The following is a 922,746-nucleotide window of genomic DNA, read 5'->3' as shown; positions in this document are numbered from 1 at the left end:
GAATTTGCCGATCGCAAGCCTCGCAGCATGAGCGGGGGACAGTGCCAGCGCGCGGGCATCGCGAGGGCGCTTGCCGTCGATCCGAAGCTTATCATTGCCGACGAATGCGTCGCGGCTCTCGATGTCACCATACAGGCCCAGATTATCGATCTGTTCCGTGAGTTGACCCGCAAGATGAACCTGACGCTGATCTTCATCGCCCATGATCTCGCCATCGTGCGCAATCTCTGTGAGCGAACGGTCGTGATGTATCACGGTGAGATCGTCGAAGAAGGTCCCTCGGAGGAGATCTTCTCGCGACCGAAACATGCCTACACCGCTGCGCTCATCGCCGCCATTCCCGATATCGATCCGGACAAGCCCTTGCTTGGAGAACTCGACGCAGCGCCTATCCGCTCGGCCAAACGCATATCATAACAACGAAGGGAACGAACTCATGATCAACAGGTGGAAAACAATCGGGCTTGCGGCAATCCTGGCTGGCCTCACGCTGAGCGCAAGCTATGCCGAAGCCGCCGGCGTGCTGACTATCGGTCGCCGCGAGGATTCGACGACATTCGATCCAATCAAAACGGCGCAGAATATCGATAACTGGGTGTTCTCCAATGTCTATGACGTCCTGGTGCGCGTCGACAAGACGGGCACGAAGCTCGAACCAGGTCTCGCGGAAAGCTGGACAGCATCCAGCGATGGTCTGACCTATGTCTTTAAAATCCGTGATGCGAAATTCTCCGATGGTTCGCCGCTGACAGCTGATGATGCAGCTTTCAGCCTTTTGCGCATCCGCGATGATCCAGCCTCCCTCTGGAGCGATTCCTACAAGGTGATCGACACGGCGATTGCGACCGATCCGCATACTCTGACGATCAAGCTCAAGCATGCTTCCGCACCATTCCTTTCGACACTCGCTCTGCCGAACGCCTCGGTCCTTTCCAAGGCTGCAATGCAATCCATGGGGCCGGATGCCTATGCCGAAAAACCGATCGGATCGGGCGCCTTTTCAGTGGAGGAATGGCGTCGCGGCGACCGCATCATCCTGAAGAAGAACCCGAATTTCTGGCAGGCGGACCGCGTGAAGCTCGATGGCGTCCAATGGATTTCGGTTCCTGACGACAATACCCGCATGCTGAATGTTCAGGCTGGTCAGTTGGATGCCGCCATTTTCGTGCCCTTCTCGCGCGTCGATGAATTGAAGAAGGATACAAACCTCAACGTGTCGATCGATCCGTCCACCCGAGAGGATCACCTGCTGATCAACCATGCTCACGGCGAGCTTGGGAAGAAGGAAGTCCGCCAGGCACTCGATATGGCGATCGACAAGAAAGCGATCGTTGATGCCGTCACCTTCCATCAGGGCACGGTTGCCAATTCCTATATTCCTAAAGGCGCTCTCTACTATTATCCCGACAACCTCCAGCGGCCCTATGATCCGGAGAAAGCCAAGCAGATGCTATCCGCCGCCGGCGTCTCCAATCTCACGCTGAATTATCTCATTCGCGCTGGCGACGAAGTCGACGAACAAACAGCGGTATTGGTTCAGCAGCAACTCGCCAAGGCCGGCATCACTGCCAACCTGCAGAAGGTCGATCCCAGCCAGGAATGGGACATGACGGTTGCCGGCGACTACGATATCTCGGTCAACTATTGGACCAACGACATTCTTGACCCGGACCAGAAGACAACATTCGTGCTCGGGCATGACTCCAACAACAATTATATGACCAATTACAAGAACGAAGCGGTCAAGGAACTGGTCGCAAAAGCGCGCCAGGAGCTGGATCCGAAGAAGCGCGAACAAATGTATATCGATCTGCAGAAGATGGCGAAGGACGACGTCAACTGGATCGACCTTTATTACAGCCCCTACATCAACGTCTCGCGCAAGAACATAGAGAACTTCCACCAGAATCCGCTTGGCCGGTTTTTCCTGGAAGACACCGTCAAGAACTGAAATCTTGCCGTCTGGCCCTTGCTCCGCCAACGGGCGGAGCAAGGGCCTTTTGTGCAGGGAATTGCTCATGGCAGCGCGCAAAGGATCGGCAAATGGGTTCGCGGGCCGTAGCAATTAGAGCATCCGCTTCATTGCGTCGGTCGGGGAATTTCCGCCGCTTGTAATTTTCCAACCACGAATACAGACGGGTGCGCCGGGTTGTATCGCGACGCTGTATACTGGGTCTTCCTCGCTCCAATTCCAGGATCGCAATTGCCGTAAGGCATAGATCTTGCGCATCCTGTGCCCTGACTCATGCAACGGCATTTGCAAACGCTTGCTGTTGATGGAATTAGACGCCGCCAACTGGTTCTTGCTGATGGAACCAGCGTTTGTAAACCTGCCCAAAATGTTCGTATAAAACCGATTTCAAAGGAACACCGCCATAGCCGCAGACACGTGGTGCCTCTTCTTGCACCGAGAGCGCACAGCGGCTCCGTAGCATGCCCATGTCAGGTCGCTATTCGCCACCGCTATCGGTCCTCGTATCCTTTTCCGCCTCAGCCTCGTCTTGGGATGATGTGCCGCCCAAACTGGTGGTCGGCAATCCCAGGAAGCAGGAGACCGACGAAATGGCGAGTAAACAAAGCGAAGCGAACAAGAAACACTACGAGGCTATTGCAGCCCACGCGCAAAGCGGCGAACAACTGTCGCCCGAGGAGGCCGCCGCCTGGAACGATGCCGAATGGACCAAGCTGACGGCTGAACCGGGCGGCGTCGACTTTCTGGAGGTGGAGGTCGGCAATAAGCCGGCGCTTTGGATCGTCCCGAAAGGCGCTGCGCTTGATAGGGTCATCTTCTATATCCACGGCGGTGGATTTGTAGGCGGTTCAATCTACACTCACCGTAAGATGATCGCCCATCTCGCCAAGGCGACCGGTTGCCGGGCCCTCGCCATGAGCTACGACTTTGTTCACCAGGGGCAGCACTATCCGGCCCAGCGCAATCAGGCCGTTGATGTCTATCGCTGGCTGCTGGATCAGGGCATCAAGCCTCGACATATCGCAGGCGCCGGGGATTCAGCAGGCGTTACAATTCTTTTTGGCGCACTCCTGGTGGCTCGTGATCGAGGGCTGCCGCTTCCGGCTGCGATCATGAGCATCTCCGGATGGTTTGATATGACGGCAAGCGGCGCGAGCTACCAGTCGAACAGCCAGAAGGATCTCTTCTTCCAGAGGGAAACGGTCCAGTGGCTGGCCGGCATGGTGCTCGCGGGGTCAGACCCACGCGATCCGCATGCGAGTCCGCTCTTCGCAGATGTCACCGACTTCCCGCCGATCTTTCTGCAGGCCGGCGGCGATGAAACACTACTCGACGACAGCCGCGTCTTTGCCGAGCGCGCTAGAGCTGCCACCGTCGATGTAAGGCTCGATGTATTTCCGCAGATGCTTCATTCCTTCCAGATGATGGCCGGCCGTGCGCCGGAGGCAGACGATGCGATCGCCAGGTTCGCCGCGTGGGTAAGGCCCAAGCTCGGGCTTACCGGGGCAGAAAGCAACGCCTCGTGATTTCAGCAAGGCACAAGGCCGGCGAACAGGATTTCCTTTGCTTTGTCGGCTCGGGTAGGATGAACGCGCGGAGGAAGCTTGCGACAAAGGTCGCAGCTACCTGGGTGATTTTGGATGGGTAAATCATGAAGCTGCAGCCGCGCGTCAAATCCACCGGCCTCTTCGATGTCCGATATGCCGATTTTCTCAAGACGGTCTCGCATCTGCGTGGCCAGCTTCATCGCTATTGCGCGCGTATGGCCGGCTCGGCCATGGATGGCGAGGATATCATGCAGGATGCGCTGTTCGAGGCCTATTGCAAGGTCGATCAGCTGCAGGACCGGCGAGCTTTGCAGGGGTGGTTATTCCGTATTGCGCATAATCGCTGCATCGACTTTCTGCGCAATCGCAAAGCCCGGGAGCGAGCCGAGGCGAACTATGCGCAGGAGAAGATCATCCTGCCGGTCGAGCCCACTGGTTTCGGCGCTGGCCGGGCGATCGAGCGCCTTGTCATCCATCTGCCGCCGAAGGAGCGAGCCTGTGTGCTGCTGAAGGATGTGTTCGACCATTCGCTGGACGAGATTGCCGAATTGGTCGGTTCGACTGTCGGCGGCGTCAAATCGGCGCTCAATCGTGGCCGAACGAAGCTCGCCTTCTTGCCGGCATCACCTGCAGTACCTCCCGCGGCTGTCGCGCCCGATCCCCAGTTGGCACGGCTGCTCGACCGCTATGTCGACCTGTTCAATCGACGCGACTGGGACGGCGTTCGCGCCCTTGCAAGCGCCGACGCTAGATTGCGCGTATCCGATTGCTTCAATGGCCTGCTGGTCGATTCACCCTATTTCGCCGAATTCGAGCGGGCCCAGGCACCCTGGCGGATCGACATTGGCGAGGTGGAAGGCGAAGCGGTGCTGATCGTTCTGTTCAAGCGGCACAATGGCTGGATTCCGACCTATCCCGTGCGCGTGCACGTTCGAGATGGCTTGATCGACGCTATTACCGATTATTATGCCTGCCCATGGTTGTTTCCGGCGGCAGACAATGTTCGCATCAATGGCCGACCGATTTTCGATAGCACTGAGAAACGCTCATAGCAGGAGGCCGCCGGATCGGTTGTCTAAACGGGATCAGACCGACGTTGTGCGGCGCTTCCACATACGCCAGCATTCAACGCTATGCGACAAGGGGATCTATAATACCTCAAGCGAATTCAGTTCAAACGACGACGAGTAGTCCTGCCGAACGGTCCTGAGCGACAACGGTGAATTTGGTTGCTATAGGAAATCACCAAGGCTGCAATTCGATTTTCCTGCCCACCGCAACTTCATCTATCTGGACTTTCGATGAACGAACACATGAAATCCGTAGAGCTTAAGAAGGCGTTTCGTTTAATCAATCACGGTCCAACCGTGCTGCTTTCAGCCCGCCACGCCGGTATCGACAATGTCATGGCTGTTGCCTGGTGCTGTGGGCTCGACATTGATCCTCCAAAACTCACTGTCGTCGTGGACCAGATTGCCCAGACCCGTTCATTGATCGAGGCAACCGGACACTTCCTCGTCCAAGTGCCGACAGTTGCGCAACTCGAACTGACACGCGAGGTCGGAACCCGGACATTGTACAAAGAACCGAACAAGCTTCAGAAAGCGGGTGTCTCGATATTCGAAATGCCTGGCCAAGATCTACCTTTCGTCGAAGGCTGCTCCGCCTGGCTCGTCTGCAAGCTGATGAGTGAGCCTCATATTCAGAACACCTACGATCTCTTCATCGCGGAAGTAACCGCAGCGTGGGCCGATGAGCGCGTGTTCCGGGACGGGCATTGGCATTTCGAAACTGCTGATCCCCGGTGGCGAAGCCTTCACCACGTCGCAGGCGGCCATTTCTATGCGATTGGAGAGCCCCTCACCATTGCCACAGAAGCAGGCTGAAATCGACGTCGAGTAGACGCGAAGGCTGCCAACGCTGAAATTTGAATACTATTGAGCAAGTGGCTGTGACGACGAAAACCGCAAGCGAGTGGGAGAGGTTCAAGCATCATGAAGAACCCGATTGACGTACTGGCTGAGTCCGGACTGCGGACTGGTGAGGTGCTTTCCCGGTCCGATATACACCGCTTGGGAAAGCTACATAGGGTCGTGTACCTCTATCTCTTTGACGCAAAAGGTCGATTGCTTCTCCAGCGCCGCTCGCTGACGGTCGATCATTTTCCCGGCGCATTGACCATATCCGTGCTTGGACATGTCGATGCGGGAGAGAGCAGCATGGATACCGCCGAAAGAGAGCTGGAAGAGGAGCTTGGGCTTTCCCGCCACAGAGTGTCGAGCCGCTTCCTGTTCTCGTACCGACGCGACGCGGTATTGGGCGACGAATATATTGATCGTCAGTTTAACGATGTGTATGCCGCATGGGGAGATTTCACGCTTTCAGATGTAGCGATCGACAATAGCGAAGTGATGGGTGTGAGCCTGGTCGAGTTTCCCGAATTCATCGCGATGGCATCCGATCCGAGCAGCACTCTTGCCGACGTCTATCGCGATGAGGCGATAGATCTCGTTTATTTCCTGTCAAAGCGGTTCGCAACCGTCGATCACGTAACCGCAATTTGAGGTACCGAGATATGGGTAACAAAACCCGGCGACACTCTGCCTGGCAATTCCTTTCGCTACCCCTTCGCCTTCTCATAGCCCTCCTCGTCATCATCAGTGAGATCGCTCGACCGCTCTACCGACCATTCGTGACATGGTTCGCCTCGCTCTCCATTGTGGAGCACTTCAGTGCGCTGGTTGCTTCATTGCCGCGAGCTGTCATTCTCGTCTTGTTCGTGGTGCCGCTGGCCGTCGCGGAGCCGTTGAAGATTTATGCTTTATTCGTCATCGCCAAAGGCCATATCGTCTCCGGGATCGTGATAATCGCATTGGCCTACCTGATGAGCTTCCTCTTGGTTGAGCGCCTTTTCCATGCAGGCCGCGAGAAGCTGCTAACTTATGGCTGGCTCAAATGGATCATGGATCGCGTTGAAACTGTTCGAAATTGGGTTTCCGAGATCAAAGTCAGTGCGATCGCGACCGTGCGCGGCTGGCTGACATTCCTTAGACACTAGGAGACCGAATGGCCCTTGACCCGAGGCTTTTGAAATTGCCTCGGCCTGACATGCTTCAACGCGAGTGAAGCACTGAGAGCGTCAGCCTGGCATGACGGAAGCCCTGTGTTGGGCGTAGAGCAGCTCTGCCAATTTCGAAGTGCACAGATCTTCGCCAAACTGCTAAAATTATGGGCAGAAAGAAGATGAGGTATTCGAAATGACCGTGGTCAGCAAACTCTCCAGATTTATTGAACTCCGCCGTGCCTATCGCGAACTCCAGCAGATCAGCGACGCGGGCCTGAAGGACATCGGCTTGTCGCGCGGCGCCGTCAAAAGTGCCGTATACGGCAAGTGATCGGGCGCCCGTTCGCAGCTTGTGCGAACGCCGAAGTGTTGAGCTCCATTTAAAGCCATCCCGTTTGCCATTTAGCGATGGCCTACAAATGGTTCAAATTGGTGAGGCACTTCATGGACCTGTCTCAGGCTGTTTGGACCGATGCCAAGCGGGGCGCTCATCGAAGCTGAGCTGTCTCTTCAGACTGCAGTTTCCACTCGATGCGAAATCGAATAATCTCTCTTCGTGACAGATGGTCAAAGAGAGCATTAGGCATGTCCAAGCGGCCGATCTACAACGGACTCACGAGGGCAACTGCCTTCGGCATTCTGATTATTTTTCCCGCCGTTTTCTGTGCTTCCTGCTCGACGGTCGGCCGAACTGGCTCCGCAGCCGCGAGCAATTCGGCAGATCCCGCCAACGCCAAAGAAAAAGCGGCCGAGCGTCGGCGATGGTCTGAGAGAGTAGAACGCGATAATCAGTTGGATCCAAGTGGGTCGGCACCGGGTTCCTATGGCTCTTTCGGCCCTCGTTTCACCTGGTAAGCGACTTTGGCGCACCATCTCGACGCCGAAATTGCGCCTCGGGCCTCAGTCATGCAGAATTTTCATCACTAGGTCATGAATGGACGGCTTGTTCATTATTGGCACCCCAAGCAGGAATGGTGCGGTTTCGCTCGGAATTCCGGGGTATTCTCGAGCCTCTGTTTAGCGGAACACTATGTTAAATGGACGCGCCATGCTTTTACTTTGACAGCAGCATGCTGCGGAACAGGCGCGGCACTTCAATTCGTGTCCGAAAACCAAAATTAGGCGTCGGGCCGCATGGAGAGTGATCCGCTCGGCGTATGTTGCTGCCCGTTTAGCGTCGTCGGAAGACGTCACGAGGCGATGAATTTCACCGTTACGCCGCGCTGCCGAAAGTAGGCCTGCATAAGTTTCCTGCCAGAACGGTTGTTATGTACCAGCTTGACCGGGTCGAACACGGCTTCCGTCAAACCGGCCCGCGTCAAGGCTGCCTTGAGGTTCGCGATATGCAAATCGATGTCGGCATTGTCTGCGTGGAGCGATTCATAAATGCGGTTGATTGCATCTACTACGGTCGGTTCGCTCATTATTACACTCCTGTTGTTGTTTCGCTGGTGCTTACCACATTATTCGGCTTGACCTTATTGTGGTGAAGCATGCCGACGTCAATGCGCGACGACGGAGTGATACGCTGCATCCGCTGCCTGAGGTTGGCACCGCAAGCCGACATGCGGCCTCGCCCCGCGCGTTTTACACGTCACGACAGCTTCGTGGCGTAGGCGGCTATTCCGCATCCAGCGCCATTTGTCGGAGTATGATTTCCACAGCGAGGCGTGTAAGTTGGCAACCTTGGAGACACATGGAGGATGTGCCGATGCCCCGTTTTCTTGCCATTTATACCATGAAGCCCGAGGACCTGGCGTCCTTTCGAAACCTGCCCAAGGCCGAACAGGACGCAGTGGACGCCTTAGGCGTCAAAGAGTGGGCAGCCTGGGAAGAAAGGAATGCTCCGTCAATCCTTGACCGTGGCGGAATGGTGGGCAAGACGACACGCATAACCAAGGGCGGAGTCGTCGATGCCGTGAACTCGCTTTGCGGCTACCTAGTGGTCGAAGCCGAGAGCCCTGACGCCGCTGCACGTCTGTTCAAGGATCACCCGCATATCACAATTTTTCCCGGCGACGGGGTGGATGTAATGCCCTTTTTGACCTGAGCGCTTTCATGGAGGCATCACCAAAGGCGATGATTTCACCTCAGCGACGTGGGAGCTCGCGATTGGCCGAGAGCGGACGAACGTGGCAGCGGCGGCGGACAGCAACCGCGATATCAAACCAGTTTGCCATACATCTCCACCAAAGCGTTGAATGAGGGAGCAATCGGCATGAAGAAGCCATGCTCGATGAAGGTGCTAATCAGCGCATCGGGCGTGTTGGTCCAATCGGTCTCAGCCTCTTCGAAATAACCCCAGTACATCTCGCCGTCCGTGTACATGATCTCGCCAACCCGCGAACCCTCGGTGATCTCGACAAATGTACAGAAATCGCCTCCAACCGCGATCGGTGGCGCGAAGCCGAGCAATTCTCTTCCGGATGCGTCCATCTTCGGAATAATGCTCAGAAGATCGGCATAGTCACGCCCATTTTCGACGCCGTAGAAGGTATTGATATCAGCCAAAGCCATGCTCAGGCCAACCCGCTTTACCTCATCGAAGTCGAACGTCGTACGCAAACCGTTGCAACGGCTCAGAAAGCGTATGTAATCCTGCGAAAGATATACACCGTGTTCGTTCACCAGACGTTCGAGCGCTGCTGAGCTCGCTTTCCCGAACGATTCGACCCTGCCGGATCGGAGGATTGTGTCCAGTGTTGTCATAAGCTCTCCTTTGGGCGGTTATCTTGAATTTTGTCTGGCTTTTGCACGTGGCCAAAGCACCGGTGCAAAATCACGAGTTCTGCGATTGGATCCTGTGCCGCATCGAAATGGCGCTCTCGCATGACGTTCAGTCCAGATCCACAAAACCGAAACGCACGCATAAGTTTTCGAGATCGGACTGACGCAAGCAACTCATGAACAAGTGTTGGATCGTATTGCCGGATACGGGATCCAGCCACCACAACATTGACGCGCCTTGGCTGTGGATGGTCAAACCGTTGTGCTGCGCGAGGAGCGGCCAGTCCAATTCGCGCAAAAGCCGCTCCTGCATGTCTGCGGCCTCGGTCAATGGCAGCACCATGTCTGCCGCATACGACCATCCACCCTGCGCCAACTGATACGGGACAACCACGGCCAGGAAGTCATTGAGGGTCAGTTCTTCCGGATAGCGCTCTTCATTCACCAGCATCCACACCCGTTCGCTCGCATCGACAAGCCATTGGCATACACCCTGGTTCTCTTCGAGGAACATCAGGAAGCCATCTTGCACTTTCCATTCTTCGGGTTTTGTGAAGCGGTTGAAGCTATCCATCAGCTCACGGCAAGCGCCTAAACTTAGATGCAGTTTCAGCAGCTCAGGTGGCACTGCAAAGCCTCGCGCCGCCATCCTTGTCACGGCTGCACGGATGACCTCCAAAGGTAAGCCGTCTTCAGACGTAAGCTCACGATCCAACCAGCCTGGCACCAAGGCCCACCAGTCAAACGCGGTAGATGGCGCAGCGTTCATGCTTTCTTCCGGACAATTTTCGTATGGTTCGATCAACACATAGCGCACATACTTGTCGCGGAAATACTTCAAAGCAGTAATTGCGGGAAATCGGTGTCGCAAATATCGCCCGCAAAGATTTGCGTCTCGTGATTGCCTTTTACGAGAGCCCAATGGCCGGTCTTTGCCGAGGGCGGATCAACGCCTGATGAGAATTCCGAACCTTCGCCCTTGCCGTCAGGCCTGAGGCAGGGCAGGCTGCAAATCTATCATTCACCAACTAAACGAGAACCGAGAGAGCCATCGAAACGATGGCTCTTAGTGGGTTTGGAATAGTGAAGCATTTCAGGATCCATCTTTGCTTCGTTTGGCCAGCGCCAGGCGGAAAGGCGGGTCAAATCACGGCGGAACTCAACAGGCCGCGGCAATTGCTCATTTCACCGTGCGTTTGGAGCGGCGTAAAGCACTCCTCCTACATTGTCGCTTCAGGTCATCCTGAATTTCGGACACAAATGTGCGAAGATAGTTCATACGATCGCCGAAATCGCTTTAGGGAGGGATGCAAGATGCGTGCGCCAGCAGGTTCTGTTACGGGGCTTTGCTCCGCCTCCGCCACTATGTTCGCAGTGGGCATGGCGTTTCTGGGCTACTGGGGCGTTTATGAGCCCGGCCACTGGCGCAGCACCGATTTTGTTGTTGTACTTCTGGCGCTCGTCGGATTTGCAGCACTTGGCTCGGTGCCCTGGATCGTGACGGCCCCTGTTGCCGAAGAGGGCGAAGAGAAGGTTGTCGTCGCGAGGCGAGCGTTTGCGACGGGAGTAGCCCTGGTCTGGCTCTCCGTGCTTGTCGCGGCGCTTGCCTAGTCTCGCTCCACAGTTACGATCCGGTACTGTAACTCCGTTTCAGCCACGCGGTGTAAGCTTGGGTTATGCGCGCACTTGCGCCCCAACTGCAGCTTTGCAGAAGGGACCTTTGAGGCCGGCTGCCGGGATACGAAGCTCCGGGCGAATGCTGGAATGGGCCAATGGCGCCGCCTGCTCGATTGAAGCTGGACTTTTGCACCTCAATTGATACGGTCAATCAGTCGTCGTCGATCCATCCTATAGCCAACCACGACCGAGCGATGCCATGTGCTCCCGCCCGAGAGGATCGAAGGAGTGAGCGTGCCGGTTCCACATTCCGCAGACATGTCGCAGGATCCGCAACTTCGCGCTCTTCTTTACCAATGGGCGAGGAAGCTGGTCCAATCTGACATCGCTGCAGACCGTGTTGTGCAGCGAACCATCAATGTAATTTGCGACAGTCCTGAGCTTTTGGACGGCGCTCGAATGAAGCGCTCTTTGCTCTCTTGCGTCGATACGCCTTCGACGAAAACGACTTGAGGGCGAGTCGACAGAACGAAGATGCAGGACAGGATTTCCGCAGACCATCGGATAAACAGGGAACCAAACCCAAATAGTTGTCGATGAAGCGTCGCTTCAAAGCCTCATTGGTCGAGGTAACTCCATAAGGGGTCGTTTTCCGCTTGTGGCGTCGCTGAGATCTTTCACCGTCCTTCTCGACTGTCAGGAGCGGCTGGATTGCATGTTTGCTTGACTTCGCCTCGCCCTCAGGCACCGTGAAAGCCAGATCACAAATTGGAGGATACATGACCAGAGAGCGATTTTCCGAATGTCTTTTGCACATCCGCTGGACGCCGATCAATCTGGCGAGCGCGCTGCAATGCGATCTGTCATGGGTGGAAGCGCTTGAAGCGGGGAATGTCGAAGTGCCAACCGGATTGGCGGCATGGCTCGAAACTCTCGCGCAGTGCCACGAGGCGGCCGGTGTGCCAACCACATATCGTGGCCGGGGGCATGAGTAATACCGACGGGAGGACAAACCGTTGGCTTGGGAGTTTCAGATAGCTGATCACAAGCAGAGGGATCCGAGATGAATGACGATGTTCGCCTGAAGCTCATCAAGATCAGAAATGAAAAGATCGCCCATCGCGACGAGCTACTGGAGATGAAGATGCGAGCCGATGGTGCAAAGGGGGTAGGCGATCATATTGATATTGACGGGATGATCGCCCACGAGCAACTGGCAATAGATAATCTCAGCGATGCGATTGCGCGTCTCACCTAGAAACACTCAATCACCGCTCTATGGCGAGCACCGGAAATCAACACATAAAACACATCCGGATCTAACCCATCTTCGGTGAGTTTATGACCGGCGACTTCAGTCGGCTTCTCGGCCTCTATCGTAAGTCTCGGCTGAAACTTTCTCCATCCAGGTCACGGTATTGCCGTCAAGGGCTTCGGACACCGCGAAGTGAACCATCGCTTCATTGGCCGAAGCACCATGCCAGTGTTTGACCATCGGCGGTATCCAGACAACATCACCAGGCTCCATGACCTCGATCGGGCCGCCTTCCTTCTGTACCCACCCACGGCCGGAAACGATGAAGAGCGTCTGTCCAAGAGGATGTGTGTGCCACGCAGTGTGAGCGCCTGCCTCGAAAGAGACCGTCGCACCACCGATGCGCGCAGCGCCATCGCCTTTGTACGCGGCTGACACCTGCACTTTTCCGGTAAACCGCTCCTGCGGCCCGCTCGCCGGCTGGCTGCCACGCTTGACGATCTTGATGTCGCCGCCGGCAGATGTCTCAGCGGGCGAAGCCTGGCGCGACTCCAGGACGGCCTTCAGGGCCGGCACAGCCGACATGGCACGAGGCCAGCCTGCATAGAACCCGACCTGCGTAACCGCTTCGGCCGCTTCAGTAGGCGTCAAGCCGTTGTCCAAGGCGCGGTTCGCATGGAACGCCAGCTGTTCGGGTTGACCCATCGCGACCAGAGCCGCCATCGTCACCAAACTGCGATCTCGGGCCGACAGGTCCGGCCGCTGCCAGAGATCGCCGAACAATGCGCGGTTGGTGAGATCGGCAAGCGCCGGAGCGGTCGGTTCGACGTTGGCATCGACGGCGGCGCGGCGTGCCGTTTCGGCGGCTGCCTCCAGCGGGATGCGAGCCGCATCGCTATCCGCCACGGGTGCGATCTTCTGCTCGTCAAAGACTTTCTTCACTTCAGTCACCGCCGACATGGCATTGGGCCATCCGGAATAGAAGGCCAGATGGGTGATGACCTCGCCGATTTCCTGAGGCTTGAGACCGTTTTCGAGCGCGCGCCTTACATGATTGGCAAGGACATGTCCCTTGCCGGTCGAGATCAGCACCGAGATGGTCACCAGGCTGCGATCGCGCGGGGTCAAGTCGTTGCGTTTCCAGAATTCGCCAAACAGCACATCGTCGGTGAAGTGGCCGAGACCGGGCGCCACGTCGTAGACGGCCGGAGGAGCCACGCGTGGATTCTGTTGGGCTTCGGCACCCGTCGTTGCAAAGGCGGACATGGCGATGCCGGCGGCAAGATTTTTCAACAGAGTTCTCCTCATTGGCAATTTGACGGCTGTTTCGAGATAGGCTGCGGCCGACCGCAGGATTAGGCCTCCAAAAGCGAAAGGGCCTATATTTCTCGTTCATAAAAGAACCGTCGGGCGCGCGGGCACCGTTCTATCAGAGCTGCTGTGCCGTGGGACGGAACAGAATCTCGTTGATATCGACATCATCCGGCTGGCTGATCGCAAACAGCACGCAACGGGCAAAACTATCTGCAGGAATGGCATAGTTTTCGTAGAATTCCTTGATGCCCTTGGCGATATCAGGCTCGCTGATGTGGTCGGGCAGTTCCGTTCTGACTGCACCGGGCGAGATGATCGTGCTGCGAATATTGTAGGGCTTGACCTCCTGGCGCAGCCCTTCCGAAATGACGCGGACGGCGTGCTTGGTCGCGGAATAGACAACGCCGCCCGGCCGCACCTGGTGACCGGCGACAGACGATGTGTTGATGATATGGCCGCTCTTCTGTCTCTGCATGTGCGGCAGTGCGGCGGCGATGCCGAACAGCACGCCCTTCAGATTGACGTCGATCATGCGTTCCCAATCGTCGACCTTGAGCCGTTCAAGCGGGGAATGCGGCATCAGGCCGGCATTGTTGAGCAGGACGTCGATCCGGCCGTAGACCTCGACCGCATGATCGACAAAGGCCTTAACCTGATCTCGATCGGTGACATCGACCTGGAACACGACCTCGTCGCCCAGTCCAAACTCGGCCGCGAGGTCCTTGAGCCGATCGATGCGCCGCGCGCCGAGCACGACACGGGCACCTGCCTTGACGAGTTGCCGTGCGGTTTCGGCACCGAGACCGCTGCTTGCGCCGGCAACCACGACGACCTTGTCTTTGATATTCTGGGTCATTGTCCTGTCCATTTCCTTGAGGGCCGCGCGGATGCACAGACCTGATGCCTGAAGGGTTGGCGACGTCAGCCTCATGTGCGGAAGCCGAGGTTTCGCGGGGGGCGGGTTCGCCTCGACGAAGAGCTGACCAACACTCAGGGAAATTTACCGCTGGCCGATTGGTTCGACTAGATGCTAACATCCGAAAGAACCTATATTGGGAATTCATGAATGAGACGGGATGAACTGGGCGACCTTGTCGCTTTTCTGACGGTCGCGGAAGAGCGCAGCTTCACACGGGCGGCCGCACTTTTGGGCACTTCGCAATCATCCCTCAGCCATTCGGTGCGGCGTTTGGAGGACCGGATGGGCGTTCGGCTGCTCACCCGGACCACACGCACCGTCGTGCCGACCGAGGCAGGAGAGCAGCTGGTCGAAACATTGCGACCCGCATTCAACGATATCCGCAGCCGGCTGGACGCACTTGGCGCCATGCGTCACGCGCCGGGAGGAACGATCCGCATCACCTCGATCCGGCATGCGGCGGAAACCATTCTCATGCCCGCCGTAAAGCGATTGATGCAGACCTACCCCGATATCAACATCGAGATCTCCGTCGACAATCGCTTTGCTGATCTTGTGAACGAGCGTTTCGACGCCGGGGTCCGGCTCGGCGAGCATATCGAAAAAGATATGATCGCGCTCAAAATCGGACCGGAAATGCGTATGCTCGTCGTCGCCTCCCCGGACTATTTCGAACGACACCCAAAGCCGGTTACCCCGCACGAACTGACGCGACACCGCTGCATCAATCTCAGACTGACGACGATTGGTGGCCTCTATGCCTGGGAATTCGAAAAAGATGGCAAGCCGCTGAACGTTCGCGTCGAAGGTCAGTTCGTCTGCAATGATGTCCCGATGATCATTGATGCCGCGCTGGACGGCCTGGGCCTGGCATGCCTGCCAGACGACTATTTGCTTCCGCTGATCCGTGAAGGAAAGCTGGTGGCAGTGCTTGAGGATTGGTCACCGCCCTTCCCTGGGTATCACCTCTACTACCCCAGTAGACGCCTTGCTTCACCGGCATTCTCGCTCCTGATCGATGCGCTGCGCTATCGCAAATAACTCCATCACCTTTAATTCATACACGCGTGAACGGGCTTCCTCCACGACAAGGCGTTCCGTCATCTCGCTGTAAATTATGCGAAATCTCCGCTTGCGCGGCCATTCGTGATTCAAAAATATAAACCCTATCTCATTTAGCTCACTAATGACTAAGTCCGCGTCGACTTAAACTTCTAGCTGTCGGCCGGTCCTCCTTTCCAAGGGTAGCAACCCCATCAAAGTTGCCGGCGGCTCCAACCTGGAGCCGTACCATAATGACTTCTGACAGGACGATGCCCGGCACGACGACCGAGTGAATGAGCAAGGAGCACCGAAATGAATATTACCAACCTCAAGCCGCTCGCCCTGGCCGCCGTTGTCGCCATGGCCGCAGGCGACGTCGGCGCGGCCGACTACCGGAAAAATCCCTTCACCCTCACCTATGAAGGCGCCATCACCGAGAACGTAGCGGGCAAGGTCAATATCCACCCCGTCAAGTATACGCTGAACGGGCTGGAGATCGCTGCGAACGTCTACACCCCGCCCGGCTACGACCCCGGCCAGTCCTATCCAGCAATCGTCGTGGCCCACCCCAATGGCGGCGTCAAGGAACAGACCGCCGGGCTTTACGCTCAGCGTCTGGCCGAGCAGGGCTATGTGACCATTGCCGCCGATGCCGCCTATCAAGGCGCAAGCGGCGGCGAACCCCGCAACGTCGACAAGCCGGCCAACCGCATCGAAGACATCCGCGGCATGGCCGACTATATCTCGCATTATGCCGGCGTCGACGGATCGCGTCTGGGCTTGCTCGGCATTTGCGGCGGCGGCGGATACTCGCTGGCGGTTGCAAAGACCGATAAGCGCTTTCAGGCGATCGCAACCCTGAGCATGTTCAATTCCGGTCGGGTGCGCCGCAACGGCTTTGAGGACTCGCAGCTGAGCAGCATTCAGGAACGCCTGCAACAGGCATCGGATGCCCGCGCCCAGGAGGCCAGCGGCAATATCATCTATGCCAACGCCGCGCCGCTGACCGACGAGCAGATCGCCAAGCTGCCCTTCGAAATGTATCGCCAGGGCGCGGAATATTATCAGAAAACCAATGCGCATCCCGGCTCTTCCGCGCGCTACACGTTGAGCAGCCTGCTGGATCTGGCGCAATTTGACGCCACCGACCAGATCGCGTTGATCGACAAGCCCTTGCTGATGATCGCCGGCAGCAAGGCCGATAGCCTCTACATGACCGAAGACGCCTTCGCCAAGGCGACAGGGACCAGCGATAAAGAACTCTTCAAGATCGAGGGTGCGACCCACATCGAAACCTATTGGGTTCCGGAATATGTGAACTCAGCAATGAGCAAACTGACGCCATTCTACAAGCGGACGCTTGAGGGCACGCGCGGATAACATCGACGAACTCGAGGCCGATCAGCGATCGGCCTCTTCTTCTCCCGTTGCCACCGGCTAGTGGCCATTTTTTCAAGGATAACCCACCTGCCGCATTCTGGATTGAGCCTGATCAATGCAGCGGTCTTCAACTGGATATCAAGGCTCAGACGGCCGCTCCTAATCGAAAACACCCGGGGCTTCCGGCAGCATGATTTCCCACATGACCCCTTCAGGATTTCAAGTCATGTGGGCTTCACCGTCTTGTCCACGAATGCTCTGGCGATCAGCGCGTAGGCATCGCGTGGAAAGCTACTTAGCGCCTTTGACGAACTCCGTCGTGTAGGTCTTCGACAGATCGATCGACTTGCCCTGGACATTCTTGGAGAACTCAGAAAGCACGGCAAGAACGGTCTTTGGGCCATCTTCCGGCATCACACCATCGGGAGTGAACATCGCCTTGCCGTTTTCGAGAGCTTTCACATAGCCTTCCTTGTCTCCAACATAGAAGTCCTTCGGCATTTTGTCGGCGATCTCGGCGGCCGAATGAGTGTTGATGAAATGCAGCGTCTTGACGAAAGCGTTCGCGAGCTTCTGTGTTTCCTGCTTGTGATCCTTGATCCACGACTCCTGCATGTAGAGCGAAGCAGCGGGGTAAGTGCCCCCCAGAACCGCCTTCGTTCCAGCCATGGTGCGCATGTCGATGAGAACCTTGGCCTCGCCGGTCTTCAACAGGTGCGAGATTGTCGGCTCGGTGGTCATTCCGGCCTGGATGGCATCCTGTTGCAAGGCAGCGATGAAGGTCTGTCCGGCACCGACCGGCACCGAAGTAAAGTCACTGAGCTTCAAGCCGTTTTTGACTGCCAGATATTGCGTCAGGAAATTGGTTGACGAGCCGAGGCCCGTGACGCCGAGACTTTTGCCCTTGAAATCGGCGGGCGACTTGATCTCCGGATGTTTGCTGGACACCAGTTCCACCTCACCCGGTGCCTGACTGAATTGCACGACGGATTCGACGAATTTACCTTTGCCCTGCAAGTCTATGCAATGATCATAAAAGCCGACGACACCCTGAACGGCGCCGGCCAGCATCTCGTTTTCAGCATCGACGCCGGCTGGCTCATTCAGAAGTTCGACGTCGAGCCCTTGCTCCTTGAAGTAGCCGAGCGACTCGGCAAGTTTGGCGGGCAGGTAGATTTGCTTTTCATACCCGCCGACCATGATTGAAATCTTGCCCGCCGCCTGCGCCGTCGTAGCAGCAAAAGAGGCTGTGGCCAGGGCAAGAGAAAGAGCTGCCGAATATCTAAAAATGCTTGATGCACGCATGAAGTTCTCCTCTCCATTGATATAATACGCCGGTCGACCGCGACACCGCACATGCTTCCTCCCGAAGCAAGAGAGAGATGCACAGTCAACCTTTCACTGAGCTGAAAGCGGTCTTGTCACTCATCGAGGCGTCGATCCCTGTTAGAGTTGCCTTACCAAGCCATAGCCCAGCAACGCGACGGCAACAGCCACCGATGAGATAATGAATATGGTCGAGCGCCTCTTCTTGATGACGGTTAGTACAACTGCTCCATAGCGCTGCAGCAAAGCACCGAGCAGAAAAAACCTTGCACCTCGCGCAATTGTCGCCAAGCCTATGAAGACGAGCAGATTTACATGCACCACGCCCGATAGAATTGTCACAACCTTGATGGGTGGGAAATGCGTAAATCCGGAACTCAACAGAAGCAGGGCGATCCATCGCGTGTCGACATAGGATCGCAGATGTTCAAAGGCCTCCTGTTTTCCATAGAAGGCAAGTATGGGTCTAGCAATCGCTTCATAGGCGTAAAACCCGATGAACCATCCGGCAATTCCGCCAGCGACCGATGCGATCGTTGCGACGGTGGCCAGCCTGTACGCTCGCTCAGGACGGGCCAATGCCATCGGGATAAAGAGCACATCGGCAGGGACCAAGAAGACGGAACTTTCGACGAAGGCGATCGCGGCAAGCCAGGCTTCCGCTGTTCTGCTGACACTAAGGCCGGCTGCCCACCCATAAAGTCGCTGTAGCATTTTTTCTTTCGACGTTTTTCATGGTTGCAGCGAAGGCACGTCACGGGAAATATCGCCGCCACCCTTCAGATCAGGCAGGCTGGGAACGAAGGTTCGTCTTAGTGCTACAGCACTCCCCTTACGGGATCCTCGCCGGCAACTTACCGTTTCGTAAGAATGGTTTATCGCTGCATACCGATCTTACGGATTTGTAATATGCCGTTCAGGTTGCAGACATTTTCTTGGCGCACACATCTTGCCGACAATGCACGCGCGCAGATGAGGGGCTCATGAAGATTCTGCTGGTGGAAGACGATCTAAAAACCGCGGACTATATCGCGCGTGGGCTCAACGAGGCCGGTCATAGCTGCGAGATTATCAAAGACGGCACAGACGCGCTTTTCCAGATCACCAGGGAGCCCTACGACGTTCTCGTTGTCGATAGGATGATCCCCGGTCTGGACGGGCTCTCGCTGGTGAAGGCGGCAAGGGCTGCCAAGGTCAAGACGCCGGCTTTATTTCTGACATCGCTGAGCGGCGTCGATGACCGGGTCGAGGGCCTTGAGGCCGGCGGCGACGATTATCTCACAAAGCCATTCGCATTTTCCGAACTCATCGCTCGCCTGAATGCGCTGGCGCGCCGGCCGCCCGTCCAAGATCAGAAAACCGTTCTGAAAATCGCGGATCTGGAGCTTGATATCGCCAAGCGCAAAGTCCTGAGGCAGGGAGTTTCCATTGACCTCCAACCTCGTGAATTTACTCTACTGGAAGTACTCATGCGTGGCGAAGGCCGAGTCCTGACGCGAACGATGCTTCTGGAACGCGTCTGGGATTTCCATTTTGATCCGAAGACCAGTGTCGTCGAAACCCATATCAGCAGACTGAGGGGCAAGATCGACAAACCATTCGACGTGCCGCTTCTCCACACCATAAGAAACACCGGATATTGCATCCATGCACCGCGGTAGGCTGTTGCGCAGCACGCCTTTTCGGCTTGCGCTTTCCTTCGGGCTCTTCTTCATTCTCGCCTTTCTCATGACCGGGCTGGCGGCTTACGGCCTGATGAAGCGCGAACTTGCAAGATCGCTCGACGTCTCGATCAGAGACACCTATTCGGTCGCCGCGTCGACTTTTTCAACGAACGACCTTGAGGATCTCGTCGCTGCCGTGTCGACCTACTCGGCCCTGAAGAGGCCCGAAGACCAGGTCTTTCTCCTGCTTGGTTCGAAGGGAGAAAAGCTTGCGGGCAATGTCAATGCAGCCCCCGTGGAACCGGGTATCTCAACCATCCCGGCAGCGCAGTTGGGCATGCAAGACGGAGATCCTGTAAGGGTCATGGCCGGCAGCATTGGCGGCAATAAGCTGATTGTCGGCCAAAGCTATCGCGAAATCGATCGGATCGAACAAATCGCGCTGATGAGTTTTATCTGGGCCTCGGTCATCATTGTAGCGACGGTGATTTTGGGAGGAAGCGTACTGGCAAGGCGCACGCAACAGCGGCTTGATTCCATTGAACAAACCATGATCGAAGTCTCTGCCGGCAATCTTCTGCGGCGAATCCCTATCCGCGGCAATGGCGACGATATCGATGTAGTCTCCACCCACATGAATCAGGCTCTCGCGCGCCTTTCGGGGCTTGTGGAAGGAATGAGGCAGGTTAGCGCGGATATTGCGCACGATCTGAAGACTCCGCTCAATCGCCTGGGCTTGACGATCGAGCGGTCGCTCCAGCGATTGGGGAAATCCAAAGACGTCGAAGACCTTATGTTTGACGCCAGAGACGAGATTGCCAGGATCAATGCTACCTTCGAGGCTCTGCTTCGGATTTCGCAGATCGAGGCTGGCGCGCGGAAGACACGTTTCAAAGCGGTGAGCCTCTGGGACATCATGAGCTCCGTCGCAGAGATCTATACCGATGTCGCCGATGATAACCTGCAGACCCTGAAACTAGCCCGCGTCGACGGCGATGCTTGTATCATCAATGGCGACAGGGAATTGCTCACACAGCTCTTTGTCAATCTCGTCGAAAACGCGATAACCCATTGCCCCCGCGACACCACGATCATCCTGTCGCTCTCACATGACGCAGATATCTATCGCGCAAGCGTCAGCGACAACGGAAGCGGCATACCCGAAGGCGAACGCGAGTTGGTGTTCCGGCGGCTCTACCGGCTCGACAAAAGCCGAACGACCCCCGGGAGTGGGCTGGGCCTCAGTCTTGTCAAGGCGATTGCCGATCTTCATGCGGCGAGTATCGCGCTTGAGGACAATCATCCTGGGCTGCGGGTTGCACTGAATTTTCCAAAAGCTTGAGCCGCTTGTCTCATGTTTCGGCCGTTCTCACGGCTCAACCTGCGCGTCTCCATGTAATCATGGAACTGGTGATGTAGTTCCAACCTGCGCCGATGACGGCGCCAGCCAGACCCGCAAGCCACCATTGCGGCTCCTGGCTGTAAAATAGCGACGACACGCCGGTCCCCGCGAGAACTCCGATGCTGCAGAATGCGGAAAACAACAGCAGGCCCGTTGCGAAGCGCACGCCGCGACGACGGCGATCTCTATATGTCAAAGCATTGTTGAATGTGTAGTTCGAGACGACTGCGGCCAACATTGCGGCGGCCTGGCTGACCGGAAATGCCAACCCTCCCAGCAGGAACAACCGCAGCATGGTCAAATGAACGACAACACCGCTCAGGCCGACCATACCGAACAGCAGCATTCTGGAGGAGACGATGTCACCAGACCATTTTGCGACGAGGAGCCCGATATATTCGAATATCACCGAGGCATCCAGCTTGCTCTCGCCGTGAATCCTCGGCCGAAACACATATGAAACCTCCCCGATGTTCAGGGGTACCGGCGATGAAGCGAGAATATCCAGCAGGATCTTGAAGCCCTGCTGCGATAGCTTCGGAGCAAGCTCGTCGATCAGCGTTCGCCTGACCATGAAGAACCCGCTCATCGGATCGGACGTTTCTATATTCAGCAGGCGCTTTGCAATTCGGATGGCCACCTGGCTACCAGCTTGACGAATACGATTGAAACCTTCCTCCGACGATCCTTCTCCACCATATCTCGTTGCAACGACGAGATCGCTGTGATTGCGACGCATCATCGAGAGCATGGCTGCCAATCGTGTTTCATCATGCTGCAGATCGGCATCCATGACGGCAACGATGGGAGCGGATGTCGAGAGAATACCCTCAAGACAAGCGCCGGCCAGGCCACGTCGATGGATCCGCCGTATCCCGCGGATGCGGCGATCACCAACGGAAAGGCTTCGCACCACCTCGACGGTCTTGTCGCTTGAATCATCGTCAACGAAAATGACCTCCCAGGCGATACCGACAAGGGCAGCCCGAAGCCGCTCGATCAGCGGCACGATATTCTCGCGTTCGTTGAAGGTGGGTATCACGATGGATAGCTCGATGCCGTCCTGCCGCGGACTTTCGCTCTGGGTCGGCGTCAAAGCCTCGGGCCATACTCCGAGAGGAGCCAAAAGAGAAGAATTCATGTGCCTCTGAGAGTCCATGGAAGGAAGGGCGAGTGGCATCGACGAATTTGCAAAGGCTCAAGTCGAACGCATGCGATCGCCTTCGCGCCCATGAACTCAACGTCCCTCTACGAACCTTCGCCGCTCATTAACTCGCCATGACGCGAGCGACTTCGATATGGTGAATATGCCATGCTCACCTGACAATACTCTGAATTTGCGTGGAAATTCGACCTCAACCAGTTTACCGCACATGTAGCCGGCGCAGAAAATCTCTAGCCGCCAGACGATGAGCGACATTGCATTCCCGTGCTCCCGCAACTGCCGAGATCATAGCCAATGCGGTAATAGAAGCTTCCGACGACGGTGCCGTTTTTTCTCACAATCTGTTCCTGAATATCGGTGAGGCGTGAGAAGTATTGAGGGATGTCATCTTGCTCCAATTCGTTTCGCTTTACGGAAACGAGCACTGCCGTATTTCCTTTTACGGTTTCGGTGGGGTGCCAGATGTCGTACATCAAGCTACTACCGCCGATTGGGCTCAACCCCACCGAATTGTCTCGATTTCCCTGTGGCTGGCGCGCATAGAAGGCCATTTCGCTTGCAAGGAAGTACTTGTCGGTCCCGATCAGCACCACGGGAACCGTGCTCTCTTTGGCCACCGCCGCCTCAATCGCGCCGACCGCTTGGCCGAACTCGCTCCACGCGACTGGCAATGTACGAATGTTGTTGATGTAGCCGACCCCTGGGAAACCCAGAACCACATAGTGAAACAGCACCGCATAGACCGCGGTTGCAATGCCGATCGTCGGTATCCATGCGCGCCTCAGACGGCTGCCGGACAATTGCGTTCCGCCCACGGTGCCAACGAGTGTGGAGGCGACAAAGGGTAGGACCGCGAGCCATAAAGGACCCGTCCAGTTCGGCTTGTTTTCGTGGAAGAGGCTGAAGAGTATGAATACGCTCAGTGGAACGAGTGTGAAGAGGAGAAGGAAGAGCCCTCTGGATGCGCCGGTTCGAGACAGGACGGCAGACATATTCGCCTTCAGGCAAACGATCGAGGCAATCAGCCCTGTGGGAGTCAGGAGGACGACTACGCTTATGATCAACGACGGCAGCGTGAACTGAAACGCACCACTTACACGCCTGCTTCCCTGGAACGCGAAGGACATCCATTGATGCGTCGCATTCCAATAGATAACGGGAGAAAACAGCAAGGCGGCCACAGCAGCTGCGAGATACGGCTCTCTTCGATAAAGCCAGCGACGCGCTCCCGGTTCAATAAGGATGAAAAGCAATGCTGCTGGACCGAGCAGCAATATTGTATACTTCGATAACAAGCCTATACCAAGCGACATACCCGCTCCCAACCAGGCAAGTCGCTTTTCTCCAAGCAGAGCTCGTTCCAGAAAAAATAATGTGGCCGCCCATGCGGCCGTCAACGGAGCATCCGGCATCATTAGAAAACCGGTCGAAAAATAGAACGGCACAGCGGAGACCAGCACGGCGCAGACGATCGCGGTAACCTTATCAAACAGATTTTGTGTGAGATAGAAGGAAAAAATCGCAGTTAATAACCAGCAGCAATACGCACCGATACGAACACCAAACTCATTATCTCCAAAAAGATAAGTTCCCAACCAGATCATCCACGCGACCATCGGTGGGTGATCGAGATAACCGATATCCAGATGCTGAGAATAGTTCCAATAATAGGCCTCTTCAGGAAGGAGATTAGCGGAACCAAGAAATATAAGACGAAGCGCAAGAAGATAGATGATAATGCCTGCAGCCGCCAAATATTTCCGCTTCTCAATAGAGATTGTCGGCCACAGGAAAACCGCATCCGCCAGCAAACCAATGGCGGCGCTCGTGAATACCGTAATTGCAGCTGAAAAGATAATAGGAAAGCCGAGAGTTGCCATTACAACAACCAGGATTCCACCCCTCAGGCCAAGTATTAAAATTCTGATAAAGAGGAAAATTATCAATTGCTCAAAACGAGAGCTGCCTCTGGCATCACTATCAATTTTTGCCGGGATTTCACCAGTTCCGATACACACCAAGTACAAGATGGAGCCGCAAGCAAAGCTCAAAACGTGAGCCTTCATCGGATCGATTCCAGCTCGGATCGACATCAGGAGAATAATATAATCGAGAAGCGCGCAAATCATGCCGACAACGAATAGGCGCATGATAGCGTGCTTGTGTGTGGCCGCTAGAGCCTGAACCTGTTGCACGATAATATCCGATCTCAAGTTTTTCTTTTATTCGCCATCGGCCGGTGCATATCGGTGAGATCTCAGGCTAACACTCCACCGGGGCGAGGCCTGATCAAGAACAGCCTGCATTATTTGACAGTCATCCTGGCGAAGGTCAGCACACGGTGAGCAGCACCCTACTGGACGGGCGCTCTTTCATGACGCGCCACTCAGCGCCCGCCGCTATTGTACGCTGGCACCGTTGACGAGCTCGGCCTGCGCCTGTCTCTTGTCCTGAGCCTCGATGTTCTGCCAGCTCCTATCCATGGCATAGGCGGCTGAGACGATAGGAATGCCGACATGTCCGTAGTAGAAGGACAATTGGCCTTCAGCGCGGGCCTCATCCAGCCCGGCAATTTTCCGCACATAAAGTGCGGAGGCCAATCCGCTTCGATCAGAACCCGAGAGACAGTGAATAAGGATGGGTTTCGGTGCCGAAGCCATCAGCTCGACAAGGCGCTGCGCCTTTTCAGGCGAAACGGCCTTCGTGGCCGACATGCTAAAATCAATGTGACTTACACCTAGGCTCTGAGCCGTCGCGACCTCGCCATCATACCAAGCCTTGCCTGGATGGGTCCCACGCAGATTAATGACAGTCTTGATTCCATTTTTTTGTATATAGGACGCAAGTTCCTCGGGCGTTGGTTGCGCCGAACGGTAAATTTGGCCGTCAATCACCGAATGAAAGTTCCCCGTGACCTGGAGAAAGCCAGCATAGGCTGCGCAACTCCCGCCAAGAATTCCGATGGCGCCGAGTGCAGCCAGAACCACCTTGCGAAATACAGTCATTGATCTTCAGCCGTTTCTTCTGTGATGCTGGCATGACATGCAGGAAGAGCCTGACAAACGCCTGAACGGTGGTTGTGCAAGAACAAGAAATCGCAGATGTCTACAGCCGGGACGGATTTAGAGCAGGCACGCGGCTTGGTTCCAAGCCGGCCAGCAGGTCGATCCGATGCGTCAGTTTCTCCAGGCGAAAGGGCTTTATTAGATAGTCGGCAGCGCCCAGCCGCTTCGCTTCGAGCCGATCTGACAATTGGTCGAACGCCGACATGATGATGGTCGGGCACCGAGCCAGCCCGCGACGTAACAGGTCGAACCCGTCGCCGTCCGGAAGCCGCCGATCAAGGCAAATGATATCGAAGGACATGCGGCATAGGATATCCGCACCAAGCCGATAGCCCGTTACCCAGATCACGTCCCATCCCATCGACGACAGGTGCTCCTGAAGAGCGCCGCCTAACAGAATATTGTCTTCCACAAGCAGTATCCGCAACCCAGATCTCCCTTCGCGCGGACAGCAATGCTCCAGTTTACTGACAGGCAGATGAATCCGGCTGAATAGTTGCCTCGGCCACTTTATCGGTCACGCCCCTCCATCCTCGAACGGACCCTCCAGGTGTCACGCGCTGACCTTACGAAACCGTATAGCTCAGGCAAAAGCAGGGTAATCAACAGCCGCCAGTCTTCGCTGCGGCGCAACCGTCGCGCCAGATGTTGGAGACACCCTCATGAAAAAGACGCTTATCATCATTTCCCTGGCTTTTGCTCCCACCCTCGCATCGCTCGTGTCGGCGACACCTGTCGTTGCGGCGACCTCACAAGCACTCGGCGACCTCTCACACTTCAAGACAATCGCCAACGACACACTCACTCTTGTGGAGTCCGGCGACATGGTTGCTGCTCAGAAACGCATCACCGATTTTGAGACTGAATGGGATGCGGCGCAATCACGGCTTTATCCGCTCAATCATGAAGAATGGGGCGCGATAGATACGGCAGCGGATGGCGCGATTTCTTCGCTTCGTGCAAAAAAGCCATCCCCCGCCAATGCCAAGCTCGCACTCAAGACGCTGATCAAGGTCATGCAGAATCCGTCGATGAAGTAGGTAATCAATATCTCGACGAGCCTGCAAACCTGATGATTTTGCTCACTCGCATTTGCAGGCCCGGTTGAAAACAAAATGGCCGACCAGAAATCCTGGTCGGCCATTTTGTAAGATGAGCGCTCATCTGAACATCGAAGACGGATAGCCGGATCGACGCTGAGCCCGCGCTGACATTCCGCTAAAGCCGGTCTACCCGGGATTTTTGGTCAATCTCCACCGAGGATCAAAGCATCGTCTTTGTCAAATCGGCGGCTGATCGTCATGTAGACAACGAGCAGGACAATGGCACCAAGAAAGAGAAGGCTGGTGATCGTGGTGCCGAACCCCAACCCTCCGTACTCGCTGGGTTGCGAAAGCAGATCGCCAAAGGATGCGCCAAGCGGGCGGGTAAAGATATAGGCCAGCCAAAAGGCGAGAATGCCATTGAGCTTGAAAAGGTAATAGGCCAGCGCAACGAGGGCGATAATCCCGCCGAAGATATAACCCGTGGTCAAGTAGCCAAGATCGAACCGTTCCGCCACAAGATCGCCTGAGGACGTCCCAAGCGCGAACGTAAAGAGGATCGCAAACCAATAGAAGATTTCACGTCGTGTCGTGAAGATCGTATGGATCGATAGCGTCTTTTCGCTCGCGTACCAGGCGCCGAACGTGAGCGCAAGAGCGATGCTGAAGGCGATCGTTGTCGTCGCAAGCGCGACCCCGAAATTATCGACGAGATTGTCGCTGACCAATGTGCCAACGACGCTGATCATGACCACGGCAAGCCAATAGGCCCAGGGCACGTATTCCTTCTGCGCGAATTGCAGGATAAGTGCGATCGCCAGCAACCCGCACATTATGGCCGATGTCATCGGCAGGCCAAGGCCGAGATTGACCGCCAGATAATCGGCAGCCGTTTCGCCCATGGTCACCGCGAGGAGCTTGATGATCCAAAAATCGACGGTCACATCGGGAACGCGATTCGGTGCCGGAACAATTGGCGTCGTTGATGAGGGCATAGCCTCCTCCTTCTTTCACGAGGATCGCGCGAATGTCACTTGCCCAGGATCTTCATCGCCTGGCTGAAGAATTCGTCGGCGCGCTTGTCGTCGTCGGCATTGCAACGCTCGACACCCTTTGCTTCGAGTTCAGAAATCTTGGCTTTGTCGGTATCGCTTGGCTTGGCGGAGGCTTCGGCCGCGCGTAGCTCTTTCAGCGCTTCCTCGCACGGCACGTTCGCAGCCTGCGCCGCGCCTGCGGAATAGATGCCTACTGCAAGCACAATCATTGGCAAGAAAAGGTTCTTCATCGGAGATGTCCTATAGCTCGATAGTTATCAGAGGCCCTCAATCTCGGGCCTTGCCAGAGCTAAGCTCTAATTCTCGCCAGCACCTGTCCGACGGTTTACAGTTTTGTAAAGTAACCGAAGTGGGCTCTAGAACGCTTGATCGTGGCATTCGATGTAACATCCGTCGCTCTTGAAGAGAGCTGAACCGCTGATTCCGTCAGGAACTCCAGGTTCGTTGTCACATTTTGCTAGCGATACGAATTTATATCCATTCTAGACCAATGAACGAAAAGACCATCAGGGGATGCAATCCCGCTAAGGAGGTTGTTTTGGTGAGCTCTCACTTACAGCCTCGATAAAATAGAGTCAGATCCCTTGACCCAAGCTTCGGAAGTCCGCAACTCCTTTGGAGTCGATGCTGACTCAGCCCTCATTGATGAAGCGAATGAGCTTTCTCGGCGTGACACCTTGCGAGCCTAGAATTGTAGTTATTTCATCGCCAGCCTGCGTTCAAAGGCAAGCTGTAAAGCATGGATGATATCCGCCTTCCCTGGATCGCGACCGAGGTCGACAAGTTCGTCTGGGTCATTGGCCAGATCGAACAGGATCGGTGACGCACCGGGGCCAGTCACGAGACGGAATTGTTAAATCGCCGTTGACCACCACAATGCCGGCGTCACCAACCGCCATCGATTGCAATATTCTGGCCGGAGATCATATCCGAGGCGGGTGAGACGAGAAACAGAACGAGTTCTGCAATATTGGTGGGCTGGATACGTGTCTTGATCGACTGGTTTTCGATAATCCAGTCGTTGTATTGCTGCAGCCGATCGCCGAAGACCCGCTCCTCGGCCTCCGATACAACCGCACCCGGCGACACGCAATTGACACGCACACCGTGCGGTCCAAGTTCCCGCGCCAGCGATTTCGTCAGGCCATATATGGCACCCTTCGAGGCGACATAGGGGACATAGCCATCCCAGCGACCATTGAGGGTGAGCGAGCAGAAATTTACGATCTTGCCGTAGTGCTTTTCCTTCATCTTAGGAGCAACCGCGCGCGTGAGCGCGAAGGCTGCGGAGGAATTGACCCTCAGCTGCTGCTCATATTCCTCCAGAGAAAACTCCTCGAAGGGCTTGTTGATGATCAGTGCGGCATTGTTGATCAGGATGTCGATGCCGCTATGCGCGCGGGAAAGCTCGGCCACCTTTTTCTCGCTGCCGACAAGATCGTTGAGATCCTGCATGACATAGAATGCCGTGCCCGAGGCATTCTCGGCGATGCTCGCGGCGATAGCCTCGCCAGTCTCGGGTTCGGCGCGATCCAGCAGCAGCACCTGCGCCCCGGCCCGGACCAGGATATCGGCCTGGGCGCGTCCGAGCGTTCCCAGTGCTCCGGTCAGCAGCACCGTCTTTCCCGATAATGTCACCATGATTGCCTCACAATAGTTCGTGGACTTCGTCGATCGAAGTTTCGGCGGTTGGCCGGTCGAAAACGATCTCACCACGCGTCATGGCGACGATCCGATCGCATGACTGGAAGACATGCTGCATGTTGTGCGAGATGAAGATGCCGGTCAGCCCCTGCGCTTTCAGGCCACGCACGAAGCCGATCACCTTGTTGGTCTCCTTGACCGAGAGGTGATTGGTCGGTTCATCGAGGATCAGGACTTTCGATCTGAAATGCATTGCCCGCGCGATGGCCACCCCCTGCCGCTGGCCGCCGGACAGTTCCCCCACCAATGCATCCGGAGAGCGCAGATGAAGATCGACGTCAGCGATTGCCTTGACGCTGTCCGCACGCATGCGCTTCTGATCCATGATGCCGAAATTGCCGATGCGCCACTTCATCGGTTCACGACCGATGAACAGGTTGCGAGCAATCGACATTGTGGGAACCATGGAATTGTACTGATAGATCGTCTCCAGCCCATGATGCATCGCATCCTTGGGCGAACGGAAATTGACCTCTTGCCCCTCGATCAGGATCTCGCCGGCATCCTGATGGTGCACACCGGAGAGAATCTTGATCAGCGTCGACTTGCCAGCGCCATTGTCGCCGACCAGGCCGACGGATTCTCCGGGGTTGATGGTCAGGGACACATTCTTGAGCGCATGTACGCCGCTATACCATTTCTGGAGATTGCGGCACTCGATGATCGGGGTTGTCATTTATGCGCCTCCACCTTGATCTTGCGGGACATCTTGCCCATCCAGGCATTGGCGATCACGGCAAACATGGTGAGCATGCCGATTGCGAACTTGAACCAATTGGCATCGACCCGCGAGAGAACGAGACCGTTGTCGATGGTGCGGATGAGCAGGGTGCCGATGATCGCGCCGAATACCGTGCCGATCCCGCCGGCAAGTGCCGTGCCGCCGATGACGGCGGCGGCAACCGCCTGCAACTCCAGCCCCTCGCCAATCGACGGCAACGGCGAGCCCAGACGCAGCACCTGCAACAGGCCCGCAAAACCCGCCAGCATCGAGCAGAGCATGAAGCAGACGATCTTCACACGCCTGACGGGGATACCCATGGATCCCGCTGCCTCGTTGAAACCACCGACGGCGCGGATCCAATTGCCGAAATTCGTGAGAGACAGGAATGCAGCGGCGAGTATTGCGATCAGCGCGAACCACAGGAAGGACATGCGCAGGATCGCTCCCTGCCAGATATAATCGGTGAAGAGCCAGGTCGGCAGATCGTCGGGCAGAAGCGGCGGGAAGCCACCAGAGATAACGATGGTCAGCGACCGCGCCATGAACAGCATGCCAAGCGTGGTGATGAAGCTCGGAATGGAGAACTGCAGCGTAATATAGCCGTTGATCAAGCCGATGAACGCACAGAGCACCAACCCCAGCAGCAGGGCTACGCTGAACGGAATACCATCGTTCAGCATGACAGCCATCGACATCGGCATCAAAGCAAAGACCGAACCGACTGAAAGATCGAATTCACCGCAGATCATCAATATGGTGACGCCGATGGCCACCAGCGCCATTTCCGGCAGAAGACCCATGATGCCACGGATGTTTTCGAACGACAGCAACACACCATTCGACTTGATCTGGAACAGGACGATCAGGATGATCAACAGGGCAAGCCCTGCCAGCTCCGGCTTGTCGAGATAGACTTTCAGAAACCGCTTCATAGGCATATCACTCATGGTTCGGCGTCTTATTCCTGGGAGCAAGACGCCGGATGATGATGGATGGTTGTTGTCTTAACGCAGGCCGCGCTTGGACATTTCCATGATGGCAGGCACGTCTTTCGGTGTGACGATGCCCTGCCCCGTGTCGATGTCCGAGGGAGTAAGACCGGCAGTCTTCCAGAGATAGGCCTCCATGACCGGCATAAAGCCCTGCATGTAAGGCTGCTGGTCGACCTGCACCTGCACATAGCCGGCCTTCATCTGTTGCAAGACCTCAGGCACGAGGTCGAAGCCGCCGAGCAGAACCTTGCCCGGCGCGATGCCGCGGTCCTTCAACACCTTGGCCACCCCTGCTTCCCAGTAACCGGTGTCGAAATAAGCCGTAGTGTTCGGATTGGCGTTGAGATAGGCGCCGATACGGTCGGCCGTGACCGCAAGGTCGGTGGCTGAATCGATCCGCGAGATGTTGACCTCGCGTTCCTTGTGCTCGGCCTTGTATTCCTCGAGGAATTTCGTGACGCCGGCGGCGCGCTGTTCTGACCATGTCTGCCCTGGAGCATTGACGCCGACGAGCAGGTTGAGCGGGCCATCCTTCGGGAAGTTCAGCGACTGGGCCTTGGCAAGTGAGTAACCTGCAGCCACAAAGCTTTGACCAATAAAGGCCTTGCGAGCATTGCCCTTCGCACCCTGGCTGTCGTCGACATTGACGGCAAGCACAAGGATGCCCGCGTCGGTCGCTTCCTTGATCGCCGCGTCATAAGCCTTGTCGTCAACGATGGCGACAAAGATCGCGTCCGGTTTGGTAGCGATCGCCGCCTGCAGATTGGCGACAGCCTGCTCGACGGAGCCTTCGGTCTGAGTCAGGACCAGTTGGCAATTGGCATCAACACGGGTGCAGGCATCGTCAAAACCTTTTTTGACCGACTGCCAGAAGGTGTTCGAGGCCGACGAGTGGCTGATGAATGTGATGTTCAGTCCTGTGGCAGACGCGCCGGAAGCCATAAACGACAGGCCGAGCGCCGTACCGGCGATCAATTTCTTAAGCATGCTTTCCTCCCTCTGTTTTATAATGAATTGCGCTGCGATTATTCCGTGTCGTCGAATAGTTCGGCACGAGAACGGGCAATTGCCGGCAAAGATTTCAGTATCTCGCGCAAGTGCAGCCGCATCGCCTCCTCCGCGACGGCCTTTTCGCCGGTGGCTATGCCTTCGACGATCCTCTCGTGCTGCTCGATCAGCCGTCCGATGTGCATGTCGTCGACGGACAGGAAGCGGACGCGGTCCATCTGCGCCTTGACGCTTTCGATGACGCTCCAGGCATAGGCCTTGCCGGCGGCGGCAGCGAGCGTGTGATGAAAGAGTTCGTCGAGCCTCAGAAAGGCGGCGCGATTGTCATGCGGCACCTTCTTCTGCTCGGCCAGTTGGCGCCGCAGTTCCGCAATCGTTTCGGGTGCATGGCCTTCGGCAACGAGCCGGACGATATCCGCTTCGATCGCCTCGCGGACAAAACGCACATCCATGACCGAAGCCACGGAGATCTTGGTGACGAAGGTGCCGCGCTGCGGCAATACCTGCACCAGCCCCTCCTCCGATAGCTTGATGAAGGCTTCGCGGACCGGCTGTCGGCTGACCGACAAGGACTTGGCCGCATCCGACTCCGACAACCGCTCCCCCGGCAAAAGCTCGGCCTGAATGATCCGTTCGCGCAGGATGCGGTAGACCTGCGGTCCGACGGATTCACCCATCGCGACGACTTTTGGGGATTTGACTGTATGCATGCGGCGACCCTTCTCCCGATGTCTGCCTCAATGCGAATTGTGTACTAACCTACTACCATACAAGTCAAGTGCTTTTGCCGAACTCAGGTCTCAACCTTGGCCATACGACGGGAAACACTGAACTTTTTATCAAGATCTTCGGCCAGTTCGACACCGTGGCCTGGCCCCGGCGGAACGGTGATCATGCCATTGGTGACTGTCGGCAATTGCGTCGTGAGATCGGCGTACCAGGTACGGTAGTAAGCGCGCACACTCTCCTGCACGAGTGCATTCGGTGCATTGAGCGACAGATGCGTCGACGCCGACAAAACGACCGGCCCGGTGCAATCATGCGGAGCAACCGGCAGATGCCAGGCCTCGGCCATGGTGGCGATCTTCTTCGCCTCGGAAATACCGCCGCACCACGAGAGATCGAGCATGACGATGCCGGCGCTCTCTGTCTCCAGCAGGTCGCGGAAGGCCCAGCGCGTCGCAAGCGTCTCGGAGGCGCATAGGGGCGCGCGGCTCGCCGCTGCATAGCGTTTCAGGCTGGAAAGAGAATCCATCTTGATCGGATCCTCATGCCAGAACGTTGCATAGGGTTCGAGCGCGCGGGCAATCTGGATCGCTGGCGTGAGCTGCCACATCGAGTGAAACTCGACCATGATGTCCATCTTGTCTCCGACCCGCTTGCGGATCTTCTCGAAGGGCTCCAGTGCCTTGCGCAGCGCAGGTCCGGAAATATATTGGCCGTCGCTCCCCTCCGCCGCGATATCGAAGGGCCAGATTTTCATGGCCGTGATACCTTCGGACAGTAAGTCCTCGGCCAGCTCGTCGGCGCGCTCGAGAAAGCCATTGAGGTCGTCATAGTCGCGCTTCGGGCCGCCGATGCCGTAATTCTTTGTCTGCTGGCCGCTGGCCTCACGCATATAGGTGTTGCCGGCGCAGGTATTGTAAGTACGGATTTCGCGACGCGAGAAGCCGCCGAGCAATTGCGCGATCGGCAGGTTCGTCGCCTTTCCGAACAGATCCCAGAGACCGATATCGACGGCGGAATTGCCGCGCATTTCGACCCCTGTCGAGCGGAAGCCGAGGTAGCCGGTCAGGTCCTTGGAAATTTTGTCGATCTCCAACGGATCTCGGCCGAGAAGCTTGGGCGCCACGACTTCGTGGATGTAGGCTTCCACCGTTTCGGCCATGAAGAATGTCTCGCCGAGCCCGACCAGACCCTCATCCGTGTGGATTTTCACCCAGAGGATGTTTGGAAATTCCCTGACGCGGATGGTTTCGAACGCGGTGATCTTCATCAGTATACTCCGGCGGCCAACAGGGCCTTTACGGTCAGGTCGAAATGCTCGACCATGGCCGCCTCTCCTCTGCTCGGATCGCCGTTGGCGATTGCCTGCGCGATAGCGAAATGCCCGTCGATGCTCTCCTGTCGCGTTTCGTTGCTGCCACGGCTTGCCCAGCCGATCGGCCAGGTGTGGCGTGTAACAACATGGAAAGAGCCGACGATCAGGGAAAACATCGGATTCTTTGACGCAGCACCGATTGCTTCGTGAAAGGCGATATCGTGCTCCATGACCTTCTGCGGATCGAAGAAATCGTGTTGCATGGCTTCGGCCAAGGCATAAATCTCTGCCGCCTCTCGATCGGTTCGGCGTAGCGCGGCAAGTGACACCGTGCGCCGTTCGATCGTGCGCCGTACATCGAAGATCTGCTGGATCGTCGCCTGGTTGGTATGAACGGCATGATCGGTGATCATCGCCAGCACATCGGCCTTGGGAGCCGCTACTCGAGCTCTGCGGCCGTTGCCGATATCGATCAGCGTCAGAGCCGCAAGCGAACGATAGGCTTCACGTACGATCGTTCGCGATGTGCCGGTCAGTTCCGCAAAGGCGCCTTCGCTCGGCAGTTCATCGCCAACTTGAAGCCCATTGTCGCGGATGAAGACCTTCACGGACTCCATCACTCCGCCGAGCAGGCCTTCAGCCGCACCCTGCCGTTCTCCGACTTCCTTCATGCTCGGCAACATCTCTATCAAGCTTCGTTCCTACCTATCATATAGGTTTAATTTAAGCTTGATTTAGATCGTGACATACCTATTGTCAATCGGAAGTTTCGGGAGTGATTGGGAGGACCTATGCAGGCCAGTGTTTTGTTCGAGGCACAGAATATCGTCGGCGAAAGCATCATCTGGTCGGATGACGAGCACGCGCTTTATTGGGTCGATATCGGCGGCAAGCGCATTCATCGCCTGGAGGTGGAGACAGCAAGGCACGACACCTGGCCCACGCCGGATTTCCCGACGTCGATCGGTATCCGCAAGGCGGGCGGCTTCATCGTCGGCCTCGCTCGCGAAGTCTGCTTCTGGCAGCCCGGTGAGGCATTCGAGACCCTCGCCGTGCCAGAGCCGGACATGCCGGACAACAGGTTGAACGAAGGTCGTGTCGCGCCGGATGGCTCGTTCTGGGTTTCAACGATGCAGAACAATCTCAATCCGGACGGTGCGCCCAAGCATATGGACGCCAATACCGGTGCGGTCTACCGCATCGATCCGTCGGGCACCATCACACGGCTTACTCCGAACGAATACGGCATCACCAACACCATGGGCTGGACGCGCAACAACCGCTTTCTCTTTGCCGACACGCTTGCAAACGAAATCTACTCCTTCGCCTACGATCCCGAAACGAAGATAATCTCTGACCGCCGTACCATCGTCAGCGGCTTCGACCGCGGCCTGCCCGACGGCTCCTGCCTTGATGCGGACGACCACCTCTGGAATTGCCGCGTGGTGGGCGGTGCAGCGATCGCGCGGTTCAGCGCCGAAGGTACACTCAGCACTTTAATCGAGCTGCCGGTTTCCTGGCCGACGAGTTGCACATTCGGCGGCAAGGATTTCTCGACGCTTTACGTGACCTCGGCCCGCTTCACCATGACACCAGAGCATCTCGCAACCCATCCACTCGAAGGCAGCCTGTTGGCGATCGAAACCAGCTTTCGTGGCGTGCCGGAGCCGAAATTCGGATATTGACATACTGGTATGGTAGAATGTTAATAGATCGAATTGCGTGGAGGAGCGCCTGGATATGGAATTTGACGGCAAGAGCATCATCGTCACCGGCGGCAGCCTGGGCATGGGCCGTGCTTGCGCGGAACGCTTCGCCAAGGCCGGAGCGCAGGTTCTGATCGTCTCCAACGACAGGGATTCGGTCGACAAGGCTGTGATGGAGATCGGCGGCAAAACGGCCGGCTTCGTCGGCGACGTCCGCAATTCAACCGACATGAGGAGCGCTGTCGCGCAGGCCGTCGCGAGCTATGGGGGTGTCGATATCCTCACCTGCTGCGCCGGTATCCAGCGCTACGGCACAGTTGTCGACACGCCGGAGGACATTTGGGATGATGTGCTCGACATCAACCTCAAGGGCATCTATCTCGCCGCGAAATATGCCGTTCCGGAAATGAAGAAGCGCGGCGGCGGCGCGATCGTCGCCATTTCCTCGATACAATCCTACGCATCGCAGGCGAATGTCGCCGCCTATACTGCCAGCAAAGGCGGCATCAATGCATTGGTGCGCGCCATGGCGCTTGATCATGCCGCCGATAACATCACCGTCAATACCGTCTGCCCCGCCTCGATCGACACCCCCATGCTGCGTTGGGCGGCCGACCTCTTCAAGGGCGACCTGACTCAGGACGAAATGATCGCCCAATGGGGCAAGGGCCATCCGATCGGCCGTGTCGGCAAGCAAGAGGAGGTGGCGGAGCTCGTCGCCTTCCTCGCCAGCGACAAGGCGCGCTTCATTACCGGCGCCGACATGAAGATCGATGGCGGCACCATGGCCAAGCTCGGTATCGTGCTACCCGACTGATCAATTGCATTCATTCTACGGAGACCTGCATGAAGCGGCCTAAAATCACAGATATCCGCGCCACGACCGTGACCGTGCCGCTCGAAGCGCCGCTTCGCCACTCCAACGGCGCCCATTGGGGACGCTTTGTTCGCACGATCATCGAGGTCGAAACGGATATAGGCATCGTCGGCCTCGGCGAGATGGGTGGCGGTGGCGAAAGCGCAGAGGCCGCATTTCGTGCGCTGAAGACCTACCTCGTTGGGCACGATCCGTTCGAACTTGAGCAACTGCGCTTCAAGATCTGCAACCCCACCGCCAGTCTCTACAACAATCGCACTCAGATGCATGCGGCCATCGAATTCGCCTGCATCGACATTATAGGCAAGTTCCTGGGCGTGCCGGCCTATGACGTGCTCGGCGGCAAGATGCGTGACGAGGTTGGCTTTGCGAGCTATCTCTTCTTCCGCCTGCCCAACAAAGACACCGGCAAGGGCGAGATCCGCACTGCCGACCAGCTGATCGAACAGGCACTCGAGCTGAAGCGCACCCACGGCTTCAAGGCTCATAAATTGAAGAGTGGCGTGTTTCCGCCCGACTATGAGCTCGACGTTTTTCGTGCCCTTGCAAAGGCAGTCGGTACCGATTCCGTTCGCTACGATCCGAACGCGGCCTTCAGCGTCGAAGAGGCGATCCGGTTTGCCAAAGGTATAGAGGACCTCAACAACGACTATTACGAAGATCCGACCTGGGGCCTGAACGGCATGCGGCGGGTGCGCGAGAATACACACATGCCTCTCGCCACCAACACCGTCGTCATCAATTTCGAGCAGCTTGCCACCAATCTGCTGAACCCGGCCGTCGATGTCATCCTGCTCGACACCACCTTCTGGGGCGGCATCCGCCCCTGCATCAAAGCGGCGGGTGTTTGCGAAACCTTCCAGCTCGGCATTGCCGTGCACTCTTCTGGTGAGCTCGGCATCCAGCTTGCCACCATGCTGCATCTCGGCGCGGTGCTGCCGAACCTTGTCTACACAGCCGACGCGCATTACCACCAACTCATCGACGACATCATCGTCGGCGGCCCCATGAAATACGTCAACGGGTCGATCGCCGTGCCGACCGGCCACGGTCTCGGCGTGGAATTGGACCGCGAGAAGCTCGGGAAATATGCGGATCTCTATAAGTCGCTGGGTGGTTATCTCTATGATCGCGACCCAGCCCGCCCCGGTTGGTTTTCGACCACGCCAAATACTCGCTGGGCTGACCCGACCGATGGCCGCATTGTGGACTATTGACAGAGTGGATTGAGACCGGGGCAGCAAGCACTCAGCGTTGACGGCTAGGCCGCCTGCGAGGCTGGGTCGTGCCACCATCCAGGTGCGTGCCCGCTTCCGATATCTTGCCGTTTCGGCGGCAACGAGAAGCCTTTCAGGGGATATCGTCGACCATTCAGCGTCGCCTGAAAACGATGAGGGAATTCATGGAGAAGTTGGCGATGAAGGCAATTCCGATACCGACGATCTTTGCCAGGATCGGCCAGACTCCATAGGCGGCCAGGCAAGAAGTAATCAATACGTTGATCAATAAGCCGACGAGCGCGGCGGCAAGGAAGGACAATCCGCGTGCAACAGATCGCCAATCCGCTGCAAAGACGAAGATCGACGTCGAGATGTAGTTGAAAAGGCAAGCCACGAGGAAGCTTATCGTTGCTGCAACCAGAATGGTGAACCCGAGGCTGTTCAGATAGGAAAAGACGGACACATCGATTATCGCAGCGACACCGCCGGTGACGAGATAACGCGCGAAGGTCGAGCGAATTGCAGACGAACGCAACGACTGCCTCATCAGGCGAGAGATCATCGACGGACCCAGATTTCAACATTTTGCGATGCGGACTGCCGTGTGAAATTGCTGTCGAGAAATTCAGCCAGATTCCGCACATATGGAGAATCTATCTTACGCATATCAAGCCCGTCCGTATTCAAAATGACATGGCTAACGCGCCTCGATGTTATCGCCTCGAAGTTTTTGACCCAGTCATTCAACTGCGTTACCGACGTGCTCGTCAGAACAACGAGATCCGGCTCTCTGGCATTTTCATTCGCTCTCCATTCGGGGCGATACGTGATTTGAAAATAGGGATAGGAGCCCTCGGCTTGATAGTTGCCAAGGCTGACGATGTCCCTATCACCATAGCCGCGCCCACGATGATACCAGGCCTCGAATCCGACATCAATTCCGCCTTGCTCAACGAGGATACGGCCCTCTCTGGCGATACGGCCAAGGCTGAAGGGAATGACCACCGATCCGGCCGGCACGCTCTCCTCTGCCTTCGCAAGATCACGCATGTATTGGCCGAAACGCGCATGGGCAAAAGTCCGCTCCACGCTTGAAACCGCAAGAAATAGCATGGAGAGGCCGAGAAGAGCCACACTCCATCTCCCCTTTGGACTGGCTGTGGCAAACCACAGGAACACCATGTAGTGAGCGACGGGTAGGATACGCTCGGGGATCTGCGGCACGGCTTTCGTCCCGTAAGGCAGCACAACGACCAGCGTCAAGACAGCCGCCGTCCCGGCGAAGGCCCAAGCCGGCGCCAAAGCAATTTTCCTCGCTCTCCATCGTGACAATACCCATCCCAGAGCGATCAAAACCATCATAATGAATGTGACGGCGAGCAACACACGGTCGAAAAGAGAAAACTGCACGACATCGAGACGCATCAGCACTGCATAGATGCTCTTCAGCAGATAGCGATTTGTCTGCTCGCCAACGCTTCCCGAGGACATGGTGCTCATATAGACGCCGATCAGCGCGATGGCGGGGGTTGTCGCCAAGCCCAGCGGCAAAAGCGGCCGTAGCGGCGGCAAGCCGCCTCGGACAAGCTGCCAGACCACAACCCCGATCGCTCCGCCTAGCACTGCGGTGAGAAGGACAAGCACAGACTGCACCTGAACGAAAAAAGCGATCACGGAAAGGATGGCGAACAGCGCCAGATACAGCGGCTTGCCGCCCTGAAGAAAGGCTGTTGCACAGGCCAAGGCCAGAAAAACCGCAGGATAGGCCAGGACGAGGCTGATGGAGCCCATGTAGAGCATGAGCGGCATGGCCACGGGCAAGGCAAGGATTGCCCATTTCCTCTCCTTGCCGAGCAGCGATGGCGTCGTAACGATGAGAACGCAGATCAAAACCGTCGAACACAGCGCGATCAACCATTCTGCTGTGAGCGCTGAGGTTAGCGAAGACACTCTGGTTAGCAGCCAAGGTGCGACGCCATTCGACAGCGTGGGAGCCGCAAGCTCATAAACCGAAGAGACGGTGGGCGCCGCCTTTGCAAGAAGCGCAGCAATGCGACCCGTATCCAGGTGCGCCGGAACATCCTGCGATGGGAATGTGAAGATCAAGGAAAGCGGAAGAAGGACAAAGGCAACCCCGATCAGCGGCGCATATCTAAGCCTGTCCTTCATCGAAGCCTCGCCAATCATAGACGGGCCAGCCAAACTCCCGGGCAAGCATTCTGAGCTTCTTCGTGGGATCTACCGCGCCTGGCCAGCGAGCCGCCGAAAACAGAGGCGCGTCGCTTTCATGGTCCGAATAGAAAAACGTCGGACTGGCATCGAGGCTATGGCGCCGTAAGATCCTTGCCACTGCCGCCGCCTTGGCCGTACCTCGCAGGTTTGGACCATCGAGCTGGCCCGTGATCCTGCCGTCCGCCGACCATGCAACCTTCGTCGCGACAACATCGTCAAATCCAAGTTCACCCGCGAGCGGCACAGTGTAAATATCCAGGCTTGCCGATGCCAGCAGCAGGAAATGACCCTGCCTGCGGTGTTCCGCTACCCTTCGCAAGGCCGCGGATTTCAACATGGTCCTGCGCACGGTCTTAATAAAGCGGGCCGCCGCCTCATCCATGAAATCTCTGGAGCGGCCGCCATAAATGCTCGCCAAGAATAGGCTCTTCAGCTGGTCGTTATTTATGACGTGGGCAAAGAACCGGACCAAGTGAGCCGGCAGCAGACAGGCAGACCCGAGATTGGCCGGTTGCCGCAACCCCTGGATCAGGAAGGCAAGATAGAGATCCTGCCTCGATATTGTCTTATCGAGATCGAATATGGCGACGGCACGCTCAGTCATCATCAATATCTCACCGGTTCCATGAGGATAGCCAGTGCCGGAATATTGATAAAGGTGAGCACGCCAACGCTCGCCGCCAGTGCAAAGACGACGATAACGAGGCTCTTTTCCTTGTAGAGTTTTTCCGGCGCCTGGGCAGCGGAATCCGCCTCCATCGACAGAGAAAAATACTGCGTAAACAAAAGCGCAAACAAAGGAACCGTTAGCAGATATTCTATTCTGTATTTGATCAGGAACACACCCAGAAGCAAGCTCGCGGTCAACGCGTAAAAGAACGATGACAGCAGCAGTGTTCGTTCGGTGTAGACATAGAAGCTGCGGCGATAAGAACCAGCGACTTCCGGATTATTGATCCTGCGGTATTCGCTATACCGCTTCATTGCCATCAAAAAAGCACCACCCATCCAGTAGCAGATCAGCAACGATGACGGTGGCAATTGTCCAGGCAAGATCGCCAGCCAGCCAATTGTCAGTCGTATAGGATTGTTGATGCTTTCCGAGAGTACGTCGAGATAGGCACGATCCTTTGTGCGTACGGGCTCGACATTATAGAGAATTCCCATGAACAAAAGAAATGCAGCTGCAACGACCATAGGCCAGCTTGCTTCGGCGGCGAGCGCAAGACCAATAACGGATAGTGCGGCCCACTGAACAGCGACAAGAGGCGCCCACAAATGCCCCTGTGCACCCGGCCTATTTTTCTTTATCGGATGGAACCGATCGAATTTTGCGTCGAGAAACTCATTGATCGTGTAGTTCGCACTGGCAATCAGGCAGGTGACGATCACGGCGTGAGCGACCAGTAGCGATATCTCCGGGCCGGTGCGGCCACTCAGCGTGATCGCCAGAGCGCAGCCCGGAAGAACAAATATGTTCTTCACCCAATGATCAGGCCTGGCAATTTTGAGATAGTCGCGCCAGCTCGATGCTGGACGCGCAAATTTAATCGCGTCCCTCATACTGTCTCCCCTATTTTTAGATTATATTATGTCTTTCTGCGTCTATACAGCAAATTTTAAAGTACAACAACACTTAATATTAGAATATTACATTAATCAGCCTAATTAATAGATATACGTGTGGATATATTAATCGAATAGTACGTGAATTATACCTATATTCGTGTTTTAAATTGTCGAAATGAGCCCCTATACATACAAAGTCGAATGAAAATGCGGGAACGATACAAACAGATTAAAACTCAGCCACCCTTCAGCTAGGGAACAACGGTCGCTTGTTTTATCTCGCGGTCCGTCGCCGCCAAGGCCTCTCGCGAACGCGCAACTCCGACAATCTTGCTAGCTGCCGATGGAGCTTATTTTCGATATTCGACAATATTGATTGGCTCTGGAAAACATTCTAGGCTAGCATAAAGCAATGCACTCTTGGAGTATCCGGGATGTTCGATGTAACAAAAGTTGCAATTTCCGGAATATCCGCTGCGATCAGCAGATTTCACCGCAGTAAAAGAATACAGAGAGCGACGTTTAACGCAATTCGTCTTGATAGGCCGGAGATATCCCATATCATCCGCGATAACGACGCGAGATTTATCAGTTATTGTCTGGCCAGAAGAGACTGGTCTCACGCCCAGATCCTGCAGGATTTGTGGGTATGCTTCGAGCTGGCTGAAAAAAGAGACGGGTTCTTTGTCGAATTCGGCGCAACCAACGGCTTGAAAAACAGCAATAGCTGGCTGCTCGAGAAGAAATTCGGATGGACCGGTATTCTGGCCGAACCCAATCCGATCTGGCATTCGGACCTTGCGGTCAACAGATCGGGATCGATCGAGCACAGGTGTGTCTCGTCAACATCCAACGCCACGGTTGCCTTTATAACAACGGATGCATCCGACCCTGAGCTGAGCTCTATTGCCGACTTCTCTCAAGGCGATCACTTCTCAGGCGTCCGCAGCCGCGGATCGCAGATTGAGGTGCAGACGATATCGTTGGATGACCTGCTCGATATGTATCAAGCACCGAAAGTGGTCGATTATCTTTCGATAGACACGGAAGGTAGCGAGCTGGATATACTTTCGGCCTACAGTTTCAGTCGCCAATTTCGCCTTATATCTGTGGAGAATAATCCGAAGACGGAACCTGCCATTCAAAAGCTTCTGGAGGACAATGGCTATCGGCGGGTATTCGAGCAATTCTCACAGTGGGATGGCTGGTACGTATCGCGCGAGCTGAGGAACGGCGAGAAACTGAATGTGGTAGCACCGGCGTCCTGACGTCTCGCACCTCGGTCTGTTACGATGAATCAATGGATGCTGTGCCTATGGCGCCGGCTCAGTCCTGCATCCCGCGTCGCGCCTTGTCCGGCCCGGTGCCCTCGGCTTTTGCAGAGAGCCGGTCATTCGAATGCACGCGAAACAGATTGTAAGCAGACAGACCGGATCTTTGCTTGGGTGATCTGTTAAGGTCCCGCCCGAGTATTTTCACATAAACAAGATAGAGCAGCACATGGGGAAAAATGTAGCCAGCCTCAAGAACTGCGGCGAGCACGAAAGACCATCCAATATTGTCGAGCGTGGAGTTTGCAGAACCGATATTCGCAAGCGAATAACCGACCATCACAATCAGCACGATTATCGTGAAATGGAGGATGGGCACTCTTAGGGCGCACAAAACCCCGACTGCAAATGAGATAATGAGACCCCAGGCCATCAAAGCTCCAGCTCCGAGTAGTCCATCTTCAATCAATACGCATCATTGCAGACAGTATCAGTGATCTACGCTTGCGGAACAAGTCGAATATCGCAAGATCACGTGGTTATACGCTCCATTTTTACGTTAAAGTTCTGCCTGGAGGCATGAATTCCACTTTGCAGCGAAGAATAGATCATACAGATTGCCCGATTAGCGCGAGGCAGCCGCTTTCCGAAACCAACGGGTCAGCATGGATCTCCTAGCTATTGCCAGCCGCAATTGACGCGGCTCACGGAGAAAGAGAGGCTTTCATGCCATCATCCGTTGTCTGGGTGAGAGATGCCGGCTTTTCGTCTTCTACGCGAATGACATCTCCAGGCGCGACAGCATCATTGTCTCCGACGGCAATGATACGCAAATTGCCATCGACAACGCGATCTATGGTGGTCTTGAGCGAGCGTTGCGAATCTTCAATGGCGAGGCTTGCAGCCGCAGCTGGCGCGCGGGCCTGCACGTTGTCGAGCAGAGCTTGTGTGGTTGCCGCCTTCTCTCGGTTGGCAGCAAGACGGTCGCGTACGTCTGCGGCTTCGGTCAGCGCCTGCACGCGATAGCGATTATTAACGTCGGCGATATCTCCATCCGCTTTGGCGATATCCTGCCGCGCCTTCAGATTGGCGAGGGCTACGTCGAGATTCTGGCTTTCAAGCTGAGCAAGGTTCTGGTTTGCGCCCAGCTCGCGCGACGACACCGTCAGCCCTTGCGAAATCAGCTTGCTGACCGTGCCTACGTCCTTGTTGGCCATTTCGATCTGCTTTGCAAGCGATGCCGCCTTTGAATTGAGGGCCTCTATTTGGTTTGCGGCAAGGAGCTTTGCCTGATTGAGCGCATCGACCTCCGTACGCAACGAGCGCTGTCGCGTATCGAACAAATCCCGCTCCTGCTTCATCATTCGATCAATGAGCGGCTCGTTTGCACGCGCCGTCAGCTCCAGTGGAAAGTTGATCGAGGGTTGCCCTTGCGTGATTGCATCCAAGCGAGCTTGCCGGGTCAACAGGCTCAGGCGCTCTACCTCAAGAGATCGCAGATCACCGCGAGCAACCAGGGCTTCGCGCTGCAGGCCGACAAGATTCGGGTCGGTCAAACCAAAGGTTCCCCCACCCATGCTTAATGCCTGAATGACGGTGAGGCCAGGGCTATAGTCGTATCTCCCCGGCTTTGCGACAAGACCGGTCAGGAAAAAGGGCCGATATTCCGACACTTCAACGGATGCATTGGGGCGCTTCTGCATGCCGACCTGCGTCTTCAATCGTTCGCTGATGCTTTCTGCGACCTGCTCCGATGTCATGCCCGCGGCAGGCACCGCCCCTATGATGGGAAGAGACAGGTTGCCGGCTGCCGAGATGACGAATTCTCCGGTCAAAGGCGCCCATTCGATCGCAGCCCCGGTCGTCGGTCGCCATTCGAATACCCTGATCCGCAGCTTGTCCTGCGGACCGAGGATGTAATCCGCGGCAAAAACGCCGGTTGATCCTAGAACTGCGGACAGCATGATCGCAGCGCCAACAATCGGTAAAACCTGGCCGCGAAGATACCGAGCAACAAACGCCCGACCGGGTTTGCGGGGCATCGGACCATTTGGCGGCATGGCGTTTCACTCCTGTTCGGCACCAACAATGGCGCTCACGACGACAAACGTCCCTGCGACGGCTCCAACCAATGCGCCATATTGAGCTGCTCACCGGTTGATCTGCTGACGAAACGCCCGAATTTCTCCATGAAGACCCCGGTCCTGAACTCCGCGGCTCGCGCCACCGCGTCAGCGGGATTGAATTCCATACGCTCAAGGCGCTCAATCGCCTCAATTATCGCCTCGGTCGTCTGCACGTCAAAGAATAAGCCCGTCCTGTCAGCGATGACCGTTTCGGTGGCACCGCCGCGATTAAATGCGATGACAGGTCGACCACTCGCCATTGCCTCAACGGGCACGATCCCAAAATCCTCCTCACCGGGGAAAACAAGCGCCTTGCAGCATGCATATTGCTCTTTCAGAACGCTGAACGGCTGAGGCCCCAAGATTGTCACAGTGGGACCTGCTACCTTTCGTAATCGGTCGAGCATCTCGCCGCCGCCGATGACGACGAGTTTCGCCCTCATTCGGTTGAACGCCTCGACCGCAAGATCAGGTCGCTTGTAGCCGACGAGTTCGCCGACCATGAGATAATGGTCGCCGATCTCGGATGATGGCAAGGGGCGAAATGCCGTCGTATCTACCGGCGGATGAATGATCTCGCGCTGCGCCGATAGTAGCTTTTGATGCGTTGGGCGACAGTTAGCGAATTTGCCGCAAAATCATCGACCCGATTGGCCGTCGCGACGTCCCACGTTCTCAGATAATGGGCAAGCGGCGGCATCATCAGACGCGTCATCAAACCGGAACTGTCATAGTAACTATTATACATGTTCCAGATGTACCTCATCGGCGAATGACAGTAGCAGACATGTAAGGCGGTTGAGTTGGGTATCACTCCCTTTGCAGGTCCTGATTCACTGCTTATGACCAGATCGTATTCATTGAGATTCATCTGCTCCAAGGCCATCGGCATCAATGGAAGGTATTTTTTGTACAATTTCCTCGCATAAGGAAGGCGATCGATGAATGTCGTGCGGATCTTATGTCGCTTTATGATATCGGAAACGGCTTCCGGGTCGTAAACATGCGTAAAGATGTCCGCGCAGGGATACATCTTGCAAAGGGCTTCCAGAACCTTTTCCCCTCCGCGCATACCAACCAACCAATAATGTATGATTGCAACGCGCATGAAGTACTCCATGAACAAGGTAGCCATTTGACGGCCACATCGAATGTATAAGTGAAGTTATGCTGAACAACACCCTCGATCTTGATGCACTTAAAGTTCTCGATATAACGTCTGCTGCGTTTTTTTGTCGAAACGCTTGCCTGACGACTTTATATCATCGGTAGATCCTATCCATTTGTAGGGCTTCAGATTTTGACTGTGCCGTTCGATAAAGGCCCGGATGTCGGCCTCTAGCTGGCTTGCGGACTTCGAGGTGCCATACGTCGCTTGCCGACGGCTAACTTCCATAAACAAGCTCTCCACCTGGCGTAACCACAATGTCGCCGTGGGCATGAAATGCACATGATAGCGAGGCCGATGCATTAGCCAGGATCGCACCATCGCCACCTTGTGCACGTTGCAATGATCCAGGATGATATGAATGTCCAATTCCGCGTCGACGCTCACATCAATCTGCTTCAGGAAATCGAGGAATTCCCCCGCCTTATGCTGCTTGTGGTGATCATCGATCACAAAACCAGAGACGACATCAAGAGCAATGAAGAGCGACGTAGCCCCGTGCTGAACGTAGGCCGGCACTTTCCGCTCGGCAGCTGAGTGCATTGTTGTCGAAGCGATAGGCTTGCCACAGACGTCCTGCTTGCAACCTTTCTCGTTGACGCTTAGCGCCAGCGCTCGATTTGGCGGAAACATATAAAGTCCAACAATATCACAGACTTTATCCACGAAAATCGGATCGGCCGACAGTTTGTAGGACTGACCGCGATGAGGCTGAAGCCCGAACGCCGCCCAGATTCGCCGGATTGTCGTGTGGGAGAAGCCCGTTGATGCGGCCATTGAACGGATCGACCAATGAGGAGCATCGTCAGGCGCCGACTGCAGCGTGCGCTCGATGACCGCCGCAATCTGTGCATCATCTATAGTGCGCGGTCTTCCGGGGCGCTCTTCATCGAAAAGGCCATCGATGCGGTTCCTTAAAAAGCGTCGCCGCCACTTGCCGACAGTATTTTCATGAATGCCCAACTCCGCCGCCACAGCCTTGCTGGTTATGCCGTCGGCACAGCGAAGGATGATCTGACATCGCTCCGTCATGGACCGCGTCACCGTCTGATGTTGGTGAACCTGCAGCTCCAGATAATCCCGCTCTTCCCTACTCAGAACCAGGGGCTCCGTCGGTCTTCCGGTTGCACTCGCCATTGTTACGTTCCCCGTAAAAACAAGTACTTGCTAAATGATGCGAAATTCAGTTCCAGTCTATTGTCGATACAACTAAATAGACATACAACTTTATCACTACATTAGACTTAATAACACCTAATTATTGCGTGTGATAACTCGAATATATCATAATTCATGCGCATATATTGCGACGCAATAAAGTTATTGTCAATTTATTTATTGTTTGTTAACTTAACTGTACATTCACATCAGGTGCGGGACAGCACCTTTCCAGGCATTTCAAGCAACATTTCTTTAGTCTTCCGAATACGGAGCAAGCTGATGAGGGAAATAGACCTTAGACGTGAACTCGCCCCTTTGGGTGACCTACGAACATCTCGGTTACCTGGCACGACCGCCCGCGCAGCACCATCAAGGAAGATGTACTCCCAGGCCATCAAGCGCCTTATTGACGCAACGCTGGCCGTAATTGCCTTGGTTGTATTGGCACCGATGATCCTGATGGTGGTGGCTATCCTTCTCGTGACTCAGGGTCGCCCCATCTTTCATTCACATCGGCGAATTGGCAGGCATGGCGTGCTGTTTTCCTGCTTTAAGTTCAGGACAATGGTCGTCAACAGTGAGGAGGTCCTGGCGCGCCATCTGGATACCAATCCCGCCCTCAGAGCCGAATGGAATGCGACAAGAAAACTTAAGGACGACCCGCGTGTTACCCCTTTCGGCCAGCTGCTGCGCAAGAACAGCGTCGATGAAATCCCTCAACTCCTGAACGTAATCCGGGGTGAGATGAGCCTTGTTGGTCCGCGCCCCATCGTTACAAGCGAGGCGGAGCTCTACGGGGTCCATTTTGTCGACTACATGCGGGTTCGCCCCGGCTTGACCGGCCTCTGGCAGGTAAGCGGGCGCAGCGATACCAGCTACGATACGCGCGTCGAACTCGATACGCGCTACGTGACGGAGCAAAGCCTGGTGGGCGACATTGTCATTATGGCCAAGACCATTCCGGCAGTCTTGACCTCACGAGGCAGCTATTGATCTACCAACCAATTCCACTCGGCCATTTGGCTATGTTGGATTTGGAGAGATGTAAGCCGGGGTCGCTTGATAGCGATCCGATATCGCCAGGTTTCTTTCGCAGTCCGCAGCAATCGAACTCTTGATGAGGAATGGTTAGCTTTGCACGACATTTATCTCACCGATCACTACGCGGAACTCAATCCAACGTGGCATGAGGAGGATTCACCGTGGAAGGCGCGTCAGATCGAAGCGATCATTCGCAAGAACCGGCTGGACTTCGACAGCCTTTGCGAAGTCGGCTGCGGCACGGGTGAAATCCTCCTGAATCTGTCGCGCACATTTCCAAAAGCGCGTTTGACAGGCTACGAAATCTCCCCGCATGCGTATCAAAGGGCCAAAACGAAGGAAACGAGCCGAGTAGCCTTCCGTATGGGCGACATTCTCCAGGAAAAGGATACGCAATACGATATTGCCGTGATTGCCGATGTCATTGAGCATGTCGAGGATTACATCACCTTTATCAAGGGGTTGCGCTCTTGCGGTCGCTACAAGATTTTCCACATCCCGCTTGATCTGTCCGTGCAATCACTGTTGCGTGCGTGGCCAATTACAAAACTGCGCGCAAATGTCGGGCATCTGCACTATTTCTTCAAGGATACTGCACTTGCGACACTTACCGACTGCGGTTATTCAATCGTCGATTATACATATACGGCGAGCCGCCTCGAGCTTCCCAATCAAGCGTTCAGCAGCATGCTGATGCGGTTGCCGCGCAAATTGCTTTATTCTCTTCATCCGGATCTGGCTGTACGGATTCTGGGCGGCTATTCTCTCCTTGTTCTTGCCGAGTAGCCGCCGATGCAGCCGCTCCGAACGTATGCTGTCGCCCGGAAATTGAGAACCACAAAATCCGATTCATGCGTTCACTTATGGTCCGTACCCGACGGTCGGCTGCCTGCCACTTATCGTCATGAGCATCGAAAGGCCCTGCCATGAGCATCGAGCCTATCGGTATTGCCGCAATTTTATGTGGTCTCTTTTGTCTGTTTCTTGGAAACCACGCGACAACCATCGCGCTGGCGATTGCAGCGGTATTCGGGTCAGCTGCGGCAATGTTCATAGGATCTGCAAATATTCAACCTGGCCATGTTCTTCTCGGATTTCTCGCCATTGGCATTATCACGCGTGAGCGCTCCGCGGTCGCATTTGTTCATGCATTGCGGTTTGGCGAGCCAGGTTTCTGGTTTGCCTTGCTTGTCTTCTATGGCTTGCTGACCGCCTATTTCGCGCCCCGCCTTCTGTCCGGCATCACACAGATCGTTCCGCTTGGAACAACGATGTTCGATGACAGCCGCTCCACAGTTCCGCTGGTCCCTGTCTCAAGCAATCTCACGCAAAGCGTTTACATGGTAGGAAACCTGCTCTGTTTTGCGATGACGGTTGCCGTTGCATCGACCAGACAGGGCTTCAATGCCGTTCTCATAGGCTTACTTGCCTATAGTATCGCCAACACGCTCTTTGCATTGCTCGATATTGCGACCTATTCGACGGGAACACAGAGTATGCTCGCCTTCATGCGAAATGCTCAATACGTTCTTCATACAGATGACCAGGTCGCGGGTGTCAAGCGTATCGTCGGCTCCTTTACAGAGGCGTCATCCTACGCTCGATCGACACTTGGTGTATTCGCCTTTTCCGGTACGCTCTGGCTTTGTGGCCGTCATCCCTATCTTACCGGATCAATCGCGGCAGCATCACTTGCGCTGGTTGTGATGTCGACGTCGTCGACTGGCCTCGTCGGTGCGCCCGTGATGGGATTGGTCCTCTATGGAACCGCCATCATGGTCGGAGGGCGAAAGAATGCCCGCCGCTTCAGTACTCTGATCATCGTATTCGTGCCGACGATCGCGGTCGCCGCTGCGCTTCTTGTTGCAACCGATCCAACCATGTCGAAACTTGTCTACAACTACATCGATATTGTCGCACTCGGTAAATCCACGTCAAACTCGGCAATTGAACGGGGCGCGTGGAATACTGTCGCCATTCAGAATGTCTTCGACACCATGGGACTGGGCGTTGGCCTCGGCACTGCCCGCACATCCAGCTTTATACTCGCGCTTCTTGCCAATGTCGGCGTCGCCGGAACCGTCTTCTATCTGCTCTTCGCCTTTGGGGCCCTGATCAGAAAGCGTGGCATCCCTGGAAGCTTCACAGCGGATGCGCGTTTGTCGGCGTGTAATGGCTGCTTTGGGTTGCTGGTGGGCGACATGCTGGTCAGTCCCGTTATCGATCAGGGTCTTTTCTTCTGCATGCTCGCCGGCCTGGCCTCGGCGTGGCCCGAGCGCAGCAGGCAAATAGTGCATGCGAACCGCCCCATAGGAGCAATCGCCATATGAGCGCTCGCGCCCTCTTTGCGGTCAACGGCCGTTTCCTCACGCAAAATGCAACGGGAGTGCAGCGCTATGCCTCGAACGTTGTGCGAGCCCTCGACGGGGCGCTTGCTGCTGTGGACAAACACGCTGCAATCATCGCGCCTTCAGGGGCACCAGATCCCGGCTTCGGCCATATGCCGCTGGTTCAATCCGGAGCTCTTTCCGGTCACGCCTGGGAACAGATGACACTCCCTGCGCAATGGCATGGCCGGCTCCTCAATCTGTGCAATACCGCGCCCGCCACAAAGACTGATCAAATCGTCTGCATTCATGACGCCAATGTTTTCACCACCCCCGACAGCTACAGTCGCGCATTTCGAGCCGTCTATCAGACCCTGCAGCCGCTCCTCGTGCGCCGGTCCGCCCGCATCGTCACCGTATCACATGCCGCCGCGCGGCAGATCACCCGACATTTACCGATCAAGCTGGACGACATCGTCGTGCTTCCGAACGGTCACGAACACGCACTAGGCTGGGATCCGGCGCTGGCGCAAATCGCGCCGAGCTTCATAGCCCAGACCTTGGGGCGGAGCGATCGCCGGTTTATTCTCGCCCTCGGCTCACAAGCACGTCACAAAAATCTCGCTCTCCTTATCGACGCGGCTTCGGGACTTGACGAGATCGGTGTCGACATCGTGATCGCCGGCGGAGGCGCGGATATTTTCGTTCCCGGCGCCCTCAGGGAAAGATCGAATGTCCATCTGATCGGCCGCGTCTCTGACCATGACCTAGCTTACCTGCTCGAAAGAGCACTCTGCCTTGCCTTTCCATCCTTGACTGAAGGCTTTGGTCTTCCGATCGTCGAGGCGATGGCACGGGGATGCCCCGTCGTCGCCTCTCATTGCGCCAGCATACCGGAGGTCTGCGGCGAAGCGGCGCTGTTCGCCTCGCCCACGGATCCCGCCGCCTGGGTCCGGCAAATCCAAACTCTAAAAGAGTCCTCGGCCCTGTGCGAAGACCTCGTCGGGCGGGGATATGAACAGATCGGAAACTTCTCCTGGTCACAAACCGCAGCCGGTTACATGGAATTACTTGAACAGCCTATCGCCCGGCCAAAGACATACAAACCATCCAGTACAAGCGCTCCACGTGTCGCTGTCATCGTCGCAACGCGGGGACGCCCGGGTATCGTCAGCGCTACCGTGCGCCACCTGCTGGCCACGCAAACATTGAAGCCAATGGCCGTCATCGTTTCCTGCCCCGATATCGCGGATGCCGGCGATCTTGTCGGCCATCAGGAAGTGACAGTGGTAACCGGTGCTCCGGGCCTAACCAGCCAACGCAACACCGCCCTTCTGAGCCTTCCGGAGGACTGCGAATTCGTCGCCTTTTTCGACGACGACTTCCTGGCCGACAAGAAATGGCTGGCGGCAGCGGCTAGAGCATTCCGTGATGACCATCAGATCGTTGGTTTCACCGGACGCGTTCTTGCCGATGGCGTCGGCGGTCCGGGAATAGGGTTCGAGGAGGCATTGCGCCTTGTTGACGCAGCCAAGCCAAGCGACTGGGCCTGGATTGAGCCCTATAGCCCTTATGGCTGCAACATGGCGTTCCGGGTGGAAAGCCTCGGGGAAACGCGTTTCGATGAGCGCCTGGTTCTCTACGGCTGGCTCGAGGACCGTGATTTTGCCGCGACCCTGGCCAAACGCGGTGGCCGCTTCGTCAAATCCGCGGAGGCTTTCGGCGTGCACATGGGCGTCAAAAGCGGCCGCGTCAGCGGGGAACGGTTCGGCTATTCGCAGATCGTAAACCCCATCTACATGCTCAGCAAGGGAACGATGAGCAGCACGATGGTCGCCAATCACATCTTCTGCAACATGGCCATGAACTTCGCCCGAGCAGCTCGGCCCGAGCCCTTCGTCGACCGCCGTGGACGTCTGAGAGGCAATCTGATTGCCATCGTCGATCTTCTTCGCGGCCATCTGCAGCCCGAGCGTGCGGCTGGACTGCAGCCTAGAAACAATCCAGCGCAACTTAAGTCGGAGGTCAGGACTAGATGACGCAGAACAGCCCGTCTCTCTTGGAACGTTCGTCCCGGCTCTGGCGGCTCGACGACCTTTCCACCGACAGATCCAACGAAGGACCGATCGCGCTGCTGCGCTCGATGAGCATGCTGGCGCTGAATCACAAGACGACGCTGATCCTCTGCACTGCCGTCGGCATCGGCGTTGCGGCATTTTACGCTCATTCGTTACCGCGCATTTATACCGCAACGGCTTCAATTCTGCTTGAGCCGCATCGCTCGACGCTGGCCTCCAGCCAGGACGCGCAAAACCTGGACCCGAACAGGGCGGATAGTGAACTTCAGATTATCCGCTCGGAGCGACTGCTTTCCGCAGTTTTCGACAGCCTGGATCTGGCCAATAGCCCGGAACTCGGTCCGCAACCGCCGCGCATGCGCGATATCATCGTCAACAAAGTGGAAGGCGTTCTGGATGGATTGTGGCTCAAGATAACCGGTCCAGGTGGAGGCAAAGCTCCACGTCCGTCTGACACCACGACATCACGCAACGCCGACGGTCGCGAGGCAGCATTCCAGAATTTCGCGCAACATCTCGACGTGCGCCGCGTGGGCCAATCCTATGTCATAGAGATCAGCTACTCCTCATCCGATCCGGCACTTGCCGCCCGTATCGCCAATGCCGCGGTTTCCGGCTATGTCCTCCAGGCCGTTACCTCTAAGGAAGAAATGGCGCAGGCGGGGACTGAAGTCTTGCAATGGCGCCTCGACGCATTGGCGGCACAGGTCGACGCTGCGACGATTGCCATGAAGCAAGGCGCACTGCCCGCAATCCCTACCCCCGACGGAGACGCCCGGATTATCGGCGCCGCGCAAGCACCGCTCGGCCCATCCGGCCCACGCACCACGTTAATCATAGCTCTTGGCGGCATTCTCGGTCTGCTTTGCAGCTTTTCCTTCATTGCGCTCAATCTGGCGCTTGATCGCAAGGTGCGTAACGGCAAGGATTTGGCGCGCGACACCGGAATACCCTGTCTGGGAACACTACCGGATGCGGTAAGTCGTGGGGGTGTCTTTCGGGGCTCACACCGCCGACACGTTTCCGTCGTCATCAACCAGCCAGGCAATGCTTACGCTGCTGCAATACGCGACCTTCGAACATCCATCGAAATCGCTTGTTCGGCAATTCGCAACGAACGCGGCATCATTGTCGCTGTCACCGCCTGGGACGGTGCCTCGGGCGTTTCGGCTCTGTGCCTTAGCCTGGCGCAATTCATCAATCGAAGCGGCCGGCATATCACGCTCTTCAACGCCGAGACGCATCCGTCCGATCTCAGAGATCATGATCCGGAAAGGCTGGCGACGACCTCTCTGGCCGATGCTCTCGTTGCCGACATACGCCCCGAGCAGGTGATCTTTGCCAACGGCCGCGGCGACGGCCATGGCATCGCCGTCCTTCCGATCCACTCCAACAACGCCCTGACGAACCTCTATGTCGACTTTCGTGATCGTCGGGTCGGGCGGATTGTGGAAACCGCGCGCGCCAGAGGAGATGTGCTCCTAGGTCTACCGCCGATAGATGGCTCAAGTGATGCCCTGGCTTTGGCGGCCCACGCGGACGCGGTGTTGATCGTGGCGCACGCCGGAAAAACAACGACGGACGAGGTCAGTGACGCATTGCAACAATTGCGGCGCTCCGGCGCCAATGTCATCGGTACTGTCATCGACCTGGCAAAGACCTGATGCGCAACACCCGATGGCAGAACGGCTACGGCAGATGGCGCCAAGGCCGGGTGGCTTCAACGGATCGGTTTAGAATGAGGGGTAGATAGGACAAAATGGAGATACCGCGAATTGCCGTCGTCATAACCTGCTGGAACTATGAGGCCTACGTGGCGAACGCAATCCGCAGCGTCGTCTCCCAGGGCTGCGAGGAGTGCGAGCTTGTCGTCGTCGACGATGGCTCTACGGATTCGTCGTGGGATGTCATCCAGCGTGAAGGTGTCACGGCTTACCGGATCGAAAATAGTGGGCAAAGAGCCGCCGGCTTCTACGGGCTCGAACGGACGCACGCACCCTTTATCCTGTTTCTCGACGCAGACGACGAGTTGGCTCCTGGCTCGCTTGCGACGATATTATCCAAGCTGGATAGTGACGTTGCCAAGCTTCAGTTCTCGTTGACGCGCATCGATCACCAAGGAAACGTCACCAGCAGTGGAACAACTCTGGAGGCTTTTCGCGACCGTCATACGATCAGGGATCGCGTGCTGCGCACGGGTGTCTACACCAGCCCTCCGACATCGGGCAATGTGTTCAGGCGCGACGTCTGTGAGTATCTTCGCGAAATGGACTATGATCGGGCGGTCGATGGCATAATTCTCTTCATCGCGCCCTTCATGGGAGATGTGGTGAGCCTTTCGGACAAACTGGGACGGTATCGCGTCCACGGCCGCAACATCTCCGGATTGGGTCGCCCGGTCGATCCGGTTTCATTGCGCGCAGAACTGCACCGTTTTGTATTGCGGATGGAGCATCTGCGCCAGATCTTGACGCAGTATGACCGGGCGGAAGATCTGGTTGCCCCCGAGAAAGCCTATTTCTATCTCGAACGCAGCTTCTATTTGGCGATTGCTGAGGGCCGACGGCCGTCCGCTTCAATCCTTCTGCCCCTGCTTGGGCAGCTCTGGCGAGAATATTATCCCGTGAAGACCAAGGTGACGATCACAGCGTTCTGCCTGCTGACCATGGTATTGCCAAACCGAAACGCCCGTCGCGGTCTTGCCTATCGGCTCAATGCCGGGAAGCGTTCCACAATCGGACTACTTCAGGCGTTGATATAAAGGCTCGACGCCCGCCGTTACGGATCGTGTACGCTGCTATCGCCGATCGGCCAGCTCGAGGCGGCCGCCTCCGGCAATCAAGCGGACACCGAGAACCAGGAGTGTCCCGACATAGGCTGCGGCGCCGGTTGTCGCGACAAAGGCAAGCTCCAATATGTGGTTCAACGACCTATCTGCCAATTGCTCTCGCAATATGACAACCCACGCCACCATCACCACGCCAGCAAGCACGATCTTCCAGAGATTCTTCAACTGTGCCGAAATCCCAAGTCCCAGCAGCACCCGTACCTCATTCAGATAGAAGGCAAACATGATTGCCGAGAGAACAACTCTCGCTACGCCGACACCGCTGACTGAAAAGAGATAAAAGCCAACGGAGATCAGCAATATCCGCAGGCATAGATCAATGGCGTTCAGCCTGAATAGAGTGCGAGGACGATCAAGGGCAAGGCTAGCGGAATACAAGGTCTGGAAATAGGGTATAGGGATCACCGCCAGTGACAGAATGCTGAGCAAAGGTGCTGCATCTTTCCATTTTGCTCCGAGCAACAGATCGGTCACAAGGTCGGCCGTCAAAGATATCCCGATGCAAGCCGGCACCGAGATCAGCATCGCGAAGCGGGCAGCCTTGAGAAAGGCCAGCCGCATGCGCTGCGGATCCGAGGTGATGAGCGAAAACGCCGCCATCACCGGCTGGAGTGCTGGCCCTATCAGGCTTTGCGTCGGCACTACGGATACGTCACTCGCAACAGCATAGCGACCAAGCGTGGTGCTGTCGGTCGCGGCGCCAATCAGGAAGCGGTCGAATTGCCAGTTCAGCGCCGAGATCAGCTGCGCGGAACTGAACCAGCCGACGAAGCCGGCGAAATCGGATAGGCGTACCAGGGAAAGGGCTGGTCTGTAGGGTGCCAGCATATAGGAGACCGCGACCGCTGCCATCGAATTGGTGACGAAATTGGCGGCAATCGCCCAATAGCTCCCCCCGGAAAATACCGTAATCATCGCAACAACGAAGGCGCATAGCTTGCCGCTAAATTCGAGAAGGAAAGTTTGCCGGAAACCCAGTTTCCGAACGAAATGCACCATGGCCGGACTGTAAAATCCCTTGATGATCGGCCCGACGGCAAGAACGGCTATCAGCGGAGTGAGCTGCGGATTGTGATTGAACATCGAGAAGGGCCAGGCGGCGATCATAACAATGACCGCAATCAGCCCGCTCCTTGAAATGCTCAGGGTAAAACCTGTGTCCAGATGACTCTTGTCGATCACGGTTAATCGGACCATGGCCTGGGTGACCGGTACTTCCAGCACCGTATCGACAACGACGACAAGCGACATCGCCAGGGCAGCCAGACCAAAATCCGCAGGTGTGAGGATACGGGCAAAGAACAGCAGCGTGCAAAAGTCGATAAGGCGGCCTACAAATCGCGAAACGACAAGCCAACCTGCTCCCTTGAAGGCTTTGAGTGCAAGCATCTCGACTAGGACCCCACCCGTCGCCGGCACGTCTCATCCGCGAGCCGCGCAATCTTTCGGGCATCCAGTGAACGGCGCAATAGCGGTGCTCTCGCGGTTCTTCCAACCTTCTTTGCCTGAATTTCGGGTCGATGGCCTGATGATCTTCGAGTTAGGCGGTGACCCATGCGCATCAAAACACTCATGAAGCTATCCTTGGCAAACTCAACTGTTCATCGATGCAGGCGCGCCGAAACTCCCCTCAGCACATGCGCCATTTCAAGTGCCGCCAGCAGCGGCGGTTTGAAACGTGGAAAATCACGCGCGATAGCACCCTCGCGCCACAGCTGCGATTTCACAGACTTCAGTTTCGTGGCGAGGTCCGCCGCTTGCGGGCGGTTGAGCACGTGCACCATGTCCGACCGTCCGAAATCCACGGAGCGAGCACCGACGCCAAGTGCGATGATGTCGATCTTGCCCGGATTGGCGATGGCGCGTTTGAGCCGCAACCAGGCATGGTCGGCTTCGCGTAAAACCTGGGCACCGCTCATGACATGATCGATATATTGCAATGCCCCATGCAGAAGCGGATTTTCGGCGGAAGGCTCGAGCGCGCCGAAGCGGATATCACCGCAATTCGCCATGACCGCGCCATCGTCGGTTTCGCTGAAGTAGCGGACTGACTGTACCGCCGGCTCGAACAAGCTCTCGATGATCTGCCAGTATCTTAGGACTGTTGTTTCCGGCTTGAGCGGATCGTATAGATTTTGCTCGACAACCAGACCGGCAACTCTTGGGAAATGATCCTCGCTTAGCCCTTTATAGTTGCAGCGAGCAAACTGGATAGTCTCGAACCGGCGATCGGGAAAGCCGACTGTCAACAAACGCTGGGTGCTGCCGTAAAGACCGGTATCGCAAAGCACAATACGCTTTGTGCCCGGCGATATTTCCTCGAGATGACGCGCAAACAATTCGTTCTGCTTGCGAATATCCTCAAACACCGACTGGCCGGCATCTGTATCCAGCAACGGAAAAAAGCGTGTGGGATCGAAGGTTTGATGCCAGATATCCGGCAATTCGTAATTTTTTCCGCCGAGTGCCCGCGCAACATCCGCAAAGCTGCCGCGCTCGAATTCGCGGCCAAGCTCGTCCAGTACCGCAGGACTTCCGGTGACGACCGCAGAACGCGCTGCGACTAAGCGTGAAATCATTATATTTTCGCGTCTGACATCGAAGGGGAGACCAAGAGCGCGCAGCATTCGTTCAAATGCTTCCCTGATGCCGATCCCACCTCTTGCGCAGAAGAGCACTGTCGTGTCGCTGCTGCGTTTGGCTTGTTCCGCATAGAGCCAGATGTAGAGGCAGAACTCGGCAACGATCGGCCCAAAGACTTCGCGACCAAAGGATACCGTGTCGGTCGGCTCCAGAAGAAGATGTCCACGGCGCTCCGCATGCCGACGAATATGGCTGAACATACCAGCTTTGGCGCCGTCGACACGCGAGGTGTAGCGTTCAAGCAAGCTTTTCGGCATATGAAGCGTCTTGATCCCCATCCCGTCTGGCACCCGAAAGTCGGCTGCCTCATCGTCACCGATGTGCAGGAGGCTTGACGCAGAAATAGCCTCCGCCTTGAGCACCGCGGCAAAGAGGCCACCGAACCGTTTGCTTGTCTGAGCATCCGCGCTCGAGTAGATCCTGTCAATAAGCCCGGGACCGTGGAAGTGATTGATCAATTCTGCAAGCTGGCCTGTCGAAAGCGCCGTATCGCTCACAGCTATAACCTGCATTCCCGCCTGCCGTTGCTGCCTCAATAAGGTCGCAAGCGCCGCATTTGCCGATAGAGACGTTTTCTCGATCGCAAGTTCTATGGCGATACGCTCGTCGACCAGATCGTCCGGCAAACCAAGCATTTTTAGCTGCCAGCTGATAATATCCGTGAGACGCACCTCGCCGACACCCTCGCCAATATTCAGCGCGCGGTAGGCAAATTTCTGGGCAAGAAGGCGACATCTTACCAGCTCATCTATTCCGACGATCAGGCCCCGTTGTTTCAGGAGATGGACGAACTGTGCTTCGCCGGCAGCGATGCGCGAGCGTTGCGATTTTCCTCGCCGCAGAAGCAGCGTGTCGAATACATCGGTCGAAATCACCCTGATTTCGCCCATGCTGTTATCGAGATCGTCGAGGCTTGGCCGCAGCACGAAATACCCCCTCGGCGTTTACCGAAATATTCACAGTCTATAGGTTGTAATTTACTTCAGGACAAACAGGCTTCACCCGAGGGCTTTACCCCTCTCCAATATTCATTGTAACTACATACACGGAAATATATCAAGTTAAATTAAATATAACTCAATATTTCACTCGAATTTCTGTTCCACCTTGCCAATTCTGACGTATTTATACACATTTTCTCGAAATAGATTGATAAAAAATCTTAATTAAACTTTCGTTGTACGTAATTTTAAATTACGCTCATAAAAATTCTGGAGCTGGGGACGACTCCATGGACAATGCAGACCATCTCACCGTTAGCGACGTCATTTCGCAAACTGAACAATTCGACGCCATAGTCCTTGGCGCGGGTATTTCAGGACTTGTGTCGGCATCCGTTCTTTTAAGGGACGGCCTGCGTCGGGTCCTGATCGTTGACGAGTATGACCACATCGGCGGCAATCATATCGATTGGTCATGCGGGGGCTACACGTTCGACATCGGCAGCCTGATATTTCAGGACGATTCTCCGCTGCTCGCTCACTTTCCGGAATTGTTGCCACTATACATCCCGATCGAACCAAGATGGGCGCGCCTCAATCCTCAGGGCATGATCACCACCTACCCCATCTCGGTCCGCGACGATATCTTCGGAGCCGGAATAGCCGAGACCATCCGGATATTCGCTTCAGTCATCTATGCTCGGCTTTTTCAACGAAACATGCGCAATGCGAGGGAATTTGCACGCTACTGGATAGGTAGCCGTCTCTTGTATCGATCTGGCCTTGAATCCTACATGAAGCGCTTCTACGGGATCGCAACGGACGGCATAGACATTGATCTCGCGCGTAAGCGAATGCTCTGGATCAGTGAGCACGCCTCCATCCGGAACCTGATTGGACGGGCGCTAAAGCGGAAACAGCAAGGGCCGACCAACCGACAGATGGCACGCCCGAAACAGGGATTCCAATTTCTCTACAGTGCGGCAGCCGAACGGCTGAAAAGGAATGGTGCCGAATTTCAACTGGCAGCCGACATGCAGGCGATCGACAAGATCGGCGGACAATTTCAACTACAACTCAAGGACAGGATCGTCACGTCCGATCGCATTATTTCAACCATACCCATCCACATGGCGGAACGATTGTGTCGGCGGGATTCAGGACGAAAGTTGGAGACAATCACGCTCATTGGCCTCTATTTCAGTTTTGCTGGTGACCGTGGCTTTTCCCAGTCGATCATCTATAACTTCTCCCATCAAGGCGCCTGGAAGCGCCTCACGATGTATTCCGATTTTTATGGCCTAGTCGACGGTCGGGAATATTTCACGGCAGAAGTCATCGGCAACCATGTCGGCGGCTCGACAGAACGAGCCGAACGCGATTTCAGAGACCATGTTCACACCAATGGCCTGTTTCGCGGCGACCTCAGGCTGGAAGGCAGTCACGTGCTTGACGAGGCCTATCCGATCTATAGCAAAGGGGCTGCCCTGCACGCAGCTGAAGCGATCCGGCAGCTTCGCGACTTCGGCCTAGAATCTCTTGGCCGCCAGGGCGGTTTTAACTACCAACCGACTGCGCGCGCCTCTACGGTTGAAGCGGAAGCTGCGCTACGCATCTCAGTAGGCAGTTAAATTGCATGATATAAAGAATATACCAGAAATAATACGAATATAATTCGAATTTTCATTCGCTAAATTCGGAATTTTTATCATTGATCCGGTGGAAAGACTGTACCATAGTCAAAATGCATCCTTGATATAGAGTGTCTATATTTATCACACATATATATGGTGCGTTTTAATGCGAATTTTACATATCCTAAATCATACAAACAGGCTGAATGGACATGTTCATGCGGCAGTCGATTTAGCCTGTGCGCAAGTGCAGCTGGGGCATAGTGTCTGCGTCGCAAGTGGCGGCGGCGATTTCGACCAAATACTGCATAAGAACAACGTCACGACAGTAATGATCGATCATCATCGCAAACCGATCAAACTACTCAAATCTTCATTCGCCTTGCGCAAGCACGTGAACCTTTGGCGGCCGGATGTCATACACGCGCACATGATGACGAGTGCCGTTCTGGCATGGCCGATTTGTCGGCTTTCGGGCGTTCCTCTCGTCACCACAGTCCACAACGAGTTTGAAAAGAGCGCGATACTGATGGGTCTTGGTAACCGTGTCATTGCTGTTAGCGACGCTGTCGGCGCCTCGATGCGGAAGCGGGGAATACCGTCATCGCGGCTTCGTGTCGTCTTGAACGGGACGATCGGCTCGGTCCGTTCCAACGGGCGTGGTCGGAACCCGGTTGTCATGACGTCACCGAGTATTCTTTTCGTTGGTGGACTTCACCCTAGAAAGGGGCTCCCCGACCTCTTCGAAGCTTTTTGCCTCGCCTACAAAGAGCATCCGCAGGCCCGGCTCCATATCGTTGGAGACGGCCCGTTTCATGCCGACTACCGTAGTATGGTTGCCGATATGGAATGCGCTTCCGCCGTCGAATTCCTCGGCGCAAAGGAGGACCCATTTCCTTGGATGATGGCCGCGGACATCTTCGTACTGCCCTCGCATGCAGACCCTGCTCCGCTCGTTCTATCAGAGGCTCGCGAGGCGGGCTGCGCCGTCATCGGCAGCAGTGTGGACGGCATTCCGCAATTGCTGGAATATGGCGCGGCCGGAATGCTCGTACCACCACACGATCCAATCGCTCTTGCAGCTGCACTTTGCCACCTCCTTGAAAACCCTGCCCATGTCAGGGAATGGAAAGACAAAAGCCAGGTGCACATCGAGCGCCTGACCATCAATCGCGTCGCACGCGAAACATTGGATGTTTATGGCGGCGTTCTTCCCAAGAACAACAAGAGCGCGTCCGCCGCTGCCTAGACCATGACTGCTTGATGCGACGCACTGATGATCCACCGGACCATGGGAGAACAAGCGATGAGAAGCCTGACATCGCGACGCAATCTTCTGATCGGAGCGGCTTCGCTGGCAACCGGTGGTGGGTTATTGCTGACAAAAGGCAGACCGGCGGCGGAAGAGCGCCACGATCCGACCCAAGGCCGCAATATCATCTTCGATGAGAGTTTCGTCTCGCTCGACCAGACGATATGGCACGCGGGCGCCAAAGCGACGACGTTTGACAGCGGATTTTATGGCCGGTCAGCCTTCAGCCGGTTCGGCGGTGAAGAAGGCTTCGACCCTTATTCCATCGTGGACGATCCGTCTGCAGGCAATGGCAAGGCTCTGCAGATCTCGGCTCAATACATCGGCCAGCCCATGCATGTGCCCAATTACTACGGCAACAATCTACCGGAATATCAATGGATCTCCGGCAATATCCAGACAGCAAAACCGGACGGTACGATCCTCAAGGGCTGGCGAGAGGGCTATTTCGAGGCGCGGGCGTGGTTTCCCGCCCATCCTTTGAGCTTTCCTGCTTTCTGGCTGATGAACGGCAGAAGCATCCTGTTTCCGGCAACGAGCATCGAGCTCGATGTCGTCGAGCAGAAAGGGTGGGAGCACGAGCTTTACGGCGCCTATCTGCATGAATGGGGAAAGCCGGGCGAGCATCACGAAGGGGTGGGCGTCCCGACGGCTGTCAACATCACAAGCGGCTATTTCCGCTACGGCCTGCTCATCGAGGGCGCGCGGTGCCGCTTTTATTTCGAGCGCAAGCAAATCCTCAATCCTAAGACCGGCGAGCCTGTCGATTGGATCCTAGGGCGTGCAGCGGAGATGGATGAACGACGCGATGTCTTCTGGCCGCTTCTGACGCTCGCGTTGCGTTCGGATGTGCCTTTCCCAAATCCCTTGCTGCCACAGGACCGCCAAACCCATATGCGGATCGACTATATGAGGGTCTATGGGTGACGTGCGCACCTCGCGGGCGAACCGCCAGGAGAAAGGGAAAGGGTGATTCAGGCAATCACCCGTGGAAGACCGATCGAGGCGACCCTCAGCGCATCTGCGTGCACATCCACGACACGCTCGGTGTCATAACTGTCGATGAAACTTTGCCGGAATTCGGCATGCGAGAGCTCAGTCTCGAGATTGTCGCAATAATAGATCATCGCATTGACCAGTTCTTCACCGCCCGCAACTGGCACCAGAAGCCCCAGACGCCTATCGACAAGAATGTCGCTGGGGCCGAATTCGCAATCAGTTGATACGACCGGAAGACCAAACCGCAAAGCCTCGCATATTGCCAACGACCAGCCTTCCCAGCGTGACGTCGACACATAGACATCACTTGCCGCTAAGGCCGGTGACGGGTTGTCCGGATAATGTTCAACGCTCACCACGGTTTCAAGATTGAGGCGCTTGATCTGATCGCGCAACTCGGCCTCGCCTGGTCCGTAACCCACAACCTTCAACTTAACATTCTCGCGAACCTTATGGAGTTCAGCAAACGCTCTTAGAAGGATGTCCTGCCCCTTCTGAACTGAGAAACGGCCGACATTCACGAAGGTGACATAGCCTCTTTCCTCATTCGGCTTGTTCCGAAGAGCGTCAAATCGCCTGACGGGGTTTGGCAGCCAATATTGCCTCACTTTGCTCTTGAACATCGCCCTGAACGACTCGAGCTGTTTGGGCGAGGTGCCAAACACATAGGAAAGCCGCCTGATGAAATAAATCCTCATCAGAAGGAAGAGTATCTTGGCTTTCAGGTGGCTTGGCTCCAACCGCGGATTGCCATGCAGGTGCATGGCAAAATTCCTGCGGATACCGATAGAGGCAATCATGCAGATCACGGTCGGCTCGATCTGCGGGACAACGATAAGATCGTAGTCCTTCCCTTTGAACACGCTCCTCAAAACGAGCATCAATTCTCGTCTATTGCGCACGATTCTATCGATAGTATTGTAACTCTGACTATCGCTTGGCCTGTTCTTGTGCTGAGAGGTGTAGAGAACATCGATGTCAAAATCGGCTGCATATTTATCTGACAGGGCGGTGCATATGGTATCGACAACCCTCTCAATGCCCGCAAAGGAACTGGTGCCAGGCTGAATGTAGAGAATTTTCTTGCGGGCTATGGATGTTGATCGTTCTTTCCCGACCGGCAATTCAGTTTTCATCTGCATTCGCCCCGTTCGATCTCTTCAGATTATACCGCCGATATCAAGACACGATACGCATCAATAGTTACAATAGAAACGTATTCAAATCGCTTGTACATGCCGTAATAACGCATTTTTCTACCATGAGCGTCACAACGGTTTTCTTCACAACCATCAATCTCGTTAATCTAATCAGGTATAGGCTAGCAAGTTATCATTATTAGCTTGAATTGATCCATTTTTCCAGTTTTCCACACTTCTATTCTGGCAAAAAAATGATAGAGCATCTGGCGCGATATGAAATATCTCCATAGTCAGCACAAAATGTCCAATGGGATCACTATCTGGTAGAAATCAACGCTTTGCCAACTTGGCAACAAGCGACGGACAGACCTTGTCAAGATTTGTAGCATTTTCCGGTAGAGAATTTATGTAGCTAGTGTCATTCGGTTGCCGCTCACTCAAACGGGCATGACTTGTGTCGTTGGTGACCGGCAGGAAAATGCTCAAAGCAAAATGATGTGTATCAGTAGATTAACAATGCTTTTATATGTTCCGGCGACAAATGAACTCGACTCGTATCACCATGCGAAGCATTATTCTATGGGCACATAACGGCTGTAGAACGCAACTTTTCCAGGACCCATTCACAAAGCGGGAGATCCTGATTGCGCTCGAGTTTTACAGATTAGACATAGCGGCGTTAGGTAATGTGGCGCTCGCAATAGCAAACATTCGAGTGTTGAATACCACATGAAACTAACCAATTTTCCACTTCGTGATAGCCCGCGAGCGGCTTAAAATAGGGAGGCACTTCATGGGCCCGCCTTCACCTGCCACGGTCAGTGCAAGCAGAAAACGGGTCAAATCATGACAGAATTCAATACCCATGACAGATCGACTGCATAGACATCTCTAATACTCTCTTTGACCACCTATCATGAAGAGACGTCACTCGATCTCGCATCGAACGGAAACTGGAAGCTATTCGGTTTTCCGGATGATGGACAATAGCCGGTACTCCGGCCTCGCATTGTCCTCGCTGCTCCCTCTCAGCCCTACGATCCTAAGCGATCGGAGCGCTTCGCCCGCTTTTTCGCCGGATCAGGCGATGGCTGCGTCCGATCACCCGAAATCCAGATCACCACACCCCGCCACACGCGCCACAGACCGGCGGGAATTAGGAGCAGTGACAGAAGTCGGTACGCCATTTCTGGAAAATGCAGGCTTCCCCAGATCGCTAAGGCAACTATCGCGAAGCCGCCAACGACGTTCACGACGCTACCTATGGCGAACTCGATTATCAAAGCGTGGACGGCGACACCAAGGATGCGATCGGCGAAGGAAAGCCCCAGCGCATCCGCCGCCACGAATACGAGAAACAGGAACAGCGGCAACATCACCGCTGCAATGAGGATAACCGCGATGATGGCCGGGACAGTCGTCATGGCCACATGCCCCTTGCGAAAAGAAACCTAGTCCGATCCATAGGCATATCGCTTACATCTGAGCTCGATCCGGACGAGCAACTACCCACAGCGCACCACTTGGCCTACTCAAAACCGCTGCGGCCTTAATCGCTGCTGGACGATAGTTCCGTTGCAGCTCATGACCGATTTTGTGAGGCACACCCACAAAGCATCTTTTTGCCAACGAGTATAGAGGTGTCAAAACAATGTCCCTAACTCACGCACGCCATTGCTTCACGTTAGTCGGTGTAGCGCTCACGTCAGCAACTACCTTATAATATTCAAAGACTTGCCCTAGCAACGTAGTTTGTGGACACAGGCCAGAAAGCAGCGGTCTTAATGGGAATTGAACCGCTGATCACCAGCCGACTTTTGCAATGGAAGCCCCCACGGTGTTTGGGAGCCACTATCCGATAGCAGCTCCACCCATTCTTGTTCACTCCGAACTAAAGGTACCAGATCGATGAAATGCCCATCGAACACGGTTCACAATGTCATATCGCCTGAGGGCTGTAATCGCTGACGGCAACCGGCATCACCTGCTTCATGACCGCAACGGACTTTTCCAACCCCTCGATGCTGTTAAGAAGCACGTCTTCGTGCTCGATCGAAAGCCACCCATCATATCCAGCCATTTTGAGGCGATAGCAGAATTGACGCCACCACTCTTCGCCATGGCCGAAGCCGAGTGTGATATAGGACCAGCTGCGCGCCGGAATGTCCAGCAGCGAGCCGTTCTCCAGCAATGACGTCGTCGCCTGGATCGGGGCGTTGAGCAGCGTGTCCTTGGCATGGACATGATAGATGGCGTCGCCGAGCGCCTGAGCGGCTACCAGCGGGTCCGCCCCCATCCAGAACAGATGCGAAGGATCGAGGTTTGCGCCGATCACCGGACCGATCGCCGCCCGCAGTTTCAAAAGGGAGGGAATGTTGTAGACGCATTGGTTGCCATGCAATTCAAGCGCTATACGTTCGACACCGTTTTCCTTCGCGAGCACCGCGATCTCGCTCCAGAACGGCAGGAGCTTCTCATGCCACTGATATCTCAGGATTTCCTGCGTCTCCGGCGGCCAGCTCGACACCACCCAGTTGGGCATGAGGTCGCCATCGCTGCCTGCAGGAAGGCCGGACATCGTGCAGACGGTCTTTATCCCGAGTTCTCCAGCGATCCGAATTGTATCCTTGAGGCATTCCGCCTGCTGTGGCTGGGTAGGATGCAGTGGATTTCCGTTTGCATTCAACGCGATGAGCTCGAGGCCGCGCGATTGGAAAGCCCTGCCAAAGGCCCGCCGGGCCTCGGCGCTGGATTTCATCGCAGCCAGGTCAAAATGCGGGGCTGTCGACCATCCGCCGGTATTGACCTCGACGCCGCTGACGCCAAGGCGGGTGGCCTCGTCCAGCACCGCATCGAATTTCAAGCCGCCGAGACTGTCGGAAACAAAGCCGAGTTTCATGTCTAACTCCAATTATCGTGCGTAAAGGCTCGGTCGGTCGACCATCGAAATTACAATTCTCTCGCGCTTCGTCAGCGCTTGAACGCCGGCTTCGGCAACGATTGCGGCGCAATACCCATCCCAGGAATTCGCGGCGATGGCAGGAAACCTGCCGGTTCGCGCAAATTCGACGAAGGCTTTGTTTTGCAGCCGATAGGCCTCGGCAAATCTCGGGCGCCAATCGGGTGCGTATCGCTCGGTTGCCGTCAGATTGGTGTTGTGGATGGCGTGCACAGGCGCGTTGAGGGAAACGGACCCCTTCTGACCAACCAACTCGCCCCGGACGTCATACCCATAGGCGGCATTGTTGTTCACCTCGATGTTGACCAGCTGGCCCTTGTCATTCTCGACAACCATGAAGACGGGCGCGCCGGTGCGTGAGGGATCCAAGCCGGCAGGTTGGAAAACCGATATCGCGGTGTAGTCCGCGTCGAGCACGAACCTTGCCACATCGAACTCGTGAGGCGCCGAATTGGTAATCGCCATCTGGCCGGTGAAATTTGCAGGCGCTTCGACGTTTCGATGGAAGTTATGCATCATGATGGCGTCGCCGATTTCACCACCGGTCAGCGCCGACTTCATTTCCCGGTAGGACGGATCATAGCGCCGCATGAAGCCAAGCTGGACAAACTGACGGCCCTTCGAAACTTCCGCCCTGATGACCTGCAGGCATTCGTCTGAACTTTGCGAAAGCGGCTTCTCGCAAAGGATCGGCTTACCAATTTCGATCGCTGCAAGAGAAAGAGCCGCGTGAGTTTCGTCCGGGCTCGCGATTAGGATCGCGTCGACATCGTCGCGCGAAATGGTTTGCAGCGGATCGGTAAGAGCATGCGCCGCGCCATAATCATCGGCGATCCGGCGAGCGCGTTCCAAGGATGCGTCGCACACGACCTGCAAGGTGGCTCCGGGCACGTCCTCGGCGATCAAACGCGCGTGGTCGGCTCCCATCAAGCCTGCCCCGATAATTGCGATCTTTATTGTCATGAGTTTTCCTGTCTGCTTGTCGATATCGGGTATAATCCATTCATTTCGCCACGCCCGGACATGCGTGGCGAAATCCTGTTTGACGGACTGCCGCCAATCGACAGCTCCCGCCGATAGCGGCTTATCGCCTCCTCGTTGAGCTCGACAATGGCGCAATACACGGCGTTTCGCGTGCCGGCACTGACCGAGCGTTCATTTTGAATGGCCCGGTGAATGGTGGTTGTACCAAGCTCCGTCCTTTTGGCGATCTCGGCGATCGTACAGAATCGCGTCGTTGGAATCTGTCGCATTTTGAGTGCCTTGGCGATGAAGAGCAGCCTTTGTCGACTGCGTCTGGTCTAATGGATCAAGTGCGTGCCGGGCGCAGGCCCGACACGCAGCTTGGGAGATGTTACTTCTTCATGTACTGAGCGACATTGTCCTTGGTGATCGACTCGAAAGGTACGAGTTTTTCGGCCGGCGCCGGCTCGCCCTTTTTCAGGCCTTCGACGACATCGAAGGCGGCCTTTGCCTGACCTGCGGCGTTCTGAAAGATGGTTTGCGTCATGTCGCCGGCCTTGATGGCATTGAGCGAATCCGGAACGCCGTCGACGCCCGAGATCATCACGCCTTTCAGACGATCAGCACCCTGCAGAGCCTGTAAGGCCCCGAGCGCCATCTGGTCGTTTGCCGCGACGATGGCATCGAACTGCGGGAAGCTCTGGATCCAGTCCTCGGTGACCTTCATGCCTTCGGCACGATCGTAATTGCCCGTCAGGCTGGCAAGGGTCGTGACGTCAGGGCGACCCAGGGCATCCTGGAAGCCCTTGAGACGTCCCTGAGTATTAGAAAGGCCGAGAGTGCCCTGAAGGTAGAGGATCTTGGCATCCTTCGGCAGATGGGCCTTCATGTATTCGCCCTGCAGGCGGCCCGCATCCTCCTCTTTCGAGCCCACGAACGTGTATTTGCCACCCGCCGACTGGATGCCGAGCGCGATCACCGGAATACCCGCTTCATTCGCCTTCTCGACGCCGGGGACGATCCCCTGATAGTCGACCGGCACGACAACGATGGCGTTGACCTTTTGGGCGATGAGGTTGTCGATCTGGTCCAGCTGCTTGCTGGCGTCATTATTGGCGTCGGTAAACTTGATGTCGACATCCGGATCGGCCTTTGCCGCAGCGATAAAGGCAGTCTTGCGGGCCATCACGAAAACGTCTGTGTCGGCCATGTTGGCATAGCCAACGACGAATTTGTCTGCGGCCATGGCGGCGCCTGCAGAAAGCGCGGTAGCGGAAACGGCGCAGGCAAGTGCGAGTTTGACGATAAGTTTCATAGGGTCCTCCCATTGGTGATTCAAAGATCGATCGAAGCGCTCGTTGCGCCAACACATAGGTGGTCTTCCGCACGAGCGCTCCATCGCTCGCGCGGCACTGACGATGTCATGCCTTCTTCTTGACCCGGGCCGACTTTGTCCAAACATCGAGGATGACCGCGATTGCGATGATCAGCCCCTTGATGATCTGCTGCCAGTAGGAGCTGACATTCAGCAGATTGAGGATGTTGTTGATGACGCCGATGATCATGGCGCCGATCACGGTGCCGGTGATCGTCCCGGTGCCGCCCATCAGGCTCGTGCCACCGACGACGACGGCCGTGATCGCATCGAATTCGTAGCCGACGCCACCGGCGGGCTGGCCGGAATTGATGCGCGACATCAGGACGATGCCCGCCACCCCGCACAGGATCCCGTTGAAGATGAAAGCCTTCACGATGATGCTGCTCGGATTGATACCGGATGCACGCGCCGCCCGCTCGTTGCCACCAACGGCGTAGACGTAACGGCCGAATTTTGTCTTGTTGAGCAGCACCCAGGAGATGACGACAAAGACCGCCAAAATGAGCACGGAGATCGGTAGCGGCCCGATGGAGCCCTGACCGATAAGCTTGAAATCGCCCAGTCCGGAAACCGGCGCGCCGCCCGTATAGAGCAGGACGGCTCCCCGCGCGACCGTCGTCATGGCCAGCGTCATGATGAAGGAGGGGATGCGGAAAAATGTAATGACGAAGCCGTTTACGATGCCGGTTAACGCGCCGACTGTCAGTCCGGCGATGACCGCAAGCGTGATGCTGCCCGTCATCGCCATCACGCTTGCGGCAATGACGCCGGCAAGTGCCAGCACGGACCCGAGTGAAACGTCGATATGGCCAAGGATGATGATGAAGGTCACGCCGCAGGCGAGCAGGCTGACGACGACAACCTGTCTCAGCACATTCGTCAGATTGGCCTCGGTTAGAAAGGTCGGGCTCAGCAGCGAGGCAAGAATGCAGATCCCTATGAATATGAGTGTCGTGCCGTATTTGCGATAGACGAGCGCAACGCTCAAGCCGCTTGATCGTGATTGAGGTTTCGAGACGGCGTCATTGGATATCGGTGCCGCAGGTTTCGTAGTCATCAGTGTCCTCCCGTTGCGAGGCGCATGATGCTTTCCTGATCGGCCTCGCTTCTTGTCAGTTCGCCCGTTACACGGCCCTCGCTCATGACCACAACGCGATCGCTCATTCCGAGAATTTCCGGCAACTCGGATGAGATCATGATGATCGCGAGGCCCTGTCGGGCAAACTCCGTCATCAACCGATGGATCTCGGATTTCGACCCCACATCGATGCCGCGTGTCGGCTCGTCGAGTATGAGCAGCTTCAAATCGCCGAGCAGCCATTTCGCCAGCACGATCTTCTGCTGATTGCCGCCGCTCAGGTTCTCCACGATCATGGCCGTGTCCGGCGTCTTGATCTGCAGCATCTTGATCATGCGTTGAGCGGCGGTCTCCTCCTGCGTTTCGTCAATGAAGAGGCCGGAGGCGAACTTCTTGAGGTTGGCGAGCGAGATGTTCTCGCCAACCGACCGGCAAAGAATGAGGCCCTCGGCCTTGCGGTCTTCAGACACCATGGCGATCCCTTGAGAGATGGTCTGGGCCGGGGAAGTGACCTCAAGAGCCGCGCCATTCAGCCGGATCGTCCCCTCATCGCATGCATCGAGCCCGAAAATCGCTCTTGCGACTTCCGTTCGCCCCGCGCCGATCAGACCTGCCAGACCGACGATTTCCCCCGCGCGTACAGAGAAGCAGATGTCCTGGAAAAAACCGTCGCGGCAGATGCCTTCGACGGAGAGAACGACATCCCCGATCGGTACTTCTTCTTTCGGAAAGATGCTCGATATGGTGCGCCCGACCATCTGCGAGATCAGCTTGTTCGCGTCATAGTCGCTGGCTGGGCCAGCTGCGATGAACTGACCGTCGCGCATGACGGTAATGTCATCGGCGATCTGAAAGATTTCATCCATTTTATGGGTGATGTAGATGACCGCGACGCCACTCGCCTTCAGATCAGCAATCTGGCGAAACAGCATGGCCACTTCAGTGTCGCTGATCGCCGAGGTCGGCTCGTCCATGATGACGAGCGATGCTTCGCGTGAAATCGCCTTGACGATTTCGATCAACTGCATGGCCGCGATCGACAGATCGCGCATTCGGGTGTCAGGCGCATATTTGAGGCCAAGCCGATCCAGCAGGAGCTGCGTATCCGTGTTCATCCTGTGGAAATCGACGAAGCGGGACAACGGGCCCTTTCTCGCCAGGACCGGCTCGCGACCGAGGAAGATGTTCTCGGCGATGGTCATGTCGAGAACCGGGCTAAGCTCCTGATGAATCATGGATATGCCGCGAGCAAGTGCCGTGCCCGTATTCTGCGAGCTCAGCACGTCGCCCTTGAAGATGATTTCTCCACCATCGATGGAGTAGGTGCCGCTGAGGATTTTCATGAGCGTCGACTTGCCGGCGCCGTTCTCGCCGACGAGCACATGGACCTTGCCGGCCCGAACCTTGAGGTTCATCCCATCCAGCGCGAGAACGCCGGGAAATGCCTTGGTGATGCTTCGCATCTCAAGGACGAAATTATCCGCAGTTGCGTTCCCATCAGGTCCGCAAGGGCGCGCGAAATCATTCGCCGAATTGATCGCCGCTGGCATGAACCGGTCCTCCCGAAACAGGATTTTGTGCACTCAGCTCAACCGAGCACTTCCTCCAATGGGCGGCAAATCACCACATCTTTCCATTTTCTGTCAATTTATTCGTGGACGATTCTCCCAAATTACATCATAATTGCTTTCACAATTTGGGAGATTCACGATGAGCCGACCGACCATCGCCGATTTGGCAAAGGCAGCAAATGTGGGTGTATCCACGGTCGACCGTGTGCTGAACGGCCGCGACCCGGTTCGCCCACAGACGGCCGAACGCGTGCTACTGGCGGCTGAAAAGATCGGCTTTCACGGGGTGACCGCCATTCGGCGAAGGATCGAGAGCGACAAGCCGGTCATCAAACTCGGCTTCCTATTGAAGCAGTCCCACCGCAAGCTCTACCAGATGTGGGCCGACGTGCTGACGAAAGCTGTCGAGCTTTACCCCGAAGCCCATGGACGAGCCATTGTCCGCTTCATGGATGACCTCAGTCCAGCCAAGGCGGCAGAAGCAATTCTGGCGTTGAGCCGCGAGGTGGACGCGATCGGCATGATTACCTCCGATCATCCGCAGGTGAACCATGCCGTCGATGGCCTGGAGGCGGAAGGCATTCCGGTGTTCACGATGATCTCGGACCTTTCCGCGCCGGGCCGGGCCGGTTACGTCGGCAATGACTGCGTCAAGAAAGGCCGGACCGCCGCCTGGTTCATAGACAACGTAAATCCGAAGCCGGGGAAAGTCGCAGTCTTTGTCGGGAGCCATCGTTATCTGGCGCAGGAGCTCTGTGAAATCGGATTTCGATCCTATTTTCGCGAGAGCGCGCCCGATTTCCAGATGATGGAAACCATGGGAACGCAGGAAGAACCTGAGCTGGCCTATGAACTCACACGGAAACTGCTGCGTTCGGAGCCCGACTGGGTCGGCCTCTATGTCGCCGGCGGCGGCGTGACCGGCGTCATGCGCGCACTGCGCGAGGATGGCGGACCCGCAGCGAAGCGTCTGATGGTCGCCGCGCACGAACTCACCAACGAGACGCGCACTGGATTGGCGGAAGGATTGATCAAAGTCGTCCTCTCACACCCCCCGCGCTTGCTGGCCGAAACACTGGTTCGCGCGATGGCGGAGGCACTCGATACGCATAGAACACCCCAGGTGTCACAGCATATTCTGCCGTTCGAGATCTATACGGCCGCCAATATTTGACGGTGACACCGGCACTACCGGCCCCTTCATCGGTGGTGGTGAGGCAAGATCCATTCCAAAACGGACTCGCCCCATGGGAAATACGGTAGGCATTCCGGGGTCCACTCGCCTCGGCTGTCAACTAATCTCCGAGCATGACGATGCCCTCAATGAGATTTCGAGCTGCAACCGCCTCATTCCGTTGTCGATGAACATTCCGACGGTAACCGCATCCGGCGCTGTATGTAATCTTTGACAAGCCTGCCCAACACATCTCCCCATCGACATCGAGGCGACCGGCACATGTGACCGATCGTTGGGCCATACTGTGCCGTGCTTACGAAACCGTATGGTTTTGGAAAAATCCCGGCAATCTTCCCGCCGTAAAAGCACCAAGCACTGACGCCGCCTCACGGCGCATATCCAAAACGAAGCTGCGGCAGGGCTTCGTGCAAAAGGAAATCGAGCGGCTTCGGCAGGATTATCATGAGCGCTAGCAGCCTTCGCCTGAACAGATCTGCCAATGTCGAAAACTTTCCCGGCGGAAATTCTTTCAGCATGCCTTCGTCAGGTCCGATCGCCCTTCGGCTGAAGACCTACCTCATCAATCTTGATCGGGCCGAGGATCGCCTCACCTTCATGAGCAAGGGACTTTCACGCGCAGGGTTGCCGTTCGAGCGGGTGTCGGCGGTAGACGGCCGGAATATCACCTTCCCGATCCCAGAATTTGACGCCGAAGCATATCGCAGATGCCATGGAAGACGGGCGAATCCATGCGAGGTGGGCTGCTACCTAAGCCACATCGAATGCGTGAGGCGTTTCCTTGCTTCGGGTGAGCCGCATGCCCTCATTCTTGAAGATGACCTGGTCTTTCCGGAGGATTTTGGCGATCTGCTGCGTGGCGCGCTGAACGCCGGGGCGACATGGGACATTCTACGTCTCTCGACGGTCAATACCGGCCGCAAATATCCCTTTCGGGCAATCACATCGAAGCGGTCGCTCGCCATCGCGCTGACGCGGGAGAAAGGGTCCGGTGCCTACGTCATCAACAGACGCGCAGCCAGATGGATGGTCGAGAAGCTGATGCCGATGAAATTGCCTTTCGATCTCGCCTACGACCTTGAACACTTCGCCGGATTGCGGGCGGTTTTCGTGAACCCGGTGCCGGTCGACCAGATGACCGGTTTTCCAACGCAGATCCAGCAGGGACATCATCAGTACCGGCTGCCATGGTGGCGCCGCTTCAGCATCTATCCATACCGCGTCTGGTTCGAGGCAACACGCTTTCTGTTTCGGGCAGGAATTCTGCTGCGCTTCAGGTGGATGAAATGACATCGCGCTATTCACTCTCCCAGACGTCGATCGCTGCAATCAAAGCCGGTGATTATTGGAGGACAAGTAGCTCCTTTTGCAAACCACCAACCATGACCGGCAACGGCCCAACTTGATGCTGGCATGCGAGAGACTTTTTGAAATCAAGGCCATGGCCTCATCGGCCAGACATTGGAGAATGAAATATGGACGGTCCGGATTCTATACGGCTCAAGACGACACCAGGTGGCGGTAAAATAGCCTTGGGAGCCATTACCTGTATCGCGATTGCCGGGGCAGCCATCTTCTTCGCATTGCCTGCCAACGAAAGCCAGTCCGCACCGCAGGCTACCTCGCCAGCTCTCGCATCGGTGCCGGTGGAAACTGCATTTGTTTCCAGGCAGGACGTTCCGATCGAACGGTCCGGTCTCGGGTATGTCACGCCGATCACGGCGGTAGATGTGAAGGTGCGTGCCGACGGCCAACTGCAGAAGGTGCTCTTCAGCGAAGGACAGAACGTCAAGGCTGGCGACGTTATCGCCGAGATCGATCCACGTCCCTATGAGGCAGCAATCAACCAGGCACAAGCCGCCTATCGCAAGGATATCGCCCAGCTTGATGCCGCCAAGATCGATGAGGCGCGCGCCAGGAAACTAACAACGACGGGAAGCGGCACAACACAAACAGCAGATACCGCCGCCGCGCAGGTCGCGATCATGGAAGCGACGGCCGCCGGTGAGCAAGCTGCAATCGAGACCGCCAAGCTTAACCTTAGCTTTGCCACCGTGACCGCTCCAATCAGCGGCCGTGCGGGCCTGCGTCAGGCAGAACAGGGCGCCATCGTTCATACCAGTGACACCACCGGGATCGTAACCATCACGCAAATGCAGCCGATTGCAGTTCTCTTCTCCTTGCCGCAAGACGAACTGCCCGATCTGATTTCCGGCCAGACGCAGAATGCTCTTTCTGTTGCTGTGGACAGCCGGGACGGTGTCCGCCATCTGGCCGACGGCAAATTGTCCGTCATCGATAGCCAGGTCGACATGAGCACGGGCATGGTCAAGCTCAAGGCAGTCTTTGCCAATGACGACCTGGCGCTTTGGCCGGGAGAATTGGTGAGTGCCCGTATTGTTCTGAGGACCGATCGAGGCTCGACTGTCGTGCCCTCGGCCGCCATCCAGAATGGCCAGACAGGTCCCTATGTCTTTATCGTGAAGTCGGACAGCACCGTTGCCACGGTCTCGGTGAAGACCGGCCCGGTCACCGCCGGCATGACGACCCTTCTCTCCGGCCCGAAGCCGGGAGATACCGTTGTGACATCGGGCCAGTCGAGATTGACGGACGGCACCTTGGTCAAGGCGCGTCCTTCGACCGCGAATGTCGCTGCTGCCGGAGATCAGGGTCAATGAGCTTTTCGGAGATTTTCATCCGGCGTCGGGTCGGAACCTGTCTGCTTGCTCTGGGGGTTTTGCTTCTCGGCACCGTCGCTTACATGATGTTGCCGGTCGCATCGCTCCCGCAAGTCGATTTCCCGACGATCCAGATTGAGACCACGCTTCCAGGTGCCAGCGCCGATACAATGGCGACATCGGTCGCAACGCCTTTGGAAAATCAGCTCTCGACCATCGCCGGCGTGTCGCAGATGACCTCGGTCAGCTCCTCTGGACGCACCAATGTCACCATGCAGTTCGACCTGAACCGAAACATCGACAGCGCCGCGCAGGACGTGCAGGCGGCGATCAGTGCAGCCAGTGGCCAGCTTCCCAAGGATCTCCCGAGCGCACCGGCGTTTCACAAGGCCAATCCGGCGGAGGCGACGGTGCTGACACTGGCCCTGACCTCGGACAGACTGCCGCTGACTGAACTCGATCACTACGCAGAAGACATCATCGCACAGCAAATTTCGCAGATGGATGGTGTCGGCCTGGTGGACTTCCATGGGCCGCAACGCCCTTCGATCCGCGTTCGCCTCGATCCCGACAAGGTAGCCTCACGCGATCTCACCATGGAAGATATCCGCACAACGATCGGACAGCAGACCTTGAGCGCGCCGAAAGGATCGGTCACCGGTGGCGGACGAACGATGGTCCTCGACGCCACCGACCAAATCGTCGACGTACCGGCATACAAATCCATGGTCATCGCCTATCGAAACGGCGCGCCGATCTTCGTGCAGGATATCGGCACTGTGCTGACGGCACCCCTGGATTCGAACCAGGCCGCCTGGCTAAAGATGAACCGGTCGGTAATGATCGATGTTCACAAGATGGCCGGTTCGAATGTCCTGGACACGATCCGGGCCATCAAGGATCGGCTTCCCATGCTGCAAGCCTCTCTTCCGGCCGGCATCAAGCTCTCGGTCGTGGGCGACCGCACGCAGATCATCGACGCCTCGATTCGCGATGTCCAGATTACGATGCTGATCACCATCGCATTGGTCGTCATGGTCATCTTCAGCTTCCTGCGCAACCTGTGGGCCACGCTCATCCCGGCCGTCACCATTCCACTTTCGCTGGTTGGCACCTTCGCTGTCATGTATCTGCTCGGCTATAGCCTGGATAACCTGTCGCTGATGGGATTGACCATCGCCGTCGGCTTTGTCGTGGATGATGCGATCGTTGTCATCGAAAACATCGTCCGCCATATCGAGGACGGAAAGCCCAAGCTGCGGGCCGCGATAGAGGGCGCGGGTGAGGTCAGCTTTACGATCGTATCCATGACCATTTCGCTGATTGCCGTGTTCATTCCCATTCTGCTGATGGGCGGCATTGTCGGGCGCCTTTTCCGTGAGTTTGCGGTGACAGTAAGTGTCGCGATCCTGATTTCCGGCGTCGTGTCGCTCACTGTCACGCCAATGCTGTGTGCCTGGCTCATCAAGAATGACCACGGCCGGCCGCGCGGCCGCCTCTATCGCTGGTCCGAAATGTTCTTTGACGCCTGCACGCGACGCTATGGCGACGGCCTCGATATCGTGTTGCGTTACCGCCTGATCACTCTCGCGATCACCATCGCGACGCTTGGCGCCACATTGTGGCTCTATGTGGTGGTTCCGAAGGGCTTCCTGCCGCAGCAGGATACAGGTTTCATTCAAGGTCAAGCGCAAGCTGCGACGGACATCTCGTTCGACAACATGTCCGAACGTATGCAGGCACTCGGAAAGATCATGATGGCCGACCCTGCCGTCGACAATGTCGCCTATTGGATCAACCCCAGCCCTTCCGCCAGCGTCGGGCAGGTGCAGATCAATCTCAAGCCGTTCGGACAGCGAAGCCCGGCGCCGGATGTCATGGCGCGATTGAAAAAGGCGGTCTCAGGTCTTGAAGGCCTGACATTCGGGATGCAGGTCCGCCAGGACATTCAGGTTGGTGGGCGTTCATCTGCTTCTCAGTATCAGTACACGCTGCAAGGCCCGGATCCCGCAGAACTGGACAAGTGGGCCGCGGTGATGACAAAGGCATTGAGCGCATTGCCGCAGCTCCAGGATGTCATCTCTGACAAGCAAAAAGCCGCAAGCAGCGTGACGCTCGATATCGACCGCGCGACTGCGGCACGACTGGGCGTCAGCATCGAGGCGATCGACGAGACGCTGTATGACGCCTTCGGCCAGAGACAGGTAGCGACGCTGTTTACGCAGGTCAGCCAATATCATGTGGTCATGGAGGTGGACCCGCGTTTTGCCCTGTCTCCAGAGGCGCTCGGCCATCTCTACGTCCGATCGGCGACCACCCAGAAACTGGTGCCGCTCAGTCTGTTGGGCTCGCTGAAGACCGGCGTGATGCCCGTCTCGATCAACCACCAAGGCTCGATGCCCGCAACCACACTGTCGTTCAATCTGAAACCGGGCGTCGCGCTGAGCGATGCGGTAACGGCGATCCATGGTGCCGAGCAGACCGTCGGCATGCCGATCACGATCATCGGCTCCTTCCAGGGGACGGCACAGGCTTTCCAAGATTCGCTGAGCAGCCAGCCATGGCTCATTCTGGCCGCCGTAATCGCCGTCTATATCGTTCTTGGCGTTCTTTACGAAAGCGCGATCCATCCGTTGACGATCATATCGACCTTGCCTTCCGCCGGTCTTGGCGCACTCTTGGCGCTGAGGTTATGCGGTCAGGACCTTTCCATCATGGGGATGATCGGCATCATTCTCCTGATCGGCATCGTCAAGAAGAATGCGATCATGATGATCGATTTCGCGCTGGAAGCGGAGCGAAACCAGGGGCTGTCACCGGTGGAGGCCATCCGCCAGGCCTGTCTGCTTCGTTTTCGGCCCATCATGATGACGACCCTTGCAGCCCTTCTCGGCGCCCTGCCATTGGCGCTAGGAACGGGTGCGGGCGCCGAGCTTAGGGTGCCGCTCGGAATCGCGATCGTCGGCGGATTGATCGTCTCGCAGATGCTTACCCTCTTCACAACGCCCGTCGTTTATCTGGCGCTCAATAGCCTGTCGCGCCCACGTACCAACGCCGGTTCGCATGCCTACGAACTGGTCCGCCGCGCCAATATGAGCAGGGAAGCGGCGAATTCGCGATAGATAGGCCATTCGTGAGAGAATAAGACCTCATGAAAGGGTGAGGTGGCGGCAAGACTAAAAAGGAAAATCCGGTTGGCAATGCCACCTCAAGCGCAGATTCCAGAGAATAGGCATTGTGGCCGGATGTCCCTTTTGGTGCGAGGTGACTGATAGGTAGAGCGGGCATTTTCGCCAAAGAGCAGCTCTCTAGGCAGAATTGAGTGGAACTGGTTTTCCCGAGCTCCCGCTGCAGGCAACTCGGCACTACCTTCAATGACGTATATGCAGGAACCAGGAGATGCTGGCTTACTACAGCCTACAAAGGCAGGCGCCGCACTGCATAAACCGCTCAATATGCCCACTAACTGCAGAACGCTCAGGTGGACCCGACCAGGAAAGCCACGGGATGGTCGGCAAACAATTGCGCCACCGGAATTGCGCTCATCGGCCGTGGATTACCCGTCAGAAGATCATGCATTTGCTGATCAGGCTTTAGCGGCATGATAACCGCAGTATCCTTCCAGAAGCCAGAACCGAAGTTGGCGGCATCAACGAGACGCGGCACTATCGTCACGGCAATCTCGCCCTCGAGAATTCGTGCGAAGGCCACAAGATTATTCGCGCGGGCTCCTGTGACCTCAAGCGGCACATAGCTGCCTTCATCAAAGAGCCTGGGATGATCCTCGCGGTGGCGCAGCACACCGCGCATGATCCTTCGCTTGAGAGAGGCCGCCCAATGTTTGTTCGGCGTGTCTGCCTGCCCGTAGACGACCGGCCGGCGATTATCCGGATCGACCATGCTGAAATCGAGCCCTTCATTGCCCTGATAGATATCGGGAATACCGGGAACCGTCAGCTTGATCAGCAGTTGCGACAGGCTGTTCAGATAGCCGTTGTCGATGAACGGCTGCAGGGTCTTCCCAAAGTCGTTCATGAACACTCCATTGTCAGGCGAAAGCAGCTGCTCGATATAGTTCAGAATCGCCTTTTCATAGACCGGATCCCCATCCATCCAATCCGTGCGTAGTTTCGCCTCGCGTATCGCCTTCAGGGCATAGGCTTTGAATCGATCCCTGAGATCACCTCTCTCAGCCTCTCCAGCATATTCCAGCCAGATGCCGGCGAGCGCCTGATATAGCATCCACTCGACATTCGGTTCCGGCGCTGAACCATCGGCGAGCTCGGAGCGAAAGCCCATATTCATCGAACACCAGCGCGCAACACCCGCGGTCCAGATCTCCGGATGCTGTGTGAGGCTGTAAAGGCGCACGCGTCCATCCTCTCCGCGTTTGGTGTCATGGGTTGCGGTTGCGGACAGTCCCTGGGGTTGCCGTTGAAGGCGATCCGCCATGAAGTGGTGGAAGGCAGCAACACCTCCCGGCACTGCGGTGGGATCACCTCCCACCTCATTTGAAGCGATCAGGCAGTTGTAACGATAAAAGAGCGTGTCCTCGACAGCCTTCGCCATAACCGGGCCGCTCAATTGCTGAAATCGGGTTCGGAATTCAAGGGCCAAGGCACCCGCAATATCCCCTCGCAGCAGCGTAGCTATCGCGCTCAGAGCGGAGGTGTGCGGCAATCTGGATTGTGCATCTTTGATAGCGTCGCAGAGCACCGCTTCATCTTCGGACGATAGCGCTCCCCCGTAGCCGTAAGTCCGGTAGACCGGAAACGCGACCAACAATTCCCGAAGTGCCGCCGACAGATCCGCCTCGCTGAAATCCGAGAAAATGGACAGAACCAACCCAGTCAAGCGTGCCATCTCCCCGGCAAAATTACGCTCAACCATCAACAGCTTTGCACTGCGTAAACCTGTCGCAAACTCGGCATGTTCCGTGCCGATGGGGCGATATGCCATATCGATTTTATGCAGCCCATCCTCCGCGATGAATAGGTCGCTTATCGCGCAGATGAATTCATACCCGGTCGTGCCTGATATGGGCCAGTCCACCGACAGCGCCTCGCCACGCCCCAAAATTTTCTCGACGACAATGAAGATATCCGGACCGGTAGCTTGGCGGAGGCGCCCGAGATAGGTCTTCGGATCAGCCAACCCATCGATATGATCGACGCGTAAACCCTGCACCTGACCGGAGCGAACCAACTCTATGATCAATCGATGCGTCTCTTCAAAGACGCGCTCGTCTTCCACCCGCATACCGACCAGCCCGGCGACTTCGAAGAAGCGGCGATAACTGAGATTGTCGGCAGCATCTTTCCATTGAAGTAATTGCCAATGCTGCGCTTCGAGCAGAGCCTTCATTCTAACAGCGTCTCGCGAAAATGCCTGCAAGAGCCGGGCATCCGCGGCTGTCTGCGCCAATACTTCCCAGACGCTTTCATCTGAAAGGGGAAATCGATGATCAAAATAGGCAAGTTGCACCAGGCCATTGTCAGGCTCGCAAAGAACCTCGAATTCGCCGGCCGCCAAAGCCTCCTCAAACGGCTTTCCCAGCTGAGGCAGCGTCAGTTTGCGGCTCCAATCAATGTCGAAATGGCAAGCATAGGCGCTTTTCGAACCGCGCTGCAGCACATCACGCCACCAGGGATTTTCGACCGAAGCCGCCATATGGTTCGGTACGATATCAACAATCAGGCCAAGCCCTCCCTGCTGCAAGGCATCCACGAAGGCATCGAAAGCTTTTCGGCCGCCGAGCACGGGGTCGATCTCGTTTGCATCGGTGACATCATAGCCATGCGTCGACCCCTTGGTCGCGGTGAAGATCGGTGAAGCATAGACGTGGCTGATGCCGAGATCCTTTAGATAGGCTACCAACCCCGTCGCCCGCCTGAATGTCATGTCGCCGCGAAATTGCAGGCGGTAGGTGGAGGTTGGAATCGTCATGGCTTCCCCTTGCAACTGACCGGCTATTATCAACGGGGCTGAAGGCGATCCGTTCCAGCCTCAGGAACAGTTACCGCCAAAGTGCGTTGGGGATGCGCGGATATTTAAATCGGGAATGGACGGGTGATATGCAGGCAAGCCTCGCATTCGGACCGGAAATCAGAGAGGACGCCACCCTTTTTCGCCTATGGGCACCCCTCGCCGAAAGAGTGAGTGTGCGAATTGAGCAGCGTGGGGAATGGGAGATGCAGCCGATTGAACATGGCTGGCATGTCGTGGAGATCTCCGATGCACGGCCGGGCGATCTCTATAAATTTATTTTGCCAGATGGTCTCGAGGTGCCCGATCCTGCGTCGCGCTTCCAGCCCCATGACGTTCATGGGCCGAGCGAACTTATTGATCCGGAATTTGACTGGCGGACGCAGGATTGGAAAGGCCGCCGCTGGGTAGAGATCGTCATCTACGAGCTTCATGTCGGAGCCTTTACCGAAGACGGTACATTCCTGTCGGTGATCGAAAAGCTCGACCATCTGCAGAAGCTTGGCATTACCGCCATTCAGCTCATGCCGATTAGCGATTTCCCGGGACGTTACGGCTGGGGTTATGACGGCGTTCTGCCTTATGCGCCCGACAGCAGTTATGGGCGCCCTGCGGATCTGAAGAGGCTTGTCGATGCCGCCCATGCGCATGGGATCTGCGTCTTTCTCGATGTCGTCTATAATCATTTCGGGCCGGACGGAAACGAATTACCGGCCTATACCCCCATCTTCAGCGATCGGCACAAGACACCGTGGGGATACGGTTTGAATTACGATGGCGACGGCAGCCGCTTCGTTCGCGATTTTGTTATTCAGAACGCGATCTATTGGCTCCGCGAGTTTCGCGTGGATGGCCTACGGCTCGATGCCGTTCACACCATCAAGGACGATAGCGACCCGCATGTTCTTCATGAATTGGCGGACAGCGTCAGACAGGCTTTGCCGGAGCGCCACATCCATCTGATCCTTGAAAATGAAGACAATAATTCCGGTCTTCTGATCCGCGATGGCGAAGGCAAGCCTTGTCATTTTACGGCTCAGTGGAATGACGATATCCATCATGGTCTGCACGTGGCGGCGACGGGCGAAACCTTTGGCTATTACGGGGATTATACCGACTATCAATCCCGCCTTGGCCGGGCACTCGCCGAGGGTTTCGCGTTTCAGGGTGAACCCATGACATATCGCGGCCGATCCAGAGGCACCCCGAGCGCCGGCTTGCCGTCCACCGCCTTTATCTCCTTCATCCAGAACCACGATCAGATCGGCAACAGGGCAATGGGGGATCGCATGGTCGCTTCCCGTCCGATCGAAGCTATCAAAGCGATCGCGGCTGTCTATCTGCTCTCACCACAAACCCCGATGCTCTTCATGGGTGAGGAGTGGGGCTCCACGGAGCCCTTTCCGTTCTTCTGCGATCTAGACGAAAATCTCAACAGCAAGGTCAGGCTTGGCCGCAAGGAGGAATTATCACGTCTGCCGGGTTTCGATGCGGAAGACGCGCCCGACCCAACCGGCGAGGCCACCTTTCTCAGCGCGAAATTGCGTTGGGACAAGGCTGCGCAAAACAGCGAACTCAGTCACTACTATGAACGTCTGATAGGTCTTCGGCGCGAAAAAATTGTGCCGCTGCTTCAGCGCGCATGCGGACATTCCTCAATCTATGATCAAATAAGCCCACTCATCTGCGTGCGCTGGCAGTTCGGTCAGGTAACACTGCAGCTGACGGCTAACCTGTCGGGTGAGACGGTATGCCACGAAATCCCAGCTGGAGATCACGTCTTGTTCACATCGGCAAGTCCTTCGGGAAACCGTATGGCGCCCTGGACGGTCGTCTGGGATCTTTCAGCAGGAGTTTTGGAAGATCACGCCCATGATCATTAGTTTTCCTTTGGACCGTCGCGATTGCCAAAGGCTGTAAATCCACGCATTCAATCGCCACTGGCATGGCGGCCTGTCAGCCGGAAATCCCTGGCTCGCTGCAGGATCTCAGCGACCTCGGAATCGACGAATGGCTTTATTATCGCGTCGAATGCACCCGCGAAGCCATCTTTCAAGATTTGCGGTGAGCCTGTAACGAAGATCACGGTCGTATAATGACGATCAATCAATCTACGTGCGAGCTGTAGCCCGCTGGTGCCGTCGACAAGACCGACATCGATCAAGGCGATTTCAGCTTTTGGCCCATAGGCCATAGCCTGCTCCATGGTCGATGCGGGACCAAGCGGAATGAACCCGGCATCGATCGCTATCATCCTCAAGTGCTCGGCAATGATGGCTTCATCTTCGACAATCAAGACTTTCATGTGCTGAGCGAGCCCCGCATAGATAACCTTGCTAATAACTTGGTCGATACGGCATTTGTTCCGGGCGCGCCGATCAGAGGAGGAGCGCGCCTGTCTCTGCGAATTGCGCCCGATCGTGTGGGGGCATACCCGCTCTGGATAGTTGACGATGCCGGACGCAGGAGGAGCTGCTGGCCAGCCACATCAGTGATGTCTCCAAAGACATAGTTGCCACGGCCGGCTTCAGCTCATGTGCAGCGCTTACACCCTGCTCCGCCAGCCCGCTCTGATGGCAAGCGTGCTGCCCGGCCCGTGCACGGCGGCGAACAATAGGCCGGCCAAGAATGTGAAGTGGTCAACGAAAAAGCCAAACTCGGCTTGGTTGCCGGCCCAGTGCGATGGACCATGGAATGAGAACCCCAGGAAGATAACATAGACAGAGCCAATGAGGGCCGCCGGCGTGAAGAACGCGCCGGTCAGGAAGGCAATGACCAGCAGCACTTCGAGGGCTGCTGCACACCAGGCGAGGAACAGCGGCAAGGGAAAACCGGCAGCGGCGATGTAGCCGGCCGTAGCCCCCATATCCATGAACTTGAACGAGACCGCCATCAGGAAGATCGCAGCGAAAATCAGGCGGGCGATGAGAATGGCGGCAATCTGCCAGATCGATTGAGTGTTTTCCACGATATGCCTCCGGTTTGAACTGGTTGATGCTCCAAGGACGGCACGCGGAGCGGGGTTCCGACAGGGGGAGAGAGATTTTTTTCGAGTACGATGACAGGCGGGCCAAACGAGCAGGCTCCTCAGACGCCGGCCGCGAATATTATGGACGCCGCGCAATGATGCCTGAAAGCACCTCAAAATGAGCCTCTGCATTCCGGAGAAAAGATGCAATGTATCGGACCGGCCAACCCGTTTACGTCACTTTCGCGAGATTTAAAATTGCGCAGCCTTATCCTTTCCAGCCTTCTGACGATCCTCTCAACGTCTGGAGCACTTGCCCAGCAGGCGGATCACTATGTAGCGATGAGCAATACAGCCATGAGCATCACCGGCGATGTCTGGCTGGACGATTTCAGCATCAAGTTTGAGAACGGAGAGTCGCTCGAATTTTCCGATCTCGTCGCCGACCACTTCAGCGTTGATGGTCGGAACGTGCCGGCGTCGGTCTATCGTGTCAAAGAGCCTGGCGATCCCGAATTGCAAAATGGCAATCAACTTTGCGGATCTGGCGACGTAACCTTTGTTGCGTCATGGGCCGACGGATCGGAGTCTACCGCAATTGCCGTCTTCACTGGCAAACGGGCACCGAGAAGCAGCAATGAAATGTGTGCACTCTATACTTATGAAGATCCGAAATAGGCTGCGCACCGTGAGAGATGTCACATTGGCCTTTGGTTCGTATGGAGTACTCGACGGCTGTGAGCGCTTGAAGCGCTCAAGCATTTTTCTCAGCTGAGCCTTCCGCAAAAGTAGCTTTTCAACCAACTGGCCCTTCAGCTACCTGATGTCGTCATCCAGACTCGCGACCTTGTCGGAAAGCGGATTTGCGGACATCGAAGGAGACTGTGCCGCCTGCGCCTTAGCCTGTGCGCGCGGCTTGGAACTTACATGCGTGCGGTTCGGATTTTAACTTCGTCCAATCTGGAATTTGCAGCCGTCTGTTTCGGAGCTTCATTATAAGCTCGCGCCAACCATCGAGCAGGCCAAGCGGTAGTCTGAGCAGAGGCACTTTCAACCCGCGACCTTGAAAGTGTATCGAGCCGGCGACACGCCGGCCAGATTACCAATCGCGCTGTTCATATTGATCTCGTCATCCTCGACGAGTGCGGCGACCTGCCTTCGTGGGTAGCTTTAAAGTTCGCAACAACCGTATTCGCCGCATGTTCAGTTGACATGGACAAGACGACTTAAAAAACAAACCAAACTTAAAATAATCAACCAAGAATACATCACATTTTCTCCGAATAATTCGACCCATTAACACATGGATCATTGGATAAATTATTTATAACACGCAGTTTTTTATTTCCTATTGTTTTTCTCAAGAACAGAAATATGGACAAATTGTAAAATTTTCGAATTCCCGGATAACGACAGAATAGTTAAATATTAGTAAATTATAATCGGAAGCGAATAGGCCCGCTTCCTAGATTTATACACCTACTGGAAGGGAAAACAGTGCCGTTTTTCCTTGAGTTTCAGGTGTGCGTACAGGTTTTGGGAGAGTTTTATGAGTATAGTGTTCAAATCCGAAGCCCGATCTCAAAAAAATACACACAAGCGCACTATTCTCGTCGCGGGTGGGGCGGGATTTCTTGGTTCGCATCTTTGCGATCGCCTCCTACATGAAGGTCACAATGTCGTCTGCGTCGATAACTTCTCAACCGGACGCATGGAAAATCTGTGGCATCTCCTCCGTTTCGACACGTTCAGTTTCATACGACATGACATAATAACAGCGATCAATCTGCCCATTGACGAGATCTACAATCTGGCATGTCCGGCCTCGCCGCCGCATTATCAGGCGGACCCGATCCATACGATGAAAACATGCGTCCTTGGAGCCCTCAATCTCCTGGAGCTCGCCGCCCGTCATCAAGCGCGCATATTCCAGGCCTCCACCTCGGAGGTCTATGGCGATCCACAGGTTCATCCTCAACCGGAGAATTATTGGGGCAACGTCAACTCCTTCGGCCCCCGTTCCTGCTACGATGAAGGCAAGCGCTCAGCCGAAACGCTCTTTCGCGATTTTCACGTGACATATGGCGTCGATATCAGGATCGCCCGCATCTTCAATACCTATGGGCCTCGTATGCGTCCCGACGACGGTCGCGTTGTCTCCAATTTCATCGTCCAGGCACTCAGAGGACACGACATCACCGTTTATGGTGACGGTTCACAGACACGGTCCTTCTGCTACGTCGACGATCTGGTTGAGGGTTTTGTGCGGCTGATGGGAAACCAATCGGCTCTTCATACACCTATCAATCTCGGCAATCCGGCCGAATTCACGGTGCGCGATCTTGCCGAACAGATCATTGCCATCACAGGCTCGTCCTCGAGGATCGTCTATAAGACATTGCCGATAGACGACCCTCGTCAGCGTAGACCAGATATCGCGGCCGCGAGGCGGGAATTGGGATGGGAGCCATCTGTCGCGCTGGTAGAAGGCTTGAAGTCCACCATCTCCTATTTCGAGCGCCAATTGGCCCGGCCCGGCAACGAGCTCTTCGAGGCAGCGTGATGTCCAGGCGGCAAATACTGGTCGCAGGCGGCGCCGGCTTTATCGGCAGCCACACCGCCAAACTTCTCTACAAGCAAGGCTTCGAGCCGATTGTCTATGACAATCTTTCGACGGGCCACCGGACTTCGGTGCGCTGGGGGCCTTTTATAGAAGGGGACATCCTCGACACCCAACGACTTGTCGAAACGATTGAGAACCATAAGCCTGCAGCCGTGATCCATTTCGCAGCTTCGGCCTATGTTGGCGAGTCCGTCGAGAACCCGGCAAAGTATTACGCAAACAATGTAAACGGCACGCTATCATTGTTGGAAGCTTGCCGTCGCACAGGTGCAGATAAACTGATCTTCTCGTCAAGCTGTGCGACCTACGGCATTCCCGATCATCTGCCGATCCGCGAATCCCAGGCCCAACGCCCGATCAATCCTTATGGAAGAACAAAGCTGATTGCGGAACATATGCTTGCCGACTATTCGGCAGCCTACGGGCTGCACTACGTAGCGCTGCGCTATTTTAATGCGTCGGGCGCTGATCCGGAGCACGAGTTGGGCGAATGGCACGATCCGGAAACACATTTAATTCCCCGTGCGCTCTTGGCGGCCAGGGGGACCATCGATGTCCTCGACATCTTTGGTGACGACTACGCCACACCAGATGGAACATGCATTCGAGATTATATTCACGTCACGGATCTGGCACGAGCGCATGTATTGGCAGTTGACTATCTGATTAGAGGTGGAGCCAATCTTGCCGTCAACCTTGGGAGCGGACGCGGAACATCCATCAAGGACATCTTGCACACGATCTCTCTCATTTGCGGGCGCCCGGTTCCGGTCGCAGTCCGCGCCCGGCGAGCAGGCGATCCACCCGTCCTTTACGCAGCGTCCGATCTTGCAGCTGAAAAACTCGGCTTTCGCGCCGTTCATTCGGACATCGAGACGATCATTCGGACTGCAGCTCCGTTCTTCGGGCTGGAGGTGCGGGGATGAACTCAAACCTGACGCAAGTCCAGACGATTGGCGACGAGCCGCTTATGACGCGCGTGCTACGTGGCCGCCAGCGAACAGAATATCTGGGTTATGCCGCACTTTGGCTTCTGGCGCTTGCCTACTTTTGGAGCTGGTGGCTCATACCGGCGCATCATGTCGATCCTATTGGTTCAGTCTTGTTGACCCTGGTGCTTGCTTGGGTGACGATCATCCCAGCTTATTTCATTGTCGTCTTTTATCGCGCCCGCCGGCCAACCGGCCAGCTTCGGATACCGGTTGGCAGCCGCGTGGCAATGGTGGTGACAAAGGCACCTTCAGAGCCGTTTGCTGTCGTTGCTCGAACATTGGAGGCCATGTTGGCCCAGGATGTAGAGCATGACACCTGGCTCGCCGATGAGGATCCGTCACCCGAGACGCAGCGTTGGTGCGACACCCACGGTGTCCATATCTCCACCCGCAAGGGAAGGCCGGATTATCACCGCCAGACGTGGCCACGGCGGACCAGATGCAAGGAAGGCAATCTCGCCTTCTTCTACGATCAATATGGTTATGAAGGCTATGATTTCGTTGCCCAGCTCGACGCCGATCATGTTCCCGAGCAAGGATACCTTCATCAGATGCTTCGCCCGTTTGCAGATCCGGCCGTCGGCTATGTATCCGCGCCCAGTATCTGTGATCAAAACGCGCCCGAAAGCTGGTCCGCACGCGGACGTCTCTATGCCGAAGCCAGCATGCACGGATCGCTTCAAGCGGGGTTTAATGGCGGGCTCTCACCACTCTGCATCGGATCTCACTACGCGGTCCGCACCGTAGCGCTTAGAAGCATCGGTGGTCTCGGCCCCGAGCTGGCAGAGGATCATTCGACGACCTTGATGATGAATGCTCACGGCTGGCACGGCGTTCATGCGCTCGACGCGATAGCCCATGGCGATGGTCCGCGCACGTTTGCCGACCTCATCACGCAGGAGTTTCAGTGGTCGCGCAGTCTGATGATGATCCTTTTGCAATATTCGCCGAAACTGGTGGGCCGACTGCCGGTGCGCCTCAAGGTCCAGTTCCTGTTCTCGCAGCTCTGGTACTCGCTTTTTTCCCTCTTCATGGGTCTGATGTTTGCACTGCCGATAATCGCGCTGATCCGTGGAAAGACTTTTGTTGCAGTCCCCTACCCGGAGTTTCTGCTGCACTTTTTGCCACAATCGGTCCTGCTCGTCCTGTTTGCCTATCGTTGGCGCAGGACGACCACGTTTCGACCGATGAATGCAAAGATTCTGAGCTGGGAGCTGACGTTGTTCTTGTTTGCCCGCTGGCCTTGGGCGCTCGCCGGCGCTTTGGCGGCAGTTCGCGACTGGGCGACCGGTTCGTTCGTGGATTTTCGGGTCACACCGAAAGGTACTTCGGAGGTAGATCCGCTGCCTCTTCGGATCCTCGTGCCTTATGTTTTGCTATCGCTGCTGTCCATTCTACCGGTGCTGTTTGTGACGAACGCGCAGGAAGCCAGCGGCTTTTACATTTTCGCCGGACTGAATGCTGCGATCTACACGTTGCTGCTACTGGTTATCGTTCGGCAACATGCACGCGAAAACACAGTGCGCATGAGCAGGCGCCTTTATCGTCCCCTGCTCGCCTGCAGCCTCCTTGCCCTGATGGCACTCCCGGGTTTCGGCGTCATCACGCGCGGCCGCGACGGGCTGCAATCTCTGACCTGGGACACCGATGGCTACGCGTTGTTTGACGATCGCTTTTCGATAGCAGGAGCGGGCATCGGAGGACGTGGCTTGCACAGGATGGTGATCAGTCCGCATTGGCGCGCGAGTGATGTCGACAGAAGTGGCTTATGACAGGAAGGACGCCTTTGGCGCTTATCCAAAATGAAAATAGCCGTTATTGGAACTGGATATGCAGGTTTGGTCAGCGGCACTTGCTTTGCCGAATGGGGCCATGATGTCGTCTGCTTCGACAAGAATGTCCAGAAGATTGCATCCCTTCGGCAAGGGAAGCTGCCGGTTTACGAGCCTGAGCTCGATGAATTGGTGGAGCGCAATTGTGCCTCCGGCCAACTGGACTTTACCTGCAACCTCGCCGATGCGGTGGAGGGAGCTGCCATTGTCTTCATAGCCGTCGGAACTCCCTTGCGCGTCGGCCACGGCGATACGGACCTATCCTCTGTGCATATGACCGCGCGGGAGCTCGCACCACTTGTTGCCGACAATACAGTGATCGCTGTGAAATCAACCGTGCCCGTCGGAACGGCAGACATGGTTCGAAAGATCATCGCCACCGCCGGCAAGGCCGGTGCAATTTCCATTGCTTCCAATCCGGATTTCCTGCGCGAGGGTTTCGCAGTCCGTGATTTCCTCGCCCCTGATCGGATCATTATCGGCGTCGAGGATGAGCGGGCATGCAGGCGCCTTGTCGAACTTTATGACAGCCCGCCCGCGCTGCGGAATACGCCGCTCATTGTAACCACGCGACGCACCGCAGAACTGATCAAATGCGCTGCAAATGCATTTCTGGCCACAAAGATAACTTTTATCAATGAGTTGGCCGACCTCTGCGAGGAGGTGGGAAGCGACGTGAGCGAACTGGCCCTTGGCATGGGGCTCGACAAGCGCATTGGAACGAATTTTCTCACAGCTGGGCCGGGCTATGGTGGCTCCTGCTTTCCGAAGGATACGCTAGCCCTCCTGCAAACGGCACGCGATCACGGGGTGGCGCTTCGCATTGTCGAGGAAACGGTTGCTGTCAACGATGCACGCAAACGACGCATGGCACGCAAGGTGACGGAGGCATTCGGCGGAGACATAGAAGGGCTGACGATTGCAATCCTTGGCCTCACGGTCAGGCCCGATACCGATGAGGTGGGCGACGCGCCTTCAGTGCAACTCATAGAGGCATTGCAGCGGCTGGGCGGACACATCCGGGCCTATGATCCTGTGGGGATCGAGAATGCCTCAAAAATTCTGGATGGCGTCGACTTTTTTGACGATCTCTACGAATGCACAAGGGATGCCGACGCGGTCGTCATCATGACGGAGTGGGAAACGATCAAGAAGATGGACCTGGTCCAGCTCAAAGAGCACATGCGGCAGCCGATCCTCATTGATCTTAGAAATGCGTTGGACCTGGACGCCGCCCAGCGGCTCGAATTTCACATTTCGACAATCGGCAAGTCAGCGAGCCTCCATGGCGACCTCAAGGAAATCGCCAGGCGTGCAGGCAGGCCGCGAACAGTCAGGACACGGGAACAGCTGACCTCAATTACAGTGCGGGAGAAGTGAGATGAAGCCATCGAACAAAGAAACCTCCTTTGCCCCTGCAAGAGCGATGATACTTGCCATCGGCCTCACTCTTGCTGCCGGCGGCAATACGGCAAGAGCAGCAACGGATGTAAAGCTGCCAGAGGGCGCGCGGCCTATGACGGCGAATGAGCTATATATCCTCTATCGCGATAAGACCTGGAGCTGGCCCGATGGCGCGGGCCGAACGCAGGATGCCGATCGGCGTTTTTCCGCCTGGGTCGACGGAGCCAAAGGGCAATCCTGGGCTGAGGGACGCTGGACCGTGACTGACGCTGGGCGTCTGTGTTTCAACGCGATCTGGCATGCGACAAGCGGCCAGTTCCCCGCCAAGACCTGCTTTCTTCACCAGATCCACGATGGAACTGTCTATCAGAGGCGGGAAGCGGGCGGAGCGTGGTTCGTGTTCCGCCATCCAACGATCAACAATACCGACGAGGCGGCGAAATTGATCGCCGACGATCTGGTCTCGCAGCGATTGGCGGCCTTAAAGGCCTCCATCAGCGTTCGCAAGACCGAATAGGGGAAGGAGACTATCCGATGAAAACCCTTTCAAAACTGACGGCAACCTTGCTGGGAGCAGCCGCACTCTATGGAGCGGTTTACGCCGCCAGCAACGGTCTTGATGCGAAAGCCGAGGACCAGACCTTGTTTCGTGACAAGAGGCCGATCATCACATCGCAATCGCTTCCGGGGGGAGCCTATGATCCCAATGGGGACTTCTCCAACGACACCAACCCCAAGATCGAGCATCTGTTCCTCCCTTGGGAGGATGTCGATCTGTCGACGCTTGGCGCGGCGGACGAATATGCGCGCAAACGCGGACGTTCGCTGCTGATCACGGTCGAACCGTGGTCCTGGGCACGCGACTGGCGCGTCACTCCGGACGATCTTCTCAGCGGCATTCTCGCGGGCCATTACGACTCCAACATGGCAGCGATATGCTCGGCGGCGGCCAAGCTCAACAGGCCCGTCACCATTCGGTGGGCGCAAGAAATGGACGAAAAGAACGGGCAATTCACCTGGGCCTACTGGAAACCGGAAGGCTATATCAAGGCCTATCGGCATGCGATTGAGATATGCCGGCAAAGCCTGCCTTCGGCAAAATATATGTGGTCCCCAATGGGCAAGGACGGGCTCGAAGCCTACTACCCAGGTGATCAATTCGTCGACGTGATCGGGCTGTCCGTTTTTGGATACCAGCCGTTCGATCAACTCAAGCTCGGCCATGACTCGACCTTCGTGGACGCCACCAGACCCGGTTACGATCGCGTCAAACGCTTCAAGAAGCCGATCGTTATCGCAGAGCTGGGTTATCAGGGAAACGAGGCCTATGTGCACGCATGGGCTGAAGAAGCCAACAAGCCGCACCCTGAATTCCCGGACCTGACAGCAGTCGTCTATTTTGACGACCGTGAAGTCTATCCTTGGCCGGATGGTCTCGGCCGGCCGGATTGGCGCGTCGCGAGCCCGCTATTGAATTGATTGGCGCGGTGCAGAGTTAAAGGAGAACCACAATGTCTTCGTTCCGTTACATAATACTGGCCGTTGCGGTTTCGATATTGTGTTCGATCGGCACCGCGAATGCAGCAACACAGCATCAAATCGATCGGATGACCGCGCGAGCCGCACGCCAGGCCGACCCGATGACCGCCGTCGCGCTCAAAAGACTCTATGCAGGACGCTCCTGGATCTGGACGAAGGGGGCAGGCTTCTTCTCACACAAGCATAACCGCTTCACGGCGTGGTCCCACGACAACGGCCAGAGATCCTACGCAAGGGGCATGTGGTATGCGACCAACAGCGGCAAGCTATGCATGAGGGCCGTCTGGTACAGCAGGAAGAGCGCCGCATCCAACCTATCCTGCTTCCTGCATCGCAAGAAAGCTGGTGTCATCTATCAGAAACGAGCATCAGGCGGGAAATGGTATGTGTTCCGTCATAACCCAACAAGACATGATGACGAAATTCTGAAACTGCGGCCGGGAGATTATGTTCGCAAACATCTTCCCGGTTGAGGTCGCATTCTCAAATAGGGGTCATCGCCAGGATGGCGAAACGGCTTGCGCCCCCATGTTTCGCCGTTTCGTCGCCCAACACGAGGCCCCTATTCTTTTTCTCAAGCAGTGCGAGGCGGTTTTACCGTTGCCTCAAAATAAACTGCGAGTCCGACAATGCGACGTCCGTCCGAATCCGCTCGGTGTACAAACATAGGGAGAGCCTTTGAAGTACTCTTCGGATGACACCTTCACGGTTTTCGCGAGTGAGCTACCGCTGTAATGGACGACATCGTTCTTCTCGTACTTCTTCATATACAGCTTAATCGTTGCGTCCTTGCCCTGCGGCAGCTCTGACGCATCTGCGCCAATAGATAGCCCTATCGGAGACACAATCAGAAGAATTGCTGAAATAAAAGATGCAATCAGAATGTGATTACGAAATAGATTTCGATACTCTCGATCTGCCGCCATAGGTTTAATCTCCAATATCACTTTCCCCGGTTCGTCGCGGCGGGGAATATTTAAGTCCTGCTTATAAATATCTTGAAAATATTAACGAATTCTGCTTAACTCTTCAGTGGGGGCTCAGGCTAAGGTCTGTAGCGATGTTGTGTGTGAGGGCATTCTTTCGGCGTGCGGGACAAGAGCTGCCCAGGACCTTCGGTCGGGCATGGCTCGCTTCTGTTGGCCCGTCTTTCGATCTATCGCCTCTAGCCAGAACTCTCTCCTCACAAACCAACACTGCTCCTTCATTGCGATCCATTCATCAGCTTCGCGGTCAGGGAGCGGGGTCGGCGACTGCCCGACCTGTTGAGACTGAAACTGTTGGCTGCATCACGGCCACTTCCGGTTTTAATTGGCTACTTACACATTCGGATCCAAAGCAACCGGCTACAAACACGCCGTGCGCTCCGCCCGGCGGTTTCGCATTTATTGTCGAGAGGCCATTACCATGATGTGGAGCAAAACTGAAGCTTCGTCTGACCAACCCGAATTTGTGGAAAGACGTCGATGGCCGCGCATCTCGCAAACCCCTCTTTGTGGTAGGCTGGATGAATTGCCTGAGCTGATCTCGCTCCCCTTCTCCACATCGGATGTCCCCGCCGACCAACAGTTTTCAATGTGGCAAGAACGTATGACGCCGCTCGTCGACATACGTCTGCAAGATCGGCTCAAAGCTGATGACACGTTTCCGGTCGAGCAAACCGTATGGAACCTCGAAGGCGCTCTTCTTATACAGCAGGATACGCCGGCGTTCAGTTATGAACGCTCGACTGAGAAGATACGCTTTAGCTCCATTGATCACTGGCAGATCACTTTTCTGCGCACCGGGAAAACGTGGACGAGCGTCAATGGGCATGTCGTCGAAAACGAACCGGGCATGATGGAGATCCGGGCACTCGGCTGTCCATTTTATGGGCGTACCCTCAGCGCCAAATCCGTCATGCTCATTTTGCCGTGCGATCTGTTCGCGGAACATGGTGGATTGCCTGGCACCAGCAACAATATTGTCTTCGCAGGCCGACGGGTGAGCCTTCTGTCCGACTATGTTTCATTTCTTGAGGCAAACTTGAGCCGCTTGACGAAGGATGATTTGCATAGTGTGCGAAACCAGCTGCAGGAGATGATATTCCATAGCGTTGCACCACTCGTGGACACCTGCGCGGACGGCGACCGAACCTCTCACATCGGGTTGATGAACAAGGCCCGTCGATTCATCCAAAACAATCTGGGATCGCCGGACCTTACGCCAGATGCATTAAGTCGGGAATTGGCGATCTCTAGAACTCGGCTCTATGAGCTTTTCCAGACATCGGGCGGCGTTTTGAATTACATCAGAAGAAGACGGCTTTTGGCAGCTCATGCGGCAATTGCCGACCCGATAAATAATCGAAAAATAGTCGATATCGGCTACGAGCTCGGCTTTGAATCAGCGGCCAACTTTAGTCGCGCCTTCACTCATGAATTCGGCTACAGCCCAAGTGACGTGCGCAGGCACACCGGAGAGTGTCAGATGACGCGCCTACCGCGCACGGCAGAAGCGCCGACTTTTAGCGGCTGGCTAAGCACACTTGGGATTTAGTTTAAAACCGGTGATCGGCGCTCAATCAGTCGAAGCATAGAAAAGCGAGACAGTCCGCAATCAGAGTGTCTGTCCTTGTCAGGTGCGGGAAGGAGAAACAACATAAGCATCGTTCGCACCACTGAAAGAATAAATACTCAGCTCGCCTCCTGCCTCATGGGGGACGTTTCCGTTGTAAGGGATTGGGAAGCGGTTCTGGCACTTGCAAACGAGACCTTGCTGACGCCAGCAATATGGACAGCAGTTTCGCAGAAAGAGCGGCAAGCCCTCCTCCCGGATGAGGTAGCCTCCTTCCTTAATTTCATTCACCGCTGCAATGTCGCAAGAAATTTAAGGCTGCTCGATCAACTGGAAGAACTGGTTGCAGCGTTGAACTTCGTTGGAATAGTACCACTGCTCACCAAGGGTACAGCATTGCTGGCGATGGCAAGCTTAGAGCAGCCAAGCGCTCGGATCATGCGAGACCTGGATGTCACAGTCGCTAGCGATGAAAGACGAATGGCTGAAGAGTGCTTGCTTAAACTGCAATATGCTCCAATTGCTGCTCTCGGCTGGGGTAGAGCGAAAGACGTAGGCGCAGTCGATTTGCACTACCCACCTGGCCGATATCCCGAATATTGGCCTTCAGATCCGGTGCTGGCAAAACACCAGCGAGAAATTGCCATCGGCTCAGGAAAAGCTCACGTTCTTTCAGCCACCCTTCAGGCCCAGCATTGGATTGTGCATGACCTGCTGAAAGACGGCCATTTCTGGAATCTTCACATCAATTTGCGAAACCTCTTCGAACTATACAAGCTTTCCAGCAGCGATGATGGGATCAATTGGAAAGAACTGCATGTTTTGCTCTCAGATCCATTAGGTCGAGCCATGCTGGCTGCGCAGATGGCGGCACTTCGTTCTGTTTTCGCAACCCAAATCGCGCAAGACGGGTCCATGCCGTCGTGGCTAAGATTGCATTCTTATCTGAGGAGCCGTGAAAACCATCCGGTGCTGGGCTACGCCGTCCGATCTATGGGAAATGCCGCCTGGAGCATAAGAACCGCGCAGATTCATTGGCGATTTCGTGGCCCATTGAAGGAATTGCCCAGGCGCATCGTTCAAAAGGGGCAGAAAATCATGATGGCTCGGATGTCGGGAGAAATCTAAAGGCTGCGTATCGCCTGAACCGCGTCTTCTAGGCTGCCGACCTCCATTTCAAATGCCTGCGATCTATTGACAAGCTCGCCCAATGATCTGAAGGCGCGATCAGTCAGCTTGTGAGCGGGTGCGGCCGCTTCAGCCAACAGTCTTTGGAAGGCCATCAAAGGCGCCATTCTCGACAGCGAACATTGTCCAACTTCACTCCGGCGAATGAAGATCATGGTCGTCGCGCGAAGGGATGGGCTGTTATCGCCTTCGGCGTCGGTGGGAAGAAATTTGACAATCTTGCCGTCGGAGCGAACGTAAGCGGGGCACGTCGCGAGTTGCGGAAAACGATCTTGCAAAAGTGTCCAGCTGCCATTCTTGATCGCGATTGGAAACGAGACGCCTTTGAGCTGGCTCTTTTCATCGACAAGGACAATGTCATCACCTTCCACTGACCACCGGTTATCTGCGGCCAGTGCAAGCGCAAGGGTTGTTTTTCCGGCTCCCGAAGGCCCCGCGATTAGCAGATGCATATCTCCACAGCGCAAGAAAGCTCCGTGCAGAGCCAACGTAAACTCTGTTTGCAGCAAGGCGTCCGTCAAGAACGATTTTACCGCCGGCACTATTTCTGAGCGACTGAAAGTCCCCAGACATTCGTCTTCTGCAATCAGGTCGTATCGTTCCAAGTTTTTTCTGATGACAACAAGACGATGTTCCCACGGCGCCTTGATTGGAATAAGGATGCCGCGAAAGAGCTCTTTCAATTCTCCTGAGAGTGCCTTTGGCGACTCGATCATCCATCTCGTGTCATTCATGCAAATGGCAAAGACAGATACCATACAAGCATGGAGGATACCCAGCTCGACATATCGATCGAGTAGAGTTCTTGCGTCCGCACCAGTTAACCCGAACTCAGATGACAGTCGCGCCGACAGACAGCTCCAACTTATACCTACAGCATCGCAGGCAACTTGCTGCCATGTCCAAGCGGCTGGTGCGTCTATTTCGTACAGCCTTTGCTCGTTGCAACTGAACAAAACAAACGCATTTCCCAGCTGTTTAACCAGCGTGCGCTGACCTGGCAGCACCAGCAGATCTTCTGGCAAGACGATCAGCGATCTATATCTTCTTTTCCGGAGTGACCCGGCACACCATCGTCACCACCGTTGCCGTATCCATTGTTGCCGTGACCGGATTTGGCTATAGCGCCCGACGTCATTGTCGTGGAAAGCAAGAAAGTCAAAACGGGGGGAGCTACCACCGCAAACTTCCCGCAACCCTCCACAAACTCTCGCCTGCTTGGCCCGGTATTCCTTGCTTCATCATGATCAACCATATAACCCTCCCACTTAAAAGCGAAAATTCCAAGTATAGAGTATATACACGATCAAATTTCAACTAAAGGATACATAATATTTGAAATTTGATACAACTTTATTGTATATTAATATATTATGCATTTCAATATCTTTTATATAATCCTTCAATGCCGTGAAATTTTCACTTATAAAATTGGCGCTTTAATAGTTATCTATTTTCAGTTACAGCAACCTCAGAAATATGGGAAAAGTATCTCTGTATTTTTCGGATATCTTCGAATTATGCTGTCACATATACTTCATCTCATCTTGTGAGCGTCAAGCCTTCTAACGCCCATCAATCGCACTTGGCCCACCCTTTGCAACCCCGATACGCACCGGGCAGGCCAAGCGCTGATCGCCCGCAGCGAGGTGAAGATTAGACGCCGATAAGGGGTCAGCCCTCCGCGCCGATTGAAAACCAGGATCGACGCGGAATGTTGGGAAGACGGCTTCGCACCATCTTCACCAGAGCATGCTTGCGTGCATTTTTATTCATGCGGGCTTTCGGCACTAGGAATGCCCCATTGCCGGCGGCCTGGCCCACGCCGCCGTGACGTTGCCGCCGAGCCGCGGGTTGATAAATGGTCGACGCGGAGCAATCAAGGCCGCCAAACGTGAATCATGGAAGCGGGCTTGATATGGCTCCATCCAGGCAAGATCGCCGGCAAAAGTCCAGGGAAATAGGTGTTGCGGTGTAGAGGTGTAGGCCGAAAAGCTGTTTTGATTGATGACGGCATTGATTACCAAGTTCGCCAGGCGTCGTATGGCGCCATGGTTTTCCGAATACAGATCGATGCCCCTCGCCTGCGCCAATTCCGCTGTGAAGACCAATGGAATGAGGGCAAAGTTATGGTAATGAAGAGCCCGGTCGCCGCGTTTGAGCTCACGCTGAAGCGTACCGTTTGGTTGAATATCCTTGATACCTTCTCGCGCCCGAGCGATGCCGGCGTCGATCAGATCGGGTCGGTTCGTCAGTGTTCCCGTTGCTGCAAGATCAAGGCCTGCCCAGTAGACCAGATTGTTGTGCAGCCGGTTGATGGCGTTCGCATCCCGCGTGGAGGCAGCCATGTCGATAAGCCATTTCGAGATGACCGGAGGAACGGTGTGAGCGCCCGTCTTTGTCTGCGGAAAGAACCGACGCAGCGCCAGCGCCAAATCGGCGCCAGCCCATGAGCGTTCATAATATCCCTGATAGCCTTTGATCGGTGCCATGAGGGCATTGGCCCGCGCCCAGCTATCAATAAGCGCGACCAGGCAGGCCTGATCGCCACTGTCGGCGACCTTATTTACCTCTTCGATAAAGGCATGGAGCGGCTTTATCGCCTCGCTATAGCCGCCCGGATCATCATAAAAGCCGGGAGGGTCTATGGCCAAAACTGGCGGCGGAACCTTGCAGATATCTGCTCGTGCCGTGATGGGGAGAATGAAGACAAGCAGGATGCCAAGAAGAATTGCCTGATATCGCCGGCTTTGGTCCATTGGCAATTTGAATGACGCAACCATTCTCGCTCTCCAACAATGGACCGTGATGTGTCCGAACCTTGATGAACTATGTCATTTGAGGCTCTCATAAGATTTGTGCTGGTTGAACGGTCGAGAGACCGAAATCCGTCGCCTAAACCCGAGATAATCTTCATAGCAAGAAACGGCTAACAGGCGACGCGCTGACCAGCCCTCGTGAAACGCCCTCTATCCCGTCTTGGTCTGTTCCGGCCACTCGGCGTCCACGTCTTGTTCCCACTTTGCTCGATCAGCGTAGGCTTGCCTGAAAGAAGCGGATCAATTCAGCATTCAGTCGCTTGTGGAAGTCGGCCCGATCGAAGCCTGGCGCATCGACACAAATTTGGGGCAGGGATTTGAGCATGTGAGCACTGCAAGGGGGAAGAAAGGCATAGTGGCCCGCTTGCGCTTCGACATGATATTCAGCCACCAGCGGCAGAGCGTCGCGAATGTGTTCCTCATACCACGGATTTGGCTGACGTCGGTCGTCGGCCGCACGCCATAACAATACCGGAATGCTCACGGACGCCAACCCGGCGCGATCAAACGTGAAGCCGAAGGCAGGTGCCGCCGCGGCAATCGCCTTGATCCGTCGATCCGGCTTCCAGGCGTCAGAGGGTATGTTGATCGCCGAAATCGAATGCACGCCGGCCTGAGCCAGCGCGGTGCAAAGGTCGTGCGTCGGGTTAGAGGCGCAGTAGGGATCGATTTTCATCAAGCCCGGTATTCCGCCTGCTTCGACCAGCACCGTAAAGCCGCCGTTCGAGAAGCCATAAGCCCCTATACGGCGTGTATCGATTGCGGCGCGCCCACGCCAATCCGACAGCATATAGTCGATCAAGCGGCTCAGTTGCGCCGGACGCCGCCAAAGCATCATGACCTTGCTTTGATCGTCATATGTGTCGCCGGCGTGGCTGATCGCAGCGACGACGAAACCAGCTCGGGCAAGCGCAAGCGCGGTATCGTAATGGCCGGCATAAGATCCCGCGCCGCCGTGGGAGAGAACAATGAGCGGCAACCCGCGGCCCTTCACCGCCCCGTTGAGTGCAACCTGTTGGGAGAAGCCATCGAGAGGAACATTACCGGGGCCGTCTGTGGTCGGATACCATATTCCGCCGATCAGCGGCGGCTCACTTCCGTTTGGAACCCGCACTTCGTCGAAGCCGACCTGCGTTTCCTGCGCTGGAGATACGGGCGGCCGATCTATGGGGGCTGCCGCATCTGCGACGAGAACAGCTGGCTTCGCTGTCGCACCTACCGCCATTCCGTTCAGGGATAGCAGGAAGCCCGCGATAGCAACGAGGACCAAATTAATCTGGCGGACCGTCTTCGCAAACTCTGCTTTATGGCGCTTCATGATTGCCCTCGCTTCTGGTCTCAGCCCATCCCAAACAGTGACATAAACCATCGGACTATAATCATAGGTTCTACCATTAAGTCCTTTGTCGAGAGCGACCTGCAGTTTGTGGCGCAATGCCGCTGGGTTGCCGGTTCTATGACGTTGAAAAAGCCTTTCGAGCAACACGGTCAAGTTGCTGCAATCAGATGCCGCTGATTACGGGGCCTGCCTAAGCAGGCCCTCCGATCAGTGACATGCGGGAAGCCCCGGGGCTCCGCACTTCTTCTTTTCCGGCGGCTTCTGCGGCGGTGGCGGCGGAGGTCTCCTCACCTGCTGTGCGACCTTCGGCTGCGGTTGTGGTCTCGGCTGAGCCTGAGGCTTCGGCGCAGGCGCCCTCGCCTGTGCGACCGCATGCGGCGCCGGCCTTGGCTGTGCGGCCACGGGGTTCACATGCCGTGGCGGCGGCGCAGCTGCGATATGCGGCTGGTTGTTGTTGACCGCCCTCGGCTTGGCGGGGGCTCTGGTGGCGACAGCTGGGGCTGCTGCCGGCTTTGCCGCCTGGCCATGTGCATTCGGCTTGGGTGCTGCAGCAACCGGGTTCTGCTTGGCGGTCGGAGCGGCTTGCGGCGGCGGCGTCTTTGCCACCCGACCCTGACCCTTCACCGGAGGCGTATTGCCAACGACAGGCAATGGCTGCCCCTTCGCACCGGGAAGCGCATGCGCATTGTCGTTCGCGCCCGCTGGAGCAGGTTTGGCAGCAGCGGTGGCCGGAGGATTATGCGCGGCGCCGGGTGCTGCTTGCGGCGATTGCGCCTGCTTCGTCGGCACTTGCCCCTGAGCAGCCGGAAGCTTGCCGGCAGCCGGCAAGGGCTGGCCGTTGGCGCCGGGAAGCGTATGAGCAGTGGCAGCATTTCCGGCCTGCGGCTGTGTTGCAGGAGCAACGGGGCTGCCGGCAGGCGCTTTTACGGCTGCCGCCGGGTTCGGCTTCTGCAGAACCGCGGCCTTCTTCTGTATCGAAGGCGGAAGCGCCACATGCAATGCAACCGCACCGGCGCCGGCAATGACGGCAGCTCCGGCCAGCTTCTGCCCGGTCGTCAGCCCGGGCGCCGCGGGTGCAGCACCGGTCTCGTTGACGGTGGTGTTGTTGACGGTCGTGCTGTTGTTGATGACCGTATTGTTCACGACCGTGTTGTGGATGTTGTTGAAGATGATGTTGTTTTCTGGCGGAGCGATATCGCGCGGCGGCAGCACCCAGGCTGCGACCGGAACGAAGACCGGCACTGGCAGAACATAGAGGTCGACCACGGGCGGCGGCGGTGCCAGCACAACGAAATCCGGTGGCGGCGGCGCCAGGAAAACACCGGCGGCGGCGGCGCATAGCCGAAATCGGCATCGTCGAAATAAAGCACCGGCCGATCGACATAGACGATCTCCGTCGGTGGCGGCGGCGGCACGTCATATTCGATCACGGTGAATGACGGCGGCGGCTCCAGGGCTGCCTCGAAGTGATCGAGACGGCGGCGGGCATCCCAGACATGCGGGCCGCGCGGATAACGCCTGAGGTAAGACCAATAGGCCTGCGGCGTATCCGCAATCCAGGTCTCGCGCCAGGTGATGGCCTCGCGGCGGGCGGCGATGATGGCACGGACGCGCCGCGCCATGGAGTCGTTCGGATAGGCGGCAAGGAAATCCTCGTAGCCCTGCAGCGAGTCGCGGTCGAGTGCCGCGAAATAGGCATCCTTCTCGTCGAAGTCGCGGATGGCCTTGGTGCGGATCGCGGCATTGTCATAGGTCGACACCTGAGCCGCCGGCGCATCGGGAGCGCGATCGAAGAACGTGAATGTGTTGGTGAACTTCGAGGCGTCCCAGGAGATCTCGGCGCCCTTGGTGAGATCGCTGACCCGCAGGCGTGTGCGGTCGAACACATCGCCGAGCGAAAGACCGCCGAGGCGGATCATTTCCGCCAGCGCATGCGCATAGGAACCATAGGGACCGGCTTCCGGCGGCGCGACGGTGCCGGGCGCGGCATTGAACGCGATCAATTGATGCGCATCGGGTTCGACAAGCGTCAGGCCGCCGGCCAGCGGCTGGTTGGACTGCGCGAACGGATTGGCCCTCGCCGCGTCGAGCACGACGATGCTGCCGCGATTGCTGATCGCCGCCAGGGACTTGGTGAAATCCGTCACCCGGATCGCCTCGACGGGAACGTCCGTCGCATTGGCGATCTGCGCATCCACCGGCACAAAGTAATTGTCGCCCTGATACTGGAGGCCGTAGCCCGCCAGATAGACGAAAGCCACGGTATTCGGGCCTGACGCATTCGCCTTTGCCAGGAAATCCCTGAGCGTATCGCGCAACCCGTTCTGGTCGAGGTCACGCGCGCCGATCACATCGAAGCCGGCTGCCTGCAGTGTCTGCGCGATCAGGCCGGCATCATTGGCCGGCGTCGGCAATGCGCCCGTCTTGTAGGCGGCGTTGCCAACCACAAGCGCTATGCGCTTCTCAGGAGAGTTCTGCGCCTCGGCCGAACTCGCAACCGCGACCCCCGCCAAAACCAACATCATCGCAAAAAATGCAAAGCGTCGAACATCTCGGCCTCGGCTTGCCAGCATCTTGAAAGATGGAATCAATTTCACTCTCCAGTGTCGGACCGCTGTGGGTCGCAGTCTCAATGAGCTCCCGTCAGGCGGATCTCCGATAGGGTTCTCCGTTGCTTGAACGGATGATCGAACAAAACCCGTCGCCGAGCTTAAAATATTCTGCGGTTTCAAATTGAAAGCCGTGATCTCACCGCCTCTGTCGTTCAATGCGAGGCACTGCCTTAGGAGCCGAAGTTCAATGGCTGACATCGAGCCGGCGAGATCGGATCCTCAGGATTGAGCCATGATGACACGCTAGCCTACCGATAGCGGCAGGTAGCGTCATGTTTGCGCAGCATGATCTTCCCATCAACTTCGCTTCCACCGCAGCCGCATAGTTGGAAAACCTTCAATTTTGATCCCTCCACCAATTCGGACGAAATCTAAGCCCTGCCACCACTTTTGGGTGATTGTGGCGACAGGGCAGGCCGCTGCACTCGGCGGGGCGCCGTGCAACGACGGGGGCAAGGATCCATATCCCACACCCTGGGCAAATCATATTGAACCTTAGTATAATCCCACGTGCTTATTCGCCGCTTTCCGCTAGCCCGAACCGCGAGATCGCTGCAGTCCGGCGGAAAGTTGCGCATCAATGCAGCACTGGCCGTGGGTCAGGATGGCCGATGAAATTCGATATCATCGGCTCGATGTATCTGGAAAACGTCGATGAGGGACTGCTCGCATTGCCCCTTGGCCGTCTATGCGCGGGCAGCCAAGGACTCACAAAATAGCCATCTCGATCTCGGCTTCGCGGCCAAGTGAGACCATCCAGTCCCTAAATTCGGGCTTGCTTTTGAGCTGTCGTCCGTAGTGGCGCGCCAGTTCTTTACCGAGCGCGCCTTCGCGACCGAGTTGCTCGTCAGCGAAGGCAATCATTTGGGAGTTCGGCCATGCCTGCGGCCGGATCGTGACGAGACGCTCGAACAGTGCTTCGGCGGAGGCGTCAGGATTGGCCTGTGCCATCAGGGTCATCATCGCTGCTGTCGAACGGGACACTCCCATATGGCAATGGACGAGTATGTGGCTCGGAGCATTCTGATCCTGCCGGTCATGGAAGGCGCGTCCGAAATCCAGGATCGCTTCGACATGCTGGGGCGTGGGCATGATTTGACCCGGTATGGGGCTGATGATGTCGTGAAAACGAAGCGTCGTGCGGAAGTGATTACCGTAGGCCGCGAAAGCGGTAAGCTCAGCGCGGTCGGGATCGATGATCGAAAGAACGTGGGTTACCTGGCGTGAACTTTGCGCTGGCAGTTCCTCAATTCCACAAACCGTCAACTCAGGGGCGAACATCAATTCCATCTTGCTTAACTTCCATATGCCGATTGTGGTCCCAGGACGAATTTCATTCTGGATTGTGGCTCTTTTTGCGCGCCGTTTCGTCTGAGGTCAATGTAGCCCGTTGCCTCCAGCCCAGAACTTCCGGTCACTTCGGTCGTAATCCAAAACCAGGCGGTACACCCGCTTCCGCGGTGGATTGCCCCGGATTGCCGAGACTTCTCTGTCACGCTTTCGGCGTGATCGAGATCGATGCGGCCTGCCATTCTGCGATGACAGCCACTGCTTTTCATCGGTGAAAAATATGCGGCAAAATTTGCGGTATGCGCCGATCTCGATCATCCCCTATTGATTGTCAACAATTGGCGACAGAGGAGGATATCCCGGTGAGGAAGCCTGGTAAGGTCACAACGATCGATCTATGGAACGGCCGTGAGGTTCCGCGGCTTGGCATGGGCTGCTGGGCAATTGGCGGACCGTTCTACGCAGGCGATGTGCCACTTGGCTGGGGAGAGGTCGACGACGGCGAGTCGATCCGCGCCATTCATCGTGCCGCCGATCTCGGTATCCGCGTCTTCGATACGGCTTCGAACTATGGGGCGGGTCACTCTGAGAAAATTGTCGGGAAAGCTATCGGCAATCGCGACGATATTGTCATAGCGACGAAGTTCGGTTTCGCAACCGATGAGCAAAGCAAGCAGGCAACGGGCGCCTTTGCCGATCCAGCTTTCATTCGCCGCTCTGCCGAGACGTCGCTGCAGCGACTGAAGCGCGAGCGACTGGATCTGCTGCAGTTTCATCTGAATGATTTTCCACCGGAGGCATCCGACGAGGTCTTCGAAACACTTGAAGCCCTGAGAACTGAAGGCAAGATCGATGCGTTCGGTTGGAGCACCGACTATCCCGATCGCGCATCCCGCCATGCGGCGCGGGAGGGTTTCGTTTCCGTCCAACACACGATGAACGTCTTTGAGGCAGTGCCCGAGATAATCGATGTGGTCGAAAAGAATCGCCTCATCTCGATCAATCGCGGCCCGCTCGCCATGGGGCTTCTCAGCGGCAAGTTCACAGCCGAAAAGCACGTGGGTGCCAATGACGTCCGCGGTGCGAGCCTTGATTGGATGGTTTATTTCAAGGACGGCAAGATCGCGCCAGAATTTGCAGCGCGGCTGGATGCTGTGCGTAGCTTGCTGACTGCGGATGGGCGTACGCTAACGCAAGGCGCCCTTGCCTGGCTCTGGGCGCGCTCCAGCCGTACGTTGCCGATACCCGGATTCCGAACCGTTGCGCAGGTGGAAGAAAACGTCGGGGCGCTGCAGAAAGGGCCGCTACCTGACGAACTGATGGACCGTATCGACGCAGAACTCGCCAATCTCTAGACGCGATTGCGCGCATCGAGGGTTACTGCCGGCCGAGTCCACCGTAAGGGCATCGAGTGGATCGAACCCGCGGCCACTCCGTTACCAACTGCCTGAAGCACCACGTCATCGCCAAGATCGCGTCAACACGCAAATAGAGATGGTGGTGTCTGCGGCGGTCCACGCGATTCAGGCCACGTAGACCTATTGCGATCATGCATTACGGAGATAATCCTGCTCGCAACCGGTCCTGTGAAGACGTATGGCTCCCTAACGCCGGATTGACTCCAGATGTGTCACGCCAAAACCTTCTGCGTATTTAAGCCCGTAGCCGAGCGCTCTGTCTAGGCCGATATGGGCAGCCCATACCAATCCGACGGCCAAGACCACAGTTGCGTGTCCAACCATTCCCCAAGCGATCACAGCAAGTGGTGGGATGTACCAGTGGGCCGCATTGTAAAGCGCGGCACCCACTTTCTTACCGGCGAGGTAGCCGATCATTGACAGGTCGGGGGCCAAGATCAGGGCGGCAAACAGCCACCAACTGGCGTCCAGTGTAGCGTACCAGGCCGTAGCGGCAACGAGTACACCAAGCCCCTCAAGGCGAAGAAGCACTTTAGGTATTCCAGTGACGAAACCTGTCATAACTCAATCTCCAACTTTTATGTCGGAGTGATAACATTGATGGCTGAGATACAAAATTGACTAAACTTTACTACCAGCTATTCATAAATGAATACCTATCACTTCGAAGACGCTTCTATGATGCCTCGCAGTGAGTGTTGAATTTCGCGCGAAACTCACCCCATTTTCCACTTCACGGTAACCTGCAATCGATTCAAAAAAGCGAAGCACTTCAAAGGCCTGGTTCCGCCTCGCAGGATCAGCCTCAAGTGAAAAGACACGTCAGAAAACGACGAAATTCACTACCAAGCCATTTGCGATAGGGGATCCTGCTCAGAAAGTCAGCGAGACCCTGCCCTAAGCAGGATGAGGCTCGCATTGCCAATGACACCGATCGCCGTGGAACAATTCATGTCCTGTCCACCTTCGACATCCATCGACAGAGCGAAGGGCGGCCATCCATCAGCACTGTATCTTGCCTGAAGGGCTTCTAAGAGCCGCGAGGATAGAGCACCATTGCCCGACGCGCTCTCAAACTGTTGATTTCCATAGGAAACTCATCCCGTCTACTCTTTTGCGAAGTACGACGTTGGTTCAACATGGTGAGAGTTTCATAGATCAGAGTCGGCCTCGCGGTACCGGCACCAGCAGCACGGCGGCCATATCTCGACGGAACTCGGCACTCTTCGGCTATGTAGATGTCTATAGTCAGCGAAAATCAGGCTTTTATCAGTATCGGCGTCTCTTGCCAAACCGCTCAACAGTTGCAGCAGCATGCAGGATTTCTCTCTTCCCTCTTAAATGATCGTCTGCGCGAACGGTCCGGATTCTTCAATTGGGTATTTGTCAGCTCGTCAGAGATAGCAAAAGTCGTGAACCGCCTGCTCATTGGGCCAATCACCCCCCAATCTCTGTATGTGCCGGTCCATGCTAGAGAAGCCCTGCGACTGGAGGATTTCAAACTTTGGTTTTGGCATGAGAAGTTAAGCGACGAGGTCAACCAGGACGACGTGGAGAAAATTGCAGCAAAATATGAGCGTCTTCGTAATAACTTTCTGAAAATGCTCGAAAAGCCCATCCGCTATATCGTCCTCAGCAACACGCAAAACAACATAGAGAACTTCTATCCCCACAAGATCCAGGGAATGGACATCTTTCTCGATGCTGACATTGTTTCGGAGATTGCCTGCGCTCCGTGGGCAACCAACCAATATGGCAACGCCCAAATCATTGCATTGACCTATCCGCGCCGATGGAGGGGAAGACCGCATGGATCAGTTTCATACCTGGAAGAAGATGACAGTGATTGGCAAGGTAACATGGCGTCTTGGGACGAGGCCTTATTACGGCACTTCAGGCCGATCTTGCTGACGAAATCCCGAGGCGCAACCAGCGCGCGCTCGTGAATTGGGCTTATCCTTGGTGATGACATTCTGCTTGGAGGGATCGGTATTGATCTGATCGACCGGCCGGGTGGCGCCATCCTGCTCGAGCGAAGCCTGCTGGTCGGGATTGCGGACGGTGACATTGCCGGCCGCGCCACCGCCGGAAGCAGTCGCGTTGCGACCGCTTGAGATCGCCGCGTTGACCGACTGCTCGACATCGTCGAGCTGGTATTTACCGCTGGCACTGGAATTGTTCTTATTCTTGCCATTGGCGTCGGTGCCGGAATAGAGATCGATATCGGCATTGACCTCATAGCCCTGGTATTTCTGCGTGCCGACGAAGTCGGACCAAGTCAGCGTGCCGGTGTCGAGATTGACCTCGCCATCGGTCGAGATCAGCCTAGACGCGGCAAGATTGGCATTGCCGCCGACGGTGATGGTCTGGTCGCCGGTGGAGTAGAGACCGGCCGGCGTATCGGTCCAGTTGGTCGAACCCTTGCCGGAGCAGAAGCCGGGCTGCACGCCGCCCAACGTCAGACCGCCGAGTGCGGTGCCGATATCGCCTGATGTCAACAGCGACTGTCCGGCAGTATTGCCGATCGTCGGACCGGTGAAGGAGAAGCCGAGCGAGGCCGAGCTGTTCGACTGGCTGCCGGTGTTCGGTGTCGAGACGATATTGAGATTGCCACCGACCTTGCCGTCAATCGTGTCGGCAGAGAAGACGGTGTTGTCGGGGTGGCTAGATGTTTCCGTCTTATCGGAAACATCTAGCCAAAGCCGGTTCAGTTTGAAGAACTCAAGTTATTTTTGATCCACCAATTGGCAGAAATGCAAAGCTTCTGTATTGCGCTGAGCTGCAGCTGGTTGAGACGATGGTCTCAGCATACTCCGCCAGAATCTATTTACAATTAAGTATAACAACTATCAATATTAGAGAATAATTATTGTAATCATAGTTATATTCAACAACATCTTCGTGCGAGCAAATGTGACCATCGATCTTATCCACATAGATGTACCTTCCACCAGACCTTTCCATTCCGTTGTTATTCTTTTCCAAAACAGGAAATGCCCAATAAACAGGAGAGTATTGATTCAAAGTATTCGAACTAGAAAGAGACAGAAACTCCGAACTCATATAATTTCTGGCGATTTCTCGCGCGTTGTCTTCCGAAATATTATCTGGATTGCGATAAGAAATGGGAACATTAAAAGAGGAAACTCCTCCCTTTTTTAGGCATGACACCAACGATACTGCGTCTATCCTCGGCAGATTCATAGAAAATATAGGCACACAGATTCGAATTTAATCCCTCCGGTGAACACTTTTGCTAAACGAAGGCACGCATTGGCGCCGAGAGTTTCTTGCGTCAAGTATACATCACAGGTGATTCTCATTTCTTGGCCTAAATTGGTATTGTTTTACTCTGTCGATCTTATGGATGAATTACAACAACGTTACCGGCGATGTTCGCTTCAAAGCTACTCATCGGTACGGAATAGCTGGAACCCATGCCGACCGGCCAAGGATCGCAAACATACACCGCCCCGCCAGATACTGCGTCGACAATTATCGCATGCGCAGAAGTACTGCCTGGGACTTTTATATTGACAATGACGCCGCTACCACCAGCTAGGGCTCCTTCAATTGTTCCAACCGTTGAAGCTGATACGAAATTGGCCGTCCCTGAATAGCCCAGTTTCCCCAGCGCGCTCGGCATCCGCATGACGCCGCAAGCCTTCATCGAATTGGGACAGGCAAGTGGCCTAACGCCGTGGCAAATGTTCGTGAAAATCAGACTGCCATTTGCCATCCCGAGTGTTTTGGCAGGCATCAACCAGAGCCTGATGATGGCATTCGGCATGGTTGTGATCGCAGGCATCGTCGGTTCCGGTGGCCTTGGCGAAACCATTTATAGCGCTGTGCGCACACTCGACGTCGCCACCTCCATCAACGCTGCTATCGCAATCGTCATCTTGACGATGGTCCTCGATAGATTGACGCAGAGCGCAGCCGGCCGCGCTAAGGCAGGTGCAAGATGAGCCTCGACCTTCTCCGGTTTTCGCCCGGTACCTATCTTGCTCCTGTTGTCGATTGGTTGAACACAAACTTTCATCCGGTCTTCGAAGGCATCACAAGAGTGATCGAAGCGGTGCTCGGCGGCATCGAATCGACACTTCTTTACCTGCCGCCCTATGCGGTGATTGCCATAGCCGCGGTTTGCGCAGCCCTTGCTATCAGCATAAGGGTTGCGGTGGTGACTGCCGTTGCGCTGACCTTCTGTTGGTTCACCGGCTTCTGGGCCGCATCCATGCAGACTCTGGCCCTGGTGGCGGTTTCGGTTGCCATCTCCGTAGCGATCGCCTTTCCGCTCGGCATTCTTGCGTCACGCCACAAGATCTTCGAGACGGCTGTCAGGCCACTGCTCGACATCATGCAGACCGTCCCGCCGTGGGTTTATCTCATTCCCGCAGTCATGATCTTCAGTCTCGGTCGCGTTCCGGCGATTATCGCGACGATCGTCTATGGCGTGCCGCCGATGTTGCGTCTGACGACACTGGCATTCAACCAAGTGCCGAAAGATCTCCTCGAACTCGGCCAGGCGACAGGCGCGCCGCCGCGCTCGATCCTCTTCAAGATCGAGATTCCATCTGCAATGCCCACCCTGCTTGTCGGCCTTAACCAGTGCATCCTTCTTTCGCTGGCCATGGTCGTTCTTGCCGGGCTTGTTGGAGCGGGCGGGCTTGGAGCCGAGGTGACGCGGGGCCTGACCAGAATGGAAATGGGACTGGGGCTAAGGGCGGGGCTTGCCATCGTTGCCATCGCGATCCTGCTCGACCGGCTGTCAAAAGGCGCCTTGCAGGGACGTGCCCGGTCATCGGCAAAGCGCGGCTGAACGGAAAGATCTCGAATGCGTCACAGCTTCTTCTGCATCGACTCCCACACTTGCGGCAACCCCGTACGGCTCGTTGCCGGCGGCGGCCCTTTGCTTCCCCATCTTCCGATCGCCGAACGCCGTGAGGTATTCGTGCGCGATCATGATTGGGTTCGGCAAGCCTTGATGTTCGAACCGCGCGGGCATGATATCATGTCAGGCGCAATCATCTATCCGGCCTTTCGTGAGGACTGCGACTTTACCGTGATTTTCATCGAAGTCAGCGGATGTCTGCCGATGTGCGGCGCCGGGACGATCGGTCTGGTGACGGCGGCAATCGAGGAAGGCCTCGTCACACCGCGCATTCCCGGCAAGCTTTCCATCGAGACGCCGGCGGGCCGCGTGGACATCAACTATGAAAAGCCCGGCGAATTCGTCGAGGCCGTCCGCATGTTCAATGTTGCAAGCTACCTGCACGCGGCTGATGTCGAAGTAAACGTGCCGGGGCTCGGCGCCTTGATGATCGACGTCGCCTACGGCGGCAACTACTATGCTGTCGTCGAACCGCAGAGCAATTGGCCCGGATTGGACGGCATGTCGAGCGACGATATCGTCGACATCAGCAGGAGACTACGGGACGCGCTCGAACCGATTTGCAATCCGGTTCATCCCGAGGATGAGAGGATCGGAGGCGTTCATCACGCCTTGTGGTGCGATGCGCCAACGAGTGGCAAGGCCGATGGACGGGGCGCCGTGTTCTACGGCGACAAGGCGATAGACCGTTCTCCAGGCGGTACCGGAACTTCGGCGCGACTGGCGCAATTGCATGGCAAGGGCCGGCTGAAAGTTGGCGACAGCTTTCGGCAGGAGAGCCTGATCGGCACGATATTCGAAGGTCGCGTCGAAGCAGAGATCGAAGTTGGACACTTCAAGGGTATCAAGCCCAGCGTTGGGGGCTGGGCGCGGATCATCGGCCACAACACAATCTTCGTCGACGATCGTGATCCCTTGGCCTATGGTTTCCAGATAAAATAGAAGGGCTTGGCCGGGCGAGGCGTTTTATGAAATCCGTCAAAGATGAAGCTAGACATGGTCTCCTTAAAGTTGGGTTCATCCTTGCGCGATCATTTACTCTTTCGGCCTTCGCGTTGTTCGTCGATACGCTAAGATTGGCAAGCGACGAGGCTGACAAATCCGGCCGGATTCTGGCCGACTGGCAGGTGTTGGGCAGCACCCGGCATCTCATTACGTCGAGTTGTGGTGTGCAGGTCGCGCCGACTTCGGATTTTATCGACCCGCACGAATTCCACTACATCGTCGTGGTTGGCGGGCTTCTGAATTCCGATGTCACCATCGACGGTCAAACTTCGGATTATCTGAAGAAAGCCGCAGCGCAAAAAGTGCCGCTGATCGGGCTCTGTACCGGCACATTTATTCTGGCCCGATTAGGGCTTATGAAATCGCACCAAACCTGTGTCAGCTGGCTGCACTATCAGGCATATCGTGAGCAATTCCCGGGCCATCCGGTTCGCTCGGACCGCCTGTTCAATCTCGACCGGAACCGCGGCTCCTGCGCCGGCGGTAGCACAGCGGCCGACATGGCCGCCTTTCTGGTCCGAAGGCACATCAGCAGGGACGCGGAGCGGAACGCCCTGGAAGTGCTGCAGATCGAGCGGGCGCGATCCGGGCTGGACATACAGCCGCGCAAGCCGCTTGACATCCAATGCCAGGATCCGCGCCTCAAGGCCGTGCTGATAACGATGGAGAGACATACTGAAGATGTGGTGCCGACGGAAAACCTTGCCGCATCCGTTGGATTGTCGCGGCGACAGCTCGAACGGTTATTCATGGAGGAAATGAAAGCGTCTCCCGGGATAGTTTACAAACGCATTCGCATGGAACGCGCCCGGCAGATGGTCCTCCAGACGAAGGCGCCGCTCATTGAGATCGCGTTGGAGGTTGGCTTTGATAGCGCTTCCCACTTCGCACGGCTCTTCCGCAGGCTCTACGGTCAATCGCCGACCGAGCTGCGTCGCGCGAACGCTTAAGGCGTTCACCAGAGACTCATTTCGCTAAACAGATGAGATTTCGGCAGGGCGACCGTTGACGGTTTTGAAGGAATTCGAATCCGAAAGACTACTATCATCCGGTTGGCCAACGAATGCAGCGTCTTCAGCTCGAATGCACTATTCAGCCTTGATGGCCTCTAGAGCGTCGTACGATTAACATGGCGCATATCCTGCTGCGTTGAAGAAGTTCCAGCATTCGGTTCGATTGAAGAGGTTACAGATTGAGCCGAGGACCTTTGTGAGGGTGTCGAAGGTTCTGGCGGCTGCGGTCCTGAGATGCGCTTTGATCTTGGAGAATGCCATTTCGATGGGATTGAGGTCTGGGCTGTAGGGCGGCAGGAAGAGGAACCATGCGCCATGATCCCGCAAGATCTCTGTGGCTCTTTTGCTTTTGTGGACGGCCAGGTTGTCAAGGATGACGACATCGCCGCGTGACAGTGTGGGGACGAGCTGGGTCTCGATATAGGTGTCGAAAGCAGCGCGGTTCATGGGGCGGTTTATGATCCATGGCGCGGTCAGTCCGAAGCATCGAAGCCCGGCGATGAAGGTCTGCGTTCCCCAATGTCCGAACGGCGCATCCATGCGCAACCGCTCGCCGCGCGGGCAGCGTCCACGCAGCCGAACCATCTTGGTATTCACGGATGTTTCGTCAATAAAGACAAGACGATGCGGTTCCAGCCGCATGCGTGGCTGACGCTTTGCGATCCAGGTGTCACGATCGTGGCGCACCGTCGCGCGTGCGCGTTCCGACGCCATAAGGGCTTTTTTTATATGTGAACCCTTCCGCCACCAGCACCCGTGACAGCGACGAAGGTGGAACACGAACACCGTGCGCCTCATCGAGCCTGTCGGCCAGTTCCGGCATGGTGATATCGGGTCTGGCTTCGACCTGCGCAATCAGGAACGACCGATAGGCCGCAAGCTTGCCGCTGCCGGACGGACGGCCCTGACGCGGAGGCGATACCGCTCCTGTCGTCCGGCGGCGCTGCATGAGGCGGATTGCCGTGCTGTCGCCGATGGCGAAACGACGCGCGGCCGCGCGGCAGGAATGCCCTGCCTCAACCATTGCCACAACGCGTTCGCGGATATCAAGTGAATGCGATTTGCCCATGAAACACCTCCGCTTGGAAGGGAATCATGAAATTCACCAAAATCAAACACCCAACGATTCACGTTTTGTGAACGATGCTCTAGCCAGATGCGGACGGCGACGGCTCCGCCTTCGGGATGGCCGACGGCACGCTTGCCGAGATAGCTTGCACGGCCGAGCCGTGGTTTCATCGACTTCGTGGAAGTTTGAAATGTGGTCCGGCTTTGTCCCGGCGAATTTGCTCCTCGATTTGCTATTCGACGAGGCGGTGACGAAGAAAAGGCCGCGGTCAATCTCCCATTCCACAGTCGCTAGACGCTAGGCCCTTGCTTTCCAATCGCTGCAATGCCGCTGTGCGTGGAATGTAAGCCGTTACACTTGAGCCGGACACGGGATCGAACGATGCGGGGTCAAGCAGGTAACCAGCGCACTCCGCCTTAAATTTTCGTGCCACGGGTTCTCCGCAGAGCTCAATGATCATACGCTCCAGCCGTGATGCCATCAGTGGCAGGGACTCGTCCAAAGAGCGAGATCGCGTGCCAATGGTGATCTGCCTGATCTGTGTCGACGAGTGATTGAACGCCACAATTGCGTGTAAGCGATCCGCAGCGCCACTGCGAACTGTGACACGTAGTCGAATAGGACGTTTGGCCAAAAATTGTTGGTCGATGGCCGCAAGGATCTCCTTGATCCTGTCATCAGGCATCACACCGCCATTGGTGACATCGGGGACAGAGCTGAGGCGATCCGGAAATCGTTGGTGTGCAACTAGTTTGGATTCGTCGCCGACCGTGTGAAAGTCTGGCGGAATTTCCGCAAGCCATGTGTGTCGCTTTGCGATCGCGAGGTGTTTCGCCGCCTCCTCACCATATTTCGAAACAGAATAGCTCCTCGTTCTGGTTCCCTCCTGGGAGGATATGTAGGCGACCCAACGAGGCTGAGGATCGTGTGCCTTGTAAACACCGGACACGCCACTGGTGTTGTCGCTTCGCCGGCAGTTCGCTTTCTCCCTCAAAGTTGCCGGCGGCCAGGCTTGCATGACTGCGTCGCGGTAATCGCGGGCCTGTTCGAAGGCAGCTTCAGCTGATCCGTAGGCGCTATCCTTGAACGTACGGCCGATTTGCTGACCTTGCCGACGCAGCACGAGCCTCCATGCGCCCGAGATGGAGCCTCTAGGGAACACACGCTTGAGTGCGTAAAAATGCTCACCGTCTCCGGAATTCGTGCGAGAAAGACGGCCAGGTTCGGTTGTTGCGGTATCAATTTCCGGCTCATCGCAGGCTTGATTTTCCAAGATAGCACCTATCTTTGATTGCGTCGAACACGTGTGGCACTCGCACCGCAAATCAAGCCTTACTGATCCTACGTTGTGAAAATCAAGAAGGGCACGCTGAAATGGCGCTTGAAGAACTTAGCGACACGCTTACGAGCGAAGGTTTTTCGCAGGTCGATCGCATAATTCGAGTTGAAACGATTTTGGGAGCCGACGTCCTTCTTGCAGAAGACCTCCATTATCGAGCCGGTATCAATGAATTGTTCGAATTGCGTGTGGACGTGCGAGCGAAACATGGCGAGATCGATCCCAAGAGGCTGATCGCCACGCTCGCCGACGTGTCGCTGGAAATCGGACAGGGACAACGCAAGAGCTGGAACGGTCTCATACAAGGTGTGACCGCCGGACCGCCGCTGACAAGAGGCGCGCGGGCCTATGCGCTGGTGATAAGGCCCCAACTCTTCCTGCTCAGCCAAAAATCGGACTGGCGCTCATGGCAGCATTTGTCGAGCGTCGATGTTGCCGAGATGCTGCTCTCAGAGCATGGCCTGCCTGCGCCAGACGTATCGGGCGTGATCCATCAGCCCAAGCCCATGGTCTATTCCGTTCAGGCGGGCGAGACGGATCTCGATTACCTCACCCGCCGTCTCGAGGCGGACGGGATTTTCTACTATTTTCGGCATGAGGGTGGTCAGAAAGGCTCGGTTTCGGCCAAGCATGTTCTTATCCTGGCAGATCATCAATCGGGTTATGACAAGCCAAGTAATGAGGCAGACGGGAAGGTTCGGTATGCCCTCGGCAGCTCTGATCGCAACCATATCAACAATTGGCTACAGCGTTTCGAATACTCTCCCGGCCGCCGCACCGGCGCGGACTACAACTTTCTGCATGTCGACATCCCGACAGCAAATGCCCCTTCGTTGATCGAACTCAACGGCAACCAGAAATATGAGCTGTTCGAATTCGGCTCCGTGGTCGGAGGCTATGGTGTCGGTTCCGCATCGGAAGGCATCGACAACGCCGAGGTGGAGAAACAATCCAGGTGGCGTATGCAGGCCACCGAAGTCGATCACAACCTCACCGAAGGCGCGTCAACCGTCCGGACCCTGGAGGTCGGCCAGAAGTTCCTGCCATACGATGTTGCCAATCCCGCCAACAAGTTCGAGGAAATGGTGGTCCACAAGATCGAGGTGACCGCGCGCGATCATTCCTATGAGGCGGCCGATCAGGACGAACCGGAATATGCCAACCGTTTCGTCGCCTTGCCTGCACGAGTGCCGGCGACGCCGCACCGTATAACATCCAAGCCGAGGATAGATGGAGTGCATGTTGGCTTCATCGCCGGGCCGGAAGGGGAAGAGATTCATACCGACCCGCACGGCCGTATCAAGCTTTGGATGCCATGGGATCGACGAGCCAAGAAGGACGGAAGCGACGGTCCGTGGGTTCGGGTTTCGCAGGCATGGGCGGGTTCGACCTGGGGTGGCCAGATCATCCCGCGCATCGGACAGGAGGCGATGGTAGCCTTTATCGGGGGCGATCCAGACCGTCCCGTGGTCCTGGGGCTTGCGCCGAACGCCCAGCAAACCGTCCCTTACGATCTGCCCGCAAACAAGACGCGTTCCACCTTCCGCTCCAATTCCCATAAGAGTGTCGGCTTCAACGAATTTTCGATGGAGGACAAGACGGGCGGGGAGAACATGTTCTTCCATGCCCAGAAGGATCATACTACACGCGTTCGCAACGACCGAACCGCCCGTATCGACAGTCACGATGTGCACTCGGTCGGCGGCAATCGCGCCGTTGAGGTAAGCGGGAACCAGAAGCACGAGATTGGTGGATCGGTGAATACCGTGGTCGGCGGCACGGGTCCCATGGCGTTGGCTCTGATGGGTGCGGTGCAAGGGCTCTCAGGTCATACCGCCGGATTGTTGGCTCAAGCTGGACAGATCGCCGGCGGTGGCGGAGCCGGACTTGCCGCATTTGCTGGAACGGTTGCTTCGTCGGCGCTGGGCTTTCTTGGTACGGGAGGACTCGCGAGCAGGGAAGGCGTCGTTTCAGGCCCCAGCCCAAGAGCGGATGCCGGCACGGATCTAGCCGGGTCGGGCACTGGTGTCGGGGACGCCGCGGGCGATCTTTTTCCGCTATCTGGCATCATGAACACGGTCGTCGGGTCGTTCAAATCCGACACGGTTGGTATCGCCCGCGTCGAGCAGATCGGCGTGAGCAAGGTGACGAACGTCGGCCAGACGTCAATGGAGAGTGTGGGCAAATTCAAGAAGATTGCGGTCGGTGAGGAATTTATCATCGAATGCGGCGATTCCAAATTCATCATGAAATCCAACGGTGAGGTGATTATTCTCGGCAAGAATTTTAATTTCGTCGCGACCGAGCATTTTCAAATGCGCGGCAAGCCGATCGATCATAACTGAGGTCGGCCTCTTCCATGGAACTGATCAACAGGACTCCGCTCCGCGCCTTTGCCTTCCGCCAGTTTGACCGGAACGGCGACCTGGATTGTATCGTTGCCGTTCGAGGCACCTTTCTACATCGGCAGGGACGGCCAGTCGCGCTGGCCGCAAGCCAGGAAGATTTCCAATGGACCGATAGCTATGCCGGCGATCCCCATGAGGGAATCATGCTTCGCCAGACCGATCTGACACCGGAAAAGCCCGGCACTGACATTACGTTCCTGGGTAGCGCCTACGCGCCAGGAGGCAAGGAGGCACCAAGCTGGACGTGTTCACTGCGGGTTGGCGCGAAGGAAAAATCCCTTCGAGTGCACGGCAGGCGATATTGGAGGCCAGTATTTCGAGATGGGTGGGCGGGGCTTGCCACTGATCGACCGAAACGCGTCCTGCAAGGCTGGAAGCTGGAAGGGCCCATGCCGACAAGCCAGACCACCATCGATTGGCATCATGCTTACGGAGGCATCGTACCGGGAACGGGCAATTCGGAGCAGGGTATCGCTGCTGATGTCGAGCCCGACAATCCACTTGGGCGTGGCATAGTCGATCCCAATTGCAGTGATGAAGCCATGATAGTCGAGGCCCCCTCGGTCACAGCTATCGATGAGGCGGGCCTCGATTGGAGCACGCGTTATCAACCCGAGGGTTTGGGTCCCATTCCTCCATGGTGGCATGCCCGGCAGCAATATACCGGCACTTATGATGATGACTGGCTCGCTCGCCGTCATCCACTGTTACCCTCCGACTTCGATCCGCGTTTCTGGCAATGCGGACATCCCGACCTCATCGCCCAGCCTTGGCTCAAGGGCGATGAGGATTATGAGCTGAACAATTTGCACCCCGATCTACCTCAAGCGAATGGACATCTGCCAGGCATCACCCTCGGTGTTCGATGCCAGCAGGAGGGAGAGGATAAATGGTTTCTCCTCAATCTCGACGGCGTGCAGTTCGACTGGCGAGACAGTGAAGCAATCCTCCTGACTTGGCGGGCTCGTTTTCCGTTACCAGAAGCGGATGGCGTACGCCTCACTCTCAACCGGGTGGTGTTCTCTCAAGAGCAGAGACAGCAAACGGAGGCCAATGACGCATGAGTCTGACACCTCCCAAAGACAATTACGCCGGGGAACCGCAATATCCATCCCCGTGGACGACCAGTCGACCACGCGAGGGATTGCGTGACAATGATGCCGCACGCATCGTCTCGCTATCACCGGATGTCTGCAAGACACCGATCGGCTCCTCGACGCCGCCAATTCCATATCCGATAGTCGACTTTTGTGGTCACGACGAGAACTATACGGAGTCGGTGCGCTTCACTAGCCAGAAGGTCATGGTGCTGCGTTCCAACACTTGTCACGTTCACGGTGACGAGCCGGGCCAGGCCAAGGGTGTGAAATCCGGAACCGTCGAAGGCATTTGCCAACCCGTCGAAGGCGCTGACCTGGTGCGAGCCGAGGGTTCGCCCATCATTACGCATCTCCACCGCTTCGACATGAACAACAGGAACACGGTGGGAGAGGCGTACTTCGTGCGCGACACCGCGACTTATCCGGCTCCCAAGGACAATGATCCAGTGCCAGGATCATTGCGGTCGGCAGGTTTTAGCAATCTCGACGAAGCTTTCGGGCCGGCGACTTCCTTGCCTGCCGGATCGTATCAGGTAGCCCAGGCTGCCACCGGAACGATGACGGACGCAGGCGGCGGATTTGGGGGAAGAAGCCCATCAAGAGGCACAACCACTGTTCCGCAATCGGGTGGCGCGACAACCGCGCCGGGGTCATGGACATCGAGGCTGCTGCGATGGAGCATTTTCGGGCGTGCTGAATCCGCAGCAAATATGCTGAATGATCTCAGTGGGGGAGCGGTTAATCGGGCACGCATCGAGAACCAACTCCATGAATTCGATTACTACGCCACGACTCCGAACCAGGGGCTAACTCCCGACCAGATGGCCATCTGGGCAAAGGGGGCGGCGGAAGTGCGCGCCACGGCCCTGCCAGCGGGCGATATGGATGCCTTTGATGCGATCAGAAAGAAAACAATAGACGCCATCGTGTCTTCGGCAGCGCAGGACAAAGCGAAAGCATCGGCGGCGACCGGCTCCAATGTTCGGGTGTCCGCTCAGCGCGAAGCCTGTGACGACATCTGCAAAATGGCATGCGAATGCATGAAGGACAGGCAGGGCGCGGAAACCTACACAGAATGCGTGGCGCGAAAGATCAGACGGGATAAATATGATCCCGACAATGGCACCCGCCCTGACGGAACTCCGCGTTATCCGAAAAGCACGGATGCGGATGGTCCTCGACCCGAGGTGAGTTATGATCCGAACAACGGCTACAAGGCGGCGGAAAGCCAGAATGCTACGGGCATGCCTTCCAGCCAGTATCCCAAGCGTGGCATGCCAAGGCCGGACATTTCCTGGTGGAAGGGTGGTAAACTATGGAAGATCTTTGAGCTCAAATTTCCAACATCCAGCGGCGGGGTCGACCGCGATACAGCTATGCAGCGCGATGGCGAGTATGAAAAAATCGCAGAAAAAAACGGCCTTGATCCGGAAAAAGATTTGATCAAGCTCGACGTTGGCGAAGATTGCGACTGCGAGGCAGGTAAGGCAAAACCTGACGCTCCCTGTTAAGAAGGAATGCCGGATGGAATATCCAGAAGACCTGAAACTTGATCCGAAAGATATCGAAGAACGTGGCGTCCTCCGGGCTGGGAGCAAACGCACCATACGTTCTCGCGTCGGCATTCTCTTGTCGATTTACTTTCTGGATGGATGGAAGAAGGAGAAGCGGCAGGCGTTACTCGATAACCTGGAAGACTATTTGACCCTCTTCGCAGACAAGATCACGCATTTTCAGCCATATGGTGATGGCAATAGCAAACGCATGCGGAGGTATAAGGGCAAGGGAAGTGTTGAGGATTTTTCGGGCGCCACCAGTCTGGATGTTTCCGAGACCGCGTATCTTTTCGCACAGCATGTCGATATGGCGGAGCCGGATGATCCCTCGCTCTACATGTTCATGGCATTCGGACATCAGCAGGGGCCGAAGAAGCCACTCTCGGGGATGAAGGTTTATCTGCCGCCGAGCTTCGTGTTCGAAAATCCTGACCGTTATGTTGAGCTTGTGACACGCTGGTCTGATCGGCTAGGCGCGATACACGGTTCTAGTGGTTTGGGTGTCCTCTCCATGCCGGGCTCAGAATTGATGGAGGATGCCTATCATTATCCCTGGATGATGCACTATCCGGGCCTGGAATATGACGCAATGGGAACGTATTGGGCGCAATGCGACGAGGGAGGTTACGAACGACCCCGCTCATCGAATTGGCTGACCATCCTCGGCTCGGCCAATCTTGACGCACTCGGCGGCGAAGACGCCATGATCCGCGAAAAGCTAACGCCCGATATCGAGGTGAAGCGATATTCGGGCGGCGTCGTATTGCGGGCCGGAAAGCTACCGGTGCTTGGAACGGCCGAGACGGGAGGCGTCCCAAAAACCTATCAGACAGTTGCTCGCTTTGTTGAGCCTATCCGGTTCGAGGATTATCGATACAATATCATGAAACTCCCACGGCCGATGCTCGACTTGGATCGTGAGGTCAGGCTCCAGGTAACCTTGAACTGGCTCAGACGTTTCGATCAGTGAGCGCAAAAGAAGAAGACGTGGGAAATTGTCAGCGAGAAAATCCGATGTCCGGCATCCGTCCTGTCGAGTTTGATTGGTCCGATACATGTATCGACGACGATGATCTGCAAGCAGTTGTTGACGCGCATCTTCGCTCGGATCAAAAGCTGCAAGCCTCTCTCTGTGCGGCCGCCGGTATAGGATATATAGCGGATACCCGCGGTCTTCGTTGTCCTTTTCCAGTACGAGAGATGCGAAGCGTTATGGTGTCGATGTCTCAAGGAGATAGAGTTATCCTGTTGACCGATGATCCCGTAGCAAAGATCGATATCCCTCATGCGGTGATGGAGGATAGCAATTATCTGAGGGTTAGGATCATCGTACAAACCGCAGACGTGTTTCTGATCGAAAAGTCATGATCGACCCGAGGTCGTCTTTTCCTTTTTATCGGTTCCCGAAAACTCTTCTACTTCTGAGGTGAATCGCGATCTGTACTGACGAGGCTGGGCGACGGATCGGATAAACCTTTAACCAAGTCGATGTGGAATTGCTTCAGAGCACGCTTTTGTTTGTGCTCCTTCCTCGCCTCGGTCCTAAAGCAAGCAGGCAGTCGAGCCCCAAAACGAGCCAAGCTTTTTCAATCGTTGCAAGGCCCTGAGATTCGGCTCCATGCCATTCAGGCGTAGGTATCGTAACTCGTCGGCCTTGAAAGGATTTGAGCGGTCATTCCACGATCAGAATTGTGAAGATTGTTTAGAGATGCACCATATTCGGTCCATCGAAAGTGCGGCAGTCCTGAATTGCTCGCTCCGGTGAGATCGCTCACGGTCTTACTAGGAGCATCTACCAGCGCAGAAACCGCTTTCCGGCGACGTAGCTGATCGTCACGACGATAAGAGTGGCAAGGGGATACCAGGTCACGACGAATAACGGACTGTCGTCGAAGCAGTTCATGGCGTAAAGGGTTGCTGCTATACCGACCGAAACAAGACCTGTCAGTGCACCTGCCCGCCCGGGGTTTGCCGGTGCGCCCTGGCGCATCGCAAGAAAAAGGAAAACTCCCGGCAACAGCGAAAGCGCGGGAATGATCGTCAGGCAATGCAGTGCATTATGTCCGATCATCTTTCTCAGCCAGAGATCCGAAGGCGTCACGAACAATTCAACGACGGTCGCCGCAACAAGTAGGAGCGGTGCAAGCAATAGCAGCCAGCGGCGAATACCCAGGTTGCTGCCGGGCCGAACCATCGGTCCGATCAGCGACACGGCTGTGGTGAACAAAGAAAGTGTCACCACAAACTTGAAAAGGAATCTGGTCGTCTCGACCGCCTGAGAGATGTCGTGCCTAAATCCCAGCGTTGAAAAGAACGCCGCGGAAGCAATCAGTGCTCCAGCCACAACCGCGCCCGTCAACGCGAACGTGAGATTGATCGGCCGCCGTGTATCCGCTGCTATCAGACTGATCAAATCTTCCGTCTTCACACGACCTATTCCCAATTCATGATCCGAACGCACGGATCCCGCCGATGACTATTCCCAACCACTGATATGGTGTTCCGAGACGAGGGCATCAATCGGCTTGTTGTCGCGCCTACATGTGATTGATTTCGTCATTCGACCATGCACCTCATCTGACAATATTCGAAAGCCGCATATCGACCAACAGCACACCTTGGATCGCCCGACCGAAATCCGCCCACCTCCACTGTCCGTCTCAAGAGCCGAAAAGAGACATCGTTCCCTGGCCTACCAGCGCAGCATATTTCGTCCAATCAAGGCACCGGTCGCAACGACAGTCGATATGGCGATGGGATACCAGAGAAGCACGAAAAGTGGGCTGTCGTCGTTGCAGTTAGCCGCGTAAAACGTCGCCGCAATCCCTGCCGACATCAGACCGGCCGTCGCGCCGGCAAGGACCGGCCTTGCTGGAGCTCCATGCCTCAACGCGGTGATAAAACAGGCCAAGGGGCCAAGGGAGAGCGCTGGAATGATCGTCAGGCAAAGCCTCGAATTGTGCCCTATCATGCGCGCAGCCCACATCGATGACGGCATGACCGAGAGCTCGAATACCGCCGCACCTACAGCCAGGATCAGCGGCACCAGCAATCCCCAGCTCTGCAGCCGCAACGATAGCCCTGGCTTACCAATGCGGAACATGACCAGGCCGCCGCTAACCCCCAGCGCAATGGTGATGGCGAATTTAAACAGGAAGCGACCCGTATCGATTGCCGTATCTATGTCCGCTCGGAAGCCGATGACCGAGAAAAATGCGATGGCCGCAATCAGGACCGCAGCAATCGTCGCCTGCTGAAGTAGATGGTTGAGGTGGGAGCGAACCGGCGCATCCTGGACAATCAGCGCAATGAGACTGCTTGTTTTCATTTCAGCTGCCCCGAATAGAGAGCGGACAATGCCTTCAACGCTCTATGGAGCGATACGCGCACGGCCACTTCCGTCATCTTGAGGCGCTCTGCCGTCTCGCGCACGCTCGAACCTTCGACCGAGATCGACTGTACGATCGTTTTCTGCGGATCCTTCAGCTGTCCCAGCATCCGGTCGATGTCCATGCGATCGGCGGCATCCGTGCGTTCGTCGCTTTCAAGCGTCGCGATGACGTCCTCCAAGGGAATGCTGACCCGCCGTCCCCTCCGCCGGAGACTGTCGATCAGCTTGTTGCGTACAAGAGTCGCCATCCACGGCCCAAGAGGCCGGGTCAGATCCCAGGTACCTCGCTTGAGATGTATAGCCAGCAACACTTCCTGAACCACGTCCTCGGCCTCGCTTGTCGCGCGCCGAACTGTTCGCACCGCTTGCGGGCAATCACGCGCAAATGCGGCGTGATTGCCGTCAGCAGTTTGTGGTAGGCCCGGCCGTCGCCCGCAATTGCGGACCGCATCCAGGAAGCCCATTGTTCTTCGCGCGCCAGATCTTTCATCCGACACACCCTATCTCGGAGAAAAAGGGGCAGTTGTTACAAAAGATGCCGTATTTTTTTGGAGAGGACACGAGGTCGTAGCCTTGAGATCCTGCAAGGAACTGCATTTCTTCATGATCAAGCCGATTCCAGTTGCTTTGGTGCATCGGGCTCAAGGAGCGCGAAAATGGGCCTGACGAGCCCCTCCAGGAGCTCCTTTTCAGGCCGGGTGCGTGCGAGAACCCGCACGCCAAGGAGCGCCCCCAAGAGCGTACGTGCGAGGTCTGATGCAGCCTGGCGATTGCCGATGCTGCCGTCTTCCTGCCCCCTTCGGATACAGCGCAGAAAGAAACCCTCGACTTGAACGAGGACGCCTGCCACGACGCGCTGAAATTCTTCATCATGCGGCGCAACCTCCAGAGCGGAATTAACCAGCATGCAGCCTTTCCGCTTGGTATCGCTCAGGGAACGGGTGATGATCTCGCCAAAGAATGCGCCGATCGCCTCGCGAGGCGGCTTCGATTCGAAGCGGCCGACGCGATCCACAAAACTATGCTCGACATAGAAATCCAGAGCCCTGCGATAGACCTCGCGCTTGTCACCAAACGCATTGTAGATGCTGGCGGTCGTCAACCCCATCACCTGCGCAAGATCGCGGATCGATGTCGCTTCATATCCCCTTTCCCAGAATTGCTCGACCGCCAGCTCCAGCACTCTTTCTTCGTCGAATTTTCTTGGCCGGGCCATACCTTCGTCTCTCGGAAATTTGATCGCGCCACCAGCATGGCTGCCAACTTGGCGGGATACATTTTATAACGACTGATTTAAAATACAATTGCGTGGCCACAAAGGTTACGCACACTTTCGTTCACGCTTGCGTTTCCGCGCCAGAGAAGACGGATGGCCGTTGTCTCGTCAAGCCGAACGCAAACGCATCCCGATGCCCCAGCGTTCTCAATATCGAACATCCGCAGCCAGTGGGCATTCAACGCCGAAATAGGAGAGGATCATGACCCAACTCGCACTGTTCGTTCAACTGAAGGCAAAGGCCGGAAAGGAAGAGGAAGTCGCTGCCTTTCTCACCGGCGCATCCGCCTTGCTGCAACAGGAACCCTTGACCGTTGCGTGGTTTGCGGTTCGCTTCGATAGATCCACCTTCGGCATCTTCGATGCTTTTGACGGGGAAGAAGGACGCCAGGCTCACCTCAACGGCCCGATCGCCGCTGCCCTCGTGGCAAAGTATGACGACCTCTTTGAAGGACCGCTCGATATCAGGCAAATCGAAGTGCTGGCCGATCGACTTCCGGTGTGAGAGCACTCGTTCCGGCACCGGACGCTGCTAGTTCCGGAAGCTTCGGTCTGCTTTCGCAAACTCAGCGGCGCGGAAGCGCGGTGTCGAGAAAAACCATGACGTGTTTCCAGTTTTCGGCAGCACCTCGCGGATCCTCGTCGGTCCGCAGCGTCGATGATCCGTGCACGCCGATCGCCGGAGTATATTGAACCGCCCTATGACCAGGCACCGCTCTTGCCAGTGCCTCGCCGCTCGATACCTCGCTGCTGTCGGGTGCGGAAGTGATGAAGACCGGAATGGAGAGGCTCGCCGCCGCCTTCTCGATCGAATAGCCCTGGATATATTCGGCCGGTGAAAAGGCAAGCAACGCCTTCACCTCGGGATGCCGTGCCGCAACGATGAAAACGAGCGCCGATGAATAGCTCGATCCCCAGACCGCAAGCGAGCCTGAGTGTTTGGCATTGCCGTAGGCGATGGCGGCCTCCAGATCGGGAAGGGCGTCGGCATAGTCGGCACTACCTCTCGCCTTGGCCGCCGTTTCATTGACGTGCCCCCAAAGATCACCGCCGGAGCGCTGGTCGATCGCGAGGGTCGCAAAGCCCGCCTTGTTGAGAACAGGCGCCAGGGGCGCATACTCGTTTCTGTTGGAGCCTGCCATGTGAAAGAGCAGGATAGTGCCGCGCGGCTTGCCTTCGGCCTCGCGAAAATCCCCGTATATCTTCACGCCATCCTTCGCATCGAAGGATACCGGTTCGGCGCGTGCCGGAACAGCAAGCATCGGGCTCAGCACCGCGACGGCGACGAGCAAAATGGACCGGAACGAACTCATATCTTCTCCCATACGAAATCATGGTGACGACACCCATACGGGCAAGAGTGCCTGCCTGTTACAATGGCAGGGGCAATCGCGGGGGCAGGAAGCCCCTCCGCCGATCACGAAGGCGTGAAGCTGTAACAACATCCGCCATACCGGCGAACTCTCGATATGCGCCTGGATGGTCCGGCGCGGTGCCGAATTGGGAGGCTTATCATGAAATATCCGGCCAGGATCGGCGGATCTGTCCTGTCGTCTTTGCTTATCGCTGCCGCAGCAACGCCTGCGTCGGCGGCTGACCATCAGCCGACGGTCGTGGAACTGTTCACCAGCCAAGGCTGCTCGTCCTGCCCGCCGGCCAATGCCAACCTCATCAAGATCAGCAACCGCAAGGATGTTCTGGCGCTCAGCTTCTCTGTGACATACTGGGATTACCTCGGCTGGAGGGATACGTATGGACGACCCGAGTTCACCGAGCGCCAGGTCACCTACGAGCCTTCTCTGAAACAGTCGGGCCCCTATACACCGCAAATGGTCATCAACGGCAGCGCGACGACCGTCGGAAACAATCTGCCTGAGATCGTGTCCCTGCTCGACGAAGCGCCTCGCCTGCGAGGCCCAGGTCTCACACTCAATCGGGATCGCATCGAAATCGGCTCCGGCTCCGAAGCTGGAGGCGCCGATGTCTGGCTGGTGCGATACGATCCCCGGATCGAGGCCGTTCCGGTCGCACGGGGTGAAAACAGCGGCACGACGCTGCAGCACACCCATGTGGTTCATCGCCTCGAGCGACTTGGTACGTGGGACGGGCATAGCGCCAGCTTCTCCCTGCCCGGGCCGGATGCCGGCTTGAAGACGGCGGTGCTGCTGCAGCGGCCAAATGGCGGGCCAATCCTCTCAGCCATTACGGATTGACGGGCCACTTCCGCTATAGAACCCGAGATTGAATTGCCGCTCGAACGGCGCGTTGCTCCGCTTATCTCGCCGGCGGATAGTTGGACGGAAATAGCGCTCGCTTCGTTTCCTCGTCATTCACGCGCTTGAAGGCATGGTCCTTGCCCGTCTCGCGCGCTCGGACAACAGCCGGGCGCGCATCAATCGTCTCGAAAAACCGCTGCAGATTCGGAAAAGACGCGAGCGGATTGTCGGTTCCCTTGAGCACCCGCGAGGCCCGATCGAGCCAGCCCCAGGCCGACATATCGGCAATGGTATAGGTATCGCCGACGATAAACGTCCGCCCTTCGAGATGATCGTTGAGAACCTGATAGTGGCGCTCCGCCTCGCGACGGTAGCGATTGACGGCGTAGTCGAGCCCAGCAGGAGCGGCATGCTGAAAATGCACCGCCTGGCCGGAGAAGGGACCAAGACCGGAGGCGAGGAACAGAAGCCAGGACAAAAGCTCGGGCCGATCCTCCGCCGAACCGAGAAACCTGCCGGTCTTCTCGGCGAGATAGATCAGGATCGCGGTCGAATCGAAGACGCGGGCTTCCTTGCCTCCAGGACCATCCGTGTCGAGGATAGCAGGCACCTTGCCATTGGGATTGATGGCCCGAAACCAGTCCGAATGCTGTTCGCCCTTGCTCGTGTCGACGGGCTTCAACTCGTAAGGGAGCTCGGTCTCCGCCAGGAAGAGCGCCACCTTGGCGGGATTGGGCGTCGGATGAAAATAGAAGCGGATCATCGATTGTCTCCCATGGTTTGCTTGCGCCTGCCGCCTTGCTTGCCTCGAACGGCGATGGCAGGCAATGATCGCCGTTCATGGCTGGAAGTGCCCTCTTGTTGGCAATCAGCACCGTTTTATTTCGATCGTTTTAAAACATAAGCGAGCGCCGATCAAATTAAGGTTGGAAACCAAAGCGATGACGCTCAAAAAGGTTTGGTCACAGCAAGCCAGGCAATCATCGCAAACGCGAGAAGAATGGCCACTGGCGCTGCAGCGAAGAGCGGATGAACTGGCCTTTCGTCCCGTAACAGGCGCTTCAGCGCCAATCCTTCGAGGCTGTGCAATCCGGTTAGAAAGACGGCGGGGATCATCTTCAGCATGAGCCAGGGCGAACTGTCCCACCCGGCGCCAAAGGCCATGGCAAATCCCGCCATCCAGACGGTGGCGAGCGCCGGTGTCGTCACGAAGCCATCCCAACGCAGGAGCGCTTCTCCATACCGGCCCATCTCCTTGCCGCTCGCCCCCGTGGCAGCCATCCGCAAGGCAAAGGCCATCGCCAACATGCCGCTAATCAGTATCACGACGGCAAAGACATGCAGCGCTTTGATGTAGAGATACATTAGCCATCGGCCTTGCGGCTGGTGAGGAGATCGGGAATCTCGGCCAGCGAATGAACCGTGATATCCGCCGCGTTATCCAACGTCTCGGCCTTGCCGCGCATCAGGCTGAAAAAGAACCGTTCGTCCAGACCGGTGCCAGTTAACGGTACCCGAGGATTGTCTGCGATGGTGCGCGCCACGCGGATAACGGTGAAGCCAAAGCTCTTCGCGCCGCAAATATCAAATCCGTTGGACGATATGAAAGCCACTTGCCCGCGCGAGACGCCAAGCTCTTCTTCAACACGCATATAGGCGGCCGGAGCTGGTTTGAAGGCGCGTTTCTCATCGACGCTGAGGATATGGTCGAGCGCCGTATCGAGCCCGGATTTGGCGGCAAGCGTCGACAGCATCGCCGGGCTGCCGTTCGAAAGGATGACCCGCTGGCGAGGGGCTAGCCGTCCAAGGCACTCCAGTACATCATCGTATGGCTTCAGATCGAGATAACTTGCGGCGACGTCCTCCAGAAGCTGTCCGCCGGCGCTGAGGTCAAGGGAGCGAAGGGTATACTCGAGCGAACGGAGCGTGATCGACCAGAAATCCTCATACCGTTCCATAAGCGTGACCAGCCATGAATATTCCAGCTGTTTCATCCGCCAAATGGCGGTGATCAGGCTGCCGCGACCGGGAAATGCGGCTTCGACGGCCCCCTCGACCGACTGGACATCGTAGAGCGTTCCGTAGGCGTCGAAAACGACTGCCTTGATTTCCCGACCGTCGATGGTCCTCTTCCTGGATGCTTGCATTTCGCCAGCCTCTCAATGTGCCGCCAAGGATGCCGGCATCAATATCAAGCTGTTACGGTCGTGGCCGGCTATAATTTTCAGCGGGATGCCCGCAGTCACCTTGATCGGCTCTGGAAACGGATGCAAGACCTGCAGCCAACCACCATCGGAATAGTCGTCGGGATGATTGGAAAACTCGATACCCTCTGCAAGATCGATCCTCATCCACTGCACGATCCCGACCGCCGTTCCATCCGCACTGACGGGAACATCGATGAGACGAATGTCTTCGGCATGTCTTGGACATGTGAGGTCGATGGTCTGAAGTTCGATATCAGGCGAGAGCCGCCTCCATTCCGTCATCGTGCCGTGAATCGGCAGGCGGTTGGCGGCAAGTCGCGTAAATTCCGACACGTCGAACCCGGACACCGCGCCCACGAACGCATAGTTGCCAAGCACATCGCTCTCAACCAGGCAACCAATGGCACTCGCTGCCCGCGGGATGATTGTCGCACCTTCGCTTATCAGGCGTGCATGGGCGTCCTCAAACGTATCGAGGACGTTCTCGGCCAAGAGATCACTCGACAGAATTTCGGAGACGAGAATGCCCGCGAGCTCCTGCATGTCGCGCCCGATAACCAGATCCGTCGATACCTTGTTGACCACGCTTACGCGGTTCGAAAGCCCGTTCTGTTCAATGATGCGTTCGGCCGTTTCCGCGATTACCGGCACCACCTCACACGCAACCACGTTCGTCGCACCCGCGCGTGCCGCCATCATCGACAACAAGCCGCTGCCGGCGCCGATATCGAGTATTTGCACCGATGGGCCATGCTCGGCGATGGCCCTCTTGATGGCTGCCTCGAACGCATCGTTGCGGCGAACATCGTTCAACATCGGAATATGCCAGAACGGAACAATCCGCGACGTGAGGCGGCGCATCTGGTGTCGCGGCATGACGCTGTCCGGTTGAAGGGATACCACACGGCGAAAACCGGCAAGAGCATCGCCATTGCGATCGGCTTGGGCGAGAGCGACCGATAGATTGTTCAACACAAGCGGATTGTCGGGGGACGCTTTGGCAGCGAATTCAAAACATCTGATCGCCTCGTTCGTTTCCCCCTGTTTGAGGAGTAGCGCGCCCTTGCCAAGAAGAGCAACCAGATGATCCGGCTCGATGCGAAGCATGTCGTTCCAATAGGTGATCGCGGCGTTCGTATCCCCCCTCAAGGTCGCAATACCCGCCAGCAACGGCAAAATATCCGGCACGCGATATCGATGTTGCAGCACTTCAAGATAATAATGCTCGGCGCGTTCGATTTCGCCCGATGCGTGAAACTTCATGGCCAGACTCAACGACTCGCGCGCCTCGACGAGCGCCTGAACTTCGCCCTCTGCCTTCATTGAATGCCCCCAGCTAGCCTGTTTAAGTTCTCTCTGCCGCTACGTTCGGGCTGATCGCTTTGTTACAAGGGTTCGACAAAAAAGATGGGCGCCGCCCCAAGCCGATAGATGGAGATGCGGACTGTAGCCTTTCATCGGCGCTAAACACTTGCCATGGGGGCTCGCATTCATGGCAAATCCCGTCTCGAACCATCGTATGGCGATCCCAATCGGAGATGGCGGGTCTCAGCGCACGAACCGCGACATCAGAGAGTTGAGGCCCGAGAGCAAGCCGATAGCGACAACCGCAAAAATCACATAGCGCAGTTCTTCGAACGGGGTACCATCAAGGTAGTCCAGGCCATATTCCCAGATGATGACGATGGCAACGGCAGCCAATGCAGCGAGCGAAAGACCAAGCAAATGGCGCCAAGGGTCGCGCGCGTGGCCGGTCATGCGCGAGCTCCATCGGCAAAGCGCTCGACCTTGAAGATCAAAAGATCGTCGCGCCGCTCGATCGTTCCTTCAAGGACCACCGGCACGCTTGTCTTGTCGAGCAACCCCTTCGGCATGGGTCCGCCGTCCTTTGCCGCCAACAGGAAGAAGATATGCCCGTCGACGGGTGCAGTCGAAACGAAAACAGGCGGGACGCCGCCCGAAATGCAGAGATTGGCGCAGGCCTTGTGTGCAAGCCCTTTTCCCGGCTTCATGGCCCCGCCGCTGCATTTCCCGTCGCAAATCTCACCCGTAAGCCGCCATCGCCCGAGATCTTGTGGTGGCGAGACGGCTGGCAGCACCGAACGCTGCACTCTCGCTGTCTTCAAGTCGTCCCCACCGCCGACCAACAGCATCTCCAGATCCCCGCGCTTGACGAAGATGCCACCGACCTCAACTGCTTTGCCGGAAAGTGGCAGAGCGCGGTCGTCGACACCGAATTTTCCGGAGCCTCCGAGCATGATGGCACGGGCGGGCTGCCCCCCGTTTCCCGGCACTCGCAGGATCGGATATGGCGCCACCTCCATCCTGCCGATGAGATGTTCGCCGTGTAGTTCATCCGCATAGCTTCCAGCCCCAGGGCTTTCGGTGCTGAGAGACAGGAACACGGAAGCTGATGCCATTCCGGCGATGAAGAAAACGACGAAACCGATCATCAATGCCTTGACGTCAGCCGGCACCTTTTTGAAATAGCCGACAAAAAAGCCGCGTTCGGCGGGTTTCAGCATCATGCGCCTCCTTGCTTTGCAGGCGTTGCAGAAGCTGCAAGCAATTCTCCGGGGATGGGAAACGGTTCGAGTTTCGTGCCAAGCGGCAGGGGTTCGGGATCGACAAGCACGGTCGATCCCTTCAATTGCACGCGATATTTGCGGATGCGCTCTCGGAACGGCGGCGGCGAGCAGCCATCCTCGAGACGATACTGGTAGCCGTGCCATGGACATGTGATGAAGCCGAGCACGACCTTGCCCTCGCCAACCGGTCCGTTTTGGTGCGAGCAGACGTTCGACACAGCCGATAGACCACCCTTGGAACGAAATATCGCAATGCGCTCCCCGCCTGGAGCAGCGCCGATAATTGCCCTGCCCTCGGCAATCTCGGAGAGATCGCCGACAACGATCCAGGGCTCTTCAGCGGCCTCTGCGCAAGCAGCGTCGTCGATTGATGTTTCACGGCGCCCGGCAATCAGATGCAGGGTGCAGAGCATCACCAGGCCACCGAGTGCCAAGAAGCCGAGGGCAAGATCGCGACGATCAAGCAATGCTCCAAGCGCCACATGCATAATGATGGCGGCATAGGCGAAATAGACGCTCATATGGATCGCCTTCCACAAAGGAGGCGTCAGAAAAGAGAGCCAGAAGTCGTGGCTGGTTACGGCAAGAACGGCCAGGATAATCAATGCGAAGACGCCGAAAAGTTCAAAGGGGAAGCCGACGACACTGGTGAAGCTGGTATTGCTGGTCAAAAGTGCCGTCAACGGCGGCGTCGGACTGAAGGAAAAATACCATCCGAGCACGTAATAGGCATGCGTCATCGCGATAATGGCGGTCATCACGCCGAAGTGGCGTCTGTTATAGAGCAAAGGGAGAAAACGCGTATCGATGCGAGATATCGGACCTATCGCAAGCACGATGGTCAGCATCAGTAATGCCAGCGAGCCGAAGGCGCGCATGCGCTGCGTTGGCAGATCGACGTCGCGCAGCGCAGACGAAAGCATTGGTCCGGCTTTAAGGAAAAGCAATATGTAGACGGCAATGCCAGTCAATAGGACACCGTCGTAGATCATCTTCGTTCGGTTCCAGATGACCGGCTTGTAGGATACGCTCACGGCTGCGCTCCTTGTGAGGCCGCGCCATCCAGGCGAACCGCCGGCGCATCGGCCGGCAGCTTCGGAGCGCTGGCGAAGACGACGCCAAGCAGCAGCGGCAGGGCAATCGCCAGGCCGGTCCAGATCACCGCATGAGCGCGACGATGTTGGCGCCGCATGCTATTCTCCTTCCTTCGTCAAGCGCAGCCACCGCCAGACAACGAGCGGCCACAGGAGAACAAGGCCGGGGACCAGCAGAGGCCTCACGGCATAGGCGTCATGGGCGCCGGGATCGACCTTGTCGAAACCGAAGAGCAGGAACGCGATTGCAACAGCGAGACCAATGCCGGCCCATGACATCAGCGCTGCGGCGACTGGACCCGACGGATCGAACATGTCAGCCTCACACGCGTCCGGTCGCCGGTATGGCAGCACCGGTGACGATGCCTGCGGCCGGTGAGATGAGAAAGCCTATGAGCTTGGCAATATCGGCCGGCTGGACCCAGCCGTCCGTCTTCGCATTGGGCATCACCGCGCGGTTTTGTGGCGTGTCGATCGTCCCGGGAAGAATGCAGTTGGCGGTGATGCGCTTGTCGCGGTTTTCGGCAGCGATCGCTTCCGTCAACCGGATCACAGCTCCTTTCGACGCGGCATAGGCCGCCTGGTTGGCTCCCGCCTTCAATCCCGGCGCAGCGGCGATGTGCACGATGCGACCGTAGCCCACCTCCTGCATCGGCTTCAGTACCGCTGCGCTGATGACATAGGCAGTACGGGCATTCATCTGGAACATATGGTCCCATTGATCGAGCCCAGTCTCTCCCACGGGACCGGTCTGAAAACCACCGACCGTATTGACGAGTGCGTCTATTCGACCGAACGCATTGAGTGCCCGTCGAACGGCCTCCTGACAAGAGGATAGGTCTGTCAAATCTATCCCGCCGAGTTCCAGAAAACTTGTACCCTCCCCGGCTGGCGGACTTGTCTGCGCAACGAGATTTCGCTCGACCGAGACGATCTTCGCGCTGGTTGCCAGCAACTCCCTGACAACGGCGTTGCCAAGATTGCCGGAGGCACCTGTCACCATCACAACGAGTTCATTCCCTGCAGTCTCTTGCATAGCAATCCCCTCTGAGCAGCGGACCAGAACGATCATCATACTCGATACGCTTCCACGGGGCATTTCGTTACATGCGTTGAAAACATTTCCGGTGGCCGACCGAAGAGCATGGCAGATTTTGCTGCCTCAGGAAAAAATCGCCCGCCGATGTAACGAACCCGGGCATGCAACCGTAAAGGCCTTTGTTGGAGCCACGCTTCGGATTTCGAAAATCTGGATGGCGATCCCTCCTCAAGGAGCAGATTCATGAAACGCGATGCATACGACCTCGTCACCAGCACAGACAGCACGGAGGCACACCGAGCATTTGAGAATGCCGTATTCGGAATTGCGGCGCACAGGCCGAATACCGCTGCGGCATTGCAGGCAACGCTTGCGGCTGATCCGGATCATGTCGCGGCACATGCCTTAAAAGGCTTTGCAAACCTCATACTGGCGCGATCCGAGCTCACCGCGGTTGCCAGCGCCACGCTCCAAGACGCGCAAACAGCTTTGATCAGAAAGAGTGGCGGCACATCGGATGAACGGATTCTTGTGATTGCGCTGGAAGCCGCTGCCAACGGCCTTTTCTCGACGGCGGCCGAATTGCTGGATGACGGCTTCACGGATCGCCCGGCAACGTTTCTGCCCTTCAAGCTGGCACAGGCACTCCGATTCATGACCGGCGATGCTGCCGGAATGCTGGTCGCAAGCACCCGTGCCGTGGGTCGCATCGATACGGAAGCAAACTCCGCAGGCTTCATTCTCGGTTGTCATGCCTTTGCTCTGGAGGAACATGGCCGCTATGCCGAAGCGCTGGAGGCTGGCCAGCGCGCCGTCGCGCTCCAGCCCGACGATTCCTGGGGCCTTCATGCCGTTTCGCATGTCTTCGAAATGCGGGGCGATACGAAGGAGGGCATCGACTGGCTCGAGGGTAGCCGCAGGGCATGGTCGCGCTGCAACAATTTCTCGTTCCACATGGCCTGGCACCTCGGCCTGCTTCACCTTGAGCGCGGCGATCACGAGCGGGTGCTTGAGCTCTATGACGACGAGATTCGTCCGCAGCAGACCGATGACTTCCGCGACATGGCCAATGCGGTTTCTCTCCTTTGGCGCCTCGAGCAATCGGGTGTCCATGTCGGCAATCGCTGGATGGATGTTGCAGAGATCGCCTACCGAAGGAGAAACGACACCACGCTGATTTTCGCCGCCCTCCACAATCTGGCGGCCATGGTTGCGGTTGGCGATCGGGCGGGCGTGGCCGAACTTGTCGCCGAGATCGACGCCAAGGCATTGGGCATGGACGAGCAGGCCCAGATCGCAGCGGAGATCGGTGTGCCGATGGCGCGTGTGCTTGCAGGCCTCGACGCACCCGCCGATCAGCGAATGATCGATCGCATGGTTGCCAATCTCCCGAAGATCGGCGGCAGCAATGCCCAGCGCGATTTCTTCGTCCTCGCTTTGGCCAAGGCCGTGGGAGCCGGTGGCGACAATGCGGCCGTGACACGCATCGGCCAGATTCGACAGCAGCTGAAGGCTGACGACCAGCTCTTCAAATCCATCGAACGTTCGGTCGGCATGCGACTGTCGGCCTGAGATCAATCAGTCAAACAAGGAACATCACCATGTCCATGATGGAAATGCACAAGACCAGCGTCTTCCCCGAAATTCAGCCCTCGCTTGCACGCACGATCGTCTTGTCCGGCCTTGCGGCCGACATTACCTGGGAAATCTGGGCGCGCTTGATTACACCGCTTTGGGTCGGCGGGCCATTGCAGCCGGCGGCGCTCATCCAGTCGGTCTTCGGCTTCAACAACCTGCTGCTTGCCGAAGCCATTCATGCCATCGTCGGCATCGTCTTCTATCCGATCGGCTATCTTTTCATCGCCCGACCGCTCCAGCGGTTGATCCTCCCGAAGCTGCCTCTGCTGTTGACCGGCATCGGCTTTGGAACCGGGCTGTGGGTGTTTGCTCTTTACGTGATGGCGCATCTGATTGCCGGCCTGCCGGCTTTCCTCGGCTTCATCACCCTGACCTGGGCTTCGCTCATCGGCCACATCTTCTTCGGCACCGTCGTCGCGTTCGTTGTCCGCTCAATGGAGCGCTGAAAGTGCCGTGAAGAAGGCCTGCCCGGTTCCCCTCACCATCCGCCGGGCAGGCCGCTTGCCTCAACAACAACTCGTATCATCAGGTCCCTTTTCAATGTCCGAACCTCAAGCCCTTAACCGCGTCGCGGATATCGTCGCGAGAACGCTGCATGGATATCAGGTGCGGAACGCCTTTGGGGTTCCAGGCGGCGAAGTTGTGACGCTCATCGACGCGCTGCAGGCGGCAGGCATCGCCTTCCATCTTGCTCGCCACGAGACATCGGCCGCCATAATGGCTGCGGGCGCAAGCACGATCAGCGGGAATCCCGAACTGCTGGTGACGACCGTCGGTCCAGGACTTGCAAATGCGGTCAACGGCATCGCCGACGCCGCGCAAGAGCGCATTCCTCTCATCGTCGTTTCCGGCGTTGTCGACCGGGCGACGCGCGGCCGCTACACCCATCAGGTGATCGATCATGCCCAGTTGCTGCGGCCACTCGTCAAGGCATCGTTCGAAATCGAGCCGGAAAGCGCTGCCTCCACCGTGGCGCGAGCCCTGGCGATTGCGATGAGAGAGCCGATGGGGCCTGTGCATCTCGATCTGTCGCCGGCGGTCGCGGCTGCATCGAGCCCCACCACGATGGCCCCTGTGCCGCCAACCGTTTTCACGGTCGATGCCACTATCGCAGACGCGGGTGTCCGCCACCTGTCGGAGCGCATCCGCGCTGCCGAGCGGCCGTTGATCATCGCGGGCCTCGAAGCGGCACGCAGCGATGCCGGCCCGGCCCTGCAACGTCTTGCCGAGACAATCGGTGCACCCGTCATCACCACCTACAAGGCCAAGGGCATCATCCCCGAAGACCACCCTCTTTCGCTTGGCGGTGCCGGCCTTTCGCCGATGGCCGACCGTATCCTGCTGCCCTTCGCTCATGAGGCGGATCTGGTGCTGATGATCGGCTACGATCCGATCGAGATGCGTCTTGGCTGGCTCGACTTCGTTGCCGACCAGGCGAAACTGGTGGATATCTCCAGGACCGCTCCCGATCACGCCATGCACCATGCCGGGACATGGTTTTCCGCCGAACCTCGAAGCATGTTGCAGGCGCTCGACAGCCTGCTTGTCGAACAGAGGAGCTGGAGTGGTGGCGAGCCGGCTGAGGCTAAGGCCAAGCTCGAAGGCATCTTTTCGAGCAAGGACGCATGGGGGCCTCATGCCATTATCGATCATCTGAACGAAGCGGCAGGTGTGGATGGCCTGGTCACGGTCGACAGCGGTGCCCATCGCATCCTTCTCTCGCAGAAATGGCGCGCGACAAAACCATCCACCCTGCTGCAATCGGCAGGGTTCTGCACCATGAATGCCGCCCTGCCATTGGCGATCGGCGCGAAGGTAGCCGACCCCTCCCGACGCGTCTTCGCGGTTATGGGTGACGGCGGCCTCGAGATGGGCATCGGCGAACTTGCGACCGTTCGCGATCTCGGCCTGCCGTTGACCATCGTTCTATTCCAGGACCGCAGCCTGGCCCTGATAGCTTTGAAGCAGGCGTCCGCCGGCCTGGCTTCGGCCGGGGTCACCCTCGGTGAAACCGATTTTGCCGCCATCGCCCGCGGCTTTGGCGGCTACGGCGCCAATGTGGAGACCATCAATGACTTTCGCAACGAGCTTGAGAGCGCCAGAGCACGTCCGGGTTTCAGTCTCATCGCCTGCAGGTTCGATGCAAGCGCCTACGACAACGCCTTCTGACAGAGAGCCGGCGATATTGCCGGCCGCTCAAAAGACGAAGCGTCCCCGAGATCCGCGCCTCGATTTTTTTCGCGGCGTCGGCATGCTCATCATTCTGCTGGCGCACATTCCCGACGATGGCTGGGCGCTCTGGATCCCTGCCCGCTTCGGCTTTTCCGACGCCACGGAGATGTTCGTCTTTCAATCGGGCATGGCCTCGGCCATAGCCTTCGGCTCGACATATGACCGCAGTGGCGCCATTGCCCTGATAGCACGTGTCGCGCGGCGTATCTGGCAGATCTTCCGGGCGCATATCGCCGTCTTCATCGTAGTTGCCGCGATCATGGTGGTTGCGGGAACACGTTATGACGGCGTGACCTATGTCGACAGTCTGAACCTCGTTCCCTTCATGAAGGATCCGGGTCATCTGCTCGTTGGCTTGCTGACACTAACCTACGTGCCGAACTATTTCGATATCCTTCCGATGTATATCGTCATCCTGGCGTTGATGCCGCTGATGATCTTCGCTTCAAAAGTTAATCGTTACCTGCCATTCGTGTTGATGATCGCTGTGTGGCTCGCCACGCAGTTTGGCTTCACGCGGCTACCCGCAGAGCCATGGTCGGATCGCCCCTGGTTCTTCGATCCGTTCGGCTGGCAACTCCTATTTTTTACCGGTTTTTTCCTGATGCGTGGGGCGCTGCCAGCACCGGGCTACGATCGTCGTCTGATGGCCATGGCCATTGCAGTCGTGATTGTCACCGTACCCTTCGCCTGGGTCCGGTTCCAAGAGGTTCATCCGTTTTTTCAAATGGCTGCAGATCGCATCACTCCACTGACCGACAAGACAGATTTCGGCCTGCTGCGTTTCGTTCACTTCATGGCGCTCTGCTACATCGCCGTCCATTTGGTCGGTGAGAAAGGGGCGCGGCTGCGCGGCCCGGTCGTTCGCGTCCTGACCGTCGTTGGCCAGCAATCCCTCGCCGTCTTCATAACCGGCATGGTGATCGCCCAGCCGATCGGGATCGCGCTCGACCATGCCGGTCGCACGACATCGGTAGAAGTGGCCGGCAATCTGTTCGGCTTCGCAACCCTTATCGGCACCGCTTACCTGGTGCGTTGGTTCAAAACGTCTCCATGGAAATCGTAAGACGATGACATCCGATCATGAAAAGCCAGCTAGCCTCGAAGGCCTGCGTATCCTCGACCTCTCGCGCATCCTTGCCGGACCCACGGCGGCGCAGCTTCTTGCCGATCTGGGCGCACAGGTCATCAAGGTCGAGCGTCCCGGCGCCGGGGACGACACGCGCGGCTGGGGACCGCCTTTCGTGAAGAATGCCGATGGAAGCGACAGCGATCTCAGCGCCTATTTTCTTTCAGCCAATCGCAACAAGCAGTCGATTTCGATCGATCTTGCAAGCGACGACGGCGTCGCGCTCGTCAAGAGGCTGGCGGCCATTTCCGACGTCGTCATCGAAAACTACAAGCCCGGCGACCTTGCCCGGCGCGGCCTCGGCTATGACGACATCAGGAAGGTCAAGCCTGACATCGTCTGGTGCGCGATTTCAGGCTTCGGGCAAACCGGTCCCTATGCCGATCGCACCGGCTACGACTTCCTGATCCAGGCCATGGGCGGCATCATGAGCATCACCGGCGACAACGACGCCAATGGCGGACGGCCGGTCAAGGTGGGCCTTGGCATCGCCGATGTCATGTGCGGCATGTATGCAACCGTCGGCATCCTCGCCGCCCTTCGCCATCGCGATCGCAGCGGTGAAGGTCAATATATCGATCTGGCGCTTTACGACGCCCAGGTGGCATGGCTCATCAATGCCGCCACCAATCACCTCGTGTCCGGCAAGGTGCCCGGGCGAATCGGCAACCGACATCCGAACATCGCCCCTTATCAGACGTTTGCCACGGCGGACGGAGAGATCGCGATCGCGGTTGGAAACGATCAGCAGTTCGCACGCTTTTGCGGGGTTATCGAAACGCCGGAACTCATCGACGACGAACGCTTCGTCCGCAACCGCGACAGGGTGCTGAACATCGACACATTGGATCGGCTTGTGACCGAGGCACTGAAGGCGGATACGGCGGAAAACTGGGAACGGCGCCTGATCGCCGCCGAAATTCCGGCCGGCCGCGTCGCGACGATCGACCAGGTCGTTTCCAATCCGCATACGCTTGCGCGGGAGATGGTTGTCAACATGCAGACAGAGGACGGACAGGCCTTGCGGCTTCTCGGAAACCCTCTGAAGATGTCGGCGACTCCGGTACGTTTTGACCGGGCGCCGCCGCATGTTGATCAGGACCGAGACGATGTCCTGCGGTTGCTGCACGACATCGAGACGAAAGCAGGATCCTAGAAACCGGAACGATACTCTTCGATCCTATCGCGCATCGTTCCGTCAGGCCGCGCGAGCCTGTTTGATGGCGTCGCGGAGCTGATCCTTGCTAAGCACGCCGGACGCGATAGCCCTGCCCACGACAAATGAGGGAGTGCCACGGAAGTTGAGAGCAAGCGCCTGATTGTAATTGCGGGTCAGAAGATCGGAGATCTTCTTGTCGTTCTGTCGTACCGCATCGGCGATCTTGGAAACATCGAGGCCTGCGGATGTCAGAGTTTTTTTGACGTCGTCTTCGCTGAGAGAGGCGGGTGTCGCCATCAGCGCCTCCATCGCCTTTTCGTAGGAGCCGATCTCATTTGCGCCGAGAACCGCTTGTGCGGCAAAGACCGAGGCGTCGCCGAACACCGGCCAATCCTTCATGATCAGGCGCACATTGCCGTCTTCGGCAACAACGGATTTGACATCCGGATGGGTCTTCTTGCAGTAGGGGCACTGGTAGTCGAAAAATTCGACGACGGTCACGTCGCCCTTTGGATTGCCGAGAACCGGGGCATCGGGGTCGTGGAAAACCTCATTCTGCGTCAGTTGCTGGGCAAAGCCCGGCCGGGAGGCCAGAACGGCCGCAACAGCGCCACCTGTTGCTGCCATGAGAAAATATCTGCGATTGAACATGTCGGTTTTCCTATCCTTGAATTTCACGCCGGCTCATGTGCCGGTGCTCGCGGCAGCAGCCGCTTTCAAAACATCATCCGCACCGAATTCGCCGATGAGCCGCCCGTCGACGGCCTCCTGACGGTCCGGGCGGAAGAAAATCATCGTCGGTGGTCCGACGACATTCAGTTCGCGCATCAATTCGCGCTGGTCAGGGCCAATATTGGTCAGATCGACCTTGAACGTCTTGAGCGGTGCCAGCGCGCCGGCAACCTCCGGTCTTGAAAAGACATTGCGATCGATCGAGCGGCAACTCACACACCAATCGGCGGTAAAATAGACGAGGCTCGCCTTGCCGCTGGACACGGCATTATCGAGCTGACGGCCAAGTTCCGACGTTGAGGCAAGCAGGGTCATTTGCTTCTCGGGATCGGCGCGCGCAATGGTTTGACTGGCGCCGAAGCCGGCGAGCGGACGCAGGGGATCGACAGAACCGGCGGCAAGGCCGACGATCAGTATCACGGCATAAACGGCGGCCAGCAACCCCAGCGACTGCAGACCCATGCGTACCGGTGTCAAGCGGCCCCTTGTGACGTCAAAGGCTCCAAGGAAAACCGCCACGGCCATGGCCCAGGCAGCCCAGAGGCCAAGCGGTAGCCGATCCGGAAGCACAGGCTCTGCCATCCAGATCGCAAAGCCGAAGAACACGAAGCCGAACACATGCTTGACCGACGTCATCCACGCCCCGGCGCGTGGCAGTGCCTGTCCACCCACCGTACCGAAAATGACCAGCGGTATGCCCTTGCCGAGACCGAGCGCAAACAGGAGTGCCGCTCCAAGCACGACGTCCCCGGTGCGGGCGACATAGAGCAGCGCGCCGGCAAGCGGAGCCGTCACGCAGGGGCCGATGATGAAGGCGGAAGAAAATCCAAGTGCGGCAGCCGAACCGATCGAGCCTCCACGGCCTTTGCCGACCCCGCCCAGGCGTGTCACCCAGGCCGAAGGCAGCTGCAATTCAAACAGGCCGAACATCGAAAGCGCCAGCAGTGCAAATATCAGCGCCACAACAGCAACCGTCAGCGGCGATTGCAGGGCGATCTGCAGGTTTTCCCCTGTCCAGGCGGCAGCGGCCCCAAAAATCGCAAAGGCCGACGCGAGCGCTACGGCATAGCTGAGCGACAGAATGAAACCGCGCCGCGCATCCAATGCCTCTCCCTGGCGCGCAAGCGCAGCGGCCAGGATCGGATAGAGCGGAAAAACGCATGGGGTGAATGCCAGGAGGATGCCAAAGCCGACAAAAGCCGCAAGCAGAAGCGGTATGCCCCCACGCGACAGGAAGCCATCGACGACATCGCCACCACCTGCCGGCGCGGCGGCCGACGGAGCTGGCTTCGCGGACACCGCCGCCGGCTTGGTGTCGGTTTCAGCAGCCTTCGACCACGCCGATTGTCCGCCTGTCGGCAGGGAAAAGGCCGGTGCTTCCGAGACCGCAAGTGTTTTCGGATCAATGATGCGCCGAGCGGGAGGATAGCACAGACCATGCTCCTGACACCCTCGATACGTCACCGTCACCGGAGAGGTCACGGGACCGAGTTCGGCATCGGCGCTGCCGAAATAGACTTCCGACTTTCCAAAATTGGGATCGTCCTTTTCAACGCCCGGCGCCGTGGACAGCGGAACCGGAGCACCGTCGGCGGTATTGGCCGAGAGATGTTCCCGATAGAGATAATAGCCGGGCGGCATCTGCCAGTGCAGGCGGATCGATCCGGATGCGGCGCGCTCGACGGAAAACCGGAACGCATCATTCATGGCGAGCGGCGTCTCTGCCGCAACCGCGTGGCCGACGAAGAAAATGAAAAGCAAGATGGTTGAGAAGAATCGCATGCCATTCCTATGGTAGATGTGAACTGATGGCCGAGGCAACGTCATGCAACGCTGCGCGTCGGCTGCCCCATGTAACGGGCCATCGTGCGAAGCAGCCCATCCGCATCGGTTGCCTCCGCGTCAAGTAGATCGACAAGCGCCATGATAACCTCGCGACGATCCCAGCCAACAGTCGTCGCTTGATCGATCAGCGCATTGAGGTCGATCACGACCGATCGCTGACAATCGCGAAGACGACCTGGATATTGATGGGTCGAATATGGCGCGGGGATCATGGTTTGCCACCTTAAACAATATTAGCTGATATTGCGCCCGCCCGCAGATCGCGGGCAGGCAGTGCTTGGCGAAATCGAGCCGTCACGGCGAGGGCTGCGCCTTCACCGTTGCCCAGTTCGCATTCGCCTTCTTGATGTAGCCGCCGATATCCGAACGCCAAGTCTTTGCAACATCATCGTTATAGTTCAGGTAGAGCTTGTCGTCGACAATGGTGAAGGCCTGTGGCTCGGTCGGAGCCTTGTGTCCTTCGGCGGTGCCGAAGGCGCAATAGCCACCATACTGCGGTGCGTAACGCCCCGGATTGCTCGCAAATGCGTCGCGATGTGTCGCCGAAGCGAAGTAGAAGGTTGCGCCTTTGTAAGTGGTTGCGAACTTGTCGGATCCCTTGACCGGCTTGTGATCGGTGAAATAGGCGACGGCATCGTAGCCATTGATCGCGACGCCGTTGGTTGCATAAATTTCAGTGGCGAAAGTGACGGAGGCCGCAGACAGTGCGAGCGCGGCAGCCCCGGCAAGAGGCAGAAAACGCCGGATGGATAGGTTCATGGTCTTTCCTCTGCAGTTGAGATGAACGCCCTCTTTACGTGGGCGGCCGGGAGGACGTTACATCTCCTAGCGTTCACGACTTCGTGCATGCTCCTCCAACCGACTACTGTGCGCACATCGCCAGCGCGACCTTGGATTCCAGCTCCCCGATCCTGCGATCCTTCTCGGCGGATTCACGCATCAGCTGGTCGAGTCGCGTATCGACGGCCCTGGAAATTTCCCAAAAGGTCACAGCAAAAATCACCGGTATGGTTGCTGTAGTATCGCGATCGGCTCGACCCGGCGTTCCCCATTTCTGGGCTGGATCTTCAGCCGTGACACGCCCCCAGAGCTTGAGCGCGCAACCGGCGCTCGCCTCGCAATGAACCACGACATCGACGGCTGTCGACGGCCGCCCGGCCGCATGACGAAACGCTGCGGCTTCCGCGTGAAGCCGGAAGGTCGAGGGGCCGGTCACATGGGGCAGCATGGCAACGCCTCTGGCGACTTCGAAAACGATGCCGGGGCGCACTCTGGTATAGTCGATCGCAACTTCGTGATGAACCTGAACCAGATGAGCGATACTCGGTGTGATTGCCTGGCCCCATACGGCGGCGCCCTCGTCAAAGTGATGAATGATGGAGTGGCCAATATTCGGACATACGACGGTCTGCAGCATGACGATCTTCCTCTGTAAGGGTTGAGCGCCGTGCCTGGCTCGATCGAGCCGATGGCAAGGCACTGCTACAGACCAATTCGCGAGCGGGCGGCCAGTTGTTACAGAATGCATTCGGATAATCCGCGCCGATGGGTCACTTGGAAAAGCCAGCAGCCGTCAAACCGGCATCCAGCATGTCGGCACGCGCCTCGTGACCACCGTTATGAATACACATGATACTATCGCCGCGAATGCAGCCGGGGACGTCTTCGCAACGAATACCATCCAGCGTAATCGACTTGGCGTTCTCCACATCACACTTGGCGCGCTTGCGCATCAAAGCCATGCTGTCGAAGGCGTTGCCTTGATGAAATTCTTTGCCGATCGCCCGTCCGGCCAGCGGAAAGGTTTGATCGGCGGTTCCGTGAAAATGGACGATCGGTGGTAAGTTCGCGATACAATCTTCGGCTTTCGGAAGCGGATTCCAGAAAACGCCCGAGAAGGTCACCATCGCGGCAGCCTTCTCCCCCTGCTGGCATGCTGTGTACCAAGCCATCGAGGCACCGATCGAGAAGCCACCGATGATGGTCTTCTCCGATGTGAAGCCGTAACGGCTTTTGAGGTCATCAAACACTTCTGCGATGAAGGCTTTGTCGTCACGCCCGGGGCGCGCGCCATGGGGAAACGACCAGCTTCCATCGATGCCATCGACCGCGACATAGGCGAGGTGATGCGCGAGCGTCGTCTCCACCAAAGGCCGCTGCTGCATCTGCAACGCGGCCGAGCCCTTAAATCCATGAAAATAGACGTAGACGCCACGAATATCGCCATCCTTGGGTAGTTCAATTCGATAGTTTCCGTCCTTGACGGAACAGATGACGCTGCCACCGCAGGAAACGGCGGACGACGCAATCGAGGGCAAGGCGACTACGAACAAGAAAACTGCAAGAAGATCGTATCGCATAGGCAGGTTCTCGGGAATTGAACGACAAGCCTGCGTAGAGCTTTCGCGGATCCTAGGCAATTTCACGAAAGATCAATTCAACGCGAGTGGTTCTTCCGCAGATCAATAAATCGCGAGATTTCGGTCGGCGCTTACTTTAAGTGATTGGGGCAAATCGGCGCACGCTCAAGTCTCTGGTCTTGAAGGGATATGAACTGTTGATACCCGTATCCACTTTCTTAAACCGCTGTATAAGTTGAGCTTTCGCCTGGAATTCTCAAAGAGCCCGTGAATGTAAACCAACCCAAAAGCACGGCCGAAGATTTTCGGTCAGTAAGCCCTTTCCGATTTTTATCCAAAAATGCCCGCGTCGTCGCCGTCAACTCGGTCCGCAAACGTGACCTGGGGCGGCAACGGAGATCCTGCGCGGTGGATCGGCCACAATTGCCAGCCACTATTTCCAGCCGGAACCCGGCAGCGACATGGCGACTGTTCGGAGCATGACCAAAGCCATCTTTGTGGTAGACGGCGGCGATTACCAATGAGAACGTGACGAAGTTACCGCTTCGCTTTAGGAGCAGGAGCGACGAGCCCGTCAAGCCAGTCCTTGGTGTCCGTTGATCATCGGGTTCGGCTTAGTTTGTGCCAGTTCTTCCGCACGCTTACGCTCGCGGGTTGGCAGGCTCTTCTCCCAAGCCAAGAATTGCTGCGAGTGGATTAGATCTTCCGCACTCAGATCATCAACTTCGTCGTCGATCCACTCCTCGAAAGCGGCGAATGGCCCCCTCGGCTTCCTCGCACGTCCTTGGGTCAGCGCAAAAGGCGACAAACGGATCGAGCGGTCCCCACCATTAGAGTCCAACACCATGCCGTCGAACCAACCCCTGACCTGGCAGCCTCAGAATAGCTAGCCGTCAAGGCGATCTGAAGCGTTCACAGTCCAATTGGGTCGATGTTACCTAATGGATTGCCCGCAGCATAACTATAGAGATTGAGGGTCGGATCGCCGGCTTCTCCAAGTGGATCGCGCGACAACCAGCGTCCCGTCGAAGGGGCATACATGCGACGTATGGCGAGCAAGCTTCCGTTCCGGCCCGAGCCCAGCATCCTACCGAAACTGAACCGCGCCCATTTAATCGAAGCTTTGAAGCTGTTGATAACCCCCTTTATCGCGTCGTAGGGTTCCGCGCCGGTTGTTAGCCAGTTCATGCCATTAAGACATGATGGCCGATAAAATGGAGCCGCCGAGCGTCTCTGCCCGATCACGTGCCTGTGCCGCCTACGAAGCCGAGCGACTTCAACTCCTGCAATCCTACAAGATGTTTCTCCCGCTGCGCCTTCAGCTTTGCGAGCGGCGCGGTGCGGATCCTTTATCATGCCGAAAGTTTGATTCTGATAGGAAATCATCGCAATAGAACTGCATTTGCTGGGAGCCCGGAAGCCGCCGCTACGATAAACAAAATCGAAAACCCTAAAGACCGGTGATCCAGCTTCGGTCCAGCCGACTTCGCGGCATCATCAACTCGCATGCTGAAATGCTTCGAGCAGTTTAGAGCCCAGATCCGCGTCATCCAGGCTGCAATGTACAGCGCTCTGCTCCCAGCCTTCTCCGCCGTGATTTCGGAAATTTGCTGTCGGAACCATGGATACCTTGTTAGCTTCAGACTCGATCCCGACTGATTTTGCCTTTTTGCCCAAAGCGGCCCAGGTCTTTACTCCCGCCGCTTCCAGGATGGGACGCTGTACGTCCTTCCACTGGGATTGAGGTGGATGCGGAACATCTTCAATCGAATTTGCAAGGGATTTGACGATCTCGGCAGTGAGCTTTTCTTGATCATCTGCGCGGATTGAAAAAACTTCACCGTATGCAATCCATAGCCCGGTGTCGGTCAATGACATTGCTTGCAGAAGGATGGTGTCGTTGATCATATATGCTGCAGACTTTTTCATTTTAGCCATATGGAATGATGATCGGGTTCACGGTCACGCGCCCGTGCCGCCTACGAAGCCGAGCGACTTCAACTCCTGCAATCCTGCAAGATATTTCTCCCGCTGCGCTTTCGGCTTTGCGAGCGGCGCGGCGAGGACGACATCCTCGTCGGTCGTGGACAACATGTTGTAAATCCAGGGAAGCCATGGATTGCTCGCAGGAATGCGATCTTCCCAGCCACTGTCGAGCTTGCTTCGCGGCACGATGCCCTGCGTTTCGGGATCGAGACGAAAAAGCCGCCCCGGAATGCCTGTGCTGTCGAAGCTCATGAGGCGCGCTTCCGACAGGTCCAAAGCCCAGTCCGTCGATCGGTAGAATTCCTCGCGGGAGCGATCATAGAGGTTCTGTGTCTGCGCGCCGGCCGAAAACTCGACGATGGTGTTGATCTTGAGAGGAAAGATATTGCCGGTCAGCTTGACCCGCGAAAAAATCGTGCCCCAGGCGATCACCAGATCATTCGCCCTGCACTTCGTGATCTCCACGTCCTCTACCCGTGCAGGACCGAGTTGGCATCCCACGAACTGGCTGTTGGATATCTTCACGTTTCTTACGACGGAACGGGATCCGTTCGCCTGATGCTCCGAGAGCAGGCAGTTGTTAATCACACACTCTTCGAGTTGGATATCGGCAACGACGCGGTCTGCGCGCAGATCCTTGATCATGCTGAAGGTCTGGTTCTGATAGGAATTCATCGCGGAAATACCGTATTTGTTGGAAGGCCAGGGTGAATGATATGTGTTGTAGTCGGCCCATAGGGTCGCGCCAAGTGGCTTGGTAGCCCGGCTTGCGTCGTAATATCGTAAGTGCCGCCTGCACCGACAAAATCCGGAGACTGGATGAACTGGCCGTTCGGTCCACGTGACATGCCTGTATGCTGCAGAGTAGGATCATTACGCAGGATTTGCGCTGCCCGCCGTTCGACAGCTTTGCCATAGGAGGCTGCGGCGAGACCGTCGCGAACGACAAGATGGTTGTAGCTGCCGGGCGACATGAGTTGCCGCGCCATGCCCGGGTTTTGCGCGAGTTCGCCAACAGCCTGGTCGACGGCGCTTCGTATTCTGGCCGTCTCCGCGACGCGTGCGGCAAGTGCACTCAGTCCGAGTGGATCGGTCCATATCTGCGGATTGTCGACATAACCTTGCGGCCGATCGCCTCCCAGAAGCCCGATCGGATCCGGGCTCGCATATTGCCCCGCCAGCGGGTCATAGTGTCGCTGGCGGTTGTAATAGAGCCCCGTCTCCACGTCCTCGTACTGGCCGGGAAACCGCCACGGGCAGAGCGATACGGCGCTCGGCTTTTCGTATTTGGGCGCGAGCGCCAACGTGCCATAGGTTCGCTCTGACCGCACCGCGCCCCAGACGTGGTGATCGACGGCCCACACCAGATCGCCCCTGCGGTCGAACATCTCCTTTGGCGTGCCTAGGTGGTCGCAGACCACCGCCAGCATCTCGCCCGAAGCGGTCTGCCTGCCCAGCAGCCGGTGCGTGCCTTCTTCGAAGTGCCAGTGGGTTGCCATATCCGAGGCGACATGGCCGTCCAGCCGAAGTGGCGCTTCGGCGACCATATGGTCGCCATCCCAAAGATAGGCGGTTCCGACCATAGGCAACGCGTTACCAATACCACTCTCGGCCTGCTCGTCTTGGCTTCCGAAAGGGCGTGCGTCAGCGGGAATGCCGTCAGTGCCAACCAGTGAGGGAAACAGCCTTGCGGCCCTTTCCTTTTCCTCGCCGGAAAGCCGCCGCACTTTGGAGACACGCCTGCCGAAGGGATCGTAGCGGAACAGCCATTCCTCACCATCGAGCGTTTTGACGCCGACCAGACGATCATACGCATCCCAGCGATAACGCCAGCGTTCGGGCCGGAAACCGTCGCGCTCGACACGCCGTTCGACCAGTCGGCCGCATTCGTCATGCGTCAACTGGATGCGCTCACCCTTCGGCCCGCGGGCAATCTGCACCACACCGCCGGCTGTCGTATTCCAGACCTGCGGCGCGCCTGCCGGTATGACAGAGCCGAAGGCTTCGTCAAAAGCCTTGCCATAAGGTGTCGGCGCGTCCGGGGCATATTCGATCGAGGAGGATGCCCCGGCCAGATTGCGGGCTTCATCATAGCGAAATCGTTCAGAACCGAAGCCCGCTTCCGAGTCGGTCAACTGGCCGTTGTCGTCGTGGGTGAGCCGGCGCGGCCCCCAGAGATTGTCGTCGATGGTAACAGGCGCAAAGGCGCGGTCGTATTCATAGGTCCGGCGAACTTGGCCTGGGCGGGTATGGCTGGCACGCGTAGCCGAGCGTTCCGATAGCGCATCCGGCACATTCCAGCCGAGGCGTGAAACATCCAGGCCGCTCTGACTTTGCGGCCCGGCCACCTGCGCCATCAACTGGCTGACGGAATCAAAACGCTGCTGAAGATGAAAACCGCCCATGCGGCGTCCGGTCTCGCGTCCGAGACTGTCATGGCTGAAGGAGAATTCAGCCTCACCCGAGATCAGCTTCTCGACGAGACCCAAAGGGTCGCGAACATATTCGGTGAGCATCTGACCGGGACCGACGATCTCGCGCAGCATACGATTGCCCATGGCATCAAGCTTGGAGCGTATCCGCCTGCCGTTCTGCGTCTCGCTGACGATGCGGCCGTTGCGGTCGCGCCAATATTCGATCAGCGCCGCCTTGTTCTCGGCTCGTATCAGCAGGGCGCGACCATCGTACCAGAAGCGAGTGACGTCTTCGGCGTTCCCTTTGGCATCGAAGCTTTCGATGCGCCTCAGCAGGCCGGATTTATCATAGGCATAGCGAAGGTTCGCACCGTCCGGCTTGGCCATCTCGGTAACCTGGCCGGCGGCATCGCGCGTATATCGGCGCACGCGGCCATCGAAATCTTCCTCCAGCACGACCCGACCGGCGGCATCCCGCTCGAATGCATAGACGCGACCAGTGGCATTGGTAACGGAGATCACGCGACCTTCGATATCGGTCGAAAGCTTGAGAACGCCGCCCTTCGGATCGGTAATCGCTTCCAGCACACCGAAAGCGCCATAACGGTAAGTCCAGGTTCTTCCCTCGCCATCGCAGACAGTGGCAAGCTGGCCCGAGCCGTCAAACGAGCGCGAGGCGCGCACGCCATCTGGCCGAGTGACGGCGCTTGCCGTATCGAAGCCGCCGGCGCCGGACTGATAGGCCTGTCGCGTAACGTCACCATTCGGCGCGATCGTGGCGATCACGCGGTTGAAGGCATCGTATTCGAGACGGGTCGTGTTGCCCTTAGCGTCGGTCACGCTTTCGAGGCGGTTATAACGATTCCAGGTTCGCCGCTCGACCGCACCGTTCGGAAACCGTGTCTCGACGATATGCCCCAAGCCATCCCGCTGCAGTCGGGTGACATTGCCTTCCGCATCGGTTTCCGAGACCACATTCGATCGGGTGTCGTGCGCGTAGGTCGTGCGATTGCCTGCTCCATCGATGACGAGATGAAGCTCGCTATCGTCACCCCAGATGTAGGTCGTGACGCGGCCTTCGGCATCCGTGTCCTCATGCACATGGCCGTGGCTGTCGTATCTCGTACGGCTTTCATTGCCATTGGCGTCTTTTGTCGCGATCCGAAAACCCGCCTGATCATAACGGTACAAGGTCGTGCCGCCGAGTGCGTCGGTTTCGGCCGTGATGTTCTGGCTTTCGTCATAAGCGAAGATCTGCGCCGTTTGCGCGCTGCCGCCGGGCAGATAACGGGTCTCGCCGTCCCCGTATTCGAAACGGTCGCCGTTCCAGATGCCATTGGTTTTCGTGGCGACGACGCGGCCGGCGTCGTCATAGGTGAAGTGCGCTTCCGACTGGCGGGTGATATTGTGCCAGGAGGACAACAAATCTTCCGTCGGCTGCCACGCGTAGCGCACCGACATGCCATAGGCGCAGTCAGCCGAAATCATCCGCCCGCGCTCGTCATAGGCATAGCGGGCCAGTTCCAGCTTGGTGCCGTCCGTGCCCAGCAATTCGATGCTCAGTCGGCGGCCGGCTGAATCGTTGGCGAAGGACAGCGATAGACCGTCCGGCCCGTCGACGCGCTCCAGCCATCCTTCGTCCGAGCGGTGCAGGACTAGCTCGAAGCCGTTCAACTCGTCGATTTTCTCGAGCCGATAGATCTTGTCGGGATATTGCTTGAAATGCTTGGTGACGCGGCCGTCCTTCAGGGTCAGCTGCTTCAGCCATGGCGCCTTGAGCGCCAGGTTCGGGTGAGCCTTGTTGGTCGAAGGCAGGAAATTGAACGGCCTGTCGAACCATATCTGACGGCCCTCGACATCGTGGAAGGCGAGCACGCCGTGGTCCGGATTGGCGAAGATCTCGTCGAACATCGAGATCTGGCAGGGGCCGAGCGGGCTCACATAGCCTGCGGGAAGCCCGAGCTGAAGACCCATGTAGCGGGCGCCGTCCAGCACGAAGGTCCCCGGAACCAGGAAATCGCGCCAGGTCTCCAGATATTCTCCTGTCGCAACCGAAACCGGTTCGCCGACCGTCGCCGCCTTGCCCTTGAGACCTTTCGCCACGCCATCGGTCAGAGCAATCATGGCCATGTCGCCCAGCGGCTCGCCCCAGTTTCCTGCCGATGCCTGTTTGGCCATGTTCGGAATGATCTGGAAGATGCCAGTCACCACGGACTTCCCGCGGTTATACAGGTTTTCGCCGGACTCCTTCGCCAGCCGCTCGCCTTCAGCCCTTAAGGCGGGGTCTGACGATTGCATCAACTCGCCGGCAGCCGCGCCTTTTCCAAGGTCGACGACCGTATTGCCGGCGCCTTCGACCATGCCCCACAATCCCTTGACCGCGCGAACCGGTGCGCCGAAGAAGCCCTTAACGTTATCCATGGTGGTATAGACCGGGGCGCCGTTCTGAAGCTTGGCGATCTCGCTGTCATAGTAGCGGATGGCGTCCTGCCGGGCCGTTTCAGGCACCGGCATCATCGCGTCGGGTCCGGCGATGCGCTCGGTGTACTCCTTATATTGGGCATCCGTCATCGACTCGGCGCCGCGCTTCATCTCGCGCAGCCGTTCGACCTCCTTACGTCTTTGTTCCTTGTGGGCCTCGTCTTCGTCCGCGCTTGCGCCGCAGACCAGAATTGCATCGGCATTGGCGCTGCGGACGCTGTCATTCGTATGCGCGATGCAGCGTTCCCATGCCTGCTGGCGCCGCATCTTGACGACGAGAGCAGCTTCTCCGGTCGACTCGCGGGTGGACGTCAGCGTGTAGTCGCCCGTACCGCTCTGGTAGTCTGTCTCGCCAGCATCAGGCATCTCAGCTTCGCGCCCCCGCTATATCAGATATCGACGGAATCACCGGTTTTCTGTGGTTCCTGCGGCCCCGGATCGGACCGGTTGATCCATGCATCCTGGCGATGATGCCAGTTCGAAAATCCCATCGAGAACGAGAACACCGATCCGATATCGACGAGACCCCAGCCCTTGTAACCGGGGTTGACCGTGCCGCGGAGCGTGCCGGGTTCGTGCCCGGTCACCCCGGGGACGGCGCAGTTGAGCTGGCAGTCGAACTTGCCATTGTCGCGCACCGTCGGCGTATAACGTTCGGTTCGCTCCAGCGTCACCATCGAACAATAGGCCACGTCGACGACCGAAGACCCCACCGGCGTCTTACACACGTCCGGTCCCGCCGACGCGATCACGTTGGATGCGCACCGTCGCGCCGATACCATTGCCGGGCTCATGCCGCACTCCTGTCTTGATCAAGCGTGGTGTTCCTGGCCATCCCGATCGCCGCGCGGTTGATACGCGCCTGCACGTAAAGGTCCGGCTCGAAATTCAACCGCCAGCTTAGGAGGATGCGCCAGTCGTCCGGATTCCTTGCCGCGATGTCGAGGAACACCGTATCGAGATTCATAAACCTCTGCTCGAGCTCTCCATCCTCCGGAACGAGATCGACGAAGCAGACCTCTTTCGGCAGGTCGAATGCCACGGTCTCGGCGGCCGCCGACAGCCCGGTCAGCACGATACGTTCGGTTCCCCGAAGGAAGGGGCTGACGATCAGGTCGGGATGGGCCGAGTTATGATAGGCGGTGTCGTAATCCTTCGGCCAGGCGGGCCAGACATTGTCTTTCCAGTTCTGGTCGTAGGTTCCCCCCAGCGGCCGGCGAGGCAGCCAGGCAGGTGGAATGGGGCCAAAGCTCTCAGGCCTGAGCTGGGCGTAGGGGTCGGTCACCGCCGCGCGGGGATCCTCGATCTGGGGCGCCGGCACGCCGGCTGTGTGATCGGTCCATTCCGGGTCGATCTTGCCGCGGCCAAGCGGATTGCGATGATCGGTATCGAACACGGGATTGCCGTCGTCATCGACCCCCTGCGGAATTTCGCCGCCATAGGCGTATTCATAGTGCAGCGGCAGCTCGCCAATCGGCTCCGGTTCCGAAAGCTCCCAGCGATCGAAAGCGCGCCGATGCTTTTGCCATTCCGCACGCTCCCCATTACCGAGTTCACGACGCCAACGCGGCTGCCAATGACGCGGCCCCGTCACTCGCAATGCCTTCTCCACTCTCGTGGTGCCGCTGCTTTCGATCGCAATGCTGCACTCCCAAAACCGCTTGGTCCGGCCGTTTGGGACACGCGCCACCGCATTGACGATGACATCCGTCGCCGGCTTGACCGGCACCAGGTCCGATGGGTGCCACAGTGAGGTCAGATTGACCGCGCCATGGCAGAGATCGGTAAACACCATCGGAGCCTGCTCCTCGGCTATCATCAGTTGGCCAGAGGGAGAAAGGGCGAAGGTTCCCTTGACGACGATGACGCCGAATTCGCGGCGATCGGAATCCTTGCTGTAGTAACGAATATTGGGGAAGGGCGTATAGTTCACCAGTTCCGGCAAGGCTGCACCCTCAATTGTTGTCGACCATCGGGGCGATAAGCTGGATGTGGCTCTCGGCTTCCACATAGATACGCACGCCCTTCAAGAGGATCGTGCCATCGTCCTTCATGATCAGGACGGACTTCGGCGGTTGTTCGTTGCCGTCTTCGTCCTTGCCGCCGCCGACCCCGATGAACAATTCCTTGCCGATCAAGACGTTCTTCGTATGGCCCACGGTCTGGTTGTAGACCTGACCGACGGTCACCACCTTGGCGACACCTACCTGTTCGGTCTGCGCCACCCCGACACTGGTGTTCTGCATTCGGCTGATCAGCGTGTTGAACACGCCTTGCCCGATCATCGACCCCACTTGCGATCCCAGCCCCGCACCGGAATTACGCATCGCATCGCCCGCGTCACCGCGAAGCTCGCCGGCCTGCGCGTCATTGACGCCGGAGCGGACCTGGTCCATCGACGGCATCATTGAACCCAACATTCCGGAGGCCATTAGACCCGTATATCCCGCTATGCTCGACAGTACGCTTCCAGCCCCGCTCGAGGGCGACGATCCGCCGCCCGCGGCCGTCAGAGCGGCACTGGCATTCTTGTCCTCGCCCGAGGGACTATCCGCAGCGGCGGCTGACGCGAGCGACATGGCCTGCTGAAGCAGGCCCGAACTCGTGCCCGACAGCCCGGCAAGCAGCCCGCCGGCAATCAGGTTGGCCATGCCGCCGACGCCCCCGACCACCATGTTGAGACCGCCGCCGACCTGATGACTCATATTGGCGCCGACTTCCAGCGACTGGTTGGCGCCGATCGAATGCAGGGCATTGGCATCGACACGACTTGTCTGGTTGTTCAGCACCTTGGTGGTGTGATCCTTCTGCGCATGGACGAACATGTTCTCCTTGCCATTCTCGTCTTCGAAGGCAAGTTCGTTATAGCCGGTTCCCTTGTGCGTATTGGAGCGCATGACCATACGGGTTTTGTTCGCCGGCAAATCATAAGGCACGCCATTGCTCGGGTTCGGCACCACCCCTGTCACCAGCGGCCGATCTGGGTCACCGTCGATGAAGGCGACCATCACTTCCATGCCGATGCGTGGAATGGTTTGGCCGCCCCAGGTGGAACCGGCCCAGCTTTGGGCGACGCGCACCCAACACGTGTCGGTCCCGTCCTTCTTGGCACGACGATCCCAGGGGAACCAGACCTTGATACGGCCATATCGGTCAGGGTGGATTTCTTCACCGGCTGGTCCGGCGACGATCGCTACCTGCGTGCCTTTAATTCTTGGGCGGCTGGTCGAGCGATGTGGGGTCATGGGAATACGCGAGGGAACCGCCTGGAACTCGTTGCGGTATTCCGGTTCGTTGGTCACCGTCTCATAGGATTGATCAACGGCATGATGGATCGCCTTGACGATCACATGCTCCTCGTAAACATTTTCCGGATGCGCTTCCTCGTAGGGCGTGAAGCGGCGGCCGGCTTCCAGAATGCGGGAAGTTGATCCGCCAAAGACATGATTATGATCCGCCTCACTTGCCTGCATCCGCAGCTTTTGCGCCCGTTCGGCTTCGGACGGCGACGAAATACGGGCCGGATAATCGTAAAGCTCACGCTTCATCGCATCGGGCATCTGGACCAGCGACGGCGTCGTGTTGGCCGGCACCATATTCGGTGTCTCGAAATTCCAGTCAGCACCTGTACGCTGGCCAGGGACGTAGGCGTATGTCCGCATCCATTCGTTGATGTGGTTGCGGTCAGTGGAGCCTTGAGCCAAGCGCACCTTCGCTTCGCCTTCAGCCGATGCGGAGGGGCCGGTCCAGGAACCTGCACTGTCGCCGACATTCAGGCGATGGCTACCATGCTCGTGGCTGAACCAATAAAACAGGCCGTCCTCTTCGAAACGCCTTAGCAGATAATCGAGATCACTTTCGTTCCATTGCACGCTATAGTGCTGAGCTGGTGGCATTGAAACGATGCCGGAAACATCAGGTGCGGGAATACCGTGTTCAGAGAACAAGGTCTCGACGACATCAACTGAAGTCTTGTCCATCCAGATGCGGCAATCCGAGCGCTGCGACAAAAGCCACATCTGTGGTCGCAGCACCATAGAGTAGGAGCGCACCCCGCGGGTGATCGGCGGCCCCTCGTGCAAATGCGTCACTAATCCGTTGAATGGCCGACGCACCGAATCGCCGCCATCCTGGCCTTGCTTGACCTCGATACCGACGTCAACGAGCCGGCCGATCAACTCCTCCGGTTTGATCGCCTCCTTCTTTGCACGCACCGACAAATGAATTTCGAAGAGCTGCGATACGCCCTCTTCCACCGAAACGCGTTCCGGAAGCAGCTGATCCGCACCCAGCGGCGAGATCACCCTCAGATTGCGGTGGGCTTGAATAAAATCAGAAACATTTGAGGGGCCGGTGTCCATAAAAATCCCAATTCGTCTCACGCGAAAACAGCATCGCTCACGGTCAAGCAATGCGGGAAAAATACACGCCAAGTTTGTGCGAGGGAATTAATGGCGCGCCCAGCAACGTCAAGACTTGGAATCCGGAATCAAGGAAAATTCAGCAGCAAACTGCTGATATCGAAGATATTTTTATTAGCGCCAGGAGTTGGGGAAGAGTCTGCGGTTGGTTTGCCTCCGATGCGCTTCATTTCGCATATAGACAAAACACATTCAGTAATTGTACTTGTGCAGACTGATTACTTTTGAACTGGAAAGCTTCTCAAGTGGATCAGACTAAACATACCGATGGATCGGCGACAAAGATCGAGCGTCAGACGGTCGACGCCGACAGATACGGTTTGACGCGTGAAGAAGCCAATAGCAACCGGGGCGCTGGATGGTCCGTGGCCCTAAAGCGCCGCGGTCATAAAATCGTTCGGCTGTTCAAGGACAGCCTCTATGGTTCATCCGAGGCAAGCTACTGCGAAGCCAGAGCCTATCGTGATGCGGTCATCTCCGCGCTTCCGCCGCCCACCAATCACGAGCAAGCGGTGCAAATTCGCAAAAACAATCAGAGTGGCATATCTGGTGTTCGGCGCATTGAGACAGAGACCGGCGACGCCTGGCAGGCGACGTTGATGACCAATGACGGCCAGAAACGCAAGACGTTTCCGATCGCAAACTTCGGCGAGGACGCCGCCAAATCCATGGCAATGGCGCAAAGGCTCCAGTGGCTGAAGGGTTTGCCGGTAAAGCATCTGGCCTATGCCCATCACGCGGAAGAAATAAGTCGGCAAAATTTTCCAGAGCACCTCGTCCCTCTGACCGATGCCTTCCCACAAGCCCAAATGAGTGATGAGGAGATGCTGGCGCGACTTGCGGTCATCAATGCCCGCTTCGATGTCAACCGGCCTCCCCGACTGAGAGTGCGGGTGAAGCGTTATGTCAAGGAACGATTGTCTATTTCCATTTCGGATGCGGGACAGCCGGCACAACGCAGGCTTATTCAGCTCAACACGGGTAAGTTCACGCATGATGAAATACTCAGCGCTGCCAACGCCAGGATCAGCGAGATCGTGGCGGAGCTTTACAGTGTCGAGGTGGCCCGTTGGTTTGAGGAGTCGCATGGCAGCTCTCTTCTTGCAGCCAACAAACTCTGTTCTTCGGGCGGTGTTAATGTTCTGGTTTGGATACCCAGTAATCTCGTTTAGTGCCTTGCCCCAAAGACATCAGCGGGAGTGTGTGGGATTGGCTCAATGTTCAGCAACGCGGCTGCGCAGCTTCGGAATGATTTATGAACGAGCGTGGTTTTCAGTATGGTTGTTTAAGCGCACGGAGCCATATCTGAATGGGGGAGTGCTGCGATAGACGTCGCCAATATGCCGGTTCCAAACAATTTATCGCTCTTGAATAGATTCGAACTGACGACGCCGATCACCGGAGCGATGAATGCTTGCCGGTGGGAGGGCTATCGTGGAGCATGCGTGCGAACGCCGGATCATTACAGGTGCGTGCTGCCCAAAAACGGGTAACTACCGGCATTAGTAATCATTTTGAATCGACCTCCTGCGTCGCCACAGGTGATCCTGTAGCGACGCAGAAGGGTAAAATGTTGCAAGCGATTGTGATCACCCGCTCGAGTCATTGCGAAATGAGCTTTGGCTCAATTCGCAATGGAAGCCAAACGTCAGGCTGTCAGCTCATCGCGGTATGCATTGACGATACGTTGCACCATCGGTGCGAAATGCGAAAAGCTTGGCGTGACCATGTCGGCAATCTTGCCGGCATCATCAAGATGGCGTACCCGCACGATTTCCCTGATATTCGGGTTTCTCTCAAATGCAGCGATCTCTTGGGCATTCATGGGACCGCCCTGCAGTTTGAGCGAATGGATGGACGCTGCTGACAACTGCCCGAAATAGCCGGGATCGGTTGCGCAAATATAGCGCTTGGCCGCCACATGGTAACGCACACAGTCGACGACCAGGCTTGGAAAGAAGCGTTCAAGCACCTGAGCACCCGCCTCTTCGTGATGCTTGTCGTGAACATCATCCATAGAGAACGTGCCGAACTCGCTGGTGAAATGGCCGATATCATGAAGCAGGGCGGCGACGATAAGGATTTCCGGTTCACCCTGCTGCTCGGCCATGTAGGCGCCTTGCAGCATATGCTCGGCCATGGTGACAGGTTCACCAAGATACTCTTCGCCGCCACGACGCTCAAAGATATCGGCAAGGAAGTCCACGATTGTCTCGGTTGACAGCTTTTCCGGATCGGGCTTTGTCATCATGCAGCCTTCCGGTCTTTCAATTCGATAGCGCCCAGCGTCGACAACAGGCCGTCCTTGTCGGCATAACAGCCCTGGAGCCATCGGGAGCCTGCACCGGAATATCCCTTGCGGGCATGCAAAACGCGGGTGTTGTCGACAATGAAAGACTCACCCGGAGCGAGCTTGAATGTCACCTGCATTGATGTGTCATCGATGATTTCGCCAAGCCGACGATAGGCGGCATAATAATCTGCCATATCCTCATAGGGAACGTCGGTGATCGCCGCCGTCGATCTGTTGTTGAAGCGGATGCCAATCAACTCGCCATCCGGCGCAAGTTCGAGCATGGGCCGGCGGGAATGCAGGCAGACGCCGGCACTGCCGGAATATTCGTAATTCGCGCAGTATCGTGTCAGGAGCTCGAACCCCCGTGGGTTTTCCGCGCGCAACCGTTCTGCGGCTCGGAAACCGTCGACGACCATGTTCTCGCCCCCCTCAGCGGAATTCTCCAGACAATAGAGGATCTGGAGCGTCGGAACGGGGTCGCGGTAAGGATTGTCGGTATGGGCCTGCAGGCCAAGTCCGGTGTATGCGAGATTGGATGGGTTCACTTCGGTGCGAACCTCGAAGTGTCGACCGTAGTTGGTTTCGCGGACATAGCCAAAGAGATCTGCGACCTTGAACAAAGCCCCATCTTCAACCGGGCCGCCAACGAGCTTGCCGAAGCCGTAACGGCGCACGCCATATAGCCAATCGCGCAAGGCGCTTTCGCTGCGGCTGACCGCGCTAAAATCGCCGACAGGGATTCCGGCGCTCAAGCCGGCATCCCATGTTTCGATGTCCGAGCCAGTCCAACCGGCAACCTTGTGCTGCCTGACGTCATAGCCGTGGTCTGCCAGCCACTTCGGATCGTAGCTGATCGTACGGTCTTCGGGCTGGAACGTCAGATGCAGCAATCCATCCTCAGGTTTCGCTGCTGAAATACTGATATCGGCGGATATGTCGCCAAGCGTAATCAGGCGTTGGCCGTTACCCGGGGCACGGGTGGCCTCATCCCATGCATTGTCTCGCAGCCAGACCGCATGAAACCGCTGCTTGGTGCCGTCCGGCCACCGGATTAAAACCGCGCGTCCCTCATCGATGAGATCAATTTCAGTCGTCATTGGCATATGTGCCTCCTGATAAGATGTCGGAAATTTTCAATATTTAGAGTCAGCCCTCGAGCCGTTTCTGCTCACTCCCGCTCGCGCAGACAAATCTGAACGCGCAAAGGTCGCAGGACCGCCCGCAATCTGAACCGGGATCCTGATCGCTGCCCGTCGAAGTGGTGGCTGCATCCAGGTCCGGATCGGACAACAACCGACCGGACGATACATCGGCGACACCGACAACGGCCGTGGCTGAAGACAATATGCGTGCACCAGATAGGTCGGCTTCGGCTTTCTCGGGCATCCCCAGCTCCTGCGATGGCTGATCACGCTCGACATTTTTCACACCATCTGGCATAAGCGCAAACAATGAATATTAACGGGATGGCATCAATTTCGTTATGGCTGATCATCATCAAACCCTGCCGCCGCTCGAGTGGGTACGCGTCTTCGAGGCCGCAGGCCGACTTGGAAGTTTCACGGCAGCAGCAAACGAACTCGGTCTGACCCAGGCAGCTGTCAGTCAGCGGATTAAAAACCTCGAATCGCAGCTAGGCGCGCAATTGTTCAATCGCCAGGCCCGTGGCGTTATTCTGTCAATTCAGGGCGAATCCTGGCTTCCACACGTCCAGGCGGCGCTCAACCAGCTCCTGCACAGCACAGCCAATCTGTTCGAATTGCCGCGCCGCAAGGTTACGATTGCGGCATCATCGTCAATTATCGAGCTTTGGATTGTGCCGCGACTACACCGCATCACCCAAAAGCTGCCGCACGTTCAGTTGTCATTTGAAACAATTCAGCACCTGCCAGACTACGAACGCTCAGAAGCTGACCTAGAAATCCGCTTTGGCGAAGGCAATTGGTTTGGACGCGACGCGGAGCGGCTCTACGCAGAGGAACTTGCGCCCGTTGCCTCACCCTCCCTGGTAAATATTGTCTCAGGGAATTGGGAGGCATCGCCAAGGATTGCTACATCCGGACCGCGTGACGGGTGGAGAGATTGGTCGCTTGCAGCAGGTGCGGACATACAGCCCGCTCCGACGCTGCGTTTCGACACATTCGTGCAGGCATTGAGAGCGGCTGAAGCAGGTGCAGGCGTTCTGCTTGGATCGCTGCCACTTTGCGAGCACTCCATCCGAACGGGTGGCGTTATTTGCCTTACCGATCGTTCGCTGCGCATGGAGGCGGGCTATTGGATCACCTGGGCACGCAATCGCCCAACGTTCGCTGAACGAGGACCTTTAATAGAGATTCTCAGGGCCTGAACAACAGGCGTGGATCCATAACGGACGCAGAGAAAGCAATGAGCAGCCTTCCGCGCGGAGGTACGAAAATGGTGGCCTCGAGTGGATTCAAACAGTCCGCAAACGCGGTGCATGGTCACCTTGGCGGCAATCAAACGTACCACGGATCTATCACAACAACGCCAGTGCCCTCGAAGTCTCGGAGATTGCGAGTAACAACAATCAGACCGTGAACGAGTGCGGTCGCGGCAATGAGAGCGTCTGCTTCATTCCGTCGATCCGGGACATACAGGTGCGCGCAACATGTTGCGATCGCATCATCGACTGATAAAATTCGGCCGGCGAATTCCAGCCGGACGTAATTTTCCAACCATGAACAGATACGGGCGCCCTGCGCAATATTGCGGCGCTGTATACTGAGCATTCCTCGCTCCAACTCCAGGATTGTACTTGCCGAAAGGCATATATCTTCTACATCCTGTGCGCTTGCCCACGCAACCACATTTGCGTCGGCTTTGCCGTCTCCGACCTTCCTCAGCTCGGATAAAACATTCGTGTCCAGCAGATATTTCAAGACAAATCTACTCCGCAAGGTACGGCCTTAACGCGAGGTGGGTCGAAGTCAATATCGGATAGACCGGGTATGGAAAGCGCATCAATAAGATTGGGCCGCTTGCCTGTCAGGCGCTCGAATTCATTGTAAGTCATTAATACGTGAGATGGCTTTCCCCGATCTGTGATGATCACCGGACCGTTTTGGGCGGCCTTCTTTGCACTGCTAACGTCGTGATTAAACTCACGACTGGAAAGGATTGTCGTCGTCTAAAATATCTCCATGTAGAGAGGCACCCGCATATAATATTCTTGGTGTGAAAGACAAGATCAAACGCTTGTTTTTGAAGAAATTCGAAACGGCACTCTGCCATGAACGCGGCTTTGTAGCATGCCATCATCCATGAACAGGCTTCCAGATCGTAATGTCGCGCTCCCTTTCAAGCAATTCGGGCAATGCTTCGTGCCACGCCTGCCTGTAGGGTCGCTGTAGTTGCACGTTCAGCACATCGTCGTGATCCTCCCAGGTTTCATAAAGCATGAAACGGCAATCCGACGCCGGATCGGCATGCAGGACCGCTTCATGGAACATAGGCTCGGATCGCATGGCCTCGAGTACGCGTTCAAGAAGCGAAAGGAAGCGGGAGCGCTGCTGGGGGACGACATCAAACTTGATGACATAGGTGACAGACATGGGCGGCTCCTGGTCAGGCTCGCGTGAGCGGCTCGGTGAATTGATGGTCAGAGGCGATGCGGCCGCTCTCATCCAGGCACAGGAAATCTGAGCCGACAGCCTTGATGGCATCCAATTTCGGATCGACCATCACCCAATAGAACTTGATGACGCCGTGATGCCCAAGTGGCTCGCCCAACACTCGGAAGACAAATCCCTGATCGCGAACGAACTTGTTGTGTGACTCCTCAATCCGGGCTTCCAGTGCCTCATAGCCTTTGACTTCGCGGGTGGGCGTGAAATGCAGGCCATCCTGTACCCATAACCTTTCGATGCCGTTGCGGCGCTTCAGTTGATCCGGCTCATTCCAGACGGCGACATACCGGTTCGCCAGTTCATCAAGATCGGTCGTCATATCGCTTTCCCTTCTCCGAAATTGCTTAGCCAGCCGACAATGGGACAATGCCGAGCATCAAGTCAGCTACCTGAAAGGTAGTTTTCTGGAGGACCTTTGGGCTCTATTCTCTCTATTGTATTCGGGAGGTATGATCGCCTGCCCCGATCGCTGAAAGGTCAGATGGAGATGCTGCAAACGACCGTGAGCTTCGGTAAGCACCTTAGCGAATGGCGCCGCCGGCGAAGGCTTTCTCAACTCGATCTGGCATTGCGGGTAAATGTGTCCGTGCGCCATCTCGGATTCGTGGAATTGGGCCGCGCTGCGCCAAGCCGTGGATTGCTGCTACGCCTGGCAGAGGAGTTGGACATTCCGTTGCGCGAACAAAATGTCTGGCTGGTCGCGGCAGGCTTCGCTCCTGTCTTTCGCGAGACACCGCTTCGCGACGCTTCATTCCAGCCTTTGCTGTCCGCCATCGAGCGCACCATCGAGGCGCACAAGCCGTTTCCCGCATTTGCGATCGATCGGCAGTGGAATGTGGTGGCATCGAATGCCGCCCTTCAGGAATTGTACGAGGGGGTAAATGCCGAGCTGCTGGAACCGCCCGTCAACGTTATGCGTCTATCGCTCCGTCCCGATGGTCTTGCACCACGAATCCTCAATCTCGACGCATGGGCGGATCATCTTCTCACAAGGCTGCGACGCGAGGTCGAACTGACGGCCGACCCTAGACTGTACGACCTGCTGAAAGAGGCCGAGACGCTGCAAAAGCCATCAAGGAGACAGGTGCATCCAGACCTCGCATCCGCGCTTGCGATCCCGCTGCGCATTCAAACCAGGCTTGGCCCTTTGTCATTCTTCAGCACGGTCACCGTCTTTGGCACGCCGGTGGATGTGACAGTCTCGGAAATCGCGCTTGAAATGCTCTATCCCGCCGACCGTGAGACCGATGTGGCTGTCAGAGCTGCATCAAGATGCTGAATTCCATACGCAGTTCACCCCATTTTCCATTTCACGGCAGCCGCAAAATTCGAGATAGTCAGGTATTTCATAGATTTATATCCGCCGAACAGAGTTAGCACCAAGCGGAAAACGGTTCAAATCATGACGAAATTTCACATCCAGAGTGAAGGCAGTGATTGTGGACCTGAAAAGATGAGAAACAACAATCCGTTGGTGCAGAGCCCCTCGACCTGAATTTCGTCAGTATTGGACATCGGTTTTGCTCGCAGGGAAGGACTGATTTCAGCCAAATGTGAACATACTCTGCGTGCTTGCCAATGTCTGTTCCCGACCTCATTGCGATCGTGCGGCTACCGTCGGTGATCGCCTACGATCTGTCGTTGCCCATCTTCCGATGACCCGGCCAAAACCGCAAGATTGGTCGAGCAGGCTATGGCCGGTAGTGAATAGATGATGTCGCCACGGAGCAATGGACGATGAAGACAGCGTTTCAAAACTATCATGCCCGGATGAAGCGAGTGCTAGACCATATCGACCGGCATCTTGACAGTAATCTGGACCTTGAAACGGTGAGCCGGGTCGCAGCCTTTTCGAAATTTCATTTCCACCGGCAGTTTACGGCGGTCCTCGGATTGTCCGTGCATCGCTATGTCCAGCTCGCCCGCTTGAAACGCGCAGCGCACCAGCTCGCCTCGAAGGACGTGCCAAGCGTCACGGACATAGCCATGGATGCCGGTTACGATGCCCCGGATGCCTTTGCCCGCGCCTTTCGGCAACGGTTCGGGCAATCGCCCTCGTCGTTCCGCAAGTCTCCCGATTGGGGGGCGTGGCTTTCGGCCTTCGGGCCTTTGGACAACGCAAGGAGCAAGATCATGCAAATAATTTTCGACTGCGAGGATGTGACCATCCGCGATGTGCCCCCGACGCCGGTGGCGATGATAGAGCATAGAGGCGACCGTGCTTCGATCCCCGCTACCAGGCAACGCTTCCTGGCTTGGTCAAAGGCGCACGGCTTGGCGCCTGAGACAGGCCGCCCCAGTTTCATGGTTTTCCGGTCAGAAAGGGAGCCCGCGAACCCGGCCGATTACAGCATGGACCTCTGTGTCGGAACCGACCAGGCAATTGCGGCGAACGACGAGGGGGTGAAGGCTGACGTCATTCCCGGCGGACGCTACGCAGTGCTGCGCTATCCCGGCAATACAAACAATCTCGAACCCGCTGCACTCTATCTCTATCGCGAATGGCTTCCGACCAGCGGCGAAGAAGCCCGCGACTTCCCACTGTTTTGCAAGCGTTGGCTATCCCCTGTCCCCGAAGCGTCGGCACATGAAGTTGTCGCGGATCTATTTCTGCCACTGAAATAGCTATCTGCTGCGCTCCTCTGCTCCAGTTACAGGAAGCGGAGGAGCCGCCAGCCAGGTCATTTTGGAGATTCCCAGATCAGTCACGTAATGGCGGCGTTGGGGCCGAAAGGGAGCGACTGCCTCGCGTGTCGGCGAGAGTGATAGCAAGCCGAATGCATTCTCGTTGGCGCCCTGACCATTTGGACCAAACGCCAATACGCCGACATCGGTAAGCTGAACTCAAGCTATCCCTACCAAGCCCGGCGAAGCGCGCAAACGGGCAATGTCGCGCGCCGGCGGTTCTCCGAAGTGACGGCGATATTCACGAGTGAACTGCGAAGGGCTTTCGTACCCCACGCGGAAGGCGGCAGTCGTGACGTCGATGTCCTCGACCAGCATCAGGCTACGTGCGTCCTGAAGCCTTAGCTGCTTCTGGAATTGCAGCGGCGTCATCGCCGTCACGGCGCGAAAATGCTCGTGCAAGCTCGACGGGCTCATGCCAACCTCCGCGGCAAGTCGCTCGATGCTCAACCGTTCCCGGAAGTTCTGCCCGATCCACGCGATGGCGCGGCCACGAGGCTAAGATCTGCCTGATGCTTGCTAGCGCACCGCACAGGAGTGGCTCCCAGTAAATGTAGAAAAATTGGAGTTCTTTACCCAACTAACATATCACTCCTTAGCAGCAGCGGTGTGACCGCGACCTTGCCAGCACCCCCTTGTCCTGCCGACCAGATAGAGTGCTTTTCGATCCCGTACGACGGTGCTTATGATGGTCGGCTCGGCGATATTGCTTCGGCAAATATTATGAAATGCCCGCAACTGTATGCGGTTTCAGCGAGCCTGTACCTGGTCGACGCAACTTGTCGAGAAGAAGATAAATGACCGGCGTCGTATATAAGGTCAGCAACTGGCTCACCAAAAGGCCGCCAACGATGGCGTAGCCCAGCGGCTGGCGCAGCTCTGAGCCCGAGCCGTGACCGATCGCCAGCGGCAACCCTCCCAGAAGGGCGGCCATCGTGGTCATCAAGATTGGACGAAAACGCATGTGCGCTGCCCTGATGATCGCAGCTTCGCTGCTCAACCCCTCCTCTTTCTCCGCCTGAACCGCGAAGTCGACGAGCATGATCCCGTTCTTCTTGACGATGCCGATGAGCAGGATGACACCGATCATCGCGACAAGCCCGAAATCAAGGCCCGCAAATTGTAGCGCCAGAAGTGCACCAAGTGCTGCGGACGGCAGTGTTGACAGGATTGTCAACGGGTGAATGAGGCTTTCGTAGAGGACGCCGAGGATAATGTAGACCACAACAAGCGATGCAAGGATCAGCAGTGGCACCGTCGCCAGCGAATCCTGAAAGGCCTTGGCGCTGCCCGAGAAGCTGGCCTGCAGCGAAGCGGGAGGATGCAAGGCGGCCACGGCATTCTCGATCGCGCCCGTTGCCTGACCAAGCGCAATGGACGTCGCAAGATTGAAGGAGATGGTGACCGCCGGCGATTGACCTTGATGCGAGATCGAAACAGGCGAGACGCCATTGGTTGACCACTTGGCGACGACGGAAAGCGGTACCAGTGTTCCATTGCTTGCCCTCACCGAGAGGCGGTCAAGCGTTGCGATATCACGCTGCAGGTTTGGCAGTACCTCCAGAATGACATGGAATGTATCAGCCTGTGTCGAATAGGAAGCGACCTGGCGCTGGCCGAATGCGTCATAAAGCGTTTCATCGATCGCAGCGGGCAAGACCCCATATAGTGTGGCAGCGGCACGGTCGATCCGGATGGAGAGGCTGGGCGCCTCGGCTTGCTGATCGCTGCCGACATCGCGCAGTTCGGGTAGAGCCTGTAGCCGGTTTGTGATTTTCGAGGACCAGCTGGCAAGTTCGGCGATATCGCCATCCTGGAGCGTATATTGATACTGCGTTTTAGCCGGCCGCGCTCCGATGTTGATATCCTGGGCCGACTGCATGAACAGCTTGATACCCTGTTGTGTGTTCAAGGCGTCGCTGAGCCGCTGGATGACCTGCTGAGCGCTGACATTACGCTGCGAGAGCGGTTTCAGCGTGATATTGACATGCCCCTGATTGAGGGCGTTGCCACCATTGCCGCCGCCGATATCCATGAAGACACTATAGACCGCAGGATCCCGAAGGATGATGGCGCTGACGCGCTCCTGCAGCTTTGCCATTTCGGTGAAGGAGATATCTGGCGACGCCTGGGACAATCCCGCAATAAAGCCGGTGTCCTGTTCCGGAAAGAACCCCTTTGGTGTGATCGTAAATAAATAACCGGTCAGTGCGATGGTACCCAGGAAAACCAAAAGCGTTAGATAGCGATGGCGAATGACGGGGATGAGACTGCGACCATAGAGAGATAGAAGCCACTCGAAAAACGCTTCCCCGGCTCGATAGAAGCGGCCGCGGTCTTGTGCGGGCGTGGCGCGTATGAAATGTGAGGCCAACATCGGCGTCAGTGTCAGCGACACGAACGCCGAGATCGCAATCGCGATCGTCAAGGTGACGGCGAACTCGCGAAAGAGCCGCCCGACGATACCGCCCATCAGGAGGATTGGGATCAGAACTGCAATCAGGGAAAGGCTGATGGAGATGATGGTAAAGCCGATCTCGCCGGCGCCTTTTCTCGCCGCTTCGCTGGGCCGCATTCCTTCTTCGATATGACGGGTGATGTTTTCCAGCATGACAATCGCATCGTCGACGACAAATCCGACCGCAACGACGAGAGCCATGAGCGACAAATTGTCGAGGCTGAAGCCGAGCACCCACATGGGAGCAAGTGAACCGACCAAGGCAATCGGCAGCGTGAGCACCGGGATGATGGTCGCGCGAATGCTGCGCAGAAACAGGAAGATCACCAAAACCACAAGGCCGATGGTCAGCACCAGAGTGAACTGCACATCATCGACAGAAGCTCTGATTGTCGTCGTGCGATCAGTTACGAGTTCGAGCTTGATCGACCGCGGCAAGGACGCCTGCAATGCTGGCAGCTGCGACTTCACGGCATCGACAACCGCGATGACATTGGCGCCTGGCTGGCGGAAGACATCGAGCGCGATACCGCGCTCTCCATTCGTCCAGTGCGCCATTTTAGCATCTTCCGCACCGTCGACCGCCTGACCGATGTCGCGAATGCGAACCGGTCCACCATTGCGATAGGCGATGACGGCGTCGTTCCACTCGGCACTGGTTGTGATCTGGTCATTGGTATAGATCGGAAAGGTTCGCGTCGGATCGTCGATATTGCCTTTGGGCGCGCTCAAGCTGAGATTGCCGATTGCCGATCGTACGTCTTCGAGCGTGACGTCGGCCTGGGCCAACCGCCCGGGATCGACTGCTACGCGGATTGCGGGCTTTTGCTTTCCGCCGATATTGACGTAGGCCACACCGGAAACCTGACCGATCTTGGTCGCCACGTTGCGCTCGATATATTCATCGAGCTGCGGCAGGGTCAGGCTATCCGAGGTTGCCGATAGCTGCATGACAGGAGTATCGGCCGGATTGACTTTCCTCACGGTTGGCAAAGACGGCATGTCCTTCGGCAACTGGCCGGATGCTTCGCTGATCGCGGTTTGCACATCGCTCGCCGCGGTCTGGATATCCTCATCCAAATCAAACTGGACAGTTATTGATGCCGTTCCCAGCGAGCTGGTAGAGGTCATCTCTGTGACGCCGCTGACCCGCGACAGGGCCTCCTCAATCGGCTGAGCGACGCTTGATGCCATGGTATCCGGGGATGCGCCGGGCAAGCTCGCAGCGATCTGGACTGTCGGAAAGTCGATTTGCGGCAGTGCCGATACCGGCATGAATGGATAGCAGATCGCACCGACAAGGAAGATGCCGAGCATGATCAGACCTGTTGCGACAGGATGATCGATAAAAAAGTCAAAGAAACTTGATTTGTCCGACTGCTCGCGATCATGTTCGGGAGCAGTCTTCATTGGGAAACCTCTCCGGAAAGCTCACCCGTCGGGGCGCCGCTCCAGGGTGTGACCGAGACTTTCATCCCGTCGCCGATCCGCGATTGTCCGTCCATGACGACCTCGTCGCCATCATTAATGCCATCGCTCACTAGTGCCATCGCATCGGTCACGAAGGCTGTTTTGACACTTCTCTTGGCTACTTTTCCATCAGCCTGGACGACGTAGGCATAAAGACCGTCACGCCCACGGGCGAGCGCCTTGTCCGGCACCACGACACCCTTGCGGATCTCAACGGTCAGTCGCGTTGCCACTGGCAAGCCAGGCCAGAGAATGCCGTTCTTATTATCAAAGGTGGCCCGCAGATGGATGGAGCCATTGGATGCATCGACGGCATTATCCATGATGGTCAACCTGCCCGCAGTCAAATTGCGTGTTCCGTCAGTCGTTGATAGCTCCACCTCGGCGATCCCGCTTTGCAAGGCGTCGCGGATTTCGCCAAACCTGTCACCCGGAGCGACGAAGGAAACACCTATCGGGTCCATCTGGGTGATGGTTACGATACCGTTCGTCGAGTTCGCGCTAACGACACTGCCGACATCGACTTGCTTAAAGCCGGTCTGGCCAGTGAATGGGGCCACAACGGTCGCAAAGCCGAGTTGTGTTTCCGCATTCTGGATCATCGCATCGTCATATTGGACGGCTGCGGCATATTGTTGGCTGGAAGCGTTCTTCTGTTCCAGCACTGATGTCGAAGCGACGCCTTTCTCCGCGAGTGTGGCATATCGTTCGGCATCCGCCTTGGCGCTTTGCAGTTGCGCTTCGTCCTGTGCCTTCTTCGCCCTGGCAGACGCTAGATTTGACAGGAGTTCACGATCGTCGAGCCTCAACAGGACGCTGCCCTTCTCGATGATCTGCCCTTCGGTGAAGGGTATCTCTATGACTTGACCATCGATACGCGGGCGGGCAGTGACCGATTGCAGTGGCGCTACAGTGCCAATTCCGTTGATAACGCGATGGATCGTCGCGCTCGTTGCTTTGACAGCTGTGACGGGTATTGCTGCTGTTTCCTGATCTGTGGCCGCAACACCATGACCGACAATCGACAGGAACGAAAATGTCACCAGAACCGGTAACCGTTGCTTAAATTGGCGCCGCGTTGATCCTAACGTCATGAGATGACTCCAAGTGATGCCGCGCAGGAACGCAGTGGCGTGACGTTAGTTCAATGCTTTGGTGAAAATATTTCAGTAAAGCTGAGTGTCGTTTCAGATATCAGTGGCAACACAGTCTTCAAGCCAATGGGCGTATTGAGTCGATGGCTCTGAAAGTGGCAAACTCGCTTTTCCGTAAACGTGGAATTGATCGTGTCGGTATAGCTAATGACGCAGGATGAGTTTTACGCGCATTTTTCGTCGAACGAGGCGCTTGAGGCTGACGCCTTTTCACCTGCAAGGCGACCGTTGGCGCTTGTGAAGGGATTGGAACCAGCAGCCGCGCTATGGATCGGATAACGCCCTGCCATAGAACTAACGGGGCGCTCAGATTTCGTAGGATACCCGAATGTCGGGCATTTCCTTCGGAAAATCCTTCGTGTTTCGAGTAACCAATAACATCGAGTGAACATTGGCTGTTGCCCAGAGGATCGCGTCGGGAAGTTTGATACGATGTAGCTGCCGCAGAGATACTGCAGATTCGGCTATGTGATCATCGACAGTAATGACCGTAAATCCTGCCGGAAAAGAGCGTGTTCCGATTGCCACCGCGGGCTTGGCGCCGACGAGAACCTCCATCCAGGTGATATTGCTAATCGCCTCTTCCTGATACCCCGTCAGCTCTTGTCGCTCCTGCGGTACGGCATTGAATGGTCGATCAAGATGTTTGTATCGAAAAGGACTTTTACCATTCGTTACGAATATCCTCCTGATACGCCAAACCATCGACCTTTCGCCCACCCCGGAGCCCAAACGCCTCTACTTCGCTAGCGCTGCTGTTGCGAGCTAGAAAATCATCAATTGCCTTGCGGATCAGCGCTGCTCTCGAGACTTTTTCTCGTTGCGCCAACCGATCCAGCGCCTTGACCTCTGCGTCACCGATGTCCACCAAGGTTCTCATGGAAAATCTCCGATATCGGATATCGGCATTATGTATCAAACACTGTGCTCGTTTTCCACGCCCATGGCGGTTCTCTATCTCAATGGGAATCTGAACTTCGCATCCCCCACTTCATTAAACCACCAGCTTTCCCCCGATGAACAAATGGCTTGATCTTGAAAGGGTCAGAACCATCGGTCCGACGTGACCGTTGATGGCCAAACCGCATTCCTATGAAACTTACGTCCATCAAAACCGCGCAAATAGGAGCCAGATAGCCGCCCCTGCAAGTCTCCGCGTGTCGTCTATGGCGGCACCAATTTTTTGCCGCCGCGACTTGGGTGCTGACGGATTACCGCCCGTCGCCCCCTAACCGCTCGTACCGGCGCAAAAGATTAGAGGCATGGATGTATTGGATTATTTCTCGGCCGCTTAAGCAGAAGGCTTTCACCAAAGCGTATAACCCCCATCGACGACGAAGATAGATCCGGTGACAAAGGATGATGCGTCACTTGCCAGCAGCAAGGCAATCGGCGCGATCTCATCGGCCGTCGCATAACGTTGCATGGGAACTTCGTCGCGCCAGTAGTGTCGATAGTTTTCATATTCGTCGCTGGCGATCTCCGTCTTGACGTAGCCCGGGGCAATGCCGTTGACGCGGATTCCGGATTGCGCCCACTCCGCGGCGAGCGATCTCGTAAGGTGGTGCACCGCTGCCTTGGCGATCCCATAGGGAGAGTGCCATTGCGGCCGGTTGACGATAAGGCCCGAGATCGATCCGATGTTTACGATCGAACCACGGCCGTTCGCCACCATGTGGCGCCCGACGATCTGGCTTGCCTTCCAGACACCGCCAAGATTGATCGCAAACAAGCGTTCCCATTCGTCATCGGGCAGCGTCAGCGCATTAGCGTGGAAGCCGATCCCGGCATTGTTGACGAGGACGTCGATCGGCCCAAGCGTGCGGCTGACGGTCTCGACCATCGCCTCCAGATCGTCGCGGTTCGCCACATCAGCCTTGACGCTGATTGCCTCGACGCCGAGCTTGCGCAGCTCTTCGATTGCAATCGCACTCTGCGCCTCGTCGCGGGCGGCTATCGCTACCGCAGATCCTGCTTCTGCGAGCCCCTGCGCGATCGCTCTTCCGATGCCGCGATTGCCGCCGGTCACAATCGAAACCTTCCCCTTCATCGAGAACCGATCCAGTATCGACATGCATTCTCTCCCTACTGCGTCACAGGCTTGGATTTTAATGTGTGGTGAAAACGGCGGACTTCACGTCATCGGGCTTGAGCGCGCCCGTCATGACCGCGACGACATCGCTCATCGAGGTCGTTTTCGGCGTCACGATCGTGGCGCGGCGGCCAAGGCGGTGAATATGGATGCGGTCGGCGATCTCGAAGACGTTCGGCATGCTATGACTGATCAGCACGACCGACAGTCCCTGGTCGCGGACCTTCAGGATCAGGTCCAGCACCTGCTTCGTCTCCCTGACGCCGAGGGCGGCGGTGGGCTCGTCCAGAATGATGACTTTTTTGCCCCAGGCCGCAGCACGCGCAACAGCGACAGCCTGCCGCTGGCCGCCGGAGAGCGTCTCGACCTTTTGCCGTATCGACTGCACGCGTATGCCGAGGTTCTTCATATGCTCGGCCGCCTGTCTGCGCATGCCGGCCTTGTCGAGCTGCCCGAACAGATTGCCGAGTATTCCCTGCTTTCGCTGTTCGCGCCCCAGAAAGAGGTTCTGCGCGATGTCCAGTTCGGTCGCGACGGCAAGCTCCTGGTAGACGGTCTCGATGCCGGCGAGCCTCGCATCGAGAGGACTGCGAAACCGCACGGTGTGACCGTCGATGAAGACCTCGCCGCTATCGGGGCTAACCGCACCGGTCAACGCCTTGATGAGGCTCGACTTGCCGGCACCATTGTCGCCAACGACGGCCAATATTTCGCCCTGTGCAAGCTCGAAGTCGGCACCGTCCAAGGCCACGACATGTCCGTAACGCTTGTTCAAACCCGTTGCCTGGAGCACCAGATGCGGTGTTGAAGGAGCCGAACTCATGACTGCTTCCTCCTGCTGAAATATTGATCGGCTCCAACGGCCACCACCACGAGGATGCCTGTCGCGATTTGCTGATACAGAGAGTCGATGCCGACTTGCGTCAGTCCGTTTTTCAGGACCGTAACGATGAGGGCGCCCACAAAGGTCCCGGCCACGCCGCCGCGACCTCCGAACAGGCTCGTGCCGCCAATCACCACCGCCGTAATCGTATCCAGATTGGCGGTCTGGTAACCACTGGGATCGGCGATGGGCGTGCGGCCAAGCGCCTGCCAGGCCGCCAGGAAGTAGAACAGGCCGGCCAGCGCATAGACGCTGAACGTGACGCGACCGACGTGGATACCATTCAATCTTGCCGCACTTGGCGAATTGCCGATCGCATAGACACGAACGCCCCAGGGCGTTTGGGTCAATAGATAGCTGAGGAACAGCGTGAGAGCGATCCAGAGCATGCTGCCATAGGTGAAGGTCACAAGCCCGCTTGTCGGGCCAGTTCCCAGGATCGTCAGAAAATCAGACGAAATCGGATAGCTCTGCGACTTGGTATAGAGGCGCGCGAAGGCCGCGAGCACAGCCAAGGTGCCGAGGGTGACGATAAAGGGCGGCAAGCGAAACCGGGTGATCACGACGCCGTTGATCGATGCGGCGACCAGGCAGACAATAAAGCCAAGCAGCATAGCCGGCATATCGCCATGCGACGCGAAGCTTCCAATCATCACGGTGCCGAGCACGAGGATTGCACCGCAGGCGAGATCGATGCCGGCGACCAGTACAATCAGCGTCTGGCCAAGCGCGAGCGTTCCAACGACGACGGACTGCTGAAACAACAGAGAGAGATTTCCGACCGTGAAAAAGGTCGATGTCGTCAACGAGAAGATCAGCGTGATCACGATCAGGGCGAGGAGCGGGCCGGACATCGGCTGCGCCATCAGCTCGCCGAAGAGCGTGGCGATCCGGCCTTTACGGTGGACAGCCTCGCTGTCCACCGCGATCTCACCGTTCAAGGGACGGTTAGACGTCATTTCATTCCCCCCAGCAGTTCTCGAGACCCCATTTGGAGTCCTTTGAGTCAATGCCCGGAACCGGCTGATCCGTGATCAGGATCGTGCCGGTGTTGGTGAAACCACTTGGCTTCTCGCCGCCATTGACGGCTTTCACAACGGCGTCGACCGCCATCTCACCCATCCTTGAGGGGAACTGCATCACGGTTGCGCCGATTGTGCCATCGGCCACGCTGTGCACGCCCGAGCAGCTGCCATCGATGGATGTCACGACAATCTTCTGCTTCGTCTTCTTGATCGCAAGGAAGGCGCCCTGGGCCGCCGGCTCATTGATCGTATAGAGGACATTGATGTCCGGATGCGCAGACAACAGGTTCTCCATGGATGCCTGACCCGTCTCGACATTGCCCATCGTCAGGGCTGTGCCGGCGATCTCGGGCGAACTGTCGGAAAGGCCATAGCCTTTCAGGAAGCCATCGTGGCGCGCTTTCGCAGTCTTGTCGGAAAGGTCATAGTCCAACATCGCAACACGCGCGGGTGTTGCGCCGAGCGTTGCCTTTGCCCATTGGCCAATCAGCGTGCCGGCGGCAAGGTTGTCGGTCTCGAAAGAGGCATCAGCCGCGGTTGCCGGGTCCAACGAGGTGTTTGTCGTGACAACAACGATACCGGCGGCGCGCGCCTTCTTGACGATCGGAACGAGCGCGAATGCATTGGCAGGATCGAGAACGATGCCCTTCGCACCGCGATTGATCATGTTTTCGACCGCGGCAATCTGCGTCGCAGAGTCGCCCGCTACGGTCGCCTCGGCGGTCATGACGTCGAGCCCGTGCTTCTTGGCCTGCTCGACCCCCGCCTTCTGCAGCTTGCCAAAGAACGGGTTTGCAAGCTGCAGTTCCACGATGCCTATCAGGAATTTGCTGTCAGCCGCGTGGGCAACTCCGCCGCCCATCGATACCATCAGGCCAAGCGAAGCGAGCACGCTGATCGAATGACGCAATTTGCTCCGGGTGTCCAACAGCCCCGTGGCCGCAAATGACATAGAAAATTTCATGACTCCCCTCCCTTTTAAAATGGGCGCCTATCGCCCAGCCTCCACACATCGGTACCAGTCCGATGAGTCTCCTCAAGCGTTTCAGGCGCCATTACGAGCACCCGCCTCCACGCTTGATGGATCTTATATATGGATATATATAAAAGGCAACATAGATAGAGATAATATTTTACATAATGTGGAAATCGACAACGGAGATCGGATTCGATTGAAATAGGGTATCGGCAGAGCGCCCAATCACCCGCGGTCGGCCTTTCTGAGGCTGGGATCTTTGCGCGGAACATTGGAGCACAAACTGGAAGATATAGATAGTTTTATACAAAAGATATCCTCAAACCACCGATTATGCTTTAAACTTGAGTGGCGATTCTCTATGGCGAGAGGATGGGAGATAGCGATTCATGAGAAAGCAAGACGCTCCAATCGACGTGACGACGCTCGCAAATTCCGCGGACATTCTTTCGCTGATTGCCAGCGGAGCAGCCACCTCACGCGGAGCCCTGCTTGAGGCGTCCGGCCTGTCTCGTGTGACAGTCACCCAAAGGGTCAATGCCCTGTTGGCTTGCGGCCTGATCCGGGAAACCGAGGAAACACTGAAAAGCGGTGGTCGCCCGACCAGAGTGCTGGCAGTCTCCGAATATGCCGGCACCATACTCGTCGCCAATATTGGCGAGACACACATCCATCTTGCCGTGATGGATATTCAGCCGGCGATCATCGCGCAGAAGACAATCCCGCTGTCGTCACCGGATAGTCCGAGCAAGACGCTCGATCAGATCAAGGCCGCTTTCACCGAACTTTTGACCAACGGATCGGCCGCCAAGAGATTGCTGTTCGGCGTCAGCCTCAGCCTGCCGACCCCGGTCGACTACAAGCGTGGGTGCGTGGTCGGGCCATCTGTCCTGCCTGGTTGGGACGAGTTCGACATCAAGTCCCATATGGGCCAGTTCTATGATGCGCCGATCTACGTGGAAAACGACGTGAACCTCATGACGATCTACGAACACCGCCACAATTTCCGGCATGTGGACGACATGTTCTTCATCAAGGCGGGCACAGGTATCGGCAGCGGCATCGTCACCGGCGGGCGGATTTTCCGGGGAGCGCAGGGTGCCGCAGGCGACATCGGGCATATTCAGTTTTCCTCGGACGACCCGCCACTATGTCGCTGCGGAAAGCTTGGATGCGTCGAGGCGCGCGCCGGCGGCTGGGCAATTGCCAGGGATCTGTCCGAGCGCGGGATTTCGGCCGAGAACGCGCGGGATGTCGTGACACTTGTAGAGAAGAACAAGCCTGAAGCGATCATGCTTGTCCGGCGCGCGGGCCAGACAATCGGAGAGGTCGCTTCCGATGTCGTGAGCCTCCTGAACCCAAGCCTAATCGTTGTCGGAGGCACGCTTGCAAGGACAGGCGAGTTTCTCTTGTCCGGTGTTCGGGAACTCGTCTATCAGCGCTGCTTGCCGCTTGCGACTCGAGACCTTCAGATTGTGCTTGCCGACCCGCATCCAGACAGCGCCCTCTTCGGCGCAGCGCACCTCTTGCTCGAAGATGTCTTCAGCAAGACCAAGGTCGATGCGCTCATCGAGCGCTTCGTCCAGAAGACGGAAACAGCCCGCGTGGCATAGCCAGGCGGGCCGCTTTTGGCGTTTTTGGCGCGGAGCTATCGAGCTGCCGTCCAGCCCTTGTAATCGGCGATGTTGTCAGCCGTAATCAGCTTTGGATCCAGCAGAACCTTGGTTTCCGCAGGCTTCTTGCCCTCGAATATATCCAGGGCCAGTCCAAAGGACTGCCCGGCCATCGTGTAAGGATCCTGCGATGCAGTCGCCTTGATCTGCGTGTCGCCGCTCTTGATCAGTTTTTCAGTATCCGGAGCGCCGTCGACGGAAGCGATGATGAACTCCTTGCGGTTCAACTGCTTGGCCGCCAGGTCGCCCCCGATCGATGCCGGATCGTTGGTTCCGAACACACCATCGATATGATCCTGCGCCGTCAGGATGCTCTGCATCACCTGCAATCCGCCATCGCGGCTGCCGGTGGTGTTCTGATCAGCGACGATCTTCATGTCCGGATGCTTAGCGAGAACGCTCTTGCATCCCGTAAGACGATCGACGACCGCGGAAACCTGAACGCCATTGAGAATGACGATATTGCCCTTGCCGCCAAGCTTGTCGGCCAGATATCCGCAGGCTTCTTCGCCGGCTTTGACATTGTTCGTGGCGACGCTGACGTCGGCGTTGCTTGCGGTCGTATCAAATGCGCCGACGATGATGCCGGCGTCCTTTGCCTTCTGGATTGCCGGCACACTCGCTTTTGGATCGACCGGGACGATCATCATGATATCGACGCCGGCGCCAATGAAGCTGTCGATCTGCGAGAGCTGCTTGTTGAGGTCGTAATCAGCGGAAACCGCGGTGATCTTGACGTCGGGGTTTGCCTTTTTCGCCGCTGCCTTGATGCCCTCGACAGCCGCGACGTAGAACGGATTTCCGAGGCTGCCGACAGAGATGCCGATGCTCTTCAGCGGCTTGGCATCCTCAGCGAATGCTGTGGTTGCCAGCAGCGCGAAGACGCCGACCGACAAGCGCAATGTGGATTTCAGGTTCATTGTTCACTCCTCTTGAATGGGCGATTGCCCGAATAGATCCGCCCCAAACCCTTCAGGTGCGGACGCCTCCCTTGGCGCGATACCGGTCGAGTGCGACCGCACCGATGATGACCAAGCCCTTGATGATGTACTGCCAGATGTCGGATACCCCGACGAGGATGAGGCCGTTGGACAGGACGGCGATGATCAGCGATCCGACGAGCGTGCCCCAGACCGATCCGACGCCGCCGACGAAGCTCGTGCCGCCGAGAATAACCGCGGCGATGGCATCGAGCTCATAGGCCTGGCCAAGCTGCAGTCCGTTCGCAGCGTAAAGACGGGCAGCGGACATGGCGCCGCCCAGGCCTGCGAGCAGGCCGGATGCCCCATAGACGAAAAGCAGGACTTTCCAGAGCTTGATGCCCGTCAGGCGCGCCGCCTCCGGGTTTCCCCCGACGGCGTAGATCCATGTGCCAAGCACCGTGCGTGTCAGGATCACCCAGGAAATTAGGATCACGATAAAGGCAATGACAACCAGCCATGGGATGCCGAAAATGCCGCTATTGCCGATGAAGGCGAAGGGGAGATCGGCGTTAAAGACGGTCGTGTCGCCGCCAACCAGACGCGCCACGCCCCGGAACGCCGTCAATGTCCCCAATGTCACGATGAAGGGGGGCAACTTGACGGCGGAGATCAGTATGCCGTTGAACAGCCCGCACGCCAGACCCGCGGCGAGAGCTGCCAATATCCCAAGCATGCCCATGTCCGGGATCAGGCTGACGATCAGTGCGAACATCGCAGACATGGCAAGGATCGAGCCGACGGACAGGTCGATCCCACCTGTCAAAATGACGAAGGTCATACCGGCCGCAAGCACCGTATTGATCGAAGCCTGCTGCATGACGATCGACAGGTTGTTGACCGACAGAAAGCGCCCGGTGAGCAGATGAAAGCCCACGGCCAGAATGATCAGGATCGGCAACATGCCCAGGGCCTGGAGCGCCGAGCGGACGTTGAGGTTCTTTTTGGATGGCGCGTGTGCCGGCTGGCTCGTTGCGGGATCCGTCATTTTCTTATCCTCCATAGCAGATCCTCACGCGGGCACCGCTGGTGCGGTCCCGGTTGAAAACGCCATGATTTCCTGTTGGCTGATGGTGCCGTCCGACGCAGGCAGAACCTCGCCGCTGATGCGACCCTGGTTCATCACGAGGACTCGGTCGCAGACGCCGATGATTTCCGGAAGTTCGCTGGAAATCATGAGAATTGCGACATCCCGCTTCGCGAGCGCGTCGATCAGGCGGTAAATTTCCGACTTGGCGCCGATATCCACGCCTCGCGTCGGTTCGTCGAGAATGATCACCTTCGGGTTGGCTTCGATCAGGCGGGCAAGCAGAACCTTCTGCTGATTTCCGCCGGAGAGGGAGCCGACCGCAACCTGGTCATTGGGGGCTCTGATGCCGAATTCGGAGAAGGCTTTGCTCGACCGCTGCGCTGCGATCCGAAAATTCAGAAATCCAAGACGATCCGCGTCGCGCGCGATGACTGAAACGTTGACATTCTCGCGGATCGTCATGTCGAGGAAGAGGCCGAGACCCTTTCGGTCTTCCGTCAGATAGGCGATCCCGGCGGCAATTCCGTCGCTGGGGCTTTCGATCTTTTTGGTATCGCCGTCGACGGTGATCACGCCGCTCGTTGCGGTATCCGCGCCGAAGATCAGCCTTGCAAGCTCGGTGCGGCCGGATCCAACGAGACCGGACAAGCCGACCACTTCGCCGGCACGGACGTCGAGGGAACAATCATGGACCTTGCGCCCATCCGACAGGCTCCTGACCGACAGGACCACCCGCGCGTCCGACTTATCGGCCGCATGTGACTTCTTATAGAAGGTCGAGACGTCGCGCCCGACCATCATCGACACCAGGGTTTCAGGCGACAGATCCGCCCGTTCGAGTGTTCCCACCTGCCTGGAGTCACGCAAGACTGTCACCCTGTCAGCGAGCGCGTAGATCTCTTCCATCCGGTGGCTGATGTAGATGATGGCGATCCCCTGGCTCTTCAGATCGCGAATGACCTTGAACAGCCGGTCGGTCTCGCGGCTGGTCAGCGACGTTGTCGGTTCGTCCATCACAAGGATCCGCGGATTGAAGGACAGCGCCCTTGCAATCTCGACCATCTGACGCTCGCCGATCGACAGGTTGGCAACGACGGTATCGGGAGAAAAGTCCAGGCCGAGCTGCCCGAGCACCGAAACGCATTTCGCCTTCTGCTCGCCGCCTCGAACAAACCCCAGGCGCGATCGCTCCGCACCCAGATAGATGTTTTGCGCAATCGTCAGGTTTGGAGCGAGGGAAAGCTCCTGATATATGACGGCAATCCCGGCGGCCTTGGACGCATGCGGATTGCCCGGCGCAACCGCTTGACCGGCGACCATCACGCTTCCACCCTGATCGGGCACATAGGCGCCGGACAGGATCTTCATGAGCGTGGACTTTCCCGCGCCGTTCTCGCCCATCAACGCATGCACTTCACCGGCCCTGACCGTCAGCGAAACATCATTCAACGCCTTCATCGCGCCGAAGGTCTTCGAGATCTTACGCATTTCGAGAACCGGTCCGTCGCCGGCTTTTGCTTCATTGGCCATTGTGCTTCCTCCGATCCGACATAGCTCCACGGCCCTCATTGAACCTGGGAAGTCGCGATGGAATGGTGCTCGGCCGCCGGCATCTCGCTGAGGATATGCATCGAGGCGCGCGCTCGGACTGACTGGCTCATTTCGCGGTAGAGCTGGTAGAGCGTTTCATAGATCGCAACGTTGTTTTCATCCGGAACGAAATGAGCGTAGCTCTTCGCTCCGAACCGGATGGCGCCCTCCTCATAGGAAGACACCACGCCACCGGCGACGGCGCCGTGGATCGCCGCGCCGACCGCCGTTGGATTGGCGATTTCCGGAACATCGATCGGCCTGTTCATCACATCGGACATGATCTGGACCAGCAGCGGATTGTTCTGCGCCAGGCCGCTCGTCATCAGCATGCGGTTGACTGCGATTTTTCCGGCTTCGAAAAGATCTACGATCGAGCGGGCGCCGAAGCAAAGCGACTCCATCAGAGCCCGATAGATGCCGACCGCCGTCGTATCCATGGAAAGGCCCATGATAATTCCGCTCAGCCGTGAATCGGCCAGGGGAACGCGGTTGCCGTTCCACCAGTCGAGCGCCACAAGGCGGTTTTCCCCAGGCAGCAGCGCTGCGGCCTCGGTGTTGTAAAGACGGAAGCTCTCGTCAATCGTGGCTGCTCGCGGAAAATTCTTGACGAACCAGGCCAGCATGTCGCCAAAGCTTGCCTGGCCGGACTCGTAGCACCACAGATCACGCATCGACCCGTTATACGCCACGCCCTCGATGCCGCTTGGCAGTGGATGGAAGCCTTCGCTGAGCAAGAGATAGGCGGCCGATGTTCCGAGTGCGCCGACCAGGCATCCGTCGTCGACCGCACCAACCGCCGGTAGAACGACATGGGAGTCGATGACCGAGACGGCGATGGCGGCCTTGCCCTTGATCCCGGTCCTCAGACGCCAATCGTCGGTGAGATAGCCGGCACATGTTCCAACAGGATGGGGAAGGCTCAGCCGATCCTCAAGCCCGTCAAGAACGTCCTTCGGATATCCGTCAGCTTCGGAGTATTGGGCCTTGTAGGCTGCAAAGCCCAGACTTCTGCTCTCGACGCCGCTGAGCTGCCAGACCAGCCAATCGCCAGACTCAATGAAGCGATCCGTGGCATCCCAGGTCCCCGGTGCTTCCTTGGCTATCTGGACGGCCTTCGCCAGCAACCACTCGCCCGAGACCTTGCCGCCGAAATTCTTCAGGTAGCTTCCGCCGTGCGCGTTGATGTCGTCAGCGTATTTTTGCGCCGCTCCGTGTTTCCAGAGCTTGACATAGGCATGCGGATCTTCGGCAAACAGCTGCGAAAGCGGGGTGCCATTCGCCGTTGTCGGCATCGGAGAACTGGCGGTGAAGCCAAGGCCGATGCCTTCGATCTCCCGGCCGTCGCCCAACTGCGACAAGATCTCGGTCGCCGCTTCGATATAGTCGGCGGCGTTCTGCAAAGCCCAGCCCCGAGGAAGCGGGCTCCCCCCCGGCAAAGCCTGCGTCATGATGCCATGACGATAGGCATGCGTATGGCTGGCTATCTGCTGGCCGCTGGCCGTGTTGATCAGAACACGCGCGCGGATTCAGAGCCATAGTCGAGGCCGATGATGAATGTCTCAGCCATGCCGAACAACCACCTGACGCACGGCATCGACAACGCTGTCGACGTTGATCTTGAAATGCTCGAACAGGACTTCCGGAGCAGCCGATTCGCCAAAGGTGTCGATGCCGACGCATACGCCGTCGAGCCCGACATACTTGCGCCAGTAATCCGTCACGCCGGCTTCGACGGAAACGCGCGGCACACCTGCCGGCAAGACGTCTTCGCGATAGGACTTGGTCTGCCGGTCGAACAGATAGGTCGACGGCAGCGAGACGACGCGGGTGTGAATACCCTGCTCTTCCAGCCGTGCCTGCGCGCTCACCGCCAGGTCCACCTCGGAGCCGGTTGCGATGATGATCGCGTCCAGCTTGGCTTTTTCTCGAACAAGTACATAGCCGCCTAAGCTTATCTCCGCGATCTGCTCCGGCGTGCGCGATTGCGGCTTCAGGTTCTGCCGGGAGAGTGCCAGAACCGTCGGCGTCTTGCCATGCTCAAGGGCTGCCTGCCATGCCACGGCGGTTTCCACGGCATCGCACGGACGCCAGACGTCCAAGTTCGGCATCAGGCGAAGCGTGGCTATCTGCTCCACCGGCTGATGCGTCGGGCCGTCCTGACCAAGGGCGATGGAATCATGGGTCAGAACATAGATCGAGCCCAGCTTCATGAGTGCGGCCATCCGCATGGCGTTGCGGGCATATTCAGAGAACATGACGTAGGTGCCACCGAAGGGCCGAACGCCGCCATGCGCCAGCATGCCGTTCATGATGGCGGCCATCCCGAACTCACGGACGCCATAATAGACATAGTTGCCGCCGTCATCCCGCGTCACCGGTTTTGAACCTTTCCACATCGTCAGGTTCGAACTCGCAAGGTCGGCGGACCCGCCGACAAGTTCCGGAAGATCGGTAACCAGCGCCTGGATGGTATTGAGGCTCGCCTTGCGGGTCGCGATGGTTTCAGGCTGCGATGCGGCCGCGGCAGCCACCGCTTTTGCAAGCTCTCCAAAATTATCCGGAAGCTCACCGTTCATGCGGCGGATGAAATCGGCGGCCTCTTTCGGATAGGCGACCTTGTAGGCTTCGAGCCTGCGCTCCCAATCGGCCTCCTGAACTGCACCGCTTTCGACGGCGCTCCAGGCGTCATAGACATTTTGCGGCACTTCGAATGGAGCATGAGGCCAACCGATCGCCTTGCGCGTCCGTTCGATTTCCTCCGCGCCAAGCGGATTGCCATGGCTGTCATGGCTGCCCGCCTTCGTCGGCGCACCCTTGCCGATGACCGTCTTGCAGCAGATGATCGTCGGCCGGTCCGATTGGGCCTTCGCCGCAGCAATGGCTGCGTCAACAGCGGCGACGTCATGGCCGTTGATATTGGCAATGACGTTCCAGCCGTAGGCTTCGAAGCGCTTCGGCGTATCGTCGGAAAACCAACCTTCGACATGGCCGTCGATCGAAATGCCGTTGTCATCGTAGAAGACGATCAGCTTTCCCAGACCAAGCGTTCCAGCAAGCGAGCATGCCTCGTGCGAGATGCCTTCCATCAGGCAGCCGTCGCCGACAAAGGCGTAGGTATGGTGATCGACGATATCGTAACCCGGCCGATTGAATTCCGATGCCAGGATTTTTTCGGCGATCGCCATGCCAACGGCATTGGCAATCCCCTGCCCCAAAGGCCCGGTTGTCGTTTCGACGCCCGGTGTATAGCCACGCTCGGGATGGCCAGGCGTCTTGCTGTGCAGCGAGCGAAAATCCTTCAGATCGTCAATCGACAGATCGTAACCCGTCAGGTGGAGAAGGCTGTAGATCAGCATCGATCCATGACCATTGCTCAGCACGAAGCGATCGCGATCGAACCAGTTCGGGTTCCTGGGGTTATGGCGGAGGTGACCGCTCCAGAGAGCAACGGCAATCTCGGCCATTCCCATCGGCATGCCGGGATGGCCGGAATTGGCCTTTTGGACCGCATCCATGGACAGCGCTCTGATGGCATTGGCCATTGCGCGAGTATTGGCGGACGAAGCGATATTTCGAGGCATGTCAGATCCCATCAATTCCCGGGAGGACCACGCCGCGCGCCAGCACGCAACCTCCTCCGCGCCGGACTTAAAATCTATATTGTCCCAAAGTCAACATAGATTTGGATATTTTTATCCATAACATGCGCAAGCGAGAGCGCAATCAACCATTCATCTATTAAAAGTGCATAACTTATGGATAACTCAGCCGGCGCGCTTATCCTGCTAATAAAGCAACACCGCTATCGATATAAGCATAGTATCAAGCGGCGCCTGACTGCTGCTCGCCCGATCTTGTTTACCTGCACACGCATTCATCCCACTTATCCACGGCAACCCGCCGAAGGAGGCTGATCGGACGGGATCACAATAGTACCCTCTCGACATAAGTGGCTTGTTTTCTGACGATCCAGTCGGCAGAGAGCAAAGAAATGCATTAATTCACGGGAGAACTCGGCAATCACGACTTGCGCTGAGGCTGTCTCCCGCGTGTGCAGGGCGATGCGGCATGCTCTTACTGGCTATCAAAATGGTCACTCGGTCGTCCAATCCTCCCTGATATGTTCTATGAGAATGTTACGATCTGAGTGCGTGCCTCACCCTTAGGATCGCAAGGACGACTGCTCCGATCACCACAGGAATGGAGATCAACATGTAAACCGGATCGATATGGACCCCGGCATGATCCGCAGTTTCGATGGCCACCTTTATCAAACCGAGAAGATAGTAGCTAATCGCGATAATCGACAAACCTTCGACTGCTCGCTGTATTTTGACCTGGGTCTCGGCTCGTTCAGCCATCGCCTGAATCTGAGCGGCGTTCTGGACCTCGATTTCCACCTGGATACGGGTTTGGAGCAAATCGATCAAATGCATGGCGGCATGTGAAAGCTGCTCAAGGCGTAGTGCGGTAGCTTCACAACTTCTCATCGCGGGCTTGAATCGCCGCGCGACGAAGACGCCAAAACGCTGAAAACCTGGAACATGGGTTTCGCGTAGCTCAGCAATGCGTTCCTCCACGATTTTGGCATATGCGGCAGTTGCGCCGAACCGATTTCGGGTCTGTGCCGCCGCCGAGATGACTTCTGCGGAAAGCTGAGAAATCTCATCGAGCAGTCGCTTATGTTCATCCGGAGAGGTCGACACATGCCGATTAGTCAACTCAACAAGCGTTCGATCGTACCCACCGAGAAGTGGAGTAAGTCGTCGCGCTTCGGGAAGGCCCAGAAGCGCCATAACGCGATAGGTCTCGATTTCATATACTCTGCGGACCATGCGGCCGAGCCGATAGGCGTTCAGATCGTTGTTGAAGAGTATTGCGCGACTGGTATTGTTCTCTCCTACGCGGAAATCTGAACAAACGAGCGCTGCTCCCCCGCCAATCATAGATGCTGCCGTGTCGCCAAAATGAAACGCGGAAAGAAGAGGTCCAAGTTCGCTCGGAGCCTTTTCAGCAACAAGAATTTCCAATCGGCAAATGAATACCCAATCCAATAAACCAGCGATCTGCGTCGCCTCGTCAATCAGTAGAGAGCCTGTTGGCCATACCGATCGATCGGCCTCAAGAGGTGTAACCCGCGTTACGGTGACAAATTCGGTATGAAACTCGACTTGTGTTCGAACGCCGTCAGACCCCGTCTTCACTGGTTCTATGCGGTGACTCGGATCGCAGGTGGGGGACATCGAGCCCGAAAGCGCTATATGCTCAACGAGAGCAGGGCCAGAGAAATAGATCGATGGCCGAGCATGAAGTTCCGAATTGAAATCGAGTTCCACCGCTTCCAGCCCCCAAGCAGACGACGATCCTATAGCGCTATGCCGATAGATTGAGCAATCCGCAATCAGTGATCTCAATGCGACAGAGTGTCTCGATACCGCCTTTGCGAATGTGAATCCGCTGACATCGTAGCGCCGACTTCCTTTTGTCCAAAGCTCAAGACATATTGTCGTGATAGGAATCGAACGTCCGCCACATCTGCTCCAGATCGCGGAAGCGGTGCTGGGGGCCGAAGCCGATCAGCTGCCGATGTCAGATATGAACCCGACGCCTCTTTAGGAGAAGGGCGACGACCGACTACTTTGCCATCCAAGCGTGATCGGCGAACTGGCTCTTGGCAGCCTTCGGGATCGAAGCAGTGTAATGGCTTTCCTGGCAGCTCAGCGCGGAGCTGCTGTCGCCACGCACGACGAAGTCATAATCATGATCGACCGTTATGGAATTTTAAGCATGAGCATTGGCTATACGGATGCCCATTTGCTGGCGTCGGTACTCCTGACCCAAGAGCCTCCTTGTGGACCAGAGACAAGCGACTGAGGATAGCGGCCGAAAAGGCGGGTGCATCATTGTACATCCCGGTCGATGAATCCCACTGAATGCTGGGGAAACGAACCAGCGAACCAGCCAGTTGATAATTCGCTATGTGTAGGACCGCAGCTTGTTGTGAGTGAAGGTTGTATTGGCGTTTTGCAATCGCCATGCGTTTCTATCTCGGGCTCAGAACGCCAACACGATCGAGAGCTGCCGAGAGGCCATGCAGCGACACCTGAAAACTCAATGCCTTGTCCGGATCGCCGATAACTTTGAGATTTAAACGCGAGCCCGCTCGCAGCTTTGCAAGTGTTGCGGAATCGACGGGAAGCAGCGCAATGCATCCGGTCGGCAAACAGGTGCGGAAACGCACCGGCTTTAAAGCCGGCTGGTCATCGACATTCGGCGTAACGCCCGGGTCGAGGACTATGCCGAAAGGGAGAAGGAGCGTTGCGATTGCACTGCCATCGGCGCGCATCTGGATCTCAACGGCAAGCAGTCTCTGACCATTTTGCTGGGTCTGATCCTGAGAAATCGCGCATGTAGACACCTTGTCGCGCATGTTACATGTCAGTCGCCAGTCCTGGTAGATCTCCTGGACGGTCGATGCTCCGTTTGGCAGGGCCGATTGAGCAAAGGCTGCTGGAGCGAGCATAAACATGACGATCGAGCAAAGAAGGGCAAAACCCGAATGACACATGCCGTGGCCTTTCCTATGAGGTCGGAAAGATGTCAAAAACAACAATGCGATACCTCTTTCTGTTGCAAGGCCGACACGTCCTCAATTGGCGCAGTTGGATCGAAGGACGAAGTATCGACATCCCCATGTCCACCGGACGACTGGCTTTGACTGGCTGCCTACCAGTTGGTCTCACAAATCACGTGCATACCCACTCGCGAACCTTGCATTGCGACCCTGAGCGCTCGCATGTCTTAAGAGCAAGATCTTCCGCCTCCTTGCGTGTCACTGCCGATTTTGCGCTCCAGGGCGTAAGCCGATTTCCTTGTTCCTTGCCGATGGCAAGCGCACCGCAGTGCTCATAGGGAAAGCCTGTGTTATCATCGTCGTCCCAGTGCCGATGATTGCGGAACACGGTCACCACGGCGCAGCTACTGCCCTTGTCCCGCTCGCAATGCCTGAGCGCAATATCCATGGCTTCCTGCCGCTTGTCGGCGCCCCAGAAGAACCCGTATTTTCCATCAGGTGCGGAATAGGCGATGGCCGCCCAAATACCGCGTTCCTCAGGCGGAGGAGCTGGCGGTTGCTCCGCCGTAAAGAGATCGGCTGCCTCCAGATGGCCGGTAAAGGCAAACAGCATGCCGATCGCCGCAATGGCGGATCTCGCTCTCATTTTGAGCCCCCTTGTTGTCCTGCTGCCGAAGCCACGGAAATGACAACGCAGCCGCTTCCGGTCGGCAGAAGCATGGCGTCCCCTCCGTCGTTGCCGAGTTGATAGACCCCGACCTGCCCGAGATTGTTGACAAGCTTGCTTCCGTTCGGGAACTTGGCCGAAATCTCCGGGCACGAGGCTGTAAACGGTGCCACGCGAACCATAGAACCTTCGCAACCGGAGGCGACGGGCGCTGCGAATACGATGCCGGCGGCAGGGCCGCTGTAGCCCTGCGTTGCATAGTTCATGCCGACGAGCGCCTGCACCGCATGCTTGTCGGCCGCCTCGTTGTTCCAGATCGATTGGACATTGTATTGGGTGCCGCTTGTCAACAACTGTCCGAGAACGGGGAAAACGGTCGAGCAGGATTGCAAGCCCGCCTTTTTGGCGTGCTCCAGAAACGGCGTATCTGGCAGCGCCTGATTGGCGTCATTGGCCGCGGCGACTGCTGGCTGCGAAAGAAGGTTCCCGATCACGTCGTATCTCGCAACGGCATAGCCGGCAGCGCCGGCGACGGCAATCGCTAGCAGCGAGAGAAAGGTCGCCTTGCGCCATGTCCGTAGCGGCTTCGCCGCGTCGTCGGCCAAGTTCTGAGTTGTGGCGTCAGTCTTGTTTCGGGACATGATGCGCTCGTGGATCGATTGCTGGTTCATTGAAAATCCGTCCGTCACTTTATCGCCTTAACGGCGGTGGAAAGGCCCTTGAGGTTTGCGGTCACGCTGATCACCCCTCCATCCGCCGTTGGATAGGAGACGGTCGGCATCGTGCTCTTCGAAATCTGCTCGCGCATGGTCGGTCCGATCGGGAGCATGCCAATGCAAACCGTCTGGCTGCAGCCATCGAGCTTGACTTGTATGGCCTCCTGCCGGCCGTCGAATTTCAGCGAGATATGACCGTCGCTCCTGGCAACCGGGGCGGTACGCAGGATCATATAGGGCTCGCCTTTCTTGGTGGCGGCAAGCGACCAACTGAACGCGATCTGCCCTGCTGCGTTCTCGATGATCTGTGTGACGTTGCAAACTCGCTGCCGAACCTTCAAGTTTTCGTCGCAGATCAGCGTCCAGTTTTCGAAAGGACGAATGATCCTCTGGTAATCACCAAGCTTCAGCTCGGGGGGAACCACGACATCAGAGGGCTTTATGCGATAGTTTGGAGCACCTTCCTGCCCGGCCGCAAACGGGGCGAACAGCAGCATGCAAGCGATGAAAGCCGGGACGCTGAAAAGCGATCCTTTAAGCATGATGCGCTCAATTCAAAGTAAAGCTGAGACCGGCGCCGACGCCCACTTGCCCACCAGCCGCCGTGCCCGACAAATTGCCCCGAACGCGTCCGTTTTCGCTGGTGTAGCCGGCACCGAAAGCCAATGCGCCTTCACCCCTCCACAGGCCGCCGCCCACAGCGACACTTAGCTTTCCGGGACGATCGTCATAACGAAGCGATGCGGCCGCAAGCCCTATCGCGGCCGCCTGTCTCGCTTCGGAACGTATGTCCCCAAGCTCCTGGTTCAGCTGGCCGAATTTCTGGTCGGTGTAGGTGTTGGCTGCGGTCAATGTGTTGGCGGCAGCGGTGTCCGTGTAGGATTTGACCTGAGTAATGCTATCGCCCAATTGGGCAACATTCACGGCATCCGTCGGAGCGACACCCTTGCCGACGTTCGAGATGACCACCGGCGCATTGACGTCGCCACCCTGGAGCGTGATGCTGTTCTTCTTGCTGCCATCGGGGTTGAGGTCGTAGGTGACAGCGTTCTTGGTGATCGTTCCGACACCGGTCTGCAGGCTGTCGATCGCCTGATTGGTCGCATAGAGCTGCGATCCGTTGATGGCGTCGGTGCTGTCGGCAGAAATGCGGCCGGCAGCGACGTTGGTGATAGTTCTTTCAGCCCCTGCAGAACCGACACTCACGGTTCCGACAGGCGCGGTACCGGCAAAGTCATAATGCTGACCCTGAATGTTGGTACCCGACGTGCCGACGGCGGCCTGCGTCGAAGAACCGGAGCCCAGCGCCACATCATTGGCATTGTTGGCCTGCGCCCCCTGGCCAAGGGCGACTGCGCCCTGCCCTACCGCCGCAGATCCAAGTCCCGCTGCCAGGCTGTTCGTGCCGCTGGCAACACTTTGAGGACCGATCGCAACGCTATCGGTTCCGCTGGCGACAGAGTCTGCAAGCGTCGAATTGGCGTGGAAATACTTGATGCCGCCGCCATTCATGATGTTGGTCAGCGAATTGTCGACCGCACCGAAGGCATCGTAGACCGTATTATAGTTATTGCCCTGGATGTTATAGATGGGGCCGGTGATCGATCCATCGGGATTTACTGTCGTATTGCCGCCGATCAGGTTAGTGATGTTCGTGCCGAGACCTTTGAGCTGGCTGACATTTACGGCATCCGTGTCGGCCGAACCGGCTGCAAGATTGGTCAGCTTGCGTTCCGACCCAGCCGAACCGATCGACACTTCGCCGACGGAGGTCTGCGGGCTCGTAAGGGCAAAGCCGGTGTAGTTCGTCTGTGCGCCCACGCTCGTTATGGATTGCGCTCCGAGCGCTACGCTGTTGATGTTGTTGCTCTGTGCACCAGCGCCGAGCGCAACCGACTGGATGCCTCCAGCCACTGAGTTCGTGCCGAGTGCGATGCCATCCGCCAGCATGACATGGGCATTCTGGCCGATGGCCGTGCCGCCGGGGGCAACCTGATCGACGACCGCCCCATTGCCGATACCGATACCATTGTCCCCGTTGACGACCGTCGTCGGGCCGACCGCGACCGATTCAACACCGACAGCAAGAGAGTCGCCCGCCGCCGAATTCGCGTGGAAGTATTTACTTGGTGTTGTCGCCACTGAAGCAATAGCACCCTGGAGCTGCCGAACCGTGACGGCATCCTGCGCGCTGGTGCCGTCGGCGACATTGATGATCTGCCGGTAGGACGTGCTGGAGCCGACCGATACTGCACCGAGCAGTGTTTTATCAGTCGTATTGTATTGAATAAAGTTCGTTGGACCGGCTGCAATTTGACCAGTAGCCGGCGCCAGAGCCCGATCGGAAATCGATCCGGAGCCGAGAGCGACGCCGCCGACGATGGTGGATTGGCTTTCTCTTCCAAGCGCGAGCGAACTGTCGGCGACAGCGGCGGCATTGTAGCCGACCGCGGTGGAGCCGACACCTTGGGCGGAGGAATCGCTGACGGCAAGGGTCCTGTCGTTGGTTCGCACATAGCGGACGCCCTTGCCGTTTGCATCGGTATAGGTCGTCGACGTGTCACCAGCGATGTTGTTGATGGTATTGCCGAGATTGGTCAGGTTGCCGCCGATGTTGGCAATGTCGGTGGTGTTCTGGGTAACTTGCTGGTTGGTCGCAAAAAGCTGCGATCCGTTGATGGCGTCCGTCGAACCATTATTGAGCCGGCCCGCTGCCACATTGGTGATGGTGCGCTCTGCACCGGCTGCGCCAACGCTGACCGTCGAGGTCGGCGTCGCGCCGGCAAAATTGTAGGTCGTGGTGCCGATCACCGCGCTGGCCGTGCCGACCGCCACGTCGGTGACGCTACCCGAACCAAGCGCGACGGCGCCCGCGTTGCCGGCGGTGGCATTGGCACCAAGTGCGAGCGCATCCGTAGCGCTGGCGGTCGCTTGCTTGCCCAGAGCGGTCGCTTCCACGTCCGTTGCAAACGCGTTCTGGCCGATCGCGGTGCTGGACGTTGCCGTCGCATTGGCATTCGGACCGATGGCGGTGCTGTATTGGCCGGTGGCCTGCGATATGTATCCGAACGCCGTTGCATCAAGTGCCGATGCCACGGCGCCACTACCGATGGCCGAAGCATTGATGCCGGAGGCGCTCGAATTGGCACCGGCCGCGATAGCGCTCGTCCCCGCTGCTGTGGAGACTGGTCCGATCGCAACCGAATCCGTCCCCGTCGCCGACGAGTCCGCCAGCGTAGAGTTGGCATGGAAATACTTGATGCCGGCACCGGTGTTGATGTTGGCAATGTCGGTGGTGTTTTGGGTAACCTGCTGGTTGGTTGCAAAGAGCTGCGATCCGTTGACGGCATCCGTCGAGCCATTATTGAGCCGGCCCGCTGCCACGTTGGTGATGGTACGCTCGGCACCCGGCGCGCCGACGCTGACCGTTGAGGTTGGTGTCGTACCGGCAAAGTTGTAGGTGGTAGTGCCGATCACCGCGCTGGCCGTGCCGACCGCCACGTCGGTGACGCTGGCCTGAGCCAAGCGCGACGGCGCCTGCGTTGCCGGCGGTAGCATTGGCGCCAAGTGCGAGCGCATCCGTCGCTGGCATTCGCCTGCTTGCCCAAGGCAGTCGCTTCCACGTCCGTTGCAAACGCGTTCTGGCCGATCGCGGTGCTGGATGTCGCAGTGGCATTGGCATTGGGACCGACGGCGGTGCTGTATTGGCCTGTGGCCTGAGATATGTATCCGAACGCCGCTGCGTTGAGACCCGAGGCCACCGCGCCGTTGCCGATGGCCGAGGCGCTGACGCCAGAGGCGCTCGAATTGGCGCCGGCCGCGATGGCGCTTGTCCCCGCAGCTGTGGAAACCGGTCCGATCGCAACCGAATCCGTACCCGTCGCCGACGAGTCCGCCAGCGTCGAGTTGGCATGGAAATACTTGATGCCGGCGCCGCTGTTGATGTTGGTGACGGTGTTGTCGAGATTGGCAATGTTGGTCGTGTTCAGGTCTACCTGCTGGTTGGTCGCGAAGAGTTGTGAGCCGTTGACCGCATCCGTCGAACCGTTGTTGAGCCTGCCCGCCGCCACGTTGGTGATGGTGCGCTCGGCACCCGCCGCGCCGACGCTGACCGTCGAGGCCGGCGTCGTGCCGGCGAAGTTATAGGTGTTGCCGCCAATCACGGTGCTTGCCGTACCAACCGCAGCCACGGTCACCGAGCCCGACCCCAGGGCCACGTCACCGGAACTTGCCGTCGCTGTTGCGCCATTGCCCAACGCGATATTACCGACGAAACCGGAAGCGCCCGCGGTAGAACCGTTGCCCAGTGCCACGGAGCCCTGCCCGATCGCCTTGTTGCTGTTGCCGATCGCGAACCGCGCCGGCAGCCTGGTTGGTGGCGGTGGCGGTGGCCGTGCCGTCGCTGTTGGCGATATTGTTGGCGCCGCCGGTGAAGGCGCCCGTGCCGCTCGCATAGCTCGGGTCGCCGATCGCGCGCGCCATCGCCATAGGCGGTGTTACCCGCGCCGATAGAAACTGCCTTGCCACCTGTGGCCACCGCATTCGTGCCCACGGCAACCGCATCGACGGAATTAGCCTGGGCCGCGGTTCCGATCGCAGTTGCGTTGTCGGCTCCACCGTTCGCGTTGATGCCCAAGGAGATCGCCTGAGCCCCGCTGGAGACCGCGCCACCGCCGATCGCAGTGCTGTTCACGCCGCTGGCAGTAGAGGACTCACCCAAAGCTAGGGTGTTTTGCTGGCTCGCGGCGGCGTTCGGACCCAAAGCGACTGCGTTAATGGCAGTAGCCTTTGCCAGATAGCCCATGGACACGGCCCCAGTCCCCGAGGCATTCGCGCCCGGACCGACCGCAGCGGCGTAATTGGAGGCTGCGTTTGCATTGTTGCCGAGAGCGATACCGGAGGTCGCACCGGTTGCAACAATAGCGCCAGAGCCTATCGCAACGGCACCGCCACCGGCGAGTGCCTGTGCCTGGTTACCCAGGGCAACCCCGAAAGCCCCGGATGCAACGGTGGTGGGGCCGATGGCGACCGAGTTGGTCGCCGATGCCGCGGCTGACGTGCCGATGGCGATGGAATCGGTGTTGGAGGCATTGGCGAGGTAGCCCATGGCCGAGCCCCTGAGGGCAGAGGCGACTGACCCATTGCCGATCGCCGTGGTCTGATTTGCCGTTGCACTGGCCGACGTGCCGAAGGCGCTGGATCCAGTCCCCGTTGCAGATGAGCTTGAACCCACAGCACTCGACCATGCACCGGTGGCAGTTGAGCCCGTGCCGAGTGCTACCGCCTCGAAGGTGAAGCCGGCAGGAGCGGTGCCGCTTGCATTGGCATTCGTGCCGATGGCAACAGGAGAACCGCCGCCCGTTCCGGCGTTTGCCTTGGCGCCGACCCCCATGGCTATCGCGGCGCCGTTTGAAGATGAGGCATTGGAGGACAATCCGATCGCCACCGAGGCGCCACCCGAAGCGCTGGCCGTTGAACCGAGGGCGACGGCGTTCGCCCCGTTTGCGGTGGTATTGACACCAAAGGCTGATGCTCCGTCCGCAAGTGCGCGGGCATTCCCGCCGACGGCAAGGGCATTGGTGCCGGTCGCGTTGGCGAAGACACCCACGCCTATGGCGTTGAGGCCATTGACACCCATCGAATAGCCGATGGCGATCGAAGCATTGCCCGTTGCGGTGATACTGGTACCTAACGCCACACCGTTGTCGCCATTCACGTGGGCGCCAGCGCCAATGGCGGTTGAGGAGGAACCGGTGGCGGTGCTGCCGCAGCCGATAGCGGTGCTTTGTCCTCCTGCAGAAGGAGTGGTGCAGTTCGCAGTATTGGTCAAAACCCCATTGCCGATGGCAAGCTGCGCGAAAGCCGCCTGCGGGGTCATGCCGCCGATGACGGCAAGCAACACCCCGACACTGCCGCCGATTGTCGGCACCCCAAGACCCAACCGAGCGCGTTTCATACCCAGCACACGATGGGCTGTTCGGAGTGCCGCCATTAACCTGCGGCGGGCAGAACGGCTATCGGCCTTCCCTGAAGCCCAGTTTTGGAGAAAACCGGAATGAGATTTGAACTGCAGATGCTCCCCAATGGATTCGTTCATGCTGCTTTATCCTCGCTGTTATCTGAACGACTAAGCGCGCTTTGATCCGCATCTGCGGCCGTATCGTCGTTAAAATTATGGATTTCCTGAAGCATGCGCCCCATCCGGGCTGCCTGGCTCTCGACCTGCTCGCGAGCGCCTTCGACCCATGGCTGCGTCGGTTCGGGAACGGTATGCAGGGCGGTATCGGCCCGGTCGGCGGGGAGCTTCATCGCCACCAATGCTCGACAGACGTCGAAATGAAGGGCCGGCTCCCGCGCGGCATATGCCGGAGAGGTCAACCCGAAGACGAGACATGCAAAGAGATGATCAAGCTCCGCGCCGGTTATGCGACCAGCATATTGGCGTTCCAAGGCAGTCCAGGCCAGCTCGACTTTCGGAGCAAAGATCTCGAATTCCGGGAACTGAATGTCCATAGCGCAACGCACCGAATTAACACCATAGCGAGTATGGTTACGTTCGTGGTGGTGGTATTTTAGAAAATTACGGACTATTTATAGGAAATTCCGCTCTTTACTGGCCGAACGGCAAGTGTGTCCGCTTTACCACACTCAATTTATGCGGCTCGGCTTTTCGGTTGACCAGCGCGCGCAGGGCATCGATCCCTGTCGGATGAAGCATAAGCACAGCGGATGATGGATGATTTCCGGTGGAAGCGCGAGCAAACGGATCGCACCGATGCCCAGCTGGCCACTAGCTGACGCGCTCAACATCGCAACCGTCGCTAGAAGCGAACCGATTACTTCGCAAATCGCAGCTCTGTCGGGGTTTTCCCCCTATATCTCTTCATCGTTGTGGCCAAATGGCTCTGATCCGAGAATCCAGCCATGTAGGCAACCTCGATGATCGCAAATGCGCCGTCGACAAGCAATTTTTCCGCAAAATCCAGGCGCAGGTTGATCAGATATCGGTGGGGCGGCATTCCAAACGTCCGGGTGAACCTCACTATGAAATGGTTCGGTGAGATTCCCGCTACCGAGGCAAGCTCGGCGATGTGTACTTTTTCGGTAAGATGCTCATTCAGGTATTCCCGCACACGCCGGGCACTATTGGTGGAGAGTCCACCCTTGATCGATGCCGAGGGTTTTTTGCGGCTTGTGTAAGTACGAAGCAGATGGATACCGAACAGCGTCACCAATGAATCCAGATAGAGCTCATTCGCAGGTGTTTTCCCAGTCAGCTCTGCGGAGATCCTCTGGCCTATGTTGAAGGCCCAGAGGTCGACTGTACCAAAAGCAGGCGGCTCAAGCTCTACATTGGCAAGATCGAACTCGTGCATAGCCAACTCGGACAGCGCTTCGGGGGGTATCGCTATGACGACGTTTTCCCGGGTTGCCGACCAGGCAAGGCTGCTGTCTACATTTGCGGGATTGATGACGAGACATCCGACGGGCGCATCGTACTCCTCAACCCTGTCGCTGCCGAGCGAGGCTCTCAACCGGCGCATCGGCGCCAGCACAATCCCCGCCGAATGCTCCTTGGCCAGAAACTTCTGCGATCCGGGGCCACGGATGGAGTGGATCACACTCCCCCGCGTAGTGGCCTTTCTCGGACCCGCGTTTTCAGGAATTATGTCGAAGACGTGCCGTTCTGCCCGTCCGCGATCGACGCCCTCGTAAGCGCCTCGTTCCCGGGCGTCTTTCGCATCGTTCATCATGTATCGCCCCGCCGAACGAAATCTCTCACGCTCGAACAAGCCGGTAGGACTTCAGCCGTTGCCTGAAGTCCTTCTTTGCCCAACCCCGCTTGCCCGCACAGCGCCGCCAGAAAACCAGCATGACGCGCAGATTCAGATAGGATGAAATATTCAATTGGGAAGGAAGAATCGTGGGAACGGCAAAAGAAAGAATGGCTCGGAAGACTGGTGCACATTTTCGCGTCAGTTGCCGCTTTCGTGGCCATATTCCGGCAAATGACCGACGCAATCCAACGATATCTGTACCCTTGCCGATAGATGCAGGGAGCTTGGTGCTAACTGGTGAACTTCAAGTCGCTTTCGGATTTACCACCGGGTTTACTACATTAGCGCAGGGGCTCTGATTACAGATCAGCGCGACGGTCCTCGTAGAGATCCCATGTGAGTTCCACCAAAGCCAAAAGAACATCATTCTCATTCCATCCGGCCGCAACTGCCGCTTGGACAATATCGTCGATGAGAGGCAACAATTGGCGCCGACACTCTGTCGAGATGTCGGTAGTGGCACCACCCGCCGGAGGCTTCTCGAAGTTCAAACCCACCATTGGCGCTCCCATGCAATCAATATCTTGATTACCATATTCATAACGCGGAACAAATACAGCGTGAAACATAGAATCCACAAGGGTCAGCACCAGATCATACCAGTTCTATGCTTGTAGTGTCGACGGAGCTCGGAAGCGAGCCCTAAAGTATGACTTAGCATTCAATATAGTATCCTCCCATAAGTACTGTCGATTATAGTGTTTCTTCCGGGAAAACTATGAACAAACAGCACGACCTTGCCGGCGTGTATGACCTTCTAGGTGAACTCCTTCCAGAGTGGATCGTTACAGCCGCGCGGCATTGCAATGCTTGGTCTTGAGAGAGATTCGAACCTCGGACGCATCTTGCGCGCGCAAAAATAAGCCATTAACTTCAGAAGGATAGCGAATCCTCCTCTCAAAGGAGATTGAAATCGCTCGAGAAAAAGCCGTTTTCAGAACCAACAAATTCAACTGATTTCTTGCAGGAATCGGCGGATCAAATAACTTCTGCAGCCCACTAATCCTTCGGTATCTCGAACATCTGAGGCGAGAGCCGCCCACATCCGAATGCAACGACCGGATACTGCCCGCCTGCCGACACAACAACTGATCTGCACCGTCCGAATCGGGCTCAGCGATACGTTGCGTAAAAGCAAGCCAGATGGAAAACAACGGCGAGCCGCTCGACGGCTGGCTTTGGTCAGGGCCACGCTTGTAATGCCTGCTGGGCGAGGCAAGCATGCAGGCGCTCACCTACATGGCGCGGGATCTTGCCTGACCTTCATGATGCCTACCCGGTAGGCGAGGCGGTGCAGTATCGTCCATTACAGGTGCACGGACGTTCAGATTTCCGAAATCTCGTACAACCAACAACGATATCGAGCTATTTGCGAATAGCGCCAAGACCGCGATGGTACTTTCGACAACCGCCCTGCGCTGTCGAGGGCGAGATATCACCCGGCCACACAATGCGGCGGAAGAAACAGAGGAGCACGCATCACCATGTCTGGCCATTCATCCAAGGCAAAAATCCAGCTGTCGATCGCTGGCCTGGTGACGTTCCTCGGATTTGGCATTGCAACGCCGGCCTTTGCCATCGACTGCACCAAGGCGATTGACCCTATCGACAAGAAAATTTGCGGCAATGCGGGCCTAAAGGCGGCCGACACGGCCATGGGACAAGCCTATGCGGCCCTCCTCAAGACGGTGCCGGATCCTGAAGTCCGTGCCATGCTGGTCAATAGCCAACGCCGCTGGATTGCCGCGCGCAACGAGGGCCTCGGCGGTGGCTCGGATGGAGCCGTCATACCCCTCAGCGAGATACGCCGCGCCATGACGGTACGCACCGCTCGACTGAGCGACCGATCGGACAAAGGGCTTGTCGCGCAGGCTCAAGAGCAGAGACGTTTTCTTGCGAAGTATACGGGCGGCGCGTTCACCGGCTTCGATACGCGCTGCGAGTTCATTCCCAACGACAAGGATCAGTCGAGCTACTCCTATCAGTGCTACGGTGCGATGCATGTCCGCAACAAGGACAGGCTTTGCAGCCTCAGCACCGAATGGGCGACCTGGTCGCTCTATGAATATTACACCGTCAGCACCATCGAAGGCGACAAGGCCGAGGCTTCGGCCATTTGCAGCGATCAATCGGGGGATATCTGTGGTGACAGCCAGAAAACGGGCTGGACGCGGGACCCCGGCGCGGACCAGCACCTTCCAGCGCTGAAGACCGATTTCCCCAAGCTGGATGTCGAAGGCGCATGGCCGCTCGAGGAATCCGACGCAACCTGGTTCGACCAATGCCTGACCAGCCCAACCTATCCGCCCGTGCAATGAGCTGCTTTTTCCAACAGCGAGGCAAGACGATGAACTTAGGACGATCGGCTCCCAATCGCCTGCTGGCGATGTCTGTGGGTCTTTGCATACTGTCGGCCTTCACGAACCAAGTGCAGGCAGCCGGTTTCAATTGCAAATACGCCAAAAGCCACGTGGAGAAGTTGATCTGTACGGATTCTCACCTATCGAAGCTCGACGACGAGATGAACGTATTGTTCGACAAAATCGAAGGCGAAACCGCCGGCCACGACGGCGAGACGGGCCAGGTGATCGATCCCGCCGGCAAGGAGCAAAAGCATTGGCGGGAGACCGTAAGGGACGCCTGGGATGCCCAATGCCTCAAGTCGGCCTACACCGACCGTCTTGCCGAGATGCGAAAGAATTGGGCGGAGGCTCTCGATTCCGATAAATGATGAAAAAGCAAGCCGGACAATCGTCAGCGTCCGCCTGGCCGCTATGCTCGGCACCGCGCTTGTGGGCATCTTTCTCGCGACCGGTACGGCCCTGGCAAGCGGATCGCTCCCGGCCGAGCCTATTTCGGCCGGCCCCTTCGCAAATTTCGCGGCATGCGTGGCCTATCTGGAAGCCACACATCAGCAACTGAGCGCCATGGCCATGCCCGCGCCTGTCGCAAACCCTGCTGGCGGGACACGCCAGGTTCTGGTTTATACGAAAGGCGTGTTGCAAGACGAAGGTGAACAGGCCACCTACGAGGCGGAAGTAGGGTACGAGTTTCGGCACACGGATCCCGAGCGACACTCCATCATCACGAACTACACCTGGGAGCGCTATTCAATGGCCTGTCACGGCACGGCCTTCGATGGAACGCTCGATCGCGGCTACGCGCTGCCGGGGATTGCGCCAGCCCCGTAATGGGCCGGCTCATCATGGATCACCTCGATATCCCTTATCGCGGAAGCCGGCTCTCAAGCTCCGCGGCGCGTTTGGCCGTCGTCTGCACCGAGCAATCGTCGGCCACGACCAAGGCGGCTGTGCCGCCGTCGCTGTCTACAGCACATTGCTTGTCGCGTTCGGCAATCCAACTCCGCTGTTCGTCACGCAGTTGCGTCGCGCTGACCTGATCGAGCTTTGCCCGTAGCGCACGGTACGCTCGATTGAGACGATCATCCTGATATGTATGCTCCGTGCCGGCACAGTCCCGCATGGCGACGGTAACGCCTTCGGATCTGTCGAGACAGGCCTTGTAGGACGGGCGTAGCGCATTGATCTGTTTCTGCACTGCAGACGATTTCGAGGCTCCAGTTTTATCTGCTGTGGCCGTCTCATCGACCCGGCGATAGACGCTGGAAAAGCTGACGTTGATACCACCGCACATATGATTGTCGCCGACGACGAGATAGCGTCCGAGTTGCGCCATCTTGACCTGGCAAAGGCCAGGTATGGTCTTGTCCTGATAGGGAAGAAGCTTTTCCGGCTTGCCGTCGTCGCCAGATTGGTAGCCGAATTTGACTTGAGACTGCTTTCCATCGACGAGGGCGGCAAACTGTCCTCCTTCCTCACCGTTGCCGAATTGCAGATTGGCTTCGGCGTCGATGCGGATCTTATCGCCTTTTTGCTTGGCGATGATCGTCGTTTCGCTGTCACCCCATCGTCCGACCCAGTTGGGCGCCGGCGATACTGGGGCAAGCCGTGCCAGCGGCAACCAGCCGGCAGTTTCATCATTCTCGGGTCGCTTCGCAGGATTGAGATATTCGGCGCAGGCGCGGTCGCCATCGACCCGGCTTACAACGACCTGATCGCCCGGCAACAGAAAGGCGCCCTTGTTGCAGAACACCGATTTTTCCGGGCACTGAACCTCGACCTTATCCCCTGGCTTGATCTCATAAAGCTGGACTGCGAATGGATCGTCATCCACAGCCTCGAAGCCGAAGCAATCAATCTTTTGCTCGGCCGCCAAGACAAGCGTCGGAATCGATAGCGCCAGAACGGATAAAGACACGCGGCAAAGGGCTCCACGCCAAACATTCATGCTGATATCCTTTCAACGAGATAAGGCGTTCATGGGTTGGGCTCGCTCCGAGCGCCGATCCTCCATACTCATCGCGAATGCAGGCCCACTCATACATTCAGGGCTCGCATGCGAGTTGATCCGATTTTGACCTCACACAGTCAATTCGTCTCCGCTCATTTACGGCACGCGGGAGTTGCCGGCCAGCCGCAAAGACGGCTTTGGAAAATATAGACGGATGTACACTTATGGCGGACGCAGAGATATCGGTGTCGCGAATACGCTCTGATAAACGCCTTGTCGGTGCTGCGTCTTGATGCCGGCGATGCCGTGCCTGGGCAGGCCTCACAACTGTCCGAGGATCCTGGCAAGTCGCTCAACTTGAGCCTCGCTCCCAGACAATCGGAGTCCATTGCGCGGTAGGAGAATTTGCCTGCGGGCTGGAGTGTGCTGACAGCGTTGGAATGAGAGGGAACGGATGACGGGCTTACCTCTTGAGATCGCACCCAACGACATGGGCGTGATGAATAGGACGGTTCTGTGCGTTGGTGACGGATGCATGGGCCAATGACGGAAACGAGCTGCCGCAAATGGAGCCTTACAGCTTTGCTGCCCATCACCGGCGGTATGGCGCTTTCCACCATGATCGGCCTATGGGGAGCGACGGCTCGCGGCGCATCGGGTGATGACCATCCAAGCAAAGCCCAGGCACCATTGTGCGAGGATGTCCGCGACGTGCTCGCAGACAACACCGACATGCGCATGGCAGAGACCCTTGCTTTCGGGAAAAACGCACGCTTTCGCGCCGAAGGCTGTTCCGAAAAATGCATCTCGCTTGCGGCTCTTATGACGTTTACCGGCAGTCGGGTCCTGATCACAGCGATTGCGACAGAGCCGGGCGAAAGTGGGCTCGATCAGGGCTCCAGTCTGTCAGCCTATTTCTTCCGGGAGTCGGGAAGTGCGCTGCGGCTCGTCACGATCAAGCGCGATTTCGCCGAGAGCAATGGCGCATTGGGCAATGTGGGCGATATCAATGCCGCGCATTTCGGAGCCGACGATGGGATGATGGTGAATGGCGGGATATCTCAGCAGGGCTATTCCAATGATTTGACTGACTTTTATGTGTTCCGCAACGGCAGCATCGTCTCCCTCGGCATGGTTCCGACCGGCTGGAGCAATAGCGGCGCGGAAGAAGACGACAGCAAAGCCGTGACCGTAACGAGCAGGGCCGAAACCGGCTTGCCGCCACCCGATCGCGTACGCGTCACCTATACGAGAAGCGCCGGCGGGGGCGATGAACAATCGAGTGTCGCCATCTGGCGTTCGCAAGCGGGTAAATTCGTGCTCGAGGCTGGGACTGTGCCAGAGGAGATCATCACCGGCTTCGAGCTTGCCGGCAATGTCATAGCCAAGAACGGGACGCCAGTACCTGCGACTGATGCCGCCCCGCCCCCACCCGGTACCGGTTGGCCGGGCGTCTGGTCGATCGACGATATCGGAATGGTTCCGCCTTCTCCTGACGTCACCGAGGCCATCAAACACGATCCCAACTATCCACCGATCTGCAAGCTGACCGGAAGGGAGATGTTGCCGTCGCTGTCGGCGACCAGCAAGACCTGGTTCGTGACGACCTCGAACCGCTGTGATGCGGGCGGAGGGACGGGGCCGGTGTGGATCGTATCCGTTGCGCCCACAGGCAAGGCAAGCGTGGTCTTCAGCGCCTTCCGTCACGCGGTAAAAGCCGAGCGCGGCCTGCATGGCGAGTTCCACGATATGTTCGTCAATGGTGATGCCAGGAACGCCAAGTCCGGCGAGATCTACACATTCGACGGCCTAACCTATCGCAAGAACGGATCCTGAAGCCCCCACAGAAGCCAACCCGGCACTTGCCCCACCCGAAGAGAACCAGAATGCGCTTTACCCCGTTCGCCTGTGGAGCCCTCTTGCTCCTGTCCACTCCCGCTCTCGCCGATGACAGCTCGGCGACCTTGGGAGCCGGTGGCCTCGTCCTTCAGAAGACGGACAAGATCGCGCTCGTCTCAGAGGAGCTATATCTCTCCACAACCGGTATCCGGATCTCCTACCGCTTCCGCAACCTGACAGACGCGGACTATTCGACGACCATCGCTTTCCCGATGCCGGCATTTCCGGGCGGCGGCTCCAACTCCACCACGGTCGTTCCCGACCCGGCGAGCAATAATTTCATGAAATTCCAGACCATTGTCGACGGCCAACCCGCTCCCTCGCAGCTCGAGCAGCGGGCGTTTCTGACGGCCGATGGCAAGCCCGATGTGGAAATCACCGACAAGCTCAAGGCCCTGCATATCCCCCTGGTGCCTACTTCCGAGGCGACCGAGGCAGCGATTGGCCGCCTGACGGACGCGCAACGCAAGGACCTAGTGGACGCGAATATCCTTGATTCGGGCGGAAGCGACTACACCGGAGAGGCAACAACCCTTTATCCGCTCTGGACGCTGAAATCGAAATATTGGCGGAACCAGACCTTTCTCAGAGGGAGGGATCTGATCGTCCAGCAGACCTATGTCCCTATCGTCGGCAGTCAATCCTCGCTGTCGCTTGGCTCGCCTGACATGGGGGAGGATCAGCTGAAGTTCTATCGCGAGCGGTTCTGCACCGACGAAGCCTTCATGAAGGCGGCGCGCGGCCTCTACAAAAAGGTCGCTGATGACAACGCGACGACGTTCCAGGCTTTCGAGCAATATCTGTCCTATGTCATCACGTCAGGCGGCAATTGGGCAGGACCGATCGGCGATTTCAAGCTGATTGTCGATAAGGGCGATCCAAAGACACTGGTCTCTTTCTGCGGCAATGGCGTGAAGAAGATCAGTCCGACCCAGTTCGAGCTCGATATCAAGAACTACAAGCCCGATCGCGATATCGACGTGCTGTTGCTGAAAACCGTGCCGGTTCAATGATGTCGGCGCCCTCCCCATCCCTTTGGCCATCCATCCCGAGAACCGGAGCCCGCGCAAAATGAACTTCACCCCGAAGCGCTACTCTTCCAGAAACGCCATCGTCGCCCTGGCTTTTCTCCTCGCCCTCCCGTTGTCCGCCTTGGTCCGGCCCGCACTCGCGCAAACCTCGAACCAAAGCACATCTCGACTCGATCTCAACAGCGCGGAATCGATCGAGAGCACGCTTAACATCTGGGAGAAGCGCCTTAGCCAGGAAGGATTGATTGTGCTTGGCTACTACAACGGCTTCGCAGACGGCTCTTTCGGGCAGAGCAGCCGCAATGCCATCGCAAGCTATCAGGGCGATCACAAGCGGCCTTCAACTGGCAAGCTTTCTGCCCGGGATGCCCTGGAACTGGGCGGCGCGGCCCTCGACTTGCGCAAGCAACTGCAGTGGCGCCCTCTGGACGGCTCCAAGGCCGGCGTAACCATCTCCTATCCAGCAGCGCTGCTCACGGAACAGCAGGACAACACGCTCGGCGGCGAGACCCTTCAAACCGCTGACGGCGCGCTCACCCTGAAGACTGCGCATTTTCCAAATTCCGGTCCGGGCCACATCGACGCGCTGTTCAAGAGCCTTTCCAATGAGCAGGGCAGCACGGTCACCTATCAGCTCAAGCGGCCGAACTGGTTTATCCTGTCGGGTACGGCGGGAGATCGAAAATTCTATTCCCGCTTCGAGCAGAAGGGCAACGACATACGCGGTTACGACCTGAGCTGGACCGCAACCGAGGCCAGCAAGGTCGTCGACAACATTTCCGTACTCATCTCCAACAGCTTCTATCCTTTTGGCGATAATTCAGCCGACGGCGATCCGAGCTATCCGACCTTGGTACAGCTTGCCAATCTCGCCGGCGCCGATGGCCAGGGCGCTTCCTCAGGCGAGAACGGCCCCGCAAGCGGCAGTGGTTCGGGAGGTCAGCCAGCCGATACGCAGGCTCAATCGCAGCAGAACGATGACCAGGCTGGTAATCAGACTTCTCAATCCGGCGGCAAAGATGGTCTGACGGAGCAGAAGGAGGGAGCGCTTCCGCCGCCTACGGATGGTTCGCTCGTCACGTCGGATGGCAAGGGATTGCGTTTCGTCTATCACTATTTCCCGCCGGAAGACTCCAAGTTCAACTATGCCTACCAGTGGGCCGTCGACACCCATCTATTCCTGAATATTCCGGAAATCGACGGCCTCGACGGTCTCTTCGTGACGCCGCGTCCCCTGCACTACGTCACCCGGCAATGCAACACGATCAACGCGTTCTATGACAAGAAGAACGGCGCGGTCTTTCTTTGTTACGAGATGATCGACAGCCTGTTGCAAATGGGTCAGGCTCTCTCGAAGGGCGCCTCCGACCCCAAGGCTTTGACGATCGAGTTCGTGCGCGACAACCTCCGCTTCATCCTGCTGCACGAGTCCGGACATGCACTGATCGATCTGCTGGATCTTCCCGCCGTTGGCCGCGAAGAGGATTCGGTCGATCAGCTCGCCTCGGTCATGCTGCTTGCCCATGTGGACGACAGCGAGAACAAGAACGACATCGCGCGTGTCCTGCAGCTGGCGTCCGTCTGGTTCAAGGTTAACAGCCAGTCGTCCGGAAGCCCGGATGTCGCATCGTTCGCTGACGAACATTCGCTCGACGCACAACGCTACTTCAATCTGCTGTGCATGGTCTACGGGCTCGACCCGCAAGACAATGGCGCAATCGTTGACAACGGGATGTTGCCCAAAGAGCGGGCAGCGCGCTGTCCCGACGAAGCCGCCAAGATCAATCGTTCCTGGGCACGGTTGCTGCTGCCGCACTTTTCGCCCAGATTCCAGCCAAAATCAGACGGTGATGGCGGAAATGGCGCCGGTCAGCAGAATGCGCCGGCCCCGCAACCTGCGGCGGGCGGCAATCCTCTCGAGTGGGACAGAAACACCAATCCGTTCGCCAAATGAGTGGATAGCGCAACGTCCGATACGATTGGCTACTCGATGGTCTCAATGATCGGGTGTGCCGAAAGGCAACGTCCAGCCCGAGGGCAGATTGACATCTTCGGAAAGGTGTCGAGGGACAACCTGCCTCAACACAGAGGCGCGAATGTTATCCAGCGTCTCACCGGGTGTGTGGCCAAACTCGGCTTTGAATAGGCGGAAGAAGTATTTCTCGTTCGAGAAACCGTGACGCCAGGCAACCTCGGCGATATGCGGCTGCGGACGATTGGGATCTGCCAGCATCTGATAGGCACGACGCAATCTCTTGCGCTGTATTTGCCGCATGACGCCGCCGCTGCCTTCGAACAACTGATAGAGCTTTGCACGCGACACCCCCACATCTCGGCAAATGCCGTCAGGCGTGAGATTGGCATCCAGCAAATGCGCATCGATATGGCGCAGGATTCGGCTACGCAGCATATCCCGAATAGGGCTACCTGCTTCAGCGAGCACATCCGGCGCCGAAGAGACCGCAGCCGCCAAGAGCTGAAGGGTCGATTGGACGACATAGGGGATCTCGTGCGCGTCCAGATTTGCAAGGTTCTGGAACAACGAAAGCATATGGTCCGCGATAAGACGACCTATGCCGGTTGCCAGCGTATGTCCATGCAAGAGCTCCGTCTGGCTTGGGAGGAGATCCCTCGGCACCACCAGGGAAATCACATCGCCAGCCTCCACCACGGATTCGTTGATTTGGGCAGCATCGAGAACGAACAGATCGCCAGCCGTCTTGATGGATTGAGGACTGGTCCATCGAAAGAGAAATCGGCCGCTGAGGACCAGCGTGAACCGAAAGAAATCATGACCGTCGGTCCGGATATGCTGTTGTGTTCGATGAACTTCATATGCAGAACTCCCCTGCGGATTAAGCCACGTTCTACCGGATAGAATAAGGGGGCCGAGAGACGCGCCGGTTGCTCGCGCATTGAAGGCTGGAGGATCACCATCCCGCAATCTGCAATCACAATGATTGTCCTTCACCCAGGCATGAAATCGGTCTTTTTCGGGAAAGTCGAGAGTGGAAAAATTGAATATGCGGGTCGATGATGTTTGCGCCATGCTTCTTCTGTCCGCTGCCTAAAATGCTGAGTGAACGATCGCGATGAAGTCCGCGAGCGTCCCAGTCCATTATCCGTGCCGCACCGGCTTCGGTGTGGCCGCCGCTACTTCCTGCTTTATAATCGTCTGTGCAGCATCCCACGCCCTTGTTGCCACGGTCGGATCGCGAAAGGCACGAGCATCGATCGTCGCGCCATCAAGCAGAATCATGAGGATTGACGAGGTGCGTGCCGCTGCTTGCTCTGGCAAAAGGGACGTCAGTATGTCGCGCATCCATTCGGTCATTGTTTGCTTATACTGAATGGCGATCGTCGAAATCTTCGGATACTCGGTTCCAAATTCCGCGAGCGCGCGCTCGAAAAGGCAGCCGGCAAATTCCGGAGTGGCAAACCATGCCTCATGCCAGGCGAAAATAGCATGCAGCTGTTCCTTCGCCGATGCTGTTGGCTCAACAGATGCGCGAAGACTGGCCATGATGTCTTGATAGCGACGGTCGAGTACCGCGCTGATCAGGTCGTCCTTACCTGGGAAATGGTTGTAGAGCGTCATGCGGGCGACACCGGCTTCTACAAGAATTCGGTCGACGCCGACGGGATGAAAGCCGTGCCTTGAAAACAGGTCGGTTGCAACTTTGATAAGCTGCTCTTTTTTCGAGCTCATCGGCGCCTCATCCCAAGTCCGTCATTGACCGATAGACCAACGTATCCCGCAGCGGCAGGTCGCAGCCTGTATCGTACATGTCGTACTGATCGTTCTATCTATTTTATATCGGCAGCGGCTCTCTGGCGCAAGCAAACAACGATGAGAGATTTTATAACCCAATTCCGGAGAGCACATGCCCTGCTGTTTGGGCCGCTGCGATGACCAATTGCGTTCCTGCATCACAGCCCGGTGCATATAGGCGAACAAACATTAGGGTCAGCGATCATATCTTGTCGCACAACCAGGCCGGAGAAATGACATCGCCGCCGAGGCGGTCTATTGCATCTGGAGTAGGGATTTCGTCATATTTGGTTATGCCGGGCCCATATATTGAAATCCTGACAGGCAATTTCATGCGCAGCTCCTTGAAGACCCTGCCCTTCGAACGCCGTCTTTTCGCTTTGCGTGGCGGCATGCTACTGGGATTGGCAATCCTTGCGATCAACGTCACCGGCCTAGTTCAGCTCAGTGACCTAAAATTGCAACTGGGTGCGATGGCACCTGGGACCAACCAGGGCTGGATCACGTATGAATTCATGGATGACCACATCGTGGCCTTGTCACTCGCCTGGACAGGCCTTTGTGTTGCCGCCCCCTCGCTCTATCTGGTCACACGGCGCAATTGGCGCCGCCTTGTTGGCATGCTGATTGTGATCAGCCCCGCTCTCCTTGCCCTGTTGATATTCGTGCTCTATGTCACTGCCCTCAGCAACGGCTTGCGTGCCGTTACAGGATGATATGAGCAGATCTTGTTCTATGCCCCCAACCCGGCCATCGGCAGTTCAAGCGCGTTGCATGAAGAATGCCGAGATAGGGCTTCCTCGCTGCAGATTTGATCCACGCAATAATGCCTGCTTGCACCGCTCGCGGACGGATCCCGCGCAAGTTTCCCTGATGCAGGTCGCGATCAACCACCGGATCGGTAAGGACTGTATCCAAAGTCCGCAAACTGATACCGACGAAGGCCGAAATCAAGAGGCGGCGTAATCCTCCTGGGGTGGCAACCCGAATTCGGCCTCGGCCAGAGCCTTCAGCTCTCGTTCTTGATTTGGATAGGCTGCAGACGGAAGATCCATAAGCGTCAATCGCAGGCCGGCCATATGGAGGAGTTGTTGTTGCGCTGCATTGGGATTCTCAACATCGAACAGAGACGCAATTCTGTCGCGCAACCAGGCCTCCTTGCCTGAAACCCACCCGCTGTACTGCAACCACTCTTCTTTCGGCGTCATGTGAGCGTCCTGGTGCGTCTGTTGAGAACCATTCTCAGCCAAGTACATCTCCGTCTATGGTCCAGATCCAACGCAGTCAACGGGCCGCCAACAGGGTAAGGTCGCACGCTCATCCCGCAGAGAGGCATGAGCCTCCTAACCGCAGGGCACCAGGCCAACGGTATCACCATAATTCACCGAGCACATTGGCTGGGCCTGAACTGGCGGTGGAGGTGTGCAAATATCTTTTCCCATTGGCGACAGGCATGGATCACTCTGAACGGCATTGAAGTGGATCGGATGCGCTGCAGCGGATTTCTGATCGAGCTCATTTCTCCGCGCGATAAGAGCATGATATCGTTGCGACCAATCCTTTGCCTTGGCCTGATCATGCGAGGCGACGATCGCCTGCCCCTCAGGAATCATCTTCGAAAGGGTGAGGTCGATCGGGATGATCTCCGGGGACATCACACCTGCTTTCACCGCTTTCTGATCCATCGCGATGACATTGGCCCATTCATCGGGAGAGATGTCGGCAGACGATCGATTGGCGATCGGTGCTCCTGCTTGCGAGGCGGGCACACAACTTGTCACAACGGCCGCTGCAAACAACAGGGCCGATACTCTCGTCATTACGCTCATAGGATCTCTCGCGTGCGTGGAAGGCACCGCCAAGCCGGCGCCGGTCGCGAAATTAGATAGAACGATCGGTCTATAAAGTCCATATGGAAATCGTTATCCTGGCCATGCCTTCATATCGCGATCGTTCATGGCCGACACGTTTGCTTTGCGATATCACACTGATGGCTGTCATCCGCCGGGGCAGGCGGTTTGGGTGAAGACGGCAAGGCTACGGCCGCTTACTTCGAATCCATAGAAATTCACGGCGAGATTCCCGAACATACTCTCTTCGCAAATTTCGACCTTCTTTCGATTGCCGAGATCGCAAAAGGCGCCATAGCTGGAACTATGTGAGGTCAGAGATAGAATATGGGAGCAGCCGCTGAGCGGCTGGGAAATACCTACTTCCGAAAGAGCCTTCTGCATTTCCTTGGTGATTCTAGTTATATCGGCAGGATTGCTGACGTAGCTCGCAGCACGTTCCTCGCCGATTTTGATCGTGGCGAGTTCCTCGATACGACCATCGTAGGTATCAGTCAGGCAGTCAACGCTGGTGCACACGTTGCGTGTCTGGGTAATCCAATTCTTCTGATCGGCGGAAAGCCTGCCCTTATTGACCGCATACTCATCAGCAAGCGCCCAGTCGTAAACGCGGTTGAGTGTACCGTCGAGTGTTGAGAGGGCCGGCGTTGCGCATATCATGTTCTCGACATTGGACGCGGCCTTGGTGCAATCGAGCCCCGCGGCAAGGGCGGGATTAGGCACAGCCACCCAGAGCGCCGCTTCGACCAAGAGCAATGCGCCCACAGCCACACCGAGGTGAGCAAAAGAGGCTTGCTTCATTAAACTATCTCCGCTGATGTTGAGTTTCACGAGGTTTGACCCTAACTGCAACTTCACGCTAACCCGTTCAGATCGATCGAAAATATTGAAAAGCCAATAGTTAGGCTGGGCAACCGGGTCATCACGAAACGCAAAACTGAGTTGAACAAACGCGCAAATCAACTCATAGAATCTCTCGCGCGTTTTGCAGGCACCGCCAAGCCGGCGCCGGTCGCGAAATTAGATAGAACGATCGGTCTATATTGTCCATATGGAAACCGTTAGACAAACGGATCTAACAATGCCTAATACAGGACTTAACTTGGCCTGAGACATCAATGAGCTCGAAAAAAGAGCAACTTATCAAAGTTGCAACCGACCTGTTTTCAAGGCACGGCTTTCATCCCGTCGGCGTCGACCGAATTCTTGTCGAAGCCGGTGTCGCCCGCATGACGCTCTACAACCATTTCCCAGGTAAGGACGACCTGATCAGCGCGGTACTCGACCGTCGCTATCAAGACATCATGGCCAGTCTTCGCGCATCTGTTGAGCCAACAGCATCGGCGAAGGAACAGCTGCATGCTATTTTCGCCTGGCATGAGGCATGGTTTGCCACTCCGGAATTTGCCGGCTGCCTTTTCGAGCGCGCGCTCGCGGAATTTGGAACCGACTATCCGAAGATCTCGACGATCGCCATTCAGTATAAGCAAACAATGACCGAATGGATGGGCGACATACTGACGTCCCTTTTGCCAGAGCAAGCAGCAGCACGCACCGCGTCAATCCTCATGATTCTGCTTGATGGCGCGACGATCGATGCTCGTGCCTTTCACAATCCGACGATTGCAACTAGAGCGTGGAACGCGGCGGAAGTTCTGATTGATCAGGCAAACGCTCGACAGGTTTGAAAAAACAACGAATGGGACTGATTGAGAGCAAGAACCCAATCTTCGTTCTCCTGACGCAGATAGCGGAATGGGGCTTCGCGATTGCCGACGGCTTTCCATGTGGCGCAATCATTTCAGACCCTAAGGCTTTGACGCCATTGGATATGCCGCACGTCGCAATGGGTTGCCTTGAAGGGGTTTGAAACCACGGCACATTCGAATGCTGTGGCATATCGCTCAATTATGGAACCTTCTTAGTGAACTTGGGAATGCTCGCTCTTTCAAAGAGTGTCCGTATCATAACCCAACTCACGCAGCCCATGCGAAAGATCAAGCCACTAGGGCGATACCTTGCCTATCGCTGCGGCGTTTGAAAACGCGGCTTGGCTCGGACGCCGGCAATCGGCGACCTCAGCGTCCGAGTTCGTGCAAATATGCGAGGCGGGCCAGCACGCCGGTATTCGTAAAATCCGTAAAGACCCCGTCGGTACCGAGCCGGTAGAATTTCAAGAACTCCTGTTGCGGATCACCGCCATAGTCCGCCGCCAGATACTTCTTCTCGTTGCGGAAGGTGAACACATGCACGAACAGACCGATCTTGTGCGCATCCGCAATGAGCGTGGTGGGCGCTTGTGTCGTCGACAGCGAGTATGAGGGCTTGAAGGGCGTTCCGTCGGCATTCTTCTCCGGCCATGCCGTGATCTTGTACGGGATGATCTGCGGCTTCCACGGCCCGATGCCATCGGCATAGGTCTTGATCTCCGCAAGTCCGGCAGGGGTCAGCATCGCATCGAACCAGCGCGGATCACCTGCTACGGTCCAGTCAAAGGGGCGGCTGTTGGTGATATCGTCATAGCTGACGGCGCCAGTCTTGAAATCAACGCCATCGCCGTCGATAAGCTGCACCACCTTCGTTTTCAGGCCATGGCTGACCATATACTTCAGGCTGCCGGGCTCGAAGCTCTGAACGAAGATCGGCGCTTCCTTCGAGTTCAATCCGTTCTCGTCGATGGCTTTGATCATCGCATCTTCAAGCGGGTGACTGCCGGGCGCGCCGCAACCATTCGCAATGGCCTGCGCATCGTTCCAGGTCGGATTCTTGGTCTCCGGATAGACGGAGATCGTCCGGCCGGTTTCCTTGGTCTTGGCCTTGGCGATGTCGATGATGTCCTGCAAGCTCAGGATGGGGAACTTGCCGTTGAACTCCTTCGGCCGCTCGGCAGCGGCATCGAAAGTGGTGCCGGCGATCCAGGTCTTGAGTTCGGCCAGTGTGAAATCCGAGATCGACCAGTCATTGGTGTGATCTTCGCCGTCAACCACCAAAGATTTCAGCACCGATTTCGGATCGGAGGGATTGGTGAGATCGGTCAGATATTCGGCCGGACCGCTTGTCGGTGTCTGCGCCCATTTGACCTTGACCATGACGCCGGGCACCGTGCGCTTGCGAGCAGCGACATCAGCATTGGTCTTGGCGACCTCCGCCACATTCGTGTTGTCGCTGAGCCAGGGATTATGGCGTGCGACCAGCAGGCAATCCTTGGTGAGGTGAATATCCTCCTCCAGGGCATCGGTGCCGAGGGCGGCGGCCATATCATAGGAGGCCAATGTTTCCTCCGGCATCAGGCCTGGAAGCCCGCGGTGGCCTATCACCAGCGGCTGCTTGCCGTCGAGCGTCAGGAAGGGTTTGGCATTTGCCGATGCAGAAGTGTCCTGCGCGCGAACCGGCAAGGCGAGGCACAATGCCAAGATGGCGACGCCGACCAGCTGGCAACCAGCTCTGGTATCGTGTTTCATCATCATCCCCGTTCAATCATTGACGATCAGGCGCTTAGCCGCGCCGCTGCTATCTGCATCACACCGCCCTGTAACGACCGCATGACGACTCCCACTGAGGGTTCCATCAGTCGCCCTGCCTCTGAGGGCCGTCAGACAACTCTTCCTGCCGCGGAAAGGTGGCAGGCCTCGGACAGTGTCCGAGGCCTGCGTGATTACCGCGTCAAATCGAGCGCCGCACTCATGTCGCCCATGGGCGGCTCGTCATTGTTGCGCAGCGCCTTGTCACGGGCGACCAGACCCGGCAGGACGGGCAAATCATAGCGAGCGGTGATAAAGCGCAAGATGGACGTCGTGTCATATTGCGTGTGATCGACCATTCCGGTCCGCGCAAAGGGGGAAATGATAAAAGCGGGAATCCGGTTGCCGGGACCCCAACGGTCCGCCTTCGGAGGAGCGACATGATCCCAGAACCCGCCGTTCTCGTCGTAAGTGACGATCACCAACATATGACCCCACTGCGGGCTCTTTTCGAGATGAGAAACGATGTCGGCAAGATGCTGGTCGCCACTTGAAACATCGGCGTAGCCGCTGTGCTCGTTCAGATTTCCCTGGGGTTTGTAGAACGTGACCGCAGGAAGCTTGCCGTCATCGATGTCCTTGATAAAGGCCGTGCCGCCGAGGCCTCCGTCCTTGAGATGCTGGGCGCGAGCCGGAGTACCGGGTGCATAGGCGGCAAAATAGTTGAATGGCTGGTGATGGAACTGGAAGTTCGGCACCGGCGTCGCATTCTTCCCATCAAGGGTCGCCTGCCAAGCTCCGGCATACCAAGCCCAATCAATACCTTTCAGCGTCAGAAGATCGCCGATCGTGATGTCGTGTTGCGGCGGCAAGGTTGTCGGCAGACTGGGGTCCGCAAAGGCCGTATCGCCGCCAGCAACGGGAGGATTGGCGCTCGGCTCATATGGCGGTTGCATCGTATTGACGGCGTGGAAGTCGGGCGTGAGATTACCGTCTGATACAAATTTCGGCGCACCCTCCAAAGCCGATTTGGGCGCGTTCTCGACCACGGTCAGTGAAACACCATCGGCGTCAACCTTGGCGATGGTCGGCTTTGCCGGGCTCTTATCGGCATCCGGGAAAACAGGGACGCAGGCGCAGGCCAACTGGAAGTGGTTCAGAAATGACCCGCCAAATGCTCCCTGGAAGAAATTGTCGGCAAGAACGTATTTCTTTGCGATCTGCCACATGGGCAGGTTGGAACCGTCGTAATGGCCCATGACAAGGCCGCCAGAATCCGCCCACGCGACGAACTTATCATTCTTGCCACCATCGATCTGCATCTGCTCCTGATAGAAACGATGCCAGAGATCGCGCGTGATCACCGATGAAGACTGCGCGAAGCCGCTTGCGTCATCGATCGCGAATGTCGCATTCGCCAGATGCGCCGATTGTGCCTCCGTGATCGGCGGAGTAACCCCCTTCGCTGTCAATCCACCCCATGCCGGAGGCAATTCCGCAAGGGGCTGACCATTGCGGTCAAGCTGACGCGCCTGACTGGCTGTTGCGCTAGAAAGCCCATTGGCGCCAGGGAAACTGCCATAAAGATTGTCGAAGCTACGGTTCTCGGCGTAGATCACCACTACGGTATCAATCTTGTCGTATCCGGCGGGGGCTGCTTGAACCACCGTTGAGTAAGCAGATGGTAAGATTGCGGCGGCGGCCAAATAAAAGAAATGGAGTAGTTTGAGCCTCTTCACGGCGGATTACCTCATGGCTAGGGGATATTGGCTAGAGGAGCGGAGCCGTCCAAGCGGATGCCGAGAGGCTTGCAAGCGACACGCTAACTTTCTCTCCTATCATTTTTGTGACGGCAGGAGATCGTAACAGGGGTCTAGAATTTCTCCGTCATCATTCTGTTGCACCCGCGCTCGATTATGATCCAGACCGCCCTGAAATCTTACGGAAATGCGACATTGACGCTCAATAAAATGTGGCCAACCCGTGCGCTGATGACGGGCGGTGGGCTCGCGCTCTTGCTTGCCCTCGTGCCTCTCTATGAGACCGCCGCCGGCGATGGTGTTGGCATTCATCCAGGGCCAATGTCACGAGCTGCAGCTTTTGCCAGAGCCAGGGCATTGACGGAGGTCGGCCGCAAGATGTTCTCCGATCGATCTCTTTCGGCGTCGGGCCTCCAGGCTTGCGCTTCCTGCCATGACCCGCACCACGCCTACGGACCGGCCTCGGCGTCTCCGGTGGAGTTGGGAGGAGAGCACATGGATCAGCCTGGCTTGCGCGCGGTTCCTTCGCTTCGATACCTGCAGTCCGTACCGACATTCACAGAGCACTTTTACGATTCCGAGGACGAAGGCGACGAAAGCATCGACAACGGGCCGACGGGTGGCCTCACATGGGACGGTCGTGTGGATCACGGTTACGATCAGGCCAAGATCCCCCTGCTTTCGCCGTTCGAGATGGCAAACAAAGACCCGAAAGACGTTGTTGCGCGCTTGCGCAACGCGCCATATGCGGAAGAATTCAAGATGATATTCGGAGCTGACGTCTTCGATCACACCGAGGATGCTTTCGCCGCGGCCGTCGAGGCACTCGCGACCTTCGAGCAAAGCGGTCCCGATTTCTATCCTTATTCCAGCCGATACGACGCCTTCCTCGCTGGCAAGGGCAGTTTGACAGCTCAGGAGTTGCGCGGTCGAGCTCTCTTCGAAGACCCCGCGAAGGGCAACTGTTCGAGTTGTCATTTGAGCGAACCTGCCAACGACGGGGAGCCGCCGCAGTTTTCCGATTTCGGCTTTCTTGGACTAGCTGTGCCGCGAAATCCAGACATTCCCGCAAACAAGGACCCCAACTATTTCGATCTCGGCCTCTGCGGTCCACAGAGAACCGACCTGAAAGGGCGCGCAGAATATTGCGGCCTCTTCCGCACGCCGACGCTCCGCAACGTCGCGCTCCGCCACAGTTTCTTCCACAATGGCTATTTTCATTCGCTCCGCGATGTCGTCTCATTTTATGTGACACGCGACACGGACCCGGGCCGATGGTATCCGCACAATGCCGATGGCACAGTCCGTCAATATGATGACCTGCCTGCAGCTTATTGGAACAATCTCAATCAGGACCCGCCGTTCGGCAAGAAGCCACACGAGGACCCTGGGGTAACGGATGCAGAGATCGACGACATCGTTGCTTTTCTGGGGACGCTTACTGACGCAGATCAGGATCCCCAAGCGGCTCGGTAGCCTGATCCTGTAGGGAGGCAAAGCGGAGGATCATGCCCGGCATCGAGCATTGCGCACGCAAAGGCTTGAACAATCAGGTGCTCGGTTGAATGAAACGACATTCGCGCGATCGGGCAACATGAAGCCATCCACTGCTTAAACCTCCAATCGACATCTCTCTTAGGACGCGCCGCGTTCGGAAGGCGCAAACCGGGGGATGCTGTACAAAAAGATGGGAACTCCGACCATCGATCGGCATGCGGCGAGACGCAGCGATTTTCGTCCATGCATCGTGGCACGAAGGGAACCTTGACCTTTGATTTTGGAGCTGTTGCCGGCACCGTGCCGGCTAAGGACGGGGCTTTCAAATGTCGCCTACCCGATCCCGCCGCAATGCTCGGCTACCAGCTTTTTCCAGTGACGATACACCTTGCCGCTGCTCCAAATCACAATCATGCGACTCGCAAGACCGGTGAGCGCCCCACCTTGCCGCTCGACAATGTCGTTGGCGCTCTGGGAGCCGCCGCATGAGCGAGGCCGGCTCGACAAAGGGCGACGGACCGCTTTCGGCTTTCGAGGACGCGGCAATGCGGCCTGTGTTCATGACCGACTGGCACCAACGCAACCAGACCTTTTTCCCGACCCTTCAGGTTCAGCGCAACGTCATATTCATGATCCTGACGCTGATCATGCTGATCGTCGAGCTCAATATCATTTCGGGATTGTTCATGCTGGCCAAGGACAAGAGCGCCGACATAGCAATCCTGCGCACGATGGGCGCGACGAGCGGCGCGATCATGCGCATCTTCTTGATGACCGGAGCGGCGATCGGCGTCTTCGTGTGCATGAATATCGAATCGGTCCGCCAGTTCTTCTCGTCGATATCGGGGAGGACAATATTCAATCTCTGGATCTATTTCCTAGGTCAATTGCCAGCGCGCATGGACATCGCGGAAACGGTATCAGTCGTCCCGATGGCGCTCGTCCTCTCCTTCTTCGCCACGCACTTTCCGGCCTGGCGCGCAGCCAGACCCGACCCCATCGATGCGTTGAGGTACGAAGAACCTTAATTCCTGGTTGACATCACCATCACTACGATAAATACTTCGCTACATGGCGAAGCATCAGTCATCATCCATGGACCGCACGTTTTGGGCACTGTCGGACCCAACCCGGCGGGGCGTCCTGCAGCGTTTGCTGGATCGGCCGGGACTTTCCGTCAGCGAGCTCGCCCAATCATTTTCGCTGAAGCTACCCGGCATGACCAAGCATTTGGACGTGCTGTCCGATGCTGGATTGATCACCCGGACGAAGACCGGCCGCACCGTCGCTGTGAATCTCTCCGCCGCGCCGATGCAAGAAACCATGGCCTGGCTCAATCGCTATGAGCGCTTCTGGACCGTTAGCCTTGATCGGCTCGCCACGCTCTTGGAAGAGGATGATACGAAATGACTGACGGCCTTCCGGGCGTTACGATCGTGCGTCGGATCAGGGCCACCCCTGCAAAGGTCTGGGCGGCCATTACAGAGCCTGAACTGATGATGCAGTGGTGGGGGCCTGATGCAGGACCGACCCTTAGTGTGGTTGCCGACGTCCGGCCGGGTGGCCGCTTCAGCGTCGTGTTCCGGCTACTCAACGGCGACGAACACAACCCGACCGGGATCTATCAAGACGTCATTCCCGAGAAACTGCTCGTCTTCACCTGGGATCTGCCCGGAACCTCCGATCCGAAATCGCTGGTGACATTCCGGCTTGAACCGTTCGACGCAGGAACCGTGCTGACACTCACCCATGAGCATCTGCCCGACGAAGAAGCCCGCACAAGTCATGAAAGCGGCTGGATTGGCCTTCTCGACAAGCTTCCCGTCTTCCTTGGAGTTGATCAATGACCGACCTGATCCTGACAACATACGACTGGGTTCCCGAACTGCCGCGCGGCCTCGTGCGCGACCTGCGGGTAAGATGGGCGCTGGAAGAGGCTGGGTTACCCTATCGGGTGGAGAGCACGCCGTTTCGAGACCGTGGCCCTGAGCATTTTGCAGCACAACCGTTCGGCCAGATCCCGTGGCTGACCGACGGAGACCTGACTATTTTTGAAAGCGGCGCGATCCTGTTGCACCTCGCCGAGAAAAGCCCGGTGCTCATGCCCGCCGATCCCCGAGGGCGAGCCGAAGTTTTGGAGTGGGTTATCGCCGCGCTCAACTCGGTCGACCTGCCGAGCCAGCCGTGGGCGCTGTTCCGGTTCATGGGCTTTCCTGGCGAAGCGCCCGAGGCCAGGTTCGTCGACGACTTCCTGAAGGCGAGACTTGATCGAATGGAGACGGTGCTGGCCGGGCGCGAATGGCTGGTCGGCGACCGATTTTCTGTGGCCGACCTGCTGATGGCAGATGTCATGCGACAGATCGAGCGGTTTGACGGGCTCAAAAACCATCCGGCTTGCCACAGTTACGTCAAGCGCCTGGTGGCCAGACCGGCCTTTGTGAAAGCATACGACGACCAGATGGCTCATTTCGCTGCGGCAGACGCCGCTTGAACCATGCGCTGCCGCGAAATTCATCGCTTGCTGTTGTCCATGTTTTTGGAGCGACCAACATCACCCAAAGTTGCAAAGCCCCATGATCGGCGTTCGATCAGTATCCAATCGGAGGTGAGCAGCAGCTCTTGGCAAGGATGCCAACCTCCGACAGGGTCATTTCCAAAAGCCACGATACTAATTTTCATCGAAATTTCTGTCTGAGCGACGTTCCCGACGCAAGTGGACACTTCCATGATTATGCAGTGGTCGGTTTTGGACGTAAAAAAGCAGTCACAAAAACCTGACAACCTACTCGCTTTCGCGAATGGGTCTCTACCCCGGGCACTTCATAGAAAAGCGAACAGGAGTTGCCTCGTAAAGAGCTCAACACTCAGCCCTCGCCGGTTTCTTGTCGCAGGCGCGGGCTGCCGGGAAAATACGGAACAACTCAGAGACATAGGCGTCGCACTGATTAGCGATCACCTTTTGCAACGCTGAATCCACTCTCTGGCGCAACTGGATCAGGCTCAAGAACACAGATGACAGCGCGCTGTCGTCTGTGTCGCGCGCTTCTGAGACAGATAGACCCCTATGCCGTTTGCAGGGCACCGTGTGGTGTTATTTCGAAGCGTTGAATTTTGTAAACAAAACCCGCCGTGGGCGCTGTCCTCAACCCATCTGTCTTCGTGGGAAAAGACCGCGTTGATCAAAATTAATCCCATGAAACCAGCTACTTATTGATTGTACTTGTTCATTAAACAGGCAGACCCCTCCCACGGTGAGGCAATGGGCTCCGTGATCGATTTACCTATCTAAACCAAAAGAAATCTTTCGAAATCTTGTAGTCGAATTTCAATCATAGACCCTGGTTACCGCTTTCAACGCCGCCGTTAGCCAACACTCCTGGCGGACTGGAGCCGGAAGTAATTTTAGCTAAGTTTCCGGCCTCTGACACCTAACAGCCGCCCGGCTGCTCCCCAACAAGCATTTTTTCTGGGTGACTTCAGATGTCTTTCGATTACACCGCAATGCCCTCTTCATCCTGCAGAGCTACGCTTTCCCTCGTTGAAGCTGAGGGGAAAACGCTCGTCACATTCGTCATCCCCGTTCGACATCAGGCCAATTCCAAGGATTGGCCCTCGCTGAAACGGCGGCTGGCACAGACGATCGCATCAATCTCTGGGCAATCCAATGGCAATTGGCGCGGCGTGATCGTTGCCAATGAAGGTGCCGATCTACCCGATCTGCCGCCCAAGTTCTCAGTTCAACGGGTAACGTTTCCCGCCAACCCCCTGTACGACTTGCATAGTGCCGAACGCGAGCAGGTCTATGAGGCCGTAAGGCTGGACAAAGGCCGCCGTGTATTGACGGGCATGCTTTCCGCCCGCGATACCCATTTCTTCATGGTCGTCGATGATGATGACTTCATCAGCGCCAATATCGTCGATTTCGTCGCGAGAAATGTCACCGCCAACGGCTGGAAAATAGACCGCGGCTATCTCTGGAGCGAAGGCGGACGACTGCTTTTGCATCACGACGACTTCGCCAACTATTGCGGTACGTCGCTGATCACAAGGTCCGATCTCTACAGGTTACCGGCAGCTTTCGAGGATGCCGGTGTCGACTACATCAAATCCATGCTCGGTAGCCATGTGCGCATCGGCAAGCTGCTCGCCGATGCAGGATCGCCGCTGGGGTCGCTTCCCTTCCGCGGCGCAATTTATCGTGTGGGCCATAGCGGCGCACACAGCAAATCCCCCAATCTGTTTCGAGCCTATTTTCTCAACCGGTCAATCCTTCGTCACCCCGGCCAACTCTTGCGCAACCTCAAGCGCATGCGCCTCCTTAGCCGCGTGTTGCAAGACGAATTTTTCGGCGTTGAAGCAAATGGAATCGGTGAGCGCCAAGGAAGCCGGCCAACAGGCGTCGCGCCCGCCGTTTGAAGACCTTTCAGAACAAATGCCAATTACGTCGTTTTGCATCTAATCGTGCACGGCTCCGTAGACCCTCGGAGATATTTTATGATCCAGAAAATTATTCCCGTCATTATGGCTGGCGGCACGGGCACCCGCCTCTGGCCATTGTCTCGATCAAGCGCGCCAAAACAGTTCATTCAGGTCGTTGATGGAAAGACGCTGTTCCAGGAAACACTGGAGCGCGTTGCGGATTGCGACGTGTACGAGGCGCCCGTCGTTATCACGAATCAAGATTTTCGTTTCACCGTGGCCGAGCAGGCCCGCGAAGTCGGTGTCAATCTGACCACGATCATCCTCGAGCCAATCGCGCGCAACACGGCAGCAGCCATCGCCGCTGCCGCCTTATACCTCAAGCAGACATTCGGCGAAGACGTAATCCTTCAGCTGCTAGCTTCAGATCAGGAGATTGATGCGGGCAAGGATTGGCGTGATGCGATCGTCACCGCGCGCCAGACGGCCGCCTCCGGCAAGATCGTTACGTTCGGTATCACGCCGAGCGAACCAGCCACTGGTTATGGATATATCGAACAGGGCGAACCGCTTTCGACCGACACCTATGAGGTCAAACGTTTCGTGGAGAAACCGAAGCTTGCCGCAGCCGAGGAAATGGTTGCCGCCGGGAAATTTTTCTGGAATTCCGGCATCTTCATGTGCCGTGCGGAGCTGCTGCTGAGCGAACTCGAAGCATTTGCCCCGGCCGTCCACCGGGCAGTAGCCGCTGCAGTCGACGGAGCCACCATCGATCTCGATTTCGTCCGTCTCGACAAGACGAATTTCGAGGCATGCCCAGACATCTCCATCGATTATGCGGTGATGGAAAAGACCACAAAGGCCGCCGTCGTTGCATCAACCTTTGCATGGTCGGACCTCGGCAGCTGGGATGCCGTTTGGAAGCTCGGCGAAAAGGACGACAAGGGTAACGTCGTCATCGGCCATGCCACCGTCATGAACACGGAAAACTCGCTCGTGCTGTCGCGCGCCTCGCATCTGGCCGTCCAGGGCCTCAAGGATGTGGCCGTCATCGCCAGCGAAGACGCTGTCTATGTGGGGCCCCTCGATAAGGCGCAGGAGGTCGGCAAGCTGGTCAAGTACCTGGCAAAGACCAAGGAGACGGCCAACCTGACGGAAATCCACCCAACCTCCTACCGCCCATGGGGCGGCTATACATCGCTGTTAAACGGCGGCCGTTTCCAGGTGAAGCGCCTGTTCGTTCTTCCAGGCAAAAAACTATCGCTGCAGAAGCATTTTCACCGTTCGGAACACTGGGTCTGCGTCAAGGGCACGGCTGAAGTGACAGTCGGAGACAACGTGACTTTAGTGCGTGAAAACCAATCCGTTTATATCCCGCAAGGCGAACTGCACCGCCTGTATAACCCGGGTAAAATCACGCTGGAAATGATCGAGGTGCAGACCGGGTCCTATCTCGGTGAGGACGACATCGTCCGTACTTCCGACGAGTTTGGTCGGAGTTGAGGTCCGCCTTAGGCACAGCGCCAACGCTCAAGCACATAACGCGGCAGACGATCAGTTCGAGGCATTTGAAATGCGCATCCTTCACTTCTTCAAGACTTATTACCCGGATTCGTTCGGTGGCATCGAACGAACTATTCACGCCATCGCGAAAGGCGGCCTTGCTCACGGTATCCAGTCCGAAGTATTGACACTCAGCCGCACTCCGGTTGTCAACACGCTGGAATTCGACGGTCACATGGCGCACAAGGCGAAACTCGATTTCGAGTTCGCTTCCACCGGCTTTTCTTTCGACGTCATCTCCAAATTCAGGGAACTGAGCGCCAAGGCCGATATCGTCCACTACCACTTTCCCTGGCCATTCATGGATCTGATGCATGTACTGCAACCGCCGCGAAAGCCATCGATCGTCACCTACCATTCCGACATCGTCAAGCAGAAGACACTCTTGCAGCTCTACAAGCCGCTGATGCACCGCTTTTTGTCGAGCGTCGACCGCATCGTCGCAACCTCGCCAAATTACCTGGAGAGCAGCGAGGTGCTGCAAAGATACCGTGACAAGACGGAGATCATTCCCATAGGTCTCGACGAGACGGATTATCCTCGCGCATCGGAAGAACTGAGGGGCAGCTGGAGAGCGCGTTTCCCCAGGCCATGCTTTCTCTTCGTCGGCGTGTTGCGCTATTACAAAGGGCTGCACTTTCTCATAGAGGCGGCCAAGAATGTTGATGCCGATATCCTGATCGTCGGCAAGGGACCGATGGAGGACAAGCTGCGGGTACAGGCGGCGAGTGCCCGCGTGTCCAACGTGCATTTTTTGGGTGCCGTCAGCGACGTCGACAAGACTGCGCTCCTGGAACTGTGCACCGCTTTCGTGTTCCCCTCACATCTGCGTTCGGAAGCCTACGGGCTATCGCTGGTCGAGGCGGCCATGTTCGGAAAGCCGATGATAAGCTGCGAGATAGGCACAGGAACGAGTTTCGTGAACAAGCAGGGCGAAACAGGGGTGATCGTGCCACCCGAAGATGCGACAGCGCTGTCTGATGCCATGAAGCGGTTTCTTCAGTCCCCCGATACCGTCAGCTCCCACGGCATCGGCGCTTCATCGCGGTACCGCGATAAGCTGGGTTCTAATGCAATGGTTCAGCGCTACTGCCGGTCGTATGCAAGAATAATGGATTCTTTGCCTAATGCTTTGTGAAAAGCGGCCGTTGGTTTCCGCATGGAACCGAGCCGGCTTTCGCTTCCATCCAAACAATTGGGACGGATCAATCCCTATGCAACATGCTATTGCCCAGACGCTCGTTCCGAGGTGCACGGCATTGGCCACCGCTTACATCTTGAATTACCCCGATCAGCGGCACGCCAGGATGTACAGGACGCTTGCGGCCAGCGAAACCGTGTTCGGCGCCGAGCCGGGAGAGGAACCGGACAACCAGCGCCAGCCATGTCCTGCAATGAATGATGCACGTTATCAATCTGGCTTGCGGAATGGTGTGAGACTGGTTCGTTGTGACGGCAAGACGGCTCCATGCAGCGGCTCATGGATGGCTGGCGAATGAAAATCGGCATCGATGCGCGCAATCTGGTAACGAGCACGACCGGAATTGGACGATACCTTCTGGAAATGAGCCGGCATTTGGCGCTTCTCGGCCATGAACTGCATTTCTACTTGCCGGAAGCCCCCCATAAGGGTCTGAAGGATTTACCCACGGGAACGCTGCATGTGGGGCGCTTCCCCGGTGCCATCAGGCGAATGATCTGGGGGCAGACGGAACTACCGCGCCGCGCCGCACAGGATGAAATTGACATATTTTGGGGCCCGGCGCATCGTCTGCCCATTTTCCTCGATCACCGCATTCCCCGCGTCATCACGATTCACGACCTCGTCTGGCGAGATATGGCTGCGACCATGCGCTGGCAGACATGGATAGCTGATCGCTGGCTGATGAAGCCGGGAGTGACCGTGGCCGATGAGATCGTTGCAGTTTCGGCGGCCACGGCCGACGTGTTGAAGGCCGCATTTCCGACGTGCAGGGAGAAGCTCAACGTTATCCACCCTGGCCTGACGGCCATTGCCGGAACGCTGGTTCCGAAGAAGCTGTCGTCGTTCGGGATCGACCGTCCCTATATACTCTTCGTGGGAACGCTTGAGCCCCGCAAAAATCTGCCGAGATTGCTGCAAGCCTATGCCGCTCTACCCGAAGCCACGCGGCAGCGCTTTCTTCTTGTGCTCGCGGGGGGTCAAGGCTGGAGATTGGGTGATCTAAAAGAGCAGGTCGCAGCGTTGCGGATCGAGTCGTCTGTTCGGCTGACAGGCTATGTATCCGACACCGATCTCGCACAACTGTACAGCTACGCTCGCTTTCTAGCGATGCCATCTCTCTACGAAGGCTTCGGCTTCCCAATCATAGAAGCGAATGCCATGGGGCTCCCAGTGTTGACGTCCAATACGTCCTCCATGCCCGAGGTCGCAGGTGAGGCCGGCATTCTTGTCAATCCCAGCGATGTGCAATCAATCCTTGACGGCTTGGAAAGCCTTGCTATGGACGGCGCCCTCCATACTCGTCTCGCAGCAAGCGCACGAGCGAACTCTCAGCGGTTCAACTGGTCCGAAAGCGCGCTTCAACTTGAACATATCTTCAAAAGGGCGATCGCCAAACGACGCACGGCGTGTGAATAAAAGTGGAGAAGCTAACCTGGACTAAATGTTCGCCTGAAGGACTGGATGTCGCGCCTAACAATTATCAAGGATTGCGTAAATTATCCTCGCGCATGGCCCCCAGTCACCCCCGTATCGCTTCGAAACAATGACCGCTCGCGCTCACCGCTTTTGTGTCATCATGCATTGGAAGAGTGCGTACGTTTTAGTTCTTGCCGCTGGTGAAGGGCGATGCCACAGCGGAAACATCGTGGTCGAATGTTGGCCCGATTTCGCCTCGAGGAGGAAAGAGCAACGACGACAGCAAGACAGCGATAATACCGATGGCAACACCAAGACCGCCAGCAACGATCAAGCAAAAATTCTGGAACGTTCGGTCGCGGGCGGCGCCGATATGATTGTGTATTTCCACAACTAGGTCGTCGATGGCACGAACACGTTCGCTGATCGCACACACGGCATTTCCGGAAACCCAATCGCCAACCCTTGCGATCGCATTAGCGTGCATTTCCGAGTAAGACCTAAGTAGACGAGTTATGTCATCGGTCGGGCCCGCATCATGAAATTTTGTGTTGTCGTAACGGCTAGATGACCTGTCTCCCTCCTCGACAATGTGGGCGCCATTCTGGCCAGTGATCGGTTCGATTGTTTGATGTGGCTCATCACATGTCATCTGCGACCACTCCATAGTGTTGACGGCCGAGGGATCAACGATAGAGGATGCTACTCGCTTTTCTTGTGTTCTCATGTCTTCCTCGACTTTATTGATCTGTCTAATCAAACTTCGCCCTTATGCTTTGGAGTGCCTACAAATGTTGGTTGGAATGGCTGCCTCCCTAGGCTGACACTTCCCGGAAAATGTGCTTTACGCATTGAACGATTTGGCATCGCAACTGAGAAAATGATAAGGGCATTTCGCGCACGAAGCTATTTCGGAGGTCCCTTGGGACCGTCGGATCCCGGGCCGGATTCATGTCCGCTTGGATCCGGTCGCCCAGGTGACGTGGTTGGTGGCCCATCTATGTTTGGTGGCTGCGGCATTTGCCCATCCTGGAGTTGCGGCGAAACCAGCCTACCCTCCTGGAGGGACATATTAACAAAGGTGTGACCATTATCGGCCGAACCCGGAAAGCCCGCCGCATTCAACGTCACACCGACACCGACACTTACAGTCTCGCCGGCTCTCTCGACGTAGGTTTCGACGTTGATAGTACCCTCCCGAAGACCTGGTACTAGATCCTCCAATTTCAAACTCTTGACCCGCAATACCCCCCGTTTTCTTCCGAACTCTGCAACAACTCGATGTCCCACGAAGGAGCGGGCAGCGATATCTATTATTAGATTACCCACCTTCACGTGACCATTGTGGCTTTGAGCAACACCACGCAACAGCATTCGGCTTTTCGCAACTCGCTTCTCAATTCGGCTGGCAACAATAGTTCCATCAGGTTTACGGATGCCGTAGACTGCGACGATCTCACCTGGTTTGAGCGCTGGCCTATATGTGTGAGGGGTGAGTTCGATGGTTTGTGAAAGAACGACGATGCTGTCTGTACTCATGCTTTCAATCGGCCCGATCACTTCGCTTGTCACATATATTGCATGCGCCGATGGATGATCTGGAGATCCGTTCAGCGCAACTCGTACCACTTGTCCGAGCCGTAGGGCTCGCTGATCTGCACGTACACCATCGATGTTGACTAGCACATCGGGCGAATAGGCAATTCGATTTCCGTTGACGAAGATGCTACCAAACCGCTGGATTGTTCCAAATACACCCGTCCCGCCAATCCCATGATCGGTTTCTCCACTTATGGATTGTCCTGTTCCTCCAATTCCGTGGTCCAGCGGCGTTGACAGATCATTGCTCTGACCGGGCCTTGCGACAGAGGCTAAGACTAGGGGCGAAACCGTTGCAAGCTGCAGAAAGCGTCGACGATCGAGGATCACGGACATCATCTATCGTCCTGTCTATTGTCGTCGGCGACGGAAGGGCTTGACACCGGGTACTCTTCTCGAAAAACGAATATCCCGGTAATCCATCGCGCCTCACCACCTTTATCGGCTCTCACCTCCTCATTGGCTATTCGATTCAGGCGGACGAGCAGGTCCATTGCTTCAGCTTTACTGATTTCGTCCAACTTTCTTGCCAAGGCTGGAGAGATATTATTGTAGTGTACTGCGCGCTCAAAAAACGGGAGATCGGCTGACACCAAATTGTGCACGGCTGCGGCAGCGTGGTCGTGGATGTTGCGTGTGAAGAAGTGCTCTTTAACTCCGTCGTCTGTTTCCGGAACTATCGCGGTGCTGCTCAGGTGAACACGGTCTTCATGGTCCAGTGTTGCAATGCCACGATCCAACCATTCATCCAAAACGGCGCGTGGGCGCAAATCGCGTGTCACATCTTCCACCAGGCTTTCAAACGACGCCTCACCATTTTCCCCAGTACGGCGCAGCGCCTTCGGCAGACCGTCCTCGCTGCAGTATCGAACATCCGCGAGCCATCGAGCAATGATGCGGCTTGTGCGCGATACTGGAGGCGGGAGGTCTGGCAGCGGCAGCTCGCCGACCCTGAGTTTGCTCACATCCTTGCGGTGAATGCCGGTGAGCAGTGATATTCTGCTGTCTGTCTGCTGCTTGCCGGGTAAGGCAAATTCCTTTTCGGCAACATCAATGTACACCCGACGCAGCACGGCTGCAAAAGCAGGGAACGCCAAACCGGTTGCGAGAGACAGGCGAACGAAAGGCCGCAGGATTCGCGCCAGAACTCGCTGAACGGCATCCTCCCGCATCTTGGTCTTAATTGCGGGCATTTCACACCCAACCCTGAATATTGATGCTTCCCTTTCGCGCACATTCGGATAGCCCGAACGCGTTACTCCCCACTCGGCCCGCTTCCTTCATGCATCCGGAAAACGAAGGCTTGCGAATGAATTCCCTTTCGGGACGTCTGAAGGGAAGTGGCAAAGCCTTCATTCGGCGCATTGCAAATTGAAACCAGTTGTCTCGGTTAACGTTCGGAAATATTAAATGGGATTTTTTCCCACATGTCAATCGCCTTATAACTACCGTCTCAAAATCAGTGCATGAGGATGCATCGTTCAGCGGCTCTCTTGCAGTTTTTGGGTTATGGTGGCCGTTGGTCGGCGCATTTATTGTCGGGCGGCTTTACGGGTTCCAAGACGCTGAGCGAACGGTGCTAGCTACTCCGTCAGCGCAGTCCAGCCGATGTCGGAAGCCCGTTCAACGATGCGTGTTTCTCCACAGCCTAAGCCAACGCCGGCGCATGTTTTTGAACCTACGCTAGATCGTCGCATGATCGCCCGGTACATCCCACTCGCCCATCATCTGCCTGAGGTCGCGATAGCCGACCCCGTGCGGCAACACCATCGCACCGCCCACAAGATCATCTCACACTGAAAATGACCCCACTTTGAAGCGATCGTCAAAAGTCTCGCTGAAATTCTTTCCAGCTCTTTCGGCAAGCAATAGTTTTTGCGGCAGAGCCAAACCACCAGAAATCAACCGCAGCGCTGATCAGGTAGAGGTATCCGATTGCCTTCGATCAGTTTCAGCGGGCTGGATGAGCGGTAGCTTGGACAAAAGAAGATCCTTGCTCTGCTCCCACGTCAACCACGGCATCCCCGCCGAACGCGGATGCAATCCCTTTTCGCGCATCTCTATCCATTTCTCAATGGCAAGCGCCAGATCCGCCGGCTGGTCCTTTTCGAAGTAGAACGCATGATTGCCAGCGATTTCCTCAAAAACTGGAATCCTACGCAGGATCAAGGGCAGCTCCTTGTGGGCCGCCTCGATAAGGGGTAAGCCAAAGCCTTCCCCCATGGAAGCAAAGATCAAGGCCGAGGATTTATCGTACAAAAGATTCAGGAATTCATCGCTGATATCCTGAAGCCAGAACAAATTCCGGTCGCGCCTGAGATGCGTCTCCAATGCGCTGCAGAGGTCATCGACATTCCACCCCTGCTTGCCGACGATAAACAGATTATACTGTTTGCCTTCATCCCATAGCCGCTCAAAAGCACGAAGCACCTGGGCGTGCCCCTTGCGCGGCTCCATGGTGCCGACCATTATGAAACTCTGGGCTTCAGCCATTCTGCTCAGGAGCGCCGGCGCGCTTTTTGGCAAGCCTTTGCTGGGCAGACTGGAATCGATATCCGCGCCAAGGTGGAAATTGTCGATCGTCAGGTAAGGGTTGACGGGAAACGATCCCGCATGTTCGTGAAGCCAGTTGCGCACGTCATCCGCGACGAATGCGGAAACGCAAATAAGGCCGTTCGCATGGTAAGCCAAGCTCGGCAGCCAGAGGGGGAACCAGCGCCTTATGCCTTCGTCGCACCACTCCGGATGACGCAACGCCATGATATCGTGGATCACAAAGTAGAGTTTGCCCCCGGCGCGGCGCAGCATGTCGAACTGGGATTCGATTGCCGGAAACAAATGGCATGTCAAATCTGTAACAAGGACAACGTCATCCTTGCCGAACAGCACGGGCTCGTCGGCACCGAAGTCGATTCCGAAATTCCGTTTCACAAACCGATTTGCGTAACGATAGCAATCGCCGTTGGCATAACGAATTGCCCGGACATCGTAACCCGGAATCCTTTTGGAGAGGAGGGCATTGAGGATGCTACGCGAAACCCGCTGAATACCAGTCTTGGCATCGTGCTCGGCCAGCACCGAAATGTCCATTAGCAGCTTGCGGCGATGATCGCGAAAGCTGTTTCGGGCGATGGCCCAGGCCAGCCCCAGCATATCGGCATCGGTTAACTTCTTCTGCCGGCGAAGCGCGCCGAGCACATCGGACTTGATATCGTCCCCGCTCCTTTGCCGTGTGGGTCCACCCGGGATCCCCGGCCGCTTCTCCAATAAGTCGTCGAAGCCGGCGATAGCCATCTGCGCAGTCCTGTCCCAGGAAAATTTCTCCGCCTGCGTCAGCGCGTGGTTCTTAAGGTCCGCCCAATATGCGTCATCGGACAGAGCCCTCTCCAGCGTCCCGGAAAGATCCCTGACGTCATAGGGATCGAACATCGCCTCGTCCCACCCGATCACTTCCGGTAGGCTCGTCACATTGGACGCGAGGGTCGCGGCGCCGCACTTCATCGCCTCGAGGGCCGGCAGCCCAAAGCCTTCGTGCACGGAGGGAAATACGAAAACCTTGCACAAGTTATAAAGAGCGATCAAATCGTCGTCCGGGAGATAGCCCGTGAAAATCAGATGCGCCGAATCGACGCCATGGCTCTGCGCGAGCGCCTTGATGCGTGCCAGCTCTTCCGGCCTGACCTTGTAAGCAAGAACGAGGGGATAATCGCTTTGCAATGCCTTCGGAAGCAGGGCGTAAGCCTCTATCAACGCCTCGATATTCTTTCTGGGCTCGATCATCGCCAGTGACAATATGAACTGACCCGGCAATTTATACCGGGATTTGATGCGTCCCTGCCGCCCCGCGTCATAGGTGTGAACGCAGAACTCATCACCGACGGCGGACGAAATGTTCAAGATCCGCTCTCGTGGCACGTTCGTATGCTTCAGGACCTCGTCCACCACCGAATTCGAGATTGCATATACGGCATCCGCAAGCTCGAATTCCGCTAGCCTGTCCATATAGAACTTATGATAATTTGGATCGCCGAGATACCGCTCCCTGTTCAGGAGCGGTATGAGGTCATGGCAGACCGTCACCGTTTTCCACTGGCGGGACTCCTTCGGGATCGAGACCGTGAAGTCATCGTCGTAGCCCTCAAACAGGCTCGTAACGTAGACGATATCCGGATCGATGTTGGCAATTGCGACATCGCGCGCATGGCGCACCGCCGCGAAGCGCTCGTGGTTATCCATGTTGCGATAGGCAGTTGGCCCGTACCCCGAGAAAATGAACATCTCCTCTTCGGCCAGAATGTCGCGATAGGCGTTCCTGACATCCTCGACATTCTGCAACGGGAACAGGCCATTGATCAGGATGCTGACCCTGTGCGGGCCGGCATTGCGAATGATGGCCCGACTCATGGCAAGGGTGCTGCGCCCGATGCCGCGAAACTTGCTTTCGGACTGGTACCCCTGCACATCAATAAGAATATGCAATTCCTACCCCTGCTGCTTTCATCGTCGTGATAGTTTTTCGAAGAGGTCGTTCACCACAGGCGGCAACAATTTTCGATCAGCCAGCTGATCGGTTATGTGCTGCCGCAGGTAGCCTGCCGCATCCGCCGGCGGGATTTCGACCGGCATGATGCGGCGGTGGATTCGATGCACGTAGCCGTAAAGCCCCAAAAGCCGCAGGATGCGAAATGCCAGGTTTTTCATGGCTGGATGGCGGTTTGCCAGACGCACGGCCAGCCTGAACAAGCGCTTGATAAAGTGCTTGCACCGCTGTCTGATGCCGTATTGCCGCAGAAGCGCGACCTGCAGGCCGAGATAACGATAGGGAGCCATCATCCTCCACGAGCGGCTGCGATAAACCGCCTGCAGGGTCCCCGCGCAGGCCTCGTACCGGTCTGTCAGTACCTGCAGGCGCCCCTCTATGGCTGCGATGGCGTGGGCCTGCGCGGACACGGTCTCCTCCATCTGCGACAGACTTTCCAATACCATTGGCCGGTCTTTGCTCAACCCGTCCACTCTGTCGCGCAGATCACTTTCGCGATGGAGCCTCTCCAGGACATTCAACTCATGCGCCCGCAGCCATGCCTCCACGCCGTGCTCGCAGTCGGCAGGCTGAGGCAATGCCATCCGCTGTTCGAATAGCTCGGCCAACAGAGAAAAGCGCCATTGGGAAACGGGCCTCTGCCAAAACGCATAGAGCCAGCCCGCGTAAGGGCGCGCGAGATGGAACGGGCTCAGCAAGGGCGGGCGCGCCTTTTCGACTTTGGCCACATCGGGCATCAAAAGCTCGTGCACGAAGATAAAAAATGCCTGGAAGATATCGTGCGGCCACACACAATCCTTCGCATGCATTCCGATGGAGCCGTAATCGATCAGCTTGAAACGCTGCCTCGCCCGATCGTACATCACGTTCCACAGGCGAATGTCGTCGTGATAGAGGCCGGCGTCTTCCAGAGTGGCCAATTGCTGCAAAATGTCGCTTAGGACCCTGTCGACATCGAGTGACCTGCCGCCGCCGGTCATATCGGAAAGCAGTACGCCATCGATGACCGACGTTACGATCCACCCTTGCAGAGCACTCTTCCCGTAAGCCAGCAGCCGGGGAGTTTCAAAGCTTTCCGGCGGCCGTGCGAGGAATCCAGTCTCGGCTATCAGCTCCGACTTGTTGCGCAAGCCGACCTCCGGCGGAAAGGATTTCCGCCCCGAGGTGAAATCGAAGACCTTGCCGAAAAACGCGGAACCCCAATAATAGCGACGGCTTCCATTATGCACTTCGCGCGCGCCGGAATAAGGTTGCGCGCTCCAGCGCTCGAACTCATCGCAAAAATTATCGGACAGCAAGGTTCGGTTGCTGACGAGGTACATCGGCCTTCTCACATGCGACAGATGCGTCTCATGAGATGCAATTTGGTAACGGAAGGCGCAGCCGTCGATCAGGTCGCGGGGGTCGTCGGGTTGGGCACTCCCCCAATAGAGAGGCTCTTCCCTGAGAGCGAATTCGAAAATCCCGAGATTGATAACATTCATCAGCGTCATCAGAAGGCGCGAGACGTACTCGACCCCATACAAATAGACGAGATGATGGAACACGCTCAATCCGAGGACGACATCGTATTCACCCGGGTCTAGCGTTTCAACGAAGTTCTCTATGCGAGCCTGGACGAAGCAGACCTGTAGATCCGGGTTCTCTTCCGCCAGAGATGAGCAGACGTCGATATTTTCAGCCTGGAAGTCGACCCCTGTCACGGTTGCGCCACTGCTGGCTAGGCTCAGGCTGAAAAAGCCCTGCGCACATCCCAGGTCGAGCACCTTGAGCGGGCGGTTCAGGTGTCTCGATAGCCGCCGGCAGGCGTCTTCGATGATCACCAGCCGAGCCCTGCAGTCTCGCGCGGCCTCCCCGTCCCATTCCGGATGTCCGTAGATGACTTGATAGAGTTCCGGGAGGTCAGCGACCATACGCTGTAATTTTTGATCGCTCATCGGCTCGGCCCGCCTTCGTTCACGGCATGAAACTTGGCCTTCAAATCCACAACACCCCAGAACTCCATGCCCTTGCTGACGTGCAGGATTATCGAGTCATACCGGCGATCCAGGGGCGTCATCTCTCCTTGCGGATCTCCTGCGGAAATGCCGAACGAGAGGAGATAATCGCCGCTATTGAGATTGAGTGGCATGGAGAACCTGAAGATTCGCACGTCTCCCCGCTCCGCCGAGATGTTTTCGCGGCCGGCCGAGGAAAGAAACGAGTTCGAGCCATAAAGAAACAAGCCATCAAGCGTCTTGATCAGAATCCCGGGAACGACATTGTCAAAGCCCACGTCGAATCTGACTTTCAGATAGAATTCCGTCGGCTCGCCGCTGTCGATGGTCGGGGGATAATGTGTGCCGCCGACCTGTATGTCGTAGTCAATGATCTCCGCCCCTCCCTGGCCCCAGCGATATTCTTCCGGACGGTAGCCATGGCGGGAGTGATAGACGTCCCCGTCATTCGCGGTCGATAGCGCGGTTCGCGACGGTGAACTGGCGGCAGGGCCCTCTTTCATTGCGGTTTCGAACTGCGGCTTGCCGAACAACTCATCGAGATAACGGTTCGTCACATCGCGCGCTGACCCATCCATGCCGATGGTGCCGCCCTTGAGAAATATGGCGCGATCGCAATGCCGCACGATATCACCCACGCTATGCGAAACCAGCAGCAAAGTCGTCCCCTGCTTCTTGTAATCCGAAATGCGCGCGTAGCATTTCGCCTGAAAACGCGAATCGCCGACCGAAAGAGCCTCATCGATGATGAGAATACCGGGCCTGGAGGCCGTCGCGACAGCGAAGGCCAGGCGCATCTGCATGCCGCTGGAATAAACGCGAACGGGTCGGTCGATATATTCGCCGATATCCGCGAACTGCTCGATCCCGGGCATCAGCTCGTCCATCTGGCCACGGTTGTAGCCCATCATCAGCCCCGACATGTAGACATTCTGTCGGCCAGTGAATTCGGAATGAAACCCCATCCCGAGTTCCAGCAGCGCAGCCACTCTGTCATTCACCTGGATGGTACCGCGCGTCGGCTGCGTCGTTCCCGTAAGGAGCTTCAAAAGCGTACTTTTACCGGCGCCGTTAACGCCGACGATCCCGACCGACTCCCCCGTCCCAATTCCGAACGAAACCTCCTTCAGCACCCATTTCTTGGTGTGCCACTCCGACTTTCCCGGATACAGCTTCTCCCAGGCGCGGTGCCACTTTGAAGTATAGTATTTGTAGCATTTCGCAACATCGTTAACAGCAACGCTTCCCATATCTAGAGCTCATCAACGATATCTGCAGAATGTTTCTTGAACATACGCCAGCCTATTGCAACAAGGCACAAGGAAAATACAAAGACAAAAAACAGTGACAGCCAGTCCGGGTCCACGTTATATATGAATATATTTTGGTAACTCATGATAATGATCGCCATTGGATTGCAGGATATGACATCCCTGACCGAATCAGGCAGGATTTTAGCTACGTAAACAATGGGAGTTAGCCAGAACCAGAACTGGAGCACGATTCCCAGGAACTGCCCCACATCGCGAACGAAAACATTCATTACTCCCAATATAGTCCCAAGACCTATCGTAAAGAGCATTTGAATTATAAGTATAGGAAAAACATAAAAGAAGGAAATCCCCGGGAAATTATTGATAATAATCAAAAAAACTACGAACAACCCAAATATGATAAGAAAATTCACAAAGGACGACAGCGAAACGATAATCGGCAGGCAGATTCTTGGAAAATTCAATTTCTTCAGTACATTGGCATTCGATATGAATACGTTTGCCAGACCGTTGAGGGTCTCGGTGAACAGCCCCCAGGTCAAGACGCCGGAACACAGAAAAATACTGTAGGAAAAAGGCCCTGGCATACCTGCCAGTCGGGAACCCATCACCTTCGAGAATATCACCGTATAAACAATTATCATTGCTACAGGCTGCAATATCAGCCAGGCGGCACCAAGGAAGCTGTTCTGATAACGGGATTGGAAATCGCGCTTGACACTGCCAAATATAAACCCGCGATATCGAATGATACTCTTCATCAAATCATTGATCATGCGACAGTTCCAAATGCATTAGGCAACAAATCTACTTCTCTATTATCCTGTGCCTCACAATGAGTTCTAGGCAGAAATAAGGATTATTCCACACCAATTCCTATAGATTGATGCGTTATTCTCCTGCAGTCATAATAATGAGCAGACACCTACGCCGCCTCTCTCATGTGCGCGGTGTACCGCCGATCCGATACCTAATTGCAATCCTCAGTCGACAATCAGGCAACGTCACCTTATCGCATATGATTGTGGTATTGGTATCAGATAAATATTTCTCAATATTGCTGGCTGTATATTTCTCGGTTTTATGTACTGGCAATCTTCTGGAGTGCGCATGACTTCTAAGCCGTTGATAGGAGTATAGGTCGTTGATTTCCGGTAGGAACTGCCCCATTGGCCGCAGATATTTCCATTGAGAATTGGCTCTGCCGCAAATTTGCTGATGTGTAGCCCTACGGTGCGCCGATCAAACGCGCCTGCAGCAGACCCAGTTTTGCTCTCTCGTACATCCGGCGTTTGATGAGCTTCCGTCGCGTAATCTGACCCTCCGTCTGTCCGTTCGACCACGGTGAGATGATTGCGTTTCTCACGGCATTGAGGTCTTTTCCAACGCCACCAGCAAACGATCCGACCAGGCTGTTTTTAGCTGCTTCAAGCCATTCGTCGAGCTTTCGTGCCGTCTTGGAGCGGATCATGGATTGGAAGTCGCCAATGGTCGTGCGGGCAACGATTAGTTCCGGAACGTTCACTTCGATTGCCGCCACAAGGATCGCCTCGGATTTTGCCAAGTCATCGCGTGCGGTTGTCATCACCGGGCGAGGACCCGCCCTGATGGCGTTCGCGCAAGCCCGCTCTGGTTGGCCTTCTCTGCAAGACGTCGACGCTGAGCCCATTGCGAGACGACCCCGCTTTGCCCCGGAAAGCCCTTCGCTTTCATCGCGCGCCAGAGTGCCAAGGCGTTTCGGGCACCGTCGTCCCAGCGACTGTTGAGCCACGGCAACCAGCTATCCAACGAGCTGGGCCGTGTTCGAAAGACGTCGAGGCGTTGGCCCCTCAAAACGTCGCGGACAATCTTCCGGCTATGACCGATTTGCCGAACGATCTGGCGAATTGACGTTCCTTTCTTCGACAACTCCCGGATCGCCTCGTTTGTTTACCGACGGCGCAGATATCCCTCGTACTGCAGTTTCTCAGCGTAAGTCAGAAGCTTGGGATCAACGACATTGCTGCCGACCGCCTACCTGATCTGTCGCATCGACTTGCCGACTGCATCGAGGAACGCTCGGCTGGAATTCTCCATCAGATGCCAACGGTCAGCGACCTGCTCGGCATCAGGTAGGGCCTTTGCGATAGCCTCACCATAGCCGCCGCCCCGATCGCGAGCGACGATGGAGATCGACTGGTGCCCGGCAAGCCACGCTCGAGACGTATCCAATGCTCGATCCGGTAACAGGGTGACGGACTTCCGCCGCTCGAGATCGCAGACGATCGTCCCATAGGTTTGGCCGCGCCTGAAGGCAAAATCATCAATGCCTATTACGGTGAGTTCATCGTTCTGATCGGCAATACGGCGGCAAACCACCCGCAACAGTGTGTCGTTGCTCACTGGCACCATCAGACGATTGGCAAAGGCCGCCAGTCTGCCGCCGAGCGCCAAACCCAGGTGGTGGACGATGGTCTCCAACCGCTGGGTGCGCCGACCGTAACATGCCAACACGTCATTATCCAACCATTCGCAAAAGATACGCCGAACGCACAGAACGGCATCGCACCAGAACCGACGCGCCACGATTGCCAGCTCGACTCGCCGACTGCTGAAGGGCAGGTCAGCGGGCCGGCGCAGATGCCGGCTTTGAACTCGTCGGCTCTGTCGCCCGCAGGCTGGGCAAGTTCCTGAGGGAGCGCGCGATCGCAGCCGAACTTGAACGAACTCTACGACAACCGCCACTTCATCGACTGCAAAGCCGGACGGAGCGAGGCTCGCCTGTTGAAATCGTCTTGCATAGCTGATCCTCCGATGCATCAGCAAAAGCGTCATCCGTAATAGCAGCAAATGTGAGTCAAAGCCTCGGACGGATCTCCTAACACTGCGAAAAAAGCGTTTCTGATCAACACCATAAATGCAACTAGGTGGTACAACGCGAAATGAAAAAGTGGCGAAAATCTAGCTGAAACTCAACATCCTAACCCTTGGGCTTGCAGATGTGCTCGCGAAAATGACCAAATGCCTCACGGGCATTCCTCTGCCGAGATACTTTTGCTTCATCAGTGTATGGATACGGCAATAGAAAATCGCGTGAACGGGTCCACACACCTTCTCCCTCGAAAACACTTTTGCCGGACCCGTGAATAGCCCCAAGTTTCGTAGACACCCTCGGGTTAGATTTTCTGCTGTCTTTCGAACTCGACGGGTGGCAGCATCCCGTTCCTGACGTGCTTGCGTTTCGGGTTGTAGAACATTTCGATGTAGTCGAACACGTCCTAGCGAGCTTCATCGCGTGAACGGTAGACCCTGCGACGTATCCGCTCTCGCTTCAGAAGATTGAAGAAGCTTTCGGCCACCGCATTGTCATGGCAGTTGCCGCGTCGGCTCATCGAGTGCACCAGATTGTGGTGCTTGAGGAATGAGGCCCAGTCCATGCTGGTGAACTGCGAACCCTGGTCCGAGTGGATCAGCACCTTGTCCTTCGGTTTGCGTCGCCACACCGCCATGAGCAGAGCCTGTAATACGACGTCGGTTGTCTGGCGGCTCTGCACTGCCCAGCCGATCACCCGGCGGGAGTAGAGATCAATGACAACCGCAAGATAAGCAAAACCTTCGCAGGTCCGGATGTAGGTGATGTCCGTGACCCAAGCCTTGTCCGGAGCCGCCACGTCAAATTGCCGGTCGAGCGTGTTGTCGATACCAACGGAAGGCCTGCCGCCATAGATGCCGGGACGGCGTTTGTAGCCAATCTGCGCCTTGATCCCGGCGAGCCGGGTCAGACGCGCAACCCGGTTCGGGCAGCACATCTCTCCCTGATCGAGAAGGTCATCGTGCAGCTTGCGATAACCGTAGACGTTGCCGCCCTCTTCCCACGCCTTCAGGAGCAGATCGGTCTGTCGCTTGTCCTCGTTGGCTCGCCTGCTCAGCGGGTTCTTCAGCCAGGTGTAAAATCCACTGGGATGAACCCGCAGAAGGCGGCACATCGTCCGCACCGAAAACTGCAAGCGATGCAGAGCAATGAACGCGTACTTCACTTTGCATCCTTGGCGAAATACGCGGCCGCTTTTTTTAGGATATCTCGCTCTTCGGTGACGCGAGCCAGTTCCCTCTTCAGCCGCCTGATCTCCTCGGCCTCGTCGTTGCCCTTGGCATTCGGCGCAGCAAACTTCTTCTTCCATTCGTAGAGCGAATGCTGGCTCACCCCGAGACGCTGCGAAACCTCCGCAACCGGATAGCCTCGCTCCGTGATCTGGCGCACCGCGTCACGCTTAAACTCTTCGCAGAAATTCGATTTGCTCATGATGCTCTTCTTGCCCCAAAATTAGGAAAGAAGGTGTCTACAAATCTGGGGGCTATTCACGCCGGACCTTCATACTACCCTTGGCTCTATAACCTCTTAAGCCGTTTCAGCTCGCCGGCCGCGCCCTCATACTCCATGAAAGTATGCGGACAGGACAAGAGAGCGGCTTTGAATTTCTGGGTAGCATCGGCGGTCTCTCCGCGTAACATATGCCACTCACCAACATAGAATATAGCCTCACAAAGGCTGTCGCTATTGGTGGCCTTCGCGGTAACTTCCTCGGGGCTCAGTTCTCCGAGAAAGAGCTTATAAACTGGGTAAGGCCATTTGCCTTGATCCAGTTTGCCCGCCTCAAGACGAAGATCGGTTGCCGCCTGACCGTCATTGCCTCGGGTCTGGGCGAGAAAGCGCCAAAGATGATAGTAAGGCGCGGCTTCCGGGTCCAGCGCGACCCTTGCTGCGAAGTCGTCAGCCGCCAGCGGATACTGCCCCTGAAAATATTGAACGAATGGATCGGCGAGATAGCCGGCACGGAGCTGGCTGACCGGCCAAATCGAACCGAGTGCGACGACAGCAAACGCAATGCCGCCGACGAGTGCTGCCGTACTGAAACGGGGATGAAGCTGCTGGCGTGGCCAAACCTTGAGCAACGCCAACGAAACTGCTCCGCCGGCGAGCGCTCCGCCCAGATGAGCAGCATAATCGATCTGCATGCCACCGGCTGTCTGGGCAAAAAACGGCAGCAGCGAGGGTACGAGAATTTGAATTGCTCCCACCCGCAGGATGGATGGCAATGGACCGGACGGAAAATGAAAACTTGCAACGATCACAGCGGCGAACAGGCCGACGATACCACCAGAAGCGCCGACGCCAACTATGTTGGAAGGGTTGATCAAAAGCGATGCTATGGAGCCGCCAATAGCACTGATGCAGAAGAGCCCGGCAAACCAACGCCAGCCAATGAGCCGTTCCAGCAAGATACCAGCCCGCCACAGCGCAAAGCAATTGAAGACAAGATGCATGATACTGCCGTGAAGCAGGGCAGCCGTCACCAACCTCCACCACTCGCCATAAACCAAGATCCTTTGACGGAAGGTCCCACCGAGCACTAGCAGCGTCTGGGTGCTTGGCGCACCATCCTTTGGCACAACAACACCGAATTTAAGCTCCGCGGCATAGATAACGATCAGAATGACGATGAGAACGTAGGTAAAAGTCGGCCGCCCCTTAAGATTAAAGATCGGGCCGGCATCGTCTTGAACCTGAGAAGCTGAGGGCAAGCTACCGTCCGCCAGCGCTTGCTGCTCTCGATCCTTCGCAAGAAAATCCGTGCATTCATCGTATATCCAGTTCGGATTGCCCAATAGCAGTCTCAGCGAAATGACCGCTGTGGCTTCCGACACTCGCAAGGCTTTCGGGACCCAGCGCGCGAGGCCACGCCTTGTCAACGTTCGCGCCACCGCCGGATCCAGATCGACATACATTTGATCGGTCCGTCTACGTTTATATCGTCGGATATCCCGAACTGCGCGCCAGGGTATTGTTTCATCGGCGTAACTTTCGATGAAAATTCCGGCGCTCGATATAGCAAGGCCCGGTCCTGCTTTCACAATCTTGAGCAGCATCGCAATCACGAGCAGGCCGCTGAGAGCGGCGATAGGCAAGAATACAACCGCGCTCGGGTGAGATTGCCCCGGCCTTTCGGGAAGGAAGGGTGCAGCGGCGAGCCCCGCCGTAAAGATTAGCAGTATGAGAGAGAAACGCAGGACCCTACCCTTGTAATAGGCAAACTCCGTTCTTTGAGGAACCTGTGTATCCATTGTGAAGCTCTCAAATTGAAATTCTGTCATAAGCAGCGACCAAGTTCGCCGATCGGAGCAGGCGGCCTCATCGCTCCTGCATGGCTTGCGAGGTGACCTCGACGATCGGCGAGAACAGATATTCGAGGATCCTGCGCTTGCCGGTCCTGATCTCGGCGGTGGCCGCCATGCCGGCGGACAACGTGACCAAATTGCTATCGACATTCATGGTGCTGGTATCGAGCCTGATGGTCACCGGAAAGACGAGGTTTTGAACCCGTTGCACGTTGGTTGTTGGGACGGTAGCCTGCAGCTGTTTGGTTGGATCGCCCTCGAGCTGGTTAGCGTCCGGCTCGGGGATAGCGTCAGTCGCAACTGCGGTTACACGGCCATGGATCACGCCATAGCGCGTGAACGGAAATGCTTCGACCTTGACCACCGCCGGCTGCCCAACCGATACAAAGCCGATATCGCTGTTCGGAATGTAGGCCTCGATCTCAAGCACCGAATTGTCAGGCACGATCCGCATGAGATCGACACCGGTCGTGACGACTTGTCCGACGGTATTGATCGAGGACGACTGGATCATGCCGTCAATCGGGGAGATGATTGTCATCGATTGCCGCCGATTGCGGGCCTTGACCAGTTGCCGGTCGAGTTCGTCGGCCTGACGCGATGCATCGCCTGCCTTCTGAACATTGTCTGCGACAAAGGTTTGAACCGTCTTCTCGCCATCGCTTGTCGTCACAAAAAGCGATGCCCTGGCCTCTTCGAGTTGACCGGTCTCCTCGGCAAGCGTCGCTTCTTCTTTCTGGCTCGTTTCCTTCGCATCGATGACACCAGACTTGGATCCGGCTTCTTGATCAACAAGCGAGGAGCGGATGGCAACCCGCTCGTTGAGTGTGTCGACCAGCTTCTTCTGCGCCACCATCGTCTGCTGCAGCCGGGCGACAGTTGCCTGGCTCTGGGTGTGTTGTGCAGCGAGATTGGTGAGGTTGGAAGCAAGCTGTGACAGGTCGGCTCGATAGATCGATTGTTCCCGGTCGCGAATGCTGGAAGGCGTATCATCTGCAAAGGCCAGCGGAGCGTCAGAAATCACCTTCTCGACCGTCCATATGCCTTGGTCTCGCCACTGCTCGACGGTTGCCAGAACCGCCTTGCGACGGACCATCTCTCCACGATAGGCCTGGAGATTGACTGATATCGCCTCTTCATCGGACTTGAGTTCGGTATCGTCGAGCTGAACAACGATGTCGCCGGCCTTGACGTGCGAGCCGTTGGCGACGGGCACAGATCTCACCTTGCCGACCTCGATCGACTGGATGACCTTGACGCGGCCGGTCGGCTGGATCTTGCCCTGTGCCGTCGAGACGATGTCGAAGGTGCCGAGATAGCTCCAGATGAGCGTGGCAGCGACGACCACGGCGATGAACCAGATGAAGGCGGTGCGGACCGGCGAGGCCGGCGTCTCGAGGATCTCAAGTGCCGCCGGCAGGAACTCGTTCTCGGTTCGCGTGCGGCGCTGAGGTTTGCCCGGGTGCCTGGGAGGCTTGACCACCTGGTTCATGGCTGGTTCAGCCCCGTCTGCAATTGCCACAGATGGGCGTAGAGACCGTTCTGGCGCGCAAGCAGTGTGTCATGCGTGCCCTCCTCAACGATGCGGCCATCCTTCATGCCGATGATGCGGTCGCAATGGCGGACGGTTGCCAGCCGATGGGCGATGATGATGACGGTCCTGCCTTTGACGATCTCGCGCATATTGGCAAGGATGATGCGCTCGCTCTCATAGTCGAGCGCACTGGTGGCCTCATCGAGGATCAGCATCGGCGGATTGGTGGCAAGCGCCCGGGCAATCGCCAGGCGCTGCCGCTGGCCGCCGGAGAGATTCGCGCCGCGCTCCTCGATCAGCGTGTCATAGCCCTTCGGCAGCTTGGCGATGAACTCGTCGGCGCCGGACAGCCGCGCCATCTGCATGGCGCCCGCCCGCGACATCGACGGATTGACCAGGCAGATATTGTCATGGATCGTCCGGTTGAACAGCATGTTCTCCTGCAGGACGACACCGATGTTGGAGCGCAGCCAGGCCGGATCGACCTGGGCGATATCCTGGCCGTCGACGAAGACCTGGCCGCGGGTCGGGATATAAAAGCGCTGCACCAGCTTGGTCAGCGTCGACTTGCCCGAACCGGAAGGGCCGACGATGCCGATCACCTCACCCGGCCTGACCGACAGCGAGATGTCGCGCAGCACTTCCGGACCATCGGCGGTATAGCGGAAGTTTACTTGTCTGAAGGTGACCGACCCGCGCGGCTTCGGCAGGCTGACGGAGACTTCTGGCCTTGGTTCCGGTGGAGCATTTAAAATATCGGCGAGACGGGCCACCGACACCTGCACCTGCTGGAAATCCTGCCAGAGCTGCGACAGCCGCAGGATCGGCTGCGACACCTGGCCGGCGATCATGTTGAAGGCGACCAGCGCGCCCACCGTCAACTCGCCATTGATGACGGCCTGCGCACCGAAGAGAAGCAATGCCGCCGAGGTGATCTTGTTGACATACTGGATGGCATTCTGGCCCTTGGCGGCCAGCATGGTGGTGGCAAAGGACGACTGCACGTAGCCGGCCAGCCGCTCTTCCCATTGCGCGGCGACAACCGGCTCAACCGCAGATGCCTTCAGCGTCTGTACACCGACGACAGTCTCGACGAGCAACTGCTGGCTATAGGCGCCGCGCTCGAACTTCTCGTCGATCTTCTCCTTCAGGAACGGCCGCACCAGGAAACCGATCGCCAGATAGAAGGGAATGGAGGCGACGACGATCCAGGCAAGCTTTGAGGAATAGGAGAACAGCACGAAGATGAAGACGACGGTGAAGATTAGGTCGAGACCGGAGAACAGCCCCTGCCCGGTCAGAAAATTGCGGATCGTCTCCAGCTCGCGCACGCGGGCAATGGTCTGGCCGGTCGCCCGCGTCTCGAAATAGGAAAGCGGCAGGTTGAGCATATGCCGGAACAACCGTCGTCCAAGCTCGACGTCGATGCGGTTGGTGGTGTGCGACAGCGCATAGGTTCGAAGATATTGCAGGATCACATCGAACAGCCCGACCGCGGCCAAGCCAATAACCAGGACGATCAGGGTGGAATAGCTGCGATGCGCCAGCACCTTGTCGACCACCACCTGGAAGAACAGCGGTGTGACGAGCGCGAAGATCTGCACGATCAATGAGGCGAGCAGCACGTGCCCGAAGGCATGGCGGTAGCGCCAGATCGACGGCAGGAACCATCTGAACCCGAAATTGCCCTGTGATGCCCCCGGCCCTGCCAGGCGCCGCTGCAGCAGGATGAAATGGCCCGATGTCTCGGCCAGCAACTCATGGGCGCCGAGATTGCGGCTGGAGAAATCGACGGGATCGATGACACGCCAGGTCCCCTCGGATGCCGCTCCACCGAAGATGGCAAACCGGCCGTCGGTCAGGCAGGCGATCGCTGGTGTGGGCAATGTCGCCAGCCGGGCATCGCTCTGGATCTCCAGATGCTTGGCCTTCAACCCCACGAGCTTTGCGGCCCGCAACAGGTCGTTGCGGCCGGCCTCCTTCGACAGCGCCAGATCCCGCGCCAGAACATCCGGATTGGAGGCAATGCGGAAGTAGCCGGCGATCGCTGCAATTGCCGCAAGACCGCTGTCAGCGCGCTTCGCTGCGTCCACTGGACCGGGTGGCGGTTTCGTCGATTCAACAGTGATTGTTTGGTCCATAAGGATCGCCTGATGATTGTTTGACGGCGCCGGATTCACTTTTGGACTTGGATGCCGGTAACGCTGTCCTTCACGGTCCCATTTCCGAACGAAATGCGGAGGGTAAAACTGTCACTCCCGCTGTAGCCCGGAGACGATTGATAATAATAGTCAATCATCGACTGCTTCGTTGAGTTGCACTTGGCAAATCCGCCTTTGGCGCCGGTTAGTGCCTCCTTCTCTGCAACAAGCGTCAACTTCCCATGCGTGGGCGGCTCGACAACACGTATAGTTGGCGAACCAGCCGTGCTGCAATCAGGGTTGATGTGCCAAGCCCGTCCAACACGTTCACGATGGCCGCTTGTTACGCTCTTGTGGTGGCTCACCTGCCTCACGCCGTCCGCCGATGTGGTAACGCATCCTGAGGCTGATATGGCGACAATAACCAAGGAGAAAGCCACGAGAGGGGATCGCATAGTTTCCTAGTCCTTACAGCTTAAAGCACATTGTGGATTGGTGGATGCGAGACTTGGCGCGGGTGCAAGGCACGCCCATTCCGCGAACCATCTCATTTTACGACCTTGATCTCGGTCGTGACATCTTGAACGACGCCATTTGCGTAGGAGTGTCGTGTAAGCGCTCTATCTGTGCCAACGAATCCTCGATCAGAGGTATAGTATTGTGCGTTGCCAGCCACCTTCTTGGAATTGCACTTTCCGTCCTTCCAATATGGAAAAACATCCTCTCGCTGAATCGCCAATTTGCCATGCTTCGGTTCCTGCAGGACGCGAACGGAAGGGTTTCCCCGCACGCTACAATCAGGGTTAAGACTCCAATCGCGCCCGATCCGCGTCCGTTCACCGCTCACGGCAAACGCATGGTCATTAATCTGCCGGACACCATCCGCGTTGCTCGTTACGCAGCCCGACAGTGCGGCGGCTCCACACAGGATCGAGGATAAGATCAATAGTTTCGACATGCTGAATCCTCTGTGGGGCTATTGGTGAAAGCCGGAAAGCTTTTCGTGTTGAGGACGCGGCCTTGCCGGACGCGCACCCGCGATCCGCAACGCCCTCGCAATGCTCGCGGTCATGACGTGACCTTGAGCAAATTGAACATAATCGTCGTAAGGGATGGCGCCCTTGGCATAGGCAGTGAGAATACGGCGGCAGTATTCATGCCGGACCTCAGATGGCTCAACGTTCATAAGCTTTGCGAGCTTCGCTTGAACGTCCGGAGTGATGCCATTGTGGCTACATTGCTCGATGTTCCAATTAAGGGCATCGGGATTAGCCAACATGTTTTTATCATATTCATAACCACTCTTGGTCGTAACGGGTGCAGCATTCGCCGGCATCGAAAGAATGGCCATGCAAACTGCTGCGAAAATCGTCCGATAGCTTTTCATTCTCATCTCATTTGCTTGGCAGTGGCACGGCCGATTCTTGGGTTGCAAGAATCCAGGCGCCGACACCGCGTCATGGGAGATTATTGACCCATATGCCAAATCGCTCGTCGGCGGCATGTGGATTTTACAAACGATCCTCAAGCGGCATTCTGTTTAGGGATCGCCGGCTGGTAGCTGAGGGTGGCATCGCCGACCAGGTAATGCGAAGTCCCATCTGTTGTTTGGTACGAGCTGGTTCCGGTAATTGCCGATCCGTCGGAGAACAAATGGCTGCCATCGCTCGTGGCCAGGAGGTTGATCAGCTTGATACCGGCCTGTGACATGGTCTGCAGTTCACCATCGTCAACCACACCGTTCTGGTTGGCGTCGCGCCAAACACGGAACTCGCTCCAGCGATCATCGCTGGCGTCGAGAACGTTGTCGTGATTGCTGTCAAAGGCCAAACGCAAGCCATCGAGGTCGGAGACAGAACCGCCGTTGGCTGCCACTTGCTCCGGCGTCGCCCATTCGGAGAAGGCGAGCTCCTTCGACTGATCGATCTTGCCATCCGGGCCGGCCTGGCCATTTTCGCCGAGATCGATTGCGAGAAAGCCATCCTGCGGCCCGACCCAGGCGGTGCCGTCGCGAGCGCCGTCGTTGTTCCAGTCAAATGTCACGGAAGATCCGGTCATCAGAGCATTGGTATCGAGCGGCCGTAGATCAATATGGCCGTCCCCGTTCAGATCGAGCAAGACGGGACCGTGACCAGAATGTGCCTGTGGCCAATAGTCCACCATTTGGTAGCCAGAGCCGCCGCCACCGTTCGGGCTTCCGCCACCACTGGTGATCGCAAACCGCTGCCAGGCCGTCATCGCCCCAGAGCCATCATACTCGACATTCGTGTAGCTGCCGTCGTCATTGTAATATGTCGCGGTATTGATGACGCCGGAATTCACAAAGCTCTGAACGACGGAAGTCCAGGACTGGTTATTGTTCACATCATACGAGGTGACAGTCCACTTACTTTGATCATCGCTATAGACGTAGTGAGATAGAAGCTTAACGCTTGGAGTAATAACATCCATGACAGATGACCATGGTTGTGTATTGGCGACATCCCATGTGTATTGAACTTGACTGCCATCATCATTGATGACCTTTTGATTAGTCATCTGGCCGGCAGTGTTGAACGACTGATCGATCTCCGACCAAGATTGTCCGTTCGCCGGATCCCAAAACCAGATGCCCTTGGTGCCGTCGTCGTAATAGGCCGTTTGGTTGGTCAAGCGCCCTGCCGCATCAAATCCCTGCTCAAGTCTAGACCATGATTGAACATTGGTCAGATCATAGGTGATCCCAATGCGCGAACCATCGTCATTATATTGCGTGGCCTCTTGAAGTTGTCCGGCAGCATTAAACAGTTGCACATAACTTGACCATGATTGAACATTCGTCACGTCATAGTTGAATACGTACCGAGTTCCATCGTCATTGTAGTTTACCTGGTAGAACAAACGCCCGTTTATATCGTAATACCCATCGACCCGTGACCACCATTGCGTATTGTTGGCATCGAATGTGATCTCCGTTCGCGTCCCGTCGTCGTTGAATTGCTTCTCTTGCGTCTCCTTGCCATTGGCATCAAAAGACTGTTCGATCCGTGACCAAGGGTTAGCGTTCAGCGGATCGTATATCACGGCCGAGGTTATAATCCCCGCCTTGTTGGCATTGACGGTGCTCAGCACCTGCCCACCAGCGGCATTGTAGGTGGTGGTTATAGAGCTTCCGTCTCCCGCGATTGCAAGTTGCGAAGTCACCTGGCCCTGTCCGTTGCTAGTCACACGGAGCGCCAGGCTGCCCATCGCCGAAACGGCATCGACGACAGTCTGCGTCACGGCGCTGCTGGCATTGAGGTCGACCTTCGTCAGCGTGACAGAGCCATCATTGTGGGTGACCGAGGTTTCCGTGTGATCGATGACGCCGTCATTGTTGGAATCCTTGCTCAGAACGGTGATCAGGCCGTCAGTGCTGGTCGTAATCGTGCCCTTGGCGATTACGGCGCCGCTTGCATTGGTCTCCGTCACCGTGGCAACTGTCGAGCCGTCGACCTGAAGCTGCGACTGCATGACGACCTCATAGGTGCCATTGCCGTCATAATCGTACTTCACCGTCTTCGTGCGGCCATCCGCAGAGCTGTCGGTCTCCACCTTGGCGGCGATCGCCTGCTTCCAGTAGATTTTGCCGGCCAAAAGATAGTTGGCCTTCTGTGCCGTGGCGTTATTGGTAACGATCGAGACACTTGCCCCCGTCGTGTCGGCCGTGAGTGTTTCCACCTGGTCGACTGTACCGTCGCCGTCGACGTCCTTGGAGGTTGTGTGCATGAGACCATCCGACGATTGTTGGATCGTCGTCTTCGACGCCAGCTTGTTCGTCGTCAGATCCGTGTCGGACATGACGCTTACCTTGCTGCCGTCGGCATTGTTGGTGTTGACCGTGATGCGTCGGCGGTCGGCCGTGCCGTTGCCGTCGACATCCCAGTCGGTCATGGTCTGCAGGCCATTGGCAGTCGTGGTCGACGTCGAGCCATCTGCCTTGACGCCAGCAGACTTGTAATCTGCAACGCTCTGGGTGGTGACACCGGAATCCGCTGTCACCGTCTGCTGGTGCTGATCGATGACGCCGTCGCCATTGGCATCCCGGTCGATTGTGACCGTCCGCTTGTCGGCGCTTGTGAGCGTGATCGTCTTGTCGAGCAGTTTGCCCGAGGCATCCGTCGTCGCAACAGTCTCCCGCCTCGACCCGTCAGCCAGATTTTCGAGTGTGTCGCTGACAGTCTGCGTCGCCAGGCCCGTGCGTTGTTCACTGGTGGAAACGATCAACCCGTCCGCATTCGTCGTCGTCACAAACTTCGAAATCAGCGAGCCATCGGCTTTTGTGCTGGAGACCGTGCGCGTCCGCGTGCCATCGGCATTGATAACCGTAACGTCGGTCGAGGTCTGGGCATAGGTGCCGGCACCTGTCATGTCCGACTGCGAGGTGATCGACAGGCCGTTAGCACTCGTCGTGGTCAGATAGCGGCTGGTGAGCGTCGTACCGGTAAGGAAGCTGACGGTTTGCGTGCGCGATCCATCTGCATTCAGGACTGTCACGTCCGCCCGGAACTTTGTGAAGGTACCGGAACCGGTCTGGTCCCACCTTGTCGTCACCGCTAACCCGTCAGCGGAGGTCTCGGTCTGGGTCGACGCGTTCTGTACCAATGTGCCGCCGCTGTTGGCGACATAGACTTTTTCCAAAGTCGCCTTGCTGCCATTCGCATACAACGTCGTTTGATCTGTCACATATTTATCAGGGGAACCGTTGCCATCCGTATCATAGCTGAAGGTTTGCCCGAGCCCATCAGGACCTGTCACAATCGTCTCGCTATGCGCCACAACACCTGTGGAGGTCAGATCGGAAAGCGTGCGCGTCACGCTGCCATCGGCGTTCTTCACGGTAAGGGACTTCTGGTCGACGACACCGTTGCCATCGATGTCATAGGTCACGGTGACCGTTTTGCCGTCACCGCTGGTTATGGTCGTCGTCTTGTTGGCGACCGCCCCGGTGTTGGTCACCACCTCTACCGTCGAGCCGTCGGCATTGAGCGTCGTGACGTCACTGCCCGAGCGCAATGCTGCGCCCGTGCCATCCGTCCAGCTTGTCTGCTTCGACAAGCCATTGCCGCTCGTCGTCGTCGCCGTCTTCGAGATCAGCGTGCTTCCAGCCCCGAACCTGGAGACCGTCTCGGTCTTGCTGCCATCGGCATTAAGTGTCATGACGTCTGTGATGACCTGCTCATAAACGCCGTCCCCGTCGAGATCCGAGCTCGTGGTGACGGAGAGGCCATTGCCAGCCGTCGTCGTGACGGCGCGGCTGGCGAGTGTTGTAGTGCCGACCTTGTAGGTCTCGACCGTCTTCGTCGTCTGCCCGGTGGCGTCTACAACAGTGGTCGTCTTCACATCCAGCTTGCCATCGCCATCGAGGTCGACCTGGCTCGTGACCGTCCTGCCATCCGCGGTCGTTGTAGTGGTCGTCTTTGACAGAAGCGTGCCGCCAGCCGTGCTGACGGAATCGGCCACCGAGGTCGAACCATCGGTATTCAGCGTCTTCGTTGATACCTCCAGCCGGTCAACCGTGCCGTTGCCGTCGTAGTCGGAGGATGTCGTCGTCGTCAGGCCATTGGCGCTGACCGTCACCTTGGTCTGGTCGGTGAGCGAGGTACCGGCATAATCCGACGACGTCGTCGTCTTCGATCCGTCATTGTTGAGCACGACCGCCTTCGCGGTCTTGGAATCCACGGTGCCGTCGCCGTTGACGTCCTTCTGGACCGTGGTCGTCAGGCCGTTGCCTGAGGTGACGGTCGTCACCTTGTCGAGCAGCACACCCGTGTTGCTCTTGTCGGTGACCGTCTCGGTGCGGCTGCCATCGGCGTTGATGACCGTCTGGTCGACAGTGGTCACATCGACCACACCATCGCCGTTCAGATCATCAGCCGTCGTCGTCGTCAATTTATCGGCGCTGACAGTGACAACGGTCTTCCGATGAAGTCCACCGTCCGCACTGGCCTGTATCGTCGTCGTCGTTTGGCTTCCGTCGGCCGCGATAATCTGTGCCGAAGCACTATCGACGTGCCCATCGCCGTCGATATCCTTGGTGACGCCCGTGGTCTTGCGATCGGCACTCACAGTCGTGACCGTTTGGCCCAGCAGCGTGCCGTTGCCGCTCTTCGTCGTCACCGTTTCCGTACGAGCACCGGCATTGAGGACAATCACATCGGTGACTGTCTTATCGAACACGCCGTCGCCATTCACATCGGACTGCACCGTCTGCGTCAGGCTATCGGCCGACGTGGTCGTCACCGTTTGGCCGTTCAAGCTGCCGTTGCCGCTCTTGGTGGTGACTGTTTCGACGCGGGCGCCGCCAGTACCCGCCGTGATGACGTCGGTCGTCACAACGTCATAGGTGCCGTCCCCATTGGCGTCGGTGCTGACAGTCTTCGACAAGCCATCAGCACCGGTCGTAGTCAACACCTTGCCGACAAGCGTTCCGTTCGGATTGAGGGTGCTGTCGGTCTCGGTTATCGTTCCGTCGTCGGCGACCGAGATGATGGTCTGCTGATCCGCAGCACCATCGCCATTGGCGTCGAGCGAGATGTTCTTGCTCTTGCCATCGACGCTTGTGACCGTGATACTGCTCGACAGCAAAACGCCACTTGCGCTCTTGTCCTGGACCGTCTCAGTGCGCGAGCCGTCGGAACCAACCGTCGTGACGTCGGAATGGACGAGATCGGCAACGCCATCGCCAGTTACATCAGTCGAGACCGTCGTCGACAAGCCATTTGCAGCGGCTACCGTGGTCACCTTGCTTCTGGCCGAATTGTCACCATTCGTGGTGGTCACCACCGTCGTCACGTCACCGTTCGATGCGATCGTCGTCTGAGTCTGGTCACGCTCGTCGACGGTGCCGTTGCCGTCAAGATCGCTGGTCACGGTCTTGGTGTGCCGGTCGGCGCTGGTCACCGTTGTGACGCTGGAAATCAGCGTGCCATTAGCACTGCTATCCTTTAGCGTGCGCGTACGCGAGCCGTCGCCGGCTACGACCGTGACGTCGGAGACGACCTCGTCATAGGTGCCGTCGCCATTGACATCAGTACTGGTTGTCTTCGTCAGGCCGTCAATACTCGACTGGACCTGGACCTGGCTCAACGTCGTTCCGGATGCGCTCAGCGTCTTGGTCGTTGTCGTCGTCGAGCCGTCTGAATTGGTGACAAAGACTTGGCTCTGATCGGCCTTGCCATCGCCGTCCTGGTCGACCGATGTCGTGATCATCTTATGGTCGGCACTGGTGACCGTCGTCGTGCTATCGACAACCGAGCCATCCGCATTGAAGTCCGTCACCACTCGCGTGCGGATGCCTGAGGCAACCGTCGTGACATCAGTTTGCCAACGATCATACGTGCCATTGCCATCGTCGTCGAATTTGGTAGACACGCTATTGCCATCGGCGCTCGTGGTCACCAGATTCTGGAAAGCCAGGCTGCCGTCGGCATTATAGGCCTGGATGGTGTTCGTCTTCGACTGGTCGGAGTTGGTGACTACGGTCGATTTGACGATATAGCCATTGGAATCGCTGGCGAGGACGGCATCGCCGACAGCCCCAGTCGAACCGTCGGACTTGGTGTAGGTTGTCGTCCCGGTAATCGCGGATCCGTCGCTAAAAGTTTGGCCGCTACCCTTCGGCGTCAGGTCGATCGAAGTTATACCCAGCGAGGACAGCGACACGAGCTGACCGTTGACCATGACCTTGAACTTTGACCACTTCGCATCGCCGGCGTCGAGCTTGCCATTGCCATTGGTGTCAAAAACGTCTTTGATCGCCTCAAGGTCGCCTGTTGCCGTCGGATCCCACTGCGTGAACTCGAATTCCTTCGAGTTGCTGATCTTGCCGTCGCCATCCGCATCGAATGCCAGAACGCCGGAGCCATTACCCGCCCAAGCCATGCGGTGCTGATAGCCGTCGCCATTTACATTTACGAACTGCGATGAGCTCGAAAGCGTGCTGACGTTCAGGCCATTGCCGGAAAGGTCAATAAGAACCGGGGAGCCGGCACCATTGCCTTGGCCGTCGTCCGAGTTATCGGACTTTGGGGAGCCCTCATCAGTACCTTGAGTGTCCTCATCGTCCATCGAGCTCGGATGTATGTCACTATCACCAGAACCGGAGACCTGAGCGCCTCCAAAGGGATTACCGCTTGGACTGCGTCCGGGACCTCCATAGGGGCTCCCGTTATACGAGCTGGGCCCAGCACCAATACCGCTCCCTTGTCCGAAGGACGTGTCATTGTCCATGGAATTTGGAGTATAGCCAGGACCCAAACCTCTGGCCCCACCACCGAGCGATGGTCCATATGATCCAGGTGCTCCCCCTACTGGACCAGCCCCACCCTCGTGCGCGCCTCCGCCTCCACCACCCTCTCTCGAATCTGAAGAACTACCCTCAGACCAAGATCGACCATCGAACGTCCAAGGGCCAACAGTAAATGGCTGGAGAGTGGGCGGCGTCGCGATTGCAGCTAAAGACGGCAGCGTCACGCTTGCAGGATTCACAACCGGCTGCGGGGTGTAGTTGATGTTTCCGAGCATCGTATTAATTGCATCGGGAATAGTCGGCGTCGGAAATGGCGACGGTAGTGGCTGCGAAGCAGGCCCCATGAGATCGAATGTCTTGCCAACTCCAAGGTAGACACCCAGTCCCACCACTATACCAACTACCACAGCACCTGGCCCAGTCTCAGAGCTTACTGCAGTAGCACCAAGTCCGGCGTCAACCGCCTCCGCTAATGCAAGTCGGGCAGCGACCGCGTTGGCCATATCAGTTGCCGCAATCGAAGAAGCAATTTGCGCGCTGGATTGTAAAGTGGCCTTAGCTGCGCCATTCCAACCATCTTGGAAAGCACCGAGCGCAACGTTAGCTATTCCTCCAGCAATACTTAGCCCTAGCATAACCCCGCCAACTTTAGCATAGTCCGAAAGCAACCCCTCGGCGGCCTGTACTTGACTAAGTTGGGTTGCGACTGGCGAAATCGCCAAATCAACTGCTAGTCCCCAGCCTGTAAGTGTATTGCTGATTTTGCCGGCGGCTTCGCTCCAGTCTCTCTGTTTTGTCATTTCATACCCTCTAACTCTTCAGCCTCATGACTTTACCGGCCTTAATTGCACCACATACAAGCATGTAAAGGGTCATTTGAAGTGAATAGTAGAATAGAAATATGAAAACATAAGATTTGGCAACACTAATGTAGAATGAATCTTTTTCACTAATAAAGTAAATTTCATGTTTTTCTTCGAATGGCAAAAGGGTAAACGCAAGACTTATAATAAATACTAGACACCACATTACGAGAAACGATGGCATAAAAACTTTGTATTTCATTTTTGCCTTCCAGAAGAGTGCAAAAATCATCCACAATGCCAGAACTATACTGAATATCGATCTATCGACGAAGAATTGGCATTTTTCAGCCGATGTGAACGCAGTGGCTTCAACATCCGATACAAACATTCCGTTCTGAGGCCATCCGAAGAAAATGGCGGAACTTACGGCCTCGCACGTCCCATTTTTGGCTAGAAGAGAATTTATCGGCCAAGTTAAGCAAAGAAATATCAAGACAGCCCATAATAGGGATACGGCCGTAAATTGATGGTACCTCATTGTTGTTGATGCCTTACATTTTCAAATGACAGCCGCATATTGAACCCTGATCTCACCATTCCAAAACCACGGCCACCATCGAAAGTGCACATGCTTGCAAGCTACTTCGATGGCTTACAAGCAGGGCGACGACTTAAGGGTATTGCCACTCCCGCAAATACGCGAATCACCACTGCGAAGGCGCTGCGTCCCCACCCGAAACAGAACATTTATACGAGTGCCCCCCCCGATATATTAACCGACAGCCAGACGAGCCTGTCGACTATTCCATTTTTTCTCACAACACCCTCGACAAGACGCCAACTCTTTGGCCTGCCGGCCCGGCCCCTTGCTGTCTTGCAATTCCAACATATGCTCATTGCAATTTAGAACGAAACCGGCTTTGAGTCGCCAAGATCCACTCACAATACGCCCGATATCGCCATGTATACGCGAATATCACGTCTTATCAATATGGGATTTCATGATAATGAGCGAATTTAGCGAGAATATCCCTTCAGTATCCGAAATGCGCTCGGATCATCCAGAAGGCGAAGCCGCCCTCGCCGCACAATGCATCGCTGCACTGCTGACGCGACATGGCATTCCGAAGTATCGCTTCGCCGTGACTGTCTCCGAAATCCTCGGCCTTTCCTATTCCGCCGGAAATCGCCGCCTGACGACGAATGCCTCCTGGTCCCTCGAGGAGTTGAGACGTATCGCCGAGCACTTCGGTGAAACGCTGCAGGAGCTCGTCACACTGAATAACGCGGATGCCCTGCTTGACGCGTCCATTGTCATCAACAATCACATCGTGCCCTGCCGTATCCGATTGGGAAATGTCGTTGGACAAGTACCGCCGGGAACCTTGATTGCCGCCGAGATCGACGGCTCATGGCGTGTCATGCCCGCCGAGGCAAGGTCGGCCATACCCGCACACGCCGTCGCCCGCTTGCTGATCGAACCCACCGCGTCCCGCCGCCGGGTCGCCATTCTCGACGACCATGCCGACACGGCACAGACGATCGTGCATTATATGGAAGCGTCGGGCCTTGATGCTGCCGCCTTCAATGATCCCCATGCCTTGTTCGACCAGACCGATTTCGATGCCTATGTGCTTGACTGGATCATCGAACGAGACGCACGGCGCCAGACGGCGCTGGAGCTGGTCGAGAATATTCGCGCGCGCAACGCGCTGTGCCCCATCATCATCCTGACCGGACAAATCAGGACTGGTAATGCCGACGAAGAGAATATTGCCGCGGCTCTCGCGCAGCACAATCTGAAATTCTTTACGAAGCCGGCAAGCATGCCGATCCTGCTTGCGGCTTTGAATTCGAGCTTCAAAACTGCATGATGGTCCGCAGTTGCTGCTGGCGTATCGGCTTGTTCAAGACCGCGTCGAAGGATGCCAAATCAAGTTTGGCCCCATGATGGGCCGCTGACATTGCGACTAGCTTGGTTTTGTCGCGCAAACCGATCTTGCGGAGCTGCGCCGCCAACTCCAATCCGGTCATGACAGGCATGTCGAGATCGATGAAGATCACTGAGTAAGTGTGTGCGGCGACAAAGTTCAGCGCTGTCATGCCGGACGGAGCGATGTCAGTCGCAAACCCGAGCTCTTCGAACACGGTCGAAAAACCTTTCAGAAGATCGATATGATCGTCAACGACCAAGACCCGCTTCTGAGGGTCTGATGTCGCCTGCAATCGTTCCGTCACTGGGACCGCGGGGATTGCAAGGTCGAATATACTGCCGCCGCCAGAGGGGCTGCTGACGATCATGCGCGCACCAAGTTGCCGCAACAAGGTCTGGACGACGGACAAACCAATACCTCGCCCACTACCAAGGCTGAAGAGCCCCTTCGCAGCGATGCTGTTTTCAAGGACCCTTGATGGTAATCCGGGTCCGGTATCCGTCACGCGCAAAGACAATTCGCCCGCCTTGTCGTCAAAAGGAGCAAGATCCACCTGCACATAGCCTGATGGCGTATATTTAATCGCGTTTGAAACGAGATTATGCAGCAGTTGCGCGATACGCTCACCATCCGCGACGACGAAAACCGCTTCATCGGGGCTTGTGTGCCGCAGTTCTAAATTCTTTGCTTTCGCCGCAGCTTGATAGTTCTCCAGCACATCCCGGACAAGCTCCTCAGCCTCGAACACGCCTGGCTGCAGCTCGATATACCCGGTTTGCGCTCGAGCGAGCGTCAGCATGTCGCGCAGCTGGATGGCCAGACTGTTTGCTGCACGACGGATGCGCGCCGTCAGCTCGCTCCGAGTCTTGACGTCCTGGGGCCGCTCCAGAACATCCAATGCTGAGACGATGACTTGAAGCGGTGTCCTGAGTTCATGGCTGATCATAGCGAGAAAATTGATCTTGTCTGCAACAGCTTCCTCTGCTTCCGCAACCGCGCGGGTTCTGGCAACGATCGCCCACCAGTAAAATATCGAAATAATGACAAAGGACAGAATTGCACAAACCAACAATCCCGCAATCACGAGAATGATGACGTGCCCCGCCCGAATGGTCTCAAAAGACCTTTCCTTTACTTCGCTATCCTGATCCGCCGCAGCTTTGGATATCCTGTTTATAGCGTCGTATACATCTTCTAGCTTAGGGAGTAGCGCCTGGGCATCTGCGGCCGAAATATCGGGTTTTATCGCAGGTAGGACGACCGCCGCGAACTCGGCTAGAGTACGCCCGTCATCCGAAAAGCCAGGGAGTTTCTTGTAACCATCATTTAGCTCGGAAGGCTTTACGATAATATTGATACCCGAAATAAGGACATCGATGTCAAAAGAGAGCGCGTCCGGGTCGCCAGTCGATCCGTCGGCAATGGTCTTCAAATCCAACCTGACAGCCTCAAGCTGCCTTACCACTTGCGCGGTCTTCCAGTAGAAATAATAGGAGTTCTCACCGTCGGTAGAGTTCCAAAGACCATATTCCGCTCTTACAGCGCTCCAGTGATAAGCCACGACCCCCACGCATATGGCGACGATTGTTGCCGGAACGCAAAGCCATGCGAAATGGAATAACCTCATTCCACTTCTATCCCGCATAGCTGCCAAACGAGGTATGCGGCGGCGGCCGGCGTGCCCAACTCCTCCCTAAAACTGTCGCGGGGATACATGACGAAGATCGGTCCGAAATCCCTGATCGTAAGACGGGTTCCATCCTTGGTGGTGGCGAGGATGGTGCCGTATTTCTCCAGATAATCAGCATCCACCTCCACGCTAAAATCATCAAGCGCAACAAGCCGCAGCTTTTTTCCTTTTGCATCGGCTTCGTCCAGGACTTTACTCAACAAGGGTCCCACGAAATCGCTCGTTGGGGTCCATTGAGTTGATGTTGTCACCGTCGATCTCGGCAATGCGAGAAATTCGCGCTCGGACATCTCATAGGTATTATTGGCGGCGTTTGTCGTCTTGCCAATTTGGCCCGAGATCGTCAGGAATACGCCTTGCTTGCAAGACTTTGGAATATGCGCCGCCGCGCTCGCCGGGCCCGTACTCAACCAAATGCCAACCAACAAAAATCCGAACGCGCTTACTAACTTTTTGGACATATTCATAGACCCCGCAACCAGTTTGCACTCTGGCATAAATCGGGCCAATTTCGAAGAATATTCATATCCTTGTTGCGACGGATCGTTCGGAACGGACGGCCAGCAAGCGCCGACCAAAACCAATTCCATGTGGTTGACGTTCATACGAGCCACGAGCCGCGGGAACTGCTTCAATACAAGAGTCGATATGGCCCTGTCTCATCATCCAGCGGACATCAAAATTTCTGCAGACCCCGATGACACTTCCCTCAATGATCCGTATGTTCCGCTGGTTGGCGGATTCCCGTCCGTTGAAGCAGATGCATCAAGCGAGGCCGCTGGAACATGATTTCCGTCTTTTGTGTCCTGCGATCCGGTGGTGAATACAAAGCCGAACATGCTTTGCGCTTGCATAGGCAGGTGATGGATCATTTGCCAGATGCGGATTTTCGGTGTCTTTCCAATATTGAAGTCGCCGGCGTTCGCACTCTACCGCTGATCTATGATTGGCCAGGCTGGTGGTCGAAGATGGAGCTCTTTCGCCCGGAGATATCCGGCGACATTCTCTTCATGGATCTGGATACCTCAATTGTCGGAAGCCTAACCGATATCGCCTCGGCCAACCAACTCGCCCTGATGCGCGATATCTATCGCCCGGATGGCCTGCAATCATCGATCATGTTCTTACCGGCAGCCGCGCGGAAGCAGATTTGGGCCGAATGGATTGATCGGCCGAAACACTGGATGGATATCTACCAAAAAGGCGGTGACCAGGCATTTCTGGAGCAGTTCTGGCTCGACCACGCCGCCAGATGGCAGGATCTATTGCCTGGTCAAATCGTCTCATGGAAGTCGCATGTCCGAGAAGCGCTTCACGATGACGAAAGTGGAAACGGGTCGGTGCCGAATGGCGCCCGAGTGGTCATCTTTCATGGCAAGCCGCGCCCTTGGGATATTGGATGGTAGCGCCCGTTTGGTCACAGGCGTAGGCCCGTAAATGCGGTTATCGACAGCAGCAAATGCGTGGCTAGACTGCGCGAGGCTGGAAGTCGCATGGTCCGCGAAACGCGAACCTTGCGCGCTTGGATATGATAGTTCGAACACACCAGAATGAAGAGGCTTTTTAGATTTGGTTCGCGACAAATGCAGGTCTTGAAGGGCATAGAACCCACAGCCTCCTAAGAGGCAGTAAAATATCGTTGGATTTTTCAATTATAACAATTACTTAAGGCGCTGAAAAGCGATGTCCAGAATTATGGAACTATCTGAGCGGTGCTTGGCTAAGACACCTTAGGAAAGCCGATCAATCCCGAAGAGCCTGAGCCAATGCAGTGTAAAGGCGTATCAGCCAAGACCGTTAAGGCTACGCTGAAGCTGACCTGCTATCTCTTCAAGCTGGTCCGGTGGGTTACGGCCGATCACCATGAACGAATGGTCAGCACTCGCCCAGAAAATGATATTCATCCCAAGTCGCTCTTCTTTTTGAAAATCGGTTTTCCCAGCGCTGGTATGCGTGACGCAGAGGGCAATCGGACCATATTTCGGGTCAAGATAGGCAATCTGTGCCAGCGGCTTTTTATTGAATGTCAGCAGTTGAGCGCGCTTGAAGGGAATACCGGAAATCATCAGACCTTGCGTGGTCAGCGGCAGCTCCATGACGCTGGCCACTCTGGCAATCTGGTCCGCCTTGACTGCGGGATCGTCACTCAGATTACTCAGCGTATCCGCAGAATAGAGCTGCATGTAATCGGCAACCACAGCCCTCCAATTCTGTGAGGATGCCGCCTCGCCCGATGACAGAAGTCGGACCAGGCCTCCACCTGCCACCGCTCCCGCTATGAGGCAGGCAGCGGCAAAGAAGCGACGTCGATCGAGCAAGGCAGCGTTTTGCTTAATCTCGCCCGGCGCACTGAGATTAGATTTCATGCGCTCAACGGGCGCTTCATCCAGCAGAGCAGTGAAGGCAGCACGCATCGAAACGGAATTCGATGCCAGGAATTCGAAGCGCTCGCTAAACGCGCTATCCCGGTTCAAGCGATCTTCCACCGCCAATTTTGCTGCGGCATCCAGTTCGTCATCGAGATAGGCGACAATCAACTCGTCGGCGGACATCGCGGTCAGATCAAGATCTCTAGACATCAATCTCTCCCTTCCTGGAGCAGCGGCTGTCTTGTCGCAGCGACGATATCGGCAAGTCTTGCACGCGCATTCGCGAGACGGCTCATGACCGTGCCGATCGGAATATCGAGGACTTCGGCGATTTCTTTGTAAGAGAGACCTTCGACATAGGCCAGAAATACGGCGTTTCGCTGTGCTTCGGGAAGCCCGTCGACGAGCTTCAGAACCTGATTGGCCATCAGACGCGTTTCGCTTTCATATTCACCGTCGACGACGAGCGCGCAATCGGCATCGATGATCCCTCCCCCCAAGCGAATACGCCTGGATCGCACTTCGTCGATCCAGATCGAATGCAAGATCGAAAACAGCCACCGATCAAGCCGCGTGCCAGGCGTGTATTGCGCTGATCGTTCAATCGCCCTCAGGCATGTGGCCTGCACGAGATCTTCGGCCACGTCCCGTTGCCGGGATAGGACATATCCGTACCGCCAGAGCCTTCCCAGATGGTCAACAAGACCATTCTGCACCTCTTGCTGAGCTGCGTGGAGTTTGCGATCAGCTATCAAGACACGCTATCCTCATGCTGTTGAACCCTGCCGAGCCTGGCGCAAGGCGGCCAACCGTTGGAAGCCGGTCGCCTTGCCTGCGGCTTCGATCATATCGTCAATTTGCCTTGCCGGGCTGCGGCATAACGCTCATCAATCTTCGTCCAATTGACAACCGTCCACCACGCCGAAAGGTAGTCCGCACGACGGTTCTGATAGCGTAGATAATAGGAATGCTCCCAGACGTCGTTGCCAAAAAGAACACGCTTGCCTTCCATCAGCGGCGTATCCTGATTGGGCCGAGCCTCGATGCCGAGCTTGCCTTCCTGCGTGACTGTCACGAATACCCAACCCGATCCGAAAATCTTGGCCCCCGTCGTGTTGAAAGCCGTCTTCAACTGATCGAGACCGCCAAAATCGCGCTCGATCGCGGCAGCGGCTTCGCCGGCAGGTGCAGTGCCCGTGCCGCCCATGATTTCCCAGAACATGCTGTGGTTCACATGGCCACCGAGATTGTTGCGAACTGTGGTCCTGACAACGTCGGGCACCTGATCGAGATTTGCCAGCAAATGCTCCATGGGGTGATCGGCGATTTGCGGTGACTGCTTCGCCGCCGCGTTCAGATTTGCCACATAGGCGGCATGATGCTTGTCGTGATGCAGATGCATCGTATCGGTATCGATCGCTGCCTCGAGCGCATCATAGCCATAAGGCAGGGACGGCAATTTGAACGGCCCCTCACCGCCATCCGTGGCTGCACTTTGTTGCTGCGCCGTCGCAATACGGGTTGTGGTGATGGTTGCCAGGGCGCCAGCCGTTGCGGCAATCATATGCCTGCGGGTAAGATTGAACATGGTCGTCTCCTTTTCCTGGAAGCTGATTTTGGCGTAAGGGATCTCCTTCCGCAGTTAAGGCTGCGGTTGGATTTTCTGGAATTTGGAATGCTGGACGCGGAGAGGCCTTTCGCATGGGCCAGCCTCGGTTCGATCTTGAAAGTCAGCCGTTCAGTGCGCCAGGAAAACATAATCTGCGCTATAGGGCTCCAGATGCAGATCGCCCGCCTTGTCGCAGGCTCCGCTGAAGACTCCGCCTTTGGTGTTCAGCCGCTGCACCGTATCCACCCTCGACAGATTTCCGTCGCCGCCATGCTCGACGACATCGAGGCGCAATAGAGGGATGTCCTTGTCGGAGGCACCTTGAACCTGGGCGATGACTTTGCCCTTGATCCGTGAACCATCGGTGAACTCCCAGCCAGGTCCGGCGAAATGACGCCCGATGGTCTTGCCGTCCGACATCAGTGTCGCTAACGGCTCGCGGAACTGCCATGCGGTTTTGCCGGCTTCGTCCGCCTTGCATTCGTAGATCTGCACGCCCACCGCGTGGGCCTGCCAGACGATCTTGGCGTCTCCCGCGCCTATCCCATCGGGAAGCGGCGCTGCGGCCGCGCCGACCGCCGAGGCCAGTGTCAAAAGTGCGATCAAGCCAATGATGATATAGAGAACCGCGGGCATCAGCCGCTCTCTCCTGACTGTACGCCGAAGGATCGTCACCTTCGCTACGGCAATATTCGACCCATCCTGCCGGTGATATCTCGTCATCGTCACATCTTCCCTTCGTGCAAAGCGAACACTTTCGCTTCGTTTCAGGCAGTCAACGGAGCAGTCGGGTTTTTATTCACGCCGATCGAAAAGATTCGTTGCCTGGGCCGGCTCCATATCGGCGCTGGCTGATCTCGATAATGATCGAGGTAGCGGGCTGGCAGTCACCCGAGAAGGTGAAGCCTGAGAAGACAGCTTGCCGATGACAGACGAGATCTGGCCGCTGCTATCGATCATGTCGAGGCCACCAAGCGCCACGCCGATTGCCGTGCCGAACTTCGACCACAGTGGCTTGACGTTTCTGACCCGCTTCAGGTCCTTGCCGATATCCGTCTGGCGCCACTCGTTCTCGATCTCGATGACTTCGTCATTGGCGCGACCGGCAGCAATCGCCTCGGCGATCCTGTCCGCCGCCAGCATGCCCGACAGCACCGCATTGTGGCTGCCCTTGATACGGGGAACATTGACGAGGCCGGCCGAGCAACCGATGAGCGCGCCGCCGGGGAAGGTCAGCTTCGGCACCGACTGGTATCCGCCCTCGGTGATGGCGCGCGCACCATAGGAAATGCGCTTGCCGCCCTCGAAGGTGCCGCGGATCGCTGGATGCGTCTTGAAGCGCTGGAATTCCTCGAAGGGATAGAGATAGGGGTTCTTGTAGTTCAGGTGCACGACGAAGCCGACGGCAACCAGATTGTCTTCCAGATGATAGAGGAACGAGCCGCCGCCCGTCTTCATGCCGAGCGGCCAGCCGAAGGAGTGCTGCACGAGACCCTTCTTGTGGTTCTCGGGCTTCACCTGCCAGAGTTCCTTGATGCCGATGCCGAACTTGGGCACATCGCTGTCCCGCGCCAGATCGAATTTGGCAATCAGCTGCTTGGCAAGCGAGCCGCGCACGCCCTCGCCGATCAGCACGTATTTGCCGAGCAATGCCATGCCGCGCGTATAGTTCGGGCCTGGTTCGCCGTTCTTCTCGATGCCCATGTCGCCGGTGGCCACACCAATGACGGCGCCTTCGTCATTATAGAGCACTTCCGTCGCCGCAAAGCCGGGATAGATCTCGACGCCGAGGGCTTCCGCCTTTTCGGCCAGCCACCGACAGACATTGCCGAGCGAGACGATATAATTGCCGTGATTGTTCATCAGCGGCGGCATCAGGAAGTTCGGCAGGCGGATGCAGCCGGCGGGGCCGAGGAGCAGAAAGTGATCCGAGGTCACCTTGGTCTTGAAGGGATGGCCCTCCTCCTCGCGCCAGTCGGGCAGCAACCGGTCGATGCCGATCGGATCGACGACGGCGCCCGACAGGATATGCGCGCCGACCTCGGCACCCTTTTCGAGCACGACCACAGTCAGATCCGCGTTGATCTGCTTCAGTCGGATTGCCGCTGACAGGCCAGCCGGACCGCCCCCGACAATCACAACGTCGAATTCCATGCTTTCGCGTTCCGGAAGATCCAGCACCGTTGTCATGCGGTCTTTTGCAGTTCGGGGAGCGCTTCGAAGAGGTCGGCGACGAGGCCGTAGTCGGCGATCTGGAAGATCGGGGCTTCCTCGTCCTTGTTGATGGCGACGATGACCTTCGAGTCCTTCATGCCGGCCAGATGCTGGATAGCGCCGGAAATGCCGCAGGCGATGTAGAGCTGCGGTGCCACGACCTTGCCGGTCTGACCCACCTGCCAATCGTTCGGCGCATAGCCGGCATCGACGGCGGCGCGCGATGCGCCGACGGCAGCACCGAGCTTGTCCGCGACCGGAAGAATGACTTCCTTGAACTTTTCGGCCGAACCGAGTGCGCGGCCGCCCGAGATGATGATCTTGGCCGAGGTCAGCTCCGGACGATCAGACGACGACAGCGCATCGCCGACGAAGGTGGAAAGACCGGGATTGGCTGCAGCAGACACCGTCTCGACCGAAGCCGAGCCGCCTTCGGCAGCCGAGGCGAAGGAGGCGGTGCGCACGGTGATGACCTTCTTGGCGTCGGTCGACTGCACTGTCTGGATGGCGTTGCCGGCATAGATCGGCCGCTTGAAGGTGTCGGCGGAAACGACTTCGATGATTTCCGAGACCTGGGCGACATCGAGCAAGGCGGCAACGCGCGGCAGCACGTTCTTGCCGACCGAGGTGGCCGCGCCGATGATGGTGTCGTAGGAATCGGAAAGCGATACGATGAGGGCTGCCAGCGGTTCCGCCAGATTGTTGGCGAGGCTTGCATCCTCGGCAACCAGCACCTTGGAGGCGCCCGACAGTTTTGCCGCCTGCTCGGCCGCAGCCTTTGCACCAGCACCCGCGACGAGCACGTGAACGTCGCCGCCGATCTTGGCGGCAGCTGTCAGCGCCTTGGCGGTCTGGTCGGAGAGGTGGGCATTGTCGTGATCAGCCAGAAGAAGAATGGCCATGGTGAAGTTCTCCCCTTCCTATCCTCAGAGCACGCCGGCTTCGGTCTTGAGCTTTTCGACCAGCTCGGCAACCGACTTGACCTTGACGCCAGCCTTGCGGCCACCGGGCTCTTCCGTCTTCAAGACCTTCAGGCGCGGCTCGGTCGAGACGCCGAAATCGGCCGGCGACTTCTTGTCGAGCGGCTTCTTCTTCGCCTTCATGATGTTCGGCAGCGAGGCATAACGCGGTTCGTTCAAGCGCAGGTCCGAGGTGACGACGGCCGGGAGCTTGACTTCGATCGTCTGCAGGCCGCCATCCACTTCACGCGTCACCTGGGCCTTGCCGTCACCGATCTCGATCTTCGAGGCGAAGGTCGCCTGCGCCGTGCCGAGCAGGGCCGCCAGCATCTGGCCGGTCTGGTTCGAGTCGTCATCGATCGCCTGCTTGCCGACCATGATGAGGCCAGGCTGCTCGGCTTCCGCCACACCCTTCAGGATCTTGGCGACGGCGAGCGGCTCGACGGCATCGTCGGTCTCGACCAGGATGGCGCGATCCGCACCCATGGCAAGCGCGGTCCGCAGCGTCTCCTCGGCCTTGGCCGGTCCGATCGATACGACCACCACTTCCTCGGCCTTGCCGGCTTCCTTCAGCCGCAGCGCTTCCTCAACCGATATCTCGTCGAACGGGTTCATCGACATCTTCACATTCGATAGCTCAACGCCCGATCCATCCGATTTCACACGGATCTTCACGTTGTAATCAACCACCCGCTTTACTGGCACGAGAATCTTCATGATGAGCTCTCCTGAATCAACACACCGCACGGAAGCGATCGACGAGGACATCGAGGACATCGTTCGGATCGCGCTTCCACCAATTGTCTTTTGAAAACACTTCGACCTCGCAGAGGCCGCCATATCCGGCGGCTTCGACGGCGCCTCTAATGCCGCGAATATCGGCGACGCCATCTCCCATCATGCCGCGATCGAGCAGAACGTCCTTTGTTTCCGCAAGCCAGTCGCACAGGTGAAAACCGAATATCCGATTGCCGCCTGCCCGCTCGAGTTGGGCAGCCAGTTCGGTGTCCCACCAGACGTGATAGACGTCGATGGCGACACCCAGATTCGGCGCCGCGACGACGTCGCAAAGGCTTACCGCGTCCCGCAGGGTTACCAGGCAGGAACGGTCGCCACCATAGACTGGATGCAGAGGCTCCAAGGCGAGCTTCACGCCGGCCGTTTCTGCGTAGCCGCACACGTCGGACAACCGATCGGCAACAATCTTCAGGCTCTCGGCCATCCCCTTCGTGCCAGGCTCGACCCCGCCCACGACAATGGTAAGAACTTCGGCGGTCAGATCGGCCGCCATGTCGACTGCAGATCGGAAATCATCGAGCACCGCCTGCCGTCCCACAGGGGCAAGTGGCCCGACCAGAAAGGGTGCCCGGCAGAGCCCGGTGACGGACAAGCCGGCCTCTCGTGCTCTCCTGCCGATCGACGCGGCATTGGAACCGATCTCCCTTCGCCAGAAAACCACGCCGCCGAACCCGCGGGCAGCGCAGCTATCGATCACCTGTTCCGGCGACCATCCCGCTCCGAAGCCCTCGACATTGTGCCCGAGAGTAGCCGTGTTCAGCGCGAGCGCCGAGTGATCATTCGAGAAGTCACGCATTTCCTTCGACCCCATAGATGGCAAGGAATTGCTTGAACCGATGAATCGCAAGGTCTGGATCGCGCAAAACACCGCATTGATCCGCCAGCTTGAAGACTTCGGAGAAATACGGCAGCGGTCGCATCGCCTGATTGCCGTTGAGCATGATGAAATGTTGCTGGAACCCATTGAGCCAAGCGAGGAACACGACACCGGTCTTGTAGAACTGTGTCGGCGAGCGGAAGATCGTACGTGCGAGCGGAACCGTCGGATCGAGCGTCTGATGGAATCCCTGCTTGTCTCCGCTTGCAAGTTGCGACATGGCAAAGGCTGCGGCCGAGGCGAGCGGATCGAATATACCGAGCAAGGCGTCAGAAAACCCGACATCGTCGCCGGAAATCAGTTCCGGATAATTGAAATCATCGCCGGTGTACATCTTCACACCCGGCGGCAGGAGCCGCCGCATGCGGATTTCCTTGTCCTTGTCGAGGAGCGAAATCTTGATGCCATCCACCTTGGCAGCATTCTCGCCGATGATCTCCAGGCAGGTTTCCATGGCCTCATCGAAGTTCGCGCCACCCCAATATCCGGCAAGCGCGGGGTCAAACATGTCGCCGAGCCAATGCAGGATCACCGGTCGATCGCAAAGCGCGAGTGCCTTTCGATAGACCCTTACATAATCCTGAGATCCCTTCGCGGAGGCAGCAAGCGCCCTGCTCGCCATCAAAATGACATCGCTGCCAGCAGCCTGCACCGCTTCGATCTGGTTGGCGTAGGCGCGGTCGACGTCATCAAGCGAGCGTACGTCTTTTGGGTCGAGATGATCGGTCCCCGTGCCACTGTAGACCAGCGCGTCGGGAAGCTCGGATTTTGTGCGGCGAATGAGTTCGAGTGCGCCTTTCCAGTCGAGCCCCATCCCTCTCTGGGCCGTGTCCATCGCCTCGGCGATCCCGAGACCAAGACTATGAAGATGGTGCCTGAAAGCCATTGTCGCGTCCCAGTCGATGGGAGCGTCGCTGCCTGGGTTTGACTGTGTGAAGGGATCTACGACGACGTGGGCTGCCGAGAAAACGCGGCGGTTGAACGCCCTCGAATAGTCACCGGCCGGCAACGGCCGGGCGACGAGTTCATAGGTCTCGGTGCGCCCCGTTTCATTGGGTATAGCAATACGCATCTTTGGTACCTTTCAATATCTGGGAAGCAGGAGACCGCCGTCAGCCGACAAGACCTGACCGGTCATGTAGGGAAGCGCGCCCGTGGCTAGCGTGCGGACGATCATGCCAATTTCCGCCGGCTGGCCGAGCCGGGGGAAAAGCGTCAAGCCCGCCTCGGCCCGCTTCCGGTAGCTGTCCTTGACCGGCGCTGTCATTTCGGTTTCGATCAGCCCGGGCTGAACATCGAAGACGGCGATACCCTCCTGGCCAAGCCGCGTTGCGAACACCTTGGAAATCATCGCGGCCGCCGCCTTCGACGCGCAATATTCACCACGCTGCGCAGCCGCTGCCACCGCGTTGGAAGATGTGACATTGACGATCGAATAGAACAGATCCGCAGACCGCTCGACGTGGATCACCGATCGGGCGAATGCCTGTGTCAGAAAGAAATGCGCCTTGGCATTGACCGCCATGCAGTGGTCGTAGCTCTCTTCCGTAACATCAAGCAGATCGCCCCTGGAAAGCACGCCGACACCGGCATTGTTCACAAGCGTGGTGAGCGGCCCGAGCACATCGCTTGCAGCTCGCAAAATCTGCTCGTGCTTCGACAAATCCGCCACATCTCCGGCAACGGCGATCGCTTCCGCACCGGTTTCACGCACGCTTTCCACCGCGCGCGTCAGCTCACTCCCAACGGCGAGGTCATTGAGCGCCACGGCAAATCCGGCAGCCCCCAATGCCTTCGCAATTGCAAGCCCGATGCCGCGGCCGGCACCGGTGACGAGCGCAACCTGCCTGCTCGCATCTGCCATCACCGCGCTCCGTTCTTGATGAGCTGACGGGCAATGATCATCCGCTGGATCTGATTGGTACCTTCATAGATCTGCGTGATCTTGGCATCGCGATAGAGCCTTTCGACTTCGAACCCGCGGATATATCCGCTGCCTCCGAACACCTGGACGGCATCGGCCGTGCGGGCCACCGCCATGTCGCCCGCGAAGCATTTGGCCATGGAGCAGGCTTTGGTGGCGTCTTCTCCCCGGTCGATCTTGCTCGCTGCGCTCTGCACGAGAAGTCGAGCCGCCTCGATATCCTTCGCCATGTCGGCAAGAAGCCACTGGACGCCCTGGAATTCTGCGATGGCGAAATTAAACTGCTTGCGCTGCACCGCATAGTCGAGTGCCGCCTCAAGTCCGGCCTGCCCGATACCGACGGCAAGCGAGGCGATACCGACGCGTCCCTTGTCGAGCACGCTCATCATCATATGGAACCCGCGCCCCTCCTCGCCAAGCAGGGCTTCCGGCGGCAACGAGACATTGTCGAATGTCAATGCTCCCACCTGGCTCGCCCGTTGCCCCATCTTGTGTTCCTTGGGTCCGCGCTCGACACCAGCCTGGTTGAGATCGACGATGAAGATGCTCATCCCGCGGTGACCCGCATTCTTGTCGGTGCGGGCAAGAACGAAGCCGAAGTCCGCGACTGGCGCGTTATGGATCCAGATCTTGCCGCCGTTCAGCTTCCAGCCCGTGCCGTCCCGCTCGGCGGAGGTCCGCAGACCCGACAGGTCGCTTCCGGCCTCCGGCTCAGTCAGACAATAGGCGACCTTCGTGCGCATCGACATCACATCAGCAAGCAGTCGGTCGCGCTGCTCCTTCGTCCCGTGGCGAACCAGCAGCGTCGTGATCAGCTCCACCAGACCGCACTGGTCGGCAATCGAGGCATATCCTCGCGACAGCTCTTCCATGACGACCGAATAGGCAAGTGTGTCTAGTCCCGGGCCGCCCATCTCTTCCGGCACGCAGATCCCGAAGAGGCCGAGCTGGCCCATCTGTTCATAGATCTCGGATGGGAAACGCTCCTCCTCGTCGAGCGAATGCGCGACAGGGCGGATGACGTCATCGGCGAACTGACGGGCAGTCTCCCGAACCTGTTCGTGGATCTCAGTTAACAACATGACTACATCCTCATAATTATGTAACTGGTTAGTTATTAAAAGGCGAAGCAACCCATAAAGGTCGGCACGCCGAGTGACCGACCTCCTAGGTCGTCGTTCCAGAATTCCAGTCGAACACGATGAAGGGTTCTTCGAAGCTCCGTAACCTCAGCGCTTCATAGGCAGCAGTCGGGTTCTCGGGGGAAATGCGGCGGATCAGGCCGCTCGTGTGAATGCGGCCATCCGCAAGCCACGAGAGAATTTTGGCGAATCCGGAGAAGACGCTTTGATCGACGTTGTTGTAGCCTTCAAGCAGTTCCTCCCACCTGAAGGCCTTGGCCAGGATGGGCACTTCCCATTCCCAGCCGCTGCGCAGGTGAACGAAATTGTTGAAGACGGTGTGAAGGACATCATGAGCATGGATATCGGTCATGCGTCTCCAGGGAACGCCGACCAACACCACCTCGCCATGGGGCCGGACGATCCGGCACCCATCGAGAACAGCGCCCTCGTGGCCGGAGCAATCAACGACCAGCGCCGCCTTGCCCGCCACAGCGATATCGTCGAAAGGCATCGTCGAATAGGCGCGCCTGACGCCAGCAGATTCGATTTGTCGTCGCCTGATAGGATCCGGATCGACGACACAGACATCATAACCGGAAAGACGGAAGAGCTGCGCTGCAAGATAACCGACCGGCCCGGCACCGGTGACGACCACCACGTCGCCTGGCCTCGCCTTCGTTGTCATCAGCGTCGTCATCGATACGCCCGCCAGGCGAGCCAGCACAGCGACCTCCGCCGGCAACCCGGAAGGAAGCTTGAGGGTGTGGCGGAAATCGACCTGCTGCACACTGCGGTGCGGTCCCATGCAAAATAACAGATCCCCGACATCGATATCGATGACCGACGCTCCAAGCTCCTCCGCCCGGAAAATGGCGGCATAACCCGGCCGGAGCGGAAAGGCGTCCCCGGCGAGCCATGCAAGCTCGGTTCCTGGACTGACCAACGTGACGATCGTCCGCCCGCTGACCTCTTCAGGACCGAGTGCCGGCAATTCGGCGGTTTCGATCTCGACTTGGTTCTTTCCTGAAAAGACAATTCCCTTGGTCATTTCTCTGCTCCTATCGACCCATGTCGATGCGGATTTTGGTGACCGAGGTCTCCAGCCTCTCACCGTTGATGACGGTCAATGTCGGCGCCATTTCGAAGAGGCGCTTCCTCCACCCACTCATTTAAAAGCCTCCGATCTCCAGCTGGAAACAGACCCCTTCAGCCAAGCGGCGACCATAGTTGCGGGCCGCCAGGCTTTGCGTACCCCAATGGGCCATTCATGTTGACGATCTCAAGGAACTGTCCCCAAGGAGCCCGAAGGTAAAGCCAGGTCAAACCCGCCATGGGACCGCTTTCAACAAATGTTGGCCCCTCCAGGACGTCGACGCCATTCGCTCGAAGACGCTCAGCGGCGGCCTGGGCGTCATCAACCTGGAATGCGATATGGAACCCACCCGGCTGACTGTTACGCTTCAGCGCTGTCTCGCGCTCCTCACCCGAATATTCGAAGATTTCCAGGTTACTGCCGTTGCCGATGCGGAGCACCTTGATGTTCTCGATACGGCAATGTCCTGGAACTCCCAGCCGGCGTTTCATGAATTCATCGTCGCCATCGATCCTGCCGGTTTCTATCATCGTAACCGCCCCAAAAACCGCCTCGAAGAAGGCAACGGCTTCATCGAGATTGGGCACCGTGAAGCCAAAATGTTCCACTCCGTAAATTTTCATATTCCCTCCTCCCGTGAGGCAACATCCTGGGAAAATTAAAGCTTCCCGAATTTATCTATGTAACTAGTTAGTGCGTTTTATAAGGCCGATGTTTCCTGCATGTCAATGCACCAGTTAGCGCCGGAGCGATAAAAGGGCGAGTTCGTGCTGCTTTTTTGATTAAGCTGCGAGCGCTTCCACGCCAAGCACTTGTCATCAGTCCCAGGATCTGTAATCTAACTAACCACATGGTGCATTAGCAAGGGAGGCAGCACATGAATCCATCATCCAAGGCAAAATTCGGCAGGACGAACTTAGAGGTCACGACTTTTGGCTTCGGCACAGCTCCCATCGGAAATTTCTCTCGCCCGATCGATGAGGAGACGTCCGACGGAATGGTCCAGGTCGCCTGGGATGCCGGCGTGCGATATTTCGATACGGCGCCGATGTATGGCCATGGCCTATCGGAACTCCGTTGCGGTCACTCGCTTCGCTGGAAGGACCGAGATCAGCTCATCCTCTCGACAAAGGTCGGCCGGCTGTTGAAACCCCGCAGGAGAAGCGAAATCAACTTCTCGCCGTGGAACAATGCAGCCGCCAACGAGATGGTCTTCGATTATACCTATGATGGGGCCATGCGCTCCTTTGAGGATTCGCTTCAGCGCTTGGCGCTTGAGAGGATCGACATCTGCTTCATCCACGATATCGATGTCTTCACGCGCGGGGCGGAACAGCCAGAGGTTTTCAGGGCGGCCATGGATGGAACCTGGCGAGCGCTCTCGAGGCTTCGCGACGAGGGTGTCGTCGGCGCAATCGGCGTCGGTGTCAACGAATGGGAGGTTTGCCACGAGGCCTTGAAGCAGCGTGACTTCGACTGCTTCCTCCTTGCCGGACGCTACACGCTGCTGGAGCAGGAATCGCTCGACACCTTTCTTCCGCTTTGCGAGGAACGCGGCGCGGCCGTCGTCATCGGCGGCGGGTTCAACTCCGGCATTCTCGCCACGGGCGCCGTCGATGGAGCAAAGTACAACTATGTCCCGGCTCCCGCGGAGATCCTCGACCGGGTTAGCCGCATCGAAACCGTTTGCCGGGATTTCGCGGTGCCTCTGCCGGCCGCCGCCATGCAGTTCGTCGTCGCCCATCCAGCGATTCCCTCGTTCATTGCCGGGACACGGACCGTCGAGCAGTTGCAAAAGAACCTCGAATGGTTCAGCCATCCGATTCCGGTCGACTTCTGGAGCGAGCTAAAGCGTCAGGGGCTGCTGCGTGAAGATGCGCCTGTTCCGACAGTTTAACCGGCACACCTGTTGCGAGCGACTGAGGTCGGATCTAAAAAGTCCGGCCCTTCCACTTTGACAGATCGCTGACAACTCCGTCACCAAGCCGAGGAATGGCGTCGGAAGGTCGCCCCTTAGATCAATCTCACGAACCCCTGAAGTCCGGCCTGCGCCTTTCCTTGAAGGCTGCGACGCCCTCGGCAAGATCGTCCGTAGACGCCACGCACATGCCTGCAATCGCATCCAATACGCGCGCCCCTTCCTCTTCTTCTGCGACATTGATCAGCATCTTGACGATTTCGGTCGCCAGTGGCGCCCGAGCACGCACCGTCGCGGCAATCTCCCTTGCCTTCGATAGCCCCTCGCCTTTAGAAACCAGAAGTTCGATGAGGCCCGATGTCAGTGCCTGCTCGGCATTGAGAACCTCCCCGAAGATCGCCATCCTCCGGACGATCGCGGGGCCGAAGCGGCGCACCGCCCGCTGCGTCCCGGACCAGCCCGGAATGACGCCGAGGCCCGCTTCGGGAAGCCCGAACTTCACATGCTCCTCGGCAATGCGCAAATCGGCCGCAGCGGCCAATTCCAGACCGCCGCCGAACGTGTGACCGTTCAGAACAGCTATGACCGGCACGCGAAGCCGGGCCACCGCGTCGAACGCGTCGTGGCCGCGGCGGATCCAGTCGCGCCCGAATTGTTGCGGTGTCAGCGCGCCCCATGCCTTGATGTCACCTCCGGCGGAGAAAGTCTTCTCCCCGTCGCCAGTGATGACAAGCACGCGGATCGACACGCGCTTTTCAATCGCCCGGCAGGCTTCATAGATCTGCTCCACCGCCTCGTCATTGATCGCGTTCAGGCTCTCCGTGTGCCGGATGGTCATGATAGCAATGTCTTCCTCGAACTCGAGGATTATCCTGCGCGCCGCCTCCGTCATGCTGCATCCCGTCTTGATTGACCGCTCAACTCCGCCTGCGGCCTGAACAGGTCCGTATCCATGATCTTCAGGTCCGGGGAGACCAGAAGTGGCGTCTGCGCCTGGTCGAGAACATGCGCCTGCAGGTCGATGCCTGGAGCGATTTCGGTCACCATGAGGCCTTCCGGAGTGAGCCTCAGGACGCAGCGCTCGGTGACGTAAGTGACATCCTGACCTTGCGCGACGGCTCGTTTTCCCGAGAAAGAAACCTGATCGACCTGGTCGACGATTTTGGCGACTTTGCCTTCACGATCGATGACCAGTTTTCCATCGGCGACGGACAGCTTGGCGGCTGCGTTGAAATAGCCGGAGAACACGATCTTTCTCGCGCGGGATGTGATGTCGACAAAGCCGCCAGCGCCAGCCGTGACATGCGGACGTACCGTCAGTTTCGACACGTTTACCGAACCATTTCGATCAATCTGCAGGAAGGAAAGAAGCGACGCGTCGAACCCGGCTGCCTGGAAATAAGCGAATTGGTGGGGAGATGCGACGAAGGCTTCCGCATTCGAGGAGCATCCGAATTTGAAGTCTAGGAGCGGAATTCCTCCGACTGCGCCCTGCTCGATGACCCAGGTGACCTCGCCATGGCGCCCCTCTTCCAAAAGGATTCGTGGAACATTGGCAGAGATACCGAAGCCGATATTCACCGCCCAGCCCGTCTGAAGCTCTCTGGCAACGCGGCGCGCAATCACCTTGGCAACATCGAATTCCGGCAGGCGGAAGCTGTCGAGCGGCCGAAACAGCTCGCCCGAAATCGCCGGATCATAAGACGTTGCCGTCGTCTGCAGTTGATCGGGCGCTTCGACGATATAGTCGACAAGGATGCCGGGCACCCGCACGTCGTGCGGCTTTAGCGTACCCGCTTTCGCAATGCGCTTCACCTGCGCGATGACAATGCCGCCACTATTGTGGCCTGCAAGAGCAAGTTCCATCTCTCCCAGATAGGCGCCCTCGTGCTCGAAAGTCAGGTTGCCGCGCTCGTCGGCCGTGCTTGCCCTGATGATGGCGACATCAGGACGGATCGATGGAAAATACAGCCAGTCCTCGCCCGCAAAGCTTTCGCGGAAGACGATCGGGTCGCCCCTTGCGGCGTCATTCATGGCGCAGCCTTCCTGATCGGGGTCGACGAAGGTTTCCATTCCGACCTTCGTAAGCACGCCCGGACGAAGGGCGGCACCCTCCCGGAGAATGTCGAACAGGACGCCACTCGGCACGTTGTAGGCGGCGATCTCGTTGCGTCCGAGCATCTGCCAGATCAACGGCGGCTCGGCCGACGACGGCCCCGACGGATAGGACCCGCCGATGATCTTCTTGATCAGCCCGGGCTGCGCGAGATGGTCGACGCCTTTCGTGCCGAACATGTCGCCTGCTGCGATGGGATGGATGGTTGTAAGCCCACTCGGCGCACCCTCATTGCGATAGCGCTCACCGATGGCCGCCAGCACCGCATCGGGGCAGCAAAGGCCGCTCGAAGAGTTCACGGCGACGATGGCATCATTCTTTATCTGCGCCGCGACTTCCGCTGCACTCCTGATCTTTGACATAGGCTTCCTCCCGGCTATTGAAAGTAACTAGTTAGTGCGTTATAGAAGATCGTACATTTAAGTGCAAGCTTGAAAAACAATGTGTTCCGGCCAATTTTCGGGCTCTGGATTTCCGAAAATTTTCAGGAGCTATCGTGTGGGAGGAGAGAAAATGTCGATCTGCTTTCGACCCGGCTATGAGCGGTCGTTTGGAACTTATCCGCTCAAGGGCGAAGATCTGGAGAAGGCGTTCGTGGCGGCGCATAGCGTCGGCTACCGGGCGTTTGACACCGCTCAGATGTACGAGAACGAAGCCGATCTCGGCATGGCCATTCGCCAGGCGAAAGTGTCTACCTCGGACCTCCTGATCACGACAAAAGTGCATCCGGACAACTACAGTGGGGAGAAATTCCTGAAATCGGTGGAGACAAGTCTGGGCGCACTCGGCGTTTCAAGAATTGATCTCCTGCTTCTCCATTGGCCGGATCCTTCCGGAGACAATCGCAAGACATTGTCGTTGCTTCGTGACGCCAAGCGCAGGGGACTTGTAAGCGAGATCGGCGTCTCGAATTTCACCGCGGCCATGATGCGGGAGGCGCAATCGCAGCTTGATGGAGAGGTCGCAATCAACCAGGTGGAGTTCCATCCGCTCCTCGATCAGTCGATCCTGCTCGATGCCTCATGCCAGACAGGCATTCCGCTTGCCTCCTTCAGCTCCGTCGCCAGGGGCGAGGTTTTCCGCTATCCGGAATTCGGTGAGATCGGCGCCTGCTATGGAAAGACGCCGGCCCAGGTCGCGTTGAGATGGATTCTGCAGAAGGGCGTTGCGATCAACACCATGTCGACCAAGATTGAAAATATGCGGGCAAATTTCGACATCATGGACTTTACCCTTACCAGCATCGACATGCGGCGTATCGATGCCCTGACAGGCACCAATTTCAGGTGCGTCGACAAGACAAAGGTCCCCTGGGCGCCGGAATGGGATGGATCGGCCGGCTAAATCCTCAGCGTGCCGGTGGACGGCATTTCTGGCTTAGGCCTGTCTCCCTGTCGGCACGCTGCTCATGCATCGACCCGCAGCCATCCGGCGCGGCCCCTTTCTGATACACCACGACGTCATAGCGAGAAACAAGAGCCGAAAGAGGGCTGCCAGCCTCTCTCGGCTCTTGCACGTCTTGGATCAGCGATTGCCTCTGATGAAATCGGATGCGCGTTCCGCGATCATGATCGTCGGCGCGTTGGTGTTGGATCCGACCAGCGATGGCATGGTCGAGCTGTCGCAGATGCGAATGCCCTCGAGACCATGGACGCGCAGTTTCGGGTCCACGACCGACATACCGTCCGTGCCCATCCTGCAGCTACATGTCGGATGATAAGAGGTTCGTCCGAACCTGCGCGCATAGTCCTCGAACTGCGACTGCGTACGCACGCCACCATCCGGAAAATGGACCGTCTTCACGTAGTTCTGCAGTGAAGATTGCCGCATGATTTCGCAGCTGATCTTCACGCCCTCCACTGCGACCCTTAGATCGTCGGGATCTGCCAGGAAGTTCGGATCGACGAGCGGCAAGTCGCGCGGATCGGACGACCGCAATGTCACCGTGCCGCGTGATTTTGGCCGCAGCGTGTAGCTGTTCAACGTCACTCCCGATGATCCCTTTGGAACCGAAGGCACACCCGCCTCAGCGCCAGCGCCTGCCAGGAAATGAAACTGGAGATCGGGACGCGCTTCAGCCCTGTCGCTGTACCAGAAAGCACCGCCCTCGACGACGTTTGACGTCACGGGCCCGGAGTTGAAAAGCGCGTATTGCAGGCCCGCCCATATCATCCAACGGAGTTCGTTGTACTTGTCCAGGCTGTCGCGGTTCTTGATCTCGGCAACGATGTCGACGCCGTAGTGATCCGTCAGATTCTGGCCAACCCCGCCGAGATCATGGACGACAGCTATTCCCGAGGAGCGAAGATGGTCCGCGGGACCGACGCCGGAGAGCATGAGCAGTTTTGGCGTTCCAATCGCGCCGGCAGTCACGATCACTTCAGTCCCGGCCGTGGCAAGCATCTTGCGGCCGTTGACGGCATATTCGACACCGGTCGCTCTCCTCCCCTCGAACACGACCCGAAGAACAAGCGCGCCGGTCACCAACGTCAGGTTCGGGCGGTCAAGCACCGGCTTGAGATAGCCGACGGCGGCCGAGCAACGCCTGTTGTTGCGGGTCGTAATCTGATAGATCCCGGCCCCTTCCTGTCTTTCGCCGTTGAAATCGGGGTTGTAAGGAATTCCATATTCCTGACAGCTTCTCGCAAACGCCTTGGTCAGCAGGTTCGGCTCTGGAATGTTGGAAACGCTCAACGGGCCATCGGCCCCGTGAAGCGGGCCGGAATAGACGGCATTGCCCTCGGCGCGCAGAAAATACTTCTGCACCTGGCTGAAGTTCCATCCCTCGGCGCCCTCCTGCTCCCAGCGGTCGTAGTCGCTCGGATGTCCGCGGGTGTATACTTCGGCGTTGATGGAAGAACCGCCACCCAGAACCTTGGCCTGCGCGTAGGGAATGACACGGTTCATGGCGTGTTTCTGGGGAACTGTCTCCAGCCCCCAGGTGAGCGGGCCGGACGTCATCTTTGCGAAGCCGACCGGCATGTGTATGAGCGGATTCCTGTCGCGGTCGCCAGCTTCGATAAGGCAAACCCTCGCGCCGGGATCCTCGGACAGACGGGCTGCCAGAACACAGCCCGCCGATCCGCCGCCCACGACGATATAGTCGAATGCGTTCTTCATCACACGATCCAGGGTTGGCGCTTGCCCAGTTCGACGTGCACGGACTTGATCTGGGTATATTCCTCGACACCATATATGCCGGCCTCGCGGCCCCAACCGGACTGCTTGAAGCCGCCAAGCGGCATTTCCGGCCCACCCGCCATGATGGTGTTCACCCAGAAGCGCCCTGCCTTGACGCGTCGCGTGACGGAAAGCGCCTTGCTGACATCAGACGTCCACAGGCTCGCCGCGAGCCCGTAGACGGTGTCGTTCGCAATTTGCACCGCCTCGTCGACAGTCTCGAATGTGAAGCTGGAGAGAACCGGGCCGAAGATCTCATCCGTCGCGATCGCCATGTCCCGACGAACGCCACTAAAGAGCGTCGGCTGGATATACTGGCCGCCCCCATGGTCGAGCTTCGCACCGCCCACCAGCACTTTTGCGCCTGCGGCCTTGCCCTTCTCGATATAGTCCAGGATCGTCTTGTTCTGCGCTTCGGTCGTGATCGCTCCAACCTGTGTCGCCGGATCGAGGGGGTCGCCGATGACGATCCTCTTCATCTTCGACGCCAACAGTTCCTCGAATTCGCTTGCGACCTTGGCTTCGACGATCAGTCGGCTCGAAGAAACGCAGCATTGTCCGGTATTGAACGAGATACCGAACGCCGCAGCGTCCGCCGCCGCCTCAAGGTCGGCATCGGCAAAGACGATGATCGGATTTTTGCCGCCAAGTTCCAGGCCAAGCTTCTTGAAATTCGAGTCTGCCGCCGCATGGACGCATGCACGACCGACGGCCGTCGACCCGGTGAAGGATACCATGTCGATGTCGGCATGTTCGGTCATCGCCTGACCGATCGTGCGTCCCGACCCCGTGACGACGTTGTAAACACCGCGTGGCAGGCCGGCTTCGGCAAGAATTTCGGCAAGCAGCAACGTCGTGACGCTGGTGACTTCCGAGGGCTTCACCACGAGGGTGCAGCCCGACGCGAGAATGAACGGAACGCGTTCGCAAAGGATGAGGAACGGGAAATTCCACGGGGTGATGAGGCCGACGACACCGATCGGCTCCCGCAGCACCATGCCGAACAGGTTCTTTCCGAGATTGTTGAAGCTGTCGCCATGCAGGGCGCGGGCGGCCCCGGCTGCCGTCTCGAAGCAGGCAATGCAATGATCAATTTCACCGAGTGCCTGCGAGATCGGCTTTCCGTTCTCGAGCGTTTCCCAATATGCCACCTCCTCACGCCTGCGTTTCAAGATCTCGGCGGCACGTAGAAGCACTCCCGCTCGCTCGGCACCGGAGATTTCCGACCAGGATCCATTCTCGAAAGCCCGCCGAGCGGCCGCAACCGCATCGTTCAGATCCTCGATCGTGCATCGGGCCGTGCGTGATACCGGCACGCCATGGCCGGGGGACGAACGCTCGAAAACACCCTGGCCGGTCTTCCATTGCCCGTCGACGAAAAAGCCGAACTGCCTGGGTTCTTCCGGCAGGCGCTGTCTTGGTGCTAGCTGATCCATTTGATCCTCCATCTTTAAAGTTCAAGCACGCAGCGCCCATTGGCGGCGCGGCTGGGAGTGTCTCACGACATCCGAATTTGGGTTTTCAGGTCGCTCGGTCTATTTGGCAGACTGTCGAATGCCTGCTGTATGTCGGCGAGCGGATAGATCGCTCCGGTAAAGGGGCTGACATCGAACCTTCCGTTGACCAAAAGCTTCAGTGCCTGCCTCATGTCCTCGCCCATCGCGGCGACAGACCCCTTCAGGCTGTTTTCCTGAAGAACCGTCTGCAGGATCGGCACCGCCAGGCTGTCTTGCGGCCCGGCAATACCAAAGAACGCGACATGTCCGCCCTTTCGGATCAGATCGAAGGCTGTCTCATAGAGCTTGACCAGCCCGACGCTCTCGATGACGAGATCGGCGCCGATCCCGTCCGTGGCGCGGAGAACCGCATCCTTGAGCTTGGCGGGATCGGAGACGGCGACATCGGCACCGGCGGCAAGCGCTGCCTCGCAGCGTGCCTTCGACAGATCGAACACGACGATCGGCGCTGCGCCGGCCAAGCGCATCATCTGCACGTGCAGGTTGCCGATCGGACCCGCACCGAGCACGACAACGGAGTCTCCGAGGGAAACTTGCGCCTTCTTTGCCGCACGGACGACGCAGCCGACGGGCTCGGTCAGCGCCAGCGTTTCCGGCGCGATATCGGAAGGCGCTGGAATAACCAGGCGGGCGGGCACCGCGACGAACTCTGCGAAAGCTCCGTCGCGTCCGATGCCGATCTGCGTGACCTCTGCACAGTTCAGCACTTCGTTTCTGCGGCACCAATAACAGGTACCGCATCCGATGTTGATGTCGGCGACGACGCGCGTCCCGACCTTGAGGTTCGATACACCCTCTCCGAGTTTTTCGACGGTGCCACAGAACTCGTGCCCCGGGATGATCGGCAGTGCCTCGGCCGCGTAACGGCCATGGAACATGTGGATATCCGTCCCGCAAATGCCGACCTGCATGACGCGCACGAGGACGTCGTCACGACCGATCGCGGGAATGGGAACATGACGGACCTCGAATTTTCCAGGTGCGACCAGAACCGCGGCTTTCATTGTTTCGGTTGCGCTCACGTCACTTCACCGTTTTCAGCTTGGAGCGATCGATCGTCAAAGCGATCGCGATAATCAGAACCAGCCCGAAAACCATCTGCTGCTGGGTCGCCTCAATGCCGAAATACAGCATGGACGAGCGGATCACTGCGACAATCATCGCGCCGATCGCGGTGTTCAGAACGCCGCCGACACCGCCCGTCAATGGCGTCCCGCCGACGAGAACCGCAACGATTGCAGGCAGAAGGAAGCCGTTTGCGATCGTTGGCGCTCCGCCAGAAAGCTTGACGGCAAACAGCAGACCCGCAATGGCTGCCATGGCTCCGGAGATTGCAAAGGCGAGGATTTTATAAAAGCCGACATCGATCCCCGAAGCTGCGGCAGCCGGCTCTCCAGCACCGATTGCCTTGAATACGCGGCCGAGCCGCGTACGACGTTCGATGAACAGGCAAATCAGCAAAAGGCCTGCGGCAAGGAAGAGCTCGTTCGGGATGATGCCGACATGACCGATCATCCATCCGAAAACGTCGTCACGCTGCGTTGCGTTCATGTTGAGCGCACGCTGTCCCGAGAGCCACTGCGCCACCGAGAATGCAAGGCCGCCGACCGCAAGTGTCGAAATAAACGACGGCACGAATAGTTTCGTGGTCGCATAGCCTGAAACCATCCCCAGCAGGAAACCGCAGGCGACGCAGACGACGGCGACCCACGCCCCCATGCCGGCCAGGTAGACCGAAGCGATGACCGTAACCATGTTGGCCACGGATTGTGCGGACAGGTCGATGCCACCGATATAGACGGCGAAGGTCAGGCCGAGCGCCATGATGAACAGCGGCACGATGTCGCCGGCCAGCTCGAGAAGGTTGGTGGGCCGGAGAAAATCCGGGTTCGGAATTCCGACGATCGCCACCAGTGCCAAGAGCGTGATCCAGGGAAGATGAGGCTTTAGCTTGTGAAGATCCATGTTGCCCTCAGATCATGTCGTGGAGAAGGTCGAAGAGGGACGGCTTGGCACCGGGCGTATAGTCGAAACGCCGGGTGACCTTGCCATCCTTGACAACAACGATGGTATGAGCGAGGCCAATCGCCTCCTCAAGTGTGTCAGCGACCAGCACGATGCCTACGCCCGTCGAGGACATCTCACGGATCATCTCGTAGACATCCTCCTTGGCACCGATATCGAGACCACGCGTCGGATGATCGAGGAGCATGATGTCCGATCCGCCCGAACGCCATTTGGCCAGAACCACCTTCTGCTGATTGCCGCCGGATAAATTGCCGCAGTCCGCTTGCTCGGAATGGGCCTTGATGGAGAGCTTGCGTATCCAGTCACGCGCGAGGCTGCGCTCTTCACCGATACGCATGACGCCAGCATTAGATCGTCGGCCGAGCTGGGACAGCGTCATGTTTTCGTAGACGTTCATTCCGGCGACTATTCCCTCGACTTTCCGCTCACGAGGAACATAGCCGAGCCCCAGGGCTACGGCTTTCATCGGATTGAAGTGCGCAAGCGCCAGGCCCTTTATCTTGAGCTGACCCTTCGTCGGAGACAGCATTCCATAGATCGCGCGCATGATGCCCTCGCGGCCGGAGCCTTCCGTTCCGACAAGGCAGAGCACCTCGCCGGCATGGACCTTGAACGAGACATCGCGCACCTTGCCCGGCAGCGAGACATTGTCGAGCTCGACGAGCACCTTCGATGCGTTATAAGGCGTCTGCTTGCTCTCGCGGTAGTATTCGCGATCGATATTGCGGCCGACCATCTTGCGCTGGATCGTCTCGACATCGGCGTCACCGCAAGACACAACGTCGACGACCTGACCGTCCTTCATGACGTAGACCCGATTGCTGAGTTCCATCACTTCGTCCATGCGGTGCGATACGAAGATGAAGGATGCCCGCGTCGTCAGTTCGCGGACCAGCTTGAACAGAAGCTTCACCTCTTCCTGACTCAACACCGAGGTCGGCTCGTCCAGAAGGATGATGAGATCTCCTGCGATACGTTCCTCAAGCGTCAGTACCTTTGCCAGTTCCACCAACTGTCTCTGGGCAAAGGAAAGCTTCGAGGTCGTCGTCGCCGGATCGATGTCGAGCTTCACCTTGGCAAGCTGGAACTTCGCCGCTTCAGCCATTTTGCGCCAATTCACCACGCCCGCGCGCGTAAACTGCGCCTCGTAGCCGAGGAATATGTTCTCCATGACCGAGAGATTGGTGATGAGCGATTGCTCCTGGAAGACCATCCCGATGCCGTGTTCCATCGCCTGGCGGGGATTGGCAAACTTGACGGGCTTTCCGTTGATGACGACCTGCCCGGAATCCGGCTGGTATGCCCCGTAGATAACCTTCATGAGGCTGGACTTGCCGGCGCCGTTCTCGCCCACGAGCCCGACGATCTCACCCCGGCCGATTTCGAAATTGACGGATTTGAGAGCATGGACACCGGGGAATTTCTTGTCGACTGACTTCAGTTCGAACATCACGCCCTCACTTTACAAAGGAGATCGAGAAGCGGTCGGTCGAAAGGACCACCGAAAGAATGACGAGAGCGCCCAGGACGCCCTGCTGCATGAAATCAGGGAGCCCGATGACGACCATGCCATTGTTGATCACGCCGACGATCAGCACGCCGACGAGCGCGTTCCAGACCCCTCCGATCCCACCCCACAAGGCCACACCGCCGACCACGACCGAGGTAATGGAGACGAACATGAAGTTGGCGCCCGAGATCGACTCCGCCTGACCGATGCGGCCGACCACCAGGATCGCCGCCAGGGCATAGAAGATCCCTGCAAGCCCGAAGCCCAGCACTCTGACGCGGGCAACGTTCACGCCGGAACCATGGGCAAGATCCTCTCCGCCACCGACAGCATAGAAGTTGCGCCCCAAAATGGTGTAGCGCTGAATGAACCAGGCAACCAGCAGCCCGAGAACGGCGACATAAACCATCAGCGGAAAGCCGAGAAGACGGACTGTGAGCAGGCCCCGGAATATCGGGTCGGAAACCTTGACGATATCCCCGCCGGTCAAAAGGATCCCCGCGCCGGTGCCGATGAAGCCCATCGCAAGACTTGCCATGAAGGATGGTATTCGAAGCTTGACGTGGACGAGCCCGTTCACGACGCCGATGAAAGCGCCGACTATAAGCGTCGCCGGAATTGCGAGCCAGCCGAATCCTGCCAGCGAACCGCCGAGGCCAATGAACATGTAGGCAAAGAGGACGGCGGCAAGCGTGACAGCACCTTCCATCGACAGGTCGATCGATCCCATGACGATGATGAAAGTCACTCCGACCGCGACCATAAGCGCAGGCGCTGACGCCACGGCAATTCTGGAAAAATTCCGGACGGAGAAGAATGTTGGATTGATGGCGGTGAACAAGATCACCAGGGCAATGAGCACAAGGAAAGGTGCCCATTTGATAAGATTCTCGCGCGAAACCGACATCATCGGACCACTCCTCCCTCATGTCTATGCGATAGTCTGCGGCGGCACGACCGTGTAACCCTGACGTGCCGCCGTGTCGGCTTAGTTGGCGTACTTGATCTGGCCCTTGGTTGGGGACCAGAAGTCCTTCCAGTTGTAGGTCGGGGTCGCATCCATGTACTTGGCCTTGAAATCAGCCGCGTCCTTGGCCGAAATCACGATCGTCGGACCGTAGAATTCGCGGTGTTCCTTTGGCTCTTCGGAGGGCTTGAACGCTCCGATCGCGGCATAATAGGCAAGCGCGGCCGAGATGCCGCCACCCCAGTCCGGATTGGTGAAGACAGTGGCCAGCAACTTGCCTTCGATGACGAGCTTCACCGCGTCGGGATTGCCGTCATAGGCGACGATCGGCATATCATCGATACCCTCGGCGCGAAGCGCCTCGATGACACCATAGGCGATGTTGTCGTTGGCGCAATGCACGCCCTTGATCTTGTCGCCGTAGCGCGTCAGGAACGACGACATCAGGGCCGCGCCCTTCTGTGTGTCCCAGTCCGCAGGCTGCGCATCGAGAATCTCGATGTTCGGGAACTCAGCGGCAGCCTTCTTGAGACCCGCCAGACGCTCGATGGCAGGATTGTTCGCCGCGATGCCGCCAAGATGAACGACCCCGCCCTTTCCGCCCATGGCTTCAAAGAGAATACGGGCGGTTTGCGCCGCCGGCTCCACGTCCGACCAGGTCATGTGGCTGACATAGTTGTCGCCGAAGTCCCAGGGATGCAGGTCGTCGGTCTTGTTCCAGATTGTCGAGACATAGGCTCCTGCCGTTTTCACAGCCTCGACGACCGGACGCGCATTCGGGCTGTCGTTCGCATCGCAGGCAATGGCGCAGTTGCCATTGTTCTTGGCGAGGAACGCCTTGATGTCGGCCAGCGACTTCTCCGAAGAACCCTCATTGATCAAGCTCACAAGGTCGCTTTTCGGTTTGCCGAGCGATTCAACGAAGGACTCGCCTCCCGAAACGATAGCATTCCAGTAGGCCGATGCGCGGTCACGGTAGCTCCAGGCTATCGCCGGATCCTTGAGCGCGGCTCGGGCGACGCCCTGCTGGCCGAACCCCGGCACGAACATCGATCCCATTCCCACTGCGGATGCCAAGATGAAGTTGCGGCGCGAGAGCGTTTCGCGCTCGATGAAGTCCTTGATAAAAGTTGACATGACTCTCCTCCCGTCTAGTCAAAAGAACGCGCCCGGGCCTATCCAATGCATCGTTCCAAACCGGTGCCGGATGTTTGTTTCGTCGCCAAAACGCACTAACCAGTTACTTGGTAATGATGCCACTCGTCAAGCCAAAACTGTTGACCAGATCAGCTTTCGTGCACCAACCGGTTCGTATATAAACATCGAATGATTTGCACGAATTCGCTTGGAGACGAACATTGGATTCGAAAGTAAGAGCTGCGAGGGCCGCAAAACCCCCGAGGGACGCGGAAACCACCAAGACGAGAATTCTGGAGGCCGCAAAAAAGGAATTCGCAAAGAACGGGCTGGCCGGCGCTCGGGTCGACGTGATTGCCGAACGCTCGCTTAACAGCAAGCGCATGATATACCATTACTTTGAGAGCAAGGATAAGCTCTTCCAGGAGGTGCTTGAGCAGGCCTATGCCGACATTAGAACGGCAGAACAGAAGCTCAATCTCGAAAAGCTCGAACCCAAGGAAGCGCTTGAGACTTTCGTTCGATTCACTTGGGCGTACTACCTTAGGCATCCCGAGTTCATCACGCTCGTAAACAGCGCCAACCTGCATCGTGCCAAGCATCTGAAAGGCTCTGAAGAGGTGAAGGTTACCAACCGCAAGCTGGTCAGCCTCATCGGGGGAATCCTTGCGAGAGGCGTCAAGGCCGGCATCTTCCGGGAGGGCATCGACCCCGTACAGCTCAATATAACGATCGCCGCGATCGGCTACTATTATCTGACTAACCGTTTTACCGGTTCGATCATTTTCGAGCGCGATCTGATGGACAAGGACGCCTTGGACGATCGCCTCAAATTCAACATCGAGACGATCATGCGTCAGGTCTGCATCTAACCGTTCCCATGCACAAGGTCGGTAGCGCAAACGAATTCCTGCCCTGGGCGGCGCCCCAGAAGTGCAGTTCGCCCTTGATCAATCCTACTCCCTGTTGATCATCGCCCGTCTTGAACCTTTCTTGCACTTCGGCTCCCCTAGGTGAGCGAAGGAAAGCAATGTATTCCAACACGTTGTAAGTATCTGGGTGAGGGATCGCAAATCAGACAGAACCTTGGGTAACTTCGAGACGCAAACAGGGGGCAAATTGGGGCGGAAATCAACAGCTCTTCAAAGTGCTCCTCGTCGTCCAACATATCGGTGACGGCTCAGGTTCCTTTTCTCAAGGAAATGCCGAACGGGTATCCGTGAAGCTCCACTTCGTCGCATCTGGCGTCTACATCTGCGCTTATTGGCTCGGCGCGACTACCGGAATGATCTCGTCGACGATATCCTGGCCTCCATCGATTTCGACCGCAAATGAATAGTGTAGTGAGCTAGGAAGTCGCTCGAATGCCTCAGTCAAACTCATTCTTCGATAGGAGGTTGCAATATTGGGAAACTCGGGATTTTTGCAAAGATAGATTTCCCCTTCCGACAATTGACCAAGAGTCTTGCGCAGTTGTGGTAAAAGCTGGCGGCCGTTTTCATCCTCTATGAATCTATGGGAGTCGAACGACGTAACACCCACCAGAATATCCCATACATCCTCGGGAGCTTTTCGCCCTTCGAGAAAGAGTTCATTGGCATTCTCGGGCATCTCAATACCTGCCAAACTATATCGCTCGTGCAGATCATGCGACGGTGGATCGGTTTCCTTGCGGCTGGTCAAATCCATCAGCAACCCAACATCCAGCGAAAGGGTGAAATGACGCCCTCTCCTGTGCCAGAGATCGATTGTTCCCAGGCTCGAATATCCGAAAGCGGCGCAATCCTTACTTTGCAGGTTTAGAACTTCGCCTAATATGACCGCAAGAAAATCGTCAAACATAAACGGCATGCACAACCAGTAATTACGGTCTGCATAATACCCGACGCCGTGCTCCGCCCAGAAAGCTATTAGGTCCGCAGGAACCCTATCGCGAGCCTTGTTGGCCTCCGTCTCCGAAATCCGCTTTGCTTGTCGCGGCTCACCTCGCGTTTCGAGAAATTCGTCGGCTGACATATGACCTCATTAAGTCGCCCGGCTTCGCAGGAGGCACCGCGAAAATGCTATCGTGGACCTATCTGCCACAAGACAACCCGTACCCGCCGCAATTTGTTTAAAATCTCTTCGTAGATTCCACTTATTCTAACTTGCAGATTGCAGCCATTTCTCACCGTTTCAAAGCTAAAATATGACAAATTGGCCCTTCGGAAAAGGTCCCGAGTAGCCGCATGGGAAGTGCCCATGAAAATAATAGAACGAAAGAGAAGAAAAAAACGCGGGCTCTACCAGATCAGAATATTCTGCCTCCATGCATAAATGAAATATATCCCACCGGACACATTTCAAAAATGACTCTGGAAGCTTGTTCAACATCCTAACATGCTCCGACTTATCCTTAACTAGAGCATCGGAGAAGGGCTTCACAATCTTTAAGATCGAATTCCACTGATTTAGCCTCTCTTTATTTTTTTCTCTGATCCGTTCGCGCAATTGATTGGTGGCTTCTAGGGTAAGATTTTCCCAATGCGTTGCCGAACAAGATTTTATGGCCGCACTCCATGAATCCACAAACTCTGCTTGATTCTGATCCTTCTTTCCGACGTTCACAAACCACTCGACAGAATCGAGCCTATCTAATGTTGCGATTGTGCGAGGGCTGGGCTTCAACAAGAATTTTCTCCCAAATTACTTGGACTGATTTATACGCCCGAGTAGCCCCGAAAAGTTTCACAGATCAGACAGAACCTTGGTTAACTTCGAAATGCAAACTGGGGGCGAATTAGAGTGGAAAACAACAGTAGGTTGCCATATAGTCCTGTGGTCTTGAACGGAATCGATCGGGCGACGAAATGCGTGATTGGATCGCCGTCCGATAAAAATAAATATGCAGCCCCTACCCTGGCGACAGCGCTCTTACAAATGGCAATCACTGTGTTCGACGGCAGTCACTCGAGATCGGCATCAATGCGTTCAATCAAACCGTCCGGGTTGATTGCGATCTTCAAAATTCCGATCTCGTGGCCAAAGTCGCCTGTGAAATCGAGTCGAACGACAGCGTTGAAATCGTCCGATTGCTTGAGCGACAGAAGCCTACTCTTCGTCTTGTAGCCAACGAAAAATCGCTCGAGATAGAGGCGAATGCCCTTGGTACCGACGAAGGCGTCACCCACCGAAACGTCGTCGATGACTGCATCGGACGAGAATAGGGACAGCGTGTTCTCGACGTCGAAGGCATTGGCCGCCTGCATGAAGGTATCGACAAGCTTCTGCACTGGCTGCTCCTCACACATCGACAATCGTGGTGTCAGCGATCGTCTCGGCGAAGCCGTTGCCGAACAGCATGGAAGGGGTCTGGAAGCCGGCTTGGACCTCGCCGGCAAGTACGCGTCGCCCAGCCTCGGCGGCAGCCTTTGCCGTGAACGTATAGCCGTTGACCGTATCAAGCACCGATCGGACAACTTTACCGTCGGCATCGGTGACCTCGACGACGGCCTGATAACGATTGGCTGAACGCTCCTGCTCGCTGGGCCCGTCCGGAAGTGTTGAGAGATCACCCTGCGGGAAGCCTTCGCCCGTCAGATGGACGAAGGTCGCGATGTTTGGAACATCCGTCGTCCGCCAGATCGTAATGAGATCGGGAAGCGTCACCTGGAAGCAGTCGACTGCACCGCTGCCGAAGTCGAATTTCCGAATGCTTGCAGCAGTAAGGGCAACCAGCTTACCGTCAACGCGCGCCAGGATTTCGGCGGTGACGCTACCCATGGCGCTGACGGCGGAGCCTCGCGACAGACCGCCGGAGACATGCATGGCAACCCGGATGCTCAATGGGTTTTCCGTTCTGGCGGCGGCATGCCCGGCAAGGCAGCCCAGCATCGCCACGCTGCCGCCGCTGCCCGGCAGCATCATGACGCCTGCAGCCCTGGCTTTATCATCGAGCGCTTCAGCCAGCCGGTAGCCATCGAGTTCCGCGGCAACGTCCAGGTAATGGACGCCATTGCGGATACCTGCCGTCATCAGGCGTTCGGCTGTCTTCGCGAACGGACCGGCGCAGTTCAGGAGGACACCAACGCCCTCGAGTGACCGATCGATCATTGCGATGTCTTCGAGCCCGAAGAGCCGATATTCCACGCCAAGGCTTGCCGCGAGCGATGCAAGCGCCGCCTCTGTGCGTCCTGCGAGGATGAGCGGCGTACCCGCGGCCGAAGCATGTTCGGCCGCCATGCGACCGGTGTAGCCCGTCGCACCGTAAATCATGAGCTTCTTCATTTAGTGCTGCCATTCCTTGTAAACGAATTCGAGGCTGTAGCCGTCGGGGTCGCGGACCTGAGCCGCGTAGTAGCGGGGATCGTAATGAAGCTGTGGTCCGGGCGGATGAATTTCCGAGGCACCTGCGGCCATCGCCGCCGCAAAGGCGGCATCGACCTCCCGCTTGCCGTCGGCGATGAAACCGACATGAGCGGCGCGCCCTTCGACAACACCTTCGCGCAGCCAGAAGAACAAGCGACCGTTCGCGCCAAAGCCTTTAAGATCGGGATGGCCTGGAGGGCCGTTCTTGCCGTCGTAATCGATCGCATGGACGATACCGAGCGGCTCAAGCGCCCTTTCGTAGAATGCGATTGAGCGATCAATGTCACTGACGGATATGAAGACGTGGTCAAGCATGATGCGCGCTCCTCTGTTTAGATGATGTAGCCGCCCGACACTTCGATGTTCTGGGCGTTGATCCAGCGGTTTTCCTCGCAAAGCAGGTTCGCTATCATACCACCGAGCTCTTCGGGTTCACCAACCCGGCCAAGCGCGGTCTGTCCTGCAAGCATGGCTTCGAATTCATCGTTCAGTCCGCCGCCCAGTTCTGTCCGGATGGCGCCCGGAGCGATGGAGTTTGCCCTGATCCGGCGCTCGCCGAATTCCTTTGCCATGTAGCGTGTCAGAACTTCGAGACCACCCTTGAAGGAAGCGTAGGGGGCAACGCCTGCTGTAGCGACGCGACTGGTCGCGCTGGTGACATTGACGATGTGCCCTCCGTCCTCCATCAGCGGCAGGAGCGTCTGCGTCAAAAAGAACGGACCCTTGAGGTGAACGTTGAACAGGCCGTCGAACTGCTCCTCGGTGACGGTTGATATCGGAGCGTAGAGCCCGTAGCCCGCATTATTAACCAGGATGTCGAAGGTCTTCCTGCCCCAGATAGCGGTAAGCCGCGCAGAAACTGCCTCGCGGAACTCGGGAAATGAGCTGCTGTTGCCGACGTTAAGCTTCAGGGCGACGGCCTTGCCACCGATCTTAGAGATAGCTTTCACGACATCTTCCGCCTTCTCGGCATTGCCGTTATAGGTGACGACGACACCCATGCCGCGCTTGGCGCATTCAAGCGCCGTGCTGGCCCCTATGCCTCGGCTGCTTCCGGTCACAATAACGATCTTCAAATGTCTCTCCTGTGTGTCTGGTGCGAGACGAACTTAAGACTATCGATCGCGAGGCACTCACCCAATCCTCCTCAAAGCTTGCCTATTTCTGCTTTTGCCTTGCGCGCCGGGATCGCCTCTGTCAGGCTCGGATCATGGAACGGCAGCTGCAAGAACTGAGAGCACTGGCTTCAAAGGCTGAGAACAAGCGCACGGAAACAGGCATTCCGCGCATCGCCATGGTTCAGGGCGAAATCCCGGAACACCAGCTCGCCGCAGTCTACGATCCGATGGTCAACCTGATCCTGACGGGATCGAAGACAATGACGGTCGGCGACAGGACCTTCCACTATGATCCCGCCACCTATTTCGTCATGTCCGTGGATCTTCCGGCCATCGGGTCGATCCACCCTGCCGCAACGGGTGAGCCGTATTTGGCGGTCAGCCTGACCCTCGACACCACGATCGTCGCGGCGCTCATCGATGACTTGCCGGCGCAGGTCCGCAGCACTTTGTTCGGATCGGGGTTCTCGGTTGCACCGGTCAATGCCGAGCTTCTCGATGCCTGGATTCGAATGCTGAGGCTGATGGAACGTCCTGACGAGATTGCCGTGCTATCGCCCGCCTACGAGCGTGAGATCCTGTTCCGCGTGCTTCAGGGCCCGCTCGGCTGGATGCTACGGGATATCGCATCGCCGGACACGGCACTCGCCCGTATCAGGGTCGCAATCGAGTGGATCCGTCAAAACTTTGCCCAGCAGATCAGGGTGGAAACATTGGCCGAGATGGCGGCCCTGAGTGTGTCGGCCTTCCACCGTCACTTCAAAGCAGTGACGGCGCTGAGCCCGCTTCAATATCAGAAGAGAGTAAGGCTCCTGCATGCGCGTTCACAGCTGATCGGTGGCCAGGGAAGCGCGACGTCCATTGCCTTCGGTGTCGGTTATGAAAGCCCGAACCAGTTCAGCCGGGAATATGCACGCCTGTTTGGATTGCCACCGTCAAGAGATCTGGCGAAGGTGACGCGCAATCTCAATGCAGCCTGAGGACACGGTGTCCTGCATGGTTGAGCGCCGGCCTCGCTGGAGCTGGCTTAGCCGTGGTCTTGAACGAATGGGAAGATTGCCCGTCCCCCGGCATCGTACAGCCAACTATAATAACGCTGTTACTGGCTGCATGAAGGCCTGCGCAAATATGCAAAACTCGTTGGACTGCCACTCATCAGAGGCGGCGTCAAAGCTCGAATGCTATCGGCTTGAGCAACTGGATACGTCGCACGCGTCGTGGGGTCAGGTCGACTGTGTCGTCACGGCAGCGGATCGAAGAAAAGGTAGACGGCGGCAATCTTTCCGTCCCGCGCAATGATGAAATCGGTGCCGGCATATTCCGGCGCTTCCCCCGGACGGCCTGAGACCCATTTGATCCGGCCGCCGTCGCCAACGATTTCCGGTTCGGCGATAGGTCGATACTGAAAGTCAGGATGAGTGGCCTTGATATCGCCGGCGACCTGGTCGATGGCCGTATGTCCGCGAAACACGCCCCCGGCGGGATCGTAGAAGACAGCATCCTCATGGAACACTTCCTCGAGCGTTGCGCGCCGGCGGAGAGGATCGATTTCGCCAAAAACGTCACTGAGGTTGCGAAGAAGCAAAGTCTGAATGCTATGAGGCATGCGAGCACTCCTATTCAAAACGGACTAGAATTTCGACCTGTCAGAGATGCGCGGCTTTGGCCGTCGCGAAGCTGTCTTCAAGCATGAGGAAGCGTGTGATCTTCCCGTCCGCAATCGTCAGAACGATCGCGTAGGCCTGTTCGATCGTCTTGCCCGTTTTCTTGATACGCGAAGCAAGCTCGCCAAAAATGATGGCGCGCTCTTCGCTGGCCAGCACATCATGTACTTCAAATCGAACCCTCTCGATCATCTGGCTCGCGTCGCGCAAGAAGTCGACGATGGCACTGTTTCCCGTTTTGTGACCGATCCAGGGAAGCACACCAGTTTCGCCGGGGATGTTCCAGTCCAGATCGGCACTGAACAGCTGGATGATCTGCTCGTGCGGAGCGCCCGCGCCGAGCTTGGCCAGGAACAGCTGGGCGATCTCAAGATTGTCTTTGATACTCATAACGGAGATTCCTTTGAAAAAATGATTGGACTTGCGAGCGGGGACGATCAGATCTGCGTCATGCCGCCATCGACGACGATCTCGGCGCCCGTCATGTAACTGGCATCGTCAGACGCAAGGAACGACATGACTTTTGCCATCTCGTCAGCGCTTGCCGCTCGGCCCAGTGGCGTCCGCTCGGCCACCTCCACCAGATATCGCTCGATATCCTGGTCGCTCATGCCAAGTTCGGACTTGTAGGCAGGTGTCACAACTGTGCCGGGCGCGATGAGATTGACCCGAATATCCCGGCCTTTAAGATCGGAGGCCCAGCTGCGCACGAAGGAGCGGAGCGCTGCCTTGGTCGCTGCATAGACACCGAATGCCGGCGTGCCCTGATTGCCCGCTATCGAGCCTGTCACCACAATGGCGCTGCCCTCGCCCATCAGCGGCAAAGCCTTCTGCACAGTGAACAGCGTTCCCCTAACGTTGATGCCGAAATACTTGTCCACCTGCGCCTCCGTGATCGTGCCAAGCGCGGCAAATTCGCCGCCGCCCGCATTGGCAAACAGGATGTCCAGGCGCCCATGCGCCCTTTGGATGGTGGTCATGATGCGATCCAGGTCGGCCACAACGGATACGTCGCCTTGAATCGCGGTGACGCCATCGCCGATGTCAGCCGTCGCCTTGTCCAGCTCGGCCTGGCGACGGCCCGTGATGTAAACCGTCGCTCCCTCGCGCACGAGACGCTTGGCCGTTGCCAGCCCAATGCCGGAACTACCGCCGGTGATCAGGGCGATTTTACCGGCGTGCTTGGTGGTGTGAAGATTGGTGAGGTCTGAAATCTGCATGAGAGAACTCCGTAAGGCGGTACAGGCCGCGTGATGAAGTTCAATTTATTCTTTATCAATTTCGGGATAAACTAGGCCTTTGTGGTTACTTTATCCACATGTGGAAATAACGACCAACCCTAAGGGAGAGTAGTTTGGATCACCTGCAGGCCATTCGCGCCTTCGCACGCGTCGTCGAGACCGGCGGCTTCAATCGGGCTGCTCAATCGCTGCAGATACCGAATGCCACGCTGAGCAAGTCGATCCAGTTGCTGGAAAAGCATCTGAAGGTGAAGCTGCTTGAGCGCAGCACACGACGGGTCACCGTGACCAGCGATGGCGTGGCATATTATGAACGCACAAAACATCTCCTGGCGGAACTGGACGAAATAGAGGCCACCCTCGGACGGGCGCGAACAAATCCACGTGGTCGGCTGCGAGTGGACATCGGCGGCTCAACCGCCAGCGGCCTGCTGATCCCCGCTTTGCCTGAGTTTTGCGCGCGTTATCCGGATATTCAGCTGCAGATCGGCGTCACCGATCGCACGGTGGATGTGATCGGCGAAAACGTCGATTGCGCAATTCGCAGCACCGCCGAGGATGGTGCGTTAATTTCCCGCAAGATCGGGTCGCTGGCTTGGGCGACATGTGCCACTCCGGCCTATTTGGCGCGTCATGGCATACCCACTCATCCCCAGCAGATCATCGACGAGGATTTTCCTGTTGTCGGCTATTTCTCGGCGCATAGCGGAGTTGTGCAGCCGATGCATTTCCTCGATCACGGCAAACCGCTCGAGATCAATCCTCGATGCAATGTCATGGTCAACGAAAGCAATGCCCACCTCGCCGCGGCATTGGCCGGCATCGGCTTGGTGCATACCCTTGATTTCATGGTACGGCCGGCCATCGAACGCGGCGATCTCGGCATTGTCCTCGAGGCCTGGCAACCAAAGCCCTTGGATGTGTTCATCGCTTATGCACCAAGCCGCCAGCTCAGCACCAAAGTTCGAGTTTTTGTGGACTGGGTGACACAGCTCTACAAGAACATCCCAGGCCCACCAAGGAACTCATAGCCCATGGGAAGCCTTGACGATAAGGGACGTAGTCGGCCGCCCAGCGGAATAGCAGCTTGTGGAACTCGCCGAGGCACCCTGAGCGACAGGAATGAACATCCTAAGCGGGAATCATTTCCGGTGTGGGGCCTGGAGCAGTCGGGCCGCTATGAAACGAAAAGGCGCGAACAGCGGACTTTTCTTACAAGTCCGCTGTTCGCAAATCCAGACGGTTGGACGAGTAGACGCGCCGCGTCTCGATTTAGCTGTTAGGTGATTCCCGCGACGCGTCCGGCGCAGAGGCGTGTGGTCTCCGTCATACTTGATCCGTCCGGGGGCTTATGCCTTGGCGGCGTTGTGCCCTGCCTCGAAGACGTCGCGTGCGGACGTCGTACCCGCTATATGCTCCGTACCCACGACGCCGAGGCTCATCCATCCTGCATTCACGGCCTCAAACATTTCTTCGGCAGGTCCGGTGCGGCCCTTCGGGATACCGAATTGCTCGAACGCTTCCGCCCAACTTGCACGCGGGACTGCAAAGGCTTTCACGTCGAGTTTCAGGACTTCACCCAACTGCGCCGCGACTTCATCCGCGCTGACCATCGAACCAAGCTCGATGATGCGCTGCCCTGACCAGGCCGGCCCGGTCAAAAGGGTCGCAACTTCCGCGCCGATGTCGTTCGTCGCGACCATGGTCGATTTCCGATCTGTCGGATTATAGTAGACCGGTAGCGTTCCGCCCTGGGCTACCTGCAAGCCGTAGAGGAAGTTTTCGAAGAAACCGCCTGCGCGCACAAATGCGGTCGGCAATATCAAGTCACGAAACCCTTGCTCCAGAAGCGACAAGGCCGTGATCATCCCGAGCCCGCTGGTTCTGTTCGCACCCATCGACGAAAGCGCGACTACCCGCGGCGGCGCTGCCTTGGTGAGCGCCTCGACATAGTTCGCAATCACGCCTTTTGCTTCTTCGTAATCAGGCGAGGGCGCCCATACAGAAGGCAACATAACGAACGCACCTTCAACGCCTTTGAGCGCCTGCTCGATGGCTGCCGTATCATTCCAATCGCCGTCTACCAATTCGACGCCCTGGTCCGGCCAATGAACCGCCTTTTCGCGATTACGGACGAGCGCGCGTACTTTCTCGCCTTGCGCCAACAGATGTTGTGCTGTTGCACCACCGACTTTTCCGGTAATTCCCATGACTAAAAACATGCGTTTTCTCCTGATTTTTAGGGACAGAACAATGCCCCTGTTCGTTCAACGGATGAGCGGCAAAATGGCCCGGATACGGGGATCGCGCAGATAGAGGCCGCCCCATGTCATCGCGCCCAGAGCCAAGGAAATGAGTTCCGGCGGCGACCCCAACTCACCAATGCGGACATGAGCGCAGATCGCCCCTCCCAGAAAGCCAGTCACCAGGATTGCGCCGAGGACGGCGGTGGCCGGGATGGCGTAAAGGATGGCGCAGGCGAGTATGATCGGACCCACGACGCGGGTCAGGTCCATCGCGAAGCCGGTTTCCTGCAACATGCTCGCAATCTGTCCCGGCGCGAAAAGCTGAATGGCGCCATCTGCCACCAGGGCGATAACGACAATCGCGCTCATGATCCGGCCGACCCACAGGGTGCGCTGCAAGGTCATGGTTTGAGGCACCTGATGTAGGTTCATAGTTCCGGACATTTGTCATTCTCCGATGGGGGATCCCAGTATTCGGAACTTACTGTGTCCTCTGAATGTGATAAATGCTGAGGAAATGAACTCACTGTTATCCATGAAGAGAACAATACCGAGGCACGAAATGCAGAATCTCGAACCCATACTCATTTTCATAAGGGTAGCGGAAATGGGGAGCTTCACCCGCGCAGCCGATAGCTTGGGCATCCAAAAAGGGAGGGCCTCAACGGCGATCCGGAAGCTGGAGGGAGATGTCGGTGTCAGGCTCCTGCACCGGACGACGCGCAGCGTGCAGTTGACGGAAGACGGACGCGCATTTCATGCCCGCGCCCGCGATCTGCTTGCTGAAGTCGATGACCTGCACTCGATGTTCGCAGGCGATGGCGTGGCACTTCGCGGGCGTTTGCGGGTCGATCTTCCGACCGAGTTGGCGCGCACAACCATCGTGCCGGCCTTGCCGGATTTCCTAGCGGCTCACCCAGAGTTGGAGCTGGAGGTGTCGAGTACGGATCGGCAAGTCGATCTGGTCCAAGAGGGGTTTGACTGTGTATTGCGACTTGGACCCATCAGAGACGAGACGCTGATTGCCCGCCCACTGGGCCTGTTGCGCATGGTCAACGCTGCCAGCCCCGCCTATCTGGCGCGCTATGGCATCCCGCGATCGCTAGACGATCTCAAGTGTCAGCAACATCGGACAATTCATTTTTCGACGATGCTGGGCGCAAGGCCCTATGGATGGGAATATCCGCACGGCGACAGCTACGCGACGCTTCAGTTGCCAGGTGCGCTACACGTCAACAGTGCGCAGACCTACGACGCGGCTGCCCTCGCTGGCCTTGGACTGATTCAGGCGCCACTCATAGGGATTGGTCAATATTTTGAGAGTGGAGCGCTTATTGAGATCATGCCCGATTTTCGTCGCCGGGCGATCCCCGTGTCTCTCGTCGTAGCACATCGGAGCAATCTCTCGCGCCGGGTCCGCACATTCATGAAATGGATCGAAGAGGTGCTGACCCCGTACCTGGAATAGATGGCTACTTTCGGGAGGACTTGCTTCGGCCGGGAACGGCGAGCACGAGGGCGCAAAGCCGTCATAGCGTCGAACCACCGTCGGTGATGGCCCCTTGGATTTTATGCTCTTGAAGGGACAGGAACCCACGATCCGGAATCACCGCCACGGCCGACCAAAGACAGTCCTCCTGCAAGAACAACCTCGAGGCAATCAAGTCGCGTATCTGGTAGCGTTATAACCGCCTCCGCGGGCTCTCCTGCGGAAGCTTCATGTCTTCAGAACTTTTTGCTTGCGGCGACTTTTGCGCCGACGGATTTCTGTCCGTCGCCTTCGATGTTGAAGAGGATGCTGGTGTCGAGCATCCAGAAGTTGATGGTCTGCATGGACAGGCCGGCGGTGACGGCGCCGAAGGCGCCGGAGCCGTCGAGTGCGGAGTAGCCGCCGGTCAGCCCGAGCTTGGGCGTCAGCTTGGTTCCGCCCTCCAGGGTAAAGGAGCGGGCGATCTCGGCGCCGAGGCTGACGCGGAACTGGTCCTCGTTGAAGCCGTCGATGTCGATCCTGTCGCCGGCGCTGTTCTTGACGCTGTAGTCGTCGACCTTTTCGGAGAAGTAGATCGCCCGCAGCTTCGGCGAGAGCGTGGTTTCCTCATCGAGGTTCCATTGGCCTTCGATCGAGGTGTCGGCCATCCAGCGCGTCGTGTCGAACGAGCCGTTCCAGAACTGGGTGTTGATGGTGTTGCTCGAGCCGCCATAGCGCAGGCTGCCGTTCCAGAACACGCCCTTGCCAAGCTCGAGCGAGGCATAGGGTCCGGCAAGCCAGCCATTGCCGGTCAGCTCGGTATCCTGGTCGGTCGGATCCGTCATCCGGTCATAGTGGAAGGAAAGTCCGATCAGGGCCCTGTCGGAGAGCAGGTAATCCACGCCCATGCTGACCATGCCGAAGCTGCCCCACTTGCCGGTGCTGTCGTTCTTGCTTTTGTCGTTATGGGCAAGATAGGCGCCGTCGATCCAGACGTTGAAGGGGGCGGAGGCGGCATCCGGATCACCGGCGGCGGCGCGCATCTGCGACAGGCTGGTGGAGAAGCCGAACGTCATGCCCTCTTCCGACGGCATCATGCGGGCGGTGACGGGATCGGTTGCCTTCTCCATCTGCCGGCGCTGCAGCAGCCCCGGTACCTCGATGGTGTTGGCGATCATGTTCTGGCGGGACTGCACGAAGTCATGCACGAGATTGTCGATATCCGCAGCAACCTTGCCGGCGTTATAGCGGATATTATAGGTGATCGTGCCGGTATTCGAAACCCCAAGCGCGCTGACGAGCTTGTAGCCGACGCGCACTCGACCGGAATAGGCCGGGTTCGGCGTATACTGCAGATACCAACCGACAGGTGTGCTGACAGGACCGGCTGCTGCCAACTGGCCCTGGATGATCGTCGCCGTGCCGGCATTGGCGGGCTCCACGAAGGTCAGGTCGGCCGCGGTGAATGGACCGCCCGTCGCACCGCGATTGAGGTAGACGTCCGGAGGTGTCGACCCCTCCGGTACATCGACGACCTGATCCCCGGCGCTGACAGCGCGTGGGATGACCTTGAGGGTATAGGATGCGCTTCCGGTTGCACCATTGCCATCGCGGATCTGGATGGTGAAGCTGTAGTCGCCTTCGGTGCCGCCCGAAAGCGGTCCGGTCAGCTGGCCGGTGGAGATGTTGAGCACCAGGCCGTTCGGCAGGCTGCCGGAGGCAAGGCTGAAGATCTTCGTGCCGACGCCGCCTGTGACCGAGATCTGCTGGCTGTAGGCCTCGCCGGACATGGCATCGGGCAGCGCGCCGCCGGCCGGGCTGAACACGAAGGTGGTCGGCGGCGGCGAGATGGCGATCGTATAGGCAGCGGATGTCGTGGCGCTGTTGGCGTCGGTGGCGGTGATGGAGAAGCTGTAATTGCCGGGCGTCGTCGGCGTGCCGGTAATGGCGCCGGTCGCATGGTTGAGGGCGAGCCCGCTCGGCAGCGTGCCGGTGAGGCTATAGCTGTAGGGGCTCGTTCCGCCCGAGGCGGTGACGGTCTGGCTGTAGGCGGTGGTGACGATGCCGGCCGGCAGGGCTCCGCTTGGCGGCGAGAAGGACAGGGTCGGCGCGGTGATCGTCACGCTCACGCTTGCCGGCGCCGAGGTGCCGGAGGCATTCGTGGCGGTATAGGTGAAGCTGTCGGTACCGGAATAGCCTGCTGTTGGCGTATAGGTGATCGAGGTGCCCGATGCGGTCGCCGTCCCATGCGCCGCCGCACTTGCGATGGCGACCGAGGCCGGCGCACCGCCGGTGATGTTGAGGGTAATCGGATTGTTCGAGGAATTGGCGGCGACGGTTGCCGCAACCGCATTGGCGATCGGCGGCTGGACGCTGACCGCCAGGGTATAGGCGCGCGATCCCGTGAACGGTCCCGAGCCGGTCGAACTGTCCGTGGCCGTGATGGTGATGTTGAAGTTGCCTGATGCCGTCGGCGTGCCCGCAAGCACACCGGCCGGCGAGAGCGTCAGGCCGGCGGGCAGGGCACCTGCTGTGATCGCATAGGAGTAGGTGCCGGTTCCGCCGGATGCCGTGATGGTCTGGCTATAGGCAGCAGCCACGGTTGCAGCCGGCAGTGTGGTCGGCGTGATTGTAATCGTCGGAGCACCAACGGTCACGGTATAGGCCTTGGAGCCTGTGAATGGCGCGCCGGTGCCGGTCGAACTGTCCGTTGCAGAGATGGTGACATTGAAGGTCCCGCCCGCCGTCGGCGTGCCCGTGATGGCGCCGGTGGACGCATTGAGGCTGACACCAGCCGGAAGCGCACCGGCCGTCACGGCATAACTATATGGAGCAGTACCGCCTGTGGCCGTGATCGCCTGGCTATATGCAGTGGCGATCGAACCGGAGGACAAGGCCGCCGGGTTTATCGCCACTGTCGGCACCGACACCGTCACGCTAACGGAAGCTGGCGCAGACGTGCCGTCGGCATTGGTGGCAGTGTAGGCAAAGCTGTCCGCTCCGGCATAGCCCGCCGCTGGTGTATAGGTGATCGTAGCCCCCGAGGCGGTCGCCGTGCCATGGCTAGCCTGCGTCGAAACCGTGACCGAAGTTGCGGTTCCACCCGTCAGGTTGAGGGCGACCGGATTGCTGGTCGAGTTGGCGGCTACCGTCACCGCGGCATTGCCCGCAATCGGTGGGTTAGCGGTCACGGCCACGCTATAGGCCTTGGCGGCGGTGTAAGGTCCGGTACCCGTCGAGCTATCCGTCGCAGTCACGGTGAAGTTGAAGTTGCCGGCTGCCGTCGGGGTCCCATCCAGCGTGCCGTTCGAGGAGAGCGCCAGGCCCTGCGGAAGGGCGCCGCCGGTGACGGAGTAGGTATAGCCACTCGTGCCGCCCGAGGCGGTGATCGTCTGGCTGTAGGCGGTGTTCAGCGCCGCACCCGGCAATGTCGCAGGGCCGATCGCAATCGTCGCAGCATTAATCGCCACGCTATACGCTTTGGATACGCTAAAGGGCGAATTCATCCCGCCGGAGCTGTCAGTCGCCGTCACGGTGAAGTTGAATGTCCCGCCCGCCGTCGGCGTGCCGGAGATTGCACCCGTCGAGCTATTGAGTGTCAAACCATTCGGCAGCGCACCCGCCGTCACCGCATAGTTGTAGGGCATGTTGCCGCCGGAAGCCGTCACAGTCTCGCTATAGGCGGTAGCAACCGCGCCACCCGGCAGTGTCGCCGGCCCCAGCGCGAGCATCGGGGCATTGACGGTTACGGTGTGAACCGTTGACGCAGTGGTATACGGTGCGCCGGTGCCGGTGGAACTGTCCGTCGCCCTGACGATGAAGCTGAAAACGCCGGCGACCGTTGGCGTGCCGGAGAGTGTACCGTCTGCTGCAAGCGTCAGGCCAGGGGGAAATGCACCCGCGGAAAGCGAATAGCTATAGGGAGCGGTACCGCCTGATGCCGTGAACGGCTCACTGAAGGCTGTTCCCGCGGTCAAGGTTGGAGTCGAACTCGGCGTGATCGACATCATCGGCGCGCCGACCATCAAAGCATAGGCGATGGAACCGCTAAACGGTGCTCCCGTGCCTGTCGTGGCATCCGTTGCAGTGATGACGAAATTATAGGTCCCGCCTCCTGTTGGCGTGCCAGAGATTTCGCCGGTAGACGAAGACAGTGTCAGGCCCGCCGGCAACGAGCCTGCTGTAACCGCGTAACGATAGGGGCTGGTGCCGCCGGTTGCCGTCACGGTGGCGCTATAGCTGGACGCAATCGCGGCATTTGGCAGGGACGCAGGGCCAATCGTAACTATCGGCGCCGAGATCGTCACGCTGACGGTTGCCGGCGTAGACGTGCTGGTGGCGTTGCTAGCCGTGTAGGCGAAGCTGTCGGTGCCAGTATAGCCTGCCGTCGGCGTATAGGTGATCGATGTGCCGGTGGCTGACGCCGTACCGTGACTTGCCGCCGTCGAGACGGCGACCGAGCTAGCAGCTCCCCCGGTCAGAGCAAGCGTGATCGGATTGTTCGTCGAGCTCAGCGCAACCGTCGCTGAGACATTTGCTGCAACCGGCGGATTGAGGAAGGTATAACCGCCGACCAATGTCGCAGTACCGCCCAGCGTAGTGACGCTGACATCAACTGCACCGGCGGCGTGGGCAGGAGTGGTTGCGGTGATCGAGGTTGCGCTATTGACGGTGAAGCCGGTGGCGGGAGTGCCGCCGAAGCTGACCGAGGTTGCGCCCGACAAGCTCGTACCGGCGATCGTCACCGACGTGCCACCAGTCTCCAAACCCGCTTTGGGCGACGCAGCGGTTACGGTCGGAGCGGCGACATAGGTATACTGATCGGCCGCAGACGTTGCACTCGTACCGCCTAATGTCGTCACACGGATATCGACCGTGCCCGTGCCGGCGGGCGCTGTCGCCGTAATTGATGTTGGTGAATTGAAAGTGAAGCCGGTCGCAGCCGTTGCGCCGAACGTCACAGCCGTTACGCCAGTGAAGTTCGTGCCAGTCAATGTTACCGTCGTGCCTCCGGCTGTCGGTCCAGATGTCGGACCGATGCTGGAAATCGTCGGCGCCGCGACATAGGTATATTGGTCAGCCGCCGACGTTGCACTCGTACCGCCTAATGTCGTCACACGGACATCGACTGTGCCCGTGCCTGCGGGCGTGGTTGCAGTTATCTGCGTTGCGCTGTTAACAGTATAGCTGCTTGCCGCCGTAGCCCCGAAGGTCACCGCCGTCGCGCTACTGAAACTCGTACCGGTGATGACAACTGTCGTGCCGCCAGCAGTCGGGCCGGCAGTCGGACTGAGGCTCGATACCGTTGGTGCCGCAACGTAAGTATATTGATCGGCCGCCGACGTCGCGCTTGTGCCGCCTGTCGTCGTCACCCGGATGTCGACTGTTCCAGTGCCAGCGGGCGCGGTTGCCGTGATCGATGTCGCCGAATTGACTGTGAAGCTGCTCGCCGCCGTTGCGCCGAAGGTAACAGCCGTCGTGCCGCTGAAGTTCGCGCCGGTGATGGTCACCGCAGTGCCGCCCGATGTCGGGCCGGAAGTCGGAGAAATCGAACTGATCGTCGGCGCCGGCACATTGACCGCAATGGCGCCGGACGGCGGGGTAACGTAGACGGAGGCCCCGGATCCGGAAAGCGCGTAACTGACGGCGACCGATCCTGGTCCGGCATTGGAGGCGGCTGTCACGGTGAAATTCTGGCTTGCGCCGCCTGAAAAATTGAGAGTGGCCGGTGAGAATGTCAAGCCAGTTGCTGACGGTGTGATAGAGACGGCACCTGCGCTCGATGCGGTCATTGTCAGCGTTGGCGAACTGCTGCCCTGTGTCAATGCGGGATAAGCGGGCGGGCTGATCGTGCCAAGAACAGTCATCGACGTGCTTGCAGGCGCCACATAATCCGCGGCATCCGTGCCACCCAGTGCGTAGTTGATCGTAGTGGGCCCGGGCGTCGCACCCGGGTTGGCTGTGATGGTGAAGGACTGAGTGGTACTGCCGGACGCAAACGAAATTACCGCCGGGCTAAACGTCAGTCCGGCCGCGGTCGGCGTCACGGTCAAATCGGTGCCGGGTGCCTGCGACAGGGTCATGGTGAGGCTGCTGGTTGTGCTACCGGCCTGCGTCACCGGAAAACTCGGCGGCATGATCGTCCCTGGAGCATTTTGGCAGGTGACGCTGGCATGAACCGCGTCACTTCCCGGCTGCGACCAAGCATAGACCGTGAAATCCGGGTAGGCCTGGGATGGCGTGTAACTGCCGCTCAAATTGAGCTCGTGATTGGCAGTCGCATATTGTTCGACGATGATGTCCGAGCCGGTGGCAGAGCTATTATTATAGAGTGCAAATCCCGGTCCTGAGTACGGATCCGTATCCGCGTTCGTGCTTCCGCTCGTCGTGACGCTATAAGTGATCTTGTCGCCGGCATTGAGGGATAGGCCGGGTTGCCAAAGCTCCGCGCCATTGGAGTATGTCGCCCCGGCGCCCCAGGCGGCGTTGATCGCATCACAACCCGAAGAGGCAAGCGAGGTTGGCGCAAAGGCGATCTGTACAGCGATCAACACGAAAGTGAGAGTGAATACCGGTATCGAATTCGAAGTCCGCACTGCTTTGCTGGTGGATTTTTGAGGACAGTGCCTAACTGCGGCAACGATGGATCGGAGTGCTCCCAACAAAATGGGCGGCAAAGAGGCTATAAGGTCGAGCGCGCGATGAAAAAATGCGCCGGCTCTAAATTGCATAAATGTCATGGCCCCTACCATCTTTTCAAAAATCATGCCGCGTCGTACCCTTCCCGGGCAAAACGATCGGTTACATCATTGTAAATGTTATATTTTCGCCACTGCCGGGCACGCCGCCCGTCTTGTTGGCTGAGATCCGACGGTAAAATGCCCGCCAGCGACGCGGTTTCCCGCGGCGCACCGCCCCTTTCGCCGACAAGCTGAATGGTGTTGTTGCCGACCACCAGTCTCCATATGCGCAGTCTCCCCCGGCCGACGCACTCATCATTTATCTACGCAACAGTTCGGTCAGCGCAGCACGCTGAACCGTTTGCCCGTCATATTTCCCTCGCCATCTTGCCCAAGTGACTGACGAGCCACGTATTTGAGATCCAATACGATTGCGGCGGACGCTATGTCGATTCATGCAACTTGTCAGTGTCCATTTTTGAAAGCACCAAAAATGGCCCGCAACCATCAACAGCTAGCCCACCGTCCGTTTCTAACGTGCGTCGGAGGGGCGAAGAGAACCGCGATTCTGGATATTCAAGAGGACGATACCGCCATCTGTCCGCGCGACATCATGCTCGATCAACGGCCATGACCTCTTCCATCTCGATGGTTGCCAATGTCATCGCCAGCCTGGTGAGCGGTGCCCTGCTCGGCTACCCCGGAGCGGCTTGATGTGTTTACGCAATTTCTGGTGCCCGCCAATGGTCGCCCGCGCCACCATCGGAATGTCGAAACGACGGAAATGATGCTTCAGCTCATGGCGGCGGGCCGCAGGGTCAGCGCCATTCCGGACTGACTGGTACGCCGGGAAGTAGCAGCGCTCGATGTCCGCCACGTCCGCATCGGTCAGAGCGGCATCCAGAAAAGCATCCATCTCGGATTGAGAGATGGCGACGACACTGTCGATTTCATCGCAGGTTTTCTCGCGACGTCGCGCCAGGCATCAGCGTGACGCGTCGGCGTTTGTACGGTAAAGCTTGCCGCTCTCGATCGCTTCGCCACCTTCCCGACGGCAGCTTGTCGAATTTCATGCGAAGCTCACCTCGTTTTCTATTTCACGGCAACCTGCAATTGATTCAAAAACAGCGGAGTACTTCAAAGGCCTGGCTCGGCCTCGTGGCGTCAGCGTCAAACGGAAAGACTGGTGAAATAACGATGAAATTCAACAGCTACCGTTTTTCCCTGTTGCACGATGTTCTATGGAGACAGGAATCGAGCGTAGTTTTCTTCACCAAATGGTGCTAGTTTAGGCATCTAAGAGAGGAAAAACGTGATGCGATCAACCATCAATCTCGACGATGCACTCATTGACAGGGCGAGATCGTTGACCGGCACCAAGGAAACCGCCGCGCTCGTCCGCCAGGCCTTGGAGACGCTTGTTCGTGTCGAGTCCGGAAAGCGCCTCATCGCGCTTGGGGGAACCATGCCGGATGCCGAGGCAGCTCCGCGTCGCCGGAGCGCGGCAATCAAGTGATACTGGCAGACACCTCGATCTGGATTGATCATTTCCGACATGGCGATGTTGAGTTACGCAAAGTTATTGAAGACGATCGCCTACTTTGCCATCCAAGCGTGATCGGCGAGTTGGCTCTTAGCAGCCTTCGGGATCGAAGCAGCGTAATGGCCTTCCTGGCGGCTCAGCGTGGAGCCGTTGTCGCGACGCACGACGAAGTCATGACCATGATCGACCGATATGGAATTTTCAGCATGGGCATTGGCTATACGGATGCCCATTTGCTGGCGTCGGTACTCCTTGACCCAAGAGCCTCCTTGTGGACCAGAGACAAGCGACTGAGGATAGCGGCCGAAAAAGCGGGCGCATCATTGCACATACCGGTCGATGAACCCCACTAAATGCTAGGGACGTACGCCCAAAGGGCTTCGGATAGGCTTTGCAAGTCCTTTGGTCTTGAAGGGCATAGAACCCACGGCCTCCTGAGAGGCAGTAAAATATCGTTGGGTTTTTCAATTATAACAATTACTTAAGGCGCTGAAAAGCGATATCCAGAATTATGGAACTTCATTCGCACCAAAGCTGCCACAGATTGGAGGGTTAGTGAAAACATTCAGAACCTTGTCCTGAGCTGCTTTCATAGCATGACGGTATTGTAAATATAACATCGCTTCTATCGCCACGCCTCGATAATAAGCCGTTTGAAATTCGGCCCGGCGACTCCTATCTCTCTTCCTACTTTGGGAGAGACGATGCGAGACTTTGTGCACGCGACATTCGGTTCGGTTGAGCTCGATATTATTAGCCAAGCCCTCGAAGAATGGCGGCGTTCAATTGGCGTTGGCCGAGACACGCCGGAATATGAACTCGCAGCGGCCACCATCGTCACCCTCTTCAGAGAGGGCAATCGCACGCTTCCAGAGCTTCGAGCGTCGATTGCCGGCCATCGATGGCTTTCCGGAGACGCCATGGAATTCGCGCGAAGCTCGCCGAGTTCAGAAAATGCGGATTGATAGCAAATGTCGCCATTGATGGCCGCAGAACGATCGAAGGCTGGGTGAACCGCCGATGCCTTCAAGACGAAGGCGACAGATCACCCTTCTCATGTAGTTCATCAGTATGAAGCGAAGGACGGCGCTTAGCGCAGTCATTTCAGTCGCCTGGTCGATCAATCGACTTTTGCAAGCAACTTGGCAACCCGCATCTTTGGCTGCACAGGATTTTCGTGGCGCCCCGACAAAGACCCGATGATGACGGCAACGGCCGCAACCACGACGTAGATGATGGTCCCCTTAGGCTTTCGGTCCGACATGCAGTGCCTTGTCGACTCTAGCGAACGCGATTGCTCAGACATCTTGATCCTTTGGTACTGAAGGGCGCGTATGTAGTCCATCACCGACACCTAATAAATGCTCAGATTCGCGTGCCTCCTTTGCAAGGAGCGAATAGCGGGAGATCATGTCACGAGGTTGGATCGGTAGCCTGAGCTTCTCACGCGGGCCTGTTTGACTGCGGCAAAGATGGCTTAGGCACGATGGTCATAGGCGGCCAACTTGTTTGGCCTTGCGCGGAGAGCCGGGAACTGGAAATAGGGAGGTCAATGACCGGCAGCATCAACTCGCAGCCTTGAACAAGGAAACAGCTATGGTGAAGCTCGCATATCTTTTAGGAGGGCTGCTCGTTCTGATCGGCCTCATCTGGATCGGTCAGGGTAGCGGGTATTTTCCATATCCTGCCGAAAGTTTCATGATCGATCAGTCACCTTGGATTTATTGGGGTGCCCTGGTAGCCGTTTTCGGCGTCGCAGTGATCGTGATGGCGCGGTTCAAACGGCCGCTCCAATGACTACCTTTTGAATTCCATGTGAAACTCACCACTTTTTCCATTTTTTGTGGTAACCCGAAATGGTTCAAAATAGTGAAGCACTTCATAGGCTTGCCTCCTCTCAGTAGGGTCGGCGCCGCTACGACGCCGAAATGATCTTCTGCAACTGATTGTTCAAGCGCGCCATGGCTTTCCCCAGCCGGGCGTACCGAGATAGCCGAGCGTCTGGCTGGAAACGCCGCGAGGGAACCGATGGCCGCAACATCGCCTATCGCCGGCTTTTGAACCGATCGAATGACGTCAACCGCTGGACCGGCGGATCGGCGTCCTCCCAATGGTAGATATCCTTCCGCAGAAAGCGAACCTCTTCCTCCATCTCTTGTTCAGCGACCTCGATCCACCATGATTTTGGCCGGCCGTCGGTCCCGTCTGACCAGCGGTAGCCCCTCGCCTTTAGATGGTCTTTCAAGTCAAACGGTGCGTTCTCCGCGAAGATGCGCATGCGCGAACGCTGGCTTGCGCGGTAAAGTTCGGCAAAGGGCGATGAACCTGCTCCACCACCCGAGGCGCCCAAAACCTCCAGCAAGGCAAAGCAGTCATCGACTGCACGATGCCCATCATGAAAATATCCGCTTTGACCGATAAGATAGCCAAGCTTGCTGCCCTCATAGCCCCTTGCCCTCCAATCGATCTCGGAATTCGAGCAGGCCCAGGCCTTGCGAGCAAAAAGTGGCGACAACGCCTCACAGAACGGTCGGTCGAATGCGGCATTGTGGGCGATTGTGAGATCAGCAGGCTCCACAAGAGCCCTCACCGCGGACATGTCGATCATTTGGTCTCGGACCATTGCATCGGTTATTCCGGTCAAGCGGACAATCTCTGGCGGGATCGGAACATTCGGCTTTTGTAGACCGCAGTAGAGGCCGGAGACGTCACCAATCTCTCCTTCGTCATTGAAGGTAAATGCAATCAGCCCAATCTCGATTACCTCGTCCTTTTTGGCATCGAACCCGGTGGTTTCCGTATCGAGGATGATGCCTTTCAGCGGGTAACCTGCTCGGGGAGTTGTAGTAATCGCACGTGGCTCGAGCTTTCGCAGGATCTGATAGCGTCCAGTCGCCTCAAGGAGCCGCACCATCTCGGTCTCGTCTGGTAAAGAGCCAGCCGACCGCAAACGCCCCGGCTTCGCACTCGCTGCGCCGGTAGGCTGTGCGGTCGCCGAGAACATGTCGAGCTGAGAGGTCATCGCGTTCCGATTGCTGAGAAGGCCAGACTCTAATGTTCGATTGCCCTCGTGAAAAGAAGGCCAGCACCATGGATTGGCGATACCCACTGCTATTCGCGAAGAAAGCAAGGGATCACAAAGCAAGCTTCGATCTAGTTCATCGAGCAAAGCACGCGTCCGACGACTGTTTTGAGGGCTGCCGTCGGACGCTGCAATGTCCGGCCCGTGGGTGGCGTCCGGGCCGGTATTTGGGAGACTAGAGCCTACCATAGGTTTAGTGAACCTGCCCGGATGGGCAGGTTCTGCCGGCTCGCGCATTGCGCTTACGAGAAAAGGAAACTGCAGTCGGTTACGAATTGTCGTTCGACGTGCGGTTGCGAGAGCACAGAGCTTTTTCCTGAGAGCACGATCCGATATCGCCGGGTTCTTCTCTTCGATCGCTAGTGAGGCCCGGTTCAAGAACTGTGCACAAAGAGATCCAGGGGCTGTCCGATAGCAAACCTTCCCCTATGTTCCATCACCTGACCAGCGAGGTGAGACGATGATCCCATTGACGAAACTGGAGCCCGATTGCTTTTATTGGGCTACCCCAAAGGCCGACCGCGGCGCAAAGGCCCAAGTCGTGCAGCTATCCACCATCTTCGGTGCGGAGCCCGAATATTGGACGGTCGCTTGCCTCGGATCTGACGAGCATCGCATGCCGACGGACTTCGAATTCATTGCCAGGATCGTGCCACCGTCCTCTAGGTTCGCCATGGACGTTGCGGCCGAGTGAACACGCTACTGATCCATCGGGGAAGGATAGAGCTTCCTTTTGGGGTGCGTGCTTTTAGCCGCACGCGTTGCAGGCCACAGTCTGGGCACTACGGCGCAGCAGCGAAGAATAAGTCAACGAGATAACGGTGTCGCCTTCGTAAGCTAGCACCGATGATACTCCCCAAGCAACGCGTGTTGCACACTCAGCCAAAGTCTTGTTTCTCGATCAAGTGTGGAGATCGAAACCTCCATCATGGAGCGATCTCATAGCACTATCACCGCGGACTTCGTCAACAGGGCCTAATTTCCGACAACACTCAACGGCCTACGAGCGGTCGAAGCGCTCAAGCATTTTTCTGAGCTGGGCATTCTGCAGTCGCAGTTTTTGAGCCAGCTGATCTTTCAGTTGCTTGATGTCGTCGTCTAGATTTGCCGCCTCGTCAAAAAACGGATTTGTGGACACCGAAAGAGATTGTAGAGTGGGCTCTTTGCCGGCGTCGCAGAATGCGACGCAGCCCGATTGACGGGAACCTTGGTTGTGGGCTTCGAGGCTGTTCTCCGGGGCTTAGTGGACGGTTCAACAACTTCGCCCTCCGGCGCGAGGCTCGCCATACCGGTGACAAGCTGTGGATGCTCGTCAAGCGCCCCGACGCTTGGCGCTTTTGCTTCAGCAATCGGCGATACTGGCTCCGGTGGTTCGACTTCTGTCGGGTTCGACGCAGTAATCTTCACTGGATCTGGAGATCTGCTGTCGTGATCGTGTTCTCCACCAAGGGTTGCCGTTTGCGAAACCAGCGATGGTTCGGATGGTGGCTGCAATTCAATTTCGACAGGCTTAAGGTCGTTATCGCCTTCGCGGGTTTGGTCGGTCTTATCGGCCGATTGTCGCCGTGACACTAACTGGGCAAGGAACTTCCATGGTGGTTTCATCGTGCTTCAACCTCAAGCAACAGGCGCCGCGACAAGGTCGCAACTCCAAATCCGGGCTCGCGACACGAGCCAGGTCTTTTCCAAACTGTCCGGAAGCATACCGGCGAAAGCCGATGGCGCAACCGTCCGAATGTTTGTTATGATCGATTACGACCCGAGGCGTTTGCGCAGGTCAGCATTTTCCGCGCGCAGTTTTTCAGCCAGAGCCTTGCGAAGCTGCTTGTTTTCTTCCTCGAGCTGAAGGAGGTCTGCCATTTCATCAGCAGCCGTGGCCGTGAGAGGCGCTTTCGCTGGTGCTTTGGCCGGGCTCGCTACCTTGGTCTTTGTGGTGGCCTTGGCGCGGGTCTTTTTGGCGACCTTCACAGCGGGTTCTTCGACGGCAACGGGCGCAGCTTCAACCTTGGTGGCGCGGGGCGCCCGGACCTTCGACGACTTCACAGCCGTGGCTGATGCCGACCGAGCCGCTTCAATTTCAGCTTTCGAACGGCGTGGTGCGCGCTGCTTCTTAACGGCGGGCGCATCTGCCGCTACCGGTGCCAAAACCACGCTCGTCGCGCCTGTGTTATTCTCGTCAGCCATCGTCGTCTCCCTCTAAAGATGCTTTTGTTTTCAACCGTGCAAAAGCCGGTGTCAACATCGGCGCTGTGTCTCCGCTGCAGTTTGGCAGAAAACGCCCGAGATTTCGGGTAAAATGACTGGAGGTCACCGCCGTCCGAGCATACTGGAACGACTGTCTGTTAGCACCATAACGGAACTACTCGGGGCCGGAATTGACAGCACAGCGATTTCACCGTGGCTGCGTTTCCAGAGTAAATCTTATCAGCGATAACTCAGCTCAAATCGGGTGGGCGAGTGTCTATCATTCGATAAGTGCTGGGAACGGCCGAGATACGCTTGGCATCCCGGCCGAAATGAGGATTCTTATCTAGACGCATCCTAAGTCAGTGCTCACAGCGACATCGTAGTTGGGCGCAGTTGACTTTCTATCGGAGGCTCCGGCGGCGGCGCTCTAAAGCCCGCGTCTCAGAGCGCGGCCGTAATTGCGTTCTGGACCCGATATCACCACAATGTTGGCATAGGAACTAACGGCGGGTGAGTACGTTACCCATCAAAGATGCGAGCAACTGTCCCCGTCGCCGAGGCATGCTCGAAGCTTCCAGTCAGCGATTTCGAATAGCCGCGGCCGAGTATTCTCGCTGCGCGGATCCTATAAAACATATCCAGAATAGCGTAAATTCACGGCTCCAACGCCGTTGCTCCGCCCTACGCACGCAATCGCTCCCAACACGGCACACTTCCGCTGAAGCGTCTTGGAGTAGATCGATTAGACACCAGTTATCAAAGCAATCAGGGATCGCTCCCAAAGGATTGGAAATTCCTATGAGCAGAAAAAGCATGGCCCGTAACGCGGCACGTGTAACAGCCTCGAGACAACATATGCTGGATCGATACAAACGGCACCTTCAGGCCGCGGCTTCGAAAATCGCCGCCGGTGATCACATCGGTGCGGAAAACGACTATCAACACGCCGAACATTTCTTCCGCTGCGCTGCCGAAGAGAAAGGCACCCATCGACTATGAACGCGATACTCTTGGCCGACCACCCCGGCGGTGAAACTGAGAAAGCTTGGCTCAAGATTCTCTCGAACTATCGCAAGCCCGTCATAGGTCGAAGCCTTTACGAGCTGGCCGTGACATTGATCCCGTTTTTATTCTTTTGGGCTGCAGCTTGGGCTGCCGTGCATTATGGCTATTGGCTCGGCTTGATCCTCATCGTTCCGGCAGCAGGCTTTCTTTTGCGCCTGTTCATGCTGCAGCATGATTGCGGCCATGGTTCATTCTTCGGAGTGCGGCGATGGGATGACTGGACCGGCCGCGTGATTGGCGTTCTTACATTGACGCCCTATGACTACTGGCGTCGCGCCCATGCCGAACATCATGCTTCAGCCGGCAATCTCGATGAAAGGGGTGTCGGTGACATCACGACCCTCACTGTCGCCGAATATCGCGCGCTCACGCGTCGAGGAAAACTCGGCTACCGGCTCTACAGGCACCCCTTGGTGATGTTCGGTATCGGCCCCGCATTTCTTTTCTTATTCAAGCAGAGATTGCCTTTCGGCATGATGCGAGCTGGTGCGCTGCCCTGGATTTCAACCATGACAACCAACGCAGTCGCAGCGGCTATAGCAATTGCCCTGGTTTGGATTTTTGGTATCGCGCCGTTCTTGCTTGTTCACCTGCCAATCATCCTGCTTGCCGGCTCGGGCGGCGTGTGGCTGTTCTATGTCCAGCATCAGTTTGAGGATACTCATTGGGCCAAGCCTCCAGAATGGTCTTTCCCCTATGCGGCCATGCATGGCGCCTCGCATTATGATCTACCGCGCCCGTTGCGCTGGATCACCGCCAATATCGGCATGCACCACCTCCATCATCTCTCCAGCCGCGTGCCGTTTTACAGATTGCCTGAAGTACTGCGTGACTACCCCGAACTGGCGAAGCTCGGCCGCATCGGCCTGCGCGATAGCCTTGGCTGCGTGAAACTCATTCTCTGGGACGAGGCGACGCAGCGGTTGATATCGTTGCAGGAGGCGGAGGCGCGCCGTTCTCAGCCGCCCGGATCGTTCTCTTGAGAGGACAGCGTCATGGAAAGCTGATGCCGGTTTCATATTTATCGAGTTGGCGGATGATGATCGCGATCGGAAAGTTGTCGCAGACACTTCCATGGCCGACGCGAGGGCCAAGCGGCGTGGTTCCAATTACGAGAGGCGACCTGAGCGATAATGAATGGCACAGATTAGAGCCATTCCTTTAGAGGGAAACAGTGACGTAAGCCGCGCCCCCAATCGATAGCCAGGCAAAGGATTGAAGAGCAACGTCGCAGGCCCTCCGGCAATTTCGGGACCGATATATTTCAGAGCCAGCATTTGGAATTGGCTCAAATTCCGACGAACGGCTGCAGCAATCTCCCAATAAAGCCACGGAAGTGGATTCGGCCTTCGATCGCTGCGAGGGAAATGCATTCGCCCTCGCTACCGATGATCGGGCTGTGATCTGTCTCATTGTCGCCTTCGACGAAGTCACCTGGAATATACCTGTTACCACCATCCGAAAAGGATCCGGACAACACCTGGGTGACCTCTAGATCAGAGTGTCCATGGGCAGGCATATGCTTGTTTGCTTTGACCTTGAGCAGAATGACATTCGCTTCAGGTGCATAAGGTACCGTGATTCGACTGAGCTTGACGCCCGGACCGACAGACCGCCATGGCCCGATGCCGCAATGGCTGAGTACCCTTGGAAGGACAATGCCGCCCATCGAGGCATCACCCGGTCGCGTTGCGCCCACGCTGATCTTTTGATCGTCTGTCTCCAGTTTCGCGAGTGCACGGTTGAGGGCTCCCGGAGAAAGCTCTTCCGGTTCGAGCCGCGCCAGGAACGCTCCTCCGACCGCCTCGAAATTCGCAACCTTCCTTCGGCAGGCGGGACAACCGCCAACATGGGCTGCAACTACGAGCGCAGGCCCGGCCGGCAAGTTGCCAGCTGCATAGCGCAAAAGCGTTTGATCACTGGGGTGATGAGTTGCAGTCATAGTGTCTCTTCAAGCATGGTCTTCAGCCTGACCAGCGCTCGCCTTATGCGTGATTTTACGGTGCCAAGCGGCAGGTCAAGCTCCTTCGCAATCTCCGAATGCGGGCTATCGCAGAAAAACGACAATCTCAGGATCGTTTCCTGCTCCGGGCTGAGAGCATGCATCGCGGTCCTTATCCTTTCCTCGTCCACCCTGACGAAAAGGAGTTCCTCGGGCGTTAGCTCGACTTCTTGAAAACTGCTCGGATCAGCCCCTGAAAGCTTCGATGATTTCTGCTTGCGCTGGAGATCGATGCGCAGATTTCGAGCGATGGTAAAGATCCATGTTGCGGCACTGGCACGAGCAGGGTCGAAGTAGGATGCCTTACGCCAGACTAGCAGCATGGCTTCCTGCGCTATCTCTTCTGCAAGTTCCGGTGCCGAGCCGGTCCGCATCATGTAGGACTTAACTTTCGGGGCGGCCAGATTGAACAGCTCAGCAAAAGCTGTTCGATCCTGTCTCTGCGCGATGGCGAGAACAAGCTGGTTTGCGTCATCGGATGACAGGTTGTCGCGGCCCGATAGCCTCTTCACCGCCCGCCTCCCGGCAAACGCGACTTGGCGAGATGATCTTTTTGAGCGGTCAGTTTGCAGTGCTGAAACATTCATGACCCTTATACGGCACGCCAAAACGGTTGGATCACGAGATCCAATTCAAAAAGAGTCTCGTATGAGATTTTCAGATTAAAAAGAAAGGCCGAGTTTAAGCAAGCACCTGAATTCAGCAGCACATTATTGATCTCGCAGACGCACCGCTTCGCGGTGGACAACATAGCGAGTTACAAACTCGCGAAAACTGAGCAAGGAAAGCAATCTCGTCCAATACCGAAAACCGATCGAACCCCTGGATCAATGTGGCCCTGGCAATAGTGCCGGTCGCTGCGGCACTACTGCTCGGCCAATGGGCAACCTTCCCCAATCTGGCCAACTGCTAGGCGAACCTCGCCAAAGCCAATTTCAATCCTTCGAATTGGATCTTTGGGCCAATGTGGACGTTGCTCTGCGCGCTGATGGCCTATTCTAGTTGGCGAATATGGAACCTGCCCGCCAATCTGGCGCGCCGATCGACAGCACTTGTCTTGTTCTCCGCGCAGCTTGTGCTCAACACGCTTTGGTCATGGATGTTTTTCGGCCCCTACAGGAATTGGAACGCAACCTGATGTGGGATTAGTCAACACGATGCTGGACGCCGCCATCGAGACAGTTACCGATGCCGAAGGCGGGACAATCGTCCATTCGGACCGTGGAGCGCATTATCGGTGGCTCGGCTGGCTCACTCGGATCAGCGATGCGGCAAGCAAAGTCGGACGGCGGACTACCTCACAGGTCTCGACTTCATCATCCTTGATGAACTCGGTTAGGGTCACCACCGAATCTGAAGGCGTTAGGCCAAGAAATTCACTTCAAAGAATCCCGCATTAAGTGCCAAAGCTCGCCGAAACGGCCGTATTCTTACAATCAAGTGACAAACGACACCGTGCGCTGCGCTCGGCCAGGCTCGCTAAAATGGGAACGACGGCTCTAGGATTTCCTTTGCCAAAATACGCCGTTCCACATTGCTTTTTCTCGGAGCGATTTCAAATTGCCGAAGTGCCACCGTCGACGGACAATTCCACGCCATTGACATAGCTCGAGTCGCCCGACGCAAGAAACAGAGCCACCGTCGCGATTTCTTCCGGGCGACCCATCTTCCCCCGTGGGATCAGCGCTTCGAATTGCCGCTTGGTTTCAGCGTCGAACATCTGGTCCTGAATCGGCGTTGCGATCTGGCCCGGGCTCAGCACGTTTACCCGGATGTGTCGATCCCTCAATTCGTTGAGCCATGTCCGGGCAAAAGAGCGCAGTGCAGCCTTGCTCGCCGAATAAACGCTATAATCGGGCCAGCCCTTTATCGAGGCGATCGATCCGGTCATGATGATCGACCCGCCATCGTTGAACAAAGGGAGTGCTTTTTGAACTGTGAACAATGTGCCCCGCGTGTTCAGACCGAAGATCGTATCAAAGTCCTTTTCGGTGATCGCACCGAGCCTGCGAGCTTCCCCGCCGACGCCAGCGCTCGCGAACAGCACATCGATGTTGCCCTTTTCCCGCTTGACCGTCTCGAATAGGCGGTCGAGGTCGTCCAGATTGGCGGCGTCGCCCTGTACGCCGGTCACATTCCGGCCGATGAGCCCGACGGCCTCATCCAAAGCTTCCTGCCTCCGGCCCGTGATGAAGACGTAGGCTCCCTCCTCGACAAACAACTTAGCGCTTGCAAGCGCCATACCGCTTGATCCACCGGTGATTACGGCGACCTTGCCATTAAGCTTTCCCATAACTGCTCCTTCTCATTGTTCTGGATCCGGCACATCGGCGCTGCCGCACTCATGCGGCCACACGCCGTCAGCCCGTCACTTCTCTATTCTTCAGCGTCAATAGGCTGTATAACGTAGCAGTGCTCCGTATATGTGGAGCACTGCTACGTTTTTCAAGAGGGATATATGCGAGCCGATGCGAGTAAAAATTACAATCACCTGCTCTCGGTCGCACGCACGGTTATAAGCGAGCATGGTGCTGACGCATCATTGCGCGATATTGCCCGTAGAGCTGATGTCGGGCTCGCCACCCTCTACCGTCATTTCCCCACACGAGATGCTTTGCTGGAAGCATTGCTCCACGCGACGCTTGGCGAATTGACGCAAAAGGCAGGCGAGCTCGAAACGTCGAGCTCGCCTGATGAAGCGCTCATATCCTGGTGTCGCGACGGGGTGGCATTCGTGCGGAGTTATAGTGGCGTGGTGGATCTAATGGCTGCAGCCATTGCGGATCCGGACTCCGCTCTTCATGCCTCCTGCACTACAATGCGGTCAGCAGGCACACGCTTGCTTTTCCGTGCCCAAGCCGAGGGAATCGCGCGAACCGACATGGACGGAGCGGACCTTTTCGCCCTGATCGCGGCGCTCGGATGGCTTGGCGACCAACCCTCGTTCGCGCCGCGCGTCGATCACCTCTTCGGCATCATCGCCAGCGCGATACTGACAAATAGATCGAGTATCGCTGCATGTTGATGTCACAGAGCGAGTGCCTGGGCATCGATGTGGCTCTTTGACAGGAAGGAGCAATTATTGCTGCCATCTGCCAAAGAGCCGGAGTTCAGTAAGCACTATTTGGCGTGGCCACTCTGATAAGCTTCTTGTTTAGAAACTCCTGAATGCCGAGGCCTGAAAGCTCGCGGCCATAGCCTGAGTTCTTGACCCCGCCAAATGGGAGTTCCGGTGCTGTCCAGGTCGGATGATTGATGAAGACCATACCGGTATCAATCTGGCTTGCGACCCGTTTGCCTCTTGCGATGTCAGTCGTAAAAACAGACCCGCCGAGACCGAACGGCGAGTCATTCGCCAGTTCGATGGCGGCAGCTTCGTCCTTGACGCGAAATATCAGGGCGACCGGCCCGAACAGCTCCTCGTAATAGGCAGGATTGCCCGGGGCGATTTCGGTCAGAACCGTGGCTTCGAAGAAGTAGCCCGGACGTTCGGCCCGGTTTCCACCCAATCTCAATGTGGCACCGGCGGCGACCGCGCGCCCGACTTGATCCGCAAGGGTCAAGACAGCCTTCTCGGACGACATGGGGGCAAGTGTCGTCCCAGGGTCCGTCGGGTCGCCCATCTTTAGGGCCGCCATGCTGGCGGTGAACTTTTCGACAAACTCGTCGTAACGGCTTTCGACGACAATGAACCGCTTTGCGGCAACGCAACATTGGCCGCCATTGTTCATCTTGCCCCAGAGAGCCCATTTCAGGGTCTCGGCGGGATCCGCGTCTTCAAGGATCACGAAGGCATCGCTGCCACCCAGTTCCATGGTCGATTTTTTCAACTTCTTGGCCGCCTGGGCCGCGACCACAGAGCCGGCGCGCTCGCTGCCAGTCAACGCGACGCCCCTGATCCGTGGATCGTCGATCAATGAAGCCACCTGATCGAAGGAGGCGAATATATTACTGTATATGCCGGCTGGCGCTCCTGCCTCTGCGAAGAGCTCCTCGAAGGCGACAGCGCATTGCGGGACGGACTCGGCATGTTTCACCATGACCACATTGCCGGCCATGATATTCGGTGCCGCAAACCGGGCGAGCTGGTAGTAGGGGAAGTTCCATGGCTCGACACCGAGCAGGACACCGATGGGGTCACTTTCTATGAAAGCCTCCCCCTGCGGAGTCGCGATCGGCTCCGGCACCATCATCCGCTCGGCATTGTCGGCGTAGTAATCGAGGATGTCGGCGCTGAGCTGCACTTCGCCGCGGCTCTCGACCAGCAGTTTCCCCATCTCCCGGGTGACCAGCGACGCAAACCGATCTTCCTGCGCGCGGAGGATCGCGGCGGCGCGTGACATCATTGCAGCCTTTTCTGCGAAGGGTACGGTCCGCCAAGTGCGGAAAGCCTTGTTTGCCGCGGCAAGCTTATTTTCAAGCTCCGCATCGGTGATCTGGTCGAACTCTCTGAGGAGCTTGCCATCGTTGGGATTGAAGGACCGATATGGTATGGAAGCTTGTACTGTCATGATAATTCCTACCTTGAATGTTGTGCCCTGGATGGGCAGCGTTGATTGTTCAGGCCAGCGGCTCTTAGCTTTGCTGCGAGTGATATGCGCGCCACTTGTCGCGTCCTCGAGGAGGATCGAGGGTTAAAGCCGCGTTGTTATCTCGTAGTTGGTCTTTCAGAAACCGAGAGGGCTGGACCTTCTGCGCCAAGCGGCCGTGGCTTCTACAATTCTCCGGTCAGAAACTGCGCGCGCCCGTGTCCGAACGACCAGTCTTCGCCGCTATTGGTAACCATAGAGACAACGACGTCGGAGTCCTCGATCCCGCAACGGTCCTTCAGCTTCTCGCAAAGCAACCGATAGAACTTCTGTTTCATGTCCGGTTTGCGCGGCATCGATGTCACCTGGAGAACCACGCGCTTGTCGGTTCGGGAGATACCCAACCCGGTATCTTCCACGATCAAGTGCGCGGCCGGATGCTCATGCACGATCTGGTAACGATCGCCGGGCGGAACTCCGAATGCTTCCAATACGGCGTCGTGTGCTGCATCGAGCAGCGCCCGCAATTCGTGAGGGGTGCGGCCCTCTATAATATCGAAGCGAAGTAGAGGCATAGGTTTTCTCCAATTGTTGGGGTTAGTTGGTGATGACGCTCCGTGTCACGCTGGCAAGCCGTGCCTCGGCCTGAGTGACGAGACGCTGTACAAGCTCGCCGGCCGGCGGCAGATCCTGGATAAGGCCAATAGCCTCTCCCACGGTCACGTTGGATACATCGTAATCGCCGCTGTCATCGGCCGCCTCGACAGCCTTGCGCTCCGCATCGACCCGCGCTCTTAGCTCATTCTCTCTGCCAAGCCAGGTCTCGATAAATGCGTTGCGCATCAGCCTGCCGTTGTAGCCACGTGGCCAGATGCGGTTCCGGACGATGTCGTAGACGGAGGTTCTCACTGTCTCGTCGCCGGTTGCGGCGACCACGCGAGCTTTGGCGGCCGGGTGAATAAGCGCCTCTTGCGTTGCCCAAAAACGGGTCCCGAGCAGAACACCATCCGCTCCGAGCATCAAGGCAGCAGCGATGCCGCGACCGTCCGCGATGCCGCCAGCGGCAAGAACCAGTACCTCCGGTCGCTCTCGTGCTACGAGATCCACGACGTTCGGCACAAAGGAGATTGTGCCGCGGGTGGTCAACCCGTGTCCACCGGCGTCTGTGCCCTGTGCGACAAGCACAGCAGCACCGGCGGCCAGCGCGATGCGGGCATGCTCCAGGTTGTGCACCTGACAAATCAGCGGAACGCCGGCAGCGTGGATCTTCTCAGCGAACGGCCGCGGGTCGGCGAACGACAGCATCATAGCTGCCGGCTTGTGCGCAAGTGCGAGATCCAACAGCACCGGGTTCTTCGCCATCGACCAAGTAATGAATCCGTAGCCAACACGCTCATTGCCGGCCTTCGCGAATTCGGCCTCAAGAATCTCCCGGTCGCCATAGCCGCCGCCAATCAGACCGAGACCACCTGCAGCGCTCACGGCGGCAGCCAACTCTCCCCCTGAGGCTGGGTCCATAGGTGCCAATACAATCGGGTGCCTGATCCCGAAGGCCCTCGTCAGTCGCGTTTGCAATGCCATGATTTTCTCCTCGTTCTCGGACGTTTTGCTTTGGCCAAGCGCCATGACTTTTTTCTAGCCCAAGCGAGCGATCTATAATAATGGTTAGTTTAGATGCCACCCATCTGTAATGGAGATGACATGAACAGCGCAGACTTGATGTTTTTTGCAGCGGTCGCCGAGGCCGGCGGGATCACCCGGGCGGCGGCGGCGCTCAATACCGTGCAATCGAATGTCACGGGGCGCATCCGTGCTCTCGAACAATCGTTGCATACCCCGCTATTTTATCGCGAGAGTCGCGGCGTCAGCCTGACGAAAGCTGGCCAGCGACTTCTGCCGTATGCCAGGCAGGTCGCTCGGCTTTTATCTGACGCTGAACAGGCGGTTCTTTCCGATGAGATTCCGCGCGGCACCCTACGCCTGGGCTCCATGGAAACGACCGCGGGCCTGCGGCTGCCCAAGCTGCTCGCCTCTTATGCGAGCGCTTGCGCCGAAGTGAATATCGATCTGGAACTGGGACCGACCGAGGCGCTCCTGACGGCTGTCCTCGATCGCCGGGTCGAGGGTGCCTTTGTGTCGGGTCCAGTCAATCAGGACGATCTGGTCGCCGTTCCCGTGCTGAAGGAAGAGCTGGTTCTTGTCTCTGAAGCAAAGGTTCAAACTTATAACGAAGTCGTGGCCATGCTTGCGAGCAAGCGCGAGGTGCGCGTGCTGGTGTTCAGGACCGGGTGCACGTATCGTCAGCGCTTGGAGAGCTTTCTCGTGACCCATGGCCTAATGCATGTCCCCAAGATGGAGTTTGGTACACTCGACGGAATTTTAGGCTGCATCGAAGCGGGGATGGGGATGTCTATGCTTCCGCGTGCTGTCGCGGCGCCTCTGCAGGAGGCTGGGCGTGTTTCGATTCACGCCCTTCCAGAGGGTGCAGGGATTGCCCAAACAATGCTAGTATACCGCAAAGACAGCCTCTTGACGGCAGCTTTCAAGCATTTTCTCGAACAAGCCTGCGCAACGTTCGCGTGAAGCCGCTTTCCTCAATTTTGCAAGGTTAAGATGCAAGCAGGAGTGCCATTATCTGCCGAGCTCTGCGTATCGTCACGGGATATACAGACCGCGGTGCGGGTGGCAACCATTGATGATTTTGCGGGCGTTTTGCGCATGAGGCGCCGGAACGGCTCGTTGCGATCTGCAACGGTCGATTGGTCTGTTGGCTGGCTCGTTTGCGACGCCCGCCAGCGACTGATAAATGCATAAGCGAGCTCGTTCAGATTCGATGATTGTCAATTCGGTTTTCCGAAGGCGACAGAATCGGGAGCATAAGGAGGCGAACGTGACACCAAAAGACGATAAAGCTAACACCACCAATGCCGTAGCCTTGACCGATTTGGTTGCGTTCCGCTTGATCCATCTTGCCGACTTGATTAGCCGCGGCGCCGCGCTCGTCTTCGAAAAGGAATTTGGCATCAGCAATGCTGAGCTCAGAGCGTTGGCGGTTCTTTGCGAAGAACAGCCTTTGACTATCGGTGAACTCAGCCGCCGAGCTAAGATTGATAAGGCGTGGGTGAGCAGATCGGTGAAAGAACTTATCCAACGCGGTCTAATTGCCCGCGATAACCATCCTACCGATAGCCGGATGGGATTGCTGTCCCTTACCTGCGAAGGTCAGAACCTGGTAGCGCAGGTGACGCCCTTGGCTTGGGCGAGACAGGGCCGTTTGCTGCAGGGCCTTCGTTTGGATGATGTCGACCGATTGCTCGATGTGTTGAAGACCAATGCACAAGAACTGCTTGCCCATCCGTAGTCGGTAGGACTCATACGAATTTGGCCTAGTCAAATTCCGACAATATTGTTGTCATAACAACGTTGTCTTGACAACAATATGGCTCAAAGATATGTTCGTTTGGGACGAGCTGCTGGAACCTGTTTGGCGACCTTGGGAAGCGTGCCAAGGCAAGTGGCAGCGTTCGAAATGAAACTTGTCAACCTCACCGATCGTTGTGACACCGAACAAAGGTATTGGAACATGACCGATAGGCAATCCGCCTTGTCCCGGATAGTCGGGGTGGAAGAGCATGTATTTTTTGCAGATCTTGTTCGACGGTTACCCGCGCAAGCTTTTATTGAGAGGGGTTATCTCGGGCGCGATGCACAGTTTGGACCTGCCAGTATGGTAGACCAAATGAGCGATACCGATGACAGATTAAGCATTATGGATGAAGGTGGATTAACAGTCCAAGTCCTCTCCTACCCAAGCTCAGGAGCGGACCTGCTCCCCCCTCACCGAGCGGTTCCATGGGCAAGGGACGTCAATGACGCTATAGCGAATCGAGTTGCCTCTCACCCCTCTCGATATGCTGGGCTGGCACATCTGCCTCTCACCGACCCAATCGCTTCAGCCGAGGAGCTGGATAGAAGCGTGAAGGAACTCGGCATGAGAGGTGGCTTGGTTAGCGGCGCGACCAACGGCCGCTATCTTGATGATCGGATATTCGAACCCCTTCTAAGTCGTGCCGAGCAGCTCGACGTTCCCCTATATCTTCATCCAGCGCCATCGCCCAAGCCGGCGCGCGATGCCCTTTATGGCGGGCTGCCCGGAGACTTGGGCTTCTGGATGTCCGTTTCCGGCTGGGGGTGGCATGCTGATACAGCAACACATGTCCTGCGGCTTCTGCTCGCGGGGGCTTTCGAGCGCCACCCAAAACTGAAGATCATCATTGGGCACTTGGGTGAAGGGCTCCAAGTCATGATGTCCCGTCTAGATCAACAATTTCATGATTTTGCGGGCTTTGCTGGATTGCCGAGCGAGATTCTTCGGCGACATGTCTGGATTAGCACCAGCGGCTTCTTTTTCATGCCCTCCTTCTTGGCAGCCCTTGACGCGTTCGGACCAGACAGACTTCTATATTCCGTGGACTATCCTTTCGGATCATCTAAACGCGGGCTCGACTTTCTTGAAAAACTTCCCGTTGATGCCGATACACTAGCGAAAATCACTCATCGCAACGCTGATCAATTGTTGAAGTTGGCGAGCCACTAGGTCGTAATTCATAGCGCTGCTGCGGCCGTCAAACCGAGATAAGAAAACCCAAAGCTGACTTCGCTCCGCTTGACGTCATGATCCTGCTGAGCCGGGCAAGCGAACGATCGGTTTGTCAGATGGCTCAAAGATGCTACCTGTTTGCCCTTCGGGCATCGGTGAGCGCTACCATACGGCGAGTTGTCGCCGCATGGGCCACGGTTCTTGCTTCGGCACCTCACATTGCCGGCCAAGGCCTTCTGAAAAGCAACAGCGCGGTAACGGAACCGAGCGCGCAGAATCCCCCTGCAACCAAGGCCGATGATATCCCGAGCGAGTCGACCAAATAGCCACCCAAAAGTGAGCCTGCAGCGATGGACGTCTGAAAATTTGTGACAAAGAGAGCTGTTCCCCCTTCCTGTGCACCTGGAGCTGCTCTGACCATCCACTGCTGTATAGCAAGCGGTATGATGCCGTAGGCAAGGCCCCATATTGCCAGCAATCCAATGGTGACTGAAGCAAGCGAACCGAAGATCGGCAACATGCCAACCGAGACAACCAGAAGACTGATTCCAATCGTCAGCGTTGCGGCCAGATGGCGGTTGGAGGTGAAGCCGGCGGCAAAATTCCCGACCATGCCGATTAAAGTATAAATGAGCAGGATCAGGGCAATCTCGTTGCCATTAAAACCGGATACAGATGCAAGGAAAGCGGTCACGTATGTGTAGGCACAAAAGTGGCCCACAATAACGAGAAACATGGCGATGATACCAATCTTTCCGTTTCGGCTTTGAAAGATTGCCAGGAAGTCGCCGACGGATACTCGCTTGTCTACTTTGAGTGAAGGCAGGCTGAATATCAACGTGCAAAAGCATATCACGGAAGCGATGGCCGTCAGACCGAAGGCATACCTCCAACCGACCATCTCACTGATCAGCGTTCCCGCTGGGCCTCCAACAAGCAAGCCGACAGAGATCGATGTGAAGATGATCGACGTAGCCTTACTGACAGCCGCCGGCGATACCAACTTTCCGGCAATGCCTGTACCGACAGCCCAAAAGCCACCCAATCCGACACCAAATAGTATCCTGCCAACAACAAGGATCTCAAATCTGGAAGCGGTTGCAGCGACAATATTAGAGCAAATAAGGAGAAGCCCTAAAAGCAGCATGATCAACCGGCGGTCTGTTTTACCGCTGAAAAGCGTCACCATGGGCGCTGCAATTGCCGCCATGATGCCTGGCGCTGTTACCATAAGCCCGGTCATCCCATCCGAAACGCCCAGGTCAGCGCTAACATACCGGATAAGGCCTACGGGTAGAAATTCGGTAATACAGAATACCGTGCCGCTAAACGCGACAGCTGCAACGCTCAACCAGGCGCGCCAGTCGTCCTGCGGCGCCTCGTTATCCCAACGCAAAACTTCAGTCACGATCATTGCCTTTCCAACTGAAATTGTCGATGGCCTATAGCTATTGATGCCGCCCTGATTGAACAACACAGCAAAAATGGAATATGAAGTTCAAAAAAAATGAACCATCGGGAGTGAAGCCGACGTGGACAAATTCAAGGCAATGGAGACCTTCGTGCGGGTGGTTGAGGCCGGATCACTCTCAAAGGCAGCTGAGACCCTGTCAGTACGCAAGTCCACCATCAGCATGACGCTAAAGCATTTGGAAGAAAGTGTTGGGATACGTCTCATGCACCGTTCTGCTCGGCACTCGGCGCTGACCGAAGAGGGGCGAAGCTATTATGAATACTGCAAGAACACTCTCGATGAACTTCTCGAGTTTGAGAACGCGCTAAACGGGAAGGGACAGTCGCCAATCGGCAAGCTTCGGGTGGATATGCCAAATACCGTCGCAACGACATTGCTGATCCCGTCGCTGGGCAATTTTACCAGACGTTATCCTGCAATCAGTCTTGCGATTGGAATATCCGATCGGCGCGTCGATCTGATACGGGAGGCCGTGGATTGCGTTATTCGCACCGGGCCGCTTGAGGATTCCAGTCTGATCGGGCGTCGAATAGGAGAGTTTCGGTGGGTCGTCTGCGCAACGTCAAGCTATCTAGAGCGTAAGGGGTTACCGGCAAAACCGCGTGCCTTGATGGGCCATGACATTGTCGGATATTTCAAGGGTGGCGCGAGTTTCATTGAGCGTTGGGAATTTTGCGAAGACGGTCTCGATACGGAAGTCTCTCTGTCCAGCACACTCTCGTTTAACGACACGCTCGCCTACATCCAGTGCGGCCTTGAGGGGCGAGGTCTAATTCGCGTTGCTGATTTCGCAGCCAAGCCCTACTTCGCCCGTGGCGAACTCGTCGAAGTTCTGGAGGATTTCAGCCCTGCGCCCGTACCGATATCAATTCTCTTTCCTTCAGCGCGCCACCTGTCGCCGGCGGTCAGGGCGTTTGCCGACTGGGCGGCGAGCCTGCTTTCGTCCGATTTTGCCGCAAGTGGCGAGGCAGGAACATCTGATCGATAGAACGACTGCCAAGACGCATCGCTCGGCTGGCCGCGGAAAGGGTAGCGGATCGACAAAAATTCATGCTGTTGTCGATGGCCGCGGCCGTCCCGTTGCAATCGAGGTAACGGTGAGTCAGGGTGCGATGCCTCGGTTGCAACCAAATTGCTCGCGCTCCTGCCGTCCAGTCAGATACTCGCAGCAGACACCGCTTACGATCGCAACTTCCTATTGGCCTTTCTGGTCGATTTTGGAATCTTGCCACTCTTTCCAAATAAACTGACGCGCAAACCGTGACCCAGCCACTTCTCGATATTAGAGATCTCGAACTCGGAATCCCGCTCGGGCGAAGCTTACTGCCCGATTGATAAGTCCGGTTCGGGTAAATCAATAGCTCGACAGTGCTTTTGCAGCGCATCAGCCATCACAGCCGTGCTTGCTGATGCGATAGTCGCTCGACAAGGTAATCGACGAAGCAGCGGATCCGCCGAGGCGTATATGCTCCTGCGACGAACACGGCATGAACCTCCTCACCATCGCCCGGATTGAATTCTTCAAGGAGCGGCACGAGTGTACCCTCCTTCATCGCGTCAGCTACGGTCTCGGCGCAAACCCGTGCAATTCCAATTCCTTCAACGGCGAGCTGACCTTGGGTTTCCCCGTTATTCGTCTCCACACTGCCTTTGATCTGCAGCGAGTAGTCGCGACCGTCCTTGCGGAAGGGCCAGTTCGGAGCCGCTCGCTTGAAGGTGAAGCCGATGCAGTCGTGGTCGAGCAGGTCCTCAGGAACTATCGGCGTACCTCGTCGTGCGAGATAGCGCGGAGCTGCAACGATCACTTTGTGGGTCATGCCGAGTTTGCGGGCGGTCAGGGGCCCATCGGGTAATGGGCCCAGCCGTACCGCAACATCTGCCTCGCCGGCTGCGATATCAACGACAGTGTCGGTCGATATGACTTCGAGCAGGATGTCTGGATATTTCTGGACGAACTCGCCGAGGAGCGGCACCACGAACATTCGGCCGAACAATTGTGAAATGCTCACCCGCAGGCGTCCTTTGGGCGAATTCTGGTCGGCAATCGACTGCTCGGTTTCCCGCAGCTCCGCAAGAATCCGCCGCGTGGAGGATAGATAGGCGACCCCTTCCGGCGTCAGAACCAATGATCGCGTCGTCCTGAGCAGCAAGCGAACACCAAGCCGGGCTTCAATCCGGTCGATGACCCGCGCAACGGAGGACGGCGCAAGCTTTAATTTCCGGCCAGCAGCCGAGAAGCTGCCTTCGTCGGCAACGAGCGTGAAGACCTCCAGGTCGCCAGCTAGATCCATGAACACTCACTTGTGCGTTTTGCGCAAAAGATATCAGCGCATTTTGGGGGTACACATCAATAATCGAAACTCCATCTTTGCAGAATAGAATGCAATACTATTTCCCATTGTGTCGCCAAGAAATCGCCACCGCCGCAAGTGGCAGCTGACACGGAATTTCATAATGCACCAGAGGAGCAGACTATGGTTTCGCCCTACACGATCCACATAGCCGACGAACGGCTCGCAACCATCAAGGCGAAAGTTGAGGCCTACGATTGGAGCCAGCTTCCCGATACGGGCGGCTGGAGGTCAGGCGTTGGGATCAATGACCTCAAGCGGCTTGTTGCCTACTGGCGAGACAGCTACGATTGGCGCGCGGTCGAACGGCGTCTCAATCTGCTCCCCAACTTCATAACCGACATCGATGGCGAGCATATTCATTTCGTCCATATGAAGGGTGATGGCACCAAGCCTCCTCTTCTTCTCATGCACGGCTGGCCAGGCTCTTATCTTGAGTTTGAGCGTTTGCTGGAGCCCTTGGCAGCCGATGGTCACAGCGTCGTCGTTCCTTCGCTTCCAGGCTTTGCTTTCTCCAAGCCGATCACGGGCGTCATCGGCCCGCGACGAGCCGCTGCACTTATGCACGGACTGATGACCCGGCTATTCGGGCAGTCGCGCTACATCATACAAGGAGGTGATTGGGGCCATGGTATTGCGGCGTGGACGGCGCATGATTTTCCCGACGCGTTGCATGGCATTCACATGAACATGGTCAATCTCAACGCAGAGGATGCCGCTCCGACGACCGTACAGGAGAAGGACTTCGTCGCCAAGCGAGACGTGCTTACCGATTGGGAAAGCGGGTACAATCACGAGCAGGAAACGCGGCCGCAGACGCTTGGCGTGGCAATGGCCGATAGCCCGGTCGGGGCAGCCGCATGGATCCTCGAAAAGCTTGGCAAATGGTCTGATTTGCCGACGACCGCCGATGGCAATCCGGACATTTGGAGCAAATTCTCGGAGGAGGAATTACTCACCAGTATCATGCTCTACCTCGGGCCGTCGTCGGTTGTCACTGCGACCTGGATTTACCACGGCAAGCGCCTGGAGAAGTCGGACAGGTTTCCCGCCGGTACGTATATCACGGTGCCGACAGGTGTCGCAGCCTTCCCCGACCCCGTGTTCTTGCCACCACCGCGCTCCTTTGCGGAAAAGACCTACAATATCGTGCACTGGACCGACATGCCGAGAGGCGGCCATTTCGCCGCCTGGGAGCAGCCGGAGCTGATGTTGAGCGACCTGCGAGCCTTTATCGCCACGATTTCGAGAAAGCATCTTTGAGAGCGGAATCCTCGCATTGCCTCTTACTGCGCAGTGCGAGGACCCGCTATTGCCGCAGCGCAATTTTCTGGGACGACATACCAGCAGTCCCAATTTAATCTTCGTCATCGGCATTGTTGCACCGATGGTTTGGCTGTCATACTCTAATTGAGTGGCTCTCCGAACAACGCCAAGTACCGCCACGTCTTTCAAGCACAATGTTGCCGCCGTCATCGTATTGGCAAGATGAAGCTCAGCCAGGTTCGCCGGTCGCTGAGAATCAGAAATTGCTACGGGCCAACGACGTTGACGGGCAGGTCATTGGGAAAGGTTGTAAGACACCTTCCCTTGTCCTCCGGCTCCGTATCCCTCGATCGATATAGTCTTCGTGCATCCGTTGAGCCCGCTGCTTCGGCAATGGAACAGTTGAGAGCTATTTTTGCGTGGCACGAGGCGTGGTTTGCCACTCCGGAATTTGCCGGCTGCCTTTTCGAGCGTGCACTCGCGGAATTTGGAACCGACTATCCGAAGATCTCGATGATCGCCATTCGGTATAAGACGACAATGACCTCATGGATGGGCGACATACTGACGTCCCTTTTGCCAGAGCAAGCAGCGGCACGCACCGCGTCAATCCTCATGATTCTGCTTGATGGCGCGACGATCGATGCTCGTGCCTTTCGCGATCCGACCGTGGCAACAAGGGCGTGGGATGCTGCGAAAATTCTCATTGAGCAGGCAAACGCTCGATGGGCGTGACAAAACAACGAATGGGACTGCTTGAGAGCAAGAACCCAATCCTCGTTCTCCTGACGCAGATTGCGGAATGGGGCTTCGCGATTGCCGACGGCTTTCCACGCCGCGCAACGATTTCAGACCCTAAGGCTTTGAAGCCATTGGATATGCCGCACGGCGCAATGGGTGGTCTTGACAGGACTCGAAGCTGCAATCCACCAATTCGAATTTTAGTTTAGATCGCATCCATGCGAAACGTCGCTTATCCAAGAGATTCTTGCAGTTCGCGAACTGCGCTTTTTGCTCGACTTGGGACAGAGCCCCAGCGGACGTATTTCACAGTCGGATCAGGATCTCATTCAACAGCGGCAATCAGGCAGCCGAACTGGCGCGTGTGAGCCTGGCAATCCTCTTCACGTGGTTGACCGCAGCGGTACCGCCATCCGTCTTGGTGAAGAGATCAAGCTTTTCATCGTCATCATTGGCGACAGGCGTCAGGGCCTTGTCCATATAGGTCTTAGAAGCCGGGTCTCTTGCGATGAAATAGGCCGATAGTGCCAACCTTGCGATGGTGCCCGCCAAGTTCACATGCTTGGCAAAAGTTTGCCAGGCAAAGCGGGGCCAGAAAAGAACGGCATGTTCCCGTCGCATGGCAGGACGCCGCTCCGAGGGGTGCTTCAACCGCAATAGACCGCTTTGCAACGGATGAACGTTCTCCAATGGAACGGTTGTGGCAAAGGAGACCAGCATCTTGACGAGGCTCGCCAGCGGCACGCCGGTCGCAATCGCCCGGCGCAGTAGCGTCTTCATGTGCTCCGGCGAATAGTAGAGCGACCACGCTTCGTGATAGATGTCTTCCCATTCCTGCTTGTTCATTTTCGGATGAGCGGTACAAACATGCTCGACATCGTAGATGTTGAGGTCGGGCTCCATCGCAACGCCCGTCTTCCACAGCGTCTGATGATCCTCCGAGCCGGGCAGTGGCGTCAAAATGAAGAACTCGATCACATCGAGCGGTAGCTCTTCCTGAATGATGGCGATATCGCGCCGGATCGTTTCAGGCGTATCCGCCGGGAAGCCTAGAATATAGCCGGCCAGCGTCATGATGCCTTGCGCCTTCCAGGCGAGCAGCATCTTGCGATATTCGGTGATCTTGTTCTGGTTCTTTTTGGCGGCGGCAAGATTGTCCGGATTGACGTTCTCGAGCCCGATGAAAACGCGGGTCACACCGGCACGTTTGGATTTTTCGATGAAGTTCGGGATCTTGTGGCAAAGCGTATCGACCTGGATCATCAGGCCGAGCGGAACACCATCCCTTTCCTTAAGCTCGATCAAGCGATCAAAGATGGCCTCCCAGTCCTTGTTGCGGGCGAAATTGTCATCTGTGATGAAGAATTTGTGGATGCCCTGCGCCCAGTTCATCCGCACCAGCTTTTCGACGTCGTCGGCGGAACGGAATCGGGACTTACGCCCCTGGACGTTGATGATGGTGCAGAAGGAGCATTGGTATGGGCAGCCTCTTCCCGCGTCAAAGCTCGTGCTCAGACCAAGGGTACCGTGGATATTGTCTTTAGGCAGGAAAGGAACGGGCGTTCCGCCGATGCCAGGCAAGTCGTTCATGAAATTGTAGAGAGGTTCCAACCGATTTGACGCAGCATCCTGAAGCAAGCGATCGAGCCGGCCTTCTACTTCGCCGGCAAACATGGAAATGCCCATGTCGCGGCAGGCGTCGAGCCCCACGGCTTGTCCGTCGAGCATCGACAGACAGCCCGAAACATGAAACCCGCCGATGGAAACCTGGATCTTCGCCTCACGGAAAGGCTTGGCTATGTCGAGTGCACGAGGATACTGATTGGATTGGACGCCAACGAGGGCAACCATGCCGAAATTGGCGTTGCGGCGAAATTTGTCGATGAGTGCCGAAACATTGACGCGGGTATTGGTTTCATCGATGACCGTGATGTCAATGTCGATATCCGGCCCGAGCACCTGGCGCTCGACGCAATCGCTTGCGATGCCATAGATCGCGGCAAGGGAATTCGACGGGATCATGGCCCGCCACCAGCGGATCACATATCCATCGTCGTCATAATGCGACGGCTTGATCAGAACCAGCTGAAAGCGTCTTTCGAAGGCCTGCCGGGGATGAGGCAATGTTTATCGTCCTGTTGAGCGGCAGTTTTTGGCCACAGCCAAGTTCATACACAGATGGCGCCAAAGGAGATGCTGTTCAGCAGGTGGCTTCCGACCTAAACGTTGCGCGACGTTCGAAGCATCCGTGTTCTGGATTTGTGAATGCCAATTAAGATGATATTGTGAATAGGTGGAAAAAAATTCCAGAATCAATAAAATAAAAATATGGATTAACTGCGATAAAACTCTGATTTTACACCCAGATTGAATCAAGATTTCCAATTTATTTCTGAACTTATATTTTTCAATGATCCTTATGATCGGTAATAATTCTTAGCACTCCTATCAACCGAGTGCCACAAGTGCTATATGAGAATACCAGCCGCCCTATGCACCGGCTGCAGAAAGAACCCCTATGAAATTCCGTCCACTCCACGATCGCGTCGTTATCCGACGCGCCGAAGGTGATTTCAAATCCAAGGGCGGGATCATTATTCCAGACACCGCCAAGGAAAAGCCGCAGGAAGGCGAAGTGATTGCCGTTGGTCCTGGCATACGCAACGAAGCCGGCGTGTTGATCCCGCCTGACGTCAAGACCGGCGACACGATCCTGTTCGGAAAATGGTCCGGAACCGAGATCAAGATCGATGGCGAGGAACTCCTCGTCATGAAGGAAGCCGACATCATGGGCATCGTCGGAAAGACCGACGCAGACGCCCAAAAGGTCGCCTGACGGCCCGATTTCCAATTCTCCAATCCTATGACCGAACTGGACGAATATCATGTCTGCCAAAGAAATCAGATTCTCCGCCGATGCGCGCGATCGCATGCTACGCGGCGTCGAGCTGCTCAACAACGCCGTCAAAGTCACGCTCGGTCCCAAGGGCCGCAACGTCGTGATTGCCAGTGCCTATGGCGCGCCGCGTATCACCAAGGATGGCGTCACCGTCGCGAGGGAAATTGAGCTAGCCGACAAGTTCGAGAATATGGGCGCACAGATGGTGCGTGAAGTCGCTTCCAAGACCAATGACCTTGCCGGTGACGGTACAACGACAGCAACGGTACTTGCTGCTTCCATCCTGCGTGAGGGTGTGAAACTCGTCGCCGTCGGCATGAACCCCATGGATCTCAAGCGTGGCATCGATCTTGCCGTAGCCGCCGTGGTCAAGGAAATCAAGGCGCGTGCCAAAAAGGTGCAGTCCTCCAGTGAGGTCGCGCAGGTCGGCACGATTGCTGCCAATAGCGACGCGAGCATTGGCGAGATAATCGCCAGGGCGATGGACAAGGTCGGTAATCAGGGTGTCATTACGGTTGAGGAAGCGAGGGCAGCAGAAACCGAACTCGACGTCGTCGAGGGCATGCAGTTCGATCGCGGCTATCTGTCGCCGTACTTCGTCACCAATGCCGAGAAGATGTGTGTGGAGCTCGAGGAGCCCTACATCCTCCTGCACGAGAAGAAGCTTGGCAATCTGCAGGCGATGCTGCCGATCCTTGAGGCCGTGGTGCAAAGCGGTCAGCCGTTGCTGATCATCTCGGAAGACGTGGAAGGCGAAGCGCTTGCGACCTTGGTCGTCAACAAGCTGCGTGGTGGCCTGAAAGTTGCGGCAGTCAAGGCTCCCGGATTTGGCGACCGCCGCAAGGCGATGCTGGAGGATATTGCCGTTTTGACTGCCGGTCAGGTGATCTCAGAAGATCTCGGCATCAGGCTCGAAAATGTCACCATCGAGATGCTGGGACGTGCAAAGCGCGTCTTGATCGACAAGGACACGACCACCATTATCGACGGCTTGGGCGAGAAGGTGACGATCCAGGCGCGTATCCAACAGATCAAAATGCAGATCGAAGATACGACCAGCGATTACGACAAGGAAAAGCTGCAGGAGCGCTTGGCCAAGCTTGCAGGCGGCGTCGCCGTGATCCGCGTCGGCGGTGTGACCGAGATCGAGGTCAAGGAAAAGAAGGATCGTATCGATGATGCTTTGAATGCCACCCGCGCGGCGGTCGAGGAAGGCATCGTGCCCGGCGGAGGCGTGGCGCTGTTGCGAGCGCGGTCGGTGCTGACAGGACTGACTGGCGAAAATGCAGACATAACAGCCGGCATCTCGATCGTGCTGCGGGCGCTTGAAGCGCCCATCCGCCAGATTGCCGACAATGCAGGTGTCGAGGGCTCGCTCGTCATAGGCAGGCTCGCCGATAGCACCGAGTACAATCAAGGCTTCGATGCGCAGACGGAAACCTATGTCGATATGGTCATGGCTGGCATCGTCGACCCCGCTAAAGTTGTCCGTACCGCCCTGCAGGATGCTGGCTCGATCGCAGCACTTCTCATCACAGCTGAAGCAATGATCACCGATATCCCGACAAGGGATGTCGCTACAACGAACGGAAATAGTGACATGAGCGGCATGGGATACTGAAACCAACACCCGTCCCATAGAGCCAATGTGGCTAGCGACGGAACCTCAACAACCATAAAGAGAGAGAGAGAGAATCACGATGATCCGCTTCGAAAAGAAACCCGACCCGCAACCGTTGCCGAAGGACGCCGACGACAAGCGCTCTACGCAAATCCAGGCGCCTGCGGCGGACGTGAAAAAACCCAAGACAAAAGCTGCCGATGGTCATTCGCCGGTGGTGGCGGAAGACGAAGATCGCCTCATTTGAAAGCATGATGGGCTGTGTGCTCAATATCCCCGGATCTCAATATAGGTCTCGCCGAGTGGCGGGACCATTGTAAATGAACGGCAGACTTGCGATCTCGACACGTGCTGCTGCGGCACGCACTTTGGTTGACAGTCAGAGCGCTCGAGGAAGGTGCGGGGTTGCGCGTTTGCGAGACAAATCTCCATCCCGGTTCGCATTGAGATTTTGTCGATCGAGATAGCCGTGATCCCACGCACGAGCTTCTCTGCTTTGGGGTGGATATGGGTTGGCTGCAGCGCCATGCCCGGCATTCCCACAGGCCTTGGCTCCGGCCCTTCAGCTTTCCGCGTTTGCCGTTTTCTTTTTCAATATCAGTTCCCGTCGTTATACGACGGCTTGATAAGGGCCGTTGCGAAAGCATTTGTGAGAATGCTCGTATTCTATTGCAATTGGGCCTAGAAGCAGCGTGGAGGGCCTGCAGAGGCGACTATTTCGCGATGTCGGTTGCAGCGGGAGTTGTTGACGCGGGCGGTTTGTGAGAACCGCTTAATCCATAGAGAATAGATAGGGCCAATCCGACAATCATGGCAGTAGCCATCACTCTTTTGCAAAAGCGCGATTCCATCCTGGTTCTCCTGCAAAAATGTATGGACCGTTTCTAACCCTGCAGCCGCGTGCTTCGAGATACTGGATACGCCGATGGTCTGGTCCAAAGTGATCTTGATAAGAATCCTTCGGAATCGCAGCCCAAGAACGATACGCTAGTGAAAATCTGCCAATTTCAGGACAATCGAATTCTTCCGTTTTGAGGCATAAACCCGTTTCGCCACGTCCAAAACTCTGCTTCGCAAATTGTCGAATGCATTGAGATAATCGCGTTCCGACTCCCCGGCAGAAAGAAGCCCATTCGTCAGGACATCGATTTCCACGAAGAATCGGACTTCGAACATGCCGTCATGCCCGAGGAAGCGGATATGTTTGGCCTTAGCGTCATAGCTTCTGGCCCTGTTCGGAAATGCGATCGTCATGTCACGAGCTTTTCATAGTTGGGGTCCTGGCTCGACTTACCAATTGCGGGTAGCCCCCGAACAGGCTTAATCACCAGCTCTTGCGTCTTTAGCCAGGGCGGTTTCGATTTCTTGCGAAGAGACGCGCAGGCGTTGCCTGGTTCCGATAGATGTTTCTATCGACGGTATCTCAAGCTGCGTCGACGTTCTTCTAAATGCCGAGAACGACAGGCCTTCGATTTCCTCCTCATCGACAATCAGCCGATAGGTTCCCGCTTCAAGCGGTACAATCAACGAGCTCAACACAAACGGATGGGCAAAGGTGATTTCTGTTTCTGTGGTGCGTTCCATGATGGATGACCTCGAATATGATAAGAAATTCTCTTTGGTACGACTTGCCGCCGTCACGAGAGTCAGAGGGCCTACGAAGGCTGGGCTTGAACCGCCAAGCGCTACGAAAGAATACCCTTAAAGGTAACGTATACTAGAAAGGCGAGGCCTATCAGCGGGGTGGATTTTATGAACAATTCCATAAACCGGAACCGGCGAGCGGATTGCCACAAACTTTGCCGGATATATACGCCGTGAATGGAAGACATGCTGTCCTCCTTCTTTGGGGCTGAGGCACATTGTGCACCCACACTCGGCGACGCCCGTTTCAGATGTCTCCGGTACCGTCCATATGGTGCCTGCCCACCTGAGATTCAATGCACAATCGCTTCTTGAGAAGTCTTTGCCGCGGACGTCACAAAATTCCTTCGAAGGGCTGGTTTGCTGAATTTCATGCGAAACTTATCCCGCGCTCGATGCGATGCCGAGGTAGTTTCCCAAGGCCTACGATTTCGCTGTCCGACAGCAATAACTCGAAGACGAGCCTGCGGCCGATCCGGGCCTCCAGCCAACGGCGGTGACGACCGGACCGACAGCTTTCTCACCGATCATTCAACCGGCTTGATCGATGCGATGATAGCCTGAACTTCGGCGCTATGCTTGTCTTCCTCTCCCTTGGTTCCCCAATAGGTTACGACGAGGGCGTTGTCACCGGATGTCTGCACGAAGAGCAAACCAACGCTGACCGGGCCGTCTTCATCGCTGCCGTCCCACTCGAGGGTCGTCATCTGCATCCCGTTGACGTCGGTTACAGGCGTCTCCTTTCGGGTCGAGGGATCAACCGTGATTTTGTTCTTCGCGAGGAAATCGATGGCGTCGGTGACGACCTTGTCCATTGACTTGCTGCTGGCAACGTCAGCGGAAAGATAGATGGCAGAATCCGCCGATGTTCCTTGGACGCCGCTGTCTGTTTCCTCCGGCTTCCAGCTATCCGGAATGGTAATACTTGCAACGGGTTTTTCGCTGGGGAACTTGAGGGTCGCAGCGTGTACGGCCAAGGGAGATGCAAAGACAAGCAAGGCCAAAGCGATAATTTTTTTCTTCATGACAGAATCCTCAAAGGTTGGAAGCAATGTGGCGGCATGGCAACCAAACTTCTAAAAGTAATATATTAAAATCATGCCCTTTGATCCGTAAATGACCAATGCAGTAGGCTTGAACCCATCAGAAATCCGCCAAGAGCTGGAGCTCGCACGGAACGAGAGCTTGAGATCATCCGACGCGCAGAAGGAAGGCGGACACGAAGATGAAGTCCTGACTTCCACCGCAGATCGTAAACTATTGGGCCAATGGCGGAAGCACCGACCCTTCGCGTGCTGCCCTCATCGATTTGGCAACGCCGAGGGCTTCAATGTGAGGCGCCCGCGTTATCGTTGAAAGGAGGGCCGCGGGCTCGTCAGGCATCTCGAAGGCCGCTGCGATCTCCTCGCTGCAGAATTCGACGAATTAGCCCAGCGGTTTGCGCTGCGGGGAACTATTCAAAGCCGCGCCCGTTAAAGCTGCGCGAGTCATTGATCTCTCCCGGTCTGCTCGCTCCCACAACTTTGGCCCGGCATCAGACCGGGCCATTTTTTAGGAAGAACTTCGTTCGGTCCCTTCCGGCTTACCCATGGCGGTGGCGACCATCGCCTGATAGTCGCGCGCCTTCTGTTCCGTGCCCGCAGGAAATGAGCATGGGCGAAGACCGGCATTTGTAATCGGCTCGACGATATTGGCGCCGTACTCGGGCCATTGCACCACGAGGTCAGGATTGGTGGCAGCCAGTTCCTCGACATTCGGAATGAAGTTCGGTGCGGGGATGCCGGAGGGGATATCCACGGCCTCCGTCTTGAAGGCCGATTTGAGAATGAATGTGAACCATGAGCCGAGGCGTGCTGTTAAGTTTCATGAGATTATGCATTGATTACAATCTCACGAGCACATCAGAGATAAAGTGTTCTCGAGGGGATCAGAGCAAATCATCTGCTACTGGGAATTCCCGCTGTAAAGAATTCGATGGGCAAACCGAAAGCTGGACCGGCTGGCACGATTGGTTCGGGGCCGTAGCGATGGATGACCGATCTGGCCTTAATCAGCCCGCGAGATTGTCTACATCTCAATCTTGGCGTTGGCGCCCATGTCCGGGCGCGAATGGCTGACAGCCGCCGCGGCCATTTTTATATAGCTGATCACTGTGCCAGGACTATCCCAGTATTCGGCGAAGGAAGGGGTCACTCTGAGGACTCGGATGGACGGGTCGTCGGCATTGCTCCACCACGCTTTGGCAGGTGTGGCCCATAGTTCCTTAACCCTCTCCCGATCGTTCAAGACTTCAGCGGTGCCAGATATCGAGACGTATTTTTGACCCTTCGAATCGGCAAAGGCAAGGCAGACGCTCGGAGCGCGAGCTATCTCGTCGTCTTTATGACTGGCGGCATCTGTCAGGAAGTATATTGCGTTCTCAATACGCTCTGCGTGCGCCGCCATCGGCCGCGCCCGCAGATCGCCGTTAGCCTTCGTCGTAAGCATGCAAAATCCGATCTTGTCGACCAGATCCCATACTCTGCCAGTATCGTCGCCTTTGTCTGCCATGATCATCTCCATCGTTGAGCGAGCGAAACCAGTCAGCAGCCACAATGTTCCAATCATAATACGGGGTCGTGGCTCAACCGGCGATCCCACATCAGAGATTTCAAAGTTGGAGGTAAGACGGGCTTGGCGCTGCGGCCGACACAAGCCAGTCGGCGGCACACGCGTTGCCACGGTGGCGGCGTGGCCGACACCGTGACTTCCTCTGCGATGGATTAGTCGCGGCGCATCCCATCAATCGTGGACATAGCTATCATGTCTTCGACAATTCGGGGGCATGCGGTCGTGTTCTCACTGAACTACCTCGACGATTGTCCGTGTGTGCGGATCAACGAGAACGATGTGGTTGTTCAGGACGGTATAACGATATTTCGTCACCCCGTATTCTGGTGGGACGTCATAGTATTCCACGCCGTCCTCTGGAAGCACGGCGCCGACGGCAACGCTATCCTGATATACAATCGACGGTCGGTTCTCGCGGACGACATAGTCGTGAAAACGGGGACGCTGATCGATTCCCAGCAGGCCATTCACGCCGCCCGTTACTGCGCCTACCGCGCCGCCAACCACGGCACCGACCGGCCCGGCCTGGCGATTGCCTTGGTCCGCACCATTTTGTGCTCCTCCCACCACGCCTTGGGCGTGTGCGGCCAACGGCACCAGCGCACCGATTGCAAGAGCACCGAACAATATGCTGATTTTGCTTGTCATTGTTTCGTCTCCTTGACGAACTTGTGAAAGTCCAGCGACGTTGGACCATGATTACCGAACGCGATCGTTCCGCGATTGTTCCCGTTGGGCAGGCAATGGAAAGTTGACATCTCCGGTTTCCAAAACGCCGACATGCGGAGGCCTCGGAGGAGAGACCACTTTTGCCACAAGCCGAAATGCCGAACCGAGCCTATTGCGAAAAATTTCCGCTTCATGCGACGCCGATATGCGGTGACGAGCGAAGGGGGCAGTCCTCGCCGCTCATCACCGAAGTCACTTAAGCGCGGGGATCTATCCGATCGCGCCCACGCTCTGCGGCAATCTGATCGGACGTGTATGGATCGGCCGCATCATCGAAGCGCAACCATCCATCGGCGCTATACTTGGCCCGAAGGTCATCAAGATCGACCGCACGTGCGTCGTTAAGGATCGCCTGTGATGCCGCAACCTGGTCATCAGCCACTTTTGCAATGACGACGGAGCCACCGCGACGCAAAGCTTCGGCATATAAGTGGGCATCCTTTTCGGGAACGCCCGATGAGATCATTGCGCCGACGATCCCGCCTGCAGCGCCACCGACCACGGCGCCCGCAACGGCGCCGGCCGCTGTCGCGACGAGCCAACCGGCTGCAACCACGGGGCCAACGCCAGGGATGGCCAGCATGCCAAGCCCTGCCAGCAAGCCGCCAGCGCCACCGGCGACAACACCAATTCCAGCGCCTGTTCCGGCACCTTCGGCGGCATTGTTGCCCTGCCCTTCGACCTTTTCCTTACCGTCCTTGCGCGAGACGATGCTGATCTGATCGGAAGGCACGCCTGCATCTTCCAAGGCCTTTACGGCCGTTTGTGCGTCGTCGTAATTGTCATAAAGTCCACTAACGATGGTCATCGGCATTTCCTCTTCATTTTTATTGTGGTTCGATCGCTGAATGCGATCACTTTGCCATCACGACATTGCCTTGGAAGTCGACAGAGACGCTTGCCTGCTTTCCATCCTTGCTGGCCATCGCCCGCCATACCCCCTGGTCATCGAGTTTGAGACCCGACACGTCGGTGTAGCCTGCGTTTTCGATCCGCGATTTTGCTTGGGCCTCGGTAAAGCTGTTCTTGCCGGCGACCGGTGCGCCGGGATTGGTTTCGCCGGAGGTGGACATTGCAGGAGTCGTCTGCGATGTCTTGGGCGTCTCGCTCTGGGCGAACGCGACCGGGGCCGCCAGACATATGGCAGCAAGGCTAAAAGCCAACTTTTTCATGGAGTTCCTCCGAATTTTGCATCCAGTTTCGGATACCTGGAGGAAACACGTCAGACCCTAGATTGTTCCGTCGACTGCACCCGGCTTTATGTCCGTCAACGAAGGCCACACGAACCCAAGCGCATCCCTTCCGACAAATGGTCGGCGCTACCGAACGAGCACGCTGAACCTCTGGCCAAAGGGATGCAAAGCAAATTTGGCTCTGCCGAACGTTGTCGAGATTGCCGATGGACCGGCCAAGACGGAACTTCCTGGAGCCAGGCGGATTACCCTGGACACCGGAGGAACATCAATGCCCAATCGCAAGTCGCCAGCAGTCGAATCCATGAAACAGGAACAGGCCGAGCAGCGCAGAAAGACCGCCAAGGGCTCACTTGAGAAAGGCCTGGAAGACACCTTTCCAGCATCGGACCCTGTATCGACCACTTCCCCAGGAATCCCATCGGGACGCGCCGATGCGGATGAAGCCGATCGCGTAAAGAAGAATTTGGATCCCTCCGCGAAGCGATAGTGGCAGAGGATATCAAACCTACGCAAGAGCAGAGTACGCTATCGTATCGATATAGTTCGAATACCGCGCGATGATGCCAGCGAACGGGGCCACGGATCAATGACCATGGCCCCTCAGGATCTGTCAGTTGATCGAAGACCACTGGCTACGGACATCGTCCGAATTTTTCGTCAGATGCACATGGGCGTCGACGTGGTCGACCCAGTCGATTGGGATCAGATGGTGCCGACCATCATCGGAACCGCTTTTGGTGAGCTTGATACGGCTTTCTCCGTCCATGTGGTCGACGGTCCCGACATGGATGCCGTCTGCGGCGATTACTTCCATATGTTCGGCAATCTTGTCTGCGGAAATCATTTTAGCCTCCTCTTGTGTTGGCCTTACCCGAACGCCCGCAACAGCCTATAGTTCCCAACATTGGAAGGCGTCTCATCCGCACAATGACGGCCGCTGAACTCCTGATCGCCTCAGGAAATCGGAAACAGGTCCCAATCGGCATCATGATGCCCAAGGATCTCGCCGGCGATCAGCTCGGCTGCGATCTGACTGAATGTGATGCCATTTCCCCCGAAGCCCATCGTCACGAACACGTTCTTCATGTGAGGGACACGGCCAATCATAGGCAGGCCGTCGGGCGTTACGGCAAAGGCCGCCGACCATTCGAACTCCGGCTTCCCGATCGCTATGCCTGTGAGGTCCGCTAGCTTTTCGACCAGCGCCTTCGTCTTGCGCGCGCGCTTCGCCTCGTCCTTATAGGCGTCTTCACCGTTTTCGTCTTCTCCCCCAAGAATGACCCTGCCGTCGGGTGTGGATCGAAAATAGAGATACGGATCGGATCCTTCCCAGACGAGATACTGATCCAGCCAATCTGGCCGTTTGAGCTTGGGGCGGCTGGCGAGAGCCCAGGTGGAAATCACCTTCTGGCTTTTGTTCGCAAGCGATTCCAGGAATTCATAACCCGTGCAGAACACGACATGTCGCGCCGACAGCAGGGCTCCTTCCGACGTCGAGAGCACGACGTCCTCGTCAAACGCCCTGACATCCTTGATGTCGACACCGGAAACGATCTCCGTGCCATGCATCCCGACCCGCCGAAGAACTCCCGCTGTCAGTTGTGCGGGATTCGCAGAGGCGGAGATCGTACTGTCGATCGCCGCCGTGCGAACAATCTGGAACTGTTCTCGTAGCATTGATGCACCTAGCAGGTCTGCACCGATGCCCGCTTCGTTCCTTGCCTCCCATTCTGCTTTCAATGCACGGGAGCCGTATTCCTCACCGGCCAAGAACAGGGTCCTCTTTCTCTGGAACGAGCATTTGACATTAAGATCGTGTACAATTCCGGCGAGTTGCTCCACCGCACTGGCCGAACGCTGCCACACGCGCTGAGCTTCCCTGACCCCCATCGTTTTCTGAAGCACATGCAGAGGAACATCGATTTCATGCTGGATCATCGCCGTGCTTGCCAGGCTGCTTCCCTGCACGGGTGACCGGCGATCGACCACGAGGACGCGCAGGTTTTTTCCGCTCAGTGCATGCGCCATCAGGGCACCGCTAATGCCGGCACCGACAATGATTACGTCATAGGCGCTGTGAGCAATAGTTAGGCCCGTCTTGATCGATCCGCCGCTGATAGCAGCCCAGAGTGGCTGGTCGCGGCGCAAGGCATGTCGCTGCGTCAATGGCGCGGAATTGTCCAAGGCAAGACCTGTTAGTGGAAGAGGTATCAAACTACTGCCGTTAACGGCGCAGGGTTGAGGAGGTTCCCGAGAAATAAATTCCGAATATTTCGAAACAACTTCATGGCCGGCGAGTTTGAACATGACAACAGAAGAGAGGAAAATCCTATGTTGACGAAGATGATCGCCGTGTGTGCCCTTTCGATCGGCATGGCTACTGCCGCCATGGCGCAGCAGTCCGGCTCCAGCGGCTCGGGCAGTGGCAATGGCGCAGGTACAGGGTCGCAGAGCAGCGGCACGTCCAACGGAAACGGAAGTACGAACGGCAGCGATACGTCCGGCAGCCACGCCAATTCCAACGGTCAATCCCAGGACTGCAACGCTATGAAGACCGGTAAAAACACCACGCAGAGCAATAGCGCGCAGGACAGTCAAACGAACGACAAGACCTCGACTACAAAATGCCAGTGACGAAACCTATGGGAGGGTCCACACAACCCTCCCGATCGCCGTTGCAAGCCATTTCATGTCAGCAAACAGACAATGGATTGCAGACGCTATCGATCCTTTTCGAGGAATAGAATGATGAACAACAGCGCTCAGGACCTTGCAAACGAATACCTGCGACTGGGTGGACGCCGACTCCTGGTGATGGATGATAATATTCTGTCGACCAAGAGCTGGGAGCCCGATCCGGTGGAAGCCGAAACCTTCTGGAAAGAGGAAATAGAGGGGCTTGCTCCCAGACGCCGCAACGAAGTCATGTCTTTTTTACCCTCAATCAATGTCACCTAGAGCGGCGGCGGCTAGGATTCAGAGCTATCGTCTTTGACGATGCCGACCGGTGCCATCCTCCTGAGTTGAGCATTCAGGATTTCGTATAATGATCAGCGTTCGGCGATGTTACCGTTCTTCCGTTTAGGCGGCGACCGGCCAAAATCCCCGCTTTCGCCAGCGGCTTGAAGCATGGCTTCGTCATCACGGTCGTCCTCATCAATCAGATCCGTAAGTGTCTCGTGCTCATTGTCTTCCTCCAGTTCATCGGCGGCTTGCAGCCAATGCCGCATTGCCGCTCCCTCCGGGCGGCCTTCCTCCTCCCATAGCTCGTAAGCGCGGCGGCGGATCTGCTCGTGTTTGTCAGTGGCCATCGTTCCTCCTCACCCAAGTGGGTTATCTGCCAATCCATTCTGGCTTGGTAGTAACTCGGCCTTCTGGCCTTTGTTCCGACTATCATCGCCAATAACGAAGACTTCAAATCCAACGTCGGCGGCGATCGCCAGCGGGCCTGTTCGAACGGGTCGCCAAGCATGAGTACACGCCTCAATATCGTTGTGATTCAATCAATTAATAGACCTCCTGTTCATTGCGAGGAACCAAGCATGGTTTGCGTCGTTGTCCCATCGTAACAACTTTGGAGGCAAAGATGCTCTATTACGCGCTGGTATTTCTAGTCGTGGCCCTTATAGCAGGCGCGCTCGGGTTCGGTGGCATTGCGGGTGCATCGGCGTCTATCGCTCAAATCCTTTTCTTCATCTTTCTCCTATTGTTCGTCGTATCGCTCGTCATGCGCCTGGCAAGACGGTAAGCGCCAGAAGGCGCCATAATGGAGGATAAGGGGATGACTGTTACCTACCATGTTGGAAAGCACGATGGCGGATATGGCTACCGCCTTGGAGACGTTTGGTCTGAGACCTTCCCGGACCACGACACCGCGCTTGCCGCGGCCAAGGCGGCGGCCGAACGCCAGAATCTCGAAGGTCGCGACGCCGAGATTGCCTATCAGCTTCCCGATGGCGGCTGGCATACGGAACACGCCGATGGCGGAGACCGCCCCGATACCAACGTTATCGATGACGAAGGCGGACGAGCCTCATGAGCAGATTGGCGACATCATGCCCCCTGCAGCCGCGAATTGCGGACCGAGGCCAGTCCAAGCGGATTTGCCGATTGCCCAATCCCATGACGCCAATATGGCAAGGAATTCCTCATGAACTTCAAAAAAATCAGCGAGGTAGACGGCCAAAAGACCTACGTCGTCGTACTCGACACCAAAGAAGAAGCCCACTCCGCGCTCGCAACATTTGCGACGGAACAAGGATTGACGGCAGCTTCGATCAGCGCCATCGGTGCTTTCGAAGAGGCAACTGTAGGCTGGTTTGATTTTGCCGATCGCAGTTACCGCAAGATTCCCGTCACCGAGCAATGCGAGGTGCTGAGCCTCATCGGCGACATTGCTACGGGTGATGACGGCAAGGCGAGCCTGCATCTCCATGCTGTCCTTGGCCTGAAGGATGGCTCGACCCGCGGAGGCCATTTTCTCGACGGAACCGTTCACCCGACATTGGAGGCAACGATTGTCGAAGCGCCAGGCCATCTTCGACGCCGCCATCAAAAGGATCTCGGGATTGCCCTGATCGATATCTGATTTCCTTTCGCGCCGATGCCGCCAAGACAGACGCCCTCTGCCGCTCGAGGAACAATGCTCGGCGTATCTCGTTTGATTCGAGTATTGATCTGGAGTTGTCATATGGCCCCGCGCGCGCAATGGAAGGGATTTCTGAAATTTGGCGAGGTGAGCTGCGCGGTGGCCCTCTACACCGCCGTTTCGACGTCTGAGCGGATCTCCTTCCATACCCTCAACCGGGAAACCGGCAATCGCGTGAGGCGGGAGTTCGTCGACAGCGAGACCGCGAAACCCGTCGAACGCGATGATCAGGTCAAGGGCTATGAGATCAACAAGGACGACTACATCGTCCTTGAACCCGACGAGGTCGCTGCTGCAGTTCCGGAAAGCGACAAGATCCTCCACGTTACGGCGTTTCTTGCGTGCTCCGATATCGATGACGTTTATTTTGATCGGCCTTACTATCTCGCTCCTTCAGCCGCCGCCGGCGAAGAGGCCTTTGCGCTGATCCGCGAAGGAATGCGCAAGCAGAAGGTCGCCGCGATCGCCCAGACAGTTATTTTCCGGCGCCTGCGGACGCTCATGATCCGCGCGCATGGAAAGGGCTTGATCGCCACGACCTTGAACTTCGACTACGAGGTTCGCCCGGTGGACGAGGCCTTCGAAGATGTGCCGGATATCAAAATCAAGGGCGAGATGCTCGATCTCGCCAAACACATCATTGCCACGAAGAAAGGTGCATTCGACGCGAGCGCGTTCGACGATCGCTACGAGGCGGCGCTCACCGAGCTCGTCAAGGCCAAAGTCGAAGGCAAGCCGATCCCGGTACGCAAGCCCACCAAAGTGACCGATGTCACCGATCTCATGGAGGCTCTGCGAGAGAGTGCCGGCTTGCGCAATGGCGGCAAATCGAAACGGGCAGCGACGAAGTCGGGTTCTGCGCGTGGAAAGACAGCGAAATCGAACCCGCGGACTCCATCACGGCGTGAGCGCAAGGCGAGTTGACAATGGCGCTAGAGGATTACAACCGTAAACGCGATTTCGGCAGAACAGCAGAGCCGAAGGGCCGGGCGGCCAGAAAGCGAAAGCCTGCCGGCAACAGCTTCGTCATTCAAAAGCATGCGGCGCGCCGGCTTCATTACGATTTTCGCCTTGAGATGGATGGCGTGTTGAAAAGCTGGGCCGTCACCAGGGGACCGAGCCTGCTCGTCGGCGAGAAGCGGCTCGCCGTACAAACGGAGGATCATCCTCTGGAATATGGCGACTTCGAAGGCACCATCCCGAAGGGCGAATACGGTGGCGGCACCGTCCTTGTCTGGGATCGCGGCTCCTGGACGCCGCTCGGCGATCCCCATAAGGGTTACGCCAAGGGCCATCTCGAATTCGAGCTGCATGGAGAGAAACTGGGAGGTCATTGGCATCTGATCCGCATGGCCGGAAAGCCACGGGACAAGAGAGAAAACTGGCTGCTGATCAAGGGCGAAGACGATGCGGCTCGACCGGAAGGCGCATCCGACATCCTCGATGATCGACCGGAATCGGCCAAAACGGGCAGAGAGATCGACGAGGTCAAGGGAGAAGAGCCAGGCTGGTCCTCCAGGACGGGTAGGATCGATCGCAGGAAACCCAAGCTGAAGAACAAGCCCGAACCCACTCCCCCGGATGCGGCGCCCGCCCTCGCCGAACCGTCTACCGTGAAAGGTGCAAAAAAAGCGGCACTCCCGACCTTCGTCGAGCCTGCTTTGGCAACCCTGGTGTCAAAGCCGCCGCTCGGAGCACGCTGGCTTCATGAAATCAAATTCGACGGTTATCGGCTCGAGGTTCGCATCGAGGCCGGCCGCATCAAGTTGCTGACCCGCAGCGGCCTCGACTGGACGGCAAAGTTCGGCAAGGACATTGTCGGCGCCTTCAAGGACCTGCCCGTCGGCGCGGCCATCATCGATGGAGAGCTGGTGGTGGAACACGCAGCCGGCGCTTCGGATTTCTCCGCATTGCAATCGGATCTCAGCGAGGGCCGCAGCGATCGCTTCGTCTTCTACGCGTTCGATCTCATCTATCTCGACGGCTATGATCTCCGGGCTTGCCCGCTGGTCCAGCGTAAGGAACTGCTGCAGCAGATCATACCCGCGGAGACCGGGACCCTGCGTTTCAGCAGCCACTTCGATGCGAATGGTGATCTGTTGTTGAAGCATGCCTGCCGGCTGAGCCTCGAAGGCATCGTTTCCAAGGTGGCGAGTGACCCTTATCGATCTGGGCGCGGAAAGACATGGGTTAAATCGAAATGCTCGTCGCGCCAGGAGTTCGTCATTGCCGGCTGGGTCGCCTCCAGCACCTCCAGAAAGGCTATCGGATCGCTGGTCCTTGGCGTCTACGACAAGGGCAAGCTCGATCACGTCGGCCGCGTCGGCACGGGTTTCAGCAATGTCGTTGCCGAGCAGCTCTTCAAAAGACTGAGCCGCCTGAAGGCCGACCAAAGCCCCTTTGCGGCGACACTGACCGCCGAGGAAAGTCGAGGCGTCCGCTTCGTGCAGCCCGATTTGGTGGCAGAGGTCGAATTCCGAACATGGACAGCCGACGGGCATTTGCGCCACGCCTCTTTCCGCGGTCTGCGCGAAGACAAGGATCCCTTGGAAATCGTGCGCGAGGTGCCGAAAGCTGCGGCGAAGGCACGGGCAACACCTGTCCGACCCAACGTGACCCTGACCCATGGCGACCGCCTCTATTGGCCGGACGAGGGTGTGACCAAGGCTGGGCTTGCCGACTATTATGCTGAAGTCTGGAGCCATATGGGGCCGTTCATCGTCGGTCGACCCTTGGCGCTGGTCCGTTGCCCGAACGGGATCAATGGCCAGCACTTCTTCCAGAAGCACGCGTGGAATGGCATGAACCGGAATATTGCTCTAGCCAAGGATCCTAAAGACGAAGAGCCCTATGTCAGCATCAACGGTCTCGATGGGCTGATCGGCCTGGTGCAGGCAGCGGTCCTTGAGATTCATCCATGGGGATCGATGATCGGCAATTGGGAGAAGCCGGACACCATCGTCATGGACCTCGATCCGGGGCCTGGTGTCGATTGGAGCGAGGTGATTGCTGCGGCGGAGGAAACGCGAGAGCGGCTGATACAGGCAGGGCTTACCCCCTTCGTCAAGACATCGGGCGGCAAGGGTCTGCACATTGTCTGCCCGCTCGTGCCGAACGCTGAATGGCCGGAGATCAAAGCCTTTACGAAGGGTATCGCTGATGCGATGGCATCTGACAGCCCCGGACGTTACGTCTCGACCATCGCCAAATCGAAACGGAAGGGAAAGATCCTGATTGACTACCTTCGCAACCAGCGAGGCGCCACGGCGGTAGCGCCATATTCGACGCGCGCCCGTCCGAGCGCCGCGGTTTCCATGCCTCTGTCATGGGATGAGCTTAGCCCCGCCATCGGACCTGACTATTTCACCGTGCTCAACGCGCCGGCAAGGCTTGGCGCACTTCGTTCAGACCCATGGGCCGAATTCAAGACATCGGCCGTGCCGCTACCTGCCGAGAAAAGACGGAAGCGCAGCGTCTGAGGCCGGCCATTCTCACGTGATTAACGCAACCTCGACCCCTACCGTTTCTTTGCGCCGGCTTCCTGCGAAAGGCTCTTTCGAAGCGCGTCCATGATGCTGATGACATTGCCGGGCGCCGCCTCTTCATCAGCTCGAGCCTTTGCAGGGCGTTCGCGGCCCTTCTTTCTGGATGCGATGATGTCGAGCAGTTTTTGCTGCACGGGATCGGCAACCATGCCGGGATCCCACGGCTTGGTGCGTTCCACGATCAGTTTTCGCACCAGGCCCAGCAGCTTCGAATCCACTGATTTCGCCTCGATATCGCCGAAATAGTCCCCCTCGCCGCGCACTTCATCGCCAAATCGCAATGTCCATAATATGATACCCTTGTCTCGTGGTTCCAGCATGACCGCCCGCTCGCGGCGGTACATGACCAGCCGCGAGACTCCGATCATTTGCGTGGCCGCCATGGCATCGCGGATGACACAATAGGCTTCCTCACCGACGGCATCATCCGGCGTCAGATAGTGCGGCGTGTCGAGCCAGATCCATTCGATACTGTCGCGCGGCACGAACATTTCGATATCGATCGTGCGCGTGCTCTCAAGCGCCACCGCATCGAGTTCGTCGTCTTCCAGCATGACGTAATCGCCCTCGCCCCGCTCATATCCTTTGACCTCACCATCTTCGTCCACGGCTTTGCCGGTGACGTTGTCGATGTAGCGGCTGACGACACGGTTGCCGGTGGCCCTGTTAAGGGTGTGAAAGCGAACCTTTTCGTTTTCGCTCGTTGCCGGCGCCATCGCAACCGGGCAGGTCACGAGCGAGAGTTTCAGATAACCTTTCCAGAACGAACGGGGAGCCATGAGTTTCCTCCTATATCGGAACTGAACGGGCTCACCTGGGCTTGGTTCCCCGATCGACACTGCAATCACGAACCCGGCTCAATGCACGCCTCCGCCGCCACCTTCCTTCAAATCGACATTGCTGAGGATCAGGGCGAGCGGGATGGCGCACAGTACGATCAGCATCAACACATGGAAAACGTCAATATAGGCCAGAAAGCTCGCCTGGGTCTGCACCTGCTGCCCGATCCAGGCAGTGGCCTGTGCCTGCGCATCCGCCGTGGTCGCCCCCTTTTCGGCAAAATAGCGCGACATGGTCTGCAGTGTCTCATGATAGGCCGGCGAGGATGGCACGACATGCTCGACAAGCCGACTTTGATGCCATTGCTGGCGGTGCGCCAGCACGTTGGATGCGATGCATACGCCGATCGAGCCGCCGATGTTACGGCCAGCATTGATCATGGCCGACGCCTGATTGGTCTGGTCTGGCCGAAGGCCATAATAGGAGGCTGAGGTGATCGGGATGAAAATCAACGGCAGGCCAAGTCCGATATAAAGGCGGGACCAGACGAAGAAGCCGAAGTTGAGGCCAGGATAGAGCGAGGTTAGCTGCCACATGGACACCGCGATGATCGCCGCACCGACCGCGATCATGTATTTCGGTTGGATCACCGAACTGAGGCGCCCCGCGACAAACATCATCGCCATGGTGACGAGGCCGCCGGGTGACAGGGCGAGACCGGCCCAGGTGGCGGTATATCCGTAATTCTCCTGCACCACCTGCGGGATAAATTGCGTGGTGGCGATCAGGATGGCACCGGTTGCCATCATGACGATGAAGCAGGCCCCGAATTGCCGCGTGCCGAGCAGCCACCCGTCGATGATCGGATTGGCCTTGGTCAAGACCCAGGGGATGGCCAGAAGGAACGCCAGAACGCATATTACCGTCGTCGAGATGATGAAGCCGGAGCCGAACCAATCCTCGGTCTGCCCGCGATCGAGGGTGAGTTCGAGCGAGCCGAGAAAGGTGGCAACCAGGAGGAAGCCGACGAGATCAAAACGGACACCGCTTTTGCGAAACTCCTGGCGCTTCCGTTCGATTTCCGGCGTCTCCTTCAACAGGGCATAGACGAGCGCGAACGCAAAAATGCCGACGGGGCCGTTGATGAGGAAGCACCAGTGCCAGGAGAAATTATCCGATAGATAACCGCCCAGCGTCGGCCCCACAACTGGCGCGACCACGACGGCGACACCGAAGAGTGCGAAGGCCTGTCCTCGCTTTGCCGGCGGAAAGGCATCGGCGAGGATCGCCTGCGAGGTCGGGATCATGCCGCCGCCGGCGAACCCCTGGATGACCCGGAACAGCAGCAATGTCTGCAGATTCCAGGAAAGGCCGCACAGAACCGAGGCGATCGTGAATGTGGCGAGACACAGGAGATAGAACCGCCGCCGCCCGAAACGTTCCGAAAGATAGCTGCTGGCGACAAGCACGATGGCGTTGGATACCAAATAGGTCGTCACCACCCACGACGCCTCGTCGGAGCTGACGGCAAGGCCGCCTGAGATATAACGAAGCGCGACATTGGCAATCGTGGTGTCCAGCACCTCCATGAACGTCGCCAGCGACACGACCATCGCGATCAGCCAGGGATTGATGGCGCGGGGGGATGATGAGGCGGCTCCGTCTGCTGTGCTTGCCCCGCTCATCCTAAGTCCTCGGGCGAACCGTTACCGTCGGGACCACAGACATGCCGGGACCAATGGCCACGTCCGCCGGCCATTGGTCGACGGTGATCTTGACCGGCACGCGCTGGGTAACCTTCACATAGTTGCCGGTAGCGTTTTCGGCAGGAAGCAGCGAGAAGGCAGTGCCGGATCCGGGCTGGACGGAGGCGACCTTGCCGTGCATCGTCTGATCGGGATAGGCGTCGAGCGTGACATCCACGGGCTGGCCAGGCCTCATATCCGTCAGTTGCGTCTCCTTGAAGTTTGCCGTGATCCAGATCTCGTCGGGCACGAACATCGAGATGGCCTGACCGGCATCGATATATTGTCCCTTGGCGCCCGTGAGGCGAACGACACGACCCGGTTGGGCTGCGGTAATTGTCGTGTAGCTCAGGTTTTGCTGGGCCTCCTCGGCTTGCGCCTGCGCTTGCTTGAGGCTCGCGAGCGCACTGGATTTCTGGGCCTCGGAGACGACTTTGTTTTTCAGCGCCGAAGTGATGTTCGCCTGCATCTGTGCAAGGCTCGCCTGGTCCTGCTGAAGCGTCGCCGTTGCCTGCTGCACGGACTGGACGCTGCCGGATCCGGTCTTGCTCAGTTGCTGCTGGCGAGTGGCTTCCTGCTGCGCATATTGAAGGGCGGCTTCCGCCGAATTCTGCTGCGCCTTCGCAACGTCGACAGAGGCGTTTGAAGCCTCGATTTGCGCACTTGCGCTGTCAACAGAGGCCTTGGCAACCTCCACCTGCCCGTTCGCTTGGTCAAGAGCGATCTGATAATCGCGCGGGGCGATCTTCAGGATAACATCGCCGGCCTGGACATGCTGGTTATCGGTGACCGGAACATCGGCGACATAACCTGAAACCTTGGAGGCAACCGAGAAGCTGCGCGCATCGACGAAGGCATCATCGGTCGATTCATAGGGGTAAAAATAGATCTTCCAGGCGAACCATGACGCAACAATCAAGACTGCAACCACGACAATGCCGAGCACGATCCAGAAAGGGTGACGGCGGATGAATGATGGTTGTTTCGCTTGTGAGGCGGTCGGTTGGCGATCCGCTTCGCCGGCGGCCTTTCGCATCGGTCTGTCCTGCGGCATGTCCATCGTAGTCGATTGATTGTCAGCCATGATATGACCTGTCTTCTGGGGTTCGCTTGCGAGCGACGGATCAGTGCTGAAGGAAACTTTGGCCGTGCGCGCTGAATTGCGCGTGCTCATATTCAGACGAAGGGCCTGCGCGGCAAAAAGTAAGTCTCTCGAGCATTGGGGGGAGGCTCGCAATGGTTTCGGGCTAATCCCAAGACGAACTGATCGCGGTTCAATTTGTTCCATCCCCGCCGTGGTCTTCTCCTTTGGGAACCCTCACCCCCGCCCTTCGTTATGTCTGGAAGACCATACGAATGGAGGAAGTATCATGAGCAACGAAAGCAAGGTCGGCTCCTATGCACTCACTGCATTTTTCGACGATGAATATGATGCGGAAGCTGCAGTGCAAGCGCTTATAGATGCCGGCATACCCAGAGACGCCGTCACCATGACACCAGGCAACCGCCCGAATGCCGACCCTGTCGACCATCTCGGTTTTCTGGATGCCCTCACGGGAATATTCTTTCACGAAGAACAACGAGCCGCGTATGCAGCCGCACTCGAGCGCGGCGGGACGCTGGTCACTGTGCAGGAAATGAACGAGACACAACATTACATCGCGTTGCCTATCCTGGCTGAGAAAGGCCAGATCGACCTCAATGAGCGCGAGCGTTAAGCCTTAGACCCTTAAGGTCAAGGTTTCGGCTCCGGTTGTTCGATAGGGCCATGCGTGACGGCACCAGGGTCTCGGCCGTCGGTCGAGCTAAACGGCTTGATGACGAGAATGGCCAGGACGGAGGCGACCAGCACGCCGAAAATGATAAGCATCATGGTGCGCATGGGGTTCCTGCCTAGGGCGATCTGCAGACGACAAGATCGTTGGCGTGACCCACGAAGTCGCCTGCTTGGCGGGAGGTTGCTTCAGCCCGCCTCTTGAGCCAGCGCCGGACGCGAATCTCTTCCAGGTCCATCCATTGAAGCAAGCGCTCGCTGTCTGTCCGAATCTTCAAAAGCGCGCGCAGATTCCCGCGCTTAAAGTCGCCGAAGACCGCTGGATGGATATAGGAGGATCTGCAGACGGAGCGCGTGTTGACGAGCCTTGATGCGACGATATCAATCGCCTCGTTGATCTGGCGCGCGATGGCTCGTTCCGATGATTCGACCTCCAACGGCGCGAGTAGCACCGCTGCCATGCAGGTAGCGCCCCAGGTTCTGAATTGACGAGAGGTGAACTCACCTCCGGAGGCTTCCCGGATATAGGCGTTCACATCCTGCGAGGAAATTTGCCGGAAACTACCTTCTTCGCTGACATATTGGAAAAGCTGCTGTCCGGGTAGCTCCTGCAAGCGTCGCACGACATTGGCAATTCGACGATCGGTATGGACGAGATTCCATTCCTTGCCGGACTTCCCCTTGAAGCGAAATCTGACGCGTCCTCCCTCGACATGGACATGACGATTTCTAAGGGTGGTGAGGCCATAGGATCTATTTGCTTCCGCATATGCTGCGTTGCCGACGCGAATGTAGAGATTGTCCAACATCCAGACCAATGTCGCCAAGGCCTTGTTCATGGTCAGGCCGCGAGAACGCAGATCGGCGTCAACCCTCTCCCGGATATCGGGAAGACGATCAGCGAACGCGACGAGTTGGTCGAATTTGGCGCGACCACGCTCTGAATGCCAATCCGCATGGTAGCGATATTGCTTGCGACCGCGGGCATCTGTTCCGATCGCCTGCAGGTGAGAGCGAGGATTTTCCGAGATCACGACATCCACATAGGCCGGAGGAATGGCCAATGCGTTCAGACGGGCGATTTCTTTGATGCTGGTGATCCGGCGCCCGTCCGGCATATAATAGCGAAACCCATTCGCTCCCTGCCTCCGACTGATGCCATTTTCCAGATCGGAGATATAAATGAGTCCAGAGGAAAGTGCCGCTTCGGCCGCAGGGATCGCAATATCAACGGTGGAGATCATCTGGTCCATGCTCTCCATAACTCCGGTAAGCCTCGCGAGTTCCCTGGAGCTATTCAAGCCGAACCACTCGATACCAGGCGAACCGGTGTCAATGCTCAGCGCTCTCGAAAGAAATGCAGCAGCGCGTTCGAAAGAGCGGTCGGATTCTCCTCCGCAATATGGTGGCCGCTGTCGATAGCGTGGCCGCGAACATTGTTGGCCCATGAGTGCCATATCGCCAGAGGGTCGCCGAAATGCACCGCCAGATCGTCGCGGCTCGACCATAGACAGAGCAAGGGACAGGCAATCTTTCTTCCAGCCGCCCGGTCTTCCAGTTCGTGCTCCCGATCCACGGTAAGTCCGGCCCGATAATCCTCGATCATGCCGTGAACAACAGCGGGATCATGGATCACAGCGAGAAGATCGGCATAGGCATCGTGCCCCATCATGTCTGGAACAATCTTGTCGTACCATGCCAGCGGTTTGGCATTGATCGCTCGCTCGGGCTTTTCCGGCTGCGCGAAGAAGAACCAGTGATACCAATCGCGCGCAAACTGCCAGTCCATTCTGTCGAGATGTTCGATGATGGGAATGCTGTCGATAACGGCGACCTTCTCGATGATGTCGGGAAAATCCATCGCCAGCCGAAAGGCCACATAGCTGCCGCGGTCATGTCCGGCCACCGCAAACTTGTCATGCCCGAGCGCGTTCATGAGATTGCGACAATCGCCCGCCTTGGCGCGCTTTGACGAACCATTGTTGTCTTTTTCGTCCGCAGGCTGAAACGACTTGCCAAAGCCTCTTAGATCGGGACAGATCACGGTGAAGTGCGGCGAAAGCAGATCGGCCACGCTGCCCCATGTCATGTGCGTGCGAGGATGCCCATGGAGTAACAGCAGCGGCGGTCCCGAGCCTCCATATCGAACACGCAAGGTCCCCGCCCCCACATCGATCATGGCAAGCTCAAAGCCGTCGAACATGTCTGCCTCTCTGACTTGACGAGTTTAATGAGGCCTAGCAACGGCCGCTTTCAGAAAAAAGCCGTCACTGCCATACCGACAACTGCCAAGAACATGGCGAGGCATGACGCCCAACCCAAAACCCTCAAGCCTCTGCCGATGACAAACTGCTTCATGACCTTTTGATTGGACGCGATCAGCATCAGAATGACCATGACGGGAACAGCGACCACTCCGTTGATCACGGCACTCCAGAACAGCGCTTTCATCGGCGGGATAGGGGTAAAATTCAGCAGCATACCAATGACAGTCGCCAGCCCGACGGTGGTATAGAAGGCCTTTGCCTCGCTCGGCTCACGCGACAGCCCCACTTTCCAGCGCGCGGCTTCGCCTACGGCATATGCCGCCGATCCAGCAAGAACTGGCACGGCCAGAAGACCGGTTCCTATAATGCCAGTCGCGAAGATAATTTTAGCGAAATGCCCGGCAAGCGGTTCGATGGCTTTCGCCGCATCGATGGAACTCTCGATATTCGTCTTGCCCGCCTTGTTGAGGGTGGCGGCCGTTGTCGTGATGATAGCCAGTGCGACGACATTGGATGCCGCCATGCCTATCAGCGTGTCCAAGGTAATCCTGGTATTCGCCTTCCTTGCTTCCTTTGGATGTTCGGTCAGCGCCTCCTCTTTCGGCTTTTCCTTCAGATCCTCTGCCTCCTGCGGGGCCTGCCAGAAAAACAGATAGGGGCTGATGGTCGTCCCGAAAATCGCTACGATCATTGACCAATAACTTGGATCCATCTTGAATGTCGGCAGCACCAGTCCGCGCCCAAAGCTCGACCAGTCGACATGCACGACGAACAGCGTCGCAATGTAGGACAGCAATGCCAGGCTCAACCACTTCAAAACCGCGACGTAGCGCTTGTATTTAAGTAGCACCTGCAGAAGGACACATATGACGCCGAAAGCGGCGACATAGAAGAGCGCATAGCCATTCACCAACAGCTTCGCCGCGTCGCCCATCGCCCCGAGGTCAGCGCCAAGATTGATGATATTGGCAATCAGAAGCGGGACGGTGATAGCCATGCCGACCCAGCCCGGATAGCATTTCGCCATGCTGCCGGCCAATCCCCGCCCCGTGGTCCTGCCGATACGGGCACTGATGATCTGGATCGCCACCATCAGTGGATAGGTGAAGATCAGGGTCCAGCTAGCCGTGTAGCCGAACTGCGCTCCGGCTTGTGAATATGTCGCTATTCCGCTCGGATCGTCGTCCGAGGCACCAGTCACCAAACCTGGCCCGAGAATTTCCAGAATTCTCGGTTTTGAAGACTCCACCACAGCACTTTTGTCGTCCATTTGATAACCGCTCATGGCTGCCTCCCAGCAGAAGCCGGGACTGGACGATTTGTCGGTCGCGGTGCCAGTGAAGTGTGCGACATGGCTGTTTGTTCCAGAAAGCCTAGGGCAGGTAAAAAGAATGCAACTGCAGGAACTTGGACGCCGACCTGGATGGTATTCCAAATGCCTGCAGTTGTATTTTGATCAGGAGGGAACTTTCAGCCGCCCCATCGATTTGCATGGTCACAACAAGGAGATTCAGGGATGGAAACACAGCAGGCTTTGCGACGCCGACCGACAAGGGGAGCTCCCTATTCATTGGCGGAATTCCAGAAGAAGTACGGCCTCGACGACGATATCGCCGAAAATCTCTTCGTCCGGTTCGGGCCTTCGGCGATCGAACTCGATTTGCTCATGAAGGCAAAACGTCGCGCACCCTCTTTCCATGAGCTGACGAAAGATATGCCGCATCGATAAGGGACGGCAAGACACGCCCTCCCCAGTCATACGTCAGAATTCATGGCCTTAAAAAATGCCCGTCCTCGGACTTGGCAGGATCGAATCCGTATCCGGACAACAAGGAGCAAATTCAATGGACAACAGCGAAGAAAGTCGCCGCGAACGAGCCTATCGGATCTGGGAGGAAGAGGGACGGCCAGAAGGGCGTGACCTTGATCACTGGCAGCGAGCCGAAGATCAGCATGAAGAAACTGAAAAGGAGGCCGATGAAGCCTTGGCGATTGAAGCGAAGGCCAAAAAGGACCGCACTGGCAATAAAAGCAAAGACAACGGAAATCCGTAGGTTCTCCAGGAATGGTCTTTGCACCGGACCGGACCAGCTGCACGGCTGCCTTGCCTCCGGTGTCACAAGCGTCTCCGTAACTCGTGTCTTACCTTATCGCGACCTCGTGCTCTGATCCGCCGCGGGCCGGCAGATAGTGATGCATGCGGTGATCGCAACTCGAAAGCCGGCAAGACGACGGCGGAGATTCGAAACGGTCAATTGTTTCCTAGAAGGGAACAAGCAGTTGCCGTCCGCGTTGCTGACATGAAGAAAATCAAAATCTTTAGAGGAGTTTACAGTCATGGGTCGCGGCATTCTTCTTTGGCTACTGGGTATTCCACTCCCTATCGTCATCCTCCTCGTTATCTTCATGCGATAGGAGACGAGCATGTCAATTTCAGACGCGCCGGGTGCAATCCCCGTCGAATCCTCACAATCGGCACTGACATGGGGCCCGATCATCGGCGGCGCCGTTGCTGCGACAGGCATCAGCCTCATTCTGCTCTTGCTTGGTAGCGGCGTGGGGCTGACCATGGTCTCTCCCTGGCAGGGTCAAAGCGCATCGGTTGGCTCGCTAGCGATCTCGTCCGCAATATGGCTCGTGATCGTGCAGTGGCTTTCATCCGCACTCGGAGGTTATCTCACTGGTCGACTTCGAACAAAATGGGCTGCGGTTCACACTGACGAGGTATTCTTCCGGGACACCGCTCACGGTTTCATCAGTTGGGCTCTGGCTACCCTGTTTGTCGCAGGTTTCATTGCCTTGTCGTTGACGTCGCTCGCCGCCACCGGCAGTCGGGCAATCGGTGCTGCAGCATCAACGGCCGTCACCGCCACGCCTTCTGCTTCTTCGACTGCAAATCCTTCGGTATCCTATTTTGCCGACGCATTGCTGCGCCCCGACAAAAACCCGCAACGCGTCACGAGCGATGATAATGCCGCACTTGCCGAGGTCTCAGGTATTCTGCTGAACGGTGCCGTCCAGGGACAGATTCCCGACGACGACAAGACCTACCTTGCCACGGTTGTTGCCGCCCGAACCGGGTTGTCGACTGACGATGCCAAGGCGCGGGTGGACACCGTCCTGAAACGCATCGACGATGCCAAAGTCGCTGCCCAGAAAGCCGCGGATGCTGCCCGTAAAACGGCTGCTACAACTGCATTGCTCGGCGCTCTATCACTGCTCATCGGCGCATTCATTGCCTCTGCTGCGGCCGCGCTCGGCGGATCCCAACGCGACGAAGAGGAAGACCTGATCGGGACTGGTAACCTGACTTCCCCAACCTCGCGCCGGTCCGTGACCGGATGATCTAGCGGGTCAGATGGTGCGTGCATCCTCTGGCCCTCCTCAAGAAGGAGATCGACATGAAAGAACCCAATAAACGGAAGCCGTTGTCGCGAGAAGAAGATTATCGAGACTACGAGGAGCGTGATGAGCGCGAAGGATGGCCATATTCGGATGAAGACGCCAATTCCTCGTCCAACCCCGAGAACACGGCATATGGTGACACCGCTGCAAACTTCGACGAAGAGCCTAGTTCCGGTTTCATCATCGACGCGGCAGACGCGACAGGTTCCGAAGAAGACACAGCCCACACTCTCGGGCCCCTTTCAGCAGACAGAATAGATAGCGATCAACTGGAAGCCGAAATAACGGAGCGTCTTGCGGGGGACAATGATATCGATGCCGACGGTATCGACCTCAGGGCCGAAAATGGCATCGTCACCTTGGAGGGCAGCGTCGACACAGCTCGGGTGGCTCGAAATGTTGAAACGCTTGTCCGATCGGTGGCAGGTGTTATCGAGGTTCGCAACAATTTGCGTACAATGGGTGTCGATTCCCATATTCCGCCCGACGCATAACGGCGGCTCGCTTCCGCAGCTCCGATAGAGAAGCCGCGGAGTGCCCTATTGCGGACTGACGACTTTACTGACCAATCGAAAGGGACTGGCGATCGTAGCTCCCGCTGCGTCGAAAATGAAAGCCCCGACCTGCGCCGGCGATCGGTTCGCTTTTGCACCGTCCAGCGATGCCAGTTGTGGATACAGCTTGGCTAGGCTCACAAAGCGATCATGACCAAGGCCGTCCGTCCCCTTGACCGAGGTAATGTCAACGACCTTGATCCCGTATTTAACTGCAGTCTCCCTGATTTGGGGGTCATCGATATCAAAGCGGCCTACTCTTGGATGATCGGCGTCAAGAAAACTGGAAGCGGCAAGCGCGCGATCGTCTTTGGAAACCAGCAGGGTGAGCGGTATCTTCATTTTCCCAATCACGTCCATCTGCTTTCGAAAAACATCGGCGTCGATGTCCGGCGCGGCGAGCACGATGCTCAGCCGCGACAAGACGTCATCCCGTCCCTCGAGTTTGAGTTGCCGTGCCGTCTCCATGATCAAAAAGCCACCCATACTGTGCCCAAACAGGATGAGGTCGCCGTTCGCCTGATCAGCTGAGAGAGAGATCAGAAGCGAGGCGAGATAATCTCGGGAATAGAGCACGGATTCGCGATCGGCAATGTAGCCCGTGAGGGCACCTTGCGATGGCCAGGCGAATAGAACGGGAACGGCGTCAATGTTCGCGTCGGCCGCCATCTGCGCCAGCCTGAAAAGCGATTCCTGAAACGTGTAGTTATATCCATGCACAAATATGCCGACAGGCCGTCGTTTTCCCTGTTGAACGACGACATCCTTGTTAAAGGCGGGCGCCGTCAGCGTGCTTTGAGATGTGACAACGAAATCGGTTTTTGCATTCGGCTTGCCTTTCGGCCACTCGATTGTCGAAGCCTTGTGGTCCGGCGGGATCGATATCGTATATTTCGCGTAGTTCAGATCCTCCGCCCGTCCCGTCGAAAATCCGTTATCGTTTTTCTCGTCCTTTGCCCGGGTCGTCGCCGTGTAGATCGCAACCTCTTTCGTCCTCACATCCTTTGTCGAGACGACCTTGAGAACATCCGGCCCGGGGCGTCCGGCACATGCATTGAAGGCGAGAAGGATGCCAGCCAGCGCGAGGAAACGCGGAAGGCGATGGAAAGATGCGAGAAGCGGCATTCTGCTGGGATCCAGTACGCTGTATTTTTGCAGGCTGTTCGATGTGGCCGCCGCGGACATGCTCGCAGGAGAGCGCTATCCTACCAGAATTCAGTGCTACTGGTTATCCTGACATCACACTATAAGCAACAGCCAAAGCCTTCAATGCCGGCCCCCAAAAGAGCTCTTAACGTGACGGCGCGCATGCCGCCTTCCGGCGCTTGCCGGCAAATGACGCGCCGCTGCGAACTCCGAATAGGCATCGTTGTAAATCATGATGCCGTCCTCACCCCACAGGGTGACAATGGGCACAGGCGATTGGAGCAGCGTCGAGATCGTTGTCTTCAGGCTTCGCGGCCAATGTTCGGGCTTACCCAGCGACGTCGAAGATCAATCGAAGGCGCCAATCAATCTAGCCAGCTCACCATCGTGGGCCAGGAAAAGGAACGCAGCGTCCGTCATCTATCTGTGGCTTCCGCTCAGCTTTCGTTGGAAATTTGTAGGCCCAAGCATCCAATCAAGGTCGACGCGGCTGCAGACGTGCTCCTGAAAGCGGACAAGATGGTATCTTTAAATCATGCTCATGAGCGCCAGCATGCTTGTCAGTCTCACCTTCAGATGCCATTGGTCTTGAGATCTGAAGTGGTGCAAGCAATCTTTTGAACATGAAACTTGACGCGATCGACCTGCGTATACTGGACGCCATTCAACGTGATGGCCGCATCACCAAACTTGCACTGGCGGACAAGGTGGGACTGTCACCGACACCATGCTGGCTGCGCCTGCGCAAGCTGGAAAAAGCAGGAATCATCACCGGTTATCATGCGAAGCTGTCCCTACGCCGGCTGGCGTCCGTCGCCAGCGTCATGGTGGAAGTCACCCTGACCAATCATCGACAGGCCGACTTCGAGCGCTTCGAGCGGGCGATTGCGTCCATCCCGGAAATCGTCGCCTGCTGGGCTGTCGGGGGCGGCGTGGATTATATCCTGAAGATTACAACGTCGAATATCGACGCTTATCAACGCCTAATCGACAATCTGCTTGATCGCGATCTCGGCATCGAGCGTTACTTCACCTACATCGTCACCAAAACCGTGAAGGAAGAAATCGTTCTTCCGGTGGGGGATCTTCTTTCCGGCGAACTTCCTGACGGGGAATAGAGAAACTCTCTACAGTCTTTTTCTTCTTTAGCTTTTTTCTCCTTTCAGACCATGACCAATAGACAATGTCTCGCGAGTATCCGTGAGAGCATCGTGTCATCTGGAAAGAGAGACCTTGCCGATGACCGCGCTCCACGCCCGTGCCAGTTATCATGAAGCCCTGTCGAGACTGAACGACCGGCATTTGTTGCGAAACCTCTCCTATGTCGGCGGCTGTTGGATCGCAGGCAAGGCTGGCAAGAATTTCGAGGTCACGGATCCCGCATCCGCCGCAACGCTTGGCTGGGTTACCAGCCTCGACCAGAGAGAAGCCTACGAGGCCATTGACACAGCGGCTGCAGCTCTTGCTGCATGGCGTTTACTTCTGCCTCAGCAGCGCTCATCCATCCTGCGCAAATGGCACGAATTGATAATCGAGGCACGCGAAGATCTGGCGCTGATCATGACTTTGGAACAGGGTAAGCCGCTCAACGAATCCCGCGGCGAGATCGATTATGCAGCGGGGTTCGTTGAGTGGTATGCCGAGGAAGCCAAGCGCATCAATGCAGAGGGTGTCACGAGCCATCTGCCGGGCGCTGAAATGATCGTCCGCCGGGAAGCGCTTGGCGTTGTCGGCATCGTTACACCCTGGAACTTTCCGACCGCCATGATCACTCGCAAGGCAGCTGCTGCGCTTGCCGCCGGCTGCACCGTTGTTGCCCATCCCTCGTCCGAAACACCCCTGTCGGCGCTGGCGCTGGCCGAGCTTGGCGAACGCGCCGGCCTCCCCGCGGGCGTCTTCAACGTGCTTACGGGCGATGCGGCAACCATCGTCGGTGCCTTTTGCGATGATCAGCGAGTGAGGGCATTGAGCTTCACCGGCTCGACCGACATCGGCAGGCTCATCGCCGGCCAATGCGCCGCGACCATGAAGCGCCTCATTATGGAGCTGGGCGGTCATGCGCCTTTGGTCATTTTCGACGATGCCGATCTCGATCGCGCTGTCGACATCGCTGTTAACGCCAAGTTCGCAACCTCCGGCCAGGATTGCCTCGCCGCCAACCGCATCTTCGTTCAGCGTCCGATCATGGAGGCATTTATTGCCGCGTTCCGCAAGCGCATCGAAGCCCTGAAGGTCGGCAATGGACTGACCGATGCTGTCGATATCGGCCCGCTCATGCACGAGCGAGCTGTTGCGAAAGTCGAAGAACAGGTCGCCGACGCCCTGAAGCATGGCGCAAGGCTTGTCGTTGGTGGGAAACGCCACTCGGCTGGGCCCCTCTTCTTCCAGCCGACATTGCTCGTCGATCCCTCCACGGACGCTCTCATCATGCATGAGGAGACATTCGGACCCGTTGCGGCTGTGACCGCCTTTGACACGGAGGAGGAGGTCGTCGCTCGCGCCAACGACACGGAATATGGTCTTGTCGCTTATGTGGTGACGAGCAACGGCGCGCGGCAGATGCGGCTCGGGCGGGCGCTGGAATACGGCATGGTGGCTGTGAACCGCGTGAAGATCACCGGTGGTCCGATCCCCTTTGGTGGTTGGAAGCAATCTGGCCTCGGCCGGGAAGGCTCACGCCACGGCATCGAGGCCTTCACCGAGCTCAAATATATCTGTGTCGACACCACAGCCTGACGCTCCTGATACGGAAAAAGGAACCAAACCATGCTAGACAAGCGCAACGACCTGAACGCCTGGGACCGGGATCATTTCTTCCATCCCTCGACCCATATGGGAATGCATGCGCGCGGCGAAACCCCGACCCGCATTATCACCGGTGCCGATGGCGTTTACATCACCGACACCAACGGCCGGAGGAGCCTCGACGCCTTTGCCGGCCTCTATTGCGTCAATGTCGGCTATGGTCGCCAGAAAATCGCCGACGCAATCGCCGAGCAGGCCAAGAACCTTGCCTATTATCACGCCTATGTCGGCCATGGCACGGAGGCATCGATCACGCTTTCCAAGATGATCATCGACCGTGCGCCCGAAGGCATGAGCCGCGTCTATTTCGGTCTCTCCGGCTCCGATGCCAACGAGACCAACATCAAGCTGATCTGGTACTACAACAACATTCTCGGTCGCCCGGAAAAGAAGAAGATCATCTCGCGCTGGCGCGGCTACCATGGCTCGGGCGTCATGACGGGCAGCCTCACCGGTCTTGAACTCTTCCACAAGGCCTTCGACCTGCCGCGGGCGCCCATTCTTCACACCGAAGCTCCTTATTTCTTCCGCCGGGAGGACCGGTCGATGAGTGAAGAACAGTTCGCGCAACATTGCGCCGACAAGCTGGAGGAACTGATCCTTGCTGAAGGCCCTGAGACGGTAGCGGCCTTCATCGGCGAACCGATCCTCGGCACCGGCGGCATCGTTCCACCACCGAAAACCTACTGGCGGAAGATCGAGGCCGTTCTCGATAAATACGATGTTTTGCTTGTCGCCGACGAAGTCGTCACGGGCTTCGGGCGTCTCGGGACCATGTTCGGCTCCGATCATTACGGCATGAAGCCGGCCCTGATCACCATCGCCAAGGGCCTGACCTCGGCCTACGCGCCGCTTTCGGGTAGCATCGTTTCCGACGAGATGTGGCAGGTTCTCGTCAAGGGATCCGACCAGATGGGCGCCATTGGCCATGGCTGGACCTACTCGGCACATCCTATTTGCGCTGCCGCCGGCATCGCCAATCTCGAATTGGTTGACGAACTTGGCCTCGTCGAAAACGCGGGTTCAACGGGTGCCTACTTTCGTTCCGAACTTGCCAAGGCAGTCGGCAGTCACAAACATGTCGGAGAGGTTCGCGGCGAAGGGCTGATGGCAGCCGTCGAGTTTGTGGAAGACAAGGACGATCGCAAGTTCTTTGACCCCTCGCAGAAGATCGGCCCGCAGGTAGCAGCAGCATTGCTCGAACGTGGCGTCATCGGCCGCGCCATGCCGCAGGGCGATATTCTCGGCTTTGCGCCCCCACTTTGCCTGACGCGGGACGAAGTCGACACCGTTGTCAAGGCGGCGGCCGGCGCGATCGAAAGTGTGCTCTCAAACCGCTGAGGCGGTCCCCGACGGAGACACCCCGTACGTTTGCGGGATAATCAGGCGGTCCGTCGTGAACAATGGGCCGCTTGATCACATTCGGTCGTCGCCAGACGGCGATCGATAGTGTAGATGGATTGCGATAATTGTACCGGATCAATCCATGTATCGTCATGATTCAAAAGACCAGGACAATGGCGCCTGGAGACCCGTCCTTCAGCATCGCAAGGGCGTAACCAAGCACAAGCTGCTCACGGACAAGATCATTGCCGACATCGATGAGGGAATTTTGCCGGTTCACGCGCAGATGCCGACCCATCGCGATCTTGCCCATGCGCTGGAGATCTCGGTCCAGACCGTGAGCCTCAGCTACAAGGAGGCCGAGCGCCGTGGCTATTTGCGCGGCGAAGTTGGACGCGGGACCTTCGTGCGCAGCCGCGTTACGGAACGCGCCGACAGCTTCATGCTCGATCGCGATCCAAGTGGCAGCGCAGATCTTTCCATCATCCGGGCCGTTTATACCGAGGCGCATGAGCGCTCGGCCCGCGAGTTGATGCAAGCTCTGGCCGAGAGCGACAATAGCAGCTTCATGCGCCCCTGCCGGCCGATTGCCGGACTTGATGCCCATCGCTCGGCAGCACAAGTCTGGCTCGACGGTCTTTCGGTCAAAGCCGATCCCGATCGGATCCTCATCACCAACGGCGCCGCCCATGGCCTGTTTCTGGCCGTCGCATCGGTCGTGCGTCCCGGTGAAGTCGTTTTGACAGAGAACCTGACCGATCACGGTATCATCGGCCTTGCCAATGTTCTGGGCTTTACCCTGCGCGGCCTGGCGACAGATCACGAAGGTATTCTCCCCGAGGCTTTCGAGGCTGCCTGCGCCATCGGAGATGTGACGGCGCTCGTCATCGTTTCCTCGCTCGGCAATCCCACCAGTCACGTAATGGGGGTGGAGCGCCGTCGTGCGATCGCAGGAATAGCGCGTCGGCACGGCATCTTCGTCATCGAGGACGAAGTCTACAAACCGATGCTGCGCGATCCCCTCCCCTCCATGCCGGATCTCATCCCCGAACTCGGCTTCTTCGTGACCAGTTTCACCAAGTCGGTCATGACGGGTCTGCGCATCGGCTATCTCGTCGTGCCGGCGCACTATTCCATCCGTGCAGCATCGATCCTCCGCGTTACCGGATGGAGCGCTACAAACGTCGTGGCCGAAATGGCCTCCCGTTGGGTTCTGGATGGAACCGCCAACACTCTGGTTGCCGTCCAACGAAGCGAGGCGGAAGCACGCCAGGCGATCGTATCGGACGTGATGGCACCGTTCGTTGCCGGCAGCCATCCTCTTTCACTTTGCGCATGGCTATCCGTTCCCGATCGTTGGACGGAAGAGGGTCTTGTGCGTGCGCTTGCCCGAAAAGGCGTCGCGGTCACGCCATCCGATCCGTTTGTTGCGGGCGGAGAGCGCCCGGTCGGCGGCATCCGCATCTGTCTCGGCGGACGCCTGTCTCACTCCGCACTTCGCTCGGCGCTCGAAACCGTTCGCAGCACCTTCGAGCAGCTGCCACCCGTCTTCGACGTCGGCTCGATCGTTTAGGCCAGCAATACGGGATTGGTTCGATGCCTGCGCCCGTCACAGGATCGAGCCGAGAAACTCCTTGGTTCGCTCTTGCCTTGGCGCGCTGAAAATCTCTTCCGGCTTGCCTTGTTCGCAGATACGCCCCTTGTCGAAGAAGCAGACGCGATCGGATACTTCGCGGGCAAAGCGCATCTCGTGGGTTACGAGCAGCATCGTCAGATCGTGCTCATGCGCGAGATCACGGATGACACCGAGCACTTCGCCGACAAGCTGTGGATCAAGCGCCGACGTCGGCTCATCGAACAACAGGACGCGCGGGCGCATGGCGAGGGCGCGGGCGATTGCGACGCGTTGCTGTTGGCCTCCTGAAAGCTGGCTGGGATACTGATCTTTCTTTTCCGAAAGACCGACCATGCGCAGCAGATCGACGGCGCGGCACTCGGCTTCAGCCCGCCCCAGCCCAAGCACGCGAATAGGCGCCTCAACGACATTGCGCAGCACGGTCATGTGCGGAAACAGATTGAAGCTCTGAAATACCATGCCGACATGGGTGCGGATCTGGCGCAGATGGGCTTCGCTCGCCAGGAACCGTCCTTTGCCGTTGTCCTGGTGGTAGGACATGCCCGCTAAGTGCAAGGCTCCCTCCTGGAAAGGTTCCAACGTCATCAGGATACGCAGAACAGTCGATTTTCCCGAACCGGAAGGGCCGATCAACGTCACCTTCTCGCCGGGCGCAACATCGAAACTGAAATTATCAAGCACGGTGAGGTGACCATAGCGCTTGGTCACGTCTTGAAAGCGGATCAATGGTTGGGTCATCGCAGCGCAATTCCGTTTTTCGGCAACGTCTTTTCGAGCCAATGGATGGCTGCCGAGCAGACGAGCGTGAGGATGAGAAAGATCAAGCCGACAAGGGAAAGCGGCACCAGATATTCGAATGTCCGGTCACCAATGAGATTGGCAAGATTGAGCATGTCAACCACTGTGACGACGGACAGGACAGGCGTTTCCTTCAACATGGAGACGAGATAGTTGCCCATGGCAGGCACGATGCGCGGAATCGCCTGCGGGATGATGATGTCCCAGTAGGTGCGGCCGCGACCGAGATTGAGTGCTGTTGCGGCTTCCCATTGCCCACGCGGCACCGCATCCAGACCGCCGCGATAGACCTCCGACGTATAGGCTGAGTATTGCAGGCCGAGCGCCAGCGCGCCGGTGAGGAAGGCGGGCAGGACGATGCCGTAAATCGGCAGTACATAGTAGAGAAAGAAGAGCTGGACGAGCAGCGGCGTATCGCGGAGGAATTCGATGACGAACGCCGTCGGCCATGAGATTACGAGGAAACGGCTTCGCCGCAACAGGGCGAAGACCAGGCCAAGAATGAGAGCAATCGCAAAGCCGACGGCGGCGGCCTCCAGCGTTACGATCAGCCCAATGCCGAGAATGGGCAGGATCGACCATGCGAAAGACAACGTTGTCGATGTATCCCAGGTGAAGCCATACATCATGCAGGCGCCCTCCCTGGGAACGCGGCACCGCGACGAAAGATCGTCTCCAGCCAGCGCATGAAGGCAACCAGAATGAGTGCCATGATGAAATACCCAATGAGCGTCAGTGAATAGATGGTGACACTGTCCAGCGTAATGTTGCGCAATTGCTGTGCCTGAAACGTCAAGTCGCTGATGGAAATCAACGATACCAGAGCGGTATCTTTGAGGTTCTGGACGGCGAGATTGCCAAAGGCCGGCATCATCTCGACGACGGCCTGCGGCAGGACGATGCGAAAGAGCGTCTGCCCTTGCTTGAAGTTCAGCGCGCGCGCCGCCTCGTGCTGTGAATCGGGAACGGACTGCAACGCACCGCGCACGACTTCGGCGCCATATGCGCCAATATTCAGGGCCAGACCGGCAATACCGGTCGTGATGGGATCGAAGGAAATCCCGATCAGCGGCAACGCGTAGTAAAGCCAGAAAAGCTGCACCAGCAGCGACGTACCGCGAAAGATCTCGATATAAACGATCGCGATCCAGGATAGCAGCCGTCCGCCCGCAAAACGCGCAAGGCCGGCCGCAAAAGCAAAACCTGCACCGAGTAACGTCGAGGCGATGGCTATAAGCGCCGTCACCTCCGCGCCCTTCAGCAATGCCGGCAGATAGTGTGTCCAGCTCATGTTCTGATCACCTCCATTCCGGAATGGGAGGGGCTGAAGGCCGCGGCGGCCTGGCCGCCACGGCGTTCGTGTCTATCATCCTTAGCGTTACTTGCCCGCGCAAAGGTCTTCGGTGCTCTTCGTGCGTGCCGCCTCTACGCTTTCGGCGCTGAGACCATAGGACATCAGGATCTTCTTATAGTCATCCGTCTTCTTGAAGGCCTCAAGAGCGGTGTTGAACGCCTTATAAAGTTCCTTGTCCTCAGGTCGGAAATCAAAGCCGCCATAGCTCCTGGCGGACTTTCCGTTGATGACCGGATCGGTGAAAGGCTCTGCATGCTCGACATTCGTGCTGCCCTGGACAAGCTTGGCTACGGTCAATTCGGTTGCGGCATAGGCGTCGGCACGGCCGGTCTGGATCGTGGACAGCGCATCCGCATTCGCCTGGATCATGACGATTTGCGAGTCCGGAATGCCAAGACCATGGAAGAAGTCGAGTTGATCGGCGCCCGATACGATCGCGATCTTGAGCGACGGATCCTTCTTGATGTCCTCATAGGAGTGCAGGTTTTTCGGATTGCCCTTCGGCACCAGCAGTCCCTCGCCGTAGCTCGAGTTCGGCGTGGTGAACTGCACCTGCTTGCAGCGTTCCGGCAGAATATTCTGTTCGGCGGCCACGAAATCGAAGCGCCTGGCCTTCAGGCCGGGGATTAACGATCCGAATGGCGTCACAGTCCATTCGACTTCCTTGACACCCATCGACTTCAAGACAGCCGCAGCGACGTCGGGGCCGATACCCTTGGCAGCACCACTCTCGTCCATGAAGCTGTAGGGAACCTCATTGGCGCTGGCGCCGCGGATATAGCCATCTTTTTTGATCTGCTCGAGACTGGCGGCATGGGCGGATGCGGAAAGGCCAATGGCAAGACCTACGGCGGCTACACTGCGGTAAAAATTCGATCTCATGGTTCACTCCTCTGTGGTTGAATTCCGTAATCGGCTGTCCGGTATTCCGGATCTTTGCCGCAACGGTTGCGATCCGCGCCGCGTTGCCGCGGCGCGGCAATTCAGGGGCCTTCCGTCAAAATCGCAACGACGGCCAGACAATCGCCGGTCTTGATGAGGCCGGGAAAATGACGCGCGGCAAGAAGACCATCCAGCGCTGCCCGATAATCAAAAGGCGCAGACCCGGTGCGGCCGATCGGGTGAATCCGGGCAATGATCTCGCCGGCCGCAACCTGGTCGCCAAGATCCCTCAGCGGCTCGAAAAGCCCATCAGCCTCGGCAAAAACAAAACAATCCGACGACGGCATATCGAGCCATTGCGTCGCCTCGATTTCTGGCAAACCGGCAACGATTCCCGTATGCTTCAGCACGTTCAGGACGCCGCGCCTGGCAATGGAAGCCGTACGCGCTGATATGGTTCCACCGCCCGAAAGTTCGGTCGTCACAAAGACCTTGCCCATCTCTTCCGCTGCCGTGTCGTACATGCCGGCGGCATCGATCTCGATCATGCGCATGGAATAGGGGGCCGAGAATGCGGCCACGCCATCGAAGCAGGCTTTCTCCTGTCGCTTGTCCGGCAGAGCATGCGCTGCGGCGTAGGGCAGGAAATCAAGAGTACGACCACCCGAATGAAAATCGAGCACGATGTCAGCGAGCGGCAGCAGGTAGCGCGTGAAGTAATCCGCTATCTTCTCGGTCACGCTGCCATCGGGTCGACCGGGGAAACTCCGGTTGAGATTGCCCTTGTCTATCGGTGAAGTGCGCGTCGCCGCCTGAAAGGCGGGATAGTTCATCGCCGGAACGATGATGATCCTACCCTTGACCTCGTCCGCCTTCAGCGTCCGGGCGAGATCGAAGAGCGCAACCGGCCCTTCATATTCATCGCCATGATTGGCGCCGGTCAAAAGCGCAGTCGGCCCTTCGCCGCTTTTGATGACGCAAACGGGGATCATGATCGAACCCCATGCGGAATCATCTCGAGACCAGGGCAAGCGTAGATGGCCATGCTGTATGCCGTCACGATCGAAATCGACGGTCGGAGTTACGGGAGATGGTCGTTTGACAATCGTCATGCTGTTCATCTCGACCGTCACTTCACCACAAGTTGGCGCGGAACACTGGAAAGGCACTCGACCCCGCTTTCAGTGATGACAATGCTTTCCGTAATCTCCATGCCCATGGTTTCAAGCCAGAGGCCCGTCATAAAGTGAAATGTCATGCCCGGGCGCAGCTCGTTGCGATCACCGGCGCGAAGGCTCATGGTCCGCTCGCCCCAGTCGGGCGGATAAGACAGACCGATCGAATAGCCCGTGCGGTTATCCTTGACGATCCCGTATTTCTTCAGGACTGCGAAGAAGGCGTTGGCAATATCCTCGCAGACATTGCCGGGCTTGGCGGCAGCAAGACCGGCCTCCATGCCCTCGAGCGTCGCCTTTTCCGCATCCAGAAAAGCTTGTGTTGGCTTGCCGAGGAAGACCGTTCGCGACAGTGGGCAATGATAGCGGCGATAACAGCCGGCGATTTCGAAGAAGGTGCCTTCGCCGGTCTTCATCGTCTTATCGTCCCAGGTCAGATGCGGAGCAGATGCATCCGCCCCAGACGGCAAAAGAGGCACGATGGCAGCGTAGTCGCCGCCGAAGCCGTCAACGCCGCGGATGCCGGCGTCGTAGATTTCCGCGACGAGATCGGACTTGCGAATACCGGGCTCCACCTTTTCGACGATCCGTCGGTGCATGGCCTCTACGATGCGTCCGGCCTTGCGCATATAGTCGAGTTCAGTTGCACTCTTGACGGCGCGCTGCCAGTTCACCAGCCCTTGCGCATCCTTGAAGTGCGCATTCGGCAAGTGCTTGACGAGCGAGGCATAGGCTGCGGCGGTGAACCAGTAATTGTCCATTTCGACGGCGATCGAGGCGTTCGACCAACCGCGCTCTTCGATCAGCTTGGACAGCAGGTCCATCGGATGACGCTCATTGGATTGAACGTAGTGATCCGGATAGCCGACGATGTTGTCGTGGGCGAGATAGGCCGTTCGTTTGGCGCCATTGGCATCCTGACCACGACCGAACCAGATCGGTTCGCCAGACCCAGGCACCACCACGCATTGATGCACATAGAAAGACCAGCCATCATACCCGGTCAGCCAATGCATATTGGAAGGATCGGTGACGATAACGAGATCGACACCGGCCTTTTCCATGGCGCGGCGCGTCCTGGTGAGCCGTTCGGCATATTCGGCGCGGGTGAAATTGAGGATCGGTTCGCTCACGCTGGGTCTCCTGATGCTTTCGCTGTTTCAATTGCCTGCCCCGCGCCGGCTGAGACGGCGCGGCGATACGCAAGCGTGGCAATGGCGGTGTCCTGCACACCGGTTCCGGTCAAATCGCAAAGGGTGATCGCCTCACGAGATCGGCGACCAGCCGCCTTGCCGACGATAATGGCGCCAAGTTCCGGAAAGTCGGTACTGTCAGTCGCAAGTCCGGCGGCGATCGCATGATGAAGTTCACCAAGCCGGCGTGTCTGCTCCAGACTGTCGGCGACATAGGGTGCGGCTTTGACGATCGCACCCGGATCGATCTCGTTCTTATGCTCAGCATCGGAGCCCATGGCGGTGATGTGCTGGCCGGGCTCCAACCAGGCGGCGTCAACGATCGGCTCGGGCGAAGGCGTCGTGGTCACGATGATATCGGCACCACGGCAGGCTCGTTCGGCCTCCGCTTTCGCCGTTACGGGAAATCCGAGCTCCGCCGTCAGTTCCCCAGCGAGCTTTTCTGCTTTTGCCAGATCCCGCGCCCAGATCCGGGCGGTCTCGATCGGCCGCACGAGCGTAAGGGCACGTAACTGCAGGCGGGCTTGCATGCCGGCACCCAAAATTGCAGCAACCCGGGCATCCGGTCGAGATAGGTGTCGCGCGGCCACGGCGCCGGCGGCTGCGGTGCGCACGTCCGTCAGATAGCCGTTGTCGAGCAACAGCGCCTCGACGAGGCCCGTGTGCGCCGACAACAGCATCATCAATCCATTGGTGCTGGGCAGGCCAAGTGACGGATTGTTGAAGAAACCAGGACTCACCTTGATCGCGAAACTGTCGAGATCGGGGACATAAGCCGTCTTCACATCGACCTCGCCGCAATGGGCAGGGATATCCAGCCGCATGATCGGTGGCATTTTCACCGCTTTTGTCGCGAGCGACGCAAACGCCTGTTCAACGCAATCGACGGCATCTCCGTCGAGCAGGACAATTTTGCGAAGATCAGTTTCCGTGAGGATCCGCACACGGGTCATCGCGCCTCTCCGCTCTGGTACCCATCGACGATTGCGCGATGGGCAACAGGATCAATATTGCCGCCGGACACAACGACAACGAGCGGGCCATCAGCTTTGACTTTGCGTGCGAGTAAGGCCGCTATTCCGACTGCGCCCGCCCCTTCGACGGTCTCACCCTCAATTCTGGCTGCGTGGTGAATGCCCGCCGCAATCTCCTCCTCGCCAAGCAGGATGACATCGTCGAGAAGGTCGCGGCACATCTGGAAGGTCAGGCGGTTGTCCAAGCCAATGCCGCCGCCGAGCGAATCCGCCAGTGTTTCAACTTCCTGGACATTGGTCGGCACGCCCGCCGCTAGGCTTGCCGCCATCGCCGCTCCCCGCTCCATCGAAACGCCGACAATCCTTGCCGAAGATCGGCGGCCCTTGATCGCGGCCGCTACGCCCGATGCAAGCCCACCACCGGACAAAGGCACCAGGACGACAGCCGTCTCCGGCAAGTCGCTTGCAATCTCCAATCCGAGCGTTCCCTGGCCGGCGATTACAGCGGCATCGTCGAAGGGCGGCACGAAGTACATGCCCTTCTGGCGGACCAGGTGTTCGGCCTCAAGCATGGCATCGTCCTGTGAACGGCCAGCGGTGTGAATCTCTGCGCCGAGGTGTCTGATCGCCTCGACCTTGTTGGCGGGAACCAGTGTCGACATGCAAATCATCGCCCGTGCACCCAACGCCTTCGCGGCATAGGCGACGGCCCTGCCATGATTGCCGGTGGACGCCGTTATCAGCCCTCGCGAGCGCCTGCCCTGGTCCAGGCGCAGGATAGCGTTCGTGGCACCGCGCAGCTTGAAGCTGCCGGTCCTTTGATGGTTTTCCAGCTTGAGATATACCGCAACACCCGCACGCTCAGATAAGGCCAACGAGGCCCGAAGCGGCGTTCGCAGCACATGAGCAGAAATCTGCTTCTGCGCGACCTCGATTTCGTGCAGGGTCACTGGCCTGGTCATGCCGCCGACCGATATCTTGCAATTAAAGCGACAGCTATCACCACGATCTTCAGCTTCTCCCGCATTGGACGCTCAAGGCAGCAGCGTGGGAGAGGTAATGTATCATGTCAATATTTATATTGTTTCATTACAATTATAGATTCGCGGTCCTTGGATTTTCATCCGGGCGCCTTTGTCTCGCCCACACCCCCTCCCATTCGTCGTTGCACAGCTTGCTGCCGGTGATTTGGCTGGAGAAATCCCCGAAATGGTCTGCTCTGGGACTTGTTCCCTGGCCGCTTACAATTTGGGAACAAACTTCCCGGATGGCCGTTCGTTCCCATGAGCAAAGAAGGAGGAACGACTGATGGATCATAGCAATCACATACGACTGACCGAGGATGAACTCACACAAGCCAATCTGGAGGGCGCATCCATCTATGGAACCGACGACCATAAGATCGGATCGGTTGATCACGTGCATGGAGCTGGCGGTGGCAGCAGCGTCGTGATCGACGTTGGCGGCTTCCTTGGTATCGGTGCAAAGCCGGTGTCGGTTCGAGTGACCGATCTCGACTTCATGCGTGACGAGAGCGGCCAGATCCATGGCGTGACATCATGGACCAAAGATCAGTTGAAGGCGCTGCCAGAGCATCACGATTAACACGCGAGCTCGACGGCAGCGCTGAACGCGTGGCTTGCAATTGAATGGCAGCGCGACGTCAACGTTATCTTTGGCGAGATATACGTCTTGCCACACCTGCATACATGGATGAGCGCAAAGAAGCGCCAATTGTTCCGGTTATCCGCATCCCCACAGACAGCTGATGATCGAAGAGCTGCTCGACGATCAGATGCACCACCTGCTTTAGCTATAACGGCTGAATGGCTTCATCAGCCTATAAATCGGTGTGGGCCGCCGCTTGCAGCGCCGCCACAGCCGCAAGCGGCGGCCCATCAAGGACGTGCCCGTCTCCATTCAACCCATGAAGCGATGATCCAGAGCGTCAATGTAAGCTGCGGCCTGGCAGCGCGGTGGTTCACAAAGCCCACGCGCTCGACGCACCGTTCTCGGCGGGGCGGCGACGTTCCAAAATAGCGCTTGCGCACGCTAAATAATTAGGTAAGTTACCTAACAAATGGAAGCGAGCGCATGATTGCTGGAATAGATATTGGCGGCACCAAAACGCAGATCATTGCCGAACTGAACGGCAATACCGTCGGCGAGGCGGTCGTAAAGACGGCCGAATGGCGGGGGCGCATCGATCACGATGCGGATGTGAGGACACTCGTCTCGCTGCTCATCGCGACTGCCGGAATGACGCCGGCGACCATTGTCGTCGGTGCGCACGGCTGCGACAGCGACGAGGATCGGTTGGCCCTGCAAGCAAGGCTGTCATCTCACTTGCGCGGCACGGTACTGGTTCTCAACGATTCCGAACTCCTCCTGCCTGCGGCGGGCAAAGTCAGCGGCATCTCGGTCATTAGCGGGACCGGGTCGATCGCTGTCTCGCGCGATGCGTTGCGAGGAATGATCGCTTCGGGTGGTTGGGGCTGGTATCTGGGCGACGAAGGCAGTGCCAGCGGGCTTGTGCGCGAGGCAGCAAGGACAGTGCGTTTTGCGCTCGATCAAGGGGAGGCCCTCGACCCGCTCGGTCGCAACCTCCTGGAGGCTCTCGCCGTCCCCTCGCCGATCGAACTCGGTCGGGCGCTGGGCGCAATCGGCTCTGCTGCCGGCATTGGCCGGTTTGCTCCGCTTGTCTTCGACGCTGCCGAAATGGGTTCAAGGCTCGCACAGAAGGTCATTGGGGACGCGGGCAAGTCGCTTGCGGTGCTGACCGAGCAATTGGTTCGACGTGGTGCTCCGCGTGGCGATGTCGTGACCGGGGGCGGTGTCATTGCCCGACAACCGCGTCTTCTTGCTGCATTTCAATCCGCGCTAGCGGACCGCCTGCCGGATTTAACTCTGACCTTGCTGCACGGGCACCCCATCATGGGGGCAATCGTATTGGCGCGTAAGCTCCGCGTGGGCGACCTGCCGGAAACCCTACCGCTGCCGCACATCGACGGCACTTTGAAAAGCCCCGGCGATTGGAGAGTGGCATGACCTCCCAGAAAGTCATTCCGGCACGAAACTGGGGGCAACGCGCGGCTGCAGCGCTGCTGATTGCCCTCGTCGCCCTGCTCCTATTCATGGTCGGCACCAGCCGCCACATCAGCTGGTCGGCCATACCCCAATATATTTTCGACGAAACGATCCTCGACGGGATCCGGCTGACGATCCTCTTTACCGTCTTGTCGATGATCATCAGCATCATCGCCGGCGCGATCCTTGCAATGCTGCGGCTGTCGCCAAATCCGATTCTCGCCGGCTTTGCCAGTCTCTACATCTGGTTCTTTCGCGGTACGCCGTTGCTGGTGCAGATCATTTTCTGGTTCAATATCCAGCTGTTCATACCCAGTATCGATGTCGGCGCGATCCACATCGACATGAACGTGATCATCACCGCTTTCGTTGCCGCGCTCCTCGCCCTCAGCCTCAACGAGGCGGCCTATATGGCCGAGATCATGCGCGGCGGGCTGATGGCGGTCGACAATGGGCAGAATGAGGCTGCCAAGGCGCTCGGCTACACGCCGACCCAAGCCATGCTTCGCATCATTTTCCCGCAAGCGCTTCGCGTCATCATCCCGCCGATCGGCAATCAGACGATCTCGATGTTGAAGACGACTTCGCTCGTCTCGGTGGTTGCAGCCCAGGATCTGCTGACGCGCGCGCAGAACATTTACGCCAGGAATTTCCTGATCATCGAACTGCTGATCGTGGCAAGCATCTGGTACCTCGTGATGACGACGATCGCCTCAGCCATCCAGTTCGTCATCGAGCAACGGCTCGGGAAATCCACCAATCAAGCATCTGGTCTGTTGCAAAGCGCCCTTCGCCTGATGCGCGCCGAAGGGAGAAACGGATGAACGCTCCAGATAGTCGGCCGGCAGCCCAGCCCATCGTCGAGGCAATCGATGTTCTCAAATCGTTCGGCTCGCTCGAGGTGCTCAAAGGCATCAATCTCTCGGTCAACAAAGGCGAGGTCGTCTGCCTGCTCGGCCCCTCGGGAAGCGGCAAGTCGACCTTTCTTAGATGCATCAATCATCTGGAGCGGATGACGAGCGGCCGAATTCTCGTCGATGGACGGCTGATCGGCTATCACGAACGCGGCGGCGCGCTCCATGAAATGAGCGGCAAGGAGCTTGCCGCCCAGCGCCGTGACATCGGCATGGTGTTCCAACGCTTCAACCTCTTTGCTCACCAGGACGTGCTCACAAACATCTCGCAGCCGCCGATCCTCAATCGCGGCAAATCCCGCGAGGACGCGTTCGCCCACGCCCGCGGGCTCTTGAAGATGGTGGATCTCGAAGGACGCGAGGGCGCCTATCCCTATCAGCTCTCCGGAGGCCAGCAGCAGCGCGTGGCGATTGCCCGGGCACTGGCAATGAACCCGAAGCTCATGCTCTTCGACGAGCCGACCTCCGCACTTGATCCCGAACTCGTCGGCGAAGTCCTGAACGTCATGCGCAAGCTTGCGGCGGATGGAATGACGATGATCGTGGTGACCCACGAACTCTCCTTTGCCCGCGAAGTCGCCGATCGGATCGTCTTCATGGATCAGGGCGTGGTGGTAGAGGATGGCCCGGCGCGCGAAGTTCTCGACAACCCCAAACAAGAAAGGACCCAGGCTTTCTTGAGGCGGATGCACTGACCGAAAAGGCAGGCACCGGAACAAGGCCGCACGTCCTTCACGTGCATGAGGAAAAAAGGGGAATAGCAATGACAGGGAAGACAAATCTGACAATCATACTCGCTGCGGCGGCATTGCTTGCGAGCTCAACGGCCTGGGCGGCCGGCGTCGATCAAAAGCTGCACGACATGCTGCCCGAAAAGATCAAGTCGGCAGGCGAAATCAAGGTCGGCACGGAACCGCAAACGCCGCCCTACGATTTCTACGGCGAAGACAACAAGACGATCATCGGTCTGGAACGTGAGCTGCGCGACGAGATGGGCACTCGCCTCGGCGTGAAGTTTACCGACGTCCCGGCTCAATTCGCCAGCATCATTCCAGGCATCCAGGCCGGCCGCTTTGATATGGGCATGTCGGCGTTCGGCGATTTTGCCGAGCGTGAAAAGATCGTCGATGTCGTCAATTATATGCTCGAGGGCACCAGCATCATCGTGCTCGAAGGCAATCCGAAGGGCGTGCATAAACTGAAGGATGCCTGCGGTTTGAATGCCGGCGCGGTTCAAGGTTCGATCCCGCTTCAGCTTCTCGACAAGCAAAAGACGCTCTGCCCGGCCGACAAGCCGCTCAATGTCATGCAGTTCCCCGCGAACGATCAGATCAAGATCGCGCTTCAGAGTGGGCGCGTCGATCTCTCAATGGATACGACAGGCGTTGCAGCCTACAGCCTTCAACACCAGCCCGAAGGTAACAAGAAACTCGCACTCGTCAGTGGCACTCAATATGCCGTCGGCTATCAGGCGATGCTCGTCGGCAAGGAGAGTCCGCAACTGCGCGATGCCCTCTCGGCCACCATGCAGTCGATGATCGACGACGGCTCCTACGCCAAGATCTTCGAAAAATGGGGGCTCGGCGACAACAAGCTCGACAAGGTCACCATCAATGATGCGGCGCGCTTTGCCGACTACATGAAGCTGGATTGATATCCGGCAGATCAGCGGCGGCCGTGACATCACCGGCCGCTGCTTCCTTGCAAACATACGGGAATGATCATGACAGAAAGAGTGCCTTATCGCGAAGCGATCGCGCTTCAGCCAGCCGCCCTGCAAGCCTGCTTCGACGCCGTTTCGAAGCGGCTGGAAATGCTCGACCTCAAGCCCGTAAGCATTGGTCCGACGGTCCTCCTCGGGATCGGCGCAAGCCTCTATGCGGCTGTCGCGGCTGCTGCACAAATGCGCGCGCAGGGTATCCGGGCCTTTGCCTTGCCAGGCACCGATCTTTATGATCCGTCCATCGACGCCGGGAGTGCCTATATCGCCTTTTCGGCATCAGGCCGCAGCGAAGAGCCCGCCCGGGCCATGGAGCTTCGCCCCAACGCGCACTCCTATGGCATCGCCAAGGCGGATGGCACGCCGATTTCCCGCGTCGTCAAACATATGGTCGCGACCGATAGCGGCGCCGACAGCGGTCCGAACACAACAAGCTATCTTGGCTCACTGCTCACAGCGGCGTTAATTGCCGACAGAGCTGGACGTCCCTCCACAACGAACTGGACCGAGATATCGGCTCGCGCCGGGGCTGTCTTGAAGACGACGCGCGCCCAGGCGGACAAGGGCGCCAGGCTTCTCGCGGCCAAGAAATCCATCGACTGTGTCGGAGCAGGCGTTGCTTTCGGCACGGCCGGCTACGCAGCACTTCTCATCCGCGAGGCAGCACGCGTGGCGGCCCAGGACTGGGATACGCTCAACTTCCTGCATGGACCGATGGAGCCGAACGACCGGGATAGCGGCGTGCTGCTATTCGGCAACGGGCGAGAGGTCAAGCTGGCGCAGGATCTCGCCGGCTTTGGCATCCCCTCGGTTTTGGTGACCTCACATGCCGATGTCGCCGATGCAGACAATCTGGTGGTCATTCACGTTCCGGCCTTCTCGGACGGGATTGGTGACGCAATCCTGCAGGCCATTCCGGCGCAATTGCTCATTGCAACACTGTCGGAAGACGCAGGTCTGCCGATCTGCGAATTTCGTTACCGCCAGACCGATACCAAGCGTGACATCTGAGTTTCTTCAAAGGCTGATCTGATCCACTGTCAGCGTCCCAGGATAGAGGAAGGCAGGCTTTCCTTCCTCTCCCAGCAACCTGGCCATGGCAAAATCGATGGCGAGACGCACGGCGCCGAGAACCGTTGCCTGGTTTGACAGTTGGCCGCTGACCACTTCCACCGGCCAGCATAATTCTTTGACGACATCTCTGACACCCGGCAGCAGTTGTGGATTTTGCCCAACGCCGCCGCCAAGCACGATCAATTGCGGATCGAGCACGCTCACGCAGGCCGCAGCCAGGTTTCCGACATCGCGGGCATGCTGCTCGACAATGGCGCGCGCGGTTGGGGATTGCTCGACGCGAGCAAAGAGATCGCTGGTACTTTCCGGCGGCTTGCCTTCTTCGGGGCGCCAACTTGCTGCAGCACGTTCCAGCAATGCGGCTGACCCCATATAGGTTTCCACCTGCTGCCACTTTGGCCGCTCCTGCTCGGACCAGGGAAACGGCAGATGACCGATCTCGCCTGCGCCGCCCCTGAAGCCGCGGAAGAGGCGTCCATCAAGGACGATACCCATGCCGGTCTTCACACCGATCTGCATGTAGATCGCAAACGAATGCTGCTTTGCCGCTCCCTCGTGATATTCGGCAAGGGCTGCACAATTAACGTTGTTCTCGAGGAGTACCGGCGCACGATAACTGGACTGCAGCCGTTCCAGAATGGGAAGCAGTGTCTCGCGGCCAAACATCCTCTCCAGTGACGCAGAAATGATATTGGGAAGTGCGATGACCAGGGCGCGGAGCGGCGTCGCTCGAGCTTCGAACTGCAACAGCAGCTGTTCGACGACGTCCTCGATCAGCAGGAACCGTTCGGCAGCGGATTTGTCGACCAGTTGTTTTCCCGCTGTTGCCAGCGTCGTCCCGTCAAGGCCGCGGGCAATCGCGTTGATATGGGTCGTGCCGCAATCGATGCCAACGACAAAGCCGGCCTTTGGACCGAGCCCGTAAGTGATCGATGTTCGGCCGACCGATCCGCGATTGACGCCTGCCGGAGCAACAAGATCGTGGCGCTCGAGTTCGCTGACGGCTGCCGACATGGTTGGTTTGGAGAACATCAGCGCGGCGCTCAATTGGGGTCTGGTGGCAGGCCCCGTACCCGCAATCGTCCGCAGCACCGCCCGCGCACTCTCCGTCAGCGGCGGCGCATCAATTCCGATCTGTTGCTGTGTAGTGATCAAAAGACACCCGGAGCCAAGAAGCCATTCGTAAAGCTTCCTTACCATTGCAATCGTGAGATTGACAGTCATATCCTATTGAAAAATATGGCGTGGTGGGTCGAACCGGTTGGCGCATTTCGTTCGAAGAACGGTATGCCGTTGCGGACCGTTTTACGCAGGCGATGTGCCACTGGGCTGGGGAGAGGTCGACGACGGCGAGTCGATCCGCGCCATTCATCGTGCCGCCGATCTCGGTCTTCGCTTCTTCGATACGGCTTCGAACCATGGGGCGGGTCACTCTGAGAAAATTGTCGGGAAAGCTATCGGTGTTAAGTTGCGCAACGATTTGACCCATTTTTCCGTTTCGCGCTAACCCAACTTCTCGGTCGTATAGCCCTGAAAGGTTTCACAAATCACACAGAACCTTGGGCAACTTCGAAATGCAAACAGGGGACAAATTCGGGTGGAAATCAACAACCGGACATTGCGGCTGGTGCAAAACGTCCTATTCTGCAAATGCCGCAAAAGTCCGGTAAAACAAGCGGCAGGGCTGACCCACCCGCCAGATTGGGCCCATCAAGATCGGGCCATCAGGCGTCCTACAGGAGATGAAGCATGTTCACCCACGTCATGATCGGCAGCAACGACTTGGATCGCGCCAGAGCCTTCTACGACGCCACGTTCATGGCATTAGGAGGCAAGCCCGGCGAGATGGATGCGAGAGGCAGGCTGATCTACGTCCACGAGGGCGGTCGCCTGATGATCACGAAACCGATCGACGGTAAGCCGGCGACAGTCGCCAACGGTGGAACGATCGGTATCGCCGCCGAAAGCCAGGACCATGTTTTAGCTTGGCATGAGGCCGGTACCAGGCACGGTGGCACAGCGATCGAGAGCCCACCCGCAGAGCGTCCGAACGGGTCCTTCGTCGCTTATCTTCGCGATCCGGATGGAAATAAACTAACCGCACGGTCTCAACCCACAAAATGAGATCAGCGCCAGCGGCGCCAAATGGGCAGCCTGATCGGTGCTCAGAGGCGAGTTGGCAAGGGAATGTCGGCTTTGAGCCGAAAGCTGTCTTCGGCTAATTCGTCACCGCGGCCGGGAGGTTGCTTGAAGGTTTCATCGCAATCGGCAAGACCGGAAAGATCGTTCGCCAAATCGAAGAGCTGCTGGGCGATCAGATGCACAACCTCCCCTTCCGAGCTGAAGAAAACACCCTTGAAGCAATTTCAAATAAGGACAAACTGGTAAGATAAAAGATCGGCCGCCCAAATCCATATCGACGAAAACGCAGTTGGAATTTCCTGATGAGAGGAGCACGGGAAGACGCATTGTGTCATGACAGCCATAGCCGATCGGAGACATGAAACACAGCTGGACCAAGATTGATCTTTGAGCGTGTCTTTGGCTCCTCTTCAGCAGAAGGCTCCTGAACTAACGATTGAACTTCGTGACCAACAAGACAAACAAGGCCACTGATACCGCGAAGGCGAATGCGCCTAGCGCAATCGACCGCATCCATAGATAAACGATGACGGTGCATCCGCCCACAAACAAAGGCCCTATCCATTCCACGACGAACTTGGGCAGCGTCTTGGAACGAGCGGGATTCCTTACGGCATTGCTGTCAGAGGTGGAAGCATCCGACGCACCCCGCCCTGGCTTCCGACCGCTTGGGAATGCCGAGGCAAGCGCAGGCGTTGGCCAGGCATCCGCACCCGCTCCGCTAAGCAGCCAGATCGGGTCGGAATTTTGCCACCTTTTGAAATCTGCCACCATGCTCTCGAAAATCGGCCCTGGACCATCCTCAAGACGATCCATGGAGCCGGCGGTTTCTCGTAGCCCGACCTCTGCATCCCCAGGATCGGGAAGGCCAGCCGTCCTGACAAGGATAAAGGGTCCAAAATCGCGCGCTATCAACTCGACAAAGCCGTCATAGATGGGAGCGTATGTCTCACCGATACCCCTGACCACCGGTTCGCGCCGCCGGGTCAGCCGGATCAGCGCCTGCTCACGGCTCGTCACCAGATAAGGATAGGTCGTGTCCTCGGAATAGCCCGATTCCGCCTTGAAGTCCTCACGCTCTCCATCCGGATCATCGATGTCAAAATTGTCGATGATCCGGGCACGGGCAATATCGGCTTCACCGAACAAGCACCACCATAACAGTGGAATCCCGTTTTTGGCTTCCAGCTCGCTGCTGCCATCACGCCAGAACTGCTGCCACTCGCCGGCTTCACCCGACGGCATACGAGGCCGCTCAGATGAGTTGAGGAACACGTAATTTGCCATTCACGAAGCCTTCTGAAACCGACGCGCGACGGTGGTTCGGTCGCCGACGCAAGAGGGGAAATAGCGGTCTGCCGTTGGGTGCGCATTCCACTAATGCCGGACGATGATTCCGACATGAACCCGGACACTATCGCCTGCCCAAGATCGATTTGATCTTTGGAGAGAATGGAGGTTGACGTCAAGTCGGTACGGGGTAGTGGTTCCCGGCATTGGTGCACGGATCGTTTGCAGGGTTGTGAGCCGGCTTTGAAGAATGACCGCCGTTAAGATCCCACCAGCCATTCGAAACCGACAGGAAAATTGCAATATCCATGGAGTCTGGAGCGACGCCGGCATGACTATGGACCTCGGGATTTCATGAGCCTTCTCCGATTGAGGCTCACAGAGTGTACCAGTTTTTCGTCTCTCGTGGTTCAGCCCGAAGGGTTCACTCCAATGCCGGGTCAGTTCTCGGTGAAAATCAACACCAAGCAGAAAGCGGCTCAAATCATGACGGAATTCAACACTCAAGCTTCCTCACTGGAAGCGCTGGTTCAGTGTCGAAAACTGCTGTCTTGTGCCCGTCGCCAGCCTCACCGCTCCCGATCCGGCAACCAGGAGGATAGAGGCAATGTGCCGAATCCCTGGCTTACGCCCCACGAGGACATGCCGCTGATGTTCTTTGCCGGTATCCACGTTCCGCAATGGGCGCCCGTGCGAAAGATCAAGGATGGAGCGACGATCTCAGCGGCTTTTTGAGCACTGATCCGAACAACCTCGTCAAACCCATTCACGACAAGGCCGCGTCGGCCCTGTCGCGACCAAGGAAGAGACTGACATCTGGATGACGGCGCAATGGGAGGAGGCCAATGAATCTGCCCAACTTCCGGATCTACTCTCAAGGTGGCGTCCAGAGAGCCTCATGGATCGGCCGTCGTCACACCAAAGAAGGCGAACTCGTCGACCAGGCGGAGTTGTTCTGATAGTTCGTGGAATGCAATAAGGCTGACCTTTAATTACCTATCTCGCTCCACAGCGGTCGCGGTCCAACGCGGGATTTGTCAGATAGCAGGGCCCATTCGAATAGGGCTACCGTCCGCGAAGCGGGACAGGCGGAAACGATGCAGATCATGGCCGATGTCGTTTCCACGGATCATGTCGGACATAATGCGGCCAATCCCCAGCCCGATGCCGAAACCGTGGCCACTCATCCCTGTTGCCACGAATAGGCCGCCAATCGGTTCGACCCGATCAACAACCGGGACCGCGTCTGGCATGGCGTCGATCATCCCCGCCCATGTCGTTTCCAGCCGAAGGTTTTCGAACTGCGGAAACAGATTTTTAAAGCCGCGCAGGATCGCAGCCAGATCGGAACGGCCAGGAGCTGGATTAAGCACCCGCATCTGCTCGAAAGGGCTTGTCTCATCTGGTGTCCAGTCGCGGGGGGTCGACCAACCATCAGGGAATCCCGAGGGAGCGGCAAGGAGATAACGAGTTCCCAGAGGATGGGCCATCAGGGCCGGAAGATATTTCTTGGCGTGTCGGAATGCATCGGGGCCGACATAAAGAAGATTGCTCCTGCCAGGAGCCAGCGTGTATCCACCATCCTGCCGACGCCTGAACGCGATATCGTCATCGACGGCCGCGCCGGCATGAAACTCGGGCAACGGTCCTGTTGCTGCGACCGTGGCCCTGACGCTGAGCTGAGGAATGGAAACGCCATGCTTGTTTAAGAACAGCGAGGACCATGCACCTCCGGCCACCAGGACGTTCGAGGTTTCGATCTTTCCGCGCTCGGTCCACACGCCCACAACCCGGCTCGCAGCGATATCAAGGGTTCGGGCGGCGCAGCCTTCAATGATTGTGACGCCCCGACGGGCAGCAAGCCGCGCAAGAGCTGGAACGGCCAGCCAAGGCTCCGCCCGCATATCAGACGGCGTCGTCATCGCTCCGGAAAATCTGCGTGCCATGCCTTTGATCATGGAGGAGACCTGCGCCCCGTCGACAAGACGGGTATCGATCTCATGGGCGGTGGCGATCTTCATGAAGTCAGCGAACCCCGTCATGTCCTTTTCGGACCTTGCAAGATACGTAACCCCTGTCTGCCTCAGACCAATGTCTTCACCGCACTCTTCCGCGAGCTGCTGCCACAAACGGCATGCCTCGATCACTATCGGCAGTTCGTCAGCGTCTCTTCCCTGTTTTCGTATCCATCCCCAGTTTCGCGACGATTGTTCCGCAGCGACACGTCCTTTTTCCAGCAAAGTCACCTGAATGTTGCGGGCCGCAAGGAAGATCGCTGTACTGACACCAATGATCCCTCCGCCAATGATCACCACCTCCGAGGTTTTTGGCAGGGCGCTGGAATGTCGGATCGGGTCCGCGACGGAAAATGGAAACATCAGAACATCTTTGTGGATGGAGGCCTCCTTGATCCCTAACCCTGGAGCAGACCTATTTCAAGCGCGGTGACGTTGTCCGCATTTTTGTGCTCATTATCCAATTTACGGTCCACGTCGACCCCAGTGAAGTCGGGAGCTCGTAAAGGAAATTGGACCGACGATCTGTCATAAATAAGCGCCGGATTCTCGATCGACAGAAGTCTTAAACGGTATGGCACCGAGAAAGATTTGCGCTTTGAGTTTATCTGGCCGTTGCCAGCGCAACCCACCCACACCTTTCTCGATAGTGGGACACCGTTCATACGTCCTTGAGATGACCGTCGCGCCCTGACACCGGCCGCTTTTGCGATCGCTTTATCGGGCGAAGCGCTCCGGTCGGAACGCGCCTAGAAGCGGATGACGCTTGCCGGTGGCGATTTCGTCGGCAAGCAGCTCGCCGGCAATCAGGCCAAGAGTGGCGCCGCTATGGCTGAAGGCGACGAAATAGCCGGGTATAGCCTGCAATTCTCCAAAAACCGGCTCGCCGTCACCGGGGATGGGTTTGGGGCCGACGCCGTAGTCGCCGATTTCGAGCTTGGGATTTCCTTCCAGCACCTTTGAGGCTTCGTGCAGCAATCCCTCGAGGGTCGATGTCTTGATCTGGTAGCTGCCATCGGCATTCACGATAACCTCTTCCTCAGACCACGCAGAATCCAGGGCAAAGGCCCCATCGTGGGTCGGTCGGATGGCAACCCGTGGCGTATTCAGCACAGCCTTCAGGGGATGATCGATCGGCTTCGTTCGAACGAGAAGCGCGATCGGCGTATCGTCACCAATATGCTGGCCGGCCTCTGCAACAATCGCCGGCACCGCACCGCCGGCGGCCAGCAACACCGCATCAGCCGACCAATCGACACCGTTTGCCGTCGTGACGCCGGTGGCGCGGCCGTCCCGCACATTCACCGTCGCCCTGCCTGCGTTTGTGACGATTTCGCCACCCAGCGCCTGGAACTCCTCAGCAAGAACGCCGATCAATGATGGCAGATCGACCCAGCCCTCGCCCGGATTGAGGATCGCGCCTTGCCGCGTTACAGAGAGGAGATCGACACCCGGTATTGCCTTGGTAATCTGATCCGCACTCAGCAATTGCGCGTGGTAGCCAAGGTCCCGCTCATAGTCAAAGACCGCGGCAATGTCATTGCCAGCGTCATCGGCGTCCCAGGTCAATCCACCATCGAAGCGCAACCAGGCTGCACCGGGATATTTGGCCGAAAGTGTGCGATAGCGGTCAATCCCAGCCATACGCAGCCGATGATACGCATCCGATCGGCGCCGAGCTGAATTGAGCCAGGCAAGTGAGCGGCCAGATGCGCCATTTGCCAAAGAGCCATGATTGATCACGGTTGTTTGAATTCCGAGTCGGGCGAGATGGACGGCCGTGGAAACGCCGAAGATACCACCCCCGACGACAATGACCTTCGAAGGACGAATGGAAGCATGCATGTTGGAAACCTTGTCTATAGTGGGTGTTGCGATCAAAGAGCCGACTGAGCCGCAGTCGGCCCTGGTTGTCAGAGAACTTCGGCAAGGAAGCGTTTCAGACGTTCGTTTTGAGGATTGTCGAAGATCTGTTGCGGCGGGCCAGCTTCAACGATGCGGCCTTCATCCATGAAAATGACCTGGTCGGCCACCTTGCGGGCAAACCCCATTTCGTGTGTGACGATGACCATGGTCATGCCCTGACGCCCGAGATTGGCCATCAGGTCGAGAACGCCCTTCACAAGCTCTGGATCGAGCGCGCTCGTCACCTCGTCAAAGAGGACAACCTCGGGATCCATGGCCAGTGCGCGAGCGATTGCGACGCGTTGCTGCTGGCCGCCGGAAAGGCCGGCGGGCCGATGATCCTTGCGTTCGGCAAGCCCGACTTCCGCGAGGCGAGCCTCGGCAATCCGTCGCGCCTCGTCCTTGGGCAGTTTCTTGATCTTCGACAGCGACAACATGACGTTTTCAAGTGCTGTGTGATCCGGAAAGAGATTGAAGTGCTGAAACACCATGCCGACACGCCGGCGCAGGCTTTCCGGCTTCATGGACAGGATACTCTCCCCATCGAGTTCGATACTACCGCGCCTCGGTTCCACCAGCCGATTGAGGCATCTTAGCAACGTCGACTTGCCCGAGCCCGATGGTCCGACAATGCACGTCACGGTGCCGTGAGCGACATCGAGATCGATGCCTTTCAGCACTTCAAGATCGCCGTAGGACATGCTGAGATCACGGACTTTGACCGCCCCGCCCTTGAAGCGTGGAGCCGCGCCCGCGCGGGACGTCCGAGTGCCCGACGCCGTTTCCAGCTCGCCAACCTCGACAAGCCCACTCGTCGCACCGGAACCGCGCCCCTGACGCCCGAGACGCAGATGTGTGTCGATGTAATTGACGAGATGTGTCAGCGGAACGGTGATGACGAGATAGAAGACGCCTGCAAGCAACAAAGGTGAGAGATTGCCGGTAACGACGGCCTGGTCCTGACCGACACGGAAGATCTCACGCTCGGACGCCAGCAGCCCGAGAAAGTAGACAAGACTGGAATCCTTGACGTTGCCGATGAACTGATTGACGAGAGCCGGCAGGACGCGCCGTACGCCTTGCGGAATGACGATCAGGCGGATTCCCTGACCATAACTCATGCTGAGCGCGCGACAAGCTTCCATTTGACCTCGCTCGACGCTTTGGATGCCGGATCGAAAGATCTCGCCGATATAGGCGCCTGCGATGAGGCTAAGCGCGATGATGCCCAGTGGAAAAGGCGATGGACCGAAAAGCTCGCGGCCGATGCGAGCAAAACCCTGACCAATGATCAGGATCGTTACGATCGCCGGCAAGCCACGAAAGATATCGGTGTAGATGCGCGCCGGCAGGCGCAGCCAGCGCGATTGCGAGATACCCATCACCGCCAGCAGCATTCCGATAGCAACGCCGAGCACAGTGGAAGCGGCCGCCAGGATCAGCGTGTTCTTCAACCCGACGGTGATCATACTCGGCAGGACTTCCGCCATCGCATCCCAATCAAGGAAGCTACGGCGGAGATTTTCTAGCCAATCCATTCAATTCCCCATGATATTCTTGAGCGCAGGCAAATGCCGCCACCCAGCAAGCCGGGCGGCGGCGGCCTTACTTCTTGGGAAGATATTGATCGGGCATCGGCGAACCGGGGAACCACTTCTCATAAAGGGTCTTCCAGGTACCGTCCTGCATCGCTTCGTGCAACGCTTTGTTGAGCGCCAGACGTAGGGCGTCATTGCCTTTGTGAACCACGAATCCCGCCGGTGCATCGAAAGACGGGATGTTCACCGCAATCTTCAATGCAGTATAGCGCTCACCATATTGCTTGGCCGCTTCGTAATCGAGGAAATGCGCGTCGATGGTGCCGTTGTTCAATGCGGCCACGGCCGAATTGTTGTCCGGGAATTTGACGAGATCCGTGCCGGCAAAGTTTTTCGTGGCATAAATCTCCTGCAATGTGCCCTGCACCACACCGAGACGCTTGCCCTTCAGGCCGCTCGCGTCCTTGATCGATGCATCGGAGGTGAGAACCGAGAGATAGCCAGCGAGATAGCCGTCTGAGAAATCGACCGTCTTCTTGCGTGCGTCGGTGGTCCCGATCGCGGCCACGGCGACATCAAAGCGCTGATTGGCGACGGATGGCAATAGGGCCGAAAACTCCTGGCCGGTGAACGTTACCTTGTCCTTGGGGAAACCCATGCGGGAGACGACGTTGAGGAAGAGTTCAATGTCGAAGCCGGTGAATTGTCCATCGGCGGTCGTAAAGGTGTAGGGCTTGGAATCTCCCATCGTGCCGACGCTGATGACGCCCGGATCGATCAGATTATAAGGATTTTCGGCGGCAGCTGCCGGGCTGACGCTTGTTGCGACGAGATAGGCCAGCACACCGGCGCGCAGGGGCGCGGCAATGGCTGAGAATAGATCAGATATTTTCATGTTCGTTCTCCGCTCTGAAGGATGCTCTTATCGGCATTCGTGCATGCGCGTCCGTATCTCTGTCCATCGATCGGCAAGAGATTATCTAGACAAGAGACCGGTCTCATATATAAAGAGACCGGTCTCACATATATTTGTTAACTTGAGATTGACCGTCCGTCAACAACTCTTGTAGTCGTCATCCCATGGAAGAGCCCCTCACCTCAAAACGCTCCGTTACAGTTGCCGATGTTGCCAAGGCAGCGAATGTCTCCAAGGCTACCGCTGCGCGCGTCCTCGGTGGCTATGGCGTCGTCAGCGACAAGGTTCGCGCGCAAGTGCTTGCCGCTGCTGCTGCACTCGAATATCGGCCAAATGAACTCGCCCGCAGCATGACTACGGGCAAATCGGGAATCATCGGCGTTGTCGTCGGCGATATCGAAAATGCCTTCTTCAGCCTCGCGGTCAGAGGGATTAGCGACGTCGCGCGCATGGCTGGCTTCAATGTCATTATCGCCAATTCGGGTGAGGAGCTTCAGGCGGAGAAATCAGCGGTCGACCTGCTCATCGGCAAGCGCGTGGATGGCCTGATCGTCACGCCTGCGCGATGCGACCGAATGGAGCATCTGCAGGACATACGCCGCGTCGGCGTGCCGCTCGTTCTCTTTGACCGAAATATTCCCGAGCTTGGCGTCGACGCTGTGACGGGAGATGATTTCAAAGCTGCCATAATAGCAACCCGCTATCTTCTCGACATGGGGCATCGCCGGATCGCCTATGTATCCGCCATGGATGCGGAAAGCGAATTCCTTAGCGACAGCCACAGCATTTCCAATTCCGCGGTTCGCGAACGCGTGGAAGGTGTGCTGAAGGAACTCGCTGATGCCGGCGTTGAGAAAGCCCCCCATTATGTGCGGCTTGGTGCAACCGACCAGAGTAGGACGGATGACATCATCAGGAGCTTGCTGCAAGATGCGGCACCGCCTACTGCCCTCATCGCATCTGACAGCCTTGTCGGCCACAGAGTATTCAAGATCTTACAGGCGCTCGAACTGTCCATACCTCAGGATATCTCGATGATTTCCTTTTTGGATGCCGACTGGACGACCGTGACGACACCACCCATCACCGTCATCGACCAACCGGTCTACGAAATGGGAAAGAAGGCCGCCGAGCGACTGATCTTACGGCTGAACGGCGCGGATCTGCCAGTCGAACGGATCGCCATCCAAACGGCACTGATCAAGCGCGGTTCGGTTGCCTCACTGCCTGGCCGCCGTGACTAATAACGTCCGGTATCCCAGACTGGCTATCCTTCAGAGGCTAGACAGTCGTCCTGTATCAAGTTGGAAGCGGTCCGCAGGTGAAACAAATCGAGCGATTGATGCCGAGACGCCCTTTGCAACTGACCGTTCGCGAATAGACAGGCAAGCGTCGCCCGGAAGCATTCCGAGAAGTTTTTGTTCCCAGGCCGCTGGCGCAACGGCTTCAATACGGCACTCCGCTTTTTGAAGGTGGCAAACGCGGCTAAGATATGTAGCTGGGGTCTGCTCGCTGAAATCTTGATGAAAATAGTCAGGAGCGACTATCGGATGAACGAAACGCTCCTCGAGCTGCACCGCTACTGCGTCTTCAAAGTGAACCATCACGGAGTGAAAGATCGGTGAGCTGCAAGGGATAGCAAACTCTTCGGAAATTGCTGGCGTGGCCGGTTCTTCGGACATGCTGATGACCTTGCCAGTATATACTTTGCCCCGCCTCCGGACGTGATCGGCTGTATCGCGCATTTGCAAGAGGATTGGAAAACTGTGCTTGCTCGCAACAAAGGAGCCAACGCGCGGCGTCCGTGTAACCTCGCCCTCCCTGACGAGTTCGCGAACAGCACGATCGGCAGTCATTTTGGAAGCGCCGAACATCGCTGCAAGCATGCTTTCGGAAGGGACGCGATGTCCAGGAGGCCATTCGCCCCTGCGAATCCGGGCGAGTATGCCGCGCCGAACGTCTTGATAGCGAACCATTCCGTGATCTCACGTTGAATCCTGATTGAACGCCGGGCGGCCTGTCATCTTCCAGTGAAGTTTGGTTGAGCTTTGGCCGCGAATGCCCGCATCCCCTCTGATCTGTCCTCGCTTGCCGCGATCAGCGCCGATAAAGACCGCTCGTATTGAATGCCCGCCGATAGCGGGGTTTCGAAGCTTGCAAGCACCGCCGCCTTGGCTATCTTGGTCGCCAATGGCGCCGCGCGGGCAATCCGTGCCGCGATTTCGAAAGCAAGGTCCTGCACATTTTGGCCATCGGAAGTTACCGAGCTGACGAGACCGAAGCGACGTGCTTCCTCCGCCGTCAGACGGCGTCCGGCCAGGATCATTTCCATGGCCATCGACTTGCCGACGACGCGAACCAGACGCTGGGTGCCTCCAGCGCCGGGTATCGTTCCGATTGCCGCCTCCGGCAGCCCGAAGAGCGCGGTCTGGTCTGCGACGATAATGTCGCAGATGAGAGCCAGCTCGAGACCGCCGCCCAAGGCGTAGCTCGAGATTGCGGCAATCAGCGGCTTGGTCATCGCCGCCACCTGATCCCAGTTTTCGCTGAAGCCGCTGGTAAAGAGCTCGATCGGATTGGCTGATGCGAGAGCGCCGATATCAGCGCCGGCCGCAAATCCACGCCCGCTGCCGCTGATGACGATCGCGCGCACGGCTGGATCAGCCTCACACTCGCGAAGCGTGGCGACGAGCTCCGTCAACATCTCCGCATTGAGTGCATTTCGCTTGTCGGGCCTGTCGAGGACGATCTGCGCGAACCCGTCGTAACTCGCTCTCCGAACCAATGGCGACATTATAATTTCCGCCTTTCCGTGAGCAGACGCACGGTTTCGTCCCTGCGGGAGATCGCTGCCGCGCCCCCCTCTTCCGTCCAGGGGTAAAAGCCGCGCCCGCTTTTTGTCCCGAACGCCCCTTCCTTGCAGAGGCTGCGCACCAATGGCGGCACGGCCTCGCCGCGATCCAGCGCCGGCATGAGAATTCCGGAGACCTTTTCGACAGTATCGAGACCCGCCATGTCCATCAGGCGCAAGGGTCCGGCGGCAGACCAGCGTGGCGCCAGCGTCGTCTCGACCGCACGATCGACATCCTCGATCGACGCGACACCAGCCGATACGAGATGGAGGGCTTCGCGCAGAATTGCATATTGCAGCCGATTGACAACAAAACCCGCCACGTCGGTTTTCACCTCGATCACTTCCTTGCCGATTGCCGCGCAAAGTTCACGCGCGCGCTGAACGACATCATCGGCGGTTTTTTCACCGCGTACGATCTCGACAAGGGGCATCACGGCCGGAGGGTTAAACCAGTGGATCCCGACAACACGCTCCGGCCGCTCCAGTTTTTCCGCAATCGTCGTGATCGGAACGCTCGACGTGTTTGTCGATAGCAGGCATTCCCTCGAAACCAGAGACTCGATCTCGGCGAAGATGCGCTGCTTCAGCAACACGTCCTCGGCCAGGTTCTCGGTCACGATGTCAGCACCATCCACACAGTCCTGCAGCGATGAGGTGTATTCGACCTGCATCTCTGCGTTTGTGCGCGTTTCGATCTTCTTTCGAGCAATATCCAGTGTGCTCTGACTGCGGGAGAAGAGGCACACCGGATAGCCGAGTGCGGCAAAGACACCGGCAATGCCAGCACCCATCGTGCCGGCGCCCAGAACGGCCACACGTGGAAGGTTGGCTATCTCATGATTTGAATGAAGCGTGCTCATCAGATGATCCCTCGCGCCCTGAGGTCCTCGATCTGGGCCGCACTCAGCCCCAGTTCCGCGCCGAGCACGCTGTCGGTATGCTGGCCCAGAATGGGAGCCACGTGGCTTTCCGCGGGATCGACATCGCTGAACATGACCGGTTGCGGCAGGACGTCGAATGCACCGGCGGTCGGATGTTGAACGGTTTTGACGATCCGTCGATGATGCGCGTGCGGTGTGGCAAGTGCCTGTGCCAGATTGTAAATCGGCGCGGCCGGTATGCCTGCTTCCTCTAGGCGCTCGGTCACGTCTTCCACGCTTTGGTCGCGCGTCCAGCTTTCGATGAGAGACCGCAAGGCAGCCTGATTGTTTTGGCGATCGGGATCGGTTCTGAAGCGGGCATCCTCGACAAGCGCCGGGTTGCCAAGCGTATTCGCCAGCTTCTTGAACAAGGCATTGTTGGCAACGGCGATGACGACATATCCGTCCGCCGCCATATAGGCATCCATCGGCGCGCTGATCGGGTGCGAATTGCCGACACGGCCCGGCGGCTCCCGCCCTCCGGTAATCTGTGACAGCGATACCATTTGAAGGGATATGAGCGAATCCAGCATGGCGACGTCGACGTGTTGGCCCTCCCCGGTTCGCTCGCGCTGGATCAATGCGGCCAACGCGCCCCACGAGCCATAAATGCCGGCGGTGACATCGCCGATCGCATCGCCGACGCGGGTCGGCGGACCATCCGGCCAACCTGTGACCGTCATGATGCCGCCAATCGCCTGGATCACATGATCATAGGCGGCGCGATGCGCGAGTGGGCTGTCCTGGCCAAAGCCGGAGATGCTGACATAGACCAGTCGTGGATTGATGGCTTTGACCGCTTCGTAGTCTATGCCCAATCGTGCAGTCACGCCTGGCCTGAAGTTTTCGACGAGGACGTCGCTTTGCTTGATCAGCTCCAGAAGCAGGGCATGCCCTTCATCGGATTTGAGATCCAGGGTAACGCTTCGCTTGCCGCGATTGACCTGCATGAAATAACTGCTCTCGCCATTGATATGCGGAGAGAAATGGCGGGAATCGTCGCCCTGCTGCGGGATTTCGATCTTCGTAACAACAGCTCCCAGATCACCCAGCATCGCCGAGCAGAGAGGACCCGCCAGAACGCGGGCGAGATCCAGAACCTTGATCCCGTCCAGCGGCCGTTTGGCATTTGCACTTACATTCACGAATTGTCCTCCCCTGGGATCAGGCGTCTTTTTTGAGCGCGCGCTCGACGACCGTGTGAAGCGTCGAGTCATCGATGAGTTGGCGAACGGCGTGGAGTTCGGGATACATCGCCCGGTCTTCGTCGCGCGTGGCGACAACGCCGCGTATTGCATCATAGGCCGCGCCGGTGCCCCTGCCCGGCCTCAAAGGTCGGTGGAAATCAAGGCCCTGCGCGGCGCAGATCAATTCAATGCTGAGGATGTCGGCCAGGTTGTCGGCTGTTGTTCGCGCCTTGATCGCGGCCGAGACACCCATGCTGATGTGGTCCTCCTGGCTTGCGCAGGTGGTGACGGTATGGACCGAGGATGGCGATGCCAGGCTGCGATTGTCTCCGGCGATGGCGGCAGCCGCATAAGGCGGGATCATGAACCCGGAATTGGCGCCGCTTTCACCAACCAGAAACGGCGGCAACTCGCTGATATGGCCATTGGTCAATCGGTCCGAGCGGGCCTGCGACATGGTGCTGACATGCGCGATGGCGATGGCCAGAACATCCAGTGCAAGCGCTGTCGGTGCACCATGCCCGTTGCCGCCCGGCAGGGGAATAAGTTCGCCGTCCTCAATGACGAAAACGGGATTGTCGGTTACGGAGTTCACCTCGATCGTCAGCACGTCCTTGCAGTAGGCCAGCGCATCGCGCACGGCGCCATGAACCTGAGGAATGCAGCGCAGGCTCAGCGCATCCTGCAGCCGGTGGTCTCTATGGGCGGCGAGAACGTCGCTTCCGTCCAGCAGCGCCCGAAGGCGACTTGCTGTTACAAGCTGTCCCGGGTGCATTCTCATGTTTTGCAGGCGAGCATCGTAGCCGCGGCTGTTGCCCTTGAGCGCTTCCAGGCTCATGGCGCCGGCGACGTCGGCGATGGCAACAAGCTCCTCGGCATAATGAACGGCCAGAGCACCGATCCCGGTGATTTCATAGGTGCCGCTGATGAGCGCATGCCCCTCGCGTGGGCCGGGTGCGATCACGGGAATCGATGCGCGCTCCATGGCCTCGCGGCCTGAGATCAGCTCGCCCCGATACCAGGCCTTACCTTCCCCGAATATGACCAGCCCGATGTGCGAGGTCGCGATCAGGTAGCCCACCGATCCCTTGCCGGGGGACCACGGAGTAACCCCACGGTTGAGCATCTCGGCCATCGTCGCGACCAGCTCAGGGCTGACGCCGCTGTGCCCCTGCAGCAGAGCCTTGATCATCGTCGCCATGATTGCGCGAACGGATGGCGCATCGAGAGGCTCGCCCATGCCGCTCGCATGGCTGCGCAGCATGTTCAGCTGAGCTTTCGAAATATCTTCCGGCTTCAGCTTGACAGTGTAGAGATCGCCCACGCCGGTCGTCAAACCATAGATCGGCTTACCCTCGGAGATCGCCGCTCGCAAAAGCTGCTGGACCGGCTTCATGCCGTCGATGGCCTCCTTGCTCAATTCGACCTGCGCGCCGCGTGCAATGGCCACGATATCAGCGATCGTGGTCGACTGATGACCGAGGGTGATCGTCGCCGAGCCGGATATATTCACTTTGGTTTGCATGTGCCGATCTCCATTCTTGCCGCCATTTCGAAACACGGTCGAAAACTGGCTTCCTCACGAGTGTGGGGATATGGCGACCGGGAGCAGAGCCGGCCGCCATCGATACTCTTAGTTGAGCTTGTGCTTCTTCAGCCAGTCACCCGCCACGTCGTCGAAACTGTCCTGATTTGCGAGACGTCCGTTCATCTCGATCAGGTCCTCCGTTGTGAGGGCTGCCGACACCGCATTCAACGCCGCCGTAACCTTATCGTTGGCTTTCGCCTGCGCGATGATGGGAAGGATGTTCTGCGCGGGGAAAAGGTTCTTGCTATCCTTCAGCGCGACCAGATTGCTCGTCTTCATAGCGGGGTCGGTGGACGTCATGTCTGCCGCGTCGACCTGGCCGTTGGTGAGCGCCGAAAGCGTCAAGGGGCCTGCGACGTCGAGCGTCTTGAAATCTTTGAATTCAAGGCCATAAAGATCCTTCAGCCCAACGACACCTTCCTTGCGGGTCTTCCATTCCGGTGGGCCGCCAAGCACCAGCTTTGCAGCAACGGGCTTCAGATCCTCGATGGAGGTCAGCGAATACTTCTTTGCCGTATGGGCCGTTACGGCAAGAACGTCCGAGTCCTGTGCGTCCGAGGCCGTCAGCATCGTGATGCCCTTCGGAAGGACTTTGCCAAGGGCGTCGATGACATCCTTCGGCGCGTCGGCGGTGGCGTTCTTGTCGAGATAGCTCAAGGTGGCGCCGGAATATTCCGGGATCAGGTTGATCGAGCCGTCGAGCAGCGCCGGCATATAGACTTCGCGGCTACCGATATTGAGTTTCGTGTCGACCTTGAAACCCTTGGCTGCAAGCGCCATTGCATAGATCTTGGCGAGGAGCTGGCTTTCGGGAAAATCGGCCGAGCCGACGGTGATCGTATCCGCCGCGGATTTCGTCGCATCGGTCGAAAGCGGGTCCGTTGCCTGGGCAATCTGGAAAGCGCCCAGGAAAGTCGAGATGGCAATTGCGCAGCCTGCAACAAGGTGTCGTTTCATCTTAGCTGTTCCGTTATTTTTTGTTGGTGGAGAGATGCCGAGGACCGGCCTTTTTCACAGTTCGCCGCGTCAGGCCTGGCGAGACCGCAAATCTGGAGAGAATGCCAAAGAGGAGATCGATCAGAAGGGCGAGCATACCAACAAGCAGCGCGCCGACCGCCATCTGCATGTAGTCGTTTTGCGCGCGGCCATCGATGATCAGCCTGCCGAGGCCGCCGAGCGAGACATAGGCGGCGATGGTCGCTGTCGATATGACCTGAAGGGCGGCGCTACGGATGCCGGAAAAGATCAGTGGTAACGCGCAGGGCACCTCGACCTGCGAAAGAAGCGCCATCGGCCGGTATCCCATGCCTTTGGCCGCATCGACGGCTGCAGGATCGACCGATGTGACCCCGGCATAGGCGCCCATCATGATCGGCGGCACGGCGATCAACACGAGCACGGTTATGCTGGGCACCAGAAATGCCAGATCAGACTTGAAATAAGGGCCGACGAGGATCACCAGCAAAACGATCAGGCCGAGGCTCGGCAATGCCCGGGTGGCGTTCGCCGCACCGGCGATCAGGAACGTGCCGCGACCCGTGTGCCCAACGAAGAAGCCTATCGGCAGTGCGATGACCAATGCAATCAGGAGAGCTGCGCAGCTGTATTGGAGATGTTGCAGGAGCAGCGTGGGAATGCCGTCCGAGCCATGCCAGTGTTCTGGATCAAGAAGCCACGAGATCATCGATCTATGCCTTTCTTGGTTGCCAGGGGGTCATCCACCGGTTGGCGAGGATGACGAGACCGTCCAGCACGACCGCAAGCAAAAGGCAAAGGATGATGCCGGCAATCAACGGGGTGACGAAGCGCAGCTGGAGGCCCTGCGTGAACAGGAGCCCAAGCTGCGGGGTTCCGATCAAGGCGGCAACGGATACAACGCTGACGTTGGAGACGAGCGCGACGCGAAGGCCTGCGGCGATCACGGGCACGGCGATTGGTAGCTCGACTTGGAAGAACCGCAGGAAAGGCCGGTATCCCATCGCAGTCGCTGCTTGCAATGTATCCGCCGGTACCGCCTCTAGTCCGTCGCAAACCGTCCTGATGAGCAGAGCCAGCGAGTAGACTGCCAGCGCGACGACGACATTTAGCGGATCAAGGATTTTTGTCTGTAGAACCATTGGAAGCAGGACGAAGAGCGCTAGCGATGGGATCGTGTAGAGCAGCCCGGCGGTTCCAAGGATCAGAGATTTGAACACTCCGCTCCTGTGGGCAAGCCAGCCAAGCGGAAGCGCGAGCAACAATGCCCCTACGACCGGGATCACCGACAACCCCAGATGCCACCAGAAGAGTTGGGCAATGTTGGCCGATTCTCGCCAGAGCCAGTCAAAGCGCATGTCGCACCTCTCGAGACGGTGCGCTGGCGTCCGCGGTTTGATCCATCAGCACCAGTAGATCGGGAAGGGTAACGCAGCCGACGAAGCGGCCATCGTCGCCAACGATCACGCCACGGCGGCTTGGCGAGCTGAGGGCCGCGTCGAGCAGCTGACGCAACGACCCGCTGAGTGCTGCAAATGTACCACTGAGATTGATGTCCCCCATTGTAATTGGAGCTCGCAACCCCGAAGGTTCGGTCCAGCCAATTGGTTCGCCTCGCTCGTTCGTGACCAAAAGCCAACGATCTCGGCTGGCGGCACGCGCCGTCTCCGGCGTATCGCCGAGCTTGGCAGTCGGTTCCTTGTTTGCTGCCAGCTTTCCAGCGGTCCCAACAAAGCCAAGATAGCGATAGCCACGGTCGCGGCCTACGAAATTGGCCACGAACTCGTCGGCTGGCCGGGTCAATAATTCCTGTGGCGTCGCGATCTGGGCAAGCTTGCCGCCGACCCGTAGGACGGCCACCTGGTCCCCTAACTTCAAAGCCTCGTCGATATCGTGTGTGACCATGATGATGGTTTTTCCCATCTCCTTTTGCAGTCGAAGGAACTCGTCCTGCAACTGGGTTCTCACAATCGGATCGACGGCACTGAAGGGTTCGTCCATCAGCATGAATTTCGGACTGGAAGCGAGCGCTCGCGCGACACCGACACGCTGTTGCTGCCCACCGGACAGCTGCCACGGATATCTTCCGGCAAAATCCGGCGACAGGCCAACGCGCTCAAGAAGATCAAAGGCAATTATCCGGGCCTGAGCTTTCGAAATGCCATTGAGCCGCGCGGTCGTCGCGATGTTATCGAGGACCGTGCGATGCGGAAACAGGCCGGCATGCTGGATGACATAACCAATGCGGCGCCGAAGGATTGCCTCATCCATATCTGACGTCGGTTCGTTACCGAGGCGGATCGTGCCGGAAGTTGGCTGCACGAGGCGGTTGATCATGCGCAAGGATGTCGTCTTGCCGCATCCCGAAGGTCCGACCAGAACAGTCAGCAGTCCAGTCGGCGCGACGAAGGACAGTCCGTCCACGGCAACAACCTCTCCCGGATAGCGCTTGGTTACGTCTTCGAAAGCGATCAATGTCGGCTCCCAACTTATATGTACCTGTATATATAGGTTACACGAAAAGATGGCCGACGCAATGTCAAATGCGAAAATTTCAGACGGACGTTGGGGACGCACAATAATTGTGCGATTTCTGCCGGTTAGCGAGACGGAGTCCGCGCCGCAGGCCAGGATTGACCTGTTTAGTCGGCGGGAGCATTGTTATTTGCGCTCGTCCAGCGTCTCTTGCGTGACGAATGAATGGCGCATTCCGGGATGGACGAAGCGGGTGAAGGTCGTCACCTGATCGCCTACCCAGGTCTTGCGCGAGACGACGAGGCAGGGGTCGCTCTCGCGTAGATCTAGTAGGCGGGCTTCTGTTGCCGTTGGAAGCACCGCCTGGATTTCGTGCTCGGTCCGTGTCGGCAACGCGATAAGTTGCAGGTAATCCGTGGTGGACCGTCGCGTAAAATCCTGAAGCAGGTAGTCAGGTGCGAAAGCAGCGGACACATACCGGTCTTCAAGCTGAACAGGGCTCCCGTTGGCGCTGTAGATGATCAGGCTATGAAACACGGTTTCATGATTTGCCACGCCCATTCTCCGGGCAACCTCGTTGTTGGTGCTTTTCTTTTCCAAAGCTTGCACACTGATTGAGAGAGCTTGGCCTCTTCTGCGGATGTCGTCGGCGATGTTGTGGAGAAGAACGAAGGTCGACGATGCCTTTGGTTGCGCAACAAATGTTCCCACGCCTGCGACCCGTTCCAGAACGCCGCTCACCGCCAACTCGCGCAACGCACGGTTTGCAGTCAGTCGAGAAGTGCCCAGCTCAGCGGCTAGTTGATTATCACTCGGAATTTTCGAGCCTGGCCGGAACGTACCGTCAGCGATCCGTTCAAGAACATGCAACTTGATCTGTTCGTACAAAGGCTGCGGATGTAAGAGCAATGCCGAGTCTCCGTCTGAAATGCGCGCTACTTGCAGGGCCCCAGAATGCTTTCAGGTCCGCCAGCAGAGCGAGACATATAGCATGGTAATGATTCACGCGACCAAATCCGGCCCATCCGCTGTGGATCGAATTTGCTGCTGGAATTGGCGAGCTCCCACCGGCTGAGTTGAGCAAGCCTCCGTCCTTGGCTCCGATTGGAAAGGGCAGCAGAACCATTGAACTCAAACCCAGCCGAACTTCAGCCATCTGCGGTGCCGTCAAGCGCTCGTCAAATAAGTAGTGTTGAGTTTCACAATGCCCTGCCCCATATCTCCACCCGGCGCTTAACCGTCCGGTTGCCGAGAACCCGATGACGAACATATTAATTCGAAATCAAAAAGGGGTCATGGCGAAATGCAAAACTGGGTGAAATCACGACGCAAATGAACAATGTAATGTTCGGTTGCATAAAGGGCAGGTCCGTCGATGGATGGCAGCTCACACAAAAACAATGATAGTCCCGTTGTTTTCGTCGGAACGCTCGACAATCAATCCGGAGGTTTGACCGCGACGCATCAAAAATGCATCAGCCCCCTTATTCCACGCTTAAGCACAGCGGCCGCGCATCCAAGTCTTTCGATCTCGTTGAGGACTTTTCGGAGCTTGGGCTGACCACAAATGATATGGCGGGCACCATGGTACCCGCCATATCATTTGCAAATGGATGCGGCTTAGTTTGCGGTCGGCGCCGCCTGGGTGGTCATGCATTCGGACAGGCCCATGAAGGCCTTCTCGCCGCCCGCGAGGCTGAAATCGGCAGTGGTGTTGTTGGCGGTCAGGCTCAGCGACTTGCCGCTGGTCAGCGCCATAACGGCCTCGGTCGTGTTCGGGACGTCGATCGTTGCCGTTGCCGCCGTGTCAGCAGTCGACGAGAAATTTGTGGCCGCGCCACCATCGATCGACCAGGAACCGGTCACCTGATCGCCCTTGGCGAAAGTGAACTTCGAAGAATTGGCAAACAGCACGACCTTGTCGCCAACGGCGAGAAGACCGACGCCTGTCGCGGGGTTCTGAGCAAGACAACCGGTGAAGGTGTCGCCGTCTTTCAGTGGCGTGACGGAGAAGTCGGCAGCATCGACGGACGCGGTGGTCAGAAGCATGGCGGCGAGGGTCATGATTGTCAGGTGAAGTCTGTTCATGGCATTTCCTTCATGAGCGGAGAATCGATTAAGCGCTTGGTTGCAAAAACCTGCGACCCAGGATTGGACGGCACGGAGAATCTACGTTCGGCGAAACGGAGGCCTCGCCAAATTCCTCAGCCGTTGTCGCATGGATTGTCACTTCCACTTATAACCCCGGCAAAATTGTTTCACTCCGGTCCTTAAACCGAAAGTACCGAATATTTTCGCGGTTCATTTCTGGGCTGATTTGCTATTCTTGAATGTGGAACGCTTCTCGAGGTAGCGGCGAGGAGAAGCCTGTAGAGCGGCCGATCCTATTGCCTGATGAATTCCGCCGGGATTTGACTCGATTTTACACTTGCCGCTGACCCTGCCGGGTGGAGGCAGGCCTGTGAAATACTTCGCTATTTCGAATTAACTATGGATATTGTGAAATGGAAAACGTGGTCAGTTTCGGATGGAAATCAACAGGCACCATAGTAGGGAATGGCAGCCAATCCTGCAATGAGTATTGCGATCAGGATCATAGCCGGTCCCAGCAGCTTGAATTGATTGATGCGCGTCGACACGAGGCTACCCCTGCTCTCCTTCGTGGTGAAACAATGCTGCGACAACGTCAGAGCCGTTACCGCCAGCAAGTTTTCGCTGGAAGTAGTTAAAGCTTCGCGTGAATGTTCGGCGAACTCGTCGGAGGATATTCCGGTTGAGCCAAGGCCATCACGGGCGCTCCCGTTGCCAGGCACGCCTGTGATGCCTGTGCTATCGGCTCGGCTACAGCAGACACTGTAGTAGTCATCTGCTGACGTTCGATAGTCGCCAGAGGATGAAGAGCAGTCTTAATCCGAATGCTGAATTCAAACGCGGGATCGGCTCGAGTTAGACTGCGACCTCATGACCAAGATCGAGAAGTTGTCCCACGGGGATCTTGCAGATCTCAGGCCACGTGGTAGCGCGGGGCAGGCTTTGCGTTGCCGAAATTCGCCCCGAACGCGCGGCGGTCCGCCTCCCAACGGAGCCACTGATCCCCGTCGTGCAACGGCGGGATCGTTACCAGTTCGCCCTGATCAAGACCGCTGAGCGCCGCATCGACGAGGTCTTCCGCAGACATGGTGGTGGGTTTGGTCTTCTGAGGCGCATAGCCGGCAGCATCCCAGAAATCGGTTGCGGTCGCCGCCGGGAGAACGGTCTGTACCCGAACGCCCTTGTCGGCCAGATCGCGCTGCAGGACATGGCCAAAGCTCAGAACGTAGGACTTCGATGCGCTGTAGACGCCGTTCAGCGATTCGACGACGATGCCGACGGCGGAGCTGATGTTGATGATGGTACCGTTGCCGCGGGCCACGAAGGCCGGAGCGGCCGCATAGGTGAGACGCGTAAGAGCGGTAATGTTGAGGTTGATCATTGCCTCCATGGCGTCGACATCCGCCGAAAGGATCGACGCAACCGAGCCAACGCCGGCGTTGTTGACCAGCATGGTAATGTCCGGATCGTCGCGCAGCACCTTTTCGATCTTGGCGAGGTGAGCCTTGTCATTCAGATCGGCCGGAAGCACGGTGATACGGCGGCCAGTCTCGCCGCGCACACGATCTGCGACGATTGTCAGCCGCTCCGCGTTGCGGGCCACCAGAATGAGGTCGTAACCACGCTTCGCCAGACGGTCGGCATAGACCGCACCGATGCCGGCAGATGCTCCGGTGATGAGGGCGACTCCCTTTTGGGAAAAGTTGCTCATGAATGGTCTCCATCAGTTGCCGCTCGGAATTGAGCGATGTCGATAGAGATACAGTTGCGGATCGAAGTCTCAAATGTCATATACACGTAGATTTAGGACGCAGAGGTTGGCTTATGCGCGATATCGCTTTCGTCGTTTACCCCGGCTATTCCGTGATGGCGCTGGCTGTCGTCACCGCATTCGAGGTCGCCAATAGCCTGGTCGATGACCCGCCATACGAGCTGCATTTCGTGTCCGAAAAGGGCGGTCCGGTCAGAACCTCCGCCGGTATGACGCTCGACACCGAGAGGTTCACGGACATGCCATTCGACACCCTTGTCGTTGGCGGCGCCACCGTTCCCGAGCCGTCAACGCCCGGCATGATCACCTTCATACAAGATGCGCCGAAGCGACACCGCCGCATTGCCGCGGTCTGTACTGGCGCCTTCGTGTTGGCTGAAGCGGGTTTGCTCGATGGTCGCCGAGTTTCGACCCACTGGATGCATGCGCGCGATCTTCAGCGGCAGTTTCCGAAAGTGAAGATGGATGAAGACCGGATCTTCGTAAACGATGGCCCGATCTGGACCTCGGCAGGCATGACGGCCGGCCTCGACCTTTGTCTCGCGCTGATCGAAAACGATCTCGGGCCTGAACTTGCAAAGTCTGTCGCGCGCAAGCTGGTCATCTATCATCGTCGCGGAGGTGGCCAGACACAGTTCTCCACACTCCTCGAACTGTCGCCGAAATCCGATCGCATCCAGGCGGCACTTACCTACGCGCGTGACAATCTGCACAAGCCCCTGAGCGTACCGGATCTCGCCGAGGCCGCGCATCTCAGTCCCCGGCAATTCAGCCGAGCATTTCACCAGGAGACAGGCCAATCACCGGCAAAGGCCATTGAAAACCTGCGGGTCGAGGCGGCCCGTAGCCTCATGGAGCAAAGCCGCCACCCCATCGACCTCGTGGCACGACAAACCGGTTTCAGCGATCGCGACCAGATGCGCCGCGCCTTTTTGCGCGCCTTTGGACAGCCGCCGCAAGTGCTGCGGCGCAACGCCCGCCTGGCGTCAGCCGACTTTCAAGGCTCATCCGAAAGCCAGGATGATATGATAGAAGCGCTGTGATCCAAATCTACCGGGCGTGGAGTTCTCCTCACAGGCTTGGTGGCGGAAAAGCCCGACGCGATGGCCAGTCTTCGCGCATCTGTTGAGCCAACAGCATCGGCGAAGGAACAGCTGCATGCTATTTTCGCCTGGCATGAGGCATGGTTTGCCACTCCAGAATTTGCCGGCTGCCTTTTCGAGCGTGCACTCGCGGAATTTGGAACCGACTATCCGAAGATCTCGATGATCGCCATTCGGTATAAGACGACAATGACCTCATGGATGGGCGACATACTGACGTCCCTTTTGCCAGAGCAAGCAGCGGCACGCACCGCGTCAATCCTCATGATTCTGCTTGATGGCGCGACGATCGATGCTCGTGCCTTTCGCGATCCGACCGTGGCAACAAGGGCGTGGGATGCCGCGGAAGTTCTGATTGATCCGGCAAACTCTCGACAGGCGTGACAAAACAACGAATGGGGCTGCTTGAGAGCAAGAACCCAATCATCGTTCTCTTGCTACAGATTGCGGAATGGGACTTCGTGATTGCTGACGGCTTTCCACGCCGCGCAATGACTTCAGACCCTAAGGCTTTGACGCCGTTAGATGTGCCGCACGTCGCGATGGTTGGTCTTGATGGGATCTGAACCGTCGTTGCCTGCGTTAACTTGGAGCTTAAGGTGGAAACTTAAAGCGCCGAAGGCCATCGCTGATGAGCATGCATGATGGTGAGGATCTCCACCTCATGCTCGACGCGGTAGGCAATAATATAAGGGATATCCGCCAGCACCAGTTCGCGCGTTCCATTTAAGCGACCAGCGCGACCCGTTGCAGGAAAGTCGGCAAGCATGTCCACAGCCGACACGATTCGCGCGACCACTCGCGCGGCGGCGTCCGGATTATCCTTCTGGATATGTGCACCGATCTCATCAAGCCGTCGCACCGCTCTCTTCGTCCAGCGGATATGCTTTTCGCTCATGATTAACGAACAGACTTGATGTATTTTCCAATAACGTTCGCGATCTCGCCATCGCTCGCGAATTCGCCCCGGTTGGCCTCAGCCAACCCGGCCTCGATTTCAGCGATTTGCCACTCTTCGCGAGCTACGTAATCTTCAATCGCCTGAGCGGCCATATAAGAGCGGGACCGATCAAGCTTTTCCGCGATTTGGTCGAGTTTGCTAGCCGTTTCATCTGAAACACGCACGGTGAATGCAGTCATGACACTCAACCCTTCTTGGTTCACGATCATTATCTGTGAACCATTTTGGTTCGTCAAGGTTCACGTGGCGCATGTCACCCTTGCGTCCCAACAGAGTTCCTATGCCTCAACTCTCCAATGGGCAACACCAACAAGCTTTGACAACTTCGGTGCGCTGATCGATTGCCAACGTGATCGGCACGTCGCGACTTTCAACATCAATGGGCAAGTGAAATCCCAAGACGCTCTCACTCCCCGCACCAGAGCTAGAGCCTCCCGAAACAATCCAGCGCACCAGATGTGATTCAGCGGAATGGAATGCTCGAAATATCGAAATCGTTGGAAATACTTATGCGATTTTCATTTCGCCCGCCTTTAAACCTATAGGCGCAATCCCTACGTCATCTTCCGTTATGTCTATCAAGGCAACACCGATGTGAGACCCCTCACGACCACGCTGTCCCTCAGTGGGGACTGGAGACGCGCGGTCATCTTTCCTGACAGTGAGCAGCCCCAGCATTCGACGCACGCTTAGTGCGTCGATCGCATAGGCGCAATCTCCCCAACTTATCGACCATACACCAACCGGGCGGCAGTCGGGTGGATGAACCCGTGCGCCCTTAGGAGAGAAAAGATGGAAGCCCTACCCAATCTCAGTCCGATGGAATGGATGGCGATCGAAATCGCCGTTCCGGTCATCGTGCTGGCCGTCCTGTTTCGTTGGAGCGGCATAGTTCGCTATATCCCCAACGACAGGCTCGGCATCCTCGAAAAGCTGTGGAGCTTTCGCGGCTCCGTCGAGAACGGCTTCATCGCGCTCAACCGCGAGGCCGGCTATCAGCCGGACGTCGTACGAGGCGGCCTGCACTTCTTCATGCCGTTCCAATATTCAATGCATCGTGCCAATCTCGTGACCATTCCGCAGGGCCAGATCGGCTACGTCTTTGCCCGTGATGGCAAGCCGCTGCCTCCGACACAGACACTGGCGTCCAATACCGAAGCCGATGACTTCCAGGATGTACGCAGCTTTCTCGAAAAAGGCGGACAGAAAGGACCGCAGCGCAAGATCCTGCGCGAAGGCACCTATGCCATCAATCTTGCGCAATTCATCGTGCTGACCGCCCAGTCGATCTATGCCGTCAATCTGAGCAAGTCAGAACAAGACCTGTTCGCCGATATGTCCAGCATGATCACGGAGCGGGATGGCTTCGAGCCCGTCGTCATCCATAATGCCGAGGACATGATCGGTATCGTCACCATTCATGACGGCCCGGCGCTACCGGATGGCGAGATCATCGCGCCGACCGTTGCCAACGATCCTAAAGACCCGAACTTCCACAACAATTTCCAGGACCCGGAGAAGTTTCTCAATGCCGGCGGTTACCGCGGCCGGCAGCTGCAGGTGCTGGCCGACGGCAGCTACTTCCTGAACCGCATCTTCGCGACCGTCGAACTGGTCGAGAAGACGATCATTGACGTTGGCACAGTGGGCGTCGTCGTCTCCTATAACGGCCGGCATGGCACGGATATATCCGGGCAGGCCTACCGTCATGGCGAACTGGTCGAAATCGGCGCACGCGGTGTCTGGTCAACACCCCTGCTGCCCGGCAAGTATGCGTTCAATACCTATGCCGGTAATATCATTACCGTGCCGACCACGAACTTCGTGCTCAAATGGACGAAGGAACAGTTTGGCGAGCACAGGTTGGACGAGAACCTGTCTGAAGTGTCGTTGATCACCAAGGATGCATTCGAGCCTGTGCTGCCGCTCTCGGTCGTCGTGCATATCGACTATATGAAGGCGCCCCTCGTCGTGCAGCGTTTCGGCGACATAAAACGGCTGGTCGAACAGACGCTCGATCCTATGGTCTCTGCCTACTTCAAGAATATCGCCCAGACAAAAACGCTGATTCAGCTTTTGCAGGAGCGTAGCGATATCCAGCGCAAGTCGGGCGAGGAGATGCGCGAAAAATTCACCTCCTACAGTCTCGAACTGCAGGAAGTGCTGATCGGTACGCCGCGCGCCGCCAACGGCCAGAACAGCATAGAGCAGATTCTCATCCAGCTACGCGAGCGCCAGATCGCGGTTGAAAAAGTCGAGACCTATAAATTGCAGGAGGCGGCCGCGATCCAGGAGCGCACTTTGCGAGAGAAAGAGGCGCTCGCGGAACAGCAGGCCAAAATCACGACGTCAGCTCTGACCATCGAGATCAGCGAGAACGAGGGTAAGGCACAGCTCGCCCGCACCCGCCAGCAGGCGGAAACCATTCAGGTCACCGCCAAGGCTGAGGCCGAAAAAGTGCGCCTCGCCGGCCTGGGCGAGGCTGACCGCATCAAGGCCATCGCGCTTGCCGATGCTGAACGCATCAAGGCGACCGGTTTTGCAGACGCCGAGAAGGTGCGCGCCGTCGGTTTGGCGGAAGCCGAGGCCACTGAGAAAAAAGTCGCGGCCTTCGGTGGGCCTGACTATCAGCTCAACTCGCAGGTCCTCATGCGCTTCGCAGAGGCGATCGAGAACGGCAGGCTACCGCTGGTGCCGCAGATCCAAATCGGCGGTGCCGGCGGCGAGAAGGGCGCAGCCAATGGCCTCGTGGAAATGATGCTGTCGCTGCTCGTCTCCGACCGGCTTGGCCGGCAGGATCCGCCGGCTGCGGTGTCTACGCCAGTCGATCAGCATTGATCATGGATGGGCCGGTTATGCCGGCCCATTTTTGCATCCAGTCCGTAGACGTGTTGGTTTGCACGCGGAACTGAGCCGGTTAGGCGCATAATTTCCATTGAGAATTGAGCCATGTGACCTTCCCCCCAACGCGGTGAGCGACGGGGGCAACGGAGTGATCCACATGGGACTTTTAAACATCATCCGTCGGATGGCACTGCGTGAGAAGTTGTCGGTGCGCGAGATCAGCCGGCGCACCGGGCTGTCACGTAACACGATCGCAAAGTATCTGAGCTCGGGTATGATCGAGCCGACGTTCACGGTACCGGACCGACCGAGCAAGCTTGATCCGTTCGCCGACAAACTCTCTGGCTGGCTGAAGACCGAGGCCGGACGGTCACGCAAGCAGCGCCGAACGCTGAAGCAGCTTCACGCCGATCTGGTGGTTCTCGGCTTTACCGGCTCTTATGGCAGGGTCGCCGCCTTTGCCCGCGAGTGGCGGATTGAGCAGCAGACGACTGGCCGCGGCATATTCGTTCCGCTGACTTTCCGTGCAGGCGAAGCATTCCAATTCGATTGGAGTGAAGATTATGCCGTGATCGGCGGCGAGCGTACCAAGCTTCAGGTCGCACACATAAAGTTATCGCACAGTCGAGCGTTTCTGGTCAGAGCCTACTTGCTGCAAACGCATGAGATGCTCTTCGACGCCCATTGGCACGGGTTCCGCGTGTTCGGCGGCGTACCTGGTCGCGGCATCTACGACAACATGAAGACCGCGGTCGATCGCGTTGGCCGCGGCAAGGAGCGACAGGTCAACGTTCGCTTCCAAGCGATGACGAACCATTACGTCTTTGCGCCCGAGTTCTGCAATCCGGCTGCGGGTTGGGAGAAGGGACAGGTCGAGAAGAACGTCCAGGATTCTCGTCCCCGCCTGTGGCAACAGATGCCCGACTTCCCGGATTTGGCAACGTCGAACCTCTGGCTGGAGCAGCACTGCCAGAACCTGTGGCAGGAGACACCGCACGGGAGCCTGCCCGGTTCGATCGCCGATGTTTGGGGTGATGAGCAGCCTGCTTTGATGGCATTGCCCGCCATGTTTGACGGCTTCGTCGAGCAGAGCAAGCGCGTCTCGCCGACATGCTTGATCACCTTCGAACGCAATCGCTACAGTGTGCCTGCATCATTTGCGAACCGGCCCGTCAGCCTGCGGATCTATCCCGCGCGGCTGGTTGTTGCAGCCGAGGGCAATATTCTCTGCGAACATCCACGGATCATAGAACGCAGTCACGACAAACCGCCGCGAACGATTTACGACTGGCGGCATTACCTTGCGGTTATCCAGCGCAAGCCCGGTGCCCTGCGCAATGGTGCACCTTTCCTGGAATTGCCACCGGGCTTTCGGAAACTGCAGGACCAGATGCTCCGCCGCCCCGGTGGTGATCGTGAGATGGTCGATATTCTTGCGCTCGTTCTTCATCACGACGAACAAGTTGTTGTTCGAGTGGTGGAATTGGCCCTGGATGCTGGCGTAGCGACCAAGACGCATGTTCTGAACCTGTTGCATCGGCTGATCGACGGCAAGACGACTGACGGCCCGGACATCGACACGCCACACACGCTGACCTTGCTACGTGAACCCAAGGCAAACGTAGAGCGCTATGATGGCCTGCGTGTCCAGACTGTAGGAGGTCGCCATGCGTCATGATCCTGCCAGCGCCGCCATCGCCATCATGCTGCGTAGCCTGAAGATGTATGGCATGGCCCAAGCGGTCACGGACCTGATCGAGCAAGCTGCTCCAGCGTTCGATGCGGCCGTACCGATCCTATCGCAGTTGCTGAAGGCCGAGATGGCCGAGCGTGAGGTTCGTTCCATCGCCTATCACATGAAAGCGGCTCGCTTCCCGGCCTACAAGGATATCTCCGGATACAACTTCGCCGCCAGCGAGATCAACGAGGCGACGGTGCGCCAATTGCACCGATGCGAGTTTATGGACGAAGCGCATAACATTGTCCTCGTCGGCGGGCCCGGAACAGGAAAAACACATGTCGCGACCGCCCTCGGTGTCCAGGCTATCGAGCACTATCGCCGAACTGAACGGCGTATGGCCGTCATCGTCGCGAAAGCGTCCCAGCGCTCCTAAAAATCCTTTGAGCTTCGGAAGCAACTTACCGCCCCCGATACAAAACAGATCCCCAGCACCAAAATCGATCCCGTTTTGCTTGTAAAACGCGTCCAGACTATCCGGCGGAGTCTCGTCACTTTCCGCGTTCGCTCCATCGGTTACAGTCATAGGCCAATCTCCGGTGACGTGGTTTGAAATCCCTCTCATCACAGATTTTGATTGAGGATGGGACTGCTCCAAAAATATATTCCCGGATAAGTCTACAAGTGCCTGGCTCCAGGCACAACTCAAAATAGCCAGAATGATGAATGCAGGCCCCGCTATGCGTGGGGTGACTACGGCTCGAGACGGTGGCGTGCCTTAACTGAACGCGCCTTGAGAAGAGGCTGTTGAATTCCATACGAAACTCACCCGGTTTGCCATTTTGGGATTACCAACAGATGGTTCAAAATTGTGAGGGATCTCATACGCCTGTCTCCGCTTAACTGGGTCAACGTCAAGCGGAAAAGCGGGTCAAATCATGGTGGAATTCAACACCTTAACGTCTAAATCAGTCCAAGTTCTTATCCGCACCCCCAACCAGGCAAAGATTAAACAGCATTGGCAGTTTTATCGAGCAGGCGCCACTGGCGGGAGGACGTGAGGTCGCCAAAAGACCGAATCTCCAAGGGTGCCAGGCGGGGTCCCGGTGCGTCCGGTTGCAATCTGAATTGCGTGAGCAGCTCAAACATTGCATCCGCTTCCCGGGCCAATCCATGGCTTGCCGCCGTCGATTGCTCCACCAGGGCAGCATTCTGCTGCGTGCCTTGATCGATTGTGTTGACGGCAATATTGATCTCATTCAGCCCCGTGGCCTGCTCTCGCGAAGCCAAGACTATGGACGAAACATGCGTATTAATGACGGCAACTTGTTCAACTATTTCCTTCAACGCGTGGCCAGTCTGATCGACAAGTGACACTCCGCTTTTCACATGTTGACCAGATGTATTGATTAAAGCTTTGATTTCCTTTGCGGCCTTGGCAGAGCGTTGTGCCAGCTCCCTAACCTCCTGGGCAACGACCGCGAAACCCTTGCCTGCGTCGCCCGCACGCGCGGCTTCAACGCCAGCATTAAGAGCCAAAAGGTTGGTTTGAAAGGCGATCTCCTCTATCACCCCAATTATATTGGAGATCTCCCCCGAGGAAAATTCGATTTGTCTCATCGCTGCTATTGCCTCGGTGACGATATGACCAGATCGCTCCGCGTCTTCCCGAGTGTGGGCAACAAGCCTGCCCGCATCGGCAGCGCGTTGACTAGAATCAGCCACCGTCGTTGTAATTTGCTCCAACGCCGCCGCCGTTTCCTCAACTGAGGCTGCCTGCTGTCCGGTTCTCTTCGAGAGGTCATCTGCCGCAGATCGGATTTCGTTCGATCCAGCCGCTATCGCGCGCGCATTGTCACCGATAGTAGCCATTGCGGCTCGAAGCTTCGTAATGGTTTCGTTAAAATCAATCCGCAGTTGATCGAGAGACGTAATGAATGGCCTTGAGAGTTCGAGACACAGATCGCCCTCGGAAAGTGAACGAAGCCCCTCCGCGAGCTCACGCACGTTATTGACCCGGGCGGTTATATCGGTCGCAAACTTTACAACCTTGAACACCCTGCCGTTCGGATCGAAAATGGGATTGTACGATGCTTGGATGAAAATCACCTTGCCGCCTTTACCCTGACGCTTAAACTCCCCGGCGAAAAACTCCCCGGCCTGAAGTTTTTTCCAGAATTGCCTATACTCGTCTCCCTTTGCATAGGCCGGATCGCAGAACATGGAGTGATGCCGGCCCTTGATCTCGGCAAGCGAATAACCCAGTACGGTTAGAAAATTTTCGTTGGCATCGAGAATCTCACCATCGGGGGTAAATTCGATGACGGCCTGTGCGCGGGATATCGCGTTGATTTTACCTTCTGCCTCGGCGCTCTTAAGCTTCGAAGCGGTAATGTCTGTGGCGAATTTGACGACTTTGAATGGCTTGGATCCCTTGAATATTGGATTGTATGCAGCCTCGATCCAAACTTCTCTCCCGCCCTTGCCAATCCGCTTGTACTGTCGTTGATCGAAATCGCCCTTACGGAGCTTATCCCAGAAATCCTGGTATTCTTTTGACGTTCTTTCCTGAGGATCGACAAACATACTGTGATGCCTCCCGATAATCTCGCTCAATTTATAGCCTAGCACCGCACAGAATATATCGTTGGCCACAAGTATTTTGCCGTGCATATCAAATTCGATTATCGCATGCGACTTGTCCAAGGCAGCGACGATTGCTGAGTTATTTTGTCCAAATCCTAAGGAAATCATGATCTTACCCTTGAATTTATCGGCCAGAGAACTTCGGCAATTCTCGGGCTCTGATTAATCTTCGGATCAAGTTATGGGGAATACCAATATTATTTTTTATTAAAGTTACACTCCGTCAGTGTATCTGGAAAATAATACATCGCTTTACGCCTTCATATTTCGTTTTTTGTATCAATTCTCTTATATATATTTATATTATAACTTAATGTTATTTCTAATTCATTTCGCCAAACTCCAGCCTCAGAATCTTCGATGATTTTCTGTCACAAAGGAGTGCGCGATTAATCGCCGATGATCACCACTGGAAATCGCTGCCTCTATCGGTTGCGAGAGAGTGTTTGTTTGGGTGTTTCGCCGAATGTTCGTAAATAGAGCGTGGAGAACCTAGCAACATTGGAAAATCCCCAGCGCTGAGCAACCGCGGCAATAGTGATGACATCATTGTTTGCCGCCTCAAGCTCTTGCTTCGCCCTAACAAGACGCAAGCGGCGAAGATAAGCTAAGGGGGTCGTATCTTTGAACTGTTGAAAGGCAAGCTGAAGCGATCTGGCACTTACTCCCGCTGCGGTGGCAATATTGTCAATTGTTACCGGCGTCGATACGTGTGCCACCATAAACTCTATGGCAAGCTTGACCTGTCGCGGCATCGCTGGTGAATTGTTTCGGTTCATAAGGAAGCGATATTTATGAGGCACGCTTTCCAACAATCTCACCATGATTGCGCGCAAAAGAAACTCGTTGGAACGCGCTGCGAGGCCTTCCTGAGGGTGCTTCTCCAGACCATCCCAGACCAGCCTGCACATTGTCGCTAGCCTTCCATCGTCGAAGTCAGCGCTAGTCTCACCGAACAGATCGAAGTTCGGATCTACGGGGGTCTCGGTGATTTCACTCAAGTGCCCAACGAACGTGCTTCTGCGGAACGCGATTCCAATATGGCTTCGATTTTCGTGAAGAGAGATCTTGCTTAGCTTGGCAAGGTCGCAGGCGAAGATCCCGCCCGGGACCGAAAGCGCTGTGTGCGTTCCTTGTCTGAACTCCATGCTTCCCGAAAGTGGAAGATATAACGCATAGAGATCTGGAGGCTCAGTGAATGACACCGACATCCCCGAAGGGCAATTCCCGGACCAGATATCAAAATCGCCTATGGAGATATGAAGATCATGTGCGGATATGGTACGTCTGTCACCAATCGGATTTAGAAACACCGGCTTGAGCGTGTTCGCATAGTGTTGCCGCAGGGCGTCGACATCACAATCAGTCGTACTGAAGCGTAAAACCTTCGCCCTGCGTGACATTACCCTATCCAGTCCGTTACGCCAAAGCGCCAGCACTTGCCTAGTAGGGTCATCAGTCGGCCACTCCGCGAGGCAGAACGTTCTTGCCAGCAGCAATTTCCGTTCATCAACAAATTCGGATGACCTCGATCTCCAGCAGCTTGCCCAGTTTTTCCAAGCGGCTTCCCACGTGCCCCACGCCGACTGCACAATGATGGGCTGGCCCTTGCGCGTTCCAGTTCTCTACGAACGCGCGTGCGCCAATCGGAAACTGATAACGGCTGTTGGTGTTCCCGATTTCCAGGATCGGGCCGGGCACTGATTGGCCTTCGGCGCATAAAAGCTTTACGTTTCCCGCGCATTCGACCACGGACAGCAGCGTCACAGGGCCATTCTTGACCGACATTTCGACGCTGACGCCGGAGCCGACCTTGCCGTGGTATACCTCAAGAGGGCGGATCTTGGTCCGACCCTCTGCGATTTTGGTGTGGCCAGGGCCGTCATGGCCCATCAGGACCACATCTGCATCGAAATCCATGGCGTAATATTCGGTGAAGGAACCTCCCGCGCCGAAGCTGACCATGATCTTCATTGCCTGCGCGTTCTTGATCTCATATTCGCCCGCAACGGGTATGCCTTCGGCGGTAAGCATCGAACAGCCGACGATCACCGAAGTGATGATGTCCTCATATTCATGCCCGGGCATGGATTCGTAATAATAGGCGAGCGAGCCGAGACGTTTGGCATCGACCAGCTTCCGTAGCGCGACAGCCGTCTTTGCGGCACGCGCAAGCTCTTCGGGATTGCAATCAGGCTGCACGTCGAAATCCGATCGGATGCGGTCGAGACAGGCTGTGACTTCCGCATCGGTTACGTCCCGTCTCAGGCGCGCTAGTTCGTCAATCTCCAATACTTCAATGTGCGTTCCGAACGCCGCGCTTTGGGCTGTAAGATCGGAATAGATATCGAGCATGCCATTGTAATAGCGCCCCATGACGCCCAACCGGTTATGCGCCATCACGTGGGCTACCCGTGCGGCCTCGATCCACTCTTCGATTTCGTTGTCGACAAATGGGTCATCCTTGAGAACACCCGTCACCTGGTGAAACCGAATACCCGTCCGGGTGAACACATTGGCAATCTCGGGCACCGGGCATGCAGCGCAATGCGCCAGCCATTCGCCGGTCATGGCCGTCCTGTTGCCGAGTGCATTGAAGGATGCATAGTCGATTGCCCTAGTCGGCTGCAGATTCAGAATGATGACCGGCACCTTTGCACGACGAACAACCGGCAAGACGGTCGATGATAGAGCATAGGTCGTGATGTAGAGAAAAATGATATCGACATCGGCCTGTCGAAACAGGTGCCCGGCATCGACGGCCTTCTCTGGCGTATCCACGAGGCCAAGATTGACGACTTCGACACCGGGCCGCTCCAGCTTGGACGCCACGACATTCACATATCCGCGCAGCCTTGCTTCGAGACCGTCAAACTGCGGCCAATAGGCCTCCAGGCCGATACCGAACAGGCCGGCCTTTAAAGGGCGTTCAGACATTCCATTTTCTCCTGGAATTATGGCGGATCAGCCCTGCAGGCGGACACGCAACTGGTCGAGGCCCACAGCCAGAAGCAACACGACACCGCGTGTGACATCCTGCCAGAAACTGGACACGTTCATGAGGGTCAGGCCGTTGTTCAGGGTCCCGAGGATCAGCACCGCGATCAGCGTGCCCCAGACGCTTCCCCGCCCGCCAAACAGGCTCGTGCCTCCCAGAATGATAGCAGCGATGATCGTCAGCAGATGCTGACTGGCGGCGTTTGGCGCGGCGGCGCCGAGCATTGCTGCAAGGATGATGCCAGCCGCAGCGCCTGAAATTCCTGAGATCACGTAGAGTATCAGCTGTGTGCGCTCGACCGGGACACCGAGAAGGCTGCTGGCCTCCGGGTTGCCTCCGGTTGCATACACAAACCGTCCGAACGGCGTTTTGGCAAGCACAAGCCAAAGGACGGCAAAGACCACGAGCATGACGATGACGGGAAACGGCACGGAAAAGATGCGGCCTGAACCAAGCCAGTTGAAGGACGGCACGAAGAGCGGCTTGCTGAGGCCGCCTGTCATAACCATCGACAGGCCCGAGAATATGCTCATCGTTCCGAGTGTCACGATCAGAGGATTGAGGCGCAGCCTGGTGACGATCACACCATTCAAAATCCCGACCCCGGCGCCGATAACCAAAGCCGTCAGGCATCCAACCCAGATATTGATCCCGTTGGAGTGCATCAACGCAACGATGACACCGGCCAGACCGGCAACGGCCGCCACCGACAGGTCGAGTCCGCCGCCGATAATCAACGGGGTTCCGGCTGCGGCCATGAGGCCGATGAAGGCCATGTTCGTACCGATATTGGCAAGATTGCTCACTGATAAAAAGAACGGCGACAACATCGTGAATGCAGCGAGAAGGACGACATAAAAGCCAAGCAGAACCACGATGCCGGCGGCCGGCCTGGCAATGATCTCCGTTATCGACGGGCGCTGGCTGATCGCCTTGGGTTTGCCGGCCACGATTGAGTTTGACTTGTTCATGCTTTCTCCAATTCATTCGCAGCAGAAACGGAGTGTGACTCTGCCGCCTGCATCAACTCGGCGGCCGATGCATTGGCTCCGAGTACGGCCACGGCTTTGCCCTCCTCGAAGACCATCGTTCGGTCGGCAAGACCGGCGACTTCCTCGGCGTCCGATGAGACGAGGAGTATGCCCAATCCGTTCGCCGCAAGGCGGCGAATCTCCTCATAAATCTCGCGTCGAGCGCCGAGGTCGACACCTCGCGTCGGTTCTTCGAGAATGAGGAGCTTCGGGTCGCCGAGCAGCCACCGTGCCAGGCACACTTTCTGCTGGTTGCCGCCCGACAACAGTCGTAGTTCCTGCTCCGGACCCGTCGTCTTGACGCGCAGGGTCCTGATCCAGTGCCGCGACATTGCTCGTTCCCGATTGTGATCGACCAGCCCGAAGCGCGTAAAGCGCGTGAGGTATGGGAGGGTCGTGTTGGTGCGGACGGTCAGGTTGGCGATCATGCCTTGCTGCTTACGCTCGGCCGCAACGAAACCGATACCGCGTTGAATGCTTGCCCGCGGGTTCGACAGCACCGTTTCGACAGCCCCCATCCGCAGTGAACGAACCTTTGCCTTGGGCTCTGCCCCATAGATTGCTCTGCCGACCTTCTCAATCCCGGAGCCGATCAGACCGAACGCACCCAAAACCTCGCCGCGGTGCACTGAAAACGATACATCGGTGAGCCAGCCTGGAAGGGACAGGCCTTCAACCGTCAGGACCACCTCGTCGGGAAGAGATTGAGGCTTTGCCGGAAAAAGATCGCCGAGGTCTCCTCCAAGCATCGCCCGCAGCACCTCGTCGTGACTGGTGGCACTCGTCTTGAACTGTCCGCGCACCTCGCCGTCCCGCAACACGACGATCCGATTAGAGAGGCGAAATACCTCGTCAAGGTAATGAGAGATATAGATGATGGTGACACCATCGGCGCGAAGCGCATCGATCACCCCGAACAGGGTTTCGGCATCGGCTTCTCCGAGTGCAGCAGTCGGTTCATCCATGATCAGAATGCGTGCCTGGCCCGCCAATGCCCGGGCGATCTCGACGATCCGCTGCTCGGGAAGCGAAAGCGATCCCATTCTCCGGCTCGCAGAGATATGACCGAGCTTCAGTCGCCTGAGCAGCGTCGTCGCTTGTCCCTGCATGGCGGCACGGTCGACGAAACTTATGCCGGCGATCTTGCGCTTGGGCATCGAGCCGAGCGCGATGTTCTCCGCCACAGACAGGTCCGGATGCACTGACAATTCCTGCGGCATCAAACGGATACCCGATGCTATGGCCTCACGTGCCGACGTAATGTTGACTGCGGCGCCATCGATCCGAATTTGTCCGGCATCGCAGGAATAGACACCGGACAGGATCTTCATCAGCGTCGATTTGCCCGCACCGTTTGCGCCGAGCAGTGCTACGACTTCGCCGGCATTGGCCGAACAGGTAACGTTTTTCAATACCTGCACACCGGAGAAGGACTTCGTAACATTGGTGATCTGGAGCCGCGATACGCGGTTCCCTGTGCTCGATTCCGTTTGCATCAAAATCTCCTCTGACCCCAGATCATTGCTGGGGGAGAATTGCCTCGTAGCCCTTCAGCCAATCCTGCTTTTTCAGACCGGAGAGATAGCTTGCGAACTCTGCCTCTGGAAACACGTAACCATCGGCATTGCCTGCGCAGGCGAACTCCTTGTAGAATTTGCAGATGTTTGCCTTGGTTACCACCTGATGGGTGACGAAGGTTGCCTCCGGCACGGCTTTGCCGGCGAGTGCTGACAGTGCGATCGGGATGAGATAGTTCCCGTAGCTGCCTGGGAACGAACCAGTCGCCGCTACGAGTTTCGGGTCCGTGGCAAGCGCCTCGGCTTCATCCGCTCCATTGCCGACAGCAATGGCCTGGTCAACGCGTCCGGCAGCGCGAACGGCCTGCAACATGCCCATGGTCGCCTGATCGTTGATCGCGATGATCAGGATCGGCGCGCCCGGCGGAATGCGACCCAGCACGTTGTTCATCTGGGTGTAGGATTCCTGCAGCGTGTTTTTGGTATCGATCTCGATGATGTGGTCGACCGGGAAATCTTTGTTGAGCGCCAGGAAGCCGGCACGCTGGCCTTCGGTGCGCATACGCGGAATGACGCCCGACTGGGGCAGTGCGCCGATGACGAGATAGCCGCTTTTGACCGCGTCCGCGCCAAACTGTTTTGCCGCAGCCGTTGCGAGATAGGACCCGCCCATGAAGCCCGATTTCGGATTGTTCACGCCGAAAAAGCTCGCACCGGGCATTGGGATATCGATTGCCGTGACCTTGGTGCCGTCCTGATTGAACACATCCATCACGGTCTGACCGAAGTTCGCGTCGGTCTGAAACTCGATGACATAGTCAACCTTGCGTTCGGCAAAAGACTTGGCGTTGGCAAGTGCTGTCGGCCCATCGAGGCGGTTGTCGGCGACAACGAGTTCGACGCCGGCAGCATCGGCATTTGCCTGAATGCCTTTCTCGACGAGTACGCCGAAAGCGATGTCACGCTGAAGATTGGCAAAGCCGATGCTGTACCTTTTCCCGTTTTTCGGAGGCGTCACTTTCGACGCGTCGGCGACCATGGCTTTCAGCGCCTCGACCGAAAGCATATTGCCGTCGAACTTGGCGGGATCGAACCCGTGGAAGTCATCGGCATAGGCAGCAGATGCGGCAAGGCAAGCGGCAGCGGCCAGCAGTCTGGCATGAGTTTTCATATTTGTTCTCCTCCCGGCCGCCACCCTCCCCGGCAGCGACGATAGCTGATGCGATCAGCGTTTCGGCAAATTCGAATGACTTGTCCCAACATCGTGACGGTACCATCGGTCAATCTTGTTGACACGCCGCGAAAATCCATAAAAGTGATCATTTACATACAAAAAATGATCCTAGAATGGCGACGTCAAATGGCGAGGAACTACTTCGTGTATATGCCTGACAACAGAATAGCGGCAGCGTGGGGCTGCACCGCTGTTTCCTCCGGCTATACGGAAATTGCGCCACATTCCAGCTACCCTCTCAGCCGCCATCCTGACGACCATCATTTCAGCTGGTCACGTGGACGCATTCTACAGGCCTACCAGGTCGTGCTGATCAGCGCCGGCAGCGGGAAGCTTGAATTCGGAAGCCAACGCCGCCAGGTCCGCGTCAATGGTGGTTCAATTTTTCTGCTGTTTCCGGGCGTATGGCACAGGTTCGCGCCTGATCGTGGAACGGGCTGGACAGAACATTGGATTGAATGCCGGGGTACCGCCTTCGATTTCGCCGTTGACGCAGGCCTTCTGCAAATCGAACACCCACTGGCTGCCGCGAATGATGAAATCAATCAAGTATTCGCATCAATCCATGATCTTGCGCGGCAGGATCCCATTCTCCATCAGCTTGTCATATCGACCCTCGGCCTGCAGCTTCTTGCGCTGCTATGCCGCCCAAGCAATTTGGCGTCGAGTGCCAGCGCGCGCCTTGTCGATCGGGCACGCATGATCCTGATGGAACGCTGTGGGATCTCACAATCGGTGGAGGATCTCGCCGCAGAGATGGGGGTAAGCTATCCATACTTTCGCAGGCTTTTTCGTGAACAGACCGGAATGTCAGCGAAAAAGTATCAGATGACGGTTCGTCTTCAGCGCGCACGTGACTTTCTCGCAAACACGGACAAGTCGGTGAAGGAAATTGCCGGCCTGCTTGGCTTTCACTCGGCATTCCACTTCTCCAATCAGTTTAAGGATGCGGTTGGCTTCTCGCCGACGGAATATCGGAAAATATCCGAAAACCGATAGGTTCACTGTATCTGATCGCTAGGGCAATTTTATACCAAGACAGCCGCCGCCAGTGGATGATGCTCAGCGCTTTGCTGCGAAACAATGAAGCCAAGTGCTTGATGGTCGGCTTCGATCGAGGTCCACGGTACCGCAATTCACTCAACCCCACCTGGCCGCGGAGGAGCAAAGCGCACCGGCCTCAATACAATCTGCTCCAAGTGTCTTGAACAGTCGCAAGTTTGAGTTTTCCGGCGCGCGAGGCGTTTCCGGTTTTCCAGATTCAACCGGAGATCAGTTTTGCGACCTACTAAACGCCAGGCACTGGCTGTTAGCTGTCGCCTTCAACGTCGCAGATCCTCAGGATATTTCGGGACCGGTAGATTTCAGCGCCAGCTTCTCGGATTGGCTCAAATTCCGACGAACGGCTGCAGCAATCTCCCGAGAAAACCACGGAAATGGATTCGACCTTCGATCGCTGCAAGTGAAATACATTCGCCCTCGCTACCGATGATCGGGCTGTGATCTGTCTCATCGTCGCCTTCGACGAAGTCACCAGGGAGATAGCGATTACCGCCATCCGAAAAGGATCCACGCAACACCTGGGTGACCTCCAGATCGGAGTGCCCATGGGCCGGCATATGCTTGTTTGCTTTGACCTTGAGCAGAATGACATTCGCTTCAGGCGCATAAGGTACGGTGATCCGACTGAGCTTGACGCCCGGACCGACAGACCGCCATGGCCCGATGCCGCAATCGCTCAGCACACTTGGAAGGGCAATGCCGCCAATCGAGGCGCCACCCGGTCGGGTTGCGTCGATGCTGATCTTGTGATCGTCTGTCTCCAGCCTGGCCAGTGCGCGGTCAAGGGCTCCGAGGGAAAGTGCTTCCGGTTCGAGCCGCGCCAGGAACGCTCCTCCGACCGCCTCGAATTTCGCAACCGTCCTTCGACAGGCGGGACATCCGCCAATATGGGCTGCAACGACAAGCCCAGGTCCCGCCGACAAGTTGCCAGCGACATAGCGCAAAAGTGTTTGATCACTGGGGTGATGATTTGCAGTCATAGTGTCTCTTCGAGAATGGTCTTCAACCTAGCCAAAGCTCGCCTTATGCGTGATTTCACTGTGCCAAGTGGCAGGTCCAGTTCCTCGGCTATTTCCGAATGCGGGCTATCGCGGAAAAACGACAATCTTAGGATCGTTTCCTGCTCGGGACTGAGCGCCTCCATCGCGGTCCTTATCCTTTCCTCGTCCACTCTGATGAAAAGGAGTTCCTCGGGCGTTCGTTCGTCCTCTTGAAAACTGCCTGCATCAGCCCCTGAAAACTTCGATGATTTCTGCTTGCGCTGGAAATCGATGCGCAGATTTCGAGCAATCGTGAAGATCCATGTTGCAGCACTGGCACGAGCGGGGTCGAAATAGGATGCCTTACGCCAGACTAGCAGCATAGCTTCCTGCGCTATCTCTTCGGCAATTTCCGGTGCCGAGCCGGTCCGCATCATAAAGGACTTAACCTTCGGGGCCGCCAGATTGAACAGCTCAGCAAAAGCTGCTCGGTCCTGGCTCTGCGCAATGGCGAGAACAAGCTGGTTGGCATTATCGGATGATAGGCTCTCGCGGCTAGATAACCTCGTCATCGCTTGCTTCTCGGCAAACACGGCTTGGCGGGATGATACTTTTGAGCGGTCGGTTTGCAGCGCTGAAACATTCATATCCTTTATACGATACGCCGAAGCCGTTGGATCTCGTGATCCAATTCAAAAAAAGTCTCGTATGAGATTTTGAGACTAAAAAGAAATGCAGCGTCGTAGCAAGCACCTGAGTTCACCAACACATCATTGACTCTGGCAGACAGACCACTTCGCGGTGGTCAATATGACGAGTTACAAACTGCGAAAACCGAGTGAGGCAAGCAATGTCGTCCGATATCGAAAATCGATCGAATCCCTGGATCAATGCGTCCTTGGCGATAGTGCCCGTCGTTGCGGCACTGCTGCTCGGCCAATGGGCCACTTTCCCCAATCTGGCCAACTGGTATGCAAGCCTCGCCAAACCCGATTTCAATCCGCCGAATTGGATCTTTGGGCCAATGTGGACGTTGCTCTACGGGCTGATGGCTTATTCCAGCTGGCGCATGTGGAATCTGCCGTTCGATCAGCCGGGCCGATCGACGGCGCTTGTTCTGTTCTATGCGCAGCTTGTGCTCAACGCGCTTTGGTCGTGGATGTTTTTCGGTCTCAATAATCCCATCGCCGGCCTAATCGATATCGTCCCACAATGGCTTTTAATTCTAGCTACGATCCATAGCTTTCGCCGGCTCGACGAGCGCGCCGCTTATTGCCTAGTCCCACTGGCAGCATGGGTAGCCTTCGCCATAGTTCTCAATTTCGAGATCTGGAGACTGAACGGCTAAGCTTAGCCACGTATTGATGTGCCATCTCGATTGTAAGTTCATTCTCGATCATCAGCAGGCATACCGACAATTGCTAGCAAGCCACACTTCATTTTACCATGTTGCCGACAAATTTGATGACGCAACAAGGCTTCCGGGAATCGCTTTCACTGGAGGCGGTGTACAAACGCTCTCCTGAAGATAGATCAAAGCGTTCATGAAGCCATGCCGAGAGAATGGCTTGGATATCACACCGTGTGCACCGGCAAAGTCATCCGGGATCTTTTTCGGATTTGCCGTGACGAATACAATAATCGTGTCGGCCCAACGGCTCTTTATGTATGCACAGACATCCAAGCCGGTGGAGTTGTTTGCAAGTTGCATATCGACGAAAGCGATGTGCGGCGGTCTGATAGGTTGCATTTTCTCGAGCTCATATAGGGAAGCAGCAAATCCGATTACGATATGGCCGGCATCCTCAATCATCGTCGTAACATCCATGACCAGCAACGGTTCGTCTTCAACGATCAGAATGTTGAGCGGCGGCTTGGGGCGTTTCATCCATCAGTTCCGATCATGCAGGAAAACGGTCACGCGTGTGCCAGCTGAAAGGCTCACCCACTCAACAGTCGCGTTTGTCTGTTTGGCAAGTCGACTGATCAAGGTTCGGCCGAGGCCGGACGGCGGCTGATGAGGCATGCCGACCCCATTGTCAGCGATGGTTATTGTCGCAGCGTTCTCGTGACGACGACCCGATAACTCGATCGTACCTGCCTTACCATCTGCGAAACCATGCTTGATGGCATTGGTAAGGATCTCGTTGAGAATGAGCCCAAGAGACGACGCGTTGCCGGCAGGGACTGAAATTTGATCAACATCAGGGATCAGCGAAATATTTCCACGCCCGCTCGAGCCAATGACATCCTCGGCGAGTTTCACGGCAAATTCGCCAATGTCGAATTTGCTCACGTCCTCGGATTGGTAAAGTGTCCTATGGACTCGGGCCAATGCGTCAATCCGCTCCATCATGGTGTCGAGCTTCGCTGAAATCACAGGGTCGCCGATCGCGCGCGACTGCAATCTGAGAAGCGAACCAATCATCGTAAGATTGTTCTTCACCCGATGGTCCACTTCGTGGAGCAGCAAAGTCTTCGCTTCAAGAGCCGCCTCAAGCTCCGCCGTGCGATGCTTCACTTGTTCTTCGACAATCGATTTTTGTTCGCTGACACGGTCCGTTGCCTCAACATGTTTGCTGACGTCGAGCTGCGACGCGAAGAAGAATTGGATCTTGCCATCGTCGTTTCGCACCGGGCTGAGATAAAGGGCGTTCCAGAACGTCGAGCCGTCCTTTCGGTAATTGAGCACTTCGATGGAAATGCTTTCCCCTTCGGCGATCGCGGATCGAATCTGAGCAACAGTCCTCGCATCGGTTTCCGGCCCTTGAAGAAAGCGACAATTTTTCCCAAGAATTTCCAATTGGTCGTAGCCTGTCAGCAGCTGGAGGGCCTCGTTGCAAAATACAATCGGATTGTCGGCCTGCGACGGATCGGTGATGACCATCGGCATTCTGGTAGCGCGAACTGCTGCTGCAAAAGGATCGCCTCTGCCATGCGAATAGTGAAGCCTGTCCGTCAGGTGCCAGTCGTCTCGTTGCTCCAAGGTACCTCCAAACATTCGTAAAATGACAAGGGACCCGGGAAACGTCACAATTCGGCGATTGGTTCCTGCTAAAAACCCAACAACACTAGGAGGCGACCTCTGACATCTGTTGACACGCGATTCGGCAGATGGCACGGAAACGCATGGTCGATCGCTCATTACATCCCGTCTCGCTCACTCCTGAACACGAGGAGTTCATCGCCGAACGCCTAGCCTCAGGCGATTATGCCAACGCCAGTGAACTCGTTCATGCAGCCTTGCGAACGCTGCGGGATGGTTTCATTTCTGCCCAACCAATGGTCGTCGATGGATGGCCAAAGGGTGGGGGCGAGTGTGGCTCGATTCTCCGCGAAAAGGATTGGACGCAGAGCCCATTGGGTGCGATCCCAACGTGGTCCCACGAGCTGCGTGCGACGGTCGCCAACATCGTCAATTCCCCCGTCGCCAAGGTGTTGATGTGGGGGTCTGACCACATCATGCTCTACAACGACGCCTACAAGGAGATCGCCGGCGAACGCCATCCGATGGCGATCGGCGCGCCTGTCGCCAATGCATTCCCGGAGGTCTGGGATTGGAACAGCCCTATTCTTGAAGCGGGACTGAAGGGCGACACGGTCTTCCATCGCGATCAGCCTATCGTTTTGCAGCGCGCAGATGGCCCGCAGACGCTGTTCCTCGATCTTTTTTACACACCTGTCTACGATGCGGACGGTAGCGTCGGCGGCGTCATGTGCACGATCGTGAACAATAGTGCCCGTATCCTAATGGAAACGCGGCTCGCGGCAAGCGAAGTAGAATTGCGCCGGGTTACGGATGCAGTGCCGATGTTGATCTCCTACGTCGATCGGGATCATGTTTATCGCTTTGCGAACGCCGCCTATCGCGACTGGTTTGGAGTCGAGCCTGAAGCGATGATCGGCCGTCACATCCGCGATATGATAGGAGAGGCTGCATACAACGACCGTTACCCCTCCATAGATCGCGGATTGGCCGGAGAAACTTTCTCTTCCGAAACGGACATGCCTCATAGAGATGGATCCACCAGGCGGCTGGAGGTCCGCTATGTGCCTCGCATCGAACCAGACGGATCGATTCCCGGCGTCTATATTCTCGGTATCGACGTGCAAGATCGGGCGCTTCGCGAAGCAGCACTCGCAATCAGCAATGGCCGTTTTCACACGGCCATGGGTGCGGTTCACGGCATTTTGTGGACCAATAGCGCTGAAGGCCAAATGTTGGGTGAACAGCCAGGGTGGGCGGCGCTGACGGGGCAGACGTTCGAACAGTACCAGGGCTATGGCTGGTCGAATGCAGTCCACCCGGACGATTCCGCCGCGAGTGTCACCACATGGCAGCAAGCGGTCGCGACCAAATCCATGTTTGTCCATGAGCATCGTGTTCGTCGTCATGACGGCGCCTGGCGTCAGTTCGCTATTCGCGCTTTGCCCATCGTGAGTTCGTCGGGGGATATTGTCGAGTGGGTTGGAGTTCATACCGATATTACCCATCAGCGCGCCGCCGAAGCCGCTCTGCGCGAGCAGGCAGAAATACTGACGCAGCAGGTGCGCCAACGCGAACGCGCCGAGGAGCAGCTCCGGCATCTCAACGAAACGCTTGAGGCCCGTGTCATCGCCGAAATTGACGAGAGGCGCCGAGCCGAAGCAAAGCTTGCCCAATCGCAGAAGCTGGAAACGATCGGAAAGTTAACCGGCGGCGTGGCGCACGACTTCAATAACTTGCTGCAGGTCGTGTCAGGCAATCTTGCTCTTCTTGCCAGGGATATAGGCGGCAACGAGCGAGCCGAAACCCGGGTTGCCAATGCGATGGCAGGCGTCAGCCGTGGAGCGAAACTGGCAAGCCAGCTTCTCGCTTTCGGTCGCAAGCAGCCTCTCGAACCCAAAACCGTCAATGTAAGCCGCCTTGTGCAAGGCATGGACGATATGATGAGGCGCGCGATCGGTGAAGCCGTCGAGGTCGAAACCGTCGTTTCAGGTGGATTGTGGAACACATTCATCGATCCCGCTCAGATCGAGAATGCTCTCCTAAACCTTGCCATCAACGCTCGCGATGCGATGGATGGCCGCGGCAAGTTGACGATCGAGCTCTCCAATTCCCATCTGGACGACGCCTACGCGCGAAATCACGAGGAAGTGACGCCGGGTCAATATGTATTGCTGGCGGTGACCGATACCGGATCGGGAATGGCCCCGGAGATAATAGACCGGGTATTCGAACCGTTCTTTTCGACGAAAGCCGAAGGAAAAGGCTCAGGTCTTGGACTGTCAATGGTTTATGGTTTTGTCAAACAATCAGGCGGCCACGTGAAGATTTATTCCGAGGTCGGTCACGGAACAACGATCAAGCTATACCTGCCGCGTGCACTGCAATCGGAAGATATAGAAGTGGCCGTCGAGAACGGACCCATCGCCGGCGGTACCGAAACGGTGCTGGTGGTTGAAGACGATGAGGCCGTTCGGGAAACGGTGGTGGCGCTGCTGGCAGATCTCGGATACCGCGTGCTTAAGGCGACGGATGCCGCCAGTGCGCTCAATGTGATTGATAGCGGCATTCCGATCGACATCCTTTTCACCGACGTGGTCATGCCGGGAACCCTTAAAAGCCCCGAGCTCGCGCGAAAGGCGCGTGAGCGGTTGCCCAATATCGCGGTTCTGTTCACCTCGGGCTATACCGAAAACTCTATCGTGCACGGTGGCAAGCTCGATGCCGGAGTTGAACTCCTGTCAAAGCCCTACAGCCGCGACGCCCTAGCCAGGAAATTTCGGCATGTACTCAACAACCAGCGCCAGCGTAGCGGGGCGTCCGTTGCCGCTCTGCCGCGTCAAACAGGCGAGCCTTCAGAAAGACCTGATGTTGCCAAGCAGCTAACCGTGGTGCTTGTCGAAGACGATGCTCTCATCCGGATGAACACCGCTGATATTTTGCAGGAGGCGGGCCATATAGTTGTGGAGGCTGCCAGCGCCGAGGAAGCTATGGCGGCTCTTGAAACCGTTCCCTTCGATGTACTGGTGACCGATGTCAATTTGCCGGGCGCGTCCGGCACAGAGCTTGCAGAACGCGCGCGAGCCTTGCGACCGTCGGCCTCAATTGTCTTTGCGACGGGCGATCCTACGCGCATCAGCGCTGCGAGCGGGGTGATCGTCCTCGGCAAGCCGTATAACGAGAGACAACTGAAAGAGTCCATTCTCTCAAGCCGATCTCACGACCCTTCGCCACAACCGACGCTACAGTCAGAGGGCTGAGTTTCGAGACAATCATTACTGCTGGCTCTCCGGCCAGGCCGGTTCAGACGGAAGCAATTTCATAGCTGGCCGATCGCACTTGCCCTCTGTCACTCGACACGATCACGTGGCCACGTCCCCGTGCCTTGGCCTGGTAGAGCGCTTCGTCGGCCGCTTTGAGAACCGCGTCGCAACTTCTGCCGCTTCGAGCCGGGATGTCGGTCATCCCGAAGGACGCGCCAACGACCACCTCGACCCCGTCAAGCAGATACGGGTTCGACAGAACCAAGGAGAGCTGCCGACAACGCAATTCGGCTTCATATGGCGTGACAAATGGCATCAAAATCGCGAACTCGTCACCGCCCAATCGGAAAACGAGGTCTTCATTCCTGCACCATTTTCTGAGATGCTCGACCACCTGCCTGAGAAGATTGTCGCCTGCGGCGTGCCCATGCTGATCGTTGACCTCCTTGAACTCATCAAGATCCAGGCAACTCACTGTGATGTCTCCCGCCGCCGACAGTCTGGCAAATTCGGGAGCAATCAATGAGCTGTTAGGAAGACCGGTCATAAAGTCATGCGTGGCGTCGTGCGACCGTTGGGACATCCCGCTTATTCTCGAGCCGGTCATCATGGGTGCACCCCGCACGGAAGAAGTCGTCATCCAGGAAGAAAAAGTTGCACGCATCGCCTATGATCTGGGCGCTCACATTATCAAGATCGCCTTCCCCGGCGAGGAGCGTACGAAGCGCCTGTCCGAAGAGTTGAAGGTTCCGCTCGCTATAGCGGGTGGTCCTCTCTGGCCCGCCATCGGAGACCATCGATGCCATGGCGCAGGCCATTCGCGGCGGCGCTCGTGGTGTTATCGTGGGGTGCAACATCTGGCAGCGCGATCGCAAGACCGGGGAAGAAACCATCGCGGAGATCGCCAAGCTCACACGCAACGTCAGGTTTCGGGACTGATCTTCAACAACCATGATGGCTGCGCCCCTAGAATTTCGCAGCTATCTTCCACTTTTCGGGGCAAATGCGCATGTATTGATCGGCGCCGTCAGGCGCTCCCCGACCCCCAAGCACAACCCTTCCCGATGGAACCTGGCTAGGTTCGCTTGCAAGCGGCGATTCGATCGATCACGGACGGCGATGATGGCCCCCGTTAGGAGCCCCTGAAACGGCCTGTCCCTGGGTTCCCTGGTGGGCAAAAACCATATGCGCCGGCGGGAGGCACATCTATCACGGCGCTTGCTATCAACCTTTGCTTGCAGCTTATGGTGGCGTGGGCCTGGTCTCATACGAGCGATCACCTGCTGTCATGGAGACGGCTTCACCCTGGCCGCCATTCGCCGACCTGGATGATGCCTCCCTCCACCACTTCGGTGCAGACGAAATGTGAAAATTCACCACGTCGGATTACGGCGGCGCTCAGCCTGCCGGTCCGGTATGCTCCGGTATCCAACGCTATTCGGTTAGGGTAAATTTCGGGCTGCAGCGACTGCGTGATCGTGTGACCGTGCAAGACGACATGCTCAAAGCCTTCCAGATGGTCGAGAAAACCCGCCCTGATCCAACGCAAATCATCCTCACTTTGATCTGAGAGGGGTACTCCAGGCCGGATTCCGGCATGCACAAAACAGTAACGGCCGATCTCCATCCATGTCAGTGCATTTTCCAGCAGTTCGACATGATGGGGAAAGGTGCGGCGGATATCTGCGGCTATATTCAGGAAATCCGGGACCGGGCTATCAGAGTACGCACTGACAGTTGCAACCCCTCCCCAGTCCATCCAGTTCGTGGCGTCCTGATCGGTGAGCGTGCCACGAAGCAGCTCACGCAGATAAAAATCATGGTTTCCGAGAATCAGTCGGGAGCCGGGATAACGATTAAGCGTTAGGGCGACCTGATCGAGCACTTTCGGACTATGCGGACCACGATCGATCAAATCGCCAAGGAAAATGATGATCGGTTTGGATAGCTGTCCATACAAGGCATCCGCGATGTAACCAAGCATCGCCTCAATGAGATCAGCACGCCCGTGGACGTCGGCAATTGCATAAATGTCTGGAGATACACTGTCGGTAATGGTCACTTTTTTTCCTGTGGGCGCCACATGGTCAGGGCGCTATACCACCTGCTTGCGACATATCAAGCCGTGATGCAATGACGACGCGGCCAAGGGATAAACCCCGGCAATAAAAAATTGCCATTGGGCGGCGAGCAGCCTCAATGATTGGAATCGATGATCACTTCCTCGCCGAACGAGCAATTCTGGGGATAATCAGCTTGCTAAGGATCGTCTGGTCGCCAGCGGAGATTTCGGCCCTGAAGGGACAGATCATCGGCCACAACACAATCTTCGTCGACGATCGTGATCCCTTGGCCTATGGTTTCCAGATAAAATAGAAGGGCTTGGCCGGGCGAGGCGTTTTATGAAATCCGTCAAAGATGAAGCTAGACATGGTCTCCTTAAAGTTGGGTTCATCCTTGCGCGATCATTTACTCTTTCGGCCTTCGCGTTGTTCGTCGATACGCTAAGATTGGCAAGCGACGAGGCTGACAAATCCGGCCGGATTCTGGCCGACTGGCAGGTGTTGGGCAGCACCCGGCATCTCATTACGTCGAGTTGTGGTGTGCAGGTCGCGCCGACTTCGGATTTTATCGACCCGCACGAATTCCACTACATCGTCGTGGTTGGCGGGCTTCTGAATTCCGATGTCACCATCGACGGTCAAACTTCGGATTATCTGAAGAAAGCCGCAGCGCAAAAAGTGCCGCTGATCGGGCTCTGTACCGGCACATTTATTCTGGCCCGATTAGGGCTTATGAAATCGCACCAAACCTGTGTCAGCTGGCTGCACTATCAGGCATATCGTGAGCAATTCCCGGGCCATCCGGTTCGCTCGGACCGCCTGTTCAATCTCGACCGGAACCGCGGCTCCTGCGCCGGCGGTAGCACAGCGGCCGACATGGCCGCCTTTCTGGTCCGAAGGCACATCAGCAGGGACGCGGAGCGGAACGCCCTGGAAGTGCTGCAGATCGAGCGGGCGCGATCCGGGCTGGACATACAGCCGCGCAAGCCGCTTGACATCCAATGCCAGGATCCGCGCCTCAAGGCCGTGCTGATAACGATGGAGAGACATACTGAAGATGTGGTGCCGACGGAAAACCTTGCCGCATCCGTGGGATTGTCGCGGCGACAGCTCGAACGGTTATTCATGGAGGAAATGAAAACGTCTCCCGGGATAGTCTACAAACGCATTCGCATGGAACGCGCCCGGCAGATGGTCCTCCAGACGAAGGCGCCGCTAATTGAGATCGCGTTGGAGGTTGGCTTTGATAGCGCTTCCCACTTCGCACGGCTCTTCCGCAGGCTCTACGGTCAGTCGCCGACCGAGCTGCGTCGCGCACATGCCTAGGGCGTTCACCAGAGACTCATTTCGCTAAGCAGATGAGATTTCGGCAGGACGACCCTTGGCGGTTTTGAAGGAATTCGAGCCAACGACCCGTTCGGGCATTGCCGCGCATCTGAGGGAAACCTTTACTAGGCCGTCCGCGCCTCGCAGCAATAAATCAAAAGCGGCAAGTTAAACACGGGTTTTGGCAAGATCACCGCGCGTCATCCCGAAATGGTCGAGCACGATATCGACATTGCGTTTGTTTGCCTTGAAATACACGTCGAACAAGTCGCCGATGATCGGCACACTACCACCGAATGTATCAATGCCAACGTTGAGCAGCATGCCAAGCAGTTTTTCCTTGGGCAATCCAAGTCGCCTTGCCTCGTTGACGAGCACGAGGCTGATAGCCGCCCCCGCTGCGTCGCCCAGTCCCGGAGCCAGCCCCAATATGGAGTCCGCTCCAAATCGAATACGGGTGAAGGGGATCGTAACCGCGGTGTCCATGAAGGTTGCGACCGCGGCCATTCGCCGGAGACGGCGATTGCGGTCGAAGGTATCATCGTAGCCGTAATAGGCGGATGCCGTTACCATTGCCAGAACTCCTATAGTTGAAACGGCCGATTAGCGTCACCGCGGAACCTCTGTTGGTTCGAATTAGCCGGGCGTTGCCAATGCTCCCGCTGGTAAATGGGTTCACAGCCGGGCTAGTTCAATTCGGGGTCTGATGTTTTGATCCCTGGCTCATTGCCACGGCGGATGTTGGAAACCCGCATCGTCGCTGCAAGGGACAATCTCCGCCCCAACGACACCGCTTCCCACGGCTGATTATCCTGCTTGAGCAGCCTCTCGATAGGCCAAGGGTTCAATTCTATGTGAAATTCACCTTGATCGCCATTTTTGCAATAACTCGCAAGTGGTCCAGAATAATGAAGCTCTTGATAGGCCTGTATCCGCACAATAGGGTCAGCGCCCAGCGGCAAAGTGGGTAAAATCACTGCGCTGAGCAACAAACATGGTGATTTTGGATCTGGCTGATGTTGTCGCGCAACAACGCGGATTAGATGGAATTGGAAGGAGTTTTCGGCTTGTCTTCGCTCTACGATCATTCAGCCGGCTACTCGCAGCCAACGCTTGCCGGGTCGAGAGTTGTTCTGCGGCCAATGACGGTGAACGATGGCCCTCGCCTTTTGCAGGCCGCCAGCGACGGCACCCTGTGGGAGCTTAAATTCACTGTCATTCCCGGACCGGAAACCATCAAAGGCTACATCGTTGCTGCGCTGAGAGGGGCTCAGGAAGGTACCGTGATGCCATTTGTGATAGAAGATGCAATGAGCGGCGCGGCGCTTGGAAGCACACGGCTCTGGAAGATTGACCGCGCCAACCGAAAGCTTGAGATTGGCCATACTTGGCTTAGCGTTTCGATGCAGGGAACGGGAGTTAATACCGAGGCGAAATATTTATTGCTGACTTATGCCTTTGAAGTGCTCCACTGCGTCCGGGTCCAATTTACGACCGACGAAATCAATGAGAAGTCACGGGCAGCCATCTTGCGTATCGGCGCTACGCAAGAAGGGATTGTGCGGCACGAGCGCATTATGCCAGATGGTCGCAAAAGAAATTCCGTTCGCTTCAGCATCATCGACGATGAGTGGCCGCAGGTAAAGGCATCGCTCGAACGGAAGCTTATTGGTTAGCCGCGGCATGCTCGGATGCTGCGCACCGCCAATTACGCGCGCGATTCATTGTCAGCAATCTATTAGATCCGCGGCTTAAAATTCCCTCCGCCGGATTGTGGATTGGCGTACTTCATTGATCTAGCTCCAGTTTCGTGAATGGTCCCGCACGCCCGGAAGCACTTTGCAGGAGAGTTTCGAACGAAAGATACGAGCCTTTGCGGAGATCCGCCCCTGCTGTCCGGCGACCTCGAAAAATTTACCGGGTACATGATTGACCTGATCTATCATCGGGAAAGATCAGCTACGCGCATAGGTCGAATCGACTGGTCAGAGATCAATACAAAGCTGAACGCATGCGTCCGTATCCGAGTTAGCGGACGTTCGCGTCGAATTGGAATCAACGAGCTTAGGACTATGGATCATGTTTTCAGGTGTTAGGCGAAGGGGCGGTAGAAGCCGCACCGCCTACTTTGTGGATTGATCTAATCTCCTTCGCAACAAGCTGCTGCAATAGCCATAAATCGCGATCGCGAATTCCCCATTCCTCCAGATGCTTGACCGTCAGATACAGATATTCTGCACAAGAGCCTCTATGCCCGCAGGCTCGGGCCAAAACTCCGGCCACCTTCTCGAGGGGCAGTTTCGATGTAACCCGCCCTCCTTTCGGGCCAGCCCAGAAGACCAGGGCACGCACCGGACCTTGCTGCGTCTGAACCTGGATCCACCGGATCGTCGCGGCGTCCTCAAGCGTACCGATCTCCCGGCGAAGCATGCGCCGCATCTGGCCCAACCGGTCATCGTCATCAAGTCTGAAAACGACGGCCTTGCAATGACCGCCCCGCTTAAGGGCGAGCATCAGCCCCGGCTGCGTCTGCGAACCCCGCCAACGTGTCATCTGCAGACAGAACGATCGATGCCACCCCTTAACAGTTCCGACACGCGCCTCGACCGCGTCAAAGTCCGGCTTCCATATCAATGAACCATAGGCAAATACCCAAAGCGGGTCATCGCCGGACTCCTCGCAGAGCCGCTCCGCCAGCGCCTCGGTCTCGCTTTCTGTGATCGGTATTCGCAACGGATCAGGACCGGGATCGATTTCCACGCGCAGGCTGAGGGACACCAGTTCGTCGGTAAGCTCCATTTCCGATCTGTTCGCCGACATAATGGCGGTTCGGCGAACAGTCGTATCCGCAACCGCCCTGCTGCCGGTCATCCCGATTTCGCAATGATTGACTGAAGCACTTGCCATGCGTCTTACTACCCGCCCCATCAAGCCAATTCGCTTGTAGTGTCAAAGGGTGTGATGATCTTCCGATAGCCGACCGCGACCGGCTTCTTGCCGGACACGGCAAATTCACCGACGACGCGGTCGTGATAGATGCGCGGATTGTGGGACGTGATCGTGCGGGCGTTGCGCCAGTGTCGATCGAGAGCCGTAGCCCGTTTGGCGGCCGAAGCGCCGAGCGCATCGAAGAGCACCGTCGTCGCCTCCAGGATTAGTTTCGAAATGACGGTTACCGACTGGCTCAATTCGATTTCCGCAAGCAGATGGATATTCGTCTCGTCCGGGTCTATTCCGGCGAGATTGGCGTCATGGGATCGCTGGAGAGCGGCGGCGACATTCAGCACGATGGCGCCAGCGGCATAGGCCGGTCCCCTCACCCGTCCGACCACTTCGAGAACCTGAGGATCGTCCGCGCTCGCAGCGCCGTTGCCGCGGGGATATATGCGGGCCCGCGCGCCGACGTGTCGGGATAGTTCCGTGGCGGCGGCTCGACCGATGCCGGCGAGGCTTGCAAGGTGCACAAGTTGGAAGAATGCCGTCGTATAGGGAAAGCGCGCGGAGTTCGGCTTGATATGGAAGTTTTCCAGCCGGACATTCTTGAACCGTGCCGTGCCGCTGCCGCTCAGAGCCTGTCCAAAGCCATCCCAGTCATCGAGGATTTCGACACCTGCAGCAGATGTAGGCACCAGTGCGGCCACCGGCTCTCCCGCTGCATCGACGGCACCAAGGTTAATCCAATCGGCATAGATCGAACCGGTCGTATAGAATTTCTCGCCGTTCAGACGATAGCCATCGCCATCCGGAATGATCGTCGTCGCATAGTCTCCGACCTTGGCCCCGGCGAGCTCCGAGAAACCGCTGCCAACCATCTCGCCGCCGCCCAGACGGGACAGCCATTCGTCTCGCCATAGATCGCGGGGAGCGTTCAGGAGATCCTCGGTGAAGCCTTGGTGACTTCGGAAAATATTCGTGATGTTGGGGTCCGCAGCCGATAGCTCGATCAGAAGGGCAAACAGCTCCGGCAGCGTCACTTCGCTTCCGCCGTAGGCCTTGGGGATTCGAAGTCCGCCAAATCCCGCCTCACGCAGCCATTGCACCTCCTTGAAAGGCAGGCGCCGCTCCTGATCGCGCTCGATGGCGGACCGGGCGATCTGCTCGAAAATCGGCCGGAAATGCGCGGCGATCTCTTCATAGCGAGCACTAGGACCGCTGCCCCAGCCTTCATTGATCCGGGTCATGAGATGTTCCTCGATTAAGGGCCTGTGCGAATTGGCGACGTATCATAAGCTTGCCTTCCAGCGATCTGATCCGCCTGTCGATTAAGGGCGCGGCAGATAAGATTTGCACTGCCGAGGACGTCGCTGTTCAATGATGTGAACACTAGGAAAGCATTGGCCTCATCGTAAGAAAATTTTATCTATAGATTTTATAGACTACGAAAACACTTTTTCATTTGGCAGGCGATCGCGCATGCGCCGTCGTCGCCACGCTCCACTGCGGAGACTAGGCTTACCTGTGAAAACAGCACCACACGGGAGCAAACCATGAGCCGGAAGACAATTTCCACCGATACCCTTCGCAGCTGGCTGCGGGACGGCCGCGAGCTGGCCGTGCTGGATATTCGTGACGCTGAACTTGTCGGATATGCCTCGCCGCTGTTTGCAACCAACCTGCCGGCCGAGCGCGTCGCCGGCGAACTTATCCGCTTCGTGCCGCGCAAGGCCGTTCGCACGGTCCTTGTCGACGGCGGTGATGGCGTCGCCTCGCGCGTGGCAAACGAACTCGAGATCGGCGGCTGGCCAAATGTCTTTGTGCTTGAGGGCGGCATACCGGCCTGGACGTCCACGGGCGATGGAGTGCCCCTACCGACATTCGACATACCCGGCGTCGACTTCGTCAAGGCTGTCGAAAAAGAAAAGAAAACACCGGTCATCTCGGCACTGGAACTGAAGACGCTGCAGGACGCAGGCGAAGACATCATCGTCATCGATACGCGCACCGTGGCGGAATTTACGCGCGATCACGTGCCGGGTGCAGTCAGCGTGCCGGGGGCTGAGCTGGTTCTGCGCTACAAGGATCTGGTGCCCTCGGAAAGCACAAAGATCGTCGTTTCCTGTGCCGGGCTACCGCGCGCTATTCTTGGGGCTCAAACTCTCATCGACGCACAGGTTCCAAACGAGGTTTCATACCTTGATGACGGAACGAAAGCCTGGACCGCCGCGGGACTTCAGCTGGAAAGCGGAAAGACACGCATCTATCAGGACCCAAGCGATGTGGCCCGGGACTTTGCACGCAAGCATATTGCAACACTGAGCAGCCAGGACCGCTTTCCCGAAATCGATATCGATACGGCGAGAAAATGGTCCACCGATGCCGAGCGAACGACCTACCTGCTCGATGTCCGGACGCCCGAAGAATTCGAGAAGGCGCATCTTGACGGAACCTTCTCCTCCGAAGGCGGGCAGTTGCTGGGTGTCGCCTACCGCACCATTGCAGTGCGAGGCTCGCGGGTCGTTCTGATCGACGATCTGCTTGGCGTTCGCGCCCGCACCGTCGCCCATTGGCTGCAACGCCGCGGCTATGAAATAGCCTTGCTGCTCGTCGACTTTCGCACGCAGAATTGGCAAAGCGCCGCAAGGTCGGGCGAGCTGGTGACCTAGGCGGCCTGCTTCGGCCGCCAGCGCAACAAGTAAGCCTCCAGCATATAGGCGAGACGATTGAGGGTGAAGCCGACCAGGCCAAGCACGAGAACGCCAACCATGACAAGCGCCATGTCGAACCTCTCGCGTCCGGCGATCACCAACCCGCCGACCCCTGGGCCGACCGCGAGGAAATATTCTGCTCCAACGGTCGCCAGCCACGCATAGATCAAGCCCAGATGGACGCCGGTGGCGATCGACGGCATGGCCGCCGGGATATAGATCCGCAACGCCTTTTGACGCGCATTGAACTTCAGCGCCCTCGCAACCTCCAGCAGATCAACCGGCGCCTGGCGCATGCCGTCATAGCTATTGAGAACAATGGGTATGAAGGCGGCAAGGGCGACAAAGACGATCTTTGCCTGTTCGCCAAAACCGAACCAGACCGAAATCAGCGGGATCCAGGCAAGCAGGGATATCTGCTTCAGCCCGTTGAAAGTCGGCATCAAAAGCCGGTCGGCAATGCGCGACAAGGCAAGCACGCTTGCGAAGCCGACACCAAGCACGCAGCCGATCAGAAACCCGGCGATATTGCGCATCAGGCTGAAGCCCAGCTCGCCAATGAGATCATTGTCGATCAGCTCGCGCTTGGCGGTTGCGGCGACATCTTCCAGAGACGGCAGGAAACGCGCATCGACAAGACCGGTCCGACTTGAGACTTCCCAAGCAACGAAGAGAAGGATCGGCAATGTGATGCCGCGGCGAAAGCGGACGAAACGGCTAACACTCGCCATCCTCAGATCTCCTGCCGTTTCCAGCGCTGGATCGACAACTCGACGCGATCCAGCCCCTTGTCCATGATGAAACCGACAAGCCCGATGGCGATCATCGCGACGATGACCGTGTCGAGCCAGAACATCTGCCGCCCCCAGACCAAAAGGTATCCAAGCCCTTCCGAGGAGGCGAGCAATTCGACCCCGACCAGCGCCGTCCAGGAATGCGTCAGCCCGTAGCGGATACCGGTGAATATCGAGGGGATGGCGCCGGGCAATATGATGAGCCGCAACGTCTGCCAGCGACTGAAGCGCAATGCCCTGCCGACCTCGATATATCTAGGCGAAACGCCGCGAATTCCTGTCAGCGTATTCAGCGTCATCGGCACGATGGCGCCCTTGGCAATAATGATGATCTTCAACGTCTCCTCGATGCCGACAAACAGCATCAGGAGCGGGATCCACCCGAGTGTCGGGATCTGCGCAAAGGCAAGAAAAAGCGGCTTTACGTAGTCCTCCACCCTCTCGGAAAGCCCCATCGCGATGCCGAGAAGCAGCCCCAACGCCGCGCCGATCGCAAAGCCGATGATAACACGCACCAGGCTCACCCCTGTGTGATAGGGAAGCTCGCCGCTCAGCATCATGTCGCGGCCCGTCTGGTAGACATAGGCAGGCGCCGGAAGGATCTGTTCCGGCAGCCAGCCCTTGATGGAGGAGACCCACCAGAGGCCAAGCAAACCGAGCGGAAAGATCAGGCCTGTCGCGAACACAACGAGACGCTTCAGTCTCGCAGAAGGTGGCTGCATATCGGTACGGTTGGCAGCCTCAATCACAATGCTCATGCCAACCTGCTCCACCGAGATCGATAGCCATGGTTCACGAGGAAACCGGTTTGCCATCCGCGCCATAGGGTTGCCAGAACTTCTTCAAACCAAGCCTTTCCAGAGCATTGTCGAGGTACTTCGGCTCGAACCAGCCGTTGAGATCGACGTCACGACGAATTAGACCGTATTCCTTGCTCTTGACGGCCTGTTCCTTGTACTGCGAGACGAGCAGGTCATCAATCAGCGGTGAATTGCGATAGGCCAGCGTATCGTTGCGGAAATACTCCTCGAGGATCGGCACCGGCGTACCGGACTTGTGCCAGAGTTCGAAGAGCTGAGCGCGGTTCGGCTCTTCGGAGGACCATTGCGCCGCCTTGACGAAGGCATCGACAACGCGCTGCGTGATCTCCGGATGGGCTTCGATGAAAGCCTGACGGCCGATAATGCCGGCATTGCGGCCGAAGCGCGGATCGTCACCCTTGGTCGTATAGATGATGTCGGCGCTATCCTTGGCCGCCAAGTTGATGAGCTGCGTGTCGCCGAATGCGGCGTCGATGTCCTTGCTGGTCAGCGCCGCCACGGTTCCGGCGCTGTCGAGATTGACAACCTGCACGTCCCGTTCGGTCAGCCCATGTGCCTGCAAAACCTTGATCGCGGCAAGGTGGCCATTGGTTCCGCGCTGCAACGCGATCTTGCGGCCCTTCAGATCCTCGATCGTCTTGATGCCGGATCCCTTGGCGACGGCGAGATAAAGCGGCTTGCGGGCGCCGCTTGCCAGCAGGAACCTCGTCTTCAGGCCGGTCGCCCGCCCAATCAGCGCCGGCAGATCGCCCTGATAGGCAAAATCAAGCTGGTCATTGGCAAAGCCTTCGTTCACGGCCGGGCCGGCGCCCTTGAAAAAGGTCCATTCGATCTTGACATTGGGGTCGCCGGCAAATTCCTTTTCCAGAAAATCACCAGCGCGCGCCGTTGCCGCCGAAGTCCCCTCCGAGTAAGGGCGATTGTCGATGCCGATCGCGGCGTAGCCGACATGAATGACCAATGGGTCCTCAGCCCGGGCGGAGACCGAAAGCATGGTCAGGGCAATGGCGGCCCCGGCAACCAAACGCGGGATGGATAGCAGCTTCATTGTTATTCTCCGTTTATCTATTCTGCGGCGGCGATGGTGGGTCGCGTCTCGGTGACGCGGCTGCCTGCCACGGGTATCGCGCGAGCACCTGCAGGTATTGAGGTTGTTGCGTTGAGGCTTTCGAGAACGCGATTGCGGACCTCGACCAGCCTCGGTGAGGTTCGGGCGCGCGGCCGCGGCAGGTCCACCGGGATGATGTCGCGAATGCGGCCGGGCTGCGGTGACATGACGACGACACGATCGCCGAGGTAGACAGCCTCCTCGACATCATGCGTCACCAGGACCATGGTGATGCGCTCCTTGGCCCAGATATCCTGAAGCTCATCCTGCAGCCTTGCCTTGGTAATCGCATCGAGCGCTCCGAACGGTTCATCGAGAAACAACGCATTCGGTCGATTGACCAGGCCTCTGGCAATGCCGGCGCGCTGCGCCATGCCGCCGGAAAGCTGATGCGGATAGGCGTTGGCAAAGCCTGATAGACCGACAAGCTCGAGGTGGGATTCGACCAGCCTTTTCTTTTCCGCTTTCGACAGGCCGGAATTTTCCAGGCCGAGTGCGATGTTGCGCGCGACCGTCAACCAGGGGAAAAGCCGCGGCTCCTGAAAGACGATGCCGCGCTCGAGACTCGGCTCGGTGACCGGCCGCCCGGCATGGCCGACGAAACCGGAGGTGGGGGTGTCGAGGCCCGCGCCCAGGCGCAGCAATGTTGATTTCCCGCAGCCGCTCGCGCCGACGATGGTGACGAATTCGCCCTCGGCAATATCGAGGCTGACATCGTCGAGCGCGGTCAACGTCTCGCCATTGACCTTGAACCGACGCGTGACGTGACAGATCTGGAGATGCAGGGAATTGCCCATCGCCGCCTACTCCGCAGCCACGGCGTGCCGCGCCGGATGCCGCGGCACCTTCAGCCCGAGATTTTCACGCAGCGTCTTGCCCTCGTACTCGCTGCGGAACAGACCCCGTCGGCGCAACTCGGGCAGCACATGCTCGATGAAGTCGTAGAGGCCGGTCGGCAGTTGCGGCGGCATAACATTGAACCCGTCAGCCGCACCCGCCCTGAACCACTCCTCCATCTGATCGGCGATCTGAACGGGCGTTCCGACGATCTGCCAGTGTCCACGCGCGCCGGCAATGCGAAGGTAGAGCTGCCGGATGGTCAGATTTTCACGCCGTGCCAGGTCGAACAGCAGCTTTTGGCGGCTCTTGCTGCCATTGGTCTCCGGCAACTCGGGAACGGGGCCGTCGACAGGATATTGCGACAGGTCGACACCGCCGGACATGCCGTTCAAGAGGGAAAGCCCGACGGCCGGATGGATCAGCTCCTGGATCTCAGCGAATTTGTCCTCCGCCTCCGCCCGTGTCCTGCCGACGACGGGAAAGATGCCCGGCATGATCTTGAGATCATCCTGGTCGCGACCGTATCTCCCCAGCCGGCCCTTGAGATCCGCATAGAAGGTTCTCGCATCCTCAATTGTCTGATGCGCGGTGAAGACGACCTCGGCGGTGCGGGCCGCAAGCTCCCTGCCCGGCTCGGAGGAGCCCGCCTGCACCAGAACCGGATGTCCCTGCGGCGCACGCGCGACATTCAGCGGGCCTCGCACCTTGAAGTGTTTGCCCTTGTGGTTGAGGATGTGCTGCTTGTCTGGATCATAATAGACGCCGCTCTGCTTGTCGCGGGGGAATGCGTCCTCTTCCCAGGTGTCCCACAAGCCGCGCACCACATCGGCAAATTCTTCCGCCCGCTCGTAGCGTTCGGCATGGGCATAGTGCTCGTCCCGACCGAAATTATGCGCCTCATGGTCGCTCGAGGACGTCACCAGGTTCCAGCCGGCGCGACCACCGCTGATATGGTCGAGGGAGGCGAATTTGCGCGCGATGTGGTACGGCTCGTTGAAGGACGTCGAGGCGGTGGCAACGAACCCTATATTTCGCGTCACCGCGGCCAGCGCCGACAACAGCGTGATCGGCTCGAACTGCGCGACGTAGCGGATCGCCGTCCGATGCAAGGCCTCAGTGTCTGCTCCACGCGTTCCAACACCGTCCGCCATGAAGATGAGATCGAATTTTGCCGCCTCGGCGATTTGCGCAAGCTCGACGTAATGGCCAAAATTGGAACCGGCATCGGCTTGCGCCAAAGGATGTCGCCAGGCAGCAATGTGGTGGCCCGTCGGATAAAGAAATGCTCCAAGCTTCAGCTGGCGTCGTTTACCCGTCATCGTCTTCTCCCTCATGGCAGCGGGAGGAAGGCTAATCATTAAATCCAATAATCTATAGAAATTATATTCTATTTAGCGGCGCCGCCTCGGATTTGTCGTCGCGCACAGCAACGATCGGACGGAGAACGTTTCGCCACGACCTCTCAGGAAGTCCGGGCATTCATATTGCCATCCGCCCGCATCCTTGCTCGGGAAAGAATTTCTTCCCGCGGGATCAAATAGATATTGCTGGACTTGCGACGACACTCGCCGAACCCTTCACACCACCAGCGGCGCAGCGCCGTGACGATCCATCGGCGTGGAGCAGACATGTCTTTCAATTCCGACAGTTCCGATCCTTTGGTCGCCAAAGCCATCGAACTCAGGCACGCATTCCATCAGGACGCCGTTGAACGCGACAAGCTTGGCGGCAGGCCGACTGAACCGATCCGTTTGCTGAAGCAGAGCGGGTTGCCATCCGCACAAATTCCCGTCCAATACGGCGGAAAGGGCGCTTCCTGGCTTTCCATCCTGCGTGTCGTCAGGGAATTCGCCCGCACGGACGGTTCGCTCGCCCATCTGTTCGGCTATCACCACTTGCCGCTGAACCTCGTTCTTTTCCGCGGTTCGAATGCCCAGAAGGACCATTTGCTGCGTGCCTCGGCTGCCGGAAATCTCGTCTGGGGCAATTCCGGCAACGCCATGTCGAAGACCTCATCGGGGCGGCGGATCGACAAGGGCTGGCTTGTCAACGGCAAACGCCCCTTCTCGTCGGGCTCCCACATTGCCGACTATATCCAGATCTCATTCGAGACCGCAAAGGGCGATCGCCTCACCGCTGCCGTTCCAGCCGACCGTGACGGGATCGTCATCGAAGACGATTGGGATGGCATCGGCCAACGCCAGACCGGCAGCGGCACGGTCAGCTTCCATGATCTCCAGATCGAGGATGATGAGCTCATCAGCTCGCCCGCCATCCCGCTGACACCCTATACATCGCTGACCTCCCTGCTGCAGCAAAGCGTGCTGCTCAACGTCTTCGTCGGCAGCGCCCAGGGCGCGCTGGAACAAGGTAGGGCCTACACGACGACATCGTCGCGCCCTTGGATCTATTCCGGTGTCGAAAATCATACCGACGATCCCTGGATCAAGCGGCAATATGGCGATCTCTATATTCGCGCGCTGGCCGCCACCGAGCTTGCCGACAAGGCTGCCCGCAGTCTCGACGCGGCATTCAACCAGGGGCCTGGTCTGACCCATGAAGACCGTGGCCTTGCTGCCATCGATATCGCCACCGCCAACATCTATGCCGGCGAGATCGGCCTTGCCGTCTCCAGCGAGATCTTCGAGGTCATGGGGGCACGATCGGCGACGACAGCCAAAGGCTTCGACCGCTTCTGGCGCAATGTCCGCACCCACACGCTCCACAACCCCGCCGAATACAAGAAGCGCACGATCGGCACATGGCTGCTGACCGGTGAGCTTCCGACGCCGGCTATGTATCGCTGAAAGGATTCCCCATGGCGAGACGCAAGGACCAGATCAAGCTCGGCGCCTTCCTGCTCTTTACCGGCCATCACGTCGCGGCCTGGCGTCATCCCGAGGCCTCCGTCGGCACGGAATTCGAAAACTATCTCGAGCTTGCCAAGCTTGCGGAGGCAGCCAAGTTCGATACCATTTTCTTTGCCGATGGGGTTGCGGCACGGTTGAAGGATGTCAACGCCGCCAGCCGAAAGGCGCATAACGGCGTGTACCCGTTTGAACCGATCACGCTTCTATCCGCCCTTGCCAGCGTCACCCGCAATATCGGCCTGATCGCAACCGCGTCGACGAGCTTTTCCGATCCCTTCAACCTTGCCCGCCAGTTCGGTTCGCTCGACCGGCTGAGCGGCGGTCGTGCCGGCTGGAACCTGGTGACGTCCTCCGATCCGGAAGCCGCCTTCAATTTCGGTCACGACACGCAGGTCCTGCATGCGGACCGCTATGATCGCGCAGAAGAATTCGCAGACGTGGTACTCGGCCTCTGGGACAGCTGGGAGGACGATGCCTTCCCCCGCGATCGCGAGAGCGGCCGCTACTTCGATCCGGAAAAGCTACACCGGCTGGACCACAAAGGACGTCACTTCAAGGTGCGCGGGCCACTGAACATACCGCCCTCGCCGCAAGGGCGACCGGTGGTGGTGCAGGCAGGCGCCTCCGAGCCCGGCAAGGAGCTCGCGGCGCGGACGGCAGAAGCGATCTTTGCCGCGCAGATCACGCTTGACGAGGCCAAGGCCTACTATGCCGACGTCAAGGGGCGGCTCGGCAAATACGGCCGCTCTGACGACGACCTGAAGATCCTGCCGGGTATCTTCCCGGTGGTCGGGCGCAGCGAGGCGGAAGCACAGGACAAGTTCGAAGCGTTGCAGAACCTGATCCAGCCCGAAGTTGGCCTCAACCTCCTGTCGCAATTGACCGGCGTCGATCTCAGTTCTTATCCGCTTGACGGTCCCGTGCCGCCCAACCCACCGGCCACGAATGCCGGCAAGAGCCGCCAGGAACTGGTGCTCGATCTTGCCCGTCGCGAGAACCTGACCATTCGCCAGCTCTATCTGCGCATCGCCGGCGCGCGCGGTCACTGGCAGGTTGTGGGAACACCCACCCAGATCGCCGACGTCATGGAAGAGCGGTTCGAGAATTACGGCGCCGACGGCTTCAACATCATGGCGCCGATCATGCCCGGCGGGCTTGCCGACTTCATAACGCTCGTCGTGCCGGAGCTGCGCCGTCGCGGCCTGTTCCGAACCGAATATCAGGGTACGACGCTGCGCGAAAACCTTGGCTTCAAGCGCCCCGTCAATCGATTTTCCGCAGGCAATGCGGCTGCAGCAGAATAGGAGAAGATCCATGGCACGCGACAAACTGTTTCTGATCTCGCCGGGCTTTGCCGACCCCAAGCATCCGGGCGTCAGCTTCGTTTGCCCTTACTGCAATTCCATCGAAGGCCTGCTTGCCGCATTTCCGAACCTTGCTTCCAGGATCGATGTCGAGCGGGTCGCTTTTGCGCGCCCGCGACGACAAGTGATCGACGTCGTTGGCGAGGAAAACCAGTCGCTGCCGCTCTTCATTCTGGCGGAAAACCCTCCTGCAGATGCGAGCGAGCGCGAGGGAAAGCGGTTCGTCAATTCGACCGATCGCATTCTCGAGCTGCTGACCGAACGGCACGGATTTCCGCGCCTGCACAAATGAACGGGGAGCGACATGACTATCAAACCAAATGGCTTCGAGCCGCCCCACCTGTTGCCGGCACTGTTCGAAACCGACAAGACCAATCCCCATCTCGCCAAGGCGGCCGAACTGCGCGAAATCTTCGCCAGGGATGCTATCGAGCGGGATCAATTGGGCGGCAGGCCTGACGAGCAGATCGGGCTCCTGAAGGAAACCGGCCTCGTCAATCTACTGATCCCCAAAGAGTTCGGTGGTGCCGGCGAGCGCTACTCCACCGCCATGCGGATTGTCCGCGAATTCGCCAAGGTGGACGGGTCGGTGGCCCATCTCTACGGCTATCACTTCAGCCCGCTGCAGAATGCTGTCAACACCGGCCCCGACGAACGTTCGCGTGATATCCTGCGCCGCTCGGCCGCCGGTCGCTGGTTCTGGGGCAATACGACCAACAGCTTTTCCAAGAGCCTTTTCGGTCGGCGTGATCAGGGCAGAGTCATTCTCAACGGCTTCCGGCCATTCGCCTCCGGGTCGCATGTCGCCGACTATCTGATGGTCGCCTGGGAGGATGAAGAGACCAACCAGCGGAGCTTCGCCTATATACCGGCGAACCGAGAGGGCATTACCATCGCCGAGGACTGGGACGGGATCGGCCAGAGGCAGACCGGAAGCGGCCGTGTCTTCTACAAGGACGTGGTGATCGATGCCGGCGAGATCCTGCCGGAGCGACCGCACGATCCGATCACCCTGTTGGCCCCTTTGCAGCAGCAGAGTGTGTTGCTCAATGTCTTCGTCGGCACAGCGCAGGGCGCGCTGATTGCCGCCCGAGACTATACCGTCACGCAATCGCGGCCCTGGATCTATTCCGGTGTCGAACGACATTCGGACGATCCCTGGATCAAACGGCAATATGGCGAGCTCTGGATCAAGGTGCAGGCGGCAACCGCACTCGCCGACCGCGCCCTGGCGGCGCTCGATGCCGTTTACGCCAAGGGACCGTATCTGACGGCAGACGACCGTGGCGAAGCGGCGATTGCCGTCGCCTCGGCCAATGTATTGGCCGGCCGCGTCGCTCTTGACGTCACCAGCGAGATCTTCGAGGTGATGGGCGCCCGCTCCGCCGTCAGACCACTTGGGTTCGACCGCTTCTGGCGCAATGCGCGCATCCACACGCTTCACAATCCCGCTGAATACAAGACCCGCAATGTCGGCACATGGTTCTTGACTGGCGAGTTTCCGGAACCGGGGATATTTCAGTGAGCCAGAAACGCGAGCTTCATCTCAACATCAACATCCTGCATTCCGGCTTCTCGCCGGCAGCCTGGCGAATGGAGGGAAGCGACCCACGCGCGTCCTTCGATATCAATCACTACATCAACGTTGCCCGCATTGCCGAACGCGGTACCTTCGACGCGGTCTTCCTCGCCGATCAGGCGGCCATCTCCGATCGGTCGATTTCAGACCGCTCACCTCGCTGGAACCGACGATCGTGCTGGCGACCGTCGCCGCCCACACACAGCATATCGGCCTTATCGCCACGGCTTCTACCACCTACAACGAGCCCTACAATATCGCCCGCCGCTTCGCGACGCTCGACCATGCAAGCGGCGGCCGTGTCGGCTGGAACATCGTCACCAGCGCCGACCTCTCGCAAAGCCGGAATTTCGGGCTGGAAAAGCCGGTCGAGCATCATGGTCGCTATGAGCGTGCCGCCGAGTTTACCGCCGTCGTAAAGGCGCTCTGGGACAGCTGGGAGGAAGATGCCTTCATCGGCGATGTCGCCAACGGTCGTTTCGTCGATCCCGCCAAGGTCCATCCCATCGCCCATCGCGGCAAGCATTTTTCCGTTCATGGCCCGCACAATGTTCCGCGCCCGCCGCAGGGCCATCCCGTTCTCGTTCAGGCGGGCGGTTCCGATGATGGCAGGGAGCTGGCGGCGCAACATGCCGAAGCCGTCTTTTCCGCCTCACAGTCGTTTGAGGAAGCCCTCGACTATGCCCGGGACTTGCGGGCACGCGCGGCCCGCTATGGCCGCGCACCCAATAGCCTGCTGGTCCTTGCCGGCCTCGCGACGATCATCGGCAGCACGGAGGCTGAGGCGAAGCGGCGGCAAGAGGAATTGCGTGAACTTATCCCGCTGGAATACAGCCTTGCACGGCTCTCCGGCGTTCTCCAAATCGATCCGAAACGGCTGAAGCTGGACGAGCCGCTGCCGGATGATATTCCGCTGCCGCCGGATGGCGGCCATACTTTCTTCCGGGCAACCCTTGCCCTTGCCAAACGCGAGAAACTGACCGTGCGCGGCCTGATCCGCGCGCTGAACGGCGGAACCGGCCACCGCACCATCGTCGGCACGCCGGATGCAATCGCCGACGATATCGAGACATGGTATCGCGCCGGTGCCGCTGATGGTTTCAACCTGATGCCGGATGTGCTGCCGCACGGCCTGGAGGTCTTCGTCGACGAAGTCGTGCCGATCCTGCGTCGTCGCGGTCTTTTCCGCCAAGCCTATACCGGCCAGACTATGCGGGATCATCTCGGCCTCGCCCGGCCCGCCAACCCCTACGCCATTGCAGCCGAATGAAGGAGAATAGAGCATGACGTCATTTGCGACCGCCAAGGTCTCCGCGCCACATCGACTGGCAAGCCTTGCCGAAGAGCGCTATCGCGACGCTGAGCAACAGCTTGGTGCAGACTGGAACGAAACCGTCGAAACACTTCTGTCGCATCGCACCGTCCGCAGCTATCTGCCAAAGGCAGTCCCGGAAAGTGCCGTCCGTCTCGCGGTGGCTGCCGCGCAATCAGCCCCGAGCTCATCCAATCTGCAGGCCTGGAGCGTCGTTGCCGTCGAAGGCGAAGTGCGTAAAGAGAGGCTGAATACGGTCGCCGGCACACAGCGGCAGATCACGCAGGCACCGCTGCTGCTGATCTGGCTCGCGGACCTTTCAAGACCGCGCGGCATTGCCACGGACCAAGGCTCTCCGGCAGAGGGCCTGGACTATGTCGAGAGCTTCCTGCTTGCCGTCATAGATGCAGCCCTTGCAGCGCAGAACGCAGTCGTCGCCCTGGAGTCGCAGGGCCTTGGCACCTGCTATATTGGCGCGATCCGCAACGATCCGGAAGCGGTCGCGCGGGAGCTGGGATTGCCGGAGGGCGTGTTTCCGGTCTTCGGTCTGACGGTCGGCTATCCCGATCCGGGGGTGCCGGCCGCGGTCAAGCCGAGGCTGCCACAGACCACCGTTCTGCATCGTGAGCGCTACGATGAGAGCCGGCGGCCGGATGACCTGAAACACTACAATGCGGTTTTGCGCGACTTCCAGACCGAGCAAGGCATGCCGCTTTTGGACTGGACCGAGCAGGTGAAGAACAGGATCAGCACGGTCGCGGCCCTGAAAGGTCGGCATCTGCTTGGCGCCGCGGCGCAGCGCCTCGGCTTCAAGCTGAAGTAGTCCCCCTACTCGGCGGCGGCGATGTCGAGCCTGCGGGGTGAATTCCACAGCAAGACATCGCTGATTGCCCGCAGCGCCTTGGTCTCGGCCTGAAGCCAATTGCGAAACAACTCCACGCGCGCGAGCCGTGCCTTGGCCGGCGTCGTCACGAAGAAATAGGAAAAGCTGACGGGCTGCGGGCTGCCGAAAGGACTGACCAATCGTCCCGCCCTCAACTCCGCTTCCGCCAGACGCACCTTCCCGAGGCCAAGCCCCTGCCCCGCCAGCGCCGCGTCGATGACGAGGGATGATTGATTGAGACGGAAACCACCCTGCGAGGGCCGATAGGAAAGACCCTCGGCGCGCAGCCAGGCGTTCCAGTCTGGGCATGACTGATCATGTTCGGCGCCATCCTCATGCAGGAGCGGCACACCTTCGATCGCCTGCGGATCGTTCCAGAGCCAGTGCCGCTCTGCAAACTCCGGATTGCAGAGCGGCACGACGGACTCGGAGAAGAGATGATCGACCACAAGACCCGGATAGCCGCCGCTGCCGTAACGGATAGCGCAATCCGTGTCATCCGTGTTGAGATCGCTCAGCTGCGTCGATGCGTCGACCAGAACCTGCAGGCCCGGTGCGGCGCGTCTCAGACCGTTCAATCGCGGGATCAGCCACTTGCTGGCAAAGGACGGAGCCACTGAAACGCGGATGGGCAGATCGTGATCGCTGGCGACGAACTGTGTCATCGTTGCCAACACGGCATCGAATGCATCCGTCAGGCCGGGAACCAGAGAAAGGCCGGCGGTGGTCAGTTGCAGCTGTCCGCGTGTCCGGTGGAAAAGCGGCTGCCCGAGATAATCCTCCAGCAGCCGGATCTGCTGGCCGACGGCCGCCGAGGTGACGTGTAATTCATCGGCAGCACCGAGAAAATTCAGGTGCCGCGCGGTGGCGACGAAGGCGCGCAGCGACGTCAATGGCGGCAAGCGCGCCAAGGTCGGCTGGATGGTTTTTTTTCGTGTGCTGGCAACAGTGTTCATGAGCCGATTGCAGCACAAACCGACCATCAAAGACGAGAACGCGCTTTGCGTTTGTCTGAAAGACGACGAACATTTTCTTCCATGCTGCACCAAGGCAGCGGAAGCAAAAACTAAAATCGAGAAATAGTCTATATTTTTACTAGATTACAGGACTCGTAGCTGCGCCAACAAGACGGAGCGTGAAAAGCTTTTCTTCGCCGACGGGTGAGAAAAACATTCTTCCGTTTTGCACGCCCGCACCCTGAAGATGGTCGGGCTTTCGGAACTGGCGGTCTCTCCGCCACCTATCCGATCGCGGATGCTTCAGCTTCAGCAAGGGACCACGACATGACCATCAACCGCCGCCGTTTCAACCAACTGCTGCTGCTGTCCACCGCCGCGATGCTGCTGCCATCTCTCAAAACCCATGCCACCGAGACGCAGCCACCGCGAGGCGGTACGCTCAATTTCATCGTCGAGCCTGAACCGCCGACGATCCTCGCTCTCGCCCATACAGCCGGCGGCACACAGAAGATCAGCCCGAAGATCACCGAGGGATTGCTGACCTACGATTTCGACTTCAAGGCGAAGCCGCAACTGGCCACTGAATGGTCTGTGAGCGCCGATGGGTTGACCTATACGTTCAAATTGCGGCCGAACGTCAAATGGCATGACGGCAAGCCATTCACATCAGCCGATGTGGCCTATTCGATCGAGCTTCTGAAGCAGGTCCATCCCCGCGGACGTGGCACCTTCGCCAATGTCACGGCAGTGGAGACGCCGGACAATCTGACGGCGATTTTCCGCCTCTCCAAACCGGCACCCTACCTGTTGAAAGCACTCTATGCGGCAGAATCGCCCATCGTGCCGAAACATGTCTACGAAGGCGTCAAGATCGCCGATGTTCCGATCAACCCGAACGGCAGCGCCCCCATCGGCACCGGCCCCTTCATCTTCCGGCAATGGGTTCGCGGCTCCCATATCATCCTTGAGCGCAATCCGGATTATTGGGACGCGGGCAAGCCCTATCTCGACCAGGTCGTCGTGCGTTTCGTGCCCGATGGCGCCGCTCGCGCAGCAGGCTTCGAGACCGGCGAATTCGATCTCGGTGGCGACAATCCCATTCCCCTTGCCGATCTCGAGCGCATCAAGGCGCTGCCGAACATCGGTATTGATTCCCGCGGCTACGAGACCAAGGGTGACCAGACGCAGCTCATCCTCAATCTCGACAACGACTATCTGAAGGATGTCCGCGTCCGACGCGCAATCGCCCATGCGATTGATCTCAACGTCATTCTCAATACGGTCTGGTACGGTTACGGCCACGTCTCTCCGACGCCGATCAGCACCTTCCTGCCTGATTATTCCGACGCCTCTATCAAGCCCTATGCCTTCGATCTCAAGGCGGCCGAAAAATTGCTCGACGAGGCAGGCTACAAGCCCGATGGCAGCGGCACCCGCTTCACGCTTCGTCTGACCCACAATTCCTACAATGAAGGCTTCAAGCGCGTCGCCGAATATTTGAAACAAAACCTTGCGCGCATCGGCATCATCGCCAAGATCGATTCCTACGATTTTTCGACCTATATCCAGAAGATCTACAACGAGCGCGCCTTCGATCTTACCGCCGAATATCTCGGCAATCAGTTCGACCCGACGCTTGGCGTGCAGCGTGTCTACTGGTCGAAGAACTTCAAGATCGGTTTGCCGTTTTCCAATGCCAGCCACTACCAGAACCCGGAGGTCGATCGCCTGCTCGAGGCTGCATCCGTCGAGGTTGACGAGGCGAAGCGCAAGCAGGAATTCAACGACTTCCAGAAGATCATCGCCGACGACCTTCCGGTGATCAATCTGATCGCGCTCGAAAACGTCACCGTCTTCAACAAGCGCGTCAAGAATCACACCACCGGCGTCGAAGGCGTGCAATCGAATTTCGCCGATGTCTACATCAAGGAAGGCGAAGGCTGAGGCACTACCTGTCAGACGATTATAAAGGGGCGATGATACGCCCCTTTTTTATTGCCATGCTTTAAGAGGCAACAAGGGCAAGCGGCGTAAGCTTGCCCAAAATGCGGTCGGCAAGCGCGATCGCCTGGGCACGCTGTTCCGTGATCGAACTCGATTCCCAGGCCACGCCGCGCAGCGGATGGCCGATCGCGCTGATGTTGCGATGGATCCGCCCTTCCTCGGAGATGATATCACCATCGACAGTGGCATCGATGCCGAAGCCGGTGTTGTGCGGACGAACCTCACCGCTTTCGAGCAGGCTGCGGACAAAGGGGGCGGAAATGCGCCGCCAATCATGCAGTTGATGGCCACGGCAATCGATGACCCCGCCGAAAGAGCGCGTTTCAACACCGGTTCGGCTCTTCAACGTCGCCGAGATCCGGCGGCCGGCGGGCTTCATTGCGATCAATCTCGCCGTCTGGTGCCGGAGGCGGCCCTCGGCGATCGCCTGAGTGACGGCATGGTAGCTGTCCGGTGCCGCGCGATGCGCCGTCACATCCCAGAAAGCGCGAAGGTGGCGGGCAAAGCGCAAGCGCTCGACATCGTCAGCCTTTTGCCAAAGCGTCAGAATATGCGGTCTAATGGCGATTGGCAGACCTTGCCAGTCCTTGCCGGCTGCGGCAAGCGCGCGACGCTCCGACTTGACGATCGATAGCAACGAGCGTGCCGTTGTCGGAAATGCTTGTTCGGCAAGGAAGTCTCGCGCCGGTTCGGCATCCCGTCGGTCTTCGATGAATTGGCCCCGACGGGATATGACATGATATCCACCGCGAAAACCCCGCGCCTCCATGCTGGCCACCGCGTCGACCATCGACAGGCTGGAGCCGATCAGAAGAATCTCTTCAGCCTCCCGAAGGCGGTCGAGTACGGTGGCATCCCACGGTGAAGCCGCAAAAGCCGGATGGCCTGCGACAGGCGCTTCCCTCGGCGCGGGGTCGGGCTGGAACACGCCAAGAGCCAGAACCACCTCATCCGCTTCGATCTGTTTGCCATCCTCTGTTTTGATCCGAACCCTGTGCGGCGCGGCAATAAGTTCGGATGCCGAAGATCGGATATGCTGCAAAGTCGATCCGGCACGCGCCTGTGCGATCGCGCGGCTCAGCTCATCGCGGACGTAAGTGCCATAGAGATGGCGCGGCGGAAAGCTTGCGGAGATATCCGCAGGCAGCGTCCAGCCATAGCGCGAGGCATTGTCGGCGAGCCAGCGCGTCAGATGGTCCGGCTCTTCCGGATGAATTGAAAATGTGCCGGCCGGACCGTTGAGGAGATGGACAGCCTCGGTCGTGCTGTAGGCGACGCCGCGTCCAAGCTCCTCCCGAGGCTCCAGGATCGTGATCGATAGCGGGACTTCGGTCCGGTCGAGCAACTTGATAGCCGTCAATGCGCCGGCAAAACCGCCGCCGACGATGACGATCGAATGGTGTGAGCGTAAATCCGCGTGCATGGCTCAGAAGACCTTGCCTTCTTCCAGATGCGTCGCCGTGCCGTTGATGTAATAGTCGCCAACCACGCGTGCCTTGTGCAGCAGAGGGTTATGGTTGAGCACGGTACGGATATTGCGCCAGTGCCGGTCGAGATTGAGATGACGAGACGTCGCCGAACCACCGCCCAGTTCGAACACGTTGGTCGCAGCCGCAAGCGCCAGCTGTGATGCGACGATCTGGGTGCGTGCGGTCGTCAGGGCGCTTTCGACCAGAGCCGCCTCCAGCCTTTGCGGGTCATCACTGGCGAAGGCTTCCGCTGTCCGATCGAGCGCACGAGCGCTTTCGCGGATCAGCGTGTCGACGGCAAACGACCCGGCGGCGATCTCGCCCAGTATCTTCTGCACGAAGGGATCGGCATTGGCCGTCTCGGCCGCGCTATGGGCGCCGAGCGCGCCTGTTTGCGCACATAGTCCGTGCCCTCCGCAAGCACGCCGCGAACCGCACCTGCCATCGAGGCTGCCAGGTGAAGCTGGCGTAGCGTCGATGTATGACGGCCAATCAGCGTGTTCAGGCCGCGCGTCGAGATTTCATGCGGCAGGACCTCCACGTCCTCCAGCAGGACGCCGCCGCTTGCCGTCAGGCGCTGCCCCATGCCGTCCCAATCGTCGAGGATGGTGATCCCCTTGCGGTCGACGGGCAAAAGCACGCTCGCGAGCTGATCTTCATCATTCCTGGCGCTGAACGAGGCGAAATCGGCAAAGGCCGTGCCGGTCGCGTACCATTTGCGACCGTTGAGCCTGTAGCTTTCCCCTGATTTGGTCAGCCGCGCCGTCACATCGCCCGGGCGCCTGGTTCCCTGCTCGGTATGGGCGCCGCCAAAGAGCTTGCCGCCCAGGACACGGGAAAGCTGGGTGCGGTCGAGCGCACTGTTGGGATTGAGCAGCAAGGCCTCGGTAAAATTGAAGTGGCTTCTAAGCGCATGGGCAACGTTGGAATCGGCAGCCCCGATCGCCATGATCATGTCGATATAGTCGACCACCGAGCCGCCTGGCCCGCCGAGTGCTACGGGGATACGCAGGGCTCCGAGCCCGGCCTCCTTGAACAACCGAAAAGCCTCATGCGGCAGCTCACGTTCGAGGTCACGGCGTGCCGCTTCCTTTGCGATCTCCGCTGCAAGATCGGGTATCTTTGCCAGAAGTGCCGCACGATCGCTTGCAACGGGGGCGGCTGGAATGGCGGATGAGGCTGTATTCGGCATAGGGGGCTCTTTCGGCGCCAGGAGGAAACAGGCCCCACCGAGGTGAGGCCCGAAGCACGATCATTCAGGCAACGGCACGCGTCAGAGGCACGACGTTTTCCGCGTCGGCAGCGCCGCTAAGGGGAACCCGGCCTTCCACGGGATGGCTTGGATCGTTGAAGCCTGGCGTCGACGGGTGGCCGGTTGCAACCAGCCGGTCGACCAATGCTTCATCCTGTGCGTCGAGCTTGACGTCGAGGGCGCGGATATAGCTATCCCAGTGCTCCTCCGTGCGAGGGCCGGTGATGGCGGAGGTAATCAGTCTGTTGTTCAGCACCCAGGCGATCGCAAACTCGGTGGGCGTAACGCCCTTAGCCTTGGCGTGATCCGCGATCTCCTTGGCGATCGCGATCGATTCCGGGCGCCATTCGGTTTCGAGAATGCGCTTGTCGCCGCGGCCGGCGCGGGTATCGGCGGCCGGCGCCTGGCCCGGCTCATACTTGCCCGTCAATACGCCGCGCGCCAGCGGCGAATAGGAGACGACGCCAAGCCCGTAGTGATGGGCTGCCGGCAGTTGCTCGGCCTCGGCCGTGCGGTTGACGATGTTGTAGAGCGGCTGGCTTGCAACCGGGCGATCGATGCCGAGCTGATCGGCAAGATGGGAGATTTCGGCGATACGCCAACCCCGGAAATTCGACACGCCGAAATAACGCAGCTTGCCAGCGCGGATGAGATCGGCAATGGCGCGCACCGGCTCTTCCAGCGGTGCATCGAAGACGGCGCGGTGGAAATAGAGAATATCGATATAGTCGGTGTTGAGCCGGCGCAGTGAATTTTCGACAGTCTCGATCACCCATTTGCGTGAATGGCCGCCAAGGTTCGGGCCCTTCTTGTGCGAGTTGACGAATTTTGTCGCGAGAACCCAGTGATCCCGGTGCGCCTTGATGCCGCGACCGACCACTTCTTCCGACTTGCCGTCGTGATAGACATCGGCCGTGTCGATGAAATTGATCCCCTGCTCGCGGGCCTTGTCGATGATGCGGAAGGCAACATCATCCGGTGTCGGACCACCGAACATCATCGTTCCGAGATTGAGCGGCGACACCTTCAATGCGCTGCGTCCGAGATAGCGATAGTCGACCATGATTATTCTCCAGTTCTATTGGGCGTGATGGCAGGCGACTGAGTGACCGTCGCCGAATTGCGTGTAGGTGGGGTCATCACTCCGACAGATGTCGGTCGCGAGCGGACAACGGGTGTGGAAACGACAGCCGGTGGGCGGATTGTGAGGGCTCGGCAGATCGCCACTAATCGGTGCTGCCTGCTTGCGCCGTGACGGATCGGGTACGGCGGCGAGAAGCGCCCGCGTATAGGGATGCTTGGCCTCGTTCCAGAGCTTTGCCGTCGGAGCGCTCTCGACGATGCGCCCGAGATACATGACGAGGACACGATCGGCGAAATAACGCACAACCGAAAGATCGTGAGAGATGAACAGGTAGGAAAGCGATAGTTCGGACTTCATCTCGACCAAGAGATTGAGGATCTGTGCCTGGATCGAAAGATCAAGCGCCGAGACCGGCTCGTCGCATATCACCAGTTCCGGCTGCAGGATCAGCGCCCGGGCAATGCCGATGCGCTGGCGCTGGCCGCCGGAAAATTCGTGCGGATAGCGATCGAGAGAATCTGCAGGCAAGCCAACATGGCCGATCATCGAGGCAGCAATCGCTTCACGGCTCTTGCGATCGCCGATACCGTGAACGGCCAGCGGCGAGGTCAAGATGGTCCGGATCGTCTGGCGCGGATTGAGCGAGGCAAACGGATCCTGGAAGATCATCTGGATATGCCGGCGAACAGACCGCAATTCCATGCCCGTCATCGCGGCAACGTCACGCCCCTTGAAGGTCACCTGACCGGATGTCGGATTGACGAGACGCATCAGCGATTTGCCCAGCGTCGACTTGCCACAGCCGGATTCGCCGACAAGCGCGACCGTCTCACCCTCGACGATCTCAAGCGAAACATCATCCACGGCGCGCACTGTTCCATCCGCCGCCGGATAATGCGTCGAGAGCCTATCGACGGACAGAAGCGGCATAGGATGCCTCCGCAATGGCTGGAACATAGGGACAGGCAACCTCGCGCTCGGCCGAAAGCTGTACCAAAGCCGGGACGGAGGAACCGCATGCGGATCGCGCGACCGGACAGCGCGGACGGAACGCACAGCCCTCTTCTGCTGCCGCCGATACGATCGAACCCGGAATTTCCGTCAGTGGTCCATCGCGATAATGATAATTGGCCTTCAGCCGCGGCGACGCCGCAAGCAGCCCTTGCGTGTAGGGATGGTATGGCGTTTCGAAGAGCACGTCGGGCAGGCCCTGCTCGATCTTGCGGCCGGCATACATCACGACGACCCGATCGGCCCATTGGGCGACGATGCCGAGATCATGGGTGATCAAAATGACAGCCATGTTCAGCTGGCTGCGCAGGCGATCGAGCAGTTGCAGCACCTGGTCCTGGATCGTCACGTCGAGCGCCGTCGTCGCCTCATCGGCGATCAGCAGTCTCGGGCTGCAAGCAACCGCGATCGCGATCATCACGCGCTGGCGCATGCCGCCGGAAAGCTGATGCGGATAGTCGTCCACCCGCTTTGCCGCATCGGGGATGCTGACGAGATCGAGCAATTCGATCGCGCGCAGGCGGGCCTGCTTATGATTGAGCTTCTCATGGATGCGCAAGACCTCTACGATCTGATCGCCAATCCTCATCACCGGATTGAGCGAGGTCATCGGCTCCTGGAAGATCATGGCAATGTCACGCCCGCGAATGCCGCGCAGGTCTTTCTCGGGTAATTTCAGCAAATCCCGCCCATCGAAGAGGATTTCGCCGCCTGTCTTGGCATGCTGCGGCAGCAGCCCCATCAGCCCCAAGGCGGTCAGCGATTTCCCCGAACCGGACTCGCCGACGATCGCCAGCATCTCGCCCGGCGTGGCGGCGAAGCTCACACCTTTGACCGGTCGGGCATTGCCAAATCCGACCGAGAGATCGCGGACCTCCAGAAGCCTCGACATTAGCGCTCCTCCGAGAAACGAGGATTAAGCGCATCATTCAGCCCGTCGCCGATGAGATTGAGCGCAAGCACCGTAAACACGATGGCAAGGCCCGGGAGCGCGGTCAGATACCAGGCCGTGCGGATGACATCGCGCCCGGAACCGATCATCGACCCCCAGGATACGCGGTTGGGGTCACCAAGTCCCATGAAGGACAGGGCCGATTCCATCAGGATGGCACTTGCGACCATCACCGACGAGGTGACGATCAGCGGCGGCAGCGCGTTCGGCAGGATTTCGCGGAAAATGATACGGGCATGCCCGAAGCCGAGGCTGCGGGCAGCAAGCACATAATCCTTCTCGCGGATAGCGCGGAATTCGGCGCGCGTCAGGCGTGCAACGGTCGGCCAGCTGACGATGGCGATCGCGGTTGTGACGGTCGTGGTGGTCGGCTGTGCGATTGCGACCAGCACCACGAGGAGCACGAAGCTCGGTATGGTCTGGAAGATTTCGATGAGCTTGACGAGGAGGTCGTCGACCAGGCCACCGAAATAGCCGGCAAATGCGCCAACAGTCACGCCCACTCCAAGCCCGAGCAAGGTTGCGGCAATGCCGACGGTCAGCGAAATCCAGGCGCCATGCAGTATGCCGGCAAGCACATCACGCCCCATGGAATCCGTGCCGAGCGGATAGGCGGCATTCTGACCGGGCCAGAGGAAGGGTCGCGCCACCATTTCCAGTGGATCGCCGGGATAGAGCACCGGCGCAAGCAGTGCGGCGACGGCAATGATCGCCAGAACGACAATGCCGAAAAGCGCATTCGGATTTGACAGGAAGACCTTCAGCTCCCGGCCGCGTCCCTGCCGTCGCGCCTCCGCCACGGCTGTCGTGCGCGCATCCGGCGCATGAATATGCGTCCAACGGTCCCCCGGCACAGGAGCAGAGTTCGGTTCCAACTCCGGTGTTCCGGCGCTGATCTCATTTTCCGAGGTGGAATAAATTCTGAGCGGCTGTGCTTTCATCGACTTGCTCCGATCCTGGGATCGAGCCAGGCCTGCAGAAGATCGACCGCGGCATTGGCGATGATCACGAGAAACGACGAGAGAAGCAGGATGCCGAGCAGGACGCTGAAGTCGCGAGCCATGACCGCCTCGAAAGCGAGCCGCCCGAGACCGGGCCAGCTGTAGACGGTCTCGACGACAACTGCGCCACCCAGCATGCCGCCGAAATGCATGCCTGCCATGGTGGTGATCGGGACCAGCGCATTGCGCAGCATGTGGCGCGTCGTCAGCACGAAGGGGGAGACGCCCTTTGCCCGTGCCGTGCGCACAAAATCCTGAGACCTGACTTCCAGCATCGCTGCGCGCGTCAATCTCGCGTAGATGGCGAGATAGAACAGCGCCAGGGATGTCGCCGGCAGGATCATGTAGCGGGCGCGATCGAGAAGCGCCGGCAAGCCCGTCAGCCGCGAGCCGATGGTGCTGTCACCGCCGCTCGGCAGCCAGCCAAGCTTGACGGAGAAGAGCAGGATCAGCATCAGGCCAATCCAGAACCCCGGGATCGAATAGAACAGTAGCGAGATGATGGAGATCAGCCGATCGGGCAGCCGGCCGGCGAAGACCGCCATCAGAGATCCCAGCACTAGGCCGACCACGATGGCGATGGCCAGCGCGACCAGCATCAGGGTGAGCGTGCCCGGCAGGCGCTGTCCGATGAGATCAGCGACCGGCATGCCGTAGCGGGGCGAAAAGCCCAGGCTGAAATGGGCGAGATTGTTCAGATAGTTTGCAAGCTGCACCAGGATTGGATTGTCGAGGCCGAAACGCTCCCTTAGCGCAGCCATGGTCTCCACAGTCGCCGACCCTGCCTCTGCCGCCATGACATCAGCCGCATCTCCCGGCGCCAGCTTCAACAGGAAGAAATTCAGGATGACGATGCCAAGCACGGTCGGCACCGCCTGAATGGCCGTTCGCCGTATTGTTTGTCCTATCCGCTTGTAAGCTGACATCGCAACTCCCGGGCAGCGCCATGAAATTTGTAGACGCTGCATCGCAATAGTAGTTGACTAAATCTGTAGCTTTTGTCAAATCAGTATTGGTAAATATTTCCAGAAACCATCATTTCCTCCGTATGTATTAGTAATTTTTACCGACAAATATCCCGTATGCAGGTCAACTTTCCAAGTTGCCGGTGAGACGAGATAAAAAACCCTAAAGGATCCGCTTCTTCGGGAACATAAAACCAGGGACCGCCGCACAAGCAAAAGACGGTTCCATTTTGCTAGGCCAGACCCAGATGAAAAAATTTCCGGCAATCACCCGCCGCAATCTTCTGCTTGCTTCCGCAGCCTTCGGCGCGACCATCGCAGCCGGTCTGCCGGCCCTTGCCGCCCCTGCCCGCGGTGGCACGGCCGTCTTCCTTCTCTCGGCGGAGCCACCGGTCCTGACGACGATCGCCCATACGGCATTCAACTCGGTCTATGTCTCGCCCAAGACGACCGAAGGACTGCTCACCTATGATTTCGATCTCAATCCGCAGCCATTGCTCGCCACGCAATGGAGCGTGAGCGCTAATGGGTTGCGCTATACGTTCAAGCTGCGCGAGGGCGTCAAATGGCATGACGGCAAGCCGTTCACCTCCGCCGACGTCGCCTTTTCAATCAAAACCCTCAAGGATGTGCACCCACGCGGGCGCAACACCTTCCTCAATCTTGTCGAGATCGAGACCCCCGATCCGCTGACCGCGATCCTGGTTCTCTCCAAGCCCGCGCCTTATCTGATCACGGCCCTGGCCGCATCCGAATCCCCGATCGTGCCGCGCCATCTTTACGAAGGCACAAAGATTGCCGAAAATCCGGTCAATCTGGCGCCCATCGGCACCGGTCCCTTCAAGTTCAAGGAATGGGTGCGCGGTAGCCATATCGTTTATGAGCGCAATCCCGACTACTGGGATCAGCCTCGGCCCTATCTCGACCAACTGATCGTCCGCTTCATACCGGATGCGGCCGCACGGTCCATCGCAATCGAGACGGGTGAAATCGATCTGGCGCCATCGACACCGGTTCCTCTCAGCGATCTCGAACGTTTCAAGGACCTGCCGAATCTGGCGTTTGAGACCCGCGGCTACCAATATTCCAACGGCGTCAGCCGTATCGAATTCAACCTAGAGCGCCCGGTCTTCAAGGACATCCGTGTGCGCCAGGCCTTCGCACACGTTATCGACCGGAAGGTGATCCGAAACACCATCAACTATGGTTATGGCGAGCCGATCCCCGGGCCGATAAATCCCAATCTGACGAAGTGGTTTGTCGCTGATTTGAAGACCTATCCGATCGATCTTGCTGCCGCCGAGAAGCTGCTCGACGAAGCCGGCCATCCCCGCGGTTCGGATGGCGTGCGCCTGCGCGTCAGCCTCGATTACGTGCCGAGCGGCGAACCCTATAGCCGCGGCTCCGAATATATCCGCCAGGCCCTCGCGAAGGTCGGCGTCGACGTTACCGTGCGCAGCCAGGATTTCGCCACCTACACCAAGCGCATCTACACCGACCGCGATTTTGATTTTGCCTATGAGGGCATGAGCAATCTCTTCGACCCGACGGTCGGCGTGCAGCGGCTTTACTGGAGCAAGAACTTCAAGCCTGGCGTGCCGTTCTCGAATGGGTCGGCCTACAGCAATCCGAAGGTCGACGCCCTGCTCGAAGCCGCCGCAATCGAAGTCGATCCCAACAAGCGTGTCGAGCAATGGCGCGAGATCCAGCAGATCCTGGTCGAGGATCTGCCCGCGATCGACATCGTCAGTCAGCCGGAATTGACCATATACAACAAGCGCATAGCCGACCACACGCTGGGTGGCGAAGGCGTCGGCGGCAGCCTTGCCTACGCCTATATCGCCTCCGCCTGAGGGCAGCAGCCAAAGCTCGAACCATCGAAAGCAAGCGAACGCCATGTCCATCCAACACGCGCCCGGCTCCATCGTCGGGCTTCCGAAATTTCCCGCGCCGACGGATTTTCCGGACAGTCCTTTGTCGCAGGCTCTGGCGACGCAACCGGTTCTGCTCGGCCTGTTTCTGCCGATCCAGGCCGGCGGCTGGACGCAGTCGACGCTCGAACGCTCGACCGACTGGCGCTTCGACTACAACAAGGCGCTGACCTTGCGGGCGGAAGAGCTGGGCTTCGATCTGGTCTTCGCGCTGTCGCAATGGCTCCCGAAAGGCGGCTACGGTGGCGTGTTCGATGGACAGGCGCTCGACAGCTTCGTCTCGACAGCCGCCCTTGCGGGCCTCACGAAGAAGATCATGCTGATTTCGACCATGCATGTCCTTTATGGACCATGGCACCCGCTGCACCTTGCCAAGTTCGGCGCCACCCTCGATCACATCACTGGCGGCCGCTGGGGCATCAATGTCGTCACCGGGCACAGAGCCGTCGAACATGAAATGTTCGGCTGGCCGCGCATCGAGCATGACAAGCGCTATGAGCTGGCGGCGGAATTCCTCGAAGTCGTGCAGCGGCTGTGGGGCGATAGCGAAAATTACTCCTTCGAAGGTCAGAGCAGTTGGAAACTCGGCGGCGGCTTCGTCACGCCGAAACCGAATTTCGGCCGGCCGATCCTGGTGAACGCCACCGGCTCGGATGCCGGCATCGCCTTCGCCGCCCGCTATTCGGACATCGTCTTCATCACCAGCCCGACGGGCGCCGATATCGACAGCGCGCTTGCCTCCCTGCCCGCCCATACGAAGAGAGTGAAGGATGCGGCTACCGATATCGGCCGCACTGTGCGCACGCTCCTGAACCCGATGGTCATCTGTCGGCCAACCGAGAAGGAAGCCTGGGAGCTCGCCGACCGCATCGTTGCCCATGGTGACCAGCGCTCACCGCAGGGTTTCCAGTCATTGAGTTCCGACGCACACGCCTGGAAGGGCCGCGACGCGCATGACCCTTATCGTTTCATCGGCGGCAATATCCGCGTCATCGGCTCGCCGGAGCAGGTGGTCGACCAATTCGTCAAATTGAAAGCTGCCGGCGTCGACGGCCTGCAGCTCAGCTTCTTCGATTTTCGCGACGATCTGGAATTCTTCGGCAGCGACGTGCTGCCGCTGATGAAACAGGCCGGCCTGCGCAACTGAAAGGGACGATCATGACCAGCAATGCCATTTCCGAAATCTGGTACACACGCTGCCCCGTGCCGACGCCTGTCGGTCTTGCGGCACAGCTTGGCTATCTCGAAGAGGGCTTCCGTGCCGAGGGCGTGACGCTGAAGTCGATCATCGATTCACCCGACCGCAATATCCGCCAGAGCCATTTCAACCATACGCTCGACTGGTCCTTCCGCCATGGCGGCAACGTGCCACCCATTCGCGCCCGCTCCGAAGGCCGCCGCACGCGCCTTGTCGGCATTACCTGGACGGATGAGTTTCAGGCAATCATCACCCTGCCCGAAACCGGGATCAAGACGACCAAGGACCTGAAAGGCCGCCGCTTCGGCATCGCCCGACGTCCGGACGGGATCGTCGACTTCATGCGCGCTACGGCGCTGAAAGGCCTGATCTCGGCGCTATCGCTCGAGGGCCTGTCCCAGACGGACGTGGAGATTGTCGAGATAGCGCTTGCCGATTCAGTGCTTGCGAGCCAGGAGGGGCCATCGCTCTTCGGCCTGAAACGACGGCAGGCCTACGGCGAGGAGATTGCCGCCCTTCTGCGCGGCGACGTGGATGCGATCTACGTCAAGGGAACGGCTGGCATCAATGTCGCCAATCTCATCGGCGCCGTTCAGGTTGCCGAGTTCGGCTTTCATCCCGATCCGAAGATCCGTATCAATTCCGGCTCGCCACGCGTGCTGACCGTGGATGAACTGCTTGCCGAGGAGCGTCCCGATCTCGTTCGCAAGCTCATCGAGGCGATCTTCAAGGCGAGCGCCTGGGCGCAGGCCCACCCCGAAGAAACGAGACGTTTCGTGGCACGCGAATCCGGCGCGACGGAAGAGCAGGTGTTTGCCGCCAACGGCCCGGAGGTTCATCGACATCTGGGCCTCGGACTGGAGCCGGCGCTTGTCGACGCCGTGGAGCACTACAAGAACTTCCTGCGCGACTTCGGCTTTCTGGCCGCGGATTTCGACATCGCAGACTGGGTGGACCGCCGGCATATCGATGGCTTTGCGGCTCGCGCAGTTGCCTGACGAAAGGCGCAAAGACCGATATGACTGAAGAGCTTCACCATGTGATCGGCAGGGCGAAGCGCCTTGCCGATGATTTTTCGGCGACAGCCGCCCATCACGATGCGACCGGTGAGTTTCCATTCGAAAACTTCGACAGGCTTTTCGAGGCCGGTCTTTTAGGGCTTGTGAGCGCGGAGGAATACGGCGGCCTTGGCGAGGGCCTGACCGCGGCCCAGGCCGTTATCAGCGAGATAGCCCGCGGCGAGCCCTCGACCGCCCTCGTGCTGGCGATGCATTACAACTCGCATTTTACCATCCGGCGCTTCGGCGAATGGCCGGCTCATCTTGCGGAAAGAGTGCTGTCAGCAAACCAACGCGGGATCGCGCTGATCAACAACGCACAGGCAGAACCGCGTATCGGCTCTCCCGCCCATGGCGCCCTCCCCGAAACGATCGCCCGCCGCGATGGTAATCGCTGGCGCATCTCCGGTCATAAGAGCTACGTCACCGGCATTCCCGTTTTGAAGTGGGTCTCGCTGCTTGCCCTGACCGACGAGGACCAGCCGCGCCGCGCTTCGTTTCTCGTGCCGACCGACGCCCATGGCCTTCGCGTCGAGAAGAGCTGGAACGCAGCGGGCATGCATGCGACGGCAAGTGACGACATCATCCTTGATGACGTGTCGATCCCGTTGGATGACCTCATCGAAGGCCAACCGGCCGCAGAGCCAATCCGGCGCGACGAGCACGCGGCCGCCTTCTTTTTCGGCCTGATCGGCGCCGTCTATCACGGTGTGGCAAGGTCGGCGCGCGACCGTCTGATCAGCTTCGTCAGCCAACACGCCCCGGCCAGCCTCGGCGCACCCATTGCCACGGTGCCACGCATCCAGGACGGGCTTGGCGACATAGAGGTGCGGCTTGCCACCAATGCACGCTTGCTGCGATCGCTTGGAGAGGATGTCGATGCCGGCAGGCCTGTGGGGATGGACGGCATGAATGTTCGTCACGTCGTCATCGACAATGCCGTTGCCATCACCAGCCTGGCGCTCGACCTTGCCGGTAATCCAGGCCTCAATCGCGACTTCCAGCTTGAACGGCACCATCGCGATGCGATCACCGCCCGCTCCCACGCACCGCAAAGTCACATGATCCGCACGATCGCGGCAAGGAATGCATTGAGCCGGCTGAATGTAGCCGGCTCCTAGTGTCACTTCTCAGGCGCTCGGGCTAAGCCAGATCTGTCCGAAGCTGTTGTTGATCCCTTGCGCACCTGGCGCGAAGTTCTTCACGCGCTTGTTGGCGACGATCTGCGCGCCTGCCGCGACCAGGTCAACCGACACCACGTCGTCATGAATGACGTGCTGGAATTTGTACCAGATCTCACGGCGCTTGGCTTCATCCGGCTCGGTGGCGGCTGCCTCCAGAAGCGCATCGACCTCCGGGTTGGCGTAGTGGCTGGCATTGGAGAACACCAGGCCGATCTTGAAATTCTTCGACCAATAGGCGCGCTGCACCCCGAGCGTCGGGTCAAAGGTGTTGGACAGCGACTCGATGACCAGATCCCAGGCACGATCCGTGTAGACGGTCTTCAGGAAGGTCGCGAGATCGAGCTTCAGGATTTCGGCATCGATGCCGACAACGGCAAGCGACTGCTTGATGAAATCGGCATAGGAGGGCTGCAGGAAGGAATTATAGGCGAGCCGCAGCTTGAACCGCGTCCCGTTGGCGCCGCGCGGGTAGCCGGCATCGTCCAACAGCTTATTGGCAAGCTTCGGATCGGGCTCGCGTGCCTTGATGCTCGGATCATACCATTTCGGCAGTGCGGTGCTGATCGGACTTGGCGAGACCTGGCCGTAGCCAAACAGGGCGATATCGACGAGCTTCTGCAGATCGATGGCGTGGGCGATGGCGAGGCGCACGTCCTTCTTGGTCAGGATCTCGTTCTCGTAGTTGAAGAACAGCTGTTGCTGCGGCCCCGAATAGGCATAGGTCGTGGTATCGACGACGAGATTGGCATTGGCCTTCAATCGCTCGATGTCCGATAGAGGAACCGGGTTCGCCCCGATGTCGATCTCGCCGGTTTCCAGCGCTGCGGCTCTGGCCGCCGGATCAAGGATAACCCGCAGGACGATGCGGTCGAGATAGGGCTTCGGCGCATCCCAGTAATCCGGATTGCGATCGAAGATCAGATGGCTGCCGGGCACCCATTCCTTGAGAATGAATGGACCTGTGCCGATCGTCTGCGCGAGGGTCGGCTGCTCGGTCGGCTTGAAGGTCTCGTAGACATGTTTCGGCACGATCGGCGATTCCGAACTGCCGAGCGCCGAGATCAGATAGGGCGCCGGCTTGGAAAGCACGATGATGGCCGTTAGCGGATCGGGTGTCTCGACCGATGTGACGTTCTGATAGGTGATGCGCCCACGCGGATGCGCTTCCTTCAGGCGAAAAATCGTGAACTTGACGTCCTCTGAGGTGAAATCCTTGCCATCATGCCACTTGACGCCTTTGCGGAGCGCGAAGGTATAGCGCAGGCCGTCGGCACTTGCAGACCACGACGTCGCCAGGAGCGGAGTGGGATTGAGATCATAGTCGAAATCGAGCAACCCCTCGTTCACCTTAGGCCCGATCGCCTGGCCTGTGCCTGAAGAGGTGTTGATGGCAATCAGCGCGGTGGGGTCGGGGTAATAGGCCCAGTTGAGGGTTCCGCCACTGACCGGTATGTCTGCGGCATCTGCGAGTTGCGGAATACCGAACGCCAGGCCGGCACCCCCGAGCAGCAGCAATTGGTGAAATTGGCGGCGATTGATCGACATTGGCTTTGCTCCGATGGATTGGCATAGGCTTTGGGCTCAGCGTCCCATTCCCTGCAGGATTCTTGGGAAAGTCCGAAATCCAAAGACAGTTTTTCTAGCGCACGACGAAAGCAATCCTTCGCGCGGCGCAAGATATTTGCCTGAAGGTCGGAACGGCTCCGCGCCATGCTCCCTCTCATCGAAAGGCTGGAAGTTAATTCCCTCTGCTCCAGTAATATTAGTCTACAAATTCTGTAGGGAATTGATGTTACGCACTAGCGTGCATGGCCTTCCAGAACGAAAGCCCAGCCGCATGACAATTTCGAAACGACAGCTCAATCTCAATGTCGGCATCAACACAACAGGCTATCTTGGCAATGCCTGGCGGTATCGCACCGGCAGCCGACATGACATCAACGATCCCGGCTATTATCGGCGGCTGACCGAGCTGGCGCATAAGGGGCTGTTCGACGCGGTGTTCTTCTCGGACCACCCCGCATTGATGACCGATCCGAACGCGCCGTTCCATACCATCGATCCCCTGATCCTATGCACGGCCCTGGCCGCACAAGTGCCCGACATCGGCTTCGTCGCAACCATGTCATCAACCTATAATTCGCCCTATAATCTTGCCCGGCGCACCCAGTCGACGGACATCATTTCCGGCGGTCGTCTGATCATCAACATCGTATCGTCCTTCAACCCGAATGTCGCCGCCAACTTCGGAGCAGAGCCATTGCCGCCGCGCAGCGAGCGCTATGCGAAAGCATCCGAATTCCTCGATGTCGCCAAACAGCTCTGGTCGAGCTGGGACCCGGCACGCGAGGGCGATATTCCCGAAAGCCGCTTCTGGGATGCGGCAAGCGCACAGGCAATCGACCATGCTGGAGATTATTTCACGGTAAAGGGACCACTCAATGTCCCGGTCGGCCCCCAGGGCCATCCCGTCATCGCGCAGGCCGGTGCTTCTGAAGGCGGCATCGAACTTGCCGCACGGCATGGCGAGATTATCTATTGCAACATTCTCTCGCGCGCAGCCGGCCAGGCTTTCGGCAAGAAAGTCAGACATCGCGCCATCGAACTTGGACGAGATCCCGCCGGGATCCGTATCGTCCCGGGTCTTGTCGCTATCCTGGGGGAAACGCGGGCCGAGGCGCTGCGCAAGCACGAGCTTTTCAGCGGCACCGGCTCGGAAGAAGGCTTGCTCGCCCGCTTTGTCAAAGACAACGGCATCGATCCGCATGATTTCGATCCCGATGCCGTTCTGGAGGCCGAGCGTTTCATCCCCGATCCCAACCGTATCCAGGCTGTCGGAATGGGCCTTGGCCTGTCCGATCTACTCGCGCATGAAAAGCTGACGGCGCGCCAGGCCGTACGGCGCTCCGAAGGCCATCACCGGCTGGTGCTGGGCACACCTGAGGAGGTCGCCGACGCCATCATCGATCTATGGGCAGACGGGACAGTCGATGGCTACACTCTGCAGCCGCCGCGCGCACCCGATGATATCGAAGAGTTCGTCGACAAGGTCGTCCCGATCCTTCAGGAACGGGGCGTCTTTAGAACGTCCTATGAGGGGAGAACGATTCGGGACCGCTATGGTTTGCCCTATCCTTTCAAAAGCAACAGCAACTCTGGAGCATTCTAAGCCGGCTCGAGCCAGTTCGAGCTTCCGGCCCAATTGTTCCGTTGTGCGAGGGGCTTTCCACCGGCAGCCAAGAGTCTCTGTCTTGAAAGGATGAGAACCGATGGCCTCTCAATCTACCTGACGTTAAACCGTTGAGAAAGCGTAGGTATTCTCGTGCTCTAATCGGAGCTTGCTGAGGAAAGGAAACGCAATCCTTCAAAAATGACTGCGTAGTTGTAGGGTTCGCGTTGGTGTAACAGATCCTCGGCGTGTGGGTTGGTGGAAGATATGATCATAGGCACCGGTCGCCAAACTGGCTTTCATCTCGGCTCTGCCAATGGCTTGGAGATCTGTGGCGAGCAGCCGGCCCCAAGCACGTCCCCTGGAGTAATAGCTTGGCGCCGGCTTAAGACGCGCTTGACTCGATGTCAGAGCAGCATCGACGCCCCACGGTCGAGATAGGTATCCAGAAACTGCTCCAGACGCGGATTTCTCGGCTTCTTGAAAACCTCCTGTGGCGGCCCGGTGAACTGCACCTTGCCGTGGTCGAGGAAAATGATCTGCTGGCCGACTGTTGCGGCGAACCCTATCTCGTGTGAAACGACAACCATCGTCATGCCTTCGGCGGCCAGATCCCGCATCACATTCAGCACTTCGCCCGTCAGTTCCGGATCGAGCGATGAGGTTGGCTCGTCAAACAGCATGATCTTCGGCTTTAACGCCAGTGCACGGGCGATCGCCACGCGCTGCTGCTGTCCGCCTGAGAGCTGCGAGGGATAGTGCCCGGCACGCGCTTCCAGGCCGACCTTGATAAGTTGCGCCATCGCCGCATCCTCAGCCTGCTTTCGGCTCATCTTGTGAACCATTTTCAGCGCCTCGCTGACATTGCCGAGCGCTGTCATATGCGGCCAGAGATTGAACTGCTGGAACACCATGCCGATTTGCGCGCGGATGGCACGGTTGACGCCAGCCGAAACGCGCTCGCGCCGTCCTTGCGCATCCTCGATGAAACCAAGCACCTCGCCGTTGATGGAGATCGTTCCGCGCGTTGCCTCCTCGAGAAAAGCCATGCAGCGCAAAAGCGTGCTCTTGCCGGAGCCGGACGGTCCGATGAGGCAGGAAACCTGCCCCGGTTCGATGGCAAGATCGATGCCATGAAGAACTGTGGTCTCTCCGAAAGTCTTGACAAGATTGCGGACTGCTATTGCGGGGACGCTCATGCGTTGAAAAACCTGAATCTGGAGAGTTTCTTTTCGGCAAGATTGCCAAGCCAACCGGTGACTTCGACGAGTACCCAGTAGAAGAGTGCCAGCGCAGAAAGCGCTTCGACGAAGGCATATTGCTGCGATCCGATTGCGCTCAGCGTTGCCGTCAGCTCCGGAACGGTGATGATGGACAGGACCGCCGTCTCCTTCATCAGGATGACCACCATGTTCACGGACGGTGGTAGCACCAGCATCGTCATCTCAGGCAAGAGAATGCGCCTGATGATCTGCCCCCGGGTCAGGCCGACGCATTCGCCTGCCTCGATATGCCCCTTCGGCACGGCCTGAAAGCCGGAGCGGAAGATTTCGCTGAAATAGGCCGCGCCATAGATCGAAATACCGATCAAACCGGCAGGCAGAGGATCGAGCTCGAGGCCGACGAAGGGGCCACCATAGTAGACAAGGAAGATCTGGATGAGAAACGGGGTACCGCGCAACACGGCCACGATGGCACCCAGTATCGTGTCGACCACCATGCCGCCATATTGCCGGGCAATCGCCATCAGGAAGCCTATGACGGCCGCCGCAACGGTGCCGAGTATCCAGATCAGGATCGTCACGCCCGCGCCGCTGAGGATGGCGGGCCATTGCCCGATAAGCACATTGATGTCGAAGGTCATCGCGGCACCCCAGGCAATCTGCTTTCGATCAGGCCGCCGGCAAGCGCCACCAGCCAGTTGATCGCGAGATAGACAAGGCCAGCGGATGCGAAGATCTGCAGCGGCAGAAAGGTGCTCCCGGCAAGATCCTGCGCCATGCGGGTCAGCTCGACAATACCGACGACCGAGACCAGCGATGATGCCTTCAGAATGAGGATCGCCTCGTTGACAAGAGCTGGAAATGTCAGGCGCAGAGCAATTGGCACCTTGATACGGCGGAAGATCTGGCGCGGCGTCAACCCGACCATCTCTGCCGACTCCACCAGGCCGAGAGGCACGCTGGCAAAGCCGCCACGCAGGTTCTCCGCCTGATACGCGGCCGTGCAGAGCGACAGGCCGATGATCGCTGCAACAATGCTTGGCACATTGATTCCGACGGCTGGAAGCAGATTATAGATCAACAGCAATTGCACCAGCAGCGGCACGCCGCGAAAAAAACTGATGAAAATCTGGGCAGGTCGCACAAAAAGGCTCCGCTTCGTCAGAAGCATTCCCGAAATGAGGATCGCGATCGCAAAGCCAATAAAGATCGACACGAGGCTGATCGCCACCGTGTAGATGGACGCCTGCAGAAGCAACCCAAAGAGCTCGAAGGACATTGAGATTTCGCCCGCTTGGTAATCAGGACGCTTTGATCCCGTTTATCGGCCATGCCTCGGCAAAAGCTGGGCACGGCCGATTTCCGGAAATTGATCAGAATGCAGGGTCCTTGACGGAATCCGGCGTATCAAAGCTCGCGCCGAACCACTTCTTTTGCAGCGTCGCCATACGGCCGTCGGCCTTGATTTTCAGCATGGCGGCGTCGATGGCGTCCATCAACGGCGCATGATCAGCATCCTTCAGGCCGATGAAGCCGAAATAGGATTTCTTGCCGAAGGGCGGTAGCACGACTTCGAACGTGCCTTCACGCTGTTTGGCGACAAAAGCGATATTCGGCAGCGAGTTGGCGACGCCGGCGATGCGGCCGGCCGCGAGATCCGCATAGGATTCCGTAAAGGCCGGATACTCACGGATATCGGCCTTCGTCGGCAGCGTGTCAGAGAACTCCTTGAGCTGATCGAGCTGGGCAGTGGCCTTGCCAACGCCGATCTTCTTGCCGGCGATGTCTTCCGGCTTGTTGATCGTCTTGTCACCAGCCTTCTTCAGGATCGCAATCGTTGCTTCAGCCAGCGGCGGCGTAAAGCGATAACGCTCCATGCGCTTCTTGGTAATCGTTGCCGGCCCGGCAACGACGTCGAATTTGCCGGCTTCAAGCGCCGGGAAAACGCCGTCCCATGGCAAGGTGACCCATTCGATCTTTACGCCGAGTTCCTTGCCGATCTCATCGAATAGATCGACGTTCAAGCCGACATGTTTGCCGGCATCGATGAAATCGAATGGTGCGAAGGCGGTCTCGGTGCCAACCTTCAGCGTACCCGCGGCCTTGATGGCGGCAAGCGTATCGGCCGCATGGGCCGAAATCGTGGCACCAAACAAAAGTGCTGCGCCAACCAGCCCCTTCAGAAGCGAATTCTTCCTCATGTTTTCTCTCCAGTTTTTTGCCCTTCCGGTGGAAGGTTCAAGTTCCCCAAGCGTTGTCCCGCCGAGCAGATTTCTATGATCCGCTTTTGTCTATACAAATAGATACGGGCTGGCCTACACTGTCAAACGCAAAACTCGATAGAAGCAATATTTGTGCCTAGTAATGGCAATAGCCCCATCAAAAACGGCTTTCACGGAAACTGCGTGTCATCGGAGCAAGGCGAGCGTTGGTCTCAATTCATCAGAGAATTTTCGAAGACATCGAAGCCAGGATCATGAGTGGCGCCTGGCCGCCCGGTCACCGCATACCCTCCGAGCACGAGTTGCTGAAGGAGTATCAATGCTCCCGGATGACCGTGAACAAGGCGCTTTCAGCCCTGGCGGAACGTGGTGTCATCATACGCCGCCGCAAGATTGGTTCTTTCGTCGCCTCGCCGCAGATCGACCGCACGGTGATGGACATTCAGGACATTTCAACGGAAGCTGCGTTGGCGGGGCATGACCATAGCTACAGGATCCTCATGCGAAGGATCGAAACGCTGGATGCCAGCACCGCGACGCAACTTGGCGAAACAGCAGGAGCCGAAATCCTGCGGGTTCACTGCTTGCATGTGGTGGACGCCAAACCGATCGCGCTGGAGCGACGCATCATCATGCTCGCGATGGTTCCATCAGCCCGAACCGAAAGCTTTGCTATGGTTCCGCCCGGCAAATGGTTGCTGGACCTAGTGCCCTGGTCGAAGGCGAGGCATGTCATTCGTGCCTTTTCGACCGATGCCGTCACGGCGCGTCTGCTCGAAACCGAGCGTGGCGAGGCCTGCCTCAGACTTATCCGACAGACATGGCAGAACAGCCACACGGTCACTTACGTCGAGATCATCCATCCCGGCGACCGGTTTCAGTTCGCCGGCGACTTTCATCCGACTGAGAGAGGCGTCATGGATCAACTGCCACGGAGAAGCATCTCTTGACCGAAAAACAGGCTATCAGGGCGGTTCCACTCAAGGGCTTGCAAGCCTTCGAAGCCGTCGGCCGTTGTGGTGGCGTCAGCGCCGCCGCCCTGGAGCTGAAGGTTTCCCCCGGCGCGATCAGCCAACAGATCCGAAAGATCGAGAGCTTTCTCGGCGTCACCTTGCTGGAGCGCAACGGCCGCACCGCGGAACTTACCCAATGGGGGCGGCTCTATCATCAGGAAATATCGAAGGGCTTCGAGCAATTCGCATTGGCAGAACAGATTTTGGAGCGAGCACGCAACGAAAACGCCCTGGTTCTCAGCGCCCTGTCTTCCGTCGTCAACAAATGGATAGCGCGCCGGATCTTCGACTGGCAGGCCCTTCATCCGAATGCGCATGTCAGGGTCGTCGGCCGTGACAAGGAACCGCGCATGGGCTTCGACGATATCGATTTCCGCATCAGTTACGGATCGGATGTGCTTCAGCATGAACATTATACGGAGTTGTTTCGTGATTGGGTCGTACCCGCCTGCTCGCCGGCACTGATCAAGGGCAAGGCGCCCTCTGTCGCACGGCTTCTCGAATATCCACTCCTGCATGTCGAATGGGAGCGGCATTTTACGCCCTATCCGAGTTGGCGCGAATTCGCCGCAAAAACGGGAGTTACACTCGAGGAGAGTACTGCGGGCCTTTCCTTCACCCTGTCGAGCAGCGCCATCGATGCCGCCGTTAACAAACGCGGCGTCGTCCTCGCACAGATGTCGATGATTGCCGATGAGCTCGAGGCGCAAACGCTCGTCATTCCCGTCGACACACGCATTCCATTGCGCGAAAGCTACTTTCTCGCCTGGGACCGGGCGGCCTTGCAAAAACCGCACGGACTCCAGTTCCGCGATTGGCTCATTGCCATTTCCCGTCAGCAGGCCTTGGCATCGGCACCCCGCCCGACATTTTAGGAAAACTAAAACGGAACCCAGCTGCACGATATTGATGAAAATTTATACCTGGCGATAATTTACGCATTCGCCTCCAAGAGGACGGCGAGACCGGCAAAACAGGAGAGCTCAATGGCGCGGACCGACAAGATGAAACTCGGGACTTTCGTCTATACGTTCGGCTTTCATCCTGCCTCCTGGCTACATCCGGAAAGTGATGTCAAAGGCGCGAACGACTTCGCTCATCTGCTCGATGTCGCCAAACGATCCGAGGCAGCCAAATTCGATTTCATGTTCATGGCGGATTCTCCCGCCGCCGCTGTTGGCGACCCGAGCGCGCTTGCCCGCATTCCAACCAAGATGAACCGCTTCGAGCCCCTCTCACTGCTTTCAGCATTGGCCGTTACGACCAACGATCTCGGTCTCGTGGCAACGCTCTCGACAAGTTACTATGAGCCATACAACGTCGCGCGCCTGTTTTCCTCGATCGACCATCTGAGCAAGGGCCGCGCCTGCTGGAATGTCGTCACCTCCGACCATGACGAGACCGGCTACAACTTCAACCGCGAGGGACTCGATCCGCATGCGCTGCGTTACGAGCGCGGCAACGAGTTCGTCGATGTCGTCTTCGGCCTTTGGGACAGCTTCGAGGAAGGCGCGCTCCTTCTCGATCGCGAAAACGGCGTCTACTACGACAAGGACAAGCACCACACGCTCAATCACAAAGGCAAGCACTTCCAGGTTCGCGGTCCGCTCAACATCGCGCGCACGCCCCAGGGTCGTCCTGTCATCGCCCAGGCGGGCGGTTCGGAACCCGGCATGGACATGGCGGCACGCACAGCCGAGATCGTCTTCAGTCTGGCATCGAATATCGAGCGAAATCGATCCTTCTACGAAAATGTCAAAGGCCGGATGGCGGCCTATGGGCGCGATCGAGACGAACTGAAAATCATGCCGGGCATCGTTATCAATGTCGGGGAAACCGAGGCCGAGGCAAAGGCGAAGGTGGACTATCTGATCGACAAGATGCATCCCGATGTTGGGCGGCTAATGCTCTCCGAATTCCTGGAGGCGGACCTGCGCGACGTGGCGCTCGACCAGCCATTCCCGATGGATCGGCTACCGGCAGCGCCAAAGGGATCACGTGCCCTGTTCGACGAATTGGTCGATTTCGTCAAGAGCGGGCACACCGTCGGCGAACTCATCCGGCACTATGCCGAAAAGCATACCGGAAACGGCATAACGGGTACGCCGGCCCAGATCGCCGACTTCATGGAGGAGTGGTTCGAGACGCGCGCCGCTGACGGCTTTATCCTGATGTTTCCGACCTTGCCGTCCAGTCTCGACGACTTCGTGCGGCTTGTCTTGCCGGAACTTCGCCGCCGCGGCCTGTTCCGTGAGGAATATGAGGGCAAGACCTTGCGCGAAAACCTCGGTCTTTCGACGCCGGCAAACCGCTTTGCCAAAACGCAAGCGCCAGTCAGATGAACGATAAGGCCTTGATCACCGACACCGAATTCAAGCTTTCGATGCGCCGTCTGGCCGGTGCGGTCAGCGTGATTACCGTCGGAGACGGACAAGACCGTACCGGCTTCACCGCAACGTCGGTCTCCTCGTTTTCGGGGGAACCGCCTTCCGTCATCGTCAGCGTCAACCGCGCCTCGTCCTCATGGCCGGTACTGCAGCGCTATGGCTGCTTCTGCGTCAACGTGCTTGCGGCCGACCAGCGGCAGGTGGCGCAATCCTTCGCCGGCCTTGATGGGCGCAAAGGCGTTGAACGCTACAGCGATGCGGGATGGTATCGCCTCAAGACCGGCGCACCGGTACTTGAAAATGCCCTCACGGTCCTGGACTGCGAGCTCGAAACCGCATTTCACCATCATTCCCATGCCATTCTGATCGGGCATATCCGCGCGATCGAGATCAGGCAGGACATAGGACCGCTTCTCTATTGGCAAGGCGATTATCATGACCTTCCGGCAGAGGTTCATCGCCACCGCCTAGCCGAGCCGTTGCGACAATAGCTCTATCGAGCCGACATCCGCGTTTGCGAAGGCAAGTCTGAGGTAACGCTCCTGCCCCTCGCCGAAATAAGCTCCGGGGATGCAGACAACGCCAGCCTCCCTGGCAAGCCGTTCAGCGACCTCGGACGATGACCGATCGGCAAAGGGATGGCGAACGAAGGCGAAATAGGCGCCGATCGCTGCAATCTCCCAGCCCGCCAGCCCTGAGACGGCCAGTCTCAACGCATCTGCGCGGCGAGCAATCTCCAGCCGGTTGCCGGCCCGCCAATCGGCGAGAACAGGCAGGGCCGATGCAACAGCGATCTGGGCCGAACGCGGTGCGCAGATCTGCATGTTGTCCATCACCTTCGCGATCTCGGCGATGAGCCTAGGTCCTGCCGTGATGGCACCCAGTCGATGGCCGGGAATGCAGAAGGATTTCGAAAAGCTGTAGAGAAGAACGAGCGTATCCTCCCAACCAGGCTCAGACAGAAGAAAGTGCGGGCGGCCGTAACCCTCGGCCAGGAAGTCGCGATAGGTTTCATCGAGGACCAGCCAGGCACCATGTTTGCGGCAAAGCACAAACAGCTCGTGAAGCAGGCTCGGCGGATAGACGGCTCCTGTCGGATTGTTGGGCGTAACGACGGCCAGCATCTTTGCACCGGCCGCAAGTGCAACCTCGGCCGACCGCAAATCGGGAAGAAAGCCGGCGGCAGGATCGCAATGGACCAATTGCCTCCCGATGCCCAGCATCGACAGCGTCGTATCATGGTTGAAATAGAAGGGATTGGTAAGTGCTACGGTATCGTCTGCTCCCGCGAGCGCGATCGCCGTACACATGAAAGCCTGATTGCAGCCGGCAGTAATGTGGATATTGCCGGCGGAAAGCTCGGCGCCGTAAAGCTCGGCAAGATGCGCCGCATAGGCAGCTCGCAAGAGAGGTTCGCCTTCGATCGGCCCATATCCCGTCATGACCTGTTGTCCGGCCGCCTCGCCAAGAAGCCGCAGCATCTCCGGATGCGCGGGATAGCCGGGCACGGCTTGCGACAGATCGATGAGTGGCCCTTTTCCTCCCTTATATTCGCGGCCCCAGGCGATGACGGAGGGAATGGGCGGGGCAGAGAGGCGGGCAACGAGTGAATTGGATTTTGCGACGGTCATATCGATTTCTCTTTGATACCGATTGCTACAACGATACCAATTGCGTTCTCAACCTCTTTGTTGGCTGAGACGGACCCCGAGCGGAGACACATGCGCATGGTGTGGGACAAAATGCGGCTCGAACAGCTGCGCGCGGAATTTGCAGACGCCAATGGTGGCGAGATATTCGATGAGAAATTTCGCAAAGTGGCGGAGAGGATCATCTCGAAGAACGGCACGAGGCTGGCGCCATATTCTGGAGTGCCGACTTTCCTCAGCGCACCCTACATGCAGACTGCCGCCGATGAGCCGGACTTTGGCAATCTCCAGGTCGCGATAACGGGAATCCCGATGGATCTCGGCGTCACCAATCGCCCAGGCTCCCGCTTCGGACCGCGCGCACTTCGCACCATCGAAAGGATAGGCCCGTACAATCACGTCCTTGGAACGGCGCCGGTTTTCGATCTACGGGTCGCCGACATAGGCGACATATCGTTCCAGAGCCGCTATCGACTGGAGCTCAGTCACGCCGACATAGAAAAGCGTATCGGCCAGATTGTCGATGCCGGCGTTGCGCCGCTCTCCGTTGGAGGTGATCATTCCATCACCCACCCGATCCTGAAGGCCGTCGGTCGGCAGCAACCGGTCGGTCTCATCCATATCGATGCCCATTGCGATACAAGCGGCGCCTTCGATCAGACGAAGTTTCATCATGGCGGACCATTCCGAAACGCAGTACTCGACGGTGTGCTCGATCCGACAAGGACGATCCAGATCGGCATCCGTGGTTCGGCGGAATATTTGTGGGAATTCTCCTATGCGTCTGGAATGACGGTTATCCACGCAGAGGACATCAGCGGGATGGGGATCGCGGCCATTGTCGCCAAGGCGAAATCCATCGTCGGCGACGGACCGACCTATCTCTCATTCGACATTGACAGTCTCGATCCAAGCTTTGCGCCAGGCACGGGCACGCCGGAGATCGGTGGATTGACTACACGGGAAGTTCTTGAGTTGATACGCGGGCTGAAGGGCATAAATCTGGTGGGCGGCGACGTCGTCGAGGTTGCACCGCAATACGACGCAACGACCAATACCGCGCATGCTGCCGCTCAGGTGCTTTTCGAGATACTGAGCCTCATGGTGTTCAGCCCATCGATTGGTCAGCGCTAGGCATTTTGACGGTCGGATCCTACGCGCCAACTCGTGGCTATCACCCGCGGTCGAGTGCCCGCCTATTCCCTCGACGTGCCGCATACCCAGGACAACCTCTTGACTTCGAAAGTGTGAGGTCTTGAAAGGATTTGAACCAGCGCCGTATTAGTTAAAAACGCCGCTGCGTTTAAGATTGCGGGTGTCTTGAACGTACAATCTCTCCAATTCCGTGAGGCCATAGGAATTGAGCCGTGCGGCATAAAATTGACAACGCCGCCCTTTCCTCATTACGCGCCGGATCCGGGCTGCACGATGTGTGCCTTGAACAGCCGCTTCAATTCAGTGCCTTCTCGTTTGCGAATTGCTTCGATCATCTCGAAATGCTCCCTCGACGAGAGGCGTGCACGAGCCATATCTGGCCATTGTGACATCGGAGAAGCTGGAACGTAGCCGCGCAAGTCGATGATGAGCTTGACCAGTTCGCGATTTGTGCAGAGGGCCGCGAGAGCCACATGGAAGAGCTGGTTCGACTCGTAGCGGTCGGCAACGCTGCCATTCTCAACGGCGTAATCGAAGCGCTCTGCGAGCCCGCCAAGCTCAGCAAGTTTCTCATCGTCGGCATTCTCGATGATGCTTTGAACCATCGATATTTCAAGAGTGACGCGTACCTCCCTAAGCTCACGCTGCCGCCGTTCGTCGGGTTCGGCAACGTAAAATCCGCGCTCCGGGATTTGCTCGACCAGCCTGCGCTGCAACAATATCTCTAATGCGCGCCGGACATCGGCACGCGACGCTTGATAGCGCCTTTCGACATCGACCTGCTTCAGCCAGGTTCCAGTACTCAACGCGCCGGAACGGATGTCTCTCGCCATGATCTCAGCCACTTCGTCCGAGCGGCGTACCTTGGTGCTCTCTACGTTCATGATGTCCAATCACTGCGGATTTTACGTTTGATATCAACTTATCAGCCTTCGATGAAGATTCCATCTTGTCAGTCTTAATTTTAGATGTTCTTTTAGATCCAATATTGCATCCAAAATTAGAACAGGAAAGTCATGCAGCCGATTTCAGCCATCTCGCGAGCACCAGACAAGGCTGAGGCCAACCCCTTGCCTGTCTATGAGCGGGGCGCGACGACCGTCGTTGCCTTGTCCGATGACGCGCGCTTTAGCTATTGCCTTTATGTTCCCGAGCACGGCGATAGTGCCGAGCGATCCCTGCTTTGCGTGATCCATGGCAGCTATCGGAATTTCACTGCTCATCGCGACCAGTTCAAGGATTTCGCGAACGCAAACAATTGCCTGATCCTGGCACCATTGTTCCCAGGAAATGTGCTTGGCGACGGTAATCTCGATGGCTTCAAATATATGGTCGAGGGCGACATCCGCTACGATCAGGTCCTGCAGAGTATGGTCGCGCAAGTCTCGGCGCGGTATGGAACCGACGGCGCCCGTTTCGGTCTGGTCGGTTTTTCCGGCGGCGCGCATTTTGCCCATCGCTTCCTTCTACTGCGGCCTGAACGGCTCTGGGGCGTATCGGTCGGAGCGCCTGGGTCTGTCACCCTTCTTGATCATCAGCGCGATTGGTGGCCGGGCGTTCGGGATATTGAACAGAGGTTCGGCACCACCATCGATCCGCAACGCCTGGCAGAGGTGCCCATCCAACTCATCGTCGGGGATGCAGACCTCGACACGACCGAAATTGTCCATCGGCCCGGGGGACGCTATTGGACCGAAGGTGCGAATGACGCCGGCGAGACGCGCCCGGATCGGCTTCGTGCGCTGGAACACTCGCTCACCAACGCCGGTGCAAAGGCCGCATTCGATCTGCTTCCCGGAGTGGGACATGAGGCGGAGCCCATATTTACTGCTGCGCAATCCTTTCTGGCACGGAGTCTCGCCGCCTACCGGGAACATGCCGCCTTCAATCGCAAATCATAAAATTCATAGAAAAAGGGGAACTTCGATATGCGATCCAGACTACGGAAAATCATTCCTTTCCTGATCCTCGCGCCGGTCTTGCCTGTTGCTACTTCCGCCGCCGCCAGCCAAGCAAAGATCGCCTTGACGGCGGATATCCTGAGTACCAATCCGGGCGTCAACCGCGACGACAACACCGATGGTGTGTTGCTCAACATCGTTGAGGGCCTGGTCGGTTATGGAGAAGGCGGCACGGTCAAGCCGCTGCTTGCAAGGTCGGTCGATATTTCCGGCGATGGCCTGATCTACACGTTCAAGCTGAGGGAAGGTGTAACATTCCAAAACGGTGCCGCCTTTACATCCGCCGACGTCCTGTGGAACTGGAAACGCTACACGGATCCCGCGACCAAATGGCGGTGCCTTCCCGACGTCAATGGCACAAACAGCCTCAAGGTCACGTCTGTAGAGGCCCCCGACGCCGAAACGGTGGTCATTCATCTGGACAGGCCGAGCGCCTTGTTTCTCGATACATTGGCGCGTACCGATTGCGGTGGATCCGGCATGCTGAGCAGCGCCTCGCTTAATTCCGACGGAAGCTGGAACAAGCCGATCGGTACCGGACCCTACGAGCTAGTGGATTGGAAGAAGGGGCAATCCATCAGTCTCAAGAAATTCGACGGCTACAAGTCTCCCGATGGAACCGGTTTCGATGGCTATGTGGGAGACAAGACGCCCCATGTCGATGGGGCCACATTCGTCGTGGTGCCGGACGCCTCGACGGTGAAGGCTGCCCTGCTCTCGGGCGACATAGATGTCGCCCAGGCCTTGACCTCCGACGTCTCGGAACTGAAGAGCGCCAAGGGCATCGTCGTGCTGACACCAAGCGATGCATCGAAGCATGCATTGCTGTTTCAGACCAACGATCCGCTGTTCAAAGACATCAAGTTCCGGCAGGCAATTGCCACCGCTTTGGATATCACACAGCTTGTAGGCTTTGCCTCGGACGGACTTTCCGAACCGAGCAACTCCGCCGTCTTTGGGGCATCCCCCTACAATGATGACGTGCAGAAGAAGACGTTCCAATATGATCCGCAGAAAGCAAAAGAGCTGCTGGCGCAAAGCAGCTACAAGGGCGAGACCATCAAGCTGCTCGCCAACAAGCGTGCGCCGATGCCGAGTGCGCAGGTCGCGCTCGTTGCCCAATCCATGTTGCAAGCCGTGGGCATCAAGGTTGAGATTGAGGTCCTCGAATGGGCAACCCAGCTCGAAAAATACAATTCGGGTGACTATCAGATGATGTCGTTTTCCTATTCATCACGCCTCGACCCCGCGCTGAGCTTCGACCAGTTCACTGGCGACAAGACAAGGCAGCCACGTAAGATTTGGGATAATCCCGACGCCCTCGCGCTGGTCGACAAGGCGAAGATCATTACCGATCCGGCAAAGCGTCAGCAGATCTTCGACCAACTCCATGAGATGATGCTTGCGGATGCACCGCTGATCATCCTCTATAACGGCCTAACGGCATGGGCCTACCGCGAGCGGGTAGAAAACTTCAAGCCCTGGGAAGGCAAGCCGCGTCTCTGGGGCATGATGGTGGCCCAGTAAGATCGGCCGGATAGTCGGAGAACGAATATGTTTCGCTATTTCCTGCAGCGGCTCCTATGGTCGGTGCCGACGGTCCTGCTTGTCGCAATCGGCGTCTTCGCGCTGATGCGCTTGATCCCCGGCGACCCGGCACTTCTGATCCTGGGGGATCGCGCGACGCCGGAGACATTGAACGCCTTGCGGGGTCAACTCGGCCTCGACCAGAGCCTATCCATCCAGTTTATCCTTTGGTTGAAGAGCGCCTTGCAAGGTGATCTCGGGCACTCCATCCTGACCGGTGAAGCGGTTCTCCCGCTGATCATCAAACGTTTTCAGGTCAGCTTCGAGATCATCCTGCCGGCAGTCGCAATTGCCGGGCTAATTGCTGTCCCACTTGGCACCATTGCCGCATGGCGGCAGGACCGTGCCATCGATATCGTCACTGTCGCCGGAGCAACCCTGCTGCTCTCCATCCCGACATTCTGGATGGGATTGCTTCTTCTGCTCTTCTTTGGCATGCGGCTCGGATGGGTTCCCGTTGTCGGCTATATCTCCATCTCCGATAACTGGCTCGCCGGACTTGTCTATCTGGTGATGCCCATCTCGACGCTGGTTATCCATGAAGTCGGCGGCATCGTTAGAATGGCCCGTGCCTCGACCCTCGAAATCCTGCGTCTCGACTATGTCACGCACGCACGCGCCAAGGGGCTCTCCGAAGCGCAGGTCCTTCTGCATCACGTCTTTCGCAACGCCTTCGGCCCGACGTGGACTCTGCTTGGGCTGATCCTTGGCAATCTGCTCGGTGGCATCGCCATCGTCGAGACAATCTTCACTATCCCCGGTCTCGGCCGGTTGCTTGTCGACGCGATTTTCGCGCGGGACTACCCGGTCATTCAGGGCTGCCTGTTGTGCATTGCGCTGTTCTACGTCGCCATCAATCTTCTCATCGACTTCGTCTATCCACTCTTTGATCCAAGGGTCGCGATATCGTGAAACTACGTTTCAATCTATTGGCCGGAGGCTTCATTATGGCAGTGGTCGCAACAGCTGCCCTGACTGCGCTCGTCTGGACACCGCATGACCCACTTGCTCTCGGCTTTACGACGCGGCTGAAGGCGCCGGGAGGCGCCTACTTGCTGGGAACAGATGAGTTCGGCCGCGACCTGCTGAGCAGGCTCATGGCGGGTGCCGGCCCCTCGCTTGGCATCAGCCTTCTCACGGTGCTGACTGCGCTAGCAATCGGTACGACGTTTGGCGTCACGAGCGGATATTGGAGAGGCTGGCCGGATCGGCTGCTGATGATGCTCAACGATGCACTCATGGCCTTTCCCGGCATCCTGCTGGCGCTCGGCCTTCTCGCCGTCCTCGGCGCCAATGTTCGGGGTATCGTCCTCGCTCTCGGCCTGGCCTTTACGCCGGCCGTAACGCGCATCGTGCGCGGGACGGTCATCTCGGTTCGCGAGAAGGAGTTCATCGACGCCTCACGCATCATGGGAAATTCCGAACTCTACACCCTCGTGCGGCATGTTCTGCCGAACTGTCTTGCGCCGCTGATTGTCCTTGCAACCTCCATGCTCGGTTGGTCATTGCTTGCTGAAAGCGCCTTGAGCTTTCTAGGTCTCGGTGTCGCGCCGCCAGCCCCAACCTGGGGCAACATGCTTTCCGCCAGCCGAACGTTCCTGTCTCAGGCGCCATGGCTCGGAATCTTTCCAGGACTGGCGATCTCCCTCACACTGCTCGCCATGAACCTGCTGGGTGACGGGCTGCGCGACATCCTCGATCCCCGCATGAAAGGTCTCTAGATGCCAAATCTCCTGGAGATCGACGGGCTGACGCTCACCGCGCCAAATTCCCGAGCAGTGCTCGTGAATGGCTGTACGCTCTCGCTTGGCCAAGGCGAAATCCTCGGCATCGTCGGTGAGTCCGGATCCGGCAAGACGATGATTACCAAATCGATCCTCGGCCTTCTGCCGCCTGGTGTCGTGCAGACGGCCGGCAAAGTCATTCTCAATGGCAAGAATATTGGCCGCCTATCTCCAAGAGAGCTTCGATCGGTTCGCGGTACCTCGGTCGGTATGATCTTCCAGGAACCGATGACGTCGCTCAACCCGTCCATGACGATCGGGCGGCAATTGGAAGAAGGATTGCGCCTTCACCGGCGGTACTCGCAGGATGAACGGCGAGCACGCATCATCGATATGCTTGCCAGGGTCGGCATCAGAGAGCCCAAGGCAGCACTTGACCGCTATCAGCATCAGTTCTCCGGCGGGATGCGCCAGAGAATGATGATCGCATCGGCTATGCTGCTCGAACCGGCACTTCTGATCGCCGACGAACCGACAACGGCTCTCGATGCGCTCGTTCAGAAGGATGTCCTTGAATTGATGATCGAGTTGGCGCGCGAAAAGGATACAGCCATTCTGCTGGTGAGCCACGATCTAGCGATGATTTCTCGCTATACGGAACGTACGATCGTCATGGCCCGAGGGGAGATCGTCGAGGTCGGACGGACAGCCGATGTGATGGTGCGTCCCACACATTCCTATACGGCCAAATTGCTAGCCTCCTCTCCGAAGCGCAATCCGATACGCCAGGTGGATAGCCGGATGCCAATTATCGACATCCAGGATTTGGCCGTCGACTATCGCACGTCAGGCGGGTTTTCCTGGCGGCCAGCTTCCAAACGAGCCGTCGAAAACATCAATCTTAGCGTCTATCCTGGTGAAGTAGTTGCCATCGTCGGAGAGTCCGGATCGGGAAAAACGACGATCGGCAGGACGGCGGTCGGTCTCCTTCAGCCTTCGTCCGGAACACTGCTATTCGAAGGCGCGCCAGTGAAACGCAATGGCGCGAACTACCGCAACTATCGCCGCAATTGCCAGATGGTGTTTCAGGATCCCTATTCGTCGCTTGATCCGCGGTTGACAATCGGCACGCTGGTAGCTGAACCGCTTCGGGTGACCGAACGTATCACAACTGCAGAAAAGCGCGAACGCATGCTGGCGATGCTAAATGAAGTCGGTCTGGCACCGGAATTTGCCGAGCGCTTTCCACATCAGCTATCAGGAGGTCAGCGCCAGCGAATTGCGATCGCCAGGGCATTGATTGGTCGACCGAAATTCATCGTCGCTGACGAACCCGTCTCAGCCCTGGACATTACCGTTCGCACACAGGTGCTCGATCTGTTCAATCGACTACAGCAGCAATACGGGTTTTCCTGCCTGTTCATCAGCCATGATCTCGACGTGGTCGAGGCAGTTGCCGACCGCATCGTCGTCATGCGATCCGGTAAAATTGTTGAAGCCGGCAAGACTAGCGACATTTTTCATCAGCCACAGCATGAATATACGCGACAGCTGTTGCAGGCCCGATGAAGCGGGTGCGATCGGCGCCAGACCACAAGATAGACCGGAATTATCGACCGCGCCATTCCTTAGGACCGACGAACCTTTCAAGAGAAGCCGAGAGTGGCTCCATCAGCAGGAAAAAACGCCAGCAATGACGTGTCCCTAAATAGGGCTAAGCTAAGCCTGGACAATCTCGCACATACGGGTAGGAGGCGATGGAAATCGTCGGTGACCATGCATCATGGCTCCGCGGACCCCTGTTCGTTTGTCGTCTCGTGCTCTGCAATCTTCTTTAGCAGGTAGAGCAAGGCGACCTCCTCTGCGACATTCAGCGGGCTCGTTGTCTTTTGTGAGATTAGTTTGGCCTGGGGATACATGTCATTCAGAACGGCTTCGCCGGCTGGCAGCAGCGAGACGATTACCTTGCGTCCGTCGGTCGCATCGCGCGAGATCGTGATCAGGCCCCTGGTGCGAAGACGTTCGATAATCCCCCGTATCGTCGCCTGATCAACCGCCGTTGCCTTGACGAGTTCAGCCTGCGAAATCGGACCATGATCATACAGGGCGCACAGTGTCACGAATTGAACCGACGTCAGATCGGGATCTATCGTATTTTCCTGAAATATCGAAAGATGCCGTTGATAGGCCTTGCGCAGCAGGTGCCCGACTTGCTCGGTCACGCGATAACGTTCCTGCGGGCCTGCTCCGTTTGCTTTTCGGTCTTCTTCCATCGTTCCCGCGCTCACTGCGATTGCAGGACTGTCTTCCCCCAAAAAGGAGCAAATCACAAGGCAATCCGTGCGGCAAACCCTGCGTCCGAACAGGAACATTGCCAATCTATCGGGCTGGCACAGAAGGCAGCTCCATCTGAAGTCCGGCGGCGGCATCCGCCGCCGGGCATGTACATGATCTATTCGAGTGCCTGGTTCTTTGATTCGACGTTGATCAGCCAGACGCAGAGCGCCGCCAGCACGAGAAGGGCAGAAATGATGCTCAGTGCCGTCCCGAAGCTGGAGACCATGATCGGCGCGACCAGGGACGGTGCCAACAACCCTCCCAGGCGCGCGACGGCACCGGCCGTGCCCATGCCGCTCGCCCTGAGCGTTGTCGGATAGATTTCAGGGGTGAAAGCATAGATGGCGCCCCATGTGCCGAGCAGCGCGAAGCTCATGAGCAACGTGGCAAAGACGACGACGCTGGTTGTTTGACCGAGGCCGTAGGCGAGCGTTCCGACGGCGCTCAGCAAGAGGAAGCCGATAAGCGTCGGCTTGCGCCCCCATTTTTCCACACCATAGGCCGCAAGAGCGTAGCCGGGCAGCTGTGCAATCGCCAGGACGACAAGGAAGAGCTGTCCGCGAATGAAGGCGAAACCGTCACTTGCCAGTTTCACCGGCAGATAGACGAACACGCCGTAATAGGACACGGAGATCAGTATCCAGGCGAGCATCAGGAAGATGGTACGGCGACGGAGAGTGGGCGACAGAAGTGCGACGAAGGACTTCTTCTCCGGCCTCTGCGGAACAAGTGGGGGAATTTCTGTTTTCACCCCGTTCGTGTTGGCAACCCTTTGCAAGACCTGTCGCGCGCTATCCGAACGTCCGTTGCGATTGAGATAGAGTGGTGATTCCGGAACATAGAAGCGCAGCACCACACCAATGAGAGCAGGCAGGCCTGTCACGAAGAAAATCGTCCTCCAGGCTTCGCCACCCTGACTGCCGGCAACAAGCGCGAGAAGCGCGAGCGCCACGGTTCCGACCGCCCAGAAGCCTTCAAGCAATACGAGCCAGCGCCCACGGCGGTTGGCTGGAAGGAACTCCGCCATCATGGCGTAGTCGACTGGCAGGGTTCCGCCGACGCCAAGGCCGGTCAGGAAGCGCGCGACACAGAGCCATTGCAGATCGGGTGCGAAAGCCGAAGCCACACCGAACACGGCATCGAGGATGATGGCCGCAAACAAGACGGGCCTGCGCCCGATGCGATCCGCCAAGCGTCCGAACACGAAGGCGCCGATCAACATGCCCAGAAAGAACAGTGTCCCCGTCTGGAGAGCCTGCGGAACGGTAACACCGAAACTTGCCGCAATCGACGGCGCGCTGAAGCCGATCGCCAGCACCTGCATGGCATCGGCTGCCCAAACCAGGCCGAAGATGACAAACAATGTGTACTGAAAACGGCCAACTCCCGCCGCCTGAATTCCTTGCTCAATGGTTATTGGTGATTGCATATGGACCCCTCACGATCTCTGAACGAATCTATTTTTTTGAATATGCAGTCTATTCGCAGTGCGTGATCTAGCGTCACGTTGCCGACCGCCCATCAGGCGGCCGGAGGCGTCGAGTTTGCCGTTTCGGCTGTATCTTGCTGAAGCCTTGTAGGCTTAGTCGAAGCTGTGCTGCATTTCCTTGACCGCGATGTCGCCATCGAGAACCATAGGCTCGTCGTCGAGGAAGAGGCTGCAATTGCGCATCGGGATGTCCAGATGGCATGCCGTGTCGTTCGGACCGCCAAGCTCGTTGTTGGGACCGGTCGAGAACATCACGTTGCCGTAGAAAGAGCGAGCTTCCATGCCCATGCCACCCGGGAATTCGCCAGGCGCCATGCGATGCCACTTGGCGTTCTGATTGAGCCCCCAGCCGACATGGCTCATGCCCATGCCGCGCGGATCGTTGAAGCCGGCCATGTAAGACTTGACGAGTTCGGCGTCGAGACCACCGCGAATGTCGGTGATCCAGCCGTTTTCGATCGTGTAGATGATCGGATCGCGCACATACATGTTTTGCGGCAGCAGGATGTCCCCCGGAGCAACGACAATCGTGCCATCGACACCGTCATCGTCACCGCCGGTAAACACGAAGCCTGACGGCCAATGGTCCCAGCGGCCTGGCTCATCCGTGCATGCGTATTCGGTGATCGCGGGATAAGTGTTGAGCTTATAGGTGACATCAGTCCCGTGCTTGGAGGTGATACGCATCACCTTGGCCTTGGACAGAAGTTCGCCGCCAAATTCCACGCGCTCGCGCAGCTCCTTCGTCGGCAGCATACGAGCGAGAACTTCCGGCGGCTCCACCGCAGTCAGGATGCGCGTGCCGGATGCCTGGATCGCCATCTGTTCCGGGCTGAAAAGCAGGAAGATGCAATCAATGACCATGTCTGCGGCCTTGAGGGCTTCCACCGCATCCGGCATGGCTGCCAGTCCGGTCTGACCAACGGCCCATGCACCTGCCGGCGGAACTGGCGGCAAACGCATGTGATACATTTTCGCGCCGAGGCGCATGCCGGCTGCCATGAAAGCATCGGCATAATCGAGGCGTTCGTTGCCTTGGGTCAGGACGATAAGCTTTTCGCCCTCATGAACACCCGACATCTTCAACTGATGCAGGCATATTTCCGTGAAGCTGAACTGATCCATACTCGTTCCCCTATCTTGTTTGCAGGCTTAGGTGTTTCGTCCAGTTTATGGACAGTCGGACTTGACCTTGGCGATTTCAGCAATAGCCTCGCCCAGCGAGATGACATCGCCATATTTACTGTCGATGTCGAAGAGGTTGGCATTGTGCGGATCTGGATGACGATCGCCGACGCAATCGCGCACCACGATCGTGCGGAAGCCGTGTTGCACGGCATCGACAGCGCTCGCCCGGATACAGCCGCTGGTCGAGCATCCTGCCAGCACGACCGTGTCGATGCCGCGAGCATGGAGATAAGAGGCGAGGCTGGTGCCGAAGAAGGCGCTCGCATACTGCTTGACGATTACCAGCTCGCCTTCGGCCGGCTCGACACCCTCGCAGAATTCAGCAAGCACGTTGCCTTCGACCATAGCCTTCATGACAGGTGCCTTTTGCACCCAGATGCCGCCATCGGCGCAATTGTCGGCCAGATAGAGAATGCGCGTGTGTATAACGGGAATCCCGTTCGAACGTGCGGCATCCAAAAGCTCTGGCGTTCTGGCGACCGCATCGACAACGCCCGGCGCATAAAGTGGCGCACCCTCGATAGTATAAGCCTTCAGAAAATCGACAACGAGCAGTGCTGGGGCGCGGCCGAAACCGATGCGGCTCCCCCAGACACCCTGATAATTGGCTTCGGCGCTTGTCATCACATTCTCCTCAATAGGCGCCGGACAGAAGCGCGCCGGCTCCCGGCACGACCGCTTCGAGACCGAGCGATTTCAGGATGCAATAGGTCGTGGCGACGGCTGCCGTGACGACCGGCTTGCCCGTCATGGCCTCGACCTTGGCGATGACGGGTAGCGACGGCATCTGGACGCAGGCAGACAGCACGATGACGTCGACATCCTCAAGATCGAGGCTCGCGACGATCGCCGGCAGATTTTCGGGATCGTGCCGGCCGACTTCAAGATTGTCCGGAATTTCCAGCGCGCGCCAGTCGGCAACCTCGAAGCCCTCCTCGCGGATGTAATTGACGACGAGTTCGGTCAGCGGCTTCATGTAGGGCGCAACAACGGCGATGCGCTTTGCCTTCATCGTCTTGAGCCCTTCGATCAGAGCACCTGCGCTGGTAACGACAGGTATGTCGGCGCCGTTCTCGATCGTACGGCCGCGCAGCCGGGTTTCGGATTGGCGATGATAGCCAAGGCCCATGGCCATGATCGCCACCAGGCAGGCATAGCCCAGCACATCGACCCGGGCATCGGAAAGCTCGGCTGCACAGCGATCAGACTCGGCGTCCATCGCCGCAAGCTCATCCTGCCTGACCGTCTTCATCCGCATGCGGCTAGAATGGAACGTGAAGCGCTCGGGGCGGATTCCCTGGCGCGCCATCAGCATGGCCGGAATCTCGGTTTCCATCGTGGTGTTGGAACTTGGAACGATCTGGCCGATCCGATAAAGCTTCTGCACAAGCATGTCCTTCATTCGAAAGAGAAAATAAAAAGGGGCGGCGTTTCGCCACCCCGATGCTATCAATCCAGAAAATTGCCGAGGGCCAGGAAGAAGCCGTCGAAGTCATCCCACGGGATCATGTGTCCTGCATTGGGCACGCGCACTATCTCGATAGGCGGATAGAGCGAGCGGATCTCCTCCTCGTCCTGCATTTCGATGACCCCGCCGCGACCTGCGACCATCAGCATGGCCGGCACGTCGAGTTTGGGAAAATCCGCGAAGATATCGTCGCTATGGAAATCCTCGAACGCCTTGACGATAGCGGGCTCGAAGCAGGTATGCAGCCATTCGGTACGCAGCTGCAATTGCTCTTGCGTCCATGTCGGGCAGAAGACCCGCATACCCTCGACATCAATTCCCTTTTCAGCCAACCGAATGGAATCGACATACCAAGGCAGCTTGCTCGGATAGGGCCGCCGGCCCGGTCCGGAGACGGGCGGATCGATAAGCGCTAGCATTTTGAAAACGCCCGGAGAGCGAACCGAGGCACGAATGGCGATGCGCGCGCCCATCGAGTGACCGAGAATGGCAGGCTGGACGAGTTGCAACGCCATGGCGAAGGCTGCCGCATCATCCGCCATCGCATCGAGACCATAGTCGAGACCGGGGCCGGTCGATGACAGACCGCGACCACGGACATCGAGCACATAGACATCATGGCGCGCGCCCAATTGTTCGGCGACGAACCCCCAGGTCACGGCTGGGCTGGTAATTCCGGGGATCAGCAGGACGACAGGTCCCTTGCCGCCATAGCGCAAGTAATGCTGGCGAATGCCGTTGGCGAAAACATTGGCTCCGTAGAGATAGGTCTTGCTCATGCCGCGCTCTCACTACGTAGCGGCTCGGCATAGACGTCGTAGCCATAGACCCAGGATGGATCTTCCTGCTCGAGCAGGAAGGTATTGGCATTGGAAACGGACTGAACGCGCGTTGCGCGCTCGCGACGATTGATCTCGTAAAGCTTGAACGCGGTGGCGTAGTCACCTGTCCCGGTCTCAATAAGGCAGCGCGTCAACATGGCCGCATCCTCGATCGCCATTGCAGCACCCTGCGCCATATGCGGCTTCATCGGGTGACAGGCATCACCCAGCATCACCATGCGCCCCCTGCTCCACAGCGGAAGCGGGCTTCTGTTGAACAGCGGCCATTTGGTCACGACGTCGGTCGATTCGATCAGCGCTTGAATAATCGGATGATAGCCCGCAAACGCCTCGTACATTTCCTCGCGACTGCTATCGACGAAGGCAGTTTCGAATTCCCAGGCGGCATGAGGAACGCCGGTGACATAGTAATATTCGTCGCGGCGTCCGGTCGTGTAATAGACCATCATATGGCGGTCCGGCCCCCACCATTTTACGCAGTCCTCGAAGTCGAGGCCGTATTTCTTCAGCTTTCCGGCATCGATCAAGGCGCGATGACCAACCCAGCCGCTATAGTGAGGCTTCTCGAAACCGAGCAGGGTCTCACGCATTTTGGAATTGATACCATCAGCGCCGATGACGATATCGGCATGCGCGGACGTTCCATCCTCGAACTGAAGATGAACGTCTGTGCCGTTGTCGTCGATGCGGGTGAGCTTCCTGTTGAAATGCAGGCTGCCGGGCAGCAACGTCTCGCACTGGAGCTGCTGCAGATCGCCGCGATGGACGGTGCAATAGGTAGCGCCGTAGCCGTCCAGAGGAATCCGCGAGAGATAGTCTCCCGTGAGCCCGTCGCGGCTGAACCAGAATTTCGGCGTGCTGCTGATCGAGACGACTTTCTCGGCAACTCCGATCCGCTCGAAGATCTTCAATACGTTCGGGCCCATGTGAATGCCCGCGCCGAGCCGTGCGAAAGTCGGCGCCTGCTCGTATACGTCAACATTGAAGCCTGCATGCTGCAGAAGCGAGCCCGCCACCGCACCACCCAAACCCGCTCCAATGATTGCTATTTTCTGTTTGTCGCCTGACATGCGAACCCCTCGCTCATTGGTCGCCAGACACCGTCCGGACATTTATCTTTTCTCGCACAAATAAGTGTATACGCTATAATTGGCAAGCGCAATTTTGATGCATAGCTCGAAAAATGTGACGCTATTTTTTGATCAAACGCCGCATTTTGGGGCAATTGGCAAAAATACACCGCTCTTGCCACGAACCAATAACAAGTGTATACGCTATTTATATAAATGGGAACGACCCCTGCGGGCCTAGCTGAATCAAGCTGCGGTCATAAAAACTTGGGGCATAACATGTCGACGCCGGCTAAGGTGGCGACCCAAACACTGGGATGTTAAGAATGCTGGCAACACCGGTTGCGGCGTGCGGGCACCATCGCGGCAAGCGCGCATGTCCCCAGATGCGGGGACACGTGCAATGATCGCACGAACGTTCGAAATCCGCGTGAACGGCGCGACACACTCTGTCGAGTGCGCCGCGAACACCCCTTTGATCTACGTATTGCGCAACGACCTTGCTCTGAACGGCCCGAAATTCGGCTGCGGACTTGGCGAATGCGGCGCCTGCGCGGTCCTGGTGGACGGACGTGCAGTCCGTTCCTGCGTCGCCCCGCTTTCCTCAATCGGAGCTCGAGCCGTCACCACCCTGGAAGGCCTGGCTGACGAGCATGGTCTGCATCCGGTGCAACAGGCGTTCGTCGCCGAGAATGCCGCCCAATGCGGCTACTGTCTTAACGGCATGATCATCGCCATCACCGCCCTCACAGCGCGCAAGCCGAATGCGACGGAAGACGATATCCGCGAAGCGTTGCGGCATCATCTTTGCCGCTGCGGAACACACATGGAAATTCTTGCCGCCGCCCGCCGCGCCGCTTCTTATTCGAGCGAGCAAGCGGGCCATCACGTCAATGGCGAACAGCATGATGAGGTAGCGGAATGATAGTCGAAACGCAGACGGTGGACCCGACAAGCGAAGCATCCGGCTCACTTCGTGTTCATGCCGGCTCGACGGACGGTCCGCTGTTCCTTGAAGTGGGCGCCGATGGCAAGGTCCGCGCCTATAACGGTCATGTCGACCTCGGAACAGGTATCCGCACAGCGCTAGCACAGATCGTCGCAGAGGAATTGGATGTCGATTTCGGTTCCGTCGAAATGGTGTTGGGAAGCACCGTGACGGGACCAGACCAGGGAGCGACCATTGCGAGCGAGACCATTCAGGTCACTGCCATTCCCCTGAGACAGGCAGCCGCCACCGCCAGACGCCACCTGCTTTTTCGTGCCGGCGCACTTTTCGACATCGCCCCCGACTGCCTCTTCATCGAAGACGGCGTGATCCGCAGCCAAGGCGACGGCAACCTCGCGATCGCCTATGGCGAACTCGTCAAGGGCGGCGACGAGCACCTCGTCCTTGATCCCTCTGCACCGCTGAAGCCCGTTTCGAGCTATCGAATCGTCGGCTCCGCACGGCAGCGCGTGGACATCCCCGCCAAGGCAACGGGCCAATGGACCTATGTCCATGACGTCAGGCTGCCTGGTATGCTGCATGGCCGCGTCGTGCGGCCGCTCTATGCCGGATACGATCATGGCTCGAATGTCGGCAACAGCCTCATCTCGATCGATGAAAGCTCGGTCGCCCATATCGATGGCCTGATCGCGATCGTGACCGAGCGTGACTTTGTCGGAGTTGTGGCAATCCGGGAGGAAAATGCCATCGCGGCGATGAAGGCGCTCAAGGTCGAGTGGCACGAACCGCCGCTGCGTCCGGATCTCAATCGCCCGGAACAAGCCTTGCGTGCCAATCCTGCAACACCGCGGAGACTGGCAGATCGCGGCAATGTCGATCTCGCCATCGAGGCTAGCGCCAATCCGATGCACCGGACCTATGTCTGGCCCTATCAAATGCATGGCTCGATCGGCCCGTCATGCGCGGTGGCCGACTATCGACCGGACGGACTGACGGTCTGGTCGGGCACGCAGAACCCCTTCCCTATGCAGCGGGATCTGGCGCTGCTGCTCGGCATGTCGAAAGACGACATCGTCGTGGAACGGCTGGAAGCCGCCGGTTGCTATGGGCGCAACTGCGCCGACGACGTGACGGCCGATGCGGCCCTGCTTTCACGCGCAGTTGGCGCCCCCGTGCGTGTGCAGCTCACGCGCGAGCAGGAACATGCCTGGGAGCCGAAGGGGGCAGCCCAGATCATGGACGTTCGCGGCGGCCTCGACCTCGAAGGAGGACCCGCAGCCTACGACTTCGAGACCCGGTATCCTTCGAACCTTGCGCCGACGCTCGCTCTTGTTCTGACCGGCAAGGTCGATCCCCTTCCCGAAACCGTCCAGATGGGTGATCGAACCGCAATCCCACCCTATGCCTACGGAAACCTGCGGGTCACGGTGCATGACATGCCGCCGATCGCCCGTGCCTCGTGGTTCCGTGGCGTCTCGGCCATGCCGAATACCTTCGCCCACGAATGCTATATCGATGAGCTTGCAGCAGCGGCAAAGGTAGATCCGATCGAATATCGTCTGCGCTACCTCCATGATCCACGAGCCATCGATCTCGTTCACGCGGCGGCCGACCGGGCGAATTGGGTACCGCACACCACCTGGGGCACGCTAGGCGGCGAAGGCGACCTTCTCTATGGCCGCGGCTTCGCCTATGCCGTCTACGTCCATGGAAAATTTCCCGGAACGGCCGCCGCCTGGGCTGCCTGGGTGGCCGACGTCGCCGTCAACCGCAAGACCGGCGAGATCACCGTTACCAAGGTGATCTGCGCGCAGGATTCCGGCCTGATAATCAATCCAGACGGCGTGCGCCACCAGATCCATGGCAACATCATTCAATCGACGAGCCGCGTGCTGAAGGAAAAAGTCGAATTCTCCGAGACCGCCGTGATCTCGAAGGAATGGGGCGGGTATCCGCTGATCACGTTCCCGGAAATCCCGGATATCGATGTATTGCTCATGCCACGGCCGGACGAGCCGCCGCTCGGCGTCGGCGAATCCGCGTCCGTGCCGAGCGCGGCGGCGATTGCCAACGCAGTTTATGACGCAACCGGTGTGCGTTTCCGCGAGCTTCCCCTGACACCGGAAGCCATTCTTGCAGGGCTGCACGGGACGGATGCCTCGCCGCCACAGCAGGCACCTGCCCGTCGCAAGTGGTGGAGTTTCGGTCTTTCGCTGACCGGTGTTGCCGCAGCGCTCACCGGTCTCGTCACTCTCGCCTCGCCGTGGCGGCCATCCATCCCGACGATCCCGCGCCCGGATCCTGGCGTTTACAGTGCAGCGACAATCGAACGCGGCCGGCTTGCCGCTGCGGCAGGCGCCTGCAATGTCTGCCACGCGGGCAACGACGGTGCTGCCTTTGCCGGGGGACGACGGTTCGACACGCCCTTCGGTCTCGTCTACGCCACCAATATCACGCCGGATCCCGACCACGGCATCGGGAGCTGGTCATACACCGCCTTCGAGCGCGCCATGCGCGAGGGCGTAAGTCGCGACGGCCATCACCTCTACCCCGCCCATCCCTACACATCCTTCGCAGGCGCCGAGGATGCCGATCTGCAGGCGCTCTATGCCTATCTGATGAACCAGTCGCCGGTCGCTGCCAAGGCGCCCAAAACGGCGCTCTCGTTCCCGTTCAACATCCGGCCGCTGATGGCCGGCTGGAACATGCTGTTCCATAAGACTGAAAGCTTCCGATACGATCCGGCGCAAGACACCACCTGGAATCGCGGCGCCTACCTCGTCGAAACGCTTGGACATTGTTCCGCCTGCCACACGGACCGGAATGCGCTTGGCGCGGAAAAGACTGGGGCCGCGCATCTTGCCGGCGGTTTTGCCGATGGTTGGAAGGCTCCGGCGCTCAATGCCACTGCAAGAGGACCGGTCACCTGGACGGCCGATGCCTTCTACGACTATCTGCGGACCGGCCATGCGGCCAAGCACGGCAGTGCGGCCGGCCCTATGGCCAAGGTCGTCGAAGTCATGAAGCCACTTCCCGACAGCGATATCCGTGCAATGGCCATCTATCTCGCCAGCCTCAACGCCTCTGCAGGAGACGCCGACACTGAGGAGCAGGCAAAGGCCGCGATTGCCTCCTCGGAAACGGCCAGAACCGATGCTTTGAGATCCGCCCCGCGCGGACAGCGTGTATTCGAGGGAGCCTGCACCTCCTGTCACGGTGTGGGCACGACACTGCCATCGCTTGCACTCAACAGTAATCTGCATGCGGCGACCCCGGACAACCTGCTGCAAACCATACTGGGCGGTGTCGACGCTCCCGCAATACTTGCCGAACACTCGTACCGCGCGACGTCGGAGGTGATGTCGATGCCACCTTTCCGCGAAACCCTGAGCGATGATGCCATCACCGATCTCACGGCCTATGTCCGCGCGCGTTTCGCGCCAGACGAGCCTGCATGGGACGACATCCCGGGCGCCCTCGAACGGGCCCGCTCGTCGGCACATTAAGGAGACAGAGGCGTGCTGCAAAACTCCTCGGCCAGCGAAAGAGCGACGCAAGCGCTATTCAGGACGCCCGGTTCGGCCTTCCAGCCCGCGGCCTATTGGTTCTGGCACAGCATTCCGGACGCACCGACGATGCGCAGCCAGCTTACGGATTTCCGTGCGCGCGGGATCGGCACCATCTACGTGCAGGCACGGCTATCCATGCCGCGCGAAGACTATCTCTCCACTGAGTTCGTCACTGCTTACCGTTGCGCCATTGAGATTGCCGCCAGACTCGGCATGAGTGCCGGCATCTATGACGACTATAACTGGATCAGTGGCCAGGCGGCCGGGCGCGCTGTCGAAGGGCGGGACGGGTTGCGCGAACGGCACCTGTTCTGGTCCCAGGTCTCCGGGCGTGAGGGTGCGATCACCGGCATTCGCGTGCCGTGGGCATCCGGAATGAGCAAACACATTCTGGAATGGCAGTATGAGGGCGGAACGCCTGCTTGGTGCGAGTGGACGGTGGAAGCCGCCGTGCTTCATCCGGCTGACGGCTCCAAGGATCCCGAGCAGATCACCGATGTCACCCATCTGACGATGATCGTCGGGGCAAAGGCTCAATCATGCTGTTTCGAGCTTGCTATCGATGTGCCGGACGGCTTTTTGCTGAGCGTATTTCTGAGCGCCAGGAGCCGCACGTCACGGCTGATAAACTACCTGATGCCGGAGGCTGCAGAGAGTTTCATCGAGCGCGGGCTGGAACCGCTTGTTACCGCCTTGGATGAACTGATCCCGGATCCGGTGAGCCACATCTTCTATGACCAGCCGGCGCCCGGTTTCTATTCTTGGGACCAGCTTGCTGGAAACCTGGAAAATAGCCTGCCCTTTTCTTCCGCGCTTGCAGCATCGGCAAAGGCGCGGCTGGGGTTACCGCTCGGCATCATACTCCTTGCGCTCGTCGTGGATATCGGCCCGCAGACGCCCATCGTCCGCGCCCGGCTCTACGCCGCTTTGTCGGAGCTCATGAACCGTGCGTTCTTTGGGACGTTGCGGGAATGGGCGCAACGAAGGGGTCTTGCCTTAACGGGTCATGAGATCCTTCCACACGTCGGTGGCTGGAGCCTCAATGGTGGCTTCAGCGGCATCGATCCGCGTATCGCACCGGCGATCGATTTCTTCGGTATCGACTCCTTTCGTGATATGACGGCGGCGGATGCCAACAACTTCACGGCTCAACTCGCTCCGAAGCTTGCCGACTCCGTGGCACGCGCCAATGGCCGCAGCCGCTGCATGGTCGAAACCTATGCGACCGCACTGCGCAGTCCGGTTCGCGCCGCTGGCCAATGGGAACTGACGCTGGAAACGATGCGCGCCCACGCCATTCGGCTTCATTGCCTGGGCATGCGGCAGTTCATCTGGCACGGTCTCTATCAGACCGACGGCCGGGATCACGATCCGACGCCGTTCCTCAATCCGCGGTTCGATTTCCCACCGGGATTGAATTTCGAACCCTGGTGGCCTTTTCATGATCTTTTTGCCATCGAGACCTCGCGCCTTTCCGCTTTCATGGAACCCGCCCGTCCGTTGACGCGTGTTGCAATTCTCTACCCACTGCACACGGCCTGGTCCGAAGGTCCGCATCATCTCCATGCTTCCCATGTCGGTTTATGGTGCGAAGCCCTTCTGAAAAACCGCACCGATTTCCTGTTTGTCTCGGAAGAGGCCCTTGCTGTGGCGCAACTGCGAGGTAAATACATCGAGATCTCAGGACAGATCTTCGATGCCGTCGTCTTGCCGGCCGTCTCGGTCATGCAGAACGGGAAAGCGCTTAATGTGCTGAACCGATTCACGTCGCACGGCGGCTGCGTCTGGTCCTCGGGAGTCATGGACCAAATCCTGCTCGCCGAGGAGGACGATATCGCTTCCGATCCTGCCACGACGCGGTTTGGCAAGTCACCGACCAAGCTCGACCTCCTGGATCTCCTCCGCTCGCTAGCCGATCGCGGGCCATGTCTCAGCACCGAGTATTCCGAAAGCACGTGGCGGTGGATCGGCGAAGACGAAGACGGCAGCTGGCGCATCGTTCTTTTTAACGACGGCAAGGCGGTCGCGCACGAGCATATGACCTTCGCTACCGGTTTCCATCTGGAGATCTGGTCATGCGACACGGGAGACATCGCAACTCAGGCGGCATGTGCCGCAGTGACCGTGGAGCTCAATCCGCAAGAGCTTCGATGCCTACGCCTGACCCCGGCAGTTCCGGAGCGGCGGCCCCTGACCCTTCCATCGCAATTCGTCATTTCGGCAAATGACGATAAGGCGATCATACTTGGCGGAAGCTGGGAATTCCGGTTCTCCGATTCGGAAGACACTCACTTGATCGCCGTCGATCGCGGCTGGCATGACCAGGGTTTTGCCAAGCGTTCCGGCACCGGCATCTATCAGCGCATGTTCGAACTCACCGAGCTCGGCACATGGTCTCTGGAATTGCCTGCCGTGCACACGGCGGCGGCGGTTTCGATAGATGGTCATGTCGTCGGACGACGGGCCTGGTCGCCCTATTGCTTCCCTCTTGGCAAGCTGGAAGCTGGACCGCATCTTATCGAAATTTCCGTTTCATCGACTGCTGCCAACCGCTACTACGCGGACACTCCTTATCAAGGAGACCAAATCGATCCCTGTGGACTGTCCGCCGCCCCGCGCCTCATTCGTCTGGAACCCTGATCGCCATGTTGCAACATGCTACCATCCCACTGAAACGCGCCTGGAACTCCTGGTCGGACCGCCCCGCAGAAATGATCTTCCTGCCGCTTGGCGTTCGCCTCACCCCGATCCTGTATTCGACCCGCAGCCGCTCGACCTCCGCCATAGAACCGCGGCGCGACAAGGTTCGGCTGGGTCGGCATGAGATCGATGGCTCGCATATCGATCTCGAAGTCGATCATTCCGGCACCAGTCTTTCCCTCCACTGGTCAAAACCCGATCCGTTTATCGTGCGCGGTGGCTGGGAAACGATGAAGTCCGGCGAGTGGGGCCTACGCTTCTGGGTTACGTTGGCGATCTCGGTGGATAGCGGAGAAACCGTCACCTACGACGAAAATGCCGGTGTCGCACTCGTCAAGATCGGACAGCGCTATGTCGCGGTCGCGAGCGCCGAGGCGCCTGTTCAGGTTACCGGCCACGACAGCATCTCGGCATTGCGAGATGATTTCGAGACGAACGGCTACTTCTATCTTGGAAGCAGGCAGCTCTCGGCGCCGGTCCTCGGTCTGCGCTTCAATCTGGAAATGATGCGCCGCGGCGCTTACGCGGCCGCAGTCGCCGACCGAGCGGATCTGGCAATCGAGAAGGCCCGTGCTGCGCTGACGGGGGAGCCGAACATAAAACCCGATCTGGCGGATGAAGGACTTGCCGCGATCCGCGACATCGTTGGCTGGAATACGATTTGGGATGAAACCAATCACCGTCCCTATACCGCGGTGACACGGATCTGGAACCTTGGCAAGTTTGCCGTCTGGTACAACGACCAGACCTATGCAGCTCTTCTCGCTGGCCTGTTCGATGCCGATCTCGCCCGTGAGAACATGGCAACGGCACTTGCCGGCGCCACACCACAAGGCAATGTCGCTTGCATCGTGACATCAAACGACGCCTGGGTGGACCGGAGCCAGCCGCCGCTCGGCGCCCTGACGGTTTGGGATCTCTATCAGCGATCCGGCGAGCGTTCCATCGTGGAGGCAAATTACGAAGTGCTGGCGCGCTGCCAGCGCTGGTGGCGCGCCAACCGTGACCCGGGGCAACGCGGACTGTTGTCCTGCGGCTCTTCCGACGTCGGCGAAGCTCTCTACAAAGGTACTGCTTTCGGCGCACGCAACGAGACCGGCATGGACAATTCGGCAACCCATGACGAAGCCGTCTACGATCCGGCCACCCGCACGCTTTCGACCTTTGACCTCGGCTTGAATTGTGTCGCAGCGCTCGATGCCGAAATGCTTGGCAACCTGGCCGAAGTCCTGGGCCGCGCGAGCGAGGCTCAAGAGTTCCGCCTGCTGGCTGAACGCAGCCGCCGCCTGATCGGCGAGATATTGTGGGACGACGAGCGCAAGATATTCGCGAACCGACAACGCGATGGCGGCTTTGTGCGTTCTTTGTCACCCACGAGCTTCTATCCGCTTTTGTGCGGCGCGGCCTCGAAGGAGCAGGCGCATCACCTCCTGGCCCATCTGCAAGATGAGGCGCTTTTCGGCGGCGAATATGTGTTGCCCAACGCAACACGGGATGAGCCGGCTTTCACCGAGAATGTTTACTGGCGCGGTCGGATCTGGCCAAACGTCAACTATCTCGTCTGGCTTGGGCTCAAGCGTTATGGCTTTGGAACGGAAGCGGGCAAACTGGCGCGCCAATCCTTCGACCTCTTTTCGAAATCCTGGCGGGGCCAGCGGATTGCTGCAGAAAACTACAATGCGTCGACGGGCGAAGCCCTGGATCAAGGGGATACGGATCCCTTCTACATCTGGGCCGGACTGCTTCCCCTGATGGCCGTCGGCCAGATCGTTGACGTCGACCCTTGGAACGGGTGGATACTGCGCAACTGCGGCGAAGATGCCGAGATCGGGCCTGTGCTCTCGCCGGCGGGGCCCCTCACCACAACCGTCCGCGACGGCCAGATGACGGTTTCGATCAACGGCACGGTGGTCATCGTCACAGACTTGCCGGTGGTTTTGAATGGATTCCGTTTCGACGAGGGACGGTTGCGTTGCCGGATCGGCCCCATCGACCGGGCTGGCACCCTTCACCTGCCGTTCCTCGATCCGGAGCGTCTTGTTGCCGTTCTCGTGGACGGAAAGAGCGCGGCCCTGAAGGCCAAGCAGCCTCTGGCCTGCCTGGCAATCACCGCCGCCTCTCAAGAGAGGCTGCTGGACATCATTTTCTGACGCTCCGGCAACGCTTCGCGACAGTGAAGAACTTGACAAAAACTATTCTGGCTGCAATTGTTTGTATACAAATAAGAATGAGTAAAAATACTCGCGTGAATGTAGAGGGTTGAACAAAGAGATACGTATCGACTTGGCAGATGGAAATATCGCTTATTCGACACGTATATCGCGCATACTTGATCATATGATGTAGTGAAGACGAGATGCGACAGCACCTCGCCAATGTTTTGCTGCGTCGATTTGCTCGTTAATTCTCCAGGGTTTTTAGTTTGTATACGAACTAAAATTCCACATGATTGTCTACGGATTGCATCAAAGTCCGCCTGAAGGCAAACCGCCGAATATTGGTGGCGTAAGCTTTAAGGCAAACCATAAAGAGGGGTTTCAGCATGCAGAAAATAACAAGACGCCAGACATTCAAACTGATCTCATCGGCACTTGTCGCCACTGTAGTCTATCCGGCACTTCCCAAGGTGGCGTTTGCGGCCGGACAGATCACCGTTTTGAACTGGCAGGGCTACGGCACCGATGAGGCGTGGTCGGTGAAGGAATTCGAGGAAAAGACCGGCATCAAGGTCGTTCATGACTATTACAGCTCCGAATCCGAAATGCTCACCAAGCTGCGGACAAATCCGGGAACCTATGACCTGGTGGTCCTCAACGCAGCCCGTTGCGCCCAGGCTGTCAGCGAAGATCTGCTGCAGCCGGTCGATTTCTCAAAGGTCCCGAATTCGGCGAACGTAGACAAGAGCCTGCTGGCCAATCCGAACTTCTCGCACGACGGGAAAGGCTACGCCGTGCCATGGCTCTGGGGCATGACCGCCCTTGCTGTTCGTGAAGGCTCGGCAAAACCGGACAGCTACGCGGCCCTGGCAAATGCGACCTACAAGGGACGTGTCGCCATGGACGACGACCCCATCATCAATGTCGGCATCGGCGCCTTGATGACCGGCCAGGACATGAACGACCCCAAGGATCTCGATGCCGTCAAGAATGCGTTGAAGTCCATCAAGCCGAATGTAAAGCTGCTCTGGTCGACAGAGGATCAGTGGAACAAGAGCTTTGCAGCCGGAGAATTCGACCTGTCCGTATTCTGGTCGGGCGGCTCGGTGCGCAGTAAGCGCAATTCGAAGCTTCCAGTCGACTTCGTCGTGCCGAAGGAAGGTCCCGTGGGTTGGGTCGATGGCCTGGGCATTCCTGCCTCCGCCCCGAATGCGGCCGGTGGCCTTGCCTTTGTAAACTGGCTGATCGATCCTGAATTCTATTATGAATGGGCCACGAAGGTCGGGGCGCCGGCATCGGCCAACTCTGCTGCCCTGGCCAAGCTGCCGGATACGGATCTCAGCCGGCAGGTGCACAAGCCAGAATATCTGAAGACGCAGAACATCATGTCCGCCTTGCCGGACGATCGACGCGAAGCCTTCAATAACCTTTGGCAGGAAGTGAAAGCCTTCTATGCTGAATAAGAATATAGACCTAGCGTCTCAGCGCGGATCTTCGGATCCGCGCCCGAGACGTCAATTGCCGCCGTGGCTATCGACCGCCGCATTGCTGCTGCCCACCTACGGTTGGCTGACGCTGGCGGTATTTCTGCCGCTGCTAACGATGCTTGTCTTCTCCTTCATGACCGCGACCCCGATGGGCAACAAGCCCATCGTATTCACGCTCAAGCAGTACCGCGCCTTCATCGATCAGCCTTATCTGCTCGGCATCGGCTTCAATTCGCTGATGATCGGGTTCTGGACGACACTGTCATGCGCCGTACTCGGCTTCCTCGCCGCGCTTGCACTTGCCCGCGCGACCACGGGAAAGGCAAGAGAGACGCTGCTGATCCTTATTCTTCTACCGTTCTGGACCAATGGGCTGGTACGCGTCTTCTCCTGGACCATGGTGCTGCGCGAAAACGGCTTTCTCGACAATCTGCTGCACATGGTCGCTCCGGATGCCGGTTCAATCAGCATTCTCTATACGCGCTATGCGATCGTGGTGGGGTTGGTGCACGGATATCTGCCCTATATGATCCTGACCTGCTACATCGCCCTTATCACCATCGACGACGCGATCATCGAGGCAGCGGCAAGTCTTGGCGCGCGGTGGTGGACCATCCTCTGGAAAATCCTCCTGCCGATGGCGGGTCCGGGCCTGATTTCAGGCGCCATCCTCACATTCGTCCCGGTCATCGGCTCCTTCATGGAACCTCGCATCCTTGGAGGACGCGTCGGCGTTACTATGGGAACCGTGATCGAAGACCAATTTACCCAGGCGTTCAACTGGCCGCTCGGCGCATCGCTTTCCTTTACGTTGCTTGCTGTCGTCCTTGCCATATTCGCAACATTCTCCGGCGTCTTGCGTCGCGGAACGGCAGCATAAGGGAGGTCCATCATGAAACTGCTCGGCCGCACCTATTTGATTGCCGTTCTCGTCTTCCTCTACACACCAATTCTCGTCATGATGGCGATGGGCTTCAATGAGTCCCCGCTTTACGAACTTCCGTTCACGTTTTCGACGCGCTGGTATTCGGCGCTGATGAGCAACACCACCTTGCTGACAGCCGGCGCCAACAGCATCATCATCGCCGTCATCACCGCAGTTCTGGCAACCACGCTTGGGACAATGGCCTCGGTCGCGCTTTCACGCAGCGCTTTTCGCGGCAAGAGCCTGCTGCAACTGCTGCTACTACCGCCCATTGCTATTCCATGGCTCATCACAGGAACAGCCATGTTGATCTTCTTTTACTGGAGCGGCATCGGACGAGGCATGCATGCGCTGATCATCGGCCATGTCGCGCTGGCCATCCCCTATGTCGTCCTCGTGGTCGGGACCGGTTTCAAGACCATCCGCGCCGACCTGGAAGAGGCCGCAATGAGCCTCGGGTCGACGCCGATCCATGCCTTTTTCAGCGTGACGCTGCCCCTGCTCTATCCCAGCATTCTGGGAGCGGCACTCTTTGCATTCGCAGTCTCGCTGGATCAGTTCGTCATTTCCTACTTCCTCGCCACACCAGGCTATTCGACCCTGCCGGTGCAAATCTATGCGGCCATTCGCAAGGGATTCACGCCCGAAATAAACGCCATCTCGACACTGCTCCTGCTCGGTTCGATGGCAGCCATTCTGATTTTCGCGCGCTTTGCCAAACCCGGAGAAAACCGTGACAAACGTTAAAGTCCAATCCGTCGCCAAGAGCTATGGCGCAATGCCCGTTCTAACCGATATCACGACCGAATTCGGCGAAGGTTCCTTTACCAGCCTGCTCGGCCCGTCAGGCTCCGGCAAGACGACATTGCTCCGTATCGTTGCAGGCTTCATCCGCCCGGATCAGGGCGTGGTGATCATCGGCAAGAACGATGTGACGCATGTGCCGGTGTGGGGCCGAAACATCGGCATGATGTTCCAATCCTATGCCCTGTTCCCCCATATGACCGTTGCCCAGAACGTTGCCTTTGGGCTCGAACGGCGTGGCATTCGCGGAGATGCGGCCCGCAAGGAAGTGGAGCGTGCGCTGGAAATGGTGCGTCTGCCGGATTTCGGCAACCGCCTGCCCAAACAGCTCTCCGGTGGTCAGCAACAGCGCGTCGCGCTGGCGCGGGCCATTGTCATCAAACCGAGTGTATTGTTGCTCGACGAGCCGCTCTCGGCTCTCGATCGGCGGCTGCGGCAGGAAATGCAGGTCGAACTTCTGCGTATCCAGCGCGAAAGTGGGCTGACGACCATTTTCGTCACCCATGACCAGGAGGAGGCACTGACGCTTTCCGACAACGTCGCCATTCTCGACAAGGGCCGGATCGTGCAGATCGGTGCGCCGACAACGGTCTACGAGCAGCCGCGTACGAGGTTCGCCGCCGAGTTCCTTGGCGACTCCAACTTCTTGGCAGGTACGGTCGAGGCCGGGGCGGTTCGCCTCGACAACGGCGCCGTCATCCAGACCACAAGCACGCTTCCGGCAACCGGCAGCAAGGTGACACTCGCGGTTCGCCCGGAAAAGATGTCCACCATGGCCGACAAGGGTGTCAACAGCATCGCAGCGCGGATCACCACCGTCATCTATGCCGGCCCGGTGTTGTCCTACATGCTGGAAACTGCCGATGGTCTGGCCCTCAAACTCTTCGCACAGAACCGCGACGGACATCTGTTGCGGCAAGGCGAGACGGTGACCCTGTCGTGGTCTCCCGAACATACTGTAGCGCTTGCGGATTGACGCCATGCAAGGGGCGATCCTCACCTCGAACTTCAGGCATATCGTGATCGATATGCAGCGCCTTTTTGCGGAAGAGACAGCATGGCATACGCCGGCGCTTGCGTCGATCTTGCCGAACGTCGTACGCCTCAGCACAGCTCTGCATTCCCATACGCTTTTCGCCCGCTTCATCGTTCCGCAAACGGCTGAGGTAGCGGAAGGCAGCTGGCGAAGATATTATCAGCGCTGGTCCATGATAACCGGCTCTTCGCATGATCCGTCCCTGCATGAGCTTGTTGAACCGCTGTTGCCGCTCGCGGATCAGACGAACGTGTTCGACAAGCGCGGCTATTCGGTATTTGCGGGCACGGATCTGGATCAGCGCCTCAGGCACCAGCAAGTCGATGCGCTCATTTTTTCAGGCATAGAGTCTGATGTCTGCGTTTATTCGAGCGTGATGGCGGCGATCGACCTTGGTTACAACGTCGTCCTTGCGGCCGATGCCTTGGCCAGCGCGGACGACCACGCCCATAAGACCGTTCTCGACATCCTTGCGCCAAGACTACCAGAGCAGATTTCGGTCCTGTCCACTCAAGCCATTCTCGACAGCTGGACATAAGAAGCTAACTCTTGAAAACGTTGCGCCAAGCAGGTGCAACAACGAGGTGGGGAATATGGATAGGCGAGTGGGTGAGAACAAAGACCGAATGGCAAACACCGCGACCACGGAGGGAGCCGGCACATCAAGCTATGCGCTTGGCGAGCAGATCGGCTTTCTTCTGCGTCAGGCGAACCAAAGACACGTCGCAATCTTCGCGAGCCAGATGGTCGAGAAGCTGACGACAACGCAGTGGGCAGCACTGGTCAAGCTGCGCGACCTTCAGCCCTCTTCGCAGGGCAATCTCGGACGCGAGACGGCGATGGACATGGCCACCATCAAGGGTGTGGTCGACCGGCTGGCGAAACGCGACCTCGTCAAGACCGCCCCGGATCCGACGGATGCCCGCAGGCTCGTACTCACCTTGACGGCGGAAGGCGAGCGCATGATCGATCGCAATCTCGCCGCCGCAGGGGATATTTCGCGGGAGACGCTCGGGCCTCTCACATATGCGGAACGCGTCATGCTGGCCGAATTGCTGCGCAAGATCAGCTGACGCGCCGATGCTTCCGATCCAGCCCGGGACCGCAGACCATGAAAGAACATTTCGAATTGGATAGCGAAACACTGGTCGAACATCTGAGCGACGAGGAGAAGGTGGATCTCGTCAGCGGGCATGGGTTGTGGCGAACTGCGGCCATCGAAAAGCACGGAATCGCGTCGATCGTCATGACCGATGGCACCTATGGCGTCCGATACTCCACCACCCAGATTGAGGCAGACGATAGCGATGAAAGCGATCTGGCAGCATTTCAGGCACTGGTGAACCAGCAGGCCGACGGCATGTTTGGTTCGACGCGGCCCGCCACTTGCTTTCCCAACGGCAATCTCCTCGGCTGCTCCTGGGACGTGGAGCTCGCGATGCGCATGGGCGAAGCTCTGGCGGCGGAATGCCTGAGTATGGGCGTGCGCCTATTGCTCGGGCCTGGCATCAACACCCGGCGTACGCCGCTTGCCGGTCGCGCTTACGAATATTATTCCGAAGATCCAGTCATTAACGGCGAGCTGGCCGCCGCCCTGATCAATGCATTGCAGGCTCGCGGCATCGGCGCCTCGCTCAAGCATTTTGCGTGCAACAATTCGGAGCTCGACCGCACGACCATGAGTTCGGACGTGGACGAAAGGGCACTTCGTGAAATCTATCTTGCGGGCTTCGAGCGCGCGATCGCCAAGAGCAATCCATGGACGGTGATGAGCGCCTATAATCCGATAAACGGAGTGCAAGCCTCGGAGCACGCCTGGCTTCTGACAAGCGTGTTGCGTCGGGAATGGGATTACGAAGGTGTTGTTATCTCCGACTGGCATGCCATCAAGGATCGCGTGGCGTCGATCGCCGCCGGCTGTGATCTCGACATGCCGGAGAGCAAACCACGCAAACGAAGGCTATTGACGGCGCTAAAAGCCGGGCGCGTCGATCGCGCGAGGTTGGATGACGCCTGCCGGCGCGTGCTCGATCTGGCTCGAAAATGTTCTGCGATACAGTTGCCTACTCCCGTCGATCTGGAGACCCACCATCAGCTCGCCCGGCAGATCGCAGCGGAATCGATCGTGCTTCTCAGAAATCGCGATGATGTCCTTCCTCTTGATCCAGCCCGACTGCAACGGATCGTCGTCATCGGCGACGGTGCGATCCGCCCCCAGATCCAGGGGTCCGGGTCTGCGACCACCAATCCCTATCGCGTCGATCTGCCCCTTGAGTGCATGAGAGCGCGATGTCGGGCATCGCTCCGTGTGGATCATGTTCGGTCTCCGCCCACCACAACGGGGCAAGACGCTGAAGCGGCGGCTGATATTCTATCCGACTGCGTTGGCGCCGACATCGTCATCGTCTTCGCGGAGAACGTCAAGAACCGCAGCGGTGAAGGGAACGATCGTGACAGCCTCCTACTGGAACCTTGGCAGAATACGACTATCGCCACGCTTAACGCCGCAGGCCACAAGGTGGTTGTGGTGCTGTCAATGCCGGATGCCGTCGCCATGCCCTGGCTGAACGATGTCGATGCCGTGCTTGCCGCCTTCTACCCCGGCCAGGGTGGCGGCGAAGCCATCGCGCAGCTCATCTTTGGGGAACGGAACCCTTGCGGCAAGCTCAGTACGACAATGCCGTTGCGCATCGAGGACATTCCGGGCTGGCACAGCTATCCTGGCGAAAACCGTCATCATGTCTACAGCGAAGGCATATTCGTCGGCTACCGCTTCTACGACCACAAGAAGATCGAACCGTTATTCCCCTTTGGCCACGGACTGACCTATACCCAATTCTCCTACGACGCGCTGTCGCTGGATCGTCAGGATATAGGCGCGGATGACGTTTGCCATGTCTCGTTCACCCTTCGCAATTCCGGAGCACGCCAGGGCAAGGAAATTGTCCAGCTCTACGTCCGGCCCATTGAGCCCGACCTGGCGCGGCCCGTGCGAGAGCTGAAAGCCTTTGCGAAAATCGATCTAGAGCCAGGAGAAATGAAGGTCGTTGCACTGGTGCTTTCGCGCAGAGACTTCTGTCATTACGACCCCGCCGAACAATGTTGGGTTCTGCGTGCCAAAGCCTTTGTTATCGAAGTCGGCGCATCCTCGCGCGACATTCGGCTGACAGGTGAGTTGACCGGCCGATCAGATGCCAAGCCGGCACGAAAGCCATCAGCCGCCTCAACACCCGCTGAAGTGCTATCAGACCCCCGCGCCGAGCGAGCACTGCGCAACCTATTGGCCGATAAGCTTGGTCTTTCGACACAAGAGACCGAAAACATTATCGAAAAGATAAGCGGCTCGTTTCTTGGCATCTACGACACGATCAGCTGGTATCTTGGCGACAAGCTTCAAGAAGAAGACATTGCGGACCTACTCGCCAATTTACACTGAAGAATCGACAGTTGAATATCCGCTTCGTGCGGAGCTAAACTTCCCAACCTGGCACTCGATTTTATCTCGAGCTTTTCGACGGGTGACAAATGCTGGCGTTGAGTGGATTCGAACTCATGACCCCTTCGGATATTGTGACATATCTGAGATCAACCTTTACCGCCCCGTTGGTGCCGCGCAGCGACAACTCGGAGGTGCCGAATTCAAATGCGCGTTTTGGCGAGATCATCACGGGTCAACCCGAAATGATCGAGCACGATATCGACGTTGCGTTTGTTTGCCTTGAAATAGACGTCGAACAAATCGCCGAGGATCGGCGCGCTGCCACCGAATGTGTCGATGCCAACGTTGAGCAGCATGCCAAGCAGCTTTTCCTTGGGCAATCCAAGTCGCCTTGCCTCGTTGACGAGCACCAGGCTGATAGCCGCCCCCGCCGCGTCGCCTAGTCCCGGAGCCAGCCCCAATATGGAGTCCGCTCCAAATCGAATACGGGTGAAGGGGATCGTGACCGCGGTGTCCATGAAGGTTGCGACCGCTGCGATTCGCCGGAGACGGCGATTGCGGTCGAAGGTATCATCGTAGCCGTAATAGGCGGATGCCGTTGCCATTGCCAGAACTCCGATAGTTGAAACGGCCGATCAGCGTCACCGCGGAACCTCTGTTGGTTCGAATTAGCCGGGCGTTGCCAATGCTCCCGCTGGTAAATGGGGTCACGGCCGGGCTAGTTCAATTCGACAAGGCTCCGGCTTGACTCTTCCTGAAAATGAGAACATTCATAGAACAAACAAGGCCACTCGGCCTCAGTTTACTGAAAATCTGACAAAGACGACCGCCTTCAATTGGCGGAACGGAGACGTGTGCCGTGAAGACGACCGAATACACGATGACCGAGCGCGATGCGAAAATATTCAACGATCTCGTCGCATTCCTTGGAGAAGATGTGTTTGACGAGCGGCAGGGCGACGGCGCCACCCGCAAGTCCGAAGCATTCCTGAGGATGATTTGGGATGCCAGGAGCGTCCTGGAGGAACTCGGTGCCCGCGATGGCGCCAGATCGCAAGGAGAATGACAATGGCAAATGCGATTTCTCTTGAAGAAACCTATGACGACGAGCCGAGCCCGAAGGCTGGAACCCTGACCATCAGCGGCAGTGACGCAATCGCCTTGGACAATTTTGTAAGGCACGTCAGCATTCGCTGCTATGACGAGCGCTTCGACGGTGGTGGTAAGAAATCACGCGACCTGAGTTTGCAGCTGGAGCGCATGCGCGAAATCCTGGATACGCTGCTCGACTATCCGGAGATCGAACAATCCTACTATTGGATCAACGCTCAAGATATGCAGGCGGATGAGGCCGCCCCGGATCTGTTGGCGGCAGTAGCAGATCGATCAGGTATCCATTTTCACCAAGTCGGCCTTTACCTTGCTCCGGACAGCATTCCGTCAGGCACACTGCAGCTCGCAGTCGACGACCAAGCTGGCGAGACCTGCGGGATAGTCACCATGCCGATGTGGCCAACGACATTGGTCAGCGAACCGACTTGGACGAAGAACGGGGCAACGCTTGATGACACCATAGACACTTTTACCGCCTCGATTCCCTTAAACCTCCAGGAGAACCAGCCTTGATGGCTGACAGGCCATCATAGCGTCATGCCAGATCGACGGTCAGAAATGATCTAACTAATTCGTCGACCGCTTTCATCTGGTTCGAGAAGACGGGAATTTTGTCCAACACCAACGCACTCGGCCCTTCGCAAGGCGGGGATCAGCGGGACAATTCGGCTTGACAAGGCCTGACCGCCGCGCAACTTTGACGCGACGAATTCTTGCGATTCTAGGAATAATATGAGCACCACGACAGACTTTATTGCCGAGTTGGTGCGGGCCGCAAATGAGGTCGAGAAGCTGTCATCCTACGAGGTCAGCAGGATGCTCGACAGATCGGTGAATACAATTCGGGAGCTTAGGCACGAACTTGGTATCGTTCCAGTGCAAGGTAGGGATGCGCTGACTTACATCAGTACGGTTTCAGCAGGAGCCGCACAGGTTCCGAATGAAGAGTGGTACCACGGACTTCTACATGCCGCCGAAATGATCCGCGACCTCCATATCGTGCGCGATACCGGTACTGAGTTTCGAATTTCCGAAGTTGAGTCTTGAGCGCCATATCGGTCTTGATAGTAGTGCTTGGATTGAGTTCGCTAACAACTGGACGGCATACAGCGCAGTGATACCTATGCATCGGCAGCCGAAGTCGGGAAATGGCTAACAGACGCTTAGGTTGGCAAAGCAGAGTTCCGCGACTGGCCTCGTTGTAAATTTCGTTGGTATTGGAAACGTTATTGTGAGCTTGCAAGAGCAATCGTGTCCGCGCTGGGGGATGCCGTGTGACGAGACCACCTTGGAATATCCAAGACGCAATTGAGGCGGAACTGCAACCCGGTGAAATGGTGAGATGGACCGGTAAGCCAACGTTCATTCCGATGCTCACGCGTAGCGGCATGACGCTTGTGATTGGCGGTATGTTCGTAGGGATCGGCATTCAACCAGTTTTGCCGGTTGTTCAGTCGATATGGCTTGGAGAACCTCCGAGCGACGTCTGGCCGGCGTTGTTTTCAGGCATTTTCGTTATTTTCGGTTTTGTGGCTGTTGCCAAAGCCTTTTTGGACGCAATTGCGACTTCGCGGACCACTTATGCGGTTACAAACAGACGCGTGCTTATTGTCTCCAACCTGCTTCGAAAACGCGTTCTGACCGTTGGGCCTGCTGGTATCAACGCTGTCGAAACCACCGAGAAATTCGATGGTTCAGGGACGGTCGTGTTTCGTCGGGAAGTCTCTAAAGATCCTGAGGGCGATTCCATCTCCAAGTTGGCTTTCGTCGGTATCAGTGATGCCGCCAATGCGGCTCGCGAGATCGAGACACTCAGAGTAAGCGCATAGGAAGTTTTCATCGAAAGTCGCCTGATTGCCGCTAGTCGGAGGCCTTTCGACGCGGCGCCAATGACAGTTCGGACCGGATTGCAAAGGATGTGGTGGGCTACACATCTTTTAGGCGTTTGTGATATTCGATTGCCAAAACCGGCAAATCAGTCCACCTTTTCAATATGCCTGATATCGTACGACCCTTCGTAACTGACGATGATCCTGACCGCCATCTACGCTGCCAGGATGCGCTTCAGGCGGCTTTTAAGGATCTGGTGAGCGCGGCGATCTCCGTAGGCTGGTCGGAACGCGAGGTTTTGGTGGCGATTGCTGACCTGGTAGATCATCAGGTCCTCTCGCTCGAGGCCAACGACCACACCGACGCCCTGGTCACACTATTGAAGCGAATGACCTAGCCAATCTTCTAGGCCGTGCGACCAGCATGCCTCAATATCGGCATCGCCTACACGAAGCCACCAGCTTCCAGGGTGATCAACAGGCCCTTCAACTCTGGCTCATTGACACGTCGCGCGGCCTCCAAAGGAGACATCCATTCAAGAGTGCGCTCTTTATATTCGGGGAATTTTTCGCAGACCTTGTCGACGGACAGCAGGTGAACTTCCACCATGGCAGGCGTCTTGGTACCATCAGGTAGGGTCTTTAGATATGTATAATAGCCGGCGGCCTTCTTCCTGGCCTTGCCCTTCACGCCTGCTTCTTCCCATGCTTCACGCTCGGCCACTTCATGCGGCTTCAGTCCCTTGATCGGCCAGCCCTTAGGAATAGTCCAACGGCGCGTCTCGCGGGTCGTCACAAGCAAGATTTCAAGGGCACCTTGGTGGTCGGAGCGAAAGCAAAGGGCACCGAATTGGTCGAACACCTCCCCGCGAAGCAGCACCTCCGCATGTCCGGCCAATCTTGATAGATGGGTTTCGCCCTTGCCCATGAGTTCATCCTATTAGGAAACCAGTATGTAGGCCACGCTGAGTCTCGGCAAGAGACCATTGATGCCGCAGATACCTCAATCAATTGCGGCGAAGGCGTTATCTAGTTTTTCGACGACCTCAACTCGTGCGGGATTTCTTAGGATCTTCGCATATTTGTATTTGAAGGGCCCGCTGGAGAGGGCGACTATTTGTTCGGCCGTCCAAATAGGGTCCAGCATGGTGCTAGTGTCCTCGTCTGTTTCCCTCCAGAAAGCCGTTCGAATGCCGGAAGGTGCGACTACAAGCACCTTCCCAAATCCTAGATCGCGGACCAGCGACGCGCCAAGCATGGCTAGGCCTGCCTTCGTCGCTGCGTAGGCGGGCTCTTGCGGCCTCGGAGTATATCCGGAACTGGACGTGATGAGCATCAGCTTCAACGGTGTGGGAGCCAAAGGTTTCAACCTCGCCGCCAGCATCATGGGAGCAATAAGGCCCACATTGGCCATGGTCAGAAGGGCTGCATCAGGCAGTACATCGATCGAGCCGCGCTGCAGAAACCCCGCGGCATAGACCAGCGTATGCACATTTTTGAACGCAGCGACGAGGCCATCGATCCCTTTAGCCAAGTTATCTGTCGAAGTGGTAATTGGGAGTCGAAAGAACTGCGCGCCAGGCAGACTAGGATCATTGCGGCCTGTGATGCAGACACGGTGTCCTTCGCCTACATAGTGCCGTGCCAACTCAAGGCCGATACCCGAGCTTGCTCCAACAATCAGGATGTTCTTCTTCATCGAAATGCCTGCCGATTGGCTGATCAGAAATAAGCCAGGGCACCATAGACAACAGTATAATATTCGCAAAGGGCCGAGGGCAACCTTCGCCTAATGAAAATTCCGGCTCTTCACCTTGAGCGTATCAATGTGCAGATCAGGCACATAGATCTCACGGACCTTCATGATAGCTCGCTCTCTCGAGTCAGGTGAACCGGGCGTCCCATGCGCAAATTCGTCGCCGCGACCGGTCGGTAGCTTGAAGGTTTCATCGCGATCGGCAAGACCTGTGAGATCGCTTGTCAGATCGAACAGCTGCTGGGCGATCAGATGCACGACCTCCCCTTCCCTCTGGATACGGCCATTGATCGCCATCATCGAGGATCCGAGCACGATGCGCCGCCGGCGCTCAAAGAGGGTCGGCCAGACGACGACATTGGCAGGCCCCGTGTCGTCCTCGACAGTCAGAAACATGACGCCGTTGGCCGAGCCCGGTTTCTGGCGCACAAGCACGAGACCTGATGTCATCAGCCATCGGCCATCAGGCGCCGACATGGCCTCCTCACAGGTAACGATATTGCGGGTGGTTAGATCTTTGCGCAGGAAGGCATCCTCGAAACTGTCTTCGATACCAATGGCTTCGACATCGCGGCGCAGTGTCATTAGCACTCTCGCATTTCGATCGGCCAGGCGCATGACGCCCGAAATCTTCGCCGACTCCTCGGTCGCGCTCTCAAAATTTGCATGGCGCCTAAAACGGCTAAAACCCTTTTGGCAAGGACGCCGTGTTGAATTCCATGTGAAATTCACCCAACTTGCCATTTCGCGACTACCCGCAGATGGCTCAAAATTTCGAACGATTTCAAACACTTGTCTCGACCTAATTGGGTCAGCGTCAAACGGAAAAGCGGGTCAAACCATGGTGGAATTCAACAACCGCACCTTCTTCTCGCTCGCTGCCCTCAACACGGCGATCGCCGAATTACTCGAGGAGCTGACCAATCGAGCCAGGAGGATGAAGGTCGCCCTTGTTGCGATAACAGCAGCAAAAGTGTAGGCGGAACACCCGAAATTAGCAACAACGGGAGGTGAGCAGCCACCTTCCGTTGTTTCCAGTTTTGTAATAATTTCATCGTGCAAAGCACGATTTTCTGGGTTGAAATTTAGAAATTCACCTTCCAGCCAGAGCGAAGCCATACGCGCGGATCGCCGCCTTCAGTCGAGGCATTGACCATCAGCGAGGCAGTACCGCCACTGACGGCAAATTCGGTGCCGAGACCACCACGGACCCACCATTGCTTGAGATTCTGACCCGGCAGATCGACAGATGACAGGCCGATAATTTCTGCGCTTGCGGCTGACGAGCGGTTTTCAAAGCGGTGGGCCACTTCCGTACGTGCCAGAAGGTTGACGTTTTCCGTGATCGGGTGAACGTAGTCGGCACCCAGGCGCGCAATCGTCGCATGGTCGTTCATTTCGTCATATGAAACAGGGAAAGAACCTCCGTTTTCGGTATAGGCATCGACCGTGGTGTTTGCGCGGGACAAACCGATATAGGGGGTGATTGCGGTATCAGCGATGGTGGCTGCGTTCAACCAGTCGAGACGGAGCTTGCCGCCCCAAGTCTGCGTGTCCGTGTTGCCATCGGAAAAGTCAATTGACGAGCCATTGAGATAACCGCGGTGGATATCGATTTTACCCAGAGCGTAGTAACCACCGAGCGTCACATAGAAATTACCACCAATATTTGCGCTAACTTCAGGGGACACATAAAAGCCCTTGAAATTGAAGTCGCCACCGCCGGTGAGATCTTGCTTGGTGTAAGTGCCGCCAATGGCAAGGCGCCCGGTCACCCCATCTGCGATACCGTAACCCAGACCGAACTCACCGAGTGCAAACCCGCCATCGGCGGTATGGCTCTTGTCATAGCCAGAGTCCACCGTGCCCCATGCGGAGCGCTGACCGGCGTTGAGAAGGTTGCGCATCGGGCTGCCCTCAGCTCCAAACATGGCCGTGTTGGCGTAGTTGAGCTGAGTGTTACTGGGTAGGATGGCAGCGCTCTGAACGGTTGGAACGAACTGGTCGACAAGCATGATGCCTGTACCGCCCGAGCCCGTGCCAGTCGAGCCTGTGCCCGTGGAGCCTGTACCGGCCGAGCCCGTGTCCGTGGAGCCCGTGCCGGTAGAGCCGGGGTCAGTAGAGCCGGTCTCAGCAGGTTTGACACGGGCATAATAGAACTTACCATCATATGTGGTGCCGGCAACGACACTGCCGTCACTGGAAACCGCCACGGCAGTCCGAGTAACATCCGACGCCAATGTCACGCCATTGTTTCTCAACCAGTCGTCGACCGTGATCGTATTGGTGGCGGCCGTCCAGCGGAATCCATGAAATTTTTCAGGGTTGTCGTTGCCAATGCTTGCAGTGCTGGCTTGCCCAACTATGACATTGCCATCGGCACTGACAGCATACGCACGGTTGTAGCGCCCACCAAGCGTTCCAAGTTGCTCCATTGCGCCCGTAACTCCGTCGTTACCAGCATGCCATCGATAGGCCCGTTCATAATAGCCGCCGCTCTCGGGAGACACGGAAACATAGCCCACGATCGTATTGCCATCGCGGCTCAGCGCACCAAAATTGATATTCTTACTGTCATTCGGATTCCCGGTGTCGAGGGTGCCGATATCGACCATGTTGCCTGCCTGCGTCCAGCGAAAAACTCTGGAGGTTTCTTCTTCGCTGGAAGACGAGTAACCTGCCACGACGCTGCCATTTCTGCTTACCGCAACCGCCTGAGAAGAATCATCACCGTCGAGCACTCCCAGGTCCGTCATCTGGCCATTAACCGGCCAGCGGAATGCGTGCACCTCCCCGGAATTTAGGGATGACTGGCCTACGACCGTGGTTCCATCACCACTGATGGCCATCCCAAGCGATTGGATTCCACCTAACGTGCCAATATCCAAAAGACTATTTGTGGACGTGGACCAGTAAAATGCGTGCACGGCAGCGTTACCTGTAAGATATGAAGCACCGGTCAACGCACTTCCATCATCGCTGACACCAATGGCCACCGCATAGGTTCCACCAAGCGTTCCCAGATCCTCCATACCTGAAGCCGTTATGCGAGCCGCATGCGTTACTTCGGAAGACATGGTGGAACCGACATACACGGATCCATCATAATTGATCGCGCGCGCTTGAACATCTTGCGTCGCAACAAGAGCGGAACCCTCGGAGTTCCGCCAAACGTAAGGCACCCATCTTCCAGCACTAAGATCGTAGTTATTGACCAACAGTGAGGAGCCGTCACCGCTTAGGCCGACAAAGGAACTACCATTCGTATTCGGCGGCGCGAACATGTCGAAAGTGACGACTGAATTGCTTTGCGCCACAGATGCGGGTTCGGCGGCGACGGCGAATGTGGAAGATGCGAGAGCCAGCACGAGAAAAGACGTTGTATTGAACAGCATTTTCATATGCTTTGTGTTGCCGGAACGGTGTGTGTCTAACGTCTTGTTCATGCTGCCTATGCCCCCCATCGCCACGCCCAGTCTCATTTTAAAACAGCGCGGATATTGAAATCTGGCGAATGGGTACCAGCGGGCTTATTTGTCGAACATGCCTGAGCGTCCGAATTAATCGTCTGGACGTCCAGAAAGGGGTTTGTTACGGTATTTTTAGAGTATAACTGACTAATGTGACTTTCATGTCATATTTTATACTTCTTAAATAGGCACCAAATAATACACTTGGCTTGCTTTAGCATGGCCATTCCACATGGTTAAGAAATGACGTCTTTCGTTTTCGACAGTTCGGACTTGCATCGGGATCAGGGTTTCGATGCTTACAGGGCGCTCTACGCTGGCGGGTCGGATGTGGAAACCAGCGGGATCGATTTTTACGCCCACGTCGAGGCAAAGCGTCTCGGTAAACTCGTCATGTTCGATCGCCACCTAAACGGGGTTACCCACGAGCGATCCTTGCGCCGTGCCGGTGTTGACGGTTTTGAGCATTTCGTCTTGCAGCTCAATCTTTCAGGACAGCTTTTGGTGGAGACGCCCAGCGATAGAACTTCGGTTCGTGCCGGTGAAATCATTCTTTTCGACATGACCAAGCCTCAACACACGACGCTGGTGGACTGCCATTATCTGACGTTTTCCTTAGCGCCCGACATCCTGGCGACCCTCGACAACAATGTGGACGGTCTGCACGGCTTCATTCTTGACGGGCAGAAATCCGCTATCCTCGCAGATGTGATGGCTTCGCTCATGCGCAGGAATCTTCTGAACGAGCCGGTTATTGCCAGACGTGTTACGCAGATGTTCCGGCAGGCATTGGCGCTTGCGCTAGAATCGGAGGAACAATCCCGCCCCCGGGATGCCAGCGAGGCCATGGAGCGTGTCAAGCTGCTGGTGAACGCCCATCTTGCCGAACGGGAACTTTCACCTGAATGGATCGCCAAAAAAGCCAATCTTTCGCGCACCCGTCTTTATGAACTCTTCAAGCCCGCTGGCGGCATATCAAGATATTTACAGAAAACCAGGGCAGCGAAGTTGCGGCAGTTACTCACAAGGCCGGAAATGGCGCGTTTCAGCGTCAGCACGCTCTGTCATCAGGCCGGTTTTGCTAGTGAAAGCCACGCAATCCGCACGTTTTCCGAATTTTTCTCTATGTCCCCCGGACAATATCGCCGTCAACTGGGTGATGTTAGTCCGAACAACGATACCGAATCCTCTTCGGATTTCGATGGCTGGATCAGGGCGTTGAATGCCGCTTAATGAAGCAAAATGAGGAGAAGCCGGGCAGCGGATGACGCATTTGCCTGAGCGTGGCCTTTTGACTTCAACCCCTGTTCATGTCTTTCGGCTCTTTACGGATAGCTCATAGATTATGTAAGCGCTCATAAGTCCGTGAACAGCCATCATATAATAGAAAAAAGAGGCTTGCCCCTCGCTTTGCATGACGGCGGAAACTATCAACGGTCCCAGCGCGCCGCCGATGGATACGAAAAACAACAGTGTCGACGCAAGCATCACGTAGTCACGTTTTTCGGCACGATCATTCCCGTGTGCGGCGCACAGCGCGTATATGGGGAAACTGAAAGCACCGAATATAACAGTTCCGGCTATATTTCGAACTTCGTTCGTACCGGCAAAAGTGGCGAGAAACATTTCTGTCGCAGCTGCGCCGATCGCCGTGCAAAGAATAACTGCGACGCGGTTGGAGCGATCCGAAAACACGCCGAGCGGATATTGCAATATCAATCCGCCTATAATGCCTGCACTCATGAAATTAGCGATCTCGGCTGGCGTCAGCCCGATTGAATGCGCATAGACCGGCCCGGTTGAGCGGAACGTGGTAACTGTAAGGCCAACAGCAATTGCCCCTAGCACCGCAATAGGACTAGTATGCCAAGCACGCACGAAATTGAACCTCAACTCCATTGTGCTCGCCCGGCCGGAGGTTTTTATAAATGAAATCGGGACCAGCGATATAAGGATGGCAACCGATATGATGAAGAAAACCGCCGGACCATCCACCTCGACAGAAGGGATGACCTGCTGTGCAAGTGCGACTGTACCGAGGCTGATAAGCCGATAAATGGACAAAGCACGCGCTCTGTAAGAGTTGCTGACATTTGCATTGATCTCGCTCTCTATTACCGCGAGCAGGCTTGCATAAGCAAAGCCGGACAGAAAGCGAATGACGATCCAGGCGCTTGGCTCATCCGTCAGGACCATTGATGCCGTCAGGATCGAGGCGACAACGGCCAGCAGCGTGAGCGCCCGCTTCTGGGCCATTCCGAAAAAGAGCCGTGAAACGCAAAGACAACCCAATGCAAATCCTACACTGTATACGGCGCTCATGACGCCGATAACTGTAGCCGGAAAGCCCTCATGCGCCCCTCGAACAGCAACGAACGTTAACTGCAATCCATGCGCACCTATGATGATGCCAGCTGTCGTAAAAATAGGAAGTAGTGGTTTAACGTGGTTCGAAGCCATAATTGCCTGTAGAGTTGCGCTAAGCGCTGAATTGCCAGCTTGTCGAATATCACCTCGATTTGACCATTTCGATTTTCGGGTGCCCCAACTCGAGCGAAGGAAAGCGAGCTATTGCAATAAATTGGGGGGAGTTGCACGGGTCACCCCAAAGTGCCCTATTTGACCATTCTATGGGGGAAATCAACACTCAGGGTAAAGGCCAGTGCGACGGTCGCTGCAGTCGATTTCAAGGATCTCATTTGTCTCAATCCCAAGTGAAGATTGAGGTCGATAGGAACGCCTGAAAGGTGCGTCTCACCCCAGTTGCAGTAGGTATTGGTCATTGAAAGCTATTCCCTTGATTATTGTGCGAAACAGCGGAAACCCACAGAGCCCCGAACAGCCCGTTTAGAAATCCTCTGGTCACACGCTGCCTATCGGATTGAACGCATGTCGCTCCGAGCTAAATTCCGGGCCGAAGATGAAGCAACATCATCTGGCTCCAGACCCGTCCGATCACAACTTTGCTTGACCATCCCAACCTGGTTCGAACAAGCGCTGTCGTTCACCTTACGCAACGTGCTCGGCCCAAATTCATACGGCACGGCCAAGAAATAGCCGAGCCGCAAAGTTTCGGCGGATGCTTCTCAGTCGCCATCCGAGCTGTCGTCGCCAGCATCATCCGACGTGTCGCTATCCTCGCTTGCCTCCTCAGCAGTCTCTGCGTCGTTGGCGCTTTCGTCCTGCTTCAACTCCTCTTCGACCGTGGTTTCCTCGCTTTCATAGGAAGATTCGATTTCGGATGTTTCTTCAGAGACAAACTCCGAATATGAGAAAGAGCTGTCAGTCGTCTCGCTTTCCCAGGTCGACACTTCCGTTACAGAGATTGCTTCATTGTACTCTTCCTGGGTTACAACGGTCGTCACCTCGACGGTCGCTCCGCCGCGGTAAAGATCCATAGCGACGTTCGAGTTACCTGCTTTGAGGCCACGTTCAACCGCGGCGTCCACGTCGACAGGCTTGTGGACCTTGTGACCGTGGATCTCCGAAATGATATCGCCGGGTTTGATTCCCTGTTTGTCGGCAACACCGCCCGGCTTGACCGACAGGACGAAGACGCCGTGCTCGCCTTTCTTCAGTTTGAACTTCTTTATGACAGCTTTGTCGATTGGCAACAGCAAGGCATCGAGTGCCTTTGAGATCTGTGGCGCCGGTAGGGCATGAGCAGACGTCGCAGCAAATGCGGTGGAATTCACTGTTATGGTCGCAGCGATATGGGCGAAGATGACGATCGCGCGCGTTGCACGGTAAAGATTTTTCAAAATACGTTCCCCCGAAGCAGCAAGAGAAAATCTCAGGCTGTACTTTCTATTTCAGACAACATCTGAGTCGGCAACAATAAATTAAATATTCTCTCCCGCCTTTATAGATAATAATTAACGCTACATTTGGATTCTCACAAAAAATACACCTTCTATTCTAAACGTTTCACTGATAAGCAACTATAGATGGAGTTGATTACGGAACAATCTTCGATAGTGCTTTAGCGTTATGGCAACACTTAAGCGAGTGTGCTCCCGCCTCTATACGGAGTGACCTGTTTCACTGTGCCGCGTTGCTGACCAAATGAAAATCCGACACAAGGCGGGCAGTGCTACTGACTATCCCTTCGCGTTTATTTTCCTTGCCACTTTAGCATGCTCCCGCGCGAACGAAGAAAAGCAAAGTATCCCAATAAATTAGAAGTATCTGTGTGGGTCACTATAAATTGCGCGGGGGTTCATCTATTGCGACAGAATGTCGACAACGGCGTTTGCGGCGCCACCCTGTGTTTTGAAGTGGTCATTAAAAGCATCGAAAAATTTCAGGAAGCGATAGACTAAACAAAATGCCCGGAAATTCCGGTAATTTCGATTGATAGGCATGCCGATCACGCTATAGAAAATCTGTCGAGAGCGAACGGCTATGGAAATCAAAAAGGAAACATCATGCCTACAGGTACCGTGAAATTTTTCAACGAAGACAAAGGATTTGGCTTCATCACTCCGTCGAATGGCGGTCAGGATGTCTTCGTTCACGTGTCGTCCTTGCAGCGCGGCGGCTCTCTCAGAGAGGGCGACCAGGTTAGCTTCGAGGTCGGTCAGGACCGCAAGACCGGCAAATCGAAAGCCGAGAACGTCAGCGTGCTGTAACGACTTGCACGCGACAGCCTGGCTACGAGTGAACAGGCTGTCGCCTTTGTCGGCATATATGCCATATGCAAACACGTGATACGCGGCACGCTCGGGTGAAGGAGACCCAAGCCAACAGTGGCGAGTGTAAAGATTTGTGTATCTCGCCTATCGAGATTTGACAGAAGCCTAAATGGTAGCTCCTGAGCACCAAAGCTACTGGAGCAACGATAGCGCTCTTGAAGGGATGTGAAGCGCTGGTTCCCAGCTACCAACTTCGGTACGCCCTAAGGCAAAGAAAAATAGCTCCTGCCCATGCAATCACACTGCTGGGGTTCTAGCCGCCGTCCCGCCACCAGGGATGTGTGGACCACTACCTAGAAAGTTAGCCATATGTGCGGTAGGATCACTCCTTGACGGAAATCAACAGCATGCTGCCAAAGCGCTAAGGGTCCCAACACCTCATCCTCTCCCAACTGATTGATCCGAAATCAGCCTCTCAACGTTTTCCATCGTCGGTAACGCGGTCCGTGCGCCGACTGCCGACACGGCGATGCTTGCTGCTGCGCAAGCAAAAGCAAGGGTGTCCTCAAGGGTGCGGCCTTTGAAGCACGCTGCTAAGAAGGCGCCGTTGAAACAGTCGCCCGCACCTGTCGCATCGACCATTTTCACCGGAAAGGCCGGATGCTTGGCCCATGCAGTGCGGCTGCAGGCAATAGCCCCGGCCGCGCCCATGGTGACGACGATCAATTGCGGGCCTTTGTCCAGAAGCGGACGAATGGCTTCGACGGCGATCTCTGCGTCTGAGGTGGCGCGAAATCCGCCTTCATTCATGAAGACAATGTCAGAGCATTCCAGCAGGGCATCGAGACGCGCGCGGGTTGGCGCGACGGCCGCCTCGATATCGATGGCGACTGCAACGCCGTGGGCATGCGCCAAGGCAGTGACCTGCAGGAACTCAGCGAGGTCATAGGGTATGGCGTAGAGCAGCCTGCTTTGCTGGAGCGCCGCCGAGAGCGCCACCTCGTCCACCGGCTCGCCGGACATCGGCGCATAGACGAGTGCCTTTTCGCCGGAGGCGTCGACGATGATCGTTGCTGCCGCCGTCTGCTGCTCGACGACGCGCAGGAATGCATTCGACACGCCGGTCTCGTCGTTGGCCGTTAAAAGCATCCTGCCGTCGGCATCGTTGCCGACGCGTCCATAACCTGCAACACGAGCGCCCAGACGGCTCGTCGCACAGGCAACATTGGCCGCCGTACCGCCGGCAAATGTGCCAAGGCGGCGGCCAAGCAGCTTTTCGTCGACCAAGGGCACACTCGCGGTCTCGAAGACATAGTCGATGTTCGGATCCCCATAGGCGAGCACATCGAAAGTACGGTCAAGCCAACCGCGGCGGGCGAATTGATGCTGACGGCGGGAGGTCGATAGACGCGAGAGTTCGAGCGATTGAGTAGTCAGATCGATGATCTGGTCGGCCTGCGGCGCGGCCATGTTTGCATCGCGATCATCGATGCACTCGCCAAGGGGTTCATAGCCACAGTCGTTCGAAACGTCAGGCGGGAATTCCCCGGCATCACCATCGAGTTGAAGGTGCTCAACAATGTCGACGTCCAAGGCGTCGTCCAGCGTGGCGAAGTCGATTTCGGGCTGATGCTTGCACCTCAGACATCGAAGGACATCATCGTCCAGAACCATCGTGACATTGTGCTGGGTGTTATCACGCAGCCAGATCATCAACTCGCCTCAATGCCCGGCATCCGTTTCAGCCGATGCGTCGAATATCCCATCGTCGCACCCGCGGAGCCGTTGGCTCTTTGTGATCAGGTCAATGCGCTACAAGCTGCAACGGGCATCGTACTTTCGCCCGCCATCAGCTCGGACAACATCCAGATGATCAAGTCGTTGGTCATCGATGGTGCAGGAGTGGGCATTCTCACGTCCCTTGATGTCATAGAAGAGGTGCGACTGGGAGAACTTGCCTTCGTACCATTGGAGGATGGTATTCTGAGGCCGATACCACTTGCTCTCTGCGTCGGGCAGGCGCGGCAGCTTTCGCACGCCGCCCGCCTACTTCTCGATCGCGTCGAGCAGGCACTCCTTCAGCGTGCCTTTCCGGCAGCCTGAAACACTGGTTGTTGAGGTTCACAACGTTCTGACCCGTATTTTCATTTGACGGCGACCCATTCGATCGGCGCGAACCCGTTGACCAATTTGCTACATCGAAGTCGGTAGAGGGTCACGGCGAAATGTAATATTGGGTGAATTCGCGACACAAATGAACACCCGGTATGGCGAAGGATGCGAGCGCCTGCTGGCCGAGAAATATCTCGTGCTGGGCGACAAGCAGTATCTGGAAAGTGCCTTGCAAAAGGCGATCGAGACGTTCCAGCACCAGCGGGAGGAAGCCGAGGCGAGGAACAAGACTTCGCTTCCCGATCTGCCTTTCGGCGGCGGTAAAACGACCATCGGCACGATGCCGTTTCACTATTCCGTCGACTCCTCCGGCACGTACACCGTCACCAAGGGGCGGTTCGCCAGCTTCACCTTCGTCTCATATCCGGAACTCAAAGAGTTCTATGTGAGGGAAAAGGCGAAAGCGACGGGCAAGCCGCTCGTCGGCTGAGGCAATTCCGAACCACGTGAGGATAACAGATTCCCTTCCATACCAACCTGCGGGCTGTTGCCCTTGTCACCGCCATGCTCGTGCCACCTAGCAGCGCCGGAGCTCAAGACATGCTAGATGCAGCGCACTCCGATCCCGAGTTTCTGGTGGCGTGCCGCAGCATCCTGCCGGAACTCGGACAGCACCATGCCATCGGACTGAAGGCAACGAACGTCGAGGTCGATGCCAACGTCCTGATCGTCCGTTTCGGCACGCGCGTTCCCAATACGCCTCTCGATTACGTCCTCTACTCCATGTGGACGCAACTGCCGCCGCGCGAGCAGGCGGCCAAAGACCGGCTGTGGATGGTCAACCGGCCCGCCACGATGCCCGCGAAGCCGGCAGGCTACGGGCCGCTGCTGGTGTCCGATCTCTATGACGACGATGGTAAGGGGAACTGTCGCAACCTGACCAAGGGCCACAGCATCGAAATGCTGCTCGACGTGAAGGACAGCCTGCCGCCTCCGGTGGCGGCGCGATTGATTGAGTTGCGGCGATGAGCCCAAACCCTGTCACGACCGCGTGGCAGCGGCGGTGACAGGGCCGTCGCTGGCATCTGGGGGAATGACAGCGATCGCGGTGAGCCATATTAGGAACCGTGGCGGCTGCGACTCACGAGCTTCCTATGATTGGTGGCGACCGCCGACATGCACGATAATGTCCTTTATTATGCATAGGGAGATAACAGGTGGCAGAAATTCGGCCAAGTGAAACGAAGCGGAAATATCCGGGTCCGAAAGATTGGGTTGAAGATTGGAGCCACTTCTCCGCTGGCGTCGCAGCCCTGTTCTTTCTGTTCACCCTGAACTTGACGGTGTGGGGCTGGCTACATTGGAAAGATGATGGGGCTTGGCTCGTTACAAAGGCCCTATATGCAGTCTGAACTGTCGCCGTGCCCTTCTGGTTTTTTGCCGAGGTCGTCTGGGGTGTCAACGAAGACGCCAAAGAGGATGAACGAGCTAAAGCGATGGCCCGACTGAAAGTCTTGCAGGATGCGGCCCGACCGGTGTGGGAAGGTTGCGCGGCTGCATTGGCAGTCATGTTGATTAAAGCTGCATCAATACTTCACTGATGGATTCAATACCGGACCGACGTGAAGAAAAATTATCGTCGCCTAACATCAGCGACCCAGCTTTTCCTTGCGATCGAGTGTCAACTTTTATGCCAAAAAGGACTGGGACTTTGACTGAGAAAGCAACCCAAGTCCCGAGCTAACCGTCGAGGATCGCGCCCACCACGGGGGCTGGCAGCCTAGAGCTGTCTTTCTATGGTTTCGACGATCTTGCCAACCGCCGATGCCGGCGTGAATCCGCGGTACTTCTCCGAAAATGCCTTTGCCGCGTGGGGGAAACGCGCATCCAATAGTAGGATAGACATTGTCTCTGCAATCGCATTGGCAGAAACTCCGACCGGGAGCAGCAACCCGCCCCCTAAACGTACGACTTGTAGACTGAGCATATATTGTTCCACATTTTGCGGGCACATCAGCAAGGGGCAGCCGGCGAGCAACGCGGCGTGGATCGTACCGCTGCCATATGTCACGGCCAAATCGCACGACTGCAGAACCGAAGAGATGTCGATTGTATCGCGCTGGATGCGAAAATGCGGTGCGTTGTAATCCCTGATTTGTGACGAGCTGCAATCTGGCATTATGCAAAGCACTTCAGAGGCACTTGCCGCCAGTCCAGCCAAGATAGCGTTGATGTTCGGAACCGTGTTGCGAAGATATGCAAAAATGCGCTTTCGGCCGGACTGCAGCCAATTGGCTGGCTCACTTGGCAAATGCGACACCAGACCGATGTATTCCAACCCCTCGCGTCGTCCATAGTGATCCAACTCTGGAAAAGTGGTCATGAGAAGCGATGCATAGGAAAAAAGCTGGGCAATATTCTCAATGCGTTCCCGGCCACTACTCGCCAATACCTGATTGATTATCCGGCAAACCAATTGCTCTGCTGCCACGCTCTGTTCGGCCGATGTAGAACCCCGTACTCGAAAAATCTCCGGTCTCGCCGGCGGCAACTCGAAGCCAATGCAGGTCGCGACGACGGGAATTTTGGAGCATCGTGAGGCAAGTACAGCGCCTGGCGCGTGATTGGAAATCACGATGTCCACCTTCATCGCTTCAAATAAGCGCTGCCAAGCGGTGACAAGGGCTTTGGCAGTCAAATCGTCACCGTAACCTGTCGCAAGCAAGATCTCCGCATAGCAATTCGGAGCGAACGACTGCCCGGCACGCATCAAACAGGGAGCTTGTACGCAAACAAAGCCCAGAGGCTCCAGCAACTTCCTTGCCTGGCTGAGATTTCGGGAGGCAAAGTGAACTACATGACCTCGCGCGCGAAGCGCCAACGCTACGGGGATATCGCGGGCCAGATGCCCCAAATTATTACCTAATTCCCAAGCAAAAAGGGCAATGCTCATAGCGGCTCGGCTGATGTGAATATTTAGAGTTTAGAATCTGCAATCAATGATTAAGTATCTTTATAATGCATGCCGAAGCCATTTTCGATTGCAATCCCGTAGTAATATCTACATTTGAGTGAAGTTGTCTGACGTTAGCAAAGCAGTCGGGAAACACGAAGATAAGCATGACATTCCACAAATAGCTTATTTTTATACAGCTAAAAATCGTACTAATTTATTTAGTATCACAAACAAACAATCTGAGCGCGCTGCAATTGACACGAGAACCTGTTGCGTCGTAGCCTTTTTGAAAAGCAGCAAGGTCAGTGATTTGGGTGGTCTAGCCGCAGATGAGTTGTGAGTTGCGCCAGTTAGGCGATGAAATAAAGCTATACATACAAACTACAGTACTTAAATATCAAAGATGCATCCTTAGGTAGATCCGGCGTATGGTATTCCTTCCCCCAAGGACCATGTTACCGAGGAAATTGAGGCGGCCACTCTGCGATACTCAGCAGACCAATGACGTAAAATGAGCGAATTCCCAGCCTGTATTTGCACTGAAGCATAGAATTCCCGTTGATATAGCCATTTAGGGGCGCACCTAAATTGTACCTTATACTGTTCGGAGGATTGTTTATCCTCTACTTGCCCATGTTCGCCTATGCTGCAGCGGGGCTTTTCATTTTGTTTCACGCAAGGCGATGGGGACTCCGCAAGTCCTCAGCGATTTTATTGGCATTCCTGGTAGGGCCTTGGCTGTTCTGGGGAGGCTCGATTGCGGCGGCAAATTTTCGTCGGAGCAAGGTCAGCGATTTCCTTGCGGGCATTCAAACGACGCAAGTAGGTGAAAGTGTGCCTGACACCATCCTGATAGAAAGCAGCAATACGACATTAAAGGGCCTTCCAGTTGGGGGATGCGTCAAGCGGGTCCTCGCCAACATGCGAATCCTCGGCGCATTTGGACACTATGAAGGCCCCCCGATCGTCGAGATAGATCCAAAGACTGGAAAGCTACTGGGAGCGGCAGAATTGCCGACGAGATATCTGCGGTTCAGTAACAATAACTGGGTCACTCCCCAGGTTCCCAACATGCCGCCGTACCGTCACGGCCCGTGGGAGCTTGAAGAAATTGATGGTACCGACCGTAAAGTCATCGCTTACTACTACGAAGAGATTGTTACAAAGCCCGCCTTTCCCCCAATTTTAAGTTTAGTGGGGTGGCTCCATGAGCGATCCACAACCGATTTTAAGAAGTGGACGGAAACAGACTTCGTCGAAAATGCGCTCGGACACTGCGCCGCGGCGAATGACAGTTCAGGGGTTAAGATAGCGCTCGGCGCGATATCAGGCACTACTCCTCAGGGAGACTGGTATGACTAACGACTTGATGTGCGCATGCTCAATCGCTGGCGCAGGTCGATCGGCTATCCCAGCCGACCGAAGCCAACGGTTTACAGAGACAGTCGTGAAGTGTCTTCGAACCATATCGGCTCGGCGCCATGTCCAGAGTGTCATGCCTACGTTATGGCTGACCATCAAACGGTCCTACCTGACACTCAAGCGTGAGTTTGCAAATGCTTAGGGCCATACTCGTGCTGCTAGCCGTTGTAGCGTGCGCCGTTCTGGCTCTCGCTGCCTTCATATATGTGAGGGACGTCTCTTACGTTGTTGATTCCTACCGGTACCGGCTCACCGTCAATTTCATGGTGGACGGTAAGCCCTTGTCAGCGTCCGGTGTCGTTCAAGAGACAATACATAGTCCGCCATGCATTTTGCTGGAGCAGACATGCGGACGCATTTCTATAAAAGGCGATGCGATCCCTGTTTCTTTTCCAAATGGCAGGACGGCGTTCGTGCTGCTAGAGGTCGTGGACGAAAATAGAGGCGCCACAGTGGGTCTCTTTCCGAGCAGCGCCCTACCAAAAGCCTCGCCCACTGGAAAGATGAACGCATGGATGCATAAAGACTTTGAAGTCCGCACCAAGCTACTGCCTACCATCGTTTTCTTCGCCGACACAGGTGATCCTTCCTCAATAATTATTGTAGAACCCACTAACATCGCTGAGATCGGGGGACCAAGTGCAGTCTACCAGAACGCGATCGTCACCGTCACTGATGAACCGGTAACCCGCGGTCTTGAGAACCGTCTCCCATGGATCCTGACCTATAAAAACAACCTTGACTTGAAGAGCGTAGATTTTTTTCGATACATGCTGATGGAAAACCTCGTTAGTTATCTAAGAAGGGACGACCTATGACTGATGATTTAATGAACGCAATTCTAGCAATGAATGCCTATGACTTTGGCGCAAATGCAGCATTGGACGGACAGCAATATTCACAAATTGGCGATTGGACGATTCTCAAGACCGCGCAGTCCAACGATAACAACTTTATGGCCGTGTCATATCAAAACGGCTCGGAATACGAGATCTCATACCGAGGGACAACCGATGTCATTGGCACGGATTTACTTGATGGAGATCTTTGGAACGGCTGGACTATCGGCGGCGGCTCAGATGAAGCGGCCGATGTCAATTCAGCAATTTCGTTCTATCAATCCACCCTCCAAACGGTAACCAGTAACGGAGGCACAAGCGCGGATATCACATTAACTGGCCACTCTCTGGGTGGCGGCTTGTCCGGCCTAGTAGGCTCAATCTATGGGGTTAAAGGATATCTATTCGACAATATGCCGTACGAAATAGCCGCGGCAAACGCCTATGCTGATTCCGTTCCTGGAAACGCATACAATCCGTCACTCGCGCTATATATTTACGGCAATTCGATTCCATCTCCAATCGACGAATCTAAATTGTCAGCCTACGCCACGGTTGGGGAGGCTCTTTCGGGTCTTCGTTGGGCGACTAACCAGAGTCAGCCCGTCACGGGACTCGATTCGGGCGCGACAAACGTCCTTGGCGCTGTACAACTTCACAGCATGGCCCTAGCGACGATGCTGCTCTACGCTTCGGACAACAACCTGACCAACTGGTCGGCAATCGCGCCGTACTGGATGCCGGAATTGTGGAATGACGATGTCGCCAATGCGGCCGGCGTGGGCGCCTACAAGACGGCAGCAGGTTCTCCCTCGACGGCACTGCAAGAAATGATCGCCTATTCCGCAATCGACGAGGGAACCATGCTCTATGGTGACGTCGCCATTAAGAGCTTTTTTGATGATGCGGCGGACCTTGCTACGCTCGTGCCTAGCAATGTAGACGACATATCGAGTTCCAATGATATGGTCTATCGCGACCTTTCCGATATAGCGATTCAATATGCCGGTCATCTTGCCGCTGACAAATCAACCGATGCGGCGCTCGTGAACGGAATTGTAAATTCCTCACTAGGAATTGTCACCGTAAGCCTCAATTCATCAACTTGGCTTGACGGCCAAAGCGCGTCGAGCGCACCTACGATCGTCGGCACTGGAAATCTCGTTCGTGACGTCATCATGAGCACTGTGGGAACACCGACCGCGGAAGACTACGACACTGGCTTCCAAAATCTATTGAAGTCCGAGGGACCTGCGTTAATCGCCGGGATTACTGAAGTTAAAGTTGCCGCGAGCCCTGCAGGCGTGACTCTGGACGCTAGTGATGCAGTGAACACGTTCTCTGGTTCTCTGGGAGGAGCCGTACTGATTGGCTCCCCCAACGGCAACACGTCATTTATTGGCGGCAATGGGACCAACGTTATGTTGGGACAGGCTTCGGATACGTTCGATCTCGCCCAGGGCAACAACTTCATTCTTGAACAGAACGGTGGAACTGCAACTCTTGATGCATCAACCGCGAGCGATCCGTCGACAACGGCGAACTGGGCGATGGTCGAAAGTGGTGTGGATGCCCCCAAGACTTTTCTTTTCCAATCGGCGAACCTGGCCCCATTAACAGTCGTCTACGGCGCCAACGGTAACGATACCTTCGACTTTGAAGCCGATGCCAGCAAAAATATTGGCGTTTACATTCTCCAGATGAATGACATCAATCAGGCGAATTTCCTGGCGCTCGATCCGAGCAAGATCGACGCTTATATCGACCAGAATTTCGGTTCGAGCGGCGATGACGGCTACGGCGGTGGCTTCGACGACAAAATCGTCCTGATCAATCCGACTGCAAGCGATATTCTGAAGTACAATGGACAGATCGTCTCGGATCCGACACGCTATGTGCAATATTCGAGCAGCAGGATCGGCGGTGAGTCTGACTTCAATCCCAACATGCACGGTGGTTCCAATGGCATGGGCGAGAGAAGCGTCGATCCGAACAACAACCTGAAGCTTGTCGGCGATGCCAACGCCGCCGGCGGAACCGAGGCATACTATACCGATGCCTGGGATGAATACTCCAATACCAGCAACAGCTATTCTATGAAGTCGGGCAATATTGGCGTGACGCGAGACTATGCCTATTCCAATGACTATCAAACACAAGGCCCGCAGAACAAGCTAGTGTTGACTGGCCTCACAGCCAACCAATCATCGTTTAGCTACGATCAGCAGAATTGGGACGGATCGGAAACCGACACAGATACCTACTACTACAACTCCAACCCAGGTAGCCTGTCGCTGATCGGCTTCAACGTCGGTGACTTCGGCATCAACTTCGCCAACAACGGCGCCGGATCAGATTATCAGCAAAGCGACCAACTCTACGCCGTTTCCGAATGGGCTCAGGCCAATGTCAGTACGATGAACGGTCTCCCCGATATCACGGGCATCCAACCTGCCTCGATCGGCGCAAGTCTTGGAACCTCTTCGACCCCCCTCACCCCGTCGCAGTGGAATGTCATTGGTGATGATGCATTCACCTCGGCGTACAATCGTCCGTCCCTGACGGCGAGCGACTTCATGCGGGCAGCATAGCATTTCGCGCTAAAAAGGACGGCGCTGCACGGCGCCGTCTAATTTTTCCGGGGGCAAGCAGCAATAATGAACGATATTCCGTCCGTGCCCCCGCTATCGGCGGGCCAGATTGACAGTGGCCTTGTCGCATTATGCGCCGTAGCCGGTTACTACCGTATTGTCGCCGATCCTGTTCAACTCGCAACGGAACTTGTCCTTGCGGACCGCGCAGCTGCGCACGCCGATCTGCTTCGAGCAGCCAACCGCACTGGACTTAAGGCGCGGGTGACCGTGGTGCGAACAGCAAATAGGCTGCGCGCCATCCCTGCACCGGCGATCGTCAAACTAAAGGAAGGCGGATACATCCTTTATGGCGGGCTTACGCCCACCAATGAATTCAGATTTGTCGATCCTGTAACCCGCGTCGCCCGCGAAGTGTCAGCAGAAGCGGCTTTGAGCGAGATCGAAGCTGAAGTCGTGCTCGTCCAGCGCCGATTTCGGGGAGAGGGTCTCGATCCGAAAACCTTCGGATTCAGCTGGTTTCTCCCGTCGATCTGGCGTTACCGAAAGCCCTTGGCCAACGTCTTGTTGGCATCGCTTTTCGTACAGCTCTTTGCCCTGGTCACACCGCTTTTCTTTCAGGCGATCGTCGACAAGGTCGTCGTTCACAAGGGCTATTCGACCCTTGCCGTGCTTGTGGGCGGCTTGGCTGTACTCGGCATTTTCGACGTTAGCCTGCAATATTTGCGGAGCTACGCGCTGTCACATACGACAAATCGCATCGATGTCGAACTTGGACGCCGACTGTTTGGCCATCTTCTAAGGCTACCACTCGGATACTTCGAGACCCGATCTGCCGGCCAGACCGTCGCGCGTGTCAGAGAGCTCGAAACCATTCGCTCATTTTTGACCGGCCAGGCGCTGTTTTCGGCGATCGATCTCTTCTTTGCTCTGATATTCATCGGCGTTCTCTTGGCCTATTCATGGCAACTGACGTTGATCGTCGTGGGCTCAATCCCGCTTTACGTCCTGATCACGATCCTGATCCGCCCGGCTTTGCGCATCAAGATCAAAGAGAAGTTCAATACGGGCGCAGAAAGTCAGCAATTCCTTGTTGAGTCCATCGTTGGCGTCCAGACGCTGAAGGCTGCAGCTGTAGAACCAGCCATGCAGGCGCAATGGGAGGAAAAGCTGGCTGCCTATGTCAAAACGTCGTTCGATGCCTCCATGTTTTCCGCGGGCGGCCAAAACGCCATTCAGTATGTGAACAAGTTGGTAACCGCAGGCATTTTGTACTTCGGCGCAAGATCGGTAATGGACGGAAGCCTCACTGTTGGGGGCTTGATTGCATTCAATATGATTTCGAGCCAGGTCATGCAGCCCGTCCTCCGGCTGTCGCAGTTGTGGCAGGACTTCCAACAGGTTCAGGTTTCCGTTGAGCGCCTGGGAGATATTCTAAATACGGCGACCGAGCGTGCACCTTCGGCGAGTATCGGGACTCTCCCGCCTCCCAAAGGCGCAATCGAATTCCGCAACGTCCGATTCCGCTATCGACCGGCAGCACCTGAGGTTCTAAAGGCCATCTCGCTCGTGATCCGCCCCGGAGAGGTCATCGGCATTGTCGGACCTTCTGGATCCGGCAAGTCAACTCTCACAAAGCTGGTTCAGCGTCTCTATCTTCCCGAAGAAGGCCAGATCCTGGTCGACCGCGCCGACATCGCCCAGGTCGATCCCGCGTGGCTGCGTCGCAATATAGGAGTCGTGCTGCAAGAGAACCTTCTGTTTAATCGCAGCATTCACGATAACATCGCCTTGGCCAACCCGACCACCTCTCGGGCCCTCGTCATGCAGGTCGCACGGCTGGCCGGAGCCGATGAGTTCATCGATAAACTGCCCAACGGATATGACACCATCATCGAAGAACGCGGTGCCAATCTCTCTGGCGGTCAGCGTCAACGATTGGCAATTGCCCGCGCGTTGGCGACAAATCCCCCAATCCTCATCTTTGACGAGGCGACCAGCGCGCTCGACTATGAGAGTGAGCGTGTCATTCACCGTAATATGAAGAGCATCGTCCAGGGACGTACCGTGATCATCATTGCCCACCGCCTTGCTGCGGTCCGCCCTTGCAACAGGATTATCAGTATGGCGGACGGGCGGATCGTCGAGATCGGCTCTCATGACGAACTCGTGCGCCGCCCTGGTGGGCTTTATGCCCACCTCTGGGCCTTGCAAACCGACCAGTTGCAGGAGGAGCGCGCTTGAACGAGATCGTTCCGACTAAAGCGGTAAGACGGGCTAAGCGCCTTTCCGTCGAACGCCAGCGCTCCGACAATGAGTTCCTTCCCGCGGCCCTCGAAATTATTGAAACGCCTGCTTCTCCCACCCAAATGGCCTTGATCCTTATCATCTGCCTACTCGCCACGGCCATTTTGGTATGGAGTTACTTTGGGCGGATCGACATTTTTGCAGTTGCCACAGGCAAAATTCGACCGGCAAGTCAGGTTAAGGTCATCCAACCCCTTGAAACCGGGCGCGTGCGGGCGTTCAACGTCGCAAACGGCACGCATGTTCGCGCGGGTGACGTTCTTCTCGAACTTGATCCCACCGAGACCATGGCGGACGCCAATGAGCTGGCTGTCAGCCTGAATTCATATCGAGCTGAAATATTACGAAGGAACGCCGAAATTACCGTGGCCGAGGGAGAATACGCCAATCTGAGGCCGATTATTCCATGGCCGACTGATATCTCGGCGGATATCCAGAGCCGAGAGAACCGGGTGCTGGAATATGATCTGGGGAATCTTCGCGCGCAAATCCAAAGCCTCAATGCGCAACGGGCGGAAAAGCGGGCTGAGGAGAACAAGCTCAAGGCCACCACTCAAGCTGAAACCGATCTTATTCGGACGCTTCAGCAGCGGGTGGATCTGCACAATGCTCTGATTGCTGACAGTACCGGCACAAAATCGACGTTGATAGACGCGCTCCAGAGCCTCGAGGACGAGCAGGCAACGTTCGCGTCCGATCGCGGCCAGCTCGACCAAACCACGGCCTCTCTCGATACGATTGAAGCTGAGAAGCAAAAAACGCTTGAGACGTTCATAAGTGACAATGCCCAAAAGCTTGCAGACGCTGAACGACAGGCTGACGACCTGACCCAGCGGCTCGTCAAGGCCCAGGCCGCCACAAGCCACATGACTTTAGTGAGCCCAATCGACGGGGTTGTTCAGGCGTTGGCTGTCACGACAATTGGGCAGGTCGTTACAACCGGCCAGCAGGCCATGCGGATTGTCCCTGACGATGCCCCACTGGAAATCGAAGCCTACGCCGAGAACAAGGATATCGGCTTCCTGCATGAAGGACAGGAAGCGATCATCAAGGTCGAGTCGTTTCCGTTCACCCGCTACGGGACGCTCACTGGAACCGTCAAGCGTGTTGCCCGCGATTCCATCCCGAGTTCTGACGCTCAGGTGGCAGAAAATGATCCAACACAGCTTGCCAAGTCGAATACCAATGTCACGTCAATGGGGCAGACCCAAAATCTCGTCTATCCAGTCGTGATCAGCCCCTCCAGGACCGCCGTCGTCGCCGATGGACGGGAGGTGCCACTGTCTGCAGGCATGACCGTGACCGTCGAAATCAAAACCGGTTCGCGGAGGCTACTGGAATACGTTTTCTCGCCGTTGATCGAGGTAGGATCAGAAGCCATGCGGGAACGATGATCTATTCGCAGTTTTCCAAGGCTGACTGAAGCGAGATGCGAAATGGTGGAGCATGACCCCTTTACGTCCGAGTACGATAATTTGCCCGGTTCTTGTGTTTAGCGCGTCTCTTTGGGTTTACGATGTCGGGCAGTCCCAACTTTACGAAGTTGAGACCGCTGCAATATTGCGCGCCCAGAGGGATACGTCACCACCTGAAACTGGCTCGCATGTTGGAGATCAAGCGGGAACATTCGGAGCCGCGCCGATTGTTTCTGCGGAGGCGCTCGCAAGTGGAGACGATCAGGGCGTCGTGGAATCGAACTTCTCTGTGGTGGATAGTCTCCGAGACTCGAAGGTTCCTGAGAGAGAAATTAATCAAGCTGCCTTGGAGAGCCGTTACGTCGATTTCTTTTATGGCGAGATGGTTGACGGAGGCTTTGCACAATTTGTGGGGGAATCTGAATGGGACAGTCATACGGTAGCAATGGTCAGAAAGGAGCTTTTAGACCTCAAGGCGTTCAAACACCTGGAACTATTTGACGACGGCGCGGCCATGGTTGCTGCCATCGACCCGAAGGAGTTGCGACAGTTTATCAATACATCCCAACCCAGTTCCAAAGACCGTGTACGCAAGACGCTGGGTTTGATCGACCGTCAATTCTTTGCTGTCAACGACCGAGAAAGCCTCGTAAAATTGAACGCGACGTGGCTTCGCCAACAGCCAAATTTAATCGCGCTTTCACCAGAAGCCTTTCGAAATGAGCTCCTAGGTCGCGGAGTGTACCTCCCTCGTCGCGACAAGATCTCAGTCAAGAGCTAATGGAGTTAACCGAAGAACCTTTTGTCTGGCATTAGCGGCTGCATGCACCATAATGCGAGGCTCCAAGAAGCTCCGAGACATCCGAGTTGCAGAGCAACGGAGGGTGCACTGTCGATAATCGAGCTTTATTCAAGCCCCGCATTGCGCCGGTGCCGCCAGCCCGGTCTCAACGAGGGCGAAGCCTTACATAAGCTCAAACGCGCCGTCTTCGTCGACGCCTGCAATCGCAGGCCCGCATATTGTAATTGACTGACAACTGGCCCATTCCTTGCGTCGTTGATGCGATGAAAGCTTCAAGAACTCAAAGCTCACTATCCGTGACCGACGTCACATGGCGGCGTCTTTTTGGTGCCTTAAACAAGGATGGACAAGCACTTAACCTTCAAATCCGCCGCATGATCGTCAATGCGATCGAGACGAGAGTACTCAGCAGGAACACGCTCTTAACGGCTGCTCATTTGTAGAATAGGAAGAACTTGCCCAGCTAAAGAACATGTGAAATCAAAATATTCAACCTTGCAAATCCTAGTTAAACATCCAGAAATTGCATATATTCAAAGAAATTCATATTAAAAATATCGTTAGGAATCATACAGATGAACTTTGCTGCGACAACAAATCACTAACAATCTCTTCGATCTGCGTTAAATGCAAAAAGTTATCCACAGAATACATATCGAACGTGTATTCCAAGTAGCGTTAATTCTCGCAATACTTTCATTGTAATCTTCAATTAGGGCGTTTTCAATGAAGTACATCAATTGTGCTGCGCTCTTGTTTTGCGCGCTGGCCACTGGATCATGCGTAAATTCTCCGGGTATCGAGAGCTCCATCAACGGCCCTCATCCGATAATGTATGCTTCAAGGGTTTCAGCTTCGACCCAGAACTATTTGTCGGTGCGAGATACTTTCATTCGTCGCTCTTTGGACAATGGAGCATCAACTTACGACTGGTACCAGGTGGCACGCGCCGGATATGGCTATGTCGATGAGCAATGCAGCGATTACCTCGGAAAGCTGAGGGACATCCGGATTGCTCGGGATACAACCAGGGCCCAGTTGGCCTCATTTCAGACATCAAGCAATTCAGTTCTTAACATCGTTGGAGCTTCAAAACTGGCGATTGGCGTGACCGCCGCAGCGTTTGGGCTTGCCTCCCAGGTGTCCGACAACGCCACAATTAATCTCCTTTATGCAATGGACCCCTCCGACATTGAGGGCCTTATCAAAAGCCAAACACAGGCGTATCGCAGCATTGCCGAGCAGCAGCGTATGAGTTTTACGGACAGCAATGTCGCTATGGACTCAATCCGCGGATATCTGAACATCTGCCTGCCGGTATCGATTGAGGCACAGGTCAAGGCGGCTGTCCGCAACACTACATACGTCGCTTCTGCTTCCAGTCCTGGCGTTACCACCCTTACTCAAGTTGCGACGGGAAGTCCGACGGTTCCTTCGGTCAAAGATGTGCGTGATGGCGGTAGCACCAGAGTCAAGCAGTCAATTGCAGACGCTGACCTTGCAGGAGGCTTGACCACCCACGACGTGAGAATTTCCAAAGCCGAAGCCATGACCATACAAGGCAATCTCTGCGCGAAAGCTACGGGCGATCTTGGCGGTGTTGGAAGTGGCACTCGCAAAGCGATTATTGAGTTTCAAAATTTGACGGCGGCGTCAGATAAGAACGGGGAGGCAATTGCTGCGACCGGGGTGCTCGATAAGGTGACACGGAGCAAAGTGCATGACATCGGCCCTTGTCCTAGCGACCGGTACAAATCGTTATTCGAGCACATAAAGCTCAGCACTCACAAGGGAGTCGCGGAAGCCCAGAAGCTGCTGGCGGATTTTGCCAAAGATCCAAGCAGCGGCTTAGGCGCAGATGTCACCTCGCTGGTAGACGATAAATTTGTGGGCGGCGATACGCTGACAGACAACAACCGAAAGGTGATAAGTGCAGCGCAAACGAAGTTGGGGCAACCGGTAACCGGCACATATACCATTCAACTTCAGAATGCATTGCTTCTTAAAGCACGCTGACATTTCAATGCAGTAGTCATCCATCGAACATCTACAAACCAAGATGTAACAGATATGGAGAATTAAATGCAGATCACCACCGTCAGTGACACAGTTCCACTGCGGCAGAAGCCGGATGCTAGCAGTCCGGCGGTAGAATTTCCGAAGGGCTACCCTTTTTCTGTTCAGCCAAATGACTCGCTGGTCAATGTCACAGCGGTCGATCAGGTGTGGTCGAAAGTAACCGTGGATCGCGGCGGCGGCAAAGGACCAACGGGCTACCTGCGCAGTACATACATCGTCACGACCCCGTTGCCTTCTGCAGATGTCTCTTACGAAGATTTCCTTCGCTACTGTGTAAGCGCATGCATCTACTATGAAGTGGATGTTGCCTACCTAATGGCTGTCGCCCGGGTCGAAACAGGCGGAGATTGGAATGACTCTCAAAGTCTTATCCCAGCCTCCGTGATGGAGGCACATGATTCAGGCCCAATCGGCCCGTTCCAATTCTTAGCTTCTACATGGCAGACGACGATCGCGCAAATCGATCCGAAATTCGGCTATGGAATGCAAGATATAACCAATCCACAGGCCCAAGCGCTTTGCGCTGCGGATATCGCTAACGACGGTATCGACGCTCATCTTAGCAAATTCAACGGACTACCGAGCCCAGCGCAGTTGTATCTCTATCATTTCCTCGGGACCAGCGGTGCTCAGGGAGTTTTGTCAAATCCGGGACAGACCGTCGATGCAGTGCTTTCGGCAGCTGCGATACAAAATAATCCTACTCTTCTCGGACAACCGGGAGCGCCTAATACGGGTGATCAGCTACTTGATATAGTCGCAAACCGGCTACATGACGCATATCAACGGAATGCACCTCTCTTTGATAATCCTCCAGCGTGGTGGCCTTTGCCTCAGGCTTCGACAGGGTCTGCACCGTGGCTAGATACAGCCAAACAAGAAGAACAGGCTGGGGTAACGGAGGCCCCTGGCAGCCAAACGAACCCGCGAATTTCTCAATATTTGGAGAGCGTCGGGTTTCCACCAAATCAATCGGATGACACGCCTTGGTGCGCTGCTTTCGTCTGTTGGTGTCTGAAAAATTGTGGCGATGCTACCGCTGCTGCCGCGGCCAGCTCAGTGAAGAATAGCAGCTATGCCAAAAGTTGGATGGACTTGCCGGTGCAGTTGCCAGAGGCAAAGGTCGGCGCAATTGCTATTAAAGCGAGCCAAAGCAGCGATATCACAGGTCATGTGGGGTTTGTAAGCGCCGTCAACGACGATGGCTCAATTATACTTCTTGCAGGCAACCAAGGCGGAAAGGCCAATAATGGCCTCGACAGTGTCTGTGAAATTAAGTTCGATCGCGTGGATTTTCTTGGGTTTCGTTGGGTGGGTTAGCTTTATATGCAGCGACACCCACAATTTATGACAATTGCAAAATTCTCCAATATTCATCGAATAGGGCTGGTCATTATGTCAAAACTCATGACGGATAACTATATTCGATACGGCGCCAAAATAATTCTCATTATTTTAAACGCCATCATTATTTCTATTTGCTTCGCGTTTCTTGCGATCTCACTTTATGGCTTGTCAGGCGGCACGGCAACCGATTTACCTTTTGCGTTGACCTTTCAGAAGGCTCTCAGCGCATCATTGAAAAATGAACTTTCGGGCTTTGTGGCGAGTGTAGTCGGTGTTCTTCCAGTAGTCGTTGCATCCGTGTGCTACAGGCGGGATATGACCGTGCAACCACCATCGGCATCAAACGATTTCAATAAAACGGGATATTTCTTTCTTCTATGCTTGGTAATCGGTATTGTTCTGTCGATGATTAATATACTAATCATTACTGTTGATGCAGGCGGAAACAGAGCCATTATTATTTCGGACTATGCTGTACCAATTAAAGGGTTATTCAACGGTATAATTTCTTTCTTCTCGATCTATCTGTTCCAACTTCTGGGGCTTAAACCAAAATGATCAAAAAAGCGCTGATGATCTTCTCTGTTTTCGTGCCGCTTTGTCACGCTGCTGCGGCTGGTGAGTTGAAAACAGACACGCGAAGCTTTCCGCCGTCAAGTTCACTACCAACACCAAGCTTGGCGAGCGACGATGTGACCTTACAAGGCCCAGTAAATAACACTTGGCGTTTTGACTTTAAGTCGAATACGCTTCTGGCCGACATCAAGGTGTCCGTCTCGGCACCGACCGCCAATTATGATGGCTTCACTGCCGATTTCCGGGTTCCATATTTTTGGGACAATGCGGTGCCTCGCACGCTTTCTACGGCAGTGGCGGGAGATCAACTGGGGGGTATGGGAGCACTAGAATTCCTGAAAAGTGTTGGCGCTGGACAACAGGACCCCTCTGATTTGGTTGTGATACACCAGCGCGCCGCGCGCCTTTGGAAGGAGCGCCTTGATCAAATCAGCAGGCCTGAAGTTAATCCGAACAGAGATGACGTTCGCATAGCCTATTGGCTTGTACGTTCCAGCCGCGATCTGATGGTCCGGCAATTTATGGAAGTCGATTCCGTGACCCAAGGAGCGATGAGTTGGCTACAAAGCGCCTTGAATGATGATCATTTGAGAACGCGACTTTTCGGTGCAAGCACCGCTCCCCCAGAGGAAATTACGTCGATTTTGCGCACGCTCCGCGCGGAGGACGCATTTATCTATAACAAAGTCGTCCAAGCGCTTGAGCGGGATTTGGCTTATCAAAAGCCTGGAACGTGCGAACGAATCCAAAGTGCTAGTGACTTTTTCTCAGACCTGGGGGACGATATCGACCAATACGATGGTCAATTTGAAAACTCAGTCGCGATCAAGTCTGACCTAGGGATGTGCATGACCAACGAACTACGAGCCTTACCAACAGGGTCGGATGTACCGGAGGTCACTGTCAGAAAAGCAAACACGGTCGCTGACATATTGCGGTCGGCATCCCGTGGAGATGCAGGCAGCGATACGGTCACCTCGCGCAATAAAGAACTAGCCGCTCGCCTCGCTGAACTGGAATCGGTGCTAGCCGCTATTCAGGCAAAAGCTCAAAAAAATTGACGCCCTAAATTGTGTACCCTCGACCTTTACCGGCGATAGCAAAGCACGAAAGGAAGGATGCAGAATCCCCACAGCATGACATGGCAGGAACGGTAGCGGGAGCAGCCTGTGGGTTTGCCGCATGGCGTAATGACCAAACCCTGTAACGGCCGCGTGGCGCCGGTGGCGACGGCCGCCCTTACATTGGGGGAATAATAGAACGTTGGCTGTATCAGATGAACATGCCAGCTAAGGTCTCCGCCGGTCTCTCGCAATGATAAGACTGGCTTTCCCTAAAATTAGCGCGAAAATGCCGGCAAGCCAGCCCACGACCGGCGCCGACAGCGCAACCGCTGTCCCCATGAGAGCCAGGCCCATATTACCGACCAGAACGGTCAGAAGAAAGGCGCTGGCCATCGGCACGATAAGAAGCAACTGAACGAAACCCGATTGGCGCCGATACGAATGCCAGATTGCCGCCATTACAGGCCGAATACGCTGAAACATGTCTTCCCCTATCCACCGCGCCAAGCTCTTGGCGAATGATTGCGCAGAGTCAACCTGAAAGTGTAGTCGGCTGGGATATCATTTTGACTTCAATCGGGACTGAACCGTTTTTCAACAGCTAAAGAAACTGCAGGAAGGACGCACAGGCGATTGTAAAGCGGCGCAATCCAACCTTATCGTGACCGATCCGTCGTACTTGGCCCACTATAACGATCGGAACGGGTGCACCGTAGCCAATGACGACTATGGTTGTTGATTTCCGCTAGGAACTGCCCCCGCTATGCCGGGTCAGTTCTCAGTGAAAATCAACAGATAACCTTCCTATTGTTTAATTTTCGCTTGATTTGCAGATGGTTGTCGCAGGTGCGATCGATCCCGCTGGTTTCCACATCCGACCCGCCAGCGTAGAGCGCCCTGTAAGCATCGAAACCCTGATCCCGATGCAAGTCCGAACTGTCGAAAACGAAGGATGTCATTCCCTAACCATGTGAAATGAGCATGCTAATGCAAGCCAAGTATGTCGCTCGATGCCATTTTAAAAATATAAAACATGACATAAAAGCCACGTAGCCGAATTATACTTTAAAACTGCAGTAGCAAACCGCTTTCTGGACGTCCAGACTATTAATGCGGATGCTCAGACATGTTCGAACAATAGATCCGCTGCTATCCGTTTCCTCGATTTCAAGGTTTGCGCCGTTTCAAAAATGAAACTGGACGTAGGGATGGGGCATAGGCAGCATGAGCAAGACGTTAGATGTCAGATCTCACGACGTTTTCACCCATATTTCCACTTGTCAGCGATCCATTCGGTCGCGGTCAAACCATTGAAGGATGAAGTGTGTCACGACGAAATGAAAACATGGGTGAAAACGTCGTGAAACTGAACATTATGCTTGCCCCCCAGCAAGCGAGCGCGAAATGTGGAGAGAAAATGGCAGGGCGTCCCTCACGTCATCTTGGGATTGGATCCGGGAAATATGCAAGTCTGCTGTCGGGCCGCAATCGAAGTGCCATTCTACTTGCTTCTGTGTCGCTGGTCGGGATCTTGACTAACGATCCGGCATTTGCCGGCGATGTAACGGCTTCTTCTCCTACCTTTCTCGGCATATTCAGCGGCGGTACTCAATCCGACGCCTATAAGATCAGCAGCGATGGTTTGGTGGTGGTCGGCAGTGCTGATGACAACGCTGGCAACGCCGCGGTCTTTCGTTGGACGGCTTCCGGCGGGATGGTCAACCTTGGCACGGTGACCGGGGGCAACTTCGCCAATTTAGCCGGAATAAGCGCTGACGGCTCGGTGGTGGTGGGATATGCCGGCGCCGGTCGTTCCAGTCAACATGCCTTCCGTTGGACGAGTGCCACGGGTATGGTTGATCTCGGCACGCTCGGCGGCAACTATTCGTATGCCAACGCCGTAAGCGCCGATGGCGCAGTCGTGGTGGGCCGCGCATTTGTTACAGGCAGCAATCAACATGCCTTCCGCTGGACGAGTGCCACGGATATGGTTGATCTCGGTACACTCGGCGGCAACTTTTCCAGTGCCACGGCCATAAGCGCCGATGGCGCGATCGTGGTTGGCAACTCGTGGACAACGCCTGGCGGTAACCAGCACGCGTTCCAGTGGACAAGTGCCACAGGAATGGCCGATCTCGGCACACTCGGCGGCAACTTTTCCAATGCTATCGCCATCAGTGCCGACGGCACCGCCGTCGTTGGGCAGGCTCGAACAGATGATAACAACCTTCATGCCTTCCGCTGGACCAGCTCTACGAAAATGCAGGATCTCGGGACGTTATCGGGCGGTGTGTCCTCAATAGCTTCTCTCGTCAGTGCCGACGGCGCCGTCGTGGTGGGTGGTTCCACTTCAAACATAGATGGCACATTCATCAGTCATGCATTCCGCTGGACCAGCGCCACAAATATGGTCGATCTCGGCACGCTCGGCGGACTCTATTCCGTCGCCAATGCCATGACCCCCGGTGGGACCGTCCTCGTGGGCAGATCTACCATCAGCGACAGCTCTTGGCACGCCTTCCGCTGGACGAGCACGACGGGCATGGCCGACCTCAACACGCTGCTTTCGAATGCCGGTGTCAACATGACCGGCATTACCCTCAGCGAGGCCAATGCCATCTCGGCCAACGGTCAGTATATTGTCGGGGGCGGAACCGGTCCGACAACGAACGGCAACACACAGGCCTATATCGTGCGTTACGTCGATGCGACGGTAGCGCCCCCACCGCCCCCCGTAGTCAGCGCCGGCACGACGGACTCGACCCCGTCTCCGGTGGTGACCGGCGGCGCTACGACGGACCCGACCCCGATCGCCGGTCTGACGACGCCGGCATCGCTGCAATCCTCCGCCAATGAGATCGGCAAGGAGCGCCAGACCACCATGGGGCAGATGCACGGCTTTGCCGACCAGATGCTGCAGGAGGGTACTGCCTTTGGCACGCCGAGCAGCGTTTCGGCTTTCGGCTCGGTTGGCTCCGCCTCCGCAGGCCTGTCCGGACATGTCGATCTCGAGCCGTTTGAAGTCATGGCCGGCATCGGCTATGCATCCGAAGATTATCCGGGCGCCTCGATGGATGGGGCGTTCATCGCCGCTGCCAAACTGCGCTATACGCATATGTTCGATGCGCGATTTGGCGCCTTCGGTGAAATCGGCGGCTTTTACTCGCCCGACAGCGACTATCACTTCTCTCGCACCTATGCGAATGGCGCCGGCACGGCAATGGGAAGCGGCAAGGCCTCCGGCGAACAGGCCTATGGCTTTGCCCGCATTGGCACCCTGATCAAGCTGACACCGGACGATCAGTTCGCGCCGTCCTTCGAGCTCGGTCGCCAGACCCTGCATACGAGTTCCTACAATGAAGTCCTGTCGTCGGTGAACCCGTTCGATGCAAGTATGCCGGCGTCCTCATCGACGATGGACCTGTTCAAGCTGCGCGGCCAGTGGGTGCACGACTTCACCTCGAAGATAGAGGGATCGGTCTGGGGCGCATGGGCGCATGGCTTCAACTACCATGACGGATCGCAGTTGAACGTTGGTGGCCTGGGAAGCCTGTCGCCGCAAACCTCTGGGAGTCTCGACTGGGCGGAATATGGCGTCCGTGTCGATTACAAGCTTACGGAGAAGATGAAGGTTGCGGCTTTCGTCAACGGCGTCGCTGGTGGAGATGTCGGCTCGCGAGCCCATGTCGGTGCGGACGTATCCTTGCACTTCTAGGCGAGAACGCGTGCGGTTAGTCGCCAAGCTATGGAGCGCAGGACATGCAAAATCAGGTCTGTGATATACTCGATATCGCAATCTCTCGAACCCTTCCTCGCAAACAACGCGCGCGAACAGGAGATATTGAGTTCGGTCGGATTATTGAAGGGCACTTCGTGCTTCAGACGGCGAGCTATGGCGCTTCTGGTTCTAACTTCATCGGAGCTGAAAACGTCAAGTCGAAGCGTTACGATCTGCGCGATGCAGTGCAGCGCTCGCAGCTCCTGATGGATATTCAAGAGATGGCGGCCACTCGTCTAAGCTATGGCGATAGACGGATTGCCGCCTATCGCAGCCGCGGATGGGGTCGGAGCAAGTTTTCGGCGCCGTGAATGGAGCGACGAGCTGAAGGCGCAGATCGTCGCGGAAAGCTATGAGCCTGGCGTGACGGTTTGCTCGGTGGCGCGGCGCCACGGGCTGACATCGCAACAGTTGTTCACCTGGCGGCGGCTTGCCCGCAAGCCGCTCGATGTATTGCCGGACGTGGCACCGATGTTTGCGCCTGCCGTCGTCGTCGCACAGGATATGCCCATGCCGAAGAAGGTACGGCGAGCACGTTCACCGAGGAAGGCTCACGGCGACGCCGTGATTGAGCTGGAAATTGGTGGTGCGACAATCAGGATTGCATCCGGTGCTGACGCCACGACGATTGCAGCCGTCATTGCGGCCATGAAAGCATCATCGCGATTGGTCCGTCCGGCGCGGTGAAAGTCATGATCGCCACCAAACCGTTCGACTTTCGCAAGGGTGCAGAGGGATTGGCTGCACTGGTGAAGGCTGAGATGGGAGCTGATCCATTCTCCGGCACGATCTACGTATTCCGAGCCAAACGCACCGACCGCATTAAGCTGATCTTCTGGGATGGCAGCGGCGTATGCCTGGTCGCCAAGCGGCTTGAGGATGGCGAGTTCCATTGGCCCCGGATGCAGGACGGCGCAATGCATCTGACATCCGCGCAATTCTCGGCTTTGTTCGAGGGGCTGGACTGGAAACGCGTGCATGCGCCGAGCGAAACGCGCACGCCTGTTCAGGCCGGATAGCAGCGCGACCAATTGAATCAACCACATCCAACATCTCGTTTTGGGTGGCAAAATATGCTGTTCTTGCGAAATGACGATGACGGTCGACGGGCTTCCCGACGACCTGAACGCGCTGAAAGCGATGGTACTTTCGCGCGAGGCTGAGAATGCCGCCTACGTCAGATCATCAAGGAATTGCAGCGTCACCGCTTTGGTCGCCGCGCTGTTTGTCGGCAACGCCGCCTTGGCCGAAGCGCAAAACCAGCCCGCGGCAATCGCGGTCAAATGGTACGAGGCCTTTGACGAGAACAGGCCGGACATTCTGGAAGCTATTCTTTCCAGTAATTGGCAGGAGCTTCCGAGTGAGCCTGAGGTAGCCCGTGGCGCCCAATCCGCAACGAGTGGTTTGAAAATGCTTCACACCACATTCCCGGACTTTCGCATCGCCATCGACGATATCGTCACCGATGGAAACAAGGTCGTCGTCCGCTCGACAATCACGGGAACGCAAATGCAACCCTTCGCCGGGCTTGCCGCTTCCGGCAGGAAAATCCGGATCCAAGCCATCGACATTCACTTGGTCGAAGACGGCAAGATTACTAAGACGTGGCATAGCGAGGACTGGATGACGGGGCTGCGCCAACTCGGTGCGTTCGAGCGATAGAACCTAAAGGCGGGCCGACGATGCCCGTTACGGTCGTTCTTGACCGTCGGAGGGCGAGACCGTTGCCGCATTCGTCGTTATGCTGCCTGTCCTTGCCACCAAGGTCGATCAATAGAGCGGCAGAGCAATGCCGAGATATCGTTTTCAACATCCATATCCGACAAGGGTGACCCGAGGTCGGGTCCGGCCATTGCGCGGCTTTTCGATCCAGCGGTTGCCGAGACTGAAATGGCCTCAGTGGGGAAGGTGCCTCCACTTCACCATGCGCTCCCGAAGATCGAGCATGCCGCCATCGACGATGAAGCTGCCGTCACCGCGATGATGCATGGTCCGCCGTTCCGTGCGGGCGTCGTCTATCCAGATCTGCTTCGCCTCGAGAATAAAAAGGTTGTAGCGATCGACAAGGCCCGAATCGGCGACACGACATTCGATATTGGCAAGGCAATCCACAAGCAACGGCGCCGCCACATCCGTAGCTGGACGGGTCCTCAAGCCGAACCGCTCGAACTTGTCCACCGTGTCGCCGGAGCAGTTACCGATATCCACGACGGTTTCGGCAAGATCGACGGTGGGAATGGCAATCACGCATTCGCCGGTCTTTCTCAGTGTCCGATAGCTGTGATCCCAAGGTCCAATGACGCAGCCGATAAGCGGCGGCGCATGCTGGATCATCATGTGAAAGCCCATGGTCATGACATTAGGCCGCCCATCGGCGCTCGTCGTAACCAAAACGATCGGGCCTGGTTCGAGCAGACGATAGGCTTGGGAGGCGGGAAACTCGTTCATTGCATACTCCTTCGTCGTTCGCTCCCCCGCAAACATGCGGGGAAGCAGAACGATGTTTGCCGATTACCAACCCTGCTCGACCGGAAGGACGAACAGCTCGGCCACATTGACGTGGGACGGCGCCTGCGCAGCGAAGACGATCGTGTCGCCTATGTCCGCGCCCTGCAGGAACGTCATCTGCTTGGCGAGATCGTCCATCTGCTTGATATAGCCGGGGTCGGTGATGTGGTCGTAAAGCTCAGTGGCAACGGCACCCGGCTGGATGCAAGTCACCCGAATGTTGTGCTTCTGACCGACTTCCATGCGCAGACCGTCGGAGAAGGCGGCGACCGCATGCTTGGTAGCGCAATAGACCGACAGGCCCTTGAAGACCTTGCGGCCGGCAATCGACGACATGTTGAAGATATGTCCCGAATGCTGCTTGATCATCTGCGGTAGAACGGCAGCCGTGGTGTTCAGCAGGCCCTTCACGTTGACATCGACCATCCGATGCCATTCGTCGACCTTGAATTGATCGATATCTGAAAGCGGCATTAGGCCAGCATTGTTGACCAGAATATCGATCGCTCCATAGGCTTCAACCAGCTGCTTGACGCCGGCCTCGACTGCGGTCGGATCAACCACATCCATTTCGATGACGAGCGCTTCGCCGCCCTTTGCGACGATCTCGTTTCTTAGGCTTGCGAGCTTGTCGGCGCGACGGGCGGCGATGCCGATCTTTGCGCCGGCCTCGGCAAGCTTCAAGGCGGTAGCGGCGCCGATGCCGCTCGATGCGCCGGTCACCAGCGCGATTTTTCCATTGATGTTCGTCATGATCTATCTCCTTGTCTTGGCACTTCTTCGGATCGAAGAGGTGATTGCCTTCAACGAGGAGAAACATAAGGAAACCGGCCTAGCCCTTCTCTCGGGGCTTTGCCATATCTGTCGGGATCTTGCTCGTATCGACGGATACCGGGCCGGAATCCTAATCGCGGCGATAGTCACTCGGCGAGACGCCGGCCTCGCGGCGGAAGATCTGGGCAAAATGGCTGGGGCTCGAATATCCCACCGACATGCCGATCTCGATGATGCTCGCGTCTGTTTCCTGCAACAGTTGCTGGGCTTTGGCGATGCGCTGGCGAATGAAATAATGGGATGGAGAAAGGCCGGTCGCCCTTTTGAAGAGCCGGCTGAAATGAAAGGCGCTCATGCCTGCCGTTTGCGCCAGCCGGGCCAGATCGAACGGCTCCTGAAGGTTGGCTTCCATGAAAGCGATGGCACGACGCAGCTTTGCGCCGGGGAGTGCATTCGATGGCCGCGTCTTAGCATCATATGCCGCGTAATGACGGATCAGATGAACGGTGAGTGTCTGCGCCAACCCCTGAACGAAGAGTTGGCTCCCCTGCCCTTCTGCGGTCAGTTCAGCATGGATCAGCTCCAGCAAGTTGGAAAGACGATGATCCCGGCCACCCGATATATCCCGCAGACGCATGCCGCTGGCAGCCTTGCCGAGAATCTCAGCCGCCACCTGCTCAAACAGTTGAACGGAGAGATACAGATGCATCACCTGGAAAGGATCATCTCCCGCGGCACGCCAGCGCATTTCATAGGGAGTGGGCGAGCGCGTCAGAAAAAAATCGCCGATGCGGACCGTGTTGGCTATCCATTCACCACCCAGATCCCGCTCTTCCACGCATGCCTCGCCCGAGATCACCCAAACGACAAGCGGCTCTGCGACGGCGGGAACGAGAAAAGGCTCTTGCACCGATAAGCGGGAAAACACTTGAACGAACATGTCCGTCCAGGCTGGACCGTCACCACTGACAAGCGTTCTGCCGGCAATATAGGTCTCAAGCCCGGCAGGCGATGTTTTCTCGGGGACAGAAGTCGCCTCCTCCCGACGATCGACCGTCATTTCTTCTCCTGCAAGACCATGCCGCGCTCCATCTTCAATGTAGCTGCTGAACCGGAAGTCATCATGGCCCGGGCTGGGTCCAATGGCCGGTGATGGTGATCATCGCCAGCAGCTTCAGTGTATTGCCGTAATAGTCTTCACTTTCCACGCTCCGCCTTGTCATGTCAGCCCAAAGTGCATCCAACCAGCTCTGGTTCACAGATTCAATGGATGCGGATACGGCAAACATCGACACGAAGGCCACGGCGTCACGACCGCTTTCTGCTGCCGGATTGCCGTTGAGCATGTATGTGTCGGCGATATTGGCTGGATTGCCGTGCGTTGCGCCCTTGATCCAGCTGTTGAGCGGCCTGAGCGCCAACAGTGCCCGTTGGTCATCATTGAGCAGGTAATCGAGAGCAATGCGCCAGGGATAGCGCGATGCGTTCCACGAATAGGCGCCATCATTGGGACCTTCGAGAAAATTGGCCTTGGCGGGGTGTGGTTTCACCGGAAGGCCGACGATGAAGTCAGGCATCAACGCGGTCTTCGAGCTGTATTTGCTGCGAATCCTGTCGATGATCGAATAGGTCTCGTCCCGCACCGCATACCATGTGCGGTCTCCCGTTGCGCTGGCGAAGGTCTTGAAATGGGACACCATGAAGTCGGAGGATCGGGTGACGGGTGCATATTGCACCTCGTCATCATCATCGACCCAGTCGCCGATGCGAACGAACCGACTGTCGGCATCGATCTCGTGCTTGCCGATTGCTCCTATGACCTTCAATGCTTCTTTGCGGTAATTCAACTCCCCTCCGCTGCCCCATTTTCTGTCGGCAAGGAGCAAAGCATAGGCGATATCGAGGTCACCATCGGTGGCACTGTGGTCGCCGGCAACCTCAGGCGCATTGCCGCAGCCCTTGGTCTGGTTCCATGCCATAAGTCCAGGGCCTGACTTGGCCGGATGGTCGTGAAAATAGCGAACCATTCCATCAAAGACTGCGTGTGCGTTCGGATCGAAATCTGCCATCAGGACCGATATCAGCATCCCGTAGCCATGAGCCTCGGATACTGTGATCGAAGATTTCGCCGCTCCGCCACCGACCGACTTGCCGTCGGCTGTCACCCCCACATAGTAGCGGCCGCTTCCGCATCCCTGCACGAGATAGACCGAACGCCATTTCCCATAAAAATCGACCAGGGATTCATCCAATTGCCGCTGGGTGAAACCCGTCGGGCGAATGCCCTGGGCGGATTGGGCGGCGCCCGTCGAAATCCCGAATACCGGCAGCAAAGTCATAAGAAGCGTAAAAAGGCCTTTTCCAATTCTCATGAATTCCCCTGATTTACAGCCTTCTTTGTTGCCTCACGAAGACGCCAACCACACCGACCGACTTCGGTCAGCCGTCGCTTTCGTAGTATGCGATCTGATCGATTCTGTGTTCAAGCTCCGGCTCGAGATGCAAGACCAGCAGCGGACGCGGCTCTCGCTCCACATCGCCAATCGTATTGAACCCAGGAACATGAAGACCCGCAACGATGCCGGCCTTCGCGGTTGAATACCGTTTGCGAACGGCTGGTTTGATGCAGCAATCGCGCTGCATATTTTCTTTCGCCTTCTAGCCCCATTCGGGGGTGCGACGACATCTCTTGGCCGATCGCGGCGATGGAGATCTTGAGAGGATGTGAACCGGCGGCCTCGGATGACATTTTGGCACCGGCGCAATATAGTGATGTGATTTCAGCTATTTGCAGGCTTGCCATAGGTAATTGGAATGATGGAACTTCCTGCTAGTCCTTCAGGCGCGCTCCTGTGGTCGTGGTTCGAAGTACTCGACGACGAGGCCGTCTGGATTGCGGGCGGTCAAATTCCGCCCGAACGGCCCTGCCTGCGGCCCGTGGAGAAGCTCCGCACCATTGGCTTTTAGCCAGTCGACATATTCATCAAGTGAATCCACGTAGAAGATCGCCGAGGCATCGCGGATGGGAGCGAGATCCACGATAGAACCGGACAAGATCAGAACGCCGCCAATCTTGGCTCCGTTTATCCTTCGCTCCGGCACGTCGAACCGAAACTCGCATTCGATCCCCTGCACCTTTTCGTAGAATGCGATGACGCTCTCAAACTTCTCCGTCTCCGCGTAAAGTCGAAGGACCGTTTCAGTGACTTGCATTGTATTTTCCTTTTTAGATTTTGGGTCCGCCCCCGAGCAAAGGCCGGGGGCGGCAGCCGGTCGGCTAGTTACGGACAACAATGCACTCAAGGCTGCTAGCCACGCGAGCGGCCTCCATGGCCTCCGGGACCGCCGTCATTGGAAAGACCGTCGCCTTGATCGGGCTCAAATCGAGGCGGCCGATGCGCAGAAGGTTGAGCAGCTTGAGATGAGCGTCGGCCTCATACATCAAGTGGCCGATGATCTCGAGGTTGTTACCCATCAATTGCATATAGTCGACGGGAATCGGGGTGGCCATGCTGCCCATCAGGACCAGGCGGCCGTTGCGACGAAGGCCTCCGAGCGTGGCGAGCGTCGCGCTTGGATCGTCCGCCTGACCGACCATATCGAATGCCATCTCTGCGCCGCCACCCGTCAACCTTCTCAACGCCTCGGTGTCGACCTTTACGTCACCCGTCAGTGCGACAGTCTCTATCCGACCACCCATTGCCGCCGCGACGGCGTCGAGCTTGTGCTTGTTACGGCCGACGCCGATGACTTTCCCCGCCCCCATCGCCATTGCGACCAGAGCCGCGGTCGTTCCATAGGCTCCAGTTATTCCGTTGATAATGATGGTTTCACCGGCTGCCAAACGGCCTCGGACCAGGCCGCCATACGGAACAACGCAACGACTGAAGATCGAGAACTGCTCCGCGGGAATGTGATCCAAACCTTCGACGGGTGTGACGGTGGACACCGGGTACAAAGCGTATTCAGCGAGTGTTCCGTCGGGCCAGTCCTTCTGAAGCGCCTCGCCAACGCCGCCGAAATTAGTGACGCCGATCAGGATCTGCGCTTTGTCCTCGACGTTTTCCTGCGTCACCAGATGCGACGAGAGAATGACGCGTTGACCAGGCTTAAGATGCCACACGTCGCGGCCAACCGCCTCGATGGTGCCGAAGCCATTCCCGCCCGGAGTGAACGCGCCTTGTGGGGGACGATACCTCCTAAGTTTACCTTCCACGTACTCCTTCAGATAGGACATCAGTGACGACGTCTCGATCTTCACCAGCACGGCGCCGGGTCGAACTTGCGGCACTGGGACGTCGCGAAGCTGGAACGGGGTACCAAATCCGTCGATCTGCCAAGCCTTCATAATTATGCTCCTTAAAATGTTGTTTCGGGAATGAGTCAAATGGGCTGTTCGCCCGGCATCCAGCTTGCGCCTTTCACGGAATGGCCTGATGGAACGCGGGAGCTTGCCCGGTAAGTTTGGATCCAGCCCGGATAGGCCGGCGCCAGCTTGTTGGACGCCTCCAACCTGCCAATCTCTTCATCGGACAGCACCACATCGATGGCGCCGAGATTGTCCGCCAACTGATCGCTTCGCTTCACACCGACGATGACGCTGGTGACAGCCGGCCGCGACAATAGCCAGGCGATGGCGACCTGCGCCGGCGTGCATTCCCTCTCGCCAGCGATCGCCTTCAGGACGTCGATGATGTCGAAGATGCGGTTCTCGTCCACCGGCGGGAACTGGAGATTGGCGCGGCGCGAATCCTTGTCCACCGCACCATCCCTGTCGAACTTGCCTGACAGCAGTCCGCCAGCTAACGGGCTCCAGCATAACAGGCCCAATCCTTGATCGATGACTGCAGGCACGAGTTCCCGCTCGATATCCCTGCCCGCCAGCGAATAGTAGGATTGGACCGAAACGAACCGGGACAACAGACGGCGCTCTGATATCCCGAGAGCTTTCGTCATCTGCCACGCAGCATAGTTGGAACATCCGATGTAACGGACCTTTCCTTGGCGGACGACGTCGTCGAGTACCTCGAGCATTTCGTCCATGGGGGTCAGCCCGTCGAAGTTATGAACCTGATAGAGATCGATATGATCCGTCTTCAGCCGGGTTAGGCTCTTTTCCAGCGCCTGCATGATATGAATGCGCGACTGGCCGACGTCGTTCGGTCCCTTGCCGACCCGGCTGCTGACCTTGGAGGCAAGTACGACTTCATCACGACGATCCTTCAGGATGTCGCCGAGCAGTGCCTCGGAGCCTCCGCCAGTGTATACGTCGGCTGTGTCGATGAAATTGATACCTGCATCAAGGGCCACCCCGACGATGCGGCCTGCCTCCCCCAGAGACAGGTTCCCGATCGGATTTGCAGTGCCGCCGAAAGTCATCGTTCCCAGGCAGAGCCGCGATACGAACGTTCCCGTAGTTCCGAGTTGATTATACTGCATCGCCAGGTTCCTTTCGTTGCCGCTTGACAGATAGCACCCGAAAACCGCTTGTGTAATGGACTGATCGTCTCCTATAATCTTCCAAACGTATCCAAACGTCCGAAATTAGTTTTATGGACCCTTTGTCCGATATTTTGACGATGTTCACAGTGCAGCGCGTGGCGACGATCCGGTTCGAGTCGAGCGGACCATATGCGTTGCGGTTCTCCGGCTATGACCACATCAAGTTCGGAGCTGTTCTCACCGGGCAGCTCAAGCTTTGGGTCGAAGGCAATCCCATCCCGCTCGAACTCGGGCCTGGCGACTGCTATCTGCTGACCGATGGCCTCCCGTACAGGACGTCGAACGCAGACGACGCCCAGGAGGTCGACGGCAATAGCTTCTTTGCCGGCGCGCGTGGTGAGGACGGCGTGATCCGCTTTGGTGACAGCCCTCCGGACAAGATCGTAATCGGCGGGCGTTTCGTTTTCGATGAGGAGGGAGCAGCCTGGCTTCGGGATGCTCTGCCGCCCATGATACACATCAAGGCGACCTCTCCCGCGGCGGCTCCTTTACGTGCGACCCTGGCGCTTCTCGGGACTGAAGCGGGCGGAGGTGCTCCCGGCGAAGGTGTCGTTGTTGACCGCCTCGCGGACATCCTGCTGGTCCAGGCGCTTCGTGCATTCCTGTCAGAGGTGGGCCCAACGCAGGCAGGCTGGCTTGCAGGTCTCGCCGATCCAAAGCTCGCAAGAGCCCTGCGAAGCTTCCACAATGATGTCGCGGCGGATTGGTCTGTCGCCTCCATGGCCGCCGCCGCAGGCATGTCCCGCTCCTCCTTCGCCGAACGCTTCAAGTCGGTGCTTGGGGTGGCCCCGCTGGACTACGTCACCCGCTGGCGCATGCTGCGTGTACGCCGGGAACTGATCGACACGGACGTCGCATTTGTCACGATCGCTGCAAACAACGGATATCGCTCCCGTACGTCTTGTAGCCAGACCTTCAAACGGGTCTTTGGCCACCCGCCGCATGATCTGCGAGGCTACTCCAGTCCCGACTTCGGAAACCAATACGAGGACGGACCTGTCCGTGGCGGCCCGTCACCCGTGGAAGCGAAACGAAACCTTGCCTGATCTGAAAAAATCTGAGTTAAAAAGCGTTCCTCATATCTGGGGCAATTCGGCTTGACTGGGCCTGACCCCCGCGCAACTTTTGTGTGACCAACTCTTGCGATTCTAGGAATAATGTGAGCGCAACGACAGACTTTATTGCCGAGCTGGTGCGGGCCGCAAATGAGGTCGAGAAGCTGTCATCCTACGAGGTCAGCAGGATGCTCGACAGATCGGTGAATACAATTCGGGAGCTTAGGCACGAACTTGGTATCGTTCCAGTGCAAGGTAGGGATGCGCTGACTTACATCAGTACGGTTTCAGCAGGAGCCGCACAGGTTCCGAATGAAGAGTGGTACCACGGACTTCTACATGCCGCCGAAATGATCCGCGACCTCCATATCGTGCGCGATACCGGTACTGAGTTTCGAATTTCCGAAGTTGAGCGCTGAAAGCTTCGGGCCTTGGAACGTTCGTGAAACCAATCGAATTACCAGCATGGCGACCATCAAGGTATATCGCCGAGGCTATGGTCGGGTCGCTTGGGGGGCAGAAAGCAATGCCTGTACGGGAGGACCGTTGTTGCTTCGGCAAGACAATTCAGCCTGGACTTAATCGAACAGCCGTTTATCTGGCACAGGCGGTTGTTGCAAGAAGGCAGCCGTCACAGACGATACCGTCCAGAGAACGCCCATCACACCGGACACAAAGCACAACTGCGAGATACCTGCCAGGAAATTAGCCCGGTTCGGCGCAATGAATTCGAATAGCCACGGAATACCCGCGCCGACGAAGGGAGTAACGATCCAGGCTAGCCATCTGACGCCAAACCGGGCGGCGAAATATTCGATTGGTGCGAATATGAATACGGACATCCCGATACAGGGCACCAAGAGAAACATGACTATTATCCAGACAAGCCCCCCACCCGTCACCGCGACGAGCACAAATCCACACAGCAGTTGAAGGGCAATCCGCCCGAAAAGGCCACCAAGCGTCATATACATTCACCCCTTTGCACTACTCTACGCTACGTAGGATTGCAGCCGCGTTTCTCGCATGCATAAAATGCGAGCCATCCTATGAATATTCGGGAGATCAAAGGCGTATGGGACTGTTCGACTTTCTGAAGCGCCGGAAAATGCCAGCGACAATCGAAGATGCCATGGCTTCCCAGGTAGCAGACTTCGTCAACGCCTTCTCACACCCGCAAGCGCCCATCGACGCGTCAAAGCTCCACTACTCAGAAAGCTCGTTGCGGCTCGTTGATCAGGTTCTGGATGATTTTTACCGAAAACAGGCCCCGTTGCCCGAGGACCTTCACTTTCTAGCCTCCTCCTATGTTTTCGAAACTGCTCGACGTCAGTTTGGCGGCCGTTATCTTCGTGGCGACCAGGATAACCCATTCGTGCTGGTCATCGGCGAGCCGGAATTTCGGCTTGGCGTTCTGGTGATAGGCAAAATCAGGGGCCGAGCTACCGACGGACCGGAAGATAGTATTCCGTTCTTCTATGCTGGCATTGTGCCGTTGGTTGAAAAGCGAGCCGACGCGACGCTGGCCTAGAGGAGGTAGCGGCTGGCCACCAACTGAAATGTTGATTGGGGATGAATTCGGAGAACGATGGGTGCGAAAAGTGCTGGGAACGTTTTGTGCAGAGAGCCGCAACGGGACGATGATCATCCTTGAGGGAATGTCCGATCTTCCCTTCGGCACCAACCTCATTGTGAAGGTGCACGCGCCCGGCAAAGCAGTGAGAGAGGCTACCGCCATCAAGGATCGGCTTCATTCGCGCGCCCTCACGCCCATGTTAATCGAGGGTTTCCTTTTAGTCGGGATGGAGAAGTCCGATCTTGAAGGCGGTACGCAAATCGAATTTTGTACAGACGCCGCATAGTCAGATCATTGGACCAATCGCCTTCTGCCTGCAAACCACCATGGCTGTTGAATTCCATGTGAAACTCACCGAAAGTTCCATTTCGCGACTACCCACAGATGGTTCAAAATTAGGAACGATTTCAAGCACCTGTCGCGGCCTAATAGGGTCAACGCCGAGCGGAAAAATGGGTCAGATCATGGTGGACTTCAACACGCCAGGCATTTCCCTTTGCCGGTTACCAACGCAGACTGAGTTTGCCGACAACGCTTCCCAATAACCCACTCAGCAGAATGCCAAGGGTGTACCAGATTGCGATAAAGGGGATGCCGTTTTCGACGCAAGCCAATGCGTACACCCACGCGCCAATCGCGCCCGCGCACGCGCCGGCGACGAAGCCGGCAAGTCCCGGATTGAAGGGGGCCGCGCGGCGCAAAAACCACATGTTGGCGAAGAATGCCGGAAGGCCGAATGCAACGATGAGGAACGGGCAGAAAAGCGCCGAAAATCCAAATATCAAGCCTGGATAGGATGACGTCGGCGACAAGACGAGCTGCCCAATCGCCAGCAGTGCAATGACAGCAAACGCTGCCGTCGAAAAGCGAATCATATTGCCGATTAGACCGTCAGGGCGAGCAACGTGATCAAGCGCAATTATCGTCGCGCCCATCAAACCTGCCGAATATAAAAACTTGACCCAAAAGGCAGCCATTGTGACGTGGTGCGAATGCGAGCGGAAAGCGAACGATGCGAGCAGAGCAACAGCCGCGCCGATCACACCGAAAATTATGGCGGAGGCAAGCCGCTTCCGCAGCGCATGCCGGCTTACCGGAGTAAGGTCACCCACCAGAGTGTCTATGAGATCATCAATCTTCGTCATTGGCAAAACCCAGCTTGCGTCCAATCGCGCGCATCCCTCGGTGAATGCTGACACGAACCATTACTTCCGACTGCCCCGTATCGGTCGCGGCTTCAGCGGTCGTCTTTCCAGCGATCTTGACTTGCCGCAGGAGCTCTCGCTGCTTGGCGGGCAGTTGATCCAAAAGCCGATCGACATCCAAGTGGGCAAACAGCGCCTCCTCGCGAAACTCTGCCGCAACCTCGTCCAGCAATGCAACTTCGACACCGTTCTTTCTATCGCTTGCTCTGAAGTGGTCGATCAGCTTGTATTTCGCGATTTTGAAGAACCACGCGGTAAACGGCCTTTCCCGATCATAGGTAATCCGCCGGCTATGAACCGCCAAAAGCACCTCCTGGACCAAATCCTCTGCGTCCGGTGGGGCGTTAGACCCAAGCCTCTTGCGAAAAAACGTTAAAAGGAGATCCCGCAGAATAGAGAGCAAACGCCTGTATGCTGCCTCATCGCCATCAAGCGATAGAAGCATCAAACCTTTCAGGGCCTGTTCCGATACCAATTTAGTCATTCACGGATCATCATTCGTTGCCTGAGGCGACTTGTTACACACCAGGCTCGCTTTTTTATCGCCTCTATCGTGATCACATCCGCGTGACCGCTGCAACACAATCGCACGAACTCCGAATGAGGGTACGGAATTGAAGACCAGATTGCTTTCGTCGGTTGGACGCGATTGCAAGCTGGCCAGCTTCTCCAAAGCGATCACTTCCACGCGCCGTGCCCGTCGGCCGAGCGGGGATCACAGACCAAACGATGAAAGATATGGAGAGCAGAATGTCGCTATCAAAAATGAAGATCATCGGCGTAGCAATTGCCCTTGGCACACTGGCCGCAGTGTCTGCCCACGCTGCCGATATGGCCCGTGTTCGGGGCGTTGTGGAAAGCCTCAACGGCGATACGCTGGTGGTCAAGTCGCGCGAAGGTAAAGACGTCACGATCATGCTGAAGTCTGGTTGGGTGGTCAACGGGATCGTCAATGCCTCCGTCACGGACATCAAGCCTGGCGATTTCGTCGGCATCGCTTCGGTGCCGACGGATAGCGGCGTCAATGGCGCACTTGAAGTGCTGATCTTCCCGGCCGCCATGAAAGGCACCGGCGAAGGCGACTACGGCTGGGATCTGAAGCCGAAGAGCTCGATGACCAATGCGACGGTTGCGAGCGCCGTGACTTCGGTCAACGGTCCGACCCTGTCACTGACCTACAAGGGTGGAGAGAAGAAGATTTCCATCCCGCCGGGCACGCCTGTCGTCACCTTTGGCAAAGCCACCAAGGACGATATCAAGCCGGGCGCCGGCGTCATCATCAACGGTACGACGACGGGCGACAACATGGTCGAATCCGACCGCGTCTTGGTCGGCATCAACGGCGTCGTCCCGCCGATGTGATCTGCTCTAAAGACTGCAAGACTGCCCGACCGCAAATAGCGGTCGGGCAGTCAGCGCGCAAAAAAATCGCGCCGACTGATCTTAATCGAACGAGCTGTTTCCAGGCAGCATCATCGGGGTAACGAACATGGCCAGCATAGAGCAGATCGGCACCGCGCCGCCGCCGCGCCCGGCAAAAATCTTCATCCGGCGGCATTCGGTTCTGACCCGGATCACCCACTGGATCAACGTCCTCTGTCTGACCCTGCTGCTGATGAGCGGCATGCAGATTTTCAATGCCGATCCGCAGCTGCATTGGGGTAACTATGGCGCCGTCGAAGACCCGTCATGGTTCGAGATTGCAAGCGACCAGGACGGCGACAATATTGTCGGCCGACTGCGTATAGGTAGCCTGTCGATTACGACAACAGGCGTTCTTGGCGCCTCCATGGTCGACGGCGAAATGACGCCGCGCGCCTTTCCCGCCTGGGCGACCATTCCGAGCTTTCAGGATCTGGCAACCGGCCGTCGCTGGCACTTTTTCTTTGCCTGGCTGTTCGTCATAAACGGTCTTGTTTATGTCCTCTACAGCCTGATTGGTGGCCATTTCCGCCGCGATCTGCTGCCGACGGCAGAAGATGTTGCGCCACGCAACATCTGGCACGAGATCAAGGACCATGCTCGCTTGCGCTTTCCGAAAGGCGAGAAGGCGCGGCGCTACAACGCGCTGCAGAAGCTGACCTATCTCATCGTCATTTTCATCCTGTTGCCGCTGATGATCGGCTCGGGGCTGACAATGTCGCCTGCCATCGATGCCGGCTATCCCTTCCTGCTCGACATCTTTGGTGGCCGCCAATCGGCCCGCGCCATCCATTTCATCACCGCCTGGAGCCTGGTGCTGTTCGTCATTGTCCATGTGGCAATGGTTATCCTCTCCGGCCTCTGGAACAACATGCGTTCGATGGTGACCGGCCGTTATGCCATCGCCAACGAGGAGACAAAGCGATGAATTCGATCTTTACCCGCCGCCGCTTCCTCATTGGCTCCGCAGCCGGGCTTGGCGCCATTGGTCTCACGGGCTGCGATGACGTCGTGCAGAACCAGCACGTCCAGCAGGTTCTGGCCATGGCAGAGCGTCTGACCATGGGCACCCAGCGACTGATCGTCTCGCCGCAGGCGCTTGCGCCGGAATATACGGAGGCCGATATCTCGCCGAGCTTCCACCCGAACGGATCGACCCAACCCGGTAGCGCCGAATATGTCCAAATGGCGCAAACGAACTTCGTCGACTGGCGGCTCAAGATCGATGGCCTGGTCAACAGACCGATGGAATTGTCACTGGCGGACCTGAAGAAGCTACCGTCCCGCACACAGATCACGCGCCACGACTGTGTCGAAGGCTGGAGTGCCATTGGCAAATGGCAGGGCGTGCCGCTCGGGCTGATCCTGCAGAGTGCCGGCTTGAAACCGGGTGCGCGTTATGCCGTCTTCTACTGTGCCGACGAACTCGAACAAACGCTCGACGGCAGCGGCCGCTATTATGAGAGTATCGACCTGATCGATGCCTTCCACCCGCAATCGATCCTTGCCTATTCGCTGAACGGCAAGGATCTGGCAGTCGAACACGGCGCACCTTTACGCCTGCGCGTCGAGCGCCATCTCGGCTACAAGCATGCCAAATATGTCATGCGCATCGAGATACGCGACCGGTTCAGCGATCTCTGGGGCGGTAATGGCGGATTCTGGGAGGATCGTGGTTATGAATGGTATGCCGGTATCTGAGGCGCGCATGCAAGGCGCTCCACTGGCGCATCGCTTTCTATGCGAAGCCCGAGGCACGTATCCATGATAGTTCGGCAACCGTTCGCTTGCCGGCTCATTGACAGCGATTGTTCTCCAAGAAGCCGGATATTCGGCCCACCGCCGCAATGCCAAAAACTATGACGCTTCTAACGGCGCAGCGGACATCCATTGAACTCCAGAAATGAGGGGCAAAGCCGATTAAACTCGCCGATCGAATTCGACGTCACCATCTGATGAAACCGGTGAACCGACGTGGTCTTGAAAGGATTCGAACCGCCAACCCCTCCCTCTCGATTGTTTGTGACTCGGAGTCGAAGATTAACCCCACCAATATCCGCACAAGCATCTGAAAATGCTGAAGATATCGAAAAGCAGTAGGGGTGTCGCTTTCAGTTCCCGATTGCAAACGTCAAAATGTCATGAGCGGGTTGGGTTTAGCGGCTAAAATGGGCCTTGATTTCAGCTAAGGATTTCACTTTCGGCTTGGAATTGCAAAAGCGGGCAGGCCTTGGATATTCCCGAATTTCTGCGGGGCGGTGCTTATGTGTGCGATGCATTGCATGGAAGGTGAATTGGGGTTCCGCGGGTCCCTCCAGGAGCCGACGTCCCCTACTCCTGACGAGATTTGGCGCACGAAGACGTATCCGAATTTCAGCTAAGCGCTGCAATTGCAATCGGTGACTGAAATCGACACCGAATGCGCCCCACGTACGGTGAAATTTCCCAATTTTCACTCCATTAACCATATGAATTAACGTTATTCTTTCGCCATGATGAATCGAAATTGCCTATGACTTCCATTAGCCATACAGCGTTTGGTTGATGTTCTAACCATCGATAAGTACCAAGTATCGATAGTTACGGATTTCAGGCTGCAAAACCGGTACGTTGATCGTCTTTGATCGGTGGAATTGCTTGGAAAGCCGGGCTTCTTGGCTACTTTTCGCCCAGATTCGGCGAACCCGTTTTCTTGATTGAGTGGTGCAACGTTTGCTCGATCCACCAACTTGAAGCCCTCCCCTCCTGCGTCCTGGCGTCGACGCATGTTAAAATCGACACTCGAGTGCTTGATCCTTCGCAAAACAGCTGATTTGGCCGTGGAGGCTCACGGACGGGCCTTCCGCGCGCAAGACGGGTTGCTGCCTATCATCGACTGGAAGAGGCGCTGTATCACCTCCCATTTTGGCCATGGAACACGCTTGCAAACCATCGCTTTCTCACGCATTCCAGATCTGTACAACACATCCTCAGCAGGATCGAACGAACGCTGACAAAACGACGCCTTGGCAACTCGTTGTGAGGATTGCCATTGCGAATCCCGGCCTGCCGCTGCGCGATATTGCAACTCAACCGCGAGATGGATATCAAGCAAGCCTGTCAAATTCCAGAGACAGATGCGCTGTGAGATAGCGTTGTAACCTCGGAGCTACCCAATTGCGAGATTAAGGCGCTGGAGTCATGTTTGAATATCAATATGGCGATTGGCCCACCTACGAGTGCCCCAATTATGATAGCCGAGAGAAAATATCGCGCCGCGATACTCACTATGGATTCGAGGTAATTCATTCAGCTTCTCCACGCGTGTTGCGACCCTCGCAACTTGGATCGCAGCTCCGTCATTCTTTCGCTAAGCGAGTGATCAGAGCCGCCAACCTTGGGTCCGAGACATTCGTCTGGCCCGGTGCTCGCATCTGTTAGGTATTGAATGTTACCGCAGTCTGATCTGCGGTGAGGACGCCGGGCGCTCCGTTGGTGGCGCCTCGTCTGTGTCCCGACACGACGCTTATCGGTGCGAATTCTGACGTATATTCCATGGGTTACGGGAGTTTTTCGATCGTTGGTGGCCAACTCCGCCATAAGCTAAGCTTTGGCGGACTTCATTCAGCCGCCGGCGAGAGACAGGCCCTGTGCGACCCGACCGCTGCTGGTTGGCAGTCTGATGAGGAGATTGCCCCTACCTGTAGCAAGGGGAGAACTGCCGGCTTGCGCGCCCCGCGATAAGGACGGTAGGCGCCGAGGCGACAATCGCCTGGAAGGGGGCGTAGTATCATCCTTACGAACGCCCCTCACCTCCGTGCATCTTAATTTCCGAAGTCACGGCTTTAGCCTGTGGAGGTGTTCACTCAGCTTAAATGCAGCAAATTCCGATGTGGGTGCCGCAAGTTATCAATGTGGTGAAAAAACCAGACATACCGTCAATCCCCCACCCGGAGTTTCTTCGAGAAGAACGGATCCGCCGTGAGCATGAATGACTTGAGCCACAATTGCCAATCCCATTCCTGTGCCGTCAGACATAGTGTTTATGCCCCGGGTAAAGGGGCGCAGCACAGCATCTCGTTCCGCGGCTGGAACTCCAGGGCCGTGGTCTATGACCTTCAACATGAGGGTATCAAGGACCTCGACAATGATTGTGTCAGCGCGTTGAGCGTGGTGTACGGCATTGGAAATCAGATTATCGAGCGCAACACGTATGGCTGCCTCCGATCCGGAAACGATGACCTCAGCCTCCGGAGCGCGCAACTCGATTTCGAGACCCTGCTTGATCGCTCTCGGCACGTGATCCGCGATGGCCGAGCGGACGATCGTTGTCAGGTCGACTGAGGTAAAAGCCAGGGATTGCCCGGATAAACGGGCAAGCTGTAGCGATGTCGTCACGATCGAGGCGAGACGTGTGACGTCGCGGATCAACATTTCCCTGACTTCGGCATCCTTCACCAAATCAAGCTTTATACGCAGCTTGGTCAGGGGCGTCCTCAATTCATGGGACGCACTTGCAAGGAAGTTCCGCTGCGCTTCGAACGCATTATCGATCCTCATGAGTGCGGTGTTAAACGCCGCGACCATGGGTCTGAGCTCGGCTGGTGTATCGCCATCGGGAATCCTGCGACCGTTCGGAAGACCGTCAATCCGTTCTGCCGAATCAACAACCTTCCTGACGGGCGCCGCAATCGTGCGCTTTACGATGACCGCCGCGATCGTTGCGGTCGTAATCAGCACGAGACCCAGCAAATGATACAGGCCCTGGGGCCAGACGGACCAGAGCGCCACAAATATGGTCTGAGCATAGGAAAGTGAAAGGCCGCCAACGGCGACAACTGCTTTCGGATTTCGGTCGTCTACCAGCCTCAGTCCGAGATAGCGTTCCCCGCCAGAGGTATAGTAAAACTCCGAAGCGAAGATTTCCGAAGGAGCCGCATTGATGATTGCGTCGACCGACACGGGGATTGCGCCATGAGATACCGTCTCTTGCCCGTCACTCATCAAATACCAGAAAGAAGGCTCGGCCTCGGCAAAACCCATAATCGTCGCTGAGATCCCTTTTGGGGCCAGACGCAGCCGTCCGTTGCTGTCGTGGTCCATACTGGATCGAATGAGCTTGCTGAACGCGTCCGCGCTAACGCGTTGGCCGGACTGAGTATTCGTGCTCAAAAAGACACCCAGCGTCAGAACCGTGCTCAACACCATGACGACAAACATGCCGACGACCAGCAGACTGGCAACCGGAAATGCGATCGAGCGAGATGGCCACTTCATTCTTGCACCAGCATGTAGCCGATCCCGCGGATGGTGCGAATGTTCACGTCACAATTGGCCTCGCGCAATCGGCGACGCAGGCGGGAGACGTGAGATTCTATCACGTTCGATTCTATTTCATCATCGAGGCTGTATGTGGAGGCCTCCAGCGTATCGCGCTGGACCACGCGCCCAGCCCTCCTCATCAACGCTTCGAGAATGCCCAGTTCACGTCTCGGAATGTTCAAGACGGCTTCGCCGATCATCGCCGATCGATGATTGAGATCGAAGACCAGATTTCCAAACTGCGTACATCCCGTTTCGTCCAGGTTGTAGCGACGCAGAACAGCCCTTGCTCGCGCGACGAGCTCCATCGGTTCGAAAGGCTTGCCGATATATTCGTCAGCGCCCTTGTCCAATGCCGCGACAATATCAAACGGATCATCCAGGGCCGTAAGGATCAGCGTCGCAGGCCGCGGACGCAACTGACGCAGGATGGGTAATAGGGAAACGCCATCACCATCGGGAAGGTGGCGGTCTATGATCACCAGGTCAAACTTAAAGGCAAGTAGTGCAGCCTCCGCCTCGGCAATCGTCGTGAATGTATCTGTCACCCCAATGGAGGTCTCCATCATGACTTTGAGAGACGACGCCAACTCAAGATCATCTTCAACGATTAGGATGTGCATTTTTTGCCTTAACTAGAACCTGGGCGCATTTGGCGACAGGCTGCCTTGTAGCAGTTTTGCGGGCATCGACAGTCACTCCTGAACAAAGTTACCGTCGATCCGTCACGAGGAGGCAGCTTGAGCCCGCTATCGAACGGATCATTCGTTAATAGTCATAATTCGGCGCTTCAATGGATCTCTCCATTCGATGCTCGCGTGCAAGGTCAATCCGCTGTTTGCAAACGGCGAAGGCTGTCGTGTCACGTTCAAAACCATATCCGGCGCAGCGATCGCCATCCACGGAAGACTGGCAGCTTGCGAGCCAGAGACCAAGTCCCACAGTAAGAGCCAGGGTAAGCCAATAACGCATGATGATACCTCAATAATCTACATTCAGTTCAACGTCCCAGTTTTGGATGCGACGCGAACCTTACGGTAATCTGACGGTTACAGCCGTCGTTATGCCCGCGGCTGTCAGTTCGACGTCACAACGCCCGAGACCGAGGAAGACGCAACGCCTGGGGAATTGCTTATGGGAGAGCCCTTGTCCGTCCAGGAGGGCGGCGCTCCGAAGGACGCGCCGACTGCGCCCAATAGGCCGGGAGAGCGCCCGTAATTTTCACAGAGCGGCGATCCGGGTCTCCCACCAAGGCCGGTGCGAATTTCGTAGATGGAAGGTAGGTGAATATTGAGGGTGCCAGGTTCTTTGCCGGCGATGACCATCCTGGAAAACTCGGTTCCAAATGACGCCGCCAGATCGTATGCGTCCCCTACCTTTGATACGCGCGCCTCGTTGGAGAAGGAATTCGCGCCGCGAGACCACACGATCGCGGCGCGCTGAACGCCGTTGTCGTCGAGCGCCTCGGCTTCGACCGCCAATCCACCAAGCCCAAAGGGAAGACGTGGGATCTGAACAGGCAACGCAATTGAACTGCCGATCGAGATCGCTTTGGCTGCACCGGCGACCGTCGGCTGGGTCGGCACGATATCGGTAATGACCGATTTTATTGTCAGATCGGGAGATGCGCCGACGGGGACAATCTTATACTTTTCGCTCATGGTGAAACAGATGGCACGATCTATAGCGTTTGAGACCAACAGCCTGTCGCCTGAATTTTGAATCCTGTTTCCGGCCGAAAACGTCATGGTCGTTGGCCAGATGGCGACTGTTTTGATCTCCTTCAATTTCACGCTGTCCAGATAAGTCCTGGATTTCGAAAACTTGCCTTTAGGAGCGCCAAGCTTGCTGTAGGAGGTAAGCATGCCCCCTTCCTTTAGCGGAACTGAGCTGCAACCGCTTGTGATTATCAAGATTGACATCGCCGTCAGAACAGACCTGTGCCTCGCGGCTGATGGCCTAACGCGCGCTCTCGTCAAGCAACTCGCCAATGCGATCGAATGCATTTTCACAACTCCTTCATGAAAAGTTGCATCCGATTGAAGGTCCAACATTATGAGAACCTTACAGGGCCATCACTCTCGCTGCTCTGCTCCCTTTTATTAAGACCGCCCCGCCCCCACCTCGGTCGCCCTCCCACGGATACTCCCAAATCCGGCGCTTGAGTGCTTGGCATGCCTACCGCCGCATTTCTGACATAGCCCAGGGTGTATCAATTGTGATTGCAGCCGGAAGATGTTCCTATCTGAGCCCGTGTAAATGAGTCCCTCGCCCTCCTTTCCATTTAGAACACGAGCGAGCCATGTCGATTTCAGACGCCATATACCGTCCCTTCGAAAAACTGATCCGGCCGCTCGATATCCCCTACCGGCCGCTGCCATCGAAGGGACCGGTCGCTGTCCTTCTGCATTTCATATCCATGTTTCGCGGGGTGTTGATTGGGCTCGCACTTTCTTCCGTGGCGATGGAGGCCATCAACCTGACCATCGTCTGGGGGCTTTCGGTCATTGTCGATGGCGTCACGCAACAAGGCGCTTCAGCCTTCCTGCGCAATGAGTGGCCTCTACTCGCCTTTCTCGGCTTGTTGATCTTTCCGGCCATGCCAATCGCCTCATTTCTGCTGAATACGCTCACATCACATACGCTCGGCATTGGCATGCCGGCCGCTATCCAGTGGCAGGGCCATAAGGCGGTGGAGCGGCAGGATCTGGCCTTCTTCCACGACCTCTATGCCGGGCAGGTCGCCTCGCGGTTGCAGCAGGTCGCCTCCGCCGTCCAGCAGCAGATCATTGCGTCGTTCCAGTCCATCCCCCGCTTCCTATTTCAGTTGGTTGGCTCGGTTGTCCTTCTGAGCGCGCTGTCCTGGCAACTTGCCTTGCCTGTCGTTATCTGGATCGCACTCAATGTGGCGTTCACGTTCAAGGTGGTTCCCAGCTTTGTCGAGCTCTCCCGCCGCACGGCCAAGCAGCGCAGCCTCGTCGCCGGCGCCATCACAGATCTCTACACCAATATGCAGATGATCAAGCAGTTTGCGGCTGAAGACAGCGAGGCCGGCGCGATCCGCCGCATCATCCAAAAATCCGTCCAGACGCAGCAAAGCGAACAACGCATCTATCGGACATCGGAACTGACCGTCGTGGTCCTGAACACGGCGTTGTGGCTGGCGATGCTCGCGATAGGCTTTTCGGGGCTCATCAACGGGTTCCTCTCCATCGGCGAGTTCGTCGGTGCCATCTATATCCTGAACCGGCTATCGGCACAGATCTTCACGTTCCTGCAGATGGGTCAGCAGATGTACCAGGCGGTTGGCACGATCAAGGACGCAATGCCTGTGATGACAACGCCACCCACCATTACGGACCGACCGGACGCTGCTGATCTCAAGGTCGAGAGCGGTGAGATCCGCTTCGAAGACGTCCATTTCGGTTACAAGACGGGCAAACCCGTTATCGCCGGGTTGTCGTTGACGGTTCTGCCAGGTGAGAAGGTCGGGCTCGTCGGCCTTTCCGGAGCCGGCAAGACGACGCTCGTAAACCTGCTCCTGCGCTTCTATGACATTGGAGATGGTTCGATCCTCATCGACGGCCAGGATATTCGGGTGGTCACGCAGGCAAGCCTTCGCCGCGCCATCGGTGTCATCGCCCAGGATGTCGCGTTGCTGCACCGCTCGGTCGGCGACAACATCCGTTACGGCCGGCCAGAAGCGACTCAGGATGAGATCGAACAAGCGGCGATCACGGCAAAGGCCGATGCATTCATCGCCGACCTTTCGGATAGCGACGGCCGCAAGGGTTACGATGCCTTCGTTGGGGACCGCGGCATCAAGCTCTCAGGTGGCCAGCGGCAGCGCGTGGCGATTGCCCGCGCGCTTCTGAAGAACGCGCCGATCCTTGTGCTCGACGAGGCAACCTCAGCTCTCGACAGTGAGTCGGAAGCCGCTATTCAGGAGAAACTCAACGTGATTATGGAAGGAAAGACGGTGATTGCCATCGCGCATCGCCTGTCCACCATTGCCAAGATGGATCGAATAATCGTGCTTGATAAGGGCCAGGTCGTGGAGGAAGGCAGGCCGGACGAACTGGTTGATCAAGATGGCTTGTTTGCCCATCTGTGGCGACGCCAGACCGGCGGCTTCATTCCTGAGAAGCTCAGCTGAGGCTTGATCCACCTCTAATCAGCTTGCCCTTATAGTACCCCGGCCGACGAAATCGTCGATATCAACGCCATCCACCATCATAACGATAGTCCGAGCCGTCAAAAGCGCGATAGTCGGAGTCGTCCTCGTAACGCGGACCGTTGCTGTAACGGTAGCGCGAGCTGCCGTAATCGCGATAACCGACATTGCCTTCGTAGCGAGGGGCCCTGGTGTAGCGATAGTCTGCATCATCATCATACTGCGGACGATCCCTGTCCTTGATGAGAGCGCCGGCGACCAGCCCGCCGATGATACCTGCGGCCAACCCGCCAACGATGGCAGCCCCTCTGTCGCCGTGGCGGTGCTCACGATAGTCACGGGCATTAGCCGTCCCATAGGACGTCAGGATGCTGCCGGTCGCAACCACAGTGGCAAGTGTCGAGAGAATGATCTTTTTCATCGTCTACTCCGTCAGAGCCTGGGTGAGGAAGTAAGCTCTTTCTGGTGACTAAATGACATTGGCGCGCTGAACCGGCTGTGAATGTTGCATTTCGCTGCCGTTCATCAAGCGCTGAGCAGAGGCGCCACGCCATCGGCCCTGGGCTAACTTCGGCAGGCAGCTTTCCGGTTGGACTTGCTTAGCTGCGTATCGCGCCAAGAAGCCGCTTCAGCATCTTCTTCTGGTATCAATGCCCACGCAAAACCCAGGCGCTTTTATCCGAAACACCAGGTTTTGCGACATGAACACCTGCATAGCTGACAGAAACTGTCAGTAGGTCGCTGCTACAAGATCGGATCACCAATTATCAGGGTTTCGAGCACCGTCATGGATGTCGATTTCAGCAAAGTTCAGGCGTTTCCGAATGCCGCCGCCTTCGATGCCTGGCTGGTCAGCAACCACTCGCAATCATCCGAGGTCTGGGTCAGGCTTTTCAAGAAGGGCTCCGGGACCATATCGATGTCCTGGTCGGAAGCCGTCGTCGCCGCACTGGCATGGGGATGGATCGATGGAATCAAGAAGAGCCATGACGAGGCATCTTGGCTTCAACGGTTCACACCGCGCCAGGCGAAGTCAGGCTGGTCGAAGATCAATTGTGCGCATGCCGAGAAACTCATCATCGAAGGAAAGATGCGTGACCCTGGACTTCAGGCCGTCCTTGCGGCCAAGTCGGACGGCCGTTGGGATGCCGCCTATGCCAGTGGAGCAACCATGCAATTTCCCGAAGCATTCTTGTCGATGCTGGCAGAGAATGCCGCGGCGAAGAGCGTCTTTGACAAGCTCAGCCGCGGCCGCCTCTTTTCGATCTACCATCGCATCCAGACTGCGAGACGGGAAGAAACCCGCCAGAGGATCATGACTGACTTCATCCGAATGCTGGCGGAAGAAGAACAGTCAGGCTGAACCGGATTGTCAGGCCTATGATCCGACCGAGAGGGTGGCCCGATAAAATCGGGCACCTGCCCTATCTTACGGATATTCGCAAGGAATCACAGCATCGCGTGGGAGTGCATTCCTGGTGGCCTTTCGGTCACCATGGAAGAATGCCGCTCGGGCCGGTGAAGGTCCCGGTCGGGCTCTCAGTGTCGAGGGCCGCGCGGACAAGGTTGCGCGCCCCGACTTCCACCGTATCCGTGCCCTGGAAGTTGTTCAGCGCCGTGGCCGTGAAGCCCGGGCTTGCCGCATAAACCTTGATTCCCTCGGGTTCCAGATCAATGGCAAGCGACAGCGTGACGGCATTGAGAGCGGTCTTCGAGGCTGCATAGATGACACCGAAGCCGGCCCGGTACTGGAAGCTCGGGTCCGCATTCAGCGTCAGCGACCCTACGCCGCTCGAGACATTGAGGATGCGAGCGGACGGCGCCGCGCGAAGGAGCGGCAGCATTGCCTGAGTAAGGGCCAGAACCGCAAAGACGTTCGTCTCCCAGACGGTCCGCATTTCGTCGATCGATGCGACGCTGGCCCGGCTCGCCGCCATATTCTCCTCAAGCGACCGGCCCGGTCTTCCGGCATTGGAAATGGCGGCATTGTTGACGAGAAGGTCGAGATGGCCGAACTCGGACCAAATGCGGTCGACGGCGGTGGCAATGCTTGCGGCATCCGTCACGTCGAGCTGGATGGCATGGGCGTCGGCGCCGATGCTTTCGGCAGCTTCCCTGCCCCTTTCGAAATCCCGCGACCCGACAAGGACGACGTAGCCATTGGCGACAAGCTCACTGGCGATCTGCCGACCGAGACCCTGATTTGCTCCGGTGACCAGAGCGATCATCTTTTCCTGCATGGAAACAGTCCTTTTGGATGATGTGTCTTGTTTGAAAGCATGGAACTGAGTATTGCAATTAAGTGGATCAACGATCCATATATAGGCATATACGGAACATTGATCCGCTTATCAAGGGCATGTATACTTTCGATGGACTCGCGAGGCGACAGGGAAAAGAGTGCCGGCACCAAACGTCGCCTGCGGGCGGACGCCAGGCAGAACGAGGACATCCTTCTGCAGGCGGCGAAGGAGGTGTTCGTGACTTCGGGGGTCGATGCTCCGGTGCGCGAGATCGCGTCGAGGGCGGGCGTGGGCATTGCAACGCTCTATCGTCGTTTCCCGAAACGGTCCGACTTGATCCTGGCCGTCTTCCGCCGGGAAGTTGACGCCTGTACCGAGCAGGCCGCCGTCCTTGCGGCGGCGCATCCACCCGGCGAGGCGCTGGCACGCTGGTTGAAGCGATTTACAGGGTTCCTGGCCGCCAAGAAGGGGCTTGTCGCAGCCCTGCATTCCGGTGATCCCGCCTACGACGCTCTGCCTGCATATTTCCGCTCCAATTTCGAGCCTGCGCTTGCATCCCTGTTGAAGGCCGCAGCTGCACACGGAGACGTTCGGGGGGATGTCGAGCCGGGCGACCTGCTGCGCACGATCGCCTACCTGTCCATGGCCGTGTCGGAGCCGGCCGGCGAGGCGTATCTCGATCGAATGCTGAGCCTGCTTGTCGACGGACTGAAGTTCGGCGGCGCCGCGGCCGAGGGACGACGCCTCTGATTTTTAGTCCGCTTGCCATGTCGGGCAGTGCTCACGAAGAGATAGCCGGCTGCAGCACGGCCTTCATACAATCTCCTGCGATCATTCTGGGTTGCTGCTGTAAAGGCTGGGCGAGACCTCTTCGTCGGCAAGCTCGGGAAAAAGCTTTCTTCGCATCCGCGCCAGGGCTTCGGCTTCCTGGCTGCTTCGCTGCAGCTGGATTGCAGTCACGTCCTCGAATGGCGACCCGTCCGCCTGTGCGATCCGAACCACTCCGCCATTCGCCAGGAAGTCGCAAAACGACCGCAACGATCTGAGACGCGTTGTCATTTCCACATAGCGATGGTCGTCTCCGGGCAATTCGACCTCCTCTTGCGACGGCAATCCCGATCGTCAGCGAATGTCGCCCGCAAGCTGTTGCAGCATAGCGACAAGTTTCGCGTCGTCCACCGGCTCAAAGAAAGCCGCATCCGCACTCTCGACGGCGACAATGGCACGCTGTGCCGATGCCGCTCCGGCCTCGGTGATGCGAATGACCTTGGCGCGGGAGTCCTTGGGATCGGCCTCTCGTGCAACCAGCCCTTTGGCCTCAAGCCGGGCAATCACGTCCGAAGTCATCTTCACGTCAGTGCCCGCCTGAGCGGCAAGTTGCACCTGATTGGGGGGCTCGCCATGACGACCGAGCCACATCGCCGAGGCCAACAGCACGAACTGAACATGTGTCAGGTCAAGCGGGGCCAGCGCCGCCGTCATGGCGCGCTGCCAGCGCATGGTCGTTCGCCACAGCAACAGTCCAGGGCTGTGGGATGGTCCCTCTTTAAAACGCGTATTCAAATGCTCTCCATCAACCAAGATGCTCAAACTCCTTCGCCTTTTCGAACAGCCTGGTCATCGTGACGTCGAAGTCGCCGCTGATCTGCGGTCCGAGTTCCGGTCCTACTTCGCCGGCCGAGGGGCCGGAGATCTCGAGGCGGTGGGTCACTTGCGTGCCACCTTCAACCGGCGTCAACGTATGCCGGAACAGCAATGTCGTATCGCCGAAGGACGTCTCGTCGGCATAGGTCACATTCTCTACAAGGTCGACAATGGTGGCTTCGAACGTGTTCTGCCCCATGGGAGTGACCGACACCCGCGTGCCCTTGGCAAATGGTCCGTGCAGCACGAAGGTATCGGCGCCTTCATAGGTCAGACGGCCTTCGTGCACAGCCTTGAGTGCGTTCCAGATAGCTCTTGCCGGGAGGGGGGAAATGGCGGTGTATTCATTGGTCCACATTGCCTTGGCTCCATCCTTCTTGCTCGATGAGCGATTTAATCTATACACAGATTATCTGTGCACAGACTATATTACAAGAAGAATCTTCGAGCCTCATTGGACACCCTTCCCGGCGCCCTTGCAGGTGCGAATTCCGGCATTTCTTACCGTTGGCGGAAGCCATCACACCTCAATTATCAAAAGGCGGCTCATAGGTCTGGCAATTGGAGAGACGGCAACTTCCATCTTTCGCCGGCACCCAATCGTCAGTCGCGACATCGCCGGAGTCGCAATAGTCACTGTCGCGCACATAACGGTCATAGAGCGTGCCGGACTGCCGCGTTCCAGGATGCGTCACGATAACAGCTCCCTCGCGGTTGATCGTCTGACGCAGCGCCGCACAGGTTTGCGTGGTCGAACTGATGCGCGAAATCGCCGAAGCGGGATAGGCAGACGCGACGGTAACACCAAACAGCAGGATTGCGCTGGCGGCGTATGATAGTGAACTTGGCATGACGGTCCTCCCTTGAGTCCATTGGTAATATAACCAATTCCACAGAGACCGGTTCCAAACAGCGCACGGCTCGATATCAAAGATTTGTGACTATTCGGCCTGCATCGAGAGGCCGATGGGGGATGCCGATCTCATGCGCGCGCCGGCATTGGCTCACACACGCAGCGACGAAGCGCGATCCGGTATCAGGCGCGCGGGATCGTGACGGTGACTTTCGTGCCACCTCCGGTTCGCCGCTCGATCGCGGCCCGCCCGCCATGCGCTTCGGCGATGGCTTCGACGACGGAAAGTCCGAGACCCGATCCGCCGGTCTTTCGCGTGCGCGCATCGTCGGCCCGCCAGAAGCGCTCGAACGCATATTCACGCTCCACGCCCGTCATTCCCGGCCCATTGTCGGAAATCGATATCAGACACGCGTCGCCCGCCACTTTCACCACTGCTTCCAGCTTCGATCCGGGAGCATAGCGACCAACATTATCGATGAGGGCCAGGACCGCCTGTCGGATGCGAGCCCGGTCGGCGCTGAGGATGACGCGCTCGAGACTGGTTTCGACCTCGATCCTGCAATCGGCAAGAGTTGGTGCCGCCGAGCTTATGACGTCGGCGACCTCGGCGGCCAGATCGAACCGCGTGCAATCGAGTTCCATCCGCCCGGCATTCATCAGCGACAGCGTCTTCAGATCATCAACAATACGGGTCAGCGCGTCGATGTGACCGATCAATCCGCGGAAGACGTCCTGGCTCGGCTCATAGACGCCATCCGCAAGCCCCTGCATGCGGCCGCGCAGGATGGTGAGAGGTGTCCGCAATTCGTGGGCGATGGCCGAATTCGAGTATTGCAGCTCCTTTTCGGCCTTCTGCAGCTTCTCCGCCATCTGGTTGAAATCCTCGATCAGGCGGTCGGCTTCGCCGAAGGTTCCCTGCCCGGTGGCACGGCCGGTAAAGTCACCTTCGGCGATCGTGCGGGCGGCCTGCGTCACCGCGACGAGCGGTTTGACGAGCCGCCGGGCAAGCCGCCAGCCGACATAGGCGCCCACGGCCTGACCGATCGCGACATTGATGGCCAGCACCACGAAGTCGGTCGGCGCCCAATCTTCCGACGCACTGGGGTCGGGAAAAAGCCAATCCCAGACCCAGCCATAGATCAGGAAGCCGAAGAACATCACCGAAAGCGACACGAACGCGACTATCGTGGTCGACCAGACGATCTGCCGGTTGAGACTGTTCCTAACCAAACTCGCCAAGGCGGTAGCCTATCCCTCTGACACCGTTCAGAAGATTGCCGACGCCGGCCGCCTCCAGCTTTTTGCGCAGCTTGCTGATATGGCTGTCGACCGTGCGGTCCAATGCGTCTCCTTCGGGAAGACAGGCATCGACGATCTCGCCGCGCTCGAAAGCCCGGTTCGGGGAGCCCGCCATATATTCGAGAATGCGGAATTCGGTAAGGGTCAAGGGCAGCGCCGCGCGGCCGTCCTGAAGGTCGACATAGGCGACATGAGCCATCGGATCGACGGAAAGCCGGCCGACGCGCAAAACCTTGTTCGTCAGGCCGCTTCCCGTGGCACGCCTGAGGATCGCGCGTGCCCGTGCGACGACCTCGGCGGGGTTGAAAGGCTTGACGACATAGTCGTCCGCGCCCGAGCGCAGGCCGTGAAGCTTATCGAAGTCTTCGGCAAGGGCCGTCACCATGATGACAGGCGTATCTCCGCGCTGACGGATCGTCGCGAGGACGGCGTAACCATCGACTTTCGGCAATTTGACGTCGAGGACCACGAGATCCGGCCTCAAACGCTGATGATGAGCAAGACCGATCTCGCCGTCGGAGGCCGTCAGAATCCGGAAGCCTTCGCGCGCGAAATAGCGCTCCAGAATATCGGAGATCTCCGGCTCGTCTTCGATGATCAAAATAAGCGCATTTTCCATTCGCACCCCCTTTCCATCAGGAAAGGCTGAGCCGGCCCGGCAGTCAATATTCAATCGTCCGCCTCCACACAACCTCCACATATAGCAAACAGAAGCGCAACAATCTGCAGGTCATATCGTATGCGGCAACAAGCATGGGCTGTATCCCGGCAAGCTCCGGCCGAGCCCATGCATTTCCCTTCTTTTGATCTCGCCTTGACGGCGGGTAACCAGGACATGCATCCATGCGGACTACCCCTAGACCGACGCGCCCGAGGGCCTATCTCCTCGCCTGGCTTCTTCTCGCCTCGACGGCCGGAATTGCCCATGCACAGGAAAGCGCGGAAGTGCCGGCGCCAGCGGTCGGTGTCATCAAGCTTGTCGCCCATCCAATTCCCGTCGCAAACGAGCTTCCGGGCCGCATCGCCGCCACGCGCGTGTCCGAAGTCCGGGCGCGCGTCTCGGGAATCCTGCAGGAACGGGTCTTCGAGCAGGGCAGCCTGGTGAAGCAGGGCGACGTCCTCTATCGCATCGATCCCCGCCTCTTTCGAGTGAGGGTTCAAAGCGCCGAGGCTTCCCTGCAGCGCGCAAAGGCAACGCAGGCAAATGCACGGCAGCAACTGGAACGGCAGCGCGCGCTCCGCAAACAGAACGTCGCGACAGGTGTCGATTTCGATACGGCGAGCGTCAATCTGGCCCAGGCCGATGCCGATGTGGCGCTGGCGGAAGCAACGCTCGAAGAAGCAAGGATCAATCTCGACTATACCGAGGTACGCGCTCCGATCACCGGGGTCATTGGGGCGGCGCTGGTGACCGAGGGGTCGCTGGTCACAGCTGACGGATCCTCCAATCTGGCCCTGATCCAGCAGATCGATCCGGTCTACGCCGATTTTACCCAGTCGGCACAGGATCTCCTTGCGCTGAAAAGAGCCGTTTCCCAGGGCAAACTGGAGAGCTCCGGCCGGAGCCAGGCACGGGTCGAACTGGTCTTCGACGGCGGCGACGTTTATCCGCTACCCGGCAAGCTTCTCTTCTCCAATGCCGGGGTTGATCCCAATACGGGCCAAGTCACGTTGAGGGCGGAATTTCCGAATACCGGCGGCGACCTGCTGCCCGGCATGTATGTCCGCGTGCGTATCGAGCAGGCGATCCGCAAGGACGGGATCACCATCCCGCAACGTGCCGTCACCCGGACGGCGGAAGGCAAGCCGCAGGTCTTTGTCATCGGCGCAGACGGCAAAGCCGAAGCCCGCGACGTCGTACTCGGCCAGGCGCTCGATGCCGAATGGAGCGTCGATACCGGACTGAAGAATGGCGAGACGGTCGTTGTGGACGGTGTCCACAAGATCCAGCCGGGCAGCAAGGTCGTGGCCGAACCATGGGTCGCCACACAAAAGGAACAAGGCCCCGAGCAGGCGGCAAACTAGGTATCCAATGGCACAGTTCTTCATCAGGCGCCCCGTCCTCGCATGGGTTTTCGCCCTATTCATCATGATCGCTGGCATCATCGCGATCCCGTTCCTGCCGGTCGCCCAATATCCGAACGTCGCGCCGCCGCAGATTTCGATCTCGACTTCATACCCTGGCGCCTCGCCGCAGGAGATCTATCAGGGCGTCACACGACAGATCGAGGAGGAGCTGAATGGCGTCGCCGGCCTGAAATATTTCGAGTCCACATCCGACAACTCGGGATCGGTCAGCATCAGCGCCACCTTTGCGACGGGCACGGATATCGCCAAGGCGACCGTTGATGTGCAAAACGCCATCCGCCGGGTCGAGGCCCGCCTCCCGGCGACCGTCAGGACACAGGGCATCGATGTCGACGAGGCGGGCTCAGGGTTCCTCTTGATCGCCGCTCTGACGTCGACCGACGGCAAGATGGATGAGATCGCGCTTGGCGACTATATCAACCGCAACATCCTGGGTGAGCTTCGGCGCTTGCCGGGCGTCGGCCGGGCGCAGCTCTTCGCCTCCCAGCGGGCGCTGCGCATCTGGATCGATCCCAACAAAATGGTCGGGTTCAAGCTCACGACAGAGGATGTCAACGCCGCCATCACGGCCCAGAACGCCCAGGTCGCGGCCGGGCAGATCGGTGCGTCGCCCAATCCCGTTTCCCAGGACATCACGGCCAGCGTCATCGTTCAGGGTCAGCTTTCCAGCCCCGAAGCCTTCGGCGACGTGATCCTGAGGGCCAATGCCGACGGCTCGACCGTGAGGCTTCGCGATATCGCCCGCATCGAAAACGGAGCCGAAGCCTATTCGTTCGCGACGCGCCTGAACGGGCAGCCGAGCGCCGGCCTTGCGATCCAGCTATCGACGACGGGCAACGCCGTGGCGGTGTCGAACGCCGTCAAGGCAAAGATGGACGAACTGGCCCGGTTCTTCCCCCAGGGCGTGAAGTATTCCATTCCCTACGACACGAGCCCGTTCGTCACCGCCTCCATCGAAAAGGTCGTTCACACCCTGATCGAGGCGATGGTGCTTGTCTTCATCGTCATGTTCGTCTTCCTGCAGAATTTCCGCTACACGGTCATACCGACCCTAGTCGTGCCGGTCGCGCTGCTCGGAACATGCGCGGTGATGTACGCCACCGGCTTCTCCATCAACGTGCTGACCATGTTTGCCATGGTGCTCGCGATCGGCATTCTCGTCGACGACGCCATCGTCGTGGTCGAGAACGTTGAGCGCATCATGGTGGAAGAAGGGCTGCCACCAAAGGCAGCCACCCAAAAGGCGATGGGGCAGATCACCGGCGCGATCCTCGGCATTACCCTCGTCCTGTCCTGCGTCTTCGTGCCCATGGCCTTCTTCCCCGGCGCCACCGGCGTTATCTATCGGCAGTTCAGCCTGACAATGGTGGTCTCGATCATCTTCTCGGCCTTCCTGGCCCTGTCGCTGACGCCGGCACTTTGCGCCACTTTCCTCAGGCCCGTCTCCGCGAACCATCACGAGAAGAAAGGCCCCGGCGGCTGGTTCAATCGCAAGTTCGAGCGACTGACATCCGCCTATTCGGCATCCATTGCGGGTGCTGCAAAGCGCTCGCTGCGGATGATGGTGATCTACGTCGCGCTGTTCGTCGGCGTCGGCTACCTGTTCATCAACCTTCCGACAGCGTTCGTTCCGGACGAAGACCAGGGCACGCTGATTGCCGACGTGCAAGGCCCGGCCGAAGCCAGCGCCAACCGGACAGTCGCGTCGCTGAAGCAGGTCGAGACGATCTTCAGGCAGGAGCCGGCGGTCGAAAACATCTTCACGATCCAGGGATACAGCTTTTCCGGCAGCGGCCCCAATGCCGCCATCGCTTTCGTGACGCTCAAGGACTGGAGCGCACGCGGTGACGGCAATAGCGCCCAGGAGATCGCCGGCCGCGTCAACAAGAAGCTGTTCGCGATCAAGGATGCGACATCCTTTGCGCTCTCGCCGCCTGCTATCGATGGTTTCGGGACGACCAATGGTTTCTCATTCCGGCTTCAAGACAGAGCCGGAAAGGGCCAGCAGGCGCTCAAGGCTGCGAGCGATCAACTGATAAGCAGCGCTGCTGCCAGCAGTGTGGTGACCAACGTCCGAACCGAGGGAATGGCCGAGGCGGCACAGGTCGTGCTGGTCATCGACCGCGACAAGGCCAATGCCTTTGGCGTCTCATTCGCCGATATCAACAACGCCATCAGCGCCAATCTCGGATCGTCCTATATCAACGACTATCCGAATGCGGGCCGGATGCAGCGCGTGATCGTCCAGGCCGAGGGACGAAGCCGCATGCAGTCCGAAGACCTGATGAAGCTCAACGTCCGCAATTCAAGCGGCGGCATGGTGCCGCTATCCTCCTTCGCCATTGCCCGCTGGCAGAAAGGCCCTCCGCAGATCGTCGCCTATAATGGCTATCCCGCCATGCGCATTACCGGCGAAGCCGCACATGGTCAGTCATCGGGTGCGGCCATCAAGGAGATGGAACGCCTGGCGGCGACGCTTCCGGAGGGATTCGGTTTCGAATGGTCCGGCCAGTCGCTTGAGGAGATCGCGTCGGGATCGCAGGCTCCTATCCTGTTCGGCCTTTCCATCCTCTTCGTCTTCCTGCTGCTGGCGGGCCTTTACGAAAGCTGGTCGATCCCCTTGTCGGTCATGCTGGTGGTGCCTCTTGGCATCGGCGGCTGCGTCCTTGCCATGTCCTTGCGCGGGCTACCGAACGACATCTATTTCAAGGTCGGCCTGATTGCGATCATCGGCCTGTCGGCGAAGAATGCCATTCTGATCATCGAGTTCGCCAAGGATTACTACGCCCAGGGCAAGTCGCTGCTGGAATCCGCCGTCGAGGCCGCACGCGTCCGCTTCCGGCCGATCATCATGACCTCGCTTGCCTTCACGCTGGGCGTGGTGCCGCTGGCGATCGCGACCGGGCCCAGCGCGGCAAGCCAGAACGCCATCGGAACCGGCGTCCTCGGAGGAATGATCTCGGGAACGATCCTCGCGATCTTCTTCGTCCCCGCCTTCTTTGTCTTCGTACTGAAGCTGATGAGGACGAAGCGACCGGTCGCCGACCCCGGCGCAAGCGAAGCCGCCCAGTCCGTCTCAGAGGCCGCGCAGTGATGTCGTCAGCCTGTCCGTCAAACCTTCCTACAGGTGTCCAATGCGCTCCAATCCGTGGCTAGTGCTTTCATCCGTCATCCTGGCGTTCACGCCTGTCGTCGTCGACATGACGGTTCTCCACGTCGCCATTCCCACCCTCACCCTTGCCCTGGGCGCATCGGGAACCGAGGTGTTGTGGATCATCGACGTCTATCCGCTGGTCATGGCGGGCATGCTTGTCCCGATGGGCACGCTTGCCGACAGAATCGGTTATCGGCGCATGCTCCTGGTCGGGCTTGCAGTCTTTGGCGTCGCATCCATCGTCGCGGCATTCTCGACCACCGCAGCCATGCTGATTGCCGCACGAGCGGTACTCGGCATCGGCTCCTCGATGATCATGCCGTGCATTCTTGCCGTTATCCGCCAGACATTCGAAGACGACGCTCAGCGCGCAAACGCGCTCGGCGTCTGGAGCGTGGTCGGCATGGCGGGTGCAGCGATCGGCCCCCTCGTCGGAGGCGTGCTGCTCGAGCATTTCTGGTGGGGCTCGGTCTTCCTCATCAACGTTCCCATCATGATGATCGTCATCCCCTTGGTCTGGCTTCTCGTTCCCGCCACACCGGGCAATAGCGAGGCCGTCTGGAGACCCGGGCAGGCGGTGCTGCTCATCGCAGGACTTATCCTGACCGTCTACGGCGTGAAGTCCGGGTTCAAAATGATGCCGAGCATCTTCTGCCTCATCCCGCTTCTCGCGGGCCTGGGCTTCCTCACATGGTTCGCCAGCATACAGATGGCATCCGACAACCCGATGCTGGATCTTTCGCTATTATCCAAGCCGGTGATCGGCATCGGCCTGCTGATGGCCTTCGTCGCAAGCGCCTCGCTCGCCGGCTTCGAACTCGTTCTGGCGCAGGAGCTTCAGTTCGTCCTTGGCAAGACACCGCTCGAGGCAGGCATTTTCATGCTGCCGCTGGTGATCGCCGCTGCCGTCGGCGGCCCCTTGGGAAGTAGGCTCGCCACTCGTTTCGGTTTGCGCATCGTCGCCTCGCTGTCGATGGCATCGGCGGCATTCTCTCTGCTGGCGATCGCGTTCTGCGACTTGGCGCAGGATACCTATATCGTCGCCGGTCTCCTGGCCATTCTCGGCCTTGCGCTCGGAATTGGCCTTCTGGCATCGTCCATCGCGATCATGGGCGGCGCGCCGAAGGAAAAGGCCGGGGCAGCAGGCGCGCTGGAGAGCAGCGGTTATGAGCTCGGCGGCGGCCTGGGTGTGACCCTGTTCGGCGTCCTGGTCAATTCGATCTACAGATCGTCGTTTTCGGATCCATCCATGGCCAAGGACGGGGCCTGGAATTCCATCGGCGAAGCGATGACCGTCGCACGTGCGGTAGGCGGCGCCCGAGGCGTGGAGATCGCGGCTGCGGCACAGGCAGCCTTCGGCACGGCGCATGGATCGGTTTTGATGCTGGCCGGCATCATGATCGCGCTGCTTTCCGTCGCCATCTTCATATCGCTTCGCGACACATCCCCGGAGCACGAACATCCATAAGGCGTGCGCTCGGAGGATTTATCGGCTCTTGAAAGAGACCGGGATTGATCTCGCGCGGGGACGTTCGTGGGCAAGTCTAACTCCCGACCATCGATCGCTGACGATTTCTCCACGCGACCTCTACAGTCGTCTGCTTTGAATTCGATCAATCATCTCGAAAGAGACCTGCCTTACCGGGCATGCGAACCGCCCCGTTCGGGCTCCCAAAAAGCCGAGGCTTGGAAAGCAATGGAATCAATGATGCTGTTTCGTCTGCTGCCGGCAATCTGCTTCATCGCAATGCTTTGCGGCATCGTGCTGTCCATAGCCGTGGTGCGGATTGGTGACGTCCATATCCGAGCGGCTGTCCAATATTCCGGGGTAGACCCGATCAATGGACCGCCCGGCTTCATCCGCGTCCACGCGATGCGGCGCTGATATGGCCGGGCGGCCTGAGCAGATGATGTCGAGCAAACCGCCGCGGTAACCACAGCGGATGTTGGCTTTTGCTCTCTATTTGCTCTGAGCCGCCTTGCGTTCCGACAGGTCGATTGCGCTCATCGATGCCGCATAGAGATTAAGGCGCGAATAGACACCGAACGAAGAACCATCATCCAGAAAACCGCCGCCAGGGCCTTCGGTCTCGGTCAGAATCTGATTGGCTTCCTCGAGCGTCAACGACGGAAACGCCACAGTCAGGAGATGGCCAGCTTCCGGAGCCAGCGTATTGACGTCTTCCTTCACGCCGAAGTTTTTCGGGTAGACGACAGGCAGACCGTAGGTCTGCGTGGCATCATAGGCTGCCTGGTTCATGGCCGGGTTGCTGAGCCGGCCGATGTCGTCCTGGGCGCATGTTTTGATGTCCGCACCGCAGATGGTCTTCAAAGTTTCAGTCAGATCGGCTCGCGCGGCGGTTACGGCTGCCTGATAGTCCTTGATCACAGGCGCGCCCTTGAGGGTCCGCCCGACATAGGCGGGATCGTTGGCGAGCAGGTGCGCGAGATCGTAGGTCGCAAGGGTGCGGCCACCGAGGACGTCCATCGCATAATGCGCGCCCATCAGAATGCGGTCGTTGCCATATTCCGACGCGCGCGTGATCATTTGCGGATAGCGCTCGGGGACGAGCACCGCCAGCAGAATAGACCCCATGAAGCCGTAGGTCGTGTGCCCGCTCGGGAAGGACGGGCTGTCGATCAGGTTCATCACCGGCCCGCGATTGTAGACCGTATTATTCGCTGGCACGCCGAAGTAATCGCGGCCGACAATGGGGAGGACCTGCGGTTCGGTCTGGAACGGGCGCGAGTCGCCAAAAGCGTCTGCACCTGACGTGCCGGCCGGCGGCCGTAATTCGAGCCGAACATATCGGTAGTGCCGCCAATCTGTTTCAGAATGTCGGCTGCCTCCGCCGAAACGGGTGTCTTGCCATCCGTGGTACCGTTGGCGAAGAAGTACTTCCCGGCATTGGAATCAGAGCCCGTGGTCGAATTGGTATAGGCGATCAGGTCGGCTACAGCCTGCGATATGCTCGTGAAATGCTCGCGATCCTGATAATGCGCCCGCGCGACATAGGCGCTTCCAAGCGTCGTCCCGAGACCGTCAGCCAGTTCCGCCAGATTGCCGTCGGTGATATAGGCGTCCCTGAGCGCTTGCTGCTGCTGCTCTGTAAAGGGGAGCAAGGTCGACTGACGGATATCGCCCGTCTGGATGCCGCCAGTGACGGCGTAGTTCGAAGACAGGGCTGCCTTCCCGCTTTGCGTTTTGCCCAGCAGCGTCAAAGGGCCCAACCCTTTGAGCACGGCGAGGTTGGCGACGGTCTGCGCCTCCCCGGGGGCAGCATAGCTGAGGCTGAGACCAAGAGCGACCGCAGCACATTGCAAAATCCGCATCGTTTAACTCCTTGGCAAGGCGATTGATGGCCGAAACAATTCCCCGCCATTTTCGGTTTGGCAACACGTTTTTGCACCGCATCAATCAAGCCTCTCAGATCACTAGCCAATTTAATGATCGGCCCGGCAGAGAAGGGTGGCCTTGCATTCGGTCGCGATAATCGGCCGCCATCACCAATCCCCTTCAGGTTGTCCGGAGAGCTTCCACACACCGCAATGGCGCCGCGAGACCAAAGGCGGGGCCACTCAAATTTCCATGGCAAGCGACTCCGTATCGCCCCGCCTGCAGCAAACTCCGTCATCGATCGATCATTCCACAGGGCCCTGATGCATGAGGCAAAGCGCCGCCTTTTCGAGCATTTGAAGGGAGAGTTTTTGCGACTGATTTGCATATGCATTTGCAACTGCAAAACACACTGCAAATATTTGGAAAATAATGATAATTTCGATGCTGTCGGCACGACTTTTGGTTGACAGGAAACCCTCGATGAACTAGGTCCTGCGGGCATCGGGGAGTAGCCACCGCTAACCCAGCGGGAGCGTGTCAACACACTCGTGCGCATTGCACGTGGCACGTTCAGTCGATTGATCGGCTCGGCAAGACCGTGGCGAAGCTCGCCTGGCTCGGACAAGGCGGAGGACGCCCGGTTTGCATGTCCGCGAGGCTTTCGAGATGTCATTCTTTGCAATTGTCGTACTGGCGTTCAGCATGTCCATGGACGCGTTTGCCGTTTCTGTCGGTCGAGGTGCGGCCATGGGCCGGCCCCGCTTTTCGGAAACCATTCGCACCGGCATCGTTTTTGGTGTCGTGGAAGCGATCACGCCTGTCATCGGCTGGGCAGCCGGCGTTGCGGCAGCAAGATATGTCAGCGCTGTCGACCATTGGATCGCGTTCGGATTGCTTGCTGCCGTCGGTGCAAACATGCTTTACGCAGCGATCCGAAACAAGGCGGATGACGACACGCGCCCGGCCATGTCCTTTGCGGTATTGATGGCAACCGCCATCGGCACCAGCCTCGACGCGATGGCCGTCGGCGTCTCGCTTGCATTCCTCCAGGTCAACATCATCGTCATCGCTGCCGCCATTGGCGCTGCAACATTTCTGATGTCGTCGGGTGGCATGTTCGTCGGACGGTTGATCGGCGAGCGTTTCGGCAGGATTGCCGAGGGTATAGCCGGCGCGGCGCTGATCGGGCTTGGCAGCTCCATCCTGTATGAACATCTGCTCGCCTGACGGCGATCGACAGCAGACTATGGTTTTGACGATAGGCTTGCAGCGGCCTTTCCTGATAATGGGACCGATATGGAACGATCTCTGAAAATTGCCCTCGGAAGTTTCGGCGTCAGCCTCCTCGTCCTGGCAATCAAGTATGCGGCCTATTGGGTAACCGGAAGTGTCGCGCTCTTATCGGATGCGCTGGAAAGCATCATCAATGTCGTGTCCGCAGTGGCAGTTATCGTCTCGGTGAAGATCGCCTCCCAACCGCCGGACGAAGAGCATCCTTACGGGCACCACAAGGCGGAATATCTTTCCGCGGTGCTCGTGGGCGCCCTGATCATCGCGGCTGCCGTTGCCATCATGCATGAAGCCTATAACGGCTTTCTTGCTCCCAAGCCGATCGATGCGGCTTGGACCGGCCTTGCCGTCAGCTCATTTGCGACCGTGATAAATGTGGTATGGGCCAACCTGTTGATGAGGCAGGGGCGTATTCAACGCTCGGCATCCCTCGTCGCTGATGGCAAGCACCTGATGGCCGATGTAATCACCTCCCTCGGTGTCGTGGTCGGCGTCGCTCTCGTCGTCTGGACCGGGATCACGCAACTCGACGCGGCCATCGCGGCACTTGTTGCAGTCCATGTTCTCTGGAGCGGCTGGGGCGTCCTGAAGGAAAGCGCAAGCGGTCTACTGGATGAAGCTGCTCCGCCCGAAGAGCTCGCGCATATCCGGGAGATCATCTCCCTCAACGCCGATGATGCGATCGAAGCCCATGCCTTGCGGACGCGCCACGCCGGCAAGGCCACCTTTATCGACTTTCATCTTGTCGTCTCGGCGACAATGACTGTCGGACAATCTCACGATATCTGCGACCGGATTGAGGACGCCCTGCGCGAAGCGATTTCCGGAGCCATTGTAACAATCCATGTAGAGCCCGAACACAAAGCCAAGCACAAGGGAATCGTGGTCGTGTGAAGGGTTGCGTTTCGCATCCTGCACCGGAGACCAGGCCCGTCGGAGACCTGTCTCTCAAATCACCTTATGCGCCTGCAGACCCAACCAGGCGCTCCGTGAGCCACTGACCGCTCCCTGCGGCAACGGCCGATAGAAACGTGCCCCATAGCAGATCGGCTATGGTCAGCGTCGTCGACCAGTTCCTGAGGGTCGACTGATTGGTCAGGTCATAGGTCGCATAGGCGGCGAAGCCGAAAACGGCCCCATAGAGCACGGCCGTACCGAGCGAGCCGAATGTCAATCCGGGCCGTACCGCCAGGAAGGTCAAGGCGGCCGCATAAATCAGATAGAAGGCAATGGCCGGTGCCAGTTGGAAATTCGGCGCCAACAGGTCTCCGAGCATTGGGCGATAGAGCCGGTCCGCCATGACGCTCAACCAGATAAAATCGATCGCGACGAACACGATCAATGTGGAGAGGTAGGCGACGATATAGGTTTTCACCGGAGGTTCCTTCGCGGCTATCAGTCAGTCAGTGGATACGTGTCCAGTCGACACCCTTGCATATCAGGCCTGCGATGACGCAGCCCCTCGTCGTCATCCGATCCCCGCTCACCGTCACCGTGATCCTGTAGGTCAAATCCCGTTGCGGATCGAAGGCGCTGCCGGAATAAACACCATCCGCGCCCGGCTTTATTGTCATGACCAGCTTGTCGCCGGCCTTCTCCGTCGGTGTTCCCGGCTTTATCCAGGTGTTTACGGCGCAGATGTTCTTGCCGCAGGGCGCAACCCTAACCTTGGCGTTGCCGTCTCCGCGCGCCCATTGTCCATCTATGGCAGCGGCATGCGCGCTTGTCGCGAAGGCAATGACGAGGAATGCCGAAGCTCCGATTGTCGATCTCATGCGCAGGCTTCCTTATGCTTCCCGCCCTCAGGCATGCTCGATCGTGTAGAGCCCGACATCTATGCTTCCTTCCTCGAATCCGGCTTCGCAATAGCAGAGGTAGTAGTGCCAGAGCCGCCGGAACCGCTCGTCGAAACCGAGCGCGGCGATCGCCGGCCAGCGGGCATGAAAACGGGCACGCCATTCAGCAAGCGTTCTGGCATAGGACTTGCCAAAGAGTTCCTTGTCCCTGAGCACGAAGCCCGCCTTGGAGACTGCAGCTTCGAGCGCGGAATCGGATGGTAGGAAACCGCCCGGAAAAATGTATTTCTGGATGAAATCGGTGTCGCGGCGATAGCTGTCGAACCGCCCCTCTTCGATGGAGATGATCTGCAGCACGACACGGCCGCCCGGCTTGAGGCAGCGTTTCAGCGTTGCGAAATAGTTCGGCCAATAGGCTTCGCCGACCGCCTCGAACATCTCGATCGAGACGATCCGGTCGAACTGGCCGGTAAGGTCGCGATAGTCCTGCAGACGCAGATCGACTTGATGAGACTGTCCGGCCTTATCGACCGCATCCTTCGCCCAGGCGAGCTGCGAGGGTGACAATGTGACACCCGTCACCCTCGCTTTTGCCCGGTCCGCCAGGAATATGGCAAGTGCGCCCCAACCACAGCCGATCTCCAGCACGTTTTCGCTGCCATCAAGATCAAGCCTTTCCAGGATACGCTCAAGTTTGTTCTGCTGTGACGCCTCAAGCGTTTGAGCCGATCGGTCAAAGATCCCGGAGGAGTAGAGCATCGAAGGGTCGAGCCATTCCTTGTAGAAATCATTGCCGAGATCGTAATGCGCCTCGATATTGCGTCGACTGCCATGCTTGGTATTCGCATTCAACAAATGTTTCGCGCGATTGATGAACCGCATGAGGGGGCTGCCGGTAACCGTCGGCGCGAGCGCATCCGTGTTTCTGGCAGCAAACCGGATGACGGCAGTCAGATCCGGCGTCGTCCAATCCTCGTCGAGATAGGCTTCAGCGAAACCGATATCCCCTGCGACGATAACGCGGCGCAGCATGCGCCATCGGCGGATGACGATCATTGCCTCTGGCCCTGGCTCACTACCAATTTTCTCGATCAGGGCACCGGACGGCAGCTCTATCCTGAGACGCCCATGGCGAATATTTCGCAACAACCGCAGCAGAAGACGACCAGCAAAGCCAAGCCCATCGGTATCCTTGGAGGCATCGAGCGACATGCGGGAATAATCGTCAAACGGGCTCATGAACATCGACCTTTCGATGGGATGCCTTCCCGTCTGCGTATGATGGGCGGACGAATGAAACAGGCTCTTGTGGTGGAGTTGGATGCACGCGCAGGCGGATGCCCTTCAGCCAGATCTTCAGCGCTTCCCAATGGATGCCGCCAACGACCCTGAGCGTCAAAAAGGGGATCGAGAAAAATGCCTTGAGAAGGGCTTTGTCCGTGAGCGCGGTGCGGCGTGCCACATGCCGGGCGGTCATCACAATCCCGTCGCGATCGAACGTCTCGATCCGGATCGAAAGCAGCTCGTCCGGCGGTGACACGCGGAATTTGTAGCGCAGATCCATGTCCATGAAGGGTGAGACATAGAAGGCCTTGTCGCAATGCTGGACAATCTCGGGCCCTGCGCCCGACTCGACAGGGATCATGTAGCCATGGCGTTCGCCGAACGTGTTGTCGACTTCCCACAGGATCGCTTTCAGCGATTCATCCCTGGCATAGCAGAAGAAGACGCTGAGCGGATTGAAGGCCCAGCCGAGCAGCCGCGGCATGGTAAGCAGCCGGATCGCCCCGCCATCCGGCTCGATGCCGGCTTCACGCATGCGTTGCTCCACCTGCACCCTGAGGTCGGAGCCGGAGCGATCGCCCCGATCCTTGCGGTAGAACGAGAAAAGATTGAAGCGGTCGATCGACAGCAGCCGCAGGCGCCGATCGATCTCGTCGAGTTCGTCCAGATCGATCAGCAGCGAATAGATGCGATAGGAGAGCTTATGCTGTTTCGGCTTCAGCCGCGCATGTGTGACATGGCCGGGAAACAATGCCGAGTGAAGGTCCACCCTCATGCGGTCGCCTCCACTTCGACTGGCAGCTCGATTGGCCTCACAAGTGGCTTGCGGACAATGCGGGCGCTTTCCTGCGCTACTTGCCACGGCCGGCGCAGACCGCCGAGATCTTCCGCAACGGCCAACCCCGCCTGGATGCCGTCCTCGTGGAAGCCGGAACCGAAATGAGCGCCGCAGAACCAGGTGTTTCGCACACCCTGGAGCGACCAGATTTCTTTCTGGGCGCGGTCGGTGCCGAGATCGAAGACCGGATGTTCGTAAACTTCACGGCAGATCACCGTTTCTTCCCGCGGCTCACGGCGGGGATTGAGCGTCACGAAGGTCGGCGCCGCGGCTCCCAGCGGCTGCAGCCTGTTCATCCAGTAGGTGATTGCAGGCTGGCTCGGTTCGCCATTCGTATCGGCGACATAGTTCCAGCTCGACCAGGCAGCCCGCCGTTTCGGCATCAGGCTGATATCGCCATGCAGCACGGCTTCGTTGCGAGAATAGCGGAACGCGCCGAGAATACGCTTCTCCTCGGCGCTCGCATCCGCGAGCATGCGGAGAGCCTGATCGGCATGCGTGGCGATGACGACGTCATCGAACACATGCCGGCGGCCAAGGGCATCGTCGAGTTCGACGCCCGCCGGGTTGCGGCGCACGGCCGTCACCGGCGTCGATAACAGGATGCGATCAGCGAAATGACGGGTCATGCGCGCCACATATTCGCGGCTGCCACCCTTGACCGTGCGCCAGACCGGCCGGTTCCACAATTCCAGCAGCCCGTGATTGCGGCAGAATCGCACAAAGCTTGCTGCCGGATAGGCACCGACTTGCATGGCGGGCGTCGACCAGATGGCCGCTGCCATCGGATAGAGATGATCATCGCGGAACGGACGCCCGTAGCCATTGCGGGAGAGGTAATCATCGAGCGAAATACCGCCCATCATCGCGAGGTCACGAGGCGCGTTGCGATAAAACCGCACGAGATCGCGCATCATCGACCAGAAGCGCGGGCTGACGAGATTGGACTTCTGTGCCAGGAGACCGAAGCCTGTGCCGCCGGAATATTCATAGCCGCCATTATCGAGCGAGACGGCAAAAGACATGTCGGACGCCGTCGTGGGCACCTCAAGCGTGCGGAAAAGAGCCGTCAGATTGGGATAGGTGACTTCGTTATAGACGATGAAGCCTGTATCGACGACGACCGGACCGGCAACACCGTCGAACTCTACCGTATTGCTGTGGCCACCGATGCGATTACCCGCCTCGAAGACGGTCACGTCGTGCCGCTGCGACAAGAGCCAGGCGGCAGAGAGCCCAGAAATGCCGCTGCCGATAACGGCAATCTTCAGGCGCCGTCCGCCTCCGTTTCGATCGTAATCACCCATCAAAACCCTGCTCTCCCAATGACCGTTTCCTGGTTCACAAGACAGATACGCAAGGGAAAGGAGTCTGGTTTCGCGCATCGCGAGATTTTTTTGCACGGGCGCGAAACCGGTCGAGTGCGATCACCGTAAATCCATTAGCAGCGCGATGATGCGCTTGAATGCGAGTGAATGGATGGATTGGTTTCTTCTTGCTGCTTTAGCGATAGGCCTGTCGCTGGCCATGGCCGCGGCCTGGCTCGTGCAGCGCATGACCGGCCTCAGCGGCTGGATCGATACCATCTGGTCCCTATCTGTCGGCCTCGGCGGCATTGTTGCAGCCCTCTTCGCCCATGGCGCATTCGGGCGGCGCATGACCGTTCTGATCATTATTGCGGCCTGGGCACTCCGCCTCGGCGGGCATATCGGAGCGCGCACCATGGGCAGCGGAGAAGATCCTCGCTACGCGAAAATCATCGAGGGCTGGGGCGATAGTGCCGCAGGGCGGCTGTTCCTTTTCCTGCAGGTTCAGGCTCTGGCGGCTTTCATTCTCGTACTTTCCGTCTATCTCGCGGCGGTGAGCGGCAGACCCTATCCCACTGCGCTGGACTTCGTTGCAATCCTCGTAGCCATCGCAGCCCTTGCCGGAGAGACCATTTCGGACGCACAGCTCTCGCGGTTCCGTAAGTCACCGCAAGCAAAGAGCGCGATCTGCGAAACAGGCCTGTGGCGATATTCCCGCCACCCCAACTATTTCTTCGAATGGCTCTTCTGGTGTTCCTGGTCGCTGTTCGCGGTTTCAAGCTCGGTCGCGAGCTTCATGTCGCTGCTTGCACCCGCGCTGATGTACTGGCTGCTGGTGCATGTCTCCGGAATCCCGCCGCTCGAAGAGCACATGCTGCGCTCACGCGGTGATCAATTCCGCGCGCTGCAACGGCGCACCAATGCCTTCTTTCCTGGACCTCGCAAACAAGAATCCCGCAATCACGGAGACCAAATATGAATATGCTGGCCTTTGCCATCAACGCTGCCGAGCGCGCACCGCTTACTGACGGCATAACGCTTGCAGGCATCGATTTCCTCTGCGGACGCACAAAGCGGCGATTGGCGGCAATACCGGACGATGCGGAACGGGCCTTTGTCGAAACGATGGGCAATTTTCCGGTGGCGATTCATACGGAGGAGGCAAATCGCCAACACTACGAGGTGCCCGCCGAATTCTTCGCATTGGTCCTCGGACCGCAACGAAAATATTCGTCCTGCCTCTATCCGAGCGCCGATACGACGCTGGCGGAAGCGGAAATCTTAGCCCTTGCCGAAACGGTCAGGCACGCGGATATCAAGGATGGCATGAGCATTCTCGAACTCGGCTGCGGCTGGGGCTCCCTATCGCTTTACCTCGCGCAGCAATTTCCGCGTTCTCGCATCACCTCCGTATCGAACTCGGCCTCGCAACGCGAATATATCGTCAACATTGCGCGTAAGCGTGGCCTAACCAATCTCACTGTCGTGACCGCCGACATGAATGACTTCGCGACCGATGAACGCCACGATCGTGTGGTATCGGTAGAAATGTTCGAACATATGTCGAATTGGCGCACCCTGCTGGAACGGGTTCGCGGCTGGTTGAAACCTGATGGCAGGCTTTTCCTGCATATCTTCACCCACAGATACCGCTCCTATCGCTTCAATCATGACGATCCCGCCGACTGGATTGCCCATCATTTCTTCACCGGCGGCATCATGCCGGCCCACGACCTGCCGTGCCGGTTCGGCGATCTGTTTACGCTCGAACGCAAATGGCGTTGGTCTGGGATCCATTACCGCCGCACGGCGCTTGACTGGCTTGCCAATTTCGATCGCGAGATCGGCAATATCCAGCCAATCTTCGCTGAGGTCTATGGCAAGGACAATGCACTCTGGCAACGGCGCTGGCGGCTTTTCTTCCTGGCGACCGCCGGTCTGTTCGGCCATGACAATGGCGATGTCTGGGGCGTCGGCCATTATCTTCTGAAGCCTGCGGGATGAACCGACAGGCGCTCGATCCGCTGACCCAGGCCACGGTGACGATTGCCTGGGTCATCATCGCCAACAAGCCCTTCTACCCGCTTTATGTGTGGTGGCTGATCGGCCAGGGCGTCGGGATATCTGCGCTAACGCTTGTCTCCATTCCCTTCTTTCTTGCGATCCCGTTGGCGGCCGGACGATCCCCGTTTTTCGCTCGGCTAGCCCTGCCGCTTATCGGCACGCTGGATACCGTCTTCGAAACGGTCATCTTCGGAAAAGCGTCTGCGACCTTACTGTTCCTCGCCCCTTGCATGGCATTGGTGATGGTATCTTTTTACGCAGCCGAGAAATGGTGGCAGCGTGGGCTCGCCTGCTTCGTCTTCGTCTGTTTCGCCACCTCGTGGTGGATGGTCAAAGACCCGGTTTTTCCCTGGAACAACGATCAGCTCGCAACATTCTTGAGCATCAACGCCTTTGCCGTCGCAAGCCTGATGGCGTTTATCGGCCTGCGCTATGCCGGTATCAGGGCCGATCCTTCCGTCTAATCGAACCTGCTGCAGCCATCCTCACGGTCCGTCGACCGGCCGCGAAGATTTGACGACCAGCAGCAGTCCCGACCTTCACTATTTTGTTTTAAAACAAGGCCAAAATCGGAATTATGAAGCGAAACTGAAACGCACTAAGTTTTCGTTTGACATTCCTTTTGCTTCATTTATCGTCTTTCCAGTTTCGGTTTTCGCGTGAGGGGCGGAAATCGAAATGGGGGAGAAATCATTGTCCAAAGGTCATTTCGACAGCATAGACGTCCTTGATAGCGATGTGAGGAACGGCTCAATCAGCCGTGCCCATCGCATGCGTTCAAACGAGAAGCAGGTGTCGGTCTTGTACGGGCCGAACCGTTTCCGCGGTGGATTATGTCCACGCGATTTCACAGCCATTTTGAAGCAATCCCCTTCCCCAGAGCTACTCCCCCGCTCCGAACTTATCGGAAGCAAGCGGTATTCGGCACCAACGCCGAAGCCCGTCTCGTCAGCAGAAATTGCTTGGTGAAATAGGAGCGATCCGGCCGGGAGATGCTCTTCCGGACGTTACTCAATAGGCAGCAAGCGGCCTATGGCCGACAATCCGTCGCAGCATCGCTATTACGCGATGCACAGAGGGGAGCATATCGTGCTTGAATTAAGAGGCGTGTCAAAGTCGGTTAGCGGCGAGACGCATATTGCGGAGACGAACCTAACGCTGCAGCGCGGCACGCTGAATGTGCTGCTTGGGCCGACGCTTTCGGGAAAGACGTCGCTGATGCGGCTGATGGCTGGCCTAGACAAGCCGACCACAGGCACGATTCATGTCGATGGCACGGATGTCACCGGCGTCCCGGTACAGCGCCGCAATGTCGCCATGGTCTACCAGCAGTTCATCAACTATCCCGCCATGACTGTCTACGACAACATCGCGTCGCCGATGCGCCTGAGCGGTGCAAATGCCGAAACCATCGACCGGGAAGTGAAGAAGGCCGCCGATATCCTGCGGCTCGGCCCCTTCCTCGATCGCCTGCCGCTCAGCCTTTCCGGCGGCCAGCAGCAGCGTACCGCCCTTGCCCGCGCCATCGTCAAGAAGGCGGGCCTTGTGCTGCTCGATGAGCCGCTTGCCAATCTCGACTATAAGCTGCGCGAGGAGTTGCGGGCCGAACTGCCGAAGATCTTCGCCGAATCCGGCGCCATCTTCGTTTATGCCACCACCGAGCCATCCGAGGCGCTGCTGCTTGGCGGTAATACCGCGACGCTCTCGAAGGGCCACATCACCCAATTCGGATCGACGATCGAGGTCTTCCGCAATCCGAAGGATCTGATCACCGCGACAACCTTCGCTGATCCACCGCTGAACACCATCATGCCAGACAAGCGCGGCAAAGAGTTCGTACTCGACGGCAACATCCGTCTGCCCGTGCCGCAAGGTCTCGAAGATCAGCCGGATGGCCGCTACACCATCGCCTTCCAGCCGCATCATCTTGCACTCGCGCCGCAGACGCCGGAGGCAGTTGCAGCACCGGCTAAAGTCACCGTCACCGAGATCACCGGCTCGGAAAGCTTCATCCATCTCGATTTTTCCGGCCGCCGCTGGGTCATGCTCACCCAGGGCGTCCAGCACCTCGATGTCGACGATGCAATCAATGTCTATATCGACCCGCGCCATATCATGGTCTTCGACACCGATGGCGCCGCCGTCGCTCCCGACCTGCAACACGCCGCCTGAGGAGAGACATCGTCAATGGCACGCATCGACCTCGACCATATCAGGCACGCCTACAACGACCATCCCAGATCGGATGCGGATTACGCGTTGAAGGAAGTCAACCACAGCTGGGAAGACGGCAGCGCCTATGCGCTCCTTGGCCCTTCCGGCTGCGGCAAGACCACACTCCTCAACATCGTTTCCGGTCTGGTGCAGGCCTCCGAGGGTCGCATCCTGTTCGATGGCAAGGACGTCACGCGGCTGTCGACCCAGGAGCGCAATATCGCCCAGGTCTTCCAGTTTCCGGTCGTCTACGACACGATGACCGTCTACGACAATCTCGCCTTCCCGCTGCGCAACCGGCATGTTCCCGAGGCCGAGGTAAAGCGCAAGGTCGATGAGATCATCGAAATGATCGGCCTTTCCGACAGCGCTCACCGCAAGGCCCGTGGCCTGACGGCCGATGCCAAGCAGAAGATCTCTCTCGGTCGCGGCCTCGTGCGCTCCGACGTCAACGCCATCCTGTTCGACGAGCCGCTGACGGTTATCGACCCGCATATGAAATGGGTGCTGCGCTCGCAGCTGAAACAGCTCCATCGCCGCTTCGGCTTCACCATGGTCTACGTCACCCACGACCAGACAGAGGCGCTGACCTTCGCCGACAAGGTGGTTGTCATGTACAATGGCGAGGTGGTGCAGATCGGCACGCCGAACGACCTGTTCGAGCGCCCGCGCCATACATTCGTCGGCTACTTCATCGGTTCGCCCGGCATGAACGTCATGCCGGTTGAAATCGACGGCCGAAACGCCCGGCTCGGCAACCGCACGATCACGCTGCCCGGTGCCCCCGTGGAGAAGCGCGAGGGGCATTCCGAGCTCGGTATCCGTCCCGAATTTGTCCGCATCGGCCGCGAGGGCATTCCCGCCACCGTCACCAAGGTTGAAGACCTCGGCCGGCGCAAGGTGGTCCGCGCCAAGCTCGACGGACAGGACATCGTCGCCGTCATCGGCGAGGATCAGGTGGTGCCGGCCGAGCCGCATATCGCCTTCGATCCCGCCGGCATCAACATCTATGCCAACTCCTGGCGCGTCGAGATGGGAGCCTGATCATGGACAAGACCTGGAACAACAAAGCCTGGTTCATGCTCATCCCCGTGCTGCTGCTTGTCGGCTTTTCCGCCGTTATCCCGCTGATGACTGTGGTCAACTATTCCGTGCAGGATACTTTCGGCAACAACGTCTTCTTCTGGGCGGGGACACAGTGGTTCGAGCAGATCCTGCAGTCCGGACGCTTCTGGGATGCGATGTTCCGCAACCTGATCTTCTCCTTCGTCATTCTGGCAATCGAGGTGCCGCTCGGCATCTTCATCGCCCTCAACATGCCGAAGAAAGGCGTCGGCGTGCCGATCTGCCTGGTGCTGATGGCGCTGCCGCTGCTGATCCCGTGGAACGTCGTCGGAACGATCTGGCAGGTGTTTGGCCGCAGCGACATCGGACTGATGGGTTATGTCCTTGTCAATATGGGCATCGACTACAACTACGTCTCCGATCCGGTCGACGCCTGGGCGACGATCATCCTGATGGATGTCTGGCACTGGACCAGCCTTGTCGTGCTGCTTTGCTATGCCGGCCTCGCCTCTATTCCCGACGCCTTCTACCAGGCCGCCAAGATCGACGGCGCCTCCCGCTGGTCCGTCTTCCGCTACATCCAGTTGCCGAAGATGAACCGAGTGCTTTTGATCGCCGTGCTGCTGCGCTTCATGGACAGTTTCATGATCTATACCGAACCCTTCGTTGTCACCGGCGGCGGCCCCGGCAATTCGACCACCTTCCTGTCGATCGACCTCGTGAAGATGGCGCTCGGCCAGTTCGACCTCGGTCCGGCGGCCGCCATGTCGCTCGTCTACTTCCTGATCGTGCTGCTTCTGTCCTGGGTCTTCTACACCGTCATGACCAATTACGATGCGGGGGCAAGCCGATGAGCGGCAAATCGATGTCCACCACGGCCGGAGATGCCGCGATGCAGACGATGACGGCGCCTAGCACTTCAGCCGCGAATACAACCGGTACCCAGGTTGCTCACCGGCGAAGCGAAAAGGGGCGTTGGTCCTGGCTCGTACCAGCGATCTACATCATCTTCCTGTTACTGCCGATCTATTGGCTCATCAACATGAGCTTCAAGACGAACGAAGAGATTATCGGCGGATTGACACTCTATCCGCACCAGCCGACGCTGCGTAATTACACGATCATCTTCACCGATCCGTCCTGGTACAAGGGCTATATCAACTCGATCACCTATGTCGTCATGAACATGGTGATCTCGGTCGCCTGCGCCCTTCCGGCCGCCTATGCCTTCTCGCGCTACCGCTTCCTCGGCGACAAGCATGTGTTCTTCTGGCTGTTGACCAACCGCATGGCGCCGCCGGCTGTCTTTGCGCTCCCCTTCTTCCAGCTCTATTCCGCCTTCGGCCTGATCGACACCCATATCGCCGTGGCGCTGGCGCATTGCCTGTTCAACGTGCCACTGGCGGTCTGGATCCTCGAAGGCTTCATGTCCGGCGTGCCGAAGGAGATCGACGAAACGGCCTATATTGACGGCTATTCATTCCCGCGCTTCTTCATCAAGATCTTCATTCCGCTGATCGCAAGCGGTATCGGCGTCGCCGCCTTTTTCTGCTTCATGTTCTCCTGGGTGGAGCTGTTGATCGCCCGCACCCTGACGGTGACTGACGCCAAGCCGATCGCTGCCATCATGACGCGAACCGTCTCGGCCGCCGGGATGGACTGGGGCCTGCTTGCCGCCGCCGGCGTGCTCACCTTGGTCCCCGGCGCGCTCGTCATCTATTTCGTCCGCAACTACATCGCCAAGGGCTTCGCGCTCGGCCGCGTCTGAAGGGAAACCGTCATGAACACCGATTTTTCCTGGATGGCATGGACGCTGCCGACAGCCTTGTTCTTCGCGACGATCTTCGTGCTGCTGATCGGCATGGCGGTCTGGGAATATGTTTCGCCCGGCGGCAATCCGCGCGTCGGCATCCTGCATTTCGAAACCACACGCGGCGACCGGCTGTTCATTTCACTGCTGGGCTCCGCTTTCATCCACATCGCCTGGCTGGGCCTGGGAGGCCCCAGCCTGTGGTGGGCTCTTGCTCTTTCCGTGGTCTACGCCATCGGCGTCTTCCGTCTGGTCTGAAGCAAACTGGTACGGAGGCCGGGGGGTCTGGCCGCCTGAATGATATTCGCAACCTGTAGGGAGGAATTTATGCGAAGACATCTCTTGACGACGACGGCTGTCGCTCTGCTGGCCTTGGCCGGCGCGGCTCATGCCGGCATGAATGAGGCCAAGCAATTCCTGGACAAGGAGATCGGCGATCTCTCGACGCTTTCGCGCGCCGACCAGGAAAAGGAATTGCAGTGGTTCATCGACGCGGCCAAGCCCTTCCAGGGCATGGAAATCAAGGTCGTTTCGGAAACCCTGACGACACACCAGTATGAATCTCAGGTTCTGGCACCGGCCTTCACCGCCATCACCGGCATCAAGGTCACCCACGACGTCATCCAGGAAGGCGACGTCGTCGAAAAGATCCAGACGCAAATGCAGACCGGCCAGAACCTCTATGACGGCTGGGTCAACGATTCCGACCTCATCGGCACCCATTGGCGCTACAAGCAGGTGCGCAATCTGACCGACTGGATGGCCGGTGAAGGCAAGGACGTCACCAATCCGGGCATCGATATCGCCGACTACATCGGCTCCAGCTTTACAACGGCTCCTGACAAGAAGCTCTACCAGCTTCCCGACCAGCAATTCGCCAACCTCTACTGGTTCCGCTACGACTGGTTCAACGACGAGAAGAACAAGGCCGATTTCAAGGCCAAGTACGGCTATGATCTCGGCGTGCCGGTCAACTGGTCGGCCTATGAGGATATCGCCGAATTCTTCACCGGCCGCGACGTCAACGGCAAGAAGGTCTACGGCCATATGGATTATGGCAAGAAGGACCCATCACTCGGCTGGCGCTTTACCGATGCCTGGCTCTCGATGGCCGGCAACGGCGACAAGGGCTTGCCAAACGGCCTGCCGGTTGACGAATGGGGCATCAAGGTCGATGCCAACTCCCGTCCGGTCGGTTCCTGCGTCGCCCGCGGCGGCGATACCAACGGCCCGGCTGCCGTCTACTCCATCCAGAAATATCTCGATTGGTTGAAGGCCTATGCACCGCCGGAAGCCCAGGGCATGACCTTCTCTGAATCCGGTCCGGTTCCGGCGCAGGGCAATGTCGCGCAGCAGATCTTCTGGTACACGGCCTTTACCGCCGACATGGTCAAGCCCGGCCTGCCTGTCATGAATGCCGACGGCAAGCCGAAATGGCGCATGGCGCCCTCGCCGCATGGGGTCTACTGGAAGGACGGCATGAAGCTCGGCTATCAGGACGTCGGGTCCTGGACGCTGATGAAGTCGACGCCCGTCGACCGCGCCAAAGCCGCATGGCTCTATGCGCAGTTCGTGACCTCGAAGACGGTGGACGTGAAGAAGAGCCATGTCGGCCTCACCTTCATCCGCGAATCCACCATCCGCGACAAGAGCTTCACCAAGCGTGCGCCGGAACTGGGCGGTCTGATCGAGTTCTACCGCTCGCCGGCTCGCGTGCAATGGTCGCCGACCGGCACCAACGTTCCGGACTATCCGAAGCTGGCACAGCTCTGGTGGCAGGCGATCGGCGATGCCGCATCCGGTGCCAAGAATGCTCAAGGCGCCATGGATGCGCTTTGCGCCGACCAGGAAAAGGTCATGCAGCGCCTGGAACGCGCAGGCGTTCAGGGCGATATCGGTCCGAAGCTCGCCGAAGAGCATGATCTCGCCTACTGGAACGCCGATGCCGTCAAGAACGGCCATCTCGCTCCGCAGCTGAAGATCGCGACCGAGAAGGAAAAGCCCGTGACCGTCAACTACGACGACCTGGTCAAGAGCTGGGCCGACGCGAAGAAATAGTCGAACTCCTCGGCTTTTCTCAACAAGCCGTGCCCTCCCCGATGTGAACCGTCGGGGAGGGCATAGTATTTACAGGACACCCGACAAACTGGGGCGGCCTTACTCGACGCCAGGCTGATCAATCGCATGCGCAGAAGCCCTCTGATCTGCCTTTCCGGAAAACTTTACAGACGAAATACGTCCTTCCGGTTGCCAAAAAACCATAATTGTTCCACCAACATCAGACATAAAAAGCTCAACGTTGAGAATCGGATCAAAGCTCAATGCGTATACAACATGGTTTCCTCTTTGCGTTTCTGGCAATTGCTCCGTCGGCATATGCCTTGGAAGCCGGTTCACCGCCCGTTTTGACGCCGCTGCCGCAGCAGGGGCAGGCCGCCCATTTGAGTGCGCAATTTCTCACGCGTTTCCACTATAGGCCGGTTCCGCTTGATGATGCCCTGTCGGTCAAGGTGATGAACCGGTTTATCAAGTCTCTGGATCCGGACCGCGTCCTGTTCGTGCAGGCGGATATCGACAAGTTCATGACCGTCAGCACCAAGATTGACGACGCCATAAACCAGGAAGATCTGCAGATCCCGTTTTCCATTTTCAACCTGTATGAGCAGCGCGTCGTCGACCGTATGACCTACGCCCGCAGCCTGCTCAAAAAGGGCTTCGATTTCAGCGTGAAGGAAGATTATTCCCTGCAGCGCGACAAGCAGCCCTGGCCGCAATCCGAGGCGGAGAGCAACGATCTCTGGCGTAAGCGCGTCAAGAGCGACTGGCTGCGCCTGAAGCTGGCGGGCAAGGCCGACGACGCCATTCGCGATACGCTCGACAAGCGCTACCAGAATTCCCTCGAGCGCGCCTACAAGTACAAGAGCGACGATGTGTTCCAGTCATTCATGGACGCTTACACGACATCGGTCGACCCACACACCGACTATTTCGGCGCAACCGCCTCGGCCGAATTCGATATCTCCATGAAGCTGTCGCTGGTCGGTATCGGCGCGGTATTGCAGGAGCGAGACGACTACACGACCATCCGTGAGCTCGTGTCGGGCGGCCCGGCGCAATTGTCCGGCAAGCTTGCTGTCGGTGATCGCATCACCGGTGTTGGTCAGGGTGAGACCGGCCCCATAAAGGAAGTCGTGGGAACGCGCCTCGACGAAATCGTGCAGATGATCCGCGGCGCGAAAGATTCCGTCGTCCGCCTCGACATCTTGCCAGCGGATGCCGGGCCGGACGCCAAGCATCGCATCATCAGCCTGGTGCGCGACAAGATCAGCCTCGAAAAGCAGGCTGCCCAGAAGACTATCCTGTCGGTAAAGGATGGCGACGCCACACGCAAAGTCGGGGTGATTACACTGCCGGCGTTTTATGAAGACTTCGAAGCGCGCCGAAAAGGCGACAAGGACTATAGAAGCGCAAGCCGCGATGTCGCCAAGCTTCTGACAGAGCTGAAGCAGGACAATGTCGACAGCGTTCTGGTCGACTTGCGCAACAATGGCGGCGGCTCGCTTTCCGAAGCGATCGATCTGACGGGCCTGTTCGTCGGCAAGGGCCCGATCGTTCAGCAACGCGATGCAAGCGGCAAGGTCGATGTTGAGAGCGACGATCTCGCCCAGCCGGCCTGGACCGGCCCGATGGGCGTGTTGATCAATCGCGGTTCGGCCTCGGCTTCCGAGATTTTTGCCGCCGCGATACAGGACTATGGCCGCGGCGTGATTGTCGGAGAGCCCAGTTTCGGTAAGGGCACCGTGCAGACCGTGGTCAATCTCGACCAGGTGGCTCATAACGCCAAGCCGAAATTCGGCGAGCTGAAATTGACGGTTGCCCAGTTCTTCCGCGTCAATGGTGGCACCACACAGCTGCGTGGCGTGACACCAGACATCAGCTTCCCGGCTCTCTCGGACCCCAAGACATTTGGCGAGTCGAGCTATGACAATGCGCTGCCGTGGACGCAGGTCAAACCCGCAAACTATGTGCCTGACGGTGATATAAAGGCAGTGCTGCCGCAGCTGCAGAGCCGCCACGACGCCCGCGTTCAGAACGATCCGGACTTTCAGCGCTTTGTGCAGGATGTTGCCGAACTGAAGGCCCAGCGCGAAAAAGGGGTGATCTCCCTCAATGAAACCGAGCGTCGCAATGAAATGGCCGCTCAGGCAAAACGGTTGAAGTCGCGCGAGCAGATAAACGATGGCGTTGACACCAGTGAAGACGATGGCCTGCAGGCCAACGAACGTAGCCTGAGTGCCGATATCGCCATTGAAAAAGCCCGCAAGAGCGCAAAGGACGTTCTCCTGAACGAGGCGGCCGCCATTCTCGCTGATGAGGCGGATCTGCAGGCAACAGGACCGAAGACTGCTGCACAACGACCGGCAGGCACTGACGGAAAATAGCCGCTTCCCGGAGGGCACAATCGCGGCGGCCGGAGCAGCCGTTCAGGTCCGCAGCTTTGCCTGGCAGAAGCAGGATAGTCGCGCTGGGTGGTGCATTTGGACCAATGCAGATGTATCCGGCCACCGCGCTCTTGCACGGTGGAGTCGATATGGCCTATGTCGGATTTCAAATCGACGATGCCGGCAACGGTGTTTCAGGCTCGCTCGCCAAATCCTTGAGGGTGGACGGGTCAATGGAATGACGACGGATGGAAGCCGCATGATTGCCTCCATTGCCTTGCCTTGGCATCCAAAGGAACACCGGCGCGATCCCATAGCGAGGGAGGAACAAGAGCGATGACCAAGATTTCCGACATGATCAAATATCGCGGCTTTCCGTCAGGCATGCCGGGGACAGGCGTCCAATTCACCATTCGCCGCGCAAACCACAAGGGCGTGACGCCGATCAAGAGCCTGCCGCGCCGCGCACGACAGGGCTCGCTGGAACATCGGATCGATGCAGCATTCCTGCATGCGCTCTGGCACTATTTCGGACCCGAGCCCTTTGCACGCGGCAACCTGGATGCCGCCCGTCTGAACCTGTTCTTTGGGCGCGAGGTCATGGCGGCAGATAAGGACTTCGATCCAACCTCTTATGAGGCGATGCTTGTCATCAACGAGAAGGTGGCGCGCGAAACTTTCCCCGAGTCCTTTGAAGAGATCATGGAAGTCTGACAAGGCACTGCGTCAAACCGGGATCTGGCGTAAGAGTCTGAACCGCGCCAGAACTTCAGCTTGACTTCTCCCTGATCAAGAACATAATAGGAACGAATCAGGGAAAATACCATGGCAACCGCCGAAAAATTCATCATCCTGCCGTACAAGAAAAACCGCGGAAATCTCGTTCCCGGCGAAATGCGGCAGGCATCCAATGCCGTGAGCGCCGAGAAGATTGCTTCGGCCATGTCGGAACGCTTTATCGGCGTGGCCGCCTATGCGGTCATGGTGGATGACGAGACCGGCGACATGACGGCCCCTCGCCTGCTGGCAAAGCACGGCGAAATCGCCGATCTAAACGCCGCCTGAGATCGACCGACAGCTTGACGATGAGTACCGCCATCGGTCGGCGGAACGGAGATGTGCGTCCTATGAGTGCCGAAACTGGTCAAGCCGTTGAAGACGTAGAGTTCGATCCGATCGAGGCGATCCTGGCCGCCCATGATGGAGATCCGCGGGCCGCGATCGGCGACCTTGTAGAGCGCATTCAGCATCTTCGCTACCAGCTTTCGCTTGCCTCCGCATTCATGAGCAAAGGCATGACCCGTGGCTGGGAACCGAGCATGGATCAAAGCTGAGAAGGAATGATCTTTGCGGGATGGGCTAGAGCCGCTGGATGACCGAGACGCAGAAATCCAGAAAGGCCTGCACCTTGGCAGGCGGATGCTTGCTTGACGGATGGTAAGCATAGAGAGGGAAGCGTTCCCCATGCCAGTCCGGAAACAGATCGATCAATTCGCCGCTATCCAGCAAATGGCGAACACCCCAGCCGATGATTTGCCCAATACCGGTGCCGGCGACGCATTCTTCCAGCATTGTCTTCGGGTCGGTGAAGGTCAGTGGGCCGGAGGTGGCGACCAAAAGCGTCTCATGCGCACCGATAAACTCCCATTCGAACGGTTGGCCGCTATGCGGATCGAGAAATTGCAGGCAACGATGCGCACTGAGTTCGGAGGGATGCCCCGGCCTTCCATGGCGCGCCAGATAGGATGGCGCTGCGACAGTCAGGATCGGCGCCTCGATCAGCTTGCGGGAGACGAGGCTCGAATGGCGCGGCTGGCCGAAACGGACGGCAAGGTCGATCCCCTCAGAAACCAGATCGGCGACATGTTCCCGCGACACGAATTCTACGGTGAGCTCCGGGTAGCGATCGCAGAAGCTGCCGAGCTTGCCGGCCAACACCAGTGGCAGGAAGAAGGGATCGATATCCACCCTCAGCCGACCGCGCACAGCAGATGAGGCGCCTGAGGCGACAGCCGCAGCATTCTCGATCGCGTCGAGATGCGGTTTTACCTCCTCGTAGAAGCGGCGCCCCTCGTCCGTCAGCATGACGGAGCGGGTGGTGCGGTCCAGAAGCCGGATGCCAAGTCGCGCCTCCAACCGTCCGATCGCGCGGCTCACTCCGGAGTCGGTAATGCCGATAAGGCCTGCGGCCTTGACGAAGCTGCCGCCTTCGATCACGGCGGCCAGCACGCTCACGCCCGACAAAATTCTCCCATCGAATGGCATCGATGCTTCCTGATTTTTAGTCAGGAAGCATCTGACATAATCGCACTTAATTCAAGAGTGCTCCAGAGCGATAGTCCCACCCGAGGCCACCGAGCCTTTCCTGACCATAGACGAAAGGGCATGGGACCATGACCACGCAAAATGCAAGACGCACGCTTTTCAAGGGCGGCACCATCCTCACGATGGACACCAAGACCGAAAACCTGCCTGTGGGCGACATCCTGGTAGAGGGCGATCGCATTGCCGCGATCGGCGCCGACATCAAGGCGGATGGTGCCGAAATCATCGATGCGCGCGGCACCATTGTCATGCCTGGCCTGGTGGACGCCCATCACCACGCATGGCTTGGCGTCATGCGGCGACTGATGCCCGATGTCGACGACCTCTTCGCCTATATCGGCGTGGTCGCCGAAACCCTGGGCAGCCACTATCGACCTCTGGATATGTATCTGAGCACCCGACTGACGGCAGTGGCCTCGCTTGATGCCGGCATCACCACTATCATCGATGCCTGCCACAGCTCCCGCAGCCCCGAACATACAGACGCAGCGCTGGATGCATTAGACGGCGCCGGCATCCGGGCGCTACACATGGTCGGTCCGGCCATGGACAAGAAGGCCTCTTCCGCCCATCTGCCGGATGATCTGGAGCGCCTCGCCTCGAACTGGAACCATGATGGCGGCCTGGTAAAGGTCGGGCTCTTCGGTCAGCTTAATCTCGACTGGTGGAAGGTCGCGCGCAGCCTGGACATGCGCATCCTCACGGAATTCATCGGCGATCTCGCAAAGCTCGGTCCGGAATTTGCCGAGAAAGGCGTGCTCGGCCCGCATAACATCTTCAATCACTGCACGCGCATCCCGCAGGAAACCTGGAGGCTGTTCGCCGAGGCCGGTGTCAACGTGACAGTCAATCCGCGCTCTGACGCGCTCTTCGGGTTCGATGACGAAAGTTTCGCCTATCAGCAGGCGATCGATCACGGTCTCACGCCTGCGATCGGCATCGATCTCGATACCGCCTTCGGCAGCGACATGTTCGGGGAAATGCACGCCCTGTTCGGCCAGCAGCGTTCGGCCATGCGCTATCGCCGTTTCCGCGGCGAAGCGGATGCGCCGGCGCCGATTACGGTCGAGGCGGTCCTGAAGGCCGCAACTATCCACGGCGCCCGCGCCGCCGGGCTTGAAGGCGCGGTCGGCACGCTTGCTCCCGGCAAGCAAGCCGACATCATCATAGTCCGCACCGACGGTGTCGCCGTCTTCCCGGTCAACAACGCCATCGGCACCATCGTTCAGGCTGTTTCGCGCGCGGACGTCGATACCGTCATGGTCGCCGGCCAGTTGCGCAAGCGTGCGGGCAAGCTCCTTGATGTCGATCTCGACAAGCTGACCATCGAGATTGGCGCGTCGCGCGATCATCTGCTCCAGGCCAGCGGTTATCGGCCGGAGCTCTTCGCAACCCCCGTCGCGGCCTAACAAGGCCAGGCGTGTCGCCCATTGTCGGCACGCCACCACCCAAAATTCATCCAGGCATGAAAGGAGACCGTCATGTCACCACCGGTCCTCGACGGCGCGAATCCGGCAGATAGCGCGCCCATCCATCTCTCCCGTCCAGCGCCGGGCATCATCGCCGCGCTGTTCTGCGGCTATCTTGCCGTCGGCCTGCCGCTGCCGGTCATTCCGCTGTTTGTCCATGACAAGCTTGGCTTCGGCAACCTGGTCGTCGGCATTGCCATTGGCATCCAGTTCCTCGCGACCGTGCTGACCCGTGGCTATTCGGGCCGGTTGACCGACAGCCATGGCGGCAAGCGCGCGGCGCTGCAGGGTGCGGTCACCTGCGCCTTCGGCGGCTTGCTCTATCTTGTCGCCGCCTTGCCGGCGCTGAGCCCGCAGGTCAGTCTCGCGGTCATCATTCTCGGCCGGCTGGTTGCGGGTTTCGGCGAGAGCCAGTTCGTCACCGGCTGCGTCTCCTGGTCGATCGCCTCGGTCGGGCCAAAACGCGCCGGCAAGTCGATGTCCTGGACAGGCATCGCCATGTTCGCCGCCCTTGCCATTGGTGCACCGATCGGCATGGCCCTCTATCAGACCTATGGTCTCGAGGCCGCCATGGTGGCCTGCATTGTCGCACCGATCATGGCAGCCGCCATCGCCTTGGGTGCCTCGTCCTACACCACGCCGACAGGAACACGTCTGCCCTTCTACCGTGTCATCGGGCAGATCTGGAAAGAAGGCCTCGGCCTGATGTTGTCGGGCGTCGGCCTGTCGGGCCTTACGGCCTTCGCGTCACTGTATTTCGCGGAACGCGGCTGGGCGCATGCCGGCCTCGTCATGACCGCTTTTGGCATAGGCTTCATCTTCATGCGCGCGGTATTCGGCCACCTGCCGGACAGGATCGGCGGCTACCGAGTTGCTTTCTGGTCGCTGGCGATCGAGGCTATAGGGCAGGCTCTGCTCTGGGCGGCACCGATCGAGATGGTCGCGCTTGCCGGCGCGCTCGTCACGGGCCTGGGCTGCGCGCTGGTCTTCCCGGCGCTTGGCGTCGAAGCCCTGAAGCGCGTATTGCCCGCTAATCGCGGCAGCGCCATGGGTGCTTTCGTTGCCTTTCTCGACATCGCCTACGGCGTTGCCGGCCCTTTGGCGGGCGTCATCGCCGGCCAGTTCGGCTATGCTGCGGTCTATATCCTCGGTGCAGCCGCGGCCGTCATTGGCGCCTTTCTCGTGCTCGGCCGCCGCGGCGCCAAGGTCTGACCCTTCACTTTCCAACCGGCGACATCCCGGTCGCCGGTACCCATTGAACAACGGAGCATTCCCATGTCACGTATCTTCATTTCCGGATCGTCCACAGGCCTAGGCCTGATGGCTGGCGAACTTCTCGCGGAACAGGGCCATCAGGTCGTTCTGCACGCCCGCAACGCCACCCGTGCCGAAGAGACCAGGCGAGCACTGCCCACAGCGGAGGCCGTCGTCATCGGTGACCTTGAAACCATCGCCGGCGCCAAGAATGTCGCCGCCGACGTCAACGCGCTCGGCCGGTTCGATGCCGTCATTCATAACGCCGCGGTCGGCTACAGGGAGGTCCACCACCTGACTGCCGATGGTCTTCCGCATGTCTTTGCGATCAATACACTGTCGGCCTATATTCTCACGGCGCTGATCGAGCGGCCGAAGCGTCTCGTCTATTTGAGCTCCGGAATGCATCACCATGCCGATGCCAATCTGGATGATATTCTCTGGAAGACGCGCCGCTGGAACGGCTCCTCAGCCTATGCGGAAAGCAAGCTGCACGACACCATGCTCGCCTTCGCGATGGCCCGCCTATGGCCGGAAGTCTATGCGAATTCGCTGGAGCCCGGCTGGGTGCCGACGAAGATGGGCGGTTCGGCGGCACCAGACGATATGGATCAGGCCCATCGCACCCAGGCCTGGCTTGCGGCGGGAGACAAGCCGGACGCCGATGTGACGGGGCAGTATTTCTACCACCTGAAACGCATGCCGGCGAACCCGCAGGCCTCTGACCCGGCCCTGCAGAACCGGCTTTTGTCGATATGCGCCGATATTTCCGGGGTCGGCTTGCCCGCCTGACCAATGCGGTTGCTCTTCATCCATGTCGGAGAAGAGCAACCGGCGGACATCTTACGCGAGGGGGATGGAAAGGCTTGGGATTAGCCTCTTGTTAACCATCTTGACCCTATAAATTCGTGTTCGAAAGGCGCCCCCGCTTTTCCATTTTCGCGAATGAAGTCGGTAATGTCGATCATCCACGCTCTAAGCGTAAACAGCGGTCGCCTGGTCAGGCTTACCTTCGGCCCAGGCTCGCAACGGCGCCCTCCCGTGAATGCTGCGGGTCACAGCAAGCTTGCAAAAGCGCGCATTGTGATGCTCGGCGGCGTGCTGGTGATGGTCTACATCGTGGTCTTTGCAAGGCTGACTTTCTTCGGCATGGCGCCAAGGGACGAAACCTCGTCGATTCCGCCCGAACATGCGACTGCTGCTCGCCCCGATATCGTCGATCGAAACGGCGAATTGCTCGCGACCGATATTCGCACAGTCTCGATGTTCGCCGAACCCAACCGCGTGGTCGATGCGGACGAGGCGGTGGAAAAGATAGCCCAGGTCTTTCCGGATATAGACCGTAAATCCCTTTACAAGAAGCTCGCCGACCACCGTTCGCACTTCGCGTGGTTGCGCCGCCAATTGACGCCGAAGCAGCAGAGCGAAATCCTGGCGCTCGGCATTCCGGCGATCGGTTTCCGGCCGGAGGTCAAGCGTTTCTACCCCGGCGGCCGTACGGCCGCTCACATCCTCGGCTATGTCGATATCGACAATCACGGCGTGGCCGGAATGGAGAAGTATCTCGACACGCAGGGCCTGTCGGACCTCGATTCCACGGGCCTGACGAGCCAGGATACGCTGCAGCCGGTCCGGCTTTCAGTCGACCTGCGCGTTCAGAACATCGTCCACGACGTGGTGTCGGATGCGATCGGTCGGTACGAGAGCCAGGCGGCCGGCGCCGTCATTCTAGACATTCACACCGGCGAAGTACTGGCCATGGCCTCGGCCCCCGATTTCGACCCGAACGATCCGCAGGCGGACGGCGACAAGGGCTGGCTGAACCGCATGTCGAACGGCACCGACGAGATGGGCTCGGTGTTTAAGACCTTCTCGATCGCGCTCGCCATTGATACGGGTACGGTCAAGCTATCGGACACCTTTGACGCCAGCGCTCCTCTGCATTATGGCGGCTTCATCATCCATGATGACCGCGACGTGCCGCGGCGCGTCCTGTCGATCCCGGAAATCTTCCGCTATTCGTCCAACATCGGCACGGCCAAGATGATGGACAAGGTGGGCATGGTCAGCCAGAAGGCCTATCTGACCCGCTTCGGACTGTTGTCGAAGATGCAGACCGAACTGCCTGAGGTGAAAACGCCGAGCCAACCGAAGGTTTGGAAGAAGCTCAACTCCATAACCATAGCGTTTGGCCACGGCGTCGCCACCACGCCGATGCAGACCGCCGTTGCCGGCGCAGCCCTTATTGATGGCGGCAAGCTGATCGAGCCCACCTTCCTTCCGCGCACGCAGGAAGAGGCGGAAAAAACGGAAACGATCATCGTCAAGAAGAGCACCAGCGACACCATCCGATATCTGTTTAAGCTGAATGGCGAGCAGGGCACCGGTCGGTCTGCCGACGTCCCCGGCTATCATGTCGGCGGAAAGACGGGCACGGCAAACAAGGTGATCCACGGCGTCTATTCGCATAAGCTCAGCTTCAACTCCTTCCTGGCCGCCTTCCCCATGGCAGACCCGAAATATGTGGTCCTGGCCTTCATCGACCAACCGCTGACAGGGGTGAACCACCTGAACCTCGCCGCTGAGACGGCCGCGCCGATGGTTCACGACATCATCAGCCGCGCGCGCCGATCCTTGGTGTTGAGCCGGATTTCGGGACAAGTCAGATCGCGTCCTATTGAGGGCGTTACGTCATTCCGAAAATGACGCAGCTTAAGCCGGGAGGCCTAGCGGCGCATAGTTCCCCTGATTGCCGCTATTTCCTGTTGCTTCCATGCTGCCTTGATGGCGTCTGCGCAAGGCGTGCCGGATGCGTCGGAAAACAACCTCACCATCCGGCTACTACCAGAGATTACCAGGCAGGCCTTGTCTCATACACCGGGGAGGCGGGGCGCCTGGAATAGTCGTCATAGTAGTACCGGCGGCCACGGTCCGGGTAATACCGATCGCGGTCCTTCCTGTCCTTCTTCTTCGACGCTTCGGAAATCGCATAGGCCCCGACCGCTCCGGCCGCGACACCAACCGCAACTGCCGCTGCGGCCTGATCTGCCTTCTGACGGTTTTCCGCATATATGTTCTGCGTGCAGCGGCGATATTCCATCGTTCCAGGGCGCAGCCCGATGCGATCGCAGCTGGCATAGGCACTATCCAGCGACTGCTGGGACGATTGGCAACCGGATAGTAAGACGGCGGTTACGAGTAGAGAAACGAGCACTGGTTTCATTTGCTTTGGTCAGTCCTGAACGAGTTGAAATTGGGATGCTTGTCGGATGCGGGGTTCAATGCCCAATTGGTCTGAACCCCGGGGTTCGTGGATGCCGGATCGAAGACACAGCTATCCGGTCGCACTGGCAGTGCGTTAAGGCCGTCGATGATCCATTCCCGTTGATGTTCGTGATCGCTTGCCTATGGCAGCCAAATTGAGCTCGCAAAAAGCCCATCCGACAAGGCTTTCGAGCCAACGCGGCTAGCGCTTATGGGAACTCAATGAGCTGACCATCACGCAGATGGCGATTTGTAGAAAGCTACAGTGAAGACACGGAGAGAGTTGCGCGAGATTTCACGTGTTTTCCTTCGGATAATGACAATCGATCACAGCCACCCCACCATGAAGCGGCGGCATAAAAGACGATATAGACCGATTCGGTCGGAAATCAACCGATATGTTTTATACCTGACGCCATTTACCGTTCGCTCTTGCCGCGCCACTGCCCGAGCGGTCTACCCTGTTTAGACCGCTCGGCGGGGATGCCGGTTCAGCTCCGTCGCTATGGAGCAACTGGCCTGTGCATTTGCCAGCGTTCAGGCAGCCTTGGTAACGGCGGCGATCGCGTCCGACATGATCGCTATTCCAAGGTCGATCTCCGCATCCGAAACCGTCAGCGGCGGGGCGATGCGGAACACACCGCCCATGCCCGGAAGCTTGACGATGTTCATGCTGAGACCCCGCAGCATAGCTTCGTCCATCACCCTGGCCCCGAGCTCGAAGCCGGGCGCTTTCGTCTGGCGGTCGCGACGATCTCAAGCCCAAGAAGAAGGCCGCGGCCGCGCACGTCGCCAACGCATTCGAACCGCTGCTGCAGCGACGAAAGACCATTTCGCAGGCGCTCGCCTCGCGTGATCGCCTGTCCGACAAGACCGTCCCGCTCGACCACGTCGAGCACGGTCAAGCCGACGGCTGCCGGCAGCGGATCGGACACATGGGTCGTATAGAACAGGAAGCCCCTTTCATGCGCCTTCTCTTCGATGTCCCCGGTCGTCATGACGGCGGCAAGCGGCAGCCCCGCCCCCAATGTCTTCGACAAGGTGAGAATATCCGGCGTCACGCCGTCGCGCTGGAATGCGAACATGTGCCCGGTTCGCCCGACCCCCGTCTGTGCCTCATCGAGGATCAGCAGCATGCCCCGCTCCTCACACTTGCGCTTGAGAGCCGCCAGGTAACCCGGTGGCAGCTCAAGAATGCCGCCGCTCGACAGGATCGGCTCGGCGATGAAAGCCGCGAGATTGCCCGTCGACTGGCGGTCGATCAACGAAAAGGCATCGTCGAGTTCCGTCTGCCAGTCATTGCTTCCATCCGGATGCGTGAAACGCGGACGATAAGAATTGGGTGCCGGGATCACCAGCGAGCCGACGGCGGCAGGGCCGTAGCCGCGACGGCCGGCACTATAGGTCGCCGAGGCCGCCGCCCCTGTCATGCCGTGCCAGCTCTGTGCGAAAGCGACGATCTCGTAGCCGCCGGTAACCAGCTTCGCCATGCGGATGGCGGCTTCGTTTGCTTCGGCGCCGGTCGTCAGGAGCTGCACCCGATCGAGCCCCGGCGCGAGTGCCGCCAGGCGCGTTGCCAGATCGACAACCGGCCGGGACAGCATACCGCTGAAGAGATGGGCCACTGTCCGCATCTGCCGGTCGACGGTTGCCACGATGTCGGGATGCGTGTGGCCGAGAACACCGCTCATCTGACCGGAGGTGAAATCGAGGATGGCACGCCCGTCCGCATCATAGACGAAGCTGCCCTCCGCCCTTTCGACGATAATGGTTTCGAAGCTGGGGCCATATCGCGTGAGATGCTTGTTGGCAGACGCCCAGAATGCAGGATCGGAATTCAGCGACATCATACGGCTCCTCGTTAGCGGTCATCCTATGGCTAGCGAGACTTGCCATTTCAGGCAAATTGATATTCTTCTACTCGGATATTGAGAAAATTGATAACATGCGTGATCTCGATCTCACCCTGCTCAGAAACTTCGCCGTCATTGCCCGAACGGGTTCGATCAGCCTTGCCTCTTTGCAGGTAGGGCGAACCCAATCGACACTGAGCATGCAGATGCAACGCCTCGAGGATCAAATCGGACAGGCGCTCCTTCATCGCAGCGGATCAGGCGTGCGCCTGACGGCAGCGGGTGAGAAGCTGATGGCACATGCGGAATTTCTCCTTGCCAGGCACGATGACATCCTCGCCGATATGGATGGAACGGCTCTTAGGGGCTCGGTCAGCCTCGGCTGTCCTGAGGACTACTCAATCGCGTTCCTGCCCGGTGTTCTCAGGAGCTTTTTTGCCCGCCACCCGGATGTCGAATTGCGCATGGTCTGCGCGCCGACCACCGAATTGCGGCCGCTGCTCACTCGCCGACAGATCGACGTGGCGCTCATATCCATCGCTGACGTGGCCAACAGCGACGTGCTGCGAAGGGAGGATTTCGTATGGGTCGGAAACGCGCCTGAACCGAATATTCTCGACCACCCTAACCTGCCTCTGGCGCTATCGGCCCCGACGACGCTGGACTATCGGGCGGCATGCGATGCGATGGAGGCAATCAACCGGCGCTACAGGGTCGCCTTTGCCAGCAACAGCCTGGCCGGGCTCATCGCCATTGCGCGATCCGGCCATGCGATCAGCGTGCTGACGAGAACGGCCGTGCCGCCGGATCTTCACATCATCACGGCCGGCCTGCCGTCGCTCCCGACGATCGGTATAGCGCTCGAATATGCCGAGGCGCGGCCGTCCTCAGCCGCGAAGGCCTTGGGCAATCACATACGAGCGGTTCTGCCCGAGCTTTAATCGGGTTGCCAAAGCCGATGACACGCTGCGCTCCCTTCTCCCGACCATCAATTTGCGGGAAATTTCGGCGACCAGAGAACCGTTTCAGCCGTCTTTTCATAGGCCATGCCGTCGGGATAGCTGATTACTTCCAGCTGCATGCCCCAGGGCGACTGGAAATAGAGAATGCTCTGCCCGGCATTCGGCCCCTCGGTGATGGGAAGCGGGCCGAGACGGGTCACAATGCCCTCAGCGTCAAGATAGGCCTTGGCTGCGTGAATATCCTCGACATAGAGCCCGACATGGAAGGCGCCGATATCACTGTTCTTCTGGTCGAGGCGGCGCTGGTCTGGCGCCTCATATTCGAAAAGCTCCAGATTGGAGCCGTGGCCGATGCGGATGAGCGCGGCGCGTCGGATGCGGGCGCGGGGATGGGTGCCAAGCGCTTGCTGCATGAAGTCGCCCTCCTCATCGCAGATCGGGCCGAACGTATAGGCATGTTTGCAGCCGAGGATGCGCACAAAAAAGTCCAGCGCCTCATCGAGATCGGGAACGGTAATCCCAGTATGCTCCTGTCCGAGAAGGCCGGGCAATCCCGAAGGTGCTGTCTTTGTCATGCAAGTCTCCCATTGCGGAACCCGGAGCCGAAGCCGTTGTTTGCGAGACTCAGCCCGGGCTCGGTTGCGTTTCGATTGTTGTCTTCATCAAGCGCCGCTGCGCTCAAGCCGCATCGGCCTCCTTGAGGGCCATTATCCGCCATGTTAGCACCACGCGATCCAATACAGCATTTGGGAGAATCCTGATGAGATTGCGAGACAAGGTTGCGGTTGTTACCGGCGGCCAAAGAGGAATAGGTTTTGCCATTGCAGAAAAGTTCGCACGCGAAGGCGCACATGTGATCATTGCCGACATCGGCGATGCGACACAGGAAGCTGCCTCACTGTCCGCGATAGGAGCAAACAAAGCACGCTTTTGCAAGACGGATGTCGGCTCCGAGCGCGAGATCAGGAGCATGGTCGATGCGGTGGTGAGCGAGCACGGGCGGATCGATGTGCTCGTCAACAATGCCGGCATCGAGTTCTACAAGCCGGTGACCACGACGACGGAGGATGAATGGGATCGGCTGATGCGGGTAAACCTCAAGGGCGTCTTCCTGTGTTCGAAGGCGGCCATCCCGGCGATGAGGCAATCCGGCGGCGTCATCGTCAACGTCGCCTCCGAACTCGGCCTCGTCGGAGAAGCCAATGTGGCTGCCTATTGCGCCTCCAAGGGCGGCGTGGTGATGCTGAGCAAGGCCATGGCCATCGATCACGGCCCCGAAGGCATTCGCGTCAATTGCCTATGCCCCGGCCCGGTCTCCACCCAGCTGCTGGAGGATGTGTTCCTGGCCAGCGACGACCCCGAATGGATGAGGCAAAGTTTCGAGCGGCGAATGATATTGAACCGACTTGGCACTCCCGAAGAATGCGCGAATGCCGCGCTGTTTCTGGCCAGCAGCGAATCCTCCTTCATGGCCGGCGCCAATCTGGTTCTGGACGGCGGCTGGACGACGCGATAGCAGACTGGCGGCTCATGCAGGCTTGATGAGCAGGCCCGCAGCCATAGCGTGGAATGCCTCGACCACTCTCGGCAGAACCTTCTCCGGATCGTCACTCGCGGCGATCCAGAGAGCGGCATTGAGGGCAGCCCCGCCGAGAAGCCGGGCAGCGGCTTCCGCATCGACCGGTTTGAGAACTCCCCGCGCAATCAGGCCTTCCACCGTCCGCCTGGTTGCTGAAGGCAGCTGCTCTGGCTCGGCCATTGCGACGGATCACCCAGCACCGCGGGGCCATCGAGCAGGACGATGCGCTGGACTTCGGGATCGAGTGCCATCTCGATATAGGCTGCGCCCTCGGCCAGCAGGCCCTGCCAATCGTCGCCCGCCCTGGCGCCGATCTCCTGGGCGCGTGAAGCCATCTCCGAGTCGATCTGTTCCACGACGGCGGCGAGGAGCCCGCGCTTGTCTCCGAAATTATGGTAGAGAGCGCCCCGCGTCAGGCTGACATCGGCTGTTATCTCGTCCATCGACGCTGCCGAATATCCCTTTTCGGCGAAGGCTTTTCGCGCAGCCGCAATCAGCTTCACGCGGTTCTTTTCCATCGTATCGACGCGACGTTCCGGCATTTGATCCTCATTTTCACATACGCGCCGTATATGAACTTGACATACGACTCGTATCTGAATAATTCCACATACGTGCCGTATATCAAATTACGCCGCAGCTTGTGAAGCCCTCGACGGGGCTCACCGGCTCCAGCCACCGACGATGAAGAAAGATCCAGCATGACCCAACGCGAAGCAGTTTTTCCTGCAAACAGACACGCACTTTACGAACAACATGGCTATTCGGCCGCCATCCGGTCCGGTGATCTGCTTTTCGTATCCGGACAGGTGGGCAGCCGCTCCGACGGCACGCCCGAACCGGATTTCGAACGCCAGGTCCAGCTCGCTTTCGCAAATCTCAAGGCGACGCTGGATGCAGCAGGCTGCACCTTTGACGATATCGTCGATGTGACGACGTTCCACACCGAGCCCGAAAACCAGTTTCCAACCATCATGGGCGTCAAACAGACGATTTTCGGCCAGCCGCCCTATCCGAACTGGACCGCGATCGGCGTCAACTGGCTCGCGGGCTTCGATTTCGAGATCAAGGTCATCGCCCGCATCCCCTCGAAAGCCTGATCCTTGCTGCGAAACCGATCATCTCCCGGATTGATACCCGGGAGACCATGGTGGACAGGCTGTTGGTGGTGACGATCGTATCGGCGATGCCGTTATTGAAGGCATAAAAGGTTAGACATCTGTCCATCTGGAAAAGGTCGCCGCCTGGCCGCGCCGATTGCCATCCTTGTCGATGAGCTGCCAAACAATGCCGTCTTCGATCCAGAAGCGCCGCCCGGATTTGGCGATCCTCACCCCGCGATAATCGGAAATAAAGCCATTGCGCGTCACCGCATCCAAGAGCCGCTGACGTTCCTCGCGATTGGGAAGCTCCGCCGAAAGGCGCGAGGGCAAGGTTATGAATTCGTTCCAGGGATATTCGAAGCAGTTCTGGCCGGCCTTGTTGGCATAGACGAAGCGCGGATCGGCGTCCGTATTGTGGGCCAGAACAACGAAAGGAGCATCGTGATAGAGCCACTCCGCTCCAAGCCCCTCATGAACGAGCGTGGTCCCGACGATGCGATGAAAGCTGCCCGTCAGCAGTTCGAAAAACGCGTGATCGACCGACAAATCCACGGCGTTGGCTTCAGGCTCGCGAGTCATTGATTTCCTTCCAGTCACCATGGGCACCGTTCGTGAATACATCGCTCTCCCGCCCTGTTGGCAAGCGAGATTGCGGGCGGCGGCAGAAGGCCGCAATGCTCAGCTCATCCATTTGCGATGTTCGGCGAAGCGCTCCACCAGGAGATCGATGAACAGCCGTACCTTGGTCGGCAGGTGGCTGCGGTTGGGGTAGATTGCGTTGATGGTGAACTCTACGGGGCGGTAGTCCGGCAGCATGCGGATGAGGCGGCCGGCGGCGACCTCCTCGAAAACGATGAAGCTCGGGGCAAGAAAGATGCCCTGAGCGTTCGCCAGCAGATAGCGAAGCATCTCGGGGCTGTTGGAGACGACATTGCCGGAGATCTTGACGCTTTGCTGCCTCCCCTCGGCATCCTCGAAGCGCCATTCGTCGCCATAGGGATAATAGGAATATTGCAGGCAATTGTGCTCGGCGAGCTCGGCCGGTGTCTTCGGCATGGGGTGTGCATCGCGATAGGCCGGCGAGCAGACCAGCATGTGACGCCAGGGCGTGAGCTTGCGCACGACCAGCGTCGAATCCGGCGGCGATACCGTGCGGATGGCGAGATCGTAACCCTCTTCGACCATGTCAATCATGCGCTCGTTGACGCCGAAATCGATCGAAATCAGCGGGTAGAGGGCCATGAACTCGCTGATGACAGGCACGAGGAAGCGCACGATCGCCGTGTTGGAATGGATCTTCAGCGTGCCGCGCGGCGTGGTCGAGAGCGCACCGGCCGCCTGGTCGGCCTCCTCGAGATCGGCAAGGATCTGTGCGGAGCGTTCATAATAGTATTTGCCGGTCTCCGTGAGGCTCACCTTGCGCGTGGTGCGGTTCAAAAGCCGCACGCCGAGGCGGTCTTCGAGCGATTGCACGTGATTGCCCACCATGGTGACGGACATATTGAGCCGGCGGGCGGCGGCGGAGAAACCGCCGCATTCCACCACCCGGCCAAAGACTGTGAGGCTGGTCAGCCGATCCATGTAACCCTCGGATTATCCGCTGTGAGTTGATGATCCTTCCCGATTTGAGGAGATTATCAGAAGGACCGTTCGGACGCATCTTCATGGCATCAAAAAGGCCCTCGTGAAAGGGCTGCGATGTTTAAGGAGACGGACACATGGTCGAACTACCCCGCAACGAGGCTTTCAAAAACGCGAGCCAGGCCGAGGCTGTTCCTGCGGGAGAGGTGGCAAAATCCCCCGCTGCCGAAGCGCCGCAGGCACCACCCGCCGAGGCGACAACCCCTGCGGCCACGAAGGCTCCCGGGACGGGCCGCAAGCTCATCAAGCGCGGATTGCTCGTTGCCGCTTTGCTGGCCGGCGTCGCTCTGGGCGCCGATTACGGCTATCACTACTGGACGGTCGGCCGCTTCATCGAGTCCACTGACGACGCCTATGTGAAGGCCGATTACACCGCCATCGCCCCAAAGGTCGCCGGCTATATCAAGGATGTGCTGGTCAACGACAATGATACGGTCAAGGCCGGCCAGGTGCTTGCCCGCATCGACGATCGCGACTTCCAGGCCGCGCTTTCGCAGGCGAAGGCGGATCTCAAGGCCGCGGACGCGGCCATCGCCAATATCGATGCGCAGATCCTTCTGCAGCAGTCGCTGATCGGGCAGGCCAAGGCAACAATCGATGCCTCCCAGGCTTCCCTCGACTACGCACAGTCCGATGCGGCCCGCCAGGCGCGTCTGATCAGCAATGGCGCCGGCACGCAATCGCGCGCAGAAGAAACGCAATCGGCCAGCAAGCAGGCCGCTGCCGCAGTCGAACGCGATCAGGCAGCACTTGTTGCGGCCCAGAACAAGGTGCCGGTGCTGCAGACACAGCGCGATCAGGCTGCCGCCCAGCGTGATCGTGCCGCGGCAGCATTGCAGCAGGCCGAACTCAACCTCTCCTACACGGATATCGTCGCCGCCGTCGATGGCACGGTCGGTGCCCGCTCGATCCGTGTCGGCCAGTACGTCACCTCGGGCACGCAGCTGATGGCGGTGGTACCGCTGCACTCGGTCTATGTCGTCGCCAATTTCAAGGAAACGCAGCTGACCTATGTGCGCCCCGGCCAGTCGGTCGAGATCAAGGTCGACAGCTTCCCCGACGTCGCCATCAAGGGCCATGTCGATAGCCTCTCGCCGGCAAGCGGCCTGGAATTCTCGCTGTTGCCGCCGGATAATGCCACCGGCAATTTTACCAAGATCGTTCAGCGCATCCCGGTGAAGATCGTCATCGATGACGAACATCTCGCCGGCCTGCTGCGGTCCGGCATGTCGGTCGAGCCTGAAATCGACACCAAGGCCGCCCAGACATCGACTGCCAAAGCGGAGGGATTATCCGGCCAGGCTGGATGATCCTTCCCTTCCTTCGTCGATTATCACCTCACCATTGTCATGAGATTATTTCGGCATAGACCGGAAGGAGAAGCGTCATGGCCACTCTTCAGATTGCCGCAAACAACAATTCGGTCGCGCCCGCGGCCAGACCTGCGATGACGCCGTTGCGCATGTGGACCGCCGTGATCGGCTCGACGCTCGGCGCCTTCATGGCGGTCTTGAACATCCAGATCGTCAACGCTTCGCTTGCCGACATCCAGGGCGCGATCGGTGCCGGGACGGATGACGGTGGCTGGATCTCGACCTCCTATCTGATCGCCGAGATCGTCGTCATCCCGCTCAGCGCCTGGCTTGCACGCGTCTTTTCAGTCCGCATTTATCTGCTGACCAATGCCATCCTCTTTCTGCTCTTCTCGGTCGCCTGCGCCTTTGCCGCAAACCTGCAGCAGATGATCATCCTGCGCGCAATCCAAGGGTTCTCCGGCGGCGTGCTCATTCCGATGGCATTCACCATCATCATCACGATGCTGCCGAAGGCGAAACAGCCGATGGGCCTTGCGCTCTTTGCCCTATCGGCAACCTTTGCCCCGGCAATCGGTCCCACCATCGGCGGCTACCTCACCGAAAGCTGGGGCTGGGAATATATCTTCTACGTCAATCTGGTGCCCGGCATCCTGATGGTCGGCATGCTGTGGGCTTCGCTCGACCGTGCGCCGATGAACCTCTCGCTGCTCGCCAAGGGCGACTGGCCAGGGATCATCACCATGGCGGTCGGCCTTGCCGCACTGCAGACGGTGCTGGAAGAAGGTAACAAGGACGACTGGTTCGGTTCGCCGTTCATCGTCCGCCTGTCGGTCATCGCCGTCGTGTCGCTGACGCTCTTCCTTATCATCGAGTTGCGGGCCGCCCATCCGTTGCTGAACCTGCGCCTGCTGGTGCGTCGCAATTTCGGCTTCGGCATCCTCGCCAACTTCCTGATGGGCATCGCGCTCTATGGTTCCGTCTTTATCCTGCCGATCTATCTGACCCGCATTCAGGGCTACAATTCCGAGCAGATCGGCATGGTACTCGCCTGGACCGGCATTCCCCAGCTGCTCCTGATCCCGCTGGTGCCGCGGCTGATGAAGCGTTTCGACGCCCGCCTGCTGATCATCGTCGGCTTTGCGCTCTTCGCTGCCTCGAACTTCATGAACATCTACATGACAGGCGATTATGCCAGCGATCAGCTCTTCTGGCCGAACATCGTTCGCGCCGTCGGCCAGGCACTCGCCTTCACCCCGCTCACTGCAATCGCCACTGCCGGCATCGAGCAGGAAAATGCCGGCTCGGCCTCCGCGCTCTTCAACATGATGCGCAACCTCGGCGGCGCAGTCGGCATCGCGGCACTGCAGACCTTTCTCACCAAGCGCGAGCAGTTCCACTCAAATATCCTGACGAACTCGGTCTCTATGTTCGAAGACGCCACCCGCGACCGGGTCGCCAGACTGACCACCTATTTCATGAATCATGGTGTCAGCGACCAGGCGCTTGCCACCCACAAGGCAATCGTCGCCATTGCCTCCAGCCTGCGCAAGCAGGCCAATATCATGGCCTTCAGCGACACGTTCTTCCTGCTGGGCGTCGCTCTCGGGGTCGCTCTGCTTGCCAGTCTGTTCCTCAAGAAATCCGGTCATCTCTCGGGTGCCGGTGCGCACTAGGCGCGGCACCCAAAACAGGAGGAGATAATCATGACCATGCTGCTAGACCTGCCTGAAGCTGCAACACCGAATCCCAAAGCGCCCCATGCTGGCATCAACTCCGCAGCAACCCTTACCCTCGTCGAATGGCTGACAGGCGATGAGTGCCACGCCCTCGACGAAGCCGGCCTCGTTTTCGGGCTTGGACGCCGCCTGCGGGCACTCGGCCTTCCCGTCGACCGATTAACCCTGCATCTAACGACGCTGCATCCCGATTTTATCGGCCGCACCTTTGCCTGGGCGCCGGGCGAGCCGATCGAGGTTCATGACCGGGAACATGGCTCACGCCTGGCTTTTGCCAATACACCACTGCTCAAGGTGCAGGGAATGCGCGAGCCATTGATCGTCGGCCCTGGCGAAAGCCCCTATGGCCCCTGGCAGCATATCGACATTTTTTCCGGCCGCGGACTGGTGCAGCTGATCATCGCGCCGCTGTGCAATGCAGACGGACCGATCAGCACGGCCGTCTTCGGCACGCGCCGCCAGGGTGGCTTCACCCCCATCGAGCAGCAGGTGATCGAGCGCATCCTGCCGGCATTGCGCAATACGTGCGAGCTGCGTGTCCTGCGGCAATGCGAGCTCAGCCTGCTCGACACCTATATCGGCCCCATGACGGCGAGCCGGATCCTTGCCGGACATATCCGCCGCGGCGAAATCGAATCCATGGAGGCAGCACTTCTGCTCTGCGACCTGCGCGGCTTCACCGAATTGTCCAACCGGCTGCCCGGCAACACCGTTCTTGGCCTGTTGAACGCCTATTTCGATAAGGTCGTGCCCGCGATCACGCGGGAAGGCGGCGAAGTGCTGAAGTTCATGGGCGATGCCGTTCTCGCCTTCTTCCCAGGGATTGATCCACCCGGAGCCTGCCATGCCGCGTTATCATCGGCGGAAGCGATCCTCAATGAAGTGGAGCGCTTCGACTATGACGGCATTCGTGTCAAGGCAGGGATCGCGCTACATTACGGCGAGGTCAGCTACGGTAATGTCGGCTCGGGCAGCCGACTGGATTTCACGCTGATCGGCCCCGATGTCAACGTCGTCAGCCGTATCCAGGGCATCTGCAGCGAAAGGGGCGAAGCGCTCCTGATGTCTGAATCCTTCCGCGAGAAGGCGCAGATCGCAAATGCAGTTTCGATCGGGCCGCAGCGGCTGAAAGGTTTGGCCGATGCGATGGAGCTGTTCACGATCGCAGATTGAACAATTGGTGCCCGCAGGACACTATACCGCAGGGCTCCCCGATTTTCTTTATAGGGTTGGGATTGCAGTGCTGTTACAAGCACCAGGCCGCTGCCATCGAGAAAGCCAGCGCTCAACAGGGTGTCATAGAATGGCTACACACCCTGTCGATTTGGGTGGTTTTCAGGCATTCCACCTTGGAAATATTCCACAGATAGCCAAAACGTCATGGTAACGCCTTCCTTGGAAGCGTAGACCACCGTTTGCCATGAACGAAATGACAGGACGCTGACAAGATATTGACAGCGGTACGGAGAATTGAATGAAGGCTCTCGCGCAGAACAATTTTTCGCAAATGTTTGACCGAATTAAGTCGGCGACGAGCGAGCGGTTGTTTTCCGACTTCAGGTGGGTGGATTGGGTATTCGCCGTATATTTCTGCGTACAGGCCGCCATTCGCATTTCCATTTCGAGTTCCGTGCGGATCGACGAGGCCCAGCAATTTGTGGTCGGGCAATGGTTGGCCTGGGGATATGATGCCCAGCCGCCGCTTTACAATTGGGTCCAGTATGGCGTGTTCGAGATCTTCGGCACCAGCGTTGCGTCGCTTGCCATATTGAAAAACCTTCTGCTTTTCCTGGTCTATCTGGCCTATCATGGACTGGCGAAACAGCTCCTCAACGACAAGAGGCTGGCGGCGCTTGCCACCTTGTCTCTGCTAACCATGCCCCAGATGTTCTGGCAGGCGCAGAGGGACCTGACGCATACGGTCGGCACGCTGCTCGCCGTCGTCCTGTTCATCTACTTCGTGGTGGCGACCATCCGTCGGCCGACATTGGGTTCCTATGCGATGATCGGCCTTTGGGCCGGGCTCGGAATGCTCACCAAGTACAACTTTGCCCTTATCATCATCAGCGTTTTCGTGGCCGTCCTCTGTCATCCTGAGGGTCGGAAGAGACTGCTGGACAGGCGCTTCCTTCTGGCCCCCGCAATCGCGATTCTGGTGTTCCTGCCGCATGCGCTGTGGATGATATCCAACATGGACCGGGTTTTGGCCACGACCGTGCAGACCATGTCGGAACGGGGAGCGGGTGGCAAACTTTCCGATATCGCCAACGGCGTCATCGAGTTGATTAAAACCAGCGTGGCAATCGCCGCCCCGACGACCGTGGTCTTTTTCCTGACCTTTCGCCGGTCGTTTCTGCGATCGCTACGCTCGAGAAGCCAATGGAGCGATTTCGTCGGAACCATATTCCTGAGCACGGCAGCGATATTGCTGGCCTTGATCGTCGTCACGACGCTTACGGAATTTCGCGACCGATGGCTGCTGCCGTTTCTGTTTCTGCTGCCGCTCTATTTCTGCCTGAAGCTCGAAGCTGCGGGAGAACAGAACCCAGCGGATCTGAAGAGGTCCTTCTACCTGCCCCTGGTCATGGCAATCTCACTGCCGATCATCATAGCCGGCGGCGTTCTGTTCCCGAAGCTGTTCAAATCATATGAACATCTGAACACGCCCTATGCGAGCTTCGTGAACGCCGTGGCCCTCGCAGACGGCAAGCGGCCGGTTGCCGTGGTGGCGACGACTTGGCTCAAAGCCGGCAATATCCGCGTGAACATGCCGAATACAGCAGTGATCTCGGCGGAATATCCGGGATCGGATCTTAGCCGCCAGGCCATCGGAAACGGGCCGGTCCTGCTGGTCTGGAACGAGCGTGATGGACGCCAATCTGCCATGCCCGACAGCTTGAAAGATTGGCTTACGGCGAAATTCGGCACCACTGTGCAAATGCCCGTCCAAAACGATATCGCCCTTCCCTTCTATTACGGAAGCGACCCGGATCGGTATCATTTCGGCTATGCGTGGTTCTACCCGAAGGCCGGCTAACTCTAGCCGTTCTTCGAGGGAAATGCCGGCTCGTTGCCTCGGCTTATTGAGCCGGCAACGGCTCTCCGAGGGAGAGCATCAACCGGTTTGCCCAATTGAAGAAGGCAGCCCCGTGTATGACGTCGGCGATCGCGAGGTCGCTTAGTCCTTCGTCCCGCAATTTGCCGATATCATCGGCGCCGAATAGCGACGGTGTTTCCGTCAGCGCGACCGAAGACGATACGATCGCATTCCAGCGGCTGCCGAGATCGGTGCCGGTGCCCTCGTCGAGCAGGCGTTGCACATCTTCCGTCCGCTTCGAGTGATGAGAAGCAAAACGGGAGTGGACGGAGGCGCAGAATATGCAACCATTCGTGCGCGATGCAGCGGTCGCGGCGAGCTCGCGTTCGGCGCGCGGCAGCCCGGCCTCGACGTTGTAGAAGATATCCTTGTCGGTCTTCGTGCGTGCCTCTAGAGCGTCGTACGATTAACATGGCGCATATCCTGCTGCGTTGAAGAAGTTCCAGCATTCGGTTCGATTGAAGAGGTTACAGATTGAGCCGAGGACCTTTGTGAGGGTGTCGAAGGTTCTGGCGGCTGCGGTCCTGAGATGCGCTTTGATCTTGGAGAATGCCATTTCGATGGGATTGAGGTCTGGGCTGTAGGGCGGCAGGAAGAGGAACCATGCGCCATGATCCCGCAAGATCTCTGTGGCTCTTTTGCTTTTGTGGACGGCCAGGTTGTCAAGGATGACGACATCGCCGCGTGACAGTGTGGGGACGAGCTGGGTCTCGATATAGGTGTCGAAAGCAGCGCGGTTCATGGGGCGGTTTATGATCCATGGCGCGGTCAGTCCGAAGCATCGAAGCCCGGCGATGAAGGTCTGCGTTCCCCAATGTCCGAACGGCGCATCCATGCGCAACCGCTCGCCGCGCGGGCAGCGTCCACGCAGCCGAACCATCTTGGTATTCACGGATGTTTCGTCAATAAAGACAAGACGATGCGGTTCCAGCCGCATGCGTGGCTGACGCTTTGCGATCCAGGTGTCACGATCGTGGCGCACCGTCGCGCGTGCGCGTTCCGACGCCATAAGGGCTTTTTTTATATGTGAACCCTTCCGCCACCAGCACCCGTGACAGCGACGAAGGTGGAACACGAACACCGTGCGCCTCATCGAGCCTGTCGGCCAGTTCCGGCATGGTGATATCGGGTCTGGCTTCGACCTGCGCAATCAGGAACGACCGATAGGCCGCAAGCTTGCCGCTGCCGGACGGACGGCCCTGACGCGGAGGCGATACCGCTCCTGTCGTCCGGCGGCGCTGCATGAGGCGGATTGCCGTGCTGTCGCCGATGGCGAAACGACGCGCGGCCGCGCGGCAGGAATGCCCTGCCTCAACCATTGCCACAACGCGTTCGCGGATATCAAGTGAATGCGATTTGCCCATGAAACACCTCCGCTTGGAAGGGAATCATGAAATTCACCAAAATCAAACACCCAACGATTCACGTTTTGTGAACGATGCTCTAGGATCTCCGGATCGCGTGCCAGCAGCATGAAGTAGGGCGACTTGGCGCGCGACGCGTCGACGAGCCCGCGCCAATGGCGATCGGTCAATTCGTCTTCAGCAAGCGGATTGAGCCAGGGCGTCCAACCAATCTCCTTCTGCGTAAAGGCATTGGGACGATCTTCGATGGCGGGATGGATGACGGTATCGGTCATAGGAAACGATCCTTTCTGCGATTAGGCGGAGACAGCCTGCGCGGCATCGGCGGCAGCCAATGCACTCAGCCCGGCCACGACCCTGATTTGAAACGAGAGAAACGCTGTGATTTGCGACAGCGTCACCACACCCGTCGTCGTCCAGCCGGCATCCAGAAGCCGCTGCAGCGCCTCGGCGCTCGCCTCGCGCGGGCGATAGACGAGGAGATGCGCATGTTCCAGAGCGGCCGAGAGCTTGGCCCCGAGAGCCGAGCGCCCCGCTTCCGACACATGGAAGATCAGCCCAGTACGATCCTCGATGGAAAGAGGCCCGGCCGGATAATGCCCATAGGGTCCGACCGTGCGTCCGCCCTCCGCTTCCGCCTTGACGGCCGCGACCAGTGACGCAGATTTGGCAACCTCCTCCAGTGCGGCCTGATAGAACTGCTCAACGTTGCCAGCGCTGTGCAGGTCGGCGATGAAAGTCGCCAGGGCAAAGCGCTCCGTGCGGCTTACATCACCCTGATGGTCTGGCTCGAAAAGCGCCTCATAGCTTCTCTGAGCGTTGTCGCGCGTTTGCGGTCTGGCCGTTCTCAAGGCGTAGAGCGAGGAGCCCTCACGGATATCAGCCAGAAGATCGATGACGTCAGTTGTTGACGAGGTCATGGACATACCTTCTCTTTATGAATTGCGTTTCATGCGGAGGCCGCAAGCTGCGGACCCTTGCCTGCAAATGGTTGCGGCGCCCAGCCGAGCGCCGGAGCGACCTTCTGCGCGATCAGCTCGAGGGACCGGAGAATATGGGCGTGCGGCGGATCGACGGAATGCACCTGGAAGACAAGGTCCGTCACCCGCGACAGTGCTGTATCCGCACTCAAGGACGCGATCACATCCTCGGGTGTGCCGACATGCACATCGAAAGCCTTGATCAGATCGGCGGTCGTATCGCCACGAACGGTGAAGCCGCTTGCGGCAAAGCGTTCGGCACTCCGCCGCAAGCCGATATCGGCAAACCGGAGTGCCTCCTTGCGATCGTCGGCGACGAAAAGGCTGCGCGAGCCGAGAATCCGTGGCGCACGGCCCTTTGGCAGAGCAGCGAAATAGGCATCGATAATCGGATTCTGCAGATCCCAAAGTTCGGTATCGGGCGCATCGTCGGGTCGTGGCTGTGTGCGTGACAGCATCAGGCCATCGCCCTCGCGGCCAGCCCGTTCACCACCGCCGACGGAGAAGGTTGCCTGCCAAACCCTTTCGGCAAGATGCGGCGCGGTCGGATAAAGCCGATTGCCGCCAGTAAGCTCCTGTCCGGCCCATGCATCGCGAACGAGTGCCAGATATTTGCCATAGACCGGGCCCCTTTCGGCGCTCTCGATCCCGAATGGCAGGAAAGCCTGCGGCGTGCCGCCCGTACCGAAACCGACCTCCAGGCGCCCGCCGAGCATAAGGTCGAGCACAGCCGTATCTTCCGCGACACGAACGGGATTTTCCATCGGCAGCGTAATGACGCCCGTCCCCAGCCGGATGCGCGAGGTGCGCGAGGCAAACCCCGCCAGAAAGACCAGCGGCGCCGGCAGACCGCCTTCGTCGCCATTGAAATGGTGCTGTGCCACCCAGGCGCTGTCAAAACCCTGCGCCTCGGCATGGATGATCTGCTCGCTGACGAGGCGGTAGCGCTCGGCTGCATCCGTCTGATCGAGAATACGGCTGAAGAAGCCCAGTCGTTTTGGTAAAGCCGACGTGCTCATGGAATTATCCTGCATTGCTTGGGGGCTGGCGAAGAGCGATCGAATATTTTTTGCCCGGAATGGCCTCGATCAGCTCACGGGTATAGGCGCTGCGCGGATTGCCGAAGACCTCGTCGACAAGGCCGGCTTCGACCAGCTTGCCGTTCTGCAGAACGGAGACGGTATCGGCAATCTGGCGCACCACGGCAAGATCATGCGAGACGAAGATATAGGTCAGCCCCAGCTCTCGCTGGAGACCGTCAAGCAGCGAAAGGATCTGCGCCTGAACCGTCACGTCGAGTGCGGAGACGGCTTCGTCGAGAACCAGGATCTGCGGATCAAGGACAAGCGCCCGGGCAATCGCAACGCGCTGTCGCTGGCCGCCCGAAAGTGCATGCGGACGCCTTTGCAGGACATCGGCGGGCAATCCGACCTTCTCGATGACGGCCGTAACCCGTTCCAATCTCTGCGTCCGTGGCTGCGGATCGAAGTTCAGCAGCGGTTCTTCCACAATCGACGATATGGTCTGGCGTGGATCGAGCGAGCCGAAGGGATTTTGATAGACCAGCTGAATCTTCTTGCGGAAGAGCCGCAGGGTCTCGCCACGCAGGGATGCCAGGTCGAGCCCGTCGATGACCACCCTTCCCGCCGTTGGGCGTTGAAAGGCGGAGACGATGCGGATGGCGGTCGTCTTGCCTGAACCGGATTCGCCGACAATCGCATGCGTCGTGCCCCGCGTGACGCGAAAGGACACGTCGTCGAGAGCTCTGAAACCGGCATCCTTGCCGCCGATGCCAAATTCCTGCACCAGCCCTTCGACGACGACGATATCGTCCTCCTGTGCAGGTGCTGTTTCGGACGGACGCGTCGAAGAACGTTGCGGCGCGGCGTTCAGCGACGGGGCGTCGGCAAGCAGCCGGCGCGTATAGGCACTTTGCGGGTTTCTCAAAAGCTCGGCGGTACGCCCCTGCTCCTGGATACGGCCATTTTGCAGAACAACGAGCCTGTCGGACCGATCGGCCGCGACGCCGAGATCATGCGTGACCAGAAGAACCGCCGCCCCATATTCCCGGCGCAGATCGTCGATCAGATCGAGAATGTGCCGCTGCACAGTGACGTCGAGCGCGCTGGTCGGCTCGTCGGCGATGATCAGCGAGGGCTTGAGGGCAATGGCAATCGCGATCAGGACACGCTGACGCATGCCGCCGGAGAGCTCATGCGGATACTGCCTGGCGCGAAGTGCGGGCTGGCTGAGACCGACGCGCTCCAACAGTTCGATGGCCTGCACATAGGCGGCCGCACGCGGCGCACGGCGGTGAATGGTGAGGACTTCGGCCACCTGTTCGCCGATCGTCCTTACCGGGTTGAGGGAATTGCCCGGATCCTGCGGCACGAGGCTGATGACGGAACCGCGGATCGTATCGAGCCGCTTCTGTGGCCAGCGGGCAATATCCTGGCCATTGAGCCTGATCCGGCCATTCTCCAGATGCCCGTTCTGCGGCAGCAGGCCGATAATTGCTTGTGCCGTCGAACTCTTGCCGGAGCCGGATTCGCCGACCAGCGCCACGACTTCACCGGGATTGACGGTGAAGTCGATACCATGAACCGCCGTGCGTGAACCGCTACGATCACGATAGGCGATCGTCAGGCCGGAAATATCCAGAACCGGTGTGGTGAGATCATTCGTTCCTTCCGACGCGAAATAGCTCATTTGCCCACCTCCGCAAGCGAGCGGCTGATGCGATTGATCGAGATCACCACAAGCACGACGACGAGGCCGGGTGCGGTCGTCAGCCACCAGGCGGTGGCGATATAGTTTCGCCCCTCGGCAATCAGCAGGCCCCATTCCGGTGTGGGCGGCGGTGCGCCATAACCGAGGAAACCGAGCGTCGACAGCTGAAGAATGGCCCAGCCGGATTGCAGCGCGGCAAAGGCGATCACCGAGGTCAGCGAATTCGGCAGGATATGGCGCCAAAGCACCCTGTAAAAAGTGCCGCCGCTGCCAAAGGCCGCCTCGACATATTCGCTCCTGCGGACCGTCACGACCTCGGACCGGACCAGCCGCGCGAATTTGGCAATCAGCGTGCAGCCGACGGCAATCGCGGCATTGACGGTGCCGAAACCAAGCAGAACGATGATGCTGAGCGACAGCAACAGGTCGGGGATCGACAGCAGCACGTCGACGATCCTCATGATCACCGTTTCTGTCCAGCCACCGAGCGAGCCTGCCAGCACACCCAGTACAGTACCGATCACGAGCGCAATGCCGACCGCGGCAAGCGCTCCCGACAGCGAATGAATGGAGCCATAAATGATGCGTGCGTAGAGATCGCGCCCGAGCGAATCGGTGCCGAGAAGATGAGCGGCGCTTGGGGCCTTCAGATGTTGGCCGGGCAGACCTTCGACCGGATTGTAGCTCGTAAACGCGCCGGGAATGAGCGCCCACAGGACGACCACGGCGACGATAAGGATCGCGAGAAGCAGGCCTGGCCGAACGCGAAAGGGAAATCCGCGGGCAAGCCGCTTGCCTTCTCCGCGAGGCTGCTGCACCGGCAGCGCATCGCTCGTGTCGGCATGATTGGCTGAGTCGTGATAGTGCGCTGCATCAAAACTTGTCATTATCTGGCTCCAAGCTTTGCTTTCAGGCGCGGATCGAGGATCGGATAGAGCAGGTCGACGATCAGGTTGATGGTGACGAAGGCGGCCGCCGAGATGACGACAATCGCCTGCAGGACGGCGACATCCTCACTGTCGACCGCCTGCTTCGTCAGGCTGCCGATCCCGTTCAGCCCGAATACCGTCTCGGTAATCACAGCGCCGGCGATCAATTCCCCGAAGAGCAGGCCCGCCACGGTCAGCACCGGCAGAAGCGTGTTCTTGGCAACGTGACGCCAGAGCACCTGCCCATGCGAGGCGCCCTTGGCACGCGCCACCGAGATGAAGGGACGCGTCAGCACTTCATCGATGTTTCGCAGGAGAATCTGCGCAAGCGGGGCGGAGATCGGAATGGCGACGGTCAGGATGGGCAGGATCAATCCCTGCCACGGACCGGGATCGATCACCGGGACCAACCGCAGGCGGAACGAGAAGATCTGGATGAACATGATGCCGAGCCAGAAAGTCGGCACGGATATGAACAGCGACGGCAGCGATTGAACGAGGCCGCGCAGCCAGCCGAAGCCGGAAACATTAGCCAGGATGGCGATGACGACAGCCAGGATGACCGCAAGCAGGAAACTGAAGCCGGCTAACAGCAGCGTCGACGGGAGACTGACTGCAAGCTGCGAACTCACGGCGACACCCGCCTGCAGCGAATAACCGAAATTGCCTGACAGAAAATTCCATATCGAATGGCCATACTGCTGGAGCAGAGACCCGTCGGCACCATAGGCAGCCCTGATATCGGCAAGCTGCTCCGGGCTCAGGCCGAAATCCGGGCTCTGAAACTTGATGAGCACGGCGTCGCCCGGCATCGATTGCAGCAGCACGAACGAAACGGTAAATGCCGCCCACAGGACGAGCAAAGCCTGTCCGATCCTCGATAAGATGTATTTCGTCATGGCGATTGCCTGTCGTTATGAAGATGCAGCCCGTCCAACGGCCGGGCTGCAGACATGCTCAGTGCGCGGCGAGCCAAACACTGTAGAAGGAAGGCCGGCCCACAGCCTCGAAGGCAACGCCCTTGACGTAAGGTGCGCCCGCAAAGACCTGCGGCTCCTCGAAGAACGGGATGACATAGGCCGCATCCAGCAGATATTCTTGCGCTGCCTTTGCCGCGGCCAAGCGCTTGTCGCTATCCGTTTCCGAGGCGATGGTTTCCAGCAGTCCGTTCAGCTTGTCGTCGGTGAAAGCGGCCTTCGGGTTGAGGCCACCCTTCTGGAGAAGAGCATCGCGGTTCTTGGCGTAGAACTGGCTCTTGATGACGTCGGGATCGGCGCGGCCCACTTCGGCGACCACAAGCGGCGTCTTTGCCGGGTCGACATTGTCCGTGACCAGATTTCCTGAGGTTCCGGCCAGCACCTGGAGCTTGACGCCGATCTTCGCCCATTGCTGGGCGACGAGCTGCAGCACGCCCTTGTTCTGCGGCTGCGGCAGGGATTCATAAACGGCCAGCGACAGCGGCTTTCCATCCTTCTGGCGCAAACCGTTGGCACCCTTCTTCCAGCCCGCCTCGTCGAGCAGCTTTTCGGCAAGCGCCTGATCGTGGGTGAGCTTCGAAGACAGATCCTGATAACCGGCGGCAGCTGACGAGATCACCGACTTTGCCTGCGGATAATTGGCAGAAAACAAGGTATCGACGATTTCCTTGCTGTCGGTGGCGTGCAGCAACGCCTGACGCACCTTGATATCCGCGACGAGTGGGTTGTCCGGCCGGAAGGCGACGCTGTCGTTCACCCCACGCGTCGGCGCGGCATAGATCGCGAAGCTCTGATCGCTGACCTGCTTTTCGTCATAGGCCTGAAGCTGGCGGATGAAATCGGCCTGACCGGAAAGCAGCGCGCCGATGCGCACACTGTCTTCGCCGGTGATGATATATTTGATGCCGTCGAGATAGGCCCTGCCCTGATGCTCGAGCTTGGCAGGACCCCAATTATAGTCCGCGCGCGCCTTCAAGGAGAGCTGCTTGCCGAGCGTTTCGCTTTCGACGACGAAGGGGCCGGAGCCGACGATCTTCGTCGCATCGCCAAGCTGATCGAAAGGCAGCGCCAGCGTCTTCAAGGAGACGAGACCGGAGCCGATGACCGAGGTGCCCTGCAGGAAGCCGGGCGAGGGTTTCTTGAAATAGAATTTGACCGTGTAGGGATCGACGACTTCGCTGTGATCATAATTGTTGAGCACTTCGGAGACCGGCAGCTTCAGATCCTTGTTGCCGAGGCCGAACGTATCGTAGTTCTTGGCAACGGCATTGGCATCGACGGGCGTTCCGTCGGAGAAGCTCACGCCCTTGCGGATCTTGAAGGTGTATTCCGTCCCCTTGTCATTGATGGTCCAGGATTCTGCGATCCATGGCTCGATCTGCAGCGTCTTCGGGTTCTGGTAGGTCAGCTTGTCGGTGATCTGGTTCAGGATACCGCCATTCGGATAGAACCCGCCGGCCGGTGGATAGAGATTGGTGTGGGCCTGCTGCTCCAGATAAATCAGCGTGCCGCCCTGTACGGGCTTGCCCTCATCAGCCGAAAACGCGACCGATGAAGCAAGCAACGACAGGCCGACGGCGAGAGTGAACGCCTTGAAATTGGCTGCGATCGTCATTGAAATTCCTCGAAAACCGAATGCTTGTCGAGGGTATCGGAGCGGCCCCGCTATTCCAATATAGCCTATGGAATTAGTGTTCTATTTTTCACAACAGCGTTGAAATAACCATCTGTAAAGCCTGCAATCGGCGGGAATTTGCTGTCTCTTCCATCTGCCGCTCGATCCGGTTACCGCCAGTATTTCGTCGGAATGATACAAGCCAAGCCCTGTTGTCGCCTCACCATTTCCCAGGTTGCGCAAGCGCTCTAAATGAACGGCAAAATGCCATTCTGCACAGATGCTTCGGACATGAGGTACTCTGTCACAACCATGTCATGAAATGCGTCGACACCTCGTGCCGGATCAGGAGCGGATACCCAGATGGATTATTTCAGACGTTTCAACTTTCTATTCGCAACGCCGGCTTTCGACAGCGAGGATCTGGAGGGCGCCCGCTACAATCAGATCGTCGAGGAAATCGAACGCTCCGGCTTCGAAGTGGTGCGCGCGCGCAATCTCGAAGATGCGGAAATTGCCGTGCAAACGGACGCCGCCATCGGCTGCATGCTGGTCGACTGGGGCAAGAAGGGGCTTGAGGGCAAGACGGCCTCGCTCATCAACCTCATGCGCCGGCGCGGCCTTGAATTCCCGATCATCCTGCTGATCCGCCGCAAGCGCTTCGAGGATGTGCCGGTAGAAGTGCTCGATTTCATTGACGGCTATGTCTTCCTGTCCGAGGAAACGCCTGCCTTCATCGCCAAGAGCCTCATCAGCCGGCTCAAGCAATATGCCGAGACGCTGAAAACGCCGTTTTTCGGCGCGCTGGTCGATTATGCCGAAGAGGGTAACCATCTCTGGACCTGCCCGGGACATAATGGCGGCATCTTCTACAGCCGCAGCCCCATCGGCCGTGTCTTCATGGAGCACCTCGGCGAAGCAGTGTTCCGCGACGACCTCGACAATTCCGTGCTCGACCTCGGCGATCTCCTGACCCACGAGGGCCCTGCGCTGGCTGCGCAGAAGGAAGCGGCGAAGATCTTCGGCGCCGAGAAGACCTATTTCGTGCTCAACGGCACCTCCACTTCCAACAAGGTTGCGCTTTCCGCGCTGGTGACCGACGGCGATCTCGTGCTGTTCGATCGCAACAATCACAAGGCCGCCCATCATGGCGCCTTGATGATCTCCGGCGGCATTCCCGTTTACCTGCCGACCATCCGCAACGTCCACGGACTGATCGGTCCCATGGATTTCGCGGCGATGGACGAAGAGGCCTTACGGGAACGCATCCGCACGCATCCACTCGTGAAAGATCCCGAAGCCCACAAGAAGCCGCGCCCGTTCCGCGTCGCGGTGGTGGAACAATGCACCTATGACGGCACGATCCACAATGCCGAGATGATCCTGAAGCGCATCGGACATCTGTGCGACTATATCCTCTTCGACGAGGCCTGGGCCGGCTTCATGAAGTTTCATCCGCTCTATGCCGGGCGCTTTGCCATGGGCCTTGCCGATCTCGGCCCCGATGCGCCTGGTATCATCGCCACGCAATCCACCCACAAGCAGCTGGCGAGCTTCTCGCAGGCCTCCCAGATCCACATGAAGGACCGGCATATCACCGGTCAGAAGCGCCGCGTCGAGCATCGCCGCTTCAACGAAAGCTTCATGCAGCACGCCTCGACCTCGCCCTTCTATCCGCTGTTTGCCTCGCTCGACGTCGGCGCGCAGATGATGAAGGGGCGTTCCGGCGAAGTGCTCTGGGACGACACGATCCGCCTCGGCATCGAACTGCGCAAGAAGATCCGTGCCGTGCGCCGCGAGTTCGAAGAGAAGGAACACCGCCCGGAGCGTCGTTGGTTCTTCGAACCTTTCGTGCCGGATCGCGTGGCGATCCCGGATGTATCGAGCCCCGGCGCGGTGCATGACGTGCCTTGGGAGAGCGTCGCCACCGACCAGCTCGCCACCAATCCGGCCTTCTGGCACCTGACACCCGGCGCGGCATGGCACGGCTTTTCAGGCATGGAGCCGGGCTTTGCCATGACCGATCCGAACAAGCTCACGCTCCTCACCCCCGGCTTTGACCGGGCAACCGGCCAATATACCGAGCATGGCATCCCAGCCCCCGTCGTCGCGCAGTATCTGCGCGAAAACCGAATCGTGGCGGAAAAGAACGACCTCAATTCGCTGCTGTTCCTGCTGACCCCCGGGGTCGAGGCCAGCAAGGCCGGCACCCTGATCAGCGGCCTCGTCGCCTTCAAGAAGCTGTACGACGACAATGCGCTGCTGGAGGAGGTAATCCCGGAATTCTATCGCCGCCGGCCAAGCCGCTATGCGGGTGTGCGACTGCGCGATCTGTGCACGGAAATGCATGGTTTCTTCGGCCAGGCCAATGTCAGCGCGCTGCAGACGATGCAGTTTTCCGCCGCCCACCTGCCACCGATCGCGCTGTCGCCGCATGACGCCGCACGCTGCCTGGTGCGCAACGATGTCGACTATCTGCCGATCGACGCCATCGCCGGCCGCATCGCGACGACGCCCTTCGTCGTCTATCCGCCTGGTATCGCCACCATCGTGCCGGGCGAACGTCTGACGGATGAAGCAAAGCCCATGCTCGATTATCTCAAGATGTTCGAAACCTGCTTCAATCTCTTCCCCGGCTTTGACGTCGAGATTCAGGGGCTTTATCGCGAGATTGATTCATCGGCCGCATCCGGCTTTATACCTATGTCGTTGCGGAATAGGCCGGGAATTCAGGTTCGATCATGGAGCAGGACAAAGCAATCATCATTCGCCCGTCGCGCGAAGGCGACGTCGATGCCATGCTGGCGATCTATCGTCGCCACATTCGCCGCGGCGTCGAGGATGGGGTGGACGACAACGACACCCCCCAACCCGACGATCTCAGGGACCGGCGCAAAAATCTGAAGAACCGCCGGTTCCCGCATGTCGTCGCAGTCGTCGGTGAAAAGGTCGTGGGCTATGCCTACGTCGTCCTCTTCCGCAAACGCCCGGCCTATCGCTACACCGTCAAGCACTCGATCTACGTGCATCACGACCATGTCGGCCAGGGTGTCGGCAGCCTGCTCATGCGCGGGCTGATCGACGCCTGCGCCGCGGCCGGCTTCAGGCAGATGATCGGCTATATCGACGCCGACAATGCCGCTTCGCTCGCCCTTCACGAACGCTTCGGCTTCATTCGCGTCGGCCTGTTGCCGGGCGTGGCTTATCGTTACGGTCACTGGGCGGACAGCGTCATGGTCCAGCGCTCGCTCGGCTCCGGCTCCACAACTCCACCGCCACCTCCAGCGCTTTCCACTCGCTGAAGCGAAGGAACTGGCGTGATCTGATCACTCCAGGCGGCGGGGCAGGCACGGATATATCTCGGCGTCAGGGCAGATCCATCCTTGGCGCAACCCTCCCTCGTGCGCCAGGCGAGCCGATGGTCATCAACAATTCCTATACTCGAGCGGCCTAGCCCACCGGCAGCGCCGCGCGGCTTTCGTATACATATAATTAGTTTTATCTTTTTTAGTTGATACGAATCTTCACCTATGCTCTTAGATTGCAAAGGAGAAACTGAAACATCGGTTGGAAGTACCTAGTGCAGCCGGGGGGCGATGCGCCGTATGACGAATTCAGTTCGGAAATTCCGCTACACTTGCCTTAAAGCCACGCTTTTAATGGGGGCAAGCATCGCATCCCCTGAAGTCGCGCAGGCGGCATGCAGTAGTTTCACTCCTACGAATGGCCAGACAGCCACCTGCGACTCGAGCTCGCCCAATCCGGTCACCACCGGGGTCTATGGAGCCGCCGGCAGCTCCAACGTCACGATCGACATTCTCGGCGGCGCGATTGTGACTGTCGTCCGCTCGCCAACCGCCAATGCCGGCGCGCGCGTCGCCGATTCCAGTACCATCGTCAATGACGGCAGTATTTCTCTTACAGGATCGGGCAGCAGCGGCCTCAATCGCGGCGCGGGTCTCGTCGGTACCGGCAGCAATAACACCATCACCAATAATGGTTCGATCAGCAACACTGGCCAATACAATGACGGCATGGCGGCCGACGGCGGCGGCAACACACTCATCAACAATGGCTCGATTACGACGACAGGACCGAATGCCTATGGCATGACGGCGAGTTGGGGCCAAAGTGGGGGCGGCTCTCCCAACAACACCATTATCAATAATGGTTCTGTATCGACCAGCGGCAGTAATGCGCGCGCCGTTTCCATTCTCGGCGCCAACGGCACGGTCACCAACACAGGTACGCTGACCACGAGCGGAAACAGCTCGCCGACAGTCTATATTCAGGGCGGCAACGGCACCTTGGTGAACAGCGGCATCATCCATGCAACCGGCGGCGCGGCCTCGGGCAGCCTGCCGTCGGACGGCGTCTTCTCCAACACGCTCGGCTCGTCGTTCACCGCTACGATCATCAATCTTGCTGGCGGCCAGATCATCAGCGATCAGGGTCCCGCCATTCGCACGCTGAACGGACAAACCGCCATTACCAATGCGGGGCTTCTCAGCGGCGGCAACGGCTTTGCCATCAGCGGCGGAAACGGCAATATAGACCTGACACTTCAAACCGGCTCGAAGATGATCGGAACCGCCAATGGCGGCGGCGGAAGCAACAAGGTCACGCTTCAGGGCCAGGGCGTGATCGACAACGCCTTCACCAATTTCCAGACACTCTACATGACCGGCACGGATTGGACATGGGCCGGCACCGGCGACTTCCGCGACAGCTTCATCCAGAACGGCACATTTCAGCTGCAGAAGGATCTGACAGGCAATGTCACGGTCTCATCCGGTGCCAGTCTGCTCGCCGGCGCCGGTTTCAATCCTTCGATTACACCCTACCCGGGCGGCCCCGCCGTGACACTGACCAATTCAGGCGTTATCGACCTGACCAATGGCGGCTCACAGGCGGCGAACAGCCTCACCGTCGTTGGAAATTATGTCGGCTCTGGCGGCTCCCTCCTCCTCAACACCGTACTCGGCGGCGATGCGTCCGCCTCCGATAGGCTGGTGATCGACGGCGGGACCGCATCGGGTACGACGGCCATCACAGTCAATAATTTCGGCGGCGGCGGTGCAGCCACGATGGTCGATGGCATCAACGTTGTGCAGGCATTGAACGGCGCCACGGCCAGCAGCAACGCATTTTATCTGAACGGCCGGGCTGCTGCCGGCGCCTACGAATATTACCTCTTTAAGGGTGGCATCAGTACCGGTACGAGCAATAACTGGTATCTGCGCTCCGCCTATGTCGCTCCAGAGCCAACCCCGACCGACCCGGATCCCGAAACACCCATTTTGGTCACGCCGCCCGGAGGTGAGACCTCTGTTATCCAGCCGCCAATCGCGACACCCGACAATCCATCGCCGAAACCGCCGAATCCGGGGGCAACCCCCATCTCTCCCAAAATCATAAATATCGGCGGCGTCGATGTCGAGGTCATCCCCTTGATCCGCCCGGAGGTGGCAACCTACACGGCGCTCCCGCCGGCAGCGCAGATCGCAACGCTCACGACACTGGGTACGTTTCACGAGCGCCGCGGCGAGCAAAGCGCCTTGACGCCGGGTGACAATGTCTCGGCAGCCTGGGGTCGCGCTTTCGGCGAACATGTCGATCAGGGCTGGGCGGGTTCCGTGTCACCGTCGATCGAAGGATCGCTTTGGGGCCTGCAAACCGGCCTGGATATTCTCAGCCATGAGAGCAACGATGGTAATCGCGATATCGCCGGCTTGTTCTACGGCTATGCCAATCTCAGCGCGGATGTCACCGGCCAGGCAGTTGGCTGGAACAATGTAAAGACCGGCAAATTCAACCTGGATGCAAACAGCTTTGGCGCCTATTGGACCCATATCGGCCCGTCCGGCTGGTATCTCGATGGCGTGCTGATGGGCACCTGGTTCGGTGGCGATGCCAACTCGATCGGCGGAACCGGAATCGATATTGGAGGAAGCGGGTTCACCGCATCGTTGGAAGGCGGTTATCCGATCGCACTCGCCAGCAATTGGTCTCTCGAGCCGCAGGCACAGCTGATTTGGCAGGACATCTTGCTAGACGACAAGCGCGATGCCTATTCAACCGTCTCATTCGGCTCGGACAAAAGCTGGACCGGGCGGCTGGGCGCGCGCCTGCAAGGCAACTTCCAGACCCCCAACGGTCTGCTTCAACCCTATCTGAAGGCCAATCTCTGGCACAACTTCGACACCACCGACACGGTACGATTTGGTGCCGACCCGATGAATACCTCGACAAAGGGCACGTCGGTCGAGCTTGGCGGCGGCCTGGTCTATGCCTTCAACACATCGTGGAGCGCCTTTGCAACGGCGGACTATAAATTCGACGTCAGCGGCGAGCATCAACGCCTGTTCGAAGGCAATGTCGGGCTACGTTTGAAGTGGTAGAGCGAGGCACTACCGAGATCCAGGTCCCAACAAGCGCGGCCTCCTGATCACCATGTGGTTATAGTGGCGGCGCGCCAATGACGGCGCCGATTCATCTATCCGTCGTCCCCATGAACCCTCACCCAAGGTGATGCTTATCAACGGCCCGATAACTTGCTATGCCGGATTAGGCACAGCCGCCTGAGCCAGCCTGTTCAATTGCTCGGACGTTCAAAGCCAAATTCATTCGTCGGCGAAATGGATCGTTAAAATGCTGAATAAGCTTAACAAAGATGATCGTGTTCTCATTCTGTCACCTCATCTCGACGATGCCGTGCTGAGTGCCGGTGGCTTCATGGACACGGCGGTAAAGAACGGTGTTTCCGTTGTGGCGGCCACCATTTTCACGGCCGATGCTCAGTTTGACGGCGAGCCATCTCCCTTTGTGCAGGAACTGCATGAATGGTGGGCCCTGGGCCCCAAGCCCTACGAGTTGCGCTGCAAGGAAGATGTCGCTTCCGTGCAGTCGCTGGGCGCGGACTATATTCACGGTGGCTTGCTGGATGCCATCTATCGCAGAGACGGCAATGGCGACTTCCTCTATGTCAACCGGAAGGCCGTCTTTTCGCCCCCGAACCCCAAGGACATTGTTTGGGAGCCACTGCGCGCATTGCTCGCCGATTGGGTTCGGACGGTTCGCCCAAACATGATTCTATGCCCGCTGACGGTCGGCCGCCATGTTGACCATATCATTACGTCGCAAGCGTTCAAGGACGGGTATCCGGGATGGAATGCGGATGTCTATCTATACGAAGACATTCCCTATTCCGCAGGACTATTTCCCCGAGATTTTCCCGACAACGTTCCTGCGGCGCTTGAAAGAACCACCTGGAAGCTCAAGGACCCGGTGGATGTCGAAGTCGACTTCGAACCCAAATTCGCGGCTATCATGAAATACGCTTCACAGATTGCCGAGATTTTTCCCGGCCTCGACGCAGAAGTGGAACTGCGACACTATATGGGCGCAGACACAAAGAGCGGTTTCAAGGAACGCTTCTGGCCGGTTGAAGGCGTGAAGGCCTGATCCATGCCGATGAATCTGCAACTTCGCGCGCCTGTATGACCGAGAGGTTGGCTCAGATGTGCAGGGCATGGCCCAGCGCTTTCAATGCCGCTTCCTGCAAGGCTTCGCTGCGAGTGGGATGAGCATGGATCGTGCCGGCGATATCCTCCAGTCGCGCGCCCATTTCGAGCGCCAGGGAAAAGTCGCTCGACAGTTCGGAGACCCCGACACCGACCGCCTGCAGACCAAGCACCAGATTGGTATCGGCCCGCGCCACGGCACGCACGAACCCGTCTTCCGACTGGGTCGTCATCGCGCGGCTATTGGCGCTGAAGGGGAAGACGCCGACGCGGATTTCATAGCCCTGCGCGCGAGCCTCGTCCGGTGAAAGCCCCGCGGTGACGATCTCCGGGTCGGTGAAGCAGACCGCCGGTACGGCGCGCTTGTCCCAGGCGCGCTTGCGGCCGGCAACGATCTCGGCCACCATCTCGCCCTGCGCCATGGCGCGGTGGGCCAGCATCGGCTCCCCGGTGACGTCGCCGATCGCGTAGACGCCGCGCATGGATGTGCGGCAGCGCTCGTCGATGCGAATGAAGCGGCCGGCGCGATCGAGTTCCAGTTCTTCGAGACCCGATCCTTCGGTGCGCGGCTTGCGGCCGACTGTCACGAGCACCTTGTCCGCAGCAATCCGCTCCTCCTCACCGGCGGCGGTCTCGATCAGCAAGGCCTCTCCTGAATAACCCTTGGCCTTTGCGCCTGTCACCACCCGTACGCCAAGTTCATTCAGCCGTTTGACAACCGGCTTGACGAGTTCGACGTCGTATTGCGGCAGGATCTGCGGCATCGCCTCCACCACCGTCACCTGCGAGCCCAGCTTGGCGAAGGCAGTGCCGAGCTCCAGGCCGATATAGCCGCCGCCGACGACGGCGAGCGTGGCCGGAACGCTCGTCAGCGCCAGCGCTTCGGTGGACGAGAGGATCGCACCGCCAAAAGGCAGTGACGGCAATTCGACCGGTTCGGAGCCCGTGGCGATGACAACTGTTTCTGCGCGGATGACCTGGATTCCGGTCTCGGTGTCGACCTCGACGGTCTTGCCATCGCGGAACTTCGCCTGCCCATGCACGATCTTGACCTTGGCCTTGCGCAGAAGGCCAAGCACGCCGCTGTTCAGCCGGCCGACGATGCCGTCCTTCCAGCGGATCGTCTGGGCGAGATCGAGCTTCGGCGCCTCGACGGTGATGCCGAGAACGTTGGGACCTGTCATGTGGCGGACCTTGTCGAATTCCTCGGCCGCATGGATGAGCGCCTTGGAGGGGATGCAGCCGACATTCAGGCAGGTGCCACCGGCCTTCGTCGATTCGACGATAACGGTGTCGACGCCGAGCTGGCCGGCGCGAATGGCGCAGATATAACCGCCAGGGCCGGCGCCGATGACGAGAAGCTTGCAGACGATCTCTTTCATGCCATCAGCCTTCAATAAAAATCAGCGCGGGGGTTTCGAGCAACGCCTTGATCCGTTGGACGAAGACGGCCGCATCCCAGCCGTCGACGATCCGATGGTCGAAGCTCGACGAGAGGTTCATCATCTTGCGCGGGACGAACTGGGTGCCGTCCCAGACGGGCCGTGTCATGATCTTGTTGACGCCGACGATCGCCACTTCCGGATGGTTGATGATCGGCGTGGTCACGATGCCGCCGAGTGCCCCGAGCGAGGAGATGGTGATCGTGGAACCGGACAGCTCCTCGCGGGCAGCGGTGCCATTGCGGGCAGCCTCGGCAAGACGCACGAGTTCGGCGGCCGTATCCCAGATCGACCGGGCCTCAGCATGCCGGACAACGGGTACGGTCAGGCCGGATGGTGTCTGCGTGGCAATGCCGATATGGATAGCGCCGTAGCGGGTGACGATACCCGCGTCGTCGTCGAATGTGGCGTTGACACCCGGCTGCTCGCCAATCGTCTTGACCAGCGCCCGCATCAGGAAGGGCAGGATAGTCAGCTTCGGCTGATCGGGCTTGCGGCCGGCATTCATCGTCGCGCGCAGATCCTCGAGGTCACTGACATCGACCTCCTCGACATAGGTGATGTGGGGAATGCGCGAGCTTGCAAGACGCATCTTCTCGGCGATGCGGCGGCGGAGGCCTGTGAGCTTGATCTCCTCGACATCGGTCTTGCGGGCGGGGCCGGTCTGAACAATAACGGGCTGGATGCCACGCGCTATGAACTGGTCGAGATTGTCATGGGTGATGCGGCCGGCCGGGCCGGTGCCGGGCACCTGGCGCAAATCGACACCAGCTTCCTGGGCACGCAGCCGGACGGCGGGAGACGCAACCGGCCGCTCCGTCGGCTCGCGAGCGATGGGGCGCTCTGGGATTTTTTCCGGCTGAATGACTTTGGTCTCGGCGGCGGATCTGGCCTGCGGCGGCGGCGCCGGCTTAGCCTCCGCGGGCTTGTCTTTGGCCGGCTCGACCGTCGCGGACGGTTCAGCCGTAGTGGAGGGCGCCGCTTCGGCTGCACTCCCATCCTCACCAGCGACCTGGATACGCAAGAGCGGCGCCTTGACGGCGACCGTGTCACCGACGTCAGCGCCGAGCCAGAGCACGACCCCTTCAACCGGCGAGGGTATTTCCACCGTCGCCTTGTCGGTCATCACAGCGGCAAGCACCATGTCCTCGCGGACCGGGTCGCCCAGCTTGACATGCCATTCGACCAGCTCGGCCTCGGCTACGCCTTCACCCACATCGGGCATCTTGATGACGAACTCACCCATCTTCAGCCCTCCATCACTTCTTTGAGCGCCCGGCCGACACGGGCTGGGCCGGGGAAATAGTCCCATTCCTGTGCATGCGGATAAGGCGTGTCCCAACCGGTTACGCGCACGATCGGCGCTTCGAGACTGTAGAAGCAGTGCTCCTGAACCAGCGAAGCAATTTCGCCGCCGAAGCCTGAGGTGAGCGTCGCCTCATGCACAACGACGCAGCGGCCGGTCTTCTTCACCGATTGGACGATGGTATCGAGGTCGAGCGGCAGCAGGCTGCGCAGGTCGATCACCTCGGCATCGATACCCGTTTCCTCCGCCGCGGCGAGCGCCACATGCACCATGGTGCCATAGGCGACGACCGTGACGGCGCTGCCGGACCGGCGGATCTCCGCCTTGCCGATCGGGATCGTATAGTGCCCTTCCGGAACCTCGCCGAGATCATGTTTCGACCAGGGCGTAACAGGCCGCTCGTGATGGCCGTCGAAGGGGCCGTTATAGAGCCGCTTGGGTTCGAGGAACATCACCGGGTCGGGGTCCTCGATCGCCGCGATCAGCAGGCCCTTGGCATCGTAGGGGTTGGAGGGAACAATCACCTTCAATCCGCAGACATGGGTGAACAGCGCTTCGGGGCTCTGGCTGTGTGTCTGCCCACCGAAGATGCCGCCGCCGGTCGGCATGCGCACGACGATCGGGCAGGTAAAGTCACCGTTGGAACGATAACGGATGCGCGCTGCCTCCTGGGTGATCTGGTCATAGGCCGGATACATATAGTCGGCAAACTGGATCTCGACGCAGGGCTTCAAGCCATAGGCAGCCATGCCGATCGCCGTGCCGAGAATGCCGGATTCGTTGATCGGCGCATCGAAGCAGCGGGTCTTGCCGTACTTGGCCTGCAGCCCCTGCGTGGCGCGGAAAACCCCGCCGAAATAACCGACATCTTCGCCGAAGACGACGACATCGTCATCTCGTCCCATCGAGACGTCCATGGCGCTGCGCACGGCCTCGATCATTGTCATTCTTGCCATGTCAGTATCCTGCCTTCTGTCGCTGGCGACGGATATGCGGGGGCATTTCCGCATAGACGCCTTCGAAGATGTCGCGCACGGATGGCTTGCCGCCGGCATGAAGCGTGCCGTGGCTTTCGGCCTGCTTCTGTGCCTCGATGACCTCGTCCAGGATTTCCGCTTCCGCCTGAGCGTGGCGCTCTTCCGACCAGGCGCCGCGCACGATCAGATGCTTCTTCAGCCGCAACACCGGATCACCGAGCGGCCATGCCTCGGATTCGGTTTTCGGCCGATAGGCGCTCGGATCATCCGAGGTGGAATGGGCGCCGACGCGGTAGGTGACATATTCGATCAGCGTCGGGCCGAGATTGCGACGCGCGCGCTCGGCCGCCCATTTGGCGACGGCATAAACAGCCAGGTAATCATTGCCATCGACACGCAATGCAGGAATGCCGAAGCCCAGGCCGCGGGCGGCAAAGGTGCCGGAGCCGCCGCGCGCAATGCCCTGGAAGGTCGAGATGGCCCACTGGTTGTTGACGATGTTGAGGATGACGGGCGCTTTGTAGGTGGAGGCAAAGACCAGCGCGGAATGGAAGTCGGACTCGGCAGTCGAGCCGTCACCGATCCAGGCGGCGGCGATCTTGCTGTCGTTCTTGATGGCCGACGCCATCGCCCAGCCGACGGCCTGTACATATTGGGTGGCAAGATTGCCGGAGATGGTGAAGAAGCCATGGTCTTTCGACGAATACATGATCGGCAGCTGCCGGCCACGCAGGGGATCCGCCTCGTTCGAGTAGATCTGGTTCATCATCTCGACCATCGGGTAATCGTCGGCGATCAAGAGCCCTGCCTGCCGATAGGTCGGGAAATTCATGTCCCCCTTGTTCAGCGCCTTGCGGAAGGCGGAACTGACCGCCTCTTCACCCAAATGCTGCATATAGAAGGAGGTCTTGCCCTGCCGCTGCGCCATCAGCATCCGGGCGTCAAAGGCCCTGAGCTTCATCATGTTGCGCAGGCCCGTCAGCAGCTCCTCGTCGGAGAGCAGCCCAGCCCATGGGCCGACGGCCTCGCCGTCGCGGTTGAGAACGCGGATGATGGAATAGGCGAGATCGCGGATCTCTTCCGGCGCCACGTCGACCTCTGGCCGTGGTACTGCGCCGGCTTTGGCGATCTTGACATTGGAGAAATCCGGTTGGCCGCCGGGCCGGACCGCCGGCTCGGGGACGTGCAGGCTGAGACTTGGAACTTCGTTCATGTGCTGCGATACCTCCCTTGTGGACCACCCTGCCCGTTGCTCCCCACGGCAGGCACAGCCACAAATATCCTACAAATTGCGTGCGATAACGATGCGCTGGACGTCGCTTGTTCCCTCATAGATCTGGCAGATACGGACATCGCGATAGATGCGCTCGACCGGATAATCCGCCATATATCCGTAGCCGCCATGGATCTGGATCGCGTCGGAGCAGACCTTTTCGGCCATTTCCGAGGCAAAGAGCTTGGCCATCGACGCCTCGGTGAGGCAGGGCTGCCCCTCCTCCTTCAACTGAGCCGCATGCAGCACCATCTGGCGCGCCACCTCGATCTGAGTCGCCATGTCGGCAAGCCGGAAGGCAACCGCCTGGTGATCGATAATCGGCACACCGAACGTCTTGCGCTCGCGGGCATAATCGCGCGCCGCCTCGAAAGCCGAACGCGCCATGCCGACGGACTGCGAGGCGATACCGATGCGCCCTCCCTCCAGGTTCGACAGGGCAATCCTGTAGCCGTCACCTTCTTCGCCGAGCCGATTGTCGGCTGGGATGCGCATATTGGTAAAGGCGATCTGGCATGTATCGGAGGAATGCAGTCCCAGCTTGTGCTCGACGCGCACGACCTCGTAGCCGGGTGTATCGGTCGGCACGATGAAGGCTGAAATGCCCTTCTTGCCCGCATCGGGGTCGGTGACGGCAAAGACGATGATGACATTGCCGTTCTTGCCCGAAGTGATGAACTGCTTGGCACCGTCGATGACATAATGATCGCCGTTGCGACGAGCCCGGGTCTTGAGATTCGAGGCGTCGGAGCCGGCCTGCGGCTCGGTCAAGGCAAAGCCGCCGATCCACTCACCGCTCGCCAGTTTCGGCAGGAAGCGCTGCTTCTGCTCCTCCGTGCCGTATTTCAGGATCGGCACGCAGCCGACAGAGCTGTGGACGCTCATGATGGTGGAGCAAGGGCCGTCACCGGCGGCGATCTCCTCAAGCGCGACGGCATAGGCGATCACGCCCGTTTCCGAACCGCCATAGGCTTCCGGCACGAGCATGCCGAGAAAGCCAAGCTCGCCCATCTCCTTCAATTCCTCGCGAGGGAAGCGGCTGCTCACATCGCGCTCAGCCGCACCCGGTGCCAGCCGCTCGCGGGCAAAATCGCGCGCCATATCGCGGATCTGGATCTGGTCTTCGCTCAGGATCATATCCGGCCTCCTCCTCGAAACCGTTCAATTCAGTTCGATAGCCATCGCAGTCGCTTCACCGCCACCGATGCAGAGCGTCGCCATGCCGCGCTTCATGCCATAGCGCTTGAGCGCGGAAAGCAAGGTGACAAGCACGCGGGCGCCGGATGCGCCGATCGGATGGCCGAGCGCGCAGGCGCCACCGTGAACATTGACCTTTTCGTGTGGCAAGTCGAGATCGCGCATCGCCGCCATGGCCACCACAGCAAAGGCTTCGTTGATCTCGAACAGATCGACATCCCGAAGGCTCCAGCCGGTGCGTTCGCCAAGCTTGCGCAGCGCGCCGATCGGCGCGGTCGCAAACAGATTGGGGGCCTGCGAATGCGTTGAATGGCCGACGATGGTGGCGATCGGCGCGATGCCCTCGCGTTCGGCCTGGGAGCGCCGCATCAATACCAGCGCGGCCGCACCATCGGAAATAGAAGAGGCGTTCGCAGCGGTCACCGTGCCGTTTTCGCGGAACGCCGGCTTCAGCGTTGGGATCTTCTCCGGCTTCGCCTTGCCAGGCTGCTCGTCTTGGCTGACGACCGTCTCGGATCGTGCGGCCTTGACCGTGACGGGCACGATCTCGGCGTCGAACGCGCCCTCTTCGATCGCATTGCGGGCACGGGTCAAAGACGTGACGGCATAGTCGTCCTGTGCTGCGCGGTTAAACTGATAGGCTTCGGCGCAATCCTCGGCGAAGGTGCCCATAAGCCGCCCCTTGTCGTATGCGTCTTCGAGCCCGTCGAGGAACATATGGTCGATGACGCGGCCGTGCCCGAGCCGGTAGCCGCCGCGCGCCCGGTCGAGCAGGTAAGGCGCATTCGTCATGCTCTCCATGCCCCCAGCAACCGCAATCGAAGCGCTACCGGCAGCAATGAGATCATGCGCCAGCATGGCTGCCTTCATTCCGGAGCCGCACATCTTGTTGACGGTGGTTGCGCCTGCTGCAAACGGCAAGCCGGCGCCAATCGCTGCCTGTCTCGCCGGTGCCTGCCCCTGGCCGGCCGGAAGAACACAACCAAACACCGCTTCCTCAACGGCATCCGGGCTAATGCCGCTGCGCTCAAGCACGGCGCGGATCGCGGCAGCGCCGAGTTCCGGCGCGGTGCAGTCTCTAAGGTCTCCCTGGAAGCCGCCCATTGGCGTGCGGGCGGCACCAACGATGACGATCGGATCCTCTGGCCTCATATCAAACCTCCCATAACGAGCCTGCCTCAGTGCGCTGCCATGCGCAACGCGCCATCGAGGCGGATGACTTCGCCATTCAGCATGACGTTCTCACAGATGTGGCGTACCAGCGCGGCAAATTCCACCGGCTTTCCGAAGCGCTGCGAAAGGGCACGCTCTTGCTCAGCGAATCCTGCACCTCCTGCGGCATGCCAGCCATCATCGGCGTCTCGAAGATGCCTGGCGCGATGGCAACGACCCGAATGCCGCTGCGGGCCAATTCGCGCGCGATCGGCAACGTCATGGCAGCAACGCCGCCCTTGGAAGCCGCATAGGCGGCCTGACCGATCTGTCCGTCGAAGGCAGCGACGGAAGCCGTGTTGACGATGACACCGCGCTCGCCTTCGGCATCAGGCTCTTCTTTGGCGATGGCGGACGCAGCGAGCCGGATCATATTGAAGGTGCCGATGAGATTGATGCCGATCGTGCGGGAAAAGCTGTCGAGCTTGTGCGGGCCGTTGCGGCCGATCACCTTTTCGCCGGGAGCAACGCCGGCGCAATTGACCAGCCCGTTCAGATGACCGAAGCGCTCCAGCGCCAGATCGACCGCGGCCTGGCCGTCTTTCTCCTGCGTGACATCGGTTCTGACGAAGGCGGCACTGGCGCCGAGCTCGCCGACAATCGCGGCTCCGGCATCCGCGTTGACATCTGCAATCACGACATTCGCGCCCTCGCCTGCCAGCATGCGCGCGACGGCCGCTCCAAGTCCTGAACCGCCACCGGTAACGACGAAGGTCTTCCCGTGGATCAACATGGTCGCTTTCCTCCAGCGCGGTCGATTTCAACCGGGGGCCTCCAGCGCCATGCAGTCGCCTGCAGCATCGCATCTCCCGGCAGGACGCGATTTGCCTTGCGCCTTCGGCCGACTCTATCTCCGGACGATATTGCATTCGATGACAAAAGCGTCTCAAATCATCGGCCAGTTTTACCATGTTTCAGAAAGCATGACGATGACCGAAGCCGGACGGCGGATGATATCACCTTTCTTCGTCAGGGAGGCGATCGACAGCGTTCGGCGGCAAGGAAAATCCCCCGAACAGATACTGACGGCGCTGGGCCTGTCCCCTCAGATCGATGCGCCAGTTTCCGCCGAAAGCTATGGTGCGCTCTGGCTTGCGATCGCGGCCGAGATAGACGACGAATTCTTCGGCATGGGCGCCAGACCCATGCGGCGCGGCAGCTTCACGCTGCTCTGCCACTGTATCCTGCACGCGAAAACCCTCGAACAGGCGCTACGCCGCGCGCTACGATTTTTAAACATCGTGCTGGAAGACCCTAAAGGGCATATCGAGGTATCCGACGGGCTGGCACATGTCGTGCTGACGGACTTGACGAATGCGCGCTCCGCCTTTGCCTACCGGACCTACTGGATATTGCTGCACGGCATTACCTGCTGGCTCATCGGCCGCCGTATTCCTTTGCGAATGGTCGATTTTCGCTGTGCCGAGCCGGATCATGGCGCCGATTATCGGCAGTTTTTCGGGGCATCGGTGCGCTTTTCCCAGCCCGTCAGCAAGCTCGCATTCGACGCTTCCCTACTCAAACTGCCGGTGACGCGCAACGAGCAGGCTCTGAAGCAATTTCTGCGCAACGCGCCGGCCAATATCCTCGTGCGCTACCGCTATGATGCCGGCCTTGCGGCAAATGTGCGCCAGCGCCTCAGGCAAATGCCGCCTGCATCGTGGAAAGCATTCGATGATCTGGCCGCGCAAATGCGCATGTCGCCATCGACACTTCGGCATCGCCTGCATGCCGAAGGGCAGAATTATGCCGCCATCAGAGATGAAATCCGCCGTGATCTCGCAATCGAGATGCTGCAGACGACCGAATTCGGCGTCGGGGAGATCGCCACACGCCTCGGCTTTTCTGAACCCAGCGCCTTCCATCGCGCCTTTCGGAAATGGACCGCAAGAAGTCCCGCTGCTTTTCGAAAAGAGACAGTCGCGCGAAACCGCTGACTGTGCCCGAAGGCATTGCGACGGAAATGACAGGGCGATCCGATATTGGCGATCATCAATCCGGATAATCGCAAGAGGTTTTAGTTAGCCGACATTCGAAAGCATGGGGAAGCTGACTTCAGGTTTCAGCAAGACCTGTCTTTCGGCGGCCTGATCGCCGGCGATGCAGGCGAGCAGGACGTGCCCCATCCGCTCGCCCGTATCGGTCAGGTCTTCGTAGATAGTCTCGACCTTGGGCTGGATCTGGCTCAGCAGTTTCGAGGTGCGCTTCGCCACCACATCATATTCCACCCCGAGCGTGAGGCCATTGTCGCCCATGCCGGTAATGGTCGCCAGGGCCGAAACCTCGCCACCGCAGGCAAAGCCATCGGGAGCACCGGACTGCGAGGCGCGGCGGCTCATATAGTCGCGAATTTGCTCCACCGGACAGTCCAGGTCGATCTCCTCGGGAATCTCGTAATCGACTCCCGCCTCGCGAACTGCCGTCATGAAGCCGTGCAGCAGATGCTGCGAGAAGGTCAGACGCCTCGGCGGCAGGATGATCATCGGCTTACGCCGACCCCGTTCGACCAGCCGCTTCGTTGCCTCATAGGCAAAGCTGAAATTGTCGTAGTCGACGAATGGATGATCAACCGTGAACTCCGTCCGTCCGTGTGTGACAAACGGAAAGCCGCTTTCGAGCAGAAGACGGACGCGGGGATCGAACGGTTCCGTTCGGGAGAAGAGCAATCCGTCAACCATGCCGTTGCGCACCAGGTAATGTACGGCGTCGAGATTGCTGCCATTGATGAAGTTCGGCGTCACGATCAGGTGGTAAGCGGTATTCCTCAGCGCCTTGGCAAGCCCGTGCATGATGGAAATTCCGTAACCGAGAATTTCCTCGTGCGGATCGAGCAGGATGCCGATGACGTTGGTCTTGCCTGTCTTCAGGCGCTGTGCGGCGCGATCAGGAAGATATCCGATTTGGGCAGCGACTGCGTGGACACGCTCGCGCGTCTCGATCGAAATCTGCGGCGCATTGCCCAGTGCCCGGGACACGGTTGTGACGGCAAAGCCGGTCATTTCGGAAATTGTGCGCAGGGTCGGCTTGCCGCTTTTGCGCACTGGCGTCGCAAGGGACGCGGATTTTCCGGAAGTGTCTTTCAAGGGAATACTCAGCCTGCCTCGGAGTGACCGCCTTGTACGCTGTTTCGAAACGAAGTGCAAATGCGCTTCTGAAAACGTTTGCGGCGCGAATACCTGAGAAAATTGATGGGAAAACTTGTCGAATTTTCCCACAAAATCAAGCTTATTCAGTCTGTTATTCCCAATATGCAATTCGGAATCAGGATCTTGACTTGAGTTTATTTATAACGTTTTAAATGCTTCGCGGCGAACAGGGTCGCCAGCAGAATAGCTTCTGCTTGACGGTGGAGGCTTTCGGGGGGCGGAGGACGACCTTCGCTCGGACGATTTGCAACATTGGGAGGAAGATCATGCGTAGACTGATGACGACGAGTGCTTTGGTAGCGCTGGCGGTTGCCGGTGCAGCGGCTGGGGCGCGTGCGGCGGATGTGAAGGAAGTGCAGATGCTGCACTGGTGGACGTCGGGTGGCGAGGCTGCGGCGCTGAACGTGCTGAAGCAGGACCTGTCCAAGGAAGGCTATGCCTGGAAGGACGTTCCGGTTGCCGGCGGTGGCGGCGATGCGGCCATGACGGCGCTGAAGGCGATGGTTGCCGCCGGCAATTATCCGACCGCGTCGCAGATGCTCGGCTATACCGTGCTCGATTATGCCCAGGAAGGCGTGATGGGCGACCTGACCGAGACCGCCAAGAAGGAAGGCTGGGACAAGTCGGTTCCAAAGGCCTTGCAGAAGTTCGCCGTCTACAAGGGCAAGTGGGTCGCAGCCCCGGTCAACGTCCACTCCGTCAACTGGCTGTGGATCAACAAGGCCGTCATGGACAAGATCGGCGGCACGCAGCCAAAGACCTTCGACGACCTGATCGCGCTGCTCGACAAGGCCAAGGCTGCCGGCGTCGTGCCGCTGGCGCTTGGCGGTCAGGATTGGCAGGAAGCGACGATGTTCGATTCGATCGTGCTGTCGACCGGCGGTCCGGAATTCTACAAGAAGGCCTTCAACGACCTCGACGAGGCCTCGCTGAAGTCCGACACGATGAAGAAGTCCTTCGATAACCTGGCCAAGATCACCAAGTATGTCGACCCGAACTTCTCGGGCCGCGACTGGAACCTTGCCACCGCCATGGTCATCAAGGGTGATGCCCTCGTGCAGGTCATGGGCGATTGGGCCAAGGGCGAATTCGTCGCCGCCAAGAAGACCCCGAACACCGACTATCTGTGCTACCGCTTCCCCGGCACCGAAGGCAGCGTGATCTACAACTCCGACATGTTCGGCATGTTCAACGTTCCCGCCGACCGCAAGGCCGCCCAGGTAGCGCTGGCAACCGCAACCCTGTCGAAGAGCTTCCAGTCGGCCTTCAACGTCGTCAAGGGTTCGGTTCCCTCGCGCACCGACGTGCCGGACACAGCCTTTGACGCCTGCGGCAAGAAGGGCATTGCCGACCTGAAGCACGCCAATGAAGGCGGCACGCTGTTCGGCTCGCTCGCCCAGGGCTATGGCGCGCCTCCGGCAATCGCCAATGCCTATAAGGACGTGGTCTCCAAGTTCGTCCACGGCCAGATCAAGACCTCCGACGAAGCTGTCACCCAGCTCGTCCAGGCGATCGACGACGCCCGCTGATATCGGGTTTGAGAACGGCTTCCCCGCCTGGGCGGGGAAGCCTCTGACGGCAGGCCATACCTCGGGGAGGAGATGAACCTCATGAGTTCAATTGCAACAAGGGAACCGGTGTCGGCGCGGCCGGCGGTTTCATTCCGCGCGCGCCTGCAGGACGCGCTGCCCAGGATCGTGCTTGCGCCCAGCTTCGCCATCACGCTGGTCTTCGTCTACGGCTTCATTCTGTGGACCGTCTACCTGTCCTTCACCAATTCCAAGACCTTCCCCTCCTATGACCTGACCGGCGCACGCGCCTATCAGCGCCTCTGGCGCTGGACCTTCGAGAACGATCCGCCATCCTCCTGGTACACCTCGATCGTCAACATGGGGATCTTCGGCTTCCTCTATATCTTCATCTGCCTGGCGCTCGGCCTGCTGCTGGCGATCCTGCTCGACCAGAAGATCCGCGGCGAGGGCGTGCTCAGGCCGATCTTCCTCTATCCGATGGCGCTGTCCTTCATCGTCACGGGCGTCGCCTGGAAGTGGTTCCTCGATCCGGGTCTCGGCCTCGAGCAGACATTGCATCAGTTCGGCTGGACCAGCTTTCACTTCGACTGGATCAAGAACAAGGATTTTGTCATCTACACCGTCGTCATCGCCGGTGTCTGGCAGGCCTCCGGCTTCGTCATGGCCATGTTCCTCGCCGGCCTGCGCGGCATCGACAGCGAGATCATGAAAGCGGCGCAGATCGATGGCGCCTCGCCGCTGCAGCTCTATCGCCGCATCATCATTCCGCTGCTGCGCCCGGTGTTCCTCTCCGCCTTCATCGTGCTTGCCCACATGGCGATCAAGTCCTACGACCTCGTGGTGGCGCTGACCTCGGGCGGCCCCGGCGGCTCGGCCTGGCTGCCGTCCAACTTCATGTATGAATACACCTTCAAGCGCAACGAGATGGCCGTCGGTTCGGCCAGCGCCGTGATCATGCTGATGACCATCTCGGCCATCATCGTCCCCTATCTCTATTCCGAACTGAAGGAGAAGGCGCGATGAGTTCCGTTGCCACCGCCGGCCTGGCGCCGCACGACAACCCCGCCCATCGCGCCAATCGCGGCCGCTGGATCAGCCGGGTCATCATCTACGGCCTGCTGTTTCTCTTTGCGCTGTTCTATCTCGCGCCGCTCTTCGTCATGCTCGTCACCTCGTTCAAGACCATGGACGAGATCCAGAACGGCAACATGCTGGCGCTGCCCAGGTCTCCCACTTTCGATCCCTGGCTGAAGGCCTGGGGCGAGACCTGCGTCGGGCTCACCTGCGCCGGCATCAAGGGCTATTTCTGGAACTCCATCAAGATGGTGGTCCCGGCCGTGGCGATCTCGACCATCCTTGGCGCGCTCAACGGCTATGTGCTGACCAAGTGGCGCTTTCCCGGCCATACGCTGGTGTTCGCCCTGATGCTGTTTGCCTGCTTCATTCCGTTCCAGTCGGTGCTGCTGCCGATGGCGACGATCCTCGGTGCGCTCGGCCGCTTCGGCGTTACCCTGCAGGATGCCACGGGTTTTAGCTTCGGCTTCGGCAATTCCACCGTCAACCTGGTCTTCGTTCACGTCGTCTACGGCCTCGGCTTCACCACGCTGTTCTTCCGCAACTACTACGAGGCCTTTCCGACCGAGCTGGTCAGGGCCGCCCAGGTCGACGGCGCCGGCTTCTTCCAGATCTTCCGCCGCATCATGCTGCCAAGCTCGCTGCCGATCATCGTCGTCACCGTCATCTACCAGTTCACCAATATCTGGAACGACTTCCTGTTTGCGTCCGCCTATGCCGGCACCGGCGATGCCATGCCGATGACCGTCGCACTCAACAACGTCGTCAACACCTCGACCGGCGTGGTCGAATACAACGTCAACATGGCCGCCGCCATGATCGCCGCCGTCCCCACGCTCATCGTCTACATTCTCGCTGGCCGCTACTTCGTGCGCGGTCTGATGGCGGGCGCAGTCAAAGGATAACAGCCATGGCCTTTCTAGAAATTTCCGGACTGAAGAAGCGCTATGGCGCCGTCGACATCCTCAAGGGCATCGATCTCGAGCTCGAGAAGGGCGGCTTCCTCGTCCTCGTCGGACCGTCCGGCTGCGGCAAGTCCACCCTGCTCAACACCATTGCCGGTCTTGAAGCCATCAGCGACGGCGACATCCGCGTCGACGGACGCTCCATTGCCGGCCTGCATCCCTCCAAGCGCGATATCGCCATGGTGTTCCAGAGCTATGCGCTCTATCCGAACATGACGGTTGCCGGCAACATCGCCTTTGGCATGGAGATGCGCGGCGTGCCCGCCGACGAGCGCAAGAAAGCGATCGACGAGGTCGCCAAGGTGCTGCAGATCAGCCATCTGCTCGACCGCAAGCCGAGCCAGCTGTCGGGCGGCCAGCGCCAGCGCGTCGCCATGGGCCGTGCACTCGTGCGCGACCCCAAACTCTTCCTCTTCGACGAGCCGCTCTCCAACCTCGATGCCAAGCTGCGTGTCGACATGCGCACCGAGATCAAGCGCCTGCACGAGCGCATGAAGACCACCATCGTCTATGTCACCCATGACCAGATCGAGGCCATGACGCTGGCAACCAAGATCGCCGTTCTCAAGGATGGCGTGCTGCAGCAGTTCGGCTCGCCGGCCGAGATCTACAACAATCCCGCCAACATGTTCGTTGCCGACTTCATGGGATCGCCCGCCATGAACCTGCTCTCCGGCACCATCGAAAAGGGCAGCAACGGCCTGTCCGTCTCATTGGCGCGCGGCGATGGCGAGCTGATCCGGCTGCCGATCGCCGCCGGTCGCGAGCAGCTCGAGGCCCATGACGGCCGCGCCGTCGTCTTCGGCATTCGCCCCGAGGCACTCACCGACCCAGACGGCGCCGACCGCAATGCCCAGACCGTCTCCGAAAACGATTGCCTCATCGAAGTCGTCGAGCCCGCCGGATCCGACACCTTCGCCGTCATCAAGCTCGGCGGCAAGGAAGTCGTCGCCCGCCTGCGCGCCGACGTCCGCATCCAGGCCGGCCAAAACGCTCGCCTCGCATTCAACCTCGATAAAACCGTCTTCTTCGATCCAAATACCCAAGCCAGAATCGCTTGAGGGGAGCTGATATAGGCACCTCGGCAGCCTAGAAGATCACATTCCCGAACGAGACCGGCGCTGCGTCCAGCAGCCGGTCTCGTTCGGGGAATGTCTATGGCGCCGACCTCCACGATTGGCGACGGCTTTCATGCATGGCCTTTCGAGGCACCGGTGAACGGCAGGTACAGAGGCGTACCATCTATCGGATGAGGAAAGACCATCGCCTCGATGCCGAAGACCGTTTGGATGAGATCAGGGGTGAGCAGACGAGTGGGGCTGCCCACGGCATGGATGCCACCATCGGCGACCGCGACCAGATGGTCCGCATATTGGGCGGCATGATTGAGATCATGGATCACCATGACGATCGTGCGGCCCTGATCGGCGTTGAGCTTCCTAGCTCTGTCCGCGCGCATGAAGGACACCCATGTTGTTTTGCGCCGAAGAATCCCCTTGTTCAGCCTCTGCGCGCCATATGGCCAATGCCCGGTCATAGCGGCCCTTTTCATAGAGGTCGCCCGTGCCCGGGGCCGCTCCCTTGGCAATCAACAGCCAGGCCATCTTCGCGCCGTCTTCGGCTGAATTACCCTTTTTCTCAGGCCTCCGCTTGAAACAACCATGGCTGATCGGCGCAGTTGCGAGCCATTCCTCATGAGCGCAGGCGTACGAGGATTCTCGCTCCAGGAACGGACAGCCGATCCTTCACGAACCCCAAAACCTTCATCTGCGGCCCATCATCTATCGTCAGGCGACCGTCGGTGACCGGCTGCCTTATCCAGGGTTCCATGACGACATTGTCGTTGATCACTATCTGCACTTGCTGACCAATCGCCGCCTGGGTGAAATCTCGAAACTTATCTGCGCTCTCCGGCGTGAGCACGATATTCAGTGCAAACCCATAGGGGTTGGAAGCGGAGACCACCTCGGCGCTCTTCACCTCAAGCCAGATCGGCGCAATCGACTTGGCCTGATCGTTGCTGGTCACGACCGCCATATCTTGCTGGGCCGGCGCCTCAGACATTGAAAGCTCATCGAGGACACCTGGCCCGGCATTGACGGACGGCAGCGGCTCGACATGTAGGTTCGGCGTCGGCTGGCCCCCCGTTGTCAGGATCGGTGGAACCTGCAGACTGGCTGGCACGTCTTCGCGTCGCATGTAGGTGTAGGTGCGCAATGTCGTGCCGGCCATCGCGATCGTTACGACTTCCGACGCTTCGACCACCGAACCATCGTTCAGCGACACCACGAATTTCGCGTTCCGCTTCTTATCGGCGCGCTTGACGGAGGCCAGCTGATCGGCCGTAAGGCTCTTCACCCGCTCGTCAAAGGCAGCCATGAGCTTGGCAATCACCTCCTGCTGCGACTGGCTGAGTGCCGCCGGATCATATGCGTCCGTCACCGAAAGGGTCACTGTGTGCGCCGTCGTGTCCGTGGATTCGAGCACCCAGGTCGATGTTACCGGAACAGTCACGTTGCCATAGTCCTCGTTGCGCGATGCCGCCAGGGCCTGCCCAACGTCCATGGTCTCATCCTGATAGGATTGCCCAGAGGCCAGCAATTGCGCTTCCGGCGCCAAGGCGGTGACAACGAGAATGGGGTTTTGCTCTATTCTGTTGATGATGTTGTCGACGCTATTTCCCGCCACGGCGACCGCTCCCCCCGGTCCATTTGCCGCCATCTGCCGCATATGCGCCAATATCTGACCGGCGCCAGGAAGGCTGCGCGGATAGCCGTTCAAATCCGTTTCGAGTTCGAGCGAGCTGACGCCATAGGCAGTGAGAGAATTGCGATAAAGCAGGTTCATTTGATAGGTATCGGCAGCACCCGCGATGCCATCCGGCAGGTCGGCGCTAAGCGACCAGCGAACCCGTATGCCCTGCTCGTCCCGCGACAGAACGGTCACCTTCTGGCGAAACTCTCCGCGCGTGATCAGCGGCGCGGCGCCTGATTTGTCGAACCAGAACGACATGTCGTTCTCGGTCGCCTTTTGGACGCGATAGCTGTGCTCAACCCCGGTTGCCGGTGCATAGCCGGGGACCGTGACGCTCTCATTGGACCAGGCAGCACTCGACGTGGCGGTGAAAACGCAAAAGCAGACGAGCGTTCCTCTCAGGCGCGCGGCCCTCATTCCGACCTCCGCGGCCCGGCGATGGTCGCTACTCCGAACGGATTGAACTTATATTCGGTCTCCTCGTAGCGAGTATCGTCCGATAGGGTGACATGACGCTTCGTCAGGGCTGCTTCAACGCCGTCGCGCGTCATTTCCTCGGCCACGTCATCAATCAGCGCGGCGATCTTCAGCTGTTCTTCATTGGTGGACGGCGACTGATCGCCCTTCCGGTCAAGGGTGACCAACACGTCAGGCAAGCCAACCAGATGAAAGCCGACGCTGGCCATTCCCTCAGCATCGTCTCCAATCGGTCGGCGGGCGAAGGCGAGACGGCAAGCCTTCGCAAGTGCCAGTGAATCGCCGGAAGCGGCGGCATCACGCGCCTGCTCGAAAAGCTCCCTCCATCGTCGCGCGCCATGTGCTACGCCCGCGCTTTCGCCCTTTGCAGCGACCGCGCCGTGATCAAGCATGTATTGCACGAACATCAGGGCCTTTGCCGTAGTCGCTATGGTTGTCTCCGGTTCCATCGACGGGCCGAGGACGTAGAGAACCGATCCGTGAACGGCGACGGCATCCTCGTCGGCTTCCTCATAGGCGTCGGGGTCGACGCGGTCCCAGCAGATATTGAATGACCGCACCATCCGATCATCGGGCTCATCCCGCGAAAATTCCTCGTCGACGGTAAAGATATCGCCGAACATGCCGATGGCGGCGCGCGCACTCACCTGCAAGGCCGCAAGCCCATTCTCCTTGCCGAGAAAGCAAAGGATGTGACGGGGGGTGTAACTGGAGCGCGATGTGGCAAATGCCGGCGTTTTGCTCGCCGGGCTGCCGAAAGATGGTTTTGCCAGTATGAGACCCCCCAAGAACGCAAGAACGCGACGACGCACTGAGTTCATTCCCCGTTTCCCCATGATTTCCAATCGATTGGATTGAATATCGCCACCCACACGCTATCCGGGCTGCGCCACAGCTTCTACCCTATTAACGCTACAGCTTGATTTCAACTTATCTCAGTCGACTGGTTGTATTCCGCGCCCGCAATCCAATCTAACGCCCAGGGCCTTGATCCCTTGCCGCAGGAAGGTCGTCATGAGCACATCCTCGCTCAATGGGATATCTGACGCCGTCACACCGAGCATGCTATTGATACCGCCGACACGAGCCGCTGCGGTCAGGCGGCGCATATGTTCGCAGAGCAATGCCGCCAGCAGTCGGGATATTGGAGAATCGGCTGGATGCGGCACCTCATCGACCACTGGCCATCATGTTGAAAGAAAGTAGCGCGCGCGATCAGAAGGCAATGCTGAGCCCCGCGGATTGAATGCTGAGACCATCATGAACGATACGAGCGCCACCCAGGTCCGGAAAATCATCCATGTGGACATGGATGCGTTCTACGCATCGGTCGAACAGCGGGATCATCCCGAACTCCGCGGCAAGCCACTGGCCGTCGGCGGATCCGCAGCGCGCGGCGTGGTGGCCGCTGCGAGCTACGAGGCCCGCGCCTTCGGCGTTCACTCCGCCATGCCTTCGGTGACCGCAAAGCGCAAATGCCCTGATCTGATTTTTGTGCCGCCTCGCTTCGACGTCTACAGGGCGGTATCGCAGCAGATCCGCGAGATCTTCGCCGAATACACGCCTTTGATCGAACCGCTATCGCTTGACGAGGCCTATCTCGACGTCACCCAGAACCTCAAGGGCATGGACATTGCCACCGAGATCGCCCTGGAGATCAGGGCAAAGATCAAGCAGGTCACCGGGCTCAATGCTTCGGCCGGCATCTCCTACAACAAGTTCCTCGCCAAGATGGCGAGCGACCTGAACAAGCCCAACGGCCAGGCCGTGATCACGCCGAAGAACGGACCAGCATTCGTCGAGGCTCTTCCGGTCAACAAATTCCATGGCGTCGGGCCGGCAACCGCTGAGCGCATGCGTTCATATGGGATCGAGACCGGGCTCGATCTGAAATCGAAATCTCTTGCCTTCCTGCAGGAACATTTTGGAAAATCGGGGCCGTATTTCTACGGCATCGCCCGCGGCATCGACGAACGCCAGGTAAGGCCCAACCGGATTCGGAAATCCATCGGTGCCGAAGACACCTTCGCCGAGGATATCGACGATCTCGAGCTGGCAACGGCGGAGTTACTCCCCCTGGCCGAGAAGGTCTGGCACTACTGTGAGACAGGTGGCATCAGCGGCAAGACAGTGACCGTGAAGATCAAATATGCGGACTTCACTCAGGCAACACGCAGCCGGACCAGCCCGCTTCCGGTCGCAAACGTGAGTGACGTCCTTGAGGCGGCATCTGCGCTTCTGGCAACCGTCTACCCGTTCAGGCGGCCCGTTCGCCTGCTCGGCATTACCCTTTCGTCTCTGACGAACGAGGGAGCCGATAAAGCTGAGCCACAGTCCCAGCTCAATCTCGACATCTGAAGATCGGCAACCACGTGAAAAGGCCTGCACCGAGAAGGAGCCGCGTTGCTCCTAGCCCTTTATTCCAGCCGACAGCATGATGGCCCGCGTGATCTGCCTCTGGAAAAGAAGGTAGAGAATGGCGACAGGAAGACCGGCCAGCACCGCCGCTGCCATGTCCTTGGCAAAACGCACGCCGAAGACGTCCTTCACCTGGGTGATGCCGACGGGAATGGTGATCGTCGCGTCCGAAGTCGCGACCAGGAATGGCCACAGGAAGTTGTTCCATGCCGCGATAAAGGTGGTGATGCCAAGGGCTGTTATCACGCCCCAGTTCATCGGCACGTAGATCTTCCACAGCGTCCTCAAATGGCCGGCATTGTCGAGCATCGCGGCCTCGCGGAACTCTCTTGGGATCTGGTCGAAGAACTGTTTGAGGATGATGATGACCGAAGGCACCACCAGCTGCGGCAGGATGATGCCGCCCCAGCTGTTGATGAGCCCGAATGAGTTCATCAATACGAAATGATTGATGATGAGCGCCTCCGCCGGAACCATGACCGAGGCGATCAACGCGCCATAGATCAACCGGCGGCCGGGAAACTGAATCTGGCTCAGCGCATAGGCGCAGCAGACGCTGATCACCAAGACCACCAAAGCGATGATCGTCGATGTGCCGACCGAGTTGACATACCATTGCACGATGCTGGAGCGGCCGATCACGTAGAGATAGGGCTCGATCGTCGGCGCCTTCGGCAAGAGCCCCGGCGTCGGGCTTACCACTTCGGTGTCGGATTTGAGCGAGGTGACGATCGCCCAGTAAAGCGGGAAGAACCAGATCAGTGCCCCGATCACGGTCAGCGTGGTCAGCGCCCGGCTGCTCCACCTGCCCGCAGCGATGCCACCGCTTGCCCGTTCCGGGCGCGCCTGCCGATCGGGTGTCGAGACGCTCACTTTTCACCTCGCGCACGCAGAAACTGATATTGGAAGACCGAGGCAATCAGGATGATGGCGAACAGGATGGTGGCGACGGCTGCGCCCTCGCCGCCCTTGTTCTGCTTGAAGGCGAGATCGTAGATCACGGACATGACCACGGATTGCGCGTCAGCCGGCGTATGGGCGAAGTAGCCAAGCAGGTAGGGCTGCGCAAAAATCTTGAATTGCGCAATCAGCTGCAGCGTCAGCACCAGCGCCGTGACCGGCCAGATCAGCGGCCAGGTTATTTTTGAGAAGACCCGCCAGCGGCTGGCATTGTCGAGCGCTGCTGCCTCGTAGATGTCGGGCGAAATGCTGCGCAGGGCGGCCAGAAAGAGCAGAATGTTGAAGCCGATCGTCCACCAGATGGTGACGACGGCGACGGAGGGCATGAAATAGGCTGGTGAACGCAAGAGCGGCAGCGGCCGGCCACCGGTAAACAGCCCGACGACATCCTGGATGACACCGTATTGCATGTTTGCGATCCAGGTCCAGATCTGCGTCACCACGGACACCGGCAGAATCGAAGGCAGGAAAAAGCACGCCAGGACAAACATCTGTATGCGTCCGGCGAGACGATTGACGCCCATGGCGATGAACAGCGCGAGAAATGTGCCCGGGATGACGGTCAGGACGATGAAATACAGCGTGTTCAGAAGCGCCTTTTGCAGCTGAGGCGAGAAGAGCTGGCGCGCATAATTGTCGAACCCGACCCACTCGCCGGGGCCGATCAATGGCGCATTGGTGAAGCTCATCGCCACCATGCGCCACGTCGGATAGGCGAAGATCACCATAAACGCGATGACGGCCGGAGCGACCAGCAGCGCTGCAATCAGGCTATCCTGCTTCTTGTTGCTCACCGCAGCCATCCGTCACCCGCCTTGCTTATGCGCTCCCGGAGCCCGAGCAGGCCCGGAAGCTGTTGAACGGAAACGATCACTGAGCGTTCATGTGATCGCGGAACTTCTCCAGCGTCTCCTTCATGTCGCCTTCGCCGTTGAGCGGCCCGGACGCCATGTTCTGCCAGTCATCGTCAAATTTGGAGGCGGCGCCGGTCAGCGGCGTCTTCGGCATGTAGAAGGCGTTGAGCGCCATGGCGGCATAATCGGCCTGCGGCTTGAGCGCCTTGTAGGCGTCCGATGTGCTGACCGGCAGATAGGCCGGGATATGGCCGGCGGCAGCCCATTCCAGCGAATTCACATTCATCCACCGGATGACCTCGAGAACCGCGGCTCGCTTTTCCGGGGACATGGTGACGCCGACATTGTTGGGGATCACGAAGGAATGCGAGTCCGACCAGTTGGCGGGCTTGCCCATCCAGGCCGGAATGTTGACCATGCCGTAACTGAAGCCATTGCCTTTCGCCACTTCGGTTTCCATGGTCGGCAATTCCCAATTGCCATTCAGGAAGAAGGCGGATTGGCCGGCCAGAAAGGTCGGCGTGATGGTTTCAGAATCGACATAGGGCTGCGCCCAGCCTTGCTTCACCCAATCCGTGACCTCGGCATAGGCCTTCTCCATCTTGTCGAAGTTGTCGCCCTGCAGGAACTTGCCGTCCGCGGTCAATTGGCCGCCCAACTGACCGAACAAGGTATAGATGTCGCGCAAATCGCCGCTGGATGATGCGATGACGACGCCGTTCTTGCCGGCCTCCTTGGCCTTGGCCAACAGCGCGCGCCAGCCTTCCAGCGTATCGATGCCGGTCGGCTTGCCGTCCGGGCCCAGCGCTCCGAGCTCCTTCAGCACATTCTTGTTGTAGTAGAGAACCTCACCATGCACGTCGAAGGGAACGGCGTAGCGCACATTGTCTACCGTCGAGGCGGCAATCGCATTCGGCGGATAGTCGCCGTCTTTCAGGCCAACCGCCTCAAGCTCCTTCGGATCGATCGGCGATACGGTCTTGGCCGAAACCGCGGCCGCCAGGCGCGACAGGTGGTAGGTCGCAATGTCCGGTCCCTGGCCGACGGCCGCCGATGTCTGCAGCTTGGTGTAATAGGGAATGCCCCATTCAAGAGTCGTACCCTTGATCTGGATCTTGTCCTTGTGCTCATCGTTGAAACGCTGGATCAGCGCCTTCATTCGCACGCCGTCGCCTCCCGACAGGAAGTCCCACCAGACCACATTTTCGACCGCGAATGCGGGGAAGGCAACCATGACGGCTAGCGCCGCAATCGATGTTCTCAACAGGTTACGCATTTTCACTCCTCCAGAATGATCGGTTTTCCTGCCGGGGCCTCCCGGCCTTCTTGTCTTGCGTCGCAGCGTGGGAAGCAGATGAGCTCCCATCTGTCTTGGCCACCTGGACCTCCTCCCGGTCACACGGCGGCTTCACTCCATTGGCTGCCTAGGCGGCGGCCGTTTCAATAACTCCATCCAGCAAGGCTGCCGCCACCGGATCGGCGCCGGCAGGTTCGCGCATCAGGCCAAAGGTCGTGGCGACGATCCGGCCTGCGCCGACCCGTCGCTCGGCAATGGTCGCGCAGGGCTTGTGAATCCAGCCCGCCATCGTGCCGGCATGGACGAGGCCATCGAAATGGATCGGCCGGAAGCCGGTGATGACGCGGTTGGGATTGACGCCGACGAAGGAAAGGTCGGTGAGCGGGCCGCCCGGAAGCCGTGCAAATACGCCGGAGCGCTTCACCCAGCTAAAGCCAGTGACCCAGTTGCCTTTCCAGATGGTGCCGTTGCGCTCGGTGACGCGCATCTGCGGCATCGGCTGCCCGCGATCGCCTCCGGTCGGATAATTCCAGTTCGGCTGGTCATTGCGCAGGTTGCCAAACGGTGCGGGCGCGATATCGGCGAGCGACACGTAGCGGGCGCCGTGCTCCATGGCGTCGATATCGGTCTGGCTCAGCGTCGATGCGACCCGGACATCCGCGTCATCAGCACCGACGACCTCATAGCCGAGCGCGGCCAGATAGGCTGCAATCTCGGGCTCACCAGAGAAAACAGAGAGCGCGGGCTTGGACCTTTGGGCGTAGACGCTGATGTCGAGACTGTTGCGCGCAAGCTCCTTGCCACCGGCGGTGAGCGTGAACTGGGCGCTGATCTGCTTGCCGGCCTTTTCCGCCCCAAAAGACAGATTGAGCGCTGGCAGGCGGTGCACGGACGTTGCGTCCACTGCCGCAACCGCCATCCTGCCCGCCTCTGCGCCATCGATGCTCCAGCTCAGCTCGGCAGCGGGCAGCGCCTTGCCGCCCGTCGAGATTTCGAGCTCGATACTGGTGGTGTCACCCGCCCAGACGGCATAGCGCTGCATGCGCGGCACGATGACGACATCGGTGTTAATCTCGTGGAAGCGGCTGTGATAGGCACGCGTATTGCGCTCCATGTCCATGAGGCCATTGGCCTCCCAGTGCAGATCGGTCAGCTCGGTGATGACATAGCCCTGGATCGAGGCATGCCGGCGCATTTCCTCGATCTCGAACTTCAGCGCATTGAACTGATGCCATTGCGCATCCTCGATAAAAGTATCGAAGGACGAAAAGACCTTGTCGAACTGGTAGGTGCGGAAGCGCTGCTGGACGCCATGCGGATAGGTCGCGCCTTCGCTATCCCATTCCAGGCCGTTGATGAACCAGAACGGCTCCTTGCCGTCCTGCAGCAGCTTGTCGGGATGCGGTAGCCCCCAGACGCCGAATTCGGAGACGACGAGCGGTTCGTCGCCGCGCCGCTTCGCATCGCCGTTCGGCGAATAGGACCAGTCGGGCCGCTTGGCGAAGGCTGAAACCCAATCGGCCCATTCACGCGCCATTTCCGGCACCGAGGCGTAGTAATGGTAGTCATCGATGTCGGAGACGATGTGGAAGTTCGGAACGCAGGCCGAATTGTCGACCACGAGCCGGGTCGGGTCCTTCTTCTTCAGCCAATGATAGGCGCTATACAACCACGAGCGCTGATCGGCGCTTTCGACAAGGCGCGTGCCCCAGTCTTCGTTGATGATGGTCCAGATGACGATGGAGGGGTGGTTGCCGTCGCGGCGCAGGATGCCTTCCATCGTGTCGAGCAGGCGCTTGGCCGAGGCCTCTGTGAATGTCTGAATATTGGGAATTTCCGTCCAGACCAGCAGGCCGAAGCGATCAGCCACATCATAATAGCGGGGATCGGGAACCTTGATATGGCAGCGCAACAGGTTGAGCCCGAGCTCCTTCGATTTACGCGCCTGATCCTCCAGAAACTCCAGCGACGGCGGCGTGTAGATGCCTTCCGGGTAATAATCCTGATCAAGCGCGCCGCGCATGTAGAATGGCTGGCCGTTCAGGAAGAATTTTCCGTCTCTCGCCTCGAAGCTGCGAAAACCGAAATTCTCGGCCATGGCATCGATGACGACGCCACCCTCGGAAAGTTCGACCACAGCCCGGTAAAGTGTGGGATCATCTGGCGACCAGGCCTCGACCTTGGCAACTTTGAGCGTGACTGAAGCTTGCGCCGCGGCATCAAGGGCAAGCTCCTGCGACGCCGCCACCGCGCCGTTGCGATCCAGAAGCGTGATGCTCAAAGCGCCGGTAAAGGCCGAGGCCAGTTCGACATCGACAGTCACATCGCCAGTGGCGAGATCGGCGCGAATGGACTGGTGCGCGACATGCGCCTCGCTGCGGCATTCGAGCCAGACCGACTGCCAGATACCGCCCAGCATGCCGTACCAGCTCTGCTTGCCGTGCGGGATTTCGTCGAACGGAAAGTCGGGGAAAGCCTTGGCATCGGCACTCGGCAAGGTGACCCTTACCTCAAGGTGCAATTCACTACCCAGAACATCCGCAGGGATGACAAACTCAAACGGAAGATAGCCGCCCTCATGAGAGCCGAGGCCGCGGCCATTGACGGAGACTTCGGCGAAATAGTTCACCGCGCCAAAATGCACGACCACCTGACGCCCCAGCCACTCCTGCGGCGCGACCAGCGAACGCGAATAGGTCGCCACGCCGGCGGCAGCGCGCAGATCCGGAAAATGCGCCTGCCAGGGGGCCGGCACCGCAATCGTCGTCTGCCTTTGCCCCTCCAGCTGAAAATCCCAGATCCCGTCGAGTGACAGGCGTGCACGCGGCCCGGAATGGGTGTCGGCGAAACGGCGGGAGGAGATGGTCATGGGCCGCAAGCTTTCCAGTTGGATTTAGTCACAAAATAAGTTACATACAAGTTTCGTAACTTAAAAATGTAACACCCGCAAGACCCACCGCTTCACATTGTCCGCCAGATTTTCTAACGTGCCGGCCAGTTGCCTCAGAAAGAAACCGCGTGAACGACAAAACAATGAAACGACCGACAATGTCCGACATCGCTGCAAAGGTCGGCGTTTCGCATGCGACGGTTTCACTCGTATTGAACGAGGCCCCCGGCAAGCGGGTTTCGGAGGAGATGCGCAATCGCGTGCTGGCCGTGGCCGAGGAGCTTGGCTACCAGAAGGCCACGCCTGCCAATCACTCGCTCGGCGGCATCATCGTGCTCCTCATCGATGATCTGATGGCTTCGCATCACGCCGCGCCGCTGATCGAAGGCGTGCGCGAGGCGGCCGAGGAGCGCGGCTTGGCGGCGGTGACCGTGGTGACCGGCGGACAGGTCGAGTTCGCGGAAACCATTCTCGACTATATGGGCCGGCGGCAGATCGTCGGCGTCATCTACGCCACGCTCATCACCCAATTGGCGCCGGTGCTGCCGTCCAAACTTTCCAACTATCCAACCGTACTCCTCAACTGCCATCAGCAGCGCGCCGAGTTCTCCTCCATCATCCCCGGCGATCTTGCCGGCGGCTTTGCAGCGACGGAGGCGCTGATCAAGGCCGGGCATCGCCGCATCGCCATGATCGACGCGGGCAAGGATCGGCTGGAAGCGGCCCGCGATCGCCTGAGCGGTTACCGCCAGGCGCTTACCACCTACGACATGGCCGTCGATCCGGATTTGATCGTCTCCGGCGCCTGGTCGCTCGATCTTGGCCGCGAGAAGATGCTGCAGCTGCTCGACCTGCCATCCCCGCCGACAGCGGTGTTCTGTTTTTCAGACCGGGTGGCGATGGGCGCCTATGACGCCATCAGGATGCGCGGCCTGAAGATCCCCGACGATATTTCCGTCGTCGGCTTCGATGACGAAAGCCTTGCCCGAAAGATCCTGCCGCCGCTCACCACCTTGAAGCTGCCGCATGAGGACATGGGCCAATGGGCGGTGACTGAGCTTCTGGAAAAGATAGCGCAGCCGAAGAAACCGCCCGTGCGGCTGAAGATGGAATGCCGGCTAATCTTGCGCGCTTCCATCGCCCCGCCCCGTTGAAGCCGGCAGGCAAACAAGGACAAGATGATTGTCCGAACAGGAATGAAAAGCTCTGAATGTCGAGGTGGCGGCGGGCCGTCCCTGTAGCTCGCCGCCGCCTGTATGAATCCCGATGGATCGGAGACTTGTGAGCCCTGCCTCACGAGAACGGATAGGGTGTATAATCGGCGTTGTAGCCGAAATAGCGCGGTCCGACGAGTGCGATACCGGCGGGCGTCAGCCATTGCGGATTGCAGGGAAAGGCCAGAGCCACCAGCCGAAGCCCGTAGCGAAGCGAGTCCGCGGTAACGGGATTGCCGCTTTCCGCCTCGAGCAAGGTGATCAGATCCGGTGTGGAGCAGATCATCTCTCCGTCGCGCTCGGCCATCAGGAATTCGTTCTGGAAGTCGAGCTTGAAGCTATGCCCTTTCCACGTCTCCAGACCATCGAAACGGGCGCTGCCACGTGCAAACCCGCCAACGGTGCGGCGATCGATATCCCTGACGCGGCCGTTGAAAATGATACTGGCTCCAAGCATCTTCGTAATCGCAGTGACCGGATCGGCATGGGCCGCCCGGGTTTCACGCAGCGTCCGGCCAAGATTGGCGCAGAGTGAGAGCGTGCCGCGAACCACCGCCTTCTTCGCGATGTCACCGCTCATCGGGTAGAATGCCAGCAGCGCCGAACCACCCATTTCGACGGTTGCGGCGCGTGCCAGCCGCTCGGTCCAGCCATTGCTGACTGTTTCAAGAACCAGCGAATTGCCCTTGTCGTCGCAGAGCACCATCGGGGTCGCCGACACGCCATGCATCGTGAAGGTCACCATCTGCAGCTCGGGATAGGCGCGCCCCATGCCGTCGCCATCGACAAGCGGCAGGCCGGTTGCGGCCGCGACCACAAAGGGCGTCGTCGAATTGACCCCGCCAGCCTCGCCGCACAGAACCGCATCGATCTTGCGGCCGAGGAGTTGTTCAAGCTTGCGGAAGGCGGTGACCAGCTCGTCGCCCTGCGGCAACTTCTCCGTCATCACCGTCGGCGCCCCCATCATGCAAACGGGGACGACGAGCGCGTCATCGGCCAAGTCTTCGACATCGATGAGTTTGACCGGCCCGTGCTTGCGGATCGCTTCCTGTGCCATGAGCTTGCCGACATAAGGATCGCCGCCGCCGCCGGTACCAAGAATGGCGCCGCCGATTGCAATGTCTTCAAGATCTTCGGCATAGATCGTTCTGAGGATTTTCATGGCCGCCCCTATTCCGCTGCCTGACGAACCAGCAAAGGCTCAAACGTCAATTCCGGAAAGCCAAAGGCTTTCGGCCCGACGATTTCGAGCGCCCGCGGCGTTTTCAAAAGGTCATGGGCCGGCAGGCCGATAACGGCGACGCGCTGGCCGTAGCGCAGCATCTCCGTGGTGATGGGCTCGCCGGTGTCTATTTCGAGATTCATGATCAGGTCCGGCACCATGACGGCAGGCTGCTCATCGATCCAAAGGACGAGGTTTTCGTTCTGGATGGCGATGCGCGCTTGCGAACCCGTCCAGTCTCCCGTGCCCGTTATGATCGCATGCCCGCGCGCAAAGCCGCCGGTGAGTTCGCGACGAATATCGACGATCTTGCCGGTGAAGAACAGCTTGGCCCCGGTGGTCTCGACGACGCGCTCGACGACATTCTGACGCTTGGCGCGTGCATCGAGCACGGTGCGACCGATGGCCAGAGCCTGGGACACCGTGCCGGGGACCGCGGTGCGCTTGACGAAATCGCCGCGCATGGGCGCAACCGCAAATCCGGCCCCTGCCCCCATCGCGACCGCGACGTCGCGGGCGAAACGTTCCAGCCAGAACATGTCGATGATGTCCTTGAAGACAACGACATTGCCTTTTTCGTCAGCGATTGCAGCGGGCGAGACGTCAGCACCGTAGATCATGTAGGTCGTCATCTGCACTTCCGGGAAGGCACGGCCCATGCCATCGCCATCGACAACCGGCAGCCCCGCCATCGCCGCCGCGATGATCGGCTCGATGGAATTCGAGCCGCCGATCTCAGCCGAGATGACGGCAGACACCTTGACGCCCGCCGTCTCCTCGACGGCCCGCATGGCGCGGTAGCATTCGCCGCCCTCTTCGATCTTCTCGACGCCGACGACCGGAGCGCCGATGCCGCCGACTTCTGCGACCCAATCGCCATCCTCTAGCGCATCAAGCGGAATGATACGGACTTCGGCGCCCTTGCGGATCAGTTCGCGGGCACGCAGCATGCCCACATAAGGATTGCCGCCACCGCCGGTCCCCAGCAATGCTGCCCCGATCGAAAGCGGCAGCAGGTCTTCTTCCTTGAGCAGATAACCTTCAGCGGCCATTGAGCTCTCCTACGGCTTTGACGCGGATACGCGTGGCGTTGCCCGGCAGATAAGCGAGCGGCACATCCTCAACATCGACGATTTCGATCGATTCCGGCGATGCGCCTGCAGCAATTGCGGCCTGGATCGCACGGTTCTTGGCATCTTCGAGCGACTTCTCGCGGCCAAGCTCAGCCAAAGCATAGACGCGGTCGACTTCGCCCGAGACCTGGGCGATCGCCGCACCCACGGCGTTGGCAACGCCGAAGTGAGACGGCTTGATCACCTCAAGACCGGCAAGGGGACGGGTGACGAGGATCGAGCCGCCGCCGACGACGATAACAGGCAGGGGATCGGGCGAGAGCCGCGAACGCTCGACGCAATCCTCGAGCATCTCGTGGATCTTGTCCTCGGCGCGCTCGAGCAGATCCCTGGAGAGGTGCGACACCTTGGAGGCATCTCCGAGTTCGGCATGACGGGCAGCAACCGAAATATCGGTCGTGGTCAACGTCTGGCCGCCGAAGACCAGCGCCTCCGTCTTGATACGGTAGCCGACCGAAACCGGACCGATCTTCAGACCCTGATCCGTTTCCACGACATGCGAACCGCCGCCAAGACCGATCGAGAAGACATCGGGCATGCGGAAATTGGTGCGCACGCCGCCGACTTCGACGGCAACCGTTGCCTGGCGCGGAAAGCCCTTATGCAGCGAGCCGACGTCGGAAGTGGTACCGCCAATGTCGACGACGATGGCGTCGGCAACGCCGGAGAGGAAGGCTGCACCGCGCATGGAGTTGGTGGGACCGGAGGCAAAGGTCAGAACCGGGAATTTCTCGGCAAAGGATGCATCCATCAGCGTGCCGTCGTTCTGGGTGAGGAAGAACTTGCCCTTGATGCCGGCTTCGCTGATCGCCTTGCGGAAAGCATCGATGACATGCGCAGAGAGATCGCGCAGGCAGGCGTTCATGATCGCGGCATTCTCACGCTCGAGCAGACCGATCCGGCCGATTTCACTGGACATGGTGATGTGCGCACCGGGGATCGCCTTCGCGAAGATCTCGGCCGCCCGCTTCTCGAAATCGGCGCTGACGGGTGAAAATACCGAGGTGATGGCGATCGTGCTGATGCCCTTGGCCTTGATGTCGTCGGCAATCTTCAAGAGCTCGTCTTCGTCGAGCGGCGAGATCACGCGGCCATCGAATTCGTTGCCGCCATGGGCGAGATAGGCGTGGTTGCCGATCGACTGCTTCAGATCCTCGGGCCAGTCGACCATCGGCGGCAGCGAGGCGGTCGCCGGCAGGCCAAGACGGACAGCCGCCGTCTGCGCGAGATCGCGGCGCTGGACCACCGCGTTGGTGAAGTGCGTCGTACCGATCATGACGAAATCGACGGCAGAGGCCTCCATTTTCGAAGCCGCGAGAACATCGCGCAACGCGTTGACGACACCGCTCATGACATCCGCCGTGGTTGCGGACTTCACGCCGGCAATCACCTCCGGCCCATTCATGATGACGGCGTCCGTATTGGTGCCGCCGACGTCAATACCAATTCTAATCATCAGTCTTAACCTCGTTCGTGACTTGCTGTTTGACCGGCTTCCCGCAGCGCGAGCAGTTTCTCGGCTGTCGGGATTTCCCCGTCGATCAATGGAATTTTCGGGCGCATCGCCTGTTCCTCCTTCGAAATCACCGGAACGGAGGCAAGGAGAAGACGCGTGTAGTCGTGGGATGGGTTTTCGAAGACGGCGGAGACCGCCCCCGTTTCGACGATCTGGCCGCGATAGAGCACGCCAACACTGCGGGCGAAGTTGCGCATCAGGCTGAGATCATGGGAAATGAAGAGGTAGGTAAGCTCCATCCGCCGGCCGAGATCGGCGAGTAGATCGATCACCCGAGCCTGAACGGAGACATCGAGCGCCGAGGTCGGCTCGTCGAGGACCAGAAGCTTGGGTTCGACGGCAAGCGCGCGGGCAATCGCCACGCGCTGTTTCTGGCCGCCGGAGAGTTCGTGCGGATACCGATCTGCGAAGTCGGCCGGCAGCTGGACCATTTCCAGAAGCTGAGAAACCCGCTGGCGCTTGTTACCGGCGTAGTCATGGGCATCGAGCGGCACCATGACCGATTGGCCGACCGTGCGGCGCGGATTAAGGGAAGAACCGGGATTCTGGAACACCATCTGCACATGCCGGCGATGACCGCGCGATTGCCTGGATAGGCTCTCGCCATTGATCAGGATGTCGCCGCTATCAGGACGCTCCAGACCCATGATCATCCGGGCGATGGTCGACTTGCCCGAACCGCTCTCGCCGGCAAGGCCATAGACTTGGCCCTTCTCGATCGAAAACGAGACCTCATCGACCGCGGCAACCGCACCGATCTGCCGCCCGAAGGCATTGCGCACGGGGAAGGACTTGCACAGCTTGCGAATTTCCAGCATCGGCGCGCTCATGGTGCCACCTCCTGGCCAAAGCGCATGCCGCCGGTGAGCCGCGGTACGGCGTTGATCAGGCTTTGGGTGTAGGGATCTCGTGGAGCCTCGAAGATACCTGTGGTTTCGCCGTGTTCGACGATGATGCCCTTGTTCATGACGTAGACGTAGTTCGAGGTTTCCCTGACCACGCCGAGATTATGGGTGATCATCAACAGGGCGAGCCCGCGCTCCTCGACCAGATCCTTCAACAGCTTGAGGATCTGGGCCTGGGTCGTCACATCGAGTGCTGTGCCCGGCTCATCGGCGATCAGCAGCTGCGGCTCACTCAGCAGCGCCATGGCGATCAACACACGTTGCCGCATCCCGCCCGATAGCTCGATCGGGTAGGACCGAGAAATCCGCTCGGGATCGCGCATCCGCACCTGATCGAGAACCTGATGGACGCGTGCCATGCGTTCCTTGGCCGTGCGCGAGCGGCCCAAACGCTTGTCGGCATATTTCAGGATCGTGCCCATCTGGTCGCCGATCGTGAAGACCGGATTGAGCGAACTCATGGGATCCTGGAACACCATGGACATGGCCGTGCCGCGCAGCCGCAGCCGCTCCTTGTCCGGCATCGTCAGCAGATCCGCGCCATCGTAGTAGATCTCGCCACCAAGAATGCGGGCCGGCGGCTGGCGCAGCAGCCCCATGATCGCCTTCATCGTCACCGTCTTACCGGAGCCGCTCTCCCCGACGAGAGCGACCTGGGAACGGGCGGGAACGTCGAGGCTGACATTGTGCAACACCCTGCTGGTGCGGCCATAGGTCGAGAACGCCACTGAGAGATTGTTGACGCGGAGAAGCGGGAAGCTCATCGGACCTCCTGGACATCGAAGAGGTCGCGCAGGCCGTCGCCGAGAAGATTGAAGCCGAGGGCGACGAAGAGAATGGCGGTACCCGGCAGCACCGATTCCCACCAGTAATCCGGCAGGAAGGCAGCACCCTGGGCAACCATTGTTCCAAGATCCGGTGTCGGCGGCTGGATGCCGAGGCCGAGGAAGGAAAGGGACGCACCGACCAGGATGACGAAGCCGCAATCGAGCGAGGTCTTGACGGCGAGCGCAGAAACGCAGTTCGGCAGAATTTCGCGGAAGAGGATGTGGAACTTGCTCGCCCCAAGCGTCTCCGCCGCCTCGATGAACTCCTGGCTGCGGATCTGTTTGGTGATCGAATAGATCAGCCGCGTATGCCACGTCCACCAGAGCGCGGAGATTGCAAGTAGCGAGTTGATCAGATTTGGCGACAGCACGGCGGCAACGGCAAGCGCCATGACCAGCGGTGGTATGGCCAGTGCAATATCGGTGAGGCGCATGATGACGGCCTCGACCCAACCGCCGAAATAGCCGGCAAGCATGCCAAGCACGGTGCCGACGGGGACAGCCGTGCCGAGAACCACAAGCGCCAGCAAGAGCGAGATGCGCATGCCGAAGACGACACGCGTGAAGATATCGCGGCCAACATTGTCGGTGCCGAACCAATAGTCGGTCGACGGCGGCAGATGGCGAGCGCGGAAATTCACCGCGGCACCGACATGTTCCGGATGTGGTGTGATCCAGGGCGCCAGAAGTGCGGCCAGTACACAGACAATGACGATCACGGCACCGATGACAGCCGTCGGATTGCGCGAGAAGCGATACCAATTCTGGTAGGCATTGGAGAGGCGCTCTGGCTGCACGGACGTTTCCAGCGAGGTCTCAGACATCAGCGCCTCCCTCGAATGCGAATGCGAGGATCGACCATGCCGACCAGCACATCGATGACGAGATTGACGACCACGAAAAAGACGCCGGAGACGATCACCACGCCCATGACGGCATTGAGATCCTTCTGCATGATGGTGCGCACGCCATAGGCCGCCATGCCGGGCCATGCGAAGACCAGTTCCACGACGAAGGCATTGCCGATCAGCGATGCAAATTCCAGGCCGGAGATGGTGAGCGGCGGCACGAAGCTTGGCCGCAGCATGTATTTGAAAACACGCACCCGCTCCGGAATGCCGAAAGCCCGGCTGGCCTCGATATAGTCCTGGCTCGCCACGTCGATCATTGACGAGCGCGTGATACGGGCGATCTGGCCCATGGTTGCCGCAGCAAGAGCCAGGGATGGAAGCAGAAGATGGCGAAAGGCCTCGCCGAAGACGTCAAGACGCCCGCGCAGCAGCGAATCCACGCTGAGGAGACCGGTGATATCGGGGGTGAAAGCCATGTTCGGCGGCAATCGGCCGGTTGTCGGCAGGATGTGCAGGACATAGCCGGCAAGGATCTGCAGCAGGATCGCCAGGAAGAAACTCGGGGTGACAGCTGAAAAGATGGCGATCAGGCGCACGAGATTGTCCGGCCAGCGATCCTTCCAACGCGCCGCGGCCACGCCAAGGGGGACACCGAGAACGAAGGCTATGGTGATCGTCGTCAGGACCAGCTCGAAGGTGGCGGCAAAGGTTTCACTTATATCGCTGGCGACGCGCCGTTTCGTCAGAAGCGACAGACCAAGATCGCCGCCGGCCAGCCCGGAGACATAGATCCCATACTGCTGGATCAGAGGCTTGTTGAAGCCCATGGTCTCGCGAAGCTGCGCGACCTGCTCTGCGCTGGCGCGCGGCCCAAGTGCGAGGCGAACCGGATCACCGGGCATTCCGCGGGCAATGGCGAAGATCACCACCGAAAGCCCGAACAGGACCAGCAGTGACCAGAGCACGCGCCTGATCATGAAGAGGAGGAATTCCAATATCCAAGCCCTGTCTCGAACGAAAAGGAGAGATGGCGACGGCCCGAAGGCCGTCCTGTCTCAAGCAATCCGGACGGGAAGCCCGCCCGGAGAACATGCAAACCGCTATTTGCAGGTCCAGCTGTAGCGCGTGAACTTGTAGTCGAAAGACTGCATGGGCACGGCGTGGAAGCCTTCGAGGCACTTGTCCATCGCGTGCTGAACCGTCTGTGTCTGCAGGAAGACATCGGGCTGCAGATCGACGATCTTATGCTGCAATTCCTTGTAGATATCGGCCTGCTGTTTGGCGTCTGCCGTTTCGCGCGCCTTGTCTATGAGCGCGTCGATGACCGGGTCCTGCAGCCATTCCGCCGAGGCCCAGGTGCCAGCCGCCTTCGAATGATACTGCGTGAAGAACATCGAGTCGGGCGACGGATAGGTCGGGCCGAAGAAGATCTGGCTCACGGCGGGTGTCGTATCGACCTTGTTGGAAATCTCGGTGATGCGGTTCCACGGATCGGCCTGCTGCGTCACCTTGAAGCCCAGTTGTTCGAGATTCGATTGCATCAGCAGGCTGATTTCTTCCTCGAACTTGGTGCCGGCGACATAGCCGAGCGTGATCGGGATGTCCTGTCCGGCATATTTCGACTGGGCGATCTCGGCCTTGGCCGCATCCATATCGAACTTCGGTGCCTGAAGGTCATTGGCATAAAAATCGGCGAAGCCGGGAGGCAGCGGGCCATTCAACTGACCGCCCGGCACGATGACGTTGCGCACCGTGTCGTAGTCGGTGGCGTAGGCGAGTGCCTTGCGGATATGGATATCATCCGTGGGCGGCACCTTGGTATTGAGCTTCAGGTAGAAACCGATCGTCGTATCGCTGCTGACGATGTTGAAACGGCCCATCTCCTTCAATGCCTTGTAGGTATCGGGTGACTGGTACTGGCTGCTCATCGTCAACTCGCCCGATGCGGCAAGCGAGCGGACGGTCGCCTCGTCATTGGTGATGATCCAGCGGACCTCGTCGATCGGACCTTCACCAAAACCCTTGTAGTACTTCGGATCACGCTCGATCGTCATGGAGGCACCGCGATCCCAGGCCTTGAGCGTATAGGGACCGGCACCGGCAGCGTTCGTGGCGAGATAGGTCTGGCCATCGTCGCTGCCGGCGTTTTTCTGGACGACGTCAGCGTTGAGGATGAAGACGGCAGGCACGGTGCTGAGGAACGGCGCGAAGGCCTTGGAGAGCGTAAACTTCACGGTATGCGCGTCAACGGCAGTGACGGAGCCAGGCTTCAGCACATCGGCAAAAAGATTGGCGGGACCCTGGTTGATCTTCAGCAGGCGCTCGAAGGAGTAAACGACGTCGGACGCTTTGACAGGCGAACCATCGGTGAAATGGGCGTCGGCGCGAAGCTTGAAGGTCACTTCCTTCGCATCGGGAGAGATCGTCCAGCTCTCGGCGAGTTCCGGCTGCAGATTGCCCGTCGAATCGACGGTGATCAGACCATCGTAAAGGTTCACTGCCGCCATATAGTCGGTGTAGTCGGAGATTTTGGCCGGATCGATCGTGCCGAAAATCTGAACAGTATTCATGGTCACGACCGTCTTGGCCGCAGCCGTTCCCGCAATACCTGCGACAAGGGCGGCAAGTGCAGTCGACGCAATCAATCTAAGCTTGCTCATGCAATCTCCCGGTTCGGTTCAAGGTTCCCTGCGAGCTTTTGCCCGCTTATGTCTAGAGTTCGCTCCGGCGTCTTCGTGCGCCTATGGAGTGGAGCGTCAATCATGCGGGACGATGCTCGACGGCATCCGGCGCTTGGGTCGCCGACAGCGTGAGTACGCATCCGGGCTCCTTCGCTCATCAAAGCCTTAGAAGCCGTATGGAAAAGATTGCATAGGCAACCCGGCGCGCCAACACGAACCAAGTCTAGGTTTTTGATTAAATGGTATAGGTTTTGTCGTCCTGTGACAGGCATAACCTCGCCATCAACGAGGCGTCAGCTGACCATACCCAGTGCGCGCGCAGTTCCGATCGCTTCCTGCCGATTGCGGCAGCCAAGCTTGCGATAGACATTTCCGAGATGAAACTTCACCGTCGCCTCGCTGAGCCCGAGCGTATGGGCGATGTATTTGTTGGCCGCACCTTCCGATATCATCAGCAGGATCTTGCTTTCACGGCGCGAGAGGTTGCTGCGCTCGCCGGGGCCGGTCGAAAGCCGGCCGCTGTCGCGCAATTTGCGGATGATCTGCTTTGCCGCAAGCGATGTGGCGAGGAAGCCGCCGATGCGTTCATTGCTGATCAATTCATCAAGTAGAACCCGCTCTTCCGACAAGGGCGCGATCGCCCCCAGCCGTGCGCAATCCTCGAATGTCTTCTGTAGAATGGAACGCGCGCGGGTGAGATTTCGCTGCCGCTTGGCGATGTAGGCAAGCCAGATTTCCAGGCTGATCCGCTGGCGATCGGTAATGTTGAGATTACGCATGAGACCGGCGATCAAATCATCGAGACCCTCCCATGTGGGCTGCTCGTAGACCATCTGCCGCATCCACGCCAACACCAGAGCCATCTCGTCTCTGTTGTCCATGCGCTCCAGCACCTGATTGGAGCCGAGCACCCAGTTTCGGTCGATGCGCGAGTCAATCGCGTTCAGGCGCTCCGCGGCTTCCTGCCAGCGATTGGCATTTTGCAGGACGGCGACCTCGCGGATTTCGATCATGACCTGGAATTGCCGGTTCGACACCTGGTAGACGCGCCAGCGGTCGAGGAAGCTTCTTGCCGCGATTGTCGAAAAATGGCTTCCAAGCGCCTGGCTGCCGTAGTGCAGTGCCAGTTCAAGCAGGCTCGGCCAGATTTCACCGTGCGAAAAATCGTCCATCTCCAGACTGAGAAAACGCGACAGCGGCTCCGCCCGTCCGGACTCGTACTCGATACAGGCTTCGAGCAGCACCTGAAGGCGCGCATCGTTTGGGCTTTCGAACGGAACTTCGGCCAGGCTCTTGGCGGAGAGCGCCGCATGCTTGCGCGCTGCCAGCGCATCGCCCATCAGCAGCCGGATCAATGCCCTGTGCAGGCTGATATAGAAGGCAAGCATCGGCGACTTGGCGCATTCATAGTGATACATGGCGCGCTGCGCCACATCCTCGGCCTCCGCAAAACGGCGGTTGCGAATGTAGAATTCGAGGATCGAATTGTAGAAGCTGCCCCGGAAGAGATGATCGTCGATCGGAAATTCGGCCACGAGCGCAAAGCAGCGATCCAGCAGTTCCTCCGAGAAGAAATAGTCGTCATAGATCAGCATCAGCAGCCGAAATGCCCGAAACTCCCTGGAAAAGACCGAACGGGGTGAAAACACCGCTTCAGGATCATTGGCAAGATCGCCAAAACGATCGGCGAGCAGGCGTCGCGCCCGCGACACATCGCCTTTCTTCAGCGCCTGCAAGGCAAGCGACAGTACTAGCGCCTCCGTCTGCAATGCGAAACTGCGCGGAAAGCCTGAAAGAACGCGCTCGAATGCATCCGGCCCGTGAAAATAGAGGAAGAAATCGCCGTGCTCATCGTTGAAAACACGCAATGCACTATCGAAGAAGCCTGCACGCTGAAAGGTCAGGATAGCATCGACCGGGCGTCCGCTTTCGACAAAGGCCTCGGCAATCGCCTTTGCCTCGGCAGCAACGCTCAGGCGCTCCTCGATGACGACATCCAAAGCGGTGCCGAGCTCTCCTGCAACGGCCGGTGTATTGATGCCGCCATCTCTTTCAAATGGGATCAGCGGGTATTCGGATTTCGAGCGCGTGCCGCGCCCATCGAGCAGCATGCGCAGATCGACAAGCGCTGTTGCCGGCATCGGGCGAAGCATTTCGTTGGCAAGAAAATCGATCAGCGCAGTGCCGGCAAGTTTGGATCTGAAGGCGGCGAGAGGCCAGCCGCCCGAACTCTTGCGGACGGCTTCGGCTCCGTCACCGAAAATATCTGCAAGTTCAGCATCGCTTAACAGCAAGTGGTTCGGATCGATCACATGAGCATTGCCATAGACCAGCGCGCGCGACAGGCCGGGCAGAACCACATCCGGCCGCTTCGCAATGAAGATACGCGCCGCGCCGGCGGCAAAAGCATCGGCAAGCGACTCCGGCTTCGCGTAGGGCGGGATATCCCAGACCTTTACCGCCCCTGGCGTCACCTCGGCCGACAGCGCCGGCCCGCGCTCGACCTCGACGCCAAAATGACGGGCAACATGATGCAACATGGATGACTTGCCCATGCCGGCCGGCGCCTCCAGCACGACGATGGGCTCCGGGCGCGAGAGCAATTCCGCCAGGAGGACGGAGCGGATAATCGGATCGTGCATCAACATTCGCCTTGGCGCGCAGTGTCAGGTTCGCAGGCGGGTATGTGCCTTGCCACACCGGCGTCCCACTTCGATTATCGTGACACTTTGCGCGAAATCGAGCCAACCGCAAGCTTCGCGGCCGCGACGATCCAACTATACTTCGGGCCAGCCGAAATTTCAGACATAGACGTCGGTGTAAAGTTCGATCGGGTCGGGCAACGGGCTGGTCTTGGCAAAATCGACTGCCTCGGCGACGATATCCTTGATTTCCTTTTCGATCAGCTTGATGTCGTCCTCGCTGGCATGGCCATCCTCGAGAATGCGCGCACGCGACCGGTCGATCGGATCGCTCTCGTTCTTGACCTTTTGCACCTCCTCGCGGGAACGATACTTAGCCGGGTCAGACATCGAATGGCCGCGATAGCGGTAGGTCAGCATTTCGAGGATGAAAGGCCCCTTGCCCGCCCGTGCGTGTTCGACAGCTCTGGCACCCGCGGCTCGCACGGCGCGGACATCCATTGCGTCGACCTGTTCGCCCGGGATGTTCAGGGACAGGCCACGCTCAGAAAGATTGAGATTTGCGGAAGCACGCTCGATGCTGGTGCCCATGCCGTAGTGATTGTTTTCGATGACGTAAACCACTGGCAGATCCCAGATCTTCGCCATGTTGAAGCTCTCGTAAACCTGGCCCTGGTTCGACGCGCCATCGCCGAAATAGGTGAGGCAAACACGGTCGCTGCCGCGATATTTGTTGGCGAAGGCAAGGCCAGTGCCGAGGGATGCCTGTGCACCGACGATGCCATGCCCGCCATAAAAGCCGCGTTCAGGCGCGAACATGTGCATTGAGCCGCCTTTACCCCTCGACACTCCCGACATGCGGCCAGTCAGCTCGGCCAGCACCGCCTTGGGATCCATGCCCGACATCAGCGCGTGACCGTGGTCACGATAGGCCGTGATGACCTGATCGCCCTCGCCGATGGTCATCTGCATGCCGACGACAACGGCCTCCTGGCCGATATAAAGATGGCAGAAGCCGGCAATCAGGCCTTCCCCATACATTTGCCCGCAGCGCTCCTCGAAGCGGCGGATCAACAGCATGTCGCGAAAGGCTTTCAATTCCTCGTCCCTGGAGAAAACGAAATTCGGGTCGGCATTCAGCTTGGTCATGATATTTCCTTCGTCTTGGGATGAGCAGCGGCAGCAAGCCTCAGCTGCTCGAGAGCTTGAGGCCGACGATGCCGCTGAGGGTGACGGCGATCCAGAAGAGGCGGATGAAGGTCGCGGGTTCGCGGAAGATCACGATGCCCAGAACGATCGATCCGACCGCGCCGATGCCGGTCCAGACGGCATAGGCAGTGCCGAGCGGCAGGACCTGAAGCGACTTGCCGAGGGCATAGATAAAAGCGGCGAGCAGGAAGAAGGACAGGACGGACCAGGCCAAACGACTATAGCCATCGGCCATCTTCACGCTGATCGCCCAGGCAACATCGAGAAGACCGGACAGGATCAACAATCCCCATGCCATGCCCGTTCCCATATGCGTCTCCATCATTGTGTTGACTCGCAGCCTTGCGGACGCGGACCGTGTCGGCAAAAGCATGAGCCCGGATGATAGGAGTGCGGAGCGCGCAACGCCCGTTGTGGTTTTGCAAGCCGATATTTCCGCCTGACAACCAAGGTCTTGCAACCGCTCGGCTTTGACCTCGACGGTTTGCAGTTTGCCGTTCGGAAAGTCTGGCTTGCATCTTTGCAATGCAAACCATGCCGTTTGGAACTTATACTGGGACGGGAAGAGACATCGATGCTCGGACGCCGTTCGACAACACGCTTTCCGATTTGCAATGCATCATGTCCGGATGCAGATCCAATTTGCGAGGTAGCAAGAACATGACAGACTGGAACGAATTCAGGATTGTGCTGGCGATTGGGCGGGCTGGGTCGCTTGTCGGCGCGGCAAAGGATCTGGGCCACGACCATTCGACGGTCTTTCGTTGGCTGAATGCCCTGGAGAAGCGCCGAGGCGTGCAGTTGTTTGATCGCACATCGAGCCAATATGTGCCGACCGAAGCCGGCTTGCAGATGGTCATGGCCGCCGAGCGGCTTGAGACCGAGATTCTTGCGATCGATCGTTCCATCACAGGCCAGGACACCCGACTGTCCGGCAAGCTCAAGATCACCTCGTCGGAGACCTTGGCCTACCGCATTCTCAACGAAGTGCTTGCGGGCTTTCGTCGCGAACATGACGGCATCGAGCTGGAGCTGCTCGTCGATAACAGGCAGCTCGATCTCCTCAGGCGCGAAGCCGATATTGCCATCCGGGCCACCCGCCCGCACGAAGGCGAGCTGTTCGGCCGCAAGATCGCGTCGACGCCCTGGACCTTCTATGGCAGCAGCGCCTATCTCGCCGATCGCGACCGTCCCATCGACATCGCCTCGCTTTCGAGCCATGCGGTGATCGGTTGGGACAGCGGTGCAGTTGCGGCGGCAGCGAGGTGGTTGACGGAGAATATTTCGCCCCGCGCCTTCGCATATCGCTCCAGCAGTCTCATCAATCAGCTCATGGCGGTGAAGGCAGGCTTGGGCTTGGCGCTCCTGCCTTGCTACCTTGGCGATTTGGAGCCCGATATCGAGCGGGTTCAGGACCCGCTCGACGAACTCACCCGAGAGCTCTGGCTGATCACGCATAAGGATCTGCGCAACACGGCCCGCGTACGAGCTTTCTTCGATCATGTCGGCGGCGGCCTGCTCGCACGGCGGGCGCTGCTAGAGGGAGAGCGCGGCGGTGCTTTCAGCGCCGCCAGTTGAGCGAACTAGCTGACTCGGCCGTGTATCAGCTATTTGCGCAGGCCTTCGGCAACGAGCGTCATACGCACGCCTGGGCGTTCGGCGATCTCCGCTAGATACCGTATCAGATTTGGCCATGCCCCAAGATCGATACGAAGCCCCCTGGACCAATTCATGATGGTGAAGCAATAGGCATCGGCGATGCTGAAACGGCCTCCGACCAGATAATCCTGTGTCGCCAGATGAGCTTCCAGAATGTCGAAGCGCTGCCGTAGCCTTTCCTTGGCAACCTCGGCAGCCTGCGCGCCATATTCGGGATGGAACAGCCAGGGGCTGAAGGTCTTGTGCAGCTCGGAGCTGATGAAGGTGAGCCATTCCTGCAGACGATAGCGCTCAAAGCTGCCCTGTTCAGGCGCCAGCATCGCGTCCGGCTTTTTGTCAGCCAGATAGAGCAGGATCGCGACGCCTTCAGTGAGGATCTCGCCATTGTCGAGCTCCAGCACCGGCACCACACCCTTTGCACTGACCGCCTTCAGATCACGGCCATCCTCGACGCGATGAGGCTCGCTGCGAATGTCCACCTTTACCAGATCGAGAGTGAGCCCGGCCTCGACGGCAACGATGTGGGCGGCCATCGAACAGACGCCCGGCGCATAATAGAGTTTCATCTGGAGTTTCTCCTGTGTGTTTTTCGCAGCTACAGGATAGGCGCTTTGGGAGCGAAACACCGGTTGGAAGCTGGCAAGCGCGCGTTGCCGACAGGCAAGCACCGAGCCTCCTGCACCTGCTTGCAGGAACGCAAGCCCGCATTGCCCTATGGCAAGGCGTCCATGCGAGACGTAGGGTAGGATCATCCGCTAGACAGGGCGTGCTTCCGCGGTGCGGAACAGGACAATGATCGTTCGCCGCATCGCAATTCCATACATTCAATTCACAGAATGGACCGATCCAATGACAATTCAGCTCTACAGCTTCTGGCGCTCGAATGCGGCGTTCCGCGTCCGGGTCGCACTGGCGTTGAAGAAGCTTGCCTTCGAGGAAATCGAAATCGACATTCTTTCCGGCCGTCAGTTCGATGCCGACTATGCCGAAGTGAACGCCGAGCGCGTCGTGCCCACGCTTGTTCACGACGGCCATCGCATTTTCCAGTCGCTTGCGATCATGGAATATCTCGACGACATTGAGCCGGAACCGCGCCTGATGCCGGCCGACGCCAAGGAGCGCGCCTATGCCCGGTCGCTGGCGCTGGTTTCGATCGCCGACGCTCACCCCTTGATCGTGCCGCGCGTCCGAAAGCATCTGGGCGAAGCATTCGGTGCCGATGCCGATGCAATCGAGTCATGGTGCAAACATTGGACCGTGGAAGGACTTGCGACCTATGAGCGGCTGCTGACACGGCGTCCCCCTGCTCCATTTGCATTGGGAGCCGCACCGGGGATCGCCGACATCTGCATTGCCGGCCAGATCGTCATGGCCAATCTTTACAAATTGGATCTCGCAGAATTTCCAACGGTAGCAGCGCTTGGGAAGCAATGCTTCGAGCTTCCGGAATTCGCCGAGGCACATCCGTTCCGGCAAGCCGGCTACCGATCCGGCAAAACGCAGCACTAGCAGGGCGGCACGCTTCACTGCCCTAGAGAACCTCCGGCACCATCTCGCGCAGGATTTTTCGCAGCAGCGGCCGCACAGCGGTCGTTGCCGGCGAAAGGGTGCGCTCGCGTGCGGTTATGATACTGACCTGGCGCGTGATCGCCGGACCAATCAACGGGCGCGCGGCAATGCCGCGCCCGTTCAGCGCCGCAAAGGCATAGGTCGGCAGCACCGCGACACCGGCGCCGCTTTCGACGAGCGAAAGCGCCGTATGTATCTGATGCACTTCCAGATGCGGACGAAGGGGCAGGCCGGCTGTTTCGAAACCGATTTCGGTCAGCAGGCGGATATTGCTCTCCCGCGTCAGCGTGATGACGCGCTGATCCGCCAACGCCTTCCAATCCACTTCCTCGAGTGATTTGAAAGGGTGATTCATTTCGATGAACACCATCAGCCGGTCGCTCAGCACATGCTGGCGGTCGATCCCTTCCTCATCGGCATTGAAGGTGCCGATGCCGATCTCATAGAGGCCGTTGCGGACGCGCGGCACGATCAGATCGGTTCCCACATCCTCGATCCGCAGCCGCAGGCTCGGATGAAGCTTGGCGACCTCCTGCAGAAGCCTGGGAAGGACCGTGGCACCCAAAAGCGGTGGCGCGGCTATGCGCACCAATCCAGTCCGCAACTCGCTGAGGTCGCGCACGGATTCCACGGCGCGCTCGATTTCGGCGAGCCCCGGCAACACGCCGGCGGCGAAAATCTGGCCCGCCTCGGTCAATTCCACGCGCCGTGTCGTGCGGTCGAAAAGGCGCGTGCCCAGCAACGCCTCTAAATCATGAATGGCATGCGAGACGCCCGCCTGGCTCGTGCGCAATCGCTCGGCTGCGCGGGAGAAATTGCCAAGCTCGACGACGGCTTGGAAGCATTTGATCTGACGTAAATTGATCATCGGTCGATCCATACTGGAATTAACATGAATATATGCAGTTTCCGCCGGTTCTTGAATAAAAAAATCTGCTGCTTAATGGTTCGGGAGATAGAACTTTGCCAAACACGCCGGCCTTAAGGATCGGCAATCGGAATGCACGGAAACGCTGGAGGAATGGTCGCGCTCAGCCGCATCTCAGTGGCCACGTTACCGACATGCCCCTCCTGGCGCCCATGCCCCGAACATTCCGACGATCAAGGAGGATCCATGAAATACGACCGCAAGAACGCCAAGGCCCATTCGCGCGCGACCATGCGCGGCATTTGGGCTGCGGCCAACACGCCCTTCCATCAGGATGGTGCCATCGACGAGGATGGTTTCCGGCGGAATGTCGATCATTGGATCGGCGATCTTGCCATCGACGGCCTCTTCATCGCCGGCAAGCAGGGCGAGTTCTTTGCCATGTCGCTGGACGAGCGCAAGCACCTGTTCGACCTCTCGGTCGAGGCGACCGCCGGCCGGGCGCAGACGATCATGTCCTGTTCCGACCAGAACATGGATGTCGTCATCGAGCTTGCCAAACATGCGCAGGCCTGCGGCGCCGACTATATCGTCGTCCATGCGCCGATCCTGCATTTCTTCAAGGCGCAGGACGAAACGCTGCTGCGCTATTACGAAACGATCGCGTCCAAGGTCGATATTGGCATGGCGCTATGGTCACATCCCGACAGCGGCTATCTGATGAGCCCCGCGCTCTGCAATCGCCTCGCCGATATTGAGACGGTGGTTGCCATCAAATATTCCGTCCCGCGCGACATGTACAAGGAGCTGACCGCACTCGCCGGTGATCGTATTCTTGTGTCCACCGCGTCGGAAGAAGAGTGGCTCGACAACGTGCTGGAACTGGGCTGGCAGCTCTATCTCTGCTCGTCGCCGCCTTACACCCTGCAGACCAAGGTCGACAGGCGCATGCGCGATTATACCGACCTCGCTTTCGCCGGAAAGGCGGCTGAGGCGAAGGCCGTGAGCGCAAGCCTCCAGCAGGCTCGCGATGCCTTCAAACGCTCGCGCCCTGCCGAAAAGCCGCATGCTCACCAGAAATACTGGCAGGAACTTCTGGGGCAGGCAGGCGGACCGGTGCGTGCGCCGCTGCTGGAGCTGACGGAAGCAGAGAAACGCCTGACGCGCGACGCCTTCGAACAAAGCGGCTTAAAGCTCGGCTGAACAAGAGAAGAGAGGAACGACAATGACCAGATTGAGCGCATTCAACCTTCAGAAATGGATCGACGAACACCGCCATCTGCTGCAGCCACCCGTCGGCAATCAGCAGATCTGGAAAGACGGCAACCTGATGGTGACGATCGTCGGCGGCCCGAACCGCCGCACCGATTATCATGATGATCCGTCGGAAGAATTCTTCTACCAGCTCAAGGGCGACATGGTGCTCAAGCTCTATGACGGCAAGGAGTTCTATGACGTGCCGATCCGCGAAGGCGATGTCTTCCTGTTGCCGGCCCACATCCGCCACTCGCCGCAGCGTCCGCAGGAAGGCTCGATCGGCCTCGTGATCGAAGCGGTCCGCGAGGAAGGCGCTCTTGACGCAGTTGAGTGGTATTGCTTCGAATGCACAACTTTAGTGCACAGGGCCGAGGTCGATCTGGAATCTATCGTTGACGACCTGCCCCCGCTATATGCAAAATTCTACGCAGACGAGAAACTTCGCACTTGCCCGAAATGCGGGACGATCCATCCCGGCAAGATACCGCCGGAAGGCTGGGTGAAGCTGCAATAACCTCCGCCCTGGGAGAGGCGGAAGGAACCTTAAGAACAAATGCAATAACGACATAATGGGGAACCCAATGAAACTCAGGAACACGCTTTTTGCGCTGACCGTTGCGCTTGCCAGCGCGACGGCTGCGCTCGCGGCCGATCCGGTCAAGATCGGCGTCATCACCACCCTGTCCGGCCCCGGCGGCTATCTCGGCCAGGACGTTCGCGACGGCATGAAGCTCGCGATCGACATGGAGGGCGGCAAGCTCGGTGGCGTACCGGTCGAACTCGTCGTCGAGGACGACGCGAATAAGCCGGCTAACGGTCGGCAGATCGCCGAAAAGATGATGGGCGACGAAAAGATCAAGCTTTTGACCGGCATCATCTTCTCCAACATCGCGGGCGCCGTGGTGCCCGACGTCGTTGACGGTGGCGCGATCTACATCAGCGCCAATGCCGCACCCTCGAATCTGGCCGGCCCGGACTGCAACGCCAATTATTTCGTGGTCCCCTGGCAGAACGACTCGCTGCACGAAGCCTCCGGCATTGCTGCAAAGGAGCTTGGCTACAAGCGCGCCTTTGTCCTGGCACCGAATTATCAGGCCGGCAAGGACGCGCTGAACGGCTTCAAACGTACCTTTGGCGGCGAGATCGTCGGTGAGGTCTATACCCAGCTCGATCAGACCGATTATTCCGCCGAAATGGCGCAGATTCGCGCCGCCAAGCCGGATGTTGTCTTCCAGTTCCATCCCGGTGGCCTCGGCATTGCCTTCCTTCGCCAATATCAGCAGGCCGGTCTGCTCGGTCAGATCCCGATGGTGCTCTCGGAGCCGTCCAGCGACGCCGTCGTGCTGAAGAGCCTAGGCGATGCGGCCGTCGGCCTGAAGGTGACCTCGCATTGGAGCCCGGACTTCGACAATGCCGCCAGCAAAGAGCTGGTCGCAAAGTGGAAGGCGACCTATCCGGATCGGCCTCTGACCACCTATGGCACGCAGGGTTATGATGTCGCCCGCCTGATCGCATCCGCGCTCAAGGCAACCGGCGGCGTCGACGACATCGACGCCTTCCGCGCCGCAGTGAAGAAGGCCGATTTCCAATCGGTGCGCGGCAAGTTCAGCTTCGGCTCGAACCAGCATCCTGTACAGGACTGGTATCTGCTCGAAGTCGTGAAGGGCGCCGACGGCGTGCCGACCACAAAGACGCTGCGCAAGCTTGTCGAAAACTACGGCGATATCCACGCCAAGGATTGCAAGCTTTAATCCGGACACAATGGCCCGAGCGACGCCTCGCGCGCCCGGGCCATAGTGCTTTGGCTTCGATTCACGCCCGACGGAAGGTCGCTGGACCGCGCAATGACCCTTATCCTTGAACAATTGCTCAACGGCCTGCTCTACGGCGTCATGCTGTTTTTGATGGCCGCCGGGCTGACCCTCATCTTCGGCATCATGGGCGTCATCAATCTTGCCCATGGCTCGCTCTATATGGTCGGCGCCTTTGCCGGTGCCTGGGTGGCGAATGCCACCGGCAATTTCTGGCTGGGCCTGCCTGCCGCACTGGTCGCTTCGACGATTGTCGGCATCGTCGTCGAGCTTGGCGTGATGCGGCGCCTCTATGAAAGAGACCATCTCGATCAGGTCCTGGCTACCTTCGCCCTCATCCTCATCTTCAATGAGCTGACGGTGCTGCTGTTTGGCCGGCAGCCGGTCTTTCTGCAGCTTCCCGACATGCTGTCGCAACCGATCGAACTGCTGCCGGGGCTTCTCTATCCGCCCTTTCGTCTGCTGATCATCCTCGTCGGTCTGCTCGTGGCGCTCGGCCTCTATCTCTTGATCAACCGCACGCGCATCGGCATGCTGGTCCGCGCCGGCTCGACCAACCGCGACATGGTGCGAGCCCTCGGCGTCGATATCAAGCTGCTCTACACCCTGATTTTCGGACTGGGCTCGATGCTGGCAGGTCTTGCCGGTTTCATGATGGCCCCGATTGTCAGCGTTCAGGTCGGCATGGGTGAACAGATCCTGCTTGCCACTTTCGTCGTGGTCGTCATCGGCGGTGTCGGCTCCGTCAAGGGTGCCTTCGTGGCCGGCATCACGCTCGGCGTACTGGACACGGGGCTTAGAGCCTTCATGCCGGGATTGTTGCGTCACCTTATGGCTGGTCCGGATGCGGATGCGCTCGGTGCGGGCATCTCCTCCATGGGCATATACCTTTTGATGGCTATCGTGCTGCTCGTCCAGCCGAAGGGCCTCTTTCCGGCGAAAGGTTGACCATGCGCCGCCTCTTTCTTTATCTCGTGCTGATCGCCTGTCTCGCCGCCCTGCCATACCTGGCGCCCGCGCTCGGCCAGCCGGCGCTCCCAAGCCTTGTTGCCCGCGTGATGATCTATGCCATTGCTGCCGCAAGCCTCAACCTGGCGCTCGGCTCCGGCGGCATGGTGTCCTTCGGTCACGCCGCCTTCTTCGGCATCGGCAATTATGTCGTCGGCATTCTCTACTATCATCATGCGGAGGGCGTGCCGCTCTTCGGCTTCATTCCGGGCACCGACCAACTGCTGATCACCATCCCCGTCGCCATTCTCGTCTCGGGCCTGCTGGCACTCGTTATCGGCGCGCTGGCGCTGAGGACAGGCGGCGTGCAGTTCATCATGATCACTCTCGCCTTCGCCCAGATGCTGTTCTCCTTCTTCGTCTCGCTCAAAACCTATGGCGGCGACGACGGCATCATCGTGCGCAATGCCAATACGCTGTTCGGGATCGGGCTGCGCGACAAGACGGCTGTTTATTTCGTGATCCTCGCCGTTGCCGTCCTCTATTTCGTCTGGCTGAACCGTGTGATCGGCTCATCCTTCGGCACCATGCTCGCCGGCATCCGGCAAAATGAGAAGCGCATGATCTCGCTCGGCATCGAGCCGTTCCGATACAAGCTCTTCGCTTTCGTGCTGTCAGGCATGGGCGCAGGACTCGCCGGCGCGCTGATGGCGGTCTTCATGCGTTTCGTCAGCCCCGACACGCTCGCCTGGACCAAATCCGGCGAGCTGATGATCATGATCATCCTCGGTGGCGTCGGCACCTTCGTCGGCCCGATCTTCGGAGCAACCGCCTTCATTTTCCTGCAGACCTATCTGGCAAGCTGGACGGAACATTGGCAGCTCATTCTCGGCATCCTCCTGCTGGTCGTGGTGCTCGGCAGCAAGGGCGGCATCAATGGCGTCATTGCCCGCTTTCGCAGGAGGGCAGCATGACGGTGATCCTTGAGACACAAGGCTTGGTGAAGCGCTTCGCCGGGCTGACGGCAACCGACAATGTCAGCTTCACACTCGAAGAGGGGCATATCCATGCCCTGATCGGCCCGAACGGCGCCGGGAAATCGACGCTCATTCACCAGCTCTGCGGCAACCTCTTGCCGAGCGAAGGCCGGATCCTCTTCGCCGGTCAGGATGTGACAAGGTTGGCACCCGCCGCGCGCGTCGCCCTTGGGCTCGGGCGCACATTCCAGGTCACAAGCCTGCTCGGCGAATTCACCGTGCGGCAGAACATGGCCGTCGCCGTCCAGGCAAGGCTCGGCGGCAATTTACGCATCTTTGATCGCATGACGGGGCGCCGCGAGGTCTGGGAAGAGACCGACGAACTGCTCGGCAAAAGCCCCCTCGGCAAGCGTGCTGACATCATCGTCGACGACCTCTCTCAGGGAGAGCGAAAGCAACTTGAGCTTCTGGTTTCGCTCGCCGGCCGGCCAAAGGTCTTGCTGCTGGACGAGCCAATGGCCGGTCTCGGCCATGCCGAAAGCCTTGATATGATCGAGGTGCTCAAGGGCCTGCGCGGCACGGTGACGATCCTGCTGGTCGAACACGATATGGATGCCGTCTTCGCGCTTGCCGACCGCATTTCCGTGCTCGTGTACGGGCGGATCATCATGACGGGAAGTGCCGAGGAAATCGCTGGCAGCGCCGACGTGCGCGAGGCCTATCTCGGAAACGAGGACGAACTATGCTGAGCGTCGAGGGACTTCAAGCGGGCTACGGCCACAGCCAGGTGCTGTTCGATATTTCATTCGAGGTCGCCAAGGGCGAATGCGTGACGCTCATGGGCCGCAACGGCATGGGCAAGACCACCTCGATCAAGACGATCATGGGCCTCGTTCCCGCCCGCGGTGGCAGGGTAACGATTGGTGGCCATCCGATGACCGGGCAGCAGCCGGAGCGTGTTGCCCGGCTCGGAGTAGGCCTCGTCCCCGAGGGACGGCAGATCTTTTCAACCTTGACCGTCCGGGAAAATCTGGTGGCGACCGCGGCCAACCGCAAGAAATACGCCGATGGCTGGACGCTCGAGCGGGTGTATGAGCTGTTTCCGCGCATGCGCGAGCGCGCCGAACAGGTCGCCGGAACGCTCTCTGGAGGTGAGCAGCAGATGCTGGCCATCGGCCGCGCTCTGATGACCAATCCATGGCTGCTCATTCTCGATGAGGCAACCGAGGGGCTGGCGCCCGTCATCCGCGCGGAGATCTGGAACGTGATTGGAAAGTTGCGGGCAGCTGGCCAATCGATCCTTCTCGTCGACAAGAATCTCGCCGTGCTGAAGCGGCTCGCCGACCGGCACTATATCATCGAGAAGGGACGAAGCGTCTGGTCTGGCAATGGTGCCGATCTCGATCGGGATTACGAGCGGGTGCAGGCTTATGTCGGAATCTGAGGCGATCTGTCTTGTCGGCTGGGGCGCCATCAACCAGCGTGTGGCAGCACTTCTGGCCGCAGCGCGGTTCTCCCGTCGCCATCGTCGCCGTGGCCGTCCGCGATCCCGAACGCAAACGCGCGGACCTTCCCGCCGGAGCGCGGCTGATTGCAGAACCCGGCGATCTTGCCGCGACGGGCGAGACGCTGGCCGTCGAGGCGGCTGGACGAGACAGCGTGCTGCCCTTCGGCCGCGCGGCCTTCGCCGCCAGCATGGACTTTGCCGTCTCCTCGACTTCAGGCCTGATCGAAGAAACAGTGCTTTCCGAGTTGGTGAGGCTCGCAGAAACCAAGGGACGGAAATTGCTCGTGCCTCCGGGCGCGCTCGGTGGCGTCGATGCACTGGCAGCAGCGTCCAGGCTCAATCTCACGGATGTCGAACACCGCATCATCAAGCCGCCAAAGGCCTGGCTCGGGACCCCAGCCGAAACGCTCTGCGATCTCGACGCGCTACAGGAGCCTCTCGCCTTTTTCGAGGGCTCGGCACGGGAGGCGGCCGATCGCTTTCCGCAGAACGCCAATGTCGCTGTCATCACCTCGCTTGCCGGCATCGGCCTCGACCGGACGCGGGTGACGTTGGTTGCTGACCCGAACGCTCGGTTCAATGCCCACGAAATCCGGGCCGAGGGCGATTTCGGCCTGCTCGAAATCCGTTTGCAGAACCGGCCTCTGGCGACCAATCCGAAGTCCTCGGAAATGACCGCGCTCAATATTGTCAGACTGATCGAAAACCGGGCCTCCGGCCTCGTTCTTTGAGATAGCTTCAGGAGAAAATGATGAACCGTTTCGCCAGCGCGCTGATATCAGAGGGGACCTGGCCGCGAGAACGGCTTGACGTCGATTACAATGCGCGTGCCACTGTCGGTGACAGCTTCCCAGAGGAGATGCGCGCCTATCGCGAGACCTCCGACGAGGTACGCGGTGAGTGGCTCCGCTTTGCCGATATCGTCTACGATCATGAGAGCAGCCAGACGCTCGATATTTTCGGACCCGAGACTGTCGACGGGCTACGCCCCGTTTTCCTCTTCGTTCATGGTGGCTACTGGCGGGCACTATCCAAGCACGACTCCGCGATGATGGCCGGCATGCTGGCCAAGGCCGGTATCATGACTGCTGTCGTCGATTATCGCCTTGCGCCGACCGTCACCCTCACCGAGATCGTTCGCGAAGTGCGCAGCGCTCTCGCCTTCCTCTGGCAGAATGCCGGCCGCTACGGCATCGATCGCGACCGCATCCATATCGGCGGCAGCTCGGCTGGCGGTCACCTCACAGGCATGCTGCTGGCAGGCGGATGGCACGAAGAGTTCGGCGTCCCTGAAGACGTCGTCAAGTCAGCCCTGCCGGTGAGCGGCCTGTTCGAGCTCGCACCGCTTGCCGCCAGCTTTCCGCAGGAATGGCTTTCGCTCGATGCGCAGCAGGTGGATAGTTTGAGCCCCATTCGGCATCTGCCACCGCTTGGATGCCCGATACTGGTGGCCTGGGCGGAGAAGGAAGCTCCGGGCTTCAAGCGCCAATCAACCGCATTCGCCGAGGCTTGGAGCGAACTTGGCTATGCGGTGCAAACGCTCGAAATATCAGATCGCAATCACTTCGATATCCTAATGGAATTGCGAAGCGAGGAGACGGTTCTTTCCCAAACGCTGCTGGCGATGATCAAAGGGCGCTGACCGCCATGCGCTCTCCCCCATCGGCGTCCCGCTAGCACGTGCCGATGGAAGAGACGCGCGCTCACTCTATGAGATGCGAGATGTTCTTGACGATCATATAGTGGAGGATGCCCTCGCTTCCGCCCTCGCGGCCAAGGCCGCTTTCCTTGACGCCGCCGAACGGCGTTTCGGCACGGGATGCTTCAAGTGTGTTGATCGAGACATTCCCGGCCTCGAGACCCGTCACGATCCTGTCGACATTGGCGGCCGAGCGGGTAAATCCGTACGCCGCGAGCCCGAAAGGCAGCGAATTTGCCTTTTCAAGCGCCTCGTCGATGGAGCCGACCGGGTTGATCAGCGCCAACGGACCGAAGGGTTCTTCGCGCATCGCGCGGGCATCATCGGGCAGCTCGGCGATTGCCGTCGGGGCGAAGAAGTAACCGCGCCTTTCCAGCCTGTGGCCGCCACAAAGGATCCTGGCACCTCTCGCGCGACCATCATCGACCAGCGCCTGCAGCGCCTCGATGCGGCGGCCGTTGGCGACCGGCCCCATCTGCGTTGACGGGTCGAGACCGTCACCGACTTTGATCGATTGCGCCTTTTCCACGAAAGCTTCGGTAAAGCGCTCATAGATGCTCTCATGGACGAAGAAGCGGGTCGGCGAGGTGCAGACCTGTCCGGAATTGCGGTATTTGCGGCTGGCGCAAAGGATACCGGCCGCGACCGGATCGGTGTCGTCGCAGACAATCACAGGGGCATGGCCGCCGAGTTCCATCAGGGCAGGCTTCATATGACGGGCGGCGATCTCGGTCAGATGTTTGCCAACGGCCGTGGAGCCGGTAAAGGCGATCATCCGGATCTCATGGCGGGGAATGAGGAATTCGGATATTTGCGCGGGAATGCCGAAGACGAGGTTCAGCACACCCGCCGGCAGCCCGGCATCCTCAAATGCTTTGGCAATATGCATCACCCCGCTCGGCGTTTCCTCCGAAGCCTTCATGATGACCGAGCAGCCCGAGGCAAGGGCACCGGCAATTTTGCGCGCCGGCTGGCTCATCGGGAAGTTCCACGGTGAAAAAGCCGCGACAGGGCCGATCGGTTCGTGCACGACGGTGTAGCGGATGCCCGGCTCGCTCGGGATGACGCGACCATAGAGCCTTACGCATTCGCCGGCGTCCCATTCGAAGAACTCGCAGCCGCGAATGACCTCGAGCCGAGCTTCGGAAAGCGACTTGCCGTTTTCAACCGTGATCGATCGCGCGATATCCTCGATGCGCTCGCGCATGAGGGCACAGGCCTTCAGGATAATTTCGGATCGTTTCCATGGCGAGGTGCGGCTCCAGCTGCGAAACCCATCGGCTGCAGCGGCCAGCGCATCCTCAAGATCCTGCGGGCCGGCAATGGCAACGGTTCCGATAATCTCCTCGGTCGCCGGATTGATTATCGGCAAGGTCTCCGCAGTCCTCCGCCAGCTGCCGCCGATGTAAAGTGGAACGTCGGCATTCATCGTCATCTGGGCACCTCCCCGCACGCGAAAAGAAACGAACTTTCAAGCCTGCCGGCTGGATGCCCCATGGATGCAATTCATTCGGTCATATAACAATCCACATAAATCGAATGAATTCATATCAATTCTGGATAAATTCCGCGGCACCTTGATGCAGAGGTTTGATGGCAGAGGCGAAGATACACTCGCCTCTGAATTCAATTCTCCTGCGATGCCTGTTTCGGTCGGTTGTGCAGCAGCGAAAGACCGAGAAGTGTCCCGAAGGCGACGATCGATATGGCCAGGGCCAGCCATAGGGCGGCGTGGGGACCCCAGTACGTCATGATGGCGGTAAAGAGAGGCGGAGCAGCGGCATAGGAGAGATTGAGCGGCACCGCCAGCTGTGCCGATGCACGGGCATAGCTATCGCTGGGGAAAATCTGCAATGGCAGGGTGGCGCGGGTAACCGCGGTGACGCCGCTGGCAATGCCGTAGAGCAGCGCGAAGAGCATGGCGCCGGCAAAGCTGCTGGTCAGGAGAAGGACGGCGAAACTCAGCGGAAACAGGGCGGAGGCGACAAGGCCGGTCAGGAAGCCGGACCAGCGCCGGCCACCGAGAAAATCGACCCCGCGCCCGGCCCATCGCGCAATGCCAATGAAGGCTGCGGCCGTCAACGCACTGGCATGATCGAGGCCCGCTGCCTCGAACAGGATGATGATGGTGAGGGCGAACCCCCAGGTGATGAAACCGTTGCCGGCAAAGCTCATGGCCAGCAGGAGGAAACTCGGCCTGTCGATGGGGGCGGGCTCGCTTGTCGCCTTGGCTGCCGATTGCTCCCGGGGCCGGCGTGCAAGCGTGAGCCAATGCAGCGGCATGCAGACAAGCAGCATGGCGGCGGCATAGGCCAATGTCGTCGTTCGCCAGCCCCATTGATCCTGCAAAAGCCCTGTCAGTGGCCAGACGATGGTGGAGGTCAGCCCGCCCGCCAGAATGAGCACGCCAAGCGCCTGGCGTGCTTTCTCACCAGCGATCTCGGTTACCGCGATCTGCGCCGGTGTGGTTAGCATGCAGGCTCCGGCCAGGCCGAGAATGGTCCACGACAGGATATAGGACACCGAGCCATGGGCCAGGCCCATGATCAAGAGGCCGGCGGCGCCAAGGGGAGACCCGAAAGCCATGATCGGGCGTGCGCCGTGGCGCTCGAAGATGGCGCTCAGCGGCCAGGACACGATGGCCATGACGACAAGCATGACCGTCGGCCCTGCCATGATCATGGGGAGCGCCATGCCCAGCTCTCCAGCCATAGCCGGGCCGGTGACCGCCGGCAGGTAAAAGGTCGCACCCCAGCCGATGAGCTGGGTGAGCGACAGTGCCGCAACGGCACGGGCTGTCGGCGAGCGGAACGGCATCCGGGCAATCGGTGCGGAAGACAGGATCAAGTCGCGATAGCGATGTGGAAGAGGAGGCATCACGGACCTTCGGACACGAGTAGCTTTTGTTTCTGCGAAAACGACGAGACGCGGCATCGTCCTCAATCGCCAAGAATAAAGAAATTAATGCTGCCTCGGCCGCCACTCATGCTATGGCTCTGGCATTGGCGCGGCTCTTCTCGAGAAAATTTCTTATTCTGAGAGGCTTTATGCGCCAGCTTGTGCTTTATTTTCGGACCGCATTCAAACGAGGAATTTGAGGGGAGCTTGAGAAAAATTCATGCTGGAAAAGCATCGCATCTCCCTTAATGCCATCAGGGTATTCGCGATCGTGGCTCGAACCGGCAGCCTGACGGTCGCGGGCGCCGAACTCGGGGTTACCTCTGGCGCGGTGAGCCACCAGCTCAAGAAGCTCGAGGATGAGCTCGGGGTGAACTTCTTCCACCGCGGAAACAATACCGTTTCCCTGACCGACCTGGGACGGAGGTTCTACCAGGAGGTGGCGCCGGCGATCGGGCTCATCGAGCGTTCGGCGGATGCCCTTTACCGCGATGAAAACGAGATCAGCGTCCACGCGACCACATCGCTCGCGCTGCGCTGGCTCATCCCGTCGCTTGATCGTTTCCGCACGCTCTGCCCCCAGGTGCGCGTTCGGGTGGAGACGAGTTCGGCACGGGGTTTTCCGATCGTTCCCGACTCCGATGTCAGCATCCGCTATTTCCGGGCGACGGAAGCAGCCGAGGGCTGGGACTTTCTTGCAAGCGACCTGCGCCGTCCCGTCATTTCTCCGAGCCTGCTGGCAAAGGCTGCCAATCGTCGGGAAATCGCCGTTTCGGACATACCGGCTCTTCAATGCTCCGTCGGAAATTGGGACTGGAAGCTTTGGTGCGAAGCATCTGACATTACGCTGTCGAGCCTTTCCCTCGCCCATGCTTTCGACACGGACGATGCGGCGCTGCATGCTTGTGTTGCCGGTCTCGGGACTGTGCTGGCACCGACGATTCTCACCGGCCGGGAAATAAAATCGGGCGCACTTGTCATCCTGCCCGGATATAAGCCGGTCGAGACCGGGACATATCGCTATCAGCGCCGCTCTGAATCGAGAGCCGTCCGGCAATTCTGCAGCTGGATGGATGCCGAAATGCTGAACCTCGAAAGCGGCTCCTAGAGCCCTTTCGCTTTTCTTCGAATCGTGAAAGGGCTCTATCCCTTTGTTTTTACGCATTTCCGGACGGAAAACCGCTGCGCACTTTTCCTGGAAATGCTTTAAGCGGGATCGCCGATCCAGTCTTCATGTCCATGGCGTATTCTGATGACGAAAATGGCGCCGCTCTCTTCGATCCGGTAGACGACGAGATGGGCTTTGAATGGATGGATCCTGACCGGCGGCGAAATTTCTTCTCGCTCGCGCGCCATTCGCGGGCTTTCGGCAATCAGGTCCAGCACGGCGAAAAGCTCGTCATGGTAACGCCCGGCTTGAGCCAATCCAAACAAGCGGACACCTTGCTCGGCGATCGCAATGACGTCCTCTTCCGCTGCGGCAGAAAGGATAAAGGGCATTATTTGCTGTCACGCGTCGTTTCCGCACGCGTAACCGCCGTGGCAAAGAGCTCGTCCTTCGACCGGCTGCCAGCGCCACTGTTCAGACCATCGTCGACGAAGCGTTGCATGGCGGCAACCTTGTCACTGCGCGCCTGGTCCCGGCGAATGAGGTCGCGCACATAATCGCTGGCATTGGAATATCGCCCGGTCCTGGCTTGCGCCTCGACCCAATCCTTCATCGGATCCGGCAGGGATACGTTCATCGTGGCCATTCGAACCTCCATATTGCCCCCAAGCTAGCTGATTTTGGCAAAGTTTGTCAAATTCGCTTTGCCTGAGATGCACGGACGCAAATCGGGCCTCTGGCTGCTTGCAGGCGATCGCGGCCTAGTCCGACAGTTCCTTTGGCTTGGCAGCACGCAGGGCGTCGCTAAGCTCCATCCTGGCCGTTCCGATCAACTGCTCCATGGCGAAGCGAGCAGCGTCGGGGCGGCGCATGCGGATGGCATCGAGTACATCCTGATGCCGGGCGATCGCATATTCATGCGACTGGCTGGCCCGGTTGGTCAGACGGAAGCTTGCAAGCAGGGCCGCGCGGATGGCGGTGGCAAATTGACGGAAAACCCAATTGCCGCTGGCATTGATGATGGCGGTATGAAACTCCAGATCCGCCTGGCTCCATGCCTCGTTGTCTCGGGCATTGGCGGCGACCATATCCTCGAACGCCTCGGCGATCTGCGCGAGCTGCTTCGCGGTAGCATTGGCGGCCGCCTGTGCGGCGGCGGCGGGCTCGAGCACTTGCCGAGCGTCAAGCAGGGAATCGTAGAAGCTGCGATCATTGCTGAGTGCCAGGGTCGCATCGAGAACCAGCGGATCCAGGTAGTTCCAGTTCTCTCGCGGAAGCACCGTGGTGCCGGCCCGCGTGCGAGAGCGGACGATTCCCAGCGCCGACAGATATTGCATGGCCTCGCGCAGGCTGGTGCGGCTGACGCCGTAGACCTCGGAAAGCTCGGCTTCATTGGGAAGGATCGAGCCCTCCGCCAAAGCGCCCGAGACAATCTGCCCGATGAGTTTCTTCAGCAGTTCCTCGCGCACGCTGCGCTTTCCCTGCTCGGGCGCGCCGCCGCCCTGTGTCGTCCGCAACGACTCCAAACGCGTACTCATCACTTGCACTCCCTTCCGCTGACCCGGTGACGATCATGAGGCACGCCACGCCCAGGCATCAATGCGCAACAGCAAGTCCGCCAAGCTTCTCCCGGAGAATCTGATCCTGACTAGCGGGCGCGATGCCCTGCCGCCGACGAGCGCAGATTGTCAAGCAGAACGGCAATCAGCAGAATGCAGCCGCGCACCAGATATTGGTAGAAGGCCTGGATGTTGAGCAGGTTCATGACGTTTTCGGCGATGCCCATGATGAGGACGCCGACGATTACACCGGTCATCGCCGCGCGGCCGCCGGCAAGAGATACGCCGCCGAGCACACAGGCTGAGATGACCGAGAGTTCGAGCCCCGTTGCCGCATTTGGCTGACCCGAGGTGATGCGCGAGGCAAGCAGGATACCGGCAATGGCGCAAACAAGGCCCTGCAATGCAAAGATCCAGATCCGCATGTTGACGACATTGACGCCGGCAAGCCGTGAGGCCTCCGGATTGCCGCCGATCGCCAGCGTATTCTTGCCGAAGACGGTGCGGTTCAACACGAAGCCGAAGACGATAAACAGCAGCACCATGATCCAGATCGGCGTCGGCACGGTCAGGAAGCGCGACAGCGCCAGCTGGTAGAAGGCCGGGTCGTTAATACCGACGGCGCGGCCATCCGAGGCAATCAGCGCAAGCCCGCGAACGATCTGCATCGTCGCCAGCGTGGTGATGAGCGCGTTGATGCGGAATTTGGCAATCACCACGCCATTGATGACGCCGACGAAGCCGCCGCAGATCAGCGCGGCCAGCAGGCCAAGGGGGATGGAGCCAGTCGCATTCGACACCATGACGGCGACCATGCCGGAAAAGGCGACGGTCGAGCCGACCGACAGATCGAAATCGCGCGAGGCCAGGCAGAACATCATCGTGCAGGCGACGATGCCGATCGTGACAACCGACTGCAGCAGGCCGAGCATGTTGCGTTCCGTCAGGAAGCTCGGAACGAAGAGCGAGACGATCACGAAGGCGATCGCAAAGATCACCACCAGACCCTGTTCGCCGAGAAGAATTTTTTTCACCGAGTTCATCATATCGTTCCTGAATTATAGTGTGCCGGCGGCATTCTTGTCGGGCAGCGCCGCGGTCAGAATGCTGCGCTCGTCGAAATCGGCCCGTGGGACATTGGCGGCGATGCGGCCCTGGCACATGACCATGATGCGATCGGAAATACCCATGACCTCGGGAAGCTCGCTGGAGATGACGACGATCGCCATTCCGCCAGCCGCCAGCTCGTAGAGGATCTCATAGATCTCCGACTTGGCGCCGACATCGATGCCTCGCGTCGGCTCGTCGATGACGAGCACCTTCACACCCTGCTCCGAAAGCCACCGGCCGAGAATGACCTTTTGCTGGTTGCCGCCCGAAAGATTGACGACGTCCTGCTTGCGGGAGGGTGTGCGGACCCTGAGCTTGGCAATGAACTGGTCGGCGACCGAAGCTTCTTTCCTGGCGTTCAACAGGCCGAAGGGCGAGAAATGCCGCCTTGAAGAGATTGCGATGTTCTCTTCGATCGATCGCCCCTGAATGATACCGTCAAACTTGCGGTCTTCCGGGCAGAGAACCATGCCGGCGCTGATGGCAGCCTTCGGATTGTTGGGTGAAACCGCAACGCCATCGATGGTCACCGTGCCCTGATGGCGATGGTCTGCGCCATAGAGAAGGCGCGCCATCTCGCTTCGACCGGCACCGATGAGACCGAAGAAGCCGAGAATTTCACCCTTGCGAACGGAAAAGCTGATCGGGTTGTGCAATTTGGAACCGGAAAGCGTCCTGACATCGAGACGGACATCGCCCAACGGCCGCTCGCGCCAACCCCAGATGTTGCTGATCTCGCGGCCGACCATCTGCGCGATGATTTGCTCGCGCGTCGTCTTCGCAATGTCAGGATGATGCGCCGCAAGCTTGCCGTCGCGAAGGACGGTCAGGCTGTCGCAGAGCCGGAAGATCTCATCCAGACGATGCGAAACATAGATGATGACGGTGCCCTTGGCTCTCAGCCTGTCGATCAGGGAAAAGAGGATTTCGCTTTCGCGTGAAGACAGCGACGAGGTGGGTTCATCGAGCGCGATCACCCGCGCATCGACCATGACGGCCTTGGCGATCTCCACCATCTGGCGGGCGCCGATCGAAAGCGAGGAAACCTTGGCCGCGGGATCGACGTCGATGCCGATTTCCTTAAGCCTGGTGCGAACCGTCTCGACCAGGGTCTTGCCGTCGATGATGCCGGCCTTGCCGGGAAAACGCCCGAGCCAGAGGTTCTCGGCGACTGTCAGCTCCGGCACCAGCTGGAGTTCCTGGTGAATGACGATGACGCCGGCATGAAAAGCATCGCGGACGGAACTATAGTTCTGCTCCATGCCATCGATGACGATGCTGCCCGTATCCGCCGCCTGATCGCCGGAAAGCACGCGGATCAGCGTGGATTTGCCGGCGCCGTTTTCGCCCATCAATCCGTGTACCGCACCCTTCTTCACGCCGAAGGAGACGTGGGACAATGCCTGGACCCCAGGATAGCCCTTGGAGATGCTCTTGAATTCGAGGAAATCCATCTTCGCTCCATCGAAAAGATACCCCGGCGGCACATGCGCCGCCGGGACGACAATCATCTTCACCAGATGATCATTCGATGCCGAGGTCCTTGCGAACCTTTTCATAATCGCCGCGCAAGGCAAGCGAGCCGGAGGTCAGCGTCAGCTTCGGTGGCTCTTTGCTATTGGCGATCCAGTCATACATATTCAGCGCGGTTTCATAGCCGTGGCGCTTCGGTGAAATGATGACCGTGCCGAAGAAGCCGGTGGCGGAAGGCTTCTTGAACTCATTGATTGCCGAATCCGCGCCGCCAATGCCGACCGCGACCATATTGGCGGCCGGAATGCCAACGGACTCCGATGCACGCACCGCGCCCAGGGCAGCTTCGTCATTGAGGCCGAAAGCAACCCAGTACTTGATGTCAGCATGCTTGTTGAGGACCGTGGTGGCGGCGTTGAGCGCAGCTTCCGTGTCGGTCTTTGCCTGCGGAGCATCATAGATGTTGGCAGCCGGGAAGCCCGCGGCCTTCAATACCGAGATCGCACCCTCGACGCGGTCGACCGCCGTCGGCAACTGATCATAGGAGACGCGGATCGCGCCGACATTCTTCATGTCCCAGCCGCGCTTCTTGACTTCGTCGACAATCGCCTGCCCGACGGTTTCACCGATCTTCGTGGCGGAGATGCCCATATGCGGAACATCTTCCAGCGGCTTGCCCTGGGCGTCGACAAGACGATCGTCCACCGTCATCAGCTTCAGCTGATTGGCTGCTGCCTTGGCGACGATGCCCGGCCCAAGCTTGACGTCCGGCGTGCAGACGATGAAACCCTGAGCGCCCTGCGCACCGAGATTGTCGATCGCCGACTGGACCTTCTCGCCATCTTCGGCGCCGATCTTGACGAGTGTAAAGCCCTTTTCCTTGGCGGCCTGGTCAGCGAATTTCCATTCATCCTGGAACCATGGCTCCTCGGGCTGCTTCACGATGAAACCGATCTTGACGTCCTCCGCAAAAGCGGAGCCGGCAGCCAGAACGGCAAAGGTGCCGGCAAGGATTGCCGCTTTGAAAAAGCGCATGATCTCTCTCCCTTTGTTTGCGCGTCCCCATCCATCTCCTGAGGAACCGCTCGACTTCCCTAAGTTATATTGTAATACGAGTCAATTATTTGTATAACAATTAAGCCGTATCTACAGTCCACTGGACCCGAGGCCTTGAATATGAAAAAACATCATACCAGTCAATATTTGTGTATGATTTTTATATCGCCACCACAGCTCATATCTATCGAACATCATTGCTAATGCGCTATTCGCAAAACAATTTGGATAGAATCCATGAGAAATTGGCGGAATTGGAAAAATAAATCATATATATCTACGCCAAATGGGACGGATATCGAGTGTCGATCCATTCGGCAACAATCTTGATCGCGTGAGGAAGGTGACCGCTTCATGACCATTATCGATTTGCAGAACGACGCGCTTTCAGCGCGCATCTCGACTTCCGGCGGCGTGCTGCTTGATTATTCCTGGATGATGGATGGCGGCACGATCGCTCTATTGCGGCCTGCTCCAGACGGTGCCGATGCATCTTCCTCCGCCTGCTATCCTCTCGTTCCCTTCGGCAACCGCATAAGAAACAATCGTTTCGTATTTGAGGGGCGAGACTATCAGTTCCGACCGAACACGGCCTCGGATCCCCATTATCTGCACGGCGATGGCTGGCAGGAAGAGTGGTCCATCCTCTCGCGCAGCGTAAACGAATTGCAGATCGGCTTTCGTCATCCGGAGGGCGATACGCCATATGGTTACGAGGCAAAACAGACTATCACCCTGTCATCCCACGGGTTGACGTTTCATATGAGCGTCAAGAATACCTGCAAGGACACGCTGCCCTTCGGGCTGGGCTGGCATCCCTATTTCCCGCTCACCCCTGAGACGACCCTGCTTGCGCCAGCCCAACGATTCTGGACGGAGACCGAGGGCTGGCTGCCGGGAGAACGCGCCGACATTCCCGCCGATCTCGATTTCTCCAAGCCTTCGCCGCTGCCGCGTCGCTGGGTCAACAACGGTTTCGAGGGATGGAGCGGCAAGGCGGAGATCATCTGGCCGGAGAGACATGCCAGCCTGCGACTGACTGCCGACACATCAGTCAGGCATGCATTCATCTTCATCCCCGACAAAAACTTCAACCCGAGTTTCCGCGAGGATTATTTCTGTTTCGAGCCGATGACCCATATCGCAAACGGTCATAACCTTCCCGACCTGGGAGACTTGAAGATCCTGCGACCGGGGGAAATCCTTGCGGGATCGATCCACCTGCAGCCGCAAAGATATCCGGAATAGTTCGCGACCGGATCACCACCCGGATTGCCGGGCCAAACTGAAAGAGGAATGCCGAATGCCAAATCGCCTTTCTGGAAAACGCGTCTTCATTACCGGAGCCGCCCAAGGGATCGGGTTAGCCATCGCCGAGGCTTGTGCAGCCGAGGATGCCAGCATCTTCCTCATCGACCGCGACGAGACCCTTCTGCAGCAGTCGGCCGGCAAATTGAAGGAAAGTGGCGCCAAGCTTGGCTACCAGGCCGCCGACATCACCGATGCCGAAGCTGTGCGCGCAGCCGTGGCCAGAGCCGCTGGCGAGATCGGCAGCATCAACGCGCTGGTCAACAATGCCGGGGTCAACGTTTTTGCAGAGCCGCTGCAGACGACGGACGAGGACTGGCAGCGTTGCTTCGACATCAACCTCAAGGGCGCCTGGAACTGCTGCCGGTCCGTCCTGCCTGACATGATCGCCCGCGGCGGCGGTGTCATCCTCAATATCGCCTCGACCCATGCCTTCACGATCATTCCGCACACCTTCCCCTACCCGCTCGCCAAGCACGCGCTTCTGGGTATGACCAAGTCACTGGGCATCGAATATGCGCCGAAGAATGTGCGCGTGAACGCGCTCGCGCCCGGCTATGTCGCCACGCAGAAGGCCGTCGATTATTGGAACAGCTTTCCCGATCCGGAGAAAGCCAAGGCGGAAACGATGAAGTTGCATCCGGGCGGTCGCATCGCCACGCCCCAGGAGATCGCGCTTGCCGCAGTTTTCATGATCTCGGACGAATGCCCCTTCATGAATGCCACGAGCCTGACCGTGGACGGTGGCCTGAGCGTGCTGCATCATCAATGACCACATAGGGAAAGCTTCAGCCTGTCCACATCATCGCGGACAGGCGATTGAGCAAGGCGACCGGGTCTGCGAAGAAGAGGCTCGGGCGATGGCGAGCGCTTTCATCCCAATGTCGAATTGAAGGCGCCACCGTCAAGCAGAAGGTTCTGTCCGACAATAAAGCCCGAATACTGGCTGCAGAGGAACGCGGCGGCAGCGCCGAACTCCTCCTTTGTGCCGAACCGCCCTGTCGGGTTGGCGGCATGGGCCTCAGTGCGGGCCTGCTCGATGGAAATACCCTTGGTTTCCGAGGTCTTTTCCAACAGTCCCTTGATCCGGTCGGTCTCATGCGAGCCCGGCAGCAGGTTGTTGATGATCACACCGTGGCGCGCCACCTGCCGCGCCGTTCCGGCCACGAAACCGGTGAGACCGCCGCGAGCGGCATTCGACAGTCCAAGCTGGGGAATGGGCGACTTGACCGAGCCGGAGGTAATATTGACCACGCGGCCCCATTGGCGCTCGATCATGCCGGGCAGGATCGCGTTCATCAGATAGATCGGCGTCAGCATATTGGCATTGACCGCGCTCAGCCACTCCTCCTCGCCCCAATCCGACCAGAGGCCCGCGGGCGGGCCACCGGCATTGTTGACCAGGATATCCGGCTGCGGTTCAGCGGCCAGAAGCTCCTTGCGGCCCTCCTCTGTCGTAATGTCTGTCGCGACGACCTGCACCTTGACGCCATAGGTATCGGCGATCTCCCTTGCCGTTGCGCGCAACACGGATTCCGTGCGCGCATTCAACGTCAGGTCGACGCCTGCCTCCGCCAGCTTCTCGGCAACGCCACGACCGAGCCCCTTCGAGCTCGCACAGACGATTGCCCGCTTGCCTCTGATTCCCAGATCCATCCTGTCTTCACCTGTCCTTTGTTCCGTCAAGCCGCCTGCTGCGCGAGAGCAGCAATATGGTCGCAAAGACGGTCGATTTCATCCGTTGTGTTCAGATAGCTCACCGACGCACGCGCAATCTCGGTGAGGCAGCGCGCAGTCATATCAAGCGGAGTGTAAGGTATGCCATTTGCCGCGATTGCAATCTGTTTTTCCGCAAGCTTGCTGCGAATAGTCTGCGGCGCAACGCCGGCCACGGTAAATGAGACCAGCCCCGATTTCTCCGTCCCGAGATCCTGGACCGTGACACCGGGAATAGAGCCGAGCTGATCCCGCAACTGCCCGGAAAGATCCTTGATCCGCTGGCGGATGACATCGACGCCAAGATGGCGCGCCTGCTTCAGCGCCGCTCCCAGCCCCAGCAGCAAGGCAATGGGCTTTTCGCTCGTCTCGAAGCGCTGCGCATCCGTCCGCACATTGGGCCTGTCCTCTCCCCATGATGCCGAAAGGACATCGAGATAGGCTGGCTCCAGTTTCTCTAGGAATGCCTTGCGCAGATAGAGAACTGCAACGCCGCGCGGCCCGCGCAGAAACTTCCGGCCCGAGCCCTTGAGCATGTCGCAGCCAATGGCGCCAACATCCACGGGAAGCTGGCCGAGCGCCTGCGCTGCATCGATGAAATAGGGAACGCCAGCCGCTCTCGTCACCTTGCCGATGGCAGCCGCATCGTTGATGAGCCCGCCATTCGCCGGCAGCCACGTTAAAGCAACAAGGCGAACGCGATCGTCGATCATATTGGCGAGGGCATTGGCGTCCACGCTGCCGTCTTCGTTGGCGGGAATGGTCTCGATGCGGGCGCCTGCCCGTTTGGCCGCCGCCTGCATGGTCGACAGATTGCCGCCCCATTCCTGACGGCCAACCAGTATGCGATCGTCCGCAACAAGTGGTGGCAGAGCCGCAAAGGCCAGACCCCATGCGGCGGAACCGCTGCTGGCAAAGGCAATCTCGGCTGATGTCGCACCCACCAGGCCGGCGGCATCGGCCCTCACCTCATCGATGAGACCCGCAGCATTAGCCGCGGCTTCCATGGGGCCATAGAGCGACTCCCGCCGCAGATGTTCCGTCACGGCCGCCAGCACGGTATTCGAGGCCAATGAGGAGCCGGCATGATTGAAATGCGTGCCGGTGGCGCAGCCCGGTGTTTCCGCGCGCAGCTGTTCGATGTCGAGCGTTTTAGCCACCGTCAGTCCTCCAGTTCGACAAGCGCGTCGACTTCGACCGCGACACCGCGCGGCAATGAGCTGACGCCGACGGCGGCGCGGCTGTGGCGCCCGGCATCACCAAACACGGCAACCATCAGATCCGATGCACCATTGGCGACTTGCGGATGCTGGGCAAAATCAGGTGCAGCAGCCACAAACACACCCAGGCGAATGATGCGGCGCACGCTTGCGACCGCTCCATCTGTTGCAGCTGCAATCTGGGAGAGCACGTTGATTGCCGCGATCTCTGCGGCCCTGCGGCCCTCCTCAAGAGAGACAGACGCACCGACGATACCGAGCACGGCATTCTCGTCATCGATACGGCTGATCTGTCCCGATATGCTCAACAGGTTGCCCGTGCGGACAAACGACACGTAATTGGCAACCGGCACCGATGCGTCCGGTAGTGTGTGGCCAAGGGTTGCAAGCTTCTCCGCTATGGTGGCTGACATCATCATCTCCTGCTGTCTCTCTGCCGGTATTATCGGCCGCGCGGCCTGAGATATCCAATTCAAAACAGCGGCCTCACTGATCGATCTGGCTAATGTCTGAACAAGTCGATAGACTGATGGCCGACCCAATTGCACGCCCGCGAGAGCATGAGACCGAATGCGTTCCTCCACCACCTTGCCGCCATTGCAGGCGCTCCGAGTCTTTGAGGCCGTCGCGCGGCTGATGAGCTTTCGGCGGGCCGGCGAGGAACTACTGATCACGCAAAGCGCAGTCAGCCATCACATCCGCCAGCTGGAAGAATTCCTCGGTCTGCCGCTGTTCGTACGTAAGGCGCGCAGCATCGCTCTGACCTCGGAGGGCGAAGAATATCGCACGCGAACCAGCGATGCGTTGCGCCTGATCACCGCCGCCACCTCGGACCTGCGCAGCAGGAGCGGGCGCAATGTGGTCCACATCAGCCTCCTGCCCTCCTTCGCCGCCAACTGGCTGGTGTCACGCCTGCACAGATTTCAATCGCACCATCCGCACATCGATCTCGAGCTTGACCCCTCGCTGCGCGTTGCCAATGTCGCAGCCGGCGAGACCGATATCGCCATCCGCTATGGCGACGGACGCTGGGCCGGGGTCGATGCACGGTTGCTCATGGCCGAACAACTCAGCCCCGTGGTCAGCCCGATGCTCCTGCAGTCGGGTGGAGCCATCGTCACGCCGCAGGATTTGCTGCGCCATACCTTGCTGTTCGCCAAGAAACCTGTCGACTGGCAGGTCTGGGCCTCTGCCGTGGGGCTGGATCTCTCCCAAGCCCGCAGCATTCAACTCACCGATTACAACATCACCCTGCAGGCGGCGCTCGACGGTCAAGGCATCGCGATAGGACGCATGCTGCTCATCCCCGATCACTTGCGGACCGGACGTCTGGTACAGCCGTTTCCGCAGACGATCACCTCCACCAGAACAGCGCATTGGCTCGTGACGCAAAAAGACCGCAAGATCGCTCCTGCTACCCAAGCCTTCATCGATTGGCTGATCTCTGAAACCGAAGCCGCGGTTAACCAGAAACATGCAGCGACCGGCAATGATATCGCATTGCCCTGACCCGCCAGCACCTTCGCAGCCGCAAGCATGGCCTCAACCTCAGCCAGCATCAAGGCACGGATAAAATCTCTGGTTATATCTCAAGCGCTTAGATCTGTCCGAGACCACTCAACCCGATCAACGCTCCCGCCCCCAGAACGAACAGGGGATGTATGTTGGTCTTCGTCAGGACGATGGCACATGCGGCCGCGACGGCTGCCAAGACGAGATTAGGCGCCGAAGCCTCGGTGATGACTGCAGCACTGGCAGTCACGAGGCCTGCCGTCATCGGAACCAGCCCGGATTGAACGATCCTGCGCCACGGCCGATCCTTGAATCGGGTCCAGACATGCAGCGCGATGCCAGTGACGATCGACGAAGGGCCGAACTTCGCCGCCGAACTCACCAGCACGCCAGCCCATCCCGCAACGTGCCAGCCGACCAGCGGAACCACCATCAAGTTCGGGCCGGGAGCCGCCTGAGCCAAGGCGAAGAGGGCGCTGAACTCCTCGGCGGTCATCCAGTGATGAATGTCGACGACTTCGCGGTGCATTTCCGGAAGAATGGAATTTCCACCGCCGAAGGCGAGAAGCGAGAGCTGGGTGAAAATGGTAGCCAGATCAATCAGGTCGGATGTCATGCTTCCAACCTCCAGGTTGCCAGGATGCTGACGGGAGACAGCACCAGCATGGTCGGCAGCAGAGGAAGCTTGAGCACGGCGATCGCGATGAAACACAACACGGCAACGGCAATCGCCACAGGCCGCTTGCGGAGCGGCATGACGATCTTGATGGCCATGGAAATCAGAAGCCCTGCCGCTGCCGCAGCCAGGCCCGCGAACATATGTGTGACGTATGGATTGTCGTGAAACTGGTCGTAAAAGATACCCATGGCGATGACGACCGCCGTTGGCGCCGCGATGAGACCGAACAGAGCAGCCAAAGCGCCGGCAACGCCTTGAAACCGCAGGCCGATGGCAACCGACATGTTGATGATGTTGCCGCCGGGCAGGAACTGACAGAGCCCGAGTAGCTCGGAGAATTCCTCACCTGAAAGCCAGTGGCGTTTCTCGACAACCATTCTTCGGGCGAGCGGAAGAACCCCGCCGAAACCTGTGAGGCCGAGAGTAAAAAATCCCCAAAACAGATCGGTCACGGTGGGAGAGAGACGCTGGCTTTGGTGTGGGAGAGAAAGAGTATCCATGGATCGGCCTGTCTTTAGGTCACTGCGGTACGGAGAATTTAAACTTCTCTCGCCCGCATGTCTAATATATGGATAGTGATAATTGCATACTTTCAGGATATGACATGATTGAGCTTCGACATCTTCGTTACGCCGTGACTGTCGCGGATGAGGGTCATATCACGCGTGCCGCCGAGAGGCTCGGCATTCAACAGCCGCCGCTTAGCCAGCAAATCCGAAATCTGGAGGATCTGGTCGGGGCGACGCTCTTCCAACGATTGCCGCGCGGCGTCGCATTGACCGAGGCAGGACGCACATTCGTCGACCGCGCGCGTATCATTCTGCAAGACGTCGATCTTGCCGTGGAGGCAACGCGCCGCAATGCGCGCGGCGAGGAAGGCAGCCTGGCCATTGGCTTCACCAGCTCTGCCGCCTTCCATCCGCTGGTGACGACGGCGGTGCGTTCGCTTGGCGAGATCTCTCCAGGCGTGCGGATCAAGCTCGAGGAATCCAGCACCAGCGATCTCATCGACGCGCTGCGTGCCGAGCTGATCGACGTTGCATTCGTCCGCTCGCCGGTCGAGCAGTCGAAAGGACTGACCGTGTCCAAAATCCTCGACGAGGAAATGTTCGTCGCATTGCCCGATAGTCATCGGCTTGTCGCCAAGGGAGCGCGACGTACGTCTCCGATCCAGCTGTCCGACCTGGCAGACGAGTCCTTCATCCTGTACCGGCGCCCGTCCGGACCGGGATTTTACGATGCGATCATAGCGGCCTGTGGCCGCGCGGGATTCAGTCCGCAGGTCAAGCACGAAGCACCGCGCCTCATGTCGACCCTCAGCCTCGTGGCAGCGGGCCTCGGCATTTCGATCATTCCGAATTCGATGACGCGACTTGAGACCAACGGCATCGCCTATCTGCCGCTTGACCGAAGGACACAGCTCGTAGCGCCCCTTCATCTTGCCCACAGGAATGAGCCTTCGGGAGGCGCGCTAAAGCTCTTTATCGAGATCGTCAGCCGCTCCGTGCGAGAGCTGGGATGACAATCGAAGGGCTGAATATGGGCCGACTTCGTCAGCTTGGCGCTTCCTGGCTGGCTCGTTGACAGCGCCCGTCGGCGCGCCTGTCTTGCTCAGGGTGTTATACAAGCCAATAGCAATTCGCGTGGGATGGGGGCACACGTCAGTGCCCCCACGATACAAAGCAGCCGCGACCCGCAGATCCTGTCTGTTCCAGCGCTCGCGGCGATGGCCGCCGCCCTATTGGTCCGCCGTCACTTCCAGCTGCTGTAATCGGAAGCGGTGCATCCAAACGGCGCCCGCTGATCGCCGAAACGCTTCTTCAGCTGATCGCAACCCCAACGGTTGACGGATTCCGGCATCATATTGTTGATGTCCATGGCGGGAGACGTAAATTGCGACGTTGCGCTGGTCACGTACCAAAGCCAGTAGCCGAAAATACCGCCGATGATCAGCAGTATGACGAGAAGGGCCGCTGCGAGCCGCGCCTTGATGGACCACCCCTTCTTTCCCTGCACGACGAGCCCCGGCCGAGAATCGCCCAACTCGGCAGCCAGCGGTGCGAGTGCCGCCGTGCGCTCCTCCGGCGTCATCTCGATCCGCTCCAGCCGCTCATCCAGCAGCACCGGGAGCGCCGTGTTCCCATGCCAGACGGCAAGCCCGACTGCCTTGCCACCATTTTCGCCGACGATCAGAGGCTCCTGCCCCGGCTCGAAATGCGTATGGGCTGCTCGCCCGGTCTTTCTTCCACCTATCTTGTCCGCATAGGTCACCGACAAGCGCTTGCGCCGCCGATCGAATCCCGTGATTTCCACCGGCACCGGCTCGAGCCGGGCTGGCTGGCGCAATTGCCCGCGAACACGCCAGACGCGCAGGATCAGGAAAATCATCGCAAGGCAGGTGCCGCCAAGGAGAGCGACGAAGACAGCGAGCGTTATGATCCGGTTCCAGAGCATATCCAGCCCGAGGCTCAGGGTGGCCAAATCCGGGTGATCACCGGAAATGACGAGATTCGTGTCATAATCTCCGGAATGGATGTCGACGAACATGATCTCGACATCCTTGTCATAGCTCTGACCCTTATAGGTATAGTTGAGATGGGCAGAGCAGTTGGTGAAGAAGCCCTTTCTCGTCGAGCATTTTCCATCGCGAATATCGCCGCTATCAAGCACGACGGGATTCTGGTTGATCGTCCAATCCCTCAAGATGCCCGGCGTTTCGGAGATCGCCATGAAAGCAGTGAGGGCGATGAGGACCGGCAACGAGAAAAAGCTGGCTTTCGGCGCGGAGATGACGCCCTGAGAAAGCATGAGAGCTCTCTGCGGAAGCTGTATATTGGGGAATGTCATTGTCTGCCTGAGACTCCGAGTGGTTGCGGTAGGCGTCCGCGGAGCAAGGGGCGAAGCCTGAGCCTCGCAAGATCCTGGGGGTTCAACGTCGCGCCCGTGTTTACAGCGGCGAAAATAGCGGCGCTGCCTCAAGGTTCAATACCCGGTTGCAGAAGATCCACCAACTTCGCGCTACGGCAATCGCCTCCAGAGCGCCACGCTTTATCCTTCAGCAGGCCCTCTTGCGCTTCATCATCGCTTTCAGCGTCTCGACGCCTGCATCGTCAATGGGCATGTAGACGATCATCCGCTCGTCATTGCTCGGGCTTGCCCACCAATTGTTGGATTGGAGCGCAAGGATCGTACCGTCCGCCAGACGGAAGCGCTTCACCACATTCTCGATGGCCTTGAGCTGGTAGCGATCCCATACGATGCGGAATTGATCGGAAACGCTCATGTAGCGCTCCAGCTGCAGCTCCCATGACGGATCGTCGCGATGCTCGGCCATCGATGCCCGGAAAAGCGCGGCCATGCTCGCCAGCACTTCGTCGGGATCGGCCTGGCTCGCGCGCCAGGCGGGGTTGACGAGCGACAGATAGATGCAGTTGCGATCCTCCAGCGGGAGGGCATTGAGGTCAACGCCAACGAGCCGGCGGTAGGCCTCGTTAAAGCCGCGAATATTGTAACGTTTCGTCTGGATGACGGCAGGATAGGGACAGAGCTGGTCAAGAATGCGCTGGCTTGCCGGGGTGAGTGGTTCGCAGACCCGCGGATTATCAAGCCGGGCCGGAACAGGCAGGCCGGCCAGCCTGAACAGGTGCTCCGTCTCGAATTCGTTGAATTCCAGCGCATGAGCAACCGCGAAGAGGACGCGCGGCGATACGCGGATCTCTCGGCCCTGTTCGAGCTTCGTATACCAGGTGATGCCGATATCTGCGCGCGCCGCCACTTCTTCCCGCCGCAATCCCGGCGTACGTATCCGGCCGACGCGGCCAATGCCGAGACGCTTGGGGTCGAGCGCCTCCCGTTTCCGGCGCAGCATCTCGCCAAGTTCCTGCGCCCGTGACGGCAGATGATTGGCGGATATATCGAGCGTACCGTGCATTTCCAGTCTCCAGCCTGACACTGCTTATACCAGTCTAAATAGAGGGCTTGTACCAGTTTAGCATAGGTATAGAAGCCTGTGGACTCTGTTTCAGAAACGCTTTGAGGTCTCCATGTCATCCGCACCAATCCGGCTCGGCCAAGTCGGCCTGATGATCCTGCTCGCCGGGCAATTGCTGCTGCAGCTCGATTTTTCCATCATCAACGTGGGCCTGGCAGCGATCGCCGTATCGCTGAAGGCCGGTGAAACCGAACTCGAACTCTTTGTTTCAGCCTATGGCGTTGCCTTCGCGATTTGCCTGGCGATGGGCGCGCGTCTCGGCGACAATTTCGGCCGCCGGCGCATGTTCGGCGTGGCCGTCCTGATGTTCTGCCTTGCCTCACTGCTCTGCGGCGTGGCGACATCCGTTACCTTCCTCATCATCGCGCGTGCGCTGCAGGGATTTGCCGCAGCACTCATGGTGCCGCAAGTGCTGGCGACGATCCACGTCAGCCTGAGCGGTCGTGATCATGCCCGCGCCGTCGCGCTTTATGGCGCAATCGGCGGCATTGCCTTCATTATCGGCCAGGTTCTCGGCGGCTTCCTGATATCGGCCGATATTGCCGGTTCCGGCTGGCGCAGCATCTTCCTCATCAACCTGCCGATCTGCATCCTGATCCTGGTAAGCATGTGCCGTTACGTCCCCGAAACGCGCGGCCACCGCAAGGTGCCGGTTGACTGGTCGGGCATGGTGACATTGGCGCTGCTGACGCTCTCCGTGCTGGTGCCGACAGCGCTCGGCCCCTCCCTCCATTGGAACTGGCTCTGCCTGCTCGGCTTCGTGCCGACCCTGCCGCTGGCAGCGCTTCTATGGCGCATCCAGCGGGTCAAGGAGGAGCGTGGTGCCTTCCCAATTCTGCCGCCCTCCCTCACCCGCATCTCCAGCATGCGCTTCGGCGGGCTGATCGCGATCATCTTCTTCACCTCGTGGAGCGGCTTCATGTTCGTCATAGCGCTGACGCTGCAGGCAGGCGCCGGGTTGACGCCGCTGCAGTCGGGCAATGCCTTGATCGCGCTCGGCGGGTCCTATTTCGTCTCCGCCGTCTTCGTTACGCGCAAGCTTGCCGGCATGCGCCGCGAGGCGATGCTCGTCACCGGCTGCCTGATCCAGATGACGGGGCTTGTCCTGCTCATCGTGACACTGGACCTGGTGTGGCCACAGCCGAGCATCATCAACCTTATCCCATCAACCGTTCTGATCGGCTTCGGCCAGGCGTTAATCGTCAATTGCTTTTACCGGCTCGGACTTGCGGATGTACCGCATGAGCATGCCGGCGCCGGTAGCGCCATGCTCGCCACCATGCAGCAGGTTTCGCTGGGTCTGGGACCGGCGATCCTGGGCGCCGTGTTCGCGCAGGTCCTGCAATATTCGAACCACTACCAGGCAGCTGGCATGACCGCGATTGCCGTCGAACTCGTGCTGATGGTCATCCTGCTCGCAGCCACGCTCCGGCGGCTCGCCCGCGAACGTGCCCCGGCCGAAGAGATCGACGAGGCATTGATCGTGGCACCCGACTGAAAGCACCGATAGAATCGTAAAGGCCGGAGCATGGCGAGGCGCCCTGCTCCGGCCTTTCTTCATTCGCCTCGCCATTGGACGTTCAATGGCTCACACTCATCAATTTCCGCTCGCGTCTCCGTTGCGGGCAATAGTGTGCTGAACGGCCAGAACCAGCACCGCCGTAATTGCCAGGCACAGTGCCAGGAAGAACATCGGCGCGGTGGCACTCCCCGTCGCATCGCGGATCCACGGCACGACATTCTGGGCAATGAATCCACCCAGGTTGCCGACCGAATTGATCGCTGCCAATCCGGCAGCAGCGCCGGCGCCCTTTAGAAACTTGGACGGAAGGTTCCAGAAGACGGGCTGCCCCGCAAAGATGCCTGCGGCAGCCAGGCAAAGGAATGCGAATTGCAGGGCATGATTGGTCAGGACGGCGGACGCGACGAGGCAGACAATTCCCACCACGGCAGGACCGATAATATAGGCCGTCTGCGATTTGGCTCGCGCCGCGGCGGCCGGAACCAAATAGAGGCCGATGGCAACCAGCACCCAGGGGATGATGTTCAGGAACCCGTTCGACAGGCTGTCGACACCGAAGCTCTTGACGATGGTCGGCAGCCAGTAGCTCAGCCCGTATGCCGACAGGGGGAATCCGATAAAACAGACGGACATGAGGATCACTCTGGCATCCAGCAGCGCCATCAGCGGATTTCGGCCGTGAGTATCGATCCCGGCATCTTCCGATGCCAAGCGCTGCGCCAGCCATTTCCTTTCGGGTTCGTTGAGAAAAGCCGCTTGCTCGGGTCTATCCGGCAATAGAAACAGTGTCGCAATTCCAGCAAGCACGGCAGGAATTCCAGTCGCGAGAAACACCCACTCCCATCCGGCAAAGCCGAACAGACCGTCGAGGCTGAGAAGCGTCCCACCCAGCGGCGCGCCAACCGCATTGGCAACGGCACTGAAGATCATAAAGAATCCGACCATCCTGCCTCTATGTTCGGAAGGATACCAGAGCGTCAGCAGATAGAGGACGCCGGGAAAGAAGCCTGCCTCGCACGCACCCAGCAGGAAGCGCAGGATATAGAACATGGTCGCGTTCGCGGTGAAGGCGAGCGCGATGGTGACGATCCCCCATGACACCAGGATGCGCGCAAACCATTTGCTGGCGCCGAACCGCGTCAACAGGAGGTTGCTCGGCACCTCGAAAATGAAATAACCGATGAAGAAAAGAGAGGCGCCCAGCCCATAGGCATATTCACTGAGGCCGAGAGCGTCGACCATCTGAAGCTTGGCGAAACTGACATTCTGCCGGTCGATATAGGCAATGAGATAAAGAAAGCCCAGCCAGGGCATCAGCCGCCAAGTAATCTTGGCGACCAGTTCGTTTTCGGAAACCATCGATCTCCTCCTTCTTATGGTTTTCAATGCGGATGAATTAGTGACTTTCGCGCGGCACCTTTGCGCCGCGTCCTCCAACCAGAAAGTCGAGGTCAGCACCGGTATCTGCCTGCATGACCGTCCTCACGTAGAGGCTCTGGTATCCGGAAGTCATCGCCGGCGCCGGCTCGCTCCAGACAGAACGCCTTCGTGCAAGCTCTTCTTCCGGCACCTCGAGAATGAGCGTGCGGGCATCAACATCGAGCGCAATGAAATCGCCCTGCTGGACGAGAGCCAATGGGCCGCCGGCGGCCGCTTCGGGGGAGACGTGAAGTACCACGGTCCCATAGGCCGTACCGCTCATTCTGCCGTCTGAGACACGCACCATGTCGCGAACACCCTTCTCGAGCAGCTTGCTTGGCAACGCCATGTTGCCGACTTCGGCCATGCCCGGATAGCCACGCGGGCCGGCGCCCTTCAGCACCAGAACAGAGTTCTCGTCGACATCAAGATTGGGATCGTCGATCCTGGCATGGAAGTCCTCGATGTTTTCGAAGACCACGGCCCTTCCGCGATGACGCATCAGATGCGGTGACGCGGCGGAAGGTTTCAGCACCGCGCCATCCGGGGCGAGATTGCCCTTGAGCACGGCAATGCCGCCGCTCTCGACGAGAGGGGTCGCTCGGGATCGGATAACGTCGGGATTGTGATTGACGACGTCAGCAATATTCTCGCCGACGGTCATGCCTGAAACGGTGAGCACGTCGAGGTTCAAAAGATCCTTGATCTCGGACATCACGACGGGGATGCCTCCGGCGTAACAGAAATCTTCCATCAGGTATTTTCCCGACGGCATCAGATCGACGATCGTCGGAACGTCGCGCCCGAGCCTGTCCCAATCCTGAAGCGAGAGATCGACGCCGATCCGTCCGGCGATGGCGAGCAGATGGACGACGGCATTGGTCGAACCGCCGACCGCACCGTTGATCTTGATGGCATTTTCGAACGCCGCTTTTGTGAGGATCTTCGAGAGACGCATGTTCTCCTTGACCATGGCGACAGCGCGGCGGCCCGTCATTCGGGCAAGCCGCGCGCGCCGGGCATCGACAGCAGGCCAGGCCGCGTTGGTGGGCAGCGCGACACCAAGGGCTTCCACCATCGACGCCATGGTCGAGGCCGTTCCCATGGTCATACAGTGACCGGGAGAGCGTGACATGGCGCTTTCGGCCTCCATGAACTCCTGCCGGCTCATCGTGCCTGCCCGCACCTCCTCGGAGAATTTCCACACGTCCGTCCCGGAGCCGATCGGCTTGCCACGGAAATTGCCGTTCAGCATCGGCCCGCCGGAGATGACGATCGTCGGCAGGTCGCAGCTTGCGGCCCCCATGAGCAGCGACGGCGTGGTCTTGTCGCATCCTGCCATCAAGATAACGCCATCCATCGGGTTGGCGCGGATCGCCTCCTCGACATCCATCGACGCCAGGTTGCGAAACAGCATGGCGGTCGGGCGGAGATTGGATTCGCCGCAGGAAAACACCGGAAACTCCAAAGGCAGGCCGCCGGCTTCCAGAACACCCGCCTTGATGTGGGTAACAAGCTCGCGGAAATGCGCGTTGCACGGCGTGAATTCCGAGAAGGTATTGCAGATGCCGATGACGGGCCGGCCATCGAAGACGTCATCGGGCAGACCGCCATTCTTCATCCAGGACCGGTGTATGAACCCGTCCTTGTCCACCCCGCCAAACCAGGCCTGCGACCTGCGCTTCGGATCCTCGGACATGATAGCTCCTATTTGTATAATGATTTATATTTTTGTTATACAAATGAGCTGGACCCGTCAAGCGGCGGGGAACTTGTGACCACAGGCTGAAGAAGCTAGAGATGTCCTGATTTGGGGAGAACGAATGGCCGGCATGAATTCAGGCGCCGACGAAACGAGCCTTGGCACGAGAGAGCGGTTCCACGACGCAGTCGTGCAGGCTCTTGGCGAGCGAATCGTCGGAGGTTCGCTTGCAGCTGGCGCCTCCATCGGCACCGAGCAGGAGCTGTGCGACCAGTTTGGAACGTCGCGCACCGTCATTCGCGAAGCCATCAAGATCCTGTCGGCCAAGGGCCTTCTCGACAGCCGTCCCAGAAGCGGTACAAGGGTCACCGATCATTCCGAATGGCATCTGCTGGACCCCCAGGTTCTCGCATGGCGGCTTGGGGCGATCGATGGCAGCGAAAGAGCGCGTCTCGACCTTTACGAGCTGCGCCAATCCTTCGAGCCGGCCGCCGCCGAGCTCGCCGCCGCGCGGGCGACTCCGCAAACATTGCAGAAGATGAAGCATGCATTGCTGGGTATGACGCTCGCCTCCAGCGCCGATGAGAAAATCGAGCATGATCTCGCATTTCATACCGCCATTCTGGCAGCCACCGGCAATGCTTTCTATCTCGCGCTGGGCTCGTTGATTTCAGCCGGGCTGAAACATGTTTTCAAGGTTAGCCTCGAGCAAACCGCGAAAGAGGACGAGCGCTGGATCCGCCGTCATCAGAATGTCTATGAAGCCATTGCCGAGGGCAACGGTCAGGCTGCGGCGGAACAGATGAAAAACCTCCTGCGCGAAGCCCAGGAGGTCCAGAAGCTGGAGCCGCCGAAATCCGGCAGTTAAGCGCTACCGTATTTGCAACATGCCGAGCGCCCTGGCATGCTGGGCAATGAGGCTTTGGCCGAACTCCGTTGGGCGCATGGCGGGTGCGCGATCATGGACCACCAGGCCGGCCCTTTCCGCGAAGAGGCGCTTGCCGTAGCACATCAGATGCTCGATCCCCTGCATGACGGTAACGGCGGATGGCAACATGGCCCGGTAGACCTCCTCGGCGCGGCTTTCGTCGTCAACATGAAAGGCATTGTATGCCCTGACCGCGTAGTCGATGAGATCGGGTGCGAGAATATAGCCGGCGCAACCGGCTCGCAGCCCGTCCAGCAACTCCAACCCTCCCCTGCCGTTGAAGACCGGTACATCTCCGCCGACAGCATCCATCAAGGCCTTGACCTCCACCGCTGATCCTTCCGCCTTGAGCACGCGCACATTGGGATGCGCGTTGCGCAGTGCGGCAAGGTCCGGGCCTGTCAGTCCCCGCCCGAGAAAGGCTGGCGCGTTCTGGATTGCCACCGGCAGGGCCGTCGCATCTGCAACGCGGCCGAAGAAGTCGATATATTCCTTAGCCCCGAAAGAACCGACCGGCGGCGGCTGAAGTATGACCCAGTCCGCCCCTGCCCGCTCCGCATGACGGACCTGTTCGATCTGTTCAGCAACCGATGTGCCGAAGATTGTGAAGGCGAGCGGCAGACGCCCGGCATTGTCCTCGGCAAGCCAATCCATCACGATGCGCCGCTCATTGCCCGCCAGCTTGGATACCTCGGTGGCAAGGCCGAGCGCCGCAAGACCATGAACGCCTTGGGCAATGCAGATGTCCGTCTGCCGTTTCATCGCCGCCCGATCCAGTTTCTCGTCTCCGTCGAAGAAGGCGTAGAGGATTGCGTGAATGCCGTGCAGTTTCTCAGGTTCGAATGTCATTCTAGATAACCTCACTGTCTTGAAAGCCGAAGAGCCGGTGTCCCTGTCCGGACGATCGCAATGCCGAGCACACCGCCCACAATCAGCGCCGATGCCACCAGGGTCAGCGCGATGTCATATGTTCCGGTCGAGTCCTTGATCCAGCCGATCACCGGAGGCAGCGCCAGGCCGGCAACATTCGCCAAAGCATTGATCAGCGCGATCGATATGGCGGCCGCGATACCGGAGACGAGTTCGGTCGTGACGGCCCAGAAGATCGGAATAACAGCCCAATTGAGCGCGACGGAAAGCACCAGCAACAGGTAGGAGAGGCGCGCGTCGCCGGCATAGGTCGCACCCAGAAGGCATGCCCCCGCCAGCGCGAGCGGAAGTCCCAAATGGAAGGCCCGCTCGCCGGTCCGGTCGGAATGCCGGCTATTGAAGAACATGAAGACGCAGGCGGCAAGGAACGGCACGGCTGAAAGCAGACTCACCGCCAAATTGCCGCCGCCGGAGAGGTTCTTGACGATCAGCGGCATGAACAGGGTGATGCCGATCGTGCCAAAGGCCTGCAGCAGCCAGAAGAAGGCGAGAAGCCAGACGCGAATACTCGAGAAGGCGACACTCCAGGATGCGTGGTGGGATACCGGCGCCTCGGCTTCCTCGGCCGCGATCGTGCGCTCGAGATTATCCTGCTGCGTCGCCGTAAGCCAAGCCGCATCCTTTGGACGATCCGGCAGGAACTTCAGCACTGCAAAGCCCAGGAGAACGGCCGGAATACCTTCGATCAGGAACACCCAGCGCCATCCCGAAAGACCGAGAATACCATGCGCATTGAGCAGCAGGCCCGAAAGCGGCAGGCCGATGACCGATGCGAGCGCGGCTCCGATATAGAAGAAGGACATGGCGTTGGCGCGATCGCGCGACGGATACAATTTCGCAAGATAGTAGATGATTCCAGGCGTAAAGCCGGCTTCTGCCGCGCCGAGAAGAAGTCGCATGCCGTAGAGCTGGTGGGCGCTCGAAACAAACGCCATGCCCGCTGCGACGATCCCCCACGTGATCATGATGCGCGCAATCCAGCGGCGCGCGCCGAAGCGGGTCAGGAGCACATTGCTCGGTATTTCGAAGACGATATAGGTCGCAAAGAATATGCCGGCCGCGAGCCCATACATCTGGCTCGTCAATCCAAGTTCGGCGTTCATGCCGAGAGCGGCCACCGAAATGTTGGATCGGTCGATATAGGCAACGAGATAGAGCAGCATCAGAAACGGCAGAATGCGCAGATTGATGCGGCGAACCGCTTCCGTGTTGGTATCGAGATTCATTTTCCCCTCCCCGCCACCTCCGTGGCGTCCATCAAACATCATACCTTTAACATATGATGTTTGATGAGCAACATGCCATTTGCATTTATTCGCGCATTCTGATTGGTCTGCGTGGCGACTGAGGCGAGGAATCCGCATGACAAAACCGAATAGGACGATGGCACTTGTGGAGGCCCTTGGCGTCCGCATCGCCTCCGGGCAGATCGCTCCGGGCAGCTATCTTCCGTCGGAAACCGAGCTGGAGCATGAGTTCGGCGTCAGCCGCACGGTCGTGCGCGAGGCGGCGAAGATATTGTCGGCCAAAGGCCTGGTGACCGTCAGGCAGCGGACCGGCACGAGGGTCGAACCACGCGAAAAGTGGCAGTGGCTTGATGCCGAGTTGATCGGGTGGCTGTCGAACGGACGCATCTCCCATGCCGAACTGCTGGCATTTGCGGAAGTGCGTGAGATCGTCGAACCCGGCGCCGTGGCATTGGCGGCCCTACGTGCCAGCACTGCTGAACGGGAAACCATCATGGGCGCATACCGACGCATGGAGGAAAGCCAGGACGATCCGGTCGCCGCCGTTGCCGCGGACAAGGAATTTCACCTCTCCATATTGGCGGCCACGCATAATCCGGTACTGCAAAGTCTGCGCCAGCCGATTGAATCGATACTCGATGCCGTGTTTCCGCATACGGTCGGAGCTTTCTCGTTCAACCTCGAAAACCACCATGCCGTGGCCCATGCCATCATGGCAAAGGATGCTGTGGCCGCTCGTGCCGCAATGGAAATTCTGCTGAGAGAAACCACTAGGTTTCTGGAGAGCCTGCCGAAATCGCCGATGAAGGATGCTACAATAGGCTGATATTGCCAGCGATCGCCATGACCTTCCCGATGACCTGTCGCAGTCAATGAAGCTTCCGCTCGGATGGGAATGTGCGCTGCAGGCTGTCACGTCAGAACAGCCGTGCTGCGATGAAGGATAGGCTGGCTTGGTCACCTAGAACGGCAGCCGGGCATTTTCCTTGACTTCCTTCATCACGAAAAAGGTTCGTGTCTGGCGCACGCCGGGAAGCGCAATCAATTTCTGGCCATGCAGCTTGTTGAAATCCGCCATGTCGCGCACGCGGATCTTCAGGAGGTAATCGAAATCGCCGGCAACCAGATTGCAGTCGAGCACTTCCTTCATCTCCATCACGGCGCCTTCGAAAGCCGCAAAACTCTCCGGCGTCGAACGATCGAGCACCACGCCGACCATCACGAGCGCCCCCAGCCCGACAGTTGCCGGCACGACTTCGGCGCGGACGCCGGCTATGTAGCCCTCGTCGAAAAGCCGCTGCGTCCGCCTGTGGCAGGTCGCGGCGCTGACATTTACACGCTCGGCCAGATCGGCATTGGTCAGCCGGCCCTCAGATTGCAGCGCACGCAGGATCTTAAGGTCGATTTTGTCGAGAGCCTGCATGGAAGATTCTTTCATTTTTCTGCCAGTTACCTGAGGGAAATCATCATATCGTACGAATTTATCCGAAACTCTGCAATAATTCAGGCAAACTTAGAGAGCACCTTTCGCACACTTTCTCCTATCCTCCCACCATCACCGGCACGGAGGTCATGATCGATGTCATTGCTTGAAAAATTCGAACGCTATCCCCTCACCTTCGGCCCGACGCCGATCGAGCACCTGCCGCGGCTGACCGCCGCGCTGGGCGGCAAGGTCCAGATCTATGCCAAGCGGGACGACTGCAATTCCGGTCTCGCCATGGGCGGCAACAAGCTCAGGAAGCTCGAATATATCGTTCCGGATGCGATTGCCTCGGGTGCCGATACGCTCGTGTCGATCGGCGGCGTGCAATCGAACCATACCCGCATGGTCGCCGCCACCGCCGCCAAGATCGGCATGAAGTGCGTGGTCATCCAGGAGAAATGGGTGCCGCATTATGACTCGGTCTATGACCGCGTGGGCAATATCCTGATGACGCGTCTTATGGGCGCTGACAGCCGCCTCGTCGATGATGGTTTCGACATCGGCATCCGCAAGAGCTGGGAAGATGCGATCCAATCCGTAAAAGATGCCGGCGGCAAGCCCTACCCGATCCCGGCCGGCGCTTCCGTGCACAAATATGGAGCGCTCGGCTATGTCGGCTTTGCCGAAGAGGTCGCGGCGCAGGAAAAGGAACTCGGCTTCACCTTCGACTATATCGTCGTCTGTGTCGTCACAGGCTCGACGCAGGGCGGCATGATCGTCGGCTTCGCCGCGCAGAACCGGGCGGAAAGCGTGATCGGCATCGATGCCTCGGGCACGCTCGACCAGACCCGTGCGCAGGTCCGCAAGATCGTCGATTCCACGGCAGAACTTGTGGACCTCGGTCGACCCATCCGCGAAAGCGAGATCGTCATCAACCCGGACTACGCCTATCCGGCCTATGGCGTCCCGTCAGAGGAGACCAACGACGCGATCCGGCTTGCGGCACGCACGGAGGCGATGATCACCGACCCGGTCTACGAAGGCAAATCCATGCAGGGCATGATCGATCTTACCCGCAAGGGCTTCTTCCCGGAGGGTTCCAAGGTCCTATACGCCCACCTCGGCGGCGCACCGGCTCTTAACGGCTACAGCTATTACTACAAGGACGGCTGAGCTCGATCAGCGCGACAGACGCTCGCCGACAAAAGGCGAGCGCCTGAGATTAGGCTCTAGCGAAGTTCGATGATGGCACAGCCATAGGCTTCGAGCGACAGGGCGCCGGATACCGCCTTGCCATTGTCGAGAAGATTGATCCCCGCCGGGACTTCCCTCAGCTCTGCACGCTGATCGAGGTAGTTTTGCAGGAACAGCAGCTGCCGATCGTCGTTCTGGCGCATCGTCACCTCGACACCATCAGGCAGATCGCCGACGAGCGGCGCGATGCCGGCCTCTGCGAAGGTCCTGTCAGCCAGCGCGTCCGTCAGCTCCGGCGTCAGATAGGTGCCGAGATAGAGCACGCGGCCCTTGCCAACCCGACGCAAGGTCGCCATCGGCTGGCCTTCGGCATAACGGTTCGACCATGCCGCCACCGCCTCGACATCATCTGTAACGGCCAGGTTCTCATAGAAATGAGCTGCCTCGATCTCGCGATTGCCGATGGTGAAGCGGCGAACGCGCCGATGGGATTCGGCCGGGCGATTGGGGGGGATGACAAGTCCACCCGATCGAGACATGACGTCGAACAGGCCCTTGGCGCCGGGTGCCGCCAGCCGGCCGAAATCCTCGACCTTGACGCCGGTCAGCCGGGTCAGCGACGATCCGGGTGCCGCCTCGCGGATGACGTGATTGTTCTCGTCACGCGTGCCGGTGCGCGCGCCGATAATCACCGTACCGCCGTCTCTGGCAAAGGCTTCGAGCTTCTCGGTCCACTCATCCTTCCACATCACCCAATGGGGAACATAGAGCAGCTTCAGCCGCGAAAGATCGTCCTCGGGATGGATGAAGCCGCAGGCGATGCCGCGATCGTAGCAATATTGGTGCAGCTGAACGGCGTCATCCTGCGGGCTTGGTAGGCCAATCGAATAGGTCTTGTGCGCTTCCTGATTGTCGAAATCCGAGCCGGCGATACCGACATCCATGCGCACATAAGTGCCGAGGACCTTGTCCTTCAATGCCGTCATCTCGGTGGCAAACTGCTTTGCCTCGTCGTAGCGATGACGCGGCACGTCATCATGGTCAATGACACCCATCCAGTAGATCTCAGCGCCGAAATGCGCCGGCCGCCAGCGGAAGAACATCAACCCATCGGCGCCGCGTGCGACCGAGGACATGGCCATGCGCCGCATCTCGCCGGGCTCCGGCGTCAGCGTGCAGAAACCAGGCTGGCTGCCGAAACCGGATTGCTGCTCGGGGACGATGTAATTACCGGAGAAACCGCGGCAGATATCGAGATGAAGCGCCTGCACCTTGGCGTGGTTGCCGATGCGCTGGAACTCGTCATAGAGCATCGGATAGATGTCATAGCCGACGAAATCGAGGTCGGTGGAGAACTGGCCACGGAAGTCGATATCGCGAAGGCCGCCGAGATTGTGGAAGATGAACCATTCCGCCTTGGTGGCACGCAGGATTTCCACCTGATCATGCTGAAAGCGTGCTGTCGCGAAGGCGAGGAAGCGGTGATAATCCTGCAGATGCCCAGGGCTTGGGAAGGTCGGCCCGAACTCGATGGGAAGGACCACCTGGCTGAAATCGTCATAGGCTGTCGCCCAGAAATCACCGCCCCAGGCGAAATTGAGCTTGTCGATCGTCCCGTATTTATCGGCGAGAAAGAGTTGGAATTCCGAAAGCGTCGCCGCCGAGAAGGATTCCGGCATGCTGGTGTTGAGCTCGTTGTCTGTCTGCCAGCCGACGACATGCGGATTGTCCCGATAGTTCTCGGCCATGGCCTTGGTGATGCGCTTGCTATGCTCGCGAAACACCGGGCTTGCGGTGTCGGCATGCTGGCGCGAACCGTGGCTCATCTTACGGCCATTGCCGTCGACGCGAAGGATTTCCGGATGGGCAACCGTCAGCCAGCGCGGCGGTGTTGCCGTCGGCGTGCACATGATAATATCGATGCCGTGGCGCGCCAGTACCTCGATGGCACGGTCGAACAGATCGAAATCGAAAGTGCCGAGTTTCGGTTCGAACAGATGCCAGGCGAATTCGCCGAGACGGACGATGTTGAAGCCGGCCTCGGCCATGCGCTTGGCATCACGCTCCCAATAGCTCTCGTCGACATGTTCCGGATAATGCGGTGCGCCGACGAGAAACCTGTCGGTCTTGATGGTCCGCCATACGGAAAGATCGTTCTTGCTGCTGCTTGCTGACACGGTATCAGGCTCCTGAGCTGTTATTTGTCGAGTATCGGCTTGCGAACCGTGATGGTCCGCTCGTCCTGGGTGGAAAACAGGTAGATCTCGCGCGGGTCGATGCTGAGGCTGACCACCGCATCGGCATTGATGCCGGCGACATGGCCGACCTGCACGGTTATGTTGCCGGTGCCGCTTTCAGAGCTGACGCATTGCAGCTCGCCAGCATCGACGTAGAGGATGGTCTCGCGGCCCAGATGCTCGACGAGGCGCACGCGGCCGGCAATCGCCGCGCCGGCCGATGGGACATCCGCAACCGCGATGCTTTCCGGCCGGATGCCGAGCGTGAGCTTTGCGCCTTTCTCGACCGACAAGCCGGCTGTGAGTTCGACGGCGATAGGCGCCAGACCCGGAGCGGAAACCGTAACCGAGTTTCCGGAGACCTGGTCGACCGTAACGGGGAAGAAGTTCATCCGCGGCGCGCCAAGGAAGCCGGCGACGAAGAGATTGACCGGATTGCGGTAAAGCTCGAGCGGCGAGCCGACCTGCTCGATAATGCCACGATTGAGAACGACGATGCGGCTTGCCATGGTCATGGCTTCGATCTGGTCGTGGGTGACATAGACCATGGTCGCGCCTAGTTCGGCGTGCAGGCCGCTTAGTTCGACGCGCATCTGCGTACGAAGTGCCGCATCCAGATTGGACAGCGGCTCGTCGAACAGAAAGACGTCGGGCGAGCGGGTGATGGCGCGGCCGATCGCGACACGCTGGCGCTGACCGCCGGAAAGCTGCTTCGGTCGTTTATCGAGCTGGTCAGTGATCCTGAGGATCTTGGCGGCGCGTGCCACCGCCTGATCGATCTCTGCCTTCGGCCTCTTCGCCATGCGCAGACCGAAGCCCATATTCTCGGCAACCGTCATGTGCGGATAAAGAGCATAGGACTGGAACACCATGGCAATGCCGCGATCGCCGGGTTCGGCGGTGCTGACATCGCGGCCATTGATCATGATCTGGCCGGAAGAGATCGTTTCCAATCCGGCGATCGACTTCAGCAGCGTGGACTTGCCGCAGCCTGATGGTCCGACCATGACGATGAACTCGCCCTGCTCGACGGAGAGATCGATGCCGCGCAGCGCATGATAGGCGCCGTAATTCTTGTTGACGTGACGAAGTTCGAGACTGGTCATGCTTCAAGGCTCTCAAGGAAAGGATTGGCACGAAGGGCGGCGGAGACGATGACGAAGCTGCTCATCCCTTCACCGCGCCCATGGTGAGACCGGCGATGAAATGCCGTTGCATGAGGAAGAACATCACCACCGGAGGGACGGCGACGACGATTGTGCCGGCCGAAATCAGGTTCCATGCGGAGACCCATTCGCCGCGCAGATTGGCAAGCCCTGCGGTGACCGGCTTTACCGTGTCGCTCACCGTCAGCACCACGGCCCAGAAATAGTCGTTCCAGACGAAGGTGAAGATCAGGATCGCCAGCGCCGCCAGAGCCGGCCGCACCAGGGGCACGACCACATGAATGAGCGTCTGGAAGGGCGTCGCGCCCTCGGCCCTCGCAGCCTGGAACAGCTCGTCCGGCAAGGCAGCGATGAAGTTGCGCATGAACAGCGTCGCAAAGCCGGTCTGGAAGGCGATATGGAAAATGACCAGCGCCGCCGTGGTATCGTAAAGGCCGATGCGCACCATCAGGTCGCGCACGGGGATCATCATGATCTGATAGGGCAGGAAATTGCCGCCGACGAACAGGGCGAAGACCAGCATGTTGCCGCGGAAACGATAGCGCGCCAATACGAAGCCGGCGAGCGTGCTCAACGTCAGCACGCCGATGACGGCGGGTATGGTGATGGTCAGGCTATTCAGGAAATAGCGCGCCATCGGCGTCTGAGTGAAGACGGAGGTGTAGTTATCCACCAGGCCGAATTGCGTCGGCCAGCCCCAGAGGTTTCCGCCCATCACGTCCTGCGTCGAGCGGAACGAGGTCAGGATGATGGCGAAGAGCGGGCATAGCCAGAGGATCAGGATGGCGAGCACGACGATGAAATAGAAGCGGCGACGCCAGATGGCATCTTCGGGGATCGGGCGCGGATACATCAGGCCCCTCTTTCTTCGATTCGAATGATGCGCGTGAGATACCAGACGATGAATACCGCCATGATCACGAACAGGACCGAGGCGATCGCCGCGCCATAGCCGAAGCGATAGGAGAAGATCGATTGCTCGAACATCTGGTAGGCAAGCACTTCGGAGGAGCCGAACGGGCCGCCCTGCGTCATCACCGAGACCATGTCGAAGGACCGGAGCGCGCCGACGACAGTGACAGCAATGGCGATGAAGGTAACCTGCGTCAGCTGCGGCAGGACGATATGGCGCAGCATGTTCCAGCCTCTCGCCCCATCGACACGGCCGGCGCCGATCAGCTCCTCGCTGAGACTGTTGAGGCCGGCGAGATAGAGCACCATGCAGAAGGCAATCTGCGGCCAGAGCGCCGCAATAACGATTGCGAAGGTGACGAAATGTTCGTCTGAAAGTACGGCCGGTGCCGTCGCGCCGAAGAAGCCGAAGATCAGGGCGAGCAATCCGAGTTGCGGCGTATAGACCCAGGTGAAGACGACGCCGACGGCGACCGAGGCCAGAACCAGCGGAATGAAGAAGAGCGACTTCATCAGCCGCATACCGCGGATCTTCTGATTGACGAGCAAGGCGATTGCGAGCCCGATGGGTGGCGCCGCCATGAACATGACCAGCCAGATGACATTGTTCTTCAGCGAGACATAGAATTGCGGGTCGTTGAGCAGCTCGACGTAATTGCCGAAGCCGATCCAGACCATCGGGCTGAAACCGTCCCAATCATGCAGGCTGATCCAGAGGCTTTCCACCGCCGACCACAGGATGACGACGGAAAAGAGAATGGCCGCAGGCAGGATCAGCAAGGTCGGGGTGAGCCACCAACGATGATGGCGCCAGAATGTCGTCATTTGATCCTCGTTCGGTGTGGAGAGGCGGAGCAGCAGCCCCGCCCCCCGGTCGCTGGGAGGAGAATTAGAGCTTGTAGATACGCTTGCGCGTACCCTCGAGCCGCTTCAGGATCGCGTCACGCCGCTCGGGCTTTGCCATGAACTCCTGGAAGCCGACGAGGCCGGCCTGGGCCATGTCGGGATCGCTGTCGCGGTCGTAATATTGCGACGTGCCCTGCACCGTCTTCAGCGCCTCGACGGCTGCATTGACGAGCGGATCCTGGCTCGGCGGCAGGTCGTTGCGCGGCGGCACGTTGCCGCCCGGCACCAGATAGGGGCCGAGATTTTCCGGGCGATAGAAATAGGCGAGGAACTCGCGCGCGCCCTGCTTGTTCTTCGCATTAGTCGGAATATGCACCGAATTCAGCGAGAACTCCTCGAAACGCCCGACCTTCGCATCGATCGTCGGGAAGGGTGCGAATGCGAGCTGATCGAGCTCTTCCCTCGGGAAGGTGGAACGAACGAAAGCGCCGAGATTCATCATGCCGGCCTTCTTCTGCGAGAGAAGCGCACCCGCCTCCTGCCAGCCGAAGGACGTGTTGTTCGGCGTGAAGAAATCCTGCTTGATTAGCGTTTCCCAATTGTCGAAGACCGGCTTCAGCGCTGGATCGAGATAGCTCATCTCGCCGTTCATCAGCGCCATGTGCTTATCGAGGCCGTTGATGCGCAGGTTCATCTGGTCGAACCAGCCGGCGGCCGGCCACAGCTCCTTGGTGCCCATGGCGATCGGCGTCAGGTTGGCGGCCTTGCATTTGGCGCCGAAGGCGAGGAAATCGTCCCAGCTCGCCGGAACCGTCGTGCCGAGCTGGCTGAAGACATCCTTGCGATAGAACATGCCCCAGAGCGTGCCACCTGTCGGCAGCCCATATTGCTTGCTGTCGACGGTGACGGAGCCGGCGGCCGCGCCGAGCACATCCTTGTATTTCTCCTTCTCGAAAAGATCGGAGATGTCATCGAAGAGGCCGCGCTTGACGAAGGCGCGCATGCGGTTTCCCGAAAACCAGAAGCAGATGTCGGGTGCGCCGGCGACCAGGTAGTTGCGGATCGCCGTCTTGTGCGCTTCGTGATCCATGTTGTTGACCACGACCTTGACGCCGGCCTGCTTGCCGAAGTCATCGGCGATCTTGCGCAGGATCCCTAGTGCCTCGGCGTTGCTTTCGTCGGAAATGATGTTGATGTCCTGGGCCTGCGCGATCGCAGGCATCGGAAAACCTGTCAGTGCGGCGACGGAAGCCGCCCCTGCACCCTTCAAGAAGACACGCCGGCTCGCCGGCCTTCCAAGCAAATTGAAAGTCATCTGAAACTCCTCCCGTTGTGACGTCTGTCCGCATCCTTGGCCAGCCAGCCGGACGAAAGCGTGGTGGGCGCCCCTCTTGCCCTTCCACGCATGGTCGCAACAAACCCGCCGCGGCAGCGCGTGTGCTCTGCCCGGAACATTGGGTTCGAGAAACCTTGTCTTACCGCTGACTTCTTCGTGCTTATGCACGAGCCGGATGTTGATCGACGAGTGAAGTTATGCATAAGTCTGAAACGGACGCAATAATTAATTTACAAAATTAAGAAAGAGAAATCGTGAAGCTGAAAGGCGACCAGAGCACGTCGCGAGCCCTTAACCGGCGGCTCATCCTCAATCTCCTGCGGCAGGAGGGACCGAGAAGCCGTGCCGAAATAGCGACGATTACAGGTCTGAGCCCGGCCGCCGTCACCTTCGTCATTGCCGATCTGATCGAGGAAGGACATGTCAGCGAAGGCAAGGCTGTGGCCGGACTTTCAGGCCGGCGCCCCATACCCGTGGAGATCAACTACACCAATGGATTGGCGATCGGCTTCAAACTGATGGTCGGCTCCGTCGAATGCGTCGTCACCGATCTGGCAACCAATCCTCTCGCCTCCTCCCGGCTAATCCTTACCGACAACGAGCCGGAGAATGTTGCCAGGGCTTTGGCTGACGCAGTACCCATGCTCGTCGAGGCAGCGGGACGACCGCACGCACGGCTGGCGGGGGTCGGCATTTCCGTGCCTGGCGTCATCGACAACGCTCAGGCCGTCTGCGTGCGCAGCTTCCGGTTCAAATGGAACAACGTGCCTTTCGCATCGATGGTGGCCCAAAGGGTCAAGGTGCCTGTCTGGCTCGAAGACGACACCAACGCCTATGCCATTGCCCAGCAGCTCTTCGGCCCGGGACGGCAGTATCGCAACATGGCGGTCCTTGCCATCGGCGTCGGCATTAGCTGCGCCCTTATCGTCGATGGAAAGCTCTATCGAGGCGCCCACGGTGCGGCCGGCAAATTCGGCCATACCCTGCACGAGGAGAATGGCCGGCTTTGCGAATGCGGCAAACGCGGATGCCTGATGGCCTATTATTCCGAGCCTGCGATGCTGCACACCTGGCGTGAGGCAACCGAACGTGACGACGGTCATAAACTCACAGATATGCTGGCGGCAGCAAAAGCCGGTGACCCGGAGACTGTCAGGATCTTGAGCGAGGCCGGCAACGGAATTGGAAAGGCGCTCGCCAATCTTGTCAACATCACCGACCCCGAGGTCATCGTCGTCGGAGGCGAAGCGGTTTCATTCGGCGATGCTCTTTTCGGCCCGCTGAAATCCAGCATGGCGACCCGCACCTTCTTTGCCTCGCCACCTCTGTTGCCCGATTGGGAAGACAATTCCTGGGCACGGGGTGCCGCCGCCCTCGTCACCCAGAAATTCTTCGATTTCGAGACGGCTGATGGGACGACCAGTGCCAGCGAACCCATTGCGCGAGCCTATTCCGCATCATCCACATAGGCCTGAGAGGGTCCGGCCCAGACGCATCCTCGCCATGGCTCCGATAAATTCGCTACACCGAATGTTAGATTGACTCTATTCTACGTCCTGCATAGATTTCTGTGACATTCCTGACTTGCGCCTGTGTTGAAGTGTGACGCAAACCGGTTGACGAGGCATCTTGATGGACACGACTGACCCGTCTCGCGATGACTGTCCTGAGGAATTCAATCTCACACGTCGGAAACTGATGGTGGGCGGCGCTTTGTTCGTCGGAGGCGTGTTGTTGTCTCCGGAGATTTCAGCCCAAACTTTGGGTACGGTCGCACCGGAGGTTTCGACGAGCTTCATGGAAGTATCGTCTCTGCTGATCGATCACCGTCTGGATCCCGAGGTCGGGGCACGCATGGCTGCGGCCATGTTGCGGATATACCCGACGATCGAACGGGATATCTCCGCCATTGTCCAAATTGCCAAGCAGAAGAACGCCAAGGTCGTCGAGGAATTCTTTGCCGATATTCCGGAAGGGAACCTGAAGGATACCGCCCTGGCCATTATTTCGGCCTGGTATACGGGCGTGGTGGAAAATTCGAGCACTGCGGAGGTCTTCGCCTTCGAGACGGCGCTCATGTACCAGCCGACCCATGACGTCATGACAATCCCGACCTACGCAATATCCGGTCCGAATGGATGGAATGCGGAGGCCCCGCCTCTCGGCAATATGCCGACATTCTGACGAGAGCCGCCGGGTGTGCGAATGCACGTTGCCGGCAGCTTAAAACGAATCGAGCGAGATGCCCTGAGCAAGACTGTATCAGAGGATCGGCTCGCAGCGGCTTTTGACGTGCCTACTCGAGTTTTCGGATAATGGAATCGCAAGATGGCAAACGACTACAGTGCCGATGTTATCGTTGTCGGGACAGGCGTCATCGGCTGCATCGTCGCCGAGCAAGCGCTGGATGCAGGCTTGTCCGTTCTCATGCTGGAAGCCGGCCCGCGTGTAGAACGCTGGCAGATCGTTGAGAATTATCGCAACGTACCGCCGCGGTTCAAACAGAACTGGAATGCGCCCTATCCGGCCAAGCCCTGGGCGCCACATATCGAATCTGAACTACCGGACGCCACGACCGACTATCTGCAGCTGGAAGGCCCGAACGGGCGCGCATACCGCCAGGGTTATGTGCGTTATGCCGGCGGCGCCACCTGGCATTGGGCTGGCATCTGTTGGCGGCTGCATCCCGATGATATGCGGCTGAAAAGCCTTTACGGCGTCGGCCGGGACTGGGCCTTCGATTACAACACGCTTGAGCCATATTACACTCGGGCCGAATATGCGTTGGGAGTCTGTGGTCCGTCCGAGGTCGAGCTGCAATGGCCGCCATTGCCGCGCTCCAGGCCCTATCCGATGGGACGCATTCCCTTAGGCCCGGGTGAGCAACGTTTCACAGACGCCGCCGCACGCGTCGGCATCACCAATCTTCCCGCGCCTCAAGCCCGCAATAGCGGCGTGTCCTACGACGGGCGACCGCCCTGTTGCGGCAACAACAATTGCTTCCCGGTCTGTCCGATCTCGGCGAAATACGATGCGGCGTCGGCGCTGCCACGGATCGAATCGAAGGGCGGCAGGATTCTTGCCAATGCGGTCGTCTACCGGGTGGAAACGGATGCGAAGCAGAACATCCAGGCGGTGCATTTCTTCAATCCCAACAAGGAAACGCAAAGGGTCGTCGGCCGGCTTTTTGCCATTGCCTGCAATGCCATCGAGACGCCGAAACTGCTGTTGATGTCCAAGGACGAGCGCAATCCGAATGGCGTTGCCAACCATTCGGATCAGGTTGGGCGCAATCTGATGGATCAGCCCAAGATCAGCGCGCAGATGCTGCTCGCAGAGCCGATGTGGACGGGCGTCGGTCCGGTGCAGGGCAGCAGCATCATGATGACGGGGCAAGGCGCATTCCGAAGCGAACACGCCGGCGCCATGCTTCGCTGCGAAAATGCCGCTCTCAGCGCCATAGGCGGGCAGGCAGCACTCGCGAAGGGCCTGGTCGGCAAGGCGCTGGACGCCGAGATTCGCCGGCTCTCGGCCTGCACGGCGCGACTGACGATCGAGCACGAGATCCTGCCGGATGCCAATAACCGCCTGACCCTGTCGGATAAGAAAGACTGGCTCGGCCTCAGCAAGCCGAACATCTACTACGATGTCGGCGACTATGTCCGCCGTAGCCATCAGGAATACACGCTGCCATTGCTGAAAAAACTGATCGCGGAGCTTGGCGCCGTCGAAAGCACTATCGCTACGATCTTCACCAACAGCGACCACATGATGGGAAGCTGCATCATGGGGACCGATCCCACGGACTCCGTCGTCGATGTCGACTGTCGCGCGCATGATCATCCAAACCTTTTCTTACCCGGCGGCGCGGCAATGACGACGGGAGGATGTGGCAACAGCACCATCACCATGGCGGCTTTGGCCATGAAGGCCAGTGACGCCATCGTTGACCAGTTGAAGCGGGGCTGAACGTGGACACTTTCCTCAGGTTCTTTGGCTTCAGGTTTTTAGGCGCTGCAATCTGTCTGATGTCCGCGAGCTCGGCCGCCTTGGCCGCAGGAGATGATGCGCAGGCAGCCTCGATCAAACGCGGCGCCTATGTCGCCATCGCATCGGATTGCGTTGCCTGTCACACGGCACCGGGTGGCAAGCCGTTCGCGGGCGGACTAGCCATCGCTTCGCCGGTAGGCACGATCTACTCGACCAACATCACACCCTCTAAGACGGCGGGCATTGGGCAATACACGGAGGAGCAGTTTTCTCGCGCCGTGCGCCGTGGCGTTCGGGCCGACGGCGCGAACCTATATCCGGCGATGCCGTACACATCATACAATGTGTTGACGGACGCGGATATCCACGACCTCTACACCTACCTGCAGCACGGCATCGACCCCGTCGACACCGTGCCGAAGCCCACGGCGCTGCCGTTTCCGATGAATATCCGGCTGTCGATGATGGCATGGAACCTGCTGTTCCTCGGCAGCGGCAATAGCGAAGCCGATGCCACGCAATCAGCCGAGTGGAATCGCGGCAAATATCTTGCTGACGGGGCTGCGCATTGCAGCACCTGCCATACGCCGCGCGGCTTCCTGATGCAGGAATTGTCCAGTCACTATCTGGGCGGCGGTCAGGTCGGCCCATGGTATGCGCCAAACATCACCTCCGATGCCACCAGCGGCATCGGAAGCTGGAGCAAGGACGAACTGGCCCGCTATCTGGCAACCGGCTCGCTGCCCGGCAAGGCGCAGGCGGCAGGCAGCATGGGAGAGGCCGTCGAGCACAGTTTTTCTCGCCTCACGCCGGACGATATATCGGCGATCGCGACCTACATCAAAACCGTCGCGCCGCTGCATGATGCATCCGACGACCAGTCGCGGTTTGGCTATGGCCAACCCTTCACCCAGCTTGCAAGCCTGCGCGGGGCAAACCCGATCCGATCGGATACGGATGAGCAAGCCAGTGGCGCAGTGCTGTTTTACGGCAACTGCGCGTCCTGCCATCAGGCTTCCGGCCAGGGGAGCAAGGATACCTATTATCCGAGCCTGTTTCACAATTCGGCGACAGGCGGAACCAATCACACCAATCTGATTTCCACGATTCTGAATGGCGTTAGCCGGACCACGCCCAAGGGCCAGGCCTTCATGCCCGGCTTCGGCGGCAAGGCGAATGACATCAACGCGCTCACTGACAACCAGGTCGCCACTTTGGCAAACTACGTGATCGAACACTACGGCCGACCCGGCACCCCGGTCACCCCTGCCAATGTGGCCGAGGTGCGGGCGGGTGGTCCTGCGTCTTCGCTGCTGCTTCTGGCGCGCATCGGCATTGCCGTGGCGGTTGTTGTGGGCCTGGCGATCATCGCCCTGCTTATTGTTTGGCGGCAGAGGCGAGCCAGGACGGCTTGATCTCGTCCCGGCAGCTACTCACTGAGGATATTGCGCCAAGGGCCGCGCGTGCTAATCCACCTGCCCCGGCAGGCCATCGCGCTTCACCCTTCGCTGAACCCAGCTATATCTGAATATGCTCCAGAAGGAGCTTCCCTCGACCTTGTCTAGCAGGCCCTCCAGGAATTCCTGATCTGGATTGGCAAGGCGAGCGGCTTCGATCCAGCGCACCGCCTCCTGATGATTGTAGCTTTTCAGTTCCTTGTCGGCATACCACCAGCCAAGCGCGACCATGCAGCCGGCGTCGCCGTTCCCGGCAAATTGGAGCACCGGCTGCAAGACGTGTTGGCGTGCGGATAGCGGGAAGGCTTCGCTGCGCAAAAGCCAGGCATGCGCACCCCTGATGCGCCGCCAGATATCCAGGTTGATCGAGTTAGGATCCTCTTCAAGCAAGATCGGGAAAAAGTCCCGCGCCTTGTCGAGATGAAAAAGCGCATCCCTGACTGCCTCGTCCGCCTCCGAACCGGTAATCTCCTCATCGCATACGGCAAGGAGCTGAGTATAGGCGAGATTGTAGATCGCCGTCGGATGGTTGCTGGCCGCCGCCTGGCGATAAAAGCCGAGCGAGCGCTGCCTATCCTTGCCGTGAAAATGGAAGCCGCTGAGGAATTGCGAGGAGGCGTCGCCATACTCGGCGGCCTTGGCCCACGTCGGCACGAGCACCTCGTCGCCTTCGAATTCCGCGAACTTGGACAGGCTGTTGAATGGCGATGCTGCGACATCGGTGAGATCAGGGGTCATTTCGGCTGCCCGCCTGTACCAGCCATCCGCCACCTCCGGCCGCTTCTCGATCCCGGCCCAACCCTGAGAGCACAGGAAACCGTAGAGGGAGGCGCCCCGCGCGCTGGCAAGGCAATTACGGTCGGCGACCTGCCCCAGCCACGGCCCTTTATCCTTGCTTGCCATCCAGACCTCGACGGCGCGAGTGATCTGCCAGTCCTCGAAAAAATTATGCGGCGCGCTCTGTGCATAGTGCTTGCACGCCTCTTCGACGCGGTCGAGCTTGGCGAAGAGATAGGCGACATATTTGTGGACGCGGCCCCGCAGGTTCTCCGGCAAGGGGCGTTTCAGCAGACGCTCGCCAATGCGCAGCTGGTTTTGCACCACGCGCGGGTCTTCGAACATGTAGCCATCGAGCTCAAGCTCGTCGAACCAGGCGAAATAGCGCAGCACATTGCGATCGATCTCGCTGAAACGCTCGCACAGGGGCGAATCGGCGAAAGCGAGCATCTCCTCGATGCTGCCGCCCCAACGAGGCATTCGAAGAGATACGTAGCTGCAGGCCACCTCGAGCGCAAAAGGATCCATAGCGAAGGCGACGCGCAGCCAGTACTGCAGAGGCGCCACCGGATCACGCCGCCGCTCGCGCCGCCAGGACAGCGCTTCGCCGGTCAGGACCGCAGGCAGATGCTCCGGCAGCTCTGTGGCACTGATTTCAGCAATCAACTCACCACCCGAACGGGCAAACATCTGTTCGATTTCATCCGACGTTCCATGGGCAGGCATGCGGCTCGGGCGCTCGCCACCGAGAAGCCATTTCGTCCACCAGTCGGGCTCCCCGACAGCCGCGACCGAATGAAGGATGCCGGGGATGACGAGCCAGGCCTGCTGATCCCGTACCAGAAGCCTGACCAGCGCGCGGAACATGGTATCCTGCGCTCTGTGGGCGCAGGCCCACATGGCCGGAGTCACCTCATCGGCCATGTCCGTGCCGCGATATTCCCCGAACCAGGCCGACCAATAGGCCACTTCGAGAATCGCCGGAAAGTGACTGAGTGGGCGAGCCTGCTGCCACAGACGCAAGGCTTCCAGAATAGCCGGGCCGCCCTGCACCGCGCAGGCATGGAAATCGTGCAGCGCATCGTAATAGTCGCCCTGGCTTGGGTGATCGACGGCCGCATCGCGGAGCCGCGTCAGGAGCCGCTCGGTTTCGTCCCAGAGACGGGTCGGCAGCAAGACTGCGAAATTCACCGGAATATCGCGTGCTGTTGCTTCCTCGACGGACAGGGCCGCTATCTGGGTCATCAGTGATTCCTATTGCGCTGTTGTGAAGAGGGATGCGGGGCGAGCCCCGACATGACGAGATCGAAGGACGACCATTCCAGTCGCTTCCAGATGTATTCGGGAGACGTATGGAAATCCTGCCATTCGTTCTCCGTGGCCTTGCTGGGATGGGTGCTCTGACCGTGGTGCGGTTCGCGCGACAGCCACGCAGCCCGCAGTGCCCTGCCGCGCGCGGCCGCAAGACCGAATTCATCCCAGCCGAGGAAACAATCGCGCACGCGCTGGGCATTGAGAAAGAGCAACGCCCAACCGAGCGTCTCATCGATCAGGCCCCAGGCGGCCAGAAGACGAAGGATATAGCTCTGCCGCATGGCGTGTGCGGCGAGAAGCTGGCGCGCCAAACCCTTTTGACGGCCAGCGGAAGCGCCGAGCCGCTCGAATTCGGGAACGCGGAAAAACTGCTGGTGAAACCGGGCCACGACCTCCTCATCCCGGCCTTGGTCGAGACCGAGTTCAGTTCGAATGAGAGATTGCTGGCGCTGCGGCACGGCTGATGGTGCGCTGAGCCGAAGACCACGCGTCATGCCGGTGACTGCATGGCGATGAAAGAGCGGCTCGGTCATGGCAAGCGCCCATTTGCGGCAGGTGTCAGGCTCTCCAGTGGGCGAGGAGGTTTTCGCCGGCGCCAGGAGACGGCTGAGCCAACCGCCGCCCCCTTGCTCGGAAGAAGGTGCATCCTTGGCCGAGAGGGTGCCTTGCCAGTTCGGAAAGTGACTGGCGAAGATCTCCGCGAGCCTCTCTCCGGCCGACGGGGTGGATCTATCAAGGGCCGTCACCGCCAAGGCAGCCATGATCGCAGCACCCGGCTCTGCCGTCGTTGCGGAAATATCGGCACCCGCACCCAGTGCCAGCCACTGGAGCTGGACATCCGGATCAGGATGCAGGGCCAGTAAATGCGGGAGGGTGGCAACGAGATCGTGCTGAAGATCGGCGGAGGTAAGCTCGGCGAAAGACTGATAACTGAACCCCATCGTACGGCCAAGGACAGTGGGTAATTCATGGGCGATAAGGCCAAGCAGCACCAGGTCGGTGCTGTCGTTCGGCCGAGGGCGCAGGTTGTTCAACAATAGCAGCACGTCCGGCATGTAGCGGGCGGCCGGGACGGAGTTCTGCTTGCCTTTGATCTGATCTACGCTCCAATCGCCGAGATCGTCGGCAAGGCTGATCGTCACATGCGGATGATTGTTCGCGTCGCGCAGGCTGAACAGGCGCATGCGCCCTTCCTCGCAGCCCCTGGCATATTGTTCGCCATAGCCTCCCTCAAGCCGGTCATGGTTGGCGAACTGACCGAGGCAATGCTGCATGTGAAACGACTCATAGGCCATTTCGGCACGCAGGAGATCTCCCGAGCCGCGCAGCTCGACGAAGCGCCCATTGGGCGTGGTGATGATTTCGGTCAGGGCCTGTCGATGGCTCGGCCACCACCCGCGCGTGCGCCTGCGGCGCATACGCTCATGATCCTTTCGCCAGGCGGCGTCGGCAGCGGCAAAGGAGATGCGCTGAAAGCGCCCGGCGAGGCGGGTGTCGAGCCGCGAGTGCAGGAATTCCACCAGCCGCGCTTCCTGATCACGCAATAGATTATGCTCAGCATCGATATAGATCATGCCCTGGACGCCGGCGGCCAGCTTGGCCTGGAACCAGTTGGGGATGGGTTGGGCGCCGACGCAAATATGCCACGCCTTGGCATCGGTCACGGGCAAGGCATGCTCAAAGCAGCCGATCACCCAGCGAAAGAAATGGGTCTCAAGCCAGCGCCGGATATCCGGATGGTCGCGGCGAGCGCGGCTTCGCGCGACGATCGCATCCCGGATAAGGCCGGCATTGATCACGTCGCGTGGGGCGATAACCCTGACATTCATGCAGCACGTCCGCACAACGATGGAGCCGAACGGAGCCTTGGCCGAGCAATGAATGGGGATTTCATTGGACTGATGGGAAAATCCTATCGCCTATTCGGATGCCTGCACCTGCGGCCACTCTCCCAGCGGAAAATATTGATTTGAAGATGGATTGCAACCGCTTGGATTGATTTTACAGGAATACACCCTTTGGTCCTGTATTTTCAATTCGAGGATCGGGCGCTCCATTGCCGGTCGGTACCTCCAACCGCGCACGAAATCCCGGCCTTTCGACCGGGAGCGCCAAGACAGTTATGGGCATGAATTGCGGCACGCGGAGCTGACGGTTTTCTCTAAATTTCCTCGAATAACGGCGCGATCGTCATCTCCGGCACGAGCACGAGACCCTTGTCGGTGATGCGGATTTCCGGGATGACGGAGAGCGGGATGAGGTTGAAGCCCATATAGGCGATGGTGCAGCCGGCCTTTTCCCATTCAACCTTCAGCGCCTTCACCTCTTCCGCCACCTCATGCACGCGCTTGTCGGAGAGCAAGCCGGCGATCGGCAGCGGCACCATGGCCGTCACCTTGCCATCCATGACCACGCAGACGCCGCCCTGCACGGCCTCGATCGCATCGAGCGCGACCTTCATATCTGCCTCGTTGGTGCCGGCGATGATGATGTTGTGGCTGTCATGGCCGACGGAGGAGGCAACAGCGCCCTTCTTCAAATTAAAGTTGTTCAGAAGGCCGTAAGCGACATTGCCAGACGACTTGCCGTGGCGCTCGACGACGGTCACGAAGCAGAGGCCGTGGCGGTCGAAATGCGTCTGCCAATCATTTGCCGGCTCAAGTTCGACCGTGACATGTCCAAGAATGATGCCCGGCAGCTCGGTCTTGATGGTGTGGGCGATCACCGCTCCGGTCGGCAGTTCCGGCGTCAGCTTCAACGCCTTCGGCAGCTTCACGGTATGATAGGCAGCTTCCGGATAGCGATAGGGACTGGACAGCGCGGCATCGAGGACCGAAGTAATCTTGCGGTCTTCGACCACGAGCTCGCCGCCATACCAGGTGCTGACCGGCGTCAGGTCGTCGGTCAGCAGCACCAGATCGGCGCGGCGGCCGCCGCCGAGACCACCAATTTCGTTCTCCATGCCGAAGCGGGTCGCGCCGTGCAACGAGCCCATGGCCCAGGCCTGCTCCGGCGTCATGCCGGCCTTGACGGCTTCGCGCGTCACCCAGTCGAGCCCGAAGAGCAGAAGGTCTTCGGCATCGCGGTCGTCGGTGCAGACGGCGATACGCTTGTGCGACGCGCCGAGCTCGGTGATCGTCTTGATGGCGTGCGGCAGGCTGTGCCAGGGTGTCGTCGGCGGACCGCCCCGCAGGAACAGCCAGATGCCGGCCTCCAAGAGGTCATCGGCGATTTCCCGATCGATGGCTTCGTGCGTATCGGTGACGCCGGATGCCGCATAGGCGGCAACGAATTCACGGCCGTAGACATGGCCCGAGACCGGCCGCCCGCGCTCCAGCGCAGCGGTCAGGATCGCGTGGCTGCGCTCGTCGCCCATCGCCACCTGCACGAAATCCATCTTTTCGCCGAGCGCCAAGGCTTCCGGCCATTTGTCGAAAAGATCGGCAATTTTCTGCGGCGTCAGATCGCCACCGGCCGTCTCGAGCTGCGGCGAGGTTGCCGGCACCGTGCTCGGCACCGTCAGGAAGATCGACAGCGGCGCGTGGCGCGCATCCTCCAGCATCGCCTCGACGCCGGCGACATCCATGACATTGCCGATCTCGTGGCTGTCGCAGAAGATAGTCGTCGTTCCGTTGATGAGAGCGGCCTCGGCATAGGCGCAGGCCGTCACCATGCTGGATTCGATATGGATGTGCGGGTCGACGAGGCCGGGCGCTATGATCCCTCCCCTGGCGTCATAGAGCTTGGCGCCGCTGCCTCGGTAGCTGCCCGCCGGCTTGACGGCGGCGATACGGCCGCCCGAAACCCAGACTTCCTTGTCAGGCAGAATCCGCTCCGAATAGGTCGACAGCACGCGCGCGCCCTTGATCACCAGATCCGGCTCGCGACGCGCCGAGGCAACATCGGCGAGCGTGCGCGTCATGGTCGAGAGCGGCTTGACGGAAAAGCGTGTGAGCGTCATCGAATCCCCCATTCGAAATCAGTGATAGTCGGGTATTCCCGGCATGGTGCGGAAACCCTCGATCGTCCGGAAGCGCCGCGCCCAACGGCGCAGCGCCGGATAGTCGTCGTGATCGATACCATAGTCACGGCTGAGCGCGAAAGACGGAAACAGCGTCAGATCGGCAAGCGTGGGGCCATCGCCGACGAACCATTCGCGGCCGTCGAACTGACGCAGCGTCATATGGTCGTCCATGATGCGGAAAGCCTTGCGTGCACCGGTATGAAGGGCTGCTTCATCGCCGGGCGTATCGAACAGGGATTTCAGCCGCGCCGCCACGGCAGGAGCAAGTGCTGTCGCAGAAAAATGCAGCCACATCATCGTTGCACCGAAGGCAGGCGCATCCTCGGGCAGCCAGAGGCCCGCGGGATCGTGGGCCTTGGCGAGATAGGCAAGGATAGCCTCAGCACCATGCAGCATGAGGTCGTTATCGCTGAGAACAGGCATCGTTCCCGCCGGATTGAGCGCGAGCATAGCCGGCTTCGTCTCCTCGCGGCCCGGAAACATATCGACAGCGATCATCGTATGATCGAGCTTCAGCATGGAAAGCAGCAGGCGGACGCGATAGCTGCCCTCATCCATCTCGTAATTATAGAGCGTGATGCCGGCCATCAGGCGACCTCCGCTTTCTGTTCGAGATCGAAACGAAGCCTTTCGGCCCAGACCGCATAGTGCTTCTGCTTGGCGCCGGCATGCACGGCGGGCACCCCGGCAATGACAATGTGTAGCGCTGCCTTGTTCGGCGAGATGCCTTGCAGCGCCACCAGCAAGCGATCGTCGCCCACCTGGATCAAGCCGCGATCGGTGACGCCGCTTTCGCGCAATGCAGCCGCGACGTCGTCCGCGCTACGGTCGATGTAGAGGCTGCGCACAGGGGTGACCTCGGTTATGCCGTCGATATCAGGCAGCGACGCTTCGCCTGCAGCAGTGGCCCAGACGATTCCGTATTTCTCCTCGGCCACATAGGTCGGCACCTTGATGCTCTGCGGCACCTCAAGGGTCGGATGTGCCGGGATATAGCGACATTGCCCGGCGGTATCGTACTGCCAGCCGTGATAGAGGCAGGCGATGTGATCGCCGCGGACAAAGCCGAAGCTCATGCGCATGCCGCGATGCGGACAGCGATCCTCCCAGACATGCGCCTTGCCGCTATTGTCGCGCCAGACGACGATCTCGCTGCCGTCGACCACGGCGCCCGCCGAGGTTCCCGATTCGATCGACGCCGAAAGTGCCACCGGCACCCATCCTGCTTCCAGTTTCATAAGCTACTCCGCTCGATATCGAGAATGACGCAATCATAGGGGCCGAGGCTGCAGGCCATTTCGAAGGCGTCGACGAGATCGTTCTGGCCTCTGACAGCAAGCGTCGCGGATCGCGCGTCGCAGGCTCCGACCTCGATATCCAGATCCAGCCGGCGCGCACGATGCTGCGCGAACTCGACGAAACTGTCGCACACCATCTGCCCCCGAAAGACAAAACGAGCGGCCTCGATCATGCCGCAGACATTCCGCTCGTTCCATTCATGGCCGGCCTGCGCATCAAAAGTATCCAATCTGCATAAAAAATAAGCATGCTTCACTTTTAGGCATTCTAGCAATGCTGGCTTTTGAAATTCAAGAGGCTTTGCAACATGGACCGTTATCGACCAACAGGCATCAAACCGATCCAGCCACGGTAACTGGCATAATTGTTGCGTCGATTACCCTCGGGCGCTGTTGGCGCACCTAATCAAAAGAGGGGTTCCATGATTGACTTGCGTTCGCTGTCCCGTCGCGGATTTCTAAATATGAGCGCTGCCGGCGCGGCGTCGCTGATGCTGCCGGCAGGCCTTGCCAGTCGCGCCTACGCCGCAGCCTCCTTTCCGGCGATCAAGGAAGAGGATGCCGTCGTCGGCTTCGGGCATGTCGGCCCGATCTCGGACGAGGGCTGGACCTGGGCGCACCATCAGGGCCTGCTCGCGGTCAAGGCGGCCTATCCGAAACTGAAGAAGATTCTCGAGGTTGAGAATATCCCCTATTCCGCCGACGCGACCCGCACCTATCGCCAGTTCGTCAGCGAAGGCGCCAACATCATCTTCGACACCTCTTCGAACGGCGATTTCCTGCACGCTGTCGTCAAGCAGGCGCCCGATGTCGCCTTCCTCGAATGCGATGGCCGCGTCGATATGGACAATCTCGGCTGGTATTATCTGGCCCATTGGTTTCCGACCTACGTCATCGGCGTTGCAGCCGGCCATCTGTCGAAATCCGGCAAGCTCGGCTATGTCGCCTCCTTCCCGGTCGCCTCGGTCTTTGCTTCGACCAATGCTTTTCTGATGGGTGCCCGTTCGGTCAATCCGAAGGCGACGCTGCAGACCATCGCCATCAATTCCTGGTTCGATCCGCAGGCGGCAACGCAGGCCGGCACGGCACTGATCGACAATGGCTGCGATTTCCTCTTCGGCATCATGGATGAAGCCGGCTATCTGCAGGTCGCCGAAAAACGCGGTGTCTGGGCCGCCATGTGGAATACCGATATCCGCCGCTACGGCCCGAACTCCTACGTCTCGTCCGTTCTTATCGATTTCAGCAAGTATTATGTCGATCAGGTCGGCAAGCGGCTGGCCGGCACCTGGACGCCTGACAACACGCTCTTTGCCATGGGTGCTGGCGTCGATCGCGACAGATGGGGCGAAAAGGTCCCGGCCGATGTGGCTGCGGCTGCCGACGCCGTGCGCGACAAGATCATCGGCGGCTGGTCGCCCTTTGCCGGCGAAATCAAGGATTCGACCGGCAAGGTCCGCGTCGCCGCCGGCCAGACGATGACCGACAGCGATCTTTATAACTGGGACTGGTCCGTCGAGGGTGTCACCGGGCTCAGCGCCTGAACAACCCAATTGCGAAATGGTGCCTCGGCCGGCCCTCGGCCGAGGCCCATCCCATGACTCTCTGGTATGTACTTGATGACCGAAACAGCGACACCCTTCCTAGCGCCTCCCGGCACGCCGCCATTGGTCCAGCTCAAGGGCATCGCCAAATATTTTCCGGGCGTCATCGCCAACGAGAATGTAGATCTCGAGGTTCTGCCCGGCGAGATCCACGCCCTGCTCGGCGAAAACGGCGCCGGCAAATCGACCTTGATGAACATCCTCACGGGCATTTATCAGCCGGATGCCGGGGAGATCATTATCGATGGCTATGCCAGGCAGTTTGCCACGCCACTTCAGGCGATCGCCGCCGGCATCGGCATGGTGCACCAGCATTTCAAGCTGGTGCAGGCCTTCACGGTCGCCGAAAACATTCATCTCGGCTGGTCGGAGACGCCGAGGCGTGCCTCCGCACAGGTGCTGGAAGCGCGGACGGCATTGCTTGCCGAAAAATTCAATCTTCAGACCCGTCCCGGCGCGCGTATCAGCGATCTTTCGACGGGCGAGCAGCAGCGCGTCGAGATCCTGCGGGTACTAGCCCGGCAAGCGCGCGTCCTCATCCTCGACGAGCCCACAGCCGTGTTGACCCCGGCAGAGGCCCGCGAACTGTTCAGGGCGCTGCGCGACTTCGTCTCGCGCGGCAATGCGGTCATCTTCATCAGCCACAAGCTCGACGAAGTGCTCGAGATTTCCGACCGCGTCAGCATCCTGCGCGGCGGACGCAAGATCGCGACCGAAAGGACAGCCGATTGCAACGCCCGTATGCTCGCCAAGCTGATGGTCGGCCGCGATATCGTGCTTGCCGACATGCGCCAGCGTGCCGCCGGCGCTGCGTCGATCTCGGCGAAGCCCGTCTTGAGCCTTGAAAGCGTGTCGGCAAGGAACGACGCCGGCGCCGAGGCGCTGCACGATATCTCGCTTGCGGTTCACGCCGGCGAAATCCTTGGGATTGCCGGCGTGGCCGGAAACGGCCAGCGCGAATTGAGCCAGGTGCTGTCAGGCATGCGGCAGATCAGCGGCGGGCGCATCCTTATCGACGAGCTTCCCGTCGAGCGCAGCAATGCAGCTGCATTCGCGGACAATGGCATCGGCCATATACCGGAAGACCGGCTTCATAGCGGCCTTGCCCCGGCGCTGAGCATCACCATCAATGCCGTGATGCGCGAGTACAAGGCGCCATCGATCTCAGCGGGCGGCGCCTACCGTCCTGGAGCCGCAGCCGCACTTGCCAAGGAGATCGCGGCGGCAGCGGAAGTGGCCATTCCAGATTTCAACATGCCGATCCGCAATCTGTCCGGCGGCAACCAGCAGCGCCTCGTCGCCCGGCGTGAGATGCGCATCGCCAGCAAGGTCCTGATCGCCGCCTATCCAAGCCGCGGCCTCGATGTCGGCGCCATCAACACCATGCTGCGCTACATCGTCGAATTGCGTGATGCCGGCGCAGGCATCGTGCTGATCTCGGAGGAACTGGAAGAACTCCTCAATCTCTCCGACCGCATCGCCGTGCTCTACGAAGGCAGGATCATGGGAATAGTCGACAATGACAGGACCGATATCGACCAGATCGGCCTGTTGATGGGCGGACGCGCCCTTGCGCGCGAGGTCGCCTGAGATGAGCGCATCCTTTCGCCTTCACCGCTTGCCTTCCGCCTCGCCCAGCAAGGCATTTGCCGCCCGCATCCTGGCTATCCTGCTGGCACTCGTGTTTGCCGGTCTGGTTCTCGCTGCCACCGGTGCCAATCCACTCGAACTGGCCTCCGAGGTGGTAAGCTCAAGCCTCGGCTCCAGTTTCGGCCTTCAGGATCTTGGTGTACTGCTGGTTCCTCTCATCCTGACGGGACTGTCCGTCGCCGTCGGCCAGCAGATCGGCGTCTGGAATATCGGCGCCGAGGGGCAATTCTATGCCGGTGCCTTCGGCGCGCCGTGGTCGGCCTTTTCATGCCTGGTCCGCCGGTTGTCATCCTCCCATTGATGTTTCTTGCCGGGCTCCTCGGCGGCCTCGTCTGGATCCTGATCCCGACGCTGGCGCGCGCCTATGCCGGCGTCAACGAGCTGATCACCACGCTGCTGCTCAATTTCGTCGCCGTGCTTATGGTGTTTTACGTCTCGACCAGCGCATGGCGCGACCGCACGGCGAATTCGGCAACAGCGCGATTGTCGGCGGAGATACCGGAGCTCTGGGGCTCCATCCATTGGGGCCTTCCCGTCGCCATTCTTGCCGCCATCGTCGTTGCTGGCCTGCTGGCCTTCTCCCGCTGGGGCTATGAAGTCCGCCTCGTTGGCTCCAATCCGGCTGCGGCTCGCTATGCCGGCATACCGGCGCGCCGCCACCTGATCACCGTCATGCTTCTGTCCGGCGCCATTGCCGGGCTTGCCGGCATGCTGGAGATCGCCGGCACGGTGCATCGCCTGCAGGGCGGCATTTCCAACAATTACGGCTATCTCGGCATCATGGTGGCGGTGCTGGCACGCAACTCCGCCATCGGCGTCATCTTCTCGGCTGCCCTGATGGCCTTCATCCTGAATTCCGGCATCATCCTGCAAACCCAGGGACTGACCCCGTCGGCCGTGCTCGCGATCACCGGGCTCATTCTCTTCCTGACGGCGATCGGCGATGAGCTCGCTCACTATCACATCGCCCGCGACAAGGCCTGATAAGGACAAGACCATGGATCTTCTCACCGGCCTCCTGACCACAGCCTTTCTCGCCGGCGGCGTGCTGGCGCTTGCCGCACTCGGCGAGGTGTTGGCCGAACGGGTCGGCGTCGTCAATCTCGGCGTCGAAGGCCTGATGGCGATGGGAGCCTTGACGGGCATTGCCGCGACGACGATCTATCCCTCACCGACGCTCGGCTTCCTTGCAGCCTTGCTGGTCGGGGCGTTCTTTGGCGCGATTTTTGCCGCAGCCACCGTTCTCCTGCGCGCCAACCAGGTGCTTTGTGGCCTGGCGCTGACCTTGATGGGCAATGGCATCGCCTCCAGCATCGGCCGCGCCTATTCCGGCATGCCGGCGCGCGCCACTTTTTCCGGTATTGAAATCCCGCTGCTCAGCGATCTTCCGATCCTCGGCAAGGCCTTCTTCTCGCAGAATATCCTCGTCTATCTGATCTATATCATCCTGCCTGTCGTGCTGAGCTACGTCATGTTCCGCACCCGCCACGCCTCAATCTGCGCGCCGTCGGCGAAAACCCGGCGGCGGCGGATGCGGCCGGCATTTCGGTCAATCTCATCCGCTTTGCCTATGTTACGGCCGGCTCAGCCCTTGCCGCCGGCGCAGGCGCCTACTTGACGCTCGCCTTCGTGCCGTCCTGGTCGGATGGTGTGGTCGCCGGCCGCGGCTGGATCGCAGTCGCATTGGTGATCTTTGCCGGCTACCGGCCAATCGCGGCCGTGCTGTCCGGGTTGCTGTTCGGCCTCATCACCGCGATTGGCTTTGTCGGCCAGGCGCGCGGCTGGCCGATCGCGCCCGCCTTCCTGTCGATGCTGCCCTATCTCGCACGATGGCCTTCATCATCGTGCCAGTGCTGGCATGGCAGCGCATGCGCCGCATCATGGCGGCGCCTGCCGCCATTGGGCTGCCCTATTATCGCGATGTCCGCTAAGGTGGATCGCCCGACAAGACAAAGGAGTCATCCATGAGCCAGTGTTTGGACAAGGCAGCCCTTGATCAATGGTATGCGCTGGAAACGGAAAACGAGATTCCGTTCGGAAGCTCCGCCAATCGTCTTCTCGGCACCGATCTTACCGTAGAGCGATCAAGGGATGGCACCATCGTCGTGAAGGTCGATCGGCGAAGCGAGCCATTGCCGCTACTCCATCGTTTCGGCCTCGTCTGGACGACGCTCGGCACGCCGGCCGGTGGACTGTTCGAACTGCCCGAAGCCGATGAGCCGGATCGCCGCGTCGTCAATTGCGGCACGGTCACCGTACGCGCTTCCGGGCTCCGGATCGTGGAGAATTTCCTTGATCTGGCGCATTTCCCCTTCGTCCACACCGATATTCTTGGCGCAGAGCCACATACCGAAGTGGCGCAGTACAATGTCGAAATCCGCCGCGACGTCGACGAGGTCTGGGCGACCAATTGCCAGTTCTTCCAGCCGCAGGCGGCACTTTCGGCCAGCGAAGGCATCATGACGGACTACATCTATCGGGTGATGACGCCTTTTGCGACGCTGCTCTACAAGACCTGTCCGAACGCCGCCAATCGCTGGGATGTCATCTGCCTCTTCGTGCAGCCGCTGGACCCGGATCGATGCCGTGCCCATCCCGTGATGTTCCTGATCGACGATGTCTCGACGACGACTGAGCTGGTGCATTTCCAGCAGCTCATCTTCCTCCAGGACCGCATCATTCTTGAAAACCAACGCCCGGTACTGCTACCGCTGGAGCCGCGGGCCGAAATCCCCACTCGCGCGGACGCCACGTCGATTGCCTATCGGCGCTGGCTGAAGGAAAAAGGCATTACCTACGGCACCACCATCATGGCTGCCTGAAACAGAGAATAGCAATGGATTTGCGTGGCAAGACCCTGAGCGCATCGGGCTTTCATTCGCCGGTGCGCGGCAAGATCGACAGTCTCGATGACGTGCTGATCGAGATCGATGCTGGCGGTGCGATCAAGGCGATCCATCGCCATGGCGACCCCAATTACCGCACCATTCGCGATGCCCGCGAGGCAACGGGCGAATTGGTGACGCTTCCCGCCGGCTCCTATCTTCTGCCCGGGTTTGTCGACCTGCATGTGCATGCGCCGCAATATCCGCAACTCGGCGATGCGCTCGACGTGCCGCTGGAAGTTTGGCTGCAGAAACATACGTTTCCGCTGGAAGCGCGCTATCAGGATGTTGCCTTCGCGCGCCATGTCTACGGTCTGCTGGTCGACGACCTCCTCGCTAATGGCACGACGACCGCGCTCTATTTCGCCACCATCCATCAGGAAGCGACGCGGGCACTGGTCGATATCTGCCTCGAAAAGGGCCAACGCGCCCTGATCGGCAAGGTGGCGATGGACAATCCGCAGGAATGCCCGGACTACTATCGGGATGCCTCGGCCGAGGCCGCGTTGGACGGCACCCGCGCCCTCATCGATTATGTCCGCGGTCATTCCGACAATGGCGAAGGCCGCGTCCTGCCTGTGGTCACGCCGCGCTTCATTCCCTCCTGCACGGATGCCACCCTCGAAGGGCTCGGCGCGATTGCCCGGGAATGCGGCTGCCATGTCCAGACCCATTGTTCGGAAAGCGATTGGGAGCATGGTTATGTGCTTACCCGCCACGGCATGACGGATGCGGAGAGCCTCGATCGCTTCGGCCTGCTCCGTCGCGGCACGGTGCTCGCCCATGCAAACTTTCTGACCGCTCGGGATATGCATGTGATCAAGGCGCGTGAGGCGGCTGTCGCCCATTGTCCGCTTTCGAACGCCTATTTCGCCAATGCGGTTTTTCCGCTGCGCGCAGCGCTGGAGAAAGGCCTGCATGTCGGCCTCGGCACGGATATTTCAGGCGGGCCGAGCGCCTCGATGCTGGAGAATGCCCGTGGCGCGATCCTCGCCTCGAGGATGCTGCAAAGCGGTGTCGATCCGAACGTACCGGCAGAAACGCGCTCGACATTCGGGCCGGCGCAGATCGACTTCCGCGATGCCTTTCACATCGCAACAGCCGGCGGCGGCGCGGCGCTCAACTTGCCGATCGGACAATTTGTACCCGGCTATCAATTCGACGCCATCGTTATAGACACCGCCAACGCCCAGGGCACGGTGCGGCTTTTCGAGGATCGGGACGAAGGCGAAGGCATATTGCAGAAGATCATCTACACCGCCTCGCGGCCGAACATCGCGGCCACCTGGGTCGGCGGCCGCGGCGTCTGACTGGTTTCCGGGAGTTGTTAAGCTCGCATCACGCGATGAAACTCTCTTGCACGCCTCAAAGCCTCCGCCAATGGCGGAGGCTTCTGTTGCAGACCAATATCATGTTTCCCAGTAGTTCAATTTGACGCCCCTAGCGTTGTAGAGGACGTGCATGTATGAACTATTGACCCCGTTGTGGCCCGAACATATCGGATAGATATAAACGGGATCACCCTTCTCCATCTCGGAAGCCTGTGTCCCGGGGATCACGTGCCCTCCGACAAAAACGCCGCTGCATTGACGCTGAGGCTGACTGCTGAACCAGTTGCGAGACGTGCAATATGTGGGTGCATTTCCATTGTTGCATTTACCCTGCCACAAGCCGATCCATGAATTATATCCCGTGACTTTCGGGTCCAGCGTGCTGCCAATGACATTTGCGAAATCGGTATTTCCTGCCCAGGTGACGGTTCCAACATAGGTGGAGCGCAGGATGTCCTGAAGCTCGGCGACCTCCGAAGCCCTGTCGACTGAAGCCTCGGCCTCTATCGGCCTGCCGAACATGCGCTTGAAGTCGTCGAGATTATCAAGGGTGACGGTCGGTGCAGTGCCGATCTCAACGACGCTACCGATGCCGGCCCTTATGGCTGCGTCAACCAGTGTTTCATTGCAGCGCCGGGCCGTATCCATCAGGCGTGCGTGGAACGCCGTATGCGTCCCGACGTAATCGGCCCACACCTTGGTGACGGGACTATTGCTGCCGACATTGTTCGGCGTTGCGCGGAATTCGATGCGCTGTTCGGATAGCTGCCTGGGCGCATCCTGCAGGAATATGGTGATGCGGAGTTGATCCTCCGTCTGGTCGTCGTTTCCGTGAATGGTGAGTTCGTCACTATCCACGTTATAGTCATACTGAAAGCTGATCTGTGCCATGACTGGCACGCCGTCAAAGGAGCCAACCGGCATGGGGTCGCTCTGAATCTCCTTCGGTCCGCCGCTGAGATCGAGGCTGACCGGGACAGTGTGCTCCTTTATCTTCAGCTGCACACTGTAGTCAGTGAATAGCGTCGTCAGCGGCAACTCTACGTCAAGAGATTGCGGCGGCTGGGTTGGAACGGTCATGTCAGTAACCTCCGCCGGATTGGTTCGCCGCGACGAAGCCATCGATGACATTGAGTCTGGTGTTTTCGGGCATCCTCATGAATATGACCTCCAAGTATGTTGAGACCTCTGGCCATCGCCAACGAATAGACACTAGCTTTTTCCGTCTTGGCTTGCCTTTGCGTGGGTAACTAAATTCTTTGCGGCCCGCATTTTTTCCAGATGGCAGCGGAGCAGAACGCCCTTTCAAATGAGGGGGCGGAGGACGGCTACGGAAGGGAGCCTGAGGCGCCTGACATCATCTCCACGCAACCCGAAGTAGCTCGACAGCGGCGCGCTTAAGCCCCGTCCACCGGCTTCGTGCAGGACCTGCAAGCGCAAGAAAATTTTCTTCGCCGGGGATATCTGCCTATAACGTCCGCTCAAAGAATATGAGATTATGGAGCGTGCCAATTGGCTCGAGCACGATTTTCGAAATGGGATTTGTATTTTTCAATATGCAATTTTAAAACTGGATCCGAGGCCACCTTAAGCCGCCGAAACGCCCGGTGACGCGAGATTTTTCGTATCCATGCAATGTCGATCGTTGACAGCGGACTTTTTCATTGAGCGTCTCGCAGCAAATAAATGACCCGGACGAGTGTGGAACGACACGTGACTGATATTGGTCAACTCCTCAGTTGCCCCCTGTTCGCCGATGTAGCGCGAGAGAGCCTGACATTCGACGCCCGTGATTTGCGGACCCGCTTCTATGCGCCGGGACAGATCGTCTTCAACCAGGACGATACGAGCGGCGATGTGTATTTCCTTCGTTCCGGCTTGCTGCTGGCGCTCTATCTCGATCAGGATGGCAGGGAACTGATCTTCACGAGGCTCAACGCTCTTGACTATTTCGGAGAGCTCTCGGCCATCGACGGCGGCAACCGTTCCCTTTCGGTCTATTCAAAAACCGACTCCTGCCTGATCATCATGAAAAAGCAGGCATTTCTCGATCTGCTCGAAACGATACCGCTGGTGCGGCAGCGGATCATGATAGATATGGCGGAGCGGATCCGCAGGCTGACAAGGCATAGCTATCAGCTGACCAGCCAAAGCGTGGATAAGCGCCTGAAAGCCTATCTGGCCCGGGTGGCGCTGGAAAAGGGCGTATTCAAGCCGAACGGGCAGCTGGAAAAATTTCCAACCCATGCGGAAATCGCCGGATCCATCGGTGCCAGCCGCGAAGAGGTCAGCCGCTCCATTTCCGCCTTGAAGCGAAACGGGATTCTCGAGGCCGGCCGGCAGAAGCTGACGATCCTCCAGCCGAATGCCTTGCTCAGCGAATAGCGGTAGCGGTTCGGGATCGCATCGTCCTATTTCGTCTTGATCAGCCAGTTCACCGCGATGTTGACGGCGCGGGTTTCCGTCTCGCTGACGCGCACGTCCCCCTGGTGATAGATGGTGCCGGTTTGTGACGATGGCGGCACGGGCGGAGCCGCTTCGAGATTGAGCGGCGGTCCTTCTCCCAGCGTAACGGATTGAGCGGTCATTTTCAGATTGTGCGTATGATCCTGCAAAGCATCCATCTGGGTCGAGCCAACGCCGCGTGGATTGACGGCCGGGCCGGGGGGTGGAGTGCGGTCATCCTTGTCCAGGGACTTCTTCAAATCCACGCCGCGCAGAAAATAACCCTGGTAGTCAGGCAATTTGAACTTGTCGCTTCCATCGGCTCCGTAAAGCTCACCGATCACGCGATAGAGCTCAGGATACTCGGTCTTCAGCAGGCTGGAGCCGTCGCAGATCATCCAGGGCATGTAACGCAGATCCGTCATGGCCGAGGTCAGGGTTTGCGTCTGCTGCAGGATTTCACCGGGAAAGATAATGATCGCGCCAACGGGAATGCCGTCCTGAACGCCCGACTGTGGATGCGGGAAGAATTGATGGCGTGGTTCCTGCCCGGGAAAATTTCCGGGGAAGACTGGCGGAATAAACAAAGGCGGCAGCATTCGGCACTCCTGCGATCATGTGAAGGGATTGTCGGTAGACAGTGCGACCATAGCAGTGGGAACAGTGATCGACCAATTGTCCTGAATGGTTTTGCCAGCTTCGTCCGGCTGTTCCAAAAGAAGATCGACCGCGCTCATATCCGCGGCCATGCATGGGGTCAGGTCTTCCGCGCAGGGCCAGATCTGGCCTGTGCGAAATGCAAGCAAAGCCATTCTTGCCGCCTCCGGCTTGACGGAGAGCAGGAGATTGGCGCGCTTGGCACGAAGCAGGTCCCGCAAATAGCGGCTTGGCGAAAACAGCGAGATCAACGCGCTTTGCCCCGCGGTCAGATACGGGTCCGCGCCGGGGTCCTGGACCAGTTCCACCGCCATCCCATCCCAGTCGAATATGTTGCGCAGGAACTGGAAATAGCGCGGTTCGAAATTGATCGAAACCGCCGTATCCGGCGATTTGGCAAGCGTCGCGCCGGCAAAGAGCGCGATGGCAGCCTGGACAATCTGCTCCTGCACGATCTGCGTCAGAAGCGTCGGATTGGCAGTCTCCAGTGCCTTTTGCTGCTCCGTCAGGGCAGTCTGATAGCTTGTCACCGAAGCCTGATAGGCGGCCTGGATCTTCTGATAGGTCGCCATCTGCCAGTTGGCGAGCGTTGCGGCACTCCGGGCGCATTGAACCTCTATGCTGGCTGCATAGTAATTGTTGAATTCGGTTGCCCCCTCCGCCGGCGACGTATCGGGCGCAGGTGCCGCGCCCTCGCCCGAACCGCTTCCCGCGCCGGCGGTTGCTTCTGCCGCAGACGATGTCTTCGGCGGCACGCTGCAGACGATCGATGCCCGCAGCCGGTCGGCATATTGCGCCGGGCTTGCCGTGAGATATCCCTTGAATGTTGAAATCGTGCCGGTCTGATCCGCCGTCAGGATCACGCCGCTCATCGTCACCTGCACCGTTGGATTGGCGACAAAGCTGCTGATACTCGCGGTCGCCAGAACAGGCGTATAGCCTTCAGGCACATCCATTTCCGCATCCGACAACGGATTTCTGGATTTGAAGCCGCAACTGATGACGCGAAGAGCCGGCGGCGGCGGCCCATCCGGAGCAATCCCATAGGCCTGGAAAGCATCGAGATAATAGACAGACGCCGGCGCCCCACCAGGTTTGACCGGCTCCGGCGACAGGCTGGCGTAGGAGGTTATCCCCATGGTGGCCGGGGACAGCGGCGCGACAAGCCTGAGATCGTGATATTGCGAAACAGCCTCGGCCAGATTTGCGCCGGGACGATCGACGAACATCTCGAACACCAACCTGTCCTGGCTGGCTCGGGTCTGAAGCTGGTATACCCGGTTCACCCAGCGAAACACCGCCTGGTGATCGCCGTTGTTGCCGGCGTTCGACAGGGTCCGCGTCTGCGTGATTTCCAGTTCCTCGAATATGCGGCTGCTCCGGCGCAGCATCGATTCACGGCGAAGAGCCTTCACCGACCGGTCGATGACATCACGGGCAAATTTCGAGATATCCTTCAGGTAACCGCCGGCCGGTTGATCCTGAACCCACCAATTGCCGGTGACCTTCATGGAATTGGTACTCGGCTGGCCATAATCGGCTTGATAATTGTCGATCGTCGTCGTCGAGACGCGGTCCGACAAGGTTTTCTGGACCTGATTGATCAAGTCGGCGGTCGTGGTATCCCGCCCGAAATTGCTGGTGCTGTCGCTGACGCTCTGGTCGTCTTCGGCCGTGTCCGTCCGGCGCAAGTTGCGATGGACGTCCTGCCGGGTTTCTCCCGCGATCACGGATTCGATGCGCTCTATATCTCCGAGCACATAACGGCCAGGCCGGTAGTGCACGGTACGGATGGCGCCGACAGCATAAGGCTGCACCGCAGGGGGATCGGCAGGCGCCGGAGGCGGATCGACCGGGAAAATATCATCGGGTAGGACCATCACCGCGCTGAGTGCGCGAGAAAGCGCCGCGTCGGGCGGCACTGGCGCGGGATCTTCGCCGACCTTCGGATGTGCAGCCTGAAAGGCCAATACCCAGTTGACCGAATGCGTGACCTGCAGCAGCCGTATCAGATCGGAAAGCCACGCATGGTCATAGCCCAGCGTGATCATCAGCGCGATCGCCGAATTCCATATATTGACAAGCGCCGTCTGGGCATCGGCCGACTGCAGCTCCGTGGCCAGGTTTTCCCACCCCCCGAAGCTTTCGATTACCCAGCTATCGAGCAACGCGTAGGTGCAGTCCTTCCTCTGTTGACGGGGAAAATGACGCAAGCCGGCATAGGGTTGCGGTAGCGGCTGCGTCGGCGTCACGAACGGCTCGCCTGGAGTTTGGCCGGTTGCCGGCGATATCGTGTCATCGATGAAGGCGACAGCGGCCTCACGCTTGGCGGCGGGATCGGCACCCTTCAATTTCGAATAGAAGGCGCTTGCGGCTGCCGCTGCGGGCACCGCCATGAAGCGTTGGCCGACAACGTCGCTCGCCAGCTTCGGCCATGGCTTGATATAGACAAAGGGGAAGAGCTCTCCCGCCTCCAGATGCGCATCGGCGATCGCCATGCCATCAGCAGGATCCGGAATGGGCAGGGGTCCCGGCACCGGCGGATCATCATCCGGCGGTGGAACGGGCGGAATTGGCGGCACCGGGCGCGTGCTGCCAAAGCAGATCATGAAACCGATATAGTTCCAGTAATCGACGTCGTCGGTCTCCTCGATTTCCACCCGGCCCATGATCTGCTGCGAATACTGCACATCCAGCCCGGTTCGCCAGCGCAGCCAGCCATGCACCTTGCGCCCACCCGTGAAAGCGACGCGGAACGGAGTTTCCTGCTCGAAGCGCAGGCCTTCGACGACATATGTCTCGAGCGGCAAAACCGCGCGAAAAATCTCGGCCGCGACATTCAACACAGAGCGGCGCCCCGCATCCTCATAGGAAACGCGAAACCGGATCACGATTTCCTCGTTCTGGTTCTTATGCGGGATATCGCGCCATTCCTGAATCTCGGTGTGGCCGGTCATGGAGATCCCTCAAGCACCGATGGTTTCAAGACCCTTGATGATCTGGGCGAACCAATCGGTATCGGGATCTTTGGATAGAGCCTCGATCAGCGGATCGTTGTTAAAGCCACCCTGCGCAATCTGGCGTATCGGCGGATCCACCAAGTTCACTTCGTCATCCATCGGAGCCAATGGAAATATTTGCGCTATCTTCGCGTAGTCGCCGGCTCCCCATTCCTGCTTCGTAATTTTCTGGACTGCCTGATCACGTTGATTGAAGCAGACGCCGATGTAATCAGCGACCAGCTGAAGCTGGTTATCCGCTACCTGGATGTACATCGCCGCGTAGCCCTTGATGCGGCCCATATTCACACCCCAGCGCTGCAAATAGGCGACCGCATTGATCACCTCGTCATCGTCCTCGACGACTCCGCTGACGACATCATCATGCGTGACGAAGCTGATCTGCCGCCCGCATTCCTCGGTGAATTCCTTCTGGCATTGGGCAAAAACAGCGTCGTTGTCGTCCCAGGTGTTATCGGCACCTTCGAAGCCTCCGCCCGGCAAGGCAAATTTTTCCGCACCTTTCAAAGGTTGACCATTGGGAACAATCGCGCCTCCTTTGCCGGAGAAGAAATATCCCTTGGCCCGCTTCTGGAAGCCGATAAACCGGGTGGCGTTCTGCGGGGTACGGGAAAACACGATGGTGTAGACGAAATAGCTATTGGGCATTGCACAATCCTTTCTATCCTTTTCAACAGCGGATCGGATCAGGCCGGTTCCGCACGATATGAGACGAAGGTGAGAGGCGTAGCCCGCGGTCCGGGCGCTCCTCCACGAAGCTGAACTGTCAGGGCCTGCAGCCCGCTCAGAGCAAAAGGGGTTCCGTAGGCGTCAGTGATCCGGCCGCGCAATGCGGCGCGGCAATCGATCTGGAATTTCAGGCGATCCGGCATGAACACGGCCCATGCCCCAACGCGATCGAGCGGCAATTCCGCGATCGGCCGATTGTCCCGGCAGATGCAAAGCGACAAATCGGGACGCGGCGTGCTTTGGCTCAAGAGAAGCCCCGATTTCAATCCATATCCGTGCGGACCCTCTATCCGGGTTCCGGTATCGCCATTGTCCCGGCCCGGCTGGAGCGGGCATTCATTCCCGTAGCTGTCGCGGATCAGGAAGGCCGGCTCCCAGCTGACATGGAGGGGATGATGCCAGCCGTAACGGCACCGTTCGATCGCCGCCCACAAAACCGGCATGGTGCCCGGTAGCATCCCGGAGACATCCCAGAAGATACCCACGCGGCTGACATGCGGATTGAGAGAGACATTCTCGTACGTCAACCAGGTTTGCATGGCGGCTACGACGACGGTTCGCTCTGCGAAACGTCGGTGAATTTCGTGTTCTCCGGAATATCCAGCACGAAAATATAACCGATGTCCGAAAGCTGGCTTGCCGTGTTCACATGGAACCGCACCCGCATCATCTTGCCCGACGTTTGAACGTCGATCTTCACGTTGCCCCTCACCTCGAACTTCTCGGCATCGCCGGCGTCGGCGGGTAAGGGAATTTCGGTCCACTCGGTGTTGGAAAAGAGATAGGGATTGATGGTCGAGCTGACGCCGGTGTTCAGATCGGTCACCGTCAGCTTGAAGCTGTCTGCGCCAAGGCTAATCGCGCCGGTCTTGGTATTCTTGGTGGCCGGATAGGTTGCTTCGATGGTGACCCTGTCCCTGCCTGTCCCGGCAACGCCGCCCGAGGTCCAGCTCTTGACGATCGTGGCCTGCGCGGTGGAACTCTGGTCACTGCTGCCGGCCGTAACCCCCGTGCTGACACTCGCCGCGCCCTCAGTGCCCTGCACCGAGGCAGAGGGTGTTTGAGGCGTGCTGCTCTGTTGAGCTGTCGAGGTCAAAGCGGATTTTGCACCGGTGAGCCTAAAGCTGGTTTCCGTTTTCATGGCTATACTGTCCTCTGTTCATGAAAGGGAAAACGGGATACCCGCTGATTACTCGTGTGGTATCCCGGATCGACCATCATCTCGGAGAGATGACGGAGTCCTACTGGTTGATGTTTTCCAGATGGAACTGGAAGGGCGTCGAATTCGGGCCGGGGCCGCCGCCGGTCATGACGACGTCGGCGCTGGTGATCCCGAAAAGGTTGATTTCGGTGTTGACCTGGCTGATGATCGCCGAATTGATCACCTGACCTTCGGCGACCTGGCTGACGACGCCGATGTAAATGCGCGGCTGGAACTGGAACACAGCCTTCTGGCCAGGCGCCATGTTGGTCTTGGTCGCCAGCAGCTTGCCGTCCTTGAAGATGCAGGCGCTGATCGCGCCTTGCGTCAGCTGGTTGCGCACTTCGACTTCGTTCGGGGACGTGGCATTCACTTTCGACAGCGCCAGCACATCGCCGGACGTGTCCAGCGTCATGTCGAAGCCCTGGCCGTCATAGGCAGTCAACTGAGGGGTGTAGTTGCCCCAGCTGTCCTTGGCCGAAACCTGAAATTGCAGAGGGAAGTTGAAGGGATGGCGGTCGAGCCGACCGCAATTCTTGATCACTTTCCACGCAACGGCGATTTCGCCGAATGACTCGGCAACGTTCTGCTGGAAAATAAGAACGCTGGAATTGTTCGTATCGCCGGAGCGATTGATGAAGTTCAGGCTGATGTTCTCGGTTGCCATTGTCGATTTGTCCTCTCGTGGTTCAATAAAGCGGTGGCCCTCGCCAACAATTCGATACTAGCCAGCAACACCACGGCCTGCCTTTGAGGCCGTGTCTAAATTCTTTGCGCCTGACATTTTTTGCGAAACTCCAGCGGCCCCTGGTTGTAATGCCTGCGAAACGCGGTCGAAAAATTGTTAGGGTCGCCATAGCCGACCGTCAACGCAATATTGAGCACACTTTCGGAACTATCGCGCAAGAGTTGTGCCGCGATCTCGCAGCGACGCTGACGCAGCCACGTTATCGGCCCGACGCCGAAGACCTGATTGAATGCCCTGTTCAACGTGTTGCGATTGGTCCCGAGGATAGCGGCCAGTTCATCGACCGTAACCGTAGCGGCGATATTGGTTTCGAGCGCCTCGCATGCCGCCCGCACCATCGGATCGCTACCGAGCCCGGCTGAGAAGGTAACGTCATGGATTGATGTCGGGGCCCCAGAGAGGCGCCGTTGAATTTCCGGAGAGCAGAAAGGATAGGTGATATAGTCGGCAAATCCGTATTCAAACAGACGATCGATATCCGGCAAACCGCGCCCGACGATGGCAATTGCGGGAAAAGCGGGTGCAGCGTAACCGGACATGTCGAGCGGCAGGCTTTCACCAATATAGACGAAGCTTATGGTAGCCGACTGGCATGTATCACTTGTGTCGCAGGCGATACGGTCCGCATCCTCCATCCTTTCGAGAATCGCCCTCAATTCCCGGGCCTTGGCTTCCGGCAAGCTCAGAAACCGAAAACGACGCGGAAGGCTCAACTCGACAAGGGTATCGGCGCTCTCCTGCAGCCAGGGCATGCCAAGGCTGGGCGGAGCCGGGCTGATGTCGCGTATGACGTGCTCAAACATGCTGAAATCCAATGAAGCTTGGATGCCATGGCGGCATCGATTGACTTCATCAGAAGATCTCGATCGGTCATTTTACTCTGTGTGGCGTCTCACATAGACTAATCAGAACACGCCTTTGCCGAGATTTTTCATTAAAAATAAACAACCCTGAATATCAAGTCGAAAGTAGATCGCGGAAAAATCGAGCGCGCTTGCGGGTATGGAACCGCCCCAGCTCGACAATAGTTTAGCCGGCGTCAAATCATTGTGGAAACGGTCACCTGATTCGCTGGCACATTGTTCTGCGCGATCGTGTCAGCAAGCATCGCTTGTCGGATACCGTTCAAGTCATCCTGGGGCGCGAGGTGTGAAATCGCGCTTCTCGCACGCATCTCCCACAATACAGCCGATTGCTTGCCCGCTGTTTGCGCCGCCAGATGATAGAAGTGCAGCGCCTTGTCCACGCGCCCTGCCCGCTCATGCACGAAGCCCGCCAGCCTCTGCCGCTCCGCTCGCCATACGCCTTCCGATGTGCCGGGCGAGCCAGTCAGCGCTTCCGCGATGCATTCCAGCGCGCGCCGGTCATCGCCATTCATGGCATAGGCAGCTGCCAATTTTGCCGACCAATAGGGGATGCCGATACCGACGCCCATGAGTTTCTGGAGCGCGAGCGCCTGTTCGATCTTTGACTGGCAGGAGGCACCGCCTGTGGCTTCGAATTCCGCAATTGCCTGCCACATCCTGCCGGTTGCCGACCAGAATGCCGCACCCTGCCTGTCGGCAAGCGCGATGCCTCTTTCCATCCGAGCCAATGCCAGATCGAAATCACCCAGATAACTCAACGCAACGCCGCCCCAGATGTCGATGAAAGGCAGCATGAGGGGAATGTCGAGCACGGCCTGATGTGCATCGGCCTCGACGACCAGCTCGCGTGCGAGCGAGAACTGACCGGTAATGGCTGCAGAGTGAGGCGAAAACGCATGCGCGGTCGCCAGCAGATCCATTCCGTATTTGGCGGCCAGAGGCGCATGAAGCTCGACTTCATAATGCGTCTTGATCTTGTCCAGGGTCGCAAGCTGCGCGTGAAACTGCCCAGAATAAAATTGGATCCCGTTTCTGGTGCCCAGCACGGACAGCGTATGCTCCGCAAGCCTCTCCCTTTGCGGCAGACGGCGAAGCACGGCCTCCATTCTCGATACGGTCATTGCCGCATCCCGCGTGTGACCGATCAGAACCTGGTAGGTGAAGATGCCCCAGAAAATGGACAGGCTGTCGCCATCGACCTGATTGATTCTCTCAAGGTGCGACAGGCTTTTCACATAGGTCTCAAACACTTCCTGGCCGGTAAAGCCGCGCGTCTGCATGAGGTTTGCGGCGAGATCGACAAGCATGTTCGCCTGCTGATGCTCGACATCGATGCGGTTTTGGGCCGCGAGCGCAAGCAAATCCAGCGCATGCCGCAACTGGCTTTCGCCCTCGGCAAAAGCGCCAAGAGCAGTCGTGTACCTGCCGATCCTGTGCCTGTATTGCGCCGCGAGAGAGTGCTCTCCGGCCGCCTCGTGATGATAGGCGATTTCCGCCATCACCTTGTCGCCGACATGGGGATTGCTTTGCGTATGAACCCAGGCAACCCGCTTGTGGAGACCTTCTCGCCGCTTGCGCAACAGGGTGCTGTAGGCAGCATCCCGGATCAGGTCATGCCGAAAGCTCAAGGCGGAGCCGCTATCGCGCTGGAAGATCTCTGCCTTGCAGAGACGTTCGATATCCGAGGTCAAACTCTGGCGGGAAAAGCCGGAGACCTGCGCAAGCATCTCCTCGTCAAAATTGCGTCCGACCACCGAGGCGCATTGGGCGACACGTCGCGCCGGCCCCGTGCTGTCGATCCACGCGACCAATGCCCCGACGAGTGTTTCTGGAACGGTTTCCCGACCGGATATGCGTCCTTCGTTGAGTTCGCGAAGGAGATGCTCAAGGAAAAGAGGGACGCCCTCGGACTTGCCGACGATTTCCTCCGCCAAGGCGGATGCGATCCCCTCCCCGCAGCAGTTGACAACAGCCTCGTGGCATTCGGCCGCGTTCAGCTCTCCAATGGCCAGCACTGTACTCTGGAGCTCGCCGATATTGTCTGTGAACTCCGGCCGACCGCTGGCCAGCCACTGGACAGGGCAGTCCTCCAGGTCGGTCAACAATCTGGCGACCAATTGAAGCGTACTGTGATCCAGCCACTGCAGATCTTCGATGATGATCTGTATCGGACCAGCCTGCGCAATCCTGCGAAACGAGGCCGAGAGCGCATCGAACGTTCCCTGGCGAATGGCCCCAGGCGTCTCTCTCAAATGCAGCCCCACAGCCGTTTCGGGCTGGCAAAGCGCGCGCAGATAATCGGCATCGTCAGTTCCGAGAGAAACCCGGTCATCAAGCTTGAGCCATTCGACGACAGGATAGAGTGCCGTGTTGCTTTGTCGCTCCGCCGTCTGCAGCACGATGCTTTTCTGCTCGGCCGGATAGCGCAGGCAATGTTCCCGCAATATGCGGCTCTTGCCGATGCCCGGCCGGCCCGAAAGAATATAGAGCGGGCTGGCTCGGCCGCTTTGCCGAACCATCTCCCATGCCAGCGCCAGTTTCGATAGCTCCGTGTCTCGTCCAAAGAACGGGAAACCGTCGCCTCCCATTCGTTTTGCATCGTCCAGATCGAGGCACCAGACGGGTTCAGGCTCGGAAAAGCCCTTGAGAGACATATTGCCGACGAAACGAACCTCCGTCTCGCGCCGCAGGAGCCGACGCGTCAGATCAGAAATATGGATCGATCCGGGTTCGGCTGATGCCTGCAAGCGTGCGGCAAGAACGCCGCTCGCTCCGGTAATCTTGGAATTCGTGCCATCGAACTCGGCGACGACAAGCCCTGTCGCCACCCCTACCCGAACGGAAAGCCGGTAATCCGCGCCCTGTATCTCGCCGGCTTTGCCGATGATCCGCCTGGCTGCCTGAACGGCGCGGTCCGCCGCATCCTGATAGGCGACGGGCACCCCGAAATGAGCCACGATCCCATCGGCGAGGTATTCCGCGACGATACCGCCCGACGCCTCGATCTCCGTTTTTGCCAGAATGTAGTAGCTCTGAAGCAGATCCCGCAGATCCTCCGGGTCGAAACGCAGGGCAAGACCTGTGTAATCGACAATATCCGCAAAGAGGATGGTGACCTGGCGACGCTCTCGCAGGTCATCATCCATCGTTAGATGCGGTATCTCCTCCGGCGACAACATGGGTCTCATTCTCTCATGTTTGCTGCCAATTGAAGTCAAAATTTTTCTGGGCGGCAGCAACGGCTTTCACTCGAGACGAGTCGAAAGGATTGCTGAGCGTCCAGTCGGTCCAGCACCGGAACGCACCGGGCAGGCCATTCTCCTCGGACTGAGCCCTGAACGCAGGCGATATGAACCGCCCCGCCGGCAAGCCGATGCCATTCGTTGCAAAGACATCGAGTTCGGTCACAACAGGGACGGCGAATGCCGACCCCACAGAGAAATCGAATGCCATTGCCTGCCAGGTTCCCTTGCCCCGGGGGGTCAGGATCGGCGTATCCAGAAGCGCACGGACGAGCCCGATATTGCCGAGATCGACGAGCCGGGAAATCGGCGCATAGTCGAAATACCGCATGGACCAGACCGGCACGTTTTCCTCGGTCGCCGTGCTGTAGGTGGAGTTTTCAAGCGTGTTCTTTGCCAGGCGCTTGGCAAGGCCATAGAATAGCTGGCCGGAATAGGTCGCCAGGCTATTATCGAGAAACAATGCCGGCAGGAAGCTGAAGACCGTGCCATCGCCGCCAGCGATCTCCACGCAATTGATGGCAACGATGTTCTCGAGATAGGTCTTGAACCCGAAGATCTGCGGCAGGAAACTTGCCCGCACATTCGTCTGCTGATTGAACAGGAATGTGACCGGATGGGTGTTTGCAGGCGTTACGGATTGCCGCGACAGCACCAGACCTTGCGGCAGCATCTGTTTTACCTGTTCCACCGGCAGAGCGTGGAAACTGAAAACGCCTTCCATCGATCCGCGCAGGAAGGCTGGCGTCAGCGGCCAATTCGCATGCGGCGCCGTGATCGAGGACAGCAGAGCCGGCGTCGGCAATGCGTCCAGTACCAGATCATATTCCCCGTAGATCGGCTCGGTCGAGCCCGTGAATACCCTGGCGGCGGCGAGGCCGGAGATCGTTGCTGCCTCGACGCAGCCGGCATTGATGCCACAACGCGTCCAGTCGCCGGTTATCACGAGATTGGTGAATCCCGATTCATCCGGCGCCAGCCGGTAGTTCACGGAACCGGGCACCGAGAGAACATATCGCTCCGAACCATAGAAATTCTGGCGGAAATATTGATTGTCGAAGCGCTCGCTCTCGGATTGGCCGTTGAGGGAAACAAGCAGGTTTCTGTCGAACTTGCCTTCGGCATTCCGGGTATCCGGCCAGATCGCCGTCAGATAGTCATCCGCCCATTTCGCCGCCTGATCCTGCATTGACGGCGCAGGCACGTCGGCATCCCTCGACGGCGAACAAAAATAGGCGATGGCCAGCGGAGCCGGATCGGGCCAGGTCTCGCGGACCAGCAGATGGCTCATATCCGCCCAGGTATCGAGCGGCTCGGCAAAGCCGGTCAAGACCGTCTGCAACGTATTGGGATCAAACGGGCTGTATTGATTGTGCTCCTTGACAAGGCCCGGCCAGCCAGTCTCGGTCGTTGGCTTGTTGAGCCAGAATTGCACGGCGCAGGTTGCGACGGTCTCGACATTCTGAAGCATCTGCTTCCAGCAGGGAGATGCAGCGGCGAGCTCAGCGGTCATGGGTGGAAGCGACGCGAGCGACGCACCGAGAATGACATCATCGAAATCGACACCTAGATGGAGGCTTTTCGGGACGCCGGCGGGCACCGCCGTTTTCTCCGATTCGAAATCTATCCCGCTTTCGCGCAATTTTTCGCCATCGACCAGCTGCGCCCAATCGGGTTCCGAAGGCCAGCAGGGCAGACCGGCGACATCGAAAAGCGGCTCATAGGTGCCGGAGACAAACTGCGCCTGTTCTACAAGGTCGATCCGGGCAACGGCGTCCCGAGATGCCGACAGAGCAAGATTGGTGATGGCATTGAAGAAGCTGAATTTGACGCCGCGCTGCTTGAGGACTTGATAGTACGGCGCGAATATCGTGTCGCCCATGCCGGCCTGCATCTTGAAAAACAGGGCCTGCTTGTAGGTAAAGGCCAGACGCAACAGCCCGCGCATCGCGGTGCCTGCGCCGACGCCACGATCCGTGCATATGCCGCCCGGATATCCGAAAACATAGTCGTAGCAGCTGCGAAACACCGAGGACGCCACCGCCTGCTCCGATGCATCGTGCTTCAAAAGCCAGGCCGAGCATTCCATGCCGTCGATGGAATCGAAACCGCGCATGAAGACCTGATCGGCCACCATGCCCATGGCAAAGGCCACGCCAAGATCCAGCATGAAATAGACCCGGCGAGCCGTATCGTCATTGATCCACTCCCCTGGCTTGATGCCCTGGAGCCAAATCCGGATGCCTTCCAGAATCTCTTTCAGCTCGTTGCCATTCTGCGCGGTATGCAAGCGCGCATCAGCCGGCATCCCCTTGGCATATGCCACGAGTTGATGAACCGGAGACCGGTAGCCGCCGACACCTGTTCCCTGTGACGGCAACGGTAAGGCATCCCCGACCTTTTCGATCTGACCCGCCAGGAATTCAGCCACCATCTTGAAATAATCAAAAGGTTGCGGCAACACCCCTCCAGAGCCGGGAACCAGATTGTTGCCGGGGAACTCGATGTACCACGGCCGCCACATCTGCCTGGGGTCTCCTACCCCCTCCTCGCTGAGAATGAATGTATTGAGCGGCTTTAGCGCCTTCTCCACGGTGCCAAGCGGATCTTCCGGAGACCTCAGCTTCAGGGCGACGAGCTCATCGTAGCAGGAGCGGATCAGGCGGAAGGCATTGTCGTAGAACCCTGCCCAGATATGCAGACCGTGTTCTTCTATGCGATTGCCTATTTCGCGATTGCGACCGCTTGCGCATTTGCCGCCAAGCCGCCATCCGCGCTGATAGACCGTGATGTCATATTTCGCCTGCCATCCCGGCTCCTCGGTCAAGGCGTAAGCGGCGGTCATAGAGGCCACCCCGCCTCCGATGATTGCGATCTTCTTTCTCTCCTGCGACGCCATGAATGTAAGCTCCCCCTTAAACGCTCCAGCGCGATTTGAACAATTGTGGCTGCATCGCCTCTCAGAGTGAAGATGTCTGCGAACGAAGAGCTAGCTGCGATTATATTGAGTGCGCCATGATCGAATTCTTCATTCGTTCACAGGCGTCAGAATGGTCTCAGGCAATTTTCTCGATAGCTCGGAGCAGCGGCTCTGCGCAGAACCGATGAGAGCGTTCGTTTATAAAAGGAGTACCCAGCCGCCGCGGCCCCTTCTCCCCCGATCTGCAATAAAATTCAATTTTAGGTAGTGCACGTCTTGACAATGCATGCGGCAGGCTTGGCACTGGTATTCCGATATCGCCGGAAACCCAACCGCACCAGCGAATAACTGGCGCACGCATTAGGCTATATGCCGCGCCAGATTGCTAGAAAAATCAGCGCTCAATTTATGCTGAGGTGGATAAATTTTGGTAGCACGGGAGCCACTATGCAATGCCTGCGCACGCCCTTATCGGCAGCAGATAGCCGTGGGTATTCGAGCCCTGGGTACGCACCTCTCCGCCAGAGGAGCTAAAAATACAATCTTGGGGAGTGGCGGGAACGCCATTTGCAGATTTTCGCGTTGCGCCTGAGGGGAATGATGGAATGACCCGGGCTTTTGGGTGCTATTCCATAGATTTTGATGGGACCGGCCAGACCGTTCAAGCCGTGCCTAGCGTGGGCGAACCTCTATGCCGGCGATGATGATATCGACCATGCGCTTTGCGGCGTCTTTCCAATCCGGACCATTGTTGCTGGCAAGGCCACTCACCGCACGCAGGAGATCGAGTGGCGGAATATCAAGCCTGATTTCGCCGCCTTCGACAGCACGTTTCGTCAGCATTTCCATGGAGCTGCCGATCAATGGGCCGGAGGCTGCATAAAGCGTCGACGTGCCGCCAACGAGGGAATTCAAGGCCGGATACATGCCTTGCTTTGTGGCGATGTATTCGATGAATACCAACATCCATTGCCGGAGAGCCTCTTTCGGCGGTAAGCGCTGGCCAAGGTCGATCGCGGCCTTGGCGAGTTGTTCGGTCTCGTTCCGGTAGACGTCACCGATTAAAGCATCTCGCGTCGGGAAATGGCGATAGAGCGTACCGATGCCAACCCCTGCGACACGCGCGATTTCTTCCAGGCTGGCGTCTGCACCCTTTTCAGCAAAAGCGGCCTTGGCCACTTCCATGAGCCGGATACGATTGCGCTCCGCATCGGCGCGCGGTTTGCGGACAGCACCGCGCTCGCTTTTTATCGTCACGTCTGCGAACTACCCCTTGATAAACGGAGGGTGCCTCCGTATCTATTGCGGAGGCACCCTCCTCTTAATCCATTCGAGGGCAGCGGGCAATGGCTCGCTGCGATGGCGTGCCTATGTGTCCACGGTTGAAGGAGATTTTCATGACCGGACCTTTTGGAGCGACCTCCACTACTGATGAGGTGCTTGCCGGCGTAGACCTCAGCGGCAAGCGCGTGCTGGTTACCGGCGCTTCGGCCGGCCTCGGTGTCGAAACGGCAAGAGCCCTCGCCGCCCGCGGAGCACAGGTCGTCGGCGCAGCCCGCGATCTTGCCAAAGCAGAAAGGGCAACAGCGGCAGTTCGCGCTGATGCCAGAAACGGCGGGGGTCTAGAGCTTATCGAACTCGACCTTGCTTCTCTTGCCAGCGTTCGCAAGGCCAGCCATGCGCTTGTGGCCGATGGACGGACCTTTGACATCGTCATCGCCAATGCCGGTGTCATGGCAACTCCCCTCGGCCATACCGTCGATGGCTTCGAGACCCAGTTCGGCACCAACCATCTGGGCCACTTCGTCTTCGTCAACCGGATCGCTGCGTTGATTTCTCCCGGCGGTCGACTTGTCAATGTCTCCTCCTCCGGCCATCGCTTCGCCGATGTCGATCTCGAAGACCCCAATTTCGAGCACACGGACTACGAACCCTGGCTGGCTTATGGACGCTCGAAAACGGCCAACATCCTCTTTGCCGTCGAATTCGACCGGCGCCACAAATCGCGGGGCGTCCGGGCGACCGCTCTGCATCCGGGCGGCATTCAGACCGAACTCGGCCGCCATCTTCCGGCGGATGCGCTGGAGCAGATGCTCACTCGGATTAATGCCGAACTTGCCGCGGAGGGAAAGCCGCCCTTTCAGTTCAAGACGGTACCGCAAGGTGCCGCAACCTCCGTCTGGGCCGGCGTCGTTGCAACAGCCGACGAGGTGGGCGGCAAATATTGCGAGAACTGCCATGTTTCGGTGATAACGGAAGGGGTGATCAATCCGATCAGCGAAGGCGTGCGTTCCTACGCGCTCGATCCCGAGCATGCGAAGGCGCTCTGGGCCAGAAGCGAGGAAATGGTCGGTGAGGTGTTCGCCCACTAGGCGGCAAGCTGAATGACAGGTGTACCCTGGCAGCCGGTATCATCTCGCCGGCATGTGAAGATGATACATCTGTCACAGCATATGACAGGCGGATCGCGGGCCTCCCCGCGATCTCGCTGACCAAAACTTCGCTTTCCTCCCCCGGGGCGTAAAGTTTCAGCCGGAGGCAGACACCTTTGGCATTGTCTACGAAGACGGGATCAGGTTAAAGATCGCAACTTCCGAGTGCCACTCACCTCCCCGGGGAAAATCAAATGCACATTGAACCGCAGCGACGGATCTATATTTGCTTCCTTCTGTTCGCGATATCGATGGGTGCATTGCTCTCGCGCTTGCCCGATCTGCAGGACGCACTCGGCATCAACAAGTCGGAACTCGGCCTGACCCTCATCGGCGCAGCCATTGGAGCGCTGATATCGCTTACTTTTTCGGCGCCGATCATCGCCCGGCTGGGTGCGCGGACGACGGCCTTCATAACCGTGCTTGGAACCTCTGCCTTTATAGCCCTCGTTCCCTGGGTCGCGCCGCCCCGCTGGTATTCGCCGTACTCTTCTGCGAAGGGTTGCTCGCCGGCGCGCTGGAAATCAATCTCAACGTCGAGATCGATCGTATCGAAGCCCAGCTCGGTCGCGGGGTGATGAATCGTGCCCATGGGTTCTGGAGCCTTGGCTTTTTTCTGACGGCACTGGTCTCCTCGGCGGTTCGCCAAGCCGGCATTTCCGTTCAGCTCCACCTGGCCTTGACGCTTGCATTTGTGGTCATCGTCGGCGCGGTTGCCATTGCGGGCATGCGAAATGCCCCGGCGCGAAGCCAGGTGCAGCATAGCGATGAGCCACGGATTGCTTTGCCGACGGCCGGTCTCCTCCCGCTTTGCGTGATTGGAATTGCAGCCTTTCTTGTCGAAGGCGCCGGAATCGACTGGTCCGCCATCTACATGAGAGACGTATTCGCGGTCGAACCTTTGATCGGTGGACTGGGACTGACCGCATTCACCTTTTTCATGGCCGTAACGCGACTGTTCGCCGACCCCCTCGTGGATAACTTCGGTGCTCGCGCAGTCGCCTTTGGATTGCTGCTTCTATCCGCTGCCGGTCTTGCGGCCGTTTGGCTTGCACCCCATCCCTATGTGGCACTTGTCGGCTTTGCGTGCATGGGCGCCGGCTGCAGCGCGATCTATCCGCTCGCCGTCTCGGCCGCAGCTCAACGAAGCGACCGCGCGGCACACCTGAATGTCGCTGCCCTGGCGCAGATGTCCTTTGTCGTATTCTTTCTCGCGCCGCCTCTGCTCGGTTTCATCGCTGAGAATGCCGGTATCAGAATGTCCTACCTGGTCTGCCTGCCCATCATAATCGCTGCATTGTGCCTGGTCGGCGCATTGGCACCGCGACGGGAGAAGGCACCGCAAGTGCCCTGCAGCCAGTCCTAGCCGAATTATGCGCCGCTCGCGCGCTTGTGCCCGTATTTTGCCGACTAAACAAGGATGCGCTTGCGCGCCGCCCGATTGCTGAGTTCGGCCGAGGTAAATTGAAGGATACAGCGGTGCCCCGCGGGAAAATCCTCCCGATCCTTGACATCATCCGCCCGCTGATGTCGAACGGAGCAGACACTGTCAAGAAATCCAGGGAGGCAGAACATGCGCGCACCTAGACGGCCGACCAACCCGCTCGACGCGGCCGAGGCAATCTTCAAGCCTGCGAAAAAGCCTGCAGCGCCCACGATCGATCGTCCAGCGATACCTAACACAAAAGAACTAGTCTCCCTGAAGCTCGATAGTGAGATCCTCGCCTATTTTCAGGCGGATGGACCTGGCTGGCAGGACCGGATCAACGACGCGCTCCGTGCCGCAATGAAGGCCAACGACTAGGCTGTCTTCCGCAAACGCAATCAGAGGCAAGCACCCCAATGGTGATGTACAGCTAGCGGAAGCAAATCCTATCTTAAGTTCCATCTTGAATTAAAGCATCCACAAAACAGATGGATAGGCGCCGCCGAATTTTCGCACTGTTGAAGCAAAAGCGGTAAACTGGTCAGACTTGGATGTACAAACGCGCGCTCCAGTCGATTCCACATAATTCGTGATATGGCGCCATTCCCCGCATCCTGTGCTCTCTTCGCGTTAAGCACGCTCACCCTTTACGCGTAGCAAACTATCCACACGATAAGGAGTATGTCGATTAGCAGTGCAATCACCAGAAGGAGGCTTATGAGCTTTCGCCGCTCCGCCGTCTCCTTGGATTCAATTTTGAAAGCGGCTTTGTAAGCGTCTTCGATGTCTCGGTCACTCACTGGTCTGATGGAGTTTCGAGGGCGTGTCATATTGACGAGGCCGCAGGTAACGAAGATGAAAAATAATAGCAGATAAGGGGCCATCTCAACCGCAGCCTTTTGCTGTCCCGCCACTTGCAATTTCCTATTAGAAAAACAGCTTTCACTGTCTATCGCAATTGAAAGCTGCTTGGGCAATCCCAGCCGGTTCTGCATTGCCGGAAATTTGCCCCACTTACGCAAAGCGGTCAGTGGAGCAGGGCGGGAGGAAAGCGACCACAGACCTGCCTCATATCCCGTACTCAGCGAGTATTTTTGGCGGCTGAACGCAAGAGACCACATGTGCTGCTGGGAAGCGGTAAATCCAAGATGAGCATGGTAGAACCCACGCCAAGCGAATTATAGATCTCGTGGTTTCATTGGTCGCCGCGCTTGACAAGCTCGTTGTAAAAATCACAACGACCGAAACCACTGAACTTTGAACATTCCTAATGGGAGGCTCTTCTCCTCTCGCTTCCCACACCACCTTCAGCGTCTGCAGAGCGACCACCTCACGCTATCAGGCGGACCGAATATAAAACCGTGACAGCTGTCACGGTTTTCAGTGGCCACCTGCTCTGCTGCACCCATCCGGTAGACAGCTACAACTCGGACCCAATTCGAAAACCGCGCCCCGAGGCCACATAACCAAATTTCAGATTTGAGCCCGACCATGTGTGCGTTGTACTATCCGGCGATGGGAGGAAGCATGTCGATGGGCAAGCATGATAGCGAGATTGATGCCGTCTTTGCCGATATAGATGCACTCCACCATCCGGGGGCGGCCATCCTCGTCATCGATCGCGACGAGATCATCTGTAGCAAAGGCTACGGCCTTGCCGATCTGGAAACCCGGCAACCGATAACCACGGATACTTCCTTCTATCTCGCATCGATCTCGAAGCAATTCACCGCCATGGCGATCATGCTACTGGAGGAGCGGTACAGGCTAAGTCTTGACGATCGTCTGCACACCTATTTCCCGGACTTCCCTTCCTGGGGCGCCGGCATCACGCTCCGTCATCTGCTGCATCACACATCAGGCCTGCCCGGCTATATTCAATTCTTCAGCTCCAGCGAAGACATCGCCGAACTCACGCGCTCCATAACAGGCATAAACAATGAGGATGTCTTTGAAAAAACCATGCGCCTGTCCGGACCGGAATTCCCGGTGGGTTCGCAATACTCCTATAGCGGTGTGGGCTACGTTTTGCTGGCCGTGGTCGTCGCCATCGTCTCCGGGCAATCTTTCGCAGACTTTCTGAGATCGAATGTGTTTGAACCTCTCGGCATGAAGCATACCCTCGCCTACGACTCGTGCCACCCCACACGCCACAGACTGGCGCACGGCTATCTGAGGGAAGGGGATCGGTTCGAGCGCTGGGATTATCCGATGCTGACGGTTGGGGATGGTGGTCTCTTCTCCACGCTATCCGATCTGTTTCTCTGGGACCAAGCGTTGAACACCGAGCGGCTTGTCTCCAAGGCCACGCTTCGGCGCACCTTTACCTCCGGCACCACCAATGATGGTGCCGAGACGGGCTATGGTTTCGGTTGGATTACAAATGTCTTTCCCTATTTAAGCGCGGCCGAACGCCAACAACTGCTCGGGCTCGGTGGTGGCGCCGATATAAGGCATGTGGCGCATGGAGGTAGCTGCATCGCCTACTTCAACTACATGATCCGCTTTCTCGAAGCGCAGCGCACGATCATCGTCCTGACCAACCGCGGGCCTATTGCACCGGCCTCGGCGCCGCCTGGCCACCCGGATTTTCCTGGGCCTCGCGTGCGGGCGCATCAGGTGGCGGAGATCCTCTTTGGCAACTGACCATCGGGCCGGCCCTAGATCTCCCGGCGATATCTCAGAAAACCGTGACAGCTGTCACGGTTTTCGCGAGCAAAGCGGAAATGGCCACAGAGCCTACCGCAAAGCGACACCGACAGATAAATCAAGGGAGGTCATGGCGCGCTTCGGCGATGAGCCCATCCCACAACTCCTGAGAGGCCCAGCGCCGACGTGGAGCAAAGAGGCTAGGGTGGCTTGAATGCGCTCAGGCTACTGCGCAACAACAAGGGAGGGCTCACCGATGTTAAGCAATGCGAACGATGGAGGAGGACACGGATTTGGAAAACAGACCACTTTTTCATATAACCGAAACAGACGGGTGGCGTGTTGACCACCGCGCAAACTCGGCTCTTCCCGGCTACCTGATCATCAGCTCGAAGAGCTTCGTTACCGACCTGTCCGATCTAGCAGAGAGTACCTTATGCGAACTCGGTCCATTGCTGGCAGCTTCCCAGGACGCCCTAAAACGAAAGCTGGATGCCCAGCGCGTATACATAGGTCGTTATGGGCATGCTCCAGGGCGCACACTCCATTTCCATGTGATACCGATCTACGAATGGATCGAAGAGTTATTTTGGCAGGACAGCCGGTATCGAGTGTTGGAAGAATTTGCAGAAGGGAAGGGGGAAACATCAGTTGACGGTGCCGAATTAACGCTGTTCGTCTGGCGCGAATTCTGTGAACGCGCCGAGCCGCCACCGATCCGGGGGCCTTCCGTGCTCCAGGCCATCGCACTGCTTCGCGATGCGCTGGACCATCGGCAAACCGGTAGGAGCTGAATCTTAAGCAACCTTTATCTCCGCATCGGGAACGGCGACGCAGGACAAGGCATCTATCGCAAGAGGTGAGGGCGAACCGCAGCGCTCACCTCGACATATTCGCGCCGGCGCGGCAGCATCCTCAGATCAGATCCCGAGTGGCTACAATCCATCAAATTCGCCAGCATTCCTAGTCAAAAGCGCATTCTGGAAAGTCGTCACAGGGGAGGGGCATCGACAAGCCCGCGCAGGCAAATGAACCCACCCCGGAGCGACGGACGCCTTGCGGTTTCCCTTTTATCGACGATCGTGAGAGCCTATTCCGCGACAACATCTGTGGCGCACATCCGCGTGCTTCGACCTCGCGGATCGATCTGATACGCCGCTGGCTCCTGCCAGAATTGGGCGTACATCCGACCCAAAATTTCGCACGCTTAATACGTTGTTTTTCTTAACAATTTTTCCTAAAATGTAGCTAAACTGCTATTGGCTTCCTTCAGCCATACAGACTTTTTCCATGATTGGGAGGGGATAAATTCGCGGGTCGGAACCATCGCATTTTGCCAATCGGCAGAGGCACGTCGCACCATCTGAGACGGCGGATTGCCGCAATATCGCGTGTTCTACCCATTACTCTCAGAAGAGACGTTGTCCGTCAACGTTCTATCGTCATTGAAGCAGCTCGATACCTGGTAGAAAGGGTATTTGACCGCCTTTGCCATCAGATATCAGAGGCACATGCTCAAGGTAGGTTCGGTCCAGCGCCGTAGGAAATAGAAGCTACCACTATTTCTTCCCCTGCGCTTCGCTGTCATCTGCCAAACCAGTGTCGGAGCCTAGCCGATGCAATCGGCTACTCCCGCCGTAAAGCGGATCGCGCCAGCATAATGCCGCCCGGCCGAAATGTTTCCGGGAAGGCCGCATCGTACGATCTACGATACGGCCGAATGTCATCTCCAACCAGTTCTCTCAGCTTGAGCGCCGTACAATTGAGAACTTGCGGATGCGGCACGCCGAGTGTCGTCTCATCTGACGCGATCTCAAGCCTATGACATCAGCCTTGCGCTCGCCGAGAAATCTCGGCCCAGGCTTCCCAGGTCGCAAGCCGGTCCGCATATTGCTTTTGCGCAATGCCAAGCGGCGCCTCGCCAAGAAAGAGCCGCAACGGCGGCTTTTCAGCATCAACGACGCTCAAGATCGCCTCGTCTGTCGCTGCGGGATTACCCAGTTTGCGCGACGCAGATGCGGCTTTCAGCCGATCGCGAAGCGCATCATACTCAACCATCGGAGTCAGATGGGTGGAAGAGTTTCCACGCCAATCGGTATCGTAGCCACCGGGTTCAATGAGAGTAACCTTTATCCCGAACTCAGCGACTTCCGCCGCCAGGGTTTCACCTAGACCTTCCACCGCCCACTTCGTGGCGTTGTACACGCCAGCTGTCGGGAAGGTGATTATGCCGGCGAGACTTGAGGTTATGAGTATATGCCCACCACCCTGGACGCGCAGGTAAGGCAATACCGCTTGCACCACCCATAAGGTCCCGAAGAAGTTCGTGTCGAACTGTTCGCGGGCGTTAGCCTGGTCCGTTTCCTCGATGGTTCCGAAGATGGCGTAACCCGCATTGCTGACGATCACATCAAGACGCCCAAACGTGACAGCTGCCAAGCGCACGGCCTTTCCGACATCCTCCTCGCTGCGCACATCAAGCTCGATCGGCAAGAGCGCGGAACCGTATTTTTCAACCAGGTCTGAAAGCGTCGCCACGTTTCTGACGCAAGCGGTCACCTTATCGCCGCGGGCAAGCGCGGCTTCTGCCCATACGCGCCCCAAGCCCCGCGAGGCGCCCGTGATAAACCAGATCTTTTCACCCATGATCAACTATTCCTCGGAATGATGCGGCGACGTCAAACGAACGCCTTCCTGCTCAACTCGGCAGTCCATATGACGACGGAGTTCTATCTCCGTCGCCTCGCCGAAATTAGCGAAGGTCTCTGCCCAGGCGGTAATCGGCCTGAGCCAGATAATGCAGCGATCCCGCCAAGATCACCCGCGCGTTGGCACCGAAAGCAGGGAATTCAAGGCGCAGATGGCGGGCGCAAGAGAGACCAAAGGTCCCCATGAAGACTTTGGATAATCGGTTGGCTGCGTCAGGAGCATGAAAGATCTTCCGCAGCACAGCGGCGGCGCGTCACACTTTGCCGCTGCGGGCGAATATTTTTCGTTAGTATCCGGTGATTGCCTCACCCATGTCATCGTCCGCGCGGAGGAGTGATTGCGAAAGCAACAGCGCATCCAGCGTGGCCATATTCGTATCCCGGCCACCGAACGGCGGCGTGACATGCGCCGCATCCCCAATCAGAGAAACATCTGGCCTAGGACGCCATAATTGATCAACGGTGGTCCGGATGAATGGCCTGATCGAAAACGGGGCAGCAGCCTCAACCGCCTCGATGAATGCAGGATACCAATTCGGCCAAATTTCCCTCGCATATGCACCCGCCGCGTCCACGGTCGACAAGTCGAGACCATCGAGACTATATTGGGCCTGGGTATTCCTTGCGAAATATAGAATGAGACGACACCACTGCTTCTCGCTTGCACAGAGAGGCCAATCGGGTGCCCAAGCGTGAAGAAAGTTGTGACCCTGACCTGGCACAAAATGGCCGGGCAGTCCTTGCGAGGTTCGGGAATATCTCCCTGTAACAGCGTTACGCCAGAATATTCTAGCGCCTGATCCGTTACAAAGGCGCGCACCTGCGAGCGGGTGCCATCTGCGCCAACCAACCGATCGACATCAATCGCGACCCCATCCGAGAAATGGACACGCTTCATGATCTGCGCATCCAGCGCGCCAACAAGAAGTTACCCCCATTGGATAGTCCAAGGCCTCAACGAAGAAAGCGGTATTTCTCGCAGCTGCGCACGATCTGTTTCGTGTCGCCGGGAGACAAAGCGGAGCAAGGACATCCGGAAGGTAATTCTGCGGTCTCATCCGAAATCGTATGGCCATCTGCTTCAGGCTTCGTGAATTGCGCAAAGGCAACCTCCAATCCCGCCGCCTTAATTGCCTTGCGTCCGGAGTCCGCTTCCATATCAAGACTGCCGCCTCGAATGCATCCCACTCGAGGAGCAATACATCCACACCTCCCATCTGAAGAAAGCGCTCCAGCATGAGGCGGTCAGGTCCGGCGCCCACTATTCCGACCGCGCGCCTTCATGATTGTGGCTTGGTTTTCCGCCGAATGACCGCTTTGAAGTCAACGATCGCGGCGCCGGGAGAAGACGCGGCACCTGCCGATTGCCGCATCTCCGGCACTTCGCGATCCTGTTCGCCTTCGGCAATCTCAGTGAAATAGCGGGCCGGTGTCGTACCCAGCATCCGCCTGAACATCGCGATGAAGGCGCTTGTACTTTCATAGCCAAGATCGAAGGCAACATTCGTGACGGATTGTCCGGAGGCGAGACGCTGCAGCGCAAGCCCGATGTGCAATTGCTGCCGCCAGCGCCCAAAGGACATGCCCGTCTCGCGTTGAAACAACCGCGTGAGCGTACGATTGCTCGCACCGACCCGCGCGCCCCATTCCTCGATCGTAAAGCGCAATGCCGGATCATCCACCAACGTCTCGGCAAGCCGCCGCAAGCGTCGATCCGTCGGCATGGGCAAACGCAACGGTTCGAGTGGCGCTGCCTGCAATTCGTCGAGCAATACGGAAACAAGCCGCGCCTCGCGTGTATCACCTTCCGGATAAAGGGCAGGGGTGGCAATGAAGCGCAGCAAGAGCTCGCGGAGGAGGGGCTGCACGAACAGGATCCCGCAACCATCGCTGAGAGATCCGGCAAGCGCCGGGTCTATATAGAGACTGCCGACCGTGACGCGGCTGGTCGAACGGGCAACATGAGGGATCCCGCTCGGAATCCAGATGGCGCAATGCGGCGGTACGGTCCAGACACCGTTTGAGGCTTCGACAGTGATGGCACCACTGATGACATAAAGTAACTGCGCCTTCTTGTGCTGATGAGTATCGGTTTCGTGAATGGAAGCGAGCTCGATAGTCAATCCGACAACCGAGCGCGGAACCTTATCCGGATCTTCCAAACCAGGCGGCTTCGCAAGTGTCATACTCAGGTCTCCCACCCACCTATACCGTCATCGCGGCCAAGCCCAGATCTCAACGGATCTTCCACCAACAATGCTGATCCCGGTGCGAATATCGATGTTAACAGCGACGGGCCGGCAGCTCAATTTCGCCGAAAGCTAGCGGAAGTGATAAGGCACATAGGTATCATTGTTCCTGCATCACACATGACGCTCGCCCGCCAAAGAATAACGAGAGTCGGCCATTTCTCATGCAAACTCTCCTGCTCTGAGCTTAGTGCAAGGATCCGTCCGATACCTGGGATTCCCTTTGCCTTGAACCGTCAGGACGCCTTTCCGACACCCGAAACGCTGTGCCCATTTGCTCGGAGCAACGCCATCAGGGCAGGGCCAAGCGAAAATTCGCCTCGTCCCGCCTTGATCGTGAGATCACGCAGATAGGCGCCGGCGGAATTGATATGCCCTGATCGCTCAAGGATGCAGGCCATTGTGGCTGCCGCGTTTTCAGGCCCCATCACTTCGCAGGCCTCCTGGTACGCCGAAGGGCTGACTCCGAGCATCGATCGCACCACAACTGCGGCCGACATCAGGTCTCGCCAGTTGTTCACGGCGCCCCCAGGCCCGTACGACATAACCTCCGGGCAGGCCTTCAGCACCAATCCCAATGGGAATACCCGCATTGTACCCTCACGGGGCTGAATGTTTTGCGCCGGCGTCGCCTCCAGCTCTTTTTCAGAGCTAGGTTCAAATTCATGATTGGATTGGGGTTTTGAATTCTGTATGTGACGCTCATTATGGGCATCATTGGTGCTAGTATTTCCTGTTTTTTGCTGCATTTCGAGCAAGTTGACGATTTCTTCCTGCAGCAGCCTCATCTCTTCGAGGAGCGAATTCACTATCTCGATCGTGGGCGAGCGGGGAATACGGCGGACAAGGCCGACATAGATCTCTTCGATACGTGCCCAATCGCCTGGAGCGCCCTCCTCGATCGCCGCCGTAATCAGCTTGCGGACGTCTCGACGGCAAATCGTTAAGCTTTCCTTGGCTCGGCGAAAGGCGATACGATCTGCCGCCACCTGCTGAGCCATGCCCGCGAGTTCTTCGGCGCGCAACAGAAGCGGCGAAATATCGAACCCAAATGCGCTTTCGATCTCGCCTTCCCTGTCTTTTCGTGTGTAGCGCTTGCCATTTGCGCTATCTTTTCGAACGATCAGGCCGGCTTCGACGAGCAGAGCGAGATGTCTGCGCAGCGTGGCTCCCGCAATGCCGTGGGCCCGCAAGCTCAACTGCACATTGGAGGGAAAGACGATAAGCTGTGCATCCTGGCGCAGCTCATTGTCGGGATAAAAACTCAATAGGGCGTCGAGAACGGCCAGGCTGCGATCCTGCAGTCCGAGCAATTCCCTCGCCTCGGAAGCGTCCCTGAAGACCTTCCATTTGTCGGCCGCTTTGCCGGGCTCGATTTCGGCAGTAGCAATCTGCCGGCGAACCAAGGCAAGCGTCACCGGCCGCCGCCCGAACGGCGTCGTTACACTTCCACTCTGCATTTCCCTCACCCCAAAAAAGGCAAAAGAAACCCGCTCACCAAAAACGGTGCCAAAGACTCTTGACTGTGATTCGTGGAAATGCGATTCTTCAGTTGCTACATTGAAGAGAAGGCTTCCACGACGGCAACGTTTAGGGGGCCTTTTTTCTTTTGCCAGGCTTCCTTTCGTTTGACATCAGTTGAAACCCTGAGAAGACGATCAGGGTTTGCTGCTATCTCGTTGACGGGAGAAGCGCTCAGCCAGGCCGGACAGCTCCCCTTCAACAAATCTTATAAACTCGACGCCCAGCGCTCCCTCGGCGGAAATCCGTACCTCTTTCGGCAAGGTCGTATAGGTACCAAGCTTGGTGCCCGACGCGTCGGCGATTGTAGTCGGCGCGGTATCGCCGGGATCCGAACTCGGTTTGACCGCGCGCAGTGCGTGCTGGAATCTGTCGTTTGACGATCCCGGCTCGGCATTGGCACGCGAGAGGGCGCCACGGGCGGCTTCCAATGCACCCGGCACAGTCGAAATCGTCCTTGCCAAATCGAGCCAACGCGGCCGGCCGATCTTCGGCGCGCGACCGATCGCCTCGATCACGTCCGCCGGGATCGACCGATAGACTCCCCGCATGCGGGCGAGCTCCGAATGTTCGATCGAGAGCGCCGCATAGATATCGCGCGGCTTGATGCCGGCGTCATCCATGCGCGAGGCGAACAATACGCGCTCAATCCATGTCAGGTCCTGTCGGCTGGCATTTTCGATACCCTGCGCCACGACCAGGTCGAGATCGGAAATCTCGACTTCAATCGCTCGGACCGTATGGCCGAGTTCAAGAGCGGCGCGCCAACGGCGATGACCATAGACGACCTGATATCGGCCGCTTGCCGTCGGATGCCGGCGAACCTGGATCGGGATCTTCTGGCCTTCAGTCTCGATCGAGTGCTTGAATCTCTCGAAATCATTGGGGTCATCATCCGGCAGGCGATCCGGATAGGGAGAAGGGTCGATCGTTTTGGGATCCAGATCATGGATCGAGCCTTCGCCTGATTCGATAATTGCCCTCAAACGATCCCGTTCCGCGCGGATGTCGCCAATGGCTCGGTGAGCCGCGCCGATAACGCCGGCGCCGACGCGTGTCGGCTGGGCAGGGGAGGGCTCAGGCGTGGGCTGAGCGGCCGCAGTGTCGTCGCTTTCCAGCTCGGCCGAGATCAGGCCGAAACTGGCAACAATCGATTTGCGAGGTGACTTGCTCATTCACGCCCCCAACTTGAGTTGATCAGTTGCACGATGGCTTCGTTGACCGCGTCCACGGCCTCGCGCGCGCGCTTGTGCGTATCGCGGCCGATCTGCCCCACATCGAGCTCATAGACGGAACGCTTGGCGAGACCAGCGGCCTCAACAGCCGTGCTCTCTATAGCGGTGGGCAACAGAACGTCCGAGCCAAACAAATGACGCAGCATCGCAACCACCTGCGACTGCGGGCCATCGTTCGGATCGTGGCGTGTGACCAGATACCGGATGAAATCCTGATCGAGCTGGGCACCGCTCTCGTTGAGAACGCTGATCAAATCGCCCATCATCAGAAGAAACTGGCTCATCGATGCGACATCGAGCATCGCCGGATGAACCGTGATGATCATGCTTGTCGCGGCGTAGATGGCGCTGAGCGTCAGAAAGCCAAGCGAAGGCGGCGTGTCCAGAATGACGATGTCATAATCGGCCTCAACCTCGGCAAGCGCAAGTTTGAGCCGCTCGAAAAAGATCGCGCCGGATCCCGACCTGTTGGCCAGTACCCGGGGGGTCTCATGCTCATACTCCATGACCTCAAGGTTGCCCGGGATGAGGTCGACGCCGTCGAAATAGGTCTTGCGGATAATATCGCGAATGGGGCGCCGCTCGGCCTCGTCGTAGCGCAGCGCCGCATAGATGGTCTCGTTGGCGCCGACATCCACCTCCGGCTGCGCGCCGAACATGGCCGACAGCGATGCCTGGGGATCAAGGTCGAGAGCCAGAACCCGGTAACCATGCAAGGCGAGATAATGCGCAAGATGGACCGATGTTGTCGTCTTGGCGCTGCCGCCCTTGAAATTGGCAATTGCCAGCACCTGCAGGTGCTCACCCGGTCGACGCCGGGGCAGGAAGCGAAGAGCCTCCGCGGGCTTCTGCTTTGCAAACAGTTCCCGTAGCTCATTGACCTGAGCAAGTGTATAGACGCGATGATTGTTTTCCAGCCGGCTCGGATTGGGTCCACGACCCTCGCTGGACATCAGTTTCAAGGTCGAATCCGGGATCGATGTCAGCTTGGACACTTCATTCGTCAGGAACTGCCGCAGTATCTTTTCCGACTTCGGCGGGTACATGCGGGTTCTAAGCTGCTGGAGCTGACTCGACAGCAAGCCTGCATGGCGTGCTATCTTGCCACCTGCATCTTCCCTGGACGGAACTGTCGTCTGTGCATGCCCTACTATCGCCATCTAACCCTCTTGGCGGCCCATTCCCGGTTTGCCGACCATTGCCCGCCAAAGGATAGACCATGATTCTGTTAGGCCGTCCAGAGAATAAGGATTAACGGCCGATTAAAGCGGCAGAGCATGGAATCCGGCAAATCGAGCCTAATATACGGGATTTCCTTGCTTTTCTCGTGAAAGCCAAACGGCCGCCGGTTGCACTTACCCACACCTTTGACTGTGCACCAGCGCTGCAACCGACGGGTTGAAGCGCTTTCCGAACATCCCATCGGGAGAATCACATCGCGTATTTCTGCGACCCGAAGGCACACCCTTCAGAGACAGCAGCACGCAACCCGCGATGCCCCAGCACAAGATCGCATTGGATATGACGGTTATTTGGATCGTTCTAATTTCACGTCAATAATCAACTCTCCCATTCAGCTCACAGCTAAAAACGCCTCGACGGAATCAAAATTAATTCAATAAATACAACGATATTCCATCGAAAAGATCAGCAATCCATCGAGTGAAACCAAATATCCTCTCAAAATTCGAGCTTGACATATTTGGAACGTTCCAATTTATTGCATGCAAGCAACGAGGCCAGGGAGGATATCATGACGAAAGGGCGGGTTACCGTCGTCGATATCGCGAAAGCGGCCGGCGTTTCGAAGTCGACAGTTTCGCTCGTCCTTCAAGGGTCATCACTGGTAAACGAAGCAACCCGGGCCAAGGTCAATGTGGTCATGCGGGAGCTGGGCTACGTCTACAATCGTGGCGCGGCCAACCTCAGGCAGTCCGGCTCCAAGTCGAAGATCATCGGCGTTGTCGTCAATGATCTCACAAACAGCTTCTTTGCCGAGCTTGCGGTTGGCGTCGACATGGTCGTGCAGTCGGCGGGCTTTGTCCAGTTTCTGTCAAACACGAGCGAAAGTCTCGATCGGCAGCAGGAAGTTATCGCATCCATGCGCGAGCACGGAATCTCGGGGCTCATCCTGTCACCCGCCCGCGCAACCGAAGCCGCCGACCTGAAGCCGCTGGTGGCTGCCGGCATTCCGGTCGTCGTGGCCGTGCGCAATGTGCAGGGCGCAAAGGTTTCATCCATCGTGTCGGACAATCGCGAGGGCATATTCGCCGGCGTGCAGCATCTCGCATCTATCGGGCACCGCCGCATCGCCTTCCTTGGCGGCTTTGGCGACACCGCGGTTTTCGATGAGCGCCTCGACGGATATCGTGCTGCGATTGCCGCCTGCCATCTGGAACACGATGAAAGCCTTATCATCCCCTCGGCGCCCTCAAGGGCAGGGGGAGCTCAAGCGATCGCCCGAGCCCTGGCAATCGAGGTGAAGCCGACCGCAGCTGTCTGTTTCAACGACGCGGTGGCGTTTGGGGTATGCGATGGACTTCGAGCCAACCGGCTCGAGCCGGGGCGCGACTTTGCCGTGGTCGGTTTCGACGACGTCATCGAGGCAAAAACTGCTGTCCCGGCTTTGACGACGATTTCGGTGGATCCGCAGGGGATGGGTCGCAGGGCCGCGCAGCTGCTTTTGAAGCAGATCAATGCAGGCAAGGTAGAGGCCGAGGCGATTGTTTCGTCCGTCCGCCTCGTCGTGCGTGAGAGCTGTGGGGCCGGCAGCGGCGACGCGATCGGGAGGAGACAGGCATGACGGTAGGTTGGGGGTTGATCGGCGCCAGCACCATCGCGCGCGAATGGGTCATCGATGCCATTCGGGCCACCGGTGGAGAAGTGGTCTCGGTGATGAGTTCGAATGCCGAACGGGCACAAGCCTATGCAGCGGCAAACGGCATTGCCAACTACACGACAGACATCGCCGCGCTTCTGGCCGATCCGAAAATCGATGCCGTCTATATATCAACGACCAACGAACTGCATCGCGATCAGGCCGTTGCCGCCGCGCTTGCCGGCAAACATATTCTCTGCGAGAAGCCGCTGGCACTGTCGCTTGAAGACGCTCACGCGATGGCCAGGGCCGCGTCCTCGGCCGGTATTGTCTTGGCAACCAACCATCATCTCCGCAATGCCGCAACGCATACCGCCATGCGTGATGCCATCGCTTCCGGAAAGATAGGCCGCCCGCTTGCTGCGCGCGTCTTTCATGCCGGCTATCTGCCGGTCCATTTGCAGGGCTGGCGCCTCGACAAGCCGGCAGCCGGCGGCGGGGCAATCCTCGACCTGACAGTGCATGACGTCGATACGCTCCGTTACGTCCTTGGCCGCAATCCGGTCGAGGTCGTCGCCTTCTCGCAATCGGCAGGAATGGGCAGCGAGGGGATTGAAGACGGTGTCATGGGCACCATCCGCTTCGAGGGCGGTATCATCGCCCAGTTCCATGATGGCTTCACCACGAAATTCGCGGAAACCGGCCTCGAAGTACACGGGACGGACGGTTCGTTCGTCGGTCGCAATGTCATGACACAGCGCCCGGTTGGAACCGTCGTGCTGCGCGATGCCGACGGCGAACGGGAACTGCTGCTTGAGGCAGGCAACCTCTACGAGGGCGGCCTGCGCGCCTTCCACGCCGCTCTGAAGGGTGGAGCGCCGGCGGCCTCTGCCGAAGACGGAATCTGGTCGCTCGCGACAGCCCTGGCCGTCGCAAAAGCGGCAGAGACCGGCTCGGCCGTCAAAGTTGAAACAGGACTTTAGTTGAACATGAGCAAGCACATCACCCCGGCGGAAGCCGCAGCTCTCATCCCGGATGGCGCCGTCGTTTCGGTGTCGTCGTCAAGCGGTCTCGGCTGCCCCGATCTGATGCTGAAGGCAATCGGCGAGCGTTTCGAGGCGACCGGCCATCCGCGCGAGATCACGACGCTTCATCCGATTGCGGCCGGAGACATGAGCGGCATCAGGGGTGTCGACCATATTGCCAAAAAAGGCCTGCTGAAGCGCATCATCGGCGGCTCATATCCGTCCGGTCCGTCCAGCGCCGAGCCGCCGCTCATATGGCAGATGATCACCAACAACGAGATCCCGGCCTATAATATTCCCTCGGGCATCATGTTCGACATTCATCGCGAGGCAGCAGCAAAACGGCCGGGCGTTCTGACGAAAGTCGGCATCGATACCTTCGTCGATCCCGAACGACAGGGATGCGCCATGAACGATCTCGGCGCCAAGGAGCCCGTCGTCAAACGCGTCTCCTTTGAAGGCGATGACTGGCTCTTCTTCCCCTCCATCATCCCGAATGTGACGATCGTACGCGCGACGACGGCGGACGAGCGCGGCAACCTCACCTATGAACATGAAGGCGCCTATCTCGGCGGCCTCGATCAGGCGCTCGCCGCGCGCAACAATGGCGGCATCGTCATTGCGCAGGTCAAGCGGATCACCAAGGAAGGCTCGCTGAAGCCACACGATGTCCGCGTGCCGGGCATGCTTGTGGACTATGTGATCGTTGACCCCGATCAGAAGCAGACGACGCAGACGCTCTACGATCCCGCCATTTCGGGAGAAATCTTCCGACCGCTCGATAGCTTCCGGGTTCCGGAATTCAACATACAGAAAGTCATCGCGCGCCGCGTGGCGCAGGAACTGCAGGGTGGCAGCTGCGTCAATCTCGGCTTCGGTATTTCCGCGAACGTGCCGCGCATCCTTCTGGAAGAGGGGCTTCACGGGGCAGTCACCTGGGTGATCGAGCAGGGAGCGGTCGGCGGCGTCCCGCTGCTCGACTTCGCCTTCGGCTGCGCCTCGAATGCCGATGCCTATATGCCATCGCCCTATCAGTTCACCTATTTTCAGGGAGCCGGCTTTGACGCATCGCTGCTCTCCTTCCTCGAGATCGGCAGGGATGGATCAGTGAACGTCTCGAAGCTCTCCTTCCGACCACATGTCACTGCCGGTGCCGGCGGCTTCGTCGACATCACGGCGCGAGCCAGAAAGATCGTCTTCTCCGGCATGTTCAATGCCGGCGCAAAACTCTCGATCGCCGATGGCAGGCTGGTGATCGAGAAGGAAGGCAAGCTGAAGAAACTCGTCAACGACGTCGAGCACGTCACCTTCTCGGGCAAACGCGCGATCGAACAGGGACAGGACATCACCTACGTCACCGAACGATGCGTGATGAAGCTGACGCCGCAAGGCATCGTTCTCACAGAGATTGCGCCAGGCGTCGACCTGCAGACCGATATTCTCGACCAGTCCGAATTCCCGCTCATCGTTGCAGACGATCTCAAGATCATGGATGCGGGGCTCTTCGGCGAGGCCAAGATCAACCTGTCCCTGCCGCAGAAAAGCGCTCGCACGCTGGAGGGTACGTTCCATGGCTAGCGGCACGGTAAAGATCGACATCGAAGGGCACGTCGCCATCATGACGGTCTGCCGCCCTGAGAAGCTTAATGCGCTTGATCTGGATATGCTCAAGGCGCTCGCGGACGCGGCCGACGAGGTCGAGGCGACCGCACAGGTGCGCGTGGCGATCCTCACCGGCGAAGGCAAGGGCTTTTCGGCAGGCGGCGATATCAAGGCCTGGGGCGGCATGCGACCGGAAGAATTCGGTCACGCCTGGGTAAGGCATGGGCACCGCATCTTCGAACGGCTTGCCACGCTCCGCGTTCCCATGATTGCCGCCTTGAATGGCCATGCGCTCGGCGGGGGCCTGGAGCTTGCCGGTGTCGCCGATATCCGCATCGCCGAAGAGCAGATCAAGATCGGGCTTCCGGAGACTGGTCTCGGCATGGTGCCGGGCTGGTCGGGGACGCAGCGCCTGGTCAAGCGCTTCGGCGCCCAAGTGGTGCGACGCATGGCGCTTGGTGGCGAGATTTTCACGGCCGAGGAGGCAAGATCGCTCGGCATTGTCGATGCGGTGACGACAACCGGCAACGCGGTGGCCGCGGCCAAGGATTATGCGGCCCGCATCGCGTCGCGGGGTCCGGCCGCTCTCGAAGTCGTCAAGCTGATGATCACCTCCGCAAGCGGCGAGGACAACGGCACCGCCGTCGAGGCGCTTGGTTCGATCCTCGTCGCGAAGACCGGCGATCTCAAAGAGGGTGTCGCTTCATTCAGCGAAAAGCGCCCGGCACAGTTCACAGGAGAATGGTAATGACGGTTCTGATCGCGCCCAAGGCTCTCGGCGACCACAAGGTTCGTGACTTCAACATGCTGATCGACGGCAAGTGGGAGGCAGGTGCATCCAATCCGATCGAGCGCATTGCTCCCAGCCACGGCGTGGTTGTCAGCCGCTATCCCACAGGGTCGAAGGCGGATGCCGAACGTGCCATTTCGGCCGCCCGCAAGGCATTCGATAACGGCCCCTGGCCAAGGATGACGGCGTCCGAGCGTTCGGCGGTGCTGCTGAAAGCAGCAGACCTGATCGCCGCTCGCTCCGAAGAGCTCGCCTATCTCGACGCCATCGAAGCCGGCAAGCCGATCAGCCAAGTGCGTGGCGAGATCGCCGGCTCCGTCGACATCTGGCGCTATGCTGCCGCTCTTGCCCGTGACCTGCACGGCGAAAGCTACAACACGCTTGGCGATGGCACGCTCGGTGTGGTCCTGCGCGAGGCCATCGGCGTCGTCTCGATCATCACGCCCTGGAATTTTCCATTCCTGATCGTCGGCCAGAAGCTTCCCTTCGCGCTGGCGGCAGGCTGCACGACGGTCGTAAAACCCTCCGAGCTGACGTCAGGCTCGACACTGGTGCTTGGCGAAATCCTGCAGGAAGCAGGCGTTCCCGATGGCGTGGTGAACATCGTCACCGGAACAGGGCCGGAGGTCGGCGCCATCATGACGTCGCATCCGGATGTCGACATGGTGTCGTTTACCGGTTCGACCGGCGTCGGCAAGCTCACGATGACCAATGCAGCGCAGACGCTGAAAAAGGTCTCGCTGGAACTCGGCGGCAAGAACCCGCAGATCGTCTTTCCGGATGCCGATCTCGATGCCTTCATCGATGCCGCCGTCTTCGGCGCCTACTTCAACGCCGGCGAATGCTGCAATGCCGGCTCACGCCTGATCCTGCACAAAAGTATCGCATCGGATGTCGTCAAACGTGTCGCGGAACTGGCAAAGGACGTGAAGGTTGGAGATCCGCTGGACCCGACAACCCAGGTCGGCGCGATCATCACGCCGCAGCACCTCGAAAAGATCGCCGGCTATCTTGCCGGCGCCAGGGATAGCGGCGCAAGGGTCGCCCACGGCGGCGAGACGCTCGATTTCGGAATGGGCCAGTTCATGGCCCCGACGATCCTCGATGCCGTGACCCCGGGGATGGCCGTGGCACGCGAGGAGGTTTTCGGGCCGGTACTCTCTGTGCTGACATTCGAGACCACGGCCGAGGCGATCGAGATTGCGAATTCGATCGACTACGGGCTTTCGGCCGGCGTCTGGAGCCGCGACTTCGATACCTGCCTGACGATCGGCAGGAAGGTCAGGGCCGGAACAGTGTGGATGAACACCTTCATGGACGGCGCCTCCGAGCTTCCGTTTGGCGGCTACAAGCAATCGGGCCTCGGCCGCGAACTCGGCCGCCACGCGGTCGAAGACTATACCGAGACCAAAACGCTCAACATGCATATCGGCGGCAGGACCAATTGGTGGATGCCGCGAAAAGACAGCCTGGCCTAGCCAGCGAAGCACTACGCCTGAGGAGGGCGGGGGAGTGGGTGCGGGAAATAGATCCCGCATCTGAAGCTTAAATTTGGGAGGAAGATCATGCGTAGACTGATGACGACGAGTGCTTTGGTAGCGCTGGCGGTTGCCGGTGCAGCGGTTGGGGCACGTGCGGCGGATGTGAAGGAAGTGCAGATGCTGCACTGGTGGACGTCGGGCGGCGAGGCTGCAGCGTTGAACGTGCTGAAGCAGGACCTGTCCAAGGAAGGCTATGCCTGGAAGGACGTTCCGGTTGCCGGCGGTGGCGGCGATGCGGCCATGACGGCGCTGAAGGCGATGGTTGCCGCCGGCAATTATCCGACCGCGTCGCAGATGCTCGGCTATACCGTGCTCGATTATGCCCAGGAAGGCGTGATGGGCGACCTGACCGAGACCGCCAAGAAGGAAGGCTGGGACAAGTCGGTTCCAAAGGCCTTGCAGAAGTTCGCCGTCTACAAGGGCAAGTGGGTCGCAGCCCCGGTCAACGTCCACTCCGTCAACTGGCTGTGGATCAACAAGGCCGTCATGGACAAGATCGGCGGCACGCAGCCAAAGACCTTCGACGACCTGATCGCGCTGCTCGACAAGGCCAAGGCTGCCGGCGTCGTGCCGCTGGCGCTTGGCGGTCAGGATTGGCAGGAAGCGACGATGTTCGATTCGATCGTGCTGTCGACCGGCGGTCCGGAATTCTACAAGAAGGCCTTCAACGACCTCGACGAGGCCTCGCTGAAGTCCGACACGATGAAGAAGTCCTTCGATAACCTGGCCAAGATCACCAAGTATGTCGACCCGAACTTCTCGGGCCGCGACTGGAACCTTGCCACCGCCATGGTCATCAAGGGTGATGCCCTCGTGCAGGTCATGGGCGATTGGGCCAAGGGCGAATTCGTCGCCGCCAAGAAGACCCCGAACACCGACTATCTGTGCTACCGCTTCCCCGGCACCGAAGGCAGCGTGATCTACAACTCCGACATGTTCGGCATGTTCAACGTTCCCGCCGACCGCAAGGCCGCCCAGGTAGCGCTGGCAACCGCAACCCTGTCGAAGAGCTTCCAGTCGGCCTTCAACGTCGTCAAGGGTTCGGTTCCCTCGCGCACCGACGTGCCGGACACAGCCTTTGACGCCTGCGGCAAGAAGGGCATTGCCGACCTGAAGCACGCCAATGAAGGCGGCACGCTGTTCGGCTCGCTCGCCCAGGGCTATGGCGCGCCTCCGGCAATCGCCAATGCCTATAAGGACGTGGTCTCCAAGTTCGTCCACGGCCAGATCAAGACCTCCGACGAAGCTGTCACCCAGCTCGTCCAGGCGATCGACGACGCCCGCTGATATCGGGTTTGAGAACGGCTTCCCCGCCTGGGCGGGGAAGCCTCTGACGGCAGGCCATACCTCGGGGAGGAGATGAACCTCATGAGTTCAATTGCAACAAGGGAACCGGTGTCGGCGCGGCCGGCGGTTTCATTCCGCGCGCGCCTGCAGGACGCGCTGCCCAGGATCGTGCTTGCGCCCAGCTTCGCCATCACGCTGGTCTTCGTCTACGGCTTCATTCTGTGGACCGTCTACCTGTCCTTCACCAATTCCAAGACCTTCCCCTCCTATGACCTGACCGGCGCACGCGCCTATCAGCGCCTCTGGCGCTGGACCTTCGAGAACGATCCGCCATCCTCCTGGTACACCTCGATCGTCAACATGGGGATCTTCGGCTTCCTCTATATCTTCATCTGCCTGGCGCTCGGCCTGCTGCTGGCGATCCTGCTCGACCAGAAGATCCGCGGCGAGGGCGTGCTCAGGCCGATCTTCCTCTATCCGATGGCGCTGTCCTTCATCGTCACGGGCGTCGCCTGGAAGTGGTTCCTCGATCCGGGTCTCGGCCTCGAGCAGACATTGCATCAGTTCGGCTGGACCAGCTTTCACTTCGACTGGATCAAGAACAAGGATTTTGTCATCTACACCGTCGTCATCGCCGGTGTCTGGCAGGCCTCCGGCTTCGTCATGGCCATGTTCCTCGCCGGCCTGCGCGGCATCGACAGCGAGATCATGAAAGCGGCGCAGATCGATGGCGCCTCGCCGCTGCAGCTCTATCGCCGCATCATCATTCCGCTGCTGCGCCCGGTGTTCCTCTCCGCCTTCATCGTGCTTGCCCACATGGCGATCAAGTCCTACGACCTCGTGGTGGCGCTGACCTCGGGCGGCCCCGGCGGCTCGGCCTGGCTGCCGTCCAACTTCATGTATGAATACACCTTCAAGCGCAACGAGATGGCCGTCGGTTCGGCCAGCGCCGTGATCATGCTGATGACCATCTCGGCCATCATCGTCCCCTATCTCTATTCCGAACTGAAGGAGAAGGCGCGATGAGTTCCGTTGCCACCGCCGGCCTGGCGCCGCACGACAACCCCGCCCATCGCGCCAATCGCGGCCGCTGGATCAGCCGGGTCATCATCTACGGCCTGCTGTTTCTCTTTGCGCTGTTCTATCTCGCGCCGCTCTTCGTCATGCTCGTCACCTCGTTCAAGACCATGGACGAGATCCAGAACGGCAACATGCTGGCGCTGCCCAGGTCTCCCACTTTCGATCCCTGGCTGAAGGCCTGGGGCGAGACCTGCGTCGGGCTCACCTGCGCCGGCATCAAGGGCTATTTCTGGAACTCCATCAAGATGGTGGTCCCGGCCGTGGCGATCTCGACCATCCTTGGCGCGCTCAACGGCTATGTGCTGACCAAGTGGCGCTTTCCCGGCCATACGCTGGTGTTCGCCCTGATGCTGTTTGCCTGCTTCATTCCGTTCCAGTCGGTGCTGCTGCCGATGGCGACGATCCTCGGTGCGCTCGGCCGCTTCGGCGTTACCCTGCAGGATGCCACGGGTTTTAGCTTCGGCTTCGGCAATTCCACCGTCAACCTGGTCTTCGTTCACGTCGTCTACGGCCTCGGCTTCACCACGCTGTTCTTCCGCAACTACTACGAGGCCTTTCCGACCGAGCTGGTCAGGGCCGCCCAGGTCGACGGCGCCGGCTTCTTCCAGATCTTCCGCCGCATCATGCTGCCAAGCTCGCTGCCGATCATCGTCGTCACCGTCATCTACCAGTTCACCAATATCTGGAACGACTTCCTGTTTGCGTCCGCCTATGCCGGCACCGGCGATGCCATGCCGATGACCGTCGCACTCAACAACGTCGTCAACACCTCGACCGGCGTGGTCGAATACAACGTCAACATGGCCGCCGCCATGATCGCCGCCGTCCCCACGCTCATCGTCTACATTCTCGCTGGCCGCTACTTCGTGCGCGGTCTGATGGCGGGCGCAGTCAAAGGATAACAGCCATGGCCTTTCTAGAAATTTCCGGACTGAAGAAGCGCTATGGCGCCGTCGACATCCTCAAGGGCATCGATCTCGAGCTCGAGAAGGGCGGCTTCCTCGTCCTCGTCGGACCGTCCGGCTGCGGCAAGTCCACCCTGCTCAACACCATTGCCGGTCTTGAAGCCATCAGCGACGGCGACATCCGCGTCGACGGACGCTCCATTGCCGGCCTGCATCCCTCCAAGCGCGATATCGCCATGGTGTTCCAGAGCTATGCGCTCTATCCGAACATGACGGTTGCCGGCAACATCGCCTTTGGCATGGAGATGCGCGGCGTGCCCGCCGACGAGCGCAAGAAAGCGATCGACGAGGTCGCCAAGGTGCTGCAGATCAGCCATCTGCTCGACCGCAAGCCGAGCCAGCTGTCGGGCGGCCAGCGCCAGCGCGTCGCCATGGGCCGTGCACTCGTGCGCGACCCCAAACTCTTCCTCTTCGACGAGCCGCTCTCCAACCTCGATGCCAAGCTGCGTGTCGACATGCGCACCGAGATCAAGCGCCTGCACGAGCGCATGAAGACCACCATCGTCTATGTCACCCATGACCAGATCGAGGCCATGACGCTGGCAACCAAGATCGCCGTTCTCAAGGATGGCGTGCTGCAGCAGTTCGGCTCGCCGGCCGAGATCTACAACAATCCCGCCAACATGTTCGTTGCCGACTTCATGGGATCGCCCGCCATGAACCTGCTCTCCGGCACCATCGAAAAGGGCAGCAACGGCCTGTCCGTCTCATTGGCGCGCGGCGATGGCGAGCTGATCCGGCTGCCGATCGCCGCCGGTCGCGAGCAGCTCGAGGCCCATGACGGCCGCGCCGTCGTCTTCGGCATTCGCCCCGAGGCACTCACCGACCCAGACGGCGCCGACCGCAATGCCCAGACCGTCTCCGAAAACGATTGCCTCATCGAAGTCGTCGAGCCCGCCGGATCCGACACCTTCGCCGTCATCAAGCTCGGCGGCAAGGAAGTCGTCGCCCGCCTGCGCGCCGACGTCCGCATCCAGGCCGGCCAAAACGCTCGCCTCGCGTTCAACCTCGATAAAACAGTCTTCTTCGATCCAAATACCCAAGCAAGAATAGCTTGAGGGGGGGTGGAGCTCACATGAACGACACGCCCGACATCGTCATCATCGGTTCAGGAGTGGGCGGCTCGACCGTTGCTTCCGGTCTGGCTGCAACAGGCGCCCAGATCCTCATCCTCGAGGCCGGCGATCACATCAGAGACAATCCGGTTAATCGGGATCAGCGCGCGATCTTTCAGCGCGGCCATTTCCGACCGAAGGAGACCTGGTACGAGGCTGACGGTAAGGGGTTCAATCCGGGCAACTACTATAATGTCGGGGGAAATTCGAAATTCTACGGCGCGGTGCTGTCACGCTATCGCCGCGAAGACTTCGATGTCATCCAGCATCGTGAAGGCGTCTCGCCAGCATGGCCCTTCCCCTACGATACCCTGGAGCCCTGGTATAGCCGCGCGGAACGCCTGTACGATGTGCGGGGAGCGCTCGGAGAAGATCCGACGGAACCCTTTCATTCGGGCAGCTACGACTATCCGCCGGTTCCCGACGAGCCACCGATTGCGGATGTGAGGGCGCGCATCAAGAAGAAAGGGCTTCATCCGTTCTCATTGCCATTGGGTGTCGATATAGACCGGTGGCTGGCAAAGGCGCAGACACCGTGGGATGCGCATCCAAATTCCGCCGATGGGAAGATGGATGCCGAGACTGTGGCGCTCGCCGCCGCACTTCGGCACGAAAACGTGCGGCTCGAAACGAATGCGCGCGTGGTCAGGCTCGATACCGGCGCGGGCGGGTTGATCGAAAAGGTCGTCTATCTGAAAAATGGACAGACTCTTTCGGTATCGCCGAAGCTCGTCATTCTTTCCGCCGGCGCGGTCCAGTCCTCAGCCCTTCTGCTGCGCTCCGCCAATGACAGTTTCAAGACCGGACTTGCGAACTCTTCCGATCAGGTCGGGCGCAATTTCATGAACCACAATTCTTCGGCCGTGATCGGCATCTCGCCGGGTTTCAGGAACACCTCCGTCTACCAGAAGACATTCGCCTTCAACGATTTCTATCTGTCTGACGGCGAGGGCGGTCCGCCGCTTGGCAATGTCCAGCTTCTCGGCCGGGTCTCAGGCAAGATCCTCAAGGGATCTCTTCCTAACGTTCCGGAATGGCTTCTCGGCCTCGTCGCTGGGCACGCCATCGACTTCTACGCGATGAGCGAGGATATGCCCAATCCCGAGAGCCGCATCATGGTCGATGGAGACAGGATCGTCCTGCAATGGAAGCGGACCAATTGGGATGCGCATCTGGCGCTCGTCGCCAAGCTGAAGGGCATCCTGAAGTCGATCGGCTTTCCGATCGTCCTCGCCAAACCCTTCGACAAGCGGACACCCTCGCACCAGTGCGGCACCGTCCGTATCGGTAACGATCCCGCAACGGCACCGCTCGATACCTTCTGCCGCGCCTATGACCATGAAAATCTGTTCGTCGTCGACGCAAGCTTCCTGCCGACCTCGGCCGCCGTCAATCCGGCACTGACGGTTGCAAGCCAGGCACTGCGGGTCGCCGATCACATCGTATCGAAGGATTTGAAGCAGGCAGGCATCGGCGCAGAAGCTGGCCTGTCAACGCCGCGCATATAACAGGATCACAACATGGCTTTCGACTATATCATAACAGGTGCCGGACCCGCGGGATGCGTGCTTGCAAACCGGTTGAGCGAAGACCCGGATGTCAAGGTGCTCCTGCTCGAAGCTGGCGGCGGCGACTGGAATCCCCTGTTCCACATGCCGGCCGGCTTCGCCAAGATGACGAAGGGGGTTGCAAGCTGGGGCTGGGAGACGGTGCCGCAGAAGCACATGAAGGGGCGAGTGCTCCGCTACACCCAGGCCAAGGTGATCGGCGGCGGCTCCTCGATCAACGCGCAGCTCTATACTCGCGGCAATGCTGCAGACTACGACCTATGGGCCAGCGAAGACGGATGCGACGGCTGGGACTACCGCTCTATCCTTCCCTATTTCAAACGGGCCGAGGACAACCAGCGTTTTGCCGACGACTACCACTCTTACGGCGGCCCTTTGGGTGTCTCGATGCCTGCCGCACCGCTCCCGATCTGCGATGCCTATATCCGCGCAGGCCAGGAACTTGGAATCCCTTATAATCACGACTTCAACGGCCGCCAGCAGGCCGGCGTCGGTTTTTATCAGCTCACGCAACGCAATCGTCGGCGGTCGTCGGCGTCGCTCGGATACCTCTCGCCTATAAAGGATCGCAAGAACCTGACGGTTCGCACCGGCGCCCGCGTTTCGCGCATTGTCCTTGAAGGCAAACGCGCCGTTGGGGTCGAGATCGCCGGCAAGAATGGCGTGGAGATCGTTCGCGCCGAACGCGAAGTGCTGGTCTCCTCTGGCGCGATCGGCTCGCCGAAGCTTCTCCTCCAGTCGGGCATCGGACCTGGCGATCATCTGCGATCGGCCGGTGTCAAGGTGCTGCATGATCTGCCCGGCGTAGGTGGCAATCTGCAGGATCATCTCGATCTCTTCGTGATCGCCGAATGCACTGGCGACCATACCTATGACGGCGTGGCGAAACTCCACCGGACGCTTTGGGCCGGCATCCAATATGTTCTGTTTCGCACCGGACCGGTCGCCTCGTCGCTCTTCGAGACAGGTGGATTCTGGTATGCCGATCCGGATGCCCGCTCCCCCGACATCCAGTTCCATCTCGGACTCGGATCGGGCATCGAGGCAGGCGTCGAGCGTCTGAAGAACGCCGGCGTGACCCTCAACTCCGCCTATCTGCACCCAAGGTCGCGCGGAACCGTGCGCCTGTCATCGGCGGATCCTGCTGCAGCTCCCCTCATCGACCCCAACTACTGGTCGGATCCGCACGACAGGGCGATGTCTCTGGAGGGATTAAAGATCGCGCGCGAAATCATGCAGCAGGCGGCACTCAAGCCATATGTCATGGCCGAGCGCCTTCCCGGCCCGAAGGTGATGACCGACGAACAGCTCTTCGATTACGGCTGCGCCAATGCTAAGACCGATCATCACCCCGTCGGGACATGCAAGATGGGCACGGGCTTAGATGCCGTCGTCGGCCTAGACCTGAAAGTCCATGGTCTTGAAGGGCTGCGGGTCTGCGACTCCTCCGTCATGCCGCGCGTTCCCTCATGCAATACCAATGCGCCGACCATCATGGTGGGCGAGAAGGGATCGGATCTGATCCGGGGGCTGCCGCCGCTTCCCGCGACGATCTTTTCCTATGAGCGCAACGACACGCGTCCCCGGGCGCGAGCCGGCGTTCGCTAGGTCCGCATAAATCGCGATGGCGAACAGCCGACAATCATTTGCCGACCGGTCCCGCGAGGATCGGTAGTCCATGGAGTGACAAGAATGGCCGAAATCAAGGTAGCAGTGCTCGGGGCATCGGGCTGGATGGGCAAGGTCCATACCATGGCCTATCAGACCTTCCCGCATTTCTTTGGTGTATCGGGCGGCACCGCGCGTGTCGTTGCGCTTGTCGAAGCCAATCCGAAGGTTCACGAGGATCTGGCACGCAGGCGCCCGACGCAAAGATCCTGCAGGACTGGAAAGAAGTGGTGAACGATCCGGAGGTGGATCTGATCGATATCTGCCTGCCCGACAGCCTGCACTACGAAGTCGCCAAGGCGGCCTTGATGGCGGGAAAGCACGTCTATTGCGAGAAGCCGCTTGCGAATACGGCCAAGGAAGCGCGCGAGCTTGCTGATATCGCGAAGACCAAGGGCGTGATTACCCGTGTCGGCCATGCCTTTCCGCGAAATCCGGTGCATGATCTTGCCAAGGAGATCATCGAGGCGGGTGAGATCGGCGAGATCAAGATGTTCCGTGGCTGCCAGCATGTCGACATGTATGGAGATCCGAGCGCGCCCTTCATGTGGCGCGCCGACGGCAAGCTCGCCCCGACAGGCATTGTCGGCGACACCGGCTCTCACATCTTCAGCTTCATGGAGTTTCTGGTCGGCCGCGTCAGCTCGCTGATCGCCGACAATCTGATTGTCACGCCGAAGCGCCCGGTTGTCGAGGGTCTTGCCTATGGTGAGCAGGTCAAGCTGAAGGGCGACGAGGCCTGGGCCGAGATTACCAATCCCGACGCCACCAATCTGCTTTGCCGTTTTGAGAACGGCGCAAGCGGCATCGTCGATTTCAGCCGTGTGGCGACCGGCCGCAAATTCATGCAGACCTATGAGGTCTACGGCACCAAGGGCAGCCTCGCCTATACCTATGACGAGGTGAACCGCCTGCGCTTCTATTCGAATGACGATCGCGCCGGGCGAGCCGGTTTCCGCGAGATCGATGTCGGCCCGGAGAACCCGACCTTCAGGGCCTTCCTGCCACTGCCGAACTTCGCGCTCGGCTACAATGAGAGCAAGATCATCGAGGTTGCCGAAGTCATACGCTCGATCACGACCAACACGCCGATGTGGCCGACATTCGAGACCGGGCATCACATCTGCCAGATCGTCGACGCGTGCATGGAATCCTCGCGCCTCAAGCGCTGGGTTGACATCCCCTTCGCGTGACCGGACGCCTATCGCAAGGACAGACGCCATGACCATTGATGTCCCTCAACATATTCTCGACGCGCTGACGGATGTCGATATGCCGAAGCTTTCGGCAGAGGCGGCTTCATCCGAAACGGTGACCCTCGCCGGCATCGATGTGCCAGTCTATAGGGCCGGCTGTGTTGTGGTGGGATCGGGGGCTGCGGGTCTGCGCGCGGCCGTCGAAATGAAGCGGCGCGGTGACGATGTCGTCGTCATGAGCCAGAGCGCCTGGGGCGGCACCTCGGCCTGTTCCGGCTCCGACAAGCAGACGCTTCACACGGCAAACACCGCCGATCAGGGCGATAATTTCAAGGCGATGGCACGCGCCATCCGCGCCGGTGGCGCGATGGACGAGGACACCGCCTATGTCGAGGCTGTCGGTTCCGCCCGCATGATGGCGTCGCTGCAATTCCTGGGATTGCCGCTGCCGCAGGATCCCTTGGGAGGCACGCTCCGATATCAGACGGATCACGACGAGGTCGGTCGCGCCACCAGTTGCGGCCCGCGCACATCGCGATTGATGGTCAAAGTGCTGGCAGAAGAGGCAATCCGCCTCAACGTTCCGATCTGTAACCACACGACAGCCGTGAAGATCCTGACTGAAGGCGACGGCGACGGCCCCAGGGTCATGGGCGTGCTGGCGATCCGCGCCGCCGACCGGACGGACGCCAACCCCTTTGGCATCGCCCTGTTTTCCTGCGGGGTGCTGGTGCTTGCGGCGGGAGGGCCGGGTGAACTTTATCGGGATAGCGTCTATCCAAATGGCTGTTTCGGATCGCTCGGTCTGGCGCTGGAGGCAGGCCTCGAACTTGTCAACCTGACGGAGAGCCAGTTCGGCATCGGCACGCGCCGGGAAGGGTTTCCCTGGAACCTCTCGGGAACCTATGTCCAGGCGATCCCGCATATTTATTCCGTCGACGCCGATGGAAACGAGCATCATTTCCTGGCGCAATATTATCGCAGCACCCAGGAGATGGCCTCGAACGTCTTCCGCAAGGGGTATCAGTGGCCGTTTCACTCCACCCGGATGCTAGATTTCGGCTCAAGCCTCGTGGATCTGGCCATCTACCGCGAAAATGCGGCGGGCTGCCGGGTCTTCATGGATTTCAACAGGAACCCGCTGCCGGTACCCGGCGACCAGCCCTTTTCGCTCGAACGGCTTGACGACGACGTGAAACAATATCTGGGCAATGCCGGCGCGAACCAGGATCTTCCAATCCAGCGCCTGCGGCACATGAACCCGCTCGCGATCGAGCTTTATCGCCGCTACAAGGTCGACATCGCAGTCGAGCCGCTCGAATTTGCCGTCAACAACCAGCATATGAACGGCGGCATTCTGGTCGACACCTGGGGTCGCAGCAGTCTTGCAGGTTGCTACGCCATCGGCGAGGCGGCCGGCACACATGGCGTGACGCGGCCGGGTGGCGCCGCGCTGAACGCGGGTCAGGTCTTTGGCACAAGGGCGGCCGAGCACATTGGGGCGAGCGGCAAGGCAAAGATTGCTCCCAAGACCGATATCACGGCGACCGCCCGAGCGGGGGTCTCCAATCTGCTCGAAATACTGAAACCGGGCAGCCTGCTGACGGTGAAGTCAATCCGGGCCGAAGTACAGGCTCGCATGAGCGAGAAGGCTGGCATCATCTGTGACGGCAGCAGCGTCGCTGAAGCCTTGGTGGAAGCAAGTCAACTCAGCACTCAAATCCGCGAAAACGGAATAGCGTATGAACGGGCAGCGGAAGCAGGGCGAGCCCTGCAATGGCGGCAGATGGCGCTTGCATCGGAGGCGGTATTATTCGCGCTGGACTACTTCATTCAAAACGGCGGCGGCAGCCGCGGCGCCCGCGCCATATGTGATCGGGCAGGGGACGCGCTGCCGTTTGATCGTTCCGGCCCTCTCGAGGAATACCGCTTCCGAAGCGAACAGGATGCCCATCGGGACGAACAGATCATCGTTTGGCTTGAAGGTGACGCCATGAAGATCCGTACACGCCCGATCCGGCGGTTCGACGAAAGCGCAAAGTCATTTTTCGAGCGCGATTGGCCGGCTTGGCTGACAGGCCGCATCTACGACCTAGACGCCGATCAGTAACACCGGAGCTGCCCAGCAAGGCTATGCGACGGTCGCGATAACTCGGGACAAAACCCTGCCCGGCTGAGTGCCTATGCGTAAGGCGTGCCCGCCAATGCAGCCTTAAGGCCAATGGTTCCCTTGTCAACGACAGCGAGAAAGGCGGCTTTTGCTTCCTTTGTGTCCTGGCGGTGCCGAAAGGTCATGTGACCCTGAATGAGGGCGACGGCCCAGGTCGCCAGCAGCAGGCTGGCCGCCAGTTTGGCATCGGGATCGGTTGGTTCCCGCCCAACGCTTTCCGATAGCGCCACCGCCACGACCTGCGCGATCTCGTCGCGTATCGCTCTTACCCGGGCCTTCAGCGTTTCGCTGCCTTCGATCGTCTTTACGAAGCCCTGGCTGCGAGCCGAAAAATCGACGGCAGGACTCTCCTCCGCAACCAGCCGATGCGCGAATAGACGATAGGCCTCGATCGGAGCGACGCCGGCCTCACGCTGCCGCAAGGCCTCGCGCAGCATCTCGCGCGCCTCCTCGTCGCGATCGAACAGCATGTCCTCTTTGCGGGGGAAATAGTTGAACACCGTCATCCGCCCGACGTCGGCGGCGGCGGCGATCTCGTCCACCGTCACATGGTCGAAGCCGCGCTCAAAGAAGAGGCGCGTGGCGACATTCGAAATGTTCTGACGCGTGGCGAGGCGTTTACGGGTTCGCAGGTCGGTTGGAATTGCCATGTCCGAGTTGATAGCAGGATTTTTATACTGAGTACACATTTTCTGTTGACCTCCGCGCTCCGCGAGCGTAGCAATAATGTGTACTCAGTCTATTATTGGACTTAATACCATAAACCCACATGCCCCCGCAGACGACCAAACCGAAAGGGAAGCATCATGAAGGCTGTTCAATTCAACGAATATGGAGGACCCGAGGTCCTGCATGTCGTCGAGATCGATGAACCGCATGCTGGCCCCGGTCAGGTGCGGATCGCCGTCCGCGCCGCCGGGGTGAACCCCTCCGACTGGAAGCGCCGGAACGGACAGTATCGTGACTTCGAGGAGGTGACGTTTCCATCGGGTCTCGGCGTCGAAGCGTCAGGCGTTGTCGACGAGGTCGGCGCGGGCGTTTCCAACGTTGCTATCGGAGACGCCGTCTTTGGTTTCGGCGAAGGCACGATCGCTCAACATGCGGTTCTCACGCATTGGGCGCATAAGCCGGATGATTTGCCCTTCGATGTCGCCGCCGGCCTGCCTGTCATCGTCGACACGGCAACGCGTGCGCTTGACGAAGTCGGCATCAAATCCGGCGAGACGCTATTGGTGAGCGGTGCTGCAGGCGGGATCGGCACGGCTGTCGTCCAGCTTGCGCGCCTGCGTGGGGTGATCGTCATCGGCACCGCGAGCGCGCCGAAGCATGACTATCTGCGAGAGCTTGGCGCCATCCCAACGCCGTACGGACCGGGGCTGGCTGGACGCCTAAGGGAGCTCGTACCGGATGGCATTGACGCTGCCCTCGATCTCGCCGGCTCGGGAATCATACCGGAGTTGATCGATATCGTCGGTGATCCCACCCATGTTCTTTCCGTCGCCGATTTCTCTGCTGAGGAATACGGCGCAAAATTTTCACACGGCCCTCCCGAGAACCCCGAGCAGATTTTCATCGATGTGGCTCGGCTCTATTCCGAAGGCCTTTTCCGCTTGCATGTCGAACAGACCTTTCCACTTGAGCAGACCGCGCAAGCGATGGAGGTCAGCGCCAAAGGGCGCGTGACCGGCAAGCTCATCATTTCCATGGATTGAAACCCAATGAACAAGCCTCTTGTCGTTATCTTTGCCGCGATCTGTTTAGACGCCGTCGGCATTAGCCTCATCTTTCCCATTCTTCCCCGCCTTCTCGAGGATGTGACGCACACGCAGAACATTGCGCCCTATATCGGCATCATGACGCGCTCTACGCTGCCATGCAGTTCGTCTTCGCGCCGGTGCTCGGTGCGCTCAGCGACAATCTTGGCAGGCGTCCCGTGCTGCTCATTTCCCTTGCGGGTGCGGCGATCAATTACGTCATCATGGCGTTCGCCCCGCAGCTCTGGATGCTGCTGCTCGGCCGCGCCATTGCCGGCCTGACCAGCGCCAATATCTCCGTGGCAACGGCCTACATCACCGATATTTCGCCCGAGGATAAGCGAGCACGCCGTTTCGGCCTGTTCAACGCCATGTTCGGTATCGGCTTCATCGTCGGACCGGTAATCGGCGGGTTGCTCGGCGACCATTGGCTGCGGCTCCCTTTCATCGCCGCGGCAATGCTGAACGGGTGCAACCTGCTGCTGGCTTTCTTCGTCCTGCCCGAATCTCGCACTCCGTCCCGCCAGAGGATCGATCTGGCCGTTCTCAACCCGCTTCGGCCGCTGCGCTGGGTCTTCTCGATGAAGGGACTTCTGCCGATCGTCCTCGTCTATTTCATCCTGAGTGCCACTGGCGAGGCCTATGGTACGTGCTGGGCATTGTGGGGCTTCGATACCTTCCAGTGGAATGGCCTTTGGATCGGCCTTTCGCTGGGTGCCTTCGGTGTCTGCCAGACGCTGGTGCAGATCTTCCTGCCCGGTCCCGCGACGAAACTTCTCGGCGAGCGATGGGCCGTGATCGCCGGGATAGGTTGCGCCTGCATCGCGCTTGTCGCAATGGCTTTCGCCAACCAGGGCTGGATCGTCTTCGCGATCATGCCGATCTTCGCCCTTGCAGGCATTGGCACGCCGGCGTTTCAGGCGCTCGCCACCCGGCAGGTCGATTCGGCCAGCCAAGGCCAGTTCCAGGGCGTACTGATATCGGCGGTAAGCCTGGCCTCCATTATAAGCCCTCTCGCATTCTCGACTTTCTACTTTGCCGTCCAGAAAGAGTGGCCCGGCGCCATTTGGCTATCGGTCGTCGTCGTCTTTGCAATTGCGGTGCCGCTGGTCTTACTCGGCACCAGGACCACCCATCCCATGCAGGTGGCCAACGCCTGACCGAGGCTTAGCCGGCTTTACGCAGGCCATCTTGCCATCCATCCCCAAAAATCCGCAGCGGCGAGAAATATATTTCACATGATGAATTATATTGACAACACGCAGGCCATGCGGTTTCTTGTCGACATCGGAACTCGAGGAGGAGTTTCGATCTTCATTGGGATCATAGGCCCCCACAAGGGAGGCCAGGGGACATTTGGGAAGGGGCTTCGGCCTCTGGGGAGGAACTTTGCGCAAATTTCTAAGCACGACCGCAATGGCTGTTCTGGCCGCAGCGGCATTCGTCTCGACGGCGTCTGCAGCGGAGACGGACAATCCGTTTCGCTGCAAGCCCGGCGAAAAATACGTCATGAACGTCATGGTATCCGGCGTCGAATACTGGTTCCCGGTCTATGAGATGTTCAAGCAGGCCGGCCGCCAGCTCGGCTGCGAGACCGCCTATACCGGAACGCCGGAATATGACGTCAACAAGCAGATCGCCACCTTCGATCAGGCACTTGCCCAGAACCCGGCTGGCATTCTCGTCCATCCGATGAATTCCGACCCGTTCATCGAGCCGATCAACCGCGCGATCGATCAGGGCACGGCGGTCGTCACCTTCGCGGCGGATTCGCCGCTTTCCAAGCGCATCTCCTTCATCACCTCGGACAATGCGCGTGAAGGCACCTACGCTGCCGATGCGATTGCCGCAAAGCTCGGTGGCAAGGGCGAATATGCCGTTCTGGAAAATCCGGGGCAGGACAATCACGACAAGCGCATCGCCGCTTTCATCGCTCGCATGGAAACAAAATATCCTGACATGAAGCTCGTCGGCCGCGCGGCCTCGAACCAGGATCCCAACAAGGCCTATCAGGGTCTCATGAGCCTGGTGCAGGCGCATCCGAACCTCAATGCCGTGTTCATGCCCGAGGCGAACTCGGCAATCGGCGCAGCCCAGGCCAACAAGGAAAGCGGCGGCAAGATCCTCGTGATGTGCGCCGACGTCAATGCCAACATTCTCGACATGATCAAGGCCGGCGAAGTGTTCGGCTCGATCAACCCAAACCAGGGCATGCAGGGTTACATGGGTTTCATGATGCTCTGGTTTGCCAAGCATCCCGAGCTGATCGACCCGATGAACGACGCCAAGCGTTCCGGCTTCAACCCGATGAGCATTCCCTTCGTCGATAACGGCCTGTCGATCGTGACAGCCGCCAATGCCGACGATTTCTATTGGGACAAGTACCTGAAGCGTCGTGGTACGAAGGGTATCGAGGAGTAAACTTTGCAAAACGGTTGTCCGGGATGAGGAAATCCCGGACAGCCCATGCAGGGTGGACAAGGGAGAGGATGTTATGACGCCAGCGCCGGTCCTGGAGATACGCAATGTCAGCAAACACTTCGGCGCCATCAAGGCGCTGACGGATGTGACATTCACCCTGGAAAGGGGCGAGGTTCATGCGCTCTGCGGCGAGAACGGCGCGGGCAAGTCGACGCTCATGAACATCATCGCCGGCGTGCTGCAGCCGAACGAAGGAGAAATCCTCATCGATGGCGCGCATGTGAAGATTGCCTCTCCGGCCCATGCCCAGACCTTGGGAATAGGTCTCGTCCACCAGGAAATCGCCCTCTGCCCGGACGCCACCACTGCCGAGAACATGTTCATGGCGGCCACAAACCGCCGCCGCTCGCCTTTCATGAATTTTGCCCGGCTGGAGCGGGAAGCGCAGGCTGTCATGAACCGCCTTGCTCCGATCGACGTCCGCCAGAAGGTCAGCGAGCTGCCGATTTCAAGCCAGCAGCTCGTCGAGATCGCCAAGGCGCTGACGCTCGATTGCCGGGTTCTGATCTTCGACGAGCCGACGGCGGCGCTGACGGTCACGGAAGCACAGGTGCTCTTCGGCATCATCAACGATCTGAAGGCCCAGGGCATATCGATCGTCTATATCAGCCACCGCATGGCGGAGATTTTCAGCCTCTGCGACCGCGTCACCGTCTTTCGCGACGGCCGCTATGTTTCGACGGAACGGGTGTCGGATATCAGCGCCGAGGACGTGGTGCGCCGCATGGTTGGACGCGAGATCACCCAGCTCTATCCGGAAAAGCAGAATGAGACCGAGCGCAACAACGAAACCATTTTCTCTGTTCGTAATCTCGGTGACGGTAAGCGCTTCCACGATGTCAGCTTCGAACTGCGCAAAGGCGAAATTCTCGGGATCGGCGGCCTGATCGGCTCCGGGCGAACCGAAATCGCCGAAGGCGTCTGCGGGCTGCGCCAGACAACGACAGGCGAGGTCCGATTGCAGGACAATACACTCCGGACGACGTCCTATGCGGATGCTGTGCGGGCCGGCGTCGTCTACCTCTCCGAGGATCGCAAAGGCTCCGGTGTCTTTCTCGACCTATCGATTGCGCAGAACATTGCCGCTCTCGATTTGAAGTCGCTGACCGGCCGGTTCGGGCTCTTGAATGCGAAGGCAGAGGCGGATCGGGCAGGCGAACTTGCGCGCCGTCTCGGCGTTCGCATGGGCGGTATCGACATGCCGGTCTCATCGCTCTCCGGCGGCAATCAGCAGAAGGTCGCCATCGCCAAACAGCTGGCGGTCGATCCGAAAGTGATCCTTCTCGATGAGCCGACGCGCGGCATCGATGTCGGCGCAAAATCCGAGATTCATCGCCTGCTGCGTGATCTCGCGCGCTCCGGTATCGGCATCGTCGTCATCACCTCGGAATTGCAGGAGCTTCTCGGTCTCTGCGACCGGGCGATCGTCATCCGCGAAGGCACCGTCGCCGGCGAAGTCGAAGGCGCGGCGATGACGGAAGAGGCCATCATGCGGCTGGCATCGGGCATCGGCGCCGGGCAACACACCACATCAAAGGCATCAGAGCATGCCGTCTGAGAAAAAGGCAGAAACGGGGGACAAGGCAGTGACAGATCATGCATTGGCGGTGACGAGGCAGCGCGCTTCTTCCTGGAGGAAGCTCGGAACGATGCGGGAAGCAGGGCTCATCGCCATCATTCTCGCCCTTTGCGTCCTCATGAGCTTTGCCTCCCCGCATTTCCTGACGCTCGGCAATTTCAGGGCGATGCTGATGTCCTTCTCGGTGGACGGTATCGTCGTCGTCGGCATGACGATCCTTCTGATTGTCGGTGGCATCGACCTCTCTGTGGGGTCGGTCGTCTGCTTCTCGATGGTTCTGTCGGGATCGCTGTTCCTGATGGGACTGGATCCATGGAGCGCATCGCTGATCGGCATTCTCGCCAGCGCGTTGATCGGCTGCGCCATGGGCTTCTTCGTCACCGTCATCGGCCTCAATCACTTCATCACGTCGCTGGCGGCCATGGTGATCGTGCGGGGTATCTGCCTCATCATTACCAAGGGAACACCGCTTTCGCTGTTCACGCTGCCGACTTCGTTCAAGGCGGTCGGGCAAGGCACCTTTTACGGGGTGCCCTATGTGATCCTGATCTTCGTCGCCGTGGTCGCCATTTTCGATTTCCTGCTGCGTCGGGCAACGGCCTTCCGCAAGGTCTTCTATACCGGCAGCAATGAGAAGGCCGCCCTCTATTCCGGCATCAAGACCAACCAGGTGAAGTTCTGGGTTACCGTCCTCTGCGCCACGCTATCAGGCGTTGCCGGCGTCATCTTCATGTCCAGGTTTGGTGCCGCGACCCCGACTTTCGGCGTCGGCATGGAGCTCAACATCATCGCCGCGGCCGTTATCGGCGGCGCGTCCCTGAGTGGCGGTTCCGGCACGATCCTCGGCGCCATCCTCGGCATTGCGCTTCTGTCTGTCGTCTCAAGCTCGCTGATCCTGCTCAACGTATCGGTCTATTGGCAGGACATGATCAAAGGCTGCATTCTCCTGACTGCCGTTTCCATCGACCATTTCCTTCACAAGCGGAAGGCTGCCTGACATGCCGATTGCAAAGCAGAAATCCCCATCTGCGCCCCGCGAGGAAATCGTCATCGCGCGCCAGATGCACCAGGCTCTCGTCCTGCACTTCCTCGAAGGCCTGACGCAGGCGCAGATCGCCGACCAGCTCGGCCTCTCGCATGCGACAGTCAACCGGCTGATCAAGCGTGGCCGGCAGCTCGGCCTCGTCGAGATCAAGATCAAATCCCCTGTCGAGCCGCTGGTCGATATGGAGGAGCAGCTTCTGGCCCTTGGCGGCATCAGCCGCGCCATCGTCGTACCGACGGTATCGGACAATCTGCAAACGACGCTGCAGACGGTTGGCGAAGCCGCGGCTCGCTTGCTACTCGAGCATATCGCAGACGGCGATACGATCTGCATTACCGGCGGCAAGGGTGTCAGTGCCGTCGTGGCCGGTCTTCAGGCGCCGCGTCGCTTCGATGTCGCCGTCATCCCGGCAACAGGCTGCGTCCAGGGCAAACACTATACCGATGTGAACCACGTCTCGACGATGATGGCCGACCGGCTAGGCGGCCACTCATTCCAGATCCATGCGCCGCTCTTTGCCGACAGTGCTGCCGAACGTGACATGCTGATCAACATGCGCTCCGTTGCCGATGTCTTCAGGCAGGCGCGCGACGCCAAGGTCGCCGTCGTCGGCATCGGCTCCATTCTCTCCGACGACTCCAGCTACTACGACCTGCATCCCTCTTCGAGCACCGACCGTGCAGCAATCGAGCGCTCCGGCGCTTCGTGCGAATTGCTCGCGCATCTGCTCGATGACCAGGGCAGCGTCTGCGACTACAGCCTCAACCGCTCCCTCGTCTCGTTGACCCTTCCGGAGTTCGCCTCGATCCCGACGAAGATCGGCGTGGCAAGCGGTCCGAACAAGGCAGGGCCGATCCTCAGCGTCATGCGCGGTCACCATCTCGATACGCTAGTCACTGACGAAGCGACCGGTGCGCGCGTTTTGGCGCTGGCAAATGGCGAAGGACAAAGCGCATGAACGGGCAACAATTGATACGCAAGATCGGCGGCTCGGACGTCAGCGCTTCGGCGGTCGGCCTTGGAACATGGGCAATCGGCGGCTGGATGTGGGGAGGCACGGATGAGGCGGAATCGATCGCCGCGATCCAGGCGTCACTCGATGCTGGTGTCACGCTCATCGATACCGCGCCGGCCTACGGCCTCGGTCGCTCGGAAGAGATCGTCGGCAAAGCGCTTGCCGGTCGCCGTGACAAGGCTGTCATCGCCACCAAATGCGGTCTCGTGTGGCACACCGACAAGGGCAGGCATTTCTTCGATCAGGATGGCACGCCGGTCCACCGCTACCTTGGTCGCGATGCGATCTTCCATGAAGTCGAGGAAAGCCTGAGGCGCCTCGGCACCGACTACATCGATCTTTACATCACCCATTGGCAGGATCCGACGACACCAATCGAGGAGACGATGCGGGCGCTGGAAGACCTGAAGACGTCGGGCAAGATCCGGGCGATCGGCGCCAGCAATGTCGGCACTCCCGAACTGCAAGCCTATATAGCGACCGGCGGTCTCGATGCCATCCAGGAGCGCTTCAGCATGATCGACCGGGAGATCGAGGCCGATCTGCTGCCGTTGACCCAGGAAAACGACGTCTCGACACTGAGCTATTCCTCGCTGGCGCTCGGTCTCCTGTCCGGTGCGATCGGGCCTGATAGAGTGTTTTCCGGCGATGATCAACGGCTGGGCAATCCCCGCTTTTCCGTTTCCAATCGCGAAAAGGCGCTAGCCTTTGCCACTGCCATCAAGCCGGTTGCCGATAAGCACAAAGCGAGCATTGCCCAGATCGTCATTGCCTGGACGCTTGCGCAGCCCGGCGTCACTTTTGCTCTTTGCGGCGCGCGCAATCGCGCGCAGGCGCTCGACAATGCCCGGGCCGGAACCATCCGGCTGGACCCGGATGATCAATCAGCCATCGATACAGCCATTTCAGCGAAACTGACCGATATGGACAGGTAACGGATCGCCATCATGAATCGTGAAGAGACGTTGGACGGGCTTCGCCGGAGCCCGAAGGTGGACGTGTGTGTCATCGGCGGCGGCATCAACGGCATCAGTGTCTTCCGGGAGCTGGCGCTGCAGGGGCTCGACGTGCTTCTGGTCGAGAAGCACGACTATTGCTCCGGGGCGAGCGCCGCACTGTCGCGCATGGTGCATGGCGGCCTTCGTTATCTGGAGAACGGCGAATTCAAGCTGGTGCAGGAATCGCTCGCCGAGCGTGACAGGTTGCTGCGCAATGCTCCGCATTATGTTGCGCCGCTGCCGACGACCGTGCCGGTCTTCGATATCTTCTCCGGACTTGGCAATGGTCTCGTCCGTTTTCTGGGACTGTCACGCCGGCCCAGCCGCCGCGGTGCCATTGCCATAAAGGCAGGCCTCAGCATCTACGATTTCCTGACGCGCAAGCGGGCGATTATGCCGCACCATCAGTTTCGCGGCCGGCGCAGCACGCTCGCCAAGTGGCCGGCGCTCAATGCCGACATCAAGAGTTCCGCGACCTATTACGACGCCTGGGTCAGCCACCCGGAACGGCTCGGAGTCGAATTGCTGGATGACGGCCTCTCTGCGGGATCGAAGGCGCTGAACTATGCGGACATCCGCGCGATGGGGGAGGGCCGATATCTCCTGCACGACACCATCACGGGCTCTTCGGCGGCAATCGAGCCGTCACTCATCATCAATGCAACTGGCGGGTGGATCGACATCACCAACGGCACGCTCTTTAAACCCGAAACACGGACGATCCCTCTAATGGGCGGCACAAAGGGATCTCATCTCATCATCGACAATGCGGCGCTCCATGACGCGCTTGCCGGCCATATGATCTACTACGAGAACGAGGATGGCCGGATCTGCATCCTGTTTCCTTATCTGGGTAAGGTTCTCGTCGGCTCCACCGATATTCGCATCGACGATCCTGATAGCGTGCGCTGCGAGGCGGACGAGCGGGACTATATCCTGCAATCCCTGTCCTTCGTTCTGCCCGATATCAAAATCCGGCCGGAAGAGATCAGCTTCCAGTTCTCGGGCGTGCGTCCGCTGCCTGCGAGTACGGACAGTTTCACCGGCCGCATTCCTCGCGATCATTTCTGCACGGTCGTGGACGACGCTGATGGCGGCCCATCGATCGTGTGCATGATCGGCGGGAAGTGGACGACCTTTCGGTCGTTCGGCGAACTCGCGGCTGATCTGGCGCTGGAGCGGCTGGGCAAAGAGCGGCAAGTTTCAACAGTCGATCGGGCGATCGGTGGTGGCCGGCGATTTCCGCTCGATCGCGCCGCATGGATCGCGCAGGTGGCGGCAGAAAAGGGAATTCCGGGTAGCCGCATGGCAGTGCTTTTCGGCCGCTACGGTACGCAGGCCGAAGCAATCGCCGGCTTCATCGCCATGGCATCCGATAGGCCCACGCCCCATCCGGATTATTCCGAGCGTGAACTCATCTTTCTCATCCGCAACGAAGCAGCCGAGCATCTCGACGATCTGCTGCTGAGGCGCACCACACTTGCCATATCAGGCCATCTCTCCCAGCAGATGATGGACGCGACGCTCGATCTTCTGGCGGCGGAAAAGGCCTGGACGCCGGCAGAGCGGAGTGCCGAGCGCGAGCGTTTTCTCAACCTCTTGCGTGACCGCCATGGCGTCACCGAAAGCACCCTTTCCGAACGGAACGAACAAAGGAGCATGGAATGCGAAGCAACAGCAAAGTCCGGATGAACCGGCTATTCAGCGGCGGTCGTTGCCTGGACGTGGCCATCGATCACGGCGTCTGTAACGAGCCGTCCTTCCTCAATGGTCTCGAAGACATGCCGGCTGTTGTCGAGACCCTGGTGCAGGCAGCACCCGACGCAATCCAGATGAACTACGGCCAGGCAGATCTGCTGCAAAATGTAGCCGCCAGGAACAAGCCGGCGCTGGTCATGCGCATCGATATGGGAAACCCGTATAACCGCACGCGGCACCGCGACATGTGGGCCGTGCTCCAGAACGAAGCCGAGCCTTTGATCGGTGCGATCGAGATGGATGCGGCCTGCGTCGTCGTCAATCTTTTCATGTTGCCCGACGAACCCGACCTTTTTCGCCAATGCGTTCAGAATATTGCCCGTGTTCGCGCCGACTGCGACAAATATGGCATGCCGCTGATGATCGAACCGCTTGTCATGCAGCCGGTCGACCAGGCTGGCGGCTATATGGTCGATGGTGATGCCGACAAGATCGTCACCTTGACGCGGCTTGCCCGCGAGATGGGAGCGGATATCGTCAAGGCCGACCCAACAACGAATGCGGAGGATTTTCATAGGGTGGTCGAGGCGGCCCGTTGCCCGGTTCTGGTTCGCGGCGGTGGCAAGGAAGACCTTCGCGCCGTCTTCGATAAATCGGCGGCCTTGATGCGGCAGGGCGCCATGGGCATGGTCTATGGGCGCAATATCTATCAGCACGCCAATCCGAGCGCGGTCGTTCGCGGGCTGATGGCGATCATACATGACGATGCAAGCGGCGAGGACGCTTTCGCGCTTTACCAGCGCGGCTGATCGTGAAGACTGGGGCCTTGGGAGGGGCTTTGCATGGCAGATTATCTATTGGGGCTCGACGCCGGCAACACCGTCATCAAGGCGGTGATCTTTGACCGGGAGGGCAACGAAATCGCGGCGGCGGCAGAAGAGGGCCATAGCCGCATGCCATGCGCCGGACAGGTGGAGCGTGGGCTCGACGAGCTCTGGGCGAATGCCCGCAAGGTCATCCGCAGCTGCATCGAGCAGGCCGCGATCAAACCCCAGGACATTGCCGCGGTGGGCTGCGCCGGCCACGGAAACGGGCTTTACGCGCTGGATCGCGACGGTCAGCCGCTGCTCGGCATTCAGTCGCTCGATACCCGAGCGGCTGGTCTCGTCGAGGAATGGCAGGCGCAGGGCGTGGGTGACCGCACCTATCCGATCGGCCAGCAGCGGCCCTGGCCGTCGCAGACGCCGACACTGCTCGCCTGGCTAAAGCGGCATCGGCCCGAGACCTTCGCCAGGATCGGCACGGTTTTCCTGTGCAAGGACTTCATCGTCAATCGGCTTACCGGCATGCGGGTCAGCGAAGTGTCCGATATGACCGGCTGCGGTTTGCTCGATGTCGCCAATCGCCGCTACGATCGCGTGTTGATGGAGGCGTACGGCCTATGCGACTGCATGGCGCTTCTGCCGCCATTGATTGAAAGCGCCGATATCGCGGGAGAGATCACCGAGGAAGCCGCCTGTCAGACCGGGCTTGCAGCCGGCACCCCTGTTGTCGGCGGGCTGTTCGATGTCATCGCGTCGGCCATTGGGTCCGGCGTCACGCGGACGGGTGACGCGTCGATCATCGCGGGAACCTGGAGCATCAATCAGGTCATCATAGACAGACCGCAACTGGCGGGCCCCGTCTTCATGTCCTCTACTTTCGACCGCGAGCGCTATATGGCGATCGAGTCGAGCGCCACCTCGGCAGCAAACCTCGAATGGCTGGTCCGGGAATTCTTCTCCGATATCCCGGCGGATGGCCGCTCGCCCTTCGATCTGTGCGGTGAGCTTGCCGCCGCCATTGTGCCGGCTGCCGACGACCCGATCTATCATCCCTTTCTCTACGGGGCGCAGCAGGACGGCAATGCGCGCGCTGGTTTTTATGGCGTTGCCGGCTGGCACACGAAGGGGCATCTCGTCCGCGCCGTCCTCGAAGGCGTCGCCTTCGGTCATCGCGAGCATATAGAGACGATGCGCCGGGCAGGCGCCATCTTCAACGAAGCGGTGCTTTCCGGAGGCGGCTCCAGAAGCCTGATTTGGCCGCAGGTATTTGCCGATGTGCTGGGGCTGCCGGTGTCGATCGCTCGTTCGCGTGAGACAGGTGCGCTTGGAGCAGCGATTGCGGCAGGAACCGGCGCCGGTATCTTCGCGGATTTTACCGATGGCGCGGCCTCGATGGTCAAAATGGAGCGCAACTACGTCCCAAACACCAATCTGGCGGCTCACTATGAAAGACGTTATGGCCTCTACCGCGACATCGCCAAGGCAATGGCTCCGATCTGGCGGCGCCTTGCATCGGTAAAGGACGATCAATAACAAATGGCATCTCAGAGCGGCCGCAGTTTCGCCCGGCGAAAAATGTGGTCGCTCATCGTGCTCGTTCAGCCCCTGCATCAAAAATTAGCAGAGAGTTCTCATCGGCAACCCCTAGATTAGCGGCCCCGCAAGTGTCAGCTTACGCCTTGCGAGCGATCGAGAACCCGCAACATCAGGAGGCCAGAACCCATGAGCACCACCGAACCCGATGTGATCGTCGTCGGCGCAGGCCTTGCCGGTCTGGTCGCGACCTACGAGCTGGTAAAGGCTGGGCGCAAGGTCCTCGTCATCGATCAGGAAAATCGCAACAATCTCGGCGGCCAGGCCTTCTGGTCGCTCGGTGGGTTGTTCCTCGTTGACAGCCCCGAGCAGCGCCGGATGCGTATCAAGGATTCTTATGATCTGGCGCTGCAGGACTGGATGGGTTCGGCCCAGTTTGACCGGGCCGAGGATTACTGGCCCCGCAAGTGGGCCGAGGCCTATCTTCGCTTCGCAACCGACGAGAAGCGCACATATCTGCATGAGTTGGGTGTGCGCTTCGTTCCGACGGTCGGCTGGGCGGAGCGCGGCGACGGCAATGCGCTCGGGCATGGCAACTCCGTGCCACGATTCCATCTGACCTGGGGAACAGGCCCCGAACTGGTGCGCGTCTTCCGCGAGCCGGTCCTCGACGGCGAGCGGCGCGGCCTGGTGCGCTTCGCATTCCGCCATCAGGTGGATGAGCTGATCGTCGAACAGGGCGCCGTCGTCGGGGTGCGCGGCACGGTGCTCGAGCCCTGCGACGATCTCGAGCGCGGCAAGAAATCGCCACGGAACGGAGTTGAGAGCTTTGAATACCGTGCGCCGGCCGTGGTGTTGAGCACCGGCGGGATCGGCCATAATCTCGACCTGATCCGCCGTAACTGGCCGACCGACAGGCTGGGCGAGGCTCCCAAGCATATGATCCCCGGCGTCCCAGCCCATGTGGACGGGCGCATGCTCGGGATTGCCGAGACGTCGGGCGCCAACATCATCAACCGCGACCGCATGTGGCATTATGTCGAGGGAATCCACAATTGGGACCCGATCTGGCCCGATCACGCAATCCGGATCATTCCGGGGCCTTCGCCGCTATGGCTCGACGCCAATGGCGACCGCATGGAGGCTCCGAATTTTCCGGGGTTCAATACGCTTGGTACACTGAAGCGGATCCTCTCGACTGGCCATGACTACTCATGGTTCATCCTCAACGAATCGATCATCGGTAAGGAATTCGTGCTGTCCGGCTCTGAGCAGAACCCCGACATCACAGGCAAGGACATCAAGCTGCTGCTCCGTAGCCGGCTCTCCAAGCGCGCGCCCGGGCCGATAGAAGCGTTCAAGCGCAGCGGCATCGACTTCGTTGTGCGCAACAATCTGCGGGATCTCGTCGCCGGCATGAATGAACTCGTCCGAGGGCCAAGGCTCGATTACGACCATGTCGAACGCCAGGTGCTGGCGCGCGACCGGGAAAGCGAGAACAAGTACAGCAAGGACGCCCAGCTGATTGGGATAATGAACGCCCGGCGGTACTTCAGCGATCGGCTGCGCATCCTCAAGCCGCATCGGCTGCTCGATCCCAAGCGTGGGCCACTCATCGCCGTGCGGCTCAATATCCTCACCCGAAAGACGCTCGGCGGCATTGAGACCAATCTCGGCTCACAGGTCATGCGCTCCGATGGAAGCCCGTTCCCCGGATTGTATGCGGCCGGCGAGGCAGCCGGTTTCGGCGGTGGCGGCGTCCACGGATACAATGCACTCGAAGGGACCTTCCTGGGTGGATGCATTTTCTCCGGCCGCGCCGCCGGCCGTGCAATTGCCGGACAGCGCACACCCTCACGATGAGCAAGACGGAGATATTGTATTGAGTTCCGGATTGGTCAGGAAACCAGCAACGCGCTCATGAGACCGGCTCTTTAGACGGACCGCTGCGGGTTGACGCTTCGGAAAAACGCGCCTCCATCGGCGCAAGACCGTTCGGATTGGGCTCCGTCAGGCAGCCGTAAAGCTCGGGGCGGCGACCGCGTATCCAGCGCTGGCCGGTACATTTGTCCAGCAGATCGAGATCGATTTCGGCGGTCACCATGGCATCGGCGGCCTGCCAGGTCTCGACCAGGATCCGGCCATAGGGATCGAGAATCATGGCATTGCCGGTGCGCACTTCGTCCTCGTCCTGACCGACGCCGTTGCTGAAGACCAGGAACATGCCGTTGTCATGAGCGCGAGACGGCAGCCAGCGCATGAACCATTCTCGACCGTTCGGGCCTCGAAACTCCGCTTCGATGGCGGCGGGGTCTTCCTGACGACGGGCCCATTTCTCAACCGGAATTCGCTTCAATCCATGTGGGCTGGCGGAATGCCCACCACCCGCCTGATGCGGCGCAATCAGCAGTTCCGCACCGAGCAGGGCGGTCGCGCGGGCGTTTTCGATGAGATTATTATCCCAGCAGATCAATATCCCCGCCCGAATGCCCCAAGGGGTATCGAACACGGTAAATCTGTCGCCGCTCGAAATGAGCTTGTGCTCCCAGGCATGCAGTTTGCGATGGCAATGGCGCTGTCCGTCGGGCATGCAGACGACATAGCTGTTATATAATTTCTGATCTTCGCCGCGCTCCAGCAGGCCGACGCCGATCGCTATACCCTTTTCTTGTGCCAGCGCCGCAACGTAGGAGACCGAAGGGCCCGAAAGAGGCTCGGCGAGAGCCTCCAGACCTTCGCCATCGAGCTTCGGAACATGCCAATAGCCGCAAATGCACATCTCGGGGAACACAACGAGTTGGTTGCCCGCCCGGACAGCCTCCTCGGTAAAATGGAGGATGCGCGAGAGATTATAGGCCTTGTCGCTGGCGCGATGCTGAAACTGTACGGAAGAGACGGTGAAGGTCACGGCTGTTGCTCCTGATTGTCATGAAGCGATTTGACCATCCGGGCATCTTTTCGTAAAATGATACTTTCGACAGAAATTATTCGATATTCGAATGGATCTTAAGCTTCTACGCGCCTTCTTTCAGTTGGTTGATACCGGCCATTATGGCAAGGCGTCGGCGAAGCTGTTCGTCACCCAATCGACCTTGTCCAAGCAGATACAAGCGCTGGAGATAACAGCAGGCGGCCCACTATTCGAGCGTGGCCGTCATGGCGCCAAGCTCACGGCCCTGGGTCAGCTACTGCATCAGGAAGCGCGCGCACTCCTGCGCCTGAGTGATGATATCGACCTGAAGATGCAGCGGGCCAATGCCGGCCTGACCGGATCGCTCGACATCGGATTCGGGATATCGACGCTGGTCACCGCCCCGCAACTGATCGCCGGCTTTCGGGCAAGCATACCGGAGAGCCAGATCACGCTTAACGACCTGCCGTCGCGAGAGCAGCATCAGCGATTGCTTGATGGCCGCCTCGATGTCGGTTTCTGCCGAGCGCCGGAAGGCGACAACGACCTGGCTTTCATGCCTGTTATCGAAGAGCGGCTGGCGCTGGTTCTTCCTCACGAAATGACGATCCCCTCCGAAGGTCGGCTGCCAGATCTGAACCGTCTCGGCTTTGTATCTCTATCGCCGTTGCGCGGGCCGGGATTGGATTCGCAGATCAGTCGCTGGTGTTCCACGATCGGCTTCACCCCGCGTATCATCCAATATGCGGACGATATCCTGACGGTCCATGCCGTTGTCGCGGCGGGGCTGGGCGCGGCATTTCTGCCCTGGCACGGCGTCAATGCGTTGGCTGGCCGTACCCACCAGCAACCTCTTTCAGGCCCTGAGGCGACGTGGCCCGTTGGGCTTTGCTGGCACCGGAGAAGTAGCAATGCCCTGTTGAGCCGCTTTGTGGACTACGTGTCGAAACATCACGGGTGAATCTGCCTGAGATGTCGATATCCGAATGACAAACGACAAGGCGGGTCCGACATTGAAACGGATTTCTGCCTGTTCACGCATAAAAGCACCGCAATACCTTTAGTCTAGTAATTTTATAGACAATATTCTGTCCAGCAGACCAGATCGCAAATCTGCACTCACGTGACCGGTGCAGCAGCGACCAAATCAGGGACGGGATATGAAACAGGAATTTTTGACGGTGAATGGCAGAAAGCGGAATGCTGTCGGCATCGCCTTGGCATTGTCTTTTTTGACGCTCATCGGGACGCCGGCAAATGCCGCGTCCGATACGACGAAACCAGTCGACGGCGGTGTCCTTAACGTGGGATTGGCAACCGATGCCGCGATCATCGATCCATCGATCACCGGCAACTCGATCACGGCCCTTATCACCCGCAATATCGTCGATTCCCTCGTCGGACAGGCCGAGAACAACAGCTTCACGCCCTGGCTCGCCGAGAAATGGGAAATCAATACCGACAATACCGTCTATACGTTTCATCTGCGCAAGGGTGTGACCTTCAGCGATGGCACGCCGCTCGATGCGGCGGCGGTCAAATATAATTTCGAGCGCATCCTCGATCCGAAGACCACGTCCAGCTATGCCAAGTCGCTGCTCGGACCTATCGACAAGATCGAGGCGCCCGATAGCCAGACGCTGGTGATCCATTATCGTCAGTCCTTCGCGCCCTTGCTGCAGGGGCTGAGCTTGCCCTATCTCGGCATTCAGTCGCCAACCTATCTGCAGAAGGCGCAGAGCACGACAAATACCGTTATCGGTTCCGGCCCCTATATTCTCGAGAATTTCACCAAGGGAAGCGGCAGCAAGCTCAGCCGGCGCGCCGACTACAATTGGGGTCCGGGCTATGCCACGCATAAGGGACCGGCGCATTTCGCCCAGATCGTCTTCAAATATCTGCCGGAAGCCTCCGTACGACTGGGCGCGCTCGCGAGCGGACAGTTGCAGGCAATCGACGCCGTGCCGCCCGCAAACTATCGCTCCGTTCAGGGCAATGGCAAATTGCAGGTGGTGACGAGGGAAAATCCGGGCGTCAACAGCTCCTACTTCCTCAACACCTCCAAGGGACCGTTTCAGGATGTGAAGGTGCGCCAGGCCTTCCAGACTGCCGTGAATGGCCCAGCCGCCGTGAAGGCTGCCTATTTCGGCACGTTGAAGCCGGCGGACAATATCCTCGGGCCATCGACGCTTTATTACGACCACGATATCCCGAAGAAATGGGGCTTCGATCTCGGCAAGGCGAACCGACTGCTGGACGAAGCGGGCTGGTCGCAGAAGGATGCCGACGGGATACGCAAGAAGGATGGCGCCCGTCTGACCCTGCACTATGTGTATGACACGGGCTCCAGCAGCGCACAGGAAGTCACACTGGCGCAGGCCGTTCAGTATCAAGTGAAGCAGGCGGGCTTCGATCTTCAGCTTGATCCGGTCGATGCCGGCGGTTGGACCGCTCGCACCAATGCCAATGATTACGATCTCGTCTCGTTCTTCTACGTGCGCGCCGAGCCGGATATCCTGCGCACGGTGTTTCATTCGACCTATCTTCCGCCGAATGGCCAGAATGTCTCTCGCGTCAAAAGCCTGGACGAGAAGCTGAGTAAGGCAGTTGGCGCAACCGATGCCGAGCGCAAGCAGCTCTATGCCGACGTGCAGAAGGAAGTGATCGAACAGGCCTACGCCGTGCCGCTCTTCGTCGCGGCCTATCAGCTTGGCGCCTCCAAAGCGCTGCACGGCATCTCCTGGGCCACCAACGCCAAGCCGAATTTCTATGATGCCTGGCTGGATCAATAAAGCCCTTCAGACCGCTGCGCGGCGGACCGGCGTGATCGTTGCCGTGCTTTGGGGCGCGGCGACGATTGCATTTATTGCCGTGAAGCTCATACCGGGCGATCCGGTGTCGATCCTGGCCGGCGGCGAAAATGTCGTCGATGAGGCCGAACGGGCTGCCTTGATCCATCAATATGGGCTGGATCAACCGCTCATCGTTCAATATGCGCACTACCTCGGCAAGGCTCTGGTTGGCGATTTCGGTCAAAGCTACCAATATCGCCAACCGGTGAGCGAGGTGATCTACGAGGCTGCCGGGCCGACGCTGCAGCTTGCCGGCACTGCTATCGTTATCGCGCTGCTATTAGCCGTCAGCATCGCATTGGCGACGGCGGGCCGCCGCCGCGGCCTGGGGCGGCTGTCTTCGGCCGTGGAGCTGATATTGCTGAGCACACCGGTCTATTGGATCGGCATCCTGCTGCTCACTGTCTTCAGCTTCAATCTGCAATGGTTCCCCGTAACCGGCAATGACGGGTTATCGGCCCTGGTGCTGCCAGCAATCGCCTTGAGCCTCCCTCTTGCCGCCCTGCTCAGCCAGGTGCTGCGCGATGGGTTGGAGCAGGCGCTGTCCCAGCCCTTCTCACTGACAGTCAGGGCACGCGGCGTCGGCGAGACGGTCCTGCGCGTCAGGCACGGCTTGCGGCATGCGGCGCTGGCGGCATCGACACTCACCGGCACTTTGCTGGCCGGCACGCTGGGTGGCTCGATCCTGACCGAGACGGTCTTCGGGCGCTCGGGCATCGGGCAGATCACGCTGCAGGCGATCAAGACGCGCGACATGCCGCTGGTACTGGGACTGGTCATGCTCTCGGCCCTCGTCTTCGTCATCGTCAATCTGCTTGTCGATGCCTTCTATCTGATGATCGATCCACGTTTGCGGAGGACGGGTCTATGACCAATGCGACACTCCGGGACGATGACGTACTCCTGCGCCGGCAAGAGGGCCGGCGACGTCCCTGGCTGTCTTTCGGCCTGCTCGCCCCGCTGGCTTTCGTGATCATTCTCGCGCTAGCAACCTGGGCGCCACAATGGTTTTCCCATTTCGATCCGGAGGCGGTCGATCCGGATGCCATACTCATTGCGCCGGACAGCACGCATTGGTTCGGAACCGACGAGCTCGGGCGCGACCTCTTCTCCCGCGTCGTCTACGGCACCTCGCAATCGCTGACCATCGGCGTCGGTGCAACGCTAATCGCCAGTATCGGCGGTATCGTGCTCGGCACGATCGCAGCGCTGGCGCCAAGGGTGATCGCCCGGCCGCTCTTGCGCCTCATCGATATTCTGCTTGCCTTCCCGGAAATCCTGCTGGCGCTGCTGGTCATCGCCGTGCTCGGCCGCGGACCTGCCAATACGCTGCTGGCCGTCGGGCTCTCCAGCGTGGCGAGCTATGCGAGACTGATCCGTTCACAGGTGCTTCAGGTCAAGCTATCGGGCTATGTCGAGCATGCGATCGCGTTGGGCGAGCACCCCTGGACGATTATCAGCCAGCATATTGTGCCGAATTCCATTCGCCCGCTTCTTATCCTAGCGACGATAGGTGTCGGCAGCTCGGTCCTCTCGGCCTCTGCCTTGAGTTTCCTCGGGCTCGGCGTCGTGCCGCCTGCCGCCGAATGGGGCGCGCTTCTCGCCAACGGGCGGAATTTTCTCGACATAGCGCCCTGGACGAGCCTGCTTCCGGCAACCGTTGTCGCCGTCTCCGTGATTTCGATCACGCTGCTCGGGCGCCGGCTGCAGACCATTCTTGCAACGGGCGATGTGCGATGAATATCCAGACCAGCTTGCAAAGCTTTCGCCCTGCGACTGACGAGACGCCACTGCTCTCGGTGAAGGGTTTGAATGTCACCTTCTCCACCCCGCAAGGCTTGGTCGATGCAGTTCGTGATCTGTCCCTGGACATTGCGCCGGGGGAGATTCTGGCCTTGGTCGGCGAGTCCGGATCGGGGAAATCGGTAACGGCGCGTGCCATCGTCGGCCTGGCCGGCCCACGTGCTGCCGTGCGCGCCGAGACCATGAGCCTGACAGCTCATAATGGCCAGCCGCTTAACCTGCTCGACTTGTCGGAGAGAGACTGGCGCGAGGTGCGCGGCCGCGAAATCGGCTTCGTTCTTCAGGATGCGCTGGTATCGCTCGATCCACTAAGGAAGATCGGCCGCGAAATTGCCGAACCCATCCTGACGCACCGTCTATCGCCGAGGGCACTCGTAGCGCAGCAGGTCGCGGAATTGCTGGCACGCGTCGGCATTCCCGATCCGGATGTACGAGCCGGGCAGTATGCGCACGAACTCTCAGGCGGACTGCGGCAAAGGGCCTTGATCGCCTCGGCGCTTGCCGCCCAACCGCAGCTATTGGTCGCTGACGAACCGACGACAGCGCTGGATGTCAGCGTCCAGAAAAAAGTACTGGCTATCTTCAAAGAATTGGCGGCCGCCGGACATGGCATTCTCCTGATCACCCATGATCTTTCCGTCGCGGCGCAGCTGGCCGATCGGGTCGCGGTCATGCAGAAAGGCCGGCTGGTGGAAATCGGCCCGGCACGCAGTGTTCTTGCGAACCCGCAGCACGACTATACCCAACGCCTGCTGGCGGCCGTGCCGACCGCCGCCAATCGCGGGCAACGTCTGAGTGCGCCGGGCACACCCTCGCCGAGCCGACAGGCCGTCCATTCGGATCAACGCCTGCTGGAGATCCGCGAGATATCGACGAGCTTCAGGCGCGCGGATGGCAGCCGCCTGCAGGCGGTCAGGAAGGTGTCTCTGCACGTCGATCGTGGGGAAACGCTCGGCATCGTCGGGGAATCCGGCTCGGGCAAGACGACGCTCGGCAAGCTCGCCCTTGCCTTGCAGTCTCCGGATGCGGGAGATGTCCTCTTCGAAGGGCAGCCATGGAGCACGCTTCCCGAGCGCACCCGTCGCCCCCTGCGTGCCGGCATTCAAACCATCACTCAGGATCCGCTCAGCTCCTTCAACCCGCGCTTCACGGTGGAGCGCATCATCGATCAGCCTTTGAAGCTCTACACCAGGTTGGACAGGGCAGGGCGCCGCGAGAAGATCGCCAAGTTGATGGAGCTGGTCGGCCTGTCGCAGGATCTGCTGGCGCGGCGACCATCAGCCCTTTCCGGCGGCCAGCGCCAGCGCGTGTCGATCGCACAAGCTCTCGCCGCAGAGCCAAAACTGCTGATCTGCGATGAGCCGGTTTCAGCCCTCGATGTCACGACCCAAGCGCAAGTTCTCGATCTTCTGGTCGATCTGCAGGCAAGGCTTGGCCTGTCCATGATCTTCATTTCGCATGATCTGGGGGTCGTCCAGCATGTCAGCCAACGCATTGTCGTCATGAAGGATGGAGAAGTCGTCGAGGCCGGATTGGTAGAGCAGGTTTTCGAACGGCCGCAGCATGCCTATACGCGTGAGCTGATCGCATCGGTGCCGAAGTTTCGCGAGGTTTAAGCGGGATTGCCGGCAAAGCCTTGCTTTTGTCGTCACTGTACCCTTTGGGCAGCACTTTCGTTGCCAAGCCCTCACGCGGCAAAAACATTCCTCCGCAGTTGCGAAGTTTGGGCGCTGGTCTCTCCAAAATAGTCGACTGGAAAACTAGATTTAAGTCATCGAACCTGCAGGAGCCAGAATGTCTAGCCAGGCTGCCAATGTCATTGATTTCCAGGCCTACCGCGATGCCCGCGGCAGGGATTCTGTCGCAACGTCGCACTCGAATTCCGTGTGGCCGGTTCAGCCTTTCCTGATGTGGGTACCCTTCGTCGGCTTCATTCCCGTCGTGCCATTCGGCCATCAGAATTATGGCGCTTGACGCGGGCAGGCCGTTACATCTGGTCTCCAGGGCGGAGGCAATCGACGAAATCTCGACACTGACAGGCCAGAACCTGCGCCGTCTGCGGACGCGCCGCGGTTACTCGCTCGATCGGCTGGCCAAGATATCCGGTGTCAGCCGCGCCATGCTCGGCCAGATCGAAACCGGCAAGAGCAGCCCGACTATTGCCATCCTCTGGAAAATCGCAGCAGCGCTGGACGTGTCCTGCGGTTCGCTGATTGCCGAGCCGCAAGAAACCACCCTCCAGGTGCTCACCCACGCGAAAGCCAAGGTCCTGTCCGCCTCGGAAGGACGGTTCCAGACACGGGCGCTTTTTCCCTATGAGAGCGAACGCAAGGTCGAGTTCTATGAATTGCGCATCGCGCCGCATCACACCGAGATCGCCGAGGCGCATCGGCCCGGCACGATCGAAAATCTGGTCGTCTCGCGCGGAACGGTCGAGATCGTCGCCGGCCGGCACGCCGCACAGATCCTCGGTGAAGGCGATGCCGTCATATTCGAGGCCGATGTGGCCCACAGCTATCGCAACATGACCGCGAGCGAAGCTGTGCTCTACCTCGTCACGACCTATGTCGAGGAAGTTCGCGGCTGAGTGCTTGGCAGCTTCAATGAAAAAGCCGCCCCTTGGGGCGGCCGAGGTAACCGGATAGAATGATACTCTTCCGGTGAGCAACAGCGAGCGGGATCAGGCCGCTTCCATCGTGCAGCACATCATCATGTTGCCGCACAACATCATCATGGGCATGCCGACGACATCATGGACATCATGCGCTTGCAGCATTCCATGAACATGTCCTTGTCCATGCCTTCCATGGGCATCATTTCGCAGACCATGCCCTTCGGCGTCATCTTGCAGGTCATCTTGCCCATCATCATCTGCATCATTGGCATCATCATGGGGTTCATCATCGGCATCTGGCCCATCATCGGCATGCCACCCATCATCGGATTCATCATCGGCATGCGCCCATCATTGGGTTCATCATGGGCATACCACCCATCATGGGGTTCATCATCGACATGCCATTCATCATGGAGTTCATCATCGGCATCATGTTCATTGCAGGGTTCATCGTCGCCATCTCCCGAGCTCAACCACATTCCGGTTTTCAATGAAAATTGAGGTATGCCAACTAATTTTCGCTTTCAATGCGAAAAATTGTTTTAATATTCTTTCCTCCAATAGAATAGATGCAACTCTGTTGGGTTGTCGATTATCCTCATTATTGCAGAAATCTATCCGTTATTACGGATGCCGGAGCAAACAGGTCGCTCCCTCGCTTGCCGCGAGCGCATTCGATTCGACGCTTGCGAAGAAATGCATTTTGCCGATGCCACACGCATCAGCGGAAAATCGTTTCTTTAATCCACTAATTTTATAGACAATATTATGCTCATGAATAATAGAGCCGCCTTGCCGCAGCCGTTCAGGTACCGGGGCAGGGCGGGCGCTGGCATCAGGAGCTTTCATGGATACTGTCCTCTATCTGGCCTCACTTGCAACCCGTCCGACCTTGCCGACGCGCTGGCGCATTTGGCAGATGCTCCAGCATCTGTTCGCAGCCTTCATGGTGCTCGTGTCCTTTATTCTGCTGCTGTACGCCGTCTGCGGCGGCTGAAAGTACCCGCTCGCCGTCGCAGCGATGCCCGCCAAACCTCTTCTCCTATGCGCCCATTCATCAACAGGAGTGTTGAGTGACAAGAATATATAACAGCTTCACGGACCTCATCGGGAACACGCCTCTGCTGGAGCTGCATAACTATCGCAGGAACAGGAGCCTTGACGCTCGCATCCTGGCAAAGATCGAATATTTCAACCCCGCCGGCAGCGTGAAGGATCGCATCGCCTGGGGCATCATCAAGGATGCCGAAGAGAGGGGAAAGATCCGGCCGGGCGATCTGCTTGTCGATGTGACGAGCGGCAATACCGGCATTGGCATCGCGGCCGTCGCCGCATCCCGGGGCTACCGGACGAAATTCTATCTGAGCGACAATATCAGCCCCGACAAGATCAAGCTGCTCCGCTTTTTCGGCGCTGAAATCGTCACGGTGAAAAACGAGTTCTTCCTCGATCCGGAGGCGCTCGACAAGATCACGGCGCGCGTACAGGAAGAGAACCCAACGGCTTTCTTCACCGATCAGCTCGCCAATCCGGCAAATCCGCGCACGCATTTCGATACGACAGGCCCCGAGATCTGGCGAGATACCGAAGGCACTATCGATATCTTCGTTGGCGGCGTCGGCACTGGTGGCACCATTTCGGGGGCCGGCAAGTTTCTCAGATCCAAGAAACCGGATCTGAAGATCGTCATCGCCGAACCGGCAGCGGAATCCTTGCCGACGGAAGAAAATCCCTATCCGGAGGAAATCGACGGCGTGCACAAGGTGAGCGAGGTGCCGCCCGAGCAATTGCCGCGCAACTTCGACACGACGATTGCCGATGAGGTGATCGCGCTCAACACGGCTGACGCGCGCAAGACAGCGAGAGCGCTGGCGGCCGAGGAGGGCATATTTGCCGGAACCTCGTCGGGCGCCGTATTGTGGGTGGCGACCAAGCTGGCCGCGCGTCCGGAAAACGCCGGCAAGGTCATCGTCGCGGTTCTGCCCGACACCGGCGAACGATATCTGGCGGCAGAAACGGAGCAGGCTTGATGAGCAATTCAGACGATCGCCTGGACCCGCTTGGCCCGAATACCCAGCTCGTGCGAGCCGGCTACGATCCATTCGACTATCATGGCTTCATCAACCCACCCAAGGTTCACGCCTCGACCGTTCTCTTCCCCGACACGCAGACGATGGAATGGCATGGGCAGAAATACACCTACGCAACGCGGGGCACGCCGACCACGGATGCGCTCTGCAACGCCGTCAATGAATTGGAAGGTGCCGCCGGCACAGTGCTGGTTCCCTCCGGTCTTGCGGCGGTTACCGTCGCGCTGCTGGCCTATCTCTCGCCCGGCGATCACGCGCTGATCGTCGATTCCGTCTACGGCAACGTCAGGCAATTCTGCGATACCATGCTGGCGCGGTTCGGCATCGAGATCGACTATTACAATCCAGCGGCCGGCGCGGAGATCGAGGCTTTGTTCCGCCCGAACACGAAGCTGGTTCACACCGAGGCGCCGGGTTCGAATACTTTCGAAATCCAGGATATTCCAGCGATCGCAGAAGTGGCGCATCGGCATGACGCAGTCGTGACCATGGACAATACCTGGGCGACGCCGCTCTATTTCAAGCCGCTGGATTTCGGTGTCGATGTATCCATCCAGGCTTCGACAAAATATCCGGCCGGTCACGCCGATATCCTGATGGGAACGATCTCCGCCAACGCCAAGCATTGGCGCAAGCTGAAGCAGGCCAACGGCGCGCTCGGCTTTTGCGGCACACCCGACGACGCCTATCAGGTTCTGCGCGGCTTGCGCACGATGGGTATCCGGCTGGAGCGGCATCAGGCAAGTGCTCTGGCGGTGGCGAAATGGCTCGAGGCACGGGAGGACGTTGCCCGCGTCCTTCATCCGGCTCTCAGCAGCTTTCCGGGCCACGATATCTGGAAACGCGACTTCAAGGGCGCCGGCGGTGTCTTTTCTTTCGTCCTTGCCACAGATCGAAAGCAGGATTTTGCGCCGAGGGCTGAGAGATTTCTCGATGCTCTCTCGCTCTTCGGCCTCGGCTATTCCTGGGGTGGGTTTCAGAGCCTGGCGCTGGTGGTCGATCTCAGCGATCGACGCGTGGTGCAGGCACCCGAGGAAGGGCCGCTCATCCGTCTGCAGATCGGGCTTGAAGATGTGAGCGATCTCATTGCCGACCTCGAACGCGGGTTTGCCGCGGCGGCTGTCGTCTGAACGGCAAGTTCGAAGCTATGCCGGCTGTCTGCCCCGGCGTCGGGGCAGACATTCAATGTCATCAGCAGCCTCAGCCATGTCTCGCTGCGGGTATGGTCCCTGTCGCAGCGACATAGGGCGGCAGCTCCAGATTCGAGCGGAAGTCATCTCCGACATAATCCGTATCGATGATCGAGCGGCGGCGTAGCTCGGGCAGCAATCCGTTGATAAGCAAATCCTCCTGATCCGGATTACCCAATCCATGCAGGGACAGCACATCCAGAACGCCGGCGCGGACACGCTCTTCAATGGCATCCGCAAGCTGTTCCGGTGTGCCGGCCACCGACCAGTGACCGGTTTCCTGTGCCTGGATAATCAATTCGCGCAGCGTCAGACCATCACGGGCATAACGGCGGAAGATCTCCACACGGCCACGCCGGCGATTGATGCTGGTGACTTCCGGTAGCAATGTTTCCGGCAGCGGCTTGTCGAGCGGCAACTCTGAGAGGTCCAGACTGCGCCGAGCATATCAGCCAGTTTCAGGCGGCCCTGTTCGTAGTCGATCCGCTCCTGCTTTTCCTTCAGCCGCCTTGCCACGTCGGCATCGGATTCGCCGATAACCGAATGGAAGGAGTTCATGATGAAGGGAAGACCGCTTGCCCGCCCGAAGCTGGTTGCACGGCGGCGCAACTCCGTTGCAAAGGCAATGGCGTCCTCGAGCTTCGGCTGCGACGTATAGACCACTTCGGCATATCGCGCGCCGACCGTCACACCCGCTTCGGACTGTCCGGCCTGAAACTGGACCGGGCGTCCCTGCGGCAATGGCGGCACGTTGAGCGGTCCTTCGACGCTGAAATGCTTGCCGCGATAATTGATCCGATGGAACTTCGCCGGGTCGATGCTGACCGCTCCGGAGGCTTTGCGGGTAGCGGCATCGCGCTCGTTGGCGTCATAGAGCGCGTTGACGATCTCGATGAATTCGGCCGCGCGCTCGTAGCGTTCTTCCGGGCTTGGCAATGTCTCGCCGAAATTCTCTTCGCCGACGGAAGAGGTCACCGCGTTCCAGCCGGCGCGTCCGCCACTTGCATGGTCGAGCGTGCCGATCTGGCGGGCCAGATTGTAGGGGTAATGAAAGGTGGTAGAAACGGTGGCGATCAGGCCGATCTGCGATGTCACCTGGCTGAGCGCAGCAAGGGCGATGATCGGCTCCTGAATGCCCGCCGTCCCCGCAAGTCCCGCCGGATCGATGTGGAGAAGGTCAGCCGTGAACAGGCCGGTAATCTTTTCGGCCTCGGCCTTGCGGGCCAATTCGACGGCCCGTTTGATGCCCGTCACCGGGCTTGCATCATTCGATGCGGCAACGACACTGCCTGCTCCGGTCAGGGTCTTCAGGCGTCTGGTACGATTGAGCGTCATGACGGATTTCCTTGCGAGTCTAGAGATCTGCATCCGGCACCCGCCGGCATTGTGAGTTGCGTTTCAGGTCAGAGCCGGAACGGCATCCAGCAGGGAGCGCGTGTAGGAGTGGCGCGGTGCGGTGAAGACGTTGTGCACGTCGCCTGCCTCCACGATCCGGCCATCCTTCATCACCAGGACACGGTCGGTCAGATGATGCACGACGCCGAGATCGTGGGAGATGAACAGGAGCGATGTGCCGGATGCCGCCTGAAGTTCGGCGAGCAGATCGAGCACCTGCGCCTGCACCGAAACATCGAGCGCGCTGACGGGCTCGTCCGCCACCAGCAGCCTTGGGCGCGGCGCAAAGGCGCGGGCATCGCGACGCGCTGACGTTGGCCGCCGGAAAGTTCGCGTGGATGGCGCTTCAGAAACGCCTCGCTGAGCCGAACCGCATCCAGCACCTCGAGCACCCTGTCGCGCCGGGCGGTGCCGAAGACCCCGATGCTATCAAGGCTCTCGCCGACGATCTTCTCGACCGTATAGCGCGGATCAAAGGAGCTGAGCGCGTCCTGCGCGATCAGCTGCATGCTGGCACGTCGGGGGCGACGTTCCGCCTCTGGAATATTGCTCCACTGCTTGTCGTCGATGAGCACCGTTCCCTGATCCGGCTCCACAAGGCTTAGAATGATCTTCGCAACGGTCGTCTTGCCGGAGCCGGATTCGCCGACGATGCCGAGCGCCTCGCCCGATGCGAGATCGAAGGTCACGTCGTTGACGGCGTAGGCACCGCCCGATCCGCCATAGCTCTTGACGAGATTGCGAGCCGACAGAAGGCGATTTTCCCGATCGATTGTCTTTGCCGGCAGCGGAACCCGTATTCGCTCGATGGCCTCGGCATCCGCCAGCACTTGTGCATCCCGCGAATTCTTGACGGTCGCCGGCGAGAGCCGAAACCCTTTCGAACTGGCTGATGGCACAGCGTCCAGCAGCTGTTGCGTATAGGGATGTTGTGGCCGGGTCAGTATCTGTTCCGTGGCCCCTTCTTCGACAATGCGGCCATTGTTCATGACCAGCACACGATCGGCGAGACGAGAGACGACTGCCAAATCGTGGCTGATGAGGAGAAGCGTATGGCCGGCTCGGCGGCGTTCGGCCAGGAGATCGAGTATCTGCTTTTGAACCGTCGCGTCCAGCGCCGTTGTCGGCTCGTCGGCGATCAGCAGCGATGGTTGACGGGCAATTGCCGTTGCAATGAGGGCACGCTGGCGCAGGCCGCCGGAAAGCTGATGCGGATATTGCGGGAGCCTGCGGTCCGGATCGGGAATGCCGACGGACGCCAGCAAGGCACGGCTGTCTTCGCGCAGATTGGGGCGGCCGAAGAAGCCGCGAGTGCCAAAGGCATCCGAGAGCTGCTGCGAGATGCGCCGAAGCGGATCGAGAGAGACGAGCGCATCCTGAAGGACGAAGCCTATCTTTCGTCCCCGGAGGCGTCGCCAGTCCGCTTCCTTGAAATCGCGCACGTCTTCACCGTCGATGTCGAACCGGTCGGCGCTGATGCGGGCCGTCGCACCCGCAAGGCCGATGATCGAACGCGCCGTCACCGATTTGCCGGAACCGGATTCTCCGACGAGAGCGACCGCTTCGCCCTTGTGGATCGTCAGGTCGATACCGTGCACGACGCGATTTGCGTGTTCGCCCTGCGGGAAGCCGATGGTGAGATTGCTGATATGGAGGAGAGGGGTCACGATTGCCTCCTGCCTTCGAATGCAAGCTGCCAGCGCTTTCCAAGCACACTGATCGAAATCACCGTCAGCGTAATCGCGAGGCCGGGCCAGACCCCGATCCACCAGGCGACGCGCAGATAGTTGCGCGCTTCCGCCAGCATGGCACCCCATTCAGGGACTGGAGGTTGCGGCCCCATGCCGAGGAAACTGAGACCGGCCGCTTGGATGATGGTCGTGCCGAGGCCGATGGTTGCAAGGACAGGCACCTGCGCCAGCGCATGCGGCAGGATATGGCGGATCACCAGCACATTTCGTGTGAGCCCGAATGTCTTTGCCTGCTCGACATAGCCGCTCTTGGCGATGACAAAGGTCTGCGCCCGCACCACCCTTGCGAAGCGCGGCACCGAGGCAACGCCAAGGGCAAAGATGAGGTTGACCGTGCCGGGACCGGTAAAGGAGATCAGCACCAGCGCCAGCAGCAGATCCGGAAACGACGAGATCACATCAAGAAAACGCGAGATGGCTTCGTCGATGATACCGCGCGCAAGGCCGGAGATCAGGCCAAGAAAGGCTCCGACGATGGACGCGATGGCAACGGCGCTGACGCCGATCAGGATTGAATAGCGCGCGCCGTAAACGACGCGGGAAAAGACATCTCTGCCGAGATGATCCGTGCCGAACCAGTGAGCGACCGAGGGCGGCAGCTGCGCTTGTAAGGGGTCTGCGGCAATCGGGTCGGCTGCCGTCAGGATCTGTGGACAGATGGTTGCGATCGCTACCACCAACAGAAAGATCGATGGGAGAGCAATGCTTGGTCTGGCGCCTATCGCAGCGAAGGCATGACGCCAGCGGCTTGCATCCGCCTGTGGGCTTGTCGAGGAAACGCTCAATGGCCTGCCTCCGCGCCGTCATTGCGCAGGCGGGGGTCGAGCAGCAGATAAAGCACATCGACAAGTGTGCTCAGCACCACATAGACAAAGGCGGAGAGGATCGCGACGGCAAGGACGACGGGCAGGTCGTGTGAAAGCACCGCATCGACCGTGATGCGCCCCAAGCCCGGCCTGCCGAATACGGCCTCGGTAATCACGGCACCCGACAGCAGATTGCCGACGAGCCAGCCGGCGAGCGTCACGGCTGGCAGCGAGGCATGACGCAGGCCATGACGAAGCCTCAGGACGAAATCTCGTGTTCCCCAGCTTCGAACCGTGAGCATGAACGGTTCTTCCAGCGCCCGCTCAAGCCCTTCGCGCAGCACCTGCCCGACAACGGCTCCGAGCGAGAGGCCAAGCGACAGAGCCGGCAGAACCAGAGCCGAGAATGTCCGGTCGCCGGCAACCGGAAAAAGCTTTAGCGTGAAGGAGAAGACGAACAGCAGCACGATGCCAAGCCAGAAGGATGGCGTGGAAATGAGGATGAGCTCAAGCCCGCCGGCAATGCTGCGCGGCAGGCGCTTGCCCGCTGTGAGCAAGGCGCTGGCGACGGCGAATACGATTGCCACGACGAGTGCGGCAGCGGTGAGTTTCAGCGTCGGCAGCATCTGTGACAGGACGAGACCGGATACGTCGGTCTGCAGGATGTAGGATCGCCCGAAATCGCCATGCAGGATGCGCAGGAGATAGGTGACGTATTGGCTCAACAGCGGCTTGTCCAAGCCCCATTCGAGACGAATGGCGGCCTCCACCTCGGGCGTTCGCAACTGCTCCCCGATCAGCAGGCTGACGATGTCGCCAGGCGCCAGATGGAGGCTGACAAAGCTGAGCGTTACGGCGGCCCATAGAACGAGGATGCCTGACGTAATCCGGGTCAGAACCTGCGATGTGAGGCTGTTACGCCTCAGCCGATAGCGGCCTGCCGGCCACGATGAAGGGGCCGCGTCCAGGGCCGTTGCATCGTCAGCACTCATGATCGTTGCTCCTTCGTTATCCCCGTGGCTATCGCCACGGGGCCTGTTGACCGGTCGGCTTATTCACTGCGCCAGATGTCGTATGCGCCTTCCGGCAGCTGCTTGAAGGGGCGGAAACCGATGCCCTTCACATAGCTTGCCGCCGCCACCTGATCCTCGGGTTCGTAGAGCGGCAGCGCATAGGCCTGGTCGAGAACGGCGAAGCGCTGCAGCTTGGCGTAGAGTTCGAAGCGCTTTTTCTGATCGAGCGTCGAAGCAGCTTCGTTCAGCCATTGCGACAGTTCGGGTGCGAAGGCGCGGCTGTAATTGATGCTGCCGCCCTTATCGAGAGGCAGGTAGTGATACTCGATGTCGATGGCATCCGTCGGAGTGTTGGAATTGGCGATCGAGCCGAATTGGCCGGTCTTGCGTCGGTCCGTATAGGTTCCTGCATCAACGAAGACGATGGCAAGATCGATACCGGCATTCTGGCGCGCCTGTGCCTGAAGGGCCTGCAGCAGCACATCGCGTTGATCGCGCACCGTCGCCTGCGCCTGGATGACCTCGATCGTCAGCCGCTTGCCGTCCTTGGTGCGAAAGCCCTGTGCATCGCGTGCCGTCCAGCCGGCTTCATTAAGCAGCGCATTTGCCGCTTTTGGATCGGGGCCGTAAGCGCTCTCGATGCTTTTGTCGTAGAATTGCGGATCGATCGGTGAGGTGATGCCCCAGGCGCGGGTGCGTTCGCCGCGATAGACTGCCTTCAGGACCGCATTGACATCGATGGAGGCGATCAGCGCCTTGCGCACCTTGATGTCCTGGGTCGGTCCCCAGGTAACATTGAGGAAGAGCGAATAGGGCGTACCGGTGTTCAAAGCGGTCTGATAGCTGAAATCCGGGCTATCCTTGAACAAGGACGCATCATTGCCGGCGATGCCTTCGATGACATCGACCTGGCCGGAGGTGAGAGCGCCGGTACGAACGGCGGATTCGGGCAGGAAACGATAGGTCACTTCATCCAGATAGGCCGCACCCTGGTGGGCAGCGGTCTTGGGCGCCCAGTTATAGGCGGCGTTTTTCACGAACTGGATTTCCTGTCCCTTGGCATAGCGCTTGAGGATGAAAGGTCCGGTGCCGGCGATTTCCGGGCCACCGGATTTCAGCTGCGAGGATGCGAAGGCCGAGGGTGAAAGGATCTCCAGGCTGGCGGCGTAGTCGAGAAAGGGTGCATAAACCTGGTTCAGCGTGAAGGAGACCGTGTGATCATCGAGCGCCTTCGCCTCGACGATACGGGCAATTGGCCCGGCGCTGACGCTGCCAGAATAGGCGGCGTCCTTGAGCTTGGTGAAATTGGTGACCACCGCCTGAGCATCGAATTTCTGCCCGTCGGTAAAGGTCACCTTGTCGCGCAGCTTGAACGTATAGGTCTTGCCGTCTTCGGAGATCTTGTATTCGCTCGCCAGCCACGGAACGTAACCGCCATCCGCGGTGCGGGCCAGAAGCGATTCATAGGCATTGCGGAGCAGCAGCTTCGTCTTGTCCTGCCCGTTCAGCTGCGGATTAAGCGTGGCCGGCTCCGTCTCGACGCCCCATGTCAGCTTGCCACCGCTCACCGGTTTTGCATCCTGCGCGATGGACAGGCCCGATGTCGCCGAAATTGCGACGATAGCTGCGGTCAGGCTTAGAAAATGTCTGCGAATAAGCATTGAAAGTGTATCTCCTTGAAAAATCGTCACTGTACTCGCGCGCCGCTCAGCTCTGTTCGTCGCCCGCCCGTCACGCCGCAATGGCGCTGCGCGCGTCGGCTAGAAGTTCGATGGTTTTCAGGCGGTGAGCACCGTCTGAGACCGGGCAGTCGATGACGAATTCATCGACACCGAATTTGCCGTGCAGCCGCTGCAGCTCGGCATGGACATCTGCCGGTGTTCCGCGGATGAGACGCGGGCTTCTTTCTTCGATGTGATAGTCGGTCGCTCCGGCCTGGCGGACATATTCCAGCGCTTGTTCGCGGCTGCCGACATTGACGCCCTGCCCGCCTTTGATTTCCAGTCGGAAGCGGCGTGTGTCGCCCAAGAGGCTTTCGGCAAGCGAGGCGGTCTGCGCGGTGACGACACTGACAGCCAGCAGAGCAGAGCTGCCACCCGCCTCGCGATAGGCCGCAAGCGATTGCTCAATCGCATCGTCATCGCCGTGGATGTGTCCGGCATAGACGAACCGCCAGCCAAGCCGGGCCGCCAATCTGCCGCTTTCCGGGCTCGCGCCGAGCAAAAAGCAACCTGGCGGCTGGTCCGGCGCCGGAAATGCGGCAAGGCTATCGGCATTCGCGTCAATGGTCTTGTCATGATGGAGAAAGCCGTCGAGCTCGGTCAATTGCGCCTCAAACGGCGGTTTGCGTGCGGGGTCGAGCGCGCCTTGCAAAGCACGGGTAGAAAGCGGGAGCCCGCCGGGCGCCTTGCCCACACCGAGGTCGACGCGTCCCGGGGCGAGAGCAGACAGCAGGTTGAAATTTTCGGCGACCTTGTAGGCGCTATAGTGCTGAAGCATGACGCCGCCGGAGCCGATGCTGATGCGGTTCGTACACGCGAGCAGAAAGCCGATCAGCACCTCAGGGGAGGAACTCGCGAGCTTGGAGGTGTTGTGATGCTCTGCTACCCAGAAGCGGCGATAGCCGAGTTCTTCGGCTCGTTTGGCAAGCGTCAACGTGCGCTGCAGGGCTTGCGCTGCGCGCTCCCTCCCGTCGATCGGGCTTTTGTCGAGAAAGCTCAGGGCGTAAGACATGGATCCTCTCCGATTGGGTCGGCGGCTACAAAGATATTTAATCTATATTTTTACTAGATTATTAAATCGAGCAACGATGTTTCAATCATCGCCTGCACAATAAAAGATCATGCCGTGCGAAGCCCTGTGGCGATCATGCATCCTGAGGGTGCGAAGCGCTGAGCGGGAATTTGAAGACCATCGCATTCGGGGAAACCCGACGACAGGCCACACCGGACAGCCTTCAAACTTCTATTGGAGGCGTATCCATGACTGATATTATTGTCCGATCCTCCCTGCTGGATCCGGCGGCCCAGCCGCTGATCGATGGGCTTGTCAGCGAATATGACGCGAGATACGGCGCGGCCAGCCGCCCTGGCGGCGCGCGCACCGAGATCATGCGCTATCCCATGGCGCTGTTTTCCCCGCCGCTTGGTGACTTCCTCCTGCTGCAGCGCGATGGCCTGACCATAGCAGGCGGGGCATTCATGAGCCACGACGACGAAACCGCGGAGCTGAAGCGCATCTGGACGGACCCGCACCTGCGGCGCCAGGGGCTGGCCCGCCAGATCGTCCTTGCCCTTGAAGACAGTGCGGCACAGCTCGGCTACACGCGCACCTATCTTTCGACAGGCTTTCGCCAACCGGAAGCGGTGGCTCTTTATATATCGCTCGGATATCGCCCGCTTTTCGACACGACGGCGGACCCCACTTTCTATCGGTCGCTGCCTTTCGAAAAACATATCGGCGAGAAGGCCGGCCAGACCGGATCGACCCCGATCTATCCACCCGCAGCTTCCTTCGAGGAGGCAACTGCACGTGTGACGGCGCTGAAAGCCGGGCAGGAGCAGAAGATCGCCGCGCGCCTGGAAGCACGACAGACCTCTTCCGCCGCCTGAAGCTCGCGACCCCTTACCGACGATAAGACAGGATTTTCATATGACACATCCAAACGGACTTCAGGTCGGCATCGGGCTCGATGCAGCCACCCGCACCGCCGACAGCAGCAACGCCCGGCGCGAGTTCTGGGCGGCCCTCATCAGGCGCATCGACGATCATGCAGAATTTGTAACGCTGGAAGATGGTTTTGCCAGCTCTGATGGCGACGGGCTCGATGCGATCCTGCTTGCCAATTGGTTGGCGCCGCGCAGCCGCAACATCGGCATCATCGGCGGGGCTCCCGTCAATTTCCTCGAGCCGTTCCATATCTCGACCGCAGTTGCGACGCTGGACTTCGTCAGCGAAGGCAAGGCAGGGCTGTTGGTGCAGCAATATCGTGACGGCCGCGCCGCGAAGGCCAAGCAATCGATCGGCGCACTCAATGGCTTTCCGGGCACCGATACTGCGGCGCTCCAGCAGGATGGACGCGATGCCATCGAGGTCATCGAGCGTCTGTGGGACAGTTGGGAGGATGGCACCGTGATCCGCGACAAGGAGAGCCATCGCTTTCTGGATGGCTCCAAGCTGCATTACATCGATTTCGAAGGCGCGGGATTCCGGGTTCTCGGCCCATCGATCACGCCGCGGCCGCCGCAGGGAAAGCCGGTGATTGCCGTTAGCTACCACAAGGACGACGAACCTTCAGTCGCCGCCGCCGCCGATGTCGCCTTCCTCAATTTGGATACCGCCGATATTGCTGGCGCGATCGGGACTATTCGCGATACGGCCACACTCGAAGCACAGGCCTTCATCGCCGATATCCGGATTGATGCGGAGAAAAAGCCGCTGGCTGAAACCGTCGCGCAGGTCGAAGGCATTGCAGCATCGGGCGTGCACGGTATCCGCCTGATCCTAAGCGATCCCAAGGAGCAATTGGAGCGCGTCGTGGGCGAGCTTCTTCCCGCTCTCAGAGCCGCGTCTCTCATCCGCGACGTTGCCGGCGGCACGCTGCGAAGCCGTTTCGGCCTGCCGGTTGCAGGCAACAGATATGCCCCAGCCGCGTGAGCCCTAGAGGAACGATCATGACCAAAAAGCAGGTAATTCTCGGCGCTCAGTTTCCAGGTGTCAACAACTTCACCGTCTGGAGCGACCCGGCGGCAGGAAGCCAGATCGAATTCTCATCGTTCCGGCATTTTGCCGAGACGGTGGAGCGCGGCAAATTCGATTTCATCTTTCTGGCCGAGGGTTTGCGCATCCGCGAGCAAAAGGGCCGCTTCCATGAGCTGGATGTGGCCGGCCGACCGAATACACTCGCGATCCTGACGGCGATTGCCTCGATTACCGAGCATGTCGGCGTGATCGGCACGCTGACGACCACCTTCAACGAACCTTATCCGCTCGCCCGGCAGCTGGCGACATTGGATATACTATCCGGCGGCCGTTCCGGCTGGAACGTCGTGACCTCTCCGGGCGCCTTCACCGGCGCAAACTTCCGGCGCGGGGATCATCTACCCCATGCCGAGCGCTATGAACGGGCGCGAGCCTTTATCGATGCTGCTCAGAAAATATGGGCCGGCGGCGAGTTTTCGTTCAACTCCAGACACTTCGACATTGCCGGGCACTCTGCGCTCGCGCTTTTGCCACAAGGCGCCCCGATCATTGCGCAGGCGGGCGATTCCGATGAGGGTAGGGAGCTGGCTGCAAGTCATGCCGACCTCATCTATTCCCGACACGGTTCGATCGAGGCTGGGCAGGCTTTCTATGCGGATGTGAAAAAGCGTCTCGCCAAATATGGCCGCAGCCCGGATGCCCTGAAAATCCTCCCCGGCGCCAATTTCATCATCGGCGATACCGAGGAAGACGCACAGGAAAAGCTGAAGGCGATCCGCCTGCAACAGGTCAGCCCACGCAATGCCATCGTGTTTCTGGAACAGGTCTGGAACCGGGATCTGTCTAACTATGATGCTGATGGGCCTTTGCCGGACATCGAACCGGATGTCTCCGAGGAGCGGCTGGCTCAAGGCCGCGCCAACAATCAGGACAGCAAGAGCAGGTTGGAGACGGCGCGCCTCTGGCGCGAACTTGCCGAGCGGGATCGTCTCAGCATTCGCGAGCTGACCATTCGTGTCACGGCACGGCAGCATTTCATTGGAACGCCCGATAATATCGCCAATGAAATCAACCGCTATGTGCAGGCAGACGCCGCCGACGGGTTCGTGTTTGCACCGCATCTGACGCCGGGCGGTTTCGATGAATTCGTTCAGAAAGTCGTACCGCTCCTGCAGGAACGCGGTGTCTATCGCACCGACTATAGCGGGGGGACATTGCGGTCCAACCTTGGCCTGCCCGATCTGTCGGAGCGCGTGCTCACACGCGATCTGGCGGCAGCGGTCTGAAGGCAAAGATCGTTATAAGCAGTTATCAAAACAGTGGCTCGCGCTTTCGAGGCGCGAGCGATCTCGTCATATTGGGGAACGGTGCACTGCAAAGACCCAACTTTGCCTGCGCCCTTTATAAAACGACAACTACAGCACCTTCTTGAAGCCGACATGCGTCGCGACAAAGCCGAGCTTTTCGTAGAATTGATGCGCAGCAGGGCGTGTCTTGTCTGTCGTCAATTGCACCAAGACGCAGCCCCTGGAACGGCAATATTCAAATGCCCATTCAAAGGCCTGCTTGCCGATCCCCTGGCCCTGGTGCGTGGCGGCAACCCTTACGCCCTCGATCTGCCCGCGCAAGGCACCCATTCTTGAGATATTCGGGATGATGGTGACCTGCAATGTGCCGATGATAGTGCCGCCATCCGTCACAACAGCCAGGAACTGGTTCGGATCCGCATCGATCGCCGCAAAGGCTCTCTCATAGGGTTCGGCAATCGGCAGGCTAGCATCCTCACGCCCGGCTCCAAGATCATCCTGTGCGAGCAGTGTGACGATGGCCTCAAGGTCGGCGTGCTCTGCCCGTCGGAATTCCACCATGTCGATTTCGGCTCCTTGACCATCGGTCCACAAACTGAGCCGCATTCTAGCCGCGCTTGCCGATCAAACCAACTGAGCGCAATTGACGCGATCCCGATGACCTGCCGGATCATCGGGATCGCGTCAAATGATCAGGCGATTTCCAGCGGCCGGTGCGCTGCAGCCTCACGCTTCTTGTGTTTTGCCTTCATTGCCTTGCCGGCGACATAGACCTCGGCCACGCAGCGGTCGTCGCCCATGGTCTGCAGGATGAAGAGTTCTTCGGCGAGCGACGTTGTCGTTCGCATGCGGAATTCCATCGCTGACTTGGCGCTGGAATCGAGCACGACGATGTCGGCATCTGCACCCGCTTTCAGCGAACCGATCTGCCGCTCCAGCCCAAGCGCCTGGGCATTGCCGAGGGTCATGCGATAGAACGAATTGAACGGTGTCAACCGCTGGCCCTGCAGATGGAGTACCTTGTAAGCCTCGTCCATGGTCTCAAGCATGGAGAAGCTCGTGCCGCCGCCGACATCGGTTGCGACGGACCAGCGCGCCCCGAACTTGTCGAACCGTGCAGCGTCGAACAGGCCTGAGCCGAGGAAAAGGTTCGACGTCGGGCAGAAAACGCCGACAGCGCCGGTTTCGGCAAAGACAGCGACTTCGCGATCGCTCAGATGAATGGAATGACCGAGCAACATGCGCTCGTTGAGCAGGTCGTAGCGAGCATAAATATCCGTGTAGTCCTTGGCTTCCGGATAAAGCGAGGTGGCAAAGATCACCTCGTCGCGATTTTCGGAAAGATGCGTCTGGACATAGCAGGTCGGATGTTCGGCAACGAGCGCCCGGCTCATCTCCATCTGCTCGGGCGTCGAGGTGATGGCAAAGCGCGGGCTGATGGCATAATGCGCGCGACCGCGGCCATGCCACTTCTCGATCAGCCGCTTGGTCTCGTCGTAGCCCTGCTGCGGAGTGTCGCGCAAAGCGTCCGGCGCGTTACGGTCCATCATAACCTTGCCGCCGATCATGCACATGCCGCGCGCTTCGGCCGCGGTGAAATAGGCATCGACGCTTTCCGGATGTACCGAGCAATAGGCAACGGCCGTCGTCGTGCCGTTCGAAATCAGTTCGTCCATGAAGCGGTCCGCCACCTCAGCCGCATGGGCGGCGCGGGCAAATTTCTGCTCCTCGACGAAAATATAGGTGTTCAGCCATTCAAGCAGCTGCGCGCCGTAGGAAGCGATCGCCTGCGTCTGCGGGAAATGCAGATGCGTGTCGATAAACCCGGGCAGAATGAGGTTTGGGCGATGGTCGGCAACCTCGACATTGGCGCCGGCCAGTTTGCTCATATCGCCGTAGGATCCGATTTCTACGACCTTGCCATTGCGCACGAAAACCGCACCGTCCTCGAGATAGCGATAGGAGGCGGCATCATCGATGCCTTGCGGCTCGGCGAGGAAGGTCAGCACACGGCCGCGGATCAGGATTTCGTTCATTGGGTCTTCTCCCCGTTGATGGTGCTTTCGTACCAGGAGACGAGCAGTCGGCGCTCCTCGTCTGTGATGTGTGAGGCGTTGGCCGGCGGCATGGCATGGCTGCGGCCGGCCTGCAGGTAGATCTCGCGGGCATGGGCGGCAATATCGCGGTCCGTTTCGAACACCACACCCTTGGGAGGAGCGACAATACCCTCCCAACTCGGTTCCTTGGCATGACACATGGAACAACGCCCCATCACGGTATCGCGGACCTTCGGGAAGGCCTGCGCCGTGATGAACGGCTGCTGCAGAGCGGAGATCTTCGGGTTGGCGGCTTCGCCGGTCAGCAGCTTCGGCACCGTGGAAAGCCACATGATGATGATGAAGAGGATGACTGTGACCAGCCAGGTCCAGGTCGGCTTGCCGGCATCGGCGTGGCGGGTGTTGAACCAATGGCGGATCGTAACACCCATCAGGAAAACCAGCGAAGCGATGATCCAGTTGAACTGCGTGCCGAAAGCCAGCGGATAATGGTTCGACAGCATCAGGAACAGCACGGGCAACGTCAGGTAATTGTTGTGCGTCGAGCGCTGCTTGGCAATCCTGCCGTATTTTGCGTCGGGTGTGCGGCCCGCCAGAAGATCGGCAACAACGATCTTCTGGTTCGGGATGATGATGAAGAACACATTCGCCGACATGATCGTCGCGGTGAAGGCGCCGAGATGCAGAAAGGCGGCGCGGCCGGTAAACAGGTGCGTATAGCCCCAGGCGACTGCCACCAGAATAAAATACAGCGCCACCATCAGCCGCGTATTGTCATTGCCGAAGGGCGACTTGCAGATGAGATCGTACATGATCCAGCCGCCGGCGATCGTGCCCAGCGAAATGGCGATCGCCACGGGCTTCGACACGTCGAGCACGGCCGGGTCGATCATGTAGAGGTCGGCGCCGGCGTAATAGACGAGACAGAGCATGCCGAAGCCGGAAAGCCACGTGACGTAGCTCTCCCATTTGAACCAGACGAGGTGGTCCGGCATGTTGGCAGGTGCCACCAGATATTTCTGGATATGGTAGAAGCCCCCGCCGTGAACCTGCCACTCTTCGCCGTAAGCCCCTGGGGGCAACGAGGCGTGCTTCTTCAGGCCCAGGTCGAGCGCCACGAAATAGAATGACGAGCCGATCCAGGCGATGGCGGTGATGACGTGCAACCAGCGGACGGCAAATGTTATCCAGTCCCAGGCAATAGCGTATTCGTACAAGGGAAAGTCCTCCCGATCTTCACGGGACTGTTTGCCATCTCTCGATTTTCGCGAAAATCCCGCTTAATCCGCAACACTTTCAAAAAAATCTATAAGATGACCCCTGCTTGTTCCGCACGCTAATGTGGTAGAAGGAGCAATGTCTTATCTTGATAATGTGCGTGTCTTCGTTCGCGTGGTCGAACTCGGAACCCTTTCGGCGGCGGGGCGGGATCAACGCGTCACGCCCGCGGTTGCGAGCAATCGCATCAAGGAGCTCGAGCGCCATCTCGGTGTGCGCCTCTTCAACCGCACGACGCGCAAACTGTCGCCGACGGAACATGGCCGCGTCTTCTACGACGGGGCGGTGAAGATCATCGAGGCCGTGAACGAGGCGGAGGGGGCGATTGCCGACCTCTCGCGCAACCCGAAAGGCTCGCTCAGGATCACCGCGCCGCTCGGCATCGGCCGCCGGCTGATCGCCTCGGGTATTCCGGAATTCCACGACAAGTATCCGGATATCGAAGTGCGCGTCCGCTTGTCGGATCACAATGTCGATATCCTCGCCGAAGGCGTCGATGTCGCCTTCAAGCTCGGCGTGCTGGAGGATTCGAACCTGCGCATGCGCGGCATCCTCAATTGCGAACGCGTGCTTTGCGCCTCGCCGGATTACCTTGCGCGCCGCGGCATGCCCGCCAATGCAGACGCATTGATTGCCGACAAGCATGAATGTCTTCTACTGCGCTACCCCGGATCGAAGGAGTATTTCTGGACGCTGGTAACGGCGGAAGGGCCACGCAAATTCGAGGTCGCCGGCCCCTATGACAGCGACGACGGCGACGTGCTCACGCAATGGGCGCTGGAAGGCCGTGGCATCATCAACAAGCCGCTGTTCGAGGTGAAGGCCTATCTTAGGGAAGGGCGGTTGATCGAGATCCTGAAGGACAGCCCACCGGCCCCGGTGCAGCTCGCCGCGATCTATCCGCACAAGCGTTTTCAGGACCCGAAGGTGCGGCTAATGATCGATTTCATGGCGGAGCGCTGTCAGCGGCTCATCGGCAAGCTGCTGCAGGACGAACCCGCTACGGCGGCCGCTACCGACTGATTTCCGCGACAGACTTCGTCCGATTTGCCACCCAGCTCAGGGCAGCCGTCATGATTTCGGCGGCGGCGAGCGTGGCGATAACAGCCGGACGTTTGTCCTTCACCGCGGTCCCACCGATCGGGCAGACGAGATGATCGAAAAGATCGGGTTGGCCGACTTCGCGCGACAGCCAGTTGCGGAAGGTGGCGCGCTTCGTCTTGGAGCCGATCATGCCGACATAGGCGGCATCCCGGTGCCTCAACGCTTCCGCGGCAATGAGGAAATCGAGTGCGTGATCGTGGGTGAGGATCACGAAGCTGCTGCCGGCCGGCGCGTCCCGCACCACCGCTTCCGGCATGGCCGTCAGGCAGGTCTCGATGCGCGGCACGGTGCAGGCGGTCAGTTCGTCTTCGCGCGTATCCACCAGCACGACGCGGAGAGGGGCAAGGGAGAGCGCCATGGCGAGCGCGTCGCCGACATGGCCCGCGCCGAATACATAGACATGCGGCCGCGCAGCCATTTCACGGTCGCTGCGCGTGATGAGGCGGCGCGCCACGACTGGACTCAGCGCCGTGAAGGCGAGGCCGACCCGGCCGCCACAGCACTGACCGATCTCCGGGCCGAGCGGCACGTTCATCGGTTCCGCCGCAAGGCCGGAACGCAATGCGCGCCGCGCCTGGTCAATCGCCATATATTCGAGCTGCCCGCCACCGATCGTCGCAAAGCTCGCCCGTTCAGACACCAGCATCCAGGCATCCGTGTCGCGCGGCGTGGAGCCGGCAGCGCCGGTCACCTCGACCAGGACCGACACCGGCTCGCGGCGCAGGAAATCCCGAATGTCTTCACGCGCGGCCAGCATAGCCTCACCTTTCTTTCGCTGCTTTCAACCGTTCGATCGCCATCAGCACCCGCTCGGGTGTTGCCGGCGCATCGAGCCGTGGACAGATCTTGTGGTCAGCGACGCTTGCCACTGCATCCGAAAGGGCATGCAATACCGCAAGGCCGAGCGGCAAGGGTGGCTCGCCGACCGCCTTCGAGCGATGGATCGTCGGCTCATAGGCTTCCGACCAATCCGTCAGCGCTACATTGAAAATCTTCGGCCGGTCGGATGCAAGCGGGATTTTGTAGGTCGAGGGCGCGTGAGTGCGCAGCCTCCCCTTATTGTCCCAGAACAGTTCCTCTGTCGTCAACCAACCCATGCCCTGGATGAAGCCGCCCTCGATCTGTCCGATATCGATCGCCTTGTTCAGGGAGCGGCCGGTATCGTGCAGGATATCCGTACGCTCGACCACATACTCCCCGGTCAGCGTATCGATGGAGACCTCCGAGCATGCGGCGCCATAGGCATAGTAATAGAAGGCGTGGCCGCGGCCCTTAGAGCGGTCCCAGTGGATTTTCGGCGTCTTGTAGAAACCCGCCGCCGAAAGCTGCACGCGCGACATATAGGCCTTCTTAACGAGATCGTCGAAGGGCATCTCGACATCGCCGATCCGCACCCGGTTGGGCAGGAAAATAACCTGGTCGCGCGAGACATGATGGCTCTCGGCAGCAAACGCGATCAACCGCTCCTTGATCTGGCGCGCGGCGTTCTGCGCCGCCATGCCGTTGAGGTCCGCACCGGACGAAGCAGCCGTGGGCGAGGTGTTCGGCACCTTGGCCGTCGTCGTGGCGGTGATCTTCACCCGATCGAGATCGATCTGGAATTCCTCCGCCACCACCTGAGCGACCTTCAGATGCAGGCCTTGCCCCATCTCGGTGCCGCCATGGTTCATGTGCACGGAGCCGTCACTATAGACATGCACGAGAGCGCCGGCCTGGTTCGACTCGGTCTTGGTGAAGGAAATGCCGAATTTCACCGGCGTCAGCGCAAGGCCACGCTTGACGATACGACTCCTGGCATTGAATTCGGCGATTTCCTTGCGGCGGCCGGCGTAGTCGGCGCTCTCCTCCAGCTCAGCGACGATGCGCTGGATGATGCAGTCCTCGACCTTCTGGTGATAGGGGGTGAGGTTACGTTCGCCCTGGACGCCCATCGCGTCATAGAAATTCAGCTTGCGGATATCGAGTGGATCCTTGCCGACAGCGAAGGCCACCTCGTCGATGACGCGCTCGGCACCCACCATGCCCTGCGGGCCGCCGAAGCCGCGAAAGGCCGTGTTGGAGACGGTATTGGTATAGAGCGGGGCCGATTTCGCGTGAACATGCGGGAAAAAATACGCATTGTCGCAATGGAACAGCGCGCGGTCGCCGACAGGGCCGGAAAGGTCGGCCGAAAAGCCGGCCCGAAGCGCGAAGGTGTAGTCGATGGCAAGGATCCGGCCCTCGTCATCGAAGCCGACATCGTAGTCGATGGCGAAGTCGTGGCGCTTGCCGGTGGCCGTCATGTCCTCATCGCGGTCGAGCCGCACCTTGACGGCGCAGTTCAGCTTCTTGGCGGCGATAGCAGCGATCGCGGCACATTGGTTCGCCTGGGTTTCCTTGCCGCCAAAGCCGCCGCCCATGCGGCGTATCTCGATCGTGACAGCATTGCTCGGCACGCCGAGCGCATGGGCGACCATATGCTGCGTCTCGCTCGGCCCTTGGGTCGAGCAGTAGACGATGACCTCGTCGTCCTCGCCGGGCACAGCAAGCGAGACCTGCCCTTCGAGATAGAAATGATCCTGGCCGCCAAGCCGCATGCGGCCCTTGACGCGACGCGGCGCGAGCTCAAGCTCGGCTGCAGCATCCCCTCTTTTCAACGTCAGCGGCGTGACGACCTGCCGATGGGTCGAGACATCGAGATCCCAGATGTCGATATCAGCAGGCAGTTCCGCATATTCGATCTTCGCCAACCGGGCCGCGCGGCGGGCCTGTTCGCGTGTCTCGGCAATGACGCAGAAGATCGGCTGGCCATGAAACTCGACCTTCCCGGCCGCAAGTACCGGATCGTCATGCATGTTGGAGGGCGAGATATCGTTAACCCCGGGCACATCCTCGTGGGTCAGCACGGTGACGACGCCGGGAGCAACGCGCACGGCGGAAAGATCGACCGATTTCAGAATGCCGTGCGCGACGCTCGACAGGCCGAGGCCTGCATGCAGCGTGCCGGCGGGCTCTGGAATATCGTCGATATAGACTGCCGTACCCGCTACGTGCTTGTGCGCGGAATCATGGCGCGGGCTGGTATGGACGCCGCCAACGATGGTTTCTGCCTTGAGGTCGGACGTGTGCTTGTTCATGGCCTATGCAGCCTCGTATCTGGAAACCTGGGCCGGCGTCGCACTTGACGTCGTTTCCAGGTAGAACCGGAGAAGAAGGTTTTTTGCCGCAAGCGCGCGGTATTCCGCGGTTGCCCGCATGTCGCTGAGCGGCGTGTAATCCTCGGCGTATTGTTCCATGGCATCTTCCACCGTGGCTTCGCTCCAGGGCTTGCCAAGCAATGCCTTTTCCACCGCAAAGGCACGTTTCGGGGTCGCCGCCATGCCGCCATAAGCAATCCGGATATCTTCGACCGTGCCGTCGCCGGCAAGCATCAGGCGGAAAGCGCCAAGCGTTGCCGTAATGTCCTCGTCGCGGCGCTTGGTCACCTTGTAGATGGCAAATTTTTCCTTGGCGGCAGGAATAGGCACATGCACGGCTTCCACGAATTCGCCGGGCTGGCGATCCTGCTTGCCATAGGCAATGAAATAATCCTCGAGCGCGACGGTGCGCCTGACGGCACCCTTGCGCAGGGTCAGCGATGCTCCGAGCGCGATCAGCGGCGGCGGTGTGTCGCCGATCGGTGAGCCGTTGGCAATGTTGCCGCCGATCGTTCCCATATTGCGCACCTGCTGGCCGCCGATACGGGTAATCAGTGCGCCAAGCGCCGGGACGTGCTGCGAAATCGTTACAATCGCTTCCGAATAGGTGACGCCGGCACCGATGGAGATGATGCCATCTTTCACGGCGATGGACTTCAACTCCTGGAGCCCGGCAATGAAGACCGCAGGTGAGATATCGCGCATGTGCTTGGTGACCCAGAGGCCGACGTCGGTGGAGCCCGCGACCACGGTTGCGGTTGGCGTCACCTCTAGAATAGAGGCAAAATCATCGAGAGCCGCCGGCACGACCAGCCGGTTGCGACCCTCGCCGATCTCGACGCGGGCGCCATCGTGTAAGCCCTGCAGGCGCGCGATCATCGTTTCGCGCTCGATGAACAGAGGATCTTTTTTTGTCCCGCCGTAGCTGGAGATGGCGCGTGCGGCGCGCAGGATCGGCTCATAGCCGGTGCAGCGACACAAATTGCCCTGAAGTGCGGTTTCGATCTGCTGATCCGTCGGGTTCGCCGTCTGCATCCAGAGCCCATAGAGCGACATGACGAAGCCCGGCGTGCAGAAACCGCATTGCGAGCCATGACAGTCGATCATGGCCTGCTGAACCGGGTGCAGGTTTCCGTCGCGGCCCGCGACATGTTCGATCGTCACGACATGGCAGCCGTCGAGCGACCCGAGGAAGCGTATGCAGGCATTGACCCCCTCATAGACGAGGCCGCCCTCGGGTGTGAGCCGTCCCACAAGCACGGTGCAGGCGCCGCAGTCGCCCTCGGCACAGCCTTCCTTGGTGCCCTTGAGCGAACGGGAAAGGCGCAGCCAGTCAAGCAGCGTCTGGCTCGGCCCAACGTCTTTCAAGGAAATATCCTGACCGTTGAGGATGAAACGCAGTTCGGAGCGAATTGCCGGGGTCGTCATGGTCTAGCTCCCACGGTAGGTGGAATAGCTGAAGGGCGAGACGAGCAGCGGCACATGGTAGTGCGAGCTCTCATCCGCAAGGCCGAAGCGGATCGGGATGATGTCCAGGAACTTCGGGCCCTCGGATGTACGGCCGAGATAGTCGCCAGCATGGAAGCGAAGCTCGTATACGCCGATCTTCATGGTTTCCCCCGATAGCAGCGGCGCGTCACAACGGCCGTCGCTATTGGTCTCAGTGCTCTGGAGATGGTGATGCGTGTCACCTTCGATCCGGTAGAGATCGATGCGCAGACCCCGGGCGGGCCTGCCGAGCGCCGTATCCAGCACATGGGTCGTGAGCCGACCGGCTCCTTGCGAATGAGGCTGCATGTTTTCTCCCGAACCGAGTGCTCCTGTCTCCACTATCCGGCAAGCTCATTCCCCTGAAAAGCGCTGGGATCGTTCGAGACTTTCAAATTTTACAAGGGGAATAGCGCGCGCGATTTGCGGTTAGAAATTTGCCATCGACAACATTTGGAGGAGTGTTTCATGCGATATTGCCGTGACATGCACGGATATGGCCAGACGCCACCGGCGGCTCAGTGGCCGGACGATGCACGCATCGCCGTACAATTCGTCCTGAATTACGAGGAGGGCGGCGAGAACTGCGTGCTGCATGGCGATGCCGCATCCGAAGCCTTTCTTTCGGAAATCGTGGGTGCCTCCCAATGGCCAGGTCAGCGCCACTGGAACATGGAATCGATCTACGAATATGGCGCTCGCGCCGGCTTCTGGCGCCTCCACCGGCTTTTCACGGAGAGGAAGCTGCCTGTTACGGTCTACGGCGTCGCAACCGCGCTGAAGCGTTCCCCAGCTCAAGTCGACGCCATGCTGAAAGCCGGCTGGGAAATTGCCTCGCATGGCCTCAAATGGGTCGAGCACAAGGATATGGGGCCGGACGAGGAACGCGCGGCAATCGCCGAGGCCATTCGCCTGCACACGCTCGTCACCGGTGAGCCTCCGCGCGGATGGTATACCGGCCGCTGTTCGGTCAACACAGTCGATCTGGTGACGGAGGCCGGCGGCTTCGACTATATCTCCGACACCTATGCCGACGATCTTCCCTATTGGTATGAGCATGGCGATCGCCATCAGCTCATCATTCCCTATACGCTCGATACCAACGACATGCGCTTTGCGACACCGCAGGGCTTCAACAGCGGTGACCAGTTCTTCAGCTACCTGAAGGATTCCTTCGACGCGCTCTATGCGGAAGGTGCTGCCGGCCACCCGAAGATGATGAGCATCGGCCTGCATTGCCGGCTGATCGGCAGGCCCGGCCGCGTCATGGCGCTTGCTCGCTTCATCGACTACGTTCAGAGCCACGAGAAGGTCTGGATCGCCCGCCGCGTCGACATCGCCGAGCATTGGGCAAAGGCCCATCCGCCGAAGCCGGCCACGGAACGGCCGTCGCAGATGGCGGAGGGTGACTTCGTCGAGCGCTTCGGCGGCATCTTCGAACATTCGCCCTGGATCGCGCGTCGGGCCTTTAGCGGCGAACTTTCGCCGGCGAATGATACCGCAATCGGCCTCCACGCCGCGCTCGCCTTCGAGTTTCGCGCGGCAAGCGAAGAGGAGCGGCTTGGCGTACTCACCGCTCACCCCGATCTTGCCGGCAAGCTGGCGCAGGCCAAGCGCCTGACCGCGAGCTCGACGGAGGAACAGGCCTCCGCTGGCCTCGACGCACTGACGGTCGAGGAGCACACACGTTTCACCGATCTCAACGACCGCTACGTCGCAAAATTCGGGTTCCCGTTCATCATCGCCGTACGCGACCATTCAAAATCCGGGATTCTGGCCTCGTTCGAGACCCGGCTCGAGAATGACCGTGGCACCGAATTCACCACTGCCTGCCGCCAGGTGGAGCGGATCGCGTTTCTTCGGCTCGCCGCCATGTTTGGAGACGGGCAGGGCCTGCCTCGCTCCAACCAACGGACCGCCGCGTGAGGGCCGGGCTCTATACCGCAAGATCAGAAACGAGGAGAGCGTGAATGAAAGTGATCGAGATACAGCCGTTGACGAGCGTCGCCTTCTTCCCCTTCGGCGAGGTGATCGAGACGGAAGGTGCCTATAACTACCCCATCAACGCCGGCAAATGCGTGCGATACCATGACCTCGCCAAGATCGAGACGACCGGTGAAAAGGCACGCGCGATGATCAGCCTGCTGCGCGGCGAGCCTTACAGCTTGCCGCTGGAGCTAAAGATGGTCGAGCGGCACCCTCTCGGCAGCCAGGCCTTCATTCCCCTGTCGGATCATCCGTTCCTGATCGTCGTGGCACGGGAAACGGCAAATGGGCCGAGCGAACCGCTGGCCTTCCGCACGAAGCCCGGACAGGGCGTCAACATCGGGCGCAATGTCTGGCACGGCATCCTGACGCCGCTCGACGGCATCTCCGACTTTGCCGTCGTCGACCGCGGCGGCGAAGGCGTCAATCTGGAAGAGCATTTCTTTGAGCAGCCGTTCCTGATCCGCTGATCGGAGCGAGATCAGATGAGACGATAAAGGAGGGTGCCGCAACCGCGGCGCCCTCCTTGTGAGTTTGTGCAGATTCTCCTGGATCGGCAATTCGGGAGCGAACCAACTCGAATTATTTAGCCGCACCCGCCCGCCTCTTCGAGGAGGTACTTTGCTGGGACAGTAGCGACAATCGAAGCTATCCCGCGCAGAAGCCGTTGCGCCCGTTGGCGCGGCCTGATCAGGTCATTCAACTGATGTGCTGTGATGAATATTGACAATATGTGCTACGCTACCCACAATTGGGCAGAACGAAAGGGTATGCCAATGGCATCGGGAAGCATTCATGTGAAGGTCGGCGGCCTGCTACAGGCTCATGTTCAGCAGCAGATTGGCGAAGACGGCCTTTATGAAAATGCCAGTGAGTATATTCGGGCGTTGATTCGTCGCGACTTGCAGACACGGGACGAGGCGTGGGAGGCCTTGGCAAAGGAACTGGCTCCCGCCATGCGCGCGGATGACGGTGAATTTGTCACTGTCACAGCCGAGGACGTCATCCGCCGCAACCAGCGTCGCTGACATGGCGGCATATCGGTTTTACCCTCGCGCGGACGCGGCGCAGGACAAGATTTGGCGCGACACGGTTGAGAGATGGGGCGAGCCGCAGGCGGTCACCTACATCACCGGACTTCATGGACATTTGACGCGTCTTTGTGAAACTAAGGCGCTTTGGCGCCAGCTTCCGCAGAAGCTGGCGGTTCCTGCCGATGTCCAACGCGAGGCGTATTTCAGTCGCTACGGACATCACTACGTCTTCTTCCGCGAACTCGATAACGGCGATCTCGGTGTCATGAGCATTTTGCATGAACGCATGGACTTGCCCGTGCGTCTTGCTGAAGACCTCGCAGCGCTTTCTGAGAAAGCGCAACCTTTCAAGACGTAGAGCCGGCTGCTCCAAGGCAAAACCCAAACGAGCCGGGGCATCCACAGGATGCCCCGGCTCGTTGAAACATGCTCGCGTTAATCTGCGAAGAAGGCAAAGCGCACGATGAACAGGGCTGCAACAATCTGCGTCGCCAGATGAAGCGTCTTCCATCGGCCGGTGAACACCTTGAGGACGACGTAGCTGATGAAACCGAAGGCGAGGCCATTGGCGATCGAGTAGGTGAAAGGCATGGCCAGTGCAGTGAGCGCTGCAGGTGCCGCTTCGGTCAGATCATCCCATTCAATCTCCGTCAGCTCGCGCATCATCAGACCAGCGACGTAGAGCAGAGCCGGAGCGGTCGCATAGGCTGGAACAGAGGCTGCGAGTGGAGAAAAGAACAGGGCTGCGATGAAGAGCACGGCAATCGTCAGCGCCGTCAGGCCCGTACGACCGCCCGCTTGAACACCCGAAGCGCTCTCGACAAAGGCTGTCGTGCTGCTGGTGCCCATCAGCGAGCCGGCAACAATGGCCGCGCTGTCGGCGAGCAGGGCCCGGCTCAAGCGGCTCGGCTTTCCCTCGCCGATAAGGTTCGCGCGCTTGGCGACGCCGATCAGCGTTCCGGTCGCATCGAAAACTTCAACGAGCACGAAGACGAGGATGATGTGGATCAGGCCGCCATGAAGTGCCCCGACAATATCGAGCTGCATGAAGGTCGGCATGATGGAAGGCGGCATCGAGACAATGCCGTGGAACTGGCTGGCACCGATGATCCAGGAGAGAACAGTGACAGCAAGAATGCCGATCAGGATCGCACCCTTCACCCGCAGGGCATCAAGAACGGCGATCACAAAGAAGCCGAAGATTGCGAGAAGCGGGCCGGACTGCTTCAGGTCTCCAAGGCCGATAAGCGTCGCCTTGTTGGATACGACGATTCCAGCGCTCTTCAGAGCGATGATCGCCAGAAACAGGCCGATACCGGTAGCGATCGCGCTTCTAAGCGAGTGCGGGATGCCGGCTATGAGCCAGCTGCGCACGCCGGTCACCGTCAACAGGACGAAGATCCCGCCTGAAATGAAGACTGCGCCAAGCGCCTGCTGCCATGTAAAGCCGAGGGCGGCTACGACGGTAAAGGCAAAGAAGGCATTGAGGCCCATGCCCGGCGCCAATCCGATCGGCCAGTTGGCGACGGTTCCCATGACGAACGAGCCCAAGGCCGCAGCAAGACAGGTGGCGACGAAAACGGCGTTGCGATCCATGCCGGTGGTCGACAGGATGTCCGGGTTGACGAAGATGATGTAGGACATCGTCAAGAACGTCGTCACGCCTGCGATGAGCTCGGTGCGCACGGACGTGCCGTGTTCACTCAATTTGAAAAATCGTTCAAACATAGTTCCTCCCTAAGCGTTCCCAACGCCAGTGCATGTCATAAAGGTAGCCGGCATCTCCTCCGGATGCCGGCGCGACAAGCGCTTGTAAACGCTTCGTAGCGAGGGGGATTGTGCGCTTTTAGGGGCTCTGCGCGCTAGAGCCGTATTTCCCTGCAATTTGCGAAAGTCATTCTAGTTTTTCAGACTATGTCCGCGCGAAGCGACCCGCATTTCAGGGTGATCCACGGATGGATAAGCGGGTTGATACCGGCTGCCGCCAACCGTTCGAGCCGCAGTGGTCTGGCGTCATCGATCGGAGACACATGGCAACCGCCACATACTACAGCGTGCAGTGCCATAAAGCCAATCGATTTTACGCAGGCGACGGCGCAACCGCGCTGTAAGGCGGCGCGCTCGTACCCGTTGATATCGATCTGAAGGAGAGCGGTGGGACCAGCCCAGACTCAGCTTGATGCGGCAAGAAGCGGCCGCAGTGCATCAATCAACTCAGTCTTGCCACGCCAGATCTCGCCCACACCAGGTTCGGCATCTATTCGGCCGGCATTATGGGCGACATACAGCTCGACCAGTAACTTCGCGTAGCCTTCGGAAAGACCGGCCCGCATCAACGCAGCCTGCCATTCGGTCTGAGGCACTGGTAGAGCGACAACCTCGCGGCCGGTCAGAAAACCTATCGCCGCCGCCACGTCATTTGGCGTATAGCGCTGTGGACCTTCGGCATGGACGATCCGCAGTTTGGTGTTCTTGTCTTCCAGCAGCAGTTCGGCGGCAATAGCCCCCACATCAAAGGCGGAGACGGTGGGGAGCAGCTTGGTCAGCGGATGATAGAAGCTTGGCAATCGATCACTCTCGGCAGCGACCTTCGCCAAACGCCCCCAATTCTCCATATGCTCGGCAGATCGCAGGAAAATCAGCCGGGAATCGAGCTTTCGCAGCCGCGCCTCCAGAGCGTAGAAGAGCAAGGTGACGCCGGTGCCGGAACTCTGCTCCGCGCCGTAATCGGAGATGGCAAGGATGGTCTGAGGATTAGCCGATGCCAAAGCCTCGGCCAGTGAATCGATCAGGCCCTGAATTCTCGAATGCGCATGGTCGGCGCGAATATCGACGGGGCAGATGACCTGGACGGAGTGAGCGCCGCTCATCGCCGCGGCCAGCGCCTGACGATCGTTCAAGTCAGCGATGGCGATCTCGCAACCGAGTTCTGAAAACGCCGGTGCCTGCGAGGGATCGCGCAACACCGCGCGGACGGGAGCGCCCGCCTTGCGCAAAGCGGCAATCGTCGTGCGGCCAATTTTTCCGCTAGCGCCTAAAATGACATGCATCGTGTCTTCTCCTGTTCATCTCCCCGCGACATTACCCATTGGCGCAGAGGGGATCGCGCAGGATCGGATGGTCTGCCGCAGGATCGGACGACGATCGAGGTCAGGAATGCATTCGGCTTATCATGCCGGGCGTGAGCCCGAGAATGCGCCGCATCCAATGGGCCATATGGCTCTGATGGGCAAAGCCGCTTTCCAAGGCCACCTGCGCGAGCGGCATATCAGCGGCGAGGATGAGCGATCTCGCGCGCTCGACACGGCGCGTCAGAACATAATGATGGACGGGCATGCCGAAGCTAGCGCGAAACAACGGTTTCAAGTGCGATACGCTGAGCCCAGCGACTGCAGCCAGATCGGCAAGCGACAGTGATTGGTCGATATGCTCTTCGATGAATTCAGCCAAAATCCGCTGTTGCCGGCTGCTCAACGTCGCCCGCGTAGTGGCCGTCTCTGTCCGCGTCTGGCCATTGCTTTCCACCAGGCGGATGGCAAGCGCCATGCCCAAAGTCTCTGCATAAGTGCTGTCGGACGGCACAGGCGCTTCGATTTCCGCCTTGATGGCCCAGGCGATCGATTCGAGCCTGGGATCGCGAAGCTGGAATTTCGGTGCCAGCGCAATGGTTTCCGGATCTCGGCCGAGTTCGTGGGCGGCGGCACGAAGCAGTTCCGGCCGGATCGTCAGGCGCAGGATGGTGCAATCACGATCATCTTCCCACCAACCATCCAACCCCGCGGGAACGAGATCGATATCGCCGTGTGCCTGCTGACGGTGATGGTGCCGGCCGTCGCACTGGCAATGGGCGTTGACGGCACGCCCAAAGTGAATGCCGAGCCGATGCGTCTGCGATCCCGGCACATGCGTGCGGCCGGCCTGAATATGGATGAAGTCTGCTTCGAGGCTCTTCCAGCCACGGCTTCTGCTGGAATGAAGAGTGGTCGCGGCACTATTGCGCTGATCCATGATGTCGGCTTCCCGCCAAGTGTATCGCCCGCGATCTGAAGCGAGCCGTCCTCCGGGATTATAGGGAATCCTGCGTCTCCGGTCGAGCCGCCTTTCGGAATGGAGTTGTTACACGATCGACGCCCGATGTTCGCGGAAGGCGGCGGCCAGCGTGCGCAGCGCTCCGCGCGAGCGGGGATCCGACAAGGTCGAGTGAAGAATAATCTTGGATGGCGGCAATGGCGGGAGACCGAGCTTTTCGCTAACCTCCACCACGCCGATGGGAGCAACACGATGCGCCAGCGCTCCGACGGCGAGGCCCGCTGTTACAGCCGCTGTGACCGCCGCCATGCCGCCGCCGAGGAAGACCTCGACCCAGCTCACGCTTGCCCCGTCCAGTGCCCGGGTTGCGATGTTGCGCACTCCACAGAAGGCAGAGAGTGATGCCAGACGGAGGGGTTCGCCCTCCCTACGTTCGAATCCGGGGGCCGCAAACCATCCGAAACGTTCCTGCGACAAGAGCTCTCCATCGCGGCGATCGTCTTCGCGTCGAACGATCGCCGCGTCCAACGCTCCACGATCGAAATCATCCAGCAAGCTTCGCGAGGCTCCGATCTGCACCTCGATCAGCAAGGCGGGGTCATGGGCATGAAGCCGGGCCAAAAGCATGGGAAGCTCCGGGCCGGCAATCTGATCGGCGATGCCGAGCGTGAGACGCCGGGACGTTGCGCTCAGCCCCGCCATGGCACGTTCATGCGCCGCAAGGAAGTCACGCGCCACATTGAGGAATTCGGCACCACGCGCAGACAGTCGGACCAGTCTTGGCGTTCGCTCGATCAGCTTTTCACCAAGTCGATCTTCCAGCCTCTTGAGCTTCATGCTGATCGCGGCCTGAGAGGTATCGAGCGCCTCGGCCGCTCGCGTAAAGCTCTGAAAGTCGGCGACCAACACGAATGCCTGCACTGCTTCGACGTCAAGCGTCTTCATGACGATCATACCAATTTGTTATCTCTGATATATAAATACATCCAGTTTCATTATTATCAAGCCGCGACTAGCTTGTTGCGGAACACGATATGCGGCCTCGAAATCCTGGCGGATAAGGCGGCACGCATCCGGAAACCGCTTTGAACCGCAGGGGACGAAAATGACGGACTGGCACTATGCGACCCTGACCGAAACTGGCGACGCAATCAGGTCGGGCATCATCTCTCCCGTGGAACTGACGCAGGCCATGCTGGATCGGATCGCCGCGCTCGATCCGCAGCTTAGAGCCTATGCAACGGTGACGCCGGAGCTCGCCTTGACGCAAGCCCGTCAGGCCGAGGCCGATATTTCGGCAGGACACTATCGCGGCGCGCTGCACGGCATTCCTATCGCCCTTAAGGACATCTACGATACAGCCGGTATCGTCACGGCTGCGGGCATGCCCACTCACGCGGATCGCAAGCCAAATTCCGATGCGACCGTGGTCAAACGCCTGGCCGAAGCCGGCGCCATTCTTCTCGGCAAGCTGCAATTGACCGAAGGTGTCTTTGCCAAACATCATCCCACCATCGCTCCGCCACGAAACCCGTGGAACGAAGCTTATTATGCTGGTGCCTCATCCAGCGGTTCGGGCGTGGCAACCGCCGCCGGCCTCTGTTTTGCGACCTTGGGTAGCGATACCGGCGGCTCGATCCGTTTTCCCTCCGCCGCCAACGGCATTACCGGGTTGAAGCCGACCTGGGGCCGTGTCAGCCGGCACGGTGTCTTTCCGCTCGCTGATAGTCTCGACCACGTCGGCCCGATGGCAAGGTCGGCCGCTGATGCCGGTGCGATGCTCGGCGTCATCGCCGGCCTGGACCCTAACGACCCCACATCGCTGGCGGCTCCGGTTCCCGATTATCTCACCAGTATCGATACGGGAATACGAGGCCTGCGGATCGGCATCGATACCGCCTACAACGAGACTGACGTGGACGACGAGATCGTGGCTGCACTGCGCAGCGCGGCGCGTGCATTGCAGGAATTGGGCGGAACCATCGTCCCCGTGAGTCTGCCCGATCATCGTGCGGTGAACGAAGGCTGGGGATCCTATGCCGGCGTCGAAACGGCTCTCGCTCATACAGCGACCTATCCAGCCCGCGCGGCGGAGTACGGGCCTGCCGAGAGCGGCACCATAGCCGGCCTGATCGAACACGGCCGCACGGTTACCGGCAGCGACTTGATGAAGGCGCATCATGCCCGCCTCGCTTTTAGTGGCGCATTGGCAACCCTGTTTGCCGACGTCGATCTCCTTTTGATCCCGACGCAGCCTCTTGCCGATTTCACGGTGGCGCAGGAATCAGAGTTATTCACCAGGCCAGCGGAACTTACCGCCTTCCTGCGCTTCGTGACCCCTTTCAACATGTCGGGCAGCCCCACGATCACTCTACCCGGCGGGTTTACGAAAAAGGGAATGCCTCTCTCCTTCCAGCTGGTTGGGCGGCATCTGGACGAGGCCCTGCTGGTGCGGGCCGGCCACGCCTATCAGCAGGTGACGGATTGGCATCGGAAACATCCTTCGCTTTGAGGTCACCACTTCAACTGAACACAACGGAACGATCGCCCGACGACGTGCGACGGTCGGGAGCATGTCATGAACATCGATAGACGAATTCAGCCGAATCCTGGCACCGGCGAGACGGCAGGCGATCCGCGCCGCTGGCTTGCGCTACCGGTCCTGCTGACAGGCGCGTTCCTCCCCATTCTGGATTTCAATGTCGTCAATCTGGCACTGCCAGCGATCAGGCAGAGCCTCGGGGCTTCATCGAGCGAGCTGCAATTCATCATTTCCGCCTATGCCGCCACCTATGCGGTATTCCTCATCACCGGCGGCAGGCTGGGTGACTGGCTCGGACGCAAGCGAATGTTTACCTTCGGCGTCGCCGGTTTCACACTTGCCTCAGTCCTATGCGGTTTCGCCTGGTCGCCCGGGGTGCTGATCGCGGGACGCATCCTGCAAGGCCTGACGGCAACCGCAATGGCGCCGCAGGTGCTCGCCTCGATCCGCGTGCTGTTTCCGCCATCGGAGCAGGGAAAAGCTCTCGGCCTCTATGGCGCGACATTCGGGCTCGCCAATATCGTCGGGCAAATCCTCGGTGGCGTATTGGTGTCGTCGCATCCCCTCGGCTTCACCTGGCAGGCGATTTTCCTGATCAATATTCCGATCGGGCTCACAGCCTTCATTGGCAGCCTGATCTTTCTGAAGGATTCGCGCGCCGAGCACGCGCAGAAACTCGATCTCGGCGGGGTGTTGCTACTCTCGGCAACGCTTGGTCTTCTCGTCTATCCACTCGTGGAAGGCCGCGACAGTGGCTGGCCATGGTGGATCACGGCCATGCTCATGGCTTTCCCGGTGATGCTCATAGCCTTCATCCTCTTTGAAAGACGGCTGATGAAGCGCGGCGGCTTTCCGCTCGTGGACCTCTCCCTGTTTCGCGAAAGCGGCTTCGCGATCGGTGTCGCGATGGCCTTGGTTTTCTACATGCTCTCGGCCTTCTACCTGATGTTCTCCATCTACCTGCAAGGCGGCTTGACCCTGACACCGCTCGAAGCGGGATTACGCACGCTCCCGTTCGGCATCGGCTATTTTACCGCGTCATTCCTGTCAGCCGAGATCATGCGACGCCTAGGACCCCGTGCGCTGACGCTCGGCTTCGTCATACAGATTCTCGGCTTCGGAGCGGTCGTGCTGGCTGTTTCAGGCGTACTGGCAGGATATATCGAGATCGGGCTTGTGATAGCCGGTGTCGGGTTCGGTATCGTGATGCCGTCCGTCATCAAGGCTGTGATCGGCGGGATCGATCAGCGCCACGCCGGCCTTGCATCCGGGATCGTCATCTCGACATTCCAGATCGGCGCAGCGCTCGGCGTGGCAATCATTGGCGGCATCTTCTTCAGCGTGCTTGGAGCCGGACAGGAATTCAGTTCCTATTCTCACGCCTTGGCCGTAGCGCTTGGTTGTAACGTCGGACTGCTGGTGATCGGGGCAGGTCTATCGCTGTGGCTGCCTAACCCTCGATCCAGTTAAGAACCAGCTTTAGGCAATCACAAGACAAGCCCTGGGCTCGTCAGAGCAATCTCCCCACTCCCGGCAGAAGGTCGTGAGGAGGTCTATATCACGCCTCCTGGCTAGCTATCAGCCGCCATCTTTCGGCAGCGGCGCGGCCGGGTCGATGAGCCCTTCATTGCGAAGATCCGACCAGAGCGCTGCCGGGATTGGCCATTGCATATACTGGACATTCTGCTCGAGCTCGGCCACCGAACGTGCGCCCGGTATGACGCTGACGACGAGCTTGTGGGCAAGTGGAAACTGAAGGGCCGCAGCAGCCAAAGGCACCTTATGGCTCTCGCAAACGGCATTCAGCCGTGCAACGCGGTTGAGCACATCCTGCGGTGCATTCTTGGTGTTGAAAGTTGCCCCCTGAACGGCGCCGGTCGCCAGGATGCCCGAATTGTAGGGGCCGCCGATAACAAGTTTCGTGCCTTTTCGCTCGCAAGCCGGGAATAGCGTTGCCAGCGGCTCCTGTTCCAGAAGCGTGTAGCGCCCCGCCAGAAGAAAATAGTCGAACTGGCCGGCTTCGACGAAATCCGAGAGCATCTGCCACTGGTTGATGCCGACACCGACAGCCTTGATCACGCCTTGCGACCGCAGCTCGTCCAGAGCAGGGTAGGCGCCATCCATGGCCTCCTTGAAGCGGCTGCGGGCATAGGGATCTTCTCCCTTGGCGAAGTGCAGCGCCTCGTCGGGATCGTGAATTGCCAGCATGTCGATATAATCGGTTCCGAGCCGCTTCAGCGAGCCTTCTATCGAGCGCAAGACACCATCGCGCGAATAGTCGAAATCGGCGCGAAAGGGAGGGGCCTCGTCCCAGAGAACCGGTTTGACTTCACTGTCCGGGATCGGCACGAGATCATAGCCGGCCTTAGACGAAATGACGATCTCCTGCCGCGGCACGTCCGGATCGCTTCGCCGAGCCGTGTCTCGGCAAGACCAAAGCCATAGACGGGCGCCGTATCAAAGTAGCGCAGCCCGGCGGCAAAGGCGGCGTGGACGGTTTCATGGGCGACCTTGGGGTCGGTGGCGCGATACATGTTGCCCAGACCCGTTCCTCCCAGACCCATCGTGGTGACCGACAGTCCAGCTGCTACACTTCTCTTTTCCAAATTCGTCATTTGATTTTCCTGACTATTTCTCGATTTCACCAATATGTGACGCGCCCGAGGTCACCCGATTTGCTGCAGGGCCGCCAAATCATATTGACATAGAACTTGTCGTACAACAATGTAACCGTATGACAGTAAGCACACGGGAGGTGTAGCTCCTGTCGTCAAAGGGAGGGTACAGTTTTGAATGACGGTCATGATGAGAATGACGAATTTCAAGCAAAGGCGCTGCTGAGCCGCAGACAGGCGTTCGGCCTCGCGGCAAAGACGGGTCTCGGCGCTGCGGCGCTGGCCAGTGGCGCTGCCGCCTTGATGTCCAATCCGAACGTCGCCATAGCGCAGGCGGCAGCACAGGCAAGCGCCGGGCTGCCAAAGAAGCCGTTCAAGTTTCACTTCGTCTGCCATGTGACGCTTGATCAGTTTTTCACGCCCTGCATCTACGGCATCCAGGATGCCTGCGCCGCGTTCGGCGCCTCCTACCAATGGACTGGCTCCCAGAAGAATGTTGTTTCCGAAATGGTCAGCGCCATGCAGACGGCGATAGCCCAAAAGGCCGATGGCATCGCAGTCTGCCTTGTCGACCCGAAGGCCTTCGACGCCGCAACGGATATGGCGATGGCCGCCGGTATCCCCGTTATCGCCTTCAACGCCGATGTGCCGACGGGCAGCCCGAACAAGCGCCTTGCCTATGTCGGCCAGCCGCTGTTCCAATCGGGCTACAACAGCGCGGTGAAGTGGCTGAAGCTGCTTCCGCCGAAGGCGCATGTGCTTTTGACGATCGGTGTTCCCGGCTCGCTCAATACGCAGCCTCGCCTCGACGGCTACATTCAGGCAATCAAGGATGTCGGCAACGGCGTCACCTATGATGTCGTCAATGCCGGACCGGATCCGCAGACGGAAATCTCGCGCGTCGAATCCTACTATCTCAGCCATCAGAATGTTGCGGGCATGTTCGGCACCGGCGGCTCCGACACCTATGCTTGCGGCTTCGTGTCGAACAAATATGGCCTGGCGAAGAAGGGCGGCGTGGTCGCAGGCTTCGACCTCTTCCCGCAGACCTTGACCTTCATCAAGAGCGGCGACGTAACCTTCACCACCGACCAGCAGGCCTATCTGCAGGGCTTCCTGCCGGTGCAGCAGATGTTCCTCTACAAGGTCTCCGGCGGCCTCGTCGGCCCGGCAAACAGCGACACCAGCCAGGCCTATGTGACGAAGGACAATGTCGATCAATATCTCGGCCAGACGCGCTTTGAAGGTCGCACCAGCGACGAGCCGAAGTGAAGCAGGCAACTGAATCGAAGTGCACGGCCCTTATCAGCCGTGCACTTTTTTATCCGCCGTGGTGCGGTATATTGATAGCGAGGTCGATTATCTGATGAATGTAGAGCCCGGAGGCCTGGAAAAGGCCAGCCAAGCCATTGCTGTTTCGTCGGCGCGCCCGTCGATCGGCAATAGGGCGGCGACAATGTTTTCGCGTTACAAGGAAGCAAGCGTCGCCGTTGTGGCCGTGCTGCTCGTCATCTATTTCCAGATCGGCAGTAATGGCGGCTTCCTGACGACCCAGCTGATGAGCGTCGTGCTGCGCGATACCGGCCGCCTGGGCATGATCTCGGTCGCCGAAGTCATGCTGATGATCACGGGCGAGATCGATCTGTCGTTGAGCAGCACCTTCTCCCTCGCGCCCTATCTCATGGTGTTGATGTCGGTCACCTGGGGGCTGCCGCTCTTTGTCGGCGCGATCATCGGCATTCTTCTGGGTGTCGCCATCGGCTTCATCAACGGTTTCATCACCGTCAGAATGCGGATCCCGTCGCTGATCACTACGGTCGGCACGCTCTTCTTGCTTCAAGGCATCACGGTTTCGATCTATGACAGCCAGCCGATTGTTGCGCCCATCGAAGAGCCGTTCAATGCGATCTTTGGCGAAAGCCTCTATGGTCCCAATGACTCGCTGTTCTCGCTGCACGGACTGACGGCATTTTCGCCGTTCCTTTGGGCGCTCCTGGTCGTCCTCGCCCTCGCGGTCGTGCTGACCAAGACGCGGTTCGGCCTTCACACCGTCGCGACAGGCAGCAATATCACCGGCTCGCGCGAAATCGGCATTAGAACCGACTGGATAAAGATCTACAACTTCATGATTGCCGGCGGCATCGCGGCCCTGGCCGGCATCATCAACACGGCGGAGTTCTCCTCGGCCGATCCGACGGCAGGCAGCCCGTTCCTGACGCTTCAGGCAATCGCGGCAGCCGTCATCGGTGGCACATCGCTGCTCGGCGGTTCCGGCACGGCGGTCGGCTCGCTCATCGGCGCCTTCGTCGTCGCCTCGCTCAACAACGGGCTCGTCATGCTCGGCGCACAGGCAACCACCTCCGATATCTACCTCGGAGGTGCGATCATCGGCGCGATGATCCTCAATGTCCAGGTCGACAGACTGCGCACAAGGAGACGCAAATGACAGGCGAACCCATTCCCCCGCTGCCCCAGAATGCGCCGGTCATTCTGGAAATGGAGCATATCAGCAAGAGCTTCGGGGCGGTGACCGCGCTTGTCGATGTCAGCCTGAAGCTTCGCAAGGGCGAGGTGCTGGCTCTTGTCGGTGACAACGGCGCCGGGAAATCGACGCTCATCAAGACCATGTCCGGATTTCACACGCCGGATCGTGGCAAGATGCGGTTCAATGGCTCCGACGTTCGGTTCAGTTCGCCGCGCGATGCCCGCGCCTTGGGCATTGAAACCGTCTACCAGGACCTGGCTTTGGTCGGCGATCTCAGTGTCTATCACAACATGTTTTTGGGCCGCGAACAGCGCAAGCGCTTCCTCGGGCTCAATCTGCTCGACAATCAGCGCATGCGGCAGCTTTCACGCACTTATCTGGATACGCTCGGCATCTCCATCCCCAGCGTAAACAGCACTGTGGACATGTTGTCAGGCGGCCAGCGCCAGTGCATCGCGGTGGCGCGCTCCATCTATTCGTCGCCGACCGTGCTGATTCTCGATGAGCCGCTTGCCGCACTTGGCGTGCGGGAAAGCGCCCATGTGCTGGGACTGATCCAGAACCTCCGGCGCCAGCGAGAAGTTTCCGTCGTACTGATCGTGCACAACTACAACCAGATCTTCGAGGTCTGCGACCGGATCAACTTCCTCCATGCCGGCGAGATCGTGCTCGATGCCTCCACGTCGGAAACCAGCGAGGAGGAGTTGATCCAGATCGTCAAGTCCGGCCTCGGCAAGCGTGCGATCACCGCAGCGGCGGGGTAAGTCCTGATGTTGTTGTTCACCACGGCAAAGCCCGCTGGCCTGCCGTGGCGCGGACGCGTCAGAAACTCTTCTCACGCATAATCATGTTGCGGGCGGGTTTGCCTCACGCCTTTGAGGATATCCGCCGCCTTCTCCGCAATCATCACCGTTGCCGCATTGGTGTTCGAGGAAATAAGCCTTGGCATGACCGAGCTGTCACACACTCTCAGGCGGTCGATGCCGCGAACCTTGAGCTCGGGATCGACGACAGCATCGTCCCCGCCACCCATGCGGCACGTCCCGACCGGATGATAGGCGGAACGCGCATATTGCCGCGCGAACTCGCGATAGTCGGCCTGGCTGCGGATGTTGCCGTCAGGCAGATGCAGCTTCCGGACGAACGGCCGGAAGGCTGCCTGCGACAGGATTTCCTGGCTGATCTTGATCCCGTCGACCGCACGTTCGAGATCGTAAGGTTCGGCGAAGGCATTGGGATCGATTGCCGGCGCAACGCTTGGATCCTTGGAGCGAAGGGTCACCGTACCGCGCGAACGGGGACGAACATGGTAGGAATTCAGGGTGCAGCCATTGCCGCCGGGAACCCCACCGATGCCCTCCTCGACACCTGCGCCAGGCAGAAAATGAAACTGGATATCCGGCGTCTTCTCGTCGCGATCACCCCACCAGAAGCCGCCCGCCTCGACGATGTTCGACGCGACCGGTCCCTTGCCGAACAGCGCATATTCGATACCTGCGGCGATCTGCCAGTGGCGCTTCTTGTAGCGGTCGATGCCGTGAGGTCCGTTAAGCTCGGCCAGCACATCGACATCCATGTGATCCTGCAAATTCCTGCCGACCTCGGGCAGATCACGAACGACATCGATGTCGAGCGCGCGCAGTTCGTCGGCGGGGCCGAGACCCGAGAGCATCAGCATCTTGGGTGAACCGATGGCACCTGCGGTCAGGATCACTTCACGCTCGGCTCTGAGGAGCACGGGGCGTCCATCCTCGATGATTTCGACGCCGACGGCGCAGCCATTCTCGATGACGATGCGGTTGACGGCAGCACCGGTCCGTACGGTCAGGTTCTTGCGTACGGAGGCGGGTCTCAGATAGCCGACAGCGGTGCTGCTGCGCCGTCCGTTGCGCGTCGTCGTCTGATAGAATCCGGCTCCCGCCTGCGATCCCGCATTGAAGTCCGGATTGAAAGGAAGGCCGGCTTCTTGCGCCGCGCGCACGAAGACGCGCGTCAGCGAATGCGGTGTCTGTGAGCTGACGCCGAGTGGGCCTTCCGTGCCGTGGTGAGCGCCACCGAAGGTATCATTGCCTTCGGACTTGCGGAAGTAGGGTCGCACGTCCTCGTAGCCCCAGCCGCAGCAACCTTCGAGATCGCGCCAGCCATCATAATCTTCCGGGCACCCGCGCGTGAAGACCTGAGCGTTGATCGAACTGCCGCCGCCAAGAACACGGGCTTGGGGATAGACCATTGTACGCCCGGCAATCTCGCGTCCGGCAATGGTTTCGTAGCCCCAGATCAGCGGACCCGCGGTCATCTTGAAGAAACCCACCGGCAGGTGGATATACATGTTGGTATCGCGCGGGCCGGCTTCCAGCAAAGTCACCGAAACATCCGGATCCTCGCTCAGGCGCGCAGCAAGCACGCATCCCGCCGAGCCGCCGCCGACGATGATGTAATCAGGCATTCTCTTCCTCCGCGAATTCCACAACCACCGGCGTTTCCTCTTTATCCAGCGGTCGGATCGCGATCACAATCTCAAGTCTCTTGCTCCCCGTCAAGAGAAAGGGTACGGTTATAGACTTGAAGGGTTGTCGTACAAATGCTACGACGGAAACGCTTCAGATCGAGATGCCGCGGGAACAAGGACGGCATCGGATCTTCGTCATTCAATGGGAGGTTTTCGAATGACAGACAGGATAAATTCGCGTTTCGCCGGCATGAATCGCCGATCGTTTCTCGCCACCGTGGCAGCAGGCGCGACGGTTGCCGCACTGCCCAGCCGGCTCTTCGCCGCCGACAAGCCAACGCTCGTGACCTCGATCCGTTCGCTGTCCAATCCATACCACGCTGTGTGGAAGACAGGTGCCGAAGCCTTTGCGTCCGCCGTTGGTCTCGACCACGTAACGCTCGTCTCGGAAGGCAACAGCGAAAAGGGGATTGCCGATATCAAGGCCATGCTCGCCAAGACCGGCGGCAACATGGTGGTGAATTCCGATCCGAACGACACGCCGGATGCGCGGCCGATCGTCGAGGCTTGCGCCAAGGCGGGTGCCTATGTGGTCACGCAGTGGAACAAGCCGAACGATCTTCACCCGAAGGATTTCAATCCCTACTACGTGTCCCACATCGAGTTTGACGGTATCTCGAGCGGCAAGCAGATCGCCGAAATCCTGTTCAAGTCGATCGGCGGCTCCGGTGGCATCATCGCCCTTGGCGGACAGATCTCCAACACGGCCGCGATCGAACGCAAGAAGGGCCTTGATCTGGCGCTCGCGGCAAACCCCAATATCAAGCTCCTGGACTTCCAGGTCGCCAACTGGAAATCGTCGGAAGCCTACGACCTGACGGGCAATCTGTTGACGCGTTTCGGCGACGACGTGAAGGCCGTCTGGGCGGCCAATGACGACATGGGCACGGGCGCTCTCGAAGCTCTGCGCGCCGAAAATCTTGCCGGCAAGGTCCCCGTCGTCGGCGTCGACGGCATCAAGGCCGCGGTCGATGCGGTGCGCAAGGGCGAATTCGCCTGCACCGTCACCTCCGACCCGTTCTGGCAGGGCGGCATGGGCCTAGCAATCGGTCTCGCCGCATTGCAGAAGAAGTTCGACCCGGCCAAGGAGCCGCCAGAGCATCGGGAGTTCTATGGCAAGGCCGTGCTCATCGCCAAGGACAATGTCGAGGATTACTACAAGAACAATATCGACTCGCATCCGACGCTCGACTGGAACGACCTCTGGGGTCGCGTGACCGGCGCTATCCGCACCTAAGGCGTGGCAACGGTCTCCTTTCGCAGCCTACGGCTCCTCCCGCGGCTGCCTTGTGGCTGGCAGATGTTGCGACACCTGCCAGCCCTCTCTGGACGACGCAGCGAGGTAAGACGGTTGACCACCAATATCGAGAACATCAAAACCATGACGAAAAGCGAGCGGGCAGATGCCATGCCGACGTCAGGAAGCCGCCTGGTAAATAAGCTCAACCTCAAGCGCTGGCGCTCCTACGCGCCTGTCGTGGTGCTGATTGCGCTCTGCATCCTGATCACAATTGCCAATCCGAATTTCATCGAACTCCGCAATCTCGTTCGCGTTGCCAACTCTGCCGCAGTGCCGCTGACGCTTGCCATGGGACTGACCTTCATCATCCTGCTCGGCAGCATCGATCTTTCGGTCGAAGGATCGCTCTCGGTCGCTGCCATGGTCACCGTTCTTCTTGCCACCAATGACGCCAACGCCAATTCCTATGGCTGGTTCGCGGTCATCGCAGCGATTGCCGCCAGCACATTGATGGGGTTCACGACCGGCATCATCCAGACCTATCTGAGGATCCCGTCCTTCATGGCGACGCTGGGTGTCTGGTTCATCGGGCTGGGCATTTCGGTCTACATGCTCGGCGGCTCGGCCGTGCGTCTGATGGACCCCTCCATTCGTGACCTCGCCTTGATGCGGGTGCTCGGCCTGCCGCTCGCCGTATGGGTGGCATTCGCATCCTTCCTGCTCGCCTGTGTGGTTCAATATTACACCCGCCTTGGCCGTCATATCCTGGCGATCGGCGGCGGCGAGGATGTCGCCGAGCTCTCCGGCATCAACCTGCGGCGCGTCCGCATCATGGCATTCGGGCTTGCCGGTTTCTTCTTCGGCGTGGCGGGCGTGCTTTCGGCCGCCCAGCTTGGCCGATCCGACGCCGTCATCGCCGACGGCCGCCTGTTTGCGGCCGTCACGGCCGTCGTCGTTGGCGGCACGGCACTAACAGGCGGTGAAGGCGGAGTCATCAATACTCTTGTCGGCGTCCTGATCGTCACCGTGCTCAGCAATGGCATGATCCTCCTCGGTGTCTCACCCTATGTGCAGCAGACCGTGCAGGGGTTGATGATCATCGCCGCCGTCGCGCTTTCCCTCGACCGCCTGCGCCTCCAGATCGTGAAGTGACCGCCATGTTGTCAGCCAAAGAAATCGGTAAATCCTTCGCAGGCGTCCCCGCTCTCCGCAATGTCTCGATCGAGATCAGACCCAATGAAGTGGTTGGGCTGATCGGCGAGAACGGCGCCGGCAAGTCGACGCTGATGCGCATCCTTGCGGGAACGCATCAGCCCGATGGCGGCACGCTGATGCTTGACGGCCAGCCGCTGAAGCTGCGCAATGCGCGCGACGGCGCGGTGCATGGCATCGGCATGGTCTTTCAGGAGCAGTCGCTGCTGCTCAATATCTCCGTGGCCGAAAACATCTATCTCGGCCAGGAAGACCAGTTCGTCCGCTTCGGCCTCATGGACTGGAAGGGAATGAGGGCGGCTGCGCGGCGCCAGCTCGAGAAGATCGGCGTCGATATCGATGTGACGGCACGGACCTCGGAGCTGACATTCGCGGCCCGCCAGATGGTCGAGCTCGCAAAGGCTCTGACGCTCGAGGAAACCGTCGCACGGCCGCTCGTGATCCTGCTCGACGAGCCGACATCCGTGCTGAGCGGCAGCGATATCGATGTGCTGTTCAAGCGTGTGCGGTCGCTCAAATCCCGCGCAAGCTTCGTCTTCGTCTCGCACCGGCTGGATGAGGTGCTACGCATCTCCGACCGCGTCTATACGATGAAGGACGGGCAGGTGGTTGCCGAACACAGGGCAGCCGATGTCACCGGGCCGGAATTGCATGAAATCATGGTCGGTCGCGGCCTTCAGGCGACCTATTACAAGGAAGACAAACAGCTGCCGCCGCGCAGCGAGATCGTCGTCGATGCCAGCCGGCTGGCGATCGACGGCGCATTTCACGATGTCGACCTGCAGATCCGCGCCGGCGAGATTGTCGGCATTGCCGGCGTGGTCGGTTCGGGCCGTGAAGAAGTGACCCGCACGATTGGTGGCTTCCTCACGCATACCGGCGGCACCTTGAAAATCAAAGGCGAGGCCGTGCATTTTCGCTCGCCGGAACAAGCCGTTCGCAAGAGCATTGGCTATATCCCGCGCGAAAGGCGTGTGGAGGGCCTGGTGATGTTTCTCTCCATCGCCGAGAACATCTCGCTTGCGGACCTTTCCTCCGTCATGCGCAGGGGGGCGATCGACTATGGCCGCGAACGCCGCCTCGCCACGGACTGGATCAAGCGGCTGCGCATCAAGGCTCCCGGGCCTGATATTGCCTGCCGCAAGCTATCCGGCGGCAATCAGCAGAAGGTGGTGCTGGCCCGCTGGATGACAGCCGGCTCCCGTATCCTCGTTCTCGACCATCCGACGCGCGGGCTCGATGTCGGTGCGAAAGAGGAAGTCTATGAGCTGGTTCGCGAATTGTCGTCGCAGGGCATCGCCATCCTGCTGATCTCCGACACGCTGGAGGAGACGATCGGGCTTTCACACCGCGTGCTCGTCATGCGTGACGGCGCAGTGACAGCGCATTTCGATGCGGCGCCAGGTCACAAACCGGATCAGGTCGATCTTGTCCGGGCCATGGTTTGAGGAGAGCATCATGAAGAGCTTCAGAGACATCAAAACTCTCCTCGCAGCCGGCTGGATCCAAGGCGCGATACCGCCCGCATTGCTTGTTGTGCTAGTGCTCGCCATCGAGGTGGCGGCGCCAGGCTTCCTGACGGGCGATACGCTGATCCTGCTGCTGTCGAACACGGCCGTTCTGTTCATTCTGGCTGCCGGCGTCACCTTCGTCATCCTCATCGGCGGCATCGATCTCTCGATCCAGTCGGTCGCATCGCTGGCAAGCGTTATCCTCGCTCAGCTCCTGCCGCAGATCGGCATTCTCGCTTTCCCCGCTGCAATCCTCTCGGGCCTCGTCTTCGGCATCCTTAGCGGCTACGTCCATGTTCGCCTGAAAGTGCCGTCCTTCGTGGCGACGCTCGCGACCGGCGGCGTGGTGGCCGGCATTGCCCTTTGGGCGGCGGCTGGCCGGGCAATCACCATCGAGGAAGGCGGGCGCGAGAAAACCGCCTGGATCAATGGCACGTTCGCAGGCCTGCCGACCGTCATCTGGATCGCCGCCGTTATCGGCATCCTGGCCTATGTCGGCCTCAGATATACGCGCTTCGGCCGTCACAGCCTGGCGGTCGGCGCCGGCGAACCGGCAGCGATCGCGGCCGGGATCAATGTCGAGCGGACGAAGATCGTCGCATTCGCAATATCGGGAATGTTGGCCGCAATCGCCGGCATCATCCTTGGAGCACGTCTCTCAAGCGGCTCGCCCAATCTCGCCAACCAGCTGCTGCTGCCAGCCATCGCCGCCGTTATCGTCGGCGGCACGGCGATCACCGGTGGTCTCGGCGGTGTGGCACGCACCGCCGTCGGTGCGCTGATCATCTCCATCGTCCGCATCGGCATGACATTCGTCGGGATCAACATCTTTGCAGAGAATGTCGTCTTCGGCGCCGTTCTCATCCTCGCCGTTGCCATCACCATCGACCGCAGCAAGATTGCGATCATCAAATGACAGGGCGTTCGGGGGCGGCATTCGCGTATGAAAAAGGCCGCGTCGGTCGACGCGGCCTTCTAAAAAGTAAACGATCGTTACATCGTGTCGAGGCCGACCAACTCGATCTTGTAGCCATCGGGATCTTCGATGAAGGCGATATGCGTCGTGCCGTGCAGCATCGGGCCGGGGGGACGCGGGATCTTTGCCCCTTCCTTTTCGAGAGCAGCGCAGACGGCGTAGATATCGTTGACGCCAAGCGCAAGATGGCCGAAGCCCGTGCCGAGTTCGTAGGGCTCTTCACGACCCCAGTTGTAGGTCAGCTCGACGACCGTATCCGTCTCCTCCGGACCATAGCCGACGAAGGCGTTGGTGAACTTTCCGCCCGGATAGTCGTCCTTGCGCAGAAGCTTCATCCCAAGCAGTTCGGTGTAGAATTTGATCGACCTGTCGAGATCGAATACGCGGATCATGGTGTGCATCATTCTAAATTGGCCGGACGTGGCGGTCATAATACGGATCCTCCTGCAAGTTATCGTTTTCACATCGGTTTTCGGTGAAATGGGAGCAGCTGAACAGGCCCTCGCACTTGATGTTCAAAACCGATGTTGTATGATAACCATGCAAGCGACCTAGTTGTCCAGATGTTTTCGAACCTAACCCGGAGCAACCGAATGAATGCCCTTTCGCCCCATCAGGAAAGCGCGCTCGCAGCCCTTGCGGCAGTGATGCCGGCAGAGATGCTCCTGACGGATGCGGATGCCATGGGACGCTACAGCCGGGATTGGTCCGGCGATCACTACGGCCGGCCATTGGCGGTCGCGCGGCCGCGATCGACGGCAGAAGTAAGCCAGCTTATGAAGTGCTGCCACGAGCATCAGATCCACGTCGTGCCACAGGGCGGATTGACGGGGCTGGTCGGTGGAGCCGTGCCGAGCTATCCCGGCGGGGAAGTCGTTGTGTCGCTGGAGCGGATGAACAAGGTGCGTTCCGTCAATCCCATCGATTTTGCGATGGTTGTTGAGGCTGGCTGTATTCTTGAGGACGCCAAGCAGCATGCTGAGGCGGCGGATTGTATTCTCCCCATCACCTTCGGTGCACAGGGTACTTGCCGGATCGGTGGTAACGTCTCCACCAATGCCGGCGGCTTCAACGTCCTGCGCTACGGCATGACGCGCGATCTCGTGCTCGGCCTGGAGGTCGTGCTTGCCGACGGTCGCATCTGGAATGGCCTGCGTACGTTGCGCAAGGACAATCGCGGCTATGACCTGAAGCAGCTCTTCATCGGCAGCGAAGGAACGCTCGGCATTGTGACGGCTGTTGCGCTCAAGGTTTTCCCGAAACCGGAACAGGTGGAGACGGCACTCGTCGGCCTCGAATCCGTTGAGGCGGCCATGCAGCTGTACGCGCGGGCGCGCCGCCAATGCAGCGATCTGCTCACCGCTTTCGAGCTCATTCTGCGTGGGGGTATCGAGATCGCCATCAATTCACGAGACGATCTCCCCGACCCCTTGAGCGAGGCCTATCCCGTCTACGTTCTCATCGAAGCGTCGGCGGCCGGACGGGTCGATCTGAGGGCGTTGCTGGAAGGCTTTCTCGCGGATGCATCCGATCTCATTCTTGATGGCGTCATCGCCAGCAGCAAGGCGCAGAGCGACAAATTGTGGCTGCTGCGGGAGATGATGGTCGAGGCGCAGGGTCGTGGCGGACGCTACCTCAGGACGGATGTTTCGGTCTCGATATCGAGCCTGGCCGCCTTCGTTTCCGACACGCTCGACGCTCTCTCGAAAAAACACCCCGAAGCGATTGCCGTAACCTATGGCCATGTCGGCGACGGCAATATTCATCTGAACATCGTTCCGCCGGTGGGCATGCCGGCTGCCGAGTTCGACCACCTGTTCCATGCGACGGAAGAGGTGATTTTCGATGTCGTGGACAGGCATGGCGGCTCGATCAGCGCGGAGCATGGTATCGGCCGCGTCAAGCAGGCGGCATTCCTCAAACGCGCCGACCCCTTGACGCTGGAGCTTTCCAGCCGGATCAAGGATGCGTTCGATCCGAGGCATCTGTTAAGCGAGGGCCGGATACTGGCAAGCGTGGAAAGCGAAGTACGGGGGTAGGGAATGACGCTGAAGCTCGACAAGGTCAATCGAGGACCGCATCTCTCGACATTGGTCGCGAGTTCGATTTCGCGGGAGATCGCACAGGGGCGGCTGCGGCCCGGCGACCAGTTGCCGACCGAACAGCAACTGGCCCAGACATTCGGCGTCAGCCGCAACGTCGTTCGCGAAGCAATCGCGCGGCTGCGCTCCGAAGGCCGGATCTGGTCGCAGCAGGGCCGTGGCGCCTTCGTCGCCGACGAGCCCAATGCAACGGTTCTGACGATCGATTTCGAGGCCCTGCAGCAGGCAAGTGCCTTCCAGTCGCTCTTCGAACTGCGCGGCATTCTCGAAGTCCAGGCGGCGGCTCTCGCCGCAAAGCGTCGCACAGGTGACGATCTTCTCGCCATGAAGGATGCTCTCGCAACGATGCGGGCAGCACCCTACGGAAGCGTGATGTGGCTGAAGACCGACCTCGAATTTCACAAGACGGTCGCCGCCGCCACCGACAATGCCTACATGGTCCAGTTTTTGATGTTCGTCTCGGAGAAGGTACGCGAGAGCATTCTCGCGTCAGGCAATCAACAGCGCTCCGAGGACCTCGCCGCCGTCACGCTCGGGGAGCACCAGCGTATTCTCGATGCCATCGAAGCCGGGGATGCGGACGAAGCTCAGGAAGCGATGCGTGCCCACCTCCACGGCGCGGCAAGCCGTGTTGGCCTTGCCGAAGAGCAATCCAAATAATCTGCTGAGGATCTGAAATGACAGGAAGACTTAAAGGAAAGACGGCCGTCGTCACGGCGGCCGGGCAAGGGATGGGGCGCGCCACCGTACTGGCCTTTTTGCGGGAGGGCGCCCACGTCTGGGCAACGGACATCGATGCGGCAAAGCTGGACACGCTTCGCGACCATGCCGGCGTCACGGTGCGAAGGCTCGACGTTTTGAAGGCGGAGGAAATCAAGGATTTCGCAGCCGAAATCGATGCGCCCGATATTCTCTTTAACTGCGCCGGCTTCGTCCATAACGGTTCGATCCTCGACTGCGACGAGGATGCTTTCGATTTCTCCGTCAACCTGAACATCCGCGCGATGTACCGCATGATCCGCGCCTTCCTGCCCGGCATGATCGCACAGGGTGGCGGATCGATCGTCAATATGGCATCGGTCGCGTCGACCGTCATCGCTGCGCCGAACCGTTTCATCTATGGGACCACCAAGGCTGCGGTCATCGGGCTGACGAAATCGGTCGCACTCGATTATGTCGGCCAGGGCATCCGCGCCAATGCCATCTGCCCCGGCACGGTGGAAAGCCCCTCGCTGCAGGATCGCATGCGCGCGCTTGGCGACTATGATCAGGCAAGGGCCGGTTTTATCGCCCGCCAGCCGATGGGGAGGCTCGGAACGGCGGAAGAAGTCGCCGAACTCGTCGTTTACCTCGCCAGCAACGAGTCGGCCTTCATGACCGGCAACGCCGTCGTCATCGATGGCGGCTGGGCGAACGCTTAAAACACCAACTCAAGATAGCGGACAATCAATATGAAGCTTCTCCGATACGGCCAGCGCGGCCACGAAAAGCCCGGCATCCTCGACAAGAACGGCAAGGTCAGGGACCTCAGCGGTCAGATCGACGATGTCGCCGGCGTCAATCTCACTGCGGCCGGCCTGGCAAAGATCGCCGCAATCGACGTCGAGAGCCTGCCCGTGGTTGCCGAACCCGGCCGCCTCGGCCCATGTGTCGCCCGAACAGGCAAGTTCATCTGCGTTGGCCTGAACTACGCCGACCATGCCGCCGAGACGGGTGCAGCTATTCCCGAGGAGCCGATCCTCTTCATGAAGGCGACGAGCGCCATCACCGGCCCGAACGACAACGTCATTATTCCGCGCAAGTCGAAAAAGACCGACTGGGAAGTCGAACTCGGCATCGTGATCGGCGATGAAGCCCGCTATGTCTCCGAGGCCGATGCCTTGAAGCACGTTGCCGGCTATTGCCTCATCAATGACGTGTCCGAGCGCGAATTCCAGGCCGAGCGCGGCGGCCAATGGACCAAGGGCAAATCGGCCGATAGTTTCGGACCGATCGGCCCCTGGGTGGTCACGCGCGACGAGATCGCCGATCCGCAGAACCTGAAGATGTGGCTCGCGGTTGACGGTACCATGCGCCAGAACGGCTCCACCAAGACAATGATCTTCGGCGTTGCCTTCCTCGTCCACTACATCTCGCAATTCATGAGCCTGCAGCCCGGCGACATCATTTCGACAGGCACCCCGCCCGGCGTCGGCCTCGGCATGAAGCCGCCGCTTTTCCTGACGGCAGGTCAGACGATCAAGCTCGGAATCGATGGGCTTGGCGAGCAGACGCAGCTGACGGTCGATGCAGCCTGATTGAGCGGGAGGGAGGCGGTCAATCGCCTCCCCCTTCTAATGCGTGTTCATGATGGAAAGCGTGCGCAGGGCAGCAGACGCCGCACCGTAGCCGTTGTCGATATTGCAAACGGTCACCCCTGGAGCACAGCTTGCCAACATCGCATTGAGAGCCGTACGTCCACCTTCCGACGCCCCATAGCCGACGGACGTCGGGACGGCGATCAGCACGCCGGGGACGAGCCCTCCGAGCACACTGGCAAGTGCGGCATCCATGCCGGCGACGGCGATGACGATCGGATGACGGCGAATTTCCTCGATCCTGTCCATGAGCCGCCAGAGGCCAGCCACGCCGACATCGGTGATGAGGCTGGCCTCGACGCCCGCGTGGCGGAGCGTGCGGGCGGCTTCCCGCGCGAGGCCGGCATCAGACGTGCCGGCAGCGACGATCGCAACCTTGCCGGTGACGATGACCGGCCGCAGCGGCCCGAAGAAAGCTGTGCGGGAGAGGGGGCAATAGTCGATATCGGCGGCGAGTTCCGCCGGCAGGCTTGAGAACTTACTCGCATCAAGGCGCGTCAGCAGCAGACCGACCTTCCGCTCGCGTGCATCCGCGAGGATGGAAACGATCTGCTCAACGCTCTTGCCTTCGCTGAACACCGCCTCATCGAGCCCGATACGGGCCGAGCGGCCAAAATCGAAAACGACGTCGGAACCGCTCATTGCTTTGCTCCGACGAAAGCGCTGCCATTGCGATAGGCTTGGAAGCCGATCGGGCGGCCAGCAAGAGTTTCGGGCAACAATGCGACGATCGCTTTAGAGAGGTCTGACTTCCTGTCGGCTGTTATACGGTCGAGACTTTGCGGATCGAGTTCGATGACGACGCCAGTCCGCCGCACGCGACAGCGTACCGTCTGGGGTGTCAGTGCGGCGCCGATCAGGCGCTCGATGGCATGGATTGCCTTCAGCGCCTCCGGGTCGATGGCAATCGTCGTCTCGATACGGCTGGAAAGACAAGGTGATGCTGGCAACTCAGCAAGCTCGCCAAGGCCGAGTTCGCGGGCGAGCGCGCGCACGCCCTGCTTGTCGATCCCCGCTTCCAGGTAGGGATGGCGGACTTGATGATTGCGGGCGGCATCGAGCCCGGGCCGATATTCCCCGAGATCGTCGGTATTGGCGCCAGACAGGACTTGCCGATCCGAAAGGCGGCTGATGGCGCCGTAAAGATTGCCCTTGCAGAAGAAGCAACGATTGACGGGATTGCTGACGTATTTCTCGTCGGCAAATTCACCGGCATCGAGTATGCGAAGATCCCAGCCCTCGCTCTCAGCAAAACCACGCACGCGCTCCGTGGCTTCCGGCGGCACTGCGGGCGAAACGGCATGCATCATCGTCACCCGTCCCCTGCCGAGCAGCCGATGGGCGATGACGGCAAGCGTCATGGAATCGACGCCACCGCTGACCGCGATAGCCAATGTTTCCAGCGAAGAGAGCATGTCTTCCAGCCTTTGCCTCATTGCTCGTCCTTCAAGACGCTGGCCTCGGCTCTCCGGCGCAGCCGGGTGCGCGCGGCACTTCCCACAATGTCGGTGAGGTCGTCGGCTTCCAGCTTGACGGTGCGGCCGGCTGGACGGTCGACGAGCTTGAGGCGAAGCGACCGTCCATCCAACTCGGTATTTCTTGCCTCGCGCGGCAAGACTCTGCGGTCGGCGAGCGAATGCCGGATGCCGATCGTCGTCGTCTCATCGAAAACAGTGTGGATGATATCGTCGCGGGCGGCAGGGTCGGCAAGGATGCGAAGATGGGTCATCATCCGGCCCTTCTTGCCGAACACGGGCATCTGCACGACATCGAGCACGCCCTTGCGAACACGCAAATTATCGATCGCCTGCGCCAGATCTTCGCCGGTCTGATCGTCGATCTCGCATTCGAGAACGGCCACCTGATCGTGCGCCATGGACGTTTCGATCGTCTCGAAGGTGAGCACGCGGAGGCAGTTGCTCAGGCCCGGCAGGCGCTTCGTACCGAAACCATGGCCGGAGGCGGTTAACCTTCGAGGTCTGCGGACGGTGTCAGTGGGATCACAGAGATAGTGCAGGATGGCTGCGCCGGTCGGTGTCACACGTTCGCCGGCTATACCGTCGTCGATGGTCACGAACCCTTTCATGAGCAGGGCCGTCGCCGGGGCAGGCACGGGCAGCAGCCCATGGGCGCTGCGCACACGGCCCGAGCCGAGCGGCAACGCGCCCACCGTCCAGTTTAAAGCATCGATCCGGGCGATCAGCCACGCAGCCGCAACGATGTCGGCAATGGAATCCCACGCACCGACCTCGTGAAAACGAACCTGCTCGGGATCGACGCCATGCACTTGTGCTTCCGCTTGGGCCAAACGAGAGAAGATACCGACCGCATGCTTCACGGTTTCCCGGTCGAGCCTTGAAGTCTGCAGTGCCTCGCGGATCAAATGCCAGTCGGCGTGAGTATGGTGGCCGGAATGATCGTGATGATGATGTTCGTGGCCATGATGATGATGATGATGATGATGATGATGATGATGGTCGTGGTCGTGGTCGTGACCGCCATGATGATGGTGTCCCGCATTGTTATCATCGAGCTCTGCGCGTCGGCCATCCCGGCGAACGATGAAGCGCCGGCCCGTGAGGATGCCATCATTGTGATCCGACAGCTCGAACCCGACTTTATCGAGCAGCGGGCAGAGCGACAGGGCCTCCATCAGCCCTGCCGCGAGATCCGGCCTCACATCCAAAAGTGCCGCGACGAACATGTCGCCGGCAATGCCTCCGACCGGATCGAGATGCACTTCAAGCATGGTAGATCCCCACCTATTCCGCAGGCCCGTTCATTTCCGTCAACGAGACGCCGTTCAAGGCGGCAACGACGTCCGACAAGGCGGGCACGAAGGATTCGCCCTTGCCGGCGGCCACCGCCGCTGCGAAACTGTTGCGGACGGCCGCCCCGACAGGATTGGCGGCCTGAACGGATTGCGCGAAGGAAGCGAGGTAGCTCATGTCCTTCAGGGCATTGACCATCGCAAACCGCTGGGCGTTCTCGTTGCGGTTCAGCACGAACTCAAAGAACGCTTGATAGAAGCCGCAATCCATGCGGCTACCGCGCAGCACGCTGTCGAAAACCTGTGGCGTAAGGCCAGCCTTGGCGGCAAGCATCAGCGCTTCCGAGTAGATCGCCGAATAGCCCATCGAAACGAAATTGTTGAGCAGCTTCATCGTGTGGGCGGTGCCGACGCCACCCGTCTGAACGATGCGGGAGGAGAAGGCCTCAAGGATCGGACGGGCGCGGGCAACCGCTTCCGGCGAGCCGCCGACCATGACATCAAGCGTTCCCTCGGCAGCTTCCTTCGGTGTCCGTGCCAGGGGCGCATCGACGAGGATGATTCCCGATTGCAATAGCTCCTCGGCGAGCTTCGTCGTTATCGCCGGGTTGGAGGTCGAGCAATCGATCAGAAGCAGCGGCTTTTCGGCGGCGCAAATCCCGTCCCGGCCAGACAGAAGCTGCTGAACCTGATCCGATCCGGTGACGCAGAGCACGATGACATCCGCTGCCTCGGCCAATTCTCTTGCTGTTGCAACCTCACTCGCACCGAGCGTCTTCAGTCGATCCACGGCTTCGCGTTTCCGGTATGCAAGCACGGTGACCAGCCACCCCTTGGCAAGCAGATTTGCTGCCATGCCGGAGCCCATTGCGCCGACGCCGATAAATCCGATTTTCTCTTTCATTCTTTGCTCCCGGTTAGTTTCAGTTGTACCGTCAGGCAGGCTTTTGCTTTTTCCATTCGTATGGGTTAGCAACGAGGACATCATTGGCCGGTCGCCAAACAGCGAGAATGGACGTCAAGACAGCATGAAGGACAGGGAAAACGCAGTTTTCACCACCATCCCGCAGACGCCTAATCTCCGCAGCGGGCTTGCAGACAGCCTGATCGTCCAGATTGAGTCCGGCGACCTCAAGCCCGGCCAGCGGCTGCCGACCGAACAGGCGATCATGGAGGCGACGGGGGTCAGCAGGACCATCGTGCGCGAAGCGCTCGCAACGCTGCGCGCCAAAGGCTTGATCACCACCCGGCAGGGGCTCGGCGCTTTCGTCTCCAACGACCCCATGCCACGATCCTTCTCCATCATTCCGAATGACCTGGAATCGATCGACGAAGTTCTCAGGGTTCTCGAACTGCGCCTGGGCATCGAACACGAAGCTGCCGGCCTGGCCGCATTGCGGCGCACGCCGGAGGATATTGTCCGCATGCAGGATCGGCTCGATGCGCTTGACCGGGCAATCGAAGAGGGTGGCTATGGTGCCGAAGAGGATTTTGCCTTCCATCGCACCATTCTGGTCGCGACGCAGAACTCCTATTACAGCCGACTTTTCGATACGTTCGGCACCGCCATGGTGCCGCGCCAATGGGCACGCCTCGACAGAATGACCGCTTCCGAGCGACAGCGGCACGCCACCCGCATGCGCCGGGAGCACCACGCCATCTTCAACGCGATCCGGGACGGCAACGAAGCGGCAGCCCGCAAGGCGCTGCGCAATCATCTGTCGAAGAGCACGGCCCGCTTCGAAGAGCTCCGCGACGCCAATCTGCATCAGTGATTGCTCAGGCGGCAAAGCGAGGCACGACATAGGGTCCCTCCGGAATGATGGCAACGTGGGGATCGCCGCTTCTGGCAATGCTGCGCTCTATGGCACCGGTGAGATCGTCGATCATGTCCACGCCCGTCAGCCGGCGATCATCACCGCTAAGGCCGGTCGTATAGAGCTCGACCTTGCCGAGCCGCATGGACTTCAGCTGCATCTCCGTCTGCCACTCGTCGATCTCGGCAAGGCTCTTGGCCATCAGCGTTGCAAGGAAGCGTTCGGGACCCAGTTCGACCAGTCTTGACTGCGCCTCACGAAACTCCTCCGAGCCGAAGCCTTCCGAGCATTGGGATGCAATGATCAGCGTGCCGCCGGGCTTTAGAATATCGAGCGGCGTCACCATGCCCTTGATCGTCTGATAGTAGGTCTTGTCGAGTGGATAGCCGGCAGAGGACGTGACGACCGTGGAGAACTTCCGGGGGAAGGGGATGCTTGTGGCCGCGCTGACAAAATCGACAGCCGCCTGATGGCTGGCGATGATCTCGCCGAAGGTCACACAAACAAGATCCCGCTCTTCGTCCAGAACGGTATTCAGCGCATAGACATCGCCCAGCATGCGGACGATCTCGAGCTGTTCCTCGTGCAGGGGATTGCCGACGAGGTTGCACTGCACGGCCAGCGGATCTTCCATGAAACGGGCAGAGTGAAAAGTACGGATGGTTTCGTGGTGAGCGACGCCGGGCGCGATCACCTTGCGACCGCCAGACCAACCGGCCATGAAATGCGGCTCGACAAGACCGGTCGCGATGCGCAGATCGGCCTCCACGAAGAGCCGGTCGAGCTTTACTGGCGTATGGCGAGTTTTCGTGAAGCCGAGATCGATATGGGCAGCCTCGTCCCGGGCATAGTGGTTCTCCACCCGCACATTCGCGAGCACCCAGGGGTCGCCGACAAGTTCGGCAAGTTCCTCGTCAAGGTTCGGTCGGTGCAGGCCAGTTGCGACAAGCACCGAGATTTTATCCTTTGCGATGCCGGAGGCGATCATGGTTTCGATCATCGGGCGCAGGAACAGCCCGTTCGGCACAGGGCGCGTGATGTCGCAGATCAGGATGCAGGCGCTCGTCCTTCCCCTGGCCAGCTCCGCGAGCGGCTCTGAACCGATCGGGTACTCCAGGGCTGCAACGATCGAAGCGCGGGGGTCTCCAAGCTTCGGCAGTGCCTGTTTGCGGATCAGCGTCGGCTGCGCTGCGGCCGGAAGGGTAATATCGAGATGGCCGCGGCCGTAGGAAAGAGCGATTGCACTCATGGTGACACCTGCTCCGCAACGCCGCCGAGATAAAGCTCGCGCATGAGGGACATGTTCTTCAGCTCCTCGATGGGGCCTGAGGTTGCGATACGGCCGTTCTGCATGAGATAGCCCCGTGTTGCGACGGATAGCGCCAGCCCGGCATTCTGCTCGACAAGCAGCACCGAAGCGCCGAAGGTCCTGCCGATATCGAGGATGATGGCTCGGATCTCCTTGACGAGCAGGGGCGAGAGGCCGAGCGACGGCTCATCGAGAAGCAGAACGCGCGGTCGTGCCATCAGGCCACGAGCGATAGCGAGCATCTGCTGCTGGCCGCCGCTGAGCGAGCCGCCCTTCTGCTGGCGCTTTGCCGCAAGGATGGGAAAAAAAGTCTCCATCGTCTTCACGTCGACTTCGACTGCATCGGCATCGCGGCGCGCATAGGCGCCGAGGCGAAGATTTTCCTCCACCGTCATGTCGGCGAAGATGCGCCGTCCCTCCGGCACCAGCACCACGCCGCGCTTGGCCATGATATCCGGCGTGCGGCCGGTCAGATCTTCGCCTGCGAACGTGACGCTTCCGGCGCGTGGCTTGACGAGGCCGACGATGGTGCGCAGCAGCGTCGATTTTCCAGCGCCGTTGGGGCCAAGAATGGTGATCACCTCGCCTTCGTCGAGCGTCAGCGAAACCTCGCGGTTGACGACCGTTGCGCCATATCCCGTGGTGACATTCGATACAGTCAGCAGGCTCACAGCGCGCCTCCCAGGTAGACTTCCAGGACTTTAGGATCCGCAAGCACGGCCTGTGTCGGCCCGTCCGCGATCTTCGAACCGAAGTCGAGGACCACGAGGCGCTTGCAGAGCATCTGCATAAGCTTCATGTCGTGATCGATGACGCAGACGCTGATGCCATGGCCAGGAAACTGTTTGACGAGACCGACCAGCGTCGCGGTTTCCTTGTCGTTGAGACCGGCTGCGGGTTCGTCGAGCAGGATGAGCGACGGACGTGTCGCCAGTGCAAGCGCAATGCCGAGAAGACGCAGGCTGCCGAAGGGAAGTACGCCGGCTCTTTCGTCTGCCAGCGCGGTGAGACCAACGAAGGCGAGCAGGGCGGCCGGGGTCGTCCATGGGTAGGGGCGACCGGTATTGCGGGCGTGTTCGCAGGCGATCTGAACATTTTCGTGCACGCTCAGTCCGGGAAAAGCCATCGCCTGCTGAAAGGTATAGCCGATGCCGGCGCCCGATATTTCGTGGGCGGCGAGGCTGGTAATATCGCGGCCGCGCCAGCTGACCTTGCCGTCCGTCGGCTTGTAGACGCCGGTGATGACGTTGAAGAGCGTGGTCTTGCCGGAGCCGTTCGGGCCGACGATCCCAAGGATCTCGCCCTCTTCGATCGAGATATCGACGCCGGAGAGCGCGGTCAGGCCGCCGAATTGCTTCTTGAGGCCCTTGATGTCGAGAATAGCGTTCATCGGCCTGCCTCCGAGGCATGGTTGCTGATTACCGCCTGCTTTCGCCCTGAACCGCGAAGAAGCCGCTGCCAGCCATCGATGAGGCCGGCAATCAGGCCGTTCGGCAATAGCAGGATCACCGCGATAAGGCAGACGCCATAGAGGATGCGGGATTCGACTGGGTCGAGGTTGAGCACCTCCGGCAGGAAGGAAACCAGGATGCCGCCGGCGATCGGACCAAGCAGCAGCCTTGCCCCGCCGATCATGACCATGAGCGCCAGATAGATACTCGGGAAGGAGGCAAACTGGGTGGGCGAGATATGGCGCAGGAAGTAGGCGAGCAGGACACCCGATACGCCCGCAAAGACGCCGCTGACGACGAAGGCCCCGATCTTGTGACGGCCGATATTGATGCCGAGCGAAGCGGCAAGCTTTTCGTTTTCACGGATCGCGCGCAGCCTCCGGCCATAGCGCGAGTTTATGATGGCCCAGCTCGCGACGGCACTCAGCGTCACGAAGACCAGCACGATGAAATAATAGGGCAGGAGATCGTCGGCGCGCGTGCCGAAGACATTGACTGGTAGCTGCAGGTCGAGACCCGTTGCTGCCCCGGTATAATCACCGCCATTGGTCAAGACGATCGTCAACAGCTGCCCGAAGGCAAAGGTCATGATGACGAAGTGGTGGCCGCTCACCCGCAGGGACGGGATGCCGATGACGACGGCTGCGATCGCGGCGAAGATCCCACCGAGCGGAAGCGCCACCCAGAAGCCGATGCCGGCATCACGGGCAAGGATTGCCGCTGCATAAGCCCCGACTCCGACGAGTGCTGCGTGGCCCATCGAGAGAATGCCGGTCTGCCCGAAGAGGACGGAAAGGCCATAAAGGGCAACGATGTTGATCCCGGCGGAAATGGCAAGCGACAGCATTCGGTTGCTGGGTCCGAGGACAGGCATCAGCGCCAGCAGGGCAAGTACGATCAGGGCCGGAATGAGGGAACGAAAGGGCGAAAGCGAATTGTTCATGATCTTGTCTTTCGTGCCTCAGGCCATCTTCGGGCCGCTCGTGCCGCCGAACAGACCGTTCGGGCGGAAGAGCAGCACCAAGATCATCAGGGCGAAGGAGTAGGCGTCGGTCCATTCGGAGAAGCCATAGCCGGCGCTGAACCCTTCGACGATGCCAAGGATGAGGCCGGCAACGACAGCACCTGTCAGGTTTCCAAGACCGCCGATAAGCGCCACGGCAAAGCCCTTCATGACCATTGTGCCGCCGGTGAATGGCGTGATGGGGAAAAGCGCAATCAGCAGGGCGCCGCCGAGGCCCGCAAGTGCACTGCCGAGAACGAAAACACCGGTGATATAGCGACGGACCGGAATGCCCATGAGTGCGGCCGTGTCGCGATCATCTACGGCGGCACGAAGCGCGCGGCCATAGCGACTGCGGGTGACCATAGCGAAGGTCAGCGCGACCACGGCGATCGTAACGAAAATGACCATCAGGCGGACGGACGCAATGCGGACGCCCCCGACGTTCCAGATGCCCGCCAGCGGGCGCGGAATGCTTTTCTGGTTCGGGTCGTAGAAGAAGATGACGATGTGCTGCAGCACGACGATCAGGCCGAGCGAGACGATGAAGCCATTGGTCGGCCGCGTGAGCGTGAAGCGGAAGAGCCCGCGCTCGAGAACGAACCCCATGGCTCCGACTGCGACGACGGCCAGCACAAGTGCGATGAAAAACCCGAGTCCTGCCTGCACCGCAAGCCACGTCACGATGCTGCCGACCATCAGGAATTCGCCATGCGCGAAATTGATGATGCCGGTCAGCCCGAAGATCAAGGTGACCCCAACGGCGATCAGCGTGATGACGCTTGCGATCGATAGACCGTTGAGGATTTGCTGAAAGAGAATGTCCACAGCTCTGTCTCGCTGTTGCGCAGGCCTTGCATGCCCGTCCGTTTCTGTGACGAAACTCCCGCCGGTGACCTCTCACCGGCGGGAGTGCATTGGCAGTTTACTCGGCAGGCGCCTCAGCGGGTGGCTGCTGCATGGCGCAGGAGATGTCGCCGCCAGGTGCCGCCGCGCAGACTTCCGTGGCGTGGGTCACCTGATGGCTCTTGTTGAAGGAAAGGTCGTCGGAAACCACACCCTTGTGATGGATCGTTTCCATGGCCGCGACCGTCTTATCCGGATCAAGCGAACCGGCCTTCTCCCAGGCTTCGGCCAGCATGTGGACGTAGTCGTAGTAGAGCAAGGAGACCGAAGAGGTTACACCCTGAGGCGCGCCGGCTGCGAAGTAGTTCTTGAAATAGGTCTTCGCGTTGGCGTTCGAGGATTCACCCCAGCAGATCGGCACGCAGCTCATGGCGACCGGAACATCGGCGCTGAGACCACGCTGCTTCCAGATGCCGGGATCGACACCGAACAGGAAGTAGCTCGGGGCGACGCCGAGTTCCAAAGCCTGCGGCAGCGCGGCGAGCGTCGAGTCGCCATTGTACCAGAAGTGCACCACATCCGGATTGAGGCTCTTGGCGCGCGTCAGGAACGGCGAGAAGTCGGTGGTATCAGGCGGATAGGAGATGACCTCGGGCACACCCTGGCCTTCGGCTTTCAAAGCCTTGACGTAGTAAGACGTCAGGAATTGCCCGGTCGCGTCGTTGCCGACGATGACGACGGATTTCTTCAATGGATGGCCGACCAGCGGCGTGAGCAGGCCCAATACACCGCGGGCGGTCGAGCCTGAGCGCTGGAATTCCTGCGGCTCGGACTGGAAGAGATAATGGTCCTCGCCGCCAGGCGCGACGGACTGTGGATTCAGGATTTTCGCGAGCGTGCTGTTGCCGGCGATCTGCAGCACTTTCGCAGGCTGCGTGATCTTGGTCATCGCAAGCGTGAAGTCATGCGTTTCAGAGCCGAAGATGGCCACGACCTTGTCGTCGCGCACCAGCTCCTGCGTTGCCGCGATCGCCGTCGAAATATCCGTACGGTCGTCACGCTTCAGCAGCTCGATCTTGTAGGTCTTGTCGCCGACCTTGACGCCGCCGGCGTCGTTGATCTCCTTCACCGCAAGCCCGACGCCTGCAGGCAGCGTGTGGCCGGCCGAGACGAAAGCCCCGGATTCAGCGGCGACAACGCCGATCTTGATTGTGTCTTCCGCGAGCGCCAGATGCACCGACGCGCCGAGGCCAAGCGCAAGAGAAATGCCTCCCAATATCGCTGATCGCACGATCCCATCCTCCCAGTGTAGATTTTGCGTACTTACCGGGTTGTCGTACAACCCTGTTTTCTGATAATTGGATCGACTGTGAATGTCAAGCAAGTCCAACCGGACGAAAACCGGCGCTGCCGGCTATAGCAAACGAGGGAGTGAGAGATGCGAACGAGGGAATTCGGCCGGACCGGCCGCAAGGTGAGCGAGATCGGTTTTGGCGCCTGGGCCATTGGCGCCGCCTGGGGTGAAGTCAATGACGAAGAGGCGCTGGCTGCGCTTCATGCAGCACTTGATACGGGTGTTACCTTCATCGATACGGCTGACGTTTATGGCGACGGCCATTCAGAGCGCCTGATTGCGAAGGTCATGCGGGAGCGGGGCGGCGAGCGCCCCTATATCGCGACAAAGGCGGGTCGACGCCTTCCCGCGCAATCGGTCGAAGGCTACAGCAGCGAAAATCTCAACGGCTGGATCGAGCGCAGCCTCAAGAACCTCGAGACGGATTGCCTGGATCTCGTGCAGCTGCATTGCCCGCCGACCGATCTCTACTATCATCCTGAAGTGTTCGAGCGCCTCGACCGGCTGGTGGAGCAGGGCAAGATCCGCAATTACGGCGTCAGCGTCGAGCGGATCGAGGAAGCGCTGAAGGCCATCGAATATCCTGGCGTCGTCAGCGTGCAGATCATCTTCAATGCCTTCCGCCAACGCCCCATCGAACATTTCTTCAAGCAGGCCGAGGAAAAGAAGGTCGCGATCATCGCGCGTGTGCCGCTCGCAAGCGGGCTGCTCTCCGGCAAGTTCAAGAAGGACACCAAGTTCGAGTCCAACGATCATCGCCTGTTCAACCGCAATGGCGAGGCCTTCGATGTCGGTGAGACCTTCTCGGGCGTGCCTTACGAGGTCGGCCTGGAAGCCGTGGAGAGGGTGCGGCCGCTGGTGTCGGGCGATACGACCATGGCAAAATTTGCGCTTCGCTGGATCCTGATGTTTGACGCTGTCACCGTTGCCATTCCCGGCGCCCGCAATCCCCAGCAGGCCAGTTCGAATGCCGAAGCCGCAAGCCTTCCGGCAATTTCCGCAGGCGCGATGCAGGAGATCAAGTCGATCTACGACACCTACATCAAGCAATATGTCCATCAGCGCTGGTAGGAGAATTTGATCCATGACAAGTCCAATCATCGATTCCCATCATCACTTCTGGGATCCCGCCAGCGGCGGCGATTATGGCTGGCTGAGCGGCCCCTTCGAGCCGCTCAACAGGATCTTCGAGCCGGCTGATCTCAGGCCAAGCCTTGAGAAGAACGGCATCACGGGGACGGTCCTCGTCCAGACATGGAACGATCTCGGCGAGACCTGGGATTTCATAAAAACCGCCGACGAGACAGATTTCGTCGCCGGCGTCGTCGGCTGGATCGATCTGACCGACGACAAGCTTGCCCAGACGCTCGCTGAACTGCAGGCATCGCCATATGGCAAATGGCTCGTCGGCGCGCGGCATCTGATCCAGACGGAGAGCGATCCGCACTGGCTGCTGCGCCCTGATGTCAAGAAAGGCCTTGGTGCTGTTGCAGAGGCGGGCCTTGTCTACGATCTCGTGCCGAACCTGCCGCAACTGCCATCCTGTATCAGCACCGTCGAAGCATTTCCGGATACGCGCTTCGTGCTGGATCATATTTCCAAGCCGGAGATCCGCAACAACGGCTTTGAGGAATGGGCCGTTTTGATCCGTAAATTTCGCGGCCAGCGCGATCATGTCTGGTGCAAGCTGTCGGGTATGGTCACGGAAGCCAATTGGCAGACATGGACCGCCGATGATCTGAAACCCTATGTGCACGAAGTGCTTGAGGTCTTCGGAACCGATCGCTGCATGTTCGGCACTGACTGGCCAGTCTGCCTTGTCGCTGCAAGTTATGACAGGGTGGTCGAGGCCCTGCAGGAATGCATCAAGGATCTGACCGATGCCGAGAGAAGGAAGATCTTCGGGCTGAATGCCATCGAGGCCTACCGGTTGCCGGAATTCCAGGAGCCGAGCGCATGACCAGCGGTTCCTCGGCGAGCCGTATCGGCTTTGCCTCGCGCCTCGGTTTTGGTGCGAGCGGCATCGGCACGCTTTATCGTGACGTAACGGAAGCGCAGGCGGCCGACGTCCTCGATAAGGCCTATGAAGGCGGGATGCGTTACTTCGATACCGCGCCCCTCTATGGGCATGGCCTGAGCGAATTACGCCTCGGCCGTTTCCTTCGAACCATCGATCGCAAGACCGTCACGGTCTCCACCAAGGCCGGCCGCTATATGGTGCCGCCTTATGGAGAGACCGTCGACTATGGGCTCTGGGCATCGCCGCTCCGTCTGAAGCCGGTATTCGACTATAGTTACGCCGGCACGATGCGCTCGCTTGAGCAATCGGCAAGCCGGCTCGGAATAGCCGACTTCGATCTGGTCTACATCCATGATGTGGATCGTTTCACGCATGGCGATGCCTATGAACGGCGCTTCAACGAAGCCATCGAGGGCTGCTACCCCGCACTCGACGACTTGCGCAAGGCCGGCCATATCAAGGCCATCGGCGTTGGTGTCAACGAGAGCGATGTCGCGACGAGGTTCATCAAGGCTTGCTCCCTTGATGCCGTCATGATGGCCGGCCGCTACACGCTCCTTGACCGTAGCGCCGAGGCGGATCTGTTGCCGGAAGCGCAAAAGCAGGGCGTGGAGATCGTCGCCGTCGGCGTCTTCAACTCCGGCATTCTGGCAACGGGCACCGGCAGCTCGGCGGCAACCTACGACTATGGCGCACCTCCGCCTGAGATCGTCGAAAGGGCAAAGAAGATCGAGGCAATCTGCAAGCGCCACAATGTTCCGCTGCAGGCAGCCGCGATCCAGTTTCCGTTCCGCAATCCCCTCGTCTCTGCGGCGGTGCTCGGCATGAGCCGCGTCGAGCGCATTGAGCAAAATCTGGCCTGGGCGAAAACGGCGATTCCCGAGAGCTTCTGGACGGACCTGGACGAGGCGGTGGTTTAGAAGCCGCCAAATGCTTCTCGAGGTGGATGGCCGCAACGCCGTCCACCTCAGGGGTCGGGTATCGCTTTGCGATAGTCGATCCCACTTGCCGCAAACTGTTCGCGAAGCCACTTCACCGCCGGCCCGGCGGGCCGTTGCTTGTGCCAGACCAGTTCAAGCGGCACTGGATGCGTACCTTCGTCGAACTGGAGCAAAGGCGTCGCCAGTTTGGAAGCCAAGGGAGAGTTTTCCAGGATGTGTGCCGGGATCAGCGACCACCCGACACCCTGCTGCAAAATCTGCAGGATGACCCAATGGCTTTCGACCCACCAGACCTCGGCGGCAACCCGCAGGCGATGCTTTTCCGTGCCATCGCTTCGCTTGGTGACCATGATCTGGCGGTGACGCTTGAGCTCTTCCCAGGTAACGGGAGACTTTGCCAGCGGATGGTCGCGGCCACAGACCAGGATGAGGGGGACCCAGCCGATGGTGTGGAAACCCAACATCGGTGGAAGATCCTCTTCGCGCCACATGACACCGAGATCAGCCTTGCCGCCAAGAACCAGTCCGACGACATCCTTGGTCGCGGGAAATAGCAGCTCCAGTTCAACATGGGGAAACCGATCGGCAAAGGCCGCAAACAGCGCCCCCGTTGAAGGTTCGGGGTAGAGTTCGTCGATCGCGACGACAAGCCTCGTCTCGACATGCTCTTCGAAGCTTCGCGCCACGCCGATCAGATGTTCGCGGCGGTCGAGAAGCAATTTGGCTTCCGGAAGCAGCCTTTTCCCCGCCTCGGTCAATGTCGGATTTCGTGTCGCCCTGCTGAAAAGCTTGATCCCGAGATCGTCCTCCAATGAGGAGACGAGCAGGCTTATCGCGGACTGCGCTTTGCGCAGATGTCGGGCGGCGGCCGAAAATGAACCTGCCTCCGCGGCGGTGACGAAAGCCTCCAATTGCTCCAGCGAAACCGTCATCTATCTATATCCCAGATAGTATCTAACTTTATCTAACGCCAATATCAGATAGAAGTACGGTCAACAACAACAGAGGAAGTGAAATGCGTAGCTTTAAGGACCGCGTCCGACACGCGGTCATGTTCGAACTCATCGGCCTGGCAATCTTTACACCTGGCGCCGCTTTGCTCTTCGAACAGCCCCTCGAGCATATGGGCATTGTCGGCATCATCTCCGCCACGGCGGCAACGGTGTGGAATTTCGTTTTCAACATCGGTTTCGACAGGGCCATGATGCACCTCAGAGGCAGCGTGCAGAAGACCATACCCATCCGCATCGCTCACACCGCCCTGTTCGAGGCCGGTTTGATCGTGGTGCTCATTCCATTCATCGCCTGGTATCTCGGCATCAGCCTGATGACGGCACTCGCGATGGATATCGCAATCGTCGCGTTCTATCTGGTGTATGCCTTCTTCTTCAACATCGCCTATGACCGTGTTTTCCCCATCGGAATGCTGCCGACGCCGCAGGCATCGTGAAGAGCCTCGTTCGCGAGTATCGCAATACTAATTCCCATTCTAATGAGCGGAATGCCCCGGTGCCTGATTTAGACGCCGGGGCATTTCCATTTAGTCTGAGAGAGATCGGCTTTAGCGAGCGCCGGCAGCCGCCTGCTTGATGAGATCGGCAACGACGCCCGGGTTGGAGACGTAGACAGCGTGGCTGCCGGGAGCCTCTTTCGTGGTGGCCTCGGCACGGCCGGCCATCGCACGCTGCGCTGCCGGCGGGATCATCTTGTCCTCGGTAACAACGAGATACCAGCTCGGCTTTACTCTCCAGGCCGGTTCGGAGACCTTGCCTTCGAGTGCTGCGATACCCCACGGCACCTGTGAAGCACCCATGAATGCGGCAAGCTCCGGCTCGACGTCTGCGGCGAAGGAGGCGGCAAACTTCGACCGATCCAGGAACAGGAACCCGTCGACGGGAGGAACGATCGGCGGTACCGGATCGCCGGGTTGCGGGTTGGAGATGAGCGTGGCGACCGATTCACCACGGTCCGGCGCGAAGGCGGTGATATAGACTAGGCCGGCGACTTTCGGGTCGGTGCCCGATTCGGAGATGACGGCGCCACCGTAGGAATGACCGACGAGAATGACGTCACCCTCGGCAGCTGCGATAGCGCGCTTGGTGACGGCGACATCGTCGGCCAGAGACGTGGTGGGGTTCTGCACCACGATCACTTCATAGCCATCCTTCTTGAGGATATTGTGAACGCCTTCCCATCCAGATCCGTCGACGAAGCCGCCATGAACGAGAACGACCGACTTGACTGCTGCATTGCCAGAAACATTCGACATTTGAGTTCTCCTTTGAAGTTGTGTTTGACGTGGTGTTGTTTGACGCCCCCACTATGAGCGAACGTTTCCGGCGGCGCTTTGAGATGACCTTCAGACGGTTGTGATTTTACCTTCAGATGGCTTTGATTTTAGCCTCGGAGGTTGTTACGGTGCCGATGGTCCGCCAATCCTAGCGCGACACCGGAACATCTAACTTGCTGTATCATTTTGAGGATTTCGCACTCGACGAGGACAGGCGCGAATTGCGTCGCGGCAGCGAATTGCTTCGTGTCGAACCGCAAGTGTTCGATCTTCTGTGTTATCTTATCTGCAATCGCGACCGCGTAGTCAGCAAGGATGATCTGGTGGGCTCGGTCTGGCAGGGGCGCATCGTTTCGGATGCCACCCTCAGCAGCCGCATCAATGCCGTGCGCAGCGCGCTTAACGACAGCGGCGAGGAGCAGCGGCTTATCCGCACGATCATGCGCAAGGGCATCCGCTTTCTCGGCGCCGTGCGCGAGGAAGGCGACATTGAAGCGCCAGTACCGGTGGAAACCCCATCAGCCGGATTAGGGCTGCCCGATCGCCCGTCGATCGCCGTCTTGCCGTTCGACAATATGAGCGGCGATCCGGAGCAGGATTACTTCGCCGACGGCATGGTCGAGGACATCATCACCGGCCTCTCGCGCATCAAATGGCTGTTTGTCATCGCGCGCAATTCGAGCTTCACCTACAAGGGCCGCGCAGTTGACGTGACCAAGGTCGGCCGCGAGCTGGGCGTGCGCTATGTGCTTGAGGGCAGCGTGCGCAAGGCGGGAAACCGCGTGCGCATCACCGGTCAGCTCATCGATGCGGAGGATGGCAGCCATCTTTGGGCCGAACGATACGACCGCGACCTCACCGACATATTTGCGCTACAGGACGAGATCACGATCAGCGTCGTTGCCGCCATCGAGCCCAATGTGCGCCGGGCCGAGATCGAAAGGGTCAGGCGCAAGCGACCCGGCAATGTCGATGCCTACGATTTGCTGCTGCGTGCCATGCCGCATGTCTATACCTTCATGCCTGATGGTGCCGCCGAAGGGCTGCCGCTGCTGGAGCAGGCGCTTGCCATCGAGCCTGCCTATGCCCTTGCGCATGGCTTTGCCTCCTGGGCGCATCAGAGCATCTTTGTGCGTGGGGGCATGCGTCCGGAGAGCCGCGAGAAATCCGTCCATCATGCTCTTGCGGCAATCGAATATGGCCAGAGCGACGCCATGGCGCTCGCGCTTGCGGGCTTCTCCATCGGCTTGCTGACCCAGGATAGGAGGCTGGCCGACGAAGCTTTCGAGCGTGCCCTGGCACTCAGCGCCTCGTGCTCCTTCGTCTACTCATTCGGATGCGTGCCCGTTGCCTACGGTGGTGACGCTGCGCGGGCCATCGCATGGGGAGAGCAGGCAATGCGCCTCAGCCCGCTCGATGCCATGAGCTGCATTCCGCAGGGCATTATCGGATTCGGAAATTTCCTGCTCGGTCGACATGAGGAAGCGATCGCAGCGGGCCGCCGGGCGATTCAACTGAATCCGGGCTTCAGCATTTTGCATGGATGGCTTGCAGCACCGCTTGCCAGGCTCGGCCGGCTTGAAGAGGCAAGAGCATCGGGCCAGCGATTGCTCGCATACGACCCAGGCTTTTCCATCAGCCGATGGTCATCGGCGGTTGGCATAGCGCCGGCGATTTCCGACGCGGTCGCGGATGCCATGCGGCTGGCAGGATTGCCTGAATAAGATCATCGGCCGCAGGCACCTCCATTTCCAATGACCGCACTCGCATTCTGGTTGTCTGAAGCCGGCTGAGTACAAATCAGAATGTCATTGAACTGAAATTCTTCTTTCCTAACGGTCAAGAGCCGTCTATCTCTGCTGCTGCTGAAGGCGAGCTCGTCGCGCTCGTCACGACAAAGTCAATGATTAAAGGAAGACAACATGGCTACCGGCACCGTAAAATGGTTCAATGCAACGAAAGGATTTGGTTTCATCCAACCAGATGACGGCAGCACGGATGTTTTCGTCCACATCTCCGCAGTAGAGAGAGCCGGCATGCGTGGCTTGAACGATGGCCAGAAGATCTCCTACGAACTCGTCAAGGACCGCAAGTCCGGCAAGATGTCTGCTGACAACCTGCAGGCTTGATAGAGCTTCGAGTGCAGTGATATTTCGAAAGGCCGGATTTGATCCGGCCTTTTTCGTTTGAAGCGGCTGGCCGCTCAGCCCTATTCGGCGACAATGCCTTCCAGAGCCAAAGCCGCTGCCAACAATCGCTCATCCTGATTCTTGGGAGCCGACAGCAGCAGCCCGACCGGCATGCCGGCATCGCCGGTGCCGCAGGGCAGGGATACGCCGCACCAATCGAGGAAATTGCCGATCAGCGTGTTGCGCAGCGTCTTGAAGTTCACCTTGACGAACAGCTCGTCATCCGCCTCCAGCGGCGCAAGCGCGGGAGCCACGTGGGCAACGCTTGGATAGGCCACAAACTCATTCGGTCCCAGCATACCCGCCACGTCTCTTATCAGTTGCTCCCGCACCTTCAGAATCTCGAGATAACCGACCAGGGTGATCTTCTCGCCGAGGCGCGTGCGGGCAACGACGCGCTGATCCATACGTTCAGCCTCAGGCCCTGCCAGCCGGCGATGATGGAGCGCGAAAGCCTCTGCGGTCACCAGCGGCCCATGCTCGGCCATCACCTGAAAGAGCGCGTCAAAGGCCGGGAAAGCAGCACGGCGCACCGTCACCCCCGCTGCGCTCAGCCGTGCAATTGCGGCTTCGAAAGCTTGCACCACGCCATCCTCGACATCGTCCATGACGAGGTTGGTCGGCACGACGACCGAAAGCCCCACAGGACTTGCCCGGATGACCTCGGGGACCAAATGGCCCCGCATTGCCGCATCGACCCAGACGGCATCCTGAACGCTGCGGCACAAGGGACCAAGCGAATCAAGGCTGGTCGCCAAAGGAAAAACCCCGCCCATGCTGTAGCGGCCACGGCTTGCCTTATAACCGACAAGACCGTTGAAGGCGGAAGGAATGCGCACGGAACCACCGGTATCCGTGCCGATCGATACCGGCACCAAGCCGGCGGCAACAGCGACGGCGGAACCGGAGGAAGAGCCGCCTGGTATCCGGGCGACGTCGGACGCCCGTGGATTGAGCGGCGTGCCGTAATGCGGGTTGAGGCCAAGACCGGAAAAGGCAAACTCGCTCATATTGACCCGGCCGACTGCAATCATGCCCGCAGCATGCAGCGCCTTGACGACATCCGCATCCTCCTGCGCAGGCACGGCGTCCGCCAGCACGATCGAGCCTGCCGTGGTCGGCAGGCCGGCGATGGCGAAGAGATCCTTCCAGGCGACAGGAATGCCGTCGAGCAGCCCGCGTGACCGCCCCTCCCGCAGCCGCTTCGACGAAGCAGCGGCCTCCTCTTTCGCGCGCTCCTCCAGCAGCCTCGTGAAGATCGCTTGATCCTCATGGGCGCGGATCGCATCCAGGGTCTCTTCGATAAGCGTGACGGGATCAAGGGAGCCGGACTGGATCAAGACCGACAATTGCGCGATCGACCTGCCGAGATGTGTCTGTGTCATAGGCTCTGTTCTCCCCGGCCGCCGACGAGCTGCATCCAGCGGCGCACAAGATAATTGTGCTCATCCATTGTCGTATTCCAGACAGCAATGCAATTGGCGCGCTGCCAATAGGAGCCGCCGCTGCGCATCGAGCCCGCCCTTATCCTGGTCTGCCCATCCGGGCCTGGCAGGTCTTGCGTTGCCGCTGTTCCATCATACCAATATCCCCACTCCGCCGGGGTCATGAACTGGCGCGAGCGTTGCGGCGTCGAGATGTAATAGCCTTGCCGTGCGACGACGGCGCCCGGCCAGCCAGATATCCACCAGTTCAGATAGTCGTAGGCGACATCTAGAAGGCGACCGTTGAGATGTTTCGACAGGCATAGGCCGCCATGCCAGGCCCGATAGCCCTCTGCGGGCACGGCCTGCTCGACCGGGACGCCCTTGGAATTCAGGATACCGATACCCGGCGACCACATGCTTTGAACACTGGTCTCCCCGGCGATCATCAGCCGCGCGGCGTCTTCGGCGGTCTTCCAGAACCCACGGAAAAACCCAGCCTTCTTGCGCTCTTCGAGAAGATCGATCAGCTGATCGATCTCCTGCACCGACATATTGCCGAGATCATCGAAGGACATCAGGCCGGCGGCCTGTGCGGCGAGTGCCGCATCGAATATGCCGATGGCGGGCTCGTCGACCAGGGCCACGCGGCCGGCCCATCTCTCGTCGAAAAGCGCGCTCCACGAATGCATGCCGACATCATTCTTCGCCAGGTCGCTCCGATAGGCAAAGCTGTCGAAATTATGGGTGGTCGGCAGCATGGAAATGAAGCGCGATGGCGTATCGCCCAAGGCGAGATTGGGTTGAACGAAGAGCTTGCGCGCCGGCACATCACCGAGCCCCAGCCGCGGATTGGGTCCGATATGACCGGTCTTGGTCAGATCGTTGACCTCGTCCCACAGCACAATGCGCTGCGTGTCGATCGGCTGGATGGCACGCCAATGCCAGACGATATCGAGATTGTGAAAGCACTGATCGTAAATATCGTAGGTTTCCGGCTCCCGCGCCGCCTTGTATTGCGTCGTCAGGAAGTCATTGTTGTCGAACGTCACGTCGATCCCAAGGTCCTGCTCCGCCCGCAGCCGCAGCTCCTCCAGCAGCGAGATCGCGGTGCCGAGAATGCGCAGGCGCGGCCGCCCTGCCAGATGCAGTGCTGGAGCAGGCGCGGTTTTCGCTATCGATTGATGCTTGTTCATGAACGGATCGACTATCCTATTGCGCCGCTGCCAAGGATGGGACGGCAGGCGGCATTCGAGCCAGTGTGAAGGCTTCGAAAGACCGTTTCAATAGCGCGCCATCCAGCCCATCCAGAATGAAGACCAGACGCGAGGCACGATCTTCGGAAGGCCAAGCCTCCATATGTACCGGCGGGTGAACCAGATGTTGAACCCCATGCACCGCGACGGGACGCTCCTCGCCCTTGAGATTGAGGATGCCCTTCACGCGCAACACCCGATCCCCATGACGATTGAGAAGCATGGTCAGCCAAAGGCCGAATGCGGTCCAGTCAACCGGCCGGTCGACCCTCAACGCAATGGAGGAAATCGTCGCTTGATGAGGCACTCCGTCAGCCGAAACCAGCTGCAGCGGCTCCTCGCAGTAAAACCCGCTCGGCGACAGATTGTTGCCTGGCGAGGCTTTCTCACGCATGTCGGCCAATGACGACAAATCAAGATCGGCGTCGGTTGCCATGACGAGCGGCGCATCGGGGTTCAAGGTGCGAAGCCGCGCCTCAAGAGCCTGTGTTGCACGATCATCAGCGAGATCGGTCTTGGTGATGACGAGCCGATCGGCAACCGCCGCCTGCCGGTTGGATTCGATATAGGTGTCGAGCTGGCGCACTCCGTTGACAGCATCGACTGTCGTGATCACGTTGCCGGCGCGGAAATGGTGCCTGAGCACCGGGTCTGCCTTGATCGTGGACAAGACCGGGAACGGATCGGCAAGGCCCGTGCTTTCAATAATGACGCGGCGAAATGGCGGCAACAATCCGCGCTCGCGTTTGGAGTAGAGGTCCTTGAGTGCCGCGGCGAGTTCCCCGCGCACCGTGCAGCAAACACAACCCGAGCGCAGAAGCACCATCTCGCCATCAACGCTTTCAACAAGATCGTGATCGAGCCCAATCTCGCCGAATTCGTTGATCAGCACGGCGGTGTCGGCAAATGCCTCATCCGCAAGAATCCGCTTCAGGAGCGTCGTCTTGCCGGAGCCGAGGAAGCCGGTGAGAAGATTGACCGGCAGAAAGCCGTCTGGCTCAATCACCATGACGTGCCTCCATTCTTGAAACGAACGCGACATCAAGGGGATCACACGGCCGCCGACGAGCTTTTCAGCCGCCGGCCAGAGATGGCCTAGATCCTCGATGATCTCGCTTTTGCCCGTTCTCGTTGACAGGACGAATGACGTACCCTGCCAATCCGAGAGAATGAGCCCGAAGGCGCAAAGCATGTCATTAGCGGCGCGTACCCGTTCGGCGCGTTCACGCCGCCGCTCCGGGCTGGCGTGATTACGTGTGAAAACGCCGGGCCGGGCCGCCGCATCGGTCCAATGCTCATTGCCACCGAGAACACCGCACAGTGAGCACATGATGGTCATTCCTTCCGAAAACGGCTTGGCCCTGTCCAGACTAGCCGGCTATTTGCCGCGCGGGAAGCGGGCGGCAAAATCGTCGGCGATCTCGTTCATCGTCACGAACTTCACGCCGGGATGCTTGATCATATGCGCGTAGAGCCGTTCCAGCATCATCAACACCTGCGGCCTGCCGGCGACATCGGGATGGATGGTGATAGGGAAGACGGCATAATCCATCTCGCGATAGACCCAGTCGAACTGATCGCGCCACATCTGCTCGATATCGTGCGGATTGACGAAGCCGTGGCTGTTGGGCGACTTCTTGATGAACATCATCGGCGGGAGATCGTCGAGATACCACGAGGCCGGGATTTCGATCAGGTCGGTCTCCTGGCCGCGCTTCAAAGGCACCATCCAATCCGATGGCTTGCGGGAGTAATCGATCTTCGTCCAGCTGTCGCCGACCCGCACATAATAAGGGGTGAAATCCTTGTGCATCAACGAATGATCGTACTTGATGCCGCGCTCCAAGAGCAGCTCGTTGGTGACGTTGGAGAATTCCCACCAGGGGGCAACATAACCCGTGGGGCGCTTGCCCGAAAGCTTAGTCACCAGCTCGATGCACTTGTCGAGGATTTCGGTTTCCTGTTCGCGCGTCATGGCGATCGGGTTTTCGTGGCTATAGCCGTGAATGCCGATTTCATGGCCGGCATCGGCGACAGCCTGCATCTGCTCGGGAAAGGTCTCGATCGAATGGCCGGGAATGAACCATGTCGTCTTGATGCCGAACCGCTCGAACAGCTTCACCAGCCGCGGGCTGCCGACTTCGCCGGCAAAAAGGCCGCGCGAGATATCGTCAGGCGAATCCTCGCCGCCATAGGAGCCGAGCCAGCCGGCGACGGCATCGACGTCGACACCGAAACTGCACAGGATTTCTTTTGCCATGGGATGACCTCCTTCGATCAGGTTTTTAGTTCTCAGTGAGCTGGAATGACGGTCGCGTCGGCCGGGTTCCAGGTAAGCATGACGTCGGCCCCGACGGGAAAGAGATCGGGCCGGTATTTGTCGATATGCGCTTCGAGCGCGAGTCCTCGGCCATCGGGCAGGCTGACGCCGATCTGCGAGATATGGCCGACGACATCGAAACGATCGACGCGAGCGCCGACGACATTGCCGCCGAAAGCGCCGGCGAGGCTATCCCTTGCTGCGGTTTCGGTCGCGTGGACTTCGATCGCCTCCGAGGGAATGACGATATTGACCTTGCTCGAAAGACCGCCATTGCCGCAGCCCGACAGCATCCCGAACGAGGTCGAGACGAGCGTATTGTCAGCTTGCACGCCCGCAACCTCGCCTTCAAAAATTGTGTTGCGGCCGATGAACTGCGCGACGAACGGCGTATCGGGACGAGTATAGAGCTGATGCGGCGGGCTGATCTGCTCGACGCGGCCCTGATTCATCACAACGATCCGGTCGGACAGCGCCAGCGCTTCCGACTGGGCATGCGTCACGAAAACGAAGGTGACGCCGAGCCTCTTCTGCAGCAGCTTGAGCTCGTTCTGGATAGCCTTGCGCAGATTGGCATCGAGCGCGCCAAGGGGTTCATCGAGAAGCAGCACGTCGGGCTCCACCACCAGCCCGCGTGCAAGCGCGATGCGCTGGCGCTGGCCGCCGGAGAGCTTGTCCGGCTTGCGCTCGGCAATATCCTCAAGCCCGAGCGTCGCGAGGATACGGTCGACCCGCGCATCCCGCTCGGCCTTCGGCATGCCCTTGACTTCAAGCCCGTATCCGACATTGCGCCGGACGGTCATATGCGGAAACAGCGCATAGTTCTGGAAGATCATCGATGTCGGCCGGTTTTGCGGTCGCACATCGTTCATGCGCTCGCCCTTGATCATCATGTCGCCGGAGGAAATGCTCTCGAAGCCGGCGATCATGCGCAGCGTCGTCGTCTTGCCGCAGCCCGAGGGACCGAGGAAGGCGATGAACTCTCCCTTTTCGATAGCCAGATTGAAGTCGATGACGGCGGGCGTGCCATTGTCATAGACCTTGCCGGCATTGATGAGTTCCAAGTCATAAATCATGAGAGATCTCCGGTGGTGGGCGGAGAGGCCGGAATGGCCTCCCCACAGGGCAGGAGACGAACGGCCGAAGCCTGCGTCGCCGGATTAAGCATTGAGGAATTCATCCCACTTCTGGACGAGGTGGTCGTACTCATCCGGCCACTGGTGCCAGTAGGCGACGTTCTTTGCGCGCTCGGCCAGCGAGCCGCCATCGCGCAGATCGCCTTCCTTGATGCCGCGTTCGGCGGCGCCCACCCAAGGCTTGCCTTCGTACCAGAAGGCATATTTGTCCGGCGCCATGACCTTCTGGATATTGGTCGAGGGTGAATAGTAGCCCTGCTCGGACACGGTGATGCCGGGTTCACCGGACAGCCAGTAGTCGGCATAGGCGATCACGGCTTCCTTGTTGGAGGTGCCAGCGATCATCGAGGGCCCGATCGCCCAGCCGCGATAGCCTTCCTTCGGCACGGCGTATTTGCACGCCTTGCCTTGCGCCTTGACCGCCATGACAGCCGGCTGCCAGGCGTCGCAGACCACCATCTCGCCCGATGCCATCAGATTGACCAGCTCGCCGAAATCGCCCCAAAGCGCGCGGAACTGCCCGTCCTTCTTCTTAGACACCAGGAACTTCGCGGCCTCGTCGATTTCGGCCGTCGTCGGGTTAGCCGGGTTCTTGACGTTCGAAAGCCCCAGCGTGTTCATCGCCATGATCGCCTGACTGAAGGCAATCAGCGGATCGGTATTGAGACCGGACTTGCCCTTGAACTTCGGGTCGAAGATCGCCGCCCACGTATTGGCCTCCTCGGCCGACAGGACATCGGGATTATAGCCGATGGAGTCGTAGTTATAGACGGCAGGCACCATGTTCAGCGTCGTCTTGGCATCGTCCGCCCAGATCTGCCCTACGATCTGCTGCTTCGGGTCCCACTTGTCGGAAGGCGTGGCGAAGGTGTCGCGGATGTTGGCCCAGTTCTTCAGCGACGCGGCCGGGATCGGCTCGACATTGTTGGTCATCACGATCGACGGCAGCCGCTCGGCGATGATCTCCCAGCAATCATAGTCCTTGGAACCGGAGAGGATTTTGGTCTGCGCGTCCGGGAAGGTCGCGGCCGTGCCGGACGTCTGCCCGACACCGCTGACCTTGCGGAAATCATCCAGGATGCGCTCCTGCACGGTGACGGAAAGCCCGATCGTGCGCAGCTGTTCCTTGGCAAGACCGCTTGCCTGCGCGTAAGCCGCCCGCGACGACAGGAACGGCGTGCCGCCCCCGATCGCCAGCGCCATGACGCCGGCCGATTGTTTCAACAGAGAGCGCCTGTTCATTTCCATTTTGGACATCTCATCTTCTCCAGTGCTGATTGCTGTTCCCTGAGCCCTTGCCGGGCCTGTTTCATTGCTTGCATCGCGCGGCGACCTAGCCGCTGACGATCAGTACCGCCCCACGAGGAGGCCACCATCCACGACCAGAACCTGGCCGGTCATGTATCTCGCGCCCTTCGACGCAAGGAATGCGATCACATCGGCAATGTCTTCCGGCTCGCCGAGCCGGCCCATTGGAATGAATTCGGCTGCCTTCTCCGCGCCGGCGGGACCGAGCGAATTCTCTTCCGAAAGCAGTTGCGCGGTGCGGATATAGCCGGGGGCGATGCCGTTGACCCTGATGCCATCCCTTGCGAGCTCGACGGCCAAACCTCTGACCAGCCCGACAACACCGGATTTGGCCGCTGAATAATGGACATGCTCGTCCCATCCATAGGCGACACCCATGATCGATGAGAGGGCGATGATGCTTCCCGATTTGCGCGCGCGCATGCCGGGAGCCGCGGCGCGCACCAGCCGGAAGATGCCCTTCAGATCGACATCCATGGTCAGGTCCCATTTGTCGTCGCTGAGCTTGTCGAGCGGCGTGCGATGGGCGATGCCGGCATTGGCGACGATGACGTCGATCTTGCCGAAGCGGGCTTCGACATCCGCCACAAGCCGGTTGGCGGCCTCTGTCGAGCGCACGTCATAGAGACGAAACTCAGCCGATCCGCCGGCGATCAGAATATCGCGAGCAGCGCTCTCGCCCTCGCTTTGGAGAATATCGGTGACGACGACATGGTCGCCGAGTGCGGCAAATGCCTTGGCCGCCGCCCGGCCAATGCCGATACCCGCCCCGGTAACGATGACAATGCGCTTTTCTTGGCTGTTCATATGCTTCTCCTCTTCAGAGCATCACGTCGCCGGAATTGGGACCAAGCGTCTGGCCGACGAAAAGGCTCGCGGCCGGCGACGCCAGAAAAGCGACGGTCGCGGCCACTTCCTCCGGCTCGCCGAAGCGTCCGAGCGGCAGCTCGCGTTTCTTGCGCTCGCGCCATTCCTCGGAAAGCCCCTGCACCAGCGGCGTGTTGATTGGGCCCGGCGCGACGGCATTGACCCGCACGCCACGACTGGAAACCTCGCGCGCAAGCGCCTTGGTCATGCCGATGATCGCGGCTTTGGCGCCGGAGTAATGGACGAGCTCGATGCCGCCGATCTGCCCGAGCTGGGAAGCTACATTGACGATCACGCCCTCGCCACGCGCGAGCATCGACGGTATGACGGCCTTGGTCATCAGGAAGGTGCCGCGGACATGCACTGCAAACATCCGGTCGAAATCCGCAAGCTCGAGATCTTCGAAAGCCGCCTGATGCGCGATGCCGGCATTGTTGACGAGAAGGGCGACGTCGCCGTGTGAGGCCTTCGCCGCAGCATGGGTCACAGCCACGTCCTCAGGCTTGGCGACATCGCCAGCAATCGCGGTCGCTGCACCACCCACCGAGATGATCTCGGATGCGACGGCTTGCGCCCGTTCGCCGGAGAGATCGTTGACCAGAACCGCGTAGCCGTCAGCTGCAAGTCGAAGGGCTATGGCCCGGCCGATCCCCGAGCCGGCGCCGGTGACGATTGCGGAAAGTCTGTTCGTCATCATGCGTCCTCCTGGATACGGACGCGCTTGGCGCGTCGGACCGACATCCCCATCAGGATCGCGTAGGTGCCGAGAAGCGCGAAGGAGAAGAGGGTCGTGAGCACACCGAAGGCAAAGACGTTCGGATGAACCTCGACGGAAAAGGTGCCGTAGATCGCGAGCGGCAGCGTCAATTCGCGGCCGGAGGCAAACAGCGTCCGCGAGAATTCGTCATAGGAGAGTGTGAAGGCAAAGAGCATGGCCGAGAGAACGCCGGGGAAAATCAGCGGGAAAGTCACTTTGCGGAAGGTGCGGGCCGGGGTGACGCCAAGTGACCAGGACGCCTCCTCCATGCTCGGATCGAACCTGTTGAAGATCGCCAGCATCACCAGGAAGGCGAAGGGAAAGGTGTAGACGACATGCAGGACGAAGGCCGTGCTCCACCAGTGCCGATCGATGCCGAAGGCGTTGGCGACGAGCGCCATCCCGAGGCCAACGAGCACGCCCGGGACCATCATGCCGAGAACGATCAGGTAGAAGACCACGCCGGAGCCACGGAACTTGCGGCGAAACGCCTGCGCGGACATCACGCCGAGCACGGTCGAGACGATCATGGTCATCAGTGCCAGAGCCAGCGACCGGATCAGCGCCTGATCGATCGGCAGGGGAGCGATGCGCGAAGGCGGCGTCAGCCCGAAGAGATGCTGGTACCAATAGGTCGACCATTCGATGATCGGGAATTGTGGACCGCCCTCCGGCCCCGTCTGGAACGACAGGATCGCCAGAACTGCGAGGGGGCCGTAAAGGAAGACGAGAAAGAGGGCCGTATAAACACCCAGGCCGAGCTTGATGCCGCCAGCGTTCATGATCAAAGCTCCTTTCTGAGGTCGACGACCTTGAGCAGGGCGGCAATGACCGCGCCCATGACGATGGTCAGGATGACGCCCGCCACCGCCGCAAAGGCCCATTTGAGCGAACCGACCTGGGTGACGATGATATTTCCGAGCAGATTGACCTTGCGGCCCGAAAGGGCCGCGGCAGTCGCGAATTCGCCGAGGACCATCACCGAGACGAAGATCGCGCCGACCACCACGCCGGGCATGGACAGCGGCAGGATGATGGTACGGAAGATGCGCCAGAAGCCGGCACCGAGATCCTGCGCAGCCTCGATGACCGAGGCGTCGATCCGGCCCATCATGAAGGCGATCGGCCCGACCATGAAGACGCAGTAGATCTGCGTCATGCCGATGATCACCGACAACTCCGAGAAGAGAAGCACTTCTATGGGGTGCTGCACGATGCCGAGCTTCATCAAGATCATGTTGATGGCGCCTTCGGTGCCGAGCATAGGCCGCCAGGCGAGAACGCGGATCAGGAACGAGGTCCAAAATGGGATGACGCAGAGAACGAGCAGCACGGTCTGCAGCGTCTTGTTCTTGATGAGGAGTCCGACAAAGAGCGCAGCCGGATAACCGACGACGAGCGTCGAGATCAGCACGAGCAGCCAGATGCGGATCGTCGTCCAAAGCGCCCCGAGATAGGTCGGGCTGGTCAGGAAGGTAATCCAGCTCTGCAAGGTCAGCGTCGGCTCGATCTTGAAGGTCGTCTGCGTCCAGAAGGAAACATAGACCATCATCAGGATAGGCAGGACCAGGAAGGCGATCATCCAGATCATGCCCGGCGCCAGCAGCCAGAATGTCTTGGCCGTCGTTCCGCGCGCGGCCACGCTTTCCTCGACCGCCTCTTCACGTGTGGCAACCATGGTCATCTCTCGCTCCCCTTGGCATATCCGGCAAAAAGTTTCGGGAGGGTCACATCAGCCGAAGACAAGGGCGTCCTCCTTCTTCCAAACGAGTGCATAGCGATCCTTTTCGACAAAGGCCGGCGGCCGGGCGTGGCTCAAATGGGATTCAACCTCAAAGACGTGACCGTCATCGAGCGCGAAGAAGGAATTGACCGCCGCGCCGGAATATTCGCTGGCGATGAAATCCGCTTCGATGCGGACCTCGTCATCAGACATCGCCGCGTCCCGAGGACGGATCGAAACGCGGTCGTAACGGATGGCATAGGCCGGCTGCAGCGCCTTTTTTCGCGATGCGGTCAAGGGAAAGCGGCCGGCCGCCCCGACGAAGGCGTCATCGATAACGGCGCCGGAAAACAGATTGTAGCAATTAAGAAAGCGGGCAACCGCCGCCGTGGCCGGGCTATTGTAGACGATATCGGAAGCAGCAGCCTGCGCGACGCGACCCCGGTCGAGAACGAGAACGAGGTCGCCCATTGCCAGGGCTTCGGATTCGCTGCCCGTGACATGCAGAAAGGTCACGCCGCAACGCTCGCGGATGGCTTTCAGTTCGGTTCGCATGCGGCCGCGCAAATTGGCATCGAGCGCGCCCAGCGGTTCGTCCAGCAGCACCAGTTTCGGTTCGGTGACAAGGGTGCGTGCCAGGGCGACGCGCTGGCGCTGGCCGCCGGAAATCTGGGTGACGGCGCGATCGTCAAATCCCTTGAGACCAACCAGCGCCAGCATGTCCTGAACCCGCCTCGCCAGGACGCGCACATCGGTCACGGGATCGACCTTGCGATTGAGCAGTCCGAAGGCGACGTTTTCGCCGACCGACAGGTGCGGAAACAGAGCAAAATTCTGAAAGACGAAGCCGATGCCACGGTCATGCGGGGCTAATCCATCCAGACGGTTGCCGTGAAAGAGGATCGAACCGGAATCCGGCTCCTCGAAGCCGGCGATGACGCGCAGCAACGTCGTCTTGCCTGAACCGCTCGGCCCGAGCAGCGAGATATAGGCATTATCGGGCAGGGCAAAATCGACCGCGTCCAGCGCGGCCGCGCCGTTATAGGACTTGGTGACTTTCTTGAGCTGAATAACGGTCGACACCGAATTCCCACCAGTTTCAAGGCAAGGACCATCTTTTTGGCAAAGCGCCGCCATTGCCGGATTGCCATCAATCCAGACACCGGACGTCGGTCTGCGTTCGCGCAAGATCACATGCGCGTCAAAGAGATGTTCCTTGGCGTTTCAATGAGTTCCACCTGTGGCGCTTCTAACGAGCGCCTTGACGATTGAAGCATTGCATAAATGATTTTTGTATTCAATAGGCTTTTTAATAAAGTCGAGTGGTCGGGGCCAAGGCACAAAGGATGAAGAAAGGAAAGACGCAGGAGTTTCGCGGCTATTCGGCGCAAAATCACCATAAAACATGACGTATGCGAGCTATCTGCCGGGCGCGCATATTTGATTTGCGCCCGCCATATCTCCCACCTTCGACATCGACCGTCGTGGCAACCATAAGCTATTTTGCATTTAAAAACATATTTTGTATTCAATACTCATTTATTTTTGCGCTATGTTAGCGTTACAAAACGCGTAAGAGTGGGGCATCGGAACGACGTGAGTCCATTGCATCAGATGACCGAAAGCCATACGCGCCCCAATGCGCAGAAGCGCTACGAGATCGCGGAGGATGTGCTGCGCAGCAATATCGACGACAGCACGCTGCCGCCTGGCGTCGTATTGCTTGAAGGTCCGATCGCCGACATCCTGCAGATTTCCCGCGCACCCGTGCAGAGGGCTCTTCAAACCTTGGAAAGCGAAGGGCTGGTGCATCGCTTCAACGGGCGCGGCTACCTCGTCGGCCCCTCCGGCCAGGGTATCGAGCCGAACCGAACCGACATCAAGACGCTTGGCCTCACCATTCCCCGCCATGCCGACGAAGCGCTTCAAAGCCGCGCCTCCTGGGAGCGGATCTACAACACCGTCGAGGCCGATGTTGCCGGCTGTGTGGTCTTCGGCCAATATCGCATCATTGAGATCGAGCTTGCCGACCATTTCAAGGTCAGCCGCACGGTGGTTCGCGATGTGCTCACCCGCCTGCGCGAGCGCGGCCTTGTACGCAAGAACCAGTCGTCCCATTGGATCGCCGGCCCGCTGACCGCCCAGATGATCAAGGATCACTACGGCCTGCGCGGCATGCTTGAGCCGCAGGCGCTGATCGCCGGCGCAAACAGGGTCGACCGCGAACAATTGAACGACCTGTTCCTGCGTCTTTCCGAGCTGGAGCGGTTGGAGCCCACCGATCATCTTTCGGCAATCGAGGCCGTCCATGCGGATTTCATCGACATCTGCATCCTCGCCACGCCGAACGAACGGCTGAAGGAATCGATCCGAAACAATCTGCTGCCGGTCACGGCGACCGAGCGATTGCTCAGGCAACTTGGCCTGCCTGGCGACCCGGCCATCATCACGGAACTGCGCCTGATAACTGAACTGCTGCTGCGGGGCGCCGTGAAAGCGGCGGCGGCGATGATAGAGAGCCACTTGGAAGCATCGGTCAATCGCACCATCGCGCAGATGAAGATCGTCGCCATCATTCCCGGCCCAAGCGTAACGGCCGCCTATCTGACCCGCGTTCTCGAATGAGAGGCGGGCAGTCCGAGTGAAACTCGGTGTCGAAGCGGCCATCATTTGCCTATCCCTTCATGACAGAGCAGCCCGCAGGCGCCCGAGCAACGCCTGGCGATCCGCACGAGCCGCAAGCGCCTGATCCATCGTCACCTCGACGAATTGCGTTGGCGTATGGGGCTGCAATTGCGCAATAAGATCCATGTCGGCTGAAATCACCGTTCCGACCATGAAGTAACCGCCACCGGAGACGGCGTCGCGATGCAGGATGATCGGCTCCGTACCGCCCGGCACCTGGATCGAACCATAGGGATAGCAGCTGTCGACGATATTCGAGGGGTCCGAGCCGGCACCAAAAGGCTGCTTGCGCTCGACGAACTCAAGCTTGCGGCCGCCACGGAAGCGGTAGCCCATGCGATCGGCTTCCGGCGCCACCTTCCATTGATCCACGAAGAAATTGCGCTTGGCTTCCTCTGTCAGCCGATCCCAGTAGAGGCCAGGCAGCACCCGCAACTCGGCCGGCATGCCGGGCTTTCTGCGCAGCTCTTCCGCAACCGATCGTCCCTCGCTCGCCATTGAGCCCTTGCCGACGGGCAATTCGTCACCGGCAGCAATCGCTCTGCCATTATAGCCGCCAAGGGCACCGATCACATAGGTCGATCGGCTGCCGAGCGCTTCCGGCACGTCGATGCCGCCCGACACGGCGATATAGATGCGCGCGCCGGACTTCAGGAAGTCGAAGCTGACCGTCTGGCCAGCCCTGACCTTCAGCACCGTCCATCCCGGTTGAAGCTCGCCGTCGATCCTGACCGGCATCTCGGCGCCGGTGACCGCAATCAGCGCATCGTCGAGAAATTCAAGCTTGGGCCCCATGAAGACGGCCTCCAGGCCCGCAGCACCCTCGTCATTGCCGACGAGAAGGTTTGCTGCGCGCATGGCATAGCGATCCATGGCGCCACCGACCGGAATGCCCAGATGGAAATAGCCGGGGCGGCCGAGATCCTGAATCGTTGTCGAAAGGCCGTGATGAAGAACCTTAATGGCCATGCAGCGCGCCCTCCAGCTTGGCATTGTAACCGTCTATGTCAGCCTGATATTGCCGGAGATCGAAGCTGACCTCCCGGATCGGCGGAGCGAAGCGACCCTTGTCGACATCTTCGACCGACTGATCGTAGCCATCGCGATCGATCGGCCGGAATTTCACGATATCGCCGGGGCGGAAGAACACCATGAAGTCACGCAGATAGCTCGTCGACTGCGTGGGATCGAAGATCGGCATCGGCGTAATCCCGAACATCTGGTAGCCGCCTGCGCCGCGCACCGAATAGATGCAACCGAAGCAGCCGCCATGGCCGACGGTCAGGCGCGGCGTATCGGTCCGCGGGCGCAGATATTTCGGCACCTCGATCTGCCGCTGCCGCTCCACCATCTGATACATGAACGGCAGGCCGGCGACGAAGCCGACCATCGAGACGAACCATGGCGAGCCGGCATGGGCCGATATGAAATCTTCGACTGCACCATAGCCGTTGATCTTGGCGGCATAGTCAAGATCGGTTCCCGTGGGCTCCTGATGGCGCTCGCGAAAGCGCATCAATGTCTCGTGCGTCCACGGATCATTATAGAAAACCGGGATTTCGACGATGCGGGTGATGATGACGGGCTCTGCCTTTTCGGCCGCACCCTCGATTGCCTTCACCTCGCGCAGAAGGTCGTCGGGCTTGATCAGATCGGGATTGAACTTGATCTGGAAAGACGCATTGGCGGGGCAGATTTCCGTAATGCCCTTGATGGCGCTTTCTCGCACCCCTCTGGCCATCGACAGGCTTTTGAAGAAGGCTTCGAGCGACATCTCGTCGCTGCATTCGATGAAGAGATGTTCATCGCCTCCGAATGTATAGCGAGCAGGCATCAGGCGACCTCCGTGGCTATGCCGTCGACCGCGTTAAAATCGGTCTCCAGCCAGGATTCGAGAAAACGCGTATGGAAAGCTCCCTTGCGCACTGCCGGGTCTCCCGCGAGCGCAAGATGCAGCGGGATGGTCGTCGGCAAGCCTTCGATGGTCAGGCCGGAGAGAGCGACGGCAAGCTTGTCGAGGCAGGCATTGCGATCCTCCGCCCAGACGATCAGCTTGCCGAGCAGGGAATCATAAAAGGGCGGAACGGTGTAGCCGGCATAGAGCATCGTATCGAAGCGGATGCCTTCACCCTCGGGGATCGAAAGCCGCGTCACGGTGCCCGGCGCCGGCTGAAAGCCTTTCGCCGGGTCCTCGGCGTTGATCCGGCATTCGATGGCGTGGCCCCGCGCCTGAATATCGGCTTGCGACAGTGATAGCGGAGCGCCGCCCGCCACCTTGAACATTTCTTGCACGAGATCGATGCCGGTGATCATTTCGGTAACCGGATGTTCGACCTGGATGCGTGTATTGACCTCGATGAAATAGAACTGGCGGCTATCTTCATCGTAGAGATATTCGACGGTTCCCGCGCCGCGATAACCGACTTCTGCCGCAAGCGCCACCGCGCTGGCGCAAAGCTGCTGTCGCACCTCGTCGGGCAGCAGGAAGGCCTGTGCTTCCTCCCACACCTTCTGGCGCCGCCGTTGCAGCGAGCATTCGCGCTCGAAGCAATGCACGAAGTTGCGGCCATCGCCGAAAATCTGCACCTCGATGTGCCGGGCGCGCGTGATGACTTTTTCCATATAAAGGCCGCCATCGCCGAAGGCTGCGGCAGCCTCGGCCGAGGCAAGTGGAAACTGCTCCTTGAGTTCTGCCAGAGAGTGTACGATACGGATGCCACGTCCACCACCGCCGGCTGCGGCCTTGATCATCACGGGAAAGCCGGTGCGCCCGACGACCGCTTCGGCAGCCGCGATATCGGCCACGCGTCCGTCGCTGCCCGGCACCGTCGGCACGCCGGCTCGCTGCGCGATCTCGCGCGCTGCGACCTTGTCACCAAGCATGCGGATAGCCGCGCCGCTCGGGCCGATGAAGATCATGCCGGCAGCCTCGACGGCATCCGCAAAATCTCCGTTCTCGGATAGAAAGCCATAGCCGGGATGGACAGCGTCGACGCCGGCCGAACGGGCTGCGGCGATAATCGCCTCGATATTCAGATAGGACTTCTTCGGCGCTGGCGAACCGATATTGATCGCCTCGTCAGCCAGCTTGACCGCGAGCATTTCGGCGTCGGCCGCGCTATGGACCTGCACGGTGCGAATGCCGAGCGCCTTTGCCGCCTTTATGATCCTGACGGCAATCTCGCCGCGATTGGCAACCAGAACGGAGCGGATTGTCATGGATCGACCTCCGCGATGACCTGTCCGGCCATGACAGGCTCCTCATTCTCGACGAGGAAGGTGATGTTCCTGCCATCAAGACCTGCGGGGATTTGCTGGAAGGTCTTCATGACCTCGATAACCCCGATCGTATCGCTTGCGGCGACGGCGTCGCCCTCGGCCTTGAAGGGTGGCACGTCCGGCGACGCGGCCCTGTAGAAGGTTCCCGGAAGGGGTGATCTGATCTCAAGCCTGCTCATGGGACCTCCGCGCGGCGTCATTGTTCAAAATCTGCGAAACAGGTGCAATTCTTATACCCTCGGCAACAAGGGCTTCGCGCATATGGCGCACGATATCGAGCGCACCCAAAGTATCGGAGTGAAAACAGATGGAATCGAAGGCAATGGGAATATCCGTGCCGTTGACGGTGCGGACCACACCTTCCGTGCATGCCCTGACCACCTTGCGCGCGATCGCCTTCGGATCCGGGCGGCCTACATCCCTGGTAAAGACGATCCAGCCCGTGTCGCCATAATCGCGGTCGGCATAGAATTCGCGAACGACGGGCTGATCTGCCTCTTGCGCAGCAAGGCAGGTCGCCGAACCATCCATGCAGAAGACGAACATGTTCGGCGCGACTGTGCGCATATACTGGATGAAGATCTGCGATAGGTCGACATTCGCCGCCAATTCCATGTAGAGCGCGCCATGCGGCTTCACATGCTGCACCGGCACGCCATGACGTCTCGCGAACTCCCGCAATGCGCCTACCTGATAGACCAGGTCGTTGATGATCTCGCGGCTGGTGCCGTTGATCTTGCGCCGCCCGAAGCCCTGGAGATCATTGTAGCCGGGGTGCGCCCCGACGCCGACCCCATGCGCCGCCGCCAGGCGTACGGTCTCGTCCATCAAATTGGGGTCGCCCGCATGAAAACCCGTGGCGATATTGGCCGAGCTGATGAGTGAGATGAGTTCCTCATCCAGCGCATCGCCGATCCGCCACCGGCCGAACGCCTCTCCCATATCGCAATTGATATCGACCGCTTCCTTCAAATGCATCCCCTCGTATGCTCGCCCTGATCGGACCGTTATCAAAACGCTAGAGGGAAAGATGCATCTTGAAAAATACAATTTTCAAAGCATCATTATCTGATTAATTGATATCTTAGCTTAAAATTACACCATAAATTCCCCAGTAATATCAATCTAGTAAGCACATTGCGCGAGAAGGAAGCGAAATTTACATCGCCTTTGAGCTTTTGAATCTGATTAGCTACAGTTGTTTTCAGATAAATTGATGGGGAACAAGCATCATGAGTCTCAGCCTGCGGCAGCTTCGCTATTTCGTCGCGACGGCGGAATATGGCCAGATTTCCCATGCGGCCATCAGCCTGTCGATATCACAATCGGCAGTGACCGCCGCGATCAAGGATCTGGAGCTTTCGGTCGGCGTCTCCTTGTTCAACCGCACGCCACAGGGCATGGAACTGACCTCGGCCGGTCGGCAATTCCTGTCGCATGCCTATGAGATTCTGGCCAAGGTCGACGAAGCGACGCACCTCAATCTGGTCAGCAGCGATATCGAGGGCGAGCTCGTCGTCGCCGCGACCTATACGGTGATCGGATACTTCCTGCCGCTGCATATCGAGCGGATGAGACGGCTCTACCCGAAGCTCAGGATCCAGATCTACGAGGTCAATCGCGAGTCGATCGAAGAGGGGCTGCTCACCAACCGCTACGATATTTCGGTGCTGCTGACGTCGAACATTCTCAACCCGATGCTGACGACCGAGACATTGCTGAGTTCTGTCCGTCGGCTCTGGGTTCCAGCCGGGCACGGCTTGCTGCGCCGTGATGGTGTCGGCCTGCGCGAGATCGCCGAAGAGCCATACATCATGCTCACCGTCGATGAGGCCGCTCATTCCTCGCTGAAATACTGGAGCCGGACCACCTATCAGCCGAAAGTGCTTCTGCGGACGAGCTCGATCGAGGCGGTGCGATCGATGGTCGCCAATAGCCTCGGTGTCGCGATCCTCTCGGACATGGTGCATCGTCCCTGGTCGCTCGAAGGGCGGCGCATAGAAACGGTCAATATTCAGGATCCCGTGCCGCCAATGGATGTCGGCCTCGGATGCGCGCCAATATCGAGTTTACGCCGCCAATGCTGGCATTCAGGCGCTACTTCCAGCAAGCTTTCGGCCTGCCGGGTACGAATGCCTGATGATTTCATCAAATTCCCCTGACAGGGAGGGTTCTGATACAGACCGGCGACGTCGTCACAAACAGCGATCGCTGATATGCTGGCCGAGTTGCATTAACGTCATTCCGGCAGTACAAGATCTTGGTACGCCATAATATGGCATTCAAGAACTGAGGTGCGGACATGAATGACGATGCACATGGCGCTGCAATCCGCGTGGAGCGCCCAGCCAAGACATTACGTGAACTCGCGCTCGACAAGGTGCGAGAGGCCATCGTCAATGGCTATTTCCGCCCGGGAGATCGTCTGGTCGAGCGCGACCTCTGCGCGCAGCTCGGCGTGAGCCGCACGATCGTGCGCGAGGTGCTGCGGCATCTCGAATCCGAGGGCCTTGTCGCCAATCTCCCGAACAAGGGGCCGATCGTCGCCCATCTCAATCACGACGAGGCAAAGCAGATCTACGAGATCCGCGGCGCGCTCGAAGGCATGGCAGCGCGTCTCTGTGCGGAGCAGAACAATCCTGCGATTGCCGACGCGCTGGACAAATCGCTTGAGGATATAAAAAGCAGCTACCGCGACAAGGATATGGCCGGCGTGCTCGCCCACACCTCATCCTTTTACCAGACGCTGTTCAGCATGGTCGATCGCCATATCGCGTGGGGAGTGGTCAATCTCTTGACCGTGCGCATCAATCATCTGCGGTCGATGACGATCAAGACGCAAAACCGCGACGTCCAAGGGCCGGCGCAGATGGCCCGCATCGTCGATGCCATCCGGCGTGGAGATGGCGAGGGCGCCTACCAGGCCGCCATGGACCATGTCGCCGGCGCGAGCGCGATTGCCCAGGCGGTGCTTTCAGGGCACGAGCGGATCGATTGATCCCTGCCTCCGTTTGCGAGAAACCTTTCACCGGAACGGTGAGGCGCATTGTTATCTGCCATCTCCAGGCCGCCTCTGATCAGTAAGCTAGCTTTAGGCTTGCGGGCTATAAACCCCTGTCGATCCGACTGCTCGGCGCTATAGATCATACAAAAATAAAGCGTCAAATAGCTGGGATATAGCCGCAACCCGTGGGCTCCCAAGACCGTCTCATGACGCTGGCCTGATCGAAGGCATGACGGCCCCTCGCATCGTATTCCGATCTAACTAATTGCTATAATTAGATTTTCTCCACCGTTTCGCGACTTTTCATCAGCCGGCACAAAGCTGCTTGACAGCTACGTATTATGGCATACCATCATACGGACTTCAGAAAAGCGAGCGGCATCATGACCTTCCAAATCCGTAAAACCGTCCTGCAGATCGAAACCACATTGATTGAGGGGGGGAGGGCCGCGCCGACGCCGTTGAAACTGTTCTCAGCCTGCGCGATCGTAAAGAACCCCTGGGCCGGCAGCGGCTTCGTCGAGGATCTGAAGCCGGAAATTCATGCCGCAGCGCCGGTTCTCGGTGAACTGCTCACCAAGATGATCATTGACGCCGTCGGATCGGGCGAGGCCGTGGAAGCCTATGGCAAATCGGCTGTGGTCGGCCTCGATGGCGAGATCGAGCATGCTTCGGCGCTGATCCATACGCTGCGCTTCGGCAACCATTATCGCCACGCCGTCGGCGCAAAATCCTATCTCGCCTTCTGCAACACGCGCGGCCCGGCCAATGCGCCGATCATGATCCCGCTGATGGACAAGAACGACGAAGGCCGGCGCTCACATTATCTGACGATCCAGACGTCGATCGCCGATGCACCCGCCGCCGACGAGATTGTCGTCGCGCTCGGCGCTTCCGTCGGCGGGCGTCCACATCATCGCATTGGCGACCGTTATCAGGATCTTAGGGATCTGGGGCAGGATGTGTCCAATCCGGCAGGCGTTTGAGAAAGCGGCCGCCGGGATGTCGACCATGGACACCATAGCGCAAGGAAAGGCAGATGCTCCTAAGGTGGAAGCGCTGCCCCGCAAGATCACGGCAGCAGGTACGGCCTACCATGAGGCGGGCACAGGCGAACCGCTTGTTCTCATCCATGGGGTCGGCATGCGCCTTGAAGCCTGGGCGCCTCAGATAGCTACGTTTTCCCGGAGGTACCGCGTCATTGCCGTCGACATGCCGGGCCACGGCGAAAGCAGAGCCTTGCCTGCCGGCAGCCGGCTGGAGGCGTTTGTCGGCTGGTTCGGCGGTTTCCTTGATGACATGGAGCTCGATGCGATTAATGTCGCTGGCCATTCGATGGGTGCGCTTATCGCCGGCGGCAGTGCGGCGACCTTCAGCGAGAGGATCAAGCGCATCGCCTATCTCAACGGCGTCTATCGCCGCGATGCGGAGGCGAAAGCGGCGGTCCTGGCACGCGCGGCGGCAATCCCATTGACCGGCGTTGACAAGCAAGGGCCGCTCCAACGCTGGTTTGGCGACGACGCACAAAGCTCCGTTGCCCGCGAACTGACGCGTAGCTGGCTCAACCTTGTCGATCCACAGGGATATGCGACAGCCTATACGGCTTTTGCCGGCGGCGACGAGACCTATGCCGATCGTTGGCCGAGCGTTAAGGCGCCGGCATTGTTTCTGACCGGCTCGGACGACCCCAATTCGACGCCGCAAATGGCGGAGAAAATGGCAGCGGCGACGCCCAAAGGCTGGGTGCGGATCGTGGAGGGACATCGTCACATGGTCAATCTGACGGCACCCGAGACCGTCAATGAATTGCTTGCCGAATGGCTTTCATGTGAGGAGGGTGCGAGATGACGATGCAACAGATCGACGCGAGGGCTTTGCGCGATGCCTTTGGCGCATTTCCGACCGGCGTCACGGTCGTAACCGCGCGCGATGCCGCCGGTCTGCCGATCGGCTTCACGGCGAATTCCTTTACCTCGGTCTCGCTCGATCCGCCGCTTCTTCTGGTCTGCCTGGCAAAGACCTCACGCAATTTCACGACCATGACAGGCGCTGGACATTTCGCGATCAACGTCCTGTCGGAAACCCAGAAGGATATTTCAAACACCTTTGCACGTCCGGTCGAGGACAGGTTTGCGACCGTCGAATGGAGCGGCGGTGCTGACGGCTGTCCGATCCTTGCCGATGTCGCCGCCTGGTTCGAGTGCGCCATGGAAGAGGTCATCGATGCTGGCGACCATGTCATCCTCATGGGACGTATCGCCTCCTTCCAGAACAGCAGTCACAATGGGCTCGGTTACACGCGCGGCGGTTATTTTACGCCGATGCTCGCGAGCAAGGCGGTGTCGGCCGCCACAGATGGCAATATCGAGCTTGCCGCCGTCGTCGAGCACGAAGGAGACATTCTGCTCCTCGGCGATGATATCCTCTCCTTGCCGAGCTGCGAGGGCAGAGACGGAAGCCCCACCGACATTCTGAGCGGCTACCTGCAGGAGCTGACCGGACTTTCGGTGACGATCGGCTTTCTCTACTCGGTCTATGAAGGCAAAAGTGACGGCAGGCATCACATCGTCTATCGCGCTTTCGCCTCGCAAGGCGAGCCACGCCAGGGCAAATTCCTCAAGCCGGAAGCCTTAAGCAAGGCGCGCTTCAAGACGAGTTCGACAGCGGATATCGTCACTCGCTTCGCACTCGAAAGCCGGATCGGCAATTTCGGCGTTTATTTTGGAGACGAGACCTCCGGCACCGTCCGCCCGGTCTCGACGAAGGTGGCACGGGCATGAAATTCTCTCTCTTCGTTCACATGGAACGGCTCGACGCGAACCAGAGCCATAAGAGCCTCTACGACGAATTCGTCGCTCTTTGCGAGATTGCCGACAGGGGCGGCATGCACGCCATCTGGACGGGCGAGCATCACGGCATGGATTTCACCATTGCGCCCAATCCGTTCGTTACGATCGCCGATCTGGCGCGCCGCACCTCGCGGGCCAGATTGGGAACGGGAACGGTGATCGCGCCCTTCTGGCATCCGATCAAGCTTGCCGGCGAAGCGGCCATGGCCGATATCATCTGCGACGGCAGGCTCGATATCGGTATCGCCCGCGGCGCCTATTCCTTCGAATATGAGCGCCTTTTGCCGGGTCTTGATGCCTGGGGCGCCGGCCAGCGCATGCGCGAGCTGATCCCCGCGATCAAGGGCATCTGGAAAGGCGACTATGCCCATGACGGCGAGTTCTTCAAATTCCCCGCGACGACCTCGGCGCCGAAGCCGCTGCAGGAGCCGAACCCTCCGATCTGGGTCGCCGCACGCGATCCGAACTCGCATGAATTTGCTGTCGCCAATGGCTGCAATGTCCAGGTGACGCCGCTCTGGCAGGGCGATGACGAGGTCGAGGCGCTGATGGGCCGCTTCAACGATGCCTGCGCCAAGAACCCTGACATCCAGCGCCCAAAGATCATGCTGTTGCGCCATACCTATGTCGGCTCGTCGGAAGTCGATATCGCTGAGGCCGCTCACGAACTCAGCGTCTACTACAATTACTTCTTCGCCTGGTTCAAGAACGAGAAGCCTGTTCGGCAAGGCTTGATCGAGCGCATTTCCGACGAGGATATCAGGGCGAATGCCATGCTCTCGGATGCGGTCATGCGCAGCAACAATGTCGTCGGCGACGCCGCGACCGTGATCGCGCGGCTAAAGGCCTATCAGGCGATGGGCTACGACGAATATTCTTTCTGGATCGACACCGGCATGCCGTTCGAGCGCAAGAAAGCCTCGCTCGAACGGTTCATTGCCGAGGTCATGCCGGCATTTGCGGAGTAAACCCATGCAGCGCTTCCAGTCCTACATCAATGGCGAATTTCTGGACGGGGAAGCCCGTTTCCAAAGTATCGATCCCGCAACGGGCGATGTCTGGGCCGATATGCCGGAAGCGCGCGAGGCCGATGTCGATAATGCCGTCAATGCCGCCGAGCGCGCCCTTTACGAGGGCCCTTGGGCCAGGTTGACGGCGACGCAGCGTGGTAAGCTGCTCTATAAACTCGCCGATCTCGTCGCTGCGAACGCCCAAAAACTCGCCGAACTGGAAACGCGCGATACCGGCAAGATCATTCGCGAGACCTCGGCGCAGATCGCCTATGTCGCCGATTATTATCGCTATTATGCAGGGATCGCCGACAAGATCGAGGGATCCTACCTTCCGATCGACAAGCCCGATATGGATGTCTGGCTTCGCCGCGAGCCGATCGGCGTCGCTGCCATGGTGGTGCCGTGGAACAGCCAGCTCTTCCTCTCCGCCGTCAAGATTGGCCCGGCATTGGCCGCCGGCTGCACCATGGTCATCAAGGCCTCGGAAGACGGCCCGGCGCCGCTGCTGGAATTTGCCCGTCTGGTGCATGAAGCCGGCTTTCCGGCCGGCGTCGTCAACATCCTCACCGGCTTCGGCCCTTCCTGTGGCGCGGCTCTGGCGCGGCATCCGAAGGTCGCCCACATCGCCTTTACCGGCGGCCCGGAAACCGCACGCCACATCGTGCGCAACTCGGCTGAGAACCTCGCCTCGACATCACTGGAACTCGGCGGCAAGTCGCCCTTCATCGTCTTTGCCGACGCCGATCTTGAAAGCGCTGCCAATGCCCAAGTCGCCGGCATTTTTGCCGCGACCGGTCAAAGCTGCGTTGCCGGCTCGCGGTTGATCGTCGAGCGCAGCGTCAAGGACACGTTCCTGTCCATTCTCAAGCACAAGGCCGAGGCAATCCGCATCGGCGCGCCGCTCGACATGGCGACCGAAGTCGGCCCGCTCGCGACAAAGCGGCAGCAGGATCATGTGGCAGCCCTTGTCGAAAAATCAGTCGGGAGCGGCGCACGTCTTGTTGTTGGAGGCCACAGGCCGGATGGCAATGGCTATTATTTCCCGCCGACGATCCTAGACTGCGACGGCGTCGCTTCACCGTCGCTGACCGAGGAATTCTTCGGACCGGTTCTGTCTGTCGTCTCGTTCGAGACGGAGGCCGAAGCGCTGAAACTTGCCAATGATACCCGCTATGGGCTCGCCTCCGGCGTCTTCACCCAGAATCTCACGCGCGCTCATCGCCTGATGAAGGGGATCCGCGCCGGCGTCGTCTGGGTCAACACCTATCGCGCGGTATCACCGATAGCCCCCTTCGGCGGCTTCGGTCTTTCCGGGCACGGCAGGGAAGGCGGCATTGCCGCGGCACTCGACTACACCCGCACAAAGACGATCTGGCTGCGCACGTCAGATGATCCGATCCCCGATCCCTTCGTCATGAGGTGAGGCCGATGTTCTATGAAATCCGCACATACCGGCTGAAGAACGGCGCGATCCCGCAATATCTCAGGGTTGTCGAGGAAGAGGGGCTCGCCATCCAGAAAGCCCATCTCGGCAATCTGGTCGGCTACTACTATTCGGAGATCGGGACGATCAACGAGATCGTCCACATCTGGGCCTATGCGAGCCTCGACGATCGTGAAGCGCGGCGTGGGCGACTGGCGGCCGATCCTGAGTGGCAAGCCTTCCTGCCCAGGATTCGCGATCTGATCGAGGTGGCGGAGAACAAGATTATGAAGCCGGCCAGCTTTTCTCCCGCGGGATGAGCGGCGGCGGCATAAGGCATGACTGGAAGACCAAAAAACAAGGACAAAGGGAACATGAAAGCAAGAATTGCACTCGCGGCCTTTGCCGCAATGATGGCCGCCTGCTTGCCTGCGAAGGCCGATACCATGGTCTTCACGAGCTGGGGAGGAACGACGCAGGATGCCCAGAAGGTTGCCTGGGCCAACCAGTTTACCGAAAAGACCGGCATCGGCGTCATGCAGGACGGGCCGACGGACTACGGCAAGCTGAAAGCCATGGTGGAGGCTGCCCGCGTGAGCTGGGATGTGGTCGACGTCGAAGGCGATTATGCTGCTCAGGCCGGCAAGAACGGGCTTCTGGAAAAGCTGGATTTCTCCGTCATCGACAAATCCAAGCTCGACCCGCGATTCGTCAGCGATTATTCGGTCGGCAGCTTCTACTATTCCTTCGTGATCGGCTGCAACGCCGATGCGGTCAGTGCCTGCCCGAAGACATGGGCTGACCTCTTTGACACGAAAAAGTTTCCGGGCAAGCGCACCTTCTACAAGTGGTCGGCACCCGGCGTAATCGAAGCCGCCTTGCTGGCGGACGGTGTCCCCGCCGACAAGCTCTACCCACTCGACCTCGATCGTGCCTTCAAGAAACTCGACACGATCAAATCGGATATCGTCTGGTGGTCGAGCGGTGCGCAATCGCAGCAACTTCTGGCATCGGCGGAAGCGCCGTTCGGCAGCCTCTGGAACGGTCGCATGACCGCGCTTGCCAATAGCGGCGTCAAGACCGAGACGTCGTGGAGCCAGAATATCACGGCCGCCGACTCCCTCGTCATTCCCAAGGGTGCTCCGAACCTGGAGACGGCGATGAAGTTCATCGCGCTTGCAACATCGGCGCAGGCGCAGGCCGATATGGCGAAAGCGACGGGATACGCCCCAATCAATCTCGGTTCGGCCAAGCTGATGGACCCGGAAACGGCAAAAACCTTGCCGGACCAACAGACGGCCGGCCAGGTCAACGCCGATATGAATTACTGGGCTGAAAACCGCGATGCCATCGGCAAGAAGTGGTACGCCTGGCAGGCCCAATAAGCTTCAGGACGCTGACAATAGCACCGCGGGCCGATGTTCGCGGTGCGGCAATGCGAGGTGCGGGTGTGCTTGGCGGCCAAGGTTGCCGGGCTAGGCTCACGGTGGGAAAGAATTGCCATGTCGACATATATTGACGTTGCGGATGAAGCCGCACCGATCCGCAAGGCGGTAAGGCCCACCGGGTTTGGGCAGGTGATGCCGGCGCTCATCTTCGTCGCGATCTTCTTCGTCTTTCCGGTCATAGCACTCCTGCTGCGCAGCGTGATGGAGCCGACGTTCGGACTTGGCAATTATGTCGAGCTGCTGGGCTCCGAGACCTATGTGAAAATCTTCGCCAATACCTTCATCGTCTCCGGGCTGGTCACGATCATATCGCTGCTGATTGGCTTTCCCGTCGCATGGACGCTGGCGATCATGCCTTCGAGACTGGCTTCGGTCATATTCGCGATCCTGCTTCTGTCGATGTGGACCAATCTGCTTGCAAGGACCTATGCCTGGATGGTCTTGCTGCAGCGGACCGGCCTGATCAACAAGATGCTTCTTGGCATGGGTCTGATCGAAAAGCCGCTCGCGCTCGTCAACAATCTCACCGGCGTCACCATCGGCATGACCTATATCATGCTGCCCTTCATCATCCTGCCGCTCTACGGCGTCATCAGGAAGATCGATCCGGCGGTGCTGCAGGCAGCCGCTCTTTGCGGCGCCAACCGCTGGCAGTGTCTCACCCGCGTCCTGCTTCCGCTCGCCGCTCCCGGCATGATGGCGGGCGCCTTGATGGTTTTCGTCATGTCGCTCGGCTACTACGTCACTCCTTCGCTGCTTGGCGGCACGGCGAACATGATGCTGGCCGAGCTGATCGCGCAGTTCGTGCAATCCCTCGTCAATTGGGGGATGGGCGGCGCAGCGGCCTTTGTCCTGCTCGTCGTTACGCTATCGCTCTACGCCGTCCAATTGCGGCTGTTCGGCACGCAGAATGCGGGAGGGCGCTGAGATGCTGCTCAATTTCGATCGCCTCGGCTGGTGGAAATATGTGCTTGTTGCCATCACGGTTCTGACGGCCGCCTTCCTGCTGTTGCCGATCCTCTTCATCGCGGCGCTGTCATTCGGCTCGTCGCAATGGCTGATCTTCCCGCCGCCGGGCTGGACGCTGCGTTGGTATGGCGAGCTCCTGTCCGATCCGCAATGGCTGGAATCGGCCTGGACGAGTTTCAGGATTGCGGTGCTCGTCACGGTGCTTTCGGTGTTGCTGGGGCTGGTGACCTCATTCGGCCTCGTGCGCGGCAAGTTCCTGTTTCGCGATGCGCTGAAGGCCCTGTTCCTGACGCCGATGATCCTTCCGGTCGTAGTCTTTGCCGTTGCGCTCTATGCCTTCTTCCTGCGCATTGGCCTTGGCGGTACGCTGGTCGGCTTCGTTCTCTCTCACCTCGTCCTGGCACTGCCTTTCTCGATCCTGTCGATCTCCAGCGCGCTCGAGGGTTTTGACAAATCCATCGAGGATGCTGCCGTTCTTTGCGGCGCCTCGCCGCTTGAGGCAAAGATCAGGGTCACATTGCCCGCCATAAGCCATGGGCTCTTCTCCGCCGCCGTCTTCTCGTTCCTGACCTCCTGGGACGAAGTGGTCGTGGCAATCTTCATGGCGAGCCCGACGCTGCAGACATTGCCGGTGAAGGTCTGGACGACGCTGCGGCAGGATCTCACCCCGGTCGTGGCTGCCGCCTCCACGCTTCTCATTCTGTTGACGGTCATCTTGATGGCGCTGGCCGCGATCGTACGCAAGGTTCTGAAATCATGAGCGAATCCTTCCTGAAAATCAAAGGCATCCGCAAGGAATACGGCCCGGTTGTTGCTGTGCATGACGTCAATCTCGATGTGAGGCGCGGCGAATTCCTGACCTTCCTCGGCCCCTCCGGCTCGGGCAAGAGCACAACGCTCTACATATTGGCCGGCTTCGAGAACCCGACCAAGGGCGATATCCTGCTGAACGGCGAAACCTTGCTGTCGACACCATCGCACAAGCGCAATATCGGCATGGTGTTCCAGCGCTACACACTGTTCCCGCATCTGACCGTTGGGGAAAACATCGCCTTTCCGCTGAGGGTGCGCCGCAAGTCGAAGGCAGACGTCGATAGCCGGGTCAAGGAAATGCTCCGTCTTGTCCGCCTCGAAGGCTTCGAGGATCGCAAGCCCGCCCAGATGTCCGGCGGTCAGCAGCAGCGCGTCGCGCTTGCCAGGGCGCTTGCCTACGATCCGCCGGTGCTTCTGATGGACGAGCCGCTATCGGCACTCGACAAGAAGCTTCGCGAGGAGATCCAGCACGAGATAAAGCGGATCCACCAGCAGACGGAGGTGACGATCCTCTACGTCACCCACGATCAGGAGGAGGCATTGCGGCTCTCGGATCGCATCGCTGTCTTCTCGAAGGGCGTTATCGATCAGATCGGCACCGGGCCGGAACTCTACGCCAATCCTCGCACCCGCTTCGTCGCCGAATTCATCGGCGACAGCGATTTCATCTCCTGCCGTCTGCTATCATCGAATAATGGGCAGGCGACAATCTCACTTGGCGAGCAGGCGGTTTTCGAGCGCATTCCGGTTCATGGGCGGGCTGCCGCCGGCGGCAAGGCCGCGTTGATGCTGCGTCCGGAGCGCATCCGGCTCGCCCGCAAGGCAGGAGCCGAAAATAGCCTCAGCGCCACCGTCGGCGACATTACCTTCCTCGGCAACAACGTCCATGTCTCAACGTTGATCAGCGCCGGCGAGACCTTGTCCGTGCGTCTGCCCTTCGGCCACGAGGCGATTTCAGGCCTCAGCCGTGGCGATCGTGTCCACCTGGAATTCGATCCCGATGCAGCCCATGTGTTCTGCTGAAGCAATACCAGCGAAAGCGCATCGAATAGAGGCCAAAAGTGCTGGCTATTGCACATAGACTGGAACGACAGCCGAGGTTTCGTCGCGATAGGGAAGACGGATCTGGAAGCGGTGTGCACCGCTCTGGATAGGCCAGAAAACCGGCTTGTCGGGATCGGTGATTGCAAAGGGCTCGCCGTCGACGTACCAGACGATCTGCGGCACATGCGGCTGGACATCGGCCTTCAAGGCCAGCCGATTGAACACGGCTGGCTGTTCCGGATTACGCCAGATCTGGCTGTTGCGCGCAGGCGTCGAAATGGCAAGATGGATCTGCGGACTGGAAGCGTCGGCATTGGCGGGTGAGTAGCCCTTTCCTCTCGCTGCCACAGCGCTGATGGGCAGAGGCTTGAGATTGCCATCCGGACGAGGTTGCACGGCTGCCGTCTTCGGCATTTCATCCGGCTTCAGCCATTCGACCAGCGTCTGGCTGCAGGTATTGTCGTTTGCCTGTCCACTGACGACGCAAACATCGACCGGCTTGCGGTCCGGTGGCGTTGGAAAACGCGCATCGGCGATGTCTCCGGGCTTGTTGCCGTGAACCCGATCGATGATATCGTGCACGAGACGCGCGGCAGTCCCGGCTCCGGTCATCCGGTTCATGGTGCCGTTATCACCGCGTCCGACCCAGACACCGACGATCACCTTCTCCGAATAGGCCATGGCCCAGGCATCCCGATAGCCCTGCGAGGTGCCGGTCTTGATGGCGACGGGAAAGGGATATTCCAGCGAACCATAGCGATGGAAACTCGGCAATCTGGCCTGAGGATCGGACAGGAACGAGGTAACCAGTCGGGCGGTGTCGAGGGACATGATCCGCACGGATTGTTGCTGCGGCTGCTCACGCGCCCAGCGCAGGTCCTGCAACTGGCCGTCATTGGCAAGCGCGCCATAGGCCCGCATCAGCCTGTCCAGGCGCGTCGGTAGCGAACCGATGGCCATCGACAGGCCGAAATAATCGGCCGGGGTTTCCAGATCATGCAGGCCGAGATCGCGCAAGAAGCGGAAGGCCGTCTCGAGACCGATCGTGCGCAGCAGGTTGGTCGCGGGCACATTGCGGGAATTGGCAAGCGCCTGGCGCGGCAGCATTGGCCCGAGGAATTCGCGGTCGGCATCGCCGATGCCGGAGGCGCCCTCTTGCAGATCCAGCAACATATCCGTCGGCTTCAGCAGGCCGCGCTCGAATGCCAGCGCATAGATGAAGGGTTTCAAGGTCGAGCCAGGCGAACGCTGTGTCCGCGTATAGTCGAACGCACCGGCATGGCGGCCATAATAACTGCTCGATCCCACTTGGGCCAGAACCTCGCCCGTCTGGCGCGACACCACCATGACGCCGACCTGCTGCGCGCCCGCGGAGCGCCAGTGATCGAGATGTTGCCGCGCAAGTGCTGTCACATCCGCCTGGAGAGCGAGATCGATCGTCGTGTGGATGAGCGGCATGCTAGCCGAGGCGGGAGATATCTGGCCGCTTTCGATAAGATCGTGATAGCGCAATATCAGGTGCAGCGCATCCGGGCGGCGGGGCAGGTTGGGCATTTGCACATTATCAAGCTGACGATGCGCGATCTCGGCCTCATCAGTGCTTATGACATTCTGCTTCAGCAGGACGTCCAGCATCTGGTGGCCGCGTTGAATGGCCCGGCGCAGGCCCTGCGGGCGCAGCGGGTTCATCCGCGTTGGCGATTGAGGGATCGCCGACAGCAGGGCAATTTCCGCCCAGGACAGATCCGCCACCGGCTTGTCGAAATAGAGCCGCGCCGCATGGGCAATGCCATGACTGCCGTTGCCATAGGGCGCCAGCCGCAAATATTGCGTGAGCACGGCCTCCCGGCCGTAGCGCAAGGTCAACAGGATACCGGTGCCGGCCTCCAGGATCTTGTGCACGAAGCTGCGCGATTCCGGCTGCTGCATGCGCGCCACCTGCATGGCGATCGTCGAAGCGCCGGAGCGGCGTCTCGCCGCGCCGAGATTCTGCCAGGCCGCACGGCCAACGGCATAAGGATCAACCCCGGCATGTTCGAAGAAGCGTCTGTCTTCCAGCGCCAATGTCGCCTTGACGAAGCGGTCAGGCAGTTGCTCCAGCGGCCAATAGCCATAATCGACACGGCCGCTGGCGTCGTCGCTGTGGCCAATCTGCGCAAGGAAAGCGCCGCTACGGTCATAAAGGATCGGTGTCGATGCAGGCGCAATCAGCTGCGCGCGCTGATTGATGAGATATCCATAGATCAACGCGCCAGCTACGAGCACCAGCGAAGAAAAAAGAACGAGCTTTGATCGACGGCTTCTCAATAGTGTCATAGCCCGGCCGGCCAGCTCCTTGCCTGATATTCGTCCGTATTGTGATGGCTTATTTTGCCACCACGATCTGCACCGCGGCACTCGTTCCCTGCACGCCCTTTTGGTACATGGTCTCCGCTAGCGCTTGTGGCTGCGTATAGGAGCCGGGGATCAGGGCGCGCATACGATAGGCAAAGGTATAATTGCCCTTTGGCAGCCTGTCAGAGGCGGAGAATACCTGATCGTCCCCATAGGAAACCCAGTCCGAGGGCAGGGTTGAGGCTACCGCCGGCGTCGCCTCGGCCGGAGCGGTGGCGATATTAGGATTGAGGGGATCCAGTCCTGCTGCAAGCGGCATGGTAAGAGCCACATGGGTGCGATCTTCGGAGACGACCAGTTCGACCCTCTCCTCCAATACATCGCCCACCTTCAGGGCAATCGTGCCGTTTGCATCGGGGGCCAGTTTCTCCAGCGGCGCATCGCCGGCAGCGACGCGATAGAGCGTGCGTGTGAGGGCAAAGCCCTGGCTCTGTGCCTGCGCCTTGTAGCCGGCTTCGGCGCGGTGATAACTGGTTTCCACCAGCGCCAGAGCGGATGTCGTCCCCATATTGTTGATGGTGACGCTACCGGGATCCAGAGTGACCTCCCGTAACACCGGTGCATTCGCGTCCAGCGTACGAGATTGAGCGACGCCGTTCTGAGTGAGGGTCAACGGCAGGGGTGTCGTTGGCCTCTGCCACGCCGTTGCGAGTGCTCGGATCGCCGCCGAGGTGGCGTTGGTCGAGCCCCATCCGTCGCCTTCACCCAATTGGAGCAGGGCATTTTTCAAAGCGGGATAGCGCGGATCTGTCTCGGAGGTCAAAGCCGCCGCGCGCACCATCTCCGCCAGGCTGCGGGCTTCCGAAGGAAGGATGATCGGGTTGCCGCCATCCTGCGCCTGACCATTATAGACCAGTTCGCCATTGCGGGAGAGAATGTGAACACGCGACCACATCGCATCGGCCAGGCCACCGACCAGACGCGGGTCGCATCCGGCGCGCCGGCTGCTGCCGCGGTCATCCGGGCAACGCTGACATTCGGCATCAACGCCGCCGAACGGGCCAGTTCAGCCGTATAGGCCGGGTCGAGCTTGCCGCCTTCGGCAAGAGCCGTCAGGGCCTCGACCCGCTCGCGGATCTCGTCGCCGGTTATGAGATGCGGATAGTCCGAGCGGAGCGACAGTTTCAGCACGCTGGCGAGACGATCCGTCAAAGCCTTGTCGGTGGGCTCGCCGGCCTTGTCCGCCGCGACGAGGAACGAATAGGCCCAGGCCGTCAACGAGACATTGCCCTTGCTGTGCGGCCAGAAGCCGACGAGACCGTCGGAATCGACTGCCTGGCCGATCGCCAGCACGGTGTTGTGGACCTCGCCATCTATGCGCTTGTCCAGCTTCGCTGCCGCCAGGATGGGTGTGAAGCTCTTGAAGGCGACACCGGATGAGGCCAGTGATATCCGCTGCTCGGTGGAGCCATAGGGCGATTCCACCAAGACGTTGAGCCCGGCGACCAGTTTCGCCAAGGCTGGATCGGACGTCAGGGTCATGACGCGCTGGAACGATCCGGGACGAACATCCTCCTGTGGCGCCGACAGTGTTTTCGAGCCGCCCGCCGGGATTTCGACGATCTCGTAGTGCCTGGTCGGGATGCGGTCCGGCTTTACCGGCAGCGTGATTTCCACATTGTCGCGGGCATGGTCGGCCTGGCGCTCGACGCCGAAGCGCAGTCGCACATCCTCGTTGCCGGGCTTTGGCTCGGGCACCGAGGCAAGAACGCCGATGTGAGCCGGCTTGTTCTGTTCCCAGGTGAAAGAAACATCCTTGCCACCCTGCAGCGTCAGGCCATCGGATGCGATGGCGGCAACACCGCCGCCGCCGCCACCCTCGACCACACGGGCAATGACGCCTGCCTCGAACTGGTCTCCAGACCGCAGGAAGCGGGGCAGGGCGGGCTGAGCCACGATTTCCTGCCGAATTAGCATTTCGCCGGTGCCATAGCCGAAGCGATCCGGGCCGCTGACGGCCTTGGCACGCAGCTTGAAGAGGGTGAGCGAGTCCGGCAGCTTCACCTTGATCTTGGCAGTCCCATCGGGGCCGACCTTCACGTCGGGGAGATAGATCGGGACCGGCGTGAAATTCTTGCGGACGGAAATGTTGTTGTCCGTGCCCCAATCCTCGCGCTCATCGCCTCCGGGCACCTCATCAAGAGGAATGATGCCGAAGGCCATGTTGCGGGTATCGCGCAGAGCCATGGTGGATTGCCGCTTGACGATGAAATTCGGCAGCGGGTCCAGCGGCTGCTCGGTTGCAAGCGACAGAACGGCCTGGTCGATCATCCAGAAGGTGGCATTGCCCGCGATCGGATGACCCAAGTCATCAGCCAGATGCAGGGTCACCTCCACCTCGTCACCGGGGCGCGCCTTCTTGGGATAATCCATCGTAACGGTAACCGTGTTCTTCACCGGCTTGACCGTCACCGTCTTCGTGGCGGCGATCGTCACCGGTTTGCCCTGGTCGAAGGGTGCGTTCGGCGAGGGAGTGCTCGTCTCCAGCCGCCCCCGCATGATGAGGAAGTGCACGGGGACCTCAGGCATATATTCCTTGCGGACGGTCACCGCATAATGGCCGTAGCCATCGGCGATATCGACCCAATCATAGCGGAACTTACCCTCCGGCTCCTCGATGACGGCCAGAGCGCGGGCTGTCTGGAAGGGGGATTGGATCAGAAGATTGGCCGTTTCGCCGGGGATATAGCTGTCCTTGTCGGTGGTAACGATAGCGGTGCGCGCGGGCGCCTGCGACCAGGTGACTGGCGTGTTGCCGCCGACGAAAAAGTCGACGCTCACCTGCTGGCGACGACCGATCTTGTCGGTGGCCTCGAGCTGGATGATATAAACGCCGGCGTCGGTTGCATTGAGCGCAAGGGTCTGAATATCCTTGGTGCTGGTAATCTTTCGCTCCAGCACGGTTTCGTCCATCTCCTGGGTGACGTATTTCGCCGAACCCTGGCTGAAGTCACTTGCCTGCAGGGTCGAGGTCCAGTTGCGATGGATCAAGCGCGCCGTCATCTCGAGCCCAGCGACGGCATCGCCATTGCCATCGACGGCCAGGATCTGCGGTTCGATCGCACCGGGCTTTGCCACGTAGCGCGGCACCTTCAGGCCAAGCACGAAAGGCGGGACTGCATAGACATTGGTGATGCTGCGCACCTGCAGATCATCGTCGCCGGTAACGGTCGCCTCGATCATGTAACGGCGCGGTTGTGCGGTAGGTTCGATCGTCGTGTCGAAGCTGATGCGCGAGGCGCCACCCGCATCCGTGCTGCCATCGCGCTCGAGCGCGGGCGAAGACTTGAACTCGTCACCGCCGGAGTAGCGCGAATCCGTTGAAAACAGAAAGCCGTCATGGCCAGGCGGCGTCCAATTGTAGGGATACTGCACCGCGCGCCAACGGATCGGCCGGTCCGCCAGCAGACCGCCGGCAAAATAGCGCGCGATCAGATCGACGTTGAAAGACGAGTCGAGCGGTACGGTCTGCGGATTGTTGAGCACGACTTCGAATGTCGGCAGGCGATAGGCCTCCTTCTTGAAGGAGATGCTGCCGCATTGGACTGTGTTATCGGCCGTATCGCTGGCGGCGGCGTTGCCATCGGCATCTGCCGGCTGGGTGGTGTCGGACTGGGCATCATCCGCCTTGCCGTCATCTGTATTACCGTCACTCGTCTGGCCGTCGACATTCTCGTCGTCATTGCCGGACTTCTGCTCCGGCGCCGTCTGGTCCGCCGCCTTCGCCACGTCGCCCGGCTCGAAGTGAACCTTGTAATCGCCGGTTGCCGGCGTTTCGGCGTCGAATTTGTGGTAGAAGCTGCCAGCTGCGTCCAGCTTCACCGGCACGCGCCATTCCTGTTTGTCGGGGCCGGTGATCACGATCTGGCCGCCCTGCTTCGGCAGCGTCAGATGGCCGCCGAGGTAGCTGCGGACATATCCCTTGATATGAACAGGCTCTTCCGGGCGGTAGATCGGCCGCTCGGTAAAGACATGGCAGAGCGTGCGCGCCTGCTCGGCACGATCCTCGTCGGGATTGGTGGTCCAATCGAGCCACGAAGCCGCCGGTTTCGTCCAGTTACTCTGGGCATATTGCGCCGGGGCGTGATCGGGATCGATCACGAGAGTATCCAGTCCCTTCGTCACGATGACGCGACGAATCTTCGCCTCGGCGCGTTGCTTCAGTTCCCAGGAGAAGAAGCCCTGTGCATCCGTCGTCCCGGTCGCGAGCGTGACGTATTTCCCGTCCCGCAAACCATCCAGTTGAATTTGCGCACCGCTAATCGGACTGCCGGTGCCGAGCGATGTGACCGCAAAGCGCACCCGGTCCTGTTCTTCCACCGCGCTCAAAGTCAGGTCAGTGACCTGCACTCGCAGCCAATGGCGGGTCTGGTTGTCCACCGCGCGCAAGCCGATAAGGTAGGTGCCGGGTTGGTCGGCGCCGGCAATCTTGGCAAAAAAAGGCTTCAAGTCCAGACCGAACTTGGTGTCGACACCGCCCTTGTGAATGGGGAGATCCACGAATTGGGAAATGGCGGGTGAGCCCAGTGCCTTTACCCTCGCTCCGATGGCATCGGCCGAGATATCGTCGCTGGTCGCCCATTTTTGCGGTTCCTTGCCCGGCAGAGGCGGCGCGTCATCATCCTTCGTATCCAGCCCTGCTTGCGGGAACGGCCAGAAATCGCGCGACAGCGGGTCGATCGCGTGGATGCGCACATCGGCCCGATCGTAGCCACGCCCGCGCACGGGCACGAGCTGCGGACCAAAGCGCTCGACAACGCCCTGCGACGCGTCCCAGACGAGTGAGGACTGCTCCGGCGAAAAGGCGAATTTCTGGCTGAAACCGCTTGCCAGCGGTCTACCCCGATCGTCCTTCAGAGCACCTGCGGCAACATTGAGCGTATAGACTTTGTCCGTGAGAAAGCGGCCATGGACATAAAGACGTCCGCTGCTTGCCTCGGCCGTCAGGTCGTCAACAGGCGGAGTGATGCGCAAGGCATCACGGACCGACAACTGCTCTCCTGCCACCGGGTTGCTGGAAAACCGGAAAAGCAGACCACGGCCCTGGCCCGACGAAGAAGCTGGCGTCCCTGCATCGGCATCCTCGACCGGATTGCCGTTGTCATCCACTGCGCCGCCGGAGTAGCCGGCGGTCGAGTTGGACGTGCAGCGCATGATGCCATCAGTCGTGGCCGCGTCGAAGCCGCGCCCGCAATCGGAATTGGTCATGGTGAAGGGCACGGCGGTGCGCGCACGCAATTCAAAGATCTGATCGCTGAAATCCTGCGTATCGGCCAGTTTCAGCCGCACAAGCACAACGCGACCATCGGGGACGCTCGTGTGCAGCTTCACCACATAGGATTGCTGATCGCTGCGGCTGTTGCGCTCGAGCGGCTGGATGTCGAAATCCTTCGCGCCCAGCATCAAGCCGCCTTCATCGCCGATCCCGGGCGCCGGGCGCAGTTCAATCGACAGCAGGCGGGCGAGCGCGGCGATATCCACAGGCTCGGCGAAGGTCAGCGTGATCTGGTCGAGCTCATTGACAGGATCGTCACCTGAAGCCGGAACCGTGGAGACCGGCACCGGCAGCAGCGATATCAGTTCCGTCTGACTGCCAGCGTCCTTGTCATGGCCCAGCATCTTCACCTTGACACGAGCCAGCGGTTGCCATTTGTCGGCGGGCCGGAATTGCAGGGCGCGCGGGCCGAGCCATTGCCAGGCGCCGGCAACGGCCGGTTCCATCGTCACAAAACGCTCCGGTGAATCCTCTGGGCCGCCGCTTGCCGCCCCGGTATCCGCAGGAAAGAAAATCGTCACGGGATCATAGGCGCGCAGAAACTTCTCCGGCACGATCTTGACGCCATCGGCGCGTTGCAGAACGTCCAATGCCGGCGACGGAGCGCCCTGCTGGGCATAGCCGCTTGAGATCAGTGCCGAAGAGGCGAGAGCAAGGGCAAAGAGAAATACAATCTTTTTCATTGGTCTCTCACTTCGATCCCGTGGGCTTCAAGCCGGCACGCTGCAGATAATCATTGATAATTTCAGGCGGCGGGCCCGCGGGTGGCGGCGTCAGGCCCACCACCGTCGGCCTGACGACCAGAGTCGGCGCGTCGGCCGGCGCCCGCGCTTCCAAAAGATA

At 58.5% G+C, this 922,746-nt stretch carries 794 protein-coding genes, 35 pseudogenes and 1 riboswitch (2 of these 830 only partly in view); of the genes and pseudogenes, 375 read left to right on the top strand and 454 right to left on the bottom strand.

Annotated elements, in window-relative coordinates; all coding sequences use genetic code 11:
• The 8 genes from BSK43_RS17070 to BSK43_RS17035 form a co-directional block, all read left to right on the top strand.
• On the top strand, positions 1 to 417 hold the 3' end of the coding sequence (locus BSK43_RS17070) for an ABC transporter ATP-binding protein (protein WP_077471675.1). Its footprint begins 1,278 nt before the window's first position; the window shows 417 of its 1,695 coding nt (coding positions 1,279-1,695); its start codon lies beyond the left edge, outside the window; it ends in the stop codon at positions 415 to 417.
• 19 nt (positions 418 to 436) lie between these two features.
• Positions 437 to 1,951 carry an ABC transporter substrate-binding protein gene (locus tag BSK43_RS17065; protein WP_077471674.1) on the top strand — a complete coding sequence of 505 codons (1,515 nt, stop codon included), beginning with the start codon at positions 437 to 439 and terminating at the stop codon, positions 1,949 to 1,951.
• Positions 1,952 to 2,562: 611 nt separating this feature from the next.
• Complete coding sequence (locus BSK43_RS17060; RefSeq protein WP_077471706.1) at positions 2,563 to 3,498, top strand: alpha/beta hydrolase; 936 nt, start codon at positions 2,563 to 2,565, stop codon at positions 3,496 to 3,498.
• 125 nt (positions 3,499 to 3,623) lie between these two features.
• On the top strand, positions 3,624 to 4,571 hold the full coding sequence (locus BSK43_RS17055) for a sigma-70 family RNA polymerase sigma factor (RefSeq protein WP_077471673.1): 948 nt from the start codon (positions 3,624 to 3,626) through the stop codon (positions 4,569 to 4,571).
• A gap of 249 nt (positions 4,572 to 4,820) precedes the next feature.
• Complete coding sequence (locus BSK43_RS17050) at positions 4,821 to 5,405, top strand: flavin reductase family protein (protein WP_077471672.1); 585 nt, start codon at positions 4,821 to 4,823, stop codon at positions 5,403 to 5,405.
• 108 nt (positions 5,406 to 5,513) lie between these two features.
• Positions 5,514 to 6,083: an NUDIX domain-containing protein gene (locus BSK43_RS17045; RefSeq protein ID WP_077471671.1), complete on the top strand. Its 570-nt coding sequence runs from the start codon at positions 5,514 to 5,516 to the stop codon at positions 6,081 to 6,083.
• Between the two features lie 128 nt (positions 6,084 to 6,211).
• On the top strand, positions 6,212 to 6,577 hold the full coding sequence (locus tag BSK43_RS17040; RefSeq protein ID WP_246662609.1) for a hypothetical protein: 366 nt from the start codon (positions 6,212 to 6,214) through the stop codon (positions 6,575 to 6,577).
• 199 nt (positions 6,578 to 6,776) lie between these two features.
• A complete protein-coding gene (locus tag BSK43_RS17035) occupies positions 6,777 to 6,914 on the top strand; it encodes a DUF1127 domain-containing protein (protein WP_077471669.1) in 138 nt (45 codons plus the stop codon).
• 859 nt (positions 6,915 to 7,773) lie between these two features.
• Here the strand turns inward: BSK43_RS17035 and BSK43_RS17030 are convergent.
• On the bottom strand, positions 7,774 to 8,007 hold the full coding sequence (locus BSK43_RS17030) for a hypothetical protein (protein ID WP_077471668.1): 234 nt from the start codon (positions 8,005 to 8,007) through the stop codon (positions 7,774 to 7,776).
• Positions 8,008 to 8,294: 287 nt separating this feature from the next.
• Between BSK43_RS17030 and BSK43_RS17025 the strand changes: the two genes are divergently transcribed.
• Entirely contained in the window at positions 8,295 to 8,633 is a 339-nt protein-coding gene (locus BSK43_RS17025; protein ID WP_077471705.1) for a hypothetical protein, read from the top strand.
• 113 nt (positions 8,634 to 8,746) lie between these two features.
• Here BSK43_RS17025 and BSK43_RS17020 read toward each other — a convergent pair whose 3' ends face one another.
• Positions 8,747 to 9,292 (bottom strand): SMI1/KNR4 family protein, encoded by a 546-nt coding sequence (locus tag BSK43_RS17020; protein ID WP_077471667.1) that lies wholly within the window; start codon positions 9,290 to 9,292, stop codon positions 8,747 to 8,749.
• A gap of 127 nt (positions 9,293 to 9,419) precedes the next feature.
• Positions 9,420 to 10,079 carry a hypothetical protein gene (locus BSK43_RS17015; RefSeq protein ID WP_077471666.1) on the bottom strand — a complete coding sequence of 220 codons (660 nt, stop codon included), beginning with the start codon at positions 10,077 to 10,079 and terminating at the stop codon, positions 9,420 to 9,422.
• A gap of 545 nt (positions 10,080 to 10,624) precedes the next feature.
• Here BSK43_RS17015 and BSK43_RS17010 point away from each other — a divergent pair.
• The 3 genes from BSK43_RS17010 to BSK43_RS17000 all read left to right on the top strand — a co-directional run bounded on the left by BSK43_RS17010 (position 10,625) and on the right by BSK43_RS17000 (position 12,185).
• Entirely contained in the window at positions 10,625 to 10,921 is a 297-nt protein-coding gene (locus BSK43_RS17010; RefSeq protein WP_077471665.1) for a hypothetical protein, read from the top strand.
• A 785-nt stretch (positions 10,922 to 11,706) separates the two neighbouring features.
• Positions 11,707 to 11,922, top strand: coding sequence for a hypothetical protein (locus BSK43_RS17005; protein ID WP_077471664.1), 216 nt, complete (start codon positions 11,707 to 11,709; stop codon positions 11,920 to 11,922).
• Between the two features lie 68 nt (positions 11,923 to 11,990).
• A complete protein-coding gene (locus BSK43_RS17000) occupies positions 11,991 to 12,185 on the top strand; it encodes a hypothetical protein (RefSeq protein ID WP_077471663.1) in 195 nt (64 codons plus the stop codon).
• A gap of 96 nt (positions 12,186 to 12,281) precedes the next feature.
• On the opposite strand, the gene BSK43_RS16995 is transcribed toward BSK43_RS17000, so the two are convergent.
• Both BSK43_RS16995 and BSK43_RS16990 read right to left on the bottom strand, forming a co-directional pair.
• A complete protein-coding gene (locus tag BSK43_RS16995; RefSeq protein WP_077471662.1) occupies positions 12,282 to 13,475 on the bottom strand; it encodes a carboxymuconolactone decarboxylase family protein in 1,194 nt (397 codons plus the stop codon).
• Positions 13,476 to 13,611: 136 nt separating this feature from the next.
• Entirely contained in the window at positions 13,612 to 14,352 is a 741-nt protein-coding gene (locus tag BSK43_RS16990; RefSeq protein ID WP_077471661.1) for an SDR family oxidoreductase, read from the bottom strand.
• 210 nt (positions 14,353 to 14,562) lie between these two features.
• On the opposite strand from BSK43_RS16990, the gene BSK43_RS16985 reads away from it, so the two are divergent.
• Together BSK43_RS16985 and BSK43_RS16980 are read left to right on the top strand one after the other, a co-directional pair.
• On the top strand, positions 14,563 to 15,456 hold the full coding sequence (locus BSK43_RS16985; protein ID WP_077471660.1) for a LysR family transcriptional regulator: 894 nt from the start codon (positions 14,563 to 14,565) through the stop codon (positions 15,454 to 15,456).
• A 363-nt stretch (positions 15,457 to 15,819) separates the two neighbouring features.
• Positions 15,820 to 16,839, top strand: coding sequence for an alpha/beta hydrolase (locus BSK43_RS16980; RefSeq protein WP_246662622.1), 1,020 nt, complete (start codon positions 15,820 to 15,822; stop codon positions 16,837 to 16,839).
• 291 nt (positions 16,840 to 17,130) lie between these two features.
• Here BSK43_RS16980 and BSK43_RS16975 read toward each other — a convergent pair whose 3' ends face one another.
• Both BSK43_RS16975 and BSK43_RS16970 read right to left on the bottom strand, forming a co-directional pair.
• A complete protein-coding gene (locus tag BSK43_RS16975; protein WP_077471658.1) occupies positions 17,131 to 18,144 on the bottom strand; it encodes an ABC transporter substrate-binding protein in 1,014 nt (337 codons plus the stop codon).
• Between the two features lie 141 nt (positions 18,145 to 18,285).
• The gene (locus BSK43_RS16970; RefSeq protein ID WP_068396752.1) at positions 18,286 to 18,879 is read right to left on the bottom strand and encodes a YqaA family protein; all 594 of its coding nucleotides are present in this window, start codon (positions 18,877 to 18,879) and stop codon (positions 18,286 to 18,288) included.
• A 269-nt stretch (positions 18,880 to 19,148) separates the two neighbouring features.
• Between BSK43_RS16970 and BSK43_RS16965 the strand changes: the two genes are divergently transcribed.
• Together BSK43_RS16965 and BSK43_RS16960 are read left to right on the top strand one after the other, a co-directional pair.
• Positions 19,149 to 19,826, top strand: a complete 678-nt coding sequence (locus BSK43_RS16965) for a response regulator transcription factor (protein WP_077471657.1) — start codon at positions 19,149 to 19,151, stop codon at positions 19,824 to 19,826.
• Positions 19,813 to 21,171: a HAMP domain-containing sensor histidine kinase gene (locus BSK43_RS16960; protein WP_077471656.1), complete on the top strand. Its 1,359-nt coding sequence runs from the start codon at positions 19,813 to 19,815 to the stop codon at positions 21,169 to 21,171. The genes BSK43_RS16965 and BSK43_RS16960 overlap by 14 nt, the downstream gene beginning before the upstream one ends.
• Before the next feature lie 34 nt (positions 21,172 to 21,205).
• Here the strand turns inward: BSK43_RS16960 and BSK43_RS16955 are convergent, their stop codons facing one another.
• The 4 genes from BSK43_RS16955 to BSK43_RS16940 form a co-directional block, all read right to left on the bottom strand.
• Positions 21,206 to 22,372 (bottom strand): glycosyltransferase family 2 protein, encoded by a 1,167-nt coding sequence (locus BSK43_RS16955; RefSeq protein WP_068396714.1) that lies wholly within the window; start codon positions 22,370 to 22,372, stop codon positions 21,206 to 21,208.
• A 254-nt stretch (positions 22,373 to 22,626) separates the two neighbouring features.
• A complete protein-coding gene (locus BSK43_RS16950) occupies positions 22,627 to 24,591 on the bottom strand; it encodes a glycosyltransferase family 39 protein (protein WP_077471654.1) in 1,965 nt (654 codons plus the stop codon).
• 204 nt (positions 24,592 to 24,795) lie between these two features.
• A complete protein-coding gene (locus BSK43_RS16945; protein ID WP_077471653.1) occupies positions 24,796 to 25,401 on the bottom strand; it encodes a dual specificity protein phosphatase family protein in 606 nt (201 codons plus the stop codon).
• 100 nt (positions 25,402 to 25,501) lie between these two features.
• On the bottom strand, positions 25,502 to 25,873 hold the full coding sequence (locus BSK43_RS16940; protein ID WP_169055419.1) for a response regulator: 372 nt from the start codon (positions 25,871 to 25,873) through the stop codon (positions 25,502 to 25,504).
• Positions 25,874 to 26,123: 250 nt separating this feature from the next.
• On the opposite strand from BSK43_RS16940, the gene BSK43_RS16935 reads away from it, so the two are divergent.
• Positions 26,124 to 26,501: a hypothetical protein gene (locus tag BSK43_RS16935; RefSeq protein WP_077471651.1), complete on the top strand. Its 378-nt coding sequence runs from the start codon at positions 26,124 to 26,126 to the stop codon at positions 26,499 to 26,501.
• 206 nt (positions 26,502 to 26,707) lie between these two features.
• On the opposite strand, the gene BSK43_RS16930 is transcribed toward BSK43_RS16935, so the two are convergent.
• The 9 genes from BSK43_RS16930 to BSK43_RS16890 all read right to left on the bottom strand — a co-directional run bounded on the left by BSK43_RS16930 (position 26,708) and on the right by BSK43_RS16890 (position 34,711).
• On the bottom strand, positions 26,708 to 27,499 hold the full coding sequence (locus tag BSK43_RS16930; protein WP_077471650.1) for a hypothetical protein: 792 nt from the start codon (positions 27,497 to 27,499) through the stop codon (positions 26,708 to 26,710).
• A 35-nt stretch (positions 27,500 to 27,534) separates the two neighbouring features.
• On the bottom strand, positions 27,535 to 27,789 hold the full coding sequence (locus BSK43_RS16925) for a hypothetical protein (RefSeq protein ID WP_077471649.1): 255 nt from the start codon (positions 27,787 to 27,789) through the stop codon (positions 27,535 to 27,537).
• A gap of 655 nt (positions 27,790 to 28,444) precedes the next feature.
• Positions 28,445 to 29,200 (bottom strand): SDR family oxidoreductase, encoded by a 756-nt coding sequence (locus BSK43_RS16920; RefSeq protein WP_077471648.1) that lies wholly within the window; start codon positions 29,198 to 29,200, stop codon positions 28,445 to 28,447.
• A gap of 7 nt (positions 29,201 to 29,207) precedes the next feature.
• The gene (locus BSK43_RS16915) at positions 29,208 to 29,939 is read right to left on the bottom strand and encodes an ATP-binding cassette domain-containing protein (protein WP_077471647.1); all 732 of its coding nucleotides are present in this window, start codon (positions 29,937 to 29,939) and stop codon (positions 29,208 to 29,210) included.
• A complete protein-coding gene (locus tag BSK43_RS16910; RefSeq protein ID WP_077471646.1) occupies positions 29,936 to 30,919 on the bottom strand; it encodes an ABC transporter permease in 984 nt (327 codons plus the stop codon). Before BSK43_RS16910 ends, BSK43_RS16915 begins: the two co-directional genes overlap by 4 nt.
• Positions 30,920 to 30,991: 72 nt before the next feature.
• Positions 30,992 to 31,966 carry a sugar ABC transporter substrate-binding protein gene (locus tag BSK43_RS16905; protein WP_077471645.1) on the bottom strand — a complete coding sequence of 325 codons (975 nt, stop codon included), beginning with the start codon at positions 31,964 to 31,966 and terminating at the stop codon, positions 30,992 to 30,994.
• A 38-nt stretch (positions 31,967 to 32,004) separates the two neighbouring features.
• Positions 32,005 to 32,697: a GntR family transcriptional regulator gene (locus BSK43_RS16900; RefSeq protein ID WP_077471644.1), complete on the bottom strand. Its 693-nt coding sequence runs from the start codon at positions 32,695 to 32,697 to the stop codon at positions 32,005 to 32,007.
• Positions 32,698 to 32,780: 83 nt separating this feature from the next.
• Complete coding sequence (locus BSK43_RS16895; protein WP_077471643.1) at positions 32,781 to 33,983, bottom strand: mandelate racemase/muconate lactonizing enzyme family protein; 1,203 nt, start codon at positions 33,981 to 33,983, stop codon at positions 32,781 to 32,783.
• Positions 33,983 to 34,711 carry a FadR/GntR family transcriptional regulator gene (locus tag BSK43_RS16890; RefSeq protein WP_169055424.1) on the bottom strand — a complete coding sequence of 243 codons (729 nt, stop codon included), beginning with the start codon at positions 34,709 to 34,711 and terminating at the stop codon, positions 33,983 to 33,985. Before BSK43_RS16890 ends, BSK43_RS16895 begins: the two co-directional genes overlap by 1 nt.
• A gap of 108 nt (positions 34,712 to 34,819) precedes the next feature.
• On the opposite strand from BSK43_RS16890, the gene BSK43_RS16885 reads away from it, so the two are divergent.
• The 3 genes from BSK43_RS16885 to BSK43_RS16875 are packed head-to-tail and all read left to right on the top strand — an operon-like array spanning position 34,820 to position 37,828.
• Positions 34,820 to 35,713, top strand: a complete 894-nt coding sequence (locus tag BSK43_RS16885) for an SMP-30/gluconolactonase/LRE family protein (protein WP_077471642.1) — start codon at positions 34,820 to 34,822, stop codon at positions 35,711 to 35,713.
• 55 nt (positions 35,714 to 35,768) lie between these two features.
• Positions 35,769 to 36,551, top strand: a complete 783-nt coding sequence (locus BSK43_RS16880) for a glucose 1-dehydrogenase (RefSeq protein WP_077471641.1) — start codon at positions 35,769 to 35,771, stop codon at positions 36,549 to 36,551.
• Positions 36,552 to 36,580: 29 nt separating this feature from the next.
• Entirely contained in the window at positions 36,581 to 37,828 is a 1,248-nt protein-coding gene (locus tag BSK43_RS16875) for an enolase C-terminal domain-like protein (RefSeq protein WP_077471640.1), read from the top strand.
• A gap of 154 nt (positions 37,829 to 37,982) precedes the next feature.
• On the opposite strand, the gene BSK43_RS16870 is transcribed toward BSK43_RS16875, so the two are convergent.
• The 4 genes from BSK43_RS16870 to BSK43_RS16855 are packed head-to-tail and all read right to left on the bottom strand — an operon-like array spanning position 37,983 to position 41,626.
• Positions 37,983 to 38,366: a GtrA family protein gene (locus BSK43_RS16870; protein ID WP_169055418.1), complete on the bottom strand. Its 384-nt coding sequence runs from the start codon at positions 38,364 to 38,366 to the stop codon at positions 37,983 to 37,985.
• Between the two features lie 23 nt (positions 38,367 to 38,389).
• Positions 38,390 to 40,000: a hypothetical protein gene (locus BSK43_RS16865; RefSeq protein WP_077471638.1), complete on the bottom strand. Its 1,611-nt coding sequence runs from the start codon at positions 39,998 to 40,000 to the stop codon at positions 38,390 to 38,392.
• Positions 39,984 to 40,670 (bottom strand): HAD-IB family hydrolase, encoded by a 687-nt coding sequence (locus BSK43_RS16860; protein ID WP_077471637.1) that lies wholly within the window; start codon positions 40,668 to 40,670, stop codon positions 39,984 to 39,986. Before BSK43_RS16860 ends, BSK43_RS16865 begins: the two co-directional genes overlap by 17 nt.
• Positions 40,670 to 41,626, bottom strand: a complete 957-nt coding sequence (locus BSK43_RS16855) for a UbiA prenyltransferase family protein (RefSeq protein ID WP_077471636.1) — start codon at positions 41,624 to 41,626, stop codon at positions 40,670 to 40,672. The genes BSK43_RS16860 and BSK43_RS16855 overlap by 1 nt, the downstream gene beginning before the upstream one ends.
• A 440-nt stretch (positions 41,627 to 42,066) precedes the next feature.
• On the opposite strand from BSK43_RS16855, the gene BSK43_RS16850 reads away from it, so the two are divergent.
• Entirely contained in the window at positions 42,067 to 42,900 is an 834-nt protein-coding gene (locus BSK43_RS16850) for an FkbM family methyltransferase (protein ID WP_077471635.1), read from the top strand.
• 58 nt (positions 42,901 to 42,958) lie between these two features.
• Here the strand turns inward: BSK43_RS16850 and BSK43_RS16845 are convergent, their stop codons facing one another.
• The 4 genes and pseudogenes from BSK43_RS16845 to BSK43_RS16830 form a co-directional block, all read right to left on the bottom strand.
• Complete coding sequence (locus BSK43_RS16845; protein WP_077471634.1) at positions 42,959 to 43,336, bottom strand: hypothetical protein; 378 nt, start codon at positions 43,334 to 43,336, stop codon at positions 42,959 to 42,961.
• Between the two features lie 271 nt (positions 43,337 to 43,607).
• Positions 43,608 to 44,867 carry a polysaccharide biosynthesis/export family protein gene (locus BSK43_RS16840; RefSeq protein WP_246662608.1) on the bottom strand — a complete coding sequence of 420 codons (1,260 nt, stop codon included), beginning with the start codon at positions 44,865 to 44,867 and terminating at the stop codon, positions 43,608 to 43,610.
• A 131-nt stretch (positions 44,868 to 44,998) separates the two neighbouring features.
• A pseudogene (locus tag BSK43_RS16835) lies at positions 44,999 to 46,137 on the bottom strand (glycosyltransferase).
• Positions 46,138 to 46,227: 90 nt separating this feature from the next.
• Positions 46,228 to 47,334 carry an IS630 family transposase gene (locus BSK43_RS16830; RefSeq protein ID WP_077471632.1) on the bottom strand — a complete coding sequence of 369 codons (1,107 nt, stop codon included), beginning with the start codon at positions 47,332 to 47,334 and terminating at the stop codon, positions 46,228 to 46,230.
• Between the two features lie 402 nt (positions 47,335 to 47,736).
• Between BSK43_RS16830 and BSK43_RS16825 the strand changes: the two genes are divergently transcribed.
• From BSK43_RS16825 to BSK43_RS16800, 6 genes are all read left to right on the top strand, one after another.
• The gene (locus BSK43_RS16825; protein ID WP_246662607.1) at positions 47,737 to 48,351 is read left to right on the top strand and encodes a sugar transferase; all 615 of its coding nucleotides are present in this window, start codon (positions 47,737 to 47,739) and stop codon (positions 48,349 to 48,351) included.
• A 141-nt stretch (positions 48,352 to 48,492) separates the two neighbouring features.
• The gene (locus BSK43_RS16820; protein ID WP_077471630.1) at positions 48,493 to 49,185 is read left to right on the top strand and encodes a class I SAM-dependent methyltransferase; all 693 of its coding nucleotides are present in this window, start codon (positions 48,493 to 48,495) and stop codon (positions 49,183 to 49,185) included.
• Positions 49,186 to 49,325: 140 nt separating this feature from the next.
• Positions 49,326 to 50,729, top strand: a complete 1,404-nt coding sequence (locus BSK43_RS16815; protein ID WP_077471629.1) for a hypothetical protein — start codon at positions 49,326 to 49,328, stop codon at positions 50,727 to 50,729.
• Positions 50,726 to 52,765 (top strand): glycosyltransferase, encoded by a 2,040-nt coding sequence (locus BSK43_RS16810; RefSeq protein WP_077471628.1) that lies wholly within the window; start codon positions 50,726 to 50,728, stop codon positions 52,763 to 52,765. Before BSK43_RS16815 ends, BSK43_RS16810 begins: the two co-directional genes overlap by 4 nt.
• On the top strand, positions 52,762 to 54,468 hold the full coding sequence (locus BSK43_RS16805) for a Wzz/FepE/Etk N-terminal domain-containing protein (protein WP_077471627.1): 1,707 nt from the start codon (positions 52,762 to 52,764) through the stop codon (positions 54,466 to 54,468). Before BSK43_RS16810 ends, BSK43_RS16805 begins: the two co-directional genes overlap by 4 nt.
• Before the next feature lie 95 nt (positions 54,469 to 54,563).
• Entirely contained in the window at positions 54,564 to 55,565 is a 1,002-nt protein-coding gene (locus BSK43_RS16800; RefSeq protein WP_077471626.1) for a glycosyltransferase family 2 protein, read from the top strand.
• Positions 55,566 to 55,601: 36 nt separating this feature from the next.
• On the opposite strand, the gene BSK43_RS16795 is transcribed toward BSK43_RS16800, so the two are convergent.
• Positions 55,602 to 57,041, bottom strand: a complete 1,440-nt coding sequence (locus BSK43_RS16795) for a lipopolysaccharide biosynthesis protein (RefSeq protein WP_077471625.1) — start codon at positions 57,039 to 57,041, stop codon at positions 55,602 to 55,604.
• 212 nt (positions 57,042 to 57,253) lie between these two features.
• Entirely contained in the window at positions 57,254 to 59,221 is a 1,968-nt protein-coding gene (locus BSK43_RS16790) for a hydrolase (RefSeq protein ID WP_077471624.1), read from the bottom strand.
• A 305-nt stretch (positions 59,222 to 59,526) separates the two neighbouring features.
• Between BSK43_RS16790 and BSK43_RS16785 the strand changes: the two genes are divergently transcribed.
• The 3 genes from BSK43_RS16785 to BSK43_RS16775 all read left to right on the top strand — a co-directional run bounded on the left by BSK43_RS16785 (position 59,527) and on the right by BSK43_RS16775 (position 63,109).
• A complete protein-coding gene (locus BSK43_RS16785; RefSeq protein WP_077471623.1) occupies positions 59,527 to 60,867 on the top strand; it encodes an NAD(P)-binding protein in 1,341 nt (446 codons plus the stop codon).
• A gap of 169 nt (positions 60,868 to 61,036) precedes the next feature.
• Positions 61,037 to 62,119, top strand: a complete 1,083-nt coding sequence (locus BSK43_RS16780; RefSeq protein WP_077471622.1) for a glycosyltransferase family 4 protein — start codon at positions 61,037 to 61,039, stop codon at positions 62,117 to 62,119.
• A 57-nt stretch (positions 62,120 to 62,176) separates the two neighbouring features.
• Positions 62,177 to 63,109 (top strand): 1,3-beta-glucanase, encoded by a 933-nt coding sequence (locus BSK43_RS16775; protein ID WP_077471621.1) that lies wholly within the window; start codon positions 62,177 to 62,179, stop codon positions 63,107 to 63,109.
• A gap of 47 nt (positions 63,110 to 63,156) precedes the next feature.
• On the opposite strand, the gene BSK43_RS16770 is transcribed toward BSK43_RS16775, so the two are convergent.
• The 7 genes from BSK43_RS16770 to BSK43_RS16735 all read right to left on the bottom strand — a co-directional run bounded on the left by BSK43_RS16770 (position 63,157) and on the right by BSK43_RS16735 (position 72,251).
• Positions 63,157 to 64,323 carry a glycosyltransferase gene (locus BSK43_RS16770; RefSeq protein WP_077471620.1) on the bottom strand — a complete coding sequence of 389 codons (1,167 nt, stop codon included), beginning with the start codon at positions 64,321 to 64,323 and terminating at the stop codon, positions 63,157 to 63,159.
• 1,034 nt (positions 64,324 to 65,357) lie between these two features.
• On the bottom strand, positions 65,358 to 65,747 hold the full coding sequence (locus tag BSK43_RS16765) for a hypothetical protein (protein ID WP_077471619.1): 390 nt from the start codon (positions 65,745 to 65,747) through the stop codon (positions 65,358 to 65,360).
• 515 nt (positions 65,748 to 66,262) lie between these two features.
• Positions 66,263 to 67,222: a sugar phosphate isomerase/epimerase gene (locus tag BSK43_RS16760; protein ID WP_077471618.1), complete on the bottom strand. Its 960-nt coding sequence runs from the start codon at positions 67,220 to 67,222 to the stop codon at positions 66,263 to 66,265.
• 12 nt (positions 67,223 to 67,234) lie between these two features.
• Positions 67,235 to 68,245: a Gfo/Idh/MocA family oxidoreductase gene (locus tag BSK43_RS16755; RefSeq protein ID WP_077471617.1), complete on the bottom strand. Its 1,011-nt coding sequence runs from the start codon at positions 68,243 to 68,245 to the stop codon at positions 67,235 to 67,237.
• 391 nt (positions 68,246 to 68,636) lie between these two features.
• Positions 68,637 to 69,560, bottom strand: a complete 924-nt coding sequence (locus BSK43_RS16745; RefSeq protein ID WP_077471615.1) for a sugar ABC transporter substrate-binding protein — start codon at positions 69,558 to 69,560, stop codon at positions 68,637 to 68,639.
• 106 nt (positions 69,561 to 69,666) lie between these two features.
• Entirely contained in the window at positions 69,667 to 70,680 is a 1,014-nt protein-coding gene (locus BSK43_RS16740) for an ABC transporter permease (protein ID WP_077471614.1), read from the bottom strand.
• Complete coding sequence (locus BSK43_RS16735) at positions 70,680 to 72,251, bottom strand: sugar ABC transporter ATP-binding protein (RefSeq protein ID WP_077471613.1); 1,572 nt, start codon at positions 72,249 to 72,251, stop codon at positions 70,680 to 70,682. The genes BSK43_RS16740 and BSK43_RS16735 overlap by 1 nt, the downstream gene beginning before the upstream one ends.
• Before the next feature lie 160 nt (positions 72,252 to 72,411).
• On the opposite strand from BSK43_RS16735, the gene BSK43_RS16730 reads away from it, so the two are divergent.
• The 4 genes from BSK43_RS16730 to BSK43_RS16715 all read left to right on the top strand — a co-directional run bounded on the left by BSK43_RS16730 (position 72,412) and on the right by BSK43_RS16715 (position 79,267).
• Positions 72,412 to 73,446 (top strand): LacI family DNA-binding transcriptional regulator, encoded by a 1,035-nt coding sequence (locus BSK43_RS16730; RefSeq protein ID WP_077471612.1) that lies wholly within the window; start codon positions 72,412 to 72,414, stop codon positions 73,444 to 73,446.
• Positions 73,447 to 73,911: 465 nt separating this feature from the next.
• On the top strand, positions 73,912 to 74,757 hold the full coding sequence (locus BSK43_RS16725) for a glycosyltransferase family 25 protein (RefSeq protein ID WP_136687025.1): 846 nt from the start codon (positions 73,912 to 73,914) through the stop codon (positions 74,755 to 74,757).
• Positions 74,758 to 74,942: 185 nt separating this feature from the next.
• The gene (locus tag BSK43_RS16720) at positions 74,943 to 76,145 is read left to right on the top strand and encodes an efflux RND transporter periplasmic adaptor subunit (RefSeq protein ID WP_077471610.1); all 1,203 of its coding nucleotides are present in this window, start codon (positions 74,943 to 74,945) and stop codon (positions 76,143 to 76,145) included.
• The gene (locus BSK43_RS16715; RefSeq protein ID WP_077471609.1) at positions 76,142 to 79,267 is read left to right on the top strand and encodes an efflux RND transporter permease subunit; all 3,126 of its coding nucleotides are present in this window, start codon (positions 76,142 to 76,144) and stop codon (positions 79,265 to 79,267) included. The genes BSK43_RS16720 and BSK43_RS16715 overlap by 4 nt, the downstream gene beginning before the upstream one ends.
• Positions 79,268 to 79,622: 355 nt before the next feature.
• Here BSK43_RS16715 and treY read toward each other — a convergent pair whose 3' ends face one another.
• The gene (gene treY, locus BSK43_RS16710) at positions 79,623 to 82,046 is read right to left on the bottom strand and encodes a malto-oligosyltrehalose synthase (protein ID WP_246662621.1); all 2,424 of its coding nucleotides are present in this window, start codon (positions 82,044 to 82,046) and stop codon (positions 79,623 to 79,625) included.
• A 173-nt stretch (positions 82,047 to 82,219) separates the two neighbouring features.
• Between treY and treZ the strand changes: the two genes are divergently transcribed.
• Positions 82,220 to 84,013 carry a malto-oligosyltrehalose trehalohydrolase gene (gene treZ / locus BSK43_RS16705; protein ID WP_077471607.1) on the top strand — a complete coding sequence of 598 codons (1,794 nt, stop codon included), beginning with the start codon at positions 82,220 to 82,222 and terminating at the stop codon, positions 84,011 to 84,013.
• A gap of 47 nt (positions 84,014 to 84,060) precedes the next feature.
• Here the strand turns inward: treZ and BSK43_RS16700 are convergent, their stop codons facing one another.
• Together BSK43_RS16700 and BSK43_RS16695 are read right to left on the bottom strand one after the other, a co-directional pair.
• Positions 84,061 to 84,435 carry a response regulator gene (locus BSK43_RS16700; RefSeq protein WP_077471606.1) on the bottom strand — a complete coding sequence of 125 codons (375 nt, stop codon included), beginning with the start codon at positions 84,433 to 84,435 and terminating at the stop codon, positions 84,061 to 84,063.
• Positions 84,436 to 84,675: 240 nt separating this feature from the next.
• Positions 84,676 to 85,098 (bottom strand): DoxX family protein, encoded by a 423-nt coding sequence (locus tag BSK43_RS16695; RefSeq protein ID WP_205910623.1) that lies wholly within the window; start codon positions 85,096 to 85,098, stop codon positions 84,676 to 84,678.
• A gap of 258 nt (positions 85,099 to 85,356) precedes the next feature.
• Between BSK43_RS16695 and BSK43_RS16690 the strand changes: the two genes are divergently transcribed.
• The 10 genes from BSK43_RS16690 to BSK43_RS16640 all read left to right on the top strand — a co-directional run bounded on the left by BSK43_RS16690 (position 85,357) and on the right by BSK43_RS16640 (position 97,172).
• Positions 85,357 to 85,776 carry a hypothetical protein gene (locus tag BSK43_RS16690; RefSeq protein WP_246662606.1) on the top strand — a complete coding sequence of 140 codons (420 nt, stop codon included), beginning with the start codon at positions 85,357 to 85,359 and terminating at the stop codon, positions 85,774 to 85,776.
• Positions 85,777 to 86,647: 871 nt separating this feature from the next.
• Positions 86,648 to 87,661: a UDP-glucuronic acid decarboxylase family protein gene (locus BSK43_RS16685; RefSeq protein ID WP_077471605.1), complete on the top strand. Its 1,014-nt coding sequence runs from the start codon at positions 86,648 to 86,650 to the stop codon at positions 87,659 to 87,661.
• Positions 87,661 to 88,647 carry a UDP-glucose 4-epimerase GalE gene (galE, locus tag BSK43_RS16680; protein WP_077471604.1) on the top strand — a complete coding sequence of 329 codons (987 nt, stop codon included), beginning with the start codon at positions 87,661 to 87,663 and terminating at the stop codon, positions 88,645 to 88,647. Before BSK43_RS16685 ends, galE begins: the two co-directional genes overlap by 1 nt.
• Before the next feature lie 44 nt (positions 88,648 to 88,691).
• The gene (locus tag BSK43_RS16675; RefSeq protein WP_246662620.1) at positions 88,692 to 90,485 is read left to right on the top strand and encodes a glycosyltransferase family 2 protein; all 1,794 of its coding nucleotides are present in this window, start codon (positions 88,692 to 88,694) and stop codon (positions 90,483 to 90,485) included.
• 30 nt (positions 90,486 to 90,515) lie between these two features.
• On the top strand, positions 90,516 to 91,925 hold the full coding sequence (locus tag BSK43_RS16670) for a UDP-glucose/GDP-mannose dehydrogenase family protein (RefSeq protein WP_077471602.1): 1,410 nt from the start codon (positions 90,516 to 90,518) through the stop codon (positions 91,923 to 91,925).
• 1 nt (position 91,926) lies between these two features.
• The gene (locus tag BSK43_RS16665) at positions 91,927 to 92,466 is read left to right on the top strand and encodes a DUF995 domain-containing protein (protein ID WP_077471601.1); all 540 of its coding nucleotides are present in this window, start codon (positions 91,927 to 91,929) and stop codon (positions 92,464 to 92,466) included.
• Positions 92,467 to 92,483: 17 nt separating this feature from the next.
• A complete protein-coding gene (locus tag BSK43_RS16660) occupies positions 92,484 to 93,428 on the top strand; it encodes a glycosyl hydrolase (protein WP_077471600.1) in 945 nt (314 codons plus the stop codon).
• 32 nt (positions 93,429 to 93,460) lie between these two features.
• Positions 93,461 to 93,961: a DUF995 domain-containing protein gene (locus BSK43_RS16655; RefSeq protein ID WP_077471599.1), complete on the top strand. Its 501-nt coding sequence runs from the start codon at positions 93,461 to 93,463 to the stop codon at positions 93,959 to 93,961.
• 934 nt (positions 93,962 to 94,895) lie between these two features.
• Positions 94,896 to 96,026 (top strand): helix-turn-helix domain-containing protein, encoded by a 1,131-nt coding sequence (locus tag BSK43_RS16645; RefSeq protein WP_077471597.1) that lies wholly within the window; start codon positions 94,896 to 94,898, stop codon positions 96,024 to 96,026.
• 75 nt (positions 96,027 to 96,101) lie between these two features.
• Entirely contained in the window at positions 96,102 to 97,172 is a 1,071-nt protein-coding gene (locus BSK43_RS16640; protein WP_246662605.1) for a nucleotidyltransferase family protein, read from the top strand.
• Here the strand turns inward: BSK43_RS16640 and BSK43_RS16635 are convergent.
• The 6 genes from BSK43_RS16635 to BSK43_RS16610 form a co-directional block, all read right to left on the bottom strand.
• Positions 97,169 to 98,257: a transporter gene (locus BSK43_RS16635; RefSeq protein WP_246662604.1), complete on the bottom strand. Its 1,089-nt coding sequence runs from the start codon at positions 98,255 to 98,257 to the stop codon at positions 97,169 to 97,171. The genes BSK43_RS16640 and BSK43_RS16635 overlap by 4 nt on opposite strands.
• A gap of 5 nt (positions 98,258 to 98,262) precedes the next feature.
• A complete protein-coding gene (locus BSK43_RS36135) occupies positions 98,263 to 98,487 on the bottom strand; it encodes a hypothetical protein (protein ID WP_077471595.1) in 225 nt (74 codons plus the stop codon).
• A gap of 535 nt (positions 98,488 to 99,022) precedes the next feature.
• Positions 99,023 to 100,015 (bottom strand): alginate lyase family protein, encoded by a 993-nt coding sequence (locus BSK43_RS16625; RefSeq protein WP_205910622.1) that lies wholly within the window; start codon positions 100,013 to 100,015, stop codon positions 99,023 to 99,025.
• Between the two features lie 247 nt (positions 100,016 to 100,262).
• Entirely contained in the window at positions 100,263 to 101,537 is a 1,275-nt protein-coding gene (locus BSK43_RS16620; protein WP_246662619.1) for a dienelactone hydrolase, read from the bottom strand.
• Positions 101,538 to 102,529: 992 nt separating this feature from the next.
• The gene (locus BSK43_RS36130) at positions 102,530 to 103,915 is read right to left on the bottom strand and encodes a caspase domain-containing protein (protein ID WP_348641754.1); all 1,386 of its coding nucleotides are present in this window, start codon (positions 103,913 to 103,915) and stop codon (positions 102,530 to 102,532) included.
• A 795-nt stretch (positions 103,916 to 104,710) separates the two neighbouring features.
• The gene (locus BSK43_RS16610; protein ID WP_077472987.1) at positions 104,711 to 105,292 is read right to left on the bottom strand and encodes a protein-tyrosine phosphatase family protein; all 582 of its coding nucleotides are present in this window, start codon (positions 105,290 to 105,292) and stop codon (positions 104,711 to 104,713) included.
• 362 nt (positions 105,293 to 105,654) lie between these two features.
• Here BSK43_RS16610 and BSK43_RS16605 point away from each other — a divergent pair, with 362 nt between their 5' ends.
• A complete protein-coding gene (locus BSK43_RS16605) occupies positions 105,655 to 106,647 on the top strand; it encodes an aldo/keto reductase (RefSeq protein WP_246662603.1) in 993 nt (330 codons plus the stop codon).
• 249 nt (positions 106,648 to 106,896) lie between these two features.
• Here the strand turns inward: BSK43_RS16605 and BSK43_RS16600 are convergent, their stop codons facing one another.
• The gene (locus tag BSK43_RS16600) at positions 106,897 to 107,271 is read right to left on the bottom strand and encodes a DUF4260 domain-containing protein (RefSeq protein ID WP_077472985.1); all 375 of its coding nucleotides are present in this window, start codon (positions 107,269 to 107,271) and stop codon (positions 106,897 to 106,899) included.
• A 677-nt stretch (positions 107,272 to 107,948) separates the two neighbouring features.
• Between BSK43_RS16600 and BSK43_RS16595 the strand changes: the two genes are divergently transcribed.
• The gene (locus tag BSK43_RS16595; RefSeq protein ID WP_136687023.1) at positions 107,949 to 108,656 is read left to right on the top strand and encodes a hypothetical protein; all 708 of its coding nucleotides are present in this window, start codon (positions 107,949 to 107,951) and stop codon (positions 108,654 to 108,656) included.
• On the opposite strand, the gene BSK43_RS16590 is transcribed toward BSK43_RS16595, so the two are convergent.
• Positions 108,594 to 109,208: a hypothetical protein gene (locus BSK43_RS16590; protein ID WP_077472983.1), complete on the bottom strand. Its 615-nt coding sequence runs from the start codon at positions 109,206 to 109,208 to the stop codon at positions 108,594 to 108,596. The two genes, BSK43_RS16595 and BSK43_RS16590, sit on opposite strands and share 63 nt — an antisense overlap.
• A 1,134-nt stretch (positions 109,209 to 110,342) precedes the next feature.
• Here BSK43_RS16590 and BSK43_RS16585 point away from each other — a divergent pair.
• The 4 genes and pseudogenes from BSK43_RS16585 to BSK43_RS16570 form a co-directional block, all read left to right on the top strand.
• A pseudogene (locus tag BSK43_RS16585) lies at positions 110,343 to 110,678 on the top strand (ABC transporter permease subunit); the annotation flags it as partial.
• Positions 110,675 to 111,532 carry an ABC transporter permease subunit gene (locus BSK43_RS16580; protein ID WP_077472981.1) on the top strand — a complete coding sequence of 286 codons (858 nt, stop codon included), beginning with the start codon at positions 110,675 to 110,677 and terminating at the stop codon, positions 111,530 to 111,532. The pseudogene BSK43_RS16585 and the gene BSK43_RS16580, both read left to right, overlap by 4 nt.
• A 15-nt stretch (positions 111,533 to 111,547) precedes the next feature.
• Positions 111,548 to 112,546: a 4-hydroxyproline epimerase gene (locus tag BSK43_RS16575; protein WP_077472980.1), complete on the top strand. Its 999-nt coding sequence runs from the start codon at positions 111,548 to 111,550 to the stop codon at positions 112,544 to 112,546.
• Positions 112,547 to 112,572: 26 nt separating this feature from the next.
• On the top strand, positions 112,573 to 113,559 hold the full coding sequence (locus BSK43_RS16570; RefSeq protein ID WP_136687021.1) for a GlxA family transcriptional regulator: 987 nt from the start codon (positions 112,573 to 112,575) through the stop codon (positions 113,557 to 113,559).
• A gap of 174 nt (positions 113,560 to 113,733) precedes the next feature.
• Here the strand turns inward: BSK43_RS16570 and BSK43_RS16565 are convergent.
• From BSK43_RS16565 to BSK43_RS16555, 3 genes and pseudogenes are all read right to left on the bottom strand, one after another.
• Positions 113,734 to 114,691 (bottom strand): IS630 family transposase gene (locus BSK43_RS16565; RefSeq protein ID WP_281406631.1). Its coding sequence is split into 2 segments (ribosomal slippage): positions 113,734 to 114,339 and positions 114,341 to 114,691, totalling 957 coding nucleotides; the frame shifts between segments, so codons are not numbered across the junction.
• Positions 114,692 to 114,768: 77 nt separating this feature from the next.
• Positions 114,769 to 114,873, bottom strand: a pseudogene (locus BSK43_RS16560) (DAK2 domain-containing protein); the annotation flags it as partial.
• An 86-nt stretch (positions 114,874 to 114,959) separates the two neighbouring features.
• The gene (locus tag BSK43_RS16555) at positions 114,960 to 115,964 is read right to left on the bottom strand and encodes an AP2/ERF family transcription factor (RefSeq protein ID WP_136687019.1); all 1,005 of its coding nucleotides are present in this window, start codon (positions 115,962 to 115,964) and stop codon (positions 114,960 to 114,962) included.
• Positions 115,965 to 115,978: 14 nt separating this feature from the next.
• Between BSK43_RS16555 and tssI (BSK43_RS16550) the strand changes: the two genes are divergently transcribed.
• The 5 genes from tssI (BSK43_RS16550) to BSK43_RS16530 all read left to right on the top strand — a co-directional run bounded on the left by tssI (BSK43_RS16550) (position 115,979) and on the right by BSK43_RS16530 (position 122,462).
• Entirely contained in the window at positions 115,979 to 118,375 is a 2,397-nt protein-coding gene (gene tssI, locus BSK43_RS16550) for a type VI secretion system tip protein TssI/VgrG (protein WP_348641753.1), read from the top strand.
• 14 nt (positions 118,376 to 118,389) lie between these two features.
• A complete protein-coding gene (locus tag BSK43_RS16545) occupies positions 118,390 to 119,502 on the top strand; it encodes a DUF2169 domain-containing protein (protein ID WP_077472363.1) in 1,113 nt (370 codons plus the stop codon).
• A gap of 80 nt (positions 119,503 to 119,582) precedes the next feature.
• Positions 119,583 to 121,049, top strand: coding sequence for a DUF4150 domain-containing protein (locus BSK43_RS16540; protein WP_246662602.1), 1,467 nt, complete (start codon positions 119,583 to 119,585; stop codon positions 121,047 to 121,049).
• 13 nt (positions 121,050 to 121,062) lie between these two features.
• The gene (locus tag BSK43_RS16535; RefSeq protein WP_077472364.1) at positions 121,063 to 122,064 is read left to right on the top strand and encodes a type VI immunity family protein; all 1,002 of its coding nucleotides are present in this window, start codon (positions 121,063 to 121,065) and stop codon (positions 122,062 to 122,064) included.
• 44 nt (positions 122,065 to 122,108) lie between these two features.
• A complete protein-coding gene (locus BSK43_RS16530; RefSeq protein WP_077472365.1) occupies positions 122,109 to 122,462 on the top strand; it encodes a sulfurtransferase TusA family protein in 354 nt (117 codons plus the stop codon).
• 424 nt (positions 122,463 to 122,886) lie between these two features.
• Here BSK43_RS16530 and BSK43_RS16525 read toward each other — a convergent pair whose 3' ends face one another.
• The 4 genes and pseudogenes from BSK43_RS16525 to BSK43_RS16510 form a co-directional block, all read right to left on the bottom strand.
• Positions 122,887 to 123,522, bottom strand: a complete 636-nt coding sequence (locus BSK43_RS16525; RefSeq protein WP_077472366.1) for a DUF1109 domain-containing protein — start codon at positions 123,520 to 123,522, stop codon at positions 122,887 to 122,889.
• 264 nt (positions 123,523 to 123,786) lie between these two features.
• A complete protein-coding gene (locus BSK43_RS16520) occupies positions 123,787 to 124,422 on the bottom strand; it encodes a DUF1109 domain-containing protein (RefSeq protein WP_077472367.1) in 636 nt (211 codons plus the stop codon).
• Positions 124,419 to 124,975 (bottom strand): annotated as a pseudogene (locus BSK43_RS16515) (sigma-70 family RNA polymerase sigma factor). The gene BSK43_RS16520 and the pseudogene BSK43_RS16515 overlap by 4 nt, the downstream one beginning before the upstream one ends.
• Before the next feature lie 117 nt (positions 124,976 to 125,092).
• The gene (locus BSK43_RS16510; RefSeq protein WP_077472368.1) at positions 125,093 to 125,701 is read right to left on the bottom strand and encodes a TetR/AcrR family transcriptional regulator; all 609 of its coding nucleotides are present in this window, start codon (positions 125,699 to 125,701) and stop codon (positions 125,093 to 125,095) included.
• A 262-nt stretch (positions 125,702 to 125,963) separates the two neighbouring features.
• Between BSK43_RS16510 and BSK43_RS16505 the strand changes: the two genes are divergently transcribed.
• Entirely contained in the window at positions 125,964 to 126,266 is a 303-nt protein-coding gene (locus BSK43_RS16505; RefSeq protein WP_077472369.1) for an antibiotic biosynthesis monooxygenase, read from the top strand.
• Positions 126,267 to 126,327: 61 nt separating this feature from the next.
• Here the strand turns inward: BSK43_RS16505 and BSK43_RS16500 are convergent, their stop codons facing one another.
• A complete protein-coding gene (locus BSK43_RS16500) occupies positions 126,328 to 127,074 on the bottom strand; it encodes an alpha/beta hydrolase (RefSeq protein ID WP_205910621.1) in 747 nt (248 codons plus the stop codon).
• Between the two features lie 201 nt (positions 127,075 to 127,275).
• On the opposite strand from BSK43_RS16500, the gene BSK43_RS16495 reads away from it, so the two are divergent.
• Positions 127,276 to 127,974 (top strand): DUF1223 domain-containing protein, encoded by a 699-nt coding sequence (locus tag BSK43_RS16495; RefSeq protein WP_077472370.1) that lies wholly within the window; start codon positions 127,276 to 127,278, stop codon positions 127,972 to 127,974.
• 61 nt (positions 127,975 to 128,035) lie between these two features.
• On the opposite strand, the gene BSK43_RS16490 is transcribed toward BSK43_RS16495, so the two are convergent.
• The 10 genes from BSK43_RS16490 to BSK43_RS16450 all read right to left on the bottom strand — a co-directional run bounded on the left by BSK43_RS16490 (position 128,036) and on the right by BSK43_RS16450 (position 134,902).
• On the bottom strand, positions 128,036 to 128,740 hold the full coding sequence (locus BSK43_RS16490; RefSeq protein WP_077472371.1) for a glutathione S-transferase C-terminal domain-containing protein: 705 nt from the start codon (positions 128,738 to 128,740) through the stop codon (positions 128,036 to 128,038).
• 185 nt (positions 128,741 to 128,925) lie between these two features.
• Positions 128,926 to 129,342 (bottom strand): CopD family protein, encoded by a 417-nt coding sequence (locus BSK43_RS16485; protein WP_068396432.1) that lies wholly within the window; start codon positions 129,340 to 129,342, stop codon positions 128,926 to 128,928.
• Entirely contained in the window at positions 129,342 to 130,124 is a 783-nt protein-coding gene (locus tag BSK43_RS16480) for a haloacid dehalogenase type II (protein ID WP_077472372.1), read from the bottom strand. Before BSK43_RS16480 ends, BSK43_RS16485 begins: the two co-directional genes overlap by 1 nt.
• 12 nt (positions 130,125 to 130,136) lie before the next feature.
• Positions 130,137 to 131,507: a tetratricopeptide repeat protein gene (locus BSK43_RS16475; protein ID WP_077472373.1), complete on the bottom strand. Its 1,371-nt coding sequence runs from the start codon at positions 131,505 to 131,507 to the stop codon at positions 130,137 to 130,139.
• A 225-nt stretch (positions 131,508 to 131,732) separates the two neighbouring features.
• The gene (locus BSK43_RS16470) at positions 131,733 to 131,942 is read right to left on the bottom strand and encodes a hypothetical protein (RefSeq protein ID WP_077472374.1); all 210 of its coding nucleotides are present in this window, start codon (positions 131,940 to 131,942) and stop codon (positions 131,733 to 131,735) included.
• The gene (locus BSK43_RS16465; RefSeq protein ID WP_246662601.1) at positions 131,939 to 132,712 is read right to left on the bottom strand and encodes a hypothetical protein; all 774 of its coding nucleotides are present in this window, start codon (positions 132,710 to 132,712) and stop codon (positions 131,939 to 131,941) included. Before BSK43_RS16465 ends, BSK43_RS16470 begins: the two co-directional genes overlap by 4 nt.
• The gene (locus tag BSK43_RS16460) at positions 132,709 to 133,806 is read right to left on the bottom strand and encodes a Rieske 2Fe-2S domain-containing protein (protein ID WP_077472376.1); all 1,098 of its coding nucleotides are present in this window, start codon (positions 133,804 to 133,806) and stop codon (positions 132,709 to 132,711) included. Before BSK43_RS16460 ends, BSK43_RS16465 begins: the two co-directional genes overlap by 4 nt.
• Complete coding sequence (locus tag BSK43_RS35120; RefSeq protein ID WP_169055417.1) at positions 133,803 to 133,964, bottom strand: hypothetical protein; 162 nt, start codon at positions 133,962 to 133,964, stop codon at positions 133,803 to 133,805. The genes BSK43_RS16460 and BSK43_RS35120 overlap by 4 nt, the downstream gene beginning before the upstream one ends.
• A 1-nt stretch (position 133,965) precedes the next feature.
• Entirely contained in the window at positions 133,966 to 134,181 is a 216-nt protein-coding gene (locus BSK43_RS16455; RefSeq protein WP_077472377.1) for a hypothetical protein, read from the bottom strand.
• Between the two features lie 7 nt (positions 134,182 to 134,188).
• The gene (locus tag BSK43_RS16450) at positions 134,189 to 134,902 is read right to left on the bottom strand and encodes an SDR family NAD(P)-dependent oxidoreductase (RefSeq protein WP_246662600.1); all 714 of its coding nucleotides are present in this window, start codon (positions 134,900 to 134,902) and stop codon (positions 134,189 to 134,191) included.
• Positions 134,903 to 135,148: 246 nt separating this feature from the next.
• On the opposite strand from BSK43_RS16450, the gene BSK43_RS16445 reads away from it, so the two are divergent.
• The 5 genes from BSK43_RS16445 to BSK43_RS16425 all read left to right on the top strand — a co-directional run bounded on the left by BSK43_RS16445 (position 135,149) and on the right by BSK43_RS16425 (position 141,060).
• The gene (locus BSK43_RS16445; protein WP_077472378.1) at positions 135,149 to 136,477 is read left to right on the top strand and encodes a tetratricopeptide repeat protein; all 1,329 of its coding nucleotides are present in this window, start codon (positions 135,149 to 135,151) and stop codon (positions 136,475 to 136,477) included.
• 29 nt (positions 136,478 to 136,506) lie between these two features.
• A complete protein-coding gene (locus tag BSK43_RS16440) occupies positions 136,507 to 136,989 on the top strand; it encodes a hypothetical protein (protein WP_077472379.1) in 483 nt (160 codons plus the stop codon).
• 94 nt (positions 136,990 to 137,083) lie between these two features.
• Entirely contained in the window at positions 137,084 to 138,712 is a 1,629-nt protein-coding gene (locus tag BSK43_RS16435; protein WP_077472380.1) for a thiamine pyrophosphate-binding protein, read from the top strand.
• Positions 138,684 to 139,841: an OpgC domain-containing protein gene (locus BSK43_RS16430; protein WP_077472381.1), complete on the top strand. Its 1,158-nt coding sequence runs from the start codon at positions 138,684 to 138,686 to the stop codon at positions 139,839 to 139,841. Before BSK43_RS16435 ends, BSK43_RS16430 begins: the two co-directional genes overlap by 29 nt.
• 4 nt (positions 139,842 to 139,845) lie before the next feature.
• Positions 139,846 to 141,060 (top strand): CoA transferase, encoded by a 1,215-nt coding sequence (locus BSK43_RS16425; protein ID WP_077472382.1) that lies wholly within the window; start codon positions 139,846 to 139,848, stop codon positions 141,058 to 141,060.
• Positions 141,061 to 141,102: 42 nt separating this feature from the next.
• Here the strand turns inward: BSK43_RS16425 and BSK43_RS16420 are convergent, their stop codons facing one another.
• The 12 genes from BSK43_RS16420 to tssI (BSK43_RS16360) all read right to left on the bottom strand — a co-directional run bounded on the left by BSK43_RS16420 (position 141,103) and on the right by tssI (BSK43_RS16360) (position 157,242).
• Positions 141,103 to 141,714 carry a DsbA family protein gene (locus BSK43_RS16420; protein WP_077472383.1) on the bottom strand — a complete coding sequence of 204 codons (612 nt, stop codon included), beginning with the start codon at positions 141,712 to 141,714 and terminating at the stop codon, positions 141,103 to 141,105.
• 33 nt (positions 141,715 to 141,747) lie between these two features.
• Positions 141,748 to 143,577 (bottom strand): protein-disulfide reductase DsbD, encoded by a 1,830-nt coding sequence (gene dsbD, locus BSK43_RS16415; protein ID WP_077472384.1) that lies wholly within the window; start codon positions 143,575 to 143,577, stop codon positions 141,748 to 141,750.
• Positions 143,578 to 143,618: 41 nt separating this feature from the next.
• Entirely contained in the window at positions 143,619 to 143,852 is a 234-nt protein-coding gene (locus BSK43_RS16410) for a hypothetical protein (RefSeq protein WP_077472385.1), read from the bottom strand.
• Between the two features lie 82 nt (positions 143,853 to 143,934).
• Positions 143,935 to 144,399, bottom strand: coding sequence for a YHS domain-containing (seleno)protein (locus BSK43_RS16405; protein ID WP_077472386.1), 465 nt, complete (start codon positions 144,397 to 144,399; stop codon positions 143,935 to 143,937).
• Between the two features lie 103 nt (positions 144,400 to 144,502).
• Complete coding sequence (locus tag BSK43_RS16400; RefSeq protein ID WP_077472387.1) at positions 144,503 to 145,057, bottom strand: hypothetical protein; 555 nt, start codon at positions 145,055 to 145,057, stop codon at positions 144,503 to 144,505.
• A gap of 133 nt (positions 145,058 to 145,190) precedes the next feature.
• Positions 145,191 to 146,000 (bottom strand): dienelactone hydrolase family protein, encoded by an 810-nt coding sequence (locus tag BSK43_RS16395; protein ID WP_077472388.1) that lies wholly within the window; start codon positions 145,998 to 146,000, stop codon positions 145,191 to 145,193.
• Positions 146,001 to 147,497: 1,497 nt separating this feature from the next.
• On the bottom strand, positions 147,498 to 147,908 hold the full coding sequence (locus tag BSK43_RS16385) for a hypothetical protein (RefSeq protein WP_205910619.1): 411 nt from the start codon (positions 147,906 to 147,908) through the stop codon (positions 147,498 to 147,500).
• 54 nt (positions 147,909 to 147,962) lie between these two features.
• Complete coding sequence (locus tag BSK43_RS16380) at positions 147,963 to 148,661, bottom strand: hypothetical protein (RefSeq protein ID WP_077472391.1); 699 nt, start codon at positions 148,659 to 148,661, stop codon at positions 147,963 to 147,965.
• On the bottom strand, positions 148,658 to 153,247 hold the full coding sequence (locus BSK43_RS16375) for an RHS repeat-associated core domain-containing protein (RefSeq protein WP_077472392.1): 4,590 nt from the start codon (positions 153,245 to 153,247) through the stop codon (positions 148,658 to 148,660). The genes BSK43_RS16380 and BSK43_RS16375 overlap by 4 nt, the downstream gene beginning before the upstream one ends.
• 23 nt (positions 153,248 to 153,270) lie before the next feature.
• Complete coding sequence (locus tag BSK43_RS16370) at positions 153,271 to 153,675, bottom strand: PAAR-like domain-containing protein (protein WP_077472393.1); 405 nt, start codon at positions 153,673 to 153,675, stop codon at positions 153,271 to 153,273.
• The gene (locus BSK43_RS16365; RefSeq protein ID WP_169055416.1) at positions 153,672 to 154,826 is read right to left on the bottom strand and encodes a DUF2169 domain-containing protein; all 1,155 of its coding nucleotides are present in this window, start codon (positions 154,824 to 154,826) and stop codon (positions 153,672 to 153,674) included. The genes BSK43_RS16370 and BSK43_RS16365 overlap by 4 nt, the downstream gene beginning before the upstream one ends.
• 10 nt (positions 154,827 to 154,836) lie before the next feature.
• A complete protein-coding gene (gene tssI, locus BSK43_RS16360; RefSeq protein ID WP_077472395.1) occupies positions 154,837 to 157,242 on the bottom strand; it encodes a type VI secretion system tip protein TssI/VgrG in 2,406 nt (801 codons plus the stop codon).
• A 305-nt stretch (positions 157,243 to 157,547) separates the two neighbouring features.
• Between tssI (BSK43_RS16360) and BSK43_RS16355 the strand changes: the two genes are divergently transcribed.
• Positions 157,548 to 158,474: a hypothetical protein gene (locus BSK43_RS16355; RefSeq protein ID WP_136687015.1), complete on the top strand. Its 927-nt coding sequence runs from the start codon at positions 157,548 to 157,550 to the stop codon at positions 158,472 to 158,474.
• Positions 158,475 to 158,950: 476 nt separating this feature from the next.
• Here the strand turns inward: BSK43_RS16355 and BSK43_RS16350 are convergent, their stop codons facing one another.
• Both BSK43_RS16350 and BSK43_RS16345 read right to left on the bottom strand, forming a co-directional pair.
• Positions 158,951 to 159,550, bottom strand: a complete 600-nt coding sequence (locus tag BSK43_RS16350; protein WP_077472455.1) for an HD domain-containing protein — start codon at positions 159,548 to 159,550, stop codon at positions 158,951 to 158,953.
• Positions 159,550 to 160,695, bottom strand: a complete 1,146-nt coding sequence (locus tag BSK43_RS16345) for a gamma-butyrobetaine dioxygenase (RefSeq protein WP_077472456.1) — start codon at positions 160,693 to 160,695, stop codon at positions 159,550 to 159,552. The genes BSK43_RS16350 and BSK43_RS16345 overlap by 1 nt, the downstream gene beginning before the upstream one ends.
• A 386-nt stretch (positions 160,696 to 161,081) precedes the next feature.
• On the opposite strand from BSK43_RS16345, the gene BSK43_RS16340 reads away from it, so the two are divergent.
• Positions 161,082 to 161,945, top strand: coding sequence for a LysR family transcriptional regulator (locus BSK43_RS16340; protein ID WP_077472397.1), 864 nt, complete (start codon positions 161,082 to 161,084; stop codon positions 161,943 to 161,945).
• Between the two features lie 130 nt (positions 161,946 to 162,075).
• On the opposite strand, the gene BSK43_RS16335 is transcribed toward BSK43_RS16340, so the two are convergent.
• The 4 genes from BSK43_RS16335 to BSK43_RS16320 form a co-directional block, all read right to left on the bottom strand.
• Positions 162,076 to 162,498, bottom strand: coding sequence for a type II toxin-antitoxin system VapC family toxin (locus BSK43_RS16335; RefSeq protein ID WP_077472398.1), 423 nt, complete (start codon positions 162,496 to 162,498; stop codon positions 162,076 to 162,078).
• Complete coding sequence (locus tag BSK43_RS16330) at positions 162,495 to 162,737, bottom strand: type II toxin-antitoxin system Phd/YefM family antitoxin (RefSeq protein ID WP_077472399.1); 243 nt, start codon at positions 162,735 to 162,737, stop codon at positions 162,495 to 162,497. The genes BSK43_RS16335 and BSK43_RS16330 overlap by 4 nt, the downstream gene beginning before the upstream one ends.
• Positions 162,738 to 162,873: 136 nt before the next feature.
• The gene (locus BSK43_RS16325; protein WP_077472400.1) at positions 162,874 to 163,170 is read right to left on the bottom strand and encodes a putative quinol monooxygenase; all 297 of its coding nucleotides are present in this window, start codon (positions 163,168 to 163,170) and stop codon (positions 162,874 to 162,876) included.
• Between the two features lie 13 nt (positions 163,171 to 163,183).
• A complete protein-coding gene (locus tag BSK43_RS16320) occupies positions 163,184 to 163,564 on the bottom strand; it encodes a hypothetical protein (RefSeq protein ID WP_077472401.1) in 381 nt (126 codons plus the stop codon).
• Positions 163,565 to 163,726: 162 nt separating this feature from the next.
• On the opposite strand from BSK43_RS16320, the gene BSK43_RS16315 reads away from it, so the two are divergent.
• Both BSK43_RS16315 and BSK43_RS16310 read left to right on the top strand, forming a co-directional pair.
• On the top strand, positions 163,727 to 164,524 hold the full coding sequence (locus tag BSK43_RS16315) for a helix-turn-helix transcriptional regulator (RefSeq protein WP_136687013.1): 798 nt from the start codon (positions 163,727 to 163,729) through the stop codon (positions 164,522 to 164,524).
• Positions 164,525 to 164,982: 458 nt separating this feature from the next.
• Entirely contained in the window at positions 164,983 to 165,870 is an 888-nt protein-coding gene (locus BSK43_RS16310) for an AraC family transcriptional regulator (protein WP_077472402.1), read from the top strand.
• A gap of 219 nt (positions 165,871 to 166,089) precedes the next feature.
• On the opposite strand, the pseudogene BSK43_RS16305 reads toward BSK43_RS16310, so the two are convergent.
• The 9 genes and pseudogenes from BSK43_RS16305 to BSK43_RS16265 form a co-directional block, all read right to left on the bottom strand.
• A pseudogene (locus BSK43_RS16305) lies at positions 166,090 to 166,422 on the bottom strand (AraC family transcriptional regulator); the annotation flags it as partial.
• Between the two features lie 229 nt (positions 166,423 to 166,651).
• Positions 166,652 to 169,798 carry an efflux RND transporter permease subunit gene (locus tag BSK43_RS16300; protein WP_077472403.1) on the bottom strand — a complete coding sequence of 1,049 codons (3,147 nt, stop codon included), beginning with the start codon at positions 169,796 to 169,798 and terminating at the stop codon, positions 166,652 to 166,654.
• Complete coding sequence (locus tag BSK43_RS16295) at positions 169,795 to 170,952, bottom strand: efflux RND transporter periplasmic adaptor subunit (RefSeq protein WP_077472404.1); 1,158 nt, start codon at positions 170,950 to 170,952, stop codon at positions 169,795 to 169,797. The genes BSK43_RS16300 and BSK43_RS16295 overlap by 4 nt, the downstream gene beginning before the upstream one ends.
• A gap of 366 nt (positions 170,953 to 171,318) precedes the next feature.
• Positions 171,319 to 171,683, bottom strand: a pseudogene (locus tag BSK43_RS16290) (type II toxin-antitoxin system VapC family toxin).
• On the bottom strand, positions 171,677 to 171,892 hold the full coding sequence (locus BSK43_RS16285) for a CopG family transcriptional regulator (protein WP_077472405.1): 216 nt from the start codon (positions 171,890 to 171,892) through the stop codon (positions 171,677 to 171,679). The pseudogene BSK43_RS16290 and the gene BSK43_RS16285 overlap by 7 nt, the downstream one beginning before the upstream one ends.
• Positions 171,893 to 172,318: 426 nt before the next feature.
• Positions 172,319 to 173,086 (bottom strand): SDR family oxidoreductase, encoded by a 768-nt coding sequence (locus BSK43_RS16280; RefSeq protein WP_077472406.1) that lies wholly within the window; start codon positions 173,084 to 173,086, stop codon positions 172,319 to 172,321.
• Positions 173,087 to 173,120: 34 nt separating this feature from the next.
• On the bottom strand, positions 173,121 to 173,927 hold the full coding sequence (locus BSK43_RS16275) for an ATP-binding cassette domain-containing protein (protein ID WP_077472407.1): 807 nt from the start codon (positions 173,925 to 173,927) through the stop codon (positions 173,121 to 173,123).
• The gene (locus tag BSK43_RS16270; protein ID WP_077472408.1) at positions 173,924 to 174,946 is read right to left on the bottom strand and encodes an ABC transporter permease; all 1,023 of its coding nucleotides are present in this window, start codon (positions 174,944 to 174,946) and stop codon (positions 173,924 to 173,926) included. Before BSK43_RS16270 ends, BSK43_RS16275 begins: the two co-directional genes overlap by 4 nt.
• Position 174,947: 1 nt before the next feature.
• Positions 174,948 to 175,976, bottom strand: coding sequence for a substrate-binding domain-containing protein (locus BSK43_RS16265; RefSeq protein ID WP_077472409.1), 1,029 nt, complete (start codon positions 175,974 to 175,976; stop codon positions 174,948 to 174,950).
• 401 nt (positions 175,977 to 176,377) lie between these two features.
• Here BSK43_RS16265 and BSK43_RS16260 point away from each other — a divergent pair, with 401 nt between their 5' ends.
• Entirely contained in the window at positions 176,378 to 177,601 is a 1,224-nt protein-coding gene (locus tag BSK43_RS16260) for an ROK family protein (protein WP_077472410.1), read from the top strand.
• A 35-nt stretch (positions 177,602 to 177,636) separates the two neighbouring features.
• On the opposite strand, the gene BSK43_RS16255 is transcribed toward BSK43_RS16260, so the two are convergent.
• The 6 genes from BSK43_RS16255 to BSK43_RS16230 form a co-directional block, all read right to left on the bottom strand.
• Positions 177,637 to 178,581 (bottom strand): ABC transporter substrate-binding protein, encoded by a 945-nt coding sequence (locus tag BSK43_RS16255; protein WP_136687011.1) that lies wholly within the window; start codon positions 178,579 to 178,581, stop codon positions 177,637 to 177,639.
• Positions 178,582 to 178,633: 52 nt separating this feature from the next.
• Positions 178,634 to 179,629, bottom strand: a complete 996-nt coding sequence (locus BSK43_RS16250) for a hypothetical protein (protein ID WP_077472411.1) — start codon at positions 179,627 to 179,629, stop codon at positions 178,634 to 178,636.
• Positions 179,630 to 179,653: 24 nt separating this feature from the next.
• On the bottom strand, positions 179,654 to 181,201 hold the full coding sequence (locus BSK43_RS16245; RefSeq protein WP_077472412.1) for a sugar ABC transporter ATP-binding protein: 1,548 nt from the start codon (positions 181,199 to 181,201) through the stop codon (positions 179,654 to 179,656).
• A gap of 35 nt (positions 181,202 to 181,236) precedes the next feature.
• Complete coding sequence (locus BSK43_RS16240) at positions 181,237 to 182,664, bottom strand: FGGY-family carbohydrate kinase (protein ID WP_246662597.1); 1,428 nt, start codon at positions 182,662 to 182,664, stop codon at positions 181,237 to 181,239.
• Between the two features lie 159 nt (positions 182,665 to 182,823).
• A complete protein-coding gene (gene tkt / locus BSK43_RS16235; RefSeq protein ID WP_348641757.1) occupies positions 182,824 to 184,833 on the bottom strand; it encodes a transketolase in 2,010 nt (669 codons plus the stop codon).
• 567 nt (positions 184,834 to 185,400) lie between these two features.
• On the bottom strand, positions 185,401 to 186,600 hold the full coding sequence (locus tag BSK43_RS16230; protein WP_136687010.1) for a DUF3422 domain-containing protein: 1,200 nt from the start codon (positions 186,598 to 186,600) through the stop codon (positions 185,401 to 185,403).
• A gap of 289 nt (positions 186,601 to 186,889) precedes the next feature.
• Here BSK43_RS16230 and BSK43_RS35735 point away from each other — a divergent pair.
• A pseudogene (locus BSK43_RS35735) lies at positions 186,890 to 187,197 on the top strand (type II toxin-antitoxin system VapC family toxin); the annotation flags it as partial.
• Between the two features lie 110 nt (positions 187,198 to 187,307).
• Here BSK43_RS35735 and BSK43_RS16220 read toward each other — a convergent pair.
• The 9 genes and pseudogenes from BSK43_RS16220 to BSK43_RS16180 form a co-directional block, all read right to left on the bottom strand.
• Positions 187,308 to 187,832, bottom strand: coding sequence for an invasion associated locus B family protein (locus tag BSK43_RS16220; protein WP_077472414.1), 525 nt, complete (start codon positions 187,830 to 187,832; stop codon positions 187,308 to 187,310).
• Positions 187,833 to 188,010: 178 nt separating this feature from the next.
• Positions 188,011 to 188,484 (bottom strand): DUF4189 domain-containing protein, encoded by a 474-nt coding sequence (locus BSK43_RS16215; RefSeq protein ID WP_077472415.1) that lies wholly within the window; start codon positions 188,482 to 188,484, stop codon positions 188,011 to 188,013.
• Positions 188,481 to 189,176 carry a hypothetical protein gene (locus tag BSK43_RS16210; RefSeq protein ID WP_077472416.1) on the bottom strand — a complete coding sequence of 232 codons (696 nt, stop codon included), beginning with the start codon at positions 189,174 to 189,176 and terminating at the stop codon, positions 188,481 to 188,483. The genes BSK43_RS16215 and BSK43_RS16210 overlap by 4 nt, the downstream gene beginning before the upstream one ends.
• A 14-nt stretch (positions 189,177 to 189,190) precedes the next feature.
• On the bottom strand, positions 189,191 to 189,763 hold the full coding sequence (locus BSK43_RS16205; protein ID WP_077472417.1) for an invasion associated locus B family protein: 573 nt from the start codon (positions 189,761 to 189,763) through the stop codon (positions 189,191 to 189,193).
• Between the two features lie 7 nt (positions 189,764 to 189,770).
• Positions 189,771 to 195,318, bottom strand: a pseudogene (locus BSK43_RS16200) (YadA-like family protein).
• Positions 195,315 to 195,734 carry a hypothetical protein gene (locus tag BSK43_RS16195; RefSeq protein ID WP_077472419.1) on the bottom strand — a complete coding sequence of 140 codons (420 nt, stop codon included), beginning with the start codon at positions 195,732 to 195,734 and terminating at the stop codon, positions 195,315 to 195,317. The pseudogene BSK43_RS16200 and the gene BSK43_RS16195 overlap by 4 nt, the downstream one beginning before the upstream one ends.
• Before the next feature lie 323 nt (positions 195,735 to 196,057).
• The gene (locus BSK43_RS16190; RefSeq protein ID WP_246662596.1) at positions 196,058 to 196,975 is read right to left on the bottom strand and encodes an AraC family transcriptional regulator; all 918 of its coding nucleotides are present in this window, start codon (positions 196,973 to 196,975) and stop codon (positions 196,058 to 196,060) included.
• A gap of 383 nt (positions 196,976 to 197,358) precedes the next feature.
• On the bottom strand, positions 197,359 to 197,649 hold the full coding sequence (locus BSK43_RS16185; protein WP_348641752.1) for a hypothetical protein: 291 nt from the start codon (positions 197,647 to 197,649) through the stop codon (positions 197,359 to 197,361).
• 195 nt (positions 197,650 to 197,844) lie between these two features.
• On the bottom strand, positions 197,845 to 198,282 hold the full coding sequence (locus BSK43_RS16180) for a hypothetical protein (protein WP_136687008.1): 438 nt from the start codon (positions 198,280 to 198,282) through the stop codon (positions 197,845 to 197,847).
• A gap of 261 nt (positions 198,283 to 198,543) precedes the next feature.
• On the opposite strand from BSK43_RS16180, the gene BSK43_RS16175 reads away from it, so the two are divergent.
• From BSK43_RS16175 to BSK43_RS16165, 3 genes are all read left to right on the top strand, one after another.
• Positions 198,544 to 199,377, top strand: coding sequence for a lysozyme inhibitor LprI family protein (locus BSK43_RS16175; protein WP_077472421.1), 834 nt, complete (start codon positions 198,544 to 198,546; stop codon positions 199,375 to 199,377).
• A 29-nt stretch (positions 199,378 to 199,406) separates the two neighbouring features.
• The gene (locus tag BSK43_RS16170) at positions 199,407 to 199,790 is read left to right on the top strand and encodes a hypothetical protein (protein ID WP_136687006.1); all 384 of its coding nucleotides are present in this window, start codon (positions 199,407 to 199,409) and stop codon (positions 199,788 to 199,790) included.
• Between the two features lie 61 nt (positions 199,791 to 199,851).
• Positions 199,852 to 200,250 carry a hypothetical protein gene (locus BSK43_RS16165; RefSeq protein WP_136687004.1) on the top strand — a complete coding sequence of 133 codons (399 nt, stop codon included), beginning with the start codon at positions 199,852 to 199,854 and terminating at the stop codon, positions 200,248 to 200,250.
• Positions 200,251 to 200,284: 34 nt separating this feature from the next.
• Here the strand turns inward: BSK43_RS16165 and BSK43_RS35415 are convergent, their stop codons facing one another.
• Positions 200,285 to 201,367: a lysozyme inhibitor LprI family protein gene (locus tag BSK43_RS35415; protein ID WP_205910618.1), complete on the bottom strand. Its 1,083-nt coding sequence runs from the start codon at positions 201,365 to 201,367 to the stop codon at positions 200,285 to 200,287.
• A 546-nt stretch (positions 201,368 to 201,913) separates the two neighbouring features.
• On the opposite strand from BSK43_RS35415, the gene BSK43_RS16155 reads away from it, so the two are divergent.
• From BSK43_RS16155 to BSK43_RS16145, 3 genes are read left to right on the top strand one after another with little or no spacing between them, the layout of a single operon-like run.
• Positions 201,914 to 203,206: a hypothetical protein gene (locus tag BSK43_RS16155; protein WP_077472424.1), complete on the top strand. Its 1,293-nt coding sequence runs from the start codon at positions 201,914 to 201,916 to the stop codon at positions 203,204 to 203,206.
• A 50-nt stretch (positions 203,207 to 203,256) separates the two neighbouring features.
• Positions 203,257 to 204,282 (top strand): DUF4424 family protein, encoded by a 1,026-nt coding sequence (locus tag BSK43_RS16150; protein WP_077472425.1) that lies wholly within the window; start codon positions 203,257 to 203,259, stop codon positions 204,280 to 204,282.
• A gap of 58 nt (positions 204,283 to 204,340) precedes the next feature.
• Positions 204,341 to 206,254 carry a DUF4344 domain-containing metallopeptidase gene (locus BSK43_RS16145; RefSeq protein WP_077472426.1) on the top strand — a complete coding sequence of 638 codons (1,914 nt, stop codon included), beginning with the start codon at positions 204,341 to 204,343 and terminating at the stop codon, positions 206,252 to 206,254.
• Between the two features lie 42 nt (positions 206,255 to 206,296).
• On the opposite strand, the gene BSK43_RS16140 is transcribed toward BSK43_RS16145, so the two are convergent.
• Together BSK43_RS16140 and BSK43_RS16135 are read right to left on the bottom strand one after the other, a co-directional pair.
• Positions 206,297 to 207,349, bottom strand: coding sequence for a helix-turn-helix domain-containing protein (locus tag BSK43_RS16140; RefSeq protein WP_077472427.1), 1,053 nt, complete (start codon positions 207,347 to 207,349; stop codon positions 206,297 to 206,299).
• A gap of 69 nt (positions 207,350 to 207,418) precedes the next feature.
• Positions 207,419 to 208,009, bottom strand: coding sequence for a TetR/AcrR family transcriptional regulator (locus BSK43_RS16135; protein WP_077472428.1), 591 nt, complete (start codon positions 208,007 to 208,009; stop codon positions 207,419 to 207,421).
• A 395-nt stretch (positions 208,010 to 208,404) separates the two neighbouring features.
• Between BSK43_RS16135 and BSK43_RS16130 the strand changes: the two genes are divergently transcribed.
• Positions 208,405 to 208,788 carry a hypothetical protein gene (locus tag BSK43_RS16130; protein ID WP_136687002.1) on the top strand — a complete coding sequence of 128 codons (384 nt, stop codon included), beginning with the start codon at positions 208,405 to 208,407 and terminating at the stop codon, positions 208,786 to 208,788.
• A 234-nt stretch (positions 208,789 to 209,022) separates the two neighbouring features.
• On the opposite strand, the gene BSK43_RS16125 is transcribed toward BSK43_RS16130, so the two are convergent.
• From BSK43_RS16125 to BSK43_RS16115, 3 genes are all read right to left on the bottom strand, one after another.
• A complete protein-coding gene (locus BSK43_RS16125) occupies positions 209,023 to 209,280 on the bottom strand; it encodes a hypothetical protein (RefSeq protein WP_136687000.1) in 258 nt (85 codons plus the stop codon).
• Positions 209,281 to 209,415: 135 nt separating this feature from the next.
• Positions 209,416 to 209,871, bottom strand: coding sequence for a hypothetical protein (locus BSK43_RS16120; protein WP_077472431.1), 456 nt, complete (start codon positions 209,869 to 209,871; stop codon positions 209,416 to 209,418).
• 198 nt (positions 209,872 to 210,069) lie between these two features.
• Positions 210,070 to 210,753 (bottom strand): lysozyme inhibitor LprI family protein, encoded by a 684-nt coding sequence (locus BSK43_RS16115; RefSeq protein ID WP_136686996.1) that lies wholly within the window; start codon positions 210,751 to 210,753, stop codon positions 210,070 to 210,072.
• A 287-nt stretch (positions 210,754 to 211,040) separates the two neighbouring features.
• Between BSK43_RS16115 and BSK43_RS16110 the strand changes: the two genes are divergently transcribed.
• Positions 211,041 to 211,610: a TetR/AcrR family transcriptional regulator gene (locus BSK43_RS16110; protein ID WP_077472433.1), complete on the top strand. Its 570-nt coding sequence runs from the start codon at positions 211,041 to 211,043 to the stop codon at positions 211,608 to 211,610.
• A 390-nt stretch (positions 211,611 to 212,000) separates the two neighbouring features.
• Here BSK43_RS16110 and BSK43_RS16105 read toward each other — a convergent pair whose 3' ends face one another.
• Positions 212,001 to 213,383: a glycerophosphodiester phosphodiesterase family protein gene (locus tag BSK43_RS16105; protein WP_077472462.1), complete on the bottom strand. Its 1,383-nt coding sequence runs from the start codon at positions 213,381 to 213,383 to the stop codon at positions 212,001 to 212,003.
• 194 nt (positions 213,384 to 213,577) lie between these two features.
• Positions 213,578 to 215,122, bottom strand: a complete 1,545-nt coding sequence (locus BSK43_RS16100; protein ID WP_077472434.1) for an acid phosphatase — start codon at positions 215,120 to 215,122, stop codon at positions 213,578 to 213,580.
• A 231-nt stretch (positions 215,123 to 215,353) separates the two neighbouring features.
• Here BSK43_RS16100 and BSK43_RS16095 point away from each other — a divergent pair, with 231 nt between their 5' ends.
• The 10 genes and pseudogenes from BSK43_RS16095 to BSK43_RS16050 all read left to right on the top strand — a co-directional run bounded on the left by BSK43_RS16095 (position 215,354) and on the right by BSK43_RS16050 (position 225,242).
• A complete protein-coding gene (locus tag BSK43_RS16095) occupies positions 215,354 to 216,619 on the top strand; it encodes a cytochrome c peroxidase (RefSeq protein ID WP_077472435.1) in 1,266 nt (421 codons plus the stop codon).
• 288 nt (positions 216,620 to 216,907) lie between these two features.
• Positions 216,908 to 217,129 carry a hypothetical protein gene (locus tag BSK43_RS16090; protein WP_136686995.1) on the top strand — a complete coding sequence of 74 codons (222 nt, stop codon included), beginning with the start codon at positions 216,908 to 216,910 and terminating at the stop codon, positions 217,127 to 217,129.
• A gap of 44 nt (positions 217,130 to 217,173) precedes the next feature.
• Positions 217,174 to 217,668 (top strand): annotated as a pseudogene (locus BSK43_RS16085) (FtsX-like permease family protein); the annotation flags it as partial.
• 67 nt (positions 217,669 to 217,735) lie between these two features.
• On the top strand, positions 217,736 to 218,050 hold the full coding sequence (locus tag BSK43_RS16080) for a metalloregulator ArsR/SmtB family transcription factor (RefSeq protein WP_246662594.1): 315 nt from the start codon (positions 217,736 to 217,738) through the stop codon (positions 218,048 to 218,050).
• Positions 218,047 to 218,487: an SRPBCC domain-containing protein gene (locus BSK43_RS16075; protein WP_077472438.1), complete on the top strand. Its 441-nt coding sequence runs from the start codon at positions 218,047 to 218,049 to the stop codon at positions 218,485 to 218,487. Before BSK43_RS16080 ends, BSK43_RS16075 begins: the two co-directional genes overlap by 4 nt.
• A complete protein-coding gene (locus BSK43_RS16070) occupies positions 218,484 to 219,131 on the top strand; it encodes a glutathione S-transferase family protein (protein WP_077472439.1) in 648 nt (215 codons plus the stop codon). Before BSK43_RS16075 ends, BSK43_RS16070 begins: the two co-directional genes overlap by 4 nt.
• A 1,010-nt stretch (positions 219,132 to 220,141) precedes the next feature.
• Positions 220,142 to 221,056: a galactosyl transferase gene (locus BSK43_RS16065; RefSeq protein WP_077472463.1), complete on the top strand. Its 915-nt coding sequence runs from the start codon at positions 220,142 to 220,144 to the stop codon at positions 221,054 to 221,056.
• Positions 221,057 to 221,134: 78 nt separating this feature from the next.
• Complete coding sequence (locus BSK43_RS16060; protein ID WP_077472440.1) at positions 221,135 to 222,562, top strand: mannose-1-phosphate guanylyltransferase/mannose-6-phosphate isomerase; 1,428 nt, start codon at positions 221,135 to 221,137, stop codon at positions 222,560 to 222,562.
• Between the two features lie 70 nt (positions 222,563 to 222,632).
• Positions 222,633 to 223,760, top strand: a complete 1,128-nt coding sequence (locus BSK43_RS16055) for a glycosyltransferase family 4 protein (RefSeq protein WP_077472441.1) — start codon at positions 222,633 to 222,635, stop codon at positions 223,758 to 223,760.
• A gap of 357 nt (positions 223,761 to 224,117) precedes the next feature.
• The gene (locus BSK43_RS16050; RefSeq protein WP_077472464.1) at positions 224,118 to 225,242 is read left to right on the top strand and encodes a glycosyltransferase family 1 protein; all 1,125 of its coding nucleotides are present in this window, start codon (positions 224,118 to 224,120) and stop codon (positions 225,240 to 225,242) included.
• A gap of 184 nt (positions 225,243 to 225,426) precedes the next feature.
• On the opposite strand, the gene BSK43_RS16045 is transcribed toward BSK43_RS16050, so the two are convergent.
• From BSK43_RS16045 to BSK43_RS15975, 14 genes and pseudogenes are all read right to left on the bottom strand, one after another.
• Positions 225,427 to 225,969, bottom strand: coding sequence for a hypothetical protein (locus BSK43_RS16045; RefSeq protein WP_077472442.1), 543 nt, complete (start codon positions 225,967 to 225,969; stop codon positions 225,427 to 225,429).
• A 179-nt stretch (positions 225,970 to 226,148) separates the two neighbouring features.
• On the bottom strand, positions 226,149 to 227,180 hold the full coding sequence (locus tag BSK43_RS16040) for a DUF5666 domain-containing protein (protein ID WP_136686993.1): 1,032 nt from the start codon (positions 227,178 to 227,180) through the stop codon (positions 226,149 to 226,151).
• Positions 227,177 to 228,034 (bottom strand): DUF6502 family protein, encoded by an 858-nt coding sequence (locus tag BSK43_RS16035; RefSeq protein WP_077472443.1) that lies wholly within the window; start codon positions 228,032 to 228,034, stop codon positions 227,177 to 227,179. The genes BSK43_RS16040 and BSK43_RS16035 overlap by 4 nt, the downstream gene beginning before the upstream one ends.
• A 724-nt stretch (positions 228,035 to 228,758) precedes the next feature.
• Entirely contained in the window at positions 228,759 to 231,302 is a 2,544-nt protein-coding gene (locus tag BSK43_RS16030) for a glycosyltransferase family 1 protein (RefSeq protein WP_281406638.1), read from the bottom strand.
• A gap of 36 nt (positions 231,303 to 231,338) precedes the next feature.
• A complete protein-coding gene (locus BSK43_RS16025) occupies positions 231,339 to 233,318 on the bottom strand; it encodes a methyltransferase domain-containing protein (protein ID WP_077472445.1) in 1,980 nt (659 codons plus the stop codon).
• Positions 233,315 to 234,628, bottom strand: coding sequence for an ABC transporter ATP-binding protein (locus BSK43_RS16020; protein WP_077472446.1), 1,314 nt, complete (start codon positions 234,626 to 234,628; stop codon positions 233,315 to 233,317). The genes BSK43_RS16025 and BSK43_RS16020 overlap by 4 nt, the downstream gene beginning before the upstream one ends.
• Positions 234,629 to 234,630: 2 nt before the next feature.
• Entirely contained in the window at positions 234,631 to 235,428 is a 798-nt protein-coding gene (locus BSK43_RS16015; protein WP_077472447.1) for an ABC transporter permease, read from the bottom strand.
• A gap of 452 nt (positions 235,429 to 235,880) precedes the next feature.
• Positions 235,881 to 237,451 (bottom strand): annotated as a pseudogene (locus tag BSK43_RS16010) (ISL3 family transposase).
• Between the two features lie 356 nt (positions 237,452 to 237,807).
• Positions 237,808 to 238,934, bottom strand: a pseudogene (locus tag BSK43_RS16005) (IS3 family transposase).
• Between the two features lie 86 nt (positions 238,935 to 239,020).
• The gene (locus BSK43_RS16000) at positions 239,021 to 240,754 is read right to left on the bottom strand and encodes a rhomboid family intramembrane serine protease (RefSeq protein WP_169055415.1); all 1,734 of its coding nucleotides are present in this window, start codon (positions 240,752 to 240,754) and stop codon (positions 239,021 to 239,023) included.
• Between the two features lie 67 nt (positions 240,755 to 240,821).
• On the bottom strand, positions 240,822 to 242,300 hold the full coding sequence (locus tag BSK43_RS15995; protein ID WP_136686991.1) for an HlyD family type I secretion periplasmic adaptor subunit: 1,479 nt from the start codon (positions 242,298 to 242,300) through the stop codon (positions 240,822 to 240,824).
• Positions 242,297 to 244,483: a type I secretion system permease/ATPase gene (locus BSK43_RS15990; protein ID WP_136686990.1), complete on the bottom strand. Its 2,187-nt coding sequence runs from the start codon at positions 244,481 to 244,483 to the stop codon at positions 242,297 to 242,299. Before BSK43_RS15990 ends, BSK43_RS15995 begins: the two co-directional genes overlap by 4 nt.
• Positions 244,484 to 245,459: 976 nt before the next feature.
• The gene (locus tag BSK43_RS15980; protein WP_077472976.1) at positions 245,460 to 245,870 is read right to left on the bottom strand and encodes a hypothetical protein; all 411 of its coding nucleotides are present in this window, start codon (positions 245,868 to 245,870) and stop codon (positions 245,460 to 245,462) included.
• A gap of 137 nt (positions 245,871 to 246,007) precedes the next feature.
• Positions 246,008 to 252,571 carry an adhesin gene (locus tag BSK43_RS15975; RefSeq protein ID WP_077472975.1) on the bottom strand — a complete coding sequence of 2,188 codons (6,564 nt, stop codon included), beginning with the start codon at positions 252,569 to 252,571 and terminating at the stop codon, positions 246,008 to 246,010.
• 1,994 nt (positions 252,572 to 254,565) lie between these two features.
• Here BSK43_RS15975 and BSK43_RS15970 point away from each other — a divergent pair.
• Positions 254,566 to 255,432 (top strand): helix-turn-helix domain-containing protein, encoded by an 867-nt coding sequence (locus tag BSK43_RS15970; protein WP_169055414.1) that lies wholly within the window; start codon positions 254,566 to 254,568, stop codon positions 255,430 to 255,432.
• Here the strand turns inward: BSK43_RS15970 and BSK43_RS15965 are convergent.
• Complete coding sequence (locus BSK43_RS15965) at positions 255,419 to 257,119, bottom strand: ATP-binding protein (RefSeq protein WP_169055413.1); 1,701 nt, start codon at positions 257,117 to 257,119, stop codon at positions 255,419 to 255,421. The genes BSK43_RS15970 and BSK43_RS15965 overlap by 14 nt on opposite strands.
• Positions 257,116 to 257,787, bottom strand: coding sequence for a hypothetical protein (locus BSK43_RS15960; RefSeq protein ID WP_136686986.1), 672 nt, complete (start codon positions 257,785 to 257,787; stop codon positions 257,116 to 257,118). Before BSK43_RS15960 ends, BSK43_RS15965 begins: the two co-directional genes overlap by 4 nt.
• Before the next feature lie 258 nt (positions 257,788 to 258,045).
• Here BSK43_RS15960 and BSK43_RS15955 point away from each other — a divergent pair, with 258 nt between their 5' ends.
• Entirely contained in the window at positions 258,046 to 258,588 is a 543-nt protein-coding gene (locus tag BSK43_RS15955; RefSeq protein WP_246662593.1) for a hypothetical protein, read from the top strand.
• Between the two features lie 378 nt (positions 258,589 to 258,966).
• Here BSK43_RS15955 and BSK43_RS15950 read toward each other — a convergent pair whose 3' ends face one another.
• The 13 genes and pseudogenes from BSK43_RS15950 to BSK43_RS15890 all read right to left on the bottom strand — a co-directional run bounded on the left by BSK43_RS15950 (position 258,967) and on the right by BSK43_RS15890 (position 270,772).
• A complete protein-coding gene (locus tag BSK43_RS15950; protein ID WP_136686984.1) occupies positions 258,967 to 259,734 on the bottom strand; it encodes a transcriptional regulator in 768 nt (255 codons plus the stop codon).
• Positions 259,735 to 259,760: 26 nt separating this feature from the next.
• Positions 259,761 to 260,306, bottom strand: a complete 546-nt coding sequence (locus BSK43_RS15945) for a sigma-70 family RNA polymerase sigma factor (RefSeq protein WP_077472969.1) — start codon at positions 260,304 to 260,306, stop codon at positions 259,761 to 259,763.
• A gap of 89 nt (positions 260,307 to 260,395) precedes the next feature.
• Positions 260,396 to 261,139: a superoxide dismutase gene (locus BSK43_RS15940; protein WP_077472968.1), complete on the bottom strand. Its 744-nt coding sequence runs from the start codon at positions 261,137 to 261,139 to the stop codon at positions 260,396 to 260,398.
• 150 nt (positions 261,140 to 261,289) lie between these two features.
• Complete coding sequence (locus tag BSK43_RS15935) at positions 261,290 to 261,883, bottom strand: DUF3455 domain-containing protein (RefSeq protein ID WP_246662592.1); 594 nt, start codon at positions 261,881 to 261,883, stop codon at positions 261,290 to 261,292.
• Positions 261,884 to 262,117: 234 nt separating this feature from the next.
• Positions 262,118 to 263,350, bottom strand: a pseudogene (locus tag BSK43_RS15930) (NAD(P)/FAD-dependent oxidoreductase); the annotation flags it as partial.
• On the bottom strand, positions 263,347 to 264,276 hold the full coding sequence (locus BSK43_RS15925) for an electron transfer flavoprotein subunit alpha/FixB family protein (protein ID WP_077472859.1): 930 nt from the start codon (positions 264,274 to 264,276) through the stop codon (positions 263,347 to 263,349). The pseudogene BSK43_RS15930 and the gene BSK43_RS15925, both read right to left, overlap by 4 nt.
• 24 nt (positions 264,277 to 264,300) lie before the next feature.
• The gene (locus tag BSK43_RS15920) at positions 264,301 to 265,050 is read right to left on the bottom strand and encodes an electron transfer flavoprotein subunit beta/FixA family protein (protein WP_077472860.1); all 750 of its coding nucleotides are present in this window, start codon (positions 265,048 to 265,050) and stop codon (positions 264,301 to 264,303) included.
• Between the two features lie 16 nt (positions 265,051 to 265,066).
• On the bottom strand, positions 265,067 to 265,927 hold the full coding sequence (locus tag BSK43_RS15915) for a sugar phosphate isomerase/epimerase family protein (RefSeq protein ID WP_077472861.1): 861 nt from the start codon (positions 265,925 to 265,927) through the stop codon (positions 265,067 to 265,069).
• Positions 265,920 to 267,080 carry a dihydrodipicolinate synthase family protein gene (locus BSK43_RS15910; protein WP_077472862.1) on the bottom strand — a complete coding sequence of 387 codons (1,161 nt, stop codon included), beginning with the start codon at positions 267,078 to 267,080 and terminating at the stop codon, positions 265,920 to 265,922. The genes BSK43_RS15915 and BSK43_RS15910 overlap by 8 nt, the downstream gene beginning before the upstream one ends.
• Positions 267,081 to 267,092: 12 nt before the next feature.
• Positions 267,093 to 267,872: a 3-ketoacyl-ACP reductase gene (locus BSK43_RS15905; protein ID WP_077472863.1), complete on the bottom strand. Its 780-nt coding sequence runs from the start codon at positions 267,870 to 267,872 to the stop codon at positions 267,093 to 267,095.
• Entirely contained in the window at positions 267,872 to 269,014 is a 1,143-nt protein-coding gene (locus BSK43_RS15900; protein WP_077472864.1) for an acyl-CoA dehydrogenase family protein, read from the bottom strand. Before BSK43_RS15900 ends, BSK43_RS15905 begins: the two co-directional genes overlap by 1 nt.
• An 85-nt stretch (positions 269,015 to 269,099) precedes the next feature.
• On the bottom strand, positions 269,100 to 270,104 hold the full coding sequence (locus tag BSK43_RS15895) for a zinc-binding alcohol dehydrogenase (protein ID WP_077472865.1): 1,005 nt from the start codon (positions 270,102 to 270,104) through the stop codon (positions 269,100 to 269,102).
• A 158-nt stretch (positions 270,105 to 270,262) separates the two neighbouring features.
• Complete coding sequence (locus BSK43_RS15890; RefSeq protein ID WP_077472866.1) at positions 270,263 to 270,772, bottom strand: VOC family protein; 510 nt, start codon at positions 270,770 to 270,772, stop codon at positions 270,263 to 270,265.
• Between the two features lie 254 nt (positions 270,773 to 271,026).
• Here BSK43_RS15890 and BSK43_RS15885 point away from each other — a divergent pair, with 254 nt between their 5' ends.
• Positions 271,027 to 272,046 (top strand): aldo/keto reductase, encoded by a 1,020-nt coding sequence (locus BSK43_RS15885; protein ID WP_077472867.1) that lies wholly within the window; start codon positions 271,027 to 271,029, stop codon positions 272,044 to 272,046.
• 127 nt (positions 272,047 to 272,173) lie between these two features.
• Here BSK43_RS15885 and BSK43_RS15880 read toward each other — a convergent pair whose 3' ends face one another.
• Both BSK43_RS15880 and BSK43_RS15875 read right to left on the bottom strand, forming a co-directional pair.
• Positions 272,174 to 272,959, bottom strand: coding sequence for an enoyl-CoA hydratase/isomerase family protein (locus tag BSK43_RS15880; RefSeq protein ID WP_077472868.1), 786 nt, complete (start codon positions 272,957 to 272,959; stop codon positions 272,174 to 272,176).
• A complete protein-coding gene (locus BSK43_RS15875; RefSeq protein WP_077472869.1) occupies positions 272,956 to 274,545 on the bottom strand; it encodes an acyl CoA:acetate/3-ketoacid CoA transferase in 1,590 nt (529 codons plus the stop codon). The genes BSK43_RS15880 and BSK43_RS15875 overlap by 4 nt, the downstream gene beginning before the upstream one ends.
• 151 nt (positions 274,546 to 274,696) lie before the next feature.
• On the opposite strand from BSK43_RS15875, the gene BSK43_RS15870 reads away from it, so the two are divergent.
• A complete protein-coding gene (locus tag BSK43_RS15870) occupies positions 274,697 to 275,527 on the top strand; it encodes an aldo/keto reductase (RefSeq protein ID WP_077472870.1) in 831 nt (276 codons plus the stop codon).
• Between the two features lie 180 nt (positions 275,528 to 275,707).
• On the opposite strand, the gene BSK43_RS15865 is transcribed toward BSK43_RS15870, so the two are convergent.
• The 7 genes from BSK43_RS15865 to BSK43_RS15835 all read right to left on the bottom strand — a co-directional run bounded on the left by BSK43_RS15865 (position 275,708) and on the right by BSK43_RS15835 (position 284,522).
• A complete protein-coding gene (locus tag BSK43_RS15865; protein ID WP_077472871.1) occupies positions 275,708 to 277,303 on the bottom strand; it encodes a GMC family oxidoreductase N-terminal domain-containing protein in 1,596 nt (531 codons plus the stop codon).
• A complete protein-coding gene (locus tag BSK43_RS15860) occupies positions 277,303 to 278,799 on the bottom strand; it encodes an aldehyde dehydrogenase family protein (RefSeq protein WP_077472872.1) in 1,497 nt (498 codons plus the stop codon). The genes BSK43_RS15865 and BSK43_RS15860 overlap by 1 nt, the downstream gene beginning before the upstream one ends.
• A 62-nt stretch (positions 278,800 to 278,861) precedes the next feature.
• Positions 278,862 to 279,902, bottom strand: coding sequence for an alcohol dehydrogenase catalytic domain-containing protein (locus BSK43_RS15855; protein ID WP_246662591.1), 1,041 nt, complete (start codon positions 279,900 to 279,902; stop codon positions 278,862 to 278,864).
• A 1-nt stretch (position 279,903) separates the two neighbouring features.
• The gene (locus tag BSK43_RS15850; protein ID WP_077472874.1) at positions 279,904 to 280,845 is read right to left on the bottom strand and encodes an ABC transporter permease; all 942 of its coding nucleotides are present in this window, start codon (positions 280,843 to 280,845) and stop codon (positions 279,904 to 279,906) included.
• A gap of 7 nt (positions 280,846 to 280,852) precedes the next feature.
• Positions 280,853 to 282,358 (bottom strand): sugar ABC transporter ATP-binding protein, encoded by a 1,506-nt coding sequence (locus BSK43_RS15845; RefSeq protein ID WP_077472875.1) that lies wholly within the window; start codon positions 282,356 to 282,358, stop codon positions 280,853 to 280,855.
• 7 nt (positions 282,359 to 282,365) lie between these two features.
• On the bottom strand, positions 282,366 to 283,328 hold the full coding sequence (locus BSK43_RS15840; RefSeq protein ID WP_077472876.1) for an ABC transporter permease: 963 nt from the start codon (positions 283,326 to 283,328) through the stop codon (positions 282,366 to 282,368).
• Between the two features lie 78 nt (positions 283,329 to 283,406).
• Positions 283,407 to 284,522 carry a sugar ABC transporter substrate-binding protein gene (locus BSK43_RS15835; protein WP_077472877.1) on the bottom strand — a complete coding sequence of 372 codons (1,116 nt, stop codon included), beginning with the start codon at positions 284,520 to 284,522 and terminating at the stop codon, positions 283,407 to 283,409.
• Positions 284,523 to 284,743: 221 nt separating this feature from the next.
• Between BSK43_RS15835 and BSK43_RS15830 the strand changes: the two genes are divergently transcribed.
• Complete coding sequence (locus BSK43_RS15830; RefSeq protein WP_077472878.1) at positions 284,744 to 285,394, top strand: TetR/AcrR family transcriptional regulator; 651 nt, start codon at positions 284,744 to 284,746, stop codon at positions 285,392 to 285,394.
• A gap of 388 nt (positions 285,395 to 285,782) precedes the next feature.
• On the opposite strand, the gene BSK43_RS15825 is transcribed toward BSK43_RS15830, so the two are convergent.
• The 5 genes from BSK43_RS15825 to BSK43_RS15805 all read right to left on the bottom strand — a co-directional run bounded on the left by BSK43_RS15825 (position 285,783) and on the right by BSK43_RS15805 (position 289,945).
• Positions 285,783 to 286,538, bottom strand: coding sequence for a GAD-like domain-containing protein (locus BSK43_RS15825; RefSeq protein WP_077472879.1), 756 nt, complete (start codon positions 286,536 to 286,538; stop codon positions 285,783 to 285,785).
• Positions 286,539 to 287,467: 929 nt separating this feature from the next.
• On the bottom strand, positions 287,468 to 287,794 hold the full coding sequence (locus BSK43_RS15820) for a nuclear transport factor 2 family protein (RefSeq protein WP_077472881.1): 327 nt from the start codon (positions 287,792 to 287,794) through the stop codon (positions 287,468 to 287,470).
• Positions 287,795 to 287,804: 10 nt separating this feature from the next.
• Positions 287,805 to 288,788, bottom strand: a complete 984-nt coding sequence (locus tag BSK43_RS15815) for a saccharopine dehydrogenase NADP-binding domain-containing protein (RefSeq protein WP_077472882.1) — start codon at positions 288,786 to 288,788, stop codon at positions 287,805 to 287,807.
• Positions 288,789 to 289,184: a VOC family protein gene (locus BSK43_RS15810; RefSeq protein ID WP_077472883.1), complete on the bottom strand. Its 396-nt coding sequence runs from the start codon at positions 289,182 to 289,184 to the stop codon at positions 288,789 to 288,791.
• A 17-nt stretch (positions 289,185 to 289,201) separates the two neighbouring features.
• Complete coding sequence (locus BSK43_RS15805) at positions 289,202 to 289,945, bottom strand: SDR family oxidoreductase (protein ID WP_077472884.1); 744 nt, start codon at positions 289,943 to 289,945, stop codon at positions 289,202 to 289,204.
• Between the two features lie 134 nt (positions 289,946 to 290,079).
• On the opposite strand from BSK43_RS15805, the gene BSK43_RS15800 reads away from it, so the two are divergent.
• A complete protein-coding gene (locus tag BSK43_RS15800; RefSeq protein WP_077472885.1) occupies positions 290,080 to 290,967 on the top strand; it encodes an AraC family transcriptional regulator in 888 nt (295 codons plus the stop codon).
• Positions 290,968 to 291,227: 260 nt separating this feature from the next.
• Here the strand turns inward: BSK43_RS15800 and BSK43_RS15795 are convergent, their stop codons facing one another.
• From BSK43_RS15795 to BSK43_RS15785, 3 genes are read right to left on the bottom strand one after another with little or no spacing between them, the layout of a single operon-like run.
• Positions 291,228 to 291,593 (bottom strand): nuclear transport factor 2 family protein, encoded by a 366-nt coding sequence (locus BSK43_RS15795; RefSeq protein WP_077472886.1) that lies wholly within the window; start codon positions 291,591 to 291,593, stop codon positions 291,228 to 291,230.
• Between the two features lie 40 nt (positions 291,594 to 291,633).
• On the bottom strand, positions 291,634 to 292,041 hold the full coding sequence (locus tag BSK43_RS15790) for a nuclear transport factor 2 family protein (RefSeq protein ID WP_077472887.1): 408 nt from the start codon (positions 292,039 to 292,041) through the stop codon (positions 291,634 to 291,636).
• 47 nt (positions 292,042 to 292,088) lie between these two features.
• Complete coding sequence (locus BSK43_RS15785) at positions 292,089 to 292,871, bottom strand: SDR family oxidoreductase (protein ID WP_077472888.1); 783 nt, start codon at positions 292,869 to 292,871, stop codon at positions 292,089 to 292,091.
• 134 nt (positions 292,872 to 293,005) lie between these two features.
• Between BSK43_RS15785 and BSK43_RS15780 the strand changes: the two genes are divergently transcribed.
• A complete protein-coding gene (locus BSK43_RS15780; RefSeq protein WP_077472889.1) occupies positions 293,006 to 293,923 on the top strand; it encodes a LysR family transcriptional regulator in 918 nt (305 codons plus the stop codon).
• Between the two features lie 318 nt (positions 293,924 to 294,241).
• On the opposite strand, the gene BSK43_RS15775 is transcribed toward BSK43_RS15780, so the two are convergent.
• Both BSK43_RS15775 and BSK43_RS15770 read right to left on the bottom strand, forming a co-directional pair.
• Positions 294,242 to 295,114 carry an NmrA family NAD(P)-binding protein gene (locus tag BSK43_RS15775; RefSeq protein ID WP_077472890.1) on the bottom strand — a complete coding sequence of 291 codons (873 nt, stop codon included), beginning with the start codon at positions 295,112 to 295,114 and terminating at the stop codon, positions 294,242 to 294,244.
• Positions 295,115 to 295,159: 45 nt separating this feature from the next.
• Positions 295,160 to 295,582, bottom strand: coding sequence for a DoxX family protein (locus BSK43_RS15770; protein ID WP_077472891.1), 423 nt, complete (start codon positions 295,580 to 295,582; stop codon positions 295,160 to 295,162).
• Positions 295,583 to 295,700: 118 nt separating this feature from the next.
• Between BSK43_RS15770 and BSK43_RS15765 the strand changes: the two genes are divergently transcribed.
• Positions 295,701 to 296,606 carry a LysR family transcriptional regulator gene (locus BSK43_RS15765; RefSeq protein WP_077472892.1) on the top strand — a complete coding sequence of 302 codons (906 nt, stop codon included), beginning with the start codon at positions 295,701 to 295,703 and terminating at the stop codon, positions 296,604 to 296,606.
• A 257-nt stretch (positions 296,607 to 296,863) separates the two neighbouring features.
• Here BSK43_RS15765 and BSK43_RS15760 read toward each other — a convergent pair whose 3' ends face one another.
• A complete protein-coding gene (locus BSK43_RS15760) occupies positions 296,864 to 303,160 on the bottom strand; it encodes a putative Ig domain-containing protein (protein ID WP_169055411.1) in 6,297 nt (2,098 codons plus the stop codon).
• A gap of 209 nt (positions 303,161 to 303,369) precedes the next feature.
• Positions 303,370 to 303,561: a hypothetical protein gene (locus tag BSK43_RS15755; protein ID WP_136686978.1), complete on the bottom strand. Its 192-nt coding sequence runs from the start codon at positions 303,559 to 303,561 to the stop codon at positions 303,370 to 303,372.
• 440 nt (positions 303,562 to 304,001) lie between these two features.
• On the opposite strand from BSK43_RS15755, the gene BSK43_RS35990 reads away from it, so the two are divergent.
• From BSK43_RS35990 to BSK43_RS15730, 4 genes are all read left to right on the top strand, one after another.
• The gene (locus tag BSK43_RS35990) at positions 304,002 to 304,124 is read left to right on the top strand and encodes a hypothetical protein (protein WP_281406633.1); all 123 of its coding nucleotides are present in this window, start codon (positions 304,002 to 304,004) and stop codon (positions 304,122 to 304,124) included.
• A 477-nt stretch (positions 304,125 to 304,601) separates the two neighbouring features.
• Entirely contained in the window at positions 304,602 to 304,802 is a 201-nt protein-coding gene (locus BSK43_RS15745) for a type II toxin-antitoxin system VapB family antitoxin (RefSeq protein ID WP_077472248.1), read from the top strand.
• Positions 304,799 to 305,182, top strand: a complete 384-nt coding sequence (locus tag BSK43_RS35730; protein WP_077472249.1) for a type II toxin-antitoxin system VapC family toxin — start codon at positions 304,799 to 304,801, stop codon at positions 305,180 to 305,182. Before BSK43_RS15745 ends, BSK43_RS35730 begins: the two co-directional genes overlap by 4 nt.
• Before the next feature lie 1,243 nt (positions 305,183 to 306,425).
• Complete coding sequence (locus tag BSK43_RS15730) at positions 306,426 to 306,626, top strand: hypothetical protein (protein ID WP_068395047.1); 201 nt, start codon at positions 306,426 to 306,428, stop codon at positions 306,624 to 306,626.
• 247 nt (positions 306,627 to 306,873) lie between these two features.
• Here BSK43_RS15730 and BSK43_RS15725 read toward each other — a convergent pair whose 3' ends face one another.
• Positions 306,874 to 307,851 carry a 3'-5' exonuclease gene (locus BSK43_RS15725; RefSeq protein WP_077472252.1) on the bottom strand — a complete coding sequence of 326 codons (978 nt, stop codon included), beginning with the start codon at positions 307,849 to 307,851 and terminating at the stop codon, positions 306,874 to 306,876.
• A 520-nt stretch (positions 307,852 to 308,371) separates the two neighbouring features.
• Here BSK43_RS15725 and BSK43_RS15720 point away from each other — a divergent pair.
• On the top strand, positions 308,372 to 308,605 hold the full coding sequence (locus tag BSK43_RS15720; RefSeq protein WP_068395045.1) for a hypothetical protein: 234 nt from the start codon (positions 308,372 to 308,374) through the stop codon (positions 308,603 to 308,605).
• Between the two features lie 1,058 nt (positions 308,606 to 309,663).
• Here the strand turns inward: BSK43_RS15720 and BSK43_RS15715 are convergent.
• Positions 309,664 to 310,095, bottom strand: coding sequence for a hypothetical protein (locus BSK43_RS15715; RefSeq protein ID WP_077472253.1), 432 nt, complete (start codon positions 310,093 to 310,095; stop codon positions 309,664 to 309,666).
• 801 nt (positions 310,096 to 310,896) lie between these two features.
• On the opposite strand from BSK43_RS15715, the gene BSK43_RS35110 reads away from it, so the two are divergent.
• A complete protein-coding gene (locus BSK43_RS35110; RefSeq protein ID WP_169055410.1) occupies positions 310,897 to 311,097 on the top strand; it encodes a DUF4167 domain-containing protein in 201 nt (66 codons plus the stop codon).
• The gene (locus BSK43_RS15705; protein ID WP_077472254.1) at positions 311,094 to 312,146 is read left to right on the top strand and encodes a fatty acid desaturase; all 1,053 of its coding nucleotides are present in this window, start codon (positions 311,094 to 311,096) and stop codon (positions 312,144 to 312,146) included. The genes BSK43_RS35110 and BSK43_RS15705 overlap by 4 nt, the downstream gene beginning before the upstream one ends.
• Positions 312,147 to 312,451: 305 nt before the next feature.
• Here BSK43_RS15705 and BSK43_RS15700 read toward each other — a convergent pair whose 3' ends face one another.
• The 3 genes from BSK43_RS15700 to BSK43_RS15680 all read right to left on the bottom strand — a co-directional run bounded on the left by BSK43_RS15700 (position 312,452) and on the right by BSK43_RS15680 (position 315,458).
• The gene (locus BSK43_RS15700) at positions 312,452 to 313,105 is read right to left on the bottom strand and encodes a ChrR family anti-sigma-E factor (RefSeq protein ID WP_077472255.1); all 654 of its coding nucleotides are present in this window, start codon (positions 313,103 to 313,105) and stop codon (positions 312,452 to 312,454) included.
• Positions 313,102 to 313,677: a sigma-70 family RNA polymerase sigma factor gene (locus BSK43_RS15695; protein ID WP_246662590.1), complete on the bottom strand. Its 576-nt coding sequence runs from the start codon at positions 313,675 to 313,677 to the stop codon at positions 313,102 to 313,104. The genes BSK43_RS15700 and BSK43_RS15695 overlap by 4 nt, the downstream gene beginning before the upstream one ends.
• Before the next feature lie 1,043 nt (positions 313,678 to 314,720).
• The gene (locus tag BSK43_RS15680; RefSeq protein WP_077472259.1) at positions 314,721 to 315,458 is read right to left on the bottom strand and encodes an SDR family oxidoreductase; all 738 of its coding nucleotides are present in this window, start codon (positions 315,456 to 315,458) and stop codon (positions 314,721 to 314,723) included.
• Positions 315,459 to 315,623: 165 nt separating this feature from the next.
• Here BSK43_RS15680 and BSK43_RS15675 point away from each other — a divergent pair, with 165 nt between their 5' ends.
• A complete protein-coding gene (locus BSK43_RS15675) occupies positions 315,624 to 316,190 on the top strand; it encodes a TetR/AcrR family transcriptional regulator (protein ID WP_077472260.1) in 567 nt (188 codons plus the stop codon).
• A gap of 85 nt (positions 316,191 to 316,275) precedes the next feature.
• Here the strand turns inward: BSK43_RS15675 and BSK43_RS15670 are convergent, their stop codons facing one another.
• The 3 genes from BSK43_RS15670 to BSK43_RS15660 all read right to left on the bottom strand — a co-directional run bounded on the left by BSK43_RS15670 (position 316,276) and on the right by BSK43_RS15660 (position 319,275).
• Positions 316,276 to 317,676 carry an NAD-dependent succinate-semialdehyde dehydrogenase gene (locus tag BSK43_RS15670; RefSeq protein WP_077472261.1) on the bottom strand — a complete coding sequence of 467 codons (1,401 nt, stop codon included), beginning with the start codon at positions 317,674 to 317,676 and terminating at the stop codon, positions 316,276 to 316,278.
• Positions 317,677 to 317,879: 203 nt separating this feature from the next.
• Positions 317,880 to 318,269, bottom strand: coding sequence for a tautomerase family protein (locus BSK43_RS15665; RefSeq protein WP_077472262.1), 390 nt, complete (start codon positions 318,267 to 318,269; stop codon positions 317,880 to 317,882).
• Between the two features lie 22 nt (positions 318,270 to 318,291).
• On the bottom strand, positions 318,292 to 319,275 hold the full coding sequence (locus BSK43_RS15660; RefSeq protein WP_077472352.1) for a nitronate monooxygenase: 984 nt from the start codon (positions 319,273 to 319,275) through the stop codon (positions 318,292 to 318,294).
• 120 nt (positions 319,276 to 319,395) lie between these two features.
• Here BSK43_RS15660 and BSK43_RS15655 point away from each other — a divergent pair, with 120 nt between their 5' ends.
• From BSK43_RS15655 to BSK43_RS15645, 3 genes are all read left to right on the top strand, one after another.
• Positions 319,396 to 320,277, top strand: coding sequence for a LysR family transcriptional regulator (locus tag BSK43_RS15655; RefSeq protein ID WP_077472263.1), 882 nt, complete (start codon positions 319,396 to 319,398; stop codon positions 320,275 to 320,277).
• A 307-nt stretch (positions 320,278 to 320,584) separates the two neighbouring features.
• Positions 320,585 to 321,055, top strand: a complete 471-nt coding sequence (locus BSK43_RS15650; protein WP_169055409.1) for a MarR family transcriptional regulator — start codon at positions 320,585 to 320,587, stop codon at positions 321,053 to 321,055.
• 78 nt (positions 321,056 to 321,133) lie between these two features.
• Entirely contained in the window at positions 321,134 to 322,291 is a 1,158-nt protein-coding gene (locus BSK43_RS15645) for an amidohydrolase family protein (RefSeq protein ID WP_077472265.1), read from the top strand.
• A gap of 217 nt (positions 322,292 to 322,508) precedes the next feature.
• On the opposite strand, the gene BSK43_RS15640 is transcribed toward BSK43_RS15645, so the two are convergent.
• Entirely contained in the window at positions 322,509 to 323,708 is a 1,200-nt protein-coding gene (locus tag BSK43_RS15640; RefSeq protein WP_077472266.1) for an MFS transporter, read from the bottom strand.
• Positions 323,709 to 323,826: 118 nt separating this feature from the next.
• On the opposite strand from BSK43_RS15640, the gene BSK43_RS15635 reads away from it, so the two are divergent.
• Complete coding sequence (locus tag BSK43_RS15635) at positions 323,827 to 324,756, top strand: LysR family transcriptional regulator (protein WP_077472267.1); 930 nt, start codon at positions 323,827 to 323,829, stop codon at positions 324,754 to 324,756.
• A 403-nt stretch (positions 324,757 to 325,159) separates the two neighbouring features.
• Here BSK43_RS15635 and BSK43_RS15630 read toward each other — a convergent pair whose 3' ends face one another.
• Positions 325,160 to 326,059, bottom strand: coding sequence for a LysR substrate-binding domain-containing protein (locus tag BSK43_RS15630; protein ID WP_077472268.1), 900 nt, complete (start codon positions 326,057 to 326,059; stop codon positions 325,160 to 325,162).
• Positions 326,060 to 326,242: 183 nt separating this feature from the next.
• On the opposite strand from BSK43_RS15630, the gene BSK43_RS15625 reads away from it, so the two are divergent.
• Positions 326,243 to 327,382: an epoxide hydrolase family protein gene (locus BSK43_RS15625; RefSeq protein ID WP_077472269.1), complete on the top strand. Its 1,140-nt coding sequence runs from the start codon at positions 326,243 to 326,245 to the stop codon at positions 327,380 to 327,382.
• Positions 327,383 to 327,787: 405 nt separating this feature from the next.
• The gene (locus tag BSK43_RS15620; protein ID WP_136686975.1) at positions 327,788 to 328,120 is read left to right on the top strand and encodes a hypothetical protein; all 333 of its coding nucleotides are present in this window, start codon (positions 327,788 to 327,790) and stop codon (positions 328,118 to 328,120) included.
• Positions 328,121 to 328,468: 348 nt separating this feature from the next.
• Here BSK43_RS15620 and BSK43_RS15615 read toward each other — a convergent pair whose 3' ends face one another.
• Positions 328,469 to 330,250, bottom strand: coding sequence for a radical SAM protein (locus BSK43_RS15615; RefSeq protein WP_077472272.1), 1,782 nt, complete (start codon positions 330,248 to 330,250; stop codon positions 328,469 to 328,471).
• Between the two features lie 394 nt (positions 330,251 to 330,644).
• On the opposite strand from BSK43_RS15615, the gene BSK43_RS15610 reads away from it, so the two are divergent.
• The 3 genes from BSK43_RS15610 to BSK43_RS35105 all read left to right on the top strand — a co-directional run bounded on the left by BSK43_RS15610 (position 330,645) and on the right by BSK43_RS35105 (position 332,893).
• Complete coding sequence (locus BSK43_RS15610) at positions 330,645 to 330,962, top strand: co-chaperone GroES (RefSeq protein ID WP_077472273.1); 318 nt, start codon at positions 330,645 to 330,647, stop codon at positions 330,960 to 330,962.
• A gap of 49 nt (positions 330,963 to 331,011) precedes the next feature.
• Positions 331,012 to 332,646: a chaperonin GroEL gene (groL, locus tag BSK43_RS15605; RefSeq protein ID WP_077472274.1), complete on the top strand. Its 1,635-nt coding sequence runs from the start codon at positions 331,012 to 331,014 to the stop codon at positions 332,644 to 332,646.
• Positions 332,647 to 332,725: 79 nt separating this feature from the next.
• Complete coding sequence (locus BSK43_RS35105) at positions 332,726 to 332,893, top strand: hypothetical protein (RefSeq protein WP_169055407.1); 168 nt, start codon at positions 332,726 to 332,728, stop codon at positions 332,891 to 332,893.
• A 740-nt stretch (positions 332,894 to 333,633) separates the two neighbouring features.
• On the opposite strand, the gene BSK43_RS15600 is transcribed toward BSK43_RS35105, so the two are convergent.
• From BSK43_RS15600 to BSK43_RS15565, 8 genes are all read right to left on the bottom strand, one after another.
• Entirely contained in the window at positions 333,634 to 333,900 is a 267-nt protein-coding gene (locus tag BSK43_RS15600; protein ID WP_077472276.1) for a DUF1488 domain-containing protein, read from the bottom strand.
• Between the two features lie 66 nt (positions 333,901 to 333,966).
• Entirely contained in the window at positions 333,967 to 334,233 is a 267-nt protein-coding gene (locus BSK43_RS15595) for a hypothetical protein (protein ID WP_077472353.1), read from the bottom strand.
• A gap of 584 nt (positions 334,234 to 334,817) precedes the next feature.
• Positions 334,818 to 335,315: a histidine kinase gene (locus BSK43_RS15590; RefSeq protein WP_077472277.1), complete on the bottom strand. Its 498-nt coding sequence runs from the start codon at positions 335,313 to 335,315 to the stop codon at positions 334,818 to 334,820.
• 526 nt (positions 335,316 to 335,841) lie between these two features.
• Positions 335,842 to 336,087, bottom strand: coding sequence for a hypothetical protein (locus tag BSK43_RS15585; protein WP_077472278.1), 246 nt, complete (start codon positions 336,085 to 336,087; stop codon positions 335,842 to 335,844).
• Positions 336,088 to 336,357: 270 nt separating this feature from the next.
• Positions 336,358 to 336,840: a pyridoxamine 5'-phosphate oxidase family protein gene (locus BSK43_RS15580; RefSeq protein WP_077472354.1), complete on the bottom strand. Its 483-nt coding sequence runs from the start codon at positions 336,838 to 336,840 to the stop codon at positions 336,358 to 336,360.
• 288 nt (positions 336,841 to 337,128) lie between these two features.
• Entirely contained in the window at positions 337,129 to 337,548 is a 420-nt protein-coding gene (locus BSK43_RS15575) for a DUF1236 domain-containing protein (protein ID WP_068395035.1), read from the bottom strand.
• Positions 337,549 to 337,825: 277 nt separating this feature from the next.
• Entirely contained in the window at positions 337,826 to 338,437 is a 612-nt protein-coding gene (locus tag BSK43_RS15570; RefSeq protein WP_077472279.1) for a general stress protein, read from the bottom strand.
• 46 nt (positions 338,438 to 338,483) lie between these two features.
• A complete protein-coding gene (locus tag BSK43_RS15565; protein WP_077472280.1) occupies positions 338,484 to 338,801 on the bottom strand; it encodes a PepSY domain-containing protein in 318 nt (105 codons plus the stop codon).
• Between the two features lie 292 nt (positions 338,802 to 339,093).
• On the opposite strand from BSK43_RS15565, the gene BSK43_RS15560 reads away from it, so the two are divergent.
• On the top strand, positions 339,094 to 339,312 hold the full coding sequence (locus tag BSK43_RS15560; RefSeq protein WP_136686973.1) for a hypothetical protein: 219 nt from the start codon (positions 339,094 to 339,096) through the stop codon (positions 339,310 to 339,312).
• Positions 339,313 to 339,435: 123 nt separating this feature from the next.
• Here BSK43_RS15560 and BSK43_RS15555 read toward each other — a convergent pair whose 3' ends face one another.
• Positions 339,436 to 339,669, bottom strand: coding sequence for a DUF2171 domain-containing protein (locus tag BSK43_RS15555; RefSeq protein ID WP_077472282.1), 234 nt, complete (start codon positions 339,667 to 339,669; stop codon positions 339,436 to 339,438).
• A 110-nt stretch (positions 339,670 to 339,779) separates the two neighbouring features.
• Positions 339,780 to 341,132 (bottom strand): FAD-binding oxidoreductase, encoded by a 1,353-nt coding sequence (locus tag BSK43_RS15550; RefSeq protein ID WP_077472283.1) that lies wholly within the window; start codon positions 341,130 to 341,132, stop codon positions 339,780 to 339,782.
• Between the two features lie 24 nt (positions 341,133 to 341,156).
• Between BSK43_RS15550 and BSK43_RS35100 the strand changes: the two genes are divergently transcribed.
• Positions 341,157 to 341,459 carry a hypothetical protein gene (locus tag BSK43_RS35100; RefSeq protein ID WP_077472284.1) on the top strand — a complete coding sequence of 101 codons (303 nt, stop codon included), beginning with the start codon at positions 341,157 to 341,159 and terminating at the stop codon, positions 341,457 to 341,459.
• Positions 341,460 to 341,570: 111 nt separating this feature from the next.
• The gene (locus tag BSK43_RS15540) at positions 341,571 to 341,783 is read left to right on the top strand and encodes a hypothetical protein (protein ID WP_077472285.1); all 213 of its coding nucleotides are present in this window, start codon (positions 341,571 to 341,573) and stop codon (positions 341,781 to 341,783) included.
• Positions 341,784 to 341,923: 140 nt separating this feature from the next.
• Here BSK43_RS15540 and BSK43_RS15535 read toward each other — a convergent pair.
• A pseudogene (locus BSK43_RS15535) lies at positions 341,924 to 342,136 on the bottom strand (DUF2934 domain-containing protein); the annotation flags it as partial.
• A gap of 275 nt (positions 342,137 to 342,411) precedes the next feature.
• Here BSK43_RS15535 and BSK43_RS15530 point away from each other — a divergent pair.
• The 5 genes from BSK43_RS15530 (at position 342,412) to ligD (ending at position 346,952) form a co-directional block, all read left to right on the top strand.
• Positions 342,412 to 342,573: a DUF1328 domain-containing protein gene (locus tag BSK43_RS15530; RefSeq protein WP_077472287.1), complete on the top strand. Its 162-nt coding sequence runs from the start codon at positions 342,412 to 342,414 to the stop codon at positions 342,571 to 342,573.
• Between the two features lie 33 nt (positions 342,574 to 342,606).
• A complete protein-coding gene (locus BSK43_RS15525; protein WP_077472288.1) occupies positions 342,607 to 342,864 on the top strand; it encodes a hypothetical protein in 258 nt (85 codons plus the stop codon).
• A 111-nt stretch (positions 342,865 to 342,975) separates the two neighbouring features.
• Positions 342,976 to 343,413 carry a PPC domain-containing DNA-binding protein gene (locus BSK43_RS15520; protein ID WP_077472289.1) on the top strand — a complete coding sequence of 146 codons (438 nt, stop codon included), beginning with the start codon at positions 342,976 to 342,978 and terminating at the stop codon, positions 343,411 to 343,413.
• A 102-nt stretch (positions 343,414 to 343,515) separates the two neighbouring features.
• Complete coding sequence (locus tag BSK43_RS15515; RefSeq protein WP_077472290.1) at positions 343,516 to 344,397, top strand: Ku protein; 882 nt, start codon at positions 343,516 to 343,518, stop codon at positions 344,395 to 344,397.
• Positions 344,398 to 344,399: 2 nt separating this feature from the next.
• Positions 344,400 to 346,952 carry a DNA ligase D gene (gene ligD / locus BSK43_RS15510; RefSeq protein WP_077472291.1) on the top strand — a complete coding sequence of 851 codons (2,553 nt, stop codon included), beginning with the start codon at positions 344,400 to 344,402 and terminating at the stop codon, positions 346,950 to 346,952.
• Between the two features lie 38 nt (positions 346,953 to 346,990).
• On the opposite strand, the gene BSK43_RS15505 is transcribed toward ligD, so the two are convergent.
• The 3 genes from BSK43_RS15505 to BSK43_RS15495 all read right to left on the bottom strand — a co-directional run bounded on the left by BSK43_RS15505 (position 346,991) and on the right by BSK43_RS15495 (position 350,627).
• A complete protein-coding gene (locus BSK43_RS15505) occupies positions 346,991 to 347,797 on the bottom strand; it encodes a Ku protein (RefSeq protein ID WP_077472292.1) in 807 nt (268 codons plus the stop codon).
• A gap of 78 nt (positions 347,798 to 347,875) precedes the next feature.
• A complete protein-coding gene (locus BSK43_RS15500; protein ID WP_077472293.1) occupies positions 347,876 to 349,483 on the bottom strand; it encodes a DHA2 family efflux MFS transporter permease subunit in 1,608 nt (535 codons plus the stop codon).
• 1 nt (position 349,484) lies between these two features.
• Positions 349,485 to 350,627: an HlyD family secretion protein gene (locus tag BSK43_RS15495; RefSeq protein WP_077472355.1), complete on the bottom strand. Its 1,143-nt coding sequence runs from the start codon at positions 350,625 to 350,627 to the stop codon at positions 349,485 to 349,487.
• A 286-nt stretch (positions 350,628 to 350,913) separates the two neighbouring features.
• On the opposite strand from BSK43_RS15495, the gene BSK43_RS15490 reads away from it, so the two are divergent.
• Complete coding sequence (locus tag BSK43_RS15490; protein ID WP_077472294.1) at positions 350,914 to 351,261, top strand: hypothetical protein; 348 nt, start codon at positions 350,914 to 350,916, stop codon at positions 351,259 to 351,261.
• A 17-nt stretch (positions 351,262 to 351,278) separates the two neighbouring features.
• On the opposite strand, the gene BSK43_RS35095 is transcribed toward BSK43_RS15490, so the two are convergent.
• The 4 genes from BSK43_RS35095 to BSK43_RS15475 all read right to left on the bottom strand — a co-directional run bounded on the left by BSK43_RS35095 (position 351,279) and on the right by BSK43_RS15475 (position 354,854).
• Positions 351,279 to 351,416, bottom strand: coding sequence for a hypothetical protein (locus BSK43_RS35095; RefSeq protein WP_205910631.1), 138 nt, complete (start codon positions 351,414 to 351,416; stop codon positions 351,279 to 351,281).
• A gap of 20 nt (positions 351,417 to 351,436) precedes the next feature.
• On the bottom strand, positions 351,437 to 352,570 hold the full coding sequence (locus BSK43_RS15485) for a DNA topoisomerase IB (RefSeq protein WP_077472295.1): 1,134 nt from the start codon (positions 352,568 to 352,570) through the stop codon (positions 351,437 to 351,439).
• An 86-nt stretch (positions 352,571 to 352,656) separates the two neighbouring features.
• Positions 352,657 to 353,520, bottom strand: coding sequence for an alpha/beta hydrolase (locus BSK43_RS15480; RefSeq protein ID WP_077472296.1), 864 nt, complete (start codon positions 353,518 to 353,520; stop codon positions 352,657 to 352,659).
• 50 nt (positions 353,521 to 353,570) lie between these two features.
• A complete protein-coding gene (locus BSK43_RS15475; protein ID WP_136687051.1) occupies positions 353,571 to 354,854 on the bottom strand; it encodes a divalent metal cation transporter in 1,284 nt (427 codons plus the stop codon).
• Between the two features lie 246 nt (positions 354,855 to 355,100).
• On the opposite strand from BSK43_RS15475, the gene BSK43_RS15470 reads away from it, so the two are divergent.
• The 4 genes from BSK43_RS15470 (at position 355,101) to BSK43_RS15455 (ending at position 357,483) form a co-directional block, all read left to right on the top strand.
• A complete protein-coding gene (locus BSK43_RS15470) occupies positions 355,101 to 355,313 on the top strand; it encodes a hypothetical protein (protein ID WP_077472298.1) in 213 nt (70 codons plus the stop codon).
• A gap of 115 nt (positions 355,314 to 355,428) precedes the next feature.
• Positions 355,429 to 355,638 carry a DUF2934 domain-containing protein gene (locus BSK43_RS15465; protein WP_077472299.1) on the top strand — a complete coding sequence of 70 codons (210 nt, stop codon included), beginning with the start codon at positions 355,429 to 355,431 and terminating at the stop codon, positions 355,636 to 355,638.
• Positions 355,639 to 356,008: 370 nt separating this feature from the next.
• The gene (locus tag BSK43_RS15460) at positions 356,009 to 356,929 is read left to right on the top strand and encodes a hypothetical protein (RefSeq protein ID WP_077472300.1); all 921 of its coding nucleotides are present in this window, start codon (positions 356,009 to 356,011) and stop codon (positions 356,927 to 356,929) included.
• Between the two features lie 56 nt (positions 356,930 to 356,985).
• Positions 356,986 to 357,483 (top strand): BON domain-containing protein, encoded by a 498-nt coding sequence (locus tag BSK43_RS15455; RefSeq protein WP_077472301.1) that lies wholly within the window; start codon positions 356,986 to 356,988, stop codon positions 357,481 to 357,483.
• 45 nt (positions 357,484 to 357,528) lie between these two features.
• Here BSK43_RS15455 and BSK43_RS15450 read toward each other — a convergent pair whose 3' ends face one another.
• Complete coding sequence (locus tag BSK43_RS15450) at positions 357,529 to 358,728, bottom strand: alpha/beta fold hydrolase (RefSeq protein WP_246662589.1); 1,200 nt, start codon at positions 358,726 to 358,728, stop codon at positions 357,529 to 357,531.
• 584 nt (positions 358,729 to 359,312) lie between these two features.
• Here BSK43_RS15450 and BSK43_RS15440 point away from each other — a divergent pair.
• The 4 genes from BSK43_RS15440 (at position 359,313) to BSK43_RS15425 (ending at position 364,411) form a co-directional block, all read left to right on the top strand.
• Positions 359,313 to 359,807: an Lrp/AsnC family transcriptional regulator gene (locus BSK43_RS15440; protein ID WP_068396503.1), complete on the top strand. Its 495-nt coding sequence runs from the start codon at positions 359,313 to 359,315 to the stop codon at positions 359,805 to 359,807.
• A 121-nt stretch (positions 359,808 to 359,928) separates the two neighbouring features.
• Positions 359,929 to 361,425 (top strand): NAD-dependent succinate-semialdehyde dehydrogenase, encoded by a 1,497-nt coding sequence (locus BSK43_RS15435; RefSeq protein WP_077472303.1) that lies wholly within the window; start codon positions 359,929 to 359,931, stop codon positions 361,423 to 361,425.
• A 30-nt stretch (positions 361,426 to 361,455) separates the two neighbouring features.
• On the top strand, positions 361,456 to 362,835 hold the full coding sequence (locus BSK43_RS15430; protein ID WP_077472304.1) for an aspartate aminotransferase family protein: 1,380 nt from the start codon (positions 361,456 to 361,458) through the stop codon (positions 362,833 to 362,835).
• A gap of 145 nt (positions 362,836 to 362,980) precedes the next feature.
• The gene (locus BSK43_RS15425) at positions 362,981 to 364,411 is read left to right on the top strand and encodes a PLP-dependent aminotransferase family protein (RefSeq protein WP_077472305.1); all 1,431 of its coding nucleotides are present in this window, start codon (positions 362,981 to 362,983) and stop codon (positions 364,409 to 364,411) included.
• A 36-nt stretch (positions 364,412 to 364,447) separates the two neighbouring features.
• Here the strand turns inward: BSK43_RS15425 and ehuA are convergent, their stop codons facing one another.
• From ehuA to eutB, 8 genes are all read right to left on the bottom strand, one after another.
• Complete coding sequence (gene ehuA / locus BSK43_RS15420; protein ID WP_068396490.1) at positions 364,448 to 365,212, bottom strand: ectoine/hydroxyectoine ABC transporter ATP-binding protein EhuA; 765 nt, start codon at positions 365,210 to 365,212, stop codon at positions 364,448 to 364,450.
• Complete coding sequence (gene ehuD / locus BSK43_RS15415; protein WP_077472306.1) at positions 365,209 to 365,901, bottom strand: ectoine/hydroxyectoine ABC transporter permease subunit EhuD; 693 nt, start codon at positions 365,899 to 365,901, stop codon at positions 365,209 to 365,211. The genes ehuA and ehuD overlap by 4 nt, the downstream gene beginning before the upstream one ends.
• On the bottom strand, positions 365,898 to 366,563 hold the full coding sequence (gene ehuC / locus BSK43_RS15410; RefSeq protein ID WP_077472307.1) for an ectoine/hydroxyectoine ABC transporter permease subunit EhuC: 666 nt from the start codon (positions 366,561 to 366,563) through the stop codon (positions 365,898 to 365,900). Before ehuC ends, ehuD begins: the two co-directional genes overlap by 4 nt.
• 87 nt (positions 366,564 to 366,650) lie before the next feature.
• Positions 366,651 to 367,508: an ectoine/hydroxyectoine ABC transporter substrate-binding protein EhuB gene (ehuB, locus tag BSK43_RS15405; protein WP_068396481.1), complete on the bottom strand. Its 858-nt coding sequence runs from the start codon at positions 367,506 to 367,508 to the stop codon at positions 366,651 to 366,653.
• Positions 367,509 to 367,609: 101 nt separating this feature from the next.
• Entirely contained in the window at positions 367,610 to 368,629 is a 1,020-nt protein-coding gene (gene doeB / locus BSK43_RS15400) for a N(2)-acetyl-L-2,4-diaminobutanoate deacetylase DoeB (RefSeq protein WP_077472308.1), read from the bottom strand.
• Between the two features lie 8 nt (positions 368,630 to 368,637).
• Complete coding sequence (gene doeA, locus BSK43_RS15395; RefSeq protein WP_077472309.1) at positions 368,638 to 369,816, bottom strand: ectoine hydrolase DoeA; 1,179 nt, start codon at positions 369,814 to 369,816, stop codon at positions 368,638 to 368,640.
• The gene (eutC, locus tag BSK43_RS15390) at positions 369,813 to 370,829 is read right to left on the bottom strand and encodes an ectoine utilization protein EutC (protein ID WP_077472310.1); all 1,017 of its coding nucleotides are present in this window, start codon (positions 370,827 to 370,829) and stop codon (positions 369,813 to 369,815) included. The genes doeA and eutC overlap by 4 nt, the downstream gene beginning before the upstream one ends.
• Positions 370,826 to 371,812 carry a hydroxyectoine utilization dehydratase EutB gene (gene eutB / locus BSK43_RS15385; RefSeq protein ID WP_077472311.1) on the bottom strand — a complete coding sequence of 329 codons (987 nt, stop codon included), beginning with the start codon at positions 371,810 to 371,812 and terminating at the stop codon, positions 370,826 to 370,828. Before eutB ends, eutC begins: the two co-directional genes overlap by 4 nt.
• A 346-nt stretch (positions 371,813 to 372,158) precedes the next feature.
• On the opposite strand from eutB, the gene BSK43_RS15380 reads away from it, so the two are divergent.
• From BSK43_RS15380 to BSK43_RS15355, 6 genes are all read left to right on the top strand, one after another.
• Positions 372,159 to 372,455, top strand: a complete 297-nt coding sequence (locus BSK43_RS15380; RefSeq protein ID WP_068396469.1) for a PRC-barrel domain-containing protein — start codon at positions 372,159 to 372,161, stop codon at positions 372,453 to 372,455.
• 489 nt (positions 372,456 to 372,944) lie between these two features.
• The gene (locus BSK43_RS15375) at positions 372,945 to 373,898 is read left to right on the top strand and encodes a BadF/BadG/BcrA/BcrD ATPase family protein (RefSeq protein WP_068396466.1); all 954 of its coding nucleotides are present in this window, start codon (positions 372,945 to 372,947) and stop codon (positions 373,896 to 373,898) included.
• The gene (locus BSK43_RS15370) at positions 373,895 to 374,761 is read left to right on the top strand and encodes an amino acid ABC transporter permease (protein WP_077472312.1); all 867 of its coding nucleotides are present in this window, start codon (positions 373,895 to 373,897) and stop codon (positions 374,759 to 374,761) included. The genes BSK43_RS15375 and BSK43_RS15370 overlap by 4 nt, the downstream gene beginning before the upstream one ends.
• Complete coding sequence (locus tag BSK43_RS15365; protein ID WP_077472313.1) at positions 374,758 to 375,546, top strand: amino acid ABC transporter ATP-binding protein; 789 nt, start codon at positions 374,758 to 374,760, stop codon at positions 375,544 to 375,546. The genes BSK43_RS15370 and BSK43_RS15365 overlap by 4 nt, the downstream gene beginning before the upstream one ends.
• 68 nt (positions 375,547 to 375,614) lie before the next feature.
• Positions 375,615 to 376,505 (top strand): ABC transporter substrate-binding protein, encoded by an 891-nt coding sequence (locus tag BSK43_RS15360; protein ID WP_068396457.1) that lies wholly within the window; start codon positions 375,615 to 375,617, stop codon positions 376,503 to 376,505.
• A 69-nt stretch (positions 376,506 to 376,574) separates the two neighbouring features.
• Positions 376,575 to 377,582, top strand: coding sequence for a phosphosugar isomerase (locus tag BSK43_RS15355; protein WP_077472357.1), 1,008 nt, complete (start codon positions 376,575 to 376,577; stop codon positions 377,580 to 377,582).
• 6 nt (positions 377,583 to 377,588) lie between these two features.
• Here the strand turns inward: BSK43_RS15355 and BSK43_RS15350 are convergent, their stop codons facing one another.
• Positions 377,589 to 378,800 (bottom strand): ROK family transcriptional regulator, encoded by a 1,212-nt coding sequence (locus BSK43_RS15350; RefSeq protein ID WP_169055405.1) that lies wholly within the window; start codon positions 378,798 to 378,800, stop codon positions 377,589 to 377,591.
• A gap of 142 nt (positions 378,801 to 378,942) precedes the next feature.
• On the opposite strand from BSK43_RS15350, the pseudogene BSK43_RS15345 reads away from it, so the two are divergent.
• The 3 genes and pseudogenes from BSK43_RS15345 to BSK43_RS35405 form a co-directional block, all read left to right on the top strand.
• Positions 378,943 to 379,107: pseudogene (locus BSK43_RS15345) on the top strand (aldo/keto reductase); the annotation flags it as partial.
• 287 nt (positions 379,108 to 379,394) lie between these two features.
• Complete coding sequence (locus tag BSK43_RS15340; RefSeq protein ID WP_077472315.1) at positions 379,395 to 379,769, top strand: VOC family protein; 375 nt, start codon at positions 379,395 to 379,397, stop codon at positions 379,767 to 379,769.
• Positions 379,770 to 379,888: 119 nt separating this feature from the next.
• Entirely contained in the window at positions 379,889 to 380,038 is a 150-nt protein-coding gene (locus BSK43_RS35405; RefSeq protein WP_205910616.1) for a hypothetical protein, read from the top strand.
• Between the two features lie 178 nt (positions 380,039 to 380,216).
• Here the strand turns inward: BSK43_RS35405 and BSK43_RS15335 are convergent, their stop codons facing one another.
• Entirely contained in the window at positions 380,217 to 381,074 is an 858-nt protein-coding gene (locus tag BSK43_RS15335; protein ID WP_136686969.1) for a hypothetical protein, read from the bottom strand.
• A gap of 478 nt (positions 381,075 to 381,552) precedes the next feature.
• On the opposite strand from BSK43_RS15335, the pseudogene BSK43_RS36125 reads away from it, so the two are divergent.
• Positions 381,553 to 382,036, top strand: a pseudogene (locus BSK43_RS36125) (SOS response-associated peptidase); the annotation flags it as partial.
• A 78-nt stretch (positions 382,037 to 382,114) separates the two neighbouring features.
• On the opposite strand, the gene BSK43_RS15325 reads toward BSK43_RS36125, so the two are convergent.
• The 4 genes from BSK43_RS15325 to BSK43_RS15310 all read right to left on the bottom strand — a co-directional run bounded on the left by BSK43_RS15325 (position 382,115) and on the right by BSK43_RS15310 (position 387,430).
• Positions 382,115 to 383,455, bottom strand: coding sequence for an FAD-binding oxidoreductase (locus BSK43_RS15325; protein ID WP_077472317.1), 1,341 nt, complete (start codon positions 383,453 to 383,455; stop codon positions 382,115 to 382,117).
• A 354-nt stretch (positions 383,456 to 383,809) separates the two neighbouring features.
• Positions 383,810 to 384,937, bottom strand: a complete 1,128-nt coding sequence (locus BSK43_RS15320; protein WP_077472318.1) for an FAD-binding oxidoreductase — start codon at positions 384,935 to 384,937, stop codon at positions 383,810 to 383,812.
• A gap of 68 nt (positions 384,938 to 385,005) precedes the next feature.
• A complete protein-coding gene (locus tag BSK43_RS35985; protein ID WP_077472319.1) occupies positions 385,006 to 386,535 on the bottom strand; it encodes an amino acid ABC transporter permease/ATP-binding protein in 1,530 nt (509 codons plus the stop codon).
• 67 nt (positions 386,536 to 386,602) lie between these two features.
• Positions 386,603 to 387,430: an ABC transporter substrate-binding protein gene (locus BSK43_RS15310; protein ID WP_077472320.1), complete on the bottom strand. Its 828-nt coding sequence runs from the start codon at positions 387,428 to 387,430 to the stop codon at positions 386,603 to 386,605.
• 185 nt (positions 387,431 to 387,615) lie between these two features.
• Between BSK43_RS15310 and BSK43_RS15305 the strand changes: the two genes are divergently transcribed.
• Positions 387,616 to 388,695, top strand: a complete 1,080-nt coding sequence (locus BSK43_RS15305; RefSeq protein WP_077472321.1) for a LacI family DNA-binding transcriptional regulator — start codon at positions 387,616 to 387,618, stop codon at positions 388,693 to 388,695.
• 30 nt (positions 388,696 to 388,725) lie between these two features.
• On the opposite strand, the gene BSK43_RS15300 is transcribed toward BSK43_RS15305, so the two are convergent.
• From BSK43_RS15300 to BSK43_RS15245, 12 genes are all read right to left on the bottom strand, one after another.
• Entirely contained in the window at positions 388,726 to 389,427 is a 702-nt protein-coding gene (locus BSK43_RS15300) for a UTRA domain-containing protein (RefSeq protein ID WP_077472322.1), read from the bottom strand.
• Between the two features lie 44 nt (positions 389,428 to 389,471).
• A complete protein-coding gene (locus BSK43_RS15295) occupies positions 389,472 to 390,245 on the bottom strand; it encodes an enoyl-CoA hydratase-related protein (protein WP_136686965.1) in 774 nt (257 codons plus the stop codon).
• Positions 390,245 to 391,165 carry a 3-hydroxyacyl-CoA dehydrogenase family protein gene (locus BSK43_RS15290; RefSeq protein WP_077472323.1) on the bottom strand — a complete coding sequence of 307 codons (921 nt, stop codon included), beginning with the start codon at positions 391,163 to 391,165 and terminating at the stop codon, positions 390,245 to 390,247. The genes BSK43_RS15295 and BSK43_RS15290 overlap by 1 nt, the downstream gene beginning before the upstream one ends.
• A complete protein-coding gene (locus tag BSK43_RS15285; RefSeq protein WP_246662588.1) occupies positions 391,165 to 392,370 on the bottom strand; it encodes a CoA transferase in 1,206 nt (401 codons plus the stop codon). Before BSK43_RS15285 ends, BSK43_RS15290 begins: the two co-directional genes overlap by 1 nt.
• A gap of 19 nt (positions 392,371 to 392,389) precedes the next feature.
• A complete protein-coding gene (locus BSK43_RS15280; protein WP_077472325.1) occupies positions 392,390 to 393,937 on the bottom strand; it encodes a histidine ammonia-lyase in 1,548 nt (515 codons plus the stop codon).
• A gap of 108 nt (positions 393,938 to 394,045) precedes the next feature.
• Entirely contained in the window at positions 394,046 to 394,957 is a 912-nt protein-coding gene (locus BSK43_RS15275) for an ABC transporter substrate-binding protein (RefSeq protein ID WP_077472326.1), read from the bottom strand.
• Positions 394,958 to 394,970: 13 nt separating this feature from the next.
• Positions 394,971 to 395,684 (bottom strand): ABC transporter permease, encoded by a 714-nt coding sequence (locus tag BSK43_RS15270; protein ID WP_077472327.1) that lies wholly within the window; start codon positions 395,682 to 395,684, stop codon positions 394,971 to 394,973.
• Positions 395,685 to 395,688: 4 nt separating this feature from the next.
• A complete protein-coding gene (locus BSK43_RS15265; RefSeq protein WP_077472328.1) occupies positions 395,689 to 396,333 on the bottom strand; it encodes an ABC transporter permease subunit in 645 nt (214 codons plus the stop codon).
• Entirely contained in the window at positions 396,323 to 397,450 is a 1,128-nt protein-coding gene (locus tag BSK43_RS15260) for an ABC transporter ATP-binding protein (RefSeq protein ID WP_077472329.1), read from the bottom strand. Before BSK43_RS15260 ends, BSK43_RS15265 begins: the two co-directional genes overlap by 11 nt.
• 186 nt (positions 397,451 to 397,636) lie before the next feature.
• Positions 397,637 to 398,359: a UTRA domain-containing protein gene (locus tag BSK43_RS15255; protein WP_077472330.1), complete on the bottom strand. Its 723-nt coding sequence runs from the start codon at positions 398,357 to 398,359 to the stop codon at positions 397,637 to 397,639.
• A gap of 711 nt (positions 398,360 to 399,070) precedes the next feature.
• Positions 399,071 to 399,538, bottom strand: a complete 468-nt coding sequence (locus BSK43_RS15250; RefSeq protein WP_077472331.1) for a hypothetical protein — start codon at positions 399,536 to 399,538, stop codon at positions 399,071 to 399,073.
• A 916-nt stretch (positions 399,539 to 400,454) separates the two neighbouring features.
• The gene (locus BSK43_RS15245; protein ID WP_077472332.1) at positions 400,455 to 401,252 is read right to left on the bottom strand and encodes an SDR family oxidoreductase; all 798 of its coding nucleotides are present in this window, start codon (positions 401,250 to 401,252) and stop codon (positions 400,455 to 400,457) included.
• A 113-nt stretch (positions 401,253 to 401,365) separates the two neighbouring features.
• On the opposite strand from BSK43_RS15245, the gene BSK43_RS15240 reads away from it, so the two are divergent.
• Positions 401,366 to 402,355, top strand: a complete 990-nt coding sequence (locus tag BSK43_RS15240) for a GlxA family transcriptional regulator (RefSeq protein WP_077472333.1) — start codon at positions 401,366 to 401,368, stop codon at positions 402,353 to 402,355.
• A gap of 60 nt (positions 402,356 to 402,415) precedes the next feature.
• Positions 402,416 to 402,799: a hypothetical protein gene (locus BSK43_RS15235; protein WP_077472334.1), complete on the top strand. Its 384-nt coding sequence runs from the start codon at positions 402,416 to 402,418 to the stop codon at positions 402,797 to 402,799.
• A gap of 223 nt (positions 402,800 to 403,022) precedes the next feature.
• Here the strand turns inward: BSK43_RS15235 and BSK43_RS15230 are convergent, their stop codons facing one another.
• Together BSK43_RS15230 and BSK43_RS15225 are read right to left on the bottom strand one after the other, a co-directional pair.
• Positions 403,023 to 403,313: a type II toxin-antitoxin system mRNA interferase toxin, RelE/StbE family gene (locus tag BSK43_RS15230; protein WP_077472335.1), complete on the bottom strand. Its 291-nt coding sequence runs from the start codon at positions 403,311 to 403,313 to the stop codon at positions 403,023 to 403,025.
• Positions 403,314 to 403,315: 2 nt separating this feature from the next.
• Positions 403,316 to 403,555, bottom strand: coding sequence for a CopG family ribbon-helix-helix protein (locus tag BSK43_RS15225; RefSeq protein WP_077472359.1), 240 nt, complete (start codon positions 403,553 to 403,555; stop codon positions 403,316 to 403,318).
• Between the two features lie 613 nt (positions 403,556 to 404,168).
• Here BSK43_RS15225 and BSK43_RS15220 point away from each other — a divergent pair.
• The 3 genes and pseudogenes from BSK43_RS15220 to BSK43_RS15210 all read left to right on the top strand — a co-directional run.
• A complete protein-coding gene (locus BSK43_RS15220) occupies positions 404,169 to 406,214 on the top strand; it encodes a flotillin family protein (RefSeq protein ID WP_077472336.1) in 2,046 nt (681 codons plus the stop codon).
• Between the two features lie 163 nt (positions 406,215 to 406,377).
• Entirely contained in the window at positions 406,378 to 407,898 is a 1,521-nt protein-coding gene (gene istA, locus BSK43_RS15215) for an IS21 family transposase (RefSeq protein WP_077472337.1), read from the top strand.
• Positions 407,888 to 408,277 (top strand): annotated as a pseudogene (locus BSK43_RS15210) (ATP-binding protein); the annotation flags it as partial. The gene istA and the pseudogene BSK43_RS15210, both read left to right, overlap by 11 nt.
• Positions 408,278 to 408,906: 629 nt before the next feature.
• Here the strand turns inward: BSK43_RS15210 and BSK43_RS15205 are convergent.
• From BSK43_RS15205 to BSK43_RS15180, 6 genes are all read right to left on the bottom strand, one after another.
• Positions 408,907 to 410,652, bottom strand: a complete 1,746-nt coding sequence (locus BSK43_RS15205) for a PAS domain-containing methyl-accepting chemotaxis protein (protein WP_077472338.1) — start codon at positions 410,650 to 410,652, stop codon at positions 408,907 to 408,909.
• A 317-nt stretch (positions 410,653 to 410,969) separates the two neighbouring features.
• Positions 410,970 to 411,947, bottom strand: coding sequence for an AraC family transcriptional regulator (locus BSK43_RS15200; protein WP_077472339.1), 978 nt, complete (start codon positions 411,945 to 411,947; stop codon positions 410,970 to 410,972).
• 106 nt (positions 411,948 to 412,053) lie between these two features.
• Complete coding sequence (locus tag BSK43_RS15195; protein WP_077472340.1) at positions 412,054 to 413,481, bottom strand: arabinose isomerase; 1,428 nt, start codon at positions 413,479 to 413,481, stop codon at positions 412,054 to 412,056.
• Between the two features lie 27 nt (positions 413,482 to 413,508).
• Positions 413,509 to 414,513 carry an ABC transporter permease gene (locus BSK43_RS15190; RefSeq protein ID WP_077472341.1) on the bottom strand — a complete coding sequence of 335 codons (1,005 nt, stop codon included), beginning with the start codon at positions 414,511 to 414,513 and terminating at the stop codon, positions 413,509 to 413,511.
• A complete protein-coding gene (locus tag BSK43_RS15185) occupies positions 414,510 to 416,069 on the bottom strand; it encodes a sugar ABC transporter ATP-binding protein (RefSeq protein WP_077472342.1) in 1,560 nt (519 codons plus the stop codon). Before BSK43_RS15185 ends, BSK43_RS15190 begins: the two co-directional genes overlap by 4 nt.
• A 22-nt stretch (positions 416,070 to 416,091) precedes the next feature.
• Positions 416,092 to 417,261, bottom strand: a complete 1,170-nt coding sequence (locus tag BSK43_RS15180; protein ID WP_077472343.1) for a sugar ABC transporter substrate-binding protein — start codon at positions 417,259 to 417,261, stop codon at positions 416,092 to 416,094.
• Between the two features lie 93 nt (positions 417,262 to 417,354).
• On the opposite strand from BSK43_RS15180, the gene BSK43_RS15175 reads away from it, so the two are divergent.
• Entirely contained in the window at positions 417,355 to 418,323 is a 969-nt protein-coding gene (locus BSK43_RS15175) for an AraC family transcriptional regulator (RefSeq protein WP_077472360.1), read from the top strand.
• A 389-nt stretch (positions 418,324 to 418,712) separates the two neighbouring features.
• Here BSK43_RS15175 and BSK43_RS15170 read toward each other — a convergent pair whose 3' ends face one another.
• On the bottom strand, positions 418,713 to 419,366 hold the full coding sequence (locus BSK43_RS15170; RefSeq protein WP_077472344.1) for a ChrR family anti-sigma-E factor: 654 nt from the start codon (positions 419,364 to 419,366) through the stop codon (positions 418,713 to 418,715).
• Positions 419,363 to 420,013: a sigma-70 family RNA polymerase sigma factor gene (locus tag BSK43_RS15165; protein WP_077472345.1), complete on the bottom strand. Its 651-nt coding sequence runs from the start codon at positions 420,011 to 420,013 to the stop codon at positions 419,363 to 419,365. Before BSK43_RS15165 ends, BSK43_RS15170 begins: the two co-directional genes overlap by 4 nt.
• Before the next feature lie 203 nt (positions 420,014 to 420,216).
• On the opposite strand from BSK43_RS15165, the gene BSK43_RS15160 reads away from it, so the two are divergent.
• Positions 420,217 to 420,714 (top strand): TspO/MBR family protein, encoded by a 498-nt coding sequence (locus BSK43_RS15160; protein ID WP_077472346.1) that lies wholly within the window; start codon positions 420,217 to 420,219, stop codon positions 420,712 to 420,714.
• Positions 420,715 to 420,807: 93 nt separating this feature from the next.
• Here BSK43_RS15160 and BSK43_RS15155 read toward each other — a convergent pair whose 3' ends face one another.
• Positions 420,808 to 421,254 carry a response regulator gene (locus BSK43_RS15155; protein WP_077472347.1) on the bottom strand — a complete coding sequence of 149 codons (447 nt, stop codon included), beginning with the start codon at positions 421,252 to 421,254 and terminating at the stop codon, positions 420,808 to 420,810.
• Between the two features lie 3 nt (positions 421,255 to 421,257).
• The gene (locus tag BSK43_RS35980) at positions 421,258 to 422,352 is read right to left on the bottom strand and encodes a histidine kinase dimerization/phosphoacceptor domain -containing protein (protein ID WP_136686963.1); all 1,095 of its coding nucleotides are present in this window, start codon (positions 422,350 to 422,352) and stop codon (positions 421,258 to 421,260) included.
• Positions 422,353 to 422,648: 296 nt separating this feature from the next.
• Between BSK43_RS35980 and BSK43_RS15145 the strand changes: the two genes are divergently transcribed.
• Positions 422,649 to 425,612, top strand: a complete 2,964-nt coding sequence (locus BSK43_RS15145) for a PAS domain-containing protein (protein ID WP_246662615.1) — start codon at positions 422,649 to 422,651, stop codon at positions 425,610 to 425,612.
• A gap of 43 nt (positions 425,613 to 425,655) precedes the next feature.
• Here the strand turns inward: BSK43_RS15145 and BSK43_RS15140 are convergent, their stop codons facing one another.
• The gene (locus BSK43_RS15140) at positions 425,656 to 426,225 is read right to left on the bottom strand and encodes a GGDEF domain-containing protein (RefSeq protein ID WP_205910615.1); all 570 of its coding nucleotides are present in this window, start codon (positions 426,223 to 426,225) and stop codon (positions 425,656 to 425,658) included.
• Positions 426,226 to 426,419: 194 nt separating this feature from the next.
• Between BSK43_RS15140 and BSK43_RS35975 the strand changes: the two genes are divergently transcribed.
• Positions 426,420 to 426,554, top strand: a complete 135-nt coding sequence (locus tag BSK43_RS35975) for a hypothetical protein (RefSeq protein ID WP_281406632.1) — start codon at positions 426,420 to 426,422, stop codon at positions 426,552 to 426,554.
• A gap of 361 nt (positions 426,555 to 426,915) precedes the next feature.
• Here the strand turns inward: BSK43_RS35975 and BSK43_RS15130 are convergent, their stop codons facing one another.
• Positions 426,916 to 427,677: a metallophosphoesterase gene (locus tag BSK43_RS15130; RefSeq protein WP_077472351.1), complete on the bottom strand. Its 762-nt coding sequence runs from the start codon at positions 427,675 to 427,677 to the stop codon at positions 426,916 to 426,918.
• A 137-nt stretch (positions 427,678 to 427,814) separates the two neighbouring features.
• Between BSK43_RS15130 and BSK43_RS35085 the strand changes: the two genes are divergently transcribed.
• Together BSK43_RS35085 and BSK43_RS15125 are read left to right on the top strand one after the other, a co-directional pair.
• Positions 427,815 to 427,991, top strand: a complete 177-nt coding sequence (locus tag BSK43_RS35085; RefSeq protein WP_169055386.1) for a hypothetical protein — start codon at positions 427,815 to 427,817, stop codon at positions 427,989 to 427,991.
• A gap of 26 nt (positions 427,992 to 428,017) precedes the next feature.
• Positions 428,018 to 429,004, top strand: a complete 987-nt coding sequence (locus tag BSK43_RS15125; RefSeq protein ID WP_136686960.1) for a GlxA family transcriptional regulator — start codon at positions 428,018 to 428,020, stop codon at positions 429,002 to 429,004.
• 168 nt (positions 429,005 to 429,172) lie between these two features.
• On the opposite strand, the gene BSK43_RS15120 is transcribed toward BSK43_RS15125, so the two are convergent.
• Positions 429,173 to 429,577, bottom strand: a complete 405-nt coding sequence (locus BSK43_RS15120; protein WP_077470860.1) for a DUF4112 domain-containing protein — start codon at positions 429,575 to 429,577, stop codon at positions 429,173 to 429,175.
• Between the two features lie 494 nt (positions 429,578 to 430,071).
• Between BSK43_RS15120 and BSK43_RS15115 the strand changes: the two genes are divergently transcribed.
• The gene (locus tag BSK43_RS15115) at positions 430,072 to 430,680 is read left to right on the top strand and encodes a GNAT family protein (RefSeq protein WP_246662586.1); all 609 of its coding nucleotides are present in this window, start codon (positions 430,072 to 430,074) and stop codon (positions 430,678 to 430,680) included.
• 409 nt (positions 430,681 to 431,089) lie between these two features.
• Here BSK43_RS15115 and BSK43_RS15110 read toward each other — a convergent pair whose 3' ends face one another.
• The gene (locus BSK43_RS15110) at positions 431,090 to 431,875 is read right to left on the bottom strand and encodes a gamma-glutamylcyclotransferase (RefSeq protein ID WP_077470862.1); all 786 of its coding nucleotides are present in this window, start codon (positions 431,873 to 431,875) and stop codon (positions 431,090 to 431,092) included.
• Between the two features lie 56 nt (positions 431,876 to 431,931).
• Positions 431,932 to 433,185 (bottom strand): acyl-CoA dehydrogenase family protein, encoded by a 1,254-nt coding sequence (locus BSK43_RS15105; RefSeq protein WP_077470863.1) that lies wholly within the window; start codon positions 433,183 to 433,185, stop codon positions 431,932 to 431,934.
• Between the two features lie 306 nt (positions 433,186 to 433,491).
• Here BSK43_RS15105 and BSK43_RS15100 point away from each other — a divergent pair, with 306 nt between their 5' ends.
• A complete protein-coding gene (locus BSK43_RS15100) occupies positions 433,492 to 434,607 on the top strand; it encodes a rhodanese-like domain-containing protein (protein WP_077470864.1) in 1,116 nt (371 codons plus the stop codon).
• Here the strand turns inward: BSK43_RS15100 and BSK43_RS15095 are convergent.
• From BSK43_RS15095 to BSK43_RS15075, 5 genes are all read right to left on the bottom strand, one after another.
• Complete coding sequence (locus BSK43_RS15095) at positions 434,604 to 435,380, bottom strand: ABC transporter permease (protein ID WP_077470865.1); 777 nt, start codon at positions 435,378 to 435,380, stop codon at positions 434,604 to 434,606. The genes BSK43_RS15100 and BSK43_RS15095 overlap by 4 nt on opposite strands.
• A gap of 2 nt (positions 435,381 to 435,382) precedes the next feature.
• Positions 435,383 to 436,165, bottom strand: a complete 783-nt coding sequence (locus tag BSK43_RS15090; RefSeq protein WP_246662614.1) for an ABC transporter permease — start codon at positions 436,163 to 436,165, stop codon at positions 435,383 to 435,385.
• Positions 436,166 to 436,235: 70 nt separating this feature from the next.
• Entirely contained in the window at positions 436,236 to 437,312 is a 1,077-nt protein-coding gene (locus BSK43_RS15085) for an ABC transporter substrate-binding protein (protein ID WP_077470866.1), read from the bottom strand.
• A gap of 17 nt (positions 437,313 to 437,329) precedes the next feature.
• Positions 437,330 to 438,169 carry an ABC transporter ATP-binding protein gene (locus BSK43_RS15080; protein WP_068392036.1) on the bottom strand — a complete coding sequence of 280 codons (840 nt, stop codon included), beginning with the start codon at positions 438,167 to 438,169 and terminating at the stop codon, positions 437,330 to 437,332.
• A gap of 6 nt (positions 438,170 to 438,175) precedes the next feature.
• The gene (locus BSK43_RS15075) at positions 438,176 to 439,531 is read right to left on the bottom strand and encodes an LLM class flavin-dependent oxidoreductase (RefSeq protein WP_077470867.1); all 1,356 of its coding nucleotides are present in this window, start codon (positions 439,529 to 439,531) and stop codon (positions 438,176 to 438,178) included.
• Positions 439,532 to 439,840: 309 nt separating this feature from the next.
• On the opposite strand from BSK43_RS15075, the gene BSK43_RS15070 reads away from it, so the two are divergent.
• The 6 genes and pseudogenes from BSK43_RS15070 to BSK43_RS15045 all read left to right on the top strand — a co-directional run bounded on the left by BSK43_RS15070 (position 439,841) and on the right by BSK43_RS15045 (position 446,160).
• On the top strand, positions 439,841 to 441,019 hold the full coding sequence (locus BSK43_RS15070) for an acyl-CoA dehydrogenase family protein (RefSeq protein ID WP_077470868.1): 1,179 nt from the start codon (positions 439,841 to 439,843) through the stop codon (positions 441,017 to 441,019).
• Between the two features lie 11 nt (positions 441,020 to 441,030).
• The gene (locus tag BSK43_RS15065; RefSeq protein WP_077470869.1) at positions 441,031 to 442,386 is read left to right on the top strand and encodes an LLM class flavin-dependent oxidoreductase; all 1,356 of its coding nucleotides are present in this window, start codon (positions 441,031 to 441,033) and stop codon (positions 442,384 to 442,386) included.
• Between the two features lie 10 nt (positions 442,387 to 442,396).
• Complete coding sequence (locus BSK43_RS15060; RefSeq protein WP_068392028.1) at positions 442,397 to 442,738, top strand: DUF3088 domain-containing protein; 342 nt, start codon at positions 442,397 to 442,399, stop codon at positions 442,736 to 442,738.
• A 12-nt stretch (positions 442,739 to 442,750) separates the two neighbouring features.
• A complete protein-coding gene (locus BSK43_RS15055) occupies positions 442,751 to 443,971 on the top strand; it encodes an acyl-CoA dehydrogenase family protein (RefSeq protein WP_077470870.1) in 1,221 nt (406 codons plus the stop codon).
• Positions 443,926 to 445,295 (top strand): annotated as a pseudogene (locus BSK43_RS15050) (LLM class flavin-dependent oxidoreductase). Before BSK43_RS15055 ends, BSK43_RS15050 begins: the two are co-directional and overlap by 46 nt.
• A gap of 13 nt (positions 445,296 to 445,308) precedes the next feature.
• A complete protein-coding gene (locus tag BSK43_RS15045; RefSeq protein ID WP_077470871.1) occupies positions 445,309 to 446,160 on the top strand; it encodes an NADPH-dependent oxidoreductase in 852 nt (283 codons plus the stop codon).
• A gap of 5 nt (positions 446,161 to 446,165) precedes the next feature.
• Here BSK43_RS15045 and BSK43_RS15040 read toward each other — a convergent pair whose 3' ends face one another.
• The gene (locus BSK43_RS15040) at positions 446,166 to 447,176 is read right to left on the bottom strand and encodes a LysR substrate-binding domain-containing protein (protein WP_077470872.1); all 1,011 of its coding nucleotides are present in this window, start codon (positions 447,174 to 447,176) and stop codon (positions 446,166 to 446,168) included.
• Between BSK43_RS15040 and BSK43_RS35080 the strand changes: the two genes are divergently transcribed.
• Entirely contained in the window at positions 447,085 to 447,303 is a 219-nt protein-coding gene (locus BSK43_RS35080) for a hypothetical protein (protein ID WP_169055385.1), read from the top strand. The genes BSK43_RS15040 and BSK43_RS35080 overlap by 92 nt on opposite strands.
• A 200-nt stretch (positions 447,304 to 447,503) precedes the next feature.
• Positions 447,504 to 449,123: an ABC transporter substrate-binding protein gene (locus tag BSK43_RS15035; RefSeq protein WP_077470873.1), complete on the top strand. Its 1,620-nt coding sequence runs from the start codon at positions 447,504 to 447,506 to the stop codon at positions 449,121 to 449,123.
• Positions 449,124 to 449,184: 61 nt separating this feature from the next.
• Here the strand turns inward: BSK43_RS15035 and BSK43_RS15030 are convergent, their stop codons facing one another.
• From BSK43_RS15030 to BSK43_RS15000, 7 genes and pseudogenes are all read right to left on the bottom strand, one after another.
• Positions 449,185 to 450,606 carry an FAD/NAD(P)-binding protein gene (locus BSK43_RS15030; RefSeq protein WP_077470874.1) on the bottom strand — a complete coding sequence of 474 codons (1,422 nt, stop codon included), beginning with the start codon at positions 450,604 to 450,606 and terminating at the stop codon, positions 449,185 to 449,187.
• Between the two features lie 3 nt (positions 450,607 to 450,609).
• Positions 450,610 to 451,844 (bottom strand): annotated as a pseudogene (locus BSK43_RS15025) (acyl-CoA dehydrogenase family protein).
• Between the two features lie 64 nt (positions 451,845 to 451,908).
• Positions 451,909 to 452,967: an aldo/keto reductase gene (locus BSK43_RS15020; protein ID WP_077470875.1), complete on the bottom strand. Its 1,059-nt coding sequence runs from the start codon at positions 452,965 to 452,967 to the stop codon at positions 451,909 to 451,911.
• 15 nt (positions 452,968 to 452,982) lie between these two features.
• The gene (locus tag BSK43_RS15015) at positions 452,983 to 453,918 is read right to left on the bottom strand and encodes an oligopeptide/dipeptide ABC transporter ATP-binding protein (RefSeq protein ID WP_077470876.1); all 936 of its coding nucleotides are present in this window, start codon (positions 453,916 to 453,918) and stop codon (positions 452,983 to 452,985) included.
• Positions 453,896 to 454,891, bottom strand: a complete 996-nt coding sequence (locus BSK43_RS15010; RefSeq protein WP_077470877.1) for an ABC transporter ATP-binding protein — start codon at positions 454,889 to 454,891, stop codon at positions 453,896 to 453,898. The genes BSK43_RS15015 and BSK43_RS15010 overlap by 23 nt, the downstream gene beginning before the upstream one ends.
• Positions 454,891 to 455,892 (bottom strand): ABC transporter permease, encoded by a 1,002-nt coding sequence (locus BSK43_RS15005; RefSeq protein ID WP_077470878.1) that lies wholly within the window; start codon positions 455,890 to 455,892, stop codon positions 454,891 to 454,893. The genes BSK43_RS15010 and BSK43_RS15005 overlap by 1 nt, the downstream gene beginning before the upstream one ends.
• The gene (locus BSK43_RS15000; RefSeq protein ID WP_077470879.1) at positions 455,889 to 456,878 is read right to left on the bottom strand and encodes an ABC transporter permease; all 990 of its coding nucleotides are present in this window, start codon (positions 456,876 to 456,878) and stop codon (positions 455,889 to 455,891) included. Before BSK43_RS15000 ends, BSK43_RS15005 begins: the two co-directional genes overlap by 4 nt.
• Before the next feature lie 287 nt (positions 456,879 to 457,165).
• Here BSK43_RS15000 and BSK43_RS14995 point away from each other — a divergent pair, with 287 nt between their 5' ends.
• The 4 genes from BSK43_RS14995 to BSK43_RS14980 are packed head-to-tail and all read left to right on the top strand — an operon-like array spanning position 457,166 to position 462,225.
• Positions 457,166 to 458,770, top strand: a complete 1,605-nt coding sequence (locus BSK43_RS14995) for an ABC transporter substrate-binding protein (protein WP_077470880.1) — start codon at positions 457,166 to 457,168, stop codon at positions 458,768 to 458,770.
• Between the two features lie 43 nt (positions 458,771 to 458,813).
• Entirely contained in the window at positions 458,814 to 459,995 is a 1,182-nt protein-coding gene (locus BSK43_RS14990; RefSeq protein ID WP_077470881.1) for an LLM class flavin-dependent oxidoreductase, read from the top strand.
• A gap of 11 nt (positions 459,996 to 460,006) precedes the next feature.
• On the top strand, positions 460,007 to 461,044 hold the full coding sequence (locus tag BSK43_RS14985) for an ABC transporter substrate-binding protein (RefSeq protein WP_077470882.1): 1,038 nt from the start codon (positions 460,007 to 460,009) through the stop codon (positions 461,042 to 461,044).
• Between the two features lie 20 nt (positions 461,045 to 461,064).
• Complete coding sequence (locus BSK43_RS14980; RefSeq protein ID WP_077470883.1) at positions 461,065 to 462,225, top strand: acyl-CoA dehydrogenase family protein; 1,161 nt, start codon at positions 461,065 to 461,067, stop codon at positions 462,223 to 462,225.
• Between the two features lie 9 nt (positions 462,226 to 462,234).
• On the opposite strand, the gene BSK43_RS14975 is transcribed toward BSK43_RS14980, so the two are convergent.
• Positions 462,235 to 463,833, bottom strand: coding sequence for an ABC transporter substrate-binding protein (locus tag BSK43_RS14975; protein WP_077470884.1), 1,599 nt, complete (start codon positions 463,831 to 463,833; stop codon positions 462,235 to 462,237).
• A 292-nt stretch (positions 463,834 to 464,125) separates the two neighbouring features.
• Between BSK43_RS14975 and BSK43_RS14970 the strand changes: the two genes are divergently transcribed.
• Positions 464,126 to 465,457 carry an NtaA/DmoA family FMN-dependent monooxygenase gene (locus BSK43_RS14970; protein WP_077470885.1) on the top strand — a complete coding sequence of 444 codons (1,332 nt, stop codon included), beginning with the start codon at positions 464,126 to 464,128 and terminating at the stop codon, positions 465,455 to 465,457.
• A 407-nt stretch (positions 465,458 to 465,864) separates the two neighbouring features.
• Here the strand turns inward: BSK43_RS14970 and BSK43_RS14965 are convergent, their stop codons facing one another.
• The 4 genes from BSK43_RS14965 to BSK43_RS14950 form a co-directional block, all read right to left on the bottom strand.
• Positions 465,865 to 466,656, bottom strand: a complete 792-nt coding sequence (locus BSK43_RS14965) for an amino acid ABC transporter ATP-binding protein (protein WP_077470886.1) — start codon at positions 466,654 to 466,656, stop codon at positions 465,865 to 465,867.
• Positions 466,653 to 467,321: an amino acid ABC transporter permease gene (locus BSK43_RS14960; protein WP_077470887.1), complete on the bottom strand. Its 669-nt coding sequence runs from the start codon at positions 467,319 to 467,321 to the stop codon at positions 466,653 to 466,655. The genes BSK43_RS14965 and BSK43_RS14960 overlap by 4 nt, the downstream gene beginning before the upstream one ends.
• Positions 467,318 to 467,959 carry an amino acid ABC transporter permease gene (locus BSK43_RS14955; RefSeq protein ID WP_077470888.1) on the bottom strand — a complete coding sequence of 214 codons (642 nt, stop codon included), beginning with the start codon at positions 467,957 to 467,959 and terminating at the stop codon, positions 467,318 to 467,320. The genes BSK43_RS14960 and BSK43_RS14955 overlap by 4 nt, the downstream gene beginning before the upstream one ends.
• A gap of 94 nt (positions 467,960 to 468,053) precedes the next feature.
• Positions 468,054 to 468,881, bottom strand: a complete 828-nt coding sequence (locus BSK43_RS14950; RefSeq protein WP_077470889.1) for a transporter substrate-binding domain-containing protein — start codon at positions 468,879 to 468,881, stop codon at positions 468,054 to 468,056.
• 227 nt (positions 468,882 to 469,108) lie between these two features.
• On the opposite strand from BSK43_RS14950, the gene hutC reads away from it, so the two are divergent.
• The 4 genes from hutC to BSK43_RS14930 all read left to right on the top strand — a co-directional run bounded on the left by hutC (position 469,109) and on the right by BSK43_RS14930 (position 472,793).
• Positions 469,109 to 469,852, top strand: coding sequence for a histidine utilization repressor (hutC, locus tag BSK43_RS14945; RefSeq protein WP_077470890.1), 744 nt, complete (start codon positions 469,109 to 469,111; stop codon positions 469,850 to 469,852).
• Positions 469,849 to 470,790, top strand: a complete 942-nt coding sequence (locus tag BSK43_RS14940; RefSeq protein ID WP_077470891.1) for a LysR substrate-binding domain-containing protein — start codon at positions 469,849 to 469,851, stop codon at positions 470,788 to 470,790. Before hutC ends, BSK43_RS14940 begins: the two co-directional genes overlap by 4 nt.
• Before the next feature lie 111 nt (positions 470,791 to 470,901).
• On the top strand, positions 470,902 to 472,257 hold the full coding sequence (locus tag BSK43_RS14935) for an LLM class flavin-dependent oxidoreductase (protein WP_077470892.1): 1,356 nt from the start codon (positions 470,902 to 470,904) through the stop codon (positions 472,255 to 472,257).
• A complete protein-coding gene (locus BSK43_RS14930; RefSeq protein ID WP_077470893.1) occupies positions 472,254 to 472,793 on the top strand; it encodes a flavin reductase family protein in 540 nt (179 codons plus the stop codon). Before BSK43_RS14935 ends, BSK43_RS14930 begins: the two co-directional genes overlap by 4 nt.
• Here BSK43_RS14930 and BSK43_RS14925 read toward each other — a convergent pair.
• Positions 472,770 to 473,933 (bottom strand): aminotransferase, encoded by a 1,164-nt coding sequence (locus tag BSK43_RS14925; protein WP_077470894.1) that lies wholly within the window; start codon positions 473,931 to 473,933, stop codon positions 472,770 to 472,772. The two genes, BSK43_RS14930 and BSK43_RS14925, sit on opposite strands and share 24 nt — an antisense overlap.
• Positions 473,934 to 474,029: 96 nt before the next feature.
• Here BSK43_RS14925 and speB point away from each other — a divergent pair, with 96 nt between their 5' ends.
• Complete coding sequence (gene speB, locus BSK43_RS14920; protein ID WP_077471017.1) at positions 474,030 to 475,085, top strand: agmatinase; 1,056 nt, start codon at positions 474,030 to 474,032, stop codon at positions 475,083 to 475,085.
• 269 nt (positions 475,086 to 475,354) lie between these two features.
• Here the strand turns inward: speB and BSK43_RS14915 are convergent, their stop codons facing one another.
• Positions 475,355 to 475,990, bottom strand: coding sequence for a GntR family transcriptional regulator (locus BSK43_RS14915; RefSeq protein WP_136686958.1), 636 nt, complete (start codon positions 475,988 to 475,990; stop codon positions 475,355 to 475,357).
• Between the two features lie 132 nt (positions 475,991 to 476,122).
• Between BSK43_RS14915 and BSK43_RS14910 the strand changes: the two genes are divergently transcribed.
• From BSK43_RS14910 to BSK43_RS14890, 5 genes are read left to right on the top strand one after another with little or no spacing between them, the layout of a single operon-like run.
• Complete coding sequence (locus tag BSK43_RS14910) at positions 476,123 to 477,007, top strand: hydrolase (RefSeq protein ID WP_077470896.1); 885 nt, start codon at positions 476,123 to 476,125, stop codon at positions 477,005 to 477,007.
• A 27-nt stretch (positions 477,008 to 477,034) separates the two neighbouring features.
• A complete protein-coding gene (locus tag BSK43_RS14905; RefSeq protein ID WP_077470897.1) occupies positions 477,035 to 478,594 on the top strand; it encodes an ABC transporter substrate-binding protein in 1,560 nt (519 codons plus the stop codon).
• 27 nt (positions 478,595 to 478,621) lie between these two features.
• The gene (locus tag BSK43_RS14900; protein ID WP_077470898.1) at positions 478,622 to 479,566 is read left to right on the top strand and encodes an ABC transporter permease; all 945 of its coding nucleotides are present in this window, start codon (positions 478,622 to 478,624) and stop codon (positions 479,564 to 479,566) included.
• Complete coding sequence (locus BSK43_RS14895) at positions 479,560 to 480,375, top strand: ABC transporter permease (protein WP_205910628.1); 816 nt, start codon at positions 479,560 to 479,562, stop codon at positions 480,373 to 480,375. The genes BSK43_RS14900 and BSK43_RS14895 overlap by 7 nt, the downstream gene beginning before the upstream one ends.
• Complete coding sequence (locus tag BSK43_RS14890; protein WP_077470900.1) at positions 480,376 to 481,947, top strand: ABC transporter ATP-binding protein; 1,572 nt, start codon at positions 480,376 to 480,378, stop codon at positions 481,945 to 481,947.
• A 212-nt stretch (positions 481,948 to 482,159) separates the two neighbouring features.
• On the opposite strand, the gene BSK43_RS14885 is transcribed toward BSK43_RS14890, so the two are convergent.
• From BSK43_RS14885 to BSK43_RS14855, 7 genes are all read right to left on the bottom strand, one after another.
• Positions 482,160 to 482,651, bottom strand: a complete 492-nt coding sequence (locus BSK43_RS14885; protein WP_077470901.1) for a MarR family transcriptional regulator — start codon at positions 482,649 to 482,651, stop codon at positions 482,160 to 482,162.
• 179 nt (positions 482,652 to 482,830) lie between these two features.
• A complete protein-coding gene (locus tag BSK43_RS14880) occupies positions 482,831 to 484,144 on the bottom strand; it encodes an MFS transporter (RefSeq protein WP_077470902.1) in 1,314 nt (437 codons plus the stop codon).
• A gap of 153 nt (positions 484,145 to 484,297) precedes the next feature.
• Positions 484,298 to 485,329 (bottom strand): leucyl aminopeptidase, encoded by a 1,032-nt coding sequence (locus BSK43_RS14875; protein ID WP_077470903.1) that lies wholly within the window; start codon positions 485,327 to 485,329, stop codon positions 484,298 to 484,300.
• Positions 485,330 to 485,374: 45 nt separating this feature from the next.
• Positions 485,375 to 486,016 carry an N-carbamoylsarcosine amidohydrolase gene (locus tag BSK43_RS14870; protein WP_077470904.1) on the bottom strand — a complete coding sequence of 214 codons (642 nt, stop codon included), beginning with the start codon at positions 486,014 to 486,016 and terminating at the stop codon, positions 485,375 to 485,377.
• 10 nt (positions 486,017 to 486,026) lie between these two features.
• A complete protein-coding gene (locus BSK43_RS14865; RefSeq protein ID WP_077471018.1) occupies positions 486,027 to 486,779 on the bottom strand; it encodes an Asp/Glu racemase in 753 nt (250 codons plus the stop codon).
• Positions 486,780 to 486,841: 62 nt separating this feature from the next.
• Positions 486,842 to 487,639: an alpha/beta hydrolase gene (locus tag BSK43_RS14860; RefSeq protein ID WP_077470905.1), complete on the bottom strand. Its 798-nt coding sequence runs from the start codon at positions 487,637 to 487,639 to the stop codon at positions 486,842 to 486,844.
• Positions 487,636 to 488,772 carry an FAD-dependent monooxygenase gene (locus tag BSK43_RS14855; RefSeq protein ID WP_077470906.1) on the bottom strand — a complete coding sequence of 379 codons (1,137 nt, stop codon included), beginning with the start codon at positions 488,770 to 488,772 and terminating at the stop codon, positions 487,636 to 487,638. Before BSK43_RS14855 ends, BSK43_RS14860 begins: the two co-directional genes overlap by 4 nt.
• Positions 488,773 to 489,175: 403 nt before the next feature.
• Between BSK43_RS14855 and BSK43_RS14850 the strand changes: the two genes are divergently transcribed.
• The 11 genes from BSK43_RS14850 (at position 489,176) to BSK43_RS14800 (ending at position 505,834) form a co-directional block, all read left to right on the top strand.
• Positions 489,176 to 489,697, top strand: coding sequence for a (2Fe-2S)-binding protein (locus tag BSK43_RS14850; protein WP_077470907.1), 522 nt, complete (start codon positions 489,176 to 489,178; stop codon positions 489,695 to 489,697).
• Positions 489,694 to 493,227 carry a molybdopterin cofactor-binding domain-containing protein gene (locus BSK43_RS14845; RefSeq protein ID WP_077470908.1) on the top strand — a complete coding sequence of 1,178 codons (3,534 nt, stop codon included), beginning with the start codon at positions 489,694 to 489,696 and terminating at the stop codon, positions 493,225 to 493,227. The genes BSK43_RS14850 and BSK43_RS14845 overlap by 4 nt, the downstream gene beginning before the upstream one ends.
• Positions 493,228 to 493,239: 12 nt before the next feature.
• Entirely contained in the window at positions 493,240 to 495,930 is a 2,691-nt protein-coding gene (locus tag BSK43_RS14840) for a carbohydrate-binding protein (RefSeq protein WP_136686956.1), read from the top strand.
• A gap of 5 nt (positions 495,931 to 495,935) precedes the next feature.
• Positions 495,936 to 498,140: a trehalase family glycosidase gene (locus BSK43_RS14835; RefSeq protein WP_077470909.1), complete on the top strand. Its 2,205-nt coding sequence runs from the start codon at positions 495,936 to 495,938 to the stop codon at positions 498,138 to 498,140.
• 392 nt (positions 498,141 to 498,532) lie between these two features.
• Positions 498,533 to 499,609: an extracellular solute-binding protein gene (locus tag BSK43_RS14830; protein ID WP_077470910.1), complete on the top strand. Its 1,077-nt coding sequence runs from the start codon at positions 498,533 to 498,535 to the stop codon at positions 499,607 to 499,609.
• The gene (locus BSK43_RS14825; protein ID WP_077470911.1) at positions 499,599 to 500,513 is read left to right on the top strand and encodes an ABC transporter permease; all 915 of its coding nucleotides are present in this window, start codon (positions 499,599 to 499,601) and stop codon (positions 500,511 to 500,513) included. Before BSK43_RS14830 ends, BSK43_RS14825 begins: the two co-directional genes overlap by 11 nt.
• 12 nt (positions 500,514 to 500,525) lie before the next feature.
• Positions 500,526 to 501,305 carry an ABC transporter permease gene (locus BSK43_RS14820; RefSeq protein WP_077470912.1) on the top strand — a complete coding sequence of 260 codons (780 nt, stop codon included), beginning with the start codon at positions 500,526 to 500,528 and terminating at the stop codon, positions 501,303 to 501,305.
• Positions 501,292 to 502,338: an ABC transporter ATP-binding protein gene (locus BSK43_RS14815; RefSeq protein ID WP_077470913.1), complete on the top strand. Its 1,047-nt coding sequence runs from the start codon at positions 501,292 to 501,294 to the stop codon at positions 502,336 to 502,338. The genes BSK43_RS14820 and BSK43_RS14815 overlap by 14 nt, the downstream gene beginning before the upstream one ends.
• 4 nt (positions 502,339 to 502,342) lie before the next feature.
• Positions 502,343 to 502,936: an isochorismatase family cysteine hydrolase gene (locus tag BSK43_RS14810; RefSeq protein ID WP_077470914.1), complete on the top strand. Its 594-nt coding sequence runs from the start codon at positions 502,343 to 502,345 to the stop codon at positions 502,934 to 502,936.
• 88 nt (positions 502,937 to 503,024) lie between these two features.
• Complete coding sequence (locus BSK43_RS14805) at positions 503,025 to 503,471, top strand: MarR family winged helix-turn-helix transcriptional regulator (RefSeq protein WP_246662613.1); 447 nt, start codon at positions 503,025 to 503,027, stop codon at positions 503,469 to 503,471.
• A 38-nt stretch (positions 503,472 to 503,509) separates the two neighbouring features.
• Positions 503,510 to 505,834 carry a glycoside hydrolase family 3 C-terminal domain-containing protein gene (locus BSK43_RS14800; RefSeq protein WP_077470916.1) on the top strand — a complete coding sequence of 775 codons (2,325 nt, stop codon included), beginning with the start codon at positions 503,510 to 503,512 and terminating at the stop codon, positions 505,832 to 505,834.
• 203 nt (positions 505,835 to 506,037) lie between these two features.
• Here the strand turns inward: BSK43_RS14800 and BSK43_RS14795 are convergent, their stop codons facing one another.
• On the bottom strand, positions 506,038 to 506,442 hold the full coding sequence (locus BSK43_RS14795; protein WP_077470917.1) for a DUF4112 domain-containing protein: 405 nt from the start codon (positions 506,440 to 506,442) through the stop codon (positions 506,038 to 506,040).
• A 254-nt stretch (positions 506,443 to 506,696) separates the two neighbouring features.
• Here BSK43_RS14795 and BSK43_RS14790 point away from each other — a divergent pair, with 254 nt between their 5' ends.
• The 4 genes from BSK43_RS14790 to BSK43_RS14775 all read left to right on the top strand — a co-directional run bounded on the left by BSK43_RS14790 (position 506,697) and on the right by BSK43_RS14775 (position 508,779).
• Positions 506,697 to 506,903: a hypothetical protein gene (locus BSK43_RS14790; protein WP_077470918.1), complete on the top strand. Its 207-nt coding sequence runs from the start codon at positions 506,697 to 506,699 to the stop codon at positions 506,901 to 506,903.
• 2 nt (positions 506,904 to 506,905) lie between these two features.
• The gene (locus BSK43_RS14785; protein ID WP_077470919.1) at positions 506,906 to 507,463 is read left to right on the top strand and encodes a hypothetical protein; all 558 of its coding nucleotides are present in this window, start codon (positions 506,906 to 506,908) and stop codon (positions 507,461 to 507,463) included.
• 219 nt (positions 507,464 to 507,682) lie between these two features.
• Positions 507,683 to 507,997 (top strand): hypothetical protein, encoded by a 315-nt coding sequence (locus BSK43_RS14780; RefSeq protein WP_136686954.1) that lies wholly within the window; start codon positions 507,683 to 507,685, stop codon positions 507,995 to 507,997.
• A 227-nt stretch (positions 507,998 to 508,224) separates the two neighbouring features.
• The gene (locus tag BSK43_RS14775) at positions 508,225 to 508,779 is read left to right on the top strand and encodes a PH domain-containing protein (protein WP_136686953.1); all 555 of its coding nucleotides are present in this window, start codon (positions 508,225 to 508,227) and stop codon (positions 508,777 to 508,779) included.
• Positions 508,780 to 509,224: 445 nt separating this feature from the next.
• Here the strand turns inward: BSK43_RS14775 and BSK43_RS14765 are convergent, their stop codons facing one another.
• From BSK43_RS14765 to BSK43_RS14755, 3 genes and pseudogenes are all read right to left on the bottom strand, one after another.
• A complete protein-coding gene (locus tag BSK43_RS14765) occupies positions 509,225 to 509,707 on the bottom strand; it encodes an NUDIX hydrolase (RefSeq protein ID WP_077470923.1) in 483 nt (160 codons plus the stop codon).
• Positions 509,708 to 509,782: 75 nt separating this feature from the next.
• On the bottom strand, positions 509,783 to 510,478 hold the full coding sequence (locus tag BSK43_RS14760; protein WP_077470924.1) for an SDR family oxidoreductase: 696 nt from the start codon (positions 510,476 to 510,478) through the stop codon (positions 509,783 to 509,785).
• Between the two features lie 90 nt (positions 510,479 to 510,568).
• A pseudogene (locus tag BSK43_RS14755) lies at positions 510,569 to 511,066 on the bottom strand (OB-fold nucleic acid binding domain-containing protein); the annotation flags it as partial.
• Between the two features lie 85 nt (positions 511,067 to 511,151).
• Here BSK43_RS14755 and BSK43_RS14750 point away from each other — a divergent pair.
• Positions 511,152 to 511,514 carry a hypothetical protein gene (locus BSK43_RS14750; RefSeq protein ID WP_136686951.1) on the top strand — a complete coding sequence of 121 codons (363 nt, stop codon included), beginning with the start codon at positions 511,152 to 511,154 and terminating at the stop codon, positions 511,512 to 511,514.
• A gap of 106 nt (positions 511,515 to 511,620) precedes the next feature.
• Here BSK43_RS14750 and BSK43_RS14745 read toward each other — a convergent pair whose 3' ends face one another.
• Positions 511,621 to 513,981: an autotransporter domain-containing protein gene (locus tag BSK43_RS14745; protein ID WP_169055402.1), complete on the bottom strand. Its 2,361-nt coding sequence runs from the start codon at positions 513,979 to 513,981 to the stop codon at positions 511,621 to 511,623.
• Positions 513,982 to 514,248: 267 nt separating this feature from the next.
• Here BSK43_RS14745 and BSK43_RS14740 point away from each other — a divergent pair, with 267 nt between their 5' ends.
• Positions 514,249 to 515,238, top strand: coding sequence for a helix-turn-helix domain-containing protein (locus tag BSK43_RS14740; protein ID WP_077470926.1), 990 nt, complete (start codon positions 514,249 to 514,251; stop codon positions 515,236 to 515,238).
• A 75-nt stretch (positions 515,239 to 515,313) separates the two neighbouring features.
• On the opposite strand, the gene BSK43_RS14735 is transcribed toward BSK43_RS14740, so the two are convergent.
• On the bottom strand, positions 515,314 to 516,465 hold the full coding sequence (locus BSK43_RS14735) for an MFS transporter (RefSeq protein ID WP_077470927.1): 1,152 nt from the start codon (positions 516,463 to 516,465) through the stop codon (positions 515,314 to 515,316).
• A gap of 626 nt (positions 516,466 to 517,091) precedes the next feature.
• Positions 517,092 to 517,700 (bottom strand): PDZ domain-containing protein, encoded by a 609-nt coding sequence (locus BSK43_RS14730; RefSeq protein WP_246662585.1) that lies wholly within the window; start codon positions 517,698 to 517,700, stop codon positions 517,092 to 517,094.
• Between the two features lie 732 nt (positions 517,701 to 518,432).
• On the opposite strand from BSK43_RS14730, the gene BSK43_RS14725 reads away from it, so the two are divergent.
• Positions 518,433 to 518,636 carry a cold-shock protein gene (locus BSK43_RS14725; protein ID WP_077470929.1) on the top strand — a complete coding sequence of 68 codons (204 nt, stop codon included), beginning with the start codon at positions 518,433 to 518,435 and terminating at the stop codon, positions 518,634 to 518,636.
• A 441-nt stretch (positions 518,637 to 519,077) separates the two neighbouring features.
• On the opposite strand, the gene BSK43_RS14720 is transcribed toward BSK43_RS14725, so the two are convergent.
• On the bottom strand, positions 519,078 to 520,109 hold the full coding sequence (locus tag BSK43_RS14720; RefSeq protein WP_136686949.1) for a PfkB family carbohydrate kinase: 1,032 nt from the start codon (positions 520,107 to 520,109) through the stop codon (positions 519,078 to 519,080).
• On the opposite strand from BSK43_RS14720, the gene BSK43_RS14715 reads away from it, so the two are divergent.
• From BSK43_RS14715 to BSK43_RS14705, 3 genes are all read left to right on the top strand, one after another.
• Entirely contained in the window at positions 520,065 to 520,742 is a 678-nt protein-coding gene (locus tag BSK43_RS14715) for a LysR substrate-binding domain-containing protein (RefSeq protein ID WP_077471020.1), read from the top strand. The two genes, BSK43_RS14720 and BSK43_RS14715, sit on opposite strands and share 45 nt — an antisense overlap.
• A gap of 151 nt (positions 520,743 to 520,893) precedes the next feature.
• On the top strand, positions 520,894 to 521,241 hold the full coding sequence (locus BSK43_RS14710) for a hypothetical protein (RefSeq protein ID WP_077470931.1): 348 nt from the start codon (positions 520,894 to 520,896) through the stop codon (positions 521,239 to 521,241).
• Positions 521,242 to 521,351: 110 nt separating this feature from the next.
• Complete coding sequence (locus tag BSK43_RS14705) at positions 521,352 to 521,780, top strand: hypothetical protein (RefSeq protein ID WP_077470932.1); 429 nt, start codon at positions 521,352 to 521,354, stop codon at positions 521,778 to 521,780.
• A 751-nt stretch (positions 521,781 to 522,531) separates the two neighbouring features.
• Here the strand turns inward: BSK43_RS14705 and BSK43_RS14700 are convergent.
• Positions 522,532 to 523,704, bottom strand: coding sequence for a nucleotide disphospho-sugar-binding domain-containing protein (locus BSK43_RS14700; protein WP_077470934.1), 1,173 nt, complete (start codon positions 523,702 to 523,704; stop codon positions 522,532 to 522,534).
• A gap of 615 nt (positions 523,705 to 524,319) precedes the next feature.
• Between BSK43_RS14700 and BSK43_RS14695 the strand changes: the two genes are divergently transcribed.
• The 10 genes from BSK43_RS14695 (at position 524,320) to BSK43_RS14650 (ending at position 538,146) form a co-directional block, all read left to right on the top strand.
• Positions 524,320 to 525,069 carry a hypothetical protein gene (locus tag BSK43_RS14695; protein ID WP_136686947.1) on the top strand — a complete coding sequence of 250 codons (750 nt, stop codon included), beginning with the start codon at positions 524,320 to 524,322 and terminating at the stop codon, positions 525,067 to 525,069.
• A 194-nt stretch (positions 525,070 to 525,263) separates the two neighbouring features.
• Entirely contained in the window at positions 525,264 to 525,947 is a 684-nt protein-coding gene (locus tag BSK43_RS14690) for a hypothetical protein (protein WP_077470936.1), read from the top strand.
• Positions 525,944 to 528,559, top strand: coding sequence for a hypothetical protein (locus BSK43_RS14685; protein ID WP_136686945.1), 2,616 nt, complete (start codon positions 525,944 to 525,946; stop codon positions 528,557 to 528,559). The genes BSK43_RS14690 and BSK43_RS14685 overlap by 4 nt, the downstream gene beginning before the upstream one ends.
• Positions 528,560 to 528,625: 66 nt before the next feature.
• The gene (locus BSK43_RS14680; RefSeq protein ID WP_077470938.1) at positions 528,626 to 530,803 is read left to right on the top strand and encodes a type I secretion system permease/ATPase; all 2,178 of its coding nucleotides are present in this window, start codon (positions 528,626 to 528,628) and stop codon (positions 530,801 to 530,803) included.
• A complete protein-coding gene (locus BSK43_RS14675; protein WP_246662584.1) occupies positions 530,800 to 532,260 on the top strand; it encodes an HlyD family type I secretion periplasmic adaptor subunit in 1,461 nt (486 codons plus the stop codon). Before BSK43_RS14680 ends, BSK43_RS14675 begins: the two co-directional genes overlap by 4 nt.
• Before the next feature lie 52 nt (positions 532,261 to 532,312).
• Positions 532,313 to 533,062: a hypothetical protein gene (locus tag BSK43_RS14670; protein WP_077470939.1), complete on the top strand. Its 750-nt coding sequence runs from the start codon at positions 532,313 to 532,315 to the stop codon at positions 533,060 to 533,062.
• A 747-nt stretch (positions 533,063 to 533,809) separates the two neighbouring features.
• On the top strand, positions 533,810 to 535,099 hold the full coding sequence (locus BSK43_RS14665; RefSeq protein ID WP_136686943.1) for a hypothetical protein: 1,290 nt from the start codon (positions 533,810 to 533,812) through the stop codon (positions 535,097 to 535,099).
• A gap of 66 nt (positions 535,100 to 535,165) precedes the next feature.
• Positions 535,166 to 536,482, top strand: coding sequence for a TIGR02594 family protein (locus tag BSK43_RS14660; protein WP_077470942.1), 1,317 nt, complete (start codon positions 535,166 to 535,168; stop codon positions 536,480 to 536,482).
• Between the two features lie 6 nt (positions 536,483 to 536,488).
• On the top strand, positions 536,489 to 537,067 hold the full coding sequence (locus tag BSK43_RS14655) for a hypothetical protein (protein ID WP_077470943.1): 579 nt from the start codon (positions 536,489 to 536,491) through the stop codon (positions 537,065 to 537,067).
• Positions 537,064 to 538,146 (top strand): hypothetical protein, encoded by a 1,083-nt coding sequence (locus BSK43_RS14650; RefSeq protein ID WP_136686941.1) that lies wholly within the window; start codon positions 537,064 to 537,066, stop codon positions 538,144 to 538,146. Before BSK43_RS14655 ends, BSK43_RS14650 begins: the two co-directional genes overlap by 4 nt.
• Positions 538,147 to 538,374: 228 nt before the next feature.
• Here the strand turns inward: BSK43_RS14650 and BSK43_RS14645 are convergent, their stop codons facing one another.
• On the bottom strand, positions 538,375 to 538,632 hold the full coding sequence (locus BSK43_RS14645; protein WP_077470945.1) for a hypothetical protein: 258 nt from the start codon (positions 538,630 to 538,632) through the stop codon (positions 538,375 to 538,377).
• Between the two features lie 1,048 nt (positions 538,633 to 539,680).
• On the opposite strand from BSK43_RS14645, the gene BSK43_RS14640 reads away from it, so the two are divergent.
• The 5 genes from BSK43_RS14640 to BSK43_RS14620 all read left to right on the top strand — a co-directional run bounded on the left by BSK43_RS14640 (position 539,681) and on the right by BSK43_RS14620 (position 543,589).
• The gene (locus BSK43_RS14640; protein WP_169055401.1) at positions 539,681 to 541,864 is read left to right on the top strand and encodes a hypothetical protein; all 2,184 of its coding nucleotides are present in this window, start codon (positions 539,681 to 539,683) and stop codon (positions 541,862 to 541,864) included.
• A 44-nt stretch (positions 541,865 to 541,908) separates the two neighbouring features.
• Complete coding sequence (locus tag BSK43_RS14635; RefSeq protein ID WP_136686939.1) at positions 541,909 to 542,238, top strand: hypothetical protein; 330 nt, start codon at positions 541,909 to 541,911, stop codon at positions 542,236 to 542,238.
• Positions 542,186 to 542,614: a transposase gene (locus tag BSK43_RS14630; protein WP_246662583.1), complete on the top strand. Its 429-nt coding sequence runs from the start codon at positions 542,186 to 542,188 to the stop codon at positions 542,612 to 542,614. The genes BSK43_RS14635 and BSK43_RS14630 overlap by 53 nt, the downstream gene beginning before the upstream one ends.
• A complete protein-coding gene (tnpB, locus tag BSK43_RS14625) occupies positions 542,584 to 542,946 on the top strand; it encodes an IS66 family insertion sequence element accessory protein TnpB (RefSeq protein ID WP_077470948.1) in 363 nt (120 codons plus the stop codon). Before BSK43_RS14630 ends, tnpB begins: the two co-directional genes overlap by 31 nt.
• A gap of 76 nt (positions 542,947 to 543,022) precedes the next feature.
• On the top strand, positions 543,023 to 543,589 hold the full coding sequence (locus BSK43_RS14620; RefSeq protein WP_246662582.1) for an ester cyclase: 567 nt from the start codon (positions 543,023 to 543,025) through the stop codon (positions 543,587 to 543,589).
• A gap of 234 nt (positions 543,590 to 543,823) precedes the next feature.
• Here BSK43_RS14620 and BSK43_RS14615 read toward each other — a convergent pair whose 3' ends face one another.
• The 8 genes from BSK43_RS14615 to BSK43_RS14580 form a co-directional block, all read right to left on the bottom strand.
• Positions 543,824 to 544,375 carry a flavin reductase family protein gene (locus tag BSK43_RS14615; RefSeq protein ID WP_077470949.1) on the bottom strand — a complete coding sequence of 184 codons (552 nt, stop codon included), beginning with the start codon at positions 544,373 to 544,375 and terminating at the stop codon, positions 543,824 to 543,826.
• Positions 544,376 to 544,438: 63 nt separating this feature from the next.
• A complete protein-coding gene (locus BSK43_RS14610; RefSeq protein ID WP_077470950.1) occupies positions 544,439 to 545,188 on the bottom strand; it encodes an SDR family oxidoreductase in 750 nt (249 codons plus the stop codon).
• 151 nt (positions 545,189 to 545,339) lie between these two features.
• Positions 545,340 to 546,269, bottom strand: a complete 930-nt coding sequence (locus tag BSK43_RS14605; protein ID WP_077470951.1) for a helix-turn-helix domain-containing protein — start codon at positions 546,267 to 546,269, stop codon at positions 545,340 to 545,342.
• A gap of 61 nt (positions 546,270 to 546,330) precedes the next feature.
• Positions 546,331 to 547,581, bottom strand: coding sequence for a glycosyl hydrolase family 8 (locus BSK43_RS14600; RefSeq protein WP_077470952.1), 1,251 nt, complete (start codon positions 547,579 to 547,581; stop codon positions 546,331 to 546,333).
• Positions 547,582 to 547,648: 67 nt separating this feature from the next.
• A complete protein-coding gene (locus BSK43_RS14595) occupies positions 547,649 to 547,852 on the bottom strand; it encodes a hypothetical protein (RefSeq protein ID WP_077470953.1) in 204 nt (67 codons plus the stop codon).
• A 195-nt stretch (positions 547,853 to 548,047) separates the two neighbouring features.
• Positions 548,048 to 548,422, bottom strand: coding sequence for a VOC family protein (locus tag BSK43_RS14590; RefSeq protein ID WP_077470954.1), 375 nt, complete (start codon positions 548,420 to 548,422; stop codon positions 548,048 to 548,050).
• A gap of 64 nt (positions 548,423 to 548,486) precedes the next feature.
• A complete protein-coding gene (locus BSK43_RS14585; RefSeq protein ID WP_077470955.1) occupies positions 548,487 to 549,557 on the bottom strand; it encodes a zinc-binding dehydrogenase in 1,071 nt (356 codons plus the stop codon).
• Positions 549,558 to 549,592: 35 nt separating this feature from the next.
• Positions 549,593 to 550,648, bottom strand: a complete 1,056-nt coding sequence (locus BSK43_RS14580) for an aldo/keto reductase (RefSeq protein ID WP_077470956.1) — start codon at positions 550,646 to 550,648, stop codon at positions 549,593 to 549,595.
• A gap of 113 nt (positions 550,649 to 550,761) precedes the next feature.
• Between BSK43_RS14580 and BSK43_RS14575 the strand changes: the two genes are divergently transcribed.
• Positions 550,762 to 551,757 carry an AraC family transcriptional regulator gene (locus BSK43_RS14575; RefSeq protein ID WP_077470957.1) on the top strand — a complete coding sequence of 332 codons (996 nt, stop codon included), beginning with the start codon at positions 550,762 to 550,764 and terminating at the stop codon, positions 551,755 to 551,757.
• 113 nt (positions 551,758 to 551,870) lie between these two features.
• The gene (locus tag BSK43_RS14570) at positions 551,871 to 552,185 is read left to right on the top strand and encodes a hypothetical protein (RefSeq protein WP_136686937.1); all 315 of its coding nucleotides are present in this window, start codon (positions 551,871 to 551,873) and stop codon (positions 552,183 to 552,185) included.
• A 159-nt stretch (positions 552,186 to 552,344) separates the two neighbouring features.
• Here BSK43_RS14570 and BSK43_RS14565 read toward each other — a convergent pair whose 3' ends face one another.
• The gene (locus BSK43_RS14565) at positions 552,345 to 552,740 is read right to left on the bottom strand and encodes a hypothetical protein (protein ID WP_077470959.1); all 396 of its coding nucleotides are present in this window, start codon (positions 552,738 to 552,740) and stop codon (positions 552,345 to 552,347) included.
• Between the two features lie 101 nt (positions 552,741 to 552,841).
• Between BSK43_RS14565 and BSK43_RS14560 the strand changes: the two genes are divergently transcribed.
• Both BSK43_RS14560 and BSK43_RS14555 read left to right on the top strand, forming a co-directional pair.
• Entirely contained in the window at positions 552,842 to 553,297 is a 456-nt protein-coding gene (locus BSK43_RS14560; RefSeq protein WP_077470960.1) for a hypothetical protein, read from the top strand.
• 61 nt (positions 553,298 to 553,358) lie between these two features.
• On the top strand, positions 553,359 to 553,628 hold the full coding sequence (locus BSK43_RS14555; protein ID WP_136686935.1) for a hypothetical protein: 270 nt from the start codon (positions 553,359 to 553,361) through the stop codon (positions 553,626 to 553,628).
• Between the two features lie 217 nt (positions 553,629 to 553,845).
• On the opposite strand, the gene BSK43_RS14550 is transcribed toward BSK43_RS14555, so the two are convergent.
• Positions 553,846 to 554,487, bottom strand: coding sequence for a DUF1109 domain-containing protein (locus tag BSK43_RS14550; protein WP_077470962.1), 642 nt, complete (start codon positions 554,485 to 554,487; stop codon positions 553,846 to 553,848).
• Positions 554,474 to 555,031, bottom strand: coding sequence for a sigma-70 family RNA polymerase sigma factor (locus BSK43_RS14545; RefSeq protein WP_077470963.1), 558 nt, complete (start codon positions 555,029 to 555,031; stop codon positions 554,474 to 554,476). The genes BSK43_RS14550 and BSK43_RS14545 overlap by 14 nt, the downstream gene beginning before the upstream one ends.
• A gap of 266 nt (positions 555,032 to 555,297) precedes the next feature.
• Here BSK43_RS14545 and BSK43_RS14540 point away from each other — a divergent pair, with 266 nt between their 5' ends.
• The 3 genes from BSK43_RS14540 to BSK43_RS14530 all read left to right on the top strand — a co-directional run bounded on the left by BSK43_RS14540 (position 555,298) and on the right by BSK43_RS14530 (position 557,670).
• Positions 555,298 to 555,909, top strand: coding sequence for a hypothetical protein (locus BSK43_RS14540; protein WP_077470964.1), 612 nt, complete (start codon positions 555,298 to 555,300; stop codon positions 555,907 to 555,909).
• Positions 555,910 to 556,036: 127 nt separating this feature from the next.
• Complete coding sequence (locus BSK43_RS14535; protein WP_077470965.1) at positions 556,037 to 556,897, top strand: cytochrome b/b6 domain-containing protein; 861 nt, start codon at positions 556,037 to 556,039, stop codon at positions 556,895 to 556,897.
• On the top strand, positions 556,894 to 557,670 hold the full coding sequence (locus BSK43_RS14530; protein WP_077470966.1) for a molybdopterin-dependent oxidoreductase: 777 nt from the start codon (positions 556,894 to 556,896) through the stop codon (positions 557,668 to 557,670). The genes BSK43_RS14535 and BSK43_RS14530 overlap by 4 nt, the downstream gene beginning before the upstream one ends.
• A gap of 2,187 nt (positions 557,671 to 559,857) precedes the next feature.
• Here BSK43_RS14530 and BSK43_RS14525 read toward each other — a convergent pair.
• From BSK43_RS14525 to BSK43_RS14515, 3 genes are all read right to left on the bottom strand, one after another.
• Positions 559,858 to 561,225 (bottom strand): HAMP domain-containing sensor histidine kinase, encoded by a 1,368-nt coding sequence (locus tag BSK43_RS14525; protein ID WP_077470968.1) that lies wholly within the window; start codon positions 561,223 to 561,225, stop codon positions 559,858 to 559,860.
• Positions 561,222 to 561,893, bottom strand: coding sequence for a response regulator transcription factor (locus tag BSK43_RS14520; protein WP_077470969.1), 672 nt, complete (start codon positions 561,891 to 561,893; stop codon positions 561,222 to 561,224). The genes BSK43_RS14525 and BSK43_RS14520 overlap by 4 nt, the downstream gene beginning before the upstream one ends.
• 453 nt (positions 561,894 to 562,346) lie before the next feature.
• On the bottom strand, positions 562,347 to 563,276 hold the full coding sequence (locus BSK43_RS14515; RefSeq protein ID WP_077470970.1) for a DUF3313 domain-containing protein: 930 nt from the start codon (positions 563,274 to 563,276) through the stop codon (positions 562,347 to 562,349).
• 296 nt (positions 563,277 to 563,572) lie between these two features.
• Here BSK43_RS14515 and BSK43_RS14510 point away from each other — a divergent pair, with 296 nt between their 5' ends.
• The gene (locus BSK43_RS14510; RefSeq protein WP_077470971.1) at positions 563,573 to 565,426 is read left to right on the top strand and encodes an ABC transporter ATP-binding protein; all 1,854 of its coding nucleotides are present in this window, start codon (positions 563,573 to 563,575) and stop codon (positions 565,424 to 565,426) included.
• Between the two features lie 61 nt (positions 565,427 to 565,487).
• Here BSK43_RS14510 and BSK43_RS14505 read toward each other — a convergent pair whose 3' ends face one another.
• A complete protein-coding gene (locus BSK43_RS14505) occupies positions 565,488 to 565,865 on the bottom strand; it encodes a hypothetical protein (RefSeq protein WP_077470972.1) in 378 nt (125 codons plus the stop codon).
• A gap of 366 nt (positions 565,866 to 566,231) precedes the next feature.
• On the opposite strand from BSK43_RS14505, the gene BSK43_RS14500 reads away from it, so the two are divergent.
• Positions 566,232 to 566,807 (top strand): YdeI/OmpD-associated family protein, encoded by a 576-nt coding sequence (locus BSK43_RS14500; protein WP_077470973.1) that lies wholly within the window; start codon positions 566,232 to 566,234, stop codon positions 566,805 to 566,807.
• Positions 566,808 to 566,934: 127 nt separating this feature from the next.
• Here the strand turns inward: BSK43_RS14500 and BSK43_RS14495 are convergent, their stop codons facing one another.
• Positions 566,935 to 567,684, bottom strand: coding sequence for an SDR family NAD(P)-dependent oxidoreductase (locus BSK43_RS14495; protein ID WP_077470974.1), 750 nt, complete (start codon positions 567,682 to 567,684; stop codon positions 566,935 to 566,937).
• A 132-nt stretch (positions 567,685 to 567,816) separates the two neighbouring features.
• Here BSK43_RS14495 and BSK43_RS14490 point away from each other — a divergent pair, with 132 nt between their 5' ends.
• Positions 567,817 to 568,437: a TetR/AcrR family transcriptional regulator gene (locus BSK43_RS14490; protein WP_077470975.1), complete on the top strand. Its 621-nt coding sequence runs from the start codon at positions 567,817 to 567,819 to the stop codon at positions 568,435 to 568,437.
• Between the two features lie 81 nt (positions 568,438 to 568,518).
• Here BSK43_RS14490 and BSK43_RS14485 read toward each other — a convergent pair whose 3' ends face one another.
• The 6 genes from BSK43_RS14485 to BSK43_RS14460 all read right to left on the bottom strand — a co-directional run bounded on the left by BSK43_RS14485 (position 568,519) and on the right by BSK43_RS14460 (position 572,105).
• Positions 568,519 to 568,776, bottom strand: a complete 258-nt coding sequence (locus BSK43_RS14485) for a hypothetical protein (RefSeq protein ID WP_077470976.1) — start codon at positions 568,774 to 568,776, stop codon at positions 568,519 to 568,521.
• Positions 568,777 to 568,809: 33 nt separating this feature from the next.
• Entirely contained in the window at positions 568,810 to 569,250 is a 441-nt protein-coding gene (locus BSK43_RS14480; RefSeq protein ID WP_246662581.1) for a MarR family transcriptional regulator, read from the bottom strand.
• 10 nt (positions 569,251 to 569,260) lie between these two features.
• Positions 569,261 to 569,689 (bottom strand): polyketide cyclase, encoded by a 429-nt coding sequence (locus tag BSK43_RS14475; protein ID WP_077470977.1) that lies wholly within the window; start codon positions 569,687 to 569,689, stop codon positions 569,261 to 569,263.
• 169 nt (positions 569,690 to 569,858) lie between these two features.
• Positions 569,859 to 570,182 (bottom strand): hypothetical protein, encoded by a 324-nt coding sequence (locus tag BSK43_RS14470; protein ID WP_077470978.1) that lies wholly within the window; start codon positions 570,180 to 570,182, stop codon positions 569,859 to 569,861.
• A gap of 185 nt (positions 570,183 to 570,367) precedes the next feature.
• Positions 570,368 to 571,426, bottom strand: coding sequence for a HAMP domain-containing sensor histidine kinase (locus tag BSK43_RS14465; protein WP_068394696.1), 1,059 nt, complete (start codon positions 571,424 to 571,426; stop codon positions 570,368 to 570,370).
• The gene (locus BSK43_RS14460; RefSeq protein ID WP_136686933.1) at positions 571,410 to 572,105 is read right to left on the bottom strand and encodes a response regulator; all 696 of its coding nucleotides are present in this window, start codon (positions 572,103 to 572,105) and stop codon (positions 571,410 to 571,412) included. The genes BSK43_RS14465 and BSK43_RS14460 overlap by 17 nt, the downstream gene beginning before the upstream one ends.
• A 224-nt stretch (positions 572,106 to 572,329) precedes the next feature.
• On the opposite strand from BSK43_RS14460, the gene BSK43_RS14455 reads away from it, so the two are divergent.
• From BSK43_RS14455 to BSK43_RS14440, 4 genes are all read left to right on the top strand, one after another.
• Entirely contained in the window at positions 572,330 to 573,511 is a 1,182-nt protein-coding gene (locus BSK43_RS14455; RefSeq protein ID WP_077470980.1) for an efflux RND transporter periplasmic adaptor subunit, read from the top strand.
• A 7-nt stretch (positions 573,512 to 573,518) separates the two neighbouring features.
• Positions 573,519 to 576,668, top strand: a complete 3,150-nt coding sequence (locus BSK43_RS14450) for an efflux RND transporter permease subunit (protein ID WP_077470981.1) — start codon at positions 573,519 to 573,521, stop codon at positions 576,666 to 576,668.
• A 40-nt stretch (positions 576,669 to 576,708) separates the two neighbouring features.
• Entirely contained in the window at positions 576,709 to 578,196 is a 1,488-nt protein-coding gene (locus BSK43_RS14445) for an MFS transporter (RefSeq protein WP_077470982.1), read from the top strand.
• Positions 578,197 to 578,433: 237 nt separating this feature from the next.
• Positions 578,434 to 578,613, top strand: a complete 180-nt coding sequence (locus BSK43_RS14440; RefSeq protein WP_136686931.1) for a hypothetical protein — start codon at positions 578,434 to 578,436, stop codon at positions 578,611 to 578,613.
• A 75-nt stretch (positions 578,614 to 578,688) separates the two neighbouring features.
• On the opposite strand, the gene BSK43_RS35705 is transcribed toward BSK43_RS14440, so the two are convergent.
• Positions 578,689 to 579,417: a phosphatase PAP2 family protein gene (locus tag BSK43_RS35705; RefSeq protein WP_246662580.1), complete on the bottom strand. Its 729-nt coding sequence runs from the start codon at positions 579,415 to 579,417 to the stop codon at positions 578,689 to 578,691.
• Entirely contained in the window at positions 579,378 to 580,061 is a 684-nt protein-coding gene (locus tag BSK43_RS35700; protein ID WP_246662579.1) for a hypothetical protein, read from the bottom strand. Before BSK43_RS35700 ends, BSK43_RS35705 begins: the two co-directional genes overlap by 40 nt.
• Before the next feature lie 498 nt (positions 580,062 to 580,559).
• Positions 580,560 to 580,733, top strand: a riboswitch (yybP-ykoY riboswitch).
• 1 nt (position 580,734) lies between these two features.
• On the opposite strand from BSK43_RS35700, the gene BSK43_RS14430 reads away from it, so the two are divergent.
• Both BSK43_RS14430 and BSK43_RS14425 read left to right on the top strand, forming a co-directional pair.
• On the top strand, positions 580,735 to 581,295 hold the full coding sequence (locus BSK43_RS14430) for a manganese efflux pump (protein ID WP_077471024.1): 561 nt from the start codon (positions 580,735 to 580,737) through the stop codon (positions 581,293 to 581,295).
• A 69-nt stretch (positions 581,296 to 581,364) separates the two neighbouring features.
• Positions 581,365 to 582,252, top strand: a complete 888-nt coding sequence (locus BSK43_RS14425; protein ID WP_077470985.1) for a cation diffusion facilitator family transporter — start codon at positions 581,365 to 581,367, stop codon at positions 582,250 to 582,252.
• Positions 582,253 to 582,316: 64 nt separating this feature from the next.
• Here BSK43_RS14425 and BSK43_RS14420 read toward each other — a convergent pair whose 3' ends face one another.
• The 5 genes from BSK43_RS14420 to BSK43_RS14400 are packed head-to-tail and all read right to left on the bottom strand — an operon-like array spanning position 582,317 to position 586,583.
• Positions 582,317 to 582,733 carry a DUF2177 family protein gene (locus tag BSK43_RS14420; protein WP_077470986.1) on the bottom strand — a complete coding sequence of 139 codons (417 nt, stop codon included), beginning with the start codon at positions 582,731 to 582,733 and terminating at the stop codon, positions 582,317 to 582,319.
• Between the two features lie 28 nt (positions 582,734 to 582,761).
• Positions 582,762 to 583,133 carry a DUF2147 domain-containing protein gene (locus BSK43_RS14415; protein ID WP_136686929.1) on the bottom strand — a complete coding sequence of 124 codons (372 nt, stop codon included), beginning with the start codon at positions 583,131 to 583,133 and terminating at the stop codon, positions 582,762 to 582,764.
• A 27-nt stretch (positions 583,134 to 583,160) separates the two neighbouring features.
• Positions 583,161 to 584,393: a cyclopropane-fatty-acyl-phospholipid synthase family protein gene (locus BSK43_RS14410; protein ID WP_077471025.1), complete on the bottom strand. Its 1,233-nt coding sequence runs from the start codon at positions 584,391 to 584,393 to the stop codon at positions 583,161 to 583,163.
• Positions 584,380 to 585,213, bottom strand: a complete 834-nt coding sequence (locus BSK43_RS14405; RefSeq protein WP_077470988.1) for a DUF1365 domain-containing protein — start codon at positions 585,211 to 585,213, stop codon at positions 584,380 to 584,382. The genes BSK43_RS14410 and BSK43_RS14405 overlap by 14 nt, the downstream gene beginning before the upstream one ends.
• Positions 585,210 to 586,583, bottom strand: coding sequence for an NAD(P)/FAD-dependent oxidoreductase (locus BSK43_RS14400; RefSeq protein ID WP_077470989.1), 1,374 nt, complete (start codon positions 586,581 to 586,583; stop codon positions 585,210 to 585,212). Before BSK43_RS14400 ends, BSK43_RS14405 begins: the two co-directional genes overlap by 4 nt.
• A gap of 172 nt (positions 586,584 to 586,755) precedes the next feature.
• Here BSK43_RS14400 and BSK43_RS14395 point away from each other — a divergent pair, with 172 nt between their 5' ends.
• The 13 genes from BSK43_RS14395 to BSK43_RS14335 all read left to right on the top strand — a co-directional run bounded on the left by BSK43_RS14395 (position 586,756) and on the right by BSK43_RS14335 (position 599,512).
• Positions 586,756 to 587,562 (top strand): DUF1295 domain-containing protein, encoded by an 807-nt coding sequence (locus tag BSK43_RS14395; RefSeq protein WP_077471026.1) that lies wholly within the window; start codon positions 586,756 to 586,758, stop codon positions 587,560 to 587,562.
• Positions 587,559 to 588,587, top strand: coding sequence for a cyclopropane-fatty-acyl-phospholipid synthase family protein (locus BSK43_RS14390; protein WP_077470990.1), 1,029 nt, complete (start codon positions 587,559 to 587,561; stop codon positions 588,585 to 588,587). The genes BSK43_RS14395 and BSK43_RS14390 overlap by 4 nt, the downstream gene beginning before the upstream one ends.
• On the top strand, positions 588,584 to 589,111 hold the full coding sequence (locus tag BSK43_RS14385; RefSeq protein WP_077470991.1) for a hypothetical protein: 528 nt from the start codon (positions 588,584 to 588,586) through the stop codon (positions 589,109 to 589,111). The genes BSK43_RS14390 and BSK43_RS14385 overlap by 4 nt, the downstream gene beginning before the upstream one ends.
• Before the next feature lie 625 nt (positions 589,112 to 589,736).
• Complete coding sequence (locus BSK43_RS14380; protein WP_077471027.1) at positions 589,737 to 590,819, top strand: ABC transporter ATP-binding protein; 1,083 nt, start codon at positions 589,737 to 589,739, stop codon at positions 590,817 to 590,819.
• A gap of 15 nt (positions 590,820 to 590,834) precedes the next feature.
• Complete coding sequence (locus BSK43_RS14375; RefSeq protein ID WP_077470992.1) at positions 590,835 to 591,905, top strand: ABC transporter ATP-binding protein; 1,071 nt, start codon at positions 590,835 to 590,837, stop codon at positions 591,903 to 591,905.
• A 2-nt stretch (positions 591,906 to 591,907) separates the two neighbouring features.
• Positions 591,908 to 592,780 (top strand): sugar ABC transporter permease, encoded by an 873-nt coding sequence (locus BSK43_RS14370; RefSeq protein ID WP_077470993.1) that lies wholly within the window; start codon positions 591,908 to 591,910, stop codon positions 592,778 to 592,780.
• 47 nt (positions 592,781 to 592,827) lie between these two features.
• Positions 592,828 to 593,694 carry a carbohydrate ABC transporter permease gene (locus BSK43_RS14365; protein ID WP_246662612.1) on the top strand — a complete coding sequence of 289 codons (867 nt, stop codon included), beginning with the start codon at positions 592,828 to 592,830 and terminating at the stop codon, positions 593,692 to 593,694.
• Positions 593,695 to 593,706: 12 nt separating this feature from the next.
• Positions 593,707 to 593,994, top strand: coding sequence for a DUF2160 domain-containing protein (locus BSK43_RS14360; RefSeq protein WP_077470995.1), 288 nt, complete (start codon positions 593,707 to 593,709; stop codon positions 593,992 to 593,994).
• 69 nt (positions 593,995 to 594,063) lie between these two features.
• Complete coding sequence (locus tag BSK43_RS14355; protein ID WP_077470996.1) at positions 594,064 to 595,794, top strand: ABC transporter substrate-binding protein; 1,731 nt, start codon at positions 594,064 to 594,066, stop codon at positions 595,792 to 595,794.
• Between the two features lie 263 nt (positions 595,795 to 596,057).
• Complete coding sequence (locus BSK43_RS14350) at positions 596,058 to 598,178, top strand: carboxy terminal-processing peptidase (RefSeq protein WP_077470997.1); 2,121 nt, start codon at positions 596,058 to 596,060, stop codon at positions 598,176 to 598,178.
• Between the two features lie 336 nt (positions 598,179 to 598,514).
• On the top strand, positions 598,515 to 598,892 hold the full coding sequence (locus BSK43_RS14345; RefSeq protein ID WP_077470998.1) for a hypothetical protein: 378 nt from the start codon (positions 598,515 to 598,517) through the stop codon (positions 598,890 to 598,892).
• Positions 598,893 to 599,003: 111 nt separating this feature from the next.
• On the top strand, positions 599,004 to 599,243 hold the full coding sequence (locus tag BSK43_RS14340) for a hypothetical protein (RefSeq protein ID WP_068394662.1): 240 nt from the start codon (positions 599,004 to 599,006) through the stop codon (positions 599,241 to 599,243).
• 62 nt (positions 599,244 to 599,305) lie between these two features.
• A complete protein-coding gene (locus tag BSK43_RS14335) occupies positions 599,306 to 599,512 on the top strand; it encodes a dehydrogenase (protein ID WP_077470999.1) in 207 nt (68 codons plus the stop codon).
• A gap of 25 nt (positions 599,513 to 599,537) precedes the next feature.
• Here the strand turns inward: BSK43_RS14335 and BSK43_RS14330 are convergent, their stop codons facing one another.
• Complete coding sequence (locus tag BSK43_RS14330; RefSeq protein WP_077471000.1) at positions 599,538 to 600,443, bottom strand: LysR family transcriptional regulator; 906 nt, start codon at positions 600,441 to 600,443, stop codon at positions 599,538 to 599,540.
• A gap of 128 nt (positions 600,444 to 600,571) precedes the next feature.
• Here BSK43_RS14330 and BSK43_RS14325 point away from each other — a divergent pair, with 128 nt between their 5' ends.
• The 4 genes and pseudogenes from BSK43_RS14325 (at position 600,572) to BSK43_RS14310 (ending at position 605,907) form a co-directional block, all read left to right on the top strand.
• Positions 600,572 to 601,912: an amidohydrolase family protein gene (locus BSK43_RS14325; RefSeq protein WP_077471001.1), complete on the top strand. Its 1,341-nt coding sequence runs from the start codon at positions 600,572 to 600,574 to the stop codon at positions 601,910 to 601,912.
• 72 nt (positions 601,913 to 601,984) lie between these two features.
• A complete protein-coding gene (locus tag BSK43_RS14320; RefSeq protein ID WP_077471002.1) occupies positions 601,985 to 603,184 on the top strand; it encodes an arabinose transporter in 1,200 nt (399 codons plus the stop codon).
• A 63-nt stretch (positions 603,185 to 603,247) separates the two neighbouring features.
• A complete protein-coding gene (locus BSK43_RS14315) occupies positions 603,248 to 604,018 on the top strand; it encodes an SDR family NAD(P)-dependent oxidoreductase (protein ID WP_077471003.1) in 771 nt (256 codons plus the stop codon).
• 165 nt (positions 604,019 to 604,183) lie between these two features.
• Positions 604,184 to 605,907, top strand: a pseudogene (locus tag BSK43_RS14310) (penicillin-binding protein 2).
• A gap of 170 nt (positions 605,908 to 606,077) precedes the next feature.
• Here BSK43_RS14310 and BSK43_RS14305 read toward each other — a convergent pair.
• On the bottom strand, positions 606,078 to 606,449 hold the full coding sequence (locus BSK43_RS14305) for a DUF3824 domain-containing protein (RefSeq protein WP_136686927.1): 372 nt from the start codon (positions 606,447 to 606,449) through the stop codon (positions 606,078 to 606,080).
• A gap of 578 nt (positions 606,450 to 607,027) precedes the next feature.
• Positions 607,028 to 608,337, bottom strand: a pseudogene (locus BSK43_RS14300) (aspartate aminotransferase family protein).
• A 98-nt stretch (positions 608,338 to 608,435) separates the two neighbouring features.
• Between BSK43_RS14300 and BSK43_RS14295 the strand changes: the two are divergent.
• Complete coding sequence (locus BSK43_RS14295; RefSeq protein ID WP_077471006.1) at positions 608,436 to 609,284, top strand: LysR substrate-binding domain-containing protein; 849 nt, start codon at positions 608,436 to 608,438, stop codon at positions 609,282 to 609,284.
• Between the two features lie 47 nt (positions 609,285 to 609,331).
• Here BSK43_RS14295 and BSK43_RS14290 read toward each other — a convergent pair whose 3' ends face one another.
• The gene (locus BSK43_RS14290; RefSeq protein ID WP_077471007.1) at positions 609,332 to 609,880 is read right to left on the bottom strand and encodes a VOC family protein; all 549 of its coding nucleotides are present in this window, start codon (positions 609,878 to 609,880) and stop codon (positions 609,332 to 609,334) included.
• 185 nt (positions 609,881 to 610,065) lie between these two features.
• On the opposite strand from BSK43_RS14290, the gene BSK43_RS14285 reads away from it, so the two are divergent.
• Positions 610,066 to 610,821 carry a glucose 1-dehydrogenase gene (locus BSK43_RS14285; RefSeq protein WP_077471008.1) on the top strand — a complete coding sequence of 252 codons (756 nt, stop codon included), beginning with the start codon at positions 610,066 to 610,068 and terminating at the stop codon, positions 610,819 to 610,821.
• A gap of 12 nt (positions 610,822 to 610,833) precedes the next feature.
• Here the strand turns inward: BSK43_RS14285 and BSK43_RS14280 are convergent.
• Positions 610,834 to 611,426 (bottom strand): annotated as a pseudogene (locus BSK43_RS14280) (TetR/AcrR family transcriptional regulator).
• Positions 611,427 to 611,585: 159 nt separating this feature from the next.
• Between BSK43_RS14280 and BSK43_RS14275 the strand changes: the two are divergent.
• Entirely contained in the window at positions 611,586 to 611,984 is a 399-nt protein-coding gene (locus BSK43_RS14275) for a RidA family protein (RefSeq protein ID WP_077471009.1), read from the top strand.
• 111 nt (positions 611,985 to 612,095) lie between these two features.
• On the opposite strand, the gene BSK43_RS14270 is transcribed toward BSK43_RS14275, so the two are convergent.
• Both BSK43_RS14270 and BSK43_RS14265 read right to left on the bottom strand, forming a co-directional pair.
• Entirely contained in the window at positions 612,096 to 612,566 is a 471-nt protein-coding gene (locus BSK43_RS14270) for an MEKHLA domain-containing protein (RefSeq protein WP_077471010.1), read from the bottom strand.
• 99 nt (positions 612,567 to 612,665) lie between these two features.
• The gene (locus BSK43_RS14265) at positions 612,666 to 613,568 is read right to left on the bottom strand and encodes a LysR family transcriptional regulator (RefSeq protein ID WP_077471011.1); all 903 of its coding nucleotides are present in this window, start codon (positions 613,566 to 613,568) and stop codon (positions 612,666 to 612,668) included.
• Between the two features lie 137 nt (positions 613,569 to 613,705).
• On the opposite strand from BSK43_RS14265, the gene BSK43_RS14260 reads away from it, so the two are divergent.
• From BSK43_RS14260 to BSK43_RS14245, 4 genes are all read left to right on the top strand, one after another.
• Positions 613,706 to 614,938 carry an HlyD family secretion protein gene (locus BSK43_RS14260; protein WP_077471012.1) on the top strand — a complete coding sequence of 411 codons (1,233 nt, stop codon included), beginning with the start codon at positions 613,706 to 613,708 and terminating at the stop codon, positions 614,936 to 614,938.
• Between the two features lie 77 nt (positions 614,939 to 615,015).
• A complete protein-coding gene (locus tag BSK43_RS14255; RefSeq protein ID WP_077471013.1) occupies positions 615,016 to 616,617 on the top strand; it encodes an MDR family MFS transporter in 1,602 nt (533 codons plus the stop codon).
• A 30-nt stretch (positions 616,618 to 616,647) separates the two neighbouring features.
• Positions 616,648 to 617,853 carry an adenylate/guanylate cyclase domain-containing protein gene (locus BSK43_RS14250; protein ID WP_077471014.1) on the top strand — a complete coding sequence of 402 codons (1,206 nt, stop codon included), beginning with the start codon at positions 616,648 to 616,650 and terminating at the stop codon, positions 617,851 to 617,853.
• 301 nt (positions 617,854 to 618,154) lie between these two features.
• The gene (locus BSK43_RS14245; RefSeq protein WP_077471015.1) at positions 618,155 to 619,717 is read left to right on the top strand and encodes a glycosyltransferase family 39 protein; all 1,563 of its coding nucleotides are present in this window, start codon (positions 618,155 to 618,157) and stop codon (positions 619,715 to 619,717) included.
• A gap of 43 nt (positions 619,718 to 619,760) precedes the next feature.
• Here the strand turns inward: BSK43_RS14245 and BSK43_RS14240 are convergent.
• The 9 genes and pseudogenes from BSK43_RS14240 to BSK43_RS14200 form a co-directional block, all read right to left on the bottom strand.
• Positions 619,761 to 620,171, bottom strand: a pseudogene (locus BSK43_RS14240) (peroxidase-related enzyme); the annotation flags it as partial.
• A 12-nt stretch (positions 620,172 to 620,183) separates the two neighbouring features.
• A protein-coding gene (locus BSK43_RS14235; RefSeq protein WP_281406631.1) for an IS630 family transposase occupies positions 620,184 to 621,141 on the bottom strand; the annotation gives its coding sequence in 2 pieces (ribosomal slippage) (positions 620,184 to 620,789 and positions 620,791 to 621,141; 957 coding nt in all).
• 65 nt (positions 621,142 to 621,206) lie between these two features.
• Positions 621,207 to 621,416 (bottom strand): annotated as a pseudogene (locus tag BSK43_RS35695) (alkylhydroperoxidase domain protein); the annotation flags it as partial.
• A gap of 21 nt (positions 621,417 to 621,437) precedes the next feature.
• Positions 621,438 to 622,061: a CMD domain protein gene (locus tag BSK43_RS14225; RefSeq protein WP_077472946.1), complete on the bottom strand. Its 624-nt coding sequence runs from the start codon at positions 622,059 to 622,061 to the stop codon at positions 621,438 to 621,440.
• Between the two features lie 29 nt (positions 622,062 to 622,090).
• The gene (locus BSK43_RS14220) at positions 622,091 to 623,140 is read right to left on the bottom strand and encodes a putative FMN-dependent luciferase-like monooxygenase (RefSeq protein WP_077472942.1); all 1,050 of its coding nucleotides are present in this window, start codon (positions 623,138 to 623,140) and stop codon (positions 622,091 to 622,093) included.
• Positions 623,141 to 623,144: 4 nt separating this feature from the next.
• Complete coding sequence (locus BSK43_RS14215) at positions 623,145 to 624,830, bottom strand: ABC transporter ATP-binding protein (protein WP_077472941.1); 1,686 nt, start codon at positions 624,828 to 624,830, stop codon at positions 623,145 to 623,147.
• The gene (locus BSK43_RS14210; RefSeq protein WP_077472940.1) at positions 624,827 to 625,738 is read right to left on the bottom strand and encodes an ABC transporter permease; all 912 of its coding nucleotides are present in this window, start codon (positions 625,736 to 625,738) and stop codon (positions 624,827 to 624,829) included. Before BSK43_RS14210 ends, BSK43_RS14215 begins: the two co-directional genes overlap by 4 nt.
• Positions 625,738 to 626,679 (bottom strand): ABC transporter permease, encoded by a 942-nt coding sequence (locus BSK43_RS14205; RefSeq protein ID WP_077472939.1) that lies wholly within the window; start codon positions 626,677 to 626,679, stop codon positions 625,738 to 625,740. Before BSK43_RS14205 ends, BSK43_RS14210 begins: the two co-directional genes overlap by 1 nt.
• Positions 626,680 to 626,737: 58 nt before the next feature.
• Positions 626,738 to 628,372, bottom strand: a complete 1,635-nt coding sequence (locus BSK43_RS14200) for a TIGR04028 family ABC transporter substrate-binding protein (protein WP_077472938.1) — start codon at positions 628,370 to 628,372, stop codon at positions 626,738 to 626,740.
• Positions 628,373 to 628,735: 363 nt separating this feature from the next.
• On the opposite strand from BSK43_RS14200, the pseudogene BSK43_RS14195 reads away from it, so the two are divergent.
• From BSK43_RS14195 to BSK43_RS14180, 4 genes and pseudogenes are all read left to right on the top strand, one after another.
• Positions 628,736 to 631,092 (top strand): annotated as a pseudogene (locus BSK43_RS14195) (Orn/Lys/Arg decarboxylase N-terminal domain-containing protein).
• A 21-nt stretch (positions 631,093 to 631,113) separates the two neighbouring features.
• Positions 631,114 to 631,674: a GNAT family N-acetyltransferase gene (locus BSK43_RS14190; RefSeq protein ID WP_077472937.1), complete on the top strand. Its 561-nt coding sequence runs from the start codon at positions 631,114 to 631,116 to the stop codon at positions 631,672 to 631,674.
• Between the two features lie 303 nt (positions 631,675 to 631,977).
• Complete coding sequence (locus tag BSK43_RS14185) at positions 631,978 to 634,773, top strand: autotransporter outer membrane beta-barrel domain-containing protein (protein WP_169055398.1); 2,796 nt, start codon at positions 631,978 to 631,980, stop codon at positions 634,771 to 634,773.
• Positions 634,774 to 635,023: 250 nt separating this feature from the next.
• Complete coding sequence (locus tag BSK43_RS14180) at positions 635,024 to 635,836, top strand: PIG-L family deacetylase (protein WP_077472935.1); 813 nt, start codon at positions 635,024 to 635,026, stop codon at positions 635,834 to 635,836.
• A gap of 52 nt (positions 635,837 to 635,888) precedes the next feature.
• On the opposite strand, the gene lpdA is transcribed toward BSK43_RS14180, so the two are convergent.
• The 7 genes and pseudogenes from lpdA to BSK43_RS14145 all read right to left on the bottom strand — a co-directional run bounded on the left by lpdA (position 635,889) and on the right by BSK43_RS14145 (position 644,035).
• A complete protein-coding gene (gene lpdA, locus BSK43_RS14175) occupies positions 635,889 to 637,277 on the bottom strand; it encodes a dihydrolipoyl dehydrogenase (protein WP_077472945.1) in 1,389 nt (462 codons plus the stop codon).
• 4 nt (positions 637,278 to 637,281) lie between these two features.
• Positions 637,282 to 638,583 carry a dihydrolipoamide acetyltransferase family protein gene (locus tag BSK43_RS14170; RefSeq protein ID WP_077472934.1) on the bottom strand — a complete coding sequence of 434 codons (1,302 nt, stop codon included), beginning with the start codon at positions 638,581 to 638,583 and terminating at the stop codon, positions 637,282 to 637,284.
• 2 nt (positions 638,584 to 638,585) lie between these two features.
• Positions 638,586 to 639,599 carry an alpha-ketoacid dehydrogenase subunit beta gene (locus tag BSK43_RS14165; protein WP_077472933.1) on the bottom strand — a complete coding sequence of 338 codons (1,014 nt, stop codon included), beginning with the start codon at positions 639,597 to 639,599 and terminating at the stop codon, positions 638,586 to 638,588.
• Between the two features lies 1 nt (position 639,600).
• Positions 639,601 to 640,833, bottom strand: a complete 1,233-nt coding sequence (locus BSK43_RS14160; RefSeq protein ID WP_077472932.1) for a 3-methyl-2-oxobutanoate dehydrogenase (2-methylpropanoyl-transferring) subunit alpha — start codon at positions 640,831 to 640,833, stop codon at positions 639,601 to 639,603.
• Positions 640,834 to 640,902: 69 nt separating this feature from the next.
• A complete protein-coding gene (locus BSK43_RS14155; RefSeq protein WP_077472931.1) occupies positions 640,903 to 642,030 on the bottom strand; it encodes an acyl-CoA dehydrogenase family protein in 1,128 nt (375 codons plus the stop codon).
• 24 nt (positions 642,031 to 642,054) lie between these two features.
• Entirely contained in the window at positions 642,055 to 643,242 is a 1,188-nt protein-coding gene (locus tag BSK43_RS14150) for an acetyl-CoA C-acyltransferase (protein ID WP_077472930.1), read from the bottom strand.
• A gap of 26 nt (positions 643,243 to 643,268) precedes the next feature.
• A pseudogene (locus BSK43_RS14145) lies at positions 643,269 to 644,035 on the bottom strand (3-hydroxyacyl-CoA dehydrogenase).
• A gap of 196 nt (positions 644,036 to 644,231) precedes the next feature.
• Between BSK43_RS14145 and BSK43_RS14140 the strand changes: the two are divergent.
• Positions 644,232 to 645,239: an AraC family transcriptional regulator gene (locus BSK43_RS14140; RefSeq protein WP_077472944.1), complete on the top strand. Its 1,008-nt coding sequence runs from the start codon at positions 644,232 to 644,234 to the stop codon at positions 645,237 to 645,239.
• A gap of 84 nt (positions 645,240 to 645,323) precedes the next feature.
• Here the strand turns inward: BSK43_RS14140 and BSK43_RS14135 are convergent, their stop codons facing one another.
• Positions 645,324 to 646,385, bottom strand: a complete 1,062-nt coding sequence (locus tag BSK43_RS14135) for a LacI family transcriptional regulator (RefSeq protein ID WP_246662577.1) — start codon at positions 646,383 to 646,385, stop codon at positions 645,324 to 645,326.
• A gap of 329 nt (positions 646,386 to 646,714) precedes the next feature.
• Here BSK43_RS14135 and BSK43_RS14130 point away from each other — a divergent pair, with 329 nt between their 5' ends.
• From BSK43_RS14130 to BSK43_RS14115, 4 genes are all read left to right on the top strand, one after another.
• Complete coding sequence (locus tag BSK43_RS14130; RefSeq protein ID WP_136686925.1) at positions 646,715 to 647,977, top strand: ABC transporter substrate-binding protein; 1,263 nt, start codon at positions 646,715 to 646,717, stop codon at positions 647,975 to 647,977.
• Positions 647,978 to 648,058: 81 nt separating this feature from the next.
• On the top strand, positions 648,059 to 649,003 hold the full coding sequence (locus BSK43_RS14125) for a sugar ABC transporter permease (RefSeq protein WP_077472992.1): 945 nt from the start codon (positions 648,059 to 648,061) through the stop codon (positions 649,001 to 649,003).
• The gene (locus tag BSK43_RS14120; protein ID WP_077472991.1) at positions 649,000 to 649,959 is read left to right on the top strand and encodes a carbohydrate ABC transporter permease; all 960 of its coding nucleotides are present in this window, start codon (positions 649,000 to 649,002) and stop codon (positions 649,957 to 649,959) included. Before BSK43_RS14125 ends, BSK43_RS14120 begins: the two co-directional genes overlap by 4 nt.
• Positions 649,960 to 649,964: 5 nt before the next feature.
• Positions 649,965 to 651,080, top strand: coding sequence for an ABC transporter ATP-binding protein (locus BSK43_RS14115; RefSeq protein WP_136686912.1), 1,116 nt, complete (start codon positions 649,965 to 649,967; stop codon positions 651,078 to 651,080).
• A 128-nt stretch (positions 651,081 to 651,208) separates the two neighbouring features.
• On the opposite strand, the gene BSK43_RS14110 is transcribed toward BSK43_RS14115, so the two are convergent.
• The 3 genes from BSK43_RS14110 to BSK43_RS14100 form a co-directional block, all read right to left on the bottom strand.
• Positions 651,209 to 651,478 (bottom strand): ABC transporter ATP-binding protein, encoded by a 270-nt coding sequence (locus tag BSK43_RS14110; RefSeq protein WP_205910614.1) that lies wholly within the window; start codon positions 651,476 to 651,478, stop codon positions 651,209 to 651,211.
• Positions 651,479 to 651,711: 233 nt separating this feature from the next.
• Complete coding sequence (locus BSK43_RS14105) at positions 651,712 to 653,190, bottom strand: hypothetical protein (protein WP_077472047.1); 1,479 nt, start codon at positions 653,188 to 653,190, stop codon at positions 651,712 to 651,714.
• A complete protein-coding gene (locus tag BSK43_RS14100; RefSeq protein ID WP_077472048.1) occupies positions 653,187 to 654,071 on the bottom strand; it encodes a hypothetical protein in 885 nt (294 codons plus the stop codon). Before BSK43_RS14100 ends, BSK43_RS14105 begins: the two co-directional genes overlap by 4 nt.
• A gap of 439 nt (positions 654,072 to 654,510) precedes the next feature.
• Here BSK43_RS14100 and dinB point away from each other — a divergent pair, with 439 nt between their 5' ends.
• Entirely contained in the window at positions 654,511 to 655,608 is a 1,098-nt protein-coding gene (gene dinB / locus BSK43_RS14095) for a DNA polymerase IV (protein ID WP_077472049.1), read from the top strand.
• 51 nt (positions 655,609 to 655,659) lie between these two features.
• Here the strand turns inward: dinB and BSK43_RS14090 are convergent, their stop codons facing one another.
• The 4 genes from BSK43_RS14090 to BSK43_RS14075 form a co-directional block, all read right to left on the bottom strand.
• Complete coding sequence (locus tag BSK43_RS14090) at positions 655,660 to 656,442, bottom strand: carbohydrate ABC transporter permease (protein WP_077472135.1); 783 nt, start codon at positions 656,440 to 656,442, stop codon at positions 655,660 to 655,662.
• 95 nt (positions 656,443 to 656,537) lie between these two features.
• The gene (locus tag BSK43_RS14085) at positions 656,538 to 657,431 is read right to left on the bottom strand and encodes a sugar ABC transporter permease (RefSeq protein WP_068394389.1); all 894 of its coding nucleotides are present in this window, start codon (positions 657,429 to 657,431) and stop codon (positions 656,538 to 656,540) included.
• Between the two features lie 67 nt (positions 657,432 to 657,498).
• Positions 657,499 to 658,758 (bottom strand): hypothetical protein, encoded by a 1,260-nt coding sequence (locus BSK43_RS14080; protein WP_077472050.1) that lies wholly within the window; start codon positions 658,756 to 658,758, stop codon positions 657,499 to 657,501.
• A 148-nt stretch (positions 658,759 to 658,906) separates the two neighbouring features.
• A complete protein-coding gene (locus tag BSK43_RS14075) occupies positions 658,907 to 661,648 on the bottom strand; it encodes a glycoside hydrolase family 2 (RefSeq protein WP_077472051.1) in 2,742 nt (913 codons plus the stop codon).
• Between the two features lie 164 nt (positions 661,649 to 661,812).
• Here BSK43_RS14075 and BSK43_RS14070 point away from each other — a divergent pair, with 164 nt between their 5' ends.
• Positions 661,813 to 662,823: a LacI family DNA-binding transcriptional regulator gene (locus BSK43_RS14070; protein ID WP_246662576.1), complete on the top strand. Its 1,011-nt coding sequence runs from the start codon at positions 661,813 to 661,815 to the stop codon at positions 662,821 to 662,823.
• 139 nt (positions 662,824 to 662,962) lie between these two features.
• Here BSK43_RS14070 and BSK43_RS14065 read toward each other — a convergent pair whose 3' ends face one another.
• From BSK43_RS14065 to BSK43_RS14015, 11 genes are all read right to left on the bottom strand, one after another.
• Positions 662,963 to 664,045 (bottom strand): DUF917 domain-containing protein, encoded by a 1,083-nt coding sequence (locus BSK43_RS14065; protein WP_077472053.1) that lies wholly within the window; start codon positions 664,043 to 664,045, stop codon positions 662,963 to 662,965.
• Between the two features lie 8 nt (positions 664,046 to 664,053).
• Entirely contained in the window at positions 664,054 to 665,157 is a 1,104-nt protein-coding gene (locus BSK43_RS14060; RefSeq protein WP_068394379.1) for a DUF917 domain-containing protein, read from the bottom strand.
• Entirely contained in the window at positions 665,147 to 666,694 is a 1,548-nt protein-coding gene (locus BSK43_RS14055; RefSeq protein ID WP_077472054.1) for a hydantoinase/oxoprolinase family protein, read from the bottom strand. The genes BSK43_RS14060 and BSK43_RS14055 overlap by 11 nt, the downstream gene beginning before the upstream one ends.
• A gap of 5 nt (positions 666,695 to 666,699) precedes the next feature.
• On the bottom strand, positions 666,700 to 667,584 hold the full coding sequence (locus BSK43_RS14050) for an oligopeptide/dipeptide ABC transporter ATP-binding protein (protein ID WP_077472055.1): 885 nt from the start codon (positions 667,582 to 667,584) through the stop codon (positions 666,700 to 666,702).
• Positions 667,581 to 668,423, bottom strand: coding sequence for an ABC transporter ATP-binding protein (locus BSK43_RS14045; protein ID WP_077472056.1), 843 nt, complete (start codon positions 668,421 to 668,423; stop codon positions 667,581 to 667,583). The genes BSK43_RS14050 and BSK43_RS14045 overlap by 4 nt, the downstream gene beginning before the upstream one ends.
• Positions 668,420 to 669,310 (bottom strand): ABC transporter permease, encoded by an 891-nt coding sequence (locus tag BSK43_RS14040; protein WP_077472057.1) that lies wholly within the window; start codon positions 669,308 to 669,310, stop codon positions 668,420 to 668,422. Before BSK43_RS14040 ends, BSK43_RS14045 begins: the two co-directional genes overlap by 4 nt.
• Positions 669,310 to 670,314, bottom strand: a complete 1,005-nt coding sequence (locus BSK43_RS14035) for an ABC transporter permease (protein WP_246662575.1) — start codon at positions 670,312 to 670,314, stop codon at positions 669,310 to 669,312. Before BSK43_RS14035 ends, BSK43_RS14040 begins: the two co-directional genes overlap by 1 nt.
• A 123-nt stretch (positions 670,315 to 670,437) precedes the next feature.
• Complete coding sequence (locus tag BSK43_RS14030) at positions 670,438 to 671,997, bottom strand: ABC transporter substrate-binding protein (protein WP_077472059.1); 1,560 nt, start codon at positions 671,995 to 671,997, stop codon at positions 670,438 to 670,440.
• A gap of 314 nt (positions 671,998 to 672,311) precedes the next feature.
• Positions 672,312 to 674,660 (bottom strand): helix-turn-helix transcriptional regulator, encoded by a 2,349-nt coding sequence (locus tag BSK43_RS14025; protein WP_246662574.1) that lies wholly within the window; start codon positions 674,658 to 674,660, stop codon positions 672,312 to 672,314.
• 159 nt (positions 674,661 to 674,819) lie between these two features.
• Complete coding sequence (gene pdhA / locus BSK43_RS14020) at positions 674,820 to 675,809, bottom strand: pyruvate dehydrogenase (acetyl-transferring) E1 component subunit alpha (protein WP_077472061.1); 990 nt, start codon at positions 675,807 to 675,809, stop codon at positions 674,820 to 674,822.
• A gap of 40 nt (positions 675,810 to 675,849) precedes the next feature.
• The gene (locus BSK43_RS14015) at positions 675,850 to 676,167 is read right to left on the bottom strand and encodes a multidrug efflux SMR transporter (protein ID WP_077472136.1); all 318 of its coding nucleotides are present in this window, start codon (positions 676,165 to 676,167) and stop codon (positions 675,850 to 675,852) included.
• 362 nt (positions 676,168 to 676,529) lie between these two features.
• Here BSK43_RS14015 and BSK43_RS14010 point away from each other — a divergent pair, with 362 nt between their 5' ends.
• Entirely contained in the window at positions 676,530 to 677,447 is a 918-nt protein-coding gene (locus BSK43_RS14010; protein WP_077472137.1) for a LysR family transcriptional regulator, read from the top strand.
• Positions 677,448 to 677,476: 29 nt separating this feature from the next.
• On the opposite strand, the gene gstA is transcribed toward BSK43_RS14010, so the two are convergent.
• Complete coding sequence (gene gstA, locus BSK43_RS14005; RefSeq protein WP_077472062.1) at positions 677,477 to 678,094, bottom strand: glutathione transferase GstA; 618 nt, start codon at positions 678,092 to 678,094, stop codon at positions 677,477 to 677,479.
• A 283-nt stretch (positions 678,095 to 678,377) separates the two neighbouring features.
• On the opposite strand from gstA, the gene maiA reads away from it, so the two are divergent.
• On the top strand, positions 678,378 to 679,037 hold the full coding sequence (gene maiA, locus BSK43_RS14000) for a maleylacetoacetate isomerase (protein WP_169055396.1): 660 nt from the start codon (positions 678,378 to 678,380) through the stop codon (positions 679,035 to 679,037).
• A gap of 22 nt (positions 679,038 to 679,059) precedes the next feature.
• Here the strand turns inward: maiA and BSK43_RS13995 are convergent, their stop codons facing one another.
• A complete protein-coding gene (locus tag BSK43_RS13995; RefSeq protein WP_136686923.1) occupies positions 679,060 to 679,965 on the bottom strand; it encodes a LysR family transcriptional regulator in 906 nt (301 codons plus the stop codon).
• Between the two features lie 246 nt (positions 679,966 to 680,211).
• Here BSK43_RS13995 and BSK43_RS13990 point away from each other — a divergent pair, with 246 nt between their 5' ends.
• The 9 genes from BSK43_RS13990 to BSK43_RS13950 all read left to right on the top strand — a co-directional run bounded on the left by BSK43_RS13990 (position 680,212) and on the right by BSK43_RS13950 (position 688,107).
• Positions 680,212 to 681,168: a dihydrodipicolinate synthase family protein gene (locus BSK43_RS13990; protein WP_077472064.1), complete on the top strand. Its 957-nt coding sequence runs from the start codon at positions 680,212 to 680,214 to the stop codon at positions 681,166 to 681,168.
• Positions 681,169 to 681,190: 22 nt separating this feature from the next.
• A complete protein-coding gene (locus tag BSK43_RS13985; RefSeq protein ID WP_068394354.1) occupies positions 681,191 to 681,736 on the top strand; it encodes a 3-hydroxyanthranilate 3,4-dioxygenase in 546 nt (181 codons plus the stop codon).
• A 67-nt stretch (positions 681,737 to 681,803) separates the two neighbouring features.
• Complete coding sequence (locus BSK43_RS13980; RefSeq protein ID WP_077472065.1) at positions 681,804 to 682,973, top strand: ABC transporter substrate-binding protein; 1,170 nt, start codon at positions 681,804 to 681,806, stop codon at positions 682,971 to 682,973.
• 93 nt (positions 682,974 to 683,066) lie between these two features.
• The gene (locus BSK43_RS13975; protein ID WP_077472066.1) at positions 683,067 to 683,981 is read left to right on the top strand and encodes a branched-chain amino acid ABC transporter permease; all 915 of its coding nucleotides are present in this window, start codon (positions 683,067 to 683,069) and stop codon (positions 683,979 to 683,981) included.
• A gap of 2 nt (positions 683,982 to 683,983) precedes the next feature.
• On the top strand, positions 683,984 to 684,955 hold the full coding sequence (locus BSK43_RS13970; protein ID WP_246662573.1) for a branched-chain amino acid ABC transporter permease: 972 nt from the start codon (positions 683,984 to 683,986) through the stop codon (positions 684,953 to 684,955).
• Complete coding sequence (locus BSK43_RS13965; protein WP_077472068.1) at positions 684,952 to 685,707, top strand: ABC transporter ATP-binding protein; 756 nt, start codon at positions 684,952 to 684,954, stop codon at positions 685,705 to 685,707. Before BSK43_RS13970 ends, BSK43_RS13965 begins: the two co-directional genes overlap by 4 nt.
• A complete protein-coding gene (locus tag BSK43_RS13960) occupies positions 685,701 to 686,402 on the top strand; it encodes an ABC transporter ATP-binding protein (RefSeq protein WP_077472069.1) in 702 nt (233 codons plus the stop codon). The genes BSK43_RS13965 and BSK43_RS13960 overlap by 7 nt, the downstream gene beginning before the upstream one ends.
• Before the next feature lie 11 nt (positions 686,403 to 686,413).
• Entirely contained in the window at positions 686,414 to 687,196 is a 783-nt protein-coding gene (locus BSK43_RS13955; RefSeq protein WP_348641751.1) for an aspartate dehydrogenase, read from the top strand.
• A 20-nt stretch (positions 687,197 to 687,216) separates the two neighbouring features.
• Positions 687,217 to 688,107: an alpha/beta hydrolase gene (locus BSK43_RS13950; RefSeq protein WP_077472071.1), complete on the top strand. Its 891-nt coding sequence runs from the start codon at positions 687,217 to 687,219 to the stop codon at positions 688,105 to 688,107.
• Between the two features lie 61 nt (positions 688,108 to 688,168).
• On the opposite strand, the gene BSK43_RS13945 is transcribed toward BSK43_RS13950, so the two are convergent.
• Positions 688,169 to 689,593: an NAD-dependent succinate-semialdehyde dehydrogenase gene (locus tag BSK43_RS13945; RefSeq protein WP_136687039.1), complete on the bottom strand. Its 1,425-nt coding sequence runs from the start codon at positions 689,591 to 689,593 to the stop codon at positions 688,169 to 688,171.
• Positions 689,594 to 689,790: 197 nt separating this feature from the next.
• Positions 689,791 to 691,041 (bottom strand): MFS transporter, encoded by a 1,251-nt coding sequence (locus BSK43_RS13940; protein WP_205910613.1) that lies wholly within the window; start codon positions 691,039 to 691,041, stop codon positions 689,791 to 689,793.
• 241 nt (positions 691,042 to 691,282) lie between these two features.
• Here BSK43_RS13940 and BSK43_RS13935 point away from each other — a divergent pair, with 241 nt between their 5' ends.
• Positions 691,283 to 692,170, top strand: coding sequence for a LysR family transcriptional regulator (locus BSK43_RS13935; RefSeq protein WP_077472073.1), 888 nt, complete (start codon positions 691,283 to 691,285; stop codon positions 692,168 to 692,170).
• A gap of 98 nt (positions 692,171 to 692,268) precedes the next feature.
• Here the strand turns inward: BSK43_RS13935 and BSK43_RS13930 are convergent, their stop codons facing one another.
• The 6 genes from BSK43_RS13930 to BSK43_RS13905 form a co-directional block, all read right to left on the bottom strand.
• On the bottom strand, positions 692,269 to 692,562 hold the full coding sequence (locus tag BSK43_RS13930; protein WP_077472074.1) for a type II toxin-antitoxin system RelE/ParE family toxin: 294 nt from the start codon (positions 692,560 to 692,562) through the stop codon (positions 692,269 to 692,271).
• Positions 692,562 to 692,816 carry a type II toxin-antitoxin system ParD family antitoxin gene (locus tag BSK43_RS13925; protein WP_077472075.1) on the bottom strand — a complete coding sequence of 85 codons (255 nt, stop codon included), beginning with the start codon at positions 692,814 to 692,816 and terminating at the stop codon, positions 692,562 to 692,564. The genes BSK43_RS13930 and BSK43_RS13925 overlap by 1 nt, the downstream gene beginning before the upstream one ends.
• A 115-nt stretch (positions 692,817 to 692,931) precedes the next feature.
• Positions 692,932 to 693,708 carry a FadR/GntR family transcriptional regulator gene (locus BSK43_RS13920; RefSeq protein WP_068394329.1) on the bottom strand — a complete coding sequence of 259 codons (777 nt, stop codon included), beginning with the start codon at positions 693,706 to 693,708 and terminating at the stop codon, positions 692,932 to 692,934.
• Positions 693,709 to 693,818: 110 nt separating this feature from the next.
• A complete protein-coding gene (gene araH / locus BSK43_RS13915) occupies positions 693,819 to 694,772 on the bottom strand; it encodes an L-arabinose ABC transporter permease AraH (protein WP_077472076.1) in 954 nt (317 codons plus the stop codon).
• A gap of 15 nt (positions 694,773 to 694,787) precedes the next feature.
• Positions 694,788 to 696,293 carry an L-arabinose ABC transporter ATP-binding protein AraG gene (araG, locus tag BSK43_RS13910; RefSeq protein WP_077472139.1) on the bottom strand — a complete coding sequence of 502 codons (1,506 nt, stop codon included), beginning with the start codon at positions 696,291 to 696,293 and terminating at the stop codon, positions 694,788 to 694,790.
• A gap of 70 nt (positions 696,294 to 696,363) precedes the next feature.
• Positions 696,364 to 697,347 (bottom strand): arabinose ABC transporter substrate-binding protein, encoded by a 984-nt coding sequence (locus BSK43_RS13905; protein WP_077472077.1) that lies wholly within the window; start codon positions 697,345 to 697,347, stop codon positions 696,364 to 696,366.
• A gap of 375 nt (positions 697,348 to 697,722) precedes the next feature.
• Between BSK43_RS13905 and BSK43_RS13900 the strand changes: the two genes are divergently transcribed.
• Both BSK43_RS13900 and BSK43_RS13895 read left to right on the top strand, forming a co-directional pair.
• The gene (locus BSK43_RS13900; protein ID WP_077472078.1) at positions 697,723 to 698,616 is read left to right on the top strand and encodes an aldose 1-epimerase; all 894 of its coding nucleotides are present in this window, start codon (positions 697,723 to 697,725) and stop codon (positions 698,614 to 698,616) included.
• 55 nt (positions 698,617 to 698,671) lie between these two features.
• Positions 698,672 to 699,448: an SDR family oxidoreductase gene (locus BSK43_RS13895; protein WP_077472079.1), complete on the top strand. Its 777-nt coding sequence runs from the start codon at positions 698,672 to 698,674 to the stop codon at positions 699,446 to 699,448.
• Between the two features lie 101 nt (positions 699,449 to 699,549).
• Here BSK43_RS13895 and BSK43_RS13890 read toward each other — a convergent pair whose 3' ends face one another.
• Genes BSK43_RS13890 through BSK43_RS13880 form a run of 3 tightly spaced genes read right to left on the bottom strand, consistent with a single transcriptional unit; the run spans position 699,550 to position 702,025 of the window.
• A complete protein-coding gene (locus BSK43_RS13890) occupies positions 699,550 to 700,332 on the bottom strand; it encodes an SDR family oxidoreductase (protein WP_077472080.1) in 783 nt (260 codons plus the stop codon).
• Positions 700,333 to 700,358: 26 nt separating this feature from the next.
• Positions 700,359 to 701,552: an aminotransferase class V-fold PLP-dependent enzyme gene (locus BSK43_RS13885; protein ID WP_077472081.1), complete on the bottom strand. Its 1,194-nt coding sequence runs from the start codon at positions 701,550 to 701,552 to the stop codon at positions 700,359 to 700,361.
• A gap of 2 nt (positions 701,553 to 701,554) precedes the next feature.
• Complete coding sequence (locus BSK43_RS13880) at positions 701,555 to 702,025, bottom strand: RidA family protein (RefSeq protein WP_077472082.1); 471 nt, start codon at positions 702,023 to 702,025, stop codon at positions 701,555 to 701,557.
• Positions 702,026 to 702,182: 157 nt separating this feature from the next.
• Here BSK43_RS13880 and gcvA point away from each other — a divergent pair, with 157 nt between their 5' ends.
• The gene (gene gcvA / locus BSK43_RS13875) at positions 702,183 to 703,121 is read left to right on the top strand and encodes a transcriptional regulator GcvA (protein WP_077472083.1); all 939 of its coding nucleotides are present in this window, start codon (positions 702,183 to 702,185) and stop codon (positions 703,119 to 703,121) included.
• A gap of 88 nt (positions 703,122 to 703,209) precedes the next feature.
• Here gcvA and BSK43_RS13870 read toward each other — a convergent pair whose 3' ends face one another.
• Both BSK43_RS13870 and BSK43_RS13865 read right to left on the bottom strand, forming a co-directional pair.
• The gene (locus BSK43_RS13870; protein WP_077472084.1) at positions 703,210 to 703,740 is read right to left on the bottom strand and encodes a chromate transporter; all 531 of its coding nucleotides are present in this window, start codon (positions 703,738 to 703,740) and stop codon (positions 703,210 to 703,212) included.
• Positions 703,737 to 704,303, bottom strand: coding sequence for a chromate transporter (locus BSK43_RS13865; protein ID WP_077472085.1), 567 nt, complete (start codon positions 704,301 to 704,303; stop codon positions 703,737 to 703,739). Before BSK43_RS13865 ends, BSK43_RS13870 begins: the two co-directional genes overlap by 4 nt.
• A gap of 104 nt (positions 704,304 to 704,407) precedes the next feature.
• Here BSK43_RS13865 and BSK43_RS13860 point away from each other — a divergent pair, with 104 nt between their 5' ends.
• Positions 704,408 to 705,325, top strand: a complete 918-nt coding sequence (locus tag BSK43_RS13860) for a LysR family transcriptional regulator (protein ID WP_077472086.1) — start codon at positions 704,408 to 704,410, stop codon at positions 705,323 to 705,325.
• A gap of 230 nt (positions 705,326 to 705,555) precedes the next feature.
• Here the strand turns inward: BSK43_RS13860 and BSK43_RS13855 are convergent, their stop codons facing one another.
• Together BSK43_RS13855 and BSK43_RS13850 are read right to left on the bottom strand one after the other, a co-directional pair.
• Positions 705,556 to 706,611, bottom strand: a complete 1,056-nt coding sequence (locus BSK43_RS13855) for a hypothetical protein (protein WP_246662572.1) — start codon at positions 706,609 to 706,611, stop codon at positions 705,556 to 705,558.
• 247 nt (positions 706,612 to 706,858) lie between these two features.
• Positions 706,859 to 707,734, bottom strand: a complete 876-nt coding sequence (locus tag BSK43_RS13850; RefSeq protein WP_077472088.1) for a helix-turn-helix transcriptional regulator — start codon at positions 707,732 to 707,734, stop codon at positions 706,859 to 706,861.
• A 112-nt stretch (positions 707,735 to 707,846) separates the two neighbouring features.
• Between BSK43_RS13850 and BSK43_RS13845 the strand changes: the two genes are divergently transcribed.
• Complete coding sequence (locus BSK43_RS13845; protein ID WP_077472089.1) at positions 707,847 to 709,292, top strand: MFS transporter; 1,446 nt, start codon at positions 707,847 to 707,849, stop codon at positions 709,290 to 709,292.
• A 99-nt stretch (positions 709,293 to 709,391) separates the two neighbouring features.
• Here the strand turns inward: BSK43_RS13845 and BSK43_RS13840 are convergent, their stop codons facing one another.
• Together BSK43_RS13840 and BSK43_RS13835 are read right to left on the bottom strand one after the other, a co-directional pair.
• Positions 709,392 to 710,675, bottom strand: a complete 1,284-nt coding sequence (locus tag BSK43_RS13840; protein ID WP_077472090.1) for an MFS transporter — start codon at positions 710,673 to 710,675, stop codon at positions 709,392 to 709,394.
• Between the two features lie 37 nt (positions 710,676 to 710,712).
• Positions 710,713 to 712,434 carry an IlvD/Edd family dehydratase gene (locus tag BSK43_RS13835; RefSeq protein ID WP_077472091.1) on the bottom strand — a complete coding sequence of 574 codons (1,722 nt, stop codon included), beginning with the start codon at positions 712,432 to 712,434 and terminating at the stop codon, positions 710,713 to 710,715.
• Positions 712,435 to 712,558: 124 nt separating this feature from the next.
• On the opposite strand from BSK43_RS13835, the gene BSK43_RS13830 reads away from it, so the two are divergent.
• Positions 712,559 to 713,305 (top strand): FadR/GntR family transcriptional regulator, encoded by a 747-nt coding sequence (locus BSK43_RS13830; protein ID WP_077472092.1) that lies wholly within the window; start codon positions 712,559 to 712,561, stop codon positions 713,303 to 713,305.
• A gap of 3 nt (positions 713,306 to 713,308) precedes the next feature.
• On the opposite strand, the gene BSK43_RS13825 is transcribed toward BSK43_RS13830, so the two are convergent.
• On the bottom strand, positions 713,309 to 714,214 hold the full coding sequence (locus BSK43_RS13825) for a dihydrodipicolinate synthase family protein (protein ID WP_077472093.1): 906 nt from the start codon (positions 714,212 to 714,214) through the stop codon (positions 713,309 to 713,311).
• A gap of 11 nt (positions 714,215 to 714,225) precedes the next feature.
• The gene (locus BSK43_RS13820; RefSeq protein ID WP_077472094.1) at positions 714,226 to 715,521 is read right to left on the bottom strand and encodes an MFS transporter; all 1,296 of its coding nucleotides are present in this window, start codon (positions 715,519 to 715,521) and stop codon (positions 714,226 to 714,228) included.
• Between the two features lie 136 nt (positions 715,522 to 715,657).
• On the opposite strand from BSK43_RS13820, the gene BSK43_RS13815 reads away from it, so the two are divergent.
• On the top strand, positions 715,658 to 716,368 hold the full coding sequence (locus BSK43_RS13815; protein WP_077472095.1) for a FadR/GntR family transcriptional regulator: 711 nt from the start codon (positions 715,658 to 715,660) through the stop codon (positions 716,366 to 716,368).
• A 135-nt stretch (positions 716,369 to 716,503) separates the two neighbouring features.
• Here the strand turns inward: BSK43_RS13815 and BSK43_RS13810 are convergent, their stop codons facing one another.
• A complete protein-coding gene (locus BSK43_RS13810) occupies positions 716,504 to 716,980 on the bottom strand; it encodes an Lrp/AsnC ligand binding domain-containing protein (RefSeq protein WP_077472096.1) in 477 nt (158 codons plus the stop codon).
• A 141-nt stretch (positions 716,981 to 717,121) separates the two neighbouring features.
• Here BSK43_RS13810 and BSK43_RS13805 point away from each other — a divergent pair, with 141 nt between their 5' ends.
• Entirely contained in the window at positions 717,122 to 718,141 is a 1,020-nt protein-coding gene (locus BSK43_RS13805) for a 1-aminocyclopropane-1-carboxylate deaminase (protein WP_068394891.1), read from the top strand.
• Positions 718,142 to 718,197: 56 nt separating this feature from the next.
• Here the strand turns inward: BSK43_RS13805 and BSK43_RS13800 are convergent, their stop codons facing one another.
• The 5 genes from BSK43_RS13800 to BSK43_RS13780 form a co-directional block, all read right to left on the bottom strand.
• On the bottom strand, positions 718,198 to 720,339 hold the full coding sequence (locus BSK43_RS13800; RefSeq protein WP_077472097.1) for a beta-galactosidase: 2,142 nt from the start codon (positions 720,337 to 720,339) through the stop codon (positions 718,198 to 718,200).
• Positions 720,340 to 720,359: 20 nt separating this feature from the next.
• Entirely contained in the window at positions 720,360 to 721,505 is a 1,146-nt protein-coding gene (locus tag BSK43_RS13795) for an ABC transporter ATP-binding protein (RefSeq protein ID WP_077472098.1), read from the bottom strand.
• A gap of 61 nt (positions 721,506 to 721,566) precedes the next feature.
• Complete coding sequence (locus BSK43_RS13790; protein WP_077472099.1) at positions 721,567 to 722,418, bottom strand: carbohydrate ABC transporter permease; 852 nt, start codon at positions 722,416 to 722,418, stop codon at positions 721,567 to 721,569.
• Complete coding sequence (locus BSK43_RS13785) at positions 722,418 to 723,302, bottom strand: sugar ABC transporter permease (RefSeq protein ID WP_077472100.1); 885 nt, start codon at positions 723,300 to 723,302, stop codon at positions 722,418 to 722,420. Before BSK43_RS13785 ends, BSK43_RS13790 begins: the two co-directional genes overlap by 1 nt.
• 64 nt (positions 723,303 to 723,366) lie before the next feature.
• Positions 723,367 to 724,638, bottom strand: coding sequence for an ABC transporter substrate-binding protein (locus BSK43_RS13780; RefSeq protein ID WP_077472101.1), 1,272 nt, complete (start codon positions 724,636 to 724,638; stop codon positions 723,367 to 723,369).
• A 275-nt stretch (positions 724,639 to 724,913) separates the two neighbouring features.
• On the opposite strand from BSK43_RS13780, the gene BSK43_RS13775 reads away from it, so the two are divergent.
• The 4 genes from BSK43_RS13775 to BSK43_RS13760 all read left to right on the top strand — a co-directional run bounded on the left by BSK43_RS13775 (position 724,914) and on the right by BSK43_RS13760 (position 730,064).
• On the top strand, positions 724,914 to 726,128 hold the full coding sequence (locus BSK43_RS13775) for an ROK family transcriptional regulator (RefSeq protein ID WP_077472102.1): 1,215 nt from the start codon (positions 724,914 to 724,916) through the stop codon (positions 726,126 to 726,128).
• 163 nt (positions 726,129 to 726,291) lie between these two features.
• The gene (locus tag BSK43_RS13770; RefSeq protein ID WP_077472103.1) at positions 726,292 to 726,843 is read left to right on the top strand and encodes a sorbitol dehydrogenase family protein; all 552 of its coding nucleotides are present in this window, start codon (positions 726,292 to 726,294) and stop codon (positions 726,841 to 726,843) included.
• Between the two features lie 144 nt (positions 726,844 to 726,987).
• Positions 726,988 to 728,628, top strand: a complete 1,641-nt coding sequence (locus tag BSK43_RS13765; protein ID WP_077472104.1) for a GMC family oxidoreductase — start codon at positions 726,988 to 726,990, stop codon at positions 728,626 to 728,628.
• Positions 728,629 to 728,687: 59 nt separating this feature from the next.
• A complete protein-coding gene (locus BSK43_RS13760; RefSeq protein ID WP_077472105.1) occupies positions 728,688 to 730,064 on the top strand; it encodes a cytochrome c in 1,377 nt (458 codons plus the stop codon).
• A gap of 51 nt (positions 730,065 to 730,115) precedes the next feature.
• On the opposite strand, the gene BSK43_RS13755 is transcribed toward BSK43_RS13760, so the two are convergent.
• From BSK43_RS13755 to BSK43_RS13730, 6 genes are all read right to left on the bottom strand, one after another.
• Positions 730,116 to 732,128 (bottom strand): DUF4034 domain-containing protein, encoded by a 2,013-nt coding sequence (locus tag BSK43_RS13755; protein ID WP_077472106.1) that lies wholly within the window; start codon positions 732,126 to 732,128, stop codon positions 730,116 to 730,118.
• The gene (locus BSK43_RS13750) at positions 732,128 to 734,026 is read right to left on the bottom strand and encodes a DUF1266 domain-containing protein (protein WP_077472107.1); all 1,899 of its coding nucleotides are present in this window, start codon (positions 734,024 to 734,026) and stop codon (positions 732,128 to 732,130) included. The genes BSK43_RS13755 and BSK43_RS13750 overlap by 1 nt, the downstream gene beginning before the upstream one ends.
• 332 nt (positions 734,027 to 734,358) lie before the next feature.
• On the bottom strand, positions 734,359 to 736,158 hold the full coding sequence (locus BSK43_RS13745; RefSeq protein WP_077472140.1) for an adenine deaminase C-terminal domain-containing protein: 1,800 nt from the start codon (positions 736,156 to 736,158) through the stop codon (positions 734,359 to 734,361).
• Positions 736,159 to 736,176: 18 nt separating this feature from the next.
• On the bottom strand, positions 736,177 to 736,809 hold the full coding sequence (locus tag BSK43_RS13740; protein ID WP_077472108.1) for a glutathione S-transferase family protein: 633 nt from the start codon (positions 736,807 to 736,809) through the stop codon (positions 736,177 to 736,179).
• The gene (locus tag BSK43_RS13735; protein ID WP_077472109.1) at positions 736,809 to 737,459 is read right to left on the bottom strand and encodes a Rieske 2Fe-2S domain-containing protein; all 651 of its coding nucleotides are present in this window, start codon (positions 737,457 to 737,459) and stop codon (positions 736,809 to 736,811) included. Before BSK43_RS13735 ends, BSK43_RS13740 begins: the two co-directional genes overlap by 1 nt.
• On the bottom strand, positions 737,456 to 737,749 hold the full coding sequence (locus tag BSK43_RS13730) for a hypothetical protein (protein ID WP_246662571.1): 294 nt from the start codon (positions 737,747 to 737,749) through the stop codon (positions 737,456 to 737,458). The genes BSK43_RS13735 and BSK43_RS13730 overlap by 4 nt, the downstream gene beginning before the upstream one ends.
• Positions 737,750 to 737,941: 192 nt before the next feature.
• Between BSK43_RS13730 and BSK43_RS13725 the strand changes: the two genes are divergently transcribed.
• The 6 genes and pseudogenes from BSK43_RS13725 to guaD (BSK43_RS13700) all read left to right on the top strand — a co-directional run bounded on the left by BSK43_RS13725 (position 737,942) and on the right by guaD (BSK43_RS13700) (position 744,968).
• Positions 737,942 to 739,063 carry a BMP family ABC transporter substrate-binding protein gene (locus tag BSK43_RS13725; RefSeq protein ID WP_077472110.1) on the top strand — a complete coding sequence of 374 codons (1,122 nt, stop codon included), beginning with the start codon at positions 737,942 to 737,944 and terminating at the stop codon, positions 739,061 to 739,063.
• Between the two features lie 75 nt (positions 739,064 to 739,138).
• Positions 739,139 to 740,713, top strand: coding sequence for an ABC transporter ATP-binding protein (locus tag BSK43_RS13720; RefSeq protein ID WP_077472142.1), 1,575 nt, complete (start codon positions 739,139 to 739,141; stop codon positions 740,711 to 740,713).
• A gap of 1 nt (position 740,714) precedes the next feature.
• Positions 740,715 to 741,757, top strand: a pseudogene (locus tag BSK43_RS13715) (ABC transporter permease).
• A 13-nt stretch (positions 741,758 to 741,770) separates the two neighbouring features.
• Positions 741,771 to 742,704 (top strand): annotated as a pseudogene (locus BSK43_RS35970) (ABC transporter permease).
• Positions 742,705 to 742,737: 33 nt separating this feature from the next.
• On the top strand, positions 742,738 to 743,595 hold the full coding sequence (locus BSK43_RS13705; protein WP_077472111.1) for an aromatic ring-hydroxylating dioxygenase subunit alpha: 858 nt from the start codon (positions 742,738 to 742,740) through the stop codon (positions 743,593 to 743,595).
• A 14-nt stretch (positions 743,596 to 743,609) separates the two neighbouring features.
• Entirely contained in the window at positions 743,610 to 744,968 is a 1,359-nt protein-coding gene (guaD, locus tag BSK43_RS13700; protein ID WP_077472112.1) for a guanine deaminase, read from the top strand.
• A 99-nt stretch (positions 744,969 to 745,067) separates the two neighbouring features.
• On the opposite strand, the gene BSK43_RS13695 is transcribed toward guaD (BSK43_RS13700), so the two are convergent.
• On the bottom strand, positions 745,068 to 746,069 hold the full coding sequence (locus BSK43_RS13695) for a hypothetical protein (RefSeq protein WP_077472113.1): 1,002 nt from the start codon (positions 746,067 to 746,069) through the stop codon (positions 745,068 to 745,070).
• 633 nt (positions 746,070 to 746,702) lie between these two features.
• Here BSK43_RS13695 and BSK43_RS13690 point away from each other — a divergent pair.
• Positions 746,703 to 747,374, top strand: coding sequence for a Crp/Fnr family transcriptional regulator (locus BSK43_RS13690; protein WP_158008771.1), 672 nt, complete (start codon positions 746,703 to 746,705; stop codon positions 747,372 to 747,374).
• 26 nt (positions 747,375 to 747,400) lie between these two features.
• Here BSK43_RS13690 and BSK43_RS13685 read toward each other — a convergent pair whose 3' ends face one another.
• The 10 genes from BSK43_RS13685 to BSK43_RS13640 form a co-directional block, all read right to left on the bottom strand.
• Positions 747,401 to 748,033 (bottom strand): tail fiber protein, encoded by a 633-nt coding sequence (locus BSK43_RS13685; RefSeq protein WP_077472115.1) that lies wholly within the window; start codon positions 748,031 to 748,033, stop codon positions 747,401 to 747,403.
• 15 nt (positions 748,034 to 748,048) lie between these two features.
• The gene (locus BSK43_RS13680; RefSeq protein WP_077472116.1) at positions 748,049 to 751,048 is read right to left on the bottom strand and encodes a hypothetical protein; all 3,000 of its coding nucleotides are present in this window, start codon (positions 751,046 to 751,048) and stop codon (positions 748,049 to 748,051) included.
• Between the two features lie 9 nt (positions 751,049 to 751,057).
• Positions 751,058 to 751,759 (bottom strand): hypothetical protein, encoded by a 702-nt coding sequence (locus BSK43_RS13675; RefSeq protein WP_077472117.1) that lies wholly within the window; start codon positions 751,757 to 751,759, stop codon positions 751,058 to 751,060.
• A gap of 38 nt (positions 751,760 to 751,797) precedes the next feature.
• On the bottom strand, positions 751,798 to 752,379 hold the full coding sequence (locus BSK43_RS13670) for a hypothetical protein (RefSeq protein WP_136686920.1): 582 nt from the start codon (positions 752,377 to 752,379) through the stop codon (positions 751,798 to 751,800).
• A 5-nt stretch (positions 752,380 to 752,384) separates the two neighbouring features.
• Complete coding sequence (locus BSK43_RS13665) at positions 752,385 to 752,981, bottom strand: hypothetical protein (RefSeq protein ID WP_077472119.1); 597 nt, start codon at positions 752,979 to 752,981, stop codon at positions 752,385 to 752,387.
• A gap of 100 nt (positions 752,982 to 753,081) precedes the next feature.
• Complete coding sequence (locus BSK43_RS13660; protein WP_068394866.1) at positions 753,082 to 753,708, bottom strand: hypothetical protein; 627 nt, start codon at positions 753,706 to 753,708, stop codon at positions 753,082 to 753,084.
• Positions 753,709 to 753,803: 95 nt separating this feature from the next.
• Positions 753,804 to 754,592 (bottom strand): AraC family transcriptional regulator, encoded by a 789-nt coding sequence (locus BSK43_RS35685; protein ID WP_246662570.1) that lies wholly within the window; start codon positions 754,590 to 754,592, stop codon positions 753,804 to 753,806.
• Positions 754,593 to 754,828: 236 nt separating this feature from the next.
• The gene (locus tag BSK43_RS13650; protein WP_169055395.1) at positions 754,829 to 757,801 is read right to left on the bottom strand and encodes an AAA family ATPase; all 2,973 of its coding nucleotides are present in this window, start codon (positions 757,799 to 757,801) and stop codon (positions 754,829 to 754,831) included.
• Between the two features lie 46 nt (positions 757,802 to 757,847).
• The gene (locus tag BSK43_RS13645) at positions 757,848 to 760,796 is read right to left on the bottom strand and encodes an NAD(P)-binding protein (protein ID WP_077472121.1); all 2,949 of its coding nucleotides are present in this window, start codon (positions 760,794 to 760,796) and stop codon (positions 757,848 to 757,850) included.
• A gap of 693 nt (positions 760,797 to 761,489) precedes the next feature.
• Complete coding sequence (locus tag BSK43_RS13640) at positions 761,490 to 762,074, bottom strand: TetR/AcrR family transcriptional regulator (protein WP_246662569.1); 585 nt, start codon at positions 762,072 to 762,074, stop codon at positions 761,490 to 761,492.
• Positions 762,075 to 762,214: 140 nt separating this feature from the next.
• Between BSK43_RS13640 and BSK43_RS13635 the strand changes: the two genes are divergently transcribed.
• From BSK43_RS13635 to BSK43_RS13625, 3 genes and pseudogenes are all read left to right on the top strand, one after another.
• Positions 762,215 to 763,189 (top strand): SDR family NAD(P)-dependent oxidoreductase, encoded by a 975-nt coding sequence (locus BSK43_RS13635; RefSeq protein ID WP_077472122.1) that lies wholly within the window; start codon positions 762,215 to 762,217, stop codon positions 763,187 to 763,189.
• 254 nt (positions 763,190 to 763,443) lie between these two features.
• Positions 763,444 to 764,615 (top strand): annotated as a pseudogene (locus BSK43_RS13630) (MFS transporter).
• A 207-nt stretch (positions 764,616 to 764,822) separates the two neighbouring features.
• Entirely contained in the window at positions 764,823 to 765,053 is a 231-nt protein-coding gene (locus BSK43_RS13625) for a BrnA antitoxin family protein (protein WP_077472123.1), read from the top strand.
• Between the two features lie 269 nt (positions 765,054 to 765,322).
• Here BSK43_RS13625 and BSK43_RS13620 read toward each other — a convergent pair whose 3' ends face one another.
• Entirely contained in the window at positions 765,323 to 765,796 is a 474-nt protein-coding gene (locus BSK43_RS13620) for a hypothetical protein (RefSeq protein WP_136686918.1), read from the bottom strand.
• 412 nt (positions 765,797 to 766,208) lie between these two features.
• Here BSK43_RS13620 and BSK43_RS13615 point away from each other — a divergent pair, with 412 nt between their 5' ends.
• Positions 766,209 to 767,321, top strand: coding sequence for a serine hydrolase domain-containing protein (locus BSK43_RS13615; protein WP_077472125.1), 1,113 nt, complete (start codon positions 766,209 to 766,211; stop codon positions 767,319 to 767,321).
• A 278-nt stretch (positions 767,322 to 767,599) separates the two neighbouring features.
• Positions 767,600 to 768,118, top strand: a complete 519-nt coding sequence (locus BSK43_RS13610) for an HIT family protein (RefSeq protein ID WP_077472145.1) — start codon at positions 767,600 to 767,602, stop codon at positions 768,116 to 768,118.
• A gap of 1,033 nt (positions 768,119 to 769,151) precedes the next feature.
• Here the strand turns inward: BSK43_RS13610 and BSK43_RS13605 are convergent.
• The 6 genes from BSK43_RS13605 to repA form a co-directional block, all read right to left on the bottom strand.
• Positions 769,152 to 769,970 carry an SDR family NAD(P)-dependent oxidoreductase gene (locus tag BSK43_RS13605; protein ID WP_077472126.1) on the bottom strand — a complete coding sequence of 273 codons (819 nt, stop codon included), beginning with the start codon at positions 769,968 to 769,970 and terminating at the stop codon, positions 769,152 to 769,154.
• A 349-nt stretch (positions 769,971 to 770,319) separates the two neighbouring features.
• The gene (locus BSK43_RS13600; RefSeq protein ID WP_077472128.1) at positions 770,320 to 770,616 is read right to left on the bottom strand and encodes an FAD-dependent monooxygenase; all 297 of its coding nucleotides are present in this window, start codon (positions 770,614 to 770,616) and stop codon (positions 770,320 to 770,322) included.
• Positions 770,617 to 771,312: 696 nt separating this feature from the next.
• On the bottom strand, positions 771,313 to 772,218 hold the full coding sequence (locus BSK43_RS13595) for a helix-turn-helix transcriptional regulator (RefSeq protein WP_077472129.1): 906 nt from the start codon (positions 772,216 to 772,218) through the stop codon (positions 771,313 to 771,315).
• A 299-nt stretch (positions 772,219 to 772,517) separates the two neighbouring features.
• Positions 772,518 to 773,741: a plasmid replication protein RepC gene (gene repC, locus BSK43_RS13590; RefSeq protein WP_077472130.1), complete on the bottom strand. Its 1,224-nt coding sequence runs from the start codon at positions 773,739 to 773,741 to the stop codon at positions 772,518 to 772,520.
• 198 nt (positions 773,742 to 773,939) lie between these two features.
• The gene (gene repB, locus BSK43_RS13585; RefSeq protein WP_136686916.1) at positions 773,940 to 774,977 is read right to left on the bottom strand and encodes a plasmid partitioning protein RepB; all 1,038 of its coding nucleotides are present in this window, start codon (positions 774,975 to 774,977) and stop codon (positions 773,940 to 773,942) included.
• Positions 774,974 to 776,197 carry a plasmid partitioning protein RepA gene (repA, locus tag BSK43_RS13580; RefSeq protein ID WP_077472131.1) on the bottom strand — a complete coding sequence of 408 codons (1,224 nt, stop codon included), beginning with the start codon at positions 776,195 to 776,197 and terminating at the stop codon, positions 774,974 to 774,976. Before repA ends, repB begins: the two co-directional genes overlap by 4 nt.
• 593 nt (positions 776,198 to 776,790) lie before the next feature.
• Here repA and BSK43_RS13575 point away from each other — a divergent pair.
• From BSK43_RS13575 to BSK43_RS13515, 13 genes and pseudogenes are all read left to right on the top strand, one after another.
• Positions 776,791 to 777,840: a LacI family DNA-binding transcriptional regulator gene (locus BSK43_RS13575; protein ID WP_077472146.1), complete on the top strand. Its 1,050-nt coding sequence runs from the start codon at positions 776,791 to 776,793 to the stop codon at positions 777,838 to 777,840.
• Positions 777,837 to 778,838 carry a Gfo/Idh/MocA family oxidoreductase gene (locus BSK43_RS13570; RefSeq protein ID WP_077472132.1) on the top strand — a complete coding sequence of 334 codons (1,002 nt, stop codon included), beginning with the start codon at positions 777,837 to 777,839 and terminating at the stop codon, positions 778,836 to 778,838. Before BSK43_RS13575 ends, BSK43_RS13570 begins: the two co-directional genes overlap by 4 nt.
• A gap of 6 nt (positions 778,839 to 778,844) precedes the next feature.
• Positions 778,845 to 780,458: an acyl CoA:acetate/3-ketoacid CoA transferase gene (locus BSK43_RS13565; RefSeq protein WP_077472147.1), complete on the top strand. Its 1,614-nt coding sequence runs from the start codon at positions 778,845 to 778,847 to the stop codon at positions 780,456 to 780,458.
• Positions 780,451 to 781,230, top strand: a complete 780-nt coding sequence (locus BSK43_RS13560; RefSeq protein WP_077472133.1) for an enoyl-CoA hydratase/isomerase family protein — start codon at positions 780,451 to 780,453, stop codon at positions 781,228 to 781,230. Before BSK43_RS13565 ends, BSK43_RS13560 begins: the two co-directional genes overlap by 8 nt.
• A complete protein-coding gene (locus BSK43_RS13555) occupies positions 781,230 to 782,750 on the top strand; it encodes an aldehyde dehydrogenase family protein (protein WP_077472134.1) in 1,521 nt (506 codons plus the stop codon). The genes BSK43_RS13560 and BSK43_RS13555 overlap by 1 nt, the downstream gene beginning before the upstream one ends.
• Positions 782,751 to 782,837: 87 nt before the next feature.
• Positions 782,838 to 784,100, top strand: a complete 1,263-nt coding sequence (locus BSK43_RS13550) for an ABC transporter substrate-binding protein (protein ID WP_136686914.1) — start codon at positions 782,838 to 782,840, stop codon at positions 784,098 to 784,100.
• Positions 784,101 to 784,181: 81 nt separating this feature from the next.
• Positions 784,182 to 785,126, top strand: a complete 945-nt coding sequence (locus BSK43_RS13545) for a sugar ABC transporter permease (RefSeq protein ID WP_077472992.1) — start codon at positions 784,182 to 784,184, stop codon at positions 785,124 to 785,126.
• A complete protein-coding gene (locus BSK43_RS13540; RefSeq protein WP_077472991.1) occupies positions 785,123 to 786,082 on the top strand; it encodes a carbohydrate ABC transporter permease in 960 nt (319 codons plus the stop codon). Before BSK43_RS13545 ends, BSK43_RS13540 begins: the two co-directional genes overlap by 4 nt.
• 5 nt (positions 786,083 to 786,087) lie before the next feature.
• A complete protein-coding gene (locus BSK43_RS13535; protein WP_136686912.1) occupies positions 786,088 to 787,203 on the top strand; it encodes an ABC transporter ATP-binding protein in 1,116 nt (371 codons plus the stop codon).
• Between the two features lie 17 nt (positions 787,204 to 787,220).
• Entirely contained in the window at positions 787,221 to 788,768 is a 1,548-nt protein-coding gene (locus BSK43_RS13530) for a GMC family oxidoreductase (protein WP_077470678.1), read from the top strand.
• A 12-nt stretch (positions 788,769 to 788,780) separates the two neighbouring features.
• Positions 788,781 to 790,436, top strand: a complete 1,656-nt coding sequence (locus tag BSK43_RS13525) for a GMC family oxidoreductase N-terminal domain-containing protein (RefSeq protein WP_077470677.1) — start codon at positions 788,781 to 788,783, stop codon at positions 790,434 to 790,436.
• A gap of 84 nt (positions 790,437 to 790,520) precedes the next feature.
• Positions 790,521 to 791,689: pseudogene (locus BSK43_RS13520) on the top strand (Gfo/Idh/MocA family oxidoreductase).
• A 28-nt stretch (positions 791,690 to 791,717) separates the two neighbouring features.
• A complete protein-coding gene (locus BSK43_RS13515) occupies positions 791,718 to 793,802 on the top strand; it encodes an FAD-binding protein (RefSeq protein WP_077470676.1) in 2,085 nt (694 codons plus the stop codon).
• A 71-nt stretch (positions 793,803 to 793,873) separates the two neighbouring features.
• On the opposite strand, the gene BSK43_RS13510 is transcribed toward BSK43_RS13515, so the two are convergent.
• Positions 793,874 to 794,512, bottom strand: coding sequence for a TetR family transcriptional regulator (locus BSK43_RS13510; RefSeq protein ID WP_077470675.1), 639 nt, complete (start codon positions 794,510 to 794,512; stop codon positions 793,874 to 793,876).
• A gap of 156 nt (positions 794,513 to 794,668) precedes the next feature.
• On the opposite strand from BSK43_RS13510, the gene BSK43_RS13505 reads away from it, so the two are divergent.
• The 11 genes and pseudogenes from BSK43_RS13505 (at position 794,669) to BSK43_RS13455 (ending at position 808,652) form a co-directional block, all read left to right on the top strand.
• Positions 794,669 to 795,574: an NADP-dependent oxidoreductase gene (locus BSK43_RS13505; protein ID WP_077470674.1), complete on the top strand. Its 906-nt coding sequence runs from the start codon at positions 794,669 to 794,671 to the stop codon at positions 795,572 to 795,574.
• A gap of 6 nt (positions 795,575 to 795,580) precedes the next feature.
• A pseudogene (locus BSK43_RS13500) lies at positions 795,581 to 796,776 on the top strand (TCR/Tet family MFS transporter).
• Between the two features lie 229 nt (positions 796,777 to 797,005).
• Positions 797,006 to 798,037: a substrate-binding domain-containing protein gene (locus BSK43_RS13495; protein ID WP_136686910.1), complete on the top strand. Its 1,032-nt coding sequence runs from the start codon at positions 797,006 to 797,008 to the stop codon at positions 798,035 to 798,037.
• Between the two features lie 73 nt (positions 798,038 to 798,110).
• Entirely contained in the window at positions 798,111 to 799,655 is a 1,545-nt protein-coding gene (locus tag BSK43_RS13490; protein ID WP_077470673.1) for a sugar ABC transporter ATP-binding protein, read from the top strand.
• 91 nt (positions 799,656 to 799,746) lie between these two features.
• Complete coding sequence (locus BSK43_RS13485) at positions 799,747 to 800,673, top strand: ABC transporter permease (RefSeq protein WP_348641756.1); 927 nt, start codon at positions 799,747 to 799,749, stop codon at positions 800,671 to 800,673.
• Position 800,674: 1 nt separating this feature from the next.
• Positions 800,675 to 801,679: a sugar-binding transcriptional regulator gene (locus tag BSK43_RS13480; RefSeq protein WP_077470671.1), complete on the top strand. Its 1,005-nt coding sequence runs from the start codon at positions 800,675 to 800,677 to the stop codon at positions 801,677 to 801,679.
• Positions 801,676 to 802,671, top strand: coding sequence for an aldo/keto reductase (locus BSK43_RS13475; RefSeq protein ID WP_077470670.1), 996 nt, complete (start codon positions 801,676 to 801,678; stop codon positions 802,669 to 802,671). Before BSK43_RS13480 ends, BSK43_RS13475 begins: the two co-directional genes overlap by 4 nt.
• 12 nt (positions 802,672 to 802,683) lie before the next feature.
• Complete coding sequence (locus BSK43_RS13470; RefSeq protein WP_077470669.1) at positions 802,684 to 804,426, top strand: glycerol-3-phosphate dehydrogenase/oxidase; 1,743 nt, start codon at positions 802,684 to 802,686, stop codon at positions 804,424 to 804,426.
• Complete coding sequence (locus tag BSK43_RS13465; RefSeq protein ID WP_077470668.1) at positions 804,399 to 805,241, top strand: class I fructose-bisphosphate aldolase; 843 nt, start codon at positions 804,399 to 804,401, stop codon at positions 805,239 to 805,241. The genes BSK43_RS13470 and BSK43_RS13465 overlap by 28 nt, the downstream gene beginning before the upstream one ends.
• Before the next feature lie 33 nt (positions 805,242 to 805,274).
• Positions 805,275 to 806,789 carry an FGGY-family carbohydrate kinase gene (locus tag BSK43_RS13460; RefSeq protein ID WP_077470667.1) on the top strand — a complete coding sequence of 505 codons (1,515 nt, stop codon included), beginning with the start codon at positions 805,275 to 805,277 and terminating at the stop codon, positions 806,787 to 806,789.
• A 189-nt stretch (positions 806,790 to 806,978) separates the two neighbouring features.
• Positions 806,979 to 808,652 (top strand): FAD-binding dehydrogenase, encoded by a 1,674-nt coding sequence (locus tag BSK43_RS13455; RefSeq protein ID WP_077470666.1) that lies wholly within the window; start codon positions 806,979 to 806,981, stop codon positions 808,650 to 808,652.
• A gap of 55 nt (positions 808,653 to 808,707) precedes the next feature.
• On the opposite strand, the gene BSK43_RS13450 is transcribed toward BSK43_RS13455, so the two are convergent.
• Positions 808,708 to 809,697 carry a nitrilase family protein gene (locus BSK43_RS13450; RefSeq protein ID WP_077470665.1) on the bottom strand — a complete coding sequence of 330 codons (990 nt, stop codon included), beginning with the start codon at positions 809,695 to 809,697 and terminating at the stop codon, positions 808,708 to 808,710.
• A 91-nt stretch (positions 809,698 to 809,788) separates the two neighbouring features.
• Here BSK43_RS13450 and BSK43_RS13445 point away from each other — a divergent pair, with 91 nt between their 5' ends.
• From BSK43_RS13445 to BSK43_RS35400, 8 genes and pseudogenes are all read left to right on the top strand, one after another.
• Positions 809,789 to 810,661, top strand: a complete 873-nt coding sequence (locus BSK43_RS13445; protein ID WP_077470664.1) for a LysR family transcriptional regulator — start codon at positions 809,789 to 809,791, stop codon at positions 810,659 to 810,661.
• A gap of 199 nt (positions 810,662 to 810,860) precedes the next feature.
• A complete protein-coding gene (locus BSK43_RS13440) occupies positions 810,861 to 812,492 on the top strand; it encodes an ABC transporter substrate-binding protein (protein ID WP_077470663.1) in 1,632 nt (543 codons plus the stop codon).
• Positions 812,470 to 813,423, top strand: a complete 954-nt coding sequence (locus BSK43_RS13435; RefSeq protein WP_077470662.1) for an ABC transporter permease — start codon at positions 812,470 to 812,472, stop codon at positions 813,421 to 813,423. The genes BSK43_RS13440 and BSK43_RS13435 overlap by 23 nt, the downstream gene beginning before the upstream one ends.
• A complete protein-coding gene (locus tag BSK43_RS13430; protein WP_077470661.1) occupies positions 813,420 to 814,292 on the top strand; it encodes an ABC transporter permease in 873 nt (290 codons plus the stop codon). The genes BSK43_RS13435 and BSK43_RS13430 overlap by 4 nt, the downstream gene beginning before the upstream one ends.
• A complete protein-coding gene (locus BSK43_RS13425; RefSeq protein WP_077470660.1) occupies positions 814,289 to 815,971 on the top strand; it encodes an ABC transporter ATP-binding protein in 1,683 nt (560 codons plus the stop codon). Before BSK43_RS13430 ends, BSK43_RS13425 begins: the two co-directional genes overlap by 4 nt.
• 178 nt (positions 815,972 to 816,149) lie before the next feature.
• Positions 816,150 to 816,329, top strand: coding sequence for a hypothetical protein (locus BSK43_RS13420; protein WP_077470659.1), 180 nt, complete (start codon positions 816,150 to 816,152; stop codon positions 816,327 to 816,329).
• Positions 816,319 to 816,942 (top strand): XRE family transcriptional regulator, encoded by a 624-nt coding sequence (locus BSK43_RS13415; protein ID WP_077470658.1) that lies wholly within the window; start codon positions 816,319 to 816,321, stop codon positions 816,940 to 816,942. The genes BSK43_RS13420 and BSK43_RS13415 overlap by 11 nt, the downstream gene beginning before the upstream one ends.
• Before the next feature lie 124 nt (positions 816,943 to 817,066).
• Positions 817,067 to 817,466: pseudogene (locus BSK43_RS35400) on the top strand (hypothetical protein).
• Positions 817,467 to 817,596: 130 nt separating this feature from the next.
• Here BSK43_RS35400 and BSK43_RS13405 read toward each other — a convergent pair.
• On the bottom strand, positions 817,597 to 817,821 hold the full coding sequence (locus BSK43_RS13405) for a hypothetical protein (protein ID WP_136686904.1): 225 nt from the start codon (positions 817,819 to 817,821) through the stop codon (positions 817,597 to 817,599).
• Here BSK43_RS13405 and BSK43_RS35070 point away from each other — a divergent pair.
• From BSK43_RS35070 to BSK43_RS13395, 3 genes are all read left to right on the top strand, one after another.
• Complete coding sequence (locus tag BSK43_RS35070) at positions 817,820 to 817,969, top strand: hypothetical protein (RefSeq protein ID WP_169055393.1); 150 nt, start codon at positions 817,820 to 817,822, stop codon at positions 817,967 to 817,969. The two genes, BSK43_RS13405 and BSK43_RS35070, sit on opposite strands and share 2 nt — an antisense overlap.
• Positions 817,970 to 818,045: 76 nt before the next feature.
• Complete coding sequence (locus BSK43_RS13400; protein WP_077470657.1) at positions 818,046 to 819,002, top strand: cysteine synthase family protein; 957 nt, start codon at positions 818,046 to 818,048, stop codon at positions 819,000 to 819,002.
• Entirely contained in the window at positions 819,002 to 820,192 is a 1,191-nt protein-coding gene (locus tag BSK43_RS13395; RefSeq protein WP_077470656.1) for a cystathionine beta-lyase, read from the top strand. The genes BSK43_RS13400 and BSK43_RS13395 overlap by 1 nt, the downstream gene beginning before the upstream one ends.
• Before the next feature lie 70 nt (positions 820,193 to 820,262).
• On the opposite strand, the gene BSK43_RS35680 is transcribed toward BSK43_RS13395, so the two are convergent.
• The 7 genes and pseudogenes from BSK43_RS35680 to BSK43_RS13365 form a co-directional block, all read right to left on the bottom strand.
• Positions 820,263 to 820,598 carry a hypothetical protein gene (locus tag BSK43_RS35680; protein ID WP_246662567.1) on the bottom strand — a complete coding sequence of 112 codons (336 nt, stop codon included), beginning with the start codon at positions 820,596 to 820,598 and terminating at the stop codon, positions 820,263 to 820,265.
• A complete protein-coding gene (locus tag BSK43_RS13390; RefSeq protein WP_246662566.1) occupies positions 820,562 to 821,587 on the bottom strand; it encodes an LLM class flavin-dependent oxidoreductase in 1,026 nt (341 codons plus the stop codon). The genes BSK43_RS35680 and BSK43_RS13390 overlap by 37 nt, the downstream gene beginning before the upstream one ends.
• 63 nt (positions 821,588 to 821,650) lie before the next feature.
• Positions 821,651 to 823,314 (bottom strand): annotated as a pseudogene (locus BSK43_RS13385) (ABC transporter ATP-binding protein).
• Positions 823,311 to 824,120, bottom strand: a complete 810-nt coding sequence (locus tag BSK43_RS13380; protein WP_348641755.1) for an ABC transporter permease — start codon at positions 824,118 to 824,120, stop codon at positions 823,311 to 823,313. The pseudogene BSK43_RS13385 and the gene BSK43_RS13380 overlap by 4 nt, the downstream one beginning before the upstream one ends.
• A 59-nt stretch (positions 824,121 to 824,179) precedes the next feature.
• The gene (locus tag BSK43_RS13375) at positions 824,180 to 825,196 is read right to left on the bottom strand and encodes an ABC transporter permease (protein WP_077470654.1); all 1,017 of its coding nucleotides are present in this window, start codon (positions 825,194 to 825,196) and stop codon (positions 824,180 to 824,182) included.
• A 59-nt stretch (positions 825,197 to 825,255) separates the two neighbouring features.
• The gene (locus tag BSK43_RS13370) at positions 825,256 to 826,878 is read right to left on the bottom strand and encodes an ABC transporter substrate-binding protein (RefSeq protein WP_077470653.1); all 1,623 of its coding nucleotides are present in this window, start codon (positions 826,876 to 826,878) and stop codon (positions 825,256 to 825,258) included.
• A gap of 70 nt (positions 826,879 to 826,948) precedes the next feature.
• Positions 826,949 to 827,950, bottom strand: a complete 1,002-nt coding sequence (locus BSK43_RS13365) for an LLM class flavin-dependent oxidoreductase (RefSeq protein WP_077470652.1) — start codon at positions 827,948 to 827,950, stop codon at positions 826,949 to 826,951.
• 248 nt (positions 827,951 to 828,198) lie between these two features.
• Here BSK43_RS13365 and BSK43_RS13360 point away from each other — a divergent pair, with 248 nt between their 5' ends.
• Genes BSK43_RS13360 through BSK43_RS13350 form a run of 3 tightly spaced genes read left to right on the top strand, consistent with a single transcriptional unit; the run spans position 828,199 to position 831,204 of the window.
• Positions 828,199 to 828,828: a GNAT family N-acetyltransferase gene (locus BSK43_RS13360; RefSeq protein ID WP_077470651.1), complete on the top strand. Its 630-nt coding sequence runs from the start codon at positions 828,199 to 828,201 to the stop codon at positions 828,826 to 828,828.
• A 40-nt stretch (positions 828,829 to 828,868) separates the two neighbouring features.
• Positions 828,869 to 829,873, top strand: coding sequence for an LLM class flavin-dependent oxidoreductase (locus BSK43_RS13355; RefSeq protein ID WP_077470650.1), 1,005 nt, complete (start codon positions 828,869 to 828,871; stop codon positions 829,871 to 829,873).
• A 17-nt stretch (positions 829,874 to 829,890) separates the two neighbouring features.
• Positions 829,891 to 831,204: an LLM class flavin-dependent oxidoreductase gene (locus BSK43_RS13350; RefSeq protein WP_077470649.1), complete on the top strand. Its 1,314-nt coding sequence runs from the start codon at positions 829,891 to 829,893 to the stop codon at positions 831,202 to 831,204.
• Between the two features lie 129 nt (positions 831,205 to 831,333).
• Here the strand turns inward: BSK43_RS13350 and BSK43_RS13345 are convergent, their stop codons facing one another.
• From BSK43_RS13345 to BSK43_RS13335, 3 genes are all read right to left on the bottom strand, one after another.
• Complete coding sequence (locus BSK43_RS13345) at positions 831,334 to 831,786, bottom strand: GNAT family N-acetyltransferase (RefSeq protein ID WP_077470696.1); 453 nt, start codon at positions 831,784 to 831,786, stop codon at positions 831,334 to 831,336.
• 131 nt (positions 831,787 to 831,917) lie between these two features.
• Complete coding sequence (gene guaD, locus BSK43_RS13340; RefSeq protein WP_077470648.1) at positions 831,918 to 833,261, bottom strand: guanine deaminase; 1,344 nt, start codon at positions 833,259 to 833,261, stop codon at positions 831,918 to 831,920.
• A complete protein-coding gene (locus BSK43_RS13335) occupies positions 833,258 to 834,499 on the bottom strand; it encodes a urate hydroxylase PuuD (RefSeq protein WP_077470647.1) in 1,242 nt (413 codons plus the stop codon). Before BSK43_RS13335 ends, guaD (BSK43_RS13340) begins: the two co-directional genes overlap by 4 nt.
• Positions 834,500 to 834,638: 139 nt before the next feature.
• Here BSK43_RS13335 and BSK43_RS13330 point away from each other — a divergent pair, with 139 nt between their 5' ends.
• Positions 834,639 to 835,583, top strand: a complete 945-nt coding sequence (locus BSK43_RS13330) for a LysR family transcriptional regulator (protein ID WP_077470646.1) — start codon at positions 834,639 to 834,641, stop codon at positions 835,581 to 835,583.
• On the opposite strand, the gene xdhC is transcribed toward BSK43_RS13330, so the two are convergent.
• From xdhC to uraH, 4 genes are read right to left on the bottom strand one after another with little or no spacing between them, the layout of a single operon-like run.
• A complete protein-coding gene (gene xdhC, locus BSK43_RS13325) occupies positions 835,573 to 836,421 on the bottom strand; it encodes a xanthine dehydrogenase accessory protein XdhC (RefSeq protein WP_077470645.1) in 849 nt (282 codons plus the stop codon). The genes BSK43_RS13330 and xdhC overlap by 11 nt on opposite strands.
• A 4-nt stretch (positions 836,422 to 836,425) precedes the next feature.
• Positions 836,426 to 838,780 (bottom strand): xanthine dehydrogenase molybdopterin binding subunit, encoded by a 2,355-nt coding sequence (gene xdhB / locus BSK43_RS13320; RefSeq protein ID WP_077470644.1) that lies wholly within the window; start codon positions 838,778 to 838,780, stop codon positions 836,426 to 836,428.
• Between the two features lie 3 nt (positions 838,781 to 838,783).
• Complete coding sequence (gene xdhA / locus BSK43_RS13315) at positions 838,784 to 840,268, bottom strand: xanthine dehydrogenase small subunit (protein WP_077470643.1); 1,485 nt, start codon at positions 840,266 to 840,268, stop codon at positions 838,784 to 838,786.
• Positions 840,269 to 840,271: 3 nt separating this feature from the next.
• Positions 840,272 to 840,637, bottom strand: a complete 366-nt coding sequence (gene uraH, locus BSK43_RS13310; protein WP_077470642.1) for a hydroxyisourate hydrolase — start codon at positions 840,635 to 840,637, stop codon at positions 840,272 to 840,274.
• 159 nt (positions 840,638 to 840,796) lie between these two features.
• Between uraH and puuE the strand changes: the two genes are divergently transcribed.
• The 4 genes from puuE to BSK43_RS13290 all read left to right on the top strand — a co-directional run bounded on the left by puuE (position 840,797) and on the right by BSK43_RS13290 (position 843,706).
• The gene (puuE, locus tag BSK43_RS13305) at positions 840,797 to 842,254 is read left to right on the top strand and encodes an allantoinase PuuE (protein ID WP_077470641.1); all 1,458 of its coding nucleotides are present in this window, start codon (positions 840,797 to 840,799) and stop codon (positions 842,252 to 842,254) included.
• Positions 842,255 to 842,298: 44 nt separating this feature from the next.
• Positions 842,299 to 842,784, top strand: a complete 486-nt coding sequence (locus tag BSK43_RS13300; RefSeq protein WP_077470640.1) for an ureidoglycolate lyase — start codon at positions 842,299 to 842,301, stop codon at positions 842,782 to 842,784.
• A gap of 306 nt (positions 842,785 to 843,090) precedes the next feature.
• Positions 843,091 to 843,342, top strand: coding sequence for a transcriptional regulator (locus tag BSK43_RS13295; protein WP_077470639.1), 252 nt, complete (start codon positions 843,091 to 843,093; stop codon positions 843,340 to 843,342).
• 1 nt (position 843,343) lies between these two features.
• A complete protein-coding gene (locus tag BSK43_RS13290; protein ID WP_077470638.1) occupies positions 843,344 to 843,706 on the top strand; it encodes a type II toxin-antitoxin system RelE/ParE family toxin in 363 nt (120 codons plus the stop codon).
• A 77-nt stretch (positions 843,707 to 843,783) separates the two neighbouring features.
• Here BSK43_RS13290 and BSK43_RS13285 read toward each other — a convergent pair whose 3' ends face one another.
• The 4 genes from BSK43_RS13285 to BSK43_RS13270 all read right to left on the bottom strand — a co-directional run bounded on the left by BSK43_RS13285 (position 843,784) and on the right by BSK43_RS13270 (position 848,322).
• Entirely contained in the window at positions 843,784 to 845,076 is a 1,293-nt protein-coding gene (locus BSK43_RS13285; RefSeq protein WP_077470637.1) for an NCS2 family permease, read from the bottom strand.
• Between the two features lie 443 nt (positions 845,077 to 845,519).
• Positions 845,520 to 846,398 (bottom strand): NAD(P)H-binding protein, encoded by an 879-nt coding sequence (locus BSK43_RS13280; RefSeq protein WP_077470636.1) that lies wholly within the window; start codon positions 846,396 to 846,398, stop codon positions 845,520 to 845,522.
• Positions 846,399 to 846,498: 100 nt separating this feature from the next.
• Positions 846,499 to 847,356, bottom strand: a complete 858-nt coding sequence (locus BSK43_RS13275) for an AraC family transcriptional regulator (protein WP_077470635.1) — start codon at positions 847,354 to 847,356, stop codon at positions 846,499 to 846,501.
• Positions 847,357 to 847,464: 108 nt separating this feature from the next.
• On the bottom strand, positions 847,465 to 848,322 hold the full coding sequence (locus tag BSK43_RS13270) for a LysR family transcriptional regulator (protein WP_077470695.1): 858 nt from the start codon (positions 848,320 to 848,322) through the stop codon (positions 847,465 to 847,467).
• A 160-nt stretch (positions 848,323 to 848,482) separates the two neighbouring features.
• On the opposite strand from BSK43_RS13270, the gene BSK43_RS13265 reads away from it, so the two are divergent.
• On the top strand, positions 848,483 to 849,889 hold the full coding sequence (locus BSK43_RS13265) for an amidase (RefSeq protein ID WP_077470634.1): 1,407 nt from the start codon (positions 848,483 to 848,485) through the stop codon (positions 849,887 to 849,889).
• A 66-nt stretch (positions 849,890 to 849,955) separates the two neighbouring features.
• A complete protein-coding gene (locus BSK43_RS13260; protein WP_077470633.1) occupies positions 849,956 to 851,389 on the top strand; it encodes an MFS transporter in 1,434 nt (477 codons plus the stop codon).
• A gap of 108 nt (positions 851,390 to 851,497) precedes the next feature.
• Here BSK43_RS13260 and BSK43_RS13255 read toward each other — a convergent pair.
• Positions 851,498 to 852,453 (bottom strand): annotated as a pseudogene (locus BSK43_RS13255) (aldo/keto reductase).
• Positions 852,454 to 852,708: 255 nt separating this feature from the next.
• On the opposite strand from BSK43_RS13255, the gene BSK43_RS13250 reads away from it, so the two are divergent.
• The 3 genes from BSK43_RS13250 to BSK43_RS13240 all read left to right on the top strand — a co-directional run bounded on the left by BSK43_RS13250 (position 852,709) and on the right by BSK43_RS13240 (position 855,783).
• The gene (locus tag BSK43_RS13250) at positions 852,709 to 853,806 is read left to right on the top strand and encodes a sugar ABC transporter substrate-binding protein (protein WP_077470632.1); all 1,098 of its coding nucleotides are present in this window, start codon (positions 852,709 to 852,711) and stop codon (positions 853,804 to 853,806) included.
• A 94-nt stretch (positions 853,807 to 853,900) separates the two neighbouring features.
• Complete coding sequence (locus tag BSK43_RS13245) at positions 853,901 to 854,980, top strand: ABC transporter permease (protein WP_077470631.1); 1,080 nt, start codon at positions 853,901 to 853,903, stop codon at positions 854,978 to 854,980.
• Complete coding sequence (locus BSK43_RS13240) at positions 854,977 to 855,783, top strand: ATP-binding cassette domain-containing protein (RefSeq protein ID WP_136686900.1); 807 nt, start codon at positions 854,977 to 854,979, stop codon at positions 855,781 to 855,783. Before BSK43_RS13245 ends, BSK43_RS13240 begins: the two co-directional genes overlap by 4 nt.
• A gap of 71 nt (positions 855,784 to 855,854) precedes the next feature.
• On the opposite strand, the gene BSK43_RS13235 is transcribed toward BSK43_RS13240, so the two are convergent.
• Entirely contained in the window at positions 855,855 to 857,465 is a 1,611-nt protein-coding gene (locus tag BSK43_RS13235; protein ID WP_077470630.1) for a GMC family oxidoreductase N-terminal domain-containing protein, read from the bottom strand.
• 220 nt (positions 857,466 to 857,685) lie between these two features.
• Between BSK43_RS13235 and BSK43_RS13230 the strand changes: the two genes are divergently transcribed.
• The 4 genes from BSK43_RS13230 (at position 857,686) to BSK43_RS13215 (ending at position 862,407) form a co-directional block, all read left to right on the top strand.
• Positions 857,686 to 858,765, top strand: coding sequence for a sugar ABC transporter substrate-binding protein (locus BSK43_RS13230; protein ID WP_077470629.1), 1,080 nt, complete (start codon positions 857,686 to 857,688; stop codon positions 858,763 to 858,765).
• Between the two features lie 114 nt (positions 858,766 to 858,879).
• A complete protein-coding gene (locus tag BSK43_RS13225) occupies positions 858,880 to 859,920 on the top strand; it encodes an ABC transporter permease (RefSeq protein ID WP_246662562.1) in 1,041 nt (346 codons plus the stop codon).
• Between the two features lie 5 nt (positions 859,921 to 859,925).
• Positions 859,926 to 861,428: a sugar ABC transporter ATP-binding protein gene (locus tag BSK43_RS13220; protein WP_077470628.1), complete on the top strand. Its 1,503-nt coding sequence runs from the start codon at positions 859,926 to 859,928 to the stop codon at positions 861,426 to 861,428.
• Between the two features lie 10 nt (positions 861,429 to 861,438).
• On the top strand, positions 861,439 to 862,407 hold the full coding sequence (locus BSK43_RS13215) for an ABC transporter permease (protein WP_077470627.1): 969 nt from the start codon (positions 861,439 to 861,441) through the stop codon (positions 862,405 to 862,407).
• 77 nt (positions 862,408 to 862,484) lie between these two features.
• Here the strand turns inward: BSK43_RS13215 and gloA are convergent, their stop codons facing one another.
• Positions 862,485 to 862,898, bottom strand: a complete 414-nt coding sequence (gloA, locus tag BSK43_RS13210; protein WP_068389524.1) for a lactoylglutathione lyase — start codon at positions 862,896 to 862,898, stop codon at positions 862,485 to 862,487.
• A 162-nt stretch (positions 862,899 to 863,060) separates the two neighbouring features.
• Here gloA and BSK43_RS13205 point away from each other — a divergent pair, with 162 nt between their 5' ends.
• The 4 genes from BSK43_RS13205 to BSK43_RS13190 are packed head-to-tail and all read left to right on the top strand — an operon-like array spanning position 863,061 to position 866,866.
• Positions 863,061 to 864,506 carry an FAD-binding oxidoreductase gene (locus BSK43_RS13205; protein ID WP_077470626.1) on the top strand — a complete coding sequence of 482 codons (1,446 nt, stop codon included), beginning with the start codon at positions 863,061 to 863,063 and terminating at the stop codon, positions 864,504 to 864,506.
• A 3-nt stretch (positions 864,507 to 864,509) separates the two neighbouring features.
• Positions 864,510 to 865,229 (top strand): FadR/GntR family transcriptional regulator, encoded by a 720-nt coding sequence (locus BSK43_RS13200; protein ID WP_077470625.1) that lies wholly within the window; start codon positions 864,510 to 864,512, stop codon positions 865,227 to 865,229.
• A 17-nt stretch (positions 865,230 to 865,246) separates the two neighbouring features.
• A complete protein-coding gene (locus BSK43_RS13195; RefSeq protein WP_077470624.1) occupies positions 865,247 to 865,990 on the top strand; it encodes an SDR family oxidoreductase in 744 nt (247 codons plus the stop codon).
• A 30-nt stretch (positions 865,991 to 866,020) separates the two neighbouring features.
• A complete protein-coding gene (locus BSK43_RS13190; protein ID WP_077470623.1) occupies positions 866,021 to 866,866 on the top strand; it encodes a fumarylacetoacetate hydrolase family protein in 846 nt (281 codons plus the stop codon).
• Between the two features lie 36 nt (positions 866,867 to 866,902).
• Here BSK43_RS13190 and larB read toward each other — a convergent pair whose 3' ends face one another.
• The 4 genes from larB to BSK43_RS13170 are packed head-to-tail and all read right to left on the bottom strand — an operon-like array spanning position 866,903 to position 870,681.
• Positions 866,903 to 867,568: a nickel pincer cofactor biosynthesis protein LarB gene (gene larB, locus BSK43_RS13185; RefSeq protein ID WP_077470622.1), complete on the bottom strand. Its 666-nt coding sequence runs from the start codon at positions 867,566 to 867,568 to the stop codon at positions 866,903 to 866,905.
• Entirely contained in the window at positions 867,565 to 868,362 is a 798-nt protein-coding gene (locus BSK43_RS13180) for an adenine nucleotide alpha hydrolase (protein WP_077470621.1), read from the bottom strand. Before BSK43_RS13180 ends, larB begins: the two co-directional genes overlap by 4 nt.
• A complete protein-coding gene (locus tag BSK43_RS13175; protein WP_077470620.1) occupies positions 868,359 to 869,675 on the bottom strand; it encodes a LarC family nickel insertion protein in 1,317 nt (438 codons plus the stop codon). Before BSK43_RS13175 ends, BSK43_RS13180 begins: the two co-directional genes overlap by 4 nt.
• A 13-nt stretch (positions 869,676 to 869,688) precedes the next feature.
• Positions 869,689 to 870,681 (bottom strand): NAD(P)-dependent oxidoreductase, encoded by a 993-nt coding sequence (locus tag BSK43_RS13170; protein ID WP_281406634.1) that lies wholly within the window; start codon positions 870,679 to 870,681, stop codon positions 869,689 to 869,691.
• 43 nt (positions 870,682 to 870,724) lie between these two features.
• Here BSK43_RS13170 and BSK43_RS13165 point away from each other — a divergent pair, with 43 nt between their 5' ends.
• Positions 870,725 to 871,471: a FadR/GntR family transcriptional regulator gene (locus tag BSK43_RS13165; RefSeq protein WP_077470692.1), complete on the top strand. Its 747-nt coding sequence runs from the start codon at positions 870,725 to 870,727 to the stop codon at positions 871,469 to 871,471.
• 4 nt (positions 871,472 to 871,475) lie between these two features.
• Here the strand turns inward: BSK43_RS13165 and larA are convergent, their stop codons facing one another.
• From larA to BSK43_RS13135, 6 genes are all read right to left on the bottom strand, one after another.
• Entirely contained in the window at positions 871,476 to 872,762 is a 1,287-nt protein-coding gene (gene larA / locus BSK43_RS13160) for a nickel-dependent lactate racemase (protein WP_077470618.1), read from the bottom strand.
• Positions 872,759 to 873,493, bottom strand: coding sequence for an ABC transporter ATP-binding protein (locus BSK43_RS13155; protein WP_068389494.1), 735 nt, complete (start codon positions 873,491 to 873,493; stop codon positions 872,759 to 872,761). The genes larA and BSK43_RS13155 overlap by 4 nt, the downstream gene beginning before the upstream one ends.
• Positions 873,490 to 874,212, bottom strand: a complete 723-nt coding sequence (locus tag BSK43_RS13150; RefSeq protein WP_068389493.1) for an ABC transporter ATP-binding protein — start codon at positions 874,210 to 874,212, stop codon at positions 873,490 to 873,492. The genes BSK43_RS13155 and BSK43_RS13150 overlap by 4 nt, the downstream gene beginning before the upstream one ends.
• Positions 874,209 to 875,216, bottom strand: coding sequence for a branched-chain amino acid ABC transporter permease (locus BSK43_RS13145; protein ID WP_077470617.1), 1,008 nt, complete (start codon positions 875,214 to 875,216; stop codon positions 874,209 to 874,211). Before BSK43_RS13145 ends, BSK43_RS13150 begins: the two co-directional genes overlap by 4 nt.
• A gap of 18 nt (positions 875,217 to 875,234) precedes the next feature.
• The gene (locus tag BSK43_RS13140) at positions 875,235 to 876,104 is read right to left on the bottom strand and encodes a branched-chain amino acid ABC transporter permease (RefSeq protein WP_077470616.1); all 870 of its coding nucleotides are present in this window, start codon (positions 876,102 to 876,104) and stop codon (positions 875,235 to 875,237) included.
• Positions 876,105 to 876,201: 97 nt separating this feature from the next.
• Positions 876,202 to 877,413, bottom strand: a complete 1,212-nt coding sequence (locus tag BSK43_RS13135; protein WP_077470615.1) for an ABC transporter substrate-binding protein — start codon at positions 877,411 to 877,413, stop codon at positions 876,202 to 876,204.
• Positions 877,414 to 877,560: 147 nt separating this feature from the next.
• Between BSK43_RS13135 and BSK43_RS13130 the strand changes: the two genes are divergently transcribed.
• From BSK43_RS13130 to BSK43_RS13120, 3 genes are read left to right on the top strand one after another with little or no spacing between them, the layout of a single operon-like run.
• Positions 877,561 to 878,547, top strand: a complete 987-nt coding sequence (locus tag BSK43_RS13130) for an aldo/keto reductase (protein ID WP_077470614.1) — start codon at positions 877,561 to 877,563, stop codon at positions 878,545 to 878,547.
• Positions 878,548 to 878,560: 13 nt separating this feature from the next.
• Positions 878,561 to 879,436: an amidohydrolase family protein gene (locus BSK43_RS13125; RefSeq protein ID WP_077470613.1), complete on the top strand. Its 876-nt coding sequence runs from the start codon at positions 878,561 to 878,563 to the stop codon at positions 879,434 to 879,436.
• A complete protein-coding gene (locus BSK43_RS13120; protein ID WP_169055391.1) occupies positions 879,433 to 880,416 on the top strand; it encodes an aldo/keto reductase in 984 nt (327 codons plus the stop codon). The genes BSK43_RS13125 and BSK43_RS13120 overlap by 4 nt, the downstream gene beginning before the upstream one ends.
• 47 nt (positions 880,417 to 880,463) lie before the next feature.
• Here BSK43_RS13120 and BSK43_RS13115 read toward each other — a convergent pair whose 3' ends face one another.
• Positions 880,464 to 881,369, bottom strand: coding sequence for a LysR family transcriptional regulator (locus BSK43_RS13115; protein WP_077470611.1), 906 nt, complete (start codon positions 881,367 to 881,369; stop codon positions 880,464 to 880,466).
• A gap of 83 nt (positions 881,370 to 881,452) precedes the next feature.
• Between BSK43_RS13115 and BSK43_RS13110 the strand changes: the two genes are divergently transcribed.
• Complete coding sequence (locus BSK43_RS13110) at positions 881,453 to 881,887, top strand: PACE efflux transporter (protein ID WP_077470610.1); 435 nt, start codon at positions 881,453 to 881,455, stop codon at positions 881,885 to 881,887.
• Between the two features lie 111 nt (positions 881,888 to 881,998).
• Here BSK43_RS13110 and BSK43_RS13105 read toward each other — a convergent pair whose 3' ends face one another.
• Entirely contained in the window at positions 881,999 to 882,706 is a 708-nt protein-coding gene (locus BSK43_RS13105) for an alpha/beta hydrolase (RefSeq protein ID WP_077470609.1), read from the bottom strand.
• A gap of 194 nt (positions 882,707 to 882,900) precedes the next feature.
• Here BSK43_RS13105 and BSK43_RS13100 point away from each other — a divergent pair, with 194 nt between their 5' ends.
• Positions 882,901 to 884,451, top strand: a complete 1,551-nt coding sequence (locus tag BSK43_RS13100) for a winged helix-turn-helix domain-containing tetratricopeptide repeat protein (protein ID WP_077470608.1) — start codon at positions 882,901 to 882,903, stop codon at positions 884,449 to 884,451.
• A gap of 198 nt (positions 884,452 to 884,649) precedes the next feature.
• Positions 884,650 to 884,856 carry a cold-shock protein gene (locus BSK43_RS13095; RefSeq protein ID WP_068389465.1) on the top strand — a complete coding sequence of 69 codons (207 nt, stop codon included), beginning with the start codon at positions 884,650 to 884,652 and terminating at the stop codon, positions 884,854 to 884,856.
• Between the two features lie 80 nt (positions 884,857 to 884,936).
• Here the strand turns inward: BSK43_RS13095 and BSK43_RS13090 are convergent, their stop codons facing one another.
• From BSK43_RS13090 to BSK43_RS13040, 11 genes are all read right to left on the bottom strand, one after another.
• Positions 884,937 to 886,301, bottom strand: coding sequence for an amidase (locus tag BSK43_RS13090; RefSeq protein WP_077470607.1), 1,365 nt, complete (start codon positions 886,299 to 886,301; stop codon positions 884,937 to 884,939).
• The gene (locus BSK43_RS13085) at positions 886,298 to 887,536 is read right to left on the bottom strand and encodes an extracellular solute-binding protein (protein WP_077470606.1); all 1,239 of its coding nucleotides are present in this window, start codon (positions 887,534 to 887,536) and stop codon (positions 886,298 to 886,300) included. The genes BSK43_RS13090 and BSK43_RS13085 overlap by 4 nt, the downstream gene beginning before the upstream one ends.
• A 16-nt stretch (positions 887,537 to 887,552) precedes the next feature.
• The gene (locus BSK43_RS13080) at positions 887,553 to 888,605 is read right to left on the bottom strand and encodes a GTP-binding protein (RefSeq protein WP_077470691.1); all 1,053 of its coding nucleotides are present in this window, start codon (positions 888,603 to 888,605) and stop codon (positions 887,553 to 887,555) included.
• 369 nt (positions 888,606 to 888,974) lie between these two features.
• Positions 888,975 to 889,856: a polysaccharide deacetylase gene (locus BSK43_RS13075; RefSeq protein ID WP_077470605.1), complete on the bottom strand. Its 882-nt coding sequence runs from the start codon at positions 889,854 to 889,856 to the stop codon at positions 888,975 to 888,977.
• Between the two features lie 32 nt (positions 889,857 to 889,888).
• Positions 889,889 to 890,992 carry an ABC transporter ATP-binding protein gene (locus BSK43_RS13070; RefSeq protein ID WP_136686898.1) on the bottom strand — a complete coding sequence of 368 codons (1,104 nt, stop codon included), beginning with the start codon at positions 890,990 to 890,992 and terminating at the stop codon, positions 889,889 to 889,891.
• 84 nt (positions 890,993 to 891,076) lie between these two features.
• Positions 891,077 to 892,309, bottom strand: a complete 1,233-nt coding sequence (locus tag BSK43_RS13065; RefSeq protein WP_077470604.1) for an extracellular solute-binding protein — start codon at positions 892,307 to 892,309, stop codon at positions 891,077 to 891,079.
• A gap of 90 nt (positions 892,310 to 892,399) precedes the next feature.
• Positions 892,400 to 893,167, bottom strand: a complete 768-nt coding sequence (locus BSK43_RS13060) for an SDR family NAD(P)-dependent oxidoreductase (protein ID WP_077470603.1) — start codon at positions 893,165 to 893,167, stop codon at positions 892,400 to 892,402.
• A 13-nt stretch (positions 893,168 to 893,180) separates the two neighbouring features.
• Positions 893,181 to 893,921 (bottom strand): 3-oxoacyl-ACP reductase family protein, encoded by a 741-nt coding sequence (locus BSK43_RS13055; RefSeq protein ID WP_077470690.1) that lies wholly within the window; start codon positions 893,919 to 893,921, stop codon positions 893,181 to 893,183.
• Positions 893,921 to 894,766, bottom strand: coding sequence for an ABC transporter permease (locus BSK43_RS13050; protein ID WP_068389426.1), 846 nt, complete (start codon positions 894,764 to 894,766; stop codon positions 893,921 to 893,923). The genes BSK43_RS13055 and BSK43_RS13050 overlap by 1 nt, the downstream gene beginning before the upstream one ends.
• Positions 894,767 to 894,768: 2 nt before the next feature.
• Positions 894,769 to 895,668 carry an ABC transporter permease gene (locus tag BSK43_RS13045; RefSeq protein WP_077470602.1) on the bottom strand — a complete coding sequence of 300 codons (900 nt, stop codon included), beginning with the start codon at positions 895,666 to 895,668 and terminating at the stop codon, positions 894,769 to 894,771.
• Between the two features lie 48 nt (positions 895,669 to 895,716).
• The gene (locus BSK43_RS13040; protein ID WP_077470689.1) at positions 895,717 to 896,790 is read right to left on the bottom strand and encodes an ABC transporter ATP-binding protein; all 1,074 of its coding nucleotides are present in this window, start codon (positions 896,788 to 896,790) and stop codon (positions 895,717 to 895,719) included.
• Between the two features lie 531 nt (positions 896,791 to 897,321).
• Between BSK43_RS13040 and BSK43_RS13035 the strand changes: the two genes are divergently transcribed.
• Complete coding sequence (locus BSK43_RS13035) at positions 897,322 to 898,332, top strand: GntR family transcriptional regulator (protein WP_077470601.1); 1,011 nt, start codon at positions 897,322 to 897,324, stop codon at positions 898,330 to 898,332.
• Between the two features lie 57 nt (positions 898,333 to 898,389).
• On the opposite strand, the gene BSK43_RS13030 is transcribed toward BSK43_RS13035, so the two are convergent.
• Genes BSK43_RS13030 through BSK43_RS13010 form a run of 5 tightly spaced genes read right to left on the bottom strand, consistent with a single transcriptional unit; the run spans position 898,390 to position 902,643 of the window.
• A complete protein-coding gene (locus BSK43_RS13030) occupies positions 898,390 to 899,361 on the bottom strand; it encodes a biotin-dependent carboxyltransferase family protein (RefSeq protein ID WP_077470600.1) in 972 nt (323 codons plus the stop codon).
• Entirely contained in the window at positions 899,351 to 900,226 is an 876-nt protein-coding gene (locus tag BSK43_RS13025; RefSeq protein WP_077470599.1) for a carboxyltransferase domain-containing protein, read from the bottom strand. Before BSK43_RS13025 ends, BSK43_RS13030 begins: the two co-directional genes overlap by 11 nt.
• Positions 900,226 to 901,611, bottom strand: coding sequence for an acetyl-CoA carboxylase biotin carboxylase subunit (locus BSK43_RS13020; protein WP_077470598.1), 1,386 nt, complete (start codon positions 901,609 to 901,611; stop codon positions 900,226 to 900,228). Before BSK43_RS13020 ends, BSK43_RS13025 begins: the two co-directional genes overlap by 1 nt.
• Complete coding sequence (locus tag BSK43_RS13015) at positions 901,608 to 901,850, bottom strand: acetyl-CoA carboxylase (RefSeq protein WP_068389409.1); 243 nt, start codon at positions 901,848 to 901,850, stop codon at positions 901,608 to 901,610. Before BSK43_RS13015 ends, BSK43_RS13020 begins: the two co-directional genes overlap by 4 nt.
• Entirely contained in the window at positions 901,837 to 902,643 is an 807-nt protein-coding gene (locus BSK43_RS13010) for a 5-oxoprolinase subunit PxpA (RefSeq protein WP_077470688.1), read from the bottom strand. The genes BSK43_RS13015 and BSK43_RS13010 overlap by 14 nt, the downstream gene beginning before the upstream one ends.
• Before the next feature lie 260 nt (positions 902,644 to 902,903).
• On the opposite strand from BSK43_RS13010, the pseudogene BSK43_RS13005 reads away from it, so the two are divergent.
• From BSK43_RS13005 to BSK43_RS12950, 12 genes and pseudogenes are all read left to right on the top strand, one after another.
• Positions 902,904 to 903,811 (top strand): annotated as a pseudogene (locus BSK43_RS13005) (LysR family transcriptional regulator).
• Positions 903,812 to 903,973: 162 nt separating this feature from the next.
• Complete coding sequence (locus BSK43_RS13000) at positions 903,974 to 904,669, top strand: GntR family transcriptional regulator (RefSeq protein WP_077470597.1); 696 nt, start codon at positions 903,974 to 903,976, stop codon at positions 904,667 to 904,669.
• A 389-nt stretch (positions 904,670 to 905,058) separates the two neighbouring features.
• Complete coding sequence (locus BSK43_RS12995) at positions 905,059 to 905,661, top strand: amino acid synthesis family protein (RefSeq protein WP_077470687.1); 603 nt, start codon at positions 905,059 to 905,061, stop codon at positions 905,659 to 905,661.
• A 16-nt stretch (positions 905,662 to 905,677) separates the two neighbouring features.
• Positions 905,678 to 906,523 carry an alpha/beta fold hydrolase gene (locus BSK43_RS12990; RefSeq protein ID WP_077470596.1) on the top strand — a complete coding sequence of 282 codons (846 nt, stop codon included), beginning with the start codon at positions 905,678 to 905,680 and terminating at the stop codon, positions 906,521 to 906,523.
• Positions 906,520 to 907,455 (top strand): flavin reductase family protein, encoded by a 936-nt coding sequence (locus tag BSK43_RS12985; protein WP_077470595.1) that lies wholly within the window; start codon positions 906,520 to 906,522, stop codon positions 907,453 to 907,455. Before BSK43_RS12990 ends, BSK43_RS12985 begins: the two co-directional genes overlap by 4 nt.
• The gene (locus BSK43_RS12980; RefSeq protein ID WP_077470594.1) at positions 907,452 to 908,492 is read left to right on the top strand and encodes an LLM class flavin-dependent oxidoreductase; all 1,041 of its coding nucleotides are present in this window, start codon (positions 907,452 to 907,454) and stop codon (positions 908,490 to 908,492) included. Before BSK43_RS12985 ends, BSK43_RS12980 begins: the two co-directional genes overlap by 4 nt.
• A gap of 4 nt (positions 908,493 to 908,496) precedes the next feature.
• On the top strand, positions 908,497 to 909,960 hold the full coding sequence (locus BSK43_RS12975; RefSeq protein WP_077470593.1) for an aldehyde dehydrogenase: 1,464 nt from the start codon (positions 908,497 to 908,499) through the stop codon (positions 909,958 to 909,960).
• 5 nt (positions 909,961 to 909,965) lie between these two features.
• Entirely contained in the window at positions 909,966 to 910,280 is a 315-nt protein-coding gene (locus BSK43_RS12970) for an NIPSNAP family protein (RefSeq protein ID WP_077470592.1), read from the top strand.
• 54 nt (positions 910,281 to 910,334) lie between these two features.
• A complete protein-coding gene (locus BSK43_RS12965) occupies positions 910,335 to 911,345 on the top strand; it encodes an ABC transporter substrate-binding protein (protein WP_068389383.1) in 1,011 nt (336 codons plus the stop codon).
• Positions 911,346 to 911,462: 117 nt separating this feature from the next.
• The gene (locus BSK43_RS12960) at positions 911,463 to 912,335 is read left to right on the top strand and encodes an ABC transporter permease (protein ID WP_077470591.1); all 873 of its coding nucleotides are present in this window, start codon (positions 911,463 to 911,465) and stop codon (positions 912,333 to 912,335) included.
• 1 nt (position 912,336) lies between these two features.
• Positions 912,337 to 913,137, top strand: coding sequence for an ABC transporter permease (locus BSK43_RS12955; protein WP_077470590.1), 801 nt, complete (start codon positions 912,337 to 912,339; stop codon positions 913,135 to 913,137).
• Positions 913,134 to 914,213, top strand: a complete 1,080-nt coding sequence (locus tag BSK43_RS12950; RefSeq protein ID WP_077470589.1) for an ABC transporter ATP-binding protein — start codon at positions 913,134 to 913,136, stop codon at positions 914,211 to 914,213. Before BSK43_RS12955 ends, BSK43_RS12950 begins: the two co-directional genes overlap by 4 nt.
• Before the next feature lie 45 nt (positions 914,214 to 914,258).
• On the opposite strand, the gene BSK43_RS12945 is transcribed toward BSK43_RS12950, so the two are convergent.
• The 4 genes from BSK43_RS12945 to BSK43_RS12935 form a co-directional block, all read right to left on the bottom strand.
• A complete protein-coding gene (locus BSK43_RS12945; protein WP_246662561.1) occupies positions 914,259 to 916,550 on the bottom strand; it encodes a transglycosylase domain-containing protein in 2,292 nt (763 codons plus the stop codon).
• A 49-nt stretch (positions 916,551 to 916,599) separates the two neighbouring features.
• A complete protein-coding gene (locus BSK43_RS35670) occupies positions 916,600 to 917,136 on the bottom strand; it encodes a hypothetical protein (protein ID WP_246662611.1) in 537 nt (178 codons plus the stop codon).
• Between the two features lie 251 nt (positions 917,137 to 917,387).
• The gene (locus BSK43_RS12940; protein ID WP_246662560.1) at positions 917,388 to 922,586 is read right to left on the bottom strand and encodes an MG2 domain-containing protein; all 5,199 of its coding nucleotides are present in this window, start codon (positions 922,584 to 922,586) and stop codon (positions 917,388 to 917,390) included.
• Between the two features lie 7 nt (positions 922,587 to 922,593).
• On the bottom strand, positions 922,594 to 922,746 hold the 3' end of the coding sequence (locus BSK43_RS12935) for a lysozyme inhibitor LprI family protein (protein WP_077470587.1). It continues 5,502 nt past the right edge of the window; 153 of the gene's 5,655 nt are visible here — the last part of the coding sequence; the start codon falls outside the window, past its right edge; the stop codon is at positions 922,594 to 922,596.

Source organism: Rhizobium sp. P44RR-XXIV (assembly GCF_001999485.2).
In the GTDB taxonomy this organism is placed as follows: Bacteria; Pseudomonadota; Alphaproteobacteria; order Rhizobiales; family Rhizobiaceae; genus Rhizobium.
Note: the sequence above shows the minus strand (reverse complement) of the source record. Positions and strands in the feature narration are given on the sequence as shown.

Excerpts from the sequence above, each read along its gene's own strand:
- BSK43_RS17065 (WP_077471674.1), top strand. The coding sequence starts at position 437 with ATGATCAACAGGTGGAAAACAATCGGGCTTGCGGCAATCCTGGCTGGC.
- BSK43_RS17060 (WP_077471706.1), top strand. The coding sequence starts at position 2,563 with ATGGCGAGTAAACAAAGCGAAGCGAACAAGAAACACTACGAGGCTATT.
- BSK43_RS17055 (WP_077471673.1), top strand. The coding sequence starts at position 3,624 with ATGAAGCTGCAGCCGCGCGTCAAATCCACCGGCCTCTTCGATGTCCGA.
- BSK43_RS17050 (WP_077471672.1), top strand. The coding sequence starts at position 4,821 with ATGAACGAACACATGAAATCCGTAGAGCTTAAGAAGGCGTTTCGTTTA.
- BSK43_RS17045 (WP_077471671.1), top strand. The coding sequence starts at position 5,514 with ATGAAGAACCCGATTGACGTACTGGCTGAGTCCGGACTGCGGACTGGT.
- BSK43_RS17035 (WP_077471669.1), top strand. The coding sequence starts at position 6,777 with ATGACCGTGGTCAGCAAACTCTCCAGATTTATTGAACTCCGCCGTGCC.
- BSK43_RS17030 (WP_077471668.1), bottom strand. The coding sequence starts at position 8,007 with ATGAGCGAACCGACCGTAGTAGATGCAATCAACCGCATTTATGAATCG.
- BSK43_RS17025 (WP_077471705.1), top strand. The coding sequence starts at position 8,295 with ATGCCCCGTTTTCTTGCCATTTATACCATGAAGCCCGAGGACCTGGCG.
- BSK43_RS17020 (WP_077471667.1), bottom strand. The coding sequence starts at position 9,292 with ATGACAACACTGGACACAATCCTCCGATCCGGCAGGGTCGAATCGTTC.
- BSK43_RS17015 (WP_077471666.1), bottom strand. The coding sequence starts at position 10,079 with ATGAACGCTGCGCCATCTACCGCGTTTGACTGGTGGGCCTTGGTGCCA.
- BSK43_RS17010 (WP_077471665.1), top strand. The coding sequence starts at position 10,625 with ATGCGTGCGCCAGCAGGTTCTGTTACGGGGCTTTGCTCCGCCTCCGCC.
- BSK43_RS17005 (WP_077471664.1), top strand. The coding sequence starts at position 11,707 with ATGACCAGAGAGCGATTTTCCGAATGTCTTTTGCACATCCGCTGGACG.
- BSK43_RS17000 (WP_077471663.1), top strand. The coding sequence starts at position 11,991 with ATGAATGACGATGTTCGCCTGAAGCTCATCAAGATCAGAAATGAAAAG.
- BSK43_RS16990 (WP_077471661.1), bottom strand. The coding sequence starts at position 14,352 with ATGACCCAGAATATCAAAGACAAGGTCGTCGTGGTTGCCGGCGCAAGC.
- BSK43_RS16985 (WP_077471660.1), top strand. The coding sequence starts at position 14,563 with ATGAGACGGGATGAACTGGGCGACCTTGTCGCTTTTCTGACGGTCGCG.
- BSK43_RS16980 (WP_246662622.1), top strand. The coding sequence starts at position 15,820 with ATGGCCGCAGGCGACGTCGGCGCGGCCGACTACCGGAAAAATCCCTTC.
- BSK43_RS16975 (WP_077471658.1), bottom strand. The coding sequence starts at position 18,144 with ATGCGTGCATCAAGCATTTTTAGATATTCGGCAGCTCTTTCTCTTGCC.
- BSK43_RS16970 (WP_068396752.1), bottom strand. The coding sequence starts at position 18,879 with ATGCTACAGCGACTTTATGGGTGGGCAGCCGGCCTTAGTGTCAGCAGA.
- BSK43_RS16965 (WP_077471657.1), top strand. The coding sequence starts at position 19,149 with ATGAAGATTCTGCTGGTGGAAGACGATCTAAAAACCGCGGACTATATC.
- BSK43_RS16960 (WP_077471656.1), top strand. The coding sequence starts at position 19,813 with ATGCACCGCGGTAGGCTGTTGCGCAGCACGCCTTTTCGGCTTGCGCTT.
- BSK43_RS16955 (WP_068396714.1), bottom strand. The coding sequence starts at position 22,372 with ATGAATTCTTCTCTTTTGGCTCCTCTCGGAGTATGGCCCGAGGCTTTG.
- BSK43_RS16945 (WP_077471653.1), bottom strand. The coding sequence starts at position 25,401 with ATGACTGTATTTCGCAAGGTGGTTCTGGCTGCACTCGGCGCCATCGGA.
- BSK43_RS16935 (WP_077471651.1), top strand. The coding sequence starts at position 26,124 with ATGAAAAAGACGCTTATCATCATTTCCCTGGCTTTTGCTCCCACCCTC.
- BSK43_RS16930 (WP_077471650.1), bottom strand. The coding sequence starts at position 27,499 with ATGCCCTCATCAACGACGCCAATTGTTCCGGCACCGAATCGCGTTCCC.
- BSK43_RS16925 (WP_077471649.1), bottom strand. The coding sequence starts at position 27,789 with ATGAAGAACCTTTTCTTGCCAATGATTGTGCTTGCAGTAGGCATCTAT.
- BSK43_RS16920 (WP_077471648.1), bottom strand. The coding sequence starts at position 29,200 with ATGGTGACATTATCGGGAAAGACGGTGCTGCTGACCGGAGCACTGGGA.
- BSK43_RS16915 (WP_077471647.1), bottom strand. The coding sequence starts at position 29,939 with ATGACAACCCCGATCATCGAGTGCCGCAATCTCCAGAAATGGTATAGC.
- BSK43_RS16910 (WP_077471646.1), bottom strand. The coding sequence starts at position 30,919 with ATGAAGCGGTTTCTGAAAGTCTATCTCGACAAGCCGGAGCTGGCAGGG.
- BSK43_RS16905 (WP_077471645.1), bottom strand. The coding sequence starts at position 31,966 with ATGCTTAAGAAATTGATCGCCGGTACGGCGCTCGGCCTGTCGTTTATG.
- BSK43_RS16900 (WP_077471644.1), bottom strand. The coding sequence starts at position 32,697 with ATGCATACAGTCAAATCCCCAAAAGTCGTCGCGATGGGTGAATCCGTC.
- BSK43_RS16895 (WP_077471643.1), bottom strand. The coding sequence starts at position 33,983 with ATGAAGATCACCGCGTTCGAAACCATCCGCGTCAGGGAATTTCCAAAC.
- BSK43_RS16890 (WP_169055424.1), bottom strand. The coding sequence starts at position 34,711 with ATGTTGCCGAGCATGAAGGAAGTCGGAGAACGGCAGGGTGCGGCTGAA.
- BSK43_RS16885 (WP_077471642.1), top strand. The coding sequence starts at position 34,820 with ATGCAGGCCAGTGTTTTGTTCGAGGCACAGAATATCGTCGGCGAAAGC.
- BSK43_RS16880 (WP_077471641.1), top strand. The coding sequence starts at position 35,769 with ATGGAATTTGACGGCAAGAGCATCATCGTCACCGGCGGCAGCCTGGGC.
- BSK43_RS16875 (WP_077471640.1), top strand. The coding sequence starts at position 36,581 with ATGAAGCGGCCTAAAATCACAGATATCCGCGCCACGACCGTGACCGTG.
- BSK43_RS16865 (WP_077471638.1), bottom strand. The coding sequence starts at position 40,000 with ATGAAGGACAGGCTTAGATATGCGCCGCTGATCGGGGTTGCCTTTGTC.
- BSK43_RS16860 (WP_077471637.1), bottom strand. The coding sequence starts at position 40,670 with ATGATGACTGAGCGTGCCGTCGCCATATTCGATCTCGATAAGACAATA.
- BSK43_RS16855 (WP_077471636.1), bottom strand. The coding sequence starts at position 41,626 with ATGAGGGACGCGATTAAATTTGCGCGTCCAGCATCGAGCTGGCGCGAC.
- BSK43_RS16850 (WP_077471635.1), top strand. The coding sequence starts at position 42,067 with ATGTTCGATGTAACAAAAGTTGCAATTTCCGGAATATCCGCTGCGATC.
- BSK43_RS16845 (WP_077471634.1), bottom strand. The coding sequence starts at position 43,336 with ATGGCCTGGGGTCTCATTATCTCATTTGCAGTCGGGGTTTTGTGCGCC.
- BSK43_RS16840 (WP_246662608.1), bottom strand. The coding sequence starts at position 44,867 with ATGCTGTCCGCAGTTCTAGGATCAACCGGCGTTTTTGCCGCGGATTAC.
- BSK43_RS16830 (WP_077471632.1), bottom strand. The coding sequence starts at position 47,334 with ATGGCGAGTGCAACCGGAAGACCGACGGAGCCCCTGGTTCTGAGTAGG.
- BSK43_RS16825 (WP_246662607.1), top strand. The coding sequence starts at position 47,737 with ATGTACTCCCAGGCCATCAAGCGCCTTATTGACGCAACGCTGGCCGTA.
- BSK43_RS16815 (WP_077471629.1), top strand. The coding sequence starts at position 49,326 with ATGAGCATCGAGCCTATCGGTATTGCCGCAATTTTATGTGGTCTCTTT.
- BSK43_RS16810 (WP_077471628.1), top strand. The coding sequence starts at position 50,726 with ATGAGCGCTCGCGCCCTCTTTGCGGTCAACGGCCGTTTCCTCACGCAA.
- BSK43_RS16805 (WP_077471627.1), top strand. The coding sequence starts at position 52,762 with ATGACGCAGAACAGCCCGTCTCTCTTGGAACGTTCGTCCCGGCTCTGG.
- BSK43_RS16800 (WP_077471626.1), top strand. The coding sequence starts at position 54,564 with ATGGAGATACCGCGAATTGCCGTCGTCATAACCTGCTGGAACTATGAG.
- BSK43_RS16795 (WP_077471625.1), bottom strand. The coding sequence starts at position 57,041 with ATGCTTGCACTCAAAGCCTTCAAGGGAGCAGGTTGGCTTGTCGTTTCG.
- BSK43_RS16785 (WP_077471623.1), top strand. The coding sequence starts at position 59,527 with ATGGACAATGCAGACCATCTCACCGTTAGCGACGTCATTTCGCAAACT.
- BSK43_RS16780 (WP_077471622.1), top strand. The coding sequence starts at position 61,037 with ATGCGAATTTTACATATCCTAAATCATACAAACAGGCTGAATGGACAT.
- BSK43_RS16775 (WP_077471621.1), top strand. The coding sequence starts at position 62,177 with ATGAGAAGCCTGACATCGCGACGCAATCTTCTGATCGGAGCGGCTTCG.
- BSK43_RS16770 (WP_077471620.1), bottom strand. The coding sequence starts at position 64,323 with ATGCAGATGAAAACTGAATTGCCGGTCGGGAAAGAACGATCAACATCC.
- BSK43_RS16765 (WP_077471619.1), bottom strand. The coding sequence starts at position 65,747 with ATGACGACTGTCCCGGCCATCATCGCGGTTATCCTCATTGCAGCGGTG.
- BSK43_RS16760 (WP_077471618.1), bottom strand. The coding sequence starts at position 67,222 with ATGAAACTCGGCTTTGTTTCCGACAGTCTCGGCGGCTTGAAATTCGAT.
- BSK43_RS16755 (WP_077471617.1), bottom strand. The coding sequence starts at position 68,245 with ATGACAATAAAGATCGCAATTATCGGGGCAGGCTTGATGGGAGCCGAC.
- BSK43_RS16745 (WP_077471615.1), bottom strand. The coding sequence starts at position 69,560 with ATGAAACTTATCGTCAAACTCGCACTTGCCTGCGCCGTTTCCGCTACC.
- BSK43_RS16740 (WP_077471614.1), bottom strand. The coding sequence starts at position 70,680 with ATGACTACGAAACCTGCGGCACCGATATCCAATGACGCCGTCTCGAAA.
- BSK43_RS16735 (WP_077471613.1), bottom strand. The coding sequence starts at position 72,251 with ATGCCAGCGGCGATCAATTCGGCGAATGATTTCGCGCGCCCTTGCGGA.
- BSK43_RS16730 (WP_077471612.1), top strand. The coding sequence starts at position 72,412 with ATGAGCCGACCGACCATCGCCGATTTGGCAAAGGCAGCAAATGTGGGT.
- BSK43_RS16725 (WP_136687025.1), top strand. The coding sequence starts at position 73,912 with ATGAGCGCTAGCAGCCTTCGCCTGAACAGATCTGCCAATGTCGAAAAC.
- BSK43_RS16720 (WP_077471610.1), top strand. The coding sequence starts at position 74,943 with ATGGACGGTCCGGATTCTATACGGCTCAAGACGACACCAGGTGGCGGT.
- BSK43_RS16715 (WP_077471609.1), top strand. The coding sequence starts at position 76,142 with ATGAGCTTTTCGGAGATTTTCATCCGGCGTCGGGTCGGAACCTGTCTG.
- treY (WP_246662621.1), bottom strand. The coding sequence starts at position 82,046 with ATGACATTCAGGCGGGCGACGGGGTTGGTAGCCTATCTAAAGGATCTC.
- treZ (WP_077471607.1), top strand. The coding sequence starts at position 82,220 with ATGCAGGCAAGCCTCGCATTCGGACCGGAAATCAGAGAGGACGCCACC.
- BSK43_RS16700 (WP_077471606.1), bottom strand. The coding sequence starts at position 84,435 with ATGAAAGTCTTGATTGTCGAAGATGAAGCCATCATTGCCGAGCACTTG.
- BSK43_RS16685 (WP_077471605.1), top strand. The coding sequence starts at position 86,648 with ATGAGTATAGTGTTCAAATCCGAAGCCCGATCTCAAAAAAATACACAC.
- galE (WP_077471604.1), top strand. The coding sequence starts at position 87,661 with ATGTCCAGGCGGCAAATACTGGTCGCAGGCGGCGCCGGCTTTATCGGC.
- BSK43_RS16675 (WP_246662620.1), top strand. The coding sequence starts at position 88,692 with ATGACGCGCGTGCTACGTGGCCGCCAGCGAACAGAATATCTGGGTTAT.
- BSK43_RS16670 (WP_077471602.1), top strand. The coding sequence starts at position 90,516 with ATGAAAATAGCCGTTATTGGAACTGGATATGCAGGTTTGGTCAGCGGC.
- BSK43_RS16665 (WP_077471601.1), top strand. The coding sequence starts at position 91,927 with ATGAAGCCATCGAACAAAGAAACCTCCTTTGCCCCTGCAAGAGCGATG.
- BSK43_RS16660 (WP_077471600.1), top strand. The coding sequence starts at position 92,484 with ATGAAAACCCTTTCAAAACTGACGGCAACCTTGCTGGGAGCAGCCGCA.
- BSK43_RS16655 (WP_077471599.1), top strand. The coding sequence starts at position 93,461 with ATGTCTTCGTTCCGTTACATAATACTGGCCGTTGCGGTTTCGATATTG.
- BSK43_RS16645 (WP_077471597.1), top strand. The coding sequence starts at position 94,896 with ATGATGTGGAGCAAAACTGAAGCTTCGTCTGACCAACCCGAATTTGTG.
- BSK43_RS36135 (WP_077471595.1), bottom strand. The coding sequence starts at position 98,487 with ATGGTTGATCATGATGAAGCAAGGAATACCGGGCCAAGCAGGCGAGAG.
- BSK43_RS16625 (WP_205910622.1), bottom strand. The coding sequence starts at position 100,015 with ATGGTTGCGTCATTCAAATTGCCAATGGACCAAAGCCGGCGATATCAG.
- BSK43_RS36130 (WP_348641754.1), bottom strand. The coding sequence starts at position 103,915 with ATGATGTTGGTTTTGGCGGGGGTCGCGGTTGCGAGTTCGGCCGAGGCG.
- BSK43_RS16610 (WP_077472987.1), bottom strand. The coding sequence starts at position 105,292 with ATGGAATTGATGTTCGCCCCTGAGTTGACGGTTTGTGGAATTGAGGAA.
- BSK43_RS16600 (WP_077472985.1), bottom strand. The coding sequence starts at position 107,271 with ATGACAGGTTTCGTCACTGGAATACCTAAAGTGCTTCTTCGCCTTGAG.
- BSK43_RS16595 (WP_136687023.1), top strand. The coding sequence starts at position 107,949 with ATGTCTATAGTCAGCGAAAATCAGGCTTTTATCAGTATCGGCGTCTCT.
- BSK43_RS16580 (WP_077472981.1), top strand. The coding sequence starts at position 110,675 with ATGAGCCTCGACCTTCTCCGGTTTTCGCCCGGTACCTATCTTGCTCCT.
- BSK43_RS16575 (WP_077472980.1), top strand. The coding sequence starts at position 111,548 with ATGCGTCACAGCTTCTTCTGCATCGACTCCCACACTTGCGGCAACCCC.
- BSK43_RS16570 (WP_136687021.1), top strand. The coding sequence starts at position 112,573 with ATGAAATCCGTCAAAGATGAAGCTAGACATGGTCTCCTTAAAGTTGGG.
- BSK43_RS16545 (WP_077472363.1), top strand. The coding sequence starts at position 118,390 with ATGGAACTGATCAACAGGACTCCGCTCCGCGCCTTTGCCTTCCGCCAG.
- BSK43_RS16535 (WP_077472364.1), top strand. The coding sequence starts at position 121,063 with ATGGAATATCCAGAAGACCTGAAACTTGATCCGAAAGATATCGAAGAA.
- BSK43_RS16530 (WP_077472365.1), top strand. The coding sequence starts at position 122,109 with ATGTCCGGCATCCGTCCTGTCGAGTTTGATTGGTCCGATACATGTATC.
- BSK43_RS16520 (WP_077472367.1), bottom strand. The coding sequence starts at position 124,422 with ATGAAAACAAGCAGTCTCATTGCGCTGATTGTCCAGGATGCGCCGGTT.
- BSK43_RS16510 (WP_077472368.1), bottom strand. The coding sequence starts at position 125,701 with ATGGCCCGGCCAAGAAAATTCGACGAAGAAAGAGTGCTGGAGCTGGCG.
- BSK43_RS16505 (WP_077472369.1), top strand. The coding sequence starts at position 125,964 with ATGACCCAACTCGCACTGTTCGTTCAACTGAAGGCAAAGGCCGGAAAG.
- BSK43_RS16500 (WP_205910621.1), bottom strand. The coding sequence starts at position 127,074 with ATGAGTTCGTTCCGGTCCATTTTGCTCGTCGCCGTCGCGGTGCTGAGC.
- BSK43_RS16495 (WP_077472370.1), top strand. The coding sequence starts at position 127,276 with ATGAAATATCCGGCCAGGATCGGCGGATCTGTCCTGTCGTCTTTGCTT.
- BSK43_RS16490 (WP_077472371.1), bottom strand. The coding sequence starts at position 128,740 with ATGATCCGCTTCTATTTTCATCCGACGCCCAATCCCGCCAAGGTGGCG.
- BSK43_RS16485 (WP_068396432.1), bottom strand. The coding sequence starts at position 129,342 with ATGTATCTCTACATCAAAGCGCTGCATGTCTTTGCCGTCGTGATACTG.
- BSK43_RS16480 (WP_077472372.1), bottom strand. The coding sequence starts at position 130,124 with ATGCAAGCATCCAGGAAGAGGACCATCGACGGTCGGGAAATCAAGGCA.
- BSK43_RS16475 (WP_077472373.1), bottom strand. The coding sequence starts at position 131,507 with ATGAAGGCAGAGGGCGAAGTTCAGGCGCTCGTCGAGGCGCGCGAGTCG.
- BSK43_RS16470 (WP_077472374.1), bottom strand. The coding sequence starts at position 131,942 with ATGACCGGCCACGCGCGCGACCCTTGGCGCCATTTGCTTGGTCTTTCG.
- BSK43_RS16465 (WP_246662601.1), bottom strand. The coding sequence starts at position 132,712 with ATGATGCTGAAACCCGCCGAACGCGGCTTTTTTGTCGGCTATTTCAAA.
- BSK43_RS35120 (WP_169055417.1), bottom strand. The coding sequence starts at position 133,964 with ATGCGGCGCCAACATCGTCGCGCTCATGCGGTGATCTGGACCGGCCTG.
- BSK43_RS16455 (WP_077472377.1), bottom strand. The coding sequence starts at position 134,181 with ATGTTCGATCCGTCGGGTCCAGTCGCCGCAGCGCTGATGTCATGGGCC.
- BSK43_RS16450 (WP_246662600.1), bottom strand. The coding sequence starts at position 134,902 with ATGCAAGAGACTGCAGGGAATGAACTCGTTGTGATGGTGACAGGTGCC.
- BSK43_RS16445 (WP_077472378.1), top strand. The coding sequence starts at position 135,149 with ATGAAACGCGATGCATACGACCTCGTCACCAGCACAGACAGCACGGAG.
- BSK43_RS16440 (WP_077472379.1), top strand. The coding sequence starts at position 136,507 with ATGTCCATGATGGAAATGCACAAGACCAGCGTCTTCCCCGAAATTCAG.
- BSK43_RS16435 (WP_077472380.1), top strand. The coding sequence starts at position 137,084 with ATGTCCGAACCTCAAGCCCTTAACCGCGTCGCGGATATCGTCGCGAGA.
- BSK43_RS16430 (WP_077472381.1), top strand. The coding sequence starts at position 138,684 with ATGCAAGCGCCTACGACAACGCCTTCTGACAGAGAGCCGGCGATATTG.
- BSK43_RS16425 (WP_077472382.1), top strand. The coding sequence starts at position 139,846 with ATGACATCCGATCATGAAAAGCCAGCTAGCCTCGAAGGCCTGCGTATC.
- BSK43_RS16420 (WP_077472383.1), bottom strand. The coding sequence starts at position 141,714 with ATGTTCAATCGCAGATATTTTCTCATGGCAGCAACAGGTGGCGCTGTT.
- dsbD (WP_077472384.1), bottom strand. The coding sequence starts at position 143,577 with ATGCGATTCTTCTCAACCATCTTGCTTTTCATTTTCTTCGTCGGCCAC.
- BSK43_RS16410 (WP_077472385.1), bottom strand. The coding sequence starts at position 143,852 with ATGATCCCCGCGCCATATTCGACCCATCAATATCCAGGTCGTCTTCGC.
- BSK43_RS16405 (WP_077472386.1), bottom strand. The coding sequence starts at position 144,399 with ATGAACCTATCCATCCGGCGTTTTCTGCCTCTTGCCGGGGCTGCCGCG.
- BSK43_RS16400 (WP_077472387.1), bottom strand. The coding sequence starts at position 145,057 with ATGCTGCAGACCGTCGTATGTCCGAATATTGGCCACTCCATCATTCAT.
- BSK43_RS16395 (WP_077472388.1), bottom strand. The coding sequence starts at position 146,000 with ATGCGATACGATCTTCTTGCAGTTTTCTTGTTCGTAGTCGCCTTGCCC.
- BSK43_RS16385 (WP_205910619.1), bottom strand. The coding sequence starts at position 147,908 with ATGATCAACGACACCATCCTTCTGCAAGCAATGTCATTGACCGACACC.
- BSK43_RS16380 (WP_077472391.1), bottom strand. The coding sequence starts at position 148,661 with ATGAATTCCTATCAGAACCAGACCTTCAGCATGATCAAGGATCTGCGC.
- BSK43_RS16375 (WP_077472392.1), bottom strand. The coding sequence starts at position 153,247 with ATGCCTGATGCTGGCGAGACAGACTACCAGAGCGGTACGGGCGACTAC.
- BSK43_RS16370 (WP_077472393.1), bottom strand. The coding sequence starts at position 153,675 with ATGAGCCCGGCAATGGTATCGGCGCGACGGTGCGCATCCAACGTGATC.
- tssI (WP_077472395.1), bottom strand. The coding sequence starts at position 157,242 with ATGGACACCGGCCCCTCAAATGTTTCTGATTTTATTCAAGCCCACCGC.
- BSK43_RS16350 (WP_077472455.1), bottom strand. The coding sequence starts at position 159,550 with ATGACAAAGCCCGATCCGGAAAAGCTGTCAACCGAGACAATCGTGGAC.
- BSK43_RS16345 (WP_077472456.1), bottom strand. The coding sequence starts at position 160,695 with ATGACGACTGAAATTGATCTCATCGATGAGGGACGCGCGGTTTTAATC.
- BSK43_RS16340 (WP_077472397.1), top strand. The coding sequence starts at position 161,082 with ATGGCTGATCATCATCAAACCCTGCCGCCGCTCGAGTGGGTACGCGTC.
- BSK43_RS16325 (WP_077472400.1), bottom strand. The coding sequence starts at position 163,170 with ATGTCTGTCACCTATGTCATCAAGTTTGATGTCGTCCCCCAGCAGCGC.
- BSK43_RS16320 (WP_077472401.1), bottom strand. The coding sequence starts at position 163,564 with ATGACGACCGATCTTGATGAACTGGCGAACCGGTATGTCGCCGTCTGG.
- BSK43_RS16315 (WP_136687013.1), top strand. The coding sequence starts at position 163,727 with ATGGAGATGCTGCAAACGACCGTGAGCTTCGGTAAGCACCTTAGCGAA.
- BSK43_RS16310 (WP_077472402.1), top strand. The coding sequence starts at position 164,983 with ATGAAGACAGCGTTTCAAAACTATCATGCCCGGATGAAGCGAGTGCTA.
- BSK43_RS16300 (WP_077472403.1), bottom strand. The coding sequence starts at position 169,798 with ATGAAGACTGCTCCCGAACATGATCGCGAGCAGTCGGACAAATCAAGT.
- BSK43_RS16295 (WP_077472404.1), bottom strand. The coding sequence starts at position 170,952 with ATGACGTTAGGATCAACGCGGCGCCAATTTAAGCAACGGTTACCGGTT.
- BSK43_RS16285 (WP_077472405.1), bottom strand. The coding sequence starts at position 171,892 with ATGAGAACCTTGGTGGACATCGGTGACGCAGAGGTCAAGGCGCTGGAT.
- BSK43_RS16280 (WP_077472406.1), bottom strand. The coding sequence starts at position 173,086 with ATGTCGATACTGGATCGGTTCTCGATGAAGGGGAAGGTTTCGATTGTG.
- BSK43_RS16275 (WP_077472407.1), bottom strand. The coding sequence starts at position 173,927 with ATGAGTTCGGCTCCTTCAACACCGCATCTGGTGCTCCAGGCAACGGGT.
- BSK43_RS16270 (WP_077472408.1), bottom strand. The coding sequence starts at position 174,946 with ATGACGTCTAACCGTCCCTTGAACGGTGAGATCGCGGTGGACAGCGAG.
- BSK43_RS16265 (WP_077472409.1), bottom strand. The coding sequence starts at position 175,976 with ATGAAATTTTCTATGTCATTTGCGGCCACGGGGCTGTTGGACACCCGG.
- BSK43_RS16260 (WP_077472410.1), top strand. The coding sequence starts at position 176,378 with ATGAGAAAGCAAGACGCTCCAATCGACGTGACGACGCTCGCAAATTCC.
- BSK43_RS16255 (WP_136687011.1), bottom strand. The coding sequence starts at position 178,581 with ATGAACCTGAAATCCACATTGCGCTTGTCGGTCGGCGTCTTCGCGCTG.
- BSK43_RS16250 (WP_077472411.1), bottom strand. The coding sequence starts at position 179,629 with ATGACGGATCCCGCAACGAGCCAGCCGGCACACGCGCCATCCAAAAAG.
- BSK43_RS16245 (WP_077472412.1), bottom strand. The coding sequence starts at position 181,201 with ATGGCCAATGAAGCAAAAGCCGGCGACGGACCGGTTCTCGAAATGCGT.
- BSK43_RS16220 (WP_077472414.1), bottom strand. The coding sequence starts at position 187,832 with ATGTGTCATTCGGGTTTTGCCCTTCTTTGCTCGATCGTCATGTTTATG.
- BSK43_RS16215 (WP_077472415.1), bottom strand. The coding sequence starts at position 188,484 with ATGAGAGCGAGATCCGCCATTGCGGCGATCGGCATGCTGTTTGCCTTT.
- BSK43_RS16210 (WP_077472416.1), bottom strand. The coding sequence starts at position 189,176 with ATGAACCAGCAATCGATCCACGAGCGCATCATGTCCCGAAACAAGACT.
- BSK43_RS16205 (WP_077472417.1), bottom strand. The coding sequence starts at position 189,763 with ATGCTTAAAGGATCGCTTTTCAGCGTCCCGGCTTTCATCGCTTGCATG.
- BSK43_RS16195 (WP_077472419.1), bottom strand. The coding sequence starts at position 195,734 with ATGGACATTCAGTTCCCGGAATTCGAGATCTTTGCTCCGAAAGTCGAG.
- BSK43_RS16190 (WP_246662596.1), bottom strand. The coding sequence starts at position 196,975 with ATGATGAACGATGCGAAAGACGCCCGGGAACGAGGCGCTTACGAGGGC.
- BSK43_RS16180 (WP_136687008.1), bottom strand. The coding sequence starts at position 198,282 with ATGCTTGCCTCGCCCAGCAGGCATTACAAGCGTGGCCCTGACCAAAGC.
- BSK43_RS16175 (WP_077472421.1), top strand. The coding sequence starts at position 198,544 with ATGTCTGGCCATTCATCCAAGGCAAAAATCCAGCTGTCGATCGCTGGC.
- BSK43_RS16170 (WP_136687006.1), top strand. The coding sequence starts at position 199,407 with ATGAACTTAGGACGATCGGCTCCCAATCGCCTGCTGGCGATGTCTGTG.
- BSK43_RS35415 (WP_205910618.1), bottom strand. The coding sequence starts at position 201,367 with ATGAATGTTTGGCGTGGAGCCCTTTGCCGCGTGTCTTTATCCGTTCTG.
- BSK43_RS16155 (WP_077472424.1), top strand. The coding sequence starts at position 201,914 with ATGACGGAAACGAGCTGCCGCAAATGGAGCCTTACAGCTTTGCTGCCC.
- BSK43_RS16150 (WP_077472425.1), top strand. The coding sequence starts at position 203,257 with ATGCGCTTTACCCCGTTCGCCTGTGGAGCCCTCTTGCTCCTGTCCACT.
- BSK43_RS16145 (WP_077472426.1), top strand. The coding sequence starts at position 204,341 with ATGAACTTCACCCCGAAGCGCTACTCTTCCAGAAACGCCATCGTCGCC.
- BSK43_RS16140 (WP_077472427.1), bottom strand. The coding sequence starts at position 207,349 with ATGGCGCAAACATCATCGACCCGCATATTCAATTTTTCCACTCTCGAC.
- BSK43_RS16135 (WP_077472428.1), bottom strand. The coding sequence starts at position 208,009 with ATGAGCTCGAAAAAAGAGCAGCTTATCAAAGTTGCAACCGACCTGTTT.
- BSK43_RS16130 (WP_136687002.1), top strand. The coding sequence starts at position 208,405 with ATGCGCAGCTCCTTGAAGACCCTGCCCTTCGAACGCCGTCTTTTCGCT.
- BSK43_RS16125 (WP_136687000.1), bottom strand. The coding sequence starts at position 209,280 with ATGACGCCGAAAGAAGAGTGGTTGCAGTACAGCGGGTGGGTTTCAGGC.
- BSK43_RS16110 (WP_077472433.1), top strand. The coding sequence starts at position 211,041 with ATGAGCTCGAAAAAAGAGCAACTTATCAAAGTTGCAACCGACCTGTTT.
- BSK43_RS16105 (WP_077472462.1), bottom strand. The coding sequence starts at position 213,383 with ATGAAACACGATACCAGAGCTGGTTGCCAGCTGGTCGGCGTCGCCATC.
- BSK43_RS16095 (WP_077472435.1), top strand. The coding sequence starts at position 215,354 with ATGTGGCCAACCCGTGCGCTGATGACGGGCGGTGGGCTCGCGCTCTTG.
- BSK43_RS16080 (WP_246662594.1), top strand. The coding sequence starts at position 217,736 with ATGGACCGCACGTTTTGGGCACTGTCGGACCCAACCCGGCGGGGCGTC.
- BSK43_RS16075 (WP_077472438.1), top strand. The coding sequence starts at position 218,047 with ATGACTGACGGCCTTCCGGGCGTTACGATCGTGCGTCGGATCAGGGCC.
- BSK43_RS16070 (WP_077472439.1), top strand. The coding sequence starts at position 218,484 with ATGACCGACCTGATCCTGACAACATACGACTGGGTTCCCGAACTGCCG.
- BSK43_RS16065 (WP_077472463.1), top strand. The coding sequence starts at position 220,142 with ATGCCCTCTTCATCCTGCAGAGCTACGCTTTCCCTCGTTGAAGCTGAG.
- BSK43_RS16060 (WP_077472440.1), top strand. The coding sequence starts at position 221,135 with ATGATCCAGAAAATTATTCCCGTCATTATGGCTGGCGGCACGGGCACC.
- BSK43_RS16055 (WP_077472441.1), top strand. The coding sequence starts at position 222,633 with ATGCGCATCCTTCACTTCTTCAAGACTTATTACCCGGATTCGTTCGGT.
- BSK43_RS16050 (WP_077472464.1), top strand. The coding sequence starts at position 224,118 with ATGAAAATCGGCATCGATGCGCGCAATCTGGTAACGAGCACGACCGGA.
- BSK43_RS16045 (WP_077472442.1), bottom strand. The coding sequence starts at position 225,969 with ATGAGAACACAAGAAAAGCGAGTAGCATCCTCTATCGTTGATCCCTCG.
- BSK43_RS16040 (WP_136686993.1), bottom strand. The coding sequence starts at position 227,180 with ATGATGTCCGTGATCCTCGATCGTCGACGCTTTCTGCAGCTTGCAACG.
- BSK43_RS16035 (WP_077472443.1), bottom strand. The coding sequence starts at position 228,034 with ATGCCCGCAATTAAGACCAAGATGCGGGAGGATGCCGTTCAGCGAGTT.
- BSK43_RS16025 (WP_077472445.1), bottom strand. The coding sequence starts at position 233,318 with ATGAGCGATCAAAAATTACAGCGTATGGTCGCTGACCTCCCGGAACTC.
- BSK43_RS16020 (WP_077472446.1), bottom strand. The coding sequence starts at position 234,628 with ATGGGAAGCGTTGCTGTTAACGATGTTGCGAAATGCTACAAATACTAT.
- BSK43_RS16015 (WP_077472447.1), bottom strand. The coding sequence starts at position 235,428 with ATGATCAATGATTTGATGAAGAGTATCATTCGATATCGCGGGTTTATA.
- BSK43_RS16000 (WP_169055415.1), bottom strand. The coding sequence starts at position 240,754 with ATGGATACACAGGTTCCTCAAAGAACGGAGTTTGCCTATTACAAGGGT.
- BSK43_RS15995 (WP_136686991.1), bottom strand. The coding sequence starts at position 242,300 with ATGAACCAGGTGGTCAAGCCTCCCAGGCACCCGGGCAAACCTCAGCGC.
- BSK43_RS15990 (WP_136686990.1), bottom strand. The coding sequence starts at position 244,483 with ATGGACCAAACAATCACTGTTGAATCGACGAAACCGCCACCCGGTCCA.
- BSK43_RS15980 (WP_077472976.1), bottom strand. The coding sequence starts at position 245,870 with ATGAAAAGCTATCGGACGATTTTCGCAGCAGTTTGCATGGCCATTCTT.
- BSK43_RS15975 (WP_077472975.1), bottom strand. The coding sequence starts at position 252,571 with ATGGACGATGAGGACACTCAAGGTACTGATGAGGGCTCCCCAAAGTCC.
- BSK43_RS15970 (WP_169055414.1), top strand. The coding sequence starts at position 254,566 with ATGAGCGAATTTAGCGAGAATATCCCTTCAGTATCCGAAATGCGCTCG.
- BSK43_RS15965 (WP_169055413.1), bottom strand. The coding sequence starts at position 257,119 with ATGAGGTTATTCCATTTCGCATGGCTTTGCGTTCCGGCAACAATCGTC.
- BSK43_RS15960 (WP_136686986.1), bottom strand. The coding sequence starts at position 257,787 with ATGAACGTCAACCACATGGAATTGGTTTTGGTCGGCGCTTGCTGGCCG.
- BSK43_RS15955 (WP_246662593.1), top strand. The coding sequence starts at position 258,046 with ATGGATCATTTGCCAGATGCGGATTTTCGGTGTCTTTCCAATATTGAA.
- BSK43_RS15950 (WP_136686984.1), bottom strand. The coding sequence starts at position 259,734 with ATGTCCGCCGACGAGTTGATTGTCGCCTATCTCGATGACGAACTGGAT.
- BSK43_RS15940 (WP_077472968.1), bottom strand. The coding sequence starts at position 261,139 with ATGTTCAATCTTACCCGCAGGCATATGATTGCCGCAACGGCTGGCGCC.
- BSK43_RS15935 (WP_246662592.1), bottom strand. The coding sequence starts at position 261,883 with ATGACGAGATATCACCGGCAGGATGGGTCGAATATTGCCGTAGCGAAG.
- BSK43_RS15925 (WP_077472859.1), bottom strand. The coding sequence starts at position 264,276 with ATGGCCATTCTTCTTCTGGCTGATCACGACAATGCCCACCTCTCCGAC.
- BSK43_RS15920 (WP_077472860.1), bottom strand. The coding sequence starts at position 265,050 with ATGAAGATTCTCGTGCCAGTAAAGCGGGTGGTTGATTACAACGTGAAG.
- BSK43_RS15915 (WP_077472861.1), bottom strand. The coding sequence starts at position 265,927 with ATGCGTGACTTCTCGAATGATCACTCGGCGCTCGCGCTGAACACGGCT.
- BSK43_RS15910 (WP_077472862.1), bottom strand. The coding sequence starts at position 267,080 with ATGCGTATTGCTATACCCAATGAAACGGGGCGCACCGAGACCTATGAA.
- BSK43_RS15905 (WP_077472863.1), bottom strand. The coding sequence starts at position 267,872 with ATGGCAGATGCGAGCAGGCAGGTTGCGCTCGTCACCGGTGCCGGCCGC.
- BSK43_RS15900 (WP_077472864.1), bottom strand. The coding sequence starts at position 269,014 with ATGTTGTTAACTGAGATCCACGAACAGGTTCGGGAGACTGCCCGTCAG.
- BSK43_RS15895 (WP_077472865.1), bottom strand. The coding sequence starts at position 270,104 with ATGACCAAGGGAATTGTCTTTTCAGGAAAGAACCAAGTCGAGATCGAA.
- BSK43_RS15890 (WP_077472866.1), bottom strand. The coding sequence starts at position 270,772 with ATGAAAATTTACGGAGTGGAACATTTTGGCTTCACGGTGCCCAATCTC.
- BSK43_RS15885 (WP_077472867.1), top strand. The coding sequence starts at position 271,027 with ATGAATCCATCATCCAAGGCAAAATTCGGCAGGACGAACTTAGAGGTC.
- BSK43_RS15880 (WP_077472868.1), bottom strand. The coding sequence starts at position 272,959 with ATGACGGAGGCGGCGCGCAGGATAATCCTCGAGTTCGAGGAAGACATT.
- BSK43_RS15875 (WP_077472869.1), bottom strand. The coding sequence starts at position 274,545 with ATGTCAAAGATCAGGAGTGCAGCGGAAGTCGCGGCGCAGATAAAGAAT.
- BSK43_RS15870 (WP_077472870.1), top strand. The coding sequence starts at position 274,697 with ATGTCGATCTGCTTTCGACCCGGCTATGAGCGGTCGTTTGGAACTTAT.
- BSK43_RS15865 (WP_077472871.1), bottom strand. The coding sequence starts at position 277,303 with ATGAAGAACGCATTCGACTATATCGTCGTGGGCGGCGGATCGGCGGGC.
- BSK43_RS15860 (WP_077472872.1), bottom strand. The coding sequence starts at position 278,799 with ATGGATCAGCTAGCACCAAGACAGCGCCTGCCGGAAGAACCCAGGCAG.
- BSK43_RS15850 (WP_077472874.1), bottom strand. The coding sequence starts at position 280,845 with ATGGATCTTCACAAGCTAAAGCCTCATCTTCCCTGGATCACGCTCTTG.
- BSK43_RS15845 (WP_077472875.1), bottom strand. The coding sequence starts at position 282,358 with ATGTTCGAACTGAAGTCAGTCGACAAGAAATTCCCCGGTGTCCATGCT.
- BSK43_RS15840 (WP_077472876.1), bottom strand. The coding sequence starts at position 283,328 with ATGATGTCGGTTTCGCGCGAGAATCTTATCAAATGGGCACCTTTCCTT.
- BSK43_RS15835 (WP_077472877.1), bottom strand. The coding sequence starts at position 284,522 with ATGTCAACTTTTATCAAGGACTTCATCGAGCGCGAAACGCTCTCGCGC.
- BSK43_RS15825 (WP_077472879.1), bottom strand. The coding sequence starts at position 286,538 with ATGTCAGCCGACGAATTTCTCGAAACGCGAGGTGAGCCGCGACAAGCA.
- BSK43_RS15815 (WP_077472882.1), bottom strand. The coding sequence starts at position 288,788 with ATGAAGAAGCTCATGATTTACGGTGCGACGGGCTACACCGGTCGCATG.
- BSK43_RS15810 (WP_077472883.1), bottom strand. The coding sequence starts at position 289,184 with ATGCTTGACCACGTCTTCATATCCGTCAGTGACATTGATCGCTCAATC.
- BSK43_RS15800 (WP_077472885.1), top strand. The coding sequence starts at position 290,080 with ATGGAACGGCAGCTGCAAGAACTGAGAGCACTGGCTTCAAAGGCTGAG.
- BSK43_RS15795 (WP_077472886.1), bottom strand. The coding sequence starts at position 291,593 with ATGCCTCATAGCATTCAGACTTTGCTTCTTCGCAACCTCAGTGACGTT.
- BSK43_RS15790 (WP_077472887.1), bottom strand. The coding sequence starts at position 292,041 with ATGAGTATCAAAGACAATCTTGAGATCGCCCAGCTGTTCCTGGCCAAG.
- BSK43_RS15785 (WP_077472888.1), bottom strand. The coding sequence starts at position 292,871 with ATGCAGATTTCAGACCTCACCAATCTTCACACCACCAAGCACGCCGGT.
- BSK43_RS15775 (WP_077472890.1), bottom strand. The coding sequence starts at position 295,114 with ATGTTTTTAGTCATGGGAATTACCGGAAAAGTCGGTGGTGCAACAGCA.
- BSK43_RS15770 (WP_077472891.1), bottom strand. The coding sequence starts at position 295,582 with ATGTCCGGAACTATGAACCTACATCAGGTGCCTCAAACCATGACCTTG.
- BSK43_RS15765 (WP_077472892.1), top strand. The coding sequence starts at position 295,701 with ATGCAGAATCTCGAACCCATACTCATTTTCATAAGGGTAGCGGAAATG.
- BSK43_RS15745 (WP_077472248.1), top strand. The coding sequence starts at position 304,602 with ATGCGATCAACCATCAATCTCGACGATGCACTCATTGACAGGGCGAGA.
- BSK43_RS15730 (WP_068395047.1), top strand. The coding sequence starts at position 306,426 with ATGGTGAAGCTCGCATATCTTTTAGGAGGGCTGCTCGTTCTGATCGGC.
- BSK43_RS15725 (WP_077472252.1), bottom strand. The coding sequence starts at position 307,851 with ATGACCTCTCAGCTCGACATGTTCTCGGCGACCGCACAGCCTACCGGC.
- BSK43_RS15720 (WP_068395045.1), top strand. The coding sequence starts at position 308,372 with ATGATCCCATTGACGAAACTGGAGCCCGATTGCTTTTATTGGGCTACC.
- BSK43_RS15715 (WP_077472253.1), bottom strand. The coding sequence starts at position 310,095 with ATGGCTGACGAGAATAACACAGGCGCGACGAGCGTGGTTTTGGCACCG.
- BSK43_RS35110 (WP_169055410.1), top strand. The coding sequence starts at position 310,897 with ATGAGCAGAAAAAGCATGGCCCGTAACGCGGCACGTGTAACAGCCTCG.
- BSK43_RS15705 (WP_077472254.1), top strand. The coding sequence starts at position 311,094 with ATGAACGCGATACTCTTGGCCGACCACCCCGGCGGTGAAACTGAGAAA.
- BSK43_RS15700 (WP_077472255.1), bottom strand. The coding sequence starts at position 313,105 with ATGACTGCAACTCATCACCCCAGTGATCAAACGCTTTTGCGCTATGCA.
- BSK43_RS15680 (WP_077472259.1), bottom strand. The coding sequence starts at position 315,458 with ATGGGAAAGCTTAATGGCAAGGTCGCCGTAATCACCGGTGGATCAAGC.
- BSK43_RS15675 (WP_077472260.1), top strand. The coding sequence starts at position 315,624 with ATGCGAGCCGATGCGAGTAAAAATTACAATCACCTGCTCTCGGTCGCA.
- BSK43_RS15670 (WP_077472261.1), bottom strand. The coding sequence starts at position 317,676 with ATGACAGTACAAGCTTCCATACCATATCGGTCCTTCAATCCCAACGAT.
- BSK43_RS15665 (WP_077472262.1), bottom strand. The coding sequence starts at position 318,269 with ATGCCTCTACTTCGCTTCGATATTATAGAGGGCCGCACCCCTCACGAA.
- BSK43_RS15660 (WP_077472352.1), bottom strand. The coding sequence starts at position 319,275 with ATGGCATTGCAAACGCGACTGACGAGGGCCTTCGGGATCAGGCACCCG.
- BSK43_RS15655 (WP_077472263.1), top strand. The coding sequence starts at position 319,396 with ATGAACAGCGCAGACTTGATGTTTTTTGCAGCGGTCGCCGAGGCCGGC.
- BSK43_RS15645 (WP_077472265.1), top strand. The coding sequence starts at position 321,134 with ATGGCTCAAAGATATGTTCGTTTGGGACGAGCTGCTGGAACCTGTTTG.
- BSK43_RS15640 (WP_077472266.1), bottom strand. The coding sequence starts at position 323,708 with ATGATCGTGACTGAAGTTTTGCGTTGGGATAACGAGGCGCCGCAGGAC.
- BSK43_RS15630 (WP_077472268.1), bottom strand. The coding sequence starts at position 326,059 with ATGGATCTAGCTGGCGACCTGGAGGTCTTCACGCTCGTTGCCGACGAA.
- BSK43_RS15625 (WP_077472269.1), top strand. The coding sequence starts at position 326,243 with ATGGTTTCGCCCTACACGATCCACATAGCCGACGAACGGCTCGCAACC.
- BSK43_RS15610 (WP_077472273.1), top strand. The coding sequence starts at position 330,645 with ATGAAATTCCGTCCACTCCACGATCGCGTCGTTATCCGACGCGCCGAA.
- groL (WP_077472274.1), top strand. The coding sequence starts at position 331,012 with ATGTCTGCCAAAGAAATCAGATTCTCCGCCGATGCGCGCGATCGCATG.
- BSK43_RS35105 (WP_169055407.1), top strand. The coding sequence starts at position 332,726 with ATGATCCGCTTCGAAAAGAAACCCGACCCGCAACCGTTGCCGAAGGAC.
- BSK43_RS15600 (WP_077472276.1), bottom strand. The coding sequence starts at position 333,900 with ATGACGATCGCATTTCCGAACAGGGCCAGAAGCTATGACGCTAAGGCC.
- BSK43_RS15590 (WP_077472277.1), bottom strand. The coding sequence starts at position 335,315 with ATGAAGAAAAAAATTATCGCTTTGGCCTTGCTTGTCTTTGCATCTCCC.
- BSK43_RS15580 (WP_077472354.1), bottom strand. The coding sequence starts at position 336,840 with ATGGCAGACAAAGGCGACGATACTGGCAGAGTATGGGATCTGGTCGAC.
- BSK43_RS15575 (WP_068395035.1), bottom strand. The coding sequence starts at position 337,548 with ATGACAAGCAAAATCAGCATATTGTTCGGTGCTCTTGCAATCGGTGCG.
- BSK43_RS15570 (WP_077472279.1), bottom strand. The coding sequence starts at position 338,437 with ATGACCATCGTTAGTGGACTTTATGACAATTACGACGACGCACAAACG.
- BSK43_RS15565 (WP_077472280.1), bottom strand. The coding sequence starts at position 338,801 with ATGAAAAAGTTGGCTTTTAGCCTTGCTGCCATATGTCTGGCGGCCCCG.
- BSK43_RS15560 (WP_136686973.1), top strand. The coding sequence starts at position 339,094 with ATGCCCAATCGCAAGTCGCCAGCAGTCGAATCCATGAAACAGGAACAG.
- BSK43_RS15555 (WP_077472282.1), bottom strand. The coding sequence starts at position 339,669 with ATGATTTCCGCAGACAAGATTGCCGAACATATGGAAGTAATCGCCGCA.
- BSK43_RS15550 (WP_077472283.1), bottom strand. The coding sequence starts at position 341,132 with ATGTTCAAACTCGCCGGCCATGAAGTTGTTTCGAAATATTCGGAATTT.
- BSK43_RS35100 (WP_077472284.1), top strand. The coding sequence starts at position 341,157 with ATGTTGACGAAGATGATCGCCGTGTGTGCCCTTTCGATCGGCATGGCT.
- BSK43_RS15540 (WP_077472285.1), top strand. The coding sequence starts at position 341,571 with ATGATGAACAACAGCGCTCAGGACCTTGCAAACGAATACCTGCGACTG.
- BSK43_RS15530 (WP_077472287.1), top strand. The coding sequence starts at position 342,412 with ATGCTCTATTACGCGCTGGTATTTCTAGTCGTGGCCCTTATAGCAGGC.
- BSK43_RS15525 (WP_077472288.1), top strand. The coding sequence starts at position 342,607 with ATGACTGTTACCTACCATGTTGGAAAGCACGATGGCGGATATGGCTAC.
- BSK43_RS15520 (WP_077472289.1), top strand. The coding sequence starts at position 342,976 with ATGAACTTCAAAAAAATCAGCGAGGTAGACGGCCAAAAGACCTACGTC.
- BSK43_RS15515 (WP_077472290.1), top strand. The coding sequence starts at position 343,516 with ATGGCCCCGCGCGCGCAATGGAAGGGATTTCTGAAATTTGGCGAGGTG.
- ligD (WP_077472291.1), top strand. The coding sequence starts at position 344,400 with ATGGCGCTAGAGGATTACAACCGTAAACGCGATTTCGGCAGAACAGCA.
- BSK43_RS15505 (WP_077472292.1), bottom strand. The coding sequence starts at position 347,797 with ATGGCTCCCCGTTCGTTCTGGAAAGGTTATCTGAAACTCTCGCTCGTG.
- BSK43_RS15500 (WP_077472293.1), bottom strand. The coding sequence starts at position 349,483 with ATGAGCGGGGCAAGCACAGCAGACGGAGCCGCCTCATCATCCCCCCGC.
- BSK43_RS15495 (WP_077472355.1), bottom strand. The coding sequence starts at position 350,627 with ATGGCTGACAATCAATCGACTACGATGGACATGCCGCAGGACAGACCG.
- BSK43_RS15490 (WP_077472294.1), top strand. The coding sequence starts at position 350,914 with ATGAGCAACGAAAGCAAGGTCGGCTCCTATGCACTCACTGCATTTTTC.
- BSK43_RS35095 (WP_205910631.1), bottom strand. The coding sequence starts at position 351,416 with ATGATGCTTATCATTTTCGGCGTGCTGGTCGCCTCCGTCCTGGCCATT.
- BSK43_RS15485 (WP_077472295.1), bottom strand. The coding sequence starts at position 352,570 with ATGGACCAGATGATCTCCACCGTTGATATTGCGATCCCTGCGGCCGAA.
- BSK43_RS15480 (WP_077472296.1), bottom strand. The coding sequence starts at position 353,520 with ATGTTCGACGGCTTTGAGCTTGCCATGATCGATGTGGGGGCGGGGACC.
- BSK43_RS15475 (WP_136687051.1), bottom strand. The coding sequence starts at position 354,854 with ATGGACGACAAAAGTGCTGTGGTGGAGTCTTCAAAACCGAGAATTCTG.
- BSK43_RS15470 (WP_077472298.1), top strand. The coding sequence starts at position 355,101 with ATGGAAACACAGCAGGCTTTGCGACGCCGACCGACAAGGGGAGCTCCC.
- BSK43_RS15465 (WP_077472299.1), top strand. The coding sequence starts at position 355,429 with ATGGACAACAGCGAAGAAAGTCGCCGCGAACGAGCCTATCGGATCTGG.
- BSK43_RS15460 (WP_077472300.1), top strand. The coding sequence starts at position 356,009 with ATGTCAATTTCAGACGCGCCGGGTGCAATCCCCGTCGAATCCTCACAA.
- BSK43_RS15455 (WP_077472301.1), top strand. The coding sequence starts at position 356,986 with ATGAAAGAACCCAATAAACGGAAGCCGTTGTCGCGAGAAGAAGATTAT.
- BSK43_RS15450 (WP_246662589.1), bottom strand. The coding sequence starts at position 358,728 with ATGTCCGCGGCGGCCACATCGAACAGCCTGCAAAAATACAGCGTACTG.
- BSK43_RS15440 (WP_068396503.1), top strand. The coding sequence starts at position 359,313 with ATGAAACTTGACGCGATCGACCTGCGTATACTGGACGCCATTCAACGT.
- BSK43_RS15435 (WP_077472303.1), top strand. The coding sequence starts at position 359,929 with ATGACCGCGCTCCACGCCCGTGCCAGTTATCATGAAGCCCTGTCGAGA.
- BSK43_RS15430 (WP_077472304.1), top strand. The coding sequence starts at position 361,456 with ATGCTAGACAAGCGCAACGACCTGAACGCCTGGGACCGGGATCATTTC.
- BSK43_RS15425 (WP_077472305.1), top strand. The coding sequence starts at position 362,981 with ATGTATCGTCATGATTCAAAAGACCAGGACAATGGCGCCTGGAGACCC.
- ehuA (WP_068396490.1), bottom strand. The coding sequence starts at position 365,212 with ATGACCCAACCATTGATCCGCTTTCAAGACGTGACCAAGCGCTATGGT.
- ehuD (WP_077472306.1), bottom strand. The coding sequence starts at position 365,901 with ATGATGTATGGCTTCACCTGGGATACATCGACAACGTTGTCTTTCGCA.
- ehuC (WP_077472307.1), bottom strand. The coding sequence starts at position 366,563 with ATGAGCTGGACACACTATCTGCCGGCATTGCTGAAGGGCGCGGAGGTG.
- ehuB (WP_068396481.1), bottom strand. The coding sequence starts at position 367,508 with ATGAGATCGAATTTTTACCGCAGTGTAGCCGCCGTAGGTCTTGCCATT.
- doeB (WP_077472308.1), bottom strand. The coding sequence starts at position 368,629 with ATGAACAGCATGACGATTGTCAAACGACCATCTCCCGTAACTCCGACC.
- eutC (WP_077472310.1), bottom strand. The coding sequence starts at position 370,829 with ATGACCCGTGTGCGGATCCTCACGGAAACTGATCTTCGCAAAATTGTC.
- eutB (WP_077472311.1), bottom strand. The coding sequence starts at position 371,812 with ATGACCAGGCCAGTGACCCTGCACGAAATCGAGGTCGCGCAGAAGCAG.
- BSK43_RS15380 (WP_068396469.1), top strand. The coding sequence starts at position 372,159 with ATGGATCATAGCAATCACATACGACTGACCGAGGATGAACTCACACAA.
- BSK43_RS15375 (WP_068396466.1), top strand. The coding sequence starts at position 372,945 with ATGATTGCTGGAATAGATATTGGCGGCACCAAAACGCAGATCATTGCC.
- BSK43_RS15370 (WP_077472312.1), top strand. The coding sequence starts at position 373,895 with ATGACCTCCCAGAAAGTCATTCCGGCACGAAACTGGGGGCAACGCGCG.
- BSK43_RS15365 (WP_077472313.1), top strand. The coding sequence starts at position 374,758 with ATGAACGCTCCAGATAGTCGGCCGGCAGCCCAGCCCATCGTCGAGGCA.
- BSK43_RS15360 (WP_068396457.1), top strand. The coding sequence starts at position 375,615 with ATGACAGGGAAGACAAATCTGACAATCATACTCGCTGCGGCGGCATTG.
- BSK43_RS15355 (WP_077472357.1), top strand. The coding sequence starts at position 376,575 with ATGACAGAAAGAGTGCCTTATCGCGAAGCGATCGCGCTTCAGCCAGCC.
- BSK43_RS15340 (WP_077472315.1), top strand. The coding sequence starts at position 379,395 with ATGTTCACCCACGTCATGATCGGCAGCAACGACTTGGATCGCGCCAGA.
- BSK43_RS15335 (WP_136686969.1), bottom strand. The coding sequence starts at position 381,074 with ATGGCAAATTACGTGTTCCTCAACTCATCTGAGCGGCCTCGTATGCCG.
- BSK43_RS15325 (WP_077472317.1), bottom strand. The coding sequence starts at position 383,455 with ATGTTTCCATTTTCCGTCGCGGACCCGATCCGACATTCCAGCGCCCTG.
- BSK43_RS15320 (WP_077472318.1), bottom strand. The coding sequence starts at position 384,937 with ATGCATGCTTCCATTCGTCCTTCGAAGGTCATTGTCGTCGGGGGTGGT.
- BSK43_RS35985 (WP_077472319.1), bottom strand. The coding sequence starts at position 386,535 with ATGGATTGGCTAGAAAATCTCCGCCGTAGCTTCCTTGATTGGGATGCG.
- BSK43_RS15310 (WP_077472320.1), bottom strand. The coding sequence starts at position 387,430 with ATGAAAATATCTGATCTATTCTCAGCCATTGCCGCGCCCCTGCGCGCC.
- BSK43_RS15305 (WP_077472321.1), top strand. The coding sequence starts at position 387,616 with ATGGAAGAGCCCCTCACCTCAAAACGCTCCGTTACAGTTGCCGATGTT.
- BSK43_RS15300 (WP_077472322.1), bottom strand. The coding sequence starts at position 389,427 with ATGGTTCGCTATCAAGACGTTCGGCGCGGCATACTCGCCCGGATTCGC.
- BSK43_RS15295 (WP_136686965.1), bottom strand. The coding sequence starts at position 390,245 with ATGTCGCCATTGGTTCGGAGAGCGAGTTACGACGGGTTCGCGCAGATC.
- BSK43_RS15290 (WP_077472323.1), bottom strand. The coding sequence starts at position 391,165 with ATGAGCACGCTTCATTCAAATCATGAGATAGCCAACCTTCCACGTGTG.
- BSK43_RS15280 (WP_077472325.1), bottom strand. The coding sequence starts at position 393,937 with ATGCAAACCAAAGTGAATATATCCGGCTCGGCGACGATCACCCTCGGT.
- BSK43_RS15275 (WP_077472326.1), bottom strand. The coding sequence starts at position 394,957 with ATGAAACGACACCTTGTTGCAGGCTGCGCAATTGCCATCTCGACTTTC.
- BSK43_RS15270 (WP_077472327.1), bottom strand. The coding sequence starts at position 395,684 with ATGATCTCGTGGCTTCTTGATCCAGAACACTGGCATGGCTCGGACGGC.
- BSK43_RS15265 (WP_077472328.1), bottom strand. The coding sequence starts at position 396,333 with ATGCGCTTTGACTGGCTCTGGCGAGAATCGGCCAACATTGCCCAACTC.
- BSK43_RS15250 (WP_077472331.1), bottom strand. The coding sequence starts at position 399,538 with ATGAACAGACTTCACCTGACAATCATGACCCTCGCCGCCATGCTTCTG.
- BSK43_RS15245 (WP_077472332.1), bottom strand. The coding sequence starts at position 401,252 with ATGAGCAACTTTTCCCAAAAGGGAGTCGCCCTCATCACCGGAGCATCT.
- BSK43_RS15240 (WP_077472333.1), top strand. The coding sequence starts at position 401,366 with ATGCGCGATATCGCTTTCGTCGTTTACCCCGGCTATTCCGTGATGGCG.
- BSK43_RS15235 (WP_077472334.1), top strand. The coding sequence starts at position 402,416 with ATGGCCAGTCTTCGCGCATCTGTTGAGCCAACAGCATCGGCGAAGGAA.
- BSK43_RS15230 (WP_077472335.1), bottom strand. The coding sequence starts at position 403,313 with ATGAGCGAAAAGCATATCCGCTGGACGAAGAGAGCGGTGCGACGGCTT.
- BSK43_RS15225 (WP_077472359.1), bottom strand. The coding sequence starts at position 403,555 with ATGACTGCATTCACCGTGCGTGTTTCAGATGAAACGGCTAGCAAACTC.
- BSK43_RS15220 (WP_077472336.1), top strand. The coding sequence starts at position 404,169 with ATGGAAGCCCTACCCAATCTCAGTCCGATGGAATGGATGGCGATCGAA.
- istA (WP_077472337.1), top strand. The coding sequence starts at position 406,378 with ATGGGACTTTTAAACATCATCCGTCGGATGGCACTGCGTGAGAAGTTG.
- BSK43_RS15205 (WP_077472338.1), bottom strand. The coding sequence starts at position 410,652 with ATGATTTCCTTAGGATTTGGACAAAATAACTCAGCAATCGTCGCTGCC.
- BSK43_RS15200 (WP_077472339.1), bottom strand. The coding sequence starts at position 411,947 with ATGTCACGCAGGGCGAAGGTTTTACGCTTCAGTACGACTGATTGTGAT.
- BSK43_RS15195 (WP_077472340.1), bottom strand. The coding sequence starts at position 413,481 with ATGTCTGAACGCCCTTTAAAGGCCGGCCTGTTCGGTATCGGCCTGGAG.
- BSK43_RS15190 (WP_077472341.1), bottom strand. The coding sequence starts at position 414,513 with ATGAACAAGTCAAACTCAATCGTGGCCGGCAAACCCAAGGCGATCAGC.
- BSK43_RS15185 (WP_077472342.1), bottom strand. The coding sequence starts at position 416,069 with ATGCAAACGGAATCGAGCACAGGGAACCGCGTATCGCGGCTCCAGATC.
- BSK43_RS15180 (WP_077472343.1), bottom strand. The coding sequence starts at position 417,261 with ATGAAAACTCATGCCAGACTGCTGGCCGCTGCCGCTTGCCTTGCCGCA.
- BSK43_RS15170 (WP_077472344.1), bottom strand. The coding sequence starts at position 419,366 with ATGACTGCAAATCATCACCCCAGTGATCAAACACTTTTGCGCTATGTC.
- BSK43_RS15165 (WP_077472345.1), bottom strand. The coding sequence starts at position 420,013 with ATGAATGTTTCAGCGCTGCAAACCGACCGCTCAAAAGTATCATCCCGC.
- BSK43_RS15160 (WP_077472346.1), top strand. The coding sequence starts at position 420,217 with ATGTCGTCCGATATCGAAAATCGATCGAATCCCTGGATCAATGCGTCC.
- BSK43_RS15155 (WP_077472347.1), bottom strand. The coding sequence starts at position 421,254 with ATGAAACGCCCCAAGCCGCCGCTCAACATTCTGATCGTTGAAGACGAA.
- BSK43_RS15145 (WP_246662615.1), top strand. The coding sequence starts at position 422,649 with ATGGTCGTCGATGGATGGCCAAAGGGTGGGGGCGAGTGTGGCTCGATT.
- BSK43_RS15140 (WP_205910615.1), bottom strand. The coding sequence starts at position 426,225 with ATGATGACCGGCTCGAGAATAAGCGGGATGTCCCAACGGTCGCACGAC.
- BSK43_RS35975 (WP_281406632.1), top strand. The coding sequence starts at position 426,420 with ATGGCGCAGGCCATTCGCGGCGGCGCTCGTGGTGTTATCGTGGGGTGC.
- BSK43_RS35085 (WP_169055386.1), top strand. The coding sequence starts at position 427,815 with ATGATTGGAATCGATGATCACTTCCTCGCCGAACGAGCAATTCTGGGG.
- BSK43_RS15125 (WP_136686960.1), top strand. The coding sequence starts at position 428,018 with ATGAAATCCGTCAAAGATGAAGCTAGACATGGTCTCCTTAAAGTTGGG.
- BSK43_RS15120 (WP_077470860.1), bottom strand. The coding sequence starts at position 429,577 with ATGGTAACGGCATCCGCCTATTACGGCTACGATGATACCTTCGACCGC.
- BSK43_RS15110 (WP_077470862.1), bottom strand. The coding sequence starts at position 431,875 with ATGACCGGCAGCAGGGCGGTTGCGGATACGACTGTTCGCCGAACCGCC.
- BSK43_RS15105 (WP_077470863.1), bottom strand. The coding sequence starts at position 433,185 with ATGACCCGGATCAATGAAGGCTGGGGCAGCGGTCCTAGTGCTCGCTAT.
- BSK43_RS15100 (WP_077470864.1), top strand. The coding sequence starts at position 433,492 with ATGAGCCGGAAGACAATTTCCACCGATACCCTTCGCAGCTGGCTGCGG.
- BSK43_RS15095 (WP_077470865.1), bottom strand. The coding sequence starts at position 435,380 with ATGGCGAGTGTTAGCCGTTTCGTCCGCTTTCGCCGCGGCATCACATTG.
- BSK43_RS15090 (WP_246662614.1), bottom strand. The coding sequence starts at position 436,165 with ATGCAGCCACCTTCTGCGAGACTGAAGCGTCTCGTTGTGTTCGCGACA.
- BSK43_RS15085 (WP_077470866.1), bottom strand. The coding sequence starts at position 437,312 with ATGAAGCTGCTATCCATCCCGCGTTTGGTTGCCGGGGCCGCCATTGCC.
- BSK43_RS15080 (WP_068392036.1), bottom strand. The coding sequence starts at position 438,169 with ATGGGCAATTCCCTGCATCTCCAGATCTGTCACGTCACGCGTCGGTTC.
- BSK43_RS15075 (WP_077470867.1), bottom strand. The coding sequence starts at position 439,531 with ATGACGGGTAAACGACGCCAGCTGAAGCTTGGAGCATTTCTTTATCCG.
- BSK43_RS15070 (WP_077470868.1), top strand. The coding sequence starts at position 439,841 with ATGTCTTTCAATTCCGACAGTTCCGATCCTTTGGTCGCCAAAGCCATC.
- BSK43_RS15065 (WP_077470869.1), top strand. The coding sequence starts at position 441,031 with ATGGCGAGACGCAAGGACCAGATCAAGCTCGGCGCCTTCCTGCTCTTT.
- BSK43_RS15060 (WP_068392028.1), top strand. The coding sequence starts at position 442,397 with ATGGCACGCGACAAACTGTTTCTGATCTCGCCGGGCTTTGCCGACCCC.
- BSK43_RS15055 (WP_077470870.1), top strand. The coding sequence starts at position 442,751 with ATGACTATCAAACCAAATGGCTTCGAGCCGCCCCACCTGTTGCCGGCA.
- BSK43_RS15045 (WP_077470871.1), top strand. The coding sequence starts at position 445,309 with ATGACGTCATTTGCGACCGCCAAGGTCTCCGCGCCACATCGACTGGCA.
- BSK43_RS15040 (WP_077470872.1), bottom strand. The coding sequence starts at position 447,176 with ATGAACACTGTTGCCAGCACACGAAAAAAAACCATCCAGCCGACCTTG.
- BSK43_RS15035 (WP_077470873.1), top strand. The coding sequence starts at position 447,504 with ATGACCATCAACCGCCGCCGTTTCAACCAACTGCTGCTGCTGTCCACC.
- BSK43_RS15030 (WP_077470874.1), bottom strand. The coding sequence starts at position 450,606 with ATGCACGCGGATTTACGCTCACACCATTCGATCGTCATCGTCGGCGGC.
- BSK43_RS15020 (WP_077470875.1), bottom strand. The coding sequence starts at position 452,967 with ATGGTCGACTATCGCTATCTCGGACGCAGCGCATTGAAGGTGTCGCCG.
- BSK43_RS15015 (WP_077470876.1), bottom strand. The coding sequence starts at position 453,918 with ATGCCGCTTCTGTCCGTCGATAGGCTCTCGACGCATTATCCGGCGGCG.
- BSK43_RS15010 (WP_077470877.1), bottom strand. The coding sequence starts at position 454,891 with ATGTCGAGGCTTCTGGAGGTCCGCGATCTCTCGGTCGGATTTGGCAAT.
- BSK43_RS15005 (WP_077470878.1), bottom strand. The coding sequence starts at position 455,892 with ATGAAAGCACAGCCGCTCAGAATTTATTCCACCTCGGAAAATGAGATC.
- BSK43_RS15000 (WP_077470879.1), bottom strand. The coding sequence starts at position 456,878 with ATGTCAGCTTACAAGCGGATAGGACAAACAATACGGCGAACGGCCATT.
- BSK43_RS14995 (WP_077470880.1), top strand. The coding sequence starts at position 457,166 with ATGAAAAAATTTCCGGCAATCACCCGCCGCAATCTTCTGCTTGCTTCC.
- BSK43_RS14990 (WP_077470881.1), top strand. The coding sequence starts at position 458,814 with ATGTCCATCCAACACGCGCCCGGCTCCATCGTCGGGCTTCCGAAATTT.
- BSK43_RS14985 (WP_077470882.1), top strand. The coding sequence starts at position 460,007 with ATGACCAGCAATGCCATTTCCGAAATCTGGTACACACGCTGCCCCGTG.
- BSK43_RS14980 (WP_077470883.1), top strand. The coding sequence starts at position 461,065 with ATGACTGAAGAGCTTCACCATGTGATCGGCAGGGCGAAGCGCCTTGCC.
- BSK43_RS14975 (WP_077470884.1), bottom strand. The coding sequence starts at position 463,833 with ATGTCGATCAATCGCCGCCAATTTCACCAATTGCTGCTGCTCGGGGGT.
- BSK43_RS14970 (WP_077470885.1), top strand. The coding sequence starts at position 464,126 with ATGACAATTTCGAAACGACAGCTCAATCTCAATGTCGGCATCAACACA.
- BSK43_RS14965 (WP_077470886.1), bottom strand. The coding sequence starts at position 466,656 with ATGAGCGTCCCCGCAATAGCAGTCCGCAATCTTGTCAAGACTTTCGGA.
- BSK43_RS14960 (WP_077470887.1), bottom strand. The coding sequence starts at position 467,321 with ATGACCTTCGACATCAATGTGCTTATCGGGCAATGGCCCGCCATCCTC.
- BSK43_RS14955 (WP_077470888.1), bottom strand. The coding sequence starts at position 467,959 with ATGTCCTTCGAGCTCTTTGGGTTGCTTCTGCAGGCGTCCATCTACACG.
- BSK43_RS14950 (WP_077470889.1), bottom strand. The coding sequence starts at position 468,881 with ATGAGGAAGAATTCGCTTCTGAAGGGGCTGGTTGGCGCAGCACTTTTG.
- BSK43_RS14935 (WP_077470892.1), top strand. The coding sequence starts at position 470,902 with ATGGCGCGGACCGACAAGATGAAACTCGGGACTTTCGTCTATACGTTC.
- BSK43_RS14930 (WP_077470893.1), top strand. The coding sequence starts at position 472,254 with ATGAACGATAAGGCCTTGATCACCGACACCGAATTCAAGCTTTCGATG.
- BSK43_RS14925 (WP_077470894.1), bottom strand. The coding sequence starts at position 473,933 with ATGACCGTCGCAAAATCCAATTCACTCGTTGCCCGCCTCTCTGCCCCG.
- speB (WP_077471017.1), top strand. The coding sequence starts at position 474,030 with ATGGTGTGGGACAAAATGCGGCTCGAACAGCTGCGCGCGGAATTTGCA.
- BSK43_RS14915 (WP_136686958.1), bottom strand. The coding sequence starts at position 475,990 with ATGAACGTAGAGAGCACCAAGGTACGCCGCTCGGACGAAGTGGCTGAG.
- BSK43_RS14910 (WP_077470896.1), top strand. The coding sequence starts at position 476,123 with ATGCAGCCGATTTCAGCCATCTCGCGAGCACCAGACAAGGCTGAGGCC.
- BSK43_RS14905 (WP_077470897.1), top strand. The coding sequence starts at position 477,035 with ATGCGATCCAGACTACGGAAAATCATTCCTTTCCTGATCCTCGCGCCG.
- BSK43_RS14900 (WP_077470898.1), top strand. The coding sequence starts at position 478,622 with ATGTTTCGCTATTTCCTGCAGCGGCTCCTATGGTCGGTGCCGACGGTC.
- BSK43_RS14890 (WP_077470900.1), top strand. The coding sequence starts at position 480,376 with ATGCCAAATCTCCTGGAGATCGACGGGCTGACGCTCACCGCGCCAAAT.
- BSK43_RS14885 (WP_077470901.1), bottom strand. The coding sequence starts at position 482,651 with ATGGAAGAAGACCGAAAAGCAAACGGAGCAGGCCCGCAGGAACGTTAT.
- BSK43_RS14880 (WP_077470902.1), bottom strand. The coding sequence starts at position 484,144 with ATGCAATCACCAATAACCATTGAGCAAGGAATTCAGGCGGCGGGAGTT.
- BSK43_RS14875 (WP_077470903.1), bottom strand. The coding sequence starts at position 485,329 with ATGGATCAGTTCAGCTTCACGGAAATATGCCTGCATCAGTTGAAGATG.
- BSK43_RS14870 (WP_077470904.1), bottom strand. The coding sequence starts at position 486,016 with ATGACAAGCGCCGAAGCCAATTATCAGGGTGTCTGGGGGAGCCGCATC.
- BSK43_RS14860 (WP_077470905.1), bottom strand. The coding sequence starts at position 487,639 with ATGAGCAAGACCTATCTCTACGGAGCCAATGTTTTCGCCAACGGCATT.
- BSK43_RS14855 (WP_077470906.1), bottom strand. The coding sequence starts at position 488,772 with ATGTCAGGCGACAAACAGAAAATAGCAATCATTGGAGCGGGTTTGGGT.
- BSK43_RS14850 (WP_077470907.1), top strand. The coding sequence starts at position 489,176 with ATGATCGCACGAACGTTCGAAATCCGCGTGAACGGCGCGACACACTCT.
- BSK43_RS14845 (WP_077470908.1), top strand. The coding sequence starts at position 489,694 with ATGATAGTCGAAACGCAGACGGTGGACCCGACAAGCGAAGCATCCGGC.
- BSK43_RS14835 (WP_077470909.1), top strand. The coding sequence starts at position 495,936 with ATGTTGCAACATGCTACCATCCCACTGAAACGCGCCTGGAACTCCTGG.
- BSK43_RS14830 (WP_077470910.1), top strand. The coding sequence starts at position 498,533 with ATGCAGAAAATAACAAGACGCCAGACATTCAAACTGATCTCATCGGCA.
- BSK43_RS14825 (WP_077470911.1), top strand. The coding sequence starts at position 499,599 with ATGCTGAATAAGAATATAGACCTAGCGTCTCAGCGCGGATCTTCGGAT.
- BSK43_RS14820 (WP_077470912.1), top strand. The coding sequence starts at position 500,526 with ATGAAACTGCTCGGCCGCACCTATTTGATTGCCGTTCTCGTCTTCCTC.
- BSK43_RS14810 (WP_077470914.1), top strand. The coding sequence starts at position 502,343 with ATGCAAGGGGCGATCCTCACCTCGAACTTCAGGCATATCGTGATCGAT.
- BSK43_RS14805 (WP_246662613.1), top strand. The coding sequence starts at position 503,025 with ATGGCAAACACCGCGACCACGGAGGGAGCCGGCACATCAAGCTATGCG.
- BSK43_RS14800 (WP_077470916.1), top strand. The coding sequence starts at position 503,510 with ATGAAAGAACATTTCGAATTGGATAGCGAAACACTGGTCGAACATCTG.
- BSK43_RS14795 (WP_077470917.1), bottom strand. The coding sequence starts at position 506,442 with ATGGCAACGGCATCCGCCTATTACGGCTACGATGATACCTTCGACCGC.
- BSK43_RS14785 (WP_077470919.1), top strand. The coding sequence starts at position 506,906 with ATGGCAAATGCGATTTCTCTTGAAGAAACCTATGACGACGAGCCGAGC.
- BSK43_RS14780 (WP_136686954.1), top strand. The coding sequence starts at position 507,683 with ATGAGCACCACGACAGACTTTATTGCCGAGTTGGTGCGGGCCGCAAAT.
- BSK43_RS14765 (WP_077470923.1), bottom strand. The coding sequence starts at position 509,707 with ATGGGCAAGGGCGAAACCCATCTATCAAGATTGGCCGGACATGCGGAG.
- BSK43_RS14760 (WP_077470924.1), bottom strand. The coding sequence starts at position 510,478 with ATGAAGAAGAACATCCTGATTGTTGGAGCAAGCTCGGGTATCGGCCTT.
- BSK43_RS14750 (WP_136686951.1), top strand. The coding sequence starts at position 511,152 with ATGACGCCCGAAATCTTCGCCGACTCCTCGGTCGCGCTCTCAAAATTT.
- BSK43_RS14745 (WP_169055402.1), bottom strand. The coding sequence starts at position 513,981 with ATGAACAAGACGTTAGACACACACCGTTCCGGCAACACAAAGCATATG.
- BSK43_RS14740 (WP_077470926.1), top strand. The coding sequence starts at position 514,249 with ATGACGTCTTTCGTTTTCGACAGTTCGGACTTGCATCGGGATCAGGGT.
- BSK43_RS14735 (WP_077470927.1), bottom strand. The coding sequence starts at position 516,465 with ATGGCTTCGAACCACGTTAAACCACTACTTCCTATTTTTACGACAGCT.
- BSK43_RS14725 (WP_077470929.1), top strand. The coding sequence starts at position 518,433 with ATGCCTACAGGTACCGTGAAATTTTTCAACGAAGACAAAGGATTTGGC.
- BSK43_RS14720 (WP_136686949.1), bottom strand. The coding sequence starts at position 520,109 with ATGGCCGCGCCGCAGGCCGACCAGATCATCGATCTGACTACTCAATCG.
- BSK43_RS14710 (WP_077470931.1), top strand. The coding sequence starts at position 520,894 with ATGAACACCCGGTATGGCGAAGGATGCGAGCGCCTGCTGGCCGAGAAA.
- BSK43_RS14705 (WP_077470932.1), top strand. The coding sequence starts at position 521,352 with ATGCTAGATGCAGCGCACTCCGATCCCGAGTTTCTGGTGGCGTGCCGC.
- BSK43_RS14700 (WP_077470934.1), bottom strand. The coding sequence starts at position 523,704 with ATGAGCATTGCCCTTTTTGCTTGGGAATTAGGTAATAATTTGGGGCAT.
- BSK43_RS14690 (WP_077470936.1), top strand. The coding sequence starts at position 525,264 with ATGCTTAGGGCCATACTCGTGCTGCTAGCCGTTGTAGCGTGCGCCGTT.
- BSK43_RS14685 (WP_136686945.1), top strand. The coding sequence starts at position 525,944 with ATGACTGATGATTTAATGAACGCAATTCTAGCAATGAATGCCTATGAC.
- BSK43_RS14680 (WP_077470938.1), top strand. The coding sequence starts at position 528,626 with ATGAACGATATTCCGTCCGTGCCCCCGCTATCGGCGGGCCAGATTGAC.
- BSK43_RS14670 (WP_077470939.1), top strand. The coding sequence starts at position 532,313 with ATGACCCCTTTACGTCCGAGTACGATAATTTGCCCGGTTCTTGTGTTT.
- BSK43_RS14665 (WP_136686943.1), top strand. The coding sequence starts at position 533,810 with ATGAAGTACATCAATTGTGCTGCGCTCTTGTTTTGCGCGCTGGCCACT.
- BSK43_RS14660 (WP_077470942.1), top strand. The coding sequence starts at position 535,166 with ATGCAGATCACCACCGTCAGTGACACAGTTCCACTGCGGCAGAAGCCG.
- BSK43_RS14655 (WP_077470943.1), top strand. The coding sequence starts at position 536,489 with ATGCAGCGACACCCACAATTTATGACAATTGCAAAATTCTCCAATATT.
- BSK43_RS14650 (WP_136686941.1), top strand. The coding sequence starts at position 537,064 with ATGATCAAAAAAGCGCTGATGATCTTCTCTGTTTTCGTGCCGCTTTGT.
- BSK43_RS14645 (WP_077470945.1), bottom strand. The coding sequence starts at position 538,632 with ATGTTTCAGCGTATTCGGCCTGTAATGGCGGCAATCTGGCATTCGTAT.
- BSK43_RS14635 (WP_136686939.1), top strand. The coding sequence starts at position 541,909 with ATGCAAAATCAGGTCTGTGATATACTCGATATCGCAATCTCTCGAACC.
- BSK43_RS14620 (WP_246662582.1), top strand. The coding sequence starts at position 543,023 with ATGACGGTCGACGGGCTTCCCGACGACCTGAACGCGCTGAAAGCGATG.
- BSK43_RS14615 (WP_077470949.1), bottom strand. The coding sequence starts at position 544,375 with ATGAACGAGTTTCCCGCCTCCCAAGCCTATCGTCTGCTCGAACCAGGC.
- BSK43_RS14610 (WP_077470950.1), bottom strand. The coding sequence starts at position 545,188 with ATGACGAACATCAATGGAAAAATCGCGCTGGTGACCGGCGCATCGAGC.
- BSK43_RS14605 (WP_077470951.1), bottom strand. The coding sequence starts at position 546,269 with ATGACGGTCGATCGTCGGGAGGAGGCGACTTCTGTCCCCGAGAAAACA.
- BSK43_RS14600 (WP_077470952.1), bottom strand. The coding sequence starts at position 547,581 with ATGAGAATTGGAAAAGGCCTTTTTACGCTTCTTATGACTTTGCTGCCG.
- BSK43_RS14595 (WP_077470953.1), bottom strand. The coding sequence starts at position 547,852 with ATGCAGCGCGATTGCTGCATCAAACCAGCCGTTCGCAAACGGTATTCA.
- BSK43_RS14590 (WP_077470954.1), bottom strand. The coding sequence starts at position 548,422 with ATGCAAGTCACTGAAACGGTCCTTCGACTTTACGCGGAGACGGAGAAG.
- BSK43_RS14585 (WP_077470955.1), bottom strand. The coding sequence starts at position 549,557 with ATGAAGGCTTGGCAGATCGACGGATTTGGTACCCCGTTCCAGCTTCGC.
- BSK43_RS14580 (WP_077470956.1), bottom strand. The coding sequence starts at position 550,648 with ATGCAGTATAATCAACTCGGAACTACGGGAACGTTCGTATCGCGGCTC.
- BSK43_RS14575 (WP_077470957.1), top strand. The coding sequence starts at position 550,762 with ATGGACCCTTTGTCCGATATTTTGACGATGTTCACAGTGCAGCGCGTG.
- BSK43_RS14565 (WP_077470959.1), bottom strand. The coding sequence starts at position 552,740 with ATGTATATGACGCTTGGTGGCCTTTTCGGGCGGATTGCCCTTCAACTG.
- BSK43_RS14560 (WP_077470960.1), top strand. The coding sequence starts at position 552,842 with ATGGGACTGTTCGACTTTCTGAAGCGCCGGAAAATGCCAGCGACAATC.
- BSK43_RS14550 (WP_077470962.1), bottom strand. The coding sequence starts at position 554,487 with ATGACGAAGATTGATGATCTCATAGACACTCTGGTGGGTGACCTTACT.
- BSK43_RS14545 (WP_077470963.1), bottom strand. The coding sequence starts at position 555,031 with ATGACTAAATTGGTATCGGAACAGGCCCTGAAAGGTTTGATGCTTCTA.
- BSK43_RS14540 (WP_077470964.1), top strand. The coding sequence starts at position 555,298 with ATGTCGCTATCAAAAATGAAGATCATCGGCGTAGCAATTGCCCTTGGC.
- BSK43_RS14535 (WP_077470965.1), top strand. The coding sequence starts at position 556,037 with ATGGCCAGCATAGAGCAGATCGGCACCGCGCCGCCGCCGCGCCCGGCA.
- BSK43_RS14530 (WP_077470966.1), top strand. The coding sequence starts at position 556,894 with ATGAATTCGATCTTTACCCGCCGCCGCTTCCTCATTGGCTCCGCAGCC.
- BSK43_RS14525 (WP_077470968.1), bottom strand. The coding sequence starts at position 561,225 with ATGAAGTGGCCATCTCGCTCGATCGCATTTCCGGTTGCCAGTCTGCTG.
- BSK43_RS14520 (WP_077470969.1), bottom strand. The coding sequence starts at position 561,893 with ATGCACATCCTAATCGTTGAAGATGATCTTGAGTTGGCGTCGTCTCTC.
- BSK43_RS14515 (WP_077470970.1), bottom strand. The coding sequence starts at position 563,276 with ATGCATTCGATCGCATTGGCGAGTTGCTTGACGAGAGCGCGCGTTAGG.
- BSK43_RS14510 (WP_077470971.1), top strand. The coding sequence starts at position 563,573 with ATGTCGATTTCAGACGCCATATACCGTCCCTTCGAAAAACTGATCCGG.
- BSK43_RS14505 (WP_077470972.1), bottom strand. The coding sequence starts at position 565,865 with ATGAAAAAGATCATTCTCTCGACACTTGCCACTGTGGTTGCGACCGGC.
- BSK43_RS14500 (WP_077470973.1), top strand. The coding sequence starts at position 566,232 with ATGGATGTCGATTTCAGCAAAGTTCAGGCGTTTCCGAATGCCGCCGCC.
- BSK43_RS14495 (WP_077470974.1), bottom strand. The coding sequence starts at position 567,684 with ATGCAGGAAAAGATGATCGCTCTGGTCACCGGAGCAAATCAGGGTCTC.
- BSK43_RS14490 (WP_077470975.1), top strand. The coding sequence starts at position 567,817 with ATGGACTCGCGAGGCGACAGGGAAAAGAGTGCCGGCACCAAACGTCGC.
- BSK43_RS14475 (WP_077470977.1), bottom strand. The coding sequence starts at position 569,689 with ATGTGGACCAATGAATACACCGCCATTTCCCCCCTCCCGGCAAGAGCT.
- BSK43_RS14470 (WP_077470978.1), bottom strand. The coding sequence starts at position 570,182 with ATGCCAAGTTCACTATCATACGCCGCCAGCGCAATCCTGCTGTTTGGT.
- BSK43_RS14460 (WP_136686933.1), bottom strand. The coding sequence starts at position 572,105 with ATGGAAAATGCGCTTATTTTGATCATCGAAGACGAGCCGGAGATCTCC.
- BSK43_RS14455 (WP_077470980.1), top strand. The coding sequence starts at position 572,330 with ATGCGGACTACCCCTAGACCGACGCGCCCGAGGGCCTATCTCCTCGCC.
- BSK43_RS14450 (WP_077470981.1), top strand. The coding sequence starts at position 573,519 with ATGGCACAGTTCTTCATCAGGCGCCCCGTCCTCGCATGGGTTTTCGCC.
- BSK43_RS14445 (WP_077470982.1), top strand. The coding sequence starts at position 576,709 with ATGCGCTCCAATCCGTGGCTAGTGCTTTCATCCGTCATCCTGGCGTTC.
- BSK43_RS14440 (WP_136686931.1), top strand. The coding sequence starts at position 578,434 with ATGATGCTGTTTCGTCTGCTGCCGGCAATCTGCTTCATCGCAATGCTT.
- BSK43_RS35700 (WP_246662579.1), bottom strand. The coding sequence starts at position 580,061 with ATGCGGATTTTGCAATGTGCTGCGGTCGCTCTTGGTCTCAGCCTCAGC.
- BSK43_RS14430 (WP_077471024.1), top strand. The coding sequence starts at position 580,735 with ATGTCATTCTTTGCAATTGTCGTACTGGCGTTCAGCATGTCCATGGAC.
- BSK43_RS14425 (WP_077470985.1), top strand. The coding sequence starts at position 581,365 with ATGGAACGATCTCTGAAAATTGCCCTCGGAAGTTTCGGCGTCAGCCTC.
- BSK43_RS14415 (WP_136686929.1), bottom strand. The coding sequence starts at position 583,133 with ATGAGATCGACAATCGGAGCTTCGGCATTCCTCGTCATTGCCTTCGCG.
- BSK43_RS14410 (WP_077471025.1), bottom strand. The coding sequence starts at position 584,393 with ATGAGCCCGTTTGACGATTATTCCCGCATGTCGCTCGATGCCTCCAAG.
- BSK43_RS14405 (WP_077470988.1), bottom strand. The coding sequence starts at position 585,213 with ATGAGGGTGGACCTTCACTCGGCATTGTTTCCCGGCCATGTCACACAT.
- BSK43_RS14400 (WP_077470989.1), bottom strand. The coding sequence starts at position 586,583 with ATGGGTGATTACGATCGAAACGGAGGCGGACGGCGCCTGAAGATTGCC.
- BSK43_RS14395 (WP_077471026.1), top strand. The coding sequence starts at position 586,756 with ATGGATTGGTTTCTTCTTGCTGCTTTAGCGATAGGCCTGTCGCTGGCC.
- BSK43_RS14390 (WP_077470990.1), top strand. The coding sequence starts at position 587,559 with ATGAATATGCTGGCCTTTGCCATCAACGCTGCCGAGCGCGCACCGCTT.
- BSK43_RS14385 (WP_077470991.1), top strand. The coding sequence starts at position 588,584 with ATGAACCGACAGGCGCTCGATCCGCTGACCCAGGCCACGGTGACGATT.
- BSK43_RS14375 (WP_077470992.1), top strand. The coding sequence starts at position 590,835 with ATGGCACGCATCGACCTCGACCATATCAGGCACGCCTACAACGACCAT.
- BSK43_RS14370 (WP_077470993.1), top strand. The coding sequence starts at position 591,908 with ATGGACAAGACCTGGAACAACAAAGCCTGGTTCATGCTCATCCCCGTG.
- BSK43_RS14365 (WP_246662612.1), top strand. The coding sequence starts at position 592,828 with ATGACGGCGCCTAGCACTTCAGCCGCGAATACAACCGGTACCCAGGTT.
- BSK43_RS14360 (WP_077470995.1), top strand. The coding sequence starts at position 593,707 with ATGAACACCGATTTTTCCTGGATGGCATGGACGCTGCCGACAGCCTTG.
- BSK43_RS14355 (WP_077470996.1), top strand. The coding sequence starts at position 594,064 with ATGCGAAGACATCTCTTGACGACGACGGCTGTCGCTCTGCTGGCCTTG.
- BSK43_RS14350 (WP_077470997.1), top strand. The coding sequence starts at position 596,058 with ATGCGTATACAACATGGTTTCCTCTTTGCGTTTCTGGCAATTGCTCCG.
- BSK43_RS14345 (WP_077470998.1), top strand. The coding sequence starts at position 598,515 with ATGACCAAGATTTCCGACATGATCAAATATCGCGGCTTTCCGTCAGGC.
- BSK43_RS14340 (WP_068394662.1), top strand. The coding sequence starts at position 599,004 with ATGGCAACCGCCGAAAAATTCATCATCCTGCCGTACAAGAAAAACCGC.
- BSK43_RS14335 (WP_077470999.1), top strand. The coding sequence starts at position 599,306 with ATGAGTGCCGAAACTGGTCAAGCCGTTGAAGACGTAGAGTTCGATCCG.
- BSK43_RS14330 (WP_077471000.1), bottom strand. The coding sequence starts at position 600,443 with ATGCCATTCGATGGGAGAATTTTGTCGGGCGTGAGCGTGCTGGCCGCC.
- BSK43_RS14325 (WP_077471001.1), top strand. The coding sequence starts at position 600,572 with ATGACCACGCAAAATGCAAGACGCACGCTTTTCAAGGGCGGCACCATC.
- BSK43_RS14320 (WP_077471002.1), top strand. The coding sequence starts at position 601,985 with ATGTCACCACCGGTCCTCGACGGCGCGAATCCGGCAGATAGCGCGCCC.
- BSK43_RS14315 (WP_077471003.1), top strand. The coding sequence starts at position 603,248 with ATGTCACGTATCTTCATTTCCGGATCGTCCACAGGCCTAGGCCTGATG.
- BSK43_RS14305 (WP_136686927.1), bottom strand. The coding sequence starts at position 606,449 with ATGAAACCAGTGCTCGTTTCTCTACTCGTAACCGCCGTCTTACTATCC.
- BSK43_RS14295 (WP_077471006.1), top strand. The coding sequence starts at position 608,436 with ATGCGTGATCTCGATCTCACCCTGCTCAGAAACTTCGCCGTCATTGCC.
- BSK43_RS14290 (WP_077471007.1), bottom strand. The coding sequence starts at position 609,880 with ATGACAAAGACAGCACCTTCGGGATTGCCCGGCCTTCTCGGACAGGAG.
- BSK43_RS14285 (WP_077471008.1), top strand. The coding sequence starts at position 610,066 with ATGAGATTGCGAGACAAGGTTGCGGTTGTTACCGGCGGCCAAAGAGGA.
- BSK43_RS14275 (WP_077471009.1), top strand. The coding sequence starts at position 611,586 with ATGACCCAACGCGAAGCAGTTTTTCCTGCAAACAGACACGCACTTTAC.
- BSK43_RS14270 (WP_077471010.1), bottom strand. The coding sequence starts at position 612,566 with ATGACTCGCGAGCCTGAAGCCAACGCCGTGGATTTGTCGGTCGATCAC.
- BSK43_RS14265 (WP_077471011.1), bottom strand. The coding sequence starts at position 613,568 with ATGGATCGGCTGACCAGCCTCACAGTCTTTGGCCGGGTGGTGGAATGC.
- BSK43_RS14260 (WP_077471012.1), top strand. The coding sequence starts at position 613,706 with ATGGTCGAACTACCCCGCAACGAGGCTTTCAAAAACGCGAGCCAGGCC.
- BSK43_RS14255 (WP_077471013.1), top strand. The coding sequence starts at position 615,016 with ATGGCCACTCTTCAGATTGCCGCAAACAACAATTCGGTCGCGCCCGCG.
- BSK43_RS14250 (WP_077471014.1), top strand. The coding sequence starts at position 616,648 with ATGACCATGCTGCTAGACCTGCCTGAAGCTGCAACACCGAATCCCAAA.
- BSK43_RS14245 (WP_077471015.1), top strand. The coding sequence starts at position 618,155 with ATGAAGGCTCTCGCGCAGAACAATTTTTCGCAAATGTTTGACCGAATT.
- BSK43_RS14225 (WP_077472946.1), bottom strand. The coding sequence starts at position 622,061 with ATGACCTCGTCAACAACTGACGTCATCGATCTTCTGGCTGATATCCGT.
- BSK43_RS14220 (WP_077472942.1), bottom strand. The coding sequence starts at position 623,140 with ATGAGCACGTCGGCTTTACCAAAACGACTGGGCTTCTTCAGCCGTATT.
- BSK43_RS14215 (WP_077472941.1), bottom strand. The coding sequence starts at position 624,830 with ATGAGCTATTTCGCGTCGGAAGGAACGAATGATCTCACCACACCGGTT.
- BSK43_RS14210 (WP_077472940.1), bottom strand. The coding sequence starts at position 625,738 with ATGACAAGTTTTGATGCAGCGCACTATCACGACTCAGCCAATCATGCC.
- BSK43_RS14205 (WP_077472939.1), bottom strand. The coding sequence starts at position 626,679 with ATGACGAAATACATCTTATCGAGGATCGGACAGGCTTTGCTCGTCCTG.
- BSK43_RS14200 (WP_077472938.1), bottom strand. The coding sequence starts at position 628,372 with ATGACGATCGCAGCCAATTTCAAGGCGTTCACTCTCGCCGTCGGCCTG.
- BSK43_RS14190 (WP_077472937.1), top strand. The coding sequence starts at position 631,114 with ATGGAGCAGGACAAAGCAATCATCATTCGCCCGTCGCGCGAAGGCGAC.
- BSK43_RS14185 (WP_169055398.1), top strand. The coding sequence starts at position 631,978 with ATGACGAATTCAGTTCGGAAATTCCGCTACACTTGCCTTAAAGCCACG.
- BSK43_RS14180 (WP_077472935.1), top strand. The coding sequence starts at position 635,024 with ATGCTGAATAAGCTTAACAAAGATGATCGTGTTCTCATTCTGTCACCT.
- lpdA (WP_077472945.1), bottom strand. The coding sequence starts at position 637,277 with ATGAAAGAGATCGTCTGCAAGCTTCTCGTCATCGGCGCCGGCCCTGGC.
- BSK43_RS14170 (WP_077472934.1), bottom strand. The coding sequence starts at position 638,583 with ATGGGTGAGTTCGTCATCAAGATGCCCGATGTGGGTGAAGGCGTAGCC.
- BSK43_RS14165 (WP_077472933.1), bottom strand. The coding sequence starts at position 639,599 with ATGGCAAGAATGACAATGATCGAGGCCGTGCGCAGCGCCATGGACGTC.
- BSK43_RS14160 (WP_077472932.1), bottom strand. The coding sequence starts at position 640,833 with ATGAACGAAGTTCCAAGTCTCAGCCTGCACGTCCCCGAGCCGGCGGTC.
- BSK43_RS14155 (WP_077472931.1), bottom strand. The coding sequence starts at position 642,030 with ATGATCCTGAGCGAAGACCAGATCCAGATCCGCGATATGGCGCGCGAT.
- BSK43_RS14150 (WP_077472930.1), bottom strand. The coding sequence starts at position 643,242 with ATGAGGCCAGAGGATCCGATCGTCATCGTTGGTGCCGCCCGCACGCCA.
- BSK43_RS14140 (WP_077472944.1), top strand. The coding sequence starts at position 644,232 with ATGACCGAAGCCGGACGGCGGATGATATCACCTTTCTTCGTCAGGGAG.
- BSK43_RS14130 (WP_136686925.1), top strand. The coding sequence starts at position 646,715 with ATGCGTAGACTGATGACGACGAGTGCTTTGGTAGCGCTGGCGGTTGCC.
- BSK43_RS14125 (WP_077472992.1), top strand. The coding sequence starts at position 648,059 with ATGAGTTCAATTGCAACAAGGGAACCGGTGTCGGCGCGGCCGGCGGTT.
- BSK43_RS14120 (WP_077472991.1), top strand. The coding sequence starts at position 649,000 with ATGAGTTCCGTTGCCACCGCCGGCCTGGCGCCGCACGACAACCCCGCC.
- BSK43_RS14115 (WP_136686912.1), top strand. The coding sequence starts at position 649,965 with ATGGCCTTTCTAGAAATTTCCGGACTGAAGAAGCGCTATGGCGCCGTC.
- BSK43_RS14110 (WP_205910614.1), bottom strand. The coding sequence starts at position 651,478 with ATGCGCGCGGACAGAGCTAGGAAGCTCAACGCCGATCAGGGCCGCACG.
- BSK43_RS14105 (WP_077472047.1), bottom strand. The coding sequence starts at position 653,190 with ATGAGGGCCGCGCGCCTGAGAGGAACGCTCGTCTGCTTTTGCGTTTTC.
- BSK43_RS14100 (WP_077472048.1), bottom strand. The coding sequence starts at position 654,071 with ATGAACTCAGTGCGTCGTCGCGTTCTTGCGTTCTTGGGGGGTCTCATA.
- dinB (WP_077472049.1), top strand. The coding sequence starts at position 654,511 with ATGAACGATACGAGCGCCACCCAGGTCCGGAAAATCATCCATGTGGAC.
- BSK43_RS14085 (WP_068394389.1), bottom strand. The coding sequence starts at position 657,431 with ATGGCTGCGGTGAGCAACAAGAAGCAGGATAGCCTGATTGCAGCGCTG.
- BSK43_RS14080 (WP_077472050.1), bottom strand. The coding sequence starts at position 658,758 with ATGCGTAACCTGTTGAGAACATCGATTGCGGCGCTAGCCGTCATGGTT.
- BSK43_RS14075 (WP_077472051.1), bottom strand. The coding sequence starts at position 661,648 with ATGACCATCTCCTCCCGCCGTTTCGCCGACACCCATTCCGGGCCGCGT.
- BSK43_RS14070 (WP_246662576.1), top strand. The coding sequence starts at position 661,813 with ATGAAACGACCGACAATGTCCGACATCGCTGCAAAGGTCGGCGTTTCG.
- BSK43_RS14065 (WP_077472053.1), bottom strand. The coding sequence starts at position 664,045 with ATGAAAATCCTCAGAACGATCTATGCCGAAGATCTTGAAGACATTGCA.
- BSK43_RS14060 (WP_068394379.1), bottom strand. The coding sequence starts at position 665,157 with ATGGCCGCTGAAGGTTATCTGCTCAAGGAAGAAGACCTGCTGCCGCTT.
- BSK43_RS14055 (WP_077472054.1), bottom strand. The coding sequence starts at position 666,694 with ATGATTAGAATTGGTATTGACGTCGGCGGCACCAATACGGACGCCGTC.
- BSK43_RS14050 (WP_077472055.1), bottom strand. The coding sequence starts at position 667,584 with ATGAGCGCGCCGATGCTGGAAATTCGCAAGCTGTGCAAGTCCTTCCCC.
- BSK43_RS14045 (WP_077472056.1), bottom strand. The coding sequence starts at position 668,423 with ATGAGCTTCCCGCTTCTCCGCGTCAACAATCTCTCAGTGGCGTTCTCG.
- BSK43_RS14040 (WP_077472057.1), bottom strand. The coding sequence starts at position 669,310 with ATGTCTGAGACCTCGCTGGAAACGTCCGTGCAGCCAGAGCGCCTCTCC.
- BSK43_RS14035 (WP_246662575.1), bottom strand. The coding sequence starts at position 670,314 with ATGATCAGGCGCGTGCTCTGGTCACTGCTGGTCCTGTTCGGGCTTTCG.
- BSK43_RS14030 (WP_077472059.1), bottom strand. The coding sequence starts at position 671,997 with ATGAGCAAGCTTAGATTGATTGCGTCGACTGCACTTGCCGCCCTTGTC.
- BSK43_RS14025 (WP_246662574.1), bottom strand. The coding sequence starts at position 674,660 with ATGCACGATCCGATTATCCGCTCCGTCCTCCTGGCGGAATTGCTCTCG.
- pdhA (WP_077472061.1), bottom strand. The coding sequence starts at position 675,809 with ATGACCAAGCTGAATGCCGACCCGAATTTCGTTTTCTCCAGGGACGAG.
- BSK43_RS14015 (WP_077472136.1), bottom strand. The coding sequence starts at position 676,167 with ATGGCATGGGGATTGTTGATCCTGTCCGGTCTTCTCGATGTTGCCTGG.
- BSK43_RS14010 (WP_077472137.1), top strand. The coding sequence starts at position 676,530 with ATGACAGACTGGAACGAATTCAGGATTGTGCTGGCGATTGGGCGGGCT.
- gstA (WP_077472062.1), bottom strand. The coding sequence starts at position 678,094 with ATGAAACTCTATTATGCGCCGGGCGTCTGTTCGATGGCCGCCCACATC.
- maiA (WP_169055396.1), top strand. The coding sequence starts at position 678,378 with ATGACAATTCAGCTCTACAGCTTCTGGCGCTCGAATGCGGCGTTCCGC.
- BSK43_RS13995 (WP_136686923.1), bottom strand. The coding sequence starts at position 679,965 with ATGATCAATTTACGTCAGATCAAATGCTTCCAAGCCGTCGTCGAGCTT.
- BSK43_RS13990 (WP_077472064.1), top strand. The coding sequence starts at position 680,212 with ATGAAATACGACCGCAAGAACGCCAAGGCCCATTCGCGCGCGACCATG.
- BSK43_RS13985 (WP_068394354.1), top strand. The coding sequence starts at position 681,191 with ATGACCAGATTGAGCGCATTCAACCTTCAGAAATGGATCGACGAACAC.
- BSK43_RS13980 (WP_077472065.1), top strand. The coding sequence starts at position 681,804 with ATGAAACTCAGGAACACGCTTTTTGCGCTGACCGTTGCGCTTGCCAGC.
- BSK43_RS13975 (WP_077472066.1), top strand. The coding sequence starts at position 683,067 with ATGACCCTTATCCTTGAACAATTGCTCAACGGCCTGCTCTACGGCGTC.
- BSK43_RS13970 (WP_246662573.1), top strand. The coding sequence starts at position 683,984 with ATGCGCCGCCTCTTTCTTTATCTCGTGCTGATCGCCTGTCTCGCCGCC.
- BSK43_RS13965 (WP_077472068.1), top strand. The coding sequence starts at position 684,952 with ATGACGGTGATCCTTGAGACACAAGGCTTGGTGAAGCGCTTCGCCGGG.
- BSK43_RS13960 (WP_077472069.1), top strand. The coding sequence starts at position 685,701 with ATGCTGAGCGTCGAGGGACTTCAAGCGGGCTACGGCCACAGCCAGGTG.
- BSK43_RS13950 (WP_077472071.1), top strand. The coding sequence starts at position 687,217 with ATGAACCGTTTCGCCAGCGCGCTGATATCAGAGGGGACCTGGCCGCGA.
- BSK43_RS13945 (WP_136687039.1), bottom strand. The coding sequence starts at position 689,593 with ATGAATGCCGACGTTCCACTTTACATCGGCGGCAGCTGGCGGAGGACT.
- BSK43_RS13940 (WP_205910613.1), bottom strand. The coding sequence starts at position 691,041 with ATGCCTCCTCTTCCACATCGCTATCGCGACTTGATCCTGTCTTCCGCA.
- BSK43_RS13935 (WP_077472073.1), top strand. The coding sequence starts at position 691,283 with ATGCTGGAAAAGCATCGCATCTCCCTTAATGCCATCAGGGTATTCGCG.
- BSK43_RS13930 (WP_077472074.1), bottom strand. The coding sequence starts at position 692,562 with ATGCCCTTTATCCTTTCTGCCGCAGCGGAAGAGGACGTCATTGCGATC.
- BSK43_RS13925 (WP_077472075.1), bottom strand. The coding sequence starts at position 692,816 with ATGGCCACGATGAACGTATCCCTGCCGGATCCGATGAAGGATTGGGTC.
- BSK43_RS13920 (WP_068394329.1), bottom strand. The coding sequence starts at position 693,708 with ATGAGTACGCGTTTGGAGTCGTTGCGGACGACACAGGGCGGCGGCGCG.
- araH (WP_077472076.1), bottom strand. The coding sequence starts at position 694,772 with ATGAACTCGGTGAAAAAAATTCTTCTCGGCGAACAGGGTCTGGTGGTG.
- araG (WP_077472139.1), bottom strand. The coding sequence starts at position 696,293 with ATGGATTTCCTCGAATTCAAGAGCATCTCCAAGGGCTATCCTGGGGTC.
- BSK43_RS13905 (WP_077472077.1), bottom strand. The coding sequence starts at position 697,347 with ATGCGCTTTTTCAAAGCGGCAATCCTTGCCGGCACCTTTGCCGTTCTG.
- BSK43_RS13900 (WP_077472078.1), top strand. The coding sequence starts at position 697,723 with ATGACCATTATCGATTTGCAGAACGACGCGCTTTCAGCGCGCATCTCG.
- BSK43_RS13895 (WP_077472079.1), top strand. The coding sequence starts at position 698,672 with ATGCCAAATCGCCTTTCTGGAAAACGCGTCTTCATTACCGGAGCCGCC.
- BSK43_RS13890 (WP_077472080.1), bottom strand. The coding sequence starts at position 700,332 with ATGGATCTGGGAATCAGAGGCAAGCGGGCAATCGTCTGTGCGAGCTCG.
- BSK43_RS13880 (WP_077472082.1), bottom strand. The coding sequence starts at position 702,025 with ATGTCAGCCACCATAGCGGAGAAGCTTGCAACCCTTGGCCACACACTA.
- gcvA (WP_077472083.1), top strand. The coding sequence starts at position 702,183 with ATGCGTTCCTCCACCACCTTGCCGCCATTGCAGGCGCTCCGAGTCTTT.
- BSK43_RS13870 (WP_077472084.1), bottom strand. The coding sequence starts at position 703,740 with ATGACATCCGACCTGATTGATCTGGCTACCATTTTCACCCAGCTCTCG.
- BSK43_RS13865 (WP_077472085.1), bottom strand. The coding sequence starts at position 704,303 with ATGGATACTCTTTCTCTCCCACACCAAAGCCAGCGTCTCTCTCCCACC.
- BSK43_RS13860 (WP_077472086.1), top strand. The coding sequence starts at position 704,408 with ATGATTGAGCTTCGACATCTTCGTTACGCCGTGACTGTCGCGGATGAG.
- BSK43_RS13855 (WP_246662572.1), bottom strand. The coding sequence starts at position 706,611 with ATGCTTTCTCAGGGCGTCATCTCCGCGCCGAAAGCCAGCTTTTTCTCG.
- BSK43_RS13850 (WP_077472088.1), bottom strand. The coding sequence starts at position 707,734 with ATGCACGGTACGCTCGATATATCCGCCAATCATCTGCCGTCACGGGCG.
- BSK43_RS13845 (WP_077472089.1), top strand. The coding sequence starts at position 707,847 with ATGTCATCCGCACCAATCCGGCTCGGCCAAGTCGGCCTGATGATCCTG.
- BSK43_RS13840 (WP_077472090.1), bottom strand. The coding sequence starts at position 710,675 with ATGGTTTCCGAAAACGAACTGGTCGCCAAGATTACTTGGCGGCTGATG.
- BSK43_RS13835 (WP_077472091.1), bottom strand. The coding sequence starts at position 712,434 with ATGTCCGAGGATCCGAAGCGCAGGTCGCAGGCCTGGTTTGGCGGGGTG.
- BSK43_RS13830 (WP_077472092.1), top strand. The coding sequence starts at position 712,559 with ATGGCCGGCATGAATTCAGGCGCCGACGAAACGAGCCTTGGCACGAGA.
- BSK43_RS13825 (WP_077472093.1), bottom strand. The coding sequence starts at position 714,214 with ATGACATTCGAACCTGAGAAACTGCACGGCATTCACGCAATCCTCTAC.
- BSK43_RS13820 (WP_077472094.1), bottom strand. The coding sequence starts at position 715,521 with ATGAATCTCGATACCAACACGGAAGCGGTTCGCCGCATCAATCTGCGC.
- BSK43_RS13815 (WP_077472095.1), top strand. The coding sequence starts at position 715,658 with ATGACAAAACCGAATAGGACGATGGCACTTGTGGAGGCCCTTGGCGTC.
- BSK43_RS13810 (WP_077472096.1), bottom strand. The coding sequence starts at position 716,980 with ATGAAAGAATCTTCCATGCAGGCTCTCGACAAAATCGACCTTAAGATC.
- BSK43_RS13805 (WP_068394891.1), top strand. The coding sequence starts at position 717,122 with ATGTCATTGCTTGAAAAATTCGAACGCTATCCCCTCACCTTCGGCCCG.
- BSK43_RS13795 (WP_077472098.1), bottom strand. The coding sequence starts at position 721,505 with ATGACCAGTCTCGAACTTCGTCACGTCAACAAGAATTACGGCGCCTAT.
- BSK43_RS13790 (WP_077472099.1), bottom strand. The coding sequence starts at position 722,418 with ATGTATCCGCGCCCGATCCCCGAAGATGCCATCTGGCGTCGCCGCTTC.
- BSK43_RS13785 (WP_077472100.1), bottom strand. The coding sequence starts at position 723,302 with ATGACGACATTCTGGCGCCATCATCGTTGGTGGCTCACCCCGACCTTG.
- BSK43_RS13780 (WP_077472101.1), bottom strand. The coding sequence starts at position 724,638 with ATGACTTTCAATTTGCTTGGAAGGCCGGCGAGCCGGCGTGTCTTCTTG.
- BSK43_RS13770 (WP_077472103.1), top strand. The coding sequence starts at position 726,292 with ATGGACACGACTGACCCGTCTCGCGATGACTGTCCTGAGGAATTCAAT.
- BSK43_RS13765 (WP_077472104.1), top strand. The coding sequence starts at position 726,988 with ATGGCAAACGACTACAGTGCCGATGTTATCGTTGTCGGGACAGGCGTC.
- BSK43_RS13760 (WP_077472105.1), top strand. The coding sequence starts at position 728,688 with ATGTCCGCGAGCTCGGCCGCCTTGGCCGCAGGAGATGATGCGCAGGCA.
- BSK43_RS13755 (WP_077472106.1), bottom strand. The coding sequence starts at position 732,128 with ATGACCCAGATAGCGGCCCTGTCCGTCGAGGAAGCAACAGCACGCGAT.
- BSK43_RS13750 (WP_077472107.1), bottom strand. The coding sequence starts at position 734,026 with ATGAATGTCAGGGTTATCGCCCCACGCGACGTGATCAATGCCGGCCTT.
- BSK43_RS13745 (WP_077472140.1), bottom strand. The coding sequence starts at position 736,158 with ATGACGCTCACACGCTTTTCCGTCAAGCCGCTCTCGACCATGACGCGC.
- BSK43_RS13740 (WP_077472108.1), bottom strand. The coding sequence starts at position 736,809 with ATGGCCGGCATCACGCTCTATAATTACGAGATGGATGAGGGCAGCTAT.
- BSK43_RS13735 (WP_077472109.1), bottom strand. The coding sequence starts at position 737,459 with ATGAAACTGGAAGCAGGATGGGTGCCGGTGGCACTTTCGGCGTCGATC.
- BSK43_RS13725 (WP_077472110.1), top strand. The coding sequence starts at position 737,942 with ATGATTGACTTGCGTTCGCTGTCCCGTCGCGGATTTCTAAATATGAGC.
- BSK43_RS13720 (WP_077472142.1), top strand. The coding sequence starts at position 739,139 with ATGACCGAAACAGCGACACCCTTCCTAGCGCCTCCCGGCACGCCGCCA.
- BSK43_RS13705 (WP_077472111.1), top strand. The coding sequence starts at position 742,738 with ATGAGCCAGTGTTTGGACAAGGCAGCCCTTGATCAATGGTATGCGCTG.
- guaD (WP_077472112.1), top strand. The coding sequence starts at position 743,610 with ATGGATTTGCGTGGCAAGACCCTGAGCGCATCGGGCTTTCATTCGCCG.
- BSK43_RS13695 (WP_077472113.1), bottom strand. The coding sequence starts at position 746,069 with ATGACCGTTCCAACCCAGCCGCCGCAATCTCTTGACGTAGAGTTGCCG.
- BSK43_RS13685 (WP_077472115.1), bottom strand. The coding sequence starts at position 748,033 with ATGCTGCCGCCTTTGTTTATTCCGCCAGTCTTCCCCGGAAATTTTCCC.
- BSK43_RS13680 (WP_077472116.1), bottom strand. The coding sequence starts at position 751,048 with ATGACCGGCCACACCGAGATTCAGGAATGGCGCGATATCCCGCATAAG.
- BSK43_RS13675 (WP_077472117.1), bottom strand. The coding sequence starts at position 751,759 with ATGCCCAATAGCTATTTCGTCTACACCATCGTGTTTTCCCGTACCCCG.
- BSK43_RS13670 (WP_136686920.1), bottom strand. The coding sequence starts at position 752,379 with ATGCAAACCTGGTTGACGTACGAGAATGTCTCTCTCAATCCGCATGTC.
- BSK43_RS13665 (WP_077472119.1), bottom strand. The coding sequence starts at position 752,981 with ATGAAAACGGAAACCAGCTTTAGGCTCACCGGTGCAAAATCCGCTTTG.
- BSK43_RS13660 (WP_068394866.1), bottom strand. The coding sequence starts at position 753,708 with ATGGCAACCGAGAACATCAGCCTGAACTTCATCAATCGCTCCGGCGAT.
- BSK43_RS35685 (WP_246662570.1), bottom strand. The coding sequence starts at position 754,592 with ATGTTTGAGCACGTCATACGCGACATCAGCCCGGCTCCGCCCAGCCTT.
- BSK43_RS13650 (WP_169055395.1), bottom strand. The coding sequence starts at position 757,801 with ATGGATGATGACCTGCGAGAGCGTCGCCAGGTCACCATCCTCTTTGCG.
- BSK43_RS13645 (WP_077472121.1), bottom strand. The coding sequence starts at position 760,796 with ATGGCGTCGCAGGAGAGAAAGAAGATCGCAATCATCGGAGGCGGGGTG.
- BSK43_RS13635 (WP_077472122.1), top strand. The coding sequence starts at position 762,215 with ATGACCGGACCTTTTGGAGCGACCTCCACTACTGATGAGGTGCTTGCC.
- BSK43_RS13625 (WP_077472123.1), top strand. The coding sequence starts at position 764,823 with ATGCGCGCACCTAGACGGCCGACCAACCCGCTCGACGCGGCCGAGGCA.
- BSK43_RS13620 (WP_136686918.1), bottom strand. The coding sequence starts at position 765,796 with ATGTGGTCTCTTGCGTTCAGCCGCCAAAAATACTCGCTGAGTACGGGA.
- BSK43_RS13615 (WP_077472125.1), top strand. The coding sequence starts at position 766,209 with ATGGGCAAGCATGATAGCGAGATTGATGCCGTCTTTGCCGATATAGAT.
- BSK43_RS13610 (WP_077472145.1), top strand. The coding sequence starts at position 767,600 with ATGGAGGAGGACACGGATTTGGAAAACAGACCACTTTTTCATATAACC.
- BSK43_RS13605 (WP_077472126.1), bottom strand. The coding sequence starts at position 769,970 with ATGGGTGAAAAGATCTGGTTTATCACGGGCGCCTCGCGGGGCTTGGGG.
- BSK43_RS13595 (WP_077472129.1), bottom strand. The coding sequence starts at position 772,218 with ATGACACTTGCGAAGCCGCCTGGTTTGGAAGATCCGGATAAGGTTCCG.
- repC (WP_077472130.1), bottom strand. The coding sequence starts at position 773,741 with ATGCAGAGTGGAAGTGTAACGACGCCGTTCGGGCGGCGGCCGGTGACG.
- repB (WP_136686916.1), bottom strand. The coding sequence starts at position 774,977 with ATGAGCAAGTCACCTCGCAAATCGATTGTTGCCAGTTTCGGCCTGATC.
- repA (WP_077472131.1), bottom strand. The coding sequence starts at position 776,197 with ATGGCGATAGTAGGGCATGCACAGACGACAGTTCCGTCCAGGGAAGAT.
- BSK43_RS13575 (WP_077472146.1), top strand. The coding sequence starts at position 776,791 with ATGACGAAAGGGCGGGTTACCGTCGTCGATATCGCGAAAGCGGCCGGC.
- BSK43_RS13570 (WP_077472132.1), top strand. The coding sequence starts at position 777,837 with ATGACGGTAGGTTGGGGGTTGATCGGCGCCAGCACCATCGCGCGCGAA.
- BSK43_RS13565 (WP_077472147.1), top strand. The coding sequence starts at position 778,845 with ATGAGCAAGCACATCACCCCGGCGGAAGCCGCAGCTCTCATCCCGGAT.
- BSK43_RS13560 (WP_077472133.1), top strand. The coding sequence starts at position 780,451 with ATGGCTAGCGGCACGGTAAAGATCGACATCGAAGGGCACGTCGCCATC.
- BSK43_RS13555 (WP_077472134.1), top strand. The coding sequence starts at position 781,230 with ATGACGGTTCTGATCGCGCCCAAGGCTCTCGGCGACCACAAGGTTCGT.
- BSK43_RS13550 (WP_136686914.1), top strand. The coding sequence starts at position 782,838 with ATGCGTAGACTGATGACGACGAGTGCTTTGGTAGCGCTGGCGGTTGCC.
- BSK43_RS13545 (WP_077472992.1), top strand. The coding sequence starts at position 784,182 with ATGAGTTCAATTGCAACAAGGGAACCGGTGTCGGCGCGGCCGGCGGTT.
- BSK43_RS13540 (WP_077472991.1), top strand. The coding sequence starts at position 785,123 with ATGAGTTCCGTTGCCACCGCCGGCCTGGCGCCGCACGACAACCCCGCC.
- BSK43_RS13535 (WP_136686912.1), top strand. The coding sequence starts at position 786,088 with ATGGCCTTTCTAGAAATTTCCGGACTGAAGAAGCGCTATGGCGCCGTC.
- BSK43_RS13530 (WP_077470678.1), top strand. The coding sequence starts at position 787,221 with ATGAACGACACGCCCGACATCGTCATCATCGGTTCAGGAGTGGGCGGC.
- BSK43_RS13525 (WP_077470677.1), top strand. The coding sequence starts at position 788,781 with ATGGCTTTCGACTATATCATAACAGGTGCCGGACCCGCGGGATGCGTG.
- BSK43_RS13515 (WP_077470676.1), top strand. The coding sequence starts at position 791,718 with ATGACCATTGATGTCCCTCAACATATTCTCGACGCGCTGACGGATGTC.
- BSK43_RS13510 (WP_077470675.1), bottom strand. The coding sequence starts at position 794,512 with ATGGCAATTCCAACCGACCTGCGAACCCGTAAACGCCTCGCCACGCGT.
- BSK43_RS13505 (WP_077470674.1), top strand. The coding sequence starts at position 794,669 with ATGAAGGCTGTTCAATTCAACGAATATGGAGGACCCGAGGTCCTGCAT.
- BSK43_RS13490 (WP_077470673.1), top strand. The coding sequence starts at position 798,111 with ATGACGCCAGCGCCGGTCCTGGAGATACGCAATGTCAGCAAACACTTC.
- BSK43_RS13485 (WP_348641756.1), top strand. The coding sequence starts at position 799,747 with ATGCGGGAAGCAGGGCTCATCGCCATCATTCTCGCCCTTTGCGTCCTC.
- BSK43_RS13480 (WP_077470671.1), top strand. The coding sequence starts at position 800,675 with ATGCCGATTGCAAAGCAGAAATCCCCATCTGCGCCCCGCGAGGAAATC.
- BSK43_RS13475 (WP_077470670.1), top strand. The coding sequence starts at position 801,676 with ATGAACGGGCAACAATTGATACGCAAGATCGGCGGCTCGGACGTCAGC.
- BSK43_RS13470 (WP_077470669.1), top strand. The coding sequence starts at position 802,684 with ATGAATCGTGAAGAGACGTTGGACGGGCTTCGCCGGAGCCCGAAGGTG.
- BSK43_RS13465 (WP_077470668.1), top strand. The coding sequence starts at position 804,399 with ATGCGAAGCAACAGCAAAGTCCGGATGAACCGGCTATTCAGCGGCGGT.
- BSK43_RS13460 (WP_077470667.1), top strand. The coding sequence starts at position 805,275 with ATGGCAGATTATCTATTGGGGCTCGACGCCGGCAACACCGTCATCAAG.
- BSK43_RS13455 (WP_077470666.1), top strand. The coding sequence starts at position 806,979 with ATGAGCACCACCGAACCCGATGTGATCGTCGTCGGCGCAGGCCTTGCC.
- BSK43_RS13445 (WP_077470664.1), top strand. The coding sequence starts at position 809,789 with ATGGATCTTAAGCTTCTACGCGCCTTCTTTCAGTTGGTTGATACCGGC.
- BSK43_RS13440 (WP_077470663.1), top strand. The coding sequence starts at position 810,861 with ATGAAACAGGAATTTTTGACGGTGAATGGCAGAAAGCGGAATGCTGTC.
- BSK43_RS13435 (WP_077470662.1), top strand. The coding sequence starts at position 812,470 with ATGATGCCTGGCTGGATCAATAAAGCCCTTCAGACCGCTGCGCGGCGG.
- BSK43_RS13430 (WP_077470661.1), top strand. The coding sequence starts at position 813,420 with ATGACCAATGCGACACTCCGGGACGATGACGTACTCCTGCGCCGGCAA.
- BSK43_RS13425 (WP_077470660.1), top strand. The coding sequence starts at position 814,289 with ATGAATATCCAGACCAGCTTGCAAAGCTTTCGCCCTGCGACTGACGAG.
- BSK43_RS13420 (WP_077470659.1), top strand. The coding sequence starts at position 816,150 with ATGTCTAGCCAGGCTGCCAATGTCATTGATTTCCAGGCCTACCGCGAT.
- BSK43_RS13415 (WP_077470658.1), top strand. The coding sequence starts at position 816,319 with ATGGCGCTTGACGCGGGCAGGCCGTTACATCTGGTCTCCAGGGCGGAG.
- BSK43_RS35070 (WP_169055393.1), top strand. The coding sequence starts at position 817,820 with ATGGATACTGTCCTCTATCTGGCCTCACTTGCAACCCGTCCGACCTTG.
- BSK43_RS13405 (WP_136686904.1), bottom strand. The coding sequence starts at position 817,821 with ATGAAAGCTCCTGATGCCAGCGCCCGCCCTGCCCCGGTACCTGAACGG.
- BSK43_RS13395 (WP_077470656.1), top strand. The coding sequence starts at position 819,002 with ATGAGCAATTCAGACGATCGCCTGGACCCGCTTGGCCCGAATACCCAG.
- BSK43_RS13390 (WP_246662566.1), bottom strand. The coding sequence starts at position 821,587 with ATGACGCTCAATCGTACCAGACGCCTGAAGACCCTGACCGGAGCAGGC.
- BSK43_RS13375 (WP_077470654.1), bottom strand. The coding sequence starts at position 825,196 with ATGAGTGCTGACGATGCAACGGCCCTGGACGCGGCCCCTTCATCGTGG.
- BSK43_RS13370 (WP_077470653.1), bottom strand. The coding sequence starts at position 826,878 with ATGCTTATTCGCAGACATTTTCTAAGCCTGACCGCAGCTATCGTCGCA.
- BSK43_RS13365 (WP_077470652.1), bottom strand. The coding sequence starts at position 827,950 with ATGTCTTACGCCCTGAGCTTTCTCGACAAAAGCCCGATCGACGGGAGG.
- BSK43_RS13360 (WP_077470651.1), top strand. The coding sequence starts at position 828,199 with ATGACTGATATTATTGTCCGATCCTCCCTGCTGGATCCGGCGGCCCAG.
- BSK43_RS13355 (WP_077470650.1), top strand. The coding sequence starts at position 828,869 with ATGACACATCCAAACGGACTTCAGGTCGGCATCGGGCTCGATGCAGCC.
- BSK43_RS13350 (WP_077470649.1), top strand. The coding sequence starts at position 829,891 with ATGACCAAAAAGCAGGTAATTCTCGGCGCTCAGTTTCCAGGTGTCAAC.
- BSK43_RS13345 (WP_077470696.1), bottom strand. The coding sequence starts at position 831,786 with ATGGTGGAATTCCGACGGGCAGAGCACGCCGACCTTGAGGCCATCGTC.
- guaD (WP_077470648.1), bottom strand. The coding sequence starts at position 833,261 with ATGAACGAAATCCTGATCCGCGGCCGTGTGCTGACCTTCCTCGCCGAG.
- BSK43_RS13330 (WP_077470646.1), top strand. The coding sequence starts at position 834,639 with ATGTCTTATCTTGATAATGTGCGTGTCTTCGTTCGCGTGGTCGAACTC.
- xdhC (WP_077470645.1), bottom strand. The coding sequence starts at position 836,421 with ATGCTGGCCGCGCGTGAAGACATTCGGGATTTCCTGCGCCGCGAGCCG.
- xdhB (WP_077470644.1), bottom strand. The coding sequence starts at position 838,780 with ATGAACAAGCACACGTCCGACCTCAAGGCAGAAACCATCGTTGGCGGC.
- xdhA (WP_077470643.1), bottom strand. The coding sequence starts at position 840,268 with ATGACGACCCCGGCAATTCGCTCCGAACTGCGTTTCATCCTCAACGGT.
- uraH (WP_077470642.1), bottom strand. The coding sequence starts at position 840,637 with ATGCAGCCTCATTCGCAAGGAGCCGGTCGGCTCACGACCCATGTGCTG.
- puuE (WP_077470641.1), top strand. The coding sequence starts at position 840,797 with ATGCGATATTGCCGTGACATGCACGGATATGGCCAGACGCCACCGGCG.
- BSK43_RS13300 (WP_077470640.1), top strand. The coding sequence starts at position 842,299 with ATGAAAGTGATCGAGATACAGCCGTTGACGAGCGTCGCCTTCTTCCCC.
- BSK43_RS13295 (WP_077470639.1), top strand. The coding sequence starts at position 843,091 with ATGGCATCGGGAAGCATTCATGTGAAGGTCGGCGGCCTGCTACAGGCT.
- BSK43_RS13290 (WP_077470638.1), top strand. The coding sequence starts at position 843,344 with ATGGCGGCATATCGGTTTTACCCTCGCGCGGACGCGGCGCAGGACAAG.
- BSK43_RS13285 (WP_077470637.1), bottom strand. The coding sequence starts at position 845,076 with ATGTTTGAACGATTTTTCAAATTGAGTGAACACGGCACGTCCGTGCGC.
- BSK43_RS13280 (WP_077470636.1), bottom strand. The coding sequence starts at position 846,398 with ATGCATGTCATTTTAGGCGCTAGCGGAAAAATTGGCCGCACGACGATT.
- BSK43_RS13275 (WP_077470635.1), bottom strand. The coding sequence starts at position 847,356 with ATGGATCAGCGCAATAGTGCCGCGACCACTCTTCATTCCAGCAGAAGC.
- BSK43_RS13270 (WP_077470695.1), bottom strand. The coding sequence starts at position 848,322 with ATGAAGACGCTTGACGTCGAAGCAGTGCAGGCATTCGTGTTGGTCGCC.
- BSK43_RS13265 (WP_077470634.1), top strand. The coding sequence starts at position 848,483 with ATGACGGACTGGCACTATGCGACCCTGACCGAAACTGGCGACGCAATC.
- BSK43_RS13260 (WP_077470633.1), top strand. The coding sequence starts at position 849,956 with ATGAACATCGATAGACGAATTCAGCCGAATCCTGGCACCGGCGAGACG.
- BSK43_RS13245 (WP_077470631.1), top strand. The coding sequence starts at position 853,901 with ATGAATGTAGAGCCCGGAGGCCTGGAAAAGGCCAGCCAAGCCATTGCT.
- BSK43_RS13240 (WP_136686900.1), top strand. The coding sequence starts at position 854,977 with ATGACAGGCGAACCCATTCCCCCGCTGCCCCAGAATGCGCCGGTCATT.
- BSK43_RS13235 (WP_077470630.1), bottom strand. The coding sequence starts at position 857,465 with ATGCCTGATTACATCATCGTCGGCGGCGGCTCGGCGGGATGCGTGCTT.
- BSK43_RS13230 (WP_077470629.1), top strand. The coding sequence starts at position 857,686 with ATGACAGACAGGATAAATTCGCGTTTCGCCGGCATGAATCGCCGATCG.
- BSK43_RS13220 (WP_077470628.1), top strand. The coding sequence starts at position 859,926 with ATGTTGTCAGCCAAAGAAATCGGTAAATCCTTCGCAGGCGTCCCCGCT.
- BSK43_RS13215 (WP_077470627.1), top strand. The coding sequence starts at position 861,439 with ATGAAGAGCTTCAGAGACATCAAAACTCTCCTCGCAGCCGGCTGGATC.
- gloA (WP_068389524.1), bottom strand. The coding sequence starts at position 862,898 with ATGACCGCCACGTCCGGCCAATTTAGAATGATGCACACCATGATCCGC.
- BSK43_RS13205 (WP_077470626.1), top strand. The coding sequence starts at position 863,061 with ATGAATGCCCTTTCGCCCCATCAGGAAAGCGCGCTCGCAGCCCTTGCG.
- BSK43_RS13200 (WP_077470625.1), top strand. The coding sequence starts at position 864,510 with ATGACGCTGAAGCTCGACAAGGTCAATCGAGGACCGCATCTCTCGACA.
- BSK43_RS13195 (WP_077470624.1), top strand. The coding sequence starts at position 865,247 with ATGACAGGAAGACTTAAAGGAAAGACGGCCGTCGTCACGGCGGCCGGG.
- BSK43_RS13190 (WP_077470623.1), top strand. The coding sequence starts at position 866,021 with ATGAAGCTTCTCCGATACGGCCAGCGCGGCCACGAAAAGCCCGGCATC.
- larB (WP_077470622.1), bottom strand. The coding sequence starts at position 867,568 with ATGAGCGGTTCCGACGTCGTTTTCGATTTTGGCCGCTCGGCCCGTATC.
- BSK43_RS13180 (WP_077470621.1), bottom strand. The coding sequence starts at position 868,362 with ATGAGGCAAAGGCTGGAAGACATGCTCTCTTCGCTGGAAACATTGGCT.
- BSK43_RS13175 (WP_077470620.1), bottom strand. The coding sequence starts at position 869,675 with ATGCTTGAAGTGCATCTCGATCCGGTCGGAGGCATTGCCGGCGACATG.
- BSK43_RS13170 (WP_281406634.1), bottom strand. The coding sequence starts at position 870,681 with ATGTCCTCGTTGCTAACCCATACGAATGGAAAAAGCAAAAGCCTGCCT.
- BSK43_RS13165 (WP_077470692.1), top strand. The coding sequence starts at position 870,725 with ATGAAGGACAGGGAAAACGCAGTTTTCACCACCATCCCGCAGACGCCT.
- larA (WP_077470618.1), bottom strand. The coding sequence starts at position 872,762 with ATGAGTGCAATCGCTCTTTCCTACGGCCGCGGCCATCTCGATATTACC.
- BSK43_RS13150 (WP_068389493.1), bottom strand. The coding sequence starts at position 874,212 with ATGAACGCTATTCTCGACATCAAGGGCCTCAAGAAGCAATTCGGCGGC.
- BSK43_RS13145 (WP_077470617.1), bottom strand. The coding sequence starts at position 875,216 with ATGAACAATTCGCTTTCGCCCTTTCGTTCCCTCATTCCGGCCCTGATC.
- BSK43_RS13130 (WP_077470614.1), top strand. The coding sequence starts at position 877,561 with ATGCGAACGAGGGAATTCGGCCGGACCGGCCGCAAGGTGAGCGAGATC.
- BSK43_RS13125 (WP_077470613.1), top strand. The coding sequence starts at position 878,561 with ATGACAAGTCCAATCATCGATTCCCATCATCACTTCTGGGATCCCGCC.
- BSK43_RS13120 (WP_169055391.1), top strand. The coding sequence starts at position 879,433 with ATGACCAGCGGTTCCTCGGCGAGCCGTATCGGCTTTGCCTCGCGCCTC.
- BSK43_RS13115 (WP_077470611.1), bottom strand. The coding sequence starts at position 881,369 with ATGACGGTTTCGCTGGAGCAATTGGAGGCTTTCGTCACCGCCGCGGAG.
- BSK43_RS13110 (WP_077470610.1), top strand. The coding sequence starts at position 881,453 with ATGCGTAGCTTTAAGGACCGCGTCCGACACGCGGTCATGTTCGAACTC.
- BSK43_RS13105 (WP_077470609.1), bottom strand. The coding sequence starts at position 882,706 with ATGTCGAATGTTTCTGGCAATGCAGCAGTCAAGTCGGTCGTTCTCGTT.
- BSK43_RS13095 (WP_068389465.1), top strand. The coding sequence starts at position 884,650 with ATGGCTACCGGCACCGTAAAATGGTTCAATGCAACGAAAGGATTTGGT.
- BSK43_RS13090 (WP_077470607.1), bottom strand. The coding sequence starts at position 886,301 with ATGACACAGACACATCTCGGCAGGTCGATCGCGCAATTGTCGGTCTTG.
- BSK43_RS13085 (WP_077470606.1), bottom strand. The coding sequence starts at position 887,536 with ATGAACAAGCATCAATCGATAGCGAAAACCGCGCCTGCTCCAGCACTG.
- BSK43_RS13080 (WP_077470691.1), bottom strand. The coding sequence starts at position 888,605 with ATGGTGATTGAGCCAGACGGCTTTCTGCCGGTCAATCTTCTCACCGGC.
- BSK43_RS13075 (WP_077470605.1), bottom strand. The coding sequence starts at position 889,856 with ATGGCAAAAGAAATCCTGTGCAGTTTCGGTGTCGACGTCGATGCCGTC.
- BSK43_RS13070 (WP_136686898.1), bottom strand. The coding sequence starts at position 890,992 with ATGATTTATGACTTGGAACTCATCAATGCCGGCAAGGTCTATGACAAT.
- BSK43_RS13065 (WP_077470604.1), bottom strand. The coding sequence starts at position 892,309 with ATGTCCAAAATGGAAATGAACAGGCGCTCTCTGTTGAAACAATCGGCC.
- BSK43_RS13060 (WP_077470603.1), bottom strand. The coding sequence starts at position 893,167 with ATGAACAGCCAAGAAAAGCGCATTGTCATCGTTACCGGGGCGGGTATC.
- BSK43_RS13055 (WP_077470690.1), bottom strand. The coding sequence starts at position 893,921 with ATGACGAACAGACTTTCCGCAATCGTCACCGGCGCCGGCTCGGGGATC.
- BSK43_RS13050 (WP_068389426.1), bottom strand. The coding sequence starts at position 894,766 with ATGAACGCTGGCGGCATCAAGCTCGGCCTGGGTGTTTATACGGCCCTC.
- BSK43_RS13045 (WP_077470602.1), bottom strand. The coding sequence starts at position 895,668 with ATGACCATGGTTGCCACACGTGAAGAGGCGGTCGAGGAAAGCGTGGCC.
- BSK43_RS13035 (WP_077470601.1), top strand. The coding sequence starts at position 897,322 with ATGACCGAAAGCCATACGCGCCCCAATGCGCAGAAGCGCTACGAGATC.
- BSK43_RS13030 (WP_077470600.1), bottom strand. The coding sequence starts at position 899,361 with ATGGCCATTAAGGTTCTTCATCACGGCCTTTCGACAACGATTCAGGAT.
- BSK43_RS13025 (WP_077470599.1), bottom strand. The coding sequence starts at position 900,226 with ATGCCTGCTCGCTATACATTCGGAGGCGATGAACATCTCTTCATCGAA.
- BSK43_RS13020 (WP_077470598.1), bottom strand. The coding sequence starts at position 901,611 with ATGACAATCCGCTCCGTTCTGGTTGCCAATCGCGGCGAGATTGCCGTC.
- BSK43_RS13015 (WP_068389409.1), bottom strand. The coding sequence starts at position 901,850 with ATGAGCAGGCTTGAGATCAGATCACCCCTTCCGGGAACCTTCTACAGG.
- BSK43_RS13000 (WP_077470597.1), top strand. The coding sequence starts at position 903,974 with ATGAATGACGATGCACATGGCGCTGCAATCCGCGTGGAGCGCCCAGCC.
- BSK43_RS12995 (WP_077470687.1), top strand. The coding sequence starts at position 905,059 with ATGACCTTCCAAATCCGTAAAACCGTCCTGCAGATCGAAACCACATTG.
- BSK43_RS12990 (WP_077470596.1), top strand. The coding sequence starts at position 905,678 with ATGTCGACCATGGACACCATAGCGCAAGGAAAGGCAGATGCTCCTAAG.
- BSK43_RS12985 (WP_077470595.1), top strand. The coding sequence starts at position 906,520 with ATGACGATGCAACAGATCGACGCGAGGGCTTTGCGCGATGCCTTTGGC.
- BSK43_RS12980 (WP_077470594.1), top strand. The coding sequence starts at position 907,452 with ATGAAATTCTCTCTCTTCGTTCACATGGAACGGCTCGACGCGAACCAG.
- BSK43_RS12975 (WP_077470593.1), top strand. The coding sequence starts at position 908,497 with ATGCAGCGCTTCCAGTCCTACATCAATGGCGAATTTCTGGACGGGGAA.
- BSK43_RS12970 (WP_077470592.1), top strand. The coding sequence starts at position 909,966 with ATGTTCTATGAAATCCGCACATACCGGCTGAAGAACGGCGCGATCCCG.
- BSK43_RS12965 (WP_068389383.1), top strand. The coding sequence starts at position 910,335 with ATGAAAGCAAGAATTGCACTCGCGGCCTTTGCCGCAATGATGGCCGCC.
- BSK43_RS12960 (WP_077470591.1), top strand. The coding sequence starts at position 911,463 with ATGTCGACATATATTGACGTTGCGGATGAAGCCGCACCGATCCGCAAG.
- BSK43_RS12955 (WP_077470590.1), top strand. The coding sequence starts at position 912,337 with ATGCTGCTCAATTTCGATCGCCTCGGCTGGTGGAAATATGTGCTTGTT.
- BSK43_RS12950 (WP_077470589.1), top strand. The coding sequence starts at position 913,134 with ATGAGCGAATCCTTCCTGAAAATCAAAGGCATCCGCAAGGAATACGGC.
- BSK43_RS12945 (WP_246662561.1), bottom strand. The coding sequence starts at position 916,550 with ATGACACTATTGAGAAGCCGTCGATCAAAGCTCGTTCTTTTTTCTTCG.
- BSK43_RS35670 (WP_246662611.1), bottom strand. The coding sequence starts at position 917,136 with ATGGGGACGACATCCGCTCTGGCGCTGGTGGAAACCAGTTATCACCGC.
- BSK43_RS12940 (WP_246662560.1), bottom strand. The coding sequence starts at position 922,586 with ATGAAAAAGATTGTATTTCTCTTTGCCCTTGCTCTCGCCTCTTCGGCA.